At 61.5% G+C, this 908929-nt stretch carries 907 protein-coding genes, 8 tRNA genes, 27 pseudogenes and 1 riboswitch (2 of these 943 only partly in view); of the genes and pseudogenes, 483 read left to right on the top strand and 459 right to left on the bottom strand.

The genetic code is table 11. The features are described from left to right. The 4 genes from lpdA to NL528_RS25155 form a co-directional block, all read left to right on the top strand. On the top strand, positions 1-1060 hold the 3' portion of the coding sequence (gene lpdA, locus NL528_RS25170; protein ID WP_309177140.1) for a dihydrolipoyl dehydrogenase. It extends 362 nt beyond the left edge of the window; only the last 1060 of its 1422 coding nucleotides appear in the window; the start codon falls outside the window, past its left edge; its stop codon occupies positions 1058-1060. Positions 1061-1188: 128 nt separating this feature from the next. Next, complete coding sequence (locus NL528_RS25165) at positions 1189-2430, top strand: threonine synthase (protein WP_309177139.1); 1242 nt, start codon at positions 1189-1191, stop codon at positions 2428-2430. A 132-nt stretch (positions 2431-2562) separates the two neighbouring features. Next, the gene (locus NL528_RS25160) at positions 2563-3534 is read left to right on the top strand and encodes a tripartite tricarboxylate transporter substrate-binding protein (RefSeq protein ID WP_309177138.1); all 972 of its coding nucleotides are present in this window, start codon (positions 2563-2565) and stop codon (positions 3532-3534) included. A gap of 229 nt (positions 3535-3763) precedes the next feature. Next, positions 3764-5023 carry a cytochrome P450 gene (locus NL528_RS25155; RefSeq protein WP_309177137.1) on the top strand — a complete coding sequence of 420 codons (1260 nt, stop codon included), beginning with the start codon at positions 3764-3766 and terminating at the stop codon, positions 5021-5023. 126 nt (positions 5024-5149) lie between these two features. Here the strand turns inward: NL528_RS25155 and NL528_RS25150 are convergent, their stop codons facing one another. The 3 genes from NL528_RS25150 to NL528_RS25140 all read right to left on the bottom strand — a co-directional run bounded on the left by NL528_RS25150 (position 5150) and on the right by NL528_RS25140 (position 9831). Beyond that, positions 5150-6883, bottom strand: coding sequence for an adenylate/guanylate cyclase domain-containing protein (locus tag NL528_RS25150; RefSeq protein ID WP_309177136.1), 1734 nt, complete (start codon positions 6881-6883; stop codon positions 5150-5152). Between the two features lie 216 nt (positions 6884-7099). Beyond that, entirely contained in the window at positions 7100-9295 is a 2196-nt protein-coding gene (locus NL528_RS25145; RefSeq protein WP_309177135.1) for a lytic transglycosylase domain-containing protein, read from the bottom strand. Between the two features lie 254 nt (positions 9296-9549). Further along, positions 9550-9831 carry a hypothetical protein gene (locus tag NL528_RS25140; protein ID WP_309177134.1) on the bottom strand — a complete coding sequence of 94 codons (282 nt, stop codon included), beginning with the start codon at positions 9829-9831 and terminating at the stop codon, positions 9550-9552. 93 nt (positions 9832-9924) lie between these two features. Here NL528_RS25140 and NL528_RS25135 point away from each other — a divergent pair, with 93 nt between their 5' ends. After that, complete coding sequence (locus tag NL528_RS25135) at positions 9925-10059, top strand: hypothetical protein (protein WP_309177133.1); 135 nt, start codon at positions 9925-9927, stop codon at positions 10057-10059. 478 nt (positions 10060-10537) lie between these two features. Here the strand turns inward: NL528_RS25135 and NL528_RS25130 are convergent, their stop codons facing one another. Both NL528_RS25130 and NL528_RS25125 read right to left on the bottom strand, forming a co-directional pair. After that, the gene (locus tag NL528_RS25130) at positions 10538-11821 is read right to left on the bottom strand and encodes an IS256 family transposase (RefSeq protein ID WP_309176722.1); all 1284 of its coding nucleotides are present in this window, start codon (positions 11819-11821) and stop codon (positions 10538-10540) included. A gap of 101 nt (positions 11822-11922) precedes the next feature. Continuing rightward, a protein-coding gene (locus tag NL528_RS25125) for an IS3 family transposase (protein ID WP_143206051.1) occupies positions 11923-13055 on the bottom strand; the annotation gives its coding sequence in 2 pieces (ribosomal slippage) (positions 11923-12800 and positions 12800-13055; 1134 coding nt in all). A 703-nt stretch (positions 13056-13758) separates the two neighbouring features. Between NL528_RS25125 and NL528_RS25120 the strand changes: the two are divergent. The 4 genes and pseudogenes from NL528_RS25120 to NL528_RS25105 all read left to right on the top strand — a co-directional run. Continuing rightward, positions 13759-13971, top strand: a pseudogene (locus NL528_RS25120) (arylsulfatase); the annotation flags it as partial. Between the two features lie 84 nt (positions 13972-14055). Beyond that, positions 14056-15188, top strand: a protein-coding gene (locus NL528_RS25115; protein WP_143206051.1) for an IS3 family transposase whose coding sequence is annotated in 2 segments (ribosomal slippage) — positions 14056-14311 and positions 14311-15188 — 1134 coding nt in all. Because the reading frame shifts where the segments join, the coding sequence is not laid out codon by codon here. After that, positions 15145-16749 (top strand): arylsulfatase, encoded by a 1605-nt coding sequence (locus tag NL528_RS25110; RefSeq protein WP_375144076.1) that lies wholly within the window; start codon positions 15145-15147, stop codon positions 16747-16749. The genes NL528_RS25115 and NL528_RS25110 overlap by 44 nt, the downstream gene beginning before the upstream one ends. 249 nt (positions 16750-16998) lie before the next feature. Then, entirely contained in the window at positions 16999-17217 is a 219-nt protein-coding gene (locus NL528_RS25105) for a hypothetical protein (RefSeq protein ID WP_309177131.1), read from the top strand. 100 nt (positions 17218-17317) lie between these two features. On the opposite strand, the gene NL528_RS25100 is transcribed toward NL528_RS25105, so the two are convergent. After that, positions 17318-17470 (bottom strand): hypothetical protein, encoded by a 153-nt coding sequence (locus NL528_RS25100; protein ID WP_171985875.1) that lies wholly within the window; start codon positions 17468-17470, stop codon positions 17318-17320. Between the two features lie 738 nt (positions 17471-18208). On the opposite strand from NL528_RS25100, the gene NL528_RS25095 reads away from it, so the two are divergent. Beyond that, positions 18209-19201: a hypothetical protein gene (locus NL528_RS25095; protein WP_309177130.1), complete on the top strand. Its 993-nt coding sequence runs from the start codon at positions 18209-18211 to the stop codon at positions 19199-19201. A gap of 32 nt (positions 19202-19233) precedes the next feature. Here the strand turns inward: NL528_RS25095 and NL528_RS25090 are convergent, their stop codons facing one another. Then, positions 19234-20241, bottom strand: a complete 1008-nt coding sequence (locus tag NL528_RS25090; RefSeq protein ID WP_309177129.1) for a hypothetical protein — start codon at positions 20239-20241, stop codon at positions 19234-19236. Between the two features lie 1149 nt (positions 20242-21390). Between NL528_RS25090 and ilvD the strand changes: the two genes are divergently transcribed. Further along, positions 21391-23115 carry a dihydroxy-acid dehydratase gene (gene ilvD / locus NL528_RS25085; protein WP_309177128.1) on the top strand — a complete coding sequence of 575 codons (1725 nt, stop codon included), beginning with the start codon at positions 21391-21393 and terminating at the stop codon, positions 23113-23115. Next, positions 23102-23971: a tetratricopeptide repeat protein gene (locus NL528_RS25080; RefSeq protein WP_309177127.1), complete on the top strand. Its 870-nt coding sequence runs from the start codon at positions 23102-23104 to the stop codon at positions 23969-23971. Before ilvD ends, NL528_RS25080 begins: the two co-directional genes overlap by 14 nt. A 16-nt stretch (positions 23972-23987) precedes the next feature. On the opposite strand, the gene xth is transcribed toward NL528_RS25080, so the two are convergent. Beyond that, positions 23988-24779 (bottom strand): exodeoxyribonuclease III, encoded by a 792-nt coding sequence (xth, locus tag NL528_RS25075; protein WP_309177126.1) that lies wholly within the window; start codon positions 24777-24779, stop codon positions 23988-23990. A gap of 156 nt (positions 24780-24935) precedes the next feature. Here xth and NL528_RS25070 point away from each other — a divergent pair, with 156 nt between their 5' ends. Beyond that, on the top strand, positions 24936-26066 hold the full coding sequence (locus NL528_RS25070) for an efflux RND transporter periplasmic adaptor subunit (RefSeq protein ID WP_309177125.1): 1131 nt from the start codon (positions 24936-24938) through the stop codon (positions 26064-26066). A 4-nt stretch (positions 26067-26070) separates the two neighbouring features. Next, positions 26071-29194 (top strand): annotated as a pseudogene (locus NL528_RS25065) (efflux RND transporter permease subunit). 26 nt (positions 29195-29220) lie between these two features. Here NL528_RS25065 and erpA read toward each other — a convergent pair. Further along, positions 29221-29550 carry an iron-sulfur cluster insertion protein ErpA gene (gene erpA / locus NL528_RS25060; protein WP_074276616.1) on the bottom strand — a complete coding sequence of 110 codons (330 nt, stop codon included), beginning with the start codon at positions 29548-29550 and terminating at the stop codon, positions 29221-29223. Between the two features lie 107 nt (positions 29551-29657). On the opposite strand from erpA, the gene NL528_RS25055 reads away from it, so the two are divergent. From NL528_RS25055 to NL528_RS47210, 11 genes are all read left to right on the top strand, one after another. Beyond that, a complete protein-coding gene (locus NL528_RS25055) occupies positions 29658-30866 on the top strand; it encodes a deoxyguanosinetriphosphate triphosphohydrolase (protein WP_309177123.1) in 1209 nt (402 codons plus the stop codon). Positions 30867-30889: 23 nt separating this feature from the next. Further along, the gene (argS, locus tag NL528_RS25050; protein ID WP_309177122.1) at positions 30890-32683 is read left to right on the top strand and encodes an arginine--tRNA ligase; all 1794 of its coding nucleotides are present in this window, start codon (positions 30890-30892) and stop codon (positions 32681-32683) included. A gap of 108 nt (positions 32684-32791) precedes the next feature. Beyond that, positions 32792-34216: an SPOR domain-containing protein gene (locus tag NL528_RS25045; RefSeq protein WP_309177121.1), complete on the top strand. Its 1425-nt coding sequence runs from the start codon at positions 32792-32794 to the stop codon at positions 34214-34216. A gap of 46 nt (positions 34217-34262) precedes the next feature. Next, positions 34263-35285, top strand: a complete 1023-nt coding sequence (gene nagZ, locus NL528_RS25040; RefSeq protein ID WP_309177120.1) for a beta-N-acetylhexosaminidase — start codon at positions 34263-34265, stop codon at positions 35283-35285. Beyond that, positions 35282-36109, top strand: a complete 828-nt coding sequence (locus tag NL528_RS25035) for a ScpA family protein (protein WP_309177119.1) — start codon at positions 35282-35284, stop codon at positions 36107-36109. Before nagZ ends, NL528_RS25035 begins: the two co-directional genes overlap by 4 nt. 21 nt (positions 36110-36130) lie before the next feature. Further along, complete coding sequence (gene scpB, locus NL528_RS25030) at positions 36131-36856, top strand: SMC-Scp complex subunit ScpB (RefSeq protein ID WP_309177118.1); 726 nt, start codon at positions 36131-36133, stop codon at positions 36854-36856. Between the two features lie 263 nt (positions 36857-37119). Then, positions 37120-37356 carry a twin-arginine translocase TatA/TatE family subunit gene (locus NL528_RS25025; protein ID WP_074276623.1) on the top strand — a complete coding sequence of 79 codons (237 nt, stop codon included), beginning with the start codon at positions 37120-37122 and terminating at the stop codon, positions 37354-37356. A gap of 88 nt (positions 37357-37444) precedes the next feature. Next, complete coding sequence (tatB, locus tag NL528_RS25020; protein ID WP_309177117.1) at positions 37445-37984, top strand: Sec-independent protein translocase protein TatB; 540 nt, start codon at positions 37445-37447, stop codon at positions 37982-37984. Then, positions 37981-38787: a twin-arginine translocase subunit TatC gene (gene tatC, locus NL528_RS25015; protein ID WP_309177116.1), complete on the top strand. Its 807-nt coding sequence runs from the start codon at positions 37981-37983 to the stop codon at positions 38785-38787. The genes tatB and tatC overlap by 4 nt, the downstream gene beginning before the upstream one ends. A gap of 83 nt (positions 38788-38870) precedes the next feature. Further along, on the top strand, positions 38871-40217 hold the full coding sequence (serS, locus tag NL528_RS25010; RefSeq protein ID WP_309177114.1) for a serine--tRNA ligase: 1347 nt from the start codon (positions 38871-38873) through the stop codon (positions 40215-40217). 12 nt (positions 40218-40229) lie between these two features. Beyond that, entirely contained in the window at positions 40230-40724 is a 495-nt protein-coding gene (locus NL528_RS47210) for a hypothetical protein (RefSeq protein ID WP_375143891.1), read from the top strand. Between the two features lie 234 nt (positions 40725-40958). Here the strand turns inward: NL528_RS47210 and NL528_RS25000 are convergent, their stop codons facing one another. From NL528_RS25000 to NL528_RS24955, 10 genes are all read right to left on the bottom strand, one after another. Next, positions 40959-41213, bottom strand: coding sequence for an AlpA family phage regulatory protein (locus NL528_RS25000; RefSeq protein ID WP_309177113.1), 255 nt, complete (start codon positions 41211-41213; stop codon positions 40959-40961). A gap of 61 nt (positions 41214-41274) precedes the next feature. Further along, positions 41275-41496: a hypothetical protein gene (locus NL528_RS24995; RefSeq protein ID WP_309177112.1), complete on the bottom strand. Its 222-nt coding sequence runs from the start codon at positions 41494-41496 to the stop codon at positions 41275-41277. Between the two features lie 213 nt (positions 41497-41709). Next, the gene (locus NL528_RS24990; protein ID WP_309177111.1) at positions 41710-41922 is read right to left on the bottom strand and encodes a hypothetical protein; all 213 of its coding nucleotides are present in this window, start codon (positions 41920-41922) and stop codon (positions 41710-41712) included. Continuing rightward, positions 41919-43964 (bottom strand): AAA family ATPase, encoded by a 2046-nt coding sequence (locus NL528_RS24985; RefSeq protein WP_309177110.1) that lies wholly within the window; start codon positions 43962-43964, stop codon positions 41919-41921. Before NL528_RS24985 ends, NL528_RS24990 begins: the two co-directional genes overlap by 4 nt. 48 nt (positions 43965-44012) lie before the next feature. Next, entirely contained in the window at positions 44013-44372 is a 360-nt protein-coding gene (locus NL528_RS24980; RefSeq protein ID WP_309177109.1) for a hypothetical protein, read from the bottom strand. 13 nt (positions 44373-44385) lie between these two features. After that, a complete protein-coding gene (locus NL528_RS24975; protein WP_309177108.1) occupies positions 44386-44676 on the bottom strand; it encodes a hypothetical protein in 291 nt (96 codons plus the stop codon). Beyond that, positions 44673-45764, bottom strand: coding sequence for a hypothetical protein (locus tag NL528_RS24970; RefSeq protein ID WP_309177107.1), 1092 nt, complete (start codon positions 45762-45764; stop codon positions 44673-44675). The genes NL528_RS24975 and NL528_RS24970 overlap by 4 nt, the downstream gene beginning before the upstream one ends. Continuing rightward, entirely contained in the window at positions 45761-45967 is a 207-nt protein-coding gene (locus NL528_RS24965; RefSeq protein ID WP_309177106.1) for a hypothetical protein, read from the bottom strand. Before NL528_RS24965 ends, NL528_RS24970 begins: the two co-directional genes overlap by 4 nt. A gap of 91 nt (positions 45968-46058) precedes the next feature. Beyond that, complete coding sequence (locus NL528_RS24960) at positions 46059-46298, bottom strand: helix-turn-helix domain-containing protein (RefSeq protein WP_309177105.1); 240 nt, start codon at positions 46296-46298, stop codon at positions 46059-46061. 81 nt (positions 46299-46379) lie between these two features. Beyond that, positions 46380-47249, bottom strand: a complete 870-nt coding sequence (locus NL528_RS24955; RefSeq protein ID WP_309177104.1) for a hypothetical protein — start codon at positions 47247-47249, stop codon at positions 46380-46382. A gap of 352 nt (positions 47250-47601) precedes the next feature. Here NL528_RS24955 and NL528_RS24950 point away from each other — a divergent pair, with 352 nt between their 5' ends. From NL528_RS24950 to NL528_RS24940, 3 genes are all read left to right on the top strand, one after another. Further along, positions 47602-47844 carry a hypothetical protein gene (locus NL528_RS24950; protein WP_309177103.1) on the top strand — a complete coding sequence of 81 codons (243 nt, stop codon included), beginning with the start codon at positions 47602-47604 and terminating at the stop codon, positions 47842-47844. Positions 47845-47927: 83 nt separating this feature from the next. Continuing rightward, positions 47928-48131 carry a hypothetical protein gene (locus NL528_RS24945; protein ID WP_309177102.1) on the top strand — a complete coding sequence of 68 codons (204 nt, stop codon included), beginning with the start codon at positions 47928-47930 and terminating at the stop codon, positions 48129-48131. A gap of 574 nt (positions 48132-48705) precedes the next feature. Continuing rightward, the gene (locus NL528_RS24940) at positions 48706-49323 is read left to right on the top strand and encodes a recombinase family protein (protein WP_309177100.1); all 618 of its coding nucleotides are present in this window, start codon (positions 48706-48708) and stop codon (positions 49321-49323) included. Positions 49324-49697: 374 nt separating this feature from the next. On the opposite strand, the gene NL528_RS24935 is transcribed toward NL528_RS24940, so the two are convergent. Beyond that, positions 49698-50048 (bottom strand): hypothetical protein, encoded by a 351-nt coding sequence (locus tag NL528_RS24935; protein WP_309177099.1) that lies wholly within the window; start codon positions 50046-50048, stop codon positions 49698-49700. Positions 50049-50499: 451 nt separating this feature from the next. Between NL528_RS24935 and sodC (NL528_RS24930) the strand changes: the two genes are divergently transcribed. The 4 genes from sodC (NL528_RS24930) (at position 50500) to NL528_RS24915 (ending at position 53590) form a co-directional block, all read left to right on the top strand. Further along, positions 50500-51033 (top strand): superoxide dismutase [Cu-Zn] SodC, encoded by a 534-nt coding sequence (gene sodC / locus NL528_RS24930; RefSeq protein ID WP_309177098.1) that lies wholly within the window; start codon positions 50500-50502, stop codon positions 51031-51033. A 270-nt stretch (positions 51034-51303) separates the two neighbouring features. Beyond that, positions 51304-51690, top strand: a complete 387-nt coding sequence (locus NL528_RS24925; protein WP_309177097.1) for a hypothetical protein — start codon at positions 51304-51306, stop codon at positions 51688-51690. A 1042-nt stretch (positions 51691-52732) separates the two neighbouring features. Continuing rightward, a complete protein-coding gene (locus tag NL528_RS24920; RefSeq protein WP_309177096.1) occupies positions 52733-53008 on the top strand; it encodes a hypothetical protein in 276 nt (91 codons plus the stop codon). A gap of 258 nt (positions 53009-53266) precedes the next feature. Next, positions 53267-53590: a hypothetical protein gene (locus NL528_RS24915; RefSeq protein WP_309177095.1), complete on the top strand. Its 324-nt coding sequence runs from the start codon at positions 53267-53269 to the stop codon at positions 53588-53590. Here the strand turns inward: NL528_RS24915 and NL528_RS24910 are convergent, their stop codons facing one another. Both NL528_RS24910 and NL528_RS24905 read right to left on the bottom strand, forming a co-directional pair. Next, entirely contained in the window at positions 53591-54019 is a 429-nt protein-coding gene (locus tag NL528_RS24910) for a hypothetical protein (RefSeq protein WP_309177094.1), read from the bottom strand. 52 nt (positions 54020-54071) lie between these two features. Beyond that, on the bottom strand, positions 54072-54194 hold the full coding sequence (locus NL528_RS24905) for a hypothetical protein (protein ID WP_309177093.1): 123 nt from the start codon (positions 54192-54194) through the stop codon (positions 54072-54074). Between the two features lie 447 nt (positions 54195-54641). Between NL528_RS24905 and NL528_RS24900 the strand changes: the two genes are divergently transcribed. The 3 genes from NL528_RS24900 to NL528_RS24890 all read left to right on the top strand — a co-directional run bounded on the left by NL528_RS24900 (position 54642) and on the right by NL528_RS24890 (position 56929). Further along, complete coding sequence (locus NL528_RS24900; RefSeq protein ID WP_309177092.1) at positions 54642-55061, top strand: hypothetical protein; 420 nt, start codon at positions 54642-54644, stop codon at positions 55059-55061. A 274-nt stretch (positions 55062-55335) separates the two neighbouring features. Further along, positions 55336-55599, top strand: a complete 264-nt coding sequence (locus NL528_RS24895; RefSeq protein WP_309177091.1) for a hypothetical protein — start codon at positions 55336-55338, stop codon at positions 55597-55599. A gap of 355 nt (positions 55600-55954) precedes the next feature. Further along, the gene (locus NL528_RS24890; protein ID WP_309177090.1) at positions 55955-56929 is read left to right on the top strand and encodes an ABC transporter substrate-binding protein; all 975 of its coding nucleotides are present in this window, start codon (positions 55955-55957) and stop codon (positions 56927-56929) included. 265 nt (positions 56930-57194) lie between these two features. Here the strand turns inward: NL528_RS24890 and NL528_RS24885 are convergent, their stop codons facing one another. After that, entirely contained in the window at positions 57195-62666 is a 5472-nt protein-coding gene (locus NL528_RS24885) for an AAA family ATPase (protein WP_309177089.1), read from the bottom strand. Between the two features lie 662 nt (positions 62667-63328). Here NL528_RS24885 and NL528_RS24880 point away from each other — a divergent pair. The 6 genes from NL528_RS24880 to pncA all read left to right on the top strand — a co-directional run bounded on the left by NL528_RS24880 (position 63329) and on the right by pncA (position 70218). Then, positions 63329-63808 carry a copper chaperone PCu(A)C gene (locus NL528_RS24880; RefSeq protein ID WP_309177088.1) on the top strand — a complete coding sequence of 160 codons (480 nt, stop codon included), beginning with the start codon at positions 63329-63331 and terminating at the stop codon, positions 63806-63808. A 108-nt stretch (positions 63809-63916) separates the two neighbouring features. Beyond that, positions 63917-65698, top strand: coding sequence for a PQQ-dependent dehydrogenase, methanol/ethanol family (locus NL528_RS24875; protein ID WP_309177087.1), 1782 nt, complete (start codon positions 63917-63919; stop codon positions 65696-65698). A gap of 137 nt (positions 65699-65835) precedes the next feature. Further along, complete coding sequence (locus NL528_RS24870) at positions 65836-66318, top strand: c-type cytochrome (protein ID WP_375144075.1); 483 nt, start codon at positions 65836-65838, stop codon at positions 66316-66318. Next, positions 66315-66947 (top strand): hypothetical protein, encoded by a 633-nt coding sequence (locus NL528_RS24865; RefSeq protein ID WP_309177085.1) that lies wholly within the window; start codon positions 66315-66317, stop codon positions 66945-66947. The genes NL528_RS24870 and NL528_RS24865 overlap by 4 nt, the downstream gene beginning before the upstream one ends. Positions 66948-67342: 395 nt before the next feature. Further along, positions 67343-68686, top strand: coding sequence for an IS1182 family transposase (locus NL528_RS24860; protein ID WP_074272158.1), 1344 nt, complete (start codon positions 67343-67345; stop codon positions 68684-68686). 905 nt (positions 68687-69591) lie between these two features. Further along, the gene (gene pncA / locus NL528_RS24855) at positions 69592-70218 is read left to right on the top strand and encodes a bifunctional nicotinamidase/pyrazinamidase (RefSeq protein WP_309177084.1); all 627 of its coding nucleotides are present in this window, start codon (positions 69592-69594) and stop codon (positions 70216-70218) included. Between the two features lie 9 nt (positions 70219-70227). Here the strand turns inward: pncA and NL528_RS24850 are convergent, their stop codons facing one another. Together NL528_RS24850 and NL528_RS24845 are read right to left on the bottom strand one after the other, a co-directional pair. After that, positions 70228-70752: an ANTAR domain-containing protein gene (locus NL528_RS24850; RefSeq protein ID WP_309177083.1), complete on the bottom strand. Its 525-nt coding sequence runs from the start codon at positions 70750-70752 to the stop codon at positions 70228-70230. Positions 70753-70826: 74 nt separating this feature from the next. Continuing rightward, positions 70827-72008, bottom strand: coding sequence for a transporter substrate-binding domain-containing protein (locus NL528_RS24845; protein ID WP_309177082.1), 1182 nt, complete (start codon positions 72006-72008; stop codon positions 70827-70829). A gap of 342 nt (positions 72009-72350) precedes the next feature. Between NL528_RS24845 and NL528_RS24840 the strand changes: the two genes are divergently transcribed. The 11 genes from NL528_RS24840 (at position 72351) to NL528_RS24790 (ending at position 84087) form a co-directional block, all read left to right on the top strand. Continuing rightward, positions 72351-73868, top strand: a complete 1518-nt coding sequence (locus tag NL528_RS24840; RefSeq protein WP_309177081.1) for an amidase — start codon at positions 72351-72353, stop codon at positions 73866-73868. A 22-nt stretch (positions 73869-73890) separates the two neighbouring features. Then, positions 73891-75297, top strand: a complete 1407-nt coding sequence (locus NL528_RS24835) for an amidase (RefSeq protein WP_309177080.1) — start codon at positions 73891-73893, stop codon at positions 75295-75297. Positions 75298-75307: 10 nt separating this feature from the next. Beyond that, entirely contained in the window at positions 75308-76306 is a 999-nt protein-coding gene (locus NL528_RS24830; protein ID WP_309177079.1) for an acetamidase/formamidase family protein, read from the top strand. 26 nt (positions 76307-76332) lie between these two features. Continuing rightward, complete coding sequence (locus NL528_RS24825; RefSeq protein ID WP_309177078.1) at positions 76333-77556, top strand: ABC transporter substrate-binding protein; 1224 nt, start codon at positions 76333-76335, stop codon at positions 77554-77556. 38 nt (positions 77557-77594) lie between these two features. Continuing rightward, positions 77595-78461, top strand: a complete 867-nt coding sequence (locus NL528_RS24820) for a branched-chain amino acid ABC transporter permease (RefSeq protein ID WP_309177077.1) — start codon at positions 77595-77597, stop codon at positions 78459-78461. Further along, positions 78458-79531 carry a branched-chain amino acid ABC transporter permease gene (locus NL528_RS24815; protein WP_309177076.1) on the top strand — a complete coding sequence of 358 codons (1074 nt, stop codon included), beginning with the start codon at positions 78458-78460 and terminating at the stop codon, positions 79529-79531. The genes NL528_RS24820 and NL528_RS24815 overlap by 4 nt, the downstream gene beginning before the upstream one ends. Next, positions 79531-80253 carry an ATP-binding cassette domain-containing protein gene (locus NL528_RS24810; RefSeq protein WP_309177075.1) on the top strand — a complete coding sequence of 241 codons (723 nt, stop codon included), beginning with the start codon at positions 79531-79533 and terminating at the stop codon, positions 80251-80253. Before NL528_RS24815 ends, NL528_RS24810 begins: the two co-directional genes overlap by 1 nt. Then, a complete protein-coding gene (locus tag NL528_RS24805; RefSeq protein WP_309177074.1) occupies positions 80250-80957 on the top strand; it encodes an ABC transporter ATP-binding protein in 708 nt (235 codons plus the stop codon). Before NL528_RS24810 ends, NL528_RS24805 begins: the two co-directional genes overlap by 4 nt. A gap of 38 nt (positions 80958-80995) precedes the next feature. Further along, entirely contained in the window at positions 80996-82510 is a 1515-nt protein-coding gene (locus tag NL528_RS24800; RefSeq protein ID WP_309177073.1) for an amidase, read from the top strand. A 57-nt stretch (positions 82511-82567) separates the two neighbouring features. Then, on the top strand, positions 82568-83323 hold the full coding sequence (locus tag NL528_RS24795) for an SDR family oxidoreductase (protein ID WP_309177072.1): 756 nt from the start codon (positions 82568-82570) through the stop codon (positions 83321-83323). Positions 83324-83541: 218 nt separating this feature from the next. Further along, positions 83542-84087 (top strand): recombinase family protein, encoded by a 546-nt coding sequence (locus NL528_RS24790; protein WP_309177071.1) that lies wholly within the window; start codon positions 83542-83544, stop codon positions 84085-84087. A 21-nt stretch (positions 84088-84108) separates the two neighbouring features. Here the strand turns inward: NL528_RS24790 and NL528_RS24785 are convergent, their stop codons facing one another. Further along, positions 84109-84306, bottom strand: a complete 198-nt coding sequence (locus tag NL528_RS24785) for a hypothetical protein (RefSeq protein WP_309177070.1) — start codon at positions 84304-84306, stop codon at positions 84109-84111. A 108-nt stretch (positions 84307-84414) separates the two neighbouring features. After that, entirely contained in the window at positions 84415-84699 is a 285-nt protein-coding gene (locus tag NL528_RS24780; RefSeq protein WP_309177069.1) for a hypothetical protein, read from the bottom strand. 102 nt (positions 84700-84801) lie between these two features. Here NL528_RS24780 and NL528_RS24775 point away from each other — a divergent pair. The 22 genes from NL528_RS24775 to NL528_RS24670 all read left to right on the top strand — a co-directional run bounded on the left by NL528_RS24775 (position 84802) and on the right by NL528_RS24670 (position 105315). Further along, a protein-coding gene (locus tag NL528_RS24775; RefSeq protein WP_143206051.1) for an IS3 family transposase occupies positions 84802-85934 on the top strand; the annotation gives its coding sequence in 2 pieces (ribosomal slippage) (positions 84802-85057 and positions 85057-85934; 1134 coding nt in all). A 299-nt stretch (positions 85935-86233) separates the two neighbouring features. Then, the gene (locus NL528_RS24770; protein ID WP_309177068.1) at positions 86234-86422 is read left to right on the top strand and encodes a helix-turn-helix transcriptional regulator; all 189 of its coding nucleotides are present in this window, start codon (positions 86234-86236) and stop codon (positions 86420-86422) included. 317 nt (positions 86423-86739) lie between these two features. Beyond that, positions 86740-88050: an ABC transporter substrate-binding protein gene (locus tag NL528_RS24765; RefSeq protein WP_309177067.1), complete on the top strand. Its 1311-nt coding sequence runs from the start codon at positions 86740-86742 to the stop codon at positions 88048-88050. 113 nt (positions 88051-88163) lie between these two features. Then, positions 88164-89060 (top strand): branched-chain amino acid ABC transporter permease, encoded by an 897-nt coding sequence (locus NL528_RS24760; protein WP_309177066.1) that lies wholly within the window; start codon positions 88164-88166, stop codon positions 89058-89060. Beyond that, the gene (locus NL528_RS24755) at positions 89060-90049 is read left to right on the top strand and encodes a branched-chain amino acid ABC transporter permease (RefSeq protein ID WP_309177065.1); all 990 of its coding nucleotides are present in this window, start codon (positions 89060-89062) and stop codon (positions 90047-90049) included. Before NL528_RS24760 ends, NL528_RS24755 begins: the two co-directional genes overlap by 1 nt. Continuing rightward, complete coding sequence (locus tag NL528_RS24750; protein ID WP_309177064.1) at positions 90046-90795, top strand: ABC transporter ATP-binding protein; 750 nt, start codon at positions 90046-90048, stop codon at positions 90793-90795. Before NL528_RS24755 ends, NL528_RS24750 begins: the two co-directional genes overlap by 4 nt. Further along, a complete protein-coding gene (locus NL528_RS24745) occupies positions 90792-91454 on the top strand; it encodes an ATP-binding cassette domain-containing protein (protein ID WP_309177063.1) in 663 nt (220 codons plus the stop codon). Before NL528_RS24750 ends, NL528_RS24745 begins: the two co-directional genes overlap by 4 nt. A gap of 427 nt (positions 91455-91881) precedes the next feature. Further along, positions 91882-92748 (top strand): N-acyl homoserine lactonase family protein, encoded by an 867-nt coding sequence (locus NL528_RS24740; protein ID WP_309177062.1) that lies wholly within the window; start codon positions 91882-91884, stop codon positions 92746-92748. A gap of 27 nt (positions 92749-92775) precedes the next feature. Beyond that, complete coding sequence (locus NL528_RS24735; protein ID WP_309177061.1) at positions 92776-93627, top strand: ABC transporter ATP-binding protein; 852 nt, start codon at positions 92776-92778, stop codon at positions 93625-93627. Continuing rightward, a complete protein-coding gene (locus NL528_RS24730; protein WP_309177060.1) occupies positions 93624-94325 on the top strand; it encodes an ABC transporter permease subunit in 702 nt (233 codons plus the stop codon). Before NL528_RS24735 ends, NL528_RS24730 begins: the two co-directional genes overlap by 4 nt. Further along, the gene (locus NL528_RS24725) at positions 94322-95824 is read left to right on the top strand and encodes a GldG family protein (RefSeq protein WP_309177059.1); all 1503 of its coding nucleotides are present in this window, start codon (positions 94322-94324) and stop codon (positions 95822-95824) included. Before NL528_RS24730 ends, NL528_RS24725 begins: the two co-directional genes overlap by 4 nt. Continuing rightward, positions 95821-96342, top strand: coding sequence for a hypothetical protein (locus NL528_RS24720; protein ID WP_309177058.1), 522 nt, complete (start codon positions 95821-95823; stop codon positions 96340-96342). Before NL528_RS24725 ends, NL528_RS24720 begins: the two co-directional genes overlap by 4 nt. Continuing rightward, positions 96339-97394: a HupE/UreJ family protein gene (locus NL528_RS24715; RefSeq protein WP_309177057.1), complete on the top strand. Its 1056-nt coding sequence runs from the start codon at positions 96339-96341 to the stop codon at positions 97392-97394. Before NL528_RS24720 ends, NL528_RS24715 begins: the two co-directional genes overlap by 4 nt. Positions 97395-97676: 282 nt before the next feature. Further along, positions 97677-97850: a recombinase family protein gene (locus NL528_RS24710; RefSeq protein WP_309177056.1), complete on the top strand. Its 174-nt coding sequence runs from the start codon at positions 97677-97679 to the stop codon at positions 97848-97850. A gap of 57 nt (positions 97851-97907) precedes the next feature. Beyond that, a protein-coding gene (locus tag NL528_RS24705; protein WP_309177055.1) for an IS3 family transposase occupies positions 97908-99061 on the top strand; the annotation gives its coding sequence in 2 pieces (ribosomal slippage) (positions 97908-98166 and positions 98166-99061; 1155 coding nt in all). Positions 99062-99094: 33 nt separating this feature from the next. Then, complete coding sequence (locus NL528_RS24700) at positions 99095-99379, top strand: recombinase family protein (RefSeq protein WP_309177054.1); 285 nt, start codon at positions 99095-99097, stop codon at positions 99377-99379. A 510-nt stretch (positions 99380-99889) separates the two neighbouring features. Further along, the gene (locus NL528_RS24695) at positions 99890-100567 is read left to right on the top strand and encodes a hypothetical protein (protein WP_309177053.1); all 678 of its coding nucleotides are present in this window, start codon (positions 99890-99892) and stop codon (positions 100565-100567) included. After that, entirely contained in the window at positions 100564-101439 is an 876-nt protein-coding gene (locus NL528_RS24690; protein ID WP_309177052.1) for an HAD family hydrolase, read from the top strand. The genes NL528_RS24695 and NL528_RS24690 overlap by 4 nt, the downstream gene beginning before the upstream one ends. Positions 101440-101473: 34 nt before the next feature. Further along, entirely contained in the window at positions 101474-102544 is a 1071-nt protein-coding gene (locus NL528_RS24685; RefSeq protein WP_309177051.1) for a hypothetical protein, read from the top strand. Then, complete coding sequence (locus tag NL528_RS24680; RefSeq protein ID WP_309177050.1) at positions 102541-103257, top strand: class I SAM-dependent methyltransferase; 717 nt, start codon at positions 102541-102543, stop codon at positions 103255-103257. Before NL528_RS24685 ends, NL528_RS24680 begins: the two co-directional genes overlap by 4 nt. A 1411-nt stretch (positions 103258-104668) precedes the next feature. Further along, positions 104669-104872, top strand: coding sequence for a cold-shock protein (locus NL528_RS24675; protein WP_309177049.1), 204 nt, complete (start codon positions 104669-104671; stop codon positions 104870-104872). Between the two features lie 239 nt (positions 104873-105111). Beyond that, on the top strand, positions 105112-105315 hold the full coding sequence (locus NL528_RS24670; protein ID WP_074278311.1) for a cold-shock protein: 204 nt from the start codon (positions 105112-105114) through the stop codon (positions 105313-105315). 758 nt (positions 105316-106073) lie between these two features. Here NL528_RS24670 and NL528_RS24665 read toward each other — a convergent pair. Further along, positions 106074-106259: a hypothetical protein gene (locus tag NL528_RS24665; protein ID WP_309177048.1), complete on the bottom strand. Its 186-nt coding sequence runs from the start codon at positions 106257-106259 to the stop codon at positions 106074-106076. Between the two features lie 899 nt (positions 106260-107158). On the opposite strand from NL528_RS24665, the gene NL528_RS24660 reads away from it, so the two are divergent. Together NL528_RS24660 and NL528_RS24655 are read left to right on the top strand one after the other, a co-directional pair. Next, positions 107159-107353 (top strand): hypothetical protein, encoded by a 195-nt coding sequence (locus NL528_RS24660; RefSeq protein ID WP_309177047.1) that lies wholly within the window; start codon positions 107159-107161, stop codon positions 107351-107353. A gap of 192 nt (positions 107354-107545) precedes the next feature. Continuing rightward, positions 107546-108387: pseudogene (locus NL528_RS24655) on the top strand (IS5 family transposase). 462 nt (positions 108388-108849) lie between these two features. Here the strand turns inward: NL528_RS24655 and NL528_RS24650 are convergent. The 4 genes and pseudogenes from NL528_RS24650 to NL528_RS24635 form a co-directional block, all read right to left on the bottom strand. Continuing rightward, positions 108850-108996: a hypothetical protein gene (locus NL528_RS24650; RefSeq protein ID WP_309177045.1), complete on the bottom strand. Its 147-nt coding sequence runs from the start codon at positions 108994-108996 to the stop codon at positions 108850-108852. After that, positions 108993-109259, bottom strand: coding sequence for a hypothetical protein (locus NL528_RS24645; RefSeq protein WP_309185027.1), 267 nt, complete (start codon positions 109257-109259; stop codon positions 108993-108995). Before NL528_RS24645 ends, NL528_RS24650 begins: the two co-directional genes overlap by 4 nt. Positions 109260-109297: 38 nt before the next feature. Further along, a pseudogene (locus NL528_RS24640) lies at positions 109298-109701 on the bottom strand (hypothetical protein). Positions 109702-109937: 236 nt separating this feature from the next. Further along, positions 109938-110318, bottom strand: a complete 381-nt coding sequence (locus tag NL528_RS24635; RefSeq protein WP_309177044.1) for an Arc family DNA-binding protein — start codon at positions 110316-110318, stop codon at positions 109938-109940. 94 nt (positions 110319-110412) lie between these two features. On the opposite strand from NL528_RS24635, the gene NL528_RS24630 reads away from it, so the two are divergent. From NL528_RS24630 to NL528_RS24610, 5 genes are all read left to right on the top strand, one after another. Next, positions 110413-110622 (top strand): hypothetical protein, encoded by a 210-nt coding sequence (locus tag NL528_RS24630; RefSeq protein ID WP_309177043.1) that lies wholly within the window; start codon positions 110413-110415, stop codon positions 110620-110622. Positions 110623-110627: 5 nt separating this feature from the next. Next, a complete protein-coding gene (locus NL528_RS24625; RefSeq protein ID WP_309177042.1) occupies positions 110628-111443 on the top strand; it encodes a hypothetical protein in 816 nt (271 codons plus the stop codon). A 17-nt stretch (positions 111444-111460) separates the two neighbouring features. Then, the gene (locus NL528_RS24620) at positions 111461-111694 is read left to right on the top strand and encodes a hypothetical protein (protein WP_309177041.1); all 234 of its coding nucleotides are present in this window, start codon (positions 111461-111463) and stop codon (positions 111692-111694) included. 12 nt (positions 111695-111706) lie between these two features. Next, positions 111707-112015 carry a hypothetical protein gene (locus NL528_RS24615; protein ID WP_309177040.1) on the top strand — a complete coding sequence of 103 codons (309 nt, stop codon included), beginning with the start codon at positions 111707-111709 and terminating at the stop codon, positions 112013-112015. 114 nt (positions 112016-112129) lie between these two features. After that, positions 112130-112279, top strand: coding sequence for a hypothetical protein (locus NL528_RS24610; protein ID WP_309185026.1), 150 nt, complete (start codon positions 112130-112132; stop codon positions 112277-112279). Between the two features lie 155 nt (positions 112280-112434). Here NL528_RS24610 and NL528_RS24605 read toward each other — a convergent pair whose 3' ends face one another. The 7 genes from NL528_RS24605 to NL528_RS24575 form a co-directional block, all read right to left on the bottom strand. Next, positions 112435-112695 carry a hypothetical protein gene (locus NL528_RS24605; protein WP_309177039.1) on the bottom strand — a complete coding sequence of 87 codons (261 nt, stop codon included), beginning with the start codon at positions 112693-112695 and terminating at the stop codon, positions 112435-112437. Between the two features lie 9 nt (positions 112696-112704). Next, positions 112705-113064: a hypothetical protein gene (locus tag NL528_RS24600; protein ID WP_309177038.1), complete on the bottom strand. Its 360-nt coding sequence runs from the start codon at positions 113062-113064 to the stop codon at positions 112705-112707. Between the two features lie 83 nt (positions 113065-113147). After that, positions 113148-113591, bottom strand: coding sequence for a hypothetical protein (locus NL528_RS24595; protein WP_309177037.1), 444 nt, complete (start codon positions 113589-113591; stop codon positions 113148-113150). 277 nt (positions 113592-113868) lie between these two features. Beyond that, the gene (locus NL528_RS24590) at positions 113869-114150 is read right to left on the bottom strand and encodes a hypothetical protein (RefSeq protein WP_309177036.1); all 282 of its coding nucleotides are present in this window, start codon (positions 114148-114150) and stop codon (positions 113869-113871) included. Positions 114151-114300: 150 nt separating this feature from the next. Beyond that, entirely contained in the window at positions 114301-115308 is a 1008-nt protein-coding gene (locus tag NL528_RS24585) for a DUF3800 domain-containing protein (RefSeq protein ID WP_309177035.1), read from the bottom strand. A 409-nt stretch (positions 115309-115717) separates the two neighbouring features. Next, complete coding sequence (locus NL528_RS24580) at positions 115718-116011, bottom strand: hypothetical protein (protein ID WP_309177034.1); 294 nt, start codon at positions 116009-116011, stop codon at positions 115718-115720. Positions 116012-116139: 128 nt separating this feature from the next. After that, positions 116140-117504, bottom strand: a complete 1365-nt coding sequence (locus NL528_RS24575) for an integrase family protein (protein ID WP_309177033.1) — start codon at positions 117502-117504, stop codon at positions 116140-116142. A gap of 151 nt (positions 117505-117655) precedes the next feature. On the opposite strand from NL528_RS24575, the gene surE reads away from it, so the two are divergent. Continuing rightward, entirely contained in the window at positions 117656-118429 is a 774-nt protein-coding gene (surE, locus tag NL528_RS24570; RefSeq protein WP_309177032.1) for a 5'/3'-nucleotidase SurE, read from the top strand. A 153-nt stretch (positions 118430-118582) separates the two neighbouring features. On the opposite strand, the gene NL528_RS24565 is transcribed toward surE, so the two are convergent. Further along, complete coding sequence (locus NL528_RS24565) at positions 118583-118960, bottom strand: response regulator (protein WP_309177031.1); 378 nt, start codon at positions 118958-118960, stop codon at positions 118583-118585. A gap of 280 nt (positions 118961-119240) precedes the next feature. Here NL528_RS24565 and NL528_RS24560 point away from each other — a divergent pair, with 280 nt between their 5' ends. Both NL528_RS24560 and NL528_RS24555 read left to right on the top strand, forming a co-directional pair. After that, on the top strand, positions 119241-119891 hold the full coding sequence (locus NL528_RS24560) for a protein-L-isoaspartate(D-aspartate) O-methyltransferase (RefSeq protein WP_309177030.1): 651 nt from the start codon (positions 119241-119243) through the stop codon (positions 119889-119891). A gap of 109 nt (positions 119892-120000) precedes the next feature. Continuing rightward, positions 120001-121359, top strand: coding sequence for a peptidoglycan DD-metalloendopeptidase family protein (locus tag NL528_RS24555; RefSeq protein WP_309177029.1), 1359 nt, complete (start codon positions 120001-120003; stop codon positions 121357-121359). Between the two features lie 200 nt (positions 121360-121559). Here NL528_RS24555 and NL528_RS24550 read toward each other — a convergent pair whose 3' ends face one another. Then, entirely contained in the window at positions 121560-122549 is a 990-nt protein-coding gene (locus NL528_RS24550) for an ABC transporter substrate-binding protein (RefSeq protein ID WP_309177028.1), read from the bottom strand. A gap of 29 nt (positions 122550-122578) precedes the next feature. Then, a complete protein-coding gene (locus tag NL528_RS24545) occupies positions 122579-123550 on the bottom strand; it encodes an ATP-binding protein (RefSeq protein WP_309177027.1) in 972 nt (323 codons plus the stop codon). A 180-nt stretch (positions 123551-123730) separates the two neighbouring features. Here NL528_RS24545 and yajC point away from each other — a divergent pair, with 180 nt between their 5' ends. The 5 genes from yajC to NL528_RS24520 all read left to right on the top strand — a co-directional run bounded on the left by yajC (position 123731) and on the right by NL528_RS24520 (position 128093). Continuing rightward, positions 123731-124096, top strand: coding sequence for a preprotein translocase subunit YajC (yajC, locus tag NL528_RS24540; RefSeq protein WP_309177026.1), 366 nt, complete (start codon positions 123731-123733; stop codon positions 124094-124096). A 55-nt stretch (positions 124097-124151) separates the two neighbouring features. Then, positions 124152-125756, top strand: coding sequence for a protein translocase subunit SecD (gene secD, locus NL528_RS24535; RefSeq protein WP_309177025.1), 1605 nt, complete (start codon positions 124152-124154; stop codon positions 125754-125756). A gap of 12 nt (positions 125757-125768) precedes the next feature. Beyond that, positions 125769-126773: a protein translocase subunit SecF gene (gene secF / locus NL528_RS24530; protein ID WP_309177024.1), complete on the top strand. Its 1005-nt coding sequence runs from the start codon at positions 125769-125771 to the stop codon at positions 126771-126773. Between the two features lie 67 nt (positions 126774-126840). Next, on the top strand, positions 126841-127236 hold the full coding sequence (locus tag NL528_RS24525; protein ID WP_309177023.1) for an Mth938-like domain-containing protein: 396 nt from the start codon (positions 126841-126843) through the stop codon (positions 127234-127236). Next, positions 127233-128093 (top strand): phytoene/squalene synthase family protein, encoded by an 861-nt coding sequence (locus NL528_RS24520; RefSeq protein WP_309177022.1) that lies wholly within the window; start codon positions 127233-127235, stop codon positions 128091-128093. The genes NL528_RS24525 and NL528_RS24520 overlap by 4 nt, the downstream gene beginning before the upstream one ends. A 14-nt stretch (positions 128094-128107) precedes the next feature. Here the strand turns inward: NL528_RS24520 and NL528_RS24515 are convergent, their stop codons facing one another. From NL528_RS24515 to NL528_RS24500, 4 genes are all read right to left on the bottom strand, one after another. After that, the gene (locus NL528_RS24515) at positions 128108-128389 is read right to left on the bottom strand and encodes a DUF1488 family protein (protein ID WP_309177021.1); all 282 of its coding nucleotides are present in this window, start codon (positions 128387-128389) and stop codon (positions 128108-128110) included. Between the two features lie 163 nt (positions 128390-128552). Next, on the bottom strand, positions 128553-129689 hold the full coding sequence (locus NL528_RS24510; RefSeq protein WP_309177020.1) for a serine/threonine protein kinase: 1137 nt from the start codon (positions 129687-129689) through the stop codon (positions 128553-128555). A 4-nt stretch (positions 129690-129693) separates the two neighbouring features. Further along, complete coding sequence (trmFO, locus tag NL528_RS24505) at positions 129694-131127, bottom strand: methylenetetrahydrofolate--tRNA-(uracil(54)-C(5))-methyltransferase (FADH(2)-oxidizing) TrmFO (RefSeq protein ID WP_309177019.1); 1434 nt, start codon at positions 131125-131127, stop codon at positions 129694-129696. 201 nt (positions 131128-131328) lie between these two features. Further along, on the bottom strand, positions 131329-131481 hold the full coding sequence (locus NL528_RS24500; protein WP_074278622.1) for a DUF1127 domain-containing protein: 153 nt from the start codon (positions 131479-131481) through the stop codon (positions 131329-131331). Positions 131482-132308: 827 nt separating this feature from the next. Between NL528_RS24500 and NL528_RS24495 the strand changes: the two genes are divergently transcribed. Then, positions 132309-132638, top strand: a complete 330-nt coding sequence (locus tag NL528_RS24495; RefSeq protein WP_309177018.1) for a hypothetical protein — start codon at positions 132309-132311, stop codon at positions 132636-132638. A gap of 59 nt (positions 132639-132697) precedes the next feature. Here the strand turns inward: NL528_RS24495 and NL528_RS24490 are convergent, their stop codons facing one another. Together NL528_RS24490 and NL528_RS24485 are read right to left on the bottom strand one after the other, a co-directional pair. Further along, positions 132698-133513, bottom strand: a complete 816-nt coding sequence (locus tag NL528_RS24490; RefSeq protein ID WP_309177017.1) for a lytic murein transglycosylase — start codon at positions 133511-133513, stop codon at positions 132698-132700. Between the two features lie 229 nt (positions 133514-133742). Further along, on the bottom strand, positions 133743-134657 hold the full coding sequence (locus NL528_RS24485; RefSeq protein ID WP_309177016.1) for a DUF2189 domain-containing protein: 915 nt from the start codon (positions 134655-134657) through the stop codon (positions 133743-133745). 298 nt (positions 134658-134955) lie between these two features. Here NL528_RS24485 and NL528_RS24480 point away from each other — a divergent pair, with 298 nt between their 5' ends. Both NL528_RS24480 and NL528_RS24475 read left to right on the top strand, forming a co-directional pair. Then, positions 134956-135357 carry a DUF3597 domain-containing protein gene (locus tag NL528_RS24480; protein ID WP_309177015.1) on the top strand — a complete coding sequence of 134 codons (402 nt, stop codon included), beginning with the start codon at positions 134956-134958 and terminating at the stop codon, positions 135355-135357. Between the two features lie 99 nt (positions 135358-135456). After that, the gene (locus NL528_RS24475; protein ID WP_309177014.1) at positions 135457-136248 is read left to right on the top strand and encodes a fumarylacetoacetate hydrolase family protein; all 792 of its coding nucleotides are present in this window, start codon (positions 135457-135459) and stop codon (positions 136246-136248) included. 64 nt (positions 136249-136312) lie between these two features. Here NL528_RS24475 and NL528_RS24470 read toward each other — a convergent pair whose 3' ends face one another. Beyond that, on the bottom strand, positions 136313-136591 hold the full coding sequence (locus NL528_RS24470) for a GNAT family N-acetyltransferase (protein ID WP_309177013.1): 279 nt from the start codon (positions 136589-136591) through the stop codon (positions 136313-136315). Positions 136592-136692: 101 nt separating this feature from the next. Between NL528_RS24470 and NL528_RS24465 the strand changes: the two genes are divergently transcribed. Both NL528_RS24465 and NL528_RS24460 read left to right on the top strand, forming a co-directional pair. Beyond that, positions 136693-137652: a tetratricopeptide repeat protein gene (locus NL528_RS24465; protein WP_309177012.1), complete on the top strand. Its 960-nt coding sequence runs from the start codon at positions 136693-136695 to the stop codon at positions 137650-137652. 158 nt (positions 137653-137810) lie between these two features. Beyond that, on the top strand, positions 137811-138215 hold the full coding sequence (locus NL528_RS24460; protein WP_309177011.1) for an SPW repeat protein: 405 nt from the start codon (positions 137811-137813) through the stop codon (positions 138213-138215). 64 nt (positions 138216-138279) lie between these two features. On the opposite strand, the gene NL528_RS24455 is transcribed toward NL528_RS24460, so the two are convergent. Beyond that, positions 138280-138810: a DUF3828 domain-containing protein gene (locus NL528_RS24455; protein ID WP_309177010.1), complete on the bottom strand. Its 531-nt coding sequence runs from the start codon at positions 138808-138810 to the stop codon at positions 138280-138282. Between the two features lie 89 nt (positions 138811-138899). On the opposite strand from NL528_RS24455, the gene NL528_RS24450 reads away from it, so the two are divergent. Beyond that, entirely contained in the window at positions 138900-139028 is a 129-nt protein-coding gene (locus NL528_RS24450) for a hypothetical protein (protein WP_309177009.1), read from the top strand. A gap of 27 nt (positions 139029-139055) precedes the next feature. Here the strand turns inward: NL528_RS24450 and NL528_RS24445 are convergent, their stop codons facing one another. Further along, complete coding sequence (locus NL528_RS24445) at positions 139056-140513, bottom strand: alkaline phosphatase family protein (RefSeq protein ID WP_309177008.1); 1458 nt, start codon at positions 140511-140513, stop codon at positions 139056-139058. 263 nt (positions 140514-140776) lie between these two features. Here NL528_RS24445 and NL528_RS24440 point away from each other — a divergent pair, with 263 nt between their 5' ends. From NL528_RS24440 to NL528_RS24405, 8 genes are all read left to right on the top strand, one after another. Then, positions 140777-140977, top strand: a complete 201-nt coding sequence (locus NL528_RS24440; RefSeq protein ID WP_309177007.1) for a hypothetical protein — start codon at positions 140777-140779, stop codon at positions 140975-140977. Further along, positions 140974-142620, top strand: a complete 1647-nt coding sequence (locus tag NL528_RS24435; RefSeq protein WP_309177006.1) for an acyl-CoA synthetase — start codon at positions 140974-140976, stop codon at positions 142618-142620. Before NL528_RS24440 ends, NL528_RS24435 begins: the two co-directional genes overlap by 4 nt. Positions 142621-142623: 3 nt before the next feature. Beyond that, on the top strand, positions 142624-143502 hold the full coding sequence (locus tag NL528_RS24430; protein WP_309177005.1) for a DUF296 domain-containing protein: 879 nt from the start codon (positions 142624-142626) through the stop codon (positions 143500-143502). Positions 143503-144231: 729 nt separating this feature from the next. Continuing rightward, the gene (locus NL528_RS24425) at positions 144232-144996 is read left to right on the top strand and encodes an AAA family ATPase (RefSeq protein WP_309177003.1); all 765 of its coding nucleotides are present in this window, start codon (positions 144232-144234) and stop codon (positions 144994-144996) included. A gap of 60 nt (positions 144997-145056) precedes the next feature. Continuing rightward, positions 145057-145284 (top strand): DUF433 domain-containing protein, encoded by a 228-nt coding sequence (locus NL528_RS24420; protein ID WP_309177002.1) that lies wholly within the window; start codon positions 145057-145059, stop codon positions 145282-145284. A 3-nt stretch (positions 145285-145287) separates the two neighbouring features. Then, on the top strand, positions 145288-145620 hold the full coding sequence (locus NL528_RS24415) for a DUF5615 family PIN-like protein (RefSeq protein ID WP_309177001.1): 333 nt from the start codon (positions 145288-145290) through the stop codon (positions 145618-145620). 45 nt (positions 145621-145665) lie between these two features. Next, positions 145666-146886 carry an IS701 family transposase gene (locus tag NL528_RS24410; RefSeq protein ID WP_309176641.1) on the top strand — a complete coding sequence of 407 codons (1221 nt, stop codon included), beginning with the start codon at positions 145666-145668 and terminating at the stop codon, positions 146884-146886. A 257-nt stretch (positions 146887-147143) separates the two neighbouring features. Then, positions 147144-147632, top strand: a complete 489-nt coding sequence (locus NL528_RS24405; protein ID WP_309177000.1) for a hypothetical protein — start codon at positions 147144-147146, stop codon at positions 147630-147632. 91 nt (positions 147633-147723) lie between these two features. On the opposite strand, the gene NL528_RS24400 is transcribed toward NL528_RS24405, so the two are convergent. Genes NL528_RS24400 through nthA form a run of 3 tightly spaced genes read right to left on the bottom strand, consistent with a single transcriptional unit; the run spans position 147724 to position 149410 of the window. After that, positions 147724-148116, bottom strand: coding sequence for a nitrile hydratase accessory protein (locus NL528_RS24400; protein WP_309176999.1), 393 nt, complete (start codon positions 148114-148116; stop codon positions 147724-147726). Continuing rightward, on the bottom strand, positions 148116-148775 hold the full coding sequence (gene nthB, locus NL528_RS24395) for a nitrile hydratase subunit beta (RefSeq protein WP_309176997.1): 660 nt from the start codon (positions 148773-148775) through the stop codon (positions 148116-148118). The genes NL528_RS24400 and nthB overlap by 1 nt, the downstream gene beginning before the upstream one ends. Then, positions 148772-149410 carry a nitrile hydratase subunit alpha gene (gene nthA, locus NL528_RS24390; protein ID WP_309176996.1) on the bottom strand — a complete coding sequence of 213 codons (639 nt, stop codon included), beginning with the start codon at positions 149408-149410 and terminating at the stop codon, positions 148772-148774. Before nthA ends, nthB begins: the two co-directional genes overlap by 4 nt. 129 nt (positions 149411-149539) lie before the next feature. Here nthA and NL528_RS24385 point away from each other — a divergent pair, with 129 nt between their 5' ends. From NL528_RS24385 to NL528_RS24365, 5 genes are all read left to right on the top strand, one after another. Continuing rightward, positions 149540-150301 carry a hypothetical protein gene (locus tag NL528_RS24385; protein WP_375143890.1) on the top strand — a complete coding sequence of 254 codons (762 nt, stop codon included), beginning with the start codon at positions 149540-149542 and terminating at the stop codon, positions 150299-150301. Between the two features lie 54 nt (positions 150302-150355). Then, positions 150356-150685, top strand: coding sequence for an antibiotic biosynthesis monooxygenase family protein (locus tag NL528_RS24380; protein WP_309176993.1), 330 nt, complete (start codon positions 150356-150358; stop codon positions 150683-150685). 47 nt (positions 150686-150732) lie between these two features. Next, positions 150733-151539 (top strand): enoyl-CoA hydratase/isomerase family protein, encoded by an 807-nt coding sequence (locus tag NL528_RS24375; protein WP_309176992.1) that lies wholly within the window; start codon positions 150733-150735, stop codon positions 151537-151539. 158 nt (positions 151540-151697) lie between these two features. After that, entirely contained in the window at positions 151698-152150 is a 453-nt protein-coding gene (locus tag NL528_RS24370; protein WP_309176991.1) for a hypothetical protein, read from the top strand. Continuing rightward, positions 152123-153406: an IS256 family transposase gene (locus tag NL528_RS24365; protein ID WP_309176990.1), complete on the top strand. Its 1284-nt coding sequence runs from the start codon at positions 152123-152125 to the stop codon at positions 153404-153406. The genes NL528_RS24370 and NL528_RS24365 overlap by 28 nt, the downstream gene beginning before the upstream one ends. 165 nt (positions 153407-153571) lie before the next feature. Here NL528_RS24365 and NL528_RS24360 read toward each other — a convergent pair whose 3' ends face one another. Beyond that, positions 153572-153835 carry a hypothetical protein gene (locus NL528_RS24360; RefSeq protein WP_309176989.1) on the bottom strand — a complete coding sequence of 88 codons (264 nt, stop codon included), beginning with the start codon at positions 153833-153835 and terminating at the stop codon, positions 153572-153574. A 344-nt stretch (positions 153836-154179) separates the two neighbouring features. Then, entirely contained in the window at positions 154180-154461 is a 282-nt protein-coding gene (locus tag NL528_RS24355) for a hypothetical protein (RefSeq protein WP_309176988.1), read from the bottom strand. 1740 nt (positions 154462-156201) lie between these two features. Here NL528_RS24355 and NL528_RS24350 point away from each other — a divergent pair. The 3 genes from NL528_RS24350 to NL528_RS24340 are packed head-to-tail and all read left to right on the top strand — an operon-like array spanning position 156202 to position 160820. Continuing rightward, entirely contained in the window at positions 156202-157221 is a 1020-nt protein-coding gene (locus NL528_RS24350; RefSeq protein ID WP_309176987.1) for a TRAP transporter substrate-binding protein, read from the top strand. A gap of 21 nt (positions 157222-157242) precedes the next feature. After that, entirely contained in the window at positions 157243-159141 is a 1899-nt protein-coding gene (locus tag NL528_RS24345; RefSeq protein ID WP_309176986.1) for a TRAP transporter large permease subunit, read from the top strand. 29 nt (positions 159142-159170) lie between these two features. After that, the gene (locus NL528_RS24340) at positions 159171-160820 is read left to right on the top strand and encodes an acyl-CoA synthetase (RefSeq protein ID WP_309176985.1); all 1650 of its coding nucleotides are present in this window, start codon (positions 159171-159173) and stop codon (positions 160818-160820) included. A 39-nt stretch (positions 160821-160859) separates the two neighbouring features. On the opposite strand, the gene NL528_RS24335 is transcribed toward NL528_RS24340, so the two are convergent. The 6 genes from NL528_RS24335 to NL528_RS24310 are packed head-to-tail and all read right to left on the bottom strand — an operon-like array spanning position 160860 to position 167465. Next, positions 160860-161663: an MBL fold metallo-hydrolase gene (locus NL528_RS24335; RefSeq protein ID WP_309176984.1), complete on the bottom strand. Its 804-nt coding sequence runs from the start codon at positions 161661-161663 to the stop codon at positions 160860-160862. Then, positions 161660-162451, bottom strand: a complete 792-nt coding sequence (locus NL528_RS24330) for a TatD family hydrolase (RefSeq protein WP_309176983.1) — start codon at positions 162449-162451, stop codon at positions 161660-161662. The genes NL528_RS24335 and NL528_RS24330 overlap by 4 nt, the downstream gene beginning before the upstream one ends. 14 nt (positions 162452-162465) lie before the next feature. Next, entirely contained in the window at positions 162466-164424 is a 1959-nt protein-coding gene (gene metG, locus NL528_RS24325; protein WP_309176982.1) for a methionine--tRNA ligase, read from the bottom strand. Between the two features lie 55 nt (positions 164425-164479). Further along, positions 164480-165520, bottom strand: a complete 1041-nt coding sequence (locus NL528_RS24320) for a DNA polymerase III subunit delta' (protein ID WP_309176981.1) — start codon at positions 165518-165520, stop codon at positions 164480-164482. Next, positions 165517-166203, bottom strand: coding sequence for a dTMP kinase (tmk, locus tag NL528_RS24315; protein ID WP_309176980.1), 687 nt, complete (start codon positions 166201-166203; stop codon positions 165517-165519). The genes NL528_RS24320 and tmk overlap by 4 nt, the downstream gene beginning before the upstream one ends. A gap of 2 nt (positions 166204-166205) precedes the next feature. Next, positions 166206-167465: a D-alanyl-D-alanine carboxypeptidase family protein gene (locus tag NL528_RS24310; protein ID WP_309176979.1), complete on the bottom strand. Its 1260-nt coding sequence runs from the start codon at positions 167463-167465 to the stop codon at positions 166206-166208. Between the two features lie 165 nt (positions 167466-167630). On the opposite strand from NL528_RS24310, the gene NL528_RS24305 reads away from it, so the two are divergent. Next, on the top strand, positions 167631-168572 hold the full coding sequence (locus NL528_RS24305; RefSeq protein ID WP_309176978.1) for an alpha/beta hydrolase: 942 nt from the start codon (positions 167631-167633) through the stop codon (positions 168570-168572). Here the strand turns inward: NL528_RS24305 and NL528_RS24300 are convergent. Then, a complete protein-coding gene (locus NL528_RS24300; protein WP_309176977.1) occupies positions 168566-169486 on the bottom strand; it encodes a septal ring lytic transglycosylase RlpA family protein in 921 nt (306 codons plus the stop codon). The genes NL528_RS24305 and NL528_RS24300 overlap by 7 nt on opposite strands. A 764-nt stretch (positions 169487-170250) precedes the next feature. On the opposite strand from NL528_RS24300, the gene NL528_RS24295 reads away from it, so the two are divergent. From NL528_RS24295 to NL528_RS24270, 7 genes and pseudogenes are all read left to right on the top strand, one after another. Further along, a complete protein-coding gene (locus NL528_RS24295; protein ID WP_309176976.1) occupies positions 170251-170745 on the top strand; it encodes a PEGA domain-containing protein in 495 nt (164 codons plus the stop codon). Positions 170746-170750: 5 nt separating this feature from the next. Beyond that, positions 170751-171353: a hypothetical protein gene (locus tag NL528_RS24290; RefSeq protein ID WP_309176975.1), complete on the top strand. Its 603-nt coding sequence runs from the start codon at positions 170751-170753 to the stop codon at positions 171351-171353. A 61-nt stretch (positions 171354-171414) separates the two neighbouring features. Further along, positions 171415-171564, top strand: coding sequence for a hypothetical protein (locus NL528_RS24285; protein ID WP_309176974.1), 150 nt, complete (start codon positions 171415-171417; stop codon positions 171562-171564). Further along, positions 171507-171635: pseudogene (locus NL528_RS47205) on the top strand (hypothetical protein); the annotation flags it as partial. The gene NL528_RS24285 and the pseudogene NL528_RS47205, both read left to right, overlap by 58 nt. 129 nt (positions 171636-171764) lie before the next feature. After that, a complete protein-coding gene (locus tag NL528_RS24280) occupies positions 171765-172511 on the top strand; it encodes a hypothetical protein (RefSeq protein ID WP_309176973.1) in 747 nt (248 codons plus the stop codon). Positions 172512-172641: 130 nt separating this feature from the next. Further along, positions 172642-173295, top strand: a complete 654-nt coding sequence (locus NL528_RS24275) for a TQO small subunit DoxD (RefSeq protein WP_309176972.1) — start codon at positions 172642-172644, stop codon at positions 173293-173295. Between the two features lie 18 nt (positions 173296-173313). After that, on the top strand, positions 173314-174051 hold the full coding sequence (locus NL528_RS24270; RefSeq protein WP_309176971.1) for a methyltransferase domain-containing protein: 738 nt from the start codon (positions 173314-173316) through the stop codon (positions 174049-174051). Here the strand turns inward: NL528_RS24270 and NL528_RS24265 are convergent, their stop codons facing one another. The 5 genes from NL528_RS24265 to NL528_RS24245 are packed head-to-tail and all read right to left on the bottom strand — an operon-like array spanning position 174052 to position 178667. Next, on the bottom strand, positions 174052-174786 hold the full coding sequence (locus NL528_RS24265; RefSeq protein WP_309176970.1) for a glycosyltransferase family 2 protein: 735 nt from the start codon (positions 174784-174786) through the stop codon (positions 174052-174054). Next, positions 174771-175850: a radical SAM protein gene (locus tag NL528_RS24260; RefSeq protein ID WP_309176969.1), complete on the bottom strand. Its 1080-nt coding sequence runs from the start codon at positions 175848-175850 to the stop codon at positions 174771-174773. Before NL528_RS24260 ends, NL528_RS24265 begins: the two co-directional genes overlap by 16 nt. Further along, positions 175847-177157, bottom strand: coding sequence for a glycosyltransferase 87 family protein (locus NL528_RS24255; RefSeq protein WP_309176968.1), 1311 nt, complete (start codon positions 177155-177157; stop codon positions 175847-175849). The genes NL528_RS24260 and NL528_RS24255 overlap by 4 nt, the downstream gene beginning before the upstream one ends. Continuing rightward, entirely contained in the window at positions 177154-177858 is a 705-nt protein-coding gene (locus NL528_RS24250; protein ID WP_309176967.1) for a TIGR04282 family arsenosugar biosynthesis glycosyltransferase, read from the bottom strand. The genes NL528_RS24255 and NL528_RS24250 overlap by 4 nt, the downstream gene beginning before the upstream one ends. Continuing rightward, positions 177855-178667 carry a nucleoside phosphorylase gene (locus tag NL528_RS24245; RefSeq protein ID WP_309176966.1) on the bottom strand — a complete coding sequence of 271 codons (813 nt, stop codon included), beginning with the start codon at positions 178665-178667 and terminating at the stop codon, positions 177855-177857. Before NL528_RS24245 ends, NL528_RS24250 begins: the two co-directional genes overlap by 4 nt. A 320-nt stretch (positions 178668-178987) precedes the next feature. On the opposite strand from NL528_RS24245, the gene NL528_RS24240 reads away from it, so the two are divergent. Beyond that, entirely contained in the window at positions 178988-180133 is a 1146-nt protein-coding gene (locus NL528_RS24240; protein WP_309176965.1) for an acyl-CoA dehydrogenase family protein, read from the top strand. Positions 180134-180148: 15 nt separating this feature from the next. Next, on the top strand, positions 180149-180994 hold the full coding sequence (locus NL528_RS24235; protein WP_309176964.1) for a phosphate/phosphite/phosphonate ABC transporter substrate-binding protein: 846 nt from the start codon (positions 180149-180151) through the stop codon (positions 180992-180994). 9 nt (positions 180995-181003) lie between these two features. Here NL528_RS24235 and NL528_RS24230 read toward each other — a convergent pair whose 3' ends face one another. The 5 genes from NL528_RS24230 to NL528_RS24210 form a co-directional block, all read right to left on the bottom strand. Further along, entirely contained in the window at positions 181004-182038 is a 1035-nt protein-coding gene (locus NL528_RS24230) for a radical SAM protein (protein ID WP_309176963.1), read from the bottom strand. Positions 182039-182333: 295 nt separating this feature from the next. Beyond that, the gene (locus tag NL528_RS24225) at positions 182334-183053 is read right to left on the bottom strand and encodes a cytochrome c biogenesis CcdA family protein (protein WP_309176962.1); all 720 of its coding nucleotides are present in this window, start codon (positions 183051-183053) and stop codon (positions 182334-182336) included. 11 nt (positions 183054-183064) lie between these two features. Beyond that, positions 183065-183217, bottom strand: coding sequence for a thioredoxin family protein (locus NL528_RS24220; RefSeq protein WP_309185025.1), 153 nt, complete (start codon positions 183215-183217; stop codon positions 183065-183067). A 60-nt stretch (positions 183218-183277) separates the two neighbouring features. Beyond that, complete coding sequence (locus NL528_RS24215) at positions 183278-183436, bottom strand: thioredoxin family protein (RefSeq protein ID WP_309176961.1); 159 nt, start codon at positions 183434-183436, stop codon at positions 183278-183280. Positions 183437-183668: 232 nt separating this feature from the next. Continuing rightward, entirely contained in the window at positions 183669-184976 is a 1308-nt protein-coding gene (locus tag NL528_RS24210) for an NAD(P)/FAD-dependent oxidoreductase (RefSeq protein WP_309176960.1), read from the bottom strand. A 123-nt stretch (positions 184977-185099) separates the two neighbouring features. Between NL528_RS24210 and NL528_RS47200 the strand changes: the two genes are divergently transcribed. Next, on the top strand, positions 185100-185222 hold the full coding sequence (locus NL528_RS47200; protein ID WP_375144074.1) for a type ISP restriction/modification enzyme: 123 nt from the start codon (positions 185100-185102) through the stop codon (positions 185220-185222). Here NL528_RS47200 and NL528_RS24205 read toward each other — a convergent pair. Beyond that, positions 185219-185575, bottom strand: a complete 357-nt coding sequence (locus NL528_RS24205) for an integrase core domain-containing protein (RefSeq protein ID WP_309176959.1) — start codon at positions 185573-185575, stop codon at positions 185219-185221. The genes NL528_RS47200 and NL528_RS24205 overlap by 4 nt on opposite strands. A gap of 231 nt (positions 185576-185806) precedes the next feature. Here NL528_RS24205 and NL528_RS24200 point away from each other — a divergent pair, with 231 nt between their 5' ends. The 3 genes from NL528_RS24200 (at position 185807) to NL528_RS24190 (ending at position 188590) form a co-directional block, all read left to right on the top strand. Continuing rightward, positions 185807-186202: a vitamin K epoxide reductase family protein gene (locus tag NL528_RS24200; RefSeq protein WP_309176958.1), complete on the top strand. Its 396-nt coding sequence runs from the start codon at positions 185807-185809 to the stop codon at positions 186200-186202. 220 nt (positions 186203-186422) lie between these two features. Further along, entirely contained in the window at positions 186423-187757 is a 1335-nt protein-coding gene (locus tag NL528_RS24195) for a radical SAM protein (RefSeq protein WP_309176957.1), read from the top strand. Further along, entirely contained in the window at positions 187754-188590 is an 837-nt protein-coding gene (locus tag NL528_RS24190) for a methyltransferase domain-containing protein (protein WP_309176956.1), read from the top strand. Before NL528_RS24195 ends, NL528_RS24190 begins: the two co-directional genes overlap by 4 nt. On the opposite strand, the gene NL528_RS47195 is transcribed toward NL528_RS24190, so the two are convergent. The 12 genes and pseudogenes from NL528_RS47195 to NL528_RS24135 all read right to left on the bottom strand — a co-directional run bounded on the left by NL528_RS47195 (position 188574) and on the right by NL528_RS24135 (position 199420). Then, positions 188574-188774 (bottom strand): DUF427 domain-containing protein, encoded by a 201-nt coding sequence (locus tag NL528_RS47195; RefSeq protein WP_375144073.1) that lies wholly within the window; start codon positions 188772-188774, stop codon positions 188574-188576. The two genes, NL528_RS24190 and NL528_RS47195, sit on opposite strands and share 17 nt — an antisense overlap. A gap of 96 nt (positions 188775-188870) precedes the next feature. After that, positions 188871-189443: a peroxidase-related enzyme gene (locus NL528_RS24185; protein ID WP_309176955.1), complete on the bottom strand. Its 573-nt coding sequence runs from the start codon at positions 189441-189443 to the stop codon at positions 188871-188873. 18 nt (positions 189444-189461) lie between these two features. Then, on the bottom strand, positions 189462-189977 hold the full coding sequence (locus NL528_RS24180; protein ID WP_309176954.1) for an NrsF family protein: 516 nt from the start codon (positions 189975-189977) through the stop codon (positions 189462-189464). Continuing rightward, positions 189920-191587: an adenylate/guanylate cyclase domain-containing protein gene (locus NL528_RS24175; RefSeq protein WP_309185024.1), complete on the bottom strand. Its 1668-nt coding sequence runs from the start codon at positions 191585-191587 to the stop codon at positions 189920-189922. Before NL528_RS24175 ends, NL528_RS24180 begins: the two co-directional genes overlap by 58 nt. Before the next feature lie 330 nt (positions 191588-191917). After that, on the bottom strand, positions 191918-192313 hold the full coding sequence (locus NL528_RS24170) for a GFA family protein (protein WP_309176953.1): 396 nt from the start codon (positions 192311-192313) through the stop codon (positions 191918-191920). Positions 192314-193003: 690 nt separating this feature from the next. Then, positions 193004-193387, bottom strand: a complete 384-nt coding sequence (locus tag NL528_RS24165; protein ID WP_309176952.1) for a cytochrome c family protein — start codon at positions 193385-193387, stop codon at positions 193004-193006. Between the two features lie 62 nt (positions 193388-193449). Beyond that, the gene (locus NL528_RS24160) at positions 193450-193764 is read right to left on the bottom strand and encodes a hypothetical protein (RefSeq protein ID WP_309176951.1); all 315 of its coding nucleotides are present in this window, start codon (positions 193762-193764) and stop codon (positions 193450-193452) included. A gap of 57 nt (positions 193765-193821) precedes the next feature. After that, positions 193822-194314: pseudogene (locus NL528_RS24155) on the bottom strand (adenylate kinase family protein). A gap of 26 nt (positions 194315-194340) precedes the next feature. Next, a complete protein-coding gene (acs, locus tag NL528_RS24150) occupies positions 194341-196290 on the bottom strand; it encodes an acetate--CoA ligase (RefSeq protein WP_375144072.1) in 1950 nt (649 codons plus the stop codon). Between the two features lie 79 nt (positions 196291-196369). Continuing rightward, complete coding sequence (locus NL528_RS24145; protein WP_309176949.1) at positions 196370-196729, bottom strand: DUF779 domain-containing protein; 360 nt, start codon at positions 196727-196729, stop codon at positions 196370-196372. Between the two features lie 66 nt (positions 196730-196795). Next, positions 196796-198313: an aldehyde dehydrogenase gene (adh, locus tag NL528_RS24140; protein WP_309176948.1), complete on the bottom strand. Its 1518-nt coding sequence runs from the start codon at positions 198311-198313 to the stop codon at positions 196796-196798. A 138-nt stretch (positions 198314-198451) separates the two neighbouring features. Further along, positions 198452-199420 (bottom strand): GAF domain-containing protein, encoded by a 969-nt coding sequence (locus NL528_RS24135; RefSeq protein WP_309176947.1) that lies wholly within the window; start codon positions 199418-199420, stop codon positions 198452-198454. A 382-nt stretch (positions 199421-199802) separates the two neighbouring features. On the opposite strand from NL528_RS24135, the gene NL528_RS24130 reads away from it, so the two are divergent. Both NL528_RS24130 and NL528_RS24125 read left to right on the top strand, forming a co-directional pair. After that, positions 199803-200972, top strand: coding sequence for an FIST N-terminal domain-containing protein (locus NL528_RS24130; RefSeq protein WP_309176946.1), 1170 nt, complete (start codon positions 199803-199805; stop codon positions 200970-200972). A 5-nt stretch (positions 200973-200977) separates the two neighbouring features. Further along, the gene (locus NL528_RS24125) at positions 200978-202321 is read left to right on the top strand and encodes an ATP-binding protein (RefSeq protein ID WP_375144071.1); all 1344 of its coding nucleotides are present in this window, start codon (positions 200978-200980) and stop codon (positions 202319-202321) included. Here the strand turns inward: NL528_RS24125 and NL528_RS24120 are convergent. From NL528_RS24120 to NL528_RS24105, 4 genes are all read right to left on the bottom strand, one after another. Next, positions 202310-203155, bottom strand: coding sequence for a response regulator transcription factor (locus NL528_RS24120; protein WP_309176944.1), 846 nt, complete (start codon positions 203153-203155; stop codon positions 202310-202312). The genes NL528_RS24125 and NL528_RS24120 overlap by 12 nt on opposite strands. A 148-nt stretch (positions 203156-203303) precedes the next feature. Beyond that, complete coding sequence (locus tag NL528_RS24115) at positions 203304-203984, bottom strand: response regulator transcription factor (protein ID WP_309176943.1); 681 nt, start codon at positions 203982-203984, stop codon at positions 203304-203306. A gap of 66 nt (positions 203985-204050) precedes the next feature. Next, positions 204051-205259 carry a c-type cytochrome gene (locus NL528_RS24110; protein WP_309176942.1) on the bottom strand — a complete coding sequence of 403 codons (1209 nt, stop codon included), beginning with the start codon at positions 205257-205259 and terminating at the stop codon, positions 204051-204053. 9 nt (positions 205260-205268) lie between these two features. Further along, entirely contained in the window at positions 205269-206930 is a 1662-nt protein-coding gene (locus NL528_RS24105) for a PQQ-dependent dehydrogenase, methanol/ethanol family (RefSeq protein ID WP_309185023.1), read from the bottom strand. Between the two features lie 504 nt (positions 206931-207434). Here NL528_RS24105 and pqqA point away from each other — a divergent pair. The 8 genes from pqqA (at position 207435) to NL528_RS24065 (ending at position 215087) form a co-directional block, all read left to right on the top strand. Beyond that, on the top strand, positions 207435-207518 hold the full coding sequence (pqqA, locus tag NL528_RS24100; RefSeq protein ID WP_309185022.1) for a pyrroloquinoline quinone precursor peptide PqqA: 84 nt from the start codon (positions 207435-207437) through the stop codon (positions 207516-207518). A 120-nt stretch (positions 207519-207638) separates the two neighbouring features. Next, entirely contained in the window at positions 207639-208016 is a 378-nt protein-coding gene (locus tag NL528_RS24095) for a cytochrome c family protein (RefSeq protein WP_309176941.1), read from the top strand. A gap of 277 nt (positions 208017-208293) precedes the next feature. Then, on the top strand, positions 208294-208596 hold the full coding sequence (locus NL528_RS24090) for a DUF485 domain-containing protein (RefSeq protein WP_309176940.1): 303 nt from the start codon (positions 208294-208296) through the stop codon (positions 208594-208596). Between the two features lie 2 nt (positions 208597-208598). Next, positions 208599-210293 carry a cation acetate symporter gene (locus NL528_RS24085; RefSeq protein ID WP_309176939.1) on the top strand — a complete coding sequence of 565 codons (1695 nt, stop codon included), beginning with the start codon at positions 208599-208601 and terminating at the stop codon, positions 210291-210293. Between the two features lie 160 nt (positions 210294-210453). After that, on the top strand, positions 210454-212256 hold the full coding sequence (locus NL528_RS24080) for a putative nucleotidyltransferase substrate binding domain-containing protein (RefSeq protein WP_309176938.1): 1803 nt from the start codon (positions 210454-210456) through the stop codon (positions 212254-212256). A 1-nt stretch (position 212257) separates the two neighbouring features. Continuing rightward, positions 212258-212932, top strand: a complete 675-nt coding sequence (locus tag NL528_RS24075) for a 3'-5' exonuclease (protein ID WP_309176937.1) — start codon at positions 212258-212260, stop codon at positions 212930-212932. 1022 nt (positions 212933-213954) lie between these two features. Beyond that, positions 213955-214527 carry a hemerythrin domain-containing protein gene (locus tag NL528_RS24070; RefSeq protein ID WP_309176936.1) on the top strand — a complete coding sequence of 191 codons (573 nt, stop codon included), beginning with the start codon at positions 213955-213957 and terminating at the stop codon, positions 214525-214527. A gap of 143 nt (positions 214528-214670) precedes the next feature. Continuing rightward, the gene (locus tag NL528_RS24065) at positions 214671-215087 is read left to right on the top strand and encodes a DUF6455 family protein (protein ID WP_309176935.1); all 417 of its coding nucleotides are present in this window, start codon (positions 214671-214673) and stop codon (positions 215085-215087) included. Between the two features lie 97 nt (positions 215088-215184). Here NL528_RS24065 and NL528_RS24060 read toward each other — a convergent pair whose 3' ends face one another. The 4 genes from NL528_RS24060 to NL528_RS24045 are packed head-to-tail and all read right to left on the bottom strand — an operon-like array spanning position 215185 to position 218715. Further along, on the bottom strand, positions 215185-215790 hold the full coding sequence (locus tag NL528_RS24060; protein ID WP_309176934.1) for a c-type cytochrome: 606 nt from the start codon (positions 215788-215790) through the stop codon (positions 215185-215187). 8 nt (positions 215791-215798) lie between these two features. Continuing rightward, complete coding sequence (locus NL528_RS24055; protein ID WP_309176933.1) at positions 215799-216449, bottom strand: c-type cytochrome; 651 nt, start codon at positions 216447-216449, stop codon at positions 215799-215801. Next, on the bottom strand, positions 216449-217219 hold the full coding sequence (locus tag NL528_RS24050; protein WP_309176932.1) for an outer membrane beta-barrel protein: 771 nt from the start codon (positions 217217-217219) through the stop codon (positions 216449-216451). Before NL528_RS24050 ends, NL528_RS24055 begins: the two co-directional genes overlap by 1 nt. 29 nt (positions 217220-217248) lie before the next feature. After that, positions 217249-218715, bottom strand: coding sequence for a cytochrome C (locus NL528_RS24045; protein ID WP_309176931.1), 1467 nt, complete (start codon positions 218713-218715; stop codon positions 217249-217251). 313 nt (positions 218716-219028) lie between these two features. On the opposite strand from NL528_RS24045, the gene NL528_RS24040 reads away from it, so the two are divergent. Next, positions 219029-219679 (top strand): c-type cytochrome, encoded by a 651-nt coding sequence (locus NL528_RS24040; RefSeq protein WP_309176930.1) that lies wholly within the window; start codon positions 219029-219031, stop codon positions 219677-219679. A gap of 15 nt (positions 219680-219694) precedes the next feature. Here the strand turns inward: NL528_RS24040 and NL528_RS24035 are convergent, their stop codons facing one another. Both NL528_RS24035 and NL528_RS24030 read right to left on the bottom strand, forming a co-directional pair. Then, a complete protein-coding gene (locus tag NL528_RS24035) occupies positions 219695-220369 on the bottom strand; it encodes a Crp/Fnr family transcriptional regulator (RefSeq protein WP_309176929.1) in 675 nt (224 codons plus the stop codon). 69 nt (positions 220370-220438) lie between these two features. Beyond that, positions 220439-220756: a hypothetical protein gene (locus tag NL528_RS24030; protein ID WP_309185334.1), complete on the bottom strand. Its 318-nt coding sequence runs from the start codon at positions 220754-220756 to the stop codon at positions 220439-220441. A gap of 38 nt (positions 220757-220794) precedes the next feature. On the opposite strand from NL528_RS24030, the gene NL528_RS24025 reads away from it, so the two are divergent. Next, positions 220795-221097, top strand: coding sequence for a helix-turn-helix domain-containing protein (locus NL528_RS24025; RefSeq protein ID WP_309176928.1), 303 nt, complete (start codon positions 220795-220797; stop codon positions 221095-221097). A gap of 53 nt (positions 221098-221150) precedes the next feature. Here NL528_RS24025 and ccoS read toward each other — a convergent pair whose 3' ends face one another. From ccoS to NL528_RS23975, 10 genes are all read right to left on the bottom strand, one after another. Further along, complete coding sequence (gene ccoS / locus NL528_RS24020; RefSeq protein WP_074281021.1) at positions 221151-221324, bottom strand: cbb3-type cytochrome oxidase assembly protein CcoS; 174 nt, start codon at positions 221322-221324, stop codon at positions 221151-221153. Next, positions 221324-223516: a cation-translocating P-type ATPase gene (locus NL528_RS24015; protein WP_309176927.1), complete on the bottom strand. Its 2193-nt coding sequence runs from the start codon at positions 223514-223516 to the stop codon at positions 221324-221326. Before NL528_RS24015 ends, ccoS begins: the two co-directional genes overlap by 1 nt. A gap of 13 nt (positions 223517-223529) precedes the next feature. Continuing rightward, positions 223530-224030 (bottom strand): FixH family protein, encoded by a 501-nt coding sequence (locus NL528_RS24010; RefSeq protein WP_309176926.1) that lies wholly within the window; start codon positions 224028-224030, stop codon positions 223530-223532. 19 nt (positions 224031-224049) lie between these two features. Further along, positions 224050-225513: a cytochrome c oxidase accessory protein CcoG gene (gene ccoG / locus NL528_RS24005; RefSeq protein WP_309176925.1), complete on the bottom strand. Its 1464-nt coding sequence runs from the start codon at positions 225511-225513 to the stop codon at positions 224050-224052. Positions 225514-225614: 101 nt separating this feature from the next. Beyond that, positions 225615-226487 carry a cytochrome-c oxidase, cbb3-type subunit III gene (gene ccoP, locus NL528_RS24000; RefSeq protein WP_309176924.1) on the bottom strand — a complete coding sequence of 291 codons (873 nt, stop codon included), beginning with the start codon at positions 226485-226487 and terminating at the stop codon, positions 225615-225617. Positions 226488-226493: 6 nt separating this feature from the next. Next, on the bottom strand, positions 226494-226658 hold the full coding sequence (locus NL528_RS23995) for a cbb3-type cytochrome c oxidase subunit 3 (protein ID WP_309176923.1): 165 nt from the start codon (positions 226656-226658) through the stop codon (positions 226494-226496). Between the two features lie 12 nt (positions 226659-226670). Continuing rightward, positions 226671-227405: a cytochrome-c oxidase, cbb3-type subunit II gene (gene ccoO / locus NL528_RS23990; protein WP_309176922.1), complete on the bottom strand. Its 735-nt coding sequence runs from the start codon at positions 227403-227405 to the stop codon at positions 226671-226673. 11 nt (positions 227406-227416) lie between these two features. Continuing rightward, complete coding sequence (gene ccoN, locus NL528_RS23985) at positions 227417-229048, bottom strand: cytochrome-c oxidase, cbb3-type subunit I (RefSeq protein WP_375144070.1); 1632 nt, start codon at positions 229046-229048, stop codon at positions 227417-227419. Positions 229049-229212: 164 nt separating this feature from the next. Next, positions 229213-229422 (bottom strand): hypothetical protein, encoded by a 210-nt coding sequence (locus NL528_RS23980; protein WP_309176920.1) that lies wholly within the window; start codon positions 229420-229422, stop codon positions 229213-229215. A gap of 31 nt (positions 229423-229453) precedes the next feature. Beyond that, positions 229454-230155, bottom strand: a complete 702-nt coding sequence (locus NL528_RS23975; RefSeq protein WP_309176919.1) for a helix-turn-helix domain-containing protein — start codon at positions 230153-230155, stop codon at positions 229454-229456. 149 nt (positions 230156-230304) lie between these two features. On the opposite strand from NL528_RS23975, the gene NL528_RS23970 reads away from it, so the two are divergent. Then, positions 230305-230637: a cytochrome c gene (locus NL528_RS23970; RefSeq protein ID WP_083642174.1), complete on the top strand. Its 333-nt coding sequence runs from the start codon at positions 230305-230307 to the stop codon at positions 230635-230637. A gap of 66 nt (positions 230638-230703) precedes the next feature. On the opposite strand, the gene NL528_RS23965 is transcribed toward NL528_RS23970, so the two are convergent. Genes NL528_RS23965 through NL528_RS23955 form a run of 3 tightly spaced genes read right to left on the bottom strand, consistent with a single transcriptional unit; the run spans position 230704 to position 233735 of the window. Continuing rightward, positions 230704-231807 (bottom strand): MlaD family protein, encoded by a 1104-nt coding sequence (locus NL528_RS23965; protein ID WP_309176918.1) that lies wholly within the window; start codon positions 231805-231807, stop codon positions 230704-230706. Positions 231808-231810: 3 nt separating this feature from the next. Next, positions 231811-232590 carry an ATP-binding cassette domain-containing protein gene (locus NL528_RS23960; protein WP_309176917.1) on the bottom strand — a complete coding sequence of 260 codons (780 nt, stop codon included), beginning with the start codon at positions 232588-232590 and terminating at the stop codon, positions 231811-231813. A 2-nt stretch (positions 232591-232592) separates the two neighbouring features. Next, positions 232593-233735, bottom strand: coding sequence for an ABC transporter permease (locus NL528_RS23955; RefSeq protein ID WP_375143889.1), 1143 nt, complete (start codon positions 233733-233735; stop codon positions 232593-232595). A 124-nt stretch (positions 233736-233859) separates the two neighbouring features. Between NL528_RS23955 and NL528_RS23950 the strand changes: the two genes are divergently transcribed. From NL528_RS23950 to NL528_RS23930, 5 genes are all read left to right on the top strand, one after another. Beyond that, entirely contained in the window at positions 233860-234135 is a 276-nt protein-coding gene (locus tag NL528_RS23950; RefSeq protein WP_309185021.1) for a hypothetical protein, read from the top strand. A 1-nt stretch (position 234136) separates the two neighbouring features. Then, positions 234137-234631, top strand: coding sequence for a phage holin family protein (locus NL528_RS23945; RefSeq protein WP_309176915.1), 495 nt, complete (start codon positions 234137-234139; stop codon positions 234629-234631). Positions 234632-234674: 43 nt separating this feature from the next. Next, a complete protein-coding gene (locus NL528_RS23940; RefSeq protein ID WP_309176914.1) occupies positions 234675-235085 on the top strand; it encodes a hypothetical protein in 411 nt (136 codons plus the stop codon). A gap of 305 nt (positions 235086-235390) precedes the next feature. Further along, positions 235391-235603 (top strand): hypothetical protein, encoded by a 213-nt coding sequence (locus NL528_RS23935; protein ID WP_309176913.1) that lies wholly within the window; start codon positions 235391-235393, stop codon positions 235601-235603. Positions 235604-235804: 201 nt separating this feature from the next. Continuing rightward, on the top strand, positions 235805-236368 hold the full coding sequence (locus NL528_RS23930) for a hemerythrin domain-containing protein (protein ID WP_309176912.1): 564 nt from the start codon (positions 235805-235807) through the stop codon (positions 236366-236368). A 912-nt stretch (positions 236369-237280) separates the two neighbouring features. On the opposite strand, the gene NL528_RS23925 is transcribed toward NL528_RS23930, so the two are convergent. From NL528_RS23925 to NL528_RS23910, 4 genes are all read right to left on the bottom strand, one after another. Then, on the bottom strand, positions 237281-237583 hold the full coding sequence (locus NL528_RS23925) for a hypothetical protein (RefSeq protein ID WP_309176911.1): 303 nt from the start codon (positions 237581-237583) through the stop codon (positions 237281-237283). Beyond that, the gene (locus NL528_RS23920; protein ID WP_309176910.1) at positions 237576-237938 is read right to left on the bottom strand and encodes a hypothetical protein; all 363 of its coding nucleotides are present in this window, start codon (positions 237936-237938) and stop codon (positions 237576-237578) included. The genes NL528_RS23925 and NL528_RS23920 overlap by 8 nt, the downstream gene beginning before the upstream one ends. Before the next feature lie 193 nt (positions 237939-238131). After that, positions 238132-239274 (bottom strand): AAA family ATPase, encoded by a 1143-nt coding sequence (locus tag NL528_RS23915; RefSeq protein WP_309185020.1) that lies wholly within the window; start codon positions 239272-239274, stop codon positions 238132-238134. Beyond that, positions 239246-239743, bottom strand: a complete 498-nt coding sequence (locus tag NL528_RS23910; RefSeq protein ID WP_309176909.1) for a hypothetical protein — start codon at positions 239741-239743, stop codon at positions 239246-239248. Before NL528_RS23910 ends, NL528_RS23915 begins: the two co-directional genes overlap by 29 nt. Positions 239744-240106: 363 nt before the next feature. On the opposite strand from NL528_RS23910, the gene NL528_RS23905 reads away from it, so the two are divergent. From NL528_RS23905 to NL528_RS23840, 14 genes are all read left to right on the top strand, one after another. Next, on the top strand, positions 240107-240520 hold the full coding sequence (locus NL528_RS23905; RefSeq protein ID WP_309176908.1) for a hypothetical protein: 414 nt from the start codon (positions 240107-240109) through the stop codon (positions 240518-240520). A gap of 407 nt (positions 240521-240927) precedes the next feature. Then, positions 240928-241215: a hypothetical protein gene (locus NL528_RS23900; protein WP_309176907.1), complete on the top strand. Its 288-nt coding sequence runs from the start codon at positions 240928-240930 to the stop codon at positions 241213-241215. A 99-nt stretch (positions 241216-241314) separates the two neighbouring features. After that, positions 241315-241695, top strand: a complete 381-nt coding sequence (locus NL528_RS23895; protein WP_309176906.1) for a DUF2513 domain-containing protein — start codon at positions 241315-241317, stop codon at positions 241693-241695. A 226-nt stretch (positions 241696-241921) separates the two neighbouring features. Further along, on the top strand, positions 241922-242101 hold the full coding sequence (locus NL528_RS23890) for a DUF2158 domain-containing protein (protein ID WP_309176905.1): 180 nt from the start codon (positions 241922-241924) through the stop codon (positions 242099-242101). A gap of 120 nt (positions 242102-242221) precedes the next feature. Continuing rightward, positions 242222-242683 (top strand): hypothetical protein, encoded by a 462-nt coding sequence (locus NL528_RS23885; protein WP_309176904.1) that lies wholly within the window; start codon positions 242222-242224, stop codon positions 242681-242683. After that, positions 242683-242940 (top strand): hypothetical protein, encoded by a 258-nt coding sequence (locus NL528_RS23880; protein ID WP_309176903.1) that lies wholly within the window; start codon positions 242683-242685, stop codon positions 242938-242940. Before NL528_RS23885 ends, NL528_RS23880 begins: the two co-directional genes overlap by 1 nt. 9 nt (positions 242941-242949) lie before the next feature. After that, entirely contained in the window at positions 242950-243612 is a 663-nt protein-coding gene (locus NL528_RS23875) for an SOS response-associated peptidase family protein (RefSeq protein WP_309176902.1), read from the top strand. After that, positions 243609-243863 carry a hypothetical protein gene (locus tag NL528_RS23870; RefSeq protein ID WP_309176901.1) on the top strand — a complete coding sequence of 85 codons (255 nt, stop codon included), beginning with the start codon at positions 243609-243611 and terminating at the stop codon, positions 243861-243863. Before NL528_RS23875 ends, NL528_RS23870 begins: the two co-directional genes overlap by 4 nt. Positions 243864-244119: 256 nt before the next feature. Beyond that, positions 244120-244380 (top strand): hypothetical protein, encoded by a 261-nt coding sequence (locus tag NL528_RS23865; RefSeq protein ID WP_309176900.1) that lies wholly within the window; start codon positions 244120-244122, stop codon positions 244378-244380. Between the two features lie 51 nt (positions 244381-244431). Then, complete coding sequence (locus NL528_RS23860; protein ID WP_309185019.1) at positions 244432-244734, top strand: DUF3551 domain-containing protein; 303 nt, start codon at positions 244432-244434, stop codon at positions 244732-244734. 46 nt (positions 244735-244780) lie between these two features. Beyond that, positions 244781-244966 carry a hypothetical protein gene (locus tag NL528_RS23855; RefSeq protein ID WP_309176899.1) on the top strand — a complete coding sequence of 62 codons (186 nt, stop codon included), beginning with the start codon at positions 244781-244783 and terminating at the stop codon, positions 244964-244966. A gap of 163 nt (positions 244967-245129) precedes the next feature. Beyond that, on the top strand, positions 245130-246107 hold the full coding sequence (locus NL528_RS23850; protein ID WP_309176898.1) for an ABC transporter substrate-binding protein: 978 nt from the start codon (positions 245130-245132) through the stop codon (positions 246105-246107). A gap of 303 nt (positions 246108-246410) precedes the next feature. Next, positions 246411-246593, top strand: coding sequence for a hypothetical protein (locus NL528_RS23845; RefSeq protein WP_057855957.1), 183 nt, complete (start codon positions 246411-246413; stop codon positions 246591-246593). Between the two features lie 826 nt (positions 246594-247419). Further along, entirely contained in the window at positions 247420-247617 is a 198-nt protein-coding gene (locus NL528_RS23840; RefSeq protein WP_309176896.1) for a hypothetical protein, read from the top strand. A gap of 61 nt (positions 247618-247678) precedes the next feature. Here NL528_RS23840 and NL528_RS23835 read toward each other — a convergent pair. From NL528_RS23835 to NL528_RS23825, 3 genes are all read right to left on the bottom strand, one after another. Further along, positions 247679-248517 (bottom strand): IS5 family transposase gene (locus NL528_RS23835; protein WP_309176895.1). Its coding sequence is split into 2 segments (ribosomal slippage): positions 247679-248133 and positions 248133-248517, totalling 840 coding nucleotides; the frame shifts between segments, so codons are not numbered across the junction. A 707-nt stretch (positions 248518-249224) separates the two neighbouring features. Continuing rightward, on the bottom strand, positions 249225-250181 hold the full coding sequence (locus tag NL528_RS23830) for a hypothetical protein (RefSeq protein WP_309176894.1): 957 nt from the start codon (positions 250179-250181) through the stop codon (positions 249225-249227). Positions 250182-250561: 380 nt separating this feature from the next. Beyond that, positions 250562-251845 (bottom strand): IS256 family transposase, encoded by a 1284-nt coding sequence (locus NL528_RS23825; RefSeq protein WP_309176722.1) that lies wholly within the window; start codon positions 251843-251845, stop codon positions 250562-250564. A 303-nt stretch (positions 251846-252148) separates the two neighbouring features. Between NL528_RS23825 and NL528_RS23820 the strand changes: the two genes are divergently transcribed. After that, a complete protein-coding gene (locus NL528_RS23820) occupies positions 252149-253657 on the top strand; it encodes an amidohydrolase family protein (RefSeq protein ID WP_309176893.1) in 1509 nt (502 codons plus the stop codon). Positions 253658-253977: 320 nt separating this feature from the next. Here the strand turns inward: NL528_RS23820 and NL528_RS23815 are convergent, their stop codons facing one another. Beyond that, complete coding sequence (locus tag NL528_RS23815) at positions 253978-254154, bottom strand: hypothetical protein (RefSeq protein ID WP_309176892.1); 177 nt, start codon at positions 254152-254154, stop codon at positions 253978-253980. Positions 254155-254234: 80 nt separating this feature from the next. Between NL528_RS23815 and NL528_RS23810 the strand changes: the two genes are divergently transcribed. Together NL528_RS23810 and NL528_RS23805 are read left to right on the top strand one after the other, a co-directional pair. Continuing rightward, positions 254235-254474, top strand: a complete 240-nt coding sequence (locus NL528_RS23810; protein ID WP_309176891.1) for a hypothetical protein — start codon at positions 254235-254237, stop codon at positions 254472-254474. A 586-nt stretch (positions 254475-255060) separates the two neighbouring features. Beyond that, complete coding sequence (locus NL528_RS23805) at positions 255061-255882, top strand: cyclic nucleotide-binding domain-containing protein (RefSeq protein WP_309176890.1); 822 nt, start codon at positions 255061-255063, stop codon at positions 255880-255882. A 166-nt stretch (positions 255883-256048) separates the two neighbouring features. On the opposite strand, the gene NL528_RS23800 is transcribed toward NL528_RS23805, so the two are convergent. From NL528_RS23800 to NL528_RS47190, 6 genes and pseudogenes are all read right to left on the bottom strand, one after another. Further along, on the bottom strand, positions 256049-257203 hold the full coding sequence (locus NL528_RS23800; protein WP_309176889.1) for an ABC transporter substrate-binding protein: 1155 nt from the start codon (positions 257201-257203) through the stop codon (positions 256049-256051). Between the two features lie 797 nt (positions 257204-258000). Next, complete coding sequence (locus NL528_RS23795; RefSeq protein WP_309176888.1) at positions 258001-258567, bottom strand: hypothetical protein; 567 nt, start codon at positions 258565-258567, stop codon at positions 258001-258003. Between the two features lie 71 nt (positions 258568-258638). Then, a complete protein-coding gene (locus NL528_RS23790; protein ID WP_309176887.1) occupies positions 258639-259160 on the bottom strand; it encodes a Cache 3/Cache 2 fusion domain-containing protein in 522 nt (173 codons plus the stop codon). A gap of 783 nt (positions 259161-259943) precedes the next feature. Further along, complete coding sequence (locus NL528_RS23785; protein WP_309176886.1) at positions 259944-261242, bottom strand: adenylate/guanylate cyclase domain-containing protein; 1299 nt, start codon at positions 261240-261242, stop codon at positions 259944-259946. Between the two features lie 2203 nt (positions 261243-263445). Next, positions 263446-263601: a hypothetical protein gene (locus NL528_RS23780; RefSeq protein WP_309176885.1), complete on the bottom strand. Its 156-nt coding sequence runs from the start codon at positions 263599-263601 to the stop codon at positions 263446-263448. A 182-nt stretch (positions 263602-263783) separates the two neighbouring features. Beyond that, positions 263784-263921: pseudogene (locus NL528_RS47190) on the bottom strand (IS3 family transposase); the annotation flags it as partial. Between the two features lie 569 nt (positions 263922-264490). On the opposite strand from NL528_RS47190, the gene NL528_RS23775 reads away from it, so the two are divergent. Further along, positions 264491-265642, top strand: a complete 1152-nt coding sequence (locus tag NL528_RS23775) for an alpha/beta hydrolase (protein WP_309176884.1) — start codon at positions 264491-264493, stop codon at positions 265640-265642. A 291-nt stretch (positions 265643-265933) separates the two neighbouring features. Here the strand turns inward: NL528_RS23775 and NL528_RS23770 are convergent, their stop codons facing one another. Continuing rightward, entirely contained in the window at positions 265934-266101 is a 168-nt protein-coding gene (locus tag NL528_RS23770) for a hypothetical protein (RefSeq protein WP_309176883.1), read from the bottom strand. 385 nt (positions 266102-266486) lie between these two features. Here NL528_RS23770 and NL528_RS23765 point away from each other — a divergent pair. From NL528_RS23765 to NL528_RS23725, 9 genes are all read left to right on the top strand, one after another. Then, positions 266487-267429 (top strand): IS630 family transposase gene (locus tag NL528_RS23765; RefSeq protein WP_309176881.1). Its coding sequence is split into 2 segments (ribosomal slippage): positions 266487-266839 and positions 266838-267429, totalling 945 coding nucleotides; the frame shifts between segments, so codons are not numbered across the junction. A 148-nt stretch (positions 267430-267577) separates the two neighbouring features. Then, positions 267578-268240 (top strand): SOS response-associated peptidase, encoded by a 663-nt coding sequence (locus NL528_RS23760; protein ID WP_309176879.1) that lies wholly within the window; start codon positions 267578-267580, stop codon positions 268238-268240. Between the two features lie 72 nt (positions 268241-268312). Beyond that, positions 268313-269026, top strand: a complete 714-nt coding sequence (locus NL528_RS23755; protein ID WP_309176878.1) for a DUF4145 domain-containing protein — start codon at positions 268313-268315, stop codon at positions 269024-269026. A 67-nt stretch (positions 269027-269093) separates the two neighbouring features. Next, positions 269094-269393, top strand: a complete 300-nt coding sequence (locus NL528_RS23750) for a hypothetical protein (protein ID WP_309176877.1) — start codon at positions 269094-269096, stop codon at positions 269391-269393. Further along, a complete protein-coding gene (locus NL528_RS23745; RefSeq protein ID WP_309176876.1) occupies positions 269390-269590 on the top strand; it encodes a hypothetical protein in 201 nt (66 codons plus the stop codon). Before NL528_RS23750 ends, NL528_RS23745 begins: the two co-directional genes overlap by 4 nt. 427 nt (positions 269591-270017) lie before the next feature. Then, entirely contained in the window at positions 270018-270197 is a 180-nt protein-coding gene (locus tag NL528_RS23740; protein ID WP_309176875.1) for a hypothetical protein, read from the top strand. Between the two features lie 102 nt (positions 270198-270299). Further along, on the top strand, positions 270300-270587 hold the full coding sequence (locus tag NL528_RS23735) for a hypothetical protein (protein WP_309176874.1): 288 nt from the start codon (positions 270300-270302) through the stop codon (positions 270585-270587). Positions 270588-270832: 245 nt separating this feature from the next. Beyond that, a complete protein-coding gene (locus tag NL528_RS23730; RefSeq protein ID WP_309176873.1) occupies positions 270833-271186 on the top strand; it encodes a hypothetical protein in 354 nt (117 codons plus the stop codon). Next, positions 271183-271383, top strand: coding sequence for a hypothetical protein (locus NL528_RS23725; protein WP_309176872.1), 201 nt, complete (start codon positions 271183-271185; stop codon positions 271381-271383). The genes NL528_RS23730 and NL528_RS23725 overlap by 4 nt, the downstream gene beginning before the upstream one ends. Before the next feature lie 182 nt (positions 271384-271565). Here NL528_RS23725 and NL528_RS23720 read toward each other — a convergent pair whose 3' ends face one another. Then, positions 271566-271778 carry a hypothetical protein gene (locus NL528_RS23720; protein ID WP_309176871.1) on the bottom strand — a complete coding sequence of 71 codons (213 nt, stop codon included), beginning with the start codon at positions 271776-271778 and terminating at the stop codon, positions 271566-271568. Between the two features lie 317 nt (positions 271779-272095). Here NL528_RS23720 and NL528_RS23715 point away from each other — a divergent pair, with 317 nt between their 5' ends. Continuing rightward, a complete protein-coding gene (locus tag NL528_RS23715; protein ID WP_309176870.1) occupies positions 272096-272287 on the top strand; it encodes a hypothetical protein in 192 nt (63 codons plus the stop codon). Between the two features lie 577 nt (positions 272288-272864). Further along, positions 272865-273011, top strand: a complete 147-nt coding sequence (locus NL528_RS23710; RefSeq protein ID WP_309176869.1) for a hypothetical protein — start codon at positions 272865-272867, stop codon at positions 273009-273011. 121 nt (positions 273012-273132) lie between these two features. Here NL528_RS23710 and NL528_RS23705 read toward each other — a convergent pair whose 3' ends face one another. Beyond that, on the bottom strand, positions 273133-273357 hold the full coding sequence (locus NL528_RS23705; protein ID WP_309176868.1) for a DUF2934 domain-containing protein: 225 nt from the start codon (positions 273355-273357) through the stop codon (positions 273133-273135). A 212-nt stretch (positions 273358-273569) separates the two neighbouring features. On the opposite strand from NL528_RS23705, the gene NL528_RS23700 reads away from it, so the two are divergent. The 4 genes and pseudogenes from NL528_RS23700 to NL528_RS23685 all read left to right on the top strand — a co-directional run bounded on the left by NL528_RS23700 (position 273570) and on the right by NL528_RS23685 (position 276990). Continuing rightward, positions 273570-273725, top strand: a complete 156-nt coding sequence (locus NL528_RS23700) for a hypothetical protein (RefSeq protein ID WP_309176867.1) — start codon at positions 273570-273572, stop codon at positions 273723-273725. Positions 273726-274491: 766 nt separating this feature from the next. Continuing rightward, positions 274492-275135, top strand: a pseudogene (locus NL528_RS23695) (SOS response-associated peptidase). Positions 275136-275608: 473 nt separating this feature from the next. Further along, on the top strand, positions 275609-275872 hold the full coding sequence (locus tag NL528_RS23690; protein WP_309176866.1) for a hypothetical protein: 264 nt from the start codon (positions 275609-275611) through the stop codon (positions 275870-275872). Positions 275873-276831: 959 nt separating this feature from the next. Then, positions 276832-276990, top strand: coding sequence for a hypothetical protein (locus tag NL528_RS23685; protein WP_309176865.1), 159 nt, complete (start codon positions 276832-276834; stop codon positions 276988-276990). Between the two features lie 32 nt (positions 276991-277022). Here the strand turns inward: NL528_RS23685 and NL528_RS23680 are convergent, their stop codons facing one another. Then, positions 277023-277325, bottom strand: a complete 303-nt coding sequence (locus tag NL528_RS23680; protein ID WP_309176864.1) for a hypothetical protein — start codon at positions 277323-277325, stop codon at positions 277023-277025. A gap of 325 nt (positions 277326-277650) precedes the next feature. On the opposite strand from NL528_RS23680, the gene NL528_RS23675 reads away from it, so the two are divergent. Next, positions 277651-277821 carry a hypothetical protein gene (locus tag NL528_RS23675; RefSeq protein ID WP_309176863.1) on the top strand — a complete coding sequence of 57 codons (171 nt, stop codon included), beginning with the start codon at positions 277651-277653 and terminating at the stop codon, positions 277819-277821. A 209-nt stretch (positions 277822-278030) separates the two neighbouring features. On the opposite strand, the gene NL528_RS23670 is transcribed toward NL528_RS23675, so the two are convergent. Next, the gene (locus NL528_RS23670) at positions 278031-278234 is read right to left on the bottom strand and encodes a hypothetical protein (protein WP_309176862.1); all 204 of its coding nucleotides are present in this window, start codon (positions 278232-278234) and stop codon (positions 278031-278033) included. A gap of 578 nt (positions 278235-278812) precedes the next feature. On the opposite strand from NL528_RS23670, the pseudogene NL528_RS23665 reads away from it, so the two are divergent. The 4 genes and pseudogenes from NL528_RS23665 to NL528_RS23650 all read left to right on the top strand — a co-directional run. Continuing rightward, positions 278813-279070, top strand: a pseudogene (locus tag NL528_RS23665) (hypothetical protein); the annotation flags it as partial. An 11-nt stretch (positions 279071-279081) separates the two neighbouring features. Continuing rightward, entirely contained in the window at positions 279082-279468 is a 387-nt protein-coding gene (locus NL528_RS23660) for an ASCH domain-containing protein (protein WP_309176861.1), read from the top strand. Between the two features lie 2 nt (positions 279469-279470). After that, entirely contained in the window at positions 279471-280052 is a 582-nt protein-coding gene (locus NL528_RS23655; RefSeq protein ID WP_309176859.1) for an SOS response-associated peptidase family protein, read from the top strand. A 653-nt stretch (positions 280053-280705) separates the two neighbouring features. Next, positions 280706-280951, top strand: coding sequence for a hypothetical protein (locus NL528_RS23650; protein ID WP_309176858.1), 246 nt, complete (start codon positions 280706-280708; stop codon positions 280949-280951). Positions 280952-280955: 4 nt separating this feature from the next. Here the strand turns inward: NL528_RS23650 and NL528_RS23645 are convergent, their stop codons facing one another. Further along, complete coding sequence (locus NL528_RS23645; RefSeq protein WP_309176722.1) at positions 280956-282239, bottom strand: IS256 family transposase; 1284 nt, start codon at positions 282237-282239, stop codon at positions 280956-280958. Between the two features lie 327 nt (positions 282240-282566). On the opposite strand from NL528_RS23645, the gene NL528_RS23640 reads away from it, so the two are divergent. The 3 genes from NL528_RS23640 (at position 282567) to NL528_RS23630 (ending at position 283802) form a co-directional block, all read left to right on the top strand. Further along, positions 282567-282854, top strand: a complete 288-nt coding sequence (locus NL528_RS23640; protein WP_309176856.1) for a hypothetical protein — start codon at positions 282567-282569, stop codon at positions 282852-282854. Positions 282855-283144: 290 nt separating this feature from the next. Next, positions 283145-283339, top strand: coding sequence for a hypothetical protein (locus NL528_RS23635; protein ID WP_309176855.1), 195 nt, complete (start codon positions 283145-283147; stop codon positions 283337-283339). Positions 283340-283415: 76 nt separating this feature from the next. Next, positions 283416-283802, top strand: coding sequence for a hypothetical protein (locus NL528_RS23630; protein ID WP_309176854.1), 387 nt, complete (start codon positions 283416-283418; stop codon positions 283800-283802). Between the two features lie 307 nt (positions 283803-284109). Here NL528_RS23630 and NL528_RS23625 read toward each other — a convergent pair whose 3' ends face one another. Then, the gene (locus tag NL528_RS23625) at positions 284110-284472 is read right to left on the bottom strand and encodes a hypothetical protein (protein WP_309176853.1); all 363 of its coding nucleotides are present in this window, start codon (positions 284470-284472) and stop codon (positions 284110-284112) included. A gap of 123 nt (positions 284473-284595) precedes the next feature. Here NL528_RS23625 and NL528_RS23620 point away from each other — a divergent pair. Beyond that, positions 284596-284685: pseudogene (locus tag NL528_RS23620) on the top strand (SOS response-associated peptidase); the annotation flags it as partial. Between the two features lie 4 nt (positions 284686-284689). Here the strand turns inward: NL528_RS23620 and NL528_RS23615 are convergent. Further along, positions 284690-285352 carry a hypothetical protein gene (locus NL528_RS23615; RefSeq protein WP_309176852.1) on the bottom strand — a complete coding sequence of 221 codons (663 nt, stop codon included), beginning with the start codon at positions 285350-285352 and terminating at the stop codon, positions 284690-284692. Positions 285353-285505: 153 nt separating this feature from the next. Between NL528_RS23615 and NL528_RS23610 the strand changes: the two genes are divergently transcribed. Next, positions 285506-285811, top strand: a complete 306-nt coding sequence (locus NL528_RS23610; RefSeq protein ID WP_309176851.1) for a hypothetical protein — start codon at positions 285506-285508, stop codon at positions 285809-285811. An 896-nt stretch (positions 285812-286707) separates the two neighbouring features. Continuing rightward, positions 286708-286818, bottom strand: a riboswitch (SAM-I-IV-variant riboswitch). A gap of 51 nt (positions 286819-286869) precedes the next feature. Here the strand turns inward: NL528_RS23610 and NL528_RS23605 are convergent. Next, positions 286870-287154 carry a hypothetical protein gene (locus tag NL528_RS23605; protein ID WP_309176850.1) on the bottom strand — a complete coding sequence of 95 codons (285 nt, stop codon included), beginning with the start codon at positions 287152-287154 and terminating at the stop codon, positions 286870-286872. A gap of 62 nt (positions 287155-287216) precedes the next feature. Here NL528_RS23605 and NL528_RS23600 point away from each other — a divergent pair, with 62 nt between their 5' ends. After that, the gene (locus NL528_RS23600) at positions 287217-287426 is read left to right on the top strand and encodes a hypothetical protein (protein ID WP_309176849.1); all 210 of its coding nucleotides are present in this window, start codon (positions 287217-287219) and stop codon (positions 287424-287426) included. Between the two features lie 67 nt (positions 287427-287493). Continuing rightward, the gene (locus NL528_RS23595) at positions 287494-288777 is read left to right on the top strand and encodes an IS256 family transposase (RefSeq protein ID WP_309176722.1); all 1284 of its coding nucleotides are present in this window, start codon (positions 287494-287496) and stop codon (positions 288775-288777) included. Positions 288778-289474: 697 nt separating this feature from the next. On the opposite strand, the gene NL528_RS23590 is transcribed toward NL528_RS23595, so the two are convergent. Both NL528_RS23590 and NL528_RS23585 read right to left on the bottom strand, forming a co-directional pair. Next, the gene (locus tag NL528_RS23590; RefSeq protein ID WP_309176848.1) at positions 289475-291070 is read right to left on the bottom strand and encodes an ABC transporter substrate-binding protein; all 1596 of its coding nucleotides are present in this window, start codon (positions 291068-291070) and stop codon (positions 289475-289477) included. 554 nt (positions 291071-291624) lie between these two features. Continuing rightward, positions 291625-291840 (bottom strand): ribbon-helix-helix domain-containing protein, encoded by a 216-nt coding sequence (locus NL528_RS23585; RefSeq protein ID WP_309176847.1) that lies wholly within the window; start codon positions 291838-291840, stop codon positions 291625-291627. A 142-nt stretch (positions 291841-291982) separates the two neighbouring features. On the opposite strand from NL528_RS23585, the gene NL528_RS23580 reads away from it, so the two are divergent. Further along, complete coding sequence (locus NL528_RS23580) at positions 291983-292948, top strand: site-specific integrase (protein WP_309176846.1); 966 nt, start codon at positions 291983-291985, stop codon at positions 292946-292948. A 13-nt stretch (positions 292949-292961) separates the two neighbouring features. Here the strand turns inward: NL528_RS23580 and NL528_RS23575 are convergent, their stop codons facing one another. The 4 genes from NL528_RS23575 to NL528_RS23560 all read right to left on the bottom strand — a co-directional run bounded on the left by NL528_RS23575 (position 292962) and on the right by NL528_RS23560 (position 295624). Beyond that, positions 292962-293252, bottom strand: a complete 291-nt coding sequence (locus tag NL528_RS23575) for a hypothetical protein (protein ID WP_309176845.1) — start codon at positions 293250-293252, stop codon at positions 292962-292964. Positions 293253-293385: 133 nt separating this feature from the next. After that, entirely contained in the window at positions 293386-294246 is an 861-nt protein-coding gene (locus NL528_RS23570; protein WP_309176844.1) for a hypothetical protein, read from the bottom strand. Between the two features lie 116 nt (positions 294247-294362). Further along, complete coding sequence (locus tag NL528_RS23565; protein ID WP_309176843.1) at positions 294363-295262, bottom strand: helix-turn-helix domain-containing protein; 900 nt, start codon at positions 295260-295262, stop codon at positions 294363-294365. Between the two features lie 164 nt (positions 295263-295426). Next, entirely contained in the window at positions 295427-295624 is a 198-nt protein-coding gene (locus NL528_RS23560; protein ID WP_309176842.1) for a helix-turn-helix domain-containing protein, read from the bottom strand. Between the two features lie 107 nt (positions 295625-295731). Here NL528_RS23560 and NL528_RS23555 point away from each other — a divergent pair, with 107 nt between their 5' ends. The 12 genes and pseudogenes from NL528_RS23555 to NL528_RS23505 all read left to right on the top strand — a co-directional run bounded on the left by NL528_RS23555 (position 295732) and on the right by NL528_RS23505 (position 306734). Further along, the gene (locus tag NL528_RS23555; protein ID WP_309176841.1) at positions 295732-296274 is read left to right on the top strand and encodes a hypothetical protein; all 543 of its coding nucleotides are present in this window, start codon (positions 295732-295734) and stop codon (positions 296272-296274) included. Then, on the top strand, positions 296271-297437 hold the full coding sequence (locus NL528_RS23550) for a tyrosine-type recombinase/integrase (protein WP_309176840.1): 1167 nt from the start codon (positions 296271-296273) through the stop codon (positions 297435-297437). The genes NL528_RS23555 and NL528_RS23550 overlap by 4 nt, the downstream gene beginning before the upstream one ends. A 69-nt stretch (positions 297438-297506) precedes the next feature. Further along, a tRNA-Ser gene (locus NL528_RS23545) sits at positions 297507-297596 on the top strand. Between the two features lie 163 nt (positions 297597-297759). After that, entirely contained in the window at positions 297760-298833 is a 1074-nt protein-coding gene (locus tag NL528_RS23540) for an integrase arm-type DNA-binding domain-containing protein (RefSeq protein ID WP_309176839.1), read from the top strand. Next, positions 298796-300028, top strand: a complete 1233-nt coding sequence (locus NL528_RS23535) for an IS701 family transposase (protein WP_309176838.1) — start codon at positions 298796-298798, stop codon at positions 300026-300028. Before NL528_RS23540 ends, NL528_RS23535 begins: the two co-directional genes overlap by 38 nt. A gap of 783 nt (positions 300029-300811) precedes the next feature. Further along, on the top strand, positions 300812-302095 hold the full coding sequence (locus NL528_RS23530; RefSeq protein WP_309176837.1) for an IS256 family transposase: 1284 nt from the start codon (positions 300812-300814) through the stop codon (positions 302093-302095). Positions 302096-302537: 442 nt separating this feature from the next. Next, positions 302538-302705: a helix-turn-helix domain-containing protein gene (locus tag NL528_RS23525; RefSeq protein WP_309176836.1), complete on the top strand. Its 168-nt coding sequence runs from the start codon at positions 302538-302540 to the stop codon at positions 302703-302705. Positions 302706-302867: 162 nt separating this feature from the next. After that, a complete protein-coding gene (locus tag NL528_RS23520; protein WP_309176835.1) occupies positions 302868-304109 on the top strand; it encodes an AAA family ATPase in 1242 nt (413 codons plus the stop codon). 161 nt (positions 304110-304270) lie between these two features. After that, entirely contained in the window at positions 304271-304792 is a 522-nt protein-coding gene (locus tag NL528_RS23515; RefSeq protein ID WP_309176834.1) for a hypothetical protein, read from the top strand. Continuing rightward, positions 304785-305255 (top strand): annotated as a pseudogene (locus NL528_RS47185) (SLATT domain-containing protein); the annotation flags it as partial. The gene NL528_RS23515 and the pseudogene NL528_RS47185, both read left to right, overlap by 8 nt. A gap of 58 nt (positions 305256-305313) precedes the next feature. Further along, positions 305314-305697 (top strand): annotated as a pseudogene (locus tag NL528_RS23510) (transposase); the annotation flags it as partial. A gap of 62 nt (positions 305698-305759) precedes the next feature. After that, entirely contained in the window at positions 305760-306734 is a 975-nt protein-coding gene (locus tag NL528_RS23505; protein ID WP_309176833.1) for a hypothetical protein, read from the top strand. A 736-nt stretch (positions 306735-307470) separates the two neighbouring features. Here the strand turns inward: NL528_RS23505 and NL528_RS23500 are convergent. Beyond that, positions 307471-307677 (bottom strand): annotated as a pseudogene (locus tag NL528_RS23500) (IS256 family transposase); the annotation flags it as partial. A gap of 128 nt (positions 307678-307805) precedes the next feature. Here NL528_RS23500 and NL528_RS23495 point away from each other — a divergent pair. The 5 genes from NL528_RS23495 (at position 307806) to NL528_RS23475 (ending at position 311274) form a co-directional block, all read left to right on the top strand. Continuing rightward, on the top strand, positions 307806-308597 hold the full coding sequence (locus NL528_RS23495; protein ID WP_309176832.1) for a hypothetical protein: 792 nt from the start codon (positions 307806-307808) through the stop codon (positions 308595-308597). Then, positions 308597-309184 (top strand): hypothetical protein, encoded by a 588-nt coding sequence (locus NL528_RS23490; RefSeq protein ID WP_309176831.1) that lies wholly within the window; start codon positions 308597-308599, stop codon positions 309182-309184. The genes NL528_RS23495 and NL528_RS23490 overlap by 1 nt, the downstream gene beginning before the upstream one ends. A 357-nt stretch (positions 309185-309541) precedes the next feature. Continuing rightward, positions 309542-310273 (top strand): phosphatidylserine/phosphatidylglycerophosphate/cardiolipin synthase family protein, encoded by a 732-nt coding sequence (locus NL528_RS23485; RefSeq protein ID WP_309176830.1) that lies wholly within the window; start codon positions 309542-309544, stop codon positions 310271-310273. Then, the gene (locus NL528_RS23480; protein WP_309176829.1) at positions 310273-310473 is read left to right on the top strand and encodes a DUF2158 domain-containing protein; all 201 of its coding nucleotides are present in this window, start codon (positions 310273-310275) and stop codon (positions 310471-310473) included. The genes NL528_RS23485 and NL528_RS23480 overlap by 1 nt, the downstream gene beginning before the upstream one ends. 615 nt (positions 310474-311088) lie before the next feature. Further along, complete coding sequence (locus tag NL528_RS23475) at positions 311089-311274, top strand: hypothetical protein (protein WP_309176828.1); 186 nt, start codon at positions 311089-311091, stop codon at positions 311272-311274. Between the two features lie 24 nt (positions 311275-311298). On the opposite strand, the gene NL528_RS23470 is transcribed toward NL528_RS23475, so the two are convergent. The 7 genes from NL528_RS23470 to NL528_RS23440 form a co-directional block, all read right to left on the bottom strand. Continuing rightward, entirely contained in the window at positions 311299-311433 is a 135-nt protein-coding gene (locus NL528_RS23470; RefSeq protein WP_309176827.1) for a hypothetical protein, read from the bottom strand. 250 nt (positions 311434-311683) lie between these two features. Next, positions 311684-313027 carry an IS1182 family transposase gene (locus NL528_RS23465; RefSeq protein WP_309176826.1) on the bottom strand — a complete coding sequence of 448 codons (1344 nt, stop codon included), beginning with the start codon at positions 313025-313027 and terminating at the stop codon, positions 311684-311686. 350 nt (positions 313028-313377) lie between these two features. Further along, positions 313378-314199: an ABC transporter substrate-binding protein gene (locus NL528_RS23460; RefSeq protein ID WP_309185018.1), complete on the bottom strand. Its 822-nt coding sequence runs from the start codon at positions 314197-314199 to the stop codon at positions 313378-313380. A 549-nt stretch (positions 314200-314748) separates the two neighbouring features. Then, positions 314749-315735: an ABC transporter substrate-binding protein gene (locus NL528_RS23455; protein WP_309176825.1), complete on the bottom strand. Its 987-nt coding sequence runs from the start codon at positions 315733-315735 to the stop codon at positions 314749-314751. 218 nt (positions 315736-315953) lie between these two features. Further along, positions 315954-316805 (bottom strand): SDR family NAD(P)-dependent oxidoreductase, encoded by an 852-nt coding sequence (locus NL528_RS23450; RefSeq protein ID WP_309176824.1) that lies wholly within the window; start codon positions 316803-316805, stop codon positions 315954-315956. 262 nt (positions 316806-317067) lie between these two features. Next, positions 317068-318051, bottom strand: coding sequence for an ABC transporter substrate-binding protein (locus NL528_RS23445; RefSeq protein WP_309176823.1), 984 nt, complete (start codon positions 318049-318051; stop codon positions 317068-317070). 1931 nt (positions 318052-319982) lie between these two features. Next, positions 319983-320183 carry a cold-shock protein gene (locus tag NL528_RS23440; RefSeq protein ID WP_309176822.1) on the bottom strand — a complete coding sequence of 67 codons (201 nt, stop codon included), beginning with the start codon at positions 320181-320183 and terminating at the stop codon, positions 319983-319985. Between the two features lie 234 nt (positions 320184-320417). Between NL528_RS23440 and NL528_RS23435 the strand changes: the two genes are divergently transcribed. The 3 genes from NL528_RS23435 to NL528_RS23425 all read left to right on the top strand — a co-directional run bounded on the left by NL528_RS23435 (position 320418) and on the right by NL528_RS23425 (position 323110). Beyond that, positions 320418-320576: a hypothetical protein gene (locus NL528_RS23435; RefSeq protein WP_309176821.1), complete on the top strand. Its 159-nt coding sequence runs from the start codon at positions 320418-320420 to the stop codon at positions 320574-320576. Positions 320577-320787: 211 nt separating this feature from the next. Next, positions 320788-320961 (top strand): hypothetical protein, encoded by a 174-nt coding sequence (locus NL528_RS23430; RefSeq protein ID WP_309176820.1) that lies wholly within the window; start codon positions 320788-320790, stop codon positions 320959-320961. 1016 nt (positions 320962-321977) lie between these two features. Beyond that, positions 321978-323110 (top strand): IS3 family transposase gene (locus tag NL528_RS23425; RefSeq protein WP_143206051.1). Its coding sequence is split into 2 segments (ribosomal slippage): positions 321978-322233 and positions 322233-323110, totalling 1134 coding nucleotides; the frame shifts between segments, so codons are not numbered across the junction. A gap of 356 nt (positions 323111-323466) precedes the next feature. On the opposite strand, the gene NL528_RS23420 is transcribed toward NL528_RS23425, so the two are convergent. Beyond that, on the bottom strand, positions 323467-323775 hold the full coding sequence (locus tag NL528_RS23420; protein ID WP_309176819.1) for a hypothetical protein: 309 nt from the start codon (positions 323773-323775) through the stop codon (positions 323467-323469). A 190-nt stretch (positions 323776-323965) separates the two neighbouring features. Between NL528_RS23420 and NL528_RS23415 the strand changes: the two genes are divergently transcribed. Then, positions 323966-324214 (top strand): hypothetical protein, encoded by a 249-nt coding sequence (locus NL528_RS23415; protein ID WP_309176818.1) that lies wholly within the window; start codon positions 323966-323968, stop codon positions 324212-324214. Positions 324215-324439: 225 nt separating this feature from the next. On the opposite strand, the gene NL528_RS23410 is transcribed toward NL528_RS23415, so the two are convergent. From NL528_RS23410 to NL528_RS23375, 8 genes and pseudogenes are all read right to left on the bottom strand, one after another. Further along, complete coding sequence (locus NL528_RS23410) at positions 324440-324739, bottom strand: hypothetical protein (RefSeq protein WP_309185016.1); 300 nt, start codon at positions 324737-324739, stop codon at positions 324440-324442. A 174-nt stretch (positions 324740-324913) separates the two neighbouring features. Then, positions 324914-325045 carry a hypothetical protein gene (locus NL528_RS23405; RefSeq protein ID WP_309176817.1) on the bottom strand — a complete coding sequence of 44 codons (132 nt, stop codon included), beginning with the start codon at positions 325043-325045 and terminating at the stop codon, positions 324914-324916. 608 nt (positions 325046-325653) lie between these two features. Beyond that, positions 325654-325842 carry a hypothetical protein gene (locus NL528_RS23400; RefSeq protein WP_309176816.1) on the bottom strand — a complete coding sequence of 63 codons (189 nt, stop codon included), beginning with the start codon at positions 325840-325842 and terminating at the stop codon, positions 325654-325656. Positions 325843-326011: 169 nt separating this feature from the next. Further along, entirely contained in the window at positions 326012-326701 is a 690-nt protein-coding gene (locus NL528_RS23395) for a tyrosine-type recombinase/integrase (protein ID WP_309176815.1), read from the bottom strand. Between the two features lie 143 nt (positions 326702-326844). Further along, positions 326845-327879: an IS110 family transposase gene (locus tag NL528_RS23390; RefSeq protein WP_309176814.1), complete on the bottom strand. Its 1035-nt coding sequence runs from the start codon at positions 327877-327879 to the stop codon at positions 326845-326847. 339 nt (positions 327880-328218) lie between these two features. Further along, positions 328219-328857, bottom strand: a pseudogene (locus NL528_RS23385) (HD domain-containing protein). Between the two features lie 91 nt (positions 328858-328948). Next, complete coding sequence (locus NL528_RS23380) at positions 328949-330484, bottom strand: cytochrome B6 (RefSeq protein ID WP_309176812.1); 1536 nt, start codon at positions 330482-330484, stop codon at positions 328949-328951. A 296-nt stretch (positions 330485-330780) separates the two neighbouring features. Further along, a complete protein-coding gene (locus NL528_RS23375; RefSeq protein ID WP_309176811.1) occupies positions 330781-331428 on the bottom strand; it encodes a DedA family protein in 648 nt (215 codons plus the stop codon). A 234-nt stretch (positions 331429-331662) separates the two neighbouring features. Between NL528_RS23375 and NL528_RS23370 the strand changes: the two genes are divergently transcribed. From NL528_RS23370 to NL528_RS23360, 3 genes are all read left to right on the top strand, one after another. Beyond that, positions 331663-332616: a hydrogen peroxide-inducible genes activator gene (locus NL528_RS23370; RefSeq protein ID WP_309176810.1), complete on the top strand. Its 954-nt coding sequence runs from the start codon at positions 331663-331665 to the stop codon at positions 332614-332616. Between the two features lie 159 nt (positions 332617-332775). Further along, complete coding sequence (locus NL528_RS23365) at positions 332776-333291, top strand: hypothetical protein (RefSeq protein WP_309176809.1); 516 nt, start codon at positions 332776-332778, stop codon at positions 333289-333291. Positions 333292-334679: 1388 nt separating this feature from the next. After that, the gene (locus tag NL528_RS23360; protein ID WP_309176722.1) at positions 334680-335963 is read left to right on the top strand and encodes an IS256 family transposase; all 1284 of its coding nucleotides are present in this window, start codon (positions 334680-334682) and stop codon (positions 335961-335963) included. 156 nt (positions 335964-336119) lie between these two features. On the opposite strand, the gene NL528_RS23355 is transcribed toward NL528_RS23360, so the two are convergent. Both NL528_RS23355 and NL528_RS23350 read right to left on the bottom strand, forming a co-directional pair. Next, positions 336120-336458, bottom strand: coding sequence for a hypothetical protein (locus tag NL528_RS23355; RefSeq protein WP_309176808.1), 339 nt, complete (start codon positions 336456-336458; stop codon positions 336120-336122). 15 nt (positions 336459-336473) lie between these two features. Continuing rightward, positions 336474-336923: pseudogene (locus tag NL528_RS23350) on the bottom strand (IS481 family transposase); the annotation flags it as partial. A gap of 370 nt (positions 336924-337293) precedes the next feature. Here NL528_RS23350 and NL528_RS23345 point away from each other — a divergent pair. Further along, a complete protein-coding gene (locus NL528_RS23345) occupies positions 337294-338121 on the top strand; it encodes a phosphatase PAP2 family protein (RefSeq protein ID WP_309176807.1) in 828 nt (275 codons plus the stop codon). Between the two features lie 901 nt (positions 338122-339022). On the opposite strand, the gene NL528_RS23340 is transcribed toward NL528_RS23345, so the two are convergent. From NL528_RS23340 to NL528_RS23315, 6 genes are read right to left on the bottom strand one after another with little or no spacing between them, the layout of a single operon-like run. Beyond that, complete coding sequence (locus NL528_RS23340) at positions 339023-339538, bottom strand: VOC family protein (protein WP_309176806.1); 516 nt, start codon at positions 339536-339538, stop codon at positions 339023-339025. Beyond that, the gene (locus tag NL528_RS23335; RefSeq protein ID WP_309176805.1) at positions 339535-340761 is read right to left on the bottom strand and encodes an NAD(P)/FAD-dependent oxidoreductase; all 1227 of its coding nucleotides are present in this window, start codon (positions 340759-340761) and stop codon (positions 339535-339537) included. The genes NL528_RS23340 and NL528_RS23335 overlap by 4 nt, the downstream gene beginning before the upstream one ends. Next, positions 340761-341879: a ring-opening amidohydrolase gene (locus NL528_RS23330; protein WP_309176804.1), complete on the bottom strand. Its 1119-nt coding sequence runs from the start codon at positions 341877-341879 to the stop codon at positions 340761-340763. The genes NL528_RS23335 and NL528_RS23330 overlap by 1 nt, the downstream gene beginning before the upstream one ends. Beyond that, complete coding sequence (locus tag NL528_RS23325) at positions 341876-344224, bottom strand: xanthine dehydrogenase family protein molybdopterin-binding subunit (protein ID WP_309176803.1); 2349 nt, start codon at positions 344222-344224, stop codon at positions 341876-341878. Before NL528_RS23325 ends, NL528_RS23330 begins: the two co-directional genes overlap by 4 nt. Next, on the bottom strand, positions 344221-344709 hold the full coding sequence (locus NL528_RS23320) for a 2Fe-2S iron-sulfur cluster-binding protein (RefSeq protein WP_309176802.1): 489 nt from the start codon (positions 344707-344709) through the stop codon (positions 344221-344223). Before NL528_RS23320 ends, NL528_RS23325 begins: the two co-directional genes overlap by 4 nt. Continuing rightward, complete coding sequence (locus tag NL528_RS23315) at positions 344699-345577, bottom strand: xanthine dehydrogenase family protein subunit M (RefSeq protein WP_309176801.1); 879 nt, start codon at positions 345575-345577, stop codon at positions 344699-344701. The genes NL528_RS23320 and NL528_RS23315 overlap by 11 nt, the downstream gene beginning before the upstream one ends. 272 nt (positions 345578-345849) lie before the next feature. Here NL528_RS23315 and NL528_RS23310 point away from each other — a divergent pair, with 272 nt between their 5' ends. The 7 genes from NL528_RS23310 (at position 345850) to NL528_RS23280 (ending at position 352392) form a co-directional block, all read left to right on the top strand. Next, a complete protein-coding gene (locus NL528_RS23310) occupies positions 345850-346680 on the top strand; it encodes an ABC transporter ATP-binding protein (protein ID WP_309176800.1) in 831 nt (276 codons plus the stop codon). After that, positions 346670-347593 (top strand): ABC transporter permease, encoded by a 924-nt coding sequence (locus NL528_RS23305; protein ID WP_309176799.1) that lies wholly within the window; start codon positions 346670-346672, stop codon positions 347591-347593. The genes NL528_RS23310 and NL528_RS23305 overlap by 11 nt, the downstream gene beginning before the upstream one ends. Further along, the gene (locus tag NL528_RS23300; RefSeq protein ID WP_309176798.1) at positions 347593-348711 is read left to right on the top strand and encodes an ABC transporter permease; all 1119 of its coding nucleotides are present in this window, start codon (positions 347593-347595) and stop codon (positions 348709-348711) included. Before NL528_RS23305 ends, NL528_RS23300 begins: the two co-directional genes overlap by 1 nt. A gap of 33 nt (positions 348712-348744) precedes the next feature. Next, a complete protein-coding gene (locus tag NL528_RS23295; protein ID WP_309176797.1) occupies positions 348745-349734 on the top strand; it encodes an ABC transporter substrate-binding protein in 990 nt (329 codons plus the stop codon). Positions 349735-349844: 110 nt separating this feature from the next. Next, a complete protein-coding gene (locus NL528_RS23290) occupies positions 349845-350810 on the top strand; it encodes an ABC transporter substrate-binding protein (protein ID WP_309176796.1) in 966 nt (321 codons plus the stop codon). An 8-nt stretch (positions 350811-350818) separates the two neighbouring features. Further along, positions 350819-351640 (top strand): ATP-binding cassette domain-containing protein, encoded by an 822-nt coding sequence (locus NL528_RS23285; protein ID WP_309176795.1) that lies wholly within the window; start codon positions 350819-350821, stop codon positions 351638-351640. Then, positions 351637-352392: an ABC transporter permease gene (locus NL528_RS23280; RefSeq protein WP_309176794.1), complete on the top strand. Its 756-nt coding sequence runs from the start codon at positions 351637-351639 to the stop codon at positions 352390-352392. The genes NL528_RS23285 and NL528_RS23280 overlap by 4 nt, the downstream gene beginning before the upstream one ends. A 5-nt stretch (positions 352393-352397) precedes the next feature. Here the strand turns inward: NL528_RS23280 and NL528_RS23275 are convergent, their stop codons facing one another. After that, complete coding sequence (locus NL528_RS23275) at positions 352398-352559, bottom strand: hypothetical protein (protein ID WP_309176793.1); 162 nt, start codon at positions 352557-352559, stop codon at positions 352398-352400. Between the two features lie 129 nt (positions 352560-352688). Continuing rightward, positions 352689-354029 carry a sorbosone dehydrogenase family protein gene (locus NL528_RS23270; protein ID WP_309176792.1) on the bottom strand — a complete coding sequence of 447 codons (1341 nt, stop codon included), beginning with the start codon at positions 354027-354029 and terminating at the stop codon, positions 352689-352691. Positions 354030-354254: 225 nt separating this feature from the next. Between NL528_RS23270 and NL528_RS23265 the strand changes: the two genes are divergently transcribed. Then, the gene (locus NL528_RS23265; protein WP_309185015.1) at positions 354255-354881 is read left to right on the top strand and encodes a DsbA family protein; all 627 of its coding nucleotides are present in this window, start codon (positions 354255-354257) and stop codon (positions 354879-354881) included. Positions 354882-354968: 87 nt separating this feature from the next. Then, positions 354969-355937 (top strand): tripartite tricarboxylate transporter substrate-binding protein, encoded by a 969-nt coding sequence (locus tag NL528_RS23260; RefSeq protein WP_309176791.1) that lies wholly within the window; start codon positions 354969-354971, stop codon positions 355935-355937. Positions 355938-355958: 21 nt separating this feature from the next. Here NL528_RS23260 and NL528_RS23255 read toward each other — a convergent pair whose 3' ends face one another. After that, positions 355959-356228: a PilZ domain-containing protein gene (locus NL528_RS23255; protein WP_309176790.1), complete on the bottom strand. Its 270-nt coding sequence runs from the start codon at positions 356226-356228 to the stop codon at positions 355959-355961. A gap of 266 nt (positions 356229-356494) precedes the next feature. Here NL528_RS23255 and NL528_RS23250 point away from each other — a divergent pair, with 266 nt between their 5' ends. From NL528_RS23250 to NL528_RS23240, 3 genes are read left to right on the top strand one after another with little or no spacing between them, the layout of a single operon-like run. After that, complete coding sequence (locus NL528_RS23250) at positions 356495-357898, top strand: MFS transporter (protein WP_309176789.1); 1404 nt, start codon at positions 356495-356497, stop codon at positions 357896-357898. Between the two features lie 2 nt (positions 357899-357900). Next, a complete protein-coding gene (locus tag NL528_RS23245) occupies positions 357901-359097 on the top strand; it encodes an acyl-CoA dehydrogenase family protein (protein ID WP_309176788.1) in 1197 nt (398 codons plus the stop codon). A 26-nt stretch (positions 359098-359123) separates the two neighbouring features. Continuing rightward, positions 359124-359525, top strand: a complete 402-nt coding sequence (locus NL528_RS23240) for a VOC family protein (RefSeq protein WP_309176787.1) — start codon at positions 359124-359126, stop codon at positions 359523-359525. 829 nt (positions 359526-360354) lie between these two features. On the opposite strand, the gene NL528_RS23235 is transcribed toward NL528_RS23240, so the two are convergent. Next, the gene (locus NL528_RS23235; RefSeq protein ID WP_309176786.1) at positions 360355-361089 is read right to left on the bottom strand and encodes a Spy/CpxP family protein refolding chaperone; all 735 of its coding nucleotides are present in this window, start codon (positions 361087-361089) and stop codon (positions 360355-360357) included. 468 nt (positions 361090-361557) lie between these two features. On the opposite strand from NL528_RS23235, the gene NL528_RS23230 reads away from it, so the two are divergent. The 7 genes from NL528_RS23230 to NL528_RS23200 all read left to right on the top strand — a co-directional run bounded on the left by NL528_RS23230 (position 361558) and on the right by NL528_RS23200 (position 369018). Beyond that, positions 361558-362898, top strand: coding sequence for an extracellular solute-binding protein (locus NL528_RS23230; protein WP_309176785.1), 1341 nt, complete (start codon positions 361558-361560; stop codon positions 362896-362898). Positions 362899-363045: 147 nt separating this feature from the next. Next, positions 363046-363981, top strand: a complete 936-nt coding sequence (locus NL528_RS23225; protein WP_309176784.1) for a sugar ABC transporter permease — start codon at positions 363046-363048, stop codon at positions 363979-363981. Then, positions 363981-364892: a carbohydrate ABC transporter permease gene (locus tag NL528_RS23220; protein WP_309176783.1), complete on the top strand. Its 912-nt coding sequence runs from the start codon at positions 363981-363983 to the stop codon at positions 364890-364892. Before NL528_RS23225 ends, NL528_RS23220 begins: the two co-directional genes overlap by 1 nt. 4 nt (positions 364893-364896) lie before the next feature. Then, a complete protein-coding gene (locus NL528_RS23215) occupies positions 364897-365997 on the top strand; it encodes a sn-glycerol-3-phosphate ABC transporter ATP-binding protein UgpC (RefSeq protein ID WP_309176782.1) in 1101 nt (366 codons plus the stop codon). Positions 365998-366033: 36 nt separating this feature from the next. Further along, on the top strand, positions 366034-367023 hold the full coding sequence (locus tag NL528_RS23210; RefSeq protein ID WP_309176781.1) for a hydroxyacid dehydrogenase: 990 nt from the start codon (positions 366034-366036) through the stop codon (positions 367021-367023). Between the two features lie 66 nt (positions 367024-367089). Beyond that, positions 367090-368514, top strand: a complete 1425-nt coding sequence (locus NL528_RS23205; protein ID WP_309176780.1) for an amidase — start codon at positions 367090-367092, stop codon at positions 368512-368514. A gap of 102 nt (positions 368515-368616) precedes the next feature. Next, entirely contained in the window at positions 368617-369018 is a 402-nt protein-coding gene (locus NL528_RS23200) for a hypothetical protein (RefSeq protein WP_309176779.1), read from the top strand. Positions 369019-369052: 34 nt separating this feature from the next. Here the strand turns inward: NL528_RS23200 and NL528_RS23195 are convergent, their stop codons facing one another. Then, positions 369053-369565: a DUF1993 domain-containing protein gene (locus NL528_RS23195; RefSeq protein WP_309176778.1), complete on the bottom strand. Its 513-nt coding sequence runs from the start codon at positions 369563-369565 to the stop codon at positions 369053-369055. 98 nt (positions 369566-369663) lie between these two features. Between NL528_RS23195 and NL528_RS23190 the strand changes: the two genes are divergently transcribed. Continuing rightward, positions 369664-370446, top strand: coding sequence for a transporter substrate-binding domain-containing protein (locus tag NL528_RS23190; protein ID WP_309176777.1), 783 nt, complete (start codon positions 369664-369666; stop codon positions 370444-370446). Positions 370447-370639: 193 nt separating this feature from the next. Further along, on the top strand, positions 370640-371464 hold the full coding sequence (locus tag NL528_RS23185) for a DUF2147 domain-containing protein (protein WP_309176776.1): 825 nt from the start codon (positions 370640-370642) through the stop codon (positions 371462-371464). A 179-nt stretch (positions 371465-371643) separates the two neighbouring features. Here NL528_RS23185 and NL528_RS23180 read toward each other — a convergent pair whose 3' ends face one another. From NL528_RS23180 to NL528_RS23170, 3 genes are all read right to left on the bottom strand, one after another. Beyond that, the gene (locus NL528_RS23180) at positions 371644-372414 is read right to left on the bottom strand and encodes an FkbM family methyltransferase (protein WP_309176775.1); all 771 of its coding nucleotides are present in this window, start codon (positions 372412-372414) and stop codon (positions 371644-371646) included. Between the two features lie 213 nt (positions 372415-372627). Then, positions 372628-373032: a cupin domain-containing protein gene (locus tag NL528_RS23175; protein ID WP_309176774.1), complete on the bottom strand. Its 405-nt coding sequence runs from the start codon at positions 373030-373032 to the stop codon at positions 372628-372630. 23 nt (positions 373033-373055) lie between these two features. Next, positions 373056-373754: a ribonuclease activity regulator RraA gene (locus tag NL528_RS23170; protein WP_309176773.1), complete on the bottom strand. Its 699-nt coding sequence runs from the start codon at positions 373752-373754 to the stop codon at positions 373056-373058. Between the two features lie 210 nt (positions 373755-373964). On the opposite strand from NL528_RS23170, the gene pxpB reads away from it, so the two are divergent. The 3 genes from pxpB to NL528_RS23155 are packed head-to-tail and all read left to right on the top strand — an operon-like array spanning position 373965 to position 376570. After that, positions 373965-374696 (top strand): 5-oxoprolinase subunit PxpB, encoded by a 732-nt coding sequence (pxpB, locus tag NL528_RS23165; protein ID WP_309176772.1) that lies wholly within the window; start codon positions 373965-373967, stop codon positions 374694-374696. Continuing rightward, on the top strand, positions 374693-375748 hold the full coding sequence (locus tag NL528_RS23160) for a biotin-dependent carboxyltransferase family protein (protein ID WP_309176771.1): 1056 nt from the start codon (positions 374693-374695) through the stop codon (positions 375746-375748). Before pxpB ends, NL528_RS23160 begins: the two co-directional genes overlap by 4 nt. Positions 375749-375799: 51 nt before the next feature. Continuing rightward, positions 375800-376570 (top strand): 5-oxoprolinase subunit PxpA, encoded by a 771-nt coding sequence (locus NL528_RS23155; protein WP_309176769.1) that lies wholly within the window; start codon positions 375800-375802, stop codon positions 376568-376570. A gap of 125 nt (positions 376571-376695) precedes the next feature. Here the strand turns inward: NL528_RS23155 and NL528_RS23150 are convergent, their stop codons facing one another. The 5 genes from NL528_RS23150 to NL528_RS23130 form a co-directional block, all read right to left on the bottom strand. After that, the gene (locus NL528_RS23150) at positions 376696-376848 is read right to left on the bottom strand and encodes a hypothetical protein (protein ID WP_309176768.1); all 153 of its coding nucleotides are present in this window, start codon (positions 376846-376848) and stop codon (positions 376696-376698) included. 257 nt (positions 376849-377105) lie between these two features. After that, entirely contained in the window at positions 377106-378701 is a 1596-nt protein-coding gene (locus NL528_RS23145) for a sulfite reductase subunit alpha (protein ID WP_309176767.1), read from the bottom strand. Beyond that, complete coding sequence (locus NL528_RS23140) at positions 378698-380482, bottom strand: NirA family protein (RefSeq protein ID WP_309176766.1); 1785 nt, start codon at positions 380480-380482, stop codon at positions 378698-378700. The genes NL528_RS23145 and NL528_RS23140 overlap by 4 nt, the downstream gene beginning before the upstream one ends. A 352-nt stretch (positions 380483-380834) precedes the next feature. Beyond that, complete coding sequence (locus NL528_RS23135) at positions 380835-382001, bottom strand: CmpA/NrtA family ABC transporter substrate-binding protein (protein WP_309176765.1); 1167 nt, start codon at positions 381999-382001, stop codon at positions 380835-380837. After that, the gene (locus tag NL528_RS23130; RefSeq protein ID WP_309176764.1) at positions 381998-382588 is read right to left on the bottom strand and encodes an ANTAR domain-containing protein; all 591 of its coding nucleotides are present in this window, start codon (positions 382586-382588) and stop codon (positions 381998-382000) included. Before NL528_RS23130 ends, NL528_RS23135 begins: the two co-directional genes overlap by 4 nt. A gap of 113 nt (positions 382589-382701) precedes the next feature. Between NL528_RS23130 and rimO the strand changes: the two genes are divergently transcribed. Then, positions 382702-384027, top strand: coding sequence for a 30S ribosomal protein S12 methylthiotransferase RimO (gene rimO, locus NL528_RS23125; protein ID WP_309176763.1), 1326 nt, complete (start codon positions 382702-382704; stop codon positions 384025-384027). A 230-nt stretch (positions 384028-384257) separates the two neighbouring features. Then, positions 384258-385454 (top strand): acetylornithine transaminase, encoded by a 1197-nt coding sequence (locus tag NL528_RS23120; RefSeq protein WP_309176762.1) that lies wholly within the window; start codon positions 384258-384260, stop codon positions 385452-385454. 103 nt (positions 385455-385557) lie between these two features. Here NL528_RS23120 and NL528_RS23115 read toward each other — a convergent pair whose 3' ends face one another. From NL528_RS23115 to pcsA, 3 genes are all read right to left on the bottom strand, one after another. Then, positions 385558-386532, bottom strand: a complete 975-nt coding sequence (locus tag NL528_RS23115) for a quinone oxidoreductase (protein WP_309176761.1) — start codon at positions 386530-386532, stop codon at positions 385558-385560. A 172-nt stretch (positions 386533-386704) separates the two neighbouring features. After that, positions 386705-387433 (bottom strand): TerC family protein, encoded by a 729-nt coding sequence (locus NL528_RS23110; RefSeq protein WP_309176760.1) that lies wholly within the window; start codon positions 387431-387433, stop codon positions 386705-386707. Beyond that, positions 387430-388164: a phosphatidylcholine synthase gene (gene pcsA / locus NL528_RS23105; protein ID WP_375143888.1), complete on the bottom strand. Its 735-nt coding sequence runs from the start codon at positions 388162-388164 to the stop codon at positions 387430-387432. The genes NL528_RS23110 and pcsA overlap by 4 nt, the downstream gene beginning before the upstream one ends. A 132-nt stretch (positions 388165-388296) precedes the next feature. On the opposite strand from pcsA, the gene NL528_RS23100 reads away from it, so the two are divergent. After that, a complete protein-coding gene (locus NL528_RS23100; RefSeq protein WP_309176758.1) occupies positions 388297-389487 on the top strand; it encodes a UbiH/UbiF family hydroxylase in 1191 nt (396 codons plus the stop codon). A 14-nt stretch (positions 389488-389501) separates the two neighbouring features. Here NL528_RS23100 and NL528_RS23095 read toward each other — a convergent pair whose 3' ends face one another. After that, on the bottom strand, positions 389502-390455 hold the full coding sequence (locus tag NL528_RS23095) for an AEC family transporter (protein ID WP_309176757.1): 954 nt from the start codon (positions 390453-390455) through the stop codon (positions 389502-389504). A gap of 123 nt (positions 390456-390578) precedes the next feature. On the opposite strand from NL528_RS23095, the gene hspQ reads away from it, so the two are divergent. Continuing rightward, positions 390579-390911 (top strand): heat shock protein HspQ, encoded by a 333-nt coding sequence (gene hspQ, locus NL528_RS23090; RefSeq protein WP_309176756.1) that lies wholly within the window; start codon positions 390579-390581, stop codon positions 390909-390911. An 83-nt stretch (positions 390912-390994) separates the two neighbouring features. Here the strand turns inward: hspQ and NL528_RS23085 are convergent, their stop codons facing one another. Beyond that, positions 390995-391819 (bottom strand): invasion associated locus B family protein, encoded by an 825-nt coding sequence (locus tag NL528_RS23085; RefSeq protein WP_309176755.1) that lies wholly within the window; start codon positions 391817-391819, stop codon positions 390995-390997. 258 nt (positions 391820-392077) lie between these two features. On the opposite strand from NL528_RS23085, the gene NL528_RS23080 reads away from it, so the two are divergent. From NL528_RS23080 to NL528_RS23065, 4 genes are all read left to right on the top strand, one after another. Then, positions 392078-393910: an extracellular solute-binding protein gene (locus NL528_RS23080; RefSeq protein ID WP_309176754.1), complete on the top strand. Its 1833-nt coding sequence runs from the start codon at positions 392078-392080 to the stop codon at positions 393908-393910. 18 nt (positions 393911-393928) lie between these two features. Continuing rightward, positions 393929-395434 carry a class I adenylate-forming enzyme family protein gene (locus NL528_RS23075; RefSeq protein WP_309176753.1) on the top strand — a complete coding sequence of 502 codons (1506 nt, stop codon included), beginning with the start codon at positions 393929-393931 and terminating at the stop codon, positions 395432-395434. A gap of 87 nt (positions 395435-395521) precedes the next feature. Then, positions 395522-396742, top strand: coding sequence for a GGDEF domain-containing protein (locus NL528_RS23070; protein WP_309176752.1), 1221 nt, complete (start codon positions 395522-395524; stop codon positions 396740-396742). Between the two features lie 76 nt (positions 396743-396818). After that, entirely contained in the window at positions 396819-397214 is a 396-nt protein-coding gene (locus NL528_RS23065) for a PRC-barrel domain-containing protein (protein ID WP_309176751.1), read from the top strand. Positions 397215-397375: 161 nt separating this feature from the next. On the opposite strand, the gene mfd is transcribed toward NL528_RS23065, so the two are convergent. Continuing rightward, positions 397376-400894, bottom strand: coding sequence for a transcription-repair coupling factor (gene mfd, locus NL528_RS23060; RefSeq protein WP_309176750.1), 3519 nt, complete (start codon positions 400892-400894; stop codon positions 397376-397378). After that, the gene (locus NL528_RS23055) at positions 400891-401181 is read right to left on the bottom strand and encodes a succinate dehydrogenase assembly factor 2 (protein WP_309176749.1); all 291 of its coding nucleotides are present in this window, start codon (positions 401179-401181) and stop codon (positions 400891-400893) included. Before NL528_RS23055 ends, mfd begins: the two co-directional genes overlap by 4 nt. 256 nt (positions 401182-401437) lie before the next feature. On the opposite strand from NL528_RS23055, the gene recG reads away from it, so the two are divergent. Next, entirely contained in the window at positions 401438-403546 is a 2109-nt protein-coding gene (recG, locus tag NL528_RS23050; protein WP_309176748.1) for an ATP-dependent DNA helicase RecG, read from the top strand. Positions 403547-403705: 159 nt separating this feature from the next. Further along, positions 403706-403993 carry a GIY-YIG nuclease family protein gene (locus NL528_RS23045; RefSeq protein ID WP_309176747.1) on the top strand — a complete coding sequence of 96 codons (288 nt, stop codon included), beginning with the start codon at positions 403706-403708 and terminating at the stop codon, positions 403991-403993. A gap of 619 nt (positions 403994-404612) precedes the next feature. Here the strand turns inward: NL528_RS23045 and NL528_RS23040 are convergent. The 4 genes from NL528_RS23040 to NL528_RS47180 all read right to left on the bottom strand — a co-directional run bounded on the left by NL528_RS23040 (position 404613) and on the right by NL528_RS47180 (position 410642). Then, positions 404613-405386: a DUF502 domain-containing protein gene (locus NL528_RS23040; protein ID WP_309176746.1), complete on the bottom strand. Its 774-nt coding sequence runs from the start codon at positions 405384-405386 to the stop codon at positions 404613-404615. A 98-nt stretch (positions 405387-405484) separates the two neighbouring features. Beyond that, entirely contained in the window at positions 405485-407311 is a 1827-nt protein-coding gene (glmS, locus tag NL528_RS23035) for a glutamine--fructose-6-phosphate transaminase (isomerizing) (protein ID WP_309176745.1), read from the bottom strand. A gap of 892 nt (positions 407312-408203) precedes the next feature. After that, entirely contained in the window at positions 408204-409562 is a 1359-nt protein-coding gene (gene glmU / locus NL528_RS23030; RefSeq protein ID WP_309176744.1) for a bifunctional UDP-N-acetylglucosamine diphosphorylase/glucosamine-1-phosphate N-acetyltransferase GlmU, read from the bottom strand. 150 nt (positions 409563-409712) lie between these two features. Then, positions 409713-410642 (bottom strand): pentapeptide repeat-containing protein, encoded by a 930-nt coding sequence (locus tag NL528_RS47180; protein ID WP_375143887.1) that lies wholly within the window; start codon positions 410640-410642, stop codon positions 409713-409715. Here NL528_RS47180 and NL528_RS47175 point away from each other — a divergent pair. Beyond that, positions 410641-411231 carry a hypothetical protein gene (locus NL528_RS47175; protein WP_375143886.1) on the top strand — a complete coding sequence of 197 codons (591 nt, stop codon included), beginning with the start codon at positions 410641-410643 and terminating at the stop codon, positions 411229-411231. The two genes, NL528_RS47180 and NL528_RS47175, sit on opposite strands and share 2 nt — an antisense overlap. Before the next feature lie 160 nt (positions 411232-411391). Beyond that, the gene (locus NL528_RS23020) at positions 411392-411772 is read left to right on the top strand and encodes a hypothetical protein (protein ID WP_074276703.1); all 381 of its coding nucleotides are present in this window, start codon (positions 411392-411394) and stop codon (positions 411770-411772) included. Here NL528_RS23020 and NL528_RS23015 read toward each other — a convergent pair. Beyond that, positions 411732-413357 (bottom strand): beta-(1-6) glucans synthase, encoded by a 1626-nt coding sequence (locus NL528_RS23015; RefSeq protein ID WP_309176742.1) that lies wholly within the window; start codon positions 413355-413357, stop codon positions 411732-411734. The two genes, NL528_RS23020 and NL528_RS23015, sit on opposite strands and share 41 nt — an antisense overlap. A gap of 254 nt (positions 413358-413611) precedes the next feature. Here NL528_RS23015 and NL528_RS23010 point away from each other — a divergent pair, with 254 nt between their 5' ends. The 3 genes from NL528_RS23010 (at position 413612) to NL528_RS23000 (ending at position 417391) form a co-directional block, all read left to right on the top strand. Further along, complete coding sequence (locus NL528_RS23010; protein ID WP_309176740.1) at positions 413612-414184, top strand: beta-1-3, beta-1-6-glucan biosynthesis protein; 573 nt, start codon at positions 413612-413614, stop codon at positions 414182-414184. A 187-nt stretch (positions 414185-414371) separates the two neighbouring features. After that, a complete protein-coding gene (locus tag NL528_RS23005; protein ID WP_309176739.1) occupies positions 414372-417068 on the top strand; it encodes a glycosyltransferase in 2697 nt (898 codons plus the stop codon). A gap of 247 nt (positions 417069-417315) precedes the next feature. Beyond that, positions 417316-417391 (top strand) — tRNA-Lys (locus NL528_RS23000). Between the two features lie 399 nt (positions 417392-417790). Here NL528_RS23000 and NL528_RS47170 read toward each other — a convergent pair. From NL528_RS47170 to NL528_RS22975, 6 genes are all read right to left on the bottom strand, one after another. Next, complete coding sequence (locus NL528_RS47170) at positions 417791-417991, bottom strand: DUF1214 domain-containing protein (protein ID WP_375143885.1); 201 nt, start codon at positions 417989-417991, stop codon at positions 417791-417793. A gap of 33 nt (positions 417992-418024) precedes the next feature. Next, a complete protein-coding gene (locus NL528_RS22995; RefSeq protein WP_309176738.1) occupies positions 418025-418336 on the bottom strand; it encodes a hypothetical protein in 312 nt (103 codons plus the stop codon). A gap of 107 nt (positions 418337-418443) precedes the next feature. Further along, entirely contained in the window at positions 418444-418581 is a 138-nt protein-coding gene (locus tag NL528_RS22990) for a hypothetical protein (protein ID WP_309176737.1), read from the bottom strand. Between the two features lie 17 nt (positions 418582-418598). Continuing rightward, positions 418599-419408, bottom strand: coding sequence for a hypothetical protein (locus tag NL528_RS22985; RefSeq protein WP_309176736.1), 810 nt, complete (start codon positions 419406-419408; stop codon positions 418599-418601). A 5-nt stretch (positions 419409-419413) separates the two neighbouring features. Continuing rightward, positions 419414-419665, bottom strand: a complete 252-nt coding sequence (locus tag NL528_RS22980) for a hypothetical protein (RefSeq protein WP_309176735.1) — start codon at positions 419663-419665, stop codon at positions 419414-419416. A gap of 383 nt (positions 419666-420048) precedes the next feature. Continuing rightward, positions 420049-420882, bottom strand: a complete 834-nt coding sequence (locus tag NL528_RS22975; RefSeq protein ID WP_309176734.1) for an LssY C-terminal domain-containing protein — start codon at positions 420880-420882, stop codon at positions 420049-420051. A 96-nt stretch (positions 420883-420978) separates the two neighbouring features. Here NL528_RS22975 and NL528_RS22970 point away from each other — a divergent pair. The 5 genes and pseudogenes from NL528_RS22970 to NL528_RS22950 all read left to right on the top strand — a co-directional run bounded on the left by NL528_RS22970 (position 420979) and on the right by NL528_RS22950 (position 423286). Then, positions 420979-421644: pseudogene (locus tag NL528_RS22970) on the top strand (SOS response-associated peptidase). A 446-nt stretch (positions 421645-422090) separates the two neighbouring features. Beyond that, on the top strand, positions 422091-422318 hold the full coding sequence (locus NL528_RS22965; RefSeq protein ID WP_309176733.1) for a hypothetical protein: 228 nt from the start codon (positions 422091-422093) through the stop codon (positions 422316-422318). 20 nt (positions 422319-422338) lie between these two features. Continuing rightward, a complete protein-coding gene (locus NL528_RS22960; protein WP_309176732.1) occupies positions 422339-422713 on the top strand; it encodes a hypothetical protein in 375 nt (124 codons plus the stop codon). Between the two features lie 111 nt (positions 422714-422824). Next, positions 422825-423139: a hypothetical protein gene (locus tag NL528_RS22955; protein ID WP_309176731.1), complete on the top strand. Its 315-nt coding sequence runs from the start codon at positions 422825-422827 to the stop codon at positions 423137-423139. 18 nt (positions 423140-423157) lie between these two features. Next, positions 423158-423286 (top strand): hypothetical protein, encoded by a 129-nt coding sequence (locus NL528_RS22950; protein ID WP_309176730.1) that lies wholly within the window; start codon positions 423158-423160, stop codon positions 423284-423286. A gap of 699 nt (positions 423287-423985) precedes the next feature. Here NL528_RS22950 and NL528_RS22945 read toward each other — a convergent pair. From NL528_RS22945 to NL528_RS22935, 3 genes are all read right to left on the bottom strand, one after another. Continuing rightward, on the bottom strand, positions 423986-425329 hold the full coding sequence (locus tag NL528_RS22945; RefSeq protein WP_309176729.1) for an IS5 family transposase: 1344 nt from the start codon (positions 425327-425329) through the stop codon (positions 423986-423988). A 547-nt stretch (positions 425330-425876) separates the two neighbouring features. Beyond that, a complete protein-coding gene (locus NL528_RS22940) occupies positions 425877-426002 on the bottom strand; it encodes a hypothetical protein (protein ID WP_309176727.1) in 126 nt (41 codons plus the stop codon). Then, complete coding sequence (locus NL528_RS22935; protein ID WP_309185013.1) at positions 425986-426186, bottom strand: recombinase family protein; 201 nt, start codon at positions 426184-426186, stop codon at positions 425986-425988. Before NL528_RS22935 ends, NL528_RS22940 begins: the two co-directional genes overlap by 17 nt. Before the next feature lie 4 nt (positions 426187-426190). Here NL528_RS22935 and NL528_RS22930 point away from each other — a divergent pair, with 4 nt between their 5' ends. After that, positions 426191-426412, top strand: a complete 222-nt coding sequence (locus NL528_RS22930; RefSeq protein WP_309185332.1) for a hypothetical protein — start codon at positions 426191-426193, stop codon at positions 426410-426412. A 39-nt stretch (positions 426413-426451) separates the two neighbouring features. Here NL528_RS22930 and NL528_RS22925 read toward each other — a convergent pair whose 3' ends face one another. Further along, positions 426452-426862: a hypothetical protein gene (locus tag NL528_RS22925; RefSeq protein ID WP_309176726.1), complete on the bottom strand. Its 411-nt coding sequence runs from the start codon at positions 426860-426862 to the stop codon at positions 426452-426454. Between the two features lie 560 nt (positions 426863-427422). After that, positions 427423-428145, bottom strand: coding sequence for an aspartyl protease family protein (locus tag NL528_RS22920; protein ID WP_309176725.1), 723 nt, complete (start codon positions 428143-428145; stop codon positions 427423-427425). A gap of 725 nt (positions 428146-428870) precedes the next feature. On the opposite strand from NL528_RS22920, the gene NL528_RS22915 reads away from it, so the two are divergent. Beyond that, the gene (locus NL528_RS22915) at positions 428871-429161 is read left to right on the top strand and encodes a DUF3551 domain-containing protein (protein ID WP_309176724.1); all 291 of its coding nucleotides are present in this window, start codon (positions 428871-428873) and stop codon (positions 429159-429161) included. Positions 429162-429212: 51 nt separating this feature from the next. Here NL528_RS22915 and NL528_RS22910 read toward each other — a convergent pair whose 3' ends face one another. Continuing rightward, positions 429213-429416 carry a cold-shock protein gene (locus NL528_RS22910; protein ID WP_309176723.1) on the bottom strand — a complete coding sequence of 68 codons (204 nt, stop codon included), beginning with the start codon at positions 429414-429416 and terminating at the stop codon, positions 429213-429215. A 2181-nt stretch (positions 429417-431597) separates the two neighbouring features. On the opposite strand from NL528_RS22910, the gene NL528_RS22905 reads away from it, so the two are divergent. From NL528_RS22905 to NL528_RS22890, 4 genes and pseudogenes are all read left to right on the top strand, one after another. Continuing rightward, positions 431598-432881 carry an IS256 family transposase gene (locus NL528_RS22905; protein ID WP_309176722.1) on the top strand — a complete coding sequence of 428 codons (1284 nt, stop codon included), beginning with the start codon at positions 431598-431600 and terminating at the stop codon, positions 432879-432881. Positions 432882-433306: 425 nt separating this feature from the next. Beyond that, positions 433307-434053, top strand: a complete 747-nt coding sequence (locus NL528_RS22900; RefSeq protein ID WP_309176721.1) for an SDR family oxidoreductase — start codon at positions 433307-433309, stop codon at positions 434051-434053. A 46-nt stretch (positions 434054-434099) separates the two neighbouring features. After that, positions 434100-434549: pseudogene (locus NL528_RS22895) on the top strand (hypothetical protein). A gap of 91 nt (positions 434550-434640) precedes the next feature. Next, a pseudogene (locus NL528_RS22890) lies at positions 434641-435302 on the top strand (SOS response-associated peptidase). 50 nt (positions 435303-435352) lie between these two features. Here NL528_RS22890 and NL528_RS22885 read toward each other — a convergent pair. Further along, positions 435353-435526: a hypothetical protein gene (locus NL528_RS22885; RefSeq protein WP_309176720.1), complete on the bottom strand. Its 174-nt coding sequence runs from the start codon at positions 435524-435526 to the stop codon at positions 435353-435355. Positions 435527-435966: 440 nt separating this feature from the next. On the opposite strand from NL528_RS22885, the gene NL528_RS22880 reads away from it, so the two are divergent. The 6 genes from NL528_RS22880 to NL528_RS22855 all read left to right on the top strand — a co-directional run bounded on the left by NL528_RS22880 (position 435967) and on the right by NL528_RS22855 (position 449544). Next, a complete protein-coding gene (locus NL528_RS22880) occupies positions 435967-437127 on the top strand; it encodes a DNA cytosine methyltransferase (protein ID WP_309176719.1) in 1161 nt (386 codons plus the stop codon). Between the two features lie 207 nt (positions 437128-437334). Further along, positions 437335-441426, top strand: a complete 4092-nt coding sequence (locus NL528_RS22875) for a hypothetical protein (protein ID WP_309176718.1) — start codon at positions 437335-437337, stop codon at positions 441424-441426. Then, positions 441423-442295: a hypothetical protein gene (locus tag NL528_RS22870; protein WP_309176717.1), complete on the top strand. Its 873-nt coding sequence runs from the start codon at positions 441423-441425 to the stop codon at positions 442293-442295. Before NL528_RS22875 ends, NL528_RS22870 begins: the two co-directional genes overlap by 4 nt. Beyond that, positions 442292-447931: a DEAD/DEAH box helicase gene (locus NL528_RS22865; RefSeq protein ID WP_309176716.1), complete on the top strand. Its 5640-nt coding sequence runs from the start codon at positions 442292-442294 to the stop codon at positions 447929-447931. The genes NL528_RS22870 and NL528_RS22865 overlap by 4 nt, the downstream gene beginning before the upstream one ends. Positions 447932-447993: 62 nt before the next feature. After that, complete coding sequence (locus tag NL528_RS22860; RefSeq protein WP_309176715.1) at positions 447994-449079, top strand: PD-(D/E)XK nuclease family protein; 1086 nt, start codon at positions 447994-447996, stop codon at positions 449077-449079. Positions 449080-449166: 87 nt separating this feature from the next. Next, positions 449167-449544, top strand: a complete 378-nt coding sequence (locus NL528_RS22855; RefSeq protein WP_309176714.1) for a very short patch repair endonuclease — start codon at positions 449167-449169, stop codon at positions 449542-449544. Between the two features lie 8 nt (positions 449545-449552). Here NL528_RS22855 and NL528_RS22850 read toward each other — a convergent pair whose 3' ends face one another. The 6 genes from NL528_RS22850 to NL528_RS22830 form a co-directional block, all read right to left on the bottom strand. Next, complete coding sequence (locus NL528_RS22850) at positions 449553-449747, bottom strand: hypothetical protein (protein ID WP_309176712.1); 195 nt, start codon at positions 449745-449747, stop codon at positions 449553-449555. A gap of 466 nt (positions 449748-450213) precedes the next feature. Further along, complete coding sequence (locus NL528_RS47165; protein ID WP_375143884.1) at positions 450214-450330, bottom strand: hypothetical protein; 117 nt, start codon at positions 450328-450330, stop codon at positions 450214-450216. 72 nt (positions 450331-450402) lie between these two features. After that, a complete protein-coding gene (locus NL528_RS22845; RefSeq protein WP_375144069.1) occupies positions 450403-450690 on the bottom strand; it encodes a c-type cytochrome in 288 nt (95 codons plus the stop codon). A gap of 54 nt (positions 450691-450744) precedes the next feature. Beyond that, complete coding sequence (locus tag NL528_RS22840; RefSeq protein WP_309176710.1) at positions 450745-451956, bottom strand: molybdopterin-dependent oxidoreductase; 1212 nt, start codon at positions 451954-451956, stop codon at positions 450745-450747. A 167-nt stretch (positions 451957-452123) separates the two neighbouring features. Further along, positions 452124-453359 carry a TAXI family TRAP transporter solute-binding subunit gene (locus tag NL528_RS22835; RefSeq protein WP_309176709.1) on the bottom strand — a complete coding sequence of 412 codons (1236 nt, stop codon included), beginning with the start codon at positions 453357-453359 and terminating at the stop codon, positions 452124-452126. Positions 453360-453457: 98 nt separating this feature from the next. Next, complete coding sequence (locus NL528_RS22830) at positions 453458-454327, bottom strand: hypothetical protein (protein ID WP_309176708.1); 870 nt, start codon at positions 454325-454327, stop codon at positions 453458-453460. Between the two features lie 1880 nt (positions 454328-456207). Here NL528_RS22830 and NL528_RS22825 point away from each other — a divergent pair. The 5 genes and pseudogenes from NL528_RS22825 to NL528_RS22805 all read left to right on the top strand — a co-directional run bounded on the left by NL528_RS22825 (position 456208) and on the right by NL528_RS22805 (position 458624). Beyond that, entirely contained in the window at positions 456208-456402 is a 195-nt protein-coding gene (locus NL528_RS22825) for a hypothetical protein (RefSeq protein WP_249135213.1), read from the top strand. Positions 456403-456433: 31 nt separating this feature from the next. Further along, positions 456434-457097 (top strand): annotated as a pseudogene (locus NL528_RS22820) (SOS response-associated peptidase). 112 nt (positions 457098-457209) lie between these two features. Beyond that, positions 457210-457827: a glutathione S-transferase family protein gene (locus NL528_RS22815; RefSeq protein WP_309176707.1), complete on the top strand. Its 618-nt coding sequence runs from the start codon at positions 457210-457212 to the stop codon at positions 457825-457827. 11 nt (positions 457828-457838) lie between these two features. Continuing rightward, positions 457839-457916: pseudogene (locus tag NL528_RS22810) on the top strand (SOS response-associated peptidase); the annotation flags it as partial. A 456-nt stretch (positions 457917-458372) separates the two neighbouring features. Continuing rightward, a complete protein-coding gene (locus NL528_RS22805) occupies positions 458373-458624 on the top strand; it encodes a hypothetical protein (RefSeq protein ID WP_309176706.1) in 252 nt (83 codons plus the stop codon). Between the two features lie 183 nt (positions 458625-458807). On the opposite strand, the gene NL528_RS22800 is transcribed toward NL528_RS22805, so the two are convergent. Beyond that, a complete protein-coding gene (locus tag NL528_RS22800; RefSeq protein WP_309176705.1) occupies positions 458808-459020 on the bottom strand; it encodes a hypothetical protein in 213 nt (70 codons plus the stop codon). Between the two features lie 811 nt (positions 459021-459831). On the opposite strand from NL528_RS22800, the gene NL528_RS22795 reads away from it, so the two are divergent. The 3 genes from NL528_RS22795 to NL528_RS22785 all read left to right on the top strand — a co-directional run bounded on the left by NL528_RS22795 (position 459832) and on the right by NL528_RS22785 (position 462111). Continuing rightward, complete coding sequence (locus tag NL528_RS22795; protein WP_309176704.1) at positions 459832-459987, top strand: hypothetical protein; 156 nt, start codon at positions 459832-459834, stop codon at positions 459985-459987. A gap of 784 nt (positions 459988-460771) precedes the next feature. Beyond that, positions 460772-461038 carry a hypothetical protein gene (locus tag NL528_RS22790; RefSeq protein ID WP_309176702.1) on the top strand — a complete coding sequence of 89 codons (267 nt, stop codon included), beginning with the start codon at positions 460772-460774 and terminating at the stop codon, positions 461036-461038. Positions 461039-461328: 290 nt separating this feature from the next. Beyond that, positions 461329-462111: a response regulator transcription factor gene (locus NL528_RS22785; protein WP_309176701.1), complete on the top strand. Its 783-nt coding sequence runs from the start codon at positions 461329-461331 to the stop codon at positions 462109-462111. An 8-nt stretch (positions 462112-462119) separates the two neighbouring features. Here NL528_RS22785 and NL528_RS22780 read toward each other — a convergent pair whose 3' ends face one another. From NL528_RS22780 to NL528_RS22765, 4 genes are all read right to left on the bottom strand, one after another. Beyond that, positions 462120-463523 carry an HlyD family type I secretion periplasmic adaptor subunit gene (locus tag NL528_RS22780; protein WP_309176700.1) on the bottom strand — a complete coding sequence of 468 codons (1404 nt, stop codon included), beginning with the start codon at positions 463521-463523 and terminating at the stop codon, positions 462120-462122. Between the two features lie 14 nt (positions 463524-463537). Further along, positions 463538-465325 carry an ATP-binding cassette domain-containing protein gene (locus tag NL528_RS22775; protein WP_309176699.1) on the bottom strand — a complete coding sequence of 596 codons (1788 nt, stop codon included), beginning with the start codon at positions 465323-465325 and terminating at the stop codon, positions 463538-463540. 142 nt (positions 465326-465467) lie between these two features. Next, positions 465468-465926, bottom strand: a complete 459-nt coding sequence (locus NL528_RS22770) for a hypothetical protein (protein ID WP_309176698.1) — start codon at positions 465924-465926, stop codon at positions 465468-465470. A gap of 282 nt (positions 465927-466208) precedes the next feature. Then, positions 466209-467690: a hypothetical protein gene (locus tag NL528_RS22765; protein ID WP_309176697.1), complete on the bottom strand. Its 1482-nt coding sequence runs from the start codon at positions 467688-467690 to the stop codon at positions 466209-466211. A gap of 498 nt (positions 467691-468188) precedes the next feature. Between NL528_RS22765 and NL528_RS22760 the strand changes: the two are divergent. Then, positions 468189-468329 (top strand): annotated as a pseudogene (locus tag NL528_RS22760) (IS110 family transposase); the annotation flags it as partial. Positions 468330-468510: 181 nt separating this feature from the next. Here NL528_RS22760 and NL528_RS22755 read toward each other — a convergent pair. The 3 genes from NL528_RS22755 to NL528_RS22745 form a co-directional block, all read right to left on the bottom strand. Further along, positions 468511-469440 carry a hypothetical protein gene (locus tag NL528_RS22755; protein WP_309176696.1) on the bottom strand — a complete coding sequence of 310 codons (930 nt, stop codon included), beginning with the start codon at positions 469438-469440 and terminating at the stop codon, positions 468511-468513. 1087 nt (positions 469441-470527) lie between these two features. Beyond that, a complete protein-coding gene (locus NL528_RS22750; protein ID WP_309176695.1) occupies positions 470528-472177 on the bottom strand; it encodes an OFA family MFS transporter in 1650 nt (549 codons plus the stop codon). Positions 472178-472772: 595 nt separating this feature from the next. Beyond that, positions 472773-473093 (bottom strand): transcriptional regulator, encoded by a 321-nt coding sequence (locus tag NL528_RS22745; protein WP_309176694.1) that lies wholly within the window; start codon positions 473091-473093, stop codon positions 472773-472775. 321 nt (positions 473094-473414) lie between these two features. On the opposite strand from NL528_RS22745, the gene NL528_RS22740 reads away from it, so the two are divergent. Continuing rightward, on the top strand, positions 473415-473591 hold the full coding sequence (locus tag NL528_RS22740; RefSeq protein WP_309176693.1) for a hypothetical protein: 177 nt from the start codon (positions 473415-473417) through the stop codon (positions 473589-473591). On the opposite strand, the gene NL528_RS22735 is transcribed toward NL528_RS22740, so the two are convergent. Continuing rightward, a complete protein-coding gene (locus NL528_RS22735; RefSeq protein ID WP_309176692.1) occupies positions 473569-473760 on the bottom strand; it encodes a hypothetical protein in 192 nt (63 codons plus the stop codon). The two genes, NL528_RS22740 and NL528_RS22735, sit on opposite strands and share 23 nt — an antisense overlap. Before the next feature lie 260 nt (positions 473761-474020). On the opposite strand from NL528_RS22735, the gene NL528_RS22730 reads away from it, so the two are divergent. Then, the gene (locus NL528_RS22730) at positions 474021-474236 is read left to right on the top strand and encodes a helix-turn-helix domain-containing protein (protein WP_309176691.1); all 216 of its coding nucleotides are present in this window, start codon (positions 474021-474023) and stop codon (positions 474234-474236) included. On the opposite strand, the gene NL528_RS22725 is transcribed toward NL528_RS22730, so the two are convergent. After that, positions 474189-475517: an integrase arm-type DNA-binding domain-containing protein gene (locus NL528_RS22725; RefSeq protein WP_309176690.1), complete on the bottom strand. Its 1329-nt coding sequence runs from the start codon at positions 475515-475517 to the stop codon at positions 474189-474191. The genes NL528_RS22730 and NL528_RS22725 overlap by 48 nt on opposite strands. A 442-nt stretch (positions 475518-475959) precedes the next feature. Between NL528_RS22725 and NL528_RS22720 the strand changes: the two genes are divergently transcribed. The 4 genes from NL528_RS22720 (at position 475960) to NL528_RS22705 (ending at position 478553) form a co-directional block, all read left to right on the top strand. Then, complete coding sequence (locus NL528_RS22720; RefSeq protein ID WP_309176689.1) at positions 475960-476118, top strand: hypothetical protein; 159 nt, start codon at positions 475960-475962, stop codon at positions 476116-476118. A 74-nt stretch (positions 476119-476192) separates the two neighbouring features. Continuing rightward, a complete protein-coding gene (locus tag NL528_RS22715) occupies positions 476193-476525 on the top strand; it encodes a hypothetical protein (protein WP_309176688.1) in 333 nt (110 codons plus the stop codon). Between the two features lie 85 nt (positions 476526-476610). After that, a complete protein-coding gene (locus tag NL528_RS22710; protein ID WP_309176687.1) occupies positions 476611-477006 on the top strand; it encodes a hypothetical protein in 396 nt (131 codons plus the stop codon). 1286 nt (positions 477007-478292) lie between these two features. Continuing rightward, positions 478293-478553: a DUF3551 domain-containing protein gene (locus NL528_RS22705; RefSeq protein ID WP_309176686.1), complete on the top strand. Its 261-nt coding sequence runs from the start codon at positions 478293-478295 to the stop codon at positions 478551-478553. A gap of 106 nt (positions 478554-478659) precedes the next feature. On the opposite strand, the gene NL528_RS22700 is transcribed toward NL528_RS22705, so the two are convergent. Then, positions 478660-479091 carry a hypothetical protein gene (locus tag NL528_RS22700; RefSeq protein ID WP_309176685.1) on the bottom strand — a complete coding sequence of 144 codons (432 nt, stop codon included), beginning with the start codon at positions 479089-479091 and terminating at the stop codon, positions 478660-478662. 87 nt (positions 479092-479178) lie between these two features. Next, entirely contained in the window at positions 479179-479442 is a 264-nt protein-coding gene (locus NL528_RS22695; protein ID WP_309176684.1) for a DUF3551 domain-containing protein, read from the bottom strand. A 130-nt stretch (positions 479443-479572) separates the two neighbouring features. Here NL528_RS22695 and NL528_RS22690 point away from each other — a divergent pair, with 130 nt between their 5' ends. Continuing rightward, positions 479573-479812 carry a hypothetical protein gene (locus NL528_RS22690; protein ID WP_309176683.1) on the top strand — a complete coding sequence of 80 codons (240 nt, stop codon included), beginning with the start codon at positions 479573-479575 and terminating at the stop codon, positions 479810-479812. A gap of 27 nt (positions 479813-479839) precedes the next feature. Here the strand turns inward: NL528_RS22690 and NL528_RS22685 are convergent, their stop codons facing one another. Beyond that, positions 479840-479980, bottom strand: a complete 141-nt coding sequence (locus tag NL528_RS22685) for a hypothetical protein (protein WP_309176682.1) — start codon at positions 479978-479980, stop codon at positions 479840-479842. Between the two features lie 97 nt (positions 479981-480077). Continuing rightward, a complete protein-coding gene (locus NL528_RS22680; RefSeq protein ID WP_309176681.1) occupies positions 480078-480932 on the bottom strand; it encodes a 3-hydroxybutyryl-CoA dehydrogenase in 855 nt (284 codons plus the stop codon). A gap of 290 nt (positions 480933-481222) precedes the next feature. On the opposite strand from NL528_RS22680, the gene NL528_RS22675 reads away from it, so the two are divergent. Continuing rightward, positions 481223-481423 carry a hypothetical protein gene (locus tag NL528_RS22675; RefSeq protein ID WP_309176680.1) on the top strand — a complete coding sequence of 67 codons (201 nt, stop codon included), beginning with the start codon at positions 481223-481225 and terminating at the stop codon, positions 481421-481423. Positions 481424-481449: 26 nt separating this feature from the next. Here NL528_RS22675 and NL528_RS22670 read toward each other — a convergent pair whose 3' ends face one another. The 3 genes from NL528_RS22670 to NL528_RS22660 all read right to left on the bottom strand — a co-directional run bounded on the left by NL528_RS22670 (position 481450) and on the right by NL528_RS22660 (position 482244). Continuing rightward, positions 481450-481698 (bottom strand): hypothetical protein, encoded by a 249-nt coding sequence (locus NL528_RS22670; RefSeq protein WP_309176679.1) that lies wholly within the window; start codon positions 481696-481698, stop codon positions 481450-481452. Between the two features lie 176 nt (positions 481699-481874). Next, a complete protein-coding gene (locus NL528_RS22665; protein ID WP_309176678.1) occupies positions 481875-482102 on the bottom strand; it encodes a hypothetical protein in 228 nt (75 codons plus the stop codon). Next, positions 482092-482244 carry a hypothetical protein gene (locus NL528_RS22660; protein ID WP_309176677.1) on the bottom strand — a complete coding sequence of 51 codons (153 nt, stop codon included), beginning with the start codon at positions 482242-482244 and terminating at the stop codon, positions 482092-482094. The genes NL528_RS22665 and NL528_RS22660 overlap by 11 nt, the downstream gene beginning before the upstream one ends. A 210-nt stretch (positions 482245-482454) precedes the next feature. On the opposite strand from NL528_RS22660, the gene NL528_RS22655 reads away from it, so the two are divergent. Further along, positions 482455-482859, top strand: coding sequence for a hypothetical protein (locus tag NL528_RS22655; protein WP_309176676.1), 405 nt, complete (start codon positions 482455-482457; stop codon positions 482857-482859). A 321-nt stretch (positions 482860-483180) separates the two neighbouring features. Beyond that, positions 483181-485238 (top strand): ATP-dependent helicase, encoded by a 2058-nt coding sequence (locus NL528_RS22650; RefSeq protein ID WP_309176675.1) that lies wholly within the window; start codon positions 483181-483183, stop codon positions 485236-485238. 25 nt (positions 485239-485263) lie between these two features. Here the strand turns inward: NL528_RS22650 and NL528_RS22645 are convergent, their stop codons facing one another. Continuing rightward, entirely contained in the window at positions 485264-485521 is a 258-nt protein-coding gene (locus tag NL528_RS22645) for a hypothetical protein (RefSeq protein WP_074276687.1), read from the bottom strand. A gap of 380 nt (positions 485522-485901) precedes the next feature. On the opposite strand from NL528_RS22645, the gene NL528_RS22640 reads away from it, so the two are divergent. The 5 genes from NL528_RS22640 to NL528_RS22620 all read left to right on the top strand — a co-directional run bounded on the left by NL528_RS22640 (position 485902) and on the right by NL528_RS22620 (position 488505). Then, complete coding sequence (locus NL528_RS22640) at positions 485902-486186, top strand: hypothetical protein (RefSeq protein WP_309176673.1); 285 nt, start codon at positions 485902-485904, stop codon at positions 486184-486186. 94 nt (positions 486187-486280) lie between these two features. After that, complete coding sequence (locus NL528_RS22635; protein ID WP_309176672.1) at positions 486281-486523, top strand: hypothetical protein; 243 nt, start codon at positions 486281-486283, stop codon at positions 486521-486523. A 325-nt stretch (positions 486524-486848) separates the two neighbouring features. Next, on the top strand, positions 486849-487448 hold the full coding sequence (locus tag NL528_RS22630) for a formyltransferase family protein (protein WP_309176671.1): 600 nt from the start codon (positions 486849-486851) through the stop codon (positions 487446-487448). Positions 487449-487646: 198 nt separating this feature from the next. After that, positions 487647-488006 (top strand): hypothetical protein, encoded by a 360-nt coding sequence (locus NL528_RS22625; RefSeq protein ID WP_309176670.1) that lies wholly within the window; start codon positions 487647-487649, stop codon positions 488004-488006. Continuing rightward, positions 487951-488505, top strand: a complete 555-nt coding sequence (locus NL528_RS22620; RefSeq protein WP_309176668.1) for a hypothetical protein — start codon at positions 487951-487953, stop codon at positions 488503-488505. Before NL528_RS22625 ends, NL528_RS22620 begins: the two co-directional genes overlap by 56 nt. 55 nt (positions 488506-488560) lie before the next feature. Here the strand turns inward: NL528_RS22620 and NL528_RS22615 are convergent, their stop codons facing one another. Both NL528_RS22615 and NL528_RS22610 read right to left on the bottom strand, forming a co-directional pair. Next, the gene (locus NL528_RS22615) at positions 488561-488761 is read right to left on the bottom strand and encodes a hypothetical protein (protein ID WP_309176667.1); all 201 of its coding nucleotides are present in this window, start codon (positions 488759-488761) and stop codon (positions 488561-488563) included. A gap of 33 nt (positions 488762-488794) precedes the next feature. After that, on the bottom strand, positions 488795-489193 hold the full coding sequence (locus tag NL528_RS22610) for a RidA family protein (RefSeq protein WP_309176666.1): 399 nt from the start codon (positions 489191-489193) through the stop codon (positions 488795-488797). Between the two features lie 323 nt (positions 489194-489516). Between NL528_RS22610 and NL528_RS22605 the strand changes: the two genes are divergently transcribed. After that, on the top strand, positions 489517-490395 hold the full coding sequence (locus NL528_RS22605; RefSeq protein WP_309176665.1) for a DMT family transporter: 879 nt from the start codon (positions 489517-489519) through the stop codon (positions 490393-490395). Positions 490396-490596: 201 nt separating this feature from the next. Then, the gene (locus NL528_RS22600) at positions 490597-492012 is read left to right on the top strand and encodes a caspase family protein (RefSeq protein WP_309176664.1); all 1416 of its coding nucleotides are present in this window, start codon (positions 490597-490599) and stop codon (positions 492010-492012) included. A 161-nt stretch (positions 492013-492173) separates the two neighbouring features. Here NL528_RS22600 and NL528_RS22595 read toward each other — a convergent pair whose 3' ends face one another. Together NL528_RS22595 and cysK are read right to left on the bottom strand one after the other, a co-directional pair. Beyond that, positions 492174-492413 carry a BrnA antitoxin family protein gene (locus NL528_RS22595; protein WP_309176663.1) on the bottom strand — a complete coding sequence of 80 codons (240 nt, stop codon included), beginning with the start codon at positions 492411-492413 and terminating at the stop codon, positions 492174-492176. Positions 492414-492415: 2 nt separating this feature from the next. Beyond that, positions 492416-493393: a cysteine synthase A gene (gene cysK / locus NL528_RS22590; RefSeq protein ID WP_309176662.1), complete on the bottom strand. Its 978-nt coding sequence runs from the start codon at positions 493391-493393 to the stop codon at positions 492416-492418. A 232-nt stretch (positions 493394-493625) separates the two neighbouring features. Between cysK and NL528_RS22585 the strand changes: the two genes are divergently transcribed. Then, a complete protein-coding gene (locus NL528_RS22585; RefSeq protein WP_074278626.1) occupies positions 493626-493841 on the top strand; it encodes a hypothetical protein in 216 nt (71 codons plus the stop codon). Between the two features lies 1 nt (position 493842). Here NL528_RS22585 and tgt read toward each other — a convergent pair whose 3' ends face one another. Next, positions 493843-494988 carry a tRNA guanosine(34) transglycosylase Tgt gene (gene tgt, locus NL528_RS22580; protein WP_309176660.1) on the bottom strand — a complete coding sequence of 382 codons (1146 nt, stop codon included), beginning with the start codon at positions 494986-494988 and terminating at the stop codon, positions 493843-493845. A gap of 245 nt (positions 494989-495233) precedes the next feature. On the opposite strand from tgt, the gene NL528_RS22575 reads away from it, so the two are divergent. Next, positions 495234-496271 carry an aspartate-semialdehyde dehydrogenase gene (locus NL528_RS22575; RefSeq protein ID WP_309176659.1) on the top strand — a complete coding sequence of 346 codons (1038 nt, stop codon included), beginning with the start codon at positions 495234-495236 and terminating at the stop codon, positions 496269-496271. A gap of 111 nt (positions 496272-496382) precedes the next feature. Here the strand turns inward: NL528_RS22575 and NL528_RS22570 are convergent, their stop codons facing one another. Together NL528_RS22570 and NL528_RS22565 are read right to left on the bottom strand one after the other, a co-directional pair. Then, the gene (locus NL528_RS22570) at positions 496383-497897 is read right to left on the bottom strand and encodes an NAD(P)/FAD-dependent oxidoreductase (protein WP_309176658.1); all 1515 of its coding nucleotides are present in this window, start codon (positions 497895-497897) and stop codon (positions 496383-496385) included. Between the two features lie 118 nt (positions 497898-498015). Further along, positions 498016-498747, bottom strand: a complete 732-nt coding sequence (locus tag NL528_RS22565) for a class I SAM-dependent methyltransferase (protein ID WP_309176657.1) — start codon at positions 498745-498747, stop codon at positions 498016-498018. Positions 498748-498913: 166 nt separating this feature from the next. On the opposite strand from NL528_RS22565, the gene NL528_RS22560 reads away from it, so the two are divergent. After that, entirely contained in the window at positions 498914-500224 is a 1311-nt protein-coding gene (locus tag NL528_RS22560) for a hypothetical protein (RefSeq protein WP_309176656.1), read from the top strand. A gap of 355 nt (positions 500225-500579) precedes the next feature. Here NL528_RS22560 and queA read toward each other — a convergent pair whose 3' ends face one another. From queA to coaD, 5 genes are all read right to left on the bottom strand, one after another. Next, the gene (gene queA, locus NL528_RS22555) at positions 500580-501650 is read right to left on the bottom strand and encodes a tRNA preQ1(34) S-adenosylmethionine ribosyltransferase-isomerase QueA (RefSeq protein WP_309176655.1); all 1071 of its coding nucleotides are present in this window, start codon (positions 501648-501650) and stop codon (positions 500580-500582) included. A gap of 139 nt (positions 501651-501789) precedes the next feature. Continuing rightward, entirely contained in the window at positions 501790-502254 is a 465-nt protein-coding gene (locus NL528_RS22550; protein WP_074276671.1) for a peptidylprolyl isomerase, read from the bottom strand. Further along, positions 502230-502670 (bottom strand): hypothetical protein, encoded by a 441-nt coding sequence (locus NL528_RS22545; protein ID WP_309176654.1) that lies wholly within the window; start codon positions 502668-502670, stop codon positions 502230-502232. The genes NL528_RS22550 and NL528_RS22545 overlap by 25 nt, the downstream gene beginning before the upstream one ends. A gap of 14 nt (positions 502671-502684) precedes the next feature. Next, on the bottom strand, positions 502685-503248 hold the full coding sequence (locus NL528_RS22540) for a peptidylprolyl isomerase (RefSeq protein ID WP_309176653.1): 564 nt from the start codon (positions 503246-503248) through the stop codon (positions 502685-502687). Between the two features lie 47 nt (positions 503249-503295). Continuing rightward, entirely contained in the window at positions 503296-503793 is a 498-nt protein-coding gene (gene coaD / locus NL528_RS22535) for a pantetheine-phosphate adenylyltransferase (RefSeq protein WP_309176652.1), read from the bottom strand. Positions 503794-504065: 272 nt separating this feature from the next. On the opposite strand from coaD, the gene NL528_RS22530 reads away from it, so the two are divergent. Both NL528_RS22530 and NL528_RS22525 read left to right on the top strand, forming a co-directional pair. Further along, the gene (locus NL528_RS22530; protein ID WP_309176651.1) at positions 504066-504326 is read left to right on the top strand and encodes a hypothetical protein; all 261 of its coding nucleotides are present in this window, start codon (positions 504066-504068) and stop codon (positions 504324-504326) included. 127 nt (positions 504327-504453) lie between these two features. Further along, complete coding sequence (locus NL528_RS22525; protein ID WP_309176650.1) at positions 504454-506361, top strand: KUP/HAK/KT family potassium transporter; 1908 nt, start codon at positions 504454-504456, stop codon at positions 506359-506361. 58 nt (positions 506362-506419) lie between these two features. Here NL528_RS22525 and gyrA read toward each other — a convergent pair whose 3' ends face one another. From gyrA to NL528_RS22510, 3 genes are all read right to left on the bottom strand, one after another. Then, positions 506420-509149: a DNA gyrase subunit A gene (gene gyrA / locus NL528_RS22520; RefSeq protein ID WP_309176649.1), complete on the bottom strand. Its 2730-nt coding sequence runs from the start codon at positions 509147-509149 to the stop codon at positions 506420-506422. A 205-nt stretch (positions 509150-509354) separates the two neighbouring features. Next, positions 509355-509753 carry a DUF2306 domain-containing protein gene (locus tag NL528_RS22515; RefSeq protein ID WP_309176648.1) on the bottom strand — a complete coding sequence of 133 codons (399 nt, stop codon included), beginning with the start codon at positions 509751-509753 and terminating at the stop codon, positions 509355-509357. A 264-nt stretch (positions 509754-510017) separates the two neighbouring features. Beyond that, on the bottom strand, positions 510018-510515 hold the full coding sequence (locus NL528_RS22510; protein WP_074276662.1) for a single-stranded DNA-binding protein: 498 nt from the start codon (positions 510513-510515) through the stop codon (positions 510018-510020). Between the two features lie 449 nt (positions 510516-510964). Here NL528_RS22510 and NL528_RS22505 point away from each other — a divergent pair, with 449 nt between their 5' ends. The 4 genes from NL528_RS22505 to NL528_RS22490 all read left to right on the top strand — a co-directional run bounded on the left by NL528_RS22505 (position 510965) and on the right by NL528_RS22490 (position 516341). Then, a complete protein-coding gene (locus NL528_RS22505; protein ID WP_309176647.1) occupies positions 510965-511729 on the top strand; it encodes an outer membrane beta-barrel protein in 765 nt (254 codons plus the stop codon). A 292-nt stretch (positions 511730-512021) separates the two neighbouring features. Further along, positions 512022-512780: an outer membrane beta-barrel protein gene (locus NL528_RS22500; protein ID WP_309176646.1), complete on the top strand. Its 759-nt coding sequence runs from the start codon at positions 512022-512024 to the stop codon at positions 512778-512780. Positions 512781-513047: 267 nt separating this feature from the next. Next, positions 513048-516029 carry an excinuclease ABC subunit UvrA gene (uvrA, locus tag NL528_RS22495; protein WP_309176645.1) on the top strand — a complete coding sequence of 994 codons (2982 nt, stop codon included), beginning with the start codon at positions 513048-513050 and terminating at the stop codon, positions 516027-516029. A gap of 96 nt (positions 516030-516125) precedes the next feature. Then, on the top strand, positions 516126-516341 hold the full coding sequence (locus NL528_RS22490; RefSeq protein ID WP_309176644.1) for a hypothetical protein: 216 nt from the start codon (positions 516126-516128) through the stop codon (positions 516339-516341). Between the two features lie 124 nt (positions 516342-516465). On the opposite strand, the gene NL528_RS22485 is transcribed toward NL528_RS22490, so the two are convergent. The 3 genes from NL528_RS22485 to NL528_RS22475 all read right to left on the bottom strand — a co-directional run bounded on the left by NL528_RS22485 (position 516466) and on the right by NL528_RS22475 (position 519708). Beyond that, entirely contained in the window at positions 516466-516792 is a 327-nt protein-coding gene (locus tag NL528_RS22485; protein ID WP_309176643.1) for a PRC-barrel domain-containing protein, read from the bottom strand. Positions 516793-516891: 99 nt separating this feature from the next. Further along, entirely contained in the window at positions 516892-518175 is a 1284-nt protein-coding gene (locus tag NL528_RS22480; protein ID WP_309176642.1) for a cystathionine gamma-synthase family protein, read from the bottom strand. Positions 518176-518487: 312 nt separating this feature from the next. After that, a complete protein-coding gene (locus tag NL528_RS22475) occupies positions 518488-519708 on the bottom strand; it encodes an IS701 family transposase (RefSeq protein WP_309176641.1) in 1221 nt (406 codons plus the stop codon). Between the two features lie 154 nt (positions 519709-519862). On the opposite strand from NL528_RS22475, the gene NL528_RS22470 reads away from it, so the two are divergent. The 4 genes from NL528_RS22470 (at position 519863) to NL528_RS22455 (ending at position 523386) form a co-directional block, all read left to right on the top strand. Continuing rightward, positions 519863-520258, top strand: coding sequence for a transposase (locus tag NL528_RS22470; protein WP_309176640.1), 396 nt, complete (start codon positions 519863-519865; stop codon positions 520256-520258). After that, positions 520255-520602 carry an IS66 family insertion sequence element accessory protein TnpB gene (gene tnpB / locus NL528_RS22465; protein WP_309176639.1) on the top strand — a complete coding sequence of 116 codons (348 nt, stop codon included), beginning with the start codon at positions 520255-520257 and terminating at the stop codon, positions 520600-520602. The genes NL528_RS22470 and tnpB overlap by 4 nt, the downstream gene beginning before the upstream one ends. 71 nt (positions 520603-520673) lie before the next feature. Continuing rightward, entirely contained in the window at positions 520674-522302 is a 1629-nt protein-coding gene (locus NL528_RS22460; RefSeq protein WP_309176638.1) for an IS66 family transposase, read from the top strand. Between the two features lie 115 nt (positions 522303-522417). Beyond that, positions 522418-523386 carry a tetratricopeptide repeat-containing protein gene (locus NL528_RS22455; RefSeq protein ID WP_309176637.1) on the top strand — a complete coding sequence of 323 codons (969 nt, stop codon included), beginning with the start codon at positions 522418-522420 and terminating at the stop codon, positions 523384-523386. Between the two features lie 1059 nt (positions 523387-524445). Here the strand turns inward: NL528_RS22455 and queC are convergent. Next, positions 524446-525156: a 7-cyano-7-deazaguanine synthase QueC gene (gene queC, locus NL528_RS22450; RefSeq protein WP_309176636.1), complete on the bottom strand. Its 711-nt coding sequence runs from the start codon at positions 525154-525156 to the stop codon at positions 524446-524448. Positions 525157-525308: 152 nt separating this feature from the next. Between queC and mazG the strand changes: the two genes are divergently transcribed. Beyond that, entirely contained in the window at positions 525309-526166 is an 858-nt protein-coding gene (gene mazG / locus NL528_RS22445) for a nucleoside triphosphate pyrophosphohydrolase (protein WP_309176635.1), read from the top strand. A 40-nt stretch (positions 526167-526206) separates the two neighbouring features. On the opposite strand, the gene hflX is transcribed toward mazG, so the two are convergent. From hflX to dusB, 7 genes are all read right to left on the bottom strand, one after another. After that, positions 526207-527583, bottom strand: a complete 1377-nt coding sequence (gene hflX, locus NL528_RS22440) for a GTPase HflX (RefSeq protein ID WP_309176634.1) — start codon at positions 527581-527583, stop codon at positions 526207-526209. An 11-nt stretch (positions 527584-527594) separates the two neighbouring features. After that, a complete protein-coding gene (hfq, locus tag NL528_RS22435) occupies positions 527595-527843 on the bottom strand; it encodes an RNA chaperone Hfq (RefSeq protein WP_006020546.1) in 249 nt (82 codons plus the stop codon). A 331-nt stretch (positions 527844-528174) separates the two neighbouring features. Next, on the bottom strand, positions 528175-529545 hold the full coding sequence (locus NL528_RS22430; protein WP_309176633.1) for a sigma-54 dependent transcriptional regulator: 1371 nt from the start codon (positions 529543-529545) through the stop codon (positions 528175-528177). Between the two features lie 17 nt (positions 529546-529562). Then, positions 529563-531911, bottom strand: a complete 2349-nt coding sequence (locus NL528_RS22425) for a PAS domain-containing sensor histidine kinase (RefSeq protein WP_309176632.1) — start codon at positions 531909-531911, stop codon at positions 529563-529565. Positions 531912-532090: 179 nt separating this feature from the next. Then, positions 532091-533533 (bottom strand): nitrogen regulation protein NR(I), encoded by a 1443-nt coding sequence (gene ntrC / locus NL528_RS22420; RefSeq protein WP_309176631.1) that lies wholly within the window; start codon positions 533531-533533, stop codon positions 532091-532093. 9 nt (positions 533534-533542) lie between these two features. Next, on the bottom strand, positions 533543-534718 hold the full coding sequence (locus NL528_RS22415; protein WP_309176630.1) for a nitrogen regulation protein NR(II): 1176 nt from the start codon (positions 534716-534718) through the stop codon (positions 533543-533545). Then, the gene (gene dusB, locus NL528_RS22410; RefSeq protein ID WP_309185011.1) at positions 534715-535716 is read right to left on the bottom strand and encodes a tRNA dihydrouridine synthase DusB; all 1002 of its coding nucleotides are present in this window, start codon (positions 535714-535716) and stop codon (positions 534715-534717) included. The genes NL528_RS22415 and dusB overlap by 4 nt, the downstream gene beginning before the upstream one ends. Before the next feature lie 280 nt (positions 535717-535996). Here dusB and NL528_RS22405 point away from each other — a divergent pair, with 280 nt between their 5' ends. Beyond that, positions 535997-537193: a bifunctional 2-C-methyl-D-erythritol 4-phosphate cytidylyltransferase/2-C-methyl-D-erythritol 2,4-cyclodiphosphate synthase gene (locus tag NL528_RS22405; protein ID WP_309176629.1), complete on the top strand. Its 1197-nt coding sequence runs from the start codon at positions 535997-535999 to the stop codon at positions 537191-537193. 1 nt (position 537194) lies between these two features. Then, positions 537195-537797, top strand: a complete 603-nt coding sequence (locus NL528_RS22400) for a CinA family protein (protein WP_309176628.1) — start codon at positions 537195-537197, stop codon at positions 537795-537797. A 142-nt stretch (positions 537798-537939) separates the two neighbouring features. Here NL528_RS22400 and NL528_RS22395 read toward each other — a convergent pair whose 3' ends face one another. After that, positions 537940-538413, bottom strand: a complete 474-nt coding sequence (locus NL528_RS22395) for a type II toxin-antitoxin system RatA family toxin (RefSeq protein ID WP_309176627.1) — start codon at positions 538411-538413, stop codon at positions 537940-537942. Between the two features lie 9 nt (positions 538414-538422). Next, positions 538423-539382 (bottom strand): lipoyl synthase, encoded by a 960-nt coding sequence (gene lipA / locus NL528_RS22390; protein WP_309176626.1) that lies wholly within the window; start codon positions 539380-539382, stop codon positions 538423-538425. Between the two features lie 159 nt (positions 539383-539541). On the opposite strand from lipA, the gene NL528_RS22385 reads away from it, so the two are divergent. Further along, positions 539542-540147, top strand: coding sequence for a DNA-3-methyladenine glycosylase (locus tag NL528_RS22385; RefSeq protein WP_309176625.1), 606 nt, complete (start codon positions 539542-539544; stop codon positions 540145-540147). A gap of 515 nt (positions 540148-540662) precedes the next feature. Here the strand turns inward: NL528_RS22385 and NL528_RS22380 are convergent. The 6 genes from NL528_RS22380 to NL528_RS22355 form a co-directional block, all read right to left on the bottom strand. Next, entirely contained in the window at positions 540663-541049 is a 387-nt protein-coding gene (locus tag NL528_RS22380) for a VOC family protein (protein ID WP_309176624.1), read from the bottom strand. Beyond that, on the bottom strand, positions 541042-543909 hold the full coding sequence (locus NL528_RS22375) for a valine--tRNA ligase (protein WP_309176623.1): 2868 nt from the start codon (positions 543907-543909) through the stop codon (positions 541042-541044). Before NL528_RS22375 ends, NL528_RS22380 begins: the two co-directional genes overlap by 8 nt. 131 nt (positions 543910-544040) lie before the next feature. Then, complete coding sequence (locus tag NL528_RS22370) at positions 544041-544811, bottom strand: DUF2497 domain-containing protein (RefSeq protein ID WP_309176622.1); 771 nt, start codon at positions 544809-544811, stop codon at positions 544041-544043. Between the two features lie 430 nt (positions 544812-545241). Further along, positions 545242-546648: a TolC family outer membrane protein gene (locus tag NL528_RS22365; protein WP_309176621.1), complete on the bottom strand. Its 1407-nt coding sequence runs from the start codon at positions 546646-546648 to the stop codon at positions 545242-545244. A 210-nt stretch (positions 546649-546858) separates the two neighbouring features. Then, complete coding sequence (locus NL528_RS22360; protein ID WP_309176620.1) at positions 546859-547524, bottom strand: protein-L-isoaspartate O-methyltransferase; 666 nt, start codon at positions 547522-547524, stop codon at positions 546859-546861. 146 nt (positions 547525-547670) lie between these two features. Next, positions 547671-547850 carry a hypothetical protein gene (locus NL528_RS22355; RefSeq protein ID WP_309176619.1) on the bottom strand — a complete coding sequence of 60 codons (180 nt, stop codon included), beginning with the start codon at positions 547848-547850 and terminating at the stop codon, positions 547671-547673. 265 nt (positions 547851-548115) lie between these two features. Between NL528_RS22355 and NL528_RS22350 the strand changes: the two genes are divergently transcribed. Then, positions 548116-548190 (top strand) — tRNA-Asn (locus tag NL528_RS22350). A 302-nt stretch (positions 548191-548492) separates the two neighbouring features. Here NL528_RS22350 and NL528_RS22345 read toward each other — a convergent pair. Beyond that, positions 548493-549830 carry an IS1182 family transposase gene (locus NL528_RS22345; RefSeq protein ID WP_309176618.1) on the bottom strand — a complete coding sequence of 446 codons (1338 nt, stop codon included), beginning with the start codon at positions 549828-549830 and terminating at the stop codon, positions 548493-548495. 301 nt (positions 549831-550131) lie between these two features. Here NL528_RS22345 and NL528_RS22340 point away from each other — a divergent pair, with 301 nt between their 5' ends. Continuing rightward, the gene (locus NL528_RS22340) at positions 550132-552843 is read left to right on the top strand and encodes a hypothetical protein (RefSeq protein WP_309176617.1); all 2712 of its coding nucleotides are present in this window, start codon (positions 550132-550134) and stop codon (positions 552841-552843) included. A 79-nt stretch (positions 552844-552922) separates the two neighbouring features. Here NL528_RS22340 and NL528_RS22335 read toward each other — a convergent pair whose 3' ends face one another. From NL528_RS22335 to NL528_RS22310, 6 genes are all read right to left on the bottom strand, one after another. Continuing rightward, a complete protein-coding gene (locus NL528_RS22335) occupies positions 552923-553306 on the bottom strand; it encodes a RidA family protein (protein WP_309176616.1) in 384 nt (127 codons plus the stop codon). A 24-nt stretch (positions 553307-553330) separates the two neighbouring features. Next, positions 553331-555673: an acetamidase/formamidase family protein gene (locus NL528_RS22330; RefSeq protein WP_309185010.1), complete on the bottom strand. Its 2343-nt coding sequence runs from the start codon at positions 555671-555673 to the stop codon at positions 553331-553333. A 129-nt stretch (positions 555674-555802) separates the two neighbouring features. Next, on the bottom strand, positions 555803-557044 hold the full coding sequence (locus tag NL528_RS22325; protein ID WP_309176615.1) for an acetamidase/formamidase family protein: 1242 nt from the start codon (positions 557042-557044) through the stop codon (positions 555803-555805). A 64-nt stretch (positions 557045-557108) separates the two neighbouring features. After that, a complete protein-coding gene (locus tag NL528_RS22320; RefSeq protein ID WP_309176614.1) occupies positions 557109-558713 on the bottom strand; it encodes an amino acid ABC transporter permease/ATP-binding protein in 1605 nt (534 codons plus the stop codon). Continuing rightward, positions 558713-559627 (bottom strand): ABC transporter substrate-binding protein, encoded by a 915-nt coding sequence (locus tag NL528_RS22315; protein WP_309176613.1) that lies wholly within the window; start codon positions 559625-559627, stop codon positions 558713-558715. The genes NL528_RS22320 and NL528_RS22315 overlap by 1 nt, the downstream gene beginning before the upstream one ends. A 193-nt stretch (positions 559628-559820) precedes the next feature. Continuing rightward, the gene (locus tag NL528_RS22310; protein ID WP_074276987.1) at positions 559821-560066 is read right to left on the bottom strand and encodes a hypothetical protein; all 246 of its coding nucleotides are present in this window, start codon (positions 560064-560066) and stop codon (positions 559821-559823) included. A gap of 254 nt (positions 560067-560320) precedes the next feature. Here NL528_RS22310 and NL528_RS22305 point away from each other — a divergent pair, with 254 nt between their 5' ends. The 3 genes from NL528_RS22305 to NL528_RS22295 all read left to right on the top strand — a co-directional run bounded on the left by NL528_RS22305 (position 560321) and on the right by NL528_RS22295 (position 562064). Beyond that, a complete protein-coding gene (locus NL528_RS22305) occupies positions 560321-560512 on the top strand; it encodes a hypothetical protein (protein WP_309176612.1) in 192 nt (63 codons plus the stop codon). Between the two features lie 1106 nt (positions 560513-561618). Continuing rightward, positions 561619-561921 carry a hypothetical protein gene (locus tag NL528_RS22300; protein WP_309176611.1) on the top strand — a complete coding sequence of 101 codons (303 nt, stop codon included), beginning with the start codon at positions 561619-561621 and terminating at the stop codon, positions 561919-561921. Then, positions 561918-562064, top strand: a complete 147-nt coding sequence (locus NL528_RS22295) for a hypothetical protein (RefSeq protein ID WP_309176610.1) — start codon at positions 561918-561920, stop codon at positions 562062-562064. The genes NL528_RS22300 and NL528_RS22295 overlap by 4 nt, the downstream gene beginning before the upstream one ends. Positions 562065-562421: 357 nt before the next feature. Here NL528_RS22295 and NL528_RS22290 read toward each other — a convergent pair. From NL528_RS22290 to NL528_RS22265, 6 genes are all read right to left on the bottom strand, one after another. Continuing rightward, positions 562422-562495 (bottom strand) — tRNA-Cys (locus tag NL528_RS22290). A gap of 172 nt (positions 562496-562667) precedes the next feature. Then, positions 562668-563399 carry a tRNA-uridine aminocarboxypropyltransferase gene (locus tag NL528_RS22285; protein WP_309176609.1) on the bottom strand — a complete coding sequence of 244 codons (732 nt, stop codon included), beginning with the start codon at positions 563397-563399 and terminating at the stop codon, positions 562668-562670. A gap of 45 nt (positions 563400-563444) precedes the next feature. Then, positions 563445-566549, bottom strand: a complete 3105-nt coding sequence (locus tag NL528_RS22280) for an efflux RND transporter permease subunit (RefSeq protein WP_309176608.1) — start codon at positions 566547-566549, stop codon at positions 563445-563447. Further along, positions 566549-569677, bottom strand: coding sequence for an efflux RND transporter permease subunit (locus NL528_RS22275; RefSeq protein ID WP_309176607.1), 3129 nt, complete (start codon positions 569675-569677; stop codon positions 566549-566551). Before NL528_RS22275 ends, NL528_RS22280 begins: the two co-directional genes overlap by 1 nt. Before the next feature lie 52 nt (positions 569678-569729). Then, positions 569730-571166 (bottom strand): efflux RND transporter periplasmic adaptor subunit, encoded by a 1437-nt coding sequence (locus NL528_RS22270; protein ID WP_309176605.1) that lies wholly within the window; start codon positions 571164-571166, stop codon positions 569730-569732. Continuing rightward, the gene (locus tag NL528_RS22265; protein WP_375143883.1) at positions 571156-572748 is read right to left on the bottom strand and encodes an efflux transporter outer membrane subunit; all 1593 of its coding nucleotides are present in this window, start codon (positions 572746-572748) and stop codon (positions 571156-571158) included. Before NL528_RS22265 ends, NL528_RS22270 begins: the two co-directional genes overlap by 11 nt. A gap of 341 nt (positions 572749-573089) precedes the next feature. On the opposite strand from NL528_RS22265, the pseudogene NL528_RS47160 reads away from it, so the two are divergent. The 4 genes and pseudogenes from NL528_RS47160 to NL528_RS22250 form a co-directional block, all read left to right on the top strand. Beyond that, positions 573090-573281: pseudogene (locus tag NL528_RS47160) on the top strand (DUF1365 family protein); the annotation flags it as partial. Between the two features lie 76 nt (positions 573282-573357). After that, positions 573358-573636 (top strand): DUF1365 family protein, encoded by a 279-nt coding sequence (locus NL528_RS47155; RefSeq protein ID WP_375144068.1) that lies wholly within the window; start codon positions 573358-573360, stop codon positions 573634-573636. A gap of 56 nt (positions 573637-573692) precedes the next feature. Next, positions 573693-574922 carry a cyclopropane-fatty-acyl-phospholipid synthase family protein gene (locus NL528_RS22255; RefSeq protein WP_309184790.1) on the top strand — a complete coding sequence of 410 codons (1230 nt, stop codon included), beginning with the start codon at positions 573693-573695 and terminating at the stop codon, positions 574920-574922. An 88-nt stretch (positions 574923-575010) separates the two neighbouring features. Next, entirely contained in the window at positions 575011-576051 is a 1041-nt protein-coding gene (locus NL528_RS22250; RefSeq protein ID WP_309184789.1) for a cysteine synthase A, read from the top strand. 147 nt (positions 576052-576198) lie between these two features. Here NL528_RS22250 and NL528_RS22245 read toward each other — a convergent pair whose 3' ends face one another. The 4 genes from NL528_RS22245 to NL528_RS22230 are packed head-to-tail and all read right to left on the bottom strand — an operon-like array spanning position 576199 to position 580713. After that, a complete protein-coding gene (locus NL528_RS22245) occupies positions 576199-576939 on the bottom strand; it encodes an amino acid ABC transporter ATP-binding protein (protein ID WP_309184787.1) in 741 nt (246 codons plus the stop codon). Between the two features lie 10 nt (positions 576940-576949). Then, on the bottom strand, positions 576950-578473 hold the full coding sequence (locus NL528_RS22240; protein ID WP_309184786.1) for an amino acid ABC transporter permease: 1524 nt from the start codon (positions 578471-578473) through the stop codon (positions 576950-576952). Continuing rightward, positions 578470-579675 carry an ABC transporter permease subunit gene (locus tag NL528_RS22235; protein WP_309184785.1) on the bottom strand — a complete coding sequence of 402 codons (1206 nt, stop codon included), beginning with the start codon at positions 579673-579675 and terminating at the stop codon, positions 578470-578472. Before NL528_RS22235 ends, NL528_RS22240 begins: the two co-directional genes overlap by 4 nt. A 21-nt stretch (positions 579676-579696) precedes the next feature. Then, entirely contained in the window at positions 579697-580713 is a 1017-nt protein-coding gene (locus NL528_RS22230) for an amino acid ABC transporter substrate-binding protein (RefSeq protein WP_309184784.1), read from the bottom strand. 332 nt (positions 580714-581045) lie between these two features. Here NL528_RS22230 and metC point away from each other — a divergent pair, with 332 nt between their 5' ends. After that, positions 581046-582239, top strand: coding sequence for a cystathionine beta-lyase (gene metC / locus NL528_RS22225; RefSeq protein ID WP_309184783.1), 1194 nt, complete (start codon positions 581046-581048; stop codon positions 582237-582239). Here metC and NL528_RS22220 read toward each other — a convergent pair whose 3' ends face one another. The 5 genes from NL528_RS22220 to NL528_RS22200 form a co-directional block, all read right to left on the bottom strand. Beyond that, the gene (locus NL528_RS22220; RefSeq protein WP_309184782.1) at positions 582240-582512 is read right to left on the bottom strand and encodes a hypothetical protein; all 273 of its coding nucleotides are present in this window, start codon (positions 582510-582512) and stop codon (positions 582240-582242) included. It abuts the gene before it with no gap. A 32-nt stretch (positions 582513-582544) separates the two neighbouring features. Further along, the gene (locus NL528_RS22215; protein ID WP_309184781.1) at positions 582545-582862 is read right to left on the bottom strand and encodes a lipid-A-disaccharide synthase N-terminal domain-containing protein; all 318 of its coding nucleotides are present in this window, start codon (positions 582860-582862) and stop codon (positions 582545-582547) included. After that, entirely contained in the window at positions 582855-583607 is a 753-nt protein-coding gene (locus NL528_RS22210) for a glycosyltransferase family 2 protein (RefSeq protein WP_309184780.1), read from the bottom strand. Before NL528_RS22210 ends, NL528_RS22215 begins: the two co-directional genes overlap by 8 nt. Before the next feature lie 86 nt (positions 583608-583693). Next, the gene (locus NL528_RS22205; RefSeq protein ID WP_309184779.1) at positions 583694-584539 is read right to left on the bottom strand and encodes a phosphatase PAP2 family protein; all 846 of its coding nucleotides are present in this window, start codon (positions 584537-584539) and stop codon (positions 583694-583696) included. Position 584540: 1 nt separating this feature from the next. Beyond that, positions 584541-586283: a glycosyltransferase family 39 protein gene (locus tag NL528_RS22200; RefSeq protein ID WP_309184778.1), complete on the bottom strand. Its 1743-nt coding sequence runs from the start codon at positions 586281-586283 to the stop codon at positions 584541-584543. A gap of 149 nt (positions 586284-586432) precedes the next feature. Between NL528_RS22200 and NL528_RS22195 the strand changes: the two genes are divergently transcribed. Continuing rightward, on the top strand, positions 586433-587251 hold the full coding sequence (locus NL528_RS22195) for an aspartyl/asparaginyl beta-hydroxylase domain-containing protein (RefSeq protein WP_309184777.1): 819 nt from the start codon (positions 586433-586435) through the stop codon (positions 587249-587251). Positions 587252-587262: 11 nt separating this feature from the next. On the opposite strand, the gene pbpC is transcribed toward NL528_RS22195, so the two are convergent. After that, on the bottom strand, positions 587263-589308 hold the full coding sequence (pbpC, locus tag NL528_RS22190; RefSeq protein ID WP_309184776.1) for a penicillin-binding protein 1C: 2046 nt from the start codon (positions 589306-589308) through the stop codon (positions 587263-587265). Positions 589309-589379: 71 nt separating this feature from the next. Beyond that, entirely contained in the window at positions 589380-594584 is a 5205-nt protein-coding gene (locus tag NL528_RS22185; RefSeq protein WP_309184775.1) for an alpha-2-macroglobulin, read from the bottom strand. Between the two features lie 298 nt (positions 594585-594882). Here NL528_RS22185 and NL528_RS22180 point away from each other — a divergent pair. The 5 genes from NL528_RS22180 to NL528_RS22160 all read left to right on the top strand — a co-directional run bounded on the left by NL528_RS22180 (position 594883) and on the right by NL528_RS22160 (position 596944). Then, positions 594883-594959, top strand: a tRNA-Arg gene (locus NL528_RS22180). Between the two features lie 176 nt (positions 594960-595135). Beyond that, complete coding sequence (locus tag NL528_RS22175; protein WP_309184774.1) at positions 595136-595603, top strand: hypothetical protein; 468 nt, start codon at positions 595136-595138, stop codon at positions 595601-595603. Between the two features lie 302 nt (positions 595604-595905). Further along, positions 595906-596160, top strand: coding sequence for a hypothetical protein (locus NL528_RS22170; protein WP_309184773.1), 255 nt, complete (start codon positions 595906-595908; stop codon positions 596158-596160). Next, on the top strand, positions 596160-596453 hold the full coding sequence (locus tag NL528_RS22165) for a hypothetical protein (protein ID WP_309184772.1): 294 nt from the start codon (positions 596160-596162) through the stop codon (positions 596451-596453). The genes NL528_RS22170 and NL528_RS22165 overlap by 1 nt, the downstream gene beginning before the upstream one ends. Before the next feature lie 335 nt (positions 596454-596788). Further along, positions 596789-596944 carry a hypothetical protein gene (locus NL528_RS22160; protein WP_309184771.1) on the top strand — a complete coding sequence of 52 codons (156 nt, stop codon included), beginning with the start codon at positions 596789-596791 and terminating at the stop codon, positions 596942-596944. A gap of 70 nt (positions 596945-597014) precedes the next feature. On the opposite strand, the gene NL528_RS22155 is transcribed toward NL528_RS22160, so the two are convergent. From NL528_RS22155 to NL528_RS22140, 4 genes are all read right to left on the bottom strand, one after another. Then, complete coding sequence (locus NL528_RS22155) at positions 597015-597425, bottom strand: hypothetical protein (protein WP_309184770.1); 411 nt, start codon at positions 597423-597425, stop codon at positions 597015-597017. 11 nt (positions 597426-597436) lie between these two features. Then, complete coding sequence (locus NL528_RS22150) at positions 597437-597940, bottom strand: hypothetical protein (RefSeq protein ID WP_309184769.1); 504 nt, start codon at positions 597938-597940, stop codon at positions 597437-597439. A gap of 12 nt (positions 597941-597952) precedes the next feature. After that, positions 597953-598261 carry a hypothetical protein gene (locus tag NL528_RS22145; RefSeq protein ID WP_309184768.1) on the bottom strand — a complete coding sequence of 103 codons (309 nt, stop codon included), beginning with the start codon at positions 598259-598261 and terminating at the stop codon, positions 597953-597955. 292 nt (positions 598262-598553) lie between these two features. After that, positions 598554-599159 (bottom strand): hypothetical protein, encoded by a 606-nt coding sequence (locus NL528_RS22140; protein WP_309184767.1) that lies wholly within the window; start codon positions 599157-599159, stop codon positions 598554-598556. A 137-nt stretch (positions 599160-599296) separates the two neighbouring features. Here NL528_RS22140 and NL528_RS22135 point away from each other — a divergent pair, with 137 nt between their 5' ends. From NL528_RS22135 to NL528_RS22125, 3 genes are all read left to right on the top strand, one after another. Further along, the gene (locus tag NL528_RS22135) at positions 599297-600097 is read left to right on the top strand and encodes a type I restriction enzyme HsdR N-terminal domain-containing protein (protein ID WP_309184766.1); all 801 of its coding nucleotides are present in this window, start codon (positions 599297-599299) and stop codon (positions 600095-600097) included. Positions 600098-600121: 24 nt separating this feature from the next. Beyond that, positions 600122-600430: a zinc ribbon domain-containing protein gene (locus NL528_RS22130; RefSeq protein ID WP_309184765.1), complete on the top strand. Its 309-nt coding sequence runs from the start codon at positions 600122-600124 to the stop codon at positions 600428-600430. Positions 600431-600600: 170 nt separating this feature from the next. Next, the gene (locus NL528_RS22125) at positions 600601-601716 is read left to right on the top strand and encodes an acyltransferase (protein ID WP_309184764.1); all 1116 of its coding nucleotides are present in this window, start codon (positions 600601-600603) and stop codon (positions 601714-601716) included. Positions 601717-601817: 101 nt separating this feature from the next. Here NL528_RS22125 and NL528_RS22120 read toward each other — a convergent pair whose 3' ends face one another. The 10 genes from NL528_RS22120 to NL528_RS22075 all read right to left on the bottom strand — a co-directional run bounded on the left by NL528_RS22120 (position 601818) and on the right by NL528_RS22075 (position 607865). Continuing rightward, positions 601818-602630: a hypothetical protein gene (locus tag NL528_RS22120; RefSeq protein ID WP_309184763.1), complete on the bottom strand. Its 813-nt coding sequence runs from the start codon at positions 602628-602630 to the stop codon at positions 601818-601820. A gap of 119 nt (positions 602631-602749) precedes the next feature. Beyond that, the gene (locus NL528_RS22115; RefSeq protein ID WP_309184762.1) at positions 602750-602956 is read right to left on the bottom strand and encodes a cold shock domain-containing protein; all 207 of its coding nucleotides are present in this window, start codon (positions 602954-602956) and stop codon (positions 602750-602752) included. A gap of 9 nt (positions 602957-602965) precedes the next feature. Continuing rightward, positions 602966-603334: a hypothetical protein gene (locus tag NL528_RS22110; RefSeq protein WP_309184761.1), complete on the bottom strand. Its 369-nt coding sequence runs from the start codon at positions 603332-603334 to the stop codon at positions 602966-602968. After that, complete coding sequence (locus NL528_RS22105) at positions 603331-604173, bottom strand: hypothetical protein (protein ID WP_309184760.1); 843 nt, start codon at positions 604171-604173, stop codon at positions 603331-603333. Before NL528_RS22105 ends, NL528_RS22110 begins: the two co-directional genes overlap by 4 nt. Continuing rightward, a complete protein-coding gene (locus tag NL528_RS22100) occupies positions 604166-604723 on the bottom strand; it encodes a hypothetical protein (RefSeq protein ID WP_309184759.1) in 558 nt (185 codons plus the stop codon). Before NL528_RS22100 ends, NL528_RS22105 begins: the two co-directional genes overlap by 8 nt. 72 nt (positions 604724-604795) lie before the next feature. Beyond that, the gene (locus NL528_RS22095; protein WP_309184758.1) at positions 604796-605176 is read right to left on the bottom strand and encodes a hypothetical protein; all 381 of its coding nucleotides are present in this window, start codon (positions 605174-605176) and stop codon (positions 604796-604798) included. Between the two features lie 61 nt (positions 605177-605237). Next, on the bottom strand, positions 605238-605840 hold the full coding sequence (locus NL528_RS22090; RefSeq protein ID WP_309184757.1) for a hypothetical protein: 603 nt from the start codon (positions 605838-605840) through the stop codon (positions 605238-605240). Further along, positions 605837-606103, bottom strand: coding sequence for a P27 family phage terminase small subunit (locus NL528_RS22085; RefSeq protein WP_309184756.1), 267 nt, complete (start codon positions 606101-606103; stop codon positions 605837-605839). Before NL528_RS22085 ends, NL528_RS22090 begins: the two co-directional genes overlap by 4 nt. Positions 606104-606725: 622 nt before the next feature. Then, the gene (locus NL528_RS22080; protein WP_309184755.1) at positions 606726-607136 is read right to left on the bottom strand and encodes a P27 family phage terminase small subunit; all 411 of its coding nucleotides are present in this window, start codon (positions 607134-607136) and stop codon (positions 606726-606728) included. 96 nt (positions 607137-607232) lie between these two features. Further along, positions 607233-607865 carry a helix-turn-helix domain-containing protein gene (locus NL528_RS22075; RefSeq protein WP_309184754.1) on the bottom strand — a complete coding sequence of 211 codons (633 nt, stop codon included), beginning with the start codon at positions 607863-607865 and terminating at the stop codon, positions 607233-607235. A 113-nt stretch (positions 607866-607978) separates the two neighbouring features. On the opposite strand from NL528_RS22075, the gene NL528_RS22070 reads away from it, so the two are divergent. After that, complete coding sequence (locus NL528_RS22070) at positions 607979-608143, top strand: hypothetical protein (protein ID WP_309184753.1); 165 nt, start codon at positions 607979-607981, stop codon at positions 608141-608143. A gap of 330 nt (positions 608144-608473) precedes the next feature. Here NL528_RS22070 and NL528_RS22065 read toward each other — a convergent pair whose 3' ends face one another. Beyond that, positions 608474-608680 (bottom strand): helix-turn-helix domain-containing protein, encoded by a 207-nt coding sequence (locus tag NL528_RS22065; RefSeq protein ID WP_309184752.1) that lies wholly within the window; start codon positions 608678-608680, stop codon positions 608474-608476. Positions 608681-608783: 103 nt separating this feature from the next. Between NL528_RS22065 and NL528_RS22060 the strand changes: the two genes are divergently transcribed. From NL528_RS22060 to NL528_RS22025, 8 genes are all read left to right on the top strand, one after another. Beyond that, positions 608784-609389, top strand: coding sequence for a hypothetical protein (locus tag NL528_RS22060; RefSeq protein WP_309184751.1), 606 nt, complete (start codon positions 608784-608786; stop codon positions 609387-609389). A 145-nt stretch (positions 609390-609534) separates the two neighbouring features. Continuing rightward, positions 609535-610548, top strand: coding sequence for a site-specific integrase (locus NL528_RS22055; protein ID WP_309184750.1), 1014 nt, complete (start codon positions 609535-609537; stop codon positions 610546-610548). Continuing rightward, positions 610541-610652, top strand: a tRNA-OTHER gene (locus tag NL528_RS22050). The genes NL528_RS22055 and NL528_RS22050 overlap by 8 nt, the downstream gene beginning before the upstream one ends. A 177-nt stretch (positions 610653-610829) precedes the next feature. Next, positions 610830-611261 carry a hypothetical protein gene (locus NL528_RS22045; protein WP_309184749.1) on the top strand — a complete coding sequence of 144 codons (432 nt, stop codon included), beginning with the start codon at positions 610830-610832 and terminating at the stop codon, positions 611259-611261. 79 nt (positions 611262-611340) lie between these two features. Next, positions 611341-611895, top strand: a complete 555-nt coding sequence (locus NL528_RS22040; RefSeq protein ID WP_309184747.1) for a hypothetical protein — start codon at positions 611341-611343, stop codon at positions 611893-611895. A 26-nt stretch (positions 611896-611921) separates the two neighbouring features. Continuing rightward, positions 611922-612584 (top strand): SOS response-associated peptidase family protein, encoded by a 663-nt coding sequence (locus NL528_RS22035; RefSeq protein WP_309185007.1) that lies wholly within the window; start codon positions 611922-611924, stop codon positions 612582-612584. A gap of 717 nt (positions 612585-613301) precedes the next feature. Next, entirely contained in the window at positions 613302-613451 is a 150-nt protein-coding gene (locus tag NL528_RS22030) for a hypothetical protein (RefSeq protein WP_309184746.1), read from the top strand. Positions 613452-614012: 561 nt separating this feature from the next. Further along, positions 614013-614537 carry a hypothetical protein gene (locus NL528_RS22025; protein ID WP_309184745.1) on the top strand — a complete coding sequence of 175 codons (525 nt, stop codon included), beginning with the start codon at positions 614013-614015 and terminating at the stop codon, positions 614535-614537. A 148-nt stretch (positions 614538-614685) separates the two neighbouring features. Here NL528_RS22025 and NL528_RS22020 read toward each other — a convergent pair. Continuing rightward, a protein-coding gene (locus tag NL528_RS22020) for an IS3 family transposase (protein WP_143206051.1) occupies positions 614686-615818 on the bottom strand; the annotation gives its coding sequence in 2 pieces (ribosomal slippage) (positions 614686-615563 and positions 615563-615818; 1134 coding nt in all). A gap of 119 nt (positions 615819-615937) precedes the next feature. On the opposite strand from NL528_RS22020, the gene NL528_RS22015 reads away from it, so the two are divergent. Then, positions 615938-616213, top strand: a complete 276-nt coding sequence (locus NL528_RS22015; RefSeq protein WP_309184744.1) for a hypothetical protein — start codon at positions 615938-615940, stop codon at positions 616211-616213. A 110-nt stretch (positions 616214-616323) separates the two neighbouring features. Here the strand turns inward: NL528_RS22015 and NL528_RS22010 are convergent. Beyond that, positions 616324-617456, bottom strand: a protein-coding gene (locus NL528_RS22010) for an IS3 family transposase (protein WP_143206051.1) whose coding sequence is annotated in 2 segments (ribosomal slippage) — positions 616324-617201 and positions 617201-617456 — 1134 coding nt in all. Because the reading frame shifts where the segments join, the coding sequence is not laid out codon by codon here. A 399-nt stretch (positions 617457-617855) separates the two neighbouring features. After that, the gene (locus NL528_RS22005) at positions 617856-618044 is read right to left on the bottom strand and encodes a hypothetical protein (RefSeq protein WP_309184743.1); all 189 of its coding nucleotides are present in this window, start codon (positions 618042-618044) and stop codon (positions 617856-617858) included. A gap of 499 nt (positions 618045-618543) precedes the next feature. Here NL528_RS22005 and NL528_RS22000 point away from each other — a divergent pair, with 499 nt between their 5' ends. After that, complete coding sequence (locus tag NL528_RS22000; RefSeq protein ID WP_309184742.1) at positions 618544-621063, top strand: N-6 DNA methylase; 2520 nt, start codon at positions 618544-618546, stop codon at positions 621061-621063. Positions 621064-621069: 6 nt separating this feature from the next. Next, entirely contained in the window at positions 621070-621375 is a 306-nt protein-coding gene (locus NL528_RS21995; protein WP_309184741.1) for a hypothetical protein, read from the top strand. 622 nt (positions 621376-621997) lie between these two features. Here the strand turns inward: NL528_RS21995 and NL528_RS21990 are convergent. The 15 genes from NL528_RS21990 to NL528_RS21920 form a co-directional block, all read right to left on the bottom strand. Continuing rightward, entirely contained in the window at positions 621998-622384 is a 387-nt protein-coding gene (locus NL528_RS21990) for a hypothetical protein (protein ID WP_309177097.1), read from the bottom strand. 270 nt (positions 622385-622654) lie between these two features. Further along, positions 622655-623188: a superoxide dismutase [Cu-Zn] SodC gene (gene sodC, locus NL528_RS21985; protein ID WP_309177098.1), complete on the bottom strand. Its 534-nt coding sequence runs from the start codon at positions 623186-623188 to the stop codon at positions 622655-622657. 478 nt (positions 623189-623666) lie between these two features. Then, a complete protein-coding gene (locus NL528_RS21980) occupies positions 623667-624134 on the bottom strand; it encodes a hypothetical protein (RefSeq protein ID WP_309184740.1) in 468 nt (155 codons plus the stop codon). Positions 624135-624178: 44 nt separating this feature from the next. Next, on the bottom strand, positions 624179-624946 hold the full coding sequence (locus NL528_RS21975) for an SDR family oxidoreductase (protein WP_309184739.1): 768 nt from the start codon (positions 624944-624946) through the stop codon (positions 624179-624181). A 64-nt stretch (positions 624947-625010) separates the two neighbouring features. Then, a complete protein-coding gene (locus NL528_RS21970; RefSeq protein ID WP_309184738.1) occupies positions 625011-625454 on the bottom strand; it encodes a PaaI family thioesterase in 444 nt (147 codons plus the stop codon). Positions 625455-625620: 166 nt separating this feature from the next. Continuing rightward, complete coding sequence (locus NL528_RS21965; RefSeq protein ID WP_309184737.1) at positions 625621-627387, bottom strand: adenylate/guanylate cyclase domain-containing protein; 1767 nt, start codon at positions 627385-627387, stop codon at positions 625621-625623. A 511-nt stretch (positions 627388-627898) separates the two neighbouring features. Beyond that, positions 627899-629692 carry an adenylate/guanylate cyclase domain-containing protein gene (locus NL528_RS21960; protein ID WP_309184736.1) on the bottom strand — a complete coding sequence of 598 codons (1794 nt, stop codon included), beginning with the start codon at positions 629690-629692 and terminating at the stop codon, positions 627899-627901. Between the two features lie 222 nt (positions 629693-629914). Further along, positions 629915-630331 (bottom strand): hypothetical protein, encoded by a 417-nt coding sequence (locus tag NL528_RS21955; RefSeq protein ID WP_309184735.1) that lies wholly within the window; start codon positions 630329-630331, stop codon positions 629915-629917. Positions 630332-630789: 458 nt separating this feature from the next. After that, entirely contained in the window at positions 630790-631092 is a 303-nt protein-coding gene (locus NL528_RS21950) for a hypothetical protein (protein ID WP_309184734.1), read from the bottom strand. Then, complete coding sequence (locus NL528_RS21945; RefSeq protein ID WP_309184733.1) at positions 631082-631516, bottom strand: hypothetical protein; 435 nt, start codon at positions 631514-631516, stop codon at positions 631082-631084. Before NL528_RS21945 ends, NL528_RS21950 begins: the two co-directional genes overlap by 11 nt. 62 nt (positions 631517-631578) lie before the next feature. After that, positions 631579-632280 (bottom strand): recombinase family protein, encoded by a 702-nt coding sequence (locus NL528_RS21940; protein WP_309184732.1) that lies wholly within the window; start codon positions 632278-632280, stop codon positions 631579-631581. 92 nt (positions 632281-632372) lie between these two features. After that, positions 632373-632675 carry a hypothetical protein gene (locus NL528_RS21935; RefSeq protein ID WP_309184731.1) on the bottom strand — a complete coding sequence of 101 codons (303 nt, stop codon included), beginning with the start codon at positions 632673-632675 and terminating at the stop codon, positions 632373-632375. Beyond that, on the bottom strand, positions 632665-633039 hold the full coding sequence (locus NL528_RS21930) for a hypothetical protein (RefSeq protein WP_309184730.1): 375 nt from the start codon (positions 633037-633039) through the stop codon (positions 632665-632667). The genes NL528_RS21935 and NL528_RS21930 overlap by 11 nt, the downstream gene beginning before the upstream one ends. 316 nt (positions 633040-633355) lie before the next feature. Beyond that, on the bottom strand, positions 633356-635356 hold the full coding sequence (locus NL528_RS21925; RefSeq protein WP_309184729.1) for an AAA family ATPase: 2001 nt from the start codon (positions 635354-635356) through the stop codon (positions 633356-633358). 121 nt (positions 635357-635477) lie between these two features. Continuing rightward, on the bottom strand, positions 635478-635666 hold the full coding sequence (locus NL528_RS21920; protein WP_309184728.1) for a hypothetical protein: 189 nt from the start codon (positions 635664-635666) through the stop codon (positions 635478-635480). Positions 635667-636413: 747 nt separating this feature from the next. On the opposite strand from NL528_RS21920, the gene NL528_RS21915 reads away from it, so the two are divergent. Beyond that, positions 636414-636599, top strand: coding sequence for a hypothetical protein (locus NL528_RS21915; protein WP_309184727.1), 186 nt, complete (start codon positions 636414-636416; stop codon positions 636597-636599). A 2-nt stretch (positions 636600-636601) separates the two neighbouring features. Next, on the top strand, positions 636602-637723 hold the full coding sequence (locus NL528_RS21910) for a tyrosine-type recombinase/integrase (protein ID WP_309184726.1): 1122 nt from the start codon (positions 636602-636604) through the stop codon (positions 637721-637723). Between the two features lie 346 nt (positions 637724-638069). Here the strand turns inward: NL528_RS21910 and NL528_RS21905 are convergent, their stop codons facing one another. Beyond that, positions 638070-638771, bottom strand: coding sequence for a retropepsin-like aspartic protease (locus NL528_RS21905; RefSeq protein WP_309184725.1), 702 nt, complete (start codon positions 638769-638771; stop codon positions 638070-638072). A gap of 2793 nt (positions 638772-641564) precedes the next feature. On the opposite strand from NL528_RS21905, the gene NL528_RS21895 reads away from it, so the two are divergent. Next, positions 641565-641810, top strand: a complete 246-nt coding sequence (locus NL528_RS21895) for a hypothetical protein (RefSeq protein ID WP_309184723.1) — start codon at positions 641565-641567, stop codon at positions 641808-641810. A gap of 127 nt (positions 641811-641937) precedes the next feature. Here NL528_RS21895 and NL528_RS21890 read toward each other — a convergent pair whose 3' ends face one another. Then, positions 641938-642288 carry a hypothetical protein gene (locus NL528_RS21890; protein ID WP_309184722.1) on the bottom strand — a complete coding sequence of 117 codons (351 nt, stop codon included), beginning with the start codon at positions 642286-642288 and terminating at the stop codon, positions 641938-641940. Between the two features lie 1125 nt (positions 642289-643413). On the opposite strand from NL528_RS21890, the gene NL528_RS21885 reads away from it, so the two are divergent. Further along, positions 643414-643827, top strand: coding sequence for a hypothetical protein (locus tag NL528_RS21885; protein WP_309184721.1), 414 nt, complete (start codon positions 643414-643416; stop codon positions 643825-643827). Positions 643828-643906: 79 nt separating this feature from the next. On the opposite strand, the gene NL528_RS21880 is transcribed toward NL528_RS21885, so the two are convergent. Next, the gene (locus tag NL528_RS21880; protein ID WP_309184720.1) at positions 643907-644098 is read right to left on the bottom strand and encodes a hypothetical protein; all 192 of its coding nucleotides are present in this window, start codon (positions 644096-644098) and stop codon (positions 643907-643909) included. Positions 644099-644280: 182 nt separating this feature from the next. Between NL528_RS21880 and NL528_RS21875 the strand changes: the two genes are divergently transcribed. The 4 genes from NL528_RS21875 to NL528_RS21860 all read left to right on the top strand — a co-directional run bounded on the left by NL528_RS21875 (position 644281) and on the right by NL528_RS21860 (position 648093). Then, a complete protein-coding gene (locus NL528_RS21875) occupies positions 644281-645624 on the top strand; it encodes an IS1182 family transposase (protein ID WP_074272158.1) in 1344 nt (447 codons plus the stop codon). A 235-nt stretch (positions 645625-645859) separates the two neighbouring features. Further along, a complete protein-coding gene (locus NL528_RS21870) occupies positions 645860-646111 on the top strand; it encodes a DUF3551 domain-containing protein (protein WP_309184719.1) in 252 nt (83 codons plus the stop codon). A 540-nt stretch (positions 646112-646651) separates the two neighbouring features. Then, positions 646652-647128, top strand: coding sequence for an EF-hand domain-containing protein (locus tag NL528_RS21865; protein ID WP_309184718.1), 477 nt, complete (start codon positions 646652-646654; stop codon positions 647126-647128). Further along, the gene (locus NL528_RS21860) at positions 647125-648093 is read left to right on the top strand and encodes a DUF2927 domain-containing protein (RefSeq protein ID WP_309184717.1); all 969 of its coding nucleotides are present in this window, start codon (positions 647125-647127) and stop codon (positions 648091-648093) included. The genes NL528_RS21865 and NL528_RS21860 overlap by 4 nt, the downstream gene beginning before the upstream one ends. Here NL528_RS21860 and NL528_RS21855 read toward each other — a convergent pair. The 8 genes from NL528_RS21855 to NL528_RS21820 all read right to left on the bottom strand — a co-directional run bounded on the left by NL528_RS21855 (position 648035) and on the right by NL528_RS21820 (position 658618). Next, on the bottom strand, positions 648035-648271 hold the full coding sequence (locus NL528_RS21855) for a hypothetical protein (protein ID WP_309184716.1): 237 nt from the start codon (positions 648269-648271) through the stop codon (positions 648035-648037). The two genes, NL528_RS21860 and NL528_RS21855, sit on opposite strands and share 59 nt — an antisense overlap. Positions 648272-648564: 293 nt before the next feature. Continuing rightward, the gene (locus tag NL528_RS21850) at positions 648565-649326 is read right to left on the bottom strand and encodes an enoyl-CoA hydratase-related protein (RefSeq protein WP_309184715.1); all 762 of its coding nucleotides are present in this window, start codon (positions 649324-649326) and stop codon (positions 648565-648567) included. Positions 649327-649412: 86 nt separating this feature from the next. Continuing rightward, positions 649413-649679, bottom strand: coding sequence for a hypothetical protein (locus tag NL528_RS21845; protein WP_309184714.1), 267 nt, complete (start codon positions 649677-649679; stop codon positions 649413-649415). 19 nt (positions 649680-649698) lie between these two features. Next, positions 649699-650988 (bottom strand): TolC family outer membrane protein, encoded by a 1290-nt coding sequence (locus NL528_RS21840; RefSeq protein ID WP_309185006.1) that lies wholly within the window; start codon positions 650986-650988, stop codon positions 649699-649701. 166 nt (positions 650989-651154) lie between these two features. Next, complete coding sequence (locus NL528_RS21835; protein ID WP_309184713.1) at positions 651155-654313, bottom strand: CusA/CzcA family heavy metal efflux RND transporter; 3159 nt, start codon at positions 654311-654313, stop codon at positions 651155-651157. A gap of 35 nt (positions 654314-654348) precedes the next feature. After that, positions 654349-655593: an efflux RND transporter periplasmic adaptor subunit gene (locus tag NL528_RS21830; RefSeq protein ID WP_375144037.1), complete on the bottom strand. Its 1245-nt coding sequence runs from the start codon at positions 655591-655593 to the stop codon at positions 654349-654351. Between the two features lie 583 nt (positions 655594-656176). Continuing rightward, entirely contained in the window at positions 656177-656920 is a 744-nt protein-coding gene (locus tag NL528_RS21825; protein ID WP_309184712.1) for an outer membrane beta-barrel protein, read from the bottom strand. 69 nt (positions 656921-656989) lie between these two features. Continuing rightward, on the bottom strand, positions 656990-658618 hold the full coding sequence (locus NL528_RS21820; protein WP_309184711.1) for an outer membrane beta-barrel protein: 1629 nt from the start codon (positions 658616-658618) through the stop codon (positions 656990-656992). Between the two features lie 455 nt (positions 658619-659073). On the opposite strand from NL528_RS21820, the gene NL528_RS21815 reads away from it, so the two are divergent. From NL528_RS21815 to NL528_RS21785, 7 genes are all read left to right on the top strand, one after another. Then, positions 659074-659682 (top strand): hypothetical protein, encoded by a 609-nt coding sequence (locus tag NL528_RS21815; RefSeq protein ID WP_309184710.1) that lies wholly within the window; start codon positions 659074-659076, stop codon positions 659680-659682. 79 nt (positions 659683-659761) lie between these two features. Continuing rightward, positions 659762-661381 (top strand): DUF4118 domain-containing protein, encoded by a 1620-nt coding sequence (locus NL528_RS21810; protein WP_309184709.1) that lies wholly within the window; start codon positions 659762-659764, stop codon positions 661379-661381. Continuing rightward, positions 661374-662087: a response regulator gene (locus NL528_RS21805; protein WP_309184708.1), complete on the top strand. Its 714-nt coding sequence runs from the start codon at positions 661374-661376 to the stop codon at positions 662085-662087. The genes NL528_RS21810 and NL528_RS21805 overlap by 8 nt, the downstream gene beginning before the upstream one ends. Positions 662088-662304: 217 nt before the next feature. Continuing rightward, on the top strand, positions 662305-662484 hold the full coding sequence (locus tag NL528_RS21800; protein ID WP_309184707.1) for a hypothetical protein: 180 nt from the start codon (positions 662305-662307) through the stop codon (positions 662482-662484). A gap of 9 nt (positions 662485-662493) precedes the next feature. Beyond that, positions 662494-662697 (top strand): hypothetical protein, encoded by a 204-nt coding sequence (locus NL528_RS21795; RefSeq protein WP_309184706.1) that lies wholly within the window; start codon positions 662494-662496, stop codon positions 662695-662697. Positions 662698-662825: 128 nt separating this feature from the next. After that, positions 662826-662951: a hypothetical protein gene (locus NL528_RS21790; protein WP_309184705.1), complete on the top strand. Its 126-nt coding sequence runs from the start codon at positions 662826-662828 to the stop codon at positions 662949-662951. Positions 662952-663538: 587 nt separating this feature from the next. Beyond that, positions 663539-664264: an outer membrane beta-barrel protein gene (locus NL528_RS21785; RefSeq protein WP_309184704.1), complete on the top strand. Its 726-nt coding sequence runs from the start codon at positions 663539-663541 to the stop codon at positions 664262-664264. 250 nt (positions 664265-664514) lie between these two features. On the opposite strand, the gene NL528_RS21780 is transcribed toward NL528_RS21785, so the two are convergent. Both NL528_RS21780 and NL528_RS21775 read right to left on the bottom strand, forming a co-directional pair. Beyond that, complete coding sequence (locus NL528_RS21780; RefSeq protein ID WP_309184703.1) at positions 664515-664784, bottom strand: hypothetical protein; 270 nt, start codon at positions 664782-664784, stop codon at positions 664515-664517. Between the two features lie 159 nt (positions 664785-664943). Beyond that, a complete protein-coding gene (locus NL528_RS21775; RefSeq protein ID WP_309184702.1) occupies positions 664944-665075 on the bottom strand; it encodes a hypothetical protein in 132 nt (43 codons plus the stop codon). A gap of 737 nt (positions 665076-665812) precedes the next feature. On the opposite strand from NL528_RS21775, the gene NL528_RS21770 reads away from it, so the two are divergent. Continuing rightward, positions 665813-667294, top strand: a complete 1482-nt coding sequence (locus NL528_RS21770; RefSeq protein WP_309184701.1) for an ABC transporter substrate-binding protein — start codon at positions 665813-665815, stop codon at positions 667292-667294. A 118-nt stretch (positions 667295-667412) separates the two neighbouring features. Continuing rightward, entirely contained in the window at positions 667413-667844 is a 432-nt protein-coding gene (locus NL528_RS21765) for a hypothetical protein (protein WP_309184700.1), read from the top strand. A 547-nt stretch (positions 667845-668391) separates the two neighbouring features. Here the strand turns inward: NL528_RS21765 and NL528_RS21760 are convergent. The 3 genes from NL528_RS21760 to NL528_RS47150 form a co-directional block, all read right to left on the bottom strand. Further along, a complete protein-coding gene (locus NL528_RS21760) occupies positions 668392-668616 on the bottom strand; it encodes a hypothetical protein (RefSeq protein ID WP_074277020.1) in 225 nt (74 codons plus the stop codon). A 109-nt stretch (positions 668617-668725) separates the two neighbouring features. Further along, the gene (locus NL528_RS21755; RefSeq protein WP_309184699.1) at positions 668726-668953 is read right to left on the bottom strand and encodes a hypothetical protein; all 228 of its coding nucleotides are present in this window, start codon (positions 668951-668953) and stop codon (positions 668726-668728) included. 311 nt (positions 668954-669264) lie between these two features. Beyond that, positions 669265-669507: a GCG_CRPN prefix-to-repeats domain-containing protein gene (locus NL528_RS47150; RefSeq protein WP_375144036.1), complete on the bottom strand. Its 243-nt coding sequence runs from the start codon at positions 669505-669507 to the stop codon at positions 669265-669267. Between the two features lie 590 nt (positions 669508-670097). Between NL528_RS47150 and NL528_RS21750 the strand changes: the two genes are divergently transcribed. Then, the gene (locus tag NL528_RS21750; protein ID WP_309184698.1) at positions 670098-670451 is read left to right on the top strand and encodes a hypothetical protein; all 354 of its coding nucleotides are present in this window, start codon (positions 670098-670100) and stop codon (positions 670449-670451) included. Between the two features lie 271 nt (positions 670452-670722). Here NL528_RS21750 and NL528_RS21745 read toward each other — a convergent pair whose 3' ends face one another. Together NL528_RS21745 and NL528_RS21740 are read right to left on the bottom strand one after the other, a co-directional pair. After that, complete coding sequence (locus tag NL528_RS21745; RefSeq protein ID WP_309184697.1) at positions 670723-670986, bottom strand: hypothetical protein; 264 nt, start codon at positions 670984-670986, stop codon at positions 670723-670725. 132 nt (positions 670987-671118) lie between these two features. After that, positions 671119-671295, bottom strand: coding sequence for a hypothetical protein (locus tag NL528_RS21740; RefSeq protein ID WP_171985903.1), 177 nt, complete (start codon positions 671293-671295; stop codon positions 671119-671121). Between the two features lie 205 nt (positions 671296-671500). Between NL528_RS21740 and NL528_RS21735 the strand changes: the two genes are divergently transcribed. Continuing rightward, positions 671501-671725 carry a hypothetical protein gene (locus tag NL528_RS21735; RefSeq protein ID WP_309184696.1) on the top strand — a complete coding sequence of 75 codons (225 nt, stop codon included), beginning with the start codon at positions 671501-671503 and terminating at the stop codon, positions 671723-671725. A gap of 84 nt (positions 671726-671809) precedes the next feature. Then, positions 671810-672757 (top strand): IS481 family transposase, encoded by a 948-nt coding sequence (locus NL528_RS21730; protein ID WP_309184695.1) that lies wholly within the window; start codon positions 671810-671812, stop codon positions 672755-672757. A gap of 63 nt (positions 672758-672820) precedes the next feature. Here the strand turns inward: NL528_RS21730 and NL528_RS21725 are convergent, their stop codons facing one another. Beyond that, positions 672821-673003: a hypothetical protein gene (locus NL528_RS21725; protein ID WP_309184694.1), complete on the bottom strand. Its 183-nt coding sequence runs from the start codon at positions 673001-673003 to the stop codon at positions 672821-672823. 121 nt (positions 673004-673124) lie between these two features. Here NL528_RS21725 and NL528_RS21720 point away from each other — a divergent pair, with 121 nt between their 5' ends. Continuing rightward, positions 673125-673484 (top strand): DUF6481 family protein, encoded by a 360-nt coding sequence (locus tag NL528_RS21720; protein ID WP_309184693.1) that lies wholly within the window; start codon positions 673125-673127, stop codon positions 673482-673484. Positions 673485-673566: 82 nt separating this feature from the next. Here NL528_RS21720 and NL528_RS21715 read toward each other — a convergent pair whose 3' ends face one another. Next, positions 673567-673821: a pentapeptide MXKDX repeat protein gene (locus NL528_RS21715; protein WP_309184692.1), complete on the bottom strand. Its 255-nt coding sequence runs from the start codon at positions 673819-673821 to the stop codon at positions 673567-673569. 387 nt (positions 673822-674208) lie between these two features. Here NL528_RS21715 and dctP point away from each other — a divergent pair, with 387 nt between their 5' ends. From dctP to NL528_RS21700, 3 genes are read left to right on the top strand one after another with little or no spacing between them, the layout of a single operon-like run. Continuing rightward, a complete protein-coding gene (gene dctP, locus NL528_RS21710) occupies positions 674209-675231 on the top strand; it encodes a TRAP transporter substrate-binding protein DctP (protein WP_309184691.1) in 1023 nt (340 codons plus the stop codon). Next, positions 675228-675782 (top strand): TRAP transporter small permease, encoded by a 555-nt coding sequence (locus tag NL528_RS21705; RefSeq protein ID WP_309184690.1) that lies wholly within the window; start codon positions 675228-675230, stop codon positions 675780-675782. Before dctP ends, NL528_RS21705 begins: the two co-directional genes overlap by 4 nt. Beyond that, positions 675779-677137 (top strand): TRAP transporter large permease, encoded by a 1359-nt coding sequence (locus NL528_RS21700; protein ID WP_309184689.1) that lies wholly within the window; start codon positions 675779-675781, stop codon positions 677135-677137. The genes NL528_RS21705 and NL528_RS21700 overlap by 4 nt, the downstream gene beginning before the upstream one ends. A 129-nt stretch (positions 677138-677266) precedes the next feature. Here the strand turns inward: NL528_RS21700 and NL528_RS21695 are convergent, their stop codons facing one another. Genes NL528_RS21695 through NL528_RS21685 form a run of 3 tightly spaced genes read right to left on the bottom strand, consistent with a single transcriptional unit; the run spans position 677267 to position 681788 of the window. Further along, a complete protein-coding gene (locus tag NL528_RS21695; RefSeq protein ID WP_309184688.1) occupies positions 677267-678175 on the bottom strand; it encodes a hydroxymethylglutaryl-CoA lyase in 909 nt (302 codons plus the stop codon). Then, positions 678175-680181 (bottom strand): acetyl/propionyl/methylcrotonyl-CoA carboxylase subunit alpha, encoded by a 2007-nt coding sequence (locus tag NL528_RS21690; protein ID WP_309184687.1) that lies wholly within the window; start codon positions 680179-680181, stop codon positions 678175-678177. Before NL528_RS21690 ends, NL528_RS21695 begins: the two co-directional genes overlap by 1 nt. Positions 680182-680183: 2 nt before the next feature. Continuing rightward, the gene (locus tag NL528_RS21685; RefSeq protein ID WP_309184686.1) at positions 680184-681788 is read right to left on the bottom strand and encodes a carboxyl transferase domain-containing protein; all 1605 of its coding nucleotides are present in this window, start codon (positions 681786-681788) and stop codon (positions 680184-680186) included. Between the two features lie 278 nt (positions 681789-682066). On the opposite strand from NL528_RS21685, the gene NL528_RS21680 reads away from it, so the two are divergent. Both NL528_RS21680 and NL528_RS21675 read left to right on the top strand, forming a co-directional pair. Further along, on the top strand, positions 682067-682714 hold the full coding sequence (locus NL528_RS21680; RefSeq protein WP_309184685.1) for a TetR/AcrR family transcriptional regulator: 648 nt from the start codon (positions 682067-682069) through the stop codon (positions 682712-682714). 34 nt (positions 682715-682748) lie between these two features. Continuing rightward, positions 682749-683231 carry an Lrp/AsnC family transcriptional regulator gene (locus NL528_RS21675; RefSeq protein WP_309184684.1) on the top strand — a complete coding sequence of 161 codons (483 nt, stop codon included), beginning with the start codon at positions 682749-682751 and terminating at the stop codon, positions 683229-683231. A gap of 35 nt (positions 683232-683266) precedes the next feature. On the opposite strand, the gene NL528_RS21670 is transcribed toward NL528_RS21675, so the two are convergent. Then, positions 683267-683572: an ETC complex I subunit gene (locus tag NL528_RS21670; protein WP_309184683.1), complete on the bottom strand. Its 306-nt coding sequence runs from the start codon at positions 683570-683572 to the stop codon at positions 683267-683269. A 230-nt stretch (positions 683573-683802) separates the two neighbouring features. Here NL528_RS21670 and NL528_RS21665 point away from each other — a divergent pair, with 230 nt between their 5' ends. Next, on the top strand, positions 683803-684954 hold the full coding sequence (locus tag NL528_RS21665; protein WP_309184682.1) for an OpgC domain-containing protein: 1152 nt from the start codon (positions 683803-683805) through the stop codon (positions 684952-684954). Positions 684955-684987: 33 nt separating this feature from the next. Here NL528_RS21665 and NL528_RS21660 read toward each other — a convergent pair whose 3' ends face one another. Beyond that, positions 684988-685854, bottom strand: a complete 867-nt coding sequence (locus tag NL528_RS21660) for a VOC family protein (RefSeq protein ID WP_309184681.1) — start codon at positions 685852-685854, stop codon at positions 684988-684990. A gap of 75 nt (positions 685855-685929) precedes the next feature. Next, positions 685930-686073 (bottom strand): hypothetical protein, encoded by a 144-nt coding sequence (locus NL528_RS21655; RefSeq protein ID WP_309184680.1) that lies wholly within the window; start codon positions 686071-686073, stop codon positions 685930-685932. A gap of 677 nt (positions 686074-686750) precedes the next feature. Here NL528_RS21655 and NL528_RS21650 point away from each other — a divergent pair. Together NL528_RS21650 and NL528_RS21645 are read left to right on the top strand one after the other, a co-directional pair. Continuing rightward, a complete protein-coding gene (locus NL528_RS21650) occupies positions 686751-688997 on the top strand; it encodes a TOMM precursor leader peptide-binding protein (RefSeq protein ID WP_309184679.1) in 2247 nt (748 codons plus the stop codon). A 13-nt stretch (positions 688998-689010) separates the two neighbouring features. Further along, a complete protein-coding gene (locus NL528_RS21645; protein ID WP_309184678.1) occupies positions 689011-690480 on the top strand; it encodes a SagB family peptide dehydrogenase in 1470 nt (489 codons plus the stop codon). On the opposite strand, the gene NL528_RS21640 is transcribed toward NL528_RS21645, so the two are convergent. The 3 genes from NL528_RS21640 to NL528_RS21630 form a co-directional block, all read right to left on the bottom strand. Then, a complete protein-coding gene (locus NL528_RS21640; protein WP_309184677.1) occupies positions 690477-691592 on the bottom strand; it encodes an amidohydrolase family protein in 1116 nt (371 codons plus the stop codon). The genes NL528_RS21645 and NL528_RS21640 overlap by 4 nt on opposite strands. A 65-nt stretch (positions 691593-691657) precedes the next feature. Next, complete coding sequence (locus NL528_RS21635; RefSeq protein WP_309184676.1) at positions 691658-692434, bottom strand: cyclase family protein; 777 nt, start codon at positions 692432-692434, stop codon at positions 691658-691660. A 34-nt stretch (positions 692435-692468) separates the two neighbouring features. Then, entirely contained in the window at positions 692469-693467 is a 999-nt protein-coding gene (locus tag NL528_RS21630; RefSeq protein WP_309184675.1) for a fumarylacetoacetate hydrolase family protein, read from the bottom strand. Between the two features lie 87 nt (positions 693468-693554). On the opposite strand from NL528_RS21630, the gene NL528_RS21625 reads away from it, so the two are divergent. The 8 genes from NL528_RS21625 (at position 693555) to NL528_RS21590 (ending at position 699816) form a co-directional block, all read left to right on the top strand. After that, positions 693555-694478: an ABC transporter substrate-binding protein gene (locus tag NL528_RS21625; RefSeq protein WP_309184674.1), complete on the top strand. Its 924-nt coding sequence runs from the start codon at positions 693555-693557 to the stop codon at positions 694476-694478. A 10-nt stretch (positions 694479-694488) separates the two neighbouring features. Further along, positions 694489-695187, top strand: coding sequence for an FCD domain-containing protein (locus NL528_RS21620; protein ID WP_309184673.1), 699 nt, complete (start codon positions 694489-694491; stop codon positions 695185-695187). Positions 695188-695272: 85 nt separating this feature from the next. Continuing rightward, positions 695273-695998, top strand: a complete 726-nt coding sequence (locus tag NL528_RS21615) for an ABC transporter ATP-binding protein (RefSeq protein ID WP_375144067.1) — start codon at positions 695273-695275, stop codon at positions 695996-695998. Beyond that, positions 695995-696759, top strand: a complete 765-nt coding sequence (locus NL528_RS21610) for an ABC transporter permease (protein WP_309184671.1) — start codon at positions 695995-695997, stop codon at positions 696757-696759. The genes NL528_RS21615 and NL528_RS21610 overlap by 4 nt, the downstream gene beginning before the upstream one ends. Continuing rightward, positions 696756-697523: an ABC transporter permease gene (locus tag NL528_RS21605; RefSeq protein WP_309184670.1), complete on the top strand. Its 768-nt coding sequence runs from the start codon at positions 696756-696758 to the stop codon at positions 697521-697523. The genes NL528_RS21610 and NL528_RS21605 overlap by 4 nt, the downstream gene beginning before the upstream one ends. 129 nt (positions 697524-697652) lie before the next feature. After that, positions 697653-697817 carry a hypothetical protein gene (locus NL528_RS21600; RefSeq protein ID WP_309184669.1) on the top strand — a complete coding sequence of 55 codons (165 nt, stop codon included), beginning with the start codon at positions 697653-697655 and terminating at the stop codon, positions 697815-697817. Between the two features lie 223 nt (positions 697818-698040). After that, positions 698041-698277 (top strand): hypothetical protein, encoded by a 237-nt coding sequence (locus NL528_RS21595; RefSeq protein WP_309184668.1) that lies wholly within the window; start codon positions 698041-698043, stop codon positions 698275-698277. Positions 698278-698556: 279 nt separating this feature from the next. Further along, complete coding sequence (locus NL528_RS21590; protein WP_309184667.1) at positions 698557-699816, top strand: site-specific integrase; 1260 nt, start codon at positions 698557-698559, stop codon at positions 699814-699816. Between the two features lie 190 nt (positions 699817-700006). Here the strand turns inward: NL528_RS21590 and NL528_RS21585 are convergent. After that, positions 700007-701139 (bottom strand): IS3 family transposase gene (locus tag NL528_RS21585; protein WP_143206051.1). Its coding sequence is split into 2 segments (ribosomal slippage): positions 700007-700884 and positions 700884-701139, totalling 1134 coding nucleotides; the frame shifts between segments, so codons are not numbered across the junction. A 155-nt stretch (positions 701140-701294) separates the two neighbouring features. On the opposite strand from NL528_RS21585, the pseudogene NL528_RS21580 reads away from it, so the two are divergent. The 4 genes and pseudogenes from NL528_RS21580 to NL528_RS21565 all read left to right on the top strand — a co-directional run. Then, positions 701295-702406, top strand: a pseudogene (locus NL528_RS21580) (IS3 family transposase); the annotation flags it as partial. 291 nt (positions 702407-702697) lie between these two features. Beyond that, on the top strand, positions 702698-702985 hold the full coding sequence (locus NL528_RS21575; RefSeq protein WP_309184666.1) for a hypothetical protein: 288 nt from the start codon (positions 702698-702700) through the stop codon (positions 702983-702985). Between the two features lie 27 nt (positions 702986-703012). After that, complete coding sequence (locus NL528_RS21570) at positions 703013-703231, top strand: PRC-barrel domain containing protein (protein WP_309184665.1); 219 nt, start codon at positions 703013-703015, stop codon at positions 703229-703231. Positions 703232-703413: 182 nt separating this feature from the next. Next, positions 703414-704151: a hypothetical protein gene (locus NL528_RS21565; RefSeq protein ID WP_309184664.1), complete on the top strand. Its 738-nt coding sequence runs from the start codon at positions 703414-703416 to the stop codon at positions 704149-704151. 45 nt (positions 704152-704196) lie between these two features. On the opposite strand, the gene NL528_RS21560 is transcribed toward NL528_RS21565, so the two are convergent. The 3 genes and pseudogenes from NL528_RS21560 to NL528_RS47145 all read right to left on the bottom strand — a co-directional run. Further along, the gene (locus NL528_RS21560; RefSeq protein ID WP_309184663.1) at positions 704197-704643 is read right to left on the bottom strand and encodes a hypothetical protein; all 447 of its coding nucleotides are present in this window, start codon (positions 704641-704643) and stop codon (positions 704197-704199) included. 75 nt (positions 704644-704718) lie between these two features. Beyond that, on the bottom strand, positions 704719-704958 hold the full coding sequence (locus NL528_RS21555; protein WP_309184662.1) for a hypothetical protein: 240 nt from the start codon (positions 704956-704958) through the stop codon (positions 704719-704721). 54 nt (positions 704959-705012) lie between these two features. Further along, a pseudogene (locus NL528_RS47145) lies at positions 705013-705114 on the bottom strand (hypothetical protein); the annotation flags it as partial. A gap of 311 nt (positions 705115-705425) precedes the next feature. Between NL528_RS47145 and NL528_RS21550 the strand changes: the two are divergent. Next, the gene (locus tag NL528_RS21550; RefSeq protein WP_309184661.1) at positions 705426-705866 is read left to right on the top strand and encodes a DNA-directed RNA polymerase subunit alpha C-terminal domain-containing protein; all 441 of its coding nucleotides are present in this window, start codon (positions 705426-705428) and stop codon (positions 705864-705866) included. Positions 705867-706053: 187 nt separating this feature from the next. On the opposite strand, the gene NL528_RS21545 is transcribed toward NL528_RS21550, so the two are convergent. After that, a complete protein-coding gene (locus NL528_RS21545) occupies positions 706054-706248 on the bottom strand; it encodes a hypothetical protein (RefSeq protein WP_309184660.1) in 195 nt (64 codons plus the stop codon). A gap of 1347 nt (positions 706249-707595) precedes the next feature. Between NL528_RS21545 and NL528_RS21540 the strand changes: the two genes are divergently transcribed. The 5 genes from NL528_RS21540 to NL528_RS21520 all read left to right on the top strand — a co-directional run bounded on the left by NL528_RS21540 (position 707596) and on the right by NL528_RS21520 (position 713003). Next, on the top strand, positions 707596-709269 hold the full coding sequence (locus NL528_RS21540; RefSeq protein ID WP_309179520.1) for a transposase family protein: 1674 nt from the start codon (positions 707596-707598) through the stop codon (positions 709267-709269). A gap of 829 nt (positions 709270-710098) precedes the next feature. Continuing rightward, entirely contained in the window at positions 710099-710296 is a 198-nt protein-coding gene (locus NL528_RS21535) for a TenA/THI-4 family protein (protein ID WP_309184659.1), read from the top strand. Between the two features lie 305 nt (positions 710297-710601). Then, positions 710602-711885 carry an IS256 family transposase gene (locus tag NL528_RS21530; RefSeq protein WP_309176722.1) on the top strand — a complete coding sequence of 428 codons (1284 nt, stop codon included), beginning with the start codon at positions 710602-710604 and terminating at the stop codon, positions 711883-711885. Between the two features lie 81 nt (positions 711886-711966). Continuing rightward, positions 711967-712806: a hypothetical protein gene (locus NL528_RS21525; RefSeq protein WP_309184658.1), complete on the top strand. Its 840-nt coding sequence runs from the start codon at positions 711967-711969 to the stop codon at positions 712804-712806. Next, entirely contained in the window at positions 712803-713003 is a 201-nt protein-coding gene (locus NL528_RS21520; protein WP_309184657.1) for a hypothetical protein, read from the top strand. The genes NL528_RS21525 and NL528_RS21520 overlap by 4 nt, the downstream gene beginning before the upstream one ends. 207 nt (positions 713004-713210) lie before the next feature. On the opposite strand, the gene NL528_RS21515 is transcribed toward NL528_RS21520, so the two are convergent. Continuing rightward, positions 713211-713918 carry a cytochrome c oxidase subunit 3 gene (locus NL528_RS21515; RefSeq protein WP_309184656.1) on the bottom strand — a complete coding sequence of 236 codons (708 nt, stop codon included), beginning with the start codon at positions 713916-713918 and terminating at the stop codon, positions 713211-713213. A 551-nt stretch (positions 713919-714469) separates the two neighbouring features. On the opposite strand from NL528_RS21515, the gene NL528_RS21510 reads away from it, so the two are divergent. Continuing rightward, on the top strand, positions 714470-714838 hold the full coding sequence (locus NL528_RS21510) for a hypothetical protein (RefSeq protein WP_309184655.1): 369 nt from the start codon (positions 714470-714472) through the stop codon (positions 714836-714838). 649 nt (positions 714839-715487) lie between these two features. Here NL528_RS21510 and NL528_RS21505 read toward each other — a convergent pair. From NL528_RS21505 to NL528_RS21475, 7 genes are all read right to left on the bottom strand, one after another. Further along, complete coding sequence (locus NL528_RS21505) at positions 715488-715889, bottom strand: hypothetical protein (protein ID WP_309184654.1); 402 nt, start codon at positions 715887-715889, stop codon at positions 715488-715490. Further along, positions 715871-716251, bottom strand: coding sequence for a hypothetical protein (locus tag NL528_RS21500; protein WP_309184653.1), 381 nt, complete (start codon positions 716249-716251; stop codon positions 715871-715873). The genes NL528_RS21505 and NL528_RS21500 overlap by 19 nt, the downstream gene beginning before the upstream one ends. A 77-nt stretch (positions 716252-716328) precedes the next feature. Beyond that, positions 716329-716493, bottom strand: a complete 165-nt coding sequence (locus tag NL528_RS21495) for a hypothetical protein (protein ID WP_309184652.1) — start codon at positions 716491-716493, stop codon at positions 716329-716331. 21 nt (positions 716494-716514) lie between these two features. Further along, a complete protein-coding gene (locus NL528_RS21490) occupies positions 716515-717072 on the bottom strand; it encodes a hypothetical protein (protein WP_309184651.1) in 558 nt (185 codons plus the stop codon). Positions 717073-717390: 318 nt separating this feature from the next. Beyond that, the gene (locus NL528_RS21485; protein ID WP_309184650.1) at positions 717391-718425 is read right to left on the bottom strand and encodes a site-specific integrase; all 1035 of its coding nucleotides are present in this window, start codon (positions 718423-718425) and stop codon (positions 717391-717393) included. Further along, positions 718422-720116, bottom strand: a complete 1695-nt coding sequence (locus NL528_RS21480; protein ID WP_309184649.1) for a site-specific integrase — start codon at positions 720114-720116, stop codon at positions 718422-718424. Before NL528_RS21480 ends, NL528_RS21485 begins: the two co-directional genes overlap by 4 nt. 252 nt (positions 720117-720368) lie before the next feature. Further along, complete coding sequence (locus NL528_RS21475) at positions 720369-720614, bottom strand: helix-turn-helix domain-containing protein (RefSeq protein WP_309184648.1); 246 nt, start codon at positions 720612-720614, stop codon at positions 720369-720371. Positions 720615-721402: 788 nt separating this feature from the next. On the opposite strand from NL528_RS21475, the pseudogene NL528_RS21470 reads away from it, so the two are divergent. Further along, a pseudogene (locus tag NL528_RS21470) lies at positions 721403-721627 on the top strand (IS701 family transposase); the annotation flags it as partial. Positions 721628-721629: 2 nt separating this feature from the next. Here NL528_RS21470 and NL528_RS21465 read toward each other — a convergent pair. From NL528_RS21465 to NL528_RS21440, 6 genes and pseudogenes are all read right to left on the bottom strand, one after another. Further along, positions 721630-722631: pseudogene (locus NL528_RS21465) on the bottom strand (IS701 family transposase); the annotation flags it as partial. A gap of 620 nt (positions 722632-723251) precedes the next feature. After that, positions 723252-723328 (bottom strand) — tRNA-Pro (locus NL528_RS21460). A 117-nt stretch (positions 723329-723445) separates the two neighbouring features. Next, entirely contained in the window at positions 723446-723877 is a 432-nt protein-coding gene (locus NL528_RS21455; RefSeq protein ID WP_375144035.1) for a DUF192 domain-containing protein, read from the bottom strand. Between the two features lie 175 nt (positions 723878-724052). Then, positions 724053-724733: a cold-shock protein gene (locus tag NL528_RS21450; protein WP_309184646.1), complete on the bottom strand. Its 681-nt coding sequence runs from the start codon at positions 724731-724733 to the stop codon at positions 724053-724055. Between the two features lie 176 nt (positions 724734-724909). Beyond that, positions 724910-725671 carry a Sir2 family NAD-dependent protein deacetylase gene (locus NL528_RS21445; RefSeq protein ID WP_309184645.1) on the bottom strand — a complete coding sequence of 254 codons (762 nt, stop codon included), beginning with the start codon at positions 725669-725671 and terminating at the stop codon, positions 724910-724912. Positions 725672-725738: 67 nt separating this feature from the next. Continuing rightward, positions 725739-725975, bottom strand: a complete 237-nt coding sequence (locus NL528_RS21440) for a hypothetical protein (protein ID WP_309184644.1) — start codon at positions 725973-725975, stop codon at positions 725739-725741. 184 nt (positions 725976-726159) lie between these two features. Between NL528_RS21440 and NL528_RS21435 the strand changes: the two genes are divergently transcribed. Beyond that, the gene (locus NL528_RS21435) at positions 726160-726327 is read left to right on the top strand and encodes a hypothetical protein (protein WP_309184643.1); all 168 of its coding nucleotides are present in this window, start codon (positions 726160-726162) and stop codon (positions 726325-726327) included. Between the two features lie 394 nt (positions 726328-726721). Here NL528_RS21435 and NL528_RS21430 read toward each other — a convergent pair whose 3' ends face one another. Beyond that, positions 726722-726907: a hypothetical protein gene (locus NL528_RS21430; protein WP_309184642.1), complete on the bottom strand. Its 186-nt coding sequence runs from the start codon at positions 726905-726907 to the stop codon at positions 726722-726724. Positions 726908-727215: 308 nt separating this feature from the next. Next, positions 727216-727563 carry a GrlR family regulatory protein gene (locus tag NL528_RS21425; protein WP_309185003.1) on the bottom strand — a complete coding sequence of 116 codons (348 nt, stop codon included), beginning with the start codon at positions 727561-727563 and terminating at the stop codon, positions 727216-727218. Positions 727564-727887: 324 nt separating this feature from the next. On the opposite strand from NL528_RS21425, the gene NL528_RS21420 reads away from it, so the two are divergent. Continuing rightward, on the top strand, positions 727888-728034 hold the full coding sequence (locus NL528_RS21420; RefSeq protein WP_309184641.1) for a hypothetical protein: 147 nt from the start codon (positions 727888-727890) through the stop codon (positions 728032-728034). 271 nt (positions 728035-728305) lie between these two features. Here the strand turns inward: NL528_RS21420 and NL528_RS21415 are convergent, their stop codons facing one another. After that, entirely contained in the window at positions 728306-728461 is a 156-nt protein-coding gene (locus NL528_RS21415) for a hypothetical protein (protein ID WP_309184640.1), read from the bottom strand. Positions 728462-728634: 173 nt separating this feature from the next. Between NL528_RS21415 and NL528_RS21410 the strand changes: the two genes are divergently transcribed. The 4 genes from NL528_RS21410 (at position 728635) to NL528_RS21395 (ending at position 730609) form a co-directional block, all read left to right on the top strand. Next, a complete protein-coding gene (locus NL528_RS21410; protein WP_309184639.1) occupies positions 728635-728820 on the top strand; it encodes a hypothetical protein in 186 nt (61 codons plus the stop codon). 145 nt (positions 728821-728965) lie between these two features. Beyond that, positions 728966-729418 carry a VOC family protein gene (locus NL528_RS21405; RefSeq protein ID WP_309184637.1) on the top strand — a complete coding sequence of 151 codons (453 nt, stop codon included), beginning with the start codon at positions 728966-728968 and terminating at the stop codon, positions 729416-729418. A 92-nt stretch (positions 729419-729510) separates the two neighbouring features. Beyond that, positions 729511-729636, top strand: a complete 126-nt coding sequence (locus NL528_RS21400) for a hypothetical protein (RefSeq protein ID WP_309184636.1) — start codon at positions 729511-729513, stop codon at positions 729634-729636. Between the two features lie 325 nt (positions 729637-729961). After that, positions 729962-730609: a glutathione S-transferase gene (locus NL528_RS21395; RefSeq protein WP_309184635.1), complete on the top strand. Its 648-nt coding sequence runs from the start codon at positions 729962-729964 to the stop codon at positions 730607-730609. Positions 730610-730639: 30 nt separating this feature from the next. Here the strand turns inward: NL528_RS21395 and NL528_RS21390 are convergent, their stop codons facing one another. Further along, positions 730640-730891 (bottom strand): hypothetical protein, encoded by a 252-nt coding sequence (locus NL528_RS21390; RefSeq protein WP_309184634.1) that lies wholly within the window; start codon positions 730889-730891, stop codon positions 730640-730642. A gap of 31 nt (positions 730892-730922) precedes the next feature. Continuing rightward, positions 730923-731180, bottom strand: a complete 258-nt coding sequence (locus NL528_RS21385; RefSeq protein ID WP_074278682.1) for a PilZ domain-containing protein — start codon at positions 731178-731180, stop codon at positions 730923-730925. A gap of 235 nt (positions 731181-731415) precedes the next feature. Between NL528_RS21385 and NL528_RS21380 the strand changes: the two genes are divergently transcribed. Continuing rightward, positions 731416-731490 (top strand) — tRNA-Glu (locus NL528_RS21380). A 76-nt stretch (positions 731491-731566) separates the two neighbouring features. Beyond that, the gene (locus NL528_RS21375; RefSeq protein WP_309184633.1) at positions 731567-731803 is read left to right on the top strand and encodes a hypothetical protein; all 237 of its coding nucleotides are present in this window, start codon (positions 731567-731569) and stop codon (positions 731801-731803) included. A gap of 528 nt (positions 731804-732331) precedes the next feature. Here the strand turns inward: NL528_RS21375 and NL528_RS21370 are convergent. Beyond that, on the bottom strand, positions 732332-733420 hold the full coding sequence (locus NL528_RS21370) for an IS630 family transposase (protein ID WP_309183221.1): 1089 nt from the start codon (positions 733418-733420) through the stop codon (positions 732332-732334). Between the two features lie 394 nt (positions 733421-733814). Next, positions 733815-734042, bottom strand: a complete 228-nt coding sequence (locus tag NL528_RS21365; protein WP_309184632.1) for a hypothetical protein — start codon at positions 734040-734042, stop codon at positions 733815-733817. Between the two features lie 376 nt (positions 734043-734418). On the opposite strand from NL528_RS21365, the gene NL528_RS21360 reads away from it, so the two are divergent. The 3 genes from NL528_RS21360 to NL528_RS21350 all read left to right on the top strand — a co-directional run bounded on the left by NL528_RS21360 (position 734419) and on the right by NL528_RS21350 (position 737044). After that, a complete protein-coding gene (locus NL528_RS21360; protein WP_309184631.1) occupies positions 734419-734916 on the top strand; it encodes a DUF3617 family protein in 498 nt (165 codons plus the stop codon). A 407-nt stretch (positions 734917-735323) separates the two neighbouring features. After that, on the top strand, positions 735324-736556 hold the full coding sequence (locus NL528_RS21355) for a Zn-dependent hydrolase (RefSeq protein WP_309184630.1): 1233 nt from the start codon (positions 735324-735326) through the stop codon (positions 736554-736556). 17 nt (positions 736557-736573) lie between these two features. Further along, complete coding sequence (locus NL528_RS21350) at positions 736574-737044, top strand: DUF2158 domain-containing protein (protein WP_309184629.1); 471 nt, start codon at positions 736574-736576, stop codon at positions 737042-737044. An 11-nt stretch (positions 737045-737055) separates the two neighbouring features. On the opposite strand, the gene NL528_RS21345 is transcribed toward NL528_RS21350, so the two are convergent. Beyond that, complete coding sequence (locus NL528_RS21345; protein ID WP_309184628.1) at positions 737056-737340, bottom strand: DUF2061 domain-containing protein; 285 nt, start codon at positions 737338-737340, stop codon at positions 737056-737058. Positions 737341-737512: 172 nt separating this feature from the next. Here NL528_RS21345 and NL528_RS21340 point away from each other — a divergent pair, with 172 nt between their 5' ends. From NL528_RS21340 to NL528_RS21325, 4 genes are all read left to right on the top strand, one after another. After that, on the top strand, positions 737513-737656 hold the full coding sequence (locus NL528_RS21340) for a hypothetical protein (RefSeq protein WP_309184627.1): 144 nt from the start codon (positions 737513-737515) through the stop codon (positions 737654-737656). A 470-nt stretch (positions 737657-738126) separates the two neighbouring features. Further along, entirely contained in the window at positions 738127-739164 is a 1038-nt protein-coding gene (locus NL528_RS21335; protein ID WP_309184626.1) for a PrsW family glutamic-type intramembrane protease, read from the top strand. A 103-nt stretch (positions 739165-739267) separates the two neighbouring features. Continuing rightward, on the top strand, positions 739268-739840 hold the full coding sequence (locus NL528_RS21330) for a DUF308 domain-containing protein (protein ID WP_309184625.1): 573 nt from the start codon (positions 739268-739270) through the stop codon (positions 739838-739840). Between the two features lie 242 nt (positions 739841-740082). Then, the gene (locus NL528_RS21325) at positions 740083-741168 is read left to right on the top strand and encodes a 3-deoxy-7-phosphoheptulonate synthase (RefSeq protein ID WP_309184624.1); all 1086 of its coding nucleotides are present in this window, start codon (positions 740083-740085) and stop codon (positions 741166-741168) included. A 59-nt stretch (positions 741169-741227) separates the two neighbouring features. Here the strand turns inward: NL528_RS21325 and NL528_RS21320 are convergent, their stop codons facing one another. From NL528_RS21320 to epmA, 4 genes are read right to left on the bottom strand one after another with little or no spacing between them, the layout of a single operon-like run. Further along, on the bottom strand, positions 741228-741485 hold the full coding sequence (locus NL528_RS21320; RefSeq protein WP_309184623.1) for a hypothetical protein: 258 nt from the start codon (positions 741483-741485) through the stop codon (positions 741228-741230). Positions 741486-741511: 26 nt separating this feature from the next. Beyond that, positions 741512-741724, bottom strand: a complete 213-nt coding sequence (locus NL528_RS21315; protein ID WP_309184622.1) for a hypothetical protein — start codon at positions 741722-741724, stop codon at positions 741512-741514. Positions 741725-741732: 8 nt separating this feature from the next. Then, entirely contained in the window at positions 741733-742824 is a 1092-nt protein-coding gene (locus NL528_RS21310; RefSeq protein ID WP_309184621.1) for a lysine-2,3-aminomutase-like protein, read from the bottom strand. Then, positions 742821-743873, bottom strand: a complete 1053-nt coding sequence (gene epmA, locus NL528_RS21305; RefSeq protein ID WP_309184620.1) for an EF-P lysine aminoacylase EpmA — start codon at positions 743871-743873, stop codon at positions 742821-742823. The genes NL528_RS21310 and epmA overlap by 4 nt, the downstream gene beginning before the upstream one ends. Positions 743874-744141: 268 nt before the next feature. Between epmA and NL528_RS21300 the strand changes: the two genes are divergently transcribed. From NL528_RS21300 to NL528_RS21290, 3 genes are all read left to right on the top strand, one after another. Further along, positions 744142-744477, top strand: a complete 336-nt coding sequence (locus NL528_RS21300) for a hypothetical protein (RefSeq protein ID WP_309184619.1) — start codon at positions 744142-744144, stop codon at positions 744475-744477. Between the two features lie 164 nt (positions 744478-744641). Then, positions 744642-745208 carry an elongation factor P gene (gene efp, locus NL528_RS21295; RefSeq protein WP_074278685.1) on the top strand — a complete coding sequence of 189 codons (567 nt, stop codon included), beginning with the start codon at positions 744642-744644 and terminating at the stop codon, positions 745206-745208. A 34-nt stretch (positions 745209-745242) separates the two neighbouring features. After that, the gene (locus NL528_RS21290; RefSeq protein ID WP_309184618.1) at positions 745243-746832 is read left to right on the top strand and encodes a M23 family metallopeptidase; all 1590 of its coding nucleotides are present in this window, start codon (positions 745243-745245) and stop codon (positions 746830-746832) included. Positions 746833-746850: 18 nt separating this feature from the next. On the opposite strand, the gene NL528_RS21285 is transcribed toward NL528_RS21290, so the two are convergent. Further along, entirely contained in the window at positions 746851-747330 is a 480-nt protein-coding gene (locus NL528_RS21285; RefSeq protein ID WP_309184617.1) for a carboxymuconolactone decarboxylase family protein, read from the bottom strand. A gap of 50 nt (positions 747331-747380) precedes the next feature. Here NL528_RS21285 and NL528_RS21280 point away from each other — a divergent pair, with 50 nt between their 5' ends. Then, complete coding sequence (locus NL528_RS21280) at positions 747381-747992, top strand: MarR family transcriptional regulator (protein WP_309184616.1); 612 nt, start codon at positions 747381-747383, stop codon at positions 747990-747992. 54 nt (positions 747993-748046) lie between these two features. Then, entirely contained in the window at positions 748047-749279 is a 1233-nt protein-coding gene (locus NL528_RS21275; protein WP_309184615.1) for a lytic murein transglycosylase, read from the top strand. 101 nt (positions 749280-749380) lie between these two features. On the opposite strand, the gene NL528_RS21270 is transcribed toward NL528_RS21275, so the two are convergent. Continuing rightward, complete coding sequence (locus NL528_RS21270; RefSeq protein ID WP_309184614.1) at positions 749381-750187, bottom strand: glucose 1-dehydrogenase; 807 nt, start codon at positions 750185-750187, stop codon at positions 749381-749383. Between the two features lie 40 nt (positions 750188-750227). After that, complete coding sequence (gene recJ / locus NL528_RS21265; protein ID WP_309184613.1) at positions 750228-752069, bottom strand: single-stranded-DNA-specific exonuclease RecJ; 1842 nt, start codon at positions 752067-752069, stop codon at positions 750228-750230. A 671-nt stretch (positions 752070-752740) separates the two neighbouring features. On the opposite strand from recJ, the gene NL528_RS21260 reads away from it, so the two are divergent. Beyond that, the gene (locus tag NL528_RS21260) at positions 752741-753187 is read left to right on the top strand and encodes a hypothetical protein (RefSeq protein WP_309184612.1); all 447 of its coding nucleotides are present in this window, start codon (positions 752741-752743) and stop codon (positions 753185-753187) included. Here NL528_RS21260 and NL528_RS21255 read toward each other — a convergent pair. Both NL528_RS21255 and NL528_RS21250 read right to left on the bottom strand, forming a co-directional pair. Continuing rightward, on the bottom strand, positions 753153-754208 hold the full coding sequence (locus tag NL528_RS21255; RefSeq protein ID WP_309184611.1) for a cytochrome D1 domain-containing protein: 1056 nt from the start codon (positions 754206-754208) through the stop codon (positions 753153-753155). The two genes, NL528_RS21260 and NL528_RS21255, sit on opposite strands and share 35 nt — an antisense overlap. A gap of 393 nt (positions 754209-754601) precedes the next feature. After that, positions 754602-754793, bottom strand: coding sequence for a hypothetical protein (locus tag NL528_RS21250; protein ID WP_309184610.1), 192 nt, complete (start codon positions 754791-754793; stop codon positions 754602-754604). A gap of 368 nt (positions 754794-755161) precedes the next feature. Here NL528_RS21250 and NL528_RS21245 point away from each other — a divergent pair, with 368 nt between their 5' ends. Continuing rightward, complete coding sequence (locus NL528_RS21245) at positions 755162-756454, top strand: ATP-binding protein (protein ID WP_309184609.1); 1293 nt, start codon at positions 755162-755164, stop codon at positions 756452-756454. A 60-nt stretch (positions 756455-756514) separates the two neighbouring features. Here the strand turns inward: NL528_RS21245 and NL528_RS21240 are convergent, their stop codons facing one another. Further along, a complete protein-coding gene (locus tag NL528_RS21240; protein WP_309184608.1) occupies positions 756515-757189 on the bottom strand; it encodes an AraC family transcriptional regulator in 675 nt (224 codons plus the stop codon). A 76-nt stretch (positions 757190-757265) separates the two neighbouring features. Here NL528_RS21240 and NL528_RS21235 point away from each other — a divergent pair, with 76 nt between their 5' ends. Both NL528_RS21235 and NL528_RS21230 read left to right on the top strand, forming a co-directional pair. Beyond that, a complete protein-coding gene (locus NL528_RS21235) occupies positions 757266-758498 on the top strand; it encodes an IS701 family transposase (RefSeq protein WP_309176838.1) in 1233 nt (410 codons plus the stop codon). Positions 758499-758986: 488 nt separating this feature from the next. Beyond that, positions 758987-760024 carry a phosphatase PAP2 family protein gene (locus NL528_RS21230; protein ID WP_309184607.1) on the top strand — a complete coding sequence of 346 codons (1038 nt, stop codon included), beginning with the start codon at positions 758987-758989 and terminating at the stop codon, positions 760022-760024. A gap of 165 nt (positions 760025-760189) precedes the next feature. Here the strand turns inward: NL528_RS21230 and NL528_RS21225 are convergent, their stop codons facing one another. The 6 genes from NL528_RS21225 to NL528_RS21200 all read right to left on the bottom strand — a co-directional run bounded on the left by NL528_RS21225 (position 760190) and on the right by NL528_RS21200 (position 766582). After that, positions 760190-761296, bottom strand: a complete 1107-nt coding sequence (locus NL528_RS21225) for a preprotein translocase subunit SecD (protein ID WP_309184606.1) — start codon at positions 761294-761296, stop codon at positions 760190-760192. Between the two features lie 172 nt (positions 761297-761468). Then, the gene (locus NL528_RS21220; protein WP_309184605.1) at positions 761469-762188 is read right to left on the bottom strand and encodes a haloacid dehalogenase type II; all 720 of its coding nucleotides are present in this window, start codon (positions 762186-762188) and stop codon (positions 761469-761471) included. Positions 762189-762336: 148 nt separating this feature from the next. Continuing rightward, positions 762337-763335 carry a class II fructose-bisphosphatase gene (glpX, locus tag NL528_RS21215; protein ID WP_309184604.1) on the bottom strand — a complete coding sequence of 333 codons (999 nt, stop codon included), beginning with the start codon at positions 763333-763335 and terminating at the stop codon, positions 762337-762339. 89 nt (positions 763336-763424) lie between these two features. Further along, positions 763425-764744, bottom strand: coding sequence for a homoserine dehydrogenase (locus tag NL528_RS21210; protein WP_309184603.1), 1320 nt, complete (start codon positions 764742-764744; stop codon positions 763425-763427). A gap of 73 nt (positions 764745-764817) precedes the next feature. Next, positions 764818-766038 carry an LL-diaminopimelate aminotransferase gene (locus NL528_RS21205; protein WP_074277086.1) on the bottom strand — a complete coding sequence of 407 codons (1221 nt, stop codon included), beginning with the start codon at positions 766036-766038 and terminating at the stop codon, positions 764818-764820. A gap of 253 nt (positions 766039-766291) precedes the next feature. Next, on the bottom strand, positions 766292-766582 hold the full coding sequence (locus NL528_RS21200) for a hypothetical protein (RefSeq protein WP_309184602.1): 291 nt from the start codon (positions 766580-766582) through the stop codon (positions 766292-766294). A gap of 295 nt (positions 766583-766877) precedes the next feature. Here NL528_RS21200 and NL528_RS21195 point away from each other — a divergent pair, with 295 nt between their 5' ends. Both NL528_RS21195 and NL528_RS21190 read left to right on the top strand, forming a co-directional pair. Continuing rightward, on the top strand, positions 766878-768683 hold the full coding sequence (locus NL528_RS21195) for a class I poly(R)-hydroxyalkanoic acid synthase (protein WP_309184601.1): 1806 nt from the start codon (positions 766878-766880) through the stop codon (positions 768681-768683). Positions 768684-768757: 74 nt separating this feature from the next. After that, positions 768758-769156 carry an MAPEG family protein gene (locus tag NL528_RS21190; RefSeq protein WP_309184600.1) on the top strand — a complete coding sequence of 133 codons (399 nt, stop codon included), beginning with the start codon at positions 768758-768760 and terminating at the stop codon, positions 769154-769156. Positions 769157-769218: 62 nt separating this feature from the next. Here NL528_RS21190 and NL528_RS21185 read toward each other — a convergent pair whose 3' ends face one another. The 5 genes from NL528_RS21185 to NL528_RS21165 all read right to left on the bottom strand — a co-directional run bounded on the left by NL528_RS21185 (position 769219) and on the right by NL528_RS21165 (position 774325). Then, entirely contained in the window at positions 769219-770091 is an 873-nt protein-coding gene (locus tag NL528_RS21185; RefSeq protein WP_309184599.1) for a hypothetical protein, read from the bottom strand. Continuing rightward, positions 770088-771878 (bottom strand): caspase family protein, encoded by a 1791-nt coding sequence (locus NL528_RS21180; RefSeq protein WP_309184598.1) that lies wholly within the window; start codon positions 771876-771878, stop codon positions 770088-770090. Before NL528_RS21180 ends, NL528_RS21185 begins: the two co-directional genes overlap by 4 nt. A 185-nt stretch (positions 771879-772063) precedes the next feature. Next, positions 772064-772657, bottom strand: a complete 594-nt coding sequence (locus NL528_RS21175; protein WP_309184597.1) for a class I SAM-dependent methyltransferase — start codon at positions 772655-772657, stop codon at positions 772064-772066. A 4-nt stretch (positions 772658-772661) separates the two neighbouring features. Beyond that, positions 772662-773642 carry an N-acetyl-gamma-glutamyl-phosphate reductase gene (gene argC / locus NL528_RS21170; RefSeq protein ID WP_309184596.1) on the bottom strand — a complete coding sequence of 327 codons (981 nt, stop codon included), beginning with the start codon at positions 773640-773642 and terminating at the stop codon, positions 772662-772664. After that, positions 773639-774325: an FMN-binding negative transcriptional regulator gene (locus NL528_RS21165; protein ID WP_309184595.1), complete on the bottom strand. Its 687-nt coding sequence runs from the start codon at positions 774323-774325 to the stop codon at positions 773639-773641. Before NL528_RS21165 ends, argC begins: the two co-directional genes overlap by 4 nt. Positions 774326-774608: 283 nt before the next feature. Here NL528_RS21165 and NL528_RS21160 point away from each other — a divergent pair, with 283 nt between their 5' ends. Together NL528_RS21160 and NL528_RS21155 are read left to right on the top strand one after the other, a co-directional pair. Beyond that, positions 774609-775079: a MarR family winged helix-turn-helix transcriptional regulator gene (locus NL528_RS21160; RefSeq protein ID WP_309184594.1), complete on the top strand. Its 471-nt coding sequence runs from the start codon at positions 774609-774611 to the stop codon at positions 775077-775079. Positions 775080-775159: 80 nt separating this feature from the next. Beyond that, positions 775160-776602 carry an MFS transporter gene (locus tag NL528_RS21155; protein ID WP_309184593.1) on the top strand — a complete coding sequence of 481 codons (1443 nt, stop codon included), beginning with the start codon at positions 775160-775162 and terminating at the stop codon, positions 776600-776602. Between the two features lie 63 nt (positions 776603-776665). Here the strand turns inward: NL528_RS21155 and NL528_RS21150 are convergent, their stop codons facing one another. Both NL528_RS21150 and NL528_RS21145 read right to left on the bottom strand, forming a co-directional pair. Beyond that, positions 776666-777655 carry an MBL fold metallo-hydrolase gene (locus NL528_RS21150; protein WP_309184592.1) on the bottom strand — a complete coding sequence of 330 codons (990 nt, stop codon included), beginning with the start codon at positions 777653-777655 and terminating at the stop codon, positions 776666-776668. A gap of 157 nt (positions 777656-777812) precedes the next feature. Further along, positions 777813-778343 (bottom strand): DedA family protein, encoded by a 531-nt coding sequence (locus NL528_RS21145; RefSeq protein ID WP_309184591.1) that lies wholly within the window; start codon positions 778341-778343, stop codon positions 777813-777815. Between the two features lie 181 nt (positions 778344-778524). On the opposite strand from NL528_RS21145, the gene NL528_RS21140 reads away from it, so the two are divergent. The 5 genes from NL528_RS21140 to NL528_RS21120 all read left to right on the top strand — a co-directional run bounded on the left by NL528_RS21140 (position 778525) and on the right by NL528_RS21120 (position 783444). Further along, on the top strand, positions 778525-778893 hold the full coding sequence (locus NL528_RS21140) for a hypothetical protein (protein ID WP_309184589.1): 369 nt from the start codon (positions 778525-778527) through the stop codon (positions 778891-778893). A gap of 133 nt (positions 778894-779026) precedes the next feature. Continuing rightward, positions 779027-781084, top strand: a complete 2058-nt coding sequence (parE, locus tag NL528_RS21135; RefSeq protein WP_309184588.1) for a DNA topoisomerase IV subunit B — start codon at positions 779027-779029, stop codon at positions 781082-781084. Positions 781085-781322: 238 nt separating this feature from the next. Further along, positions 781323-782114 (top strand): outer membrane beta-barrel protein, encoded by a 792-nt coding sequence (locus NL528_RS21130; protein WP_309184587.1) that lies wholly within the window; start codon positions 781323-781325, stop codon positions 782112-782114. A 197-nt stretch (positions 782115-782311) separates the two neighbouring features. Then, positions 782312-782497 (top strand): hypothetical protein, encoded by a 186-nt coding sequence (locus NL528_RS21125; RefSeq protein ID WP_309184586.1) that lies wholly within the window; start codon positions 782312-782314, stop codon positions 782495-782497. A gap of 176 nt (positions 782498-782673) precedes the next feature. Next, positions 782674-783444: an SDR family oxidoreductase gene (locus NL528_RS21120; protein WP_309184585.1), complete on the top strand. Its 771-nt coding sequence runs from the start codon at positions 782674-782676 to the stop codon at positions 783442-783444. A 96-nt stretch (positions 783445-783540) separates the two neighbouring features. On the opposite strand, the gene NL528_RS21115 is transcribed toward NL528_RS21120, so the two are convergent. The 4 genes from NL528_RS21115 to NL528_RS21100 all read right to left on the bottom strand — a co-directional run bounded on the left by NL528_RS21115 (position 783541) and on the right by NL528_RS21100 (position 788386). After that, positions 783541-784311 (bottom strand): outer membrane beta-barrel protein, encoded by a 771-nt coding sequence (locus NL528_RS21115; protein ID WP_309185002.1) that lies wholly within the window; start codon positions 784309-784311, stop codon positions 783541-783543. Positions 784312-784515: 204 nt separating this feature from the next. Continuing rightward, positions 784516-785769: an FAD-dependent oxidoreductase gene (locus NL528_RS21110; RefSeq protein WP_309184584.1), complete on the bottom strand. Its 1254-nt coding sequence runs from the start codon at positions 785767-785769 to the stop codon at positions 784516-784518. A 136-nt stretch (positions 785770-785905) separates the two neighbouring features. Further along, positions 785906-786736 carry an outer membrane beta-barrel protein gene (locus NL528_RS21105; protein WP_309184583.1) on the bottom strand — a complete coding sequence of 277 codons (831 nt, stop codon included), beginning with the start codon at positions 786734-786736 and terminating at the stop codon, positions 785906-785908. A 144-nt stretch (positions 786737-786880) separates the two neighbouring features. Beyond that, on the bottom strand, positions 786881-788386 hold the full coding sequence (locus NL528_RS21100) for a caspase family protein (RefSeq protein ID WP_309184582.1): 1506 nt from the start codon (positions 788384-788386) through the stop codon (positions 786881-786883). A 387-nt stretch (positions 788387-788773) separates the two neighbouring features. Between NL528_RS21100 and NL528_RS21095 the strand changes: the two genes are divergently transcribed. Beyond that, a complete protein-coding gene (locus tag NL528_RS21095) occupies positions 788774-790279 on the top strand; it encodes a DEAD/DEAH box helicase (protein ID WP_309184581.1) in 1506 nt (501 codons plus the stop codon). Positions 790280-790402: 123 nt separating this feature from the next. Next, positions 790403-791470, top strand: coding sequence for a GGDEF domain-containing protein (locus tag NL528_RS21090; protein ID WP_309184580.1), 1068 nt, complete (start codon positions 790403-790405; stop codon positions 791468-791470). Positions 791471-791625: 155 nt separating this feature from the next. On the opposite strand, the gene NL528_RS21085 is transcribed toward NL528_RS21090, so the two are convergent. From NL528_RS21085 to NL528_RS21045, 9 genes are all read right to left on the bottom strand, one after another. Next, on the bottom strand, positions 791626-792057 hold the full coding sequence (locus tag NL528_RS21085; protein WP_309184579.1) for a TfoX/Sxy family protein: 432 nt from the start codon (positions 792055-792057) through the stop codon (positions 791626-791628). Between the two features lie 176 nt (positions 792058-792233). Then, positions 792234-792638: an iron-sulfur cluster assembly accessory protein gene (locus tag NL528_RS21080; RefSeq protein WP_309184578.1), complete on the bottom strand. Its 405-nt coding sequence runs from the start codon at positions 792636-792638 to the stop codon at positions 792234-792236. A 133-nt stretch (positions 792639-792771) separates the two neighbouring features. Continuing rightward, positions 792772-793143, bottom strand: a complete 372-nt coding sequence (locus tag NL528_RS21075) for an SUF system Fe-S cluster assembly protein (RefSeq protein ID WP_309184577.1) — start codon at positions 793141-793143, stop codon at positions 792772-792774. Then, complete coding sequence (locus tag NL528_RS21070; RefSeq protein WP_309184576.1) at positions 793140-794387, bottom strand: cysteine desulfurase; 1248 nt, start codon at positions 794385-794387, stop codon at positions 793140-793142. Before NL528_RS21070 ends, NL528_RS21075 begins: the two co-directional genes overlap by 4 nt. Continuing rightward, entirely contained in the window at positions 794384-795709 is a 1326-nt protein-coding gene (gene sufD / locus NL528_RS21065) for a Fe-S cluster assembly protein SufD (RefSeq protein ID WP_309184575.1), read from the bottom strand. Before sufD ends, NL528_RS21070 begins: the two co-directional genes overlap by 4 nt. A gap of 18 nt (positions 795710-795727) precedes the next feature. Further along, positions 795728-796480, bottom strand: a complete 753-nt coding sequence (gene sufC / locus NL528_RS21060) for a Fe-S cluster assembly ATPase SufC (RefSeq protein ID WP_309184574.1) — start codon at positions 796478-796480, stop codon at positions 795728-795730. A 130-nt stretch (positions 796481-796610) separates the two neighbouring features. Beyond that, complete coding sequence (gene sufB / locus NL528_RS21055) at positions 796611-798092, bottom strand: Fe-S cluster assembly protein SufB (protein WP_309184573.1); 1482 nt, start codon at positions 798090-798092, stop codon at positions 796611-796613. 94 nt (positions 798093-798186) lie between these two features. Continuing rightward, a complete protein-coding gene (locus NL528_RS21050; RefSeq protein WP_309184572.1) occupies positions 798187-799344 on the bottom strand; it encodes a cysteine desulfurase family protein in 1158 nt (385 codons plus the stop codon). A 171-nt stretch (positions 799345-799515) separates the two neighbouring features. Then, positions 799516-799680, bottom strand: a complete 165-nt coding sequence (locus tag NL528_RS21045; RefSeq protein ID WP_171985913.1) for a hypothetical protein — start codon at positions 799678-799680, stop codon at positions 799516-799518. On the opposite strand from NL528_RS21045, the gene NL528_RS21040 reads away from it, so the two are divergent. Both NL528_RS21040 and NL528_RS21035 read left to right on the top strand, forming a co-directional pair. Next, a complete protein-coding gene (locus tag NL528_RS21040; protein WP_074277112.1) occupies positions 799667-800314 on the top strand; it encodes an alpha/beta hydrolase in 648 nt (215 codons plus the stop codon). The genes NL528_RS21045 and NL528_RS21040 overlap by 14 nt on opposite strands. Before the next feature lie 14 nt (positions 800315-800328). Continuing rightward, on the top strand, positions 800329-800841 hold the full coding sequence (locus NL528_RS21035) for a DUF1697 domain-containing protein (RefSeq protein WP_309184571.1): 513 nt from the start codon (positions 800329-800331) through the stop codon (positions 800839-800841). A gap of 3 nt (positions 800842-800844) precedes the next feature. Here the strand turns inward: NL528_RS21035 and NL528_RS21030 are convergent, their stop codons facing one another. Both NL528_RS21030 and NL528_RS21025 read right to left on the bottom strand, forming a co-directional pair. Further along, positions 800845-801522: a glutathione S-transferase family protein gene (locus NL528_RS21030; RefSeq protein WP_309184570.1), complete on the bottom strand. Its 678-nt coding sequence runs from the start codon at positions 801520-801522 to the stop codon at positions 800845-800847. Positions 801523-801638: 116 nt separating this feature from the next. After that, entirely contained in the window at positions 801639-802742 is a 1104-nt protein-coding gene (locus NL528_RS21025) for an anhydro-N-acetylmuramic acid kinase (protein WP_309184569.1), read from the bottom strand. A gap of 161 nt (positions 802743-802903) precedes the next feature. Between NL528_RS21025 and tyrS the strand changes: the two genes are divergently transcribed. Then, positions 802904-804157, top strand: a complete 1254-nt coding sequence (gene tyrS / locus NL528_RS21020) for a tyrosine--tRNA ligase (protein WP_309184568.1) — start codon at positions 802904-802906, stop codon at positions 804155-804157. 55 nt (positions 804158-804212) lie between these two features. After that, positions 804213-805460, top strand: a complete 1248-nt coding sequence (locus NL528_RS21015; RefSeq protein ID WP_309184567.1) for an MFS transporter — start codon at positions 804213-804215, stop codon at positions 805458-805460. A 30-nt stretch (positions 805461-805490) separates the two neighbouring features. Here the strand turns inward: NL528_RS21015 and NL528_RS21010 are convergent, their stop codons facing one another. After that, positions 805491-809204, bottom strand: a complete 3714-nt coding sequence (locus tag NL528_RS21010; protein ID WP_309184566.1) for a DUF3971 domain-containing protein — start codon at positions 809202-809204, stop codon at positions 805491-805493. A 228-nt stretch (positions 809205-809432) separates the two neighbouring features. Here NL528_RS21010 and NL528_RS21005 point away from each other — a divergent pair, with 228 nt between their 5' ends. After that, on the top strand, positions 809433-810143 hold the full coding sequence (locus tag NL528_RS21005; RefSeq protein ID WP_309185001.1) for a peroxiredoxin: 711 nt from the start codon (positions 809433-809435) through the stop codon (positions 810141-810143). A 164-nt stretch (positions 810144-810307) separates the two neighbouring features. Next, the gene (locus NL528_RS21000; protein WP_309184565.1) at positions 810308-811678 is read left to right on the top strand and encodes a M23 family metallopeptidase; all 1371 of its coding nucleotides are present in this window, start codon (positions 810308-810310) and stop codon (positions 811676-811678) included. Positions 811679-811699: 21 nt separating this feature from the next. Here NL528_RS21000 and NL528_RS20995 read toward each other — a convergent pair whose 3' ends face one another. After that, positions 811700-812935 carry an ABC transporter substrate-binding protein gene (locus tag NL528_RS20995; RefSeq protein ID WP_309184564.1) on the bottom strand — a complete coding sequence of 412 codons (1236 nt, stop codon included), beginning with the start codon at positions 812933-812935 and terminating at the stop codon, positions 811700-811702. Between the two features lie 241 nt (positions 812936-813176). Here NL528_RS20995 and NL528_RS20990 point away from each other — a divergent pair, with 241 nt between their 5' ends. Further along, complete coding sequence (locus tag NL528_RS20990; RefSeq protein WP_309184563.1) at positions 813177-815240, top strand: carbamoyltransferase C-terminal domain-containing protein; 2064 nt, start codon at positions 813177-813179, stop codon at positions 815238-815240. Positions 815241-815373: 133 nt separating this feature from the next. Further along, positions 815374-815568 carry a hypothetical protein gene (locus tag NL528_RS20985; RefSeq protein ID WP_309184562.1) on the top strand — a complete coding sequence of 65 codons (195 nt, stop codon included), beginning with the start codon at positions 815374-815376 and terminating at the stop codon, positions 815566-815568. A gap of 138 nt (positions 815569-815706) precedes the next feature. Here the strand turns inward: NL528_RS20985 and NL528_RS20980 are convergent, their stop codons facing one another. The 5 genes from NL528_RS20980 to NL528_RS47140 form a co-directional block, all read right to left on the bottom strand. Further along, a complete protein-coding gene (locus tag NL528_RS20980) occupies positions 815707-816579 on the bottom strand; it encodes an NAD(P)-dependent oxidoreductase (protein ID WP_309184561.1) in 873 nt (290 codons plus the stop codon). Between the two features lie 3 nt (positions 816580-816582). Then, a protein-coding gene (gene prfB / locus NL528_RS20975; RefSeq protein ID WP_309184560.1) for a peptide chain release factor 2 occupies positions 816583-817714 on the bottom strand; the annotation gives its coding sequence in 2 pieces (ribosomal slippage) (positions 816583-817644 and positions 817646-817714; 1131 coding nt in all). Positions 817715-817794: 80 nt separating this feature from the next. Further along, complete coding sequence (locus NL528_RS20970) at positions 817795-820293, bottom strand: penicillin-binding protein 1A (RefSeq protein WP_309184559.1); 2499 nt, start codon at positions 820291-820293, stop codon at positions 817795-817797. A gap of 211 nt (positions 820294-820504) precedes the next feature. Then, a complete protein-coding gene (locus tag NL528_RS20965) occupies positions 820505-821806 on the bottom strand; it encodes an N-acetylmuramoyl-L-alanine amidase (RefSeq protein ID WP_309184558.1) in 1302 nt (433 codons plus the stop codon). Positions 821807-822418: 612 nt separating this feature from the next. Next, complete coding sequence (locus NL528_RS47140) at positions 822419-823537, bottom strand: hypothetical protein (RefSeq protein WP_375144034.1); 1119 nt, start codon at positions 823535-823537, stop codon at positions 822419-822421. Between NL528_RS47140 and NL528_RS20960 the strand changes: the two genes are divergently transcribed. Continuing rightward, entirely contained in the window at positions 823460-825610 is a 2151-nt protein-coding gene (locus NL528_RS20960) for an Rne/Rng family ribonuclease (RefSeq protein WP_375144033.1), read from the top strand. The genes NL528_RS47140 and NL528_RS20960 overlap by 78 nt on opposite strands. Positions 825611-825676: 66 nt before the next feature. On the opposite strand, the gene NL528_RS20955 is transcribed toward NL528_RS20960, so the two are convergent. From NL528_RS20955 to NL528_RS20945, 3 genes are all read right to left on the bottom strand, one after another. Beyond that, on the bottom strand, positions 825677-827014 hold the full coding sequence (locus tag NL528_RS20955) for a dicarboxylate/amino acid:cation symporter (RefSeq protein WP_309184556.1): 1338 nt from the start codon (positions 827012-827014) through the stop codon (positions 825677-825679). A 68-nt stretch (positions 827015-827082) separates the two neighbouring features. Next, positions 827083-827349: a hypothetical protein gene (locus NL528_RS20950; protein ID WP_309184555.1), complete on the bottom strand. Its 267-nt coding sequence runs from the start codon at positions 827347-827349 to the stop codon at positions 827083-827085. A 40-nt stretch (positions 827350-827389) separates the two neighbouring features. Beyond that, positions 827390-828577: an aminotransferase class I/II-fold pyridoxal phosphate-dependent enzyme gene (locus NL528_RS20945; protein ID WP_309184554.1), complete on the bottom strand. Its 1188-nt coding sequence runs from the start codon at positions 828575-828577 to the stop codon at positions 827390-827392. A 239-nt stretch (positions 828578-828816) separates the two neighbouring features. On the opposite strand from NL528_RS20945, the gene NL528_RS20940 reads away from it, so the two are divergent. The 9 genes from NL528_RS20940 to NL528_RS20900 all read left to right on the top strand — a co-directional run bounded on the left by NL528_RS20940 (position 828817) and on the right by NL528_RS20900 (position 837915). Then, positions 828817-830223, top strand: coding sequence for a M48 family metalloprotease (locus tag NL528_RS20940; RefSeq protein ID WP_309184553.1), 1407 nt, complete (start codon positions 828817-828819; stop codon positions 830221-830223). Between the two features lie 96 nt (positions 830224-830319). After that, a complete protein-coding gene (locus NL528_RS20935) occupies positions 830320-831087 on the top strand; it encodes a DsbA family protein (protein ID WP_309184552.1) in 768 nt (255 codons plus the stop codon). A 249-nt stretch (positions 831088-831336) separates the two neighbouring features. Continuing rightward, a complete protein-coding gene (locus NL528_RS20930; protein ID WP_309184551.1) occupies positions 831337-832116 on the top strand; it encodes a DUF1236 domain-containing protein in 780 nt (259 codons plus the stop codon). A 232-nt stretch (positions 832117-832348) separates the two neighbouring features. Continuing rightward, positions 832349-832816 (top strand): type II 3-dehydroquinate dehydratase, encoded by a 468-nt coding sequence (aroQ, locus tag NL528_RS20925; RefSeq protein WP_309184550.1) that lies wholly within the window; start codon positions 832349-832351, stop codon positions 832814-832816. A gap of 55 nt (positions 832817-832871) precedes the next feature. Then, the gene (gene accB / locus NL528_RS20920; protein WP_309184549.1) at positions 832872-833363 is read left to right on the top strand and encodes an acetyl-CoA carboxylase biotin carboxyl carrier protein; all 492 of its coding nucleotides are present in this window, start codon (positions 832872-832874) and stop codon (positions 833361-833363) included. A gap of 24 nt (positions 833364-833387) precedes the next feature. Then, positions 833388-834737: an acetyl-CoA carboxylase biotin carboxylase subunit gene (gene accC, locus NL528_RS20915; protein WP_309184548.1), complete on the top strand. Its 1350-nt coding sequence runs from the start codon at positions 833388-833390 to the stop codon at positions 834735-834737. A 126-nt stretch (positions 834738-834863) separates the two neighbouring features. Then, a complete protein-coding gene (locus NL528_RS20910) occupies positions 834864-836396 on the top strand; it encodes a CHASE3 domain-containing protein (RefSeq protein WP_309184547.1) in 1533 nt (510 codons plus the stop codon). Continuing rightward, positions 836393-836833 carry a response regulator gene (locus NL528_RS20905; RefSeq protein ID WP_309184546.1) on the top strand — a complete coding sequence of 147 codons (441 nt, stop codon included), beginning with the start codon at positions 836393-836395 and terminating at the stop codon, positions 836831-836833. Before NL528_RS20910 ends, NL528_RS20905 begins: the two co-directional genes overlap by 4 nt. Next, complete coding sequence (locus NL528_RS20900; protein WP_309184545.1) at positions 836830-837915, top strand: response regulator; 1086 nt, start codon at positions 836830-836832, stop codon at positions 837913-837915. Before NL528_RS20905 ends, NL528_RS20900 begins: the two co-directional genes overlap by 4 nt. Here NL528_RS20900 and NL528_RS20895 read toward each other — a convergent pair. After that, entirely contained in the window at positions 837912-839360 is a 1449-nt protein-coding gene (locus tag NL528_RS20895) for a DASS family sodium-coupled anion symporter (protein WP_309184544.1), read from the bottom strand. The two genes, NL528_RS20900 and NL528_RS20895, sit on opposite strands and share 4 nt — an antisense overlap. Before the next feature lie 114 nt (positions 839361-839474). Between NL528_RS20895 and aat the strand changes: the two genes are divergently transcribed. Continuing rightward, positions 839475-840155: a leucyl/phenylalanyl-tRNA--protein transferase gene (gene aat, locus NL528_RS20890; protein ID WP_309184543.1), complete on the top strand. Its 681-nt coding sequence runs from the start codon at positions 839475-839477 to the stop codon at positions 840153-840155. On the opposite strand, the gene NL528_RS20885 is transcribed toward aat, so the two are convergent. Continuing rightward, the gene (locus NL528_RS20885) at positions 840152-841150 is read right to left on the bottom strand and encodes a DUF2155 domain-containing protein (RefSeq protein WP_309184542.1); all 999 of its coding nucleotides are present in this window, start codon (positions 841148-841150) and stop codon (positions 840152-840154) included. The two genes, aat and NL528_RS20885, sit on opposite strands and share 4 nt — an antisense overlap. A 354-nt stretch (positions 841151-841504) precedes the next feature. Here NL528_RS20885 and NL528_RS20880 point away from each other — a divergent pair, with 354 nt between their 5' ends. From NL528_RS20880 to NL528_RS20870, 3 genes are all read left to right on the top strand, one after another. Continuing rightward, a complete protein-coding gene (locus NL528_RS20880) occupies positions 841505-842284 on the top strand; it encodes an SDR family NAD(P)-dependent oxidoreductase (RefSeq protein WP_309184541.1) in 780 nt (259 codons plus the stop codon). A 137-nt stretch (positions 842285-842421) separates the two neighbouring features. Then, positions 842422-843369, top strand: a complete 948-nt coding sequence (locus NL528_RS20875) for an alpha/beta hydrolase (protein WP_309184540.1) — start codon at positions 842422-842424, stop codon at positions 843367-843369. A 30-nt stretch (positions 843370-843399) separates the two neighbouring features. Beyond that, entirely contained in the window at positions 843400-844638 is a 1239-nt protein-coding gene (locus tag NL528_RS20870) for a sodium:proton antiporter (protein WP_309184539.1), read from the top strand. A gap of 76 nt (positions 844639-844714) precedes the next feature. Here the strand turns inward: NL528_RS20870 and NL528_RS20865 are convergent, their stop codons facing one another. Next, on the bottom strand, positions 844715-844987 hold the full coding sequence (locus NL528_RS20865) for a hypothetical protein (RefSeq protein WP_309184538.1): 273 nt from the start codon (positions 844985-844987) through the stop codon (positions 844715-844717). Positions 844988-845102: 115 nt separating this feature from the next. Continuing rightward, complete coding sequence (locus NL528_RS20860) at positions 845103-846041, bottom strand: GlxA family transcriptional regulator (RefSeq protein ID WP_309184537.1); 939 nt, start codon at positions 846039-846041, stop codon at positions 845103-845105. A 114-nt stretch (positions 846042-846155) separates the two neighbouring features. On the opposite strand from NL528_RS20860, the gene NL528_RS20855 reads away from it, so the two are divergent. The 3 genes and pseudogenes from NL528_RS20855 to NL528_RS20845 all read left to right on the top strand — a co-directional run. Continuing rightward, entirely contained in the window at positions 846156-846842 is a 687-nt protein-coding gene (locus tag NL528_RS20855) for a DJ-1/PfpI family protein (protein ID WP_309184536.1), read from the top strand. Positions 846843-847443: 601 nt separating this feature from the next. After that, positions 847444-849141 carry a methyl-accepting chemotaxis protein gene (locus NL528_RS20850; protein ID WP_309184535.1) on the top strand — a complete coding sequence of 566 codons (1698 nt, stop codon included), beginning with the start codon at positions 847444-847446 and terminating at the stop codon, positions 849139-849141. Positions 849142-849221: 80 nt separating this feature from the next. Then, positions 849222-849452 (top strand): annotated as a pseudogene (locus NL528_RS20845) (transposase); the annotation flags it as partial. 134 nt (positions 849453-849586) lie between these two features. Here NL528_RS20845 and NL528_RS20840 read toward each other — a convergent pair. After that, entirely contained in the window at positions 849587-849997 is a 411-nt protein-coding gene (locus NL528_RS20840) for an NADH:ubiquinone oxidoreductase subunit NDUFA12 (protein ID WP_309184534.1), read from the bottom strand. Positions 849998-850261: 264 nt separating this feature from the next. Between NL528_RS20840 and NL528_RS20835 the strand changes: the two genes are divergently transcribed. From NL528_RS20835 to NL528_RS20825, 3 genes are all read left to right on the top strand, one after another. Further along, positions 850262-850795 carry a BA14K family protein gene (locus NL528_RS20835; RefSeq protein ID WP_309184533.1) on the top strand — a complete coding sequence of 178 codons (534 nt, stop codon included), beginning with the start codon at positions 850262-850264 and terminating at the stop codon, positions 850793-850795. Between the two features lie 417 nt (positions 850796-851212). Then, positions 851213-851617 carry a response regulator gene (locus NL528_RS20830; RefSeq protein WP_309184532.1) on the top strand — a complete coding sequence of 135 codons (405 nt, stop codon included), beginning with the start codon at positions 851213-851215 and terminating at the stop codon, positions 851615-851617. A 9-nt stretch (positions 851618-851626) separates the two neighbouring features. Next, positions 851627-853873: a CHASE3 domain-containing protein gene (locus NL528_RS20825; protein WP_309184531.1), complete on the top strand. Its 2247-nt coding sequence runs from the start codon at positions 851627-851629 to the stop codon at positions 853871-853873. 207 nt (positions 853874-854080) lie between these two features. Here NL528_RS20825 and NL528_RS20820 read toward each other — a convergent pair whose 3' ends face one another. Then, entirely contained in the window at positions 854081-854977 is an 897-nt protein-coding gene (locus NL528_RS20820) for a DMT family transporter (protein WP_309184530.1), read from the bottom strand. A gap of 741 nt (positions 854978-855718) precedes the next feature. On the opposite strand from NL528_RS20820, the gene NL528_RS20815 reads away from it, so the two are divergent. After that, positions 855719-859456, top strand: coding sequence for a vitamin B12-dependent ribonucleotide reductase (locus NL528_RS20815; RefSeq protein WP_309184529.1), 3738 nt, complete (start codon positions 855719-855721; stop codon positions 859454-859456). Between the two features lie 141 nt (positions 859457-859597). Here the strand turns inward: NL528_RS20815 and NL528_RS20810 are convergent, their stop codons facing one another. Both NL528_RS20810 and NL528_RS20805 read right to left on the bottom strand, forming a co-directional pair. Next, positions 859598-859726 carry a hypothetical protein gene (locus tag NL528_RS20810; protein ID WP_309184528.1) on the bottom strand — a complete coding sequence of 43 codons (129 nt, stop codon included), beginning with the start codon at positions 859724-859726 and terminating at the stop codon, positions 859598-859600. A gap of 135 nt (positions 859727-859861) precedes the next feature. Continuing rightward, the gene (locus tag NL528_RS20805) at positions 859862-860908 is read right to left on the bottom strand and encodes an acyl-CoA desaturase (RefSeq protein WP_309184527.1); all 1047 of its coding nucleotides are present in this window, start codon (positions 860906-860908) and stop codon (positions 859862-859864) included. A gap of 395 nt (positions 860909-861303) precedes the next feature. On the opposite strand from NL528_RS20805, the gene NL528_RS20800 reads away from it, so the two are divergent. Beyond that, entirely contained in the window at positions 861304-861840 is a 537-nt protein-coding gene (locus NL528_RS20800; protein ID WP_309184526.1) for a hypothetical protein, read from the top strand. On the opposite strand, the gene NL528_RS20795 is transcribed toward NL528_RS20800, so the two are convergent. Further along, positions 861786-862055 carry a DUF2312 domain-containing protein gene (locus tag NL528_RS20795; protein WP_309184525.1) on the bottom strand — a complete coding sequence of 90 codons (270 nt, stop codon included), beginning with the start codon at positions 862053-862055 and terminating at the stop codon, positions 861786-861788. The two genes, NL528_RS20800 and NL528_RS20795, sit on opposite strands and share 55 nt — an antisense overlap. Before the next feature lie 225 nt (positions 862056-862280). Beyond that, positions 862281-863126: an SDR family NAD(P)-dependent oxidoreductase gene (locus NL528_RS20790; protein WP_309184524.1), complete on the bottom strand. Its 846-nt coding sequence runs from the start codon at positions 863124-863126 to the stop codon at positions 862281-862283. Between the two features lie 221 nt (positions 863127-863347). Here NL528_RS20790 and NL528_RS20785 point away from each other — a divergent pair, with 221 nt between their 5' ends. Further along, the gene (locus NL528_RS20785) at positions 863348-863752 is read left to right on the top strand and encodes a helix-turn-helix domain-containing protein (RefSeq protein WP_309184523.1); all 405 of its coding nucleotides are present in this window, start codon (positions 863348-863350) and stop codon (positions 863750-863752) included. 330 nt (positions 863753-864082) lie between these two features. Here NL528_RS20785 and NL528_RS20780 read toward each other — a convergent pair whose 3' ends face one another. Continuing rightward, positions 864083-864454, bottom strand: coding sequence for a hypothetical protein (locus NL528_RS20780; RefSeq protein ID WP_309184522.1), 372 nt, complete (start codon positions 864452-864454; stop codon positions 864083-864085). Between the two features lie 180 nt (positions 864455-864634). Here NL528_RS20780 and NL528_RS20775 point away from each other — a divergent pair, with 180 nt between their 5' ends. Continuing rightward, positions 864635-865918 carry an IS256 family transposase gene (locus NL528_RS20775; RefSeq protein ID WP_309176722.1) on the top strand — a complete coding sequence of 428 codons (1284 nt, stop codon included), beginning with the start codon at positions 864635-864637 and terminating at the stop codon, positions 865916-865918. 378 nt (positions 865919-866296) lie between these two features. Beyond that, positions 866297-866542, top strand: a complete 246-nt coding sequence (locus NL528_RS20770) for a DUF6894 family protein (RefSeq protein ID WP_309184521.1) — start codon at positions 866297-866299, stop codon at positions 866540-866542. 147 nt (positions 866543-866689) lie between these two features. On the opposite strand, the gene NL528_RS20765 is transcribed toward NL528_RS20770, so the two are convergent. Continuing rightward, a complete protein-coding gene (locus NL528_RS20765; protein ID WP_375144066.1) occupies positions 866690-867283 on the bottom strand; it encodes a L,D-transpeptidase in 594 nt (197 codons plus the stop codon). A 410-nt stretch (positions 867284-867693) separates the two neighbouring features. Between NL528_RS20765 and NL528_RS20760 the strand changes: the two genes are divergently transcribed. Next, entirely contained in the window at positions 867694-868494 is an 801-nt protein-coding gene (locus tag NL528_RS20760) for a hypothetical protein (RefSeq protein ID WP_309184519.1), read from the top strand. Between the two features lie 172 nt (positions 868495-868666). Here the strand turns inward: NL528_RS20760 and NL528_RS20755 are convergent, their stop codons facing one another. Both NL528_RS20755 and NL528_RS20750 read right to left on the bottom strand, forming a co-directional pair. Continuing rightward, a complete protein-coding gene (locus tag NL528_RS20755) occupies positions 868667-868978 on the bottom strand; it encodes a hypothetical protein (protein WP_309184518.1) in 312 nt (103 codons plus the stop codon). 423 nt (positions 868979-869401) lie between these two features. Continuing rightward, on the bottom strand, positions 869402-871051 hold the full coding sequence (locus NL528_RS20750) for an MASE4 domain-containing protein (protein ID WP_309184517.1): 1650 nt from the start codon (positions 871049-871051) through the stop codon (positions 869402-869404). Positions 871052-871501: 450 nt separating this feature from the next. On the opposite strand from NL528_RS20750, the gene NL528_RS20745 reads away from it, so the two are divergent. Next, positions 871502-871756 carry a hypothetical protein gene (locus NL528_RS20745; protein ID WP_309184516.1) on the top strand — a complete coding sequence of 85 codons (255 nt, stop codon included), beginning with the start codon at positions 871502-871504 and terminating at the stop codon, positions 871754-871756. Positions 871757-872372: 616 nt separating this feature from the next. On the opposite strand, the gene NL528_RS20740 is transcribed toward NL528_RS20745, so the two are convergent. Next, positions 872373-873293 (bottom strand): DMT family transporter, encoded by a 921-nt coding sequence (locus tag NL528_RS20740; protein ID WP_309184515.1) that lies wholly within the window; start codon positions 873291-873293, stop codon positions 872373-872375. Positions 873294-873617: 324 nt separating this feature from the next. On the opposite strand from NL528_RS20740, the gene NL528_RS20735 reads away from it, so the two are divergent. After that, positions 873618-873791 (top strand): hypothetical protein, encoded by a 174-nt coding sequence (locus tag NL528_RS20735; RefSeq protein WP_309184514.1) that lies wholly within the window; start codon positions 873618-873620, stop codon positions 873789-873791. A gap of 13 nt (positions 873792-873804) precedes the next feature. After that, a complete protein-coding gene (gene pdxY, locus NL528_RS20730; protein WP_309184513.1) occupies positions 873805-874671 on the top strand; it encodes a pyridoxal kinase PdxY in 867 nt (288 codons plus the stop codon). A gap of 2 nt (positions 874672-874673) precedes the next feature. Here pdxY and NL528_RS20725 read toward each other — a convergent pair whose 3' ends face one another. The 4 genes from NL528_RS20725 to NL528_RS20710 all read right to left on the bottom strand — a co-directional run bounded on the left by NL528_RS20725 (position 874674) and on the right by NL528_RS20710 (position 878016). Next, entirely contained in the window at positions 874674-875066 is a 393-nt protein-coding gene (locus tag NL528_RS20725; protein WP_309184512.1) for a cupin domain-containing protein, read from the bottom strand. Positions 875067-875098: 32 nt separating this feature from the next. Then, complete coding sequence (locus NL528_RS20720; protein WP_309184511.1) at positions 875099-876511, bottom strand: adenylate/guanylate cyclase domain-containing protein; 1413 nt, start codon at positions 876509-876511, stop codon at positions 875099-875101. Between the two features lie 86 nt (positions 876512-876597). After that, the gene (locus NL528_RS20715) at positions 876598-877314 is read right to left on the bottom strand and encodes a DUF2066 domain-containing protein (RefSeq protein WP_309184510.1); all 717 of its coding nucleotides are present in this window, start codon (positions 877312-877314) and stop codon (positions 876598-876600) included. A gap of 180 nt (positions 877315-877494) precedes the next feature. Beyond that, the gene (locus NL528_RS20710) at positions 877495-878016 is read right to left on the bottom strand and encodes a DUF1993 domain-containing protein (RefSeq protein ID WP_309184509.1); all 522 of its coding nucleotides are present in this window, start codon (positions 878014-878016) and stop codon (positions 877495-877497) included. Between the two features lie 116 nt (positions 878017-878132). Here NL528_RS20710 and NL528_RS20705 point away from each other — a divergent pair, with 116 nt between their 5' ends. Continuing rightward, the gene (locus tag NL528_RS20705; protein WP_309184508.1) at positions 878133-878345 is read left to right on the top strand and encodes an MbtH family NRPS accessory protein; all 213 of its coding nucleotides are present in this window, start codon (positions 878133-878135) and stop codon (positions 878343-878345) included. Between the two features lie 106 nt (positions 878346-878451). Here NL528_RS20705 and NL528_RS20700 read toward each other — a convergent pair whose 3' ends face one another. After that, positions 878452-878658: a hypothetical protein gene (locus NL528_RS20700; RefSeq protein WP_309184507.1), complete on the bottom strand. Its 207-nt coding sequence runs from the start codon at positions 878656-878658 to the stop codon at positions 878452-878454. A gap of 315 nt (positions 878659-878973) precedes the next feature. On the opposite strand from NL528_RS20700, the gene NL528_RS20695 reads away from it, so the two are divergent. Beyond that, entirely contained in the window at positions 878974-879924 is a 951-nt protein-coding gene (locus tag NL528_RS20695; RefSeq protein ID WP_309184506.1) for a hypothetical protein, read from the top strand. A 116-nt stretch (positions 879925-880040) separates the two neighbouring features. Here the strand turns inward: NL528_RS20695 and NL528_RS20690 are convergent, their stop codons facing one another. Next, positions 880041-880286 (bottom strand): hypothetical protein, encoded by a 246-nt coding sequence (locus NL528_RS20690; protein ID WP_309184505.1) that lies wholly within the window; start codon positions 880284-880286, stop codon positions 880041-880043. 697 nt (positions 880287-880983) lie between these two features. Here NL528_RS20690 and NL528_RS20685 point away from each other — a divergent pair. Beyond that, a complete protein-coding gene (locus NL528_RS20685; RefSeq protein ID WP_309184504.1) occupies positions 880984-881199 on the top strand; it encodes a hypothetical protein in 216 nt (71 codons plus the stop codon). 132 nt (positions 881200-881331) lie between these two features. Here the strand turns inward: NL528_RS20685 and NL528_RS47135 are convergent, their stop codons facing one another. The 3 genes from NL528_RS47135 to NL528_RS20670 form a co-directional block, all read right to left on the bottom strand. Beyond that, on the bottom strand, positions 881332-881880 hold the full coding sequence (locus NL528_RS47135; protein WP_375144065.1) for a septal ring lytic transglycosylase RlpA family protein: 549 nt from the start codon (positions 881878-881880) through the stop codon (positions 881332-881334). 141 nt (positions 881881-882021) lie between these two features. Further along, entirely contained in the window at positions 882022-882810 is a 789-nt protein-coding gene (locus NL528_RS20675) for an SDR family oxidoreductase (protein ID WP_309184502.1), read from the bottom strand. Between the two features lie 74 nt (positions 882811-882884). Beyond that, positions 882885-883070 (bottom strand): hypothetical protein, encoded by a 186-nt coding sequence (locus tag NL528_RS20670; RefSeq protein WP_309184501.1) that lies wholly within the window; start codon positions 883068-883070, stop codon positions 882885-882887. 252 nt (positions 883071-883322) lie between these two features. Here NL528_RS20670 and NL528_RS20665 point away from each other — a divergent pair, with 252 nt between their 5' ends. From NL528_RS20665 to NL528_RS47130, 3 genes are all read left to right on the top strand, one after another. Further along, on the top strand, positions 883323-883697 hold the full coding sequence (locus NL528_RS20665; protein ID WP_309184500.1) for a DNA-directed RNA polymerase subunit N: 375 nt from the start codon (positions 883323-883325) through the stop codon (positions 883695-883697). 136 nt (positions 883698-883833) lie between these two features. After that, positions 883834-884067 carry a DUF6894 family protein gene (locus tag NL528_RS20660; RefSeq protein WP_309184499.1) on the top strand — a complete coding sequence of 78 codons (234 nt, stop codon included), beginning with the start codon at positions 883834-883836 and terminating at the stop codon, positions 884065-884067. A 9-nt stretch (positions 884068-884076) separates the two neighbouring features. Further along, a complete protein-coding gene (locus NL528_RS47130) occupies positions 884077-884256 on the top strand; it encodes a hypothetical protein (protein WP_074277306.1) in 180 nt (59 codons plus the stop codon). Between the two features lie 24 nt (positions 884257-884280). On the opposite strand, the gene NL528_RS20655 is transcribed toward NL528_RS47130, so the two are convergent. Next, positions 884281-884871, bottom strand: a complete 591-nt coding sequence (locus tag NL528_RS20655; RefSeq protein WP_309184498.1) for an NAD(P)H-dependent oxidoreductase — start codon at positions 884869-884871, stop codon at positions 884281-884283. Positions 884872-885074: 203 nt separating this feature from the next. Between NL528_RS20655 and NL528_RS20650 the strand changes: the two genes are divergently transcribed. The 3 genes from NL528_RS20650 to NL528_RS20640 all read left to right on the top strand — a co-directional run bounded on the left by NL528_RS20650 (position 885075) and on the right by NL528_RS20640 (position 888147). Next, on the top strand, positions 885075-885509 hold the full coding sequence (locus NL528_RS20650; RefSeq protein WP_309184497.1) for a hypothetical protein: 435 nt from the start codon (positions 885075-885077) through the stop codon (positions 885507-885509). Positions 885510-885645: 136 nt separating this feature from the next. Then, positions 885646-885900 (top strand): hypothetical protein, encoded by a 255-nt coding sequence (locus tag NL528_RS20645; protein WP_309184496.1) that lies wholly within the window; start codon positions 885646-885648, stop codon positions 885898-885900. A gap of 165 nt (positions 885901-886065) precedes the next feature. Beyond that, positions 886066-888147: a HAMP domain-containing methyl-accepting chemotaxis protein gene (locus NL528_RS20640; protein ID WP_309184495.1), complete on the top strand. Its 2082-nt coding sequence runs from the start codon at positions 886066-886068 to the stop codon at positions 888145-888147. A 45-nt stretch (positions 888148-888192) separates the two neighbouring features. On the opposite strand, the gene NL528_RS20635 is transcribed toward NL528_RS20640, so the two are convergent. The 4 genes from NL528_RS20635 to NL528_RS20620 all read right to left on the bottom strand — a co-directional run bounded on the left by NL528_RS20635 (position 888193) and on the right by NL528_RS20620 (position 891689). Then, complete coding sequence (locus NL528_RS20635) at positions 888193-889353, bottom strand: acyl-CoA dehydrogenase family protein (RefSeq protein WP_309184494.1); 1161 nt, start codon at positions 889351-889353, stop codon at positions 888193-888195. Between the two features lie 157 nt (positions 889354-889510). Beyond that, a complete protein-coding gene (locus tag NL528_RS20630; RefSeq protein ID WP_309184493.1) occupies positions 889511-889768 on the bottom strand; it encodes a hypothetical protein in 258 nt (85 codons plus the stop codon). Positions 889769-889830: 62 nt separating this feature from the next. Continuing rightward, a complete protein-coding gene (locus NL528_RS20625) occupies positions 889831-890865 on the bottom strand; it encodes a DUF2778 domain-containing protein (protein ID WP_309184492.1) in 1035 nt (344 codons plus the stop codon). A gap of 146 nt (positions 890866-891011) precedes the next feature. Then, entirely contained in the window at positions 891012-891689 is a 678-nt protein-coding gene (locus NL528_RS20620) for a nitroreductase (RefSeq protein ID WP_309184491.1), read from the bottom strand. A 167-nt stretch (positions 891690-891856) separates the two neighbouring features. Here NL528_RS20620 and NL528_RS20615 point away from each other — a divergent pair, with 167 nt between their 5' ends. After that, on the top strand, positions 891857-892105 hold the full coding sequence (locus NL528_RS20615; protein ID WP_309184490.1) for a hypothetical protein: 249 nt from the start codon (positions 891857-891859) through the stop codon (positions 892103-892105). 110 nt (positions 892106-892215) lie between these two features. Here the strand turns inward: NL528_RS20615 and NL528_RS20610 are convergent, their stop codons facing one another. Continuing rightward, positions 892216-893160, bottom strand: coding sequence for a helix-turn-helix domain-containing protein (locus NL528_RS20610; protein WP_309184489.1), 945 nt, complete (start codon positions 893158-893160; stop codon positions 892216-892218). A gap of 309 nt (positions 893161-893469) precedes the next feature. On the opposite strand from NL528_RS20610, the gene NL528_RS20605 reads away from it, so the two are divergent. Genes NL528_RS20605 through NL528_RS20585 form a run of 5 tightly spaced genes read left to right on the top strand, consistent with a single transcriptional unit; the run spans position 893470 to position 896483 of the window. Continuing rightward, positions 893470-894606: a DUF2336 domain-containing protein gene (locus NL528_RS20605; protein ID WP_309184488.1), complete on the top strand. Its 1137-nt coding sequence runs from the start codon at positions 893470-893472 to the stop codon at positions 894604-894606. Then, a complete protein-coding gene (locus tag NL528_RS20600) occupies positions 894606-894911 on the top strand; it encodes a PilZ domain-containing protein (RefSeq protein WP_309184487.1) in 306 nt (101 codons plus the stop codon). The genes NL528_RS20605 and NL528_RS20600 overlap by 1 nt, the downstream gene beginning before the upstream one ends. 44 nt (positions 894912-894955) lie before the next feature. Further along, on the top strand, positions 894956-895180 hold the full coding sequence (locus NL528_RS20595; RefSeq protein WP_309184486.1) for a hypothetical protein: 225 nt from the start codon (positions 894956-894958) through the stop codon (positions 895178-895180). A 21-nt stretch (positions 895181-895201) separates the two neighbouring features. Beyond that, positions 895202-895456 (top strand): hypothetical protein, encoded by a 255-nt coding sequence (locus NL528_RS20590; protein WP_309184485.1) that lies wholly within the window; start codon positions 895202-895204, stop codon positions 895454-895456. Then, a complete protein-coding gene (locus tag NL528_RS20585) occupies positions 895434-896483 on the top strand; it encodes an HD domain-containing phosphohydrolase (protein WP_309184484.1) in 1050 nt (349 codons plus the stop codon). Before NL528_RS20590 ends, NL528_RS20585 begins: the two co-directional genes overlap by 23 nt. Before the next feature lie 16 nt (positions 896484-896499). Here NL528_RS20585 and NL528_RS20580 read toward each other — a convergent pair whose 3' ends face one another. From NL528_RS20580 to NL528_RS20570, 3 genes are all read right to left on the bottom strand, one after another. Beyond that, positions 896500-897375 carry an MBL fold metallo-hydrolase gene (locus tag NL528_RS20580; RefSeq protein ID WP_309184483.1) on the bottom strand — a complete coding sequence of 292 codons (876 nt, stop codon included), beginning with the start codon at positions 897373-897375 and terminating at the stop codon, positions 896500-896502. Between the two features lie 133 nt (positions 897376-897508). Next, complete coding sequence (locus NL528_RS20575) at positions 897509-899131, bottom strand: ABC-F family ATP-binding cassette domain-containing protein (RefSeq protein ID WP_309184482.1); 1623 nt, start codon at positions 899129-899131, stop codon at positions 897509-897511. 204 nt (positions 899132-899335) lie between these two features. Next, complete coding sequence (locus tag NL528_RS20570) at positions 899336-901567, bottom strand: multicopper oxidase domain-containing protein (protein ID WP_309184481.1); 2232 nt, start codon at positions 901565-901567, stop codon at positions 899336-899338. 193 nt (positions 901568-901760) lie between these two features. Between NL528_RS20570 and NL528_RS20565 the strand changes: the two genes are divergently transcribed. Next, positions 901761-902189, top strand: coding sequence for a hypothetical protein (locus tag NL528_RS20565; RefSeq protein ID WP_309184480.1), 429 nt, complete (start codon positions 901761-901763; stop codon positions 902187-902189). 22 nt (positions 902190-902211) lie between these two features. Here NL528_RS20565 and NL528_RS20560 read toward each other — a convergent pair whose 3' ends face one another. The 5 genes from NL528_RS20560 to NL528_RS20540 form a co-directional block, all read right to left on the bottom strand. Further along, complete coding sequence (locus NL528_RS20560) at positions 902212-903555, bottom strand: IS5 family transposase (RefSeq protein ID WP_309184479.1); 1344 nt, start codon at positions 903553-903555, stop codon at positions 902212-902214. 218 nt (positions 903556-903773) lie between these two features. Further along, on the bottom strand, positions 903774-904604 hold the full coding sequence (locus tag NL528_RS20555; RefSeq protein ID WP_375144064.1) for a tetratricopeptide repeat protein: 831 nt from the start codon (positions 904602-904604) through the stop codon (positions 903774-903776). 32 nt (positions 904605-904636) lie between these two features. Next, positions 904637-905323: a substrate-binding domain-containing protein gene (locus tag NL528_RS20550; protein WP_309184478.1), complete on the bottom strand. Its 687-nt coding sequence runs from the start codon at positions 905321-905323 to the stop codon at positions 904637-904639. A gap of 6 nt (positions 905324-905329) precedes the next feature. Further along, the gene (locus NL528_RS20545; RefSeq protein ID WP_309184477.1) at positions 905330-906034 is read right to left on the bottom strand and encodes a GrlR family regulatory protein; all 705 of its coding nucleotides are present in this window, start codon (positions 906032-906034) and stop codon (positions 905330-905332) included. 182 nt (positions 906035-906216) lie between these two features. Further along, entirely contained in the window at positions 906217-907254 is a 1038-nt protein-coding gene (locus NL528_RS20540) for a glutamine synthetase beta-grasp domain-containing protein (RefSeq protein WP_309184476.1), read from the bottom strand. A gap of 540 nt (positions 907255-907794) precedes the next feature. Here NL528_RS20540 and NL528_RS20535 point away from each other — a divergent pair. Further along, on the top strand, positions 907795-907989 hold the full coding sequence (locus NL528_RS20535) for a DUF2735 domain-containing protein (protein WP_309184475.1): 195 nt from the start codon (positions 907795-907797) through the stop codon (positions 907987-907989). Between the two features lie 93 nt (positions 907990-908082). Here the strand turns inward: NL528_RS20535 and NL528_RS20530 are convergent, their stop codons facing one another. Beyond that, complete coding sequence (locus tag NL528_RS20530) at positions 908083-908391, bottom strand: MliC family protein (RefSeq protein ID WP_309184997.1); 309 nt, start codon at positions 908389-908391, stop codon at positions 908083-908085. A gap of 99 nt (positions 908392-908490) precedes the next feature. Here NL528_RS20530 and NL528_RS20525 point away from each other — a divergent pair, with 99 nt between their 5' ends. Next, positions 908491-908929, top strand: the 5' portion of a protein-coding gene (locus NL528_RS20525) for a tyrosine-protein phosphatase (RefSeq protein WP_309184474.1). The gene runs 308 nt beyond the window's last position; the window shows 439 of its 747 coding nt (coding positions 1-439); its start codon is at positions 908491-908493; its stop codon lies beyond the right edge, outside the window.

Genomic DNA, 908929 nt, shown 5'->3' with positions numbered 1-908929 from the left:
CAAGGTCACGGTGAAGAAATCGGACGTTGAGGCGCCGAAGGGGGCGCTCGGCGAGGGCGCCTATCAGGCCAAGCACATCATCATCGCGACCGGCGCGCGGCCACGCGTGTTGCCCGGGCTCGAGCCCGACCAAAAACTGGTCTGGACCTATTTCGAGGCGATGGTGCCGGAGAAGATGCCGAAATCGCTGCTGGTGGTCGGCTCCGGTGCGATCGGCGTCGAATTCGCGTCGTTCTTCCACACCATGGGCTCCGACGTGACCGTGGTCGAGGTGCTGCCGCAGATCCTGCCCGTCGAGGACGCCGAGATCGCCGGCCTCGCGCGCAAGCGTTTCGAGAAGCAGGGCATCAAGATTCTCTCCGGCACCAAAGTCACAAAACTCGAGAAGAAGACCGACAGCGTGGTCGCGACCATCGACGACGGCAAGGGCAAGCCGCAAACGGTCGAGTTCGAGCGGGTGATTTCGGCGGTCGGCGTCGTCGGCAATATCGAAAATCTCGGGCTGGAAAAACTCGGCGTCAAGACCGACCGCGGCTGCGTCGTGATCGACGGTTTTGGCAAGACCAATGTTCCCGGCATCTACGCCATCGGCGACGTCGCCGGTCCCCCGATGCTGGCGCACAAGGCCGAGCATGAAGGCGTGGTCTGCGTCGAAGCCATCAAGGGCCTGCATCCGCATGCCACCGACAAGGACCTCATTCCCGGCTGCACCTATTGCAACCCGCAGATCGCCTCGGTCGGTCTCACCGAAGCCAGCGCCAAGGAAGGCGGCCGCGAAATCCGGGTCGGCCGCTTCCCGTTCGTCGGCAACGGCAAGGCGATCGCGCTCGGCGAGGATCAGGGCCTGGTCAAGGTCATCTTCGACAAGAAGACCGGCCAGTTGCTCGGCGCGCACATGATCGGCGCCGAGGTGACGGAATTGATCCAGGGCTATGTGGTCGCGATGAATCTGGAGACCACGGAAGAAGAGCTGATGCACACCATCTTCCCGCATCCGACGCTGTCGGAGATGATGAAGGAAGCGGTGCTGGACGCCTATGGGCGGGTGTTGAATATTTAGGGCCACCGTCATTGCGAGCGAAGCGAAGCAATCCACCTATCCACTCGTGGCGCTATGGATTGCTTCGTCGCTGACGCTCCTCGCAATGACGGATAACAAGAACGCTGGGACAAGAAAGAAAACCATCCGTGAAAGACAATGACAATCTCCGAATCGAACGCCCAACGTTCGTGACCCATCTCGAATGCGCGATGGAAGGCGATCACTATCCCGCCGACCAGATCCATAACCTCTCCAAGGCCGGCAAGCCGCTGTTGGTGCGCTACGATCTCGCCGGTGTGAAGAAGGCGCTGACCAAGGACGCGCTGGCGCAGCGCCCGGCCGACATGTGGCGCTACCGCGAGATGCTGCCGGTGCGCAAAGTCGCCGACATCGTCAGCTTGGGCGAAGTGACGACGCCGCTGATCCGGCTGCCGAAACTGTCGAAGAAGCTTGGCGGCGGCGAGATCATCGTGAAGGATGAAGGCCGGCTGCCGACCGGCTCGTTCAAGGCGCGCGGCCTCGTGATGGCGGTGTCGATGGGCAAGGCGCTCGGCATCAGGCACATGGCGATGCCGACCAACGGCAATGCGGGTGCAGCACTTGCGGCCTATGCGACCTCCTGCGGCATCAAGACCACGATCTTCTGCCCGGCCGATACCCCGGAAGTGAATGTCAGCGAGATCGAGCTGCAGGGCGCTACCGTCTATCGCGTCAACGGGCTGATCGACGATTGCGGCAAGATCGTTGGCGAGGGCAAGGCGAAGGCCGGCTGGTTCGATACCTCAACCCTGAAGGAGCCGTACCGGATCGAGGGCAAGAAGACGATGGGCCTGGAACTGACCGAACAGCTCGGCTGGGAAGTGCCCGATGTGATCTTCTATCCGACCGGCGGCGGCACCGGCCTGATCGGGATGTGGAAGGCGTTCGCCGAACTCGAGGCCATCGGCTTCATCGGCGCCAAGCGCCCGCGCATGGTCGCGGTGCAGGCCTCCGGCTGCGCGCCGATGGTGCGCGCTTTTGAAGCAGGCACCGAGCACGCGCCGCGCTGGGAAGATGCCCACACTATCGCGTCCGGCATTCGCGTGCCGCAGGCGGTCGGAGATTTTCTGATCCTGCGCGCGGTCCGCGAGAGCAAGGGTTTTGCGATTGCGGTCGACGACGAGAAGATTTCTGCTGCGCTCAACGAAGTCGCGCGCGAGGAGGGCCTGCTGCTGTGTCCGGAAGGCGCTGCGACCTACGCCGCCTACCAGCAGAGCCTCGCCGACGGCCGGGTGACGAAAAATGATCGCGTGATGCTGTTCAATTGCGCGACAGGGCTTAAGTATCCGTTGCCGCCGGTCACGCGCACGCTCGATCGTTTCCAGCCGATCGACTACGCGAATTTGTAAGGCGGCATTGCGGCGCTCTAACCCGTCATTGCGAGCGAAGCGAAGCAATCCATAGTGCGGCATAGGAAGTATGGATTGCTTCGTCGCAAGTGCTCCTCGCAATGACGATAGTGAGCGTTTTGGGAGGATACGATGCGAAGGGCGATTTGGGCCACACTGGTCGCGATGTTGGCGTTGGGCGGCGCCGCGGCCGCGGAGAATTATCCGTCGCATCCGATCACCGTCATCGTGCCGTTCTCGGCGGGTGGTCCATCCGATGCCATGATGCGGATCCTGGCCGAACGCATGAAGCTCAAGCTCGGCGAGACGATCCTGATCGAGAACGTGACCGGGGCGGGCGGCTCGCTCGGCGTCGGCCGCACCGTGCGTTCGGCCCCCGACGGTTACACCATCGGTTTCGGCCATCTCGGCACCAACGTCGCCAATGGCGCGATCTACAAGCTCGGCTACGACCTCGTGGCCGATCTGGAGCCGGTGGTGCTGTTGCCGAGCAATCCCATGATCATCGTCAGCAAGAATGCGGTGCCTGCGAAATCGCTGAAGGAGCTTTTGGCATGGCTGAAGTCGCGTCCGGTTCCGGCGGCCGCCGGCACGGCCGGCGCGGGTTCGGGCAGTCATATCGCCGGGCTGTATTTTGAGAACGTAACCGGCATCAAGCTGCAATATGTGCCGTATCGCGGCACGGGTCCGGCGCTGAACGACCTCGTCGCCGGCCAGATCGATATCATTGTCGATCAGCTGTCCAACTCCATCAACCAGGTGCACGCCGGTACCATCCGCGGTTACGCTGTCACCGACTCCAGGCGAGCAGAGCAGGCCGCGGACATTCCGACCGTGGACGAGGCAGGCTTGCCGGGTTTCCACATGACGCTGTGGTCGGGGCTGTGGGTGCCGAAGGGCACGCCGAAAGAGATCGTGGCAAAACTCAATGCGGCGGCGGTCGAGGCGCTGAGCGACCCGGCGGTGCGCAAGCAGCTCGAAAATTTGGGCTTGCAGATGACGCCGCTCGATCAGCTGTCGCCGGAGGCGCTGGGCAATTGGCAGAAGGCCGAGATTGCAAAGTGGTGGCCGGTGATCAAGGCCGCCAACGTCAAGGTGGAGTAAGCGGCGCTGTCCGCCGACGCTGACCAGGCCTTATGGAACCCATAGGCGCGCCGCGGGCCTGATCTGGAATTACCACAACGAACCTCCCATCTTTGCGGTGCCGTCGTGATCGGCAATCGTCTTGGGCGATCGTCTTGGGCAATCGTCTTGGGAGTGCCGAACGGCGGCGTGCATTCATCTGCGGCGGCGTGGGAACGACGCGCGGCCGCGTGCAACGCGGGTATCGGCCATGACGTTCCAGGCAGATTTCAGCAGTCCGGACTATTATCGCAATCCGGCCGCGGCGATCGAAAAACTTCGCGCGCAGGGGCCGGTCGTGCAGGTGCGCTTCCCGATCCTCGGCACGGTGTGGGCGACGACGACGGAGGCGCTGGCCGATCGGGTGCTGAAGGACACCACGATTTTCACCATTCGCGAGGAGGACGGCACCGTTGCCGGACTGCAATGGTGGATGCCGCGCATCGTGCGCACGCTTTCCAACAGCATGCTGTCGATGGACGAGCCGGATCACAAGCGGCTGCGCGATATCGTCGACGAGGCGTTCCGCCGCCGCGCTGTGCTCGATATGGAGCCGCATATTCGGGTCATCGGCGACCGACTCGCCAATAACCTGTTTGCCGAAGGCAGCCCGGCCGACCTCGTCGAGCGCTATGCACGCAAGCTGCCGCTGTCGGTGATTTGCGAACTGCTCGGGCTGCCACAGGCCGACCGTTCGAAATTCGCCGCCTGGGCGGGCGGCTTCACCCGCTTTACCGGCGCGCTCGGCTTTCTCGCCATGGTGCCGAACGCTTTTGCGATGAAGCGCTATATCGAGCGGCATCTCGAAACCGTTCGGCAGCATGGCGGCGAAGGGCTGATCGCCGAGATCGTGCGCGTCGCGAAGGACGGCGGACAAATCAGCCGCGACGAGATCGTGTCGATGGTGTTCCTGTTGCTGTTTGCCGGACATGAAACCACCACCCACCTCATCAGCGGGTCGGTGTATGAGCTGTTGAAGAATCCCGATCTGCGCGACTGGCTCAAGCAGGACTGGAGCCGCGTCGATCTGGCGGTGGAGGAATTTCTGCGCTTCATCACGCCGGTGCAATTCACCAAACCGCGCTGCGTGCGCCGGGATGTCGACCTCGGCGGCGTCAGGGTGAAAAAGGGCGAGAAGGTCATGGCCATGCTGGCGGCGGCCAATATGGACCCGCAGGCAAATCCCCATCCGGAGCGGCTCGACCTGCGGCGCAGGCCGAACCGGCATATCGCCTTCGGCACCGGAATCCATTTTTGCCTTGGCCACCAGCTCGCGCGGATCGAAGGCCGGTGCGCGCTGAAGTCGCTGTTCCAGCGCTGGCCGCAATTGACGCTCGCGGTCGATCCGTCCGAGATCACCTGGCGCAAGCGGCCCGGTCTGAAAGCCATCGATCGCCTGCCTGTGGTGGCCGGCCGGACGCAGCCGGATCGAGACGTGGGCTTGCAGATGGCGCCCCTCGATCAGCTCTAGCCGCAGGCGTTGGGCGATTGATTGGCAGAAGGCCGAAATCGCCAAATGGTGGCCGATGATCAAGGCCGCCAACGTCAACGCGGATTGAGGGCGTGGACTGATGAGCGCTCAGAGCGGCATCGGCGACTATTTTTCGATATGCCACGACCCGTCCCAGTTTTGGGGCGGCGGGTTTGCTTTGAGGTTCCCGACGCGCTTGAGCAGAGCGATCGACGCTCCGTCGCCGGGGCCGGCCTCGAGGGCCGCGTCAAGCGCGCGAAGCGCATCATCCCATCGCTGTTCGCGATAGGCGGCGAGGGCTTCCATATACCTGTCCCGTGACGTCAGCTGTTGCGGCGTAAGCTCGCCCTTGCGTCCAAGGATCTCAAAAATGACTTCCGAATGGGTGTGACCTGCTACCACGACCCGATCGATCTCTCGAACTTCGACGGTGTCACCGGCCGCGGCGACCGTGCGCTCGCAAACAAGATTGCGGGTGCCATACTCCTTGTTGGCGCCCTCCAGGCGTGAGGCGAGGTTCACCACGTCGCCCATCACGGTATAGCTCATCATGACGTCGGAGCCGATACTGCCGACCAGCGCTTCCCCCGTGGCAACGCCGATTCTCAGATCGCACGTCTCCATGGGAGTGCCCCGCACGCCAAGCAGTTCGGGGATGTCCTTACGCAATGCCGCTATACGTTCGATCATTTCCAGGGCGGCGAGACATGCAAAGCGGGCATGATCTGCCTCGTCGACGAACGGAGGCCCCCAATAGGCCATGATGCCGTCGCCGATATACTTGTCGATGATCCCCCGGTTGGTCCGGATCGGTTCGGACATGGTTGAAAGGTAGCGGTTCATGACCTTGACCAGGCCTTGCGGCGTCATGCCCTCGCTCAGGCTGGTGAATCCTTTCAGGTCGCAGAACAGCACAGTCATCACCCGGCGCTGGCCTTCGGCCGCTGTCAGGTTCGGGCGCTCGATCAACCCTTCGACGACGCGCGGATCGATATATTTTCCAAAAGTTTCCCTGACGCGCTGGTTGTCGCGCAGTTGCACGACCATCCGGTTGAACGCGGCGGCCAGTTGCCCGATTTCGTCACCCGTCGTTACAGCGATCGATTGGTCGAGCTGGCCGGCCTCGACCGCCCGCGTACCCTCGAGCAATTGCCGGACGGAGCGAATGATGCCACCGCTGACGAGGTTGGCGAAGATCAGTCCGACAATCGCCGCGAGCAGCGTCACGATGCCCGAGGTCAGGACTGCCTGGGTCTGCTCCGACCGGATCGTTACGGTTGCCCCATAGCCCACCTTCACCATCTCGGTGCGAATGGCGTCGATTTTCTCGTTGAATTCGTCGCGGAGTGCGTCGGTGCCAGCGAGGCTGCGTCTTACTGCTGCGAAATCTCGCGCATCAAGTTCTGAAAGGAGCTGCCCCGACGCCTGATTTAGATGGCGGCGGGTCTCGCTCACCAGACTGTCGATCCGGCTCTCGACGCGCGCCAGTGCGGCGTTGTCCGAGGGCGTACTCGTGTCGTCGATGATCGCATTGATCAGCTTGCGCGCGGCCTGCGCCTCGCTGTCGACTTCGGCGCCCTTCTCTTCGTACAGCTGCTTGCGAAGCTTGTAGCCCATCTCGTCGGGCGGCTCCTGCATCTTCGCGATCACCATACGGCGGAGCGCCAGAGCCTGTTCGAGCGACAGGATATTGATCCGCGTCAGATGCGCGTTGGCCGGAATATACCTTGCCGTCAGCTCATCGAGCAGGTGGCCGACCCGGCCAACCATCACCATCGAGAGGACGGATGTCGCCACCATGAGGACGATCAATCCGACCGCGATGGCGACAATCCGCCTTCTGATCGACCGCTTAATCATCGATCCGGAGAATGTCTTTAGTTTCTGAAGCGTGAGAGTGTTTGAAATGTCTCTGCTCCGCTAGAAAGGTCATCAGATGACATCATCCGGCAGGAACGGTCAACCGACTTGATGCAGGTCAACCCGGACGGGATTTCATTCGCGCCGCGAAAGCGGCGACGAATTCGGGCCGAGCCAATCAGTCTGCGTATGCCACCTCACGGACCTCGCGCAACTTCACTGGCCGGCAGACGTCGCGGCCGGCGGCAGCGGTGCCGCGTTGACCTCCTGCGTGACCACGGGCTGGTCGGTCTTCGACGCCACCGCGGCTTCGCCCTCAAAGCGGACGCGATAGACCAGCAGATTCTCCATCACCCGCTGGACATAGTTTCGCGTCTCGGAGAGCGGAATGCGCTCGACCCAGTCGACCGGATCCACCTTGGGATCGCGGGGGTCGCCGTAGGCCTTGATCCAGTCGCGGACGCGGCCGCGGCCGGCATTGTAGCCGGCGAAGGTCATGATGTGGCAGCCCTTGTATTCGCTCAGCAGCGCAGAGAGTTCGGCGGCGCCCATCTGCGTATTGTAGACGGGATCGGAAACCATCCGGTCCCAGTCATAGCTGACGCCGAAGCGTTTGGCGGTGTCGCGTCCGGCTTCCGGCGTCACCTGCATCAGGCCGACCGCATTGGCCGACGACTTGTCGCGCTGGTCGAATGCGCTCTCGGTGCGCGCCACCGAATAGATGATGCTGCGCTCGATGGCGGGACCGACCGGGCTGTGCCTGGGAATCCCGATGGTCGGGAACGCGTAATGGTCGAGCGCCAGCCCGCGGCCGAGCGCGGACTTTCCGACCTGCAGCATCGCGATTGCATCGTTGCGGCGGCCGGTGAGCTCGCCGAGCGCTTCGAGCACGGCGACGTCAGGGCTTTGTTCGGCGAGGTCGGCGACGAAATACAGCACCACGTCGCGCTCGCCGATCTCGTAGAGCATATCGGCGGCGCGCACGCGTTCGTCGGTAGCCACAGCGCCGTCCGATGCGAGAACAGGCGAGGGCGCGCGCAGTTCAATCTGCTCGATGCCGAGCTTGGCGCGCGCGAGCTGTCCGTAATAGGCGGTCGGGTAGCGCGCGGCCGCCCGATAGCTTTCGCGCATCGCAGCTTTTTCGCCGAGGGCTTCGGCGGCGCGCCCGCGCCAGTAATTCGCCCGCGCCAGCACGATGGGATTGGACTGGCCGCCGTCGATTTGTGCGAAATGCGCCGCCGCGGTGACGGGATCGTCGAGGTAGCGCAACGCGATCCAGCCGCACATGAAATGGTAGTCGGCCCGGTAGTATTCGTTGGCCGGCGCCGCTGCGGGACGGATCACGTCGTAGGCGGTCTGGAACTTGCCCTGATCGAGCAGCTTGCGGGCGAGCGAGCGCCGCTCGCGCCACCATTGATCGGTCTCCTGCTGCGCCATGGTCTCCGGCGCCGCCGCCAGCATCAGCTGCGCCGCGTCGTCAATCCTGTTCTGGGCGAGCATCCATTGGATGCGGCACAGCGTGTAGCCGAGATCGGCTCGCGCCTCGGTCGCGACATCGTCGAGCGCGCTCAGCGCCTTGTCCGATTTCCCCTTGACCGCGGCACAGGCTTTTACGATCGCAAGCTCGTCGCTGCCAAGGTGTTGCGCGGCGCGTCTGGCGCCCGCGAGATCCCTGGCGCCGATGCGCATATCCATGCGCGCCCGGTGGTCGTCGCGGGTGAGCAGGTCGTGAAAGGTCTCGTAGGCCTCGGCTTCGAGACGCTCCGACAATTCCTCCGACCGCCAGGCGTCGCGAACCAGCCGGCCCGCACCGTCGCGATCGCCTTCCGCTGATAGCACCCGCGCCAGCGCGAATTTGCCCTTGGCGCTGGCGGGCCCATTGCCCGCAAACCCGCGAACCGTGGCCGCATCGCTGCGCTCCTGCCACAGCCGCGCCTCCGCCCGCCGGCGCAGCAACCCCGCACTCGGCCAGTCCGGATTGCCGGCGATGAACGCCGCATAGCGGTTGAAATTCGCCGTCGTCTCGGGGTGACGCAGGATGAACCACTCGACCAGTTTCTGCCCCGCCGGGTCCGCGATCCTGTTTTTGGTGGCGGTCGCCTCGTCGGTCTTGGCCTTGCGCGCGAGATCGATGGCTTCCTTCACCAGCGCAAGATCGCCCGAGAGCGGAGGGGCGGCCTCCTTGCGAGCGGGCTCATCCCTGGATTGCTTTGACTTGCGTTCTGCGTCGGCATGCCGTGCGTGCCGGCGCTTTCCAAGCGCCGCGTGGCGATGGGGGCGAGCCTCCTTCGCTTCGTGCGTCTTTCTGGCGTGTTGTTGCTTATGGCTGGGCCGTGCGGTCGCATCCGTCGAGAACACGGTGAGCGCGGCAACGGTGAGGAAACAGGACAGCGAACGCAAGCACTGGTTCATTCCATGGTCCTCCTGCAAAGCAGCAGTCACAAACCAAGAGATCACACCACGCGTACAGCCCTAGCCCCGTCCGAGACCTAGCACATCATCGGTTAAGCAATTGTCGCGCTGGGGCAACACTGTGGGAAAAACGGGGAGGCGGGTGGAACCCAAAGGTAAAATGCAACCCGGAGGAGCTGTGTGGCGGCTCACTTCAGCGTCTGACACATTTCGGACATCTGACAACAGACCCCGGACGCCCATCAGCGGAACTTTCATCGTCCAAGGGACGCCGCCAAACTTTCCAGATTTTGTGGACTGACGTCGATCAAGCCACGCCGCGGTGCATCGATATCGGCGATCAGAAGAAAAGCAATTGAGGTGATAAACGGCAACACGAGAGCAAGCTTTCTCGTGGTCTTGCCGCCTCGCGACCGATAGCCGAACAGAACATTGGTACAAAGCGCGATGGCCGCCATGAGCCACCATACGGCGCGGGGAATCCGGTTCCAGAATGCCGCTTGAGTGTAGCCCTGCGAGTTGATCACATCGTTCATGCCAGCGAGCAACAGCGCTGCGACTGGCGTTGGTTCTGTAGTGGCCGGTCCGCGGACGGCAGCCCAGAGATCGGCCTGCAACTGGCGGGTCGATTGATCGATCTGCGTCTGCCGAATACTGTCCCGATTGTTGTAGAAGAGGATGCGCTGGTCGAGATATGCGCGAAGAAGCCTTCGCGCATTGTCGCGCCCCGTTTCAGCAATACATCGACGACGACAACGGATTGATTGTGCAGCATTCGGTGCAACGGCGGATTGCGTCTTCCGCTTCGCTCGTTGAGCTACGGCGGACGCAGTCGGCTAATCCCCCGCGCGTTGCGCCGCGGCAACTTCCTGATGCCTTTACTCAAACCAGGGCGTGTAATCATTTTTTCGGTGTCTTTAGTAGTGTTACGTTACCGGTTGCGGCGCAGGCGCAGCATCGCGCCCGGTGCGATCACCGCGCGCGCGGACGATTGCTGGATCACTGAGGCTCTGTGAGATGTGAACAGCTTGGCGGCTTCTGTCGCGCTGAAGACGGTTTGGGACAAGAACAAATCATGAGACGGCTTGGAACACGAACAATCATGGTGGGTTGACTCGGATTCCCTAAAATCAAGGGAGAACGACCATGAAACTTGCGACAATAGCATTGGCTTCTGTGTTCGCACTCTCAAGCACGTTCGCGCTTGGAGCTATCGCCAATTTTTGGTGACGGCCTGATCAGTCAGGCGGCGGCGGTTGCGGGCTGAGGGGCGGCCAGCTTGGCGGTGACCTCGATCCCGTCGGTGAATTTCACACCGAGAATGATCTTTGGCAAGTGTGCATGTCCGTCGAGCCGTCGCCAGGATCGTTGCGCCCCTTCGACCAGCTTGAATACCATGGCGAGAGCGGTCTTGTTTGAGAGGCAGCCTTTCGATCGGATCGTGCGGTGGCGGACGGTCGCGAAAGTGCTTTCAATCGGGTTGGTGGTGCGCAGGTGCTTCCAATGCTCGGCCGGGAAGTCGTAGAAGGCGAGCAGCAGGTCGCGATCCTTCGTCAGACAATCGACGGCCTTCTGGTATTTCGGCGTGTAGCTTTCGATGAAGGCGTCGAAGGCGACTTCGGCATTGGCCTTGGTCTCGGCCATCCAGATTTCCTGCAGCGCCCGCTTGGCCTTTGGTTGCACACTCTTGGGTAATTTGCCCAGCACGTTCGCCGTCTTGTGCACCCAACAGCGCTGCTCGCGTGCTTTCGGCCAGACCTCGCCGGCCGCTTTCCAGAAGCCGAGCGCGCCGTCGGCGATCATCAGCTCGGGCCGGGCATCGAGCCCGCATCGCTTCAGATCCAGCAGCAGATCGCGCCAATCCTGCGCACTTTCCCGAGCGCCATCGGTGAACCCGACGAGCTCTTTCTTGCCCTCGGGCGTCGCGCCGATCAGCACCAGGATGCACTGCTTTTCATCTTCCAGCCGCGCCTCGAGGTGGATGCCGTCCGCCCAGACGTACACGTAGCGCTTGCCCGACAAATCACGCTTGCGCCACTGGGCATGATCATCCTGCCAGCCGTCCTTCAGGCGGCCGATGGCGCTGGCCGAGAGGCCGGGCGCATCCTTGCCGAGCAAGGCCGCCAGAGCGTCCGAGAAATCGCCGGTCGAGATGCCCTTCAGGTAGAGGATCGGTAGCAGCGTCTCGATCGACTTCGAGCGGCGCATATAGGGCGGCAAGATCGATGGCGAGAAGCGGATGCGGCGGGGATCGCCGGCTGCGGCCTCGCGATCGCGCACGCGGGGCTGGCGCACCGGGACCGCGCCGATGCCCGTCATCACCTCGCGCTCGGGCAGATGACCGTGGCGCACCACGCGTTGGTGGCCATCCTCGGTCTTCAAATCGGCATGCTTGGAAAGAAACCCGGCGACCTCGGCCTCCACCGCCTGGGCGAGAAGGGCACGCGCCCCATCGCGCAAAATGTCGGTGAGTTGGTCGCTGAAAGTTCCTGGCTGAATCAGTTTTACGACGGTATCCTTAGACACGGCATATCGCTCCTTTGGTGGAGAAGTGGAGGCGTTGAACTGAGCTGGCCCCGGTTGTCTGAACAAAAATTCCGCGTCGATAAGTGGAGCCTCTGCCGAGGTTAGGCCGCCGCGCGGAGCGGCGGAAGATCGAAGTAGGCTTGATCCGGGGTCATGTCGTCAAGACTCGAATGAGGACGTCGGCCGTTGTAAAAGTCGAGATACCGGCCGATCGAATGTCGCGCCTCGCCGACGGTTTCGTAGGCTCGCAGATAGACCTCCTCGTATTTGACGCTGCGCCACAGCCGTTCGACGAACACATTGTCCCGCCAGGCCCCTTTGCCATCCATGCTGATGGCGATGCCATTGCTGGCGAGCAGGCCGGTGAACGCCGCGCCGGTGAACTGAGAGCCCTGATCGGTGTTGAAGATGTCCGGCTTGCCGTGGCGAGCCAAGGCATCTTCCAGGGTCTCGACGCAGAAGGCCGCCTCCATCGTGATCGACAGCCGCCACGACAGAACACGACGTGTCGCCCAGTCCAGCACCACGGCGAGATAGACGAAGCCGTGCGCCATCGGAATGTACGTGATGTCCATGGCCCAGACCTGGTTCGGCCGCCGGATCTCGATGCCGCGCAGCAGATACGGATAGATCTTGTGGCCGGGCTCGGGCTTGGTGGTGCGCGGACGGCGATAGAGCGCCTCTATCCCCATCCGCCGCATGAGCGTCTTCACATGCCGGCGGCCGATCTTGCACCCCTGCAAAGCCAGCAGGCCTCGCAACATACGCGAACCGGCGAAGGGATACTCCAGGTGCAGCCGATCGAGACGCTGCATGATCTCGAGGTCGGCTGAAGAGACTGGACGCGGCAGATAGTACACGCTGCCGCGACTGACCTTCAAAATCTCTGCCTGCTTGGTGATCGACAGATCGTGCTTACGGTCGATCATCGCTTTGCGCTCAGCAATCCCGCCTTGGTGAGCGCGCCTTCTAAAAAATCGTTCTCCAGCGTCAGCTCCCCGATCTTGGCATGCAGCGACTTCACATCGACCGCGGGCGTGGCCGGCGTCCCGCCCCCCGATCCGAAAATATCAGAGGCGCCGCCCTCAAGCTGTGATTTCCAGGCCGTAATCTGATTGGGGTGAACGTCGAAATGCTCCGCCAGCTGGGCTATCGTCCGATCGCCCTTGATGGCGGCCAGAGCCACCTTCGCCTTGAAGGCCGGTGAGTGGTTCCGCCGGGGTCGTCTGCTCATGGTCTCTCCTGTTCACGGCAATTATCGCCGCTGTCAGGCAGAAATTCCACTTATCGTTCTGTCCAGATTTCCGCGACCGGCTCTATGCCGCCTTCCCGATTCACGCCGTCACCAACTTTGGGCCATAGCTCTCGCGCTTGCACAGACACGTCATCAATACACAAGTCATAAGTATCATCATAAGTACAAGTCAGCGGACTATAAGTACAACTCGGGCGTCAGGCCCGACCAAGGTACGGTCGGCATGGGCCGCGGCAGCTACGGTCAGTACTACGGCAGCCCGAACAACAGAGGCGGCTTGGTTGGCGGCTCGGACGCCGGTACCTACAGGCCCTAAGAGCAAGCGCCGCGTTTCTGCGGCGCTTTTTTGTGCACTCTTCGACCGAAGTAGCGCGGCGCCTTGGTGGGCTTGCCGGAATGAACGCACATATCGAGATGTCTGCTATTTGGTCGCTTTCGGGGGCAAAGCGGACATCAGCCAGCGATTACCGAACAAACGCAATTTATGAGTACACGCCCTAGAACAAACCCCAAACGACCGGGTTGCAATTGACCCTCGATAGATTCGCAGACGGCAACTCAGTCCATGCTGCTGACGCAATTGTCACGCGCGTGTCATACATGCCTTCGTTGATTTAGATCAATGCTTGTGACCTTTATGGCCTCATCGATTTCCTTGGCAACTCTAGCGCGAGGATGAATCATGAATATTGCACAAAGAATTCGGCTCTCTCTGTTGGCGTCGCTTGCCGCTATCACGTTTGCCGCGGTACCCGCGCTCGCGCAGGCACCAGCCGGCAAGCCCAACATTCTCTTCATCATGGGCGATGATATCGGCATTATGCAGCCGAGCATCTACCATCGCGGACTGATGGTGGGGGAAACTCCGAACATCGACCGCATCGGAAACGATGGTAGAGCCGGTCGCGGAAATCTGGACAGAACGATAAGTGGAATTTCTGCCTGACAGCGGCGATAATTGCCGTGAACAGGAGAGACCATGAGCAGACGACCCCGGCGGAACCACTCACCGGCCTTCAAGGCGAAGGTGGCTCTGGCCGCCATCAAGGGCGATCGGACGATAGCCCAGCTGGCGGAGCATTTCGACGTTCACCCCAATCAGATTACGGCCTGGAAATCACAGCTTGAGGGCGGCGCCTCTGATATTTTCGGATCGGGGGGCGGGACGCCGGCCACGCCCGCGGTCGATGTGAAGTCGCTGCATGCCAAGATCGGGGAGCTGACGCTGGAGAACGATTTTTTAGAAGGCGCGCTCACCAAGGCGGGATTGCTGAGCGCAAAGCGATGATCGACCGTAAGCACGATCTGTCGATCACCAAGCAGGCAGAGATTTTGAAGGTCAGTCGCGGCAGCGTGTACTATCTGCCGCGTCCAGTCTCTTCAGCCGACCTCGAGATCATGCAGCGTCTCGATCGGCTGCACCTGGAGTATCCCTTCGCCGGTTCGCGTATGTTGCGAGGCCTGCTGGCTTTGCAGGGGTGCAAGATCGGCCGCCGGCATGTGAAGACGCTCATGCGGCGGATGGGGATAGAGGCGCTCTATCGCCGTCCGCGCACCACCAAGCCCGAGCCCGGCCACAAGATCTATCCGTATCTGCTGCGCGGCATCGAGATCCGGCGGCCGAACCAGGTCTGGGCCATGGACATCACGTACATTCCGATGGCGCACGGCTTCGTCTATCTCGCCGTGGTGCTGGACTGGGCGACACGTCGTGTTCTGTCGTGGCGGCTGTCGATCACGATGGAGGCGGCCTTCTGCGTCGAGACCCTGGAAGATGCCTTGGCTCGCCACGGCAAGCCGGACATCTTCAACACCGATCAGGGCTCTCAGTTCACCGGCGCGGCGTTCACCGGCCTGCTCGCCAGCAATGGCATCGCCATCAGCATGGATGGCAAAGGGGCCTGGCGGGACAATGTGTTCGTCGAACGGCTGTGGCGCAGCGTCAAATACGAGGAGGTCTATCTGCGAGCCTACGAAACCGTCGGCGAGGCGCGACATTCGATCGGCCGGTATCTCGACTTTTACAACGGCCGACGTCCTCATTCGAGTCTTGACGACATGACCCCGGATCAAGCCTACTTCGATCTTCCGCCGCTCCGCGCGGCGGCCTAACCTCGGCAGAGGCTCCACTTATCGACGCGGAATTTTTGTTCAGACAACCGGGGCCAGCTCAGGTGCACTCTTCATGACTTATTATGCCGAACAAAGCTGCACCGCCGGGCGTAACGCTTTTTTCACCGGCATGCATCCGCTTCGTACCGGCATGATTCCCCCGCAATTGCCCGGCAGTCCGTCCTGGCTGCGGCCGGGCACCCCGGCGGTCGCGAAGTTCCTGCTCGACCAGGGCTACACCACAGGGGAGTTCGGCAAGAATCACCTCGGCGATCATGTTGAAGCGCTACCGACTGCGCACGGGTTTCAGGAGTTCTGGGGTTATCTCTATCACCTTGACGCGATGCAGGGCGTGAGCTTCCCCGACATCAACAAGACACCGCTGGTGCAAGGTATTGCGCCGGCGTGCAAGAGCACGTCAATACCCGGTCTTGCGGATGACCCTAACGCAGTTGATCCGAGAACCGCGACTTGCCTGACGCCGCCGCGACCGGTGCTCGCGTGCAAGTCTTCGGATGGAACGCAGAAGAACATGAGCTGCAAGGACGAGGGTCCGCTGACGCTGGATCGATCGAGAACCGTGGACGAGGAAATATCGGCCAAGGTGATCGACTTCCTCGACCGCAACGACCCGAAGAAGACCAACAAGCCGTTCTTCGTCTGGTACAATCCGGCACGCATGCACATCACGACCATGCTGTCGCCGAAGTATGAGGCGATGATTGGCGAGCCGGGCGGCAAGGACTGGGGCCTCAATGAAGCCGGCATGAAGCAGATGGATGACAATATCGGCTATGTCCTCAAGAAGCTCGAGGACATGGGCCAGCTCGACAATACTCTCATCGCCTTCACCACCGACAACGGCGCCGAGAACATCACCTTTCCCGACGGCGGCACCACCCCCTTCAAGGGCGGCAAGCTGACCACATGGGAAGGCGGCATGCGCGCGCCGCTGGTGGTTCGCTGGCCGGGCCACATCAAGCCGGGCACGGTCAAGAACGAGATGATGTCGGCCCTCGACTGGCTGCCGACGCTGGTCGACATCGCCGGCGGGCCGAAGGGCGACGCGCTGAAGAAGCAGATCGAGACCGGAAGCTATCCCGGCATCGTCAAGACCACGCTCGACGGCGTCGACCAGCGCGGCTATCTCGAAGGCACGGAGAAATCGGCGCGCGAAGTCTTCTTCTATTACACCGGCGCGCAACCGTCCGCCGTGCGCTACAAGAACTGGAAGTTCTACTACACGATGGTGCCGGATACCGGGACCGGTGGTTTGTTCGGAGCCCAGAGCTTCCACTGGACCCAGATCACCAACATCAAGCGTGACCCGTTCGAGCAGACGGTCGGTTCCGATGCCAAGTCGTTGCTGGGCTACGCCGGTTCGCTTGGCTCCCCGAGCACTGCCTATCTTTACGACTGGAACATTCTGCCCATCGGCCAGCTGCTTTGGGAAAAGGAGCTGTTTTCCTATAAGGAATTTCCCCCGATGCAGGCGCCGGAAACTTACAACCTCGACGGTATCCTTGCTGAAATGAAGAAGTCCGGCCATCAGAGCGAGTGAACGCGGCGGGATGGAATGCCTTCTGAGCGGGCGGTCTTGAAAAAAGCCGCCCGTTGCAGGCATAACTGGGTCAGGTGCCGTCCTTCAACAAACTCCGCTGACCCCCAAAGGCTGCTGACTCCCAAGGCTGCTACCCCAAGGCTGTTACCCCAAGGCTATCGAACGATCCAATCCGTCAACGCGACGCTGACAAGCCGATGATGCAGTTGCTCTGCTGCGTCCGAGAGAACTGCGAGAAGGATTGCCGTCATGTACAAACCGCTCGGGTCAATACTGCTGGCTACCGCAGCTCTAGTTTTCAGCCCATTGGTGCGGGCGCAACAGGCAACAGCAACGCTGGTTGCAGCCGAAACGCCGCAGTCGATGCTGGCAGCGCAGATTCGCTTGCAAGGTTTCACCTGTGACAAGCCGCTCGGTGCCTCAAGGGATGCAAAACGCTCCCGCCCGGATCGGGCCGTCTGGATCTGAAGTGCAGCAACGCAACATATCGGGTCACCCGCGCTCCTGACATGGCGGCGAAGGTCGAACCGCTGCTATGAGCGACGTGGCTGCGTGACTGGTCATTTGGCTACGCTTGGTCGCGTTGCGAATGTGCCGCCATCGCTTTCCGTGCCTCCCGCTCGATGACTTCCACTGCCGCTTCAACTACCGGCTCGTCGCTATCTTCCATATCCCTCATCCATACGTACAGGTAGATCGCTAAAGCTTCCTGGAGAGTCATGGCAGGCTTCTTTCGAACAAGGTCTGTTGTTCAGGATGATCCTGCTTAACGTGAATGAACGCAATCAAGCTGGAATTTTAAGTTGACGTTAAGCCTGATACCAGCAATGCAAGTCGAGTTTGAATACAAGCGGAGCAAGTTAAATTTGATCAATGAAAATTAGTCATATTTTATCGAACGGTGCGGCACGGCACTTGCCGAAAGCCCATGCTGGCCTGCGAAAACTTCGGCCGCACGTCCGCGCCGCGCTTGCCGCAGCGCGTACAGGTAAAGTTTGCTTCGATGTCGGAGAGCCGGACATCATCGGGCCAGCCGTCAGCGTTGGTCTCAACGTGATGGCTACAGCGGTGATCGCGGCAATAGATCAGCGCGTAGGGCGGATTCGCCGAAGGCAAAGTCCACAACGCCGCGCTCGTCGTCTGCGCCCGAAGGCTCGTGAACTAGGCCAATGCCGTCGTTCAACCCGGAACGCCGTGGTCTGAAAAAGCTGCTTGGCTCTTAATGGTTGCTACAGGAAAGGGATCGATCCTTAGAGCCTGCTCCGGCGCTCCCTAGGGGAATCGGCGCGCACTTTGCCAAACAGCAATAGATCAAGCACAAACCTGCTGTCACTTTCCGCGGCCACGCGCAACCATAGGCCGTCCGATCCAATAAACTCAACAGACGCCTTCCAGCCCGATTGAAGCCTTAAACGAGCAAGTAGTAGAACTCTCGCCATGGGTTTACGGGAGATGCACGATGACGATTCCGCCTCGCGACACAGAGTGCATCGTGTGTGGAGCGCCGAATGCGACAATGAGGGGCTCGGGCAATCTCGAGACAAAATGCGGTCGCTGCGGCACTTTTACGCTCACCGCCACCGCCATGACTACGCTGCCTGGTATGCTTGGCACCGATATTATTCGACGGTCTAAGATGAGCCATGCGTTACGGCGGGCACAAGCATCACCCGGCTTCGGTGATACTCAAATTCGCGATGCAGATTTGGCAAGTTATTGGTCCTTAGAGAGGTTGCCCGATCCGGTCGAAGCGGCACAAAACCTCGTGCTTTGGCTCGGCGAACAACAAAATTTCCTCCACCAATACGCAACACCAGATCGGGAAATGCTTGCTGCACAGATCGGGTTGCCGATCGATCCTAACGGAGGCGCTGCATCTGCTTTCGGCTGGCTATTCAGCATGTTTGAAAAAAGAGGATGGTTTCGGACTGCGCAAGGAACCGCCAATCAGCTTCAAATTCAGCTAACACCTGAAGGCTGGGAGCAGTACGCCGCTCTATCGCGAAAACGTGAGGATAGCCGCAACGCCTTCATGGCGATGAAGTTCGGCGATGCCGACTTGGACTTGATGGTTGAGGATTATTTCAAGCCTGCTGTTTCGCGCACTGGGTTCACCCTGAAAAAACTGAGCGATGAACAGCCGGCTGGGTTGATCGATAACCAGATACGTGCCGCGCTCTTGGCGTCCCGTTTCGTCATCGCGGATTTAAGCCACGCCAACCTCGGTGCCTATTGGGAGGCGGGATACGCGGAGGGCCTCGGCCGACCGGTGATCTACACCTGCGAAAGGTCAGCTTGGGACAAGAACAAAACCCACTTCGACACCAGCCACATGGTGACGGTGATCTGGGAAAAGGCGAAGGCAACGGAGGCCGGAAAATTGCTGACGTCGACGATCCGCGCGACCTTGCGCGGCGAGGCTCGACAGAACGATTCAAGCGATTGCGCTTAGGTGACCGGGCTTTTCGATTAGCTAGTCGCTCGTTACTCGCGAATTGGAAGCGAGACCCCGTCGCTGATTGCCATGATCCCTTGACTATCAGGGGGGCACGCCGGTCTCGCAGGTTGAGGCTCGATCATTTCGCCCGGGTGCTGCCAACTCGGATAGCGAAACATTTTCGGTAAGAAATCGGTCGGTGGGACGTATCGATTGGCAGCATCGCCCAAGATTGGCTGAATTATCAGCCCGCCGCGTCCAAGGAACAGTACCGCATTCTTCGTTCTGAAGAGACCGTCGATGTGCAGATGTTTAGTTGAAGAGCGAATGAGCTGGAAGATAGGAACTCCGCTCTCGTTGACTACCTCGATAGCACGTTCACTAGCATTTACATCCCAGTTAGGCGCAAGAAGATGGAACTTTCCACCGCGTAGTGAGAAAGCCTCATAGACCTGGCCCGGGGCAAATAGACTTACGTCAGCCGTGAGAAGTCCATCTTTTACATACGGTGAGATTACAGGCGTTTGGGTCCCCTCGCGCGAGAACGAAAGGAACGGGGATGGCTCGCCTCTATTGATGCGGTCCAAGAGGCCTTTTATCGGCGCGATGTTCATGCAACCGATAGAGAAGATTGGATGCGCATTCGTGTCCTCCGAGAAGATGGGGGATGATCCCTGCAAGGGCGCTGATGCGGAGTAGAAGTTGTTGATCGTGCCGACAACTTGGCCGCCCGATACCGGCCCCGTTACCACGTTGTTATTACCAGACACCGTTATTGCCGGTGGCGGCGTTTGGGTCGCAGCAAAACGGGAGAACCATCCCCAGGTGAGAAGGGCAGTAAGCGTCAAGGCTGCTGCCGAACAACATATCTGACGCTTTCTGATTTTATATCGCAGGGCCCCAGTTACTCGCCACGTAATGTGCAAAAATAGCGCCGCTGCCGCTAACGAAAGAGAAACATACAACACACGCGTGATTGGAAGCATCGCTAAGACGATGGTGACGACTACGCTAGCTAGGAATTCCAACCCGGGCTGCACCAAATCCTTGCGCACTGCTAGCTCACATTTGTTGCGTGTAGGAACCGTCTAATGCCATCCGAAACAGCTACCATCGGTCATCACCGAAGACGTATCAGGTGTCGAAGGATTGACGGCCCGCCCGAATCAGTTGGTGGGGAGAATACCGGATCATCCGAAAGCGCAGCGAGCCATGCAAAACGGAATCGCAACGATTTCAAAACGTGCGTTGCATAAAACCTAATTGGACGACCATGCCGCTTACCGATGCTATTCTCCATGCGCCAAAACAGTAATTTCCCAAACGATTCCAACGTGATTTGCCCTGTCCAGCCCTGCACGAGAAAATATTCCGCTTGCCCCGTCGGGGCAAATCAGTGGCGTATCTCCGCCCGTCTCACCCGATAGGAGGGGCGGGTCGCGATCGTCACGAACGCGGGTTGAGATGCGGTGGACGCGGCAGCGTCGGGCGCGCAAAGGGATTGCAGGGCGGGTTCTACCTGTGAGCGATCAACCGGCGCGCGGACGAACGGCGCTTCAACGCCTTCGCCAAAACTTCGGCAGGCTTCACGTGCCGGTCGGGGCGGATGGTGGAGGTCGCTGCGTACGGCGAAGGCGTGTGGTTCTGGCATCCGTTGCTGATGTCAAGTCTGCGGAGATTTTGCGAGCCCAACCGGGTGCGCGGAATCGTCAATCCGCAGGCGACGGTGACAACAAGAATTCGTCGCCGGGGAGAGCGCGCTATAAGCCGTAAAGCCATTGCGCAGGGAAGGCCGGATGCTCTCCGCTGAACCTGTATGCTCGTGTGCGCTTTCTTTCGTGCATCTTTGCACACGAGACCGCGGGTGCAGCGCGCACCCGGCTTTCCCTGCGCCCTCTGTTTCTGGAGGGACAATGTGTGGCTGCAAACCTCGGGCGCATCGCGTCGCGAGAGCGCGGGTCTGCGGCTCGGGTAAGGGTCAGTAACAGATGGTTGCCGTGTTGCAACGATTGTTGCGTCCTCGCAACACTTCCCTAACATTTGACCGTTCCGGCGGTCCGCTGTTGTCTGCGCCGCTTTTTTGCCACACCCCTGCATGAAATCATATCCTTCGTAGGCTGAGGCCACGGCGCTCGCGAAGGCGAAGGGAACAAATTGAGTTTTCCCGGGTCGACAAAGAGATGGCCGGGGAAACGGGTTCGCGGATGGACGCCAAGACGAACATCAAGGGCAGGCTGCCGAGCCGTCACGTGACGGAGGGGCCCGAACGCGCGCCGCATCGCTCGTATCTCTATGCCATGGGCCTGACCACCCACCAGATCCACCAGCCTTTTGTGGGCGTGGCGTCGTGCTGGAACGAGGCCGCCCCGTGCAATATCTCGCTGATGCGCCAGGCGCAGGCGGTCAAGAAGGGCGTCGCCTCCGCCGGCGGCACCCCGCGCGAATTCTGCACCATCACCGTCACCGACGGCATCGCCATGGGCCATGACGGCATGCGCTCGTCGCTGCCGTCGCGCGAATGCATCGCCGATTCCGTCGAACTGACCATGCGCGGCCATGCCTATGACGCCCTGGTCGGGCTCGCCGGCTGCGACAAGTCGCTGCCGGGCATGATGATGGCGATGGTGCGGCTCAACGTGCCCTCGATCTTCATCTATGGCGGCTCGATCCTGCCCGGCAATTTCCGTGGCCAGCAGGTCACGGTGCAGGACATGTTCGAGGCCGTCGGCAAGCATTCGGTCGGCGAGATGTCGGACGCGGATCTGGACGAAATCGAGCGGGTGGCTTGCCCGTCGGCCGGCGCGTGCGGCGCACAATTCACCGCCAACACCATGGCGACGGTATCCGAGGCCATTGGCCTGGCGCTGCCTTACTCGGCAGGTGCCCCGGCACCCTACGAGATCCGCGACGCGTTTTGCATGACCGCGGGCGAGAAGGTGATGGAGCTGATCGCGGCCAATATCCGCCCGCGCGACATCGTTACCCGTAAGGCTTTGGAAAACGCCGCCGCGGTCGTTGCAGCCTCAGGTGGTTCGACCAATGCTGCACTGCACCTGCCGGCGATCGCCCATGAGTGCGGCATCAAATTCGATTTGTTCGACGTCGCCGAAATCTTCAAAAAGACTCCATATGTCGCGGATTTGAAGCCGGGTGGCCGTTATGTTGCCAAAGACATGTATGAAGTTGGCGGCATACCGCTTCTGATGAAGACGCTGCTCGACAATGGCCACCTGCACGGGGATTGCTTAACCGTCACGGGCCGGACGATCGCCGAAAACCTCAAGAGCGTGAAGTGGAATCCGCACCAGGATGTGGTGCGATCCGCGGACAAGCCGATCACCGTCACGGGCGGGGTCGTTGGCTTGAAGGGAAATCTTGCGCCAGAAGGCGCGATCGTGAAAGTCGCGGGCATGTCGAAGTTGAAATTTACCGGTCCGGCCCGCTGCTTCGATTGCGAAGAGGACGCCTTCGAATCCGTGCAGAAGAAGACCTACAAAGAGGGCGAAGTCCTCGTGATCCGCTATGAGGGGCCGCGCGGCGGTCCCGGCATGCGGGAAATGCTCTCCACCACGGCGGCGCTGACCGGGCAGGGCATGGGCGGCAAGATTGCCCTCATCACCGATGGCCGGTTCTCGGGCGCCACCCGCGGGTTCTGCATCGGCCATGTCGGGCCAGAAGCCGCGGTGGGCGGGCCGATCGCGCTGTTGCAGGACGGCGACATCATCGAGATCGACGCCGACCTCGGCACTCTTAACGTAAAATTGACTGACGCAGAACTCGCCGACCGTAAAACCAAATGGCAGCCCCGAGCGACTAACCACACATCGGGTGTGCTGTGGAAATATGCTCAACAGGTTGGGCCGGCGGTGGATGGCGCGGTTACCCATCCAGGTGGTGCGCACGAGAAACAGTGTTATGCGGACATCTAGGCGTATCATTCTTGCGTTGATGTTAGGGGCCACGCCGGTGGCGGTCCCGGGATTCGCGTTCGACGGCGCTCCGGCCAATCAGGATTCAGCGCTGCCGGTCGTTTCCCAGCCGGCGGCCTCCGCCGCCCAGGCCTTGAATGCCCAAGCCTTGAATGCCCAAGCCTTGAAGAAGGCGGTTCCGGTTGCCGCGACCACGACTACCGTCACCGTGGCTCCCTCGCTGAATTCGCTGCAATATGCCGCCGAGGGCGGCCATCCCGTCGCGCAGTGGAAGCTCGGGCGGATGTATGCCGACGGCGATGGCGTCACCCAGGACGATGTGCGCGCGTTCGAATATTTCAGCCGCATCGCCAACGCGCATGCGGAAGACAGCCCGTCGGCGCCGCAGGCGGCGATCGTCGCCAATGCCTTCGTGGCGCTCGGGCGCTACTATTTGAACGGCATTCCCAATTCCAAGATCAAGCCCGATACCGAGCGGGCGCGGGAGATGTTCTCCTACGCGGCCTCCTATTTCGGCAATGCCGACGCGCAGTACGATCTGGCGCGCCTCTACCTGAAGACCCCGGACGCCTCGCGGGATGATTTCCGCTACGGCGCGCGCTGGCTCGGTCTGGCCGCCCAGAAGGGCCAGCATCAGGCCCAGGCGATGCTTGGCCAGATGCTGTTCAACGGCGACCGGCTGCCGCGCCAGGCCGCACGCGGGCTGATGTGGCTGACCTTGGCGCGCGACAATGCCGCGCCCGATGAGGCCTGGATCAAGGAAAGCTACAACCGGGCCATCGCCAAAGCGTCCGACGACGACCGCGCCATGGCGCTGCAGATGCTCGAGCACTGGGTGCAGGGCCGCCGGGACTGATGCAGGCCCTGACGGCCTACGCCACCTCGAAATCCAGATCGGCCCAGACCGGCACGTGGTCTGACGGCTTTTCCCAGGCGCGCACATAGCTGTCGACTCCGACATCGATCAGCCGGTCGCTCGCCTGCGGCGACAGCAGCAGGTGGTCGATCCGCAGGCCCCAGTTCTTCTGCCAGGCGCCGGCCTGATAGTCCCAGAAGGTGTATTGGCCGGGCGCATCGCTGACGGCGCGCAGCGCATCGGTCAGCCCGAGGCCCAGTAACGACTGGAAGGCCTCGCGGGTGGCCGGGCGGAACAGGGCGTCCTCGACCCAGGCCGCCGGATTATGGACGTCCTGGGCGGCCGGAATCACGTTGAAGTCGCCGGCGAGGATCAGCGGCTCTTCCGCCTTAAGCCGCTCCTTCGAATACTCAAGAAGTCGCGACATCCATTTGAGTTTGTATGGATATTTATCGGACCCGACTGGGTTGCCATTGGGCAGATAAAGACAGGCGATCCGCACCACGCCGGTTTTCAGCGTGACCACGCCTTCCAGGAACCTGGCGTGGGCGTCCTCGTCGTCGCCGGCGAGGCCGGATTTGGTCTCCTCGAACGGCAGCTTCGACAGCAGGGCGACGCCGTTGAACGTCTTCTGGCCGTGGGTGACGACGTTGTAGCCGAGCGCCTCGATCTCCAGCCGCGGAAAGGCGTCGTCGACGCATTTGATTTCCTGCAGGCAGACGATGTCCGGCGCGCACTCCTGCAGCCAGCTGACGAGATGCTCGATCCGCTGCCGGACCGAATTGACGTTCCATGTCGCGATGCGCATGAGGGGGATCCGGATCGTAACCACACATTTTCGCTTTGCTGGCATACCATGCGCCGCAAGGCTGTGATAACCGTCTAGAAATAAGGCGCAAAAGTCGCCGTCAAGGGGCAGGAACGAGCCGTCCCGTCCTTTCACGGACGGGCGTGCGTGAAAATTATGAAAAAACGTAGTTTGATCCTTTTTGCCGGTGCCGTCGGCATCGCTGCGGTGGCGGCTTTCGTCACCCGCGGGTCATGGATGGGCGGAGGCGCCAGCGCGCTGGGGCCGCAGCGTCCGCGTGTGGTTTCGGTGGAACTGGCCAAGGCGGAGCACAAATCCGTGCCGGTCGACGTCGACTCGATCGGGACGGTGACGCCGATTTCCAGCGTGGCGCTCAAATCGAGGGTCGAGACCACCATCGTCGCGGTGCATTTCGAGGACGGCGCCAGGGTCAGCGAAGGCGACCTGCTGTTCACGCTCGACGCGCGCCAGATCGACGCCCAGATCGAGCAGGCCGAGGGCATGCTGGCCAAGGATCAGGCCCAGCTCGAGGGCGCGCAGCGCGATCTCAGGCGTTACACCGATCTCGTTGCCAAGGGCGCGACCACTCAGGTCAACGTCGATAACGCCAAGACCCAGTCCGATATCCTGATCGGTACCATCAAGGCCGATCAGGCGGCGCTGGACAATCTGAAAGTCCAGAAGAGCTACACCCTGATCCGCTCGCCGTTTTCGGGCCGGATCAGCGCGGCCAATGTGAAGGTCGGCAATTTCGTCCGTCCGGCCGACACCGCGCCGCTCGCCGTCATCAACCAGATGGCCCCGGTTTACGTGACCTTCGCGGTCCCACAGCGCGTACTGGTCGACCTGCGCGAGGCGATGGCGAAGGCGGATTCGAAGGTGATCGCGACCATCCCGGGCCATGATCGCTCCGAGGACGGCAAGGTCGCGATGGTCGAAAACACGGTGGATTCGACCACCGGCATGGTCACCGTGCGCGGCATCATGAACAACGAGAACGAGACCTTGTGGCCGGGGACGCTGGTCAACACCAAGCTCGTGATCCGCGCCGAGGACGCCGTGACGGTGCCCACGTCAGCCGTACAGCGCAGCCAGAACGGCAATTTCGTTTTCGTCATGAAGGACGGCAAGGCGCATGTGCAACCCGTCAATGTCAGCCGCACGTTCCAGGGAACCTCCGTCCTCGCCACCGGATTGACCGGAGGCGAGGACGTCGTCGTCGACGGACAGTTGCTGTTGTCGGAGGGAACGCCCATCGCGCCGCGCGCCGCCAAGGCGGGGGCCTAACGCGATGACGCTGTCGGAGCTGTGTATCCGTCGCCCGGTCATGACGGTTCTGATGACGGCTTCGATCATCGCGTTCGGTGTCTTCGGCTTCCGGCTGCTGCCGGTTTCCGCGCTCCCGAAAGTCGATTTCCCCACCATCGCGGTAACCGCGACTCTGCCGGGCGCAAGCGCCGACACCATGGCCTCGTCCGTCGCCGGTCCGATCGAGCGGCAGCTTTCGACCATTGCAGGCATATCGTCGATGTCCTCGACCTCGTCGCAGGGCACGACCGCGATCGTCATCCAGTTCGACCTCAATCGCAATATCGACGCGGCGGCGCTCGATGTGCAGACCGCGCTGACGATTGCGCAGCGGCGGTTGCCGATCGAGATGGTCATTCCGCCGAGTTTCCGGAAGGTCAATCCGTCGGATTTCGCGATCCTGTTCATCTCGCTGGTTTCCGACACATTGCCGTTGTCGGCGGTCAACGAATATGGCGACATCACCATCGGGCAGGCGCTGTCGCAAATACAGGGCGTCGCCCAGGTCGTCATCTTCGGCAGCCAGAAGTTTGCGATCCGGGTGCAGGCCGATCCGGAAGCCGCGGCGGCGCGCGGCATCTCGCTGGAAGACGTCCGCGCCGCGGTCTCGCGCGCCAATTCGTCGACGCCGGTCGGTACCTTGAATGGACCAAAACAGGACGTCGCGCTGCAGGCGTCCGGCCAGATGGACAAGGCGGCCGACTACAAGCACGTGATCGTCGCCTGGCGCAACGGTTCGCCGGTCCGGCTCGACGAGATCGCAAAGGTTTATGACAGCGTCGAGAACGACAAGATCGCCACCTGGTTCAACGGCACGCGCGCCATCGTTCTGGCGATCTACAAGCAGCCCGACGCCAACACGGTCGCGGTCGTCGATGGCGTGCTGGCAAAATTGCCGTCGCTGCGCGCGCAGATACCGCCGTCCGTGAACATCCAGGTGGCGATGGACCGCTCGGTGTCGATCCGTCAGTCCGTGAGCGACGTCGAAGAGACCCTGCTGATCGCCATCGGTCTCGTCATCATGGTGATCTTCCTGTTCCTGCGCTCGGCATCCGCAACCTTCATTCCGGCGCTGGCGGTGCCGATCTCGCTGTGCGGCACGTTCGCCGTCATGTACGCGTTCGATTTCTCCATCAACAACATGACGCTGCTGGCGCTGACATTGTCGGTCGGATTCGTGGTCGACGACGCCATCGTCATGCTGGAAAATATCGTCCGCCATATCGAGCACGGCATGCGGCCGTATGAGGCGGCGCTCAAGGGCGCGCGCGAGATCGGCTTCACCATCATTTCGATCACCTTCTCGCTGATCGCAGTGTTCATTCCGGTGCTGCTGATGGGGGGCATCGTCGGGCGCGTGTTCCGCGAATTTGCCGTCACGATCGCGGTCGCGATCGTGGTTTCCGGCTTTGTTTCGCTGACGCTGACGCCGATGCTGTGCGCGCGCGTGCTGAACGCACATGACGCGACCAAAAAGCCGAATGTGGTGCTTCGACTCTTCGAGGCGATGTTCGATTCCTGGCTACGCGGCTACGAATGGGCGCTCGACTGGGTGCTTGCCCGCAAGGCGTTGATGCTGGTGGTGACGCTGGCGACGCTGGCCGGCACGGTGGCGCTCTACGTCGTGGTGCCCAAGGGATTCTTTCCCCAGGAGGATACCGGCTTTCTGTTTGGCACCACCGACGCGGCCACGGATACCTCTTACGAGGCGATGGCGGTCCGCCAGAAGGAGCTGGCCGACATATTGAGCCGCGATCCGGCGGTGGAATACGTCAACAGTACGGTAGGTGCGGGCGGCCCCAACGCGACCACCAACAATGGCCGGCTGTTCATCGCGCTCAAACCAAGGAAAGAGCGGGACTCGGCAACGGTGGTGATGGCGCGCCTGCGCCGGACGGCGAACCAGGTGCCCGGAATGCAGGCGTTCTTCCAGAGCATCCAGAACCTCAATATCGGCGGCCGGCCGTCGAAGAGCCAGTACCAGTACACCTTGCAGAGCGGCGATACGGAATCGCTGTATCGGCTGGCGCCTGAAATGCGCGACAGGATCGCCAAGGTGCCGGGCCTGCTCGACGTCACCACCGACCTTTACATCAAGAACCCGCAGATGACGGTCGACATCGACCGCGAAAAGGCCGCGGTCTATGGCATCACCGTGGACCAGGTTCGCAACCAGCTCTACAACGCCTATGGCGCGCGACAGGTCGGCACCATCTACATGCCATCCAACGATTATCAGATCATTCTGGAGGCGCAGCCGCAGTTTCGCGTTGATCCGTCCGACCTCTCCAAGCTCTATATGAAGACCGCGAACAACCAGACCATTCCGCTCGACGCGGTGGCGAAAATGGTGCCGACGGTGGGGCCGTTGCTGATCAACCACCAGGGGCAGCAGCCGGCGGTGACGATCTCGTTCAACCTCGCGCCGGGTTATTCGCTGGGCTATGCGGTCGACCAGATTACCCTGATCGAACAGAATTCAAATCTGCCGGCGACCATTGCCACCGGCTTCTCCGGCACCGCACAGGTGTTCCAGGATTCATTGCGCGGGCAGGGCGTGCTGATCCTGGCGGCCGTATTCGCGGCATTCGTCATCCTCGGCATTCTCTACGAGAGTTTCATCCATCCGATCACCATCATCTCCGGGCTGCCGTCGGCCGGTATCGGCGCGATCCTGACGCTGATGCTGTTCGGCATGGAGCTGTCGGTGATCGCGATGATCGGCATCGTGATGCTGGTCGGCATCGTCAAGAAGAACGCCATCATGATGGTCGACTTCGCGCTGGAGCGCCGTCGCGTCGGCCTGAGCGCCGAGCACGCGATCCGCGAGGCCGCGCTGCTTCGGTTCCGCCCGATCATGATGACGACGTTTGCGGCGATCTTCGGCACGCTGCCGATCGCGATCGGCGCCGGCCGGCGCCGAACTGCGTCAGCCGCTCGGCATCGCCGTCGTCGGCGGCCTCTGCGTCTCGCAATTGCTGACGCTGTTCATCACGCCGGTGATCTACATCTATCTCGACCGCATCGACCGCCGCCTGAAGCGCCGGCTCGAACCGCAGCTCGAGGAAAGCGGCGGCGAGCGGCCGCACGTGGTCGCGGCGGAATAGCGGTGGGGGTCAGATTGAGGCGGGTCTTAGATTGAAAAGCTGGTGCCGCAGCCGCAGGAGGCGGTGGCGTTGGGATTGACCACCCGGAACGACGCGCCGATCAGGTCGTCGACGAAATCAACCTCCGAGCCTGCCAGGAACGGCACCGAGGCCGGATCGACCAGCACCACGGCGCCCTCGCGGGCGATCACCAGATCGTCGTCGGCCTGGGCGTGCTCGACATCGAATTTGTACTGGAAACCGGAGCACCCGCCGCCTTCGACCGAGATGCGCAGCTTTGCGCCTTCGCCCTCGGCTTTCAGGATTTCGCCGATGCGGCGGGCAGCCCGCTCGCTAACGGTGATGGCAGTGGTCATGGCAAGTCTCCGGGTGCCGGCGTCATACCCAATTCATTTGGTATCCCGCACCCGACATAGTTAAGTGCGGAGAGCAGCGGAATCAAATGGATAAGGACTAAAAAACAGTGTCGGTCGGAATGGCAGCCCCTCGCGCTCCCTATGCCTGCGACCCCGACCGCAGCCGCGGCAGGCTGTTCGCGGAGCCGCCGAGCAAGACCCGCAGCCCGTTCCGCCGGGATTGCGACCGGGTAATCCATTCCACCGCGTTTCGCCGTTTGAAGCACAAAACCCAGGTTTTCGTGTTCCACGAGGGCGATCATTACCGCACTCGCCTGACCCATTCGCTGGAAGTGGCCCAGATCGCCCGCGCATTGGCCCGGCAACTCGGCCTTGACGAGGATTTGACCGAAACCCTGGCGCTGGCGCATGACCTCGGCCATCCGCCGTTCGGCCATGCCGGCGAGCGGGCGCTGGACAAATGCCTGCACGCCCATGGCGGTTTCGATCACAACGCCCAGACGCTCCGGGTCGTGACCTCGCTGGAGCATCGCTATCCCGGATTCGACGGGCTCAATTTGACCTGGGAATCGCTGGAAGGCATCGTCAAGCACAACGGTCCGCTGACCGGGCGGGGCGGGGACCCGGCCGAACGGTACGGCGAGAGCGGCATTCCGGTCGGGATCTCCGATTTCAACCGGAAATACGATCTGGAGCTCTGGAGCTTCGCCTCGCTGGAGGCGCAGGTCGCAGCCTTTGCCGATGATATCGCCTATGACGCCCACGACATCGATGACGGGCTGCGGGCCGGTTTGTTTGCGGTCGACGATCTCAAGGTGATGCCGCTCACCGCTGATATCATCGCGGAAATCGGCAAGCATTATCCTGGTCTCCACGACATCCGGCGCGGCGCGGAACTGGTGCGCGAGCTGATTTCATATCTGATCGGGGCCGTGATGTCAGAGGCGGGCAGGCGTCTGGAGGCGGCAAAACCGCAATCGGCCCACGACGTCCGCCATCACAACCAGCCGCTGATCGCGTTTCCGCCTGACGTGGCGCAGGAGGAGGCCGAGATCAAGGCGTTCCTGAAACGCAGGATGTACCGCCACGCCCGCGTGATGCGGGTGATGGGGGATGCGGAACAGATCCTGTTCGATCTGTTCGCGCGCTATCAGCAATCGCCGGGCGATCTGCCGGCCGAATGGGTCGAGGGCACGGAGCGCGAGACCGAAGCCGAGCGGGCGCGGCGGATCGGCAATTTCATCGCCGGGATGACCGACCGTTTTGCGCTGATCGAGCACCAAAGGCTTTTTGACTCGACCCCGGATTTGCGTTAGGCGGCGGCCCAGGACTTTAGCAAATGGCCGACAAACCCGCTTCTCCGCATCTTTTTGCCGATGTGCTCGCGCGCGTTCACGCGATCTGCGCAGCACTTGCGACCGAGGGCAATTGGCCTGACGGCATCGATTTTTCGCGCGTCGTGGTCGAGCCGCCGCGCGATGCCAGCCATGGCGACATGGCCACCAACGCCGCGATGGTGTTGGCCAAGGAGGCAAAGGCAAAACCGCGCGAGCTGGCCGAGAAGATCGCCGAAAAGCTGCGCGCGGACGCTCTGGTCGCTTCCGTCGACGTCGCCGGGCCCGGCTTCATCAATCTCACGCTGAAGCCACAGGTCTGGGCGGACGCGCTGCGCACGGTCGTCCGGGAAGGCGAGGCGTACGGGCGAAGCGCGATCGGCAAGGCCGAGAAGGTCAATGTCGAATATGTCTCGGCCAATCCGACCGGGCCGATGCATGTCGGCCATTGCCGGGGCGCGGTGTTCGGCGATGCGCTGTGCAGCCTGCTCCAGTTCGCGGGCTATGATGTGACCCGCGAATATTACATCAACGATGCCGGCGCGCAGGTCGATGTGCTCGGACAATCGACCTATCTGCGCTACCTTGAGGCGCTCGGCGAGGATATCGGCGCGATTCCGGAGGGGCTCTACCCCGGCGACTACCTGGTTCCGGTCGGGCAGGCGCTCGCCGCCGAATATGGCGACAAGCTGAAAGCGATGCCGGAAAACGCCTGGCTTCCGATCGTTCGCAGCACAGCCATTTCGATGATGATGGAGATGATCAAGGGCGATCTCGCCGCGCTCCACATCAAGCATGATGTGTTCTTCTCGGAACGCTCGCTGATCGACACCGGCAACAACAAGGTCACCGAGACCATCGATTTCCTGCGCGCCAAAGGCGACGTCTACGAAGGCCGCCTGCCGCCGCCGAAAGGCGGGCCGGTCGAGGATTACGAGGATCGCGAACAGACGCTGTTCCGGGCGACCAACTACGGCGACGACGTCGACCGTCCGCTGATGAAGTCCGACGGCTCCTACACCTATTTCGCCTCCGACATCGCCAACCACAAGAACAAGTTCGATCGCGGCTTCACCAATCTGATCGACGTGTTCGGCGCCGATCATGGCGGCTACATCAAGCGCATGCAGGCGGCGGTGAAGGCCGTGACCGCGGGCAGGGCCGCGCTGGATGTCAAGATCGTGCAACTGGTGAAGCTGCTGCGCGACGGCGAGCCGGTAAAAATGTCGAAACGCTCCGGCGAGTTCGTCACCTTGCGCGAAGTCGTCGACGAGGTCGGCTCGGACGCGGTGCGTTTCATGATGCTGTTCCGCAAGAACGACGCGGTGCTGGATTTCGACCTCGCCAAGGTGATCGAGCAGTCCAAGGACAACGCGGTGTTCTACGTGCAGTACGGGCACGCCCGCGGCCATTCAATCTTCAAAAACGCCCGGGAGGTGGTCCCCGACCTGCCGGAGGATGCCGCCGCCCGGGCGGTCTACCTCGGGACCGCCGCGGTGGAACGGCTGACCGATCCGACGGAACTCAGCCTGCTAAAGCTACTGGCGCTCTACCCCCGGATGGTTGAGGCGGCGGCGGTCGCACACGAGCCACACCGAATCGCTTTTTATCTGTATGATTTGGCCAGCGAATTTCATGCGCTTTGGACCAGGGGGCGCGATTTGCCCTATTTACGCTTCATTATCAACAATGATGCAGAAATCACGAAGGCGCGATTGGCAATGGTCCAGGGCGTCGTCTCGGTTCTGGCATCGGGCTTAGCCGTTCTCGGCGTCCATGCTCCAACCGAGATGCGGTAGGCAGGGGCGAAGGCCGTCACAAATGGGGATTTGTGAGGGTATCTGGCAGGGGCCAAATTCGTTTGTCATAACGGTTTGGCGCTGCCCCGAAGGGGATGCATCATCACGATGGCTGATCGATATCAGGACCGACCTTTTGCTACCCGCGAAGACGACGACCGCGATTTTGGTCGGGCTGAGAGCGATCCGCTGGCCGAACTGGCACGGCTGATCGGCCAGACCGATCCGTTCGGCGCCGCCCCAAAGACCCCGCATCCGCTGCAGTCGCGGGCCAATGTGCAGCCCCAATACCAGCCTCCCGCGGAGGAAGATGACGGCCGGCCCGCCGGCCCGCCGCCCTGGATGCAGCGCGCGAACCGTCCGGTCGCGCCCGAGCCGGAGCCTGAGGAACCCGAATATCAGCCGAGCCCAGTGCATCCCTTGCATCGCTATGCGGCCCAGCACCACGCTGCGCCTGCGCAGGATTATCAGGAGGAGGCGCCGCAATACGCCGATCCCGAGCCGCAGCCGGATCCGGCGCGCTATGACGACGCGCTGTACGGCCAGATCGAATCCGGCGAGCAGGACTTTCAGCGCGATCCGGCCTATCCGGACGATCCCTACGCTTATGAGAGCGGCTATGAGGAAGAGCCTGAGCCGCGCAAGCGCAGCAGTGGCCTCGTAACCGTAGCCGCGGTGCTGGCGCTGGCGGTGGTCGGGACGGGGGCGGCCTTCGCCTATCGCACCTATGTGGGTTCGCCGCGTACCGGGGAACCGCCGATCATCAAGGCCGACAATAGTCCGACCAAGGTCATGCCGGCGCCCGCCGATGCCGGAGCCGGCAAAACGCCCGACCGCATGGTGCCGGGCGATGGCGGCGAGAAGATCGTTTCGCGAGAAGAAACCCCGGTCGACGTTAACGCCAAGTCCGGGATGCGCGTCGCGTATCCGGCGTTGAACCAGAACGGCAATCCGCCGGCAGTCGCCAGCGTAGCGCCATCTGCGCCGCCGCCGGCAGCGGCCGCGAACGGCACGCTGTCGAACGGCGAGCCGCGCAAGATCAAGACCCTGTCCGTCAAGGGCGACCCGGCCGAGAATGGCGGGGTGCCCGTTGCGGCGGCCCCGCCAGCGGCTGCGGCCAAGCTGGCGCCAGCGGCCCGAACGACGGCCCCGCACAATCCCTCGTCGGCCAATGCGAGCGCCAACACGCCGCTGTCATTGTCGCCGCAGGGGGCACAGCAGCCGGAACCCGCCCCAGGCCGCGTCGCCAATATCGCTCCCGTGCAGGCCGCGCCTGCGGCCGGCGGCGGATACGTGGTCCAAGTCTCCTCGCAGAAGAACGAGGCGGACGCGCACGCCTCGTACCGGGCGCTGCAGGGCAAGTTCCCGGCTGTGCTGGGCTCCCGGTCGCCTTTGATCAAGCGGGCTGACCTCGGAGAAAAGGGCGTGTTTTACCGGGCGATGGTCGGTCCGTTCGGCTCCCAGGACGAAGCCAGCCAGTTCTGCGGCAACCTGAAAACCGCCGGCGGACAGTGCGTCGTCCAAAGGAATTAACGGCCGTTTCCTTGACCCCGGAGCTGCGCGGAGGCTAATCGGCCGCATGAGCAGCCGCGCATTCATCACGGGCGTATCCGCAACGGAACTGAGCCGCGCCGAGCGCGAATTCATCCGCGCGGAGCGGCCGTGGGGCTTGATTCTATTCAAGCGTAACATTGAAAAGCCTAATCAAGTATCTAATCTTGTAGCTGAGTTTCGTGATTTGGTTGGCGATGCGGATGCCCCGGTCATGATCGACCAGGAAGGCGGCCGGGTGCAGCGGCTTGGTCCGCCGCATTGGCCGGTCTATCCGCCCGGAGCCAGCTTTGGCGCGCTGTACGATACCGACCCCGCGCTCGGCCTGACGGCCGCCCGGCTCAGCTCCCGGTTGATCGCCGCGGACCTGATTGCGCTTGGCATCACCGTCGATTGCCTGCCGCTGGCGGACGTTCCGGTCGAAGGCAGCGACGCCGTGATCGGGAACCGGGCCTATGGAACCGAGCCGGGCAAGGTGGCGGCGATCGCGCGGGCGGTCACGGAAGGACTGGAGCAGGGCGGCGTTTTGCCGGTGCTCAAGCACATTCCCGGCCACGGCAGGGCCACGGCGGACAGCCACCATCGGCTGCCCACGGTGGATACATCGAGGAAAGAGCTGGAACGGACCGATTTTGCCGCCTTCCAACCGCTGGCGGACCTGCCGATGGCGATGACCGCACATGTTGTGTTTAGCGCGTTAGACCCCGCCCATCCGGCGACGACTTCTGCGACAATCATCCGGCAAGTGATTCGCGGCGTGATCGGGTTCCAAGGTTTGTTGATGAGTGATGATGTGTCCATGAACGCGTTGGCGGGAACGATCGCCGAGCGGACCCGGGCCATCGTCAGCGCCGGTTGCGACATGGTCCTGCATTGCAACGGCAAGCTCGAGGAAATGCGCGACGTCGCGCGCGAGACGCCGGAACTGGCGGGTGAACCGCTGCGGCGCGCCAAACGGGCGCTGGCCTCGCGAAAGGGACCGCTGCCGCTCGATCGGCGGGCGGTACAGGCTGAATTGGACGCGTTGATTGATCGGGTAGGAACGGCATGACGGCGGAAATTCTATCGTTTGAGACCGGACGGCCCACCGACATCGCAGATGGCGAGCCCGCGCTGGTGGTCGATGTCGAGGGCTATGAGGGTCCGCTCGATCTGCTGCTGACGCTGGCGCGGCAGCAGAAGGTCGATCTTGCCAAGATCTCGATCCTGGCGCTGGCCGACCAGTATTTGATCTTCATCGAGGCGGCACGGAAGATTCGTCTGGAGCTGGCGGCCGACTATCTGGTGATGGCGGCCTGGCTGGCGTTCCTGAAATCCCGCCTGCTGCTTCCCGAACCGGCCACGCCGGACGGTCCGAGCGCGGAGGAAATGGCCACGGCCTTGGCCAACCGGCTGCGCCGGCTCGAGGCGATCCGCGAGGCCGCCAACCGGCTGATGAACCGGCCGCAGTTCCAGCGCGATATCTTCCCGCGCGGCAATCCGGAATCGATCGCGGAAATCCGTCATCCCAAATTCACCGCGACTCTGTTCGACCTGCTCACCGCCTATGCCGCGCAGCGCCAGCAGCGCGTGCTGGCAACGGTGCATCTGGCCAAGCGCACGGTGTGGTCACTGGCGGAGGCCCGCGCGTCGCTGGAGCGCCTCATCGGCATGGCCGAGGACTGGAGCTGCCTCGACGAATACCTGCTCAACTACGTCGTCGATCCCACGCAAAAGGCGACCGTGTTTGCCTCGAGCTTTGCCGCAGCGCTTGAACTGGTGCGGGAAGGCGAGATGGAAATTAACCAGAAAGAGGCGTTCGCGCCGATCTATTTTCGTAAGCGTCAGCCGCAAGCCTCCGGTGCGATGTCCGCACCGGATTTGTCGGTCGAGTAAGTGGAACAAGGAGACCTAGCCATGGCAAGTCTGGCGGAAAAACGCATGGAAGATGCCGAGGAAACTCCCGTCGACGCGCAGGCGCGGCCCGAGGAGTTGCGGCTCCTGGAAGCGCTGCTGTTCGCCTCCGCCGAGCCGATCGATCAGGCGGCGCTGGCCAAGCGGATGCCCGATGGTGTCGATATCAAGGTGGCATTGGCGCAGCTGCAGGCGGAATACGCCTCGCGTGGCGTCAATCTGGTTCGGGTCGCCAACAAATGGACGTTCCGCACCGCCGGCGATTTGTCGTGGCTGATGACGCGGGAGAGCACTGAGACGCGGCGGCTGTCGCGCGCGGCGATCGAGGTGCTTGCGATCATCGCCTATCATCAGCCGGTGACCCGCGCCGAGATCGAGGAAATCCGTGGCGTGATCACCTCCAAGGGCACGCTGGACGTGTTGCTGGAGACCGGCTGGATCCGTCCCCGCGGCCGCCGCAAGACCCCGGGCCGTCCGCTCACCTTCGGCACGACAGAAGCGTTCCTGTCGCAGTTCAGCCTGGAGGCGCTCGGCGATCTCCCGGGGCTGGAGGAACTGAAGGGAACGGGACTCCTGGATTCGCGGTTGCCTTCCGGCTTCAGCGTTCCCACGCCCTCGGACGACGTGGCGTTGCGCGAGGACGAGGATCCGCTGGAGATCGGCGATAATCTGGAACTGCTGCTGGCGCCTGCCGCCGACCCGGAGCCCGAGGGCGGCGAGGGAACCTAGAGCGTTTTCGAGCGAAGTGGGCACCGGTTCGCGTAAAGAAAACGCGTCAAAACGTAAAGCTGGAGCCGGATCGGTTCTGATGCAGTCAGAACCGATCCGGCTCTAGCCCCGTCGCCGCAATATTCCCGGTTAACGGTAGCAATATTACGTAGCTGCGACAGCGATTTGCCGCGGCTGAAGTCCTTGTTTTTGACAGCCTGCGGGCCTACCTTCCGGGAAAGCTTGAGCCGGGCCGCTGGCTCGCGTGTTTGGAGGGTTGCAGGATGGGTTCGCTTAGCATTTGGCACTGGATCGTCGTGATCGCAGTGGTCCTGCTGTTGTTCGGCCGCGGCAAGATTTCGGATCTGATGGGCGACGTCGCGCAGGGCATCAAGGCTTTCAAGAAGGGCATGCAGGATGACGACAAGGTGGCGGAAAAGCCTGCCGAGCCCGTAAAGACGATCGACCACAACGCGGCGCCCTCGGCGGCGCGGTCGGATGTCGGCAGCAAGGCTGTCTAATCCAGACGCCGTTGAGAAAAGCCGCTGATAGCGCCAAATCTTGCTAGAAGGATTGGGGCGCGGGCATCTCGCGTGAGCGGAAAAATTCATGTTCGATATCGGTGGAGGTGAACTGATCGTCATCGCGATTGTCGCGCTGATCGCCATCGGCCCGAAAGAGCTGCCGGGCGTGCTGCGCATGGTCGGGCAATGGATGGGCAAGGCGCGCAAGATGGCCGCCGAATTTCAGGGCCAGTTCCAGGAAGCGATGCGCGAGGCCGAAATGGCCGACCTCAAGAAGAGTTTTGACGAGGTCAAGGAAGCGGCCACCGGCTTCACCGGCGGCAATATCATGACCTCGCTGCAAAAGGACGTCGGCGACGCCCTGCAAATCGCCGATATCGACAAGCCCGTCGACACGCAAATGGCCTCCGCGATCGGCGAGCCGGTCGTGACGCCAAACGATGCGCCGGCGACATCGAGCGACGCGCCGGCGACATCAATTGATGCGCCGACGTCGCCGGAGGCCGAGGCCCATGCGGCCGCCTCCGAACCGCTGGCGATCACCCGCGAAATCTTGCCCGAGGCTGCGCCGCAGGACATCACGCCGCCGGCGCCCGACGTGCTCAGGGACGCCAAAGCGTCATGAGCGCCGAGGACATCGAGGCCAGCAAAGCGCCGCTCATGGATCACCTGATCGAGCTGCGCTCGCGGCTGATCAAGGCACTGCTCGGCTTCGGCGTAGCCTTCATCTTCTGCTTCTTCTTTGCCAAGCAGATCTACAACGTGCTGGTCTGGCCGTTCGTCTGGATCGCCGGCGCTGAAAATTCGAAATTCATCTACACCGCGCTGCTTGAATATTTCCTGACGCAGTTGAAGCTCGCGCTGTTCGGCGCCGGCTTCATTTCTTTCCCGATCGTGGCGACGCAGATCTACAAATTCGTGGCGCCCGGCCTCTACAAGCACGAGCGCGGCGCGTTCCTGCCCTACCTGATCGCGACGCCATTTTTCTTCGTGCTGGGATCGATGCTGGTCTATTTCGTGGTGCTGCCGATGCTGGTGCGGTTCTCGCTCGGCATGCAGCAGGTGGGCGGTGCGGAGACCGCGCAGATCCAGTTGTTGCCGAAGGTCGGCGAATACCTGTCGCTGATGATGTCGCTGATCTTCGCCTTCGGCATCGCGTTCCAGCTGCCGGTGATCCTGACGCTGTTGGGCCGGATCGGCATCATCACCTCAAAGCAGCTGCGCGATAAGCGCCGCTATTTCATCGTGGTCGCCTTCATCATCGCGGCCGTGCTGACCCCGCCGGACGTGCTGAGCCAGGCCTCGCTCGCGATCCCCCTGCTGGCGCTCTATGAAGGCTCGATCATCGCCGTGCGCATAGTAGAAAAGAAGGTCGCCGCTGCGCAGGCCGCCAAGGGGGTCCCCCCGACCGCCAATCCGGCGGAGTAGGGGCCGCCTTCGCTGTTCCAAAACCGGCCTATTCGGGGTACTGGATGCGCGCCTTTGCCGGCACTGCCCAGGAATGACCCGCCATGCACGACATCAAAGCGATCCGCGACAACCCGACAGCCTTCGACGCCGGACTGAAACGGCGCGGACTGGCGCCGCTGTCGCCGTCGCTGCTTGCGATCGATGAACGGCGCCGTGCGGCGATCCTGGCCTCCGAGCAGGCGCAGGCCCGGCGCAATTCCGCATCCAAGGAAATCGGCGACGCCAAGAAGGCCAAGGATGAGGCGCGGGCCGCGAAACTGATGGCCGAGGTCGCCGAGCTCAAGACCACGATGCCGGAGCTCGAGCTGGCGGCAAAGACGGCCGACGAGGAATTGGCCAAGGAATTGGCCGCGATTCCCAATCTGCCGCTGGACGAAGTGCCCGATGGCGTCGACGAGCACGGCAATGTGCAGCGTCACGTGTTCGGCGAGAAGCGCGAATACGGCTTTGCGCCAAAACCGCATGACGATCTCGGTGGCGCGCTCGGCTACATGGACTTTGAAGCCGCCGCGAAACTATCCGGCGCGCGCTTTGTCGTGCTGAAAAAAGGCCTGGCACGGCTGGAGCGCGCGATCGGGCAGTTCATGCTCGATCTGCATACCAACGAGCACGGCTACACCGAAATCAATCCGCCGCTCTTGGTGCGCGACGCCGTGATGTTCGGGACCGGGCAGTTGCCGAAATTCGAGGATGACCAGTTCTGGGCCATCAAGGGTGAATTGCTCGCCGCCGCCGATGGCGCGCTATTGAGAAGCGAACGCCTCGGCCTCATTCCGACCGCCGAAGTGTCGCTGACCAACCTGGTTCGTGAATCCATCCTCGATGAAAAAGAACTGCCGATGCGGCTGACCGCGCTGACGCCGTGCTTTCGCGCCGAGGCGGGCGCCGCGGGACGCGACACCCGCGGCATGATCCGGCAGCATCAATTTACAAAAGTCGAACTGGTCTCGATCACGACGCCCGAGACCAGCAAGGATGAGCACGAACGCATGCTGGCCTGCGCCGAGGAGGTGCTGCGGCAACTCGATCTGCATTACCGCGTGATGACGCTGTGCGCCGGTGACATGGGCTTTTCCGCACAAAAAACCTACGACATCGAGGTCTGGATGCCAGGACAATTCTCAAGTCAGGGTGACGGCGGCGCCTACCGCGAGATTTCAAGCTGCTCGGTGTGCGGCGATTTCCAGGCGCGGCGGATGGATGCGCGCTATCGCGGGCCGGACGGCAAGCCGCGTTTCGTGCATACGCTGAACGGCTCCGGTACCGCGGTCGGCCGCGCGCTGATCGCGGTGATGGAAACCTATCAGCAGCAGGACGGCTCGATTGCCGTGCCCGACGTCTTGCAACCCTACATGGGTGGCCTCAAATTGATCGAGCACGACAAATAGCAAAAGTATGACATGGCGTTGCATCGCGACATCCACTGGATCGGCAGGCAATGGGCTGTCACTGGCCACGGGATGCAACTCATCGACCAGAAGCTGAAAGGCTTCTTCGACATCGAGGCCGCCAGGTTGTGGGACGATGGCCTGATCGAAAGCATGCACGCCAAGGAATGGCTCAACACCGCGGACTTCGACAAGGGGCTGGCGATCGCGCGGGCGCGCTACCCGCAATCGCCGGGAATAGCGGCGCCGCCGCCGGAAGAAAAGGTCGTTGCGGCGCCGGTCGTCGCGCCAGCTGCGCCGCCTGCACAAGCTCTCCAATCCGAAGAGCCCAAAGCTCGGGCGGTTGATCCGATCGCTGCGATCCCGAAGGTCGCGCAAATCAATGCACCTGAACCGCTCGCGCGCCAACCTGACGAACCGCCGAAAGCGGCGGCTCCGAAATTTCACGTGCAATTCCTCGGCAGCGCGAGGTTCGTGCGTCCCTGGCGGGTCCTGGTCAAGCGATAAGACGCATCTTTGGCCAAGTTTGCCTCTGCCGCGTGAGCGGGATAAGACGGCGCTCTCAGGCAAAAACCAGCTTCGAATCGAAATAAAGGGCGTTTTGACGGATGCGAATTCTCTGCACCAATGACGTCAAGCCCTCCAACTGATTGATTTCACTGCATTTAATTTTTGGTCGAGTACGTCGGGCTAACGGTGGGCTAATCTGACGCGAAAAACGTGGAGAAAAGCAGGACCGGCTCACGCCTTCTTCACCTTCACCCGCGCGCGCATTGCCTGCGCCAGCGCTGAACACGGGTCCTGCAGGGCCTTCTGCCACGCGATCACTTCATCCTTGAACCACAGCTTGCGGTGCGGCGTGATCGCCTGACCCTGGGGAAACAGCTTGTCCCGCTCCAGCCGGAACAACGTCGTTCTGGAGATCGGGATCAGCGCCAGCACCTGTTCGGCGGTGAACATCTCGCGCACCTGGTCAGTCACTGTTCGATCGTCCATCGGTCTATCCTCCTGAACCTCTTGCCGCCGCCGGCGGTGCCGGCCTCGGACCTTCACCTGGTCACCGCCGTGCCCACACCAGAGCGCAGTCCAATTCGCGGACAAGGTCCGCTTCGCTCAATCCTTTGACGGCGGCTGTGTTGGTCAGCTTGTCGAGGATGCGGCCAAAGATGGCGGCGGCTGGCGGCTCGTTGCCGAAGACGGTTTCACAGTCAACCCACAGGTCCGCGACGCCGACGGCAGCCATCTCCCTGATCCGCTCGTGACCATCCCAGTTCGTCATGCCTCGATCTCCTTGCTCCGGGAACGTCAGTTCCTGAACCTCTCGCGCGAGCAGCAAGAGCTATCGCGACATTGACGGTCTGGCCAGACGCCGGACCGCACAACGGTGTTGAAGTAGGTGTTGATGTAGCTTTTTTCGGTGGTGCGACTTCACCGCACGTTTGGCACGACCACGGTCGGCGTCCGCGAGACCCCGTGCCATCTACTGCTCTGCTCACTTGCGCGGGCCGCCGTTGCCGGCGATCTCGGCGCTGATCGAGATGAAATCCGCGCTCGCAACTCGCTTCGACCAGCCCGAAAGCCAGAGCTTGGTGCCGGCCGGCAAGTCCTGCTCGATGGTCAGCGCCCCTCGCAAGTTCGGCCTGTTGTCGGCGCGCGGTGCGGATGATCCGGCGATGGAGCCGATGGCGGCGCGGCCGACGGTCACGGCTTGGGTCCCGCCACAATCCGAACCCGCTGGCGGCACGGGTAGTCGTACGCCTCCAGATGCAGCTTGTTGGCGGCGAACAAGCGGCCCATGGCGTCGGCCAGCGCCGCCTTCGAGACCTTCGCCGCCTTCGCTTCCGGCTCCCCGGCGAACAACGCGGGCGCATAGCTGGTTCCCTTCTTGTTGGTGACGGCGCCGAACCGGTCCAGCAATTTCAGGAACAGCTCTTCGGCCTTCCGCTCGGCGACGGCCTTTTCAATGGTGCCCTGTCCTGGTTCGGGCACGAACATGCCGTTCTTCCAGCGCAGCAGCACTCGCGCGCCGACCGGGCCATAGTTATTTTTCATGAACAGCAATTCCCGCAATTCCGGGTCCGGCTCCTCGCCCTGGTCCGTCGTCACGGTCTTGAAAAACATTCTGGCCCGCACCGAATTGTGCCAGCCGGTGCTGCCGCTCAGCCCGGTCTCGGTTTTGATACCGATCAGGGAGGGATGGCTGCAAAGCACGACGGAACAGTTGCCGTCGATGGCAAGGCGGCGCAATAGCCCGATGAACTGCCGGACCTGGGCCCGGTCGTTCTCGTTGCCGGCGAACACGTCGGCGCTGGTGTCGATCACCAACGTCTTCGGCTGGATGTCGCAGACGGCTTTGAAGATGCGGTGAAACAGCGGCGTGGGCTCGATGATGCCGGCACGACTGACCGCGCCCAGGATGGCGTCCTTGCCGGCGAACGACAGCAGATGCAGGCCTCCGGCGATGAGGTCAGCGAACCTCACGCGGTAATGGGCGGCGATGTCGGCGACGCGGCGGTGAATTTCGTCGGCGTCGTCCTCGCAGCCGAAATAGATCGCGGGCCCCAGCTCGGGCAGCATTCCGATCCAGTCGCGGCCCAGCGCGTGCGCAACCAGCAGCTGCAGCGAAAGCAGGGTCTTGCCTATTGCGCCCTCGCCTGAGAGCAGTGTCGGCTGCCGGAGCGGAACCCGCTCGCGCACGGACCAGAGCCGTGGCGGTGGCGGCTCGCTGTCCCATTGGCTCATGTCGATGAACGCAAGTGGTTCATCCAATCCGACGCCATCATCCGGCTTCGTGTCCGCGAGGTTCGCGTGCGGCTTCAGCTCGCCCTTGCCCAGCCCGGACTGGATGGTGGCGCCGGTGGCGGCTTCGCCGTCATCATTGACCAGCAGGCAGGCGGCTGCAGCGTCATACAGGCGGTCGGCGACCTTCTCGCGGTCGATCCACTGCCGCGCAACCATCGTGCCCATCCGATACGCGAGCGCATTGAGCTTATTGTTGCGGCCGGAATGCTGCGGCATCGCCGCCAGTTCGTCCGCGCAGCCCTGCAGCGCAGCGGCGGCATACTTCCGTTCGCGGCTGCCGTAGATCGCGGCGAAGTCATTGCCCCCGCTATGGTTCGCACCATGATGGGCGGCACCGTTCGTCTTGGGAACCTCCTCGATCCAGCCACGCTCCCGCATCAGCGCGGCGGCCTTGGTGATGAACTGCTCGGCCATCGCCTTGGTCAGCTTCGCCAGATCGGCCAGCAGCACCTCGCCGGGCATGCCGCCGTGCCAGGAGTAAGGCTTCCCGGTGCCGGGATGGGTGCCGTCAACGACGATCTGCTGCCCGTCGCACAGCACCTCAACGCGGTGGCGTTGCTTTGTGGGCGACGTGAAGAACGGCGTCGCCATCTTGCCAAACGGCACGTCGGTGCGGAACAAGGCGGCGCGTTTCGGTGGTTGGCCAAAGCGGATCATGCCGCGCATGCCGGTGACGTCCCAGAGCAATTCTTCAAGCTCATCGGCTACGTCGGGATCGTAAACGTCGATGTCGACGGCCGGCGCGGTGCGCGTGATGATGCCGGTGTTGAGGGCGTCGGGGTAGTCGTGAAACCAGCTGTCAATGTCATCATCGCTGGCGGCGACGTTCAGCCAGCCCGAAATGGGCGGGGCCTTGCCGATCGCCGGTATCGGCAAGTATCCGGCTTCGCGCAGGCGCTTGCGTTGCTTGGTGGCCTCGTCGCGTATCTGCCAGGTCGCAGGCATCGGCATCTCGCAAGAAAATGGCGGGCGCAATGGCCCGCCGTGTTTTGGCTAGAACGTCACCTCATCGTTCATGTCCTTGGCGGCGGCACCTGCGGCGGCCGACTTCACCGGCCGCAGGCGAACGCCTTTGCCCATGCTGGTGTCCTCGTCGTAGAGATCGACGACGACGCCCACCCATTTTTTGTGGTCTTCCGAGTACACCTCAGCCAGCTTTCTGGCATTGGTTCTGTTCAAGACGAGCGGCTTCTCGACGCCGTCGAAGTAGACGAGGATGCGGCGCTTGGTGGTGCCGTCCTTGTCCTTGAGATCACCGACGTCCACCTTGCCGACCCGGTGGCGCGGCGTTTCTCCGTTCAGGTCGGAGACGGAAAGATATTTGCTGCCGTAGATATCGTTGAAGAGAGTCATATTCGGCTCCATGTCAGGGTGCTGTTGATGCTTCCGCCGCGGGTGCACCCGAGGTCGCGGCCAATTCGGAATTGCGGATCGTGATGGGTTCGGCGGGCCGTCCAAAGCGGATCACCAGATCCGTTAGGAAGTCGGCGACGGTCTTCGGCAACCAACCGCGGTGACGGCCGCAGCGGAGGCAGCGCAGCGACGCGGTGTGCGGCCCGGCGCCGGCACCGACTACGACGGCGGTCTCGCCACAGACGGCGCAGGGTCCGTCGATGGTGCGCGCTAACTTGATGGGCAGCCAGAGGAGATCGGTCACGCGGCGATCTCCTTCTCGATAAACCTGCAGGACATCAGGAGCCCGAACTTGTCGCCCTGCCGGATGATGACGCCACGGTCGGTCATCTCGATCAGCAGCGCGTCGTCCTTGAACTCGGCGAGCACCGCGGTGAGCTGCGCAAGCGAGAGCGCCATCCTGGCGCTACCGCAGGTCTGCGCAGCGACAGCATCGGTGCCGGCGTCGGGTTCGTGCGCGAGGAACATCCGGATCGGCTCGCCGCCGACCCATGTCACCATGATCAACGGCAGGTCGCCGCCGGCGACGGCCTTGAGCCGGGTCAGTGCGGCAACCATCTCGGCGCGCTGGCATGACGCCGAACTGCCGTTGGGCGGCGGCAGCACCTTCTTGTAGTCCGGATATGCGGCATCGATCATGCCGGATACGATCTCAAAGCCCGGCGCGGTAGCCGAGAACGCGGCATGCGATCTGCGCAGCGTCACCATCTGCGGCTTCGTTGCACGCAGCAGCTTGTCGAGCAGCTTGACCGCGGTCGCCGGGATGATGAGACGGTTATCCTCGCTGAAATGATCGGCCACGACGCCGACCCTCATCATTTTTGTTCCGTCCATGCCGACGCCGATCAGTTTATCGCCGTCGCTGTGAAGGTAGACGCCGGTCAGGAAGAAGCGCGTCTTCTCGGTGTCAGCGGCGGCTACGACATCGAGCAACCGGATGCAGTCCGCCGAGGCCAGTTCGACGCGGCCGATCTCGGGATTGATCACAAGCCCGGCGGGCGGATCTGCGAGCAGCGGCAGCCGGTACCGGCTATTGCCGGAGCTGATCATCACCGCGGTCTCGGTCGTGCTGATGTTGATGGTTGATCGGGGTCCGAAGCCGGACAGCAACGCGGCGAACCGGCACGCCGAGACCGCGGCCCGGCCACTTTCGCCGATCGATGCGGCCATCGTGGTCGAGATCGAGATCGCTGCGCGCGGGTTGTTGACGGATAGTGCGACGGTGCCTTTGTCGGCGACGATAAGAAGGGGTGTATCGTTCTTCTTGTCGGCTGCCATGGCGACGATGCTAAGAGCAGCGTCGAAGGCGCTGGCTGGTGCGCTGATCTTCATTGACGCGGCTCATAAGCGAGGAAGGTGTGCCCATGAGCGCAGATGATCTGCAACCGAAAGCGGTCGGAAGTCCGCGCATCCGAGCAACGGATCGGCGCCTCGCAATACGGACAGGCGGTGCCCTTGGCGATCTCGATCCGGTCGCCGCCCGGCAGGATTTGAGATGTTGGAAGCGGGTTGTGGTCGGAAACGTTACGGGGCATATTAGGGGTTCTCCATCGAGTGATCGCGGTTGACGCCGCGGTTGGTTTTGATCAGGCCGGCCCGTCCCACGGGTCGGCCGATCGGCTCGCGTTATGCGACCAGGGCAAGCAGCCGCTCGATCTCGGACATTGGGATGAGCCGGCGCTGGCCGACCTTGATCGAACGAACAATTTTGTTGCGGATCATCCGGCCGGCCGTGGCCATCGACACGCCCAGCGCGTCGGCCATCTCGGCCTGCGAGATCGCAAGCCGGCGTTGCTGTTCGCGACGGGTTTTCTCGGTGGAGGAAGGCATCGGGGGTGACCAACTGCCGTTGGCTACGTTGGTCACCCACTATCGGCACAAATCAGCGCCGGTCAAAAGTGCTAATTGTCGAATCTAACACCGCGAAAGGCGGGACTTTTCAGTACCTTAACGAATCGGCCTGCGTCGCTGCAGCTCCCGCACGATCTCGGCGGCACGCTCTGCATTGAGCTTTTTTCGCGCCGCTGTGCCGGCAGCTTTGATCTTCTTGTCTTTGGGCTTCGCTTCTGTGGTCGCTGCCCTCACCACGGCGACCACGGCCGCGATCATCGCCGAATCTGGCGCCGATGAACTGTTCGGGCCAGCGAGTCCCTCGATGATGGGAAGCACGGCCTCGATGATCTCGCGCGCCGACAATTTCAGATCCTTGGTTTCGGGATCCACGACAATGGTGCCGCGTCCAGTGGGACGCCCACGCAATCCCGCCGGCGGCGGCCAATCCGCGAGAACCGCATCGGCAAGCCGGACGGCCTCTTTCTCGACGAAGTTCTTTTTCGCCTTCCGCTGCGCGCCGCGAACAATTTCCACGGCCCGCTTCTCGACAGGTGTCTGATCGGTATTTTGGCGCACCTCCCGCTTAGCTTCATCGAGCGGGAAATCACGCTTGAGGGTCGCGCGCCAGGCCGCATGCCGCGTTTTGCTGCGTCGGTCGACGATGCCGAGCTCATGGGCCTTGATGCGAACCAGACGCTGGATGGTGACAAGCGGTGCGCTGGTCGGTGATGATGACGGCGGCGGAGCCGATGCCATCGCCTTCGCGGCTTGCCGGATCCGGTCTTCGCGCAAGAACCGATGCCGCAGGTTCTCTATCGCTAATTGGATCTCGTAATAGGCCAGATCGCCGTCGGCATTGGTTTTGCCGGCCGCGGCGGCGAGGCGGCGCAGTGCCTTGAGCAGCGCCAGGTCCTTCGCGAGCAGCGGATCCTTCGCGAGAAGGGATGCCAGATCCTCGCGATCGCGGAGCTTGTACTTCGGCATGCGCCAGCCCCTGATGCCTGGGTTTTCGAGACTGTCAGAGGGCTGTCTACCACCTGTCGGCCACCTCGGAAAAGCTGTCCACCGCCGCCTTAAAACTTGTGTTGTCTACCCCCCATACCCCCCGGTGCTGCACAACAGTGCGCAGCGGCTCGCCGGTGGCTCGCCGCCCACTGTGGGCAGCACGCAAGCGAACAACAGTGGCGCGCAGCAGCACACAGGGATATTGTGACGAGCCATGAGCGAGACATCGACAGTCGAAGGCCGCGACAGCAAGTCAGGCCGATTTCTAAGCGGATGCAAACCGGGACCGGGCCGTAAAGTTGGTAGCCGCAACCAATTGGCTTCCGATTTTGTGCGCGATCTCGCCAGCGCATGGCAGCAACACGGCATCCAGGCGCTTGATGATTGCGCCACGAAAGAACCGGCGACATTCTGCAAGATCATCGCGAGCTTGCTCCCGCGCCACGTCGATCTCAACCTCTCGTCGGTGGACGTTTCGGAATTCGCGCAGCGCTTCGCGACGGCGATCGAGTTGTTGGGCAATGCCGAGGCACCGATCCCGCGCCGACCGCTCAAGGTGATCAATGGGCGTTGATCTTCGTGTCGATCTTGCTCGGTTGGCGGCGCTCGATGGCGAGGTGCCAGAGTCCGACACGCTGCTCCCGCTGACTTCCGGCAGTGGTCGGATACATCATCAGCCTGGCCCGCCTTGAGCAGGTCGACGAGAGCAACACGGCCGAATTGCTGATCCGGGCGAGCGGCCTCGGCCCTGACCGGGTGAGGCAGACAGCAAGCACCCTGGCGGCGTTGGGCTATGTCGCCGTGGCCCGCAGGCTGTTTGAGATCGCGGGCAGGCGAAAGCGCGATCTCCGGCCGCTCTGACACCTCGCCCTCACGGCCCTCGCTAATTTTTTCGGAGGCTGCCTCCGGATCGCCGGCTACGTGCCGACCTTGCCGGTGCTGGCGATCGGAGGGGGTTACGGCACCTCACCTCGACCTCACGTCGACCGTAGGAGGCCTCGCCGCTGTCGGCTGAGGGTTGAGCGGCGAGGCCCGCGCAACGGGCCGGGGTAAGCCTCGCCGCGGGAGATCAACGGCAAGTCGCGCGTCGCGTTCCTAAGCGATTTGCCACCTCGCCCTCACGGCCCTCGCTAATTTTTTCGGAGGCTGCCTCCGGATCGGCCGGCGGCGACTTGCCGCCGACCTGTGGCCCCGCCGCCTTGTGTCGTGTCAGGGAAGTGGCGGCGGAGCCCGCGCCAACGAAGCAAGGGGGGCAAGCCTCGCCGCGCCACATACCAACAGCCCGCCGCGCGTCGCGTTCCCCTCGATCTCACCCGGTTCAATTAGGGTATACCCTGCGAGACCAGCCAAAACCGTGGTTCAGTAATATGGTTTGACAATCCATACTGAACCATTACCATGTAAACCATCCAAACCAGACTCATGGGGGTTTTGCATGTTCGTCCGAGCCTATCTCAGAGCCAGCACCACCGACCAGGACGCCGGCCGCGCCCGCGACCAGCTCAAGGCCTTTGCCGCCGAGCGCGGCCTCAAGATCGCGTCCTGGCACGCCGAGAACGAGAGCGGCACCAAGCTGGCGCGGCCGGAGCTGTTCCGGCTGCTCGCCGATAGCGCACCTGGTGACATCCTGCTGGTCGAGCAGGTCGACCGGTTGTCGCGCCTTACTGCTGGCGACTGGGAGAAGCTCAAGGCCGAGCTGACATCGCGCCAGGTCCGCGTCGTCGCGTTGGACTTGCCGACGTCGTGGATGATGGCGGCCAAGACGGCCGATGCGTTCACCTCGCGCATGTTCGAGGCGATCAACGGCATGTTGCTCGACATGCTCGCTGCGGTCGCTCGCAAGGACTACGACGATCGCCGCCGCCGCCAGGCGCAGGGCCAGGCCAAGGCGAAGGCCGAGGGCCGCTACAAGGGCCGGCCCGAAGACACTGAGCGCAACGCCGGCATTGCCGCCATGCTCGGCGATGGCAAGTCGTGGAATGCGATCCAGGCTGTCACCGGCTGCAGCCGCGCGACGATCGCGAAACTCGCCAAGCGGGCGGCGGCAGCATAGCGCCGCCGAGAAGTAGCGCGACGCTGCGCACCATGCGCCCATGCGCCACCTCGGCCTCGACCGCTCCGCCCCCAAGGGGAGCCGTCCCCCGGGCGTGGCCCGAACTGCTCGGCCGGCAGGGGAAATTTTAGTTCACGATCTCCCCTCAAAGGGGACCCATTTTTATATTCCGGGAAATTTTCAGGTAATACTCGAAGAAGTATTTCTTTTGCCCCTGCTGGCTGATCACGGGATTGATCCGGCCGGCCACTCACAGCGCTTTGGTCCCATCCGCGCCGGACAGGCCCGCAGCTTCGTGCGCGTGGCGCTACATGCGTTTGTCTGCCTTGCCCGCTGTTCCGACGCCGGCCGGAAAAACCTGCAGCGGCGGCATCTCAATGAAAGCCAGCGGCTTGGGTGGCGTCGAAGATCGAGAGCATGCCGTCGCACAGGCCAACCGAGAAGGATGCAAATTTGCATACTTCTCGCGCCGCCGCCGCCACGATGCTCAATGTCTCCGAGCGTTGATCTGCAACGCTAGGTCTGATGCTGATGCCGCCGTCCTGCTCAATGTCGTGAGTGGCGGCGAAGCTGGCGAACCTCGGCCTCGGCGGAAACCAGCATAGCGAGGGTACGTCAATTGACGGAGCCTCGTCGCTGCTCAACGTCAGCCCGAAATCCGTGGAGCGCGCCAACGCCTTGGTCCCATCTGCACTTGCATATTTTTTGCCGGCGTTGATCCTCATGGGACTCCACCATCCCCTGCGAATGGTGCGCCAGATCAGCAGCGCGGCCCGCCGATGCGTTGGCGTGTCCCGGCCTCACGAGAACGCGGTGCCTCTGACCCCGCGCTCACAGGCGACCTTCTCTGAGGCTCGCCGACATCGGCATCACCCGCCAGCGTGCGGATCTCCTACTTGCGTCTCGCCGAATGGCGCGGCATGCGCGATGCCGGCGTCGATGTCGTCGAGGGAGCCGTCCAGGGCGCGCTGGCAGAAGAGACCGCGATCCGGGTTCTTCCGCGATGTCCGCTTCCGGGGGGCGCAGCGGAAGTTGTGTTTCGGGGCCGGGAGGTCCGAGTCTGACCCCTATGCGACATCAGCGGGACTGTGCTTCCTCCGCTCGAACCACACTCGGCCACTTTCAGTGTGCTAATTTAACTCGCTACGATACTCGATCCCGAAATGGGAGGCTCAGATGAGATCATCCAACGTTGTGACGCTGGCTGCCGCGACCATAGTAACTGGTGCGAGCGCTGCTTATGCCGCTAGCGAGACGATCACCATGAACGCAATCGATGCCAACGGCGACGGCAAGGAGATTGGCACGCTTGTTTTGTCCGATACCCAAACAGGGTTGCAGATCACGCCACGGCTGGTCGGTCTACCGCCGGGCGACCATGGATTCCATGCCCACGTTAATCCGAATTGTGGCCCGGGCCCTGGACCGAATGGCCAGCCAGCGGCCGGCATGGCGGCGGGTGGCCATTATGACCCAGCCGACACTGGCAAACACCTCGGACCGTATGGCGAGGGCCACAAGGGCGACATGCCCGTGCTAACCGTCGATGCTAGCGGCAAGGCCACGGAGGCCGTGGTAGTGCCGCACCTCATTGTGGCCGACGTCAAGGGGCGCTCGATTATGATCCACGCGGGCGGCGATAATTACTCCGACCAGCCAGCGCCCTTGGGTGGTGGCGGCGCGCGCATCGCTTGCGGCGTTGCCAAGTAGAACTGCTAATGCTGCTCGCGCTGGCCAACGAGATCATCAAATAATCCGTTGCTGCGGTGCATGAGTCCGGAAATAGCACTTTTCGGAAGTTGGTCCTCAGTCCCGGCCGCCCGATATGCTACATGTGAAACCGCACTTTGGGGTGCGGTGCAACAGCCGTCGGGTAAGTTCGTTCGTACAGATGACGTTTCTTGCATAATCGGAATGGTTCCGATCTGTTAGCGATGCCGGTCAGCATTTCGCTTTCGGCGGTGGAAGGGGGTATCTGCTATGACGATCAAAACATTTTTCACAATTATTGCTGTTCTTGCCCTGGTGCATGGTGTCGGTTTTGTACTAGCTCCAGAACAGGTAGCCGCCAGCTATGGAATGGCAACTTCGGCTTCAACCGTGCTTATGGCGCGACTATTTGGTGCAGCGCTGGTGGGATTGGGCCTCATTTTCTGGTTCGCCCGGGACGGCTCATCGGAGTCCATGCGCGGCGTGTTTATACCTACCATTATCGGCAACACAGTTGGGTTGATTGTAGTTGTCATGGGGACCACGGCAGGTACGCTGAATTCAATGGGATGGGTTGCTGCTTTAATCTATCTCTTCGGAGCGGCGGGCTCTGCCTATTTCGTGATGGCGCGATCACCTCAGCTATCGTCGCGCTAAAATTCAATATCGTCCTTTCGTCTGCAAGGATTGATGGTCGCCTAATCTTTGATCATCAGGTTTGAGCCGCCTTCGGGCGGCTTTTTCTTTGGTTGATTTGGTTCGCCATGTCTGTTGTTGGCACATCTCGGACATAGCCGGCCGCGCTGATGATGTCGGATTACCGGGGTGAACCGGACATCGCGCCGGCAATGCCGGCGAAGGTGTCGGCGTTCGCGAAACCATGAATCACTATGCTGCGCAAGTCCGCCGGGGCTGATCGGCGAGGCTGATTAGGTCGTCGGCATTGCGGACCGCGCCTTCCAGCGCCGCGCGGGCGAGGACGAAGAGGTCAGACGACCATGCCAACGTCAACAACGCCGACAACGCCAAGGGCCATACCGTCACGGTGCCGCGCGTCATTCGACCTTGCCACGGCCGACCTTGTGCTTGGTCGGACTCTGTAACGGACCCCTTAACCCCTGCCGGGGGACTTTCCATCGGCCCGCCGTCGAGTTTTCTATTTAGGCCTCGTCCCCAACGGGTCCTCTTTTCCAGATGGGACCCGCAAATTTTTGCCAGAAATTTCCGAGCGCGCGCCGGCACCGTCGCCTCGCGCCGATGTCGCGCCGGTCGATCGGCACCACGATGTCCCGCGCCGAGTCTAGCGCGGCCCGCTGATGCGATGGCGTGTCCCGGCCTCACGAGAACGCGGTGCCTCTGACCCCGCGCTCACAGGCGACCTTCTCTGAGGCTCGCCGACATCGGCATCACCCGCCAGCGTGCGGATCTCCTACTTGCGCCTCGCCGAATGGCGCGACATGCGCGATGAACTTGCGAGATTTGCCGGTGTATGTGCCGACAGCCTTGGGTGAGCGGCGCGGGCGCGATAATCCGGCGAATCCGCCGGAATTAAAAGGCAGAGCCCACAGCTTCGTGCGCGTGGCGCTGCATGCGTTGATCCGGCTTGCCCGCTGTCCGACACCGGCCAGATGTCCGAACGCATGGCGGGCTTCCTACGGGCTCGGCGTCGCATTCTCGATGCCGAGTACGAGGTCTATGAATGCTACTCGCCGACCGTATCCAGGCGCGAGCGGTTCGGCGGATGGGCGAACTGCTGAAGGAGTTTGATGGGCGGCGAAACAATCAGCATTTGGCGGGTACCCGCCAAACCCGAGAAGCCATCGCTCATGAGGCTGGTGTTTCGGAACATCAGCGCAAGCAAGCCATCCGCGTCGCCAATGTCCCCGCCGCTCAATTCGAGCAGGCGGTCGAGGCGCAGAAGCCGCCGACCGCGTGCACGCGGAGTTTTTCCCCTAATCAATGTCGGCCTGTGTGATAAGAACAGACCCATCTTGCTCTATCAAACCGCCGTCATGTTTGGCTGACGCGATCGTTTCAATTCTCGAACGGTGCTCACCTTCGATCTGGGGAATGCGATCCAGGCAGGGCGACCCCAAAGCCAACAACGCACAGTCTGATACTTCGACTCGAACGACCGTCCCATCTTCGGCTCGTATGGGGAGCGACCAGCCAAAGCGGGACGATGATCGGAGCGGGAGTTCAGCCGTGGCTATTAGGGGCATGGTTCTCTTTCATGATTCGAGATGAAAAGTCGCAATGTGATCCTACGCGAAAAGAGTTACCGCTGAGTCAGCCGAGAGTTAATTTTGAGTCAGCGGATTTTCCCGATGCAGGCGAGCGCGCCGCGAAGGCGTTCGAGGAGAACCCGGAAATGTCTGATCGAGCGATAGCGGCGAAGATCGGAGTGGCGCATCCGACAGTCGGCGAGGCCCGCAAAGCAACCGGAGACAACTTACCAGTTGCCAAGCGCACCGGCCGCGACTGCAAGAAGCGCAAGCCGCCGAGATCGTCGTTCCTGATCAGAGGCGGGAAGATGGACTCAGTCGACGAGGCTTAGCTACTTGTATTTTCCCCAAAGTTTGAGTGTCTTCATGCATACAGGTATCATGAACGGCATTTGCCGGTTAGGCTTGTTTATCTCCATGGCTACAGGCTGGCCAAAGTCGCTGTCCTTTGACTCTTTGCAGGGCTTTTCGGAAAAGGAAAACTCGCCCCGCGTCGGCCTATAATCCGTAGTGTTGTCGATAATCTCAATCGTCAACTCGCCGTGGTCGTACTCCCAGTTTCGCTTCATCTGGTCCCCAAGATAAGTAATTTCGTCCTCTACATCGAAGCGCTTTTTGCAGTCTTTCTGAGCCGCTTGATACATCATTGTGCTCTGACCTTTCATCCGGTCGAGCATGCAGTCTTCGTAACTGTCGTAGCTAAACCATCCGGCCTGTGCCGAAACCGGCCAAAGCAATGCCAGTGCAAAAAGGTGGCGCATGAAAGAAGTCCCCCGTGAGGGGACGATGATATACACGCGTGGGTTGGATTTTCTACCCGGTCTTTCCCTGCGGCTCTTGCGCGGCGATCTCGGCCAGGCCGTTGGTTGCCAGCCACGCGCCGATGGCGCGATTGTAGCGCGTGCCGACCGGCCGGTTCGCCGAGCCCGCCGTCATTGCGAGGCTTCGACCGATGGCGAGGGCGCGGGCGACGTCGAGCCAGTCCGACCACGTCGCGCGGTCCCGATCCTTGAACCGCGCCCAGGCTTCGTGTCCGGCCCCGATTGTGTCATTGGCCGACGCCCTGCAAGATATGCAACGTCAACGCTGCGCTCGATATCGCTGCGGCGTTCAACCGGGGGCCGCCGAGGTGCAGCGCGCCGCGCACCATCGCGCCAGTCGCGGCACCAGACCCGACCCACGCCTCGACCCCAAGGGGAGCCGTCCGGCCACCGGGGCCAGACTGCTCGGGCCGCCGTTGGAAATATTGATCCGATCTCCCCGCAAAGGGTCCCATATTCCTGGCGCCGTATTTTTCGCTGTGTCAGGATGTGGAGGGACCCATATTTTGCCAGGAAATTCTCCGCAGAGGGACCCATCGCGAACGTCATGGGAGGTTTCGCAGTGACCTATGATCCGGAATTCCTGAAGCGCTGGACCATGCCTCCGAATTACTTCGGCGCGGTCTGGCCGGCATACTATTCCTCCGGCGTCGGCCAGTCGCGCGATAGCGTCGCATTGGAGCGCAGCAACTTCACCAGCATGCTGCGTGATCTCGGCGGCGAGAGCGAGACGGTCATTGTCGTTCGCGAATCGCACTGGCTTGTCGGTTGGGTCGAATGGATCGCGATCCATGAGAGCGACGACAAGGCACTTGCCATTGCTGACGACATCACGGGCAAGTTCAAGCGGTCGGCGTCGAGCAAGAAGAAGCCGACCCAGTCTAGAAGAACTGCTACGACCCGAAAGAGCGGATCAACTACTCCAGCAGACGCGGCCGGCGCGCCGCTGGTGAGCGGGCACGATCCCGTGGCGGATCGATAGCGGCGAGGCGGCCCAACGCATCGGTGGGTTTCCTTAGCCGCGCACGGCTTTCGGAGCTCATAGGCTTGGCCGATGATGTCCGTTATTGAGGGTGAAGCCGACCTCCGGGTTGAGCATCCGGACTTCTGAGTTTGACCCGAAGGCGACATCGGAGGGGGTCGCCAGACAATAGCCTTGCTGAGATCACCCTCCTTGACATTTCAGCTTGTCGACGCTGACGCTGCATTGCTCAGCGATCGTCTTGCAGCCTTCGCAGCGTTGGAAAGGTATCACCATGAGGAAGACGTTGTTGGCTCTCGCTGCCGTCGCGACTTTGGTGGCTTCAGCAGCCTCGCCCGCTTATGCTGGTCCGCGCTATGATTACGGCCCCGGCGGCAATCCGTATCCGCGCACTTATCCCGGACCCGGCGGCTATCCGTACTGGTCGGGCTATGTCGATGCCCCGGTTGGAGAGCCGATCCCGCCCTGCCGCTGGATAACCCAGCACTTCTGGGACGGGCATGGCTGGCGCGAGCGCCGCGTGCGCATCTGCGGCTGATCAGGTCGCGGCTGTTTCGGTGCCTCGACCGGCGGACTCCCACGGCGGACGCCTATTGGCCACTGCTTGCCAGCCACGCGGGGCTCTCTTTCAATTTGCGATCCCTGCTCGGCCGTCATGATCAACCGATTGTCTGTTCTTGGCACTTTTGAGACATGCCGAATGACCCTGAGAATGTCTGCTAATTGGGGAAGACCGGAAGTGAGCGGCGCGCGGTCAAAGTGACGCGATTGACCCAATTGAGACATCAGGAGTTGTCGTGTCGAAAGCCAGGTGAGTGCCATTTGTTCCGCGCTGGACAGTCGCAAAGTGCTGGGCTTTAAGTCTTGCAGAAGGCGCTTTCTCAGGGGGTTACATGCAGCGGCGCAAGTTCATCACGCTGGTCGGTGGCGCGGCGGCGAGTGTGCCGTTTGCCACCCGCGCGCAGCAGTCGATGCCGGTGATCGGATTTCTGCGCAGCACGACGGCCGCGGACGCAACGGAGTTCGTAACAGCGTTCCGCCAGGGCCTGAAGGACACGGGCTACGTCGAGGGCCAAAATGTTGCGATCGAATTTCGCTGGGCAGAGGGGAGGACCGATCGATTGCCGGCTCTGGTGGATGAGCTGATCCACTGGCCTGTGGCCTTGATTGTCGGGGATGCCGTGGCGATGCTTGCGGCCAAGTCCGCAACCACGAGTGTGCCGATCGTGTTCGCGGCCGGAGGCGATCCGGTCGGGGAGGGTCTTGTCGCCAGCCTGAACCGGCCGGGCGGCAACGTCACGGGCGTGCACTTTTTCGGAGGCGTGTTGGGGGCGAAGCGACTGGAACTGCTGCGCCAGCTCGTCCCGAAGGCCGGGACGATTGCCATGCTGGTTCACCCGAACACTCCGAATACCGAGGCGGAACGAAGCGACGTACAGGCCGCAGCGCAGGTGTCCGGGCAAACACTCATCGTTCTGGATGCCAGCAACGACCGCGAAATCGATACTTCCTTTGCAACATTCGTCCAGCGCGGGGCCGGCGCCCTGCTCATCGGTTCAGGTGCTTTCACGTTTTCCCATCGGGAACGGCTGGTCGCGCTGGCGGCTCGCGATGCGCTGCCCGCGACCTATCACCTCAAAGAGTTCGCCAGCATTGGCGGCTTGATGAGCTATGGCGCCAGCATTGCCGATGCCTATCGCCAAACCGGTATCTACGCCGGCCGTATTCTCAAAGGCGAGAAGCCGGGCGATTTGCCGGTGATGCGGTCCACCAAATTCGAACTCGTGCTCAATCTCAGAACGGCACGGGCGCTCGGGCTTGCGGTACCGCCGACCCTGCTTGCCACGGCCGACGAGGTGATCGAATAAAGCTTCTTGTTGTTGCAGTGCATGAGTCCGAAAATGGCACTTTTCGGACATGCCGCCGTGGCCGCCCTATGTCCGTTGTTGGGGGCAGAGCGGAAAACATATACTCCCATTGAGCTTTTCCGGTTTTGACCCAACTGAGACATCAAACCTGATCGCATCGGGCCGGCCATCAACCTGAAGACCGTCAAGGCACTCGGCGTCGGTATCCCCGCGACGCTGCTCGGGCGCGCCGCCTTCTGTTCTTTGGGCGGCTTACGGCGCAACCTCATGATGCGTGGTCAGCATTCACCGGCAGGGTGAATTGAAACGTAGCACCGTGGGGTATGTTTGCTGTGGCCCACAGCCGCCCACCGTGCCCCTCCACGATCGAACGGCAGATCGAGAGTCCCATGCCCATACCGCTTGATTTGGTGGTGAAGAAGGGGTTGAACAGCCGGTCCACATCCTCGGTCGCGATCCCGACGCCGGAATCTGTCACACTTACGAGCACTCGGCGTTCCTCGTCCCGGCGGGATTGGATCACCAGTTCGCGCGGCCGATCCGTGACCGATTGCATGGCCTCAATGCCATTCATCACCAGGTTGATCATCACCTGCTGCAGCTGGACCCGATCGCCGAGGATCGGGGGTAGAGCCGGAGCCAGCTCCATTCGCAACAATACCCGATTGCTGGTCAGCTCACGCTGCACTAGCGCTACGACCTCCCGGACGACGTCATTGACGTCGAGCGGAATCTTGTCAATTTCAGTCTTTTTCGCGAGCGCCCGGACGCGCCGGATCACTTCACTTGCCCGATTGCCGTCGTCGATGATCCACTCCACCGAGCGGCACGCGGCGTCGAGATCGGGAGTTGCGCGGCGGAGCCAGCGCAGACAGGCCTCGGCGTTGGCGATGACGGCGCCGAGCGGCTGGTTCACTTCATGGGCGATTGAGGCTGTCAGCTCGCCCAGGGTTGTTATGCGCACGACATGCGCGAGGTTCGTTTGCATGTCGCGCAATGCCTGCTCGACGTGCTTGCGCTCTGTCAGATCGAGCACGAACGCGACGCCCTGGTCGCGCTTCTCGTCGAACGCGGCCGAGCCGATCAGCACCGGCACCCGGCTCCCGTCCTTACGGAAATACTCCTTTTCCCACGGTTGTGCGGTCCCGGTCATCGTCATCTCTTCGACGGCCCGTGCGGTGCGGTCGCGCCATTCCGGCGGTGTCACCTCGGTCCAGCGCACCCGGCCGGAGACGAGTTCCTCGCGCTCATATCCCACCATGCGGAGGAACGTCTCATTGGCGTCGAGAAACCGACCACCGAGCTCCCAGATGAAGATGCCGATGATGTTGGCGTCCACCAGGCGCCGGATCTTGGCCTCCCGCTCCTGGAGATCGTTGTACAGACGGGCGTTCTCCAGCGAGATCGCAGCCTGCGACGCCAGCAGTTCCAGCACCGAGATCCGGGCTGGCGTGAACACGTGCGAGGCCAGGTTGTTCTCGAGATAGAGCACCCCGATCAGCTTGGCCTGTTTCACCAGGGGCAGGCAGAGCACCGACCGGGCGTGCTTCTGGCTGATGTACTCATCCGCCGAGAACGGATTCTGCGCCGAGGCGTCATCGAGGATCACGCTCCCCCGCGTCCGGATCACGTAATGGAGCACGGATTCGGGGAGCTCCGCCGGTGACACGGCCGTCTGGCGCTGCGTGACCTCAATCTGGCCGCGGCCGGTCGTCGCCTCCGCCGCGATCCGTGGCTCGTCGTCCGGGAAGAGAATGAGCAGGCCACGCCCGGCGCCGGCATGTTCGACCGCAATCCGCAGCAGCGTCTTGATGAGCTTGCCGAGTTCGATCTCGCCGGACACCGCCTGCGCGGCCTTGAGCACCGTCCCGATATCCAGCTGCTCGACGGGCGCGCCGATGGTCGTGGTGGGCGATGCAGAAACTGGTGCGTCGCGGAGATGCGGATGAAGCTGTTCGAGTTGCCGCACCTTGCCGAATGCGCCCCAGCGAAGATAGCAGTGCCGCGCGTTTCGCAGACTGGCGTGCGCCATCGATTCAGCCCCGCGCGCCGCGTAAAACCGCGCGGCCAACTCATGGGCCAGGCCTTCGTTCTGCACGAAGCCGTTCTCGCGGGCCGATCGGATCGCCTCTTCGTACAGACGCATTGCATCGGCGTCGCGCCCCTCGAGGCGGCCGATCTCGGCCGACACCAGGGCGTATTTGTCGCCGAACGTCGGTGGATTGTTGTCGGTCCATTCGCGCAGTTGATCTCGGTGCACCGCAAGGAGTTCGCGCCAGCTGTTCTGCTCGTCGGCAGAACCATTCTCATAGAGCGAAGCAACCGTCACCGCCGTGTAGTAAAAATAGTCAAGCAACTGGGACCTGCCAGCCATGGCCCAAAGCAGCGCGTTAGCCTTGTCGGCTGACGCGAGAGCCTCGGCGTAGTCGCCTGACAGGAACCGCGCTTTGAGTTTGAGGATCCAGTACAAGCAGATCATGATGGGCACCCGGTCTTCCGTCAGTTGTGCCTCGAACGTCGCCTCATCGAACTGCGCATCGCTGAAGGTGGAGAAAGTTTTCGTCCGGCCCTGCATGGTCGCAATGAAGCGTTGGTGGCTCACGATCATGTCGGCGACGTCGCGGAACTTGGCTCTCCGGACGTAGTCCAGGCTCCTCTCCGACTCGCGCCACACCGCATCGAGCGGGTCGTTGCGCAGGAGAAGACTCGCGACCTCTCGAGACATGCTGTAGCAAGCGAAGGCCAGATCACCCGTCTCGGTCGCGGTGCGAGAGGACGCCCGCGTGAACTCGATGGCGGTCGTGATTGGCTGTGTCCAGGGGGCGACCAGTCCCATCGCGAAATAGACCTTTGCCTGGTAGGCGATAAAGCCGTGTTTCTCGACCAGGTCGCATGCGAGCTTGGCGAAGCGATAACCCTCGCGGTAACGGTGAAACGCCCCTCCGACGCACACGCCGAAGCCGGCATAGCCGGGCGCGGACGCGCCGCTCATCCCGTGCTGCAAGCTGATGTTCACCATGCGGCACAGGTGCAGGCAATACAAATGGAAATCGGTAAAGTAGGCGGGGCCGAACAGGACTGAGAGTACCAGCATCGCAGCGTGCAGTTCCGGATCCGTCATCAGCGGAAGATCAATCAGGCTCTCGATCGGCCGCCCGTCGAGATTGCGCCAGAGCGTCTCGTATTCGGCCTGGACCTGCTCCCAGGTCGGGTGTGCCGGCAGGTCAATGCCGAACAGTTTCAGACCCGTGAGCGCGCTATCGACGGCTTGCGGAAAATCCGACTTCATGGCGTGCAGGTCGATCTTGAGGCGGTAGGCGGCCGCCTTGTCGATCTTCGACGCACATCGCTGCAACAGCTCCTCAATCAGTTGCTCGGCGGTGTCGAAGTCACCGCTCAGAAGCTCGCACTCCGCGCGTTCGAGCCACAGGCTGAACATTAATTCGTACTGGCTGCCCCAGTCCCTTTCGTCGAGCAGCGCCATGCCGGCCGCGAAATACGCGCGCGCCGACGCAAAGGCCGCCGACGCCTTGGCCTTTCGCCCGGCACGCAGGTCGATCGTCGCCACCTGCGCTTTCTCGTCCCGGTCGACCACCCGTGTGGCGCCCCGATTGAATTGGTTCGCGACATCGAACAGATGCTCGGCGAGTTCGTCCGCCGTCATTCTCGCCAGCGTGCGGCCGATGCGCAGGTGGACGTCGACACGGTGCTCGTCGGGAATCAGTGAATAGGCCGCCTGCTGGATCCGGTCGTGCAGGAATTTGTAGGCGCTGTCCTCGCGAAAGACGAGCCCGGCGTGGACGGCTTCCCAAAGAGCCGCGTGCATCGCCTCCTCTGTTATCCCGTGAACCAGCGACAGAGTGGCGGTCGGGGCGACATTGCCCAGGCAGGCCAGCTGTTTCAGGGCTTCCTGGGTGGTGGCGGAGAACCGTTTCAGCTTCCCGGCCACGAGATCCACCACGTTGTCGGTATAGCTCTTGGCCCGGATGCGATTCATGTCCCATTGCCAAGCCCGCGTGACCGGGTCGAACGCGAGCAGCCCCTCTTCGGCCAGCGCGGTGAAGAACTGGATTGCGAAGAACGGATTGGCGCCGGTCTTCTCCTGCACCAGTTGCGCCAAGGGCCGCGCGCGCTCCGGCTTGCAGTAGAGTGCATCGGCGATGAGCCGGCCCACATCGTCGAGCTCAAGGGGCGCCAGCACGATCTCCTGGACCCGCGCTCCGGCTATGCGGATCGCTTCCAGCGTCCGCCGAAGCGGGTGCGCGGGACTGACCTCATTGTCGCGGTAGGCGCCGACCAGCAGCAGGTGCCGCACTTCGGAGTGCGTAACCAAGTGCTCGAGGAGGTCGAGCGTTGCTGCATCCAGCCACTGCAAGTCATCGAGGAACAGCGCGAGCGGGTGCTCCTTGCGCGCGAACACCCCGAGGAAGCGCCGGAACACCATCTGGAAGCGGTTCTGCGCGTCCCGCGGCGGCAGGTCCGGGACTGGCGGTTGTTTTCCGATCACGAGCTCCAGCTCGGGAACGAGATTCACCATGAGCTGACCATTCGGGCCCAGCGCCTCGATGAGGGAGGATCGCCAGCGGCCGAGCTCGGCCTCGCTCTGGCTCAGCAGCGAGCGGATCAGGCTCTGGAATGCCTGGCCCACCGTCGCGTATGGGATGTCGCGCTTGTACTGGTCGAACTTGCCGGAGGCGAACAGGCCCCGCGGCGGGACGAGCGCCTTGTGCAGCTCGTTCACCACCGAGGACTTGCCGATGCCGGAATAGCCCGACACGAGCACGAGTTCCACGGTGCCGTTCGCCACGACCCGGTCGAAGGAAGCGAGCAGTGTGTCGATCTCGCGCTCCCGGCCGTAGAGCTTCTCCGGAATCCGCAGCCGGTCCGAAGCGTCGTGCGCGCCCAGCGGAAACTGGTCGATGCGGCGATATAACTCCCAAGCTGCGAGGCATCTTCGAAGATCGGCCTCGACACCGGCGGCAGTCTGGTAGCGCTCCTCGGCGGTCTTGGCGAGGAGTTTCATCACAATTGCCGAGAGCGGTCCCGGGACGCCCGCGACCCGCTCGGTGGGCGGCGCTGGCTGTCGGGCGATGTGGCAGTGCACCCACTCGATCGGATCGGCGGCGGAGAAGGGGAGGTGCCCCGTCAACATTTCGTAGAAGGTGACACCCAGTGCGTAGAGATCGCTGCGGGAGTCCACCGAGCGGTTCATCCTGCCGGTTTGTTCCGGCGCCATGTAGGCGAGTGTCCCGGCGATCACCTCCGGTGGCGCGGGGGCCTGGTGCTCGCGCGGCAGACGCGAGGCAATGCCGAACCCCGTCAGCCAAACGCCGCCGCTTGCCGCGTCCACCAGGATATTGGCTGGCTTGATGTCCTTATGGATAAGGCCTCGCTCGTGCACGCGGCGGAGCGCTCCCACAAGACGGATTGCGATCCGCAGGAAATGCGATATCTCCAGCGGTTGGCCAAGCAGTCGATCCAGCGGCCCGCCGCCGGGATCCTCGAGCACCAGCGTCATGCGGTCGTTGTCGTGCGTCAGCGCGACTGGCCGCGCCGCCCACTCGGCGTCAAGTTCGGCCTTGAGCGCATATTCGTGTTCAAGCCGCTCGACGCAACCAAGCGCGGAGTCTTCCGCGGCAACGAGCAGGATCGGCGCCAGGCCGCTGCCGGAGCCCCGGTAGAGAGAGATGTCTCCCTCCCGCAGCGGCGAGAATACATAGCTCAAGAGCTCGTTCACGCGGGCCTCCTGGCAGGAGGACTATTTTAACGCATTGATTAGGTTACGTTTGCTTTCGCCCGTCAACCCAAAAATAGGCGCCCCAAAAATGCGATCGGTGCCATATCGTGGCGAGACGAGAACCTCGCGGGCCGCTGCTCGTAAAGCCTGGATGCTTTGCGCCGACGAAGTGATCGGCAATCAAGGGACGTCCGGTGATGGCAGGCACTTTTCGGACCTGACGCGATGTCTGATTTGAGTCCGCAATGCGCTCCAAACTCCGCCGACACAATCGCGCGGTACCGAACGCTGAGGCAGATGATCTGAGGGAAGGCTTGGCCGCCGCGGTGGTCGGGGATCGGAATGGCGTCCTAGCTAGGCTAGACGGCTTCGGAGACCCGGTTTGCGACCTTGCGAGGCCAATCGAGCTGCGCGGCCCTTGGCACGGTAGCCTTGATCCGCTGGCCGCGTGACTGGGGTTCATCAAGAACCCAGCACAGAAATGTCTGATCGGCGATTGTCCGTTGCAGCGCGTCATCCACGTGCCGCCACATTTGTGGCTTCAACTAACTTCAACAAACAAGAATTCGGGAGGAACATCCCGATGTACAGCATGAGCATTGTCATGGCACAGCTTCTGCTGGCGTCGAGGTGGTGCCGCCGGGCGAGCTGAGGGCCAACGAATGCCGACAGCGCCGTCGATCCGGAACCGCAGGGGTTTTCGCGCTGCGGCACGTGAGCTGATCATCGTCGCGGTAAGTTGGATGGCGAGCGGCTCGATGGCGCGTGGCGGCGAAGAGACGCTCAAGGTCGTCGATGCCTGGGTTCCTGTCACGGATAAGGTGGGCGCGGATACCCCACTTCTGCTGACTGTTCGCAACGAAGCCGGTGCCGCGGATGCCCTTCTGCGCGTCAGATGCCCTGTCGCGAATTTCTCCGAAAGGCATACAGTTGATCGCGGCGAAGGCGCGCCCGCGATGCGGATGGTTCCGTCGATTCCGATTGCAGCGGGCAGTACCACGGTGCTCAAGTCGGATGGCTATCACGTCATGCTTCTGCAGACCCGTCAGCCGCTCGCGGCCGGCGAACGGTTCACGTGCTCAATCGCCTTCCAGAAGGCGGGAACAATCGAAACGGAGGTGAACGTCCGCCAACTTCCCTGAAAGCAGCGGAAGAGCAAAACAATCTGAACAACGAACTTCTGAGCTGCGGGCCACCACACATGCCGGCGCTCAAGTGCAACGAGAAGTCATCAATAAGGAGGAAACGACATGAAGAATTTCACGAGACGTAAGCCTTCGCTGCGAGCAGCCATGCTCGCGACCGTTGCTGCGGTCGCAACGATCGCGGCGCTTCCGGTAAAGGCGGCGGATGAGGTCACTCCCGAGCGCCTGCTCAATGCAGACAAGGAGCCCGGCAACTGGCTCCATCACCACAAGAATTTCTCCGCCACCCGCTTTTCCAGCCTTTCGGAGATCAACAAGGGCAATGTGAAAAATCTCAAGGTCGCATGGACCATGCACCTTGGCGGCGTCGAGGGCGGCGGCATCTGGACGCATGGCGGCCTCGAAGGCACCCCGATCGTTGAAAACGGAATGATGTACGTCACCGACGGATGGGGGTCGGTCTACAAGATCGACACCCATGGCGGCAAAGGCACGCTGCTCTGGAAGATGGATCCAAAGACCGACCATGACTGGGCGGGCGCCGTGTCCTGCTGCGGCGTCGACAACCGCGGCGTGGCGCTGTGGGGCAATCTGGTTATTTCGCACACGCTCGACGGCAGGTTGATTGCGACCAACAAGGATACCGGCCAGGTCGCCTGGCAACGCCAGGTAGCCGATCCCAACAAGGGCGAGGTCATCACCGGCGCGCCGCTGATCGTGAAGAACATGGCCGTCACCGGCGTTGCCGGTGCGGAATACGGAATCCGCGGCTGGATCGCGGCGACCGACCTCTCAAGCCAGAAGGAGGTATGGCGCACCCATACGATACCCGGCAAGGGCGAGCCCGGGCACGAGACCTGGAAGGACGACAGGAACTCTGCCGCAGCCGGTGGAGGTTCGACATGGGTGACCGGCAGCTATGATCCGGAGACCAACACCCTTATCTGGGGCATCGGCAATCCCGGCCCGGACTGGGATAACGAGTATCGGCCCGGCGACAATCTCTATACCGACAGTTCGCTGGCGCTCGATGCCGATACCGGGAAGATCAAATGGCATTATCAGCACACGCCCAACGATCCCTATGACTACGACAGCGTGGCGGAGAATGTGCTGGTCGATATCCCCGGACCCAGTGGTCCGCGGAAGCTCGCGCTCGAAGCGGATCGCAACGGCTTCGCGTACGCGGTTGATCGCACCACGGGCAAGTTCGTCTGGGGCCTTCCGTTCGTCAAGAAAGTCACATGGACCAAAGGCCTCGACGCGGAAACCGGCAAGCCGATCGAGTATGACCCGAACAAGCCGGTGCAGACCTATATCGCGGCGGTGACGCCAAGCCGCACCAATCTGGAAACCGACATCTGCCCCGGCAACATGGGCGGCAAGAATTGGCCGCCGACGGCCTACAATCCGGATCTGAAGCTCTGGTACATTCCCGTGATCGAGAGCTGCAATCGCATCAAAGTCGAGGTGATGACGCCGGAAAAGCTGAAGCCGCGGGAGTTCTGGACAGGCGGCGGCCCGAGCCAGCCGGTTCGCATCACGGGCAGCGTCACGGCGATCGACGTGACGACCGGCAAGGTCGCAGGCAAGTTTGAAACGCCATTCCCGAATCTGGGCGGCGTTCTCGCTACCCCCGATCTGGTATTCTCTGGTCAGCCCTCGGGCGAAGTAACGGCGCTTGATGCTAAGTCGTTGGAAAAACTCTGGGAGTTCAACACGGGCGGCGGCGTGAACGCCCCTCCGATGACTTTCTCCGTCGACGGCAAGCAATATGTTGCGATCCTCGTCGGGCTGGGCGGCGCCTGGGACAAGTGGTTCATCGACTCCACGCCGGAGCTGAAGCGGATGCAGCCGGGATCGATGCTCTACGTTTTCGCGCTCTGACGCATCGCGAGCGGGCGCATCGGATTTTGCACCCTCTGCGCCCGCACTCTTCCACAGCCAGGCAAGGCACAATGACACGACACAACTGGCCTCCTGCGGGAGCCATCCTTGCGTTCGTCATCGTCGCATCTGCGGCGATGACGGCAAGCGCCGCCGCGCAGTCGGCGGATCCTACCGATCTCGGCAAGGCCGTCTTCAAGCGCGCCAACTGCGTTGGCTGCCACAAGTGGCACGGCAATGGCGGCGGTGGCTATGGCGGCGATGCACTGTCGTTGCGCAAGACCGAGTTGACGCGCGAACAAATCATCGAAACCGTGGGATGCGGCAGGCCTGGAACCGGCATGCCATTCTTTACACGCGGCGCCTATGACAGCGTCAAATGCTACGGCATGAATCGCGAGGACGTCGGCAGTCAGATGCCACCGGAGGCCAACACGTTCCTGCGTCCCAGCGATGCGGAAGCCGTGGCGGATTACGTCCTCGCCCATGTCAAGGGCAAAGGGGAACCGAACTACAGCGAATGCGTCGACTTCTTCGGCGATGCATCGCGGGTCTGCGATGTCTACAAGGCGGAGCAGCCGACCGTCACCCAAACAACGAATTCGGGGCAATCGAAATGAGACCCTGGAGCAGACTGGCGATGGTGGCGGGCGGCGTTCTGCTGGCGGCATTGCAACAAGCTGCCGCACAGGATTTCTCCGGCAACGACCTGCGCGACATCAGAATAGGAATAGCGGTCGCCGACCTTCCGTCCGCTGGCTACGCGGACTTTTTTTGCGCGGCCGATGCTGAGCGCAAGCTTTCGGCCTGGTCGGACTGGCGCGACTGTCCCGCAGGCACCGACGGGCTGCGGGCGCTCCGGTTTGGCTACGATCCGGCAACCAGCCGGAATGGCACCGTTGTGGCGGGTCATCCGGCCATCCTGACGGCGCTGATCGACAACGCCGGCACGGTCGCCGGCCTCAAGATCGAGACCGATCCAAAGGCAAGACTCTATCTTCGCAAGAAGGCTTTCCTGTTTGGCCCGCAGGTGAAAGCCCGCTATGGCCCCGACGGGTGGGCCTGTACGCAGGCCCAGCCCGAAGCCGGCGAACAACCCGTCGGCGGCATCTACGTCAAGGAGAGATGCACGAAATCGATCCAAGGACGCGCGCTCGTGGTCGAACGCAATCTATTCCGTCAAGCCGGTCAGGACGAGAAGAGCTTTATCGACGAAACGCGGGTCACAATCCTTCGCGCGCGCTCTTAGCGCGGGATGGGTTTAGATCGAGTGAGGTGCGAAATCTTCACAAAGGCAGCAAGACGGAACTCGGCAAGGTGTGCAGGAGCGATGCTATTTCCTGGTCGTGCTCCCTGCCAAAAAGCACCGAATCGATGCGCCCGATAGCCGTAGAGCGGCCAGACCATGGTCCGCCTCGGCCTTGTTCGCCTTGGAGTTGGCCACCTTCGGTTTCACGATCCCGTTCCTCATGACCGTGGATGAGACCTTCGACGTCGGCGTGGATACCCGCACGCCAGTGGATGACGTGGATTACCAAGTGCCGTTCCGCTTCACTGGCAAGCTCAACAAGCTGACCTTCATGCTAGGAGCCTGTCCGAATAGTGGCTGTTCAATTCTGAGCGAGTCTGATTCAACCTTGGGCGATGAGCAAGTATTTTCGCCCCTGGAATATCGATCAGACGCTGCTTCTGCCGCCGAATGTGCAGGACTTCGTGCCGAAAGGCCATGTCTCGCGGTTTATCGTTGAACTGGTGCGGGAGAGCCTCGATCTCAAGGAGATCACGGGCAGCTATGTGAGCGGGCTCGGGCAGCCGCCGTTCGACCCGCGCATGATGGTGGCGCTTGTGCTGCACGGCTATGCGAGTGGGCTGTATTCATCGCGGCGGATCGCGAAGGCCTGCCGCGAACGGAATGATTTTGTAATGATTGTCGCGCTCGATCCGCCGGATTTTCGCACGATCAGCGACTTCCGCAAGCGGCATTTGAAGGCGCTCGGCGCACTGTTCCTGCAGGTTCTGAAGTTGTGCGAGACGGCAGGGCTGGTCAAACTCGGCCATGTCGCGCTTGATGGCACGAAGATCAAAGCGAACGCGTCGAAACATAAAGCGATGAGTTATGAGCGCATGAAGAAACGCGAGGCGGAATTGAAAGCCGAGGTCGCTCGCATGCTGGCGGCCGCTGAGGCGGCGGATGCTCAGGAGGACGAGACTTTCGGCAAAGACAAACGCGGCGACGAGCTGCCGGATTGGGCTGGCGACAAGGAGAAGCGGCTGGCGAAGATCCAGCAGGCGATGGCGGCGCTGGAGGCCGACGCCAGGCTGGCCGCGGAGGAAGAGCGTCGCATCGAGGCCGAAAAGGAACAGCAGCGCCAAGCCGAAGGCCGCAAGAAGCCGGGCAAACCGGCGGCGCCGGCATCGGACCAGCCTGATCCCAAGTCGCAACGCAACTTCACCGATCCGGAAAGCCGCATCATGAAGTCGAAGGATGGCTTCGTTCAGGCCTATAATGCACAGGCCGCCGTCGACGCAGGCGCCCAGATCATTGTCGCGCACGAACTGACGCAGTGCGGCAACGATCAGGGCCAGCTGGTGCCCCTGATCGAGGCCATCGAGAACAATCTCGGCCGCACGCCGGAGCAGGCCTCAGCGGACTCCGGCTACTGCAGCGAATCCAATCTCGAAGCGCTCGAAGCACATCGCGTTGACGGCTATGTCGCGCCTGGACGCGCCAAGCACCCGACAGCCGCGAACGGAAAAATCGGCGGACCGCTGACCCAACGGATGCGAAAGAAGATCGACGATGGCGGCTTCGAAACGCCCTACCGATTGAGAAAGCAAGTGGTCGAACCGGTGTTCGGACAGATCAAACAGGCGCGCGGCTTCCGCCAGTTCCTGTTGCGGGGTGTCGAAAAAGTGCGTGCCGAGTGGGCCATGATCTGCACCGCCCACAACCTCCTGAAGCTGTTCACCCTCGCAAAGGCTGCCTGAGCCGGCTAACATGCCAATAAATGCCCGTCGCAGCACCTATCTGGACGGACTCCTAGGGCCGACGCAGTTGACGAGCGATGACCATCAGGTCATCCAGCACGCACTCGCCAAAGCCAAAGACTAGGCGGGCAAGGTCCTTCGAAACTGCGGGCATGCCACTTGGTGTGCCCGCTCTTCCACGCGTGATGTGATTGCTCATTGCGTTACCGACTTCCGGTTCTGGCACGAAACGGACATTGCACCAGCGTCAATTCAAGTCCGCTTTCGGGGGCAAAGCGGAAGTGACCCGAACTGACGGCGACTTGCGAAGGATCAAAACGGAACCGCGGCGTAGGGCCATTATTGGCCCTCATGACCAACGTGATTTTCAGATGCCCTCAGACGGCCTTGAAAGTCCAGCATTGGCTGGCTGACGAGCCGCTGCAACCCGACGAGAAGCGTTGCACTTACGAAGGCGTCACCTGTCCGGCCTGCACTCGGGTACACTTCATCGACCGGTCAACCGGCAAATTGTTGGGTCAGAAAGAGTAAATACAGCCTCAGTTGCCTCTTTCATTGTTCTCGCGACCGGCGATGTCTGTTTCTGGCAAATAGTGTTGCAAAACTCCGAAATTGTTGCACCGCCAATTTCCCGCCAAACGACGAAACGAACGGCAATCCCTGTTCGATGTACCCTCAGGCCCACCACTGAAGTCATGGGGAAGTTCATCGTTCGCTGATGACTCCCCCACATAATTTTCGTGTAGCCGCATCAGTGGCTCTCAAAATTTGTGTTCGGTGGCCCAAAAAGACTTTTGCAACGCTATCGGCACCTAGCGGACATGCTGATTGTGCCGGGCAATGTCCTTCGATCGCGCACGCGCGTTAGACTAAGGTCCGGTGGCTAACACTAACGCGGGCTCAAAATGCCTATCCAGCCAGGGGACGACGATCTACTGTTGGTGATTGACGTCCAGAGCGATTTCTGCGCCGGCGGCGCGCTTGCGGTTGCGGACGGCGATGCCATTATGCCGGTCATCAATCGCCTTGCCGGGCGCTTCAGCCATGTCGCGCTGACCCAGGACTGGCATCCGGCCGGCCATAGCTCGTTTGCATCCTCGCATCCGGGCTCGGCACCATTTGGGACCATCGAGATGCCTTATGGCCAGCAAACGCTGTGGCCCGATCATTGTATCCAGGGCAGGTCGGGCTCGGCCTTTCATCCGGAGTTGGAGACACATCGGGCGGAGCTTGTCGTCCGCAAAGGCTTCCGGCCGGCGATCGATTCCTATTCGGCATTCTATGAGTACGACCGGCGCACTCCCACGGGTCTGGCAGGCTATCTGGGCGAACGCGGCTTGAAGCGAATCTTCATCGCCGGGCTTGCGACGGATTTTTGCGTCTACTACTCCGCTGTGGACGCGCGACAGCTCGGTTTCGACACGGTGCTGATCGAACCCGCCTGCAGGGCCATCGATCTCGCAGGCTCGCTCGACGCGGCATGGACGGGGATGGCGGCCGCGAGCGTGCAGCGGGTGAGCGATCTCGCTTAGGCGCTAGGATTACGCGGTTCGCGTCGTACGGTTCGGCATGCCACCGACCGCAACGATTTCCGCGCTCAATTGCTCGACCGTCGTGCGATGCCGCATCGCCGTCTGCCGAATGAGCGCGAAGGCTTCGGTTTCGGAGAGACCGTGGCCGCGCATAATCTGCAGAACGGCTGCGAATACCACTCGCCGGGAACGAACACGGCCTTCCAGTCTTTCGACGTGGGCGGCTTCGTTAGTTCTTCGCTGGGCGGCGTCGAACGCCACCACCAGTGCGGTGTAGAGTCCGGCCGAACGCAGCGGTTTGACGAGAAACGACGCCGGCTGCAGATCGAGCAGCCATTTCAGGCGGCTGGGCGTCTCCGTTCCAATCAGCGCGATGATAGGCGCGCCGATCCTCCACGCCGCGGCCGTATCGCATTTGATGGGAATGCTGTCCCCATCCATCACGATAACATCGACGGCGTCGCCGGGCGGCGGCGCTTCGGCCGGATCATGCTCCGTAACCGCCATGCCCAGGCGGTTGAACTGCCGGCGCATGGTCAAGATTTCGCGTTCATCTCTCATCACCATGAGAACGCGACGGCCGCGAACAGAGAAGGGCGAGGGCTTAGTCATTTCACGACACGCAAATGGTTTGCCCGCTTCGGCATCGTATCATTGCTTTTCTCCGGTCTCATGCCAATCGTCGCCAGGTCGAGGTTCGAAAGATAGGGGTCGGGGCGCTCGGGGGCCTCTGCCTCCCAGAAGATCTCGAACTGACATCCAGGCACGGAGCGTGCCAAACGGGGCGTCAGGAAGCAGTGGTTATTGTCGGGGTCGACCCAAACCGGGCCCTGCGGGGATTCGTAGCGGTGATTTGCTGCAGCGCGCCGGACGGCGGCAACATCCGTGGTGCCGGCGCGGCGAATGGCGCGCGCCAGCAGCATGACGCAGACGTAAGTCGATTGCCCGTCGACGGAAGGGTTGCTGTCCGTGCCGTGGCGGGCCCTCCACCGGGCGACAAAAGCACGGTTCTGGGGCCGGTCGATGCTCTCGAAATAGGCCGACGATGTGATGCATCCGACCGAGGCTGCGGGCCCGATCAGCTTGAGTTCCGGCTCGCAGAGGCTGCAGCTCAGCATCGGGATCGTCAGCCTCGCGCGCGTCGTCGCTTCATGCAGCGCACGAACGAAGGCGTAGCTGGATTCGCCGACCAGTGTGTTGAACACCACCGGCGGCTTCCGGTCGATGATTTCCCGCACGATATGATCGACGGCGGTCTCGCCGAGCTCCAGCAGGCGTTCGGCAAGGATGCGGCCGCCCGCGCTGGTTACGATCTCGCGAATGACCCGGTTGGTTTCCCAGGTCCAGACGTAGTTGGACCCGATGCAGAACACGTCGCTGGAGATGTGATCCAGCATGTGCCGCACCAGCGGCACCACGTTGTGATTGGGCGCTGCTCCGACATAGATGACATTGTCGCTGCTTTCAAAACCCTCATACCTCGCCGGATGCCAAAGCAGCCGTTCGGTGCGCTCGACGATGGGAATGACCTGTTTGCGCGAAGCCGACGTGTAGCAACCGACGATATGCTCGACTTGTTCTTGGCGAATTAAATCGGCGCATGCGTCATGATAAGCGGCGACGACGCCGCCGGGATCGCGCAGATGGGCGGCGAATGTGAAATCGAACTCATGGCTTTGATTGACTTCGTCGATCGCCATCCACGCGCTCTTCAGCATCTCGCCCGCCATCATGGCGTAAGGTCCCGATTGGGAGAACACGAGGCCGAGAGGGATCGACGGCTTTTTCATCAGTGAGGCTCGGAGCGGCTGACGGCAAATGATATCATCGCGATCCTGTATTATCAAAAGCGCGTTGCACGTCATTTGTGCCGCACCATGCATAAAAAAGGTGCCGGCGTCTCATTGACAAGACGGCCGACGCTCGGACACAATCATATGGTACGTGAATACGTGCATGGCGAAACAGTTCTCGCCCAGCCGATGATGTCTGGGTGATGATCTGCACGTTTCGTTTTGCCGCGTAAACCGACACGACAATTGATAGCAGCGGCATTGATGCCATTCGGGGCCTTTTCAGGCCGCGGGTGGCTTTTTTCGTTTGTCTTCCAAAAGACAAGAAGTGGGTGGAGCATGGCAGTTCGCCTTCCGACGTTGGAACAGATCGACGACCTCGGGTCCGATTTCGGTCTCGTCCTTAGCGCCGACGAGGTCGCGGCTTTTCAGCAGGCCTTCAAAGGCCCTTTGGCCTCTTACGGCCGGCTTGACGAATTGGTCCCGCCCGCCTTGGCGCCAGTTGCGCCGCGTTCACCGGGGTATCGGCCCCCGGCATCGGAGAATCCGTACGGCGCCTGGTATTGGAAGACAGATATCCGCACCGGCGCTGAAGGGCTGCTGAGCGGCAAGAAGGTCGCTATCAAGGACAATATCTGCGTCGCGGGCGTCCCGATGATGAATGGCTCCGCGCTGCTCGAAGGTTACGTCCCGGAACTGGACGCCACGGTTGTGACGCGAATTCTCGAAGCGGGCGGTAGGATTGCGGGCAAGGCGGCCTGCGAGGATCTCTGCTTCTCCGGTGCAAGCCATACCTGCGCGGGCGGCGTGATACGCAATCCGCATAATCCTGCCCATAGTGCCGGCGGCTCATCTGGTGGAAGCGCTGCGCTTGTGGCGGCGGGTGAAGTGCCGATGGCGCTGGGCGGAGATCAGGGTGGATCGATCCGGACGCCGTCGAGCTGGTGCGGAGTGTATGGTCTGAAGCCGACCTGGGGGCTGGTGCCAACGACGGGCTCGATGCCGATCAGCTATTCCGTCGATCATTGCGGTCCGATGTGCGCGTCGGTCGAAGATGTCGCGCGCCTGCTGACGGTCATCGCCGGCCATGATGGCTGGGATACGAGGACGATCGCCGCGCGCACCGGAGACTATATGGGGGCGGTCGGCAAACCCGTGAACGGACTGCGGGTGGGCATTCTGCGCGAGGGATTTGGCCATCCGGAAAGTGATCCCGCGGTCAACGAAAAGGTGCGGCAGACGATTGCGGCGCTGGCAAAGGCCGGCGTCGAAAGCGAGGAGATTTCGCTGCCCTGGCATCTCGACGGGCCCCATGTCTGGAGCGGCATCATCCTCGAAGGCGCGGCCGAGATGATGCTGAAGGGCTATGGCGTCGGTAACAACATCCACGGCTACTATCCGCTTTCGATGCAGGAAGCCTTTGCCCGCGGCATGGGAACGCGGATCAACGACGTGTCGCCGACCGTGAAGTTGGTGCTGATGCTCGGCGAATACATGCACCGCCATTATCACGGACGCTATCATTCGAAGGCGCAGAACCTGCGGGGGTTGCTGCGCCGCGCCTATGACGAAGCGCTCGAGAAATTCGACGTGCTGGCGATGCCGACGATTCCTTTTACGGCGAGCCTGATCCCGCCGGCCGATGCGCCTCTCGGCATCGCGATCGATACCGCGCTCAACATGCAGGCGAATACCTGCTCGTTCGACGTGTCCGGCCATCCCGCTTTCACCGTACCATGCGGCCGCGTCAATGGTTTGCCGGTCGGCTTGATGATAGTCGGGCGCCATTTCGAGGAAACAACGCTGATAAAACTGGCGTCGGCGATCGAAGCCGGCGGCGATTGGAAGCTGAACTAGCACAGGACGAGGCAGCCACACGATGACGTCGCGCGATCTGCACTATTCGGGATTGGTCGAGGTTGGAAAGCGCATCTGGAAACGCGAGCTGTCAGCCGTGGAGGCAACACAAGCCCAGCTGGATCGGGTCAGGCGCCTCGATGGCAGACTGAAAAGTTACGCCCATGTCATGGCCGCATCGGCCCTTGAGCAGGCGCAGGCCGCTGACAGGGAAATCGCAACGGGCAAAGTGAGGGGGCCCCTTCACGGCGTGCCGATCGCCGTCAAGGATCTGTGCTGGACGAAAGACGCGCCGACCGCGGCCGGCATGAAGATTTATCGCGACAACCGCCCGAGCGAAGATGCGACCGTCGTCGCCAAGCTCAAACAGGCCGGCGCGATCATCCTCGGCAAACTGCAATTGACCGAGGGCGCGTACTCCGACCACCATCCGGACATCGAGCCGCCGCGCAACCCCTGGGATGCAACGCTCTGGACCGGCTCGTCTTCAAGTGGGTCCGGCGTCGCGACGGCCGCGGGGCTCTGTTACGGCTCGCTGGGGTCCGATACCGGCGGCTCGATCCGCTTTCCGTCCGCGGCCAACGGTGTAACCGGCTTGAAGCCGACCTGGGGGCGCGTCAGCCGCCACGGCGTGTTCGAACTCGCCGCGACGCTCGACCATATCGGCCCGATGGCGCGCAGTGCGGTTGATTGCGGCGCAATGCTCGGCGCGATCGCGGGCGCCGATCCGAAAGACCAGACGGCGGTGCTGGAGCCGGTGCCGGATTATCTGGCGAACCTGAACGGCAGCCTGCGAGGGACAAGAATTGGCGTCGATCCGCGCTGGACCAGCGAAGGTGTCGATGCCGTTACCAAGAAAATATTCCAGGACGCCTTGCGCGTTGCCGTCGATCTCGGGGCGGAAATTCAGGACATCGTCTTTCCCGACCCGAGCGCGGTGATCGCCGACTGGTTTCCGTTGTGCGGCGTCGAGACCGCGGTCGCGCATGAGGCCACCTATCCGTCACGAAAGTCGGAATATGGCCCGTCGCTCGCCGGCTTGATCGAACTCGGTCTGAAGCAATCCGGGACCGACTATCAGAAGATCGTCCTGCGCCGTGAAACATTCAGGGGATTGGTCAGGGCGCTGTTCGAAAAGGTTGCTCTCCTGGCCGTTCCCGCTCAGACGTTCGCCGCGCCGACGCTCTCCAAAATGGCGACGCTTGGCGCGAATCTGGAATTGATCACCGGCCTGCTGCGTTTCAGCTGTCCGTTCGACATGACCGGAAGCCCGTCCATCACGCTGCCCGGCGGCTTTACGGAGACGGGCGGCCCGGTCGCATTCCAGTTTATCGGCCGCCATTTCGACGAAGCCCGCCTGATCGCCGCCGGCGATGCGTACCAGCGGGTCACCGAATGGCACCGCCGCCATCCTTCACTCGGCGATTGAGGAGATTGCGATGACCGACAAGCCCTGGCTGAAAACCTCGATCATGGCAAAGCGCGGGCTCGCCTGCGGCGAGGCCGGCAAACGTCACGAGTTGACCATCGCGGCGCAGGGCGACTTCCATTATGTCTACGGCCCCTATGCCAAGCCGGTGCTCACGATCAATCCAGGCGATGTCGTCGCGGTGGAAACCGAGGATGCCTTTGGCGGCGTCATCACCAGCGAAAAGGACAGCCCGACCGCGAAATTGCGGTTTCCGTTTCTCAATCCGCAATGCGGTCCGATCGCCGTCAACGGCATAGAGAAAGATGATTGCCTAGCCGTCCATATTCAGGCGGTTGAGACCCGGGGCGCGCAGCCCGCGGGCACCACCTGCATCATCCCGGAATTCGGCGGCCTGGTCGGGACCGCGTCCACCGCCTTGCTCAACCCGCCGCTGCCGGAGCGGGTGAGGAAGATGCATGTCGACAAGAACGGCGTTCGCTGGAACGACAAGATTACCCTGCCTTATGAGCCGTTCATCGGCACCATCGGGGTTTCACCCGAGATCGAGGCCATCTCGTCGCTGCAGCCGGACTACCACGGCGGCAACATGGATCTGCCGGACGTCGCGCCAGGCGCGATCCTGTATTTTCCCGTGCATGTCAAAGGCGGGTTGCTCTATGTCGGCGATTGCCATGCATGCCAGGGCGACGGCGAATTATCGGGCGTCGCGATTGAGCAACGCGCCACCGTCACGTTCCAGATCGACGTCATCAAGGGCTGGAGCTTTGCTTGGCCGCGGCTCGAGACGGAAAACTTTCTGATGACGATAGGCAGCGCCCGACCGCTGGAAGATGCGGCGCGCATCGCCTACCGCGAACTGGTGCGCTGGATGAGCGCCGAATACGGCTTCGACGAGATCGACGCTTACATGCTGCTGAGCCAGGCCGGACGCATCCGGCTCGGAAACATGGTCGATCCGAAATATACGATGGGCGCGTCGATTTTGAAGAAATATTTGGTCTCATGACGTATCGGCAACAACGGAGGACTGTAATGAAAGTTGATCGCAGAAGGTTTTTACGGGGTACGGCCGCTGCCGCTGCTGCCGGCGCGTTTTCTTCTCCCGCCTGGGCGGAAGATCCGATCGGCGTCGCCAGCATCCACGATCTCTCGGGCGGGCTTGACATCTACGGCAAGCCGATGGTCGATGCGCTGACGCTCGCGGTCGAGGAGGCCAATGCGGCCGGTGGCCTGCTTGGACGGCAGATCAAGCTGATCAATTACGATCCGCAGTCGAACATGCAGCTTTACACGCAGTTTGCCCAGCAGGCGGCGCTGAAGGACAAGGTCGCCGTCGTGCATGGCGGCATCACCTCGGCCTCGCGAGAAGTGATCCGGCCGGTGCTCGACCGTTTCAAGACGCTTTATTTCTACAACACGCAATATGAAGGCGGCGTCTGCGACCGCAACCAGTTCGATACCGGCGTCACGCCGGCGCAGACCGTGGAAAAGCTCGTGCCCTACGCCATGAAGAAGTGGGGCAAGAAGGTCTATGTCATTGCTGCTGACTACAACTACGGCCAGATCACCTCGCAATGGGTGAAGAAATACGTCACCGAAAATGGCGGCGAAGTGCCGTCGATCGACTTCTTCCCGCTTGACGTGACCAATTTCGGCCCGACCATTTCAAAGATCCAGGCGGCGAAGCCTGACTTCGTGTGGTCGGCGCTCGTCGGCGGCGCGCATATCTCCTTCTATCGCCAATGGGCGGCGGCCGGCATGCGCAAGAGCATTCCGATGGCATCGACCACGTTCGCCGTCGGCAACGAGCACATCGTGTTGTCGCCCGACGAGTGCAACGGCATGCTGATTTGCTACAATTACTTCCAGGACCTGAAGAATCCGGTCAACGCAGCCTTCGTTGCAGCGTTCCAGAAGCGCTTCGGCGCCGATTATCCGAATATTACGGAGCTTGCGATGGGAACCTATCAGGGGTTCCGATTGTGGGCCGAGGCGGTCAAGAAGGCCGGGAGTGTCGACCGGCTGAAGGTCATCGAGGCGATTGAAACCGGAATCAGCATCGATGCGCCCTCCGGAAAGGTCACGATCGATCCTCCGACCCATCATTGCGTACTCGACGTCCACATCGCCGAGGTCAACGACAAGAAGCTCAACGTGCTGGAGGATTTCGCGCAGCAAAAGCCGTCCGACACCGCTGCGGTGTGCAATCTCATCAAGAACCCGAACGATAACCAGCAATATGTGATCAAGATCTGAGGCCGGTTGGCCTCAAAGCTTAATTGGGAATGGTGAACGTGGATCTCGTTATTCTCCTGGCGATCCAGGTGCTTTATGCGATAGCCAGCCTGGCGCTGATCAGCGTCGGGCTGGCGATTATCTTCGGCATGATGCGGGTCATCAACCTCGCACATGGTGAGTTTCTGATGCTCGGCGGCTATGCGGCGATCGTCGCGACCAGCCGCGGCGTCAACATCTGGATTTCGATGCTGGTGGTGGCGCCCGTTGTGGTCGGCATCATCGGCGTCATCGTCGAGCGGACGATTATCCGTTTTCTGTACGGCCGCATGATCGACACGATGCTCGCGACCTGGGGCCTCAGCCTGTTTCTGGTGGGATTGACGACGGCAATCTTCGGCAACACCACGGTCGGCATCTCAGCGCCGCTTGGCAGTTTTCAGATTGGCGCCTATCGCACCAGCGGATATACGCTGTTCGTCATCGGCGTGGCGGCGGTCGTGTTGTTTGGCATCTTGGTCGTGCTGCGCGGAACACGCCTCGGCCTGATCGCCCGCGGCACCATGCAGAACGCCAATATGGCGGCGGCGCTGGGCGTCAATCCGCCGCGTGTCTATGCCGTCACGTTCGGGATCGGCGCGGCCTTGTCGGGGTTGGCCGGGGCGGTACTGGCGCCGGTCTCCGGTGTTTTTCCGACCATCGGCGTCGCCTATGTGGCCAAATCCTTCATCACCGTGATCGGAGGCGGCGCCGCCATTCTCAGTGGAACGGTTTCCGCATCCACATTGTTCGGCACCATCAATCAGCTCGCCACCTTCGCCACGACGCCGGTGTTCGGCGAGGTGGCGTTGCTGGCAGCCGCGATCGTCCTGATCCGCCTGCTGCCGCAGGGCATCACCGGCCGCTTCTTCCGGAGAGGCCTGTGACCGACCGCACCCTCAATTATCTCGGACTTGCGCTGGTCGGCATCGTCGGCGCCGCCTTCCTGGTCCTGACGCCGCGCTTTGCCGAACTCGATGTCGTTCTCGAACTCACGATTTACATGATCATGGCGATCCTGGCGCTTAGCCTCGCGCTGATCTGGGGGTATGGCGGCATTCTTTGCTTCGGCCAGGCCGCCTTCTTCGGGCTCGGCGCCTACACCTATGCGATCGCGATGTTCAATATCGGCGAGAGCACGATGCCGCTGTTGCTGGCGATTGCGCTACCGGCGGTGTTTGCCGCGCTGCTCGGATATTTCATGTTCTACGGGCGCATCAGCGACGTCTATCTCGGCGTCATTACGCTGACGGTGACGCTGATCCTGTTCAACTCGGTGAATTCCACGGCGGGCCCGGAATTCCGCATCGGCGCGGCGCGGCTCGGCGGTTTCAACGGCATTCCCGGAATCCCGCCGCTGAATATCCCCGGCAATAAGGCCTGGGTGGTCGACCTCGAAGGCATGTTCTATCTGGCGACGGGGGCGCTGCTTGCGACCTATTTCGGGTTGCGGTGGCTCTTGGCAAGCCGCTTCGGTCGCATCATCGTCGGCATCCGCGAAAACGAGCGGCGGGCTGAATTGCTGGGATACGATCCCCGGGCCTACAAGCTTGCGACCTTTACCATCGGCGGAGCGCTTGCCGGCTTCGCCGGTTGCCTGTTCGCCAACTGGGGCGCGTTCGTGAGTCCGACAATCTTCGGACTGGCGCAGTCCGCGCAGATCATCATTTGGGTGATTGTCGGCGGCCGTGGCACGCTGGTCGGCCCGATCGTCGGCTGCATCGGCATTCAGTGGCTCACGACCGCGCTGGGCGCGAACCAGCCGAGCGGTTCGGATTGGTGGACCAAGCTGCTGGCCAACGCCCCGTTCATCCTTGGAATAATCCTGATCGCGTTCGTCCTGCTGGTGCCGAAAGGGCTGGTGCCGACGCTCGGCGATTGGGGACAAGCATTGCTGCGAGCGCGCACGCGGCGTCCGGCAACGGGCCTGAAGCCGAAGCAGGCGGAGGAGGGATGATGGCAGCGCCGCTTCTGGAAACCCGCGATCTCAGCATGCATTTCGGCGGCGTCAAGGCGGTGCGCAACGTCAACTTCTCACTGGCCGAAGGCGAGTTGCGTTGCCTGATCGGCCCCAACGGCGCGGGAAAAAGCACGTTCTTCAAAATGCTCACCGGGCAGCTTGAGCCGAGCGAGGGCGAGGTGCGCTTTCGCGGTCAGGATATCTCCCATGCCCATGCCCATCAGATCGCGCGTCTCGGCATCGGCATCAAGACCCAGGTGCCGAACGTCTTCGATGGTCTATCCGTGCGCGAAAATATCTGGCTCTCGGCGAACCGGATTCATTCCGGGGCGCGCGCCGATGGCGTGGTCGACGAAATGCTTGAGCGTATCGGGCTGACGGGCGCCGCCGATCGACTGGTCGGCCAGCTCGCCCACGGCCAGCGGCAATGGGTCGAGCTCGGCATCGTGCTGTCGACCGATCCCGAATTGATCCTGCTGGACGAACCCGCTGCCGGCATGACGCATGAGGAGGTCCACAAGACTGCCGAACTCGTGCGCGAGATCAATCGCAGCAAGGCGCTCATCGTCGTCGAGCACGACATGCAGTTTATCCGCATGATCGCCAAGCAGGTAACGGTGTTCAATCAGGGCAGCGTGCTGGTGGAGGATGCGGTGGAGAATATCCTGCGCAACCCGCTGGTGCGCGACATCTATCTCGGAAAACAGGCAGCCGCATGATGCTCGATGTACGAGGCCTGCGAACGGGCTACGGCCGCATTCCGATCCTCAACGGGGTCAGCTTCACCGTCAACGAGGGCGAGTTCATCGGTATCCTCGGGCATAACGGCATGGGCAAGACGACGCTGCTCAAGGCGTTGATGGGTTTTTTGCCGGCGACCGGCGGGCGGGTTCAGTTTGCCGGCGACGACATGACTGCACTCGAACCCTATCGCCGCGCGCGGTTGGGGCTCGGCTACGTGCCGCAGGGTCGCGAAATCTTTCCGGCGCTCACGGTCAGCGACAATCTGCGCATGGGGTGCAGCAAGCAAGGCGGCGGCGAGCTCGACACGATCGCGGAGGTGCTGGAGCATTTTCCCCGCCTCAAACCGCTGCTCGAGCGTCTCGGCGGCGCGCTGTCGGGCGGTGAGCAGCAGCTGCTAGCGATGGCGCGCTGCCTCTGCGGCAAGCCGCGTCTTGTGCTTCTCGACGAGCCCACCGAGGGGATCCAGCCTTCGATTATCGACGAGATCGTCGAGACCTTGCAGCGGCTGCGCGCGAGCAGCGGGCTGACCATGATCCTGGTCGAGCAGAATCTCGACTTCATCGCCGCGCTCTCGCAGCGGATCCTCATCATTCAGAAAGGCGCCATCACCCGAGAAGTGCAGCCGGGCAATCTCGGCGATCCAAGCCTTGTCGGAGAATTCATCGGAATCACCACCTAGCCCGATCCAGCGGGCAGGTATCACAGGGAGAACAAGCCATGGCCGTCAGAAGACCCACTCTCGATCAATTGCGCAGCGTCGCCGAAGGCCTCGGCATGCGGATGGGCGACGAAGAGCTCAAATCCTACGACGCGCTGATGCAGGCAAATTACGCTGCCTATGAGGCGGTCGATGCCATGCCGGACTACATTCCGGCAGTGAAGTATCCGCGTTTGCCGGGCTATCATCCGGACGGTGAAGAGAACAAATACAACGCCTGGTACGTCAAGACGACGATCAAGGGCGCGGCCAGCGGCAAGCTCGCGGGCAAGACGATCGCGCTGAAGGACAATATCTGTCTCGCCGGCGTGCCGATGATGAACGGGGCGTCGACGCTCGAAGGCTATATTCCCAACATGGATGCGACGATCGTGACCCGCATCCTGGATGCCGGTGGCACCATCGTGGGCAAGACTCACTGCGAATATTTCTGCTTCTCCGGCGGCAGCCACACCGGCGCCAAGGGGCCGGTCCACAATCCCTACAAGATGGGGCACTCGGCCGGCGGGTCGTCCTCAGGTAGCGGCGTCGTGGTCGCAACGGGCGAGGTCGATATGGCGATCGGTGGCGACCAGGGCGGCTCGATCCGCATGCCATCGTCGTTTTGTGGCCTTTATGGAATGAAGGGAACGCATGGTCTCGTTCCCTATACCGGTATAATGCCGATCGAAATCACGCTCGACCATACCGGCCCGATGACCAGCACGGTTCGCGACAATGCGCTGCTGCTCGAAGTAATCGCCGGTGCCGATGGTCTCGATCCCCGGCAATATGCCCCGAAGACGACTGACTATACGCAGGCGATGGCGGGTGGCGTCAAAGGTCTGCGCATCGGCATCGTCAAGGAAGGTTTCGGACTGCCGAACTCCGAGCGCGACGTTGACGCCAAGGTCATGGCGGGCGCCGCGCTGTTCAGGAAACTCGGCGCCACCGTCGATGAAATCTCGGTGCCGATGCATCTGTTGGGGCCCGCCATCTGGCTGCCGATCGCCGCGGAAGGGGCGACGGAATTCATGATGAAGGGCAACGGCATGGGCACCAACTGGCGCGGGCTCTACAATGTCGGTCTTCTCGACGCCCATTCGTCCTGGCGTCACCGTGCCGACGAGTTATCCGACAGCCTCAAGATCACGATGCTGCTCGGTGAGTATTTTACCAAGCACTATCGCGGGCACTTCTATGCCAAGGCGCAGAATCTGAGCCGCAAGCTGGGGGCTGCTTACGATGAAGCGCTGGCCAAATATGATTTGCTGCTGATGCCGACGCTGCCGGTAAAGGCAACGCCAATCCCGCCGCCGGACGCGCCGCGTGAACTCTATATTCAGCGGGCGTTCGAGATGGTGCCGAATACGGCGCCGTTCGACGCAACCGGACATCCCGCGATGACCGTTCCCTGCGGCATGAGCGAGGGATTGCCGATCGGGCTGATGCTAATCGGCAAACATTTTGACGAGGCGACCATCTATCGGGCCGCCGCGGCGTTCGAAGGTGCAGGTGACTGGAAGAAGATGTGATTCAACCGCAAGCGGCCTGCCTGGTGCAGGCCGCCCGCGTCACCAATGGAGGCGATGATGGATCTCGGATTAAAGGGCAAGAGCGTGCTGGTTACCGGGGGAAGCAAGGGCATCGGCCTTGCTATCGCAGAACTTTTTGCGGCCGAAGGAGCCAACATCGCCATATGCGCACGCAATGCCGAGGAGGTTGGCAAGGTGGTGAAGGCGTTGGCGGGGAAGGGCGTCAAGTCGTGGGGCAAGGCGGTCGATGTCGCCGACCCTGCCGCGTTGAAGCAATGGGTGGAGGGCGCGGCCGGTGAACTCGGGGGCATCGACACCATCGTCTGCAATGTCAGTGCGCTTGCGGTCGGCGACACGGCCGAGACCTGGGAGAAATCGTTTCGCACCGACATGATGCATACCGTCAATTCGGTTGCGGCGGCGATGCCCTATCTGGAAAGGTCGAAATCCGCCTCGATCGTCATCGTCTCCAGCGTTTCCGGCTTCGAGGTCGATTTCGCCGCCGGTTCCTACGGCGCCTTCAAGGCGGCGCTGATCCATTACGCCAAAGGTCTCAGCAACCAGCTCATCGGCAAAGGCATTCGCGTCAATGCGGTGTCGCCGGGCAACACCTATTTCGAAGGCGGCATCTGGCAGAACATCGAAAAGGGCATGCCCGATCTGTACAAGACGGCGATGTCGTTGAACCCGACCGGACGCATGGGCACCCCGCAGGAGGTTGCCGCGGGTGCCGTCTTTCTGGCCAGCCCGGTGGCCAGTCGTATTTCCGGCACCAACCTTATTATCGACGGTGCTCTGACCAAGGCAGTTTGATGGTGGATCAGGACGATGTCTGCTGATGTGCACAAAGCGGACCTACTGGTCACGCTTGCCCATGTCCGTTCTTGGGTGAACAGCAGTCAGGGAGCGGACGACGCGCCACGCGCGCTACAAAGTACTCCGCCCTTCTTAAACTCCGGCGCCCGTTCCGTTGACCCATATAAAATGCGGCTTTATGCTGTGCATATTATATGTGCGAAATGGAGATCGATATGCCGCTTTACGGCTACGCGCGGGTGAGCACCGATGGACAGTCTCTGGCGGCTCAATTGGCCGAGCTCAAGACTGCTGGTTGCGAGAAGATATTTCAGGAAAAGATCAGTGGGGCTCGGTCTGACCGAAAGCAACTTAATCGCCTGATGTCGGTTCTTGCGAAAGGGGATGTCTTGGTCGTCACCCGTCTCGACCGGTTGGCCCGATCGACGCGCGATCTCCTGAACCTTCTGGGAACCATCGCTGAAAAGGGGGCTGGTTTCAAATCTCTCCGGGACGCCTGGGCCGATACGACCACGGCGCACGGTCGATTGATGCTGACCGTGCTAGGTGGACTGGCGGAGTTCGAGCGCGAGTTGATCCGGACGCGAACTGGCGAGGGACGCGAGCGTGCGAAGGCGAGGGGGGTTATCCTCGGTCGCAAGCCGAAGCTGACCGGCCACCAACGGCGCGAGGCAATTGCTCGCCGGGAGGCGGGAGAGGTCTTAACCGACATTGCGCGGTCGTATAATGTCAGCCACTCGACGATCAGTCGCCTGAATTGAAGCTGACACACCTGCCATTCGTCAGCTCGGATCGACGTGCTGGACCACTGACTCGACATCCGACAGGCCGGCCAGTGTGGTGGTGACCGGATCGCTGCCATAATCGCTGGCGGCCACGGTGGCGATAGCCTCGGTGCTGCTCATCTCGGCGCGCGCCTGGTGGCCGATGGCTAGCTCCCGGTCGAGCCAAGGATCTATGGCCGGATAGTCGTCAAGCATCCACCGCCCGCGCGCGGCGGATGGACCAAAGGCAATGTGCGACCGAAAAGTCGGCGAAGCTGTGCGTGGATCAGGTAAATATCGGAGGTTCTGACTTACAAGAAGGGGTCATTCACCGTGGTATACGCTCGGCAAGAGCGTATTCATGAGGTCAATCGGAGAACAGCCGAGTTCTTCCGGAGCCATCCCGGTCTCGATTAATTTTCTCGCGAGCGAGTAGAGATTGTTCTCTAGAAAGAGGGTTCGGCTAAACGCTCGCGCGCTTGCAAGACTTGGATCGACCGCGAAATTTACCTCCGTCAAGGCGTGACAAACCTGTAACGCGTAAAACTCCCAATTGTCGGGATCGCTTTTCAAAAGAACCGTCATGCGATCGGCCAGCCGTTCTAACATTTCGTAAACTAGGCTGTCAGAGCCGGTCGCGGAAATCTGGACAGAACGATAAGTGGAATTTCTGCCTGACAGCGGCGATAATTGCCGTGAACAGGAGAGACCATGAGCAGACGACCCCGGCGGAACCACTCACCGGCCTTCAAGGCGAAGGTGGCTCTGGCCGCCATCAAGGGCGATCGGACGATAGCCCAGCTGGCGGAGCATTTCGACGTTCACCCCAATCAGATTACGGCCTGGAAATCACAGCTTGAGGGCGGCGCCTCTGATATTTTCGGATCGGGGGGCGGGACGCCGGCCACGCCCGCGGTCGATGTGAAGTCGCTGCATGCCAAGATCGGGGAGCTGACGCTGGAGAACGATTTTTTAGAAGGCGCGCTCACCAAGGCGGGATTGCTGAGCGCAAAGCGATGATCGACCGTAAGCACGATCTGTCGATCACCAAGCAGGCAGAGATTTTGAAGGTCAGTCGCGGCAGCGTGTACTATCTGCCGCGTCCAGTCTCTTCAGCCGACCTCGAGATCATGCAGCGTCTCGATCGGCTGCACCTGGAGTATCCCTTCGCCGGTTCGCGTATGTTGCGAGGCCTGCTGGCTTTGCAGGGGTGCAAGATCGGCCGCCGGCATGTGAAGACGCTCATGCGGCGGATGGGGATAGAGGCGCTCTATCGCCGTCCGCGCACCACCAAGCCCGAGCCCGGCCACAAGATCTATCCGTATCTGCTGCGCGGCATCGAGATCCGGCGGCCGAACCAGGTCTGGGCCATGGACATCACGTACATTCCGATGGCGCACGGCTTCGTCTATCTCGCCGTGGTGCTGGACTGGGCGACACGTCGTGTTCTGTCGTGGCGGCTGTCGATCACGATGGAGGCGGCCTTCTGCGTCGAGACCCTGGAAGATGCCTTGGCTCGCCACGGCAAGCCGGACATCTTCAACACCGATCAGGGCTCTCAGTTCACCGGCGCGGCGTTCACCGGCCTGCTCGCCAGCAATGGCATCGCCATCAGCATGGATGGCAAAGGGGCCTGGCGGGACAATGTGTTCGTCGAACGGCTGTGGCGCAGCGTCAAATACGAGGAGGTCTATCTGCGAGCCTACGAAACCGTCGGCGAGGCGCGACATTCGATCGGCCGGTATCTCGACTTTTACAACGGCCGACGTCCTCATTCGAGTCTTGACGACATGACCCCGGATCAAGCCTACTTCGATCTTCCGCCGCTCCGCGCGGCGGCCTAACCTCGGCAGAGGCTCCACTTATCGACGCGGAATTTTTGTTCAGACAACCGGGGCCAGCTCAGTCCGTCATCAGCATCCGGCCGATCATGCGAATGGTCAGAATCAGTCAGTCGCGCTGTCGCCGTCTCCCAGGTTGATGGTGGTGTATTGGGTGTGGGGTGCGGTCGCCAAGGTATGGCCGATAACGGGACATTCACGAATGTAACTTAAAAGCGGTCGCCTTAAAAGCGGTATTCCGCCGAACTGGCCCGGTGAAACGGACTCACAAAGGGCCCCTGCGGGACGTTTTGGCTAGGAATATGCGTCGCCTTCGGGCGGAGCGCGGTCTGAGCCAAGAAGCCTTGGCCCACGAGTGCGGCATCAACCGCACCTACCTCAGCGGGGTCGAACGGTCTGAACGCAATGTCTCGATCGACAACATTGCGCGCATTGCTCGCGGGCTCAAAGTCAAAGCCTGGATCCTGCTGGATGACAGTGTAAAACCGTAAATGCGCTTATCTTGCCGTTAAGGCATTTCTCCACTGCCGCCATGAAAGGCTCAAAGCGCAAGACGAGTCTGTCTCGATCGGGGGGCCTTGGCGCGATTTGGCAAATGTATGATGCCACCCCGGAGCCGCTTCGGAGCTTCGTGCATCGGGCCGTCGTTCTGCCCGAGCAGGCGCCCATGGTTCTTAGTTGAAATGGATCAACAGGGTGCCCGATATTTTGAGAGTCAGGGCTTCGAGATGGTCTATAATGGCCCCCTCATGCCCGACCAACGGGCGCTGACGAAAGCCGGCATGGACCGGCGACCTGGGAGAAAAAAATGAATTACCTGTCGCGAATTAGGCGATCGTTCGGGCTGTTGGCCGCATGTTCCGGCGCGTTTGTCGCGCTGACTGGCCCGGCGCCTGCCGAGGACACATTCAAGCTCGGGATCGTCACCTTCCTGTCCGGCCCCGCGGCGGAGAGCTTCGGCGTGCCAGCGCGCAACGGCGGCCAATTCATCATCGACCAGCTGAACGCCGCCGCGGCGCCGGCGCCCTATCAGAATGCCGGCTTCGGCGGCATGAAGATCGAACCCGTCATCATCGATGAGAACGGCGGCGCGACCAAGCAGGTCCAGGAGCTGCGCAATCTCTATCAGCGCGACAACGTCGATGCGGTGATCGGCTATATCAGCTCGGGTGATTGCCTAGCCGTGGCGCCCATCGCGGAAGAGTTGAAAAAGCTGCTGCTGCTGTTCGATTGCGGCACGCCGCGGATCTTCGAGGAAGCCAAGTACAATTACGTGTTCCGCACAGCGGCGCATGCCACAATGGATAACGTCGCGCTCATTCGCTACATGAAGTCGCACAACATCAAGATCGACACGTTCTCGGCGATCAATCAGGATTATGCCTGGGGTCAGGACAGCCGGGCGGACTTCGTCGGCGCGGCCGGACAGCTGTATCCGAACGCCAAGCTTACTGCTGATTTGCTGCCGAAGTTCGGCTCCGGCCAGTACGGAACCGAGATCTCCGCCCTCGTCGGCGCCGGCTCGGACGTCGTCTATTCGAGCCTGTGGGGCGGCGATCTGCAGGCCTTCATCCTGCAATCGGTTCCCCGCGGACTGTCCAAGCGCAGCCAGTTGGTACTGAGCGCCGCCGACCACGTGCTGCCGCCGCTTGGCGACAAGATGCCGGACGGCGTCATCATCGGGGCGCGCGGCGCCTATGGCCTGATGTCGCAGAAGTCGCTGCTCAACGACTGGTTCTTTCAGGGCTATGAGAAGGCGAACGGCGTCTATCCGGTGCAGGCGGCCTATCGCATCACCCAGTCCATCCTTGGGTTGAAGAACGCAATCGAGCTGGCGATGGCCAAGAACGGCGGCAAGAAACCCTCGACCGAGGAAATCGCCGCGGCGATGACCGGTTCGGAGTGGCAGAGCCCGGGCGGCCTGATCCAGATGAAGAACGGCGACGGCCATCAGGCGATCCAGCCGATCGCCATCAGCCGAACCAAGTACAATGCCGAGAAGAAGCGCGTCGATTTGGTGGACATCGATTATTTTGCCGCGGAATGCGTCAACCCGCCGCCGGGCGTGAAGGCCATCGACTGGATCAAGGGCGGCATGACCGGTGCGAAGTGCCAGTAAGCCGCGTCGAGGTCCGACAGATATAATCCTCTAGGGCGGCGCGGAGATCGATCTTCGCGCCGCTGCCTTGCCCACCGACATCTCCCCGATGAATGACCGGTTCAAATCGATCGATGAACTTCGCCCTGACCATCCTTCTTGACGGCCTGATCCAGGCCTCATGGCTGTTCATCGTCGCGCTGGGGCTGACGCTGGTGTTCGGCGTGCTCAAGATCCTCAACATCGCGCACGGCAGTTTCTACGCGCTCGGCGCCTACCTGGCGGCGACGGCGGTCACCATGGTGGCGGCGCGCGGCCTGCCGCCGGCGGTCGGATTCGTCGTGATGTTGCTGGCGGTCGCGGCGATCGCCTCGGCTGTCGGCCTGCTGCTGGAACGAGGCTTGCTGAAGATGTTTTACGGGCGCGACGAGGTGGTCCTGCTGCTGGTGACCTATGCGGTGTTCCTGCTGCTCGAGGACATCACCAAGCTGATCTGGGGCGTCAACCCGATCTATGCCACGCAGCCCTATGAACTGTTCGGCAACGTCGAATTCGCCGGCCTCTATTATGTCGGCTACGACCTGGTGCTAATCCCGATCTCCGTCGCCGCCGGTCTCGCGGTCTGGTTCGGCCTCAACCGCACGGTGACAGGAAAGATCGTGTCGGCGGTCATCCACAACGAGGAAATGAGCGCCAGCATGGGCGTCCGCGTCAACCGCGTCTATGCGTCGGCGTTCGCGTTCGGCGCGCTGCTCGCCGCCATGGCGGGGGCGCTCACCGCACCCAAGATTTCGGTGCAGCCCGGATTGAGCTCCGAGGTCATCATCCTGAGCTTCGCAATCGTCGTGATCGGCGGCCTCGGCAGCGTCGAGGGCGCGGCCGTCGGCGCAATTCTGGTGGGCATGGCACGGGCGGCGTCCGTGCATCTGCTACCTCAGGCCGAGCTCTTCATGATCTATCTCATCATGGCCGCGGTGCTGATGTTCAGGCCCGAGGGCCTGTTTCGCCGAGATGTCGCGAGGCGGATCTGATGCCGCGCGGCGCCCACCCCGCCATCCTGCTCGTGCTGGTCGCGGCAGCGGTGCTGTTCGGCCGCGTAATTCCGGCCTGGACGCTGTCACTCGCCACGGTCGCGGCGTCCAATGCCCTGATTGCGCTCGGCATCGTGGTGCTGGGTCGCACCGGCAATATCTCTTTTGGCCAGGGTCTGTTTTTCGCCGCCGGCGGTTACGGCGTCGCACTCATAGCCAACACTTTCGGCGTCACCGATGCCGCGGCACAGGTCCTGATTGGCGCGGTGTGCGGCGGCCTGCTCGGCCTCGTGATCGGCCCGCTGATCGCCCGCTACACCGGCATCTTCTTCGGCATGCTGACCTTGGCGCTGTCGATGGTGCTCTACGGCGCCCTGGTCAAGAGCACGATTCTCGGCGGCTCCGACGGCTTCAACGTCGGCCGCCCGAGCCTGTTCAGCGCGGTGTTCAGCAATCCGCGCGAAGCGGATTTCATGCTCTATGCCGTCTCGGTGGTCACCACCGGGCTCGCCGGCATTTTCGCAACAATCCTGTTTCGCTCGCAGCTCGGGCTCGTGAGCCTCGCGGTGCGCGACAACAACCTGCGCGTCGAATATCTCGGCACTTCCGCCAACCGCATCGTCATCATCAATTTCATCATCGCCGCGATCTTCGCCGGTGCCAGCGGCGCGCTTAGCCTGATGGCGCAACGCCATATCGACCCGCAGTTCGCCTACTGGACCACGTCGGGCGAGTTCGTATTCGTCGCCATCCTTGCCGGCAACCAGAGTGTCGCGGCGGTGTTCGTCGCATCGCTGACCCTCGAACTGGTGCGGTCGTTCTCGAGCCTGTATCTGCCTAACACCTGGCAGCTGGTGCTCGGCAGCTTCCTGCTGGCCGTGATCCTATTCCTGCCGCGTGGGATCGGCTCGCTCTGGAGCGGTGCCCGGCGCGGACACGGGGCCAACTCGCAGGTGGCGGCGACCATCGAGAAAGGATCGGCGACATGACGCCGGTTTTGTCCGTCAAGGGTCTCGCCAAGCGCTTCGGCGCGGTGGTTGCGGCCGACAATATCAGCATCGACATTCCGGCCGGGCAAAAGATCAGCCTGATCGGTGCCAACGGCGCCGGCAAGACCACCTTTGTCAACATGGTCACGGGGTACATGAAGCCGGACGGTGGCCGGATCGAGCTCGATGGCGCACCGATCGGAACGCGCTCGCCGCGCGAAGTGGCGAGGCTCGGCATCTCGCGGTCGTTTCAAATCCCGCAATTGTTCATCGAACTGACCGCCGCCGAAAACCTGATGGTGGCGGTCTCCGGCGCCAGCGGCGCCAGGTTGTCCGCGGTGTCTCCGGCCGGCGCCAGGGGCCGCCGCGAAGACGCGATGGCGCTGCTCGACCGGTTCGGCCTCGGCGACGCCGCCGATCGGCCGGTGTCAGAACTCGCCGGCGGTGTGCGAAAGCTGGTCGATATCGCCATGGCGCTAGCGCGGCGGCCGAAACTGCTGCTGCTCGACGAGCCGACGTCCGGCGTCTCCGCGGAAGAGAAATTCGTCACCATGGATCGCGTGATCCATGCGGTCGCGGGTCTACCGACCACCATCGTCTTCGTCGAGCACGACATGGATATCGTCAACAAATATGCCGACCGGGTCGTCGCCTTCTACAATGGTCGCATCCTGGCGGACGGCGCCCCCGCTGCGGTTCTGCAGGATCCGGGCGTTCGCCGCTACGTCACGGGGGGCGCACGATGACCGCCTCCCGGCCGCTGATGGACATCGACAACATCGCCGTCGAGATTCAGTCGATGCCGGCGCTGCGCGGGTTCACCATGCAGGTGCCCGAGGGAAGGATGGTCAGCCTCGTCGGACGCAACGGCGCCGGCAAGACCACCCTGATGCGGGCGATCATGGGCCATCTCGCGCCCAGGCACGGCACAGTCCGGTTCGACGGCGCGGACCTGACAGCGCTGCCCCGCCATGCACGGGCCGGCCTCGGCATCGGCTACATGCCGGAAGATCGCGGCCTGGTGCCGCAACTCACCGTCGAGGAGAACATCTTGCTGCCGCTGTGGGTCTCCAAGACAATCCACCGCAGGCAGCGGCTCGACCTCGTCTACGACGTGATCGGGGAACTGGCGGAGATGCGCGGCCGCAAGGCGCTGCTTCTCAGCGGCGGTCAGCAGAAGCTGGTCGCTCTCGGCCGAGCGCTGGGCATCGGCACCCGATGCCTGCTGCTCGACGAGCCGTTCGAAGGCATCGCGCCAGCGCTGTCGGAACGCATCTCCGAGGTGCTCGCTACGCTGAAGGCCAAGGGCCTAACCGTCCTGATGTCGCAGTCCGACCTGAACCATTCGCGCACGCTGTTCGACGTGGAATTCGTGATCGAACGCGGCGCCAATCTGGCGGCTTGATCTGCACACTACGATGCGTGGCGACTAGCCGGATTATTCGGGCCGCACCCACCACAAACTGATATCAGGTCCGCTTTCGGACGACCGCGGACCCGCCATTCAGCTCGGCTGCAAACGACCGGTGGCGATTGGACCCAAGGCGGACATGTCGCGATCGCTTCGAAACGACGTCAGTTCCTTGCGCGACCGGAATTTGCTGTCGCCTTCGCGGGACGGGGCAGCTTAGCAAGTGCCAAATCTAAAACTGTAGTTTCCGGCTTAGAGGGGCCTTAAAAAACGGGAGGCCGGTCAACGTAGAAGATCATTCCCAACTTGCTTTTGCCGATACGCTCAATCTATTCTTGGGTACCTGGCCTCGAGCGCGTTCGGACGGGGCTTTGTGGCTGCACAGACGAGCCCGTAAAAAGAAGGCAAAGGAGGAAACGCTATGACGACGAAGCATGTTGCCGTGAGTCTAGCTCTCGCACTCGGCCTTGCGGCGTACGCCGCTGCGCCAGCTGTCGCACAGGAAGGCCCAAAACTTTATGTCTTCACATCCGGCTCATTGGGGGGCTTCCCGAAGGCCGCCCTGCAGATGGGCGGGCAAGGCAATATCGACTGGGCACCGGTGAGCTTCTACGTGCTCAAACATCCCAAGGGCAACGTCATTATCGACACCGGAAACAACGACAAAACGATAACCGACCCCGAGGGATGGTGGGGACCGCTCGCCAAGGGCTTCGGCCTCAAGATGACCCAGGATGACGCAATTCCGGCGCAGCTTGCCAAGATTGGTCTCAAGACAGACGACATCAAATACGTGGTGGTCGGTCACTTGCACCTGGATCATGGTGGCAACGTCGGCCAGTTTCCGAATGCGACCCTGGTCGCCCAGGACGACGAGCTGAAGGCGGCCTGGTGGCCGGATGTCGGCTTCTCCCTCTACTACATTCCGGGCGATTTCGCCGATACCAAGAAAATGAACATCGTTCGGCTCAATGGCGACCTGGACCTGTTCGACGACGGCTCGGTGCGCGTCATGCGCGCTCCTGGCCATACTCCCGGCAGCCAATTCGTGATGGTGAAACTACCCAAGACCGGTTCGGTCATCCTCACGAGCGACGTTGTCTATCTGAAGGAAAACCTCGACAAGAACCTGATCCCACCGATCCCGGGCACGGTGAATCCGGGCGACGCCTATCGCAGCTATCAGCGAATCCGGCTCATGCGCGACGCCAATAACGCGCAGATTTTCTATGGGCATGATCCAGAGGTCTTCAAAGCGACCAAGCACGCGCCCGATTTCTACGATTGAGAACTGAACCGGTGCGGGCTCTCCCGGTTGGAGCGCTCGCACCAGACCTCCAGGCGAGAGCCCGCCGGGGCGACGCAGCAGCAAGCCTGCTGCACGGCAGGTGCTGCTCTTTCGAGGCGCTGCATGATTATCTCGTCAATTGACGCGGCGCCGCCCGACGATGCGCCGGCCCGAACGACGGATGTTCCGGCCATTTCGGCTGTCGGCGTAAGCAAACGCTACGGCTCGGTCACAGCGCTCGACCAGCTCACGCTCGACATCCGCTACGGCGAGGTGTTCGGCCTGTTGGGGCCGAACGGTTCTGGCAAGACCACTTTCATGCGGCTGCTCGCCGGCTATCTGCTGCCTTCCGCAGGGCAGCTCACGGTGGCAGGTCTCGATGCCGTGCGCGATTCGCTCGCGGTGCGACGGCATATCGGCTATGTGCCGGAATCGGCGCCTCTCTACCGGCAGATGCGCGTCGGCGAATTCCTCGCATTCATGGCGCGGCTGCGCGGGCTGCCGGAAAAGGCGGTCGGCTCCGCCGTGGAGCGGGTGGTCGACCGCCTCGCGCTGGGCGCTGTCGTGGACAAGCCGACGCGCGCTTTGTCGCGCGGCTACCGCCAGCGCGCTGCCCTTGCCCAGGCTTTGATCCACGATCCCGACATCCTGATTCTCGATGAGCCGACCAACGGGCTGGATCCACGCCAGATTATCGAAATGAGGGAGCTAATCCGCTCGCTTGCGGGGCGCCATACGGTCCTCATGAGTTCGCATATCCTCAGCGAGGTGGAGAAGACCTCCGACCGGGTGGCGGTGATGCTCAACGGCCGGTTGCTCGGCGTCCGGGCCATGGCCGACACCCCGGATCTCGAAGGCTGGTTTTTGTCGCTGACATGAGAACGCTGCGCATCCTCTTCGCCAAGGAGCTGAATGCGACGTTGACGTCGCCGATAGGCTACACGGTTGCCGCCGTGTTCCTGCTTGTGCTTGGCTATACGTTCAGCCTCACGCTGTTCGTCACCAAGGTCGCGAACCTGCAATACATCTTTCACCAGATGTATGTGCTGTCGATCCTGCTGGTGCCCGTGCTGACGATGCGCACCTTCGCCGAGGAGCGGCGATCGGAGACGCTCGAACTGCTGCTCACCGCGCCGGTTCGGGAACTTTCGGTCGTGCTGGCGAAATATGCCGCTACGCTGACGCTGGTGATGGGAATTTTCGCGCTGACGCTCGTCTACGCTGTCATCCTCGACCGCTATGGTGAGCCGGACTGGGGACCGATCTACGCGGGCTATCTGGCGCTGGCGCTCCACGCCTCGCTCCTGGTCGCGGTCGGCCTCCTGATGTCGAGCATCACCGAGAGCCAGGTCGTCGCAGCGGCGTTGTCGATCGGCGCATTCCTGATGCTTTGGTTCGCCGATTCGGTGTCCTATCTTCTGCCGCCGCCCTTCGACAGCGTTGCGATAAATCTCTCCCTGATCGGCCACTTCAAGCCGATGGTCAGCGGTTCGGTGTTCCTGTCCGACATCGGCTATTTCGTCACCGCAAGCATGCTTGCGCTCTTCCTCACCGCTTGGGGGCTTGCGCAGCGATGATCGACCAGCAAGTGTTCAACGATTGGATCAATCTCGGCTGGTTTGCCGGAGTCATCCTGGCGCTGGCGCTGCTCTTTGCGGCTGGACTGAAATTGCCGGTGAGGCTGGCCTTCGCCAGTCGCGTCGCCTCTGCCACGCTGGTTACCGCCGCCGCCCTGACGGTCGCGATCCTCGCCAATGTGGCGCTGTTCCGCCACGACGCGCACCTCGACCTCACTCACGAAAAAGCCTTCACGCCTTCGGCCGAGGCGCGCGAGGTCATGCGTGGTCTCAACGAACCGGTCGAGGTAGCGTATTTCTTCCAGAAGCAGAATCCAGCCGCGCTCGCACTTGGTGCAATGTTGCGGCAACTCGCGCGACAGAACGCGAATTTCCGCGTGCAGCTAATTGATGCCGACCAGAATCCGGCGCTGGCTAGCAGCCAAGGCGTTCGGACCTACAATTCCGCGGTGCTGCGCCTCGGCGAGCGCCGTGTCGAAGTGATCACCACCGACGATCGCGAGATTGCGCTCGGCGTGTTGCGACTATTGCGCAAACGCCAGGTCGTCATCTGCTTTGCGGCGGGTCACGGCGAATACGACATCGACAATTTCGAGTTCCACACGCATTTCGAAGGCACGCACACCCACAGCCATGACGCCTCCGGCGCCGGTGTCGTGCAGATGGAGCAGCACGGTCTCGGCCGCCTGAGACGGGCCATCGAGAAGCTGGGCCTCGTCGCCCGCAAGGTCTCCTTCGCGACCGGGCAGCCGATCGCGGATGATTGTGCCCTGATCGTTGAAGCTAATCCGCGGACCCCCTACAGCCCCGGAGAAACCGACGTGCTGCGCCGTTATCTGGAGCGCGGCGGATCTGCGATGTTCTTGATCGAACCGGACTACACGCTCGACGAGAGCATTACGGCCCTGCTTGCCAGCGCCGGCATCAAGGTGTGCGACGGTGTGATCGTCGATCCAACGGAGCATTATTTCACTGACGAGCAGATGATCGCCATAGCCCGCTACGGCCTCCATCCTGCCACGCGGGGACTGGCGCTCTCGTTCTATCCTGGCGCGCGTCCGCTGGAGGTCCTGCCCGCCGCGAACGTGCAGGTGACGCCGCTGGCAGCCAGCAGCGCCGACAGCTACGTCATCGCAAATCGTCTGGGTGACCAATCGCAGGCGAAGTCCGGGCCGCGCTCATCACAGATCGTCGCTCTCGCCGCCGAGGGGCGGCTGAGCCAATCGACGGCAGCAACTTTCCGCATGATCGTCGTGGGCGACGCTGATTTCGCTTCCAATTCCTTCTTTCCCTACTTGGCCAACTCCGACGCCGTGCTGGCAGAAGTCTCGTGGCTCACGCACGAAGAGCGAGCGCCGGCGATGAAACCGCCCGTCGAAGTGCTTCCCACGGTCTCGCTCACCGGCGAACAGATGCGCGGCATCTTCTTCATCACGGTTCTGCTGATGCCCGGAGTGATCGCGCTTGCCGGCGCCGCGATGTGGGGGTGGCGGCGATGAGCAGGCTGGCTTGGGCGGCAGCCGCGCTCGGCGCCACAGCCTTCCTCGTAGCACTCGCGTTTACCGGCGGTCGCAGCGGCCCAGGGCTTGAGCCGTTCACGCCGAAGGGACTGATGATGATCCCGGTTGAGGACGTGCGGGAGATCGATGTCGCCGCCCCGCGCGGCCATTGGCATTTCGTGCGCGCGCAGGACGGCTGGCGCGCGACGCAGGGGATAGCCGCAGCAGGTTTCGAGGTACGCCTCAACAACGCGCTCACGCTCTTGCGCAATTCGGGGCCGGACCGTGTCCTGACAGAGGCAGAAGTCACGCAGGTCGGCGCGGCGCAGTACGGCCTCGCGCCGCCCCGGATGCGCGTCATTGTGAGTGGGCCCGAGGCTTCGGTCTTCGCCATTTCGTTCGGCGTCACCAATCCGATGGGCCTGTCGCACTATGCGAGGGTTGACGGGAGTTCGCAGATCGCACTGCTGCCAGCCTTCGTGGCCGAAGAATGGGAGCGGACAGGAGAAGCGCCGTGACGGCGAGGCTCATGCGATGGGCAGCACTCTGGCTGGCGCTCAACGGCTGCGGCGACGCTGTTGCGCATGTGACCACGACGGGATTGCTGCGCATCGAATTCGCAGGCGATCGGATACTCTATGCGCTTTCCGTCGCCCTGCCTGAACTGCCGGCTGCGTCCGCGGCCATCCTCACCGCTGCAGCCAACGGCGACCGCGCGGCGGCCGAAACGGTGGCCGAAGCGGCTCGCAGGAGTGTCATGATCGACGTCGCCGGCGGCCGCTGCCGGACGGGGCGGGTACGCATTGGCGGCGCCGGCGCAAACGAGACGCGCGCAACGGTCGAGATCGACTTCACGTGCGACGCCTCACACGGTCGCCTCGACATCACCGAAGACTGGAGCGCCTTCCTGGGCGAGCACTACCAGACCCTCGGCAATCTCCGCACGCCGAGCGGCGAGCGCCAGGTGACCTTCGGGGAGGCGTCGAGGACCGCCACCGTGGACATCGACCGCACGGCCGCGACGGGCTGGTTCGACTTCATCGAGCTCGGTATCAAGCACATCCTCACCGGCTATGACCATCTGCTGTTCCTCGTCGCGCTCCTCGCCACTGCCCGAAACGTATGGTCGGTGGTGCGCATCGTCACGGCCTTCACATTGGCTCACAGCGTGACGTTATCGGTCGCGACGATGGGCATTGTGACGGTTCCTGGCCGCATCATCGAGCCGCTAATTGCGGCGACGATCGTCTGGGTTGCGTTGGAGAATCTCTTCGCGGCCGAGCCCGACCGGGGGCGATGGATCTGGAGTTTCGGTTTCGGCCTTGTGCACGGTTTGGGGTTTGCCTCCGCACTTGGCGAGCTGGGCCTGAAGGGGGCGATGCTGGTACGCGGACTGGTGGGTTTCAATTTGGGTGTCGAGATCGGGCAGCTACTCTTCGTCGCCGTCTTCCTGCCGGCACTGATGTGGCTGACACGCGGGCGCGGCGCGCAGCTGACCCCGCGCATCGCGTCGCTGACGGTGGCCACGATCGGCACCTACTGGTTGGTCGAACGCATCTTTGTCGACTAAGGTGAAAACCAGGCCATTCCAAAAAGCTCGCTCAACCTATCGTGTGACCTCATATCTGTTTTTGGCAGATACGTTTGCAAAAGTCGAAAATCGAACTGGTCGAAAAATCTCGCGAAAGTCGATTTTTTTAACGCCGCCTGCGCTGCAGGGCTATTAAAGGCTAATGCGGAGGTCCGTCATCGTTTTCTGTAAAACGATGTGGTCCCACACATCGCTGTGCAGGAAACGCACCTTTTCAGGTGCTAATGGTGTGCATAATATATGTGCGAAATGGAGAGCGAAATGGCCGTCTATGGATACGCTCGAGTGAGCACGGATGGTCAGTCACTGACGGCACAAATAGCCGAGCTTAAATCCGCCAAATGCGAGAAGGTTTTTCAGGAAAAGATCAGCGGCGCGCAGTCCGACCGCAAGCAGCTGTCTCGACTAATTGCTGCTTTAGCTAAGGGGGACTGAGCTGCACCCGGTTCCGAGGACACCGAGTTAGGTGTTTTATGGAGCAGGAGGTGTGTCATGGAGAGACGGCAGTTTACGCGAGAGTTCAAGCTTGAGGCTGTACGCCTGATCAAGGAGCGCGGCGTGTCGTATGCGCAGGCGTCAGCAGACCTTGGCGTTCATCCAACGCAGTTGCGCAATTGGGTGAAGCAGCTGGCGGACGATCCGCAGCATGCATTCCCCGGCCAGGGCCAGATGAAGCCGGAGCAGTTGGAGATCGCGCAGCTCAAGCGCGAGGTCGCCAAGCTGAGAGCCGAACGGGACATCCTAAAAAAAGCCGCGGCCTACTTCGCGAAGGAATCAACATGAAGTTCGCCTTCATCGCGAAGCACCGGGGGATCTGGCCGGCGGAATGGTTGTGCGGGGCGCTCGGTGTCTCGCGGGGTGGGTTCTATGCCTGGCTGACACGGCCGCGCAGCCAACGCAGCCGGAGCGATGAGGAGTTGGGCGCGAAGGTTCGCGCCAGTTTCCTCGCCAGCGATCGAACCTATGGCGCGAGGCGAGTGTGGCACGACATGTTGGCGGAAGGCGGGTTGTGTGGACTGCATCGGATCGAGCGTTTGATGCGGCTACAGGCTCTCAAAGCCCGTCCACGACGGCGGCGACTGCCGCCCGATCTGGGTGAGCGGCAGGTCGCCGCCGTCGCTCCCAACGTGCTCGACCGCAGCTTCGATGCGTCCGCTCCCAACCGCAAATGGATCGCTGACTTCACGTACGTGTGGACAGCGGAGGGTTGGCTCTATGTTGCCGCTGTCGTCGATCTCTTCTCCCGCCGTGTGGTTGGTTGGTCGATGAACGCAGCGATGACGGCCCAGCTCGTCACTGACGCCCTGGTGATGGCGATCTGGCGACGGGGCAAACCGGACGCGCTCTTGCATCATTCCGATCGCGGCAGCCAATACACCAGCGAACAGTTCCAGCGGCTGATGGCCGATCACGGCGTCGTCTGCTCGATGAGCCGGTCAGGCAACGTCTGGGATAACGCGGCGATGGAGAGCTTCTTCTCGTCATTGAAGACCGAGCGGACTACGCGCAGAGTGTACCGAACGAGGGATGACGCCAAGGCTGACGTCTTCGATTATATTGAGCGCTTCTACAATCCGAAACGCCGGCACTCGACGATCGGATATTTGAGCCCTATGGAGTTCGAGCAGCAGGCTGGATTAGCTTAAGCAGGTGTCAACAGAACCGGGTGCAGCTCAGACGTGCTGGTTGTCACCCGGCTCGATCGTTTGGCGCGGTCTACCCGAGATCTACTCAATCTGCTGGGTACGATTGCCGAAAAGGGGGCCGGCTTCAAATCTCTCAGGGATACTTGGGCCGACACGACGACAGCGCACGGTCGTCTTATGCTGACCGTATTGGGCGGGCTTGCCGAGTTCGAGCGGGAGCTGATCCGGATCCGAACGGGGGAGGGACGCGAGCGCGCGAAGGCGAGGGGGGTAATCCTCGGTCGTAAGCCAGCGACGAGAGGCAATCGCCCGCCGTGAGGCGGGAGAGGTGCTAACTGACATAGCCCGTTCATACAATGTCAGTCACAGCACAATCAGTAGATTGGGCTAACTAACAGGAACAAGCGCCCGCTTAGCTCCCGCGCACGATTCGGCCAAGGGAAGACAGTCGCCTGGCTATTTCATCGGAACTCAACAGATTTCCAGAAACTTTGGTCGCAGCCAAAGATGTGTCTTCGGATTTGTTTGCAAGCGGCCGTAAAATGCGGGATTTCTTTGGCGCCTTGGCGCTTTCAGTTTGCTGAGGCGCTTGATGCTTCGGCTTGGCATCCGAATTGAACATGAGTTTAAGGAGAAACCACGCCAAACGAGGGGTCCATGCTTCTCCGCAAGCGGTTCGCTTATTATCTTAAGAGGGTGCGGCAGGGTCGGTTTCCGGTTGCATTCCTGTATAATCTCAATCTATTGCTGTCATACGCGGGTGGGCGGGTCCGCGCTCACGGTCCAGCTGGCACCGGCGCGCTTGAGAACAACTGACCGGGGGTGAAATTGTCGGGAATTGTTGATGACGATGAAGACGAGCAGCCGTCCAACCCTAGCGCCACGGCGCCGGATGATGACGCGGTCGACAAACGCAACAAACTACTGATCGAGATTTGGAAACAAGCGGTCGACACCCAAAAGCACTTTAACGATATGTGCGTGAAATCCAGGCAGCTCGGCCTGACGTTCGTCGCGGCCAGCTTAGGTGCCGCGCTTTATCTATTCATTCGATCTACGCCAGCAGGCTCCGACGCTGAAGCGGCCGCCTCGCGCTCGATCTCCGCATACTCGTACTCGGTTTGCGGGCACTCGATAATCTTGCATGTATCGTTGGCGATCATCATTGCGGCAGCAGCGGCCGTCTATGCCGTCCGGCGGCTTGACCTTGGTGTCTATCACCAGATGCTTCGAGGAGCGGTTACTTTCGGTGAAGATCTTGAGGAAAAGCACATCAGGCATATCGTTGGACTGCAAAAAGGAATGACCCAAGCGATCTCCCATTTCAGTCGACACTCTGATGCTGCTGCCAAACCCGACGGAGATGGTCAATATCGCTATTGGGGGGAAGATAAACGTAACGCTGGCGAAAAACTCAAAGGCTTCTATAATTTCCTTTTCGGTTTGCTTGCGTTCCTGGCATTTCTTGTCTTCGTAGCAAGCAACTTCCTGAAAGCGGCAGGATGAAACAAGTCGACGTAGCTGTCTTTGATCTCGATAATACTCTATATGATTGGTACGCGTCTTTTCTTCCTGCATTTTATTCCATGGTTGATGCAGCCACTTCTATCTTGAAGTGCGATCGGGAGGTCTTGCTTGACGAGCTACGAGCAGTGCACATCAAGCATCACGATGTGGAGCACCCATTCAGCCTTCTGGAAACCGAAACTATTCGGGAGCTCTCTCGCAAGAGTAGCCCTGCCGAAGCCCGAAGTATTCTGGATCCAGCGTTCCACGCATTCAATAAAGCACGGAAACATAATCTCGCATTGTTTCCAGGGGTGCGACCCACGCTCAACGAACTGCGTTCCCGGGGAATAAGATTGGTGGCTTTCACGGACAGCAGCTACTTCGCGACGCTCCGCAGGGTTCGTCAGTTAGATCTCGTAGATGTTTTTGAGAGGATATTCTGTCGAGCGAAAAGCGAGAGCATGCTAACTCCTTTGGCAGAATCGCCAGTCGATAACTTGGCCGCCATCACCACTGAATTGCCTGCTAGTGAGACCAAGCCCGATCCCGCGGTGCTCAACGACATCGCAAAGAACGAAAAGACCAAGCCATCGTCAATTGCCTACGTTGGCGACAGCATCTCCAAAGATGTTTTGATGGCAAGGAGAGCAGGATGCTTTGCGATCTGGGCAAAATATGGCGTCCACCGCGATCCCGCCATGTATGATAGGCTCGTTAGGATCTCTCACTGGACCGACGAAGATATTGTCCGCGAGCGCAATTTCGCGCAGGAAGCGTCGACGATCACCCCCGACTTCACTTGCGAAAACTCGATATCGGAACTTCTTGGAGTGCTAGAAGGGCCGCGAGCAAGGACGGTTAACGCCTAAGTCGCCGCGTGGAATGGATTAGCCGGGGAAAGCCATGAAGGAAGATCGAAGCTCGGTATTTCGCGCGCTGACCTTGGTTGCCGTTATGATGGTCAGTGCACTTGAGCCGGGATTTGGACAGCCGGTCCAACAGGGCCAGCCAGCCCCATCGCCACCCGCGACGACATCGCCGAGGCCTGCAAGCGCACCGGCCCCATCGCCAACCCCGCCCACGGTTGCTGCGCCGATCAAAGAGACGAAGGAGACTAAGGAAGTCAAGGATCGTCCGAGCGATTGGGTTCAATTGGTACGAGCAGTTGCATGGCCATTTTGTCTGCTGCTCATTGTCGTCATGCTCTTGTTCAGCAGGACCGGCAAGCGAATATTCGGACTCTTTCCCAAGGTCGTGCGCAAGATCAGTGCCGGCGGCGTGGAGATGCAGATCAGTGAAGACGCTGTTGACGAAATTCGCGAATACTTACGAGATTCGTTCGACGAACTGGTCGCGAGGGCGAAAGACGAATACCAAAGAATGGCCTCGGTTCAGCTGATCTCTACGCATTTGAGCAGGGTCATGGATGACGCACTTCCTAGGGTATTGCAGGCTCATCACATTCCCGCTTTGCCCGACAATGTGCGGGGCACAATCCATGTCCCTGACATAGTTTTTTCAAGCTACTTGTACCAACTGGTCAACTATTATCCGACCGATAGCCGACCCGGCGGGAGTGCCCACCGCCGTTTCTCGCAGCGATTCGGCATCATTGGACGTTGCTGGAGACTTGGCGAATCGATGGGTCGCGGAAACGCGGTTGTGGCAGGGCCGAATGCGGTGCGCCAATTGATCGAGCAGTGGGGCTTTATGCGCAGTGAAGTCAGCCAGACGCGCGAACGGCCGGGGGACTTGTGCGTCATCCTGAGAAACGAGGACCATTTGCCGGTCGGAATTTTATTCGTCGATTCGACAACTGCCGAAGGTTTCGGGACCGACGCAGTGGCCGTGAAAGTGGCAGATACCCTGGAAAATGAGGCAGAAACTTTGGCGCTCTCTCGCGCGTTGGAACGTGCTCTTGTACCGTTGCGCATTGCGGCACCCGACCTGGAGATCACACGTACCCTGCAATGAGCACTTTTAGCACCGCACTCTCCACCTACGATGACATTGCGGCGGAATATTATGATGCTGCTCGTCATCCGACATGCGCCAATTTTTTTGAATTGAGCGCCGCCTTCCTAGTTCCGCGAATTCAAAAATATGCTCCCGCCGCGAAGGCCATTCTGGAGGTCGGTACGGGCCGATCGATCGTGGCTCCGATTGTGGCCGCGAATAAATTGCCCCTCTCGCACGTCACGTTGCTAGATCAGTCTCCGCGAATGCTCGAACACTCGCGGGATTGGGGGCGGCGCGGTGCAAGATTGCTCGTCGCGGACGCCACCAGCACGGGACTGCCGCGTACAAGTTTTGAACTGATCGTGTCGTCGCTTGGGGATCCCTACAACGATGCGAACTTTTGGCAGGAGGTGAGCCGCTTGCTAAGATCAGGAGGAGTTTGCCTCTTCACGACACCCGCTTGGGAATGGTCCGAGAGGTTCCGTGGGGAATCGCATCGGAGGGTGGCTGAGTTTGTATTGGCGAATGGCGCCAAGGCTCTTGTTCGTTCCGATATTCCGTCTGTGGCGACGCAAAGCCAGATGATTGGCGGTGTCGGGCTCTATTTGGACGAGATGCAAGAGCTTGACGCAGCGCATTTGTCGGGACCGCTCTCGTCAAAGCTATTGTTCGAGGGGAAAACCAGCCCCTTGCCGCTGGTTCGCGGCCTCGCCGTCAAAAAGAGGTAGGGCCGGACTCAGGCCGACTAGGGCCGGTGTCGGCCTGACAAGGCGCGGTTACTCCACGAAGGAGAAGGCTAGAATAACGGCTGGGGCTGTCGCCTCTTTGGTCATTGCGGGATAGCTTGTCGTGCCGGCCATCGTACTTTTGTCGATGCGCTGATGTGCAATCTCTATTCGATCATCGCAAAAATCAGGCCGCGATCGTCGCGCCGTTCCGGGTGATAAACCACTACGCCGGCACCTGTCGCCGATGCCCAGGGTATTCTACGACTACCCGGCTCCAGGTTGCGCAATGACGGTGGCCAGCGCGAGATGGCGATGATGCGGAGGGGAATGCCACCACAGCCACGGGCCGGTGGATACTGGAATTGAGGGCCAGCGGGGATGGGATCCTCAAGATCGGCCGGAAGCTCAGTATAGGCACCAGTGTGGTACAGCGGGTGGTGGGCGTCACATGAACAGTCTGGCTCCAGCAGCCGGCGGGCATAGGCATTGAGCAGGGGTTGTTCGCTTTTAGCTGGGCGCAAATGAGTCCCAGGCCGGCAACTTCCCCTCAAGACCCACCGAGGATAGACTTCCTCAATGCGCTGCTGGTGGGCGAATCAAAATCAGACTTACCGCCATGAAATCGAGGGTGGACATTTATGGTCGCCCAAGCGCAACGCCAACGACGCTCGAAATCCCTCTCTCGAAATCCCTTTTACGATTCGATGCGCGAGGTTGCTCCCGACGACCTGATCCTGTCCTTCATGGATACTCGGATATCGCGATAGGAATGCGCGGTCGTATTGCTGGGAAAGCGCGCACTTGATCGGCGCATATACCTAGCGAAGGCGCGAAGTTGGTCAATCCCTCCTGATCGTTCCCCCACAGGTAACGAGACCTTTGAGGACCCGCGTGGCACGACGTTCGATCAATTGTGAAAAGGCCGCGGGCATTCTCGCGCCGCGGCCACCGGGATCAAGTGCGCCGCCGCCACCCAGCCCCCCGGTTTAAGAAGACTGATCCGAGTTTCGTCCAGTGTGGAGTCAAAAGTGCTGTTCCGCTCAAGGAACACCGCAAGTGTTGCGCAACTGAGACAAAAGGACGCTGTCTCGATGACCTGCTGAACCCTCTCGACGTGAGACCGACCAGGCTTGCGCCTCTTTAGCGCGATCGGGCTTCTCTTCCGCGGCCATGGCGGCAGCCTACAGCAGCAGACCGCGCGCGAAAGTCGCGCCCAAGAAGGGGCCTGGCAAACTAACCACGCGTGCACGCGCGATGCTCAAAAGCCTGAAGATCGACAGGGAGATAGCCGGACGGTGAGCCGCTTGGAGTTAGACACCAAGGCCCGCCGGTTCACACCGCCGGGCCCCTTTCTTTCGGCGAATTTCTGGCACCATCCTTTCGCGTCTTCGAATCGAAAGGGAGGATCGACGTGGCGATAGGTACAGTGAAGTGGTTCAATGCAACGAAGGGTTTTGGATTTATTCAGCCCGACAACGGTGGCAAGGACGTGTTCGTCCATATCTCCGCGGTTGAGAAAGCCGGTTTCAGTTCGCTCGCTGAGGGCGCTAAGGTGAGCTACGAAATCATTGCCGATCGCGGCAAAGAATCGGCCGGAAACCTAAGACTGGGCTAAGGCTTGGATCCGCCGCTCAAGCGGCTTTTCGCCACGAATCGTCCTTACAGGCAAGTCTGGCCATGCCTAGCGGGTCAAGGGGATGGCTGGGCCCCACGCGTGTCGTTCACCACTCACCGCGCGCCGGGCCGCTCCTAGTGATCAGTATGCGCAGGCGGGATCACGCCGGCGGGTTTTTCTTGCGGTTTTCCTGGGTGACCGACCTCGGTTGTCACCGTGTTAAAAAGGGGAGTGCGGACGTGGCGATAGGTACTGTGAAGTGGTTCAATCCAACCAAAGGGTATGGTTTTATTCAGCCGGACAGCGGCGGCAAGGACGTGTTCGTGCACATTTCCGCGGTGGAGAAAGCCGGCTTCAGTTCGCTGGCTGAGGGTGCAAAGGTCAGTTACGAAGAGAAGGAAAACCGGGGCAAGACGTCCGCGGAAAATTTGAGAATCGGCTAACGGACCAGGGCGCATCGGGCGCTGCTTGCCGTCGATGCCGACGCGGGGCTCCAACTGTCCAGCGGTGGACAGTTGGGATCTGGCTTCACCAACGGTTGTTGGACTTGCGCCGATCTCGCGGGCAATCGCCCTATCCGACTTGCGGGGGTCGGCGGCAATTGCCTCCGCCGCGCGCTGCGCTTTCGACATCAACGGCGCGCCGCAATTGCAGCTTGCATCCTCGCTCGCGAAGACTTTCAAGATGCTCCTTGTCGCCAAACACTCCTCGCCGAGCCGGACCTGACGCAGAGGGCCCCGTTGTCGTCCGAATCGGGGGCAACAAGGTGCAATCCTAATAAATTGTTAATTACGGATTGCTACGCATTGGCTCAATCGCGGATAGTCCCCACCCCCCCCCCCCCCGCGAGAATACGGAGACCCGCCGACCTCAACCCCCGGCGGGTTTCTGCGTTATGTGCCCATGCGCGCTTGCTCAAAGAGCGGAGTTATGGATGAAGTGCATGTTGGTGACAGCGGCACAGACTCGCCCATGCGTTGGCGCCGATCGATGAGGAAGCACAACCGGCAGCGGCTGGCGGGCCACGCTAGGGCGGCTGTGCCGGTAGTCCTTAAAAGATACGCCGCCGGGCTCGAAATGCTTTGTCCCGGCGGTGCCCTGTCTCAAACTGGGTCCCTGGCAATTCCCAGCCATAATTGCAACAGCTATGCCACAGGGATGTGGAACACGACGGCGGGGCTTCGGTCCCGCGCCCAGCGCGTTACGGAGCCGCCGGGTGTTCTTCTGGCCAATTACCCGTTGAGTCACCTGATTGTCGGCAACGGGCACTATGTTCGGTCATCACTTTCACCGCCTCGTCTTCGTCGGCGCAGAAAGCAATGCTTTGCCGATCGGCAAACACGAGCCACTGATGACGGCCAATTTCCTTGATGACGTATTCAGTCATTTCGGCGCCCGGCAGCGAGTAGGCTACATCTTATGCCCAGCAGCGTTGCAGGTTTATTAACCCCAACTCGCCACGATCACTGCGACCTTCTGGTGGTCACTGACGCGAATACAAGCCGCCGCTGATCTCAACCCAGCGGCGGTTCGCGCGGCTGCCCGGCCACGCGGACTCGCCCATGCGCAGGCGCCGATCGACCGGCACATGACAGCCCGCAGACCAAACCACGCCAGCGGCCGTCTCAAGCCGGGTGGTGGGGCCGGGTGATCCGTTATCGGGTTATCGGGCCGTCGCGCGCTTCTGCCTTGGGGGCTCTGTTGGCTGAAGTGCAGGAACCTGCTGAGTACTCGCGAACGATTGTTGTAGGACTTCGATTTGGGCGCTCAACGCTGTGACGTCGTCGGACAACCGCTTCATCTCGGCCCGATCGGATGAGACCGTTTGTTGAAGGGCCCTCAGTTGACCGACGGCCTGCTGTAGGGACGCCTGCAGGTCATGGATCGCTTGAGCAGTCGGATCTGGTGGTGGTGCGGTCGCTTTGTGCTGCTTCACAGGAATAGTTTCGTAAACGCCCAAAGGTACGATTAAGGCGACGGCTAGCAACGTGAGGACGAAGATACGCTCGCTCCGAGAGTGGCGATTAGGTCCTGGTGGACGCTCGAATCTCGATTGATCGGCCATGAAACAAAAATCCTGGTTTGCAGGGTTCTGACATTTACGCGGCCCGGCTCAGCTTAAACGATTCCCCGGCCGCGCCAGCGTGGCGCGCCGAGCGATTGCCGGGGGAAGCCCGGCAAATTCCAGCCCGCAAAAGCCGGACTCACCAGCGACCTTCGCAAGTTCTGGTAGTTGTGGAAGACTTACTGACTGGAAAACGTGCGAGCCGGGCGCATATTTGGGGCATGGATCAAATTCTGCCCCCAGAGCTAAATGATTTGGAATTTGAGGCCCTGCGGCAGCTCGCCGCGCATCCGATCACCCATCACATTCCGTCCCGCATTCAATCCAGGCTCAAGGATATCGGCTATGCGAAGGATGTCCTGGGCGGCATCGTCCTGACTAAGGACGGCCTACAGCGGATTTCGGAAGGCAAATGACACAAGCATCTCCCAAATCCCGGACTCACCAGCGGGCTTCCAAGAGTCGCCGCGGTGCTTCGGTCCCGCGCCCCCGCAAAAACGAAAAAGGCCGCCTGAGTTGGCGGCCTCTTAGTGTCTGTCCGAAAACATGTTGAATCATCGGAATCATTTGTGATTCAAGGGAGGCGGTCCGAATCTGAAGGAGCGCCGATGTGGACGAAAGAGAACCGCGGTCGTTACGACCGCAGCCGGCTACGCTATCCCAGCGATTTGACCGATGAGGAATGGGCGTTTGTGGAGCCGCTGATTGCGTCAGCCAAGCGAGGCGGCAACAAGCGCACGGTGGATGTGCGTGAAGTGGTCAATGGTCTGATGTATGTGCTGAGCAGCGGTTGCCAATGGCGAGCGATCCCGAAGGATCTGCCGCCGCGCAGCACGGTGCACGGTTATTTTGACTTGTGGACTTGGGACGGCACGCTCGATCGCATCCATCACGCGCTCTATGTACAATGTCGGGAGTTGGCCAACCGAGAACCCAGCCCGAGCGCCGCCATCATCGACAGTCAAAGCGTCAAGAGCGCGGAAAAAGGGGGGCGTGGATTGACCCGCATGGCTACGATGCGGGAAAGAAGATCAAGGGCAAGAAGCGCCACATCCTAGTCGATACCCAGGGCTTATTGCTCCACGCCCTTGTACATTCGGCGGACATCCAGGATCGAGACGGCGGGGTGTTGGTGATGGCCACTCTGTTTGGCCTGCATCCATTCCTGCTGAAGCTCTATGCCGACGGCGGCTACCAGGGGCCGATCTTTCAGTCCGCCGTTCGCAAAATCCTCCGGCAAATCGACGTGGAAATCGTCAAGCGTTCCGATACAGCAAAGGGCTTTGCGGTCTTGCCCAAGCGATGGATCGTCGAGCGCACCATCGCCTGGCTCAATCGCTGCCGCCGCTTGGCCAAGGATTGGGAGTGCCTCAACGGAAAGGCCTTGGCGTTCTTGCGCCTTGCCTCAATCCGCCTCATGCTCAGAAAGCTCTGTCAAAAAACAGCATGATCCCGGACAGACTCTTAGGGGGTTGGGGCGATGTTACCGGCCGTGGGACCTAACGACGCCCTGGGCTTGGGCCCGGGCTACCATGGCAAACGCCGTGTCCGTGTTATCCATCGAGCCGCCGCTCACTTGATCCAGCTGTTCACCCGTCAATTCGAACTCGCTGATTTCGCGATTGTTCAACTCATTTTCTGCGCAGTCATCGGTCAGTCTGCTGTCGTGAGACGAAGGGACCATTCCTCGCGACCGCCCGGCGGCGTTGCAGCCGTCTCGTTTTAACCCACGCAGTCCCAGAAACGCACAACGCCGCCCGGCCGAATATACTGGTTGAGCGGCGCTGAGACATTGCTGGGCCCTGAAATTTCCCAGCGTTGATTTCGTAGCAAGTCGAGTGCCAAGGTTCGATCAGGAGCAGGGGGGCCGTAGTCTTGTGGGGTCATTCGCGCTGAAGGCGGCCGACACGGTTCATTCCAGAACCTCATATTGGAATGCCACGCCGTCCGGGTCATTTTCCTGAAGCCATGTGTCTGCCGCAGCCTCGCTCGCAAAGACCGTCAGGTGATTGCGGTCGCCAACCAGCTTGCCGGTGTTGACATAAATCCAAACCGTCATTGGTCCCTCTTTAGTTTCCTCCGCCCCCAGTGATGCTCCTTGCGGCCTGGATTGAACTCCCGAACATGGCCGCGGTTCAATGCGCGCCTGACGCCGATCCGGGCGAACATTGTCGGGCCGCCCTGTGTTGCAACCAGGATCAGCGCTTCCGTCGCGGCCTGCCACTCCGGGGCCGTGTGCTCGGCCTTGGGCAGCTTGGTGATGTAGAGCGCGGCGCTGGAAAATAGGCGGTCGAAGGTGGTGCCGCCGACGATGAGCGCCATGCGGCCTGCGATAGCCTGATCCTGGACAACGGTAAGTATCATCGCTCTTCGGGCCACCAAGTCGATGGTGGGGCGCTCGCCGATTTCTTATTCGGCACGAGATGACAGGGCTTGTAGGGGTAGCCACGGAACTGTGAGCAGTCCTTGCAGCGCATGTAGCGCTCTAGTTCATGGATCGGCGTCGACTTCGGCCGCAGCACAATGTCGAGGGCGACGGCCTGGTAGGTGTCGCAGCCGAGGCATCTGACTTCGAGATATCGGCAACCAGCATTGAGCGCATCACCTAGAGCAGGCGAGGGCTGCGCTGGTCCCGAAGGCCGAGCATGCGCTGGTTCCAGGCCTCACAGGCGAGCCGATCAGCCTGCTTGCGCGCCTCCTTGGCGCGCTCCGCCGATGCCCGGATCGAATTGCCGTAGAGGGTTTCCCGCGACTTGGCTCCCATCGCACAAGGATGCCGCGGTCTCCGTGCATCGGCAAGCGGCTACGGCTTGTGGATTGAGGTGGACGCCTTTGGGCCCGTTGAGCCGTCGCGTAGGTCGTCGTGGTAGATCAGCAAGGCAGGTTGGCCGTTTGGAAAGCAGACAAGCAGGCTTCTGCTATGGCTGTTCGCTGTCTTTGTCGTGCGACCATTCTAAGATCACGCCCTCCCAGCCTTGAGACCGTCCGGTAAGAACAAATTCAATCCTCGTTCGCCGGATCGTCGTCCCCACTTAGCTTGGCGTCATGATCACGTACTACGCTCTCCAGTCTTTCGACACGGTCGAAAATCTCACCGATCGAACCTTGAAGCTGTTCGACGTCGTCGCCGTAATTCAAGGCTCTTTCGAGCAAGGCAATCAGCTCCGAATTGATCGAGCGGCCATTTGCTTTCGCGAGCCGTGCGATTTGATCGCGCATTTTGGGTGAGTATCGCAGAACAAATTGCGGCGACCCTCGACCCGGCGGTTTCGCCGATGGCATGGGATCGACCTTGCTGGCCGCGTGCATGCGATCAAGCGCGGCGACGTTTCGCTTGAGGCGATCTACCGCATTTGTCGATTCTGATTTCTTCTTCGCCATTGACATTCCTGGTTGCGCGCCGTCAAAGATCCTTGCGCAATACTATCACCGGTAATAGTATTGGTCCTGAGGTCGAGTATCAAGGTGATATCACATGATCAGGAAGCATGAATCAGCGAATATGCTGGTTCGACTCCCGCCCCCGCTTAAGGCATGGCTCGTGCAGGAAGCGGGAAAGAACTGCGCCTCCCACAATTCCGAGATTGTCCGCTGTGTCCGGGAACGCATGGAGCGCGAGCTGGCCAAAGTGGCGCTCGAAAGGGCCAAGGAACGCGCCGTTGCCGCCGCAGCAGCAGCGGAGTGACGGCGATGGGCGAGTACGAATTCCACCCAGCCGCCAACCTCTTTCCCATGATGACCGATGCCGAGCTGGAGGCACTTGGCGAGGACATGCTGCGGAATGCGCAGCGCGAGGAAATCATCCTGTACAAAGGACAGATCCTCGACGGCCGCAACCGCTATCGGGCCTGCCTGCTCAAGGGCATCAATCCGCGCTTTCGGGAAGAGCCTACGCCCGATCCCTACGCCTTCGTCGCATCGGCGAACTTGCATCGTCGACATCTCGACGCCAGCCAACGGGCGATGATCGCGGCTAACTTGGCGACGTTGCGCGATGGTCAGAACAAGGCAGCGGGTGCATCCCCGGATGCACCCACCCAGACCGACGCGGCTAAGCTCCTAGAGGTCAGCCGTCCGAGCGTGCAGCGCGCGCGCTACGTCAAAGAGCATGGCGTTCCTGACCTCGTCGATGCCGTTAAGGGCGGCGACGTAAAGGTCAAGCCCGCAGCCGAGTTCGCCAAGGCGGTGCCGCCGCTCGATCAGCAGCGGCTTATCGGCGAACACGGATCGGCTGCCGCCGCCGTGAAAGCCACGGTGCAGACGAAGGCGGATCGCGCCGCCCAGGTGACGCCGAGGAAGGTGCCCGATCCGAAACCGGCGGCAGACCGTGCCGAAGCGAGAGCAAGGCTCGACGCAGCGCGCGAGACCTATGTCGCCACCGTCGAGGCGGCGCACCTCACCATGGTGCAGCGGACCGACGAGATCAGAAAGGTGGTCCGGCGGCTTTATGTGGAGGGGGGACTCCCGGGCCTCCGGCTCCTGCTGAGATCGATCGCGGCAAGTTGAACTGAGAAAGGCGCGTCATGACGGGCAACAACTTCCGGCCCGACATCGTCGCCCGCGCCGTTGAGCTGATCCGCGCCGGCGTCGATCCGCACGAGCTGCGGCGCCAGGTTCATCGCGAGCACCAGGAGCTGACCGCGCTCGGCATTGAGCGGGTGATCGGCATTGCGCGCGAGGAGACCGGCCAGCAACGTGATCTCCGCGATCACCATGTTTCACTTCTATTGACGGCAAGAGCAGGCCAACCAACCTGAAAGGACACTCACATGACGACGGTTGAAAACAAAGAACAGGCAGTAGAAATGACGACCGAAGAATGGCTCGCGATCCGCACGGAGGCCGGTCTTCGAATTGACCCTGCGACCGCTAAGGTGACCTGGCGGTGGGCACAAGTGATGGATCCCTACGGTGTCCTGCCGCATTGCCCGGAAGTCGACTGCGTTGGGAGACAGTATTTCGCTCGCTCCCCGGAAAGCGACGTTTGGGTGAGCTTCGACGATCTTCCCAAGGCGACGGTAGATGCCCTGTGGAAAAAAGCAGACGCTATGGATGATGATGACGATTGGCCTTTCTAGCGTCAGAGTAACGTTGCGCCGCGTGTTCAAGTATTGAACGCCCGCGCGTCAGCATGAGGTGCCGATCTATGCAGCCCGCCAACGAATAAGCCCGCGCAGAGCGCGGACGGCACCATCGACGTCTACTTCGGTCCGGGCGAAGGCAAGAACTGGCTGGCCACCATCCCCGGCAAAGGCTGGTTAACCATCTTCCGCCTCTACGGACCCAAGAAGGCGTTTTTTGACCAGACCAGGAAGCTCGACGACATCGAGAAGGTGGAGTGAGCAATTCGGGAGCCAGTCCGCTTCTGGCACGCAGTTGCCGATCCGGTGGCCACGATCCACGCGATTGGGAAGGCGCTGCAAACCGCGCAAATTCAAGGGCGGAGGAACGAGACCGCGTCGGCCGAGGCGGCATAGTCGCCTGGCGCGAGTCTCCATCACGCGAACAGGTCCGCGCCAGCCTGGGTGAACCTTACGAAGGTCCCGGACTCGTGCAGCCAGAGCCAGCCGTTGGCGATGGCGAGTTCAAGACCGGCTTTGAACTCGGCGGGGCTGCCGCCTTCCCGGAGGAAGGGCAGGTTGATCTTCTCGATGTGCAGGCGGCCGTCCTGCACGGGCTCGACTGTACTGGCGATCTCCAGGAGCTTGCGCGCGGCCTTCTCCGGATCGGCGAACGGTCGGTCGGAGGCGTATTTCATCACCGGGGCTCAGCCTTTCCAGTCCTTGGAGAATGGCACGGCGTGGCCCTCCCGGTCATGCCAGTTCGGCACGATGTTAACAGCGCCGGGCGCGCCGCAGTCGACACAGATCAGATTGCGGCCGATGCGCGACCACGGCTGATCCTGGGGCAGGGTGTCCAACCTGACATCCGCCTGATGCTTGCAGTCGCCGTTGAGGCACTGGATCGAACAGGTGACGTGGCCCTCGGCGAGCCATTCCGCAGGACTGCGCGGCGGATAATGACCTGACCAGCGTCTGGGTCTCTTGCGTGTGCGGATCGTGCCGCGCGGCGTCAGCGCCGCTATCGGCAGCCACCGGAGTTCCAGAGGACCGCGCCAATGAAGCATCGCCTATCAAAGCGCGGCCGGCCTATATCGGCAAGCCGCTACGGCTTGCGGCCTGACGACGGAATTCGCACTAAAGCGCAGACCTATCGCGGATTGACCACCTGCGTGATCGCAAAAATCAAGTGATCGACCGTCTGATCCGCAATGGCTTCCGGGTTGGGAACGGGCCTGGATGGCTGCGCCGGATAACGCATGAAGTGAGTCTTGTGCAATTCGTTGAGGAAGCCAACGTTCTCGGCAACTCCTCGTTCGTCTGTTAATCCGGAAGCGACGGCCGTTTTGTACCAGCCGACCAAATCATGCTGTTTGGGTTCATTTGCGATCGGACCGTGGCCTGCCGAATGAAACGCAAAGGCCTTCAGCGCCAATTCGATCGCGTGGGTCACCAGAGCGTATTTCGGCCAGTTCTGCTCGCCGTTACGAGAGTCAGGCAATCTAACCGCAGCCTCTCTAAATTGCCGCGCTCGATGCAAGTACTGTTGCGCCGTCGTGCCCGATGAGGCAATCGCGAATATTGGCGGCTTCATGCGTAATTTCCACAGCTATACATGGATGTGAGACGTTGCCCGCCGAAGGATGATGGTGCAGTCTCCGAAGGTGGATTTGAGCGACAGCCCAAATCCACCTCACGGGGAGCCATCTCAGTGAGCCTGGAGGGCCGGCGCGCAACCGCCGGCCTTCTGCTTTTTCACCGAGCTAATGATATCTGCCAGTGATTCGGAATCCGCGCACGACTCTGTCGTGCTTCTCCCGGCTATTCACAGGTACGGCCGTAGGGCCTGCTTGGCCCCCGAACTGTCTATGTCACCCGACGATCCGATAAACTTTGGCCCGCTTCCCGCGCGGCGTGACATCCGGGGCTGGCTTGCCGTGGTTCAAGGCTCGCAGGACAGCGACATGCGCCATCATGACGATGCCGCCACGGTCGGCCGCGTCGATCAGCATCTGCATCGCGAGTTGCCAGTGTTCTTGCGCGGACGTCTTGGCCGGCAAAGCCAAGATGTAGTCGGCGGCGTCCTTTAGCGTGACGAGCTGGCGTCCGTCCGGTAGCGGGATCAGATCGTCGAACTGCGTTGACCAGGACACGCCTATCGACCTTCCTCCGCAAGCCTCGGCGTCGATCTGGTAATGGCCGCCCGAAAACAGAGGCCAATCGCAGGCCTGCCGGAAGACGAATCATATCGGCGGCAATGTCCTTATCGCCAATGAAAAATTGCGCCACCTTGCGCTCGTTATTCAACGGCTTCGACCGGGTTTCATCATCGCGCGCCCAGCCAGGGCCATGCTGTTCGCCGTAAGTTTGGATCGCCGCACACCAGTCTGACGGGACAGCGTCACTAATCGAAGCGATTGCGGCTTGCCGCCGTTATGCTTTAGGATTTGAAGCCTGCCGAGACTTCGCGTGACATCCGGATCGCTAATCTTATTCGCGAGCCATCGCCGCATGAAGCTGGTCAAGATATCGACCGCTTGAATGAGCGTCTCAGAGCGGGAGTCTACGAATGAAATCTGCTCCGAAATGACTTTTTTAATATCGTACCCTTCGATCAGCTCACGGGGTTTATCGGGATGCCACAACTCCTTTTCAAACAAGAATTTCTTGTCGAAAAACCGGTAGTCAAACGCCGGATCGCGAACAAAACTCATCGGCTTATTGCGGGTTTTACTTTCCAGCAGGGCTCCTAGCGTGTCCTGCCACCATGCCTCTTGTGGAGAAACACGCACTGGGTCCTTTGCGTCAATAGTCCATTCAAAACGCCCCAGTTCGCGCGGACGACGTTGCGCGAAATACATCAAGTTCTCTTCGACGGCCGAACTGACCAGCTCTGACATCAGGACGCATTGGACATACAACTGGGCAGGCATGCGCTCCAACCTCTTACGAAGTTCGCGAACCTCCGCGATGAAATTCGGATGATGGGTAGGGGCTAGGTACTTGGTGATGCCCTCGCACTGCCCGGTCTTGTGACGTTCGATGTGATCCGGGTCTTCATGCGCCATATCAATCGCATAGACGTGGAGAATCGCATCGTGCCGATAAAGGACGTCGACCAGGGCCTCCAGGTGAGCAGGCGACAGCGCTCCGCCCTTTAGTTCACGGTCACGGCGCGGCCACTGGCGGCTCACGAAGTCGATTTCGCGGCGAGTGGGACCGACCTCCTTGTGCGGAAGCGCAAGCGAGCAGACCGCGCTCCAGCCCGCGCTTGCCGTAAACGTACCGCCCTCATCGATAAAGAAATGCATCGGGCTAATTTGATTATCGCAGTGGCCTGTTTTGAGAAGGCGGCTGCAAACGTGGATCGCCCGGGGCAAGACACATAAACTCGACCTCGGCCTTCGGGAAATTCCCCATCACATAAGGCGGGCCCGTCTCTTTGGCGTTCGTCACCATCAAGCTCTTACTTTGAGCGGTGCAGAATTGTCCCGCCTCACTTAACGCCTCGCCCTTCAAATTGCCTGACCCAGAGAAGCCTGTAGCGGCTTGTCGAGTTACGACAAACGCGTCCCCGCCAAGCGGCGCTACCCCAGAATTCGCAGCGCAGCCGGCCGCCGCAAGCGGCAAAGCCGCTGCTAAAATCCAAAATTTCATGTGCCACCCCCGAGGGGACCGTACCCGCTCAGGTGGCATTTGGGCAAGGCCGCCTCCACCCCATCAGTTGGCGGCCTCTTTCATTTCAAAATTCCCGTCATGGATATGCGGCCAGCACCACGCATCTGCCCGGCCGGGCACCCGCGCTTCGTCAAAGCAGGGCCTGACGTCGCCGCCGCGATGGCCGCAGGCCTGGCAGGTGAAGCGCGGTTCCAGGTCGGACAGCCGGATATCGTCGGACCAGGCCTCGGCGGAGATTACGACCGAATGCGAGCAGCGATAGTCGGCGCAGTAGACCAGCACCCGGCGGAGACCGGACTGGCGCATTTCGCCGAGGGTGATCTTGTGGGCGGGCATGGGCCATTGAAGCGTGAAGAAGCTGTCCGGGCAAGCTCGCGTGGCCGCCTTGGCGCGCTCGGCACCCGTCTTCCGTCTTCGGCCGGGTAGGGGCGCGGAGTCCAGCACGAGTGCCGCGCCCGTTGGGGTCAGGCGGCGGTCAGAAGTCGCGGCAGTGCAGGCAGTTCCTTCGTGCCGCCGAGCGGCAGTCCGAGTATCTCGCGCAGCGCGTCGTCGAGGTCGTCGAGCGCCTTGATGCGCGGGTCTACGGGACGTTTGATGATCTGAACGGGGACAAGGTAGTGGTCGCGCGTAACCGGGGCCGCATCCTTGTCTGCGGTCTTGTGCGTCATGACCTTGCCGATGATCGCATCGGAATAGCCAAGCTGTTCGAGGATGCAGGCTGCGGTGCGCCGCAAGTCGTGCGGTGTGACATCCACCAAGCCGAGAAACTCACAGACGCCGGTCTGGCCGGTTTTGTCCGTCGAGGTGCGCGCCAACATACGGCCCAGCGTGTGCTGTGCCATGTGCTTGTCCTTTCGATTTCCGGTGCCGGGGAATGCATACTCCCGGTCAGGATCGCCAATCGAAAAAACCTCGCCAAGGATTTCCCGCGCCAGACTGTTTAGAGGTTGCGTCACGGGGCGCGCTTTCTTTGAACGGCGAGACTTCACGATATTCAGCGGGATCGTCACGGCGGAGGGGGTGACCCCGGTGCGCGGGATTGCCACACACTCGCCCGTGCGCAACAGCGTGGTGAACGACAGCTTCAGCGCCAATTTGCTGAGACGGTCGCCGGGGCAGTTCGGATCATCGACGCCGAACCAAAAGGTGCGGATTTCGTCGGCAGTCAGGACGCGCCCGTCCTCGATGTCCGCACGCTCGACCGCGATGTCATCTTCCAAGAATTTGGGGCAGGGGTTGCTGGCGACATATTTGCGGTCGTCATGCATGGCCCAGACGAACATGGTGTGTAACTGGCCGCGAACACTGTTCGCCTGCGCGGGATGACCCTCGGCGACATAGCTTTGGTACAGTTCCTTGGTGTCGGCAGGGGTGATCTCGCTGGCGACCTTATGGCCCCACCATTCCAGCGGACGCTTGAGCGCGTAGCCAATGCCCCGCCACGTCTCCTTTCTCGGTACCTTGCCCCAGCGCCGGTCAACCGGTTGCTTACAATAGGCCATGTACTCGTCGTGAAGCTGTTGAAGGGTGATGCCCTCCGCGCGGGAGCGCGTGGTCCTCTGTCGGCGGATTTGCTTGATGTCCTTGTCGCCCGCGACCAAAGCGGCCAGTTTGGTCGCCTCGTTACGCGCCGCGCCGACGCCCCATTCTGGGTATGCGCCGATCAGGTGCCAGTCGCGCTTGCCGGTCCCCTTGTTGAGATGCTGGTAGTAGAACGTGAACACGCCATTGGGCGTGGTGCGCAGCACGAAGCCTTGCTGCTTGCTGTCGCTGTAGGTCTTGCGGGTGTCGCTTTTTCTGAGGTGCTTGTCGGTGATCAGAACGGGCATAACGGTTCCCCCTAACAATTCGCATTTGGATGGTTAGCCTCGGCTAATCGGACGTTCAGAAACGCCGAGACGGCGGTTGAAAAGCGAGACCTGAGCATGTACGACAGAGACTCATTTTGTAAGGCTTTCCCGTTTTTCTCTAACGGTCTCAATGTCCTATCGTATACTCTGCACCAATGATGACGGCATCCATGCCCCCGGCTTGAAGGTCGTCGAGGAGATTGCGCGCGCGCTGTCCGACGATGTCTGGATCGTGGCGCCGGAACTCGATCAGTCCGGCGTCTCGCATTCGCTGTCGCTGAACGATCCCTTGCGCCTGCGCGAAGTCGGCCCGCGCCATTTTGCGGTCCGGGGCACGCCGACCGATTGCGTGATCATGGGCGCGCGCCACATCCTCGGCGAGAAGCTGCCGGACCTCGTGTTGTCCGGCGTCAACAAGGGCCGCAACGTCGCCGAAGACGTGGTCTATTCCGGCACCATCGCCGGCGCCCTTGAAGGCACGATCCTTGGCATTCCCTCGTTCGCGCTGTCGCAGGAATTTTCGATCGAGACGCGTCACGCGCCGCTGTGGGATACGGCGCTCAAATTCGGACCGGATATCCTGCGCAAGGTGATCGATGCCGGCATCCCCAAGAACACCGTGATCAACGTCAACTTTCCCGCCTGCACACCCGATTTGGTCAAGGGCATCCGCGTTACGCGGCAAGGCAAGCGCAATCTCGGCTTTCTCAAAGTCGACAAGCGCCATGACGGCCGCGGCAATCCCTATTTCTGGATCGGCTTTGAGCGCGCGGCGATGATGGACACACCCGCGGAAGGCACCGATCTCGCGGCATTGGCCGCGCGCTACGTCTCGGTGACGCCGTTGCGGCTCGACCGCACCGACGAGGCATTTTCGGACGCGCTGACGACGACGCTGAAGTAGGGGGCGCACCGTGCCGCCTCGCGCTCAACTGTGATACCCGCGAAGGCGGGTATCCAGTACGCCGCGGCTTCTCGATTCAATCGACGGTCTCTGGAATACTGGATCATCCGCTTTCGCGGATGATGACGGGTAGGGTGAGCGGATAGAATTGCGCTAAACCGTCGCACTCTTCAGCGTGCTGTTGATCATCTGGGCCAGCGTCTCCAGCTGGAACGGCTTCTGCAGCGCCGGGCGATCGCGATAATCCTCGGGCAGGCCGGAGGAGCCGTAGCCGGTCGCGAAAATAAACGGGAGATTGCGTGCCTTGATCAATTCGGCGACCGGCGTAATCACCTTGCCGTTGACGTTGACGTCGAGAATGGCGAGATCGAATACGGTCGATTGGGCGAGCCTGACGGCCTCCGAGATTTCGCCGGCCTCGGCGGCGACGCTGTAGCCCAATTCTTCCAGCATGTCGGCGACCATCATCCGGATCATGACCTCGTCTTCAACGAGAAACACAGAACAGCCCTCAGGCCGCGTCGCTGTCATGATGGAATCCTTGCCCTTCCCACGACTCAAATTCGCAAATTACGCCCGCTGGTGCAATGTAATCATTAGGAAATATGCAGCCTGCCGGGCCGGGACCGCGCGGCGCTACCGGTCATCTGGGGAGTCCGACACCCCGCGCTTAACGCCAAAGCAAGGCCCCGGTTCCATGGTGGGAACGGGGAAGAAACGGAAATTTCTTTGAACCGGCAGTTCAGATGGCACCCAGCCGTCTGGCCGGTTGCGCGCTAGAATGCCCCAGCCAAGGCCTGACGAGAACGATATGGTGTCAACTCCAGAACCGCCCGAAAAGATGATGTTTCAGCTTAGCCTGCGGCGGCGCGGGATCAGCGATCAGACCATCCTGCGCACCATGGAAGAGGTGCCGCGCGAGGTCTTCGTGACGGCGGCCGATCGCGGTCACGCCTACCGGGACAGCGCGCTCGGCATCGCCTGCGGGCAGACCATCAGCCAGCCCTTCGTGGTGGCCTACATGACCGAGCAATTGCAGCTGCAAAAGCATCATAATGTGCTCGAGATCGGCACCGGCTCGGGCTATCAGGCCGCGATCCTGTCGCGGCTATGCAAGCATGTGCTGACCATTGAGCGCTACCGGACGCTGGCCGACAGCGCCCGCGCCCGGCTCGAAAAGCTCGGTTACGACAATATCGAGGTGTTGTTCGGCGACGGCTTCGATATCCCGCCCGGCGCGGGGGATTTCGACCGCATCATCGTGACCGCGGCGATGGAGCAGATTCCGGACAACCTGCTCGGGCGGCTCAAGCCCGGCGGCGTCCTGATCGCGCCGGTCGGCCCGCATCAGGGCACCCAGACGCTGGTTCGGGTCACCAGGTCCAATACCGGCTTCGACCGCAAGGATCTGGTCGACGTGCGTTTCGTGCCGGCGCTGCCCGGGATCGCCCGCGAACTGTAGAATCCCGGATTGGCGGTTCCCGCCAACATCTTATTCGGAGGGTTAAGCGCTTATTTACTCCCGACGTGTTTACTCAAAACAGTATTTTGTTGCGTACGAGTGAGTAACCATGTCCCGTGTCGCCGAGTTGCTTCGCTCGCGTCGCGTGCCGCAGGTAGCGGTACTGGCGCTGATGTCCGTCGGTTTTGCCGGCTGCAGCGCCGATATGTCGACGCGCTTTTCGCAAAACACGCTCTCCAATCCCTTTAACTATCAGCCCGAAGCGACCGGCTCGGTGCCGCCGGCCCAGGTCGAGCGTCGCGAGTTGCCGCAATATGCGCGGCCGCAATCCCAATCGCAGTACCAGTCCTCCGCCTTGCCGCCGCCGGCCGTTGCTGCGCCGCAATCCTATCCAGCCGCCAGCAACGGCGTGTCGGGCGGAGGCCGCGGGCTTGCGTCCTATGCGCCGCCGCCGGCGCAGCCGAGGCTTGAGACCACCGGCACGGTGGCGCCGCGTTCGGTTGCCGCCGCCCACAACCCTGCGTCAAGTGGCACCACGATCATCGTCGGCACCAGCGACACGCTCGATATCCTGGCCAAACGCTACAATGTTTCGTCGGCTGCGATCCTGCAGGCCAATGGCTACAAGGGCCCGCGCGCATTGTCGCCCGGTCAGCAACTGATCATTCCGCGCCAGTCCACTGTCGTTGCGACGCCTGCGCCGGCCGTCGCGCCGCCGGTCAGCAAGCCCGTGGCCGCCGTGACCGCGCCGCCGACCGTCCATGTCGTCAATCACGGCGACACTTTGCGCAGCATCGCGCATCGCAACCATGTATCGGTGGCCGAACTCGCCAAGGCCAATAATCTCGACCAGTCCGCCAAGCTCAGCCTCGGCATGAAGCTCAACGTACCCGGCGCGAAGACCGCGGCTGCAGCATCTGCCGCGCCGGCGGTTGCGACCGTTCCTGCCGCTGTGGCCCCGCCCGCCGGCAAAATGGCCGCCGCGGCGCCGCAGCAAAGCGTCCGGATGGCGCAGGCGACGGGTAATGTGGAACAACCGGCCGCTGCGGAAGCTCCGGCGGTCAAGCCGAGCGAAGCCACCGGCGCGCTGCCGACCTTCCGCTGGCCGGTGCGCGGCAAAGTGATCACGACCTACGGCGCCAAGACCAACGGCAAGTCGAATGACGGCATCAATCTGGCGGTGCCGGAGGGGACGCCGGTGAAGGCGGCGGAAGATGGCGTCGTGGCGTATTCCGGCAACGAGCTCAAGGGTTACGGCAATCTGGTTCTGGTTAGGCACGCCAACGGTTATGTCACCGCATATGCCCATGCAAGTGAACTGCTGGTGAAGCGCGGCGACACCATCAAGCGCGGTCAGATCATTGCCAAGTCGGGTCAATCGGGTGAGGTGGGGTCGCCGCAACTCCACTTCGAGATCCGCAAGGGATCTTCCCCGGTTGACCCGCTTCAATTCCTCAACGGGGCGTGAGGCGATTGCCTCACCAGGCGTCGCGACGCCACTGCATGCCCAACTGTCATCGCCCGGCGAAAGCGCGAAGCGCGTCTTTCGCATCAAGTGACCGGGCGAACCAGTATTCCAGAGACGTTCGCGTTTAAGCCGAGAGGCCGCGGCGTACTGGGTCCCCGCTTTTGCGGGGATGACGATCAACCGTGTTTTCTATAACTGCTTCACTCAATCACCTCATCGGCCGTTGCGAGCAGCGCGGTCGCGATGGTGATGTCGCTTGCTTTTGCGGTCTTGAGATTGATCACAAGCTCGAACTTGTTGGGCTGCTGGACCGGCAGGTCGCGCGGACTGGCGCCTTTCAGGACGCGATCGAGATAGACGGCCGCGTGCAGGAACAGCTCGGGATAGTCGATGCCGTACGATATCAATCCGCCTGCCAATGCAAACGAGCGCGCGAAGTAGATCGCGGGCAGGCGGTGCAGCGCGGCTGCGCGAAGGATGACGTCGCGATGCACGATGTTGAAGAGGTCGGTCAGGACCAGCAGCCCGCCGCCTCCTTCGTGCGCAAGCTCCGCCGCCATGGCTTCGATCTCGGCATCGTCACGGCATGGCGCTGCGCGTACCGCGACGGCGAAAGAGGGGGCGGCGTCCTCGATGGCGCGCATCATCTCGCCGGCATAGGGCGCGGTCGCGGGATTATATAGCACCGCCACCCGCGCGACCGGCGGCGTCATCTGCGTCAGGATCTCCAGCCATTTTCCGGCCACCAGCGGATTGAAGTCGCTAAAGCCAGTGACGTTGCCGCCGGGATGCCCCAGGCTCTCGACAAAATTCTGGCCGACCGGATCGGAGACCATCGTGAACACGATCGGGATCGTGCTGGTTTTCCGCCGGAGGGCCACGACGGATGGGCTGCCCTGCGCCAGCAGTACGTCCGGACCCAATGCCACCAGCTCCGCGGCGTCGCGGTCGAACAGCGCGGGGTCGCCGCCGGTCCAGCGCCAGTCGATCCGCAGATTGCCGCCCTCGCGCCAATCGAGCGCATGAAGGCCTTTGGTCAGGGCTGCGATATAGGCTTTGACGACGGAATCGCCGGCGCGATTTGCCATCAGCACTCCGAGGCGGCGCATGCCATCGCGCGGCTGCGCGGCGAGCGGACGCGATGCCAGCGTTCCGGCAATTCCCGCAAGGACTGCTCGGCGCCTGATCATGGTATACCTCAATCAAAGCCGAAAAGGGTCTAGTTCGCCCTCAGCCGCACACCCAGGCGTCCCGCCAGTTCCTGGGTGAACTGCCAGGCGACGCGGCCGGAGCGCGACCCACGCGTGGTCGACCATTCCAGCGCCTCGCGCTCCAGCTCGTCGTCGGCGAGCTTGATGCCGTAATGCCCGCAGTAGCCCCTGACCATCGCCAGATATTCATCCTGGCTGCAGCGGTGAAAGCCGAGCCACAGGCCGAAGCGGTCCGACAGCGACACCTTCTCCTCCACCGCTTCGCCGGGATTGATCGCGGTCGAGCGTTCGTTCTCGATCATCTCGCGCGCCAGGAGATGCCGGCGGTTCGAGGTCGCGTACAGGATCACATTGTCCGGGCGTCCCTCGATGCCGCCCTCCAGCACCGCCTTCAGCGATTTGTAGGAGGCGTCGTTGCCGTCGAAGGAAAGGTCATCGCAGAACACGATGAAGCGGAAATCGGACGCGCGCAGCAGGTCCATCAGGCCGGGCAGGCTCTCGATGTCCTCGCGGTGGATCTCGATCAGCTTGAGCCGGTCGGCCGGCTTGCGGTTGACGTTGATATTGGCATGGGTGGCCTTGACCAGCGACGACTTGCCCATGCCGCGCGCGCCCCACAGCAGCGCATTGTTGGCGGGCAGGCCATCGGCGAAACGTTCGGTGTTTTCGATCAGGATATCGCGCATCCGGTCGATGCCCTTGAGCAGCCCGAGGTCGACGCGGCTGACGTGCGGGACCGGCGCCAGCCGCCCATCCGGGTGCCAGACGAAGGCGTCGGCGGTCGTAAACGACTCAAGGCCCTCGGCTGCCGAGGAGGCGGCGGAAAGGTGGCCGGCGATGACCTCCAGCGCCCGTGCAATCCGCTCCGCGGTCGCGTCTTTCGGCGGGCCGGACGGGCGTTTTGTCGCGGCCTTTGCCGTGCTTTGCTTGGCCGCCTTGGGCGTGGCGCGAGACGTTGTTTTCTTGGCTTTTTTCGACATTTTCGCAGTTCCTGACCGCGCAGCCTTATCGGGCCTTGGAAGGTCCCGCAAGCGCCCTAAATGAGGGGGCTGGCGGCGTTGCAATTGGGACCGCGGCCGCTATAGTCCGCGCGAATTTGCCCGGACCGGCCAGACGCCCATGCGCTGCCGGTTGTCCCCCGTCTCACGAGGATTGTCCGAATGCTGATTACTCCTGCGTACGCCCAGGCTGCAGCCGGTGGCGATGCCAACAGCATGTTGATGTCGTTGCTGCCGTTCGCGCTGATCTTCGTCATCATGTATTTCCTGATTCTGCGCCCGCAGCAGAAGAAGGTGAAGGATCACGCCGAACTGGTCAAAAACATCCGCCGCGGCGATACCGTGGTCACGACCGGCGGGCTGGTCGGCAAGGTGACCAAGGTCGTGGACGACGACCAGATCGAGTTCGAGATTTCGGACGGCGTCCGGGTGCGGCAGATGCGGCAGATGATTTCGGGCGTTCGCGCCAAGGGCGAGCCGGCCAAGGAAAAGAGTGAGCCCGCCAAGGACGAGACGTCCGCGAGCTGATTTTCCGCGGCCCGGACGCGAGGGCCCATTTTCCTGAATCTGACGGGTCAACTCGATGTTGTATTTCACGCGGTGGAAGGCGCTGGCGATCATCCTGACGGCGCTGGTGGTGTGCCTTTGCGCCGTTCCAAACTTCTTCCCCGAGGCGAAGGTGAAGACCTGGCCGGTTTGGGCGCAGCGCCACATCGTGCTCGGCCTCGACCTGCAGGGCGGCTCGTCGCTGCTGCTGGAGGTCGACTCCAACTACGTCAGGAAGGAAAAGCTCGATCAGGTACGCGACGACGCCCGCCGTGTGCTGCGTGACGCCAAGATCCAGTATACCGGCCTCAATGTCCGCAACGATGTTGTCGAGGTGCGCATCACCAAAGACACCGATCTGGCGACGGCGCTGAGCAAACTGCGTGAACTGTCGCAGCCACTTGGCGGCTTGCTTGGGTCCAGCGGCCAGCGCAGCCTTGAAGTTGCGGACAGCGGCGGTGGGGCGATCCGGCTGACGATCCCTCCGGCAGCGATCACCGACCGTATTCGGCAATCGGTTGAACAGTCGATCCAGATCGTCGAGCGCCGCGTCAATGAACTCGGAACGGTGGAGCCCTTGATCCAGCGTCAGGGTGATGATCGCATCCTGGTGCAGGTGCCGGGCCTGCAAGATCCGACCCGGCTGAAGGAATTGCTTGGCAAGACCGCCAAGATGGAATTCCGGATGGTCGATCTCACGGTGCCGCCGGATCAGGCGCAACGGGGCGGCGTGCCGCCGGATTCGGAGTTGCTGCCCAGCGCTGATCCGTCGAATCCCCAGCCCTATGTGATCAAGAAGCAGGTGCTGGTCTCCGGCGGCGATCTGATCGACGCCCAGCCGGGCTTCGACCAGCGCACCAACCAGCCGATCGTTTCATTCAAGTTCAACAGCTCCGGATCACGGAAGTTCGCGGCGGCGACGACCGAACACGTCAAGGAACCGTTCGCCATCGTGCTGGATGGCAAGGTGATCTCGGCGCCGGTGATCCAGGAACCGATCACCGCCGGCTCCGGACAGATATCCGGCAGCTTTACCGTGCAGCAAGCCAATGATCTGGCGATTCTGTTGCGTGCCGGTGCGCTGCCGGCCCCGCTGACCATCATCGAAGAACGCACGGTCGGTCCGGGCCTCGGTCAGGATTCGATCGAAAAGGGCGAACTGGCGGCCTATGTCGGCTCGATCATGGTCATCGTGTTCATGCTTTTGACCTACCGGCTGTTCGGCGTGTTCGCCAACGTCGCGGTCGCCATCAACGTCGCCATGATCTTCGGTATGTTGTCGCTGCTGAACGCGACGCTGACGCTGCCGGGCATCGCCGGCATCGTGCTGACGGTCGGTATCGCGGTCGATTCCAACGTGCTGATCTACGAGCGCATCCGCGAGGAACTGCGCGGCGGACGCAACGCGATTTCGGCGATCGACGCCGGCTTCAAGCGCGCACTGTCGACGATTCTGGACTCCAACATCACCACCTTCATCGCCGCCGCGGTGCTGTTCTATATCGGCACCGGTCCGGTGCGCGGTTTTGCCGTCACGCTCGGCATCGGCATCATCACCACGGTTTTCACCGCCTTTACACTCACCCGGTTGATCGTCGCGTGGTGGGTGCGGTGGAAGCGGCCGCAAAGCGTGCCGATCTAAGGGAATGCGGCTTTGACTCATTTCGTGCTTATCTCGCTGGGCATCCTGATTGCCGTGCTGACCGTGGTCAGCGCGCTCGGCCTGCTGCCTTCGCTGCGGATCGTCCCCGACAACACCCATTTCGATTTCACGCGCTTTCGCCGCATCAGCTTTCCGATCTCGGCGCTGCTGTCGATCTTCGCGATCACGCTGTTCTTCACCCACGGGCTGAATTTCGGCATCGACTTCAAGGGCGGCACGCTCCTGGAAGTGCAGGCCAAGTCCGGCACCGCCGACATTGCCTCGATGCGGGCGACGCTGAGCACCCTTGGGCTGGGCGACGTCCAGCTGCAGCAGTTCGGCGGGCCGGCCGACGTGCTGATCCGGGTTGCCGAACAGCCCGGCGGCGACGCCGCGCAGCAGGAAGCCGTGCAGAAGGTCCGTGGCGCGCTTGGCGAGGCCGTGGATTATCGCCGCGTCGAAGTGGTGGGGCCGCGCGTCTCCGGCGAATTGCTGGCCTACGGCATGCTCGGGCTGATGCTCGCGATCTTCGCGATCCTGATCTATCTCTGGTTCCGGTTCGAATGGCAGTTCGCGCTGGGCGCCATGATCGCCAACGTCCACGATATCGTGCTGACGATCGGCTTCATGTCGATCTCACAGGTCGATTTCGACCTCACCAGCATCGCGGCGCTGCTGACCATCCTCGGCTACTCCCTCAACGATACGGTCGTGATCTATGACCGAATCCGCGAAATGCTGCGGCGCTACAAGAAAATGCCGATGCCGCAACTGCTCAACGAATCCATCAATTCGACGCTGTCGCGCTCTATCATCACCCACGTCACGGTGACGCTGGCCTTGCTGGCGCTATTGCTGTTCGGCGGCCATGCGATCCACAGCTTCACCGCGGTGATGATGTTCGGCGTGGTGCTGGTCGGTACCTACACCTCGATCTTCATCGCGGCGCCAATTCTGATCTATCTCGGCGTCGGCACGCATCGCGAAGCGCCGGAACCGCCGCCGAAGAAGAAGTAACACGGGCACGATCCCGACCCGACGGGCCGCGTCAGCGCAAGGTGGGAACCGGTTTTCGGACAAGATCATGCCCAAGCAAACAGCAAATCCCTCGGACGCTCCGCATCTTCCGAGATCGGCGCCGATCGAGGCCTACGGCAAGGGCGGCTTTGTCTTCGCCGACATGTCGCATCGGGGCTCGCTGCTGTGCCTGCCGGATGCAATCTGGGCCTGGCCGGTGACGAAGCCGGAGGAGATCGACGAGGTTTCGCTGGCGCGCGTATTCAAGGCGGCGAACAGCATCGACACCCTGATCGTCGGCACTGGAACGGAAGTCTGGATCCCGCCCCGAGGCCTTCGCGAGGCGTTGCGCGCGGTAAAAGTGGTGCTGGATCCGATGCAGACCGGACCCGCGATCCGCACCTACAACATCATGATGGGCGAGCGCCGGCGTGTCGCGGCGGCGCTGATTGCGGTGCCATGAGCGGCACCGAGGCGCATGCGGATTCCGCCGGTTTCTGCGCCGATCTGGTACGTACCCACGATTTCGTCCGCTACGCATCGACGCTGTTCGCCCCGGCGGCCCAACGCCGCGCGCTGCTTGCGATCTACGCCTTCAATGCCGAGATTTCCCGGGTGCGCGACCATGTCAGCCAGCCGCTGCCGGGTGAAATGCGGCTGCAATGGTGGACCGACATGCTGGCCGGCGCCGGCCATGGCGGTGTCGAGGGCAATCCGGTCGCAGCCGAACTGCTGCTGGCGATCCGCGATTTCGGACTGCCGGTCGAGCCGCTGTCCCGGCTGATCGACGAACATCAGTTCGATCTCTACAACGATCCGATGCCGTCGATGGCGGCGCTGGAGGGGTACGTCAACGACACCTCGTCGGCGCTGTTTGCGCTGGCCGCGTGCGTCGCCGCCCGGCCGTCGGAGGAGATCGAGCATCTGGCGCGCCATGCGGGTCTGGCGCAGGGCATCGTGCAGGTGATCGCGGCGCTGCCGCTGGACGCCGCGCGGCGCCAGTTGTTCGTGCCGCTGCAATTGCTGGAAAGCCACGGCAGCGGTATGGAGCAAGTGTTTTCCGGCAGGCAGACGCCGCCCGTACGCGCGGCGATCGATCAATTGATCGGCGAGGCGCGGGGCCATTTCGATACGGCGTTTGAATTGCTCGCCGGCGTGCCACCGGAGGTGAGGCCGATCTTCCTGCCGCTGGCGCTGGTCAGGCGCGACCTGAAACGGATGTCGCGCGCCGACAACGATCCGTTCCTGCCGTACGGTACCTCGCGGTTCCGCACGCTGTGGACCTTGTGGCGCGCGTCGCGCTCACGGGAGTTTTCGTAAGGCCAGCGAACGCCTCAAGTCTGTTTTTGGATATGCTTGGTGAATATCCTGATCACGGAGCCTTTGACGGTCGGGCCGGCGTCGAACAGATCGGATGCGATGCGCTCGACGGAATCCCGCAGGGCCAGGAATTGCGCCTGCCGCGCGATGCTCGGCGTTCCCCTTTCGCCCGCAAGCTCGTCCATCGCCGCGTCGCTGATCTGACATTGGACGGTGTCGTCGCCGTTTTGCATCGTAAATCCGAACGCCAGGCGTTCGGTGTCATATCCGACAATTTTGCCACGCGTCAGCGGCATCGAAAGCTCCCGTTGGCGCCGCCTCGAAGCGTCCTTCGTCATGGCAGCATTGTCGAGACGGAACGGTGGCGTTGAGCCTCAGTGAAGGCCGTCGTGCTCCGAAAGCGAGTGTCCGGTACGCCGCGCCCTCTCGATCCAGCCCCAACGGCTCCGCAATGATGGATCACCCGTCTTCGCGGGTAATGACATCCGGAACGTGCGAAGACGGCGTATCCATGTCCGCCGTCTCGAAATTGAACCGGTCCCGCAGATTTTTTCGCTGTTCCAGAATATCCTTCAGGAATTCCCGGTCGGCATCGCTGCGCATCATCGGCTCGATCAGGTCGATCTGGTTCATCGCCACCAGTTGCAGGATCTCGGTGCGGGGTTTGCCGGCGCTGTCGCGCGGCAATGCGTGCACCACCTGGATATGTTCCGGCGGCTTGACGCCCTTGGCCGACGACAATTCGCTGCGCAACTGCTTTTCGAGCGAGGTCTGGTCGGCTTCCACGAACGCATACAACCCGACGCCGACGCGCCGGTCGGCGAAAGCGACAATGGCGGTATCGCGTACATCCGGGTTTTTCCGGATCAGGTCGATCAGGACCGGCGCGTCGTTGACCAGCCGCCGGCCGCCGCCTTCGCGGTCGGTGAAGTTGAACAGGCCGCGAGTGACCGCCTGGTAGATTTTCTTGCCGGTCTTGAGCCAGACGCTGGCGACCGCCGACTTTTTCGCAAGAACCTTGCGCTCGCTCGGCGTCAGTGCTTCCGGCGCGTAGCTGCGCTTGTGTTTCAGGAGATGCCGCAGATCCTCGTAAGCCGCGATCCGAAACAGCCGGCTGCGGCTCTTGAAGCAGGCGGCGAGTTGGAAATCGGTGACATAGGCGCGGCCGTCGGTGCCGCGCAGCCAGTTCTGTTCCTTGGCCAGATCGTTATGGCAGATGCCGGCGCGGTGCAGCCGGCGCAGCGCCGCCTTGGCGGAGCGGAAATAGGCGACGTCGCCGTGCGGTTTGGCCAAATGAAGTGCGACGCCGTCGATGAAGCCGCGCACCAGCGCGCGCTTTCCCGCCCATAGCAGCCGTGGACCGACATCGAGGTCGCGCGCCAGCGCCAGCGCGCGGCGTTCGCGCGCAAACAGGTGAAGCGCCAGCGCAAAGGACCATGGCGGCACCTGATCGAGCCGGCGCAGCACCGCATCGACTTCGCCGTCACCATCGCGAAAACGGCCGCGCTCGACGGTCGAAAACACGTCGCGCTTCAGCAATACGCCTTCGGTCCATCGCGCCGACAATACCGCGGCGTCATCCCGGGGTAAGCTCATGATGTTACGCCGCCGCCGCTACGCGTAAGTGATCGGCGATCCAGCGATCGAGATCGGCAAGCGCGCGGGCGCTCATCGCCTGCTTCTTGGCGACCGTCTTCTCGTTGCCCCGCAGCCGCGTGCCGTCGGGCTTTTTGGTCGGAGGCGTGGCGAGCGGCGGAAACAGGCCGAAATTGATGTTCATCGGCTGGAACGAGCGCGGCCCGGCGTCGACGGTCTCGATGTGACCACCGGTGATGTGGCCGAGCAGCGAGCCCAGTGCCGTGGTCGATGGCGGCGGCGCCAGCTCCTGTGCGCGGGCGTTGGCTCCGGCGTAGAGGCCGGCGATCAATCCGATGCTGGCGGATTCCACATAGCCTTCGCAGCCGGTCATCTGTCCGGCAAAGCGCAGCCGCGGCTGGGCGCGAAGGCGCAATTGCTGATCCAAAAGCTTCGGCGAATTCAGAAAAGTGTTGCGATGCAGGCCGCCGAGCCGGGCGAATTCGGCGTGCTCGAGGCCTGGAATGGTACGGAATACGCGCTGCTGCGCGCCGTGCTTCAGCTTGGTCTGGAAGCCGACGATATTGTAGAGCGTGCCGAGCTTGTTATCCTGGCGCAGCTGCACGATGGCGTAGGGTTTTATGGTCGGATCTCTCGGATTAGTCAGCCCGACCGGCTTCATCGGCCCGTGCCGCAGCGTCTCGTGTCCGCGTTCGGCCATCACCTCGACCGGCAGGCAGCCGTCGAAATAGGGCGTACTGGTCTCCCAGTCCTTGAAGTCGACTTTCTCGCCGGCCAGCAGCGCGTCGACGAAAGCGTCGTACTGCTCTTTCGTCATCGGACAGTTGATGTAATCGGCGCCGGAACCGCCGGGCCCAACCTTGTCGTAGCGCGACTGAAACCACGCCACCGACATGTCGATGGATTCCTTGTGCACGATCGGCGCGATCGCATCGAAGAACGCCAGCGCGTTCTCGTCGGTGAGCTGGCGGACCGCGTCCGCCAGCGGCGCTGAGGTGAGTGGGCCGGTGGCTACGATGACATTGTCCCATTCGCCGGGCGGCAGGCCGGCGATTTCGGCGCGGTCGATCTCGATCAGGGGATGATCCCCGAGCGCCTTGGTGACGGCGGCGGAAAAGCCGTCGCGGTCGACCGCCAGCGCCCCGCCGGCCGGCACCTGGTTGGCGTCGGCGGCGCGCATGATCAGCGAGCCCAGCCGGCGCATTTCGGCGTGCAGCAGGCCAACCGCATTGTTGGCGGCATCATCGGAGCGGAACGAATTGGAGCAGACGAGTTCGGCAAGACCCTCGGTGCGATGCGCCTCGGTCATCCGGTGCGGACGCATCTCATGCAGGACCACGGCAATGCCGGCATTGGCGATCTGCCAGGCGGCTTCCGAGCCGGCGAGGCCGGCGCCGATCACGTGCACGGTTTCGGTTGGGGATTTCTGAGCAGTCATGGGCCGAGGGTTAGCGCGTTTTCTCGCCAAGTGCACCTGCGCCAACCGCAGCGAAGCTTATTCCTGCGCGTTTTCTTTACGCGAACCCGTGCTCACCCGGATCAAGCCGGGGCAGGCTTTCGCTCGCAAACGCCATGCCCTGGATACGACAACGCCCGCAGCGAGGCGGGCGTTATCCGTCAACAGGCAGCTGACGAGCGATCAGCCGTTATAGTTCCCGGCTGCAACGCGCGGAATGTCCGAGCGATCAAGGCCGATATCGGCCAGTTCGCGATCGCTAAGCTGGGACAATTCGCTGACATTGCGCTGATAGTCCCGGAACGCCTGGATCATGCGGATGAGCGAGAGCAACATGGTAGTCTCCTTGTAGTTTCGATTCAGCCTTTGGAGGAAAGCCTCATCGTTGAAATGAATATAGGGCGGCATACCGCATTGCAGAAGTTCCAATGTTGCGGTGCAGCTAAGTCCAAAACGCATAGCGTCGGCAAGGATCGATTAACCTTTCGGCATAGGTGCCCGATTGATCGGCCGAGGGCCCGATCTCAACCCCAATAAGACGGAAAAGGCCCGTATAATCGCGGTATCGTTGCAATCGCGAGTGCAGCGATTACCGAACGAATAAGTGATTATTCGATAGCCGAAAATCAAGTTCGCGCCAGCCGGATGCCGGTGCGGCGTCTCGCCGGTCGGGGGATTTGATGAAAACTGCATGCGTGATTCGCATGCAGTTTTTGCCATAAGAGTGAATATATAATCATTTCTTTCCGGCCGACTGCACCTTAGGTGCCGCGAGTATTCCTCCAGGATTTTTTCATCCCATCGAGTCAACCCGGAACCGGACCATCGTAACTGCAGAAATATTTCCAGGGTGCATCGTCCTCGCTGATGATTGGGTTGGAGCGCCGGCGGCGATGGCGTTCGCAGCAAATCGATCGCCGCGGGTCGGCGCCGCCGCGCGTGACGTGCTGATAATTTTTTGTGTGCTCTTACGAAGCGCATGAACAGCGCGCGCTCTGCAAGGGAAGCCGATCTATCAGTGCGTGCGATCGACTCGCGACGCCCGCGATTCCTTACCAACGCGTAATGAAAAAGCGCCGTTGCGCATGCGGCTTTGCGCGCGGCGCCGATCACATTTCTATCGCATGAAATTCATTCCGGAACGGTGCCGGGATCAGCGAAAAATGATTTCGCAGATTCCGGCAATGACGCCGTTGTCTGTGCAAGAAAAACAGAAAATGGAAAGTAACATGCTCAATAAATTACTCGGAGCGGCCGCAATGGTCGCCGCTGCTTACGCAGTCGTTCCCGCCAACGCCGCCAAGATGGGTGGCGGCTGCAGCGGACCGAACCTCGCCAAAACCGAATCCAAGATCGACACCATGGCTGATGGTGAAGGCAAGATCATGGCCCAGAAGGAAATCGCGATGGCTCAGGACGCGATGCTCAGCGGCAAGATGGGTGCATGCGGCATGCACCTGAGCAAGGCGATGCACGCCGGCATGGCGAAGTAATCCGTCGCACGCGAAGGGGCCGGTTGCTTTGCGATCGGCCCTCTCATTGGTCTGATTGTCTAGGGCGCGTGCGCGAGCTGGGTCGCGAAATAGCCGATGGTCCTGGCATAGACCTCGCTCTTGTTCCATTGCTGGATCACCGCAAAATTGGCACTTCCGGGCTCCCAGTTCTTGCCGCGCTGCCAGCCGTAGCTGGCGAGAAAATTCGCGGTCGATGCCAGCACATCGGGCGCACTGCGCAGCAAATCGCGGCGGCCATTGCCGTCGAAATCGACCGCATATTTGATGTAGGACGAGGGCATGAACTGGGTCTGGCCGATTTCACCGGCCCATGCGCCGCGCATTTCCTGCGGCGCGAGATCGCCGCGTTCGACAATACGCAAGGCGTCCATCAATTCGGCCTTGAACATGTCGGAGCGCCGGCAGTCATAAGCCAGCGTCGCCAGCGAACGCATGGTCGCGAATTTCCCGGTGTTGACGCCGAAATCGGTTTCCAGGCCCCAGATCGCCACCAGCACTTCGGCGGGCACGCCATAGCTCTGTTCGATGCGCGCAAGCACCGAGCCATACTGCTTGAGCATGTTGGACCCGCGGACAAGCCGAGGCGGGACCATGCGGCCGGAAAACTGTTCGAAGGTCTGATTGAACACAGCCTGTGAATGGTCGCGCGCAAGGATGGCCTTGTCGAGGGTGACGCCGGTCAGTCCGGCTTGAATCGCGGGCTGCGATATTCCCTTGGATGCGGCTTCCTTCTTGAAGTCCTCGAGCCAGGTTTCAAATGTGCCGGTGCCGCAGGGCGCCGCAAGCGCCGGCGCTGCCGAGGCCGCGAGCAACGCACCCAGCGCAAAAGCGCCGAGGGAAAAGCGAGAGGTCATTTGGTCGTTCACTCCGAAGTCGATTCGCTATCGACGTTAGTATCGGAACCAGACCAAATGTTCGCGGCAACCGCGGCCAAAACAAGGCTTCTGGTTCCACGTCAACGCCGCCAATGCGCTGCCGGCCTCGACGCCCAATTCGTAGGCAGCCTGATGGGATCAGGATCGGCGCATGCCAAACGGCCGGTCGACAATCAACCGGCAGTCTGACTGAGAGCGCGCCTAAGGCTTATGCGCCACCCTTGCGCCGCCACGGAAACAGGTTAGCCGGGAAATCTGCGGCTGCCTTACGTTCGCGCGGCGGGCGGGGCGGCAGCGGCTGCGGATTGAGCTCGGGCTCAATCAGTTCCCGGTAGAGATGCCAGGTGGCGTGGCCAAGCAGCGGAATCACGATCGCGAGGCCAATGAAGAACGGCAGCGATCCCGCAACCAGCAGCACCGCGACGATCAGCCCCCAGACGGCCATCGGCCATGGATTTTTGGCGACCGCACGCAGCGACGTCACCATGGCATCGCCCGCGCCGGCATGCCGATCGAGCATCAGCGGGAACGAAACGACGCTGATACAAAGCGCGACCAGCGCGAACAGAAAGCCGACGCCGCAGCCCGCCACGATCAGCCACCAGCCCTGCGGCGTGGTGAGCACGCGCTCTGCAAAATCCGGAATTCCCGCCGCGGTCTCGTAACCGAATGCGGCGATGTAAATGGCTTGGGCGGTGGCGATCCAGGTCACGAACAGGGCAAACAAGAGCACGCCGAGCCCGAGCATCGCGCCGAATGAGGGTGACCGGAGCACGTCGATCGCGTTCCACGCGGACGCTTCTTCTCCGTTCTCGCGACGGCGGCTCAACTCGTAAAGGCCGAGTGCGGCGAACGGGCCGAGCAGGGCGAATCCGGCGGCCAGCGGAAACAGCAGCGGCAGCACGGCATAACCCAGCACCGTGCGCGCGATCACCAATCCGAGCACGGGGTAGATCACGCACAGGATGACGGCGTGGCTTGGCACCGCCTTGAAATCCTCCCAGCCGAGCTGCAAGGCGCGGTGCAGATCGGAGAAGCCGATAGTTCGGATGACTGGCGCAGCCGCGGCATCTTGTCCGGTCTGCGTCAGTGATGTGACATTGCCTTGAATTTGAGTGGCCATGGTCGTCGTCTCCCTTCGGCGGCCACATTTTGCGCGCGCGAGAGGCGCACAAACGTGCCGTTTCTCGAATTGATCACGATCAGGCCAGACGCGAAGACAGGAAAGTGGAACGGGCCATGTCGCGAACTGAGTGACGAGCGTACTCCCAAACCGGGACAGAAGCACTCACGCTTCGGTGAATGTCGCATTGGCAAGTTTCGCCCGGCTGGGTAAACTCGAAACGCGATCCCGGTCAGGCTGCCGGTCAAAAAGTGCCGCAGGAGAATCACTCCATCTTCAAGTCCACTGGGAGCGAACGATGAGCATTTTCGGAAAAATCATGAGCGCGATCTTCGGCAGCGCGGCTACCGCAGCGCCCGCCGGCGGCGGTGCGGCGGCAGCACCTGCTGGCGGATCCACCGGTGGATCGCCGTCCGCGGCACCGGCGGCAGCACCTGCGCAAACCGTCGACGTTGCTCCCATCCTGGACAAGGCGGTGGCCGCCAAGGGCGAGAAGCTGGAATGGCGCACCTCGATCGTCGACCTGATGAAGGCGCTTGACATCGATTCGAGCTTTGCCGCGCGCAAGGAGCTGGCCAAGGAGCTCGGCTACACCGGCGACAGCAACGATTCCGCGAGCATGAACATCTGGCTGCACAAGCAGGTGATGACGAAGCTCGCCGCAAACGGCGGCAAGCTGCCGCCGGAAATCAAGCATTGAGATCATTACCTTGAACACGTTAAAGGCCCGCGACGCCGCGGGCTTTTTCGTGCAAGCCGTTCTTGTGTCGAACCAGAACAATGAAAAGGGAGAATACCCATGAACAGGATTGACCGCAGAACCATCCTCGCGTCGGGCGCGCTGGCGCTGGCAGGCGCCACGGCACAAAGCCGGCCTGCCGGAGCACAAGCCGGCCCGAAGGCGATGTTTCCGGTTCCGGCGACCACCATCCCGATCGTCGGCGAGACCGATGTGTTTCAGGTCCGCCGCATCTATTGCATCGGGCGCAATTATGCCGCGCACGCGATAGAGCGCGGCTCCGATCCGACCCGCGAGCCGCCGTTCTTCTTCCAGAAGCCGACCGACGCGATCCAGAACGTGGCGGTCGGCACCGTCGCCGATCATCCCTATCCATCGCTGACCAAGAACTATCACCATGAGGTCGAGCTGGTGGCCGCGCTGAAATCGGGCGGCGCCAATATTCCAGCCGAGAAGGCGCTTGAGCATGTCTATGGCTACGCGCTTGGTCTTGATATGACCCGGCGCGACCTGCAAAACGGCATGGCCGCGGAAAAGAAGCCGTGGGAGATCGGCAAGAGTTTTGACCATGCCGCCGTGATCGGCCCGATCCACCCCGCGACCAAAACCGGCCATTTCACCAAGGGCGCGATCTCACTTTCGATCAACGGTACCGTCAAGCAGAGTTCGGACCTGCAGAACATGATCTGGAGCGTGGCCGAGCAGATCGCCAAACTGTCCGAAGCGTTTGAGCTGAAGGCCGGCGACATCATCTATTCCGGCACGCCGGAAAATGTTGGCCCGGTGGTGAAGGGCGATGTGCTGTTGTGCAAGCTCGAAGGCCTGCCGGATATGTCGATCAGGATTACGTAAATACCTCAGCGTCATTCCGGGTCCGTGCTGGTGCGCGCCCCGGAATGACGGCGGTCGTGCTGGATTACGCGGTCAGATCCGCAAACTCCGGATGCTTGCGCAGATAATCCACCACGAAGCCGCAGCCGGCGATCACCTTGCGTCCGTCGGCGCGGATCAGTTCCAGCGCGCCCTTGACCAGTTCGGAAGCGATGCCGCGGCCGCGCAGCACGCGCGGGGTTTCGGTGTGGGTGATGATGACGGCCGCCGGCGTCAGGCGGTAATTCGCAAATGCCACGGTACCTTCGACGTCGAGTTCGAAGCGGTTTTGGGTCTTGTTGTCGCGGACGGGTTCGGTCGCCATGGCCATGCTTTCGGTGAGAGGTTTTCTTCATCCATCTAGGCTTTCGAACCCGTCCGGGCAAACCCGCGACCAAAGGGAAATCGGCCGCATGGATTGCCTGAATGCGTATTTTGACTTGCCTGACCGCATCGCTCGTGGGTGCAGCCCTGACATTCGCGCACCCGTCTGCCGCATCCGCAGAAGGCGACCAGACCAGGAACGAGCAGCTCTGGCAGAGCTGTATTGGCGCCACCACCACGGCCGAAGACAGGGTGACGGCCTGCAGCGCCGTGATCGACGGCAAGACGGAGACGGGCAAGAAGCTCGCCGGCGCCTATTGCAACCTTGGCTACGGCCTCACCGAACAGCGCCAGCTCGATGCCGCGCTGGCCGATCTCAATGAGGCGATCCGGATCGATCCGGCCTATCCCTGCGCTTACACCAATCGCGGCCGCGTCTACGCCTTCAAGCGCGATTTCGACCACGCCAAGGCCGATTATGACGAGGCGATCCGCATCGATCCGACGTTTGCGCTGGCCTACAACAACCGCGGCGACGCCTGGTTGGGCAAGGGCGACCTCGACCGCGCGCTGGCCGACTTCAACGCCGCCATCAAATACAACCCATCGCTCGCCATCGCCTATGGCAACCGCGGCTACGCCTATCAGCGCAAGCGCGACACCGCCCATGCGCTCGCCGATTACACCATGCAGATCAAGCTCAGGCCCAACGTGCTGGCCTATATCAACCGCGGCAATGTCTACCGCGATGCCGAGCAGCTCGATCGCGCCGCCGCCGACTATGGCGAGGCGGCCAGGATCGCGCCGACCGACGCCCGCGGCTGGCGCAATCGCGGCATGATCCGGCTGTACCAGGGCGACAACAAGGGCGGTCTCGCCGACTACGACAAGGCGTTGCAATACGATCCGGCCGACGCCTATTCGTGGAACAACCGCGCCCAGGCCAAGCGGCGGCTTGGCGACAAGGCCGGCGCGATCGCGGATTTCCGCAAGGCGCTGGAGATCAGTCCCGGGCTGCGTAACGCGCGCGACGGGTTGCAGCAGCTCGGCGCCGCGCAATAGACGGCAAAATCGCAACCGGCGGGCCTTGCAAGCGGTCACACTTTACCTACGTTTTCTGCAAGACATACGCCCCCCGAAGCGGCCGGATGGTCGTTTGATATCGGAGTGTCATGATCGCCGGCCGCTGACGTATGCCTCTTTTCAAAGGGAGGTCTACCATGTCGGATTTTCGCTTCTTCAGTACGCATCGGCCGTGGGAGGACTGGTTCGGCATGCTGCTTGGCGTGCTGATCCTGATCTCGCCATGGTTTCCGATGCAGGCCAGCCAAGAGATCGTCGATGCCGAACGCAGCCACATGATCCTTAATGCGTTTGTGGTCGGCATGCTGGTCTTTGGTGTCGCCCAACTCGAATATGTCGCACTGCAGCGGTGGGAGGAGGGGGCGGCTATCGTGCTCGGTCTGTGGCTGATCGCGTCACCCTTCATCTTCGGCTATTCCGCCGACACCATGCTCCGGTTTTGGCACGCGACGCTCGGCGGATTGGTGGTTTTGCTGGGTGCGCTGCAGCTATGGCAGGACTGGCGCCTGAGCGATCGGGAACTCGCCGAGCATTCGCAATAGCTCCTTGCGACTGGACCTGCCGGTTTGCCGTTGACCGGCAGGCCGTCCGTTGACTGAGCATCCTCTAGTTTTTGAGCGACCCCGCCAGCATGTCGCGGATCGACCATGGCTCGCCGTCGCTGCTACCCTTGATATCGTCGATCTTCCAGTCGCCGGCGTCGCGCACGAAGTCGTATCGCACGGTCTGATCGGCGGGCTTGCGCGTCGGGGTGTTGCGGCCGGCGATGGTGACGGCGATCACGGCCTTTTCCGCCTCCAGGCTTGTAGCCACCACCTTGAACGATTTGACGTCCAGCTCCTGCGAGTTTGTGACGGGATCAAAGTCCACAGGGCCGACGTCGCCCTTCGGGGTGTGGGCATCGGCCTTCGCCCATAATTCGACCAGCGATTTCGACAAATATTTTGCCTTTGCCGCCTTGTTCTCGATCACGAACGCGCCGCCGCCATCGCCTTTGCCCTTGGCCGCGCGGGTGTAGATCGCGGTGACGATGGCAACGGGATCGCTCGCAGCGGGCGGTGCCGCCAATGCCCGGCGTGACGCGGCCGCGAACAGCCCGGCGGTTGCGGTGAAAATCAGTTGTCGACGGCTAACCATGGAAGTCCTCAAATCGGGTGCGTGCTTATAGACGGGGATGCGTGCCTGCATCATGGTGATAGCAGCGAATCCGTCGCCGGGAGGCTGCCATGGCCAATGAAAAGGGCCCCAACATCAAGAAGAAGCAGAAATGCAAGAATTGCGAGGGCAAGGGCCTCCTGAAGAAGGGCGACAAGGTGGTGAAGTGCCAGCGCTGCAAAGGGACCGGGCTGCGCTAGACGCTGTCTGGCGAAGTCATGCGGGCGCTACTTCTTTGCCCGGCGCTTCGTTGTTTTTCTGGCTTTCGCGGTTTTCCTCGCTTTCCTGGCTGGCGCCTTTTTCTTCTTCGGCAATGGCTTCGGTTTGGTCGGGTGCTTCGCCCGGTCGATCATGAACGAGCGGAACTGCTCCACCGCAAGCTGCGCTTCATCCCTCGGCGTGCGCGTCGCCGACCGCGTCATCATTGCAGTGCGGACGCTCGGCTCGCTGATTTGCGCTGCAAGATGATGCCCGAGTTCGATCATCGATCTCTGATTGTCCGATAGCTCGGTGCTTTCCGGCGTCGCGTGCAGCGTCGGGATATTCGATTTCGGCAACAGATTGTAGGTCTGCCGCGGCGTGTTGCGGAGATATTTGGCGAACGTGTTTGTGCTGGCCGAACCAACGCGATCGCCGAGCAGATTGGTCAGGTTCCACTTGTCGAGCAGGAATTTCAGCAGGCTGGTGTGATCGAAGGTATCGTTGATGACGCCCTGGTCCAGCCACGGCGACAGCAGGATGGTGGGCACCCGCAGGCCGAGCCTGTCGAACTTGAATCCGGTTGCATCGGTGCGGTTGTCGGGGCGTATTGCGGCCGGCGGATCGACGTGATCGTAGAAGCCGCCGTGCTCATCGTAGGTGATGACCAGCAGCGAGCGCTGCCAGAGCGCATCGTTGCCGCGCAGCGCATTGTAGACGTCCCAGATCAATTGTTCGCCGCGAAACACATCTGACAGCGGGTGCTGATCGTTTTGCGAGACCTTGTCCCACGGAAACGTCCCGTAATTCGGTTCGATGAAACAGTATTGCGGGAAATCCGCCTCGGCGCCCTGAGCGGCGAGATAGAAATACCGCATCGGGTCGACCCAGGGCACGTGCTTCAGGACAAGCGTCTGCGACACATCGCCGTCGCCGTAATAGATCTTCCAGGAGATGCCGTTGTCGCCGAGCAGATCATACAGCGTCCACTGGTCCCAATTATTGCCGATGCTGTTGGTGGTGTAGCCGAGCGAGGTCCCGGTGTGCACGAAGACGCGGTTGGGCCATGTCGGCCCCGGCATCGACGAAAACCAACGGTCGCAAACCGTGTACTGCTTGGCCAGCGTATGCAGATTGGGAAGTACGCCGTCGTCATAATAGCCCATGATCTCCTGGCGCTGCATCCAGTCGGTCGCGGGATAGGTCGTGGCGAAATCGGTTACGAAGCCGAGGTTGGGACCCTGCTGCTGGTTGGCAACATTGGGGTACTCGTGCATCGGATCGGGCGTAACGGTGCGCGCGATGGTCGGCTGCATGACGTGCCGGATCGGCGGCTTCGGTGTCGGACTGGTATCGTCGTTCCAGTGATTGGCCGCGCTGCCCTTGATGCCGCCGCCGCCAATCCGCTCCGGAAATAACGCGCCGAGCATCCGGTCGAAGGAGTTGTTCTCCAGCATCAAGACGATGATGTGGTCGAGCGATGCCATGGATGCCTCCCTGTCGCCGGTTATGGACAAGGCTAATGCGCCGATCCCGGAAGCACAACTGAAAATGGTTGTGGTGGCGCGGGCACTACTTCGACAATGACCGCGTATGTGCGCATCACGCCGACGCCATTCGCGTTCGAAATGCCGCAGCGAACCGGGGTTCCAGCGGCCCTTGCCGAACCCGGCGCGATGACGATAAACCAGAGCCGGAAAACCCGGTTTGGGCGCGCTCAACAAGCCCCGTTTGAGAAGAGGAAACATCCATGAAACTCGTGCTGACGTTGCTCGGCGTCGTCCTGCTTGTTGTGGCCGCGGTCTATTTCGTGTTGCCGGCCGACCAGTTGCCGAGCTTCTTCCCCGGCCATGAGGAAGGCGTGACGCGGATGCACACCAAGCACGGGATTGTCGCGGGAGTCGCCGGTCTGGTGCTGCTGGCGGCCGGCGTCTGGATGGGACGCAAATGAGCGGCGAACCCGCCGTCACCGCGGCGGCGCCGCGCGGCGGCCTGGCGCGGATGTCGCGCCGGGTGATGAATCTCGCGTATCTCGTCACCCAGAACGCGCGGCGGCATGGCGACCGCATTGGCTTCGTCTGGGGCGACAAGTCCTGGAGCTGGCGCGAGATCGACAGCCTGGTCTCGGCTTTGGCCGCGGCGCTGGCGGCACGCGGCATCGTCAAGGGTGACCGCATCCTGGTCCATTCCAGGAATTGCGACGAGATGTTCTGGTCGATGTTCGCGGCGTTCCGGCTCGGCGCGGTCTGGGTGCCGACCAATTTCCGTCTGATGCCCGACGAGGTCGCCTATCTCGCTACCGCCTCCGGTGCGAAGGCGTTTTTGTGCCACGGCGATTTTCCCGATCACGCTGCAGGGGTCGCCAACCCCGCGCTCGAATTCATCTGGCGGATCGGCGAGGGCACCTTCGGCGAGCAATCCGTCAGCGACGCCATCGCGACGCATGCGGGCGCCGAGGCCGCAAATACCGCGGTCGACTACGACGATCCCTGCTGGTTCTTCTTCACCTCGGGTACCACCGGGCGCTCCAAGGCGGCGGTGCTGACCCATGGCCAGATGGCCTTCGTCGTCACCAACCATCTCGCTGACCTGATGCCCGGCACCACCGAGCAGGATGCGTCGCTGGTGGTGGCGCCGCTGTCGCATGGCGCCGGCGTGCATCAGCTCGTGCAGGCCGCACGCGGCGTGCCGACCATTCTGCTGCCATCGGAAAAATTCGATATCGCCGAGGCGTTCCGGCTGATCGAGAAACACTGCGTCAGCAACATTTTTACGGTGCCGACGATTTTGAAGATGATGGTCGAGCACCCCGCGGTTGACAAATACGATCACTCCTCGCTGCGCTTCATCATCTATGCCGGCGCGCCGATGTACCGCGAGGACCAGAAGGCCGCGCTGAACAAGCTCGGCGCGGTGCTGGTGCAGTATTTCGGCCTTGGCGAAGTTACCGGCAATATCACGGTGCTGCCTGCCGGCTTGCACGATCCCGAGGACGGCCCGCATGCGCGGATCGGCACCTGCGGCTTCGAGCGCACGGGCATGCAGGTCTCGATCCAGGGCGACGACGGCCGCGAACTGAAGCCGTTCGAGACCGGCGAGATCTGCGTGATCGGTCCCGCCGTGTTCGCCGGCTACTACGACAACCCCGAGGCCAACGCAAAAGCGTTCCGCGACGGCTGGTTCCGCACCGGCGATCTCGGCCACATCGACGAAGAGGGTTTTGTCTACATCACCGGACGTGCTTCCGACATGTACATCTCCGGCGGATCGAACATCTATCCGCGCGAGGTCGAGGAGAAGATATTGACCCATCCTGCGGTCGGCGAGGTCGCGGTGCTCGGCGTGCCCGATTCCTTTTGGGGCGAGGTCGGCGTCGCCGTCTGCGTCGCGCGCGAGGGCGCAAACCCCGTGAGCGAAGCCGAACTGGCGGCGTTCCTGTCGCCAAAGGTGCCGCGCTACAAGATGCCGAAGCGCTTTTTCTTCTGGGACGCATTGCCGAAATCCGGTTACGGCAAGGTGCCGAAGCGGCTGATCCGCGACGAGCTGGAAGCGCGCGGGCTTTTGGATATCGTCGCCAAATCGACGGGCACGTGAGCGATGCGCAGCATCGCCCAGCCCGGGCCGCCCGCGACCGAGCGCATCCAGTGGGTCGAGGCGCGCGGCCGCGCCTTCTCGTTCACGCTTGAAGCCGGCATCCCGCTGCTGGAAGCCGCGCGCCGCGGCTTTGCGGCGAATGGATTTGGCGGCGGCGTGCTGAGCGCGAGAGGCGGGGCGCTCGGCCCGTTTGCCTATGTGATGCCGGCACTTTCCAAGGACGGCGCCAACGCGGCGTTCTACAGCGATACGTTCCGGCCCGACGGCGTCACCCGGCTGAAGCTCGCAGCAATGACGCTTGGTCAACGCGACGGCACGCCGTTCTTCCATTGCCACGGGCTGTGGACGGAGCAAGACGGACGCGTCAATGGCGGGCACATGCTGCCGGAGGAGACGTTTGTCGCCGAGCCGTTCGAGGTGAACGCCTTCGGTCTCGACGGCGCGGTGTTCACCGCCGAGCCCGATAGCGAGACGAACTTCAAATTGTTCGGGCCAGTGCCGAGCCCGCTCACAGATGCGAAAACGACCAGCCGCGCCTTCGCGTTGCGGCTGCGCCCGAACCAGGACTTTGCCTGCAGCCTGGAAATTTTTTGCCGCCGGCACGGCGTCATCCACGCGCGGCTGCATGGCGGGGTCGGCTCGACCATCGGCGCCTGCTTCACCGATGGCCACACCGTCGTGCCGTTCGCGACCGAGCTTGCGATCCGATCGGGCAGCGTCGCGCCGGGGCCCGACGGCACGCTGCACGCCGATCTCGACATCGCGCTGGTCGATTACCTCGGCGGCATCGCCGAGGGAAAACTGATACGCGGCGACAATCCGGTGCTGATGACGATGGAATTGGTGCTGGAAGTGCTGGGCGAGGAGGGGGCGTCGTCCTGAGACCGTCATTGCGAGGAGCGAAGCGACGAAGCAATCCATTCTTTCTTTGCGCGGCACGGTGGATTGCTTCGCTTCGCTCGCAATGACGGTGTCCAAATTGCAAATGTGAGTCCGCACTCTCGCGGCGCGATGCACCCGAGGTTTGCGTATCGCTGACCCTCCCGAAGAGAGGAGGGCGCGGGGAAAGCCGGGTGCGCGCTGCACCCGCGGTCTCGTGTGCAAGGTTGCACAAAGAAATGCGCACACGAGCATACAGGTTCAGCGGAAACACTCCGGCCTTCCCCGCGCAATGGTTTTACGGCTTATAGCGCGCTCTCCCCGGTGACCGGCTTTCTTGCCACCGTCACTTGCGGATCGCTCCACAAGCTTGACGCCAGCATCGGGGCGCCAGGACCACACGACTTCGCCGTCCGCCTCAGCCACGCTCGTCAGTCGCAGCCTTCGCGTCCACCGCATCCCACCGCAACGTTCGTGACGATCGCGATCCGCCCCTCTTTTGGGTGAGACGCGCGGAGTCAAACCACTGATTTGCCCGACACGTTAAGCGAAATATTTTTGTCAGAAGGGCTGGACAGGCAAATTGTGCCAATGTTGGCTGATTTGCCCGTCGGGCAGAAAAATCAGCCGTTTCCGGCTTTCAGGGATTGACAAGTTCTCGATTTGTTCTTTAGCTGCGTCGCGCGTCAGCTAGTGGTTGAGTGACCCGGTCCTGGTGATTGACGAACGCGCATGGCGAGACGAAGCCGAACGATCAATCTGCCGGCGCCGTACCTCAAGCGCATCTGGCTCGAGCCATCGCGCGTCACCGACCGCGAAGCCTATCCGTTCTGCCTGCCGCTGTTGCGCGACGATTTCGAACTGAGCTTTGATCGGGCGATCACGATCATCGTCGGCGAGAACGGCACCGGGAAATCCACGCTTCTGGAAGGGATCGCGGTGCTCGCCGGCTATGACGAAGCCGGCGGCGGCAAGGGTTATATGCCGATCGACCATTCCCAGGCGACCGAGGTAATGGGCGGCCGGCTTTCGAATGCACTCCGTGCAAGCTGGCTGCCGAAGATTACTAACGGCTGGTTCTTCCGCGCCGAGAGCTTCTTTTCCGTCGCGAGATATCTGGACCTGGCGGCGCGCGAAGTCGGTGAGCGAGGTCCTGACTTCCTCTCGCATTCGCACGGCGAAGGTTTTCTGCGCTTCTTCGAAGAACGCTGCCAGCGGCAGGGCATCTTCATCTTCGACGAACCGGAATCCGCGCTGTCGCCGTCGCGCCAGATCGAATTTCTGAAGCTGATGCGGCGGATGGAGAACATCGGCCATTGCCAGATCATCATGGCCACGCATTCGCCAATGCTGATGGCCTATCCCAACGCGCGGCTGCTGCGGCTGACGAAATATGGGCTGGAGCCGGTGACCGTCAAGGAGACCGACCACTACAAGGTCATGCGGGAATTTTGTGACGACCCGGCGGGGTTTGTGGAGGCGGCGATCGAGGAGTGATCACCTGGCGATCGCTGACAAGCCTCATTTCATCTGATATCTTGGGATCGCAGGTGCCGAATGTCCGACCTCTTGACACGAATTACGATAGACCCTGACCGCATGCATGGCCGGCCATGCATTCGCGGCCTGCGTATTACCGTTGCGGATATTCTGGGCTTGCTTTCGGTTGGCCAGTCGCGAGAGGCGATCCTGCGAGAGTACCCATATCTCGAGAGCGAGGATATCGACGCAGCCTTGGCCTTTGCTGCCCGCCAGGCAGACCATCCCATCATTGCGGCGGAATAGGTTTTGCTCTTTCTCGTCGACGCTCAGCTTCCGCGCTCGCTGGCAGAGGCTCTGAGCGGCGCCGGCTGTGCGGCCGTGCACGTTGCCGACATCGACCTTGTGACCGCGACTGACCAGCAGATTTGGGATGAAGCCGTTTCGCGCTCAGCCGTCCTGACCAAAGATCGGGACTTCTCGCTCCTCCGCGCGGCGAAGAGCGACGGTCCTGTGATCTTGTGGATTAGGGTCGGCAACACGGATAACCGAAGCTTGATCGCGAAGATATTGCGCTCCTTGCCGGAAATAACCGCTGCCGTCGAACGAGGTGAAACGGTTATTGAGCTTGTTGGACTCTAGCATTACAGTTGCTTTTTTTGCGGGCTTCTGAATCCATGGGCAACCATGATTCGAATGTCGTGGGCGCGGGCCGCGTCGGTTGAGGAGACGCTTGCGTTGTGGGCGGCGTCGCTTCGAGAGATCAAGCAACGGATACGTCCGTTGTTCACGCAAGAGCGTGTTGCGACGAATGCAGGTCTATTCCTGGAAGGTCTGCTCGGAGATGAGCAGCGCAAGACCGGTTGGATGCGCGCGGAGGCGGCTGGCGATCCCGGCCCATGGCGGCAGCAGGCGATTCTGGGTCGTGGAGACTGGGACGCCGATGCCCTGCGCGATATCGTGCGCGACTACGTCATCGAGCATTTGGCGGATGACGATGCGGTGCTGGTGATCGACGAGACCGGTTTTCTCAAACAGGGCAAAGCGTCATGCGGAGTGGCGCGGCAATACACTGGTTCGGCAGGGAAGATCACGAACTGCCAGATCGGCGTCTTCGCTGCCTACGTTTCGCGTCATGGCCATGCGTTCATCGATCGCGCGTTGTATCTCCCGAAGGAATGGACCGACGATCCGGATCGTCTGGAAGCCGCATATGTGCCTGCCGATGTCGGCTTTGCGACCAAACCAAGGCTTGCGACGAGAATGATCGCACGCGCGATAGCCGCGTCTGTACCATTCAGGTGGGTTGCCGGCGATACCGTCTACGGTGTTGGCAACATCGAACAGCAGCTACGTCGGGCAGGCAAAGGCTACGTGCTTGGGGTCAGCAGCGCTCATGTGTTTCGATCCTGGGGCAAGCGACCGCCGGTCGCCGGTACGGCTGCAGACCTCGCCCGGACGCGGCACTCATCCGACTGGAAGCGCCTGTCGGCGGGAGCCGGAACCAAAGGACCGCGGCTGCACGATTGGTGTTATCTCGAATTGGCCGATCTCGAGGCCGAGCAGTTCAACAGTGCAAATGACGGTTTGTGGACACGCGGTCTACTGATCCGTCGTCGCATCGCCGATGATGACCTCGCCTTCTTCACCACCTGGTGCCCAGCGGGAACAGCCCTTGAAACGCTGGTCGCGGTCGAAGGCCATCGATGGGCGATCGAGGACGGCTTTGAAACCGCGAAAAACGAGTTCGGGCTCGATCACAACGAGAGCAGATCCTGGCATGGCTGGCACCGTCATGTGTCCTTGGTGATGCTCGCCTTCGCCATGATGGCCGCGATCCGACATCGCGCCAATCCGCCACCGCCCAAAAAAACGAAACGGCGCCCCCCGGCAAAAGCCAAAGCATAACCACCCCACCACTGATCCGTTGGTCAATCCAGGAAATCCGCCGCATTGCCATCAGACTTGCGCGAAAGCGGATTCAACCCGCACACATCATCGCATGGTCTTTTTGGCGCAGAGCTCACCAGGCTGCCGCTCAACGCGCCCACTTCAAATCAAAAAAGCAACTGTAATGCTAGCCTGACGCGAGGAAACAGAGTGCCAGCAAACCGACCTGCACTTCTGTTGTTGGCACGAAACGGACCTGCCGACTGCGGTGCACGATGTCCGCTTTCAGAGGCAGAGCGGAAAACATATGCTTCGGCAACTGCATCGGCGGCCCGTTCGCGATGAAGTTGATGGAGCGGGCTCCGCAGCGCGTCACTGCTGCGATATTGAGCCAGCCGGTCGGACACAACCCGGCGCACCCGGATTACATGTACGACGCCGGCAAGACCGTCTGGGCCAGCGAGATGCGCCAGCGCCGGCCCGACGTCTCGATGGAGACCATCGAGAAATATCTGCACAACCTGTACCGCGTGCAGCCCGATTTCGTGCACAGCGTATCGCGCGATTTCGCGAAATCATGCCAGACGTCGATGCTGGTCCTACCGGACGACGTCGCCGCGCATCCGCTGGTGGCTTCGATCGATGTCGCCTCGCTCTGCCCGAATGCCGAGATCACGGTGTTCCCCTGGAAGGAGCCACCGGAGCTGAAGGCGCGCACCATCAACCGCGCGCGCACCTTCCTGAAGCGGCATCAGACGGTGTAGCGACGTCGGAATCAGCTGTATTTGGGGCGTGATTGATCCGTCATTGCCAGCGAAGCGACCACAAAGGAAGCAAGTATGGATTGCTTCGTCGCTACGCTCCTCGCAATGACGGTGAAAAATCCGCCGGCGTCAGCTCGATTGGCTGGCCATGCGGCGTGCGGTCGGCGGCGTGGTCCCAGGCGTCGCGGTAGCGGTGCAGGGTATCGGAGGTCGCGACGCCTTTCTCGGCAACCAGATTTTCCAGCGTCGCCAGCCAATGCCGGTAATAGGTCTCGCCCGTGTCAGGATCGCCCTTGGCCTGTGCGCGCTTGATCTCGGCGGCGAGGGCGGCGGCCCATTCATTCCAGGTGAACAGTCCACGCTCATGCAGTGCGAGCGCCATCGCAAAGGCCTGCGCCTCCCAGGGCTCGCGGAACACCGGGCCGTCATCATCGCGGGGAATGCCGGGCACGGACCCGGTCGCGCGCGCAGCAGCAGCATCCATTACGCCGGCTCCAGATACGGCTCGAACGCGTCGATCGATACTTTGACGGTCGGGTCGGCATCCGCGCCCCACAATTCGGCGCCGTCGAACACGACGGTATAGAGCCATTGCGGGTTCTCGCCGGATTCCGTTGCCGCCGAGTCCGGGAACACGTGACAGCCATGATCGCGCTCGACCACGCCGACACGGCCGCGCACATAGCGCGGCAGCCTCGTGTGTGTCACCGGATGAATGTTTTTCGCGCGCACCCGATCACCCGCCTTGAATTTTGCGGGCGCGGCCGCGGTGCGCCCAAACTTGCCGCGCACCATGATGCGCTCGACATCGGCGAGGCCAAACTTGCCGCGCTTGAGCGGTTTCGGCGGCTGCACGGCGTGTCCGGCGGCGACGTCTTCGGCTGCAATGAATCCCTTGTCGATCAAGAGGTCTTCGAGTCCCAAAAACCATTTCTTGTAATAGGAACTCGAGAGATAGACGTGCGGCGGCAGGGCCTCCCGGTAGAATCGCGATGTATCGATGTTGAAGGCGCCGGCAGCCCCCATCGCGCGCACCATCGCCAGCACGCGCGCTTCCCATTCGGTATGAAACATCGGCTCGTTCGGCTCGGGCTCGACCTTGCCGAAACCATCCATGCCACCCATGTCGTGCACGCCGTTCATGATGGCGCGCCCGGCGTTTTCGGAAATCCGGTGCCGATCATGGAGTCGCGCGTCACGAGCTCGGCGAGCTGCTGCTCGCTCCAGCCCTCGGTACCCTGGGGCCGCATCGGCAGCACCAGAAAGCGCGTCTCGGCGGTCGAATCCCAGACCCGGATCTCCGTTTCCTTCGGCAGGCTGACGCCAAAGTCGGCAAGCACGCCGCGGGGGTCCTTGACGGCGCGCGAGCGATAGGGTGCGGCCTTGTACCAGACCGGCGGCAGCCCCAGCATTTCCCAAGGGTAGCAGGAGCACAGCGTGCACACGACCATGTTATGGCGCTGCGGGGTGTTCTCGACGGCGACGAGATGGTCGCCGACCCGGCTGACATGACCGAGCGTGCTCACTGCCTTGGTGGCGTCATCGAGCAGGGCCTGCTTGAAAGCGGGATCGGTCCAGGCTTTTGCGACAACCTGGGCGCCATTGTGCGGCCCGATCCTGGTCTCATAGGCCTGGATGATGGCATCGAGCGCGGCCGGTTCGACATAGCCTTTTTCGGTCAAAATCGTCTCGAGCGCGCGGACGCGCAGCTCGGTCTCCGACAATTCCGAATGGTCGTGATCGTGGTGGTGGTGATGGTCGTGATCATGATCGGTCATGGGTCCAAGATAGGCGCAAAAGCCCGGCTATGTCGAGGCGCAGACTCGATCCATTATCTTTTTGCTGGAGCATGATCTTTTTCGGAAAACCGGTTTCCACTTTTCCGGATCATGCTCTAGCATTTGTCCATGGGGTGTTGGGGAGGGCGCATTGCAATAGCCGGGGGCGCGGCCATATTGGCGGGGTTTCCGGCGGGCGTGGCGCGGGCGGCCAACGGCGCCTATGCGGTCGACGCCGCCGACATTTCCGAGGTCGGATCGTGCAAGGTCGAGAGCTGGCTGCAGGCGGCGACCAACACCGATTTCTCGGCCGTGGCCAACCCATCCTGTGCGGTGGATATTTTCAGGCCGGTGGAATTGAGCATGCAGATCGTCCGCTCCCGCAGCGACGGCGACTGGAGCAACAGTTTTGCGCCCAAGGCCAAGTGGAACATTGCACCGACCGGAATCGGGCGGCTCGGCTATTCGTTCTATGCCGGCGGCTCGTTCGACGCGCTGACCGGAGATAATCTGACGGCCTTCGCGGTCGTGCCGGCGACGTACCGGCTGTCCGAGAACATGCGAATCAACGTCAATGCCGGCTGGCTGTGGGATCGCACCGTCGATCGGCATTACCTGACCTATGGCGTCGGCTTCGACTGGAAATTCACCGAGGTGCTGCAATGGACGATCGAAGCGTTCGGCCAGGCCGGCGCGACCGATAATCCGAACGTGGTCCGGCCCCGGTTCCAGACCGGCGTGCGTTACCGGCCCAATGAAATCTTTTCCGTCGATCTGATCTACGGGCACAATATCATGGGCGAAAATGCCAACTGGATCACGATCGGGACCACGGTCCGCTTTCCCGCGCCGGCAGAACGACCCGCGCGCGAGCGCACCGGGCATTTGTGAACGATTGGTCTCTCAAATGCAGGGTAGGGTTGGGTCTGCAGTCGAGGAAACTGGATGCCCACAATTTCGAAGGGTCGAACGCCGCTAACGTTCATCAACGTCTTTACAGTCGCGCCGGAAAATCAGGATGTGTTGATCAAACTATTGACCGAAGTGACCGAGCAGAATGTCAGGCATCACCAGGGATTTATCTCCGCGAGCCTGCATCGCAGCGTCGATGGCAAGAAGGTGACGATGTACGCGCAATGGGCCAGCGTCGAGGATTATGAGTCCATGCGTCGAAACCCGGGGCCCGCACCGGCGCTGGAGAAAGCGCTCCAAATAGCGACGTTCGATCCCGGCATGTATGAGGTCACGCAGATTTTTCTTCCCGACAAGAATTAGATCGCGCCCTATCGTGCCAGGAAAAATACGGGCAGGGAGGTGTTGAGTTGACCGATTTCGTGACGATCGAAAAGGGCCTCGGCCCCGAGGGCCGCATTGCCGTGGTGCGCTTCGACCGCGGCGACGGCCTCAATGCGCTGTCGCCGGAGGCGCTGCGTCAGCTCACCGATACCGCCCGCAGCTTTGAGGATGATGCCGAAACCTCGGTGGTCGTGCTCACCGGCGGCACAAAAGCGTTCAGCGCCGGCTTCGACCTCAGGGATCCCGAGGGCCGGTCGCGCAAGACCATGGATATGGGCACGCTGCGCCGGCATTTAAAACTCGGACCGCGGCTGACGCGGGCCTGGCAGGAGATGGAGCAGATTACGATCGGCGCGATCGAGGGCTTTTGCGTCGGTGGCGGTGTCGCGCTGGCGGTGGCGCTGGATTTCCGGGTCATGGCCAGCGATGCCCATCTGCGCGTGCCCGAGATCGGGCTCGGCATGAATATGAGCTGGCAGAGCGTGCCGCGGATGTTGCATCTGATGGGACCGGCGCGCACCAAGCAGGCGGTGATCCTGGCCGACCAGCGCATCTCGGCGGCCGAGGCCTACGAATGGCGTCTGGTGGAGCAGGTGGCCGATCCCGGCAAGGCATTCGACGCCGCAATGGCGCTCGCCGCCAAGGTCGCCGCGCAACCGCCGCTGTCGGTCGCCATGACCAAGCTGACCGTCAACCGCCTCGCACACGCGCTGGACGATCTCGCCAGCCATATGGACGTCGACCAGTTCGCGCTGACGAGCCTGACCGAGGACCACAAGGAAGGCGTCGAGGCGTTCCTGGGCCGGCGAAAACCACGGTTCAAGGGACGCTGAAAGCACCGAAACTGGTGTCACACGACTCCGTCTAGATGGCTCAATCCGCCCGGGTCGCACGACCCAACGCCGGGGTCGCAGGGATTCGATCTGCGCAAGGCAGGACCCTGGGCCGACTGCGTCAAGAGCATCGCCAAGCTTTCCGACGGCACATTCAAATGCACCCGATCCAGGACCAGAATATCAACCTGCACGCCGAGTGGGACAACATCCCGACCGACATCGGCGATGCCGCGACCCGGGAACTGCTTGCGGCGGCGAGGGCGGTACCGGCTAGTCCAGGGCGCCCCGACGACTGGCCGGCGGCCTGGGCCACCGACACGGTCATGGTTGCCCATGAGGCTTTCGCGGAGCTGACATTCACGTTCAACCCGCCGCAGCCGCCGAGCACCCGAACCCAGTGGCTGGTCGCGTTTGAGGACCACACCGCCTATCTCTGGCTGATGGACCAGGTCAAACGAAAGCAATTGGCCAAGGGCGGCGCCGAGCTATCGCTGAAAGTTGGTGACGGCGGGAATCGGGAAGGCGGCATATCGTGGGGGTGCTTGACGCCTCCACTTCTCCACCAAAGGAGCGATATGCCGTGTCCAACGATAACATCATCAAGCTGATTCAGCCAGCAAACGTCGACGATCAACTCACGGAAATCCTGCGTACTGGGGCACGTGTTCTGTTGGCCCAGGCGGTCGAGGCCGAGGTCGCGGACTTTCTCGGCAAGCATGCCGATTTGAAGACCGCAGACGGCCACCAGCGGGTCGTGCGCCACGGTCACCTGCCGGAGCGCGAGGTGATGACCGGTATCGGTCCGGTCGCCGTCCGCCAGCCGCGTGTGCGCGATCGCGAGGCGGACGCTACCGACCCCGACCGCATCCGGTTCTCGCCCTCGATCCTGCCGCCCTATATGCGCCGCTCTAAATCGATCGAGACGCTGCTGCCGATCCTTTACCTGAAGGGTATCTCGACCGGCGACTTCTCCGAGGCGCTGGCAGCACTGCTCGGCAAGGATGCTGCCGGATTGTCGGCATCCGCCATCGGCCGCCTGAAGGACGGCTGGCTTGACGAACACACCGCGTGGCAGAGGCGCGATCTGTCGGCGAAACGTTACGTCTACATCTGGGCCGATGGCATCCATCTCCAGGCACGCCTCGAAGACGAAAAGCAGTGCATCCTGGTGCTGATCGGCGCGACGCCGGAAGGCCGCAAGGAACTGGTCGGCTTCACCGATGGCGCCCGCGAGAGCGCGCAGGACTGGCGCGATCTGCTGCTCGATCTGAAGCGGCGGGGGCTCGACGTGCCGCCGCGGCTTACCATCGCCGATGGCGCGCTCGGGTTCTGGAAGGCCGCCGGTGAGGTCTGGCCGAAAACGCGCGAGCAGCGCTGCTGGGTGCACAAGACCGCCAACGTACTCGCCAAGTTGCCGAAGAGCCAGCAGCCGAAGGCCAAACGCGCGTTGCAGGAAATCTGGATGGCCGAAACCAAGGCCGCCGCCGAACTGGCGTTCGACGCCTTCATCGAGAGCTACACGCCCAAATACGAGAAGGCGGCCGACTGCCTGAGCAAGGATCGAGACGCACTGCTGGCTTTCTACGACTTCCCGGCCGAGCACTGGAAACACCTGCGAACGACCAATCCCATTGAAAGCACCTTCGCTACCGTGCGCCACCGCACGATCCGATCGAAGGGATGCCTGTCCAACAGGACGGCGCTCGCGATGGTCTTCAAGCTGCTCGAGGCCGCGCAGAAAAGCTGGCGTCGTCTCGATGGCCACAACCAGTTGCCAAAACTCGTTCTCGGTGTGACATTCAACAACGGGATCGAGGTCATCGCTAAACCCGCTGACCGTCAGCCCATAACCGCCGCCGCCTGACCGGCCCGGCCGTCACCAAAATTTGGCGATAGCTCGGCGGCGCCTGGCTGGCCGAGATCCTCAATACCATCTGGCCGTAGCCCGCATTCTCCGCAGGCCGCGACACGAGACTTCCAATATCGCCGCAGCGGGGTGGTTGAGCTCAGGTGTCGAGAACTTCAGATTTCAGCATTGGCGAGCGACATACGCTCGCGCCATGCCTCCCGACTGGTTGATCTCAAAGCCAGAGTGTCTTTTTTGAGCAGGCTGCTCAGGGGCGCCATAGATCCACATAGGTTCACCGCAGTCGCTCGGACCATGATCGGTCATGCAGGCGGCACTCCACGGTGGCTCCGCGATCTGGCGACCCTGACCGCCGAATGCCGGCGGAAGAGCCAAGCTTAACATTGACAGGAAGACCAACGCGCCGAGCAGTTTGAATCTGATCATGTGATTTCTCCACGCGGATGTTCTTTCTCTGAGAGCAAGACCTCCGCTTGGGGCACGGCATTCCCGCGTGTGAGCGCCATCTTCGAATGCAGGGATCACCGTTGCGCGATCGGGATTTTGAGATCGAATTTCGATTTGTGGGTTCAAATTTGGCGATGAAGGCAGTTCGGCTTCCGTTGGGAGCTTGCCGAAGGGGCGCTCGCGCATGAAGCGAGAAGTCGCCCTGGTTTGGATTTCCCACGTTAGAGGTGACCGAATCCCCTGCCGGCTCAATACTGTGCCCCTGCGAACAGGAAAAACAGCCTCACGCGAGTTGGAGGAAATCGGCTTCAGCGACAGCCCGATCAACGTTTGGGTGCGGGATGCAGATTACGAGCCTTTTCACTGCTTGCCAGGAGCTGATCGTACAATCGATCGATCTCGCTCGCCTGATCGGGTGTGACATCCTCCAAATGCAAGGCTCTCAGCTCATGCTCGGTTGGCTGGTAATTGCGACCATTGCGAATCGGCCATGGTCCCTTGTGAAGTGGCGGGGCGTTCTCTGCAGATCCGATGTTTGCCAGCAATAGCGACGCCAGAGCTAATGTGACCCCAAAGATAACCTTGCGTCGTGATTTGTCAGCCATCATTGCGAATCCCCGTGCAGAGGGGTAGGGCGAACGACAGAGCGGACTCCGAGTGGATTCTCAAGGCAGTCGGGCTGGCGAGGTCTGCCAGCCCGAATTCTTCGTCGCTATTGGAACGTATCGATAGCGGTGTTGGGCATACACGGGGGCACCGTATAGGGATCCGAGGCAAACGCGCCGACGCTTGGAGCCCGCACACAGTCCGTAGCGCTCGTATGGGCCTTGGTCGTGGCGTGCCGTGCCGCGACATCGTTCCGAGCAGCCATAGCCTGACTTGTGAATACGACTGCGGCGATCAGCGCGGCCGACACGAAGGTCACTTTGGTCATTTGTTTCTCCATATGGTGGCAGAAGCCAAGAAAGCGTTCGGCTCCTTATTGTGGAGAGCGGCCAGCCTTGGGAAACATTCCATCACGCGCTTTCAACGAAGCGTGAGCTTCTGCAGTCACATCCGGTGATGACGACGGCCATGATGGCGGGACAATGCGGCAGGCGCGAAATCGTAAGAGCCGTAGCGGTCGCCGCAATAAGCAACGCCTGCGCCGATCGCCGCACACGCTCCCCTCAACGCGGGCCAGTCGCGAGACAACCTGGCAGCAGGAGTTGGCGTCCCTCCATTCAGAACGTCCAGATTGGGATAATAGAACGAGAAAAGGCCCGGCTCCTGGATGGCAGCTTGCGCAAATGCTGGCGCCGCCGCTGTCGCTGACAGGAGCACAGCCGCTGCGAGAGTTTTGAATGAAACCATTGTCATTTCTCCTGTAGCGATCGGGTGCGTGCCCGCGTGGAGACACAAGACGAAGTGATCACGCTCGTGAGGCGAGCGTGCTGTTCGAACGCCAGCTATCGGCTTGCAACATCCAATGCGGATGCCTTCGCTGTCGATGTAGGAGAGATCGCGCCCGTTTGATTAAATTCCGCCTGGGAAACTCAACTCTGCTTGAAACGCGCGTTACAGATTCAATTGCCAGGTGACCAGCCGGCCGGGGGAGCAACGGGACGTCGACGACCGGACGTAGCCCCGGTTCTGCTCGTCGCTCGTCGCTTTGACCGTATGCTGCCCGTTCGTCGCGGACAGAAGCAGTACCGACACGACGCGATGGGGTCGGTGGTCAAGCTGAATCGCCACATGGAGCCGCTGCCAGACCCCCCACAAAGCGGCTACCGCGAACTCATGATCGCGAGAGGGCGTGGAAAGGCCCCGACGGTTGTTCGATCCCGACGGCAACCGTGTGCGGCCTGTTGCCGCCCGGGCATGAGAGGGCGTCACCCAGATTGGCGTAGGAATGGGGGGCCGAAGCCTCAGCGAACATCAAAAGTTCTATGGCGAGATCCCTGGTTTCGCTGAAGCGCCGTCATCGACGGGGTTACGTGACAGCCGATACCGACAAGCACTATGCCCATATCCGCAATTCGCATAAGGTATATTATGGAATATTTATATCTATAATTAGATCAGATGTTTAGGCGGAATTCCTTCCAAACTAAGTCAGTTCGGCCGCCAACCTGACGATCGTGCCGGGATGCCGTCGACCAGCTGGTTCGTATCCAAACGCGCGGCCGGCGCTCGGGCTTCGCCGTCCGTCCGTCCGCTCGCCGAAAGCCGATATTGCCGCGGCCGGCGGACGCTGCAATAAGCCCGCTAACCAGATCGCGTACGAGATCACTGATGACCGCGCGGCATCAGGTCCGTATAGGATTGCATCTCACAAGAACAACAAGCCTCAAGGGAGACCAAGGATGAGCTTTTCACGACGCACGCTTCTGAAGGCATCCGCTGCGTCAGCGGTTTTGGGCGGCATCGGCGCGCCGCTTGTCGCGCGGGCCCAGACGGCCGAATTCACCTATAAATATGCCAACAACGCGCCGGACTCGCATCCGATGAACGTGCGCGCCAAGGAAATGTCGGCAGCGATCAAGGCCGAGACCAACGGCCGGTTCGACCTGCAGATTTTCCCGAATAACCAGCTCGGTTCCGATACCGACATGCTGAGCCAGATCCGCTCCGGCGGCATCGAATTCTTCACGCTGTCCGGCCTGATCCTGGCGACCCTGGTTCCGGCGGCCTCGATCAACGGCATCGGCTTTGCTTTCCCGGACTACAATACGGTCTGGAAGGCGATGGACGGCGATCTCGGCGCCTATGTGCGCGGCGAAATCGGCAAGGCCGGTCTCGTGCCCATGGACAAGATCTGGGACAACGGGTTCCGCCAGACCACGTCATCGACCAAGCCGATCACGAGCCCAGACGATTACAAGGGCTTCAAAATCCGCGTGCCGGTCTCGCCGCTCTGGACCTCGATGTTCAAGGCGTTCGACGCCTCGCCCGCCTCGATCAATTTCAGCGAGGTCTATTCGGCGCTGCAAACCAAGATCGTCGAAGGCCAGGAAAATCCGCTGGCGCTGATCTCGACCGCGAAACTGTACGAAGTGCAGAAATACTGCTCGCTGACCAACCACATGTGGGACGGTTTTTGGTTCCTCGCCAATCGCCGCGCCTGGGAGAAGATTCCCGAGGACGTCCGCGCCATCGTCGCCAAGAACATCAATGCGGCGGCGGTGAACGAGCGCGGCGATACGGCCAAGTTGAATGCCAATTTGCGTAGCGAACTCGAGTCCAAGGGTCTGGTGTTCAACCAGCCCGATGTCGCGCCGTTCCGTGAAAAGCTTCGTTCCGCCGGGTTCTATGCGGAATGGAAGGGCAAATACGGCGACCAGGCCTGGGCGTTGCTCGAAAAATCCGTCGGCAAGCTGTCGTAATTTTTAGTGCAGGGGGCCGTCATGGCTCATGCCGAACTGAGTGAAATCATGGCCGGCGAGGTGGATCAGCCCCCTCGCCGCCGTTCGGCATTGGCCTCGGTCGAACATGCCCTGGGAATGCTGGTCGAAATCCCGGCGGCGCTGCTGGTGATAGCCGAAATCGTCATCCTGTTCGCCGGCGTGGTGTCGCGCTACGGACTGCACAGTCCGCTGATCTGGTCGGACGAACTGGCCTCGATCCTGTTCCTGTGGCTGGCGATGCTGGGTGCCGCGGTCGCGTTCCGCCGCGCCGAGCACATGCGGATGACCGCGATCGTCGCCAACGCCCGACCCGCGATGCGGGCCTATCTCGATCTGATCGCGACCTGCGCCGCGCTCGCGTTCCTGTTGATGATCGCCTGGCCGGCCTACGACTACGCCTACGAGGAAAGCTTTATCACCACGCCGGCGCTGCAGATCCTCAACAGTTGGCGCGCGGCCGCATTGCCGGTCGGTATCTGCCTGATGGCGCTGTTTGCGTTGTTGCGGCTCGCGCGCGCCAGCAATTTTCGCACCGTGCTCGGCGCGATCCTGTCGGTCGCCCTGGTGATTGCGGTGTTCTGGCTCTTGAAGGGCTGGCTGAAGCCGCTCGGCAATATCAACCTGATCATCTTCTTTGTCGGCGTAGCCGGCTTTTGCGTCTTCGCCGGCGTTCCGATCGCGTTCGGATTTGGGCTCGCCACCTATGGCTACCTGGCGCTGACCACGAATACGCCGCTGATGGTGCTGGTCGGCCGCATGGACGAAGGCATGAGCCATCTGATCCTGCTGTCGGTGCCGCTGTTCGTGTTTTTAGGGCTCCTGATCGAGATGACCGGCATGGCGCGGGCCATGGTGGCGTTTCTGGCAAGTTTGCTCGGCCATGTCCGCGGCGGGCTGCATTACGTGCTGGTCGGCGCGATGTATCTGGTCTCGGGCATATCGGGCTCGAAGGCCGCCGACATGGCCGCCGTGGCGCCGGTGCTGTTTCCGGAAATGAAGGCGCGCGGCGCCAAGCCAGGCGATCTCGTCGCCCTGCTCGCCGCGACCGGCGCGCAGACCGAGACCATCCCGCCGAGCCTTGTGCTGATCACGATCGGCTCGGTGACGGGGGTATCGATCGCGGCGCTGTTCACCGGCGGATTGCTGCCGGGCGTGGTGCTGGCGATCACGCTGTCGGCGCTGGTCTGGTGGCGCTACCGCGGCGAGGATCTGCAGCACGTCACTAAAGCCAGCGGCAGCGAGATCGTCCGTGCGCTCGTCATCGCCCTGCCCGCATTGGCGTTGCCGTTCGTGATCCGCTACGCCGTGGTCGAGGGCATCGCGACCGCGACCGAGGTCTCGACCATCGGCATCGTCTACGCGTTCCTGGTCGGCTTTTTGATTTACGGCCTTTTGATCTACCGCAATTTCGACTGGCGGCGGATTGTGCCAATGCTGGTCGAGACGGCCTGCCTGTCGGGGGCGATCCTGTTGATCATCGGCTGCGCGACCGGCATGGCCTGGGGCCTGACGCAATCAGGGTTTTCGCGCGCGCTGGCCGCCGCCATGACTGGCCTGCCCGGCGGTTCGGCGTCGTTCATCGCGGTGTCGATCCTGGCGTTCACGATCCTCGGCAGCGTGCTCGAGGGCATTCCGGCGATCGTGCTGTTCGGGCCGCTGCTGTTTCCGATCGCCCGCGCCGTCGGCGTCCACGAGGTGCATTATGCGATGATCATCATCCTCGCGATGGGCATCGGATTGTTCGCGCCGCCGTTTGGAGTGGGCTATTATGCCGCCTGCGCCATTGGAAAGGTCGATCCGGCCGATGGCATCAGGCCGATCTGGGGTTATCTGCTGGCGCTGATGATCGGCCTCGTCATCGTGGCGATCTTCCCGTGGATTTCGATCGGGTTCTTGTAAAATTCACTTCGTGAGATGGGACAAAGCCGATGAGCGCAGCCCAAAACCAATACAGCATCGGACTGGACAAGACGCCGGCAAACTATGTGCCGCTGACGCCGCTAAGCTTCCTGGCGCGCTCGGCCGCGGTCTATCCCGATCACGTCAGCACGGTCTATGAAGGCCGCAGTTTTACCTGGTCGGAAACCTACGCGCGCTGCCGGCGCTTTGCGTCGTATCTCGCCGGCCGCGGCATCGGTCATGGCGACACCGTGGCGGCGATGCTGCCGAACATCCCTGCGATGAACGAGCTGCACTTTGCGGTGCCGATGGCCGGCGCCGTGCTGAACGCGCTCAACATCCGGCTCGACGCGCCCTCGATTGCGTTCCAGCTCGATCATGGCGGCGCCAGGATCATTCTGGTCGATCCGGAATTCGCGAGCGTGATTGCGGAAGCGCTGACGCTGGTGAAGGGTCCAAAGCCCTTTGTGATCGACGTCGACGATGCCTCCTATGTCGGCGGCAAACGGATCGGCGAACTCGAATATGAGGCGGCGGTATCGCAGGGCGATCCGGGTTTCGTTGCAAAGCTTCCGGACGACGAATGGGACGCGATTGCGCTGAGCTACACTTCGGGCACCACCGGCAATCCCAAGGGCGTGGTGACCCATCACCGCGGCGCCTATCTCAACGCTGTCAGCAACATCCTGGCAGGCAATCTCGGCCAGCATCCGGTCTATCTCTGGACGCTGCCGATGTTCCACTGCAACGGCTGGTGCTTTCCCTGGACCATTGCTGCCGCCGCCGGCGTTAACGTCTGCCTGCGCAAGGTCGATCCCGCCAAGATCTTCGAACTGATCCCGAAGCACGGCGTCACCCACATGTGCGGCGCGCCGATCGTCTACAACACGCTGATCAACGCGCCCGGCGCGCCGGAGGGCGGCGCCGCGCGGCCGGTGGTCGGGCTGATCGCGGGCGCCGCACCACCTGTCGCGGTGCTCGAAGGGGCCGAGCGCATCGGCGTCAAGCTGACGCATGTCTACGGTCTCACCGAAGTCTACGGCCCCGCTTCCGTCTGCGCCGAACAGCCGGGCTGGGACGACCTGGCCGCGAACCAGCGCGCTCAGCTCAAGCGGCGGCAGGGTGTGTCCTACCCGCTGCAGGAAGGCGTCACCGTGCTCGATCCCGAAACCATGCGCGAGGTGCCGCGTGACGGCGAGACCATCGGCGAGGTGATGTTCCGCGGCAATATCGTGATGAAGGGTTATTTGAAGAACGCGAAGGCCACGCGCGAAGCCTTTGCCGGCGGCTGGTTCCACACCGGCGATCTCGGCGTGCTCGATGAGCACGGCTATGTCATCATCAAGGATCGCTCCAAGGACATCATCATCTCGGGCGGCGAGAACATCTCCTCCGTCGAGGTCGAGGATATCCTCTACAAGCACCCCGCGGTGCTGTTCGCGGCCGTGGTCGCAAAACCCGATCCGAAATGGGGCGAAGTGCCCTGCGCCTTCGTCGAGCTGAAGGACGGCGCACGCGCGACGGAAGCCGAGATCATCGCCTTCTGCCGCAGCCACATGTCAGGCTTCAAGACGCCGAAGGCAGTCGTATTCGGATCGATTCCGAAGACGTCGACGGGAAAAATTCAAAAATTCATGCTGCGCAATCAGGTGGATTCGGCGAAGGCGATTTCGGCGTAAGCACACCAACCCGTCGTCCCAACGAACGACGGGCTAAAATTAGCCGTGCTCGAGCACAAGCCGCATGCCGTCATAGGCCGGAATCACCCCGGCCGGCAGGCTCTTGCGCAGCACCTCATAGTCGAGGTCGGAATGCATGTTGGTGATGACGGCACGCTTCGGCTTGAAGCGGTCGATCCAGGACAGCGCGTCGCTGACGCTGAAATGGCTGGGATGTCCGGCATAACGCAGCCCGTCGACGATCCAGAGATCGAGGTTTTCCAGCGCCGGCCAGCTCTCTTCGGGGATGTCGTGGAGATCGGGCGTGTAGGCGGCATCGCCGATGCGATAGCCGAGCGCCGGGATATTTCCGTGCTGAACCAGAAACGCGGACAGGGTCAGCGCGCGGCCCTTCCCTTCGATGGTGCGGCTCTCACCGGCTTCGATCGAATGACGGTTCAGGATCGGCGGATAATCGCTGCCCTCGGGCGCGATGAAGCAATAGGAAAACCGCGCCATGATGTCCTTGGCGGTCGACTGATTGAAATAGACCGGAATGCGGCGGCGCTGATGCAGCACGACCGAACGGAGATCATCGATGCCGTGGGTCTGGTCGGCATGCTCGTGGGTCAGAAATACCGCGTCGATGTGATCGACATGGGTATCGATCAATTGCTCGCGCAGGTCCGGCGAAGTATCGATCACGACCCGCGTGGTGCCATGCTCCGACGTCCGCTCGGCGAGCAGCGAACAACGGCGGCGCCGGTTTTTCGGATTGTTGGGATCGCAGGCACCCCAGCCGAGTGCCGGACGGGGTACACCGGCCGAAGAACCACAGCCGAGGATCGTCAGCGTCAGCGTCATGCCACAGCTTTCGGCGCGGGCACTTTTGAGAACAGGCGGAAGAAGTTTTCGCTGGTCTGCCGCGAAATCTCTTCCAGCGAGACGCCGCGCGTTTCCGCCAGCACTTTTGCGACCTCCACCACGTAAGACGGCTCGTTGCGCTTGCCGCGGAACTTTCCGGGCGCCAGATACGGCGAGTCGGTCTCGACCATGATGCGGTCAGCCGGAAGCTCGGCCGCGAGCGCGCGCAGGCTCTCGGATTTCTTGAACGTCAGAATGCCCGTGAATGAAATCGACAGCCCCAGCGAGATCGCTTTCATCGCCAGGTCTCGCCCGCCGGTGTAGCAATGCAGCACGGCCTTGAATGGCCCCTTGCCGATCTCGTCTTCGAGGATGTGGCCGCAATCCGCATCGGCGTCGCGGGTGTGGATCACCAGCGGCAGGCCGGTCGCGCGGGCGGCGGCGATATGGGCGCGAAAGCCGCGCTCCTGTGCCTCGCGTGAGCCGTGCTGATAGAAGTAATCCAGCCCCGCCTCGCCCAGCGCCACGACTTTTGGATGCTTTGTCAGCTCGATCAGCTCATCAGCGGGAATGCCGTCTTCCTCATCGGCCTGATGCGGATGAGTGCCGACCGAACAATAGACGTTGGGAAACCGTTCGACGATCGCCAGCAGCGCGGCGAGCCGTTTCACCCGGGTCGAGATCGTGACGATGCGCCCAATGCCGGCGGTCTCGGCGCGCGCGACGATGGCGTCGAGATCCTCGGCAAAATCGGGAAAGTCGAGATGGCAGTGACTGTCGACCAGCATGGCGTCCGAACCGCTCAATCCACTTTGGGTTCGACATAGCGCGGGAATACGCCGACCGGCGCCGGCAAGGCCGTGCCCGCGGCAATGCGCGTTGCGCCGCCGAGGGCGGCGAAGTTGCGCGCGTCGTGGGGAACCCCGAGACTGTCCAGCAGCTTTGCCGACGCTTCCGGCATCGCCGCCTGCGCCAGGATCGCGATCTGGCGCACGACTTCGGCGGTGACGTACAGCACCGTTTTCTGCCGCGCCGGATCGGTCTTCGCCAGCGCCCACGGCGCTTCGCCCGCGAAATAGCGGTTGGCTTCCGCCACCACGGCCCAGACCGCGTTCAGCCATTGATGGATCTGCTGCGTCGCCATTGCGGTCCGCGACAACTCCAGCATGCCATCGGCCTGCGCCAGGATCGCCTTGTCGTTGTCGCTGAATTCGCCCGGCTCCGGCAGGATGCCGCCGAGCTGCTTCGCGATCATCGACAGCGAGCGCTGCGCCAGATTGCCGAGATCGTTGGCGAGATCGGCATTGATCCGCGCGACGATGGCTTCGTGGTTGTAATTGCCGTCCTGCCCGAACGGCACCTCGCGCAGGAAGAAATAGCGCATCTGGTCGACGCCGTATTGATCGGCGAGATTGAAGGGATCGACGACATTGCCGACCGACTTCGACATCTTCTCGCCCCTGTTGAACAGGAAGCCGTGCGCATAGACCCGCTTCTGCACCGGAATCCCGGCCGACATCAGGAACGCCGGCCAGTACACCGCGTGGAAGCGGATGATGTCCTTGCCGATGATGTGCACGTCGGCCGGCCAGTAGCGCCAGGTCTCGCTGCTCTCGTCGGGAAAGCCGACGCCGGTGATGTAGTTGGTCAGGGCGTCGACCCAGACATACATCACGTGTTCGGGGTCGGTCGGCACCTTGACGCCCCAATCGAACGTGGTGCGCGAGATCGACAGGTCCCTCAAGCCCCCCTTCACGAAGCTGATCACTTCGTTGCGGCGTGAATCCGGTCCGATGAAATCGGGCTGGTTCTCGTACAGCGCCAGCAATCGGTCCTGATAGGCCGACAGCTTGAAGAAGTAGCTCTTCTCCTCGACCCACTCCACCGGCGAGCCCTGCGGGCCGCGGCGCACATTGTCTTCGCCGACAACCGTCTCTTCTTCGGCGTAGTAGGCTTCATCGCGCACCGAATACCAGCCGGAATAGGTGTCGATATAGATGTCGCCGTTCTGTTGCATGCGATTCCAGACCACCTGAACCGAACGGTGATGCTCGGGCTCCGTGGTGCGGATGAAGCGGTCGAACGAGACGTTCAGACGCTCGTCCATCTGCTTGAATAAGAGCGCATTGCGGGTCGCGACTTCCATCGTCGGCAGCTTTTCAGCCTCGGCCGTCTGGACCATTTTTAGGCCGTGCTCGTCGGTCCCGGTCAGGAAAAACACGTCCTTGCCGTTGAGCCGCTGGAACCGCGCCAGCGCATCGGTCGCGATCGCTTCATAGGCGTGGCCGATATGCGGCACGCCGTTTGGATAGGCGATCGCGGTCGTGATGTAGAAAATGTTTTCGCGCGAGGCGGCCGGCGCGGGCCTTGCTGCCGGAGCGGGCTTTGCGGTCCGAGTGGCCGTGCTGGCAGGCGCTACGGCTTTCGGCTTCCGGATTTTGGCGGGCGCGCTCGTTTGCTGGGGGGCGGAGCCTGGCGATTTTGGAGCCGCTTTCTCCTTCGGAGTCGCCTTCTTCGCAGACGTCGTCTTCGCGGATTTTCTGACTGATTTTTTGACGGTCTTTTTCTCGGCAGGCTTCCTGGCAGCCTTCTTCGATTTTTTGGTGGTTTTCCTGCTGGTTTTCTTGGCCGCCTTCTTGGCAGTTTTCTTCGCCGCAGCTGTGCTTTTCTTGGCGCGTTTTTTCGGCGCGGCCTTGGCGGCGCGCGGCGATGCCTTCTTCGCTTTCTTCTTCTTGGAAGGTTTTTTCTTAGCAGCCACCACGAATTCCTTTAGGTGTTCAAACAGGCTTGTCGGGATTGATATCTAGGCGGAGCGCCTACCGCGTCGCTTCCGCAAGCATCGAGAATACCGAGAAAACCAGCGGTTTTCGTTCCAGATTGTACGATTCGGTGTCGCGCGCGGCGCGGACGATCTTTTCCCATACCTCCGCCAGCCGTGCAAGGCGCGGCAGATTCGCGTTGGCGTCGTCGACGTGCAGTTTTTCCGAGATCCAGCGATCGATACCGTCGATGAAAGCCGCAAGCGCGACGCGGTCGCTGGTGCCGAGCGCATCGCCCAGCGCATGCAGTTCGCGCGGATCGACCCGCGGCAGCGTCGCCAACAGCGCCGCGGTTCGCTGCTGCAGTTTCAACGCATCGCCGCCGAGCAGGTTCAGCGCGCGCCCGACGCTTCCCTCCGATGGTGCGGCCGTCTCGGCAAGTGCGGGATCGTCGGCTGCGATCTCCGTGGCACCAGCGGCCGCACGCATGACGTCGCTGGCGGCCAGCGGCCGCAGCGGCAATTTGCGGCAGCGCGACAGGATGGTCGGCAACACCCGCGACGGCGCGTGACTGACCAGAAGAAACAGCGATTGCTGCGGCGGCTCCTCCAGGATTTTGAGCAGCGCGTTCGCCGCATTCGGATTGAGCTCGTCGACGGTATCGACAATGCAGACCCGCCAGCCGTCGACGGCCGCGGTCGAGCCGAAGAACGAAATCGTCTCCCGCGTTTCGTCGACGGTGATGACGGTGCGCAGCACGCCACGGTCATTGAGGCCGCGCTCGAGCACGAGCAACCCGCCATGGGCGCCGGCCGTGATCTGCCGCGCAACCGAATCCGTTGGATCGACCGCGAGCGTCCCGGCCCGTTGCACGGAGGCGGCCTGTGGATTGCGATGGGTGAGCACGAACCGCGCCATGCGATAGGCCAGCGTCGCCTTGCCGATCCCCTGCGCGCCCCCGATCAGCCAGGCATGCGGAATCCGGCCGCTGCGGTAGGCGTTCAGCAAGGCGGTCTCCGCCTCGCGATGCCCGAACAGGTCCGGCGTTTCGCGCGGGTGCCGGACCGCGATCTCCTGCTCGGTCTTGCGGGCGCTCATGCGGTGCTGGCCGCGTTAGGGATCGCGAACAGATGATCGCGCAAGGCGGTCCAGACCTTGGCGGCGACCGTCTCGGCATCGGCATTGGCGTCGATCAGCACGCAGCGCTGCGGATCGTCAGCGGCAATTTGCCGGTAGGCGTCGCGCAGATCCTGATGGAATTTGATGTCTTCGGCCTCGAACCGGTCAGGCGCCCCGCTGCCGCGGCGGGCTGCGGCGCGCTGCAGGCCGACTTCGACGGGGACGTCGAGGATGATGGTCAGGTCCGGCTTGAGGTCGCCGATGGTGACCCGCTGCATCGCGTTGAGCACGCCGGGAGCGACCTGCCCCAGCCTGCCCTGATAGGCCCGCGTCGAGTCAAAGAAGCGGTCGCACAGCACCCAGATACCCTGGGTGAGCGCGGGCTGGATCACCGTGCGCACATGGTCGTCGCGCGCGGCGGCAAACAGCAGCGTCTCGGCGTCGGGACCGAGCAGCTTGCCCATTCCGGACAGCAACAGATGCCGGATGACTTCGGCGCCCGGCGATCCGCCGGGCTCGCGCGTGACGATGGCCCGCAGCTTTACCGCATCGAGGCGATCGGCGAGTTTCTTGATCTGGGTGGACTTTCCCGAGCCCTCGCCGCCCTCAAATGAAATGAACTTTCCGCGCCCGGAAGTCCGCTTGACCGCTGCCTCGGCCATGGTCAGAGCTTCTCTGCGCTCGCGCGAAACATGCCGATGACGAGTTCGCTGGCTCCATCGATCGCGCGGCGCACGGTCGAACCTGTAGCGACCGCTTCCGCCGCGTAAACCGGCGCTTCCATGGCAACATTGGCGCCGCGCCATACCCGCACCAAGCCAACCCGCTGGCCGGACTGGATCGGTGCACGCACCGGCCCGTTATAGACGATGCGGGCGATCAATTTCTCATTGCCGTTCTTTGGAACCATCACCTTGATCGGCTCGGGGCTGGCGAGCTTCACCGAGCGGCTATCGCCGCCGAACACCTTGGCGTAGCCGATCTGCTGGTTTGCCGCGAACAATGTCCGCGTCTCGAAACTGTGAAAACCCCATTCCAGCATCTTCTTGGCTTCGGTGGCGCGGTCTTCGGGATCCTCGAGGCCGTTGACCACGACGATCAGCCGGGTGTCGTTCTGGACCGCCGAGCCGACCATGCCGTAGCCGCCTTCCTTGGTGTAGCCGGTCTTCAGCCCGTCGGCGCCGGTGAGCGAGTTCAACAGCGGATTGCGGTTCTGCTGCCGGATTTTGTTCCAGGTGAACTCCTTCTCGCCGAAAAGTTTGTAGAACTCGGGGTAAGTCTGGATGACATAACGCGCGAGTTTTGAGAGTTCCCGCACCGTCATCTTGTTGGCGGGATCGGGCAGTCCGTTGGAATTGCCAAAAGTCGACTTGGTCATGCCAAGTTCGCGGGCGCGCTTGGTCATGAAGTCGGTCGCAAAGGTCCGCTCGTTACCGGCGATGCCCTCGGCGAGCGCGATGCAGGCGTCGTTGCCGCTCGGGATGATCGCGCCGTGCAGGAGATCGTCGACCGAAATCTTGCTGTTGATGGCCGCGAACATCGTCGAAGTGCCGGAGGGCGCGCCGCCCCGTCGCCAGGCGTTTTCGCTGACCCGGTACTCGTCGGTGAGTTTGACGTCGCCTTTCTTGATGGCGTTGAACACCACCTCGGCCGTCATCAGCTTCATCATGCTGGAGGGCGCCCGCAGTTCATCGGCGTTCTTCTCGAACAGCACGCTGCCGCTGGACGCCTCGATCAGGATCGCGGTCGGCGCATCGCCGTCAAACCCGTTCTCTTCCTTCTTGGCGCCCTGCACGCTGTTGTTGGCGGCGAAGACGATCCCGCCCCATCCGACGCCCAGCGCAACCACAGCCGCGATCAGGCTGCGCCAAGGTCGTCCGGCCGCGGCGCCAGATTTGCGGGAAGTTGCTGTCTCGGTTGCCATCGGCGATGTCCTGAATGGCAGGCGTTCTAACAGTTGGAAGTATCGCAAACAACTGAGGTTTTGGGACTTCCCCCGACCTGATCGGATTGCGGCGCGGGACAAAGGAACCTATCCTGCGCACCAAGCCGTTGCTCAACAAAATCCGGCAAACAAGGCGGAAACGCGATGCCCACCTCACGCACTCTTTCCGCCAACGGGATTGAGCTGTTCGTCCTCGAACAAGGTGAGGGTCCGCTGGTGGTACTTTGCCACGGCTGGCCCGAACTGTCCTATTCCTGGCGGCATCAGATCCCCGCCCTGGCCGAGGCCGGCTTCCATGTCGTGGCGCCCGACATGCGAGGGTTCGGCCGGACCAGCGCACCGGCCGATACCGGCGCCTACAGCATCTTTGACACGGTCGGCGACATGGTCGCGCTGGTCGCCGCCCTCGGCGAGAAACAGGCCGTCATCATCGGCCACGACTGGGGCGCGCCGGTTGCCTGGCACGCGGCGATGTTCAGGCCCGAGATATTCACCAGGGTGGCGGGCCTCAGCGTCCCGCCCCCTCTTCGTGGCCGCGGCCGGCCGCTCGATAGCCTGCGTGAAGGCGGCATTACCAATTTCTACTGGCAGTATTTCCAGGCGCCGGGTGTTGCCGAAGCCGAGTTCGAGCGCGATATCGCGCAGACCATGCGGATGGTCCTGGGGCGCGGCGTGTCCGATCCCAATTCGCTGTTCATCGACGAAGGCAAGGGATTCCTGGGCAATTTACGCGCCGACCTGCCGCTGCCGCATTGGCTCGATGAAACCGACATCGCCTATTTTGCCGAGGCCTACACAAAGTCCGGCTTTCGCGGCGGGCTCAACTGGTATCGCAACCTCGACCGCAACTGGGAGCTGACCGCGCCCTGGCAGGGCGCGCAGATCCATCAGCCCTCATTGTTCATTGCGGGATCGAAGGACTCCGTCGTCACCGGCCTGATCGGCGCCAAGCGTATCGGCGATATGGAACGGGTGCTGCCCAACCTGCGGAAAAAGCTGATCCTTGAGGGCGCCGGTCACTGGGTCCAGCAGGAGCGCCCCGACGAGGTCAACGCGGCCCTGATCGCGTTTCTGAAAACTCAGTAGAGCCCGCGCCCGCTCAGCACTTCGGCGGGGCCGCGCGGATCGATCGGCATGTAGCTCGGCCCGGCCGCATAACGATCGTCGCTCTCGTAGGACACCGCGCGGCGATTCTCCGGCACCCGGCCGCGGGAGCGGCTGGAGGCCGACATTTCCGAGGTGGCATTGATCGAGGCGTAATCGGCGGAGGTATTGCCAAGGCTGTAGGGCCGCCCTTCCGGCATTGGAACCTCGCCCCGGATCCGGCCGGCGGATGACGAAAGTTCCGGCACGAACGGGCGGGCGGACGCGATTCGGACCGTGGACGGCGATGGCGCGGGAACGCCGGTGCGCAAGGTCGCAATCAACTGGCGGTCGTCGGAGCCTTCGAGCGGCGCGCGACCGACATATTCGACGCGAACGCGGGCGACACCATTGCCTTTGAATTCAAGAAGTTCCGCGGCTTTGTTCGAGACATCTATGAGGCGATTGCCGTGGTAGGGTCCGCGGTCATTGACGCGAACGATCAGCGATTTGCCATTCCGGAGATTGGTGACGCGCGCGTAGCACGGCATCGGCAGGGTGGGATGGGCGGCGGTCAACGAGCCCATGTCGAACACTTCGCCATTGGCGGTCAGCCGGCCGTGGAAATCATCGCCGTACCAGGAGGCCATGCCCTCCTCGCGATACTCGGCATCTTCTTCGGGCACATAGACCCGTCCGCCGACAGTATAGGGCTTGCCGACCCGGTAGGTGCCGCCGCCCTTCGGCACGGGTTCTCCGAAGGCAACGACCCGGGGGCTACTGGAAACGCCGTATCTGGGATCAACGCGGCTGGCGAACTTGTTCGACGAGGCGCAGTTGGCGAGCACGAGGCAGGTTGCCACCGCGGCAACGCCACGCGCTACCAGGACGATCGAATTTGGCCGTCGAATCCCCATCGCCCCAATTACCATTCCACTGGCCGCATGCCTACTCGGAGGCTTGAACAGCCATAAACCACGATGCGGCCCACCTCCGCACCAAGGCATGAAGATATCGCAACTGGAACACGGCGGAAATGGGGTCAGCCCCCGCGTGGTGAATCAATGGTTTCCGCGGCGGCCCGCGAAATTGCGGCCCCGGACCGCCGATCACGGGCTAATCGCGGCCGGATCACGCCTGCCCTGTCCCGCATTCAAACAACCTGTTGCAACAAATCATCACTCGGCCGGATCTTCGATCCAGACAAATGAATCTTTTTGACTGTGCAACGCGGCAGTCGTTTGGTGGGTGCCGGGGCGCAAAGGAAGTTTGCGATGATTGAGACGGTTACAGCGGTGATGGGCCTGGTGAGCGCCGGGATTTTTCTCGCTCATGCATTCGAAGGTTTTCGCTCAAGGGCTTGAGCCCCGGGGCGGAGAGACGCGTCACCGCTGCCAATCGGCGATTCCGAAAGCTTTAATAAATTCGGACGAGAATCGACAGTGGCAGGTGTAACATGCGCAACCACGACATTGTCTCCGACGGGTTCCTCGCACTGACCACCGCGAGCCTCGTGCTTTTGTGCTCGAGCTTGATCGCTTTCGCGTTCAACTAGGCCGAAAGAGCGGGTGCCGGAACGCTGCCTCCACGCGCGTGCGTAAATTAACGATCTTCGAGCAGTTGCTATTGATCTCACCCTCCGGTTGCGGTTGGATGCCGCCGGGCTTGGGGAGATCAATCAATGCGTGTTTTGGGAGTCGTGGCGCTCGCCGCGGCGGTGGGTGGCTGCGCGTCCGTGACACGCGGGACGACTGAAAATATCAGCATTTCATCGACGCCGTCAGGAGCCGAGGCCACCATCTCCGGCCTCGAGGTTCCGACCGCATGCATCACGCCCTGCGCCATTGTGGCCAAGCGCAGCGCCGACATCACCGTCAGTTTCGCCAAGGAAGGTTACGAGCCGGAAGTCGTCCCGTTGATAAAAGAGGTTCCGGCGACCGGTGCCGCCGGCTTTGCTAAGCCGCTGACTTCCAAAGACGGAAGGGTGGCCGAGTGGTTTAAGGCACCGGTCTTGAAATACGAAAGGGGCTCATATCATCTCATGATATTGAGCCCTTTTTCGTGCTATTTTTCAGCGCGTTATAGGGTCGCTCTAATCTGTTTCGTTATAGGGCGGTATCGTTCAATTATAGCCCATTATTCGCAACATTGCCCCAAACATTGCCCCAGGAATTGATTGCCATGTCCGCCCCCGGTGCCGAATTCATCTTGGCCCATGCCCACCGGCTCATCACGGTGGCGACCCGATGCGCGTGGTCGTTCGGGTCAGCCGATGGACTGAATGATCTATTGTTGACGCCGGATGACCCGCATGGCGATTGGCGTCAACCTGTCTCGGTCCTTCATCGTGACGCGCTCATGATGGTTGCTCTGCGGGTGTCGATGCTGCTCGACCGCGATGACTTGAGCTTTCAAGCGGTTCATCGCCTCTTGAAGGACCCCGAGGTGGTGGCGACGCTTTTTCAGGCGCTGGAAGATCGGCACGGACCAGACGTCCTTGAACCGTCACGAACCGAGCTGATCGAAGAGTTCCGGCAAATCTACGGCGAGATTGACTGGAAGGTACACGGGCGACTTGTGCATCTGCGCAACCTGGGAATTGCGCACCTCACGCCGGAGGAGATGACGAAGTCGATTTCGTTTGCCGAACTCCGGACCCTGGTTGGAATCGTTGGTCGGCTCGCGGCCACCCTGCAGCACCTCTGCCAGACCCAAACGGCATTTAGGACTGACATGTTGGATGAATACCGGGACATCGCACGCAAGACGATGATGCCGGGGTAATCGAGGAACGGATATTCTGTCCGCTGCAGCGTTTTTAGCGACCTACTGAAAGAGCCGCCCAATGGTCATGACGGCCTATCTCGACGAAAGTGGAACGCACGGCAAGGAGTCGCCGGTCGTAACAATTGCAGGATTTATTGCGAGCCCGGATCAGTGGAACTTCTACGAGGGCGATGCTTCCACCAGGGCCGCACCAAGCTGGTGGTCCTGAATAATCATATCCACGTCCTGCGCCTGTTCGTGCGAGTCGCACGATGTGGCAGTTTCTCCGCGGCTCGGCGAGAGCTTGGCGTGCTTCAATCGACAGTTTCACGCATCGTTGCGACGCTGAGTGGTATAATGGAACGTCCTGCCGGAACCGGCGACAGGTCGGTCGACCGAAGTTGGATGAAAGACAACACGGAGCGCAACATGACCCGAATTTTTGCTGAGATGTGCTGGAACGTGAGAGCCAATCTGATGCGCTTTCTGCTAGTGATCGGCGTGTTATTGCTCCTCCCTGCGCCGTCACAGGCGCAGAGCTCGCCGATGATCGACGTAGCCAAAGCGTACGGGCTCGATTCTTTTGGGCAAATCGAGGCGATCCGATACACTTGGAATGTCCAGGCCCCGTTCGGCACGATCGCCCGCAGCTGGCAATGGAGCCCCAAGACCGATACCGTGTCATACGACGGCAAGGACAAGGATGGCAAAGAGGTCAAGGCGACCTACAAACGCTCGGAGCTCGACAAGCAGAGCGATGCCATCAAGGCCCTCGATCCGGATTTCATGAACGATCAGTATTGGCTGATCCTGGCGATCCGCATTGTTTGGGACGGCGTGGCGGGGACCGACGAGGGCACGCAGACGCTTCCGCTCAGCGACGGGTCCGCGCAAAAGATCTCGGTGAAATACCCCGACGCCGGCTATCAGCCCGGCGACACATGGGACCTCTATTTGGGCTCCGACAAGCGAATCCGGCAGATCGTCTACCACCGTGGCGCTCCCACGCCACCACCCAAGCTCGTGATGGCCGACTACATCGATTACAGAAAGGCCGGGCCGCTGCTGATCTCAATGGATCACCACGGCAAAATCGACGGAAAAGACTTTCGGCTTTTCTTCACCGATGTATCGGTCAAACTGACGGGATCGGACAACTGGATCAACGCACAGTGACGTCGGCGTAATAAACCGGCGTTCTCTCGCGTAATAACCTTTGAGGGGCGCGTCGCCTGAGTATTTGCGCGGCGCGCCTCCTCAGTTAAGACAGGCCCATAACCGATCGATTTCCTTGGAGTACGCGCTCATGGCCAATCCCTTCAGCGATGCCTGGACGTTCTTGACGGCAAACACCGGCGATTTTCAAAAACTCGGAGAGTGGCGTTTTCTGGTGCTTGCGCTGTTCTACGCCCTTCTGATCATCGGAACGGTGGTGGCGTTCAAGAATTGGCAGGAGGATCCAGCGCAACGGACCGGCCGCCATCTCGGCGTCTGGTTCGCCCGCATGCTGATCGGCTGTATGTGGTTTCAGGGCATGTTGTGGAAGCTGCCCCTGCCATTGTCCGACGGCTTGCAATACTGGACCGAGCAGGAGTCGACCAACGCGGCGTTCCAGTTTCACCGCGACTTCCTGAAGGATGTCGTGTTGACCCACATGTCGATCTTCGGCCCCATCGTCTTTCTTGCCGAGCTGGTGTTCGCGGGATCGCTGATGCTTGGGCTTGCGGTGCGCTTCGTGGGGGTGCTCGCGATCGCCTATACGCTGCAACTCTGGCTCGGACTTTACGACAATTCCTCGGAGTGGCCGTGGACCTACATGTTCCTCGCCGTGCTGATGTTCCTGTTCGCCGTGGAGGCCGCCGGCCGCAGTCTTGGTCTTGATGCCTGGCTCCGCCGCAACGTCGCCGACGTGCGCGACGGCAAGGGGCTGATCGGCTGGTTCTTCCACATCGCGGGCTAGCGGGTGGTGGCGAGAGGCATGTTGGCCGGCGCAGCGGCGCTCGTTGCCACGCTGGTGGCGGCGCGCTCATTGGCGGCTGACATTGGTTATCTTGCTCCGTCGAGCGTGCCTGCAAGCGAGTTTCCTGCGCCACGACGACCGGTGGCGCCGATCGTCAGCCCAAGCCGCTCGGCCGAGGATCGACGCGACGCCCTGAAGGAAGACGGCCAGATCGCGCGCCTTCTCGACATCAAGCCGGGCATGACCGTAGCCGACATCGGCGCCGGCAGCGGCTATCACACGGTGCGTCTGTCGCCGCGTGTCGGCCCGACCGGAACTGTCATCGCGGAAGATATCACGCAAAATTATCTCGCCGCACTGGCCAAGCGCATCGAGCAGCTGAAACTGACCAATGTCGAACTCGCGCTCGGCGAGCCGCACGATCCGCGCCTGCCCGCCTTATCGCTCGATGCGGCGATCCTGGTACACATGTATCACGAGATCGCGCAGCCTTATGCCTTCCTCTATAATCTCTCACCGGCGCTGAAGCCCGGCGCACGGATCGGAATCGTCGACCAGGAACGTCCGACGCCGGAGCACGGCACGCCGATCGAGCTGCTTCGTTGCGAGCTTGCTGCGGTCGGCTATCACGCGACCGCCACCTATCAGCTCGCGGGCGACGGGGGATATCTGGCGGTGTTCTCTCCGCCTGACGCAGCGGCTCGGAAATCTCCCAAGGACATCATTCCTTGCCAATATCGCGCCGGCGCGCGCTGATCAGGCCTGCTGGCGCCGCAGCGCAAGCGCGAGGCGGATAAACGTCGTCGAGATCGACCAAGCCGCCTTGAGGCCGGCTGCGAGATTGCCGGAGACTTTCGACACGCCGCCGATCCGCCGCCGCTGTCCGACGGGGATCTCCAGCGCCGCCAAGCGGGCGGCCGCAACCCGCATCAGCATTTCCAGGTTCCAACCGAACGTCTCTTCCTTCATGCCGAGACGCCTGAGGGCATCACGCCGGATGGCGCGAAACGGCGAGAGGTCGGTGAAGCGCACACCATAGACTAGCCGCAGCAGCAGCCCGCCAATATAACCAGCAAGCAACTGTTGCGGCGCGAGGCTGCCGGGCTCGCGCACTCCGCGCACACGCGAGCCGAGCACGAAGACAGCCTCGCCGGCGACGATGGGCGACACCAGCGCCGGGATGAATTCGGCGGGATCGCTGCCGTCGCCATCGAGGAAGACGAGAATGTCGGCATCCTCGCGCACGGCGGCGATGCCGGCCTGGATGGCGCGGCCATAGCCGCGGCGCGGCTCGACGATCACGCGCGCGCCTGCTTCTTTTGCGCGTTCGACCGTGCGGTCCTTCGAGCCGCCATCGACAACGACAACCTCGCTGACATTTTGCGCCAGCACCGCGGTTACGACCTGGCCAATCGCGGTCTCCTCATCGAGACAGGGAATGATCGCTGAGACGACCGGCAGGCTAATCACCTCGGTTACAGGCTCCAGCATAGGCCGCAATTGGCGCAAGCCTTTGGCGGCTTATCTGACAGCAACGCCGCGCGAAATTCGCGATAAGCGTCCCCGTTCCAGATTTCCTGCAACGACTGTTGCCCGGCATGGCCGAGCGTATAATTGTCGTAACCATGTAGCGAGAACGGCGCGATACAACACGGCAGCGCGCGGCCGTTGGCTGTGAAATACATCAGCGACCACGGCCGGCGGCACAGCGACCACGGCGAACCGTCGCCGCTCCCCTTCAGGCTCAGGCCAGGCTCGCTCGCCGCACCCGACGCACTGAAGGTGATGCCAAGCGAGCGCGCCAGATCCTCGGCCTGCTTCAGATAGGCCGCCTCCTCCGCAGTCAACCGCTCGAACAACGCCTGATCCGGCTGCGCCTTGCCGATGGCCGCGTCATCAAAGAACACCAGCCGTTGCAGATAGACTTCCTTGACGCCAGCCTCGGCTGCGACCTGCACAAAGGCCGGCAACTCCTCGACGGTTTCCTTGAGGCCGGTGAGCCAGACGGACACCTGCGGCTTTGCGTACCCTTCGCGCTCCTGCAGCTCACGAAACGCCCGCACATTGCGGATAATGCGGTTGAAGTAATCGCGGCCTCGGATCGCCTTGAAGCTCTCGCGGTTTGAGGCGTCGAGCGAGACCCGGAGCTCATCGAGGCCAGCGTCGATCAAGGCGCGGCCGTTGCGCTCCCTGAGTACGGTACCGTTGGTGTTGAATAGAACGTAGACGCCGCGGTCTTTCAGATAGCGCACCATCCGCGGCAGGTTCGCGATCAGCATCGGCTCGCCGACCCCATGCAGCACCGCGCGCGCGAGATCAGGCGCCTGTTCGACGATTGAGGTGAACAGCTGCCAACTCATATCCGCCGGCGGCTCGAGCTCCTCGTAGGTGCGCGGACAGGTGGTGCAGAGCAGATTGCAGCGATTGGTGACCTCAAGATAGAGGCAAACCGGCGGACGCTCCGCCACTGCCGTGCGCTCGGCCGCGACCTGCTCGTGATAGCGGCGCGGATCGAACGGCGCGCGCTGGGCTGGCGTTTCGCCGGAAAGGCTCATTGCGATAATCCCGCGCTTGCGGTCTTTGACTGGCGGCTCGTCCAGGCCACCCAGGCCCAGGCCAGCAACAGACCTCCGAACAGAACCGATTTTGTCACAATTCTCGGAATGTAGAAATCCCAGTCCAGCTGCTCTGACAGCATGAGTGCCGTGATCGAAACGACCCAGGTCGGCGCGGAACCGCACAAGGGAACGAATGGCGTGATGAGCAGAAAGTACCAGGGGTAGTTCGGCGACACCAACAGTAGCGTCAGCAGCAACAGCATGTTGATATTGGCGAGACTCGTCGCGATGCCGCGGTCGGAGCGGAAGGCCGCGGCAAACGACGCGCCCAGCACCGTGAGCGCGGCCAGCACCATGTAGACCGCGACATCACCTTGATGCGAGCCAAACACCAGCCGCCACAGCGCGAGCAACCAGAGCTCGTAACCGGCGGTGACCCCCTCTTCCGTCAGATAGCCCTTGGTCAGATAGCCGAACACGCCCCAGCCGACCGACAGATACGGCAGATAACAGAGCACCACGACGGCGATCACGACGAGCGGCATTTTGAGATTCCACGGGCGCCAGACGCCAGCCAGCACCGGCGCCACGTATGGCTTGACCAGCGCCGAGAGCGCGATCAGGGCGGCGCCGCGCAGCGCCTTCCCGGTCAAGGCAACCCACAAGCCCGCCAGCATCAGCGCGACCATCAGCGCGTCGACATGGCCGCCATTGGCGATCTCCCAGAGCGGGAGCGGATGCCAGAGATAGGCGATCACGCGCGTGATCGCCTGCTCCATGCGCCGCAGGAACAGCATAATCAGCGCGACGGTAACGGCCTCGCAGCCAAGCATCGCAAGACGCATCGTGATGACATTCTCGCTGAACCGCGTGACGACCAGAAAGAAGAATTGCGCGACCGGCGGATATATGGTGGCGGCCGTATCGACCCGGTTGATATGCGGGAAGATCGCCGCGTCGCGCAGGGATGCCAGCGCAGGATCGGCCGGAAAATAGCGATAGGGATTGACGCCGGCAGCCTGAACTTTGCCGTCCCAGATGTAGCGATAGATGTCGCTTGAGAGCAACGGATCGAATAACAGCATATAGACGCGCAGCAGGATCGCGACCGAAAAGATCAGCCACAGCACGCGATCGGGCGGCAACCGCTCCGCGAGGCGCGTGGCGACGATCGTAAGCAAAGCCGCCACCATGGTCAGCGCTATGTAGGCGTTGTCGCCAAGCATCCTAAAGGCAAACGGGGTCGCCGAGGTCAGAGCGATTAAAGCGGCAGCAACGCCGATCAGCCTCGTTAGCGGACTCATAGGTTGAGCTCAGCCGCGTCCTTGAGAAAGGCGCGACTCGCCGGCGCAAATCCCCCTGCGCGAAAGCGGTGCGACCGGCCGGCCAACTCCTCCTGCAGCCAGCGCAGCGTTTCGACGTCGTCGATATCGTACCATTCCGGCAGCAGCGTCGTGGCAAGTCCGATCTCGTTAGCGCGCTCGCATGTGGCGCGTGCCACGGTGCTCGTTCCCCAAGCAATCTGGCAAAACAGCTCCCGATGCGGACGTTTCAGGCCGATCAGGTAATAGCCGCCGTCGCTAGCCGGCCCCAGGACCATGCGGTCGCCGGGTTCGCGCAAGGCATCGATCGCCTGCGCCAGGAAACGTGTCGGCAGGGTCGGGCTGTCTCCATTGACCAGCAGCACACAATCATGTCCGGCGTCGAGCAGCGCGCGCGTCGAACCCAGCAAGACCTCGCCGAGATCCGCTCCCGTCTGCAGCAGCAACCCGAACGCAGCCGGAAGCAGCTCGCGCATGATTTGCTCGGTCCCCGCAGGCGCATAGACGCCATAACCGCGCCGGCCAAGACCTTCCGGGACAGCGTCGATGGCGGCAGCGACATCGCGCAGAAAACAGGCCGAGAGTTGCGAAGCGGCGTCAGTGCCGATCGCCGACGCCAGCCGCGTCTTCGAGCGGCCGGGCAACGGCGCCTTGCAGATGATCCCGATCGCCGCACCGCTCACGGCAAAACCCGCGAACGCAGTCGATCGGCGGCGATCGCGATGAGCTCAAGAGCATCACGGCTGCCATCGGCCTCGCCCTTTTCAAAATCGCCGTCGACGCGCCCCATCTGGTTGGTCACATGGGCAAAGCACAAAACAGACTTCTGCCTGGCTTGCGCAAAGGCGTAAAGTGCCGCGGCCTCCATCTCCACCGCCATCAGATTGCGCATCGCCATCGCGTCGATCGCCGATTGCGTCTCACGAAATGGCGCGTCGGTGGTCCAGGTGGCGCCGGTCAGCACCGGGACCGGAAACTCTGCAAAGGCGCCTTTGAGTGCCGAAATCAATCCGACGTCCGCCTGCGAATAGTCCGACGGTGGCGCGTAATGATAGCTCGTGCCTTCGTCGCGCAACGCGCGATCGATGATGATGAAATAAGGCGGCGGGCGGACCGGCACGATCTGACCCGAGGACGTCACGCTGATCAGGAGCCTGCAGCCCGAGGCGAACATTTCCTCGGCAATCAGCACTGCAAACGACGCGCCGACGGCGCAACCGACAATCCCGAACGCTAGACCATCGCGGCTGAACGTGTAGAGCTGCGTGTGATAGCACGCCCATCCCTTGTCCAGCCGCGCTTCACCGCGAGCGACCAAGCTGCGCAAGATATCGCCGTCAGGGTCGAGGACGCAGATCTCCGGGACGCTTGAGGACGCGATCTGCTTTTGCCGACGCGCCTCGCGAAGCAGGTTTTCGGGCGTGAAGGCGGATGGCTGCGCATAATGCTTGTGCGCGAGGATGGGCGGGACACCCCCGTCATTTGCGGCCATCTCTAGACAAACCTCGTTAAGCCATGCCCAGCCATTGGTAGCGTTCTCGCAGGTAACGGGCAAGCGCCGGCTATCAGTGTGCGGCAGCTGAGGCTGACCGATGCCATGAAAAAAATAAATTTGAACGATGAAACAAACGCCCCTCGACAACGTACTAGTCGAATAGGGGTTCTCCGCAAAAATCCGATCCCGCCACATCGCCACAATGCAGATATATCATGAGCAAAGCAGGTCTTGTTGATCCACTGACGGAGATCGCCTAGCATCAACGGGACAAAACGCCGGTTTTGAAATTCCCAACGCCGATATTGAGAGCCGTCATGGATCACGAGATCGCAGTTTCAAAAGCCGAAGACATCGCCGATCACATTCTCGCACCGGCAGCTAGGCAAAACGACAAGGAGGCACGATTTTCCTCCGAAGCCATCGCTGCGCTCGGCTCCGCCGGGTTGCTCGCGATCACGCTGCCCACTGAGATGGGCGGCTCAGGCCTTGGACCACGGACGCTCGCGGCCGTCATCGCGACCTTTGCGGAAGCCGACGCATCCGCCGCGATGGTCTATTTGATGCATATGTGCGCTACCGCAACGATCGCGTCGGCGCGCGCAGGCGCAACCACCGCGGAGACGCTCAAGGACATCGCGGCCGGCCGGCATCTCACCACGCTGGCCTTCAGCGAAGCCGGATCGCGCAGCCACTTCTGGGCTCCGGTCTCGCGCGGCAAACGCAACGGCGCCGATGTGCGCATCACCGCCAGGAAGTCCTGGGTGACGAGTGCCGGCCACGCCCAAAGCTATGTCGTCTCCGCGCTCGCGCCCGACGGAAAGGGGCCGACAGATTCGACCCTTTATCTTGTCGCGAGCAACAAACCCGGATTGTCGGTCGCCGGTCCCTGGGACGGTCTTGGCATGCGCGCCAACGCCTCCGCCCCAATGGACCTCGAAGATTGCGAGGTGGAGCCCGGTTTTCAATTGACCGACGATGGTGCCGGCTTCAAGGCGATGCTTGAGATCGTACTTCCGCTGTTCAACCTCGGAACATCCGCGGTTGCGCTCGGGCTCAGCCGGGCGGCAGTTGCAGGAACTGCGGCACACTTGAAAGCCGCGCGATTCGAGCATCTGGGCGCAACACTCGGGGAGAGCCTGCCGACGCTTCGCGGCCAGCTTGCAACGATGCAGATCGACACCGACGGGCTTGCCGCGCGGATCGACGATCTCGTCGATCATCTTGAGCGTCCGCGGGAAACAACCGTGCTGCGCGTGCTCGAGAGCAAGGCGGCCGCCGGAGAGGTGGCGATCGCCGTCACCTCTACGGCGATGCGGGTGTGCGGAGGCGCTGCATTCTCAAAACACATGGCGATCGAGCGCCTATTCCGCGATGCGCATGCCGGCGCGGTGATGGCGCCGACCGGCGACGTCTTACGCGAGTTCATTGGTAAGGCCGTGCTCGGCATTCCGCTGTTCTGAGTGAGAGGAGCAATCATGAGCCGGACGATCTGGGTCGGTGCCGTCGCTTACGATCCGAAAGTAGTCAGCATCTGGGAGGGTATGCGGCGATATTTCCACGAGGAAGCGCATGTGCCCGTCGAGGTCGTGCTGTTCCAAAGCTATGAGGCACAGGTCGCTGCTCTCCTCGCCGAGCCCGGTGACGCGCTGCCGCGCATCGACATCGGCTGGAATACCAACCTCGCTTTCATCCAAGCCGATGCCTGGAGCAACAAGAAGTGCCGGCCGATCGCAATGCGCGATACGGACTTGGGCTGGATGACCAAGATCGTCGCGGTCACCGGCGGGCCGGTGGCGAAACTTGCCGATCTCAAAGGCCGCACGCTAGCACTCGGCAGCCGAGATAGCGGACATGCGGCGATCCTGCCGGTTCATTTCCTCGAGCGCGAGGGACTGACCGAGGCGAAGGACTACAAGTCACTGCGCTTCAACACCGACCTCGGCAAGCACGGCGACACCGGCACAAGCGAATCCGACGTGGTTCGTGCTGTCCTCGATGGCCGCGCCGATGCCGGCGCCGTTGGCAGCCCGTTCTGGAACACGGTGCGCGGCGAGCGCCTGGTGCCAGACGGCGCGCTCACAGAGATATGGTCCTCGCCGCCGTTCAATCACTGCATGTTCACGGCGCGCTCCGATCTTGATCCTACCCTCGAGCAGGCGTTCGCCAACGCGCTGTTCGCCATGAGCTTTGATAACCCGGTCCATCGTCCCGTGCTCGAGGCGGAAGGCTTGCGGCAATGGGTCGCGCCGCAGCTCGAGGCTTATTCCAGTTTGCGGGACGCGTCATCGCAACAGGGCTTTTTGAAGCGGCCTGCGGTATAGCCTGAGGCGTCAGGCGCAATTAAAGATCTGTGCAAGCCGGTGCTGGTGCTCGTGCTCGCGGTCGAAGGCGCGCCGCACGGCGGCGAAGGATTCGGCAAGCGGAAAGATGTCGGGGCTGACCAGGAGATCATTATCCTCCGCCCCAACCGGGTGCCAGAAAACACCCTCGGCGGTGATCGTCACCTCGGGAACCAAATCCACCCGCGCCAAGGCGACACCCTCAGTTGCGGTGCCGCGCAGAGCAATCCGCCGAACCACCCGGTCCTCTTCCTTGACGCTACGTGCGTCAAGGAAGCGGGAAAACTCCGCGGCCTCTTCATCGCTCGACACCGTCGCCGCCAAGCGCACGCGAAAGCCCTCGGCGCGCGCGAGCTGGATTCCCTTCCAGGCCCGATCCCATGATCCCGATCCGCGATGCTCGTCATGGCGCTCCGGTGTCGGACTGTCGAGGCTGATCTGAAAGGTGACGCGCTCGCGCGGCAAGCCGCGCAGCGTCTCCAAGTGCCGCCCCGCAAACAGCATGCCATTGGTGAGAACGGTCACCGGCGCCGCCGCGGCGCAAGCCGCGATAATCTCCCCGATGTCAGGCAGCATGAAAGGCTCACCGCCGGTCACGAAGATCTCCCTGACGCCGAGCTCTGCCGCCTCGCTTGCGATCCGCCGCACCCGCTCAAGACCCAGCGCGCGGCGCGGCGCCTTGGGCGAGGAGCGCACACAGCAATAATCGCAGTTCAAATTGCAGTCGAAATTCGCATAGAGCCACAGGCGCGAGCCGACGGGTCGATCATCGCCAACATTCGCTGGCGCCTCGCCATGCCGGAGCACCCAACGGGTGCGCCCCTCTTCCTCTGCCACGTCGACCAGGCTGTTCCGGGTGAATCGGCACCACGCCTCGAGCTCAGGCCCAAGGGCTGGGTCGCTGCTGGTGACGGCCAAGAGATCGCCCTTAGAACAGCGACGCAGCGCAGCTATCAAATCCGATAGCAGGCCCGAGGCAAAATTCTTACTCCCGGCATCAAGCTCTACGCGCGTTTGGATCACCATGGGTTACACTATAGCTCTTGCACTAGGGAATCCAAGGCGACCCTCACGGCAAGTTTGAATGAGCTAGACTAGCGCGCGCTCATCATCAGGCTAATGACATGAGCTGCTGCCGCTCCTAGACTGTGCCCGGGATAGGCGTGATCGGGGCCGCGGCTATCGTTCCCATTGTCACGGACATGTAAGACCTAAAATTCTTGTTTTGGCGCAACTCACCAAAGCAAGCAGCGTAATATCAAGCAGCTATATGAGATTAAGGACGCCCATTATTCAACACACTGTCGCAGCGCCCCTGCTCTCAATATCGAGTCGTAAGGTTTGTGAGCCAACTTGGCGATGCTTCCACTAGCGCTGCTTCAAGCTGATGGTCCCAACCGGTGAGGATGAAAAGCCCGATTGCGACGAAGACAGCGCCGAGCAGCGGCTTTCCAATTTGGGCGGTCCGCACAAGCTTCCCCTTCGCTGCGAGCGCTACCTCCCGCGAAGCTATCCCAAGCAGGACCAGCGGCGCTGCAGCTCCCAACCCGAATACGGCCATCGTAGCGGCAACCGCGGCGAGATTCTTTCCTTGCGAGGCGAGAAGCGAAGCAGCTCCCAGGGTTGGCCCCACGCACGGACTCCAGACCGCGCCCAGTAAAATCCCGGTTCCGAATTGGCCACCGACTCCGCTTCGCGCAGCCGATCCGAATTTCTGGTCCAGAAAATTGCCGATAAATCCACCCACCGCCGCGATACGGGCAGCCAACGGCGCGCTTATCATGCCCACGCCGAATGCTATCATCAGTGCAGCGGAGACGTCGCGGAATAGATCGCTGCTCAGCCCAAGGCCGAAACCGACGGTTGCCACGAACAGGCCAATCGCGACGAACGACAAAGCCAGTCCGCCGGCAAGAGCAAGCGGGCCCAGTCGATGCTCTGACGCGGCCGCTCCAAGCACAATCGGCAACAACGGCAGAACACAGGGCGAGAGGGTCGACAACAGGCCCGCCAGGAACGCCAATCCAATCTGGCTTGTCACGCTAGGCTACGTCAGATCGTCTTCGACAAGAGATCGGCGATCGAAGCGCGATTGGTATCGCCCACCGAGCGGCCCACCTCGGCACCCTGCTTGTAGACGATCAAAGTGCTCTGCATGCGCACGTTCAACTTTTGAAGGAGGTCCTTTTGTGTGTCAAAGTCGATCTTGAAGACTTGGAGATCCGCATATTTGGGCTCGCCTGTCAGCTCGCCTAGAATCGGCGCCTAAGCCTTGCAGGTCGGGCACCAGACCGCGTGAATCTCCAGCAGGATCGGCTTGCCGGCCGCCTTCGCCGCCTCGAAAGCTGCCTCATCCCATTTGACTGGGTCCCTTGCCAGGGCGGGCGCAGCCGCAACCAACGCGATCCCAGTCAGAACGAGCATGCGCCGCGATATCATCTCTCTTCCTCCAGTACGGCACCTAGTTCAGCGCGGGCGGCACGCCATTCATGGACGACCAGCTACGACCAAGGAGCCTATTTCTCCTGATGCGTCCTACGATACCGCCTCAGCGGATGTTACGATGCGACAGGTGTAACTTTTCGTTGAACAGGCGCCTTCAACGCCCAAGCACCTGCCGCCACACCCCCTATCCGGCGCCGCGTACACACGGTTGCTACATCGGTGGCGGTCTTCCCATGTCCTGGACCCGCGAACCCGAAAGGCCTGTGATCAGTCGGGTTCCTCGCTCGAAGGTGAAGTAATTCCACATCCAATTCATCATGACCGCCAACCGATTTCTGAAGCCGATCAGGTAGTAGACGTGAGCCGCAGACCACAACAACCACGCGAGCGGGCCATCGAAGTGAACGCCCCATAGCTGCGCAACAGCGCTCTTACGCCCGATCGTGGCCATCATGCCGAAGTCACGATAGCGAAATGGAGCATAATCCTTTCCGAGAGATCGCGCCTTTAGGAGTCTTGCCAGATATTCACCTTGTTGCTTGGCGACCGGCGCGACACCAGGCAACGGTGCGCCGGAGACGCCAGCACAATGGGATGTATCGCCAATCACAAATATTTCGGGCTGACCGGGCACTGAGAGATCCGGATTGACTTTTACCCTCCCCACCCCATCCGTTTCCACGCCAAGCCAAGAGCCGGCCGGCGACGCCATTACGCCTGCCGCCCAGACGACTGTGGCTGCAGCAATGCGTTCTTTTCCAAGTGCGACGCCGTTAACATCGCACTGTGTGACTGTCTGATTGAGGCGAACTTCAACGCCTAATCGTTCGAGATCTTCACGCGCCCGGTCGGAAAGAGCGGGAGGAAAGGAAGGCAGAATTTTGGGCAGCCCCTGCACGAGAATGACTCGAGCGTCTCGCGGATCGATCTTGCGAAAGTCGGCGGCCAGTGCTTTCCGAGCCAATTCGGCTATTGCGCCGGCCATTTCAACCCCGGTTGGGCCGCCGCCGACAACAACGAAATTCAGAAGGCCTCGCTGTTTATCGATATCGGGTTCCGCCTCGGCTCGTTCAAAGGCCACCAGAATCCGACGCCGCAAGTAGGTCGCATCGTCTACGCGTTTGAGACCCGGCGCGTGTGCGGCCCAATCATCGTGACCAAAATAGGCGTGTTGAGCTCCCGTCGCCACGATGAGAATGTCGTAAGGGATATGCCTGTCCTCCGCGATCACCGTCTTTTCGTCTACGCGGATCCCGGTGACGTCCGCCAAGACGACATGCGTGTTCTTGTATCCGCTGAGAATGCTTCTGATGGGCGAAGCGATGTCCGCAGGCGAAAGGCCCGCTGTGGCAACTTGATACAACAGAGGTTGAAACAGGTGATAGTTGTGCCTGTCGATAACAGTCACATCGAACGACGAGTTTCCCAGCGCCTTTGCGACCGAAAGGCCTCCAAATCCGGCTCCGACAATAACGACACGCTTTTTCCTTGGTGACGTTTGCAGCTCCGTGGTGATCATAGTGGCATACTCTCTTGGGCAATGGCCCCGCAAGACCGTCCAGCGGACACCGTGCCAATCATGAGTTCATGCTCACCTCTTCGTATGCCGGCGCTAGGAAATTACAGCTTCACTGGGTTGTGACTGGGGTGGCAACGACCGGACTTCCACATTGGAGGCTATCAAGTCTGCGAGAAGTGGCTGAAGGACCGCAGGGGCCGCACGCTCTCGAAGGACGACATCCTCCTGTGTGTACCGAAAACCTAAACACGGGCGTAGTGGTGATGAAGTCCGCCCAGGATGGCGTGTGAACTGATCACACCGGTTCGCTGAACCGGGCGAGACACTGGTCCATCCTTGTTCAAGGACCGATGAGTTCTGACGCGGTTGTAATAGTCCGCATAAGATTTCAGGATTCGGCGCAGATGCATCTCGCCTAGGACAATGATGTGGTCCACACACTCACGCCGGATCGATCCGATCAGCCGTTCGGCAAAGCCGTTCTGCCAGGGCGAGGCTGGTGCGGTAGGCTTGTCCCGGATGCCCATGGCGCGCAATCGGCGCGTGACGACGCTCCCATAGATCCGGTCGCGATCGCGGATGAGGTAGTGCGGGGCCACCGCTATGTGCCAGGAGTTGCACTCCACGCTAGGTCGCGCTTTGAACCCATAGCGGACACGGCGTCAGTCTTCGCCCGCATCTTACCTTTGTCACATGCCCGACCCGTCACGCAACTAAAGTCGGTGCGACGACCGTAACCTTTCCGAAGCTCGATCGAACCGTCCCTATTGATGCCGCACGATCCGTCGGGCCGCTGCGGCGATCGAAGGCACCGAAAGGTCACTGCGACGATGAGCTCCTTCTGCCACATCGCCTTCGCCGTCTCGGCGGCGAGCGCAGCCGCGATGTTCTACGTCGGGCTGTACCAGGGCCGTCTGGTCGGCCGCCTCATCTGTCCGTTCCTCGGTCAGCAATGCGCAGGCGTCGCCGACGCCCCCTTCGCGCGGCTCTTCGGCATTCCGGACGGTTACATCGGGACGGCCCTGTATATCGTGATCCTGGGTTTGTTGCTCGCTCCGCCAGCCCGCTGGGTCTGGATCGCGTTGCTCATCCTCGCCGCCGTGGCGACGGCGGCCAACGTGCTCGGCGTCCGCGACATGATGAACTTCGGCGGCTACTGCTTCTACTGTCTCACGACCGCGGTATTGTCCCCAGTGCTACTCTACTCGATCTGGAAGCTCGGGTGATTTCGGAGGAGTCGGCCATGGATGCCAAAAGCCCTGCTGCATACGCCGTGGTCAGGCTCCGGAGGGAGGCTCTTCCGGTCGGCGCGCGGATTCGGACTACGTCTTCCACGAACTCACCCGCAGTATCTGCCCATCCTGCAAGATGGTGATCGACGCCAAGATCCTGCTCCGCGACAACAAGGTCTACATGAGCAAGCGGTGTTCGAATTGCGGGCCGTTCATGGCGCTCGTCTACGACGACGCGCAGGCCTACGTGTCATTCGCCCGGTTCAACAAGCCCGGCACGATCCCGCTGACGTACGGCATGTCCCGCGACAAGGGCTGTCCGCACGATTGCGGTCTCTGTCCCGATCATGAACAGCACGCCTGCCTCGGCATCGTCGAGGTGAACAGCGCGTGCGACATGGACTGCCCTCTCTGCTTCGCGGACGCCGCGCCTGGCTTCAGCCTCACCATGGAGGAAGTCGAGCAGATGCTGGACGACTACGTCCGGACGGAAGGCCGGCCGGAGGTGGTCCAATTCTCCGGCGGCGAGCCGACCATACATCCGCGGATCATCGACTTCGTCCGTGCCGCGTACCGCGACATCCGCTTCGTCATGCTGAACACCAACGGCAAGCGTATCGCCCGTGACGACAAGTTTCTGGCTGAACTCGAGAAGGTGCGCCCCTCCTTCTACTTCCAGTTCGATGGCTTCGAGCGGGAGACCTACCGCGCGATCCGCGGCGAGCCCGACATCCTGGAAGAGAAGCTCTTCGCGCTGGACCGCCTCGCCGAAATCGGCCTCGACGTGACCATCGTCCCGGCGATCGAGCGCGGCGTCAACGAGCATGAGATCGGCCGGATCGTCGAATTCGCGATCGGGCATCCGGCCGTCCGCGGCATCACCTTCCAGCCGGCTTTTCACGCGGGACGGCACTCCGCTCACGACCCGATGAAGCGCATGACGATCCCGGAGATCGTCCGGCTGATCGAGGTCCAGACCGCGGGCAAGTTCGTCGCCTCCGACTTCGTCCCGGTGCCGTGCTGCTTCCCGACCTGCAATTCGGTGACCTACGCGTTCGTCGAAGACGGCAAGGTGACCCCTCTGCCGCGGATCGTCGACGTGGACGACTACCTCGACTACATCACGAACCGCATCGTTCCGGATTTCAGTCGCGAGGTGAGAACGGCCCTGGAAGGCCTCTGGTCCTCGTCCTCCGTTGCGGGCTCCGAAGCGTCGCAGCGCCGGGTCGCGATTTCATGCCAGACCTGCGAGGTTCCGGACGGTCTGGCCATCAACGGCATCGCCAAGAACATGATCATGATCATGCTCCAGGACTTCATGGATCCGTGGACGTTCAACCAAAAGAACCTCATGAAGTGCTGCAAGGAGTTCCTGTTACCGGGCGGCAAGCAGATTCCGTTCTGCGCGTTCAACTCCGTCGGCTACCGCGAGCAGGCGCGCGCGCAACTCAACGCGATGGAGCCGGAACGCCGCCGGGCGCGGAAGGAGGGGCGGCCCTATGAGCCGAAGCCTATCGTCTTCGACTTCGGCGACAAGCGCGCGCGATGATCGATTTCGTGGCCTCGCCGGAGACCCTCAAGCAGTGCTGCGCGGCGGCCTACGACCACGACGCCGTCCGGGTCCTGGTCGGCGACGCGCTGCACCCCGGCGGCGCGCAACTGACCGAGCGGCTGGGGCGGATCCTGAATCTGGGGCCGGACACCCGCGTCCTCGACGTCGCGTCCGGACGCGGCGACGGCGCGCTGGTGCTCGCCGGCCGTTTCGGCTGCGAGGTCGTCGGCCTCGACTACGGATGGCGGAACGTGGAGGCGGCGACGAACGAGGCGAGAATGCGTGGACTCTCGGACAAGGTCACATTCTACTGCGGTGACGCCGAGAGATTGCCGTTTGCCGACGGAGCGTTCGACGCCGTCGTCTGCGAGTGTGCGCTGTGTACGTTCCCGGACAAGCCGACGGCGGCCGACGAATTCGCTCGAGTGCTGAAATCCGGTGGACGGGTCGGCATCAGCGACCTTACCCGCAGCGGCCCCCTACCCCGCGAGCTCGAAGGTGTGGCTGCCTGGATCGCGTGCGTCGCGGACGCGCGGACGCTCGACGAATATTGCGCGCTGCTCGACGGCGCCGGTCTAGCCGTTGGCGCCGTGGAGGAGCACGACAGCGCTCTGGTCGATTTCGTGGAGGCGATCCGTTCGCGGCTGTTCGCGACGAAGATCATGGTCGGCTTGAAAAAGGTCGAACTGCCGGGCATCGATCTCGCGACCGTCAAGGACATCGTCCGGCACGCCCTCGCCGCGGCGAGGTCCGGCGTTCTCGGCTACGCGATCGTGACGGCCGCAAAGGATGCCGGCCCGCGCGCCAGCGACCTCAAGGCAAGAGCTTGAACGCCCTTCCAAAAGGCCACCTTGCGGCGATGTTAGCGGCCGCCGGTCTCGGGTTCGGATAGTACCACGCGGCGTCGACGTTCTCGCGATCTCCCACTGTTACTGCGTATTGTATTTCGCCATGCCCTTCCATGGGCACACGCTGGTGGTGGGGCTCTCGCGGAAGTGCTCCCGAGACAGAGATTCCGGAGGGAAATAGTGATTGCCTCGACCACTTCGGTCTGCGCGCATTCCGCGATCACGACGTCGTTCCAGATCGCTTTGGTCATTTCGCTTATCCTCACCCGCTTTTCGGCCGGCCCGGGCCGGGCTGCGCGATCATGTCGATCAGCGGGCGATATCCGCGGTCGGCGAGGCGCCGCGCGGCGACGCCCACGTAGGCCTGATCGAGTTCGATGCCGAGGCCTTCGACAAGTCGGTTCATATAGTTGAAGAGCGCCACGGTCGCGACGAGGTGGTAGTACGCTTGGCCGTCCCATCCCGCAGCGAAGACCGCATCGACGTCGGACTTGGTCAGGCCGTCGGCGCGCTCGGTCAGCTTCGCGGCGAGCTCCAGCACCGGCCGCATCTTCACAGGTATGTCGGCCTTCGCATCGCCGGCCAGCAGCGCGGCGACCGATCCTTGCGGAACGCCAAGACGCTCGGCGGTCGCGGTGTGTACGCCGTGGCAGTACCGACAGCCGTTCAGACCCGACACGTAGGCGGCGATCAGCTCGCGTTCGGCGTCGGTGAACGGCGACGGGCCGCGCAGCAGCGCTTCGTGGAATTCGAGCAGCGGACGGTTCGTCTCCGGAAACATCTTGAAGACGTCGAGCAGCGTCGCGTTGTCCGGCAACGACGGAAGGTGAGCCATGCGCGGTCCTTTCCGAGCCTAACCCCTGATGTCCGGGCGCGGCGCGATCCACTCGAACATGCGACGACCGAACAGGCTGCCGAGGCCGACGAACATGGCCGCCGTTCGGATATTGAACATGATGATCATCAAGGTCGCATCGCCGGCGTGGAAGAGCGAGAGGGCCGTCGCGGTAATCGCTGCGACCGACAGACTGCCCATGAACGTCACTGCCGTCGGACGCAGGGGCGCGGCGTAACGCAGCATCACCAGCATGGCGAGCGACAACGGCAGGCTCGTCAGAACCAAGGTCGCAAGGCAACGGGTCGCCTCGCCGAGACTCACCCCGTTCGGCCCCATCGATATCCACTGCGTGAGGCACTGGTAGCCGATGTTCGACAGCCATATCGCCGCGGCGGGCGCGGGAAGGATCAGCCACAGCCGCGAGCGGTCCGGAAGACTGACGAGGAATGCCGCGACGGCCGCAAGCACGCCCGTCAAGGCGGCCCCGGCCATGCCGGCGGCGAACGCCGGATCGCGCAGGCGATGCGCCAATGCGTGGCGCGCGGCACGACGACGTCCGTGAGCGTCCGTAGTCGCTCGATGATCTCTCTTGCTTCGTCGAGGCGACCCATTTGGGCATAACACGATGCAAGAAATCGATACGTAGGCACCCAGTTGGGATTCTCCTGCAGTGAGCGAAGCAGCATCGTCCTGGCTTCATCAAGGTGCCGGGCGAAAAATCGGCCGACTCCAATCCCCAGGAAAGGGTCGTGCATGCGAACACGCGGACTTAATCTCAACCCGGTCTCGAAATCCTCGATCGCGCGATCGAGCTGGCCGACCCACAATCTGAGCCACCCGCTGCGCCACCAACCAACCGCGAAGCTCGGGTTCAGCTCGAGTGAACGGTCGATCAACGCGATGGAGGCTACAATGTCTTCGCCGAAGTAAGCCAGAACGTAAGCGCCGTTAGCGAGCACATTAGGGTCATCACGGGCGGCCGCAAGCGCCCGACGCGTTAGTCGCAATGCCTCGTCGCGGTTCGCGCTGGCATCGTCGACCCATCCGGCGACATCGAGCGAGGAGCGGCAACTTCCCGCCAGAGCGAGGGCTGGCGCGTAACACGAGTCGCGCTTGATGGCCTGGTTGAGCAGATCGAGCGCCTTGACATAACTCTCCCGGCTCACCTCTCCGGATCGGATCGGTGCAAGCGCGCGCAGGTAGAGGTCGTAGGCAGTGAGATCGTCGGTCGGCCGTTGTTGGGCGGACCAGCGCATCTCCGCGCCTTGCAGGGCCGGCTCGATGATCCCGGCGACGCTGACCGCGACCCTGTCCTGAAGCTCAAACACATCTTCGAGTGTACCGTCGAAGTGGTCGGCCCAAAGGTGAGCGCCGCTGATTGCATCGATCAACTGCCCGGTAATGCGCATGCGGTTCCCAGCCTTGCGGACCGAGCCCTCCAGCACATAGCGCACCCCGAGCTCGCGACCGGCTTGCTTGACGTCCACCGCGTGGCCCTTATAGGTGAAGCTCGAATTGCGAGCGATCACGAAGAGCCAGCGGATAGGGCTGAGTGCCGTGATGATCTCCTCTACCATTCCGTCGGCGAAATATTCCTGCTCCGGGTCGCCGCTCATGTTCTGGAACGGCAGCACCGCGATGGATGGCTTGTCCGGGAGTGGCGGGGCGGCACTCGGCCTATCGCTCAGCGCGCTAAACGATTTCGCGCGTACAGCAAAAGCGCGGACCGGCTTGGCAATGTTCTTGAGCTGCTGTTCGCCCCGGTCCTCGAAGCCAACGTCCAGCTTGCCCTCGACCTCGCTGTACACCTTTTCGGAAATCAGGATGCCGCCGGGATCGGCGACCCCCTCTAGCCGGACAGCGATGTTGATCCCGTCACCAAAAAGATCGCCGTCAGCTGCGACGATAACCTCCCCGAGATTGACCCCCATGCGTAGCTTAAGGGAGCTTCGGCCTGACGCGATGCTTTCCTGTATCTCCACCGCGCATCGCACCGCAGCCGACGGACTTGCGAACTCGGCCAACGCGCCGTCACCCGTGGTCTTGATCAGCCGCCCTTCGTGGCGGGAGAGACTAGGCTCGATCAATTCTCGCTTGAGCCGCTCGAACTCAGCGTAAGTGGCTTCCTCAGCGCGTTGCATGAGCGCGGAATAACCGACTACGTCGGCGGCCAAGATTGCCGCTAATCCGCTGCTCGGTCACAACACCCTCTAAAGGACCTGACCGCAGGTGCCTGCCACCCAGCTACCGCCACTTTTGGGCAGGCTCCGTGGGGATGCTCAGCCTAGCACTTTGCTGCGGGCCTGTGGGCGGCAATTGCGGGAGCCTTTGCCTGTGGCCAGCGCACCGGGCGGCAGCCATGCGTCAAACTCGGGAGGTCCGAGTTGGGTCAAAACCGGTCCTGACGAGCCTGAAACGGGACTTCCGAAATAGCCCAGAAAGCAGACATTGCCGGCGTCAGTCGGCATGTCTTAAACGTGCCAAAGCTCAAGGAGCGAGGAACAACCGCTTCTCATCGTGGTAGTCGATCGTTGGAAATGTGCTGCTTGCTCTGAAGTAACGGCGAAAAGAAGAGCTACGCCATTAACCTCCTGCAACAAACCAAAGGCAAAGCCGTGCAAGGATGCCATCCACCCGACACGCTCGGCAATCTGCACCTGGACCTTAGGCTTAATAGCGTTCGGATCGTCGAGCGCGGCAATCCTGACCTGCATCATACCCATTTGGTCGAGAGGTGCGTTCGTAAAGAACAAGCCCGTGCCGCACGTCGGACAGAATGAGCGCTTGCGGCTCGCGGAAGACGAATAGACTTTTGGTTCACCTTGGATGGACACGGCGGCCTTCGGGACCATCGGCCACGCCAACATTGGCGCTCCTGACTGCCTAAACCTGTACTTGCGCGCTGCCCGCTTGAGGATATCCCGCATCCGCAGCACGGTCCTGTAGGCCACCTTGAGTTCGGACTGGATCTCCAAGAGCGTTGGCTTGCTATCGCGCCTCGGGGCTTCATAGCTGAAAGCACGGGCCGCACGCACCCACGTGCTCAAAGGTAACCAGACGAGTCCCGGCGTTCTACGCGGGGTATCTATCTAGCTCATCGAACACTCTGGCCTGGAATGACGACCGTCTCTGCCGACGACAGACCCATTCGTCCTCGTCCTGCTATCTGGAGGAAACGGCCGCTTTGCGCCAACAGCGGCCGTTCGATAAGCGCTCATTCCGAAAGTACGGACTCGGCATAGGCTTAGATTGGTCTCGTCAATATCCGCCTTGCGAACGAGGTCAAACCCTCTCGGAGACATCCACCGCCGGCACCAATGAGCTTATAGAACACCGCTCTCGTTGGCTGTCACTAGATATTCTTTGATCCATATCCAGCGCGATTAGAAGCGAAAATTGCCGCTTTCGCATTGTCAGTGCACACAAAGAGCCGATTCTACACGAGATTCCGTAAAGATTGTATCGATAGCCAGATGCCATTTCAGGCTTGCTGAAACATCCTCCCGCCACGCATCATCTTCACCTCCATCCCTTCGGTCCTTGCCGGCCGGACGAGCCTATCTCTTCTTCCCATCAGCATCGAACTGCCTGAGAAATGCGACAAGATCATTGGTCTTTTGCTCGTCCTTCAGACCAGCGTAGATCATCTTCGTGCCCGGAACCTTCGCTTTTGGATCCCTGATATATTCCCGGAACGTCGCTTCATCCCAGGTAATCCCCGAATCTTTGTTGGCATCGGAATATGAATAGCCGGCGACACTGCCGGCCTTGCGGCCGATGACGCCGTTGAGGACGGGCCCAACCGCGCTCTTCGCGTTCTCGCCAATCTGGTGGCAAGCCTTGCACATGCCAAAGACCTTCTCGCCGGCGGCGGCGTCCTGCGCTCTCGCTTTACCTGCGGCGATAGTCGCCAGGACAGCGACGAAAATCACTGCTCGCATTTCATTCTCCTCTCCTGGATCTGCCTGAATGACTAAAACTTCACGATTAGTCTTTGCTCAGTTCACTCGTGGCCAAGCGCCGGCTGACGTTCGGTTGAAAGACGCAGGACGTTCGCCGCGACCTGCTCGCGGAACCTATCGATCAAATCGCTGGTGGTCGCGCCGCACACGAGCCTCATGCTGGTATCAAATACCGCGACAACCTTTTCGTTCACCAGCAGATGAGCTTCGTTCTCTGCATCGAGACCTCCGCGCGCTAGTTTCGCAACACGGAGACCAATCACCTCACTCGATTCCAGCGCCAGTAGTGAAACTGTGATCCACGGTCCGAACATTAGCATCTCCTGTTGCTGCAAATTCGCGCGAAGATCCTGCACCGGATTTCCGGTGCAGCCCGAACCATGCGAGGCATGGTTATCACTGCTACTCCAATGTCAGGTGAGCGCTAAGAGTACCTCCGCGAGTTCTTCGGTCACGACGTCAATCGGCTGCAACCCGTCGACAATATGGAGCAAACCTTGCGACCGGTAGTATTCGGTGACGGGAGCGGTTTGCGCGCGGTATGCTTTCAGCCGGGTCTTCGACCTCCAGTTCAAGGACTGCGTTGAGCCCGATTTTCCTTGCTGCCAGTTCCCTATCAAGAGCCTGCGCTTGCGCCACGGTCCGGGGAAACCCATCGAGGACAAAGCCGTTGGCCGCGTCGGAATGGTCCATTCGATCGGCAACAACCGCAGTGATGACATCATCAGGCACGAGATCCCCGCGCTCCATGATATCTTTGACATGCGTTCCGAGGGCCGAGCCTGAGGCCACTGCTTCGCGCAGCATGTCCCCGGTCGATAGTTGCGGAACGGCGAAACGTTTGGCAATTCTCGTCGCCTGTGTGCCTTTTCCCGCGCCCGGCGGCCCCAACAGAACCAGTCTCATCACGATGCTCCCCTATGCAAGCAGCCCTACCGATTCTTGATCAAATCATCGACCACCGCCGGATCGGCGAGCGTCGACGTATCACCAAGCGCACCAAATTCATTCTCCGCGATCTTGCGCAGGATACGGCGCATGATCTTTCCGGAACGGGTCTTCGGTAATCCAGGCGCGAACTGGATGACGTCGGGGGCGGCAATCGGGCCGATTTCCTTGCGCACCCACGCGACGAGTTCCTTGCGCAACTCCGCGGATGGCTCCCTACCCGTCATCAAGGTCACGTAGGCGTAGATGCCCTGTCCCTTGATCTCGTGTGGAAAGCCGACGACAGCGGCTTCGGAGACGTCCTTGTGCGCCACGAGCGCACTCTCCACCTCGGCCGTTCCCATCCGGTGGCCGGAGACGTTGATGACATCGTCGACGCGCCCGGTGATCCAGTAGTAGCCATCGCTGTCGCGCCGACAGCCATCTCCGGTGAAGTACTTGCCCGGAAAGGTCGAAAAATAAGTCTGCATGAAACGTTCATGATCGCCAAAGACCGTGCGCATTTGGCCCGGCCAGGAATCGGCGATGACCAGGTTTCCTTCGCAGGCGCCGTCCAACACCGCGCCGCTGGCATCCACGACCTCCGGCCGGACACCGAAGAACGGAAGCGCGGCAGAACCTGGCTTCAACGCGGTAGCGCCAGGCAGCGGCGTAATCATGACGCCGCCAGTTTCGGTTTGCCACCAGGTGTCGACGATCGGGCAGCGCCGATCCCCGACCACGCGGTGGTACCACTCCCACGCTTCCGGATTGATCGGTTCGCCCACGGATCCAAGCAGGCGCAGCGAGGTGCGGCTAGTCCGTTTGACCGGCTCCTCGCCCGCCGCCATCAAAGAGCGTATCGCAGTCGGCGCAGTGTAGAAGATGTTGACCTTGTACTTGTCGATCACCTCCCAAAACCGCGACATCGATGGGTAGTTAGGGATCCCCTCGAACATCAGCGTGGTCGCGCCATTGGCGAGCGGTCCGTAGACGATGTAGCTGTGGCCGGTAACCCAGCCGACATCGGCCGTGCACCAGTAGACGTCGCCATCGTGGCAATCGAACACGTATTGATGCGTCATCGACGCGTAAACGAGGTATCCCCCTGTCGTGTGGACGACGCCTTTCGGCGCACCTGTTGATCCCGACGTGTAGAGGATGAACAGAGGGGCCTCGGCGTTCATCTCGGCAGGCTTGCAATCGGTTGGCGCATTCGCCACCGCGTCCTCGTACCAGACGTCGCGGCCATTGACCCAATCAACTGGACCGCCGGTGCGCTTGACGACGATCATCGTTTGCACGATGTCCGGTGCTTTCTTTACTGCCGCGTCGGCATTGGCCTTCAATGGGACCTTGCGCCCACCGCGCAGACCCTCGTCCGCCGTTATCACGACTTTCGAATTGCACCCCTCGATACGTCCGGCGAGCGCGTCTGGTGAAAAACCTCCGAACACGATGGAATGCACGGCTCCGATGCGGGCGCAGGCCAGCATGGCATAGGCGGCCTCCGGGATCATGGGCAGATAGATCGTGACCGTATCGCCGTTCGCGACACCGTGGCTCTTCAGTACATTTGCGAGACGGCAGACGTGCTGGTGCAGCTGTCGGTAGGTGATGCGCTTCGATTCGCTCGGATTGTCCCCTTCCCATATGATCGCGGTCTGGTCGGCACGATTGGCAAGATGCCGGTCGATGCAGTTAATCGATACGTTGGTGGTTCCGTCCTCAAACCATTTGATCGAGACCTTGCCGGGATCGAAACAGGTATTCTTTACCTTCGAGTAAGGCTTGATCCACTCAATTCGCCTGCCGTGATAGTCCCAGAATTCATCCGGAGCAGAAGTGGAGAAGGTATACATTTCGTGGTACTCTGGCGCATCCACGTAAGCCCGCTCCACCCAACCCACCGGCACTGCGTAGGCAAACTCTTCCAAGCTCACTAGAGTGCTCATCGGATACCCCTCCTTCCCACCTCGAGACGCTCCTATCAAACCAACGCCAACGGAGCGGCGGGCAGACGATCGCCCGTCGTCACGACGATGACCTCGGGGCGTCCAGACCTGATGCACAAATCCGCGAACGCGTCAGGAATCTTAGCTCGCGGCCGTTATCGAGGGAGAACATCCCACCCCGACCGGGAACGACGTCGATGATCAGGTCGGTATGCTTCCAGACCTCGAACTGGGAGGCGCTGATATAGACCGGCGCTCCCCCGATATGACCGAGCAGGACGTCGGTGTCCCCGATGATGAATTCGCCCGCGGGGTAACACATCGGCGACGATCCGTCGCAACAGCCGCCCGACTGATGAAACAGGATCGGGCCATGCTCGGCGACGATTTGTTCGATCAGCCTGAGCGCTGCAGGTGTTGCCGAGACTTTTCCTTCCAACAGTGCCTCCCCGCGAGAAAGGACCGGCGCGGACGCAAGCGACCGCGCCGGTAGTCCAGGGAGAACTCAGAAGAAGCCGAGCTTTTTCGGGCTGTAGCTGACCAGCATGTTCTTGGTCTGCTGGTAGTGGTCGAGCATCATCTTGTGGGTCTCGCGGCCGATGCCGGATTGCTTGTAGCCGCCGAACGCCGCATGCGCGGGATAGGCGTGATAGCAGTTGGTCCAGACGCGGCCCGCCTGGATCGCGCGGCCGAAACGGTAGAGCCGGTTGGCATCGCGGCTCCAGATGCCCGCGCCGAGGCCATAGAGCGTGTCGTTGGCGATCGACAAGGCCTCCTCGTCATCCTTGAAGGTCGTCACCGAAACCACCGGCCCGAAGATCTCCTCCTGGAAGATGCGCATCCTGTTGTGGCCCTTGAACACGGTCGGCTTGACATAGTAGCCGCCGGCAAGATCGCCCGGCAGCAGGTTGCGCGAGCCGCCGGTCAGGACCTGTGCGCCCTCCTGCCGGCCGATGTCGATGTAGGAAAGGATTTTCTCGAGTTGCTCGCTCGAGGCCTGCGCGCCGATCATGGTGGCGGGATCGAGCGGGTCTCCCTGAACGATCGCCTCGACGCGCTTGAGCGCGCGCTCCATGAACCGGTCGTAGATCGCTTCATGGATCAGCGCCCGGCTCGGGCAGGTGCAGACCTCGCCCTGGTTGAGGGCGAACATCACAAAACCCTCGATCGCCTTGTCGAAGAAGTCGTCATCCTCGACGACGACATCCTTGAAGAAGATGTTGGGCGACTTGCCGCCAAGTTCGAGCGTCACCGGAATGAGGTTCTGGCTGGCGTATTGCATGATCAACCGGCCCGTCGTGGTCTCGCCGGTGAAGGCGATCTTGGCGATGCGCGGCGAGGACGCGAGCGGCTTGCCGGCCTCCAGCCCGAAACCGTTGACGATGTTGAGCGTGCCCGGCGGCAGCAGATCGCCGATCAGATCGATCCAGACCATGATGGAAGCCGGGGTCTGCTCGGCCGGCTTCAACACCACGCAGTTTCCCGCGGCAAGCGCGGGAGCCAGTTTCCAACAGGCCATCAGCAGCGGAAAGTTCCACGGAATGATCTGGCCGACGACGCCAAGCGGTTCATGGAAATGATAGGCCACCGTATCGTGGTCGATCTCGGAAAGACTGCCTTCCTGGCCGCGAATGGCGCCGGCAAAGTAGCGGAAGTGATCGATCGCGAGCGGCAGGTCGGCCGCGGTGGTTTCGCGGATCGGCTTGCCGTTGTCCCAGGTCTCGGCCAACGCCAGAAGATCGAGATTCTCCTCCATACGGTCGGCGATCTTGTTGAGAATGACTGAGCGCTCGGCAACGCTGGTACGACCCCAGCCCTCCTTCGCGGCGTGCGCGGCGTCGAGGGCCGCTTCGACATCCTGCTCGTTCGAGCGCGCGATCTCGCAAAGCAGCTGGCCGTTCACCGGCGAACGATTCTCGAAGTACCTGCCGGAGCGCGGCTCGGCCCATTTGCCGCCGATGAAGTTGCCGTAGCGCTTCTGGAAGGGAACTTTCGCGGTCCGTGAAAACTCTACCTTGTTCATGGCTGTCCTCCTCAGATTGCGGCGCTTGATGCGACGCTTTGAGAAAGAAGCTTGTCGAAACCGGACCGTCTTACCAGCCCCGGAAAACCAATCGCCGGCCGGAGTGTCGCAAAACTGAGACACTCGATAGGGTGATTTTCAGTGGGTGCGGTGAAGTTCCAGTCGCCGCAGCTTTCGGTAGAATGTGGCCCGGCTCATGCCGAGCGCTTCAGCCGCCGCCGTGACATTGCCCTCGGCTCGCGCGAGTGCCCGTTGCAGCACCCCCCGCTCCGCCGCGGCAAGGTTTTCGGTCACCGTCCTTGACATATTCATCACTTCCGCTGCAGGCCGCGATTTCTGCAGGCAGGCCTGAGAAATTCCAAGCGCCAAGCGCGCAGCGCGGGTAGCCCCTACAACAAGATCGTCCGCATCGACCGCGATCAGGGCTCGTGCGCCCTTGTCGGCGACGGGGACGACCAGGATGCGCGCCTGCGAATACGCCAGACGAAAGCATTCCGCCTCGATGCGCGCTGCGGCGTCACTCACCGCTGTCGCGATGAGGTTGACGAACTTTTCAATCAACTCGGATCTGCAGGACGAAACATCGAGCGCTGCAACGAGACGCCCCTGATGATCATAAATTGGAGCAGTCGTGCAGCTCAATAGCGCATTGCGCGCATAGAAATGCTGGTCGCGGTGGATTGTCAGCGCTCGTTGTTCGACGAGACACGTACCAATGCCGTTCGTGCCCTCGCTGCCTTCGCTCCAGATTGCGCCCGGCCATAATCCCCAGTCAAAAAATGTCGCATCGTCGCCGGGCGCGCCGCGCCGCACGACCGGGACGCCGTTCCTGTCGGCGAGCAAAACACAGCAACCCGCTCCCCCGACCGAATGATAGAGTCTGTCGAGGCTCGGCTGCGCGACGTGGATCAGCGGCTCCATCTTTTGCCGGGCCCTCCCGAACTCTGAATCCGTCAGTCTCTCGGGAAGGTTGCTTCGAGCCGGATCAAGCTTGTGAAGGCATGCTGACCTCTGCCAGGACGCAATCAGCGCCGATTTCGCTGCACCATTAGATGAGATCGCAGATTGGATCCGATCCGCGTGGTGGGTAGTCCCGGCTGCCGCCATTCGCTCCTCCCAAAATCCGGATTCACTGCTGTCGGCCTCGTCGACCGCTCGATCCAACAACTTTCAAGCCGACATACGATCCCGGTCCACTTCACCCTCAATTCGGCCGGGTACGAGATCGAGAATTGGCACCTGCTTTGTCCGTCGCTTTCTTGTTTAGGGAAAAGTGGATCGTCGTCGGTGACGACGGTCGCGTTACCTTCTGCCCTTTCCCGGCTACCCACACCTCGGTTTGATCGAGGATCGCTCGACTACCTTCTTTGCTGCGGTTTCCTTTTTATCCTTCCTCGGAAACGGGATTTTGCGTTATATCAATATCGGGACGTGTCAACGCCACTACCATCAAAAAACAAACAAAATCCTATGCGAGGGGGAATAGCCTTTGGGAGCCACGCAAAGCAGCGTCGGCGACAGCATTGTCGTCGCGCAAGCCAAGAGCGTAGGTCCACGCGAAGCAGCCGAGGAAATTTCCCGGCAGCTCGCGTTTCTGGATCTTGCGATGATCATCGTGTTCGTTTCTCCATTTTACCACCCCGCAACATTCATCGAAGAACTAACATGCCGAATTCCCGACACGCCGATTTTCGGCTGCACCACCGCGGGTGAGCTGGCACCCGGAGGCTGGGAAGAGGACAGCGTGGTTGCGATGGGCTTCAGTGCTGAGGACTTCATTATCGCAGCCCGGCCCTTTCCCGATTTATCGACCTTTCGAGTTGATCATGGGCGGTCAGTCTGCAGCGAGTTGCATCAAGACTTCACCCGTCTCACCGAAGAACGGGACTGCGGTGAGGAGGCTTTCGGGTTCCTGTTCATCGACGGCATGTGTCAGCGCGAAGAAGCGGTCATGTCCGCGATCTACACTTCGCTGGAAGACATCCCGGTCGTGGGCGGGTCGGCCGGCGACGGTTTGCGGTTTGACAAGTCATGGATCTTCTACGGCGGAAAAGCGCATTCCGATGCGGCCATCCTGATACTGATCAAGACACGCTTGCCGTTCCGGCTTTTCAAATGCGACCACTTCGAACCGACATCGATCAAGATGGTGGTCACAGAAGCGGATATCGAGCGCCGCATCGTCAAGGAAATCAATGCCGAGCCGGCCGCGATCGAATATTCCCGTGCCGTTGGGATTCGAGATACCAAGCTTGATTCGCTGTCCTTTGCCGCGCATCCGGTCCTGGTGCGGGTTGGCGGTTCCTACTATGCCCGTTCGATCCAGCGCATGGATCCGGATGGCTCGCTTCGATTCTTCTGCGCTATCGACGAAGGAATGGTCCTCACCATCGCACAGGTTCGAAACCCGATCGACGCGACGAACGACATTTTCGAGCGGCTGATCGACGATTTGGGCGGCGTCTCCATCTTCATCGGATTCGAATGCGTCCTGCGCCGGCTCGCCGTCGAACAACACCAATTGTCGCGGGAGATGTCCGAGCTGTATCGTCGCAACAACGTTATCGGATTTCAGACCTATGGCGAGCAATATCGGTCCATGCACGTCAATCAGACGCTGACCGGTGTTGCGATCGGAAGGCGAAGGGCCGCGCCGTGATCGACATTGAGCCGGACCAGACCGCGTCGCTCGAACGCGAGATTTCCAAGCTTCGGAAAATCAACGCAGCCTTGATGTCGCGCGTGGAACGCTCCACGGACCAGCAACTCAATGCATTTTCGCTGTTCGAAACGGCGATCTCTCTCGACCAGCAGGTCCGCAACAGAACCCAGCAGCTCAAGCAGGCCCTGCAATCGCTGGAAAAGACCAACGGTTCTCTTTCTCAGGCCAAGCAGCAGGCGGAAGCAGCCAGTTCGCTGAAGTCGTCGGTCCTGATCTCCGTTACCCACGATCTTTTGCAGCCGCTGAATGCCGCGCGGCTGACGCTGTCCGCGCTTGACGAAATGATCGCTTCACCAAAGGGGCTTCTGCTGACCGAGCAGATTGACCGTTCGCTCGCGACGTTGGAAGATCTGCTCCGGACGCTTCTGGATATCTCCAAACTCGATGCTGGCGTTCTGAAGCCAGAATTTCGCCCGGTTTCGATTTCGACGCTATTCGAGCCACTGCGGCACGAGTTCACCCCTGTGGCGGCGAAGCGTCACCTTGTTCTGAGGATCGAACCCTGTGCCGAGACCGTCTTGTCAGATCCGATGATGTTGAGGCGAATCCTGCAGAATCTTCTGGCTAACGCCCTGCGATACACGCAGCGTGGCAGCGTGCTCATGGGTTGCAGACTCAAGGGTGCTAATCTCAGTATACAGGTGCACGACACTGGTCCTGGCATTCCGGAAGCCCAGCGCGAAGCCATTTTCATGGAATTTCAGCGCGGGGAAGCCAGTATTGGCGCCGATGCGGGCATCGGCCTCGGCCTTTCGATCGTTCGGCGGTTCGCTACCGCGCTCAATCATGAGATACATCTGAAGTCGCGCTTGGGGCGAGGCTCGATGTTTGGTGTCACGGTGCCTCGCACCTCCGCACTCGAGGAGGCCGCTTTGACCGGAGAACCTGCGCTTTCCGAGTCCGCCTATGGAGGCATGGAGGATGCGAGGATCCTTTTGATTGAAAACGATCTGTCCAGCGCCGAGGGGCTGGCCAGCCTGCTGGAGAAGTGGGGGTGTGACGTGGCCATAGCGGCGTCGGCAGCAGAAGGACTCGACAGCATCAGGGCGCTTGACGAGCGTCCCGATGTGATCATCGCGGACCTTCACCTCGACAACGGCGAAACCGGTATCAAAGCCGTCGAGGAGATACGCAGCGCAATCAAGACCGAGGTTCCCGCGATTATCGTGACGGCCGATTATTCCGCAAAGGCGGCCTCGGATGCCGCATCCTTCGGACATGAACTATTGAAAAAGCCGATCAAGCCAGCCGAAATGCGGTCCCTGCTCTCCTTTCTATTGACGTGATCTTCCTGCGGGCAGATTCGAGCCGACTATACGAACGGTTCGGTTCAATTGCGTCGCACTTCCCAAATCGCCGACGGCCGCCGGCGTGTTATGTTCTGATCGGATCAGATCGAGTCTGGAAACCTTGATGATTGCGGTGGTGCGGCTTCGGACGCCGAGTTTGCGCAGAATCTCGGTGACATGAACCTTGACCGTCGTGACGGAGATATCGAGTTCGTAAGCGATATGCTTGTTCTGAAGACCTCGACAAATCATGTCGAGAACGCGAAGCTGCTGGGATGTGAGGCGGGAAAGCTGACGCAGCAGGTCCTGAATTTCCGCACCAGCGCGTCTGGCTGCCGCACTCCCGTGAAGCCGCTTCGGGACATAGACCTCCCCCTCCAGAATTGAGCGGATCGATTGGACCAGTTCGGCCTTCGGGGTCGATTTCGGAATATAGCCGGAAACACCGAGCGCCATCGCGCATCCAACGATCCGCGCGCTTTCGAATGCCGAAACAATGACAAGCGCGCTTTTCGGGGCAGCTACGCGTACACGGAACGCTCCCAGAAGCCCAGTGGTGCCGGGCATCGACAAATCGAGCAAAATAACATCGACGGAGCCCTTCGATGCAAGAATATCCAGTGCACCGTCGATCGAAATTGCCTGAAACACTTCAGCGTTGGCAAAGGCGGCCGCAACGACGCCGACCAAGGCGTCTCGAAACAGCGGGTGGTCCTCGACGACAAGCAACCTCACTGCATTTGCCTCGCCTGGGCGCCGGTCTGTTGGCGGCCGATCGCGCCATTCAGCTGCCCTCTCGGGACTGCGGAGTTCGTTCGTGACGATCAGCACATTATCTCAAGGATGGAACGAAGCCTATAGGTCGACGACCGGTTCACCGGCATAACCTGACGTTACCGGGATATCCGCCGGCGCCCGGGGTGATGAAACGCCGCTGACGACCGCCCGGCGCGGGGAAGCGGCTTACTAACCATCCCGATCAGGAGGGCCGTTCCCGTTCACCCCTTGCACTTTGGCAGGGAGCCGGCAATGGCAACGCGATCTTGCCGATTTCGATAATCGCCTTATTGCGGCTGAAGAGCCCGAGCTTGCGCAGAATCTCGGTCACGTGAGCCCTTACGGTCGACTCCGCCAGCTTGAGTTCCGCGGCAATCTCGCGGTTCTGCAGGCCATTCCTGATCAGGTCCAGCACGCGAACCTGTTGGGGCGTCAGCTTCTTGATTTTCTCGCGCAGGGCGGCTTCGGTTTGCACCGGTGTGCCCGCTCCCACGTACCCTTTCGGTGCGGAAACCGATCCACTCAAAATCCGGGCGATTGCGTCCGACAGTTCGCTGACGGAGGTCGATTTGGAGAGATAGCCGACCGCCCCAAGCGCGAGCGCTTCGCGGATCGTCTGCTTGTCATCGACGCTCGAGACAATGAGGATCGGCAGCTTCGGATGGCTGTCGCGCAATCTGAGAAAGCCGGAAAATCCTACGGCATCCGGCAGCAGAAGATCCAGAAGCGCGAGATCGATGTTGCGTTCCGTCGCCAGGATATTCAGCGCCTGCCGGATCGACGCGGCCTCGAAGATTCGGGCATCCGGATGCGATATCCGGATTGCATTTCCGAGTGCTTCGCCAAACAACGGATGATCATCGATAATGAGGAATCCCATCATGAGAGCCTCAAACGAAGCATTGGCTGCATCCAATTTATGATGCCCGCGGCATCCTGCCCGGCAGTCCTAGTTCGAACCGTCGGCCGCTTCCTGCACCGTCTGCAGATATACAAGGACATTTCGAAGCTCATCGTCGCCGAACACTTCTTTCCAGGCAGGCATCCCCTTGGACGGCCTTCCGTCATGAACCGTCTTCCAGTACGTCGCTTCCATGTCTTCGCCATATCGCTTCTTCAGCAGGCGCAGATTGATACGCTTCTCGGCCTGCACGGCGTCAGGCCCGTGGCAGTGCGCGCACGTCCCGTTGAACAGCTCGTGGCCAGCCGAAATATCCCCGGAAGCGGCAACCTTCACTTCGGCGGGTTTGCTGTCGCCGGTCGATTGGCCAACGGTCACAGGTTCCTTCGAAACCGCATCGGCGATGGCGGTCGGATGGCCGAGCTCACCGAATTTGACCGGCGCGTCGCTCGGCACGCCATATTTCACGAACAGCCTGGCAATGTCCTCCTGCAGGGACGGTAGAACCACGTTAACATCATCCCGAAGCACCGTCGACGCTTTCGCAAAGCCGATCGCGGTGGACCACATCAGCCCCTCGCCCGCTGTGGTTCTGATCCGGTATTTTTCTCCGTAGGCGGTGCTGTTGAGCCAACCGGCCACAGGAGCCCAGATAAAGGCGACGTCGGCCTTTCCCTGGTCGAGCATCTTCATTCCTTCGTCAGGACTCAATACGGTGATCTTCTCGATCTCGTCGCGCAGCGCGAGCAGGTTTTGCGGTGTGGTCTGATACTGTACGGCGACGCGCAACCCCTTCAAATCGTCGATGCCCGCGATGTTCCGGCCCTTCACGCTCACCAGCGCGTAACCTTCCCTCGCGATCGGCTTCGAGAAGATGACGGCAGGCCCCATGAAATCGTCCACCTGCGGCAAACCAACCATGGCGTCGCACTGTTTGCTCAACAGCGTTTCACGAACAGTTCGCTTGCCGAAGTAGGACTTGTACCAGCTGTAGGTCACCGGCCGCTCCAGTTTCCGTGCGACCAACTGGCCGATCTCAAGATAGAGGCCGGGCCGTGCCGGGTCATCGCTCGAGAACGGCAGGTTCGTCGGATCCGCGCAGAGACGCAACGGCCTCATTTCATCGGCGCCGGCTCGAACAGCCGGCGTCGCCATAATTGTGGACAGCAGCAGCGCTCGCGCAACCTTCTCCAACCGGGAGCCGTGTCTTGAAAGACGAGCTACGTTTGGAACTGTGCGGATCACTGCTTCCTCCACCCATTTGTCTTATTGCAGAGCAAACACAAACAGGGCGCCGCCTTCGGGCGCAGCTGCCACCATCTTCTTGCCGATCTCACCAAGGAAGGCTGGAAGGGCGGCCGTGCGTCCGACGACGATGGCGACATACTGCTTGCCGCCCACCGAGTAGGTCACAGGGCCCGCACCGATTCCGCTTCCAAGGTTCTTGCTCCACAGCACCTTGCCGGTCTTCGCATCAATGGCGCGGAAATCACCGTGTAGATTGCCGGAGAACACCAGATTGCCGCCGGTGCTCAGCGTTCCGCCATTGAATGGCAGGTCTTCCTTGATGCCCCAGACCTTCTTGTTGGCGACCGGATCCCAGGCGACCAATTCTCCGAGGAAACCGCCGGGCCCTTCCTTGGTCGGGAATTCAGCGCCGAGATAGAACACCCCGCGCTTGTAGCTGACATCGCTCACCGACCAATCCATGCAAACATTGTTGGCCGGAATGTAGACGAGGCCTGTCTGCGGATTGAACGACATCGGCTGCCAGTTTTTGCCACCGATCAGGTTCGGGCAGATATCCTTGGCAGGATGGCCCGGCCCCGGACGCTTGTCGGGATCTTCCTCGGCACGCATGGTGCCGATGTCGAATTTCTTCGCCCAGTTCGCGTAGACGTATTTTTCGGCCGAGATCATCTTGCCGGTTTCCCGGTTGGCGACGAAGAAGAAGCCGTTACGATCAGCCTTCATCAAGACTGGCGTGTTGGCTCCGCCGATCTTCAGGTCGGTCAGCAGCAATTCGTTGACGCCGTCGTAGTCCCAGGCATCGGCCGGCGTGCCCTGGATGTGCCACTTGATCTTGCCGGTGTTCGGGTCGATCGCGAGGGTCGATGCAGTATAGAGGTTGGTCAGCTTGCCGAAATTGCCGTCCCCGGTCGAGCGGACGCCGGTATTCCAGGGCCCCGGATTACTGGTTCCCCAGTACACCGTGTCAGTCTTCGCATCATAGGAGCCGACCAACCACGCCGCTCCGCCGCCGTGAAGGCCGGTATCGCCCTTCCACGTGTCGCTGCCGGGCTCACCTGGCCCCGGAACGGTGTAGGTCTGCCAGAGCAGTTTGCCATTGTTCAGATCGAACGCCAGAAGCGCGCCCCGGACACCATATTCGCCACCGCCGAAGCCGGTGATGATCTTGTCGCGAACGACGAGCGGCGGAGAGGTGATAACAGAACCCTGCTTGTAGTTGACGACAGCCGACGTCCAAAGCTCCTTGCCGCTGGCGGCATCGAGCGCCGTGAGCTTGCCATCGAGCCGGCCGATGAAGATCTTGCCGTCGGCATAGGCGACGCCCCGGTTGTTGACGTCGCAGCAGGCATACTGCAGCACGTCATCCGGTATATCCGGCTGATAGGTCCATTTCTGCGCGCCGGTCACGGCATTTATGGCGTAAACATATTTCGGTCCCCACGACGTCGTGACGTACAACGTGTCCCCGATCACGACCGGAGACGATTCGTTGGAACGAAGCGAGGCCAGCGACAACGAGTAAGCCAATTGAAGCTTGCCAACGTTCTCCGCAGTGATTTGCTTGAGCGGGCTAAAGCGCGTGTTGCCGTAATCGTGCCCAGCGACCGCCCAGCCGTTGGGGTCCGATACAGCCTTCACAACCGAATCGTTGGCTTGGACGCTGCTTGCGGCAACCATCGCAAAGGCAGCGATCGAAACGCCAGCAAAGATACTCCTGCTTCTGAGTCCCATCTGTGTCCTCCGGAAATTCTTGTTACCGCGTTCGCAAATTCAGGGCTGGTTACGCGGAAATATCGATGCGGCGTTGTTTCGCCCATCGCGAAGAAAGTGCCAGCAACGCCGTCGCGCACGTATAGGCGGAAGGTAGTAGTTCATGCGAATAGCGACTTGCTCTCATGACTCCGCTGCGCCAATCGAACTTTGTGCGCCGCCGCATGAGTTCTGTTCGACCACCGGTCGTTCGCCCGACAAACGATGAATCTACCTGGAGATGCGTGCTGCTTGGAGATCGATTTGACCGTGGACCGATCGGCTCCGCCGCACGCCAGAGGCGCCGCTCCGGCCTACTACCTTGATCGCAGTTCCCTAACCGGACGCGCGTGCTTAAATGCACCCACCACGCGAAACATGCAGTGGTGGGAAAACACACCTGTCAACGTCCCCAACTTGAAATGAGGAAACATGACCTGGAACGCTCCGAAAATCGTTGAAGTCGCCGTAGGGATGGAAATCAACATGTACGCGTGCGCGTCACGCAAAGCATGACTCGTTTTCGCCGCCACCCTCCAGAACAACCCATCTGGACGGTGGCGGCGGATCGAGAGACCGATCGCTGGTTCAGATTGCGTCGAGCCAGCCAACGAAATTGACGAAAGGGATACTCTCATGATCGGTCGCGTAGTTCTATTTGTATCGCTGATGACATGCTCCGTCACCGCGTTTGCCGCGGAGTCCAACGGTGATCCGGTCTCCGGAAGGGCCATCTTTCAGCACACCTGCCAAAACTGCCACTCCGTGGAAATCGGAGTAAACAAGGTCGGACCGAGCCTTTGGAACGTCGTGGGGCGCGTCCCGGCCAGTGTGCCGGATTACACTTATTCGGAAGCCATGAAAGCAAACAAGAGCACGTGGTCCGCGTCCAACCTGGATGCCTATCTTGCGGATCCGCGCGGGGACGTTCACGGCGCGAAAATGTTCTTCAAGGGATTGCCGGACTTCAGGGATCGCGCCGACGTCATCGCCTATTTGACAACCTTGAAATAAGCCACGTGAACTCGCTGTTGACGACCGCAGCAGGCGGTCTCGCGCCTCCATAGACTTCATGCGCCGCCTGCGGTCATCCGTCGATTTGATCTACATCAACAGCCCCCTCGAAGCATCGTCATAGGATGTTTTAAGCTGGCGGAAAGCAGCCTGCATTTCCGTTTTACTTGAAGCGTTATGGCCACGAGTCCGCAGCCCGCCTTTCGCGTGCCGCGCCGGTTAACTTGCGCGACTACTTTGTCGGTGAGCTTGTCTGCGATTTCCCGGGAGGAACAGGATGGATGCGGAAAGCCACGAAGCGATCCAGCGGGATCCCGACTACAAGGAGTTGGTGCGGCGACGTTCGTCCTTCGGATGGACGCTGTCGCTGATTATGCTCGTCATCTATTTCGGCTTCATTCTGCTGGTCGCGTATGCGCCCAAATTCCTCGGCATCCCGCTGGGGACAGGTGTAACGACCATCGGCATTCCGATCGGCCTGTTCGTTATTGTCTCGGCGTTCGTGCTCACCGGCATCTATGTGAGTAAGGCCAATTCCAAATATGACACCCTGATCCGTCGAATTGTCGAGAGGTCGTAGCCGTGAAAAATTTACCCTGCGTCCTCGCGACAGCGATCCTTGCCAGCCTGCCCACACTCGCACTTGCTGCCGGCACCATCGACGGTGGCACAAAGCAGGCGATCAACTGGGTCGCCATTGGCATGTTCATCGCCTTTGTCAGCCTCACCCTCGGCATTACATATTGGGCGGCGAAACAGACCGCTTCGGCCGCGGATTTCTATTCCGCCGGCGGCGGCATCACCGGTTTCCAGAACGGCCTCGCGATCGCCGGGGACTACATGTCGGCAGCCTCTTTCCTGGGCATCTCGGGCCTGGTTTACACTTCCGGCTATGATGGCCTGATCTACTCGGTGGGATGGCTGGTCGGCTGGCCGATTGTCACCTTCCTGATCGCCGAGCAGCTACGCAATCTCGGCAAGTTCACCTTTGCCGACGTCACCTCGTTCCGGCTCGGGCAAACCGAGATCCGCATTCTCGCTGCTTGCGGCTCACTGGTCACCGTCGCCTTCTACCTGATCGCGCAGATGGTCGGCGCCGGGAAGCTCATTCAGCTGCTGTTCGGTCTCGACTATTGGATCGCGGTCGTCCTGGTCGGCGGCTTGATGATGGTTTACGTGACCTTCGGCGGCATGAAGGCAACGACCTGGGTGCAGATCATCAAGGCAGTATTGCTGTTGATGGGCGCCACGTTTATGGCCGGCGCGGTGTTGTACAAATTCGGCTTCAGCCCGGAAGCCCTGTTTGCCACGGCAACGCAGGTGCACCCCAAGAAGCTCGCAATCATGGAGCCGGGCAGCTTGATCTCCAACCCTCTGTCGGCGATCTCGCTCGGATTGGCGCTAATGTTCGGCACGGCCGGACTGCCGCATATCCTGATGCGTTTCTTCACAGTGAAGGACGCTCAAGCCGCCCGCAAGTCGGTGTTCTATGCGACCGGCTTCATTGGCTACTTCTACATCCTAACCTTCATCATCGGGTTCGGCGCCATTGTGCTGGTCTCGACCGATGCAGCGTTCCTTGACGCGAGCATTCTGGAGAAGACGAAAAGCGGAATCGCGGCGATCAAGGGCGGCTCCAACATGGCAGCGATCCATCTCGCCAAGGCGGTCGGAGGCAACGTGTTCCTCGGCTTCATCTCTGCCGTGGCCTTCGCCACCATCCTCGCGGTGGTATCGGGCTTGGCGCTTGCCGGCGCCTCATCGATCAGCCATGACCTCTACGCTATGGTGATCAAGGACGGAAAGGCCAACGAGCAAGACGAAATCCGCGTCTCGAAGATCGCGACCCTGTTCCTGGGCGTGCTCGCGATCATTCTGGGCATCATATTCGAGAACCAGAACGTCGCCTTCATGGTCGGACTTGCATTTGCCATTGCAGCGTCATGCAACTTCCCGGTACTGGTGACTTCGATCTTCTGGAAGGGGCTGACCACGCGGGGCGCATTGATCGGCGGCTTCCTCGGACTGATCAGCGCCGTCGTCGGCGTCGTCCTGTCGCCAGCCGTATGGGAAGCGACGCTCGGCAACCCCAAGGGGTCGGCACCGATCGCGCTCGACAACCCGGCACTGTTCTCGATCGCGATCGCGTTCGCCGGCATCTGGCTGTTTTCAATTCTGGATCGCAGCGCGCGGGCCAAGGCCGACCGCGAAGGCTTCGATGCACAATTTGTGCGCTGCCAGACCGGCATCGGCGCATCAGGCGCCACCACGCACTGAAGCCGGGCATCGAGAACCGTCCATGCCCGGGTTCCCGGCGAACTTCGGTTCAGGTACGCGAAGGCCAACCTAACTTGGCAGGCCGAGTATCCGCCCGGTTGAATCATTTGGCTGGCGCTGTGTAATCCTAAGCTCGCCAGCGCCCGGTCGGGGAATACAGATGCCCAACTCCTTCGATGCCACCAATCCACCCTTCGACCGCCTGACGTCGCAAGAGGTTGAGACACTGCGTGCCGCGCTGGATATCGACTACTTCCGCCCAGGCGAAACCATCATCGCTCAGAATGCGCCAGCCAACGCCCTGTTCGTCGTCATCAAGGGCACGATCGAGGAGCGCGACGGCAGCGATCTGCTGGCGTTGCTCGGTCCCAAGGACACCTTCGACAGCCGCGCCCTCGTCCACGGCAAGAGTGGTCACGCATTCGTGGCCCGTGAAGAGACGCTGTGCTACGTCGCTCCCAAGAACGTGACGCTCGGCATGATCCAGAGCAATCACCGGTTTGCCTCGTTCTTCTACCGCGAGATATCTCACAAACTGGATGAACTCGCCCGCGACGAAGAGGAGCGGCGCTACGGCTCGCTGATGCGCGCTCGGGTCGCCGAGCTGTTCCTGCACCCCCCTGCGTTCATCGACGCGAGCGACACCATCGAAGCCGCCGGCCATTTGATGCGCGAGATCGGCAGCAACGCGCTGTTCGTTCGCGACGGCGAGCGCATCGGCATCATCACCGGCATGAACCTGTCCAAGGCCGTGGTGCTGCGGCGCCAGGCGATTGAAACACCCGTGCGGGAACTCGCGCATTTTGACGTCGTGACACTGCGGCCGGATGATTTCGTGTCGTCCGCCTTACTGCTGATGACGAAAAGAAACAAGCGACGCGTGGCGGTGCATGACGGCGAGCATTATGTCGGCATCCTGGAAGATATCGACCTGCTCGGCTTCCTCGCCGGCAGCGCCCAGGTCGTCGCCGGCCGTATCGATCGCGCCTCGAGCAAGGATGACCTGGTGATCGCCGCGCGAGAAACCGCGGCGCAAGTGCGCACCCTGCGCCGCCAAGGCGTCAAGGTCGAGGTGATCGGAGAAGTCGTCTCCGACCTCAATGGGCGCCTGTTCTCCCGGCTTTTCGATATGATCGCACCCGACGAAATCCGGACCGGTAGCTGCCTGGTCGTCATGGGCAGCGAAGGCCGCGGTGAACAGACCGTGCGCACCGATCAGGACAACGGACTTATCCTCGCAGGCCCTGCCGACACGGCGGCGCTCGCTGCGTTCAGGACCGATTTCTCTGGCGCGCTGGCAGATTTCGGCTTTCCGCCCTGCCCCGGCAACGTCATGGTGCGCAATCCGGTTTGGTCAAAGCCGCTTTCGGACTATCTCGCGGATTTCCGCCGCTGGGTGGCATTGCCTGACGAAACAGCCCATATGAACGTGGCCATCTTCTACGATGCACGCGCTGTCGCCGGCGACACGCAGTTGCTGACAACGGCCAAGGCCGCATTGATCGATCTGATCCGCGGCGAGCAGGCTTACCTGGCTCATTTCGCGCGTGCTGCGGACGCCTTCGCGACACCGATCGGGCTGTTCAACAACCTGGTCACGTCCGAGGGCAAGGGCGATTCGCTCGACCTCAAGAAGGGTGGCCTCTTTCCGATCGTTCACGGCGTCCGCAGTCTCGCGATCGAGCATGGCCTGCTGGAAACGGCGACCGACAAGCGCGTCGCGCGGCTGTGCGAAATCGGTGTCCTGCAAGCCGACTTCGCCCGCGAGTTGAGCCAGACCTTTCGCTTCCTGCTGACGCTGAGGCTTGATGGACAGCTGGCTGCATCGGCGGGCACCTCGGGAACGCTCGTGCGACCGTCATTGCTTTCAAGCATAGAACGCGATCTATTGCGTGACGCCTTTCAGGTGGTCAAACAATTCCGCGGCATCATTCGCCATCACTTCAATCTTGGCATGTTTTGACATGATCCCCCGCGCGATCAAGCGCCTTTTTCATCAAGCCTCGATCGGCGATCAATCGTACCGGTTCATGTTCAAGCCGGGCCCCGCAGACGAGGTCGTCGCGATTGATTGCGAGACGACGGGCCTCAACGTGCGCACCGATGACATTGTTACCATTGCCGCGATCAGGATCCGGGGAAACCGGATACTGACCAGCGAGCGTTTCGAGGCGACTGTTCGCCCCGATGCCGGCATGCGGGCCGAGGGGATCAAGGTGCATCGCCTGCGGCAGGCAGATGTTGCACAGAGCCCATTTATCCGGAAAGTGCTGCCAGGCTTGCTTCATTTCATCGGCGGGCGTCCGCTGGTCGGATACTACGTCGATTTCGATATCGCTATGCTCGACAAATACGTCCTTCCCTACATCGAGATCGAGCTGCCCAACCCGCGGATCGAGGTTTCCAAGCTGTATTACGAGCGCAAGTATGGTGACGCACCGGCGAATACGATCGTCGATCTCTCATTCGCTTCGATGCTCAAGGATCTCGGCATCCCGCCCCTCGCCCAGCACGACGCTTTCAACGATGCGCTGATGACGGCAATGATGTATGTCGCCTTGCGCGACCTGAAGGAACGGGGTGTGCGCATCGCTCGCGCCCGCTCAAATGTTGCCGTTTTCAATCCGACAGGCGCATGAAGCTCTATCGCCAGTGCTCCTGCAGCCATCCGGTCGGGGAACTATTGCGCGTCAGCTGACTTCGACGCGCCGGCAAATTTTCTTTGCGCCCAGCTGCGGACATTCTATCACCGCTCATTCCGTGAGTTGATCTTTTCGCGCTCGGCATAAGATCGATCTCTGCGACTGGCGGCTTGTCGTACCCGGTCACAAGTTCCCAAAACATCGGCTCATTGCTGAAAACCGAAGTGCCTTCAATTCGGCTGCTCGCGTTGGCTGACACTAGATTTTCTTTGATCTCCCGGCGCACACATCGTGCACACGCCGCCTCTTAACTATTTGAGAGAATTTGACTCTCGGTCCAATCCGTCATGAGGAAGCTTGATCTAGGTCCAGCCAGCATGAGCCAGCTAGATCTTCGATCCACAGGTCAATGACCGCTTCGCGCGACAAGCGGTCCTTCATTGACAATCATCATCTACGTTAGAAATATTTTCGGACTTGCGACCAAGGAAGCGAGCCACCCCTCGATGATCGAAACGAATCGAGCGACGACTTCCGCTGTACCCCGACAGCGGACATCGTCGGCCATCGCGGCCATGTCCGAAAAGTGCCACTTCCGGACTCATGCACCACAGCAAAGTGAACCTTAGGGGAGGATACGACGTCTGCCAGGTGATCTGGTCGTATCGCGTGTTCCCGACGTCGGGGCTTCGCGCTGAGACAAGCTTCAAATTTGAATCGAGCGGTTGGTTCGGGATGAGCTCCAGGAAACTGCGCCGCTCGGCAACCACGTCTACTGCGGTCTTGGCGTTGCCGGTCAGTGATCGCAACGATGATTTTAGGTAGCCCTTCCATAGCGGCTTGATAGCTTGAGCCGATCATCCGCAGGCTCGTTGCGGCTCGATCGGTCCGCGCCTCGGATATCATCATCCGCGGTCGCCCGCCAGGCCTGTGCTGTTCCCATCCTATTGATCTATCGCAATGTCTCACGACGCTACATCTGCGACTATTACATAAAATCAATCTTCAGGGAGGGCGCAATGGTCATTGAAATCTTGCGCCAAGAACATCGCAACATCGAAAAGTTGCTCCTCGTTCTTGAGCGGGAGCTCGACGTCTTCGCGCGGGGAGAACGCCCGGACTACGAAGTAGTTCACGCGGTTATTGCTTATTTCCAGGTCTATCCCGATGCCTACCACCATCCGCTGGAGGACAGGGTATTCGAGAAACTGAAGCTGCGCGATTCCGCCGCGGCCGCGAAGATCGGCGATCTCGCGGCCGATCACCGGCGGGGCGCCGAACGTTTGCGCAGGGTCGCCCACGCAGTCGAGAATGTACTCGCCGATCGGGAACTCCTGCGCCAAACCGTCAACGACATCATTCGCGACTTCATCGAGCGGGAGCGGCGCCATATGGCAATGGAAGAGCAAGTCTTCTTTCCGGCCGCCATCAACGCTCTAGAGCCTGCGGACTGGGCGGAGATCGCTTCGAGATTGACGGATCAGAGTGATCCGCTCTTCAGTGAAGTTGTCGAAGAGAAGTTCGAGGTCGTGCGGAGGCATATCTTGCAGCTGGAGCAGGAGGCAGAGGCGGAACGATCGACGCATTGCTGATGCCGCGTTTTAAGAGGGGCCAAGGCTTCGCGACAGTTCGTTCTTACTGGCGCGCGAGACTCGCCTTGGCGTTCATTGTCTCAAAAGGAACCCACCTGCCGACGCGGCCGGCCAGAATTGAATCTCAGAGGATGGAGGGTGCGATGACGACAACCCAGCATGAACCTTATTCGTTTGTCACGAAAGTCATCGGTCTGTTTGCCGACTGGCTCAAGCAGCGTCGAGAGTTGAACGAACTGATGGAGTACGAAGCCGAATTCGGCGGGTTGGAGTGTGTTGCGCGCGAGCTCAACGTGACGCCCGCCGATCTCGAGAGGCTGGTGCGGCAGGGCTCGCAGAGCGCGAACGAGTTGCCGTACATGCTCACGGCATTAGACATCGACGAAGCGGCCTTACGTCGTGCGGAGCCGGCCTTATTGCGCGATATGGAGCGCGTCTGCTCGTTCTGCACGCACAAGCGTCAGTGCCATCAGGAGCTCGCGGCCGGCACTGCTGCGACCAACTATGTGGAGTATTGCGAAAACTCAGATACCATCGACACGGTGAGGTTCAAGAGTTGAAGATCATGAACTGATCAAGACCCGGCCACCTGCGATCTGATAGCGCGCACGAGGCGGGCGACGCCACCAGAGTTTTGGAACGAATTACGGCGACGGCTTACTTGACGAAGCTGAGGTAGGAAGCGAGCGCCTCAATTTCGTTCGGGCCCAGCGTGCTTGCCACCATCGGCATCGGAGAGGCGATGCCCGAATGATATCCCTGACCCCACTGCTCAAGCCGGCCTTTCAGGTAAAAATAGGCGAGGCCCCCGAGGCGCGGAATATCCCTGATGCCCTCGGCGTTCGGGCCATGACAGGCATAGCAGGAGACGATATTGGCTTCAGGAATTCCATCCATATAGATCGTTCGTCCCCTGGCCGCGAGATTGCGGTCGCCGTCATTGGCAGGTTTGGGGGGGAGCCCGGCGAAATAGATGGCGAGATCACGCACTTCATAGGGACGCAGAGCGGCGACCGCGCCCCACATATATTGCTTCGAAAATGGATTGTCCCTGCTGTGCTCGGCAAAGCTGCGAAGCTGACCCTGGATATATTGCGCCCGCTGTCCCGCCAGCCGCGGCGCGACCATGTACCCTTGCGCCCCTGTTCCGTGGCACCAGGTGCAATTGCGGACGCCGGCGTTGTTCTCGCCGTCACCCGCCCTGACCGGAGCGGTCGAAGCGACCATCGCAAGGATCGCTATCGTCAGGGCGATGCGTCTCATGACGGCACTCATTGCAGGTAACTCACATAGGCTGCGACGGCTTCGATCTGCGCCCGCGTCAGGTTGTGCGCCGTCGGCGCCATGATGGCTGATGTGTCGACCGCCGAGCCCTGGCCGCGTTCCTTTTTCCAGCCGGTCAATTGTCCGACGGTGTAGTCATAGAGCTGACCCGCCAGCCGCGGAATTTCGTTCTGTCCCTTGCCCTCGACACCGTGACAGGCAGCGCAGGCAGGAACGTTGGCTTCGGGGAGGCCATCTTCGTAGATTTGCTTGCCAGTGGAGATGGATCTTCGTGGCGCACCTCCGAATGGTTTGGGATCGAGATGCCTGAAATGCGTGGCGAGCGCCGTCAGCATCGACGGGCTCAGCACATGCGCGACATTGAACATGATCGGGTTGGTTCGCCGCCGCTCGATGAAGGCGCGCAGCTGCGCTTCGATATAGTCGGGTTGCTGCCCGGCCAGGCGAGGCATCGGGAAATAGCCCATATAGCCTTGTCCCTGCAGCCCGTGACAGGTCTTGCAATATTGCAGCTTGGCCTCAAGCCCGCCTGGCCTTGCGGGCGCGCTTCTGTCCTCGGCGTGACCTGCCGCGGAGAACAACGCTGCCAGCAGCGCGGTTCGCCAAGCCAGCCGCAGGATTGAATGGGCTCCGACCATTACCAACCGGGCCCCCAGATATGGAAGTTCAATCCGGCCTTGACCACTTGGATGCTCTGCCGGACGTCCACCGGGCCGACAAACCCGTTGATCGGATCGGACATCGCAACGGTGGCGTGCCCGAACCCGTAATAATCGTATTCGAGGCTGGCTGACCAATGCGGCGAGAATGCCCAGTCCACGCCGCCGCCCGCGGTCCAGCCGACACGGTTTTCCAGCCCGGTGAAGGCGAAGGGGGCGCCGGCGAACGAACCCGTGACATCGTACCGGTCGCCGGCCAGCGCGGCGCCGCCTTTGGCATAGAGCAGCACATTGTCGAAGGCGAAACCGACGCGGGCCGTCACGCTGGTCAGGAAATCCGTCTTGGCCCGCACCAGCGCCGTATCGGGATTGCCAAGCGGCAGGCCGACTGTCGTGCTGCCCCGCATGGTCGAGCCCGAGGCCGCACCTTCGATTCCGATCACCCAGGAGGGTGCGAACTGATAGTCGCAGCCGATTTGCCCGCCGATCACAACGCCCGTTGGCGACGGATTGACGGTGGTGACGTCGGGGGTCGAACCCAGGCCCAGAAACGAATCCTGTACCAGCTGCACCGGGTCGGTGATGTTCTTGTGGGCAAAGCCGCCGCCGAGGTGGCCGCCGAGATAGCAGCCGGTCCAGCTGAAGCGCTCAACGAACGGCGTCGCCGCCTTGAGCGGCAGATCCGCCGCGCGCGCGAGCGGTGCGGTCATGGCCAGCGCTGCTGCGATCGCGAACCAGATATTTCTCATTGGGCAATCTCCCGTGCGGACGCGCCCGCCTACATGGCAAACCAGGCATGGAGGAACAGGGTGTTGTTGTCATGGGCACCGATCGCGGTGCCGTTGAACTTGTTGTAGTAGGTGTATTGCAGGCCGATGCGGGCGTTGAACCACGGCCAGCCGAACGACTTGCTGGCGCCGAACGGGATGTAGGCGATCTCGGCCATCCAGCCATTGCTGTTCGGCGTCAGTGCGTTCCCGTTGATGTCGAGTCCAAACAAGCCTGGATCGGATGTGCCGCGGATATCGAAATATTGTCCGGTCAGCACGACCCTGTTGTCCGTGCCATAGGCGAATGACGCCTGCAGCTTCATGCTGTCGAGCAGGTTGGTCGGATTGGCCGACGCCATGCTGGCGAAGCTGGCATCCAGCCGCTGGAATTCGCGAATATAACTGCCGCGCAGAGTCACCCAGTAATTGTCGCCCTGGTACTGATATTGGGTGTCGAAGCCGATGTCGGTGAATTTGTCCGATAGCGGCATGGTAGCGGTCGAAAACGTCGTGAAGCTCGTATCGACCCATGGATGCACATCGGTGTACATTCCAAATGTACCGACCATCAGCGAATGGCGGCCCCAATGCGGCTCGAGCGCAACGCGCCAATAAGGCGCGACCCCGCCGAGCAGCCCCGGCGCGCCGAATGGGTCGGTCCCCAGCGCATTCTGCTGGCTGAATCCGAGCGTTCGGTAGCCGGTGAGTTCGAGATAGAGCAGATCATTGATCATGGCATAGGCGCCGACGCCGCCGACATGCGCGGCGAACGCGCCCTCGATCATCGTCTTGCTGCCGGGCGTCGGCGCGAGCGTCGACACCGCGTAAGGGAAGGACCAGGCCGGCGTCGTGTTCCACAAATCCTGAACGGTCGGATTGTTGTTGGCGGTGATACCGTAGACGAGATCAAGCGGACCGATGCTTGCGGTCCTGGCAAAACGAACATCGGTATTGTCCCACGTCCAGGTGTGCCCGAACGGATCGCCAAATCCTCCGGCCGGCACCGCGTTATAGGTCACCTGCGCGAATGCGCCGATATTGTCGGTGATCGCGCCGCCCCAGAACGCGCTGAACGGTGACAGCACGGTGTTGTCGTTCGGGCTGTAGGGATCGGTCGGCGGAGGCAGCGGCGCCTGGGTATGGGTGAAGCCGACGATGGCCATCATCGACAGCGGCGGGACATATTCCTTGTCGCCGCCAGTCACCGGCGCATCCAGCGCCTTGGCGTAACCGCGCAGTTTGTCGAGTTCGGCGCGCGCGTCGCTTCCGGCTTGTGATGAGAATGGCGTCGTCCGGAATTGACCACCGCCGGCGGTGTATCCGAGCAGCTTGAATCTTCGGCCGTAGGGGGTGAGCGCCGGAAAATCAGTGTGGCAGGTGCCGCAGGGCTGTCCGGTCTGGCGCGCGAAACTCGGAAGCGCTTGCGCAGGCGGTGCAAAGCTGATCGTCAGCAAGCCGCCGAGAAGCAAGGCCATCGCACAGGCAGCGATGAGCCCGCGATTCGCAAACGGCCGAGGAAAACGACAGTAATCGCCTCGCATCGCGCGCCATCCACTTCGCTCACGGTGGGCTGTCCGGACGCACGAAGTGTGAATCCAGGAGCGCTCCAGAGCCAATCCACCGCTAACGCACGGCGGTGAAAGCAAGTGTTCAAAAAAGAACACCGAAATTCATTTCGATTATGTGAGGATTTTCGGCAACAGAGCGCGGACGCCGCGTCGTATCGTTGACTCTTCTGGATCAAAGCGTCGCGCAGGCATAACATCATCTGGTCGCGGAGGGCGGATCATGAAGCTCATTGGCTTGAGGTTGGCATTGCAGACGGCGCTGTTAACGGTCGCTGTTTCCGCGGCAGGCCACGCCGAAGGCAAGGGCAACGCCGCCGTTCCAAAGCAGGAGCTGGACGCCAAGATCGCCTACTGCAAAACCTGCCACGGGCTGTCGGGGCAGGGCTTTCGCGGATCGTTTCCGATGCCACGTCTTGCCGGACAGCAACCGGAGTACCTGGTGAATCAGCTGCAGGCGTTTATCGAACGCAGGCGAACCAACCCTGTGATGTTTAACGTGGCGCATGTCTTGAGCCCGTCGATGCTGACGGCGTTGTCCACGCATTTCAAGGATCTCGATCCCAAGCCGTTGGGAGGGGCTCCCAAGGAGCTCGTGGCCGACGGCAAGAAGATCTATGAAGAAGGGATTCCGAGCGCCGAGGTTCCTCCGTGCGGTTCCTGTCACGGGCAGGATGCCAAAGGCTCCGACGCATTCCCTCGGCTGGCGGGTCAACTCAATGACTACGTGGCGAAGAAACTGTTGAACTGGAGCAAGGAGCGCGGTCAGGATCCGGCGAAGCCGGATAATTCGGCCATCATGCAGCCGATCGCACATAATTTGACCGAAGCGCAGGTCAAGGCCGTCGCGGCCTATGTAAGCTATCTGAATTGACAAGCGGCCGGCGAACTAACCTCCGAGTACCGAAAGCAACAGCTCCGCGCGGACTTCTATCTTCCCGCTGTGTCCGTCGTAGCTGATGAATCCCTTTTCGCGGAACTTGTTCATGAAAGTGCTGACCCGGGGGCGCGTCGTGCCAACCATCTCCGCCAACGCTTCCTGACTGAGTGTCACCCCAACTGGCTTCTGGCCTTCTTCGTAAGAGTTCGTGAGCACCAGCAGCAGCCGCGCCAGCCGTCTTTCGCTCGAATTGAGCAGCTGATCGATCATGTCCTCTTCAAGGCGGGTATTTCGTGACAGCAGATGGGTGATGAAAAATGCTGCAAGATGAGGCGCTGAATCGAGTGCTGAAAGCATCGCCCGCTTCTTGACCGAAATGATCAGGCATTCTTCCATCGCCACGATGGTCGCCGTCCGTAACTTGGCGGGGCCCAGGCAGGCCTCTCCGAACAATTGACCCTCGCGAAAGATCCCCACGATCGCTTCCTTGCCGAGGTCGGACAAGACGATTGCCTTGACCCGTCCTTCTTCGATGTAACAGACAGTATCGGCAATCTCTCCTTGCGCGTAAATTTTCTGGTTCTTTTGAAATTTTTCCGAGGTTGCTCCGGCGCCGAAATGGCGAAAAAAAGCCTTCGCGTCAAACCGCGCTTTCGGATTTTCATCGCGCGAACGATTTGACACAGTTCATGCCTCCGCGGACCTGCCTGCGGCAACGTCACGAAACGGCAGACAACCAACAGTCCCTTTGAATCATGAATAGAGCCGAAGCGCGTTGACCCAGATCAAAAACGACGACGTGCCAGGCAGCCCTTCTGCCAAAATCTGACCAAACGTGCGTCGGCGGAAGGCGCTGACGTGCCCGTCGAGGCTGAGCAAGAACTCGGCTTTTTTGGGAGTTGATGTACCATTCGGCTCATGACGAATCGCCCATTCAAGACCGGCGAGAGCCGAGAGCAAGCCAGTCTCCTTCCTGCCCGGGTTGAGGACTATGTTGGAGCGGACAATCCGGTGCGAGTGATCGAGAGCTTTGTTTGCGCCCTCGACCTTGGGAAGCTCGGCTTCCGGCATGCGGATCGCGGCGCGGAAGCCACCGGACGAATCGACAAATGAATCGAAAATCAGGCGCCGCTCGCAGCCTCACGGCTCAAGGCTTCACCGAAAAGCAAGGCCAGTACCTGGCTTTCATCTACACCTATGCGCACATGTTCCGGCGCCCGCCCGCTGAAGCCGACATGCAGCGCCACTTCCAAGTCAGCCCGCCATCGGTCCACCAGATGATCGTGACGCTCGAACGAAACGGTCTCATCAGGCGTCAACCCGGCGTCGCCCGAAGCATCCAAATCCTCGTGCCTCCGGAAGACCTGCCCATCCTAGATTGGCTCGGAATCAACCAGTCAGAACCACTGTGACGAGGTACTAGCCGGGATCGGAGATGGCGGACCCCAACTTGCGATCAAGGCGCCTAAGCGGGTCTGTCCGACGGATGCTCCGTCACCGGCTCATCATCGGCAATGGCCCGCCAGGCCGCGCCATCGAGATCGTCATACTGCCCGCTCTTGAGCGACCAGAGAAATCCGAGCAACCCCACGAGGCCGAGGCCGAGCGCCAGCGGCACCAGAATGACCAGCACTTCCATCATGACCTCCGTTGCGCGACGTCGCGCCCGCGAAGCGCGTTCAGCATCACCAGGAGTGAGGAGCCGGACATCGCGACCGCAGCGATCAGCGGCGTCACGACCCCGGCAATCGCGATCGGAACCGCCAGAAAATTGTATCCAACCGCAAGCCAGAGATTCTGCCGCATCAAGTGCAGCGCCTTCCGCGAGAAATCGATCGCGGTAACCACGGGAGCGAGCGGATTGCCGAGAAACACAAGATCCGCGGTGGCCTGGCTCAGATGGGCGGCACTGATCGGCGACATCGAAACATGCGCGGCGGTGAGCGCCGGCGCGTCATTCAGCCCGTCGCCGACCATCATGACCTTGAAGCCCTGCTGTTTCAGTTCGTCGATGCGCGCGATCTTGTCTGCCGGCATGACGCCGGCGCGCCACTCGCCAATTCCGAGCGATTGCGCGGCCGCCCGCACCGCCGGCTCGCGGTCGCCCGAGACAATCTCGACCGCGATGCCGCGTGTCTGGAGCGCGGCCATCATCGCCGGCGCATCCGGGCGCAGAAGCTGCCGGACCGCGAACACATAGCGGGCACCGCCCCGGCTGAACGCGACGGCCGACACTTCCGGGTCCCGGATCAGAATCTCGTTGGCCAACCGGTCGGCACCGCAAAAGGACGGCCTACCCAGCCTGATCTCCTCGCCCTCGACGAGAGCACGAACGCCCTGCCCGGGCTCCTCGACCACGCCGGCCAGCGGCGACCGGGCGTTCGACGCACGCGCCACCGCGGCGGCCACCGGATGATGGCTTGCGAGCGCCAGCCGTCCGGCAAGCTCGAACGTTTCGCGCGGGATAGCTTCCGAATTGACGACATCGAGCTCAGGCAAAGTCAGGGTTCCAGTCTTGTCGAAGATGACCCGGTCGACTTCGGCCAGCCGTTCGATGGCATCGCCCGAATTGAGCAGCACGCCGGCCCGGAACATTGCGCCCGATGCCACCGTCTGGACGGTCGGGATGGCGAGGCCAAGCGCGCAGGGACAGGTGATGATCAAGACCGCGATCGCGGTAACAACCGCGTCGTGCCAGTTCGCCCCCATCAAAACCCAGCCGATCATGGTCAGCAGCGCCGCTGCATGCACCACTGGCGCATACAGCCTCGAAGCACGGTCTGCGAGACGCACATATCGCGAGCGGGTCTGCAAGGCATTGTCGAGTAGCCGGGTGATGTCTGCCAGCAGCGTGCCTTCCGACGCCGCCGAGACGCGGACGCGCAGCGCGCCTGAAATGTTCAGCGACCCGGCATAGACCGCCGTGCCTTGCGCTGCGGTGACGTGCACGGTTTCGCCGGTGATCAGGCTTTGGTCGATCTCGGATCGGCCCTCGATCACCGTGCCATCGACCGCGCAGCGCTCGCCGGGCCGCAGCAGGACGATGTCGCCGGTATGAATCGCAGCGACCGGCATCTCGGCGATCTCGCCGGCGCCGACGAACTTGGTCGCGGTCTCGGCCTTGAGCGCCGCCAGGTTTCCGGCAACCGCGCGCGTTCGTCGTCGCATGTTCTGGTCGAGATAACGTCCCACCAGCAGGAATGTCAGCAACATGATCGCCGCATCGAAATAGGCATGTTCGGCGTGGTGGATAGTCTCGATCAGCGACATGCCCAGTGCCAGCATGACGCCGACGCTGATCGGAACGTCCATGTTGACGTTGCGGGTGCGCAACGCCTGATACGCCGATCGGAAGAACGGTTGGCCGGCATAGGCTGCGGCCGGCAGCGCGATCAGCGCCGACAGCCAGTGAAAGAAATCGCGCTGCTCGGACATCATGTCGCCGATGTTGCCGGACCACACCGGGATCGACAGCATCATCACATTCATGGTCGCGAACGCCGCGACCCCGAGGCAGCGCAGCAGGAAGCGCGATTGCTCCGCTTCCGCGGCCTCCGCGCTTTCGGTCTCGAATGGATGAGCCTTGTAGCCGAGTTCGGCGAGCCGGTCGATGAATCGGGCCGGATCGACCGCACCCTGGCGCCATTCCAGCGCCACCCGGCGGTCGGTGAGATTAACGCGTGCGAGCGTGACATCGGGGATCGCAGACAGTCCGCGCTCGATCTTGGACATGCATCCGGCGCAACTGACGCCCTCGACTGCCAGATCGATGTGGGACAGACCGGAGCCTACGTCCCGGACGTAATGCGAAAAGTCGCGCACGGCCTGCATAGTCGATGCCTTCCTAGTTCAACAGCACACGATTCTTCGACAGGAACATCCTTCGGCCCGCCGCATCGCCCTGAAGCACGAGGTCCCATTGCCCCGGCGCGATCAGCGGCGCACTGCCGCGGTAGATGCCAATCCCGGTCTCCGCAAGTGTCACCGCCTGATCCGCGCGCCTGTCGGTTGGACGTTCGAAGCGGCCCTGAAACTTCAGGCCGGACATCGGCCGGCCGTTGTTGTCCCGTGCCTCCACCTGCAGCGTCGCACCACCATCGGGGCCGCGCTGAACGTGTGCGTCGACTTGCCATTTGCGCGCGTTCTGATCGTGGGCGGCTGCGATCTCCCCCTCATAGGCCAGGCTGGCGCTATAGGCGCTGTCGACTTCGGTGCCCGGCAAGGTCTGGATCGCGAACTTCATCATGACCAGATTGACTCCGATCACGACACCGAAGAACGCGACCAGCAAAAATAACACCGTGCGTCCGGTAAACGGTTTCGGCGTGTAAGACACTCTGTCCATGCGATGCTCCGTTGGGGTGTTACGGCGTGACGAAATTATCGGTCGCCGAGGCGACCTCGCCGAGGCCGATGTCGGTCACCCGGAATCGCACCGGGATCGACTTCTCGGGGTTGTTCTCGGAAGGCGCCGTCACCAAAAGCCGCAGTTCGGTGGTCTGGTCGCGCCCGAGTACGATCATGGGCCGATCGGGGGTCACCGAATCGACGCCAACGACATGGACCGTCGCGTTAGCTGGCCCATCGATATCGATGGCGATGACGCGATCGAAACCGCGTTTGTTCAGAAGACGGACCGTATAGGCATTCCGGATCGAGCCGTCGCTCAGTTTCACCGCGACCGGATTGCGGTCATGCAGCACGTTGACGTCGAGCAGCGATCGTGTCAGCAACGCATACAGCATGATCGCGCCGACGGTTGCGATCAGCGCGCTGTAGACGATCGTGCGCGGCCTGACGATGCGATAGATCGGCGGCTTGCCGGCCTGGCGCCGCTGAATGTTGATGTCGTTGTCGTAGCCTATCAGCCGGGTTTCCCTGCCGATCTTCTTCATCACGGTATCGCAGGCGTCGATGCACAACCCGCACTGGATGCAGTCGAGCTGCGCGCCGTCGCGGATATCGATGCCGGTCGGGCAGACCGCGACGCATTGATAGCAGTCGACGCAATCGCCCACCGCCTTGCCGAGCGCGCGCAATTCGTTGGCCTTTTTCAGCGACGTGCGCGTTTCACCCCGGTCGTATTTGTAGGTGACGTTGAGCGCCCATTCGTCGGTGAGCGCGGCCTGGATCCGCGGCCACGGGCACATATAGACGCAGACCTGCTCGCGCATGAAACCGGCGAGCAGATAGGTCGTTGTCGTCAATATGCCGATCCAGATATAGGCCAGCATCGGCGCCTGGAAGGTGACCAGCTGCTTCACCAGCGTCGGCGCATCGTTGAAATACAGCACCCAGGCGCCGCCGGTCCACCACGCGATCATCAGCCAGATCGAATGCTTCAGTGTGATTTCGGCAAAGCGCTGCAGCTTCAGCGTACCTTTGGCGGCGTCCTTTTTCATGCGCTCGCGGCGGTCGCCTTCCACCATTCGCTCGACGGCGTAGAACAGGTCGGTCCACACGGTCTGCGGACAGAGATATCCGCACCAGATCCGGCCGCCGATCGAGTTCATCAGGAACAGTGTGATGGCGGCGACAATCAACAACCCCGTGAAGTAGTAAACCTCCTGCGGCCACAGTTCGATGAAGAAGAAATAGAACCGGCTGTTCGGCAGATCGACCAGCACCGCCTGGTCGGGCGCGCCGAGACCGCGATGCCAGCGTACGAACGGCAGCAAATAGTAGACGCCGAGGCAAAATGCCATCAGGCCCCATTTGATGCGGCGGAATGTACCGGAGACGCTCTGCGGATAGACCTTCTTACGGGCGGCATAAAGCGGTCCGTAATCGTCAATCTCCACTTCGATCGGGGGTGCGGTCGTGTTCATCTGAAGGATTCATCTCGCATTTGCCGCCGAGCCTAACCGGAGGCCTCAGATGCGCAGTTGATCCACCTCAAACAAACCTGGGGAACCGTCGCCCGCCGCGATCACTTTCCGCCGCCGAGCGAATGAACATAGACCGCCAGCGCCTTGATCGTGGGGGGATCTAGACGGCCGACCCAGGCCGGCATGACGCCGCCACGGCCGTTGGTAATCGTCTCGATCAGGGTCGCCTCGTCGGAACCGTAGAGCCATATCTTGTCGGTGAGGTTGGGCGCGCCGAGTTCCTGGTTTCCCTTGCCACCGTCACCGTGACAGGCCACGCAGTTGTCCGCGAAAATCTTTGCGCCCGCCGCCGCGTCATAGCCCTGGCTCGTCGACAGGCCGGACAATGATCGGACATAGTTCGCGACGGTGACAATCTGCTCTTTCTTGAGGACCCCCTCCTTGCCGAAGGCCAACATCGCGCTCTCATGGGCCTTCGTATGTCCCGAGCGCGCACCGAACTGGATCGTCTGCATGATCTGATCGAGCGTGCCGCCCCACAACCAATCGTCATCGTTCAAATTCGGATAACCCTTGGCGCCGGCGGCGCCACTGCCATGGCAGGGTGCGCAATTGTCGCCGAATACCGTCTTGCCACGGGCGCGGGCGAGCGCCAGCAATGCCGGGTCCTTCTCGATATCCGCGAGCGGCGCAGCGCCGAGCGCGACCATCCTGTCGCCGCGTATCATTTCAAGGTTGGCGAGTTCGACGGCGACATCCGCCCGGGACGAGTAGTGCAACAGGCCCGTGGTATTGCTCCACAGCATCGGCCAGGCGGGATACACGATCCAATAACCCACCGCCCAGACGATGGTGAGGTAGAAGGTGATGACCCACCAGCGCGGCAGCGGCGTATTTAGTTCCTTAATGCCATCCCATTCGTGACCGGTGGTCGTTTTTCCGGTGACGTGGTCCAGATCGTTGTGGTCAGCCATGATCGGTCAATCCTCCCGCAGCGGCATTTTCGACGCCTCGTCGAAAGCCGCCCGATTGCGAGGCCAAAGTGCGTAAGCCACGATGGCGAGAAAGATGCCGACGAAAATCGGCGTCCAGAATGTCGTGACGAAATCCGATGTGAAATTCTGGACTGTTAGGATTGCTTTCATCGTCCTGCCTGCTCAGCGAAGATTGGCTTTTTCGTTGTAGAGCTTGAAATCCACCAGGGTGCCCAGCATCTGCAGATAGGCAACTAGCGCGTCCATCTCGGTGGGCATTCCCGGCTTGCCGTCAAAATTGCGCACAACCGCCTTCGGATAGCGTTTTGCGAAACCGTCGGCCCCGGCGCTGTCCGGATCGGCCTGCGCCTTCAGGTCGTCGACGGCGTTGGCGATCTGATCGTCCGAATAGGGCACGCCGACGCTGCGGCTGGTCCGCAGATGGTCCGCGATAGTCCGGGGATCGACTTCGGTGTCGGCGAGGAACGGATAGCCGGGCATCACCGATTGCGGAACGATGGCGCGTGGGTTAATCAGATGCGTCACGTGCCATTCGTCGGAATATTTGGCGCCGACGCGTGCGAGATCCGGCCCGGTGCGCTTTGACCCCCACTGGAACGGGTGGTCATACATGCTTTCGGCGGCCAGCGAATAATGGCCATAGCGCTCGACCTCGTCGCGCAACGGCCGGATCATCTGCGAGTGGCAGAGATAGCAGCCTTCGCGGACATAGATATTGCGGCCAGTCAGCTCGAGCGGAGTGTATGGCCTGACGCCATCGACCACTTCAATTGTGCTCTTGAGATAGAACAACGGGGTGATCTCGACGAGGCCACCGATCGCGATCACCGCGAGGATGCCCACGATGAGGACGATCGAGTTTTTCTCGAGGATCTGATGTCGGGTCCAGAATGACATTGCGTTGCTCCTTACTCTGCCGGCTGAAGAGCAACGGGTGAGCGCAGCGCCGTCGATTCGGCCTCGCCGACCCGCACGGTCATCCAGAGGTTATATGCCATGATCAGCGCACCAATCAGGAACAGCGCCCCGCCCGCGGCGCGGATGATATAGAAGGGATGCATCGCCTCGACGGTTTCGATGAAGGAATATTCGAGGAAACCCAGCGAGGTGTAGGCACGCCACATCAGGCCCTGAAGAATTCCCGACACCCACATCGCCGAGATGTAGAGCACGATGCCGATGGTCGCGGTCCAGAAATGCCAGTTGACGAGCTTGAGGCTGTAGAGCCCCTTGCGATTCCACAGCCAGGGGATCAGGCAATACAGCGCACCGAACGAGACGAACCCGACCCAGCCGAGCGCACCCGAATGAACGTGGCCGATGGTCCAGTCGGTGTAGTGGCTGAGTGAGTTCACTACCTTGATCGACATCAGCGGGCCTTCGAACGTGGCCATGCCGTAGAACGCGACCGACACGACCAGCATCCGCAGGACGGGATCAGTACGCAGCTTGTCCCAGGCACCTGACAGCGTCATCAAGCCGTTGATCATGCCACCCCAGGAGGGCATCCACAGCATGATCGAAAACGTCATGCCCAATGTCTGCGCCCAGTCCGGCAGCGCGGTGTAATGCAGATGGTGCGGCCCGGCCCAGATGTAGAGAAAGATGATCGCCCAGAAGTGGATGATCGATAGCCGATAGGAATAGACCGGCCGCTCCGCCCGCTTGGGAATGAAATAGTACATGATGGCGAGGAAACCGGCCGTGAGGAAGAAGCCCACGGCGTTGTGCCCGTACCACCACTGGAACATGGCATCCTGCACGCCGCCCCAGGCGATGTAGGACTTCGAGCCCCACACCGAGACGGGCAATGCGGGATTATTGCCGAGGTGAAGCACCGCAATGGTGATGATGAAGGCGAGATAGAACCAGTTCGCGACGAAGATGTGCGGTTCCTTGCGCTTCACCAGCGTCATCAGGAACACCAGCAGATAGGTCACCCAGACGATCGTGAGCCAGAGGTCGGCGTACCACTCCGGCTCCGCATATTCCTTCGATTGGGTCACTCCGAGCAGGTAGCCGGTACCGGCAATCAAGATGAAGAAATTATAACCGAGAACGACGAACCACGGCGCCAGATCGCCGGCGAGACGGACCCGGCAGGTTTTCTGAACCACATAGAATGAGGTCGCAATCAGCACGTTGCCGCCGAAGGCGAATATGACAGCCGAGGTATGCAGCGGCCGCAAGCGACCGAAACTGGTCCACGGCAGATCGAAATTCAGCGCGGGCCAGGCAAGCTGCGAGGCGATCAGCAGTCCGACGGCGAAGCCCGCTATTCCCCAGAATACCGATATTCCCGCCGCGAACTTGATCGGGCCGAAATTGTAATTGGGCCGGCCGTCGATCTCTTGGGGAGGTAACGCGACCGGACGGTCGAAATAGCGATTGAAGATCGCAAAGGCCGCCGCGAGGCTCGCCGCCGCCCCGAGCGAGGCGTGGAAAGCGAAAGCCGTGTCGAGCGCCTTGGCGGCGGCTATCATGCAGAGGAAGGCGGCCGCCGAAAAGAATGCGGCCAAGCCGGCTTCGCCGTGCGTCATCCATTTTCCGGATTGAGACTGGTTCATCGAATGATTCTCTTTGGAGCGGCCCGGAGCGGCACCGCTCCATCAATCCCGATTCCACCGCCGATGAATTAATCAAGATCAAGCTACGCCGGGCCACAGGCGACCAAGCCCGCGGCGGCGGCAAGGCGTGCGCGCGTTCAGAAACTGCGGCGCTTGCGATGGCCGTCGGCTGACATCTGCTGCAGTGACCGGGACTGGCGTTCGCCCCAGGCCAACACACCGGCAAAGATTACGAACATTGCCACCACAGCTACGGAAACCAGCACCGAATCGATAGGCATAACGACCTCCTTTGATTTCATTGAGAGTATGGCGAACCAAAACAGGCGGTCTTTGACGTCGATCAAACTCGCTCGATAAAAGTCCGTGGCGCTGGACTCAAGCGGCGGCCAGGGCTTCGGCGCGTGCCGCATCAGCCAGGCGAATGCCGCCATGCACGATGTCGATCACCCGGTCGCGCTCCAGCTTGGTGAAGGTACGGCTAACCGTTTCGATGGTCAGACCAAGGTAATCGGCGATGTCCTGCCGACTCATCGGCAACGGCGTTATCGCGGAGATCTGGCCGATCCGCGCCAGCCGCTCCCTCCATTTGACGAGGAAGGTCGCGACCTTCTCTTCCGCCGACCTTCGTCCGAGCAGGGCCATCTGGTCGTGGGCCTCGTCGAGATCGCGGATGACGAATTCGTTGATACGGCGCAGGACATTCGGCCGCTCATCCACGAAACGAATGAATGATTTCTTGACGAAACGGCAGACGACGACCGTTCCCACCGCGTCGGCCGAGATGCCGTGACGGCCGTTGACGGCAATGCCGAGGAAATCCCCCGGCAGCGCAAATCCGACAATCTGCCGGCGGCCGTCGGGCAACAGCTTGTAAAGCCGCATCACGCCTTCGAGCACGTTGAAACATGAGGTGGCGATCTCTTCCTGACTGAACACCGGATCGTTGGGGCGGTACCGGAGGCGCTGCCCGAGCTGTTCGAGTTCGCGCAATTCGTCCTGGTCGAGCGCCGCGCAAATCGCATGCGGACGCACCGCGCACTCCGCGCAAGGTTGGCCTGCGACAACGATTTTCTTCATGCACGACTCCAGTCGCCATCCGAGGGACCAGTCCAGGCATCTTAACCGATTGGCCACGGTCAAATTGATTCAGATCAAGCCTGAAAGATTTCAGTCCCGATATCGTGCCTTGCGCCGATGCCCGGCCGATCGAAGAAAATTGTGCCGCCATGCTGCGACCCACCCTGCACCAAACGCTTATCGCGCTGATTCTGGTCGCGCCGGCGTTGTTCACGCCAACCCTGGCCGCCTCACCTTCCGAGGCCCGCGGCAAGACCTTCGCGCTCAATAATTGCGCGCGATGTCACTCCGTGGATCGGGTGACCCAAAGCCCGCTCAGGATCGCGCCGCCGTTCCGGACCCTGCACAACCGTTATCCGGTAGAAACCCTGGCTGAGGCGCTGGCCGAAGGCATACAGACCGGCCACCCGACCATGCCGCAGTTCCAGCTCGATCCGGACCAGATCCACGATTTACTGTCCTATCTGAAGACCCTCGAATAGCCGGCGCTTGTGGGCCCCGGGGCGTACCGCTCCGGGCCGCGGCACCGAGACCAGCCCCCGCCTCGCCTACAGCGCCTGCGCCGTCCAGGCGATCATATTTTTCGCGAGCCGGCCGAACGCTTCGTCGAATGCGGCGACCGCGGCCGGCGGCTCGACCTTGTCGAATTTCTCGGTTTCCTCGAAGAGGCGCGATGCGACCACCTTGCCGCTCTTGTCGACGATCCTAGCCGACAATCCGATCTCGGCGGCTGGCGTCGAATCGACGGCAATCCGAAAGCGCCGGACATCGATCAGGAGCTGGAAGTCGGTCTGCCCGATATCGGCCATGCGCAGCGGCGCATGCGCGAGATCGTAGTTCTCGAAGCTCTCGATCAGCCTCGCCTGGATCAATTTCGGAAGCGCGTCGGCCCACATCGCCTCGGAGAACCCCGGGTAATCCTGCGCCGGCTGGAACAGGAAACGCTGCGTCTCCAGCATCGCCACGGCGGTGGGCTCCGGGATCGCCCATTGCACATTGATGGTCTTGCCCGGCGCTCCCGGATTTTGCACGGCGCGCAAATCATAGGTGATCTTCGGCGGCGGCGGCGTGGCGCCGGTCATGCGTTCGAGGCCGGCGACGATGCCGTCGAGTTTTGCCGTATTGCGCGACAGTCCTTCGGAAAAAACCTTGAAATTAGCAATGGTGTCCTTCAGCGGCCCCGAGTTGTCCGCCAGCACCGAATCCACCCGCCGCAATGCGTCCCGGGCGGCCTGGGTCATGCTCTGGCCCGCCCCTTGTTCCGCAATCAGCGTCGGCACCGGGCCGGAATTGGCCTTCGCCGTGCCGCCCTCCAGCGCAATCACGGGGACGCCGGTGAGACCCTGGAATTCCAGACCGACCTTGGTGTCGGCCCGCACCGGCGTCGCCGACGATACCGAGATCGTCGCATTGACGCGGCGCGGATCGTCCGGCGCCAGGCCGAGATCGCTGACCTCGCCGACGCGGATGCCATTGAAGAGGACGGCCGCGCCGACCAACAGCCCGGGCACCGAGCCATCGAACTGCACGTGATAGGTCACGCGTGGCCCAAGCCCGCCGGTATTGTGAAGCCAGTAAACGAAGCCGAACCCGGCGGCGATGGCCGCGAGAACGAAGGCGCCGACAACGACGAAGGGAGCGCGGGTTTCCATCTCTTAACTCGCTTTGGGTTGCAGCATCAGGGAGCGCTTGCCGTGGAAATAGGCCCGCACCCAGGGATGCTCGGATTGGAGCAGTTCGCGCATCGGTCCGATCGCGACAATCTTGCCGTCCGCCAGCGCTGCGACGCGGTCGCAGACGGTATTCAGGCTGGCGAGGTCATGGGTGACCATGAACACCGTCAACCCCAGCGTCTTCTGCAATGTCTTGATCAGCGCGTCGAAATCGCCCGCCGCGATCGGGTCGAGCCCCGAGGTCGGCTCGTCGAGAAACACGATCGCGGGGTCGAGCGCGAGCGCGCGCGCCAGCGCCACGCGTTTGGTCATGCCGCCGGACAATTCGGACGGAAACTTGTCACCGTCCTCCGGCGCCAGTCCGACCATTTCGAGCTTGGCGGTGGCAATCTCATCCATCAGCACCTGCGACAGAACCAGATTTTCCCGCAGCGGAAACTGGATGTTCTGCCGCACCGTAAGGGACGAAAACAACGCCCCCTGCTGGAACAGGATACCCCACCTTCCAGCGGCGCTCTGCGTGCTGCGGCTATGCGTATCGCCGATCGTCGCGCCCATCACTTCGATGGTTCCCGCCCATCGTGGGATCAGCCCGATGATGGTGCGCATCAGCACCGATTTGCCGCCGCCTGAGGCGCCCACCAGGCCAAGGATCTCGCCCTTTCGGACATCCAGAGCCAGGTGGTCGATGACGATATGCTTGCCGAAACCGACCACGAGATCGTGCACGCGAATGGCGAATTGCGGGGGCACTTCCTGCATCGCTACATTCCGATCGACGCGAAGAAGACCGCAAACAGACCGTCAAGCACGATCACCAGAAAAATCGACTTGACGACCGAAGTCGTCGTCTGCTTGCCGAGCGACTCGGCACTTCCCTTCACTTGCAAGCCCTCGCTGCAGGCGACGATGCCGATCACCAGCGCCATGAAGGGCGCTTTGATGATGCCAACCTCGAAATGCGTGACCGACACCGCTTCATGCAGCCGCGCGATGTAGATTTCCGGTTCCATGCCGCCGTAGAATTGCGCCACCAGGCCGCCGCCGTAGAGCGCAGCCATCGATCCGATGAAGCTCAGGATCGGCAGCGCACAGATCAGCGCGATAACGCGGGGCAGGATAAGGATTTCGACGGGATCGAGGCCCATGGTCGCGAGCGCGTCGATTTCCTCGCGCATTTTCATCGATCCAAGCTCGGCCGTGTAGGCGCTTCCGGAGCGGCCGGCGACCATGATGGCGACGATCAACACGCCGAGCTCGCGCAGCACCAATATCCCGACCATGTCGACGACGTAGGAATCGGCACCGAATTTGCGGAAATGGAAGAAGCCTTGTTGCGCAATGATCGCCCCGATCAGGAAGGTGATCAGCACGACGATCGGTATCGCCTGCCAGCCAACCCGGTAGAACTGGTAAACCAGCGATGTTAGCCGCAGCGATCTCGGCCTGCGAAGCACGCCGAAGATGGCCAGAAACAGCGAACCCAGCATCTGCAGGAATACGGTAACGTCTTCGCTCGCGCCGACCGCGGAGCGACCGATGTCGTTGACCTTGGCCACGACCGGATTTAGCACCGGCGCCGGGGCCGGATTGCGGCGGTTGACCTGGTGGACCTCCTCGATCAGGCCGACATAGTCGTCGGCAACGCCGACCATTTCGGTGCGACGACCCGCCGACTGCGCGCGCCGCGTTATTTTTTCAAGGAGCCAGGCACCCAGCGTATCCAGTTCGCGTATCTCGGCCATATCCAGCTTGACGATTCGGGACTGGTCGAGCTGCGGCGTAACGGCGTCGGAAAGCCGCTCGAGCGTGGTCACATTGGCCGATGTCCAGGACCCGCTCGGGCGCAATTCGAGCAAATCGCCGGATGGCGTGGCCGTTAACATTGGTGCAGTCGCCAAGATCATTTCCCTCAAGAATATAGCCGGGCCTTCCTAGGCCGCGTCGGCGGCTCCCATGTTGACCTGCCTCAAGGCGCCGGTCGCCAGCCGACCTAGAGTTCGAATAGTTGACGCAACAAGAGTGAGCGCGATGTTCAATTCAAGCGAGCTGGGGGATGAGCTGCGGGCCCTCAAAAGCGAGGTGTCGCGGCTCCTCGACACGAGCAGCGACGGACTTTTCGACGCGGCGAAGGCACGCGCCGACGCCCTCGCCGACCAGATCAAGGCGGCCTTGAGCGAGCTCGGCGAGACCTTGAACGGGGAAGAAGATCACGTCGAGAAACTGATCGCCGAGCGACCGATTGCGACGCTCGCATCCGCTTTCGCGCTCGGCGTCGTCATCGGCTTCATGATGCGGAGGCACTGAGGTGGACAGCGACAATGTCGTCAAAAACCTGCGTACGCTGTGGCGCACCGACCGGATCATCGCGGATATCCGGATGCGGCATATGCTGGTTGGTCTCGGCTTGCGGGCGTTTGCCGCGCTGATAGCCGGCTTCGGTCTGCTGATGCTGGAGCTGTCGGCCTATTTCGCCCTCGTCCAGATCTGGAGCGCGATTTCCGCCGCCGCGATCCTTGGCGTAGTCAATTTTGTGATCGCAGCGATCTTGTTCGTGATCGCCGGGAGGCCGCCGGCCGGCCGCGAACTCGAACTCGCCAACGAAATTCACGGCTCCGCCGTCGACGCGCTACAGATCGAGGCCCGGGCCATGCAATCGCACTTCACCGGCATGGTCCAGCATCCCCTGAACAGCGTCCTGCCGCTCGTTCTGGTGCCGCTGATCACAATCATCGTCAAGAGTTTGAAAAAATCGAAGGCTGCGGCCGCCTCCGCTACCCCGGCCGCTGCGGAAACCAACTGATCACGTCAGCATTCGCCCGAGCACAAAAAGGAGCGTTACCACTATGTCAAGAGCCCAACCGAAGCCGATCCTGAATGCTTCCCTGCCCGCCCAATTTCGGCAAATCCGTATTGCGCTGGCCCGCGAACCGGGCCATCCCGAAGGTGACGACGAGGTAGCGTATATCTTCGTGGCGCCAATCGATGCCGAAGGCCGTATCGACCCGAAATTGTGGCGCACGCATCGTGAAGCATGCCGCGTCGCACGGCTGCGCCCCAACGAACAGGACGAGCATGGTCATCTCGTCTACCATCCAGGCGGCGCCTGGGCATTTCACTATGACGGCGAAGCCAGTCTACCCGACGAAGATGGATATCATTTCGCGGACGAACGCTTTGTGGTTGGCGAATATGTCTCGATCAACGAGCGCGGCAAGATGCACCCGTACCGCGTGACATCGATGTCGTATCTTTAGCCACGGCGTGATCGCAGCAGCGTTCACCGGATGAATGAGCGCGCCGCCCTCATACGGTTGATCTAGCGGAGTCCACCGCCCATAAGTCGGTAGTCCCTCGGCAAAGGAGCGGGCCGCGACAGTTCCGCCAGTGCGACGGCGACGATCGAGGTGTTGTCATGCCTGCCCGGAGCCGCGCTAGGCGGCCAAAGGGCCTCCAATCTCGAAAACGCTTCGACATTTTTGCGCCCGTTTGATTTAGCTCAAACGTGATTGTTCGATCTGCATCATCAATGATCGTTGAAATCTGGTCACGGGAGGCTGCAATGTCACGCTACGTTGCTCGATTTATGAAGGATGTTCTTGGCGCGAATGGGCATGAAGCTGAAATTTGCCAACGTTCGCTTGAAATCGAAGCTGGAAATAAAACGCTCGCGGCGGACTTGGCAAAGCTAAGGTTTTGTGAAACCGAAAATGTGAAGGAGTGGTCCCTTCATGCGGATCGCGTTCACGTAACTGACGCCGAGTTTTCGTCGTAAGATCGCTGCCCGCGCTATTTGCGAAGCGATCCGATGTAAGCGGCAATATCGGCTGCCTCGCTCCGACTCAGCGGGCGGTTCGGCATGCTCGAAGATTGAAATTGCCGCGGCACCCCGTTCGGCCCGGGTTTGATCTAGCGCAAGAAGCTCAGTCTGTTTTCACGTTAATTTGGTTTCGTCAATGCTTCATTGGAGGCTGCGATGATCATTGAACGCTTATGTCAAGAGCATCGCAATATTGAGACGCTGCTCGCTGTCCTTGAGCGCGAACTGGAGATCTTCGATCGCGGGGACCGTCCCGACTATGACGTTATTCGCACGATCATTAACTATTTTGAAGTTTACCCGGACTTGTACCATCATCCTCTGGAAGACTTAGTCTTTGCCAAGTTCAAAATTCGTGATCCCGCTGCGGCTGCAAAGGTGGGTAACCTCACACTTGAGCACCAAAAAGGGGCCGAGCGTTTGCGCCGCGCCGCGCAAGCGGTTGATGGGGTTCTCGCGGGCCGTGAAATTCTTCGGCAAGATGTGGATACCATCGTTCGCGATTTCATAGAGCACGAGCGGTGCCACATCATGATGGAAGATCGTGATTTCTTTCCTGCCGCCCTCAAGGCTTTAGAGCCTCAAGATTGGACGGAGATCGCTTCGACCCTGATCATTCGGAAGGATCCGCTGTTTAGCGAGGTGGCCGAAAAGACGTTCTATGCGCCACGAGCGCATATCTTGCAGTCGGAACAAGAGGCTGAAGCAGGACGGCATTAGTCGAGCTTTGCATTGCGCTCGCGGTGGACGGCTCTTTCTTATTTTACTTGGCGATTTTGAGTTATTCGGATGATCGCTTCGTTCCCCACTCGATGGTTTGGAGTTGGGCGTCGAAAGGCAATCAGGGCTGTCGCGATCGCCATTGGCGTACAACAGCGGACACAGGCCGCGTTGATGACGTCGGCTTTGGGTCCAAAAGCAGAAGTGGCACTTTGGGGTCGTGATGTCCGCTTCGGCCTCAAGAGGAGACATTCATCGAGACGCCTGCATAGAATACCGAAAAGTAATAGAACACCCGCGCCGGTCAATGCTTTGGCCGCAGCGATGGACCCGCCTACCCGCCAAATGCTTATTGTTTCCCCGCCCATCAAACTCCTTCAACAGTTTGCCCATCCGCCGAACCGCTCGCGCCTGGTACGATCAGCGAGGACGCGCAGCGCGCCGGGCCAAGGGAAGCCCGCCCATGCGTTATTCTGAAATCCCCGACACCGCCGACGGCCAAGAGAGTTTGCACGCGCCAGCGGGCTCCGCAGCGGCTCCAGGTAAAAATTGGTGAAAAAATTCCGGAAAGGGATGGGACCCGTGGAAAACCGGGAGATGGGACCCGTTTGAGCCGAGGCCTGAATAGAAATGTCGCCGGCGGCCCGATGGAAGGTGCTGCCGGGCATAGTACAGGGTCCGTTACAGAATCCGAGACCGAGCCCGGCGGCGATCACCCCGGCCGGCGAGCAAGCACGCGCGATACCTGCGTCGGCGGCGATGGCTTGCAGTGACGTCTTGCTCTACTTGATTGCCCCAAACATTGGCCCAAGGCCCTTAATGTTGAGATAAACAGATAAGCAGTTCAACGTCTTACGTGCTTCACGGCACCGGTTTGCACATACGGCGGGCCAAGTTTTTGGGGCAACCCCATCAACTTTCGAGCGGCGCGAGACTATGTTGCCGCCTGCCCGCAATCTTCCTCAGTCGGTCGGAGACCTGGGCGTATCCGAGTGGCCTCAGAACGCGCTCGGCGCGTCGTACAGCATCCGGCGACAGATCGGCGGCCCGAACCAACAACTCGGCAATGTCCCCCTCGTCAGCGCCATCCGCGCGGCAGGACGTGACGACGTAGGCGATGATTTCCGGGATCGACGTGAGAGGCAGCAGGGCATCGGTATCAGGCACCGTGCCCTCCAGCGCTTTCAATCGCTCAAGGTCCGCAGCGTCAATCATGATTGATAACCCGAAGAGGACGACGCAGGCGCGGTGGCTCGGGGCTGTTGCCCAGCAACTCAGTCGCGGTCCGGAATCGACTGGCGAACTCGGACGCATCGACCGAAAAGCTCAAGTTGACGTCGCGAGGCATCAGCGATGCGATCACCTTGAGCAGCACTTCCGGCTGATCTCGTGCGACGCGATCCAGAGCGTCGCGCCCATGCAGCTCCCAGCAGTTTTTGAGATCGGCGACAAAACTTTCAGAGAGGGCATTGCGCGAACCAACCCTCCGGCCCGGCCCCGGTTTGCATCCGCTTAGAAATCGGCCTGACTTGCTGTCTCGATCTGAGGTGCTGGTCGCGGAGTCGCTCATCGCGCCAACCTAAGCCTGTTTCTTTCGAGCGCAAGATCACCGTGATGATTGATGAGGATCGATGGTTTTACCGGCCGGTCCAATCCTCCACTCCAGTCCGCCGTCCCTAAGGGGACTGGCGGAACTGGAGACTGGAGGAAAGTGTTGGACCTCAAGCTGTCTGGCCCTCCAGTTCTCTCCAGTTGTTCTCCAGTTACATTATTTCATCGTCTTCCATGCTCTCGATGGTTTCAGGCTTGCTGCCGCGCACGATGAACTCGCGGTCTCTGCTCTGGCTGTCCTTGCGCGTCTCGATGCGCAGAACCTTGTTCGTGATCCACGTTTTTATGATTGCGCTGAGACGCGCGACGTCTTTCGGGTCGTTGTCCGCGCCATAGGAGACGGTGATGTGCAGATGCTCGGCGATGGCATACCCGAACCACTTTGGTGAGCGGCTATCGGCGCGGTATTCTCCAGTTGCCGCCAGTTTTTCCGCCAGTTCCATGTCGCGTGTTGCGACGCCGTCGAAGGGGTTTGGCGGCGTCCATGAACTGGAGACGGCAACCTCGTCGCCATTGGGCAGTCGTTCGATGACCAGGCGCATCCATTTTGCCTTGCCGACCTGGCCCATGTTGGCCTTTCCGTTGGCGATCCTGATATAGGTCCGACGCTCATCACCGGGGATGCCGAGTTTCTTGGCTTCATCGGGCGACATGAAGTTCAGCACCCTGGCTGAACGGACGGCCCAAAGGATTGCCGAGGCACCGCGTCCGTCTTCGACGGCGGTATCGGCCTGGCCCTGCTTGGGCTTGCCGGGATGGTGGAAGACCTCGCAGGCGGTCCGTGTCCGCCGCGCAATGACGCCGAACCCTTGCTTGATGACAACATCCATCTGCTCATTGCTGTTCTCGGTTACGGCATGAAACGAGATCAGCGGGTCGACCATGAAGACGTCAATGTTGCGCGCCGTGATGAGGGTCTCGATCTTCTCCATGATCGCCGCATCGACCTCGGCCTGGGCTGAGCCCTTGGGAAGTTTCGCGATCCTCAGCGGGTTGTCGCGGACGCTCTGAACAAACAGTCGACCGGCCAAATCTGTTTCCTTTACGCCGTAGTGCTGGCAGGTGGCTGCGACGCGCCGGTCGAGTTCATCCTGGTCCTCCTCCCCGTTCAAGAGCAGGACCCGCAGCGGTCCCTCGGGAGTTTTCTCACCGGTGGCGAGGTCGCGGCCAAGACAGAAGGAGATGGCCTCATAATTGGAGCGCGTCGTCTTCGCGCGACCGCCTGCGGCAACGGTGGCTCCGACTGCGCCCCGACAATAATGCCGATCACGGTCGAGAAAGCGGCGCGACGGAATTGTCGCCGGATGCCAAGATCATTGCGGGCCGGTACTCAATCAATCCGCCGTCACCGAGCCAAGGGCATCGCGGGTGAAAACGGACCACCCTGACCTCGCCAGCAACGATGCACAGGACGGCGCGCTGCCCTTCCGTGTAGTGGTGACGCAGGTTGTCAGGGAGCGCGCTGGAACCGCCCAGCATCCGGCGACGGTCGCGTGACGCCTTGCGATCCGGAGACCGCTGGCGCTGCCGGGACGCGAACCGACCCATTATTCGGCCATTGAGCCGTCCAGGCTGGGTGGTGTGTCCAGGCGCAGTGCGGCGGCCCATGGGACGGCGGCGGTCAATACAGGACGAAAGGTAGGTCGCCTCTGCATCGCCGATTGCCCCCTCGCCATAACCCTTCCAGAGCAGCCGGGCGGCCTCGTCCAGATGATGAATGTCGGAACAGGTATTGATGGTGTCATAGATGGCGCGGCCGACCACACCGAGCTGTTGGCCTTCGATGACGTTTGCCAGCTCTGCGGAAATGCCTTTGGGTTCAATGGCAGCGCTTGTGCCGGTTTGCCAGTCTAACTTGTTGATTTCCGCCGCTGTGCTAGTTCTGCTGGGATCGCCACTTCATTTTCCTATCCTAACAATTTCAATGTCTTGCTCGTCATTTTGGCTCACCGGGTTGTCGGGTGAGCCAATTCCTGTTCCTGTAATGAGCCGGCCGGTGGCATGACATCAAAAGCGGCAAGGCCGAATACTATGTCGCGGAGGATTGGGTTTACACAGTCAATGGAAAGCCTGCGTTTTATTTCGGGTGACGTGCGCGCGAACAAGTTTTGCCAAGGAGGGATGACTATGAACGAGTTCAAAAAAGCAATTTCCGAAACCCAAGCGGAGAAGGACGCGAAAGAGAAGAATAAAGAACAGCACGCCACAGAGCGCCAAGAGCAACTGCAAAAGTGGACAGCGGACGTTCGAAGCTGGGAAAAACAGGTGTATTATCCTATACTAAAAGACACTGATGAAGCCTTAAAGGACATCGGGGGGCAAACCCAGAGCATGAATGCCCAACCCGGCGTCTATAACGTTACCGTACAGGCGCGGGGCAACGGGCAAACGATCATTTTTAAAATTGCTCTTGATGGAACGCTCGGTACCGTCACCCACGGCGGCTACGGCGGGAATGAGCTCGGCAAGATCTCTGATCCAGACACAACTGCGCGCTTCAAAGAGCTCTTGGTGGGGGCGGTAAAAAAAGCCGCAAGCTAAAAGCCTTACCTGCTCAAAATTCACGACAAGCTAACGCATTGACAAGACTAGCGCCGGGTAAAGCATCTGGCTGCCGGCGGGATCCCGCTCAAGTTTCCGCTCACGAAACGGACCTGCGACTCCCACCCCGAAGCTGTCATGCAATGGTGCAACCTGATCGCGAATCGCTGTAGAAGGGCAAGTAATGCGAAAATTCTTGGAAGGCTTGGACTTTGGCCGCGTTACAAACCAAGTCGCCTATGCGGAAGATCCAGCGAATTTGCCAGAACCAATGCCGGGTGCCCGTTGGCGTGAGGACGAGAAGTTCAATGAACGCTCCGCGCTCGATGACGATCCGGAGCTCGCGCGAGTTTTCGAACGTGCTCGAACGCGCGGATGCGCAATTGTAAAACGGCTGGTATGATCACATGAAATACGAAATCTTCGATACCTTCCTTCGCGTCGAAACCTGGCACACGTCGCATCCCCTCGATGACAAGCGGTTTTTCCGCTGTCTTCATGAGGTTGTTGAGAATCCGGCTTTTAGTGCCGAGGCAATGGGCGACTATATGCGAGACGTCAAAAGCGTGAACTCGCATGAACACCATTACGCCAGCCGAATTCGCGATCTCGTCAGCAAGGCATCGGCCGTCCGTGAATACCTGCAGGTGACGGAACGCGGACTCCCTTACGACGATCCGAACGTCCGGGTTTGAGCAGCTATTGATTATGCACCGCTGATGCCCGCATCAAACCGATCAATGGCGTCGAAAATTGCCAATTGAGAGAACCGGGGTGCCGCAATGAAAAGAGACATGGAGTTGATCCGTACCCTGTTGCTTCGCCTCGAGGCACTTGAAATTTGGCCTGGCCAGATCATGTTGATCGACGGGTCGACCGAGGGCGTTGGCATTCCCGGGCGGGACGTCAATCAGATCAACTATCATCTAGGCCTATTGCAGCAAAAAGGTATGTTTAATTCCCCGGGCAAAAACGGCATGGACAATCGACTTAGGTTTGCTGGCTTGACCTGGGAAGGTCATGATCTGCTCGACTCCATTAAGAATGATGAGGTGTGGCGATTGACGAAAGACACCGCGGACGGGATTGGAAGTTGGACCGTCGAAATAATCAAAGAACTTGCTAAGGGATTTATAAAAAAACAAATCGAAGAGCGAACTGGCCTCAAGATCTAGAGGGGCTCACTCGCCGCTCGTGCGCTCACGCCGCGCGCATTGTCAAAACTAGCGCCGAATAAAGCATCTGCCGACCCGGCCGCGATATCTCGCCTCAGCTTCGTGCAGGCGAAGAGTATTGAGCCGCTCCGTGAATAACCGGGATAAGCGAGTATTTTCTGCTGCACACGCGTCAGGCGTGTCATCCTCCAGCGAATCGCGAATCAGCGCGATCTGTGGGGAAGAAATGGCAGACGAGATTAAAGCGGGAGATGTGGTCCAGTTGAAGTCTGGCGGTCCGAAAATGTCGGTCCAAAAGATGGGCACCTACCCGGGGATCGGCCAGGGAGCGAACTGCGTTTGGTTCGATGGCTCCAAAGAGAGCATGAAGGTCTTCGCGATTGCCGTATTGAAGAAAGTCGAATAGTCGCGCGCTGCGCGATCCGCTGCCGTGTCTCAACCCAGAACCGGCGGCGGGTCGGACCAGTTTTCTGCCCCAACATCTGGTGCGATTGCTTAACGGCCGGCGCCGCGCTTTGATGCCGGCATGCCAGAACTCACCCGCCGCCGTTATGCGGAACGCTCCGACTGCTGGCACGTCTATTTCGGTGATGTGCACGCCGGCACGATCGCGCGGCGCAATGGATGCCCGGTCGAAACCGATCAGCGGGAATGGATGGCCGGCTTTTATCCCGGCTCGCAGCCCGGCGAAATCCGGAGCGGTACCGCGGAAACCTTCGACCTGGCTCGCTCCGAATTCGAAGCCGCTTGGAACGTGTTTCTATCGAACCGAACCGAGCCCGATTTCAAGGCGTACCGCGATCAGCGCGACTGGACGACGCGAAAATACGCCATGTGGGAACGCGGCGAGCGCTTTTCATCGCAGCGGCCCAACAGCATGATGCGCTGCCCCTGCGGCGAGACGTTCGACAGCCACCGGCTCGAGCACACGCTCGTGCATGTTCCGCACATAACGACCGCGCATCAGGTCGACGGCATCCGGCGCTGATGGCCAAAGCGGGATGGCAGCGCGAGTTCTTCGATCCGATCCCGCTACCGAACGGCCGCCAGCTCGTCACACTGATGGACGCGGGCGAATATTTCCAATCGCTGCCGAAGGCGAAGCAGAACGCCACACCTTGGCGAAACGCGACCGAGGCCCTGCTGCAGGTCGTCGATTACGTTGAACCGTGGTTATACCGAGCGTGCATCCGAGCAGGCGGACGCCTCGCCGATTGTTCGGACGATGCGAACGCCCATCCTTAGGACCACAGCATGTGCAATCTCTATTCGATCACCACGAACCAGGAGGCCATCCGCGCCCTCTTCCGCGTGATCAATCGTTACGTCGGCAACCTGCCCCCGATGCCCGGCGTTTTTCCGGACTATCCCGCGCCCGTAATCCGCAATGCAGGCGATGAGCGCGAGATGATCTTGATGCGTTGGGGAATGCCGCCGCCTCCGAGGACCGGCGGACCGCCTGTCACCAACATCCGCAACACCTCCTCGCCGCATTGGCGGGGCTGGCTGAAGCCGGGGAACCGCTGCCTGGTGCCCTTCAACAGCTTCGCCGAATATGCACCGGAGCCGAACCCGGAGACGAAAAAGAAAGACGTGGTCTGGTTCGCGCTGAACGACGATCGGCCGCTCTGCGCCTTCGCCGGCATTTGGACCGAGTTCAAGGGCGACCGTGGCACGAAATCCAAGCCGATCCCCGGCCCTCACCTCGTTTATGGTTTCCTCACGACCTCACCGAACGCGGTCGTCGAACCGATCCACCCCAAGGCCATGCCGGTGATCTTGACGACCGATGAGGACCGCGACGGGTGGCTACGCGCGCCGTGGGATGAAGCGAAAGCGTTGCAGCGACCGCTACGGGATGATGCTTTGAAGATCGTTGCGCGTGGTGCGGACAAGGAAGATCGGGCGGCGGCATGAAATTTATCGGCGACAGACCATTCAGTGATCCCGACGCCGCAGCGCGCAAGCTGCTCGACATCGTTCGCGGATCGATTAATGAGAGCGGCCTGCCCCATGCCTACACCGGCGCAACGAACACTGAATTCACGCAAGCCGGTGGCAGTGTCGAGGAATATTCAATCGGGATGAAACACGCCGCCGCGCAAAAATGGTTTGAGATCGATCCATCTGGAACGCGGATTGTTTTGCTGGCCGATGGTGCGGAGTAGCGATAAACTTCGCCACGATGTTCGATTTGAGCAAACGAGGCTATCTCATTCTGATTGCCGGACTGGTTCTCAGCGCGGCCTTTATTGTGATCATGATGTTTTCGGTGGCGACGCTAATCACTTCCTGCAATCAGGCAGACCCCCTTTGCAGGCAAGGCGGGCTAAAGCCCGAACAGGAAATTCACCGCAAGTAGCATTTATAAAATGGGTTCGCGTCGGCTGCGCAGTTCAATATTGCTCACCGTCAGAAATAAAATTGGGGGTTTTAATTGTGCGTCAGTCTGGTTGGTCCCGTCGCTTTGAAGACCCGATTTTGATCCCCGATGGCCGCAAGCTGACCACGCTAAAGCAGGCCGCCGAATACATCATCGCTCTGCCAAAAGCCGAACACGATGAACCGAAATGGCAGGCCGCGATGGAAGCGCTGATATTAGTTGCGGAGAATGGCGGACCGTCAATGTTCACACGCATTGGCGTCATGCGTGGATTTGAACCGCCACGTCGAGGGGGTCTTTAATTCGTCGCCGAAGGATACACATTGGGCAAAACGGAAATTAAAGCGGGAGCGATGACCCAACCGCAGTCGCCGATCCGAAGGGAGGTTCTGATGCGCAATCTGGCTTTGACGGTTTTGGTGATCGGGGGCGCCTCTGTGGCGGGGGCGCGGGCTCAAACCTACGATCCGGCCTACCCGGTTTGCCTACACGTTTATACCCTGGGGGCCAACTATTACGAGTGTCGGTACACATCACTGCCTCAGTGCGCCATGTCGGCGTCGGGCCGCGCGGCGCAATGCGTAGTCAATCCATATTTCGCAAACACGCGCGAAGGGCCGCTGAGGCCACGCCACCGCCGATACCGCGTCTACTAGTGCCAGAATTTTGTTCCGAGTAAGAGGGGCATCCGGGAGACCTCCGATGAAAATCGCTCACAAATTTGAAGAGATGACAGCCGACAAACGCCCACTGGCCCCGCATTTGGATGGCACTGGGCTTCGTTTCGAAACCATGGATCACGGCGAGGAATATCCTGACACGATGCTGCTAGCGATCAAGCTGACCGATGCCGAAGGTCGTTTTGCATTTACGTTCCGATCACAGTGAATGGCAAGGGTGGTCGACAGCCAGGGGTACGTGCTAGAACGGGGACGATATCCGATGATTGATCAGGAACGCATCGCAGCGCACAAGCATTGTTTGTTCCTTCGCTGAAACGTGATATCGTCCCCTCTATTGCGTGCATACGACCTCCGGTGGGAGGGTTAGCATGGCAATCCACATCCGACGGCGAGAATTCATATTCACACTGGGCGGCGCGGCGATTGCGTGGCCGCTCGCGGCGCGCGCGCAGCAGCCGGAGGTGCCGACCATCGGCGCGCTGGTTATCGGCAATATAAGCCCGGAAGAATTCTGGCGGGAGTTTCGGCAGGGACTACGCGATCTGGGGTATATCGAGGGGCAGAACATTCGATTTGAGTTTCGGTCGGCGGAAGGACAGATCGACCGGCTTCCCGAACTTGCAGCTGAGCTAGTTCGTCTCAAGGTCGATGTCATCGTCACTTGGTTTACGCCCACCGCTGTGGCTGCAAAGCAAGCGACGCGGGAAATCCCGATCGTGATGGCCGAGACCGGAGATCCGATCGGCACGGGCCTTGTCATGAGCCTTGCCCGACCGGGTGGAAATGTCACCGGCATCGCGAGCGTAACCGCCGAACTGGCCGGCAAAAGCGTCCAATTGATCCGCGACATGCTGCCGTCGGCGCGCCGGGTCACCGCTCTGGTCAACGCGACCGATCCCTTCTCCAAACCTTTCCTCGAACAGATCCAGCTTGGCGGCGAAGCCACCGGAACCGCAATCAAGCCTATCAGGATTAGCAACAATGAGGAATTCGAGAGCGCTTTCGCCGCGATGGAGAGAGACCGGCCCCCCGCCATCATCGTTCAGCCCAGCCTGCCGAGCAAGCGCGCCGCCGAGCTGGCGCTGCAACACCGCGTGCCGGCGGTTTCCGTGCCGCGCTGGTTCGCCGACCAAGGCGGGCTGATGGCGTACTCCGCGATATATGCGGACCTTTTTCACAAGGCTGCCGTGTACGTCGACAAAATCCTCAAAGGCGCCCAGCCCGCCGATTTGCCGGTCGAGCAGCCAACTCGTTTCCAACTGGTCATCAACCTCAAGACCGCGAAAGCGCTCGGCCTCGAAGTGCCGCCCGCGCTTCTCGCCCGCGCCGACGAGCTGATCGAATAGCCGGGGCTTGTCGCCTATTGTGCAGGTTTTCGGATGCCGGCTGTCCGAGGCTGGGCAGGATCTCGGCATCCCGGCATCCGAAAACCTGCACAACAGCGGTCATTCCGCGACCGCGTAGATGAGTGCTGCCCTCCCCGGGAAGCGAGGCGGCGCATCGGGTGGAGCGGGTACAAACGCCGCAAGCCATTTGAAGCGCCTCGCCTTTACGTTTTCGGTACACAGGCTTGACCTTGACGCCCGCGCGTCGCAGGTTTCGGGGCGCCGCGCGCGGCTCGCGCGCCCAACAGGCAGGATCGATCTTTCATGGCATTCGTGCAGTTCACGCAACCGGACGATCAGCCCATCGTCATCAACACGGATAGGATCGTGACCGCCACACCACTGCCCGACGGACAAGGCACGCGCATCACCTTCAACAACGGTGGCCATCAGGACGTGAAGCAACTCATCGCTGACGTGCTGCGGCAGTTGAACATTAGCGCGTAGGCTCAGGACATCGCCGCCTGGGCGAACCATTCCGCCGATCAAGTGAGATCGTGCACTTTCTTGAGTGCTGCCCAATGTCGCAGATGGGTCATTGAACAAGCAAAACGGCCTCAGTGTGCGCACATCTGAGGCCGTTTGAGACCTCCCGCCGGGCATTGGGTAAAATGTCGACCGGTCGGTGGCTTGGCTTTCGGAGATAGGATCGCCGATTGCTGAGGACCAAGACCAGCCCAGGTGAATCGTTCCGTCCCAATCCGAAATATTTAGCGTCCTGATCGCACCGCGGATGGCGCGCTGGCCCTGTTTTGACCCTTGAATCGCTCTGTAACCACTAATCGGCAACCGAACACGAATTAACTGGCTATTTGGTTCGATCGGGATCCATAAAGCTCCATCACCGCTGCATCACGGGCATCCACCGGTGACAGAGAGTGTTGCGCTCCCGCCTATTCTAGGGAGGCATCATATGCCCCAATCTCAACGCATGTCGTCCGCCATTCCGCCGGTTGCATTTGGGCGCCCCGCCTGTCCGAAGTGCAAGGCCGAGATGATGCTTACCTGCATCGAGCCAGCACGCCCAGGCGTCGACTTGCATACGTTTGAGTGCGCTATCTGCAATCGCGTAGTTACAGCCCTGGCCGCGTATGAAGATCCTATGAAGTCCAAGGCTCTTGGACGCTGGCTTCAAGGCGATTTGCACTCGCCGACGTAGTTAAGTGTAAACACAAAAGGGCAAATTAGGCCTTGAGCTCCCGGGAAACTCCGATGCGACTTTCGACCCATCGACAAAACATTGCGTAGTAATCAAACGCAAAAGGAGGAGGAAATGAGGGATTACACATACGAACGGAAGGTGCCCACCGCGGCCGAGCGTGAGGCACGAAAAGCCTTCAAGGAGGCGGACGTCAAGGTAGCGATGGCCGAGTATGAACGCACTCAAAAGGCGTTCCATGCAAACCACGAGCGGTTAAAGGCGGAGCGATTGGCTCGCGACGCCGAAGCAGCGCGGACGCTCAAAACCTAATCGGAGGCTTTCGGTAAAATCTGAGTAGCTCCTCGAACCTGTTAGAGTCTGTCCGGAAAGATCATGTTGGATTGCATAGCTTTCTCAGCATGAGCCTGATCGACGCGAGACGTAGGAATGCGAGGCCTCGGCGGTTGAGATTTTCCCAATCCTTGGCCAGGCGCCTGCATCGTCCAAGCCACGCGAACGTGCGCTCGACGACCCATCGCTTGGGCAAGACGATGAAGCCCTTCGCGTGATCGGATCGCTTGACGATTTCGACATTTACTTGCGCCATTATTTTTGCCATAGCGCGGCGAAACAAGGGGCCTTGATAGCCACCATCGGCGTAGAGCCTCAGCAGGAATGGATAAAGACCGAATAGCGTCGCCATGACGAGTTCGCCGCCATCGCGATCCTGAATGTCGGCGGCGTGCACGATGGCGTGGATCAGCAGGCCTTGCGTATCGACGAGAATGTGGCGCTTCTTGCCCTTGATCTTTTTTCCCGCATCGTAACCCGGCGGATCGATCGAAGACCCCCTTTTTCAGCGCTTTTGACGCTCTGGCTGTCGATGACGGCGGCGGTGGGACTGGCTTCCCGGCCAAGCGCTTCGCGACATTTCACATAGAGCATGTGATGGATGCGATCGAGCGTGCCATCCCAGCTCCACAGATCGAAATATCCATGGATGGTCGAACGCGGCGGCAGGTCTTTCGGAATGGCCCGCCACTGGCAACCTGTCGACAGAATATACATGAGGCCGTTCACCACCTCGCGCATGATCACCGTGCGCTTGTCGCCGCCGCGCTTGGCGGGCGGGATCAGCGGCTCAACAAGCGCCCATTCGTCATCAGTCAGATCGCTGGGATAGCGCAAGAAGCTACGATCATAACGAGCGCGGTTGTTCGTCGTCCACATGGGCGGCTCCTACGAATCAGGCCACCACCCTTGAATCACAAATGATTCATCCGATTCAAGAACTTCCAGGACAGACACTTAGGCCGAAATATCTTGCCGTACTCGTCGGTGATCTGCACCTGCCATCCGGCCGTAACTAGGGTGCGAGCTTTCGCAACCGCCAGCATTGGACTGACGTGGCTCGCAACGACGGTTTCCCGTCCTCCTTCCTCGCATGAATGCTGAACGTCATCGCATCCTCAAAAGAGAAAGGCCGGCGGGCGTTCGCCGCTCTGCAGGACTATTAGCTGCAACCACTGATGGCCCGGCACCGCCTGGTCATACGTTGGTCGGTATCTGTCCCTCAGCGAAAGCCAGCATAGATGCGTGCGCTCGACACCTCGTCCCTCTCACCACTGGGTGTGACAGTCACACTGTCCTTTACGACAGCTAGGTCACTGCAAGCGTCGATTCGGTGTCACGACTGAAATGACCAATGTCTCAATTGGGTCATTCTCGACTGATCCAGTCGGCCCTGCCTGCCATCTAATGTCCGCTCCGGTCCGAAAGCGACCGAAGCGCTGCATCGCCGCGAAATGACGCGATGGGCCAAAAGCGGCATTTGGCTAACTAACCGTAGTCCGTCAGTTGTTCGATCCCGGCGCAATCGAGCAGCGGACAACGCTTCAAGGTGATGCCGGGTATCGCAACGGTTTTGAGATTGACGATCACCTCAGCGTTCGTAGCTTGCTGCTGCTTAATGACAGGACATCTGAGGCTTGCTGTTCTTTCGCTTCGTAGTATTCTGCTGAGAACTTGATTGACCATCGCAAGAAGAACGATTGCAATTTCTGGGTGGGCTTTTCGACGCCGAAATGTTCGGCAACGTGCGCCTTGCGCAACCACCTCACCGCCGACTCGATGCCGATGGCGCGTTCGAGCCTCTCAACCGCTGCGATCCCGACGATCTCTGCCTGCCGATAGCGAAAACCGACCTTTTTGATCACATACATGCGCTTGAAGGTTTCATAGCCCTTGAATGCGAGCTGAACGATCGGATGTTTTTTGGCCTGTGGCCAGGCGGCGGGGTACACCGGCAGCACCAAGAGCTTGCTCTTCGCGATGACCGTTGCCACCGGATGCAAGAGTTGCATCCACGCCGGCCAGAATGTGACCTTCGCCAACAATATCGCGTGCATCGCCGTTGCGGCTCCGAGAGAGATCGGGAGCCAAAATATCGCGCCCAGAATCACGAGCAGTGCGGTGTTCGGCGTGAGATGCCGGCATTTCCGGAACACCCATGCCATGCCGCTCTCAAAGGCGGTATGCACGGCTCGTTCGAACGCCCGATAGCTAATCTTCCGCCGAAGCCGCGACCAGTTCCGGCGTATCGATATGCTCCAGCGTCGACGATTCGTCTCGGAAAGCGGAACAAGACGCAACGCGCCGCTTATGGCAGTAACGATGACATTGCCAAGAACCCTGGCCGCGAAGAGCGGAAGCCAGACGATCTGCATTGCCAAAGGGAAGGCGTAGTCGAGCAGCCGCATCAGAATCGAAAGGATGAAACGCAGGATTTTGTTGGCGGCGAGCGCTATAAGAACGAGTGGGATGATGATCACATCGTCGAAGGCACCGCGGAAGCGGCTTTCCTTGGTCCACGCCGGATTATGATAATCGGTCATGGTGCAACGGTTCCGGGCTGAATGCAGTGGATCGTGCCGGCTCAAATTAGCACACAGTAAGGGCTAGGTGGCCTCACTTACCGGTCATTTAGCGACAACCCGACGTCCGTTCAGGCTCAAAATGAGAAGAACTCAGTGCGAGCATATGTTTTCCGCTTTGCCCTCGAACGCGGACATTACTCAATGCAGTCAGTAGTTCGCATTTGTGCCATGAGCGGCATTACTGAAAAGGAGCAGAGCAGAGAGCGATGACTGTCGAAATACATCGCTTGCGCTAATAGAAGTTTGAGCATTGAATTCCGCGATGATGCGCCGCCACCGCAAGTCGTTTTTCGAGCGGGCCTGGAGCTATCGCCAATTTTTGGTGACGGCCTGATCAGTCAGGCGGCGGCGGTTGCGGGCTGAGGGGCGGCCAGCTTGGCGGTGACCTCGATCCCGTCGGTGAATTTCACACCGAGAATGATCTTTGGCAAGTGTGCATGTCCGTCGAGCCGTCGCCAGGATCGTTGCGCCCCTTCGACCAGCTTGAATACCATGGCGAGAGCGGTCTTGTTTGAGAGGCAGCCTTTCGATCGGATCGTGCGGTGGCGGACGGTCGCGAAAGTGCTTTCAATCGGGTTGGTGGTGCGCAGGTGCTTCCAATGCTCGGCCGGGAAGTCGTAGAAGGCGAGCAGCAGGTCGCGATCCTTCGTCAGACAATCGACGGCCTTCTGGTATTTCGGCGTGTAGCTTTCGATGAAGGCGTCGAAGGCGACTTCGGCATTGGCCTTGGTCTCGGCCATCCAGATTTCCTGCAGCGCCCGCTTGGCCTTTGGTTGCACACTCTTGGGTAATTTGCCCAGCACGTTCGCCGTCTTGTGCACCCAACAGCGCTGCTCGCGTGCTTTCGGCCAGACCTCGCCGGCCGCTTTCCAGAAGCCGAGCGCGCCGTCGGCGATCATCAGCTCGGGCCGGGCATCGAGCCCGCATCGCTTCAGATCCAGCAGCAGATCGCGCCAATCCTGCGCACTTTCCCGAGCGCCATCGGTGAACCCGACGAGCTCTTTCTTGCCCTCGGGCGTCGCGCCGATCAGCACCAGGATGCACTGCTTTTCATCTTCCAGCCGCGCCTCGAGGTGGATGCCGTCCGCCCAGACGTACACGTAGCGCTTGCCCGACAAATCACGCTTGCGCCACTGGGCATGATCATCCTGCCAGCCGTCCTTCAGGCGGCCGATGGCGCTGGCCGAGAGGCCGGGCGCATCCTTGCCGAGCAAGGCCGCCAGAGCGTCCGAGAAATCGCCGGTCGAGATGCCCTTCAGGTAGAGGATCGGTAGCAGCGTCTCGATCGACTTCGAGCGGCGCATATAGGGCGGCAAGATCGATGGCGAGAAGCGGATGCGGCGGGGATCGCCGGCTGCGGCCTCGCGATCGCGCACGCGGGGCTGGCGCACCGGGACCGCGCCGATGCCCGTCATCACCTCGCGCTCGGGCAGATGACCGTGGCGCACCACGCGTTGGTGGCCATCCTCGGTCTTCAAATCGGCATGCTTGGAAAGAAACCCGGCGACCTCGGCCTCCACCGCCTGGGCGAGAAGGGCACGCGCCCCATCGCGCAAAATGTCGGTGAGTTGGTCGCTGAAAGTTCCTGGCTGAATCAGTTTTACGACGGTATCCTTAGACACGGCATATCGCTCCTTTGGTGGAGAAGTGGAGGCGTTGAACACCCCCACGATATGCCGCCTTCCCGATTCACGCCGTCACCAACTTTGGGCCATAGCTCGGCAGGCCTGCGCTCTCGCATGGTGAAGCGATAGAGAAGACGCTCGCGCCTGGAAGTAAGGCGAGTGTGAAGGGCTTCATGGGGAGCTGAAGACGGGAGGGTATGCCGAGTCGGTCCACCTAACTGATGAGGGGTGGGCCAAACGCGCGCAGCCTGATGCGCGCAACGACCAGCACCGGTCGAACACGAACAAGGGAGGAGAACGATGAGCACCTGGCTTAGTGAACGAGAACAGCGCCTCGTCGCTGGCGCCGAGACGGCATCGGCGGCAACGCCGATTCCGACCCAGATCGTGTCCAACGGCGAGTATCTCCCGCTTCCCCAGAGCGCCACCCAGAAGAAGGTCGAGGTGCGGATCAACGAGCTCGCCGACTTGAACGGCAAGCACCTCGGCCTGAGCCGCCGGCAGTTCCTGCACACGAGCTGCGGCATGGCGGCGGCATTCCTTGCCATGAACGACATCTACGGCAACGTTTTCCAGGTTGCACCTGCCGAGGCCCGCGAACCCGAACTGATGCGGGCCCGGGCGCAGAGCCTCGCCGACCAGTTCATCTTCGACGTGCAGACCCATTTCGTGCGCGACGACTTCGACCACAAGGAGCTCCTCGGGCTGGCGGACTTTGCGAGCCAGCACTGGAACCCGAAGATGAAGGAGGAAGGTGTCTCCTCGCTTGCCCGCTACAAGTTCCAGAACTATGTGAAAGAGGTCTACTACGACAGCGACACCAACATGGCGCTCTTGAGCGGCGCGCCGTTCGACGACCCGAGTTGGTGGCTCCTGTCCAACGAGCAGATCGTCAAGGCGCGCGAGCTGATCAACGACTTCGCCGGCTCGCGCCGCCTGCTGGCGCACAGCGTGCTCACCCCCAAGCAGCCCGGCTGGATGGAGGAGGTCGACAAGGCGATCGAGGTGTACAAGCCGGACTCCTGGAAGTCCTACACGATCGGCGACCCGCTGGCGCCCTCGAAGTTCCCGTGGCGGCTCGATGACGATCAGGTAATGTATCCGTTCTACGAGAAGGCGGTGAAGGCCGGCATCAACACGCTGTGCATTCACAAGGGGCTGCTGCCGCCTGACTACGAGAAGTCGTTCGCCGGGGTGTGGGAATACGCAACCGCGTGGGACATCGGAAAGGCCGCGAAGGATTGGCCGCAGATGAACTTCGTGATCTATCACTCTGCGCTGCGACCGTTCCTCGAGCTGCCGGACAAGGCGTGGGCAGACTTCGAGGAGACCGGCCGCATCCAGTGGGCCACGGATCTCGCGGAAATCCCGCAGAAGTTCGGCGTCACCAATGTCTATGCCGAGCTAGGCACGTCCTTTGCCAACTCGGCGGTGGCGCATCCAAAATTCTGCGCCGCGCTGGTCGGCACTCTGATCAAGGGCATGGGGGTCGACCACGTCATGTGGGGCACGGACTCGGTCTGGTACGGCTCACCGCAGTGGCAGATCGAGGCGCTGCGCCGGCTCGAAATCCCAGAGGAGATGCAGAAGAAGTACGCATTTGCGCCGCTCGGCGATGCCAACAGCGCCACCAAGCAGCTGATCTTCGCCGGCAACGCAATCAGGTTCTACAAGATCAAGGTGAAGGCGGCTGACAACACCAAGATGCCGGTCTTTTCCGAGGACCGCCTCGCGGCGCTCAAGAACGAGTATGCGTTGGCGGCCAAGGAACCATCGAACCTGCGCTACGGCTACGTTCGCGCTGCCTAGTGTCCAACGGCTGCGCCGGCGGAACGGGCAGGGCTTTGCGGGCGCAGCTGAGGTGCTGCTGACGGACAAGGATATCGATTGACAAATCTGACTTCCGCTTCGGGGTCATCTTCGGAAGTCCCCGGTGGCCCAAAGCATGTCCCTTCTACCCCAGCAAAGCGAACATCCGTCGTGAATGTGGCGTTGGTGTTTGATCATCAAAATTGTCCGCATTTGGTGGGGGCCTTTTAGTTCTCCCCCAACTCGAATTCTGGCCCCTCACCCACCCCCCGCTGGGGGGCCTCGTGATCGCGCCGGCCGGCGCGTCGAGCGCGAGAGCGTCAGCCCTCCGATCGCGTGATGATGTTCGTCGCGTTCGACGGCGTCCAAGATCCGCCGCGCCCCGTCGCGGCGCCTCGATCATTAATCGCATCGGCGCTGACCTGCAGCGTCTTGGCGCGCGCTGTGGATTGATGGATGATCGGCAGAACATTACTACCGATCGCACCGTGTTCCATCAGACGATCCTTCCCGAGGGCGGTCGTGCAAGAGTCCTTGGTCGCTCCCTTTGATTTGCATATACCGGAGCGGATAGGCGATGATCTTCCTCGCGCACGAAATCCATGCTGACGACTTCTTCCGCCTCGCCTCAAAAAACAAGTTCTTTGAAAAGAGCACCCGCCGACTTGGGCGGGCGAAGTCTAGGGAGGAAACCGCTCCAAAACCGGAGCGCAACGACAATCTGCACGATTCGGATGTTATCGCCAAGGTTGATGAAGTCCGTAAGACTACGAGGGCTCACCCCCGAGCGCGGAGCCCTGATTACAGATCTGACTGACCTTCTCAGCGCGAGCGGCGGTCCGGTACACGCGATCACCGTCGAAAATGGCGTCGATGTCGCGACCAATCTCGGAACTAAATCTCAGTAACCGGGATGTCGGCCAATCCCACAGGAGCAGACATCGCCTGACGCATTTGGCAGGTCCGTTTCGTGCCGATAGTGTTGCAAAACTCCTAAAATGCCGGGCGGATAATTTCCCGCCAAAAGACGAAACAAGAGCCAATCGCAGGCCAAAGTGACCTCAGATTCGTTACAGACCTCGCCCATGAGTTCGTCGCTCGATCATGTGGTCCCTCACATAATTGTCTGATCGCCGCACCAGCGGCCCGGAAAATTTGTGCTCGTTGCTGCAAGAAGAGTTTTGCAACACTATCTGCCAACAGCGGACATCGGGGGTAACCTTCGAGATTAGGCGCCAAGGCTCAAGAGGTTCAGGGCCGACACGAGAGTAAGCCAGAGAGCGGGCAAATTGCCGAAAGCACCATGAGGAAATTTGACGATTGCCCCATCAATCTTACCAAATACTGGTTTTTCCTCGATTAGTATCCGACGAATACCAACGGCTTTGCGCGGGGAGTATGTGATGAACTCGATCAGCAGCGCAGATTTTTCGACCATACTAAACCGCATTCTTGATACGGCTGCGGACAATCTCAGGATCGCAAAGATTCTGATTCAGATGGGTCTCGATCCTAACAACATCACCTACGACGCACTATTCAACCGGTTGCTAGAGATTGTGCTGGCCAACATCACGCTTGCCAACATGTTCGCTCTGATTGGCGCCATCTTTCTTGTAGCAACCTTGCTGATGCATACAATGGTGCCACTGCGCGTCGCGAACATGGCCGGCTGTACATTCTTCGTCGTCTTTGGCGCGCTCTCCGGAAACGTCGGGACTTTTATCCTGTACCTGTTGTTCCTGCCGATCAATGCAATTCGCCTCCGCCAAATGCTCAATCTGATCAAGAGGGCACGCATCGCGACAGAGGGCGATACCTCATTGGAATGGCTAAAACCGTTCATGATCGAGCGCAAATATCGCCGGGGCGATAAATTGTTCAAGAAGGATGATGCGGCCACCGAGATGTTCTTGACGGTCACAGGAAAGTTTTTGGTCAGGGAAATCGACGTCGAACTTCCGCCGGGACGTCTGATGGGCGAACTTGGTTTCCTTACTCCCAATAAACGGCGAACCGCGACCGTCGAATGCATCGAAGACGGACAAGTGATGACTATAACCTATGAGAGGCTGCTCGAAATCTACTTTCAAAATCCGCAATTCGGTTATTACTTTCTCGTGCTGACCAGCCAACGCTTGCTGGAGAACATCTCGCGGCTGGAAGGAACTATCGCACAAGAAAAAGCCTCGCGGCAACCTCTAGCCACGGATGAGATAGCTTAACCTTTGGCTGTCGATGTCCGCATTTTTAGTAACCCAGATACAGCGCGGGTCTCGCGAGGCATCGACGTCCGGTTTGGGGTCAAAAACGGAAGTCGCCATTGCCTCGTGCCACTTCCGCTTTGCCTCCGAGAACGGACCTTAGCCCGCGTGCTCGGCATTGGCTCGCCTATTCGATCACCTCGTCGGCGCTCGCGAGCAAGGTCGGGGGCACCTCGATCTTTTGCGCCTTCGCTGTTCTCAAATTGATCGAAAGCTCGAACTTTGAAGCCTGGTAGAACGGTATTTCAGCGGGGTTGCCGCCGCGAAGGATTGCCGCGATGTTGTCGGCCGCGCGTTTGTTGAGTTCGACCAAGTCGAAGGAATAGGCCATTAAGCCGCCGGCGGCCACGAATTCAGGCAAGGCATAGATTGCCGGCACGTTGGCGTCCCGGACCAGGTTCACGATCAATGCGCGGTTCGTCATGGTGTCCGGATTATCGGCAACCATGATCGCATTGGCACGTTCGCTCGCAACCTGCGCGATGGCCTCACGGTAGATGACCTCGTTGCCGGGCGCCTGAGCCACCAAAGGGATCAGCGAGATGCCTTCGCTCTCGCAGAACGTCCGGGTCGCGGCTCCCTGTTGACCTTCCCATTGTGGTTTCGAGATGAGCCAGGCCAACCGGGAAAGGCGGGGAAGCACTTCGCGCAATAGCCCGATCCGCTTGCCATGAATAGTTGGCCCGGTGTCGACGCTGACGCCGGTGATATTCCCGCCGGGCCGGCCGAGGCTCTGGGCCAGACCTTGCGCAACCGGATCGCCGGTGAGGGCCACAATCGGCAGCGTCGTTGTGATCTGCTTGAATAACAGCGCGCCGGGTCCGATAATATAAACGGCGTCTGGCGCGCTGCGGACCACTTCCATTGCAAGCGTGGCGGGGCCTGCACCGCTCTTCTCCCGGCCCCACCGATCAACGTTGAGGTTTTCGCGTTCGGCATAACCGAGCTGCTTCAGTTCGGCGAACAGCGCGCGATAGTAGCGGTTCTCGCTGTTCTCGTTCATTAGCGCTTCAGGCTCGGACGGGCTGAAGATCGCCAGCCGCCTGCCTTTACCAGTTTGCGCGCCCGCACGCTTGCTTGCGGCGACCGCCAACACGCCCGCGATGAAGTTACGCCGCCTCATCGATTTCATCCTCCGCAGGGACCGCACCCTAACATATAGTTGGGGGAAAAGCGTTATGTGGCATGGCAAAATGCGGTCACTCGACTTCCGGTTAGGGTCAAAGAACGCAACCGCTCGCGCGGTAGGGCACTGCGGCGTGGGGCGCGGGGGTGCCAACAACGGATGGAGCGATAAAGCGTCTTATGTTACTTGGAGGCGACGGACCAAGGAGCATCCGCGAGCCTGACGAACGTTGAGCAAGTCTATCGTGGGATCTACCATCAAAGACATAGCGCACGCCGAAGGCGTTGCGAGCCGACATTTGCATCATGAACGATCGGTTTTAAAGAAGCGAACCGGTGCGATCGGAGATGCAGCAATGACCGCCGGTGATGTATAAACACGAAAGCGAAAACGATTTTCGCCGGATGGCGTCAATAACTTGGAAATGTCGGTTCGCCCTATGCGGTACAGAGCTTGCAATCAGGCACATAACGCAGAAGTTGAAATATGGGCTATTTTTGCCACACGTAACCCTTTGAAATTACACATAATGCAAAAGCTGTTTTCCACCATTAGCAACCTTCATGCCATAACGCAAAAGTTGTGCTCGCAGATGACGGCAGCAGCAAGCGTCAAGCTCCGATAGGTCAAAGCCCGCGGCACCGCCACACGTTCCCCCAGCGCGGTTTCCTTCATTGGAGGCTTTCGGACGACGGCCCCGGTGCACGCCGCATCGTCCCGATCGGCCGTCATCCGAAACCCTTCACAACAACGGACATCGATGCCCCCTGCGGTTTGCAGGGAAATCGATATCGACAACGCTGAGGATGTCTCTCAAGCTCTGTGCAAGTCTGCGCTCTACGGATGAAAATCAGCAGAAGAAGATAACCCGGATGTTGGGCTTGGCTCTCATTCAACGTTGTTGGGGCCGGGCGCCGGCAGCCGGGCGTGCGATAAGACCATCGAGGTTCCTGTTATTTGATTTCCCACGTCGTGTTATGCGGGATGTCCATCGCGAAATAGCCGCCCGGACCAGCCAGTGCAGGCATTGTTATACAAGCAAATGGCTCACTCCCAGTGATCCCCTTGTACTTCCCGGTGCCGCCGGTGATGATATGGGTCCCACAATCCATTTTCGGCTGCGACTTATCGAGGTCTCGAGTATCGAAGGTCGAGAAAATCTTGTCCCCGTCGCTGTCGGCCAACACACAGGCGCCGTCAATATATTTCTTGTCGCCGGACGCAACGTTCAACGCCGCGCAATGTGCTGACATCTTGTCCAGCATCTTCTCTCCCTTCATGTTTTGGGTCGTCCCGACTGCCTCCAGCGTGGTGGCCGTACCGAGTCCGGCAATGTCAATGCTCATCAACGGCCGAAAAATGAAGTGCGTCACGTAGGGCGTGGTCCCCTTCTTTTCGATCGGGTCTCCTAGGACGACCCCGGGGGCAAAGGTCATGACTACCCCGGAGAGAAGCGCTGTTTTGACGAGTGTCATCGCTGCGGTGGGTCCCGCGATTATGCTCAGGTTTATGGGCTTCATTGGTTCCTCCTTGGATCGAGCGGCTGGCGGCAAATTCCGCGACACGTTTACCCGGAGCACGAAGTCTCTAACTAGTTCTTCAAATAGCCGACGTAATAGACGCCGATGACGTTGCTGCTTGCATCGCGGATTGGTTCATAGCCAGTGACGTAAGGCTTGCCCAGAATGTCGGCCTCTCCGAAATAGCTTTCGCCCTTCGCAATAGCCGCGATGGCTTTCCCCTTTGGGTCAAGAATCGTGCCTATCGCCCGTGACCCATCATCCTTCTTGACGTTCGTTGCCACGCGGACGAACTCGTCGCCGCTCTTAACAAAGATCGTGGCCGTCCCCCCCACTTCCTTCTGGACATCGTCAACCAGCACGAAGTTGTTATTCATCTTGGTCGCGCCAAAATGTAAAGCTGGGAGACTCTTGCCGGCGACTGCCTCGTCCCCGTTGACACTGGGTGGACCCAGCATCGCAGCCTTCGACTTGAGAAGCTGCATTGCTGCCTGCACATCCTCAGCAGGTCCGGCGAACACTCGCGCGGGGAGTTGAATCAAAAAATCGGCAGTGAAGGCCAGCAGTAACAGTGCGAGCGTGGACTTCTTCATGGTTACCTCCCATCGGCCTCACAACATCTCGATGTGAAGACTCTCGGGCGAGAAGGCCCATTGCGGCGATTATTCAAGTCCGATAACTCCACGCCCCTTTTCGCGCGCTTGTCAACGGTGGCCGCTGAAGCGACCCTGCGGCACAATGTCCGAGATGGGTCAAAGCACTAAATCGCTGCGCGATAGTTCGCCCGTTGAGGCGGTGCGGCTTGCCTGCGAGCATGGTGGCCGCGGGTAGAAACGTAGAACGTCCGCAAATTCCGCGTCCGAGATGCGGAAGACCACATCTGCATCGTCAAGAATTTGAATGACGAACACCGTGCAATCGGAGAAGCAGTGATCATCTTGACGAGTAGGTTGAAACAGTTTCGGTTGGACAAAATTGAGGTTTGTTGCAGTCTTCAAAAATTGGTTCGCCCTATGATGCTCCATGGCTGTCGCAAGGCTGATCGCGCAGAAGTTGTCGAACGTGACCTTTTTACAACGCCTAACTCTTTGAAATCACATAAGAGGCAAAAGGAGCTTTCCCCACTTGTGCAACACTCGTGCCATAACGCCAAAGTTGTGCATCCCTTCGAGGCCAGTACACCCTTCGAAAAATTACCCGGCACTCAAATCACGTACCGCGGTTAAATCTCCATAGCGCCCGCGGCACCGCCGGTGCCCCACTTCCCGCGATTTCGTGCCTTGGCGCTTTTCGGACGCCGGTCGTCGGAGCGCGTCGATAGCCTCGTCAAGCCGGCATCCGAAAACTTGCACAACAGCAGAATTGGCAAAACTGGCTCAATGCGAAGCGGCGTAGAGTTCCATCGGCTCTTGGAGTCCCTTGAGTGAATGTTTTCCCCGCTCCTTGAAGTGCAGACCCGACCCGGCGACCAGATCCTTGACGGTCCTTGACACCAATATCTCGCCGCCTTCAGCGAGCGCGGAGACGCGCGAGGCAATGTGCACGGCGATGCCCTGCACATCATCGCCGGCAGTTTCGACCTCCCCGGTATGCAGGCCACAACGAACCTGAATGTCGAACGGGCGAACAGCCTCGGAAATCGCGCACGCGCAACGTACCGCACGTGCCGGACCGTCGAAAGTGGCGAGAAATCCGTCCCCAAGAGATCTAATTTCGTTGCCCCGGTAACGTGCGAGTTCACGTCGTACCGTCGTGTGGTGGGCGTCGAGCACATTGTGCCAGCGCTGATCACCCATCTCCTCTGCCCGCGCGGTCGAGCCCACGATGTCTGTGAACAAGACTGTTGCCAGGACACGGTGGCTTTCTGCGATAGCGATGGATCCGGTGAGGAATTCCTCGATGCAGTCACCAATCTTCTCATGCACGAAAAAGAGGTGATCCTCTCCGGGCAATTCGATCAATCGTGCCCCTGGAATGTGTTGGGCAAGAAAGCGTCCGCATTCCACATCGATGAGCGTGTCTTCTGTGCAGTGGATGATCAGCGTTGGCACGTGGACCGAGGATAGAATCTCGGTGATGTCGATTTGAGAAGCCATCTGTAACACCGCCATGGCGGCTGATGGACTTGCGCCCAGTCGCTCGAAACGGCCCCACCATTGCTGCAAGGTCGGATCGTCCCGACGCGATGGCGCCCATATTGGTAGACTACGGCCGGTACCCCAGTCTCGATCGACGTATTTCAAGTAGGGCTTTAGCGCATCGGCGGTGATCGGCCAACGAGCAAAGGCGCCATAAAGCACTAGCCGTTGACATCGCTCAGGGTAGGTTGCGGCAAACAGAGCCATCAGCGCTCCCCCTTCCGATATGCCGAGCTGCGCTGCGCTCTCAATTCCAACTGCATCCATCACCGCACGGACATCATCCATGCGCTGCTCCAACGAAGGAATTTCAGGAACTGGATCGGAAAGGCCGGTCCCACGTTTGTCGAATATGACGACGCGAGCGAAACTCCCCAGACGAAGCAGCCAACGGGCCAGCTCTGGATGGTCCCAGTAATTCTCGATGTGCGATATGAAGCCTGGTGCAAACACCAGATCGATGGAACCACCGCCAAAGACTTGGTAAGCGATGTGAACACCTCCGCTCTTGGCATAGCGCGTCACTGGCGTCGCCATCGCACCCTCCGAGGCCGCAGCAGATAGCTCGCGATAAACTATCGCAAACTAGCTGCCGTGAGAAGCGGCGATAAAATGAGCAACGGGCGGCTTTGATGGTTGCCGCATTCAGGTCGGCTTCGGGGGTCAAAAGCAGAAGTCGAGGTCAGGTTGCGGAAGGTCTGCTTTTCTTTCGAAGGCAGACACCTCGTGGTGAATGACGTGTCAATGTTTGATCGATTTTGGTGGGGCGTAGATGGTAGGGGGCTTATTGTTTTCACGGTTTGCTGAAAATGGCCCCTCACCCACCCGTGGCTTCAACGAGCTCAGTCGCAACTCGGTCGAAGACGTTCGGCTTGCCTAACACGGCCTGCCTCTCGCCATGAACGTTAGTTAATCTTTCGCCTCGGAGATGAAGAGGCAACGGCAGAAAATCGAGTTATGTCCGATACCGTTCAAATTGATTTCGACGCTCCGGCAGTCCTAAGAAAATGGCCTTCACTCAATAATGAGCGTGTTAGTGCCGCCCTTGGCGCTCGTCCGTACCTCGTAGTCGAAAGTAACTTGGATGAATGTGTCCGGCAGTTCATGAACAAGCCGACCCGCCAGCGTCATCTGTATGAGATACACACCGCTCCACAGACAGACCTAGTTAGTGCTGTCCTGTCCGCTGAATACATAATTGAAATCGCTCGACTGCGAGGTTTTCTATAACGCCACTTCTGGTGGGGCGGCTTCCCAACAAGCGGCCCGCCGAAGCGAGCCGTTGTTAAGACGATACAGGCGATATCACCTCCGCATACTAAGCGACACACCTAGCTTCGCAGCCATAACGGTCGTCGCACCTGGCGTTCGCTTTAACGCCTTCGATATCTTGGCAACGCCGGCTTTTGACTTCGCCATCGATTTCATCAAGCGAACGTCCTCTTTGCTCCAAGGACGTGGTGTTCGTTTCTTAGTTTTCTTAGCCATTTGATTCCTCGTTAGTGAGGCAGGCTTCCTAGCACACACAACTATTTCCGCAACGCCGCCCCACGGGCGGCTTCGCTATTAAAGGACAACCAAATGTCAGTCGCTGACGAGACGGCAGGCGACCGCCGAAGGTCCAAGGTTTGCAGAAGCCGTCATGCAGAAAGTTCACAGGGACGGCGACATTTCATTGCAGATGGTTAGCGGCAGAATGCGCATGGTCAGCTAGACTTCTCTCCAAAACGCCGACTGAACTTATGGGCAGGAAGGGCGCCGTCCTTCATAGCCCTTGTAGGTTTAGGACCGCATCTTCACGAACGGACGCGGAATGACTTGATCCATGTCCACAAGGCTCTGAGACTGAAGGTTACAAGCACTTCATGGTGCCTCATTCCCTTCCCGCCCTTGACCAGCCCCAGGTCACGAATAATGCAATACGTCCCATTGCTCATTCGGGCGAGTTTCGAGCCTTTGAAATGAATGCGCATACGCGACAGCATCCATAAAGGATGCACTGCTGGGTAGTTCCGTCAAATCTTGACAAAATCGATCTCAACATCACAGGCGGCAGCCCGCAAGACGCATGCGCTAGAGGTAGTTCAGCGCCTCCCCTGCCCGCCGCCTCTCGCCGGCGCGCGCAGCCAGGATGGGCCCCGAGACCCTCCGCATGCGGTACCGCCTGGCATTGATTGGCGAGACCGGCGTCGCCTGCTATGCAACGCGCCGAGGAAGGCGCCTTCTGATCTTGGAACGGCTTGCAGTAGATCGCTTATTGCGGTTGGATTAGCTTTTTAAGTTTGGGGATTTTGGGATGACAGGTCCACAGCCAGCTGGCCGCTCATGGACGCGGGCGGAAGAGCAACAACTGCGCGAACTGACCGAAACTGGTGTCAAGGTCGGAATGATAGCTCGGAAGCTCAAACGCTCACCGGGCGCAATCTATGCCAGAATAAACTCCCTCAAAAAGGTGTCGCAGGACTTGAGGTCCATCGGACAACCGAAAGCCCTGCCATCCGAACATCTGGCATTTGCACGAAATTCGGCTGAGAGTGGCGAAATCAAAAACAGTACGTAGCCGACGCTGGTGCGGCGGCCGGTCCATTATACAGACAGCCGAACGCCCGTCCGGCGGTTGCTGCGGCGGTTTTTGCTTCGGCGCAACGACCGGAGCCGGCCGAACCATAGCAACAGGACCGTTGCCTACACGACGATAAAACTCCTGTTCCTCTTTCCAGGTGTAGGGCGGCTCGTGATACTAGCTGCCGTTTTTCTGCTCGCATCCTGACCATCTTACCCAGCCTTCGATCTCGATCGGCAGCTTGAGATCGACGAGACGCGCCTGCAAAAGGGACAGCGACAGCATGTCCTTTGCGTTGACATAGTGGGTGCTGTCGCCGGGATGGGACCCCACGTTGAACTCGAGGTGCGGTCCGCGCCCCGAATCGCGCTCAGGCCCGAGATCGAGTTTTTTCAGCAGGTGATAAGCCCGAGCGAGCGGTCCACCTGTGATGTCAAACCAATCCTGCGGTCCAGGATCCGCAGAACCTGCTCCGCTGACCAGGCGCCCGGGCCGCGGGCTGTCGGGATCTCTGCAGCGTTGAGGCCCGCTCCAATGGCCCGGAGTGACACCGCCGCCCGGCGCGAGGGGTGCTCGCTGGCGTGATCCAGAACCATCCGAACCGCACGGGCCCGGACCTCGGGTGAAAATTTCTTCGTCGTCTTGCTTGTCACGGCTCCATCCTCTCAGGAGTTGGAGCCTCCGGCAAACCCGGGGCGGTTCAGCTGTTTCACCGCTTCTAATGTGAACCACGTCACACTCGTTCGGCGGCCTCGAGATTACACTCGCGAGCGGTTTCATACCGTCTTGGCATCGTCGCAACCGAGTCCAAGAACGCATAACTAAGCAGGCTGTTTTTTTCGATTTTGTCGTCCTCAAAGCAGATCAGCATCCTCGAGTGAACACGGAGGGGCATATGACCGACCAGTGGAGTGGTTTCACGCGTGAGCAACTAATTGACGAGTTAAAAAACGGAGGTCGTTTCGTGCAGTACGCCTATTGTTTCTCGATAGGAATTATGAGTTTCAAAAAATCGACTAAACCATGTCTTATTAGATCGGGACGTTCCGCAGCGATTAGAGGTCTTCCTTGGACTGCATTGTCTTTCTTAGCGGGCTGGTGGGGAATACCTTGGGGCCCGATTTTTACCGTCCAATGTATTACAAGGAATCTGCGCGGAGGTCACGACGTAACAGACGAATTTGTTAACGCACTTCTGTAGCAAACGACAGGAAGCGGAAAAATGCGCAAGTACGTCGATTTGGTTGCTATCTTTTTGCTTGCCACTTTCCTTTCAACTTCTGCCGCCTTGGCCGCAAACATGGAAGAAGGCGCTACGACGTGGATTGCTGCGATTTTCACTGTGGCAGGTGGCGGTTGGATTTGGAGGCGCACCTTCAAAGCTGCTGATGTGTACGAAATTTGGTATGGCACCAATCGACGCGACCGGATTGTAAATACTTATGACAACGAGTTTGGAAACAGGCTTCACTATGGGAAATGCAAGGTCGCGATTCCGAAAGGACATGTGTTCGGGTCGATAGGTTCGTCGCCTCTTAGGCGTTGGCTTATGCGACTGTTCTCCGGAAGTGACGATAGACTTCGAGTACAGAAGCTCCTGCCTTGCTCGGCGACAGAGTTTGGTAAAAGCATTGGCCGCCGACTCTCTCAATTTGGCTTGGAGGAAAGGGCAGTTCTGGTCTTCATTCACGGTTACAACGTAACCTTTAACGATGCAGCGATTCGGGCTGCGCAGATCGGGTTTGACCTAAAGATACCGGGTGCAATGGCGCTTTACAGCTGGCCATCGAGCGGACGAGTGGATGGTTATTTGAGCGACGCTGATTCTGTTGCCGCGAGCGAGTCGTTTTTGATTGAATTTATTGAGCGCGTGTCAAACGCCGCAGGTGAAGCTAAAATAAATATCATTGCACATAGCATGGGAAATCTCGGCTTAATTCGCGCGCTAACGTTGGGTCTCGCGCAGCAACGATTGAGCCACATTAGATTTGGTCAGATCTTTTTGGCGGCGCCTGACATTGACGCAAACCTATTCAAACAACTAGCGGTCGTTTATCCAAAATGCTCTGATAAAACTACGATATACATGTCTGCAACGGACCACGCGCTATCAATATCGAACTGGGTTCATCGAAATCAAAGAACGGGATATACTCCGCCCGTCACGATAGTGGGTGGCGTTGACACCGTGGAAGCGACAAATATAGACGTGGGTCTGTTAGGTCATGGATATTATGCGGCGGCATCTGCCCTCTTATATGATATTGCAATTCTACTCCGGAGCAATTTGCCACCTCAGAAGCGACCGGGTCTATATTCCGCAATTTCCGAAGACGGCGATCAATATTGGGTCATGCGTGCTCAGGCTCACTAGCATTCGACGGCGTCAGGATGGAATGTAATGCTAGAGAGCGAACAAAACTGTCCAACAACATGGCTTGAAGCGAGGCGCGGGGATGTCTAGCACTCCAGCCCGCTGCACCGTTGACGTCGGACGGTTCGCGCGCCCCGGCCAAACTCGTGGGCTGGCTCACTAAGCCGCCCAACCGCTGGATGCATCCGCCACTCGGATCGTGGCTCCCAATATGCCGCCGAGAAGTACCGAGAGCTATTGCGGAGCACGGTCTGCGCGGCTCCATGGGCCGGCGGAAATCCCTCGCGCAATCTAAGCGCGAGGGATGATCATGGGCAAGAGGGCTTTGATTGGAATTTGGTTTAGCTGTCTGCCTCCACGAAGACACACCATCATCGCGGCGCTCATTCGTGGAAGATTGGCGATGGCTTCCGCAGCCGCGATCAATTGCTCGTTTGGAATGTAGGTCGGTGTCGTCATGATGGTCCTGCCGGCTGGTGCCGCAGAATCTGACATGCTTGATTTGAGATTCTGCGGCAAACCCGGCTTGTTCCGAAAACCGGAAAAGTAAACCGTCACTGACAAGACATTTGCAATTCGCGCCGAGAGTTTGCGGGGCTAAAAATATTTCCTAGGAGCGTGTCCGAGTAGTCCGCAACAAGCCCGAAATTTGAAACTTATGGAATCGGGAGCACGGCACATGAGCAATCATCTTGCGATAGAGCACTGCTGCCGATTCTTTTCGTTCGTTCGCAGTAGTACTAGAGCGGTTTCCGCCTGATGTGAATCTCTTTGTGCACAGGGGGATTCCCTAACTGCAGCAAATCAGATTCGGTCTTCGCTACCATTAGGGGCGAGGACGATCATGGCAAAGGGTTATTCGACAGACTTGAGAGATCGTGTGGTGGCTTTGGTCGAGGGCGGCGAGAGCTGCCGGGAAGCCGCGCGCCTGCTTGATCTTGCGGCCTCGACCACCATCCGCTGGATGGATCGCTGGCATACAACCGGTAGCGTCGCAGCGAAGCCCGGCACCGGCCACTGTCGCTCGCCGCTCGAGCTGCATGAGCAGTGGCTGCTCGATCTGGTGGCCGCTGAACCCGATCTGACACTCGATGAGATCGGCACACGGCTCGCATCGGCCAAAAGACTGAAGGTCGGCAGAACCTCGATTTGGCGATTTTACGAGCGGCACCGCATCACGTTCAAAAAAAACACTGCACGCCGCCGAACAGGATCGGCCTGATGTCGCCGCTGCACGCGCCGCGCTGAAAGCCGAGCAATCGTCTTTACGCGCGCGACGGCTCGTCTTTATTGATGAGACGTCGGTGACAACCAAAATGGTTCGTCATTCTGGTCGTTCGCCGCGTGGCGAGCGACTCGTCGCGAGTGTACCGCACGGCCACTGGAAAACCCTGACGTTCATCGCGGCGTTGCGCGTCAGCGGCCTGACCGCACCTTATGTCATCGATGGTGCGATGGATGGAGCCACATTCATGGCCTATGTCGAGCAGGTGCTCGTGCCGACGCTGACAAAAGGCGACATCGTATTCATGGACAATCTGCGGACCCACAAAATCGACGGGATGCGCGAAGCAATCGCGGCTGTTGGCGCAACAGTTCGCTATCTGCCCGCCTATTCGCCAGACCTCAACCCAATCGAGATGGCATTCTCGAAACTCAAAGCCGCGCTGCGCAAAGGCGCCAAGCGCACCGTGAAGGAACTCTGGCGGCTGATCGGCAAACTCGTAAAATCGTTTGTCCCCGACCAGTGCGCCAACTATTTTCGCCATGCGGGATATAGACGATGACCTACATCAGCCGGAATCTGCTCTAGTTAGTGGCCTGCTCGATCAGATCCTGCAGGCCGGCCGCGGTGAACGCGCCGAACACGTCGCGCAGCCAGGCGCGCACATAGCCCACAAGCATCCGCAACGCTCATCCCTGAGAGGCCACTACATGTGTAATCTCTATTCGATCACGACCAACCAAGCCGCGATCATCGCCCTCTTCCGCGTGATCAACCGCTACGTCGGCAACCTGCCGCCGATGCCCGGTGTGTTCCCGGACTACCCGGCGCCCGTGGTCCGCAACGTCGGCGCCGAGCGCGAACTGACCATGATGCGCTGGGGTATGCCGCCACCGCCGCGCACTGGCGGTCCTCCGGTGACCAACATCCGCAACACCTCATCGCCGCACTGGCGGGGCTGGCTGAAGCCCGAGAACAGATGTCTGGTCCCAGCGAACAGCTTCGCCGAATACGCGCCCGAACCGAACCCGGAGACCAAGAAGAAGGACGTGGTTTGGTTCGCGCTGAATGAGGACCGGCCACTGTTCGCGTTCGCTGGCATCTGGACGACGTTCAACGGTGATCGCGGCACGAAGTCCAAGCCGATACCGGGGCCGCATCAGGTCTACGGCTTTCTCACTACATCCCCGAATGCGGTGGTCGGGCCGATCCATCCGAAGGCCATGCCCGTGATCCTAATCACCGATGAGGAGCGCGACGTTTGGATGCGGGCGCCGTGGGATGAGGCTAAGGCGTTGCAGCGGCCATTGCCGAATGATGCGCTCAGGATCGTGGCGCGTGGTGTGGATAAGGAAGATCGGGCGGCGGCGTGAATAACCCACTCCCAGACCGCCAAATTTGACCCAGGAGCCGCCTTCGGGGGGCTTTTGTGGTATAGGACCATCATGACTGATCAGCCGCCTCAAGACCCCAAACCAGAACAGATACAAGCGCACTGCCCGAAATGCGGTCCCGGCCGCTTCGCTGATGTTATTGCCTTGCACAGCCACATGGAAAGTCACGACGACGAGCACGGAATGTGGAGCAACACCACCTCGCGCATCTTGCAGTGCGGCGGGTGCAAGGAAGTCTACTTCCAGCAAATCTACATTTTCTCCGAAGACTATGAAAACGACTACGGGCCGGAGGGAGAAACGGTCACCAACTATAACGAGCGCATCACGTACTATCCCGCCGCGGCGAAGCGCAAGCGGCCTGACTGGTTGCTCATGGACATCGAACCCAACCTTGGTGCGCTTCTCAGCGAGACATACAACGCGCTTGACGTAGATGCTCGGGTGCTTGCTGCAACCGGCGCACGAACGGTTTTTGACCGCGCCTCCGAACTCCTGAAAATCGACCCGGCGCTCTCATTCAAAGACAAATTGGACGCTCTTCAAGAGAAGGGTCATATTGGCAATTCGGAACGAGAGCACCTAGACCTTCTCACCGATGCCGGTGGAGCTGCGGCACACCGAGGTTGGAAACCTACAACTCAGCAGCTCGACACGATTATGAACATCGTCGAAACGTTCATCTACCGCACGTTTGTCATCGACGCAGAAGTCAAGAAGCTCAGGGCTGAAATCCCGCCCAAGCAAAAACGGAACAAGGAATAACCGACCGCACGCCGCTACACGCACTTTCATCAGGTATTTTTACTTAGTTCACGCGAGCATTTTCAAGATGCGCCGGTCCGGCTGCTCTCGACAATTTGAAGACCCGATATCGCTGCCCGATGGCCGCCAGCTCACCACGCTAAAACAAGCCGCTGAATACATCATCGCCCTACCGAAAACCGAACACGACGCGCCGGAATGGCAGGCCGCGATGGAAGCACTGATATTAGTTGCGGAAGGTGGCGGCCCAACGATGCTTGCGCGCATCGGGTTCATGCGCGGCTTGAACCGCAACGTCGAGCGGGTGTTTGATAGTTCGCGCAGGGGTACGCATTGGGGAAAGCGAAAGCTAAAGAGGGACCAATGACCGATCACGACAACATTCTCATTCACATGGCATTACGCGAAGCTGGTAAGATCATCGGCCAATATCTTGAGCCGGGACCGCGCGATGCCGAACGAACGATCAATCGGCTGATTGCCGTGCTGGATACGCCGGAACTGGCGGCGGCCTTAGAGCGGGTCGACAAGCCCGACGACTTGCAGGAATTTCCGGGCGGTTAAACTACTGACAGGGGTAACGTGTGCCATCGGGTCCGAGATATGTCGCCGAAGCGGGATCGTACCCGGGATATTGTGCGCAGGCGTTGTAGGAACTGGGACTGTCACCGCCGCCGTCTATCACAATTGTCGGCTCGGCACGATGTAACCCGCCGCCGTGGTGGTCACCTCCGACACGCTGGTAGCCACGCTCACTGCCGGATGATCCGTCCCGAGCGAGTGCTAAAGACGCTGGCGCAAGCGCGATCAAAAAAAACGCAGCGCCGAAGAACATGAACTTAGCCATGGTTGCTCCTCCAAGGGCGAGTGTTGGATAAAACGAGGCGTTCAATCTAACGTTCCAAGAAGATCGTAGGTAACGAAAGTTTCATTCGCCGCACACCGAGCAAACAAGAGCTAAATCTATCGAAAACGATATTGGAAAATGCCCATGACCCACAACACCGCCGACATCGCCGCGTACATCGTCGAGCTGACGGAACCAGCAAAGGATCGAACGATGGGATATCTCGAAAGCGCCATCGAGCGCAAGTTCCCCGGCCTCGACATTGATCAGCTTCACGCCGCGCAAGAGATCGCTGCGGCGGCCTTGAAGGCGGCGGAGCGATGACCGCGTCAATTTTAAACCAATTCGTTGGGGCGGATTTCAGAGGTCGGTAATAACTTCACGCCAAGGTTCTCCAATCCACTGGGGCAGAACCGGAGGATCGCAATGAAACACCACCATCATTTGGAGGCGCACGCGCATATCGCGCCAAGGGTCATGTCAAAAGAAGCAGAGAAGATCACGGCGCTGGTCGCAGGCCTTCGCAAGTCGGTTTTCGACATCGACAAGGAACGCGCGCGGACCAGGGACGCTTCCGACCCGGCACTCATGAGCACTCTGGATACACGCCGCAACAATCTAATGGTTACGGTTGCCGCGTTGGAAGACCGTTTGTCAGCTATTCAAGGATTGCTTAAACTGAACCGGCGACACGTTGCGCATCGAATGCACTGACCGCATTTCACCGACATTAGGGGCGCGACCGGTCGCCCGTAACCGCGCGCAGAGAGTGGCATAAATCGCGACTGCTCGCGTTAATCAGCGCATCAGGCCAAAAGCCGTTAACACCTCGCCATGTCAAGGCCGACGGTACGACGAATCCGGGGTGGCCGGTCCGCGATCGGCAGCGGCTTGGAAGAAGGTCGGGCCCCACATCTTGGGCGGTTGCCGGAGGCCCGGCGGTGCGCTTTGATTGCGCTATGCCCGAACTTACCCGCCGCCTTTCCAAAGACCGAGCCGACTGCTGGCTGATCTATTATGGTGATGTCCAAGTCGGGGCGATCGCCAAGAGCGTCGGCAATCCGGGGGCTGCTCCGCAGTGGCAGTGGAATTGCGGCTTCTATCCAGGCAGCGATCCGGGCGAGTGCAAGACAGGCCGGGCGGCCGGCTTCGACGAGGCACGCGCGCAATTCGGCCGCGTCTGGGGGATTTTCCTCGCCAAGAGAACCGGTGCCGACTTTCAGACGTGGCGCGACCAACGCGACTGGACTGCGCGCAAATATGCTATGTGGGATCGCGGCGAGCGCTTCCCGTCGCAGATACCCGCCCGATGAAATACGTCACTGACCGCCCCTTCGCCGATCCGGAAGCTGCGGCGCGCAAGCTGCTGGATATCGTGCGGGCGTCGATCGCCGAAAGCGGCCAGCCCCACGCATACACTGGCGCGACCAATACCGCGTTCCTACGCGCCGGCGGCAACCCCGACGAATACCGCCGGCCAACGCTACGCTGCCGCGCAAAAATGGTTTGAGATCGACCGCTCGGGAACGAGGATCATCCTGCTTCCTGACGGCGCCGAGTGATGCGATGGTCGACGTCCCCTTCGACGACCCCGATCCCGCTGAACAGATCGGGTAGGTGGGCGGAATTGACCGCCGCGAAGGTGTTCGATTCTCAAACATATTTAAGCCAGGAGGCAAGCAGCCGACCGCCTCACCTGCTCCTGTTTGGAAACAATTTGTCGGTCGATTTGTCGAGCCGTTTGTCCGCGCCTGGCGAGCTTAGATGCCCTACGAGTTCGCCGGTAGTCTTGTAGATGTTTTGGCCTCTGAGATCATACAGCTTGATGCCGGACAGGTCGAAAATCACGGTCCCTCGGATCATCGCGACGTGATGTCCCTCGCTGTTGAATATATTTCCGTCCATAGATCGTCACTTCTTCTTTGCGCGGTCGACGCGTGGGTCTTTTCTTCGGCCGGCGCAGTTGGATCGCCGAGGCGATCGATTGTCTTCGTGCCATTCCATCGCCGTCTTGAAGCGGCCCCGCCGCGAGCAACACGCCGGGACCGCCATTCCCAAACTTCCGGCTCGGGGCTGGGGGCTGAAACCGGAAGCGCCGGCTCTGAGTCTAGCGGACAAATGTTCCTACAGAGGCCCGCGGCCGTCCAGCCTTGGTTGCGGTTTTTATTAGGTAGCCCTTTAGGCGGGCCACTTCGCTGTTCAGATCGGGGATATATAGTCCTGTGCAAGACCGTTGGTCTTCCGTCGCCATCGAACAGCACGGTGATGCCCGTGTTACGACGGCCTATGGCGACAACGATGCCAAACTTGTCAGCCAGACTTGGGCAACGCACGGCTCCAAGGTTACTCATCTTGAAGCGCTGGCCGACAGCAATGCTATCTGCTTTCGGATCCACAATTTAGCTCTGCAATAAATGAACAAATAATCTTCAATGAACTAAAAGCGCAGCGGCAAATTTGGTTCCTAACGTTGGACTATTCGTGGCCGGACCCGGCTTCACCGCTATGCTGCACCCAGTTAATTTTGCTGTTAGCGCACCCAAAAGGAACCCGGTAGCCGCGCGGCGCATTGATTGACTGTCGATCATCGCTCTTATTGACGCTGGGCAATTGGAAATGGTCGGCGGGGCCGCTGGTTATTAAATGCCCACCGGCGGCCCCACTGCGTATCGGGCAACGAAAACCCGCCGGCGAACCGGCGGGCTTGATAGTGCTGCAGAGCAAATCACGCAGCCTTCGCCTGCCGGACTGCCTTCAGCACAATCTGCCGTGCGCATGGCGACGGCTCGACGTTCATCCAGCAGCGAGAGCTTATTTCGTCCTGCTCCTGCATGCGAAGCCATGATCGGGTGCTGGTGGCCGACCTAGGCGCGGCCCGACGATGTTCGCGCGGATTGCGATGATGCAGGCGCTGTACCCGGCGGGCGAGCGGGTTTTCAATCCGGATCGGAAAGAGCATCATTGGGGCAAGCGCAAGCTGAAGAGAGACCAATGACCGTATTTGTCTACGTCAACACGAGCAGGCAGGTTGGCGAAGCAGAGCACATCAAGGTGTTCGCAAATGCGGACGCTGCTGAGAAGTGGTTCGAGGACAACGACCCCGAGGGCGTCGCGTTCGAATATGAGGTTCTCGAATGAACCGTATCGGCCGGCGCACCGTCATTGCCATGCTGGTGATCGCGACAGTGGCGATCATCTGGAGTGTGCTTGGCCCGCCAGCGTGAACAGACGGGCACAAAAAGGCCGTCGCTTGGTTGAATCACCGACGGCTGGGCGCCGATGCATTGTTAGCTTTCTTCCTCGCAACTTTCTTGGGCGCGCCTGGTGCTGCCGAGGCCCGGACGTTGCCGAGACTCCCCAAGGATGACGCCAGAACCTCGCGCTGCGCTGTTAGCCAGTGCGCTTCGGCATTGCCATCTTGGCAGCCATCTACAACCCACAAATGATAGGCACGCTCGCGAATTGCTTGTTCAAGGTCCTGCATGTGCGGAACTCCTGCCGTTGCTTTGCAGCGATTCTTACCTTGCATGGTTAACAAAAAGTAAACGATCGCTGGGATAGTCCGCCAGCGTGAACCGGCGGGCGACGCCCTCGCCTCTCCAAGACCTGTGAACTGGATCACATGGCCCACGCGCGGACTCAGCTAACAACTCCAAAGCCGGTCTCACCCTGAGGCCGTGCTTTTGGGAATCGCAAATGACTGCTGTCGCACGAGCGTTTTCACGCGTATTTCTCTCAACCTCGGGCGAGTTTGACGTCCTCAAACAGTTAGCTTTGCTTTGCGGGGCTGCCGTGTTGGTATTCCTGCTGATGCAGACCTACGGGATCGACCTCAGCCCGGGCTTCTTCTGAGTCCAACTTTCTTGCACATTGAAAAAGGCCGCCGGCGTGAACCGGCAGGGTTTAGTCTTCGCGGCATTTGCCTCTGATCAACACCCGCGACTGCCAGCGGCTTGGGTCAAAGATTCTCACTGGGGAAAGCGAAAGCTGAAGCGGGACGAGTAGCGGATCAGCCGATTCGTAGATTTCCGGGCGACTCCTTGCCGCGATCGGTGGCGGTCAGTATCACTGCCGGATCAGATGATCCGGCCACGTCGTATTGGTGATGGGACCGCGGAACCTCCCAGTTCTCATGCAGGAAGCGCCAGCCGCGTTGCACGAGGTTTCGATGTAAGGCTTGCTCGCCCCAGCTATCTTGCATCGGGCAACCGCCTCACTGCACGTTGTGGCGTGTGCCGAAACCGTACTGACAAAAGTCGCGAACATGATTGCTACTACAGACTTGCGCATATCGTTAGCCGCGTTCGCAGCCGGCGTGCGGCCGTCATGAAGCCCATCGCCAGTTCCGACATAATCGAACCGAAGAAATCCAGAGCCTGTTTCATGGTGAGTCCCCTTTGCTTGAACAAAGGAGTGTCGGCTCGGTCTGTTTCAGGTCCGCTTCGTCGCCCGGCAAAATGGTTTCGGCGCCCGACGAAAGGCGAGCCGCAATGAAAGAGGCCGCCATCGTTGCGGTGCGCCACTGCCGGTCACCGCTTCGCCGTTCCGCTTCCGCAGTCCGGCAAGGATCGCTGCCGATGCCGTTTCTTTTTGCGCGCCTTCGATGCACATTGCGGGGATGTGCAATCTCTATTCGATCACCGCGAACCAAGAAGCCATCGGCAGGCTCTTCCGGGTCATAAACCGCTATGTCGACAACCTGCAGCCGATGCCCGGCGTGTTCCCAGACTATCCTGCGCCCGTCATCCGCAGTGCCGGTGCCGAGCGTGAGCTGGCGATGATGCGCTGGGGCATGCCGCCACCACCACGCACGGGCGGGCCTCCGGTCACCAACCTTCGCAATACGTCGTCGCCGCACTGGCGGGGCTGGCTGAAGCCGGAAACCGCTGCCTGGTCCCGGTGAACAGTTTCGCCGAATACGCGCCGGAGCCCGAACCCGGAGACCAAGAAAAGCGATGTTGTCTGGTTCGGCCTCAATGACGATCGACCACTATTTTCCTTTGCCGGGATCTGGACCGAGTTCAAGGGCGACCGCGCGGCACGAAATCAAAGCCGATCCCCGGCCCTCACCTCGTCTATGGCTTTCTAACGACGTCGCCGAACGCGATCGTCGAGCCCATCCACTCAAAGGCGATGCCGGTAATCCTGACGACCGACGAGGAGCGCGACGTCTGGATGCGCGCGCCGAGGGATGAAGCCAAGGCGCTACAGCGGCCCTTGCCAGACAAGGCACTGACGATCGTCGCCGCGGCGCAGATGTGAGGCCAGACGGCCAGAGCCTTCGAGGCGGGTGTCGCTGCGAAAAAGGACCCGCCATTTGCGACGAGTCCCAGTCTAGGGAGAAGTCTGAAGGGTAAACCGATTCGTGACTTCGTTGTGCGTTGCAATTCACACAAGCAGTGCGAAACCGCAGCCCTTCCACCGAGAGTCAACAGGTTATCGCTTAGTTGTCGACCCGCCTAAAGGGCACCACCGTTTCTACGGCTTGCCAAGCGGTGTAGTCATACTGCCCGACCCAGCAAAGAATCTCCGTCCTGCACACCCAGCAATCGAAACTCCCGTAACATCGGTGTTGATGCTGATTTTGCGTCGCTTGGTAGCCCGCCCCGCACTTGGGGCAGGAAAATATAACGGTAGCTTGGGCGCGGCCATCCATTCAGGCAAGCTGCCCTTGATTCGGGACGATTCCTAGGCAGCCATCTGCGTCAGACTGCCCCATAATTCTGGACACAACCGTGAAATTGACCGCCGATCGACCGTTCGCTGATCCAGAAAAGGCAGCGCAAAAACTGCTAGAGATCGCCGACGCGGTAGAGCCGGTGCAAGACGGCCGAATCCACATCGAGAAAATCAACGGACCGTTCCTGTTCAAGGAAGGCGGCAGCCCGGCCGAATACGGCGCCGGGCTTAAGTTCGCGATCGAGCGCGGCTGGCTGTGGCTGCACGAGTCGGGCACCTATGTGAAATTCACCCCGACCGGGGCCGAGCTGTTCGCCTGATGGTGTCCGCCGCGCAGCCAAGCGCCGCTTCAGGTTCTGCCTCAGCTCCTCGACAAACTCCCTGAGCCGCTGATAGGTCGTTTGGTCGCTTGTATCGGAAGCCAGCCGTTTCGACTGCTCCAATTCTCCGGGGGCGTTGTTGTTCTGATCCAGACCAAAAGTATTCATTTGGCGTGGTTCCTGCGTGAGCCGGATCACGAGGCGCCCCGGGATGAAACTCTATCGGTCCATGCGCCTCGGTTTTGGGAGAGCGAGCCGCCGAGCGCCACACCGTTACGGGATGTATCACTCAGCTCGGGAACCGTGCCTTTTCGTGGATCACAGCCGCCGTAGCGGTGACTCAGGTGGCGCCAATGCGTTTTGAGGTCCGCCGATTGTCAGCCACCGGACCGACCCAAAAACGGATCCACGGACTCCGCTAACCGCGCCGCCAATCGCATTGCCGGCGGGGCCGGTTGCCCCGCGGGCGTCAGTAAGCCTATCCGCACGGCCTCCGGGCTTTGGACGGAATGGCCCGCTAGCCCAGTACCAGCGACAAAGGCGGCTATTACGATCGCAACGAGATATTCGATCCTCATGGCGATGGCCCTCCATCGGCCCCATAAGACAATTGTGTTCGTTAGACTTCGTTCCGCCGAGGGCGCCGCGTCGTCGTGTACCCCAGGCGTTGGGCCTGATCCCTTCCTCCTTTCAACCAATGGGGGCCATTTGCGCGAGCCCCAGCACGGCACTTTGATGGGGCATGTCTATCCCCGCCCCGCGACCCCAGAAAATCACCTTCAGTGAAATGCGCTCAAGCACGACGGCTAGCGCCTGATCGTGCGGCGGCAAGGCTCGTAGGTGCGACTGTCCACCCATTTTGCCGCAGGCAGAAAAGCCTTTCGAATTGTGATCTCAATTACAAAACAAGGGCCGGCCTGAGCGTATTCTCGCCGCAATCTCAAAAAGGAGCGACGGCTATGATCGGCCCGATGTGGACTCGTAAAGCGCGCGCGCTCGTCATCGCAAATTCGCTGGCCGGCGCGGCTGTTCTGTTGATAGCGATGGCGGCCCCCAGCCCGTCTCAGTTGCGGCGCTCGGTAGTGAATGGCAATGCAGCAAGACGGCGTTTGTTTTGACGACGTGCCGTCAAGCGGACCCCATGCTCGCATCAGGTGTGACGCAATAGGCGGGGTGATAAAGAGTGGGACAGCGGCGGGAACCGGCGGCGTGACCCGCCGGTCACGGAACGTCCCTCGTCCTTGAGCCGCCGATGCTGTGGGGCTTGTTTAAAAAAGAAGTCCCGATTGCTCAACGCCGCTTCCGCATACTGGTCGATCGCCACTATGGTCGCCTGGACGTGCTGATAGCGGTAGCCCTCACGCGTCGCCCTATGCCGAACCTCCGCTAGCGCCTTGATCCACGGCGGATTGTCGGCCTTGTCGTCGTACCACTTGAGCGGTTCAGCAGCCATGAGACGAGCAAATGCGGAACGAATTGGCAAGCCACTAGGAATAGGTGATCCTCTCGACGGACACCCCCACCCCGTTCGACGACCCGGTACCGCTACCGAACGGCCGGAGCCTCTCCACCCTCAAGGACGCTGCCAACTACATCACGAGGGCTTCCGAAGGCTGGCAATTGAAAGAGGCCGCCAACTGAGGGCGGACTATCCTAATTAGGACATCGCTTCTAGCGAATTAGGACATGATTGTCCCCCCAGCTCCTGATCGGGCGCTTGCAATGAGCGGCCTCAGCACTCACGCGCTGGGGCCGTTTGGACCGGTTACGGTTAGGCCATGACAACCGCAGCGAAACTACTTGCGCGAAAGCAGGCATTGCTGGAACGGCTGCAGGAAGATCCCGGCCCTCACGAGCGGGATGAAATTGAGCGCCTTCTAGCCGAGATCGATGCGGCGTTAAACTTGCTCGATCAAACAGGGCCTGGAGAAACTAGCGATGAGCAATGACCCGATCCCGCGCAATAACGGCCGCGACGCCGAACGACGCCGCCAGGACCGAACTTGATCATTTCGGCAATTGCCCGGTCCGTGGTGCGCTGGTCGATATGCGCGACCTCGCAGGAAGTCGAAGAGCTCGACAGGACGCCGTTTGGATTCATGAAAGGGCCGCCAGCGCAAAAACGCCAGCACCGCCTGACAGGCGTTGAGCGTCAGCGCTATTCAGAGGCTTGAGTTATATAGTCCCTGTGCAAGTAGGTTGGTTGTCTGTCGCCATCGAACAGCACGCCGACGCCGGTGGTACGACGGCTCACGGCGACCACGATGCCGCTCTTATCGGCCAGGTTGGGACACCGAACGGCGCCGAGATCATTCATCTTGAAACGAATACCCACTGCAAATTTATCTGTTTCCAAAATCATCGTTCCGGCCTCGCAATAAGGAAAAAATATCTTTAATGAACTGAAGACCTGAGCAGCAATTTCGCATCAAACGTTTGGAATTATTGACTTCTTTGTGTCTGATCAACATGCGACCTTTCGGCGCACGAGACGGGCGCCAGGAAGTGGGAGAGATCAGCGCCACCGATGGATTCGTAAGAAGCCCCTCCAGCCTGAGCCGGCGGTCTCCACGCTCTTCGTGCGAGGCCGGCCAAACTCCCGAAACCGAACCTGGCATGGTCATTGCTGACATACAGGTGCAGGGGGATTTGAGGGCCCTGTAGTTACCCAACGCCGTCTCGCGATCATACTCCGCGGGGCGGCGTTGTGCTTTTCTGGGAATGGCTGAACCGAAATGAAACGGTCCCTTGGCGCCAAGGAAAACCCGCCGGCGTGAAACGGCGGGCGCGATCTAACTCATTGATTGGCGAATTCAGTCACCCCACCCGCGACCTATCCGCGTCCGTTTCCAGCCTCGCTTCAATCTCTGAAATGGTTCCGGAGAGCCCCGCGACGGCGCAGGCCGCATAGAGCAGCGACTGGTGACTTTCTTCACAGCTTTGGGCGATGCGCTCAATGCTGGTTACCGCTACCTCGAAGTCCGATGCCTCGGCTGCGACACGCATCAGACCGTTGCGCTCGACATCGTGCGGCGACCGAAGTGCACGCCGATCCATGAGCTAGAGCGCTACATGCGCTGCAAGGATTGCTCGGAGGTGCGGGGCTATCCGGTCAAGCGCAGCCATCTCGTGGCGCTACGGCCAACGAAGATTTCGGCGAGTGATCCGCGGTCGAGCTGGTGGCCGGGGGAACGATAGTGCGCATAGTCATGGACTGGCAATCACTCGAAACATTTTCATTTGGCGACCATCCAGCACTGGCCGACGAACTCGTCGGGCTGGTGCTTGAAGGCAAAAAGAGCGCTACGTGTTGGGCGGTTAGCGAGGGGCTGAAAGGAGCCGCTGTAGGAAAACCCATGGTGGCGCTCGATGGCAAGAATAGGCCGCGCGTCGTCTTGAAAACGATCGAGCTAACGCAGCGCCAGTTCAATCAAGTCGATGAGGCGTTTGCCTATGACGAAGGTGAAGGCGATCGGTCACTCGCGTATTGGCGCGAAGCACACAAGCGCTATTTCACCCGGACTGGTCTATTTCAGCCGCAGATGATGCTTTGGTGCGAGCGCTTCCGAGTGGAGCATGTGATCGAGCGATACTGACAATGTGCAATCTCTACAGCGTGACGACCAACCAGGAAGCAATCCGCGCCCTCTTCCGCGTGATCAACCGCTACGTCGGCAACCTGGCGCCGATGCCGGGCGTTTTTCCGGACTATCCGGCGCCCGTGATCCGCCATGCTGGCGCCGAGCGCGAGATGGTGCTGATGCGCTGGGGGATGCCGCCTCCTCCACGAACCGGCGGACCGCCTGTCACCAACATCCGCAACACCTCCTCGCCGCATTGGCGCGGATGGCTGAAGCCGGAGAACCGCTGCTTGGTGCCCTTCAACAGCTTCGCCGAATATGCGCCGGAGCCGAATCCGGAGACGAAAAAGAAAGACGTGGTCTGGTTCGCGCTGAACGATGATCGGCCGCTCTGCGCTTTCGCCGGCATCTGGACCGAGTTCAAGGGGGATCGGGGGACCAAGTCCAATCCGGTGCCCGGGCCTCACCTCGTCTATGGTTTTCTGACGACGTCGCCGAATGCCGTTGTCGAGCCGATCCATCCCAAAGCCATGCCCATGATCTTGACTGTCATTGCTGATCGAAATGGGACCCCCGCCGCGCCGGGCGCAATCCGTTGATAACATTTGAGAAGTGACTTTTTTGGGGGTCCCGATCGGCGCCGATCGGGACCCCCTCGAAGCGCTGAATTCACGTTGAATCAATCAGTTGCAGGCGACCAGCATGGGGTCCCGACTTCGGCGCCGAAACACACTGGCTGGCCGGCCTCGGCTGGGCGACCATCTCCGCAGTGAACTGGCTGCTCTCTTAAGCCGGATTCAAATACTGCACGATCTCGGCCGTTTTGATCGCTGCACAGCCGATCATTATCCAAAGAGCGAAATTGATTTCCAACGCGACCAGCACCATCGCGCGTCTCCCTAGTTTCCGTCCACTAATCGGGACGATTGGTTACGAGAGTGACTGCGATTCGCTCGGACTTCCAGCTGATATTTAAGGCATCGGTTGTGCAACGCCGAATAAAACTCGACGTCTTTGCTAATCGCGTTGCAAAATATCGATGCCAAGCAACAACGAAAAAGCCGCCGCTGTTCACCCTAGCGGCGGCTCAGGTTTGGGTTCTCTCAAGTCTTATTGCTTGTGAGCGCGTTCTAGCTCTCTGGCTGCGAGCTCGGTAAGGCGATCAACTGAATGCACTTAGCGGCAGAGATCTCGAGCAGGGTCCCGATGCTGATTTGATCCTCGAACTAAACGACTGGTGACGGCGACACGTATGGCCACAGAGACATATCGCTATTTCGATCTGCCGCGCGGCGGCGGGCGCTTCCAGTTGCTGGCCGATTGGTGGGTTGAGGCTGGTATGGACGATTTCCGGCGTGAGACGGAAGCGTATCTGCTTACGGTTTACCCAGCGGTTCAACTGATCGCGCTCACCGACATCGAGCCGCCGCCCTTGGGTCGCAGGGCGCATCTAACGGACGGCGGCTTTGACTATCGCCAATTTTTGGTGACGGCCTGATCAGTCAGGCGGCGGCGGTTGCGGGCTGAGGGGCGGCCAGCTTGGCGGTGACCTCGATCCCGTCGGTGAATTTCACACCGAGAATGATCTTTGGCAAGTGTGCATGTCCGTCGAGCCGTCGCCAGGATCGTTGCGCCCCTTCGACCAGCTTGAATACCATGGCGAGAGCGGTCTTGTTTGAGAGGCAGCCTTTCGATCGGATCGTGCGGTGGCGGACGGTCGCGAAAGTGCTTTCAATCGGGTTGGTGGTGCGCAGGTGCTTCCAATGCTCGGCCGGGAAGTCGTAGAAGGCGAGCAGCAGGTCGCGATCCTTCGTCAGACAATCGACGGCCTTCTGGTATTTCGGCGTGTAGCTTTCGATGAAGGCGTCGAAGGCGACTTCGGCATTGGCCTTGGTCTCGGCCATCCAGATTTCCTGCAGCGCCCGCTTGGCCTTTGGTTGCACACTCTTGGGTAATTTGCCCAGCACGTTCGCCGTCTTGTGCACCCAACAGCGCTGCTCGCGTGCTTTCGGCCAGACCTCGCCGGCCGCTTTCCAGAAGCCGAGCGCGCCGTCGGCGATCATCAGCTCGGGCCGGGCATCGAGCCCGCATCGCTTCAGATCCAGCAGCAGATCGCGCCAATCCTGCGCACTTTCCCGAGCGCCATCGGTGAACCCGACGAGCTCTTTCTTGCCCTCGGGCGTCGCGCCGATCAGCACCAGGATGCACTGCTTTTCATCTTCCAGCCGCGCCTCGAGGTGGATGCCGTCCGCCCAGACGTACACGTAGCGCTTGCCCGACAAATCACGCTTGCGCCACTGGGCATGATCATCCTGCCAGCCGTCCTTCAGGCGGCCGATGGCGCTGGCCGAGAGGCCGGGCGCATCCTTGCCGAGCAAGGCCGCCAGAGCGTCCGAGAAATCGCCGGTCGAGATGCCCTTCAGGTAGAGGATCGGTAGCAGCGTCTCGATCGACTTCGAGCGGCGCATATAGGGCGGCAAGATCGATGGCGAGAAGCGGATGCGGCGGGGATCGCCGGCTGCGGCCTCGCGATCGCGCACGCGGGGCTGGCGCACCGGGACCGCGCCGATGCCCGTCATCACCTCGCGCTCGGGCAGATGACCGTGGCGCACCACGCGTTGGTGGCCATCCTCGGTCTTCAAATCGGCATGCTTGGAAAGAAACCCGGCGACCTCGGCCTCCACCGCCTGGGCGAGAAGGGCACGCGCCCCATCGCGCAAAATGTCGGTGAGTTGGTCGCTGAAAGTTCCTGGCTGAATCAGTTTTACGACGGTATCCTTAGACACGGCATATCGCTCCTTTGGTGGAGAAGTGGAGGCGTTGAACACCCCCAGGCAGGTCATCCCGCCGGTTGAAGTAAAGGTGAAAGATCACCAGCCGGGCGAATACCGATATGAAGTGTATGACGGATGGCATCGCTTCTATGCATCTGTAGCGGCAGGCTTTCCCTGTCTCCCAACCGTCACCGTCAGTGGTTGGAAGCCTGATACACCGGCTATAAACGAACCTCGCTTCTGATGGTCAGGTGCGCCCGTCCGCTATCGGTCGCCTGCCGCTGCCTGCGATGTGCGCGCGGCCTGACGGCTCTCGTCGAACATGGTTAGGGGCAATCAATGAAAGCACTAAGGATCATCGGCTACGTTTGCCTGTCGCTCATGTCGGTCTACAGCATCGTCTTCAGCGACAGCAAAAACTTCGACTGGTTGGTGGTCGCTTGTTGGGGTGGCGTCTTTTATTATTGGTGGCTTGAAGATCGAGACGCTCGCAAGGCTAGAGAGGAAAAACGGTTCCAAGAACTCGCCTCGCGGGTAGCCGACCTTGAACGGCAGACAGGGCAGTTTGGGTATCAGATACGGGAACTACAGCGCACTGCGTCGAAGGGTGGAACGTGGGGACCGTAAGCGCTGACCGTCGAGCGATGATGGCGGCCCCTCCGCATCGGTCCTCCGGGTCCTTTGGGGGTGGTTAACCGGCGCGGGCTACGCGCGACGGCCGAGTGCGAGGATATTTGCCATCGCGCATTTCGGATTTAATTACATGCGGGTTGGTACACAAATGGCGGCGCGGTGTGGCGCTATCGAATACGGAAGCCGTGATCTTCATGGGTTGGAACGCTGGGGCCGGCACGAGGTTAGCTAGATCACGCACCATTGTGGCGGCGCTGACCGGCGCGTTGGATTGGAGGCGGCACATGAAAATCATCGTGGACGAAGCCGGCGAGATCATCGCCAAAACAACGGATGACCATGTTCTAATCGGCGGCCACCACCGCCTCGCGGTGGCGGCCAGCCTCGGCAAAAGACTGGTCTGGCGAGATACTGGCGAACCTGTGAAGCTTGATCTCTTCTTCAAGCAACATGGAAGTTCTCTTCGACATACAGCCTGAGCCGCTCGCCGAGCGTAGCGTTGTTCGGGTACATCGCGATGGTCGCCGTCATGGGTCGCGCTGCTGTGGGTAATCCATGTTAGTTGATCCGCGATACACCCGCGACAGGGCGGCAATGTGTGACAAGTGCAACCAAATCGACAGGAAGATCGAGCGCTATCGAACGCTGAGTTCCAGAATAACGGACCAGTTGACCATTGATGGTATCGCCAAGCTCGTTGAAGAGCTGCTTGCCGAGAAATTCGGGCTACACCCAGAAATCCACCTAGTTCGCGTTATACCGGATAATGGAAGACGCCAATTTTGGCAGGCTGCGACAGATCGGGACGAAGCCTTGGACCGCGTGCTCGACGTTATCCCAGAGGGATGGGCAGCCAGCTTGGAGGAAAGGCGATTAAGTGCCGACCACATGGCAGAGCTTGACAAGAAGCCGGGAGAGGTCCGGCGATATCAGGTTTCGTAATCTGGACGCAGAAAAGGCCGCCTCAGTTGGCGGCCTCTTTCATGACAGCCTTGGCCCATGCGGCGCACGGCCTTCCCCGCCTGCCAAATGACCTTCGATGTTATCGGCGATCTCCTCGCAGACCGACGCCAACGCAAGCAGTTCGGTTTTAACGAGAGGATCGTCGGCCTGCCCGACAAGTTTCCGACACGTGGCCGCTTGACCCCATAGATAGGTAAGCCAATCATGTATGCCGAACACGGTACCGTTGAGCTTGGAGCGGTGACAATCCATTTTGGAGCTTTCACTGGAACGGTCTGCTTTAGGTTTAGGCTGTCTTGGCGAAAATCGTGAGCAAACCGTCGGCGATGTTGATGGCAACAACGTGCGACGAGCTGAAGCCCTTCGCTTTAAGCGCAGATACTGCCTCCGGTGTCGCGTCAATGGACTTCCGAAGTGATTGCAAATCTTCTTCGTTTGTTTTCGCGACGATTTCATCGACCTTTGAGCGGACCGCAGGTTGCAATTGCTTGATGTCAACTACCTGTATTCTCCGAATGACAGTGTCGGACTGAGCAGGCGGCTCCTGTGCTCTGGGCTGCGGGGACGCTCCTTGTGCCTGCACGAAAGCGGTCATCCCAAGGGAGAGTGCGGCAATAATGACGGATCCAGTAACGATGCGCATGGTCATTCCTTTCCTCAGTTTGGGAAGCTAATTGCTATCCACGAACTTTGGATAGCGTCCGGTTCTCGTGTGGCCATTCGGTGAAACCAATGCGGCAGCAACGGTTCCCCGGCTCACAATGATGTGCGTGAAGCGAAAGCGTTGCAGCGACCGCTACGGGATGATGCTTTGAAGATCGTGGCGCGTGGTGCGGACAAGGAAGATCAGGCAGCAGCATGACCTGCTAGTGTCGAACAAAGCGGAATTGCTCGGTGCCGCGTTCGAGAGGATCGGAGCTGCGCTCGACCATGCCATATCCCTCGTGCGCTGCGACGAAGGCCTGCGACGGTATCCGGTTTCGCTCGTACCTCACCAGCTTGTCCTTCGCCGTCGGCAGTGATCCAGGGCCGTTGTCGCTGAGGAACGATGTCTGCACTTCTGAGTCTAACGTTTCGTCGTCACTGGTTGGCACGCGCTTCCACACCATTGTCGACGGCCGCGTCGCGCAGAGAGCCCTCACGGTCTCGATTGCGTCCGGAACGTATTGGATAGCACCGTTCGAGTGCATCAGTTCTACATCGCCGAGCCAATCGGCTGCCTTGTCAATGTCGCTGAAGAACCTCAGCCTATTCGTTGCTAACTCGCCCGCACGGCGAGCCATGGCCGGAGTTTCCACGATCGCCCAGCGGATGTCGGGGCTCTGCTGACGCGCGAGCTTATAATGCAAACCTGCACCGCCGCCGAAATCGAGCACCGTTTTCACGGTAGCCACGAGCGGCCAGTCGCCCGTAGGCTCATAAGCTAAAGTTTTACGGAAAATCGTGTCGACCAGCTCTTCATTCTCGTACCCTTCGATCACTTTTCGGGGCGGAAAGAGCTTACGCCGGACACGTTGTATCAGATTCATCTGCGACCATTGCGGTAAGGTTCTTGTTGGTAGCGGGCGATGCAACCAGAACATCTAGAAACAATTCGACCAATGGGCAAGGGTAACCTCTGTGAGCAGGAGCGACTTGCCTCTGTACCCGCGCTCGGCTTGGATGTTCGAGGGGCGAAGGGGATGCCGGACCAAAAATCAGGCTGGGGCCGCGAATTCGAGGAGCCGATCCCCCTGCCCGATGGCCGCCGGCTCGTCACGCTGCAGGACGCTGGCGAATACATCCAATCGCTGCCGAAGGCGACGCAGAACACCGCGCCATGGCGGAACGCTACCGAGGCGCTGCTGGTGGTCGTCAATCAAAACGGCCCGACGATGTTCGCGCGGATTGCGATGATGCAGGCGCTGTACCCGGCGGGTGAGCGGGTGTTCAATCCAGATCGCAAAGAGACGCATTGGGGCAAGCGGAAGCTGAAGCGGGATCGATAGGAATAAAAATCGGTGCGTTGCTGGCCGACCCGACCTGCTTGACTTTCGGGGACGGCCAATAGTGGTCGATTCGGAGTCAAGACAATGACTAAAGAACTGAAATGCCCCGACTGCCTTGGTGCAACCCGACCGATTAGCCAACATCCAATCACCCAGGCACTCCTTGGCTCCAGCCTGGGACTTTGAAACAAGTTGATCCACTTAAGTAGGATGCAGTAAAGCGTCACTGGCGTGCTGGGCAGGCTGCGCAGCGGCGTTACGCCGGCATGGCGGCAGTGAAGAAACGCGCTATTCTTCCGGCGGCTGCGGCGGCGATTTTTTCGTCGGCGCAGCAGATGCTTTCGGGGGAGCCTTACCGTGGGGAGAATCTCGGTCCTTTAAGATAGCGACCGGGCCATTGCCCGTGCGCCGATAGAAGTCGGCTTCCTCCTCGGGGGTGTAGGGCGGCTCGTGATAGAATGAGCCGTTCTCAGCTTGTACACGTACCATAGTCATCGTCCTTTCTACTTGACCAAACCCATCAGCCCGATCTCCTGGGCGCCGCAGACCTGATCAACCCCAGGTGGAAGCCATCCTTGTGCCCGCGCACGAGCGACCAATCGGCGAGCCTCAGCTCCGGGAATTATTCTCCCATCGATATTCGTGCCCATTCGGCCTGTTTTCAAATTGCTGTCGAGCGAGTGGTCAAATAAGCGTTCCAAGAACCCGGCAAATTGAGGTCCAATCGGTACTATTAAGCTGCGCACTGCGCACAGGCATGAGGCTGGTGGACCGCACGATGGCCGGCGCACAGAACAGTGACGCGGCAGCACCAAGGAAGTCTGCGCGTCATTTGAGTATCATTATGTTGATTGGGTGCTGGCGCTGTCATTAATCCCTCTCTTTGAGGGCTGGCACCACTCTGCTGAGTTTGCCGTAAAGAACGGCCACATCCCACTGTCGTGGAGACCACCTTGCCGCAGCGTGGCAGGTTGGTGAAGGTGCCAGCCTTCGTCGAGATGCAATCAGTACCGTAAGCTCAATCGCGGCGATTACAAGCCGGCAGTTCGGCAAAGGTATCAATCGGTCAGAGCATCCCTTGGTGCCCCAACAAACCCCTGACCTGAATAGTCGCCGATTGATGGTTGCCCGTAACAAACCTCCAAATTGCCATCCAGTCCACCGGAGAAATTCCATATGTCCTTGAACCAATCACCGTCGTAGCCATAACCTTCGCCTTTGATGGAAATTGTGTCGCCACGAACAATTCGATCCCATTGTGCCTTGCTCACTGAAAGCTCGACGCAAACCTCGCCACCATTGCCCCACGAGATCGAAAATATTTTGTAAGGTGCTTTCGGCAATTTCATTTCCTTCGGGTTTCGTTCAAATATAGCAAGACGTTGCGGTTAGGAAATCGCTGTTCATGGCAGAACGCATCATCATTTGGCAGAAAGACAATGCGACGATGATGTCGTCGTGGACAGATACTGTTGTCTTTACAAAACGAAAAGACGGCACGTTTTCGATCCGACACTTCAGCATGGGTGACGAATATAAATTCATGGCAGCGGGAAAGACTAGTATGAAAACCGCCCAAGAATTGAGCTATGGCCCAAAGTTGGTGACGGCGTGAATCGGGAAGGCGGCATATCGTGGGGGTGTTCAACGCCTCCACTTCTCCACCAAAGGAGCGATATGCCGTGTCTAAGGATACCGTCGTAAAACTGATTCAGCCAGGAACTTTCAGCGACCAACTCACCGACATTTTGCGCGATGGGGCGCGTGCCCTTCTCGCCCAGGCGGTGGAGGCCGAGGTCGCCGGGTTTCTTTCCAAGCATGCCGATTTGAAGACCGAGGATGGCCACCAACGCGTGGTGCGCCACGGTCATCTGCCCGAGCGCGAGGTGATGACGGGCATCGGCGCGGTCCCGGTGCGCCAGCCCCGCGTGCGCGATCGCGAGGCCGCAGCCGGCGATCCCCGCCGCATCCGCTTCTCGCCATCGATCTTGCCGCCCTATATGCGCCGCTCGAAGTCGATCGAGACGCTGCTACCGATCCTCTACCTGAAGGGCATCTCGACCGGCGATTTCTCGGACGCTCTGGCGGCCTTGCTCGGCAAGGATGCGCCCGGCCTCTCGGCCAGCGCCATCGGCCGCCTGAAGGACGGCTGGCAGGATGATCATGCCCAGTGGCGCAAGCGTGATTTGTCGGGCAAGCGCTACGTGTACGTCTGGGCGGACGGCATCCACCTCGAGGCGCGGCTGGAAGATGAAAAGCAGTGCATCCTGGTGCTGATCGGCGCGACGCCCGAGGGCAAGAAAGAGCTCGTCGGGTTCACCGATGGCGCTCGGGAAAGTGCGCAGGATTGGCGCGATCTGCTGCTGGATCTGAAGCGATGCGGGCTCGATGCCCGGCCCGAGCTGATGATCGCCGACGGCGCGCTCGGCTTCTGGAAAGCGGCCGGCGAGGTCTGGCCGAAAGCACGCGAGCAGCGCTGTTGGGTGCACAAGACGGCGAACGTGCTGGGCAAATTACCCAAGAGTGTGCAACCAAAGGCCAAGCGGGCGCTGCAGGAAATCTGGATGGCCGAGACCAAGGCCAATGCCGAAGTCGCCTTCGACGCCTTCATCGAAAGCTACACGCCGAAATACCAGAAGGCCGTCGATTGTCTGACGAAGGATCGCGACCTGCTGCTCGCCTTCTACGACTTCCCGGCCGAGCATTGGAAGCACCTGCGCACCACCAACCCGATTGAAAGCACTTTCGCGACCGTCCGCCACCGCACGATCCGATCGAAAGGCTGCCTCTCAAACAAGACCGCTCTCGCCATGGTATTCAAGCTGGTCGAAGGGGCGCAACGATCCTGGCGACGGCTCGACGGACATGCACACTTGCCAAAGATCATTCTCGGTGTGAAATTCACCGACGGGATCGAGGTCACCGCCAAGCTGGCCGCCCCTCAGCCCGCAACCGCCGCCGCCTGACTGATCAGGCCGTCACCAAAAATTGGCGATAGCTCCCAAGAATTCATCGATGCGCTATCTGAGATGAATGTGTTTATCCCCCGCCGAGGAAATTCGAGACGAAATCTGCCAGGAGATAGATAAGTTAGACCCTGCGTTTTCTCAAAAGATCGGGGAATGCATTGAGGCTCAGTGATGCCTCGATGAAATCTTGATTGATTGCGCCTACCGCCACCACTTACCTGAACAAATACACAATTCTAAAACTAACCACCGTAATCGCTTGATGTCGCATCATCTGTTTCAAGGCGCAAGAGCGGTGACCGAAATTGTTGGTCGGTACATGGCGGGGGCCTTATCGTTTTCACTGGTTGCCGAAATCGGCCCCTTACCCCACCCCGCCGGGGCCTCGTCAACCGCGCCTGGGCTCTCCCCCCGATCCGCAGCGCCTCAGCCCTCCGATCGCGTGATGATGTTCTTCACGTTCGATGCCGTCCACGTCCCACCGAACCATCAAGATCACAGCGCGAACCCCACCGACCATTTCGCAGTCGAGCAGTCGATCGCCGGAGATGATCGGATCATTCGCGTCGATCTTGCTATGGCCGCGACATGTCCGCTTGTCCTCCGATAGCGACCGGACAGCAAACATCGCGGGAGGTCTCAAATGTGCCACAGCCGGACTCGTGCAGCGCAGCAAATGGCTTTGCAGCGGACCCTACTTGTTCAGCCACACGTCCTCGTAACGATAGCCGTTAAAAGAGCTGTTCACCATGATGGTGACGCCCTTGACATAGGGCTGCCAGCAGGTGCCCTGGCGGCTGTGGAAGATGATCGGACGGGCGACGTCCTCCTGCAACTTCTTGTCGATCTCCCAGACCAGCTTCTTGCGCTTCTGGACGTCCGTTTCCTGCGACTGCTCGTCGAACAGCTTTTCGATGTCCTTGTTGCAGTAGTTCGTGTAGTTCCGCTCCGAGCCGCAGGAATAGTTCTCGTAGAACGACTGGTCGGGATCGTCGACGGCGTTGCCGGTCAGATTGAGGCCGAGCGCGTAATCCTTGCGCGCGACCTTCGGGAACCATTGCGCGGTGTCGACGACGTCGAGCTCGCCATCGATATAGATGCTCTTGAGCTGGTCGATGAGAATCACCGCGGGATCGCGGTAGATCGGGATGTTGCGGGTGGAGACCTTGACGGCGAGGTGCTTGTCGGGGCCGTAGCCCGCCTTCTGCATCAGCTTCTTCGCCGCTTCGCGGTTGGCGTTGATGTCAGGGCCATAGCCCGGAATCTGCTCCAGCATCTCCTTCGGCATCGCCCACAGCCCGTCCGGCGCGGGCTCCATGGTGCCGCCGATATCGCCCTGGCCCTCGAACAGGATCGAGATGAAGGCCTTGCGGTCGAGCGCGAGTGCCAGCGCGCGGCGGATGTCCAGATTATCGAACGGCCGATTCGAGGAGTTGACGATGATGTTGGCCGAGACGTTGGTCGGCGCAACGACACAGACCGCGTTCGGTGCCTGGGTCTTGACGTCCTTCAAAAGCGGGATCGTCACCTCGGTCGGGTAGGTCATGTCGAACTTGCCGGCGATGAAAGCGAGGATCGCGGTCGAGCGGTTCGGAATGATGGTGAATTCGATGCCATCGAGATACGGCAGGCCCTTCTTCCAGTAATTCTCGTTGCGCGTCAGCTTGATCGATTCGTTGGCCTTGAACTCCACGAATTTGAACGGGCCGGTGCCGATCGGATGGGTGCGCATCTCCGCTGGGCTTACGTGGCAGGGATAGACCGGCGTGTAGCCGGAGGCGAGCAGTGCCAGCAGCGAGGGCTGCAGCCGCTTCAGATTGAAGGAGGCTTCGTAGTCGCCGTTGGTTGTGACGTCATTGACCTGATCGTACCAGGTCTTGCGCGGGTTCTGGCGGAACTTTTGCTGCGACTGGCCCATCAGCATGTCGAAGGTGCATTTGACGTCGGCCGACGTGAACGGCTTGCCGTCATGCCATTTGACGCCCTGCCGCAACTTGAAAGTCAGCGTCTTCTTGTCGGCGCTCCACGCCCAGCTTTCCGCGAGCTCGGGGCGGATGTCGTCCAAGCTGTTCTGCGCGATGTGCTGGTCATAGATGACCAGGTTGTTGAAGACGGGCATGAAGGGGATGTTGATCGAATTGGTCGCGCCCTCATGGATCGACGCGCTGCCGGGGCTGTCGCGGTGATAGATCCGGAAAATACCGCCTTGCTTCGGCTCGCCCGCGATCGCTATGCTGCCCAGGAGCAACAGGCACGACATCGCGGCAGCAAACGCGCGCCCGCTTCGCATGCTTCTCTCCCTGCACGGTTCGGCCCTTGCTTAATTCTTGCGCTGGCGTGCAGCCGATCTGCCCCTGCTGCATGCTGCGCGCGTGCAGCGAGCGGCCACGCAGCTGCTGCGCCGCCCAGTGCAAATATGAATTCCCGCCGTCGGATGTGGATTGCCACGCGGACCCCTCCCTCCGGAGGTCGTGTGCATGCAATAGAGGGGACAATATCACGCTTTAGCGAAGGAACGAACAAAGCTTTTTGCGCTGCGAAAGTCTGGAGCCCCATGTCGCAGATGGGTCAAACTCGGAAGTCGCCATGCTTCACCGCCATGTCCGTTCATCCCCCCAAAAGCAGACATCAGCAGGCTGGCTCGTCGCGTATGTTTCGTTAGCCGGGTTCTGATTTTCTGCGCGGATGAATGAATGTAGTGTCAGTGTTTGAGCTTGGGAATTGCGCGGTAGCGGTTGGGGGCTTCCGGTTCTCTTGATAACTGGAAATTGGCCCCTTACCCCGCCCCGCCACCCCCACAAATTCAACGGCGGCGTCGGTCGATGACCTGGATCGAGCGCGAAGCTAATCCGCCAATGGATTTTCGATCGTCTGCTTCTTGCCGTGCTTCTTCAGGAGATCGTTGAAGGCCTCGATCGCCAGGGAGTTCAGGGTTGCGTCGGTTTCGGCCGCCAGGATCCGCAGGGATCGCCAGCCCTCGAGGTTCATTCTGATCAGCAATCCCTTGAAGGATCCGGCATCGCGGGACTTGAGCCTGGTCGGCTTGGCTGGTCGGGACATGGGTGGTGCTCCAAGGACGTCAAACCGAGAGATAGCGAAATCGCCTCAATATTGCCAACCCAGCAGATCGTGCTTGCGTGATATCACAAAGTCGATATAGCTTCCGATAACCGTAATTCTCGGAAGTAATGGAACTCTTGCCATGACCGCACCGCTCGCCATCCAGAATGCCTCGAGTTCCGTTTCGGTGACGCTCGCCCCTGATCTGGCCGCGGCGGTCAACTACGCCAAGGCCGAGAAAGCACCCGCGACGCGCAAGGCCTACGGCACGGACTTTCGACTGTTCAAGGAATGGTGCGACGGTAAAGGCGCGCAATCCTTGCCGGCTGCCCCTGAGACCGTGGCGGCGTTCCTGGCGGCAGAAGCCGACGCCGGCGTCAGGCCTTCAACGCTCGGCCGGCGCGTTGCCGCCATCCGCTATGCTCACAAGCTCGCCAGCCTTGCCACGCCAACCGACGCAGAAGGCGTCAAGGCGACCCTGCGTGGCATCAGGCGTTCGGTGGGCGCGGCCAAGGTGCGCAAGGCCCCTGCCGTGGCGGAACGCATCAAAGCCATGGTAACGGCCTCCCCAAACACATTGGCAGGCAAGCGCGATCGGGCATTGATCCTGCTTGGCTTCGCCGGCGCATTCCGGCGATCGGAGCTGGTTGCACTGGACGTGGCTGATATCGAGGAATCGGAGGCCGGCCTTCGGGTCACGATCCGCCAGTCGAAGACCGATCAGGACCGCGAAGGTGCCACCATCGCTATTGCCCGTGGTATGTTCGCCTGTCCGGTACGGGCGTTGCGCGCGTGGCTGGACGCGGCCGGAATCGAGTCCGGCGCGCTGTTCCGATCGGTGAACAAAGCCGGCGTGGTCGCAAGTGCTCGGCTTACTGATCGGTCTGTCGCCAGCATCGTCAAGGCGATGGCCGGCAGCGTGGGTCTGGACGCCAGTACCTTCTCTGGCCATTCGCTGCGGTCCGGCTTTCTCACGTCAGCTGCGTCAAACGGCGCGTCAATTCTCAAGATGATGGACGTCTCCCGGCACAGGGCTGTTGATTCGCTGCGCGGTTACGTCCGCGACGCCGAACTGTTCAAGGATCATGCGGGCGCCGGGTTGCTTTAAGCGGCCGCCCGCTTCAGTTCAGCTTTGATGAATCCGGCTGTGGGTCCTGTGGCTCATCATGGGCCTCTTGACGCTCCACGTTGGCCCCGACTGCGATTGCAGCCAGGTCGTCATCAGTGAGCTCGCGCGCAAGCGCGTTGCGAAGCGTGATGTCGCTCGTCTGGCGCGCCTTGCCATCGACGCGATCGGCAATCTCCCTGATCGCCTGGAGTGCGATCGGTTCGCCGCTGCTCGCGATGTTGATCAAATTGCGCGCGATGGCGCGCAGCGCCCGCTGATTGTCGCCAGCAGCCGCCAGTTCCATTCTCAAGGCATCGGCGAAGGGCCTTTGCGTGTTGATTGAGCCGACCGGGCGACCTCCAGCCATGGTTTGTAAACCCGTAAATGGTTGATCTTACGCCGTAAACTCAACGGGTGTTCGCGCGAGATGTCAATCGTCAATCCGAATCAAACGCGATTGGGCGGCTGACCTTGGGATCCGAATCCAAAGTGCGATTTGTGTCGGTCTGGCACTCGTCATGAAGTGGTGCCATAGGCAGTGACGAGTTGTGCTCCAACATCAGAATCGGCGCGGTGTAGGTTTCATCACCCTCGATCAGCTTTTCCAGACAATCCATGCCGGCGACGTAACGCGACTCCCCGCTGGAGTCGAACAGCACGCGGTGATGGTCGTGGCGGTCGCCCCATACCTCGATCCGCTCGGTGACTGTGCCAGCGCCAAACTTTAGATGGCGAACGCGATCACCGACGACCGGCGGTGCTGCCTTGGCCGCCTTCCGCTGCACGGCTTTGGCTTCGGCCTCAAGTTTCTGTTCGGTGCTGGCGACCAGCTTGACCAGCTCGGCATATCGATCCTCAATCTCGTGGAGTGCATCGTCGCGCTCGTCCCAGGCATCTTTTTGCTTGTCGAGTTCGGAGATGACTTCGCAGATCGCAGGCATGAACTTTTGCCTGGTTCGGATTTCGCGACATGTGCATTCCAGCGCCACGAAGAAGTATGGATTGCGCGCCATCACGTCATCGATCAAAACCTGCGCGAATACGGCGGGGTTCGGAATGTTTGATGTCGAAAAACTCCCGAGCAACATCGCAATCATTTTGGCAATTTCGGATTTTCGGACATCGCCATTGTCGTCAAGCCAGTCCGTGGGTTCGCATTCGTTGAGCAGTGTCTCGAGATGGCCGTCGGCAACTGATTTGCGCGCACCGGATGTCGCATAACGCTCAAGTACAGTTCGAGCTCGTTTAAGTTCGCTGTCTGATGGCTCTTGTTTCAAACTTCTCGCAGCGTTCGACATCGCCTCATGGTGCTCAACGAGCCGGTCGAGGCAGTATTTCGCGCGTTCGATTTTCTGCTGCGTCGGCCAGTGCGCGATCGAACGCGTTGCAGTCGGCGGAACCGTAGGAATCTTGCTCATTCGTCCTTCCCTCCAACATCGAATCCACCGGCTCGCAGCGCTTCCTCGACGGGGTCAGGCTTTCCGCCAGAACGGCGCCCACTGCCACCGCCAGTCGACCGCTTGGGCGGCGGTTCGCTCTGCCAGCCGCCCTTCAACCACTTCACCGGTTCCGGCAGATACTGTGGCTCTCTTGCAGCCGCCCAGCGCCGCGCACTCGCCAGGATGTCCGCCATGTCGTGTTTGCTGGCAGCACCGATGAAGGCCTTGGAGACCTGCTCTCGATCATCGTGATGTCCGCGCTGCCAGAGTTGCCAAAACTCCTTGAACCCTTCTTCCAGCGCGCGCCCCTCGGGCGCGCGCTCGCTGGCTTTCTTTCCCTCCCAAGCGGCGTCGTGAGGCGCCGCTTGGTTCTCAGATGGTTCGTCGGAAGCTGGCTTCCTCTTTTCGTGCGCTGGATTTCCTCTTTTCATACGCTGATTTTCCTCTTTTTCGTCGTCGACAGCGGAAGCTGGCTTCCGGTTTTCTTCGTCTGAATTGGGGAAGCTGGCTTCCTCTTTATCGTCAGCCATGTCGCTGCTGGCGTCCGCGTCATCCGCGTCGTTATCGTCATCCAAACCGGAGGCTGGCTTCCGCTTTATGGCGAGCCGATAGATGTTGGTTTGGCGACGACCTCGGTGAGGTTCGATGTCGAGGTGGCCACCCTCCTGCAGCCGATCTGTCAGACTGCGAATAGAACGAACAGTGAGACCGGTCGCCTTCGCCAGGGTGTCCTGCGACGGCCACGCCCTGCCAGATTTGCGGTTGATGTGCTGCGTAATGCGGTAGGCCACCATAAAGGCCGTGGCGGGCAGACTGCGATCGGCGAGAACCTGATTCAGCCATGCGAATAGATCGCGTGTGAAAGTGTCTGTCATGGCGGCGCGCGCAGACATGGCGGCGAGTTGTCAGGCAACGCTTGCCTGGCGTTCATTGCCGTGGCATTTTGTGAACTGAGCCCGCAGCCAAGCTGCTCAGAATCTCGAAGCCCGCCGGCCGTGATCACGGCGGCGGGTTTCGCCATTTCTGGGGTAGACATTGCTTATGCGTTATCCCCCTTTTTCATGTCGAGCATCCGCTCGACGGCTCTAACCGGCACACGCAGCAGCTTTCCGATCCTGATGGTCGGAATATCTCCCCTCTTCGCTGCCGCGTAAGCGCCATTTCTAGTGAGTCCGAGAATGGCACCGGCTTCCGGCACTCGATACACGAGGCTGGGAGCTTTTTCATTTTTCGACACTGTTCGTCTCCTTGTATGGTGGTGCTACACCACTATAGTCACTTTATCTCGTCTCACAACAAAAAGGTGGTAGACTCCCACTAATTTCATGGTAGTGTCGGCACGTCATGATTGGTCTGAAGTCTTATCTGCCGAAATTGGAGACGCTGACGGGGCTGACTCGTGAAGTGCTCTATGAGCGGCAGCGCGCGCTCGTGAAGTGTGGTGCTCTAGAGGCGCAGCCAGGTCGGGGGCCAGGAAGTGGAGTCAGAGCAGACGCGCGATCGGTATCTGTTTTTTTGATCTCACTTTTATCTCACGACACTCTTGTCGACGCCTCTAAGGCAATCGATTTCGGCAGATTGAAGAGTGATGTGGGTCGGTGCGACCTTACCGACAAATTCTATTTCAAAGATGTGCTGGAGGCGATTTTAAGCAACGAAAGAATTGCCGAAAAGGTCTGGGCGGTGATTGTTCAGCGCGAACAGCAGTCGGCGTCCATTCAGTTTCGCGGCAGACACCTTAAGTACGCCACAAGTGGTTTTGCAACTAGAGCCATAGTGAGGGTGCCTAAGCTGATGATAGAACCCTCAATCACGGCGACACTTTCAAAGAATTTCATCCTTCAAGTCGCGAAGGATATCGCGGAATTTAGCGAGGAAACCAAATGAAAGGTCACATCAGAGAGCGATCGCCTGGTCACTTCGCCATCATCCTCGATCAGCGCGACCCCGCCACCGGCAAGCGAAAACGGAAATGGTATTCGTTCGAAGGCACCAAGCGACAAGCGCAGATCGAGTGCTCGCGTTTGATCACGGAAATCAGAAGCGGCAGTAACGTTGAGCCCTCAAAGATCACTGTTCTCCAGTTTTTGGAGCGCTGGCTCAAGCATGTGAAGCCAAACGTTTCACCTAAAACCCACGAACGCTATGAACAGATCGCGCTGAAGAATATCGCCCCGCTAATCGGCGCCAAACTACTTCTCAAACTCAAACCGATCGAGATCAGCGAGGCGTATTCTCAGGCGCTGGAAAGCGGTCGCTGTGACGGCAAGGGCGGTTTGGCGCCGCGAACGGTCCATCACATGCACCGAATTCTTTTCTCAGCGCTGGATCAGGCCGAACGCTGGAAGCTGATCGCCCGCAATCCGGCCGCTTTGCTGGAGAAGCGCGACCGCCCAAAAATAGAGAAAAAGGCCGTGAGGACGATCGACGCGCCGGCGACGGCCGACGTCTTCGACGCGGCGCGAAAGCGCCGGCTGTTCATTCCGCTCGTCTTGGCCGCTTTTTGTGGCCTGCGCCGCGGCGAGATTACCGCCATCCGCTGGCGCGCGATCGATCTGGATCGCGGGCAGCTGGCAGTGCTCGCCTCAACCGAGCAGCTGGACGACGGGACCATTCGAGAGAAGGAAGCAAAGAGCGGCCGCGCCCGGACTGTCGCCCTGCCCTCCCTCGCCGTCGAGGAACTGCGACGCTGGCGCCTCCTTCAGGCACAGGAGCTTCTGCGGCTCGGTACCAGGACTGATGACGATTGGCTCGTCGTCACCCAGGCGGACGGCTCGGCGCTTCAGCCCCGGAGCCTCACGCACGTTGTGAGCGCGTTCCTGAAGGAATGGGGCGTCACGCTGAAGGGTCTGCGGCATAGCCACGCCAGTCACATGCTCGCTTCCAACATCCACCCCAAGATCGTCCAGGAGCGCCTTGGCCATTCCAGCATCGCGATCACGATGGACATCTATAGCCATTTGATGCCGAATATGCAGGGAGACGCCGCCGACGCGGTTGACGTGGTGCTTCGTGCCGCCATAAACAGGCGCTCCAAAGACGTTGGGTAGCAAAGCGGTAGCAAATGGCCATTTTTAGCCTCAGTTGCTTCTCAGATAGCTGAACAACATCAATGGTTTGGAAGGGTGGCCGAGTGGTTTAAGGCACCGGTCTTGAAAACCGGCGTGCCTGCAAGGGTACCGTGGGTTCGAATCCCACCCCTTCCGCCAGTATATTGTTCTCCCTTGTTCGCACTCGTTCGGAATTCACAGCAAAATCAGTAGGTTCATCGGAAACGCTGTACTCCGCGGTTCGCCGGTGTTCTCGCTAGTCAGCTCGCTGACCGTGGTTTTTGGCCGTGGGTTCGGAGGACGGATTTTACTGGAGAATGATGTGGCTGGACGGCTTAAGTCTCTTGACGTTGAACGCGAAACCAAGTCCGGCAAATATGCCGACGGCGATGGGCTCTATCTCATCGTGAATGGGCCCACATCCAAGAATTGGTCCTACCGATATTGGAAACACGGCAAAGAGCGCTGGCATGGCCTCGGATCCTTCAAAGAGGTGTCGCTCAAGGAAGCGCGTCTCGGTCGGGATGCAGCGCGGCTGCGCGTGAAGGGCGACAGGAACGTGCCGGGTGTGGACATCGTGCAGGAACGTCGGGCGGCACGGCAGGAGCTCAAGGCCGCCGAGATCAACTCAGTGCAGCCGACGTTCGAACAATGCGCCGAGGCATACATCAACGAGCACTGGAACAGTTGGAGCAAGAGACATCGCGACCAGTGGCCGTCGTCACTCAAGCGCTACGCCTATCCCACCATCGGAAAGCACACGATCGCAGAGATCAAGCCAAGCCACATCCATGATCTGTTGAAACCCATCTGGCTTGAGAAGCGGGAGACAGCCAACCGCGTCCGCGGCCGCATCGAAACGATCATTGCGAAGAATGTCGACGTTGACGACAAGGATTTTCGGAATCCGGCCGAGCTTACCAAACAGCTACGGGAGAAACTCCCGAAGCGTTCAAAACGGGTTGTCCGCCATCATCCGGCGTTGCCGTATGTCGAGGCTGCTAAATTCATAATCAGGCTTGCGGAAGCCGAAGGTACGGCCGCGGCGATGTTGCGGTTCCTTATCCTGACCGCGTGCCGCACAAATGAGGTCGTCGAGGCGCGTTGGTCCGAGATCGACAGGCCAAGCTCGATCTGGAAAATCCCCGGCGAGCGCATGAAAATGGATCAAGATCATCACGTCCCTCTGGTGGATCACGCGATGAAAATCATCGATCAAATGCGCGATGGCCGCCAGAGTGATTTGATCTTCACCAACCCTGAGGGCGGACAGTTCTCCGAAAACGCGATGCTGGCGGTGCTCGACCGCCTAGCAATACAGTTGCCTTTTGTGAGGTTTTCTGAATCCATGGGCAACCATGATTCGAACATCGTGGACGCGGACAGCGTCGATTGAAGAGACGCTTGCGTTGTGGGCGGCGTCGCTTCGGGAGATCAAGAAGCGGATACGTCCATTGTTCGGGCAAGAGCGTGTTGCGAAGAATGCTGGCTTGTTTCTGGAAGGTCTGCTTGGAGATGAGCAACGCAAGACTGGTTGGATGCGCGCTGAGGCCGCAGGCGATCCTGGTCCATGGCGGCAACAGGCGATCCTGGGTCGCAGGGATTGGGATGCGGATGCCTTGCGCGATATCGTCCGCGATTATGTCATCGAGCATTTGGCGGACGATGACGCGGTCCTCGTGATCGATGAGACCGGCTTTCTCAAACAGGGCAAAGCGTCGTGCGGCGTGGCGCGTCAGTACACTGGTTCGGCGGGCAAGATCACGAACTGCCAGATCGGCGTCTTCGCGGCCTACGTTTCGTGCCACGGTCATGCTTTCATCGACCGCGCGCTGTATCTTCCGAAGGAATGGACCGACGATCCAGATCGACTGAAAGCCGCATACGTGCCCCCCGATACCGGCTTTGCGACCAAACCAAAGCTTGCGACGAGAATGATCGCACGCGCCATAGCCGCGCCTGTCCCGTTCAAGTGGGTTGCAGGCGATACGGTCTACGGTGTCGGTGACATTGAACAGCAACTGCGTCGCGCAGGCAAAGGCTATGTCCTGGGGGTCAGCAGCGCGCATGTATTTCGATCCTGGGGCAAGCGTCGATCGGTCGCCGGCACGGCTGCCGACATCGCCCTGACGCGGCGTGCGTCCGACTGGAAACGCCTGTCAGCAGGGGCCGGAACCAAAGGACCGCGGCTGCATGATTGGTGCTATCTCGAATTGGCCGACCTGGCCGGAGAACCAAACGACGAAAATCCGGGCCTTTGGACACGCGGTCTGCTGATCCGTCGTCGTATCGCCGATGGCGATCTCGCCTTCTTCACCACCTGGTGCCCAGCGGCAACATCGATCGAAACACTGGTGGGGGTCGAAGGCCATCGGTGGGCAATCGAGGACAGTTTCGAGACCGCCAAGAACGAGTTCGGGCTCGACCACAACGAGAGCAGATCCTGGCACGGCTGGCATCGCCACGTTTCCATGGCGATGCTCGCCTTCGCCATGATGGCGGTGATCCGCCATCGCGCCAATCCGCCGGCGCCAAAAAAAACCAAACGCCGAACCACGGCAAGGGTCAAACCACAGCCACGCCGTCGTTGATCCGATGGTCGATCCAGGAAGTCCGACGCATTGCCGTCAGGCTCGCGCGAAAGCGGATACAACCCGCACACATCATCGCATGGTCACTCTGGCGTAGAGCTCATCAGGCGGTCGCTCAGCGAGCCCACTTCAAAGCAAAACGGCAACTGTAATGCTAGGCTGCGGACACGTCACCGTGCATGGCTTCCGCTCCACCTTCGCTACATGGGCCGAAGAATGTACAGACTACCCGGACGGTGTGCGGGAGGCGGCCCTGGCTCACAAGTATAAGTCGGAAACCACAGCAGCGTATCAGCGTGGCCAAAAGCTCGAGAAACGACGTGCGCTGATGCATGATTGGGCCGACTTTCTGTCCCAGGCGAATGTCGTTCCTTTTGAGAACAGGGCTGGATAGGCGGTCGGACTCGCCAAGGCCAGATCCTACGAGCTGGATGAACTCCTACAACATCGCGAAGTTCAGAGCGACCCATCGCCGCCCAGGAGGCGGTTGGGCTTCTCACACGCCGCCCTCGTCCCGGAGCCGCGCGAGGCCGTGGTGAACCCCACGGCGCAATTCTCGGATGCACGTACTACGCGTAAGAGTGTGAGCTCAGTCAACCAGCATCGATGCGGTGACCATCGTCTCAAGCACGCGTTGAGCGCCAAGCGTGGTGTTAGCGAGTGAGTGAGTGAGTTCTCTACCGGTGAGCTATCGCTGAAAGTTGGTGACGGCGGGAATCGGAAAGGCGGCATATCGTGGGGGTGCTTGACGCCTCCACTTCTCCACCGAAGGAGCGATATGCCGTGTCCAACGATAACATCATCAAGCTGATTCAGCCAGCAAACGTCGACGATCAACTCACGGAAATCTTGCGTACTGGGGCACGTGTTCTGTTGGCCCAGGCGGTCGAGGCCGAGGTCGCGGACTTTCTCGGCAAGCATGCCGATTTGAAGACCGCAGACGGCCACCAGCGGGTCGTGCGCCACGGTCACCTGCCGGAGCGCGAGGTGATGACCGGTATCGGTCCGGTCGCCGTCCGCCAGCCGCGTGTGCGCGATCGCGAGGCGGACGCTACCGACCCCGACCGCATCCGGTTCTCGCCCTCGATCCTGCCGCCCTATATGCGCCGCTCTAAATCGATCGAGACGCTGCTGCCGATCCTTTACCTGAAGGGTATCTCGACCGGCGACTTCTCCGAGGCGCTGGCAGCACTGCTCGGCAAGGATGCTGCCGGATTGTCGGCATCCGCCATCGGCCGCCTGAAGGACGGCTGGCTTGACGAACACACCGCGTGGCAGAGGCGCGATCTGTCGGCGAAACGTTACGTCTACATCTGGGCCGATGGCATCCATCTCCAGGCACGCCTCGAAGACGAAAAGCAGTGCATCCTGGTGCTGATCGGCGCGACGCCGGAAGGCCGCAAGGAACTGGTCGGCTTCACCGATGGCGCCCGCGAGAGCGCGCAGGACTGGCGCGATCTGCTGCTCGATCTGAAGCGGCGCGGGCTCGACGTGCCGCCGCGGCTTACCATCGCCGATGGCGCGCTCGGGTTCTGGAAGGCCGCCGGTGAGGTCTGGCCGAAAACGCGCGAGCAGCGCTGCTGGGTGCACAAGACCGCGAACGTACTCGCCAAGTTGCCGAAGAGCCAGCAGCCGAAGGCCAAACGCGCGTTGCAGGAGATCTGGATGGCCGAAACCAAGGCCGCCGCCGAGCTGGCGTTCGACGCCTTCATCGCGAGCTACACGCCCAAATACGAGAAGGCGGCCGACTGCCTGGGCAAGGATCGGGACACGCTACTGGCGTTCTACGACTTCCCGGCCGAGCACTGGAAACACCTGCGAACGACCAATCCCATTGAAAGCACCTTCGCTACCGTGCGCCACCGCACGATCCGATCGAAGGGATGCCTGTCCAACAGGACGGCGCTCGCGATGGTCTTCAAGCTGCTCGAGGCCGCGCAGAAAAGCTGGCGTCGTCTCGATGGCCACAACCAGTTGCCAAAACTCGTTCTCGGTGTGACATTCAACAACGGGATCGAGGTCATCGCTAAACCCGCTGACCGTCAGCCCATAACCGCCGCCGCCTGACCGGCCCGGCCGTCACCAAAAATTGGCGATAGCTCCTACCGGTGGAGGACTGGTTCTCCACCGATGGGGGATGGGTTCTCCATCAATGGGGCACTGCTTCCCCATCAATGGGGAACTGGTTCTCCATCAATGGGGCACTGCTTCCCCATCAATGGGGAACTGGTTCTCCATCAATGGGGCACTGCTTCCTCATCAATGGGGAACTGGTTCTCCACCAATGGGGCACTGCTTCCCCATCAGTGGGGAAGTCAATGCTGTATTGATGTTTTCCACAACTTCCTTTTATTTGTCGCGCGCGACGAGTTTACAGACGACCGTTCTTTGCTGTTCCTGCGAATAGGCCAGAACAAAAGGAACGCAGCCGATGTCAACAAGTCGAGCAGAGGCAATCAGCCCAGGTCTTAGCGAGGGGCGCCCGATTGTTGCGAGCGTGAACGAGACCATGGTCGCGCTGAAGATTGGGCGCGAGAAAATCTACCAGCTTCTGAATTCAGGCGAGCTGGAGAGCTACCGCGAGGGCGGCTCGCGGAAGATCCTGTGGCGCAGCATTGAGGCTTATGTGCAGCGCCGGCTTGCCGAGGAAGCCAAGCGCCGCGGGAGCGCCGCATAACACGCAACCGGCACCAATGCGCTTGGCAATCAAGCCAGCGACGCAAACCCGAATGTTGTTCGCCACCGGCTGGTCCGGTCTCACTCTTCAAATAGGACGCCAGTCGACGCGATCGAGTCGGCGCCGTCGAGGAAAGCTCGCGCTAGCGTTTAGAACATGCTGATGCCCCCAGACATCGAAGAGGAGGATGTCCTCACTGATGAAGCTAAGCGCGAGGAATACGAGCGCGTAGCCGCGCTACAATGTGATGAGATGGTCCGCAGGTTTGAGCTCGCAGATCCCCGCGATCGCTGGCGCCACACTGGGGAGCCGCGGCCGGTGGAAGGCATGAAAGACTGCCGGCTGGTTGAGACCAGGGCCCGCCCTGAACAGGTCGATGTCGAGCTGCCTGATGCGTTGCCGCTCACAGTCGACGGTTGGCGCAAGCGTGATTTGCCGGAGCCAGATCTCCTTCTGGGTTCTTGGATATCGACCACCAGCCGCGTTCTGTTGTCGGCCGCCACGGGACTCGGCAAGAGCAATTTGGCGATCGCATTAGGCCAGCATGTCGCTGCAGGAAAATCATTTCTGCACTGGAAAGCCGGCCGCGCCGCCAAGGTGCTCTATATCGACGGCGAGATGTCCCGCCGCCTGTTGAGGCAACGGCTCCTCTCCGAAGCCGATCGGCACGGTCACGACGTGTCCAACTTCTATGGGCTTAGCCGTGAGGATGTCCCGGGCTTTCAGCCACTTAACTCGCCGGTCGGCCAAGCTTGGATAATCAAACAGATCGAGCAACTAGGGGTCGAGCTAGTCATCTTCGATAACATCATGTCCCTTACCGTCGGGGATATGAAAGAGGAGCTGTCGTGGACGCAGACCATGCCGCTGGTATTAGCCCTCACCGCCAAGGCGATCGGACAAATCTGGGTCCACCACACCGGGCATGATGAGACCAAGGGCTACGGCACTAAGACCCGCGAATGGCAGCTGGACACCGTCATTCATCTCCAGTCGGCAAAGCGCCGCGATACTGACGTTTCGTTCACGTTGTCGTTCAGAAAAGCCCGCGAGCGCACCCCGTCGACCCGCGCCGACTTTCAGGACGCCAAGGTGGCGTTGGTGAATGATCGATGGGAACACGAAACGGCCGAGGCAATTCGCTCCGGCAAAGTCTCCCCGCGTACTCAAAGGGCGCTGGACGCACTGATCGCCGTGCTGACCTCCGACCAAGCCAAGAACCCTTCAGGTAATAGGCGGCCCGTGCATCGCGACCATTGGGCATCGGAGTGCAATGCGCAGGGATTGATCGATCTTAAGGGGAAGCCGAAGAGCGCGCGAACTCTCATGAACACGTTCCGACGCGAGCTGGCGTCCGCCAACCTGATTGCCTACGAAGGTGATATGCAATGGTTGATCGGTTGAGGCGAATGCTGTTTTCTGACCATTTTTGCGTACTCGAAAACAGCCCAAAAACAGCCAATCTCGTACCCGCATGGAACAACGGGAAAACACGTCGGAACAGGAGAAAACAGTCCCGAAACACGTTCGAAACACCCGAAACAACCTCTATAGAGGAAGCGAAATTGTTTCGCATCCTTGCGCGGCCGCGCCGCTTTAACCGCACCGGAGGCGGTTACCTCATCGCCAATTCGATAAATAATTCTTGGCTGTCCACCAACCCGAAGCGACACGTTGAAATCAGCACCGACGCCAACAAGGCTCACAACAGCCAGTTCGTCCCCGTAATTAAGATGATCAAGTCTTGGAACAAGGCCCATGGCAGCTTCTTCAGGTCATTTCACATCGAGGTGCTGGCGCTAGAGATTTTTCACGGTGTCAGGATCGACGACTTCCCGTCCGGCGTCCGCTTCTTCTTCGACAAGGCCCGGAGCGCGGTCAGGACGCAGAACAAGGACCCGGCGGGGTACGGCGACGACATCGGTCGCTACATCACTCAAGGAACCGTGGATGACGCTACCAAGCGGTTCGAGAGCGCCTACGGCATTGCCGTGAACGCTGAGATAATGGCGAACCGTGGAGAAATCCGAGGCGCGGTCGAAAACTGGCGGAAACTCATGCCCTACCACTTCCCTGCCTATGGCTGAGATCACAACCGGCGAGCGGCCCGCCTCAAAAGCCCTGGAAGAGATCATCCGCGAGGCAAAGCGCCTTGAGGAGAGTACCCTCTATTCGATGAAGGGCCACCACGTCGCGTCCAACGGTTGGTCGCGCCGAAACTTGTGGCTTGGTCTACCGGTGGTGATTATTTCCGGCCTGGTCGGCGCAACGACGTTTTCGCAATACGCCGAGATCTACCCTGCTGTAAAAGTCGCGGCCGGGCTGCTGTCAGTTGCAGTCGCAATTCTCTCCGGCATCACTACCTTCCTCAATCCGAACGACAAGGAAAGCGCGCACCTCAGCGCCGCTCACGGCTTCGATAAGCTCAACAACAATGCCCGTCTCTTCTGGTCAGTCGATTGTTGGCAGGAGGCATCCGACTTTGTCCTGACCTCGCAACTCAAGGAGCTGGTAGAGCGCAAGAACGAACTCAACAGCAACAGCCCGCAAATTCCGAGCTGGGCCTACAGGAAGGCGAAGGCCGGCATCGTCGCGGGTGAAGCTAAGTTTGTCGATCACGATGGAGGCGGCCTTCTGCGTCGAGACCCTGGAAGATGCCTTGGCTCGCCACGGCAAGCCGGACATCTTCAACACCGATCAGGGCTCTCAGTTCACCGGCGCGGCGTTCACCGGCCTGCTCGCCAGCAATGGCATCGCCATCAGCATGGATGGCAAAGGGGCCTGGCGGGACAATGTGTTCGTCGAACGGCTGTGGCGCAGCGTCAAATACGAGGAGGTCTATCTGCGAGCCTACGAAACCGTCGGCGAGGCGCGACATTCGATCGGCCGGTATCTCGACTTTTACAACGGCCGACGTCCTCATTCGAGTCTTGACGACATGACCCCGGATCAAGCCTACTTCGATCTTCCGCCGCTCCGCGCGGCGGCCTAACCTCGGCAGAGGCTCCACTTATCGACGCGGAATTTTTGTTCAGACAACCGGGGCCAGCTCAGATGGCCGACGCTTCGAGTCCGGATCACTACATTTTACACTGTGTAAGAAGGTACGCGGCTGCCCTGGCCGAATTCCGATACGCCGATGACAGCGACCAATCCCGTCTTCAAAAAAAAATGCATGACTCGCTTGAGGCATGTAAATCAGAAGTCGAGGCAGAGAAAAGCCGGCGTGAGAGCCGCTTAGCATCTGACATTCGGGGCAATGTTCGGGAGAGAAAGCCGCTTAGCCGAGCGATAAGCGGCTCCGAAGCAGAAGCAATCCGCAATTTTTACGCTATACCTCCTGCGCCACTACTCGATACTCTTTTAGGAGCGGAGTTGATTTCGCTAGGTGACCTTTTCGAAGGGTGGGCGCAAGACAACAGGCTCGACCCACGGACAATGATCGAACTATTGGGCTGGTCCGATGGGATGCGTATCCTGGTTCAGGCAGTCGGAGACGAATACGCTCCTCTCCCTCCTCAAGAAGGCGCTCCCGTCCCATTGAGGAAATTCTTGGCAACCAAAGCCGCGGGACAATCGGTTGGCCTACGGCGTCTAGATCGGCAGGAAACGCCCCGAATTGCAGAAGCGCGATTTCATCCTTCATTTGATCCTAAAGCCCTGCTGCGCGTGGTAGCTGGCCGCGATGGCACTACCGTGGAATTGACTGGTGCTAAGAGCACCTTTGAGGGCCGGTTCACTCATAAGGCTATCGTCTCGCCCGATCGCGCATCCCGGTTTTGGACCGAACTGGACGCTATGTTGCGGGTGCCTTTCAAAATTGAACAGACTCTAGGCTTCGACGGAATCACGGTCAACGTCCAGTGTCGAACACCAGTGGGTAGCAAAACCTTTGAGGTATGGTCACCAGGATCTGAGACAGACGCAGGAAGACTTATTATTTTAATTTGCAGTCTCGCTTCAGACGTTTTGTCTGACGCTTCGGCAATCGAGTGCCTGCAGAACCTGCAGAGCCATTTGCTCGAATAGGTGTCGAGGCGGTTTTCCCGATTTCGTTCTGCCATCAAAGTGCGCGGGACTGCGGAGCAGCCATCCTCCTCAGCTTCACCAGTAAAGCTACGCAATCATTTGGCTTTCAGGAAACGAGGCAATCGCAATTGCCAGAAACTACGGTCAAAAGCTACGGCAGACGGTAGTTCCACCTGCCTAGCTGGGGTTCCACCCATGCAGAGCCCGCACCGTTGCCGGCCGCGCACGCAGCACTAGAACCCGGTCCGCCATCGTGATCGCTTCACCGATATCGTGGGTATGCGAAGCAATTCAGCTCCGCCGAGTTGGTGAACAGGTGGTTCGATGGATTGCGTGAGGCCAACGCCTTGGAAGAAGCCTGGCACCAGGAAGCGGCGGTCGAGTGATCTTACTGCAAGGCTTCGTTTCTCAACTGTTCGGCTTTATCGACGTTGTGATCTCCGGCATACCGATCGTAATAGGTGGAAGCCTCTGTTGTGTAACCGCCCGTCTTCTCGCAGTCGTCATTGAGACGAACAATCTCAGCTTTGAACTTCTGAATGACGGTTAGGTCTTTGTCACTCATCCACTCTCCGTGTTTCGGAATAAAGGCGTTGAGCAAGTCCTCTAGCGTTTCATTTTCAAGGCTGGCGGCCGGGTTGTCATTTTGTATACGCTTTGTCCACGCCGTAATCAGATCCGAATGCGCCACAACGAGACCGCTGGCAACGCTAGGATCTCTTGCCTGATGCAGGTCATCCTCGGTCTTCAAATCGGCATGCTTGGAAAGAAACCCGGCGACCTCGGCCTCCACCGCCTGGGCGAGAAGGGCACGCGCCCCATCGCGCAAAATGTCGGTGAGTTGGTCGCTGAAAGTTCCTGGCTGAATCAGTTTTACGACGGTATCCTTAGACACGGCATATCGCTCCTTTGGTGGAGAAGTGGAGGCGTTGAACACCCCCACGATATGCCGCCTTCCCGATTCACGCCGTCACCAACTTTGGGCCATAGCTCTCTCTGGCCCGCGACAGCGGCAAACCCGAGGAGTTGTGCAAGGACGTAAGCGCTCTGACGAACTCTGCTGGAGGTCAATTGATCTACGGCATCGAGGAAGACAAGGCGGCCGGCAAGCCGTCAAAGGTCGATGATGGCGTTGTTGACCCCAAAATCACGAAAGAATGGATCGAGCAGATATTGAACTCCAAGGTCCAACCGCGGATGGATAGCGTTCGTATCGAGCGCATCGATATGGAAACTGGCAAGTTCGGTTATGTGATTACCGTCCAGCAATCCCAAATCGGGCCTCATCAGGCTCCCGATGGGAAATACTACAAGCGGTTCAATTTCCAGTCGGTACCGATGCATGACTACGAAATCCGCGACATCATGCGTCGCTCGACGACTCCCAATCTCGATGTGACGCTATCTCTGCCTCAGGGAAAAAAGTGCCAACTTGAGTTTCCCCCTCATCAGGAATTGTCGAAGCCAGTATTGCTCGGCGTGACGGTCAGCAACAAATCTCCCACCCCGGCTTATCACACGATAGTCGAGGTGTTCGTGGATGATATTTTGCAGGTGCCTTTCTCAACCCAATTTACACAAGCGGGCGCCGCTAAAGACCCGCTAGGTCGTAAATTCAGGATCTACCGCTGGACGCTATCGTCTCCACCAGGCTTACCAATTTTCCAGGGTGCTAATCACGAGAGCCATTTTGGACAAATGCCGCTGCAATTCCATTCCTCGCTGCTCCACAGCTCGATAATCTACTTGGAAACAGACGTGCGAGCGCCCGGTGTTTCAAAACACGAGAAGTGGGCATTTCATTCCGATGGCGGAATTTTGACCCTGCACGATCCGAATAGTCACTTCGTTAGGACCGCTTGATGTCCATTCTCAAAGACCTGCGAATGCTGTCCAGAAAACAAGGCAGTGTCGAAGATATCGCAGAGTTCACCAAACAACTGCACAATGAGTCAAATGATCGGGGCGCCGCGCTTCTTGCGGTCACGAACGCGGACGTAGCCCTATCAGCTGCGCTCTACCAACGGCTAAGGATTGGCGAAGCCAAGAGAGAAGAGTTCGACAAGCTGGGAGGTCCACTAGAAACGTTTAGCCAGCGCATCATGATGGGCGAAGTTCTGCAGATATACGGTCCCGACACTAAATATAATTTGGACTTGCTTCGCCTGCTTCGTAATACGTTCGCCCACGCCCATATTCCCGTTACATTCGAGACCAAAGAGATTGCTGCGTCGATCCAATTGTTTAAGCCGCTGCCGCTAAAACTACCTCATGCCGTCGGCGCTGACGCAAAGCCCGTCCCCGCAGGCAGCCGCGACCGATTTCTCCACCACTGCGAGATTGTCACTCACAACCTGGGCGTCTGGGCGTTTTATGGCGTCCTTCCCGTATCGGAAGTGCATTTACCTCCAGGTTATTTTGCGTTCAGTCAACCCAAGCCAATGCCTTAGCTTGAGAACCAGTGCCAATGACCGAACCCCACTTCATCAATCACAGCCAAAGTCCAACTCACGATCCGTAGGAATGGTGGCACTGCTCCTCTTCCCCAAGCTCGCCGCCGACCGCACTGGATCAGCCATTGCAGACTATATCGAAACACTTCAGGGAAGGGTCGACCTGACGGCAGGATGTCGTTAGAACTGCTGCTCAAGATTCTCGCGGGCAGCAGCCGGCAAGCCTCCGCCCAAGTGAATCAAGCCTGGTTCGTTGCCCTGTGAATAGCCGGGAGAAGCCCGGCAATCTGCGGTAGATCCGTGGTCAGTATGTCACCGTTGGCAAGCACGATTCGCAGAAGAGAATGCATCCGCATGGTGTCTAAATTCCCTCCAGAAGAGCTCTACCGTCGCATCGGACGGATCATTGAGGAGTGTCCTTCGTTTGCTGGGATTTCGAACCTATCGGCAGATCAGTTGACCTGGCTCGGCAGAGCCGAAGCTCTAATCGCGGTTTGCGGTGACATGCTTATTCAGGCTGAGTTTGCTGCTGCGAGGGCGACGCTCGCTCAATCGACAATGCGCCAGTCCGGATTTCAGGATTTGATGATGGCGCTCTATCGAGCGCTGGCCAAGGCAGAGTTGGCGGCACCTGCAGGAGCGCAAGGTGCATTTATCCCTGTCGGTGGCAGCTTCGATGCGTATGCCGCCTTAGCGAAAGTGTTCTCACAGGCCCAATTCGATTTGCTGGTTGTGGATCCTTACATGGACGACTCGGTCCTGCTAGAATTTGGCGGCGCGGTGCCTGAGACGGTGACGCTCCGGTTGCTCTCAGACCAAGCCACAGCGAAACAGTCGCTCGAGCCTGCCGCAAAAAGGTGGAAGGCACAGTATCCTAACCGCAGTTTGCAGGTGCGATTGACGCCAGCGCGGGGGCTGCACGATCGCGTAATACTGGTTGATGGCAAGGAGGCATGGACCATCACTCAATCCCTAAAGGATCTCGCAAAGCGGTCGCCTGCAGAAATTGTACGCGCAAACGATATCGCAGCGCTGAAGATCACGGCCTATGAGCAAATCTGGACCACTGCAGGAGTGCTGGTTTAATGGCCGATCAACAAATAAAAGTCGGAAGCGTAGTTCAACTGAAATCTGGCGGCCCGCTTATGACGGTTAGTGAAGTTGGCCAAGGTCAAATGGACGACTACATGAGCGCTTGGTGCGATTGGTTCATCCAGGACAAGGCCCCATGGAAACAGGAGCACGGCGTCTTTCCCATGACTTCTTTAAAGCTGATCGAACCATAAGCGGCCCTTCTCATGAGGGCTGCTCCACACAACATGGGGCAACACGCTCCTTTCGGATTTGTTCGAAGCAGAATTACTTGAATGGTCCGTGGTAGCCTTGCGGAGAGCCATGAAGACTATCGTCATAGTCTTACTTTGCGCGCTGGTTAGCACCACAGCTGATGCAGAGACGGTCGGCTCGAAGCGGAAAAGCAGCAACGCCGCTGAATCTGCTACACGTTCCCCACCTCACCGCGTACATAGGGCCAATGCAATACGCCACTGACAGACCGTTCGCCGAACCTGAAGCAGCCGCGCGCAAGCTGGTCGAGATTGCGCACGCCGCCGAGAGCTACATGGACGGCCGAATACCCATTGAGATCATCAACGCCCCCTTCCTGAAGGCCGGAGGCAGCCCGTGTGAGTATGGCGCAGGCCTGCAGGTTGCCATCGCCAAGGGCTGGCTTTGGCGCCACGAGAGCGGCGTTTACGTGAAGTTCACACCGGCGGGCGCCGAGCTGTTTGCCCGAGACCGGTTGGCAGCGTCGTTTCTTCGACCCGATCCCCCTGCCCGACGGCCGGAAGCTGGTGACGCTCAAAGATGCCGGCGAATAGATCCAGGCCCTACCGGCGGCCGTGCAGAAGACGGAGCCATGGCAGACCGCAACGCAAGCGCTGCTGGTGGTGGTCAACGGCAACGGCGATCCCATGCTCGCCCAGATCGGAATGATGCTGGCGCTGTATCCGCCCGGCGAGAAGGTTTTCGACAAGTCGCGGAAGGACCCGCACTGGGGCAAGCGCAAGCTGAAGCGCGATCAATGAAAGAGGCCGCCAACTGAGGCGACCTTACACGCCGAAGCTATGGCGGATTTGGCGCGCCATGGCGAAGGCAACGTCCGTGTAGCGGCCGTTACAAAAATACTGGTCTATCTGACTAACAATTGTCAGCGCCAGTGCGGCTATGGCGGCACCTTTGAGCATGACGCCGTGATCGTGCGCCGTCGTTATTAACGATTGGTTACTGTTCCGCTCTGCGAAATAGGCCACTAAGCAAAAGCCCGGCAGTCGTGACTGCCGGGCGGGGCGCAGAATACATCTAAGGAAACGGCAATGATGGCAGCCTAGGATCTCATTTTGGGCCGGTCTGTTCAAAAGGTAACAGATCGTCTGTTGATCTAGGAGTCCGTCCAGATAGGTGCTGCGACGGGCATTTATTGGCATGTTAGCCGGCTCAGGCAGCCTTTGCGAGGGTGAACAGCTTCAGGAGGTTGTGGGCGGAGCAGATCATGGCCCACTCGGCACGCACTTTTTCGACACCCCGCAACAGGAACTGGCGGAAGCCGCGCGCCTGTTTGATCTGTCCGAAGACCGGTTCGACCACTTGCTTTCTCAATCGGTAGGGCGTTTCGAAGCCGCCATCGTCGATCTTCTTTCGCATCCGTTGGGTCAGCGGTCCGCCGATTTTTCCGTTCGCGGCTGTCGGGTGCTTGGCGCGTCCAGGCGCGACATAGCCGTCAACGCGATGTGCTTCGAGCGCTTCGAGATTGGATTCGCTGCAGTAGCCGGAGTCCGCTGAGGCCTGCTCCGGCGTGCGGCCGAGATTGTTCTCGATGGCCTCGATCAGGGGCACCAGCTGGCCCTGATCGTTGCCGCACTGCGTCAGTTCGTGCGCGACAATGATCTGGGCGCCTGCGTCGACGGCGGCCTGTGCATTATAGGCCTGAACGAAGCCATCCTTCGACTTCATGATGCGGCTTTCCGGATCGGTGAAGTTGCGTTGCGACTTGGGATCAGGCTGGTCCGATGCCGGCGCCGCCGGTTTGCCCGGCTTCTTGCGGCCTTCGGCTTGGCGCTGCTGTTCCTTTTCGGCCTCGATGCGACGCTCTTCCTCCGCGGCCAGCCTGGCGTCGGCCTCCAGCGCCGCCATCGCCTGCTGGATCTTCGCCAGCCGCTTCTCCTTGTCGCCAGCCCAATCCGGCAGCTCGTCGCCGCGTTTGTCTTTGCCGAAAGTCTCGTCCTCCTGAGCATCCGCCGCCTCAGCGGCCGCCAGCATGCGAGCGACCTCGGCTTTCAATTCCGCCTCGCGTTTCTTCATGCGCTCATAACTCATCGCTTTATGTTTCGACGCGTTCGCTTTGATCTTCGTGCCATCAAGCGCGACATGGCCGAGTTTGACCAGCCCTGCCGTCTCGCACAACTTCAGAACCTGCAGGAACAGTGCGCCGAGCGCCTTCAAATGCCGCTTGCGGAAGTCGCTGATCGTGCGAAAATCCGGCGGATCGAGCGCGACAATCATTACAAAATCATTCCGTTCGCGGCAGGCCTTCGCGATCCGCCGCGATGAATACAGCCCACTCGCATAGCCGTGCAGCACAAGCGCCACCATCATGCGCGGGTCGAACGGCGGCTGCCCGAGCCCGCTCACATAGCTGCCCGTGATCTCCTTGAGATCGAGGCTCTCCCGCACCAGTTCAACGATAAACCGCGAGACATGGCCTTTCGGCACGAAGTCCTGCACATTCGGCGGCAGAAGCAGCGTCTGATCGATATTCCAGGGGCGAAAATACTTGCTCATCGCCCAAGGTTGAATCAGACTCGCTCAGAATTGAACAGCCACTATTCGGACAGGCTCCTAGCGGTTCCGAGAAGCGGCTTGACCGTTCTACCGATCGGCTGTTCCCCGCCGAGCCGCCCCTGACCCGCGACGATTGCCAAGCCCTCGGGGTGGCTTTCGCGCGTCTAGTCCCAGAAGGCGCGGGCGGCTGGATGACGGCCAAGAAGCGGTCGGAGATTGCCAAGAAGGCAGCCAAAGCTAGATGGAAAGAGACTTCTGACGTCTGCCCTCAAGAACGGACATCACCCATGGTGCTCGGCAGGTCCGTTTCGTGCCAAGAGCCGACCCACGCCTCGCAGCAATTTAACAGTCTATTCGATCACCTCATCGGCGCGGGCGAGCAGCGACGGCGTTACGATGAGGCCGAGCGCCTTTGCCGTTGTGGTGTTGATGGCGAACTCGAGCTTTGTGACCCGCTGCACGGGCAGGTTCTCCGGCTTCTCACCGTTCAGAACACGACCAACATAGTCGCCCACCTGACGGTATGCTTCCGAATAATTCGTTCCGTAACTCATCAATCCGCCGCCTGCGACGAATTCCCGGATTGGATAGGCCGCAGGCAGCATGTGTCGGGCGGCCAAGCCGACAAGCGTTGCGCGATTTTGGAACATCAATGCGTCGGCCGAAACGAGCACCGCATCCGGTCGCGCGTTCGCCATTGTGGCGAAAGCTGCTTCAAAATCATCGGCATGCCGCGCTTCCACGGGCGATAGCTTGACAGCGAGAGCTTCGGCCGCCGATGCCAGCTCGTTGCTGATGGAGTCGCCCCCGGCGACGAGGCTTGTTGGGCTGTAGAGGAATGCAATGGACTTTGCCAACGGCATCAGTTCGCATAGCACCTGTAGACGCTTGGCCAGCAGTTCGGTGTTGAGAACTGAAATCCCAGTGGCATTGCCGCCAGGCCGGTTGAGGCTTGCGACGAATCCACTCTGGACGGGATCGAACCCGGTAAAGAAGAGGATTGGAATGGATGTGGTGGCGGCCTTGGCGGCAACGATGGATTGGCCTGCAAAGACGATGATGGCATCCACGCGGCGCTGAACGAGTTCCGCGGCCAATTCGGCCAGCCGGTCCTCACGGGCGTTAGCCCCGCGATATTCGATCGTGAGGTTTCGGCCTTCGACATAACCCATTTCGGCCAAGCGGCGCTGGGTCGGGACAAAACCTGTCCGCGCGCCTTCCACCGATCCAAATCCCAGAACGCCGATAGCCCGCGAAGCCGGCTGCTGCCCGCGCGCAGCAAGGGGCCACGCCGCCGCACCGCTCACAAGGCCGATAAATTCACGCCGTCGCATGCCCGTTCCCAAGTATCAGGGTGTGGCAAGGCAGTGTAGCTGTCCGAACTCGGCGTTTGGAAGACGTCGGGGCCGGTCAAAGCAGGTATATTTCGAGAGCGATGACCGTTTGGGTCCAGGCTGTGTGAAAACGCGTTTGAGCCAATGACGCTCAGAATTGCTTTTTCAATCGCCTTCTGCCAGCACCTACCAATGCGATTGGTTTCCGCAACGACGAAATCGAGATGAAAATTCTACGCGCAAGTTCAGCGTTTGAGTTTTCATACAGCCTAGGTCAAAAACCGACCTCGACCCACGCCTCTGGCACTTATGCTTTACCCCCAACACCGGACATTCGGGAGCGCGGTAGGCACGTCCGAAAAGTGCCAGCAGCGGAAGTGCCGGGCACTATTCAATTACCTCGTCGGCGCGGGCAATGAAAAAGGGCGAGATATCGAGGCCGAGTTTTCTCGCAGTCTTAAGATTAAGCCGCAGATTAAAGGTCACGGGTCGTTGGACCGGGATGTCGCCGGGCTTCTCGCCCTTTAGAATTTTGTCTACCACGGCCGCGGAGCGCCGAAAAATATCGGCATGGTTCGGCCCATAAGCCAAGAGCGCCCCCGCCGTGGCCGCGTCCAGATTGGCGCCCATCATCGGTATTCGATACTCAAGCGCCAGGACGGCGAGTTGTTGTCGTAAGTTGAAGATCATTGAATCGGGGGCTGTCGCGACGGCGTCGAGGCGTTGATTCCTTGCCCTGTCCATGGCAGCATCGATATCGGCGGGACTGCCGACTTCAAGCACTATGGTGTCAATCCCGAGACCTGCCGCGGCGGCAACGTACTCGTCGAAAACCCATTGCGGGCTCTGCCCTCCCGGATGCACAATCAGACCCATCCGTTTGAGGTTTGGCACGGCGTCTTTGAAAATCTGAACTCTTTTGGCAGTGAGATCCTCCGAAACATTCGACATGCCCGTTAGATTGCGGCCCGGGTGCGCCAAGCTTTCAGCGAGCCCGCTGCGGACTGGATCAGATATGATCACGAAGACAACCGGAATCGTTTGCGTCGCCTGTTCGGCAGCACGCGCGGCGGGGAGAATGGACGCCATGACGACATCGACTTTCAGTGCGACAAGCTCCTGGGCGAGCGCCCGGAACCGGTCGTATTCCTCGTCAGCGTATCGATGCTCGAACAGAATTGTCCGCCCTTCCACATAACCAAGGTCTTTGAAGCCCTGAGTTAGAGATGTGAAGTAGCTTCCTTCCGCTTCGGCGCTTGCCGCATGCCAAAGCACGCCTATTCTAGGAATTTTCCCAGGTGCTTGCGCGCTGGCGCCACTTGGCCGAGCAAGAGCCGCAGTGCCGATGGCTGCTATGAACTCTCGCCGATTCATCCGATTCAGCTCCCTAACCCTTATCCACAGCTAACACTTCGCGGGAAATCGAGACAGGGGAATTTCAATATCTTCAACGGCGCACGTCCGGTTTGGGTCAAAAGCTGACTTCCACCCGCGCCTTTGGCACTTCCGCTCCGCCCCCAACAGCGGACATTCGCGGAGCGCTCGGCATGTCCGAAAAGTGCCAAAAGCGGCCGTGAGCAGACTGCGATAAGCTAGCGCCGCGGCGTCCTTCCGCGGATGCGGTCGAAGCCCTGCTTGATCGCGGCGAAGCGCCTGTCGATCGTGGCTTCGTGCTCGGTGTCGGTGAAGATGTAGGGCCAGTCATTTTCGATTGCCTCGCGAACCAGTTCGCCGACATAGAGCGGATCGATGCCAAATTTGTTGATCCGCTCCTCGAGTGCCTTGATAATATCGGCGATCGGTCCTTCCGTCGGCGGACTGCCGATCTTCTCGACGATCCGCTGCGGCACGTTGCGACGAAAATTAAAGATCTGAGTGCGGACAACGCCCGGACACAGGACGGATACCCCGATTTTCCGCGGCGCGAGCGCCTTACGCAGTCCTTCGGACAGAGCCACCACTCCATATTTGGTCACATCATACTGCGGACTTCCTCCAGCGATCAGCCCGAAGACGGACGCCGTGGAAACAACTTGCCCTCCTTCGCCGTGCGCCTCGATCAGCGGACCGAAAATCTCGATGCCCCAAATCACCGACATCAGATTGACGTCGAGAACCCAATTCCAACCCGCATCTGTCCAATGACCATAACCCCGGCCGCCGGCGACCCCCGCATTGTTGACCAGAATATGGACTTTTCCGTAGCGCGACACGGTGGCATCCGCTGCGGCTTGGAGGTCTGCTTTAAGCGATACATCCGCTCTCACGCCGTCAACGTCGGCGTTGGTAAGTTTCAATTTCGCTACAGCCGTTGCTAACGCCTCTTCCTCGATGTCGCATAACATGACATTCACCCCGGCGTGCGACAGCGCCGTGGCGATCCCTAATCCGATGCCTGATGCTGCTCCGGTGACGAAGGCTGTCCGTCCGGTAAGGTCTTGCATGTGCGTGTTTCCGTTGCTTTTGCAATTGGCCTTGGCAGATACCTATCTGGGTTCGCTGAGTTTATCGAGCTTCGGCTCAAGGCGTCCACTCGCCTTAACCATGGCCGGATCATCTGGATGCGGCGGGCCGCGTGCCACGCCCGGTTTGGGTCAATTTCGGAAGTCGCCGCTGGCGCTGATCACTTCCGCTTCAACCCCGAGAACGGACATCCCCCAGGCGACCGGCATGTCTGAAAAGTGCCAGAAGCGGAAGTTGTTTGGCTTATTCGATCACCTCTTCCGCCTGCACCAGCAGATTTGGAGGGATCGTAATTCCAAGCACCTTCGCGGTGGCTAGGTTTATCACCAGCTCGAACTTGGTGGGCTGCTCAATTGGCAAATCAGCGGGCTTGGCGCCCTTGAGAATTTTATCCACGTATTCCGCGGCGCGGCGGTAGTTTTCAGCAAAATCGCTTCCGTAGGACATAAAGCCGCCGGCCTCGGCATACGATCTTTCGTTGAACACTGCGGGTAGTCCGTGCTTCACCGCCAGATCGACAAGCCGTTTGCCCTCGGCGTAGAAAAGGGCGCTGCCGCCGACGACGACTGCCGCAGCCCCGTCGCGGACCAGCGACGCAAAGGCACCATCGAACTCATCGGCGCTCCGCACTGGGAGGGATTGCAGCGATATGCCGAGCGCCTCGGCGGCGCTCTGAGCATTTCGCGCAGCGATTTTGGCACCCTCGAATCCCGCATCCCAAACCATGGCGATGTGCGTTGCCTGCGGAATAGCCTGTCGCAGGAGTTCCAGTTGCTTGGCGCTCAAATCCGAATTGATTACCGTGAGCCCCGTGATATTCCCGCCCGGCCGGCCCAGGCTGGCAACAATACCTTGGCCCACCGGATCGGCGGAGCCCGTCATGACGATTGGTATCGTACCGCTGGCGCGCTTGGCGGCCTGTGTCGCGTATGTGCTCGCGACCACGAGGACATCGACCGGCAAATTGACCAGCTCCGCCGCGAGAGCATCGACGCGGTCGGCCTTGCTCTCGGCCCATCGCGGCTCGAAAACGACCGTCTCGCCTTCGGGGTAACCGATCTCGCGCATTCGCTGCCGGAACGCGTCCCATAACCGCTGGCGGTTAGGCTCACGAGCGGTGAAGTCCAAAAGTCCGATACGCTGAATTTTGCCCGCCGATTGCACGGGAGTGCAGAACATGCTGGCTACAGCGCCGCTGACGACTGATATGAACTCGCGCCGTTGCATGTGTGCCCCCCGAGAATGCGCCTGTTCCAGTGTTTGAAGCCTAGCACTTTTGCGAGCGGACGGCGGGAGAAATGGTACACAGCCGGCCTCGCAACTGGTCACCCCAATGTCCGGTCTGGGTCAAACTGCGACATCGGCTGACGCGAGCCCCAAGTCCGGTTTGCCCCCGAAAGCCGACGTTCGTCGGCGCGGTCGGAAGGTCCGCTTCGTGCCAACAGGCGACATGGAATCCGCATCGGCAAGAGAAAGAGGCCGCCAACTGCGGCGGGCTCTACTCACACATGTCAGACGGCTGGTAACGCCGGTGCGCTGCAATCACCGTAGCGACGCCATTACCTGGGTCAGTTTCGCTGACGATGTTCCGCGAGAGCTTGCCGCTCAACTCGATGACGCAGTGGACGCGAGCCCTCCGGCTCCGGCTTCAAGATAGTAGAAAGCCTTTTCGCCACGGCGGAACGTCCATCCTCCCTACCCTCGCATTGAGCGCTCTGGAAACGCTCGCATTTTCAGACCACCTTCCTAGAGCAGCCGTGAAAGCTACGGTCGAAAGCCACGGCGGAACCGTTTTCGCGCGCAATTGGCGGCTTCTGACGAGCCTCGGAGCCTGCACCATCGCGCCGCGGTGCGAACGCGGCTAAAAGCCGTACTTCGCACGCCGGCGATTGAATGCTGCTTTTGCCTCCTTCCATGACACCCCTAAAGGGGTGCGTCCCTGTCTGTCTCCTTGTCCCGGCCGCTAGCTGGCAAACCATATGAGTTCCTTGCCGTTGAAAACCTAGCCGCCGACTTCGCGATGTACTTCGCGGCTGCGCGCGACCTATCGACCGAGGACATCAAGCGCGCGATGACGACGAAGCATTTCGAGCTCGTACAATTTGCCGAGAAATATTCCGTCAGCATCGCATGGCTGATTACCGGGAAAGGGCGAATTGCTCGGGACCAAGTGGGACCGGCATGAAGCGCCGGCGCCGATGCCACCGGAAGCGCAACCGGCAGCGGCTGGCCACGCACGCCAAGAGACTCAGGCCCTGACAAAGAGGCCGCCCCAGTTGGCGGCCTCTTCATCTGACAGACATAAAAGCGATTGCGATTACTACAAGCCAGCCCACAATGACGAGAGACGTCAGGGCTCCAGCAGTTATCTTGGCCTTCTCTTTGAATGTGTAATCGCGCATTTGTTATCGGGAGTGATAGGCGTCGAATGCGTGGGCAACGAACAGGCTGATGCTGAGAAAGACAAGCAGGCCTGTGATTGCCTCGATCATCGCGGTGCTCCTGGCCTCGGCATGCCCGAAAGAGAGGCTCTGAGGAATGCGCGGTAAATTGCATTGAGGAGGAGGATCATGATCGAACCTCGTTGTTTGATCAGACGGCCTCCATGGTGAGCTGGGATCGTATCTGGCCGACGTCACCTCCCGCCGGAAATGGCTTCATGATACTGGAATACGATTTCGTCGGAACCGGCAGGACGAAACCACCTCACGATCTTGAGAGCGGCTATGGCGGGATATCTTACCTTTGAGAACGATTGCGGGTCACGTTGAGCCGGCAGGAAGCCGGTCAGGCGCGGGCGCGCAGTTACTGAATTCAGCGAACGTTCAGGGTGCACCCCGCGCAAAATCACGATCGGAGGGTAACCTAACCGCTCAAGGTTACTTTGCACGACTGATTGCATAAGTCTCGAAACCGGCAATTACTGATCATATCCAACATGATGTAGCCGTCGCCGGAGTCGTCTAAACGATGAAAAGAATAAAGTCAGTCCTGCTTGAGGAGAGATGTCCAGCCTGTGGTGGCACCGGCGTTCAACCGGTCAAACAGCCAACGCCAGGGCGCCGAATTTATCCGCCACGCTGTGAAAAGTGTCATGGCAAAGGTCGACTGACAAAGGCCGAGGCCATCAACCGAGGCGCCCCGACGAAGGGGCTGGCCTAAAGCCTCAAATTCCCGGCCGACTCTTTGCCGCGGTCGGAGACGATCTCGTAGCTGACCTTGGCGCCCTCAGCGAGCGAACTGAAACCGGCTTTCTCAACTGCCGAGATATGGACGAACACGTCCTTGCCGCCGCCCTCCGGTTGAATGAAACCATAGCCCTTGGTCGAGTTAAACCACTTCACGGTACCTATCGCCACGTCGATCCTCCATCGATTCGTAAGAAACAAGTAGACACAAAAGGATAAAAGGACGGTGACAGAAATTCGGCGAAAGAAAGGGCCAGCCAGCGTCAACCGGCGGGCGGCGGCCTCACCTCATCCTCTTCCGGATGATGCCAAAACCTGTGAACTTGATCACACAGCCCACGCGCCGACTCAGCTAAGAACTCCAAAGCCGGCCTCACCCTCATGTCGAGCTTTTGGGAATCACAAATGACTGCTCTTGCTCAAGCGTTTTCGCGCGTATTTCTCTCCACCTCTGACCAATTCGATGATCTCAAAACGATAGCTTTGTTTTGTGGCGCCGGCCTGTTGGTGTCCCTGCCGCTGATGTTGACCTACGGCGTCGACCTGAGCCCGGGCTTCTTCTGAGTCCAACTTTCTTGCACACACTGAAATGGGCCTCCGGCGTGAACCCGGCGGGGCGCCCTCACCACCACGGTGAGAGATTGAGCCTTTCGCCTGCCTCGGTCAGGCGGCCACACCGGGCAACACCTTCGAAATCATTTTTGGTTTCCGCGAAACCGTCCTGAAGCAAGCGACACTTTATCAACATCGCTCCTAGTCGAATCACGAGGTTGCCATGAATGCGATTGAGAAGGTTTTTACGAGGTCGGCTCCTGAAGCACGCAGCGACGTTGAGGACGACTCTGTCGCGACGATCGCGCTATTTTGCATGATTGGATTGCTCGCCTCTTTCTGTATGGCGATCTACGGCCCGGATTTGAACCTGGGATTGAGCCTTGGTTTCTTCTAGCTGCCGCGATGATTGCCCGTCGGTGTGAACCGGCGGGCACGAAAAAGCCGCCGCTGGGGGCTGGTCAGCGACGGCTCTATCGGGTGATTGCCCCCCAAGTCTTAGGGCTTGGCAGCAACACTTTGCACCCTCGTCCCTTAGCTTGGCAAGGCGCGGTGCAGCAACGCGGATCAGCCGACCGGCTGAGCGACGCTACAAGCGCTTCAAAAGGACCTTGGCAAAATCGTAGCCCTGCGGCCATCTACTCCAAGGTAATTTGATCCAAAAACTTGCTGGCAGATTTGGCGCGGCGATAGGCCGACGCACAGACCAGCGCCATCGGAATGGGAAGTGCGCCGAAAGCGAGCGGGAGGCGTTAGTAGGGATGCAAAAGTCCGATCATCAAACCCTCCCATGTTCTGTTGCGTCCAACAGCGCGAGCCGCCCTTTATCTCACTGAGCCTGTCGGGACCGGCCGGGACCGTGGTGGCGCGGGTCGGAATGCAAAGCTGGAAAATATGCTGGCGCGGGGCCGGAAGATAGCCGGGCCGGGTCGGATTGTTGAAGGCTGGTAATATGAAACGAACTCGCCAACTGGGGCGGCGCGATCCCGAAGCTTCGACACGATTCTTTCGAGGCTCAAATCTAATTCTTTATCGCGCGCCACCGTGCTTCGAAATTATCGGAGTCATCGGGTGCCCTCGCGTTTGCGTCTAAGGGATCGTTCGGCTTTTCGGTGAGGACGCTTTTAGGTTCTTCGTTTGAAGCCGATTGTGCTTGCGCTAGCACAGGCCACTCCAATAACTTTTTCGAAAGCATGGGCTTGCCTTCGTACCAGCATTTGCGTCCATCGATGAGACGCCAAGACCAGTACCCGTGCGAATTTGTTGGCATCGCGGCACTGCATTGTTGTTTCGCTTGCGCAGTTGGCATCCCAAGTGACGAGAACATACAGAGCCGGTCGCGGAAATCTGGACAGAACGATAAGTGGAATTTCTGCCTGACAGCGGCGATAATTGCCGTGAACAGGAGAGACCATGAGCAGACGACCCCGGCGGAACCACTCACCGGCCTTCAAGGCGAAGGTGGCTCTGGCCGCCATCAAGGGCGATCGGACGATAGCCCAGCTGGCGGAGCATTTCGACGTTCACCCCAATCAGATTACGGCCTGGAAATCACAGCTTGAGGGCGGCGCCTCTGATATTTTCGGATCGGGGGGCGGGACGCCGGCCACGCCCGCGGTCGATGTGAAGTCGCTGCATGCCAAGATCGGGGAGCTGACGCTGGAGAACGATTTTTTAGAAGGCGCGCTCACCAAGGCGGGATTGCTGAGCGCAAAGCGATGATCGACCGTAAGCACGATCTGTCGATCACCAAGCAGGCAGAGATTTTGAAGGTCAGTCGCGGCAGCGTGTACTATCTGCCGCGTCCAGTCTCTTCAGCCGACCTCGAGATCATGCAGCGTCTCGATCGGCTGCACCTGGAGTATCCCTTCGCCGGTTCGCGTATGTTGCGAGGCCTGCTGGCTTTGCAGGGGTGCAAGATCGGCCGCCGGCATGTGAAGACGCTCATGCGGCGGATGGGGATAGAGGCGCTCTATCGCCGTCCGCGCACCACCAAGCCCGAGCCCGGCCACAAGATCTATCCGTATCTGCTGCGCGGCATCGAGATCCGGCGGCCGAACCAGGTCTGGGCCATGGACATCACGTACATTCCGATGGCGCACGGCTTCGTCTATCTCGCCGTGGTGCTGGACTGGGCGACACGTCGTGTTCTGTCGTGGCGGCTGTCGATCACGATGGAGGCGGCCTTCTGCGTCGAGACCCTGGAAGATGCCTTGGCTCGCCACGGCAAGCCGGACATCTTCAACACCGATCAGGGCTCTCAGTTCACCGGCGCGGCGTTCACCGGCCTGCTCGCCAGCAATGGCATCGCCATCAGCATGGATGGCAAAGGGGCCTGGCGGGACAATGTGTTCGTCGAACGGCTGTGGCGCAGCGTCAAATACGAGGAGGTCTATCTGCGAGCCTACGAAACCGTCGGCGAGGCGCGACATTCGATCGGCCGGTATCTCGACTTTTACAACGGCCGACGTCCTCATTCGAGTCTTGACGACATGACCCCGGATCAAGCCTACTTCGATCTTCCGCCGCTCCGCGCGGCGGCCTAACCTCGGCAGAGGCTCCACTTATCGACGCGGAATTTTTGTTCAGACAACCGGGGCCAGCTCATACCAATGCAAGCCGCCAAAGCGATTGATGGAATCTGCTTCGTCATTGGAGCACTCAAAGACTACTTCGTAGCTGCAATCGGCTTACCGCAACTACCAAATCGGGCCGTTCGAGAACTTCCACCAACTTGTCGAGGATAAGCTCGTTATTGTGGGGTCGGGGCTGGAGGTACTCCTCCAGTATGCGTTGCGCTTCGCTAACCGCTTTGAGAGCCAACTGTTGATCAGTCATCGCTTCTTACCCATTCGACGTTGCGCTACGGGAGGAGAAGGACAGATCAAGCCATTTTTTGGAATCATTCCATCAATTTTTGTTTCAATATGGAACGCGCGCGCCGAACGACAAGGCGAAATCCGTCGTGCTTGATCTCATGAAGCCAGTCCGGAGCGGCCGGGACCGTGGTGGCGCCGGTAGGGATGCAGGGCTGGAAGATGTGCTGACACATGGCCGGAAGATAGGTGGCGTGGTCGCGCTTTTGAGGGCCAGGACCGCCCGTCGGAGAAGCGACGGCCCCTGACAACGCGTCAACCGTCCCTCCAAGACGGCGCGGCAATGCTTTGATCAATGTGAGCGAATTTGCCGGGTGTAGATTGCGCCAGATCAAGCATGCCTTGCGACGAAGTGCCGTTAGTTAGCGAATGGCGAAGTCATCAAAGCTGCTAGCCATGAAATGCGAGCGATCCCACCAGTGAAACTGGACGAGACCACGGCTCGTATCTGGATGGCGGCGGGAGTTGTCCTCCAGCGTGTCGGATCTCCCGCGCTAGGCCTTCACTTTCCAAAGGAGACCTGAGATGGTTGCTGTCGATCATTACAGGCAAGAACTCCGGTCGCTGATGGACCGGGCGGCCACGCAAGGCGCAATCGATATCCTGATCAATGCTGGTGAATTATGCCGCACCCTTCGCGGGGGTATCACCGCGACAGATGCTTGCTGCAAAGCCATGCGAGAGGAATTGAAACCCGGCGACATCGTACTTATCGAGCCGGGCGCTGGTGTGGGGACGACAATCCGCTACTTGTTGCCGCGGCCAAGCCGTTAAAATTGGCCGCCGCATCGGGATGCAAAAATGGTATCTCGCCGCTCAGAAGCCTCCGCGCTGCATTCGACTGACAGTGATAATCAGATCGGGGCGTTCGAGTACCTCGATCAGCGTATCATGATGATCCGCTCTTTATTGGCCGGGGCCGAGGGTGCGAGCAAGTCCGAGCGAGCGCAGAAAACTTTGTCGGTCGGCAGGTCCAAGGCTCCTAAGCCTCAAGCGCGATTACGTCATGCTCCCCGGCATGAAGCATCTGATCAAAACACTCTGCCCGTCAAATCTAATGGGCCAAACCATCGTCCTGCCGAACAGGTTTGGTTCAGTGATCAGCGCATCATCGGGAACATCAATCCACGCACCGTCTAACCGTACGCGATAATGACCATCTTTCGATTCCCAATCTGGGTCGGAGACGGTTTCACCGTCTGCCATTGAGCAGCAGAGTCCCTTGCCGCTTGCGAGATGATCGAACCACGGTTTGAGCGGCGAGTTGGCGTAACGACCATCAAGGTCGCGCGCGGTTATGTCTCTGTGAACTCGGCGTCCGGATGGGCCACGATGGTGGCGAACACAATGCCACCAAAGAACAGCGACCAAGCGGTGTCCCAATAGAACCAGAAGTCGACCATGGCGACCTCCATTTTGCTGCGAGGTCAACGTTACACCCGCCATAGCGGTTCGCCAGTCTGAAAAGCGAGATCAGATCTCTAGCGTCTCTTGGACGGCGTCAAATACCTCTTCGGCGGTTCCTTCGATTTTCCCGTCGGCCCAAGCTTGGAATGCGATGGCATAGACGAGCCTGTCGGCATCGGGATCGTCGGCCGAGGTCACGTCGTCGGTGCCCTCGACAAGAATGAGCGCTTTGGCCCTATGGCGATCTTCGTAAGGGCCTCAATGCGCTCTTCGTGTTCTTCCGGATCGAAGGAAGCGACTGATCCGGCGACCAGCAAGCGGTGCGCCGGATTGGCAACCGCACATCGGATCCTGGCCGCAAGCGCAGGCAATTAGTCCCGCTCGTCGAGACGCTTTCCACAGGCCTCTGGTCTTGAACACAGAAATACACCGAACGGCTATGCGTCCCGCACCGGCCTGGCCTCGCCAACCCGTTGTCCCAAAGGAAACGGCCCCAGCTGGGGGGAGCCGGGGCCGCAGTAGGGAGGAGTGCCGGGAGGGACTAGCTACCGGCACGATTCTGATGTCGGTACGCTCGCGCGCCGAGACCATTAAATTATGTTTTAGAGTGATCTCTTTTGAAATCGTAATGCGCCGTAAACTCTGCTGCGGCGCGCTCCCCGGTAAGGCTGCTTGGTTGGCCCCTTTGTAAGTTTGGTGTCAGCCTTCGATGGTAGGTGGTGATTCCATCACCCAATGGCTGGGGTGAGGACCTCACGAAAGGCCGCCCTTCTCAGGGGCGGCTTTTCTTTTGCCGCCTTAGTCCATCAGTTGCCCGCCACTGGCTCCGGAATGTTGTAGGACTTGCGTTCCAGACGCGCCCATTTAAGCGCCTGAGAATAGTTCGGACAGCGGAGCACCATTTCCTGGCCGCGAACCACGACTATGACGTCGCAAATCAGGGATGCGGGATCGGTTCGGATGGTAACCTCTGGCGGCGCAAACTTATCGGTCATTGCCGTGTAACCCGGATCTCCCCGGAAGGTTCGCACGCGCGGTGACGGAGTTCTTAGGGCTCACCTGCAAGATCGCTGCGACGGGTAACCGGACTCGCCTTGCTTCTCGCCCTTTAGCTTCTTGAGCCAATCGCTGGATTTGTGAGCAATCCAATCCTCGGCTTCGCTTTCATTTGCGAACCCGGATATCCGTTGTTCGACCCCACCTTGCGGCGAGTAGATAACAAGATGCGCGCTTGCCGGCCTCGGCCGAGAGGTGCTTACGGTCGGCTTCCTTTGTGTACCGCTCTGCCTCGCTGAGAGTGCGCCAGCCAAACCAAGCCATCAGTTGGTGCGCCGTCGCGCCGTGATTTGCGAGCCGGGTTGCCGCGGCCGATCTCAAGCCGTGTGCAGCGCAAAGCGGAAGCCCGGCCTCGTTGCAGCGATCGCGAAACCAATTACCGAAAACGGCGGCTGTGAATGACTTTCCTTTTTCCGTCACCAGGAACGTTAGGTGCCTTTCGTTATGCGGCTGTAAGTCAAGCTCTTCTCGAAGGGGCAGCAAAATCGGGATATCGAACGGCACGCCGGTTTTTTGGCGGCTCATCGAAAGCGTCTCATCGCGGACGAATTGCCGCCCCATCCTCACCACGTCGCAGCGTGCCTGTCCGGTCCGCCCAATGTCGGCATCTTTCGGCCCAACACGCGGTTTGATAGGAAAAATGAAGACAGTGCCATCTGGCGTCGCCGATGTCTTCTGTGGATGGCTCCCGCGTTGCAAGGGTAAATTTGATGCAGTGGCGTGGTCGGGTGCAGTCTTCTGTCCGGCCTGTTGATGCAGTCGGTTGGGACTGCTGGCCCTGATGGAGTCCGCGAACAAGGTCCCATTCTCAGTTGCAGGCTATGACGCCTTAGACATCGGTCGGGTTATCCCTGTTCCCGGTCTGACCGGTTTGCCATCACATCGCATCGCGCTCGCAACCTCGTGAAGCTGATCTCCTCTTCAGCTAAATCCTGTATCGTTTATGCTGCCGGTGCCAGCTGGTGGCCGGTACGATAGATTTCTCCACGTGCCATGATCGCCCAGATGACCCGCGCGGTCTTGTTCGCCATCGCGACGGTGGCTACCCTTGTGGGCTTTCGCGCCAGCAGATCCGCCAGGCGTGGATCGATTTTACCGGGATTGTATTTTGCGCGGCGCACAAGTGACGTCATGCCGACAATGAGCAGCTTGCGCAGATATTTGTCTCCCATCTTGGAGATGCGCCCGAGCCGCTCCTTGCCACCGCTCGACTTCTGAAGTGGCGTCAGTCCCAACCAGGCAGCGAACTGCCGCCCCGAGCGGAACTGATGCGGGTCGGTGACCGATGCGGCAAGCGCCGTCGCGCCGACCGGCCCGATGCCGGGGATCGTCATGAGACGACGCGCGACATCGTTGCCACGTTGCCAGACCAGCAGATCGCGATCGATCTGGCGAAGCCGAACGTGGACATCGAGCGCCTGCTGCGACAGCGTACCAACGATCTTGGCAGCTTCAATCGGCACATCTGGTGCTGCACCATCGACGATCCGTCGGGCCATCAGAAGCGCTCGTTCGAGACCCTTGGGGATGTCGATGCCAAATTCGGCGAGCAGGCCGCGGATCATGTTAACCAGCTGCGTGCGCTGTTTGACCAGCAAATCCCGCGTTCGGTGCATCGACAGCGCCGCTTGCTGCTCGGGCGACTTCACGGGCACGAACCGCATCGTCGGCCGCGTTACCGCCTCGCAAACCGCTTCCGCATCGGCAGCATCTGTCTTGCCCCGCTTTACATACGGCTTGACGTAAGCCGGCGGCATCAGGCGCACTTCATGACCGAGCTTGATCAACTCTCGCGCCCAGTGATGCGACGTGCCGCACGCCTCCATGCCAACCAGGCACGAAGGCAATTTGGCGAAGAACGGCAGCATCTGCGCTCGCCGAAGCGACTTGCGGACAATGACCTGACCGGTCGCATCAACGCCGTGAACCTGAAAAACGCTCTTGGCCAGATCGAGGCCGATCGTGGTAATCTCCATGACGGATGGCTCCCATTTTGCTCGTGAATGCCTGATAGCCTTCACACCTTGGCACCTAGATGCCGTGAGCGGGAGCCATCCACCTCATCTCAGGTGGGGTCATTTGCGTCGGTTTTGCCATGTCCGCGTCATGTCCGCTTACCCCCCGATAGCGACTGAACAGCGGACATCGCGGGAGGTCTCAAAAGTGCCAAGACCGGACGTGCGCTCGATCGTCCGGCTGAACACGAGAGAGGGCTGGAAGGGTATTCAGCCTGATGCTGCTCGGGGTTTTCGCAGGCAAGTTTTCTCTTGCCTCTTTGTTCACGCCCACACGTGGGGGATTGCACCTGATGAGTCTCAAGCCTCCCACGCGGAGGTCAAGATGATCTTGCAGAAATCGGCGCGCTCGAATTTCGGATTTATGAATGCCAGCACGTCGTCGTTGACGGTGCCAAAGGTGCTATCCGGCCGATGCGCCATACCGTGATAGAAGGCGTCGATAATGTCTTGCTTGAAGTGATTGCCGCGGGGGTGGGCGGCCACCACGCCAAGCCTCTGCTGTTCGTCAAACTCCTTGTAGGCGAACCCGAGGACATCCATCTCGACCCCGGCGGTGACCAGTGTCACCACCGCTTTCTTGTGCTCGGGGATGCCCGGCGTGGTGTGGAGCGCGATCGCATCCCAGACCATTTCGACGGACGACTCCGGAACCCCATATTTCCGCAGGAACTCGCGAGCCGCATTGGCACCGTCTACTTCGAAGCGCAGCATTGAATGCCGATACTGCTCGGTCAGCCCGATATCGTGAAACATGGCGCCGACATAGAGTAGCTCGGGGTCATAGGCCAAACCCTTGCGCTGACCGGTCAGGGCGCCGAACAGATACACCCGTGGAATGGTGATAGAGAAGGTCGGGCTCCTTGTCGCGGATCACTCCGTTAAGTCTTTGGCCATCTTGCTGTCGGAGATTTTGATCCCCGCTATTGTCTCAGGCATAGTGCGACCCTCGACGTGGTTGAAGGCTCGATCACCGTCCGGATCACACTGCCGGCGCGCTTGAGCTCGCTGGCTACGAAGCCCACACGACCTACAACTGCCGCATGAACTCAACCAGATTGTGCTTTTCCTCGGGCGTGAGTTTAAGTTCCTGGACCAGGTTGAAGAACTCGACCGTGTCTTCCAGCGTCAAAAGCCGGCCGTCATGGAGATACGGTGGGCTGTCCTTGATACCCCGCAGCGTGAATGCCTTAATCGGTCCATCGCCGGCTTCGTTTTTCAGGAACCGCTCGACATGGAGGTCGTGCATCTGGTTATCGAGATAGACCGGCGCCGGATGGCAGGTGGAGCATTGTGCTTTGCCAAAGAACAATGTCTGCCCCGCCAGTTCTCCAGCCGTCGCCTTTGCCGGGTCGAGCATGCCGGTGACGGTTAGTTTCGGTGCCGGCGGAAAGTCGAACATATTCTGCATCTGGGCCATGTTCGTCACCTGGATTCGGTCCAGAATGTTCATGCCTTTCTTGAGCGCGTGAATCATATCGCCATTGAAGTAAGCGGTGCGCTGCTCAAACTCGGTGAAGTCCTCAACCGAACGTAGGCTCCGCTTCGAGCCGTGAATCTGTTGATTGAACAAGCCGCGGAGACTGACGGTGTCAAGTCGAATTCGCCGTTGCTCGGGCCTGATGTCTGGAGTGATGTGGAACTGACCGCTGGTGTGGCCATTCGTATGACAATCCAGGCACGTCACCCCCAAGCTGGGCTGAACAGTCCTTCGATCGTCGGTCGGGTTGAACTCTTCTTGAGGAAATGGCGTCACCAGCAACCGCAGGCCATCGAGCTGTACCGCGGTCAAGATGTCTTTGAACAAGCGGTAATAGTTGTTGATCGAGACCACTTCGCCTCGGGAGACGTCGCCCAGCTCGGGCCGGTTTTGTAGAAACATCGCTGGCGGAAACTCGGGCAAAAACGCCTCAGGCAGATCGAACTCGACGTCGTACCGCTCCAGCCGCGGGAACATTTTGATCTGCATCTGGGGGAAGACCTGGCCGCCTAGCCCGCCTCCTTGGGATGCGTGAGGCAGTGCCTTGTAGGGGAAGATGTCCCGCTCGCGAATTTCAGCCGGGCTCAACTGGGCCAGTGCTTCCCAGGTCATCCCCGCTGGCAATTTCGCTGTCGGACCCACCGCAAGGGGCTTGCCGCGGGACATTGTGACGACCGGGTCAAGCCTCGATTCAAGATTGTACCGGCTTTCCAGGAGCCGGCGTTGGGTCGCCATGACCTGCGGCTTATTGGCGACGCTCGCCCTGTAAAGGTCGTCAAACGTCATCCCAGGCCTCGTCGCACCGAGGAGATCGCGATAGAAGTCGAAACCGTTCATCTGTCCGCGATCTGTTTGATTGGTCAAAGCCTCCGACGATGGCACCGCATTGCTTTGGTTGAAGACGTCGGAGAGGTCGTGGGCCGTCTTCTTCTGTTCCGGCCGCTCCACTGGAGCTTCCTTGGGGGTTTGCGCCTGTGCGATAGCGTCAGGGGGCTGTTGCGATCTCGCGCTTTCAGGAACGGTAAGGCTGAAAATACCCAGGATCAGACCAGCAACAGGAAGGACTATTTTTAGGTAAAGTGGCATAACGAGCCTCCTTCTTGGACGGCTTGCCGCGGTGCGCCAGGTAGCATGTAAGGAAATTGACAGAGCCGGAACGCCTTAAAATCGATTCCGTTCCAGTGTGCAGAAAAACATTGTGGCCAAGTGAACTTCAAGACCTGCTGGGCAGCTTCATCCGTGTTGCGCAGAGATTGGGCCAGGTCCGGTTGGGGTCATTCGCGTCGTTTTGACCTTTTGCCAGTCACTTCCGGTCTACCCCGAACAACGGACATCACCCGACCGGCCCGACTGGTCCGTTTCGTGCCAATATCGGAAGTTGGTCATCCGCACGAATGATCTGGCAGAGCTAGCTCCGCTCGACGGCGTAGCGCGACTTCATTTCGTCGAATGAAAGTTGAGAGTGCATACGCCGCCGCAATAAATAGGCCCACTGAGATCACACTCAGTGTTCCGGAAATCTTGTAAATTTTGGCGCCCACTGCATAAGCACCAAAGCCGAAGAGACACGCCCAGCAGACTCCACCAGCCGCATTGAAGAAGAAGAACCGACCTGCCGGCATGTTATTGGTGCCCGCCAGCAAAGCCGCAAACATTCGTAGCACTGCAACGAAACGCCCAAAGAACACGACGGCGTTCCCATACTGAAAGAAAAGATATCGACCGATCAGCAATCGATCCTCATCGAGGCGGATGTACCGACCGTATCTGCGAAGAAAGGGCAAACCAAGCCGACGCCCGACCATGTATCCCATACCGTCCCCGACAATCGCACCCGCTGCAGCTGCCAGTACAACGACGATGATGTTGATCTGACCAGTGGTGGCGGAAAGGAGTGCGGAGGCAACCAGAATTGTCTCTCCGGGGAGAGGCACGCCGGCACTTTCGAACGCAACAGTGCCAAAGATGATCCAGGGGCCGTAGATTGGAATCGAGCTAATCAAGGCATCGGACAAAGAAGTAAAGTCCATCTTTTGAGGTTCCAGATCCGTGAAGACGCGATAATGACCCTCGAGGCGAATTGCCTCGACGGTGGATTTCGAAAAGTTGATGGTATTTCATGATGCTTCACCGGATGGTGAGATGTTCGCAAGCGATTGATTTATAAGTAGCTGGCCATGGAAAGGTCAGCTGCTGCCTCATATCTCGTGCGTACGGAGGGTTCGTCCAATGGATAAAAACGCACAGCTTGATTGGACGTTCCGATGGCCATCCTGCCCAGTCTTCAACAACTCCGCTTTCTGTGTGCTCTGGCCGAGCAGTGCCATTTCGGCCGTGCCGCGGAAAGTTGTGCCGTCACGCAATCGACGCTGAGCGGAGGGATCAAGGAGCTCGAGGCACGGCTCGGCATAACGCTGTTTGAGCGCAGCCATCGCCAGGTGATGCTGACGCCCTTGGGGAAAGAGATCGCGACGCGCGCCCAGCGCCTGCTGGTCGACGCCGAGGAACTGGTCGGGTTGGCCCGCGGCGCGCAGGAGCCGTTGTCCGGGCCGCTCCGGTTCGGGGTGATCCCGACGGTCGGGCCATATGTCCTGCCCTCGCTGCTGTCGCATCTCGGCGCTGCGCTGTCGAAGCTCAAGCTTTATGTGCGGGAGGCTCCGACTCCAGTCCTGTTGGACAAGCTAGCTGGAGGAGAGCTCGACATTTTGCTGGTGGCCATTCCTTACGAACTCGGCGATGTCGAAGCAATGGAGATCGCTAACGATCCGATCGTAGTAGCGATGCCGCGCAACCATCCTCTTGGCCGGCACAAGGTGGTGGGCCTTGACGACCTTGCCCGTGAGCAGCTGCTCCTGATCGATGACGGGCATTGCCTGCGCAGCCATTCACTGCAGGCATGTCGGATCGTGGATCCGGTTCGCAATGAGGTATTCCAAGCGACCAGCCTGCGAACACTGATCCAGATGGTGGCGGCGGAGCTTGGCATCACGCTAATGCCCCAGATCGCGGTGGCTTCGGAACTCGCTTCAACTCGCAATGTTGTGATTCGGTCGCTGTCTCCAGACGAGCCGTTCCGAACCCTGGTCCTGGCATGGCGACCGACATCCGCGCGGGGCGCCGAATTCAGGATGCTCGGAAATCTTATCCGAGAGTGTCTGACTGTTACCAAGAGGGCATGTGCGCCTGACCAGGACACTGAAGCGTTACCAGCGCGCTGATCGGCATCGTCCTTTTCTACGCTGATGCTACGGCAATCGGCTGCTTCGATTACTGTCTTCGAGATTTCCCATTAGCGATTCGGAGTCGGGCGGCCATATGAGGGCGGTGAGAGAAGTTCGAAGATCAATGATGGCTCGCCCGTCGAAAGGAGAATTTTCATGACTGGACGAAGAACGATGATGGTATTGGCAACGGCTCTGCTTGCCGGGTCTCTGCTTGCGACGGGTGCACAGGCACGCGGTGGTGGAGGCGGCGGCGGCGGCGGAGGAGGCGGCGGTGGACACGGTGGCTTCGGTGGCGGCGGCTTTGGTGGTGGCGGCTTTGGCGGTTTTCACAGTGGCGCTCCTGTCGGAGGTTTCCACGGTTTTGGCCCCGGCCCCGTTGCTCTAGGATCCCACGGTGGCGGCTTCCACGGTTTTGGCCCTGGCCCCGTCGTTCGAAATGGCGGCTTCCACGGTTTTGGACCCGGCCCGGTCGTTCGAGGATTTCATGACCACGACTACGGGCGCAACCGCTACGACTACTGGCCGTATAACGACTGGGGCGACTATGCGTATTATCCGTATGACAACTACGACGACTCCTACTACGACAACGGCAGTTGCTACGTTGTTCAGCGACGGGTGCACACCGCGCATGGTTGGCGTAAACAACCCCGCCAGGTATGCGGTTGATCGGCCGTCGCGCATTGAAGGTAATCGCGGTCTGAACGTGAACTGACTGCTTAAGCATCGATTGCCATGAGATCACCTCAGCGCGTTCCCGCGCTGGGGTGAATTACCAGGACAGCTCGGCGTCTTCCATTGCCAACAATGCAAAGGGCGTCTTGAAACCGGGCAACGCCGTCACTCTCAACCCAGCCGGCCACGTTCGTCCATCGCTTCAAGTCGAACGCGTAGACTTCGGCAAACGCTACGTCGCCGTAGCAGAATAGATCCGCCATGGTGGGTTCAGCCGCACAGAGATATTTTGCTATCAGCAAGGTGGGGGTCCAGTACCGACAGCGCCGCCTCGGCTCGTCGGCGATGGTATTCGGCAATCATCGGCTCGACAGTCATTGGAAGAAGTTTCCGTTCGCCGAGCTGAACGCCGTAGCAGCTAAAGATGGGCGGGAACAGGACATCGACGTCCCAGTACAACCAATCCCGCACAATCTGGCGTGTTGCCGGATCGGGGCCCCTGAAACCGACCGAGCGTCTCGGCCAAACTGCTCAACGAAGGCCGCTGATTGGTTGTAGATTCGACCACTGTCGACCAGGACCAGGACCTGGAACGAGAACGGCTCTTCCGACAGGCGCCACCTTTTAGGTCGGGAGCGAATGTGGGCTACCGTAGAGCGTGAAGCGCTTCACTGATGTAGCCTCCCCGTCGCAAACGTCTGTGCACTTAACCCGCTGATTTCAGAATTGCCGGCTAACCGGCGCGCGTCGGTTTGCGAAGGGTACCGCGACTGACCCTGTCCGACAATCGCCGCTAAACGGCGTGTTGACAGAACCGATCGCCTTGTACCCCGCGTCACGGCGCAGGTTTCGCGGTTCGGCTCAAACGTCCGTTGTGGGTCAAAACCGGAAGTCGTCGGCGGAACGGCGCACTTTCCGCTTTTCCCCTGACAGCGGACGTCCGCAGCAGTCGCGTTGCATTGTTGGTGTCCGGTGCGATCGCCTATGCAAATGGCGGGCCTTGGGCGAACAACGGGGGGCAGCCTCTTCTACCGTCACGCTCGTTGCGGATCTGCTCTGGAGCGGAGACGCAGTCGGAGAAGACGTGAGTCACCTTGCAACAAAGTGAGACACCTGGTGGGACGGTGAGACAGTGGGACGGTGTGCGAGACAGACGAGCGCAGCGAAGCGCGCTACTAAAAGGCGCCGTATGTTCTGGCGGCTAGGAAACCCACGTGAGTCGTCCCACAAAATGGTGGATCAGTGAATGGGACAATGAAACAGTGGGACATCACGCGCCCCCGCGAGCTATGGCCCAAAGTTGGTGACGGCGTGAATCGGGAAGGCGGCATATCGTGGGGGTGTTCAACGCCTCCACTTCTCCACCAAAGGAGCGATATGCCGTGTCTAAGGATACCGTCGTAAAACTGATTCAGCCAGGAACTTTCAGCGACCAACTCACCGACATTTTGCGCGATGGGGCGCGTGCCCTTCTCGCCCAGGCGGTGGAGGCCGAGGTCGCCGGGTTTCTTTCCAAGCATGCCGATTTGAAGACCGAGGATGGCCACCAACGCGTGGTGCGCCACGGTCATCTGCCCGAGCGCGAGGTGATGACGGGCATCGGCGCGGTCCCGGTGCGCCAGCCCCGCGTGCGCGATCGCGAGGCCGCAGCCGGCGATCCCCGCCGCATCCGCTTCTCGCCATCGATCTTGCCGCCCTATATGCGCCGCTCGAAGTCGATCGAGACGCTGCTACCGATCCTCTACCTGAAGGGCATCTCGACCGGCGATTTCTCGGACGCTCTGGCGGCCTTGCTCGGCAAGGATGCGCCCGGCCTCTCGGCCAGCGCCATCGGCCGCCTGAAGGACGGCTGGCAGGATGATCATGCCCAGTGGCGCAAGCGTGATTTGTCGGGCAAGCGCTACGTGTACGTCTGGGCGGACGGCATCCACCTCGAGGCGCGGCTGGAAGATGAAAAGCAGTGCATCCTGGTGCTGATCGGCGCGACGCCCGAGGGCAAGAAAGAGCTCGTCGGGTTCACCGATGGCGCTCGGGAAAGTGCGCAGGATTGGCGCGATCTGCTGCTGGATCTGAAGCGATGCGGGCTCGATGCCCGGCCCGAGCTGATGATCGCCGACGGCGCGCTCGGCTTCTGGAAAGCGGCCGGCGAGGTCTGGCCGAAAGCACGCGAGCAGCGCTGTTGGGTGCACAAGACGGCGAACGTGCTGGGCAAATTACCCAAGAGTGTGCAACCAAAGGCCAAGCGGGCGCTGCAGGAAATCTGGATGGCCGAGACCAAGGCCAATGCCGAAGTCGCCTTCGACGCCTTCATCGAAAGCTACACGCCGAAATACCAGAAGGCCGTCGATTGTCTGACGAAGGATCGCGACCTGCTGCTCGCCTTCTACGACTTCCCGGCCGAGCATTGGAAGCACCTGCGCACCACCAACCCGATTGAAAGCACTTTCGCGACCGTCCGCCACCGCACGATCCGATCGAAAGGCTGCCTCTCAAACAAGACCGCTCTCGCCATGGTATTCAAGCTGGTCGAAGGGGCGCAACGATCCTGGCGACGGCTCGACGGACATGCACACTTGCCAAAGATCATTCTCGGTGTGAAATTCACCGACGGGATCGAGGTCACCGCCAAGCTGGCCGCCCCTCAGCCCGCAACCGCCGCCGCCTGACTGATCAGGCCGTCACCAAAAATTGGCGATAGCTCCGCCCCCGCTCCCTTGATTTCAATTGCGCTCTTGATTCATCACCACGCAGTGGAGAACCACTTCCCCACCAGAGCGGGAGCATTGCGATCGTCACTCAGATGTCAGCACCGGCAGTGCCGGTCAACCGCCTCCCCGGCTTCCCACTAGTTTTTTCGGATCACACTGGCCCATCGCCTGGGCCTTGGCCACACTGCGGTAGCGGTCCTGCGCCAGCTCCAGGCTCTCGACAATTTCGGCAGCGTCTTCATCGGGCGGCGGGAGCAGGTCGGGATCATCGAGTGCGTTGTCCTTGAGCCAAAAGATGTCGAGACTGGCCGCCGAGGCCGACGCGATCGAGCGCTCTGTGCCCGTAGTCAGAACCGTGGGTAACGCGCTGCGCAAGCCAAAAAATACAGTAAATTCAATACAGTTGACAGGACACCCCTTCCGCCAAACTTGCCGTGTCCAGCCCGGGGACATAGGTAACAGGTCGTACTAAGACATGGGTGGCAACCTCGGGCCGAACGGGTTGTCGAGGGATTGCAGGGTTTTCTGCTCCAGGTCGAAGTATCCACGATCATAGTGCATGAAGCTGACGAGCCAAATGCCGTCATCGACTTCCTTGATGCCGAGTTTCTGGCCGGCCAGCACGGTTGAGATGTTGATCCGCTTGCGATGCAGGCAGAGGCGTCCACAGGCGGTGACAAGAACCTCGCGATCGTAGAACGGATAGATGAGCTCGGGCAAGCCGTCATAGCGTCGCGTTGAGAATTCTGCAGGGCATTTCATCTCCAGCGCTTCATGCACGAAGGCATCGAAGCGTTCCTGCTGCTGCAGGCTGTTGGAGCCCGGCGGGCGGGTTGTTTCCTTCTTGAGGGTGAGGTGCATGAGCTCATGACGCCCGTTCTGCTGCGGATGGCCGGGCTTGATGCGTTCGATGGCGATGTGCACCGACATGCGAGCGTTCTTGGACCATGCCCCAGACGGCCTGACCTACAGTCGTATCCCCCTCGGCGCGCGTGATCGAGAACACTACGGAGGCGATTTTGGGACGCATCAAGACCGCCGGCAGCGACATTGCCGCGGTCAAGCGGATGGGATGAAACGACGACAACTATTCGTGGATTTTGGCTCGCTCACGAGGTGCGACGCCAATCGGAGCCACCAAACCACGCCGCAGCAAGCAGAACCGGAGGCACCTGTCCTAGTTTGCCCCCTTTTTCGCCATCCGGTCGATTGATGGCTGCTGCATTCCGGGCACAGTCGCGTGTTGAGTTCCACTGCCCGCCCTTTGATAGAAGCCAAGATAACAGGCATGTCTAACGAATTATCTGCTTCGACGGACCTAGCACCGACAGCCATCACCGCGCTGTCGAAACGCGTTGTCACGGACCTTATACCAATTTCTGCGGCTGTTCTGGTCGCAATTTTATGCGTCGGCTGGATGACAGGTCTGTCAACGGGCCTTGATATTCGCATTTACCAGTTTTTCAACGACTTTTGCGGCTGGAGTTCCAAGTTGGACAAGCTGCTGCTGCAAGGCTCCGCGCTGAAGAGCGCGCTCTTGATGTGCGCTTTTGGCTTCTTATGGTTCCGACCCGACGGTGATGTATCGCTTCGCCGCGAACTGCTGATCACCACGATCCTTGCGGTTCTGATTTCGCTGATCCTCAACCGCACGCTGTCAACGCTGCTGCCATTTCGAGACCGCCCGATCTACAGCATCGGCGGTCACGCGCCGAGCATGGAATGGCGCGCGGATCTGGAAAATTGGAGCAGCTTTCCTAGCGATCACGCAACCTACCTGTTCGCGATCGCGGCCGGCTTCTGGTTGATATCAAGGCCGTGGGGTACGGTCTTTGGCATGGCCGCCGCCGCGGTTTCGTTGACGCGCATTTTCGTCGGCGTCCACTTTCCAAGCGACATCCTGACGGGCGCATTGATCGGCATTGCCACCAGTCTTGCGGTCAGTCGTGAATCGGTCAGGGTTCACATCGCAGCCCCGATCATTGCGCTGGAGCCGCGCTTTCCTTCGTTCTTTTATGCCGCTCTCTTCGTCACGCTTGCGGAACTATCGGAAGCTTTCCAACAAACGCGCCATGTTGGCATGGCCATCCTCCATCTTTTCGGTGGCGATCACTGAACAGGACCACGGGGGACCCGACTACCGCTGCAGGCCGTTGTCCCCAGATGCGATTATGGCCCTTTGATCGGATTGACCCCGAAGAAACGACTCCACTCGCTGGATGCGTTGCGGGCTTTGGCCGCCAAAGCGAAATCCAGGACCTCATTTGCCGATTACCCGTTGGGAAAAGCTTTCGCACGCGACGGCGCTTGGTTACGCTGACCCATGCAAGCATCCATCTGGATAGGGATTTTTATTGGCTCTACGATCGGCGGGCTTATTCCCGAACTCTGGGGTGGCGACATGATCTCCTATTCGGGAGTGCTGCTCAGTGGGGTCGGCGCCTTCGTGGGACTGTGGTTCGGGTCGCGAGCGTCAAGATGACAGAGAACGGCGCAGGCCGCTCAGGAGATTCCCGCGGATCGGGGCTATCGAATCCCGATCGGCTTGGGCGCAAGGCTTGCGGGCATCGCGGCGCCGATGTTCGGCCGGATTTCAGCGCAGCGAAGAAGCGGCCCGGCGCGCGGTGTGAGTTCTCGAAGACACGCGTCGGGCCCTGACCATCCCCTTGGCCCGCTGGGCATGGCCAAGATCGAACGTGGGGGCGATTCGTGGCAAAAACCCGCCTGCGCACGCTTTGTACACAGCGCGGTCAATAAGCTTGGCCGCTGACGCAGCCCGCACGCGCTACAGCGCCCAGAAAGCGCCCATGATGGCTGCTCCGAGCATCAGGATGATCAGGTCGGTCGCTATGCTCTGCTTCGCGGATGGTTGGGTCATGGCTTAATCCCTCCACAACCCCCACTCTCGGACCGATCACGGCCGGCCCTTGTGATCCAGTTCACTGGAACTCAGGGGAAAGGTGGCAACTAAGGATTACAACGATTGATATATTGGGCGATCGTCGGCCAGCATCGCGTCAGGCGAGTTTTGGATAGGTCGCCTTGTCGAAGAAGCTCGAGCCCGCGACGTACTTTCGTCCCGCCGACATATCCGGCTTCTCGTCTCCCTCGCCGCCGCATTCGAACGTCAGTTCCAGCTGAACGCCGCTCGGGTCATAGACGAACAGTTGCCACAGCGACGTGCCGGGCACGATGAATTCGCGCCAGTCGAGTCCGGCCGCCTTGAACCGCGCAACGTAGGAGCGATAGCCCGAGCACGACAGCGAGACGTGATCGATGGCCGCGGTGCCCGCGGGCGCCTTGCCTTCCGGTCCAAGCGCCGGTCCGCCGGCGTAAACGTGGAGGATTGCAAGCCCGCCCGGTTGCGTGCAGCCGAGCCAGGCCCCCGGATATCCGAAATCCGGCCGCTGGAAGTCGCGCAATCCGATGATGTCGGTATAGAATTTCCGCGTCGCCGCCAGATCCTCGGTCTTGATCGCGATGTGATAAAGCCCGTGGACCGTTGCGAGCGGCAGTTCAGTGGCTGCGGTCATTGCGCGTGTCTCCTCAATTCGACGTTTCCATCCAGGGGCAGTCCGACGTCCCGATAGAGCGCCTTCAACCGGTTCTGGAACGATACTTCATTCTTGTGCGCGGTTCCCTTCACGGGATCGGCGCCTTCCAGCATCGTATCGGTGGCCTCGAGCGAAAACTCCATGACGAAACGCATGCGGTCCTTCCGCAGCATTTCGACATCGGCGAGCCAGCTTTCGACATTACGGCTTCCGCTGCGATAGCGCTGCGAGATCAGCATTGCCGCATTCGCGGCATCTTCGAGCGCCTGGGTCGCGCCCTGCCCCAGCGTCGGCACCATGCCGTGCGCGGCATCGCCGAGATAAAGCACGTTGCAGCCGGCGGCGCGGTAGAGCAGCTCGTGTTCCTGCATCCGCGCCCAATGCGTCTCGGTCGCGTTCGCGCAGATGGTGTCGATCAGCCAGCGTGCCTGGGCACTCGGCGGCGCGCCGCGCGGCGTGTAGGCCGCCCGCAGCGCATCGGGTGTTTTCGAACGCTCGGCGATCTGCTCATCCGGCGCGATCGGAAACGTGCCGGCAATATAAATGTGCCCCGGCGGCACCCGGAATGACAGCAGGCGGTTGGGTCCGTTGAACCATTGCTCGTAGTCGTCGATCAAACCGTTCGACGTGTCCGGCACCAGCAGGCGAAAAATCGCAACGCCGGTTTGCCGCACCGCCGGTTCGCCCGATATCGCACGCCGTATCCGCGAGTATCGTCCATCGGCCGCGACCAGTAGATCGATCCCGTCCAGCCGATGTGGCTTGCCATCCCGGCTCCACGAAATCGAGGTCTTGGCGGGATCGGCCGCATCGCGGCTGATCTCGGCGATCTCGCAGCCATACGACACGCAGTCGCCGGCGGCCTCGCGCAGCACCCGATAAAGCTCCGACCAGCGGATCCGCCAGCCCGGTCCGTCCGCAACGTTGACCAGCGGAAGATCGAACAGCACGGTGCCGTCCGTCAGCGATATCCGCCAGTTGCGCCAGATATAGCTGGCCTCGGTGATGCGCGCGGCCAGTTCGGGATCGATCGCATTAAGCGCCTTGACGGCGTTCGGACCGACATTGAGCCCGGTGCCGGCTTCGGAATGGTCGTCGCGCGAAACCCGCTCGAGGCAGACCACTTCGACATCCCCGAGCTGCGCGAGCCTGCGCGCCATCACGCATCCCGCCACGCCTGCACCCACGATGACGATCCGCATCAGGCGCCGCCCTTTTTCTGGTGGGCGATGACGGCAATCAGGCCGCCGCCGTCGGGTCCCTGATGTTCGGCGCCGCCGGACACGAAAATCCGTCCGTCGCCGATCACGCCGGCGACCAGACCCGCGACCGCGCCGCGGATGTGACGCTGCGCGTTGATGTCGGTGTCATCGAGCATGGTGTGGCGGTTGCCGCGGATCCGGCCGCGCCGGTCCGGCTCGCATTTGACCAGCACGGTTGCGATTCGCGCGGCATCGTCGGCGGAAACCTGTGGGTTCGCGGCGATGCCGAGATCGGCCAGCACATCGACGATCGCGCCGATGTCGAGCGCGTCGGCCATCGGCCGGTGCGCGATGCGCAGCGGGCCTGACCAGTGCGGGCTGTTGCCAAGCACGATGACCTCGTTGCTCTCGACTTCGACGCCCGAGGAAATGCTGGCGCGCGGCGACTGGATCGAAAAATCGCTGAGCAGCGACGCATCCTCGAAGCCGGAAGGCTTTAGCTCGTCGAGCGCGACGGCAACCCCGAAGGCGCCGGCCGCGCGCGCATAAGCCATCGATTTGTTGGGATCATTGGTGAGCGGCGTCTTGCCCGCGGCAGTCGCCGCCGCGGCACGGGCGACTGTCACGCAAGGACATTTGACCTGCACGAAATGCACGTCGTCGAGCCGCTCAATCCCGGCATTGGCGATCGCCGTACGAACCGCATTGGCGACGCTATCGACATGCGCGCGCCGGCCGACATTTTCGGCCGGAATCGGCTCACTGAGTGCGGTGCCGATCGCGAGCGATGATCCTGCGCCCGGCGTCGCATCGGCTTCGCCGGCACAAAACACGCTGTAATGCGGGCTCATGACGCCTTCCGTGCCGCCGGACAGCACGCAGGGGATTTCGTGGACCAATTGCTCCGCAGGCTTTTTCAGATGTCTCGATAGCAGCGCCATCAGGGTCTGGGTGAAGTAGCCGCGGGTGAAATCATTGACGCCGCCATTGCCCTCGGTCTTGCCGATGATGGCCACCACCTCGGCCGCCCGCACCGCTCCGCCCGTAATCAGGCGATCGAGTTCGGAGAGATCTCCGGGATGCGCCATCGACAATCTGAATACCTGTGCCGACCTCACGGGACCCTCGTACTTCCTGTCAATTCAAACAGCCGGCTCGGGCTCAGCGGGATCTCCAAGAGCTCGACCTTCCGGCGCTTGAGATCCAGCGCATCCTCGATTGCCTGCGCAAACAAGGGACCGACCGGGATCGCACCGGCTTCGCCCGCTCCCTTGATCCCCAGCGGGTTGAGCGGGGACGGCGTCGTCGTATGGTCAAGCTCCATGCGCGGAACTTCCAGCGCGGTCGGCAGCAGATAATCCGCAAGCGACGCGTTGAGGAGCTGGCCCTGGTCATCGAACGACAGTTTTTCGTAGAACGCGTTGCCAATGCCCTGGGCTACGCCGCCATGGATCTGGCCGGCCAGGATCATTGGATTGATCACGGTCCCGCAATCGTGGACCACGACGTATTTGAGGATTTTCAGGTCGAACGTCTGCGGGTCGAGTTCAACGATCATGGCGTGGACGCCATTGGCGGTCGCGCCGCTGGGCGGCCCAAAGTACTGCGTCGACTCCAGCCCCGGCTCGGTGCCGGGCTTGACCGCGCCGCGCATCGGATTGGCGCGTTGGGCCAGTTCGCCAAGCCTGATGAATTTTTCGGGGATACCGACGATCGAAACCTTGCCGCCTTCGAGAACGAGATCATCCTCCGAGCATTCGAACAGGTCGCCGGCGAGCTTCAGGGCCTTCTGTCGCACCACGCGCGAAGCTTCATTGACCGCGTTGCCGGCGACGACCGCGCCACGGCTGGCGAATGTCCCCGCTCCCCAATAGAACCGGTCGGTGTCGCCGGTGACGATATCGACTTCGGTGACATCGACGCCGAGTTGGTCGGCGACGATTTGCGCAAAGCTGGTAAAATGCCCCTGCCCCTGGGTGCCGATTCCGGTCGCGACATTGACCTTGCCGTTGGCCTGCACCTGCACCTTGGCGCCTTCGTAGGGACCGATGCCGGTGCCCTCGACGTAACATGCGATGCCGATGCCGACATGACGGCCCAGCGCGCGTAGCTTTGGCTGTTCGTGCTTTAGGAAGTCGGCATATCCGATCGCTTCGAGCGCCTTGTCGAGCACCGGCTCGTAATTGCCGCTGTCATATTCGAGCGGCTGAAAATCCTGGAAGATGATCTCGTTGTTGTACGGAAACGCATCGGATGGAATGAGATTGCGGCGCCTGATTTCCGCCGGATCGATCTTCAATTCGTGCGCGGCCAGATCGAGCAGCCGCTCCATCACGAACACGCCATGCTGACGCCCGGCGCCGCGATACGGCGTCACGATCGGCAGATTGGTGAAAACCGCCGTGAACGTGCTGTCATAGGCCGGCACCACATAGGGACCAAGCAGCGTGCACTGGCTGTTGATCGGTACGGTCAGGCCATAGGGATCATACGCGCCGGTGTCATGCAAGAAAACGTCCTTGATGCCGAGGATGCGGCCGTCGCGCGCGATCGCGATCTCCGCATCGTGAATCTGGCCGCGCTCATGGGTGGTCGCAAAGAAGTGTTCGAGCCGATCTTCGATCCACTTCACCGCACGGTTGAGCCGCATCGCGATCCACGGCAGCACGACCTCTTCCGGATAGAACATCATGATCTTCGGACCGAAGCCGCCGCCGACGAAGGGCGCGATCACGCGCACCTGGCGCTCGCCGAGGCCGAGCATGGCGGCCAGACCGTTGCGGACGAAAACCGGCGCCTGGGTGGTGTCCCAGATCGTCATCTGGTCGCCGCGGGCGTTCCATTGCGCGACCACGCCACGGGTCTCGATCGGTGAGGAAATGCCGTGCTCGTAGCGAAACCGGCGCTTGAGGATCAGATCGGCCTTGGCGGCGGCGCTGCGATAATCGCCCTTGGTCTGCCGGACATGCGCTGCAATGTTGGACCCGAGATCGTCGTGCACATGAGGTGCTGCGGCGTCGAGCCCCTTTTCGATATCGACCACTGCCGGCAGGATTTCGAGATCGACGTCGATATCGTCGAGCGCGTCCTCGGCGATATAGCGGCTGTCCGCAACGATCACGGCCAGCGGTTCGCCGACATGGCGGACCTTGTCCTTGACGAGCGGCACCTGGGTTCGCGCGTTGAAGACAATTCCGGCGATCGGTGGCGGTTGCACCAGCAACGGTCCGTGCTGCCAATAGGCGCCGAGGTCGGCGGCGGTGTAGACCGCTACCACGCCGGGGCGTTTCAGCGCCCGGGAAACGTCGATGTTTTTAATGCGGGCATGCGCCACCTGGCTGCGCAGGAAGGCGACGTGCAACATGCCGGGCAATTCGACGTCGTCGATGAACAGCCCCTGTCCCGTGAGAAGCTTGCGGTCCTCGTTGCGTTTGACCGGTGCGCCGAAAAAACGGGTCGTCATGGCTGGGCCCGCATCGCCTGCGCGGCCGCCAGCATGGCGTCGACGATGTTCTGGTAGCCGGTGCAGCGGCACAGATTGCCGGACAGCGCTTCGCGCACCTCGTGTTCCGACGGTTGTGGATTTTCCTTCAGGAAGGCCGTCATCGTCATCAAAATGCCCGGTGTGCAATAGCCGCATTGCAGGCCGTGATGGTCGTGCATTGCCTGTTGCACCGGATGCAGTTCGCCGGCCGGCGTCGCGAGACCTTCGACGGTTGAGAGTTCATGCCCATTGGCCTGCACCGCCAGCATCAGGCAGGAGCGGACCGGCGCGCCATCCAGCAGCACCGTGCACGCGCCGCACACCCCGTGTTCGCAGCCGACATGGGTGCCGGCGAGCAAGAGGTCATGGCGGAGGAAATCGCTCAGCAGCGTGCGGGACTCGACGCCGCGCCGGTACGACACCCCGTTGACCGATAGCTTAATATCGTGTCGGTCAGGCGCCATGACCGGCCCGCTGATGCGCGGCGGCAAGCGCGCGCTGTGTCAGGACCCCAGCGATATGCCGTTGATAGTCGGCGGTGCCGTGGACATTGCCGGAAGGCGCGATCATCTCCTGGACCCCTGCGGCAGCGGTTTCGATGGCGCCGTCCGTGCAGGGCTGCCCGATAAGGGAAGACAAGGCCTTGCTGGCATCCACCGGGGTTTCGCCGACGCCGCAAAGCGCCAGCCGCGCCTTCGCGCATCGCCCTTCTCCGTCGAGGGTCACGATCGCCGCGACGCCGGCCAGGGCGAAATCGCCGCGCCGGCGGGCCACTTCCATAAAGCATGTGCCGGTGCGGGGCTTCGGCGCCGGAAACGCGATCTCCACCAGCATCTCGTCGACCCCGAGATCGGTGGTGAGCAATCCCTGGAAAAACTCCGATGCCGCAACCTCCCGGCCCCCGGCGGACGATTTGAGCCGCATTCGCCCCTCCATTGCGACCGCGAGCGCCGGAATTTCGGAAGCTGGGTCCGCATGCGACAGGTTCCCGCCGATGGTCCCCCGGTTTCGGATTTGCGGATGGGCAATGTGGGGAAGCGCGTCGGCGAATAACGGACAGGATGCCAGGAAGCGGCCATCCCGTTCGAGGTCGCGGTAGCGGGTCAGCGCACCGACCCGGACGCCCCCGCCACTGGTCTGATCGACGCCGGCCAAGTCCTTCAGGCCGTTGATGTCGATCAGCACGGACGGCCGCGCCAGGCGGAAATTCATCGCCGGAATCAGGCTTTGGCCGCCGGCGAGAAACCGGGCTTCGTCACCATATTCGGCCTTGAGCGACAGCGCGTGATCCAGCGAAGAAGCCGCAATGTATTTAAATGGAGCAGGCTTCATAACGCTCGCTCGGAGACGGCATCCGCTTTGGCTTGAAAAGACACCATAAAAGTATCTGCCGACCGGCCTTGCCTGTCAAAAGCCGCCAAGCCCAAACACCACAAGAACTGCATGGAAATGCAGCGAATTCCTGCTTATTATTCTCTCCGCGTGCATAAACAATGGGCGCGCCTCTTTTAGCAGCTTTTGCCACTATCCCTGACATGGCATCGCGTCAGCCGAGCATGTCAATTGTCAGTGAACCGACGATCAGGCATCGCCCGGACCAGAACGTGTCATCCTTTTCTCCTGCGACTTCAGCTCCTTCGCCCGCACCCTCGCCGGGACGACTGGTCGTCGATGCGCAAAACATCTCGCTGACATTCGAGACCGCCGACGGCCGGGTCGACGCGCTTTCCGGCGTCAGCCTGCAGATCGCCGAGGGCGAGTTCGTTTCCTTTATCGGCCCGTCTGGGTGCGGCAAGACCACAATGTTGCGCGTGATCGCCGATCTCCAGCAGCCATCCTCCGGCACGCTCCTGGTCAACGGCATGAGCGCCGAGAATGCACGGCTGGCGCGCAGTTACGGCTATGTGTTCCAGGCGCCGGCGCTATTCCCGTGGCGTACCATCGAAAAGAACCTGAAGCTGCCGCTGGAAATCATGGGATTTTCGGAGGCCGACCAGCAGCAGCGGGTGGAACGCTACCTCGCGCTGGTCAATTTGACCGGTTTCGAGCGCAAATTTCCCTGGCAACTGTCGGGCGGCATGCAGCAGCGGGTCTCGATTGCGCGTGCGCTGTCGTTCGATCCGGCGATGTTGCTGATGGACGAGCCGTTCGGCGCGCTCGACGAAATCGTGCGCGACCATCTCAATGAGCAGCTGCTGCAATTGTGGAAATCGACCGAAAAGACGGTGCTGTTCGTCACCCATTCGATCCCGGAAGCGGTTTTCCTGTCGACCAGGATCGTGGTGATGTCGCCGCGTCCCGGCCGCATCATCGATATCATCGATTGCGATTTTCCGCGCGACCGGTCGCTGGAGATCCGCGAGACGCCGGAGTTTCTCAAGATCGCCCAGCGCGTCCGCTCCGGCCTGCGCGCAGGACATTCCTATGACGAGTAGTTCGCTCGCATTGCCGGTGCGGACGACGGCAACGAGTGTCCGCCATCCGCTGGCCGAGCGCTATGCGCCGCTGGCGACGACGATCCTGGCGCTGATTGCGATCTGGTACGTCGCGGCGCTGGCCATGAACTGGACGCTGGTCCGCGACGGCTTTGAGCGCGAGGAGACGCCCTACGCGGTCACGGACGTTCTGTCCGGCACGATGAGCGCCGAGCGTCCGCTGTTGCCGGCGCCGCACCAGGTCGTGGCCGCGTTCCTCGACGGCGTCTTTGGCTATCCGCCGATGGCGCCGCGCAGCCTGGTCTATCATTCGCTGGTCACCCTGTCGGCGACGCTGCTGGGTTTCGTGCTTGGCGCGCTGTTCGGCATCCTGCTTGCGCTCACGATCGTGCACAGCCGGGTGCTGGAACGCAGCCTGTTGCCCTGGATCATCTGCTCGCAAATGGTGCCGGTGCTGGCGCTGGCGCCGATTTTCATCGTGGTGCTCGGCGCGCTTGGGCTGCACGGGCTGCTGCCGAAATCGATCATTTCGGCCTATCTCTGCTTTTTCCCGGTCGCGATCGGAATGGTGAAGGGATTTACGTCGCCCGATCCGCTGCAAATCGAACTGATGCGGACGTGGTCGGCGACGCCGCGCCAGATGCTGTGGAAACTGCGCTGGCCCGCGGCGATCCCCTACCTCTTCACCAGCCTCAAGGTCGCCATCACGATTTCGCTGGTCGGCGCCATCGTCGCCGAGCTGCCGACGGGTGCGGAAGCCGGCATCGGCGCGCGGCTCTTGGCCGGCTCCTATTACGGGCAGACCGTCCAGCTCTGGGCGGCGCTGGTCGCATCCGCGGTGCTCTCGTCCGGGCTGATTGGCCTCGTCGGTCTGGTCGAGCGCGGCGTTGCCCGGCGCATGGGAGCGCATTGATGGACCCGCGCAAGCTCCGGCTCGGCCTTCTCGTGTCCGCGGGCGCCATTCTGGTGGCCTTTCTGTTTCCGCTGGCGCCGCTGGCAAAGCCGCTGCTGTCGCATCCGATATGGCAGGCCGCCGCCGGCGCCGGGGTGCTGTTCGTGCTGGCGGCCTGGATGGCCGACGACCGCGCCGCGGCGGTCGGCATCGGCGGGGTCATTCTCCTCGGCACGACCTCGCTGGTCCTGCTGCACGATCCTGAGATCGCGGGCTCGGCGCGAATCGGCTTCTGGCTGATCGTGATCGCGGCCTGGCTCGCGGCCGCCACTTGCGTAATCAACCTCGCAGCCCAGCGTCCGATCCGGACCGAGCGGCGGAAACTGCTCAATCTGCTGGTGCCGTTGCTGTTCGGGGCAACGGTTTTCTATCTCTGGGAGGTCGGCGTACGCGGCTTTGGCGTGCCGCCGGTGCTGTTGCCGTCGCCGAGTGCAGCAGCGGTCAGATTTGCGGCATCGCTGCCGACGCTGAGAGAGGATTTCGTCCAGACCTTCATTCGCGGCGTTCTGGTCGGTTACGCGATCGGCTGCGGCGCCGGGCTGTTGGTCGCCATCCTGGCGCACCGGTTCGCCTTTCTCGGCCGCGGGCTATTGCCGCTTGGCAATTTCTTCTCGGCGCTGCCGCTGGTTGGCATCGCCCCGATCATGGTGATGTGGTTCGGCTTCGACTGGCCGTCCAAGGCCGCCGTGGTGGCGCTGGTGACCTTCTTCCCGATGCTGGTGAATGCGCTGGCGGGACTGTCGGCGTCCGGACATATCGAGCGCGACCTGATGCGCTCCTATGCGGCGACCTACCCGCAGAGCCTGAGCAGACTGTATCTGCCGGCGGCGCTGCCATTCATTTTCAACGCGCTGAAGATCAACGCCACGTTGGCCCTGATTGGCGCGATCGTTGCAGAGTTCTTCGGAACACCGACGCAGGGCATCGGGTTTCGCATCTCCACCGAGGCGGGACGCATGGCCATCGACATGGTCTGGGCGGAAATCGCCCTCGCTGCCCTCGCCGGAATGGCTTTCTACGGACTTGTCACGCTGGCCGAACGCGCGACAACGTTTTGGCACCCGTCGTATCGGACCTAGGTCGGCAAGGTCTTAGGATTTGGAGTTTTTTTTATGAAGCACAGTTTGGCATTGGCCGCAGGCCTCACGTTTGGTCTGGCGCTTTCGAGCGCACAGGCCGCCGATCCCGTCACCATCCAGCTGAAATGGGTTTCCCAAGCCCAGTTCGCCGGCTACTTCGTCGCCAAGGACAAGGGCTTCTACAAGGAAGCCGGACTTGACGTCACGATCAAGCCGGGCGGCCCGGATGTCGCCCCGCCGCAGGTGATCGCCGGCGGTGGCGCCGATGTCGTCGTCGACTGGATGCCGTCGGCGCTGGCGTCGCGCGAAAAGGGCGTGCCGCTGGTCAACATCTCCCAGACCTTCAAGAAGTCCGGACTCGAACTGACCTGCCGCGCCGACACCGGCATCAAGAAGCCCGTCGACCTCAAGGACAAGACCGTCGGCATCTGGTACGGCGGCAACGAATATCCGTTCCTGTCCTGGATGTCGAAGCTCGGCTACAAGCCCGACGGCTCGAAGGGCGGCGTCAAGGTGATCAAGCAGGGTTTTAACGTCGATCCGATCCTGCAGAAGCAGGCGGATTGCGTCTCCACCATGACCTATAACGAGTACTGGCAGGTGATCGATGGCGGCTACAAGCCGAGCCAGCTCGTGGTCTTCAAATATGAGGACGAAGGCGTCGCCACGCTCGAGGACGGCCTCTGGGTGCTGGAGAAGAACCTGAAGGATCCGGCTTTCGTCGCCAAGATGGCGAAGTTCGTCAAGGCGTCGATGAAGGGTTGGGACTACGCCAAGACCCATCCCGACGAGGCCGTGAAGATCATCCTTGCCGGCGATTCCACCGGCGCCAAGACCGAGAAGGATCAGAAGCGGATGATGGGTGAAATCGCCAAGCTGCTCGGCGACGGCGACGGCAAGCTCGACGTCAAGGACTATGAGCGCACGGTTGCGACCCTGATGGCGGGCGGCTCCGATCCCGTCATCACCAAGAAGCCGGAAGGCGCTTATTCCTTCGCGGTCTATGACGCGATGAAGAAGTAATCCCGGGTTGACCAAAGGGCGGGGCTTCGGCACCGCCCTCTTTTTCAAAGCGCCGACCGGCGCCTGGCTTTTCACCTGTTTTGTTTAGAGAGATCGTGAATATGAAATGGATGACGAGGACCGCCGCGCTGATTGGCTTGCTTGCAGGCCTTGCAGCCCTGCCCGGACAATCCCTGGCGCAGGACAAGGTTTCCGTCGGCGTATTCCCGGTGAGTTCTTCCCTGCCCTACTTCGTGGCGCTGGACCTTGGATTCTTCAAGGAGCAGAACATCGAGCCTGAGATGACCAAACTCATGGGCGGACCCTCGAACGTCGCCGCCATGATGACTAACCAGATCGAAGTATCCGTGGTCCTCGTGATGCTCGAAGGACTTAACGCCAACGTCAAGAAGCCCGGCGTCGCGATGTATATCGGCCTCAACAGCCAGACCAAGGTCTGGAAGATGGAGCAGTTCGTGGTCCGTAACGGCTTCCCGGCAAATTCGATCGCCGATCTCAAGGGCGCCAAACTGATGTCGGCACCGGGGCCCGCCAATCTCAATACCGCCAAGGCCATCCTCGCCAAAAATGGCCTCAAGGAAGGCGACTACACCATCGATCAGCTCGACATGGGCCAGCACGTCAATGCGGTGACGGCGGGCACTTTCGATGGCGGCTATACGCTGGAGCCCAATGCGTCGATGATGATCAAGGCCGGTGTCGCGCGGTCGCTCGAGGCCGGCGTGATATCGAAATATATTCTGGGCAGCGAAACCGCTGACGCCTTTGCCGCGGGTTGCGCCATGACCTCTGACTTCATCCAGAAGCGGCCGGAGGTGGCGAAGCGTTTCGCGGCCGCCTGGGCAAAGGCCATCGCGTTCATCAATGCGAACCCCGACGAGGCCCGCAAACACCTCGCCAAAAACACCTTCACGCCGGACAACGTGGTCGACATGGTGTCGATGCTTGGCTACGTCATGGCGGGCGACATGAGCCCGAAGCAGCTTGCGGATTTTCAGGCGTTCGCCGATTTCGGCACGTCGATTGGCGTGGTGCCCGAAAAGGTCGACGTGACAGAATTCCTCCAGAAGTTTTGAGGGCGCGCGTGGCAAACCCTGCCCTGAGTGTCGCGACCGGTCCGGCCAGCGTCCCCGACGAGTCCCGTCGGACCGCGCCGCACGTCACCATCCGCGGGCTATCCAAGCACTACGCCGACGCCACGATCTACGATCGTTTCGACTTCGACATTCCCCGCGGCAAGCTGATTTCGGTGTTCGGCCCGAACGGCTGCGGCAAGAGCACCCTCATCAACATGATCGCGGGCCTTGTCCCGGCTGACGCAGGCGAAGTGCTGTTCGACGGCCGCCCCTTGAGCGGCATCCGGTTCGGCTATGTGTTCCAGAACTATCGCGAGGCCTTGTTCCCCTGGCTGCGCGCGTTCGACAACATCGCCTATCCCTTGAAGCTGATGGGCATCCCGACACCCGAGCGCAACCAACGCGTCGAACGGCTGATTTCCCATCTCGGCGTCAAGATCGACCTCGCGCTGTACCCCTATCAGCTCTCCGGAGGCCAGCAGCAGCTGGTCTCGATCATGCGGGCACTGATCATCGAGCCGGAAATCCTGTTTCTCGACGAGCCGTTTTCCGCGCTCGACTACGAGATGACCCTGTTCATGCGCGACCAGCTGCAGCGCGTTTTCATCGAGACCAAAACGACCACGGTGCTGGTGTCGCATGATCTCGAGGAAGCGGTGTATCTTTCGGACTATGTCCTGCTGCTGTCGCGGCACCCGGCGCGCGTGGTCGAGTTCGTGCCCTACGACGCGCCGCGGCCGCGAACCGACAGGACTATGTCGGAGGCGGGCTTCATCGCCACCAAGGCGCATTGCCTAAAACTGTTCCAGCGCGAGGTGCACCGCGGATGAGCAAAGCCAAGGCCCTGCTGCCGCTGGTCGGCGTCGCCATCCTTCTGGCGATCTGGACAATCGTGACCTGGCTGAAGCTGGTCGATCCGGTGTTGCTGCCGTCGCCGCTGGCGACGTTCCGGACGTTGTGGGAGGGCATGGTCAACGGCAAGCTCGGTGTCGACTTCCTCAAGACGGTGATGCGAACGATCTACTCGACCGCGATCGCCGCCGTGATCGCGATCCCGCTCGGGATCCTGCTCGGCTCATCGGAAAAACTCTATCGCTCGGTGGAGTTTCTGATCGATTTCTTCCGTTCGACGCCGGCGTCCGCGATGTTTCCGCTGTTCCTGGTGCTGTTCGGCGTCGGCGACCGGACCAAGATTTCAGTTGCCGCGTTCGGCGCCGCTTTGGTGATCCTGTTCAACGTCGCCTATGGCGTCATGAACGCGCGAAAGACGCGGCTGCTCGCCGCCAAAGTGATGGGCGCTTCCAGGCTGCGCGTGCTGTTTGACGTGATGCTGAAGGAATCGCTGCCACAGACCTTCGTCGGCCTGCGCAACGGCGTCTCGCTGGCGCTGGTCATCATCGTCGTGGCGGAGATGTTCATCGGCTCGACCGACGGGCTCGGCCAGCGCGTGTTCGAAGCCCAGCAGCTGTTCGATATGCCCGGCATGTATGCCGCGATCTTCGCGGCCGGGGCGCTTGGCCATACGCTCAATTTATTGTTTCTGGTGATTGAACGCCGTTTTGTGCACTGGGCCGGGCGATAACCGCCTTACGCAACTTCGTGATCGCGCTGCCATTCTTCGGTATCGGCGAGCCGCGTCCAGTATTGCGCGAAGCTCTGCAGGCGCCGCGCTTCGTTGGCATCCTTCTCGGTCCTGGCCTGTTGAGCGGCCTCGGCTGCCCATTTTCGGAGCTCTGATTGATTTGACATATCCGCCTCGTACATCCCGCCACGTTGGTTGGTGTAGAGGCAACTAGCCAAGTTCATCGTTTTTGAGGCCGAACACGTCCTTGTGTTCGAACAATCCTGTGTTGGACGATCCTCCAGTCGCCGGGCCGATCAGTGGCTGACCCGCCAGATCGTTCCGTTGCCGTCTTCCGAGACAAGCAGTGCGCCGTCATGCGCCACCGCAATGCCGACGGGACGACCCCATACCTCGGAATCATTGATGACGAAGCCGGTGACGAAATCTTCGTACTCGCCGGTCGGGACGCCCTCCTTCAGCCTAATACGAACGACCTTGTAGCCGGTTCGTTTGGCCCGGTTCCACGATCCGTGCTCGGCTGCGAAGGCGTCGCCACGATACTCCTCGGGAAAGCTGCTCCCGCTATAGAAAGTCAAGCCGAGCGACGCGGAGTGGGCCTGCAGCAGGACGTCGGGGATCGTGACCTTGTCCTTCAAGTCGGGGCGCTTCCCGGCGTGCCTTGGGTCTTCGTTGCCGCCGATGTAGAACCACGGCCATCCATAAAAGGCATTTTCGCGAACCCGGGTCACATAGTCCGGCACAAGGTTTTCGCCGAACCCGTCGCGCTCGTTGGTCGAGCACCACGGCGTGCCGGTCTGCGGCTGGATCGCCAGGCCCACGCAGTTACGGATGCCGGTGGCAAATATCTTCTGGTTCTTGCCGTCGGGATCGAAAGCCAGCACCGCCGCGCGATCGGTCTCGGCGCCCCAGGCTGCGCCAAGCGCATGCGCGCGGCTCCAGGTATCGAGGCCGCCCGGGGGCCGGCCCATGCCTTCGCCGTCATTGCCTTCCGAGCCGACCGAAACCAGCATGCGTGTGCCGTCCGGCGTGAAGGCGATATCACGTGTCGAATGGCCGCCTCTCGGCAGCCTGGCCACTACCGTTTCGGGTTTGCCGGATGCCGTCAAATCGCCGGACCGGTAGGGAAATCGAACGACGCTGTCGGTATTGGCGACATACACCCAGTGCGGATCGTCGCCATCAGGGAAGAACGAGATTCCGAAGGGGTGACTGAGGCCGCTGGCATAGACTTCGCTGATCTGAGGTTTCGGAGCGCCCTCCGCCGTGCGCAAAATACGGATGCGGCCCGCCCGCGTTTCAGCGACAAACAGGTCGCCGTTCGGCGCGGTACGGATGATGCGTGGACCGCTCAGCCCATCGGCGAACAGTTCCACTTTGAATCCGGGCGGAACTTGCGGCTTGGTCGAGGCTGGCCTGGCCACGACGCGGGACACGTTGGCGGCCGAACGCGTTGCGCCCGGCTTCGGCAGGTCTTCCGGTTTGATCAGACGAACGGTGCCGGGTTTGTCGCGCAGCCAGTCGCCGAAGGCGTCCTGCCCCCGCAGTGTAACCGGCTGGGCATTCGACGGACCAATCGTGGAAAGTATTGATGCCAACGCCGCGGCGGCTGCACAGGTTTGTCGTGTTGCGGTCATTCCATTCCTCTGTGGTGAACACGGTCAAACAGTGAAAACAACGCCTGCCATCCTAGAACGTCCATTCGCCGGCCCCTGATCACGTTGTCTTCACGAGATTGCCCGAGGCGGTTCTCCGGACGATCACCATTTTACCTTTTCGGCCCGTGGATTCGGCACGCCGGAAGTTGTAATCAGTTTCGATGATGTCGATTGGACATTCCCTTTGGAGCAGGCCCTTTGAATATTCTCTGCCGCGTCCTCGCCGTCACATTCTTCGCCCTCGCCCCGCCGCTTACCGGTGCAGCGATGGCGCAAAGCGCGATCGCCGCCGCTGTGGCAAAGCCGGTGTCGCTGCCGGATATCGCGATCGGCTCGCCGAAGGCGCCGATCACCATCACCGAATACGCCTCGATGAGCTGCCCGCATTGCGCGGCGTTCGGCGAGAACGTGTTCCCGATGCTGCGGACGAAATATATCGACACCGGCAAGGTGCGGTTCGTGTTCCGTGAATTTCCACTCGACATCAAGGCCGCGGCGGCCTCGATGCTGGCGCGCTGCATCGCCAAGGACGATTCCGAAAAATACCTCGGTGCCGTCGATATCCTGTTCAAGCAGCAGGACCGCTTGATGGATCAGACCAAGGACACGCTGAATTTCATCGGCAAGCTGAACGGGATGAGCGAACAGGAGGTCGAGACCTGCGAGAAGGATCAGGCGCTGCTCGACAAGCTCGCCGCCGACCAGAGATATGCGGTGGATGCCTTGAAGGTGGATTCGACACCGACCTTCTTCGTCAATGGCGAGCGGCTCAAGGGCAGCATGTCGTTCGAGGAACTGGAAGAGCGGATCAAACCGCTGTTGAAGAAATAACGAAGGCACGCCGTCGCCCTCTCCCCTTGTTCTGCGCGCCGCCGTCGCCGATGATGGCGCCAACAAGCATATTTGGGGGAAAGCGCCATGGCGGCCATTTTGCGAATATCGTGCGCAGCCGTGTTGTTGTTGTGCGGTGTCCCGCCAGCCTCGGCGCAAAGCTATCCAAACCGGCCGGTGCGCGTGGTGGTCGGATTTCCGGCCGGCGGGCCGACCGACGCCATCGCGCGCATGGTGTCACAGAAACTCTCCGATGCGCTCGGCCAGCAGTTCTTTGTGGAGAATGTCGGCGGCGCGGGCGGAAACACCGCGGCCGGCCAGGTCGCGCGCGCGACCCCGGATGGTTACACCATCATGGCGATCAGCACCGGATTCATGGTCAATCCCAGCCTCTACGCCAGGGTGCCGTACGATGCGGTGAAGGATTTTGCCCCGGTGACGCTGGTCGCAGCGTCTCCGAATGTGGTCGTGGTCAACCCGTTGGTGCCGGCCAAATCGCTGCCGGAACTGGTGCAGCTTATTCGAGACAATCCCGGCAAATACAGCTTTGCGGGTCCTGGCGTCGGCTCGACGCCACATCTCGGCGGCGAATTGTTTCGGCTGGCGTTCAATCTCGACCTGGTGCATGTGCCGTTTACAGGTGCTGCTCCGGCGGTCCAGGCTACGGTCGGCGGGCATACGCCGATCGCCTTCACCGCACTGCCGTCCTCGCTCTCGGCGATCCAGTCCGGGCAACTCCGCGCGCTCGGTGTTGCGGCAAACGAACGCGCGGGCGGAATACCCGGCGTGCCGACCTTCGCCGAACAGGGCATCAGGGATCAGGAAGCCGACACCCTCACCGGTATCGTCGCGCCGGCGGGGACCCCGAAGGAGATCGTTGACCTGCTTTATCGCGAGATCGCCAAGGCTGTCGGGCAGCCGGACCTGACCGAGCGCCTCGCCGTGCTCGGCTTCAAGGCGGTGGCGGACACACCGGATGAATTCGCCGCACGGATCAAGCTGGAAATGGAGAAGTGGGGCAAGGTCGTGCACGATGCGAAGCTGAGGATCGAGTAAGCTTCCCCGCGCTCAGCGCCATCAGGTCGATTGCGGTGCTTTCGGGACGTCGATGAAGGTCAGGCCGATCCGGTTTTTCTGGATCCAGGCGATGCGGCATTCACGGACGATCGAGGAGTCCTTCGCCATCACGAGGCGAAAGCACTGCGGAACAAAAGCCGGATTCGCGACGTCAATCGCCGCCCCCTCGACCGAAATGTTGCGCACGACGCAACGCATCACGGAACCGCCCGACGAGACATAGGCGGGTTCGTCGATTTCGGTTCGCGGATGCTTTCGTTTCTCTTCCATCCCCTTCGACCCTGGATGTCGCTAAAACGGCAGGCTAGCGGCAAAACATTAAACAAATGGCGAGCGTCCGCCGCCACGCCCCGTGCGTGGCACTCTCGGCCGAATTTGTGCAAAGCGGTATGACATCCCGCCGCCGTTGCCGCGCAGATGTGATCCGCGTCTCCGCGGGGTTGCTGTTCGCGGCATCGGCGGGATAGCCTTCGCCGATAGCGGTGCGCAGGCGCGACGCCCGTTCAAAAAATGAACATGCGCCAAGGGGAAACGCCATGTTCGAGATACTCGATCGCCGGACGAGTCTGACCGGCAACCAGATCAAGATCCTCGCCGCCGCCATCATCGGCGACGCGCTCGAATTCTTCGACTACTTCCTGATCGGCTTCGTGCTCGCCTTCCTGATCGGGCCGTGGAAGCTCACCTTCGGTCAGTCGGCGACGGTGCTGATGAGTTCCGGAATCGGCGCCATCATCGGCGCCTATCTCTGGGGTTGGCTTGCCGATCGCGTCGGCCGCCGCGTGGTGTTCATTGGCACCGTCTTGAACTTCTCGATTGCGACGGGCCTGCTCTATTTCACACCCGATAATGGCTGGATCTATCTGACGATCATGCGTTTCTTCGTCGGCACCGGGGTCGGCGGGCTGTATTGCGTGGACCTGCCGCTGGTGCAGGAATTCATGCCCTCTTCCAAGCGCGGCTGGGTCGGAGGGCTGGTGACGTGCGTCATCCCGCTGGGTGTCGGTCTTGGCGCCGTGATGGGCGGTTTCATGGGAAGCGACCAGTGGCGGCTGCTGTTTGCCATCGGCGTGCTCCCGGCGTTGCTGGTCCTGCTGGTCCGCCTCTGGGTTCCGGAATCGCCGCGCTGGCTGTGCCGCCAGGGCCGCTACGAAGAAGCCCGCAAGTCGCTCGCCTGGGCGCTCCAGATGGAACCATCTACCCTGCCGCTGCCGACCGCCGCTGACGCCGGCCCGATCGTTAAGTCGAACTGGCTTGACCTGTTCAAATATCCGCGGAGCCTGCTGGTCTCCTGGCTCGGCAATGCCGGCGCCCAGACCGGCGTCTACGGCATCACACTCTGGGCGCCGTCGCTGTTCGTGCTGCTGTTGAAGGTGACGCCCCAGGAAGCCGCCAAGATGATGATCCTGCTCAGCGTGAGCGGCTTCATCGGCCGTCTCTCCTTCTCCTACTTCTCGGAGGCGTTGGGACGGCGCACCGCCGGCGGGCTGCTCGGCCTCGGTGCCGGGGTGCTGACCATCGTCGCCGGCTACCATTACGATGCGACGATGTTTGGCCTGTCGGCGTTCTGGCTGATCCTAGCCGTGGCCTTCTTCTTCGCCGATGGCGGCTTTGCCATCGTCGGGCCCTATGCGGCCGAGGTCTGGCCGTCGCATCTGAGAACCAGCGGCATGGGCTCGGCCTATGGCTTCGGCGGTATCGGCAAGATCATCGGACCGGTCGGCCTCGCGTTGATCGTGGGTTCCAACAATTATCTCAAGCCCGACGTGCCGCTGACCCAAATCCCGACCGCCTTCGTCTATCTCGGCTGCTGGTTCCTGATGGCCGGCGCCGTGTATTATTTCCTCGGCATCGAGACCAGGGGCAAGTCGATCGAACAGATCGACAAGGATCTGGCTGACGGGCTTGATTTGTCGACGGCCACCGTGCGGCAGGCATAGCCTTGGACCGGCCGATCTCCACTTCTGCCGATCTTGCGGGCGACCAGCGTGTGATCGCCCGCGCCGAGGCCGTCCGTCCCGCGGTCGCCGCAGCCTCCAACGAGGTCGAGGCGACGCGGCGGCTGCCGCCGGCGCTGCTCGACAAGCTTCACGACGCGGGGCTGTTTCGCTTGCTGCTGCCACGTTCGTCCAACGGCATCGAAACCGATCCGGTCACCTTCTTCCACGTCATCGAGACCATCGCCCGCGCCGACGCCTCCACGGCATGGTGCCTAAGCCAGGCCGGCGGCTGCGCGATGTCGGCGGCCTATCTCGACCTGCCGGTGGCGCAGGCGATCTTTGGCGATCCGAAGGCCGTACTGGCCTGGGGCCCCGGCCCCAGGGTCAAGGCGGTGGAATGCGACGGCGGCTATCGAGTCACCGGCGTGTGGTCGTTCGCCTCCGGCGGCCGGCATGCGACCTGGCTCGGCGCGCACTGTCCGATCTATGCGGCCGACGGCTCGCCGAAGCGCGATGCCAATGGCGAACCGCTGGAGCGCACCATGCTGGTACGCACCCAGGATGTGGAATGGACCGACATCTGGAACACGGTCGGGCTGCGCGGCACCGCCAGTGACCAGTTCGCGCTGAACGACTTCTTCGTCCGGTCGGATCATTCGATCACCCGCGAATTCGACCGGGAATGTCACGAAGGCGGACCGCTCTACCGCATGAGCGCCGGCACCTGCTACCAGGTCGGCTTTGCCGGCGTGGCCTGCGGAATTGCCCGCGGCGCGCTCGACAATTTTGTCGATGTGGCGCGCAACAAGGTGCCGCGCGGCATGAAGTCACCGCTGCGCGACAACGCCGTGGTGCAGTCCGGTCTCGCCCAGGCCGAGGTCAATTTGCGCGCCGCGCGCGCCTTCCTGCTGCAGTCGATGGCCGACATCTGGAAGGATCTGGTGGCCGGAACCAGCATCACGGTCGAACAGCGCGTCATCATCCGCATGGCCGCCACCCACGCCATCCACAAGGGGCGCGAGGCGGTCGATTTCGCCTATAACGCCGCCGGAGCCACCGCGATCTTCGAGGGGCATCCGCTGGAGCGTCGCTTCCGCGACATCCACACCGTGACCCAGCAATTGCAGGGCCGGCTCAGCCATTTTGAAACCGTCGGCGCCTGGATGCTGGGCGTCGAGGCCGACCTCGCCTTCGTCTAACCCACTTTCGTCCAGGGAGAACAACCATGCCACTTGGCGGACTGCAGCATTACACCATCGAACCCCAGGACCTCGAGCGCACAAAGAACTTCTACTGTGAAGTGCTGGGCCTGGAGAACGGCGATCGGCCGCCGCTCGATTTTCCCGGCTATTGGCTCTATTCAGGCGGCGTCGCCACGGTGCATCTGATGGGCACGCGCAAGCCGCGCGAAGGCATCGTGGTACGCGGCACCGAAAAGAAATACGAGGACACCGGCCGTCTCGATCACATCGCCTTTTCCGCCACCGATGTCGACGGTGTGCGCAAGCGCCTGCAGCAGCACAACGTCAAATTCCGCGAAAGCATCGTGCCGCGTACCGGCGATACGCAGTTCTTCATGTACGACCCCGATGGCGTCGGCGTGGAACTGAATTTCCCGAAGGTGTAGAGCGTTTTTCGCGCCCCGGTCTTGCCGCGAGTTTGACATCAATTCGGCCGGCCCTGCGCTGGCCGGATTCGCCTTGCGATATTCCTGGGCCAAAGCACTCCTCGGCCAAAGCGCGCATGATGTTCCGGCGCAACACTCAACGGTGAAAGATCGACGTTCCCGACAAGGCCGCGAGTCGGCCATCACTCGGGCGCGAGTCGGACAGGGTTTCTTCAATATTGCGTGACGAATAGACGAGCCGCGCCGCTGCGGCAGGATAGCCGGGTGCCGTGCCTTTAACCTACCCCAGGGCTACGTGCCCGGCTATTCGTCGCGGCCCCACCGTATTCAAGCCACAAAAAAAGCCCCGGGCGATGCCGGGGCTGTTGTTTGGCGCACTGGATCGATTTCAGTATTTCGCAACAACCGGTCCGGCCCAGTCGAAGCGATAATTGAGCTTCACCATACTTCATTGGTCCCGACAGTCTTGTGGCCCGTCACATTTTGATTGAGGCAAGCCGTTGTCGTCTGACAAATCCCGGCGACCTGGCTGAGTCCGAAATCTCCGCCCTGATAGCCGGTGTACCGATACCCGCCGCCGATTTCCCGGTTCTTGTTGGGCGCGTAGGCCAAGCCTGCGCCAGCCTGGCACCGGGCGGTCTGCTCAGTTTGCCCTTGGCTGTTGCCAAAACGCAGTCGTTCGGCTCCTCCGCGTATCTGACGCCCAACTTGGTCCGGGCGGTGAGGACTTATCCACACGCTGAACCAAGGTTCGGCGGGGGACAGCCAAGCCAGGAATCGAGGCGTTCGGGCACCGCCAGAGCGGAGCGGCGGGACCGGTTACAATTGCCTAATCGAGCCCGCGTTCGTGGCTCAGATTGACCATTTCCTGAATGAAAATCTGCTTCTGCTTGTCGTCCAGGCTCGCAAACAGCGGCTCGGCCGAATCGGCCACATTGCGCTGATCGACCGCCCGATCGTTGAGGAACTGGGCTTCGTTGCGCATCTGCTCGATGATGTCGTCGGGCGGATCGCGCTTGGCGCGCGCGATGCGCAGATTGAGGCGATCGGCGCCGTTATGGCCGAGATAGTGCATCGCACTATTGAAGCCGGCCCAGTTCTTCTCCTGCTCTGGCGTCAGGTTCAATTCCTTCTTTATCCGCTCGATATTGGCGTCGCTGTTGGCGACAATTTGTTCGGCCGTGATCTGCGGCGCACCTACCTGGGTCAGGACTGCCGGCTGCTTGGTCCCCTTGGCGCCCTTGGCCGCCTTCGCGGTTTTCGCAGCATCGCCCTGCTTGCCATCTTTCGCGGCCGGCGCCTGTCCATTCGGCGCCTGGCCATTCCTACCGCCGGTCAGGACACCGGTGACTCCGGTCACGACGCCGACCACGCCGCCGATCGCGCCGCCGAGGACGCCGCCAACCGGTCCGGCGGCCTTGTTGCCCTCGCGGGCGCCCTTTTCAACGCCCTGAACCACCTGCGCATCGGCCATCCACGGCGCGCCAAGAAGCATGATGGCGGCCAGCCCAAGCGCGACGCATAGCTTCCACCGCGAACGCAGCGTCGTTACCGGGTTGGTCATTCGTTCATCTCCTTTTGGTCGATCTAAACTGTCGGCTTTGCGTTCTCTACGGCGGAGGGCCCGCCGCCGAATCCGGATTTTATCGTTTTCGCGTTGCGCAAGTCTACCTGCCGCGCTCCGTCATCCAAATGACGAAACGTTCGCCGCAAAACGGGATTAGGCCGGCGGGGAGAAACCTGCTGCGCTATCGGACACCCGCTCGCCCATCCGCGAGGTCGGTGTGTGCGATGCAATATCCTCGCGCCGTTGCCGGGAATGCCTTGCATTTCGTGGATGGAGATTCCCGCTGCTTGCAATTTGCACACAACGTTAGTTCTAGAACAGCAAGCGCCTGATTTCTCGACAGACGCCGGCAATTCTGCTCTGATTGCGTCAATGAAATCTCCGCGACGCCTGAATCGCCGCGAGCAGAACAACAAAAACGAGATTTCTCTTCGTATCCGATTGGCTCACCAGGGAGGTAACGCCATGTCACGGAAGAAGCTCACTCGTCGAGAATTTGTTGCTGCTACTGCGCTGTCATCGGCAGCGTTGATCACCGCACCCTATGTGCGCGGCGCGTACGCCGCCGGCAAGCTGACAATGGGCTTCTGGGATCACTGGGTGCCCGGCGCCAACAAGGCCTCGACCGACCTGGTCAACGAGTGGGCCGAAAAAGAGAAGGTCGAGGTTTCGATCGACTACATCACCAGCAACGGCCGGAAGAACGAGATCACGATCGCCGCCGAAGCCCAGGCGAAGTCCGGGCACGATATCCTCGCGATGGCGACGTGGTGGCCGCATTCGCAGGCCGATCTGCTTGAGCCGATGAACGACGTTGTTGAACCGCTGATCGCGCAAAACGGTGCTGTCAATGGCACGGTGCAATATCTCGGCAAGGCCGGCGACAAATGGCTCGGCGTTCCCACCTGTATCGGCAGCCAGATCAAGGGGCCCTGCTCGCGCATCGACCTCATGAAGAAGTACGCCGGCATCGACGTGCAGGAGATGTATCCGGCAGGCAGCCCGCCCAAGGCGGAGAACTGGACCACGGACACCTTCCTCAAGGCGGCCGAAGCCTGCCACAAGGGCGGCTTTCCGTTCGGCATCGGGCTTGGCGAGACCAGCGACTCCGTCGATACCGTCGGCGCGATCTTCCTGTCCTTTGGCGCCGAGGTCGTCGATGCCAAGGGCAATGTTGTCGTGAAGAACGACAATGTCCGCCAGGCGCTAGAATACTACAAAAAGTTGATCGCGTTCCTGCCGCCCGACGCGCCGGCGTGGGACGATGCCTCCAACAACCGATGGCTGGTCTCGGGCAAGGGCGCGCTGATCATGAACCCGCCGAGCGCCTGGGCCGTCGCCAGGCGCGACGCCCCGGATATTGCCGCGCAATGCTGGACTCACGGCTTCCCAGCCGGCCCGAAGGGCCGCTTCGCGCCGTTCTTGCCCTATTTCTGGAGCGTCTGGAATTTCGGCAAGAACAAGGCGGCGGCCAAAAGCCTGCTGACACACATGTCGCAACCGGCTGCAGTCGAGAAACTGGTCGCGGCAAGCGGTGGCTATGATCTGCCGGCGTTCGAGAAACTCACCACGCTGAAGACATGGGCCGAGGAAGGGCCGCCGAAGGGCACGCTTTACCACTACCCCAATCCGTACAACCATCAGAAGCTCTCGATCGCGGCATCGCCGGCCCCACCGAAGGTCGCCCAGCAGATTTACACCCAGGCAACCCTGACCAAGATGTGCGTGCGCTTCTACCAGGGCGAGCCGATGGAGAAGACGCTGGCCTGGGCGGAAGGCGAACTCGAAGGCTTCATGCGGAGTTGAACTGGTCCGGGCGGTCGCGCCAGTCGCGTGGCCGCTGCGGCGAGCACTCCACGACGCGGTTGCGTCAATACGACTGGTGGCCGGCAGCGATGCCGGCCCCGATTGAAAGCCTGACCGGCTCCTCTGAAACCGCGAGGAAGATGAATCATGGCTGATGTAGCAATTCAATCGCGCAGAATTGCCGGCGCGGGAACGCGAAAGCGCTCCAGTTTGCGGACAACGCTCAAGCGCAAGTCCACGGCCGCCTTCCTCATGACGCTGCCGCTGATCCTCCTGATCGGAATTCTGGTGATCTATCCGGCCTTCTATTCCCTGCATCTGGCAACCCTGAACAAGTCGATGCAGCGGTTCATCGGCTTCGGCAATTTTGAGTTCCTGTTCAGACGCGAAACGTTCTGGCTGGTCGTGAAGCAATCGTGCATCTTCGCGATCACAGCTGTGGTGTTCAAGGCGCTGATCGGCTTCATCGTCGCGCATTTCGTTCACAACATCCCGGCAAAAGGGCAGCGCAAGTGGCGCGGCATGCTGCTGGTGCCTTGGGTTATCCCCCCCGCGATGAGCACGCTGGCATGGCTGTGGCTGTTCGATCCTTCCTACAGCGCGTTCAATTATACGCTTTCCTATTTTGGCATCGGGCCGATCTCGTGGACTGGCGACGCCTATTGGGCGCGGTTCTCGGTCATTCTTGTCAACATCTGGTTTGGCGCGCCCTTCTTCATGATCATGTATCTGGCGGCGCTGAAATCGGTGCCGGAGCAGCTCTATGAGGCGGCCGCCATCGACGGTGCCAATTGGTGGCAGCGGATCTGGTACGTGACGCTGCCGATGATGCGCAACATCATTGCGATCACGACGCTGTTCTCGCTGATCGTGACGTTTGCCAATTTCGACATTGTCCGGATCCTGACCGCCGGCGGTCCACTGGATCACACGCATATTTTCGCGACCTGGGCGTTCCGCGTTGGTATCGAAGGCGGCGACATCCCGCTCGGCGCCAGCGTGTCGCTGTTCATGTTCCCAATACTCGCGATCGCGGCGATCTTCATCCTGCGCGACATCAACAAACGTGGGAATGAAGCCTGATGAGCACGCTCGCAATCGACAAGGCCGGTCCGACCCGCAAGACCAAATATGGCAGCATGAGCCGCGACCGCGCCTGGGCGCTGAAATGGTCGTACTTCTTCCTCATCCTGTTCGCGATCTTTTCGCTGGTGCCGCCGCTCTACATGCTCATCACCTCGCTGAAGAGCAGTGCCGAGATTTCGGCGGCGACCAATCCCTGGTGGGTATTTCATCCGACGCTGTCGAACTACGTTGGGCTGCTGACGTCGAACCAGTTCCTGATATTCTTCCGGAACTCTGCCTTTGTCTCGATCTTCGTGGTCACCATCACCATGCTGATCAGCGTGCCCGCGGCGTTCGCGCTGTCGCGCATGCGGTTCTGGGGCTCGGCGACCCTCGCGACCGGTGTTTTCCTGACCTACCTCATTCCGGACACGCTGCTGTTCCTTCCCCTGTTCAAGATGTTCGCGGTATTCGGCGACTGGACCGGCATCCAGCTCATCAACAGATGGTACGTGCTGCTGCTGCTCTATCCGACGCTGACGGTTCCGTTCTGCACCTGGATCATGATCGGTTATTTCGCTTCGATCCCCAAAGAGCTCGATGAGGCCGCGATCATCGATGGCGCCTCCTGGTTCCAGACCCTGACGCGGATATTCATTCCGGTGGCGATGCCGGGGATTATCGCCGCAACCATCTTCGCCTTCACCGTGTCTTGGGCGCAATTCCTGTATCCGTTGGTGTTCACGACCTCGACCGATCAACTGGTGCTGCCGGTCGGCATCATCACCTCACTGATCAAGGGCGACGTGTTCAACTGGGGCCAGATCATGACCGGTGCCCTGCTCGGCGCCGCGCCGCCGCTGATCATCTACGCGTTCCTGATGGATTATTACATTGCCGGCCTGACCGCCGGCGCGACAAAGGGTTGAACTCATGGCTGACGTGACGTTGCGCAAGGTGATCAAGCGTTACGACGACGTCGAGGCGGTGCGCGGCATCGATCTCGACATCGCCGACCACGAGTTCGTGGTGCTGGTGGGACCGTCGGGCTGCGGCAAGTCGACCACGCTGCGGATGATCGCGGGGCTTGAGGACATCACCGACGGCGACATCATGATCGGCGGCGACGTCGTCAACGACGTGCCGCCAAAGGACCGCGACATCGCGATGGTGTTCCAGAACTACGCGCTGTACCCGCACATGACGGTCGCCGAGAACATGTCGTTCGGGCTGCGCCTGAAACGTTATCCGAAGGCCGAGATCAAGACCCGGATCGACGAGGCCGCGCGCATGCTCGACATCGTCGAACTGGTCGATCGCAAGCCCAAGCAATTATCCGGCGGCCAGCGCCAGCGTGTCGCGATGGGCCGCGCCATCGTGCGTAACCCAAAAGTGTTCCTGTTCGACGAACCGCTGTCGAACCTCGACGCCAAGCTTCGGGTCCAGATGCGGATCGAAATCAAGAAAGTGCATCAGAAGGTCCGCACCACCACGGTTTACGTCACCCACGATCAGGTCGAGGCGATGACGCTGGCCGACCGGGTCGTGGTGATGAACCACGGCCGCATCGAACAGATCGGCACGCCGAACGAACTCTACCACAAGCCGGCGACGCGCTTTGTCGCCAGCTTCATCGGCTCGCCGGCGATGAATTTCATCCCCTGCCGGCTCGAGGATGTCGGCGGCAAGCTCAACATCCGGATCACCGACCGGATCGCCTTCCCGCTGCCGCCCGCCCGCGCCGCCCGATATCAGGGTGTCTCGCGGACCGACAAATTGCTGTTGGGGGTCCGGCCCGAACACATCACCGAAGCAAAGCCGCATTCGGAGCCGGGCATCGAGCCCTTCGATGCGGTGCTCGATGTTACCGAGCCGATGGGAATGGAAACCCTGATCTATTTCACGCTCGAGGGCGCGCAGATCTGCGGCCGGGTCAATCCCAACGCCGGCGCACGCGATGGTGCCCCGCTCCGATTGGCAGTGGACCTCAACAATATGCACCTGCTAAACGAGGTGACCGGCGTCGTCCTTTGACGGCGCACAAACAAAAATGAGGCCAAGGGGCTGGAAATGGCGACCAACAAGAAGAAAATTTTCGTGACCGAATCGATGTCGCAGCAGGGACGAGCGTTGCTCCACGCACGGGACGATATCGAACTCGTCGAATTCCCCAACATGATCTCGGCCCGGGATTTCGAGGCCATGTTGAAGGCGCAGGCGCCGGTCCACGGCGTGGCGCTCGGCGCCACCCGGTTCGGCGAATCCGAACTCGAGGCGTCCGGCGACATGAAGGTGGTGACGCGGATCGGGGTCGGTTTCGACGCCGTCGATGTCCCGGCGCTGAGCCGCCGCAAGGTGCCGCTGATGGTCGCGGGCACCGCCAACTCGCCGTCGGTCGCCGAACAGGCGCTGTTCATGATGCTGACATTGGCGAAGCGCGCGGTGGAAATGCATTCGATCGTCAAGGACGGCAAATGGGCGGCTCGGCTCGGCATGCTGCCCTACGATCTCTTCGGCAAGACCGTCCTGATCGTCGGTTTCGGCCGCATCGGCACCCGCACCGCCAAGCGTTGCCTGGCGATGGAAATGAACGTTCTGATCTACGATCCCTACAAACCCGCGGCCGACATCAAGGCAGCCGGCTGCGAACCGGTCGCCGATCTCGATGCGGCATTGCCGCGCGCTGACTTCGTCAGCATTCACTGCCCGAAAAATCCGGAAACCGTCGGCATGTTCAATGCCACGCGGCTGCAGCGGATGAAGCCGACGGCGTACCTCATCAACACCGCGCGCGGCGGCATCGTCGACGAACCGGCGCTGCATGCGGCCCTGGTTTCAGGCAAGATTGCGGGCGCGGGCCTCGACGTTTTCGAACAGGAGCCACCGCCGGCCGGCCACTCGCTGTTCGCACTTCCCAACGTCATCATGGCGCCGCATGTCGCCGGCGTGACGCGGGAGGCCGTGGACCGCATGAGCGAGCAAACTGCACGCAATATCCTGAGCGTGCTCGACGGCGATCCGTTGCGCCAAAACGTGATCAATCAGGACGTCTTCGGCTGATCGCCCAGGGATCACCGTTCTGGCGCCGGCCGATCCATCGATCGGCCCGGTCAACGAGGTATGCACATGGCATTCAGGGAATACGGCAATTTTGACGCGGTCGGCCTTGCCGGGCTGGTCCGCAACAAACAGGTCACGGCGCGCGAACTGCTCGACGAGGCCGTGGCGCGCACCGCGAAAATCGATCCGCAAATCAACGCGGTCGTCGTCAAGCATTACGATTATGCCGAACGCCAGATCGAGCAAGGACTTCCCGACGGCCCGTTCGCCGGCGTGCCGTTTCTCCTGAAGGACCTCGATCTGCTGGAGGGCACGCGCACGACGTCCGGCGCGACTTTGCTGAAGGATTTTGTGGCCGATCACAGCGGTACCCTCGCCCAGCGCTTTCTCGCGACTGGCGTCTCGATTTTCGGAAAAAGCGCCAGTCCCGAATTCGGCCTGATGCCGACCACCGAGTCCCGGCTGCACGGACCAACCCGAAATCCCTGGAATCTGGCGCACTCCTCCGGCGGCTCGTCCGGCGGCGCCGCGGCGGCGGTCGCCGCACGCATCCTGCCCGTGGCGCACGCCAGCGACGGCGGCGGCTCGATCCGTATCCCCGCCTCCGCCTGCGGCGTGTTCGGAATGAAGCCGACCCGCGCGCGCAATCCGCTCGGTCCGGATCGCGGCGAAGGCTGGGGCGGATTTTCCTGCGGCCATGTAGTGAGCATCAGCGTGCGCGACAGCGCCGCGATGATGGACGCCATCCACGGGCCGGAAGCGTCGAGCCCCTATGTCGCGCCCGCTCCGGAGCGGCCGTTTGCGCAGGAGGTCGGCCGCGATCCCGGCAAGCTCCGCATCAGCTTCACCGACAAATCGCCTTATGGCGATGCCATCGATCCCGAGATCGCGGCTGCGGTTCGTGACGTCGCCGGCCTGCTCGCAGGATTGGGTCACCACGTCGAGGAGCGCGCGCCGCCGCTGGCTGCCGATCCGGCGGCCGTGATGACCACGATTGTCGGTGGCAACACCGCGCTGACCGTGCGGTTGATCGAGCAGCGGCTCGGCCGCTCGGTGACCGAAAACGATTTCGAGATCCTGACGCTGGCGTTCGCCCACAACGCGCAAAACACCTCGGCGACCGACTATGTCGCAGCCCAACTTGGCGCCTTCCAGATTTCGCGCGGGCTCGCGACCTTCTTCGAGAATCGCGACGTTTTCCTGTGCCCGACGTTGTGTTCGCCGCCGCTGCGCCTCGGCGAACTCGATTCGATGTCTGGGGATCTGTCGCACATCCCGCCGGTCCTGCGGCGCTATATGCCGTGGACCTCGATGTTCAACATGTCCGGCCAGCCCGCGATGTCGGTGCCGCTGGCATGGAATAAGGCCGGATTGCCGCTCGGCATGATGTTTTCAGCCAAATTCGGCGATGAGGCCACCTTGTTTAGCCTGGCAGGCCAGTTGGAGCAGGCGCGGCCCTGGAACGGCCGATTGCCGCCGGTATGCGCGTAAGCTGACAAAACTCAGCCTTAATCCGGAGCGAGGAAGGGGTATTAGCGCTGGTGGCGGAGCCCGGCTTCCGTTAATCACGCCCTATTTCCGGGGACTAATATTTTGAGCCAGAGCGACCCAACCGATAATGCACTTGCGGCCATTGCCAGCATCCTTGACCAGCCCGAATCCCACCGCGAGCCGGACAAGGTCGCGGTTGAAGAGCAGCCTGCGCCGCCCCCCGCGGTCGAGGCGGCCGGTTACTCCAAACTCGGTCCCGGACCGATGGCCGCGATCCGGTTCAAATGGACGGTGCGCGAGGATGATGGCGCATATTATGTCGACGAAACGATCGGCGAGAATTCGACCCCGCTCGTGACGGGGCCGATGACGAAGGAGGCCGCGATCAAGTTCGTGGACGATCGCGAAAGCGACGCGCGGCTGCGCTTCGAGCAGCTGAAAAGCGAAATGACCGGACGCAGCGCCGCCGCCAATCTGGTGCACAAGGACAGCGGCGAGATATAACGCTTCAGTCTCGTTCTCAGGCCTGTCGTCAAACTTATCTTGGCGGACCCAGAAAATCCTTTTTTGCGAGATCGACGCCGGCGTGGCGCAGAATGTCATAGGCCGTCGTGACATGGAAAAAGAACTGCGGCACGCTGAACGTCAGCAGCAGCGATCGCCCGGTGAATTTTCGTTCCGCGCCGTTCCTGAACCTGAACGCGACCTCCTTGTCCGCGGCGCCATCGATCGCGCTGCGCGGCATCGCCTGGACGAAATCGATCGCAGTGGCGATCCGCGATTTCAGCTCCATGATATCGGGCTCGGCATCCCCGAAAGTGTGAGGTTCGCGGCCGGCCAACAGCGCGCAGGCAATGACCGCGTGACGGTTGGCTTCCCCGACCTGCTGACGGAGGCTGTACATGTTGGGGTAGAGCCGCATGTTGAGCAGGATCGCGGGATCGATGTTGCGCGCGCTCGCATAAGCCGATCCATGGTCCAGAAGCGCGGACAGATTGCTAAGATACGGCACGAAAACACCCACGGACGCTTCGTATAATGAGATGGTCACGATTCTGGCTTCTCCGGCTGGCTCCAGGCTGCCATCTGGTCTAGATCCTTGCGCCTGCACAAGTGCATGTCATCAGATTTGGCCGCGGAGAAGACACCATGTTTCGAATTCTGGCGAGCTTGGCAATCGCTGTCCTGGTGACGGTTTCCGCCGACGCCCAGCAGCCCGCGGCATCTTCCCGCCTCGACGACATCATCAAGCGCGGCACGCTGCGCGTCGGCATGACCGGTGACTATCTGCCGTTCACCTATCTCGACAAAACCAATTCGAAATTCCGCGGCTTCGACGTCGACATGGCCGAAGCGCTGAGCAAGGCGCTCGGCGTCAAGGTCGAATATGTCCCGACCGCCTGGCCGCAGCTGATGAAGGATTTTGAGGCCGACAATTTCGACATCGCGATGGGCGGGATCTCGATCACGCTCGACCGGCAGAAGAGGGGAATGTTCTCCACGCCGATCATGCGCGAGGGCAAGACCCCGATCGCGCGCTGCGCCGATGCGGGCAAATACCAGACCATTGCCGATATCGACAAGTCAGGCACGCGCGTGATTGTCAATCCCGGCGGCACCAACGAACGGTTCGCCCGGGCCAACGTGAAGAATGCCGAGATCAGGGTTTTCGGCGACAACGTCACGATCTTCGACGAGATCGCCAAGGGCAATGCCGACCTGATGATGACCGACTCATCGGAGACGCGGTACCAGCAGAAGCTGCATGCCGGCGTGCTCTGCGCGGTGCATCCGGAGAAACCGTTCGACTTCGCCGAGAAGGCCTACTGGCTGCAACGCGATGTCGCGTTGAAGGCCTTCGTCGACCAGTGGCTGCACATCGCCATGGAAGATGGCAGTTTCAAGCGGATCTATGCCGCCTGGTTTGAATAATCCGCATGGACAATACGGCGCAAAACGCAGCGGAAATTGACCACCCATCCGGCCCTAACTAGACTGGCCGCCGGCACCTTTGAACCAAAGCCGCTACACTACGACTCATGATTTGAAAGTGATCCAGGTCACGTTTCGTGACCCTGCTGAAGCATAGCTTCGCTCGCTGGGATTCCCTGCTCAGGAGGTCATCATGAAGAAGCTTCTCGCTATCGCCGCACTGTTGTTGGCGAGCACCGCCGCGCAGGCCCAGTACACCTTCGAATATGGCGGTCGCACCATTCGCGTCGATCCCGATCGCGGCACCGTTTCGATTCCCGGCGTCTACGATAATTCCGGCCGGCGCTCGAAGCGTTCGCGCAACGAGGATAGCGACCGTCCGCGCAAACAGGCGCCGCAGCAGGCGAAGACCGACCCGCAGGCGCCGCCGGCCGAAGCCGTGGTCCCGCCACCCGCACCGGCCGAGCAGACGACCCCCGCTCCCGCTCCGGCCGTCGCCGCTCCCGCGCCCGTTCCCCCGGCGAGCGAACCCGCGACCACGACCGCCACCGTTGCGCCGGCCGATACCGCGGTGGTTCCGCCACCATCTCCACCTGCGGCCAGCGCACCCGAGCCGCAAGTTCAACAGGAACCCGCTGCTGCTCCAAAGCCCGTACCGGCGCCGGCCGTTGCCGCGGTGACGCCACCGCCCGCACCGCCGCCGGCGGCTCCGCAAGCCGCGAATTCGCCGCTCGGCGTCTGGTTGACGGAAGAGAAGGAAGGCAAGGTCCGGATCGAACAATGCGGCGCCAATCTCTGCGGATATTCCGTCGACAAGAGGTCAAACCAGAATGGCGAACAGGTTCTGATCAACATGAAGCCCGGCAAGGACAAATGGAGCGGCCGGATTCTCGATCCGAACACCGGCAGCACCTATGATTCCACCATCGCGCTGAAGGGCACCGACACCCTGCGCGTCCAGGGCTGCGCCTTTGGCGGCGTGTTCTGTGGCGGCCAGACCTGGACAAGGGTCAACTAAAGCGTTTTCGAGCGAACGCCTGCCCCGGACTTGATCCGGGGTGGGATACCGGTTCGCATGGTTTACGCAGATTGCGTAGACTTATCTGCGGTAGAAAACGGGTCAAAACAAAAACCAGAGGGCCTCGGTTCTGATTGAATCAGAGCGGGCCCCGCGCGGATTTTTGCCCGATCAAAAACCTATGCAGCTTTGCTGTCTGCCGCGGTTTTGCGCCGGAATGTTTCGGTATCGCGCTTCAGCGCAATAGTGTCCTGTCCGGCCTCGAAAATGGCAAACCCGCCTGCCTCCAGTCTTTGCGTGAGGTCGGCGGCGTCCTTTTCCGCCATGCTTTCGGTTTCGTAGATCACGAGCTTGGTCGAAAGTTTTGCAAAGTCGAATTGGGAAAGGATGACGTGGTCAAATCCCTCCGCGTCGACCACGATGATGTCGGGGTCGCGATGCGCGGCGCGATCGAGCAGATCGGCAACCGTGACGCACTGAACTTCGCTGGCGCGGATATAGGCGTCGATATTGGCGATCTGGTCGCCGAATTTCTCGATCTGCTCGCGTGACAGCGTGCCCACGCCGTGCGCCCAGCCGGGCAGCCGGCCGCTGCTGCAGTCGAGCGTGTACATGGTCATGGCGCCGTTGTTCTCGGCCACGGCGTATTGCAGGAACACCATGCCCGGGAAGTCGCGATAGGTGCGTTGCAGCTCGCGATAATAGTTCGCCTGCGGCTCGACGAATGTGCCCGTCAGCCTGTGGCGGAAGATCGCCAAATTCAGCGGATCCGAGAGATAGCCGTCATTGGCGCCGATTTGCAGAAAGGTCCGCGCGTTGTCCTGCAGGACGACGTCTTCCACCAGAACCTCGACCGGCCGCCGGACATAGCCGCCCAGCCGGTAAGCGATGTTGCGAATGTTCGATTTCTGGCGTGCCGATAAATTGCGTGCCGCGAGCGCTCTGATCATCGGTCGTATCCTTTTGGGCAAAGGCTGTGTCATCGCGAGACAGCCGGCGTCCTCAAGGACAGAGGATTGCGAAGAGCGTGCCATCGATCGACCGGTGACGGTCCTGGTGGCCGGTTCGCGTGTCCCGGACGCGACGCAGCGCTTATTGCGCTGCTCCGCAGAGCCGGGACCCACCCCGGATCAGGTCCGGGGCAGGCTTTCGCTCGAAATGCACTAACCAAGCTTTGCGGAAAATTCCGCGTCGGTCACGTGCTCCATCCAGGTCACGTGACTGCCGTCCAGCGACTCCTGCATCGCGATATGGGCCATGCCGTTGGTCGGCGACGCGCCGTGCCAATGTTTCTCACCCGGCGGAATCCAGACCACGTCACCGGGCCGGATCTCGTGGATCGGTCCACCCTTGGTCTGAACCCGTCCAACGCCTGAGATCACGTACAGCGTCTGGCCGAGCGGATGCGTGTGCCAGGCCGTCCTCGCGCCGGGCTCGAAGGCGACCAGGTTCGAGACCAGCCGTGCCGGCGCCGCGGTTGCGACGATCGGATCCTGCAGCACAGTGCCGGTAAAGTATTCCGGCGGCGCGCGGCGGGTCGGCCGCGAGCCAGAGACGTGAATATCCATGGGGTTACCTCGCTTTTTTGATGTTATTTCTTGGATGCCGCGTAGCGCGCCTTGGTCTCGGCGTTCATGGGATAGAGGCCGGGCAAGACCGCACCCTTGTTCACTTCATTGACGATCCAGGCTTCCATCCGCTCCTGCTCGGCGCCTTCGGCCAGAATGAGGTCGAGGAATGCTTGCGGGATCAGCACCGCGCCGTCCTGGTCGGCGACGACGATATCGTTCGGAAACACCGCGACGCCGCCGCAGCCGATCGGTTCGCCCCAGCCCACGAAGGTCAGCCCCGCCACCGAAGGCGGCGCGGCAAAACCGTCGCACCAGACCGGCAGGCCCGTACCCAATACGCCTTCGACGTCGCGCACGACGCCGTCAGTGATCAGCGCCGCGACGCCGCGTTTCATCATGCGCGCGCACAGAATGTCGCCGAAGATGCCGGCATCCTTGACGCCCATGGCATCGACCACGGCAATGCAGCCGGCGGGCATCGCCTCAATTGCGGTGCGCGTCGAAATCGGCGACGACCATGATTCCGGCGTTGCCAGATCTTCGCGCGCGGGCACGAAGCGCAGCGTGAAAGCAGGTCCCACCAGCCGCGGCAGCCCGGGCCGCAGCGGTTTGGTGCCGCGCATCCAGACGTTTCGCAGGCCCTTCTTGAGCAGGACCGTGGTGATGGTGGCGGTAGACACGCGCGACAGCGTCGCGATCGCTTCGGGGGGCAGGGACATCTGGAAGGCTGGCTCCGGTGGGAATGAATTGCGCGCGCATCTTGCGGGGTGCGGCCATCGCGTCAAGGCCTGCTTGGCGGGGTGCGATCACAACATCTTATCGCTGGCATGCAGATTAATTTATTGAAGTTGCTGGTTCTTTTTGCACGAAGCGAATTCCACTGCGACCCAAAACAGGCTAGAGCGTGATATTCGGACGAGTCACGAGCCATGGCCGCACCCTTAAGCCCACCCCGCCTTTTGCCGAGCGGCGACAGCGCCATCACGGTGGAATTCAGCCGCAACATCGACGATGACGCCAACCGGCGGGTGCTGGCGCTCGACCGGGCGATGGCTGGCGCGCCCGTTACCGGCGTCACCGAGACCGTGCCGACCTATCGGTCGCTGCTGGTGCATTACGATCCCGTGCAGATCGGTTTCGCCGAGCTCGGCGAGCAGCTTCTCGCGCTGGCGCAGCGGCCCGTTCCCGCGGCGGCAAAAACCCGGCGCTGGCGTATCCCGGTGGTCTATGGCGGCGAGCACGGCATCGACCTCGAGGACGTTGCGAAAACGCTCAACACCACGCCTGACGACATCGTGGCGCGACACACCGCCGGTGATTACCGCGTCGCCATGATCGGCTTTACACCGGGCTGGTCGTACCTCAGCGGGCTGGCGCCCTCGCTGCAGATGCCGCGGCGGCAAAATCCGCGCCTGCTGACGCCGGCCGGGACGATCTCGATCGGCGGCGTACAAACCGGCGTGCAGTGCCTGGCCGGCCCCAGCGGCTGGCACCTGTTGGGACAGACGGCGGTGAGGACCTACCAGCTCCACCGCGAACCAACTTTTCTGCTGGAGCCCGGCGATGCCATTACCTTCACGCCGGTCGATGCCAAGACCTTCGCGGACCAGGATCGCGCCGCGGAAGCCGGCGAATTCGTCGCCGAGTTGATGGCGTCATGAGCAAGCTCGTCATCCCATCGATCGGTCCGGCAAGTTCGGTGCAGGACGGCGGACGGCCCGGCGCCCAGCGCTACGGCCTGACCCCGGGCGGCGCAATCGACCGCCTGGCGCTGGCGGCCGCGAATACGCTGGTTGGAAACGACCTGTTTCTAGCAGCCGTCGAAATCGGCCCGTTCGGCGCTAAATTCACGGCGCGCGGCGGCGCCGTCCGCGTCGCGCTATCGGGCGCGCCACGCAATGCCGACATCGCCGGACGCGCGGTTGCCTCGGATACATCGATGACGCTGGCCGACGGCGAGACATTGACGCTCGGCTTTGCCCGTGGCGGGTCGTTCAGCTACCTCGCGATCGAAGGCGGCGTGCAGGGCGAGCCGATGTTCGGCAGTCTGGCCGTGAACGCGCGCGCCGGGCTCGGCAGCCCGTACCCCCGCCCGCTGCAGGCCGGTGACGAGTTGCAGACCGCGCCCGCCAGCGGCATGGCCGAGCGACGGATCGACCTTCCGGCGACGTCGGAGGCGCCGATCCGTATCGTGTTCGGACCGCAGGACGATGAATTCACCGCCGAAACAAAAAAGCTGTTTCTCGACAGCGAATGGAAGATCTCGGCGACCAGCGACCGCATGGGCTACCGGCTCGAGGGGCCCGTCATCCAGCATACCGACGGCCACAACATCGTGTCCGACGGCACCGTCAACGGCAGCATCCAGATCCCCGGCAACGGCCAGCCCATCGTGCTGATGCCGGACCGTGGCACCAGCGGCGGTTATCCAAAGATCGCGGCCGTGATATCGGCCGACCTCGGTCGGTTCGCGCAGATCCCCGCCGGCCGCGCGTTTCGCTTCAAAGCGATCAGCATGACCGAGGCGCATGCCGAGTTGCGCAAATTCCGGGAATTGCTGCGCACCCTGCCCGACCGGCTGAGCGATATCGAAAGCTTTGATCTCAACATCGAGGCGCTGCATGATGCCAATGTCGCCGGCCACGCCGTCAGTGCCGTCGATGCCGGGACGTGGCACGTCGTATCGCCAGCGGACATATTGGGGCCGGACTGACCAATCCCCAGGACTCAACGACACGATTCACTCACAAGCGGACCGATCATCATGACAACCATCGATCTCAACTGCGATCTCGGCGAAAGCTTTGGCCCGTGGGAAATGGGCAATGACGCGGCCATGATCGAGCTTGCGACCTCGGTGAACGTCGCCTGCGGTTTCCATGCCGGCGACGCCGACATCATGCGCCACACCGTGGAGCTCGCGAAAGCGCGCGGCGTCAGCGTCGGCGCGCATCCCGGCTACCGCGACCTGCACGGTTTCGGCCGCCGGCCGGTGCCCGGCATGAAATCGTCGGAGATCGAGAACCTGGTCGCCTACCAGATCGGCGCGCTGCAGGCGATCGCGACCGCGGCCGGCCACAAGGTCACCCACGTCAAGGCGCATGGCGCGCTCTCCAACGTTGCCTGCGAGGACGACATGACGGCGAAAGCGATCGCCAGCGCCATTAGGGCAGTCGACCCAAACTTGATCTTTGTGGTGCTCGCCAATTCAAAACTGGTGCAGGCCGGCGAAGCGGCCAACTTGCCGATGGTGCACGAGGTGTTCGCCGATCGCGCCTACGAAGACACGGGATCGCTGGTGTCGCGCAAGAAGCCGGGCGCGGTGTTGCATGATGCGAAGCAGATCGCGGACCGCGTGGTGCGGATGGTGCAGGACGGCGCGGTGGTCTCGGTGACCGGCAAGATCATCAAGATGCGCACCGATACCGTCTGCATTCACGGCGACACGCCCGGCGCAGTTGATATCGCCCGGGGCGTGCGGCAGGCGTTGAAGGACGCAGGGATCGCGGTGGCGCCGTTCAAGACGGCGCATTAGCCGCACCCACCGCCCTCATCCAGAGGAGCCGCGCAATGGCGCGGCGTCTCGAAGGATGGGCCGCAGCATGATACGTCATCCTTCGAGACGCGCGCAAAGCGCGCTCCTCAGGATGAAGGCTTTCTTCAGAACGGGTGAACCGACAGCGTGCCGAATACGACGGCCGCGATGAGCGCGAGCGCGCTGTAGAGCGCGGCGGTGTGGATTCCGGTTCCGGTCCGGCGGGACAGGGAGCGCGCGTAAAGGTGCAGGCGGGCTTCCGCCGATAGTTCGCGCATGGTCGATCTCCAACGCCCCATTTGCGATAATGGAATATCGTTCGTGGCGCGACGCAAGATGACCGGCGAAATAGCGATGCGATGCTTCGGCGGACTCCGTTTTAGGTGAAAAATTCTCTCACACGGATTCCCGCGAGAATTTTATTCGGCCCGATTTGAGCGAATGGGAACCCGGACTTCTTGTTTTACGCGTTTTCTTCACGCGAGCCGGTTCCCACCTTGGATCAAGTCCGGGCAGGCTTTCGCTTGAAAACGCTTTAGTAGACGTCCTGCTGGAACCGGCCCTTCTTTTTGAGTTCCGCAACAAAGGCGATGGCCTCGTCGGTGGAGCGGGCGCCGAACTGGGCGACGATATCGACCAGCGCGCGCTCGACGTCCTTGGCCATCCGCTTGGCGTCGCCGCAGATGTAGATGTAGGCGCCTTCGGCCATCCATGTCCACAGTTCGCGGCCGAGTTCACGCATGCGGTCCTGCACGTAAAATTTCTTGTCGCCGTCGCGCGACCACGCCAGCGACAACCGCGTCAGCAGGCCCGAGGTCTTCATGACGTTGAGTTCATCGGCATAGAAGAAATCGCAGTCGCTGCGCTGATGACCGAAGAACAGCCAGTTCTTGCCGGGCGCACCGGTGGCGCGGCGGTCGTGCAGGAAGGCGCGGAACGGTGCGATGCCGGTGCCGGGTCCGATCATGATGATCGGGACCTTGGGATCGTCCGGCAACGCGAAGCCGTGGGCCTTCTGCACATAGACCTTGACCTCGTCGCCAGGCTGGATGCGCTCGGCGAGGAAGGTCGAAGCCAGCCCGAGCCGCTTGCGCCTGTTGATGACATAGCGCACGCAATCGACCGTCAGCGACAGCTTTCCAGGCGTGGCATTGTGCGACGACGAGATCGAATAAAGCCGCGGCTGCAATGGTTCGAGCGCCTCGATAAAGGCTTCCGGGTGCGGCCGCACATTGGAGAATTTTTGCAGCACCGCCATCACGTCCAGCGTCGCGGCATCGCCGTCGGGATCCTCGCCCTGCGCCAGCGCCCGTGCCTTCTCGCGCTGCGCGCCGCCGGTCAGGTAGGAGATCAGTTCGAACAGCGAATCCGGGGCCGGCGCCAGCGAGACATCGTCGAGCAGGACTGCGCGCAACGTCTTGCCACGGACATCAGTGGTATGCGACGCGCCGAGCAGCGCGATGATCTGGTCGACATGGCCGAGATCGTTGCGGGCAAAGATGCCGAAGGAATCGCCGACGACATAATCGAGGCCGCAGCCCGAGAGGTCGAAATCGATGTGCCAGGTCTCCTTTTCCGACTTGCCCTTGTTGAGCAGACGGCGCGCGATGAATTTTGCCGGCGCCGGATTGTCGCGCGAACGCCCCGGCTCCGCCACGACCGTGGGCCCAACAGCGGCAGCTGCCGCAACCGATGACGATGCGGCCGGCGCTTTTTCCAGTTCCTCGTTCAGCGCCTTGAGCATCCGCGCGGTTTCCTTGCCGCCGGGGACGCAGAGATTGAGCCGCGCCTCGCTCTTAGCTGCGATCGCGTCGGAATAGTCGTTGCAATTGTAGCCGCACTGGCCGCAGTCCTGCTGCGCCATCGCCGCCATCATGCGCCGGCGCAACGGCCGGCCTTCGGCAAGCTTCATGCGCTCGGCGATCGGCATGGTCTGGTCGTGCCACGGCGCTTCGCCGTCGTCGCCGGCGGGACCTTGCATCACCGCAGCGCCCTGCTCGGCCGACAACGGCGTCGTACCGTCGGACAACAGGCCGGCAAAGAAGCCATTCAGCCAGGAGCGCTGTGCCTCAGAGAACGGCGCGCTCGAAGGGATGATCTCGATTTTCGGTGGCGGCGTAATCTGGTTCATGACGACACCTCTGCATCGGCGAGCTTGCGCAGCATTTCGCCGTCATGGCGGCGGGCAAATGACAGAAAGGTTTCGTCCGGCGAGGCGCGATGCGCAAGATACGCCTTCAACAGTCGCTCGACCGTCTGCGGCGCATCCTCGGCCTTGAGGTCGTGATAGACCTCCTGCCCGACATCGGCGTTGGGACCAAAACCGCCACCCGCGAACAGATGATAGCCTTCGACGGGATCAGCATCTTCGCCAATATCAACCTTGGCCGCGATCAGCCCGATATCGCTGATGTAGTGCTGCGCACAGGAGTGGTGGCAGCCGGTCACATGGATGTTGAGCGGCGTCTCGATGTTGACTCGCGGTTCGCACCAGTCGCCGATTTCGGCCGCATGGCGCTTGGTGTCGGATGCCGCGAACTTGCAGCCGGCATTGCCGGTGCAGGCGATCAGCCCGGCGCGGATTTGCGAAGCCTCGACCGCCAATCCAATAGCCTTGATGGCAGCGATCGCAAGTTCGATATTCTCGTCCCGCACGCCCGGGATCAGCAGGTTCTGCCAGACGGTCAGTCGGATATCGCCGTCGCCGAGATCCTGGACGATCCTGGCGAGCCCGCGCATCTGCTCGCACGTCACCTTGCCGAGCGGCAACGCGACGCCGATCCAGTTCAACCCTTCCTGCTTTTGCTTGTGCACGCCGATATGCGCCATGCGATCGAACGCCGGACGCGGCGCCAGCGCTTCTGACGGTACCCGCGTGAAGGCATGACCGAGCTTTTCCTCGACCAGGATGAGGAACTTCTCCATCCCCATGCTGTCGATCACATATTTCAGCCGCGCCTTGAGCCGGTTGGTGCGGTCGCCGAGTTCGATGAACACGCGGACGATCGTGTCCGCCACCTTGGTGGCATCGGCCGGCTTGACGATGATGTCGGTGTATTTGGCAAAATCCCTGTGACCGGTGATGCCGCCGATCCCCAACCGGAACCAGATTCCGGGCTCGACGCCAAAGCCGTCTTTCACCTCGACCGCGGAGAACGCGATGTCGTTGGTGTCTTCCAGCACCGCGATCTTGCCGGCGCCGTCGAAGGCGACGTTGAACTTGCGCGGCAAGCCATACAGCGAGCGGTCGTTGAGGATGTGGTAGTGCCACTCGCGGGCATATTCGCGGGTGTCGAGAATCTCCTGCGGATCAATCCCGGCGGTCGGCGTGCCCGTGACGTTGCGGATATTGTCGGCGCCGGAACCGCGCGAGCACAGGCCGAGATCCTGAATGCCTTCGATCAGCGCCACCGCGTGCTTCGGCGGAATTTCGCGCACCTGAAGATTGGCGCGGGTGGTGACGTGGCAAAACGGCCCGCACAGCCGCTCGGCCAGATCAGCCATGCCGGCGAATTGCCAATGCTTGAGGATGCCGTTCGGAATCCGTAAGCGGCACATGTAGGAATCCTGCGCCGGCGCCACGTAAAACAGCCCGTAATAGCGCCAGCGGAAATTGTCCGCTGGCGACGGCGGCGCATTGTCGAGCGCCTGCTGCTTCAGCCGCGGATAGGCATCGAACGGATGCTCTTCGCGCTTGTACTTTTCCTGATCCGCGAGTTTTTTGCCCGATGCCGTGATCTCGTCCTGCGCCTTGATATGCGCGGCTTCAGGTCCGGACGGTTCGGTGCTTGCCTTGCCTGCGCTGCCGCCAAGGCCACGTCCGACCCTGCTGATCTGCAAGCCCGTGGTAAAGCCTTCGAGATAGCGTTTCTGCTCGTCGGTGAAGTCGACTGAGAGCGATTCGATTTTCATGGCGGCGACGAAGCTCCTGCGGCCACGTTCGGTGGCTGCAACGGGAATGGGATGACCGCCTTGAAATCAGCTCAGCTTCAAGCGCCGGGCTCGATTCCAGCAAACGGTCCGACCAGCCTCGTTGCTGCGGAAATCCATCTTGGACGTAGGGCCAGCTGACATCTGCGACGACTGACCGCACTGCAACATACAAGTTGCGTGCCAGCGCGAGTCCTACAGAATATATTGATATTTCAATATGTTGCGAAACGAACTTGGAGCCCTGAACCGCGCTTCACAACTATTTTCAGGCAGATTGCCGAAAAATTAGCCAGATGGGGAAGACGCCCAATACTGCATCAACGGGTAGCGTTCAGGGCGTCCAATGGCCGATCCTGAATGCCGCCAAATGCCCGGCGATGTCGTCCGGATCGAAGGCCGGACCGGCGAACGCGCCGATGGCGGCGGAGGCACCGGCCGCCTTCCCCTGATGCCCGACAGCCGCGTCATACAGGTCGGGCCTGAACACTCCCATGGCGGTCTTGAGCGCGTCCGGTTTCATCGCGGTCTGTCCCCACCGCACCATCTGCGCATATAGCCAGGCGGCCTGCGCGGGATCGGGCCGCGCCGCGCCCTCGCGCCCGATCAGCAGATAGCGGCCACTTTCGCGCAAGCCACCGTCGGGCGAAATCTTCAGACGGCCATCGAGGGTGCGCTGGATCACCTCGGCATCAACGCCGATCCGCTCCGGTGCGCTGAGGATGCGCGCCACCTCCGCGCGGTTCTGCGGCTCCTCGATGAATTCGGCGGCGCGGACATGCGCCCGCACCAGCGCGGCCACCACATCCGGATATTTCTGCGACCAGTCCTGCCTGACCGCCAGCACCTTTTCGGCCGCGCTCACCAGGATGTCCGTGACGAAGTGCAGGATGTGTCCGACGCCGAGATCGACCGCGACCGAATTCCAGGGCGCGCCGACGCAGAACGCGTCGACGTGCCCGCTGGCCAGACTGTCGACCATGTAAGGCGGCGGCAGCACCACCAGCCGGACATCCTCGTCGGGATCGACACCGCCGGCCGCCATCCAGAACCGCAATTGATAATTATGGGTCGAGAACGGAAACGTCATGCCGAAGGTCAGCGGCTCCGCACCGCTGTTGCGGCGTTTGGCGACGACACGGGCCAGCGCCAGCGCGGTCGCCATCGGGTCGAAGCGGTCGCCCTCGATTTCGCCCATGATCGCGGCATGCAGCGCCGGCGAAACCGTGATGGCATTGCCATTGAGCCCGAGATTGAACGGCGCCACGATCGGCACCTTGACGTGGCCGAGCCCGAGGCTGGAGGCGATCGCGACCGGGGCCAGCAGATGCGCGGCGTCGAACAGGCCGATATTGAGTTTGTCGCGGACATTCGACCACGAGACTTCCCGCACCAGCGAAACATCGAGGCCTTCGGCCGCGGTAAAGCCCTTGTCGACGGCGACGATCAGGGCCGCGGCATCGACCAGCGGAATGAAACCAATGCGAAGCGGTCCGGTCATTTCAGCAACTCCGCCGCGGTCAGGATCGACTGGGCGATCTCGCCGATCTTCTTTTTCTCGCGCATCGCAGTCGAGCGCATCAGCACATAGGCCTCGTCTTCGGTGAGGCCTTTCAAGTTCATCAAAATGCCCTTGGCGCGGTCGATGACCTTGCGTTCCTCGAGCGCGGATTTGGTCCGGTCGAGTTCGTCCTGCAGTTTTGCGAACGCATTGAAGCGCGAGACGCAGAGGTCGAGGATCGGCTTGATGCGTTCTTTCTTCAGCCCGTCGACGATATAGGCGGATACGCCGGCATCGACGGAAGCCTGGATCGACGCCGCGTCGCTCTGGTCGACGAACATGGCGATCGGCCGGCGCACGGCCCGGCTGACCTGGAACATTTGTTCCAGCACGTCACGGCTGGGGTTTTCCAGGTCGATCAGGATGATATCGGGGTCGAGCGCATAGATCCGCGCCAGCAGGCTCTGCATTTCGCTGATATGGACGACGCCGGTAAAACCCGCCTCCCGCAACCCCTCTTCCAGGATCGCGGCACGGATCGGGCTTTCGTCGACTATGACGATTTTAGGAGACGACTCAGCGCTCATCGACCACTCACAACCCGGCAAACGCATCCATAGCACGCCGATAGCCGGCGCAAAGGGTTGTAATTATGGGCAATTCGGACTAGCTCCTGCGGATCAATCAGGCAGATCCAGATATGCAACAGGCCGGAGCGCCGAAAGTCAGCTTTGTCTCCTTGGGATGCCCCAAGGCGCTGGTGGATTCGGAGCGCATCATCACGCGGCTGCGCGCGGAAGGCTATGAGCTGGCGCGCAAGCATGACGGGGCCGATATCGTCATCGTCAACACCTGCGGCTTCCTCGACAGCGCCAAGCAGGAATCGCTTGGCGCCATCGGCGAGGCAATGGCCGAGAACGGCAGGGTCATCGTCACCGGCTGCATGGGCGCGGAGCCCGAGCAGATCGAGGCGGCCTATCCCGGCGTGCTCTCCATCACCGGCCCGCAGCAATATGAGAGCGTGCTGGACGCGGTGCACCGCGCGCTGCCGCCGGTCCACAATCCGCACCTCGACCTGGTGCCGCCGCAGGGCATCAAGCTGACGCCGCGGCACTACGCCTATTTGAAGATTTCCGAAGGCTGCAACAACCGCTGCAGCTTCTGCATCATTCCGAAATTGCGCGGCGATCTGGTCTCGCGCCCGGCCGGTGACGTGTTGCGCGAGGCGGAAAAACTGGTTGCCGCCGGCGTCAAGGAATTGCTCGTCATCTCGCAGGACACCTCGGCCTATGGCGTCGACCTGAAATATGCCGAGAGCCCGTGGAAGGATCGCGAGGTCCGCGCGAAATTTTTCGATCTGGCAAAAGAGCTCGGTGAACTCGGCGCCTGGGTCCGGCTGCAATATGTCTACCCCTACCCGCATGTCGACGAAGTCATCGGCCTGATGACCGACGGCAAGGTGCTGCCCTATCTCGATATCCCCTTCCAGCATGCGAGCCCGGAAATCCTCAAGGCCATGAAGCGCCCCGCCGCGCAGGAGAAGACGCTGGCGCGGATCCAGAAGTGGCGCGAGCAATGCCCTGATTTGACGCTGCGCTCGACCTTCATCGTCGGCTTCCCCGGCGAGACCGATTCCGACTTTGCGTATTTGCTCGACTGGCTCGAGGAGGCCGAGATCGATCGCCTCGGTTGCTTCAAATATGAGCCGGTCGCGGGCGCTGCATCGAATGCCATCGGCAATGCTGTGCCACAGGAGGTCAAGCAGGAGCGCTGGGATGCGCTGATGGCCCGTCAGCAGAAGATTTCGGCGCGGCGCTTAAAGCGCAAGGTCGGCACGCGGCAGCAGATCATCATCGACGAAGTCGGCCCCACCGTCTCGAAGGGCCGCTCCAAGGCCGACGCGCCCGAGATCGACGGCGCGGTCTATCTGTCGAGCCGGCGTACCTTGCGTGTCGGCGAAATCGTCACCGCCAAGATCGAGCGCGCAGATCAATACGACCTCCACGGCAGCATCGCGGGCTTCTAACGTGCTTGACACCGCCTGCTATCAGGCTGTATGGCCCTGCGCCATGATCTAGAACCGGACCAACCGCCGCGCCTCTTTCCGCCGTCGCTCCTGCGACGATGATGGGTTGCGCCGTGTCCGACGACAACGCTGATTAGCTAGTTCAGCAACGTTTTCGAGAAGGCCGCACCCAAAAAGTGCGGCCTTCTTGCGTTTCGGCCGGCCTTCCCACCCAACTGCAGGAGTTCGACATGACCAACGCCACCCATCCGTATCATGCGCTGATGAACATCACCGCCCGCCCGCAGACCGTCTTCGTCAAGGGCGAAGGCGCCTATCTGTGGGACGACAAAGGCAAGCGCTATCTCGATTTCATGCAGGGCTGGGCGGTCAATTGCCTCGGCCATTCGCCCGCCGTCGTCGCCGACGCGCTCGCGGCGCAGGCAAAGCTGCTGCTGACGCCGAGTCCCGCGTTCTACAACGGCCCGAGTTTGAAACTGGCAAAAGCGCTGGTCGCAAACAGTTGCTTCGACCAGGTGTTCTTTGCGAATTCCGGCGCCGAAGCCAATGAGGGCGCGATCAAGCTCGCGCGCAAATACGGCGTGCTGCACAGAGGCGGCGCGCACGAGATCATCACCTTCGTCGGCGGCTTCCACGGCCGCACGCTCGCGACCATGTCGGCATCGGGCAAGAAAGCTTTTGAGCCATTGTTCGAGCCCAAGGTGACGGGCTTTCCCAAAGCGCAGCTCAACGATCTCGATTCCGTCAAGCGGCTGATCTCCGACAAGACGGTTGCCGTGATGCTGGAGCCGATCCAGGGCGAAGCCGGCGTCTGGCCCGCGACCGATCAATTCCTGAAGGAATTGCGGGCGCTGACCAGGGAGCACGGCCTGCTGCTGATCGTCGACGAGATCCAGACCGGCATGGGCCGCACCGGAAAGCTGTTCCATTACGAGCATGCCGGCATCGAGCCCGACATCATGACGCTCGGCAAAGGCATCGGCGGCGGCGTGCCGCTCGCAGCATTGATGGCGACCGAACATGCTTCGTGCTTCGAGCACGGCGACCAGGGTGGCACGTTCAACGGCAATCCGTTGATGTGTGCCGCGGGGCTCGCGGTTCTCGATCACGTCAGCAAACCGGAATTCCTGAAATCGGCAGTCGATGCCGGCCTGTTCCTGGAAAGCGAGTTGCAGCGGCTGTCGGCGCGGCACGGTCTCGGCGAAGTTCGCGGCCGGGGCCTGCTGCTGGCGCTCGATCTCAAACTGCCGATCGGCGCGTCGATCGTGGCGCAGGCTTTCGCCGACGGCGTATTGCTCAATTCGCCGCAGCCGGACGCGCTACGCTTCATGCCGGCGCTCAATGTCACGCGGGACGAGATCGCGGAGATGGTCGAATGCCTTGATGCCATACTCACCAAGGCAGGTGCGGCCAGGCGCGTGGCGTAGGTTCTTGGTCGGCGTCATTCCGGGATGGTGCGTAAGCACCAGACCCGGAATCTCGAGATTCCGGGTTCGATGCTGCGCATCGCCCCGGAATGACGCTGGGGAATTACGGCCGCAGAATTGCCGCGCCCGTCGTCGCCCTGCTCTCAAGCTCGATATGCGCCTTGGCGGCATCCTTCAGTGCGTAGGCGTGGTTGATCGGCACGTGCAGCTTGCCGTTGATGACGGCGGCAAACAGCGTGTCGGCGCCTTCGAGCAGTTCGTGGCGGGTGCCGACGTAATCGTTGAGCTTTGGCCGGGTCGCAAACAGCGAACCGTGATTGTTGAGCTCGGCGAGCGCGAACGGCGGCACCGGGCCGGAGGCGTTGCCAAAACTCACGAACAGGCCGCGCGGCCGCAGGCACGACAGCGAGCCCGGGAACGTGGTCTTGCCGACGCCGTCATAAACCACGTCGCAGAGTTCGTTGCGGCTGATCTGCTTCACCCGCGCGACAAAGTCTTCCTCATTGTACAGAATGACGTGGTCGCAGCCATTGGCGAGCGCGAGGTCGGCTTTCGCCTTGGTGCCGACGGTGCCGATGACATGCGCGCCGAGTGCTTTGGCCCATTGACTGGCGAGCAACCCGATGCCGCCGGCGGCGGCGTGGATCAGCACGCGATGTCCGGGCTCGACCTTGAAGGTCTTGTGCAGGAGATACCAGACCGTCAGCCCCTTGAGCATCAGCACTGCGCCCTGCTCGTAGGTGATGTGGTCGGGCAGCTTGACCAGCTTGTCCGCGGGGATGACGCGTTCGCTCGCATAGCCGCCGAGATTGAAATAATAGGCGACGCGATCGCCGGGATGGAAATTGGTGACGCCCGGCCCGACCGCGACAACCTCGCCCGCGGCCTCGTTGCCGGCGATGAACGGCAAGCCTGGCGCCTTGTAGAGGCCGGTGCGGAAATACACATCGATGAAGTTGAGACCGACGGCGTGCTGGCGGATGCGAACCTCGCCGGGTCCAGGTGCGGCCACGTCAACGTCCTCATAAACCAGGGCTTCCGGGCCCCCCACCTTGTGCACGCGCACGGCCTTGGTCATGACAGGTTTCTCCCTTGGTATTCCCGCGAATCCCGAACCGAAAGCCATCGCCACCGGGTTGTCAACTGAGTGGCTGAAACCGGCTAAAGCATGATCCGGAAAAGTGGGAACCGGTTTTTCCGATCAGATCATGCTCAAACAAGGAGAAAGATCGTGATCCGATTCAATCGGATCACGATCTGACGGCCCTTTTGCGGTTGCGCCTGGCGAGCACGTTGAACAGCTCCACCGCGGCCGAAAACGCAATGGCAAAATAGATGTAGCCGCGCGGGATGTGGAATTTGAATCCGTCCGCCACCAGCGCGACGCCGATCAGCACCAAAAATGCCAGCGCCAGCATTTTTGTGGTCGGATGATCCGCCACAAATCGCGCGACCGGTCCCGATGAGGCGTACATGATGACGCAGGCGATCACGACGGCCGCGATCATGATTTCGAGCTGCTGCGACATGCCGATCGCGGTGATGATCGAATCCAGCGAGAACACCATGTCGATGACGATGATCTGGACGATCACCCAGAAGAATGCGCTGGCTCTCGGCGCTGCATCGGACTCCACCTCTTGCGCTTCGACCTCGGCATGAATTTCGTGGGTCGCCTTCGCGATCAGGAACAGGCCGCCGCCGATCAGGATGATGTCGCGCCATGACAGCACAATGCTTTTCACGGTGATGACCGGCTCGGTCAGCCCGATCAGCCATACCAGCAGGGTGAGCAGGATGATGCGGAATACCAGCGCCAGAAAGAGACCGATCTGGCGCGCCCGCTTGGCCTGCGCCGGCGGAATGCGCGAGACGATCACCGACAGGAAGATGACGTTGTCGATCCCGAGCACGATTTCGAGCGCCGTCAGGGTCAGCAGCGCCGCCCAGGCTTCCGCGCTGGTGAATAATTCCATCATACCCGCAACGATTTTATTTGCCGGATGACCGCATCGCTGCCGACCATATAGGCGGCGATGGCGCAGAGCCCGGCGACGATGGGGGCGCCGACATCGAAATCGCGGGCCAGCGTGTAGATCGCAAGCACGGCCCAGGCGGCCAGCAACAACAAGGTCAGCCAGCGCAGGCGCACCACGCGGATCGGATGCAGCACGTGAACCGGCACGAATGTCAGCACGATCAGAATGGCGATGGCGAGGCTGGAAATCGACGGCCGGAACTGCAGCAAAAACAGATAAAATGCCACCGCGTTCCACAGCGCCGGAAATCCGCGAAAATGATTGTCCGCGGCCTTCATGCGGCGATCGGCGAAATAGAGCGCGCTCGACACCACGATGCCGATGCCCAATAGCGGCGCCGCCAGCGGCAGCAATAGTCCGCTCGCGGTGATCGCGTAGGCGGGGACGAAAACGTAGGTGACGAAGTCGACGACGAGGTCGAGCACATCCCCTGACCAGTCCGGCTGCAGCCGCTTGACATCCAGCTTCCGCGCGATCGGGCCGTCGATCGCATCGATCACCAGCGCCACGCCGAGCCAGCCGAACATGCTGGCCCAGTGCTCGCGCACGGCTTCCAGCATCGCGAGCAGCGCAACGCCAGCTCCCATCGCCGTGAAGATGTGCACGGAGAAAGCCGCCGCGCGCATTCCGTGCGACGCTGGGGATGAAACTGGCTGGCTGGTCTGGTCCATGCCCGGGCAGTGCTATCAGGAATCGGTCCGATTAGCATATCCGCGCTTGCGACTTTCCGCCGCGTAAACCGGTGAAAATAATCCGCCGGTTAATGGCTTGAAAATGGCGCCGGGAACGTCAATTGTCCCGATATGACCGATGCACCGCAAGTTTATGACACAGCCGTGATTGGCGGCGGGCCGGCCGGACTGACCGCCGCCATTGCGCTGGCGGAGACCGGGGCGAAAACCGCCCTGCTCGCCCGCCGCGCGCCCTATGCCGACAATCGCACCACCGCACTGCTCGGCGCCTCCACCGACCTGCTCGAACGCCTGGACGTCTGGCGGCGCTGCAAGGATCAAGCCGCGGCGTTGCAGACCATGCGCCTCGTCGACGACACCGGCCGGCTGATCCGTGCACCGGAGGTGCGGTTTTCCTCCGATGAAATCGACCTCGATCAGTTCGGCTTTAACATCGACAACCGCTCACTGATGGCAGCACTGGAACAGCGCGCGGCCGAACTCTCCGGCCTGACGCGGTTTGACGACGAGGCGGAAACCATCCATCCGGAACACGCCGATGTTTCAATCCGGACCGGCCGGGGAGAATCGCTCGCCGCGCGGCTTGTGATCGGTGCGGACGGGCGGCAGTCGCTGTCCCGCGAGGCCGCCGGTATCGCGGTCAAGCGCCGCGACCTCCATCAGTCGGCGCTGACCTTCAATATCGGTCATACCCACCCGCACAAGAACATATCGACCGAGTTTCACACGCCGCACGGACCGTGCGTGTTCGTGCCGCTGCCTGGCAACCGCTGCAGCGTGGTTTGGGTTTCGGCGCCGAAGCAAGCCGAACGGCTGATGGCGCTCGGCGACGACGAATTATCTGACGCCGCCGAGAAGCAATCGCATTCCATTCTCGGCCGGGTTCAGGTCGAGCCCGGGCGGAATGTCTTTCCGCTTGCGATCGAGAGCCCCCGGCAATTCGCAAAAGATCGCGTCGCGCTGGTCGGTGAATCCGCCCATGTGCTGCCGCCGATCGGCGCGCAGGGCCTGAACATGGGACTGCGCGACGCCGCCGACATCGCCGATATCGTGGGCCAGGCGATGTCTATCGGAGAGGATCCCGGTTCGCCGCAGGTGCTGGCGCGCTACCAGTCCGCCCGCCGGACCGATGTGTTGAGCCGGACGTTTACGATCGATATTGCCAACCGCTCCTTGCTCAGCGATTTCCTTCCCATACAATCGCTGCGCGCCGCAGGCCTGCACCTGATCGGCTCGATCGGCCCGCTGCGGCGGCTTGCCATGCGCGAGGGGCTTGCGCCGTCATGGCGGCGCGTCAGCTAGATATTCGGCGGTTCTCAAGGAAACATCAGCCGTCCGCTCTGAATGAACCACATCACGCTGGTCAGCGTGACGACGGACGCAAACGTCCCGATCAGCACGGCGACCGACGCCGGCTCGACCCAGGTCTCGTTCTGCCGGGCGATCACGAACACGTTCAGCGCCGGCGGCAATGAGGCCATCAGGACGGCGGTCGCCGCCCAAGGTTGCGGGAACGGACCGAGCAGCAGCATCAGTCCGAACACAACGAGCGGATGGAGCAGCAGCTTGATCGCGATCACGCCGGGCACTTCCCAGGGCACGTAATTGAACGGGCGCAGCGCCACCGTGACGCCGAGCACGAACAGCGCCGTCGGCGCCGCGGCGTTTTGCAGAAACAACAGCGTTTTGTCGATCGCAACCGGAAATTGAAGGTGCAGCGCCGCAGCCAGCGCGCCGGCGCAGGCCGACATGATCAGCGGATTGAGCGCAATCTGCCGCGCCACGACGCCGAATGCGTGCAACAGCGAGGGATGCTCGCGGTTGGTCAACTCGATCAGCAGCGGCACGATCGAAAACAGGAAGATGCTGTCGCAGCAGAAAATCAGCGCGGTCGGCGCCGCCGCCTTGGCACCGAGCACGGCCAGCGCCAGGCCCGGGCCCATATAGCCGATATTGCCGTAGGCGCCCGAAAGCCCTGCGATGGTGGCCTTGCGCAGCGACAGTTCTCCAACGACCCGGCCCACGACCATGGCCAGCACGAAGGCGCTCATGGTTCCGAGCGTGGTCGCGATCAGGAATGGCGGGTTGTTGAGTTCCGCGAACGGGGTCTTCGACATGATGCCGAACAGGAGCGCCGGCAGCGAAACATAGAGCAGGAAGAAGTTCATCCAGGCGAGGCCCGATTCAGGCAGCCCTTTGGCCTTCCCGCAGGCAAAACCGATGAAGATCAAGCCGAAATAGGGCAGCGCCAGATTGAGAATGTCAGCCATGCGGAAATCGTCTTTTCTTCAGCGTTTTCTTGGCTGTGGCGCCAGATGCGATGGCCAGAGCGGAGGGTTAAATCGACCTTTTGCCCCTAGCATCGGCCACAATCATGGTCTATTTGACGAGGCATGATTAGAGCGCGCACCGCCAAATTTCAGATCGGTCAGATCGTCCGCCACCGGGTGTTTTCGTTCCGGGGCGTGATTTTCGACATCGATCCGGAATTCAACAATACCGAGGAATGGTGGTTGTCGATCCCCGAGGATGTCCGGCCGCACAAGGATCAGCCGTTCTATCATCTGCTCGCGGAGAATTCGGAATCGGAATACGTCGCCTACGTCTCCGAACAGAATCTGCTGCCCGACGATTCCGGCGAGCCGATCCGGCATTCCCAGGTCGCCGAGATTTTTGTGAAGGATAAATCGGGCGGCTACCGGCCACGCAATCCGTCATTGAACTGATTTGGCTCCATCCGGGCGACACTTTCCCTGAACGAAAAAGGCGCCCGGTCCGGGCGCCTTTTGTTTGTCGACAAGCCTTACGCTTACTTCGCGGCCGGATTGGCCGGAGCGCCGGCCGCAGGCTGGGCAGCCTCGAGCTTCTTGCGCTGTTCTTCCGCCCGCTTCTGCAACTCTTCCTGCAGCTTCTTCTGGGTTTCCTCGAACACCTTCGGGTCGGTCGGCGGGCCATCATAGGCCTTGGCGAACTCGGCCAGCGGCAGCGGCAGCGTCAGCGGCGCGCCATTGGAGTTGATGGCCTGAACCACCAGATTCTGGCCCTTCTTCATGTTGGCCAGCAATTCCGGGGTCACTTCGTAGTCCGACATGCAGCCGTTGGCGAAGCAGATCACATAGGGGCTCTGCGCCGGCGGATTGTTGTCGACGATCACGCGGGTACCATGAACCAGCTGCATGCCGAGCGGCAGCGTCACGCGCAGGATCTTCTTCGGCTCGCCTTCCGGCTCGATGATGACGGCGGCGATGACCGGCTGGCCGGACTCGATCCGGCCATCCTTGCCGGTGAAGCAGACCTGCTTGGCGCCGGCGTCCTGGCCCTTGAGGCAGAACTTGGTCCAGGGCGCGTAGATCAACTGAACCTGCTGATCCTGAGGCTGCTGGCCGGCTGCGGGGGGCGCGCCAGCGGCTGCCGGCGGCGGCGCAGCCTGGGCAGCCGGTGCGGGCGCCGGGGCCGCGGCCTTGGGTGCAGCTTTGGGAGCTGCCTTGGCCTTCGGCGCAGCCGCGGGAGCAGGAGCCGGGGTTTGGGCCTGCGCCGCTGCGCCGAGCAAAGTTGCGGACATTGCAGTCGCCGCCAACAAGGCGAAAACTCGCCCATGCGGCCGAATCGGCGCGGCCAAGATACGGAAATTCATTGCGGAAAACCCTTTCTGAACGGGAGCGCCCGAAACCGCTGCAGGCGCCGACACCTAGCCGTTTGGGCGGCTGTCTCCAAGTCAATTGAGGCGGATACGTGACAGGCGCTGCCGCCCTGGTCAATTGCACGCCTTCAATACAGCGGCGCGCGAAAAGATCAATGCCGACAAGCATCTTTGAGCCGGCGTTACGGCGGATGCCGAGGCCTATGGTAAAGCTTGATTTTGTGCAATTTCGAATCAAATCCGCGCGTGCCGATGTCCGCCTTTGGACGTATCCGCCTTCGAGCCATCGCCTGCGTCGCGGTTGCGCTCGGCCTGTCGCCGGTGCCGGGCGCCCGCGAGGCCCAGGCCACCGAAAGCTATGCGATCGCCATGCATGGCGCCCCGGCGGTTCCGGCCGATTTCACCCACATGCCCTATGCCAATCCGGACGCGCCGAAGGGCGGCCGGCTGGTCTGGGGCGCCCTCGGCACCTTTGACAGCCTCAACCCGCTTATTGTCCGGGGCCTCGCGGTGCAGCAGATCCGGGGGTTCGTCGTCGAAAGCCTGATGACGCGCGGCAATGACGAGGCTTTCACCCTCTACGGATTGTTGGCGAAAAGCGTCGAGACCGACGACGCTAGAAGCTACGTCACGTTTCATCTCGACCCCCGCGCTCGCTTCTCGGATGGCAAGCCGGTCGCGGCCGAGGACGTGCTGTTCTCCTGGGCCTTGCTGCGCGACAAGGGCCGCCCCAACCATCGCCAGTATTATTCCAAGGTCGCAAAGGCCGAGACGCCTGATCCGCTCACGGTGCGCTTTGATCTCACTGACGCCAATGACCGCGAACTGCCGCTGATCCTCGCTTTGATGCCTGTGCTGCCGAAACATGCGGTAAATCCCGCCACCTTTGAGGAAACCACGATGACCGGACCGGTCGGCTCCGGTCCCTATCGCGTCACAGCGGTGAAACCGGGCGCGAGCGTCACGCTGACGCGCAATTCCGACTATTGGGCGCGCGACCTGCCGGTGAACCGGGGCCTGTATAATTTCGACGAGATCAGGCTCGACTTCTACCGCGAGGCCAACGGCGAGTTCGAGGCGTTCAAGCGCGGCCTCTACGACTTCCGCGTCGAGGGCGAGCCGCTGCGCTGGCACGACGGCTATGATTTTCCCGCCGCGCGCAGCGGCGAGGTGATCCGCGATGTCATCAAGACCGGGATGCCGCAGCCGTCGGAATTCCTGGTATTCAACACCCGCCGGCCGGTGTTTGCCGACATCCGCGTGCGCCAAGCGCTAACGCTGCTGTTCGATTTCGAATGGATCAACCGCAACTACTTCTTCGGCCTCTATGCCCGCAGCGCCGGCTTCTTCGCAGGCTCCGAGCTGTCGGCCTATGGTCGCCCCGCTGACGAGCGTGAGCGCGAGTTCCTCAAACAGGCTGGCGCGCAAATCCCGCCCGATATTCTAGACGGCAGCTATCACCTGCCGGTAAGCGACGGCTCGGGCCGTGATCGCACGACGCTCCGCAAAGCGCTCGCCCTGCTGTCGGAGGCCGGCTACGACATCAACGGCACGGTGCTGCGCCAGCGCGCGACCAAGGCGCCCCTCACCTTTGAAATCCTGGTGACGACGCGCGATCAGGAACGGATTGCGCTGGCCTATCAGCGCGACCTCAAGCGCGCCGGCATCGAGGTCAGCGTGCGCGCGGTCGACCCCGTCCAGTTCGATCAGCGCCGGCTCGGCTACGAGTTCGACATGATCCAGAACCGCTGGGACCAGTCGCTGTCGCCCGGCAACGAGCAGTCGTTCTATTGGGGCAGCCAGGCCACCGATATCCCGGGCACCCGGAATTACATGGGCGCCAAGGACCCCGCGATCGACGCCCTGATCGCGGCCCTGTTGGAAGCGCGCGAGCGGCCGGCCTTCGTTGCGACGGTACGGGCGCTGGACCGGACCCTGATGTCGGGCTTCTACGCTATCCCGCTATTTAACGTGCAAGAGCAATGGCTCGCGCGCTGGAATCGGATAGAACGGCCTGCAACCACGGCGTTGACGGGCTACCTGCCGGAAACGTGGTGGCAGAAGCCGGACCCGCAGCCGAAATGATGCAACCGAGTTGACGCCGTGACCCAGCCCACCGCTTCGCCAACGCTCGACGGATTGTTCAAACGCGTTTTGGCGCGGCAGCCGGACGCGATCGCGCTGATCGACCCGCCGAACAAGCCCCGCATCACCGGCCAGAGCCCGAAGCGCCTCACCTTTGCGCAGGCCGATCGCGCGATCTCGGCGCTGGCGGCGCATTTCATCGAATCCGGATTGCCGGCCAATTCCGTGATCGCGGTTCAACTGCCGAACACGATCGAATTCGCGCTCACGGTGCTGGCCGCGTACCGCGCCGGGTTGGTGGTCGCCGTGCTGCCGCTGCTCTGGCGGCAGGCGGAATTGACCATGGCGCTCAACCGCACCGCGGCGCGGGCGATCGTGACCACCAGCAAGGTCGACGGCATCGTGTATGCCGACCTCGCGATGAACGCCGCCGCCGAAGCGTTTTCGATCCGCCATGTCTGCGGCTTCGGCACCGATTTGCCCGACGGCATGGCTTCGCTCGACAACGCCATCCTGAGGGAATCGCCCGCGACGCGCGCGGTGATCCAGGACGGCCGCAAGGCGGCGCTGATCTCCTTCGACGTCACCGCCGACGGTTTCCGGCCTGTGCCGCGCGCCCATCTCAGCCTGATCGCCGGCGGACTGGCGCTTTCGCTTGAAAGCGACGTGCCGCAGGGTGCAACCGTGCTGTCGGCGTTTTCGCCGATGTCGTTTGCCGGCCTCGCCTGCTCGCTCGTGGTCTGGCTGTTGTCGGGCGGCACGCTGGTGCTGCACCATCCGTTCGACGAGGAGGTGCTGGAGCGGCAGATCAACGAACATCGCTGCGATACGCTGATTGCGCCGGCGCAGCTGGCGCTGCGGCTGGATGAACTCGACCTCACCCAACGCCTGCCGCGCTTGCGCAATGTCATCGGCCTGTGGCGCACGCCGGAACAGGTCGCCTCCAGCGCGTGCTGGGCTGCGCAACAGGTGACGCTGACCGACGTCTATCTGTTCGGCGAAGCCGGATTGTTCAGCGCGCGCCGGATCGCCGAAGATGGCGCGCCGGCCCTGATCAAGCCGGGACCGCACGGCGCGCCGCGCGAATTGCCGGGGTCGTCGATCGCCGGAGAAATCCTGCTGACGCCGCGCGGCACATTGGGATTGCGCGGGCCGATGGTTCCCGTCGCCGCCTATGCGCCGCCGCCGCCCCCCAGCGACTCCCTGATTGCGCCGCCGCCGCGCGATTTCGTCGATACCGACTATGCCGCAAGGCTCGATCGCGCGACCGGCGCGATCAACATCACCGCGCCGCCTTCCGGCATCATGGCGGTCGGCGGCTATCGATTTCTGGCGCAGGACCTCCAGGAATGGGCGAGACGGCTGGGCCAGGGCGCGCTGCTGACGGCATTGCCAGATCGACTGAGCGGCCACCGGCTGGCCGGGCGCGCGCAGGACAATGCCCGCGCCCGCGAAGCTCTGTCAGGACTTGGACTTAACCCATTGATGGTGGAAGCGTTTCGCGATCGGACGCCCTCGACCTGAAAGCCTGACCCCTAGTGGCGTTGACGCCGCATTAAGCCCGGCAAACTAGGATCGCAGGCTCCGTCCTGCGTTAATCCGAGTTGTCAGATGTCCCAACAAGGCCCGATCCTCGTCGTCTCGGCTGCAGCAAGGCCCTCGTTTGCGTCCGCGCTCGATGACGCAAAACTGTTTCCGGTCGTGGAGACCGAATGGGCGGACGCAGCCCGGGCGGTCGAGCAGGTGCAGCCGGCGGCAATCCTCACCGCGACATCCGCAATCGATGAACCGAGGTTTGCCGCGCTGGCGAAGCAGATCGCGGCGCGGCAACCCTACCTGCCGTTGATCGCGGTTGATCCGCTGATCGGGTTGCCCGAGAACGCCATTCCGTTTTTCCAGGTGCAAGGCAATTTCGATCGCCTGGTCGCGCGCCTGAATGCTGCGCTGCGAATCCGTTCGCTGCATGCCACCGTGATGCGCCGGCAAGCCGTGCGGATCGCCTTGTCGGATATCGATACGGTTAGCGAGGCCACCGTGCTGCTGGTCGGCCGCGGCGCCGCCTACCCCGCACTTTCGGTATCGCTCGGCGAGCGAGCCGGCGTGGTCGGGGCGCTCAGCATCGAGGCCGCGGCAAGACATCTGAACACCCGCGACATCGACGGCATCGTCGTCGGCGAAGGCTTTAGCGCGCGCGTGATCGATGCGTTCCTCACGGTGCTGACCGAGGACTCCCGCTTCCGCAACCTGCCGGTCGTGGTGGCGTCGAACGATCTCGCGCCGGCCTACGATCTGCCCAACCTCGAGATGATCTCCGGCGAGCCTGGGCGGATCGCCGATATCGCATTGCCGATGATCCGCCAGCACGCATTCGAAGCCCATCTGAGCCGGACGCTGCGGGCGATCGACGCCGAGGGCCTGATTGACGCGCGGACCGGCCTGCTGACTCCAGCAGCATTCGATCGCGACTTCGCAACGGCGGTCTATCAAACCCAGGAGCGCGGCGGCGGCTTGTCGGTGGCGCGCTTCGCGTTCGATCCGGCGCACCCGCGTGCCCAGTTCGACGGCGCGCGGATCATCGGCCGCCTGATGCGGCAGATGGATTTCGGCGCCGTATTCGACGATGGATCCGTCATCGTCGCGTTCGCCGAGACCGACCTCAGGAACGCCCATGCGATAGCGCGACGCCTCTCCAGCGTCATGCGCCACACCAGCCACGGCAAACGCGATGCGCGCGCGGAGCCCGTCGTCAGCGTCGCGACGCTACAGCCGAATGATTCGGCGAAGTCGCTGCTGGCGCGCCTGGATGAGGAAGCGCGTCGCGCGGCGTCGTAATTGTTCCAAAATTAAATTGAGGAACGTTCGTTCCGTCCTCGCATTGTAGATCGGCAATTCTGCGCTGGAGGACATTATGAAAAAAATCGCACTTATCACCGCTTCCCTCGCCATGCTCGCTGCGCCGGCTTTCGCCGAGGACGTCAAGACCACCGGCACCGCACCCGCCGAAGCGAAGTTCTCGACGGTACAAAAGGACGAGATGTTTTCTTCGAAACTGAAGGGCCTCAACGTCTATAACCGGAAAGATGAATCGGTCGGGGAGATCACCGATCTCGCGATCAAGAACCACCAGGTCGACGCGCTGATCCTGTCGGTCGGCGGCTTCCTCGGCATGGGTGAGCGCTATGTCGCGGTGTCGCCGTCGTCGGTCAACGTCCGCTACGATGCCAAGAACGACAAATGGCTGGCGTCGATGAACACAACGAAGGAGGCGCTGAAGGCCGCGCCGGAGTTCAAATATCCGAAGTAAAACGCGACGCTTTGGTTGAGTAACAGCGGCCGTCGGCAGCCATGCCGGCGGCTGTTTGCGATAGTTTCCGTCATTGCGAGCGAAGCGAAGCAATCCATCCTACCGCGAAAAGAAAGAACGGATTGCTTCGCTTCGCTCGCAATGACGCTGATAGGTCCGAACTACGCCGCCTTCCTGTTTTCCGCGAGATTGGCCAACTGCCGCAAAATCTCCGTCGTGCCCAGCAGCCGCTCTTCCGGAGTCTTCCATTCCTGGAAGAACACCACCTTCATGTCCGGCCGCACTTTTGCGGCCTGGCCGTGCTGGCGGATGAAGAACACCAGGCGATCCGGCTGCGCGAATTTGTTGTCGCGGAAGGTGACGACCGCGCCCTTCGGCCCGGCATCGACCTTCTCGACATTGGCCCTCCGGCAATAAGCCTTGATCGCGGCGACCTTGAACAGATAACGGACCTCGTCCGGCAATACGCCAAAGCGGTCGCGCATTTCGGCGGCGAAATTCTCGATCTCCTCGTCGGTGTCGAGATCGGCAAGGCGCCGATACAGCGACAGCCGCACCGCGAGATCGTTGACGTATTCCTTGGGGATCAGCACCGGCATGCCGATGGTGATCTGCGGCGACCAGCGGTCGGCGGCCGGCTCCACCACGCCGGCCTTGAGGTTGAGGATCGCCTCCTCCAGCATCGATTGATAGAGCTCGAAGCCGACTTCCTTGATGTGGCCCGACTGCTCCTCGCCCAACAAATTGCCGGCGCCGCGGATATCGAGGTCGTGCGAGGCCAGCTGGAAGCCTGCGCCCAGCGTTTCAAGCGACTGCAGCACTTTTAGCCTCCGCTCGGCCTGGGCGGTGATCTTCAGCTGCGCCGGCAGCGTAAACAGCGCATAGGCGCGCAGCTTCGAGCGACCCACCCGCCCGCGCAGCTGGTAAAGCTGCGCCAGCCCGAACATGTCGGCGCGGTGCACGATCAGCGTATTCGCAGTCGGGATATCGAGGCCGGATTCGATGATCGTGGTCGAGAGCAGGATGTCGTATTTGCCGTCATAGAACGCCGACATGATGTCTTCGATCACGGTCGGCGGCATCTGGCCATGCGCGACCGCGACCTTCATCTCCGGCACGTTCTTGTCGAGGAAATCCTTCACGCCGGCGAGATCCTCGATCCGTGGCACCACGTAAAACGCCTGCCCGCCGCGATAGCGCTCGCGCAGCAACGCCTCGCGGATCATCAAAGGATCGTGCGGCGCCACGAAGGTGCGGACCGCGAGGCGGTCGACCGGCGGCGAAGCGATGATCGAGAGATCGCGCACGCCGGTGAGCGCGAGCTGCAACGTGCGCGGGATCGGCGTGGCGCTCAGCGTCAGCACGTGGACCTGCGCGCGCAACTGCTTCAGCCGTTCCTTGTGGCTGACGCCAAAATGCTGCTCCTCGTCGACGATCAGCAGGCCGAGATCCCTGAACTTGATCGCCTTGCCGAGCAGCGCATGGGTGCCGACCACGATATCGACATTGCCATCGGTCAAGCCCTTCTTGACCTGTGTCAGTTCCTTGGCCGGGATTAGGCGAGAGGCCTGCGCTACATTGACGGGAAAGCCGCGGAAACGCTCGGCGAAATTCTTACTGTGCTGCCGCGCCAGCAGCGTGGTCGGCACCACGACGGCGACCTGCTTGCCGTCGAGCGCGACCGCGAATGCCGCGCGCAGCGCCACTTCGGTCTTGCCGAACCCGACGTCACCGCAGATCAGGCGGTCCATCGGCCGGCCGCTTTCGAGGTCCTTCAGCGTGGAGGTGATGGCGCCAAGCTGGTCCTCGGTCTCTTCATAGGGGAAGCGTGCGCAGAACTCGTCATAGACATGCGCCTGCACCGGCATTTTCGGCGCTTCATGCAGATGACGCTCGGCGGCGATCTTGATCAGTTCGCCGGCGATCTCGCGGATCCGGTTCTTCAGCTTGGCCTTGCGCGCCTGCCAGCCGCTGCCGCCTAGCCTGTCCAGTTCGACATTGGCGTGGTCGGAGCCGTAGCGCGACAGCAGTTCGATGTTCTCGACCGGCAGGAACAATTTTGTCTCGGCGGCATAATGCAGCTCGAGGCAATCGTGCGGCGCGCCGGAGACTTCCAGCGTCTGCAGGCCGATGAAGCGGCCGATGCCGTGCTCGACGTGAACCACGAGATCGCCGGCGGCAAGGCTCGTGACTTCCGAGATGAAGTTATCGAGCTTGCGGCTCGCCTTGCGCGGTCGCACCAGGCGGTCGCCAAGAATGTCCTGCTCGCTGATGATTGCGACGTCGTCGGTCTCGAAACCGCTTTCCATGCCGACCACCGCCAGCATGGCCTCGTTGCGCGGCGTCGCCTGCACCGTGCGCCAGGTGTTGACGCTGGTGAGGTTGTTAAGCTTGTGATCCCGCAGCATGCTGCCCATGCGGTCGCGCGAGCCCTCGCTCCACAGCGCGATCACCACCTTCTTTCGCTGCGCCTGCAATGCCCCGACATGGGCGACGACGGATTCGAACACGTTGACCGAGCTGTCCGCACGCTCGGGCGTGAAATTCCGTCCCTGCCGCGCACCGGCATCGAACACATCAGCGGCCCCGTCCGGCACCGCGAACGGCGTCAGCCGCGCCAGGGCGGATTCGCCGAGCCGCTCCGTCCATTCGTCTTCGGTCAGATAGAGGCGGTCGGGCGGCAATGGCTTGTAGATGGCGCCGCCGCCGGGATGCTCCAGCGCCTCGCGTCGGGCCTCGTAGTAATCCGTGATCTGCTTGAAGCGCTCGCGCGCGGCGTCCTCGCTCTGCGGCTCGATCGCGACCACCGCGCCGTCGAGATAATCGAACAGCGTGTCCATCCGCTCCTGGAACAGCGGCAACCAGTGTTCCATGCCGGGATGGCGGCGGCCTTCGCTGACGGCTTCGTACAGCAGATCGTCGCGCACCGGCGCGCCGAAGGTCGCGACATAGCCCATGCGGAAGCGGCGGATGGTCTCGGTGACCAATTGGAATTCCGAGATCGGCACCAGATCGAGCGCGCGCATGTCGAGCAATGTGCGCTGGGTCTCGGCGTCGAAGGTGCGGATCGATTCCAGCGAGTCGCCGAAGAAATCGAACCGTACGGGCTGATCGAGCCCGGCCGGAAACAGATCGAGGATGCCGCCACGCACCGCATATTCGCCGGGCTCGCGCACCGTGGAAGAGCGGTTGTAGCCATTGTGCTCCAGCCAGGCGACGATGGAATCCATCGGCACGACATGGCCGGGCGCGACCGACAGCGCCTGCGCCGCCACGGTTTCGCGCGCGGGCACGCGCTGCACGATGGCGTTCACCGTGGTCAGCACGATCAGCGGCTTGTCGCTGCCGGCAAGGCGCGACAGCCGCGCCAGCGTGGTCAGGCGCTGCGCCAGGATGCCACCATGCGGCGACACCCGGTCGTAGGGCTGGCAATCCCAGGCGGGGAACTGCATCACCGGCAAATCGGGGGCGAAGAATTCCAGCGCCCGCGCCAATTGCTGCATCCGCGGGCCGTCGCGGCACACCACGGCCAGACTGACCGCCGGTGGCTTCGGCCTGGCGGCGACCGCGCGCGCGAGGTCCGAGACGACGAGGCCTTCGGCGCCCTCGGCGACATTGGCGAAGGTCAGCGCGCGGCCGGGGGCCAGCAACGCGGCGGGCGATTTAACGGGAGACTTCATGCGTCGTGGTCCACGGCGCGGAACGCCTTGATGCGGTCGAACAATGCGCTGCCATGTTGCGGATCGAGCGGCTTGTCGCCCGTAAGCGCGGCATAGAGATCGGGATCGGGAACCTCGATCAGGCCCTCGAGCTCGGCCAATTCGCGCTCGGACAGGCCCGCGATCTCCGCATCGGCAAACCGCCCGAGGATCAGGTCCATCTCGCGGGTGCCGCGATGCCAGCAGCGAAACAACAGCCGCTTGCGGCGGTCATCAAGGCCGCCGCTCGATCGTGTCGATCCCGTCATTTTCTCTAATCCATCCGAACGCCAAAAGCCCGGACGTGCCGGGCGGGGTTGATATAGCGATGGAGATGGCCGATGTCAGCCCTTCATATTCGCTGATTAGCCAACCGGTTCGTCATGGCCGGGCGTAGCCGTCCGAAGGACGGCGTCGCTTCCGCTCGCCTATGACCCGGCCATCCACGGCTTGGCCACAAAAAAAGACGTGGATGCCCGGCACAAGGCCGGGCATGACGGTGAGGAACGCGCTTAGGTACCCGTGATGCGCCCTGCTCTGCTCAATCCGCTGTTTGCACCGGTCACGACCCTTCCCGGCGTCGGGCCGAAGCAGGACAAACTGCTGCGCTATCTGCTCGGCCGCGATGAAGCGCCGCGGCTGGTCGATCTGCTGCTGCATCTGCCGGCGAGCGTAATCGACCGCCGGGCGCGGCCAAAAATCCGCGACGCGGCTGTGGGAACGATGGTGACGCTGGAGGTCACGGTCGATCGCCACCGGCCGCCCCCGCCGCGCAATGCCCGCGCGCCGCATCTGGTCTATGCCAGCGACGAGACCGGCGATGTGGTGCTGACCTATTTCCGCGCCAAACCCGGTTATGTCGACAAGCTGCTGCCGGTCGGCGCCAGGCGCTACGTCTCCGGCACGCTGCAAATGTATGACGGCATCCCGCAGATCGTGCATCCCGACCGCGTCGTCGACGAGGAAGGCTTTGCCAAGCTCACGGGCATCGATCCCGTCTATCCCCTGACCGAAGGCTTGGCACTCGGCTCGCTGCGCCGCGCGATCGCGCAGGCGCTGCAAAAACTGCCGGAGCTGCCGGAGTGGATCAGCCCGGACGTGATCCGCCGCTGCAAATTTCCGCCGATCAAGGTAGCGCTGAATCGCGTCCATGTGCCGGTTGAACTGACGGACATCCTGCCCGACGGCGCGTTCTGGTCGCGCCTTGCCTTCGATGAATTGCTGGCCGGCCAACTGGCGCTGGCGCTGATCCGCGCGCAGTTGCGGCGTCCGGCCGGCGACCGCCATGCCGGCGACGGCCATCTGCGCCGAAAAATCATCGATGCGTTGCCGTATGCGTTGACCGGTTCGCAGCGCGAGGCGGTGGCCGCCATCACCGAGGATCTGCGCCAGCCGGTGCGGATGTTACGCCTGCTGCAGGGCGATGTGGGATCGGGCAAGACTGTGGTGGCGCTGCTGGCCGCCGCCGCCGTAACCGAGGCCGGCAAACAGGCCGCCCTGATGGCGCCGACGGAAATTCTGGCGCGCCAGCACATCAAGACCATCACGCCGCTGGCCGAGCGCGCGGGCTTGCGGGTTGCGATCCTCACCGGCCGCGAAAAGGGCAAGGAGCGCAAGGAGATTTTGGCGCGTCTGGAAGCCGGCGAGATCGATTTGCTGGTCGGAACCCACGCGCTGATCCAGGACGACGTGATTTTCAAAGCGCTCGCACTGGCGGTCGTCGACGAGCAGCATCGTTTTGGCGTTCGCGAGCGGCTGGCGCTGACCTCCAAGGGCGAAGCCGTCGATGTGCTGGTGCTGAGCGCAACCCCGATCCCGCGCACCCTGGTGCTGACCTATTTCGGCGACATGGACGTCTCCGAATTGCGCGAGAAGCCGGCGGGCCGGCAAGCGATCGATACCCGCACGATCCCTGCCAGCCGCATCGACGAGGTGATCGACGGCGTCGGCCGCGCGCTGAAGGCCGGCAAGCTGGTCTACTGGATCTGTCCGCTGGTGGAAGAATCCGAAGCCGAAGGCACCGAACATCTCACCAACGCCACCGAGCGGTTCGAGTCGCTGCAGAAGCGGTTCGGCGACCAGGTCGGCCTCGTCCATGGCCAGATGAAGGGCACCGAGAAGGACCGCGTGATGGCGCAGTTCGCCGCGCACGAGATCGGCTTGCTGGTCGCAACCACCGTGGTCGAGGTCGGCGTCGACGTGCCCGCCGCGACCATCATGGTGATCGAGAACGCCGAGCGCTTCGGGCTCGCACAATTGCATCAATTGCGCGGTCGGATCGGCCGCGGCTCGGAGGCCTCGACCTGCCTGCTGCTCTACAAGGAGCCGCTCGGCGAAATGTCCACCGCGCGGCTGAAAGTGATCCGGGAAACCACCGATGGATTTCGGATCGCCGAGGAGGATCTGAAACTGCGCGGCGAAGGCGACGTGCTCGGTATCAGGCAAAGCGGCCTGCCCGGCTACCGCATCGCGCGCTCCGAGGTCCATGGCCAGTTCATCACCCAGGCGCGCGACGAAGCGCTGCGCATCATGAAGGACAATCCGAAGCTGAAGGGCGAGCAAGGCGACGCGCTGCGGTGCCTGCTCTATCTGTACGAGCGCGACGAGGCGATACCGCTGATTGGAGCGGGGTAATGCTTCCGTCATTGCGAGGAGCCAACGGGTCGCGCGAACGCGCGCCCGATGACAGGCTCCGCGACGAAGCAATCCATTCTTTCTTTCCGCTGTGGGATGGATTGCTTCGCTGCGCTCGCAATGACGGCGTAACCTGACGACGGCCGGAGGAAAACGCGAATGAAACAACCGTGCGTCTACATCATCGCAAGCAAGCGTCACGGGACGCTCTACACGGGCGTTACATCAAATTTGCCGCGGCGCGCCTTCGAGCACCGCGAGGGGCTGGTGAAGGGCTTTTCGGCCAAATATGGCTGCAAGATATTGGTCTGGTATGAGCTGCACGAGACCATGATCGAAGCGATCACGCAGGAAAAACAGATCAAGGCCGGAAGTCGAGCGAAGAAACTGACCTTGATCGAAGAGCTGAACCCGGAATGGAAGGACCTCTACGAGACGCTGATTTGAGCCTGTGCCCCCTCATCCGTCATTGCGAGCGAAGCGAAGCAATCCATCGTGCAGCGCAAAGAAAGAGTGGATTGCTTCGTCGCTGCGCTCCTCGCAATGACGTGGAGGGAGACGTGCGCCTCTTACTCCACGCGACGCTGATTTGAGTCCTCGGTCCCTCCCCGTCATTGCGAGCGAAGCGAAGCAATCCATCTCTCCACACCAAGAAAAGAATGGATTGCTTCGTCGCGGAGCCTGTCATCGGGCGCGCGTTCGCGCGACCCGTTGGCTCCTCGCAATGACGTGGAGGGAGACGTGCGCCTCTTACTCCAGGCGACGCTGATTTGAGTCCGCCCCCCTCATCCGTCATTGCGAGCGCAGCGAAGCAATCCATCGCGCAACACTAAGAAAGAGTGGATTGCTTCGTCGCTGCGCTCCTCGCAATGACGTGGAGGGAGACGTGCGCCTCTTACTCCACGCGACGCTGATTTGAGTCCGCCCCCCCTCATCCGTCATTGCGAGCGAAGCGAAGCAATCCATCGCGCCACACAAGAAAGAATGGATTGCTTCGTCGCTGCGCTCCTCGCAATGACGCGGAGGAACACGTGCATCGCAATGACGAGGAGGAAAGACGAAGACCCTACTCCGCCTCCACCTTCGCCGGCTGCAGCGTGGCTGCGTTCGCCACCCGCGCGGCGTTTGCGGTTGCGGCCAGGGCTGCGATCTTCTTCTGCGGATCGGAGCCGGGCTGCACCACGCCTGCGGACATGATCAGGGTCGCGGCGTCTTCGGCGCTCATGTCGATCTCGACGATCTTGCTCTTCGGCACATAGAAGAAGAAGCCCGTGGTCGGGTTCGGCGCACAGGGCAGGAACACCGAGATGTGCTCCTCCTGCCCGGGGAGACTGTTGGCGATCTCGACGCTCGGCGCTTGCGAAATCAAGACGATCGACCACATCCCCGGCGAGGGAAATTCGACCAGCCCGACGCGGCGGAAGCTGGATCCGTTGCCGGAGAACAGCGTTTCGAACACCTGCTTCAGCCCGCGATAGATCGCGCGCACCGCCGGGATGCGGCCGAGCAGCCGTTCGCCGAGATCGACCAGCGTCCGCCCGATCAAATTGGCGGTGAGGAAACCCAATAGCGTCAGCGCGATCACGGCGACGATCAGCCCGGAACCTGGCAGCCCGAATGGCAGATAGGTTTCCGGCCGGTAGGCGATCGGCACGAACGGCCGCACCAAGCCGTCGACCCAGGTCACGAACCACCAGGTCAGGTAAAAGGTGATGGCGATCGGACCGGCGACGACCAGCCCGGTCAGGAAATAGTTGCGGAAACGGGCCATCAGCCCGCGCGGGGCGTCCGGATGTGACTCGCTCGGGGGTACAGTCGGCGGCAATTCTTGGCGGTTCATTAGGGTTCCAGGTCGGTCGAGACGGCCGGCTAACTCCCAGCTAAGCCATCCTAGCAGGTTTTTGAAGACCTGAGGTGACGCGGGCGCGCGCTTTGCGACTATTCGACCGTGACCGACTTCGCCAGATTTCGCGGCTGGTCGACGTCGGTGCCCATCACCACGGCGGTATGATAGGCCAGCAATTGTACCGGAATGGCATAGACCATCGGCGTAAAGGTCGCGGCCATGTCGGGCAGCACGATCGTCACCAGCGATTCGATCGTGGCTTCCGCCGCCCCCTTGGCGTCCGTCATCAGGATGATACCGCCGCCACGGGCCGCAACTTCCTGCATGTTGGAAACCGTCTTCTCGAACACCCGGTCGTAGGGCGCGATCACCACCACCGGCATGTTCTCGTCGATCAGCGCGATCGGCCCGTGCTTGAGTTCGCCGGCGGCGTAGCCCTCGGCGTGGATGTAGGAGATTTCCTTCAGCTTCAGCGCGCCTTCCAGCGCCAGCGGATAGCTGGTGCCGCGGCCGAGATAGAGCACGTCTTTCGATTTCGCGATCTCGCGCGCCAGTTTTTCGATCTGCGGCTCGATCGTCAGGGCTTCCGCCATCAGCCGCGGAATTTCAACGAGGCCATGGACCAGCTTGGTCTCGTCCTCATCCGACAATTCGCCCCTCGCCTTGCCCGCGGCAACCGCAAGCGCCGCCAGCACCATCAACTGGCAGGTGAACGCCTTGGTCGAGGCAACGCCGATTTCCGGACCCGCCAGCGTCTGCAGCACGGTCTCGCTCTCGCGCGCAATCGTCGAGGTCGCCACGTTCACGACCGAGAGCGTATGCACGCCCTGCGATTTGGCGTAGCGCAACGCCGCCAGCGTGTCGGCGGTCTCGCCGGATTGCGAAATGAAGATCGCGAGATCGCCCTTGCGCAGCGGCGCCTCGCGGTAGCGGAATTCCGAGGCGACATCGAGCTCGACCGGCACGCGGGCCAGCCGCTCGAACCAGTATTTGGCGACGTAGCCTGCATAGCTCGCGGTACCGCAGGCGGTGATCGAGATCCGCTGGATATCCTTGAAGTCGAACGGCAGCTTGACCGGCAGCATCACGCGGTCGGTCGCCATATCGACGTAGCGGGCAAGGGTATGGCCGACCACTTCCGGCTGCTCGTGGATTTCCTTGGCCATGAAGTGGCGGTAATTCGCCTTATCGACCAGCGACGTCGACGCGCTGTGCTTGATCGCGTCGCGGTGAACGATTGCGTTGTCCTTGTCGTAGATGGTGGCGCCTTTGCGCGTCAGCACGACCCAATCGCCGTCCTCGAGATAGCTGATGGTGTCGGTGAACGGCCCGAGCGCAATGGCGTCGGATCCCAGATACATTTCGCCGTCGCCGTAACCAATCGCGAGCGGCGGGCCATTGCGGGCGCCGATCATCAGGTCGTCCTGGCCGGCGAAAATGAAGCCGAGCGCGAACGCGCCGCGAAGTTCCGACAGCGCCGCCTTCACCGCTTCGACGGGATTGATACCCTGGCTGAGATAACTGTCGACGAGATGCAGGACGATTTCGGTATCGGTCTCGGTCTCGAACACCGCACCTTTCTTCTGAAGCGCTTCGCGCAATTCGCGAAAGTTCTCGATGATGCCGTTATGGACCACGGCGACCCGATCGGTGGCGTGCGGATGCGCGTTGTTCTCGGTCGGCCGGCCGTGGGTGGCCCAGCGGGTATGTCCGATGCCGGTGTGACCGGCGAGCGGTTCGGCCTGCAGCCGCTTTTCGAGATTCTTGAGTTTGCCTTCGGCGCGGCGGCGCGCGAGGTGGTCGCCTTCCAGCGTGGCGACGCCTGCGGAATCGTAGCCGCGATATTCAAGGCGTTTAAGCGAATCCACCAACTGCTCCGCGACCGGAGCGCGTCCGAGAATGCCGACAATGCCGCACATGCGGTTTGATATCCCCAAATCGTCGAAAATTTGCCCAACCAGCGCCACGTTCCCTTAACGGGAAACGGCGGTGTCTACCTACTCAATAATTATTGCGGATTGAGACAGTATTAAGCGGAAAGCTTAACAGGTATCTCGCGATAATGCCTGGCGATTGGTCCATGGGTTACCGAAGCGAGCAGCGACCCAGCGCGACGTGAGGTGACCACGCATTGCCGTGCGCCAAACAACGATTTTGCCGAGCGATTCCAACGTGATTTGGCCTGTCCAGTCCCGTGCGCAAAAATATTTCGCTTAACACGTCGGGCAAATCAGTGGTTTCTCTCCGCCCGTCTCACCCGAACGAGGGGCGGCTCGCGATCGTCACGAAACGCGCGGTGGGATGCGGTGGACGCGGATGTGCCTTTGACGAACGGCGCTGATGCGGACGGCGAAGTCGTGTGGTCCTGGCGCCCGACGCTGGCGCCAAGTCGCAGAGCAAAGCTTCTGCGGGCGATGGTGGCAAAAGAGCCCGGCTCACCAAGGAGAGCGCGAAGTAAGCCGTAAAACCATTGCGCAGGGAAGGCCGGATGTTCTCCGCTGAACCTGTATGCTCGTGTGCGTGTTCTTGTGCACATATTGCACGCGAGACCGCGGGTGCAGCGCGCACCCGGCTTTCCCTGCGCCCTCTGTTCTCGAAGAGGGGCAACAGTTGCGCAAAGCTCGGGCATGTCGTGCTGCGAGACCGTGAACGCATGTGTAGAATACCGTCATTGCGAGCCACCGGGTCGCGCGAATGCGCGCCCGATGACAGGCTCCGCGAAGCAATCCATCTCGCCACGCAAAGAAAGAACGGATTGCTTCGTCGCTATCGCTCCTCGCAATGACGCTGTTCCATCGCACGGCTACGCCGTCAACTCTCTTTCGGCTTCTTGCCCCGCATCTTCATCTCGCGGTAGCGCTTGGCGCCGCCTTCGCGGTTGTTCTGCGGGCTGCGCTCGACGGCCATCGCATCGTCGGGCACGTCCTTGGTGATCACCGAGCCCGACCCGATATAGGCGCCGTTGCCGATTTTCACCGGCGCCACCAGCGAGGAGTTGGTGCCGACGAAGGCGCCCTCGCCGATGATGGTCCTGTGCTTGGAGAAACCGTCATAGTTGCAGGTGATGGTGCCGGCGCCGAGATTGGAGTTGGCGCCGACATGGGCGTCGCCGACGTAGGAGAGGTGATTGACCTTGACGCCGGCTTCGAGCGTCGCGGCTTTGGTCTCGACGAAATTGCCGATGCGCGAACCTTCGCCGAGCGATGTGCCCGGCCGCAACCGCGCATAGGGGCCGACGGAGGCCTTTTTGCCGATCGAGGCCTGCACGATGTGCGAGAAGGAATGGATCACCGCACCGTCGCCGATGCTGACGCCGGGGCCGATCACCACGAAAGGCTCGATCGTAACGTCGCTGCCGAATGTGGTGTCGGCAGCGAGATAGACGGTATCCGGCGCAATCAGCGTCACGCCGGCATCGAGTGCGGCCTTGCGCAACCGCGCCTGCATCACCGCTTCGGCTTCGGCGAGCTGGGCTTTTGTGTTGATGCCGCGCACTTCATCCTCGCTGGTTTCAATCACCACCGCCTCCCATCCAAAATCCCTGACGATGCCGACGGCATCGGGCAGATAATATTCGCTCTTGCTGTTGGCGTTGCCGATCTTGTCGATGATCTCAAGCGCCTTGCTTCCGTCAAACGCCATGACGCCGGCATTGCACAGCGTCACCTTGCGTTCCTCGGGCGTCGCGTCGGCATGCTCGCGGATCGCCACCAGATGGTCGCCTTCGGCCAGCAGCCGGCCGTAGCCGGTCGGGTCGGCGGCGCGAAAGCCGAGCACGGCAAGTGCGGCGCCATTTTTCAGGGGCGCGCGCAGCCGCGCAAAAGTTTCGGCCGAAATCAGCGGCGTATCGCCGAACACGACCAGCAGATCGTCGGCGCCGCGGGCGATGGCCTCGCGGGCCGCCAGCACCGCATGCGCGGTGCCGAGGCGCTCGCGCTGGACGAAGGTCAGGGCATCCGGGCGCACCCGCGCCACCTCGTCGGCGACCGCCTTGTGGTCCGGCCCGATCACGACCGCGAGTGCTGCGCCTGCCCCGTGAGGCGCCGCATCCAGCACATGCGAAAGCAGCGACTGGCCGGCCACGGGATGCAGGACCTTCGGCAGCGCGGAGCGCATCCGTGTGCCCTCACCGGCCGCGAGCACCACCGTCAGGCTGGATCGATCGGTCATTCACATCCCTTGTTCAAAGCGCTTGTTCAGGGCCCTTGCTCAAAGCCCTTGCTCAAAGCCCTTGGGCGTCAGGCCATTGGCGTCCGGCGCCGTCTTTAATTGTTTTCCCCGGGAGATGAAACCGATTCGCGGCCCCGTGGACGCCCGGATTCAAGTGCGGGGCGCAATTCCTGTTAATGTTTGTTCCGTGATTCGGCAGGCCTCGAGGAGGGCCAGAGACGTTTTGGCCAAAGACCCCGACAATCTGGCGCGCAGCTTCGACACCGAAAACACCGGCGGCTTGCTGAGCGGTTTTTTGGCCGAGGAAGACGAACTCGATCGCCACGCGCTGTGGCGGATCGGATCGTGGGGCGTCGGCGCGGTGGGCGCTGTGATCATTGCCGTGCTGGCCAACCAGTCCTCGCTCGGGTGGCGGCGCGAGCAGATCGCGGCCGTCGACCTGACGCGGCAGGCGCAGCAAATCCAGTTGGTCGCCAAGGAAAGCCAGAACGAGACGCGGCGGCTGGCCTCCGCAATCGATACGCTCAGCGGCGACCGCGACCGGCTGTATTCGCGCGTCACCTCGCTGGAACAGGGCCTGGACTCCGTGACCGGCGCGATCGCGCGGCAGGGTCCGGCTCCGACTTCGCAGGCGGCCCCTGCAACCTCCTCCACCCTGGCCGAGCCGCCAACGGCAGCGCCAAGCCCGGTGCCTGCCCCAGCGGTGGCGCCGGTCGCATCAACCCAGCCCGCCGCTGCACCAGCCGACAAGCCCTCCACTGTCGAAAAGCCGCTGGCCGTGGCCGACACGGGCGGGGCGATGGTTTCATCGGTTGCCAAGGACCCGCCGAAGAAGACTGACACCGCCAAGTCCGATCCTGCCAAGTCCGATCCTGCCAAGTCCGATCTTGCAAAGTCCGATCTTGCAAAGTCCGATCCTGCCAAGATCGCTCCGGTGAAGATCGAAGCAGCCAAGACCGACACGCCGAAGGCCGACAGCGCCAATACGGAAGCCGCCAAGACCGATACCGCAAAGACCGATCCCGCAAAGCCTCCGGCGGCGACGCCGTCGACGCCGCTGGTGGCGTCGAAATCGATCATGGCGCCGCCCGACCCCTCGGCCACAAAACTGATCGAACCCATGCAACCGCCGAGCGTGGTGACGGCAGCGCCGATTTCGGAGGTGGTCGCTTCGGCGCCGCCGGCCGACGACGCCGAGCCGGACGAGGCCACAGCTCCGAAGGTCGCGCTTCATCGCACCGAGTTCGGCGTCGATCTCGGCAGCGCCAATTCGCTCGCCGGCCTGCGCGCGCTGTGGCGCGGGCTTTTGAAATCGAGATCCAATGCGCCGCTGGCCGCCTTGCGCCCGATCATCGTGATCAAGGAAGGCACCAACGGCCTCGGGATGCAGCTCCGGCTGGTGGCCGGGCCGCTGAACGACGCCGGCGCGGCGGCCAGGATCTGCGCGGTTCTGAGCGAAAACAACCGCAGCTGCGAGACCGCGATCTTCGACGGACAGCGGCTCTCCGTGAACGGCGACGATCCGGCGCCGGTTTCGACCACCAAGCCCGCGCCACGCCGCCGTGGCAGCGGCAAGCATGCCGCCGCGGTTGTCGAGGAGCCGCCGAAAAAGCCGGAACCGGCCGCCACATCGACGATCTCGTCATGGTTCGGTAAAAGGGGACAATAATATTTGGCTGCAAGGCATTACGGTCGAATTCTCACCTGTTTTCACGCGTCTGATGTGAGCTTCGGCTTGTCCTGCCCGCTATTCCCGACCATATTCGCCGATCATTGGTTGGACGCATTTTCGTGCGGCTAACCGGAACCCACTCCGGGAAAATGCGCACGTGAAGAAAACTCCGTTCCGGCTGACGCCCTACCAGGTCCAGTTTCTGTTGATCGTCGGCTTCGTCACCGTCGGCTATGCGCTGTATCTGCGCTATCTTGCGGTCGAGTACTCGCCCGTCGCGCTGGCATGCGACGCTGGCCTGCAATCCCTGCTGTGCAAGGCGCGGGTGCTGGCGACCTATCTGTTCAAGAATTCGGTGTTCGGCATTGTCGCGCTGGTCATTGCGACGCTGCACGTGATGCGGCCCTCGATTGTGCTGTTGACCGGCGGCTTGATCGCCGCAGGGCTCGGGATCGTGCTCTACAATATCGCACTGTCGGGAATTGCGATCGGCCTGCTTATTTTGGGCTTTGCGCGGCCCGCGCCCGCCACAGCGTAAGCGCCAGCAGCAGGTAGATTGCGCAGGTCCACATCGACTGCCAGTTGGCGGTGCCCTCGTTGATACCGGTGTACAGCGCGGTCACGACCAGCAATCCGGCAAAGGCGGATTCCGCGATCGGCCGCACCCCCGCCTGGGGGCGGTTGAGCAGCATCAGGCCCGCGAACGGCACCACCGCCATCGTCAGCGCGGCGAACGGGAAATCGCGGTAGCGCGGATCGAAGGTGAAGCCGAGCGCGGTTTCGGCTGCGATCAGCGTGGTGACGGCGAGCGCGATCGCCAGCAACGCCGTCGGGAAAGATCCGCCCCTGAACTCTCGCGGGCCGAGCAGTTCCAAAAATGTCGGCAGCGATCGGCCCGACATCGCTGCATGGGTACAGAGCAAGGGCGAGGCGATCGCCGCTGCCAGCAACGCCCCCCATTGCAGCCAGCCGCCGACGCCGTAGCTCTCGTAGAACATCTTGTCGGCGGCGATCCCGAACAGGATCCCACCCGTCGTCGCCCATAGGCCGACCGCGATCCAGGACGTCGGCCGCGGCGTCCATGGCCGCCGCCGCAGTGCCAGCCATGCCGCCAGGAACACGGCCACGCTGAGCGCCATGCCGCCGCCCATCTGCCATTTCCATAATGGATAATTGCTGATGACCTGGCCTGGCGGATATTTCACCACCCGCTTGGCGGCATCGAACAGGCCCCAATAGCCGCCGACGGTGCCCTCGAGCTGGCGCTTCCAGGGCTGGTCATAGGCCTCGATCAGGTTGACGCGAAAGCCTTCGCGCTTGGCCAGATCCAGGATATCGGAGACGATACGCGCCTGATTGGTCCGCGACGGCAGCGCGCCCTCGCGCATCCGCCCGGCACTCGGCCAGCCGGTCTCGCCGATCAGGATTTCCTTGCCCGGAAACGCCACCGCCATCCGCTTGCGGATCTCATCGACATGGGACGCCGCGAATTTCGCCTTGACCGGAATGTCCTCCCAGTAAGGCAGGATGTGAATGGTGACGAAATCGACCGCGTCATAGATTTCGCGGTTCTTCAGCCAGAATTCCCAGACATCAGCATAGGTGACGGGAATGGTCACCTGCGCCTTGACCGAGCGGATATTGGCCGCGAGGTCGGCGGTGGTCATCTCGCCGCGCAGCAGCACCTCGTTGCCGACCACCAACGCCGTAATGACCTGCGGATATTGCTTGGTCAGGCCCACCGCGATCGAAATCTGCACCAGATTCTTCAGCCGGTCGCTGCCGAGCCAGATGCCCTGGATGACCTTCAGCCCGACCTTTGCGGCGAGACCGGGAACCTGGTCGAGGCCGTTCTCGATCGAATAGGTGCGCACACAATCGGTGATCTTGGCGAGGTCCGCCAGATCCCGTTCGATCTGCTCGGGCCCGATATGCGTGGTCGGCTGCAGCGGCGTCTGCGCGCCGCGAAACGGCGCATAGGACACGCATTGCAACTTGGCATCGGGATCGATTGGCGCGCGCACGAGCGTGATCGGCGTGGCGAGCCACCACCACACGGCTGCGATCGCACATAAGGATGTCAGGAGAAGCGCCAGCGGCGTACGAAGAGAAATCGGTTCCATCCTCCGGGCGGGGCCCGTCGATTAGCCGGTCGCCGCGCATCTGCCAAGAGCGCGATAGGTGCAATACCGGCTTTGTCCAGCGGCCATTTTACCACGCCGCGATAAAGTTGTGACTTTGCTGGACAAAATCCGAAATAACCGTCATGGGAATTGCTTAAGTCTCCGCCGCATTGGGGACCCATTTGGACGGCATCAAGCCAAGCCACGGACCGTCCAAAGTTGTCTCTCGGGGCAGGAAACATATCGGGGAACGTATGCGTCGACGGGTGCTTGATCCAAGAGTTGCGGTTTTGCGCCATGTTGCCGTTGCAGGCCTCGCGCTCCTGATCGGATCCGGCAGCGTTTTTGCCCAGAGCGGCACCCCTGCCCCCGATCAATCCGGCAAACCCCCGGCCACCAATGCCGCCGACGCCACCAAGGACAACCAGCGCAAGACCGACGAATTCGTCGAGGCCGCCCAGGTCATCAATGGCCCGGCCGGCAACCCGGAATGCGTCTGGCTCGGCCGCCGGGTGGTGAGCCTGATGTGGCGGGACGATCTCGACACCGCTTTCCGGCACCTCGATCTCTACGACCGGTTCGGCTGCCCCGGCGGGCACGTCCAGGCGGCGTTCCGTTGCCTGACCCGTTTCGGCGGGCAGATCGATCCCAAGGTCGCGGAGACCCTGAGCAGCCGCGTCCATGCCTGCTGGGTCAATCCGGGTGCGCAACCCCAGGCGGCCGCAGCGGCAACGCCGGCCGCGGCGTCCGCGACCGCCGGCAATGCCGCGCCGGCGCCGGCCGCGACCCCCGCGCCGGCCGCCTCACCGGCCCCGCCGGCGAAGTAATCGCCGGGCTGTCGGAACGATCCGAATTTTTCGCCGTTTGAATCGCTCAGCGCCCTTAAAACGCCATGGCGGGATACCAGTTGTGAAATTGCGCGGCAGGATTATCCTGAAGTTGCCGCCGTGTCGGTCGAACCTAGGGGACGGGTTCGCTTTCCCCTCAAGTAGGCCCCGTATGGTTTAGTCGCCGATGCGCGCCGTCGTCGCCGTTCTGTTGTTTGTGACCGCGGCCCACGCTGCGCTGTGGGGTCTGTTTCAGGAAAAGCAGGCGGCACCGGATTTCCGTGGCATCCTGCCGAGCGCTTCCTACGCGCCGTTTGAACCTGGCCACACCGTCGCCGACAGCATCGCCGACTCTGAGAAGGTTCGCGCCGACCTGAAGAAGCTCTCCACCCTGACGCGAGCGGTTCGCCTCTACTCTTCGACCGAAGGCAACGAATTGGTGCCGCCGATTGCCGCGGAATTCGGCATGAAGGTCACGGTCGGCGCCTGGATCGACAAGGACGGCGATCGCAACAAGCGAGAGATCGAGGCCGCCATCAACCTCGCCAAGCGTAACAGCAATGTCATCGGCGTCGTCGTCGGCAACGAGACCATCTTCCGCGGCGAGCAGAAGGTCGAAGACCTGATCACGTTGATCAAGCGGGTCAAGCAATCGGTCAACGTTCCCGTCACGACGGGTGAAATCTGGAACATCTGGCGCGACAATCCGGAACTTGCCTCATCGGTCGAATTCATCGCCGCCCACGTGCTGCCCTATTGGGAAAATTTCACCGACAAGCAGGCGGTCGATCAGGCGGTCGAGCGCTACCAGTTGCTGCATGACACGTTTCCCGGCAAGCGCATCGTGATCGCCGAGTTCGGCTGGCCGAGCGCCGGCTATAATTTGCGGAATGCCGAACCCGGTTCGTTCGAGCAGGCCTCGGTGCTGCGCAACTTCGTCACCCGCGCCGAAGCGATCGGCATGGACTACAACATCGTCGAGGCGATCGATCAGCCCTGGAAGTTCTTCGAAGGCGGCGTCGGCCCCTATTGGGGCATTCTGGACGCCTCGCGCGAACCAAAGTTCGCCTGGACCGGGCCGATCGTGAACGAGAACTACTGGAAGCTCGCCGCCATTGCGCTGCTGGTCGGCCTGTTCATGTCGCTGCCGATCCTGCGGCTCGCCGAGCCGACAATGATGCAGGCGCTGGTTCTGTCGGCCGCGGCGAACGGCGTCGGCGCCTGGGTCGCCACCGTGTTCGCGTACTGGGCCGGGCATTATTTCGTGTTCGGCTCGGCGTTTGCGATGGTACTCGGCCTGATCCTTCTGGTGCCATTGGTGCTGATCGCGATGGCGCGGATCGAGGAAATAGCTGCGATCGCATTCGGGGGGGCGCCGCGCCGGCTGATCGTCAAGGGCGCGACGGTGGCGCCCGCCACCATGGGCGAGACCATCAGCTTCCCCAAGGTGTCGATCCACATCCCCGCTTATTTCGAGCCGGTGGAGATGCTGAAGCAGACCCTCGATGCGGTGTCGCGGCTGGATTATCCGAATTTCGAATGCGTTGTGATCATCAACAACACGCCCGACCCGGAATTCTGGCAGCCGATCCAGGACCACTGCCGCACGCTCGGCGAGCGCTTCAAGTTCATCAACGCCGAGAAGGTCAAGGGCTTCAAGGCCGGCGCCCTGAAGATCGCCATGGACCGTACCGCGGTCGATGCCGAGATCATCGGCATCATCGATGCCGACTACGTGGTGCAGCCGGACTGGCTGAAGGATCTGGTGCCGGTGTTCGCCGACCTCCGCGTCGGCCTGGTGCAGGCGCCGCAGGAGCATCGCGACGGCGACCGTTCGCTGATGCACTACATCATGAACGGCGAATATGCGGGGTTCTTCGACATCGGCATGGTCCAGCGCAACGAGGCCAACGCCATCATCGTCCACGGCACCATGTGCCTGATCCGCCGCGCGGCGATGGACATGGCCGGCGGCTGGGCCGGCGACACCATCTGCGAGGATACCGATCTTGGCCTCGCCATCATCGAGCACGGCTGGCTGACGCATTACACCAATGAACGCTACGGTCACGGGCTATTGCCGGACACCTATGAGGCCTTCAAGAAGCAGCGCCACCGCTGGGCCTATGGCGGCTTCCAGATCGTCAAAAAGCACTGGCGAAAATTCCTGCCCGGCGCCAGCCGGCTGACGCCGGATCAGCGCCGCGAATTCTCGCTGGGATGGCTGAACTGGCTCGGCGCCGAGAGCCTCGGCGTGGTGGTCGCGATCCTCAATCTGATCTGGGTGCCGATCGTCGTGTTTGCCGACATCGCCATCCCCGACAAGATTCTGACCCTGCCGATCATCGCCTCCTTCATCGTCTCGCTGGTGCATTTCCTGGCGCTGTATCGGCTGCGCGTGCATATCAAAGTCGGCCAGATGCTGGGCGCCATGATCGCGGCGATGTCGGTGCAATGGACGGTATCGCGCGCGGTCGCTCAAGGCCTGATCACCGAGCATCTGCCGTTCGCCCGCACCTCGAAGGGCGGGTTGTCGGTGATGTCGATCGAATTCCAGGCGTTCTGGGAAGCGGTCATCGGCGTGCTGCTTTTGGTCGGCGCCGCGGTGCTGATCGTGAACAACGACTCCACGCTGATCAAGACCACCGGTAATAAACAGGTGCGCGAAATCTATATTTTCGCGGCGGTCCTGCTGCTGGAAAGCCTGCCCTTCCTCTCGGCGGTGGCGATCGCGATCCTGGAGAACTCCCGGATTAACTCTTTCGCCTTCTGGCGCAACAGCGCGGTGCGGACCGCCGAACTGATCGGGCTCCGCCCGGTGACGATGCCGACGGTCGCCAGCCCCTCGCAGCCGGTGGCATCCGAGATTCACCGGGACAGCTGACCAAAACCGGCGGCAGCACGGTGGATGGATTGGGCCGGCCCAACTTGAAGAGGTTGGGCTAACCGTAAGCTGTGCAAGGGGAATTTGGGACCGGCGATTGGCCCATTTGCGGCGGTTTGCGCTATTGACCGCCAAGGCCCCGCCCCCTACACAGCGCGGGCCGAGCGTGATCCGGAAAAACCCTGCCCTGCACCTGGATAGCGAGGTGGACCGGTCTTCCGAAAAGTTCATGCTCAAGCAATAGAGTGAGCGCGTAGCTCAGGCGGTAGAGCACGTGACTTTTAATCATGGGGTCGAGGGTTCGAGTCCCTCCGCGCTCACCAAATAACCCCACAAAAACAGCATCTTATATGTAAAGTAATTTTTCAATACCTAAGCCTGACCTTTCGTGTAGCAGGCGTGTAGCAGCACCGACGACATGCAGCATCCACAGAAAATCACGCTCGGCGAAATGCGGGAATCCGGTCTCCGCCGGGTGCTGGTCTACTGCGCCGACTACCGTTGCTCGCATTCCGTCACGATCTGCGCCGAGGCCTGGCCGGACGATGTACGGCTGAGCGACCTCGAACCGCGCTTCACCTGCAAGGTCTGCGGCCATCGCGGCGGCGACGTCAGGCCCTGCTTTGACGACGCTCGGGTGCCCGGCCGGCAGATGCGTGATGCTGGCCGCATATCCATAACGGCAATTTTTGAAATGAAAGAGGCCGAGCTTCCAGGTCTGGTCAAAAAACGCCTTCTTCGGTCCGTAGAGGCGGAAGATGGGTTAACCAGCCTTTGCCGGGGATGGTGGCCAGCCAGTTCTTGCCTTCGCCGGGAGACTTCGGACCGAAGTAGACGTCGATGGTGCCGTCCGCGCTCTGCGCGGGCTTATTCGTTGGCGGGCTGCATAGATCGGCACCTCGTGCTGACGCGCGGGCGTTCAATACTTGAACACGCGGCGCAACGTTACTCTGACGCTAGAAGGGCCAATCGTCATCATCATCCATAGCGTCTGCTTTTTTCCGCAGGGCATCTACCGTCGCCTTGGGAAGATCGTGGAAGCTGACCCAAACGTCACTTTCCGGAGAGCAAGCGAAGTACACTCTGCCAATGCAGCCCCGCTCTTTCGCAAGCTCCGGGAACACACCATAGGGGTCTGCCATCTGTGCCCACCACCAGCATACCTCGGCGGTGTCGGGATCGATTTTTAGACCGGCCTCCTTGCGGATCGCGAGCCATTCTTCGGTCGTCATCTCTACTGCCTGTTCTTTGTTTTCAACCGTCGTCATGTGAGTGTCCTTTCAGGTTGGTTGGTCTGCTCTTGCCGTCAATAGAAGTGAAACATGGTGATCGCGGAGATCACGTTGCTGGCCGGTCTCCTCGCGCGCAATGCCGATCACCGCTCGATGCCGAGCGCGGTCAGCTCCTGGTGCTCGCGATGAACCTGGCGCCGCAGCTCGTGCGCATCGACGCCGGCGCGGATCAGCTCAACGGCGCGGGCGACGATGTCGGGCCGGAAGTTGTTGCCCGTCATGACGCGCCTTTCTCAGTTCAACTTGCCGCAATCGATCTCAGCAGGAGCCGGAGGCCCGGCAGTCCCTCCACATAAAGCCGCCGGACCACCTGTCTGATCTCGTCGGTCCGCTGCGTCATGGTGAGGTGCGCCGCCTCGACGGTGGCGACATAGGTCGCGCGCGCTGCGTCGAGCCTTGCTCTCGCTTCAGCACGGTCTGCCGCCGGTTTCGGATCGGGCACCTTCCTCGGCATCACCTGGGCGGCGCGATCCGCCTTCGCCTGCACGGCTTTCACGGCGGCGGCAGCCGATCCGTGTTCGCCGATAAGCCGCTGCTGATCGAGCGGCGGCACCGCCTTGGCGAACTCGGCTGCGGGCTTGACCTTTACGTCGCCGCCCTTAACGGCATCGACGAGGTCAGGAACGCCATGCTCTTTGACGTAGCGCGCGCGCTGCACGCTCGGACGGCTGACCTCTAAGAGCTTAGCCGCGTCGGTCTGGGTGGGTGCATCCGGGGATGCACCCGCTGCCTTGTTCTGACCATCGCGCAACGTCGCCAAGTTAGCCGCGATCATGGCCCGTTGGCTGGCGTCGAGATGTCGACGATGCAAGTTCGCCGATGCGACGAAGGCGTAGGGATCGGGCGTACGCTCTTCCCGAAAGCGCGGATTGATGCCCTTGAGCAGGCAGGCCCGATAGCGGTTGCGGCCGTCGAGTATCTGTCCTTTGTACAGGATGATTTCCTCGCGCTGGGCATTCTGCAGCATGTCCCCGCCAAGCGCCTCCAGCTCGGCATCGGTCATCATGGGAAAGAGGTTGGCGGCTGGGTGGAATTCGTACTCGCCCATCGCCGTCACTCCGCTGCTGCTGCTGCGGCGGCGGCAACGGCGCGTTCCTTGGCCCTTTCGAGCGCCACTTTGGCCAGCTCGCGCTCCATGCGTTCCCGGACACAGCGGACAATCTCGGCGGACAACGTCCCGCCGTGATATTTTGCGCGCTCCTCAAGCCAAAGCCGGACATCGGCCGGGACGGTGACCAGGATTCTCTTGCTGTCGACGGCTGCTTTCAATTGATGTGCCTCATTGATAGATGCAGTTTCGATCAAGTTGATCCTGATCGCGGGCGTCGTCAATGAACGCAAAGTTGCAGAAGTGCCTGCAGCACAGGGCTTTCCGTAAGTTCTTCTTACTGCGGGGACGACGATTGACCGTAATAGACGCCGTTTCTAAGAACCGGAAAAAACTTCGGGCCGGTTGTATTTCAGCCAAAAATAATGAAGGCGACCTCGAGCGTCAGAGTTCGCCGTGTGGTCTGGTCGGCTGTTGTCCTTTGGCCGAGCCGCCGATTTAGGTGTAAGGTGGATTTCTTCGTTCGAGGTTCAGTTCTCCTGAGGTGGCTCGAATGGTCGTGTGCAAAGCGGCCGAAGTGCCCGTCATTTTAGATGGCAGCCGCTCTTCCTGCCTATGCAAAAATCGGCCGCGACGCGGGCTACCGCGGATTCTTGACCACCAAACTCGCCAACGCGATCTCGCCATCGGGAACGTAGTGATTGACGTGCTCGGTCGGAAGATCCTGACCGGATTGATATACTTTCACGGCCCCGATTGCCCCACTCTTCGTCAACTCGCTGATGATATGATCGCGCTCGGCATTTGTGTCCGAATCCGTGGCGTGGGTGATCTGAAACGTGAGTCGAGTGAGGGATAGGCCAGTGTCTCTCGTGCCAGCTCCAACCCAAAGAACGCTTTCGTTGTCCGGTGGCCGGTCGGTGTTCAGCCAGAAGCCGGGCGCCCCCCACATGGCTTGCGCGCGCGTTAGGCTCAATGCCCAAAATCGTATGTGGTGACGTTTTCGCGGGCTGTTATCAATTGCTTTTTGGAAGCCGACGTCCTGACCGCGTCCGAAAAGATAGAGGGTGCTGAATGGTGCAGTGGGGTAAGGCGAGTTGAGTACGAAGGCTCGGATCATGCCCCAAGAGCTTGCCAGCCCCAGTCGATCCGCTTCCGACCAGCCGCTGACCGCGAAGGCTGATCGAAGCTGCTGCAGCGTACCCACGAGTGCGATGTTGACAGGGTCTCCCGGCAACCCATCGCCCGTGATTGTGTAACTGGGTACCCGTTGGTGCTGCAGAATTCTGAGACCCAAGCGAATGACGCGCGGAAGAACAATATAGGCTGCAAATCCATAGGTGATGCCCACAGCCAGAATCCAGGGCAGCCTGCGGTCCGCTGTTTCAAAGACTACAAAAACGATCAACCAGACACTGAAAATACCCAACCCAAATATCGCTAGTCGTTGAAGGAGGCGTACAAGCAATCTCACGATCGCCTCGTCCGTTATGAAAGTGGGATGACCGTGCAAGGCTAGCAGAGTGAGCCATAGCCCGGCCAGCACCAATGGCGACACCGAGGCCTAACGATGTGCAACCTCTACAGCATCACCACAAACCAGGCCGCGATCATCGCCCTCTTCCGCGTCGTAAACCGCTACGTCGGGAACTTGCCGACGATGCCGGGCGTGTTCCCCGACTACCAGGCCCCGGTCGTGCGCAACACCGACGCCGGCACCGAGCTGACCACGATGCGCTGGGTCATGCGGCCACCACCGAAGATCGGCGGGCCGCCGGTCACCAACAGCCGAAACACGTCGTCGCCGCACTGGCGGGGCTGGCTGAAGCCGGAAAACCGATGCCTGGTCCCGGCCAACAGCTTCGCCGAGTACGCGCCGGAGCCGAACCCAGAGACGAAGAAAAAGGACGTGGTGTGGTTCGCACTGAGCGATGACCGCCCGCCGTTCGCCTTCGCCGGCATCTGGACCGAGTTCAAGGGCGACCGTGGGACCAAGTCCAAGCCGGTCCCCGGCCCTCATCTGGTCTATGGCTTCCTGACGACGACGCCGAACGCGGTGGTCGGGCCGATCCATCCGAGGGCTATGCCGGTGATCTTGATGACGGACGAGGAGCGCGACGTCTGGCTGCGCGCGCCGTGAAACGAAGCCAGAGTGCTACAGAGGCCGCTGCCGGACGATGCGCTGCGGATCGTGGCGCGCGGGGTCGACAAGGAAGACATCGCGACCGCGGCATGACCAGAGCAGCTTCCATGGAATCCTCCTGTTCGCCGAAAGGCTCGAATGGAACAAAAATTCCAGTTTCGAGTTAGGGGTGAAAAATCGGGAGGACCTCATGGATCGGACAACGCGCTGCCCAAAATGCGGAAAACGAATGGTCCCGGTTGTCACCCTCTCCGGCCGCACCGACCTCCAATGCATAAGTTGTGACGACCCCGCGGTGAAATGGGCTGAAAGTCCGCTTACAGCCCCTGAGAAGCCAATCGTAGCAGAACCCGTTTAACCTCTCCGCCCGCATCGAGCTGAAGCCGGGCTCGGACGGATCTTCAGATGGAGCTGGCTGCGCGAAGGTCTTGCAGAGCTCGGGCTGAAGGCGAAGTCGAAATAGCCCGCACGATTTGTCTCGCTATCCCCGGCCAATAGGCGCAGCCTTTGCCGCGGGGCCTCTCCACAGGAGGTCGGTCGTGAGTGGTAATATTTTCAATAGCAATGGTACCCACGTTGCCGTGTTGAACGGCGCGGAAGTCTTCGACCTCGACGGCCAAAAAATCTACGAGCTAAAAGGGATCAACCTCTATCGGCTGTCCGGCGAGTTGGTCGGGCATCTAAACAGCGCGCACGAGACCGAGAAGCGGCTCGATCGCTCCACCGACAGGCTGTTCCCTGTCAGAGGGAGGTCGCGCCAAATCTGATTGCTGAAGGCGCCAGGGAAATGACCGCGATCAAATCGACCGATCGAACGCTAACAGAGATGCAAGACCTGGAGGCGATGGCGGCGAAGCTATTAGAGACCGCTCGCAAGCTTCCATCGGGGCAGGACCGCCACAACGCGCTTCAGGAGATCGAGAGATTTCGGGCGCGGATAAGTGCTCTGCAACACCTCGATTTGTCGGGTATGGCTCAGTCGCCGCAACCTTATGACCTTGTAACCCGGCCCTGCACGATTCACGCGGGTCACTTTCGCTGGGACATCAGAGAGAACGGAAGACCTATTCAGTCTTCCATGGAATCGTTCGCCACCGAGCAGGAAGCTCACGCGGACGGTCGCCATGAGCTCGAAAAATTAATCCAAGTCTCGAGGTTGTGACTACCTGATTTGCTGATTTGACAATTCCGCGCCTGGGGAATTCGGCTTGTGCACGTCCATGGGTTGCTGGACAATCCGCCGCCTGGTCGAGCCAGCGCTGAAGGCAATAAAATGAGGAAGAGCAACGCAGCGACAAGGCTAGCTCGTCAGAGAGGGCGAAAGCTTCGCGCCGACGAAGCTCTGGCTGAGCTGGAGCGGGCGCAAAAGGTTTTCCTGCAGTCCGATAAAGCCAGCGGACATCATTTGAACGACGATAAAAGCCCCCTGATCAATCTGTTGAGCTGCATTGTATGTAAGCGGACGATGAAGCTGGAAAAAAGCGCTCCCGACGTTGAGGGTAGTGACATCATTCAATATCGTTGCGAGCTGTGCAAAAGAATTGAGCTGGTGCGACTATTCCGCCGAAGTCGAGATGCGACGCCCTGAAGGCGAAGGGAAAATGAGATGCGATTCATCGTGGCATCATTGATCGTTTCCTCCGTCCTCTGCCTTTGGGACAAGGATTACAACGGCAAATTACTGGATGGTCTGGGCAGGATGGTGCAGGACATTTCACGCAGTTTAGCGGGCTGAAGGCGAAGGGGAAATGACCCATGCTCTCAGCGATGGAATATCCCCATTGGTTGATGGCAGCCGGAACTGTCTTGGTGGTGCTCGGATTTATCGGTTTTGCATTTCGCCAAAACAGGACCGTTGAGCCCGATCACGAGCCGACGGAAAATGAAGGCGAAGTGGAAATGACCGAACGTAAACCAGAACCTTCCCGGCCACCGTTCCCATCTCGGCCGAGGGAGCCACCGCGGCAGCCCCCGCCAAGCAGGCAATAGGCAAGCCCTCACGGCCGGCTTTCACGACGAAAACGCAAATACGAGGATCGAAGTTAAATCGAGAGCGACGGTGATGTATCTCCGTTTCAGGCCAACTTATGCAAAATTGCGCCCAGGGGGGACCTTACGCCCTCTTGGGCTTGCCGACACCTTGGCCGTCTCACCTCCCGGCTGCGACGGCCATTTTCTTGGTCCTCGGCCGGGCCGCTGGTGAGTCCGGGATTTGCGGGCTGCAAATGTGCCGGGCGGTCCTGGGCCACCGCATGGCTCGCCAGGCTGGCGCGGCCGGCGGGGTTAAATCATGGTCCCACGAAACCATTTTCCAGAACCAACGAAGCCGTCCGGAAATGATCGCCGGCTAGCCTTAGCCTCGATCAAACAACGGGGTTCGGTCATGTGGGACATCATCATCAGCTTATTTTGTCGTCCGTGAAGAACCCTGATTTCAGACTGGATTGGTCGACGGCGCGGCGAAGAGAGCGGCCAGGATTTGGCGCAACAAAATCCTGAGCCAGCGGATCAGGCGGCGGAAGTTGTAGCCGACGGCGGCGAGGACGGCGTTGTTGGCGTCGCCGCGCCGGAACCAGAGATAGTTGCGGCCCATGCGGTGCTCGGCTTTGAGATGGCCGATGACGGGCTCGACGGCGGACCTGCGGCGGAGTTCGCGCTTGATCTGCGGCGTCACCCCTCGCTTTTGCCCCGAGATGAAGACCCTGAACTTGTAATCGGGCGGCGCATTGTGGCCGCGGTAGCCCTTGTCGGCGAGGATGCGCGCGATGGTGTTGCCGACGAGCGCTTCCATGTCCGGGATCACGGTTTCCAAGGTGTGGCCATCATATGGATTGCCGGGCAGCGCCTTCACATGGGTGACGAACTGGCCGCCCTTGCAGTGCTTGAGGGTGGTGGCAACGCTGACCTTGACGCCGAACTCGTAAGGCCGATGGGCCTTGCCCTTGCCGATGCATTCGACTTCCGGCGCATGCAGGGAATAGACCTTCGGTCCGCGTTGACGTTGCTGCTGCTCGCGCACGCGCCGCGCCAGCAATAGCAGCTGTGCGAACGTCCCTTCGAGCCCGCTGTTGCCCTCGATCTTGCGGCCGATGTCGCGGATGACGCGGCCGAGATAGGTGCGCAGCTTCTTGAGCATCCGGTTGGCACGCTTGAACTGCTTGGCGTGGGCATAGCGCTGATGCTGGATCAGGGCGAACTTGCCCAGGCGCGCATAGGACTGGCGCAAATCTACCCCGTGGCGCTGCGCCAGCCGCACCAGTTTCTCGCGCGCCCGGTTCAGAAGCTTCGCGTCGGTGGGGAACGTCACGTTCTTGGGCTGCACGGTGGTATCGACGATCACCCGTGACAACTCGGACGGCTTGATCGCCTTGGTTCTGGTGGCCACCGACAGGCTCTCCTGCAGCAATGCCTGCAGCCGCTCCTCGCCCATCCGGTTGCGCCAGCGCGTCAGCGACGAGCGATCGAACACCAGCCGGTGCTGGAAGAACTCCTCGCCGCAGAAGAACTGGTAATAGGGGTTCTCGACCCAGCGCTCGCACAGCACCTCGTCGGACAGGTCGTAGGTGTGCTTGAGGATCGCCAGCCCCGCCATCAATCGCGTCGGCAGTGGCGGGCGGCCGGGATCATCCGTGTAGACCGCCCCGAACTCCCGTTCCAGGAACTCCCAATCCACCGTGCGCCCCAGCGCCACCAGCGGATGCTTCAGGTCGATGATCTGGTCGAGCCGGGAGCGGAACAGATCCTGCTCTCCCGTCTCCCGCCGTTCCGGTGGTCGCATCTGGTCCCCCGCCAAAACATCCAAAGGCGAGTGAATCACAAATCAAATTTGCAAGGAATCCCCTCCCGCACACCCGATTCCCGGCAAACTCGGTTGCCCCAGCCTGCCGTTTCCAGATTCTAAATCAACGACTTGGGAATTCTTCACGGACGACTATTTTACCACCGCTCTTGCCGGTCGAGTTTGGTTGAAATGCGCAAGCATCACCTCGCTGGCTGAGTTGCACCAAGTCAAATTCGCGCTAGGAATAACCTTCAAATGTTAGGTTAAAACGCACGGTCAATTGCGCGTTCAGTGTGAAGTCGTAGTAGCGTTTTATGTCGAGTTCTTTTCACAACACAGACAGACGCACCTACCGGAAAGTTATGCTGGTAGGCTTGCTATTTTGCGCGGCGTTCGTGGTGTTCAGCTTTTTTGCGAGAGAACAACCGGCAAATACTTACGTTCTGAAAAAGGCGGATAGGTTGGTTCGCAGCGCAGGCTCTGCGGTGCCTGCTAACTAATTGCCCAAGAGACAAGCCGCCCGTCACATGTCCGCGCAGCGCCCTCAGCGCTCGAAGGGCAGCGCCCCCTGATCTTCCGACCAATCGATGACATCGAACATCATTCCGCGCTTGAGCATTTCGGCCTCGAGATCGGCGGCGTGCTTCTTCCACTCAGGCGTCTCCCGCACCCGAAACCGGGTATCCTCGCCTTGCCGCTTTCATCATGGCATCAAGCCCAGGACGTTGATCCCTGCCCTTGGCGCCGCTGATTCCGGCATCCTCGTAGACTTTCACGATCTTCCCAGAACGATCAGCTACCGCTTCCAATTCTCGGCGCTGATTTTCGGTGTCTTCCGGAGTCTGGCTCAACATCCTGATGCCCGCCGTGGACATGGCCAAGTTCGAGGCGCGCTGGCCGCGCGGCACCCGAGAGCGGGTGATCTTCGACATCCTCGCCTACACCGGATTGCGGATCGGCGATGTCGCGACACTTGGCCGCCAGCACTTGAAGCAGCGCACGATCGTGATCGACGGGCACCCGTGCGTAAGCAATGAACAGCGCAGCGCCGTAGCATCAAATCGATCAAAGGGCGTGTAACGACCCAAGACCCCGGAGCGATCCGGGGCCTTTTTTCCATCAGACGTTGGCGGTCTCATACCGAGCTGCAGGTTGGGACGACTGAGGCTTTTCCTCGATTGGGCTTGCAGGCAATTGCAGTACGGTAGCCCTTTGCCCCGCAGCGAGGTTAGTGACAAGAACGATTGCACCGTTTGAGAATTCCAGCGCGTCGTGATGTTGGTATCGCTTGTCGAGGTCAATTTGGCGAAACCGCGCTAATCGAACCCCGATGTTCTTGCTAAACATCATGCCGTCAGTTTGAACGTCTTTCTCGAATGCGATCTCGGTCCCAGGACGAAGGCAGACCGCGACTTTCGGATCGTCAGGGCTCGCAAAGCCCCGCGTCCCTGTAGAAAATCCAATCGAAACCAAGGTTTCCGCGACCTCAGCGGGACGTGTCGCGACCGCATGTAAGCTGTAATCGCACATGGATGCGCCTCCTATAAACCGTCACCCCCAAATCACGAACCTTCGCAAACCGATTTGGTTGCGAGGTGCGGTGATGGGGATCAGTAGATTCCCCATCCGTCCCGGAGTCGACCTAAGAAACATTAATTCGGCCAGCCCAGAGGGCCTAACCGCCCGGGCCGCGCTTTGATATAGGCCACGCTCCAATGGCGCGGGCTTGCATGCGTGAACAGAAAATCACTCTCGGGAAAATGCGGGAGTCCGGCCCTACCCGGCTTCTGGTCTATTGTGCCGATTATCGCTGCGCCCATTCGGTCACGATCGACGCCGGCCAGTGGCCGGATAATGTCCGGCTGTCTGATCTCGAGCCGAAGTTCACCTGTAAGGCTTGTGGGTACCGCGGCGCCGATGTCAGGCCGCTGTTCGCGGCGGACAAGCCCTCTTCGGGGTATCCCGCCCACGGTAGAATTTCAGGCAGATCACCCCAAGCATCCTAGGGATATCCGACATTAAAGGAAAACCCGCCGGGCGTGAACCGGCGGGCTGTTCGATCGATGCCCCGACACCGGGACCACCTCAGTTTAGGCGGGTAACTTGGATGAGTCGTTTCGCTTCCCAGCAGTCGTGGATGCAGCAAAGTAACCGCCGACTATCGAGTTGGAGGAAGTATGAAAAATCAACAACCTCGCTCGCGTGTCGATTGTGAATGGAGCGATGGCATTGACGACGGGGAAGGCTAGCAGCATCTCACCTGTAGATGAAACCCCGGCCCACACGTTGCGGACAGTATGCCGACCAATCTGCACCTCCCTGATGAGAAGGGTTGGCAGCGTGCGGATCGTGCCATCCGCCATCTTGAAGCGAACAGCTTCCTGCCGAACTCCATAACCATCGCGTACAATTCTGGCAGCGATAGCCTCTGATACCAGGCACGTTGTCGCGCCAGTATCCAACAGCATCCTAAGCGGCTGGACGCCCAATACCACATCTATCATTGCCGACGTGCCATTGTTAGTTAGATAGATCGGCACGCTGTCCGCTACCGGAGCCGATTTAGTAATTGCGGCGATAGTAGGTGCGGCGACAGGGGTTGAGGCAGCCTCGAGCCGCGAATACCACTGGGCTTTGTCGGCGACGTAAAGCACCGCGCCTAAAACGGCTGCGATCATGGAGAGGCGATACAAGAAGGCGTCGGTCACAGGCGACCGTTCGCTCCCAGTGCGGAGTCTGAGGACACTGCGCACTAGGAAGAAAAAGACTGCCATCGCCAGGAAGACGATGCTGTAAGGATCGACCTTGACCATTGCCCTGCCCTTAGCCTCCCGTCGATTGCCTTTTATGCGCGCCGACCCGGAAAAAACCCGCCGGGGTGAGCCCGGCGGGGCTTCTTCAATCGGCTCTTCCAGCAGCCACCGGCAACGCGGAAACAAGGGGCCAACGGCCAGCCAAATTACCGCAACCCGGTTGATCGCTCCGAACTAGTTTGGAGTTACCTCGGTTGACGCCGCACATATTCGCCATACGGCTGATCGCCGCGGTTGTGGCGATTTGGGCTCTGTTGGGCGGCCGGTAGCTGGTCGCGCAGTGGCCTGCCTTGAACCTGCGACAAAAGAAAACGACCCCAGCGCATGCTGAGGCCGTCTATTGCTGCCGGAACCCCGGCTGGTTTGGCCCGACTCATAGTCGCCGGCCGAGGTTCCGGCACGCGAAGGCAAGGCCCTAATTGTCGCGTTCTTGTGGCGGCGCAAAAGAGATATGGGAGGCCGGGCAGCGGGTCAGTTTGTGGGCAGGATTGTTAACTGGAAAACGGACAGTCCGGAGCGCATATTCGCGGGATGGCTCAAGACTTGTCCGCACCACCATTAACCCACGAAGAGTTCGCCTCGTTGCAGCACTGTGCCAAGGGTCCGATGCACCGCACAATCCCGCCCGAACACAAAGACCGACTGATCCAACTAGGATACATACTGGAATTGCCGGGCGAACTTCGACTAACGAACGCTGGCAGGCAAAGGATTGCGGAAGGCGAATGACAGACAAGCATCCCAAACGCCCCGGGGACCGCATTCTAGCCTTGGCGATTTTGGCGATCGGGACGGTATCAATAGAGCCGGCGGCGGCCCAGACGTATGATCCGGCTTACCCGGTTTGCCTGCATGTCTACAGCCGCGGGGCCAACTATTACGAATGCCGCTACACGTCGCTGCCTCAGTGCAACGCGTCGGCATCGGGCCGCGCAGCACAGTGCGTCATCAATCCATATTTCGCGGGCGCGGAAGAGCCCGCGGGTTATCGGCGGCATCGCCGCCGCATCTACTAAGGCGGGTCGCAAGAGACGCCAGCCCGCCGGCGTGAACCGGCGGGCTTGAATTTATCCGACTCTCAGATTTTCCGCAGATGTTTTGCCCCGGCTGCTCATTTCTTCGTAGCTCACCTTGGCGCCCTCATTGAGACTGCTCAGACCGGCTTTTTCCACCGCCGAGATGTGCACGAATACGTCTTTGCCGCCGCTGTCGGGTTGAATAAAACCAAACCCCTTAGTCGCGTTGAACCACTTTACAATACCTGTCGCCACGTCCGCTCTCCCTTTTGAAGCAAGGGCGACAGCCTAGGTCGCTAATGCAGTACACCGCAAGGAAAACCCGCTGGCGTGAACCGGCGCCCTCACCTCTCGTCCGGATGCACCCACACCCGGCGTCCACTCACATCACGTACTCGACCAACATTCTTTGCACATGATCGCACCGCAGACATTCGAACGTTCGGACGTTGGAACCGTTGGGATATTCGATACGTGCCAGCACCATGTGGTTGTGACACCTGGGGCAACGATGCTGCTTGATCGAAAGTTGAGACGGCTCGGCACGAGTATACGATTCAGGCATGTGAGTGATGCACCGCGGTTGGAGGTCAGGACTAAAGCATTCCCAAAACAGCTGCCACCAACCGGAGTATGATCGCTCGGTCCCACTGGTATTTCCTCGGCCGGGCACTCAAATCCCCAGCAGCCAAACGTAGCAATCTATATGTTACGGTCATGTGACAAGGAAACCAGCCCGCCAGCGTGAACCGGCGGGCTTTGATTTTGTGAGCAATCAAACGCCAACCTTAGGAACGGTCTGCCCGTTGCTGGGGGCGGTTCTGTCATCTGGGCTTGGCATGCAGCGTGCATAATTGATGCTGCCGGGATTTCAGGGCCCGACCAAGGAAATGCCGATGCCGCTGGGCGAATATATTACGCTCCGGCGGCATTGCGCATTTGAGTGGCCCGACGCACGACGTTGCCGGACGACATACGCCGGGCCTACCAACCCGTGGGCTTCCCCCTGGAATGGCTAATTCAAAGTGCGGGCGATTCTTGGCAAAATTGCACCCATGCCACGCGAACTGAAAATCACTCTCGGGGAAATGCGGGAATCCGGCCCTACCCGGCTCATCGTCTTCTGCGGCGATTACAAATGCACGCATTCTGTCGTCATCGATGCCGCTCGTTGGCCCGATCAGGTTCGACTTTCGCGGGCCTGGATATCAGGGTCGTGCCTTCGGCTATGGGGTCATTTGCCGGGTCTCTTCCATGCCATCATCCCATAGACCGCGACAAAAACGACAAACGCCGCAATGATGGACAAAGCGATAGTTTTTTCCATCCGTCGAATATGAGCCCCACCCGGCCCGTTTTCCAGCCCTGAAACCCGCCACAATCAAATTGACCCACTACCCAGGCTTGCGGGCACCGCGGCGCCGATATCAGGCCGCTATTTGAGCCAGCGCGCATGGGCACGGCCGTGTCATGACCGCTTGGTATGCGCGTTGCAGTACTAGGGAGGCTGGGGATTTCAGTGTCCCAGTTCAGGAATAAGCGCCGCCGGGCGGCCTATTTTGATCCCGGTGGCGTGTCTTTCCGAGACAAATTCATCTTCGATCTGATTGGAAGCCGTCACGCGTTAGCTACTCGCAAGATGGCGCAACAGGAGGCGTAATGATGATTGAGGCCTTCGCAATAGTCCTAGGGCTGATCGGTCTTGCCCTCTTGGCCGCTCACGCGTTGGATGCCTATCGGAACGGCTAGTCGTCAGCGCGGCGCGACGCGCGTTCGGTGACACGCGGGCGGGGAGACAATTGCTCCGCATATGCACGGCTTAGCTTTTTGGGTGTCTGACACCTGACTTGTGGAAGCCCCAGAACGCAATCAGCAGCAGGGCTGCGGCTCCAATTCCCATCAATAGAAGAATGGCTTCCAGCATGACGAATCAAGCTCCGCGTGTGGAAAGGATACACACGGGCGGAAACTTGTCATCATAGGCCGTACCGCCGGGGTGAGCCGGCGGGCCGTTGGCGAGTGCGATCCCCAGGAACTTACCCATCTTTGCGCAGTTTTCAGTCGGGGCCCGGAAAGATTTGGCCATGTTTCGCCTCTTGTCGATTCTCGCCTTTAGTGCGCTCTGCATCCTCGCGGATCGAGCATCTGCTGATCAGCTGAAGCCGCATGAAAGTTTGGCATCCGAGATCAGCTCCCGGCAACGGTGCGCGTGCACATGGCGTGGCCCGACCCGCATTATTCATCACAGGCGCTATCGGAGTGTCAGAACAGCGTACTTAACAATTGGCTATGATCCCCTGCCGTACCGCTTCGGCTCAGCATCGGTATGCGCGCCGCCGAGCTATGGCCCAAAGTTGGTGACGGCGTGAATCGGGAAGGCGGCATATCGTGGGGGTGTTCAACGCCTCCACTTCTCCACCAAAGGAGCGATATGCCGTGTCTAAGGATACCGTCGTAAAACTGATTCAGCCAGGAACTTTCAGCGACCAACTCACCGACATTTTGCGCGATGGGGCGCGTGCCCTTCTCGCCCAGGCGGTGGAGGCCGAGGTCGCCGGGTTTCTTTCCAAGCATGCCGATTTGAAGACCGAGGATGGCCACCAACGCGTGGTGCGCCACGGTCATCTGCCCGAGCGCGAGGTGATGACGGGCATCGGCGCGGTCCCGGTGCGCCAGCCCCGCGTGCGCGATCGCGAGGCCGCAGCCGGCGATCCCCGCCGCATCCGCTTCTCGCCATCGATCTTGCCGCCCTATATGCGCCGCTCGAAGTCGATCGAGACGCTGCTACCGATCCTCTACCTGAAGGGCATCTCGACCGGCGATTTCTCGGACGCTCTGGCGGCCTTGCTCGGCAAGGATGCGCCCGGCCTCTCGGCCAGCGCCATCGGCCGCCTGAAGGACGGCTGGCAGGATGATCATGCCCAGTGGCGCAAGCGTGATTTGTCGGGCAAGCGCTACGTGTACGTCTGGGCGGACGGCATCCACCTCGAGGCGCGGCTGGAAGATGAAAAGCAGTGCATCCTGGTGCTGATCGGCGCGACGCCCGAGGGCAAGAAAGAGCTCGTCGGGTTCACCGATGGCGCTCGGGAAAGTGCGCAGGATTGGCGCGATCTGCTGCTGGATCTGAAGCGATGCGGGCTCGATGCCCGGCCCGAGCTGATGATCGCCGACGGCGCGCTCGGCTTCTGGAAAGCGGCCGGCGAGGTCTGGCCGAAAGCACGCGAGCAGCGCTGTTGGGTGCACAAGACGGCGAACGTGCTGGGCAAATTACCCAAGAGTGTGCAACCAAAGGCCAAGCGGGCGCTGCAGGAAATCTGGATGGCCGAGACCAAGGCCAATGCCGAAGTCGCCTTCGACGCCTTCATCGAAAGCTACACGCCGAAATACCAGAAGGCCGTCGATTGTCTGACGAAGGATCGCGACCTGCTGCTCGCCTTCTACGACTTCCCGGCCGAGCATTGGAAGCACCTGCGCACCACCAACCCGATTGAAAGCACTTTCGCGACCGTCCGCCACCGCACGATCCGATCGAAAGGCTGCCTCTCAAACAAGACCGCTCTCGCCATGGTATTCAAGCTGGTCGAAGGGGCGCAACGATCCTGGCGACGGCTCGACGGACATGCACACTTGCCAAAGATCATTCTCGGTGTGAAATTCACCGACGGGATCGAGGTCACCGCCAAGCTGGCCGCCCCTCAGCCCGCAACCGCCGCCGCCTGACTGATCAGGCCGTCACCAAAAATTGGCGATAGCTCCGCGCCGCCCTATCGGTATTACTGGCGCTAGCACCACAAGGAAAACCCGCCGGCGCAAACCGGCGGAGCTTCGATCTCGATTCCACCCGCTCGCCGTGCCTAAAGATGCTCGGGCACTGCTCTAACAATCCGTCATAGTCGACGATGCCATACCCCCGGGCTGGCGCGCCATCCGCTCAGCACAATCACTCTGCCGTGAGCGTTGGACGCCAAACCATGTGCAATCTCTGCTCCATCACCACGAACCAGGAGAAGACACGAAGATGACGGGTGCTGGCCGGGTTTCGAGGAGTAGTGCTCGGCAAAAGTCGGCCGCCGGCGCCATTGCTCGCGCCATAGGGGCCCCCATCTCTCTCGGGCACAGCAACCCACTCCAGTCAGGAAACTTTGATGGCCAAGCTCGACGGCAAGATCGCTCTCATCAGCGGAGGCACCAGCGGTATCGGTGCGCAGACCGCCAAACTCTTTCAATCCGAAGGTGCGACGGTGGTCGTTACCGGCTCCAGCGAGCGCTCGGTGGAAGCCGCCAAGGCGGCACTCCCCGGGATCGAGGTGCTGGTCTCGGACGCGGGCAACGTGGCCGCTACCAAGGCCCTGGTCGACCAGGTCAAGGGCAAACACGGCCGCATCGACGTCCTGTTCGTCAACGCCGGCATCGCCAAGCTCGCGCCGATCGCGCAGGTCGACGAGGCCTTTTACGACAGCCAGTTCAACATCAACGTCAAGGGCGCATTCTTCCTGGTCAAGCACGCCATCCCTGTCATCCCGGACGGCGGCGCGATCATCCTGACCGCTTCGGTGGCCGGCGCGAACGGCGGCTTAGGGGGCAGCACGGTCTATGGTTCGACCAAGGCGGCACTGCGTTCGTTCGGCCGCACTATCGCCAAGGAACTGACGCCGCGCGGCATCCGGGTCAACACCATCAGCCCCGGTCCGATCGTCACCCCGATCCTCGACAAAGGCGGCCTCACGGCGGCTCAGAAGGACAACTTTATCGAGGGGGCCAAGACCCGCATTCCGCTCGGCCGCACCGGCACCGTCGCCGAAGTCGCCGCCGCGGCCCTCTACCTCGCCGCCGATGCGACCTACACCACCGGCGCCGAACTGTTCGTCGACGGCGGTTTGATCGACCTCTAGATCGCTCAGGGCTGCCGATGCGACTTCACTGCGCTTGGATGTCCGGATGGCCCCGAAATATCATCCCACGCCCCTTTCGGGCGGCGACCGGAAGGCTTTGAACAAGGAGCTCGGCAAGGCGCGCGCCATGACCCGCATCCTGGCCACGCAGTCGGCCGAGATGCGGGCAAAGGGCGAAGCGATGATCCAGCAGGCCGACAAGCTGCTCTGCGAAAGCTGGAACGAGCGGATGTGGAGCGACGGCGAGCCGATCGATCCGTCACCAACGATCGACTAGGCCGTCAACGGCGGCTTTCCCTGGCTGGAGATCCAGTGCGCACGATGCAAGACGGCAAGCGACGTCGACCTCGCGGCGATGAAGCACCCGCCGACCACTTTCGTGCATGATCTCTCCAGTCGGCTGCGCTGCCGCAAATGCGTCAAAGCGGGCCGACGTCCCGCAGCGACCTTGCTACAATTAGCTTGGCAGCCGCGGCATCCCCGTTCGGAAGACTGACGCCTGAGCAGGCTTGGGCACGACGTGCCGTGGGTGAAGGCGTGAAGTTTTGTCCGGGAGCCGGATGCCTTAGTCGGGCACGTCCGGTTCGATGTGCAATCTCTACTCGATCACCACCAACCAGGAGGAGATTCGCGCCCTGTTTCGCGTGATCAATCGCTATGTCGGCAACCTGCAGCCTATGCCCGCGTGTTTCCCGACTATCCCGCGCCAGTGCTGCGCGACGTCGGCGAGGAGCGCGAACTGACGCTGATGCGCTGGGGAATGCCGCCGCCACCGAAGTTCGGCGGACCACCTGTCACCAACATCCGCAACACGTCGTCGCCGCACTGGCGCGGCTGGCTGAAGCCTGAGAACCGGTGCCTGGTCCCGTTCAACAGCTTCGCTGAGTATGCGCCAGAGCCGAACCCGGAGACCAAGAAGAAGGACGTGGTCTGGTTCGCACTCAACGACGACCGGCCGCTGGCTGCCTTCGCCGGCATCTGGACTGAGTTCAAGGGCGACCGGGGCACCAAGTCCAAGCCGGTCCCCGGCCCTCACCTCGTCTTCGGTTTCCTGACGACGACGCCGAACGCGGTGGTCGAACCGATCCACCCGAAGGCGATGCCGGTGATCCTGACGACCGACGAAGAGCGCGATGTCTGGATGCGCGCGCCGTGGGACGAGGCAAAGGCGCTGCAGCGGCCGTTGCCGGATGACGCGCTGAAGATCGTCGCACGTGGCGCGGATAAGGAAGACGTGCAAGCAGCCTGATGCCGTGCCACCATTGGCCGACATGATGGAGGCCGCCAACTGAGGCGGGCTTAGTCTTTTGTCTCGTTTAGCTTCTCAGCTAGCTCGGCGGCGGCTTTTGTAAGTCGCGCTGCTATCGGCTCGCCCGGATTGTGATTAATCGGCCTCTCGGCAAGCGTGATGTACCACGCAAGCTCTGCTCGGGTCGGCTGGACCGCCTTAAACTCAGGGTCGTGCTTATTCATGAATCGCGCCGCATGGATTAGGCGGGAGCATGAAGCACTCTCAGTCACCGATGGTTGCCGATGGCGGCTCGATGATGACGGACAAGATAAGTTATGTCAGGTACGGCACACAACTCAAACTAGATGACGGCGAGGTGCCATTGGACCGCCGACCGATTCGCTGAGCCTAAGTCCACCGCCTTGATGACACCTCGTCCATAGTGACAATCATCTGATTCTTTCATTGCGACGTTCGCGAGAGTCTGTCCAAGACCCAGTCTTGCTCTCGCTGGCATATTGATATGACGAAGTGACCGAATTAACCATCAATACCGACTCCGAGTAGCGCGAACGAAAGAAGCGGTTCACAACACTGGCCGCTCTCGTTGACACTTACCGGCTTTGGCCTGAGCTTGGTCGAAAGCGCTTCCAGTTTGTCACGGCAGTCGATTTGAGGGGATATGCCCACCGCGGTCTCTTTGTTTAGTGGTGCCGGCGGCTTCTGCGAGGGGGTTCGCCTCGCGGGCTTCAAAGTCGTGTGCGCGGTCGAAATGGATGGATACGCGATCCGGACGCACAGCGCGAATTTTCCCAAAGTACCGATGTTTCGGGGTGACGTGACGCGCTTTCTGATCGATGCGCAGCCGGGCGTCCCGTCGAAACGTGAGCTCATTGATGGCGGCGTGGACCTAGTTTACGGCGGGCCGCCCTGTCAAGGATTTAGCCAGATTGGGCCGCGAGACCTAAAGGACCCGAGAAATCTCCTCTATCTCGAATTCGCCAGAGTGCTGAAGGCGCTGAAGCCAAAGGCGTTCATAATGGAAAACGTTCCGAACATGGTGGCCATGAAAAACGGCCATTTCCGGGACCTGATTTTTTCTGCGCTCAAGGGGGCCGGATATCACAACACCATCCTCGTCCCTCTAACAGCGTCTGAATACGGCGTCCCGCAGCACCGCCGACGGGTCTTTTTCGTCGGGACCCGTAACGACCTTGCGTCGCCAACCGACCTGGCGGTCCTCTTTAATCGGCATCTCTCCGCTAACCAAAGCGAGCGCGAGATAACCGTACGGGAGGCGATCTCGGATCTTCCCCGAAGGGTATCGCTTGATGACGGCACGCTGCCATATCCAAAGCTTCGGCTAAAGATCCCGTCCGACTACCAGCGGGCAATGCGGCTGGACTGCGAAAGCCCGCTGATCTCCAAGCATTGGAAGAACGCCAACCTGGACGGCGCGGCTTTGCTGCACAATCATCACACGAAGGGTATCGAAGCGCGGCGAAAGCGCATAGTCAGGGCAATGAAGCCCGGAATGTGCGGAGATTCCCTCCCCGCCACGCTGTGGAAAGGCACCCGTCCTTACAAGTGGCGGCGTCTCGATCCTGATGAGCCGTCCTATACCATTCTTGCGCAGATGCAGCGCGATCTCTCGGAGTGGATTCATCCCACTCACGACCGCTGGATTACGGTGCGCGAGGCGGCGAGGCTGCAGTCCTTCCACGATGGTTTCGTCTTCGTTGGGAGCGAGCGACAGCAGCTAAAGCAGGTCGGCAACGCCGTCCCTCCCCTCCTTGGATATGCGGTAGCGAGCGCGGCACAAAGGTTGCTGAGGGCTATCTAGCGCCCGCACCGCGACCAACCAGGCGAATCCTTCGAAATAGTTCGAAAGTCTGTGTAGGCCCCCCAGAATTCCCTAGCCATGTCAACAAATTAACTGTTGAGGTAGATTTCGGCGCGCGTGTACAGTGGGTTACAACCCGGCCAAGAAAACGCACGGGAGGGGGCAAATATGAATCCATCGATAAGCGTTCAGGGTGGCTAGTCTGCGATGATCATCCTCGATCCCGCACAGGCGCTTGCGCTCCGCAAGTCCGCTGCCGGCCCGGTCGACGTCGCGGGCGGCGGTGGAACCGGCAAGTCCGTGCTCGCAAACGCGATCGCTTCCCAGGCTGCGCGAGCCGGCAGGACCTGCCTCCTAGTCGGATCGAGCCAAATACTCGACCGGCCGCTCGGCTACAGCCTCATTCGCGACATCCACAAGGTTCTGTCGGACCGCGCTCAAATCGACCATCCGGCATCGAGCCCCGCACTCCCGCCGCCGGCCGCCCGGCCGGCGAGCGTCGTCGAAGCGCGTGCGAAGTCAAATCCTGCCGCTGCTCGTGCCGCGGTTCGCATTCTCGAGAAAGCGCGCGAGCTCGCGAAAACGCACGACATCTCGCCGGCAGAAATCGAAGGCAGCGTCGTGGCCGAGCGTGCTCTCGCTCCGGGCGTGACCGAGTCCCTTTCGCTTGCGGAGCAAGATGCGTCGAGGATCGCCGACGTGCTCTGGACCGGGAACGCCAGAGCCGGCCGTACTTTCAAAGACGTCGACGAACTCGTTGCTGGCCGCCCCGTGGAGGTGCCGCCGAACGACGAGGCGCTGGGCTTCATTCTCGCGACCGACCAGGAGTACGAGGCGGGCGTTTCCAAGATCGTGTCGGAGCAGCAGGAGGCGAGCGAGGAAAGCTTGGTCTCGAAAGCCGTCGAGAGTCTGCTTCGCCCCCGGTCTTCCGACCGCACTCTTTCGGAATATCACAGGCACGCGTCTTTCATGGTGCGTACCATCGGCAGCGCAATCGCTCTGATCAGGAAGCACGGGACATTCAAGGCAGCGCTCGCCGCCGGCAACGGAAACGAGGCGGCCAAGGCCATCGAATACTTCATGCGCATGAGGCCCGACCAGGGCACCGTCGCCGCCGTCAGAACGTTCGATGCCGCTCTGCAAGACTACCGGCACGACAGCGCCGCTCTCGAGCCGCTGTTAGCGCAGTACGGAAGCAGGCCACTAAGCAGCTTCGCGCTCCCTGCAGCGGAGCGTCCCGCATCGCTTCAGCGGGACGTAGGAACGCTCGTCCAGAAACTGCGGGAAGCGAGGTACGCCGCCAGGCACCTGCAGGGGCATCTTGGCTCATTGCGCGCCTCGCTGCCCAAACCGCTTTTCGAGCGCTTTTTCAGCGCTCCGATCGAAGATGCACCGGAGATCCTAGGCCGCGCGAGCGCAGCCGACCCCCGGTCGAAGGCGGCCAGCGAACTCAGGCAGCTTCGGGACCTGTTCGCGAGCACCGGCTTCGGTGACCTGCTGAAAGCTACAGAAGGCTTGGCCCAGCAGATCGCGGAGTATTCAAAGGAAGCCGCAGACGTCGGCGCCTCGCCGGCCGCGCCATCGTACAGCCCTCAGATACTGGATCTGCTGCTCGAGCTCTCGACGATCTCGGAATATCAGGCGCAAACGGAATGGCCACCGTGCGTGAGGCGAGCGACAACCGTACAGGAGGTATTGGATGCGGTCGCGAACAGTCGGTTCGACTCCGTAGTGATCGACGACGCATCCGACTTTTCCGCGGACGATCTTAGGCAAATCGCCTCCTCCGGACCGACGGTGCACCGCCTCGGCGCTGCCGAGCACGACGATGCAATCCTGCTGGAAATTCCCCACCGCCAAGCGGATGCCGACGTCGCCGCGGCGGCATCCGGCCAGCAGAGCCGCTGGCTCGGGGCGCCGGGCAGCTTCGGCCTCCTGGTCCGCGAGGATCCAGCGATGAGCCTCGAGCAGCTGTCGGCCGCAGCCGGACTCCTCGTCGCCGAACTGATCCAGCACGGCTGCAGCGCGTCACTGGCCTCCGGCACGCAGGCCGCAGATGTCATCGTCGCTACTATGGACGAACTCCATGAGGGTGGCCTCGCCGACGTGGCGCAGAAGGCCGCACACGGCATCGTCATCCTCTGCAGGAAAGATGAGCGGCTGCCCCCTGCCCAGCCCGGCTTGCCCGCAGCGGCGGACGCGCGGACAGCCCTGTCCTTGGGCTGGAAGATTCAGCGCGCGACAACCGAAGGCACGGTACTCGAGAAGGACGGCAAGGTCGCAACTCTCGTCAACGAAACAGCTGCAATTTCGCCGTGGGACGAAACGGTGACCGACATCTCGCGGCGCCTCGAGGCGCTAGGCTGGCAACCGATCGTGGCGTGGAACGGCGCCGAACGCAGTCCGCCGGATTTGGACAGCCTACTCACGGCTCACTCGCTGCCTTCTACGCCCAGTCCGTTCAGGAAAATCGCCGAAGAATTCGATCTGCGGGCTCCGCCTCCGCAAGGTGGAGGACCCAGCCCGGGTGGCGATGTGCATTCCGAAATGGAGCCCGGCAACATCGGGGACGGAGGATCTCCGCACCCTGGCAGCGATATGACTCTCGCTGCCGAAACTCTTGCTGCCGGCATTCCGGAGTCAGAGACCGCGCCGGAAACGGCCGCCGATGAAACCCGCGTGCCGGACGAAGACATTTCACCTCCGGCTGGACTTTCCAGCGAGCCCGAGGCCGCCGGCACGGAACAGCCTGACGATCTGCCGGCGCCGAACGACGATGCGCTCCAGGTGCCGCCGGAAGATGCGCGCTTAGCCGCCCCCGAGCATACCGACCGCAGCGCATCCGAAAAGTCCGAGCCCGTCGACGGACCGTCGGAGAGCGCTCTTCAGCGGTCCGAGCCTGCCGTCGGCGATCAACCGTCCGACGAAAGCCGTTCGGACATCGGTGCAGAAACGTTCGAGCAGGAAAGCGCCGTGCCGGCCACATCACGGCTCCAAGCCGTTTTTCGGGACAGACGTGGAGCGCGAAGGTCGATCGCTCAGCGGGACGAAGCTGAACCCCGCCGCGAAAGAAGAACATCATCCAGATTGCGCCAGGCCGATGCCAAGCTGCGCCTGATGATCGATACGATACGGAAGCGCATTTCTCTAGCCGCCGTGCTACTCAAGCCCGAAGGCTTTCCCGACGAGATCGATATCGGGGAAGCCGCCGTGCAGACGTTCGATGAATCACGGTACGATGACTTCGACCTGGAGTGGACCACTGGTCTTCTGGACGCCGAAATTCGTCTAAAGGACGAAACGCAGAAACTCGAGTGGATCCGGAGCGCGAGACCGTTCCATCTTTTTACTGCGGCGCCCGGCGAGCCCGACCACGTTTCAACTTCCGCCGCGCCGCTGGGCAGTCGAAGCACAATCGTTTGCCGCGAACGGCACGCCGCCGCGATCGAGGCCGCTGCGACGGAAGCGGGCTCCCCTGCGCTTCGGCGGCTGGCAGATTTCGAAGGCTTACCTTCCGGATGGACCGTGCTGGACGGCTATGCGCCGGTTCGAGCTCTTCATTCACCGCTGGAGTGGCTGAAGCCGCTGGATCCCGGCGCGGAGACGGTCATCACTCTCCACGGTGGCTTCGAAATTCGGTCCGCGGCTTACGCGCAAGGCGAACCGCCGCTTATCCGCATCGAGGGAATGCCGTCGAACTGCCAAGTGTTCATCGACGAGACACCAGCGGAGAGGGATGAGGATGGCAGCTGGAGCGCACCCGGCTGGGATGCGCCCGGACAGCACCTCGTCGACATCGTTCCGGGAAGGTCGTCGACCTACCACATCATGCCCGATCCCGCTCTTCGCGAAGGTTGGGAGCCGTGGACGGCGCATGCTTCGCTGGCTCCGGCGCTTGCGGGGACCGCGGCGGTTTGCGGCGCGATGGTCTTTTCTCCCGATGGCCGAACGGTGCTCGCGATCGAACCGGCTTCGAGCGTGACGGCTCTCGGCGCCCGGCACGAAATCAAGATGCTGACCATCAGGCAGGACGCTCCGGCGGCGCTCGCCGCACTTGCCTTCGAGCCGCTGTTCGCCGTCCTATCATCCGGAGGACGAAAGGACGACAGCAAAATCCTGGTGCTCGACTTTCCGGCTGCAGCAGCGGACCAGCAGCCCCGAAAGCTCGATAGCCGATGGGCATCCAAGATCAGAGACATGGCGGCGCGCCGCGTTCCGATAAGGCCCGAGACGCCGGCCGCGAAAGCGGCATGGCGGACCGCCACCCGGGAAGCCAGGCGATGGAAGCGCCTCCGATGACCGACCGCCTGCTGGAGTGGATTTCATACCGAGAAAACGGCCGGACGAACGATCTGCCCTCAGATCTCGTCGCGGGAGGCGGTCCATACCGGATCATCGAGGATCTGGCCGTGCTCGGGCACGTCGAATTGGAAGCGGACAATCGCTGGCGCGTCGCGCCGCCGGTGCTGGCCGCGCTCGGAGAAGAGTCCGAGCAAAGCGCGACCGCAGTGCTGTGCGGCGCGAGAACTCGCGGCTTGGTGAGCCGGCTCGCCAAGGCTTGCGCGGATCAGGGCGCCGAGATGCAATCCATCGCCCAAGGCGAGCGGCCGCACTGCCTGCTGGTGACAGCCGCAACGACCTCCGATCTCTGTGCGATCGCGACTGCGGCCGCGCTGAACTGGCAGCGAGACGCTGCCTTCACTCTGCTCGCGAGCCTTCCGACGATTGCCACATGGCCGCGGACTCCTTGCCAGATGGTAGCGGGAAAAGTGGAAGAAGTGCGCAGGTTCTCGAAATCCAATCTGCGCTGGACGGCATCCTCCATCGAAGAAGCTCGGAACGCCGTTCGCGGACTCTTCCACATAAAGCGAGACTGGAATTCCATCGTTCTCATGAAGGACGGCAAGGACGCCCAGTCTGAGATCGACTCGGCCGCCGGACGTTTGGCCGTGGCTGCGGGCGCCAGAAAGCTCCAGCTGGATCTCAAATCCCGGTCTTTGCGAATACCGGCTGCGCTAAGACCCCCGACGCTCATTTCCCGGTCGCTCGCGCTTTGCTCCGGCATGCTGCCCGAGTTCGGACGTGAGAAGCGGGATCTTGCGTTCCGAGGGATATCGCACCGCATCGCTCATCTGGCCGTGTCGATAACGGGATTGAGGCTTGCATGACCGACACGGCAGCCCTCTTTCGCGGACTCAAGGATGCGTACCTGCGATACTTCGACAGTCCGTTCGACCTTCGGTTCGACGAACTGGTGAACGAGCGCCGCGACCTTCTCGATCGCGATGGCGTCCTTTATCGCGATCCTCTTATCGAACCGCAGCCGCCTTACGCGGGAAGCCGCCAGAACGTCGTCCAAGCCGCTCAATCAGCGCTGACCGGTGCCGCCGGATGGTCCGCGCAGGCGATTGCCGATCTGGGGCAATTCGCTACGAACGGCCTGTTCCTGTCGAGGACCGACTCGCAGATTGAACTCTACCGCCACCAAGTGGACATGCTGCGGATCTCGGCCGCCGAGAGCCGTGACGCCGTGATTCTCACGGGCACCGGTTCAGGAAAGACGGAATCGATCTACTTGCCCGTTTTAGCCTCTCTTATCCGGGAGTCGGCTCGATGGCCCGCCATTCCCACCGCTCCGCAGAACGACTGGTGGAACATGAGCCCCGCACCTGGATCCGGCCGGCGGCTGCATCATTCGCGTCTCGGCCAGCGCGACCACGAACAAGGATCGCGCCTTCCCGGCCTTCGTGCACTCGTCATGTATCCGCTGAACGCACTGGCCGAAGACCAGATGACGCGGCTTCGCCAGTCTCTGGATAGCGATGCCATCCGAGGATGGCTGTCGGCAAACCGGCCGGGCAACCGCTTCTGGTTCGGCCGCTACATCGGATCGACACCCGTCTCAGGGCGTCCCACAAGCACCGAAGCCGAAACGACTCTCCGCAACGAATTGAAGCGGCTCACGGACACCGCGAACGCGGTCGCCGGGACGGACGCCGAGCGCTTCTTCCCTCGGCTGGACGGCGGCGAGATGTGGAGCCGGTGGGACATGCAGGACGCGCCCCCCGACATCCTGGTGACCAATTACAGCATGCTGAACATCATGCTCATGCGCGATGTCGAGACGCGGATATTCGACGCGACGCGCGCCTGGCTCGACAACGACCCCACCAACGTCTTCCATCTTGTAGTCGACGAACTGCATGCCTACCGGGGCACTCCGGGCACCGAAGTCTCCTACATACTTCGGGTCCTCCTGGACCGGATCGGACTCCATCCGGACCATCCGCAACTTCGCATTCTCGCATCAAGCGCGTCGCTGGGGTCGGACGAAGCACGCGCGCAAGACTATCTGCGCCAGTTCTTCGGCAGGTCTACCCCTTTCGAACTCATCCGCGGCGGCTCCGTGCCGCTCCCGACCGGATCACGGGACCGCGTACGCGGCCTGGCCGACTCGTTCTCTCGGCTGGGCCAAGCGATCGAGGTGAACGACCAGGACGCGATCCACGCGGCCGTCGATGCCTTGAGCGCCGATGCCGGCGCCGCCCCTCCGAGCACCGAACTGCCGATCGAGCGGCGCCTGGGCGATGCGCTCGGTACGATCGGTGCAGCCGAAGCGGTCAGGGCGGCGTGCAACAGCGGCACCGATGAAAATCCAGCCGTGCGTCCGCTGACGCCGGCCGCGATCGGCTCCGCTTTGTTTCCAGACAGCGGGGCGGATGAAGCCGCTTCCGCAGGAATGGGGCTGATCGCGTCCCTCGCGCGCAGCAGGAATTCCAGCGACGCCCCCCTCCTCCCGCTGCGGACGCACGTCTTCTTCAGGAACGTGCAAGGCATCTGGTCGTGCACCAATCCTCGTTGCACCGAAGTGATGCGAACCGAGCCCGACATCCTAGTGGGGCGGCTTTTCGACAGGCCGGCGACGACTTGCCCTTGCGGATCGCGCGTTCTGGAGATGCTCTACTGCGAGCCGTGCGGAGACGTCTTCCTCGGCGGGCACCGGCGCGAACTGAGACCCGGGGTCTGGTCGCTCGTCCCTGACGATCCCAATATCGAGAAGGCGCCAGACCATTCGGCCAGCGACCGACACTACTCAAACTACGCGGTCTACTGGCCCGCACGAACGGCCGCAGCACTGCAAGCGCCGCAAAACGACACCTGGACCCAGGAGGGCGTGCGGCGCCAATGGCGTCGTGCCGTCTATGACCACCGAACGGGAGAAATCCAGCTTGCGCGGACTGCTGCTTCGGCGACCGGCTGGCTATACTACGTTCCGCAACTCCATCAGGTGCCCGTCCCTGCAGCAGCTTTGGCCGCGCAGTCCGCGGAAAACGACCGGCCGTCGGTCTGCCCGAGGTGCGAAGCCAACTGGAGCAAGCTGGCGAGCGTGGCGCCGATACGCACTCAGCGCACCGGTTTTCAAAAGACGGCTCAGGTGCTGACGGACGCACTCCTGCGGGAGATAGCGCCCATTCCTCAAGGTGCGACGCAGGCGGCCGAAGACTCCAGGCGCAAGCTGGTCCTGTTCTCCGACAGCCGCCAGGACGCGGCGAAACTAGCAGTCGGCGTCGCGAAGTCTCACTGGCTCGATGCCATGCGCCAAGTTCTGGTCGAAGGCGTGACGGAGGAGGCACGCGCCATCCTGGCATTTGAACGCCGGACAAGAAGGGAGAACCTGACGGCCGAAGAAGCGGCGCTCGCCGACCGGTTCGGATCCGCCCGGCCCGACGCGGCGTTCGCCATCATGGCCGTCGCGATGGGTCAAGGAGCGATGCCGTCGGCCGTCGGCGGAATGACCCAGCAGCAGTTCGCCGATCAGATCCTTGCTCAGGCCCGCAGCGGCGTACTGCCGATCCAGAGCCTCCAGGCGCAGGCGCAGCGCAGACTGCTCGCGACCGGGATGAATCCCGGCGGCGTCGACCGGAGCGTGACTTGGACGAATCCCCAGACCAATCAAGGCGAGTGGCCCAGACTCCTCGACTGGCAGCTGAACCCGCCGGGTTTTCGGAACAACCTGTCTCCGGACGAGCGCGCCCATCAAAACAAGATCGAGAATGCCGAACGCGAGGCGATCGCGGAATCGATCTTCTCCGGAGGACGGCGAGATTTCGAGTCGCTGAAACTCGGCGTGGTGACGTTCAATCCGCAGTTCCGGCCGGCCGCCGACCAGGTTCTCGAAGAGGCGGCCGAAAGCTGCATACGGATGCTGGGAAAGAGACGGAGGATCACGACTCACCGGGCTACCGACGACGACCCCCGGCTCCCGAAATACGCCCGGGACTACCTCGCGGCTGTCGCCAATCTGGCTGCGCGGGACCCTGCATCCTTCGAACAGGACGTCACCGGTCTGCTCACGCGCTCCGGTGTCCTGAACCAGGGCATTCTCGAATACGATCGGTTATTCGCTAGAGGCGCCGGAGAGACGTATTTTCAGTGCGACCGCTGCTCCCGGATCCATCTGCACCGAAGCGGAGGAATCTGCTCCAACTGCGAGTCGCGTCTCGACCAGCCGCGCCGCATTGCCGACGACAACGCGCTCGACCGGCTGGACTATTACAGCTGGCTCGCTACTCGGGCAGGTCCCGTCTTCCGGCTGAACTGCGCCGAGATGACGGGACAGACGGACAAGATCGTCGCCCGAGACCGGCAGCGGCTGTTCCAGAACGTCAATGTGGGCAACGAGCACGGGCTTACCGAGAATCTGGATCTTCTCAGCGTCACGACGACCATGGAAGCCGGCGTCGATATCGGTTCGCTGCTCGCGGCCATGATGGCCAACATGCCTCCAATGCGCTTCAACTATCAGCAGCGCGTCGGGCGCGCTGGAAGACGCGGAGCGGCAGTTTCGATCGCGCTGACGCTCTGCCGGGGGCGCAGCCATGACGACTACTATTTCCAGCGTCCCGACCGCATCACGTCGGATCCGCCTCCGCCACCCTATGTCGACACGAACCGCTTGCAGATACTTCGCAGGGTCCTCAGCAAGGAGGTGCTGCGCGCGGCCTTCTCGGAACTGCAGCTTTTTGCCTGCTCCGATGGCGACAGTGTCCACGGAGAGTTCGGACGGGCAGACGGATGGACCCAGCCTCCGGACGCTACGCCCGCCGGCTACGCGGGAAACACCGTGGCGGAGATCGTTCAGGAATGGATCGCCCGGCATCCGGCAGAAGTAGAACACGCGTGCGACCTGCTTCTGACCGGCACCGTATTGGCGGCGGATCCGGCGTCGCGCGCGGAAGCGCTGAATTTCGTCCGCAACGACCTCGTTCAGCGGGTCACGCTCGCGAGCCAGGATCAAATGCTCATCCAGGATGGGTTGAGCGAAAGGCTCGCGAACCGTGGCATTCTTCCCATGTTCGGGTTCCCGACCCGGGCGCGGAATCTGTATCACGGAAATCCCCGCGCGTGGCCCCCGCGCGATGTGATCGACCGCGACCTCGAACTCGCGGTGAGCATGTTCGCGCCGGGCGCTGAAACGGTGAAGGAACGCGCTATCCACACGGCGATCGGTGTGACCCACTACTACAGGCAGGGACAGCGCGCCGTCGAAGAGGCCGATCCACTGGGGCCGTCCATCCCGGTCGCCGTCTGCGGCAACTGCCAGCATGTGGAGACGGTCAATCCCGGCGGCCCGGCATGTCCTACGTGCGCGGCCGCGGCCGGCAACGGGGAGCGCGAATACCGGGCCCTCGACCTTCGCCAGCCGAAGGGATTTTACAGTTCAAGCAGGTGGGCCAGAGACTACGACGGTTCGTTTGATTTCGTGCCGAGAGCCGCGCGCCCGAAAGTCGGGCGCCCGCCGTTCGCGATCAATCCGCACCTGAACCTTCAAGTCGGCGCCGGTGTAGGCAGCCTCTACGTCATCAACGACAACGGAGGAAATCTCTATCATCTCGCGCGAGTGTGGCCCAATTCGCAGGCAAAGATCGACATTGCCGCCGCCCAGACGGCAGATGCGAAGTTCGCCGCGTCCGAGGGAAGACGCGCCCCTCCCCTGCGGCTGGCTGCTCTCGAGAACCCCATAGCTTGCGCACTCGCGGCGATCAGCGAAACGGACATGATGCTGCTGGGCATCAGAGATTTCGGTCCGGGCCGAGGAGCCGATCCCCGCACCCCCCAGGGACGCGCGGCCCTCTACTCGCTTGCCTTCATGCTCAGACGGGCGGCGGCCGTTCTGCTGGACATCCACGATTATGAATTGAAGTCCGGCATACGCAGCATCGAGGATCCCGCCGCCGGCGTGACCGGCCAGATATTCCTCTCGGACACGCTGGAAAACGGTGCGGGGTACGCCACACACCTCGGCCAGCCTGCAGTCGCGGAGCACCTGCTCAGGCTGATCTCCGAGCCCGGCCACAACGGCTTCTTTGAGACGCTGGTCGGCAACCTTCACGCCGACTCCTGCGACACGTCATGTCCCGACTGCCTGCGCAGCTACAGCAACCTCCAATACCACAGCCTCCTGGACTGGAGACTGGCGGTCGACCTCGCATCGCTGGCGCTGGATGCGGCGGCTCCGATTTCGCTGGCATCGCCCAGATGGGCGCGCGTTGCGAACATCGCTGCGGTTACTCTGCTCAACGCGCGCCCAGGGTACAGGCAGATCACTATCGCAGGCCTGCCGGCGGTGACGAACGGCACCGACGTTAAGATGGTCACCCATCCCCTTTGGCTGACGGATCGGAATAATCTGGGGCCAGATATGGCGCGTGCATGCGACGAAGCCGAGCGGGTCCACCGGCTCCGCATCGACCCCGATCAATCGTTCGTTTCGGTGTTCGAGGCCCTGCGGCGTCCGCTTTAGCCATGGCGGCGCCCTTGGTCATCGGACCTATTGCGAGCACAAGCCCTACACTGGCAGAAGAAATGAAGCTGTGCCGGCTGCGAGCCGGCCTGGCCTCCTGCCGCGAGGCCGCATCATGGGTGTTGCACGACCCGCGCCTGTGGCTCGGAACGGCGCTGCACGCTCTCCTCGAAAGAGCCAGGCACGAACACATCCCCGATCTCGAAGCTGCGTGGGACGCCGAAATCGCGCAGTTCGTTCAGCGGATCGGATCTCACCAGTTCGACCAAAGGTTCTCCGATCCGAGTCGCTGGCCGTCTTATTTTCTCATCAGGCAGCGTGCCTTGAGCTCTGGAGCAGAACTCAATGCAGCAAGGAGGCCGCCCGGCAGCGTCGGCCAACGGTCGCCAATGCGATCGGGTACGGAAAGAAGACTGGTCGCGAGGGGCGGCCGTCTGATCGGTCGTCCGGACCGGTTCGACGGGTCTTCGGTAACCGACATCAAATCGAATCTTCCGGACCAGACGACGCCCGTCGGCGCGGAATTTTTCAAACGAAATCGGCGGCAGATCCAGATCTACGCCGCGATAATCGCCGAAAGCCTCGGCTTTTGGCCGAAGAAAGGCATCATCTCCGGCGCGTCTGGCGAGACCGCCGAATTCGGCCTTGCGCCGTCGGAATGCGACGCCGAAGCCGATCGTGCGGTCGAAGATCTCGACATCTGGAATCGCGCGCTGTCGTCCGTGACGCAGGCCTCTGACTTCGCAAGTCCATCGGAATCGTCTTGCAGCACCTGCCGCTTTCAGCTTATTTGCCCGGCCTTCTGGACCTGGCTTGCTCGAGGCAGCGCAGGCGGCCTGCCTCCGAGAGCCGTCGCAGCCGCCGGCTCCCTCGAATCCCTTCATCAGGGGAACGACGGAGATTTGCAGACCGTAGCCCTGGCAAACGTGGCTTCGACCCAGCCTGGGATGACTGCGGCGAACCTGGTGACCCGCCGCTCGATACACGGCGATTTGTCGTCACATCTAATCGGGGCCGAATGCAGAATCGTCGGAGCGGAGATGCGGCGCGACGGGCGTCTTGCAGCCGACTTTGCTACGGTCCTGATGCCGACGAGCCAAATTCCGCAGATCGTCATTCGTTCTGATATGACACCGGGATGCCAATAACTGTACTTGGTGAAAGGTTTCGAAGTGCCCAAGCTCCGCAAACTGCTCCCTCGCCGCAAGAGGGTGCCCTTAAGCCGAGGCGAAGTCATGTCGCGCATCCGCTCGACTGGTACAGCGCCTGAGCGGGTAGTTAGAGAACTACTCTCCAAAGCCGGCATTAGGTACCGGATGAACGTGCGCAATCTTCCGGGAAAACCAGACTTCGCCAACAAGCGGAGAAGATTCGCGATCTTCGTTCACGGATGCTTCTGGCATTCGCACGAAGATTGCTCACTGGCATCGGATCCAAAATCGAACCGGAGCTACTGGCTGCCGAAGCTTGAGCGGACGAAAGCCAGAGACCTCGCGCACATGCAACGACTCGAACACCTAGGCTACCGCGTCCTGGTCATTTGGGAGTGCTCGTCCAGGAGGCCCCAGCGTGCGGCCGAGCAGATTGCGGATTTCTTCAAAACCCTGCGGTAGCTCTACCGCTATTTCATCTCCCGCCGCGCCAACCGCTCCTTGGCCGCGATTTCCAGACATTCCGACGCCGACTTATCTATGGCGATGCCGGCCTGCTTCATTTCCTTGATCAAGTTCTCGTCCATCGTGGCAAGGAAATAGCGCTTGTTCGTCGGCTTCACAGCTACTATGGCGGGGTCAGACTTCTCATGATCGTACATCATCGGCTACGGCTCCTCGCCTTCCCGACACGGACCAGAGCAGCACGCATGCTGGCGCTGGCCGACCATGAGATCTCCCGGTTCCCGAGCAAGGAGCCTCCGCACATGCCAGTGTCTAAGACCACGCCGGGCCGTCTGGGCGCTCGCGTTATCGCGCCCATCCGTGTTGCCTTCCGTCACCGGAACGACGTCGGCACCCAGGATGAGGGAACTTTCGCGGCTCAATGGCTGGCCTGTGCACTCCCCTGTCAACGCTTCGCCGATGCCCTCGCGGGCATCTGCGCATGACTCGGGGTCGATGCGGTTCGCTACTCCTTCATCGTGATGGACTTGCACTCTCTACTCCTTGCCGGTCTCCCGGCGCTTCGCATATGTTTTCCGCTCTGCCCCCAACAACGGACATAGAGCGACCACGGCGGCATGTCCGAGTTGTGCCAACAACGGACTCATGCACCGCAGCACCTGCGGATTATCCAATCACCTCGTCGGTACGAACAAGCACAGCGGGTGGTATTCTAAGACCGAACTCCTTTGCGGCCTTCAGATTGATGATGATCTCAAAGGCAGTAGCTTGTTGAATGGGCAAGTTACCGGGTCTCTCTCCCTTTAGGAGCCTCTGGCGCGTGCGACGTAGATCTTCCCGCCTCTCTCCCGGCCATCAATATGTCTGTGCCAGATAGTCCACAATCTTGCCGACGTCCGCCTCATCGATTGGCGCGCCGTAGACCTTGATCATCTTGTTCACCTCGGCCTGCCAGAAATCTTGCTTGAATTTCGGCCCCCGAGGCTGCGTCTGGACATAGTCGGCGGAATGACACGCCGTGCAGTTGTTCTGCACGATCTCTAGATTGGGGCCGGGCTTGAATGCCGCCGTCTCGTTCGGAAGCTTGTACGAAATCGGCCGGGCGCTCACTTCGACCGAACCTGAACCGCATACGCTGACCATCAGTCCAGCGAGGCCCGTCAGCGCGACAAGTGCTGATTGCTTCATGATGGATCCTTAAGCCGCCGTGACGCGGACGGTTTCAACCACGTTGCGCAGATAGCCCGCTCCGTTCCAGAGCGGCTCCATCGGCTGCACCTCGCCGCCGTTGCTGGTCGCGCGCACCCTCAACTCGTACGTACCCGCCGCCAGCCTGACCGGCATCTGCCATTCGCGAAAGGAGTATTTCCCCAGATCCTTGCCAAGGTTGGCCTGCGCCCAGGTTTTTCCGCCGTCGGTAGAGATTGCAACGCCCTTGATGCCTTTGCCGCCATCGAACGCGATGCCCCTGAGCGTGGTCTGGGCGCCGGCCTTCAGCTGTGCGTCGTCCGCGACATTGGTGATGAACGACCTCACCTTGAAGCGGTTGATCGGAATGGTGGCCTTCGGCGCGGTTCCGGGCTCCACGCAGTTGCAGTCGTTGTCAGGGATGCGATACGCGGTCTTCATCCAAAATCCGTCGAAGACATTGTCGATGACCGTGATTTCGTTGAGGTGCTTGACCCAATAGGTGCCGTAGTAGCCCGGCACGACGAGACGCAGCGGGAAACCATTGAGAACAGGAAGATCCGTGCCGTTCATCGCATAGGCGAGCATGACCTCGCCGTCGCGCGCATGATCGACATCGAGCGCCTTGGCGAAATCGGGGGTCTTATCGGTCACGGGCTCGTCCATGCCGTTGAAGACGACCTGGCGCGCGCCCCCTTGGACGCCGGCCCTGTCGAGAATGGCCTTGAGCGGCACGCCCTTCCAGCGCGCATTGCCCATGGCGCCATTCCCCAATTGGCCGCCTGCAACGCGAGGAATGAAGAATCCGCGGCTGTTGCCCGAGCACTGGTTGACCGCCACTACATCGATGGCCGGCAGCTTCTTGATATCAGCCAGGGATAATTTCATGGGCTTGTCGACCTTGCCCTTGATCTCGACCGAGAACTTGCCCGGGTCGATGCTCAGCGGGATGTCGGCCAGGTGGTAGCGAACAAAAAAGGCTTCGTTCGGCGTCATGACATTCTCATTGAAGACTGAGAATGGCGTTTCCAGTTGTGGCGGCCTGCTCGTCAGGCAGATCATTGGACGCTTTTGCGGATATTTGACGAGCGGTCGTTCCCCGTTCTCAAACGGCAGGACTGCCGTGGCCGCAAATGCGCGCAAAGAAGGGGATGTCAATCCCGCACCGAGCGCCGCAATGGCAGCCCCGGAACGCTTCATGAGACTGCGCCGGTCGATCATTGCGTTTCTCCACTTCGATTGGTCGCAGGATCCCGCTTAACGACCCGGTGCTCCGTTTTTGTCTCTGCCCAAGGCGTCTCGCTCTCGGGAACTGGCAGAACACACGTTCATTCCAAGCCAAAGATCAGGCCGAAGCGGACACCTTGCGTCGTGACATTCCCACTAATCTAACGTGCCGATTGGTCCGCCTTTGCCTCGACGAGAATTTTCATGAATTTTGCGAACAACAGTTCCCGTTCGCTGGTGGAAAGCGTCTTCCCGCCAGACGAGGAAGCGTAGTTCTGCATGAATTTCTCGAATGCCAGCTTCAGTTCGGGAGAAGACTGCCTGAGCGTGCTGTCTGCGTTGGCGGACACGGCTTGATTCCGGTGGGTAGCGAGCCAGTCGGCCGCGGGCTTAAATCGCACCCAGCCCGGCATGTCGGCCGAAAGGTTGACTTCGCGCCACTTGGGGTGCCTCGATGGGTTGTTGAACTGATCGATCTTGCTGAAGAACGCGTCGACGAATTTAGCAACCCTCTTGTAGCGCGGGGAGTTCTCCGGCCAGGCATAGGCGACGAGCAGCGCCCGGTTCGCGATGGTCGGGACAGAGGTCCCCTCGGCGATCAAGTTCGGATAGTGTTCATGGGTGATCTCGGCGGGAAGATAGTTTGCGAACAGGTCGTGCAGCTGATGATTTGGCAGGGTTTCCTGATCGAGCGGGAGGAAATGCACGCCGTCTTCCTTCTTTACCTTCGCGAAAGTGACCTGCGGCGCTCCCGTGAGGATGATCATTGCCGAGATTTCTCCTGACATCAGCCGCTTCATTGCTTCATCGTTGTCGTAGTAAGAGCGCTGCACGGGAATATTGAGCGTATTGAAAACGGTGTCGGCGGTTACTTCGGTCTGGCTGTCCTTCAGGTTAAAATTAACTTTCTTGTCCTTCAGATCGTCGTAGGACTTGATGTCGTTTCGCGCGAGAACCTGAAACTCGGAATTGTAGAGCTTCGTGATGTATTGGACGCGCTGCTCGATATTGGCATACAGCACCGGATCCTTCTTCTTCAGGAGTCGAAGATTGTCCTCGTCGACGACAGCCATGTCCATGTTTTTGAGAAACAGCACGTCGTTTAGGTTTTGAAGTCCGCCGACGCCAAGAACCGGCAGGACGCGCACCCCGTCCGGCCCCAGGTCGTTCACAACGTTCCGGATGTCCTCGGTGAACCTGGCGCACGTGCATGAGATGCCGGACACCACGACCGTTACTGCGATATCGTTGGCCTGGCGCTTTTTTTCTTCGTAGCTGACCGCCGGCTTTTGGCTTTGAGCCAAAACAGGACGCAAGGGGACAGTTAAGGATACAAGAAACAAGAAGAACGACAGGCAGACGAAGAGATTTCTAGCAGTCGCGTTGAAGACGCCCATAACTTTGCCCTTTGCTGTGACGCTGCGTTGGACTTGGTCTGTTCTCGGCGAAAATCCGTCGGGAACGTGGTTTTGAGACGCGTCATATGGCACGCAGGTCAATGTTGCTTGCTTGCGAGGATTTCGAGCCGCTGAGTCGCCTCCGCCGCTCCGAATTTTTTAGCCTTCTCGTACCAGTCTCGTGCCATAGCTACGTCCGGCACCAAGCCATGGACGCCCAGTTTTTCCAGAATCGCGGGATCGTAGGTTTCGGCGAGCGTCATGGCGGCGTGCGCATCTCCGGCGTCAGCCGCGCGCCGCAGCACGAGGCGGGCGGCGGCGAGATCGCCACTCGCGATCAAAGCATCCCCTCGCCTGAGCAACGAAGCGATTTCATTGGAATCGAGGCGATGGATCGCATCCCTGAGTGTCTTGAGCTCTGGGGGAGCGCGGCTCGGCAGCGGCGCGCTCTGGTAGGCCATCGTGATCTCCTCACGCGTCGGCGCCGCGGCGGCCGTAGTGACAGTTCGAACGCTAGTAGGCGTCTGACTTGCCGGCGCCGATGGCTGAGCGTTATCCTTCGACTGTGTGCTACGTGCTGTTAGTTGCGACGGATCGGACTGCGTCGCTGCAGGCGGAGCCAGAAATGCGGCGGAAGCTAAAGTTTTGGCGGTAACGACGATGTGCCGTGTGGCATCCGTAGAAAACACCGCGAACAGAATTGCCACGGCTGCAGCCGCCAAAACACCCGCCAGGATCCGTGACGGGATGGAGGCTCTTCGCTTCTTCCGCAAGGGAGTGATGTATTCGCTCGGATCCGCTTCCCCGTTATCGTCGGAAAGAAACGATGGGACGGAATTCTCCGGATAAAACTCCGTTCGGCCTCGTCGCCGTAACGTGTAGGGCGCACCCCGATAATCGGCTGTATTTTCGTCAAACGGACCGACATCAGGGTCGTCTGATCTATATTGAGAGAACCGTTCCACCATGGGAATGCTCCCCGCTACTGTGCGTAACAGTGGGCCATCCCAGGAAATTCTTATTATTCATTATCCAGGAGCTCCCCGCTACCGAGTGGGTACTCCGCATTTCGAATCAGTTCAAAAAGAGACCGCTGCCAGCACAATTTGGGAGATTTTTAGGTCTTATTGTGTCTAAATAGCGGTGTGCACCGGTAATTTGGCTGGTATCGGGCCGCTTGAACAGCGGTCGCAGGCCACAATCCATCCATTTGACAAGAATTATCCGGGTCAACAAATGCTGCAAATATTGGTCGACGTGCGTCGATCACCTGGTCAAGGCCATCAGCCCGGCTGCTCAGTCTCGATCGCCTGCGGAAGTCGAACTGGAAAGCCTGAGGCAGCCATCGTTTTTTTGAGAAACGTTCACGTGCCACTTCTGGACTTCGATTGGAGAGCTATTCGCTCCCTTGTCGGCGAAAGCGGCAACTTGGCGCTCGGTCATAACGCCTCCTCTTGCTGCAAGGGCAGGACGAATTGAAACGTCGCACCGTGCCCCTCATTGGCGGAAGCTGACAGTTGTCCGGCCGTGAGCTTCCACGACGCCAGGCCGAAAGCAAGCCAAGGTCGCCAATGCCAGCGCAATGCTGCCGACGCGCCGCAAGCTCATGGACGCATAGGCTGCGAACTGCGAGCCGAAGCGTTCAGACAACGTACTGCAAATCCGTAAGGGTCCCTTCGCCTCGTTTTCGAGAACAACGTAACGGATTACATTATTTCTACGGTATTGTACGGCCTTTATGATGGGATTTAATTCTTCAAATGTCGCGCTAGCATGAGGACCGCCAGATTCAAGACGCACTGTGCAGCCGTCAAGTTGATTTAGAGAGTGCATCATAGGTGCGGACTTCTATGAGGAAACCGAAGGTTCACTGTACTACTGCAAGCGGTCTTCTTTTGGAGAGGAGATGGGAAAGCGCGAGCTGTCGCATACCCCCGACTCTGGGAGAACGTGTCCGACTGAATGCCGGAAGCCCAACCGCTTTAGTTGTTGAGACTGGGGCCGACGTAGTGACCATTGCTTGGCCGACCGGCGAAGCAACATTCCCCCCGGAATGTTTGCACCGCGTCTCGATTTCAGGGGCTCTTTTGCCCCCTGAATCGAGAGAGCACCTGAATCACCCGCGCGGGCGACGATCTAATGGGAGCAACTCATCAGGGGCGCGGTGAAGAAGCGCTTGCAGCCCAAGCAACACTATTCTCGTGGATGAGCCCGATGACGGCGGTAGTTAAACTCGCTTCATCGAAGGCATCGTTTTGCAGATTTGGTATTCGACGGGCGTCTACCCCATCCGCCACCGCGTCCGCTCGATTACGATTGTCGTTTGATATGCGTTACATGGTTCGTAAGGGAATCCAGAATTGGATGGTGTGGGATCGCAAAACCCACAGACCAGCGACCGTTGACGAGAAGCTGGCAGTAAAACTTTCCAAAAATGAGGCTAGCGAGCTCGCTGCCGCGCTCAACACGCTCGGGGCAGATGGTCCTTCATTTCACCCCTCGCAGCCTGCGACTCCGCTCCAACCGCTCCGGCGCCGCCGCAAGGTAAAGAGGAGCGCTTTACGCATTTAGCCAAGCCTGTGGCGGCGGCGCGGCTTCCTGCTTGCATCGACGAATGCATTCGGTGACGACATTAGCGCAATGCTCCAAATAAGCGTTTACTTATCCGTACAAGCGCAGCCACCTAGTTGGGCTTCGGCGCACGAAGATTTCGGCGAGCGATCCGCCGTCAACGTGGTGGCCGGGTGAACGGTGAAGATCACCAAAATACCGCTCGGGCTGTTGCATTCACGCAACCTTCTTTCTGCTCCGAAACGATAGTGTTTTGGATTTGGATCGGAGGTGGCACATGTTCGACGTGTACCTAAACCATAAACGTGATCTGCTGGTGGTGAGGCAGGGATCGTCGATACCTCTCGGTGACACGTCGGGGAGATGGCAAAAGAGAAAGAGGAGGGTCGCCAGCGTCAGCGACGAGATTAAGTCTACCGTTCAGAGGCAGGGCTATTACATGCGGAAGCGGAGTGAGTTGAAGACAAACTAGGATCAAGTCCGGGTTTTGAAGCGCGGCTCGCATGTGCAATCTCTATTCGATCACCACGAACCAAGAAGCGATCCGGGCACTCTTCCGCGTGGTCAACCGATACGTCGGCAACCTGCCGCCGATGCCCGGCGTCTTCCCGGACTATCCGGCCCCGGTAGTGCGCAACGCGGGCGATGAGCGCGAGCTGATCACGATGCGCTGGGGCATGCCGCCCCCGCCGCGCACGGGCGGTCCGCCAGTCACGAACATCCGCAATACCTCATCGCCACACTGGCGTGGCTGGTTGAAGCCTGAAAACCGATGCCTCGTGCCCTTCAACAGCTTTGCGGAATATGCGCCGGAGCCGAACCCTGAGACCAAAAAGAAAGATGTCGTCTGGTTTGCGCAGAATGATGATCGCCCGCTCTGCGCGTTCGCGGGGATTTGGACTGAGTTCAAGGGCGACAGAGGCACCAAGTCGAAGCCAATCCCCGGGCCGCATCTGGTCTACGGCTTCCTGACCACGTCACCGAATGCCATTGTTGACCCGATCCATCCCAAAAGCCATGCCGGTGATCCTGACGACCGACGAGGAGCGCGATGTCTGGATGCGCGCGCCGTGGGATGAGGCGAAGGCGCTGCAGCGGCCATTGCCGGATGATGCACTCAAGATCGTGATGCGCGGCGCGGATAAGGAAGACAAAGCCGTAGCCTAGAAGCCGAATTGCGAGCACGGACCTATCACCAATGTCGGTGCGGTTGTCAGCCCAAGGCGGTGCAAGGTAACTTCCAGATTGCAGATCGGCTCTAACCGGCAGGAGAGGTCGCATGCTCAAGATTTATGGAGCCCCGCACTCCCGTGCGTTTCGCGTCATCTGGCTCGCAAACGAGATCGGCATTCCCTACGAACACATTCCCGTAACGTTCAGCGTGCCGAACGCGCAATGCAAAGAACCTTGGTATCTCGCGCTGAACCCGAACGGACTTGTACCCGCTATCGATGACGGCGGCTTTGTCATGTGGGAGACCGCGGCGATTAGCCTCTACCTCGCCGAGACCTACAAGAACTCCCTCTATCCATCGACGCCGCAAAGTCGAGGCCGGATGCTCCAGTGGACGTTCTTCGCGGTCACCGAGGTCGAACCGGCGCTGATAACGCTGTTCCGAAATCGGATCTTCTTTCCGCCGGAGCAGCGGAACGAGACCTTGGCCGTTCAGGCAGAAGACACCCTGCGCGCAAAGCTCGCAATTCTTGAGGATCAACTCGTCAAAACCCCGTTTCTCGGTGGTGACACATGGAACATGGCCGACTTTATGGTCGCATGCGTGCTATATGTTCTCACCCGCCTAAAGTTGGACCTGACGTCCTATCCGAAGCTCGATGCTTGGCTCGATGCGAGCATCAATAGACCGGCAGCGAAAGTGGCCCGCAAGCTACGAGAGTAGGCCCAATTCGCGCGTCGATCCATCCGAAGGCGATGCCGGTGATCCTGACGACCGATGAAGAACGGGATGTGCGGATGCGCGCACCATGGCCACCTTGGACGCTGGGATTGACAGACGCGGTTGCCGTGCCAGTGTCGACGCCATCAAGATCGGCGGGCGGATGTACCCCGTCGGTCTGTAGGGCCTCGGGATCGCTTCCGGGGCCTTACTTTTTGGCAGGAACGATTGTCGGTTTTTGTGGTTTAATGTTGCGTTGGGAGGTGCGTAGCCATGGGCCACGATCGCGCCGCCAGATACCGCAGATTAGCGCTTGCGGAGCCCGACAAGGAAAAGGCGGAGTTGCTCCGACTGCTTGCTGACGAGGCAGATCGAGGCGTTTTGGTCACCGCCGAATGGGTCTCGGCACGACCGTCAAAGAAAGTTAAGATATCCGAAGCCGGGGCTAAGTAGCCGGAGCGGCGCGACGGGTTTTTCGACATGCGCGATCTCGCGCAGGTGTATGATCACGAACGGCCGCTGCCTCATCCGGCATGTGATCAGGTCTAATGACCGTCACCTACTATGTGGCAATAACCTTCACTGTCACCGACGACGGCACCATCGCGCCGGGCGAGGCAATCGAATGTCCAAGCGCCGGGACCGCGATCTTGCGGGCGGAGGTGTTATCGCGAATTCGGGGCAACGTTGGCGCGGTTGCATTTAGCAGAACCGGCGATCCCGACGTCGGCGTATTCGAGGACGCGGTGGTGTTGAAGAAGTTCGGCGACATCCCGATTGATCTGAGCATGCTGTACTGACCGGCCGATCGGACGGGCCGCGTCATAGGCTACGTTCGGCGGCGCGTTGTGTTGAGGGCTGGGTCGCCCGCCGAGGCTAGAACGCGCCAGCGGGCTGCATGCGCTAGGCGGCGTGTGCCGTTGCCGAGGCTAAATGAAAGAGGCCGCCGACTGAGGCGGCCCACAAACCAAATCTTAAATCGACTACTTCTTGCCGTGCTCTTCCATGTGAGATTTGGCGGCTTCGTCTGAGTGATGTCGAGCGTGAAGCGCGTGTCCCCTGGCAGTGTGCGCATGATGGGCTGCTTTTTCGTGCTGTCCGGCGTCATGATGCTTAGCTGCTTCGCCATGGTGACGCGCGGCATGCGTATGGTGTTCATGCGACTGCTTATGGTGCTCGGCTGCTTTCTTAGACATGTGGTGTTTCCTCCGTCGTTGCTTTTAGATTAGCCCCATGGGAACAACGAAACGCTCGTTTTCTGACAGTTGTATGTCAGGAACATTCGTTAACTTCCGAGGCCACCCCCATTTTCAAATTAGGCCGCTAGGGTCAGGCGAAAGAGCTGCTCCGCAGGCCGCGCGGTGGCACCGGGTTGAAATGACTGCGCCCATTCTTTCCGCGCGCACGAATACTGTGGATTGACAGTGCATAAGTCCGCCACCGCCACACCAACACCACGATGCACGCTTGTTATAGTGGGAGCAGAGTCGAACGCGTGGGGGCGATCTACGCCAGCGCGGTCGAGTGGCCGGGCGGCCCGCCCTTCCCCATACCCCAAAGTGCGAGCGCGCCCGGCCACCTCGATTTTCTTAATGTTGGAGTTGGCGCGCGCCTACCTGTTTAACGGGAGCCCGCGCGAGCCCTGCCTGTGCTTTGTGACCGAATGAAAGAGGCCGCCAACTGAGGCGGCCTTACTTTTTTGGTTCTGCTGGCATGGTATGCAGGGCGAGCTTTTGGTCGAAAAGGTTCCCAATCGCTTCTTTGAACCGATCAATTGTTGGCTGGTCGGTGATCGATTGGGAGAGCCTTCGGTAGTGCTCAATCCTCTGTCCAAGTTCCTTGCATTTCTCACACATGGCAAAGTTCCGCATTCGCGCGTCGAAAATGCTCCCGTCTATGTAGACGGCTGCGCGGGCGGATTGTTTCAGATCGGAATTAGGATACCTCTAGATTCGCTTTTGGCTGTGCGTTCCTCATCATGACGCCAGCACATTGGGACTGTGCAGGATGGATTGGCCTGACTATCTACGGGACCAAGCGGCCATGTATAGGCAACTTGCCGAGCAGGCCGATGATCCTGTCGTCAAGAACGAGCTGCTTGAGTTGGCATCGGTGTGTGAAGAGGTCGCCAGCAACATCGAAGATCATCTGACAGGCGGCTAGCCGGTCACTCACGCGGCGGGCTGCCGCCTCGTTCAACCTTACTGACTCGAAGCCTGGTGCTTTCGCTGATGTCCGCTTTGGAGCGCATTACGGACTCAAGTCGCACGTCGGGCCATGTCCGAAAAGTGCACAAAGGCGGAAGTAACTGAGTCTCATCCAATAACGTTGTCAGCTCGAACGGCGACCGCTTCCGCTATAACGGTTGCAGCGTGGAGCACAGTGAGGGGAGCGTCAGTAGGGTTGATCCATTTTCCATCCACTTATTCAACCTGTCGGTAGTGCAATGGTTTCTGCACTCGCGAAGGATGCGGATTTACCGGCTTTAGCAATCCGGGAGCGTATTGTCGCAAGCGATGTGCGCTTAATGAGCGCTTAACGCTTTTGCGCAACAGATAGATCACCAGCGCGAAATTACGTCCTAGTCATAAGTGCGAGCGGAGCTCTGCTCCCCGAGGAGGGGAATCGCATGGGACTGCTTTTCATTGGCGTGCTGGCTGGAATCTTGATCGGCTTTGGCTGGGTCGCGCCGTCGCAGGGATACTTCCTGGGGTGCACGTCGCAAGCCTGTTTCGACAGAGTTGCGGTGAGCCGAGCGGCGGAGCCGAAGCCAACGGCATTCAAGCCGCATCCTGCGATTGCAAAAGCGAGCTCTGCCAACACGGTAAAGCCCGGCGAACGATCATCTGCGAAGAAGCGCGGACGACTCGATCTCGCCAAGGCAGCGCCCCCGCGGACGAGGATCAGTGTCTCAGCGTCCAATCGGCCTCCGGAAACATCGGACCCGGTGTTGAACAAGGCAAAGCTCTCGATCGCAGCGAAGATGGAGGATCCGGGGTCCGCCGAATTAAGCGACATGAAACGAGCGATCAGGTTGAACACATTTGGGCGTGCCGTGGATACGATTTGCGGGCACGTCAGGGGAAAGAACGCGTCAGGCGGAGAGACCGGCGAAAGACCATTTCTATATCTCGTGAAGGAGGATGATGCATACGTCGTCGACGGGAAGAAGGATTCAGCGGCGGCAATCGCGTATCGGAATATCTGCAATTAGTTAGAGCATGATCCGAGAAAGCGGATAGCGTTCTCTCGAATTCATGCACATGGAAGACCAGAGTACGGGCGCGATCGATCAAATCGCGTCGTGCATCGGTATAAATTGAGCGGAAAGAATTTCCACCGGCAATGAAGCGTCAAGCTGATCCTTCAGTTGCGGCTGGGTAGGCTGCACAGCGCCATTTTCGAGATGGCGCCTCTCAGATGAACGCTGCGTAACGCGAGTTGTGGGCAGCGCAATACAGACCAGTGGGGTGCCTCAGGGTTTTTTTGTATTTCGAGGATACTATGGACGACATAACTAGTTCCGCAGAACGGCTCAATGGATCGCTGCAATCGCCTGTTCTGGTGATCATCGAGCCACTCGCTTTGCCTCGTACGTGCATTCTAACCATTCTCAGGCGGGAATTGGTCGAGTTCGAAATCCTCGACATGGCGACGACCCAAAGCCTGGATCGAGCGTCGGCACGGGATGTTCGCCTGGTGGCGCTGGGTATCGGGGACAAGCTCATCGGCGATCCCTCCGTCGAAGATGATCTCGCGCTTGTCGTAGAGTGCTGCCCCAACGCCTCCATCGCGCTCTTGTCAAATCGTGATGACGAGGCCACCGCGCTGGCAGCGATGCAGCGGGGGGTGCGTGGTTTCTTGCCCACCTCGCTTGCCATCGAGGTCGCTGTTGCGGGCCTGCGCCTTGTTCTTGCCGGCGGAGTCTACAGGCCGCTACCGATCGTCGGGTTAAACAGGGCGCCGGGTCTCGAACAGCCATATCCCCGCGGGCTTGCGTCAGCATACCTGGACCAGGACGCCGCCAGAGGTGCGGCCGACAGGAGCATGATCGATTTCACGCCTCGCGAGCAACAGGTGCTGGCGGAATTGGAGCATGGTCTGCCCAACAAGCTGATTGCAGCCAAACTGAACCTTTCGGAAAACACTGTCAAAATGCACATTCAGCATATCATGCGGAAATGTGCCGCTCACAACCGCACGGAGGCGGTTCTCCGCTGGAGCGGCCGATTGTCGGGGCACAATCGCGACGCCGACGCAGCAGCATCTTCGATTCCTGAAACATAGATTTCAGCTCAATCCTCGCGGAACGCGTTGTTGAAGCTGTCGAGCAGAGGCCTCAGCGCGTATAGCGCGACGGTGCCGCGCCCTGTCGTGATGAACACTTCAACCGGCATGCCCGGAATGATCGGGATGTCCTTTGCGGCGATCTGCGCATCCTCGATGCGAATTTTCGTCGCGTAAAATGGCTGGTCGGTGCGCTTATCGAGGAGGCGGTCGGCGGATACGTGCGTCACGATTCCCTTCAGGCGCGGCACACGGCGCTGATTGTACGGCACGAGATGCACCTCGGCATTCAAGCCAGGATGAACCACATCGATGTCCTCGGGCCGCAGGCGCGCGGTCACGATGAGGCGATCCTGCCGGGGCACTAGATCCAGGAGTGGAGCACCGGCCCCGACCACACCGCCCGGTGTATGAATCCGGAGGTCAGTTACCACGCCGTCCTCAGGCGCCTTGACCTCCGTGCGCGAGAGTTGATCCTGGGCCGTCAGCAGCCGCTCGCGCAACTGCAGGACCTGGTTTTGTGCTTCGCGCAGCGACTGTGCGATCTCGTTTTGCTTGTCGCTCTCGAGCTTGAACAAGGTTGCCTGCGATTCGTTGATGACTTGCCCGGCTCGTGAAATCTGTGCGGCGATTTCGCCGCGGCGCCCCTCAACGTCAGCGAGTTCACGTTGGAGGTTCAAAAGGCGCGGCCGCCGCTCGAGGCCCTTGCTGACAAGGGTGGAAACCATGTCCAGCTCCTCCCGGGCGATGTCGATTCGCTGTGCAACCGCGGTCTCCTGCGCCTTGAGACCTTCGATTTCCTTTTCGACCTGGAGCCTCTTTTCCCGAATGACCGCAACCTGCGACTGAAAGACCTGCCGTCGCGCTTGAAAAATCGTCAGCTGCGCCGTCAGGACGGCGGCGGCCGATTCATTCTCCTTGCCCACCTTCTCCAGCGCGCTCGGAAATGAGACCCTCTCGTGTCCCTGCTGCTCGGCCTGAAGCCTTACTTCATGAGCCATCGCGTCCCACAACTGGCCTCGAAGGCTTTGCACCTCCGCACCGGCCCGGGTGTCATCCAGCGCGATCAGTGTCTGTCCGCTGCGCACGACGTCGCCGTCCGAAACTAGAATTCTCCTGACGATACCGCCTTCCAAATGCTGAATCGTCTTGCGGCTCGACTCCGATTCCACGACGCCGGAAGCGATCGCGGCGCTCTCCAGAGGCGCGAGGCTCGACCACGTGCCTAGACCCAGCATGAAGCAGAGCACCAGCAAATTGCCCGCAAGCGTGACGCCGCGGAGCCTCGCGCGCGGTGAGATCGGCGTGGGAGCCGAGCACCATGGAAACTCAAGGGGCTCGAAATCGTCAATTGCGGTAATCACGATTCCCAACCGTTGCCCAGCGAGCGGGCCGCTTAAGGGCGCGTACATATCTTGTTTCCAGATCATGGGAGAACAGGCTGCGCTGGCACTTTGGCGGTTGCAGACGCGCTCCCGGGTAACGTGACTTGCGATGCAACTTGGGGCCGGCTCAAATGCCGCTCAAAGATTTCCTCGCTTTCGCCGAACGCGATAACCGCACCGCCTTCCATGATGGCGATCTTGTTCGTAGCTCCGAGGATACCCATTCGGTGAGTGACGACGACCACGGTGACATTCGCGATCTTCATTTGCTTGATGGCATCCAGAAGCACCTGCTCCCCCGCGTAGTCGAGGCTGGCGTTCGGCTCGTCGAGAACAACAAGGCGCGGATTGCCAAAGAAGGCCCGAGCAAGGCCGAGCCGCTGTCGATATCCGCGCGAAAAGGACAGGCCTCCGCTGGGAATCACGGTGTCATACCCCTGAGGCAGCCGCATGATCGCGTCATGGATTCCGACAAGCTTGGCCGCTTCGACGACCTTCCGCCGATCGGCATCATCAAGTCGCGCGATGATGTCGTTTATCGTTTCCCCGAACAGGTTGATGTCCTGGGGGAGATATCCGAGATGGTGACCGCTTCGTCCCTCGCGAAGCAGCGAAACGTCGGTACCGTCGAGCAGCACACGACCGTGCGTTGGCATGGAGAGTCCGGCGATCACCTGGCCAAGCAAGGACTTGCCAGACCCGGAGGGACCAATGATGCCAAGGCATTCTCCAGGCGCGAGACTGAACGAGACGCCTTTCAGCAGAAAATTGCCGGCCCCCGGTAGCTTTACGTCAATATTGTCGACGACGAAACCGCTCCTCGCTTGTTGCGACCAAATCTCCGTATCCTCGGCTGAGACGGGGAATGCGGCAAGGACGCCGCCGAGCCGCCGATAGGCGCTCAAGGCGGTTGCGAGCGATTTCCAGCTTGCAATCGCACCCTCGACCGGTGCGAGCGCTCGGCTGAACATCAGTGTCGCAGCAAAGATAATCGCCGGACTCTTGCCATAATCGAGGACAAGCCACGCGGCCGCACCCATGATCAGGACCTGCGACAGCGCGCGTACCGGTTTGGCAGCGAGCATGACGATCTCGCTCCGGCAGAGTGACACATCGTGCTCTCTGCGCGCATCTTGCGCGTCGTGGTAGATCAGGCGCGCAGTACCGTTGAGCATCCCCATTGTGCGGATCAAGTGAATATTGCCAACCGCAGCCGCGAATCGGCCGTAACTTCTGGACCAAGCGGCGCCGGACTTGACCAGAGCATCTTCCGTGAGCAGGTCGCCGGCAAGCGTGAGACCGAATAGGAGAGCCACGCTGCAGGCCCCCACCACGCCAAGCAACGGATGAATGAGAAAGAGGACACTGAGGAAGAAAGGCGCCCAGAGCGCGTCGAATAGCAGCGGGCATGCGCCGGATTCCACGAACTGGCGCAGAACTGTGAGGTCCCGATATGCGTCCGACGCTCGCGTCCAATCGGCGCGAAACGCAGATTCGAGGCAGGCCGAAAGCACGGGAGGACGAAGTCGATCGTCGAGCCATGCACCAAGCCGGCCCAAGGCGGCGCGGCGCAACGCGTCCAGCACGCCGCCGACTACAACCGTGATCGCAACGATGAGGGTGAGCATCAGAAGCGTGTCCCCGCTCCGGCTCGACAAGACCCGATCGTAGATCTGAAGAAGGTAGATAGACGGCGCGAAGAGAAGCAGATTGTAGCTGCAACTATACGCGAACACGAGCCCGAGCGGGCCCGCGCAGGCCCAAAGCGCGGCCTCCAACGGTGTCCGGGCCGGCGGCAAGATAGGTAAACGGATGGGCGGCATCAGCATTGTCGTAACCGCCGGAGATTGAGGGCCGACCCATTTGCCTGACCGTCGATCCGATTCTCGCGACGGACCGGCGGATCATTGGCGACAAATCCAGGACCGGCGGCCTGTGCCGCCGGTCACTGCCAGGCGGGCGAGCCGCTGGTCAGAATGTGTCGAAGTGGAAGCTGACCTCACCACCCAATGCGGCGTTGCCGCTTCCGCCATTGCCGCCGATACCAGCCACCACCTCCTGGTGCATGTCCGCCATGACCGAGTTGGTCTGAGTGGCCGTGGTGTTGGCGTATACCTTGGAGGTATCGTGGCCGCTGTCCGAGCTCTGGCTTCCGTTCGACGTGGCGCTTCCGCCATGGGCCTTCGCAAACCATGAGGCGGTCGCGTTCGCGCCTCCGGCATCCCAGTTTGCCGTCTGGCTGACGTGATCGCCGGTGTTGACGTGTACGCTGGCGCCGTCCGCCTTGTTATAGGGGTCGAAGCTGAGGGTAGGCTTGTTGATGATGGCTCCCGAGAAATTGCCGTCACCGCCATTTCCGACACTTTGACCACCGGTGTTGATCGATTTGAATTCGATCGAGTCAGAGACGTGGATCGATCCCTTTAACATATCGGCCTCCGTGCTGTGTTTTGCTTTGGTGCGACATCCCATCTCCATCAGGGACGACGGATGCGCTCACGAAGTCTGATCCCCGCTTGCTCGACCGGGATAGATGCCAAATCGGACGCCATCCAATTCGGTAGGTGTATGCACGAAAGTCTGAGATGCATCGTGAGATCCTGCTAACGGCGCAGGCCGAAAGTCTGGGTTTCCCTGTTCAGCCGGAGGCTGCGCCGAAGCGCGCCCAAGGTTTGTCGCCTCGCCATAGGTCGGGCGGGCGAGAATCCTTGCCTATCCCATCAAGTGAAGATCTGACAAAAGATGCGTGGCAAGCCCACCCCCTAACGCGAGATTGCCATGGCCGCCGTCGCCACCCACTGCGGCGATCTGGACCGCGCTCTGATCGATGTACACGCTGTTGATCTGATCTGCCTCGGCCGTCGAGTGGGGGCCGGCGATTGCGATATTGATGGGAGCGTAGATCGCAATGCTGACATCGATCAGGCTACCCGAAAAATGGCCGCCGCCACCATTGCCTGCGCCGTTCGCCCCGGTCGCGATCGCGTCGGAGCCGCCCCACAAGCCGTGGGAGACAAGGCTTCCGCCGCCGCCCATCGCAACGTTTCCGTTGCCGCCATTCCCTCCGATGCCGGCCATCTGAACGGAGGATTGATCGAGATACACGCTATTTGTCTGGACCGCGTAAGTACTGGAATTATAGCCCGCTACCGCGATGTTGATCGGGTCATACAGCACGACAGCCGTATGGACGAGCCCTCCATAGAAGTAACCGTCTCCGCCGTTGCCGGCCTGGCTGCCACCTGTGTGGACCACGTCCCAGGCGCTCCCGCCGCTCTTTGAACCCCAAACTGGGTCCGGCGTGATGACGCTGCCGCCGGTCGCCGCATTATCGTTCCCGCCATTCCCACCGACGCCGGCGATTTGGACAGCCGATTGATCGATCTCAACCGTATTCGACTGACTTGCATGCGCGGTACCACCTGGGCCCGCCACCGCAATGTTGATCGGATGGTAGATCACAACGGGGGCGTCCACCAACGCTCCGGAGAAATAGCCGTCGCCCCCATTGCCGGCGTTGTTTCCGCCAGTCGCGATCACGCCGGAGCCAAAGGAGGCGCCACCGACGCTCCCACCCGACGCGATGTTGTCGCTACCGCCATCTCCCCCGACGCCCGCCATCTGAAAGGCGGATTGATCGACATTCACGTTGTTCGTCTGGTCAGCCCAGGCAACAGAACCGTATCCCACCGCCACCGTGATGTTGATTGGTTCATAAATGAGCATGGAGGCGTGAATGATGCCTCCATAGAAATAGCCGTCGCCGCCGTTGCCCGCCGTGTTTGCTCCGCTGTCTACCGCGCTGGCGCCAATCGAGAGATTGGATGAACCAGAACCGGGCTCGATGGCCGAAACATTCGTGCCAGCCGCATTGTCGTTTCCGCCGCCGCCGCCCGGGACTGCCGTCGGTGCGGCATGTTGATCGGCCTGAACCGGAACGGATTGATCTGTGTCGCCTCCGCGATGATGCTCGGCTGGCCCAGCCTCATGCGTACGGGAAAGCGCGTCGTGGAAGTGCGCGTCAGCGCCTACAAACGAGCCGCGACCACCGGTCACAGCGCCATCGTCGCCTGTGTCAAACATGGAGAGCCAAGAAGCCCTCGATATCGGAAACCCGTCATGACCATCGTACCCATCGTGATGATGGGGGTGATGATACAGTCGGATTGCATCCGACATCCGCGAAAAATCCATGGTCGCCTCCCTCGTCGCAATCGCTGTCAGCAATCCGACGGGTCCTAGCCTCAAGACGCAATGTCGTCTTGGGAACGTCAAAAGCCGAGTCGTCAGTTCGGATGCAGCGTTTTGGGTAGCCATAACTTCGGCTACATCCGTTCGGGTGCAGCAACAGCCCTAAGGGCATCGCGCGCGTCAGTGCTGGTCGGATCGGCACGTGTCGGGCGCGTTGCAAGCGAGAGCGCCGTCAGCAAGCCAAGCTCTCTGGCACCGGCGGGTCCGAGGTCCGCTTCACTGGCATCTTGTCTGTCAGAGGGCTAAGGAAGGGCCATTCGCCACCCAAACCGAACCTGTACGGCGGTAGCGACGCTGTCCGCATCGGCGAAACGCCCGCGTTCTTGGCGCAGAGCAGACTAACTCAGCGCTGACGAGTTCCGCTAATGGGATGGTCCGGCCGTGCTCCTGCCCCGCCAGCAAGCGAAGCTGGCAAGGGGCGCCAAAGACAAGGAGCACGCCATGTCTCAGATACCCAATACCGCGATCGCCGTGATCGGCATCGATATCGGCAAGAACTCGTTCCACGTCGTGGGCCACGATGCGCGCGGCGCCATCGTGCTGCGGCAAAAGTGGTCGCGTGGCCAAGTGGAAGCGCGGCTCACCGCCAGCAACGCGGAACGCCGCTCTTCGTGGTTGATCTAGATCAAGGAATGAAGACGGTCCTGACGCCCTTAAAATGGGATGTCTGCATTACCCCCGAGAGCAGACATTTCCGGCGTCAGTCGGCATGTCCGAAACAGTGCACAACAACGGAAGTGCCCGTCTCAATCGTTTGAAGGATTCAAGGTGCGGCGATCGTCTTGGGGTGGGGCTCACCGAAAAAGCGCCGATGAAGGTTGCGGCTTACCCCAAACGCTATTTCCAAAACCAGTCTAGGGTGGCTCTTGACCAAAGAGCCCATGTGGAAGCCAAAGGGATCTTCCACAAATCCAAAGCCTGCGGGACCAGTCAGTTTCACAATCGACGCTTTGCCATAAACCGCCTCGACGTCGCTTGCGTCATGTCCGACTAGCAGAGTGTATTGATGCCTCAAGGCACGGCGAGAGTGGCTTCCGATTACATAGAAATGGGGTCCGCTGTTCTCATCCACGGGCTGAATGTAGAAGAAGAATTTGATGAGTCTCCAATCATCGAGGTCGAAGTGAAACCGTTCTTGGGAAGCAAGATGCAAATCGGCTTCTGTTGTCCCACTCGCAGGAAAACTCCACCATAATCTGGTTGCCGTAACGTGGGCTTGATCTCCAAGATAGCTTTGCGCAACGTGTTTCAGCAGAGGGTCTTTTTGAACCCGGATCGCGGCGTCGCAGTTGAGAACCCGCTCAAAGAAGTGCCCAGTTAAAACGCCTCTTCCGATCGCAGCTTCGATCGAAGCATGGTCAGCCGCCAAAAATTCAATCTTGCGATCGAAGTTGCCGAAGCATTGTGTCGATTCGGCAAATGAAAGAATTTCGTCTGTCACCGCGCCGGGCAGATGCAAGCCACGGAAGAGTCCCTTGTTCCGCAGCGCTTCAACTACTTCGTCTGTTCCAATATTCGGAAAAAGGCTGCTCGTAGAATCGAATGTTCCCGACGCTTTCGTTGCGGACCAGGTCAAGTTCCGAAAGAACATGATCCTCCCCAACGCGAACATGGGAAGCCACCTCGGATTCTCTTTTATGTCGACGAAATGGGTCGGAACGCGACGCAGCGCACGACTTAATTTTCCCACCATGGCGAACCCTCATCGAATGATACTCCCCTACATTCCAAATGAGGCGTTTTTTTCGTAAAATCACGGAAATCCAAAATCGCGGAAATCCAAAATGGCTTAGTGCCCTGTGATGACGAGGTCGGCTCTGGGTCAAAACCGGAAAAGCTCAGTGCGAGTATATGTCTTCCGCTGTTCTCCCAACAACGGACATTCGGCAGGGCATTTGCCGATCTCCCAGGAGGCTACTAGTGGGGAATGGGTTCGGCACTGGTGGGGAATTGGTGGGGATCCGGTTGGGCTCCGCCTTCGAACCGACACCGGCAGGGCGTGGTCGTCCTATGGCAACGTGGTCGCGACCGGCAAGCTTGGTGTTTCAGTGTCTCACCGTACCGAATCAAAACGACCCTTTGAGTTGAGACAGGAGAGCCACTGCCCGTCCTTGAGGTTGATCGCATCTTTGACTCAGTCATGAGCGAGGTATTTGGCACCGAACTCGATCCAGACGACATGGATGGGAGGTCTTGGACTAACAGCGGACATCGTCAGACCGCGATAGCATGGCCGAAAAGTGCCTTAAGCGGAAATCAGCTCGCTCCGCACTAGGTCCCCTCGTCGACATCCTAATTCCTCACCCGACGGACATCCCCTCCTCCTCACCGCGTTGATTGCGTTATGTTTTGCGATCGGGGTCGAAAAGCCACGGTCGAAATCCACGGTCGCGCCCCTTTCGGAGCGCGGCTCCCGGTCGCGACCCTGTACTGTCTCACTGTTTCATTTGCTGTCTCACTATTTCATTTGGTGACTCGAAACAGACTGTGCTCGATGAGACAATGGCGTGCGGGCCATTTAACTTGGCTGGGCTGCTCGCTTCGCTTTTTTCCGGGGACGCCGGTCCGGCATTGGTTGAGCGTCGACAGTGGCACCCCTATCTATGGCTGATCAACTTGGGAGCCGCAAATGTCTGAAATCGAGCGCACCTCGGCCGCATGCCAGGTTCTTCGACCACGCCAGGTTGCCCAAGCGCTTGCGTTGGCCTTGGCGAACGGGGAAACGGAAATGCCGTGCAGCGTTGAGGTTGGTACCGCCCCACGGCCTTTAATAATCAACATCAAAAAATCTTGGCCGCGCTTTGCAGCGTGATCCAGACGCCCCATGCAAGTGGGAGTCCGACGAATGCCCAGAACAGTGCGGCCCTCGCGTCGAGCCCGCCGAACCCGATTCCGAACGATCCGGAGGGTCCCAATGCGCTCGCGCTCGCCGCCTGCAGATTTGCGACTGCCGCCTCGCTCATGTGCCATTTCGGATCGACCGGCTTGATCAAATAGTTGCAGATCAGGCCCGCGATCAGCATCGCACACAGGATGTACATCGTGGTGTTGTAAAGCTGATCGCGTGGCACGCCGGCCGCGAGCTGGAATTCGCGGATGTAGTTGACCACAACCGGACCGATGATGCCGGCCGTCGACCAGGCCGTCAGCAGACGGCCGTGAATGGCGCCCACGTACTGTGTGCCGAACATGTCGGCAAGATAGGCCGGCACCGTGGCGAAGCCGCCGCCATACATCGACAGGATGATGCCGAAGCCGAGCACGAACAGCAGTTTTGAGCCCATCGCTGCAAAGGTCGGCGCCAGCGCGTACAGCGCGATGCCGAGGATGAAGAACGTGTAGTACGTATTCTTGCGGCCGATCTTGTCGGACAGCGACGCCCAGAAGAAGCGGCCGCCGATGTTGAACAGCGACAGTAGCCCGGTGAAGCCGGCTGCGATACCCGCAATCGTCGCCTTCTGCGCGGCCGTGAGCGCGTTGAAGCCGACATCCGGCAATCCGATCAGCTTGCCGGCGAAGATTTCCTGCAGCATCGGCGAAGCCATGCCGATCACGCCGATACCCGCCGACACGTTCAAACAGAGCACCCACCAGATCAGCCAGAATTGCGGCGTTTTGTGCGCGTCCTTGAGGTGAACGTTGTACCGCGAAATCATCGCATTGGCCTTGGCTGGAGGAGTCCAGCCTTCCGGACGCCAGCCCGCCGGTGGAATACGATAGCGGAACGCGCCGATCATCATGAACACGAAGTAGATGACGCCCATCGCGACGAAGGTTTCCCAGACACCGACCGAGGTCGGGGTCTTGAAGTAATTCATCAGAAGGTTCGCCAGCGGCGCGCCGATCATGGCGCCGCCACCGAAGCCCATGATGGCCATGCCGGTCGCCATGCCGCGGCGATCGGGAAACCATTTCACCAGCGTCGAGACCGGCGAGATGTAGCCGAGACCGAGGCCGACGCCGCCGATCACGCCCGAGCCGAGCCACATCAGCCACAGTTGATGCGTGATGATTCCGATCGCGCCAAGGAAGAGACCGCCGCACCAGCACAGTGCGGCGACAAAGCCGGCCTTGCGCGGCCCGACGCGCTCTAGCCAGCCGCCCCAGATCGCGGCCGAGACGCCGAGGAATACGAAGAACAGCGTGTACATCCAACCGAGGCTCGCGACTTTCCAGTCGCAGGTCGTCGTGAACAATTCCTGCACCAGCGTCATGTCGGGACACGCCTTCGGCGCGGTCAGCCCGATCGCGCGCGAGAGCGGCAACCAGAATACGCTGAAGCCGTAGGCCATGCCGATGCACAGATGAATGCAAAGCGCGGCGGGCGGCACCAGCCAGCGGTTGAAGCCGGCGGTCGCAATCGTTCGTTCCTTGGCGAGGATACCACCTCCGGTGCGAGGCATGGCTCCAGCGCTACTGATCGTCGTCATCGATTCTTTCCCTTGCAGTTGCCCTTTGCCGGGCGGGTCCGCCTAGGATCCTGTGTCTTCAGTTCTTCGCGGCACAACCTTTCCATTGCGGCCCGCGCACTTTCGAGATGCGCCAGGATCGCAAAGCGCATTCGATGATTCCAACGCCGGGCACAACCGGATACGCCCGCTGCGGACGCTTGGTCCGTTCGCAGTGCGTGCCGCGAGGCACAAGAGGACTTCGGCCGATTGGCTTCTGGTTCTCACGTCCCGGGTCGCAATTGGCGCAGCGTTGCCCGGCGTTCATTTTGTTTCCGCGTTAGAGAGGGCGGCGCTCCGCGGTCGTCATCAGCGGCATCATTGGAGAGGCCGGCGACGGGATCACGGCCGATCTCGACCCGTCGCTATTCTTGCGACCGGACCTTGATGCTGATGAGGATTTGCGGGAACCGCCGAGCAGACCAAATCCCAATGCATGCATGCAAGACCGATCAACAGTCTTGCCCGCGCTTGGCTCTTGCATTCGGGGGCATTGAGATTTACGAGAAGAGTGTTCAGGTCTTTCTCGCATTGATCCCAATTGGCCCGTGTCGAGCAATCGCGCGGGTCAATTCATTTATGCGGCGGCCTCCGTTTCCATTTGAATGTTCGTGATTGCGATTATTCCGGCACGGTGCTGGGCGAAGGCCTGACGCCCTCGGTCGGTGATGACGAACATTGTCTTGCGCCGATTGCCGACGCCGGACTTCGCCAGCTTGATGAAGCCGGCCCTGGCGAGCATGTTGGAGTGGAACTCCAATGCGCCGCGCCACTTGATGCCGAGCGCTTTATAGACCTCGGTGAACGAGGCGTCGCCGGAGCGCATCTGATGCGCGATGATCCCGAGCCGCGTCGGATGAAACAGCAATTCGGTAGGTTTGATTGGCTTACCCGGCACTGCACAGCTCCAATGAGGACCGCCCTTGGCCATCTATGCAGGATCGTCTTGAGCCGCCCCCAGTCCGGGCGAGATCGATCCGCTCATCGCGAGCTAGCGCGCTGACCTGAAGTCTGGAGACCACAGGGATCGCGCTAGTGCCAATCACCACGTCGGTGACGAGGAACAACCTATCGATAAAGACCCCTTTGTCAATGAGATTGAAAGCGCAAAGATTCAAGTTATCCCTGCACCGTAAGAGTTTCTTACGCTTCTCGATCTCATCGGCGCGAACGTAAAACAGTTTTGGACAATTGCGGACGACAACACCACGCGCCGACGATGGATATCGGCGACGACGACACCGCCGATATTGTTATCGCCGACGATGTCGGTGCTGGTGATGTTGAACGTGCACGAAAAAAAGATGCTGCATGGGATCGGCCGCCAGGCGACTACAGCAATAACACCTGTGGCAGCGACAACAGCATCGGCATCACGCGCTCCGCATCGTTTTGACGTTCGACTCCGTCGGATTGAGAATGCTCGCGACCATCACGGCCAGCGCCTCGAACGCATCGCGCTTTTCGACGAGGTATTCGTAGCGATCATAGGTTTCGCGGACCCCGCCGATGACATGGCCGAGCGCGCGCTCGGCATTGTCGGGCAGCACCTTGGCGCGACTCATGAGGCTGCGCGCGGTGCGCGGCCTCGAACGCAGCGATGGGCGAGGTAGAAACGGTTTGGGACAACAATGGACGCAATGAGACGAAACACGCGACGTTGCGCTCGGCGGAGTCGTTGCCGCAGTTGGTGATATGCCGACGTGCGCGAAAAAAGATTCGTTCTTCAACACCGATCTCAACACCGTTGACACTCTCCGCACCTCGCCAAAACCACCAGGCATCGCCATAGTAGCAACGGTCACCAAACGAAGGTCGGTGCGACATGACGAGACTGGATACGAAGAAAGCCGCCACCTACATCCCGTGCGCGAAGAGCACGCTCGACAAGTTGCGGGTAACCGGCGGCGGCCCCAGGTTCATCAAGCTCGGCAAGCGCGTACTCTATGACACGCTCGATCTCGATCGATGGCTGGAAGCGCAGAAGCGCGCCTCAACCGTTGATACTGGCGCGCCGTCGCCGGGCCGTCGCAGGCGCTGATTTTTTCGGAAACGAAACCACGTTGGCTGGCTCGCCTTCATCCGGCGAAGGGCCGCCATCCAGAAGCCCCATGATGTGCGCCAGAAACTTCTCGATCGCGGCGGCCTTCTCGTCGCGGTAGGTCCATACGTTATAGACGCCATCGATACCGGCGATGACGTGACCATTGACCGCCTTGGCATGGGTCTCGGGGATGCCGATCGCAATCATGAGCGTGCGGCACGATCGGCGCAGATCGCGGATTTGCCATGGCCGCATTGGCGACCGGCCTTCGGCCTTGCGGATTTCGGCGATCTTTTTGTCGATTGTCTTTTTCATTTTGCTGAAGCCCGAAATCGGCTTCTCGCCACCGGTTGTCGAAAACACGAAACCATTCTTGGGGATCGGCGGCAGCAATTGCTTGAAGGATGGAGTCAGGGGAATGAGGTGGTCGAGATCGGTCTTGTACCGATCTGCTGGAACCGTCCAATTGGCTCGTGCCCGATCCATCTCGTCGGTGTGCATCCGGGCAACTTCGCTGCGGCGGCCGCCGCAGAACAAAACCGCTTTCCAATATTGACGGGATGGCTCCTCCAGCTCGTCGCTCGCCCGCCACAGGTCCAGGATTTCGTCAAACGGCAAATACCGATCGCGTTTCTTTTCCCCGGCGGGCTTCTTGCCCGGCAGGGGTTGCGTGATGAATTTCGTATCCCGGTCGCGCCACCACTCGAACGCTGTATGCAGATGGGCATGGACTCGGTTGGCCATCGGGCCACCGCCTTTGGTGCCGCCGTTTGCCCTGACCTTTTCGAACATCACCTTAATCTGTTCGTCGCGCCGCAGATCGTATATCGCCACGTCGCCGATGACGGGGCGAACATGCCTATCAAAAATATCCGCTATCGCGTCGGCGCTGCGGAGCGGATCAGAGGGATCGCGCGCATATTTTTCGAGCCATTCGTCAAGGACAAAATTGACGGTGTTCTGCGTCTTGGCCGCCTTGACGTCGCGCTCTGCCGCTGGATCGCGGCCATCGGCGACCTTACCGGCATGTCGCTTGGCGGCGACGCGCGCCTCTTCGGCGGTTACCTCGCCCAACAGCCCGAGCGCCATGTATGGCCGCCGCCCGTTCCTGCCCGCCGCCGTGTACTGGTAGCCGAAGGTGACGCGCCCGCTGGGCAAACATGCCGCCCGAAAGCCCCTGATCTCGGTGTCGTAGATCGTCTGGCCGGGCGTCAGGGCCGCGACCGTCCGCTGGCTGATCTTGACCGGCTTCTTGCCGGTCGTTGCTGCTTTCATCATGGGGTCTGCCGCCGTTGTCATGGGGTCTGCGTGTAGCGCCCGTGTAGCACCGTGTAGCAAATTCGGTGCTACACGGGGATATTTGGGGTAACATGAGCTTACGGAAGAAGTGTCTGCGGTTCAATGGTTTTTGCCATTTTCGCAACAATCAGAGCACACTACGAAAATGGCCGAAACATAACTTTTAATCATGGGGTCGAGGGTTCGAGTCCCTCCGCGCTCACCAAGCTTATCCTAATGCGGCCTCGCCTCAGAATTGCGAGGGGTTGCGGCTTGCGATGGAAACGGACGAGAGAAAATACAACAATCTTTCCGCTAAACTTAATCCGGGCAGTCAAACTTCAACAAACGTAACGGTCCTGGACCGCTGAAGCGATTGGAACGTTTTGGCCAGTAGCAGGTAGTAGCAGTGGCAATCGATCCCAGTTTCGCTGGATCGAGCATGGACAAAGCGGCCGCCTATGCGATCTCAGCCTTAATCGTCGGCTTCGGTGTTTCGATCCTTATTGCCGGCCTAAGCTCCAGCGCGCCCGCTTTATGGATTTGCGTCGGTCTCATCCCCATAGCGATCGGCGTCTGGAGCGCTTTTGGTGACACTTAAAAATCCACCCCTTTCGGGGTGGTTTCGCGCAAGCATCTCTTGCCCTCTCCCGCTTGCGGGATCATACCTCTTCGATGTCTGAAATCAGCAACATGCGAACGGTCACCTGCCACGATTGCGGCAAGCCTGTCTCACTAAGTGCGCGGGCCTGCCCGGTGTGCGGCTCGCGGGAGCCAGCCGGTCCCGTGCGCATAGGACACCGCGCGCCGCGCAAGATCGGCATCGAACGTCTCAATGATCGAAATTTGGCGGTAACGTCTCTCGCGCTGGGACTGCTCGGCGCCTGCTACGGCTTCGCTACCAACACCGGCGTGATGTCTGCCATATTCTTTACTGCCCTGTACGGATTCATTGGCGTCGCCATCGGCGTGCCGATCGGCTTTGCAAGCAACCTCATTCGGCATTGAGGGCTTCGCGGGCGGCTTTTCGCGCGTCCAGACTTGCTCTCCACCAAGAGTTGCGGTTGGATGGATCTGGGTCGGGGGGTATTTCATGCGTGTCCTGGGAATTGTGGTGCTTTGCGCCATTCTTGGCGGCTGCGCGGCTTCGCGCGAAGAGGTCGTGGCTCGCTTGGGTGAGCATTACATCGGGCAAAATGTCGACGTGCTCGTCGTCGACTTCGGGCCGCCGGCATCCACCTTCAAGATGAATAGCGGCGACACATCGTATATTTGGCAGCTCGGGAACCAGACCAACGCCGTCGGCGGAGACGGCAGCGCAATCGCGAGCACCCGCTTTTGCAAAGTGAGCGTGATCGCCTCGAAAACCGGGGTCGTGAGCCAGCTCAACACCGAGGATTCGAATGCGGGTGGCGGCTTCGCCGGCGCGGTGGGAATGTACGGCAGCATATGCGCCAACCGCCTCGGCATTCGGCCCCGGCGGTCATAGGCTCGACCGGCAGCGGTTCGCGTTCGTTCCGAACCCCAAGGGATTAATAATTTGCCGATCGGCTGGCACCGCGGTTTAATGTTGCGTGCCCGCTCGCCCGCTTGCGGCCACGGCGGCGCCGATGTCAGGCCGCTGTTTGCGGTGGAAAGGCCCTCGTCCGGGTATCCCGTCCACGCGGTGCCGTTCAGCAAGGGCTGGAGTTCGCGATGAGCGGTCGCCTCAAGATCTCAGGGAACAATCGGCTCGGCAGAACGTCTTATACGACGCTTCCAGCCGAAAGGTGCCCCCCCGACTGCTGGAGGAAAACCCGTATCGATCGGGTTGGCGGCCCTCGGTTGGGGCCGTTTAAATTGACCGAGTAGGTCGCTGACAGCCTTCGACAAGCGTGGCCGGCGTCACTGATGGCGGGCAAAGGCTGGCAGCGCGAGTTTGAGGGATCCCCGTTGGGAGCGCCGGAAGCTGAAGCGAGATCAGCAATGCGGTCTGGATTTACCTCGCGGAAACCTCGCTGCAGCAAAACGATCCGGAAGGCGTAGGGTTCGAATATGAGGTTCTGGAATGAACCGCTCGGCCGGCGCGCAATCTTTGCGAAGCTTCTGATTGTCGCGGTGGTGGCGATTTCGGCTCTGTCGGGCGGCCGGTAGGTGTCTTGGTCGGGAGAGCGCGGCTTCAAAGAGCCGGCCCCAGCAGGGGGGCCGAAGGCTGGGGCCGCGGAGATGCGTCGATGCCGAAAAACAGGTTCGGCACATCCGCTTGGTAGCACGCAGATAGGCTCCTGGTCGCTCGCTCTTTCGAGGTGCCCCATTTGAGCCGTCGTGCTCGCCTGCGCACCGCCGTAGGGTTGGCGTTAATGACAGCGCCCTCGCGCGGCAGGCGCCGCGCGGAATGTAGTGCGGAGATACTCAAGGAGCCAGAACCTGCGAGAGAGCTGGGAATGCTTCAAATGGATTATCCACTTCAAATGGAATATCCACATTGGCTGATCATAGCCGGCACCGTCCTGTTGGCGATTGGATTTATCGGGCTCGCATTCAACCGAAAGAGGGACGTTGAGCCCAACGATGAGCCGACGCAAATGAAGGCAAATGGAGAACGAGACGGGCGAGAGTCGAACGTCGCCACCCTTCCCCCTTGGCCATGGCGCCCGCCACCTGAAGCGCGCTAAAATCCCCTGGCTCTCCAGTCATCGCCCTGGGTCGATCAAATTTCAGCACAAAGGCATTTGCTGATCTGTGTCATGGTCGCAACGCAATCTAGAATTTCCGACTACCAAATCGGGGCCTGAGATGAAGAACGCAGCACGTTTGCTTTGCACAGTACTCGCGGTCGGCACGATCTTGTTTGCCGCACCTGCACGGGCTCAGACCTACGATCCAAACTACCCGGTTTGCCTGCAGATCTACGACGACATGGTGCACTTCTACTTCGAGTGCCGCTACACTTCGATGGCGCAATGTGCGGCGTCGGCGTCGGGCCGATCCGCCCAGTGCGTGGTCAATCCATATTATGCGAAACCTGGCCCACGCAAAAAGCGGTCCCGAAAGTAACGGCAAGCCTCACGCCTCACCGTAGTCCGCACGCGATCCAATCCCGCCGACGAGCGGTCGGGCATTGGAGCCGCCGCGCGATGCTTCGGGTGGCCTGCGCCGACCGTCAGATCACGAGGAGCTGGCTCACGCGCCTGACATGGATGGCGCACCTGACCCCCAGTGCAATTCCGTCCAGCGTCCCGGTCAGCACCTCCGCGACGTTGTTGAAGCGATGCGGCGAGTGTTCGGCCGTATAGAGCCATGCCCTGTGGGATTTTCCCGCCAGATCGAGTTCGATCGCCGTTATGCCGAACCTCTCGCCATCGGGAAAGGCGGCGGGATTCCAATCGAGCGGCGGGGTCACGATATCAGGCAGCCTGACCTGCAGCGGACGATCCAGCTGCAAATTGATGGTGCCGTTGTGACACTGGATGATCTCGGGAAAATAGCTCCGTATCAGCGGCTTCTGAAGTTCGATGGTCCCGGGACCGCCGTTCGGGTTGGTCCTGCCGCTCGCCCAGCCACCGCCCTCGGTGACCACCGCTTCTATCCGCATGTCAATTCCTGCCGGGTTTGCCGAACCTGCTTCGGCGCAGACTGATCGATACCTGGAGATGAGGCCGGACCACCGGCCGCAATGCATTCAGTAAGCGCGATGCCGCCGGTAATTTGCTCCCGCGGGGGCGCGAGCGCCTGCAAAATAGGGATTGACGATGCACTGGGCGGAACGCCCCGATGCCGACTGCGCGCATTGCGCCAGCGAGGTATAGCCGCATCCGATGCTGTCTCCCCCGATGCCGTAGGTCTGCAGGCAGACGGGATAGTCCGGATCATACCTTTGGGCCCGGGCCGGCGCCGCCGTCAAAAGCAACACAATCGTCAAAATCCCCAAAGCCGGGATGCGCATCGGAGCCTCCGTTGGGATGGGCGGGTGATAGCACTGTCTCCCGCGGAATGTGACCTCCTTCATACGCGCCGCCCGCCGGCGGAGCTACCAACCGGTGACCCCTTCCGGTCGGCCCCTGGAGCGGCTTGCCATGCCTTCGTTTCGATATTTGATTTTTTCTGCGGCGATCCTGTTTGCCGAGCCGGGCGTTGCCCAAAAGCTGGTAGACCCAAATTCCGTCGCGCCCGAATTTCGCGAAGCCGCGGAAAAGCGGCGCGCCGAACAGGTCAAAATGGTGGAATGCCAGCATAAGGCCGATGAGGCCAAGGTGCTGCCGAGGGACCGGGCCGTGCACATCAACCACTGCCTGGAAACTGCGGCAGGCAAATAGGCTCGGCCCGTGGGCTGCGCGCCCCTCTCAGTCCCAGCCGCTAATGTCGGGGAATTCGGTGCCGTCATCGTTGCCGAAGAACCCGGACAGAATCATCACCACGAGCACGATACCGCCGGCGATAAAGGGCCACGTGTCGGCTTTGATGGTGTCGATCAGGGCCTGCATGCTCCTTCCCAGCAGGAGGGTGCGAAGCATTGGTTACCGTCGGTACGTCAAAACTTCCGCTTTGCCCGCAAGGCGAAGGTCCGCGCCCTGTGTGTCATCACGACGTGCCGTAGCTGTAAAACCCCCTGCCGGTCTTGCGGCCGAGGTGGCCGGCATCGACCATCTCCTTCAGGAGCGGGGCCGGACGATATTTGGGATCGTTGAATCCCTTGTAGAACACCTCCATCACCGACAGCATCGTGTCGAGGCCGATCAGGTCGGCCAGCGCCAGCGGGCCGATCGGATGATTGCAGCCGAGCTTCATACCGGCGTCGATTTCCTCCGCCGTCGCGATCCCCTCCTGCAGCGCGAAGATGGCTTCGTTGATCATCGGGCACAGGATGCGATTGACCGCGAAGCCTGGGCTGTTCTTGGCGGTTATCGAAACCTTGCCGATCCGTTTTGCAAACGCTTCGGCCTTGGCGACGGTGTCGTCGGAGGTTTGCAGGCCCCGGATCAGTTCCAATAGCGCCATCACGGGCACCGGGTTGAAGAAGTGCATGCCGATGAAGCGGTCGGCCCGGTCGGTCGCGGCGGCGAGTTTGGTGATCGAGATCGAAGAGGTGTTGGTGGCGATCAGTCCCCGCGGGTTCAGCGTCGCGCAAATATCCTTCAGGATCTTGACCTTCAGGTCCCCGTTCTCGGTCGCGGCCTCGATCACGAGGTCGCAAGGCGCGAGCTTCGCCTTGTCCGTCGTCGCGACGATGCGCGACAGCGTGGCTTCCTTCTCGGCGGCGGAGATCTTCTCTTTCTTGACCAGGCGGTCGAGGCTCGTGCCCACGGTGGCCAGACCGCGCGCGACGGCGGCGTCCGAGACATCGACCATGGTCACGCCGAGCCCTGCGGCGGCGCAGACCTGGGCAATGCCGTTGCCCATGGTGCCTGCCCCGATGATGCCAACCTGTTCGATCATTGCTTTTGGTCCTTTTTCGTTGCCCGAGCGGCCCGATGGCGGCTCACATCCGTTTGACATGCGGACGCGCTATGCCCGCCATCACGCATGCATACCAACACGCTGCGGCGGGCGAAACCGGTACCGCGCGGAATTGGGGCCCGTTCGGGCGTTGCATAGACTGCTCAGACGAGAAACCTGAGTCGCTTCGAGCGATGAAATCGGATATTGCCGGATGCATTATCGGTGAATTGAACCGCCGCCGTCATGTGCAATTAGCCGTCATGCGCAATTAATTGAAGTGTTTTTCGATGGAATATCGGGGCAAGCAATATTTGATATTCGAAGGCGACGAGCCGAATTCATGGCGATGGGCCGTGACCCTCGACGACCTCACCACCAAGACTGGTGAAACGAAGAGCCGGGGTGAGGCTATCACGCAGATCGTGCTTCTGATCGATGGTTCGCTTTCGGGGGCAACCAAGCATCCGGGGCGGACCAACGACGCGTGATCCGTTGTTTCACTATCATCCGTTGTTTAATTCGACACCGGGTAATTTGAAACCGGGCGCGGAGGTTCCGAATCCCCGTCCGGAACAACCAGCTTGGGGCTGTGAACGTTATCGGGCTCACCGAGTTCGTTGACGTACCAACGGCTGCGAATAAAAAGACTTTCCACCAGGAACGGGAACTTTGCGGAACTATGGCCGGCAGGCGGTTCGATGACTCGTGCGGCAATTCCAGGGAATTCGAGCCGGTAAATCCTGCCAATTTTCAATTTGCGCATGCCACGATCCATCAAGGCAAAATCTTCGATTCACGATCGTTTGTAAACAGCCTTAAATCAGCACTTGGTTGTATCATTCTCTAACGGCACGCCGATCCGATACAGCGTGCTCAAACGACTGCGGCGACTCGGTTCCCCGCATCGGTAGATCGAAACGATGACTGCCTCATGAAGCGTCACCAGCTCCGGCCGCCGAGAGCCCTGCGCTTCACCGGTTCCAGTTCCTTCTTGAGCCGGTCGCGTTCGGTGCACAGCTCGTCGACCCTGTTGAGCATTCGCTCCAGCAGCGCCTCGGCCGCGGCCGTGGAAATTCCGGCCCGCTGAAGCTGGCGGATTTCCCCGCGCTGCCGGTTCACCTGCGCGCGCATCCGTTCGATTTCGGACCTGACATCATCAAGCTGCATGCGGTTCCCGTTCGGCCAGAGCTCTTTCAATCAGGGCTCTTTCAATCTGCCGGCGAATGGCTGCGGTCGCGCGGCCTTCCCGCTCGAGAAGGCGCAGCCGGTTCCACAGACGAATGATTTCACGCTCTTTTTCGGCGTCCATGACGTTCACTCGCGGTTTTGCCTAATGTGAACGAAAAGAGAACAAATCGCAAGCCGCTAGGAATAGCGTCCCCGGCCATGGCTGCACCCTATCGCGGGGCGTTTGGCCGGTCCGAAAGGCGTGCACACGAGCCGGCAGTGGCGCTTGGCCGCCTTGACCGCAACTTGCCGTCGGATGAAGCTCCGGTCATCATTGGGGGGAACGTAAAATATGTTCGTGAGCCTTGCCGCCGTCGCGCTCATTGCTCAACTGGGCGGTCCCGTCCGCACGCCGAGCCAAGGCGAAGCCTTCGTGACTCAAACGCAGTACCGGGTCTATGCGCATCCGCCGCCGTGTGGGGACGGTTTCGATCTCAGTGCGCGTGACGGGCTCTGCTACCCCAACGGTTATCTCGCTCCACAAGATCAGGCAGCCCGGCGATATCCGGGGCCCGTGTATCGCGGTGGCAGATACCCAGTACCGTGCGGCAACGGTGCCGACGTCGATATTCGGGATGGCCTCTGTTACCCCAACGGCACGGTGCCACAGCAATTTCAACAGGGCCGGATCTATCGCGGTCCCCAATATGACGATGACGATTATTACGAACGTCGTCCGAGGCGCCGCTACTATTAAGCACCGCAGGGTGAATTGCGTTGAAGCGATGATGACGACGTCGGATACGTAAAACACCCCATTGCGGCTGCCGCGTTGTATGCAATCATCCGGAATTGATGACTGGACAGGCACCCCGCTTGGGCCCGGCCATCGGCGGCCTCACGGGTGATCCCCATCGGTGGGGCCGTTTTGTTTTCGAGAAGGCCGTCCTGATCAGGATACCCGTCCTGGCAAATTCCGCTTGGGACACTGAGTCAAATACAGGCAGCGCCTTCCGCCACTTGCGAACAAAACGAGAAACGGCGAGTCTCCGGCGCCCATGTCAGGAATGATTCGACGGTGCCCGCAGCCTACCTTTCAAGCCTCAATCCCGAACAACGGCGCGCGGTCGAGCATGGCGTGGGAACGGATGCCTCGGCAGGACCGCCGCTTCTCGTCATCGCCGGCGCCGGATCTGGCAAGACCAACACCCTCGCCCACCGCGTCGCGCATCTGATCATCCATGGCGCGGATCCGCGGCGGATCCTCCTGATGACATTCTCGCGCCGGGCGGCCGCCGAAATGACCACGCGCGTCGAACGCATCGCCCGCAAAGTGCTCGGCGACGAGGCCGGGGTCATGACCGACGCGCTGAACTGGGCCGGCACATTTCACGGCATCGGCGCGCGGCTGCTGCGCGAATATGCCGAGCGGATCGGTCTCGATCCCGCCTTTACGATCCACGACCGCGAGGATTCCGCCGACCTGATGAACCTGGTCCGGCACGAGCAGGGACGATCGAAAACCGAGAAGCGTTTTCCCACCAAGGGCACCTGCCTTGCGATCTATTCGCGTTGCGTCAATGCGGAAATCTCGATCGAACAGGTGCTGGGGCAGTTCTTTCCATGGTGCGCCGGCTGGTCGAGCGAACTGAAACAATTATTCGCAGCCTATGTCGACGCGAAGCAGAAGCAGAACGTGCTCGATTACGACGATCTGCTGCTCTACTGGGCGCAGACGATGGCGGAGCCTGCGCTGGCGGAAGAGATCGGCTCGCGCTTCGATCACGTGATGGTCGACGAATATCAGGACACCAACCGTCTGCAATCGTCGATCCTGCTGGCGCTCAAGCCCGGCGGACGCGGACTGACGGTTGTCGGCGACGACGCGCAATCGATCTACTCGTTTCGCGCCGCGACCGTGCGCAACATTCTGGATTTTCCTGGCCAGTTCAGCCCAAACGCAGAAATCGTCACCCTCGATCGCAACTACCGTTCGACGCAGCCGATCCTGTCCGCCGCCAACGGCGTCATTGGGCTGGCCAGGGAGCGCTTCACCAAGAACCTCTGGACCGATCGCGCCTCGACGCGAAAGCCGCAACTGGTCGCGGTGCGCGATGAGGCCGACCAGGCGCGCTACATCGTCGAACGCGTGCTTGAAAATCGCGAGGAAGGATCGCTGCTGAAGCAGCAGGCCGTGCTGTTCCGCACCTCTTCGCACAGCGGTCCGCTCGAGATCGAGTTGACCCGCCGCAACATTCCCTTCGTGAAATTCGGCGGGTTGAAATTTCTCGACGCCGCCCACGTCAAGGACATGCTGGCCCTGCTTCGGTTCGTGGAAAATCCCCGCGACCGTGTCGCAGGCTTCCGGATCCTGCATCTGTTGCCGGGCGTGGGACCGGCGTCGGCGCAGCGCGTGCTCGACCTCATGAGTGAGGCCGCCGATCCGCTTGCAGCACTGTGCGGCCTGCCGTCGCCGCCCCGCGCCGGCGCGGACTGGCGCGACTTCACCGAGGCGGTCGGCAATCTGCGCTATGGCGAATGGCCCGCCGATCTCGAGCGCGCGAGACTCTGGTACGAGCCGCATCTGGATCGCATTCACGAAGACGCCGAGGTTCGCCGCGCCGATCTGATCCAGCTCGAGCAGATCGCGGCCGGCTATCCCTCGCGCGAACGGTTCCTGACCGAGCTCACGCTCGATCCGCCGGACGCCACCAGCGACCAGGCCGGCGTGCCCCTGCTCGACGAGGATTATCTGATCCTGTCGACGATTCACTCGGCCAAAGGTCAGGAGTGGAAGTCGGTGTTCGTGATGAACGTGGTCGACGGCTGCATGCCGTCCGATCTGGGCGCGGGCACTTCGGCGGAACTGGAGGAGGAGCGGCGATTGCTTTATGTCGCCATGACCCGCGCCAAGGACGATCTGCACCTCATTGTGCCGCAACGCTTCTTCACTCACGGCCAGAATTCACTCGGCGACCGCCACGTCTACGCCTCACGGTCCCGCTTCATTTCAGAATCCCTGCTGCCGATGTTCGAGCGGACCAATTGGCCGCCGGCCTCCGCGGCCGCGGCGCGCGCGGCCAACCAGGGACCGCGCATCGATATCGGCGCCCGCATGCGCGGTATGTGGCGCTGACCGCGGAGCTCCATTCAGCCTTGGCTCAGCCTTGGCCGTCCTCAAGGCCGTATTCGCGGTAGATGGTCAGCGGATCCTTGTCCGGAAACAGCCTGCACTTTGCCTGCGCCAGATGCAGCGGCATCGCGCCGGGCTGGCAACCCGCCACCAACAGCTTCTTGATGTCCTCCATATGGGGACGCGGCTGGTGCTTCGGCGGGAGCTGCTCCAGCGCGACCAGTGCCGTCGCCAAAGCCTCGGTGACCACCCATTCGTCGTGGCCTGTAATGCCCTTTTTTGACAATGCCCGGCCCTCCCCACGTTCTAGTCGTCGTGACCAAGCGATCCCCGGTGCACGACGTTGCCGCACGACATTCCATCAGGCTCGGCCAGACCATGGGATGCCCCCGGAATGGCCCGATCAAACTGAGCGAACTTTTTGGCGAAAATTCACCCAGCGGAACATCGGGCATCGCATCTTGAGTCAGACTCTCAGCGGCCCCTAAGCTCTAACACCCCCGGCAGATGCCCGTGAACTTGCTGACTTGCGCTTGGTCACGGCCGCGACCGCGGCCGCGGGACGGCCTCCTGCGTGAGTCCGTCTGAACCGGGATGATTATCTGCTGTGACGCGCCCACGACCGGCGTTGTGGTGGGCCGGGGCGATGCGATTGCGGGTGCGGGAATGATGGGCGCCGGGGTATTGGTACCGAGCGGCGGCAGCCTCGACGCATTGCCGATCCCGCTGGGGTCGCTGAGCACGCTGGGATTGGCCGGCCCGAACGGCACGCCGCTGATGGGTGAATTGCCTGCGCCGGCCGAACCCGCGGGCGGCGTTAGCTGCGCCAGCGTCACGCCTTGCGCCAAGGTTTCGGGGGATGCGATCAAACTGCCAAACAACAAGGTGAGAACGATCGCCGAACTGCTGGACATTGAAACGCTCCAAACCGCAAGCCCAACGATGATATAAGCCGCTTGTTCCCGCCCGCAATCTTCCGGGGATGGGCATCGGATCGAGAATCAGCATTAATCCCGACGCGATCACGCTTTGAGATTCCACCGGAATGACAGAGCCCGACATCGTCGATCAGGAGATACACGCGCTGCAGCAGCGGTTACGGGCGGCCTGGCAGCAATTGGGCGATCCAACCCTCACCGCCTTTACCCGCCGCGAACTGCGCAACCAGATGAAGCAGTGTAGCGCCGACCTGCGATCCTATCTGCAAAAGGCCGCGGAGCGCCGGTCCCAGCCGGTCAACCGTTCCGCCCGCACCTTCAGCAAACCCGAGCTTCGCATTCTCGCCTGAATGGCTGGCGCGGTCGCGGCTGCTGCAGCCAGCCGAAGCGATAGTTGGTGCCCGCCTTGACGGTGTGCACGTCCCGAAGCAATCAAGGGCAGCAACACAGTTTTGCCATTGTCAAAAAGCCTGCGGCCGCCGCATATTTTCATGGCCAACCGGGGCGCCGGCCTGGATCGCCTCAACGTGCCGGCTACGCCTCGCCGGCCGCCGCGTTCAGCCCCGCCCGGTGCGCGCTGTTGATAACCCGCTGCGCGGAGGGCCGGCGGCGTGACAGATGCAGGCGACGTGTTATCGACGGGCACGAAGTTTCGATCATAACGGACAGCACAACATGCGGATTACCCTGGTCGGCTCCCGCCATTTCGGCGTGACGACACTGAACACGCTGCGGCAACACGGCGTCGACATCGTCAGGGTTGTCGTTCACGACGGCGAAGACCGGCTGGCCGCGTCCGCCAAAGCCGCCGGGATCGAGGTTGTCGTCCAGGCCAACCCCAAATTCGTCGCAGCCTCGGAGATCGCTCCCAATACCGACCTGATCGTGACCGCGCACAGTCATGCCCGGGTCACCCGGGAGGCGTTGGCCGCCGCCAAACTCGGCGGCATCGGCTATCACCCCTCGCTGCTGCCCCGCCATCGTGGCATCGCGGCGATCGAATGGACCATCAAGGAAGGCGACCCCATCGCCGGCGGCAGCGTCTACCACCTCGCGGACCGGATGGATGCCGGCGCGATCGCGGCCCAGGAGTGGGTCTTCGTCAAGAAGGGCGAGACCGCCCGCGAATTATGGGAGCGCGCGCTGGCGCCGCTCGGCCAAAAACTGCTCGGCGACGTCATCGACTACGCCAAAATCCACAAAACCCTGCCGGCCAAGCCGCAGGACGAGCAGTTTGCAACCAACGCCCCAAGCCTGGGCGATGGTAAACACTAGGCTTTTCGACGCCAATGCCCGCGAATTTTCGCGAATCTTTCGCCGACGACGAGTTTTCTGTTCCCGGCCCGGAACCAGATTCACCTTGAGGTGTTTGAGTTCACAGGAACTTTCTGTGTTGCTGCGCCGCACCAAAGTTTGAACACATTGTGCCCGGATAAGGCGCCTCATCACACACATTTGTCAGGGATTTGATCCATGCGCCACAATCGCATTAGCGACCTGTTTTTTGCCTCGTTCCTCGCCTCAGCGGCGGCCCTTGCGGCGGCTCCGGCTTCCGCCCAGCAGCCCTATGACGGCCTTTGGCAGGTCACGGTCGTCACCAAGACCGGCAGTTGCGATGCGCAGACCACTTCAACCTTGACCGTCACCGAGGGCAAGGTTTCGGCCTCCGGCGCCCCGGTCTCCGGCAGCGTCGGAAGCGGGGGACTTGTGCGAGTCTCGATCAATGGTGCATATGCGAACGGTCAACTCAGTGGCAACTCCGGATCGGGGAAATGGAATGGGGCATCAGCTGGTGTACCTTGTAGCGGTCGGTGGGAAGCATCCCGCCAGTAAGACGAGCCGAACGTCGGAACTCTTTGCCCATACGCGGCGGCTGATATTGGCAGCCGTCGCGTTTTGCATGATGGCCTTCACCGCCTCAACCAGCCACGCCCAGTCCAACCCGTTCGCGGGCATGGCCGGCAGCTGGTCCGGTGGCGGCACCGTCACGCTGGACGATGGGTCGAGCGAGCGCATCCGTTGCCGCGCGATCTATCGGGTCATCGGGCCCAACATGGAGATGAGCCTCACCTGCGCCAGCGACGCCTATAAGTTCAACCTCGCGGCTAACGTGGTCGCCGAGGGCGGCGCGGTCTCCGGAAACTGGACCGAGAGCAGCCGCAACATCGGCGGCAGCCTGCAGGGCCGCGGCGGCGGCGGCAACTTCCAGGTTGTGGCCAGCGCGGCCGCGTTCAATGCCAGGATTTCGCTGCGAACCGCAGGCAACAAGCAGACGGTCGACATGAGTGCCGACAGCGTGTTCAGATCCGTCCATATGGCGCTTTCGAAATAAGCGCTCCAATTGCGCCCACGGGCAAAGCCCGGGGCGCAATTCGGTCGATCGGTCACTAGCTCGTTTTGGGTTTCGCCAGCTTCGCCGCGGTTTCCTTGATGGTTCTCGCGATTAACAGGGCCTGTTCCTTGTTGAACGCAAAGTCCTGCACGCCTTTGTGCGTGGTCAGCGAAAGCACCATGATGTCGGGTTGGTTCTCGGGCCAACCGGTGGCGAAGGCCGTGACATAATCCGCAGCAGTGGATCGATTGGTCATTGATGAAACTCTCTCTGGCTTTTCCTGTGCCTTCTATACTTTGGGCACGTAAGCGGTGACTTCGATTTCGACCTTGGCCCTGACATCGACAAGTCCGTCGATGTAGAGCAGCGTCGATGGCGGGAAGTTGCGCCCGAGCGTCTCCTTCCAGGCTGCGCCGATGCCGGCGCCGGCCGCTTCGTATTCGCTGCGGCTGGTCAAATACCAGGTCAGGCGGACGATGTGCTCGGGCCCTGCGCCGGCCTCGCCGAGCAGCTTGATGATCCGCGTCAGCGCGGTGCCGACCTGGGCGGCCATGTCAGGCGGATACTCGCCCTTCTCGTCGCCGCCGGTCTGGCCCGCGAGCACGATCCATTTGCCGGGACCGTCGACCTCGACGCCGTGCGAAAAGCCGCGGGGTTTCGACCACTCGGCCGGTTGCAGGATACGCATCAGCAAAGTCCTCCCAATTTTCATTGTCATTCCGGGATGGTCCACTGAACTCGGGTTTACCCGAGTTCAGCAATATTGGTGTCCAAGTCGGCAACAGCCGACTTGGATGGACCAGACCCGGAATCTCGAGATTCCGGGTTCGATGCTTCGCATCGCCCAGAATGACGAGTAAAGTCAGCCGATGCTTAGCATCAATCGAACGGCCAATCCCACCGCGAAATTGAAACGCGCATCACTGCGTCAGCACATTTGCGCGTTGCAAATCAGCCTCAACTCGCCGATACCGGCCTCCCCTCGTTGACCAGCCGGTATTTCCTCCGCCGATGGACCGCACACAATCCAAATCGATGGCCGCGCTGTGGATGGCGGGCTGGCTCGCTCTAATGCTGATCGTGGCGGTCGCGGGCCGCGAGGGCATGCGTGAACTCAACGTGTTTCAGCTGATGGAGATGCGCTCGATCCTCGGCCTCTTGATGCTGTACCCCCTGATCCGGATCAACGGCGGATTTTCCGTGGTGAAGACCGCGCGGGTCCACGTGCATATCGCGCGCAACTTGCTCCATTACGCCTCGCAGCTCGGCTGGTTCTTCGCGCTGACGCTGATCCCGATCGGCCAGGTGGTGGCGATCGAATTCACCATGCCGATCTGGACCGCGATCCTGGCCGCATTCTTTCTCGGTGAACGCATGACGGGCTGGAAGATCGTGGCGATCGCGCTCGGCCTGGTCGGCGTGATCGTGATCGTCCGTCCCGCCACCGGCGAGATCAACCCGGGCCAGTTGATCGCGCTCGCCGCGGCCGTCGGCTTCGGTATCTCGATCGCCGTGGTCAAGTCGCTGACCCGAACCGAACAGACGCTGGCGATCATCTTCTGGATGCTGGTGGTGCAGACGGCGGCGGGATTTTTCCCCGCGCTCTATGTCTGGACCTGGCCGCCGGCCTACATCTGGGGCTGGGTCGTCGTGATCGCGTTTTGCGGCACTTTCTCCCACTACTGCATGGCGCGCGCGATGCTACATGCCGACGCGACGGTGGTGATCCCGATGGATTTCCTGCGGGTCCCGCTGACCGCAACCGTGGGCTGGCTGATCTATTCGGAACGGCTCGACCTGTTCACGGTGCTTGGCGCCGCGCTCATCCTGATGGGCAATCTCTTGAACCTGAAACCGAATAGTCCGGTTCCGGCGCGGGCCGGCGCCTGATTCTTCCTGCGACTGTCGCCGAATATTGTGATGCGGATCACGCGCGCATGCGCGGCCGGCGGTTACCGTCGGAAGCGCCGGGTGCGCGTCTTCAAATTCTGGGCAAGTCCCCCTTTTTGGGGGCGCGAAGTGTGGCTTTTTCGTGTAATATGCGATCAGCGTTGTAGCCAAAGTTTTTTCGATTCTGCCTGGGGATTTCAGATGCGCACCCTCACCCTCATTGCTTCACTGATCTGCATCACGTTCACCGCCAGTGCTGCCAACGCCGAGAAACGCGTCGCCTTCGTCGTCGGCAACGGCGCCTACAAGAACGTCGCCCAGCTTCCGAACCCGCCGGTCGACGCCAAGGCGATGGCCGGCGTGCTGCGCAATGTCGGCTTCGAAGTCGTCGAAGGCACCAACCTCACCCGCGACAAGATGACGGAAAAGCTGCTCGACTTCGGCAAGAAAGCCCAGGGTGCCGATGTGGCCGTGTTTTTCTATGCCGGTCACGGCATCGCCATCAGCGGCACCAACTATTTGTTGCCGGTTGACGCCGACGTCAAATCGGAAATGGACGTCAAGTTAGGGGCCGCCATCAATATCGACCTCACGCTCGACCAGACCATGAGCGACGCCAAGGTCAAGCTGGTGTTCCTCGATGCCTGCCGCGACAATCCGTTCGCCGCCAAGATCAAGTCGAACTCGGCCACCCGCAGCGTTTCGGTGCAGACCGGCCTTGCCGAAATGAAATCCGGCGAAGGTACCCTGATCGCATTCGCGACCGGCCCGGGGCAGACCGCGCTCGACGGTCAGGAAGGCACCAACAGCCCGTTCACGCGCGCCCTGATCGCCAACATCGCAACCCCCGGCGTCGAGATCCAGCAGGCGATGACCAAGGTCCGCGCCCAGGTCAACGAAGAGACCAACAAGGGCCAACTGCCCTGGGGCCACACCAACCTGATCGGTTCTGTCTATCTGAACCCGGTCGCAGCACCTGCGGCCAATACGGCGGCGGCGACGTCCGTCCCGGTTGCCGTAGCCACCGCTCCGAGTTCGGACGTCGAACTCGAGTTCTGGCGCTCGATCAAGGATTCCAACAAGCCGGAAGAGCTCAACGCCTATCTATCCAGTTATCCCAACGGCCAGTTCAGGCCGCTGGCGCTGTCGCGGATCGCAGCCCTCGAGAACGGCCCGAGCACCACGACCCGCAACCTGACCACCGGCATCGATCCCGCGACCTTCAACGCGGAAGCGAACCAGACCACCGAGGACCAGATCGGCCTCGACAAGGGCCAGCGCCGCGACGTGCAGCGCCGGCTGACCGGGCTCGGCTTCGACACCAAGGTGACCGGCAAGTTCGATGAAGCGACCCGCGCCGTGATCACCCGCTGGCAGGCCGCCCGCGGCTATCCCAAGAGCGGTTACCTCAACAAGCTGCAGCATAAGGCCTTGCTGACCGAGATCGTATCGGCCACGACATCCGCCAGTTCCGGCGATGACGACGATCGCCCTGCCCGACGCCATAGCGGCGGTGGAGGCGGAGGCGGTGGCGGCCGTCACTATCGCGGTGGCGGTGGCGGCGGTCCGAACCCCGGCGCCTTTATCGGCGGCGTGGTCGGCGGAATGTTCCGCTAGGCCCGGGCCATATCAAAGGAAAAAGCCCGGCAGCGACCCGGGCTTTTTTCATTCGGGGGCGGATCGCGTGGACTCCGCATGCCCTGCCGTCAGTTTCACGAACTTGTCGCCGCCCGACGTCAGCCTGCACATTTCAACTTCCTTGTCCGCCGGCGACCCGCCTACTTGCCGGCGGCTTTTCGCAGCGCCTCGTTGATGCGGTCCTGCCAGCCCGCACCCCCCTCCTGGAAGTATTGCAGGACGTCCTGGTCGATACGCAGCGAGACCAGTTCCTTGACGCCGGGAATGGCTACCGTCTTCGGCGGCGCCTCCACCACCTTGGTGGTGGTGCGCTTGAACGCCGCTTCGGCCTCGGAGCGCGCATCGTTCAGGGTTCTCGGTCGCCTCGGTTGATCGGCCATTATCAAATTCCTTCAAACAGTGCCGTCGACAGATAGCGCTCGGAGAACGACGGTACGATGGCGAGAATGGTCTTGCCGGCGCTCTCCGGCCGCTTGCCGATCTGCAGCGCCGCCGCGATCGCGGCACCGGAGGAGATGCCGCCGGGAATCCCCTCATTGCGGGCGAGTGCGCGCGAGATTTCGATCGAGGTCGACGAGTTGATCTTGATGATCTCGTCGATCACGGAGCGATCCAGAATGTCCGGAATGAATCCGGCGCCGATGCCCTGAATCTTGTGCGGCGAATGCTGACCGCCCGACAGCACCGGGCTTTCCTCGGGCTCGACGGCGACCACGCGCAGCGAAGGCTTGCGCGGCTTCAGCACCTGTCCGACGCCGGTGATGGTGCCGCCGGTGCCGACGCCGGCAACAAAGAAATCGATATTGCCGCCGGTGTCGTTCCAGATTTCTTCCGCCGTGGTGCGGCGGTGAATTTCGGGATTGGCGAGGTTCTTGAACTGCTGCGGCATCGCCGAGTTGGGCGTGGTGCGGATCAATTCCTCGGCGGTCGCGATCGCGCCCTTCATGCCCTGCGCTGCCGGCGTCAGCACGATCTCGGCGCCCAGGAACGCCAGCATCTTGCGCCGCTCGATCGACATCGATTCCGGCATCACCAGCTTCAACCGGTAGCCGCGCGAGGCCGCGACGAACGCCAGCGCAATTCCGGTATTTCCCGACGTCGGTTCGATCAGCACGGTGTCGGCATTGATCACGCCGGCCTTCTCCATCGCGATCACCATCGCAGCACCGATACGGTCCTTCACGCTCGCGGCCGGGCTGAAATATTCGAGCTTGGCGAGGATGGTGGCGTGCACGCCGTGGGCTTGCGGCAGTCTGCGCAACCGGACGATCGGCGTGTCGCCGACCGCGTCGACGATGGAGTCGAAAACGCGGCCCCGCCCGGGACGCTGCACTGCACTCGTTGCCGTTGGCGCGTTCATCAAAGACTCCCCTGGCGAGAATGTGCGCGGAATTTGCGCTGTTCCTAGGTTAGGTGCAGTGCACGCCTGTGTGCAAGCCAGAAACACCGGAGACAAAATTTCGCTGCATTGCAAAATGTTAGCAGCGTCAAATAACGTCAAACCTACGCATTTGTGTTGCGACAACGTCAAACAAGTGAGTGTATAGTTTGCGTATCAGATGAGTTCAGGTTCAGAGCGCAAGGAGGTCACGATGCCGGCACTTGCTGAAATCCTGTCGACCGCGGCGTCCAGGCCCAACCCGCGCGGATGTGATTTACCGACCTGCCCGGTATGCGCCGACTCCATGGTCGCCGCGGAAGCGTCTGCCTATCTGCACGACGAATTGATCAGCTATCTCTGGACCTGCGACACCTGTGGTTACGGTTTCGTAACCAAACATTCGGTCAAGAGGTTCGCCTGTAACTGACTCACCTCGGAGCAATGTCGCCGCGCGCCCAATCGGCGCGCGTTTGTTTTCGGAAATCCTCAAACGTCCCGCCCGCGATCGCGTCGCGAATGCCCTGCATCAGCTCTTGGTAATAGGCGACGTTGATTTCCGACAGCAGCATGGCGCCGAGCGTCTCGCCTGCCCTGACCAGATGATGCAGATAGGCGCGCGAATAATTCCGCGTTGACGGCCACGGGCTCGCGTCATCGAGGGGCCGGGGATCGTCGATATGGCGGGCGTTGCGCAGGTTGATCTGGCCGAACCTCGTGAACGCCATGCCGTGACGTCCGTTCCGCGTCGGCATCACGCAGTCAAACATGTCGATGCCGCGCGACACCGCCTCCAGAATGTCCTCGGGCGTCCCGACGCCCATCAGATAGCGCGGCCGATCCGCCGGCAGCCGGGGCGCGGTCTCCTCGATCATGGCGAGCATCACCGCCTGCGGCTCGCCAACCGCAAGCCCGCCGATCGCGTAACCGTGAAAGCCGATCTCGACCAGCCCGCGCGCGCTGGCGTGACGCAGTTCGGGCACGTCGCCGCCCTGGACGATGCCGAACAGCATGTAGCCTTCGGGCGCGGTCTCGAACGCGCGCTTGCTGCGCTCCGCCCAGCGCAGCGAGAGTTGCATCGCGCGCTCGATATCGCCGCGCTCGGCCGGCAACCGCACGCATTCATCCATCTGCATGGCGATGTCGGAGCCGAGCAGCCGCTGCACCTCGATCGAACGCTCCGGCGACAGTTCGACCTTGGCGCCGTCGATATGCGAGCGAAACGTCACGGCGTTTTCGGTCACCTTGCGCAACTCCGACAGCGACATCACCTGGAAGCCGCCGGAGTCGGTCAACATGGGGCCGCCCCATCCGGTGAATCGCTGCAGGCCGCCGAGGCCGGCGATCCGCTCGGCCCCCGGCCGCAGCATCAGATGATAGGTATTGCCGAGCACGATGTCGGCGCCGGCCTCGCGCACCTCGCGCCAGTGCATGCCCTTCATGGCGCCGGCGGTGCCGACCGGCATGAAGCCCGGCGTCCGCACCTGGCCATGCGGGGTCGTCAGGCGGCCGGTGCGCGCGGCGCCCTCGGTGGCAAGGAGATCGAAATGATTGGCAGGATGATCGGGAAGGCTCATGCGTCAGCTTATGGCGTGACAATGCTCCCCTGTTCAACCTCGTTGATGCCGATTTTCGGCCCAAAAGCCGTTGACGCCGGTCAAACTTTTCAGCATAAGTCCGCGCCATGATCACGACCACCAAACGTACCGCGAAAACCAAAGCACCCTCCGGGGGCTCGGGAGCCGTGCGCGCGTAGTCTGGACGATCGCATCATCTGAACCGAAGCCCCGCCTGAAAAGGACCGGGGCTTTTTTATTGCCTGATGGAGACCAAAGTGAAGAACGATCCCGTTGTTGCCATCGCCGGCGTGACCGGCGCCGTCGGTGCCGAGTTCATCGCCACCATGGACAGGCGTGCCTTTCCGGTCCGCAAGCTCAAGGCGTTGGCGAGCGCGCGCTCGGCCGGCAAGACCATCGATTTTCGCGGCGAGAAGGTCGTGATCGAAGAACTAACCGAGCGCTCGTTCGACGGCGTCGATATCGCGCTGTTCTCGGCCGGCGGCGGCATTTCCCGAAAGTTCGCGCCGATCGCGGTGAAGGCCGGTGCCGTGGTGATCGACAATTCCTCCGCCTTCCGGATGGATCCGAACGTGCCGCTGGTGATCCCCGAGATCAACGCGGGCCGTATCCGGGAGCACAAGGGCATCATCGCCGTTCCCAACTGCGCCGCGATCACAGCACTGGTGCCGTTGTGGCCGATCCACCGCAACAACCGCATCAAGCGCCTGATCCTGTCGACCTATCAGGCGGCCAGCGGCGCGGGAGCAGCCGCGATGGAGGAACTGGTGGAATCGACCCGCGCCTATCTCAATGGCGAGGCCTTTCAGCCGAAGGTCATGCCGCATCCCTACGCGTTCAACCTGTTCAACCACAACACGGCGATCGATCCCGCGACCGGTTACAACGACGAAGAGACCAAGGTCATCAAGGAGACAAGAAAGATCTTTGAGGACGAGCGGATCGCGGTCGGCGTCACCTGCGTCCGCGTGCCGGTGCTGCGCGCCCATTGTGAGGCGATCACGTTCGAATGCGAACGGCCGATCAGCGAAGACGAGGTCCGCGCCATCCTGGCGAACGCGCCGGGCGTGCGAATTGTCGACGACCGGGCCAAAAACTATTTCCCGATGCCGATCGATGCATCGGGCCAGGACGACGTGCTGGTCGGCCGCATCCGCAAGGATCTCAGCGACCCCTCCGGCCATTCGATCTCGATATTCGTGGCCGCAGACCAGCTATTGAAGGGGGCAGCATTGAACGCGATCCAGATTGCCGAGCTGTTGCCGGAGCGCGTGATGGCGTGAGGCGAGGTGTAGGACCTCCTACCCGCGGTCAAGGGGGGCGGGTAGTCCCTCGATGGCCGAGAGTAGGAGGTCCTACGCTTCACGCGCTAGATCGGCCCCTGAGCACGTGCTTCACGCCGCCCGGGTGTTCACCTTGAGGGGCACCAGGCGCCCGCTCGCGAGCGCGGCATGCGCACTCGATGCGCCAGCTTCGTGATATTCGGCGTCCTCGTTGACTTGCCAAATGTCGAAGAGGCGTTCGTCCGCCAGGATGTTCCGCGCCGTCAGCATTGCGGTCATCATGGCGTGATCCTGATTGTTGTATTTGTGCATTCCGTTGCGGCCGATCAGATGCAGGGTTGGACAGCTTTGCTCAAGGTCGCGCCGAATCGTCGCGATGTGCTCGCGATAGACATCGTCATAGACCGGATAGGCCTTGGGTTGCCGCACCACGCAGCCGTCGACCACGTCGGCGGCCGAGACCAGACCAACCTTGGCGACCTCTTGAGTAGCGAGCGCGATGAGCTCCTGGTCGGACATCGTCCACAGGCCGTCGTCCTCGAAGCAGAAATATTCTAGTCCCAGGCAGCTCATCCCGGCCGGCGCCATTTCGGGCGACCAAGAACCGAAATTCTGCACGCGACCAACTTTCACGCTGGGGTCATGAATATAGATCCAGTTGTCGTCGAACACATCCGACTTGTTGATCATCAACGCGACGGTGAGGAAATCGCGGTAGCGCAACTCGCGCGCATGCAGCAGCGACATCGGTTTCGGTGACAATTTCTGCACCAGCTCGCGTACTGGCGCCGAACTTACGACGTGGCGCGCCGTATAGCTTTCGCGCCGGCCGTCCACGGTCGCAACCTCGATGCGCCAGAGCTTCTGAACTGCGTCATAGGCCAGCTCGGCAAGTTCGCGGCCCATCAAGATTCGGCCGCCACTCTCCGTGATCCTGGCCGCCGCGGCCTCCCACATCATGCCGGGACCCTTGCGGGGGTACTGGAATGTTTCTATCAGGGTCTTGACGACAGCGTCGCCGGTCGCCTCGGCTTTCGGCTTGCGCCGGAACGAACGCGCCAGCGCGTTCACGACCGCGACACGGAGGTCCAGGCCTTTGATCCGCTGCGCCGCCCAGTCGGCGGAAATCTCGTCACACGACATGCCCCACACCTTTTCGGTGTAGGTCTTGAAAAAGATCTGGAACAGCCGCTCGCCGAACCGGTTGCGAACCCAGTCATGGAAGTTGCGCGGTGCCGCTACCGGGAAAGCCTTAGCAAACGCATAGGAAAGCATGCAGGCGGCGCTGGTGAAAATCCCGAGATTGCGCAGCGCCTGGAATGCGCTCAGCGGATAAGAATAGAACTTTCCTGCATAATAGATGCGCGATAGCCGCCGTCGCGTGATGAAATCATTCGGCAGGATCTCATGCCAGAGATCGACGACTTCCTTTGCTTTGGAGAAGAAGCGATGGCCCCCGATATCGAACAAGAAGTTGCCGTGCCGCACGGTGCGGCTGATGCCGCCGACATAATGCGGGTCTTTTTCGATCACGATGACCGACGGCGTTTCCTTTGTCAGGCAATAAGCCGCGGTCAGCCCCGCGGGGCCGGCGCCGATCACGAAAATCTCTGCGTCAACGGTCATGAGCGGCGCGATCCCTCGGTTTTCGCATGGCATTTGCGCAGATCTTTGTTAACGCCCGGCTTATCGCCGCGTGCAAAAAGCATTAATGAGACGTCAACGTATCGCACTGTGTGCGACGTCAGTCGGAGGCGGCCTCCGCCAGAACCGACACCTCTTTGGTGCCATAGGACAGATAGGTCAGGCGCCAACGCCGCTCTTCCGAGATCTCCTGCAACGCCTTGAATCCGCCGGTTCTCCAATCGGGAAAGCCAAAATAGTCGTCAAAGTGCAGGACGAGGCCATGTTCGACGTAGTCGGCACATGATTGCAGCACATCGACTGTTGCAGCGTAAGTGTCGCAATCCACGTGCACCAATAGAGGGATATCGGAGCTGGGGTTTTCCGCTTTCCAGCGCGACGCCGACTCCGCAAACCATCCCTTCACCAGGAAAACGTTAGGCCGGACCTTCGGCAATTTGCCGCCGAGATCGAAAGTTTTCGCAGGAGCCATGCCGCTCCATTGCTCCTGCAAACCTTCGAAACTATCGAAGCCGACGAATTGCAGTTCCGGAAATCTTCGGGCCTGGTAGTTAATCATTCCTGCTTTGTAGACTCCAAATTCCAGGACGCGATTGCGGGAAGGAAATCGTCTCCTGGCTTCCTTGATGGAGAGCGCTAGGCCGTCAAATCGATCCAAGAACGCATACGCGCCCTTCATGTTTTCTTTGGCGTAGTGAAAGGAATCCATCACGGCATCACGGCGCATCAGCATCGGAACTGACTCGGGCAGTGTGCGTTCGACGACGTAACGCGCGAACGAAGCAACCACGTTGGAAATCCACACTTCTGCGCGAGTGCCGATCCGCGTCATATTGGACTTACCCTCAACGTTCTGCCTCACACTGTAGGCGCATTTAGAAGCGCTCCGACCGTTCGGCTCGGCTGTATAATATATTTCTTAATTTTCGCGTTCGAAGGCTGGATCACGGCACTGATTGAATAAGAATTGCTTAATGTGTGATGTGCACACTAGTACGATGACCGTGCCAGATCATTTTTACACGCTATCACACGACCAAAAAGATGCAGTTCGGGCGACGGCCAACTGGCGCCTTAGCGCGTTCGTGCTCTTCCTGTTTATCATCTCCGCGCTCAGCACTATTCACAGGGATATAAATCAGGGCTTCGATGAGGTGGCGCATGTATCTTATGTCGCGTATCTCCAGCACTCCGGCGATATATGGCCCGAGTTTGCGAAGATGCCGATGCTCGACCCGTCAAGCTTCCGCTTCACCAGAGTAGTCAACTATCTCAATCACCCGCCGCCGTATTATTTGCTATTGGCTCGGCTGGGTCCCACCCTCGAAGGCCATCCCGAGGCGATCATCTTCTATCGCCTGCTCAATGTAGCGCTCGACACGATCGGGCTCGCAGCGCTGATGGCGATTGGACTCGCCGCGGGGCTGCCGCGATCCACGTTCTGCGCCTATATCGTTCCGATCGCCTGCATTCCACTGCTGACTCTCCTTGCCGGCTCCGTTAGCAATGACAACCCCGCCTTCGCTGGCGGAGCGATCGCCACGCTGGGCGCCTATCAACTCCTGCTCAGCGGCAGCCGGACTTGGCTTTTGACTGCCCTCGGCGGCGTCGTTGTTGCGTCGTGGGCGAAGTTCACCGCACTGCTGTTGGCCGGGGGACTTGTTGGCGGCGTATTGCTGTGGTTGCTGTGGCGCGGCCGCGTGCCATCCCGGTGGATCGCACCGATCGCGGTCGCGGCGCTGTTGGCCTGCGCCCCCTATTTTGCATTGATTGCGCAGTACGGCAGCCCGACTCCGATGACAGTGGGGGAAATCACCAAGGTCAGAATGGAAGCAGCGCTGTTCGGCTGGGATCACGCTGAGCACCTGGGACCGATTGCCTATATCAGCCATTTCATCACGGAATTTACGATTGAATGGATACCGCCGTGGAAGGCACTCGACGCATCTTATTGCGCATTCCTGATCCCAATCGCGTCCGCGCTGTGCGCCTATGCCGGGACCCTGCTGGCGATCCGGCGGATCGTCTCCGGGAATGCAGCTGCGCTCGATGTTGTGATTGTCGCCGGCGCGCTGGCATTTGCCGGGACGTTGGTGATCCATGTTATCTTCAACTATAGGCTCCATGTGGACTTCGGCTGGCTGAGTTCCGCTTACCCGCGCTACTATTTGCCACTGGCGGCTCTCTTTCCGCTCGCGGGGCTGACGTTGCTCGGTGAAATCAGATCGTCGTCCGTTCGTGCCATCCTGCTTGTGCTGCTGATTGCCGGCCCCTTGCTGGTCCGCCTGCTGCTCGAGCCGCTCGTATAGGAGTTAGCGCGGGACATTCGCAGATCGGAAAGGACCGATACGGTTCATTCCAGAACCTCATATTCGAACGCGACGTGCTCCGGATCGTTTTCCTGAAACCACGTTTCGACCGCGTCCTCGTTTGCAAAGACCTTCAGGTGATCGCGGTCGCCAACCAGCTTGCCGGTATCGACGTAAATTCAGACCGTCATTGCTTATCCCGTTTCAACTTCCGGCGCCCCCAACGGGGGTTCCTTCCGTGATGCATTGAACTCGCGAACGCGACCGCGGTTCACTGCGCGCAAAACACTGATGCGAGCCATCATGACGGGCCAGCCACGCGTCGAATCAATGGCGCCAGAAGGTTACGCTTCAATTACTTGCGAAACAGCAAAGTGGCGTCGCCATAGGAATAGAAGCGATAACCGCCGGCAATCGCGTGGGCGTAGGCGTGTTTCATGGTCTCGAGGCCAGCGAAGGCCGACACCAGCATGAACAGCGTCGAGCGCGGCAGATGGAAGTTGGTCAAGAGAATATCGACCGCGCGGAAGCGGTAGCCCGGGGTGATGAAGATCGAGGTCTCCCCGTCGAACGGCTGGATGGTACCGTCCTCGGCGGTAGCACTTTCCAACAGCCGCAACGACGTGGTTCCGACCGCGACGATGCGGCCGCCTTTAGCGCGCGCCGCGTTCAATGCCGCTGCGGTCTCGGGCGAGATGCAGCCCCATTCGGCGTGCATCTTGTGCTCGGATGTCTCCTCGACCTTGACCGGCAGAAACGTCCCTGCCCCGACATGCAGCGTCAGCCGATGCAGCTCGACGCCGCGGCCGCGCAAAGCCGCTTCCAGCGCCGGCGTGAAGTGCAATCCGGCCGTGGGGGCGGCAACCGCGCCCTCATTGGCCGCGAACATGGTCTGGTAGTCGGCAGCGTCGCGATCGTCGGGCGTGCGTTTGGAGGCGATGTAAGGCGGCAGCGGCGGCGCGCCGAGATCGGCGATGGCCTGGTCGAGCGTCGGCCCGTGAAACGAAAACGACAGCGTGATCTCGCCGTCTTCGCCCTTGGCCTCGACCTCGGCGTCGAGGTGACCGAGCAGGCAGACTTTTCCTTCATTGCCGAAGCGCACCACGTCGCCCGGCGCCAGTTTTTTTGCGGGCTTGACCAGCGCCTGCCAGCGCGAACCGTCGAGGCGTTTTATCAATGTCGCCTCGATCTTGGGTTCGGTTTCCCTACCGATGCGGCGCCCCTTGAGCTGGGCCGAGATCACCTTGGTGTCGTTGACGACCAGCTGGTCGCCAGGCTCCAGCCATTGCGGCAGCTCGGCGACGGTGCGGTCGCGCAACACACCGTCCGGCTGCACCACCAGCATCCGCGCGGAATCGCGCGGGCTCGCCGGCCGCAGCGCGATGCTTTCGGGCGGAAGTTCGAAGTCGAAGAGATCGGTGCGCATGGCGCAATGCGCTCCAGCGTGGCCGTTGGCGTCATTCCGGGGCGCACCGAAGATGCGAACCCGGAATCTCGAGATTCTCAGATGCGCAATTGCGCATCATAGTTCACGCTGACGCGTGCCCCGGAATGACAGCGCGAGGTTAAGCCGCGTCGGCGGCCATGTGCGCCTTGACGATCTTGTCGGGATTCTTCACCGGCTCGCCGCGCTTGATCTTGTCGACGTTCTCCATGCCTTCGGTCACCTTGCCCCAGACCGTGTACTGGCCGTTGAGGAAGGAGGCGTCGTCGAAGCAGATGAAGAACTGGCTGTCGCCGGAATCCGGGCTCGCCGCGCGCGCCATCGAGGTGGTGCCGCGCACATGCGGTTCCTTGTTGAATTCCGCCTTGAGCTTCTTGCCGGAGCCGCCGGTACCGGTGCCGTGCGGGCAGCCGGTCTGCGCCATAAAGCCCTCGATCACGCGATGGAACACGATGCCGTCGTAAAATCCCTCGCGCACCAGTTCCTTGATCCGCGCGACATGGCCCGGTGCAAGATCGGGCCGCATTTCGATGGTGACGGGACCCTGGGTGGTTTCAAGGATCAAAGTATTTTCGGTGACAGCCATGCTCTTTTCTCTTCGGTTCTGGGTGGGGATTTACGGGTTCTGAAAGGGATCGCGAACGGACGGCCGGCAACGGCACCGCCCAGTCCTTCGGTAAATGGCAACGGCGTGCAGCGTTGCAATGTCTCCATCACCGCGATCCGGTACTGCACCCGGTCGTTGTCGCTGGCCTGCTCGGATTCATAGGTGATCCGGGGATGGCCGAGAATGACGCCCTCGCGGTTGAAACTGACGACGACCGTGATGTCAATCGGGTTGGCGCTCGACAGCGGCGGCGGCTTCCAGCAGCGATGCAGCCTGACGACGACGTCCCTGATGGTGTCGAGCCGCTCGGGTTCAGCCCGCACCGGCGCCGACAATGCGAGCAGCAACAGCGGTGCGGCAAACCAGGGAAATGGCTTGCTGCGCGGCGCCGCCATGGTTCAGCCTTGCCTCACTTGATGTCGGATGCGACTTGCACCTTCACCATCTTGTCGGGATCGGTGACCTGACCGCTCGACGATCCCGGCGGCGACTTCTTCAGCTTGTCGACCACATCCATTCCCGAGACGACCTCCCCGATCACAGTGTACTGGCCGTTCAGGCTGGAGCCGTCCGCGAACATGATGAAGAACTGCGAGTTGGCGGAATCGTTGCTGTCGCCGCGGCGGGCCATGCCGACGATGCCGCGCTTGAACGGCACGTTGGAGAATTCGGCCTTCAGGTTCGGATATTTCGAACCGCCGGTGCCGTTGAAATTCTGGCCATCGCCAGTCTGCGCCATGAAGCCGTCCATCACCCGGTGGAACGGCACGTTGTTGTAGTAGCCCTCGCGCGCAAGCTGCTTGAGCCGCTCGGCATGCCCCGGCGCGATGTCGGTTCTGAGCTTGATGACGATGCGGCCTTTGGTGGTGTCGATCACGATCGCATTCGCCTTGTCGAGATTGGCCGGCAACGGCTGGGCGATCGCGGGGGCCGCGCAAACCAGCGCAGCGAGAATGGCGAAAATTCGGATCATGAAAACTCCGGGGTCGAGAGGTCGGATATCGGGGCGCGGAACGCCCGCTAGCTGGCGAATTTGGTCTTGAGCTGAGCAGCGACCGATGACGGCACGAAGGCGGATACGTTGCCGCCCATCTGCGCGATTTGGCGCACCAGTGTGGCGGTGATCGGGCGGACGGCGACCGAGGCCGGAACAAACACGGTGTGCACCTCGGGCGCCATGGTTTCGTTCATGCCCGCGATCTGCATTTCGTAGTCGAGGTCGGTGCCGTCGCGCAGACCCCGAATCATGATGGTCGCGGCCGCCTTCTGGGCGGCTGTGACCGTGAGATTGTCATATGTGGTGCAGTCGAAGCCACAGCCGGCCGCCTTCGCGATCGGACCGAATACTGCTCGGACCATGTCCAGGCGCTCTTCCGTCGAAAACAGCGGCTTTTTGCCGGGATGGACCCCGATGGCGACGATCAGCCGGTCACACAGCAAGACGGCGTGTTTGACGACATCCAGATGGCCGTTGGTGACGGGGTCAAAGGAGCCGGGATAAAGCGCGATACGGGGCATAGCCCCCTCTAACCCGCCCCGGGCGGCCCGGCAAGCCAGCCTGGTTCCCCAGCCGGCAGGGTTTTTATTTGGCGTCAGTCAATGAACCAGTCCCGGGGTCCCGGCGTCTCCTTAGCGAACCGACAATGTTTCGTCCGCCAATGGACGACGAAACAAAACTCAGGCGGGACGAAACCATTTTCGGGCTTGGCGAAGACGGCCGGAAACCTGTGCTGGTTAGTAAGTTCACAACGAAACGACGGGCCGCGAAGGCCCAATGACAGGGGACCGTCATGATCAAGGCACTTTCTGCCATCGCTGTTGCTGCGCTCGTCGCTACCGCACTCACCATTCTCCCCGGCTTCGCCCCGCAGGTGGAAGCCAGCGTACCCCAGGCCCTCGCCAAGGCTGACCGTCTGGACGTCCGCGCGGTCGGCAGGGACTGCTCGCAGCAGGCCTGGCCGAATTTCGAGGCTTCCTGCCTTCGCGTTGCCGGCACCAAGGCGGCGCCGATCCATGAAGCGCGCCTGGTTACCGCTGACCGCACCCCATAAGGACCGTCCACCCCACAGTCACAAAACACCCCATGGTAATTTGCGGCGTGTCGTCGCAGACTGACGCTTGATCGCGCGCTTCGGATGATCCGGCGGGCGCGATGCAACGTCCTTGGGGGTCTTGCCAGTGACCAGTACGCCCGCCATCGCCGCCGGCCATCCAAGCCCACTCCCCCTCGCAGCAACGCTCGGCGCCCTCGGCGTCGTCTATGGCGACATAGGCACCAGCCCTCTCTATGCGCTGAAGGAAGCCGCCAAGGCCGCCGCCCATGGCGGAACGGTTACCCAGGAGGACATCCTCGGCGTGGTGTCCCTGATCCTGTGGGCGCTGATCCTGATCATTTCACTGAAATACGCCCTCCTGATCCTGCGCGCCGACAACCGCGGCGAAGGCGGCATCGTCGCGCTGCTCGCACTGCTCCACGCGCGCAATGCCCGGCCGGGGACGTGGCGCGCGCAGCTTCTGGTCGTCGGCCTTGTCGGCGCCGCGCTGCTTTACGGCGACGGCGCAATCACGCCGGCGATTTCGGTGCTGAGCGCGATCGAAGGTCTGAAGGTGGACGAGCCGTCGCTGGCGCCGGCCGTGGTGCCGATCACGATCGTCATTCTGATCGGTCTGTTCATCATGCAGAAGCAAGGCACCGGTTTCATCGGCCGGATCTTCGGCCCCGTGATGCTCGCATGGTTCATCGTTCTTGCGGCGCTCGGCATCCATGGCATCGTGAAGGCGCCGGCGGTGCTGGAAGCGCTGAGCCCGCTCTATGCGTTCGAATTCCTGATCCATCAGGATTTCCACATCAGCTTCGCCATCCTCGGCGCCGCGTTCCTCGCCGTAACCGGCGGCGAAGCGATGTATGCCGACATGGGGCATTTCGGCCGCTTCCCGATCCGGCTCGCCTGGTTCGCGGTCTGCCTGCCCGCGCTGCTGCTGAATTACTTCGGCCAGGCCGGCCTGCTCGTCTCCGATCCGACCGCGATCGATAATCCGTTCTTCCAGCTTGCACCCGAATGGCTGCACTACCCGCTGGTCGCGTTCTCGGCGCTCGCCACCGTGATCGCTTCGCAGGCGATCATTTCCGGCGTGTTCTCGCTGACCCAGCAATCGATCCAGCTCGGCTTCCTGCCGCGGATGCTGATCCGGCACACCACGGGGGATGCGATCGGCCAGATCTATGTGCCGCTGGTGAACTGGCTCCTGGCCGCCGCGACCTTGGGCGCCGTGCTGAGCTTCGGCAGCTCGGACGCGCTCGCCGGCGCCTATGGCATCGCGGTGTCGCTATTGATGGCGATTACTACGTTGCTCGCGGCTTTGGTTGCGATCCAGTGGGGCTATTCGCCGTTCATCGTGATCGCGGTCAACGGCTTTTTCTTCGTCATCGACGTGATCTTCTTTGCCGCCAACTCGGTCAAATTGTTCGAGGGCGGCTGGTTTCCGCTGCTGCTCGCAGCCTTCGTCGCGTTCCTGATGCTGACCTGGCGCAGCGGCGTCAGACTGGTCGAGCGGGCCCGCGGCGCCCTGCGTCAGCCGGAAGAGGATTTGATCGAGACCGCCATCAACAAGTGTCATGCGAGACTGTCGGGGACCGCCGTGTTCCTGGCGTCGTCGCCCAAGGGCGTGCCGCTGGCGCTGACGCAATTCGTCAAGCACAACCACGTGCTGCACCAGCGCGTGGTGCTGGTCACGGTGCTGATCGAGGAATCCCCGCGCATCTCCGATGAGGAGCGCGCCGAGGTGATCGAGGTGATCCCGGGCATTACGCGGGTCATCCTGCATTACGGCTTCATGCAGTACCCGACCATCTATGATGGGCTGATCCTGGCCTGCAAACAAGGCAAGCTGCCCGGCATCGATCTCACCGACATCACCTATTACATCGGCCGCGAAACCATCATCCCGCGCGAGGATGTTCCGGGCATGTGGGTATGGCGGGAGTCGGTGTTCGCGTTCCTGCAGCGCAACGCCGAACGCTCGGCGGCGTTCTTCGGCGTGCCGACCAAGCAGGTGGTGGAGTTCGGGACCGAGATCGAGATTTAGCGGTTTCCGCGTCATTCCGGGTTCGATGCTTCGCATCGCCCCCGAATGACGCCGGACATCAATGCCCGTTGCCGTTCTCGCCGCTCTCCCCGTCATCGCCGATATGCTCGACGGAGACCACATGCTCGTCCTCGGCGGTATCGAACACGATGACGCCCTGGGTCGAACGGCCGGCGATCCGGATGCCCTCGACCGGGCAGCGGATCAATTGACCCTTGTCGGTCACCAGCATGATCTGGTCGGAATCCTCGACCGGGAATGACGCCACCAGCTTGCCGTTGCGGTTGTTGACGGACATCGCGACGATGCCTTTGCCGCCGCGGCCGGTGGTGCGGTATTCGAACGACGAGGTGCGCTTGCCGTAGCCGTTGACGGAGACGGTCAGCACGACCTGCTCCTGCGCCGACATGTCCGCATAGCGTTCCTGGGAGAGTTGGAGCGAACCTGACGTCTCCTCGGCTTCAGCGTCCGCCGGCTCTTCGGCACCGACCTCGCCGGCCACGGCGCGGCGCATTTTCAGGTAAGCCGACCGCTCATCCGAGGTCGCCTCGACATGGCGCAGGATCGACAGCGAGATCAGCGTGTCGCCGTCTGCCAGCGCGATGCCGCGCACGCCCATCGAGGTGCGGCCGGTGAAGACGCGCACATCGGCGACGGGGAAACGGATGCACTGGCCGCCGGCGGCGGTCAGAAGCACGTCGTCGCGCTCGGTGCAGATCTGCACGTCGACGATCGCCTCCCCCTCCCCGAGCTTCATGGCGATGATGCCGGAGCGGCGGACATCGACGAAGTCGGACAGCTTGTTGCGGCGGACGGTGCCGCCGGTGGTGGCAAACATCACGTCGAGATTGGCCCAGGAGGATTCATCCTCGGGCAGCGGCATGATGGTGGTGATACGCTCGCCCTGCTCCAGCGGCAGGATGTTGATCAGCGCCTTGCCGCGGCCGTTCGGCGCCGCCACCGGCAGCCGCCAGACCTTCTCCTTGTAGACCTGGCCGCGCGAGGAGAAGAACAGCACCGGTGTATGGGTCGAGGCCACGAACAGCCGGCTGACAAAATCCTCGTCGCGGGTCTGCATGCCCGAGCGGCCCTTGCCGCCGCGCCGCTGCGCCCGGTAGGCCGAGAGCGGCACGCGCTTGACGTAGCCGGCATGCGAGACCATGACCACCATGTCCTCGCGCTGAATCAGGTCCTCGTCCTCGACCTCGCCCTCCTGCTCGATGATGACGGTTTTGCGCGGGGTGGCGAACTCGTTCTTCACTTCGGCGAGTTCGGTCTTGATGATCGCCTGGACGCGCGCGCGCGAGCGCAGGATGTCGAGATAATCGGCGATTTCGATCGCCAGCTTGTCGAGTTCTTCGGAGATTTCCTCGCGGCCGAGCGCGGTCAGCCGCTGCAGGCGGAGATCGAGGATGGCCTTTGCCTGCTCCATCGACAGCCGCGCGGTGCCGTCCGCGGCCATCCGGTGCCGGGGATCGTCGATCAGCGTGATCATCGCCTCGACGTCCCTGGCCGGCCAGTCGCGCGACATCAGGGTATCGCGCGCGGTGGACGGATCGGGCGAGGTGCGGATCACGCGAATGATCTCGTCGATATTGGCGACCGCAATGGCGAGGCCGACCAGGATATGGGCGCGGTCGCGGGCCTTGTTGAGCAGGAATTTGGTACGGCGCGTTACCACCTGCTCGCGGAACGCGATGAACAGCGTCAGCAGGTCCTTCAGATTCATCGTCTGCGGCCGGCCCTGATCCAGCGCCAGGATGTTGGCCGGAAAATTGCTCTGCAGCGGCGTGAAGCGATAGAGCTGGTTCAGCACCACATCGGCCATCGCCTCGCGCTTCAGCTCGACCACGACGCGAAACCCGTCGCGGTCGGACTCGTCGCGCAGATCCGCGATGCCCTCGATCCTCTTCTCTTTCACCAGTTCGGCGATGCGCTCGACCATGGTGGCCTTATTCACCTGATACGGGATCTCGGTGATGATGATCGCTTCGCGATCCTTGCGGATGGTGTCGATCGTGACCTTGCCGCGCATCACGATCGAGCCGCGCCCGAGATGATAGGCCGAACGGATGCCTTGGCGCCCCAGGATGATGCCGCCGGTCGGAAAGTCCGGTCCCGGAACGATATTGATGAGCTCGTCGATGCCAAGCGCGGGATCTTCGATCAGCGCCACGCAGGCGTCGATCACTTCGCCCAAATTGTGCGGCGGAATGTTGGTCGCCATGCCGACCGCGATGCCGCCGGCACCGTTGACCAGAAGATTTGGGAACTTCGCCGGCAGAACCGACGGCTCATTTTCCGAACCGTCATAGTTCGGCTGAAAATCGACCGTGTCCTTGTCGATGTCGCCGAGCACCGCGAGCGCCGATTTGGTCAGACGCGCTTCGGTATATCGATAGGCCGCCGGAGGATCGCCATCGACCGAGCCGAAATTACCCTGCCCGTCGATCAATGGGACTCGCATCGAGAAGTCCTGCGCCATCCGCACCATTGCGTCGTAAATCGACTGGTCGCCGTGCGGATGATATTTACCGATGACGTCACCGACGACGCGCGCGGACTTGACGTACTTCTTATCCGGCGTGTGGCCCTGCTCGTACATCGAGTACAGGATCCGCCGATGCACGGGCTTGAGCCCGTCGCGTGCATCCGGCAGCGCCCGCGCCACGATCACGCTCATGGCGTAATCGAGGTAGGAGCGCTTCATCTCGTCGAGAATGGAAACGGGACGAATATCGGAGGACGCCGGCGGCTCGCCGGGCTGGGTATCTTCAGGGTCAGACAAAGGGGGAATCCGGTCAATTCGATTTCAAGGAATCATATAGCGTATCGGGGCTCCGATAACCACCCCAAGACGGTTCCGCAGCGCTGTTTTTCCCTTCGTTTTTTCAGAGACTTACCGGGTTGCCGAGGTCCGCCGCCAGGCCCGCGGAACCGGCCATTTCGGCGCCTGGAAATGAATCGGAAAAACCGTTTGTCCGAGGCACCTGCTAATGGCCAAAAACCACCGCGTGCATGATCCGTCCGGGCACCAAAGTGAACAGCCCCGCGACCACGAGCGCACCGGCGAAAATGAAGATCATGATGCGGCGGTGAGCGGTGACGTCATGATGATGCGCCCGCCATACCGCGATCGGGAGCACGATCAAGGTGAAGATCGACAGCAGATGGATCGGGCTCCAGGGGCCGAGCAGTCGGATCTGGTGGATCCAGAACGAGCTGATCGCCACCATGGCCATCAGGCCGACCCAGATCCAGCCGATCGTCCGATGCGGCAGCGTTCCCTTCGGTGCGGCGAACTGGACGAGGCCGAGCGCGAACGCAGCCATCGCCGCGAAGGCATGAACGGGAATCGCGGGAGCGGCATCAAGCAGCGGCGCGAGGCTCATTGCGGGCGCTCCAGAAATTCAAATCGGGAATGGAAATGATCGAAACGCCAGATCGATTTCCTTGTGTTAATACCATTAACATCATGTTAATATCATTAACATCGATTGAAGTCAAAGCCAGTCGAAACGCAGCAGCGAAACCGCGATTTTCCTTTGAAATCAATATATTGTGGAAATTTATTAATGTTGAAAACAGACCGAATCGGTTCGCGCGACACCGCCTATCCCGGCGTCACGCAAACCGATTCTGAACCTGTGCTGCGATCAGAACGGAATATCGTCGTCCATATCGCTGTTGCGTGCGCCGGCACCGGCCGCCACAGCCCGGCGCGGTGCGGAACTCGATGGCCCGCCCGCACCAAAATCGCCGCCCGACTCGTCGGGCCCGAAACTGCCGCCCCCGCCGCCGCTGCGGCCATCGAGCATGGTCAGCGTCGAGTTGAAGCCCTGCAGCACCACCTCGGTCGAGTATTTCTCGACGCCGCTCTGGTCGGTCCATTTGCGGGTCTGCAGTGCGCCCTCGATGTAAACCTTGGCGCCCTTTTTCAGATACTGCTCGACAATCTTGCAAAGCGGCTCGGAAAAAATCACGACGCGATGCCACTCGGTCTTTTCCTTGCGTTCGCCGGTCGCCTTGTCACGCCAGGTTTCCGACGTCGCGATGCTCAGATTGGCGATCGGCCGGCCATCCTGCGTCCGCCGGATTTCCGGATCCTTGCCGAGGTTACCGACCAGAATCACCTTGTTTACGCTTCCCGCCATCGCTGCTCTCCACTCAAAATTGCCGGACTGGCCGAACACCGGCCGTCACTTCGGATTTCGCTATCTGCCTTGGGATATTTGAAAGCGACCCTATACGCTCGCAGCCATGGCCCGCTTGGCGATCCCGCGGCAACCCCCCGGTTATCCACATATAGCATCGCCCGGCAGAATGTTCCAGTTTTGTTCCTTGCGATTCGCAGAGGGCCGGGACCGGGCGGTATTTCGGCACCCGGGAACCCAAAATGGAACCCGATTGCGTCGGGCCCGGTCCGAATACTCTAAACAAATCACTAACTTGCGGAGCCTTCACTTCGTCGGCGAGTGTGGCATTTCGGAGACGGCATTTCCGGCTGAATCGGGGTATGACCTGTGCACAGACGCGGCGCTCGCGTCACAATTGAAACGCTTCGGGACCAACGATAAGCGATCCAAGAGCTGGAGATTATGCGATGAAAAGGTTTTTACTTGGTACGGTTGCTCTGATGGCGCTGGCTGCTCCCGCAGCCGCTGCTGATCTTGCCGCGCGTCCTTACACCAAGGCGCCGCCGGCGCCGATCGCTCTGGTCTATGACTGGAGCGGTTTCTACATCGGTGCCAACGGTGGTTGGGGTTCGAGCCACAAGTGCTGGGACTTCACGACGCCCGGTGGCACGTTCCTCGCCGCCGAGGGTTGCCATGACGCGACCGGCGGCACCGCCGGCGGTCAGATCGGTTATCGCTGGCAGGCCGGCACCTGGGTGTTCGGCGTTGAAGCGCAGGGCAACTGGGCCGACTTCAAGGGCAGCAATGTCAGCCTGGCCTTCCCGCTCTTCAGAAACGAGTCGCGGATCGACGCGTTCGGCCTGTTCACCGGTCAGGTCGGTTACGCCGCCAACAACGCGCTGTTCTACCTGAAGGGCGGCGCTGCCGTGACTTCGGATCGTTTCCGTTCGTTCGCAACCGGCACCAACCTACTGGTATCCGACGCCAACGACCAAACCCGCTGGGGTGGCACGGTCGGCGTCGGCGTTGAATACGGCTTTGCTCCGAACTGGTCGGCTGCGTTCGAATACGATCATTTGTTCATGCAGGACAAGACCACCACCTTCCTCAACAACGGCGTCGCCGGTGTTGCTGGCACCCTGTTCAGCACCGACCGCATCCGTCAGGATGTCGATCTCGTCACCGTCCGCGTCAACTACCGCTGGGGTGGCCCGGTCGTCGCGAAGTACTGATCTTCGCAACGCGCCAAAATTCGAGACGAGAAGGCCGGCCTAGCGCCGGCCTTTTTGTTTGCACGCCTCGTTGTTTGCATGACTCGTTGTTTGCACGACTCGTGCTTCGATCGAATTTCGACGGTGTGCGGATGTTGCGCACGCCTGTCCCGAATGAGGCGTTTTGCCACGGATGTGGTTTTTTGGTGACGGCCTTTTCGCACCCGTTGAGCTAGAATTTTTCGATCTCACGCGTTCGCTTGGCGATGCGCTGGGGCCAAAAGACGCGAACGGGAATCGCAGGGGAATGAAAATGATACGAAACGTTCTGGTGGCAGGGTTCGGCTTGGCGACATTGGCGGCGGCGCCCGCGCTCGCGGCAGACCTTGCCGCGCGGCCCTATGCCAAGGCGCCCACGATGATCCCCGCGGCGTATGACTGGAGCGGCTTTTACATTGGCCTCAACGGCGGCGGCGCATCGAGCCGCGAGTGCCTCACCATCACCAGCGTTGCAGGCGCTGCGGTGACCCCGAATTCCGAGGGCTGTCACAGCGCGACGGGTGGCCTCGCCGGCGGCCAGATCGGTTATCGCTGGCAGAGCGCGGGTTGGGTGTTCGGCGTCGAAGCCCAGGGTGATTGGGCCGACCTGAAGGGATCGACTGCAAGCCTGACGGCGGTGATCCCCTACACCAACCAGACCAAGGTCGACGCCATCGGCCTGTTCACCGGCCAGGTCGGCTACGCCTGGAACAACGTGCTCTGGTACCTGAAGGGCGGTGCCGCAGTCACCGACAACAAATACACCAGCGCCTTCACCGCAACCGGTGTCGTGTTCAATCAGACCACCGAAACCCGTTGGGGCGGCGCGATCGGAACCGGAATTGAGTTCAGCTTCGCGCCGGACTGGTCCGTTGGCTTCGAATACGACCATCTGTTCATGGGCAACCGCAACGTTACGTTCCCGGCCACCGCCATTGCCGTCACCCGCAGCGACAACATCCGCCAGGATGTCGACATGGGCACGGTCCGGGTCAGCTACCGCTTTGGCGGTCCGGTCATCGCCAAATACTGATCGTCGTACTGATCGTCGCAACAGCGGGCCTTGCGACTGGAAAAGGCCGGCCTCGCGCCGGCTTTTTTGTTTTGATGCCGCCGAGCTGCTGCCACGTGCCGCCATTGCAACCTGCTTCGCAACAAACCGTTGATGATTCGCCGAGAGCACTGGAAATCACCCGGCGTTCTTCCTACGTTCCCAGCATCACCCCATCGGCGCTTGTTGGCGGATTTCCCGCGATGCGCGCCCTAAAGCGGCGCCCGACGCGCGCCTGGAATTGCCGATATGGATGAAGTGCTCAGGGCGAAGCGCCAACAAAACGCCTCCTCGATGCGCGCGATCACGATCCGCGGCGCGCGCGAACACAATCTCAAGAACATCGATGTCGAGATCCCCCGCGACAAGCTCGTGGTGTTCACCGGCCTGTCAGGCTCCGGCAAATCCTCGCTCGCCTTCGACACCATCTATGCCGAGGGCCAGCGGCGCTACGTCGAGTCGCTCTCCGCCTATGCGCGCCAGTTCCTGGAGATGATGCAGAAGCCCGACGTCGACCAGATCGACGGCTTGTCTCCTGCAATCTCGATCGAGCAGAAAACCACGTCAAAAAACCCGCGCTCCACCGTCGGCACCGTCACCGAGATCTACGACTACATGCGCCTGCTCTGGGCCCGCGTCGGCGTGCCCTACTCGCCCGCGACGGGGCTGCCGATCGAAAGCCAGATCGTCTCGCAGATGGTCGATCGCGTGCTGGCGCTGCCCGAAGGCACCCGGCTCTATCTGCTGGCGCCGGTCGTGCGCGGCCGCAAGGGCGAGTACAAGAAGGAGCTCGCCGAATACCTCAAGAAAGGATTTCAGCGGGTCAAGATCGACGGCACGTTTTACGAGCTCGCCGAAGCGCCTGTTCTCGACAAGAAGTTTCCGCATGACATCGACGTCGTGGTCGACCGCATCGTGGTGCGGCCGGACATCGACCAGCGCCTGGCGGAGAGCTTTGAGACCGCGCTAAAGCTGGCCGAAGGCTTGGCGGTGATTGAATATGCGGATGCGCCCGCGGCCGCGGCCGACGAGAAGAAATCCGACAAGAAGACCGCAAAGATCCACGACAAGAGCGGGCCGGAGCGGATCCTGTTCTCGGAAAAATTCGCCTGCCCGGTTTCCGGCTTCACCATTCCCGAGATCGAGCCCAGACTCTTTTCCTTCAACAACCCCTATGGCGCCTGTCCGGCCTGCGGCGGCCTCGGCGTCGAGCAGCATATCGACGAGGACCTGGTCATCCCCGACAAGGAGATGACGTTGCGCAAAGGCGCCATCGCGCCCTGGGCCAAGTCGTCCTCGCCCTATTACATCCAGACGCTGACCGCGCTCGGCAAATTCTACAAGTTCACGCTCGACACCAAGTGGAAGGACCTGCCGAAAAAGACGCAGGCCGCCCTCTTGCACGGCTCCGGCGACGACGAGATCAAGTTCTCCTATGAGGACGGGGTGCGTTCCTACGACACCAAGAAGCCGTTCGAAGGCGTCATCACCAATCTCAACCGCCGCTACCGCGAGACCGAAAGCGAATGGGCGCGCGAGGAGCTGGCAAAGTATTTCTCCGACGTTCCCTGCGAGGCCTGCCACGGCTACCGGCTGAAGCCGGAGGCGCTGTGCGTCAAGATCGGGGCAAAACATATCGGCGAAATCTCTGAATTGTCGGTGCGCCGCGCCGGCGAATGGTTCGAGAGCGTGCCGGCATCGCTCAACGCGCAGCAGAACGAGATCGCCGCGCGCGTCCTGAAGGAGATCCGCGAGCGGCTGTCGTTCCTGCTCGACGTCGGCCTGAATTACCTGACGCTGTCGCGCGCCTCCGGCACATTGAGCGGCGGCGAAAGCCAGCGCATCCGCCTCGCCTCCCAGATCGGCTCGGGGCTGACCGGCGTGCTCTATGTGCTGGACGAGCCCTCGATCGGCCTGCACCAGCGCGACAACGCGCGACTGCTGGAAACGCTGAAGCGGCTGCGCGACCTCGGCAACACCGTGATCGTGGTCGAGCATGACGAGGACGCCATCCGCCTCGCCGACCATGTGCTCGACATCGGCCCCGGCGCCGGCATGCATGGCGGCCACATCATCGCCCAGGGCACGCCAGCCGAGATCATGAGCCATCCGAAGTCGCTGACCGGCAAATACCTCACCGGCGAGCTGTCGGTCGCGATCCCCGAGCGCAAGCCGCCGAACCACCGGCGCACCATCAAGGTCATCAATGCGCGCGGCAACAATCTGAAAAACGTCTCGGCGGAAATTCCGCTCGGGCTGTTCACCTGCGTGACCGGCGTCTCCGGCGGCGGCAAGTCGACGCTCCTGATTGACACGCTCTACAAGGCGATCGCGCGCAAGCTCAACAACGCCAGCGAGGGCGCCGCCCCCCACGACCGCATCGAGGGGCTGGAGCATATCGACAAGATCATCGATATCGACCAGTCGCCGATCGGCCGCACCCCGCGCTCCAATCCCGCGACGTATACCGGCGCGTTCACGCCGATCCGCGAATGGTTCGCGGGTCTGCCCGAAGCCAAGGCGCGCGGCTACGAGCCCGGCCGGTTCTCGTTCAACGTCAAGGGCGGCCGCTGCGAGGCCTGCCAGGGCGACGGCGTCATCAAGATCGAGATGCACTTTCTGCCCGACGTCTACGTCACCTGCGACACCTGCAAGGGCAAGCGCTACAACCGCGAGACGCTCGAAGTCCTGTTCAAGGGCAAGAGCATCGCCGACGTGCTCGACATGACCGTGGAGGAAGCCGCCGATTTCTTCAAGGCCGTCCCGCGCGTCCGCGAGACGTTCAAGACGCTGCACCGCGTCGGCCTCGACTACATCCATGTCGGCCAGCAGGCCACGACGTTGTCCGGCGGCGAAGCCCAGCGCGTCAAGCTGGCCAAGGAACTGTCAAAGCGCGCCACCGGCCGCACGCTCTACATCCTGGACGAGCCGACCACCGGACTGCATTTTCACGACGTCGCAAAGCTGCTGGAAGTGCTGCACGAGCTGGTGTCGCAGGGCAACACGGTGGTCGTGATCGAGCACAATCTCGAGGTCATCAAGACCGCTGACTGGGTGATCGACTTAGGCCCCGAAGGCGGCGACGGCGGCGGCGAAATCGTCGCCTGGGGCCCGCCCGAGGATATCGTCAAGGCGCCGCGGAGCTATACGGGGAAGTTTTTGGCGCCGGTGTTGAAGAAGGCGGCTGGGAAGCCGAGGAAGAGTGCGGGAGCGAGCGAGGCTGCGGAGTGATGAATTGGCTGGCCTGAACCGGGAATAAGGCGGCCATGAGAGAAACTCTTCTTCACGTGATCGCTGGTCTGATGATTACCTAAAGCGGAAGAAGCGATGACACGACCATCGAAAGAATTCATCCACGAAGGCAAATATGCGGCCGAGGTGCCTGTCGAATTGATCGACGACGACACCGCTTGGTCGCCTTACCTTTCACCTGCAGATGTCAGCAAGCTCGACTCGGTACGGCTGGCCCTCCGCCGCTGCGACCTCGCCGAAGCGGCAAAATACGGTCGTGTCTTCGAGCTAACGCCAGTTGCTGCGAAATAGGCTGGAGTTGCTGCACGAGTTGGTGTCGCAGCTCGTAGGGCGGAATAGCGGAGCGTATTCCGCCTCTTTCGTTTCGTCGTCTGCACGTGCAGCGCAATACGCTGCGCTATTGCGCCCAGCGGCACTAAACCGTCCAGTAGTGCGGGTGCGGGCGCGAGCGGTCGCCCCAATCGAAGGTGTCGTCATCGAGTTCGCATGGGCCTTCGCGCAGATCCTCCAAGGTCAGGTCGGTTTGGTAGCCCTGACACGCGGGATCGAACCTCAGCCCGTCCCACCGCACCGGATAGTGGTGGTGACTAGCGAGCAGCCCGCCGGTTTTTATCACGGCGTAGGCCACCGTTCCTCTCACCTTGTCGAGCATCAGGCGCTCGATCGTACCGAGCTTTGTGCCGTCTCGCCCGTAGACAGTCGCGTGCTCGACGCGATCGCTGGGCACCAGGGTATGATGCATGGCGTCCTCCCTGTGTTTCTCTTGTCCCCTGACATTATAGCACGTGCGGCGCAATACACTACGCTATTGCGCCCTACGGCCCTCACGCAGCGATTGCGGCTACGCTTCGTTCAAGGCCTGCGCGATATCCGCGATCAGATCGGACGGGTGTTCGATGCCGATCGATAGCCGGATCGTGGAGTCGAGAATGCCTATTTTCTGGCGGATGTCAGCCGGAACGCCGGAGTGGGTCATGCTTGCGGGCAGGCTGGCAAGCGATTCGGTGCCACCCAGGCTCACCGCCAGCTTGAAGATTTGCAGCGCGTTCAGGAATTTGAAGGCGGCGGCCTGGCCGCCGACGATGTCGAACGAGAATGTGGAGCCCGCGCCGGTGCACTGCCGCGCGAACAGCCGGCCGGCGGGCGAAGCCGCGTCGTGGTGAGGAAGATAGTGAACCTTGGCCACCTTGGCGTGGTCGCGCAAATAATCCGCCACGAGCCGCGCATTTGTGTCGGCTTTTTCCATGCGGATGCTCAGGGTTTCGAGCGAGCGGCTGATCATCCAGCAGGAATGGGGATCCAGTTGGGTGCCGATGGCGCCTCGCAGCGCTTTGATATCCTTCATGATGGCCTTTGAGCCGAGCGCTGCGCCCGCGATCAGGTCGGAATGACCGCCGACATATTTGGTCAGCGAGTACAACGAAATATCCGCGCCGTGTTCGATCGGCCGCTGAAACACCGGCCCGAGCAGCGTATTGTCACACGCGACGATCGGCACGTGGTCTTGCGCCTCGCCGATGTTGTCGGCGATGCGGCGGACAAGCGCGATATCAACGAGTCCGTTGGTCGGATTTGCCGGGGTTTCGATGAGAATCATCGCAACCCGCCCCTTTCGCATGGCCTCGTCCCCCGCCAGCTCGACAGCGGCTTCGTCGATGCCGTCGGCAAAGCCCACGGCGGTGATGGAAAGGCCCGCAAGCGTCTTCGCCAACAGGGTTTCCGTCCCGCCATAGAGCGGTTGGGAGTGCAGGATGACATCGCCGGGCCGGACGAACGCGAGGATCGTGGTCGCAATCGCCGCCATGCCGGACGAAAACAACGCGCATTTCTCGGTGCGCTCGTAAACGGCGAGCCTGTCCTCGACGATCTCGCTGTTGGGGTGATTGAACCGCGAATAAACCAGGCCCGCCCCCATCCCTTCGGGAGGCTCGCGGCGACCCGAGACGAAATCGAAAAAATCCTGTCCGTCTTCGGCGGTCCTGAACACGAAGGTCGAGGTCAGAAAGACCGGCGATTTGACGGCCCCTTCCGACAGTTGCGGATCGTAGCCGTAGTTCAGCATCAGCGTTTCCGGATGCAGCATGTGGTTGCCGATGTGGGTCTTCGACGGAAATGGTTTCACCATGGCCAGCCTCACTGTCTGGATTTGGAACGCGCCAACGATAACCGGTTTTGCCGTTGCAAGGGCGGAATAGCGGAGCGCGTTCCGCCTCTTTCGCTCGGCTGCGCGGTCGTCACACGCTTCGCTGTCGCCGCCCCACGGCCTAGCATTACAGTTGCTTTTTTGATTTGAAGTGGGCGCGTTGAGCGGCAGCCTGGTGAGCTCTGCGCCAAAAAGACCATGCGATGATGTGTGCGGGTTGAATCCGCTTTCGCGCAAGTCTGATGGCAATGCGGCGGATTTCCTGGATTGACCAACGGATCAGTGGTGGGGTGGTTATGCTTTGGCTTTTGCCGGGGGGCGCCGTTTCGTTTTTTTGGGCGGTGGCGGATTGGCGCGATGTCGGATCGCGGCCATCATGGCGAAGGCGAGCATCACCAAGGACACATGACGGTGCCAGCCATGCCAGGATCTGCTCTCGTTGTGATCGAGCCCGAACTCGTTTTTCGCGGTTTCAAAGCCGTCCTCGATCGCCCATCGATGGCCTTCGACCGCGACCAGCGTTTCAAGGGCTGTTCCCGCTGGGCACCAGGTGGTGAAGAAGGCGAGGTCATCATCGGCGATGCGACGACGGATCAGTAGACCGCGTGTCCACAAACCGTCATTTGCACTGTTGAACTGCTCGGCCTCGAGATCGGCCAATTCGAGATAACACCAATCGTGCAGCCGCGGTCCTTTGGTTCCGGCTCCCGCCGACAGGCGCTTCCAGTCGGATGAGTGCCGCGTCCGGGCGAGGTCTGCAGCCGTACCGGCGACCGGCGGTCGCTTGCCCCAGGATCGAAACACATGAGCGCTGCTGACCCCAAGCACGTAGCCTTTGCCTGCCCGACGTAGCTGCTGTTCGATGTTGCCAACACCGTAGACGGTATCGCCGGCAACCCACCTGAATGGTACAGACGCGGCTATCGCGCGTGCGATCATTCTCGTCGCAAGCCTTGGTTTGGTCGCAAAGCCGACATCGGCAGGCACATATGCGGCTTCCAGACGATCCGGATCGTCGGTCCATTCCTTCGGGAGATACAACGCGCGATCGATGAACGCATGGCCATGACGCGAAACGTAGGCAGCGAAGACGCCGATCTGGCAGTTCGTGATCTTCCCTGCCGAACCAGTGTATTGCCGCGCCACTCCGCATGACGCTTTGCCCTGTTTGAGAAAACCGGTCTCGTCGATCACCAGCACCGCATCGTCATCCGCCAAATGCTCGATGACGTAGTCGCGCACGATATCGCGCAGGGCATCGGCGTCCCAGTCTCCACGACCCAGAATCGCCTGCTGCCGCCATGGGCCGGGATCGCCAGCCGCCTCCGCGCGCATCCAACCGGTCTTGCGCTGCTCATCTCCGAGCAGACCTTCCAGGAATAGACCTGCATTCGTCGCAACACGCTCTTGCGTGAACAACGGACGTATCCGTTGCTTGATCTCTCGAAGCGACGCCGCCCACAACGCAAGCGTCTCCTCAACCGACGCGGCCCGCGCCCACGACATTCGAATCATGGTTGCCCATGGATTCAGAAGCCCGCAAAAAAAGCAACTGTAATGCTAGAGCGGTCGCATGACGTAATTGCTGCGCTGTTTACCCAGCCTGCTTGGTCTCCCTCCGGCGAGGGCCGCCTTGTTGGATTAGTCCAATTGGTGCGTAACAGTCCTTATGGACAGCCATAAGCGCAGTACTCAGCTTGAACGGCTTGAGGTGGTCGAGACTGGTCGCCGGCGGCGCTGGTCGGATGACGAGAAGCTGCGGATCGTCACCGAGAGCTTTCAAGCGCCGCGCGCGATATCGTCGACGGCGAGACGCCATGGCATATCGCGTTCGTTGCTGATGACATGGCGGCGCTCGTTCGGTCCCGAGCCGATCAGCCCTCAAAGCGAGCAATCCGGCTTTGCGCGGGTCGTCCTTGCCGCTGAGGTCGATCCGGCGGTTGCTGCCACGCCGACGAGCGGGCAGATGGTGATCGTCGTTGGCAGGGATCGTCGGGTGATTGTCGATGCCGGCGTCGATGCGGCCGCCCTGGCGCGGGTGCTGCAGGTTTTGGAGCGTCGATGATCCCGATCTCTTCGAGCGCACGCATCTGGATTGCGACCGGCTACACTGACATGCGCAAGGGCATGCAGGGTTTGTCATTATTGGTGCAGGAAAACCTTGGTCGTGATCCGTTCGCCGGAGATGTCTTCGTGTTCCGCGGACGCGGCGGTTCGCTGATCAAGGCCTTGTGGCACGATGGAATTGGATTGTCGCTCTACGCCAAGCGGTTGGACCGTGGCCGTTTTGTCTGGCCGGTGACGGTGGGCGGTGTGGTGGGGCTGACCGCGGCGCAGATGAGTTATCTGCTGGAGGCGATCGACTGGCGCAACCCGCAGCACACGTGGCGGCCACAGAGCGCAGGATAGGCTTAAAAAATGTTCTGAGGTGCGGAAGAAAAGACGCCTCAAATCGCCCCTTTTGTGATTCCATCAGGGCCATGGGTGACGGCCTTGAATCGCTGCCAGACGACATCGAAACGCTGAAAGCGGCATTGATCGTTGCTCGCGCGGAGGCGGCGGCCGCCCGCGCTCGGCAATCCGACGACCAGGCATTGATCGCCCATCTGAAGCTGCAGATCGAGAAACTCAACCGCGACCGCTATGGCCCGCGCTCGGAGCGTACCGCGCGGCTATTGGATCAGCTCGAACTGACGCTGGAGGAGCTGGAGAGTTCGGCGACGGAGGACGAACTCGCAGCCGAAATGGCCGCGGCCAAAACCACGAAGGTGGCGTCGTTCACCCGCAAGCGGCCGTCACGTCAGCCGTTCCCGGAGCATCTGCCTCGCGAGCGGGTGATCGTACCGGGACCTGTGGCGTGTGCCTGCTGTGGCGGCGCGCAGCTGTCCAGGCTCGGCGAGGACATCACCGAGACGCTGGAGGTCATCCCGAAGTCCTGGAAGGTGATCCAGCACGTCCGCGAGAAGTTTACTTGCCGTGATTGCGAGAAGATCAGCCAGGCCCCGGCGCCGTTCCATGTGCTTGCCCGCGGCTGGGCGGGGCCAAGCCTGCTGGCGATGGTGCTGTTCGAGAAGTTTGGTCAACATCAGCCGCTGAACCGGCAAGCAGAGCGCTATGCCAAGGAGGGCGTGCCGATCAGTCTGTCGACCCTGGCCGACCAGGTCGGCGGCTGTACGGCGGCGCTGGCACCGTTGTTCAGGCGCCTCGAGGCCTATGTGCTGAGCGCCGAGCGATTGCACGGGGACGACACCACGGTCCCGGTCCTGGCCAAAGGCAAGACCGATACCGGCCGGATCTGGGTCTATGTGCGCGACGACAAGCCTTTTGGCGGGCAGGCCCCGCCGGGGGCGGTGTTCTATTACTCGCGCGATCGCGCCGGCGAGCATCCCCAGGCTCACTTGGCCAACTACAGTGGAATCTTCCAGGCTGACGCCTACGGCGGCTATGGCAAGCTCTATGAGCTTGGCCGCACGCCTGGGCCTATCCTGGAAGCGGCCTGTTGGGTCCACGCCCGGCGGCCATTCTTCGTGATGGCCGATCTGGCCGAGAACGCGCGTCGCAAGGCTCAGGGCAAGAAGCCGGCAGTGATCTCGCCGCTGGCGCTGGAAACAGTCCGCCGGATCGACGCCCTGTTCGAGATCGAGCGGGCCATTAACGGTCAGAGCGCCGAAAGGCGCAAGGCCGTCCGGCAGGAACTCAGCGCGCCGCTCGTGGCCGATCTGCAAGCCTGGATGCGCGCGCAACGCGCCAAGCTCTCGCGCGGCAACGATGTCGCCAAGGCCATGGACTACATGCTCAAGCGCTGGAGCGCATTTACCCGCTTCCTCGATGACGGCCGCATCTGCCTGTCAAACAATGCGGCCGAGCGTGGCGTGCGCGGCATCGCTTTGGGTCGGAAGTCGTGGTTGTTCTGCGGCTCGGATCGCGGCGGCGAGCGGGCCGCGGTGATGTACAGCCTCATCGTCACCGCCAAGATGAACGACGTCGATCCGCAAGCCTGGCTCGCCGACGTTCTCGCGCGCATCGCCGAGCATCCTGTCCAAAGGCTCGACGAACTGCTGCCATGGAATTGGCGCTCCGCCATCCGCAACGTTGATCAAGCAGCCTGAGCCGAAAATGACCCGCGCGCGGTCTTCGCCGGATGCTTACCCTGCTTGAACCTGTCCGGCCTCTGAAAGCACAAAAGCGCATACATCCCGAAGAACCGTGAGGAAGGAATGCGCAATGAAGGCCCTGAAAGCTTCGGTCTGTATCGTGGTCACCGCGCTCGCCCTGAGCCTGTCGCTCCGCGCGCCATCCTACGCGGGTGAGGACGAGGCGAGCGCTCTCAGCCAGCAGATGAAAGAGCTTTATCGGGCTGGGAAGTACGCGGAAGCGCTGCCATTGGCTCAGAAGTCTCTGGCCCTTCGCGAGAAGGAGTTTGGTCCCGATGATGCGAATGTCGCGATGCCGCTGAATGACCTTGGCACGATCCACTACAATCTGGGTCAATACGCCGTTGCCGAGCTGCTGTACAAGCGCTCACTGGCCATCAGGGAGAAGACGCTCGGTCAGGATCATGCGGAAGTCGCAACTGTGCTGAACAATCTGGGCGAACTCTACCGCGCGGAAGAGCGTTACGCGGAAGCGGAGCCGCTGCTCAAGCGGCCGATCGCCATTCGCGATAAAACGAGCGGTCCCGACGATCCGTCGATCGTGCTGGCGTTGAGCAACCTCGCCGCTGTCTACAGCAATCGGGGTCGGTACGACCAGGCCGAGCCGCTGTTCAAGCGGGGGCTGGCCGTCCTCGAGAAGGCGCACGGCCCCGATGATCCCGAAGCCACGGTGTTGATGAACAACCTGGCCGATGCCTACACCCATCGGCATCGTTACGCCGATGCCGAGCGGCTGCTCAAGCGATCGATGGCGGTGACCGAGAAGGCGTTCGGACCCGACCATCCCGACGTCGCACAGGCGCTGAACAATTTAGCCGCACTTTACGCGCGTCAAGGGCGTAACGCCGATGCCGAGCGGCTTTTCAAGCGGTCGGTGGCCACCTTCGAGAAGACGCTCGGTCCGAACCATCCGGATCTCGCGGATGTTCTGGAGAACCTGGCCGGTCTCTGCAGGGATCAGGGTCGCTATGCCGATGCCGAACAATTCTCCAAGCGTTCGATGGCCATTCGAGGGAAAGCAGGGTCGGGACCGATCTGAATAATTTGGACGTAGCGACAGCCGGATAGGTCTCGATCGGGGAGAAAAACGTCTGCACTGGGTCAATCGCGTCACATGGATCGCAGGCAGGCCACTTCCGATCTCCCCCCACTCCGGACAAATAGCTGCACTGTACCAACTGACGCGATGTGCCAGTACCGTGCCCCACAGGATTTCGTTGACAGTGCACTTAACTTGACGTGCCCTCCAACCGATCTCCGCGCGTTCCGCTTCGGACCACGCTTGCCGGCTCAAGCGCGCCCGGTCAACCCGCCCGAGGCGGATCAGGACACAGGACCGCCGCACAATTCGGAAAATCCGAAATATCGCTTGCGCCGTCGGGCAAATCAGCGCTATAAGCTCGCCCAACCCGGCCCGAGCAGAGGGGCGTTGGCCATCGTCACGAACGTGGGCCGGGGATGCGGTGGACGCAGAAGCGTCGGCACGAAGCGGTGTCGCAGGGCGAGTCTCTCGTGAGCGATCAACCGGCGCGCAGGACGAACGGCGCAGACGCGTACGGCAAAAGCGTGTGGTTCTGGCACCCGTTGCTGGTGTCAAGTCGACGGAGATTTTGCGAACCCGACCGGGTCTCGCAGAATGGCTAATTCGCCGACGACGGTGGCAAGACGAATTCGTCGCCGAGGAGAGCGCGCCATAAGCCGTAAAGCCATTGCGCAGGGGATGCCGGATGCCTCCGCTTCACCTGTATGCTCGTGTGCGCATTTCTTTGTGCACATTGCACACGAGACCGCGGGTGCAGCATGCACCCGGCATTCCCTGCTCCCTCCTCGGGGGAGAATGTTTTTGCAAAACTCGGGCAAATCATGCCGCGAGAAGGCGGATTCATGTTTGGCACCGTCATTGCGAGCGCAGCGAAGCAATCCATTTCGCCGCGCAAAGAAAGAATGGATTGCTTCGCTGCGCTCGCAATGACGTTGATAAGTCGGTGTCACGTCCCCCATCGTCACCCGGCTTGAACCAGGCTTGAACCGGGCGATGACGACTGAAGGGTGACGCATGAAGGCTAAGTTGCTGAATGTAGCTGTTGTTGTTGCGTCCTCACCTCCCCGCATATTCCCGCCATCCCCTTGCCCGCAACGCGCAGGCCGGGCACTCGCCGCAGCCATACCCCCATTCATGCTGCGCGCCGCGCTCGCCGAGATAACAGGTGTGGGATTGCTCGCGGATCAGATCGACCAGCCCTGCCCCGCCGAGATCGTGCGCGAGTTTCCAGGTCGCAGCCTTGTCGAGCCACATCAGCGGCGTGTGGAGTTCGAAGGATTTGGCCATGCCGAGACTGAGCGCGGCGTTCAACGCCTTGATGGTTTCGTCGCGGCAATCCGGATAGCCGGAATAATCGGTCTCGCACATGCCGCCGATGATATGCCGGATGCCACGCCGATAGGCCAGCGCGGCGGCAAAGGTGAGAAACACCAGATTGCGGCCCGGCACGAACGTATTGGGCAGGCCGTCGGCGCCCATTTCGATTGCGACGTCGCGCGTCAGCGCGGTATCGGAAATCTCGGCCAGCGTCGGGATCTCCAGCGTGTGGCTCTCGCCGAGTTTTGCCGCCCAATCCGGCCGCAAGGCTTTCATGCCCGTAAGGAGACGGTCGCGACACGCGAGCTCGATGGCGTGACGCTGTCCGTAGCTGAAGCCGATCATTTCGACATGGGCGAAGCGCTGCAGCGCCCAGGCGAGGCAGGTGGTGGAATCCTGCCCGCCGGAAAACAGCACCAGCGCGGTATCGGATGGGGATTGATTGTTCATTCATTGGCCTTTAGCACCCACCCATGCGTTGGCCAATTGCCCACCTTTGGTTTGGGCCAATCGGTGGAAATATCGGCTGTTTCGGCGCGTTTCGCTGGGATCGCGCGGCCGCTTGCGGCATAAAACCAAAACCCAAAAAACTCCGGTGCCCGATGACCCCTTCCCGCGACATTTCACGTTTGCTCGAGATCATGGCAGCGCTGCGCACGCCCGTGACCGGCTGCCCCTGGGATCTCGAACAGGATTTTGCGTCGATCGCGCAATACACCATCGAGGAGGCCTATGAGGTCGTCGACGCCATCACGCGCGGCGATCTCGACGATCTCCGTGACGAACTCGGCGACCTCCTGCTGCAGGTCGTGTTCCACTCGCGGATGGCGGAGGAGCAGAACGCCTTCGCGTTCGGCGACGTGGTCGAGGCGGTCACGCGAAAAATGATCCGACGGCATCCGCACGTGTTCGCCGACCAGGACGGGCGGCTGACTGCGACCCATGTGAAAGGCAACTGGGATCGCATCAAGGCGGAAGAGAAAGCCGAGCGCGCCGCGGGCCGGCCGCCGGAACAGGCCGAGCACAAATCGCTGCTGTCGAGCGTCAAGGCGGGGCAGCCGGCGCTGACGCGCGCGATGGATTTGCAGCGCACGGCCTCGACGGTTGGTTTTGACTGGAACGACCCGCGCGCGGTGCTGCACAAGATCCGCGAGGAAGCCGACGAGATCGAGGCCGCGCTCGACCGCGGCGACGCCGGCGAACTCGCCGCCGAGACCGGCGATCTCCTGTTCGCACTGGTCAATCTGGCGCGACATGTCGGCGCCGATCCCGAAACCGCACTGCGCGGCACCAATGCCAAATTCGAACGCCGCTTTGGCTATATCGAGCGCGTTCTGGCGGCCAAGGGCCGTTCACTCGAAAGCGCCACGCTCGCCGAGATGGACGCGTTGTGGAATGAAGCCAAGGGCGAGGAGCAGCCCGCGCCGCCTGCGGCGGTAAAGGCGCTGGGTCGCGGCTGAATGTAGCGGACTCTCTCCCCGTCGGGGACGAGCAGAAGGATTACGCCACGTGCGGCACGGCATCGAAACGCGACACCACGATGTCGCGCTTGGTCGCGTCGACGCGCACGGTCATATCGAATCGCCCGTCGTGAAGCTGCTTGTTCAGCACTTCTGAATTGCGATGCAGCCAGCTGATGCCGGCGCCATCGGCGGCGTCGACGGAGAGGTCCAGCGTCATCCGAAAAGCCGCCAAACGATCCTCGATTGCGGCCAGTAGCGCCTCGACCCCCTCGCCGGTCGCGGCGGAAACTAGGAAGCACGGCCGTTCCGGCGGCCGGCGCGCGGCGATGTTGCGCAGGTTTTCGCGCTCTTCCGCATCGAAGCGATCGATCTTGTTCCAGACTTCGAGAACGCGTTGCCCGGCATCGGGATCGATACCCAGCTTGCGCAGCACGGCATCGACGTCGCGCTCCTGCGCTTCCGCATCTTCATGGGACATGTCGCGGACATGAAGGATGATGTCCGCCTCCAGCACCTCTTCCAGCGTCGCGCGAAACGCGGCGACCAGCTGCGTCGGCAGGTTGGAAATGAAACCGACCGTGTCCGACAGCATCGCCTTGCCGCCATGCGGCAGCGCCAGCGCGCGCAGCGTCGGGTCCAGTGTCGCAAACAGCATGTCGGCGGCCTGCACGTCGGCGCGGGTCAGGCGATTGAACAGCGTCGACTTTCCGGCGTTGGTGTAGCCGACCAGCGCCACCACGCGGTACGGCACCCGCTGCCGGCCGGCGCGATGCAGCCTCCGCGTCGCCTGAACCTTCTTCAGTTCATTCTCGAGCCGGATGATGCGGTCGCCGATCAGGCGGCGGTCGGCTTCGATCTGGGTTTCGCCGGGGCCGCCCATGAATCCAAAGCCGCCGCGCTGGCGCTCCAGATGGGTCCATGAGCGAACCAGGCGCGAGCGCTGGTAATTGAGATGCGCGAGCTCGACCTGCAGCGCGCCTTCCTTGGTCTTGGCGCGGCGGCCGAAGATTTCCAGGATCAGCCCGGTGCGGTCGAGAACCTTGGTGTTCCAGGCCTTCTCGAGATTGCGCTGCTGGATCGGCGACAGTGCGCAATCCATCACCACAAGTTCGATGTCATGCCCGGTGATGAGACCTGTGATCTCCTCGACCTTGCCCTTGCCGAGATAGGTGGCAGGACGGATCTGGCTGATCGACGCGATCAGTGTATCCGCGATCGTGAGATCGATGGCGAGCGCCAGACCGGCCGCCTCCTCCAACCGTGCCTCGGAATCGCGGACAGCATCATTCGTTTGCGCGTCGGGGTCGCCGCGGCGCATACGCAAGTAAGGGCCGATGACGATCACCCGCCCGGTTTCTCTGCCCTCCGCCGACCGCGGACGGTCGGCGCCCCCTTTAAGATTTAGGGGTTCCAATCAGATCACTTTCAAGCCGGAGCATCCTCGCCGCCTTCGAACAACTGGATCGGAGCGCCCGGCATGATGGTCGAAATCGCATGCTTGTATACAAGCTGCGAATGACCGTCGCGACGCAGCAACAGGCAGAAATTGTCGAACCAGGTGACAATCCCCTGCAGCTTCACTCCATTGACCAGAAAGATCGTCAGTGGCGTTTTGGTTTTGCGAACATGATTTAGGAAGGTGTCTTGTAGGTTTTGTGCGCGGTCTGCCGCCATTGTTTTTATCCCGCCGTCTTGTGCTTCTTTTTCTTGAACCGGTTGTTGCTCTCTAACGGAGCCTCCCCCGGTCGCCAGCCTACCCTGAGATCCCCCTCCGGTAGGCGCGGCCGTACGATTAGAAGGCACGCGCGGTTTTTAGGCAAGCCAGTTCGCGCGCCACCCCGTAAGAACCCGGTGTCAAATCTCCAAAAGCGTGGGGAAAGAGATGAATATTCCAAAGCAAGTGCATGGACCGGCGCCAGAAAAGCCTTTCGCGTATTGCGGATACCGTTAGCGCGTCAAAACAACAAACTACAGTCTCGGTTCTGATCAATCAGAACCGATCGGGTCAACCGACCCCGAGTGCCTTGAGCTTGCGGTGCAGGGCCGAGCGCTCCATGCCGACGAATTCGGCCGTGCGCGAGATGTTGCCCGAGAAGCGGCTGATCTGGGCAATCAAATAGTCTCGCTCGAACACTTCCCGCGCCTCACGCAGCGGCAGCCCCATGATGTGCTCGCCATTGTTGCTGGTCGGCATTGCCGGCACCATCGAACCGACGTCCTGCGGCAGCATATCGGCGGTGATGATCGCCTCCGGACCGCCGCCGGCCAGAATCATGACGCGCTCGACATTGTTGCGGAGTTGCCGGACGTTGCCGGGCCAGACATGGGACTGCAGTACCGCCATCGCATCCTGGCCGATCTGGCGCTTCGGCAAGCCCGTCGCAACCGAAATCTGATCCATGAAGTAGTCGATCAGTTCGGGAATGTCCTCGCGGCGCTCGGACAATGGCGGCACCCGGATCGGCACCACCGAGAGCCGGTGATAGAGATCTTCGCGGAATCGCCCTTCCGCGATTTCTTCTTCCAGATTGCGCGCGGTCGAGGAGATGATGCGGACATCGACATGGACCTTGGCAGTGCCGCCGGAGCGCAGAAAGGTCTGATCGACCAGCACACGCAGGATCTTGTTCTGGGTTTCGCGCGGCATGTCGGCGATTTCGTCGATGAACAGCGTGCCGCCATGGGCTTCTTCCAGCGCGCCGGCTTTGCGTTGATGCTCGCCATTGGACTGCTCGATCCCGAACAGTTCGACTTCCATCCGCTCCGGCGTGATCGCCGCGGCGTTGATGACCACGAACGGCCCTTCGGCACGGCTAGAGGCATGATGCAGCATGCGCGCCGCCAGTTCCTTGCCCGAACCGGAGGGACCGACGATCAGGATGCGGCTGTTGGCCTTGGCAGCCCGGTCGATGGTTTGGCGCAGCTGGTTCATGCAGGCGGATCGGCCGGTCAGAACGCTAGCCGCAGGAGCCAGTTGCTTGAGTTCTTTCACTTCACGCTTGAGGCGCGATGTCTCCAGCGCCCGGGTCGCCACCAGAATCAGCCGGTCCGATTTGAAGGGCTTTTCGATGAAGTCATACGCGCCGCGCTTGATCGCTGCGACCGCGGTTTCGATGTTGCCATGGCCGGAAATCATGACGACAGGCACGTCGGCATGATCCTTCTTGATCTGCTCAAGCAGCTGCAAACCGTCGAGCTTGGAGCCCTGCAGCCAGATGTCGAGGAACACCAGATTTGGACGGCGGTTGGCGATCTCCGCCAGCGCCGAATCGCTGTCGCGCGCGGTGCGGGTAATGAAGCCTTCGTCCTCCAGGATGCCTGCAACGAGGTCCCGAATATCTGCTTCGTCGTCGACAATCAGAATGTCACTGGCCATGGGTTACACCTGTCTTGTCAGTTGCCGGTCGCGGCTTTGATTTTTGTGTCACTATTGGTCGTAGATGCCGGCTCAATGGTTTCAGAAACCGGCGTATTTGTTTCGGCGCTCTGTTGATTTGTCTCCGGAGGCTGCTCCTTTGCGTCGGCTTTTGGTGGTTGGCCGGATACGGCGAACCGCAGCCGCATCCACGCCCCACGCTGGCCTGACCGGAAGTCGGAAGCATCCTTGAGTTCGATACGGCCGCCATGGTCTTCGAGCACGCGCCCGACGATCGCCAGCCCAAGCCCGGTGCCCTTCTGGCGCGTCGTCACATAGGGCTCCAGCAAGCGGGCGCGGGCGACCTTCGGCAGGCCAATGCCATTGTCGATCACATCGATCACGATGTCGTCGTTCTCGCGTGCCGCGATGACGTCGATTCGGCCTCTGCCAAGTTCTTCCGGCGGAACCTGCTCGATCGCCTCGGTCGCGTTCTTGATGATGTTGGTCAGCGCCTGCGAAATCAGCCGGCGGTCGAACTGGGCCCGCATCGGGTCCTGCTTGATGACGGTTTCGATATCGAGGTCGGCATGCCCGACCTTCATCAGGAACACCGCCTGGCGCACGGTATCGGCGACGTCCTCCCCCTCCATCACGGGCTTGGGCATCCGCGCAAAGCGCGAGAATTCGTCCACCATCCGCCTGATGTCGTCGACCTGGCGCACGATGGTGTCCGTGCACTGCTCGAAGATGCCCTTGTCCTCGACGATGACCTTGCCGAACTTGCGCCTGATACGTTCGGCGGAAAGCTGGATCGGGGTCAGCGGGTTCTTGATTTCGTGGGCGATGCGGCGTGCGACATCGCCCCAGGCCGAGGTGCGCTGCGCGGAAACCAGCTCGGTGATGTCGTCCAGCGTGATGATGTAGCTGTCGCGGGACTGGCTGGTCTGCTCGGCGCTGATGCGAACCGACAGATTTCGCTCATGGCCATCGCGGGTGATGGTGATCTGGCCCTGCACCAGCCGCTGCGTGCCTTCGCGCGCGGTTTTCATCATATCGTCGAGTTCAGGCAGCACATCCGACAGCGGATGGCCCAGCGTCTCGGATTCGGCGTGGCCGATCAGCTTTTCGGCGGAGCGATTGAGAATGCCGACGCTGCCGGAGGCATCGACGCCGATGATGCCGGCGCTGGCCGACGACAACACCGCTTCGATGAAGCGGCGGCGGCTGTCGATCAGGTCGCTGGCGCTGACCAGTTCGTCGCGCTGGGTGCGCAGTTCCTGCGTCATCTTGTTGAAGGTCTCGCCGAGCTGGGCCAGGTCGCCTTCCGACTTGTGGACCGGCACCTGGACGTGCAAATCGCCCGTTGAAACGATGTTGGCGGCGCTCATCAGGTTGCGGATCGGCGCCACCAGCCAATTGGCGAAGTTGAGCCCGATCAGCACGGAAGCCATCAGGATCGTCAGTGCGATCACCGCGAACATCAGCGCAAAGGCCACCTGAATGCCGAGCCTGCGGGATTCGATCTGGGCATATTCGGCGACGCTGGCCTCGGTCTGCTTCAACTGGCTGATCACGCGCGGATCGAGCAGGCGCGCGACGTAAAGGAAGGTATCGTTGAATGCGCGCAGGCGAATGACGGCCGCGACGTAGTTTGCTTCGGGAAATACCGCGATCTGCGGCTCGGTCTCATCGACGTTGCCGAGAAAGTCCTGCGGCGGCGTCGTAAAACTCTGCTGAATGCCGGTTTGCGCCGACTCCAGGACGTTGCGATCCTTGTCGATCAGCATGGCGCCCGGCAAATTGCGCGAGGCTGCACTTGCCGTCAGCAGTTCTCGAAACGACCTGCGGTCCTGGTCGAACAATGGCCGTGCATGGGAGATATCGTTTGCCATTCCCAGAATATCGCCGCGAATGAGCTGCGCGTGTTCGTAGGTGTAGGCGCGGGCAATGATCAGCGAGTTCTGGATCACTTCGCGCGTCGGACCCGAGAACAGCCGGTCGAGGCCGCGATCGATGGTGACGTTGGCGACGATGGCGACCAAAACCGCCGGCAACACCGCGATGACCGAAAACAGACTGACGATCTGGATGTGCAGCCTGGCCGCCGCCCTGCCGCGGCGCCGGGCCTGAACCACCTGCCAGACTTCGCGGACGATAATGCCGACCAGGAGCAGGATGCTGCACGCGTTGATCAGCAGAAATGAGTATACGACCTGTTTGGTCGGCTCGATCGGGGTCAGGCCGGAAAGTACGACAAAGGTCAGGAACGCCGAGAGCAGCGCGATCGCGACGGAAACCGGCGCCAGCCACTTCCGCAGGGACGATCCCTTCGGTTCGGCAAGCGACGCGTCAAACGATGGAGCCGAGGTCTCTGCGCTGGTCATACCGGCAATGGGTGAGCAATGGGTGAGCTGAAAGACTTATGTCCGCCTGCCGCGGACTGATGCATTCATATCACAATGTTGCCGAATTGCGACAATTCCGCGGCGTACCCGACCACGAAAGTGATCGGTCCCCAGCGGCTTTCCGCCTCATGGCGCGATGGAGCCGGCGGCTAAGCCGCCTAGCCCCCGCTGCGGTAGACCTGGATGTCCAGATCGCGGATTTTCTTCCGCAGTGTATTGCGGTTGAGGCCGAGCAGGTCGGCGGCGCGGATTTGATTGCCGCGGGTCGCCGCCAGCGCCGCGGTGAGCAGCGGCACCTCGATCTCCTTGAGGATGCGGTGATAGAGGCCGGGCGGCGGCACGCCGTTCGGGAAGCCCGAGAAGTGCGAGGACAAATAGGCCTCGACCGCGCCGCCGAGATTGTCGACGCCGAGCGGGGCGCTGCCGCCGGATGCGACCGCCGGCGGCGCCAGTTCGCCATCGATGACGGAGCCCGTGATCACGTCCTGCGGATAAAGCGCCGCCAGCCGGCGCGCGAGATTTTCGAGTTCGCGCACGTTGCCGGGCCAGCGGTGCTGCTTGAGGCGTTCCAGCGCCAGCGTATCCAGCTTCTTCGGCGGCAAGCCGTCCTTCTCCGCCAGCGAGAAGAAATGCCGGATCAGATCGGGCAAATCCTCGATCCGTTCGCGCAACGGCGGCAGGCGTAGGGGCACCACGTTGAGGCGGAAGAACAGATCTTCACGGAACAGGCCCTGCTGGATCAGGATGCGCAGGTCCTTGTTGCTGGCGGCGACGATACGCACGTCGGTCTTGATCGGCGTGCGGCCACCGACGGTGGTATATTCGCCCTGCTGCAGCACCCGCAGCAACCGCGTCTGCGCCTCCATCGGCATATCGCCGATTTCGTCGAGGAACAGCGTGCCGCCTTCGGCCTGTTCGAACCGCCCCGAGGCGCGGGTATTGGCGCCGGTGAACGCACCGCGTTCATGGCCGAACAATTCGGATTCGATGAGGTCGCGCGGGATCGCCGCCATATTGACCGCGACGAAGGGGCCGTTACGGCGCTTGCCGTAGTCGTGCAGCGCGCGGGCGACCAACTCCTTACCAGTGCCGGATTCGCCGGAAATCATAACCGTGAGGTCGGTCTGCATCAGCCGTGCCAGCACCCGGTAGATTTCCTGCATCGCCGGCGAGCGGCCGACCAGCGGGATCGAATCGAATTCGCCCTCGTCCGGCGCATTGGCAACTCGCTCCTTCGGCTCCGCCAGGGCGCGGCCGACGATGGTGATCAGCTCCTTCAGGTCGAAGGGTTTTGGCAGATATTCATAAGCGCCGCGCTCCGAGGCCCGGATCGCCGTCATGAAAGTGTTTTGGGCGCTCATGACGATAACCGGAAGGTTCGGCCGCATCTTCTTGATCCGCGGCAGCAGATCGAACGCGTTCTCATCGGGCATCACCACGTCGGTGATGACGAGATCGCCCTCGCCCTGGCTCACCCAGCGCCACAGCGTCGCCGCGTTCCCGGTCAGCCGCACCTCGTAGCCAGCGCGGGAGAGAGCCTGGTTGAGAACCGTGCGGATGGCGGTGTCGTCATCGGCGACTAATATGCTACCTGCGGGCATTGATTTTCCTCATCTTGCATCCTGTGAGGCATGCGATGGAGTACCCGAAACGTCATCGCGATTGCTTTGGTCAAAATGCTTGGCGGCGTTGAACATCGGCAGCAGCACGCGGAAGGTGGTCTTCCGCGGCTGGGATTCACATTCGATGATGCCGCCGTGATCGCCGACGATTTTTGCCACCAGCGCGAGGCCGAGCCCGCTGCCGGTTTGCTTGGTCGTCACGAACGGATCGAACAGGTTTGGAAGCAGGTCTTCCGGCACGCCGGAACCGTTGTCCTTGACGCAGAATTCGAGCGGCAGCGACACCCGCGATTTCTTGCCCGGCACCGAGAGCCGCACACCCGGACGGAATGCGGTGGTGAGCTGGATTTCCGCGTCAGAGCCAAGGTCGGCCACCGCCTCGGCGGCGTTCTTCACCAGATTGAGGAACACCTGGATCAACTGGTCCTGATTGGCCAGCACCGGCGGCAGCGACGGGTCGTATTCCTCGATGAAGCGGATGTTGCGGGCAAAGCCGGACTGCGCCAGCCGTTTGACGTGGTCGAGCACCGAATGGATGTTGACCGGGCCGCGCGCCACCGGGCGGTCGTCGCCGAATACTTCCATGCGGTCGACCAGCGTGACAATGCGGTCGGCCTCGTCGCAGATCAGCCGCGTCAGCATGCGGTCTTCGGATGATGCCGCCTGCTCCAGCAATTGCGCCGCGCCGCGGATGCCGGACAGCGGGTTCTTGATTTCATGCGCCAGCATCGCCGCCAGCGCGATCACCGAGCGCGCCGCACTTCGATGCGTCAGCTGCCGGTCCATCTTGTCGGCGATGGTGCGCTCCTGCAGCATCACGACGATATGGCCCGGCCGCTCCGTGAGCGGAGCGACGTGAAGATCCACCTGGCGATCGCCGCCGATCCGCGGCGTGCCGAGATCGACCTTGTATTCGTTGACCGGCGAACCGCTCGACCGCACCTGGTCGATCAGCGCCAGTAGCGGACTCCCGAACGGCACCAGTTCCTTGAGCGACTGCCGCTGCAGGAATTGCGTCGATATCTCGAAGAAGGATTCCGCGGCGATATTGGCATCGACGATACGGCCGTCGGGCGCGATCAGCAGCACCGGGTTGGGCAGCGCGTTGAGGATCGCCTCGCCGTCGGCGGGCACTCGCCGGCGATGTTCTGCAGCTGAAGTCATGCAGCAGCACTCCATGCAAAATCGTCGAATGCGTCTTCGAGTGAACGATGCACGCTGGAAGGCTCGTCCGCGGTCAAAATCTTCTGTCGCCAATTCCTGAGCGTCGCCGCCGGCGCCCGGCTGCATTGCGCCGCGATCTCCAGCGCCCAGCCGAGATGCTTGCGCGCGTGCTTGAGCCCGATGCGCAGTCCGTAATGGCTGCAGATTTCGTCATAGAGCCCGCGGATATGTTTGAGCTGTTCGGCAAGCGGCAGCGCCGATTCGGCCGTTCCCGTTTCAAGCCGGCGCCCGATCTGGCCCGGCAACCAGGGCTGGCCCTGCGCGCCGCGCCCGATCATCACGGCGTCGGCGCCCGACATTTCCAGCGCGTCCACGGCCTTCTCGTACGACGTGATATCGCCGTTGACGATGAGGGGTAAGGAGATCGCGTCCCTGACCGCGCGCACCGCGCTCCAATCCGCTTCGCCCTTGTAGAACTGACAACGTGTGCGCCCGTGCACCGTGATCATCTGGACGCCGGCAGCCTCTGCGCGCTGCGCAAGCTCCGGCGCGTTGAGCGTGCGATCGTCCCAGCCGAGCCGCATCTTCAGCGTCACCGGCACTTTCACGGCTGCGATCGTTGCTTCAATCAGCCGCAGCGCGTGGTCGAGATCGCGCATCAATGCCGAACCTGACTGACCGCCGGTCACATGGCGTGCCGGACAGCCCATATTGATATCGATGATGTCGGCGCCAGCAGCTTCGGCAATCCGGGCGCCCTCCGCCATCCAACGGGTCTCGCAGCCGGCGAGCTGAACGACGTGCGGACCTACGCCGGTCGCCTCGCAGCGCAGAACCGACATCGGCCTGCCGTTGACGAGGTCGTCGCTGGCGGTCATCTCTGACACGACCAGCCCAGCGCCGAGGGCGGCGGTAAGGCGTCGAAAGGGGGCGTCGGTAACGCCGGACATGGGCGCGAGGAGAACCCGGTTGGCGACCGCAATATCACCTATTTTCAACGGCTTAGTGCGTTTGCATTCCAGGCCGGTCACGGGTTTCTCGTCGTTCTGGCGGCCGCGTCATTGCAACCGCTGGCGTATATTGTGAGCACAAATCTTGTGCAGTCAAGCTCCATGCCTACACTTTAGACAGTTCTGTCATTTGTGCAAGTGCACTGCAACAAAAACTGCTTTTCCCACAGCTATTGGCAATCGCTCTGTTTTTGCGCATGCAGCATGGTAAGGGCTGTCGCCAACGCGCCACCTTTCCTGAACCCGGATTCGTCCCTCATTAAGTCCAATGTCCAAATCTGAGCGCGCAGCAGCTATCCTCGTCGCAGCCGGGCGTGGGCTTCGCGCCGGCGCCGGCGGGCCAAAGCAATATCGTACGATCGGCGGGCAAACCGTGATCTTCCGGGCGATGGAGGCGTTCTGCCGCCATCCGGATGTCTTCGCCGTGCAGCCGGTTGTGAATCCCGACGACGCGGCGGTGTTCAACGAAGCCGTCCGCGGCTTGCGCCATGCGCCGCCAACCAGTGGCGGCGCGACGCGACAGGCTTCGGTGCACGCAGGACTCGAAGCGCTAGCGAGCGAGAAGCCCGACATCGTGCTGATCCACGATGCGGCGCGGCCTTTCGTCACGGCTGCGGTGATTTCGCGGGCGATCGACGCGGCGGGCCGCACCGGCGCCGCTATTCCGGCCATCGCCGTCACCGATACGATCAAGCTGACCGGCGAGACCGGAGACGTCGAGGCCACGCCGGACCGCGCGCGGCTGCGGATCGCGCAAACGCCGCAGGCGTTTCGATTCGAAATCATCCTCGAGGCCCATCGCCGCGCCGCGCGCGACGGCCGCAGCGATTTCACCGATGACGCGGCGCTCGCGGAATGGGCGGGATTGACGGTGGCGACCTTTGAAGGCGATCCTGCAAACATGAAACTGACGACCCCCGAAGATTTCGTCCGCGAAGAAGCCCGCCTCGGCGCCATGCTCGGCGATATCAGGACCGGCACCGGCTATGACGTGCACGCCTTCGGCGATGGCGATCATCTGATGATCTGCGGCGTGCGCGTGCCGCATACCCGCGGCTTCCTCGCCCATTCCGACGGTGACGTCGGCCTGCATGCGCTGGTCGACGCCATCCTCGGGGCACTGGCGGACGGCGATATCGGCTCGCATTTTCCGCCGAGCGACCTCAAATGGAAGGGCGCCTCCTCCGACCAGTTCCTCAGATACGCCGTCGACCGCGTCACCGCGCGCGGCGGCCGTATCGCCAATCTCGAGGTCACGATGATCTGCGAGCGTCCGAAGATCGGACCGCTGCGCGACACCATGCGCGCGCGCATCGCCGAGATCACCGGCATCAATATCTCGCGGATCGCCGTGAAGGCCACGACCAGCGAGCGGCTCGGCTTCACCGGGCGCGAGGAAGGCATCGCCGCGACCGCGAGCGCCACCATCCGCTTGCCCTGGAATGATAAAGGTTGGAGCGAGTAACATGAGCGGCAGCGACGCCCGCGCCCTCTCCCGCTCGCTGCTCGATTTGTGCCGGATGCGCAAGCTGACGATTGCGACCGCCGAATCCTGCACCGGCGGCCTGGTCGCAGGCGCCCTGACCGACATTCCCGGCTCCTCCGACGTCATCGACCGCGGCTTCGTCACCTATTCCAACGACGCCAAGCGCGCGATGCTCGGCGTCAAGGTAACGACGCTTGCGACCTTCGGCGCGGTCAGCAAGGAAACCGCAACCGCGATGGCGATCGGCGCGCTGGAGAAAGCCGGCGTCGATCTCGCCGTCTCGATCACCGGCATTGCCGGCCCCGGGGGTGCGACGCCCGGCAAGCCGGTCGGGCTCGTGCATTTCGCGGTGGCCGCGCGCGATGGCAGAATCCTGCACCGCGAATGCCGCTTCGGTGCGATCGGACGCACCACGGTGCGCCAACGCTCCGTGGTGGAAGCGCTGCGCATGTTGATGGAGCTCGCCCGCGGGCCGCAGGCGCCGGCAAAACCGCGACGCGAGGCCGCGAGCAGGTTGCGCCCGCGCGTCGCCCGAACGCCGCGCGGCGGTGCCGTCAAGCGGCGCCGGCCGCCGCGAACTTAGTGCGACCTCTCCACGTCATTGCGAGCCACCGGGTCGCGCGAATGCGCGCCCGATGACAGGCTCCGCGAAGCAATCCATCGTTCAGCGGAAAAAAGTATGGATTGCTTCGTCGCTTCGCTCCTCGCAATGACGGTGAAAGTCCTCATGACGGTCGGCTGACACCAGCTTTCCCATAAACCACGTCCGCGCGCTTCTCGAACGCGGCCGCAAAGCGCTGGAACGCGGTGTCGAACATCGTGCCCATCAGCATCGCCAGCATCCGACTCTTGAATTCGTAAGAGAGGAAAAAGCCGACGTCGCAGTCGGTTTCGCCTCTCGGCTCAAAGCTCCAGCGGTTTTCCATATTGCTGAACGGCCCCCGCAAATATTCGACCAGGATTTTCAGGTTGGGACGGTCCAGCGTCACCCGACTGGTGAAGGTTTCCCGCACCAGCTTGAACGACACCGTCATGTCGGCGACGACGATTTCGGTACCGTCCTCCATCGGCGTGCGCTGGCGGATCTTCAGCGAATGGCACAACGGCACGAATTCCGGATAGCGCTCGACGTCGGCGACCAGATCGAACATTTGCTGCGCGGTGTGGTGGACACGGCGCTTGCTTGAAAATTTCGGCATCGACTATGCTCAGCGGGATAGCGCAGCCCGCGCCACCTGGAGTTTTGCGAAATCCTCGCCGGCGTGATGGGACGAGCGGGTCAGCGGGCTCGCCGACACCATCAGAAAGCCTTTGGTATAGGCGACCTTCTCGTAGCCCGCGAACTCGTCCGGCGTCACATAGCGCATCACGGCGTGGTGCTTGCGGGTCGGCTGCAGATATTGCCCAATGGTGAGGAAATCGACGTCGGCCGAGCGCAGATCGTCCATCACCTGCAGCACCTCGTGCCGCTCCTCGCCGAGCCCCACCATGATGCCGGATTTGGTGAAGATGGTCGGGTCGATTTCCTTGACCCGCTGCAACAGCCGGATCGAATGGAAATAGCGCGCGCCGGGACGCACGGTGAGGTAACGCGACGGCACCGTTTCCAGATTGTGGTTGAACACGTCGGGCTTGGCGGCGGCCACGACCTCCAGCGCGCCTTCCTTGCGCAAAAAGTCCGGCGTCAGAATCTCGATCGTGGTGGTCGGGCAGCGCGCCCGGATCGCGCGGATGGTCTGTGCAAAATGCTCGGCGCCGCCGTCGCCGAGATCATCGCGGTCGACCGAGGTCACCACGATATGGGCGAGCCCGAGCTTGAACGTGGCTTCCGCAACGTGCTCCGGCTCGGAAGCATCGAGCGCGCCGGGCATGCCGGTCTTGACGTTGCAGAACGCACAGGCCCGGGTGCAGGTGTCACCCATGATCATGAAGGTGGCGTGCTTCTTGTCCCAGCACTCGCCGATATTCGGGCAGCCCGCCTCCTCGCACACCGTGACGAGGCCGTTCTCTTTGACGATTTTGCGGGTGTCGGCATAGCCGCGGGTATTCGGCGCGCGGACCCGGATCCAGTCCGGTTTCGGCGGCGACAGCGCATCCGGCCGGTTCACCTTTTCAGGATGACGCGGGCGCACCGGGTTGGTGGAGACGGTATCGACGAGGACGACCATGTTAAGTCCGGAAGTTACGACAGGTTCTAACTAATCCGTGTCGCTGCTCGCCGCAACCCGCTGCGTCCAGCGAAGCGACGCTGCGGACTCGCCGAAGCTAGCAGAAACATGCAAGATATTGGCAGCTTTCCCGTCAGTTCCGCACCGATTCTCATCAGAATGGCTCAAGGCTCCAAATCCGCCGCGGATCACCCTCCGCGCCTCGGCAAGCCCATCAAACGCCGATTTTTCGACCGCAGCGTGCATGAGGTCGCCCCCGACCTGATCGGGGCGACACTGCTAGTCGACGGCGTCGGCGGTATCATCGTCGAGGTCGAGGCCTATCATCACACCGATCCGGCCGCGCATTCGTTCCGCGGGCCGACGGCGCGGAACATGGTGATGTTCGGTCCCCCCGGGTTTTCCTACGTCTATCGCTCCTACGGCATCCATTGGTGCGTGAATTTCGTCTGTGAGGAAGCAGGCTCCGCCAGCGCGGTGCTGATCCGCGCGCTGCAGCCGACCCACGGCATCCCGGCGATGCGCCGGCGCCGAGGCTTGCACGACGAACGCGCGTTGTGCTCGGGGCCCGGCAAGCTGTGCGAAGCCCTCGGCATCACCATCAAGCAAAGCGAGCTGCCGCTCGATCAGCCGCCGATCGCGCTGCATGCGCGGACCGGCCAACCGGAAATCGTCAAAGGCGTTCGGATCGGGATCACCAAGGCGGTTGATTTGCCGTGGCGGTATGGGCTGAAGGATTCGAAGTTTTTGAGCAAACGGTTTTGACGAGTGCATCAGACCGTCATTGCGAGGTGCTCCGCGACGAAGCAATCCATTCCTTCTTTGCGCGGCGCGATGGATTGCTTCGCGGAGCCTGTCATCGGGCGCGCATTCGCGCGACCCGGTGGCTCGCAATGACGGCTGATGGGACGCACCTTCGCGATATCGCGGCGCGATGCGCCCGAGTTTTGCAAAATCGTTTCGCCCCGGAAATCAGAGGGCGCAGGGAAAGCCGGGTGCCCGCTGCACCCGTAGCCCCTGTGCATTGGTAGTAAGCACAGGGTAGTCACCACGAGTACACCGGAAGTCACCCGAGTTTGCGGCGACGATCGCGCCCGACGCTGCCGCGTCCACCGCATCCCACCGCGCGTTTCGTGACGATCGCGAGCCGCCCCTCTTTCGGGTGAGACGGGCAGAATCAAATCACTGATTTGCCCGACGGGACAAGAGGTATATTTTCTTAGAGCGGGCTTGACAGCAAATTCGCTGATTTGCCCGTCGGGCACTTTCTGGATCGCCGCTCACACCGCGTGATGGCACACGGCCTCGATGCGGTTGCCGTCGGGGTCCCGCAGGAACGCGCCGTAATAGGACGCGTGATAATCGCGCAGGCCCGGCGCGCCGTCGTCGGTGCCGCCGGCGGCGATGCCGGCGTCCCAGAACGCGTCGACCTGCGTGCGCCATTTCGCCTTGAAGCACCAGTGGCGGCCGAAGGCCTCCTCGGGCTTCACGCCCTTGCGGATGGTGAGATAGACGCGATCCGGATATGCCGCCCGCGCCCGCTCGCCATAGCCGAGCCAGTCATCGCGGCGGCCGACCTTGACGACATCGAGCGCCTTCATGATGGCGTCGTAGAACCGCTCGGCGGCGGGAATGTCGGACACCGTGATGGAGACGTGGTCAAGCATTGACGTTCTGCAGTCGCTCCAGCGCTTCCATGATCTTGGCCTTGCGCGCAACTGCGGCTTCGCGCTTTTCCTTCTCTTCCTCGACGATCTCTTCGGGTGCATTGGCGACGAATTTCGCGTTGCCGAGCTTGGCGTCGACGCGCTTGATATCGGCGTCGGCCTTGGCGATTTCCTTGTCGAGCCGGGTTCGTTCCGCCGCCAGATCGATCACGCCCTTGAGCGGCAGCGCGACGGTCTCGCCGCGCACCAGCAATTGCACCGCGCCTTCCGGCGCGCGATCGGCGACGGAAATCTCGGCCAGCCGGGCCATGCGTTTTACGACATCGCTCCAGCGCTGCGCGCGCTCCTTTGTCTCGGCGGATGCGCCCGCGAGCACCAGCGGCGTCAGCGTTGCCGGCGCGATGTTCATTTCCGCGCGCACCGAACGGATCGCGGTGACGAGGTCGACCACCCAGCCGATCTCGGCTTCGGCGGCGGGATCGCTGAAGTCACCGGCATCGAGCGCCAGAATGACCGGCGGGATCAGCGGATCGTTCGGCCCCGCCATCGCCATCGACGCCATCTGTTCCGCCGTCGCCTCGGCTTTGCGGGGCCACGCGGCCAGCACCAAAAGTCCGTCGCGCTTGGCCGTCACCGCCCAGAGTTCCTCGGTGATGAAGGGCATGAAAGGGTGCAGCAATTTGAGGATTTCGTCGCGCGCCCATGCGGTCATGGCGCGGGTCTCGGCCTTTGCAGCGCCCTCCTCGCCCAGCAACACCGGCTTGGCGAGCTCGACATACCAGTCGCAATAGACGTTCCAGACGAAGCGGTAGATCGCGTTGGCGGCATCGTTGAAGCGATAGGCTTCGATCGCCTCGGTGACCTCGCGCGTCGCGCGCGACGTCTCATGCGCGATCCAGCGGTTCAGCGTCTCCCTGGCGTTCGCCGGATCGAATTCTGCCGGCATCGCGCAGCCGTTCATCTCGGCGAAGCGGCAGGCGTTCCAGAGCTTGGTCGCGAAATTGCGGTTGGTTTCGACGAGTTGCGGCGACAGCTTGATGTCGTGGCTGTGCGCCGCGCCACGCGCCAGCGCAAAGCGCAGCGCGTCGGCGCCGAAATCGTCGATGACGCCTAAGGGGTCGATGACGTTGCCTTTCGACTTCGACATCTTCGCGCCCTTCTCGTCGCGGACCAGGCGGTGGATATAGACGGTTGAGAACGGCACTTCCTTCATGAAGTGCAGGCCCATCATCATCATCCGCGCGACCCAGAAGAAGATGATGTCCCAGCCCGTCACCAGCGCGTCGGTCGGGTAATAGCGCTGCACTTCCGGCGTCGCATCGGGCCAGCCGAGCGTCGAGAACGGCCACAGCCCCGAGGAGAACCAGGTGTCGAGCACGTCTTCATCGCGGGTGATGAAGTTTTCGCGCCTGGCCGGGTCCTCTGCCATCGCCTGCCCCTGCTCGGGCGTGATGACTTCCTGCTCGACGTAGTAGCCGAGTGCGTTGCCGACCGCTTCTTCCTCGGTTTCGGCGACGAACACCTTGCCGTCCGGCCCGTACCAGGCCGGAATCTGATGGCCCCACCAGAGCTGGCGCGAGATGCACCAGGGCTGGATGTTCTCCATCCACTCGAAATAGGTCTTTTCCCAGTTCTTCGGCACGAATGTCGTGGCACCCGAGCGCACCGCCGCGATCGCGGGCTGCGCCATGGTCTTGGCGTCGACATACCACTGGTCGGTCAGATAGGGCTCCAGCACCGTGCCGGAGCGGTCGCCATGCGGCACCGTATGGGTGTTCGGCTCGATCATCTCGAGGAAACCGAAATCCTCCAGACGCGCGACGATCCGCTTGCGCGCGGTGAAGCGTTCGACATTGTTGAACTCTTCCGCGAATTGCATCGCCCCTTCCGGCAAGCCGCGCAAATAATCCTCGTTGCCGACGAGGGCGAGGCAGCCCTCCTGATCGAGCACGCTGATCCGCGGCAGGCCGTGCCGCTTGGCGACTTCGAAGTCGTTGAAATCATGCGCCGGCGTGATCTTGACCGCGCCGGAGCCTTTTTCCGGATCGGCATAATCGTCGCCAATGATCGGAATGCGGCGGCCGACCAGCGGCAGAATGACGTGCTGGCCGACGAGATGCCCCAGCCGCTCGTTCTCCGGATGCACCGCGACCGCGGTGTCGCCGAGCATGGTTTCGGGGCGCGTGGTCGCGACCACGATGAAGGTTGAGGAATCCTCGGGATTGAAGCTCTTGCCCTCGATCGGATAGCGCAGATACCACAGGCTGCCCTTGACCTCGACCTGCTGCACCTCGAGATCGGAGATCGCGGTGAGCAGTTTCGTGTCCCAGTTCACCAGCCGCTTGTCTTTGTAGATCAGGCCTTCGCGGTGCAGTTCGACGAACACCTTGACGACGGCGCGCGACAGGCCCTCATCCATCGTAAAGCGTTCGCGCGACCAGTCGCAGGACGCGCCGAGGCGCTTCAGCTGATTGACGATGACGCCGCCGCTCTCGGCCTTCCACTGCCAGACCCGTTCGAGGAATTTGGCGCGGCCCATCTCGCGGCGGCCCGGCTCCTGCCGTTCCATCAATTGCCGCTCGACCACCATCTGGGTCGCAATGCCGGCGTGGTCGGTGCCGGGCTGCCACAACACGTCGCGCCCGCGCATCCGCTCGAAGCGGCAGAGAATATCCTGCAGCGTATTGTTCAGGGCGTGGCCCATATGCAGCGAGCCCGTCACGTTCGGCGGCGGGATCACGATGGTGAACGGTGCTGCGTCCTTGCGCTCGGGGCGTCCGGCCCTGAACGCGCCGCTCTCCTCCCAGAGGCGGGACATGCGGCTTTCGATATCGGCAGGCTGGTAGTTTTTCTCGATCATGACAATGCAGTCGGAGGTATGGGAACGGTTAGAAAGCCGCCGGAACGCGGCAAGTCAACCTGACCGGCACGGCAAAAACACGATAAAACCGGCTGTGGTGGCTGAATGAGGGCCGGTCCGGCCCTATCGGACTAACGCCCGCGCGAAACCCGCTCGATTTCGGCCTTGACGATGCGCTCCACCAATCCCGGCAGATTATCGTCGAGCCAGGATTTCAGCATCGGGCGCAGCATTTCCTTGACCAGATCTTCCAGCGTCCGCGCGTTGTTGCTGAGCACGGTGTTGGCGAGCGAATTGAAGGCGGATTCTACCGCCGAAACGGTCGTGCGCGACAGGATCTGCTGCGGCGCCGGAGCTGCGGCGCTCTCGAACGGCGGCGGCTCGTAGGCCGGCGGCCGAAGCGCCCTGGCGGACGTGCCTTCGGTGAATTCGATATCGTCCTGGGGGTCGATCTTGTGGAACGAGGATGCCGGCGCTGCGGCGGGCGGCGGTGCCGGATCCGGCAGCGCCATCTCGTCGGTGAGTTCGAACACCTCGCCGTCAGGCTGCGGCGGCCTGATCTCGGCCTCGGGCGTCGCCGCGTCGAGGCTCGCCAGCATCGCGTCGATGTCGTCCTGGCTGTTGGACACAGCCGGCTCAGGCGCTGCGGGCGGCGGAGGCGGTGCGGGCTTGGGCGCGGCCGGCTTGGCAGCCGGTGCGATCGCCGACGGCGGAATATCCTTCATCCCCGGCGCCTTGGCGGCCGGCGCCGCAGCCGGGCCGTCCGGCTTGGCGGGTGCGGGCGGCGGACTGGTGGGCTTCTCCGCAGCCGCCGGCTTTGCTTCGTCGTCGGCAATGATGCGACGGATCGACGCCAGAATCTCCTCCATCGAGGGCTCTTGGACCTTTGCAGGTTGCGTCATTTCCGACTCCACATCGAAAGCATTTTACACCAAGCCGCAAAGGATTTGCCGGTTCCGGATATGCAGGCCGGGATTTTCATCGCACAGGCCTGACTTGTCCCCAGATCAAGCCCGCCCGATGCATCGCGCGAGGTCCCGCTCCCCCTTTGGCACCCGAACATCGCCGCCAAGAACGCAAATACGCGGCGCGAATCGCTCTGTTGCCTACGGCAAAGGTATGTCACGGCAAGATTTGATTGCAAGCAATGCACTCATGGCGTCTTCGAGCGAGGGCCTGTCCCGCACGTGATGCGCGATCGATCCGGCTCGCATCGCAATCAAGTCCACGCAGATTGCGTAGACTTAATCGGCGATAGAAAACGCCTCAAAGGAGACCGGAGCGCAACCGCCGCCGGATGTCATCCCGCGCGAGGCAGCGATGGTGCCGGGATCAGCGGCCGTCGGGCGTGCGAACGCCGATCCAGCTGTCACGTACCTGATGGTAATGCACGCTGGGATCGTAGGTCTCCGTCGGCAATTTCAGTACCTGCGGCGACAGCCGGCCGACCGCGTTCAGCACGGCATAGGACGCGACCACGCGGTCATGCTGGGCGGTAACCAGCGCCACGCGCGCGTTGACCAGCGCCTGCTGGGCGTTCAACACGTCGAGCGTGGTGCGCTGTCCGGCCTTGGCTTCTTCACGCACGCCGTTGAGCGCGATTTCGGATGCCGTCACCTGCGCCTGCGCCGATGACACCTGGGCCTTGCCGGCGACCAGCTGCCCCCATGCGGTGACGACGTTGGCGCGGGTCGCATCGCGCGTCTGTTCAAGAACGAGACGCTGCTGTGCCAGCGTCTCCTTCGATTGGCGGATCAGCGAGTACTCGGCGCCGCCCTGATAGATTGGGACCGTGAGCTGCGCGGTCGCCGATGCGCCGAACGACCGATAGAGGATTAGCGACGATTCGTAGGACTGTTGCACCGAAGCTTGCAACGTCACGGTGGGCAAAAGCGCGCCTTCGTTGACTTTGACCTGGAGATAACTGACGTCGATGCCGTACATCGCAGCCGTCACGTTCGGATTTTCGATCAAGCCGAGTTCGACCGCGCTCGGCAGCGTTCCTGGCAAGAAGCGATCCACCGGCGAGCCCGGGGCAAGCCCCTGGGGTTCGTTACCGATGATGCGGCGGAAGTTCGAACGCGTCGTGACCAGATTGGCTTCGGCCGTCAACAGCTGCGTCTTGCCGGCGGCAAGTTGTGCTTCCGACTGCGCGACGTCGGTGCGTGTGACTTCGCCGACATTGAATCGATCCTTGGTCTGCTTCAACGTCTGTTCGAGAACACGCACGTTGCTTTGCTGAACCTCGACGATTGCCGAGTCCCGCAGAAAGTCCATGTAGATCGTGGCTGCCGAGAGCAGAACCGATTGATCGAGAACCCGCAGCGCCTCGCGCGAGCCGGAGACCTGACTCTCGGCTGCTCTGGTCCTGTTGGCGGTCTGCTGACCATTGAAAAGCGTCTGCGTCACGGTGGCGCCGACGCTGCGCGGCGGGTTGGTGCCGTGGATTTCGGTCCGCACGATGGCGGTTGGGCTGCCGCCTGAGGTGGTATTGGTATCGGTATATTGGTAACCGGCACTGCCGGTGAGCGCGACCCTCGGGCGATAGCCCGACAACGCCTGTGGCACGTTTTCGTCGGTGAAGCGCACCTGGGCACGCTGTGCGTTGAGCTGAGGATTGGTCTGGTAGGCGCGCACCAACGCGGCCTCGATCGTGTCGGCCAAAGCGGGCATCGGGCCCATGTAAGCTAGCAGGAGCACCGCAGCCGCAGCTCCGGTAACGACCTTCACCCCACGCATCCCAGGTAATCCATTCATATTCGTTCGCCGGTCCACACACATGAACCGGGCGTCGCTTCGCCCAAGTGAGTCCCGGCTCACCTTAGTCCGCACGTGGGCCGGACGGAACCACCCAGCAACGGAACCCGGTGGAAACTCTTCACGTGGGGCAATCCGGCCACACTTCTGATTCAGAACGGGATTTTAACGGCCGTTGCGGGGCGACAATGGCTAGAAAACGAAGGCGGGAAGCCGTTCCAGGCCGGGCAGGACCGGCGCCGCGGCGTCGAACAGCGCCCGGTTCCCGAAATCGCCGTGGGAGCGCGTCACAATGGTAGCCCGGGCGGGCGACGACATCGCGAACACCCCGACCAGCCGGCCGCCATTCCGGAGCTGCGCGTAGAGCTGCTCCGGCACGATCTCGGTCGCGCCGTTGACGACGATGACGTCAAACGGAGCATTCGCCGAATCGCCCCCGGCTGCCGCCCCGGTGCCGACCGCGACATTTCCACAACCGTTGCGGGAAAGGATGTCCCGGGCCTTCGCGGCCAGCCCCGGTTCGCTCTCGGTCGCGGTCACCTGCCCGGCAAATTGCGCGATCACGGCGGCCGCATAACCGCTGGCGCAGCCCACCACCAGAACCCGGTCGGTCTGCTTGATCTCGGCCGCCTGCAGCATTTTCGCCAGCACCGCGGGCTTGATCAGGAACCGCTTCACGCCGCCGCCCTCGCTGACATCGAGGTCGAGATCGAGATAGGCCAAGGCGCGCTTGTTTTCGGGCACAAAGGCCTCGCGCGGCACCGCCAGCATGGCATCGATGATTCGGATATCGGTGACGTCGCTCGGACGCACCTGGCCATCGACCATCTTCTGGCGCGCGGTCACAAAACCGGACATTGGCAAGACCCTGATAACGAGACGCTGATGGCGAGCGGCATTGCCGCCGCAAGAGCTAGAACCGGGTCATCTTTGGTACAAGCTCCGCCAAAACGCAACACGCCGATCACGCTGCGGAAAGCAAGCCAGCCAGTCGGGAATCCGGGTTACTCGATCGTGACGGCGAGCCGGCCGATCAGCAGCGCCACCTCGTCCAGATGCTCGGAATCATGGGCTTCAACGGCCTGCGCGAGCCGGCGCAAACATTCGTCGTCGCTCAGGGTCGGGATGTCGCTCGGCACGATCGAGGGCACCGTCTTCATCAGATCGGTCGCAATGACTGGCATGGAATCGCCTCCGTAAACCCGGCAAGGCCAGCCTCTTGGCCGAATGAGTCGATTTGGCGGCCGGGCCATGACACGGATGAATGGGCCAATTGCGCCGGCAGGTTGCCAATTGTGTCTGCCGCCAGGGCAAAACTGCCGGCAAACCCTTGTGTTGCAGCGATTTTCCGGCCCAAGCGAGCCGATGCCCAAGTCAGCCATTTGGTCCTTTGCAAGCCCGGAAGGCTTTGTTATACGCTGCCGGCTCGCGAACAATTGTTTCGCCTGTTCCTCGGTAGCTCAGCGGTAGAGCATTCGACTGTTAATCGAATGGTCGCTGGTTCGAATCCAGCCCGGGGAGCCACCAATTCTCTGAATCAAATCAATAATGTAAGATTTGCCCCCGCAGCGGATTCGAACTTTCCGATGCGGTGAGTTGCCTAAAGAATGACATTGATGCCCTTGCGCTCGATGACATTCAGGAACGCGGGCGCCGGTCCGGTGGGCCGCGAGCTGTACCCCGTAGCCAAGCTGAGAGGCTGAGAATGTATCCTGCGGGGAGCCGTTGGTAAGCATCTTCGGGTCCGCCGGCTCGGCTGGTTCGAGCCGGCGGCTCGATTGTGAGTTGATTGGGAGTGCGGCTTTTCTGCCCTTTGTCTCCCGTTGTTATGCCGGAACCTGGGCTGCGGCACGTAATCTGAAGCTGCACATCATGTTGTGGGCCAGCGCGAACCAGAGCAGGACCGTGCGTGCCTTGTCTTTGCCGCGGACCGTGATCTGCTGGAGCCCCATGCGCCGGGCATAGGCATTGATGCACTCGTGCTCAGCTCTGCGTCGATAGATGTTTTTGCCGAGATCGCTCCCCATGCGCTTGCGCCAATCGGCCACCGCTACACTGTCGCCCGGCTTCGGCGCATACGGATCGGTGCCGTGCTTGGTATGCCCAGGCGGACACCACAACGTCGTACCGGTTGCATGCGTCCACTCGATATCGTCGTTTTTGGTGAACCCGCCGTCGACCAGATAGTCGGAAGGCCTGCAGTCGCGGGCGCGCAAGCCCTCGATTGCCGGGCGCGCCAAGCCGCGATCCGAGCCGCTGGTGTCGATATCGACAGCGACAATCAGCTGGCTGGTCGGCTCAGCCACAATTTGCATGTTGTAGGCGGGACGGAAGCCGCCATCGGCCATCTTCATCACCCGGGCCTCGGCGTCCGTCGTCGAAGCCCGCGGCTCCTTCTGCTTGGCCACTTCCTGCTTGTTGGTATTCTTCCGGCGGGCCCGTTCGGCCTCCAGCTCCTGCATGCGCTCCTGAGCCGCCACGATGCGGGCCTCGCGTTCGCGCGCCGCCCGTTCTTGCGCCGCGCGCCGCACCTTGTCGCCTGAGCCGGGGTCAGCTTCGAGTTCGGCGCGCAGCCGAGCCACCCGTGCCTGCGCCGCCGTCCGCAGTTCCTCCAGCCGTTTGCGCCGGCGGAACGAGCCCGTTCCGGTAGATGCGCGCACCCGCAATCCGTCCTGCGCCAGGATATCCAGCGACACCAATCCGGCTTCCACCAGCGAGGCGACACCGCGCGCCAGCAGCTGATCCAGGACCGCCCGATGCGCGATCCGGAAGTCGGACAGGCTGTGATAGTTCATGGAGACGCCGCCGCACAGCCAGCGGTAAACCAGATGATCCCGACACAATTGATCCAGCCGGCGGGCGCTGCCGACGCCATCGACCGTGGCCCATAGCCAGAGCGCCATCAGCAACTCCGGCGCAGCCGGCGGATGGCCCGGCTGCCCTTCGCGGGCTTTGATCGCTTCGTGGAGCGCCGACAGATCAAGTCCTTGAACAAAGGACCAGACCGCCCGTACCGGATGGTCATCCGGTATCAGATCGTCCAGCGACGCCCAATGCGTATCGATCTGGCTGCGCTCCGGAACCCGCAGCCGCGGCGTACCGCGGCCCTCCGGTTGCGGTCTCTTCTGTTCGGGCAATTCCTCGAACAAACCTTCGTCGGCCATCGCAAGCTCACCGATTCAGCTACCACATCGATGGAATCATACAGCGTCAGCCGTTGCAAATGCCTGGAATCAAAACATTCACACGCTCTGAGCTGGCGCGCGAATATGGCCTGGCTAATCATCGCCCGTTCCCCGGTTTACGACTCTGCGCACCCGTCATCGGCGTCACCTGCGCTTCGGTTCAGTCGCGTTGCTCACGCGCGCACAAGGTGTGGGACGAGCGTACCGCCCGTCTTACTGATCACAAGAATCGACTGTAACCTCTCGGGCGGAAGTATCTGTCATGAAGGGACATACGGGAATGGCCACGCCTGCACAAAATCAGGAAATCCAGCTCGGGTTTGGCGAGAGGCCGCGGGGGAATGCGGCCACGCTGTTCGGGCCGAACATCTTCGTGATCGGCGGCGACGACAAGTCCGATATTCAGCAATCGATCTACACGGCCGCGACCGGCTTCACCGCTTCGAGCCTCGGAAACAAGGTATCATGGTCTAACAGCCGGCTTGCGCTGCCGGACAGTTTTTGGCCGCAGACCAAGGGCACGTGCGCGCTGGCGATTCAGTCCCTCCAGTCCCTCCCGGCGCTCTATCTGTTCTGGGCTCAGCCGAACGCCGGTGTCATGGCCACGTCGGCGACGGATGTCACCCAGCCATCGTCGGGCGGAACCTCAACTTCACCAACGGTGAATTGGTCGGCCGGCCTGGTCCTGTGCGACGACAACCAGGCGATCATGCCGGCACCGGACGGGGCGTGCGTGAGCGCCGTCTCGCTTGGATCGCAGGCGTTTCTGGTGGCGTTCCCGTGCGGAGGCAATCCCTTCAATCTGGGAGCCATCGGGCTTTACTACGTGGCCGATCAGTTGCCGAACTCCATGACCACGACGCTCGCAGGCACGTTCGGAATCTGGCCCGCGCGCGCCATGCGGGCGTTCTCCGCCCTCGAGCTCGGCGCGCTGCTTCCGGCCGTCACGGGCCGCAACGGCAACAGCTTCGGCAACATCTGCAGCATCGCGGTCACGCCGCAGGTGAACGGCGCCAGCACCGACGGCAACAATCCGCTGCTCCTCAATCTCGTGATGCTTCTCACGCTCACCATGGAGGACCATTCCGGAAAAACCCCGTTCCAAATGGCCGTCACCTGCCCGCTTGATGATACCGGCTCGCCCCTCACGGTGCCATTCGCGCTCGCCTGGTCGAGCACGCCGACCACCAAATCCCCTCTGACGCTTTTATCCGACCCCGCGGGCCGGCTGGTGGCCAGCGGTTCGTCGCTTGAGGGCGGGACCAAGCAGGAGGAGGATTCTCTGGTCTTCCATCTCTTCAACACCTATGCGCAACTTCAATACCTCGCGCAGACCACGCAATCGGCACAGTCATCAAACACCTCTACGCCCGCAACGTCGCTGTTCATCGTCGACACCTCGAATCCGACAACGACGACGAGCAAGAACATAACGCAGAACGGCACGATGACCAGCACGTCGTACCCGCTTCTGCAGCTGGTGTTTTATGGCGGCACCACCGTTGCGCAGTCAATCACGTATGGAAGCGCCGTGTCGATGGCGAACTACTGTAACATCGCTCTGACGACGCAGGATGGCGGCTCGACCGTGGTGGTGACCGGGATCATCGATGGGCCGCTGCCGATGCCGGCCGCGAACGTGATCGGCTGGCAATTCGAGGGCACCAGCAACGACCTCGGGTCGATGGTGTACGGGACCCAATCGAGCCAGCAAAGCGCTACGCAGCAAACCGTCAATATCGGCGTGAGCCTGACGAGCGAGGGCCAGGTGGGCATCTGGGCCGGGGGCGAAGCCCTCGGCGACGGCGGAACTGCGGGCGTCGCGTGGGACTTCGCACTCAACTGGAGCGCGGCAGCGACCTGGGGTTCATCGAGCACCTCGACCTTGGCCGTCGAGGGCCAGCAGAGCTCGATGGTGAGCGTCGTCAAGGACGCCGGCGCGCCGGTGAGCGGGGTGAAGGACAGCGGCGTGCAGCCCGTGACGCCACAGATCGGGCAGGCTGTGGTCCCGGCCGGAACATTCTGGAGTGCGGGATCGTCGGTCTCGATCACGAATATCAAGTTCCTCGATGCGCAAGGCCAGACCATCTCGGACGGTTCGCAGAGTGTCGGATCCTATGCACCGCAAGCGCCGATCTTCGCCTCGAGCACGGCACAGATCGGCACATCGGCGCCGAACTCCTACATTCCGTTCATGGTGACGCCCGGTGATCTCATGACATACACGATCGATGGCCCGCGTCCGGACGGCACGCCGTGCGGAATCAACGTCACGATGGCGGCGCTGACCAACGGCGAGATCACCGACTATTTCGGTACGGTGATCTGGCCGGCGGCGTTCGACTTCGCGGTCGGGTCCGACACCCCGCAGAAGTTCCTGGAGTTCAGCTGGAGTCTAGGCGCTGTGAGCGGCGAGGCGTTCACGGCGGTTCAGGGCACCGTGGACGTGCTTTCCTGGAACATCCAGGCCTCGATGGCGGTCGGACTTGTCTGGGATGTGAAGGCCGGCGTGCCGTTCTTCGGTGGTCTCGAGAACCAAGGTAATTTGATGATCGGCGGCAGCGCCGGCTATGCCAGCAGCACGACAACCACCGCGAGTGACGAGTGGGGGATCACGATCGCGCCGTTTGGTGCGAGCCCGCCCTGGGGACCGCCCAATTGGGGCGTCGTCCCCGAGCAGGCCAAAACCATCGATCCGAACTGGGAAAACGACGTGGTCGCTCAGTACACGTTCGCATTGTTGTTCCTGCCCGATCCATCAAGCGACGCACCGGCCCCCCTTTGTCCGGGCTACTGGGTCCAGGAATTGATCAAATACGGCGACACCAACTCCGCGAAAAACAATCCCTCAGATTACCTGCCGAACAACCTCGATCCGGGCTCAGGCTGCTGGAGGATCGTTTACGTGGTGCTTGCAATTCAAACCTACGCCGATTTGAACAACGATCCTCCCACCTACACGTACAAATGTAGGGATCCGAGGTTCAACTGACGCATCGCAGCGGAATGTGGAGTATCGTTTTGTCGCGGTCGCGTGAGCGAAACGAGATGCGGCGGCTTGTTCGTGACCGCTAAGGTCGCCGGCACACCAGATCGATCTCGATCAGCGCGTCATAGGCGAGCCCGGTCACGCCCACACAGGTCCGCGCCGGCAGCCGGTCCGGCGGGAAATAGCCGCGGTAGGTGTCGTTCATCGCAGCGTAGTCCTGGCTGAAGCGGGTGAGATAGATCCGCGCCATCACGATGTGCTCGAAGCCGAGGCCGAGGCCTGCGAGTACGACGCGTAGATTCTCCATCACCGCGTTTGTCTGCGCGACGATTCCGTCGGGCAGGACGCCGGGCGTTGCGGGGGTGTCCGGCATCTGGCCGGTGACGAAGACAAAGCCGTCGGTCTCGACGGCGTGGCTGAACGGTGCGACGGGCTTTGGCCCGCCTGCGATCATGTGGAATTTCAATTTCGTGATCCTCTTGCTCTTCGCCTAGGGCGCATCCTGGAACAGCCGCTTGCTCAGGATCGCGTGCACGCCCCAATTGCCGTCGACGACCTGGGTGACGCCGAAGTCGACCGCCGCCGACATCAGCGCGATCGCCTCGTCTTCGCTCAACCCCTTCACGTTCATCAGGAAGCGGCGCATTTTCCGGAACGCGTCCTTCATCGCGAGATCGAGCGAGGATGTCGCGTAGACCTCGCTTTGCCCCTGCGCGCCGAATTCGGCGAGATAATTCGGGTGGCTGAATCCGGTCAGCACCCAGTCGGTTTCGGTCTCGATCAGGGGATAGCTGAGATCGGCGAACGGACGTCCCGCGAGATTGCCCTTCTTGTGCAGGATGACCTGGAACGTCCCGGTCATCGAACATTCGATCGCCGTGCCGCTCAATTCGCCGTCGCCCTGGGCGGCATGGGGATCGCCGACCGACAATAATGCACCGGGCACCGAGACCGGCAGATAGACGGCCGCGCCCTTGCCGAGCCGCCAATTGTCGAGGTTGCCGCCGAAATAGGACGGCGGCACGGAATCGACGAAATCGTGCTCGCGCGGCGCCACCGCGATCACGCCGAAATGCGGGCGCAAGGGAATGCTGATGCCGTCGAGCACGGCGTGCCGGCGCTTCACGCTGCCGCTTGCGACGGGAACGCCGGGATAGTCATAGGTGGTGTGGACCACGCCGAACGGATCGGTCTGCGGTTCCCAGCGGTAGGAATACAGCGCGCGGGCATGCGGCGTTTCGCCGGAATCGAAAACTTCGTAGATCGTCACCACTTCGCGCGGCTTGGGGCCTGCGAGAAATTCGTCATAGTGATAGCCCCACCACGCGGCGACGCTGGAGCCGAACACCCGGCCCTGATAATGGGGGTTGCGGCTCGGCCGCGGCACGATGTCGAGGATACGCACCTCGAGCACGTCGCCGGGCTGCGCTTCCTTCACGGCGATCGGCCCGGTGCAGATGTGCACGCCGAACCCCTCGCCCGCGCCGCGGCCGAACACGGATGCGTCCATCGGGCCGGCGCCGCGCCGATCCACATTCTTCTGCTGCCTGGTCCAGCCGAACACGCTTTCAGCGCCGGCATCGCCCGCGATCATCCGCTCCGGATCGTCGGAGGCATGCTGCGACAGGGTTTCGATGGTGACGGTATCGCCTGAATTGATTTCGATCTGCGGCGGCAAGCTGCGGCTGAAATAGCCCCAGTGCACCCGCTTGGCCTCCACCGCGATATGATGGTGGGATCGGTCGGCTTCGTTGCGGCATTCATCGGATCCTAGCGCCGCGAGCGCTGCAAGCTTTGGCGTGGTGCCGCTGGCCGGATGCGCACGCAACTGGGCCAGCGCATCCTGCGGCCAGCCGCGCTGGCCCGACGCGTGGGACGGCGGCGCGGCGCGTTCGGCCTCCTGCTGGCGGAATTCACGCGGCGGCAATCCGAAACGGTGGCGAAACGTCCGGCTGAAATGCGCGGAATCGCCAAACCCATAGCGATAGGCGATTTCCGAGATCGAGCGATGCGACTCGGCAGGATTGGACAGATCGGCCCAGGCCCGCTGCAGCCTCCGCTCCCGAACATAATGGGTAAAATTATCGCCGACGCCTTCGAACAATTTTTGCAGATAGCGCTCGGAGATTCCTTCCGACTGCGCAACGCGCGCCGGCGCGAGCTCGCGATCGTCGAGCCTGCGCTCGATGGTCTGACAGATCCGGTGCAGGATCGCCGCCTGCGTCGCGGTGTGGCTGGCTTCCGATGCCGGACCCGCGAACTGGTGCGTCAAGGTCAGCAGCAAATCGGCGAGACTTTGCGCGACCGCGGCCCATTCCACATCCGCGAGCGATTCCAGCGTTCGCGCCGTGGCATCGAGCATGCGGGAGAACACATCCGCGAGCCCACCCGGCGACACGACGCGGGCTTCGTCGAATCTCGACTTGCCGGTGATGCGGCCATGCAACGCTTCCGATGTCACGGAGAGAACGATCGCGCGCATGTCGCGCTGGAAGATCACGCTCCAGTCGCCGCTGCGCGGCAGCAGCAAGAGATGGCCGGCGGGAATGATCCGATGGCTGGCGCCCTGCCGCAGCACCACGCCGTCTTCCGTCGGCAACAGCGCGATCGGCAGGCCATCGCCGGATTGCGGCAGCGGCGATATGCCCTGCGATCCCGCCGAAATTCTGGTCAGCGCCACGCCAACCGCGTTGCGATGCGACGCCGTTGCGTGCCCGTCATAAAAGACGTTCGAAGATGCCGGCTGCAGGCCGACCGCGCTCAGGACGTCCCGCCATGCCTCGGGGCGGTCATCTCTGGCATAGGATTCACTTGTGAACGGACGGAAGCTCATCGCATCGACCCACCTTGGTGGAGCGAAGCAACCCCCATGCCAGACGGCCGCGATTGCGCGCCACGACGGCGGCGTCAAAACCACGCTCATTTTCTCCCCGACGGCAAAAAGCCGTTTTCGTTCAATGCATTAATCGCACCTGAAGACGTTCTTGCGGATCGTGCCGTGAACGCCCCAATTGGCGTCCACGACCTGTGTGACGCCAAAATCCGCTCCCACCGACATCAGCGAAATCGCCTCATCTTCGCTCAGCCCGTGCACGGTCATCAGGAACCGGCGCAGTTTTCGGAACGCGTCGCGCATGGCGCGGTCGAGGCTCGAGTGGTTGGCGATCTCGGTTTGGGCGTTGGCGCCAAGTTCGGCCAGATAGTTCGGATAGGTGAAGCCGTAGACCGACCATGCCTGGTCGGTTTCGAGCATCGGATGGGTGAGACCCTCAAGGGTTGTCCCGGCGAGATCGCCCTTCTTGTGCAGGATGAACTCGAAATCCCCGGTCAGCGAGGTCTCGATCGCGGTGCCGCCGAGTTCGCTGTCGCCTTGGGCGGCATGGGGATCGCCGACCGAGAAGAACGCACCGGGTACCGCGACCGGATAATACATCCGCGCGCCCTTCCCCACCCGCCAGTCGTCGATATTGCCGCCGGTGTAGCTCGGCGGAATCGAGCTGACGAAATCGGCTTCCGACGGCGCCAGCCCCATGGTGCCGAAATGCAGCCGCGCCGGCACCTTGACGCTGGTCAGGATGTTCTCCCGCTTGCGGATCGTGGTGTGGTCGACCCGTACGCCGGGATAATCGATGGTGGAATGAACGATGCCGTCCGGATCGGTTTGCGGGGTCCAGACATAATTGTAGACAGCCTTCGCAAACGGCTCGCCTGAAGTGTCGAGTTCGAAGATCGTGATGACCTCGCGCGGCTTCGGCTCCTCGATCAGGTCGTGGTAGTGAAAGCCCCAATTCGCCGCCGCGTTGGAGCCAAAGCAGCGGCCGGCATGGCAGGCGTGGCAGGCAGGCCGCGGCCGGATGTCGAGAATCCGCACTTCCAGGACATCGCCGGGCTCGGCGTTTTTGATTGCGACCGGTCCGGTCAACAGATGAACGCCGACACCCTCGCCCGCGCCGCGAATGAACGGGCCTTCGGTCGGGCCAGAGCCACGGCGGGCCACCGCCTTGTGTTCGCGGGTCCAGTGAAACACGCTTTCCGCGCCGGGATCATTGGCGATCATCCGCTCGTAATCATCGTTGGCGTGATGGGTCAGCGTTTCGATGGTGGCGCGGTCGCCCGAGCGCAGCGTCAGCGCCGGTGAGACCTTCTTGCTGAAATAGCCCCAGTGAACGGTCGCCGGTGAAACCGGCAGCGTAAAGTGCCTCATGTAAGTGCCTCCTGGGGAAACCCTGATATCGCGGGGTCTTGAGATCGAAACGGCGCAGGGCGTGTCATCGCACCGCCTCCGGCGCCTTGTCGGATTCCACCACGCTGAGAAAGCGCGCGGTGAGCGGGTGGCGCGGATTGGAGAGAACCTCGTGCGCCGGGCCCTCCTCCACAATCGCGCCGCCACTGAGAAACGCAACGCGGTCAGCGACTTCGTCGGCGAAGCGGATCTGATGGGTTGAGATGATCATGGTCAGGCCGTCGTCGACCGCGAGCCGACGGATCACCTCCAGCACCTCGTTGACGAGTTCGGGATCGAGCGCCGAAGTCGGCTCGTCCAGCAGCAGCACGCTCGGGTTCGGCGCCAGAGCGCGCGCGATGGCGACGCGCTGCTGCTGCCCGCCGGAGAGATGCCGCGGCAGCGCATCGGCGCGGTGGCTGAGGCCGACCCGGTCGAGCAGTTCGTTGGCGCGGCGGTCGGCGTCGACCCTGGTCATACCGTGCACCCAGCGCAGCGGCCCGGCAACGTTGTCGCGGGCGGTCAGATGACCGAACAGGTTGAACTGCTGGAACACCATGCCGACGCCGACGCCGGCGCGCTCATTGGCGATGTCGCGCGGCGATAGCGGCCGGCCATCGTCGCGAAAGCCGAGACGGCGGCCGCCGACGCGCACGGTTCCGGAATCCCAGCTCTCCAGATGATTGATGCAGCGGAGCAACGTGCTCTTGCCCGAGCCGCTCGGACCCAGCAGCGCCACCACCTCGCCGATGCGGACCGTCAGGTCGAGGCCATCCAGCACGGTCTGCGCGCCGTAGTCCTTGCGCAAATCCTTGACGTCGACGGCGATATTGTTGCGCGCGATGGTGACGGCGCGCTTGGCGCGGTCTTCGCGGGTCAGCGCCCGCGGCGGCGGCACCACCGGATCGGCGTCGAGCGGCGGCGCGGTCTTTTCCACCAGATCGATTTTTCGGTCGACGCGCCGCCATGGCAGATAGTCGGCCAACCGCCGCTCCTGCCTGGTGCGATCGAGATCGAGCAGCCATTCCAGGAACAGCTGGATGACGCTGACGGCCCCGGTCAGCACCAGATAAAGCAGGCCGGAGGCGAAAAAGATCGAGAAGAAATCGAAGGTCGAGGACGCCAGCTGCGTGCTGCGCAACGTCAATTCCTGCACCGCGATCACGGAGGCCAGCGACGAATTCTTCAGCGCGCTGACCGATTCATTGCCAAATGCAGGAATCATGGTGCGGATCGCCTGCGGCGCGATCACCCGCCGCATCAGCACCGCCGGCGTCATGCCGAGCGCCTGCCCCGCCAGCACCTGCCCGCGATCGACGCCGAGCACGCCGGCCCGCAGCATTTCGGCGATGAACGGCGCCTCATTGCAGGCCAGCGCGAGGCCGGCGGCGATGATCGCCGGCAGCTTGATGCCGATATGCGGCAGGGCGTCATAGGCAAACACCATCTGCAGGATCAACGGCGTGCCGCGGAAGATCACGGTGTAGCCTCGCGCGATTGCCGAAAGCCACCAGAACCGGCTGAGCTGCATCGAGGCCAGGATCAAACCAAGGATCAGTCCGCCGCCGAGCCCGAGGGCGGTCACCTGAAGCGTGACGGCGATGCCCTCGAGCAGATACGGCAGACTGAGATAGTGCAGGAACAACGACATCAATTGACCGTCAGGAGGCCCGGTTCCTTGAGGTTGTTGGGATCGAGCTCCCACTTCTTGAGCAGCGCGGCCTGGTCGCCTGACTTGTAGATTTCCATCATCACGGCCATGACCGCTTCGCGGAATTTTGGCTTGTCCTTGGGCACGGCGATGCCGACCGAGTATGGGATCGTCACCGCAATCGCCTTCTCGAGCTTGTCGGGGTTGGCCTTGACCGCGTTATCGACGGTGTTGACGTCGTTGACGTAGGTGTCGGCGCGACCGGCCAGGATCGCCTGTATGCAGTTGGCGTTGTTGTCATAGAGCTGCAGCGTCGGCTCCGGCTTGCCTTCGGCCTTACAGGTCGGGATCAGCGCCTGCACCAGCGGCACTTCGACGAAGCCAGTGTTTTCGGCTGCCGCCGCGCCGCACATCGTGGTGTTGATGCCGGTGATCTTCTTCGGATTGCCCTTGGCGACCAGCACGCCGTCGAACACCTTTGAGTAGGTGATGAAGTCGCCCGCCTTGGCGCGTTCCTCGGTGGCGTAGATGTCGGAGATCACGATGTCGGCCTGGCCGCTCGCCAGCGTCGTCAGCAACGCCGCAAACGTCACGGCCTTGTAGGTCATCTTAAAGCCGAGGCATTCGCCGATCTCCTCGCCGAGATCGATGTCGAAGCCGATATATTTGTTGGGATCCTTGGGATCGATCGCTTCATAGCCGGGCGTATGCGGGTTGATCGCATTGACCAGCGTCTTGCCTTTCCAGTCCGGATATTTCTCCGCTAGCGCCGCGCAGCCCGCCGGCGCCGCCTGTGCGCCAACAGGTGCCAGAAATCCCGCGGCGACGATCGCCCCAAAGACAACCTTACCAAGAACAGCCCTGCGCCACGGAAGTGACGCGCGCCGTGCATCCCCAAACAGCCATTTACGCATGTTGCCAGCTCCTTCGACGTTGTCATGGCGCCTGCCATGTTCCAAAGCTTGAAGGAAAGGCTACGGGGAACGGACGGGGGAAAGCTTGTCCGGGGACGTACAAAAAATTGGATTGGGCGAGCCTGAGATTTGAGCAGGCCTGCTCAAGATGTGGACGGGTTTTCCCGGATCCAATTGGCCGCGACGCTCACCCTCACTGCTCAAAATACGCCCGGCACGCCTCGCTGAGACTTGCCTTCTGCCGGCGCAGGCAGGCGGTGATGGCACGCACGTTCGGGATTTCGCCGGGGCAGAGGCGATAGACATCCGGCGTGCACGCCTTGCGCTGTTCGGGCGTGCCGATCGCATGCGCCGAGCCGGCCGCGAAGAGCGTCAGCAAGAGCGCGAGCGCGAAGGCTGGATTGGCGCGGACCGCAAATCGTGTGAAACTGGCGTTCATAACTGTCTCTCCCCGTTTCGGTCGGCGCCATGGTCGCGCCGGCGTCATCGGGGCAAATACGTGAAATAGATTTTTCCAAATGTGATTTTTCTCACATTTGGTTTTGGCGGCCCCGGTCTAGGTTTCGCTCCGGGAAATCAAGACCTCAGTAACCATATTTGCCGTGATGGCCTGATCGATAAAATTCGATCGATCGGTTCAATCCGGAAACAAAACAGTTTTGGGACGATGCGCTCTCGAACCCGGAGAGCGCGATGAGTGAAGTTGAATTCGACCTTTTGCTGGATGCCGTGAAAACGGCCATTGCGCCCGTACCGGAGGAGGATCTTTTGCCTCAGACCTCGCCCCTCAGCCTGCCGCTCAACAAACCGCCGCGCGCAGCCAACGACAATCGTTCGCCCTGGCCGCTGGTTCCGTTTCCCGCCGGTTGGTACGCCGTCTGCTGAGGCCGAAGGCTTCGTCCGGCCTCTTATATGTCAGGCGCAAGCCTTTGATTATATGGATGGAGGCCGTGACCAGAATTGAACTGGTGTAAACGGTTTTGCAGTTCTACTTGGTTGGTCCCAGCCCATACCGTCCCATACAACAGAGTATGATTTTGTTGGGCTTTTGAGCCCCACCCCTGTCCTTCGCACCACCTGATTACGCATACACTAAGCGGTCCGGTTGCAATCACGGTGGCAGCGGTGAAAGTACAGCGCCAACAGAAAATCACCCTTGGGGAAATGCGGTCATCGGGCCCTCACCGGCTGGTCTATTGCGCGGACTATCGTTGCAGCCATTCGATCGCGATCAGCGCAGACCGATCTTCGCATGTAAGGCCTGTGGCAAGAGAGGCGCCGACGTCCGGCCGGACCTTCACAGGAACAAGTCGCCCGCCGCGGCGATGGGCTATCGCTAGTGCCGTGGTCGAGGCCTTTCGACGATCCGATACTGCCCGCCGTGTGTCGTTTTGTCCTGCGCCAATTGGTCTAAAAGCCGCGGGACCAAGTCTAAGGTAGAAGTCGTTTGACCGTGCCGCTGTTTGTTCTCCTGTGGCGAACAGATGGTGTCCGCGTTTTAAGCCTAAGTGCCCCAAGCTGAATTTCGCGGTGCCCAAATTTTGTTCCTCACCTCGCCGTGAATTTGTCGCAGCGCGTTCCCCGTATAGCCTACCCGGCACGGACTTAGGGGTACCCCTAATGATATACCGTCCGTGGGGCTTATCCCCTGGGCGCCGTCGGTTGAAATATTGACTTTTTGAATATTGGCATCGCGGATGAGGGATTTAATTCATGGACAGCCCGCAGCATTGTCGAGATCAGTCGGCCGAATGTGTTCGCTTAATGGGCCTGGCGCACAGTGAAGCGCAAGCCCAGGTTCTGAGAAATCTCGCATCTAGCTGGTCGAGACTTGCCGGCCAGATCGACCGCTACAATGCGCTCATTCGTGAACAAAGCCGAAGCGTCGTCCAGAAGTAGAGTCGCTTCGGCATTCCGCTGCGGCGGCCGTTACTCGACGAAATGCTCAAGATCGTTGCGCGTGGCGCGGACAAAAAAGACAAGACTGCAGCGTGAGTGAGTTGGGCTGGCAACGCCGGTTTGACGATCCGATCACCATGCCCGGCGGCGGGCATCTCGTCACGCTCGAGGATGCCGCGACGTGCATCACCGAGTTGCCGAAGACGGGAGCCGCCGAGCCGAAATGGCAGACTGCAATCTCCGAACCCATGCTGGCAGTTGACCGTAATGGACCGACGATGCGGGCTCGCATTGGCTTCATGAAGACATTGACCCGGCATTACGCTCGGGAGTTCAATTCGTCACGGAAGGATCCCCATTGGGGGCGCCGGAAGCTGAAACGAGATCAGCTATGACGGTCTGGATTTACGTCGACACCAGGAAACAGGTTGGCGACAAAGATCACCTGAAGGTCTTTGCAAGCGATGACGCCGCGGAAACGTGGCTGCAGGAGAACGACCCTGAGGGCGTGGCGTTCGAATACGAGGTTCTGGAGTGAACCACATCGACCGGCGCGCAATCTTCGCCATGCTGCTGATCGTCGCGCTGGTGATCATCTGGAATGTGATGGGTGGACGTTAAAGCCCGCCGGGCGTGAACCGGCGGACTTCTGGCCTCAATGCCGCGTCGCCATCATGTCCTGCGGCTTCATGGCTCCTGTGCTTGCGCCGAATCGGGCACGCCTGACCAGCGATCACCCTGAAGGTCTACAGCCATATGTTCTCGAACACCGACAGCCGAGCGGCCGATATCATGGAAGCGACGTTCGCCAGGGTACGCGTCACGGAATAAGAACGGATTTGCTACCCGCCGGTGGCAATCGATTTACGGCCATGGCCTAAGTATTTGAAATTGTTGGAGGCCACGACCAGAATTGAACTGGTGTACACGGTTTTGCAGACCGTTGCGTAACCACTCCGCCACGTGGCCCCATCGGGGCGCACTCATATACGGCCTCTCCCCGATAGGCAACCAATTGACCGAGCCTTTAGGTCAGGACCTAAGGCTCGTTCCATATTTGAATCTGACGCGTTTTCTTGACGCGAACCGGTGTCCACCCCGGATCAAGTCCGGGGCAGGCTTTCGCTCGAAAACGCTTTGATCAGGCCCGCTTGCGGCGCCGGTAATCCTTCTTCTTCGGTTTCGGCGCCAGTTCCGGCATTTCGGCCTGCACCTCCAGGTACCTCGCCAGCAGCCGCTCAAAACTGGCGTTCAGCGTCTCCGCGATATCCGGCCGCTTCTCCAGCCCGGCCAGCAGCATTCCCGCCGCCTCGATGGTGGACAGGCCGTCGCGGCGCGGCTCCTTGCGGAGCTTGCCATAGCGCGACGGGCGCTCGGGGCCGAGGATGACCCGCTGGCACTTCAGCATCCACGCATTGCGCCACCACAGCGCCTTGGCCTGGCTCCAGGTGCCATCCAGCAGCACGATTCCCTCGATATCGCCGAGGATGGCGCGCTGGTTGGGCTCGACTTCGCCCTTGCGGTTGATGGCGACGATATCGCGGTCGGTCTCGAGTTCGCTGACCTTGGCCGAGCCGAGATAGAGCACGGCCCAGCGCGAGGGGTCGTGCACCGGCCGTCCCAGCGCCTTGGACAGGCTGGGCCAGGACAAGCCGATCTTGACGACCGCATCCTTGAAATGGAGCGCGGTCAGCCGCGCGGTGCCGAGCGCCCTGTCCTGCTCTTGCGGATGCTGCAGGATCAGCAGCGAAATGCGGCTCTCGATCGGCTCAATGCTGTCGCAGATGCACAGCGGCAGCGGCTTGCCGCAATCTGGGCACTCCGGCACCACCTCTTCGGCGGTCCCAGCCTTGGATTCGGGTTGTTTTGACATCCGCCCGCTATACGCCTTGGGGCCAACAATTCAACTAGAGCCGCCTTATTCCGCCGGCGCCGCCAGCGCCGCCGGTTCGGATCGCCGCCTGAGCCGGTCAATCAGGAGATAGATCACGGGCGTCGTGTACAGCGTCAGGATCTGCGAGACGAACAGGCCGCCGATGATGGTGATGCCGAGCGGCCGGCGCAGCTCGGTGCCGGGGCCGGTGGCAATCGCCAGCGGAATGCCGGCAAACAACGCCGCCATGGTCGTCATCAGGATCGGTCGGAACCGGGCGCTGCACGCCTCGAAAATGGCGTCCGCCGACGACAGATTGCGGTGGCGCTCGGCGTCGAGCGCAAAATCCACGATCATGATGCCGTTCTTCTTGACGATCCCGATCAAGAGGATGATGCCGACGAAGGCGATGATGGTCAGCGGTGTGTTGGTCACCTGCAGCGCCAGCAGCGCGCCAAGACCGGCCGACGGCAGCGTCGAGATGATGGTCAGGGGATGGGCCAGGCTCTCATAGAGCACCCCGAGCACGATATACATTGCCACCAGCGCGCCGAGGATCAGCAGCGGCATGTTGCCGCTGGATTTGTTGAAATCGCCGGCGTTGCCATCAAAGCTGCCGCGAATACCTTCGGGCATATGCAGCTCTTCGACCGCGCGCTGGATATTCGACGTCGCGACCTCCAGCGGCACGTCGGGCAACAGGTTGAACGACACCGTGGTCGATGGAAACGATTGCGAATGAAACACCGCCAGCGCCGACAGCCCGCGCAGGGTGTGAACCACGGCCGATAGCGGCACCTGGACGTCGTTGGCGCCGGCGACGTAGATACGGTCCAGGTTGGACGGATCGTTCTGGAATTTCGGGTCGATCTCCAGGATCACCATGTACTGGTTGCGCTGGGTATAGACGATCGAAATCTGCCGCTGCGAGAACGCGTTGTTCAAGGCGTTGTCGATATCCTGCACGCGTACGCCGAGACTTGAAGCGGTCTTGCGGTCGATCACCAGATTGAGCTGCAGCCCGCCGGGATCGCGGTCAGAGGAAACGTCGGTGATGCCCTCGACCGTCTCCATCCGCTTGGCTACGATCGGCGCCCATTTCTGCAAGAGATCGAGATCGGTGCTCGACAGCGTATATTGATAGTCGGAATCACTTTGCCGTCCGCCGGCGCGGATATCCTGTGCTGCGAACATGAACAGCCGGATCCCCGGAACCATGAACAGGTTCTTGCGCAGACGATCAATTACGAGCTGGGTCGACAGCCCGCCCCGCTCCTCCGGCGGCTTCAGGCTGATGAACATCACGCCGCGGTTGGAGCCGCTGCCGCCCGGGCCGCCGCCATTGCCGAGCGAGGAGCCGACGCCGGCGACCGCAGGATCCGCCATCACGATGTCGGCCAATTGCTGCTGCAGCCCCAGCATCGACTGGAACGAGATGTCGGCGGAGGCGCGTGTCGCCCCGATCACGAAACCGCTGTCGTCGACCGGGAAATAGCCCTTGGGGGTCTTGATATAGAGCGTCACCGTCAGCGCGATGGTCGCAAAAAACACGACCAGGGTCAGCAACGGAAAGCCCAGCACCACCCGTAGCGTCCGCGCGTAGAACGCAACGATGCCCGACAACGTGCCCTCGACAACCCGGTCGAACCAGGTCGCATGGTCGGAGGTCGCCTCCTTGATGTAATGGGCGCAGATCATCGGCGTGATCGTGAGCGACACCACGGTCGAGACCACGATGGCAAAGGTCAGGGTCAGCGAGAATTCGCGCAGCAGCCGGCCGACGATCCCGTCCATGAAGATCAGCGGCGTGAAGGCGGCGATCAGCGACAGGCTGATCGACAGCACGGTGAAGCCGATCTGCTTGGCGCCTTCCAGCGCCGCCGCAAACGGCGCCATGCCGTGCTCGAGGTTGCGGTACATGTTCTCGATCATCACGATGGCGTCGTCGACCACGAAGCCGACGGAGATCGCCAGCGCCATCAGCGACAGATTGTCGATCGAGAATCCGGCCAGCCACATGCCGGCGCAGGTGCCGGCCAGCGCCAGCGGCACCGAGACGCCGGCCGCAATCGTCGGCGTCAGCCGGCGCAGGAAGGCGAACACCACGACCATCACCAGGAACGCGGTCGCCAGCAGCGTCAGCTGCATGTCCTGGACGCTGGCGCGGATGGTTCCGGTGCGATCGACCAGCGTCGAGATCTCCACGCCCCCGGGAAGCCATTCCTTCAACTCGGGGATCAAGGCGCGGACGCGGTCGACGGTTTCGATGACGTTGGCGTCGCCCTGCTTGGTGATCTGGATCAGCACCGCCGGCTGTCTGTTGAACCAGGCGATCGAGCGGCTGTTGCGCACCGCGTCTTCCACTTCCGCCACATCGGAAAGCCGGACGAAATTGCCGCCCGAACTCTTGACGATGATGTCGCGGAATTCGGCCGCCGTGCGCATCTGCTTGTTGATCGACAGCGTCTCGCTCTGGCGCCCGCCGTTGAAGATGCCCACCGGCCCCAGCGGATTGGCATTGATGATCGCGAGCCGGACGTCGTCGGTCGCGATCCCCGCATTCGACAGCGCGACCGGATTGAGTGCGATGCGTACCGCCGGCTGGTCCGCACCGCTGACGGTGACTTCGCCGACGCCCGGAACCTGCGAGATGCGCTGCGCGATCACGGTGTCGGCCGCGTCATACATGGCGCTTGTCGTCAGCGTCTTCGAGGTCAGCGCCAGCACGAAAACCGGCGCCGCCGCCGGGTTGGCTTTGCGGAATTTCGGCAACGACGGCAGATCGCTCGGCAAATCGGCCAGCGAGGCGTTGATCGCGGCCTGCACGTCGCGCGCGGCACGGTCGATGTTGCGGCCGATCCCGAATTGCAACTGGATGCTGGTGTTACCGAGCGAACTCGTCGAGGTGATCTGGTCGATACCGGCGATCTGGCCAAGGCGCCGCTCCAGCGGGGCTGCGACCGTTGACGCCATCACCGAAGGGTCCGCACCCGGACGCGTCGCGGACACCCGGATCATCGGAAAATCGACATTGGGAACCGCCGAGACCGGCAGGAAGATGTAGGCGACGATGCCGACCAGAAAGAGCCCGATCGCCAGCAGCGTGGTGCCTACCGGCCGGCGAATGAAGGGCTCCGAGATCGATGCCATTACTGCATCCCCTCGGTGGCTCCCGCCACGGGCGGCCCCTGGGGTCCCGGCTCGGGCACCGCCTTCTCGATGCGGCGGTTGATGCGATCGAGCGCCAGATAGATCACAGGCGTTGTGTAGAGCGTCAGCAACTGGCTCACCAGCAACCCGCCGATGATGGAAATACCCAGCGGGAAGCGCAGCTCGGCGCCGGTGCCGCTCTGGACCGCCAGCGGCAGCGCGCCGAACAAGGCGGCCAGCGTCGTCATCATGATCGGGCGAAAGCGCAGCAGGCAGGCCTGCACGATTGCGTCCGTCGCGGACATGCCCTTGTGCCGTTCGGCTTCGAGCGCGAAGTCGATCATCATGATCGCGTTCTTCTTGACGATGCCCATCAGAAGAATAATGCCGATCAGGCCGATCACCGAGAGATCCTGGCCGAACAGCATCAACGCGAGAATGGCGCCGACACCGGCCGATGGTAGCGTCGAGAGAATGGTGATCGGGTGAATGTAGCTCTCATAGAGCACACCGAGCACGATATAAATGGTGACGATCGCCGCCAGAATCAGCCACGGCTGTCCGGCCAGCGACTTCGAGAACTCGGCCGCGTCGCCGGCATAGACGCCGACGATGCTGCTGGGCATGCCGATCCGAGACTCGATCGACTTCACGGTTTCGACCGCGTCGCCCAATGACTCGCCGGGCGCAAGGTTGAAACTGAGAGAGACGGCCGGAAACTGCGCCTGATGCGAAATTGCCAGCGGCGCGGTGGTCCGCGTCAAGGTCGCTACCGCCGACAGCGGCACCTGGGCGCCGGCCGCGCCGGGCAGATACAGCTTTGACAGCACGCTGGGGTCGCGCTGGTACATCGGCAACGCCTCCAGCACCACGCGATACTGGTTGGCCTGGCCGTAGATGGTCGAAATCTGCCGCTGCGCGAACGCATCGTTCAAGGTGTCGGTGACGCCCTGGAGGTTGACGCCGAGCTGCCCGGCGCGCTGGCGATTGATGTCGAGCGCTGCGCGCAGGCCGCCCTCCTGGCCCTCCGACGAGACGTCGCGGAACAGCGGATCCCGGCGCATTTCGGCAACCAGTCTGTTGGACCACAGCGTCACTTCGGCAGCGTCGGTCGCGGTCAGCGTATACTGATATTGCGAGCGGCTGGACTGGGTCGAGATCTGCACGTCCTGCACCGGCTGGAAATAGATGGTCATGCCGGGAATCGATGCCGTCTTTTGCTTCAACCGCGCGATCACGGCCGAAACATCGTCGCGCCGCTCGCCACGCGGTCGCAGCGTCATGACCAGGCGGCCGACATTGGTGGTCGGGTTGACCGACCCCGCGCCGATCACGGAAACGACGCCGATGACGTCGGGATCAGACTGGATGGCGGCCGCGGCGGTGGTCTGCCGGCTTTGCATCTCCGCGAAGGAAACGTCGGGACCGGCCTCGGTCACCGCGGTGATGGACGCGGTATCCTGCAGCGGCAGGAAACCCTTCGGCGCAATCACATACATCAGCAGGGTCGCGGCAATGGTGGCGAACGTCACCAGCAAGGTCATGCGCTGGTGCCGGAGCACCACCAGCAGCGTGCGATGGTAGAACGCGACCATGCGATCGATGCCGCGGCTGACGGCCGCCAGTCCGGGAACCGTCATCTCCTCGCCGACATGCTTCAGCAGCCGCGAGCACATCATCGGCGTCAGCGTCAGCGAGACGATTGCCGAAGTCACCACCGCGATGGTCAGGGTCAGCGCGAATTCGCGGAACATGCGTCCGACCAGCCCGGACATGAACAACAGCGGGATGAACACCGCGATCAGCGACACCGTCAGCGAGATCACGGTAAAGCCGATTTCACTGGCGCCCTTGAGCGAGGCCTCCATGACGGATTCGCCGCCTTCCATATGGCGCACGATGTTCTCGATCATCACGATCGCGTCGTCGACCACGAAACCGGTGCCGATCGTCAGCGCCATCAACGACAGATTGTCGAGGCTGAAGCCCGAGAAATACATGATGCCGAAGCTCGTGATCAGCGACAGTGGCAGCGCCACGCCGGCGATCAGGGTGGCGCGCAGCGAGCGCAGGAACAACAGCACCACCAGCGTCACCAGCACCACGCTGAGAATCAGCGTGAACTGCACGTCATGCACGGAGGCGCGAATGGTGACGGTGCGGTCGGAGACCACGGTCAGATTGACGCCGGCCGGGATCGCGCGCTGCACCTTGGGAATCTCGGCGAGGATCTGGCGGACCACCTCGATCACATTGGCGCCCGGCTGCCGCTGGATATCGATGATCACGGCCGGCGTGCCCTGGTACCAGCCGCCGGTGCGGTCGTTCTCCAGCCCGTCGACGATGACGGCGACGTCGCCGATGGTGACGGGGGCGCCGTTGCGATAGGCGATGATGACCGGCTTGTAGGCCTCGGCGGCCGCGATCTGATCGTTGGCGGCAATGGTGTAGGCCTGTTGCGCGCCGTCGAGCGAGCCCTTCGGCCCCGACACATTGGCGCCGGCGATGGCGTTGCGAAGGTCCTCCATCGCGATGCCATAGGCCGCGAGCCGCGCCAGATCGGCCTGCACCCGCACCGCGGGCTTCAGACCGCCCAATATCGCGACGCGGCCGACGCCGGAAATCTGGCTGAGGCGCTGGCCCAGGATCGTGTCGGCGATATCGCTCATGGTGCGCAGCGAAATCGTCTCCGACGTCAGCGCCAGTGTCAGCACCGGCGCATCCGCCGGATTCACCTTGGCGTAGGTCGGCGGGTACGGCAGGGTTCTCGGCAGGATTCCGGCAGCGGCATTGATCGCGGCCTGCACGTCCTGGGTGGCGCCGTCGATGTCGCGGTTGAGATCGAACTGCAGCGAAATCTGGCTAACGCCGAACGAACTCGTCGACTGCATCGTCGACAGCGACGGTATCTGTCCGAGCTGGCGTTCCAGCGGTGCTGTGATCAGCGACGCAATTACGTCGGGGCTGGCGCCCGGCAATTGCGTCGTCACCTGCACGGTCGGAAAATCGACCTGCGGCAGCGCCGACACCGGCAACGCCCAGTAGCCGAGCGCGCCACCGATCAACAGCGCGATCCCCAGAAGCGAGGTCGCGATCGGCCGGCGGATGAACGGTTCAGAGACGCTCATGTTTGCGTACTCATGGCTGCAGGGTCAGATTGTCAGGCGGCGAACGCTTCGGTCACTGCGACTTCGCTGCGCCGCCCGGCGGCTCGCTCCCCGGCGGTGCCGCCCCGGTCTGTGCTTTTTGATCGCCCTCGCCCTTCTTGCCGCGGCGCTCGCCTTGACCATCCTTGGCTTGGCCGTCTTTGGCTTGGCCGTCTTTGGCTTGGCCGTCTTTGGTCTGGCCATCCTTGGCCTGGACGTCCCGGCTGCTGCGTTTCTTTTTCGGTGCGAGATCGGCGGCCGGCGTCTGCTCGTCCTTGCCGATGATGACCTTGGCGCCGTCGGACAGATTGGCAAAGCCGGTCGTCACCACGCGGTCGGTGGTCGAAAGCCCGCTCGCGATCACGGCGTCGGTTTCGTTCTGCTGCGTCACCACGACCGGTTTCGCCGTGACGATATTGTCGCCGCCGATCACGTAGCTGAAGGTTCCCGCCGGGCCGCGCTGCACCGCCGACGTCGGCACCACGACCGCCTTCGGCAGCGTCTCGACCTTGAGGCGGACATTGACGAATTGCCCCGGCCAGAGCTGGAAATTGCCGTTGGGGAATTCGGCCTTGAGCCTGAGCGTGCCCGTAGTGGGATCGACTTGATTGTCGATGCCGGTCAATTTGCCGGTATCGACAACGGTCACCCCGTCATTGCCGAACACATCGACCGCGAGCACGCCTTTGGCGGAGGCGGCGTTGACCCGCACGATCTGTTGCTGCGGCAGGCTGAACCACACCGCGATCGGCTGCAACTGGGTGATGATGACGAGACCGGTCGCATCCGCTGCGTGGATGATATTGCCCTGGTCGACCTGACGCAGACCGGCGCGGCCCGACAGCGGCGCGACGATCTTGGTATAGCCCAGCGTAGCCGTCGCATTGTCGATCATAGCCTGGTCGGATCTCACCAGCGCTTCCTGCTGCGCGACGACCGCCTTCTGCGTATCGGCCTGCTGCTTTGACCCGGCATTTGACGTGGCGAGCTGCTGATAGCGCGCCAGATCGATTCGCTGGTTGGCGAGCAGCGCTTCATCCTGCGCCTTCTTGGCGACGGCCTGATCGTAAGCCGCCTTGTACAACACGGGATCGATCTCGCCGAGCACGTCGCCCTTCTTGACGTCCTGCCCCTCGACAAAGTTTACCGCGATCAGTTTGCCGTCGACCTGGGCGCGCACGATCACGTTGTTGAGCGCGCGAACCGAACCGACGCCGTCGATATAAACCGGGACGTCCTGGATGCGCGGCGTCGCGGCCAGCACCGGCACCGGGAGATCGGGGCGAGCTCCTGGCCCGTTGGCGGCCGGCTTTTTCTGCTGGAATGCGAGCCAGCCGATATAGCCGAGCCCGCCGAGGATCACGAGGGTCACAGTCAGCGAGACCATGCGCTTGAGAATGCGCGACACCAAGCTCGGCTTGCGCGCACCGCCGATTTTCGTGTCGTCCTTTTGTTCCGGCTTAAAGAGCATTGACCGGCTTCTCCATTCTCGGCTCCCAGCCGCCCCCCAGCGCCTGATACAGGCTGACGATCGCGAGCAGCCGGGCCAATTGGGCCTGCCACAGCACATCCTCCGCCTGGAATAACGTCAGTTGCGTATTTAGCACAGTTACGATGTCGGCGGTTCCGGCCCGTAACTGCTGCTCGGACAATTCAAAGGCCCGCTTCGAGGCCGCCAGTACGTCGCGTTGCAGCCGCAGCTTGATGGTGGTCTGGCGGATCGACATCAGCGCAGTGTCGACGTCGGCGAAAGACTGGACCACGGTCTTGCGATAGGTCTGCAGCAGCTCATCCTGCCTCGCCTTGTTGAATTCGAAATTGCCGAGGATCCTTCCGCCGTCGAAGATCGGCTGGGTCGCGCTGCCGACCAGGCTGAAGAACGCCGCGTGCGGCTGGAACAGCGCCGACAACGCCGAGCTTTGATAGCCGCCCTGCCCGGTCAACTGAATGCTCGGGAAAAATTGCGCGCGCGCGCTGCCGACATTGGCCGTCGCGGAGGCGAGCTGCGCTTCCTGCCGCCTGATATCCGGGCGCTGCGTCAGCAATTCCGACGGCAGGCCTGGCGTGACCCGGGGGATGGCGATCTGGTTGAGTGAGCCGCCGGCGACGCGCACGGCTTCAGGAGGCCGCGACACCAGCGTCGCCAACGCGTTGATATTCTGGTCGAGCGTTTGCCGCAGCGGCGGCACCGACGCGCGCTGATTGGCGAGCACGGCCTCCTGCTGCGCGACATCGAGGTCGGTGCCCGTCCCCGCTTTCAGCCGATCCTTGATGGCATTGAGAATGCGCGTGGCACTGGCGATATTGCGTTCGGCGGTTCGAATCCGGTCCTGGGCGGCCAGCACCTGGAAATAGGCATTGGCAACCGTCGTCAACGTGGTCAGCGCCACCACGTCGCGATCGAATCGATTGGCGACTGAGGTCTCTTCGGCGGCCTGGGCGGCGTCGCGGTTCTGGCCCCAGAAATCCAGCTGATAACTGGCGCTGAGCGAGGCCGAATAGTTGACGGTCTCGCGGCCGCCATTGGTCAAGCCGCTGGCGCTGGAGCCAGAGATGCGGGAATAGGCTTCCTGCCCGGCGCCACTGAGGCTCGGCAGCAATGCCGCACCCGCGATCCGTGCTTGCGCGTCGGCCTGGACGAATCGCGCGGTGGCGGCCGCGATATCCAGATTGACCGTCTGGGCTTCCTCCATCAACTGGGTCAGTTCAGGCGAACGAAAGCCGCGCCACCAGTCCAGCGTCGGCAGTGCATCGGTCGCAGCCGTCAGCCGGGCCGCCTTGTAGCCGCCGGGAACGTCGAGCGCCGGATCGGGAATATCCTGGGTCAGGATGCAGCCCGCGGAACTGGCGACAAGGCCAAGGACCGCGAGCGATCGCACCAGGCTGCCGCAGGGAATGCGGGCAAGCCAGCGGTCGACCGCAGCACCCGGAACGGCCTTGCTCACACCCGTTCTCCACCGGGCAAATCCCGACGCGGCATGCGATGAACGCTTGTTTCGATGGCCTGCGACCCGTTCACGGGGGTGATGCTTCCGTTGGAACCGAACTGTCATAGTACCCGTGGGATCAGGGCGCGGACAGCCCCGTCCAGCCTTCAGCAATGTTCAGACAAAACCGACATCTCGACGGAAAAAACTCAGTTTCCCTTATTTCACAGGCCTTGGAGCGAGGTTGGGACGTCCGCACGTAGCGGAATCTTACGAAGATTTCATGGGGGTTTTCCCCTATTCCGGTGGTCGAAATCCGTCCCTCCCTGGCGAAATCGTGCCAGCGGCCGATTTGAAACTCCGGGGGCCCCGGATCGTATCTTGGGGCACATCGGAGGGGGCGGAATGCGAGTCGCGGTTATTGGGACGGGAATTGCCGGCAATGCCGCGGCCTGGACCTTGTCGAAATGCTATCCGGTCACCGTCGGCTGCTCGGTTACACCTTCAATCCGTTGTCGATGTATTTCTGCTACCGCGCCGACGGCGAACTGGCGCTGCTGATCTAAGAGGTGCGCAACACCTTTGGCGAACGCCACGCATACGTGCTTCCCGTGAACGAAGGAAGAGACGCCGGCGTGCGTCAAAGCCAGGAAAAACTGTTCTACGTCTCGCCCTTCATCGAGATGGCGATGCGCTACCATTTCCGGGTCTCGCCGCCGGGGGGACAGCATCCGGTTGCGGATCCTGGAAACCGACCGCGACGGCCCCCTGCTCGCTGCAACTTTCAATGGCCGCCGCCGCGCCCTGAACACGGCGGGGTTGCTGCGATCGGTATTCGCGCTGCCGCTGGTGACGCTGAAGATCGTGGCGGCGATCCATTGGGAAGCGCTGCGGCTCTGGCTCAAGGGCGTGCGGCTGGTGCCGCGTCACAACGCTGCCTCCAATACCCGCTTGGCGATTCGCAAAAGCAACCATTATACTTCGGCGGCGCTGTCTGCCCGCGGCAAGAAGTGAAGTCAGGTCAATCGACCGTGGCACGCCCGGGTCAACCGCCGTTCGATGGATCGCCCATGCCCGAGTTGATTTCGGTCACATCGGAAACCGTAGACGCGGTGCTCCCCGAGTTGCCCCGCGTGGTCCGGCTCGCGCTTGGCTTCGGCGCGAAGCTGCGGCACGGCACCCTCGAAGTGACCCTGCCCGACGGGCGCACCGTCAGACTGGGCGGCAACGGGCCGGGACCGGCGGCCGCCATGAAGGTCTACGATTTCGGCTTTGCGTCGCGGCTGCTCCGCAGCGGCGACATCGGCATTGCGGAAGCCTATCTGCGCGGCGAATGGGACACGCCCGATCTGACGCAATTTCTCTATCTCTTCTGCGTCAACCAGGACTGGATGCAGACGATTCTGGTCGGCAAGCCGCTGGTGCGCACCTTGCAGACCATCCGGCACTGGTTCAACCGCAACACCCGGCGGCAGGCGCGGCGTAACATCTATGCCCATTACGACATCGGCAACGCCTTCTATTCGGCCTGGCTCGATCCGAGCATGACCTATTCCTCGGCCCTGTTCGAGGACGGCACCGCGGATTTGACGGCGGCGCAAAACAACAAATATCGCCGGCTTGCCGAAGCGATCGACCTGCAGCCCGGCCAGAAGCTTTTGGAGATCGGCTGCGGATGGGGCGGCTTCGCCGAGTTCGCCGCCAAGACGTTTGGCGCGAAGGTGGTGGGATTGACGATCAGCCGGGAGCAGCGCGATTTTGCGCAAGCGCGCATTCAGAAAGCCGGTCTCAACGACCAGGTCGAGATCCGCCTGCAGGACTATCGCGACGAGCGCGACCGCTACGACCGGATCGCTTCGATCGAGATGATCGAGGCGGTCGGCGAGCAGTTCTGGCCGAAATATTTTTCACAGTTACGCGACCGGCTGCTGCCCGGCGGTCTCGCCGGTATTCAGGCCATCACCATTCAGGACAGTTTGTTTCAGACCTATCGGCGCGAAGTCGACTTCATCCAGCGCTACGTCTTCCCCGGCGGCATGCTGCCCTCGCCGCAGGTCCTGAAGTCACTTGGCGAGCGGTTCGGCGTTCCCGTCATCCGCGAGCGCATTTTCGGGCAAGATTATGCCAAGACGCTCGCGATCTGGCGAAGCAATTTCCGCGCAGCCTGGCCGCATCTGATGCCATCAGGTTTTGACGACCGGTTTCGCCGGCTGTGGGAATATTACCTCGCGTATTGCGAGGCCGGCTTCCTGTCCGGAAATATCGACGTGCGCCAGGTTGTGTTCGCGAAATCCAGCTAGTTTCGCCGCACTGCAAAAGGCTTCCACTTTTGCTGTTCGCGCTCTAGGGTCGCGCCGGATTTCACAGACTGGCAAAGATTCCCCTGACATGACCTTCAATAAAGACGTCGTCGAGGCGATCGGAAATACACCGCTCATCAAGTTGAAACACGCATCCGAAGCGACCGGTTGCACGATTCTCGGCAAGGCGGAATTCATGAATCCCGGCCAGTCGGTGAAGGACCGCGCCGGCAAATGGATGATCCTTGAGGCCGAGAAGCGCGGCGAACTCAAGCCCGGCGGCCTGGTGGTCGAATCGACCGCGGGTAATACCGGAATTGGGTTGGCGGTCGTCGCCAGCGCGCGGGGTTACCGGACCTTGATCGTGATTCCGGAAACCCAAAGCCAGGAAAAGAAAGACATGCTGCGGCTGTGCGGCGCCGAACTGGTCGAAGTGCCGGCGCTGCCTTACGCCAATCCCAACTCTTACCAGCATGTCGGCAAAAGGCTGGCCGACCGCTTGCGCAAGAGCGAGCCGAATGGCGTGCTGTTCGCCGATCAATGGAACAATCTCGATAACGCCAAGGCGCATTACGAATCGACCGGTCCGGAAATCTGGAACCAGACCAACGGCAAGCTCGACGGCTTCATCTGCTCGGTCGGCACCGGCGGCACGCTCGCCGGCATCAGCCGTTACCTGAAGGAAAAGAACAAGGGCATCGTCGTCGCCTGCGCCGATCCGCATGGCGCCGGGATGTATGAATGGTTCAAGCACGGCCAGGTCAAAGTAACGCCGGGCGGATCGATCACGGAAGGCATCGGGCTCAACCGCGTCACGCCCGTGATCGAGACTGCTGAGGTCGATGATGCCTTCCTCATCCCGGACGAGGAAGCCGTGCCGGTCATTTTCGACCTGCTTGAGCACGAAGGCCTTTGCCTCGGCGGCTCGACCGGCATCAACGTCGCAGGCGCGATCCGGCTCGCCAAGCAGCTCGGTCCCGGCAAGACCATCGTCACCATCCTCGCTGATTCCGGCAACCGCTATCAGACAAAGCTGTTCAATCCGGAATTCATGCGCTCGAAGAATCTGCCGGTGCCGGAATGGCTGGAGAAGCGCAGCAAGATCGAGGTGCCGTTCGAGAAGGTGTGAGCGCAGAATTGCGTCTTTCAACGTCATGGCCGGGCTTGTCCCGGCCATCCACGTCTTTCTTTCGCGTGTGATGCAAGAACGTGGATGCCCGGGACAAGCCCGGGCATGACGAGTAAATGGATCACGTTTCCAAAAAATTGGTGATCGTCACCGCAAAATCTGGCTGAGGAACAGTTTCGTCCGCTCGTGCTCTGGATTGGCGAAGAAATTTCCGGGCGTGTTCGATTCGATGATCTGCCCGGCATCCATGAACACGATGCGGTTGGCGACTTCCCGCGCAAATCCCATTTCGTGGGTCACGACCAGCATGGTCATGCCTTCTTTTGCAAGGTCGACCATGGTGTCGAGCACTTCCTTGACCATTTCAGGGTCGAGCGCCGAAGTCGGTTCGTCGAACAGCATCACCTTCGGGTTCATGGTCAGCGCGCGCGCAATCGCCACGCGCTGCTGCTGGCCGCCCGACATCTGGCCGGGAAACTTGTTGGCCTGGTGCGGAATCTTGACGCGCTCAAGATATTTCATCGCGGCGGCTTCGGCATCCTTCTTCGGGATGTTGCGCACCCAGATCGGCGCCAGCGTGCAGTTGTCGAGCACGGTCAAATGCGGAAACAGGTTGAAGCTCTGGAACACCATGCCGACCTCGCGCCGGACTTCGTCGACCCGGCGCAGATTAGGCCCGAGATCGATGCTGTCGACCACGATCTTGCCTTCCTGGAATTCCTCCAGCGCATTGATGCAGCGGATCAGGGTCGATTTGCCCGAACCTGAGGGGCCGCAGATCACGATGCGCTCGCCCTTGCCGACGTCGAGGTTGATGTCGCGCAGCACGTGAAAATCGCCGTACCACTTGTTGAGGCCATTGATGCTGACGATCGGGATCTCGCTCATGATGTTTTACTCAGTTGCGACGGTGTGCGTTCAGCCGGTTCTCGACGAACAGCGAGTAACGCGACATGCCAAAGCAGAAGGTAAAATAGATCAGTCCGGTGAAGGCAAAGCCGGTGAACAGCGTCGTCGGCGTCGACCAGACGGGATCACTGAAGGAAGCCCGGAGCGATCCGAGCAGGTCGAACAGCGCCACAATCGAGACCAGCGAGGTATCCTTGAACAGCGCGATGAAACTGTTGACGAGGCCGGGGATGACGTGGCGCAGCGCCTGCGGCATTACGATGAGCGCCGTGGTCTTCCACCAGGACAGGCCGAGCGCGCTTGCCGCCTCGCCCTGCCCGCGCGGGATTGCCTGCAGCCCGCCGCGGATCACCTCGGCCTGATAGGCGCCGGCGAACAGCGCAATCCCGATCAGGGCGCGCATCAATCCGTCGATGGTGAAGCCGGTCGGCACGAACAGCGGCAGCATATAGGTCGCAAAGAACAGCACCGTGATCAGCGGCACGCCGCGCCAGAATTCGATGAAGGCGATCGAAAAGATCCGGATCAGCGGGATGGTCGAACGCCGGCCGAGCGCCAACGCGATGCCGACCGGCATCGACGTGACGATGCCGGTCACCGACACCACCAGCGTCACCAGCAGGCCACCCCACAGCCTTGTGTCGACGACAGCTAGCCCGCCATGGTCGAGGCCCATCACCGCGATCACGATTCCGAGGCCGGCAAAGATCGCAAGGCTGACGATGAGCGCGCGCCAGCCGCTGCGAACGCCGCCGCTGAGGAGAAACAGCACGGTCGAAACGATGATGGCGGTGGCGGCAAAGTCAGCCCAGACCGGCCGGCCGGCCATCTGGATCTGGTCGCGCAGCCAGGTCAGTGGCCAAATCAGCCAGGAAATCATGGTGCTGAGCAGGACGATCAGTTTGCCGAGCAGCCACAGCAACGGTCCGATCACGGCGGTCGCCTCGCCGGCAGCCGCGAGCTTCTTGCCGCCTTCACCGATACTGTCGTTGAACCCGGATAGAAGGCCGGCGGTCCAGCTCACGCCAAGACCGTCGAGGCCGCCGCCATGCAGCAGGAAGAAGCCGACGACCGGAAAGGCGAGGAAAAACAGGCAGGCGTTGAGGCCCTTGGCCGGCAGCCGCGGAATCAACAGCGGCAGCAGCAAGATCGCGGCCATAATGAACGTCAAATTCACGCGCCAGCGCTCCGGCTCCGGATAGAATCCGTAGATGAACTGGCCGAGTTTTGCCTGCACGAACGGCCAGCACGCGCCGACCGCGTGCCCCACATTTTCGGCGAGGCAGGCGTTGCGGTCCGTCCCGCTCCAGACCGCGTCGATCAGCAGGAATCTCAGCGCGGGGACGACGACGAACCAGAGCAGAAGCACGCTCACGACCGTGATCAGGATGTTGGTCGGTGAATTGAACAGGCGCGTGCGCAGGAAACCGACAAAGCCGGTGGTCTTCACCGGCGCCGGGCGTTCGGGAACGAGGTCCTGGCGGACGAATGATGGCGCGATGATATCGCTCATGGCGCAAGGCTCCGGCCAAGCCGCCAACCATAGAAGCTCATGATCGCGCTGGTGATCAGCGAAATCAAAAGATAGACGCCCATGGTGATGCCGATGATTTCAATCGCCTGCCCGGTCTGGCTCAGCGTCGTTCCCGCAAACACCGAAACCAGGTCGGGATAGCCGATCGCGACCGCCAGCGACGAGTTCTTGGTGAGGTTGAGGTACTGGTTGGTGAGCGGCGGCAGGATCACGCGCATGGCCTGCGGGATCACGATCAGGCGCAGCACCGAGCCGCGCTGCAGCCCCAGCGAAGAGCCGGCTTCCATCTGGCCCTTGTGGACGGACTGGATGCCGGCGCGCACGATCTCGGCGATGAAGGCCGCGGTATAGGTCGACAGCGCCAGCGTCAGCGCCACGAATTCCGGAATGACGCGCGAGCCGCCGGCAAAATTGAACCCCTTGAGGACAGGTACCTCAAACGATACCGGTGCGCCAAAGATCAGCGCGGTCAGCAGCGGCAGGCCGATCAACAAGCCCAACGCATAGGGCCAAACCTTGATCACCCTGCCGCTTTCGAACAGCGCCCGGCGGGAATAACGCCACAACCCAATCGCCGCCACGATCGCAATCACGACGGCAATGACGAAAGGTTCGAAGCCGGGATTGCCGATCGGTTTCGGAATCACCAATCCACGATTGGAGAGAAAGAAACTGCCGAATATCGAGATACTCTGCCGCGGATTGGGCAGGGCTGCGAGCACCGCCAGATACCAGAACAGGATCTGGAACAAGGGCGGCAGATTGCGCACCAGTTCGACATAGCCGCCGGCGATGCGCGCAAACAGCCAGTTCGGCGACAACCGGCCAAGCGCGACGATAAATCCGATCAAGGTGGCGAAGAAAATGCCGATCACCGAGACCAGCAGCGTGTTGAGCAGACCGACCAGAAAAACCCGCGTGTAGGTATCCGATCCGGAATACGGGATCAGGTTCTGGCTGACGTCAAATCCGGCCGTGTTGGCCAGGAAGCCAAAGCCCGCGGTGATCCGCTGCGCCTGCAGATTGGCGCGGGCATTGGCGACGATTTCGTAGGCGATCCAGGCCAACACCGCCACGAACAGGATCTGGACGACGAAGCCGCCCCACCCCGCCCGTCCCCCAAGCGCGCGCTGCAGTTTGGCTACAAACTGCGGCGGCGGTTTTCGGGGTTCGATGGCCATCGCGCGGCTCGCGCGGTGCGATCAGCGGATCGGCGGCGCGTACTGAATGCCGCCCTTGTTCCAGAGCTGGTTGAGACCGCGGGCGATCCCGAGCTTGGAGCCGGCGCCGACGTTGCGGTCGAAGGACTCGCCGTAATTGCCGACCGCCTTGATGATGCGCGACACCCAGTCCTTGGTCAGCCCGAGCTGTTCGCCGAGATTGCCGTCGGTGCCGAAGGCGCGCTTCAGATCCGGCTTGTCGGATTTGGCCATTTCATCGACGTTCTTCTGGGTTACGCCGAGCTCTTCGGCGTTGACCATCGCAAACAGCGTCCACTTCACAATGTCGAACCACTGATCGTCGCCATGGCGGACCATCGGCCCGAGCGGCTCCTTCGAGATCACCTCGGGCAACACGGCGTGGTCGGCCGGATTGGCGAGCTTCAGGCGTTCGGCATAAAGCTGCGAGACATCGGAGGTAAAGACGTCGCAACGTCCGGATTCATAGGCCTTGACGGTTTCGTCGGCGGTGCCGAAGGCGATCACCTCATACTTCATGTTGTTACCCTTGAAGTAGTCGGCGAGATTCTGTTCCGTCGTGGTCCCGGTCTGCACACAGACCGATGCGCTGTTCAATTCCAGCGCGGAATTCACCTTCAGCGACTTCTTCACCAGAAAGCCCTGGCCGTCATAATAGGTCACGCCGGTGAAGTTGGCGCCGAGCGAGGTATCGCGCGACAGCGTCCAGGTGGTGTTGCGCGAGAGCACGTCGATTTCACCCGACTGCAGCGCCGTGAAGCGGTCCTTCGCTGACAACGGCACGAATTTGACCTTGGTCGCGTCATTGAAGACCGCCGCCGCAATTGCCCGGCAGACATCAACGTCGAGCCCGGTCCAGTTGCCCTTGTCGTCCGGGGACGAGAAACCCGGCAATCCCTGGCTCACGCCGCAGGAGAGCATGCCCCGGTCCTTGACCGTCTTGAGGGTTTGCGCCGAGGCAGCCTGGGCCGAAAGGCCGGCGGCGATGGCAATTGTAACAACCAGAGATACGCGTTTCATGGGCAAGGCCTTTCAAGGGTCGTCCGGGAACGTCTGTTAATTTTCGCCTGACGCTATTGGGCCAACCCCATGATCTCTTGCTGAAAACGCAGATTTGACCGGCAGTTTGACGTGCGATTCGGTCAAGCAATGGATCAAAGGTCGCGGCAGGCCCCTCAACGTGCGCGACTGGATAGTTGCGACGCATCACAGAACGACTGGCGATCCGGGTCAAGGGGTTGACGGCTGACTTCTGTGTCTTGTTATTAACAAAACCGGCCGGGCCCCGCCGCCAGGCGGCCTATGAGAGACACGTAGCGGCTGCGGCAAAACGTCTTTGGGTAACGCAACGCATGAGTTTTTCGAACGACGGACCGTCCAACCCGCAAAAGGCCGAAACCCGTCTGGTGACGGCGGGCCGTGACACCAAGGCCCAGAAGGGGTTTGTCAATCCCGCGGTCTTCCATGGTTCCACCGTGCTGTATCCGACCGCGGAGGACCTGCACGCCCATCGCGGCGAGTTCCAGTACGGGCGCCACGGCACCCCGACCACCCGGGCGCTGCAGGACGTGCTGATAGCGCTGGAGGGCCCGCAATGCGCCGGCGTCGGCCTGGCGCCGTCGGGCCTCGCTGCGATCACCACCACGCTGCTCTCGGTGCTCAGCGCCGGCGATCATCTCCTGGTGTGTGACAACGTCTATCGGCCCACGCGGAATTTCTGCAACGGCATGCTCGCCCGCTTTGGCGTCGAGACGACCTATTTCGATCCGCTGATCGGCGGCGGCATCGAACGATTATTCAAGCCGAATACCAAAGCGGTGCTGGTCGAAGCGCCCGGCTCGCAATCCCTGGAGATGCCCGACATCCCCGCCATCGTCGCTGTGGCGCATGCACGCGGCGCGCTCGTCATCGACGACAATACCTGGGCGACGCCGCTCTATCATCGCTCGCTCGATCAGGGCGTCGACATCAGCATGCAGGCCGCGACCAAATATATCGGCGGCCACTCCGACATCATGTTCGGCACGATTTCGGCCAATGCGAAAGCCTGGCCGCAGCTGGCCGAAGGCATCCGGCTGCTCGGCGTCTGCGCCGGGCCGGATGACGTATTCCTGGCGCTGCGCGGCATGCGCACGCTTGCGGTGCGGCTGGCGCAGCATCACAAGTCCGGCCTGGAGATGGCGCGCTGGCTCGCGACGCGGCCGGAGGTGATGCGGGTGCTGCACCCTGCCCTCGAAACCGATCCCGGCCACGCCATCTGGAAGCGCGACTTCACCGGCGCATCCGGCCTGTTCAGCATCGTCCTGAAACCGGCGCCGCAGCACGCGGTCGACGCCATGCTCGACACAGTCAAATTGTTCGGCATGGGCTTTTCCTGGGGCGGTTTTGAAAGCCTCGTCATTCCCTTCGACTGCAACCTCTATCGCACGGCCACCAAATGGGCGCCGGGCGGCCCGACGCTGCGGCTCCACATCGGGCTTGAGAATGTCGAGGATCTGAAGGCCGATCTCGATCGCGGCTTTGCGGCGTTCAACGCGGCGCGATAATCAATCGCCGGCGGAGGCTGCCATTGCGGCGTGCGTGCGCTGCAATCCCTGCCGCGTCTTCGCCAGCAGATCGCGACCGGCGTCGGTGGCTTCAATCGATAGCTGGCCGTCGAGGCGGCAGCGCTGCACCAGCCCCTGATCGATGGCGTCTTCCCAGATGGTCAGGCGCGGACAGCTTGTCTTCCACGCCTCCATCACCTCGGAATAGCGTCGCGGGCTGACCGCGATCCATTCCACGAAATCAAGCACAAGCGCGTCGGGACTGTGACTCATGGCGCTACGATAGCACTTGCGGCCCGCAACGCCTAGGACTCGGCGGCAGCCTGCCGTCCGTTGGCGATGATGAAATAGAGGTTACGCAGGTAGACCACGAGGCCGAATGCCTGCCCCGCAATGAAGACGGGATCCCGGCGATACAGCGCATAGATCAGCAGTAGCACGCCGCCGCCGATCGAGAAGAACCAGAACGCCACCGGGACCACGCTTTTGCGGGCGCGTTCGGACGCAATCCATTGCACCAGGAAACGCGCGGTGAAAAAGCCCTGCGCGATGAATCCGAGCACGACCCAGGCGTCGAATTTGATGATGAAAACATCGTGTAGATAGTTGAGTATGTCAGTCATGAGGCGTCACCTCGGTCGCAACAGGGGTCCGCTTCTTGCGGCGGATCAGCCACCATACACCGGCAAGATCCATGATCCCGATCCATAGCCGGTCGAAGAATCCGTAATTTGACATGCCGGAATGGCGCGGGCGGTCGATCACGTCGACATAGGCGATATCGAAACCTTCGCGGCGCATCAGCGCCGGCAGGAAGCGATGCAGTCCGTCGAAATAAGGCATCGACAGGAACGCTTCGCGCGGGAAGGCCTTCAGCCCGCAGCCGGTATCACGGGTGCCGTCGCTCAGGATCGCGCTGCGCACGGCGTTGGCGATACGTGACTGCATTTTCTTGAAGCCGGTGTCCTTGCGTCCCACCCGCTGGCCGGCGGCAAGACCGACGCGGCCGCCGCCATTCTCGATCGCCAGGATCAAATCAGGCAGGAATGCAGGATTGTTTTGCCCGTCCCCATCGAGCGTTGCCACGATGGCGCCGCGCGCGGCGCGAACGCCGCTGCGCACCGCCGCCGATTGTCCGGTCGAATTGGCATGCCGAAGCTGCCTGAGATTTGGGCGCTGCTTCATGATCGCGGCAAGCCGCTCGGCGGTCGCATCGGTCGAACCGTCATTGACGTAGATGATCTCGTAGGCCCAGCGGCCGTCGAGCGCGCCTGTGATTTCGGCAATCAGCGGCGCGACGTTATCCGCCTCGTTGCGCACGGGCACAACGATGGAAACGGTCACCGCAGCGGTGTCGGAAGCAGGCAAATCGGCACTCTCGGCTTGGTTTTTGCTTGAGTTGGGTTTGAATCCGGCTGGAACCGCATGGTCCGGCCGGTCGCGGCGTCCGCTTATTATGGGGCGAAAGCCCCCCGGGCAACCCTTTTGAGGCGCCCTGGCGAGGGTCCGGTCAGCGCCACAATGCTGCCGTCCCGATGGATCGCAAAGCCCAGCCGGCGGGCCGCAAACCAGTACCGCACGGCCATCGCGCCGGTGATACCGACCAGTGCCCCGGCAACGACGTCACTGGGGTGATGCGCCAGCAGCACAAGGCGGGTTGCCGCGATCACGAGCGCGTAGGCGATCATCGCGATCCGCGCCCGCGGCCAGATGGCGGCAACGGCGAACGCCAGCGCAAAGGCCGTGGTCGCATGCCCGGAGGGAAAGCTCGAATAGGCCTCGGTGCCGGCGAAGTGCGAAAAGTTGAAGGCGTTGGCGTGGCCGCCGACGAACGGCCGACCGCGGCCGACGATCCATTTGATCAATTCGCTCGTGAGAACCGACACCAGCACGGCAAGAAACACGAATTGCAGACGGGTCCCCAAACCCAGCAACAGCGATCGCTGGATTCCCCGCAGCCCCGGTGCAACGACCGCGACCGCGATCAACAGCCCGCCCAGCGCCCCCAGCACGTAAATATCCTTGCCGAAATCGGTCAGGATCCGAACCGACCAAAGACCGGGGCTGCCGCGCGGCGGCATCAAACCGATCTCGCGCACGTCAAGCACATACATCAGCGTGACGATGGCGACGCCGACGATGGCCATCAGCAGCACGACATGACGCGCGGACCGCCGCGCGGCTTCCGCGCGGCGTGAATGCGACGGCGCGCGCACGATCTGGGCAAGCGATAGCCGTGCAAGCGTGCCGAGGCGCCAAAAATAATTTGCGGGTTCGCCGGCGGTTGAAAGCGAGGACATTTTATTCCGTGCCCTCGGAACGGAAGATGGCGATCGAAACCGCCCGGCCCTGCGAAATGTTATAGCCGTCGATGCGGGTCGGCGCGTTGTAGCGCAGCCCGATGGCTTCGGCGCGCTGGATAAAACTCCGTTCGGTGCGCGATTCCACCAGTGCGAACCGGCAACTGCCCCGCGCCAGAAAATCCGCCGCACCGGATCCATCGGTCAGCAGGGTGTCGGTGCCAGTCATGAAGACCAGGCTCGGCTCCTGAAAGCCCGCCGCCGCGGCTTTGGGTCCGACGCAGACCACATTACGCAGCGCGCGCGCCACTTCGGCGCTCGGAAACAGCGTCGTCAGCGACGGTATCACCACGCCATAGACTCCCGCCGCCAACAGCGCCGCGGCAAGAACCGCGTTCAACAGCGACCGCTCGGCGCGGCTCTCTTCGAACAGCCACCAGGCGACGAGGCCGAAGATCATCGCCACGGCCAGAAGCGGCCATGCCGGAAACACCGGCTGATGCGTCAGCTTGATGGCGCCGACGATGGCAATCACCGAAGCGATCGCCGGGATCGCGAACCACCAGGCCGCGCCGCGGATCAGCCAGGATCGCGACAGCACGCGCCGTTCCAGCGCGCCGACGGTCAGGATCGCAATCGCCGGATAGAGCGGCAGCACGTAATGCGGCAGCTTGGTCAGCACGGCTTCGAAGACGATCCAGGACGGGATCAGCCACGCCAGCAGAAATTGCGCGCCCGGCTCCCGCCGCGCCCGCCAGACCGCCGGTGCCGCCATCCCGGCGAGCGGCGCGCCCGGCCAGAACGTCACCCAGAACAGCAGCAGATACAGTCCGGGCGGCGCGCCATGGGATTCCTGCGCGGCGAGCTTGCTCAACATGTCGCCGCCGATCGAATCGGCGAAAAATGCGTCGCCCGCGCGCCAGAAGATCGCGACGAACCACGGCAGCACGAGAACCAGCAGCCACGTCAGGCCCCATACCGGCCGCATGCGCCACAGCCAGACCGCCGAGCGGTCGAGGATCGCGAGCACCGCGATGGTCAGCCCGACAAACATCAGGATCAGCGGCCCCTTGAGCAGGATGCCGCCGGCCAGCGCGGTCCAGAAAATCGCCGGCGAGCTCCATGGCGGATGCGCCGGATCCTCGCCGCGTTGCCAGGACAGATACACCCGCGCCATCGCGCCCATCGCGGCGACGACGGTGAGCAGCAGCATCGCATCGGTCTTCGCCAACCGCGCCTCGCCGCCGAGCAGAACGCAGCTGCAGATCATCAGCGCGGCCAATGCCGCCCCGCGCCGTGTCACGAAGGCGAGCGCGGTCCAGTAGGTCAGCAACACCGCGCCGATCGCGCCGATCAGGGAGGGCACACGGTAAAGCCAGATGCGCAGCTGTGCCCGCGGCAGGCCCAGCTGTGATGCGGTTTCGACTGCGGCCGATTGCAGCCAGTAGATGCCGACCGGCTTCTTGTAGCGGACATCGTCCTGAAAGCGGATGTCGACGAAATCGCCGGTTTCGACCATTTGCTTGGTCGCCTGCGCGAACCGCGCCTCATCCCGGTCGATCGGCGGAATGGTGAAAAAGCCGGGCAGGAAAAATACCAGCCCGACCAGTGTCAGGAACACCATCGCGCGCAGATGACTGGCCGTGGCGAAGTCGAACGCGGCGAGCAGCCTGCGGCTGGAATTCGCAGGTTTCACAGACTGTTGGCCTGCTCCAAAACGCCTGACCTGGACGGGTTCAACCATCTTGTTCGCATACGATGAAACCGCACTGCAAACAACACCACAGTTCCATCTAATCCGCGGTCTCCCCGACCTTGTCCGGCCGCCGGGGAAGTTTTAAGAGAGCGTTAAGGGCGACAGGCGCCCGACCCCTCAAACGTGGCGCTAATAAGATGGCAATCGGTGACTACATCAGCCGCAAGCGCGCACGGCGTTTCGCTATCGCCCTGATCGTGCTGGTTCCGGCGCTGTATTTTGCGCCCTATGTGACGCTGTTCTTCATTGCCTGCGGCGCGCTCGATATCAGTCGCCATTTCAAGGTCACGCCCGAGATGGCCGAGAAGTATTTTCTCGGCAACGGTATTCCGACCTGGCTGCTGTCCCCGATCAACCTGTTCGCCGACATGCTGTCGGCGCGCAACCTCGGCATGTACCGGCTGGAGGATCTGCCGGCGGAGCACCGCGCCGAGATCGAGGCCTGCGTGAAGGCTTTTGTCGACAATGGCGACCTGATCAAGGCCCGCGTCTCCGAAGTGCTCGGCGACAAGAAGCGCGGCATGCTGACGTTCAAATGGTACGCCAAACAGCAGGACATCACGGTGCGGATTCCCGCCTTCGAGCAGGAATATCGCTACATCAAGACCATCGCGGTGTCGGTGTTCAACACCCGCGAAAAAACCTCATGGCATTTCGGGCCGCTGCGCCTGACCTTCCGGGTGCTGTACAATCTCGATCCGGTCGACAGCGATCAGGTCTTCATCAATGTCGACGACAAGACCCATTTCTGGAACAAGCAGCCGCTGTTCGTGTTCGACGACACGCTGTTCCATCGCTCCGTGAACGACGTCGACCAGGCGCGCTACTGCCTGTTCATGGACATCGTGCGGCCCAACCATCTGCAGCCCGTATTCGACGCCGCCGTCGCCGCTGCCGCGCTGGTCGCATCCTCGTTCAAGACGGTTTTCTACAAGAACTGGTCGTTTATTCGCTGAGCTGCGGATAATCACTGCACCCGGATCACGACGGTATCCGCGGCACCCGTCGCATCGATCACGGTCAACCGCGCAAAACCCGGTCCGGGCGGATCGATCAGGCGCTGGCGGCGGCTGTCGATATCGCCGACGGAAACGCCGTTCACCATCATGGTCAGCGGCAGCACGCCGCCGGCGATTTTGACCGGCATCGCCGCGAACCGGCCGTCATTTGATCGATCGACGTCGATCCGCGAGCCGTTCAATGGAAACTGGATGTGCGGCGCCTGCTCGCTGCCGGTCCGCACCAGTTCTCCGACAGCGCGGAACCGCCGCAGCGGCAGCGGTAGTTTGGCGTTGCTCGCGAGCAGCGCCCCCTTCGGCGGCTTCGGCAGGGCTGCGGGGATTTTGCCGGTACGCGCAAACGCGTCGAACAGGATCGGCGCTGCGGCAGTGCGGCCGACCAGCCCCGGCACCGGCGCGCCGTCGGGGCGCCCGACCCAGACGCCGATGGTGATGCGGCCGTCGAAGCCGACCGACCAGGCGTCGCGATAGCCGTAACTGGTGCCGGTCTTGAACGCGATCCGGTTGTGCACGCCGTTTTCCGGCGGCGGGGTGCCGATCAGGACATTGCCGACCTGCCAGGCCGCGGCCTGATCCATCAGGCGCAGGGGATCGCGCTCGTCCTTGGCCAGCATGATCTCGCGCAGCGGCCGCGTGGTGCCAAGCAGCGCCAGCCCGGAATAGAGTTGTGCCAGATCCTGCAAGGTGACGCCGACGCCGCCGAGTCCCATGGCGAGCCCCGGCGCTTCGTCCTTCGGCAGCACCAGATTGCCGCCGGCCTGCTTCAGCCGGGACGACAGCCGGCTGGCGCCGACGCGGTCGAGCAGCGCGATCGCGGGCACGTTCAGGGAAAGCTGCAACGCCTTGCGCACCGGCACCGTGCCCTGAAAGGTCATGTCGAAATTTTCCGGCGCGTAGGTGCCGAAGCGGATCGGCCGGTCGTCGATCAGGCTTTCCGGATGCACAAAACCGTCTTCGAACGCGAGGCCATAGATGAACGGTTTCAGCGTCGATCCGGGCGAGCGCAGCGCGCGGGTCATGTCGACCTGCCCGGCCCGCCGTTCGTCGAAATAATCCGGCGAGCCGACCCGGGCCAGCACGTCGCCGCTTTCATTGTCGACGGCGATTAACGCTATCGAAATGTTCGGCCCCTGCGCAATCGCACGGTCGCGCGCCAGCGTCTCCAGCGCTTTCTGCAGGCTCGAATCCAGCGTCAGCCGGATGACGGGCGTATCCTTCATGATCGCGATCGCCGTATCCGAAGAATGCGGCGCCAGGATCGGCATCTGCTTGCGCAGCCGTGGCACCGGGATCGCCCGGGCTTGAACCGCATCGTCCGCCGAGATGATCTGGTCTTCCACCATGCGGTCGAGCACGCGATCCCGCGCCGCGCGCGCGTGATCGGGGTAACGGTCCAGCCGCCGCGTTTCCGGCGATTGCGGCAGCGCCACCAATAGCGCGGATTCCGCCAGCGACAGCCGTTTCGGTTCCTTGCCGAAATAGGCGATCGAGGCGGCGCGCACGCCTTCGAGATTGCCGCCGAACGGCGCCAGCGCCAGATAGAGATCGAGGATCTCGTCCTTGTTCAATTGCCGCTCGATCTGAAACGCGCGCACGACCTGGCGCAGCTTGGCGTAAACCGAGCGTTCGCGCCGCGGCTCCATCAGCCGCGCCAATTGCATCGTGATCGTCGAGCCGCCGGAGACGATGTGGCCGCGGGTCACGAGTTGAAAGGCCGCGCGGCCGAGCGCCAGCGGATCGACGCCGCCATGCGAATAGAAGCGCCGGTCCTCGTAGGCGAACAGCAGTTTCAGATATCCGGGATCGATGGCAGTTTTGGCATCGACCGGCAACCGCCAGCGGCCGTCCGCCAGGGCGTAAGCGCGCAGCAGTTTGCTGTTGCGGTCGACGATGGTGGTGGAGACTTGCCTGGCTTGATCGAGGGGCAGCGGGCCGAGGGCGTAGACCCAAGCGGCGAAGGCGCCGGCAATGATCAGGCCGGCGACGGCCGACATAGCCGCCGCCCTCTTGGTCCGCCGCCACCGATGTCCGTTGTTCGCCGCCGGCGCTATGGTCGCCTCCCCGTTCATTTCGCCGAACGCACCTCGACTGCGCCGGTGCCGGAACGGCCGTAGCGCGAGGGGTTGTACATGTCCTCGACATAGGCCTGCGGCAGCACGTATTTGCCGGGAGAAACCGCGCGCACGACATAGGCGACGGTGAACACCGCCTTGTCGTCGCTGGCGCGGTCGATGGCCGCGGTGAAGCGGTCGTCGCGGAACTCGGTGTTTTCCGGTTCCTCGCCGTCCTCGATCCAGTCCAGCGTGCCGGTGTCGCCGGACGAGACCAGATGCGGGTTGTCGATCTCGAGCCCGGCGGGGAGATAATCCGACACCATGATGTGCCCGAATTCCGGCTTGGCCTCGGTGACCTTCAACACCACCGCGAAGCGATCGTTCTGCCTGGCCTTGGTGACATCGGCCGGCTTGCCGTCGAGCGTGAAATAATTGCGCTCGATCTTGAAGCCGTTCGATGCCGCGGGTTCCGGCGTGACCGGCGAACCGGACACCGAGACCACTGCCTGTACCGGCGCATCGCCGGTGTTGGTGATCTTGACCGGCTTGCCCGCCATCGCTTCCGCCTTGTAGCTGCGATAGAGCGCGGTCTTGATCGGCTGCCCATCGACATCGAGGCTCAGCATCTCCTTCGCCAGCGCGCGGGCGGCCAGCACCATCCACGCATTTTCCTGCGTCGAGGTGTAGGGCGTAAGCCCCCGCGCCGCTTCGACCCGCAAAACCGCCTGCGTCAGCGTCGCCCGCGGCGCGTTGCCTTCGCTGGCGAGCGACACCAGTGCGGCGGCATCGCGCAGCGCCGAGCCGTAATCGACCCGGCCGAATTCGATCACGGGCTTTGGCGCCAGCGCTTCAAGCGCTGCGCTATAGACCCGTTCCGCCCTCGCCTTGTCGCCGACCAAGGCCAGCGCCGCCGCCAGTTGCGATTTTGCAATCGGCGTGGCGAGGTTGCCGAGCTTGGTATCGGCGAGATAGCGGAGATCACCGATCGGGGCGGCGCCATTGCGGGCGAGCACGTAGAGGCCGTAGGCCAGATCGCGGCCGCCGTCCTTTTCCGGCTCATTGGCGTTGACCACGGAGTTGCGGATGCGGTCGAGCGCGTTCTTGAACAGCACATCCGGCACCGCAAAGCCCTTTTCACGGGCGCGGGTCAGGAAATCCGTCACATAGGCATCGAGCCAGGCGTCATCCCCACCGGCCGACCACAGCCCGAACGAGCCGTTCGAGCCCTGCCGCGCCAGCAGCCGGTCGATGGCGTCCTTGATGCGCTCGTCGACCGCGGTATCCATCGCCAGATGGGCGCCGGCCGCGAGATCATTGACGTACAATAGCGGCATGGCGCGGCTGGTGATCTGCTCGGAACAGCCGTGCGGATAGCGATCCAGTGCCTTCAGGATGGTCGCGGCATCGAGCGCGGTGGAGAGGCTCGCCGACAGCGAGACGCTGCCGGTGCCCGTGACCAGATCGGAGAACATATCCGACGTCAGCGTCAGGCTTTCGCCCTTGGCCAGGGTCCGGATCGAGCGGCGCGCCAGGATTTGCGTCGCCGCCTTGACGTCGAGCGCATAGTGGCGCGACAGCGAAAGCCCGTTCGGCCCTGATATGTCGACGTCGAGGTTGGCGGTTCCGGAGCCGCCGGCGTCGAGCGCCAGCGCCATCGACGTGCGCTGCTTGGCCGCGAGCTTGGCGGTGGTGATCGGATTGCCGGTCACCTTCACCGGGCCCGAAGTCTTGACGTTGATCGCGTAATCGCCGGGCGCGCCTTCGACATTGTCGAGGTCGATGCTCATGGTGCCGTGGTCGCCATTGAGCAGGAAGCGCGGCAAGGTCGCCGTCAGCACCACGGGATCGCGCACGATGACATCGGTGGTGGCCCGCCCAAGCCTGCTCGAACTCCACGCCACCGCCATCACCCGCGCGGTGCCGGCAAATTCGGGAATGTCGAAACTGACCTCGGCTGACCCGTCAGGCCCGACCGTGACAATACCGGAATACAGCGCCAGCGGCTTTTGCGTGGGCGGTGAGCCCTGCAGCTCGGCGCCGGCGGAATCGCCGCCGGTCTTGAGCTGGCCGCGGGTGCCCTGCATGCCGTCGATCAACTGCCCATAGAGGTCGCGGATCTCCGAGGTCAGGCGGCGCTGGCCGAGATAATAGTCATCCGGCGCCGGCGGCTTGTAATTGGTCAGATTGAGAATGCCGACATCGACCGCGGCGACCACGATCTTGGCGTCCTCGCCGGGGTTGAGCCCGCCGAGCTTGACGGGAATCTTCAACGAGGTGCCGGGGCGTACGAGGGCCGGCGGCGACAGATTGACCTGCAGCGTGCGGGTCTTCTTGTCGATCCCGAACCATTTGAGGCCGATCGCCCGTCCGGGCATCCGCAACGCCGCGGCATCGAGCGGACGGCGCAAGGTCGCCAGCACATAGGCGCCGGCCCCCCAATCCTTACCGACGGGAATCCTGACCTGCTGGGTGCCTTCCTTGACGTCGTTGGTTTGCGTCGTCAGCAGGCGGTCGCCGAGCACGTTTATGGTGAGCTTGCCCGCCGAGCGGGCGTTGACCGACACCACCATGGTGTCGCCGGACGCGTATTCCGGCTTGTCGATCGAGGTTTCCAGGAGATCCGGCGTATCGGCGCCGCCGTCGGAATACCAGCCGACATCGAACTGCACCGAGGTGACCGGCCCGTCCGCATCTGATGATTTGACGTCGAGGCGGTAGCGACCGGGTTGCGGCGCCAGCGTGACGCGCGACGGCTTGTCGGCCGCCAGCTTCAGATCGCCGTCGACAACACGGCTGGTCGATTTGACCGGTTCATATTCCCAGGACGAGTTCTGACGATACCATTGATAGCGGGATTCCAGCTTGAGGAGTTCGTAGCGCAGGCCGTCGCGCGGCAGCTGCTTGCCGTCGGGGGCGACGAACACCACGTCGAATTCGGCCTTGTCGCCTTCGGCGACGCTCTTGTCGCCGAACAGCGGCTTGATGCCGATCAGGTTCGTAGCGGGCGCCACCGGCAGCACCAGCTTGCGCTCGACCGCGCGGCCGCCGGTCTCCGCCATGCGGATGAATATCTGGGCCTCCTGAGGCCGGGTCGATGACGGCGGTTTAGCCAATGAGACCGGGAAGGTCGCCACCCCGTTGGCGTCGGCTTCGGGCAGGTTTTCGATCGGCGTGCGCTCGTTGCTGGCGGTCTCTTCGTCGGCGACGCCGAACTGGTAGCCGGGGTAACCGGGCCGTGCCGAGGCCGGCGCGACCAGCATGTCACCCTCGAGCTGCAGCCCGGAAGCCGGTGCGCCATACAGGAAATGCCCGTCGACCTTAAGTTCTACCGGAACTTCAGCTTTGATCAGCTTCTCCTTGGCAGTGAGATCGAATTCGATCCGCTCCGGGATGTAATCCTCGACCATGAAGGTGGTTTCGCCAACCGACGCCCCCTTGGGGTCGGTGAAGGCGCGTACCCGCCAGGTCCCGGTCGGGACCGCCGAGTTGAGCGGTACCGCCATGGTGTGGCCGCCCGCGCCCTGATCCGCCAGCACGGCGCGGCGGAACTCGACGCCATCAGGCCGCTCGATCACCAGCGTCAGCGGTCCGCCGGTCATGGCGTTGCCCTGCCCGTCGCGTAAGAGCGCTGTGAGATAGACGGTCTCGTTGGAGCGGTAGACGCCGCGCTCGGCATAGACGAAAGCGTCGGCGCCGGCCGGCACGGCCCGTCCAGCGACGCCGCGGTCGGTGAGATCGAACGCGCTGGTCTTCAGGCTGAGGAAGGCGTAGTCGGCCTTCTCGCTCATGACGGTCAGCATGGCCGGCGACAGGCCGCCCTCGCCGCGCGCGAGCCCCGCCTCGAACAGCACGTGACCGGATTCATCGGTCTTGCGGGTCGCCAAAATCTCGTTGTTGCGCGCAACCAGCTTCACCTCGGCCCTGGCGACCGCGTCCGTCGACGCCAGCGAATTGACGAAGACATGGATGCCGTCATTGCCCGAGAACGCGGTGAGGCCCATGTCCGAGACGATGAACCATTGCGTTGCCAGCGTGCCGTCATCGTCGCTGCCGGGGCTCTTGGGGGCGGCCGTCATGACATAGACGCCCGGCTGCAGGTCGCCGAGCGCCTGGTCGACCGGGAACGCGGTAATGACGTCCTGGTTGAGCGTGGTGGCGGTCGCGAGTTCGCCGGACCAGACCTTGACGCCCCGCTCGTCGCCGAGATCGTTGAGCTGGTAGCGGCTCAGCGTCTTCTGGAAGTCGCTGTCGATCACGGTGTTGATCAGGTTGCGGTCGCCGATCCGGAATACGTTCACGTTCACCGCGGGCGTATTGACGCTGACCAGCGGGATACCGCGCTGACCAGTACGCGGCAGCACATAGGCGCGGCCGGTGAAGCGCACGAACGGCTTGCGGTCGCGGACATAGATGTTGAATTCAGCCGATTTCGGCAGGCTCTCCTTGACCATGGACGGCAGGCCGGCGCGCAGATTGATATTGTAGCGCTCGCCATGCTTCAGGCCGTCGACACAGAGCTGCTTGCCCTCGGCCGTCAGCGCCGGCTTGTCGGTGCCGGCCAGCGCCAGGAACGGCGCGAAATCGACCCGCTTTGCCAAATCCTCGGAGAACTGGAAGCAGGCCCGCGGCGACGCCCCATCGGAATCGACGGTGTAATCCAGCAGCCGGAATCCGTGCTCGTCGCGCATCTTCTCGTACTGGCCGCGGACATCGGCGACCTCGCGCATGTCCAGCGACAGCCTTAGGCTATCCAGCGCCGGCCGCCACAGCTTCCGGTCGGACATCGCCCGGCCGAGCACCGCCAGCGCGTCAGCCTCCTCGGCCGGGTTGCCCGCGCGCTGGTAGGCGATGTAGGCGGCCGTCGAGGCCCGCTCCAGCAGAAAAGTCTGCTCGCTGGAGCTGGCGGAGCGGATCTGGAAGATCGTCTTGGCGAGCCGCAGCCAGTTGCCGCTGTCCTCCGGCGTGGTGGCGGCGATCTGGCCGAGGATCTGCAGGCCGGTCCGGAAGTCGAGCCGCTTGAAGGCGGCGTCAGCGTCGGTCCGCAAGCTCGCGTTGGATTTGGCGACCGGGCCCGCCTCACTCTTGATCTGGGCTTCCAGCTTGATCGCGGAATCGGCGAGATCGTCGCGTTTGAAGGCCTTGTCCGCCGCCTGTGCCGCGACCAGGCCAAGCGCCAGCGTGGCGCAAAATGCTGCGGCGCGAACCAAACCCATCATGATGGAGCTCCCTGCGCGGACGACCGCCGCGTGAGTTGAGAAAAATGCGCGAAAAGGTGACGGACTGATGGCGGGGGAACCGGCGCGCGAAAAAGTCGCATGCGACATTGCTGAACAATCCTTGGTCGCAACCGTCCCTCCCTCGCGCCGGCGGGCTACCGGCAGAGCTTTGGGTCAAGGGCGGACCGGACGCAATGGTCCGGCGTCTGGCTTTGTCGCTGGCTTGAAGAAATCGGTTCAGAACGGGCTTGGCGCGGAAGCGGATTTTTCATATTGGCAGTGCTAGAAGACCCCCGACGGTCCCATAGCTCAACTGGATAGAGTAACGGATTTCTACTCCGTGGGTTGCAGGTTCGAATCCTGCTGGGATCGCCAATGATTTCAATGCGATATGTGGTTTGTTCTCAAAAATTACGTGTACCATTTGTTATTGAAGAAAACCCTTTGATATCAGGCTTTCCCGTTTAGTCCCAACTAGTCAGTGGTACACGGATGGTACACAGCAGTTCGTTTTCCGTTCGCGAAACGCCGGCCTCGAAGAGGCGTGTCCGATGATCGGAATCTCTCGAACAGGAACAACGCGGTTGGTCCTTATTGTCGGACCATGGGCTGTGAAGTTTGCGCGCGACGCTCGCGGCCGGCGCTGCAATCAGTATGAAGCCAACCTCTTCGCTTCGGTCGACGAGCGCCGCCGAGCGATGCTGTGCCCCGTGCGCTGGTGCGGCGCTCGGGGTTGGCTCTTGGTGATGACCGCTGCCATCCCTCTTACGGAAATTGAAAAGGACGGGCTGATAGATTCTGACGGCTTCCCCGATTGGGACTACTTCCCGGGCGAAGACCGCCAGCCCTTCGAGTACAAGGCCTCAGACTGGGGTAGGATCGACGGCCGGCTTGTTGCGCTTGATTATTCAACTCCGGCCTTCGACACGCCGGAAGAACTTACAACTCAGTTGAGAGCGGCGGGATGGGACGAAGCAGACATAACCGCCGGTGCCATTCGATCAAAAACTGTTCCATGAACATCTTGGGCGATTGCCGGACGGCAGGCGCCGCGCTTTGATAGCCGGATGAACCGCCCTGAGAAAATCACCTTCGGCGAAATGCGCTCTTCCGGCGTTCGCGGTTTGCTGATCTATTGCGCCGATTACCGGTGCAGCCATTCGGTCGAACTCGGCGCGGACCGCTGGCCTGATGAATTGCGATTGTCGGATATTGAACCGCAGTTTGTTTGCAAGGCCTGCGGAAAGCGCGGTGCCGATATCCGGCCGGACTTCAATTGGCAGGCTATGCCGGTCGGCGGAATGGGTTACAGGTCAATTCCATGAAATACGTCACTGACCGACCCTTCGCCGCTCCGGAAGCCGCGGCGCGCAAGCTGCTGGATCTTGTCCGGGCTTCTATCGCTGAGAGTGGCCTGCCTTACGCCTATACGGGCGCCACGAACACGGCGTTCACACGCACCGGCGGCAGTTTGCTCGACTATGCGGCCGGCATCAGACATGCTGTCGCACGGAAGTGGCTTGAGATCGACCGCTCGGGAACGAGGATCATCCTGCTTCCTGACGGCGCCGAGTGATGCCGCCCTGGTCCAGCGAATTCGAAGAGCCGATCCCCCTGACCGATGGCCGCCAGATCGTCACGCTGAAGGATGCGGGCGACTACATCGCCGGCTTGCCGAAAGAGGAAGCGGACCTTCCGGAATGGCAGTCCGCGATCGAAGCGCTGATGCTGGTTGTTGAGCACGGTGGCCCAGCGATGTTCGCACGTGTCGGCGTCATGCGGGCCTTAAACCGGCACCACGTTCGGGAGTTCAATCCCGATCGCAAGGAACATCATTGGGGCAAGCGGAAGCTGAAGCGCGATCAGTGAGCCGAATTGCCGTACTGGCAATGAAGCGCGGCAAGTCGGTGGACTGCCCTAGCAAAACGGCCCCAGCCGTGGGGGCTGAGGCCGTTCATGCGCCCGATCAGGGCTGGGGGCTCTGGAGACCGAGCGCTCCCTATCATCAATTCAGAATCGTGTCCCAATTCGCTAGAAGCGATGGCCTAATTAGGACAGTCCCCAGCTCAGTTAACGAGATCTTTCAGGCCGCACCCTCGCCTCTCCAAAACCTGTGAACAGGATCACATAGCCCACGCGCGGACTCAGCTAACAAAGCGCACAGCTAGGCCTCGCTCTGAGGGTCGAGCTTTTGGGAGTCGCAAATGACTGCTGTTGCACGAGCGTTTTCACGTGTGTTTCTCTCAACCTCATCCGAGTTTGATGTCCTCAAAACGTTAGCTTTGTTTTGCGGGGTCGGTCTGTTGGTATCTCTGCTGATGTTGACCTACGGTCTCGACCTCAGTCCGGGCTTCTTCTGACTTTAACTTTCTTGCACACGGGAAAAGCCCGCCCAGCGTGAACTGGGCGGGCCTTTGTTTCAGTCGCGGATTAGGCGCTTAGCGGCTCGTCATCTAACGGCTCTACCATGTTGAGATCGTAGAGGATGCCCTGGTACCGCGGCATTTTTGGTCTTCCCGCTGCATACCCGACGAGCAATTCGCTGATGTCGCCGAACATGACCCACTCCACCGACCCGCCGTGCCGCAAAATGAAATCAATGAAGTGCTCTTGACGGGCGGGAACGTATGGACCTCCCGCAATCCTGCTCTGGCAGTATCGGATCGCGCTGTCAGCCGCCAACGGGTTCACGTTGATCTTTTCACCGATCACCTTGGTCGCAAATTGAAAGAGCAGAAGTGCTAGCCTTCCCTCTATCGCTGGCCAGTCATATTCGATTGCTTCCGCCCATTCATCAATGAGCGGCTCGTCATCCGCGTCGAGTGTTTCGATATCGGCCATGGTGCGTCTCCCTAGCCGAAAACGCCGGATAGCCAATCCCGCCGGCCCATCTGCTCTTGCAGGCCGTCGCCGTCGGCGATGCCGCTTTCAGACGGGTCTTCCTCGAGATCGCCGCCCTTGCCATCGCAAAGCCGCTCCTGGCCGCAGGAACGGTCGTACCTGTCGTAGCCGTAGGGGCCGCCGTGCTGCTCAAGGAAGCCCAGCGACGGTTCGTCATCCGCCTGAGGCTCTCGCCCGTCGTACTCGTCCTCGAGGTCAGAACCCAAGCCCTCGCATATCCGGGTTTGGTTGGTCATGCGGTCGAGGAAACCGAGGGACGGCTCGTCCGTCTCAGGCTCAAGGTCGCCGTCGTCCTCTAGCTCCATATGGTTGTCGGTGTCGTCGAGGAAGTTCAGGGGCCGCTCAATCTCGGCGCGGGCTTCCTTGCGGAGGCGCCCTATGGCCTTAAAAATTTCCTCGGTCCGGCGGTATAGCGCGCCCTCTGGGCCCGCTGGTGGCTTGGTGTGGGTGTTCATGATGCTCCCCCCTCAATGCGCAACAGCGTCGACGGGAAGGCGGGCGAAGGCAGTGCCGGGCTCAGGGCGATCGGCTGCGATCATCTGCGCCAGATCCGCCATGGTTTCGGCCGGGACCACCAGCTTCGCTACAACGGCGCGTGCCGCGCCGCCGGCAGCCCCGGGGTCGTCCACAAAGAACACGAGGCGCCGACACGAGCCAAGGCGCTCAATGCGCGCCAGGCCGGTGCAGAAGGCATCTGCGGTGGCGTATGGTTCATAGGTCTCGATTGAAGACGAACTTATGGGTGGCGTGCTAAACACGCTGTCAGCCTTGGGCATGGGTCAATTCCTTGCTCTGGGGTCAGGCCCGTCGCGAGTGCTTCCAACACTCCGGCGGGCTGCTTGCTTTTGTAAGCAAAGTAATATAAATGTAGTTATCTTAATAAGTCAACTACATTTAATGTGGATTATGGGACGCCCGCCTTCATCAGACCCAAAAAGTTTACCGGTCTCGATCCGCTTGCCGCCGAACGTCAAGGCAGCCGCGGAGGCGGCCGCCAAGGCCGATACCCGATCGCTGTCGTCATTCATTGAAAAGCTGCTGACGGACTACCTGAAGAAAAACCGGTACCTAAAGCACGATTGAGGGATCGCCCTTCGGACCGCGTTTGGCCCGAGTCTTCTTCTTCGTGCTCGTCGCGCCGCGGGCCGCCGCTCTTTCGGCCTCCCGTCGCTTGCGCAGCCGCTCTTCGCGATTTTCCGCCCATCTGCGCAATCCGTCGTGAAACTCACTTTCGCCGGCTCGCTGCCGCATGTCTTGGCCGATCAACGCGGAGGCGATGGCTTGCAGAGCGCCGCGCTGGATTGTGTGTTCCGTTAAAATTTGCTGGTGCCTGCCGTCCCCTAGCCACCGTTCGACCTGCTCTTTGGTGTAACGGCCCTGCTTTTCACCCTCCCAATATTCTTCGTCCTTGCTGGTTAGGTGCAGCTCGTTCGCGATAACATCGTTGGGCCAATAGTTGTGCACCTCTTGAAACTTGATTGCGGCGTCGATCACCGCCTTCATCTGGATCAAAATCTCATAAGGTTTGCCGGCACCGCGAATGATACGAAGCATATTTGCTGCAACTTCGCGAATGGTCCGCTCGACATCGGCCTTCGCCCATTCGCGGGCCTGTTGACGCTCCCGCTCTTCCTTATCCGGTCCGTCCCCGTCGATAACCTTGAAATCCGCCATGGGTGGGCCCTCCCTGGGGCCCATCTTCCCTGACGGCACGGCCGGAAACAACCCGGACAGCGGCCTAATAAAGGGTAATTCGCCCTTGCCCTCGCCCTCCGGTTGCGGAATGATCCCCCTTTTTGGGGGAGGACGGCATGGCAGTTTCTGCAAAGGTCGCCGCGCGCATTTCCGCACAATTGAAAAAATACCAGAAGATTTTAGGAGCCGCCAAACAACGAGATATCAGCGAGGCCGATACTGTCACGATCATCACCGGCCTTCTTTCTGATGCCTTGGGATACGACAAGTACAAAGATGTTACGAGCGAGCACGCTATACGCGGCACTTATGTGGACCTCGTCGTCATTGTCGACGAAAAGAAGCGATTCCTGATCGAAGCCAAGGCGATTGGCGTCGAGCTAAAGGACTCTCACGTTAAGCAGGCTATTGATTACGCAGCCAACGATGGAATTTCGTGGGTAGTGCTTTCCAACGGCGCGGTGTGGCGGCTCTACAATCTGAAATTTGGCAAGCCGATCGACAAGGTCATGGTTTTCGAAATCGACATACTTTCGTGCGATTGCAAGAGCGATGATGTCATCTGCTGCTTTGGAAATTTAAGCTCGGAAGGATTTTCGAAGGACTCCCTCACCGACCTACTCAACGAAAAGCAAACAAGTAGCAAGTACACTATTTCCGCGGTACTTCGCAGCGACAATATGATTGAGGCGCTTCGAAAGGAAGTTCGCAGGCTCTCGGGTATTAGACTGGAGCCGGACTATCTGCGTTCCTTGATCGAAAATGAGATCATCAAACGCGAGCTAATTGATAGCGATGAAGCTCGAGCTGCTACCGCCTATGTGAAGAAACTGCAGCACGCCGTCGAGAAAGAGCGTGCGAACGCTCCGACACCGACCGCTCAGGTCGCTCCGGCAACTGCGCCGACAGCGCCTTAGGCTGGAGGGCTGGGAGCATAGCGCATGGAGGTGTTTCTTCTCTGGCTTGGACTCGCGATCATCGTCGGCGTTGCCGCGAACAGCCGCGGAAGGAACGCCTTCGGCTGGTTCGTCCTGGCGGTGGTTATATCGCCGCTGTTGGGCGGGCTGCTTTTGCTGGCAATGCCGCGAGGCGGTTTAGACGTAAAGGTCTGCCCGGAGTGCGCTGAAAAGGTTAAAGTGTTCGCCCGGAAGTGTCGGTACTGCGGCCATGAATTTGCAATTGCGAACCCACCGCCGCTGCCTCCGCCACCGCTTTTCACGCATCGAGATTACGATCCACCGGTCCGGTGACTTCCCCTTGCCACCGCAGCGCGGAATGGTGATGCCGGAGTCGTCCGCTTCAAGTCGCGCCCCGGCGTGCAAGGCTTAAAAGCCCGTGGCGGTTAAGGATGTCCACACCCACTCCCTTGCTCGCTGCAAGGTTGCAGTGGTAGCTTCCCGCGATTTCTGGGCGGGGGCGAATGAACAAAGTCGAAACCGCGTTTTACGCGTCGGAGATTGCACGGCCTCCGCAACGTCAAATCTCACGCGGAGCGCGCGTTTCCGAGTTTGATGGGGCAAGAGGCTTGGCGGTCCTTGCTGTCGTAATCGCTCATTACTTTGGAGAGGTGGAGCATGGTTTCACCACCCTCCGAATCCTTGGGCCGATCGGCGTAAATCTGTTCTTCGTCCTCTCCGGATTCCTGATTGGCTCCATCATTCTGGAGCGCGTAGATAGCCAGAACTTTTTTAGAGTGTTCTATGCGCGTCGTGCTCTTCGCATCTTGCCCGTCTATTTTCTTGTCGTCGCGACGACACTCACCCTCATATGGCTACTGAATGTGCCATGGGCTGCATCTACCCTACCCGCATGGTCCTATTTCACGTTCACGCAAAACTTCTTCATGGCCGTTCGTGGCGATGTCGGTACGCGCTGGCTAACGCCAACATGGACGCTCGCCGTAGAGGAGCAGTTCTATCTTCTCATTCCACTGTTAATATTTTTGCTTCCGGCCAAAGCGATCTTGCCATCGATCCGCATCGGAATCGCGCTCTGCTTCCTGATACGCGTCATTCTCTGCGTGAGGGGAGACGGAATATCGGCGGAATGTCTTCTTTTTAGCAGTGGCCACATCCTTCTGATCGGAGTGCTTGCGGCCTACGCTCAGAAGAACATCAAGCCGCGAGAAATTACCATGCGCGTTATCGCGCTTGTGTCCGTCGCGGCCCTCTTGCTCGTTGAAGCTAACGCCGAGATGGTTGGCGAAAAACTGTTCTTGATCTCCGCTCCGGTGTTCATGGCAGCGCTATTCGCTTCCTGCATATTGCTCGCCGCGAACAGATCGCCGGGTCTCAGATTCCTTGGTGCCAGATTTTTGACGAGCTTTGGCACGATCTCATATTGCCTCTACCTGATACACCAGCCTATATCTGGGCTGATGCACGGACTCATACTTGGTACCAGACCAGATATCGCGACAACGCCACAAATCCTTGTGACTTGCGCCGCTGCGGTTGTTTCGATTTCCACCGCGACGGCATCATGGTTTGCTCTGGAAAAGCCGCTATTGCAGTTTGGGCGGCGGAAGTCATACTGATCATAAGCTCTTACACGCCCGGACCTGTGGCTATATTGACGCTGCGGGCATAGCGATCCGCAGCGCTATCCAGAGGACAGGTTCAGTTCAGAGCCGCACCGTCATGTAGGCGGCGCGCTCTTATAGGGATGGCTAACGTCAAGCACGCTCTGCAGCCCGTACTTATGGGCCACGTATCCCTCGGCCTTCTGCCGGTCAGCGTCGCTTAGGAATTCATTGACCAGCAAGATTTCAGCCATCTTCCCGGCTAAACTATAATTAAAACCGCCATTGAACCACCGACCCAATAGCGGGGCCGTAAAGGACCAATCAACCGTGTTGGTTGAGGTCGTAAAGAACTGAACCCCGTTAAGGTAGTAGCGATACAAGTTCGTCTGTGAATGAAATGACCCAATGTGCCATGTGGCCAATGATGTGCTCGGGTTGCCAACGACGTGTCGTTCAGTTGAACCAAACCCATCATAGATGTTGCTATCCCCGGCCCATGGATAAAGGCTAGGGTTATTCCCGGTCGTCGTCGTTTGTAACGGGTTTCCAGACAAAACTGTGTCTCCCGGAGGATCGCTCAGGAGTTTTAGGACAAAGACGACGGCTCCAGATGAGAACCCGCTTAAAAGAGTGGACGGCAGTACCATCGCTTGGGAAGCGGTCGCGTCAAAATTAACGACGCGATGGCCACCTAGACCAGTAGTTACGTCCATCGTCGGCTTGTTGGGGGATAAACTCTGCGTGGCGTCATTGCTGTTGCCGGAAGCATCCGGCCATGTTGCAACGGCAGCAGCATCGACCGAACCCGCATCATCGCCGCGAAACCACATCTTGAGTGTCGATAGTCGCGCAGGCGTCCACAGCGATGGTCCACCGCCACCGGGAACGCCGTAGCTGAACAGAAGGGCTTGAGTTACGGATGCCATGGTCACTCCTTGTCTGATCGATCGGCAATTTCCCGAAGCACGAGATCTTCCAGCGCGTCCGCCAGTTTTGCCCTATCCGGCGCCGGGCACGCCAGTCGCCGCGGCATCGTTGCTGTCGGTCACAGCACCCGCACCCTATCGGCGCGCGGCTTGCCGTGGCGTTCGTCGTCGACGACTTCGAAGCTGACTCGCTCGCCCACCCTCAACCCATCCCGGTTTGCTAAGTGTTTTGCGTGAACGAAAAGATCGGCGGCGCGGATGTCGTCCGGCCGGATAAAACCGTAGCCACGGTTCCCATCGTAATTTGTTACAATCCCTGTAGGCACGTTTAACCCTCACTGAATTCTTGGTAACGAATCTTGGTAAGCTTGCAGCATCGTCGCGGACATCATTGGAACGTGCGGTGCAAAATCGCTACCGCCGAGAATGCGCGCGATTCCGTTGATCGCGGACTCGACGATGGCGCCGGCGGCAAGAACGGTCGTGGCTTTGTTGCAAGACGGCCAGCGCGGACTGGCGATGAGCGCATCCGCCCATTGCGTTCCCCACGACTCCGCGATGAGTTTCAGCTCGTTATAATCGAGGCTCGCGGACAAGTGCTCCACATCGAAAGGGTCGCGGGTCGGGTTGATCCCGACCCGCGTTGCCGCCGGCAGGCTTTCCGGCGGGGAGTTGCGCGATGAGCAACCAGCACGCAATTTCATTTTGTAGCCGCCGTTGCTATACGGCGAAAATTCATTGCTTCGGCGACGCGCTGCTCGCGCGTCTGAGGCTTTGAATCGGAAATCGATTCGCTGATTGCTCTAGCCTTCGCGGCGAGCGCGCGGGCTTCGCGACGAAGATCGGCGGTCTTGCCGTCGCCAGGCGGTGACGTGCCGCCCGCGACTGCGCCAAGCACCAGACAATCTGGATTGCACGGCAGAGCACAGAAACTCCATTCAAGTAATTTTATTGAGTGAAAATCTACACCTAAGGGCCTCGCCGGATCTTTCGAAAAGGACCACTTCAGCGGAATGAAACCGATCGAAACACCGCGCTGAAGGCCGGCACGGACTGCGTTCGCGATCTGATCGCTGTTCGCAGAGACGCCAGGCTTGGGGAATTTTGCGATTGCAAGCATCGAAGAGCCGGATAGCCAGGGTTTCGTGGAAACCGCAACCGGCGGCTTTGAAGAGTCGTGCGTATCCAAGACAGGAGAATTTTTTAAAAAGTCGGTAATGTCGACGGCGCCGGGGACGGTGTTCACGCTATCCCCCATAAGGTCGGCCCGCGGCGTCGTGATGCAGACCACCGGATTATCATCGGGCCCGAAACCGCTCCGCAGTTCGATGCCAATTTTAGCAAGACTGTCGGTATTTGATTCCACAAGTTTGACTTCTGCCGTCGGCGCAGCTCGGAAAATCTGATCCGGAGCTGCCGCCATGACGTAGTCGTGGACCTGGTGGATATCCCGTTCTGACCACACGATCCGATTGCCGCCGGCGATGCCGTTGACGCGTTTGCGAAACACATCCCGGCGCAGGATGTCGAGAGCGTCAACCATCGGACCTCGCCTTTTCGATTTCTGCGCGGGTAGCGATGCCATCCGCAACTAGGCGCTCGCCCGCCCAGTGGACTTCCTCCCTGAGGTCGCCAAGGCCGAGAAGCTCAACGCCATCGGTCGGCAAATAGCCAGGTCCGCCGGCCTTGGATGTGATCTTTTCGCGGAGCATTTCGCGAACCCGATTCACCTGCTGTAGTTCAAGCGCCAGCATTACACGGCGCTTTTCGATTTTTGCTATCTCCGCGAAATGGCTCGCCCAAATTTCGCCGGCGCGCTCGGTGGCAAGTCGATGTTGCTCCGATTGACCGATTTTCAAAGCCTTGGCGATCACCGCGCGCTCGGCGATAATCGCATCGAGCTGAGCCATCGGCCTTGCGGACGACGGAACGAATGGCAAGCCATCGAGCAACGCTTGGGCCTCAGCTACGGCAGCGCCCGCCGCATCAGATCGCGCGGATCCAGCCGTGGATTCGAGCGATATCTGTTTCTCCAGAAGCTCCTTGTCGCGGGCTTCCAATTCGCTGATTCGACGCTCGAGCACTGCGAGCACATCGGCGCCGGTGACCGGCGATATTGCGGTCGAGCCGCTGAATTTTCTGGCAACCATGTTCATGCCCCTCTTCTACAAGGCCGGGTTGGCGGACAGAACCTTTTTGTCCGTTTCATTTTCGCGAAGTTTTCGGCGCAGCCGGTGGGCAATCGCATCGACCCGCGCCGGGTTAGCCTCGGCGCCGGCGACTTGGCGCGCCACGACGCCAACAGCCTCCCGTCGGCGCGCCGGCGGAAATGCAGTGATGCGTCGCAGAGCCTCAGCGTCATTGATCGCCAGACGGCCAAGTGTCGTGCCGCGCAGAACAGATGCGGCGAACCTGAACTTGTTCTGACCTGTATCCGCGGCCAGCAAGTCGAGCGCCTCGCAAAGCGCGGCGTCGCCTGCGTCGCGCTGTGCCTGCAGCATGGCGTTATAGATCGCCTCGGCGGCGCGGCGGCGGGGATCGGTCATGTCGACGGCCCCGCCGTTGCGCAGGCGTCGTGTACCGCGAAATATCTGGCGCGGGCTTCGGTCATCTGCGAGCGGCGTGAACCCTGTCTGACGTTTCTAGAACGATAGTCTCGGGTTTGTAGTCGGCGACACCCAGACGCGCCGCTTCTCCGGGCAACAACAACCCGAGCCGCTTGAGATACGCGGCCTGTGATTCGAACTTCGGGGGATCGATCGGGTCTATTGGTGCAGGGTCTGGAACGGCCGTCGGTTGCCAGTGCGGGTGGAGGTTCAGATTTTCCAGCGTGAGCCAGCCCTTCGGGTCAGGTAACCCGTGGTCCGCAACGTATTCATCCCAACCGAGCGCCGCGCGCCGCGTAATGCCAACCCCGCCTAGTCGACGTCTCGGCTCTTTTGCTGAGTACTTCCACCAACAACGCGGGCGCGTTCCGGGCCGTTCCTTCGCCCACCAAGCGACGACCTTGTCGCCGAATTCCGCCCAGAGCTCCGATGTCCTTTTGCCGGTCGGCGGCTCCTCGATGGCGAGTTCTAACTCGTCGAAATCAAGCGTGTGGTAAAGCCAGCGTTCTTTGTCCTCCGGAGTCGAGGCATCGCACAAGTAGCGCCAAGACATCTCGTCAATTTCCGGCTCCGATCGTTCGCGCCGCGGACGTGCTTTGGTCATCGTTCATCTCCAACCATATCGAGTTTTAGGGCGCGCATCCCCGCCAGGAACGACGCTCGCGCATCGCGCTCGGCAGCTAGCAGCGGGTGTGGCTTGGGTTGTTCGAAGCGATCGAGATACGTCGATCCCTCATTGTCGACCTGTTCGCGGCAGAGGCGTGCGCGCTGATGCGACTCCAGTGTCGACTTGAGCAGCGATAGCGCGGCCTCACCCTCGATTGCGTTCTCTCGCAGGATCGAGACCCACAGGCGCCGCTCTGGCAATTGCAGGTGCTTCGGGGCCGGTGGCCCTTTGCGTTTTTTGCGGCTCGATGCGCCAGGTAGTGGAGGCGTTTTCATTTGCTTAATGTTCCCATAAATAATTTTTCAAAGGCTCCGGGGCGCGAATTACGTGAGTGACTACCCATGCGGTTCCGCTCCCGAAACGCTATATAGGAATTTAAACCCCATACCATCCCGGCGGGTCTTCCTGTCCTGGAGTCGGGGGGTGTCCCATGGCGACGGTTCATTGATCGGCGCATCGGTGAAGTCGGCCGCCGTCAGCTCTCGCCCCAGCCGCCCTTCAAGGCAACCGATGCAGAGGAAGTCACCATCCGTTTCGTTGTACCTCCTAAGGGTCGGCGCTGGCATTCCGGCCGCCTTCCAAACTTCGGCGGTCACCATGTAGTGCTCCCATCGGCCGTTGTGGCGACAGCCACGCCTGCCGGTGCATGGCGTCGTATCGACCGAGCAGTCTGTGCAGAGGTAACTCATGTTTGCGCCTTCGCCGGCTGGAACCAGATTGACCATCTCGGAACATCAATTTGGCTTTGTGAGAAATTTGGACCTGGCGCGGTCCGCGCGGCCTTCGCTTCCAATGCACTAAACCGGTATCCCCTGGCGCGATTCATTTGACCGGCCTCAAGTATTTGTCGGCGGCCGATCGTCGGACGCCGCGAACCACCCTGCCGACGCGATGCCGCGTGCGCGGTGACAGGCCAAGCTGTCCCTCCAGTTCGGAGCAAAGCTCGTTGGCCTGTTTCATGATCATCCAATGGGGATTGCGGCGGTCGACGCCCTTGACGCGCCGGACCGCACCATCCCGAGCGACGGCAGCACTGGCGCGGTCAAACACAGTCTGCGCTATGACCAGGCGGCCGATCGCGTGGCCGTTGGCTGCGGTGATCGTGTCTGCCGTGCGCATCGCGGCGGTGATCGCCGCCCAGTGTTTCCTTGCCGCTGAGCGCTCGCCTTCGGCAGTAAGCGAGAGGAGCCAATCAGGTTCGTCAGGGCCGCCGTCGATCGTTTCAAAAGCCATGCTGTGCCACTTTTTTCAGTTTTTGGTCTCGGTGCAAACGCAGGGAACCGTGCGGTCTGCGCCCCTTAGCTGCCAAGGATGGAATCCCCTTACCCGTCATGCCGCTGCGCTCCCGGTGATCTCCGGAGGCAGCAGCGATGGCAGCGGCTTGAGGTAGTAGCCGTCACGTTGACTGAAGGCGGGCTGCGGCTGGCCGATCGAGACCCAATACCGACGCCACTGATCGGCCTGCGGGCTATCGCTGTGCACGCGGACGCCGGTCGTTGAGCCGAGGATCTGCCCCTTCCTTTTCGAAGCGCCGCTATGGTTCAGATGGTTCTTAGATGGTTCGTGTGCAGTGTACTGCACCGGTTGAGTGCGCTCCGCTGCACCGGTTAAAGCGTTTTCCTGCACCGGTGCGCTACACTGCACCGGTGCAGCAGGCTGCACCGGTTGGGGCTGCAGAAAGAAATGAAAATTGTTCGTGTTGCTCGGTGATCCGCCTTTGGTTCCCTGCCAATCAATCCAGCCGAAGGCCTTCAGCTCATTGAGGGCATCAATCACCGAGCGGCGCTTTCGGCCGACGGACTTGGCCAACTCGCCGAAACTAGGGTTGCATTGGCTCGTCTTGTGGTTTCGGTATTTGAGCAACAGAGCGATTGCGACGCACTTCGCGCCGGCCGACAGCCGCTCGTCCTCCATGATTGCCCAGAGAACTAGATAATGCGCCGGCGTCTCCCTGGTCGCCATCAGTGAAGGCCTCGCAATAGCGGGACACCCTCTGACAAGGCCCAACACTTGGCTCTATCGGCTATCGCCGCGAAATCGTTGCCGTCGGCAACAACGGTGACAGAGCCGCCGACGTGCCAAAGCGCCGCGAAGCCATCGATCAATGGCGCAAGTTCGATGAAGCCGGCTTTTCGATCTTGGTCCAGCGTCACCGCAGCAACTCCGCGAATGCGAGATGTGCGATCGTCGCCGCCGTTTCCGGCGTCAATAAAAACAGCCGGGCAAGTCGACGCCGTTGAATTTCCTGTGGGGTTGTGGCAATCTCTGCGGGCTTTGCGAGCGCTTTTGAAATTGCGATTGGGTTGCCCTGGCCGGCAACCCTTTCTGCGTTATGGGGCATGCAGTACCTTCCCGCCGACGAATTCAGCCAATACGCGCGCCGCAGCTTCAGCGTGGTCCTGCGAGTCAATGCGGGGCGAAAGCCAAGCCAGGTCTCCGCTTGGGGAGTGATAGGAGACGGAATAGGCGTCACCGCCCTCGCCTGTCCGATCACGAATGGGCGTGACAGAAACTAGCCCGCCGAAGCTGCGGGGCTGCAGAGCTCGGGACGATCCGGCGCGGGCCAAGTTTCAGCCGCCTTGTTTGACGGGCTGTTCAAGCATTTGGTGGAATGCCGCTTTGGGCACCTTAATGAGCTTGCCTATCTTGATCGTCGGGATATCACCCCGCTTTGCGGCAGCGTAGGATGCGTTGCGGTTGAGGCCGAGCATGGATCCGGCTTCGAGCAGATCGTAGACAAGACAATTGTCGTCGGCTGGTCCGTTTCGGTCGAGCATGTTTAGGCCTCAGTAATGTACGTCATACACTACTAAGCATGTTTCGTTTATGTTCGCAAGAAAAAGGTGGACGCTCTACACCTCTTCGTAGTACCGTTTGAACATGAGCAGCCTCAAGCAGTTTATTCCTGTTCTTTCGGAGATCTTTTTCAACCTCTCGGAACATGCTCTCTATGAGAGGCAGCGCGAGCTTATGCGCGCGGGTCTGTTGTCACCGATCCCCGGCCGGGGTCCTGGCAGCGGCGTTCCACTAAATTCTGATTCGGTGGCAATGTTGATGGTTGCCGCGCTCGCAACGGACAATCTGAGCGAGGTCGGCAACGCGACAAAAATTTTGATCGGCGCCATGCGCATTCCGACGCAGGCTAGCAAATCTCTCCTAGTTGGTGCTGCCAATATTCACGCGGCCATTTCAAGAGCCATCAGCTCTGGAGCTGATAGCGACCGTATAAGGTCCATAAAGGTCAACCGGCTTCGCTTGAGTAGTGTGATCTACACCGAGGAAAAACCAGAAGTTCCGGTACTTTTCTTGAGCAACCATCCAGGTGGCGGCAATTTCTCACTAGAGGCAGGCTTTCACGGTGACACGTTTTTTGAGCTTCACCAGCTTTTGAGTGCGAAAGACGCCCCAACCAAGTCCCAGCTGCGCTTAGCCAAAAATCGCATGGAAAGACTTGATGCGGTCGCTCCAAACCTAAGAAAGCGTTGATATGGCAACCGTCCGAAAGCGCATCCTTCCGTCCGGCCTAGTGGTTTGGCGCGCATCATATACCGACGGCAGCGGCATTCGACGCAAAAAACAATTTCCGAAAAAGAGCGCCGCTGAGGCTTGGCTCGTCGAAACCTGCCACGACGTGGCGCGCGGCGTTCACACGCCTGGCAGCATATCGCCGACCGTCAAAGACGCCGGCGCCCTGTGGATCAAGCGCTGCAACGAAAAGAACCTCGAGGCCACAACGATCGACGCCTATGAGCAGCACGTCGACCTGCACATTGCCCCCTTCATTGGAGCCAAAAAGCTGTCGGACATGACGGTTCCGGCCGTGAACGCGTTCGCCGATCAGCTGCGAGATGGCGGCCGCTCGGCTGCAATGATCAAGAAGGTCATCAGGTCGCTGGGGTCCATCTTCAAAGAGGCTCGGCGCCGCGGGCTGTCATCGGTCGCGCCAACGGTGGGGATCGACCTGGATTTGCCCGAACGTGACGATCCCCGCCCCGTCATTCCCACCAAGGCGGAGTTGCAGGCCATCATTGCCGGCGCAACGGCGCGCAAGAGCCGCCGGTGGCGGGCCCTGGTGCTGGTGGCGACGTTCTGCGGCCTTCGGGCCAGCGAGCTCCGCGGCCTGCGGTGGGTCGACGTCGACTTTGAGGCCCGCCAGATCCACGTCAATCAGCGGGCCGACGCCTCCCACAAGATTGGCAAGCTGAAGTCCAAAGCCGCCTACCGATCGCTTCGGATGCCCCCTATGGTCTTGAATGCGCTCCGCGAATGGAAGCTGGCCTGCCCGAAGGGCGATCTCGATCTCGTTTTTCCGAACGGTATCGGCAAGGTGGAGTCCTATGCGAATCTGATCGACCGCGGTTTCGCACCGATCCAGATCGGGGCCGGAATTACGGCCCAGAGAGAGGCTCTGGACGAGGCCGGAAAGCCTGTGACGGTCACCGTGGCCAAATACGGCCTGCACGCCCTGCGCCACGCCTGCGCCTCGCTGTGGATCGAACAAGGCCATAACCCCAAACAAATCCAGACACTGATGGGCCATAGCTCGATCAAGGTGACGTTTGACACCTACGGCCATCTGTTCGCCGACAGCGAAGCCGACCAGCGCGCGGCCGAAGGCGTTGAACTACGGCTTCTCGGGTCCTGATGGTACGCCATTGGTACACGAAACAGATAAGCCATTGACATGTCTAGGCTTGGAACGGATTTCTACTCCGTGGGTTGCAGGTTCGAATCCTGCTGGGATCGCCACTAGCCAAGCATTTCTCACCGAGATCAAAGGGTTGTTCTCCGGTTAGTCACTGATCTCGAATCGGTTAGTCACTCGATGTTCTGTATTGGTCCAACTGCCCTTGCGTTGCCGCGTTTGCCAACGCGCAATCCGTAGCGGCTTGCCGACATCGACCGGGCGGGCGCATTCTTCCCGGCATGGGCACCAAGTCACGTGAGACAATCTACGGCGGGTCGGTCCGGCACGCGGCAGAGGTCGCTGCCGAGGCCCGCAAGACCGCCGACCGGCTCGCCTGCGAAGCGTGGAACAAGCGCATGCTCGGCTTTCAGGGCCCAGCCCAGCCCTCCCCGGCACTGGGCGACGCGCTCAATGCCGGCTATCTCTACCTTGAAGTGAAATGTCTGGGCTGCAATACCCATCAAACGGTCGACCTGAACGTCGTGCGACGGGCAAAAACGACGCCGGTCCATGAACTGGAACGCTACATGCGCTGCAAGAACTGCTCGCAGGTCCGGGGCTACCCCTATAAGCGCAGCCATCTGGTCGCGCTGCGGACAACGAAGATTTCGGCGAGCGACGCATGCCGATTGGTTGCTGGATGGCATAATCCGACCGGTATTTCGGTCTAACTTCGCCGATTATTTTGTGGAGCGAGCCGACGAAATCAAAGCTCCGGGCGACATAAATTCACAGGTAATAAATCGGCTGATGACGGCCGATCTCGTCATTGCGGACATGAGCATGCACAACGCGAACGCCTTTTACGAGTTGGCCGTTCGCCATATGGTTCGGCTTCCAACGATCCACGTCATACATGAAGACTGGAAAATCCCGTTTGATGTAGCGCCCTATCGGGCGATTTATTTTTCTCGAAGAGATTTTAAGGACATCGAGCAGGCAAGGACCGCGCTTGAGAGCGTCGTTCTCGACGTGACAAAGGAGGGATTTGAGGTCGAGAACCCGATCACCCATGCCCGCGCGAAATTCGAACTAGACAGCCACGCCACACCGGCCCTGCAAGCCTTGGCTGGGGAGTTGGCGGCACTCAGGGGTAAAATTGCCGGTCTAGAGGAAGACATGGCGACAAACCGAGAGCTGACCAACATGCAACTTGGCATTCCCCCAATGACCGGCTTAATCCGCACTCCCTCGGGGTTCCAAAGCCACAACTTAAATAGGGCGGCCTTATTGGACCAAAGTATTCGGCAAGACCTCGAACGGGCGATGGATGTTGTGAGGCAGACCGATCAAAAGGATAAGTGAAGCATTCGAAGTCCCCCAGCCACTCAATGTGCAACCTCTACAGCATCACCACGAACCAGGCGGCGATCATCGCGCTGTTCCGCGTCGTGAACCGCTACATCGGCAACTTGCCGCCGATGCCGGGCGTCTTTCCGGACTATCCGGCACCGGTCGTGCGCAACACCGACACCGGCACCGAGCTGACCACGATGCGCTGGGGCATGCCGCCGCCGCCGAAGTTCGGCGGTCCGCCGGTCACCAACATCCGGAACACGTCGTCGCCCCACTGGCGCGGCTGGCTGAAGCCCGAGAACCGGGTCCTGGTCCCGTTCAACAGCTTCGCCGAGTACGCGCCGGAGCCGAACCCGGAGACCAGAAAGAAGGACGTCGTCTGGTTCGCGCTCAGTGACGACCGGCCGCTGGCGGCCTTCGCCGGCATCTGGACCGAGTTCAAGGGTGACCGGGGCACCAAGTCCAAGCCGGTGCCCGGCCCTCACCTGGTCTATGGCTTCTTGACGACGACACCGAACGCTATCGTTGAGCCGATCCATCCGAAGGCGATGCCGGTGATTCTGACGACCGACGAAGAGCGCGATGTCTGGATGCGTGCGCCGTGGGACGAGGCGAAGGCTCTGCAGCGGCCGTTGCCGGATGACGCGCTGAAAATTGTGGCGCTGGGCCTGGACAAGGAAGACGTGCAAGCAGCCTGATGCCGTGGCACCATTGGCTCGACATGACAGAGGCCGCCAACTGAGGCGGCCTTAGTTTCCGCCCCATACCACACGCGATCGACACTGGAAAACGGGTGGTTGCGGGCGCATATTTCGAGAATGGAAACAACGCTTGTCCGGTGTGGGTGGGGCGCTGAATATAAGCGCATCGAACCGATGTGCTTAATGCCGCATAGCGGTCACGTATCCTGTGAAGTCTGCGGGGCGGTATTGGAGTCTTGGGCGGAAAGCACCCACGTTGCCACATTCGAACTGGTCAAGCGTCCAGACGGAAAGCCTGCACGAGCTAGGCCCGGACGCGCCAGTGCCCAAAAATCGAATTAGGACACTCCGAAATTCTACTTAGGCCACTAAAGGGTTAAAATAGGCCAGTACCCCACTCGCCTATAAGAACAAATCGGCACCAAAGCCCGTTTCAGGAACGTCGCCGGACTGCGTAGCCCGAGTACCACTGCCAGAGCGCACTCCCGAGGGAATAGCTCGCCGGAGATACGCCGTTTCCCAGAGTTGGCCGGGCTGCCGGCCGTGGAACCGGCTGGCGAAGCCAGTGAGACCGGACACCGGCTGGCAACGCCGGTTTGACGACCCGATCCCCCTGCCCGGCGGTGGCCAGCTCCGTCACGCTCAAGGACGCCGCCGGCTACATCTTGGCTTTGCCGGCGAAGAACGTCCGCGCAAGAACACTGGCAACTCGCGATGCAGATGCTGATCGACGCGGCCGATCGCGGCGGCATCGTCATGCTGGCGCATGTCGCTGTCCTGCGGGCGTTGAACCACGGCAAGCCGGACCCGGCGACGCCGCCGCCGCGACACAAGCGGGCCAAGGCCTATCGAGTGATCAAATGAACCCGGATCGGGCGGCCAGCAGCGACTCGCATAACCGCAGCATCTCGAATGGCGATCAGGTGAGCCGCGTATCGGCGCTGGTGATGAAGCGGGCAAGTCGGTGGACTTCACCGGCTATTGGCAGCGCCATATTGCCGACTGAGCCCCCTCCGGATCGGCGGCGCAAGCTTACGGTAATTGAGGGTGGAAAGCAGTGAATTGAATGGCTTAGGCCCGTGGCGCAAGTGCAACTCTCAGTATATTGATTAACGATATTGAACCTGCAGGGGGTTGAAGGAACTAAATGGTGTTGACATCTGTTTACAGTTCGTCAACAAGAAGTTGACAGAATGGCTCGGTCAAAGCACTCCAAGAAGGAGATTGAATCTGCCATTTCCTACGCTGAATCAAAGGGTTGGACAGTTGCGATGTCAGCCGGTTCGATTTGGGGAAGGATTTTTTGTCCCCATCACACAAGAGACGGGTGCCGCATCTCCGTTTGGTCCACGCCCAGGGTGCCGGAGTCGCATGCCAAGGATATCATACGAATTGTGAACCGCTGCAACCACAACGGTGAATGAAATGAGCGTTTTTAACTTCACAATTATCGCATCAGGAATGGATTACGAGGCTGACGACTTTGAAGATAGATTCTTTAAAGCGGGCTGCGATGACGCGACCATTTCAATCCAAAAAGGCGCTATCGTTCTTGAGTTCACCAGAGAGGGGCGCAATTTCGTGCATGCGCTTTTGTCTGCTGTAAAGGATGTACAAAGCGCTGGTGCCATCGTTGAACACATCGAGCCCGACTACTTGGTGAGCTTGTCTGACATCGCGGCACGCGCGAACATATCGCGCGCAGCAGTCTCTCTGTACGCTAAGGGAGAGCGAGCGGAAGATTTTCCCGCACCGGTCGCCAGAGTCACAACGGAGAGTCCGCTGTGGGATTGGGTGGCAGTAGCCCGATGGATGTTCAAACGCAGAACGATAGCCAGACGTGTCGTCGTCGAAGCCAAGATTGTTCGAGAGGCAAATCTCGCCCTCGTACAGCCGGACGGCTTTGAGGCAATCTTCGCCAAAAAATTCTATCAAGAACTAAGAGCATAGCTCTGAAAACCCGCCCTAACCCGGCGGGTTTTTCCTTGCCCGAAGCGGGCTCAATTCTCACCAAGTGATAAATCGCCGAGTGGCCTATGAGCTGGCCCCGGTTGTCTGAACAAAAATTCCGCGTCGATAAGTGGAGCCTCTGCCGAGGTTAGGCCGCCGCGCGGAGCGGCGGAAGATCGAAGTAGGCTTGATCCGGGGTCATGTCGTCAAGACTCGAATGAGGACGTCGGCCGTTGTAAAAGTCGAGATACCGGCCGATCGAATGTCGCGCCTCGCCGACGGTTTCGTAGGCTCGCAGATAGACCTCCTCGTATTTGACGCTGCGCCACAGCCGTTCGACGAACACATTGTCCCGCCAGGCCCCTTTGCCATCCATGCTGATGGCGATGCCATTGCTGGCGAGCAGGCCGGTGAACGCCGCGCCGGTGAACTGAGAGCCCTGATCGGTGTTGAAGATGTCCGGCTTGCCGTGGCGAGCCAAGGCATCTTCCAGGGTCTCGACGCAGAAGGCCGCCTCCATCGTGATCGACAGCCGCCACGACAGAACACGACGTGTCGCCCAGTCCAGCACCACGGCGAGATAGACGAAGCCGTGCGCCATCGGAATGTACGTGATGTCCATGGCCCAGACCTGGTTCGGCCGCCGGATCTCGATGCCGCGCAGCAGATACGGATAGATCTTGTGGCCGGGCTCGGGCTTGGTGGTGCGCGGACGGCGATAGAGCGCCTCTATCCCCATCCGCCGCATGAGCGTCTTCACATGCCGGCGGCCGATCTTGCACCCCTGCAAAGCCAGCAGGCCTCGCAACATACGCGAACCGGCGAAGGGATACTCCAGGTGCAGCCGATCGAGACGCTGCATGATCTCGAGGTCGGCTGAAGAGACTGGACGCGGCAGATAGTACACGCTGCCGCGACTGACCTTCAAAATCTCTGCCTGCTTGGTGATCGACAGATCGTGCTTACGGTCGATCATCGCTTTGCGCTCAGCAATCCCGCCTTGGTGAGCGCGCCTTCTAAAAAATCGTTCTCCAGCGTCAGCTCCCCGATCTTGGCATGCAGCGACTTCACATCGACCGCGGGCGTGGCCGGCGTCCCGCCCCCCGATCCGAAAATATCAGAGGCGCCGCCCTCAAGCTGTGATTTCCAGGCCGTAATCTGATTGGGGTGAACGTCGAAATGCTCCGCCAGCTGGGCTATCGTCCGATCGCCCTTGATGGCGGCCAGAGCCACCTTCGCCTTGAAGGCCGGTGAGTGGTTCCGCCGGGGTCGTCTGCTCATGGTCTCTCCTGTTCACGGCAATTATCGCCGCTGTCAGGCAGAAATTCCACTTATCGTTCTGTCCAGATTTCCGCGACCGGCTCTCTATTTCGGCCAGCACTTAACTGGAGATTCGCAATATGATACCGAAACGCTGGGCACTGGCTTTGCTTCCGGTCACCACCTTCGTCTTGGGCGGCTGGACTCATGGCATAGCCACCACCACTACAATCTTCAAAGGTTCGAATTGGCACCAAATCATAGACCAGGTGCCCTGCAATGACGTGTCAAAGTCAGGGGACGGATTTCAGATCAGCGGCACCGTCATGATCGGGGAAACCTCACACCAAGACCCGGTCATTACCGACCAAGGCCAAGTCAACCTGCTGGAGAAAAAGTGCTTCCCTAAGCACTAATCTTTCTGACCGATTTGGCGGTCCTTTCTTTTGCGCCGCCTCAGTTGGCTGAGCTGGCCCCGGTTGTCTGAACAAAAATTCCGCGTCGATAAGTGGAGCCTCTGCCGAGGTTAGGCCGCCGCGCGGAGCGGCGGAAGATCGAAGTAGGCTTGATCCGGGGTCATGTCGTCAAGACTCGAATGAGGACGTCGGCCGTTGTAAAAGTCGAGATACCGGCCGATCGAATGTCGCGCCTCGCCGACGGTTTCGTAGGCTCGCAGATAGACCTCCTCGTATTTGACGCTGCGCCACAGCCGTTCGACGAACACATTGTCCCGCCAGGCCCCTTTGCCATCCATGCTGATGGCGATGCCATTGCTGGCGAGCAGGCCGGTGAACGCCGCGCCGGTGAACTGAGAGCCCTGATCGGTGTTGAAGATGTCCGGCTTGCCGTGGCGAGCCAAGGCATCTTCCAGGGTCTCGACGCAGAAGGCCGCCTCCATCGTGATCGACAGCCGCCACGACAGAACACGACGTGTCGCCCAGTCCAGCACCACGGCGAGATAGACGAAGCCGTGCGCCATCGGAATGTACGTGATGTCCATGGCCCAGACCTGGTTCGGCCGCCGGATCTCGATGCCGCGCAGCAGATACGGATAGATCTTGTGGCCGGGCTCGGGCTTGGTGGTGCGCGGACGGCGATAGAGCGCCTCTATCCCCATCCGCCGCATGAGCGTCTTCACATGCCGGCGGCCGATCTTGCACCCCTGCAAAGCCAGCAGGCCTCGCAACATACGCGAACCGGCGAAGGGATACTCCAGGTGCAGCCGATCGAGACGCTGCATGATCTCGAGGTCGGCTGAAGAGACTGGACGCGGCAGATAGTACACGCTGCCGCGACTGACCTTCAAAATCTCTGCCTGCTTGGTGATCGACAGATCGTGCTTACGGTCGATCATCGCTTTGCGCTCAGCAATCCCGCCTTGGTGAGCGCGCCTTCTAAAAAATCGTTCTCCAGCGTCAGCTCCCCGATCTTGGCATGCAGCGACTTCACATCGACCGCGGGCGTGGCCGGCGTCCCGCCCCCCGATCCGAAAATATCAGAGGCGCCGCCCTCAAGCTGTGATTTCCAGGCCGTAATCTGATTGGGGTGAACGTCGAAATGCTCCGCCAGCTGGGCTATCGTCCGATCGCCCTTGATGGCGGCCAGAGCCACCTTCGCCTTGAAGGCCGGTGAGTGGTTCCGCCGGGGTCGTCTGCTCATGGTCTCTCCTGTTCACGGCAATTATCGCCGCTGTCAGGCAGAAATTCCACTTATCGTTCTGTCCAGATTTCCGCGACCGGCTCTGGCGGCCTCTTTCAAACGCGACCGTGCCGGTCTGGCCTCCTTAACTTGTTGGACACCATTGCTAGCGACGCTGCGATATTTGGGGGCCTCGTAAGCTGCGCGTCAGTTTCCTGTAAGGTGCAAGGCACATACACCCCTGCGCACCTATTCTCAGTGGGGCGCACCAAGAGAGAAACCTCGCCGGGGGCTGCCCCCTCTGGCGGGGTTTTTTCTAATTGGCCGCCAATCGCCACCGCGCCCGTCTTGCCTCGCCGACGATCTGGACGCCTTTCCCCTCATGGTTCTTGAGGCTGTGCTGGATGCCCTGAGCGCCAGTCAGGGCATGGTGAAGCTGTAGCGCTTCACCGAGACGACCCCGGCATGGTTCCGGACCTCCGCCACCGCCGCCGTCGATCCTGGCGTGATCGGCTCCAACTCGCCATCCTTGCGGCGGATAAACCGCTCGACAACAGCGCCGGCCAGGATGCGCTCGCCCTCGCCGGCCTCGGTGAGGTCGTAGCCCAACCGAAGACGCCGTCCCTGCAAAGAATACCGGCCGCGTAATAGAACACCGCGCGCGACACCTCCCTTTGAAAAATGGGTCCCGATTTGGCGAACGACTGTTGGACTAAATCGGAGGCTCCGCCCTATTAGCCCTCCCTCCGGTATGCACCGGACCCAGTTCTGAAATCGGGGCGTGGCGTTCCGGGATCATGCTGGCAGCCGATCAAGAACGCGCAGCGGACCATTCGCCGTCGCCGCGCGCTGTCGGGATGCCGCGAGCGTTGAGGCTGGCGTAATGGCCTGCAGCGACGTTGCCAGCCGCCTGCAGCTCCGCTACCGGCGGTGCGATATCAGCCGCCCTCGCCGCCGCGCGCTGCTGGCGGGCCGCAGCGCGGACTGTATGCGCATCTTCACGGTTGGCTTGACGCCACGGTTATTGGCGTTCACCGAAGACTTGAGTAGGGTCTTGATTCCCTTCGTCGATTAGCGCTTCCGCTCACCCCCCAATCTCAGAGTTTTGATGCTAACCTCCGATACCAAACGCCGTATTGATGCGTGCCGGGATGTCCTCGTTGGTAAACTCCCGCAGCCGTCCAATCAGGTCGAACTCATCACCATCGCACTCATCTACAAATTCATGGACGACCTCGACGACGAGTCCGTGAATCTCGGTGGCAAGCGCTCCTTCTTTATCGGCCCGCTGACGGACTACCGCTGGCGTGCCTTGATGCCGCAGACTGTTTCCGCCGATGAGCGGATGAACCGCTTTGCCCGTGGCATCGAGCTGCTCGGCGGAGCGGATATGGAAGTAAATGGCAAGCGGGTCGCTCCCGGCGCGCATTTGCCAGTCCTCTTTCGCGACATCTTCCGAAACGCTTTCTTGAAGTTTCGCGACGGCCGCATCCTCACCATGTTCCTTACCGAAGTGAACGGGTTTGCCTATTCGCACAGCGAGGAACTTGGCAACGCCTTTGAATATCTTCTCCAAGTCTCCGGCGCGCAGGGCGAGAACGGCCAGTTCCGTACTCCGCGCCACATCATCGATTTTATGGTCGCCTGCCTCGACCCACAACCCGACGACAAAATTCTCGACCCCGCGTGCGGCACAGGCGGCTTCCTCGTCTCCGCTTACCGGCACATCCTCGGGCACCACACCTCGCCCGGCTCGACCATTCCGGGCGACCGGCTCACGCACGCTCAGCGCCAGAAAGTTTACGGCAATCTGACCGGCTATGACGTTGACGATCAGATGGTGAAGCTGAGCAAGGTGAACCTCTTCCTCCACGACTTTCCCGATCCCGCCATCCACATCTACGATACTCTCACGAACGACGCGCGGTGGAACGAGAAGGCCGATCTCATTCTCGCGAATCCGCCCTTCATGACCCCGAAAGGTGGCGTCACCCCCCATACAAAATTCCGCATCGCCGCAAAGAAGGCCGAGGTGCTGTTCACCGACTATATCGCCGAGCACCTCACCAGCGACGGACGCGGCGGCGTCATCGTGCCCAACGGCATCGTGGCCACCACGCAGAACGCCTATATTAAATTGCGCCGCTTCCTCGTCGAGGATTCGCTCGTCGCCGTCGTCTCGCTTCCGGCGGGCGTGTTCAAGCCTTACTCCGGCGTCAAGACCAGCATTCTGCTGCTCAATAAGAAACTCGCGCGGCAGACCAAGGAAATCCTCTTCCTCAAAATCAACGCAGACGGCTTCGACCTCGGCGACAAACGAAACCCCATTGAGGCTAATGACCTGCCGGAAGCGGAGCGCGTGGCGAAGGCCTGGTTCAATGGGAAACTGAACGATGACTTCGACAGTCCGTTAGTGTGGAGGTTAGTTGAGAAAACGGAATTGTTGTCGAACCGCTCAGTGAATATCTCAGCTGATCCGACAAACAGTAATGTCGCCACCTCAAGTTTTCCAGTTGTCCGCTTGGATGAGATTACTGAGGTAGTCATGGGGCAGAGCCCACCCGGCGACACTTACAACGAGAAAGGTGAAGGCACCCCCTTGATCAATGGTCCGGTTGAATTTGGTCCATATCCTTTTTCCAAGACGATAGTCCGACAGCACACGACTGCTCCGACAAAACTCTGCGAAGAAGGCGACCTCATTCTTTGTGTTCGCGGAGCTACTGCAGGCCGGATGAATATCGCGGGCTTTCGCGCCTGCATCGGCCGGGGTGTCGCTGCAATCCGCGCCAAAGAACGAAAACAACAGGCATGGGTGAACCAGATGATTCGAGCTAAGCGCGATGAAATTCTCGCGCTCGGCACAGGTTCGACGTTTCCCAACGTCTCACGCGAATTGATTGCGAGTCTCGAAATCCCGCTGCCGCCGCTGGAGGAGCAACAGCGAATCGTGGCGGAGATCGATGGCTACCAGCAGGTCCTCGACGGCGCTCGCCAGATTCTTGCGAGCTACATTCCCCGCGTCGTTGTTTCGTCCGATTGGACGACGATTGAGGTCGGCGAAGTCGCTGAGTTCAAGAACGGTGTCAACTACTCCAAGGAAAGCGCTGGCAAAGGTATCAAGGTTCTCGGAGTCCGCCATTTCCAGAGCCACGTCGTCGCGCCGCTCGACGATCTGGACGAAATCACTCCTGACGGAATATTGAGTGAAGGCCACGTCCTCGAAGACGGCGATTTGATCTTTGTCCGGTCCAACGGAAGCAAGGAACTCGTGGGACGCTGCCTGTTGGTTCAACCTAACGGTATCCGCGTGACCCACTCGGCTTTCACAATTCGGATGCGGCTTGACCGAAACCGGTGCGAGCCAAAATTCTACGCATTCCTGCTCCGGCTTTCGGAATTCCGCGCTCAAATGATGGGCGGTGGCGCGAACATCAATAACCTGAGTCAGGACATTCTCAAGGCCATCGAAATCCCCCTGCCTCCCTTGGAGGAGCAACGCCGAATCGTGGCGGAGTTGGACGCGGAGGCGGCGCAGATGGAGGCGGTGCGTTCGCTGCTCCCCCACTTCGAGGCCAAAATCCAACGTGTCCTCGGCCGCGTCTGGGGCAACGGCCAACTGGAGTAATCAACGATGCCCTCCGAAGCCCAGGCCCGCATCACCATCAACAAGCTTTTGGAAGAAGCGGGCTGGCGCTTCTACCCGGATGCGCAAGGGCGGCTAGCGAACATCATCTGCGAACATCGCGTAACAGGGCAGGCGTTTCCCCCCGGCCAGGACTTGGGTCGGGACTTCGAGCAAGTACCGCAGGGTTTCGTGGACTACGTCCTTCAGAACACGGACCAGCGCCCTGTAGCCGTCGTCGAAGCTAAGCGCGAGAGTATCGACCCGTTACCCACAGCCGCGAACTGCGTACGGTTTTTGTTGCCTTCGTGTTAGACCCACGGAGCCGAGCCTTGCTTGAGGAAGGCAACTTTGCTGAATTGAGCGCTCGCGACCGAACTCTTTTCGGTTCACTCTCGAAGCTGCCAATTGACGAACGGACGTCATTGATGGGCTATTTGCAGTCTCAGGTCCCGCTCAAAGAATTCGAACTGGCTGGGTGAAGGGCCGAGGAGACCCCGGTCGTCTCAGCCACATCGTACATTCGGTCGTCAGTCCTGTTCATTGAGCGGGGCTCGTTCCACTCGTCCGCCTTGGCGAGACAAGCCGCCGCTATCTCGCGCCTGACCTCTTCGTCCTCGCCCGCGCGGCGCTGGAAGGCGCGGTCCGCAATGCCGACGACCTAATCAGCCTCGCCGATCAGCCCCGGCGGACTTGCGCAGCATAGTGATTCATGGTTTCGCGAACGCCGACACCTTCGCCGGCATTGCCGGCGCGATGTCCGGTTCACCCCGGTAATCCGACATCATCAGCGCGGCCGGCTATGTCCGAGATGTGCCAACAACAGACATGGCGAACCAAATCAACCAAAGAAAAAGCCGCCCGAAGGCGGCTCAAACCTGATGATCAAAGATTAGGCGACCATCAATCCTTGCAGACGAAAGGACGATATTGAATTTTAGCGCGACGATAGCTGAGGTGATCGCGCCATCACGAAATAGGCAGAGCCCGCCGCTCCGAAGAGATAGATTAAAGCAGCAACCCATCCCATTGAATTCAGCGTACCTGCCGTGGTCCCCATGACAACTACAATCAACCCAACTGTGTTGCCGATAATGGTAGGTATAAACACGCCGCGCATGGACTCCGATGAGCCGTCCCGGGCGAACCAGAAAATGAGGCCCAATCCCACCAGCGCTGCACCAAATAGTCGCGCCATAAGCACGGTTGAAGCCGAAGTTGCCATTCCATAGCTGGCGGCTACCTGTTCTGGAGCTAGTACAAAACCGACACCATGCACCAGGGCAAGAACAGCAATAATTGTGAAAAATGTTTTGATCGTCATAGCAGATACCCCCTTCCACCGCCGAAAGCGAAATGCTGACCGGCATCGCTAACAGATCGGAACCATTCCGATTATGCAAGAAACGTCATCTGTACGAACGAACTTACCCGACGGCTGTTGCACCGCACCCCAAAGTGCGGTTTCACATGTAGCATATCGGGCGGCCGGGACTGAGGACCAACTTCCGAAAAGTGCTATTTCCGGACTCATGCACCGCAGCAACGGATTATTTGATGATCTCGTTGGCCAGCGCGAGCAGCATTAGCAGTTCTACTTGGCAACGCCGCAAGCGATGCGCGCGCCGCCACCACCCAAGGGCGCTGGCTGGTCGGAGTAATTATCGCCGCCCGCGTGGATCATAATCGAGCGCCCCTTGACGTCGGCCACAATGAGGTGCGGCACTACCACGGCCTCCGTGGCCTTGCCGCTAGCATCGACGGTTAGCACGGGCATGTCGCCCTTGTGGCCCTCGCCATACGGTCCGAGGTGTTTGCCAGTGTCGGCTGGGTCATAATGGCCACCCGCCGCCATGCCGGCCGCTGGCTGGCCATTCGGTCCAGGGCCCGGGCCACAATTCGGATTAACGTGGGCATGGAATCCATGGTCGCCCGGCGGTAGACCGACCAGCCGTGGCGTGATCTGCAACCCTGTTTGGGTATCGGACAAAACAAGCGTGCCAATCTCCTTGCCGTCGCCGTTGGCATCGATTGCGTTCATGGTGATCGTCTCGCTAGCGGCATAAGCAGCGCTCGCACCAGTTACTATGGTCGCGGCAGCCAGCGTCACAACGTTGGATGATCTCATCTGAGCCTCCCATTTCGGGATCGAGTATCGTAGCGAGTTAAATTAGCACACTGAAAGTGGCCGAGTGTGGTTCGAGCGGAGGAAGCACAGTCCCGCTGATGTCGCATAGGGGTCAGACTCGGACCTCCCGGCCCCGAAACACAACTTCCGCTGCGCCCCCCGGAAGCGGACATCGCGGAAGAACCCGGATCGCGGTCCTCTTCTGCCAGCGCGCCCTGGATTGCGCCTTCGCCAACATCGACGCCGGCATCGCCGCCTGGTGACGCCAAGGTCGGCGAAGGTCACGGCGTGATTGTCCGAGGCTCGGACCATCGTGCTCACTCCAACGCTTGGCACCTCGCCCCGCTCCTGCTCGGCATATATCGCATCTGCCATCCGCATCTCGGCGCGGTCGATGATCGGCAGGCAGTTCTATTACGAGAACTGCGCCTTGGCCGCGCGGGCGGGCGGGCATCGCGGCCGGAACGTCGCCTGTGCGTTATTCCGACGGCTCCGGTGCCGAAGTGCGGCGAACGGTCAAAGCGATCAGCGGGCTCGGCAGAGGCTCAAGGAAAAAATAAAATAAGGGAAGTGCGCGGAGAACCGAACGGAAAAATAACCGCGCAAAAATGCGGGTCCCTTTGGACGAGCGGGGATCAATATTTCTCGACCCCGGCATCGAGTAGATCGGCAGCACCCACCCACGGCTCCCCTCTGGCGGGAGCGGTCGACCTTGTGGTGTGGTGTCAGGGGTGACGCCCGCGATCGTGATCCCGAGCGCTCGTGCGACCGCCTCGGCAGAACGCATCATTGCCAGATCGATCGGGGTGTCCGAACCGAATAGCACCCCCACCCGGCGCATATTTGCTGCGGTCTCCTTGAGCACGCTGAGCCACTTGCGGCCCATATCCGGTTCGAAAGACCAAAAGCCCGTGAGGTTGCCGCCCGGCCGCGCGAGGTTTGTCACAAGGCCGCTGTCGATGGGCTTGTGCGAGGCGTCGTCTGCCGGCTTCAGAACATGTACTGGCCGCCGTTCAGATGGATGGCCTGCCCGTTGACGAAGCTACCTGTGGTGCAGAGATAGACGCATGCATAGGCGATATCGTCTACATGGCCGATTCTGCGCACCGGGATTGCGTTCCTTGTCGCCTCGACGTTCCTCCCTGGATACTGACTCCAGTCGCGTTCAGTATCGATCGCACCGGGCACGACCGTATTTGCCGTGATGCCGAACGGTCCGAGCTCGCGCCCGAGCGCCTTCGAGAAGCCGTGCATCCCTGCCTTTGCAGCGATGTTGTAGGCGCGATTGACGATATGACCTGTGAAACCGTCGAACCCGGACACGTGGATTACTCGGCCCCACATCCGGTCCCTCATCGCCGGGATCAAGTGATGCGCGAGATAGAAGCAGGATGAGAGGTTGGTCCGGATTGCCCAGTCCCAATCCTCGATGCTGATCGACTCGAACGGCTTGAGCAATCGCCGCCCGACATTCGAGACGGCAATGTCCACCGGCCCGAAGGCCGCATTGGCTTCCGCGACGAGACGCCCGACATCCTTCGGGTCCGAGACATCGGCCATGATGCCGACGGCGCGCCCGCCGGCTTCCCGAATCTCGGAAACAGTGCGCTCGACATTCTCGCGTGACGTATGGCCGTTGACCACAACGGCCGCGCCTGCCTCCGCGAGCCGGCGCGCAATGGCTGCGCCAATGTTCTGTCCCGATCCGGTAACGATCGCGACGCGTCCGTCGAGGTTTGTCTCGTGCATGGCAGGCATCAGCGCGCTCCTTTATTGGGGTTGGATCTACGCTACAGTATGCGGCGGGGCGAAATCGTTGAGGCTAAGGCCGCCCACCCGAGGCAGGCGTTTGGTCAATTTGACGCACCACGCGGAACGTCGCATTGGCGCGCGCTATGACGACATCGTCGGCTTTGACAAGACATTGCGCAAAGCAGATCGTGCTGCCGGTCTTGATCACGTCCGGCTCGACGGCGAGCCATTGGCCGACCTGCGCGCTGCCGATGAAATCCACCGTGAGCCCGATTGTCACCATATACGTCCCGCCCAATTGATGCCCGCAGCTATAACCCATCGCGTTGTCGGCGAGCGTCGCAATCAGCCCGCCGTGAATTAGCCCGTGGGCATTGGTATGCGGCTTGGCCAACCGCAACCCCACGATCACGGCTTTGTCCGTCCGCTTTGAATACAATGGCTCCCAAGGATCGGTGAGCGGGCTCCGCCGGAAGTGGCGCTCGAAACCATCGGGGATAACAGTGTTGTTCATGCGCGGGCGCTAATGTCCGAGTTGGGTCAAAATGCGAAATACTCAACCAGAGCAGATGTTTTCCGGTCTTCCACCGGAAGCGGACATTCATCGTGGCGGTCGGCATGTCTCAAACGTGCCAGAAGCGGTCATTCCGGTTATCCCGCCTTCGGCAGCGTGCCCGGGCTCATTCGGGTAACCCCGCTTTCCGAAGGCCCTCAATCAATAGCTTCACGTGTGATTGTCTGCGCCGACCCATCCTCGCGGCTATTGTGAAGGCGGGATCGACCTGAAGCAGACGAGCCGCCGCCTCACGCGCCTCCGCGTCACGTCCGAGATGGGCAAAAGCCGACGCGAGACAGGAGTAAGCTCCCACATAGGAGGGGCTTTGACGTTGGGTTTTCTTCCCTACGACGATGGCCTCGTCAAAACGCCGAAGCTCAATAAAGGCACGCCCCATCCCATCAAGCGAGAGGTATAGCAGCGGGTCAACCGGGCTGACGCGAATGGCACGTTCAAAGCTCCTGACTGCTTCCTCGGGCAACCCCGCGATTTCATAAACCCAGCCTCGACTGTTCCATGCGATGTATGAATTTGGGTTGAGCGCGACCGCCCGGTCAGCCATTTCGATTTCACTTTCACTATCGCCGACCATGAACGCCGAGATGACGGCAGCCCATGCCAACGTGTCAGGATCACTATCGTCGATGCTCAAGGCCAAGCGAAGAAGCCGAATTGCTTCCTTGCGCTCGAATTGAGGATCGTCAGCATAGCCGCGCACGACGTTATTCATATGACTGACGCCTGCCCAAGCCGCAACAAGGCCGAACCGAGGGTCCAACTCCAAGGCGCGATGCGCCAGCCTTATCGTCTCGGCCAAACCTTCGCGGGTCGCTAGGTAAAACTGCTGGATGGCGCGGAGAAAAAAATCATAGGCGGTGAGGTTCTCCGGTCGCCGCCGCGTCGCCATTTCGATTTCTGTTTGAAGCAGCTTTGGCTGAATGGCCGAGACAACGGCGACCGTCACCTCGTCCTGAAGAGCGAAAACATCTGTCAGGTCGCGCTCGAACCTGTCCGCCCAGATGTGCGCTCCGGTCGCGGCATCAATCAACTGCCCGGTGATGCGGACTTTCCCCGAGGCCTTACGCACAGACCCTTCAAGGACATAACGCACGCCAAGCCTACGTCCGACCTCTTTGATATCGACGGCTTTGCCTTTGAACGTAAAGCTCGAATTGCGAGCGATTACGAACAACGATTTGAACCGCGAGAGCGCAGTGATGATCTCCTCAACCATGCCGTCCGCAAAATACTCCTGCTCGGGGTCACCGCTCATGTTCTCGAACGGCAGCACGGCGATGGACGGCTTGTCCGGCAAGGCCAGCTGTGGTTCCGAAGACCGAGATGCCACGTCGCCACGGCTGGAATTGAGCAGCAGCCGGTAAACATGCACGGGTCGGGCGATGTTCTTGAGGGCTTGCTCGCCAAGATCCTCGAACTCAAAGGCGATCTTGCCGCGTGCGTGATTGAGGACGGTCTGCGATATGGAAATGCCACCGGGCTCGGCTAGCCCCTCCAATCGCGCCGCTATGTTGACCCCGTCGCCATAGAGGTCGCGCCCCTCAACAATCACATCGCCTAGGTTGATCCCAATGCGGAACTCTATGCGTTTCTCTGGAGGGATATCGGCATTGCGTTCGCGCATGCCCTGCTGGACCTCGAGCGAGCAGGATATCGCATCCACGACGCTCGGAAACTCAATGAGGATGCCATCACCCGTCGTTTTCACGACGCGACCGCGATACTGCTTGTTCTTGGGGTCGATCAGCTCTCGGCGATATTCCTTGAGGCGCGCGAGCGTGCCGGCCTCGTCCGCCCCCATCAGCCTGCTATACCCGGCAATATCGGCGGCGAGTATGGCAGCGAGCTTGCGCTTGATCTGATCCGAAGCCATCCGGGTTTCCCTCCCGCGCGGGATACCCTCTGCGGATCACCGCAGGTAGCAGAAATAGTATCACGTCCAGCCCACCTTTGGCTGGAAAGTTCAGCGGCCTTGCTCCGGCGGGCGGCCCCCCCAACCGAACGCCGAAAGTTCAAAAGAAGACAGGAAGACACTTCAGCTCGAAACTTACCGAGTGTCGGCAATGGGTCTTGGCTGTGTGAAAACGCGACGGCACGCAAATTGCGGAGAAAAGCACTCCTTCTGACGCCGCTTTTGAAACTACGAAGAGCATACTGAGCTCCAGTGCCGCGTGATCTGAGAAGTAGATTCTCCAGCGTTCGCAAGATTTCACGTTTTCAAACAGCCAGGGTCATTTTCAGACTTCGAGCCGTGTCCCAGCCAAGTCCGTTGATCCCTCAACAGCGGACATGGGGCGACTGCATCGGCATGTCAGCTTTGTGCCAATGAAGCGGAAGTCGCACTCCCACGCTGTCGCCGCGTGTGGGCACCTTGGCTGTGATGGTCATTCGGGCAGTCCGGCTTGCCGCAGTCCTTCCTCGTATCGCGAGAGGTTGGCATGTCCATAAGGGCCCAGCACGTCTTTGAGATTGGAAACACGCAGCGCCGGATTCAGTTGCCGCAACCGGGCCACCGCCTTATGGGCTTGCTCAAGCCGGCCGGCCATTGCATTGCTTGCGGCGGCCATACGTAATCCAGGTTGAAAATCCGGATTGTCCTGCAATGCCATTGCCGCCCACGATGCCGCTTCGTCATAGCGGCCCAGGAAGAAATGGGCATGCGCGGTCCCGCTCTGCATTGCTGAAGCCCACGGATCAAGTGGGCTTAGGCGCATGGCACGTGCGAAGCGCTCGATCGCCAGTTTCGGCTCGCCGAGCCAATTTTTCACCCAGCCGCCGCAAAACCACGCCTCGGCCAAGTTGGAATTGAGCACCAGCGCGCGATCGATTAAGGCCGCGCCTCCCTCGAGATCGCGAACAACAAACGCCAGCGCCCAGCCGCTCGTGGCCAGCGCCATCGCATCATCTTTTCCCAATTCAACCGCGCGCTGAGCGAGCCTCGTCACTTCGGCAATCTCGTTCCCTGTGACTGAAATCCAGCCCTCGCTTTTGGCCCAGGGGTAGCAATAGGCGGCACGGCCGTAGGCGGACGCAAAATCTGGATCGAGCTCGATCGCACTGTAGAAGAGGCGCAACGCCTCTTCGTTCGCTTGCCGGTTACCAAAACTCTGATAAAGCTTGGCCAACCCGCGCAAATAGAGGGCATAGGCGTCAAGGCTCTCGGTCGGCTTGCGCTTGGCACGCTCGATCTCGGCTTTTTCCACCGCCGGCGCGATCGCCCCGACAACGCTCTCAGTCACCTGGTCCTGCAAATCGAAGATGTCGCCGAGCCCACCATCAAACCTGTCTGCCCAAAGATGTGCCCCCGTGGCGCTGTCGACGAGCTGTCCCGTGATGCGCACCCGGTTGGCCGACTTACGGACGCTCCCTTCCAACACGTAGCGCACCCCGAGCTCGCGCCCTACCTGCTTTACGTCGACGGCGCGCCCCTTGTATGTGAAGCTCGAGTTCCGGGCGATGACGAACAGCGCCTTAAACCGGCATAGCGCCGTGGTGATGTCCTCCACGATCCCGTCGGCAAAATATTCCTGCTCTGGATCGCCGCTCATGTTCTGGAAGGGCAGTACCGCAATGGAAGGTTTGTCGGGTAGTGCTAGAGCTTGGATGGGCTTGGTCGGCAGCGTTATCGACGCTGCCGCAGAAGCGCCAGCGTTGATCCTCACGCGCCACGCGCGCATCGGCTCGGTAATATTCTTCAGGTTCTGCGGGCCCATATCTTCAAAGGCGATATCTACCTTGCCCCGAATTTGCCGGTAGGTGTCGTCTGAAATGCAGATACCGCCGGGCTCCGCGATGCCTTCGAGACGCACCGCAATATTAACCCCGTCACCAAAGATATCGTTCTCTTCGGTAATAATATCACCAACGTGAATGCCGATGCGGAGCTCGATCCGCTTGTCCTGCGGCACATCGGTATTTTTTTCTGCCACGCCGCGTTGGATTTCGTCGGCACATCGTACGGCGTCGACCACGCTGGCGAACTCAACGAGAGCGCCGTCCCCGGTATTCTTGACGATGCGTCCGCGATGATCAGTGATCTTGGGATCGAAAAGCTTCTTTCGAAGAGCTTTCAGTTGCGCCAGCGTGCCTTCTTCGTCGATCCCGATCAAGCGGCAGGAGCCCGCGACATCCGCCGCCAGAATAGCCGCCAATCGCCGCTCTACGTGCTCGCTGCTCATGACGCATCCCCCTCGGCTTGGGGAAACTGAATGCTTATATAACAGAATTGTGGGCTGATGTCCGGCTATGCCCATGTCCGAAACGGGTCAAACTCAGAAGTCCGGGTGCTCAACCCGGAGGTCGGCTTCACCCTCAATAACGGACACCATCGGCCACTATGAGGTCCGAAAGCCACCGCGCGCAGCTAAGGAAACCCACCGATGCGTTGGGCCGCCTCGCCGCTATCGATCCGCCACGGGATCGTGCCCGCTCACCAGCGGCGCGCTGGCCGCGTCTGCTGGAGTATTTGATCCGCTCTTTCGGGTCGTAGCAGTTCTTCTAGGCTGGGTCGGCTTCTTCTTGCTCAACGTCGACCGCTTGAGCTTGCCCGTGATGTCGTCCGCGATCTTCAAGGCCTTCTCGTCATCCTGATGGATCGCGATCCATTCGACCCAGCCGACAGCCCAGTGCAATTCGCGAACGACAACGACGGTCTCGGTCTCGCCGCCGAGCGCCTTGAGCATGCATTCGAAGTTGCTGCGCTCCAATGCGTCGCTGTCGCGCGATTGGCCGACGCCGGAGGAATAGTAAGCCGGCCAGACCGCGCCGAAGTAATTCGCAGGCATGGTCCAGCGCCGCAGGTGTTTTGGTTGGGTCATTGAACCTCCCAGGACCCCGGCGATGGGTCCCTCTGCGAAAAAATTCCCCGGAAAAAATTGGGACCTCCCACATTTCTGGCACGGAAAACCGCGCCAGAAAATGGGTCCCTTTGCGGAGAGATCGGATCAATATAATCAACGGCGCGGTCGAGAAGCCTGGGCGCGCCGGGGATAGGCTCCCCCTGTCAGATTGGCTACGCCGAGCCCAGCGGGCAATCAGCCCTGCAGGCGAGCAAGCACGTGCTGGACCTGCCCCCGCAGACCATCGGCCGCCGCGCGCTGTCTCGATGCCGCGATCAGTCCGGCTGCATTGCCTCGCACTGACGTCACACCGCTCGGCTCCTCCCACGGGAGCAGAACTATTGAACTAACAGGTTGAAACTCTGGTGATAAATGTTTTCGGACTTCGGCGATACCAACAGGGATACCAACAAAGTTTGGTCTGAGCCGCCTGCCCCTCAGAGCGGCGGGAGGTTCTTGCGACGCCCGGCGATCTGCTTCAGCCTGTCGCTCACCGCGCGATAGCCCAGCTTCCCCAAGATGGCCGCAGCATGCCGCACGGCGTCGGGACCGAGATCGGCACCACGAGCTGCCAGCTCGACCACATCGTCCTCGGGTATGCCCTCCGCCCTGGCCCAGGCGATGAGGTAGCCCAAGACAGCCTCGATCGACGCCAACGGCTGCAGTTCGTCGGAAACTGGATACTGCTCCTCCTCCAGCACCCGCAGGCGCTCAAGATCGGCGGAGATGTCAATTGCCATGCTCGATCACCTTTGGCGGGATGGTTCGCAGCGGCCGACGCAGGCGCGGCGGCTCAACTGAATTGCCGAGCAGCGAAAGCGCGTGCTGGAAGGTTTCAGCAAAGCTGGCGGCGTTCGGGCCGATGGACAAATTGACGTCTTTTGGCATCAGCGACGCTACCACCTTGAGCAGGACTTCGGGCTGATCGCGCGCGACGCGATCCAATGCATCGCGGCCATGCAGCTCCCAGCAGTTTTTGAGATCGGCGACAAAACTTTCAGAGAGGGCATTACGAGAACCAACCTTTCGGCCCGGTCCCGGTTTCCCGCCAGTTAGAAATCGGCCCTTGGTGTCGCAAATTAAATCGACGGCTGGCCGAGCAGTCCGGGGTGCCCCGGCAGACGGCTCCCCTGGGGGCGGAGCGGTCGAGGCGAGGTGGCGCATGGGCGCATGGTGCGCAGCGTCGCGCTACTTCTCGGCGGCGATGGTCGGCGGCGGCGTCACCATCATGCGAGCATCTGCTTGATGGACGACGCCGAGAACGGCTTGCCGCGCTTTCCGACGTGGCCTTGGTTTGCCAGCTCGGCCGCGATCTCCCGCAGTGATCTGTCTGGCCGACGCGGCGCGCCGCGCAGTCGCTTGGCCTCGGCGACCAGCTCCGGGTTCTTCTCGGCCCATGTCTTGCGGCCCTCGACCTTGACCGTCTTGCCCGGCTGCTCCGCCTGCATCTTAGCGCGCTTGCGATCCCGCGCGCCTTTCAGCTTCGCGACCAAGCGCGCCTTCTCGTACTGGTGAAACGCTCCGGCGATCTGCCGCATCATGGTCCGCGACGGATCGGAATCGTCGCACAAGTCGTCGCCTGATGCGGTCAGCACGCGAACGCCGCGAGCGATCAACGCAATGATGCCCAGCTCCTGCGTCACCAGTTGGCGAGCGAGGCGGCTGGCATCTTCGACTATGACGGTTCGGACGCCGTTGCCCTCGATGCGATCCAGCAATGCAGAGAAGCCCGGCCGTGCGTCGATGGGGTCAGCGCCGGATACTGCGGCATCGTTGAACTCGCCTACCAGGGCGAAGCCTGCGCGCTTGGCGAAGCCCTCGATCGCGGCGCGCTGGCGCTTGTCGGAGTCCTTGTCGGTGCCGATATTGGCGGCCGACGATGTCCTGATATAGGCGACCGCCTCGACCTGTTTTCCCTTGCGGGCCATAGGCTTGCCCCTGTTTTGTACAAATCTCCTGAGAAAACTGTACAGCAGGAGCCGGCAAAGGGCAATGGAAGCGTCGCGATTATTCCCCGATTTCAGGCCAATGGCCGGAGATCATGCTTTCGCCTGCCCGCGATCTCGCGCAGCCGGTCGGCGACCTTGGCATAGCCCAACCTCCCCAGGATGGCCCCAGCATGCCGCGCGGCGGCGGGACCGAGATCGGCAGCACGAGCTGTCAGCTCGATCACTTCGTCCTCGGCTATGCCCTCCGCCCTGGCCCAGGTGGCGAGGTAGGCGAGAACTTGCGGGATCGACGTCAACGGCCATAGCGTGTCGGTTTCCGGCACCGTGGCCTCCAGCGCTTTCAGAGTCTCAAGATCACCGGCATCAATTGCCATGCTCGATCACCTTTGGCGCGATGGTTCGCAGTGGCCGACGCAGGCGCGGCGGCTCAACGGAATTGCCGAGCAGCGAAAGCGCATGCTGGAAAGTTTCAGCAAAGCTGGCGGCGTTCGGGCCGATGGACAAGTTGACGTCTTTTGGCATCAACGACGCCACGATCCGGCAGAACTGCGCGGGCTCCTGTTCGGCGCATTGTCGCAGCGCGGAGATGCCCATCTCGCTCCAGACGTCGCGCAGATCGCTGATAAACTGCTCGCCGAGCTTACCCCGGCTGCCGGGCTTGCGTCCGCCCCCGTTATTGCCCGCCAGGAAACGGCCTGTTCGGCCATCGCGATCTGCTTGCGTCGTGATCTCGCTCATGCACCGCACTGTAGCTGATCGGCGCGATGTCGAGAAGATGCGGCTCGTGCCGGGTGGTCTTCTTCGTCGTCGTCGTCGTGGAGAAGATAACATTACTGTCTAGGGCATCATCAGCGCCGTGTCCCGGCGGCGTAGCCGTGAGCCGTCGCTCACAGAAAGGAGTTTTGTGCTGCTCCACCTGGCGTGTTTTCAGGTGGAGCAAGGGTGGAGCAGGTGGAGCTGCGATCTGCTCCACCTCCACCCCCCTATATGGGGGTGGAGGGTGGAGCGGAGCACGGTTCCCCAAAAACCCGGAGTGGAGCATCAAGTGGAGCAACTAGCTCTCCTTGACCTCGATAAACATGCGAGGTCTGCGCGCTTCATCGAGCCCCTCGACCTTGATCAGCGAACCTGCGCCGAACCAGACCTTGAGCATGCCAAGGATACGCGACCGGTCTTTTTTGTTGTCGGCGTTGAGGCCCAGCGCCTTGGCGACCGCATAGCCCACCCATGCCTCGGCCTGGCTGCTCTCGCGCCATTTGCCTGCGCGGATCACGACGGCGACCTTATCGAAGTCGGCGGCGGTCATCCCGGCCATTGCATCGGGCCATTTCCAGACCCTGACGACGCCGACCAGGTCGCTCTCACCGGGCGGGCCATTGCAGAGATCGACGCTTTCGAGCTTGAACCAGTCTGAGTTGTCGGCGGGCGGCACCAGCGTGGCCTTGTCGCTATAGGTGCGGAAGTAGAGCCGGTGGTTGGCGACACCGGCTTTCTCGCCATCCACTTCGCTCATGCGGTTGACGACGCGGACGTTCCGCAAGGCATCGGCAAGCGCGCTGCCGCCGCGCGAGCTGTCGACCGTGATCTCGGCCTCACCCTTGCGGGCATGATGCACCAGCTCGACGGCACAGTTGCCGCGCTCGGCAACGCGGCCCCACTCTTTTGCGATCATGTCCATCGCATTGTTGTCGTTCTCGGTGACCTGGTGACAGGAGACAAACGGGTCGATGACGACGACGTCGATCTTGTTCTTGATGATCTCGGCGATGAGGCTGTCGACGACCGGCCGGACGATGACGGCCTTGTCGCGCGTCGTGGTCGCGATCACGAGCGGCGTCTCGCGGGCGCAGTTGACATAGAGCCGGTCGCCGATGTCGTCCGGCGTGAGCCCGTAGAACTTGGCTGTCGCCTGGATGTGGCGTTCGGTTTCCTCGCGCGTGTCTTCGAGGTTCCAGAGCCAAACCCGCAACGGCCTCGGCGGCATGATCCCGAGCAGGGGCTTACCTGACACCATCGCCATGATCTCGGCGATCTCCAGCGACGACTTGCCGATGCCACCCGGTGCGACGGTGCCGGTGACGTACTTCCGTACCAGGCGGCGACCGTAGAGCCACTGCCGGGACGCGAGGCTCTCCGCAGCCTTCCAGGCGTAGGGCATCGCGACAACGGGTTCGGACGGCGACGCCTCAATGCCGGACGGTCCATCGTCCCGCGCGCCCTGGTAGCCGAGCCAGTCGGCGACCCTGTCCGCGATCTTGTCGCCGAACAGGTCCTTCAGTGCGGGGTAGCCCCGCGTCTTATCGCCCTTCTGGTAGGCGACCACCGAGTCTGCTGCGGCCCTGATGCGGTCGTGAGGCTCCTCGTCGTTCGCCGCGCGGGCGACAAACTCGGTGTAGTGCTTGACCAAGGCGAGCTTGAAGCCGCAGCGCGCCAGGAAGCCGCCGACCGTGAGCGCAGCATCGTGACGGGACCCATGACCGCCGGGCTGCTTCTTCGGCCAGTACCGCGCCAGCAGACAGAGCGCCGCCGTAACCTTTGCGCGATGCACGAGGTCATCATCGACCAGGGCGGGCTCACCGCTCTCCTCCCAGGTGATCGGCTCGCCGCTCTCGTGAACCGATCCAGGAAAGACCGTCTGCGCGCCCTTGTCGCCGCCGCCGACGCGGACCTCCAGCAGCATGCCATCGGTGGTCGGGTCCTTGAGCTGCAGGGTCGCCTTGTCGACCGTCGTCGCCAGTGTCGGATGATAATAGAGCCGATGCGATGCGCGCGCCGATGCCCGGCCGAAGATCGCCTTTGTTGGCGGCAACACCGCAGGTGCAATCACGATGGCCTCGTCGCAATCGAGATCGACATCGGTCAGGCCGTGTGAGCTGGGGCCGAGCACGACGCCGATGTTCATCTGCTTGCCGTCGAAGTATCTCTCGACGTCAGCCCTCGTCGCGATGCGGCGATGCTGCCAGCCAACGTCGACCGGCCGCTTCTGCTTGAACGGCAGCGGCACCGGGTTCCAGCCCTTCGCAACATAGCCGGTGGCGACATCGAGCGCGGTCATGACAATACCTCGGTCGTTCGAGGTATTGCGGCGGCGGCGGCGTCAGGGTATTTTGGACAAGTTTCCAATTCGTCCGTGCATTCCTGACCCGGCGCACCCCGCGACGGTGCGCCGTGGTGTTTCATGCGGCACGTTCCTTCCGCTTTGGCTCGGGCACGTCGGCCGCGCCGAGGCCCATCCTGACGAGAGCGCGAACCGCTTCGGCCAGCGTCGGGATTTTATCCTGCTGCCGCCGCCAATCATTCACGCGCGCCCTGAGCTGATCGTCAAAGCGGACCTGTGCCGGTGGTGAAATTCTCTTGGGTGACATCGACGCAACCTCATCATCAATTGAGTGTTTCGCGTCGGAAATGTTTATGGTGCCTTGCCGCCCACGGCAACCCGTAAGCCGTTGAAATTGCTTGCATTCCGTAAGGTGAGCTTACGGATGATGGTGCTATGTCGTTGGCCTGCCGAGAGGTTTTGCGTGATGAAAACATTTTTCGGACGCAGCGCCGAAACCGGGCAGCTCTCGGCCAACGTCGGCGATGGGGATTATCACCATCACGAAGTACAGTGCCTATTTCGTAAGGCTAATTTACGCTTTTGGAATTGAGGTATTGAGCAATTGAAATTGAAATGGCCGAGCTAGGAACGGTTTGGGACAACTTGGTACGGCGATGGACACTCGCCGTAAAGAATCTGCGCAACGTCGACGTCGAGCCAAACCGGTTCGGACAATTGCAGACGACAACGGCACTCGCCGACGCCGACGCCGGAGGTCTTGTTATCGAACACGGTGAAGTCGCGCGCCGAAAGGTTCGAACAACACTCTTGCGGTGCCGAGATCGGCAACATCGCAATCGACGTCGGCGGGTAGTGATGGAAGTGCTGGCCGGCAACGACCTGGACCTACATTCATCAACACGCTAATTTTAACGGGATAATTGAGCTTTAAGCACGGATAGGCTATTTTGAGACGTAGCCCTTGGGTGCCGACGCGAAAATCCCAACCCAGCACGACGGACACGGCTGGCCACGGCATGGGCAATTTCTCTGCGCACCCGAGGTATGTCCAATGAGTAACCGTCCATGGCGCGTCAAGCCGCGCGAAATCTTCCGGACCATCAAAACCGTACAGCAAACAGGTTTGCCTATTCGTAATGTCGAGATCGGCCCCGATGGCCTGATTCGGGTCAACGTCGGCGAGGCGGAAACGGCGTTGGCAGGCGAGTTCAAACCCGAGCCGAGCGAGTGGGATTAGCAATGGCCGAAATCAAGCTGGACTTCGTCAACACCTTCATCGACGCGCGCGGCAAGGTCCGGCACACGTTTCGACGCAAGGGCCACAAGCGGGTTACGATCAAGGGCCGGGCCGGTTCGGCTGAATTTATGGAGACCTATCACGCGCTGGTCGAAAAGACCGGCGGGACGCAATCACCTGCCGAAATCGGCGGAGGGCGCACCAAGGGCGGCACCGTCGATGCTCTCGTGGTCGCCTATTACAAGGACGACGCCTTCAAGAAAGCCATCGCCAAGGCCACCCAGAACATGCGCCGGCCTATCCTTGATGCATTCCGGGAATTCAAAACCCCGAGCGGTCGCCGCTACGGGGAAAACCATGTCGCGACGATGCGCGAGAAAAGCATCAGAGCAGTAATGGAAGGCAAAACCACCAACTCCCAGAAGAATTTCCTCAAGGCGCTGCGCGGGTTTATCGCGTTCGCAATGTCACAAGGCGCGGTAACAGTCGATCCGACCGCCGGTATCAAGCCGCTCAAGGACGGTGCCAAGAGCAGCGGCCATATGACATGGCTGGAACCACAGATCGACCAATACCGAGAGCATCACAAGTTGGGCACCGTCGCGCGGGCAGCCATCGAACTGCTTCTGAACATCGCGGCACGCCGGCACGACGCGCATGTCATCGGCAAGCAGCACACCCGCGAGGGCAAACTCTCTTGGCGTCCCCATAAGACACTGCGCAGCACCGGCAAGATGCTGACGATTAGGATCATCCCGGAATTGCAGGAGGCGCTCGATGCCCTGCCCGAGTCGACGAAGTCCGAGGGGGTGCTGACGTTCCTGGTCAATGACTATGGCAGGCCATTCGCATCGGCTGCAGCGTTTGGCAACAAGTTCGCCGATTGGTGCAATGCCGCTGGCTTGAAGCCGGTCTTGTGCGACGACGGCCGGACCCGAAACTATCGCGCCCACGGTCTGCGAAAGTCAGCGCTTCGGACGCTGGCACATGCTGGCGCTACCGGCGTCGAATTGATGGCCGTCAGCGGCCACAGCTCGCTGGATCAGTTGCAGGAATATCTCGATGAGGTCGATCAGGAGCGTTCGGCCGACGCCGCGATGACGAAACTGGCAAAAACCCGTTAGTCACTCGCTTTGGAAGCCCTTAAAAGCCGCTACGCGGGTTTAGAGGCGTTAGTCACTCTAACTCATTGAAGGACAAGGCTCCTGCCCTTTCTGCTGGGATCGCCAATGATTTCAATAAGATGAGTGTTTGGTTCGTGAAAAATCCGTGTCGCGTTATCTATTGAAGAAAACCCTTTGATATCAGGCTTTCCCGTCTAGTACCGTTAGTCAATGCGACACGGACGCGACACGGCGATTTCCGTTTTCGTTCTCAAAAATTGCGAACGGCATAGCGTCAATTCCGTCGCGCGCCCGCAGAGTTTCTCTTACCCGACCTTCCGACGGGGCTTTTTTTGCATCGTTGTTATTAGCCGCGCCAACTAGCAGTCGTGGATGCAGCAAAGTGACCGCCGCCTATCGAGTTGGAGGAAGTATGAAAAATCAACAACCTCGCTCGCGTGTCGATTGTGAATGGAGCGATGGCATTGACGACGGGGAAGGCCAGTAGCATCTCACCTGTAGATGAAACCCCGGCCCACACGTTGCGGACAGTATGCCGACCAATCTGCACCTCCCTGATGAGAAGGGTTGGCAGCGTGCGGATCGTGCCATCCGCCATCTTGAAGCGAACAGCTTCCTGCCGAACCCCATAACCATCGCGTACAATTCTGGCAGCGATAGCCTCTGATACCAGGCAGGTTGTCGCGCCAGTATCCAACAGCATCCTAAGCGGCTGGACGCCCAATACCACATCTATCATTGCCGACGTGCCATTGTTAGTTGGATAGATCGGCACGCTGTCCGCTACCGGAGCCGATTCAGTAGTTGCGGCGATAGTAGGTGCGGCGACAGGGGTTGAGGCAGCCTCGAGCCGCGAATGCCACTGGGCTTTGTCGGCGACGTAAAGCATCGCGCCTGAAACGGCTGCAATCATGGAGAGGCGATAGAAGAAGGCGTCGGTCACAGGCGACCGTTCGCTCCCAGTGCGGAGTCTGAGGACACTGCGCACTAGGAAGAAAAAGACTGCCATCGCCAGGAAGACGATGCTGTAGGGATCGACCTTGACCATTGTCCGCCTAATCTACGCCCTACCCTTAGCGGCCCACCGGGCGGCCCCAGCGGGGCTTGGGGCTAATCTGGGGCCGCCCATTGCAGCCGGCGGCAACGCGGAAACGAGGGGCCAACGGCCAGCCAAACTACCGCAACCCAGTTGATCGCTCCGAACTAGTTTGGGGTACCTCGGTTTCTTGTTGGCCTCGCTTCCCCGACTATCTGGACGCCCTTCCCCTCGTGGTTCTTGAGGCTGTGCTGGATGCCGAGCGCGACGCTTTCCGGCATCGCCGGCCAAGGCAAATTTAAGTTTTCTAATTCCAGGGAGGGGAGTAGCGTGGGGAGAAGGGACGAAAATGAAGGACATGCGGGCGTATCTGGAGAAGCTCCGCTGCGACGCCGCAGAATGTGCTATTATCCGTGATCTAGCGACGGATATTCCGAAACGAGAGTTATTCTCTAGATTAGCCGAGCATTTCAGTTTGCTGGCGTCGGTAGTCGAACGCGAGATCGAGTCGCGTGAACCGCCAGTTAGCGGCACGTAACTTAGGTACGGGCCTGTTTCCGACTTCAGTTCCCGCCTGAAGCAAGGGGGAATGCCATGATAGATTACCCAGCCGCAATCCCACTATTCGCAATTCCGCAACTCCGCTGCCCGAAATGCCGAGCGCGCATGAAGCTTGCGCGCACCTCGCCGGGGCCTACAGGATATGAACTTCGCAGGCTCAACTGCTCCGAATGCGATCACGTCGAACAAATCGCCATACCGTCGGATCCGATGAAATCAGATGCAACTTGCTGGTTCACGGGCGAACTACATCCGCCGAAGTAAGGCCGCCTCAGTTGTCCTTTGGTGCAAGTGACCCTCGCTTTGTTTTGGGGGTCCTAATTCCCCGCCGTGAGGCCCAAAGAGACGACCCCAGCCGGGCCTTGGCTGGGGCCGCATTCCCATCGCGCCCCTTTCCGAGAAAGGACACGACGCCCTGGAATTCACCAATCAATATGGCCGGTCCAATGTCCTAATTCGGAAGAGTGAGTGTCCTAATTAGGACAGCACCGGACGCCGTGCAGCGCGCCGCCCTTAGGGCAAAGAAAAACCCGCCGGCGTGAACCGGCGGCCTCACCTCTCATCGTCCGGTTGCCGAGCCCTGGTAGTGGGTTCAGTTTGATTATGGCAGGCTTACTCACTGGAAAACGGACAGTCCGGAGCGCATGTTCGCGGGATGGCACAAGGCTTGTCTGCACCACCATTAACCCGCGAAGAATTCGCCTCGTTGCAGCACTGCGCCAAGGGTCCGATGCACCGCACAATCCCGCCCGAACACAAAGACCGACTGATCCAACTAGGATACATCCTGGAATTGCCGGGCGAACTTCGACTAACGAACGCTGGCAGGCAAAGGATTGCGGAAGGCGAATGACAGACAAGCATCCCAAACGCTGGCGGGGATGATGTCCGATGATCGGTACCCATCGAACTTGTAAGTGCGGCGCGGCTTATGACCGCAGCGAACACATTGCCCAGGCACGCGAGATCAGCAGCTTTGAATGCGCCGTGTGCGGTGAAACTATCGAGAATTGGAACTCCGCTTGGGTTCCTCGATATCGATTCATCGCCTGTCCAGCTAGGGATGCCGAATGACTGACCACCCCGCCGCCGATCCGGCGGGGTCTCAGTCGGCGACCTGTCTGCTGAGCATTCGATCGGCAAGGCCGATACTGCGGTGTCGCGATGGGTGATAGCCGCTGGTCTAAAATTAATTGTCGTCCTAATTGACTCCACTTGGATGCGGCGTAGCCTTGCTAGCGGATCGCGAGCCACGGCTTCCCACGCCAGCAGAGCCAGAGCGGGTCGCTCCCGCCAGCGCCAGTCGAAGTGGGCCGGTTCCACGCGTAGGTGCACCAGAACGGCGCTGGTAACAGCGCCGTTCTGTTTGGCACGATCCCGGCAGCAGCGCGTTCAACGCGCGGGCCCGTGAAGGCGGTTCCCTGCAGTAGTTCAACCCTTCCGAGGGCAACCGGTTCGCCCCTTGAGGGGCTGGGTCGCAATTGAAAATTCGCCGGAATGATTCGGATCAGAGGCTGATGGCTTGGTCGCGCTCATAAATTCGGCCTGAGCAGCGTCCGATGACCATTCCACGTAACGAACAACCCCGAACGCAAGCGCGAGCAAGACGAGAAGCTCGACGACGACCGTGTTGCCTATTCCCCGCCAATGGATCTGGCTATTGAATAATAGCATCGCTGTCTCCCGAAAACGGGTTTGCGCTGCCTTATATCAACTCGCGATTTTCAAATGTGAACTGCTTCACATCTCACGCTCACTTGATGCTGAGAGAAACCGCCTTCGGGCGGTCTTTTTGTTTGATCGAACCAATAATGAAAACCCGCCGGCATGAACCGGCGGGCTTCGTTTTTTTCAGGCTTGATCGCGCACGATCGAAAGCACTGGCTTGATAGATACCGGCCTGTCACCCTCGTAGAGCATCGCCCGCGACGCCTTAACGCGCCGCGCGAGGTCGAAGAGGCTGAAATCTAACAACTCATGGTCTGCGAACGGCATCCGTTGTCGTCACAAACGCCCTGCAGGGTTTCAGCCGCTCGGATCGATACTTCGACCATCTGCTGTATCCCGTGAAGAGCTAGGTCAATTGCGTCCCTGTCCATCACACCATCCCCACGCCTTGCCAGTCGCGAAACGGGACTTGTTCGTCAAGCTCGCTTGCCCTGAATCGACCCGCAATCCCTAGCGGCTTGCCGATACTGGTCTGCCCGCGCTTTGATGGGTCATGCTCCAATGGCGCGGACCGGTATGCGTGAACAGAAAATCACTCTCGGGGAAATGCGGTCATCCGGTCCTCACCGGCTGCTCGTCTACTGCAGCGACTACAAGTGCGCGCATTCGGTAATGATCGATGCCGCACCGTGGCCGGACGACGTCCGGCTATCCGATCTCGAGCCGAAGTTCACCTGTAAGGCCTATGGGCACCGCGGCGCGGATGTTCGACCCTCGTTTGCGGTCCCCAACGCCGTCGCTGCTGGCGAGCGCGCGGCCTGAGATCGAGTGCAGACTCGCGGCCGGCGAGCGGGTTACGGCTGGCGCAATATTGAAGCTGCGGTCCGCGGCAGCTTGACCAATTCCCACCAGCCAACTCACACACACAGCCTCGGTTCGCCTGCCGAGTTCACTGGCTGCTCCACGCGCTCTTGGGCGGTTCATAACCGTTGTAGTTCCACCAGCTCTTTGGCGCCTGGCGTCGCGCAACGTCGTTGTTCCACCAACTATCTGGCGCTTGAAGTGGACCGCTCTGCTGGACGGACAGCCTTTGTTGCTCGACGGGACCAGCGCCCCTCTCCTCACTGCGCATTTGGCGTTTTGCACGCAGGTTCTTTGCCCTAAGCTCCGGACTGTCGAGGATCTCCCCTCCTGGCCCGTAGATGTGTTCGACGTCGCCAGTGATGACTCTGACTTGGGCATAGGATGGCGCAACCAAGCCCATGGCAGCGACAATCAAGAAAGCGAATTTCTTCGTCATGATCCGGACTCCCGTCAGCGCGAGGGGTAAAGTCTACGCATAATATAGTTGGCATATAGTTGGCGGAAGCGTCCCCAGTAGGGGCCTACGCTGGCAAGCCCTCCCAGCCCAAGGAAGGAAGTGGCTGCGCGCTGGCAATGAGGCGCCAAGTCGGCGCACTTTACCGGGCTACTGGCAGCGGCACATTGCCAATTAAAATGTTGCCATCCACGACTGGCAATACAGCTTCAGCCCTCTCGCGTCGAAGCACTCAAGCAGCCGCTCTATCTGCTTGTCGTTGAGTGATCCGGCTCTGACGCCGGCATCCCTCACAGAACATTCACCGGGCCAATACTTGGGGAAAAGCAATGAAGGTCTTTGCCGCGGCACTTGCCTTGCTTGTTTCAAGTGCTGCCGCCGCACAAGAGTGCCAGACTTGCTCAATGGCCGATGCCTGCATCATGGCGTACCTTAAGGCTACGTCGGAGGCCCAAAGCGCCACTAAGCAGGCAATCCGGGATTGGAAGCAGAATCTGGACAGAAAGGCCTCCGCAGAATTGTCCAGCAGGGGCACTCTCGCATTACGAGACACCATGGAAACGCAAGTCCGTTCGGAGCTTGAGCGCCTGAAGGAGTGCTTGGCTAAGATTAGGTAGCTGAGCCGCGCGCGGTCGCCAGCTTGTCACTCTCGAGGACACCGGCAAATATATTCAGGGCGTGAACCAGGCGCCCTCACCTCTCATCGTCCGGATGCCCGCTTGTACGGCGTGATCTCGCGCGTCGCGGTCGGCTTGACGGCTGTTTTTTTTAAATGATCTCCCGAAAGGGGAACGACCCGCCGGCGTGAAGCGGCGGGTCTTTTCAGGCAGCATATTATCCGCAGATCTGGACGGGTCGAATCTGCCAGCCGTAGCGGGTATGCACGCGGCGACGGACGACGTAGCAGCCGCCATCGTCGTAGTAGTAGTCGTTGTACGCGTAGGGATAGTATCCGTCATAGTAGCCGTAGGATCCGAAGCCTAACCCTACAAACGCACGTCGGTGAAATCCGCCTCGGTGAAATCCTCCACCGTGGAAGCCACCGCTCGCGAAACGCCCATGAAAGCCGCCACCGCGGAAGCCTCCTCCACCTAAACCAGCGCTGCCATGGAAGCCACCACCGCCGCCGCTAAATTTCGAGCCGGCAAAGCCGCCTCCACCACCGCCATGGAAGCCACCACCCCCACCGAAGCCACCACCCCCACCCCCACCCCCACCACCGCCGCCGCCAACTGCGGCGCCACCGCCACCGCCGCCGCCACCTGCCTTAGAGCCAAGCTGGGCGAAACTTTCGGTCGGCGCGGCCATAGGCAGAACCAAGCCGACCGCTGCCAGTGCGAACAGGGCTATAATCGTTTTTCGCATTATGCCTTCCCTCCCTTGGACGAAAGGTCGCTCCTAGGCATACAACACTTTCGCAGCGGGATTATTCGGCGATCAGACAGCGTTTGCTGTAAACTGACCGTGAGCCGGCCGCCTACCGATCCGGGGGGCGGCAAGGTGCTGCGACTGGTCGACTGACCATTCCAACAAGAAAAATCCGCCGGCGTGAACCGGCGGGCTTTGATTATTCGGCTAATCAGGATTGAGCAGGTGAAACTCATTGCGGTTTCGGCTTCACCGTCTTTGCGCCCTTCACTTTCTTTTCTTTGGCGGCTTGGTTGTAGCCTCTAGTGGCAAAGTCACCCTTGCCACTCATTGCACCCCCTGCGGCCGCATAGGCGGGCGTGAACGACGCGGCAATGGTCAAGCTAAGGAAGGCCGTTAAAGCGAGTATGGTAATAGCTCTCATCAAAATCCTCCTTGGTTGGAACGGATGGAGGTTACGAAGCATCCTTGCTCTTAGCAATTGAGAGAGGAGAGACTTTTCAGACAGCGAAAGCCCGGCAACCGGCCCGGCGATCGAAGTAAGCCTAGGAGCCTGTCCGAATAGTGGCTGTTCAATTCTGAGCGAGTCTGATTCAACCTTGGGCGATGAGCAAGTATTTTCGCCCCTGGAATATCGATCAGACGCTGCTTCTGCCGCCGAATGTGCAGGACTTCGTGCCGAAAGGCCATGTCTCGCGGTTTATCGTTGAACTGGTGCGGGAGAGCCTCGATCTCAAGGAGATCACGGGCAGCTATGTGAGCGGGCTCGGGCAGCCGCCGTTCGACCCGCGCATGATGGTGGCGCTTGTGCTGCACGGCTATGCGAGTGGGCTGTATTCATCGCGGCGGATCGCGAAGGCCTGCCGCGAACGGAATGATTTTGTAATGATTGTCGCGCTCGATCCGCCGGATTTTCGCACGATCAGCGACTTCCGCAAGCGGCATTTGAAGGCGCTCGGCGCACTGTTCCTGCAGGTTCTGAAGTTGTGCGAGACGGCAGGGCTGGTCAAACTCGGCCATGTCGCGCTTGATGGCACGAAGATCAAAGCGAACGCGTCGAAACATAAAGCGATGAGTTATGAGCGCATGAAGAAACGCGAGGCGGAATTGAAAGCCGAGGTCGCTCGCATGCTGGCGGCCGCTGAGGCGGCGGATGCTCAGGAGGACGAGACTTTCGGCAAAGACAAACGCGGCGACGAGCTGCCGGATTGGGCTGGCGACAAGGAGAAGCGGCTGGCGAAGATCCAGCAGGCGATGGCGGCGCTGGAGGCCGACGCCAGGCTGGCCGCGGAGGAAGAGCGTCGCATCGAGGCCGAAAAGGAACAGCAGCGCCAAGCCGAAGGCCGCAAGAAGCCGGGCAAACCGGCGGCGCCGGCATCGGACCAGCCTGATCCCAAGTCGCAACGCAACTTCACCGATCCGGAAAGCCGCATCATGAAGTCGAAGGATGGCTTCGTTCAGGCCTATAATGCACAGGCCGCCGTCGACGCAGGCGCCCAGATCATTGTCGCGCACGAACTGACGCAGTGCGGCAACGATCAGGGCCAGCTGGTGCCCCTGATCGAGGCCATCGAGAACAATCTCGGCCGCACGCCGGAGCAGGCCTCAGCGGACTCCGGCTACTGCAGCGAATCCAATCTCGAAGCGCTCGAAGCACATCGCGTTGACGGCTATGTCGCGCCTGGACGCGCCAAGCACCCGACAGCCGCGAACGGAAAAATCGGCGGACCGCTGACCCAACGGATGCGAAAGAAGATCGACGATGGCGGCTTCGAAACGCCCTACCGATTGAGAAAGCAAGTGGTCGAACCGGTGTTCGGACAGATCAAACAGGCGCGCGGCTTCCGCCAGTTCCTGTTGCGGGGTGTCGAAAAAGTGCGTGCCGAGTGGGCCATGATCTGCACCGCCCACAACCTCCTGAAGCTGTTCACCCTCGCAAAGGCTGCCTGAGCCGGCTAACATGCCAATAAATGCCCGTCGCAGCACCTATCTGGACGGACTCCTAGGTGATGAAACGCTGCCATTAGAGGCGGCGCGCATTAACTCTGGATGACAAACCAGCCCCGTAAGACAACGGCCCGCCTGCGGTCGACAACCGCTTCCCTGTTGCGCGGAGAATACCTATTTGAGCGCCAAAGCGGAACTGCAAGTCTAATCATAGCCGCCAATTCCTAAGGAGGTTCAGATGCGCATTCTGGCCTTGGCGATTTTGGCGATCGGGACGGTATCAATAGAGCCGGTGGCGGCCCAGACGTATGATCCGGCTTACCCGGTTTGCCTGCGGGTCCACGCCCACTATTACGAATGCAGATACACGTCGCTGCCTCAGTGCAACGCGTCGGCATCGGGCCGCGCCGCCCAGTGCTTCATCAATCCATATTTCGCGGGCGCGGAAGGGCCCGCGGGTTATCGGTGGCATCCGCGCCGCGTCTACTAAGGCGGGTCGCTAGAGACGCCAGCCCGCCGGCGTGAACCGGCGGACGGGCTGGCTTCGAAGTGCCCTCAATGCCGCGTTGCCATCATGTCCTGAAACGCGTCCCAAGCGGCATCGTGGTTCCTGTGCTTGCCGGGGACGCGTACCTATGCTTCGCGCGCTGTGCGGCTTCCATCGGGCTTGTATTCAAATACCTCAAACCCCAGGCGAAGGCCTTCAAGGTCGCCGATGGCGGCGGCCTTTACATCTTGGTCTCGCCCACCGGCACCAAGGCGTGGCGCCGTTGCGGTATGCGTGATTTCGTTTGGGCTCGCCGACGGGCTAAGCAAGCCATCAATTCCAGCCGAACGAGCCGGACGACTCGAAACAGGCCTGCGCCCGCCCTCGTTTCTCGCGATTCCGGCGTGGCCCGTGTGGACGGCTATGTTTTTGCTATGAAATGCACTGCCAATCCATATCGATTTCCAATGTCACACTCGGCAAATGATCCACGTCAATCCGTCAGAAGGGTCCGATTCACGGGCCTGGAAACAGGAGCGGAGTTTGTCGCGCGGAAATTTGCTTTGCGGCATCGTTGTCGCGGTCGAACTGCTGCTAACAAGCGGGCCGCTCGCTCTTGCCCAATCCACGGCCCAGCCCGCGCAGGATGGCATGCTCAGGAACGGGCCGCCGATCTGGGACGCCAACCGCGACGGCGTTTACACCTGCGACGAATGGAAGAGTTTTGCGGAGCGGCTTTTTGCATCCGCCGATCGCAACCATGACGGCAAGCTAGATCCTTCCGAGTTCGTCACCGTGCAGAAAGCCGAAGCTTCGCTGGCCGAGGCGGATTTCGGCTATTTCGACGAGAACCAGGACGGCAAGATCACGCGCAAGGAGTTCGTCGAGAAGCCGAACGCGTTCATCCTGCGGTTCGACAGGAATGGCGACTGTCGTGTCACAGGCGATGAAATAAGAGCAGCGAACGCCCCAAAGGGCCCGCAAGGCCCGGCGGAGCGGCCTCGGGACCGGTTCCATTGACGTCGCGCGGGCCGACAAATCGGCAGGCTCGCCTGATCCGGTTGACGGCCTTTGCCGCGATCACGCTGATGCTTGCTGTAATGGGTTGCGGCTCCGCCCGCGCGGAGAACCCCGAAATCAGCAGGCGGCGCGCCGCCGAGCGCGGCGATTTTTCCAATGACGAGATCAAAGACGGGTTTTTCAAGATCGCGTTGAACGCCGAATTGCAGTTCGGCGCGCCGGCCGACCGCGTGCGGAAGTTCGATGAACCGGTCCGGATATTCGTGGCGAGCCAGGGCCAGCCTGACCGCGCACCTGAGATTGCCTCGATCGTTGCCGACATTCGCGCGCATGTGAACCACCTCGACGTCGCGATCACGAGCGACAAGAAGGCCGCCAACTTCTTCGTTACGCTGGTCGCCGAACGGGATATCAAGAAGGTCATTCGCGCGCGCTATGGCAGCGGCAAGGCAGCGCGGATTCAGCAATCGCTCAATCCGCAATGCCTGTCAGGGATCGGCAAGGACAGGCGCTACCGCATACGACGCGCCGAAGTGATCCTTCCCGTCGATGCCGGCGAATTCACCTTCTACGATTGCGCCTATGAGGAGTTGCTGCAGGCGCTTGGCGCGATCAACGACGACCGGTCGGTGCCCTGGACCATGTTCAACGACGACGTCCAAATGGGTTTCTTCGACGTCTACGACCAATATCTACTCAACATCCTCTACGACCCGCGCGTTCGCGCCGGCATGACCAAGGCGGAGGTCAATGGCCTGCTGCCCAAGGTGCTGCCGACCGTGCGGGTATGGATCAATAGCGCCAATCCCGCGCGCCACGCGGATGGCCGCGAAGCACCCAACACGCAGGGGGAAAACGGCCCGTTGCTTCGATCAACGGACGCGCAGACGGCTGACCCCGGACCGACTAGCGATAGCCGTGCCCTCGCGGCGGATTCTTCGCAGACGAGGAAGAGTATTCAGTGATCGCGACGTCGGGATTTCGCGCCAGCCGATTGGTGCGCACCTGATGCGTGGTCGCGACCTGGCTGGAGTGACCGTACTTCGAAGGTGCGCTGGCTGACGCGCCGGCCTGGGCGGGTTGCGACGCCAATAGTGCGACGGCCGCAGCGGCGAGCGTGACGGTGGCAAGGCATTTATACATGACAGCCTCCATTTGGTTCGAGACAACCCAAACCGAACAGGCCTTCAGCGGAATAGGCCTGGTGTTCCCAGCGTTTCCTGTCGACGACTCTGTTCGGCGTCGTGTTGGTCCCTGTGAATCATGATGATCCCGGGTTTTGCGAAGCGCAAGGATCAGTCCGCGCCTTGCTCGAAAGATCAGCAAGTCGATTGATCGGTGAAAGAATTGGCAGCGGATCGAGTGGGAAGAAATCGCAGCCGCGAAAACTTATCCCGCAGTGCGACAAAAGGCCAAAGGCGGCATCGAGCCAAGCGTCATCGCTTCTTTCGCAGGAAGAAATTCTGAAACGCCGCGATGGCCTCCGGCGAACGCATCCGCTCGCCAAAGAAATGATCTTCCTGACCGATCCGGCGGACCAGATCCTCGGTCGGCAGCTTCAACAGCTTCCGAGCGATTGCGACAGCATCCGCCGGCAGCGCGCAGATCTCGCGCGCCACCTTTCGGGCCTCGACGACGGCATGGCCGGGCGGAACAACCATGTTGACGAAACCGGCCGTGCGGGCGTCTTCGGCGGTCATTGGCCGTCCCATCACCAGCATCGAAAACGCGCGCTGATGACCCACCATTTGCGGCACCAACAGGCTGGTAGCCCCGTCCGGAACGAGACCGTACTGGATGAAGGGCGACGAGAACGTCGCCGTCGTGCTCGCGACAACGTAATCGCAATGAAACACCATGGTGGTGCCGATACCGATGGCGATGCCGTCGACGGCCGCGATGATCGGTTTCTTGTTGTTCACCAGCGACTGCAGGAAGATCACGGCATTTCTCGGCCGTGCCGCTTCGTGTTTTTCGGTTGCTGCCCGCAGAAAATCCCCGATGTCGTTGCCGGCCGTGAATACCCCCGAACGGCCGGTCAGGATCAGGCAGCGGATCGCAGGATTGGATTGCGCCGAGTCGATCGCATCGCTCATGGTGAGGTACATCTCTTGCGTCAGCGTGTTCTTCTTCTCAGGACGCCGCATCGTGATCGTGCGCGTAGAGTCTTCATCCTCGACAATGATGTGCTCGGTCATGCTATCCCCCGGAAATGTGATGCAGGTGGTCCCTCGCAGGCCGCGGCGTGCCAAGGCAACGTCTTCACACCTGACGCGGTTCATCCTCAGTTTGATTTTTTCGTGCCCTTCCCCGGTTCGGGCGGGCGAGCGATGCCCCAAGGATCATATTTCTGGTCGGGGACCGGTATTCGATCGAGCGCGGCCTTGTAGGCTTTTTCGTCCACCGGCGGATGCGTTTCGGCCGGGGGCGGATTTGAAGGGCCGCCGCTCTTTCTGTTTTGGATGCTCTGGGGATACGCCGGGACCACAAGCCATGAAATGACGGCCGCGGCCACCGCGAGGGTCGTCATTGCTCTGGTTCGGCCGGTCATGTGTCTAGCCTCGTATCGATCATTGACCTGACGGAGTACGGACTCCGTGCCAGGCATCCCGGACCTGGTGGTAATGGACCTCGGGCAGGTAGTCCGGCGTGTTCAGATTGAGGGTATGTACGTCGAGCCGACCGACCGCACTCAGCAGCGTGTAGGATGCGATCACCCGGTCGCGCTGAGCCTGGATCAAGCGCGACCGGGCGGTGGTCAGGTCCTGTTGCGCATTGAGGACATCGATCGTAGTGCGCTGGCCGCCCGCCGCCTCGCGCCGGACTCCCTGCAGGGCCGTATCGGCCGCGCGCACTTCGGACTCGGCCGCCGTGAGCGCGACCTTGGTTCCCTCATTGGATACCCAGGCACTGACGACCGCTGTTTTCGCCTGGTTTCTGACCTGCTCCAGCACCATGCGGCTCTGCGACGCCACCTCCTTGGCCTGCCGGGTTTGCGAGGCCGCGGTGCCGCCGTCGTAGATCGGCACGTTGATCTGGCCCAATATCGAGGCTTGGTCGGTGCCGAATGTGCTGAGCGTCGAATCCGACTGCTTGGTTCGGCTGGCACTCGCCTGCACCGCCACCGTCGGCAACAGGCTACTTTCGGCGACCTTGATCGTGGTTTGCGCCACGTCAACGTCGAAGCCCGCGCCGAGGATTGCGGGATGTTCGTGATTGGCGGTTTCGGTCGCTGCCGCCAGCGCAATCGGCGACAGGCGGTCGACCGGCGCGGCCGGAACCAATTGAGACGGAGCGTCGCCGACGACCTGGGTATAGGTCGCCTTGCTGATGGCGAGGACGACCTCCGCCGCATTGAGATCGGCCAGCCCCCGGCTCAATCGGGCTTCGGCCTGGGCGGTGTCGGTTGGCGTGACGTCACCGGCGTCCAGGCGTTTTTTGGTCGTCGCCTGGATCTCGCGCAGGACCGCAACATTGGTGCGCTGCGCCTCGACCAGCGCCTGGTTGGCGAGCACGTTCATATAGGCCGTCACGGCGTCCAGCAGCACGCCCTGGCCGGTGTTGCGCAACGCCTCGCGCCCGGACTGCACCTGAAACTCCGCAACCCGAACGCTGTTGGCGGTCTTGAAGCCGTTGAACAGGACTTGTGAGACCGTGACGCCGATCGTCCATGGACGCAGCGTGTCGCCCTGCACCGTGTTGTCGGGCAACAGGTTGCGGACGGCCTGCAGCCCGGCGCTCAGGCTCGCCACGATCTGCGGCCGGTAGCCCGCCAACGCCTGTGGCACATTTTCGTCGGTGCCGCGCTGGCGGGCGCGATCCGCGTTGAGTTGCGGGTTCGACTGGTAAGCCTTCACCATCGCTTCCGGCAAGGTTTCGGCCGCGCACGAAGCGACTTCAGCGAGATTCACGAACGCAACGAGGCAGAGCAGCGGCGCAGTGAACCGAAGCCCCGTCCTTTGCAACATCGGTGCGCATTCGGACGCGACGCTACTCACCACTCACCTCGTCCACCCACTTGGCCCATCATTCCGCCGGCGCCAGATTGCCTTCGGGAGCCAGACCAGGCCGGCTTCGCCGCGAGAACATCGAGATCAGCGCCGGCAATGTGACGAGAATGACGACAGGCGCGAGCATCATGCCGGCGACCACCACGACCGCCAGCGGCTTCTGCACCTGCGATCCAATTCCGGACGATAACGCCGCCGGCAGCAGACCAATGCCCGCGACCACGCATGTCATCAGCACCGGCCGCAACTGCAGCTCTCCGGTGCGCAGGATCGCCCTGCCCCGCTCCATGCCTTCATCTATGAGCTGGTTGTACTGCGAAATGATGATGATGCCGTCCATCACCGAGATGCCGAACAGCGCGATGAACCCGATCGCCGCCGACACGCTGAACGGAATGCCGGTCAACAGCAGTCCGAGGATCCCGCCGAATACCGCCATCGGGATCACGCTCATGGTCAAAATGGTGTCCACGACGGATCCGAAATTGAACCAGATCAGCATGGCGATCAGCGCCAGGCTGATCGGCACCACAATCGACAATCGCTTGATGGCGTCCTGCAGATTGCCGAACTCGCCGACCCACTCGACGCGCGACCCCGCCGGCAACTGCACCTGGGCTGCGACCTTCTCCTGCGCTTCCTTGATGGCGCCGCCGAGATCGCGTTCGCGCACCGAGAACTTGATCGGGAGGTAGCGCTCCTGCTGTTCGCGGTAGATGTAGGCTGCACCCGACACCAGCTTGATCGACGCCACCTCGCTGAGCGGAACCTGCGTGATGCCGTTCGGACCTTGCACACCGATCCGCAAATTCTGGATGGCCTCCGCGCTCCGCCGATATTGCGGCGCCAGCCGCACGATGATCGGGAAATGGCGATCGCTGCCGGGTTCATACAGGTCGCCGGCGCTGTCGCCGCCGATCGCCGTCTTGATCGTCGTGTTGATATCGCCCGGCGACAAGCCGTATCGCGCCGCCCGTGCGCGGTCGATATCGATCTGGATCGTGGGTTGGCCGAGCGAAGTAAAGACCGCAAGGTCGGTAATACCCTTCACCGTGGCGAGCACGGCCTTGATCTTGTTGGCAGTGTCGGTAAGCGCCTCCAGGTCGTTGCCATACAGCTTGATGGAGTTCTCTCCCTTCACGCCGGAAACCGCCTCCGAGACGTTGTCCTGGAGGTACTGCGAGAAATTGAACTCGACGCCCGGAAACCTGTCCTGTAGTTGGGCCAGCAGCTTGGCCGTCAATTGATCCTTGTTTTCTCCGTCAGGCCACTGCTTTGCGGGCTTGAGCGGCGCGAAAAACTCCGCGTTGAAAAAGCCCGCCGCATCGGTGCCGTCATCCGGTCGGCCATGCTGCGAAACCACCGCATCGACCTCCGGCAAGTCGGCAATCACCTTGCGCATCTCGTTGACATAGGAATTGCCTTCCTGCAGCGAGATCGTCGGTGGCAACGTCGCCCGGATCCATAGATTGCCTTCCTCGAGCTTCGGCAGGAATTCGAGCCCCAGCAGGCGAACGGCGATCACGGTCATCACGATCAACGCCGCCCCACCCATCAGCACGAGCCGGCGACTGGCGAGCGAGCGCGCCAGCACCGGCATGTAGATGCGGTGCAGGATCCGCATGATGAAGGTCTCGGTCTCCTCGACATGCGCGGGCAGAATGATGGCGCTCAGCGCCGGCGTAACCGTAAACGTCGCGAGCAGACCGCCGGCCAGCGCATAGGCATAGGTCCGGGCCATCGGGCTGAAAATGTTGCCTTCGACGCCGCTCAGGGTGAACAACGGCAGGAACGCCGCGATAATGATGGCGGCGGCAAAGAAGATCGACCGCGACACGTCGACCGCAGCACTCAGGATCGCGTGCTTCTTCATGTCCAGGACGGTGTTGGCCGAGATCGCGGCCTGCTCGCTCGCCGAGAGCTTGTTGGTGTGTGATAGCCGCCGAAATATCGCCTCGACCATGATGACGGTGGCATCGACGATCAAACCGAAATCGATCGCCCCGACCGAGAGCAGATTGGCGGACTCGCCGCGCAGCACGAGAATGCTGACGGCGAAAAACAGCGCAAACGGAATGGTCGCCCCGACGATCAACGCGCTGCGCAGATCGCCCAGAAACAGCCATTGCAGGAAAACGATCAGCGCGATCCCAACCACCATGTTCTCCAGCACGGTATGCGTGGTGGTCTCGATCAAATCCTTCCGGTCGTAGATTCGCTCGATCCGGACTCCCGGCGGGAGGATGGTGGAGTTGTTGATGCTTGCAACGAGTTCCTCGACGCGGGCGATGGTTGGCGAACTCTGCTCGCCGCGCCGCATCAACACGATGCCCTGGACGATATCGTCGTCCTGATTTTCACCCGCAATGCCCAGCCGCGGCTGCTCGCCCACGGTGACCGTCGCGACGTCCCGGACAAGAACCGGGGTGCCATTGCTCGACGCGACCATGGTATTGCCGAGGCTGTCGATCGACCGGATTAGCCCCACGCCGCGCACGACTGCCGACTGCGGACCGATATTGACGGTGTTGCCGCCAACGTTGACGTTGGCGTTGCTCACGGCCTGTAGCAATTGAGGCAACGTCAGCCCGTTGGCGACCAGTTTGTTGAAGTCGACCTGAAGCTCATAGGTTTTCGTCTTGCCGCCCCAGCCGGTGACATCGATAACCCCGGGAACGACGCGAAAGCGGCGTTGCAGAATCCAGTCCTGCACGGTTTTGAGATCGAGCACGGAGTAATTTGGCGGCCCGACCAGCCGGTATCGATAGATCTCACCGATGGGACTAAGCGGGGAAATCTGCGGCTGGGCGTTGTTCAATAGCGGCGACAGTTGCGACAGGCGGTTCAACACCTGCTGCAGCGCCTGGTCGTAGGTGTAATCGAACGAGAACTGGAGTTTGACGTCGGACAAGCCGTACAGCGATATCGTACGGATCACTTTCATGTTCTTGATGCCGGCGACCTGCGTCTCCAGCGGAATTGTGATGTAGCGCTCGATCTCCTCGGCCGACAGCCCGGGGCTCTGAGTCACGATGTCGACCATCGGCGGCGTCGGATCGGGATAGGCCTCGATGTTCAATTGCTGAAACGCGACGAGCCCCCCGATGATCACGGCGGCAAACAGCCCGACCATCAGAAACCGGCGATTGACAGCAAAGGCTACGAGACGATCCATTCGATCCGGTTTTCGCGAGAGAACAATTGCGGCGGTTAGCTGCCGGAGGCCGCCCGATCGATGAACAGGCTGCCCCTGGTGACGATTTTCTCGCCGGCCTGCAGACCGGCCCGAGCCTCGACCAGGTCGCCGTTCGTCAGACCGGTTTCAATCTTGCGGAGCTCGATCGACTTGTCGTCATGTACCACCCAAAGGTGGACGCGATCGCCTTCATAGATCAGCGCCCGCTTGGGCACCCCGATCGAGGGATGATCGCCGCCGGCATAAATCGTCACGTTGGCGAACATCTCCGGCTTGAACAGGCCGTCCTTGTTGTCGATGGTCGCGCGAACCAGCAGCCGTCGGGTCGAGGGGTCGATCGCGGCGGCGACATAGTCGATGCGCGCCTTGAACTCGCTGCCCGGCAGCGCGAGCAGTGAGAAACTGACTTGCTGGCCCATGGCGACGCCGGCGGCTTCCGATTCGCGAACGAAGGCGGTCAACCACACCGTGGAGAGATCGCCGACGAGGAACACGGGATCGCTGGCTCCGCTGTTGATGAATTGGCCCGGTCCGACCTTGCGCTGGATGACGGTGCCGCCGATTGGTGAGTAGATCGGGGTATCGGCGCTCATCTGCCGTGTCTGCTGGAACGTCGAGATCTGGTCTTCCGAACGGCCGAGGATTCGCAACCGGTTATGCGTGGCTTCCAGCGCCGTTTCGGCCGAACGCAAATCGTTCTGGGCGGCCGTCAGATCCGCCTGCGACTGCTGCCAGTCCTTGAGCGGAACCGCCTTGCCGGCGTAGAGGTCGTTGGCGCGCTTTTCGACGATCTGCGCCAGATTGAGCTTGGACCGCGCCGTGTTCAGCGCGCCCAACGCCGAAATGAAATCATTCAGCGCCTGCACCGTGTCGGTGGCCTCGACGACGAACAGCGGCTGGCCGCGCTCGACCATGTCGCTCGGCTTGACCAGAAGTTTGATCACGCGACCGGCATAAGGCGAGAAGATCGGCGTCGAACTTTCTTCGTTGACCGCGATCTTGCCTTCGGTGATGCGCTCGGACCGAAAGACCTTTTCCGATACCGGCTCGACGGTCAGGCTCGCCCACTCCGCCGCCGTGGGAACGTAGCGCGGAAGGACGCCCTTTGCCGGATGCGTCGTTTCAGTGGATTTGGCGTGCGGGACAAACATCCGCACGGCGCCAATCACGCCCACGCCAATCAGAGCCGTCGTCGCGAGCGCGATGGTCAATCGTCGCACATTCCAATTCGCAATCATACTCATATTGGAAATGCGCACATTGACTTATGCGACCTCGCTCGCGTTGTTGATACATGCCGGTTAGCTTCCGGCCTTCTAATTTTCGGCCGGACCGCGCCACATCGGCGATTTCGGCCCGCCGTAGTACCGCATGGCTCCAGGCCGAGCCGGTTGTTGCGGTAAGAGCTGCGCGTGGCTCCCGGCAATCGAGTGATGCACATGTGCGTAATGCAAGTGCCCCTTGCGATGCTTTGCAGCCGCTTCGCCGCTGGTCGCGACGGCCAGGATCGCACCAAGCACCACCACGAACCCCCATCGAGCAATCCTGGTAACAATGCACGCCATCATCAGTCTCCCAAACGCAACGCTGCGTACAATTACTGGCCGGACCACATCGGAGATTTCGGACCGCCGTAATATCGCATCTGACCGTTGCCCTCGGATCGCTCCGGCTTTGTCGTTCCGATATCGACGGCACATCCAGCCGCGGCGGTACATAGCGCCGCGACGGCAAGTCCGAACCCAATCCTTCGCAAAAACGACGAAGCAATCATCGCAGCCCCTCTCCTACTGCGCGCGGCCTGACTTGCAGGCCGCGCAGCGCATCAACGCAAGCAACGCGTCAATACTTCGCGAGAACCGGCCCACCGAACTTGAAGTCCAGGCCAAGCGTCACGACTGAGTAAGTGCTGTTCACGGTGTAAGGCAGCTGACCGTTGAGCGGCGTAAGGCGCTCGTACCGGCCAAAGTCGTAGTAGCGATATTCGAACTTGCCGATCAGGTTGTCGGTCACCGCGTAGGCGATACCGCCACCGGCAGTGATGCCGCTCCTGTGGGTGTTGAATTGATCGACTCCCAGGACGGGGTCGGTGTTGGTATGTTGAAAGTTGCCATAGGCCCAGCCGCCGGTGAAGAACAGCAACAGGCGATCGACCGCGATGCCGCCTCGCGCACGAAGCGTGGCGCCGTCCCGAAGGCTGGTCGCGTCGATCGAGCCAATCGGCAGCGTACCCGCGTTGAACGCACCGATATCGCTGCCCTTGATTCCGGACCAGAATCCGTCCGCTTCGACACCCAACACGATGTTGCCGCTCTGCCAGTTGTAGCCCGCTTCGCCGCCAGCGATGCCGCCCGTCGAGGAATAGTTGAGCGTGAAGTTGGCGAAGCCGGCGGGGCCGAGCGCGTTGTTAAGATTGTGGTTGCCAAAACCGCCGCCGCCGAACACGCCGACGTAGAAGCCGGACCAGTCGTATGCCGGCGCGACGGCTGGCGGAGCCTTTATATAAGGCGAAAGATCAGCTCCGAATGCCGGCGACATCAGGCCGAGCACCCCGAGCGAGACGGTGGTGAAAAGAATTCGCTTCATTGTTATCCCCTGTCGAATTTTCTCTGATCAAACGTCGGGCGACATGAGCCGCCGCGACGTTTCCCCGCATCAGAAGTGAATGATGATGTCCGCCGAGCCGACGAGAGCGAAGTTCCTGCTAGCCGGGATGCCCAAATTCGCATTGCCATTGAATGCGTTGGCATTCAGCGACTTGTAATACGTGACCTCGGGCCGGATCTCGATCTGCGGCGAGAACCAGTGCTGCCAGCCGATGCCGGTTTCGAAATAGGCCGTCTTGGTGCCGGTGCGCTGACCCTGCTTATCGTCATAGTACTCGATACGATAGGAGATGTTGTCCAGCGGCGACGCCTTGTAGCTCAAATAGGCGAGATAAGTCTGCACCGACGCCGTACACGCAAACACAGTCGTGCTGCTGCAGAACGCAAGGCCTGGAGCGTTGAACGGCACGTACTGAGGCGAGAACGGCGTGCCGCCCGCAGCAAACGCGGCCACCGCGGCTGGGTTGTTGGCATTGAGCACGTTGTTCTGATGGAGATTGTACGTCTCGAACGAGATGTGCCACTGATCGTTGAACTTGTGATAGGCGGTCAACCCGTACCATTGCAGGTTGTTGTAGCCCCACTGGCCGCCGTTGATGGCATCGGCGACCACGTAGATGCTGTCGTTGCCGCTGTCGCTGGTCCAGCGTACACCGCCGGTGACGCTCGGTACGGCACCCGGATCCTTCGGCAAGGTGGTGCCAGGGAATAGCGGGTTCGGGAACGGATTTGCGATCGTTGCCTTGTAGTTCCAGGGCAGGGTGTCGCTGCCGACCGAAACACCCAACTGGAACATCCAGTTCTTGGTCGCAGCGAGCGTCGCCTGAATGCCGGTGTTGGTATAGTTATCGAACGTATACGTCAACGAGTGCGTATACATGTAGTTGTTCGGCGCGAGCTGCGCCTCGATGTCCGGGATCGAAATGTAGCGGCCAAACCGCAGCAGAAGGCCTTCCGCGATCTGCGGAATGAACACTTCGCCGTATGCCATTGGGAGATCGTAGCCGTAATTCTTGTTCTGGTTCAGGAGCTGGTAGCTCCACAAGCCAAAGGCCGTCGTATAGCGATAGTTCTCGCCGAAGATCGGCGCGAGGCGGAAGCCCCAGTCGATGTGATCCTTCTGCACCGTATCCGGCAGCCGCTCGATATAGAGCACCGCCTGGTCGAGTTGAACTGTATTCGGATTGTAGTCATAAGCCGCCGGCACATTGCCGCCCCGCACGGTGTTGCTGCTGAAGTTACCGCCAGCGTTGATCCAGCCGTATACCTGGATGTGGTTCTCGTTCATCCACGAGCCCGCGGCCGTGTTGCCGAGCGCAACCATCAGCGGACTGTCGACAGAACTCGGCCGCGTCACGCCAAGCGCTGTCGAGCCACCATACGGCCATTCCGTGAACGGATACGGAGGAATGCTTTGCGGCGTTCCCGGCCAGTAGTCGCGGCGTGACGGTGGCGCCTTGGGATCCGCCGGTGCGGCATCATGTCCCCATTCGAGCCGGTAGTAGTTGATAAAGCGGCTGAAGAAGTCGGTGCCGAGATACGGATCGAGGCAGCTATAGTTCTTGTAGGGATCGCCGCCATACGGGCATGGCCCTTTTGCAGCCGGGTCTGCGGCCTGAGCGACATTGCTCAGACCGATCGCCGCCAACGAGACACCTGCCAGAAGAATTCTTTTCATAATCTTGCCCCACGTTGTTGGTACAGGTGCCTTCGCTTTCGCGACGCACCGTTAACCTTCGAAACGATCTTTCGTTGGGGGGCTGCAAAAAATCGATACGACTTTCCGCGCGATTTCATAAAGAAAAAATATCCGAAATAGCATCTTTGACGCCGTTTGCATTCATAAGCGTCAATTGCCCATCGCGCTGCTTAGACTCGCGGCGAAATAAGTGACATTTCGGCGAAAACGCTCGATGCACCGCAATAGTTTGTGTCGCAATGTGTCTTTTCAGCTACATTTCCGATTGCTCGGTGCGATTGAACGATCGTCTGTTTGACGCTGAGAAACGTGAGGCGCGCGCTGGCTATTTTTTTTCTATGAATGCAGCCGCTATTGCACATCGAAGATATATGCCGCGACTCGTTATGCTGAAGCATTGAGCGGAATCTGTTCGCTCATCGCGAGGCGAGACGATGGAAGTCGCGGCAAACGATAGCGCTCACGGGGCTCGCTCCGGCAAGACTGAGGACTTCGGTTTCTTGCCGAAGAGCCTGACGACGCAATGCCAGCGCCTGATCGAGAGTTTCCATGAACTTCATGGCTACGCTTGCTTGCCGGACATTTTGTGGAAATCCCGGCTTGGACCCTTCATCGAAGCACATCCAGAGTTTCGGCATCTACTGAAGAAGGCCTCAACGACCCGGAGCGCAAAGAAATCCAACGAAGGCTTCGTGCAGATAGCGACGACGATATTGGCGCTCGAGATATTGGCCAGCAGTTTTGCCGGCTGGAGCGCCATCCATCCGGAAGCCGGATTGGCGGCCCATGCGACTCTCAAGCGTAGCGGGCGAGGCCCGCATATGCCTCTGATGGAATTCTATCTGTACCCGCCGAAATATATCAGTTACGCGGCCCTCGCTGCCTTGGTCCCGCCGCCAGGCCGGCAACCAGGCGAAGCGGAATTGTATCGTGCCTCGAAGCCCGAGCTTTTCGGAGAGAAACAAGCGCTGAATTACGTCAATGCGATCCAGCGGGCGCTCGATGGCAGGCTGCCACCCAACGCCACAGCATCACCTGCCTGAAATCCGCTGATCTCTATTCCGTAAAGATAGGATCGCGATTGCGATCCCCGTTTCAGGCGCCTTCCTTTACCAGCTTTCCGTGAATTTCTATCTGCCCATTGCCGAGAGATTCGCGAGCGCGCGAGCAAGACCGGTTGGAACCAGCAACAGAAACGGCTTGCAGTTGGATGAAGAGCTCCCTTCGTATCGGATCTGGCGAGCCGACATCGTCCCCCCGCTGCTGGCGATATTGTCGGTCAGCCTGATCACTGTCGCTCTGCTCCCGCTTGATTACACCATTGCGGCTAACCTCGTTCCAATCGCGTACCTGGTACCGGTCATTTTCGCCGCCACCCGATGGGGCATCTGGCCTGCGACCCTGGCGGCGGTTGCCGGTATGGTCGAGGCAGATTTTTTCTTCTTTCCTCCCATCTACAGTTTTCGGGTCGAGGATCCCTCGGAAGCCATCGACTTGCTGCTGTTTCTCGTTGTGGCGCTGGTGAGCAGCAATCTCGCCTCGCGCCTGCGCCGCGAGACCGAAATGCTGCGTCAACGCGAAATCGAAATTCAACACCTCTACGAGTTTTCCCGGCTTCTGGCCGCCTGCTTCACCGTATCGGACCTGATCTCCGCCATTCGGAACCACTTCTCCCGCACGCTCGGACAACACGCGGCTTTCTTCGCGGCCGGGACCGAGGACCACTACGAGCCTCCCGAGCCCGGCTCGGTGCCGAAGCTGGTGCAAGAGCGTGTCGCCTCGACGGTCCCGAAGGTCGGAAATTCCTGCTTCGCGGTTCTCGACAAGCCGACCCAGAATGTCTGGTTGCTCGGAACGGCATGTTCTGAAACTGCGGTTTACGGCATCGTCGCCGTCAATATCGGACGCGGATCGCGTAAACACGTTGAGATCAATACGAGCCGCTTCGAGACGGTCCTTGAAGAAGTGTCCTTGACCCTTCAGCGTCTCGATATTGAAAAGGCGATGGACGACGCCAGGCTGCACTTGCAGGCGCAGCTGTTGCGAGATGCATTCCATGGCACGCTTTCGCATGAATTGTGCTCCCCGCTGGCGGCCATTCAGGGCTCGGCGAGTGTCCTGGAGTCGATGTCCATGATTCGCGCCGATGACCGGACCCGCTCGCTGGTCGAAGCTATCTCCGATGAAGTCGCGCAACTCGATGGCTATATTCAGAACCTGCTCAGTGCAACGCGGGTCACCGCAGGCGGCCTCAGCCCGCGTCTCGAATGGGCGGATGCCAGGGACATCGTCAATGCAGCCATTCAGCGAAGAGCCCGGCGACTGGCGGCACACAAGATCGAAGTTGAATTCGCCGACGATTTGCCGCTGGTCAACGTCGATTCCGGTTTGATCGAGGAGGCGTGCGGCCAGCTGCTGGAAAATGCCGCAAAATACTCTCCCTCCGGTTCGATCATCTTGATCGTAGCGCGCTCCGAACCGGGGCGCACCATTTTATCGGTCGCCGATCAAGGCGTCGGAATCACGCCTGACGAATGCCGGCAACTTGGCCGCAGGTCGTTTCGAAGCCAACGTCATCAAGCGACGATTCCCGGATCCGGCCTCGGCTTCTGGATCGCAGCCACCTTCGTCAGGGCAAATGGCGGAACGATCGGCATATCAAGCCGAGGCCAGGGACAGGGAACGACGGCTTCCATTGTCCTGCCCGCCCCAGACCAAGCGACGGTTTTGGCCGATGAGTAAACCATCCAATGTCGTTCTCCTGATCGAGGACGAACCCAAGATAAGACGGTTCCTTCGTGCGGGTTTTGAGATTCACGGCTTTTCCGTCCTGGAAGCCGAGAACGCCGCTGACGGGCTGAAAGCGGCAACGTTCAACTCACCCGATCTCATCATCCTCGATCTGGCGCTGCCGGACGTTCATGGAAAGGACGTTCTCGAACGGATCCGGTCATGGTCGAACGTGCCCGTCATTATTCTCTCAGTGGTCTCGAACGAGGACGAAAAAGTCCTGTTGCTGCAGTCAGGCGCCGACGATTACGTGGTCAAGCCGTTCGGGATGGCCGAGTTGCTCGCCCGCAGCGAAGCTGCCTTGCGGAGGTACTTCAAGAGCGCGACCGAGAATCCGGTCGTCGCAGCCGGCCCTCTGTCGATCGACCTCGTCGCTCGAACCGTGTCGCTCAACAAGAACCCGATCAGGTTGACCCGAAAGGAGTACCGCCTGGTGCATATTCTGGCGACGCATGTTGGCCTTGTGGTGACGCACGACCAGTTGCTCAAGGACATATGGAGCGGCAACCAGCGGGAAAATATTCAGTACCTGAGAATCCTGGTTCGCAAGCTCCGGCAGAAAATCGAAACTGACCCCAATAACCCTCGCCTTCTGGTGACCGAATCGGGTGTCGGCTATCGCCTTCAAGCCCGTCTCGAAACCAGTCCGGCGGAGTGAAACTCATACCGCTCCTTGCGATCGCAGCGATGGACTCTTTCCTCAAATCCAGCTCCGGAATGCCTCGGCCGGATGTTTCGCGAATCGAGACCGACGATCGACCGGGTTTGGCTTGATCATGCTCCGTCCTTCACCACGTCGATCGTTCTACATGATCGTTTTCCGGACCGAGAACGATCCGGGCTGGTGCTGGGAAATACACCGCAAAAGAAGACCTATGGGCATCAGGCTGCGCGAATGCGGCTTCACGTCGCAACGCAGTGCCCAGCTGGCGGGTAAGCTTGCGCTGGAGGATTTCCTGAACGGATTGTCGCTGGACCCCGGATTGCGATCCAGTGCTGAGGCCGGCGCTGGAACGGAAATTGCTAGATCGCGGCATCGGGCATTGCGCAAATGAGGTGTTGCCGTGACCTTCATTGTGCAGGCGTCACGCGGCGAAGACGTCACGACGACGATCCGCTTGAGTGTTGTGGTGGCGATTGCCAAGGCGCTGGCTCTTGCCGACGACGGCTGGCAGGTCTTCATCATCGGGCCCGACGGCGTCCGTTACTATCCGCCGGAGTTCGAGAAGCTGCTGTCGTTTAGCCCCGCACTTCAGTCCCGCGAGTGATTTAAGGCAGCCTTGATAGCGGTGGGTCGGTCTGGTCTTTCCGGACCGCGCCGCTCCATCCGCTCAATATAAAAATAATATATTTCTTCGGCCAAAGCCCCTATCTTGCACAAAAATCGGGGGCCGAGGTGGCTAAGTTTCTGGTTGAGCCTTTCACCGTTCTGGGTTTCGAAGGCCAGAATTGGATGCTCATCGTGGTCGGGGTGATCGCCGCCTATGTTTCGTTCGTCTGGCTCACTCGTGATCGGCGCTGACGCAACATTTTCGAAATCTAATTTGTAGTGCGCCGGCAAAAATCCGATGTTAGCATTTAACTGCGGCGCCCTTGAACAAGGCTTCGTGTTTTACTCCCACGTGAGCCCGCCCGAATTCCAGCTTCGGGCGGGCTTTTCATTTGCCGGCAATGTCAGATGATGGAGCCTGACGACGCGCGCGCGGCTTCCAAACCTCTTCTGCAATTTTGGCATCGGGTTTGAAGTCGTGAACGCGATGCCGTCGCTCCGATCGGCCGCCGCCCACAGCGGGAGACGATTGTCGTTTCGTTGTTTTGAGGCGCGCGGGCGTTGCCGAGAGAATGAAAATTGCCGATATCGGCGCGCGATCTCACGCGCATCTCTGAAGTTTATTATTTCTATATTTTTTCGAATGGATTTTGATGTCACGAGCGCGCAACGCGCGCCCGAAAAGTGCACTGCAATGGCCGGTACAGCGCAGTTCGCAGTCGCACACATCGCATATTCAATCTAACTATATTTCAGGATCGTGAATCGTTTGTGGCCGCGGCCACACGGGGGATTACATGCGTCGACATATGAAATTGGCTTTCGCTGCAGGTGTTTTGTTGGCTCTCGGTGCAACCGGTACTGCTTCTGCCGCAGACCTCGCCGTCAAGGCCCGGCCGGTTGTCGCACCGATCATGGCGACGCCCTGGACCGGATGTTACATCGGCGGCAACGTCGGCGGCGGCTGGACCCGCATCGACACCACGCGGGTGCAGACCGACCTGGTTACACCGGACTTTGCGAACTACGGCCGTGAAAACGACAGCGGCTTTGTCGGCGGCGGCCAGATCGGCTGCGACTTCCAGACCGGCAATCTGGTGCTTGGTGTCCAGGGCATGTTCGACTACGCCAACATCAACGGCCGGCACGCATTGGCGGACTTCCCGGCTTTCTCGGAGACGAACAATCTTCGCTCTATCATTACCGGGACCGGCAGGTTCGGCTGGCTGTTCACGCCTACAGTTCTCACCTACGGCAAGGTCGGCGCTGCATGGCTGAACAACCGCAATCGGGTACTCACGCCGGGCGGTGCGCTGATCGAATCCTCCAGCTTCACGGTGCCCGGAATGACCGTTGGCGCCGGCATCGAATGGATGTTTGCACCGAACTGGTCGGTATTCGCCGAGTACAATTATATGTGGTTCCTGGACGATACCGCGACGCACATGAACCCAAATCCCGGCTTTGTCGGCGAAGTGCTCAACGTCCGCCAACGGGCACAAACCGCGTTGGTCGGCGTCAATTACAAATTCCACTGGGAAGGGCCGGTGGTCGCGAAGTACTGATCTTTCCTTCTCCTATCTCCAGGAAGTCTCAGAGCCCCGGCATCGCCCGGGGCTTTTTTTGTCCAAAGGTGATTTCTCGCCCCGCGGGGCGCCGACCCCGCGCCCTTATGCGGCGGCTATGAGATCGCGATCTTGTCGCCATCGAATTCATACTCAGCCGCTAAGATGTTGGGACCATGAGTCAAGCGGTCCCCCGATCGACGAAAACCAATCTGACATTCACAGACGGTAGAAAGCAGGTAGCGCGGTGTCAGTACCGGTACGTTGTCCTGGCGGACCGCGGCCGCTTCGGCGCGACGCCGACGGTCTCACCGCTCGGCCACGGGCCTGAGCTCTGGCCCCCGTTGCGCCGGTAATTAGGATCGGTATAGGGGTTGCCCGGACCCTTGTTCTGGCAATTGGCATTTGGATAAAAGAACGCGCAATAAGCGGGCTCTGACATCACCTGTTGTGCCGGAGCCGGCGTGAAGCTCATCGCGGTCAGCACTGCTGCCGCGCCGAGTTGCTTGAGGATGAACATTGTGCTTCCTCCCATCGCGCGAAAAACGCGCACCAGATGCTCGGAGAATACACCCAAGAGAAGGGGCGCCATCCGCTCGGCCTGATCACTCCGCTGTGAGCGTTGGGCGGTCAGGCCAATCGAAAAAAGCTGTGGGCGTGACCGTGCATAGGCGCGGCATTACGAAAACAAAAAGGTCCCAATCAGCAGACCCGCCGCAAAGGCCCACAGCCCCAACGTACAGGCTGAAACGAGGCGGGCGAGGTTGCGGAGGTCCGCATCCTGCGGGATTTCACGGGATTGATCCGTCATTTGCAGCCCCCTGCAGTGGCCGCCAGCCCTGGGGAAATCGGCATCCTTCCTAAGACCATTCCAAAACCGTCCCCCTCATAGGTGCCCAAAAGATGGCAAGGACGGTCACTGGGTATCACGATTTTGGCAAGCCCGGCCCAACTCGCAACTTAGTACTGACGCCCGTCCCGGTTTCCCCACCCGGGACATGCCTGAATGTCCCGAATTTCCCTTCTGATGTCCCAAATTTCCCAACCCGTCCGCAGTACTGACGCCATAGGGTTGCGGCACGCTGTTGTGCCGATAAATGGCTGCTTTCTTGGATTTGCGACACTGGAAACCCGCATAAAATCTGCACTTTTGCGTGTCGCGGCTTCTGGCACTTCTGCTGGGATCGCCAACCAATCAAACAGAAATGCCAAGTATATAGGGGTTTCTTGGACATCGGGGACTTCGTCCAGGGGCTCGTTTTTCGTGACTTCGTCCCTGGATTGAGGTAGCTTTTTTCTTTCCCTCGCGGCCTCCGAAGCCTCGCGGGGACAAGAGACGGAGCCGCCTCTCAGGCGACCGCGTTTTCGATCCTCACTATTTTTTCGGACCCCTCCTTTTTCGGAGTCCTTTTGCCACTCAGGCACGCGCCTGCCGCAAGAGGAGCCGAGGCAGCGCGCTCAGGCGCCCTTGCTCCGGGAGGACCATCCGTGAAAAAGCGAACATGTTTGAGCTCAATTACGCAGACCCTGGTTGCTGCCGGAGCGAGCTTGCTGATAGCGGCGGGAACGGCTGACGCACAGAAGCAGGGCGGCAGCATCACGGTGGGCCAGGAATTGGATATTCCCGGCTTCGATCCCTTGAAGGTCGGCGTGTATGATACATCCGCGCAATCCGCGGCGGCGTTGATCTACGATACGCTAACCTACCTCGACGATAAGGGCGAGCCGCAGCCAAAGCTTGCGCTGTCGTGGACCCATTCAGAGGATTTCAAGACCTGGACTTTCAAGCTCCGGCCGGGCGTGAAATTCCATGACGGCACGCCGTTCAATGCGCAAGCGGTGAAGGACAATTACGACCGCTGGAAGGATCCAGCCAACAAATGCCGCTGCGCATTCTACATTTCCGGCATCCACGCCGTGCAGGCGCCCGATGAACTGACGGTCGTCTTTAATATGAATGATCCGGCGGTGAACCTGCCAGCCAATTTCAGCTTTCCAGGCCCCACCAACGTCACCCATTCGCCGACTGCCTTCAAGACGAAGGGCGATGACTACAACCGCAATCCCGTCGGCACCGGTCCCTACATCCTGAAATCGTGGACTGCGGGCGACCGCATCGTGCTCGAAAAGAACCCGGACTACTGGAACAAGGGCCATCCCTATTTCGACCGCATCGCCCTGAAACCGTTACCCGATGCGCAGTCGCGCTTTGCCAGCCTGCAGTCGGGCGAGGCCGATATCATCTGGGATGACGAGTACGACGCTGACAATATCCTGAAGGCGCAGAAAGATCCCAAGCTGACCGTGCACACCTATACCGGGTCCGGTGCGCAGGTGTGGGCCTTCAACACCAAGGTCGCGCCGTTCGACGACGCGCGCGTGCGACAGGCACTCGTCATGGCGCTCGACCGCAAGAAGTGGTCGCAGGCAGCGACCAATGGTCTTAGCCGACCGGCGACCAATCCCTACGGCGACGGCTCCTGGGTCAAGTGCAAGGATGACGGTGCTTTGCCTTACGACGTCGAAAAGGCAAAGGCGTTGATCAAGGACTATGGCAAGCCGGTCGACTTCAAAATGATAGTCACCGCAACTCCGCGCGGCCGCACCAATGGGCAGGTGCTGCAGCAGTTCTGGAAGCAGGTTGGAGCCAATGTCGAGATTGAGCAGGTCGACCAGGCCACCATCCCGCCGCGCGCTTTCATGCGCCAGTTCCAGTTGACGCCGTGGCGCATCGTCGATTTCCCCGATCCAAGTCCGCAAATGTATGCGAATTTCCACACCGGCAGCCCGGTCGCGCTCGCGAATTATTCCGATCCCGAACTCGACCGATTGCTCGAACACGCCCGATCCACGGCCGAGTTGGAAACGAGTACCGAGGACTATTGTGCGATCAGCCGGCTGGTCAACAAGGAGGCGATCTGGTTCTGGGCTTTCCAGAACACCTACTACGCTATTTCAACGGGCAGGCTGAAGGGCCTTCCAAAGCTCCATAGCGGAGTGATCGACGTCTCCAACGCCTGGCTGGAATAAACCCCATGCCGGGACTTTTCGCGAGCAGGCTGCTTTGTATCGAGCCGGTGCGACTTCAATGACGGTGACAGTGCACTCAATAGAAACGTTGCGGTAAACCGATCGCGAGCGACGTTAAGTGCACCGTCACCGCAATTCCGGTGGCGCGTTTGACCCTTCCGGCATGACCGGTATTTCAGCGATGCTTCCGGCGGGCGGATGGCGTCGAGTGAAATCGGCAAATTCATTTGGTCGGAATCGTCCCGCCTCTGTGAGCCAAGTCACAGGCGTCTTCCTTCCCCCGCTGCAAACTGCCGGTTTACGGAGGGCTCAAGCCATGACGCAACTATCTGCGAAAATTCTCACCTGGCGTATCATGATCGTCTGCCTGATGATCCTCATACCTGCAACGGGCATCGCGATCGCAACCGTACCTCAGGCAGAACCCATCAAAAACAACGTTAAAGCCTATGCTGAACCCGTACTCAAATACACATCCATGGTGGGCGGATCGATACCCCTCATCCAAATTGTGAAAGCACTGGTTCACAAGGGTTGGAAGCACGCGTAATGCGGTTTGCCGATGTCGAGCGGCCCGCGCTTTGATGCGGCATGCTCCAATGGCGTCGCCCCGTCCAACTCAGTCGCATGCCGATCGCGGTCCTAACGCCGCGAGGCACGGTTCCGACGCGCGAGAAGCCCGTCCCCAATTGGCATGAGCCGATTGGGCATCGGCTGCCGTTCAGCAATGATTGGAACGCTCGTCCCTGATGTGCCGCCGGCGATTAAGGTTGAGCGGTTAGCTTAACGAGCGACGTTTGTTGCGAAGCCGCTCTGCCTGAGTATTGATTTCGTTACCGAACAATTTCCCCAAGATGCGTTCGGGCCCACACCGGCAAAGCCGTTAGGCGATCATGCTCCGCCTGGCGGCTTTGTTTTCCGCGAAGGACTGAGCAATTCTTAAGGACCTGAAAAAGCGAGACTGGATATTCGTGGCGATATGCGTTGCCGCCTCAATTTCTCTCGGGATCGACAGCGTCAAGCTTGCCCTCGCCTACAAGGCGCAAAATGGCCCGCCCCGTGCGATACAAAGGCCAACCTGATCAGTTGCAGCCTGGTCAGTTGATCGAGCTTGCGCCGTCCTCAAGTCTTTCTAGCGCTGCGTCGACAATGTTGATTTCTTCCTGGAGCGCGGAAGTCAGGCTTTCCACGCTGACCCAACTCCCGGCGTGCATTCGACTTTCATGCAACAGACGCCGACGATGGTCGCGGATTTCCTGCAACGCCTGACGATTTTTGAGAGTAACGTAGCCGGCAACTATATGCTCTATGGCCTTGGGCATAATCAAATACTCCACGCTACAGAACGCGGCCGTATTAAATCAAAGATATTCCCGGTCTGCCAGGTGATTCCGCTGGCGCGATGCGGCAACCTGCGCCGCCACTCTCCGGTTACATTCCGTGGCTCTGGAACACCTTCTGGCAACCTTTGCTCAGCTTCGTACGATTTTGCTGCAAACATTGCTGAACCGCGTTGTCGTCGCCCAACTGCTTCCGGCAAAATCGCTGTGCGTCTCGTGTGCACGCCTGTTGCTCCTGCGGGGTGCCCATATGGCCCTGAGCCAATGACGATGACGCTCCAATCAATAACGCGATGGCGGCGAGCATTAGTTGGCGCATCGATCATCTCCATGAGTTTGTGTTTGGACCCAATCTCGGGATAAAGCGGCGACCGTTGCGCAGTTCCTCCGGGTCCGGTTTGATGTCCCTGGCGCAAGGAAGATGTGGCCGTGAATTTGACGACCCAATCGAGTTGCCGGACGGGCCCACGCTCGTCACGCTGCACGACGCTGCGACCTACAAAAGAGAAAGCCACAGGCACCCACCGCGGACAACAATTACGGTGACGGGGCACTCAATAGAAAAATTGCGGTGAACCGGCCGGTCTCAGCCGCTGCCCGGCTCGCCCTCCCTGCTCGACAGGACCTGCCTTACTCCGCCGGGAAACATGCTCGCTTACTCCGGCGCCAGACGTACCCATAACCACCGCACGGGGGGCGAGGCTGGGCCCCGGCGGGGCACTCGTTCCATATGCGGGCGCCGGTACCCCAGCCGTCGACGACGCATGCGCCACCGGGCGTACTATGGCAACCGGGCCCGCATCCGTCTGCGGCGTTGGCGGGGCCGATGCCGGCAACGATGGCGAAAAGAGCTGCGATCAAAAAGGTTCTCATACCGCTCTCCTTCTTTTGGTTGATAGCAACACCCGGCCGAAGCTCGAAGTTCCCTCAGCGCAGGTGACGGAATTACGGTGACCGTGCACTCAATAGAAACATTGCGGTGAACCGTTCGCGAGCGACCTTAAATATACTGTCACCGTAATTCCGAAAGCTGAAGAGAGACGAATGACCGTTGTTTAGGCTCGCTGACGAGCGGCAGCCCGGGTTTTTTGTTCCGCCTCAACCACAATCCTGATTTCCTGTGCGCTACAGAGTGCCCGCCTGATGTTTGGATCTTCCGAACCAAATTCGAACGTAATGAGCCTGTTGCAGTGCGCGCAGTTCGCCTGGAAATTAGGTCTGACCTTCTGAGCCCGCTCCCTAAATACCTGGGAACACTTCGTGCATTTGATTCTGACCTTATCGTCGATCATGAAAGGCCCCGAAAGAGGCAAATCATCTCCCGCAGATCTTAAGGGACTGATAATTTGATTACGTCATGGCGGCCCGCCGTCGATACCCGCAATTGGCGGGGGCTCGGGTCTGTTCCGGACCCAACGTGTAGAGCGATTTGCCTGCCCGCCCGCGGCGAGTTCCAATGGCGCATGCCCGCCGTTGCAAACAAGCCCAACCAAGCAGAACATCCGCCGGGCCAATACCGGGGAAAAGCAATGAAGGTCTTTGCCGCGACACTTGCCTTGCTTGTTTCAAGTGCTGCCGCCGCTGAAGAGTGCCAGACGTGCTCAATGGCCGACGCCTGCATAAAGGCGTACCTTAAGGCTACGTCGGAGGCTCAAAGCGCCACTAAGCAGGCAATCCGGGATTGGAAGCAGAATCTGGACAGAAAGGCCTCCGCAGAATTGTCCAGCAGGGGCACGCTCGCATTACAAGACGCCATGGAGTCGCAAGTTCGTTTGGAGCTTGAGCGCCTGAAGGAGTGCTTGGCTAAGATTAGGTAGCTGAGCCCCGCGCGGTCGCCAACACTTAGGCCGAGCGAGGGAATTACGGTGACAGTACTGTCACCGCAACTCCGTTGTGCGTTTCCAGCTGGTTTCAAATTGAAGCGGCCCCAGGAGCGGCATGGCCTGGGGCCCGCCCATTCCAAGCGCTTGCCTACGGGGGCCAGGGTAAGCAGGCGCTTAATGATTGCGCTCCAAAGAAGACATCGACGCAAGGCTAGCGGTGGGGTTTTGCTCGGTCGGGCGATTCACGACTGCGGTGCCCTGAGGATTAAGTCCGCGGTCGCGTGCACGGCTCCTTAACCTTGCGGACTGACGCGGACGCCGTGTGCTGCACCCTGGTGCAGGTCGTCCAGACGAACGCGATCCGGCTGCATTCCCAATTCGGGCCAAGCGCCGCACCGGAAACCGGTTCCGGAGAGGCCAGGCCAATCGCAAGCACCGCCGCGACGCAGCCAAGCGACACGATGGCAGCGACGAAAGCGATATTCTTGCGGGTCCACAGATTGCGCAACATGGCGGCTGTCCTGTTCACGGGCGCTGTCCTGTTCACCGCGGGAGAATAGGATTGCGCCAGCCTCCCCTGTGTGAGCCAGATCACAGGTTTTCGGCTTTTCGGCCGCTCGATTTGTCGCAGGTCGGCACAACCCGAAATAGCGGGTCGTTTTCACTGCGCGGGCTGAATGACGTTGCAGTTGGTCCGGCCCGACATCAGGCAATCCTGCATCTTGCTGGCCGCCGTCAGGTCGTGCGCCAGCCACAGGCCAACCGCCAGCATCGCGACCGCGATCAACAATCCGGCGATCGCGCCGCGCCGGTTCGGGCTTTCTTCGGGATCGGTCATGATCGCATTGGTTCCAAAACGCTCGCTACCTTTATTGGCCGCGAGCTTGTGCCAAGCATCGTCACGCCAGAGTTCGGCGGATCAATTCTGCAACACCGGCCGGATTAAACATACGAGACGGGTATAAGTGTCGCAAATTCGTTGCGCTCGCGCGGACGTTGAGAAACACTGTTTGCTCGGGGAAAGCGCGTGTGCGGGGCGTGCCATGAGTAAGCCGGAAGCGGGCTACGACTATCATCGTTACCGGAAATTGCTGGCGGAAGCGGTCGACGACAGCAAGCGGCTTGAGTTGATCGACCTCCTGATCCAGGAGAAGGCCCGCGACAGGCTGGAAGCCCAGCGGACATCCGACCGGGTCGCGATGACGACGATAACGGTCGCCAAAATCCTTGGTCCGTCCGGGCGCCGCGACAATTTCAAGCTCGGCTAGCTGTGGGCTTTCAGGAGGTTGTCCATCTGGTCCGAACCGAGGAAGCTGAGGTTGCGAAGCTTCAGTGTTCCACGGAGAGACCAGATGAACAGCCATAAGAATGCTCCCCTGACGCCGAAAGGTCGAGAGGCCATGGTGCGGAGTGTGGCAGCGGGACTGAGCAAAGCGGCCGCCGCGCGCCAGTTCAACACCACGCCAAAGACCGTCGCCAAATGGGTCGAACGGTTCCGCGCAGGCGGTGTCGATGGTTTGCGCGACCGCTCCTCCAGGCCTCTTTCATTGCCAAGCCAAACGGCGCCCGCCACATGCGCCGTGGTTGAGGCCTTGCGCCGCCAGCGCTACACCGGCAAGCAGATCGCGGTCGAGGTCGGCGTGTCTCCGGCGACCGTCAGCCGCATCCTGCAGCGGCTCGGCATCAACAAGCTCTCGGCACTGGAGCCGGCCGAACCGGTGCGCCGGTACGAGCGCGAACACCCCGGCGAGATCATCCACATCGATATCAAAAAGCTGGGCCGTTTCGAGCAAGTCGGCCACCGCATCACCGGCGATCGCCAAAGCAAGAGCCGCAGGGTCGGTTGGGAATATCTGCACCTGGCAATCGACGACCATTCCCGCGTCGCCTATTCGGAAATCTTGCCCGATGAAAAACGTCGATCCTGCCTGAGCTTTCTCTTTAACGCGTTGCGCTTCTTCAGGGCCCATGGCGTCAAAGTCTATCGTGTCATGACCGACAACGGCACTAGCTTCCGATCCCGTCGTTACCCTAAGGCATTGCGCCTGCTCAAAATCAAGCACCTGCGCACTAAGCCCTATACGCCGAAAACCAACGGCAAGGCCGAGCGCTTCGTCCAAACCTCGTTGCGCGAATGGGCCTATGCCCAAGCCTATCTCACATCCGATCATCGGGCTCAGCACCTGCCGATCTGGCTGCATCGATATAACTGGCATCGACCACACAGCAGTCTAAAGTCCAAACCACCCATCAGCCGCCTCGGCTTGACCGAGGACAACCTGTTGAGGCTCCACAGCTAGCCCACGGCGAGACCCAAGGAAACGCGATTTGCGGGACCAACCCGCCGCTGGCGGCGGCTAGCCTCATTTCTGCGACGCGAACATCAGCAGCGAGCCGACCAGCCCGAATAAGGCGCAGGCCAGCAGCCCATATTGCAATACCGCAACCGCCTGCCGCGGGGCTTCGGTCGCAGTCGTCATGTCGTAAATCAGCCAGGCCGAGGTCGCCCCACTCATCAGCATCAGCTTCGGCCACTTGCTGTTCACGGAAATCTCCCTGTCTGTGCCCGTTGGACGCTGGTATTTTGCCCCGGGTTCACTTAAGCCGAGCGCCAAGCCAATCATCCCGCGTCCCACAACCGAAACTGAAAGCGACAAGGCCTCTTTTATGAGTGGATTCAAGGAACCAAGTTTTGCCGACCGCCAAAAGGCGGCGCAGCAGGCGCGGCAGGACATTTTGAATAAATTCCGCGCCAAGCCGGGACCTGACGATCCCGAGGTCAAGCAGCGCCAGGCCGAGCGTGAGGCGCAGGCCGCCGCGCGCGCCAAGGTCAGGGAAGCCCGCGAGGCCGCCAAGGCCGAGCAGAAGCGTCGTGAGGAGGAAGCGGCCGCCGCGGCCGCAGCCCTTCTCGCCCGTGAAAAGGAAGAGGAAGCCGCTCGCCTGGCCGCGCTCGAGGCCGAGCAGAAGGCCAAGCGTGACGCCCGCTACGCTGCCCGCAAGGGCGGCGGCAAAGGCAAGAAGAAGTAACTGATACGTTCGGGCGGTACCGCCGCAGACGACACAGGCCCGCCCTGGGGGCAAGGCGAGCCTGTGAGACGGCGAAGCGCGATCAGTTCTTCTTCATGCCGTCCTTCGCCATCCCGTCGTCTTTCTTCATGCCGTCCTTCGCCATCCCGTCGTCTTTCTTCATCGCGTCCTTTTTCATGCCATCGTCCTTCTTCATGGCATCCTTGGACATTGAGTCCTTCTTCATGCCGTCGTCCTTGCCCATCTTGTCCTGGGCGAAGGCGGCGGGCGCAAGCGCGAGGCTGAGCGAGAGAACGGCAGCGGAGAAGCCGAGGCCGAAACGGGTGTTGATCGTCATGGGTTGGTGATCCTTGTTGGGGTCGATGTTTGAAAGCGACTTCTTGCCGCTCTCCCCACGACGATCCCGGGATATCTTTTGTTACGCGCCGGCCCCAAGGTTCTGGCGTTGTAACGGATAGTTGAACCAGGCATTCGCGATGGCTGCGAGAACGATCCCGCGCTAACAGGGATTGGACGTATTGTTGGCGGAGTCGGCGTGAGAAATCCTCCCGTCCAAACACCCGCCCAGGAAACCGATCGAGGGTGCACCGCAGCAATTTCGGGACTTGCCGCCGCGCTCGACCTCGAACTATCAGACTAGAGAAACTCCGGCCCGATACCGGCTAACATGCGCGCAACGCCGGCACAGAACGCGCCCAACAAGAACAGCATCAGGGGAAAACACATGCTCACACGCCGCCACGTCATCGCCACCGCGCTTGCCGCGCCCGCCATCCTGCGCTTCGGCACCGGAACTGCCCACGCCGCAACCACGCTGAAAATCTCGCACCAGTTTCCCGGCGGCACCGTCGACAAGGGCGATTTCCGCGACCGCCTGTGCCGGATGTTCGCCGCCGAAGTGGCCAAGCGCAGCAATGGCGATATCGCCGCCGAAGTTTATCCGAATTCCTCGCTGATCAAGACCAACGCGCAATTCTCGGCGATGCGCAAAGGCGCGCTGGATATCAGCCTGTATCCGATGCCCTATGCCGGCGGCGAATTGCCGGAGACCAATATCGGCCTGATGCCAGGCCTGGTTGCGACCTACGATCAGGGCATGCGCTGGAAGAAAGAGCCGGTCGGCAAGGCGCTGACCGATTTCCTGGCCGACAAGGGCATCATCCTGCTCAGCTGGGTCTGGCAGGCCGGCGGCGTCGCCAGCCGCTCCCGTCCGCTCGTGGCGCCGGAAGACGCCAAGGGGCTCAAGGTTCGCGGCGGTTCGCGCGAAATGGACATGGTGCTGCAGACCGCCGGCGCCGCCGTGCTGTCGGTGCCGTCGAACGAGATCTATGCGGCGATGCAGACCGGCGCTTGCGACGCCGGCATCACCTCCTCCACCAGCCTGATCTCGTTCCGGCTCGAGGAGGTCGCGAAGTCGCTGACTTCGGGCGCCGGCGCCTCCTACTGGTTCATGCTGGAGCCGCTGATGATGTCGAAGTCGATCTTCGACGGCCTGCCGAAGAACCAGCAGGATATCATCCTCGCGGTCGGCAGCGAACTGGAAGCGTTCGGCCGCAAGGGCGCGCAGGACGACGATATCGAGGTTGCCAAGGTCTATGAAAAGGCCGGCGCCAAGGTCAGCGCGCTTGATGTGGCAACCGTCGGCAAGTGGCGCGACATTGCGCGCGATACCGCGTGGAAGGACTATAGTGCCAAGACGACGACCGCAGCCAATCTCTTGAAGCTCGCCAGCGACGTCTCCGCATGATGCACGGTCCGATTGCGGATCAAGCCGACGTTTCCGGCACTGCCACGGGTTCTTCGCCTGTGGCAGCGCTCGAACGTGCGCTTTCCTTCTGCAACAATGTCATCGTCGTCTTCGCAGCACTCGCGCTGATCGCGGCCTGCGTCATCCTGAGCTACAGCGTGCTCGGCCGCGCCTTGTTCCACAGCGCCAATTACTGGCAGGACGAGGCGGCGGTGTTCCTGCTCGTCGGCGCCACCTTCATGACGTCGGCCTATGTGCAGCAGCAGCGCGGCCATATCGGCATCGAGGCGTTCGTCGGATTGCTGTCGCCGATGGCGAACCGCATCCGGCTCTGGCTGGTCGATGTCGCAAGCTTGCTGTTCTGCGCGTTCTTTGCCTGGAAATCCTGGACGCTGGCGCATGAGGCCTGGGTCGACGGTCAGGTGTCGAATTCGATGTGGTCGCCGCCGCTGGCGATCCCCTATGGGCTGATGGCGGCGGGCATGACGCTGTTGTGCGTGCAGATCCTCCTGCAGATCGTGATCCCGCTCAGCGGTGCGGCGCGCCGATGACCGTGCTCGGAATTGGGATCAGCTACGGTCTTGCGACCCTGCTTGCGATGTTTTCGGGCATGCCGATCGCGTTCGCACTCGGCGCGGTCGCCGTCGTGTTCATGGGCATCTATATGCCACACGCGTCGCTCGATACCGTGACGCAGAACGTCTACGAGGAAATGGCATCGATCACGCTGCTGTCGATCCCGCTGTTCATCCTCAAGGGTGCGGCAATCGGCAAATCCCGCGCCGGCCAGGATCTCTATTCGGCGCTGCATGCCTGGCTGCATCGCGTGCCCGGCGGGCTTGGGGTCGCCAACGTGTTCGCCTGCGCGCTGTTCGCGGCGATGGCGGGCTCCTCGCCCGCGACCTGCTCGGCGATCGGCTCGGCCGGCATTCCCGAGATGCGCAAGCGCGGCTATTCCGGCGGCTTCGCGGCCGGCATCATCGCCGCCGGCGGCACCCTCGGCATTCTGCTGCCGCCGTCCATCACCATGATCCTGTTCGCGGTGGCCGCGGAAAAATCGCTCGGCCGGTTGTTCCTTGCCGGCATCGGGCCGGGGCTGTTGCTGGTGACGTTGTTCGGCACTTACGCCGTGTATCGTTTCCGCAAGGAATACGCCGCCGCCAGCGCGCTCTATGCCGCGACCGGTGCGGACTCGGCCATTCTCAAGCATGATGAATATACCATGGCCGAACGGTTCAACGTGCTGCCGCGCGTGCTGCCGTTCGTGCTGCTTTTGACCGGCGTCATGATCGCACTCTATGGCGGCTACGCGACACCGTCCGAAACTGCAGGGCTCGGCGGCTTGCTGGCGCTGGTGCTGATCGGGCTGATCTACAGCGTGTGGCGGCCTTCCGACCTGGCGCCGATCCTCAAATCCACCATCCGGGAATCCACCATGCTGATGATGATCATCGGCATGTCGCTGCTCTATTCCTATGTGATGAGCTATCTGCACATCTCGCAATCGGTCGCCGAATCGATCGTCGCGATGCATCTGCCGCGCTGGGAATTGCTGTTCGCGATCCTGGTCATGGTCGTCGTGCTCGGTTTCTTCCTGCCGCCGGTCTCGATCATCCTGATGACCGCGCCGATCATCCTGCCGCCGTTGCGCGCCGCCAATTTCGACATCATCTGGTTCGGCGTGGTCATGACCATTGTGATGGAGATGGGGCTGATCCATCCGCCGGTCGGCCTGAACATCTTCGTCATCCGCAACGTCGCGCCGGATATTCCCTTAAGCGAAGTGATCTGGGGCACGCTGCCGTTCGTGCTGCTGATGATGCTGGCGGTGCTGCTGCTGTGCTTCTTCCCGGGGATTTCGACGTCGCTGCCCGATCTGGTGATGGGGCCGGACGGGGGAAGGTAGCGAACTCGTCGTTGCGAGGAGCCAACGGGTCGCGCGAATGCGCGCCCGATGACAGGCTCCGCGACGAAGCAATCCATTCTTTTTTGCGCGGCGAAATGGATTGCTTCGCTTCGCTCGCAATGACGGTGGTTAGTTTTGCGCTCGCCCCTTGGCATTCAACGCCGCGGCCACCCGGCTCACCGGCGGACGCCCGATCAGCTTGCTGACCGCATTGGTCGCCGCCAGCAGTTTTGCCATATCGACGCCGGTCGCAATCCCGATGCCCTCCAGCATGTAGATCACATCCTCGGTCGCGACATTGCCGGTCGCGCCGGGCGCATAGGGGCAGCCGCCGAGGCCACCGGCGGCGGAGTCGATCACCCGCGCGCCCTCCTCCATGCCGGCATAGAGATTGGCCAGCGCCTGGCCGTAGGTGTCGTGGAAATGCATCGCGAGGTTGGCCATCGGCACGCTGCCGGCAACCGCCCGCAACAGCTGCCGCGCCTTGAGCGGGGTGCCGACGCCGATGGTGTCGCCGAGCGAGACTTCGTAGCAGCCGAGGTCCCACAAGGTTTTGGCGACGTCGACGACCGCATGCGGCTTGATCTCGCCGTCAAAGGGACAGCCGAGCACGCAGGAGATATAGCCGCGCACCTTGATGCCATCGGCCTTGGCGCGGGCCAGCACCGGCTTGAAGCGCTCGATCGATTCCTTGACCGAGCAATTGATGTTGGCGCGCGAAAACCCTTCCGAGGCGGAAGCGAACACCGCAATCACCTTGGCCCCGGCCGCTTGCGAGGCGTCATAGCCCTTTTCGTTCGGCACCAGCACATGGAATTCGGCGCCCGCGATATGGCTGACGCCGCGCAGCACCTGGTCGGAATTGACCATCTGCGGGATCGCCTTCGGCGATACGAAAGCACCAACTTCGACAGTGTGCAGCCCGGCGCCGATCAGCGCCTCGATGAAGGCGATGCGATCGGCAACGCTGATCGGAGTCTCCTCGTTCTGCAGGCCGTCGCGCGGACCTACTTCAACGATGCGGACGGTGTCGCTCATCAGGCCGCCGCCGGCTCGATTTCGGCGAGTTCGACGCCCTCACCGACGATATCGCCGACCTTGCATTTGATCTTCTTCAGCACGCCGGCAAAGGGCGCGCGCAGGGTCTGCTCCATCTTCATGACCTCCAGCGTCAAGATCGCCGCGCCCTTTTCGAGCGTCGCTCCCTCCTCGGCCAGCAATGCCACCACCGTACCCGGCAACGGCGCCACGATCTTGTCTTCGCCAACCTGTTCCTCGGTCTCGCCGCCGAACGGATCGACCCAGTGCAGGTCGAGACGGCCGTTGCGGGTGCGCAGATAGAGTTCATGGCCCTCGATCACGGCGACGACACGCGATTTCATCCCGTCGAGCGTCAGATCGAAACCGCCGTCCTCAACCGGCGACGCGGCAAAACCGAATTCGCGCTCGCCGATCGAGAGCGTCGACGGCCCGCAGCCGTAGTGCAAGGTGACCTTGTGCTCGGCGCCCTGCCCCTGGCGGAACGCGAACACGCGCTGCCGCCGGCCGACCGGCATCCAGCCAAAAGTCTGCCACGGCGAGTGCGCCTCCTTGCGCGCCGCCTTCTGCTCCTCGCCGGTAATGGCCGCTACCGCGGCGCAGAGTTCGAGATCGCCCAACGTACTCGATGCCGCCGTCAGGCCCTTCAGCTCGCGCTCGATGAATCCGGTATCGATCGTATTCGCCCGCACGTCGCTGTGTGTCACCAGCGCCGACAGGAACGGGATGTTGGTGACGATGCCGCGGACGTCGGTCTCCTCCAGCCCGCGATTGAGCCGTTCGATCGCGGCCGCCCGTGTTGGCGCCCACGCGATCACCTTGGCCAGCATGGCATCGTAATGGGGCGACACCGCATCGCCCGCGCGATAGCCGGCATCGACGCGCAGGCCGTCGGTGGCGTCGGGCGTCCGCCAGGTCTTGATGCGGCCGACCGAAGGCATGAAATTCTTCTGCGGATTTTCCGCATAGACCCGCGCCTCGATGGCGTGACCGTTCAGTTTGATTTCGTCCTGCTTGAGCGGCAGCTTTTCGCCGAACGCCACCCGCAATTGCCATTCGACCAGATCGACGCCGGTGATCAGTTCGGTCACGGGATGCTCGACCTGCAACCGCGTGTTCATCTCGATGAAGAAAACATCCTTGCCGTCGGAGACGAATTCGATGGTGCCGGCGCCGACATAATTGACCGCGCCCGCCGCCTTGCGCGCCGCTGCGCAGACCGTATCGCGCTGCGTGGCATTGAGTGTCGGCGACGGCGCTTCCTCGATCACCTTCTGGTGCCGCCGCTGCAGCGTGCATTCGCGTTCGAACAGCGACAGCAGATTGCCGTGGCTGTCGCCGATGATCTGCACCTCGATGTGGCGCGGATTCTGGACGTATTTTTCGATCAGCATGCGGTCGTCGCCGAATGCCGCCTTGGCCTCGCGCTTGGCGCTGACGATCGCGGCGGAAAGCTCGCCGGCCGAGGTGACGACGCGCATGCCGCGGCCGCCGCCGCCGGCGGACGCTTTCACCAGTACCGGGAAGCCGATCTCGTCGGCGGCCTTGGCCAGAACCGTCTCGTCCTGGGCCTCGCCGTGATAGCCGGGCACCAGCGGCACGCCGGCCTGCTCCATCAGGAATTTTGAGCCTGATTTCGAGCCCATCGCCGTCATCATGGCGGCGGTAGGACCGACGAACACCAGGCCGGCATCGAGGCAGGCTTGTGCGAATTCGGCGTTCTCCGACAGGAACCCGTAGCCGGGATGCACCGCCTCGGCCCCGCTCTGGTGCGCTGCTTCGATCACACGCGCGATGTTGAGATAGCTGTCGCGCGCCCGCGCCGGCCCGAGCAGCACGGCCTCATCGGCCTCGGCGACATGCAGGGCGTCGCGGTCGGCCTCGGAATAGACCGCAACCGTGCGCAGGCCCATGGCCCTGGCGGTGCGGATCACGCGGCAGGCGATCTCGCCGCGGTTGGCGATAAGGAGCGTGCGGAAACGCCGGTATAATTTTGAGCGATTCATCGTCACATCCTGAACAGGCCGAATTTCGTCGGCTCGATCGGCGCATTCGATGCCGCCGACAACCCAAGGCCCAACACCAGCCGCGTATCGGCGGGATCGATCACGCCGTCATCCCAGAGCCTTGCTGTGGCGTAATAGGGATTGCCCTGGCTCTCATATTGGGCGCGGATCGGGCTGCGGAATTTGTCTTCCTCTTCCGCCGACCAGGTGTCGCCCTTGGCCTCGATGTTGTCGCGGCGGACCTGGCTCAGCACCATCGATGCCTGCTCGCCGCCCATCACGGAGATGCGGGCATTCGGCCACATCCAGAGGAAACGCGGGCTGTAGGCCCGCCCGGACATGCCGTAATTGCCGGCGCCGTAGGAACCGCCGATCACGACCGTGAATTTCGGCACACCGGCGGTTGCCACCGCCGTCACCAGTTTGGCGCCGTCGCGCGCGATACCGCCGGCCTCGTATTTCTTGCCGACCATGAAGCCGGTGATGTTCTGCAGGAACACCAGTGGGATATTGCGCTGGCAGCACAACTCGATGAAATGCGCGCCCTTCAGCGAACTCTCGCTGAACAGGATGCCATTATTGGCGATGATGCCGACCGGATAGCCCCAAATATGGGCGAAACCGCAGATCAGGGTCTGGCCGTACAGCTTCTTGAATTCGTCGAATTCGGAGCCATCGACCAGCCGCGCGATGATATCATGGACATCGAACGGCTTTCGGCCGTCGGCGGGGACCACGCCGTAGATCTCTTCGGCGGGAAACAGCGGATCCCTCGGCTCGCGCATGTTCAGCACCGCGCGCGTCGGCTGTTTCAGCGTCGCGACGATGCGCCGCGCGATCCCGATCGCGTGCGCGTCGTTCTGGGCGTAGTGATCGGTGACGCCGGACTGCCGCGAATGCACATCGGCGCCGCCGAGTTCCTCCGCGGTCACCACCTCGCCGGTCGCGGCCTTCACCAGCGGCGGACCGCCGAGAAAGATCGTGCCCTGATTGCGCACGATAATGCTCTCGTCGGACATCGCCGGCACATAGGCGCCGCCGGCGGTGCACGAACCCATCACGATGGCAATCTGCGGAATGCCCTGGGCGGACATCTGCGCCTGGTTGTAGAAGATGCGGCCGAAATGCCGTTCGTCGGGAAAGATCTCGTCCTGCATCGGCAGGAAGGCGCCGCCGGAATCGACCATGTAGACGCAGGGCAGATTGTTCTGGCGGGCGATATCCTGCGCGCGCAGATGTTTCTTCACGGTCATCGGATAATAGGTGCCGCCCTTGATGGTGGCATCGTTGGCAACGATCACGCATTCGCGGCCCGAGATGCGGCCGACACCGGTGATGACGCTGGCGGAATGGACGTCGCCGCCATAGAGGCCATGGGCGGCCAGCGGCGACAATTCAAGGAACGCGGTGCCGGGATCGACCAGGAGATCGACGCGCTGGCGCGCCAGCATTTTGCCGCGCGAAACATGCCTCGTGCGCGAAACCTTGCCGCCGCCGCCGGCCACCTGATTGAGCTTTTCGCGAAGCTCCGCGACCAGGCCGCGCATCACGTCGGCGTTGCGGGCGAACTCGGAGGATTTGGGGTCGATCGTGGAGTGAAGCGGCATGGTCCGCGTTTCTTTGATTGGCTGGCTGTTGAAATGTTGCCTTCAAGTCAGTTGTAATAGGCCATCTCGCGAGGGTGCGCGACCGGCCATCAGGTTAAAAACGATCATACGTTTTTTTAATAGACCTGCAAGGGGACGCTGCATTTTGGCACTATTCGCTGAATGCAGCCGTTATGCCATTGAAATTCCTAGCATCTCGTGCAATAATCATACGATCGCTTGTATGTTTATGTGAGTTCCATGGAGCGACTTCATCGACAAGCACCGTTGAGGAAAAGATGGCACGCACGATCGGCTCATACGGCCCAAAGACGCTGGAAGCGATCCGGAAGGCCGGGCTGCGCCTGATCTTCGAACATGGCTACGGGGCGATGAGCCTGCGGCACCTCGCGGCCGAGGTCGGAATCCAGGTTGGGTCGCTGTACAATCATATCAGTACCAAGCAGGAGCTACTGTTCGGCCTGGTGCAGGACCACATCAACGAGTTGCTTCGTCAGCTCGATCTCGCGCTGGAAGGGAAGCAAGGGCCGGTGGAAAAGCTCCGCGCCTTCGTCGCATTCCACGTCACCTACCACATGAGCCGGAAGCGCGAGGTCTTCATCGCCAATTCCGAACTGCGCTGCCTCGAGCCGAAGAACTACGATGCGATCGTCGCGCTGCGCAGCGCCTATGAGCAACGGCTGGCGGGAATTCTCGCGGAGGGAGTTTCCGAAGGCGTCTTCGAAGTCGTCGATGTTCAGGTGGCGACGTTTGCGATCCTGGCCCTTCTGACCGGCCTCTGCGCCTGGTACCGGCCGGGAGGACGACTGACCAAGGAAGCAATCGTCGCCGCCCACGAAAAGCTGGTGCTGTCCGGCGTTTCGCCCCAGGCCGCGATTTCCTCCCGAAGTGCCCGCAAGCATCCGCGGCGCATTGCGTCCGTCTAGCGGCGACGATCTTTGGAGCGCAGACGAGGCACCCATGACAGACCAGCAAGAGCTCGACGAAATCGACTTGAGAATACTGTCCGAGCTTCAGAAGGATGGGCGCATCCGAAATAACGAACTGGCGAACCGTGTCGGCGTCTCCGAGCCTCCCTGCCTGCGGCGCGTCCGGTCGCTGCGCGGCCGAGGCGTGATCAGGGCGATCCGCGCCACCCTCGACGAGAGGCACCTCGGCTACGAGGTGGCGTCATTCGTCTCGATTCAACTTGTGAGCCAGACCCAGGCGACGCTGCAGGCGTTCGAAACCTCGATCACGGCGCTACCCCTGGTCCTGCAGTGCTGGCGCATTTCGGGAGAAGCGGACTTTTTGCTCAAATGCGTCGCGACAAGCGTCGAGGGGATGCACCAGCAGCTTTTGCAGTTTGCGGCCATGCCGGAGGTCAAAAACATCAGAAGTTCCCCGGTGCTTGGCGTATCGAAGGATGCGCCACTGCCGATACCGGGATATCCGGCAGCATAAATAGCCCGAGCCGACCCCTTAATGGGTCCAAATCCTCAGTGGGTCCAGGGTTCGCCGCGCCGGAATGCGAAATTGTCGGCATAGGCGATTTGGCGGGGCACGGACGCCTTGGGTTCGATCACCTGATACGGGATGCCCTTGCGCTCGCAATAGGCCACCGCGTCTTCCCTGGTGTCGAAGTGAAGCGTGAGCTGCTGTTTCATGTCGCCGGACGAGGTCCAACCCATCAAGGGTTCGATCGCCCGGGGCTGCTCGGGTTCGTAGTCCAGTTGCCATTCCCTGGTTTTGGCCCTGCCCGATTGCATAGCGTTTTTGGCGGGCTTAAAAATGCGTGCGGTCATGGATGGTCGGACCTCGTGAGATATGCGACATGGTAGCGTTTGGCGGAAACGGCCGGGATAGTATAGAGAAACCTTTCAGGGATTTGATCGGTGATTCCATCGCCCCGGATGTTACAGTTCCGGACCGGTATAGTCATTATGCTGCACTGTGACAATCTTGGGTCGCCTGGCGGCCGGGGCCAAGTCCTGCGGCACGATCTTGTCGAAAGCATTACTTCGAAACGGCACCCATGAAAATCAACGCCACCCTGCCCGAAAAAGGACGTGACCTGCGGCTCGACCTGTTTCGCGGGGTCGCGAACTGGGCGATCTTTCTGGATCATATTCCAGACAATGTTGTGAACTGGATCACCACTCGAAACTACGGCTTCAGCGATGCGGCCGACCTGTTCGTTTTCATTTCCGGGTATACCGCCTCCTTCGTCTATGCCCGGATGATGCTAGACCGCGGCTTCATCGTCGGCGCCACGCGCCTGACCAAGCGCGTCTGGCAGCTCTATGTCGCCCACATCATCCTATTCGTGATCTACATCGCCGCGATCAGCTACCTGGCGCTGCGTTTCGGCGATTCCGAAATCATCAACGAGTTCAACGTGGCGGGCCTGGTCGATAATGCGACCGAAACGCTGCGGCAGGGATTGTTCCTGAAGTTCAAGCCGGTCAATCTCGACGTGCTTCCGCTCTACATCGTGCTGATGGGGCTGTTTCCGCCTGTGTTGTGGATCACGCTGCGCCAGCCCAACTGGACGATGCTGGCCTCGATCGCGCTGTGGCTGGTGGCCCGGCAGGCCGGCTGGAATCTGGCCGCCTATCCGGGCGGAACCTGGTACTTCAATCCGTTCTGCTGGCAGGTGCTGTTCGTGTTCGGCTCGTGGTGCGCGCTCGGCGGCGCCCGAAAGAACATGGGCGTCATCAATTCGCCGATCACGCTCTATTTCTGTATCTTCTATCTGCTGCTCGGGCTGGTCATGACCATGGCCGGCAAGTTTCCGGATTTCGGCGCGCTGTTTCCGCACTGGCTCTATTCAACCTTCAATCCCAACGACAAGACCAATCTGGCGCCCTATCGCTTCCTGCATTTCGTGGTGATCGTGATTTTGGTGATCCGCTTCGTGCCGAAGGACTGGAAGGGGCTGGAATGGAAAGTGTTCGATCCGCTCATCGTCTGCGGTCAGCAATCGCTGGCGGTGTTCTGCGTCGGCGTGTTCCTGTCCTTTGTCGGGCATTTTGAGCTCATGATGAGCTCGGGCTCGCTGCTCGCGCAGATATTCGTCAGCGTGACCGGCATCGCGATCATGACCATCGTCGCCTACTACATCTCCTGGTCGAAACGGCAGGACAAGCCGCTGCCCAAAACGCCGGCGACCGCCAAGGCGGGTTGATCGGGTCAGGTTGGGATCGGTTGCATTCGCAGCCTAACGCTTGGACTTGCCGACGACCTTGCCTCTCGATGAGATCCCGCCCCATTCGGCGGTCCAGGTGAGTTCGGGCGCCGCATCCTGCTCGATCGCGTCCTGGCGACGCGTTCCCTGCAACGCGAACATGGCGCCCTGGGGGTCGATGCATCGGACGATCCAGCCGCCTTCCGGCAATTCGACCGGGCCCTGGGCGATCCGGCCACCACCGGCCTTCACGCGCTCGGCTGCCACGTCGACGTCGCCGACATTAAAATAATATAGCCAGAACGGCACTGGTGCCCGCGGAAGTTTGGTGAAGATGCCGCCGAGCGTTTGCCCGCCGGACGCGAACAGCCGATACGAATCCATCAGACCGGTTTCGGCCGCGGCCTGCTGCCAATCAAACAGTTCGCGGTAAAAGGCGAACGCCGTCTTGGCATCGGCGGCAAGCAGCTCATGCCAGCCGACATGTCCCGGCTCACCCAGCCCGACCCGCTCCGGCCGACCGGGCTTCAACCCGTTGACCAGCGCAAGCGTTGCCGTTTGCGGGTCCGCCACGACGGAAATGCGGCCGATGTTGGTGTCAGTGGGCGGGACGTACACGGCGCCGCCGAGGCGCCCGATCAGGCCGGCGGTTTTATCCACATCGTCGACGGCGACATACCCCACCCACCGCGGCGTCGCACCCATTTTCCGCGCATCGGGCGGCAGGTCCATGAATGCCCCGACCGGAGCCTGTCCGGCGGTGAACAACGTGTAGGTGAACTCTGGCGTCGATGCATCCTGTTCGCCCCAGCCGACGACACTGCCATAAAAGGCCCTCGCGGCGGCAATGTCCGTCGTCAAAAGCTCGTACCAGACGAAGCGTCCGTGATGATCGGTCAACGCGAATTCTCCCGTTCCAGCCACAAGCCACCGCGCTGCAACATTGTGGTTCCGGATATTAGTCTATGAGTTATTTCATGAGCGCGCGAAGAGCGACTCGCGCCAGCGGCCCGTGATCACTTTCACGTTGTAGCGGCCGTTCGCCAGCGGATCATGGTTACCGTTCACACCCGGTTCATGGATGTTGTGGTTTGATGCATCGTGGCCGATTTTGTTCATCAACATGAACCGAATAAGATGCAAAATCGACAAACACTGTGAGGCGCAGCCAGTCTTGCAGGCCGCTTTCGCCAAGCGTACAATCGCTTGGCTGGACTCGAAACAGATATTACCAGGTAATGGAGGATGCGACGATGCCACGGGTGAAGCAAGCTTCGAAGTCGAAGCGTGTGACCAAAGCAGCCGTACCCGCATTGGGTGCCGCCGGTCTGACTTTCTCGCTAGTGGGGGGCGCATCCGCAGCGGCCGTACCGACAGCGGACGTGCAGCAGACGCCGAACTACGTGCCGACTCAAGCGCTCACGCTTGGTGAAGAAGAAATTGCGGACGTCAGTCTCGCCACGTTCCATTTGTTCGACAAGGAGAACACCGGAGCCGCCAGCGGCGCCGTACAGATGGCCTGGGGTTGCCGATGCGGCGGCTGCAGAGGCTGCCGAGGCTGCGGCGGGTGCAGAGCCTGCCGTTGCGGCGGCTGCGCGGGCTGCGGTTCTTGCTGTGCATCATGGGGCATCTGCCGCCTCTGCTGATCCAGCGCAGATTTCGAACACGTTGACAAACGCAAGGCGTCATGGCCGGGTTCGACAAGGTCGACCCGGCCATTTTATGTCTGACGTTGCCGGAGAACACGCCTCGCAATAACGATCCGCAGTGACAAGCAAGGTACGCGTACGAAACTCATGACAGGCCATCGCAAGACCCGCGCCACGCGTCAAACCGGCAAAGACGTTGTGCAGTTCGCGCCGAATTTCACCGTCTACGTGCTCCCCCCCGATGTCGTGAGCCTCTATTCCGAGGATCGGAAATTCTTCCTGCACGGCGAGCTTTATGTCGCGCTCGCCGAGGCGATCGGAAAGACCGGAAAAAGCCTTGGCCGGCTCGTCCGCGAGCTGGAACGCAAGTTTCCGTCCGATCAGATCAATGAAGCGCTCAAGCGGCTGGGTGACCGTCGCTATATCGTGCCGGCCTCGCCTGCCGCCGACGGCACGGTCGCCGGCTATTGGGCTAGTCTCGGCCTGCCGTCGGAGGTTGCGGAAAGCAATCTCAAGAATTGTCGCGTGCGCATTGAGGCGATCGACGTCAAGGGCGCAACCGAACTCGGCGCCGCGTTGGGTGAACTCGGCGTTCGCATCGTCAAAGGGTCTCCCGACCTGACCGTCACGTTGGTGAGCGATTATCTGGAACGACGACTGGCCCAGCTGAACCGGCAGCGGGTGTCGGACAGGACGCCCTGGCTGCTGGTGCAGCCCTCCGGGGTTTTTCCGCTGGTGGGCCCGGTGTTCAAACCCGGCGAGAGCGCCTGCTGGACCTGTCTGTTCGACCGCATGATCCGCAATCGCGAGATCAAGGGATTCCTCGATCGCGGAGGGGCGCAGCCCGTCGCGGTTTCGCCACTGGTCCGCAACACTTTCGGACAAAGCGCGATCCAGTTCGCAGCCGTCGAGATTGCCAAGGCGATCGCCTCCGGCTTTCGCACCGACCTGCGCGATCATATTGCGAGTTTCGACCTGATGGGCGCGACGATCGCAAAGCACTATGTCGCGCATCGCCCGCAATGTCCGACCTGCGGCGCCAGGAAATTGCAGAACCCGCGCCGTGCGCCGCAGCCGATCGTGAACGGCCCCGGCGCCAAGCTGATCATGACGAGCGGCGGATATCGCACGGTGTCGTCACGTGTCACGGTTGCACGCTACCGAAAGCACGTCAGTCCCCTCACCGGCGTCGTGAAGCGGCTGGAGCGGATCGAAGCCGATCTGCCGATGAACACCAACTTTTTCGCGCAACATAATTTTTCCGCGCCGGCCATGAGCGTCGATCAGCTGAGGTCGGGACTGACTGGCGGCAGCTTCGGCAAAGGCTCGACCGCTGAGCAGGCCGAAGCCAGCGCGCTGATGGAAGCGATCGAACGCTATTCCGGAATTTTCCAGGGCGATGAAATCCGGATGAAGCGGCGGTTTGCCGATTTCGCACCGGGCGAGGCCATCCTGGCCAACGATGTCCAGCTGTTCAGCGAGGCGCAATTTGCGGCGCGGCACGAACCTGCGGGCGATGATTCTCATCCGATCCCGGAGCCGATCGATCCCACCGCCAAGATCGAGTGGTCGCCGGCCTGGTCGTTGCGCGACCAGCGCTTCCGGTATTTTCCGACCGGCCTGATGTACTTCTTCTACCGGGACGCTCATACCGATTCCAACGGCTGTGCCGCCGGCAACACGCTGCAGGAGGCCATCGTCCAGGGCTTCCTTGAACTCGTGGAGCGCGATGCCTACGCGATCTGGTGGTACAACCGGTCACAGCGGTCGGAGGTCGATCTCAGCGAGTTCGACGATTCCTACATCCGCGATATCAAGACTCAATTTGCCGACGCCGGACGCAAACTGTGGGTGCTCGACGTCACCAACGACCTCGGCATTCCCAGCTATGTCGCGGTCATGCACTGGATCAAGGACGGCCAGGAGCATATCGAGTTTGGCTCCGGCGCGCATTTCGATCGCCGCATCGCCTTGCTGCGTTCGCTGACCGAACTGAGCCAGTTCCTGTCGATCGGCCTGATGGGCGGCGGCAGCGGCGACAAGTCGAGCCTCGACGGCATCACGCCGTTGCGCCTGGAGAATTATCCGTTCCTGATTCCGGCAAGCCGCCCGGTGGTTGTGCCGGAACTCGGCATCAATGTCCCGCTCGACAGCGCGCGCGAGCAGGTGGAAGCCTGCGTCGAGATCGCCCGGCGCGCGGGGTATGATTTCCTCGTCCTCGATCAGACCCGCCCCGACGTCGAAGTCTCGGTGGCCCGGGTGATCGTTCCCGGGCTGCGGCATTTCTATCGCCGCTTCGCACCCGGCCGGCTGTACGACGTTCCGGTCAAGCTCGGCTTGCTCGACCGGCCGTTATCGGAAAACGAACTGACGCCGTTCCTTCCACACACCTGAAGGGGGTACGGCCTTGCGCGCGCCTGCGAAAAAGCGAGGGCGAAAAATCACACCAGCCATTGCGGCCCGGCTGAATGCACGCGTCACGCTCGAAGCCCAGGCCGACGGCAATGTCGCCGCTCGCTTCGACGGGTACGCGGCCGGCCTTGGAAAGTTCAGCGCCGAAGCGATCGATCGCGCGCATGGCTTGCGCACCGGTCTGCCGCTCGCTTCGTTTTCGCGTCCTGCCAAGGCGATCGACCGCGAAATCGATCTCCTGGTCCGGCGCCTGGCCGAGCGAGGGCTGTTGGAATACCGCCTCGGACGCGCGCGCGGCAATGCCGACCTCGTCGTCATCGAACCGCAAATGCCCGGTTATTGGCCGCAAACGCCGAAGCTTCGCGACTCCGAGACGATCGTATTGTCGCGTTTCGCCTACATGCGACGGCGCGGCAATGACATGGTGCTGGAATCGCCGCGCGCCGGCGCGTTGTTCAGAATCAGCGAGCCGAAGGTCGCAGCTACCATTGCCACGCTGTCCGCGCCGCAGAAGATCGGCCAGATGCGGCGGCAGGCAGGATTTCCCGGCCTGGAGCTGCTCGGATTGCTGCTGGATTGCAAAATCCTCTTCAAGATCGACGCCAAGGGCGGCGACGGCCGCCGCGCAAATGAGGGCGACGAAAACCTCGTGCTCTGGGATTTTCACGATCTGCTGTTTCACACCCACAGCACCGAAGGCCGGCAGGCCAATCCACTGGGGGGACTCTATCCCTACGCCGATGTCATCGCGCCGCCACCGGCGGTGCGATCGCCCTGGCCCGGCACGACCATCGATCTGCAGCCACTTTCGGCCGCGGCCCATGAAACGCCCTCGCCATACGCAAAGCTGCTGGGCGAGCGCCATTCGACGCGCGACTTCGACGACCGACAGCCGATCACGCTCACCGAGCTCGCGCAATTTCTCGAAAGCACCGCGCGCGTGCAGTCGAAGTGGACCAGCAAGCTCGACTTTGGCGGCGATGGTCCCGATATCGCCTACACCACGCGGCCGTATCCCGCCGCGGGCAGCGCGTACGAACTCGAACTTTATCTGAACGTCGCCAATTGCGACGGGCTGGAGCGCGGCTTCTATCACTATGATGCCGACAGGCACGCGCTGGTGAAGATCGATGCCCACGAGCAAGAGCTCGATGCGCAATTGGGGTCGGCTGAATTCGCGATGAACGCGCCCTCCTCGACCCAGATCCTGATCACGATCGCCGCGCGCTTTAACCGCGTTTCGTGGAAGTACAGCTCGATCGCCTATTCGCTGATCCTGAAGGATGTCGGCGTGTTGCTGCAGACGCTGTATCTGACGGCGACCGACATGGGCCTTGGTGGCTGCGCCATCGGCACCACCAATATCGATCTGTTCGCCACGATGACGGGCATCGATTTCCACGTCGAAGGCCCGGTCGGCCAATTCGCGCTTGGACGCGGTATCAAATCCGATGCCGCGGACTAGCTTGCCAGCCGGGGCAACAATTTCTGCGCGTTGCCATGCTCGATGGCAGCGAGCTGCTCGTCGGTGAACACCCCCGCCTCGCGCAAACCCTTCACGTGGTCGATGCTGGTTCGATAGGGATAGTCGGTGCCGAACAGGATCTGCGACACCGGAATAATGTCCGAGAGCGCCGCCATCGAGCCCTTGTTCGACGTCTGCGCCGTGTCGTAGTAAAAGCGCCTGAGTTCGGCCAAAGTGCCGTCCGGCACGGTTGCCTTGGCCTTCGGATCCAGAAATGCATTGCGGACGAAGCGCTCGATCAGGAACGGCATCGTTCCGCCCGCGTGCGAAAATATCCAGCTGATCTCGCGAAACTTCTGCGCGTTACCGCTGAAGATGATGTCGGCGATGGTTCGGGTCGTGTCGGTGCCGAATTCGATCATGACAGGTTGCTGGGTACGGACCAGATTGACGCAACAATTGGCCGCCGTTGGGTGGGTGTAGACAACAGCCTTGCGCCGGTTGAGTTCTTCCATCACAGGCAGGAACGCGGGATCGCCGAGCCATTTGTCGCCGTAGCTCGTCATCAGGCCGATGCCGTCAGCCTTGAGCGTGTCGAGCGCGTAGGCAATCTCCTGCAGGCTGCCCTCGACATCCGTCAGCGGAACCACCGCAAAACTTCCAAAGCGTGCCGGATGGTCGGCAATCAGCTTCGCTGCATAGTCGTTGCACTCGCGCGCCAGCTTGCGCGCGGTCTCCCCCGACGTGAAATTGAGGGCCGGCGTCGTCACCGAAAGCATGGCGACGGCGACGCCGGCCTTGTCCATATCCTCGAGCGATTTCGCCGGCGTCCAGTTCTTCATCAGGGGATCGCCGAAATTGCTGGCGCTGGAAGCTGCGATATAGGTCGGCGGCGACAGATGATGGTGCACATCGATGCGAAACGGCTTTGCGGCTTCCGCGCCCTGTGCCGCCGCACCCGGCGGCTGACCGAGACCGACCGCAGCCAGCGCCGCAGCGCCCGTCATTCCCTGCAGGAAATGGCGCCGGCTGAGTTTTGCGCCCGACAGCGAGAGCGTACTTCCATCGCAGCACGCGCATCCCCGATACGACCAGCGGTGTTGGCCCTTCATCACATCCTCCCTGTCGGTCTCTTCGGACCTTATGCTCTGGCCTGCCGTGAACGCGCAGTAGAACTTTAACCGTCGAGAATGGCAACCGCCCGGGTCCAGCCGGCGGAAGCGCGCTCGATCTTGACCGGAAAGCACGACACCATGAAGCCGGTCGATGGCAATTGCTCGAGATTATGCAGCTTCTCGATATGGCAATAGCCGATGTGGCGGCCCGCCTTGTGGCCTTCCCAGATCAGGCTGGCGTCCTTGGTCTCGGCATATTTCTTCGCGGTGTAGACGAACGGCGCGTCCCAGCTCCAGCCATCGATGCCGGTCAGCCGCACGCCGCGCTCCAGCAGATACATCGTCGCCTCATAACCCATGCCGCAGCCCGAGGTGACGTAGTCCTGCCGGCCGTATTTGGCTCCCGCGCTGGTATTGACCACCACGATCTCCAGCGGCGACAGGGTATGGCCGATGCGCTTGAGTTCGGCTTCGACATCCCTGGCGGTCGCGACATAGCCATCCGCGAAATTCCGGAAGTCGAGTTTGACGCCGGGCTGCAGGCACCACTCCAGCGGCACTTCGTCGATGGTCCATGAGCGCTCGCCGCGGTTCATGGTCGGATGGAAGTGCCAGGGCGCATCCAGATGCGTGCCGTTGTGGGTCGAGAGTTGCACCTGTTCGACCGCCCAGCCCTGGCCATCCGGCAGGTCTTCGGCCTTCAACCCCTCGAAGAACTGCAGCATGCGCGGCAGGCCCTGCTGGTGATCGATGTACTGGATGGTCGGGTGACCGCCGGGCGGATCGGCCGGCACGTCGTTTTGCAGGGGAACGGAAATATCGATCAATTTACGCGCCATGGCGTTTCCTCACTCTGTGTTTTTTGTCTGGGCCTTAAGCGGCCTTCGCGTCCTGGCGTTCGACCCGATTTTTCAGGACGCCGATCTTCTCGACTTCAAGTTCGATCTCATCGCCATGTTCCAGATACCAGCCGATTTCCAGTCCACAGCCATTGCCGACCGTGCCTGATCCAATGAATTCGCCGGGCATCAACGTCTCATCCCTGGTCACGTGCTCGATGATCTCCTCGAACGAAAATAGCATGCCGTCGGAAACCCCTTGCGAACGCATCTTGCCGTTGACGCGGACTTCCATCTTCAAATGATAGGGATCGCCGATCTCGTCGGGCGTCACGATCCACGGACCCATGACATTGCCGCCGTCAAAACTCTTGCCCTTGGCGGGGCCAAGCCGGCCCTCCATTTCGATGCGCTGGGCGTCGCGCGCCGAGAAATCGTTGAAGATCGTATAGCCGAAGATGTGATCCCGGGCTTTTGCGGCGGAAATATTGGCGCCCTTGTTCCTGGTGATGATGCCGAATTCGAGTTCGTAGTCCATCACCTGGCTGTAGCGCGGCCATTTCACGGTCGTGTTGGGACCGCGCACGCTGAAGCGGTTGGTGATGTAGTAGATCGGCTGTTTGCGATAGACCTCCGGCAATTCGCCGAGCGGTTCGGCGTCGAGCCGCGCCAGTTCCGCCATGTCGTTTTTGGCGCGCGCCGCGAGTTTGAGCTGGCCGCGCGGCGCCTGAAGGATATGCAGCGGGAACGACATGCCGTCGCGCATCTGCCGCGGTTCCGGCACCGGCGCAAGAATCTCGGCACCCGCTACGGCAACCGACAGCGCGTCGTCCTTGACGTATTTGTCGAACGCCGCCGCCGCCTGTTCGAGCGCACGCGGGCCGGCATCGATCAAGGCCAGCATCGACGCAAACGCCGGATTCGCATTTCCGTCGCGGCTTGAGGCCGCCGCCAGGTCGAACAAACGGGCATCTCCGGAATGCACGATCGCGATCTTCTCCTGACCGCCGGATTTGAATGTTGCGAGTTTCATGTGTTGAGCCCTTGCTTTTGATTGGAATATATGATCCGATAAAATATCGATAATCAAGTCTTAAAAATGTAAAATGGGGAAACCACGGTGAAAAAGATCCTTGCGAGCATTGCGTTCAGCCTGGCGCTGGCCGGATCTGCTGCCGCGCAGACGAAGATCCAGATCGGCTGCACCGCGACGTCGGATTGCGCCTCCGCCATGGTTGCGGTCGACGAGGGTATCTTCAAAAAGCACGGGCTTGACGTCGAGATGACGCCGATCGGCATCAACTCGAACATTCCCGCGGCGATCCTGTCGAACTCGATCCAGATCGGCGGACCGACCTCGACCGTGTTCCTGCAGGCCGTCGACGGCGGGCTTGACCTCGTTGCCATCGCCGGCGCGTCGATCATGAATCCTGTGTCGAACGGCAACATCACCGCCTTCGTGCGCAACGGCATCACCATCAAGGAGCCGAAGGATTTCGTCGGCAAGAAAGTCGGCGCCCCCGGCCTGAACGCCTTCCTGCACGTGCTGTTCGTCAAATGGCTGGTGGAGAAAGGCGTCGACCCCAAAAGCGTCAATTTCGTTGAGGTCACCTTCCCGACCATGTCTGATATCATCAAGTCCGGCGGTGTCGATGCCGTGCTCACGGCCGAGCCGTTGGTGACGCGCATGCTCAATGCGGGGCTGGGCTCGGTCGGGGCGCGCTATGCAGTCGAACTCGCGCGCACCGATCCGATCATTTTCTACGCCGCGTCGCGCGAATGGGCCGACAAGAATGCCGCCACCATCAAGAAATTCCGCGAAGCGCTCGATGAATCTGCGCAAATCGTCAACAGCGACCGCGAGAAGGCGTCCGCGTCAATTTCAAAGTTCACCAGGCAGCCACTCGAATTGGTCAAGGCGATGCCGCCGAACCAGTCCGAACCGGTATTGAAGCCCGAGCAACTGGCGTGGTGGATCGACGTCATGTCGTCGCAGAAAATGCTGCAGTCGAAGCTCGACACCGCCAAACTGGTCCTGAATTGAGGCCTTTGTCATGCCGGCTCCCGAGCGCAATCCAAACCAACCCGCCAGCGAAGCCGGCACCTTGAGCGAGCGCGCCGCGACGCTGGTCGAGCAGGATATTTTGGCCGGCCATCTCGCGCCGGGGGCGCGGCTTGGGATCGTCGATCTGGTCGAGCGCTACGAGATTGGCGCGACGCCGTTGCGCGAAGGATTATCGCGGCTGATTTCGCGCGGCTTGATCGTCGGGATCGGGCAACGAGGTTTCCGCGTCGCCGACGTCAGCCGTGAGGATCTGGACGACATCACCTGCATGCGAACCGCGGTCGAGATCGAGGCAATCCGGCTCGCGATCGCCCAGGGCGACGATGCCTGGGAGGCCGGCATTCTGAGCGCGCTGCACCAGATGCGCCGGCATATCGAGCGCACCGGCAACGAATTCCGCGAAGGTGCTGAGGATTTCGACCGGCTGCACAAGGGCTTTCATACCGCCTTGCTTGGGGCCTGTGGCTCGAAACGCATGCTCGCCGCCCATTCCGACCTTTACGACCAGGCGTACCGCTATCGCCGCGTGATGATGCGCCAGTTCGACAGCGGTAAGAAATTCGTCCGCGCGCATCAGTTGCTCGCCGACTGCGTTCTCTCGCGCGACGTTCCCGGCGCCCAGGCCATGCTGGCGGAGCACCTGCGCTCGACCATCAACTTCGTCTATCCCCCAGGCAGCGGAAACTGACGTCATGGCCATCGCCGCGAAACGCCAGGAGGCGCCCGTGTCCCCCCTCGCCACGCCGCAGCTCGCGTTTGCGGACGTCACGCTGATGCTTGGCGGCAAGACCATCATCGAGAATTTGACCCTCGGCGTGCGTCCCGGCGAATTCCTTTGCATCGTCGGCGCGTCCGGCTGTGGCAAGACCACCGCACTCCGCCTCGCGGCCGGTCTCTATCAGCCAACCAGCGGCGCGGTGACGTTCGACGGCCAGCCGATGCTGCAGCCGCGCCGCGAGATCGCAATCGTGTTCCAGGACTATGGCAAAGCGCTGCTGCCGTGGCGTACCGCGGCGGGCAACGTCTCGCTCGCGCTCGAGGCGGGCGGGATTTCCGTAACCGAGCGCCCTGCCCGCATCGACGCGTTGCTGCGCAAGGTCGGCCTGCCCGGCCACGCCGAAAAATATCCGGCGGAGATGTCCGGCGGCATGCAGCAGCGCCTGCAGATCGCCCGCTGCCTGGCGCAGGAGCCGAAGGCGCTGCTGATGGACGAGCCGTTCGGCGCACTGGATGCGATGACGCGGCAGGGATTGCAGGACGAGGTGCTGTCGCTGGTTGCGGCCAGCAACGCCACCGTGATCTTCGTGACCCACGATCTCGACGAGGCGATCTATCTCGGCGACCGCGTCGTCGGCCTGCTGCCGCATCCCGGACGGATCGGCATTGAACTTGCGGTCAATCTGCCTCGCCCGCGCGATCAGCTGGCGACCCGCGAACATCCGGAATTCCTGCGGCTGCGGCGCGAATTGTTCGACTTCATCAAGGCGACCGAACAGTGACGCTCGACCGCGCCAAGCCCTTGCTGCTGCCGATTGGCGCGCTATTGGCTTTCGAGGGCTGGGCGCGCGCGACACATCTGCAGAGCGACAGCCTGGCGCCGCCGAGTGAGATCGTCGCGGCGCTGGCGGGCGCCCTGGCCGACCACTCGATCCTGGCGGCGACCCGCGACACGCTGTTCGCGACGTTTGCGGGCCTTGCGATCGGCAGCCTCATCGGGCTTGCGCTCGGCATCGCGTTCGGCATTTCCGATACGCTCGATCGCCTGATGGAAGTGACGGTCGAGGCGGTCAGGCCGATTCCATCGATCGCCTTGTTGCCGATTGCGCTGATCGCGCTCGGGTTCGGCTACCGCATGGAAATCGTCATCGTGGCCTTTGCCTGCATCTGGCCGATCCTGATTCTGAGCCGTGCGGCCGTTCGTAGCGTCGAACCACGGCTGATGGAAGTATCGCGCGTGCTTCGGCTGCCCGCGGCGCAGCGAGTCCTCAAAATCATCATCCCCGCGGCCTTGCCGCGGATATTCGTGGCGTTTCGCCTCTCCGCCGGTATCGCGCTGATCGTCGCTGTCACCGTCGAGATCGCGATCAATCCGCTTGGCCTCGGCGCCGGTATCATGCTGGCGCAGCAGGCGCTTCGTCCCGACCTGATGCTGGCCTATCTGGTCTGGATCGGCGCCATCGGTTACGCGCTGAACCTGCTGCTGACCGTGGCGCAGCGCCGCCTGTTCGGCCGCGCCGCGTTGAGCGGAGACAGCCTGTGAAAGGCGGCGCGATCGTCTGGCGCGTGGCGAGCTTTGCGGTTGCCGCCGGATTCATTGCGTTCTGGCAACTGGTCGCCAATTGGAAGCTGGTATCGCCGGTGTTCCTGCCCGGGCCCGACCGGGCCTGGGCTTCGCTGCTGCGCGGTTTTTCCTCCGGTGACCTCTGGAGCAAGCTTATCGGCACGCTCGAACACATGGCCTATGGCTGGCTCGCCGCATCGATCGCCGGCATCGCCATCGGCGCGATGATCGGGTCGTCGCGCCCGATGCGGACCTATGTGGCGCCGTCGCTGGAGTTCTTGCGGCCGCTGCCGGTCTCCGCGATCATTCCGGTCGCCATCGCGGCGTTCGGGCTGACCCAGGGCATGGCGCTGTTCGTGATCGCGTTAGGCGCGATCTGGCCGATCATGCTGGCGACCATTCATGGTTTTGCCGCGGTCGAGCCCAGCCTCTATGAGGTGGCGCGGTCGCTGCAGATGTCGCGGCTGGCGGTGATTTTCAAAATCGCGTTGCCGTCGGCCAGTCCCGATATTCTCGCGGGCATGCGCCTCAGCCTGACGGTGGCGTTGATCCTCGCGGTGGTCTGCGAAATCCTCGCCGGCCTCGATGGCCTCGGCCACTGGGTGCTGCTGTCGGCGCGCGCCTTCCGATCCGCCGATCTGTTCGCCGGCGTGATTCTGCTCGGCGTGACCGGCTATGTCACCTCGGTCGCGATGTCGCTGGCCGAGCGGCGGCTGCTGGCGTGGCAGGCTTCGCAGCGGTAAGCGCGAACCTTGAATAGCCGTTCAATTCGCGGTGATGATTGGGTGCGTTAACCCAATGATTCGGCGCATTAACCCAACCTCTTTACAAAGCGTAAACGTGCGCTTGCCATTTTTAGGCAGGAGGGTTCCATGGATATATATCCCGTACCTGCCACCGTGACGCAGGCCAGAGTCCAGCTCGTCGCCGACCAGACCACCAAGGCGCCGCCCCGCAAGATCAATCAGGACGTGCTGGACGTGTTGGCCACGGAGAACCAGGCCGAACGAGAAGCTGTCCTCGACGTCAAGGCCTGACCGAACCAGAAACCGGTTCGGCGGAGATGCCAGCAAGCGCCCTCAGCGCAGATTTTCCGCTGAGCGAATTTCTCAAGCGACGCGCCGGACTCCTTCTGTTCACGGAGAACGAACGGAGTCCGGATTTTCTCGCTCATCCCGAGATTAACGAAAGCTCTATTTCGTGGTGGCGATCCGAAAAATCGTTGTGCAATCTGATCCGGTCGATTGCCATGGGGATGTCATGAACGACGATTATTTCAAGCAGCAGGCTGACCGCATCCGGGCGATGGCCGACAAAGCCGACCCCTTCACCAGGAAACGCCTGCTCGACCTGGCGGAGCGTTATGACGCCAAGCTCGGACGGCCATCACGTGCGACACGGCAACTCAGGCTGCCGCAGGTGCCGGAACACAGTCGCGAGGCGAACGCCCCGACGGGTCCCGCCGAGCAGCTGCCGGACACACCCTCGCCGAGATGATGCCAACCGGCGCCGGCCGCGCCGTCGCGGGCGAGCCGTCAAGCTGGTGGAATTTGCGAGCTATTTGGTCGGGGCAGCTGGATTCGAACCAACGACCTGCAGTACCCAAAACTGATTCTACTTCATTGCCTGAAATTCCCAGGCGTTCTTATTCGTTCATAACTTGTATAAAGTCCTTTTAAATAAAGGCTTTTTCAAGTACCGAGATAGCCGCCCTTTCCGGTAGATTGACCGGGCCGTGCCTACACGGTGCCTACATGGGGTCTGGAGCAGTTTCTTGTGACCCCCAATAGATTCACCAAAACCTCAGTCGCCGCACTCATCCCGCGCACGTCCACTTACATCGAATACGACGCAGAACTGCCTGGGTTCGGCGTCCGCGTAACCCCGAATGGCGCAAAATCATTCGTGGTGGATTATCGCGCCAATGGTGGCGGTCGGGGAGCGCCCACACGGCGCTACACCATCGGAAGCAGCACCACATTTTCAGCCGATGCTGCAAGAAAAGCGGCACGGGACGTCCTTGCCCGTGTTCGGCTCGGAGCCGATCCGGCCAAGGAGAAGGCCATTGATCGCAAGGCGGTGACAATTGCCGATATTGAGCGGGTCTTTATGGAGGAAGAAATCCGCCCAACCTGCAAGCCGCGAACGACGGCCCTCTATGCAATGTACTTCCGGGTTCACGTGCTTCCGGAACTTGGTTCAAAGCGGGCTTTCGAAGTTAGTCACACCGATATCGTCCGGCTGCATAGGAAAATCGGCCTTCGCACAAAGCCGACTGCAAATCGTGTGGTATCGCTGATTTCAGCTATGTTCACTTGGGGTGTCAAAACCAGACGGATACCCATCGAAGCCAACCCCGCGCGCGGCGTACAGCTTTTTCCGGAGCAGCCTCGCGAGAGGTATCTGACCTCTGATGAGATGTTGCGGCTTGGCGACGCTATTCGAGAAGCGGAGACTAAAGGTATTCCGTACGAAATCGACGAAACTCGAAGGACTTCAAAGCACGCGGCAAAGCCGGATAAGCGCATCACAAAAATCAGTCCTTACGCCGCGGCAGCAATTCGCTTGCTGCTTCTGACCGGCGCCCGCCTCCGCGAAATTCTTGATCTCCGCTGGCCGAATGTCGATTTAGAGCGGGGCCTACTCTTTCTGCCGGATTCGAAAAGCGGAAAGAAAACCATTGTACTCAACACCCCTGCTCTTTTGATTCTATCTTCGCTGCCCCGCATCGGAGAATTTGTGATCGCCGGCCAATCTGCCGGCGCGGATGACGAGAAGCCACGGGCCGACCTTCAACGCCCATGGCGCGCCATCACGAAGCGCGCAGGTCTTTCGGGAGTTAGGATGCACGATCTCCGACATACACACGCATCGATCGGCGTTGGAGCTGGCCTTGGCCTTCCGATCATCGGTCGCCTGCTAGGACACTCAAACGTGGAAACTACTCAACGATATGCTCACTTAGCCGATGACCCGGTTCGTCGAGCCTCTGAGCGTATCGGCGACAATCTATCGAGGGCCATGGGTGATGCATGAGTTTGGATCGGGTTGACGTCTGTCAGGCCACCCCCGCTCAATGTGACTTTTAATCATGGGGTCGTGGGTTCGAGTCCCACCGCGCTCACCAAACAATACCAATGACTTAGATAAGGATTTTGAAGTGGCTGAGCTGGCCCCGGTTGTCTGAACAAAAATTCCGCGTCGATAAGTGGAGCCTCTGCCGAGGTTAGGCCGCCGCGCGGAGCGGCGGAAGATCGAAGTAGGCTTGATCCGGGGTCATGTCGTCAAGACTCGAATGAGGACGTCGGCCGTTGTAAAAGTCGAGATACCGGCCGATCGAATGTCGCGCCTCGCCGACGGTTTCGTAGGCTCGCAGATAGACCTCCTCGTATTTGACGCTGCGCCACAGCCGTTCGACGAACACATTGTCCCGCCAGGCCCCTTTGCCATCCATGCTGATGGCGATGCCATTGCTGGCGAGCAGGCCGGTGAACGCCGCGCCGGTGAACTGAGAGCCCTGATCGGTGTTGAAGATGTCCGGCTTGCCGTGGCGAGCCAAGGCATCTTCCAGGGTCTCGACGCAGAAGGCCGCCTCCATCGTGATCGACAGCCGCCACGACAGAACACGACGTGTCGCCCAGTCCAGCACCACGGCGAGATAGACGAAGCCGTGCGCCATCGGAATGTACGTGATGTCCATGGCCCAGACCTGGTTCGGCCGCCGGATCTCGATGCCGCGCAGCAGATACGGATAGATCTTGTGGCCGGGCTCGGGCTTGGTGGTGCGCGGACGGCGATAGAGCGCCTCTATCCCCATCCGCCGCATGAGCGTCTTCACATGCCGGCGGCCGATCTTGCACCCCTGCAAAGCCAGCAGGCCTCGCAACATACGCGAACCGGCGAAGGGATACTCCAGGTGCAGCCGATCGAGACGCTGCATGATCTCGAGGTCGGCTGAAGAGACTGGACGCGGCAGATAGTACACGCTGCCGCGACTGACCTTCAAAATCTCTGCCTGCTTGGTGATCGACAGATCGTGCTTACGGTCGATCATCGCTTTGCGCTCAGCAATCCCGCCTTGGTGAGCGCGCCTTCTAAAAAATCGTTCTCCAGCGTCAGCTCCCCGATCTTGGCATGCAGCGACTTCACATCGACCGCGGGCGTGGCCGGCGTCCCGCCCCCCGATCCGAAAATATCAGAGGCGCCGCCCTCAAGCTGTGATTTCCAGGCCGTAATCTGATTGGGGTGAACGTCGAAATGCTCCGCCAGCTGGGCTATCGTCCGATCGCCCTTGATGGCGGCCAGAGCCACCTTCGCCTTGAAGGCCGGTGAGTGGTTCCGCCGGGGTCGTCTGCTCATGGTCTCTCCTGTTCACGGCAATTATCGCCGCTGTCAGGCAGAAATTCCACTTATCGTTCTGTCCAGATTTCCGCGACCGGCTCTGGCCCCCGGATATAGGACCACTCGTTAAGGTGTGAAGCGTCCTGCTGTGTCTCAACCCATGGAGCACGGCGATGACCAAATCACGCAAGAAGTTTGATGCGACGTTCAAGGCCAAAATTGCCCTGGAGGCGCTGCGCGAGGAAGCGACGGTGCCGGAGCTGGCGAAGCGCCACGGCGTTCACCCGAACCAGATTTACGGCTGGAAGAAGCAGGTTCTCGACAACGTCGCGAGCCTTTTCGCGCGCGGCGCAAGCGCTTCGGGGAATGGCGAGGAGGAGCACGAGCGCGAGACGGCGAAGCTTTACACCAAGATTGGCCAGTTGACGGTTGAAAGGGATTTCTTAGCCAGGAGGCCCGGGCGATGAGCGTCCCCGAGCGTAGGGCCATGGTGGAGCGGCCTTCTGAGAATTTGTCGGTCCGCCGGCAATGTGTGCTGCTGAATCTGGCGCGTTCGGGCGTCTATCGCCCGGTGCCTGTCATCGGCGCTGATGATCTGGCCTTGATGCGGCGGCTCGACGAACTGCATCTCAAGCGGCCGTTCTACGGCTCGCGGCGGATGGTGTTCGAACTGAACCAGGCAGGCCACGGCATCAACCGCAAGCGTGTGCAAAGGCTGATGCGCGTGATGGGGATCGAGGCACTGGTTCCGCGCCCCGGCACCAGCAAAGCCGCGCCCAGCCACAAGATCTATCCCTATCTGCTGCGCGGCGTGGCAATCACCGAGTCCAACCATGTCTGGGCCAGCGACATTACCTATATTCCGATGGCGCATGGCTTTCTGTATCTGGTGGCGATCATCGACTGGGCCAGCCGAGCAGTTCTGGCATGGCGCCTGTCGAACACGATGGACACGGGCTTTTGCATTGCCGCGCTCGACGAGGCTCTGACGCGACACGGCACGCCGAAAATATTCAACACCGATCAGGGCGCGCAGTTCACCAGCGCCGCCTTCACCGGCAGGCTCGAGGCCGCAGGCATCGCGATTTCGATGGACGGACGCGGTCGTTTCATGGACAATATTTTCATCGAACGGCTGTGGCGCTCGATCAAATACGAGGAAGTGCATCTGAAAGCCTATGCTGACGGGCGCGAAGCGCGAGACGGCATCGGATCATGGATGAACTTTTATAATCATCGCCGCCCACATCAGGCGATGAACAACCAGTTTCCCATGGCGGCGTGGCGCGCCGGCACGGACAGAATCGAGGCGGCGAAGAAGACTGTGGATATGACGCTTCGCTTGGACAACGCAAAGGCGTTGCCCACATACCCACAGCAGACGCAAAAACAGCAGAAGGAAGCTGCTTGATCTTGAAGGACAAAGGCAGGCGAGATCACACCTTAACTCCGGCGATCCATGGTCCCACGTCTGGGGTCCACTTCATTTGGCCCGACCTGCTTCCCAGAATTCCGACGATGGGAAGCACATGGGAAGCAATGGCTGCAGCGGCGGCTTCCGGGAAAGGGCTAAGTGATGGCGACGATCAAATGGATGACTGTTGATCAGAAACCGCCCGCCAAGGAGCGTCTGCTGTTGATTGTTTCGGCAGCCGGCCAACCGCCAGACGTGAAGCTGATAGGGAAAAGCGAAGTCAAAATCGGGTTTTGGACGGGCGACGCGTTCCGGCTGATGGACAGCGGCGAGCAACCGATCGTTATTGGGTCGCCCTGGCCGCTCTGCTTCCTGCCGATGTCGACCTCGTTCATCAACGTAGATTTGGCGACGACGTCCGCGAGTGATGGGATAGTCGACGAAGCATGAACGTCAGGCCCCAAGCTTTGGAGAGCGATGCCAGTGAAAACTTACGCGTTAACGATACTCCGCGCGTTCGAGGACGCGCAGGCCGATCTCGTCGGAAAAGCCGTCGTACTCACCGACGGGAAAGCCGGGACGGTCGAGAAGATTTGGCTTGATGAAGCCCATGGCCTTCGGATCTCTATCAAGGGCCACAATGGAAAATGGCCTGTCTCAACAATCAAATTCGCGCAAAAGTCAGACGCCGTATAAGCCCGATCAAGTTGAAAAATCCGAGATTCGCGAGCAATAGGCCCGCCAAGCCCGTAGGAAGGCCCGTGGTGAGTCCGATTTCCGCAGGCTGTCGAGTGCCGGCCGATCGCGGCTAGCGCATAGGCGACTCGGCGCGGGCCGCGAGGATTAGGTGGCGCACTACTTGAACCCCGGGTTGAGCAATGAACCATTTCATTAGTGAAGACGATCTCAAGAGCTTCGAGGGCTGGCTTAGATATCAGGGCTACGATTCGGAAATGCTCGAGCCTGATGATCTAGCAAGGTGGCGCGAAGTTTTCGACGCCATCAGAAAAAAGCCCAACGCCAAGGTCGGGCTAATGAAGCTCGGGTCATCAGTTCCTGGCGACCACCTTTACGGCGTGGCCGTCCGTGACTCCGGGCTCTGGCTCACCCTATGGGTCCGGCGTTCGTGGAAAGATGAGTTTTTCGTCTTCATGCCCCGAACTGAAGGAAACAACCACGCGAGTTATCATCGCGACGGCACGTACCATCACAAGAGCGATGGCCGCACCTTTGCACGGAAGCAGCTTCAGCGACTTGATCAGCCGTTCAAGGGCACGGTGCACCTAGGGGGATTTGCCGGACACAGTCCCAAGGGCGTTGGCGCTGTGTGTGTTCCCGACGCCTTTACTGGCGTGGTCAAGTTGCCTCCAGGCGTGTTGGGGCCTCGCGACGGTGTTGTCCTCGTCGACCTCGTCGAGCCGGGTTGCGATCCCTTAACCTGGCCGGGCGAATTGGTTCGCCAGAAGATATTTAAAGATGCAGAGCCGTGGATTGTGATCAGAGTACTCAGAAACTCTTTGCCAGGTGGAGCGAAGTCCGTGAAGCGCTGTCGGCGATCTCATCGAAAGCGCAACCGTCAGCGGCTGGCGGCTCATGCTAGGAGGTTAAAGCGGTGATGGGAAAGGGCGCGAGGCCTCTCGACCCCGCGCCCCTCGCTAATTTTAGGACAGGCTGTCCCTATCCGGTAAATTTAACGGAAAGTCGGAAGTTTCCGACTGCAGCGCCTTCAGGGTTTTCATCGCCAGGACGAACCCGGCTCCCACCGTTTCCACCGCTTCAATCGCGCGGTCCAAGGTTTCCAGCCATTCATCCCGGACCTCGGGCTGGATCGCCGCAAGCGATTCGCCCTTCAATTCTGCGTTCCGCATTTTCCCGACGACTGTTGCGCCAAACGAGACTATCGCGATGTGATCACGCAGCGGACTTTCCCGCAGCTTCCTGCGATCTGGGGCCCGCAGAGGCAGGTGGACGATGTCGGCCGGCGGTGATTGCAGTGCCGCGGCTTTCGCTGCTCGCGCCCCCGGCGTGCCGTTCTTCGATCTCCGCGGCATCTTGGAATAGACACGGCGAGACGCCCTGTAGGGGAATTTGACGATGTTGCTATCCATCACGCCACCCCGTTCTTTTGCGAGGGCGCCAGCAAGCCTGCGGCCTTGATGAGCGTGCGGAGCAACGCGGCCTGATCACTTGACATACGTCTCGATATCGATCCAGCAATTGACCGTCACGAAGGGGTGCCATCCGGGCGGCGTGCTCGGCTCGCGCATGTCGAGCACCTGGATACTTCGCTCCCCTACTGCTTCGTCGGCAAGCTTCATCAGCCTGTGCGACTCGGCGGAGGCCGCTTTGGATGCACGAAGCGCTACCTTGTGCTGCTTGATGGCTGCGAAAACGGGATCCGCTTGCGCGGGGTCCGCGTTCATCGGAAGTGCGATTGCCGGGCTTGCCCCGGCTATAACCGCAGTAGCGCCGGCGGCAACGGATAGGAAGCGCCGCCGTGTCGGGTCGACAGATTCGGGCTGGTTGATTTTGGACGAGTTTGTGGGTGGCGTGCTAAGACGCGGGTCAGCTCGGGTCATGGGGATAAGTGCCTCTCTTGATCAGGGTTAGGCCCGGCGCGGGAGCTATCACCTTCCCGTCGGGCTGTTTTTATGGTACCCGGAATTATGGCGAAGTCAATTAAGGGTACCCCGAAAAAGAGACGTGGCCGGCCGCCGACTACCGGCCGGGGCAAGCAAATCGGGATGCGCTGGCAAGACGGAGAGCTATCTTCGATCGATCGATGGCGCGAACAACACGGCGTTGCCACCCGTCCCGAGGCCATCCGCCGGCTGGTCGAGCTCGGGCTGAAGGCGAAGAAATGAGGGGCTGCTCATAGGAGTGCTCCAAAATGGAATATCCGCATTGGCTAATGGTCGCGGGAGCCGTCTTGGTGGTGGTGGGATTTATCGGCCTTGCGTTTCGCACAAACTACGCTGAACCGGTTGAAAATAATCTGAAGCAAGCCGTGCCGACTGATGAGCCAAACCCTCCGCGGCTGGACCGGCGTCGATCCGCTGGAGGCGAAAGGGAAATGAGCGAACCGAATAAGCTCGATCCAACGCCATGGCCACCGGACGATACGCCGATCAGCGACGTCGAACTTCCGGCCCGGATTCGCAACGCGCTTGTGGCCGCGGGGATCGAGACGGTTGGCGAGGTCCGCGAGACGGCCGATGAAACGCTGCTGAGCTTTCAAGATCTTGGAAAGTCTTCTGTCGCCCATATTCGCGAGACCCTGGGCTTACTGTCGAACGATAGGGTCAGGCCGCCGGGCAAAAAGCCAGCCTGATTTGCTCAATTTTCAATTAAAATCCCCGCCCGGGGGGGGCATTTCCCTTTGGGCCTGTCGAAATTTAGACACACCCCGCCATGACTCAGGGAAGCCCGCTGGTGAGCCTTTGCCGTTTTGGGCTGGGTGGGTAGCGGCAGCGACGTTTCAGCGAATCCAGAGTCGTTGCTTCGAAGGTATGGCAGGACTATTTGCCTTGCGCGATCCTCGTCCTGCCGGCGTTCGTCAACCGAAGGCCACCCAACAATTCCTCGATGTACCCCAGTTCGATCAATCGTTTTTTGTGTTCGATCGGGATGCGGTGCATCAAGCCTTTGGCGCCGTCTCGCAACGAGACGAATTCCTCGTGCGTTAATGGGGGCACAGCCAAATCCGGGGCCATTTTCCGAATATGCTCCGACCGCATACGTTTTCAAGCCGGAATCGACCGTCACCATCCTGTCGCTATAATCGATTTGGCGAGCTGGTTGGGGTCCCTAGGGCGTTTGGGATGGCTCATAGTGCGGACACCTGACAGGTGGAACAGATCACGTCCTTACCCTTGATCTCAAACCCTTGGGTTACGGCATCCACCCTCGTATCGTCATCGCCAATCTTATATGATTTGGCGTCCGACATATCGGCAAGACCGATCCGGCCGCACATAGGGCATTTCAGCTGGGTTTCGTATTTCTCTCGTTCCATCCAGCCAACATGCGCCCGAAGTCGGCCGTTTTCCAGTTAACAACGCTGCCACAATCAAACTGACCCACCGCTCGCAAACGGCAGCGTTCGATCTCCTTCAGGCCCAACCCGTAGGCGGTTGCCTAGCCGGCCGGACCGCGCTTTGATGGCGGCATGCCCGCTCACCCGCCGCCGCTATCCCGAACGCCTCGAATGCTGGCTCGTCTACTACGGCGACTGTCCACGTCGGTACGATCGGCATCCGCGCCGGCGTGCCGGTCGACGCCGACCAGTGGGGCTCTATGGGTCTAGGCGGTCCAGGATGACACGATCGAACTGCCCGATGGCGGCACGCTGCGCACCTTGGGCGATGCCGGCACTACATCGCCGCCCTACCCAAGCCGATGCAGCGGCGGCCGGAATGGCAGACGGCAGCGGAAATGTTGATGCGCGCGGCCGAAGGTGGCGGGCTCCTGATGTTCGCCTATATCGGCATGCTGCGGGCGACGCGGTTCAAGGACTTCTGGCGGGATTAGCCGCCTCGAAGTCAATCGTTCGTGATTTTACAACCCGCTCTTGCCGATCCGCATGCGCGGGATTATCCCGATGGTGGGTTGATCGAACCGGCCTCTCGCACCACGACCTCCGTAGCGACCAGAGCCGATAGTGCCAGTGCCCGGCAGGGCCAGCGCCGACAGTGCCAGCGTCCCTGCGGCCAGAGAAAGCGAGCATCAGCCTCCGCGCCCCACGCCGGCAAGCGCTTGCGCGGCGCGTCGGGCGCGGTCAAAGGCGAGGTAACGCACCTCAGCATGGGGCGGCATGCCGCGTAGCAGGCGGGCAAAAGCATACAGGGTCGTCCGATGAAAGATGCTTCGATCGATGGCGGGCGTGGGCCGAAAAGCCGCTCGATAGCCCGCTGACAATCCCGGCCGATATCCACGACGCGGTGATGGCGCTTTCGCGCAACAGACCAACCTGTAGGGGGCGCATTGCCTCATCAATAATGTTACCGGAGAACTGACCGTCAGGATTAGGGCGGCGATACCGAATCGGATCGGTGTCGCCGATGGCAGGACGGATCAGCATGGGTGCGCGGCGCGAGATCACGGCGGCGGTGGTAGACCGCTATCGATCTGCGGGGCGGGCAGATAAGGGGCGCATTCTCGACGAGCTTTGCGCGGTGACGGGCTGGCATCGCAAGCACGCGGTTCGGGCGCTTGCCATCCATGTCGCAATTTCGCCGGAGGCCCGGCGGCAGCGAAGGCCGACCTATGGCGCCCCTATCAGGGATGCGCTGGTGGCGCTGTGGGAGGCCTCGGATCGGATCTGCGGCAAGCGGCTCAGGGTAATGATTCCGACGTTGCTGCCTTCGCTGGAGCGGCATGGCCGGCTCAAGCTCGACCATGCCGATCGAGCGCTGGTGCTCGGCGTCAGCGCAGCCACGATTGATCGCCTGCTGGTCGAGACCAAAATTGCCGCAGCCGGCGGTAAGCGCCGGCGGGTCGGCTTTTATTCGGCGGTACGGCGTGAAGTTCCGATCCGGACGTTCAACGACTGGCACGATCCGCCGCCGGGGTTCTGCGAGGTCGACATGGTGGCTCATGGCGGCACATCTGTAGCTGGCTCGTTCATTCAGACGTTGACGATGGTCGACGTCGCGACCGGTTGGACCGAATGCATGCCGTTGGTGACGCGCGAGAGCGGCCTCGTCGTGCGAGCCATGGAGTGCGCACAGAACCTGTTTCCCTGGCTCATTCGTGGCGCCGACTTCGACAACGACAGCGCGTTTATGAACGATGTCGTCGTGCCCTGGTGTCGCATGCAAAAGATCGAGGTGACACGCTCGCGCGCCTACAAGAAGAATGATCAGGCGTTCGTCGAGCAGAAGAATGGCGCGGTCGTCCGGCGACTGGTGGGATACGGTCGCTTCGATGGCGTCGAGACGACACGCGTGCTGGAACGCTTGTATGCCGCATCGCGGCTGCACACCAACTTCTTCCAGCCGTCCTTCAAACTGAAGGACAAGCGACGCGAGGGCGCGAAAGTGATCAAGCGCTATCATGTTCCGGCCACGCCCTATGCGCGCGCACTGGCGCATCCGAAGTTGAGCAAAGGCGTCAAACGGCGTCTTCGAGAGCTTTATCGCACGCTCGATCCCGTGGCCCTGCTGGCCGAGATGAGGGACGCCCAGACGGAGCTCGGCACGCGCGTCGGCGCCCGAGCGGGCAAGCTCGCGGCAGCAGCCAGCCCACCGGCTCCGGCAACGAACGCGGCAGCGTTCGCGAAGGGGCTCGGCAATGATGTGCATCTGGGGGAGCAGCGCATCATCCATCGGCGCATGCACAAGCCATACAAAAAGCGCATGAAAATGCCATCGATGCTCGATCCGCACCTCGCCGACATCGAGCGCTGGCTGGCGGCCGAACCTCGTCTGACCGCGCTGGCCATCCTCGGTCGTCTCGCCGAACACTCCCCCGAACAATTCGGGCCGCCGCAGCACACCATCGTGCAGCGCTTGTTGCGATCACTCAGACGCAACGCAGCCGAGGTGATCATCCCGCGCATGGCCGGGGGTACGGCACCGGCCACCATTGGTGATCCCGGGACTGGGGCCGGCGCTGCGTGTGATGGGCACTCCGCGACGTCCCCAGTCCCTCCGATCCTGCGAGCAACGACGCAACCTCGGCCCGGCCGACAGTCGGAGCTACATCCGTCAAGCGAAAGTAACATCCTCAGATGAGGCAATACGCGGGGTCAAATTTGCAAGCCGATTGACAAATTGACGAAGCGAAGCAGCGCGAGGTCTAGGCCCTCAATCGGGCTAAGCGAGTTACTGGTGAGGGTTTGGTTTTCCCGGTGGTCGATAGCGGGTCGAGATAAAAACGAATCCGGAGAGTCCGCCCGGGGCGGAAACATAGGTCTTTCGATGGTCATGGTGGTTTTGCTCGCGGTTTAACCGGCTTTCTGAGGGCCGGGTGCGCCAGCGGTTCGGCACTGGCACCGGGAGCTCAGAAACACGCCGCGAAGCGTGCGCCAGGGCCTTTCCCCGAAGGGTATTGCATAGCCGTGGCACTCCCGGCATAGTGAGCCGGTCGCGGCCCACGGTATGGGCGCGGCAGTTCTTTCGGCGGGTGATAGGGCCGGCAAGCCCGACGGCCCGCCTATCGCGGATGCAGCGCTATCCCCGGCAAGGGACCGCTGCGAGAGTTTCTGAGGCTCCGCGGATATCCCATCACTGATTTGGTTAAAAAACAATTCCCCACCCGGGGAAATCGTGGTCGCATGTGGGTGGGGGATTCGATACGAGCTCCAAATCGGCACCTTATGGACGGGAAACTTTTGAACAGCGAGGGGCGTCACGTCGCGAACGTGGTAGGTACCGACGTCTTCGACCTATCTGGCAAGAAGCTGTATGATCTGAGAGGTGCAAACATCTATAAAACTACGGGCGAACTCGTAGGGCACCTAAGCTCACTGGCATCGCGACGGCTCGACAAATCGACCGACAGATTGTTTCCCAAAAAATAGGTTTGCCGCATGGTCGAGTTCGGGCTGAAGGCGAAGAAGTAGTGGCTGAGCCCGATGATTTGAAACTGATCCGCAAAATCGTGGACCAAGGTGGCAGCAAATACACAGGCGGCAATATCGATCGCCGGAAGTATCAGCGTCTCGTCGACCTGGGCTGGCTTAAGGCCGCGACCACTAATGTCAGCGATGTTCTATATGAGGTGACGGAAAGCGGAAAAGCTGCCGCCTCTCGCTCCTGATTTTCTTCAAGCGATCGCGGGCGGCTTCCCTCTTGCCCTCGCGCTGCGGTTGCGCTTGGATGCCGCCGGGTCTGGGGGATTCTGAGTGGATTACGCAACGAGGCAAAAGCTCTACGCAAAGATCGAGAGGGAACGGAAGACCAAGGTTCTGACCTTCGTGACTTCTGACCGTCAGGGGCTGGAAACAGCTATTGCACAGGACTGCATGAGCTATGGCCCAAAGTTGGTGACGGCGTGAATCGGGAAGGCGGCATATCGTGGGGGTGTTCAACGCCTCCACTTCTCCACCAAAGGAGCGATATGCCGTGTCTAAGGATACCGTCGTAAAACTGATTCAGCCAGGAACTTTCAGCGACCAACTCACCGACATTTTGCGCGATGGGGCGCGTGCCCTTCTCGCCCAGGCGGTGGAGGCCGAGGTCGCCGGGTTTCTTTCCAAGCATGCCGATTTGAAGACCGAGGATGGCCACCAACGCGTGGTGCGCCACGGTCATCTGCCCGAGCGCGAGGTGATGACGGGCATCGGCGCGGTCCCGGTGCGCCAGCCCCGCGTGCGCGATCGCGAGGCCGCAGCCGGCGATCCCCGCCGCATCCGCTTCTCGCCATCGATCTTGCCGCCCTATATGCGCCGCTCGAAGTCGATCGAGACGCTGCTACCGATCCTCTACCTGAAGGGCATCTCGACCGGCGATTTCTCGGACGCTCTGGCGGCCTTGCTCGGCAAGGATGCGCCCGGCCTCTCGGCCAGCGCCATCGGCCGCCTGAAGGACGGCTGGCAGGATGATCATGCCCAGTGGCGCAAGCGTGATTTGTCGGGCAAGCGCTACGTGTACGTCTGGGCGGACGGCATCCACCTCGAGGCGCGGCTGGAAGATGAAAAGCAGTGCATCCTGGTGCTGATCGGCGCGACGCCCGAGGGCAAGAAAGAGCTCGTCGGGTTCACCGATGGCGCTCGGGAAAGTGCGCAGGATTGGCGCGATCTGCTGCTGGATCTGAAGCGATGCGGGCTCGATGCCCGGCCCGAGCTGATGATCGCCGACGGCGCGCTCGGCTTCTGGAAAGCGGCCGGCGAGGTCTGGCCGAAAGCACGCGAGCAGCGCTGTTGGGTGCACAAGACGGCGAACGTGCTGGGCAAATTACCCAAGAGTGTGCAACCAAAGGCCAAGCGGGCGCTGCAGGAAATCTGGATGGCCGAGACCAAGGCCAATGCCGAAGTCGCCTTCGACGCCTTCATCGAAAGCTACACGCCGAAATACCAGAAGGCCGTCGATTGTCTGACGAAGGATCGCGACCTGCTGCTCGCCTTCTACGACTTCCCGGCCGAGCATTGGAAGCACCTGCGCACCACCAACCCGATTGAAAGCACTTTCGCGACCGTCCGCCACCGCACGATCCGATCGAAAGGCTGCCTCTCAAACAAGACCGCTCTCGCCATGGTATTCAAGCTGGTCGAAGGGGCGCAACGATCCTGGCGACGGCTCGACGGACATGCACACTTGCCAAAGATCATTCTCGGTGTGAAATTCACCGACGGGATCGAGGTCACCGCCAAGCTGGCCGCCCCTCAGCCCGCAACCGCCGCCGCCTGACTGATCAGGCCGTCACCAAAAATTGGCGATAGCTCGGACTGCATCGATCTCTTTGTTGATCTTCTCGACAAGCTCGGCCCTGTGCCAAAAATTTCGCTTGTCCTTCATACCAACGGCGGAAGCACTTTAGCGGCCTGGCGACTGGTCAATTTAATTCGGACCTTTTGTGATGAACTTGAGGTCTTGATCCCGCTCAAAGCTCTTAGCGCCGGCACACTCATATCCATAGGTGCAGATGTAGTTGTGATGACAAAGCAGGCCGCGCTCGGGCCTATCGATCCGAGCGTGAACAATCCGTTGAATCCTCAGGTCAACATCGGCAACCAGATGATACGGGTGCCGGTGAGCGTTGAGAGCGTTCGTGGCTACTTGGATGCGGCCCGCTCGGACTTCGGAATTCGTGGCCCTGCTGCGATGACTACCATCCTCACGCATTTGTCACAGCAAATACATCCGCTGGTGCTGGGAGAAATATTCAGATCGAGGGCGCAAATCCGCTTTTTAGCAGGAAAATTGATTAAGCAGCAGGTGAAAGATGCCAAGAAAATCAAGGCCTTGATTGATTTTCTTTGCGCCGATTCTGGAAGCCATGATTATACGATCAACAGGCGTGAGGCTACGGAACACGGCTTAAACATCGAGAAGCCTTCCGAGACGTTTTACCGAATCTTAAGGGACATCCATTTGAGCTATGCTGACGAGCTGAAGCTCCTGCAGCCCTACTCTCAGCAGGTGGTTATTGGAACGAACGCCTCGGTGACGTATTCGGAGGTCCGGGGACTAATTGAAAGTGGAGCTGGAGGCTGCTACGGTTTCGTGTCGGAGGGAACTATGGCAAAAACCCAGATCCCGACGCCGATGGGCCCCCAGGACGCAATTACTGATCAAAGAACATTCGAGGGCTGGAGAAAGTTGGCATGACGGTATTTCGGCAGACGGCAGATGCGAGCGGCCTCTATCGAGAGGCCACTGGGGACCAGTACGCCCGGATTGTGTCGTCAACGGAATCGGGAAACTTTGTCGACGAAAAAAATGGCGTCACGCTTTCCGCGGCTGTGGTGGTCAACCCGATGACAATGTTGCGCTCGATCGTCGTCCTCACGAACAAAATCGGCTGAATTAGCTTACGCGAAACTTCACGACGTCCGCGCAGTGCCTCGGACCGCCTCGTCGTGAACGCGGCCTACCATTAACGATCCTCGTCCCACATGCCCCGCCCTGACTCAGCGGGGTCCGCTGATGCGCCTTTGCTGTTTTCGGCTGCGTGGTAGCGGCCGGGACGGTTTGACGAGTCTGCGGTCATTGCTCACGCGTAAGGAAGTGGGTCAGCCCGAAATCAAGCGACTACAGACATCGAGGAAGGCGACTGTCCAACCGGCCAGAAGCCCCAGAAGCATCAGCCAGACCAGCAGCAGGAAGTGCCAGTACGTGGCGCACAATTCCACGCTCAGGCGCAATGTCGGCAAGTCGGCGCCGCGCCACAGTTTGGCGATGGTCCGGCCGAGCGCCACGAGGCCGCCGAGCAAATGCAACCCATGAATCGCCGTCACCAAGTAGAAGAATGAGCTGGCCGGATTGCCGGCCACCACATAACCGGCCGCTATCAATTGCCACCACGCCAGCAATTGCCCGATCAGGAAAACGACTGCGGAAACGCCGGCGCAGAGCACTCCTGTGACCATGCCGTCGTGGTCGCCGCGACGTGCCGCGGCAAGCGCCCATTGCAGGGTGACGCTGCTCAAGACCAACACGCCGGTATTAAACCAGAGCAGCGGGGGGACCGGCAGCGGCCGCCAGTCCAGCATACCCATGCGCACCACGTAAGCGCTGATGAGGAGCGCGAACAGTGAGCCGGCAACCGCGAGAAAGACGCCGAGGCCGATCTTCGCCGGCGACGCCGATAATCCGCCGCCGCCCGGGAACTCGCCGATCACGCCCTCCTCGAGCCAGGGTTTTGCCATCAGCCGCTGGTGTGACAGCCACCATCCGGCATATAGCGCAAGTCCGGCCAGGAATAGGAGGATCACACCCACGGCTTGGCTCCTTGCCCGCCCCCTGAGCGGCAGCCGATCACAAGCTCAGCGCTTGGACAAGGAAAAGACGTTCCGCAGCGCAGCGCGAAGTTTCTATGGCTCCTTATTTTTGGCATCACCCGGCGCTGCCGCATATCCCTCTCTGACTCAGGGAAGCCCGCCGATGAGGGTTTGCCGTTTTGGGCTGGGTGGGGTAGCGGCCGGGGCGGTTTGACGAATCCAGGGCGGGCGGCCGGGCTCCAGACGGGTCCGGAGTTTCGATTTCTCTCGCTATTGCCGGCCAATGAGCGCAGCGTTCACGGCGGGGTCCCTCGGACAAGGAGGCCGGCCATGAACGGCAAGGTATTCAACAGTAAGGGCATCTATGTCGGCGTGGTGATCGGCCCGGGAATTTTCGATCTTAGCGGTAAGAAGCTTTACGACCTCAGAGGGGTCAACATCTACCGCCAGTCCGGTGAATTGGTCGGTCATCTCAATGACGAGAAAGGTTCGGAGAAGCGGCTAGATCGTTTCACCGATCGACTGTTTCCGCATCGAATACCTGACACCAGATGCCCGCCCTCACCCGCCGACTTTCCAAGGACCGCGCCGACTGCTGGCACGTCTATTTCGGTGACGTCCGTGTCGGCACGATCGCGATGCGCAGCGGCGTGCCGGTCGACGTCGAGCAATGGGGCTGGCAATGCGGCTTCTACCCCGGATCTGAGCCGGGCGAATATCTCGACGGCACGGTCGCGACATTCGACCAGACGCGCGCCGAGTTCGAGGATGCGTGGCGGGTGTTTTCAGCTAAGCGCACCGAGGCCGATTACCAGGCTTGGCGCGATCAGCGCGACTGGACGGCGCGGAAATACGCCATGTGGGAGCGCGGTGAGCGGTTCCCGTCGCAGATAAAGGTGCAGACCCGCAGCCGTTGGTAATTGATGGCTACGACCCATCAAATTACCGCCTGAAGAAAGCGGCATAACACCTGCAAAACCCGCCCCAACCGGCGGGTTTTTCTTTTGCCCAAAAGAACGGTCCCAGCTCGGGGGTGGGCTGGGGCCGGGGAAGTTTGTCATGCCCTAATAGGCACGGCTGCGTAATTCTCCCCAGCCGGGATAGTTCCTAAACAGTGGCCTATTTTGAATCTGCGAGTGGCCTAGTTTGAATTGTCGTGCGCCCGTTCCAGATTGGGAGTAGGCTGGGGCTATCACCGTCCCGCCCTCGGCTTTCATCGGTGACTGAGAGTGTTGCGCTCCCGCCTGAATCCAGGGGTGAGCGTCATGCCCAAAAACTCTCCACCTCCCGCCTGTCCGAAGTGCCGCAAGCCTATGCACTTCTTGATCGTCAGAACCGGCGGCCGTAAATTTCAATGTGTCAAATGCAACGACGTTGATCTAATGCAATTGTCATATATTCAGAATTTGATCGCGAGCGAACTGCAACCGCCCAAACCACAATAAGGCCGCCTCAGTTGGCGGCCCCTTTCAATCGCCACCGCTGCGGTGCGCCGTCACCGGTCACCGTATCACCGCTACGCTTCCGTAGCGCAGCTAGGATGGCCGCTTGCAGGCGGTTAATTGCCGTCTACTGCGCTTCGTAAAAACCACCCGCCTGCGTTGTATCGGTCGTCGCCGATGCCGCAAATGCTACGCCGTTGGTCTTGGTGCAGGTCGAGACAATCGACATCGCGCCGGATCCAGCGCAGTCGCCGGACAGCGTGATGGTCTGATTGCCGGTCAGGTAGCTTTGCAGCTTGACCCATGCCGTGGTGGCGATCTGATTATTGTTGGCGGCGGCCGGCGCAGTCGGTGCGATCAGCGCGAGGTTCGATTGGCCGGACGGTCCCTGGGAGGGCTCATAAATCTGACCGAACGCAGGCGCGGTACTGGCGAACAGCAGGAAGGCGAGAGCAGCTGCGAGGCGACGCCTGGCGGTCGTGACTACGCCGGCCGCCGAGGTCGCCGAAATCAGGACGCCGCGTGACATGCTTTGGATCCTTTCCGCCGGGGTTGAATGACGCGGAGGTGGCTGCGCGATGGCGGCTCCGTTGAGACCAGCCGAAGTGCCGGCTTTTCCTTGGTCGGAGCCTCGGGCGGCGGGAGTTGCTTTTTCGAATTGCAGGTGTTGCCGTTTCGAACGTTGGGGGCATAGACCGGCGTGCGACGTGCCAGCGTTTTGTCGCGCGCCGCTGGATCCTCCACCACCATGATGATCAGCCCTAAGGTCTGCAGAATGGGGCCCAGGCTTTGCATCCCCATGCGTTTGACGGGGCTGCGCGAAAGAAGCTTTCCGGCATGGCCGGTCGCAAGCCCCGCGATGCGATCGAGCTCGAGCCGCGCGATCTCCATCAACTCGCACCTCTCCCTCACCACCGCAACAAACTCGGCATAATCGAATACGACACGAGCAAATGGTGCCGCGGTGCTCATGCTTCACCGGCAAGGCTGCCGGGCTCAGGCGGACGCAACCGCTGCCGGGCAGACGCGAAGTCGATGACCTTTCGCTGATCCGACAGCGGCGAATTCGTCGCGCCGGCAAGGGCAAGCCGCGCGGCGTACAGGGCGAGTTGCTCGGGGCCGATCACAAACATGGCGTGCGCTCCCCGCTCCGTTCATCGCCGCTGCGCGAGTTGATCCTGAGCGTGACGACGCTGCTCGAAACTCATCTTCTCGTAGCCGGGAATTACCGACTGATCCGGCGCAACGCGATGGCTCTGCGAGAACGAGGACGCGCCCTGCGACGAGATTTTACCCATGATGCGCTCGAACATGCGGACGTGTGCGGACGTGACCAGCGTCGCCAATATAGGCTTCGCATCGACATCTCCGATTTCGGCCCGCAACCACCGGGTAATCGAGTCAATGCGGACCGGACCCGAGGCACCAAGCTTGGCGATCTCCGCATTGCGGGCGGCGGTTAGCGCCGCTTCCTGTTGCACAGTGTGGGCGGCGTAGATCGACAACACGTCACTCAAGTCAGCCTGCGACCAACCCTTGGCGTGTGCCAAATTCCGGACCGCGGCGAGGCCGGCGTTGCTGGCATCGAATTTGAACTCAACGCCATCACCGCCCGGCGGCTTGAAATCGGCCGGCAGCTCGAGCTTGTAGGCATCGGCCGACGGCGGCAGCGTGGCCTTCAGCAGGTCGCGTTGCGCCTTGTCCGCCCACATGCCCCTGCCCGCGTGCTCAGCGTCGCGTTGCGCAGCGGCGTATTTACCCTTCGAATACGCGTCCGTCGAGCAGCGCGGCAAGCCGATCGCCGTCGGCGGGTCCCGCGAGCGGTGCGTTGTGGTCGGAGCAAGCTGGGGCGGCGTGAGGGACTACATCGATTCGCTCGAGGGCGACCAAAGACCCTCGCATCCGTTCCGTGGAGCCCTTCAGCGGCCGAGGCAAAAGAGTTCGACCTTCGCGAGAATTTCGGAGCTGTTCAATTTTTGCCTTTTTCAACAGTGTCCCCCTAGAGCAGACATCCGGCTGCGCTGCTAAAGTCAGCGGTATTCATCGATAATGCCCTGAAAGGTCTGCCCGGCTGTCGCGTTGGTCGCGCGGTTGTAGTGGGCCTCCGTGACGCGGGGATCCGTGTGGTGAAGAACGGCGCTTGCAAGATGCGGCGTGCTACCGCCGTAAACTGCTGCTGTAGTTGCCGCAGCGCCGCGGAATAAGTGGGCACTGACATCGACGCCGATGGTTGCGAGCGTGGTTGCAGAAAGCACTCGCGCAACGCCATCATAAGTCATCGGCGAGCCGTCGTTCGATGATACCCACAATGCATTGCTCGACGTATCCGACCGCGCCAGGATCGGCCGCTGCCGGTTGATGTAGGCATCTATCGCGGGTTTCAGGAAGTCCGGGAGGGGCCGTTCATCGACACGACGGGATTTGGTGGTTCGGCGATTCAGTTTGACCCACCAGGTGCTCTTGACCTCAACAAACGAGCCCCCGATTTCCAGAGCGGCGAAGTTTTTCAGTCGCATCGGGTTAAGGGCAAGCAGTGCTATCATGAGCCCATTGCGGGCGGAGCGAGCGCAGGACAATTCGGTCCGAACGTTCGCGTCCGCCTCAGCGATCAGCGCCAACCCGGCTTCGACCAGCACCTCACTCGTGACGATGCGGTTGAACTTGGACTTCGGAACCACCACAAACGCCAGATCCTTCTCGATCTCCGCCAGCCATGTGAAGTCAGAACCTCCTGAGATCAGCTCGGCGGCGCGGCGCAGCTTGTAGATCGAGCCATGAACCGTCACCGATCGAACCCGGGCCTGCAATTCGGCGAGATATTCCCGAACGTTCTCTGGCGAAACCTGCGCCGCTGGCCCTGCCCCCGGATCAAGCCGGGAAGTTCTGTGCAAAAAGTCGAGGAAGTAGCCGTAGCGTCGGGCCAAATCGTTTCGGGTGATCTCCGCGAGATGGCTTGCCGCGCCTCCGCGCTTGAGGCGGAACCCAGGTCGGCTGGCATCTTGCCAAGCCTGGCGGTCGGCCGTAGGCCATAGGGCTAACGGCAGGGAACGCACGAGCTTGGTCATGCTGCCTTCCTGTCGGGCCTACGACGGCCAGACCGGGTCGTCGGAGTCGGGTCATCCTCAGCGGTGAAGATCATTTCCCGAACCATGTCGCCGAACACCCTCCCCGCCTGCGTGGTTTCCAAGCCCGTGTAGAAACTCATGGTGGTCTGGATGTTGCGATGACCGAGAACGCGACGAACCAACTCGTGTTCGCCGGGACGGTTCTTCAGGATGATTGCTCCGGCGGCGTGCCGAAACTGATGCGCGGTGATCCGCAATCCCGTAGCCTTCAAGATCCGCTTGGTGATCTGGTCACTCAGCACGGTCGGGCCCTTGCAGCCTCCTGTCTCGCCGGGGAACAGCCACGGCTCGTTACCGCCACGCACTAGACTCGGGCGGAAGTCGTGGATGTATTCGTCGAGCAGTTCGCTCAGCCTTTGGTTAAACTGAGACTCGAGCTTTACCCGGTTTTTCACGTCGTAATCGGGGAACACCAGCCAGTACTGAGAATGGGGCCCACCAGGTTTGATCAGGTTTTCGTCCAGCCGAATGCGTCCAAGATTACCGAGCCGCACCGGGTTGACCGTCAAAATCGCGATGGCGACGGCGACCTGCGCCACCACCGCGGCCTTCACGGGCGCGTGGTAATGCAGCGACCGCGCTTGGGCCATCATCGCCTCCGGCAGGTTGACGACGCCGGTCCAGATGCCATCGGTCAGGACCTGGCGGACAACGGCGAGGTTCTTGTCGGTCAGTCCACCTTGGCGGTGCTGCTCCAACTCGGCGCGGATATCGTCCAGGCGCACCAACGCCGCTTCGTCGAGGCAATCGATCTGACGCGCGATGCTCAAAAATAACACCCCCAGATCGATGGTGAACACATTCGGCCGCTCCCCATCCTTTTCCCAGTAGGCTTCGAGGATGGGTTCAGAGACGTCCGGGTGCAGCATCGCGCCCAACGAGGTCAACTTCTCGATCGGCACCCCTGCCCGCACAGCCATTTTGGCCGCGGCAACCAACATGGCCCGGCGCACGCGGATAGTCGCCGGCTTGCACGGTGCCCTTCGCTTGCCGGTATGGCCCTTACGCGGCTTCGTCAGACCCAGGAGATAGGCATCGATGTCGTTGCGCAGAACCTCCGAAAAACTCTCCCAGGACGGCCCCTCGGCTGCCTTGATCGGCGGCTCGATCAGGCGCCGCTCCGGCCAACCCTCGACCGAACCGATGCAAGCGTTCCAGGACCGGGCGATGGAGCGCCGGGCCGCTGCGTCGGTGGCAAGCGCTGAGGTTTCGGCGCGATAGACCATGTAGGCGTCGAGCGCGGCTTCATCGACACTCGCGGGTCCCAGTTCCTTTGCCGAGCAGTACCGCATCAGCGAGGACAGGACGCTGCGCTGGTGCCGATCGCTGAGACGATCCCGGAGCGCCGCCCACCCGGCCGTGAATTTCGCGCCGCGTGCAGGCACATTGTGCTCGCCGGCAAACCACACCAATGCCGCCCGCGCATTCGACTTATGGTTGGCCAATGTCTTCTGGGTGATGCCGAGCAGCGCGTGGTGCAACCGGGCCACCGGGTGACGAACCGCGGTCCAGCGCGCCTGGATCAACTCCGGCGGCTTGTCGAGCGCGACCGCGATCTGGCGCAACGAGCAGAGCCAATGGGTAACGATCTGTTTCGGCAGGTCCTTCGCCATCTCGACGGCGGCAAGCACGTCGGCGAACGAGGGTTCAAGCAAGCCAGTTTGGGCCATTGGGATGTCTCCGATGCCGATCGGAGATGACCGGCGTTGCCGTTGATGTACTGTGAAGTAAATTGGGATGTTGTCAATAGTATAATGGGTACATGTACTATTATATATCGTCCTAACCTTGGATCATCTAAGATTATAATGATGTATAGTTATGTATAGAGATAGACGATCGTTACATCCTCGACCAGGTTACGAGACCGCGCAAAAACGCGACTACACTTCGCTGGTGGAGAGGCGCTGACGGGATTTCAGGTACTGGGCCTGACCGGCCTCGGTGTAGCGGACCGAGCGGCCGACTTTGATGTAGGGCGGGCCATCGCCGCGCATACGGGCCTTGGCCAACCAAGACAGGCTGACCTTGAGAATCTTGGCCTGCTCCTTCGGCGTGAGCAGGACCATCGTGGTGGCGGTCGGCTTCTGCGCGACCACGGCGTTGTCGGTTGACGATTGCGATTTCACGGAATTTCCCTCTGGAATGAAAGGCGCCACAGCGCCAAGACCCGGGTAACTGCGCCATCAAAGAAGGCAAACACTGGGCCGCAGCGCAACGGCCCGGACATCCGGGCCCTCAAATTCCAAACTAGGGAATGATCAGGGAGCAATCACATCGACAAAAACCGTCAGCTTGCCGAGAGTTTTTGTCCAGACGCTTCGCGGAGGCGTCTTTCGCTCCGCTCCAGGCGTTTTCCACAAGCTTCCGAGCTTGGTGAGCGCATATCGCGCGGCAAGAAGGACTCAAGAGCCAGTGCCGCATTGAGGAGCCAACCGCTTCGGGTTTGATCATCGCGATCTTTACCTTGCGAAGGCTCTACACCAGCCTTGTCGGCTATTTGCAACAACAGTGCCGTGAAATCATCATACCAATGCGCATCCAGCGTGGGACGCCCTCCTTTGCTGGACGGCTCAGGCAAATCGGCCTCAGCCACCAAGCAGACGTGGGCTATCCGCGCTGCTTCCCGGTTGAACGCCGAAATAAGTTCATGCGCATTGTTCAAGGAACCGACGGTCGGATCGAGTGCTAGGATCTTTGCAATTTCGGAGGTTATCGTGATGTCACGAATGTCACGGAGGCCGGTTTCAGTCCCACTAAGGAGCACGGAAAGCTCTTTTAACTTCGCTCCAGCCGACGCCAACTCCTTGGCGACCGTTGATATTTTTAAGGCATCGCGCACCGATGACCATCCGCCTATGATTGATCCTAGCAATACAGTTGCCTTTTGTGAGGTTTTCTGAATCCATGGGCAACCATGATTCGAACATCGTGGACGCGGACAGCGTCGATTGAAGAGACGCTTGCGTTGTGGGCGGCGTCGCTTCGGGAGATCAAGAAGCGGATACGTCCATTGTTCGGGCAAGAGCGTGTTGCGAAGAATGCTGGCTTGTTTCTGGAAGGTCTGCTTGGAGATGAGCAACGCAAGACTGGTTGGATGCGCGCTGAGGCCGCAGGCGATCCTGGTCCATGGCGGCGGCGTGGCTATGGTTTGACCCTTGCCGTGGTTCGGCGTTTGGTTTTTTTTGGCGCCGGCGGATTGGCGCGATGGCGGATCACCGCCATCATGGCGAAGGCGAGCATCACCATGGAAACGTGGCGATGCCAGCCGTGCCAGGATCTGCTCTCGTTGTGGTCGAGCCCGAACTCGTTCTTGGCGGTCTCGAAACTGTCCTCGATTGCCCACCGATGGCCTTCGACCCCCACCAGTGTTTCGATCGATGTTGCCGCTGGGCACCAGGTGGTGAAGAAGGCGAGATCGCCATCGGCGATACGACGACGGATCAGCAGACCGCGTGTCCAAAGGCCCGGATTTTCGTCGTTTGGTTCTCCGGCCAGGTCGGCCAATTCGAGATAGCACCAATCATGCAGCCGCGGTCCTTTGGTTCCGGCCCCTGCTGACAGGCGTTTCCAGTCGGACGCACGCCGCGTCAGGGCGATGTCGGCAGCCGTGCCGGCGACCGATCGACGCTTGCCCCAGGATCGAAATACATGCGCGCTGCTGACCCCCAGGACATAGCCTTTGCCTGCGCGACGCAGTTGCTGTTCAATGTCACCGACACCGTAGACCGTATCGCCTGCAACCCACTTGAACGGGACAGGCGCGGCTATGGCGCGTGCGATCATTCTCGTCGCAAGCTTTGGTTTGGTCGCAAAGCCGGTATCGGGGGGCACGTATGCGGCTTTCAGTCGATCTGGATCGTCGGTCCATTCCTTCGGAAGATACAGCGCGCGGTCGATGAAAGCATGACCGTGGCACGAAACGTAGGCCGCGAAGACGCCGATCTGGCAGTTCGTGATCTTGCCCGCCGAACCAGTGTACTGACGCGCCACGCCGCACGACGCTTTGCCCTGTTTGAGAAAGCCGGTCTCATCGATCACGAGGACCGCGTCATCGTCCGCCAAATGCTCGATGACATAATCGCGGACGATATCGCGCAAGGCATCCGCATCCCAATCCCTGCGACCCAGGATCGCCTGTTGCCGACCTTGAAATGCCGGCTCCGCAAATGAAGAGTACTTCGCCGAGCGCATGCGCCAACAGCAGCCGCTCTGGAATCGCCGGTAATCCATTGCCCAAAGAAATAACACGATCTTCCAATGACGGCTCAGTCATCATTCACAGTCGCGCCTTGGGGTTTGGTTGAATGCTCAAATCCGATACTCTCAAACCGCCGAAGGGGCCCGGCAGAAGCGGGTACGATTTCCCAGAGTTCGCATTTGATTGATTCCCAGCTAGTACTATCCAAGCTCAACCGGAGCGTGAGAGCAAGGATCTGGGTCCAAAACATCCTGCGGCTAGAGCCCAAGGGAACGTCAGCTGAAATTGACCTCGACGACTGGCGAGCGGCAGTCACGCAACTCCCACCGCTTGCTAAATCAGATTATGAAGCCAACAAGGCGTATTGCGTCTTTGTTCAACGAGAGATTACGCCTCGCCATCGGTTCTGCACCATGAGCCGAGGTAGCTAGATCAGCGGCAAGCACGTTGCACGCAAACAACAGGCGCGGTCTCCTGCGAGTGCCTACATGGTGCCTACATGGCGCCAGCTGAGTTTTTTAATCCACGATCGTCGCGACTAATGTGTTGATATTATAGTTCAATTTGGTCGGGGCAGCTGGATTCGAACCAACGACCTGCAGTACCCAAAACTGCCGCGCTACCAGGCTGCGCTATACCCCGATCATGTTGGGAAGCTGCGTCGATACACGCTTAAACCGGCGCCATCAAGGCGGTACCATAGCGTTTTCGACCGAGGTGGTACCGGTTCGCGTCAAGAAAACGCGTCAAAACATAATGTTAATGGCCGTTGAACAGCGGGTGCGCCACCCGGTCGCCGGGCTGGATTCCGTATTTTTGCGCCGTCCCGGCGATAACCTCCAGCACCCCCTTGGCCAGCCCGCGCGAGGAGATGATCCGGGTGGACAGCGGTTCGGTATTTTCGGCGATCCGCAGGATCCGGCCGTCGGCCCGGATGAAGATCATGTCGAGCGAGATGTAGGTGTTTTTCATCCACATCGACACCTCCTGTTCCGGGGTGAAATCGAACAGCATGCCTTTGCCGTCCGCCAACTCCTTGCGGTACATCAGGCCCGTCTCCTTCTCCTGGTCGGTCGTCGCCATCTCAACCGAGAACACCTGCACGCCGGACTTGGTGACGATCTCGAGCGGCTGCACGCTCGCCGCCCGCGCGTCAGAATTCGCCAACGCGCCAAGCGCTGCGATCAGCATCAGCCAAACGTACAGGCGAGCCCGGACGACAACCCGATCAAAATTCATGGAAAAACACTCACACCTGATCTTTTGCCGGCCGACCCTAACCCGATGATTGCGGCAAATGCCAGAGGCCGCGGCCGGGACGCATGCGGCCCGGCTCACGATTCCGTCAGTTAGGTATGGGATAATTTTAGTGCGACGACAGCGCCGACGGACCGCCCTCGGGGTGAATCTCGGCGGCCATCATGCCCTTGGAGCCGGGCCCGAACCGCACCAGCACATACTGGCCGGGGCGCAGTTCGGTCATGCCGAAGCGGCGCAGCGTTTCCATATGCACGAAGATATCCGGTGTCCCCTCCCCACAGGTCAGGAAGCCGAAGCCGCGCAGCCGGTTGAACCATTTGACCTGCGCCCGCTCCAGACCGCTGGTCGGGGTGACGCTGACATGGGTCCGCGGCGGCAGCATCTGTGCCGGGTGGATCGCGGTGGACTCATCCATCGAGACGATCCGGAACGCCTGATAGCCCTTTTGACGCTGCACGCATTCGACCACCAGCCGCGCGCCTTCGTAAGCCGTCTGATAGCCGTCACGCCGGAGCACGGTGACATGCAGCAGCACATCCGGCCAACCATTGTCGGGTACAATGAAGCCGTAGCCTTTCGAGGCATCGAACCATTTGATGACCCCGGAAATTTCAACGAGGTTGGCGGCGGCATCGCCGAGGCCCGACAGCGCATCCATCGCCGGATCGCGCTCCGCACCGGCGGAGAATTCACCTGGTCCAAGCGTATTCTGTCCAAGCCGGTTCTGCCCTGCCCCGCCTGACGGCGGACCACCGAGCTTCTTGGACTCAAAACTGTCCGACCCCATGACCCCGGACCCCACACTTATTGGCAGCCCGTCGTTTTGCGACTGAGCCGGAACACGCGCCCGCCGCGCGAATCTCTCAAATCAAAAGATAACACTCCCGCTTGCCGCGCATAGCTAAAAAACTAACCCTCCGGGAACTATGAACAGTCTTGCACCGCCGCGAATCAAACAGGCAATCAATTGCCTACGAACGGCCCGAGGGTTTCCCCGATGTCGTGCCGGATCACCAGATCGGCAATGTCATCCTGTTCGGTCGGCTCGTTGTTGATGATGACCAGTTTGGCGCCACAGTTCTTGGCCATCAGCGGAAACCCTGCGGCCGGCCACACCACCAGCGACGATCCGATGGCCATGAACAGGTCGCACTGCTGCGCCAGTTCCGTGGCGCGACGCATCGCGTCCTCCGGCATCGCCTGTCCGAACGAGATTGTTGCGGTCTTGACCGGGTCGTCACACAGCGTGCAGTCGGGCGCGCTGCCGGTGTCATCGAAACGCGCTTTGACCCACGGCAGATCGTAAGCCTGTCCGCAGCCGATGCAGCGGGCGTAGGTGGTGTTGCCGTGGAGTTCGACCACGTCGTCGCTCTTGAAACCCGATACCTGATGCAGATTGTCGATGTTCTGGGTGATGATCGCGGGAACCTTGCCGGCCCTGTAGAGCGAAGCCAGGGCACGGTGGCCGCGCCCGGGTTTCGCGGCGGCAAAGGTCGGCTCCATCGCAAAGCGCCGCCGCCATGCCTCGTCCCGTGCTTCGGGACTGGCGACGAACTCGTCGAACGGGATTGGGCGATTGCGGGTCCATAGCCCGCCGGGGGAGCGAAAATCGGGGATCCCGCATTCGGTCGAGATACCGGCACCGGTGAAGGGAACGATGCTGGAGGCTTCGGCGATCATGTTGCCGAGCTGTTCGACGCCGTTACGCAGATCCTTGGCAATCACTGGCGACCATCCGACTGTTGGCTGCACCAACTATAGCACGGTCAACCCAATTGCGGGATCGGCGCTGCTAGGCCGCTTTGGCGACAGGCTCCTTCGGCTCCCTCGCCTCTTCGCTCTTCTTGACCTTGGCAACCGGGGCGCCTTCGATTTTTTTCACCGGCTTGCCGTACTGGGCGAGCCGTTCCAGTTCCGCTTCGAGCTCGGCGCGCCGCGCGGCGACCTTTTCAAACAGCTTGTCGGTCGCATGATCGCGCAAGGCTGCGAGTTCTTCGATGCTCAGCGAATCCAGATCGATTTTTGCCATGACAGCCTCCCGTTTCCTTTCGCTAGCGGGAAGGTGCGCAAGCCACAAGGCGAGTTCCGTCCTTATCCACCGCCTTCGCTTTGAACGCAGGCGATCACAATCCTGCGACGCTGTTTCCCAATTCGTGCCCCAATCGCGAACGCCAATAGGGCCGGGACAAGACTCACAGCAACCAGGATGGGCAATGACTGAACAGGAAGACCGGGTCGCGCGCGAGCGCGAAGAGATCGCTGCGCGCGTCGCCAGCTTCAAAGCCACCCAGCAGAAATTCGCACGCGAGCGTGAGGAATATTACGCTACGACGCTGGGCAATGCGTGGAGTGGGTTTACCCGGCCGTCGGTTTGGGAATAGCGCGGAATTTTACGCGACAGGCGGCAAAAAGCCCGGAGCGATGCTCCGGGCTTTTTCGTTACCAAAGCGGCCGCAGCGGCCGCGCCGAGAATACCGTCCACCGATGTCAGAAGGCATAGAAGAACCCGGCATCAGCACGCTGAGATTGTGTGATGGGTGACATGCGAGCTATGCGTTCAGGTCGGGACCGACCTTCGGCCGGCGCGGGAACCAATCGTGAGTTTCGTGGTTTGGTTACACCGGGATTCTTGTCCCGAAGGGGTAGCCCATGCCGCCGTGGATGGAAGTCCTGCTCAACATCATCGCCTATGGCGGCTTTATCGCCATCGCGATCTACCACCGCTCGCCCAGCAAGGACCCGCCGGACTGACAGGGTTTGAGCGCTCGCTATCCGTTAATTGGCTTTGTGCAGTTCGCCGGCCGTGCGCACCAGCCTGTCGGCCTTCACCAGCACCTGGCCGCTTTCCGGGAACGGCCGGAGCGAAAAGCTGATCGTAACGAAAGCCAGGCAAAATAGCAGACCAACCACCATTACGCGGCGGTGGGTCGGCTTGTCCGCGTTGTGAAATGAAGGGACCATGGCTGTTCTCTCGGCAGCCATCCCTATCGCACCCCCAGATCAGCACAACGCGATTTGGGCTTTAACCTAACTGAATAGGGTTATCGGTTGCCTGGAGTTATCGGCTGTCTGGAAAGGGTTCGTTAGCAGACCGCCGCAAGCCGCCCCCTTCGCGACGGCGTGGTGGTCTGGATAAGGGTCCACCCAGACCCTAATCATCCGCAGCATATCCAACTATTATCCGCAGCATATCCACAGGGCGGAAATGCCGTTTTCCTCCACACCTTCATCGTCTTGCTGCGCACTCGTCCACAGCCGGCGCCGACGCCTCAGCCGTCCGCGAGTTTCTTCAACGTCGCGCGAAAACTCAGGCTGCGGGTCCCGACCAGAACCGTGCCGAACACCTCGGCCTGATCATCGGCAAAGGTACCGGAAAACCCGCTGGTGACTTCCTCTCCGCCGAACAACGGCCGGACAAACCGATCCGAGAACGGCGAGTGCTGGTTGGTGGTCAGGTGCCCTTTCCAGGTCCCGGCACCGAAGGTGTAGGCGCCGGACGACCAGAAATAGGGACCGCCGCCGATCAATACGCCGTCACGAAGGATGAGCACACCACTGTCGCGGCCTTTGACACCGTCGAGCATATGGATGTGGATCGAATAAAGACCGTTCTTCATGGCAACCGGACGATTGAGAATATGCGCGAGCATATCGATACAATTACCGGTGCAAGCTGAGAAGCCGCGCGACGGCTTGCCACGGCTTCCGTCGGACAGGGAATAGCGGGACTCCTTTTGTTCTCGGGGAACGAACAGGGGGCGCATTTTCCCGTCCGCTGCCGGCTTAAAAGACCGTTACTTTTCTCGGCTTCGTGGTGACGGCAACGGCGATCTTTCGCCACGCCCTGTGCGACGACCTGACGCCCCCAACCTTGCCGGAATTTCATTTTGCGCGATCGAACCTTTTCAGCCCGGTCTGGACTTACCTGAAAAGGTGCTCTCATGACCCAAGCCGACCACTACCGAGACCAGTCCAACCGGGCCAAGCGATTGGCTCAGTCCGTCAACGATCCGGAAACCTCGAAGAAGCTGATCGAGATGGCCGAAGAATTCCGGCTCTACGCCGAACGGCTCGAACAGACCCACTGACGCCTTCCGGTCCGATTGAATCGGAGCGGAGCGCCGGGCTTTGCCCCTGCCGCATGTTCTTCACGCGGACGATATCCAATCCGCATTGTGTGAAGCTACTTTCGCGCGTAAGCGGCGACACGCTGCCGGCGACGGCAAGCATCACCTGCCGATCCATTATCGCTGGATCGATTCGGCCCGGTATTTTCTCGACCCCGAGGTTTCGACGGTACGGCCCTTGAGGGATGTTACGAACGCCCGTGGCCGTGCGTTGACTGGCCCGGCCGCGTCGTCAGTGCGGCAAATGAGGAGCGACAACCAGCATCGCCAATAGCATACCGAGGCTGCTCAAGACCGATAATTTCATCCGCACTGTCTTTGCATCGGTGTCCGACAGCACGAAAAAGAAAACGATCGCCAGAACGATCATGCCTTCGACCAAATACATCGGATATCTCTCCGTTTGATCCAGGATTGACGGAGAGCGCGGATCGAATATGTGCGGAAGGTCACGCGATCGAGACCAGCCGCTTTTGCCGGAATTGGTGCCCGTTCGATGGAAACGACGCAGGCCCGCCGTAAGGCGGTTCTCTTCCGGGGAAATTGCGTGCATAATGGCGTATGGCAAAAGCAAAAGTGACCTTCAAAATCGTCCGAAACGCAGAGGACGACTGGAATATCCTGGCGGAATACCCGGGCGTCGAGCCCCGGGAAATCACCGGCCTGAAAAGCAAATCCGACGCGGACGACTGGATGAACGGAGACCGCCGCATCGCGTGGCTCCGCTCCCAGGGTTACGCCAAGTAAGCCGCGAAGTGATCCCTTAGCTTTCCGGCGAAAACCCTGGGGTTTTGACCCGCACGCAAGGGCCTGCCCTCGCGGGCATTTTGCTGCTATTCAGTGCGCCGAACTATCGAACCTTCTTAAAAGAAACCAGAGGGAGCCAAGAAACATGCGTTATCTCCACACCATGCTGCGTGTCCGCAATCTCGATGCCGCGCTGAAATTCTATCAGGACGCGCTGGGGCTGAAGGAAGTGCGCCGCGTCGACAACGACAAGGGTCGGTTCACGCTGCTGTTCCTGTGTGCGCCCGAAGACGAAGGCCTGTTCAAGCAGGCGCCGCAGAATCGCGGCGCACCGCTGGTCGAACTCACCTACAACTGGGACGAGGAGAAATACGGCGAGGACCGCTATTTCGGTCACCTCGCCTATGAGGTCGACGACATCTACGCGACCTGCGACCGGCTGATGAAGCTCGGCGTCACCATCAACCGGCCGCCGCGCGACGGCAACATGGCGTTCGTGCGCTCGCCGGATCTGCATTCGATCGAGCTGCTGCAAAAAGGCAATCCGAAGCCGCCGGCGGAGCCGTGGGCTTCGATGCCGAACACCGGCCACTGGTAAGCCCTCTACAGATTTTATGTGCACGTCCGCCATCCCGGCTACCGGCTGGTGACAAGAGCGGACGCGCCGTTTCCATCCGGCACCGAAGACGAATGGCGGCTGACACGCGCGGCCGCCATTCCGACGACGTCAATGCGGAGGTGCGGGACGCCGTCGATCAGAACGGCTACTCGCTGTTCCGAATCGGACTATCGCTGTCGGAGATTCCAAAGTCATAGGAACCCCACCCTCCCTCGTACGTTGTTCTCGCGATCAAAAGATTTCGAGGAGGAGACGATGGGAAGAGGAATTCTGCTGTGGTTGTTGGGCGTGCCGATTCCGGTGATCATTCTGCTTTGGTTGTTCTTCGGCCATTGATCTCTATTTGAGATCTCTGTTTGACGCACGTGCAGCGCAAACCGGGCGCCGTATCTTACGCGAAATCAGGCCCTGCCGTTACGCGGCGGGGTCTGATTTTTTTGGCCTCGGAGCAATCGTATCAGCGCTTTTCGGCGGGAATTCCGATATGAACTGCGACAAGCGGATCAGCGGGAGCAAAAGCGCGTGGCCAACGACAAGCAAAACCAACTCACGATCTGGGGCCGGGCCAACTCGGTCAATGTGCAAAAAGTGCTGTGGTGCCTGCACGAACTCGATATCAGCTATCATCGCATCGATGCCGGCATGCAGTTCGGCAAGAACAACGAGGCTGCCTATCTCGCGATGAATCCCAACGGCCGCGTGCCGACCCTGGTCGACGGCGATTATGTGCTCTGGGAATCCAATTCGGTGATGCGTTATCTCTGTCTCGTGTACGGCCAGGGCTCGCCGATCTATCCGCAAGCGCCACAGCAGCGCGCCGCCGTCGATCGGTGGCTGGACTGGACGCTGTCGACCCTGCAGCCGGTCGACCGCCCCGTGTTCTGGGCGCTGGTGCGGACGCCGCCCGAAAAACGCGACATGGTCGCGATCCAGAAGGATGTCGACGCCGAAGCCGTGGTGTGGCGTATCATGGAGCAGCAGCTGGCGAACCGGCCCTTCATCGAGGGCGATCAGTTCACGATTGCCGATATCGCGGTCGGCGCCTTTGCGCGGCGGTGGTTCGGCGTCGAAGGCGTCACCAAGCCGAAGCTGCCCTGTCTCGAAAGCTGGTTCGCGCAGATCTCGGAGCGGCCGGGGTTTATCAAATTCATCGCGCCGCCGATGACATAAAGGACGCGTCAAACAAAACAGCAGCGTTGCTCAGCGCGCGCCCATATAGGCACTGGCCCCGCTGCTGACGTACCCGCCGATCTTCACGCAGGTGTCGGAGCCCTCGGCCTTGACGAAGCCCGCACCATATTCGGCGCACGTATTGCTGCGGGCGGCTCCCTTGTTGAGCGCAATCGGCTTGCCCGAGGTCGGAGCTTGGCCGGACTTCTCGTGGCCATGTTGCTGAGCCAACGCGAAGGCCGGCCATCCGGCGACGATGATGATCAGCAGGGTTTTTCGCATCGCGCCTTTTACCGCGCGGCGCCGACGGGCGCTAGCGGACGAACTTGACGCCCACCGATTTGCCGCGGCGCCAGACCACTTCGCAGTTTCGCCCGGTCCGGGCGTCGCGCGAAAATGCCAGCCGCAATTTGGCGGGCAACGTGTTGGGATCGTCGATCGTGACCTTCGCGCCCGTCGTCGACATGTCCTGCACCACGCATGGGCGTGCCGCGAAGCCGCCTTCGAGCGTGATCCAGCCGGATTGACGCAGTGATTTGCGCGCCTCGCGCTTTTTGGTTCCGATCGCCATGGCGGCATTCCTTACGCCTTGCGGCTTTAAAAAGCGTTGCGAACTGGCCGACGCTTTCGGCGGGCGCCGGGCCTCCGACACGATCCCGAATGGCCCGCAAAAGGCCTTTTCGGGCGGCTTGCCCGCCCGGCCAAACGCCACTATACGTTCGCCCGTCCCGCCTTGATCCTTCGTCGCGGCCGGGACCAACACGGCAAGCCAAGCGCGTAAAGCACTGATTTGCCAGTTGTTTTTTGCTCCCTTCGTCTATCGGTTAGGACGCCACCCTTTCACGGTGGAGAGAGCGGTTCGATTCCGCTAGGGAGCGCCATATGTTTCAATGGCTTAACTCCGCGAAGATCCTTGATGTCCAGCATATGTCCAATTTAGGCGTGTGGACTGCGACCATGGATCGCCAACAGAAAATCACACTCGGCGGGATGCGGTCCTCGGGCCCTCGCCGGCTGCTGGTCTACTGCGGCGACTACCGCTTTGCCCGTTCGGTCGTCATCAACTCTGATCAATGGTCCGACGATATCCGGCGGTCAGATCTGGAGCCGCGGTTTTCCTACAAAGCCTGGCGCCGCCGCGGCGCCGACGTCCGGCCGTTTTTTGAGCCAGCCGCCATGGGAACGGGCGGATAGAAATTCCAGCCCGTACCTCGCAATCCCGTGAAGCCGTTTCGTGGCCGCCTGCCGACGAAACACAGGGATCGGGCTGCGAAACCATTTTCATGCTTCGGCGAAGAAATTCTGCAACCGTAACGGCCCAAGATGCCTCCGTGACTTAACAACGGGGTCAGGTCATGCGGGAAATCATCAACCTTCTATACCGCGAATTTTGCCGCATGCTTTTGGATGAGATGCGCAAGGTCCGGCTTCACCGCGAGGCGATGTCATGAAGCCCGAGCAAGAAAAGCTTCATTTCGAGGATGTCGCCCAGACTTTGCGATCCGCTGAGTTCAGGCGTTCAGACGATCTCAGCAGATGGCTAAGGCAATTCTTCAGCAGTCGCTGGTTGCGATACGTTGCCGCAGGCGGTGAGTTGGATAGATCATCCGCGCTTTTGTCGACTCACCACCGTGCTTGATGGTCCTGATACAATATGCGCATTTTATTTTTAGACATGCGAACCATCGCGCTTGTATTCGTATTTCTAGTGTTCTGACTCATTCATTTGCATCCCGCTTTTGCGATGGCGAGCGCTTTTTTGGCTCGGCGGTGCTTTGCGAGGATGGATTTGGCGCTGGCGGTCCACTTGAAGGGCTTTGGGTTTTGGTTTCGATGCTCGATCCACTCGTCAATCGCGGTCTTGAGTTCGGTGACGTCGTTGAAGGTTCCTCGCCGGATGCGCTGGCGAGTGATTTCGGCGAAGAGCCGCTCGACGAGGTTGAGCCAGGAACAGGATGTCGGCGTGAAGTGCAGTGTGAAGCGTTTGTGTCGCGCCAACCAGCGCTTCACGGCCGGCGTCTTGTGGGTGGCGTAGTTGTCGAGGATCAGATGCAGATCGAGATGTGCGGGCGTCTCGCGGTCGATTGTTTTCAGAAACGACAGGAACTCGTCTGCCCGATGGCGTGCCAGACATTCGCCGATGACGGTACCGGCCGCCACATCGAGCGCGGCGAAGAGTGTTGTGGTGCCGTTGCGCTTGTAATCATGGGTCATCGTGCCGGCACGGCCCTTTTTCAAGGGCAAACCCGGCTGCGTGCGGTCGAGTGCCTGGATTTGGCTCTTCTCATCGACGGAAAGCACCAGCGCCTTCTCCGGCGGATCGACGTAAAGGCCGACGATGTCCTCGACCTTCGCGACGAAGTCGGGATCGTTGGAGATCTTGAAGCTGCGCACGAGATGCGGCTTGAGGCCGTGTTCGGCCCAGATGCGCTGCACGCTCGTGTGGCTGATGCCCATTTCTTCCGCCATCGACCGCACGCTCCAGTGCGTGGCATTGGCGGGACGCTCCTTCACGGTCTTCTCGACGACCTTGAGCTTCATGGCAGCGCTGAGCGGCTTTCGGCCAGGCGGCTTGGAGCGGCCTTTGATCAGACCATCGACGCCGGCCTCGGCAAAATAGTCCTGCCAGCGCCAGACGGTGGTCTTCGAAACCCCGACCTCACGCATAATCGCCACGACGCCATGACCGTCCGCCGTCATCAGCACGATCCTCGCTCGCTTGGCGATCTTCTGAGCCGTGTTTCCATCGGTGAGCAGTTGCTCCAGTTCCCTGCGAGCCTTGCGATCAAGTACAATCAAGTCATTTCCCATGCCGCGAGTGAATCATGTTCGCGACAAGTTGGGATTCAAATGTCAGTGACAGAACACTAGCTGCGCTCTCCGCGATGGTTCGCGGGCATCAGTATCAGTTCAAACCGCTGCCTACCCGGCCGCTGCCGGCGGTGAACGTGCCCTGAGCAGTCGCAATGCTGCGGGCGCTGAACTAGACCTCGGCCCTGCCACGCCGCGCCGAGAGGTCACCAAGGCCTACCAGATCGTGACGTAGTCGTCATCGAGCCTTGGCACGGATTGTGCTGACATATCCTTGCCTGGAAATTTCACTGTCCGGGGCTAAATCCAACGCCGCCAAGCCACCATACTCCGCTTGAGCGGCGTCGTGCGTTGCAGCGGTTGGTGCGCTGGGGCCATTTCTTTGGCCTCCTTCTTAGTCGTCCGGGTGCTCACTCGGTTGGATTTCGTCGCAATACACCGCCAGCAACGTTGCCGCATCTTGATTTGTCGGCGCTGCGATCGTCCGCTGCTCCTCTATTTCTTTGCGGATCGCCCAAATGAGTTCTTCCCGATCTAAAATTCCTTTCCGCAACAACTCGCCAACCAGAATCTTCGTCAGCGAGAATGCAGAAAAGCTAACGGCCTCTTCGTTGATACGCATCTTGATGGTCTCTCCAAGTCTGTTGTGCTTCGAGCGCTTGCCACCCTCTGATCCCGCCGCCGCCCTTGGCCTTAACAGGCACGAGTTCATTTCCGGAATGGCGTATTCAGACTGAGCGCGATTCCTGGCAAAATTGCTTCCGTGCAGCGCCAGAAAAAGACGACTGCTGCTATATTGTGTCAACTATCGCGGCGGCCATTCTGTCGCGGTCTCGGCCGATCGCTGGCCCCACCACGTGCGGCTGCCCGATCTGGAGCCAAAGTTTACCTGTCAGGCTAGCGGGCCGCCGCGGCGCCGACGGCGGAATTATCAAGCTTGATGATCCGAGTGCGGGCATTACCTAGACGTTGTTGGGGCTTTCGATATGGAGAGCGCAATGACCGAACTGGCACGCTGGGAGGATAAGTCTAACTCGGTACGACGCCCAGGAATGCTAGCAGCCACGGCTGCAATCGCGCTGTTTGCGGCCATGCCGGCATGTCTGGCGTATGACGGTCCAACTTTTCGGAGTGGGCTGTGGAAATTTGAAAGGACGTTGGAGACTGACGGCAAGCCGACCAATCGGCTGCCCACCAGCGGATTGTCAATCGACCGAGAAATGACTCGCTGTGTCGATCCAACCTCCGCGCTGAAAGCGGAATTCACACCGTCCCACTTTGGAGCCTGCAAAACCAAAAACGTTCGGAAGACAGACGGTGGTTATGTTTTCCAGAGAGCCTGTGAAAGTGGTGTACCGATCGAGACCCAGATCGATGTGAAGAATGACAGCGCTTATACAGAGATCAATCAGGGTACCATTGGAAAGATATCGACGAAAGAAACCGTCGTAGCGCAGAGGGTCGGCGATTGCGAACGCAGCGGCCGTGAGCGATAAAGCGGCCTCTCGCTCCTCGCTTGAGGTGCACCATTGGGGCAACCGCTTCAGTGTCCCGGGCGTGAACCGGCGGGCCGTTTCGCGGCTCCAGTTACGAACCCCCTGCGGCGATATTCTTGTATTTGCTCATTCCGACCAAGCCACGCGCTTGGCGTCGGCTGATGCGGCGGCCAGCAACAGGGCGGCCAGCACGACGCACACACATCATCAACCGAGCCCGACCACGTCCAGCACTCCCCGCGCGCCACAGCGGCGCTCGGCCCACCATGATATCCTAGTATCCTGATTCCATGAGACTCTTTGACGCGCTGTCGTTAAAACATGTTCATCCAATGTTAGAGACATTGCCCGATCGACGTTAAGAGCTGTTCAAACGGCGTGCTTGAACTTTTGCGAGGTTGCGCTTCATGCCTGACGATTGTTCTCTAGTCGACGGTGTCCGGGTGCTTGCGGATCTCAACACGCTCCGCGGCATCGGCGCCTACAAGACCGGCGCTCACAAGCCGACCTTCTCTGAACCGCATATGCGCTCGCTCAAATGGCTTGCCGGGAAGCTTCCCGAAGCCGGGCTCACCGCCGATATCGATGGCATCGGCAACGTGCTCGGCACCACTACGAAATCCGGGCCGAAACTGTTGGCGGGCTCGCATCTCGAAAGCCAGAATTTTGCGGGCTGGCTCGATGGGCCGCTCGGCGTCGTCTATGCCCTCGAGGCCGCCCGCGTCATCAATCCCGATCCGACGTTACGCGGCGCGGTCGAAGTCGCCGCCTGGTGCGATGAGGAAGGACATTTCGGAAGCTTCCTCGGCAGCAGGTCCTACGTTGGCGGCGTCACCGAGGCCGAAATCGACGGCGCGCGCGACCGCAGCAGCGGCCGGACCATGCGGGACGCCCTGCGCGATGTCGGTCTTGCCGACCGGGCGCGCGTGACGGCCGAACGCGGGCGGCACATCGGCTATTTGGAGGCGCATATCGAGCAAGGCGAGACGCTCGAAAGCGGCCGGCTTGCGATCGGTGTCGTCACCTCCATCGTCGGGATCTGGCAATACCGGTTCAGCTTTACTAGCGAGCAAAATCACGCCGGCACCACCCGCATGGCCGTTCGCAGGGATGCCGGCGTGGCGCTGGCGAGGTTTTGCGTCGCCATCGACGATCGCTTTCCCGCGCATTGCGGACCGCGCACGGTTTGGACCACCGGCCGCATCACGCTCGATCCGGGCGCGCCGAGCATTATCCCGGGCAGCGCCGAGATGCTGTTCCAGATGCGCGACGACGACCCAACCGTCATCGAGCGCCTGGAGGGATTATTGCAAAGCATGGCCGCCGAGGTCACCGTGCAAGGCCGCTGCGGGGTGAACGTGGAGCGTCTTCGTACCGGCGCGCCAGCCCTGATGGATGGCGTCATTCAGCAGACCATCGAGGCTGCGAGTGCCGCCTTTGCCGGCGGCAGGTCCATCCGCATGCCCAGCGGCGCCGGCCATGATGCCCAGGTGCTCGCCACGATCATGCCGGCGGGCATGCTGTTCGTGCCCTCGATCGGCGGCATCAGTCATCACTGGACCGAAAACACGGCCGACGCCGACATCGTCACCGGTGCGCGGGTTTTTACCGACGCCTGCCGCCGCCTGCTGGCGGGATGAGCGCCTCCGCTTCGGCGATGCCGAAGCCGTGGCAATTTGTTATTGTTGCGGCGCACTCGTGCGCGATTCGCGCGAATCCGCTGGGAGTTTTGCCGATGACCTTCAAGTCAGGCGACCTCGTTGTGCTGAAATCCGGCGGCCCGACCATGACCGTCGATACCGTCAACACGGATATTTTTGACGACAACAAGATCACCGGCGTGCTCTGCGCCTGGTTCGTAGGGGACAAGTTCGAACGCGCGAGATTCGACCACAGGGCGATCGAGCCGGCCGGATTGCAACAGAACCCGGCAGGGAAAACGGAAGCGCTTCCGGACGAAACTGCGGGCGATTACAAACTGGTTCTCGATGAGATGGTTTCCGCGATGAATGTCCCGGCGGAACAAGGCGAGAGTGCTACCAAGTGCGGCGCCCCTGGCGTGACGGTGACTGTCGCCAAGCGGAAGCGGAGCGCGCCAACAGCCCACAAGACGATAGGACCGCATTAACCGGGACCTGATTAAGCCGAGATCGGGCGCTGCTTGAGAGGCCGGCGTTGTTTCTGTTCGCGCCGGCCGAAAACCAATTCACCTTCGCCGCCCCATTGAATGTCGGCCCAGACGCGCTCGTGCAGGTAATACCAGGCGATCTTGGTGACGACCTCGAGGCCGGCGATTGAGCCGGCGATCTCGACCCTGCCGATCATGAACCAGCTGATGGCGAATGTGTCGAGCGTTCCCAGCGTTCGCCAACTGACGGCTTTGAGAACCGATCTCGCATGCGTCTCTGCTCCACGAAAAAGCACCCGCTCATGCCTCCTGTCTGGCTCCGATCGAAACTATCACGCCCGCGTGCCGGACTGTCCCACGATCGTCGCGCTCCCGTGACTTTCCCGCTCCGGTCGGTCCGACGGTCGCGCAACGTTCTTGGACCACCGGGCAGATCAATCGCGGATCCCGCCACGAGGCTTGCTTGCTATGACAAGACTGCTGCCCCGGCGGCGCGACCGCCTGTACGGCCGCAGGCCTCAACCGTCGACAGCAAAAAAATATATCGACGGGATCGGCGACGAGGACGCCATGGTCAATGCCAAGCCGCACGGCATCTGCCGCGGTTGCTGAGCCGCCCGCTGACGTCTCCATTTCAATGGGCGCGTATTCTGGGTCGTCTCTTGGGCACAAAAAAGCCCGGGACGTTGCCGGGGCTTTTGATTTGGCTCGGAAGGAAACTCAGTACAAATTGATCCTTACAGATTGATCCTTGGCGACCACCGGGCCACCGAAGTTGAACTTGCGGTTCACGCCCACCAATGCCCTTTGCGGACGGGTTGCGTTGATGCTCCACAGGCAGCATTTATAGAAGAATTGGGCAATGAATGTCGTTGCGCGAGGGTTACATTGGCGCTGATAGAGCAACCGCGGACGGTGCGGCGATGATCTGCACCGTTTTGGTTGTCACCGCGAATTGCTGTGCCGGCCGCTTCCGAATCCTCGGAATTTTGGAAGTTCCGGTCAGCACCGGTGCGACCAGGATGTTCTTGCAAAGCGCTGAATTTGCGCCATTTTCGATCCGACAGGTAAAGTTCCGCTAGATGCTGCTGCTCGAGTCCCTTCCCACCGTCATCGGCGCCGCCGCAATCGCACCCGCATTGCTGGTGCTGTGGCTTGTGATCGCCGCCGATGAGCGGCCCGGCCCGCCTGCCCGGGTCTGGGTCGCCTTCCTGCTCGGTGCCGCCAGCATCTCTTTGCTGGGTATCGCCCGCGCGCCGTTCAACGCGCTGCTGGCGATCCCCGGCAATCCCTGGATGACGCAGGCGCTGCGCTCGCTCTTCGGCGTCGCCGCCCCCGAAGAGATCGTCAAGGTTTTGGTGATTGTCGCCGTGTCGGCCCGGCGCCGGACTTTTGCGGACCCGATGGACACCGTCGTCTACGGCGCCGCCGCCGGACTCGGATTCGCGGCGTATGAGAACCTCGCTTATCTCGTGCAGCACGCCGACATGTGGCAATCGCTGGCCGCCTTGCGCAGCGTCCTGACCGTGCCGTTCCACGGTGCGCTCGGTATCATCGCCGGCGCGTACCTCGCCATCGCGCGCGCCGGCACCGCGCTCGGCGCACACCGGCACCACCGCGACTGGGCACGCATCTCGAGCCTGATTCTGGTGTTGTTCGCGCCGATCGCGCTGCATGCCGGATTCGATTTTCCGCTGTTGACGCTGCAGAAAAATTCCGACCTCAGTGATACCACCCGGTTGATCCTGGGATCGACCAGCGTTTTGATCGGCTTCAGTTCGATCGGATTTGCGGTGCGGCTGGTGCGCCGGGTCGGCCGGCACCACGCGCCGCGCACTGAACTGGCGCGCGAGCGGCTGAGCCAGTTGCGGCGGATGTGGGCGCTGTTGGTCGCCGGCGGCGGCGCGGGCTTCGCAGGTGTCGCCTTCCTGCTGACTTCGCTGCACCACTGGTTCATCAATCCGGAGCGCAACGCGTCGCTGGTTCTGGTCCCGATCGGGCTGACATCGATCCTGATCGGCTTCGCGCTGCTGGTGGCTACCACGGCGGTCTATGTTTTCGGCCGCAATCGAATGCGGACGACGTCGGAGGGCTTTTCGTCGGCACCCGGACAGGGATAAGCCTCCTTCCGGTTGACGCGTTTTCTTTTCCCCAACCGGTTTCCACTGCGCTCGAAAACGCCTTAGTATGCCATCAGGCTCGCGCGTACCGGGAGAGCTTGCGATGACCCTTCCCAACGACATCAACAAATTGCAGTCCGACATGAGCGCTGCGGTCAAAGCGCATTGGAAGGCCTTCTTGTTCGAAGGCATCCTGCTCGCGGCGCTCGGACTGGCGGCGATCGTCGTGCCGCCGCTCGCCAGCCTCGCGGTCACCATCTTCCTCGGCTGGATGTTCCTGATCAGCGGCATCGGCGGACTGATCGTGACGTTCTGGGCCCGCCACATGCCTGGCTTCTGGTGGTCGCTGATTTCGGCAGCGCTCGCCGTGCTCGCCGGCATGATCCTGCTGGCGCGGCCCGTACAGGGCATCCTCACGCTCACCATCGTCGTCGGCGCCTACTTTCTCGCCGAAGGCGTCGCCACCATCATGTACGCGCTGGAACACCGCCGCGAATTGTCCGAACGCTGGTCCTGGCTCCTGTTCGGCGGACTGATGGACATCGTAATCGCGTTTTTGATCATTGCCGGCCTGCCCGGCTCGGCGGACTGGGCGATCGGCCTTTTGGTCGGCATCAATCTGTTGTTCGGCGGCGCGACGCTGATCGGCGTGGCGCTCGCCGCGCGTAATTCCTGAATCGGCGGCGACGGTGCTCGCCGCCCCGATTTGGGGATGACAAGACACCAGGCGTGCGCTATAGAGCGGCCATGACCACCATCGCCACCAGCTATTTTTGGTACTTTAGCTTCGACAGCTCGCTGGCGCTGGGAGGATCACGCTCAATCTGAAGTATTGCAGCAAGAAGTCCGAACAGCCGCCAGACCTGGCGGCTTTTTTGTTGCGCCGGCAGGTCCTTAAAACACACACAGGAGCCCGCCGTGTTGAGCACCACAGACGATCTTCGAATAAAGGAACTGAAAGAGCTGAGTACGCCCGAAGAGGTGATGCGCGAAATACCGCGCACCTTGACCGCAACGCGCATCGTGATGGCGGCGCGTAACGCCGTCCACGCTATCCTGAGCGGTACCGACGACCGCCTTCTGGTCGTAGTCGGGCCCTGCTCGGTCCATGATCCCGTTGCAGCCGTGGAATACGCCGAGCGCCTCGCCGCCTTGCGCGAACGGCTTGCCGATCGCCTCGAGATCGTGATGCGCGTCTACTTCGAGAAGCCGCGCACCACAGTGGGGTGGAAGGGCCTGATCAACGATCCGGATCTCGATGGCAGCTTCAACATCAACAAGGGGCTGCGTCTCGCGCGCAACGTGCTTTCGGCCGTGAACAATCTCGGTGTGCCGGCGGGGACCGAGTTCCTCGACATGACGACGCCGCAATACATCGCCGATCTGGTGGCGTGGGCGGCCATCGGCGCGCGTACCACGGAGAGCCAAATTCATCGTGAGCTTGCGTCCGGACTGTCCTGCCCGGTGGGCTTCAAGAACGGCACTGATGGCAATGTGCGCATCGCCGCTGACGCCGTGAAGTCGGCATCGCATCCGCACCATTTCATGGCGGTCACCAAGGGCGGACGGTCCGCGATCGCGGCGACGTCGGGCAATGAGGACTGCCACGTCATTCTGCGCGGCGGCAGCAAGCCGAATTATGACGCAGCCAGCATCGATTCCGCCGCGGCCGAACTCGCCCGTTCAGGCGTGATGCCGCGGATGATGGTCGATGCCAGCCACGCCAATTCGAGCAAGAAGCCGGAGAACCAGCCGCTGGTCGTCGCCGATGTCGCCCGTCAGATATCCGACGGCGAGCAGCGCATCGTCGGCGTCATGATCGAGAGCAATCTGGTCGCCGGCCGCCAGGATGTGGTGCCGGGCGTAGCGTTAACCTACGGGCAGAGCATTACCGATGGCTGCATCGACTGGGAAACGACTGTGTCGGCACTGAACCTGCTGGCCGACGCCGTCGCGGCTCGGCGGGAAGTGCGGCCGGGCAACTTCCGGGAACGTTCGGCCTAGCCGGTCAGCGTGCGGGGCGCGATGTTTCGCGCCCCGCCGCCAGGGCGCGCCATCGCCGCCTAGCAGCCGCGGCAGATGCTCTTGATCTTCTTGTCGAGAGCGGCATTTTCCTTGCTGAGCGGATCGTTCGGATCGCTCAGGTTTTTCTCGTCTGGCACATCGCCCGCGCGCGGCTGGCGATGACCGACCGGTGCCTGTATTGCAGGCTTGTCGGCTCCCGCCGAGTTTTTCGGAACCGTCGATGTTCCGCCCTGCGCGAACGCGGCGGGACCGCCGATCAGAACCAGCAGCGCTATCGACAGGATTGTTTTTCGCATCTTGGTTCTCCCTTTCGAAACTCTCTTTATCGCGTCCGCTGGGGAACGTCGACAACGGCGCAATTCCGGCGTCCCTGGGCAGCACAGTCCTGCACCTTTCGCAGATCGGCCATGGTGCCAAGTAACCAGATTCCCGCCGCCACCAGCACAGCAAAGAAACCGAGCATCACGGCGTTTTCGACGTTGCGATGGCGCTCATCTTCCGGCGGCTCCGGGCTCACCCCGCCCTCGTCTGTCATCGGGCCGGTCACGGCTTCGGAGGATAGAGATGAACGTCACCACAATAATCCACGACACGATAACGCGTTTCCGAGGATAGTTCACCTTCCCGGGAATTCGCATGCGACAAATAATTCGGGCCCACCGGCGCCTTGCCATGGCCCCCGGGAATGTCGAGCACATAGTCCGGCTGGCACAGGCCGGATACCCGTCCCCGCAAGGCCCGCATCAGTTCCTGTCCTTGCTCGATCGTGGTGCGGAGATGCGCCGTGCCGGGTGCCAGATCGCCGTGGTGCAGATAGTAGGGCTTGATCCGGCATTCGACCAAAGCCCGCATCAGGGCCTCCAGCGTTGCCGCATCGTCATTGACGCCGCGCAGCAAAACCGACTGGCTTACCAGGGGAATGCCGGCATCGGCCAGGCGGGCGACCGCGGCGCGCGCCGTGTCGCTCAGCTCGCGCGGATGGTTGGCGTGAATTGCAAGCCAAGTGGTCGCGCCCTCCACCTTAAGCGCAGCGACCATTTCGGGGCTGATCCGCGCGGGATCGGCAACGGGTACGCGGGTGTGGATACGGATGATCCTAACGTGATCGATGGCGGCGAGATCCGCCATGATTTCGGCGATCCGGCGCGGCGACAACATCAGGGGATCGCCGCCGGTCAGGATGACTTCCCATACTTCTGAATGGTTACGGATGTAATCGAGCGCAGCGCGGTAGGCGCCCTCCGAGAGTGCCGTCGCCTTGCCCGGCCCGACCATTTCGCGACGGAAACAAAACCGGCAATACACCGCGCAGACATGAACCAGCTTGAACAGCACCCGGTCGGGATAGCGATGGACGATGCCGGCGACCGGCGAATGGGTATCGTCGCCGATTGGATCGGCGCTCTCGCCGGCATGCTCGATTAGTTCCCGGACATCGGGGAGGAATTGGCGCGCGATCGGGTCGTCGGGGTTTTCGCTGTCGATCAGCGCGGCGATATCGGGCGTCACCGCGATCGCATAGCGCGCGGCGACGCGTTCGAGACCGGCAAGATCCGCCGCCGGCGCAAGCCCCCGTTCGACCAGTTCGCTGGGCAGACGCAATGTCGCAATCAGCTTTGGATCGATCCTGTTCATGCCTCACCTGCCGGCGGCGTCCACACCACCTGGTCGATCCGCAGCGCGCCGCTGGCCAGCATCACCAGCCGGTCGAAGCCGAGTGCTATGCCGCTTGATTCCGGCATCGCCGCGACCGCATCGAGAAAATCGTCGTCAAGCGGATAACGCTCGCCATAACGCCGCGCCTTTTCGTCCATCGCCAAATCAAAACGATGGCGCTGCTCGGCCGCATCCGTCAACTCGCCAAAGCCGTTGGCGAGCTCGACGCCGCAGGCATAGACCTCAAAACGTTCGGCGACGCGCGGATCGGCCGCCTTGGCCCGCGCCAGCGCTGCTTCGGGGGTCGGATATTCGAACAGCACCGTCAACCGCCCCTGCCCAAGCCTGGGTTCGACATGCTCGACCAGCACCTTGCTGAAAATGTCTGACCAGGTGTCATCATCCGCAATCCGTACCCGCGTCTTGGCCGCCGCCGCAAGCTGTGCGCGATCACCTTCGCCCTCCGCGATCGTCGCCAGCAGATCGATACCGGCAAAGCGCTCGAACGCCGCCGCCACCGTCAGCGATTCCGGCTCGGCAAACGGGTCGGCCGTTCTGCCGCGAAACGAAAATCGCCCGATCCCGGTCGCCTGCGCCGCCTGCGCGATCACGACAATGCTGTCGGCCATCACGGCGTCATAGGGCGCGTTGGCGCGGTACCATTCCAGCATGGTGAATTCCGGCAAATGCAGGTCGCCGCGCTCGCGGTCGCGAAATACCCGGGCGAACTCGAAGATCTTTGCCTCGCCCGCCGCCAGCAGTTTCTTGGCCGCGAATTCCGGCGAGGTCCGCAAATAGCGGGTCGCGCGGGTGCCGTCGGCGCGGGTCAACTCGGTGCGGGGGGCGTGCAAATGCGTCTCGTTGCCCGGCGATACCTGCAGGATTGCGGTCTCGACTTCGGCAAAGCCCTGCTCGTCGAACCAGGCCCTGACGGCCTTGGTGATGGCGCTCCTGGCCATCAGGAACGGTTTTCGATCGGCGTACCGCGCCGCCGACCACCAGGGCGATGGCTGGTCGATCCCAGCCATCAGCAACCAGCCCCGGCGCGCCGCGACCGACCACCGTCCAGTGAGGCCATCAACAGGTTCAGAAGATCGGCGGATACCATTGACATTATTTGACTTTTTCCTCGCCAGTGCGACCGGCTAGAGACCCCGGACGGCCCTCGCCTTTCGGATCGTCTGTTCATGTCGAAAGACACGCGCCTTGTCCATTCGCGCAACCGGTGCCGGTAGCTTGGGACGCGCTGAACCTCGCCGGCTATTGGGTCGTCCGACGCACAGGATCTGGAGCGAGATGCGGACATGTCTGGCGCCTGGTTACGAAGCACAGGTTTATCTTGCGGTGTCCGGCTTTTCCGCCGCGGCGCCGGCCAGCGCGGACGAGCCTGGGGCCGAATTCAAATTGCGCGCGGATGACACGCTGGTTTCACCCGATCATCAGCTGCGGATGGAGCAGTATTCCAAAGATATGGGAGACGAAGGTTTCCTGCATCAGTTCTGGGCCTTCGACGACAAGATCGAGGCCTGGCGCTGCGTCTATAACCTCAAAACAGGGGCATTCTCGGTCCCGCCGGCGTTTGCCGAACACAACGCCAAGGCCGTCAAAACCCCTCGCGCGGACCGGAAATAGCCGCGACAGGCTCTTGATCCCGCCCGTCAGCAACCTGCCAAAACGGGCCGCAAAAGGCTGGTATCTGCAGGGCAAATCAGTATGTTGCAGCCCGAAACCGCCTCATTGGCCCCAGGACACCCATGTCCGGATTGGTCGGAGGCCAGAAATTCAGGAAAACAGCTTTGAAAGTCATCGCCAGTTCTATTCGCAAGGGCAACGTCATCGAGCAAGACGGCAAGCTTTATGTGGTTCTGACCGCCGAGAACATCCACCCCGGCAAGGGAACCCCGGTCAGCCAGATCGAAATGCGCCGAATCGGCGACGGCGTGAAGATTTCGGGACGCTACAAGACCACCGACCAGGTCGAGAAGGCGACGATCGAGGACCACAACTTCAACTATCTGTACGAAGACGCCGACGGCTTTCATTTCATGAACGCCGAGAACTTCGACCAGGTCCAGGTGCCCAAGGACATCGTCGGCTCCGCGGCCCCCTATTTGCAGGAGAACATGTCGGTGAAGCTCTCGCTGCACGACATGATTCCGGTCGCCATCACGATGCCGCAGCGCGCGACGCTCGAAGTCGTGGATACCGAGCCGGTGACCAAGGGCCAGACCGCATCGTCATCCTACAAACCTGCTATCCTCTCCAACGGCGTGCGCACCGCTGTGCCGCCGCACGTCGGAGCGGGAACCAGAATCGTGGTCATGACCGAAGACGGCTCCTACGTCGAGCGCGCCAAGGATTAAGCCAGCTGTGCCGCCGGGGGGCGACGCATTGAACATGAAAGCCGTCCGCTTGCTGACCCGTTGGCTGGCAGCTTCCTGTTTGCTGCCCGCCGGCGCCGCTGCCGCATCGGCCGACGAGTTCAGGACGCCTTCGATCTCGGCCGTGCGCGTCGAATGGCGCGCGGTCCTCGATCAGCTTCGCTCCGAGATCAGCTCCCAGCCGGCGATCGCCGCAAACTTCACCTTCGCCGGCCAGCGACGGGTGCCGGCCTGGCATCCCCGCTCGATGCCGGCGCTGGTGCAACTGAACGCGGTGACCTCGCCGATCTTCCCCGGCATCGGGCGCAGTCCGGTGCCGGTGCTGCTGCCGTTCGATACCGCAGCCTATCTCGAGGCGCGCGCGAGCGGCGCACCGGACAGCCTCTCGGTGTCGCGCTACCAGGCCGACTTCCGGCCCGCCGACCTGTTCCACGCCGGTTCCGCCGGTTACGACGCGATGTTTTCGCTCGAGCCCGGCGCCGGCGACGGCATGCCGCAGCGGACCTTTGACAGACCGGTCGAGGTGCAGATCACCGGGTCGATCCTGACCTACGATCTCGCCGATCCCCTCGGTGGCAAGGGCGAGCCGGTCAAGGCGCTGGCGGCGCAATTTCCCGACATGCGCCGCTTCATCCGCGAAGGCTACGTGCGCTATGCCTTCACTCGCTTTGGCGTGCCCTATGTGGTGTCGATCCAGTGTCTGGACTCGGCGCCGCGGACGCGGCGGCTGGCGTGCCGCGAGGCCTATCCGGTCGCGGAGCGTTTCCTGAAAGCATTGCGCATCGCCGGCGGCCAGCCGTCGCGGCCGCGCACCGACATCTCGTCCGATATCGCCGAACGGCCGGCCGCGGCGTCGGCCGATTTCAGCTATCGCCCGAGCGGCGACATCATCGCCAACAGCGGCGCTCACAAACTGGGCGGCCACGCCGACCTCACCGCCTATTCGCAGATCCGGCTTCCGCTGGAAAAGGCCCCGGCCTTCGCCCATTCGCAATCCGCCGGCAATCGCAAATCCGACGAACAGGCTACGGGATATCCGTGGCGCGACAATTTTTGCGAGGCCCGCAGTTTCGAAGTCGGACAATGCGCCGGCGGTTTCGGCCATCAGGGCCAGGATATCCGTCCCGGCGCCTGCCCGGCCAACGGCGAAGGCCCTCAAAGCTGCGATCCCAAACAACAAGCGGTCGTTGCCGTCCGCGATGGCATAGTGATCCGCTCGACGAAGCAGCAGGCGGCGACGCTGCAGATCAACACCCGCAACGAGCACATCCGCTTCCGCTACATGCACATGAACCCGTCCAGCATGGACGCGGACGGCCTTCTCAACGGACGCCGCGTCGCCGAGGGCGAAAAGATCGGCGTGGTCTCGAACTACCTCGACCATCCCAACGGCACGTCGCGTCATCTCCACTTCGACGTCCAGGTGTTCACGCGCGACGGCTGGCTCTGGGTCAACCCCTACACCACCCTGGTCTCGGCCTATGAACGCCTGATCCGCGGCCGTGGTCGCGAGATCGGGCCCGAACCGCAGGCGTCCGCCGCGGTGGCGCATGCGTTGCCCGAGGATGTCATCCGTCCCGACGCACGGGAAGGCAGCGAGAACTGATTCCATCGACATCCCACACTACGACGCCGCCGCGCCGACGGCTTTTGCTCGCGCCGGCGGGGTCCAGCGATAGGCGGCGCCGAACCTGTTCCAGACATTGATCGAAGCGATCGCCGAGGTGAGATAGGTCAGCTCCTTCTCGGAGAATTCCGCGCTCGCCTGCGCGTAGACTTCGTCGCTGACGCCGCCGGGCAACAAGGTCAGCGCTTCGGTCCAGGCGAGCGCTGCACGTTCGCGTGGCGAGAACTGCGGCGCCTCGCGCCAGACCACGACGAGGTTGAGCTTGTCGGTGGGAATGCCGAGGCTCTCGCTCTGCAGGATGTGAAACTGCACGCAGAAGGCGCAGCCGTTAATCTGAGAGGCGCGCAACTTGATGAGCTCGAGCAGTTGCTTGTCGAGGCCGGCCTTGGCGGCCGCCTTGCCGAGCGCCAGCACGATTTCGTAGGCGTCGGGCGCCAGCGTCCCGAAGTCTTCGTATTCCTTCCGCGCATGTGACATTTTCATCGCCTCGTGTTATCAGTGTTCTGATTTATTATAAGAGCCCTTATATGTCGCGCAAGATCGGAATTTTGGCGAAGGCAAAATCGGGCGCGGCGCGAAAAGCGCCGTCCAGAAAATCGAAAAAATCCCGAAAAATCGCGGCGGCGAAAAAACCTGCCCGGCGCCGGAAAAAATCCGCCAATCATCCTCCGGTCGCCTTCGGCCATCCGCCGCCGCCCGGCGAAGGCAAGCGCGGCGAAAGGGGCTACCTCGCCTATTTGCTGCGGCAGGCCCAGGCCGCGACGCGGCTCAGGTTGGAACGGGCGCTCGCCAAGCTCGGCGTGACGCCGCCGCAATTCATCGTACTCACGATGCTCAAGGCCTATCCTGGGCTGTCCGGCGCCGATCTCGCGCGGGTGGCGCTGCTGACCCCGCAGACCGTCGGCGTCATCATCCGCAACCTGGAACGCGACGGCGCCATCAGGAAGACCCCGCACCCGGTCCACGGCCGGGTGCTGCAATGGACCATGACGCGGCGCGGCGAGCGCCTGCTCGAAAAATGCCGGCGTCACGCCAAGGCGCTGGAGCGGCGGCTGACTGCCGGGCTTGGCGCCAAGACGCAGATCATCGTCCGGCGCTGGCTGTCCAAAATCGCCACAGATTTGCAGCAGGAAGGCTAGTTCCGCGGCGCCCTGGCTTTTGGTGCACGCCTGCTCCGCCGCTACACTGACCCGATGAAACAGCCTGATTCTCTGCGCTCCCCTACCCGCCGCGGCCTGCTCAAAGCTGGCCTCGCGGGCGGCGCGTTGCTTGCGCATCCGCTCGCGGCGTTCGCCACGGCGCCCCCGGGCTTCAACCAATGGCGCGACGGCTTTCGCGCCCGTGCCTTGGCCAAGGGCATTTCGGAGACGACCTGGACCCGCGTGATGGGCCACATCGAGCCCGACATGTCCGTGTTCAAGCAGATGCAGAAACAGCCGGAATTCAACGAGCAGATCTGGCAGTACATCAATCGCCGCGTCTCGGACTGGCGCATCATCAACGGCCGCGAGGCGCTGAAGAAGAACGAGGCGCTGTTCGCCCGGATCGAGCAGGATTTCGGCGTCGAGCGCGGCACGCTGCTGGCGCTGTGGGGTGTCGAATCCGCCTATGGCGATCCGCTGGTGCAGCAGAACCACATGACGCCGGTGTTTCCCTCGCTCGCGGCACTGGCCTGGAACGAGCCGCGCCGAAAAGCCTATTGGGAAACCGAGCTGATCAACGCCTTGAAGATCGTCGACCGTGGCTGGGGCACGCCGGAGGAAATGCGGGGATCCTGGGCCGGCGCGATGGGGCACACCCAATGGATGCCGGAAGTCTGGCTCAATGTCGGCATGGACTACGATCACGACGGCAAGGTGTCGCCGTTCGGCAAGCCCGACGATGCGCTGGGCTCCAGCGCGCGCTTCCTGGTCAACCGCGGCAAATATCACCGCGGCGAACATTGGGGCTACGAGGTCCGCGCGTCCGGCGCCGCGAGCGGCAGCCGCACCTATGCGGCGTGGGCAAGCGCCGGCGTTGTCAGAGCCGACGGCCAGCCGTTCCCGCAACAAAACGCCTCGGCCCAGATGTGGGTGCCGGTCGCCGGCGGACCTGCGTTCCTGCTCGGACCGAATTTCTACGCGGTGCGCAGCTACAACCCGTCGATGAACTATGCGCTGGCGATCTGCCATCTCGGCGACCGCATTCTCGGCGCGCCGCCGTTCATTCAACCATTTCCCGGTTCCGAGCGCGCGCTGACGCTGGCCGAAGTGCAGGAAATGCAGACCCGCCTGACCAAGGCCGGCTTCGACACCGGTGGCAATGACGGCCGCGTCGGCAACGACACCATGAAGGCCGTGAAGGACTATCAGACGAAAATGGGGCTGTTGCCGGCGGACGGCTATGGCGGGCTGAAGGTGTTGGCGCGGTTGCGGCAGGGCAGTTAGGTCAGCGTCATTGCGAGCGAAGCGAAGCAATCCATCCCTCCGCGGAAAGGAAGAACGGATTGCTTCGTCGCTGCGCTCCTCGCAATGACGAACAAGACCCCTCACCTGCGCGGAACGCCGCCAGCATTCATGCCGCCGTCGATCACCAGTTCAGTTCCCGTCACATAGCTCGACGCATCGGACGCCAGATACAGCACGCCCTGCGCAATCTCCGAGGCATGGCCGGCGCGCGCCAGCGGCGTCGCGATCTTGGCGCGCTCCTCCGGATCGATCGGCGCGTTCTGTCCGCGCCCCGCGGCTTCCGTTGGAATCTTGCCCCAGATCGGGGTGTCGATGATGCCGGGATGCACCGAGTTGACCCGGATGCCGTCGCCCACCGCGGCACACTCCATCGCGATCGACTTGGCGAACAGCCGCACGCCGCCCTTGGTCGCGCTGTAGGCGGACAGGCCGGGCGCGCCGCGCAGGCCCGCCAGCGACGACATCATAACGATCGAGCCGCCGCCGGTCTTGCGCATCACCGGCAGGCAATGCTTCACCGAGAGAAAGACGCCGTCGAGATTGATCGCGTTCTGCCGCCGCCAGTCTTCCAGCGTCATATCCGTGATCGACGGCACCGAGATTCCGATGCCCGCATTCGAAACCAGGATGTCCAGCCGGCCGTAACGCTTCTCGACCTCGGCCACGACTTCGATCCAGCGTGCTTCGCTGGTCACATCCTGATGGATGAAGATCGCCTCGCCGCCGGCTTTTTTGATGTTCGCGACGACGCCGGGTCCCTTGAGGTCGTCGACGTCTGTTACGGCAACCGAAGCGCCTTCGCGCGCCAACAATTCGGACACCGCTTCGCCAATGCCGGATGCGCCGCCCGTGACCAGCGCGACCTTGCCTTGAACCTGACCCGTCATTTCCGTTCCCTTTGTTATTGTCGGCTTCGTTGGAATTGATTTATCTGATGATCGCCGGTCCCTGATCCGGCACGGCGACATCGACCACGCGCAATTGTACGCGTTCCGAGCCCTGCCAGCGATCCACCGCGAGCGATCCCGCCACATGCAGGGGCTGGCCGCGATTTTGCGTCAGCGCGTTGCCGAGCTTCTGTCCAACCGAACGGAACGCGATGCCGTTGACGATGGTGCCGTCGCCGGATTTGAACCGCAGGCGCAGATGCGCCTGCCCCACTTCGTCGGCATAGACCAGTTGATGCGACGGCAGCGCGATGATGGGCTCGGGATTGCCGGCGCCGAACGGGCCGGCGCGGTTCAGCGTCGCCGCGAATTCCGGCGTCACCGCGCGCGCGCTGACGGCGCCGTCGATGAACAACTCGTTCTCGTGACGGGAGTTGGCGACATCGGCGGCCAGCGCGCTTTCCATGAAGGCGCGAAACTCCGCCAGCTTTTCCTTGCGCAGCGTTACACCGGCGGCCATGGCGTGGCCGCCGCCCTTCATCAGCAATTTTTCCTTGACCGCCTGCCGCACCGCCTTGCCGAGATCGACGCCGGAGATCGAGCGGCCCGAGCCGGTGCCGATGCCGCCGGGCTCCAGGGCGATGGCAAAGGCGGGCCGTGCGAATTTTTCCTTCAGCCGCGAGGCGACGAGGCCAACCACGCCGGGATGCCAGCCTTCGGCTGCGGTCACGATCACCGCTCCCTTGTCCTCCAGCCCGAGCGAGGCCAGCGCCTCGGCTTCGGCCTGCGCTTCGGCCGCCTGCTCGATGAGCCGGCGTTCGCCGTTGAGGCGATCGAGCTCGGCGGCGATCCGCGCAGCCTCGGAGACATCGCCTTCCAACAGCAACCGCACCCCGAGATCGGCGCGCCCGATCCGGCCGCCGGCGTTGATACGCGGGCCCAGCATGAAGCCGAGATGCCAGGCTTCGGGCGGGCCGTTCAGCCTTGAGACGTCCATCAGCGCGGTGTGGCCGACATGGTCGCGGCGTCGCATCGCGATCAGGCCCTTGGCGACGAAGGCGCGGTTGAGGCCGGTCAACGACGCAACATCGGCCACGGTGCCGAGCGCGACGTGATGCAGCATGCCCAGCAGATCCGGCTCCGGCCGCTGGCCGGTCCAGAACCCGCGCTGGCGCAATTCACGGTTCACCGCCACCAGCGTGATCAGCACGAGGCCGACGGCGGCGAGATAGCCGAGACCGGAGAGATCATCGGCCCGGTTCGGATTCACCAGCGCATCGACCTCGGGCAATTCATCCGCGGTCTGATGGTGATCGATGACGACGATGGACATGCCGAGCCGTCGCGCTTCGGCAAACGGCTCGAGGCTGGTGGTGCCGCAATCGACGGTGACCAGCAGCGTCGCGCCCTTGCCCGCGAGCGCGCGCACCGCCTCGACATTGGGCCCGTAGCCTTCGAAAATGCGGTCGGGGATGTGGATCAGCGGATCGAGCCCGCAATGGCGCAGATGCCAGGCCAGCAGCGCCGCCGAGGTCGCGCCGTCGACATCGTAATCGCCGAAGATCGCGACCTTCTCGCCGCGCGTCGCCGCATCGGCAATCCGCTTTGCGGCGGTTTCCATCTGCGTCACGGTATGCGGGTCGGGCATCAACTTGCGGATGGTCGGATCGAGGAAATCCTCGACCGCGTCGAGCTCGACGTCGCGCCCCGCGATCACCCGCGCCAGCATTTCCGGCAGTTGATAGCGCTGCACGATCGCGAGCGCCTTTGCCGCGCCGCGGGCATCGAGCCGGTCGCGCCACAATTTTCCCGTCGCCGATTTTGCGACGCCAAGAAATGCCGGCGGTAATTCGACGGGCAAGGCGGTTACGGGAGGCGTCATGATGCTTTCAGTCTGTGGGGCCAACGTGCCCTGCCATCTCTGCGCACTTCCGGATTCAATGTCAAAAGCAAAGCAGACACGAATTAGTGGCTCGCGGCGCGATGCGCCCGAGGTTTTCCATGAGCGTTGCCCTCGAAACACAGAGGGCGCAGGGAAAGCCGGGTGCGCGCTGCACCCGCGGTCTCGCGTGCACTGTGCACAAGAACACGCACACGAGCATACAGGTTCAGCGGAGAACATCCGGCCTTCCCTGCGCAATGGTTTTACGGTTTACTTCGCGCTCTCCCCGGTGAACGGGCTTTCTTGCCACCGTCATCCCTGCGAAGCGTTTGCTTCTCAAAAACTTGACGCCAGCATCGGGGCGTCAGGACCACACGACTTCGCCGTCCGCATCCGCCGCGCTCGTCAGTCGCAGCATCTACGTCCACCGCATCCCACCGCACGTTTCGTGACGATCGCGAGCCGCCCCTCTTGTCGGGTGAGACGCGCGGAGAAACACCACTGATTTGCCCGACGCGACAAGCGGATTATTTTCTTAAATAGGGCTTGACAGGAAATCTTGATTTGCCCGTCGGGCAAACTTGCAGGGCGTAAAATGGCTGGAGCGACTTGTCCGCCGTCGCATTTGAAGTACGATCCGAACTCGAACTCCTGCGCTGATGGGAAGTTGAATGTCGGGTCGTGCTTTGACAGCCGTGGCGGTTCTGGCGGCGCTGGCCGTTTCCAGCGCCATCACCGCCGCGCAAACCGTGCCGAAACTTGACTACGAATTTTTCAAGAGCCGCGTCGAGCCGGTCTTTCTGACCAAACGCCCTGAACATGCCCGCTGCTACGTCTGTCATGCCGAGAGCAACAACGCATTCCGTCTCGAGCGGCTTTCAAAGGGGGAGCCTGCCTGGACCGAGGAACAATCGCGCCGCAATTTCGAGATGGTCGCAAAGCTCGTCAACCCGGGCGATCCCGATACAAGCCGGTTGCTGCTTCATCCCCTTGGCCCCGAAGCCGGCGGCGATGTGTTTCACTCTGGCGGGCGCCAGTTCCCGTCGAAACGCGATCCGGCCTGGCGCACGCTTGCCGCGTGGGTCAATGGAGCGACGCTCGCTTCCCAGAAGAAATAGCGGCGGCGCCCGGACGGTCGGGGATAACAAGCGTATTGATGCGCTTGGGCACCTCGCCGACCGGAACCACGGCGATCAGCTTCATGGATGCGGTATCGATCGCCGAGACCGAGCGCAGACCCGCGTTGGAAATGTAGACCGTCTTGCTGTCGGGCGTGAAGGTGACCCAGTTCGCAACCGCCGAAATCGATCCATGCCCCCTTAGCTTGAGGGACGGAAGTGCTACTTCGCCTGATAGCGTGAGGTCGGCAAGCGAATAAACATACACCGCGTTATTGGGGATGCTGGTCACCCACAGGCTCTTGCCGTCGGGTGCGACGCCGATGCCGTGTGAAGGCGCCGTGGCGCGGTCCCCATCGGTCTCGAACTCGGCCTTGGCTGCAGGTAGCTGGATCCGTGCCACTTCCTTGCGCGCGGCAAAATCCACCACCGCAAATCCGTTAAGGTCAGACAATTGCACGAAGATACGTTTGGTCGAGCCATCCGGGCCCGCTTCGATCGCCATCGGGCGAATGCCCTTGTCGAGCTTGATCTCCCACGCCGGTTGCTCGGTGGCGAGATCGATGACCGTTACGATCCCGGTTCGGATCGAACCGGTGACGGCGTATTTGCTGTCAGACGTTACATAGACGTTATGCAGCCTGCCGTTAACCGGCACGCTTTTGGTCCGCGTCAGGGTTGCCGGATCGATGATATCGAGCGCGCCGGGATCGCGGGCGATGCCGACCACGATGCGGCCGTCTTTGGCCACCGCGATATTGTTGGGGTGGGCGCTCAACTCCACTTTCTTGATCAACTTGCCGGATTTGCGGTCGAAAACATCCAGCGTCGAATCGACTTCATCGCTGACATAGACCCTGGAACCGTCGGGAGAGAATGCAATCCCGTGCGCGCCCTCAATACCCTTGATCTGCTGGACCACCTTGTTGGTGGCGGGATCAATGACGTGAATACTGTCCCCGGCGCTGTTGGTGACGTAGATGCGGGCCATGCTGGCCCAGGCCGGAATGGGTACAACCATCAACAAGATCCACGCATGGCGTAAGACGCGATAGCCGTTCATGGGCGTCGGGCTCCCGTTGCTCTGATGGTGTCTCAGGGTACGTAGCAATTGGCCAAACTGCAAGGTAGAGGCCGGCCCGAAACGAATGTCCGGCAGGAACAGGTCGAGATGAGCGTCGGCTGAGTTTCGGTGATTCTCTGCACGGCGTGATCAAGAGAGAGCAGCGAATTCCGAAGCTGGCACCAAACGGAATGGCAGCGGTCTTCAACGATGTCCGCTTTGGCAGACATAAAGCCGACAGGCCGACCCTTCCGCTTTTGCCCCTTAGCGGAAGTCAGCCGCCAACGAGCGTTGCCGCGCGGAGATGCTGAGGTGACGCAGGTCACGACCTGGTAACGGATCGGCGAGCGATTATCTCGGTGACCAAACCAAGCCATGGACATCCGCGGACGCGAACACCGTCAGCTTCTGATTTCCGAACACCATGCTGGTGGCTATTCCCGGCTTGTCTGTCTCTATAGTACCCCCCTTGCCGCCGGTGATGGCGTTGAGTTCTGCGTCTGTCAAAATGCGATTGTCCTGGCTCTGTGTATTGCTGGTCATTGTATCCTCCCAATTCAGGCTAGCGCGGACCGTCCGTCGCTGATGCACCACCGCTATGGCGCAACGCTCTCGCCGCGACTGTGACCTGGATCACCGATAGGTACCCTGCCTCCACGATCCATTGCATCGACGACGAGATTTTCGAATGCCTGGAGCGGCGTGAGCGGCGCAGGCGCAACCACCATGTCCGCTTTCGGGGGGGTAAAGCGGAAAACATATGCTCGCATTGAGCTTTTCCGAGTTTGACCCCCGAGCAGACGTTGGATGTTTGGCCGCATCTTCGTTTTGGACGGCCGTGAGAGCTATCGCGAACTGCGGCTGGAGCCGTTATACTGCCCTCACCGTCCAAGCCGAGGAACCTGCTCTGCATGAACGAGAATGTCCACCGAGAAAGCACCGCTTCTGAGCCGCAAGATCGGGTGACCGAACTCATCGAGCAACAGACGGCCATCTCGGAAGTGCTGCGCGCCATTGCGAACTCGCCGCACGACTTGCAGCCCATCTTCGACGCCATCCTTGACAGCGCCACACGTCTCTGTCGCGCAGACTCAGGCGCCTTACGTCTCTCCGAAGAGGGCGGCCTTCGTCTCGTGGCGGTGCGAGGGGACCCCTTTTTGGTTAGTCAGGTGTGGTCATTAATCCCGGTTCTCGCAGAAAAGGGGAGCCTTCCGGATCGATTAGCCGCAAGCAGGTTACCCACCCACATCCCCGACTTCACAGCAGTTGAAGGCGATCTTCGGGATGATTTTTGTATCACGGTGGTGAACGCAGGTCTTCGAACGGGCCTGTTTGTGCCGTTGCTCAAAGACAATGAGATAGTCGGGATAATTAGTCTGGGCCGCAAACAGGTGCAGCCGTTCACTGACAAACAGATTTCCCTATTCAGGGACTTCGCTGCGCAAGCTACCATTGCCCTGGAGAGCACCCGCCTCGAGCGGCAATATCGCGAGGCGCAGATGGCGCTGGCGCGCGCCAACCGCGTCGCGACGATGGGCCAGTTGACGGCCTCGATTGCTCATGAAGTGAACCAGCCAATCACAGCGGCAGTCACATACGCGTTAGCCGCTCGGCGTTTCCTAAGCGCAAATCCACCGAATTTTCGCGAGGTGGATGATGCGCTCTCTCTGATTGTCAAGGAGGGGAATCGCGCAGGCGAGGTCGTCGAGCGAGTTCGTGCGCTCTTTAAGAAGGTGCCCGCACGAAAGGACGCCGTAGCGATCGACGATGCCATCCTCGAGGTTATTGCTCTCACCCGTACGGAGGCCGCAAACAATAGCGTGTCGGTGCGAACGCAATTTGCGGAGGGCTTGCCGCGTGTCCAAGGCGATCGGGTCCAACTGCAACAAGTGATGCTGAACTTGATCGTCAATGCCATCCAGTCGATGAGTGGCGATGAGGACGGCAACCGCGAATTACAGATCAGCATCGATGCGGTTCCGTCCGAAGGTGGCGTGCGCGTCGGGGTGCGGGACACCGGCCCGGGGCTGAGCCCGGAAAGCCTCTCGCGTCTGTTCGAGCCATTCTACACGACCAAGCCCGAGGGCATGGGCATTGGCCTATCTATCTGCCGCTCGATCATCGAAGCGCACGGCGGACGGCTGTGGGCGATCCCGTGCGAACCGCAGGGCGCTCTCTTTCAGTTTACGATCCCCGCTGACTGAGCCGCCATCCGTGATCGATGTCGCTTATTGGCACTTAACGGACCTGACAGGTTCGGTCGATCATGTCGGTTCTTGGGGGCAAAGCTGACTCTGGCGAGCTCGGCGCCACGCGCCCGGACCTACGCCAACCATCCGTGTGAAAAAGTGCGTGAGATGACTCTGGTTGCTGAACCCGCAAGCCGCGGCCACATCAGACACCGGCAACCGCCCGTCGCGCAGCATTTCCTTTGCCACCTCGATGCGGCGCTGCATGAGCCATTGGTGCGGTGCCATTCCTACGGAACGGCTAAACGCGCGCGAAAAATGGTTCCTTGAGAACCGGCATTCCCGCGCCAGCTCCTCGACCAGCACACCGCCTAGGTTGGCGTCGATCATCTCCTTCGCGCGTCGCTCCTGCCATGGCGCGAGCCCACCCCGGACCGGCCGCGACACTGGCCGCATGCCTCCATAGGTCTGAGCGATATGCACCACGACCGCCTGCATGACGTGGTCGACAAACAACGGGTTAGCTTGGTCGGGATGCCTGAGGGCGGGCAGCAGCAAGCTCCCGAGGGTGGAAATCGTGACGTCGTTGACGCCCACGCCGGGCTTGTAGCTCAGATCGCGAATTCGCGGCGCGTTGGCCTCGTCAGCGATGGCGTCCAGCGCCGCACGCGGCAGATAAAAATACAGCGAGTGATAGGGCTTGTTGAGGAGAAATACTTCAGCCGATCGACTGCTCGGCGCTCGTGCCACAATTGCAGTCGCGCCGTTTACTCAACCTTAGCAATACAGTTGCCTTTTGTGAGGTTTTCTGAATCCATGGGCAACCATGATTCGAACATCGTGGACGCGGACAGCGTCGATTGAAGAGACGCTTGCGTTGTGGGCGGCGTCGCTTCGGGAGATCAAGAAGCGGATACGTCCATTGTTCGGGCAAGAGCGTGTTGCGAAGAATGCTGGCTTGTTTCTGGAAGGTCTGCTTGGAGATGAGCAACGCAAGACTGGTTGGATGCGCGCTGAGGCCGCAGGCGATCCTGGTCCATGGCGGCAACAGGCGATCCTGGGTCGCAGGGATTGGGATGCGGATGCCTTGCGCGATATCGTCCGCGATTATGTCATCGAGCATTTGGCGGACGATGACGCGGTCCTCGTGATCGATGAGACCGGCTTTCTCAAACAGGGCAAAGCGTCGTGCGGCGTGGCGCGTCAGTACACTGGTTCGGCGGGCAAGATCACGAACTGCCAGATCGGCGTCTTCGCGGCCTACGTTTCGTGCCACGGTCATGCTTTCATCGACCGCGCGCTGTATCTTCCGAAGGAATGGACCGACGATCCAGATCGACTGAAAGCCGCATACGTGCCCCCCGATACCGGCTTTGCGACCAAACCAAAGCTTGCGACGAGAATGATCGCACGCGCCATAGCCGCGCCTGTCCCGTTCAAGTGGGTTGCAGGCGATACGGTCTACGGTGTCGGTGACATTGAACAGCAACTGCGTCGCGCAGGCAAAGGCTATGTCCTGGGGGTCAGCAGCGCGCATGTATTTCGATCCTGGGGCAAGCGTCGATCGGTCGCCGGCACGGCTGCCGACATCGCCCTGACGCGGCGTGCGTCCGACTGGAAACGCCTGTCAGCAGGGGCCGGAACCAAAGGACCGCGGCTGCATGATTGGTGCTATCTCGAATTGGCCGACCTGGCCGGAGAACCAAACGACGAAAATCCGGGCCTTTGGACACGCGGTCTGCTGATCCGTCGTCGTATCGCCGATGGCGATCTCGCCTTCTTCACCACCTGGTGCCCAGCGGCAACATCGATCGAAACACTGGTGGGGGTCGAAGGCCATCGGTGGGCAATCGAGGACAGTTTCGAGACCGCCAAGAACGAGTTCGGGCTCGACCACAACGAGAGCAGATCCTGGCACGGCTGGCATCGCCACGTTTCCATGGCGATGCTCGCCTTCGCCATGATGGCGGTGATCCGCCATCGCGCCAATCCGCCGGCGCCAAAAAAAACCAAACGCCGAACCACGGCAAGGGTCAAACCACAGCCACGCCGTCGTTGATCCGATGGTCGATCCAGGAAGTCCGACGCATTGCCGTCAGGCTCGCGCGAAAGCGGATACAACCCGCACACATCATCGCATGGTCACTCTGGCGTAGAGCTCATCAGGCGGTCGCTCAGCGAGCCCACTTCAAAGCAAAACGGCAACTGTAATGTTAGGCTATGCTCTGTATTTCTACTGGAGGTAGTGGAACTGGGAATAAGACTATGTCCGGGTATAGCAAGTGGCTTCAATTATGAGGCTCGTCGGTCCAATCAGATTCTCGCAGATGTCCCGGAGAGGTATTTCGCCTTTGTAAAATACGTCCGGTAGCGCCCCAGCTTGGGCGGGCGCGAAATTCATCCACCCTTATCAACGGATACGTCCTCCTGCGTGCGGTTGCGGCAGGAGCACGCCACCTCGCGAACTCTCACGTACGGATTGTTGTCTGCCGTGTCTGTCGCGACCACCGAACAAGCATCGATAAGGCCCAGGTGGAGAATGTTCTCGTGCACGGCACCATTGACATGAAGCGATCGATCTTGCGATGGCCGGATACCCAGGGGCGGTTGAACCTGGCCGATGACGAGGTTGAGGCAGCCTGGAACATTTTCTCGTTCAACTGGCGACTGCTGGCGAGCGCGGCGGGGGTCGTCGTTGCCGTTCTCGTCGCAACAGAATTTTACGTCGAGACCATGGGCTATCTCGTGGCTTTTGCTCTGGCGAGCCTTTACTGGTGGTTTGGACTGCGGAACGCTCGTTCGACGACGCACGCCAACCCCAGGATTTTTCTCTGCCTCGTCGCACTTGCGCAACTGGTAATGGCCGTGCCGGTCATACTGACGCTGACGTATGTCGCCGTTTCCGTTAATCTTCCTCTGCAGGACGCCAGGTTGCTGGCTTGGGACCGCGCGCTGGGATTTGACTTCCGGAGTTTCCTGGACTTTACGAACCATCATCGCGAATTGATCCCGCTCCTGGCCCGGTCGTACAGTTCGATCAATCTGCAGCTGCTCGTGATTGTACTCCTGCTTCCTCTGACTGGATGCTATCGGCGAGTCGCGGAGACGGTATGCGCTGTCACGCTCGCTATTTTGGCAACGACCCTTATCGCGGCCCTCGTCCCGGCCATCGGTGTCTATGGTGAGTTAGGATTGCAGGCATCCGACTTCCCCCAACTCGTGCCCCAGGCCTATTACGACACATTGCGCGACGTGCCGCTCGTGCGAGGAGGGCAGCTGCACAAACTGAGCTTGACTCAATTGTCGGGGGTCCTGACGTTTCCCAGCTTTCATGCGGCATCTGCTATTCTCTTCATGTGGGCTTGCTGGCCGCTGCGCTGGGTGAGACTGGTCGTCATTCCATGGAACATCGTGATGATGGTGGCGACGCCGCTGGGCGGAGGCCATTATTTGGTTGATGTCCTGGCGGGCGTCTTGGTGGCGATCGTGGCGATCGGCGTGACGAGCAAGATAAGTGGCATTTGTTCGCCGAAACGAATCGACGCATTACATTCCGATGTCCAACCGCTACAGCCTTCGCGATAGACTGATGTCAGGAATTCAACCTCAAAAGTATTGATATCCGGCTGCATCGTTGCGTTGCGCGACGCCCATTGGCTCACAGAGGACGGAGCTACTGCGTTTACCCGCGTGCTTCTTGTCCTTTGCTCGGCTTCGTCGCAATCCGCCCTACAAGCTCTAATGTCCCCGCTATTGTTTTCCGCTATTGCCGGCCGGTTCCACAACCTGCTGTTCAACGACGCTCAGGCGCCCGGGCAGCGTTCCCGAGCGCAGCATCATGGCCATGGTGTTGGCGTCTTCGAGCGTGAAGTTACCCGATGATATCACCCCCGAGCCGCCCAGGATCGGCTCCCGAATGACGGACACCGAGAGCACCTGGTCGTCGAGGACGATGGCGAATGGCTTGCTCACATTGTCCTGGGTAACTTGCGCGAAGCGCCTCGTGCCATGCGCGTTGAACCGGAACGACGCGATCGGCTGGTGGGTCGCGGGATCGAACCCTGGCGCGGCATCGGTGATATCGTTGCCCTCGACGGCGGTCTCCTTCAGGACCAGATAGGGAGCCTTGGTCTTGAAGTCGGTGAGCACTTCGGATCCCTCGGGCGGGGAGCCTTCCATCGCCTTGGTGGCGGTCATCGACTCATCCACCAGGCGGAATGTGAGCCGCGCTTGCTTGGCGAACATCGCGGTCGCACGTTCGGGATCCCTGACGCCCGGCAGCAGGACACGAATGCGGTCAGCCCCGTCGGGCTGCACACCCGCCTGCCCGATATCAGCGCTGCGCAGGCGCTGTTCGATCATCTCGATTGATTGCCTGACCAGTCCGTGCTGGCGCTCGGCGAACCCGAAATCCGTCGGCGTGAGCCGGGTCAGCCCGTCACCGCTGTCGGCAACGGCGACAGCCTTTTCGCCTGATGGCGCAGTTTCCGTTGATGGCACAAGTTTACCCAAGACCCGTTGCCGGTCCTTAGGCTCCGCAATCCGGACCTCGACGCCGCCTTCACGCATCGCCAGACCAGAAAACGGGATGCGGCCCTCCCGCAATATTTTGTACAAATCGTCGCGCAGGTCGGTCACGACAGCTTCATGCAAGGCCGCACTGTCGACCTTGAACACGATGCGGGACCCGCCCTGGGTGTCCAGAAGTTTTGCGGCATTGGCCACAGCCGCCGCGCGCATCTTGTCGACCGCCTGCGCATCGTCGGACGCCGCACGCGGCGCCGACATCGCCGGCGACGCGGCGAAGGCCAGGACGAAAGCGACGATCAGCCCTGTCGTCCCGGCCCGCTTGTTCATGGTCATGGCGTCCTCTTTTCGGCGGCAGGGTGCCGTCAGCCCGCCATTGCGGGCGTAGCGCGTGCAACACCATTCCCTTGGTGCTGCCATCGCACGCCGAGGTTCAATCACCCGCTCTTTGGGAGGCCGGACGCGCCGGCAATCGGGACGCTATCGCAATCCGCCGCCTTGCCTAACAGCCCATCTTGTCTGCGATGCCGCCAAAATCCTTCGCCACGATGTCCCAGTCGCCCTTGGCCTCGAAGTCGTATTTCTGCAATGGGCCGTATTCGGTCGGCCTTGCTACGAAGGCGGTCTTCAGGCCGAGTTTTTGCGCGGCTTTCAGATCATGGTTATGGGCGGCTACCATCATCACCTGCTCCGGCGGCAGGCACAGCAGCTTTGCGGCGCCGAGATAGGTTTCGGCATCGGGCTTGTAGTGCTCGAACAATTCGGCCGACATCACGAGATCCCACGGCAGGCCTGCGAACTTCGCCATATTGGTCAGCAGCGCAACGTTGCCGTTGGACAGCGGCGAGATGATGTATTTTGTCTTCAGCCGCGTCAGGCCGGCCACGCTGTCCGGCCAGGCATGCAGCCGATGCCATCCCATCGTCAGATGATGCAAATCGGCGTCGGTGAGGCCGGAAATCCCGAGCTGCGCGACCAGCTTTTCCAGCGACTGCCGGTGCAGCGTGTCCAGGATCATGTAGCCACGCTCGGGATGTTTTCGCACATCATCCATCGAGGCGGCATAGACCGCGCGCCAGCCGTCGACCAGCGCGGTCCAGTCCGCCTTGATGCCACGCGTCTCCGACCATTTGGTGAAATCCGCGATCAGGCTGGTGCGCCAGTCGACCACTGTGCCGAAGACGTCGAACACCAGCGCTTTTACGGCGGAAATATCGGACATGGTCGCCTCCCCTGTTCTTCTTTTTCTTGGTCATTCTCCGATGCGCAATTGCGCATCGTAGATGGTCCGAGGGACCAGACCCGGAATCTCGCGCGGCAACTTCTAGATTCCGGGTTCGCGCTATGCGCGCCCCAAAATGACGGCCCCCTCAATCGAGGTGAAATTTCTCCAGCTGCCGGTGCTCGGCCTTGATGTAGCGCACGGTGCCGGTGACCGAGCGCATCACCACGGTTTCGGTCTCGATCACGTCCTTGCGGAATTTGACGCCCGACAGCAGCGAGCCGGTGGTGACGCCGGTGGCCGCGAACAGGCAGTCGCCGCGCGCCATGTCCTCGATGCCGTAGATCATGCGCGGATCGGCGACGCCCATCTTGTGGGCGCGCTCGCGCTTTTCCTCGCTGTCGAGGATCAAGCGGCATTGCATCTGGCCGCCGATGCAGCGCAGCGCCGCCGCCGCCAGCACGCCCTCGGGCGCGCCGCCGGTGCCGATATACATGTCGACGCCGGTATTGTCGGGATCGGCGCAATGGATCACGCCCGCGACGTCGCCGTCGGTGATGAGGCGAACCGCCGCACCGGTGCTGCGAACGCCGGAAATGATATCGGCGTGGCGCGGGCGATCGAGCACCAGCACGGTGATCGCGGAGGCGTCGACGCCCTTCGCCTTGGCGAGCCGGCGAACATTGTCGGCGGGCGATGCATCGAGCTCGACGACGCCCTTCTTGTAGCCGGGGCCGACCGCGATCTTCTGCATGTAGACGTCGGGCGCGTGCAGCAGCGTGCCGCCATCGGCCATCGCCATGGTCGCGATCGCGCCGGGCATGTTCTTGGCGCACAGTGTGGTGCCCTCGAGCGGATCGACGGCAATATCGACCTGCGGACCGGCGTTGAGCCCGACCTTCTCGCCGATGAACAGCATCGGCGCCTCGTCGCGCTCGCCCTCGCCGATCACGATGGTGCCCTCGATCGGCAGCTTGTTGAGTTCGCGGCGCATCGCATCGACCGCGGCCTGGTCGGCGGCCTTTTCCTGGCCGTGGCCGCGCAACCGCGCCGCCGAAACCGCGGCGCGCTCCGTCACGCGCACGATTTCGAGCGTCAGAATGCGCTCGAGCAACAGCTGCGGCGGCACGGAAATATGGGTCGACATCACAAGCACTCCTTTGAACCTTCACAACGGACCTGGCGGTCCGCATCTTCGTTTCTTGCGCTTAGCACGTGAGCCGTGCGGTTCTCGCGTCAGTTTTTCTCGATTCGTATCACCTGCGGCCGGCCGCTGATCACCTTGTCGCGCTGCACCGCCTCCAGCGCGCGATAGACCGCGTCCTCGCTGGTGGCGTAGGTGATCAGGATAACGGGAACCGGTGACGGTTTCTTCGCCGACCCGTTGGCGTCGACGCCGTCGGGATGACGCTGCACGATCGATTCCAGTGATATCTTCTGCTCGGCAAGCCGGGTCGCGATGGTCGCCGCGGTGCCGGCGAGATCGCGCGCCATCAGGCGGATGTAATAGCCGCCTTCATGCCGCTCCATCGGCGCCTTGGTAGTCGCGCGCAATTTCTCCACCGGCCGGCCGAACGGCTTTGCGCGAATGCCGCGCGCGACATCGGCGATGTCGGCAACGACGGCGGACGCGGTCGCCGCACCGCCCGCGCCGGGACCGACCAGCGTGATCGCTGGAATCCCCTCGCCGTCGATCGTGACCGCATTGGTGACGCCCATCACCTGCGCAATCGATGACGATTTTGGCACCATGGTCGGATGCACGCGCTGTTCGATACCCTTCGCCGTCCGCACCGCGACCCCAAGCAACTTGACCCGATAACCGAGTTCCTCCGCGGCGCGCAGATCTTCCGGCGCGATCGAGGAGATACCTTCGACATAGACCGCGCTCTGTGCAACCTTCGTGCCGAACGCGAGGCTGGCCAGGATCGCCAGCTTCTGCGCGGTGTCGTGGCCGTCGACGTCGAACGACGGATTGGCCTCGGCATAGCCCAGACGCTGCGCATCCTTGAGGCATTCGGCGAATGACAGGCCTTCCTGTTCCATCCGGGTCAGGATGTAATTGCAGGTGCCGTTGAGGATGCCGTAGACGCGATTGATCGATGTTCCGGCAAGGCCCTCGCGCAGGGTCTTGATGACGGGGATCGCAGCGCCCACCGCTGCCTCGAAATTCAACGCGCCGCCGTGCTTCTCGGCAGCCTTCGCCAGCCGCAATCCGTGCTTGGCGATCAGCGCCTTGTTGGCTGTTACCACCGACTTGCCGGATTTCAGCGCGGCCTCGATCGCCGACAGCGCCGGTTCGCCGGAACCGCCCATCAATTCGACGAAGCAATCGATGTTGGGATCGTTGGCCAGCGCCAGCGGGCTTTTGGCCCAATCGATGTCGCGCAGATCGAGACTGCGCTTTTTCACTTTCGAACGCGCGGTGACGGCGGTGACGCGTATGCCGCGGCCGCTGCGCGCCGATAGCGTGCGTCCCTGCTGCTCGATCAGGCGGACGACTTCGGCGCCGACAGTGCCGAGCCCCGCGATGCCCACTTTCAGGGGTGCGACCATAACTTGAAAAACCTGCCGGAGGAATTTTGACCAGGCACGATCCGAAAACGGGAAACCATTTTCGGAATCACGCCTAGCGCCGATTGGCGAGAGGAACCACGTTGTGCAACGTTTCGATGCCGCTTTCAAGGAAGCGGCGCACACCGCGCGCGGCCTGCCGGATGCGTTGCTCGTTCTCCACCATGGCGATGCGGACATAGCCTTCGCCATGCTCACCGAAGGCGACGCCGGGCGACACCACCACGCCGGATTTCTCCACCATCAGGGTCGCGAACTGCATGCTGCCGACCTGCTCGAAGGCCTTCGGCAGCGGTGCCCAGGCAAACATCGAGGCTTGCGGCGGTGGAATCTCCCAGCCCGCGCGGCCAAACGATTCCACCAGCGCGTCGCGGCGCTTGCGGTAGGTATCGCGCATTTCGCGGATGCAATCGTCCGGTCCGTTCAGCGCCGCGGTCGCGGCAACCTGAATCGGCGTGAACGCGCCGTAGTCGAGATAGGATTTCACCCGCGCCAGGGCGGCAATGATGCGCTCGTTGCCGACGGCAAATCCCATGCGCCAGCCGGCCATCGAGAACGTTTTCGACATCGAGGTGAATTCGACGGTGACGTCGATCGCACCGGGAACCTGCAGCACCGAGGGCGGCGGATTCTTGTCGTCGAAATAGACCTCGGCATAGGCCAGATCCGACAGGATGAAGATCTCGTGCTTCTTCGCGAACGCGACCAGATCCTTGTAGAAATCGAGGTCGGCGACATAGGCGGTCGGATTGGAGGGATAGCAGACGACCAGCGCCAGCGGCTTCGGAATCGAATGGATGATCGCACGTTCCACCGCTTCGAAAAATTGCGGCGTCGGCTCCGACGGCACCGAGCGGATCACCCCGCCCGCCATCAGGAACCCGAAGGCGTGGATCGGATAGCTCGGATTGGGGCACAGCACGACATCGCCGGGCGCGGTGATCGCCTGCGCCACATTGGCAAAGCCCTCCTTGGAGCCCAGCGTCGCCACAACCTGGGTTTCCGGATTGAGTTTGACGCCGAACCGCCGGTCATAATAGGCAGCCTGGGCCCGGCGCAGACCGGTGATGCCGCGCGACGCCGAATAGCGATCGGTCCGGGGCTTGCCGAGGGTTTCCTTCAGCTTCTCGATCACATGGGGCGGCGTCGGCAGATCCGGATTTCCCATGCCGAGGTCGATAATATCGGCGCCGGCGTTCCGCGCGGCCGCCTTGGCCCGGTTGACCTGTTCGAACACGTAAGGCGGCAGACGGCGGATACGGTAGAATTCTTCCATGGGACCTTTGCTCCGACTACCGGCAGGACAGAATCGCCAGACCCTTGGGCGTTGCGAAACCAAATTGGGTTTCGTCCAGAAATCGCGCTCAATCAACGATTTAGAGCGAATTCAGGCGCAAAAATCCGGGGTCGATGACCCGATATGCGGTTGAATTGGGGTTCTTTTTAGCACGGTCACAAGGCGGCGCCAGCTTCTATCGGCCTGACCAGGCCACTTCAGATTGGACCCGGTCACTTGAAATTGGAACAAGTCACTTGGCGGCGGGGTTTGGGGCCGCCGAGGTGGCCTGGCGGTCCCGCGCAGCGATCAGCTCTTTCTCGATCTTGTCCTGCTCGGCCGGCTTCATTGCCGCCTCCTCGCGGTCGGGGGGCAGATCGTGAACCGGGAGATAGGAACCGGCTTCCTTCGGACGCTGGGGCGCATCATTGGGCAGGCCGACCCCCGGCAGATCCGCGATCGACGTCGAGCAGCCGCCCACGGCCAGCGCTGACGCGAACAGCGCACCGATTGCCAACAGCCTGATCGTTCGATCCATCCGCATCCGTCCGGAAGTCCCCACTTGCCGGTAGCCACGCTCCTACGCGCCCTGTCGCTGGTACGAGCCGTTTTGCTGGTACGAGCCTTGCAACGACAAATCGCGTAACTGCGTCAAATTCGCCGCAACCGTTCAAACCATTGTCGCCCGAAACGATTAAAGCCAGACCACCAAATCGGACCGCTGAGGCCTCAATATGACAGAACGAAGATTCTTTATCGCAGTGCAGCAGGATTAACCCCAAAGTTTCACCGCCGATCGGCGCGGTGACGAACCCCAAATGAAGTTATAGTGTCCCGTCATGAGCGATGTTAGCACCGAAACCCAGTCCGCGAAAACCTTCAACGCCGAAGCATTCGCGATGAACATTGCGCGGGCGATGGAAAGCAGCGGCCAGGCCCTGGCGGCCTATCTCAAGCCGCGCGAGACCGGCGAGATCAAGGACAAGCCGCCGAACGAACTTGGCGAGGTGATCAAGACGCTCAGCGTGGTCGCCGAATATTGGCTCTCGGACAAGGAGCGCGCGGAGGATCTGCAAACCAGGATGGGCAAGGCCTATCTCGATCTGTTCGGCTGTGCGATGCGCCGCATGGCCGGCGAGCAGCAGCCAAAACCCGCGATCGAGCCGTCACCGCGCGACAAGCGCTTCAAGGACCCGGAGTGGAAATCGAACCAGTTCTTCGATTTCGTCATGCAGCTCTATCTGCTGACCACGCAATGGGCGCACGAACTGGTGCGCAACGCCGAGGGGATCGACCCGCACACCCGCAAGAAGGCCGAGTTCTACGTCCAGCAGATCACCAACGCGATCTCGCCGTCGAATTTCGTCCTCACCAATCCGGAAGTGCTGCGCGAGACGCTGGCGTCGAACGGCGACAATCTGGTTCGCGGCATGAAGATGCTGGCGGAAGACATCGAGGCCGGCCGCGGCAGCTTGCGCATCCGCCAGTCCGACCCTTCCAACCTCGTGGTCGGCGTCAACATGGCGACGACGCCCGGCAAGGTGATCTTCCAGAACGAGCTGATGCAGCTGATCCAGTACACGCCGACCACGGAGACCGTGCTGCGCACGCCGCTCCTGATCGTGCCGCCCTGGATCAACAAATTCTACATCCTCGATCTCAAGCCGGAGAAATCCTACATCAAGTGGTGCGTCGATCAGGGCATCACCGTGTTCGTGATCTCCTGGGTCAATCCGGACAAGGAACTCGGCAAGAAGACGTTTGACGACTACATGAAGGAAGGCCCGCTCACGGCGATGGACGTGATCGAAAAGGTGACGGGCGAAATGAAGGTCCACACCGCCGGCTATTGCGTCGGCGGCACGCTGCTCGCCTCGACGCTGGCGTGGCTTGCCGAAAAGCGCCGCGTGCGGGTGACCTCGGCGACGTTCTTTGCGGCACAGGTCGATTTCACCCATGCCGGCGATTTGCTGGTGTTCGTCGACGAAGACCAGATCTCGGCGCTCGAGCGCGACATGGAAGCCGCCGGCGTGCTGGAAGGCAGCAAGATGGCGATGGCCTTCAACATGCTGCGCTCGAACGATCTGATCTGGTCCTATGTCGTCAGCAACTACCTGAAGGGCCAGCCGCCCACCTCGTTCGACCTGCTGCACTGGAATTCCGACGCGACGCGGATGCCGGCGGCGAACCATTCCTATTATCTGCGCAACTGCTATCTGGAGAACCGGCTCTCGGCCGGCAGCATGGTGCTGGACAACACGCTGCTCGATCTGTCGAAGGTCAGGGTGCCCGTCTACAATCTGGCGACCCGCGAAGATCACATCGCGCCTGCGGATTCGGTGCTCTACGGATCGCAATTCTTCGGCGGCCCGGTGAAATATGTATTGTCCGGGTCGGGCCATATCGCCGGCGTCGTCAACCCGCCAGCGTCGGGCAAGTACCAGTACTGGACCAACGACAACATCAGGGATGTGACGCTCACCGACTGGCTCAAGAATGCGACCGAGCACAAGGGATCGTGGTGGCCCGACTGGCGCCAATGGCTGGAAAGCATCGACCCCGAGATGGTCCCGGCGCGCGTGGTCGGCGAGGTGCTGCCTGCGATCGAGGACGCGCCCGGCAGCTATGTGCGGGTCCGCGCGTAGCGCAGGCCGCCGCGCTTGGGTATAACCAGCCATCCCGCCGGGACGGGATTCGAAATCAATCGAGGGGGAAACCAATGACGCGCGAATTGTTCTGGCTGACGCTGACGGTGATTTTCACCGGAATCCTGTGGATCCCCTACATCCTGAACCGCTGCCAGGTTCGCGGCCTCATGGGCACCATGGCCAACCCGTCGCGTAACGACAAACCGCATGCCGAATGGGCCACGCGGCTGATGTTCGCGCATGACAACGCGGTCGAGAACCTCGTCATCTTCGCGCCACTGGTCCTGATCCTTGCCGAGATCGACTATTCGACGAAATGGACCGTGCTCGCCTGCGCGGTTTATTTCTGGGCCCGCGTCGCGCACCTGATCGTCTATACGCTCGGCCTGCCGGTGTTCCGCACGCTGGCCTTCACCGTCGGCTTCCTCGCCCAGGCGGTGCTGGCGCTGGCGATTTTCAAGATCGTTTGAGCCGATCCCGGCCTCTCCCGCATGGGTAGAGGCTGGCGGTTACGGCCGCCGGTGATCCCGGATCAATTGCTGCGGAGCGCCGCAGCGATCTGCGCAGCAACGTCGACGTCATCGAGATATCCGCCAATGCCGTGCCGGTTATCGGTGTGGTTATTCACATACGGATAGTTCTTGATCGGCGGCGTGATGGCGAAATTGGCGGCGTCAAGCGGATAGAGCGCCACCACGTCGTGGGGATCGAATGCGTTGTACCAGTCCGCGGCGCCACCGGGCATCACAAGCGGCGTTGCCAGCCGGCGGCTGATGGCGCGGATTCCCAGCGGCGATCCGACCGTCACGTAACGCGGCACCATATTGCCGGCATGCGCGCGCAGCACCTCATAGGCGACCACCGAGCCGAGGGAATGACCGACCACCACGGTCGGCTCGCCGGTCAGCTTTTCAGCGACGATCGCGTTGATGGCGCGACGCACCGGCCGGTCGTTGACATAGATGAACACGTCCCTGAGCAGCTTGCCGATGCCATAGTTGGCAACGCCGGTGGCGCGGCGGTCGACGACCCTGATGATGGCCTGCACCCAGGCCCAGTTCTCCGGACCCCGCTCCTGCGGACCCCGCTCCATTTCACCATCCAGTTCCTGATCGGTGACGATACCGTCCTCGCTGGCCTGGACGGCCACCTCCTGCAGAAACTCGGCATATCCGTCGTCGGCGGCGCCGCCGCGCGTGGCAACGCTGTCCGCCTCCGGAAGATCGCGACGGCGCAGCAATTCGTCGAGCATGTCCCCGTAGAACGGAACGTCGATCTTGATGTCGGCCGGCTCCGTCACCCCCGCGACGGTGAATCCGCGGCGTAGCGCCGTCATCCATTCGTCCTGAATGATCTCCGGCGACTTGCCTTCCTGTGCGCGGCCATGAACGAGGAGCAGTCTCATCGGACATCGCCTTTCGCGATGGCGTCCCGTAATAGCTTTACGCCCTCGGGTGCGAAGGTCGTCCACAACGCAGGCAGCAGCCAATCGCGCGCCGCAAGCACCACCTCGGACAGCCGCGCATCGCGCACCGCGACGAATGACCAGCCCTGGCGCAGCATCGGGCAAAACGGCAGGATGGTCTGCGGTCCCGTCTCATGCGGGCTTACCCCGCGTTCCGACAGCATGGCCACGTCGAACAATTCGGTTTTCAAATCGTCGCGCATGTATTGCCGCACCGATTTCACCTCCTGATCGAGGCCGGTGCTGGCGTAGGCGTAGGCCGCATACAGGCCGAGCGTGGGATCGAAGGCCTTGAGATCACGAATCTTGTCGGCGAACGATTCCGCTTGGTCTCGCGAAATCCGGAATACGCCGAGTCCGGCGGCTGCGGCCACCGCCGCGCGAAATCCCTCTATTTGTTCACGTACATACTTATACCCCTCCCAGCGCTTGCTGTTCGTTGCCGGGACGTAATTCACGTTGGTCACGACACCCTTGTCAACGAAGATATGACCGATGTAGCCGCGCAGCCCCGGCAATACGGCCCCGTTGCCATTGTCGAATTCAATCAGAACGCTGGCGGAAGCTGCGGAGACGTCCATCGGCCAAAGCCGTACGAATTCCTGATCGAGCGTTTCGGCTCGAAAATTCGGGCAGTTGGCACCTCGGACCCTGGCGCCCGTCACCGAAAATCCGGTCTGCGTCTCGAATTTTTCCACCGGCACGTCGGCGGAGAACAAGTTGATTGCCTCCGCAAGACCCAGGTTCGGAGCAATTCCCTGTGCCGCGGCAGCTGCGGCTTGCGCAGTACCTTGTACCTCGCTCGCCAGATTGATCGCCCGCTGCGCCACGGCCGCGACCGACGGTCCGGACCGCCTGCGGCGAGGACCTGATGGCCCCCGTCGGGTGCTGGGGAGAGTGTCGGTACCACCGAGATCGCCCGGCCAGGCGAATTTAATATCGGGGCCTTCTGGCGCGCGCTCCACGCGCCCGACATAGGCCTGCACGGATTCGAGGATGAACTCCGGCAATTGTCCGGCCTTCGGCATTTCGGTGAACGCCGCATCCTCGACGAGTTCGCGAAGCAGGTCCTTCAGCTTGCGGTTGGTTACCACCTCGATCGACTGACCGTTTTCCGACACCCGCTCGATGAGAGCGGCCGGCGGGTCGCGAAAACTTCGCATGAACTCCCGCGTGAATATGCCTTCACGGCGCGCCTTGTCGTCCGCCAGCGCTGCCTCGACGGCGACCAGCGAAGGCAGCGTTGCGAAGACGCGATCGATCTCCGGCCTCGTATTCCGGTCGAGCTGCTTGATCGGAAAAATCGACCCGCCGTCGACGCGACTGCTCTGCATTCCCGCAGGAATCGATCGGCAGGCATCCGAGATGAAGACCACGCTCTGGAGCCCACTTTCGCGCGCGGCCATCACCGAGACCTCCACCGAGATGGCCTCGTTCGGGTTGTTGGGCGCGCCTGAAAGCAGCCAGATCTCGGAGCCGCCGTTTTGCAGGCCGTGACCGGCGAAATAGAGCACGATTTGCGAGTAGGTCCGCGCGTCGACGGCGCGCTCGACTTCATCAAAAACACTTGCGAACGTTACCGGCGCAACGTCGTCCGTGAAGGGTTTGACTTCAAAGCCCTGCTTTTCGATCCAGGCCGCAAATTTGTTCGCGTCCTCCACCGCGCCCAGCAGCGGCGCCGGTGCTTTCGGCTTGTTCACGCCGATCACGATCGCCAGGCGAGACATGTTCTTCCCCCGGTTCGACGCCCCAGATTGCCACGGCGAAATCGATCATTCAACTAAAGGTTGGGAAGCCGGATCAGTCACGACGCCGTCCGGTTTCACCGAAAACCGCGCGATCCGCGCCAGTCCGGAGCCCCCGGCAGCCGGCCTCGCGCTGGTCGGGCTGGCGATCTTCAGGCTTCCCCGGATCAAGCCGCGATTTTGCGAACGACGAGATGCAGCATGTTGGCGGGCGACGCGTCGAAACTCTGGATCACGCTGGTATCCGATGTCAGCGGATCCCACGCCCCCGCAGCAGCGTAGGTCGCCTGCAGCCACCCCCGTGAGGGATAATTGTAGTAACGGCCGAGATTGTCGCGGCCGTCGCCCTCACCGATCTTGAAACTCGCATAGAACACGCCGGACAGTTTTAGCGCGCGGTGGATCCGGGTCAGAATACCGGCGAATTCGTCTCGCGGCACATGCAAAAGACAGGCGCTGGCCCAGACCCCATCGTAGGTTTCCTGCGCGTCGAGTTCATGGAACAGCATCGCCTCAACCGGATGGCCGAGACGGCGCGCGGCGATCTCGGCCATTTCGGGGGAGCCGTCGGTGGCGCGGACGTTGAAGCCTGCCTCCAGCATGACCGCCGAATGATTGCCGGCGCCACAACCGAGTTCGAGGACCGAAGCGCCCAGCGGCAACAAGGCCAGAAAACCCCGCAGCCGCGTCGATGGCGCCTTCGCCCAGTCCGCATAGGACTGGGCATTGCTGCGGTAGAATTGCAGGGTTTTCTCGTCCACGCCGCTAGCTCTCGGCAAGGCCCAGCATCAGCCGCATGTTTTGCACCGCAGCCCCCGAGGCGCCCTTGCCGAGATTGTCGAGCCGCGCCACCAGAACCGCCTGGCGGTGTTTGTCGCTGGCAAAGACGTACAACTCGAGCTTGTTGGTTTCGTTGAGCCCCTCGGGCTCGAGCTTGCCGCTCCGGGAAGCCGCGTTTTCGAACGGCATCACCGAGACGTAGGTGCTCCCGGCGTAACGCTTGGCCAGCACGGCGTGCAGGTCAGCCCCGCCGGGTTTGCCCGGAAGCATGTCGAGTTGCAACGGCACGGAGACCAGCATGCCCTGCCGGTAATTCCCGACCGAGGGCACGAAGATCGGCCGCCGCGTCAGCTTCGAGTAAAGCTGCATCTCCGGCAGATGCTTGTGCTCGAAACCGAGGCCATACAATTCGAACGCCGGCGCGGAGCCGTCTTCGAAACTGGCGATCATCGACTTGCCGCCGCCGGAATAGCCGCTGACCGCATTGACGGTGACGGGATAATCCGCGGGCAGGACAGCGGCATCGACCAGCGGCCGGAGCAATGCAATCGCGCCGGTCGGATAGCAGCCGGGATTGGAGACTTTCCGTGCGGCCCTGATCTTGTCGGCCTGGTCGGGCGTCAATTCCGGAAAGCCGTAGGTCCAGTCGGGGGCGACGCGAAACGCCGTTGACGCGTCGAGCACCTTGGGAGCCGCAGCGCCCATGCTGTCGATCAACGCAACGGTCTCCCGCGCAGCATCGTCCGGCAGGCAGAGGATGACGAGATCCACCTCCCCCATCAGCGCCCGCTTGGCGGCTGCGTCCTTGCGGTTCTCCTCGGCAATGCTTTTCACCACGACGTCGTTCTGCTGGTGCAGGCGCTCCTGAATGCCGAGGCCCGTCGTACCCGATGCGCCATCGACAAAGACGGATGGTTTGGTGGTGTCGCCGACGGACCGCGGCTGATGGGTATCGGTTAGGGTCATGGCACGCTCCTTTCGAGCTTGTTCGTTTCGTCCGCAACGGCCGCTTCGTCCGCAAAGGCTTGCGGCCGCGCTTCTCGCATCAGCTGCGCAATCTGGTGCGCGCCCGCGTCGGTTTGCAAGGCAAGGGCCCCCGCAATCGCCGCATAGTCGGTCTCGGATTTGTGCTGGTTCAGCTTGAAGCTGCCTTCAACCTCTTCAACCGTCATCACCAGTCCCACGATCGCCTTCTTCAGCGCATCCAGCCGCCCCGCCGTCATCTTCGACGAGGTCCAGGGCTGCTTCGGCACCAGCCAATTCTCGAATTTGGCGCTGAGCGTATCGACCTGCACAGCGAGTTCGTCGTCGGACAATTTTCGTACCGTCCCGGTCAGATGCACGGCCTGATACAGCCAGGTCGGGACCTGATCTGGCGAGACGTACCAGTCGGGCGATACATAGGCATCCGCGCCGTTGACGGCCAGCAACCAGGACGAGGCCCCGTCCGCCAGACTTGCCAGCGGATTGTGACGGGCAAGATGAAACAACGCGAGCGGCGTACCGTCGTTGGCGGCCGTCAGATAAAACGGCAGCGAGGATGCAATCGGCTTCTTGCCGTCCCACGCGCAGACATTGCCGAAACCGCGCGCTTGCGCAAACGCCAGGCTTGCGGCGCGATCGGATTTGAACCGAGGTGGCGTATACATTTCAAACTCCTGCTTGACGTAGGAGCCGCCAGATCAAACCGCGTTTTTTGAAAGGGAACAGCCGCGGAGAGGATCCGGCGGCAGGGGTGACAATCTTAAACGCAGACGACCGCCCATACCGCAGAGGTGCGGCGGCGGCGCGCAAACAGAATGGTCGCGGCGTTGGTCATGGCGCGGCTATAAGGCCGCGCCATCCCGGCGTCAAGATCAAAGCTTGACATCCCCGGAACTATCGGGATATCCCTGTAATTGAAGTCGGGATATCCCGATAATTGGAGCGGTCATGTCGCCCATCATCGAAGGCGGCCGATGTAATTGCGTGGCCTTGCGCAAGGCGTCGCGCCGGCTGTCGCAATTTTACGATCTGGCGCTCGCGCCCTCGGGCCTGAAATCCACCCAGTATGCGATGCTGGTCGAGATCGAACGGCGAAGCGGCGAGCAGCCGACCATCCGGGACCTCGCGGATGCCCTTGCGATGGACCAATCCACCCTCGGCCAGAATTTGCGGCCACTCGAACGCGACGGCCTGATTTCGCTGGAGCAGGACGCCGGCGATCGCCGGCGCCGGCACGTCAAGCTCACGCGAAAAGGCCGATCGCGCTTTGTGGCCGCGCAACCGCTGTGGGGAGAAGCCCAGGCGCGTTTTGAGCACACCTTTGGGCCGCAAAAGGCTGCAGATCTGCGCGCCGTGCTGTCGGAGATCGCCAGCGAAGTGAATGTGATGGCGACCGGGACGCTCTCACCCGGCCCGTGAGTACGAAATTCGACGCCAATTCATTCCGCGCGCCAATCCCCGGAAAAATCCATCCCCCGGCGCGCCCGCCGAGTCACAGCATGAACCAGCACGTTCGTCCGGCGGCGGAAGCCAGGATCGATGCAGCGGCGGCGCCGCCGGCGCCCACCGGCACCGGCCGTTCGACCGCCTCCCCCAATCAGGTTCTGGCGATCGTTTGCGTGGGCATTTGTTTCGCCAACCTCGACCTGTTCATCGTCAATGTCGGCCTGCCGAACATGGCGCACGACTTCAAGGACGCCGCCCTCGAGGACATGTCCTGGATATTGAACGGCTACGCCATCGCCTACGCGGCGCTGCTGGTGTTTTTCGGGCGCCTTGCCGAACGTCACCGCCGCAATTCCAGCTTCCTGCTCGGCGTCGGGCTCTTTACCGCCGCATCGGCCGCCTGTTCCGCGGCCAACAGCGTCGAAGCCCTGATCGCCTTTCGCGTGCTGCAGGCGGCGGGCGCCGCGCTGATGACGCCGACGTCGCTCGGCCTGCTGCTCGCGGTATTTCCGCCCGATCAGCGCGGCGGCGCGGTACGCACCTGGACCGCGATCGGCGGGCTGGCCGCAGCACTCGGCCCGGTCATCGGCGGCGTGCTGGTCACGGTCAGCTGGCGCTGGATCTTCATCGTCAACGTTCCGATCGGGCTGATCGCCATGCTGGTCGGCTGGCGGATGCTGCCGGAAATCCCCGGCCACGACGCACCGCGGCCGAGCCCATGGGCGGCTGCGCTCGTAACCGGCGGCATCGGCGCGCTCACATTTGCGATCGTCAAGGTCAACGACTGGGGATGGAGTTCGCCAGGTATTGTTGCAAGCTTCGTGGCGGCGTTCGTGCTTCTTGCGCTATTCGCCTGGCATTGCCTCCGTTCGCACAATCCGTTTGTGAGTCCCGCGCTGTTCCACAACCGGCAATTCACGGGGGCGGCGCTGGTCATGGCGCCCTATTCCGCCGCGTTCGGGGCGATGCTTCTGTCGATCGCCCTGTGGGAGCAAACGGCCTGGGGATGGTCGGCGCTCAAGACCGGGCTTGCGATCGCGCCCGGACCGCTGCTGGTCCCGATCACCTCGCTGCTGTTCGCGGGCAGGCTGATCAAGCGGTTCGGCCCGGCGCCGGTGATCACCGCGGGCATCGTCTTCTTCGCAGCGGGATTGATCTGCTGGGCCAGCGCGATCCGGCTCGAACCGAATGCGGTTTTTGTCGTGCTCGGCATGATTCCGACCGGTATCGGTGTCGGACTGACGTTTCCGACACTGATGGGCGTAAGCGCCGCGGCGCTGCCTCCGTCTTCTTTCGCGACGGGGTCCGGCGTGATCAACATGATCCGTCAGGCGGCGCTTGCGGTGGGGGTCGCGATCTTCGTCGCCATTATCGGTTCGCCGGCATCGCCGGCGGAGCGGCTCGCAGCATTTCACAGGGGCTGGTGGGTGATGGCCGCGATCACCGCGCTCGGGTTGATCCCGACCTTTGCGCTGATCCGGCCCGCCAGGAAGTGAGTTCCGGGAGGCATAGCGCGCGGCCGAACCCATGGTCGGCTGCGCGCTATTGGGGCGTCTAACTCAGATCGTCGGATTCCACGGCGCCGGGACCACCCGGTAGCCGCCGCCGTCCTTTTCGACATTGCCAAGGCCCGGGAATGGATAGTGGAAGCCCTGCACCTGCAGCTTCTCCGCCACTACCATGTCGTAGACCCGGCGGCGGGTTTTCTCGGCCACATCGCCGTCCTGGTCGAAGAAGGCGTGCCAACCCGGATTGGTCGCGAACGGGTTCGGGTTGTTGGTGACGTCAGACTGGATGAAGACCTTGCCGGAACCCGACGACAGCACATAGGAGGTGTGGCCGGGCGTGTGACCGACGGTCTCGACCGCCAGCAGGCCGGGCGCGACTTCCTTGCCCCACTCATAGGGCGTAACCTTCTTCTTCAGACCCGCCTCGAAGATATTGCGATTGTTCTTGAACAGGCCCTGCATGCGTCCGGCGGGCGCGCGGCTCATCTCGCCGTCGTCCATCCAGAACTTCCACTCGGTCGCGGGCACCAGCACTTCGGCATTCGGGAATGCGGGCGCGCCGTCGGCGGTCAGCAAACCGTTCACGTGGTCACCGTGGAAGTGCGAGATCACCACCAGATCGACCGCCTTGGGATCGAAACCCGCGGCAACGAAATTGTCGGCGAACAGGCCGTTGGCGCCCTTGCTGTTGGCTTTGGATACCGCGCCGTTGCCGGTATCGATCACGACCAGCTTGCCGCCGGTGTTGATGACCAGCGGCGCGAAATGGATCGTCATCATGTCGGGCGGCATGAACGCCTTCACCAGCGCCGCGTTGACTTCGTCCTTCTTCGCGTTGGTGATGAAGGAATCTTCCAGCTTGAAGACGTTCTTGCCGTCGGAGACCACCGTGACCTGGATGTCGCCGACCTTGTAGCGGTAATAGCTCGGCGCCTGCTTGTCCGCGATCGGGGCTGCGGCCTTCGTGGGAGCGGCTGATAACAGGGGCGCAGTGGCGATAGCTGCGGCGCCGGCGAGTGCATGACGTCGAGTCAGTTCCATAGGTATCCTCCCAGTGAGACGATAACGGCGATGCGGGATTCCCGCCCTTTGTTGCGCGGCGGGGTTTTACCAGCGTTTTAACGGTAATTCGATGACGCTGTCTTGGGGGCTAACCCCCGCATCACAGGGTTATTCCAGCCGCGCGGCGCGGCAGATTTTACGCCACGCGCCACAGCCATTCGGCGATCTGCGCGATCACGTCGCCAAACAGCAACAGCGCCGCCGACCAGACCAGCGCCGAGACGAAATTGGCGACCTGGAACGGCCAATACGACATTTCGAAAATGCCGGCAGCGAGCGGCACCGAGGCCCGCAACGGTCCGAAGAACCGCCCGATGAAAATGGAGGGCACGCCCCAGTTTTTCACAAACGCCTCGCCGCGCGGCAGGATCTCCGGGTAGCGCGACAGCGGCCACATCTGCGCGACGTGTTCCTTGTACCTGTAACCGAACCAGTAGGAGACCCAGTCGCCGAGGGCTGCGCCGATGCCGCCGGCGATCCAGACCGGCCAGAAGCTGATGCCACTGACGCCGATCAGGGCGCCGATTGCGACCAGCGCGCCCCAGGCCGGAATCAGCAGCGATATGAATGCGAGCGACTCGCCAAATGCCAGCACCAGCACGATTGGCGCGGCCCAAACCTGGTGGTTGCGCACGAAATCAGCCAGAGCGTGCGCGAAATCTTCCATCGTATCAAAGCCTTCCCGCCCCGTTGATGGCTTGAACCTTTCTGCGGGTTCCGAGCCTAACCACAGGTAAGCCAGCCCGTTGCGTGACTTCAAGTCACAAAGGCGGGCACGGGGCGTGATATCAGTCGGCTTTCCCACCCGCCCGGCGTGCAACTCTCCAAACAGGACAAGGAATTATCGGATGATCGGATCGTTGATGATGTGCGTGAGCGTCGTGGTTTTACTGGTCGGAATGCTCGCCGGCATCGCCATGGGCATCCAGCAAAACTTCACCCTGGCGCCGGCGCACGCGCATCTGAACCTCATCGGCGGCGTACTTTTGTTCCTGTTTGGGCTGTATTACCGCCTGATTCCAGCGGCCGGGACGACCATGCTGGCCAAGGTGCAGGGTTGGCTGCATATCTCAGGCGCAATTCTGTTCCCTGCAGGCGTCGCCCTGGTGCTGCTCAAGGGGCCTTCGGCTGAGGCCGCGCCAATCCTGGGATCGCTGATAGTGGTCGCGGCGATGACATTGTTCGGGGTCATTGTGTTCCGGACCTCGCAGGCCTAAGGCCGGCTCCCTATTTGAAGCGGCCGGGCCCGGCGCTGGTCGCCGCAGCCCGGCCGTCACCTTTTCAACCCATCCGTGGCATAGTCAGAGCAATCGATTCGCTGCGCCAGCCGCGCGCAATACATGAAGAACCATGTCCAAACCATTGAAGTCCGCTGCAAAAAATAAATCAGGCAACGATCTGTTCGGGGCGCCCGAACCCAAGGGACGCGCCCCGCTCAAGGTCGCGGCCCGCTCGGGCAGCGCCGAGGCCGGCTACACCGCAGCCGACATCGAGGTGCTCGAAGGGCTCGAGCCAGTGCGCCGCCGACCCGGCATGTATATCGGCGGCACCGACGAAAAGGCGCTGCATCACCTGTTCGCCGAAGTCATCGACAATTCCATGGACGAGGCGCTGGCGGGCCACGCCACCTTCATCGAGGTGGAACTCGGCGCCGACGGGTTCCTGACCGTCAGCGACAACGGCCGCGGCATCCCGGTCGATCCGCACCCGAAATTCCCGAAGAAGTCCGCGCTCGAAGTGATCATGTGCACGCTGCATTCCGGCGGCAAATTCGACTCCAAGGTCTACGAGACCTCGGGCGGTTTGCACGGCGTCGGCGTCTCCGTCGTCAACGCCCTCTCCTCACGGCTCGAGGTCGAGGTGGCGCGCAGCCAAAAACTCTACCGGATGAGTTTCGAGCGCGGCCAGCCCAAGGGCAAGATCGAAGACCTCGGCAAGATCAACAACCGCCGCGGCACCCGTATCCGTTTCAAGCCCGATACCGAGATTTTCGGCGCCAAGGCGGCATTCAAGCCGCAGCGCCTGTTCAAGATGGCGCGCTCGAAAGCCTATCTGTTCGGCGGGGTCGAAATCCGCTGGCGCTGCGACCCCGAGCTTTTGAAGGGCATCGAGGACGTTCCGGCCGAAGACACCTTTCATTTCGCGGGCGGCCTGAAAGACTATCTCGCCGCCGCGGTTCATGCCGATACGCTGGTGCATCCCGATATCTTCTCCGGCAAATCCGGCCGCAACGGCGCCCACGGCGCCTGCGAATGGGCGGTGGCGTGGACGGCGGATGCCGACGGCTTCCTCTCCTCCTACTGCAACACGGTGCCGACGCCGGACGGCGGCACCCATGAATCCGGCATGCGCAGCGCCATGCTGCGCGGCCTGAAAGATCATGCCGAGCGCATCGGCCAGGGCAAGCGCGCCGCCTCCGTCACCTCCGAAGACGTGATGGTCGGGGCTGCCGTGATGCTCAGCGTGTTCGTGCGCGAGCCTGAATTCCAGGGCCAGACCAAGGATCGGCTCGCCACCGCCGAAGCCCAGCGCATCGTCGAGCAGGCGATCAAGGATCCGTTCGACCACTGGCTGTCGGGCAATCCGCTGCAGGCCAACAAGCTCCTGGATTTCGTCATCGAGCGCGCCGACGATCGGCTGCGCCGCCGCGCCGAGAAAGAGATTTCGCGCAAGACCGCGGTGAAGAAACTGCGGCTGCCCGGGAAGCTTACCGATTGCACCAACAGCGCGCAGGAGGGCTCCGAGCTCTTCATCGTCGAGGGGGACTCGGCCGGAGGCACCGCCAAGCACGCGCGCAACCGCCAGACCCAGGCGATCCTCCCCTTGCGCGGAAAAATCCTCAATGTCGCTTCGGCCGGCAAGGACAAGCTGACAGCGAACGTCCAGCTCGCTGACCTGATGCAGGCAATCGGCTGCGGTACTGGCGCGCATTACCGCGAAGAGGATCTGCGCTACTCGCGCATCATCATCATGACCGACGCGGACGTCGACGGCGCCCACATTGCGTCGCTTCTTATCACCTTCTTTTACCGCCAGACGCCGCGGCTCATCGACGAAGGACATCTCTATCTCGCGGTGCCGCCGCTCTACAAGCTGACCCATGGCAGCAAGACGGTATACGCGCGCGACGAAGTCCACAGGGATCAGCTTCTCAAGAGCGAATTCAACGCCAACGCCAAGGTCGACGTCAGCCGTTTCAAGGGCCTCGGCGAAATGATGTCGGCGCAGCTCAAGGAAACCACGATGGATCCCGCCAGGCGCACGCTGCTGCGCGTCGTGCTGCTGGCCGACGACCGCGAAGGCACCGCCGATTCCGTCGAGCGGCTGATGGGCACCAAGGCCGAAGCGCGGTTCGCCTTCATCTCGGACAAGGCCGAGTTCGCCAGCGACGATTTGCTGGACGTCTAGCCCTGCAAAATCGGGGGTTCGCGGGTGTTTTGGAGGAATTTCAAGCCAAAAGCCCGCTCAAGGCCCGAGTCTGCCCGATTTTCGGACTTTGCCGCCGGTTCGTTTTCGGACGGGTGTGTTCCTCCCGCAACAGCTTTTTGAGCGGAAGCACGTATAGTCGCCGTACTGAATTTGGGAATCGGTGCAGGCGCACTTCTCGAGCGGTCCTAGTCGACAGGTCAATATTGAGGATTTGAAAATGAAGAAATTGGTGCTGGCTCTGACCGCTCTCGCGGCATTCACCGGATCGGCCTCGGCGGCCGACCTCGCGGCCCGTCCTTACACGAAGGCTCCTCCGCCGGTTGCGCCTGTCTATAACTGGACCGGCTTCTACATCTTCGGCGGTGGCGGCGGTGGATTGTGGGCGGCCGATCAGAATGTTCAAACCAACGTAGGTAGCATTCCGCTCAGCATCGATCACCGTCAGGGTGGCTCTGGCTGGTTCGGAACGGTCGGTCTCGGCTACGACTGGCAGTTCAACGGTCCTTGGGTGTTCGGCTTGTTTGCAGATGGCCAGTTCGGCAGCATCAAGGGCACTCTTGACGACCCGTTCAACCAGGTGATCGCCCCGATAAAGTTGGAGGACTCGTGGGCGGTTGGTGCGCGGGTCGGCTATTTGGTAGCCCCGAATGTTCTGTCCTACGTGAACGGTGGTTACTCCGGTTCTCAATGGTCGCGCACGACGCTGCTCGATGAGTTTAGCGGCGCTCCTGTGGGTGGTCACACCAACAGCTTCACCCGCAACGGTTGGTTCATCGGCGGCGGCGTGGAGAACAGCCTGAACATCTTCGGCATCAGCTCGCCGGGCTGGTTCATGAAGACCGAGTATCGCTCGGCTTTCTATGACAAGAAATCCGTCCCTCTGCTGTTCGACGGCACCAATTTACCTGTCGGTACCAATCTCAGGTTCAACAGCTGGAACCAAACCATCTCGACTTCACTGGTCTATCGCTTCAACTGGGGTGGCGCACCGATCTCGGCGAAGTACTGATCTCTGCCAAATCTCTTAAGCTCAAAAGCCCCGGCATCGTCCGGGGCTTTTTTGTTGCCTTGGCGCGATCCTTTACGTGTTCTTTGGCGAATGACGATATGGCTTGGCTCGGAGGTATCATCCGATCCCTGCTCTTGCGCTGGGCGAGCCGGCGCGCCACTCTGGCTGCCGTTGCGCAATGGCCGCGAGGAATCCCCATGGACAGAGTGTTCTTGATCCTTGGCTTTCTCGCGCTTGCCATCGGCCTGCTCTGGATCGGTCAGGGCACCGGCGCAATTGCCTGGCCGAAATCGAGCTTCATGATCAATCAGCTCCAGTGGGCGGGATATGGCGCGTTGCTCGGTGCCATCGGCCTGATGTTGATCTGGCAAGGCAAGCGCTGATCGGAACCGATGTAGCTAACTCGTCATGGCCGGGCATAGCCGTCTGAAGGACGGCGTCGCTTCCGCTCGCCCATGCCCGGCCATCCACGTGTTAGTTTGCGCGCGATAAGAAAGACGTGGATGCCCGGGACAAGCCTGGACAAGCCCGGGCATGACGAAGAAAAAGGACAGCAACGATGAAGGCGGGACATTTCGATCTCAGCGGCAAGGTGGCGATTGTCACCGGCGGCAATGGCGGCATCGGGCTCGGCATGGCCCGCGGATTGGCGGAAGCTGGTGCGGCGATCGCGATCGTCGGCCGCGATGAAGCGAAGTCGCAAGCGGCGGTCGCCGAGATCGAACGAAGCGGCGCCAGGGCCATTTCCGTGGTCGCCGACGTCACCGACAAGGTTGCAGTCGCCGCCATGGCCGAACGCGTGGCCCGCGAGCTCGGCCGGATTGACATCCTCGTCAACAATGCCGGCATCAACATTCGCAAGCCGCCGCACGCGCTCGACATCGCCGAGTGGAACAGTGTGATTGCGACCAACCTCACCAGCGCCTTCCTGTGCTCGCAGGCGGTCTATCCCGCGATGAAAGCCGCGGGCGGCGGCAAGATCATCAATATCGGTTCGATGATGTCGATCTTCGGCGCCAGCTTCGCGCCGGCTTATGCCGCCAGCAAAGGCGGCATCGTGCAGTTCACGCGCTCCTGCGCCTGCGCCTGGGCCGCCGACAATATCCAGGCCAATGCGGTGCTGCCGGGCTGGATCGATACCGATTTGACAAAGCGTGCCCGCGAGCAGATCAACGGCCTGCACGACCGGGTGCTGGCGCGCACGCCGGCGGCGCGCTGGGGCGGGATCGGAGACTTCGCAGGCATCGCGGTGTTTCTCGCCTCGCCCGCGTCCGATTTCGTCACCGGCACCGCCATCCCCGTCGATGGCGGGTATTCGATCATGGGGTAGAAGCGCGAAAACCACGGCTGCATTTTTGTCGGAGCCCTCGCAACGAAAAAGCCCCGGAGATGCCGGGGCTTTGGTTCGTTGGCGAGAAGCGAAGGCTCAGTACCGTGCGACGACCGGGGCGTTGAACTTGTAGCTCAGACGGACGACCGCGGACTGAATATCGCGGGGTTTTGTATCGAAGGTGTAGGTGCCGGGCGAGGCGCCGGCGAGCTGATAGCTCTTCCTCTCGAACGCGGCATAGTCGTATTCGAGACCGACGATCCAGTTCTGGGTGATGCCGTATTCCCAACCGGCGCCAATGGTCCAGCCATTGTGCCACTGGGTCTGGGATCCGGAACCCGTGACCGGCGGAAGCATGGTCACCGACAAGCGGTTGTTGACGCCGGCATAGCCGCCCTTCACGTAGAACAGATTGTTCGCCACGGCATAGCCGGCGCGGCCGGTAATCGTCGCCATCCAGTCGGTACGCCAGCTGAACCGATCGTCGAGGCCGACGCCGAACACGTTGTTCAGCACGGTACCCTTGTTGTCGAGACCGGAAATCGTGCCCTCGAGACCGAACACGTAGTTGCTGGCCTGCCAGTTGTAGCCCATCTGGCCGCCGCCGAACACGCCGGTGCCGCGTTGGCGAAAACCCTGACCGGGCGAGAGATCACCGAACGGCGTGGTGTTGGCGGTGTTGATCCATTCCTCGTTTGTGGTGGCGCCGCCGATGTGGCCGCCGATATAGAAGCCGCCCCAGTTGTAGATGGAGTCAACGAAGGCCGGAGCCTTAGTGTATGGCCGCATCGCCAGATCCGCCGCCGACGCGGCGCCCGTTCCAAGCGTGGCAGTGAAGGCCGCAGCAGCAATCAGTTTTGAGTGAATCATTTTCTTGCATCCCTTGTTGTCCCTGGGCGCAAGCTTTGAACGAGACAACTTACCAATCCGGAATCGATTTCGCAGGCTGTGTCGAATTGTCGGCTGACGAGGTTGAATCTCTCGCCGCTGTTGCCGTCGCGCAACTTTCTCGAACCGTTTTAACGGGCTGTTATCCCTAATGAATTCCGAGCAACGCAACGCTGCGCGCGCTCAGAATTGCGCCGGCGAATGCACATGCTCCGGCCGCACGCCGAGGCCGACCAGCCGTGCCGTGATGCCCTGCAGCCAGGGCACCGCCGTAATCAGCCGCACGGCCAGCGGCACTTTCAGCGGTTGATAGCCGGGCTTCAGCGCCGCACTGACGATGTTGTTCTGCGCGATGACCTGCATCCGCTGCGTCATCTTCACCGGAAATTCCCGCCGCCTTCGCACCGCGTCGAGTTCGTCCTCGGTCGGGCATCCGCTTGTCAGTTTGGCCGCCAGAAGATTGGCGGTCGCCACCGCGTCCTGTACCGCGAGGTTGACGCCGACGCCGCCGACCGGCGACATCGCATGCGCGGCGTCGCCGATGCAAAGCAGTCCCGGCAGCGTCCAGCGCTTCAGGCGATTGATCGCGACCGTCAAAAGCTTCACATCGTCCCAGCCCTTCACATCGGCAAGGCCGGGTTTCAGGATCGGCGCCATGCGCGCGACGTCGTCGAGCAGCGCCGGCAGCCCCCTCGCCTTCACCGCGTCGAACTGCCCCTTGGCGATGACGTAGGCGCACTGCCAGTAGTCGCCGCGGTCGAACGTGACCATCATCTTGCCGGGCTCGACGCGGGCGAACAGATTCTCGCTCTCATTCGGCCGCCGGCCGGCGCGAAACCACAGCACGTCCATCGGCGCGCCGATCTCGTCGGTCGCAAGCCCGGCGCGCTCGCGCACGACCGAATGGCGGCCGTCGCAGGCGATGGTCAGATCGGCGACGATTTCGATCGGGCCCTCCGGCGTCTTCGCCCGCACGCCCGCGATCTGATCGCCGCGATGGATGAGATCGGTCGCCTCCACATTCATCATCACCTTGAGCGAGGCGAACCGCTTGCCGGCCTCGCGCAGGAAATTGAGGAAATCCCACTGCGGCATGAAGGCGATGAACGGGTATTTGGTGCCGACGCGGCTGAGATCGGCAATCCGCACCGGCGTCCCGCCGAACATCCCGTCGAGCTTCTGCAATTGCTGATGCGGAAGTTTCAGAAACCCGTCGATCAATCCGAGCTCGTCCATCACTTGCAGGGTCGAGGGATGCACGGTGTCGCCACGGAAATCGCGGAAGAAGTCGGCATGCTTCTCCAGCACCACGACATCGATGCCGGCGCGTCCGAACAGATATCCCAGCATCATGCCGGCGGGCCCGCCGCCGACGATGCAGCAGCGGACCTGCATCGTGCGCCCCGATGGTTGTTCGGAAAAACTGCCTGCGTCCATGATCCGGCTCTCGTCGCAGCAAACTTATGCTTCGAGACTAGCGCCTATCGGCCCGCGCAGAGAGATATCATCGCGCGACCATAACAAAAGGCCCCGGACGATGCCGGGGCCTGAAGTTCGTTGGATCAGGGAGGAATCAGTATTTCGCGACGACGGGACCGGCGAACTGATAGTTGAAGCCGACGCGCGCCAGGCTGCCGCGAACATTGTAGTCAAATCGCGACTGGAAGGGCGGAAACGCCGGAACGCCGAAGTTGCTGGTGTCCGAGATGTGGCCGAGATCGTAGTACAGATATTCACCCTTGATCGACCAGTTGCTGGCGAGCTTGAATTCGGCGCCCGCGCCCACGGTCCAACCGGCCTGAATACGCGTACCCGCAGCAAAGTAGTCGACCGGCGTTGCGTAGTGGAACTGTCCACTGGTCTTGACGTCGGCCCAGGCCAGACCGCCGGTGCCGTAGAGCAGCAAGGCCGGTGTCGCGAGGAAGCCGGCACGCAGACGCGCGGTTCCGAAATAGTCGATCTTCTCGGAGGCGGTTACGAAGTTGGTTGCGAAGGCGGCGCCGCCATCGCGCTGCGCGACGATCGGGCCGGTGAGCGTGCCGCGCCCCCTGATATCCGAACCCTGGATATCGGCCTCAACGCCCCAGACCCAGTTCTGCACCTGCCAGTTGTAACCGGCCTGCGCGCCGCCGAATCCGCCGGTCAGATCGTGGTTGAGGCCGTAATTCGCGCTCGCAACGATCGCTAGAGCACCGGTGTCAGGAAGACCGGTCTCGCTGGCGTTAGTGCGGCCAAAGCCGCCGCCCCCATTCAGGCCGATATAAAAGCCGGTCCATGAATAGACCGGCGCGATCGGTACCGGCGGTCTGGCCTTCACCGCCATGTCGGCGGCCATTGCACCATTGAGCCCAACTACTCCAAACGAAATAAACGACGCGAGTGCCCACCCCAAATTCCTGCGCATTCAATCCCCCCAAATCAAAAAGCCGGGGCAATTATAATCGACGACGGCGGTCTTTCGACGAAGAACTCAGGCTTGGTAGCAGACGCAACGTCTTTTCGCGCGGGCGTTGCAGATAAGTAACACTTATGCGGTACTAGAACTCCCTTAACGCCGAAAACTCTTGATCTCCGACACGCTGCCGTCGCGGTAGGTCAGCTCCACCGAGACCGATTGGGTCTGCGGCGCGAGCTTCAGGTAAGGCTGCGCGTCGTGCGGAATGACGAGCGGGTCCCTGGAATCGCAAAGCGGCATCTTCAAAACCCTGTCCGGGACCGCGCTGTCGATGCCGACGCGGACTTCGCGGATCGCGCAGCGATACGACATCAGGTGCGTGTAATAGACCAGGAGCCCGTTGAATTCGCGAAACGACAGCCAGCTCGTCGCCGTCATATCGAGGATTTTCCGCTGGTCGCGGATCAGCGCAGCCTCAGGGTCAAACCGGATCGGAAACGGTCCCTGCATGTCGCCCGAGGTGTCGACATAACGGACCTGGATGGTGCCGGCGGGTGCGTCGGCGGCAAGTTCGATCGACGGATTGGGCATCCGCTTGCGGGTGCGCGGATCGAGCGTGTCGATGAAGCCGGTATCGCGGAAATCGCCGGCCTCCCCCATCCGCCAGGAAATCCCGAGCGTCGGATCGGCGATCGAGAACGTCACCGTCCAGCCGCCATTGTGGCGCGAGAACGCGGCGATCGGGGCGTTGACGGAATCTTCCTTCGGCACGCGCGGCACCGACACCGGCGGCAGCGCCGCCACCTTCTGCGGCAGTTCGGCAGGTTTTGCGGAGGCGTCCGGCTGCGCCTTGCCCGCCGTGCCGTTCAGGAACACGTCGTCGACCATCTGATCGAAGTAAACCGGGATCTGCTTGTGCTTGACGGTGTCCGCCATCTCGCTCACGAGCCGGCGCGTGTGCTGCGCGACCTGCACGAGGTTTTCTCCGGGCTGCAGCAACTCCTTCGCAAAGGTTCGCGTGAATACCGAATTCGGGTTGGCGTCGTCATTCGACAGGCGATCGAGTGCGGTCTGCCGCGGTCCCGCCGAAAACACCGAGAAGACGCCCTCCGGCAATTGCGTCATCGGCGCCAGCCCGCCACCGCCGGCGACCGCGCGGGTGCCGGCGCGCTCGAACGGATTGTTGCGGCAGGCGTCGAACACCAGGATCGCGGTTCGCACTTTCTTGTTCTGCAACCGCTCGATGATGCGGTCGGCGAGCACGGAGGCGTCGCGCACCAGCTCTTCCTGGCCCTCGGTCGCGGCCGGAACGTCGGTCGGCAGCAGAAAATTCTGGCCGGCGATTTCAAAGCCGTGGCCGGCATAGAAGAAGAACGCGGTGTCGCCTGCGTCGACCGCCCTGTCGAACGCCAGCAACGTTTCGGAAAACGCCTGCCGGTTCTGGTTCTCCGCCACCATGACGTTGAAGCCGAGCTGCTTTAGCGTATCGCCCATGGTGCGGGCGTCGTTGACCGCCTTCTGCAATTTGGGGACGTTTTTATAATCGTTGTTGCCGATCACGAGTGCTACGCGCTTTTCGGCGTGGGCGGGCGCGGAGAACGCCACGAGGCACGCCGCGAGGCTCCCCGCCAATGCGACCTTGAACGATAGCCAGTTCATCCGAATTGCCTGCCCTGCCCGCCATAGAAAGGCGCCACCAGTAGTCTGCCGATGCGTCGCAGCGGTTCAAGCTGACAATCGGGACCTTCTAAGTGTGGCAAGGCCCGTCCTTACATCGACTCGTTTGACCGGGAAATGACAGTCTGGCCGTTATTTGTGCGAAAACGTTAAGCTTTTTCGGCCATTTGGCGCGTTCCAAGATTGACTTTGGCCGTTTCGCGCCTATGTTTCGGGTCAACGCGGCCCTGGATCGAAACGCGATTCCCTTGGGTTAGCCGCTCGTCTGCGTAAGTCAGAGCCCCCAGCTTTTCAAAGCGCGCCGTTTCGGGGTTGAACGCGACAGCTTTTTACCCTCGATTCCGAACGGCGGTGTCGAGCAGAGGCTCAATGTCTTTTTCCCATCTCGGTCTTTCCGACAAGGTGCTCGCCGCAGTTGCGGCCACCGGTTACACCACCCCGACCCCCATTCAGGAACAGGCGATCCCCCACGTTCTGGCCCGCCGCGACGTTCTCGGCATCGCCCAGACCGGCACCGGCAAGACCGCTGCCTTCGTCCTTCCGATGCTCACGCTGCTGGAAAAGGGCCGCGCCCGGGCCCGAATGCCCCGCACCCTCATCCTGGAGCCGACCCGCGAACTCGCTGCCCAGGTCAAGGAACAGTTCGACAAATACGGCGCCGGACAAAAGCTCAACGTCGCGCTGTTGATCGGCGGCGTCTCGTTCGGCGATCAGGATAGCAAATTGACGCGCGGCGTCGACGTGCTGATCGCCACCCCGGGCCGGCTGCTCGACCATACCGAGCGCGGCGGATTGCTGCTCACCGGCGTCGAACTTTTGGTCATCGACGAAGCCGACCGCATGCTGGACATGGGCTTCATTCCCGACATCGAGCGAGTCTGCAAGCTGGTCCCCTTCACCCGGCAGACCCTTTTCTTCACCGCGACGATGCCGCCCGAAATTGCGCGCATCACCGAAACCTTCCTGCACAATCCGCAAAAGATCGAAGTTTCCAGGCCCGCGACGACCGCGGTCGGGGTGTCGCAGTTCCAGGTCAGCGTCGGCCGCGAGCCGCACGAGAAGCGTGACGTATTGCGCCGCCTCTTGCGCGACGCCAAGGATCTCAACAACGCGATTATCTTCTGCAATCGCAAGCGGGAAGTCGCCGTTGTTTACAAATCGCTGCAGAAGCACGGCTTCAGCGTCGGCGCCCTGCATGGCGACATGGATCAGTCCGCCCGCACCGCGGCACTCGACCAGTTCCGCAAGGGTGAAATTCCGCTGCTGGTCGCCTCCGACGTCGCGGCCCGCGGCCTGGATATCCCGGCCGTCAGTCACATCTTCAATTTCGACGTTCCCCATCATGCCGACGATTACGTCCACCGCATCGGCCGTACCGGCCGCGCCGGACGCACCGGCACCGCGATCTCGATGGTGACCTCGCTCGATCATAAATCGATCGTGGCGATCGAGAAGCTGATCGGCCAGGCCATTCCGAAGGCCGAAGGCGACTTTAGCGTTCGCACCGAATCGTCTGACGAGGAGCCCCGCCAATCGCGCGGGCGCGAAAGATCAAGGGAAGGATCAAGGGAAGGGTCACGCGAAGGATCCAGAGACCAAGCGCGAGAGGGTTCGCGGGAAGGTTCGCGCGGCGGCCGCAACAAGCCGCGCCGCGAACGTGAACCGCGACGCGCTAGCGGCAGCGGCCGTGATCCCAAGCCGCAGCCGGACGCGCCGGTCGAGGCGTTCACGCCCCCCACCCCCGCTCCGGCCTCGCGCGTGCCTTCGATCGGCCGCGCCGAACCGCGGCGAACCCAGCGCGAACCGGATGCGGAGCCCGCGGATCATTCGCATCTTCCCGCATTCCTGCTGAGACCCGTTCGCGCCCGCGTGTGAGCAACTGCGAAAGCCGGGGAACCCGTTTACCCGGCATTCATTCTCGTCAATTAACCTGCCGCCGATAATTTTAGTAATTGCTGCTGCCAGCAAGGCGGCGCTGCACGTATTGGGGACGGATCAGTGGTGAAGCTGCTGGACGAACACGAGCGCACGCTGGCCTTCGCCGAAGTCGCGTTGGGCCAGATCAAATCGCTCCGGCAGACCGCTGTCCCCCGCAACTATGAAATCTGGTACGTCTACGCCACCGGCTACAATGCCCCCCTCAACAAGATCATCAACGAGACGCTGGCGCGCAACGGCAGGCTGAGCGAAGCCGACCTCGAACAGATCTACGAGACCTACCTCTCCCACATCAAAACCTCCGACCGCATCGACAAGGTCGGCGCGCGCGTGATCGGTGAAATCGACGACGTGATGAACCTCATCACCGAGGCGCTCGGGATGTCGGCGAGCTACGACGCCAGCCTGAGCGGCGCCAGCCAGAAACTCTCCGATGCCAAGCAGCCTGACCAGATCAAGGCGGTGATCGAACAACTGGTGAAGTCGACCCGCGACATGCGCGACACCAACAAGGCGCTGGAAAACCGGCTGTCGCTGTCGAAGACCGAAATCAGCAACCTCCAGCACAGTCTCGAGGCCATCCGCGCCGAGAGCCTGACCGATCCGCTCACCGGGCTCGGCAACCGCAAATATTTCGACCGCTCGATCGAGATGGCGGTGCAGACCGCGCTTGCCACCGGCGAGCCGTTGTCGCTTCTGATGTTCGATATCGACCACTTCAAATCGTTCAACGATTCCTACGGCCACCTCACCGGCGATCAGGTGCTGCGGCTGGTCGGCATGTCGCTGAAGCAAACCATCAAGGGCCAGGATATCACCGCGCGCTATGGCGGCGAGGAATTCGCGGTCGTGCTGCCCAACACCGCGCTGCGCCAGGCGCTGACGGTCGCCGATCACATTCGCCGCGCGGTGATGGCGAAGGAATTGAAGAAGAAGTCCACCGGCGAAATCCTGGGCCGGGTCACGATCTCGGTCGGCGTCTCCATGCTGAAGCCGGGAGATGACACGGATTCACTGATCGAACGCGCCGACGCGTGCCTCTACGCCGCCAAGCGCAACGGCCGCAACCGCGTGATCTGCGAAGCCGACCCCGAATACGCCGCCGAGACCCGCAGCCAGGTGGCTTGAGCATTAGAACTAATCCGTCATCATCTTCCGTCGTCATCCCTGCGTAACGGCTTCGCCGTTATCGCTGGAGGTGCGAGCTCCTGCGAGCCTCGAAGGATGACTTGCGACGGTGCCCGCGGCCCATCCTTCGAGGCCGTCGCAAGCGCGACGGCACCTCAGGATGACGACCCCTTTCTCTTCGCAGGATTCTTCTTTTTCGCCACGGGCTTTTTAACCAAAGCCTTCTTGGCTGGCGGCTTCGCCGCCTTGCGCGCCTTCGGGCGCTTGCGCAACGCCGCGCGCTGCGCGGCTGCCAGCGCCGCCCTCGCCCAATCCGCCAGTTCTTCGGAATCATCGAACAGGCGCGCCGGCAATTGCCAGTACGAGTTCACCGTGACGGTCTTGGCCCGCGTCTGATATTGAAACGGCCTTGAACCCTCGGCCTCGAATTGCGGAATGCTCTGTTCGTCGGCACGGAAGTAAAGTCCGGCGCGCAGCGCCAGCGCGAAATTGGTGCCGTCGGCGGAGATGCCGAAGCCGGAGAACATCTTCCTGATGGTCACCGGGCCGAAATCCGCAAACAGGTCGATCAGGAAATCGCGGTCCATGGTGGCGCCAGTTCTACGACGTCATCCCTGCGTAACGGCTTCGCCGTTATCGCTGGAGGTGCGAGCGCTGGCGAGCCTCGAAGGATGACTTGCGACGGTGCTTGCGGCCCATCCTTCGAGGCCGTCGCAAGCGCGACGGCACCTCAGGATGACGCCAGCGTACGCGGCAAAGAGGCTTAAAGCTTCGCCGGCGTCAGTTGCACCGACTCGCCGCAACCGCAGGCGCCGGTCTGGTTCGGGTTGTTGAAGATGAACTGCGACTGCATCTTGTCGGCCTTGTAGTCCATCTCGGTGCCGAGCAGGAACAGCACCGCCTTGGGATCGACCAGGATCTTGACGCCCTTGTCCTCGACGACCTCGTCGGTGGGGCGTACCTCGTGGGCGTATTCCACGGTGTAGGACTGCCCGGCGCAGCCGCCATTCTTGATCCCGACGCGGAGGCCGACGATTTCGGAATCGGCGCGCCTGGTCAGTTCCGTGATCCGCTGGGCGGCGGCTTCGGTCAGTTTCATGACCTGCGGGCGCGGCCGCGGCTTCGGCTTGGCGGCGGGTGTAGGTGAAGCGGGTGTCATGTCAGTCATGTGATCATTCCCAGCGGCAAATCAATGCCGGTCTTCGCGAACAGATTAAGGTCTCTCTTTGCTTGAGCATGATCTTTCGGAAAACCGGTCTCCACTTTTCCGGATCATGCTCCATCCTCTAACGCTTCACATCTCACCACATATTGAGGACGAGGCGGGCCTCGTCGGACATCCGGTCCGGCGTCCAAGCCGGGTCCCACACCAGATTGACATTGACGACGCCGACGCCGGGAACACTGGCGATCGCGTTCTCCACCATGGTCGGCAATTCGCCGGCCGCCGGACAGTTCGGCGTGGTCAGCGTCATCATGACGTCGACGCCGCGGTCGTCCTTGAGGTCGACCTTGTAGATCAGGCCGAGCTCATAGATATCGGCCGGAATTTCCGGATCGAACACCGTCTTCAACGCGGCCACGATCTCGCCGCCGAGCCGCTCGGTCTCCTCCGGCGGCAGCGCCGAGATGGTCTCCATATTGGCGGTTTTGATTTCGGCTATGTCGGTCATGAAAACAATTCCCGCGCCTTGATCAGCGCCTGTGCCAGATGGTCGACTTCTTCTCTTGTATTATACATCCCAAACGACGCGCGGCAGGTGGCTGTGACATTGAACCGCTCTAAAAGCGGCATCACGCAATGGGTGCCGGCGCGCACCGCAATGCCCTGCCGGTCGATCACGGTCGCGACATCGTGGGGATGGGCGCCCTTCATCTCGAACGAGATCACCGGTCCCTTGCCCTTTGCGGTGCCGATCAGGCGCAGCGAATTGATTTCGCGCAGGCGCTCTTGCGCGTAGGTCAGGAGATCGTTCTCGTGGGCGGCGATGCGCTCCTTGCCGATCGAATTGACGTAGTCGATCGCAGCCCCCAGCCCGATCGATTCCACGATCGCGGGCGTGCCGGCCTCGAATTTGTGCGGCGGGTCGCCATAGGTGACCCAGTCCCTTGTGACCTCGCGGATCATCTCGCCACCGCCATTGTACGGGCGCATCGCGACGAGCAGATCGTGCTTGGCATAGAGCACGCCGATTCCGGTCGGGCCGTACAGCTTGTGGCCAGTGAAGACGTAGAAATCCGCGTCGATATCCTGCACGTCGATCGCAAGATGCACGGCGGCCTGGCTGCCGTCGACCAGTACCGGAATGCCGCGGGCATGCGCGAGCTTCACCACGTCCTTGACCGGCACGATGGTGCCGAGCGCGTTCGACATCTGCGTGATCGCGACCAGTTTGGTGCGCGGGCCGAGCAGCTTCTCGAACTCGTCGATCAGGAAATTGCCTTCGTCATCGACCGGCGCCCATTTGATGACGGCGCCGTGACGCTCCCGGAGGAAATGCCAGGGCACGATGTTGGAATGGTGCTCCATGATCGAGAGGACGATCTCGTCGCCCTCGCCGATATTCGGCTCGCCCCAGGACGACGCCACGAGGTTGATGGCCTCGGTGGCGTTGCGGGTGAAGACGATCTCTTCGCTGCGGCCAGCGTTGAGGAATTTTGCCACCTTGGCGCGGCCGCCTTCATAAGCTTCGGTGGCGGCATTGGCGAGGTAATGCAGCCCGCGATGTACGTTGGCGTATTCGCGTTTGTAAGCCTCGGTCATGCGATCGAGCACGGCATTCGGCTTCTGCGCGGAGGCGGCGTTGTCGAGATAGACCAGCGGCTTGCCATAGACCTTCAGGGCCAGCGCCGGGAAATCCTCCCGCACGCGGGCGACGTCATAAGAGCCGTTCAGGACCGCCGGATGCATGGTCACCCCCTCGCCTCCAACCAGCGCTGCGCCGCCGCGATCGCGAGTTCTCGCAAGGTGTCGTTGGCGATGGACTCGATGGCCTCGCCGACAAAAGCCTGGATCAGCAGCGCCTGGGCTTCCTTCTCGGACAGGCCGCGTGCGCGCAGGTAGAACAGCAGGCTCTCGTCCAGCGCGCCGGTGGTGGCGCCATGACCGCAGGTGACGTCGTCGGCAAAGATTTCCAGCTCCGGCTTGTTGTCGGCCTCGGCCTCGTCGGACAACAGCAGCGCCCGGGTCATCATCTTGGCGTCGGTCTTCTGCGCCTTGGGGCGCACGACGATGCGGCCCTGGAACACCGAATGGCCGCGGTCGTCGACAACCGCACGGAAAACTTCCCGGCTGTCGCAATGCGGCACCGCGTGATCCAGGAACAGCGTGGTGTCGGCGTGCTGGCGGCCGTTGAGCAAATTGACGCCGTTGGTCTCGACCCGCGAGCCCTCGCCCGCGAACGCGATGGTCGCCTGATAGCGGCTGAGATTCGCGCCCGAGGTCATGCCAAACGTATTGAAATGCGCATGCGCGCCGAGCGTGACGACGGCGGAAGAAATGTTGAAGGCGTCGCGGCCATCCTCGACCAGGCGAACATGGTCGAGCCGCGCATGGTTACCGATCGAGACGATCAGGGAATCGTGCGCCTGATAGGCTTTGGCCCCATCGGCAGCGATATAGCTCTCCACCAGCGTGGCGCCGGTGTCCTTGCCGAGGCGCAGCATCGAACGCGTAAACATCGCCGCCGGCGTGCCGCCGCTGGCGATGTGGACGATATGCAGCGGCTCCGTCAGCACAGCACCATCGGCGACGTCGATCACCATTCCGTCCGTCATCATCGCGCTGTTGAGCGCGACCATCGGATTGGAATTGTCGGGCGCAAACAGCTGCGTGTGCAGCGCGGCATCGCCGGCTTCCAGCGCCTCGCGCAGAGTGCGAATGCCAAGTCCCTTTTCGGGATTGCCGAGTTCGGACAGCTTTGGCGCAAACACGCCGTCCACCAACACCAGCCGCCGCGCGCCCGCGATCGCATGCAGCTTCAATGCGGAACCGGCGCGGGTGAGCGCCGGGCCGTCGGGTGCCGGCGCGAGCGGCAGCACCTCGCGCATCAGCGCGCGCAGATCGGTATATTTCCAGTCTTCGATCCGCCGGTGCGGCAGGCCCTCGCGGTCGTAGGCGTCAAAAGCCTGCCGTCTGTGATCGGCGACATTGCCGGTACCGGCAAGCCGGTCGCGCGCGATCTCGAAAGCATCGCTCATCGCACGTCCGGTTTCGGTCTTTGCCACAACAACGTTCATGATCAAATCCGTCTGGCGTCAGGCTGCATCTTCGAACTGGGCGTAGCCGGAAGCCTCGAGCTCCAGCGCCAGTTCCTTGCCGCCGCTTTTGACGACGCGGCCCTTCGACATCACGTGCACGAAATCGGGCACGATGTAGTTCAGCAGCCGCTGGTAGTGCGTGATCACGACCATGGCGCGCTCCGGCGAGCGCAGCGCGTTGACGCCGTCGGCGGCGACCCGCAGCGCGTCGATGTCGAGGCCGGAATCCATCTCATCGAGGATGCAGACGGCAGGCTCGAACAGCGCCATCTGCAGGATCTCGTTGCGCTTCTTCTCACCGCCGGAAAAGCCGACATTGACGCCGCGGCGGAGCATTTCCTGCGGAATGTTCAGCCGTGCCGCGACCTCACGCACTTTCTTCAGAAAGTCCGGCGTGGAGAATTCGCTCTCGCCGCGCGCCTTGCGCTGCGCGTTCAGCGCGGTGCGCAGGAAATTCATGGTGGCGACGCCGGGAATTTCGACCGGATACTGGAACGCCAGGAACACGCCCTTGGCGGCGCGCTGGTCCGGCGACATTTCCAGCAGGTCCTCGCCCCTGAACAGGATCTCGCCGCCGGTGACTTCGTAACCCGGTTTGCCGGCGATGACGTGGCTCAGCGTCGATTTGCCGGAGCCGTTTGGCCCCATGATCGCGTGCACCTCGCCCAGGTTCACCGTGAGCGACAGCCCGTGGAGAATTTCCCGCTCCTCGACACGGACCTGCAGATTTTTGACTTCGAGTAGTGACATTGAATTGTCCTTAAGAGACCGACTTAGAGATTTCCGTCATTGCGAGGAGCTCTTGCGACGAAGCAATCCAGCTTTGTATCGCCCAATGGATTGCTTCGCTGCGCTCGCAATGACGGCATCAAAACCGCCATCACCCCACACTGCCTTCCAGCGAAATCGAGATCAGCTTCTGCGCTTCCACCGCGAATTCCATCGGCAGTTGCTGCAGCACGTCCTTCACAAAGCCGTTGACCACGAGGCCGACAGCTTCTTCCTGGCTGAGCCCGCGCTGCACGCAGTAGAACAGCACGTCTTCCGAGATCTTCGACGTGGTCGCCTCGTGCTCGAACAGCGCCGATGAATTCTTGGCTTCCACGTACGGCACGGTGTGCGCGCCGCATTTGTCGCCGATCAGCAACGAATCGCAGGCGGTGAAATTGCGCGCGCCGGTTGCCTTGCGGTGGGCAGTGACGAGGCCGCGATAGGTGTTTTGCGAGACACCGGCGGCGATGCCCTTGGAGATGATCCGGCTCGTCGTGTTCTTGCCGAGATGGATCATCTTGGTGCCGCTATCGACCTGCTGGTGGCCGTTCGAAATCGCGATCGAGTAGAACTCGCCGCGGGAATTATCACCGCGGAGAATGCAGCTCGGATATTTCCAGGTGATCGCCGATCCCGTCTCGACCTGGGTCCAGGAGATCTTCGAATTGTTGCCGCGGCAGTCGCCGCGCTTGGTGACGAAATTGTAGATGCCGCCGACACCTTCGGAGTTGCCGGGGTACCAGTTCTGCACCGTCGAATATTTGATCTCGGCGTCGTCGAGCGTGACCAGCTCGACCACGGCGGCGTGCAGCTGGTTCTCGTCGCGCTGCGGCGCTGTGCAGCCTTCGAGATAGCTGACATAGGCGCCCTTGTCGGCGATGATCAGCGTGCGCTCGAACTGGCCGGTGTTGCGCTCATTGATGCGGAAATAGGTCGACAGCTCCATCGGGCAGCGCACACCCGGCGGCACGTAGACGAACGAGCCGTCCGAAAACACCGCCGAATTCAGCGTCGCGAAATAATTGTCCGAGGTCGGCACGACCGTGCCGAGATACTTCTTCACCAGCTCCGGATGCTCGCGGATTGCCTCCGAGATCGGCATGAAGATCACGCCGGCCTGCTTCAGCTCCTTCTGGAAGGTCGTCGCCACCGAAACCGAATCAAACACCGCGTCGACCGCAATCCTGCGTTCGCCTTCGGGGCGCACGACGCCTTCCAGCACCTCGACCTCGCGCAGGGGAATGCCGAGCTTTTCGTAGGTTTTCAGGATTTCCGGATCGATCTCGTCGAGCGAGGCGACCTGCTTCTTCGGCTTCGGTGCCGAGTAGTAATAGAGATCCTGGTAATCGATCTTGGGGTAGTTGACCCGCGCCCAGGTCGGCTCGGTCATGGTCAGCCAGCGCCGATAGGCCTCCAGACGCCATTCCAGCATCCAGGCCGGCTCGCTCTTCTTTGCGGAAATGAAGCGGACGGTGTCTTCTGACAGCCCCTTGGGGGCCTTGTCGGACTCGATAAGTGTCTCGAATCCATATCGATATTGATCGACGTCGATCCGCCTGACGCGGTCGACCGTCTCTTGTACGGCAGCCATTCCATCCTCCGCTCGCGGTTTCAAGGACCGCGGTGGATCAATTCCGTAAATCTACTACGATGCTTTTGGGACGAGATCACCTGCTTAGAACCGTTCAAGCTGTGTTTCGTCGTCCCCCTCTAAGTAGGGTATTGGCGAGCTTTCGCCAAGTCTTAAGCGTCAGATCAATGTCTGTCTCTGATGTGGACCAGCCCAGACTGAGCCGCACGGCTCCCTGCGCCAGCTCGTGGCTCAGGCCCATGGCCGCCAGAACGTGCGACGGCTGAACTTTCCCCGACGAGCAGGCCGAGCCTGAGGATACCGCGATACCGTCGAGATCGAACCCGATCACGGCGGTTTCCGCCTTCAGGCCGGGAACGGTGAACAAAGTGGTATTCGGCAACCGCCGAACGTCGCCGGAGAACACGATCATCTCGGGGGTTTGGAGCAGACCATTTTCGAGGCGATCCCGCAGGCCCCGCAATCGAACAGCGTCCTCTTCGAGCGCCGCCATCGCGGCCCTCGCGGCGGCCCCGAACGCCGAAATGCCCGCGACGTTCTCGGTACCGGCACGGCGACCCAGTTCCTGCCCGCCGCCGCGCAACAGCGGCTCCAGCCCCTGCACGCCATCGGCCAGAACGACCGCGCCGACGCCCTTTGGGCCACCGATCTTGTGCGCCGACAGCGTCACCAGATCGGCCTTCATCGAATTGATATCGAACGAGATTTTCCCGAGCGCCTGGATCGCATCGACATGCAGCAGGCCGCCCGCCGCATGGACGATCTCGGCCGCTTTCGCGACCGGCTGCACCGCGCCGGTCTCGTTGTTGGCCAGCATCACCGACACCAGCGCCGCAGGCCCGCCTTCCAGCTTGGTACGAAGATCGTCCAGATCCAGCAGGCCGGAACGCGCAACCGCGATGGTCCCGATTGCGTCGGCCGCAAACCGGCCGCCCGCGAGCACCGAGGCGTGCTCGATGGCCGAGACCAGCAATCTCTGAACCGGAAGACCGGCGCCTCGTCGCAAGCCCGGCGTCAGCGCCAGCGCGTTGGCCTCGGTCCCGCCTGAGGAAAACACCACGCCCTCGGGCCGGGCCGCGACGCTTGCGGCGACCGCAGCCCTTGCTTCCTCGACCAGCCGCCGCGCCCTGCGGCCCTCGGCATGCACCGAGGACGGGTTGCCGCTGATATCCCAAGCGGCCGCTATCGCTGCCCTGGCCTCAGGGCGGAGCGGCGTGGTCGCATTCCAGTCGAGATAGACACGTTCGGGCATAGAGTATGATATTACCTAAATTCTTGAGATTCGGACGCCGGAACGGGGCACCGCCCCCGCCGCGAGCTTTATCGCAATTGGGGGATCGAGACCTCGCTTGCAATCGCAAGCTAACGCTTTGAACACGCTTTGAGATGTTCAAGAAGCTTGCTTTTTGCCCCTCGCCTCATGCTAGAACGCGGCCTCCAGTTCACCGAGCGCCGCTCGCGCATCGCCCGACGACGCCTGATCACCCTTTCCATGAGCCACTTTGTCTGCGGAGCCGCCGATGAAGTCAGCACAAATCGGTTGATTGCCGAAGGGATCAATCAAGGGATCACTGATGCCTGAAGTCATTTTCACCGGCCCCGCAGGCCGCCTCGAAGGCCGTTATCATCCGGCCAAGCAGAAGAATGCGCCGATTGCGATGGTGCTGCATCCGCACCCGCAGTTTCGCGGCAGCATGAATCATCCGATCGTCTATCAGGTCTATTACGCCTTCGCCGCGCGCGGATTTTCGGTGCTGCGTTTCAACTTCCGCGGCGTCGGCCGCAGCCAGGGATCGTTCGACCACGGCACCGGCGAATTGTCCGATGCCGCTTCCGCGCTCGATTGGGCGCAGACCATCAACCCGGAAGCGCGCGCCTGCTGGGTCGCGGGCTTTTCGTTCGGCGCCTGGATCGGCATGCAACTGCTGATGCGCCGTCCCGAGGTCGAAGGTTTTATCTCGATTGCGCCCGAACCGAACCGCTACGACTTTTCGTTTCTGGCGCCCTGCCCCTCGTCGGGTCTGATCGTCCATGGCGAAAAGGACATTGTGGCGCCGGCGAAAGACGTCACCACCCTGGTAGAGAAGCTGAAGACCCAAAAGGGCATCGTGATCGACCAGCAAACCATTCCCGGCGCCAACCATTTCTTCGAAGACAAGATGGAGCCGCTGATGGAGACGGTGACCGGCTATCTCGACATGCGGCTAGCCAACGTCCGCTAGCCGCCGGGCTCGCCATGACCGCCTTTGTCGCCCTGTTGCGCGCCGTGAATGTCGGCGGCACCGGCAAACTGCCGATGAGCGATCTGAAGGAGATGTGCGAGGCGCTGGGGTTTGGCGGCGTCCGCACCTACATCGCCAGCGGCAATGTCGTGTTCACCAGCCGCAAATCCGAAGCGGCGGTAAAGTCCGCGCTGCAACAGCAGCTCGAGGCCTACGCCGGCAAGCCGGTCGGGGTGTTGGTGCGATCCGCCACCGAGTTGCAGGCCGTGCTCAGGGATAACCCGTTTCCAAAGGCGCGGGCGAACCGGACCGTCGCCGTGTTCCTCGACGATGCGCCGCCGGCCGACACGCTCGCCGCGATCCGCGGACGCAAGGACGAGCAAATCGGATTGGGCACGCGCGAGATTTACATCCACTACGGCGACGGCATGGCGAAATCGAAACTGGTCGTCCCCGCGGCCAAGACCGGAACGGCGCGCAACATCAATACGGTCGCAGCCCTCGCCAAAATGGCCGCCGATTTGTAACCGTTACGCCGCCAGTTTCAGCATGTGCGCGTCATAACGAACCAGGAACGCGTGCAGCAATTGCGGATATTCGGCGCCGACCGCCGACCGGACACTCGGCCGCTTGGCGAGTTCGGTTCGCCACGCGCGCACCTTCGGCGTGTCAGCGAAGATTGAAAGATCGATCAGCGTGTCGAACACGTCGAAATAACGAAAGATCGGCGCGAACACGGCGTCCACCAGGCTGAAAGCTTCACCGGCGAAGAACGGGCCTGCCCCCAAGGCTGCTTCGACACGCGCAAATTTCGCGGCGACCGCGGCCCGTTTGCTTTCGAAGATGGCGGGATCCCCGGTAGTTTCGAGGCCCCATAACTCGCTCAGAATAGTCGAGCCGAACTCCATCCACGCCCGGTGATGCGCGCGCCGCAACGGATCCTGCGGATGCAGCTTTGCGCCACCCTGGGTGTCCTCGATGTATTCGCAGATCACGTTGCTTTCGAACAGGACCGCCTCGCCGTCGTTAGTTCCGACACGCAGCACCGGCACTTTCCCGAGCGGCGAGATCTTCAAAAACCAGTCCGGCTTGTTGGCGAGGTCGATGTCGACACGCTCGAACGGAACGCCCTTCTCGGTGAGCGCAATGACGGCGCGTTGCACATAGGGGCAAAGCTTGTGGCTGATCAAAGTGAGCTTCGGCGTCATGACGATCTCCGGCACGCAAGCCCACAGGCATGCTTCATGCGCTCGCATGCAAATTAGATGCGTTTGCATGGAATCGTCAAGGTCGATGCAATTGCATCAACAATTCTTGATCCCGGTCAGGGTCTGGCGATGATCCCGCCGGTCATCGGAATCGGCACCCCCGTGGTGGCGGGGTAGCTCAGCGGCAGCCCCTTCAGGCCCCGCGCGGCCAAAAATCCAAACGCCTGCGCCTCGATGGCGTCGGCCGACCAGCCCAGTGCATCAGCAGCCTCGACGGTTGCGGGCTGAAGCCGCTCGCGCAGCATCCGCAACATGGTCAGGTTGCGGGCGCCACCGCCGGCCACGATCCAGCTTTTCGGCGGCTTCGGCAGCAAGGGCACGATCCGGGCGATCGCCGCAGCCGTGAGGGCCGTCAACGTCGCGGCGCCATCGTCGGCACGCATCTCGGGCAGTTTGAGCGCGGCGAAATCGTTGCGGTCGAGCGATTTGGGCGGCGGCAACGCGAAGAACGGCATTTCCAGCGCGCGAGCAATCCAGGCCTCGTCGGGCCTGCCCTGGGCGGCCAGACGGCCCTCCGTGTCAAAACCCTGGTTCATCACGCGGTACATGAAATCATCGAGCAGCGCGTTACCGGGCCCGGTGTCGCACGCGATCAGCGTATCCGGCCCGTCGATATAGGTGATGTTGGCAACGCCGCCGATATTGACCACCACGATCGGCCCTTCGCGCTGCAGCGATTGCGCCAGCGCGCGGTGATAGACCGGCACGAACGGCGCGCCCTGCCCGCCGGCGGCGACGTCGGCGGCGCGGAAATCATGCATCACGGGGATATGGATCGATTTGGCGAGTGCTGCGGCGTCGCCGATCTGAACGGTCAGTTTCCGCTCCGGGCGGTGCAGCACGGTCTGGCCGTGAAAGCCGACAATATCGATGTCCGAGCAGGAGATGCGGTTTTGCGCGGTAAAGGCGGCCACCGCCTCGGCATGCGCCAGCGTGACGGCCCGTTCAGCCTCGCGCAGGATGCCCGGCCGCGCATCGCGCTGCGGCAGGTCCTTGGCCTCGAACAGCGCATGGCGCAGCAGGCTGCGCTCGGTTTCGGTATAGGGCCGGTATCCGGACGGGCCGAATGCCCGCACCTGCCTGCCGTCGGTTTCAATCAAAGCGACATCGACCCCATCGAGCGAGGTGCCGCTCATCAGACCGATTGCCGTCAACATCATCCCAATGGTGCCTTCGTGACGCCTGCCCCCGACGCCCAGCTTGTGTCAAACAAGCACATCTTATAATGCCACAGCGCGTCCGGCTGCGGCAGCCTGTTTCGCAGGAGTTCCGCCACCTGTTGCAATTACCGTAAAATAAGAATGATCAGAGTCACCGACACATGACTGCATTTAAATCAGACTTTCTGAAGACCCTGCAGGAACGCGGTTTCATCCATCAATGCTCCGATTTCGAGGGGCTGGACGCGTTGGCCGCGAAAGGCCAGGCCACCGCCTATGTCGGCTACGACTGCACGGCGCCCTCGCTGCACATCGGCAACTATCTGACCATGATGATGCTGCACTGGCTGCAGGAGAGCGGCAACAAGCCGATCACCCTGATGGGCGGCGGCACCACCATGGTCGGCGATCCCTCCGGCAAGGACGAATCGCGCGCGCTGCGCAGCGTCGCCGAGATCGAGGCCAACAAGGCCTCGATCCGCGGCGTGTTCGCCAAGGTGCTGCGCTACGGTTCCGGCCCCAGCGATGCGGTCATGCTCGACAATGCCGAATGGCTGACCAAGCTGAACTGGATCGAAATGCTGCGCGACATCGGCCGGCATTTCTCGGTCAACCGCATGCTGACGATGGACTCGGTGCGCCTGCGGCTCGAACGCGAGCAGGAGATGAGTTTCATCGAGTTCAACTACATGGTCTGCCAGGCCTACGACTTCGTCGAATTGTCGCGGCGCGTCGATTGCCGCCTGCAGATGGGCGGTTCCGACCAGTGGGGCAACATCGTCAACGGCGTCGACCTCGGCCGCCGCATGGGCACGCCGCAATTGTTCGCGCTGACGACGCCGCTGTTGACGACGGCCTCCGGCGACAAGATGGGCAAGACCGCCAAGGGCGCGGTCTGGCTCAACGCCGATCAGTTCAGCCCGTACGATTTCTGGCAATACTGGCGCAACGTCGAAGACGCCGACGTCGTGAAATTCCTGAAACTGTTCACGATCCTGCCGATCAGCGAGATCGCAAAGCTTGCGGCGCTGCAAGGCGGCGAGATCAACGAAGCCAAGAAGGTGCTGGCAACCGAAGCGACCGCGCTGCTGCATGGCCGCGATGCCGCCAACGCCGCCTCCGAAACCGCGCGGCAGACCTTTGAGGAAGGCGCGATCGCCGAGAACCTGCCGACGGTCGAGATTTCAACGGGCGAACTCGAGGCCGGCATCGGCGTGCTTGCCGTCTTCGTCAAGGCGGGCCTGGTCGCATCGAACGGCGAGGCGCGCCGCCAGATCAAGGGCGGCGGCGTTCGCGTCAACGACGCCGCGGTCACCGACGAGAAGATGGCGCTGACGCCCGCGAATCTTACCCCGGAAGGCGTGATCAAACTGTCGCTGGGCAAGAAGCGTCACGTCCTGCTCAAGCCTGCATAGGCGTATTCGCGTTAGGCACTTGCTCGGGGCCACGGAAACGCGCTCCCTGCCCTACATGGATAAAAGTACGCCTCCGGGGGATACGCTCACAAAACTGCCGAAGCCGGCGCGCGTGGCGCTCAACGTGCTGGCGCTGTGCTTCACCCTGTCCGTGCTCGGCCGCGGCCTCGGCGAGAGTTTTACGGTTTTTCTAAAACCGATCTCGGAGAATTTCGGCTGGGACCGCGCCCAGGTGGTCTCGGTCTACTCGCTGACCTGGCTCGCGGGCGGACTGATGGCGCCTCTGGTCGGCCGGCTGTTCGACCGCTCGGGTCCGCGCACCGTCTATTCGCTCGGGCTGGCGCTGCTCGGCGGCGCGTTCCTGGTCGCGGCGCACGCGCAGGCGCTCTGGCAGTTCCAGCTCAGCGTCGGTCTGTGCGTCGGGGTCGGCATTGCCCTGATCGGCACCGTGCCGAACTCGATCCTGCTCGGCCGCTGGTTCGGCCCGCGGCTGCCGACCGCGATGGCGGTCGTTTATTCCGCGACCGGCGCAGGGATCCTGATCCTGCTGCCGGCCTCGCAACTGCTGATCGAACGGATCGGCTGGCGCGACGCCTATCAACTGTTCGGAACCGTGGCTCTGTTGCTGCTGTTGCCGTTGCTGATGCTGCCGTGGCGGCTGTTCGCCACCGGCTCACCGCACATCCCCGGCAAGAGCGATGCCGGCTTCGTCGACTCAGGCTGGACGCTCAAGAGCGCAATGCGCCACCACGTCTTCTGGGCGTTGTTCTTCACATTCTTTTTCACCGCGGTCGCGATGTATGCGATCACGGCACAAATCGTCGCCTATCTGATCGACGCCGGATTCCCGCCGTTGCAGGCCGCGACCGCCTGGGGCTTTTCCGGCGTCGTGCTGGTGTTCGGCATGCTCGGCGTCTCGACGCTCGACGGCATCATCGGCCGCAGGCCATCGGTGCTGTTCAGCTACGGGGTCTCGATCGCCGGAATCATCATGCTCTGGCTGTTACAATATTATCCGAACTTCTGGCTACTGACGGGCTTCGTGGTCTGCTTCGGCAGCATGATCGGTTCGCGCGGCCCGCTGATCACGGCAACCGCACTTAACATCTTTCGCGGCCAGCGGGTCGGGACGATCTTCGGAACGATTTCGATCGGCAGCGGGCTGGGATCAGGGCTTGGCTCCTGGAGCGGCGGCCTGATCCACGACTGGACCAACAGCTATAATCCGCTGTTTGCATTCGCGCTTATCAACGTGGTGCTCGGATTGATCCCGTTCCTGGTGGTGCCGGCGCTGCGGCGCTGACGACAGTGTCCTGACCGTCGCGGAGCGCGCTCAGTTATTCGGCGGGAGATCGATCGGGTTGTTTTGCTTGCCGGTGTTGAATTCAAAAATCTTCCGGAGCACGCCGGGCGCCATCGCCGAAATCGGATTGACGCGCAGCAACGGCTGGCCGGGGGTACCGACCACTTCATAGGTCACGCCGATCAGGCCCTCATTGCTGCCGCCGCCGAGGAACAGGCCAATGACCGGAAGCTGGCCGAACATGTTGTTCAGCCCGTACATCGGAACGAAGGTGCCGCTCATGCGCACCGAATTGCCGCTATAGTCGATGCTGCCTTCGATGGTGGCGCCGATGGTCGGCCCCTTGACGACGCCGTCGCGGATCGTCAGCTGCCCGCTTTGCCGGGTGAACCCCGCGCGCAGCGCCGAGAACGCCACGCCGTTCTGCACGCCCACCGGTCCGCCGGCGGCGACGCGATCGAGTTCGGGCACGCCCTTGACCGTGAAGTTGCTGATATTGATCATCCCTTCCTTGGCGGTGGGTTCAACCGTGGGCGGCTCCATCGCAAGCGCAAGCTGCCCACCGATCACCTTGGAGTAGGTGTCGGTAAAGCGGAGGAATGCGCCGGCATCGTCGGTCTCCAGGACGATCACATCGCGTCCCTGTCTTTGCGCGCGGCGCAAGTCTGCCGCGACCGGCGTATCGCGACCGACCTTGCCATTCAAGGTAAAGCTCTTGATCACGCCGCTGCGCCGCGACATCTTGGCATCGACGCTGCGCAGCGCTTCGCCGTTGAAGCCGGCGACCGCCCCGAGCTTGAGATCGACATCGATGTCGATGTTCTTGGTCTTGCTCTTGGGGTCGGCTTCCTTGCCCGAGATCGCCGATTTGAGGAAGCCGCGGCCATCGAACACGTCGCCGCGCATGATGACCTTGACGACGCCGTCGGGGCCACGCTCGGCTTTCAGCGAGGTCTTGTCGCCTTCCGAGGGCGCATAGGTCGGGAAGTTCGAATTCAGGAGATCGCCGTTCTGGTCGACTTCCAGCGATCCCTTGATCGAGGCGCCGCCGCCATCGATGACGATATCCTGGAAGAGGGTCGATTGCGGTTTCTGCACCACGTTGAAGGTCGCTTTTCCCGACTTGCCGGGCACCTTGACCCAGCCCGGCAGGATATTGTCGAGCTTCAGCGAGGTGAGGTCGGCCTCGATGCCGAGCTTGCTATCGTGATCACTGCTGCCGCTGATCTTGCCGATCACCTTGACCGGGATGGCGCCGCTTATGGCCGGCCCAAGGTCGAGCCCAAGCCGCGCGCGGCTCGCATCGTCGAGCGTCGCCTGCAGTTTGACATCCGCGTCGCCCTCGCTCGGCTTGCGATAATCCAGTGCGGCCGGTTGCCCGTTGATCTTGACGTCGCCCTTGACCTGATAGCCGGCGTTGCTGGCCAGAACCTTCAACGTGCTGGCCTCGAGCTTCTGGTTCATCACGAGCTTGTCGGCGGCAAATCCGCCGAGATCGGCGCTGACGGTGTAGGTGGTGTCGGCCTTGGTCAGCTCGCGCTTGACCGGCAGGCCGAGCGTGACGATCGCGGAAACCGTTCCCTTGCTCGAATTCGGATCGATCAGAGTGCCGGAGAATTCGCTGAGGCGGTCGGAGGCGAGAATTTCAGCCGCGGCCGGAACGGTGCCTTCGATCTTGAACTTCACTTTTGCCGGCGCGGGCTTCGGCGCCATGTCGGGTACTTCGAAGGTAAAATCGGAAATCACCAGCTTGCGCCCGGCGGGCGTATCGGCCGTGCCCTGCCCGATCGTCACCGTCGCGGTGCGCCCGGTCACCCGTGCCTTCAAATCGGCATCGCGGACCGATGGCATTTCGTCGACCGGCCGCACCGTGACGCCTGACGCCACGATGTTGACGGCGAGACCGTCGTCCGGGATCGGGGGACCTTTGCGCGAAAGGTTTCGCACCGGCGAATTGACGCCGATGTCGATGCGCTGGAGCGTGCCGCGTTCAATCCGATCGATCACCCATTCGCGCACCTCGGGCACGATCAGGATCGGCCACATCCGCTTCAGGGCGGAGGCCGACATCGGCGTTCCCGCGAACCCAAGCTGCAGGCGCGGCTCGCCCGAATAGTCGATACTGCCGGTCCCGGCGACGCCGATCTCGCCGTTGCTGATATCGGCCTGGGTCAGCAGCACGCGCTTCTTGTCGGTGTCGAAGCGCAGCCCGATCGCAATGCGGTTGAAGATCAGCGGCTGTTCGTTGTCGTTGCCGGCCAGCACGATGGTGCCGCCGGAGAAACCGGCCTGCCAATCGGTGACGCTGTCGTTCGGCGGCTCGAGATGGGCGAGCAGCGTGATCCGGTTCGAACCGGAAATGATCTTGAAGGGAGCCACCAGCACCCGCCGTCCGGCATCCCATTCGACGTTCATTTCCGCCGAATCGATCGCCATCGGATAATCGGGCGTATCGCTGTCGATGATGTGGCCCGCGCCCGCAGTGATCTTGCCGCGGAAATAGGTCGGCAAACCGTCGCGGCCAAGCTCGCCCTTCATCTCGCCGGAGAGCGGCAAATCCGCGCTGTAGGTGACATCCTTCAGCCGCATCGCCAGCAGGATATTGGCGCTCGGCAGCTTGTCGGCGCGCAAATCGACCGATCGCACGCCGTTGGCCTGGGGCCCCACCAGCACCCGCAGTGACCAAGGACTGGCGCCTTCTTCGCCAAGGCTCAGCGCCACCCCGCCGCCGCTCGGCCGGCGCAGGCTGAGGCTGATATTGTCAAAGGTCCATTTGTTGCCGCGCTGCTGATCGTCGACGACAAGGTTGCCGTTCTTCAAACCGATTTCGTTGAGGTTCTGTCCGTCGAGGCCGGTCAGGCTGAGGCTGTCGAGCCAATCGAGCCCGGCCAGCAGCCCGTTTTGCGTGGTGTCGGGAGTGGCGGCCGCCGCACCGGACGGCGCATTGGGCGACGCGGCACCGGGCGCAAGCGAGCCTGGGGTCTGGCGCGGGAATGTCGGCGCAATACCCGCCTCCCGCTTTGAGGCGACACCGGTAGCCAGTGGTTTTGCGGTGTCGCCGGCGGACACCGTCACCTGGCCATCCGGCGTGATCCGCACCGCGAGTTCGGCATCCACCAGATTGAGGCTCTCGGCACGCAGCCGTCCCATCAGCAGCGCGGTGCCCGACAGTCGCACTTCGGCTTTTGGCGCACTCGCGACGATGGCGTGGTCACGGTCCCGGACGACGATGTCGCGGATACGCACCGCGATCCGGATTTTGCCCGCACGCTCGATCTGCGTACCGCCGACCTCGACCGTATTGCCGTGACCGATATTCTCCTCGATCGCCGCCGCCAGCCAGGGCGTCGCCACGTCCAGATTGATGGGTCCTGCTCCGAGCCGCCACCACAGCCCGCCGAAGCAACCGCCGAAGATCACGGCCAACACCGCGATCACGACCGCCAGGCGTTTGACCCAGCGTTCGCTGCGGATCCATCGCCGCACCGTCGAGATGCTGTCGCCGAACCGGTGCAAGCCTGAATTGGAGCGGGATAATAGCCGTCGCGCGCGGTGACACGCCGCCTCGTCGTGGTCCTGATCCCAGCCGGCCTCGTCTTCCCATTGGGAGACATTGCCCTCAGCATGCGGATTCGACCCTTGGGGCGAAGTATTCCTAGCCATTGCCTCTCGGTGCCGGCGCAGAGGTTGATCGCCGCCAAGGGCGCGCCCGTCGATCTCTCTCGAGCGCTCCTGTGCCGGCATCGCTGCCAATCCTCGATTAATACTGTTACTCGTCCTCGGGCCCAAGAACTCAATCAACAACGCGATCAAGGGCCTCTTCAACGAGCGGACGGGTGGTGCGTCGAATTCCTTGTAACCATACTCCGGGATCATCAAACTTGCCCAGCGATCGGAGCGAATCCGGGCGTCCGGGACGAGACCCGCATTACCCTATTGGTTGATCCGCGGAAAGCGACGAAAGGAAGGCGTATGTCCAAGAAAACGCGCAAGAAATCCTCCACGAAACCGTCCAAGACGATCGCCAAGAAGGCCGCCCAAAAAGCGACCACGGCCAAGGCCGGCCGCGGTGGCTCAAAGGCGCCGGCCAAGAAGCCCGCGGCAAAAGCCGGCAAGGCGGTGGCAAAGAAATCAGGCAAACCCGCTACGAGCGCTTCGGCAAAAGCCTCGCACACGCCGGCGTCGAAACCGTTAAAATCCGAGCAATCCGCTTCACCAAAATTGGCCATGGAGGGCGCGAAGGCCCCCGCCTTCCACTTGCCCCGCGACGGCGGCGATCAAGTCTCGCTCGCGGACTATGCCGGCAAGAAGCTGGTGCTGTTTTTCTATCCCCGCGGGGACACGCCGGGCTGTACCCGGGAGGCGATCGACTTCACCCGATTGAAGGCGGCCTTTGCCGAAAGCGGGACCGAGGTCCTGGGTATCTCGGCCGACACCGTCAAGGCACAAGAGTCCTTTAAAAGCAAACATGAACTCTCCGTTCCTCTCATTTCAGATGAGCAACATGAGATGCTGGAGGCCTATGGTGCTTGGGGTGAAAAATCCATGTATGGCAGGACCTTTCTTGGAATACTTCGGACCACGGTTCTGATCGGCGCGGATGGCCGGGTTACCCGGATCTGGCGCAACGTTCGGGTCGACGGCCATGCCGACGAGGTTCTGGCGGCGGCCCAAGCCCTTTAAGCGTCTTGCTGGACGGGTTCCCTGAGGCGAACCGTTATCCACGTCACTTGAAAACGCTCCAATTTACCGGGTTCCATTTCCGGAAAATTAACCATGAGGGGTTCAAATCGGCCGCGCAGAATTAAGCCGTACGGAGCTCCTGTCCGACCGGCGCGGGAGTGCCGATGTCGTACCGTTCCGGTCATCATTCCGAATATCACCAGCACCATCACCACCCCCAGGACCATGGCCGGGTGTCCCCTCGCCGCGCGGTAGCGCACGCCTCGTCCGCCGCCTCGGTCCAAGAGCGCAACGGTTACGCCATCGTCCACGCCGGCAAGCAGGTCCGGTTCGGCCCGGTCGTGTTCTGGATCGTGGTCGGCACGGTGACCGTACTCGGCATGTGGTCGGCGGCAACCGCGACCTATTTTGCGTTTCGCGACGACGTCTTGACGCGGCTGATCGCCCGTCAAGCCGAGATGCAATATGCCTACGAAGACCGCATCGCTGAATTACGCGCCAAGGTCGACCGCACCACCAGCCGGCAATTGCTCGATCAGGAACAGTTCGACCAGAAGCTCGACCAGATCATGCGCCGCCAGACCGCGCTGGAATCCCGCGCCACCGCCCTGGGCGCCATGCCTGATGCCATGGTGACCGGATCGATCCGGCCGTCGGCGCGCGGCGCAACCAACGATACGTCCTCGACAGCGACGCCAAAGCCCTCCCCGATCAGCGACACCGTAATCTTCGTCGCGCCGCCGGATCGCGAGGCGCGACTGGAATCTCGCGCGCCGCTGATTGCCAACCCGCAGCCGAACCAGTTCGCGAAGGTTCAGGGCGGCGTCGACAACGTCCTCGTCCGCCTGCAGACCTCGCTTGATCAGGTCGAGCGGCGCCAGATCGCAGCGCTGAGTTCGGTCGAAGACGGCATGGAATCGAAAGTGCGCCGGATGCGCGGGGTCATCACCGATCTCGGCCTCGACATGGCGCAGCTGGAGGCCGCAACGCCGCGCGCCGGCGTCGGTGGTCCCTTCGTTCCGGTCAAACTTACGGCCAACGCCGGGCCCTTCGAGCGCCAGCTTTACCAAATCAACGTCACCCGCGCCCAGGTCGATCGACTCAACCGGACGCTGGCGCTGGTGCCCTATCGCAAGCCTGTTGTCGGCGAGGTCGAATTCACCTCGGGCTTCGGCGTCCGCAGCGATCCCTTCCTAGGCCGGCCCGCCATGCACACCGGCCTCGATTTCCGCGCCGCCATGGGCGATCCCGTGCGCGCGACCGCGAATGGCAAGGTGGTCTCGTCAGGATGGGCGGGCGGCTATGGCCGCATGGTCGAAATCGACCACGGCAACGGGCTGTCGACCCGCTACGGCCATCTGTCGCAGATCAACGTCAAGGTCGGCGACCTCATCAAGATCGGACAGGTGATCGGCGAGGTTGGCTCGACCGGCCGCTCCACCGGTCCGCATCTGCACTATGAAACACGGATCGACGGCGACGCGGTCGATCCGCAAAAGTTTTTGCGCGCCGGCGTGCGGCTCAGCGCGGGCTAGATCCGAAAACGCCGGGCTGGCTTACCGCGTGGCGTCGTGGCCGACCTCGCCGGTGATCACGTCGCCGAACAACTCCCAGGCCTCGCCGTTGAATTTCATCAACTGCATCTGCTCGATCGGAAAGTAGTCGTCCGGCGAGGTGTTGATCATGATGCCCGGCAGCATCAGCTCGGAATGGAAATTCTTCAGGTTCGCCGCCTGCTTCATGACGTTATCGCGCGTGAGATTGTCGCCGCACTGCTTGAGAACCTGCACCATCGCCTCCGACTCCACATAGCCATAGAGGTTGTTGGCGTTGGTCTTGTCGCCGTCGGGATAATATTTGTCCATGAACGCCCGCCACTTCAGGACAGCCGGGTCCTTGTCCCAGGTCGGGTCGGTCGGATCCTTCAGATAGGCCGTCGAAATGATCCCCTTGGAGTATTCGAGTCCCGCCGGCTTCAACACCGAGGCAACCGAGGTCGCGGTATTGGCGAGGAAGAATTTCGGCTTCCAGCCGAGTTCGCCGACTTTGCGGATCGCCTGCGCCGATCCCTTGGGCGCCGCCCAGGAGAAGAAGATATCGGCGCCGGAATCGTGCAGCGCGACGATCTGCGAATCGATCGAGGGATCGCTGACCTCATAGGACTTGTCGGCGATGATCATGTTGATCTTGTCGCCGAGCCCGTCCTTCAGCCCCTTGAACTGGTCCTTGCCGGCGTCGTCGTTCTGCCAGAACACCGCGATCTTGCTGTTTGGGAAATGATCGATGATGTATTTCGCGTAGATTCGCCCCTCGCTCTGGTAGTTGGGCTGAAAACCCATGGTCCAGGGGAAGTTTTTGGGATCGCCGAATTTGGTGCCGCCGGAGGCGACAAAGAGTTGCGGCACCTTCTTGGCGTTCATGTATTTCATGATCGCCGAATTGGACGGCGTGCCCAACGGCTGGAAGATCAGCAGGACCTCGTCGCTTTCCACCAGTTTGCGCGCCTGCTCGATCGCTTTCGGCGGGCTGTAGGCATCGTCATAGGTGATGAAATTGATTTTGCGGCCGCCTATTCCCCCCTCCGCGTTGATCATCTTGAAGAAGGCTTCCTCGGACTTGCCGATCACGCCATAGGACGAGGCGGGCCCGCTATAGGGCATGATGTTACCGATCCTGATCTCGGTGTCGCTGGCGCCGGGATCATACTTCTTCTGCGCGCTGGCCGCGGTCGCGATCAGCGCGGCGGCCGCGAATGTCGCAACGGCGGCTAAATGTCTCGGACGTCCCAGCATCGTTCTCTCCCGATTTTTCGTGCTTATTTTGCGCCAAGTTTCGCAAGTCGCGCGGATGCTGGCAAGCATCGACTTATTTCGCCCGGCGAAACAGCATTGTTGCCCGCCGCCAAGTGTGATTGATGATCTGGGGAATCCTACCATTCCATGGCGGTTGGAATTGAAAAGTCGAATTGTTCCCCGACATCCCCGGCTCGGAGCTGCTGGGTTTCGCTTCGCGCGCTGGCTAGCACAGCGAACAATGGGCGCCGCTGGTTTTCATCAGCTCGGCTCGAAGTTCGCCGACCACCGGTTGGCGCGCGTGCGCGAAAAACTTCGCCGCGGCGAGACCGTGTTCCTCGCCGGCCTTGGGCTTGCAGGCACGCACAATTCCGGTGTGGCGCTGGTTGCGGTGACGCAAGCGAACGGCCCGCGCCTGATCGTCAACAACGAGGAAGAGCGCTTCTCAGGCAACAAACACACAACGGAATATCCGCGTCAATCGATCGATGCGATGGTTGCGACGCTCCGCGCCGCCGGCCGCGACATCGATGATATCGATGCGTGGCTCACGAGCTGGGATTATCCCTCGCTTGCCGGCACCCTGACGCGCTCGATGGTGGAGGAAATACCGCAAAGCCTCAACCTGGCGCGCGTCAGCGACGCATCGGCTTTCGACCGCCGCCGCCTCGAGCAGATGACACGTTCGCCCAAAATCCTGGCGCGGCAGCTCAGGCTGGCCAAGCCGCTGCCGCTGATCTGCATGCCGCATCACGGCAATCATGCCTGGTTTTCATTTGCGGCCTCGCCGTTTGCCGATGACGGGGAACCGGTTGCCGTCGCCGTGCTGGACGGCACCGGGGACGTCGGCTCAATCTCGCTTTACGTCGTCGAGAAGGGCGAGATGCGGCAGCTCTATTGCAACAACAGCATGTTCGATTCACTCGGCATGTTCTACAGCGTGATTTCGTCGACACAGGGCGGCTGGACATGGCTTTCCAGCGAAGGCCGGTATATGGGTGCCGCTGCCTGGGGCGACATGAACCGCGCCAGCAATCCCTATTACGCACGGCTGAAAGACGTCCTGCATCTCGGCAGCAACGGCGAGGTGCGGCTCAATCGCGCCATGGCGAACTGGCACTGCGAACCCGACATCAATCCCTACAAGTCGCCGCTGATCGATATTCTCGGCGAACCGCTCAAACCCGACCAGCTCTGGAATCCCGACGCGATGCTTCGCGTCGAAGACATCGAGCATCGTCCCGACACCAGGGATCGCCTCGACAAGGCGGCGGCGACCCAACTGGTCTTTGAAGACGCGATCGTGCATGTCGTGGATCACCTGTTGCGCACGACAGGCGCGAACCGGCTGGTGCTGACCGGGGGCGTCGCGCTCAACGCCATCGGCAATATGCGGTTGCTCGAGCATTTCGATCAGGCATGGTTTGCCGAGGCGCAGCAGCGCGACGCCCGCCTGCATCTGTGGGTGCCGCCGGTGCCCGGCGATCCCGGCGTGACCATCGGCGCCGCCTGGCTGTTTGCGCATCTCGCCGGCGCGCCGCGCGGTGCGCCGATGACGCATGCCTTCTACTGCGGTCTGCCGCCGTCGCAGGCGGACATCACGGCGGCGCTGAAAGCCGACGACGTCGCCTCACAACGCGTTGGCGATGTCTCGACGCAAGATGGCCGCGATGCCATCGCCGATCTGATGGCATTCATCGTCGCGCAGAGCGGCGTGGTCGCGCTGTATCAGGGCGCGGCCGAGACCGGCCCGCGCGCGCTCGGCCATCGCTCGATCCTCGCCAACCCCTGCGACCCCAACGCACGCGAACGGCTCAACGAGCGCGTCAAATACCGCGAAGCGATTCGGCCGCTGGCGCCGATGGCGACGCTGGAAGCCGCCCAACACTATTTCGATCTGCTGCCGGGCGCCGCGGACGCCGATTACAACGCCTACAATTACATGGTGCTGACCGCACAATCGAAACCGCATGCGCGCGACAAAATCCCGGCGGTCATTCATGCCGACGGCACCGGCCGGATCCAGATCGTGCGCGCCGACGACGATCCCCTCACCCACGCCTACCTGAAGGCGCTCGGCCGTCACATCGGCGTCGAGATGTCGGTCAACACCTCCTTCAATGTCGCAGGTCCGATCGCACAGACGCCGAACCAGGCGATCGATACCCTGCGCCGGTCGAAAGGCCTCGATGTCGTGCTGCTGGTCGCGCGCGACGGCGCGGTCCACGCGGCCTGGCACGGCGGCGAGCGCGACAGCGGCCGGTTTACCGGCTGGCTCGCGGAATGGAAGAGCCGCCCAAAGTGAGGGGACGATCGCCGGTAAGGTTGACGAGTTAGCTTAACCGGCTACTTCGATTGCACCGTGACGGCGGCGCGCTATCGTGGGCTACCGGATATTTTCATCATCCGAACTCGCATTAGCCAAGTGAACGCGCGCGATGCACGCCGAAAGCCAGGAACGGTTCCGAATATTGAACCTCAGTCCGAAGCCTGCCTGGGCCGAGGTCTGGCATCTCTGGAAGATCGTCATTCCGCGGCGATCCATCACCGGACGATTGCTGACCGGCCGGGTCTGGCGGCGCTTCGACGGCCGCCGCTGGATCTACAAGAAGTTCACCGAATATTCGGACTGAGCTTGAGGAACGCGACCACACGCCCATCGATCAGCAGCATCACCAGCATGACATTGGTCGCGCCGGAACGCCGCAGGATCTGAAAAAACACGAGTAGGCGAGCGCGGTCGCCCCCCGATTCACGCGTTCGCGATGCGACTATTTCGGTTGCGACACGATCTCGATCATCTTGCCTTCGTCGTCGTCGGGCATCTGTGCCTTCGCGCGGGCATAGGCTTCGACGGCAGCACGTCCGAGCAGCGGCGCCTCTGCCAGCAGGGCCTCGGCCAGTTTCACCGCATAGGCCGCGTCCTTGTGGCGAAGCGCAGCCGTGAACGACGCGCCCGAGAAATCGCGCGCCACCATGCGCCTGGAGTGACGGATCACCTGCGGGCTGGCCACCGCCCCGGTTGCCATCGCTTCCGCCACCAGCTTCATGTCGAGCCCGGCCTGCTCGGCCATCGCAATGCCTTCGGCGAGGCTCGCGATCTGCACCGCGCCCATCAGATTGTTGATCAGCTTGTAGACCGTCCCGCTGCCCACGGCGCCGAAGTGCCGGATCACGTTGCCGATCGGCGCGAGGTAAGGCTTTGCCGAATCGAGATCGGCGGTATCAGCGCCGACGAGCAACGTCAGCTTTCCGGTAGCCGCCGCTTCCGGCAGGCCCGTGACGGGACAATCGATATAGACCAGACCGCGGCCGCGCAGTTCGCGCGCCATATCGAGCGCATGCTGGTACGACACGGTCGAACATTCGATCGCGAGCGTGCCTGCCTTCATCGTCGCGGCCGCGCCGTCCTTGGTCAGCCAGACCGCTCGCGACGCCTCGTCGTCGGCGACCATGGTCACGACGGCGTCGGCATCGATTGCGGCGTCCTCCGGCGATGTCGCCCATTGCGCGCCGCGGGCGATCAGATCTTCCGCCTTGGCCTTGCTGCGATTCCACACCGCGACGGTGAAGCCGGCGTCGAGATAACGGCCGGCCATGCCGTGGCCCATGCGTCCAAGACCGATGAAGGCAACCCGCGTCATGCGCTAATCCACATCCTCGACCGCGCCGGGCGCGGTGCCGAACGCGCGTTGCGCCAGGGTCGCGGCCATGAATTCATCGAGGTCGCCGTCGAGCACACCCGACGTATCCGACGTCTGCACGCCGGTGCGCAGATCCTTCACCATCTGGTAGGGCTGCAGCACGTAGGAGCGGATCTGGTGGCCCCAGCCGATATCGGTCTTGGCCGCCTGATCGGCGGCGGCCTGTTCCTCGCGCTTCTTCAGCTCGATCTCATAAAGCCGGGCGCGCAGCATGTCCCAGGCTTGCGCCTTGTTCTTGTGCTGCGAGCGGCCGGCCTGGCAGACCACCGCGACGCCGGTCGGGATATGCGTCAGCCGCACCGCCGACTCGGTCTTGTTGACGTGCTGGCCGCCGGCGCCGCCCGAACGCATGGTGTCGGTGCGCACGTCGGACTCGGCGATGTCGATCTTGATGCTGTTGTCGACCACCGGAAAGATCGCCACGCTCGAAAACGAGGTGTGCCGGCGCGCGTTGGAATCGAACGGCGATATCCGCACCAGCCGGTGCACGCCGGCTTCGGTCTTCAGCCAGCCATAGGCATTATGGCCCGAGATCTGGATGGTGGCGGATTTGATGCCGGCTTCTTCGCCCTGGGTTTCTTCCAGATATTCGATCTTGAAGCCGTGCTTCTCGGCCCAGCGCGTGTACATGCGCAGCAGCATCGAAGCCCAGTCCTGGCTTTCGGTGCCGCCGGCGCCGGCATGCACTTCCAGATAGGAATCGAACCGGTCGGCCTCGCCCGACAGCAGCGCTTCGAGCTCGCGGCGGGCGACTTCCTTCTTGAGCGCCTTCAGGGCGGCCTCGGCTTCGGCCACCACGCCCTCGTCGTTCTCGGCTTCGCCGAGCTCGATCATGCCGATATTATCCTCGAGCTCGCGCTCGACCTTGCCGATGCCGGAAAGCGCGTCCTCCAGCGAGGTGCGCTCCTGCATCAGCTTCTGGGCCTTCTGGGGATCGTTCCAGAGATTGGGATCTTCGGCGAGCTTGTTCAGCTCGGCCAGACGCGCCGTGGATGCATCGACGTCAAAGATGCCTCCTCAGCAGCCCGACCGACTGCTTGATCTCTTCAACAAGGCGTTCGACTTCGGCGCGCATGGTGGTCTCTGATCTGCGGCACAAGCCGCCAGTACAAGTGTGCGAGGGATGTAGCGGCGGTGGCCGCAAAGCGCAATCGGCTAATACAATCCGCCGGTTCCGGGACGCATGATATTGCCGGCATCCGGCGTCTGCGCCGCCGGGACGCGGCCGTCCGCATCGGCTACCCCAATGACCGAGTAATTATCCGGTGGCGCCGTGCCCGGCTTGAACGCCTCCAGAATGGTCCGGCCTCCGTCGCCGGGACCCGCGCGCATGCCGCTCTTGGCGTCGACCCGGACCAGCTTGATTCCGGCGGGGACCTTGAACGGGATCGCCGGCTTGTCGGCGAGCGCGAGCTTGAGGAAGTCGCGCGCGATCGGTGCCGCGAGATGGCCGCCGGTGGCGGCGTTGCCGTGGCCGAGCGGACGCGGCTTGTCGAAGCCGAGATAGATGCCGACGACGATATCCGGCGAGAACCCGACGAACCAGGCGTCCTTCGCCTCGTTGGTGGTGCCGGTCTTGCCGGCGATCGGCTTGCCGACTTCCTTCACCGCGATCGCCGTGCCGCCCTGCACCACACCTTCCAGCATCGAGGTGATCTGGTAGGCGGTCATGGGATCGAGCACCTGCTCACGGCGGTCGACGAGCTGCGGCTCGGGCTGATTCTTCCAGCCGCCGGGCGCGTCGCAGCCACGGCACTCACGGGCGTCGTGCTTGAATATCGTGTGTCCGTAACGGTCCTGGATCCGATCGATCAAGGTCGGCTTCACGCGACGGCCGCCATTGGCGAACATCGAATAGGCCGTGACCATCCGCATGACGGTGGTTTCGCCGGCGCCGAGCGCATAGGACAGATAATTCGGCAGTTCGTCGTAGACCCCAAATCGCCTGGCGTATTCGCCGATCAGGGGCATGCCGATGTCCTGCGCCAGCCGCACGGTGACGGTGTTGAGCGACAATCGCAACGCATTGCGCAGCGTGGTCGGGCCCTGGTATTTGCCGGATGAAAAATTCTCCGGGCGCCAGACGCCGGCGCCCTGCCCTTGGTCGATTTCGATCGGCGCGTCGACCACGACGGTCGAGGGCGTGTAGCCATTATCGAGCGCCGAGGAATACACGATCGGCTTGAACGACGAACCCGGCTGCCGATAGGCCTGGGTCGCACGGTTGAACTGGCTCTGGTCGAACGAGAACCCGCCGACCATCGCCAGCACGCGGCCGGTCCAGGGGTCCATCACCACCATCGCGCCGGACACTTCCGGCAATTGCCGCAACCGGTATTGTCCGTCGACCGGATTGCCATCCTTTCCGAACAACGGATCGGCATAGATCACGTCGCCCGGCGCCAGCACTTGCGACACCGCCGTCGGCGTCCTGCCCTTTGCCGGCCCGGCCGTTGGCTTGGCCCACCTCACACCATCGAGCGTGATGATGCCGGTCTGCCGTTCCTTCGAAACGGCGCCGCCCAGTTCGCGGCCGGGCTGAAAGCCGATCCGTGCCGACTGATCGCTGGTTTCCAGAACCACCGCCATCCGCCATGGCGAGATGTCCGCGAGCGATTTGACGTCGGCAAGCTTGACGCCCCAATCGCCTGCAACGTCGAGTTTGCTGACCGCTCCGCGCCAACCCTGCGCCTCGTCATAGGTGACGATGCCGGCGGCCATGGTCTTGCGCGCCATCACTTGAATCTTCGGATCGAGCGTGGCCCTGACCGACAGCCCGCCCTCATAGAGTTTCTTCTCGCCGTAGCGCTCGAAGATGTCGCGGCGGACTTCCTCGGCAAAATACTCGCCGGCAAAAATATGAGCGCCGTTGGCCCGGTTGGTCACCGTCAGCGGATCCTTGCGGGCCTTGTCGGCGTCGGCCTGCTTGATCCAGCCGTTTTCCAGCAGACGATCGACGACGTAGTTGCGGCGCTCGATCGCGCGATCGCGGTTCCGGACCGGATGCAGCGCCGCGGGCGCTTTCGGCAGCGCCGCCAGATAGGACGCCTCCGCGACCGTGAGTTCGTTGACCGACTTGTCGAAATAAACCAGCGACGCGGCCGCGATGCCGTAGGCGCCGAGGCCGAGATAGATTTCGTTGAGATAGAGTTCGAGAATGCGGTCCTTTGAATACGCACGCTCGATGCGCATCGCCAGCAGGGCTTCCTTGATCTTGCGGGCGAACGAAACCTCGTTGGTCAACAGGAAGTTCTTGGCGACCTGCTGGGTGATCGTGGAGGCACCCTGCGGCCGGCGGTTGGAACCGTAATTCTGCGCGTACAGCACCGCCGCGCGGGCCATGCCGGAAAAGTCGATGCCGCCATGCTCGTAGAAGTTCTTATCCTCAGCCGCCAGGAACGCGTTGATGACGAGTTTTGGGACCGCCTGGATCGGCAGATAGAGCCGACGCTCCTTGGAATACTCGCCGAGCAGCGCTCCGTCCGACGCATGCACGCGCGTCATCACCGGCGGCTCATAATCCTGAAGCTGCGAATAGTCCGGCAAATCCTTGGAAAAATGCCAGATTGCGCCCGCCACGCCAGCGACGCCGACCAGGAACACCACGGTTCCGGCGGCGAACAGGAAACCCAAGAACCGCACGAGCAAGCGCATTATCGAAGTTCCGTTCCAACCCTTGCGCCGCAATTCCGCGGCGTCTGCCCTAGCGCGAAAGCCCTGCCCGGCGACACACCGCAGCACAGGCCGATAATACATGAGCCGACGGACAATATTGGCCGATTCCAAAGGCCCGGCGGTGGTTTTCTATACCGTTGCCGCTGTGGCCAAACTAGGGCTTCCGGCATTGGTGCGCTCTCTTTTCATTTCATTTGGCCGGCCCAGCGATTGCCAGAGGTTTGGCGAAAAACGTGTCAATCGCCTGGGCCATCGATCCGACCGTCCTAGTCCGCCAGTTCTCCGACACCAGATGTTCGAGATCGCCCTTGTTCGAGACATAACCGAGCTCGACCAGGACCGACGGCACGTCGGGGGCCTTCAGGACCCGGAAGCCTGCGGATTTCAGCGGGTGCTTGTGCATCCGCACCGTGCTCTTCATCTCGCCCATCAACGTGCGCGCGAACCGGTTCGAGAAGGTCTTGGTTTCGCGCTGCGCCAGATCGATCAGGATGTCAGCGACTTCGGTCGGCTCGTCCGACAGGTTCACCCCGCCGATCGCGTCGGATTTGTTCTCCGCCTCCGCCAGCCGCTCGGCTTCGGCGTCGGAGGCTTTGTCGGACAAAGTATAGATCGTGGCGCCCTGGGCATCGCCCTCGCGACGCGGAAGTGCGTCGGCGTGAATCGACACAAACAGCGCCGCCGACTGGTTGCGCGCGACCTTGACGCGGTCGTTCAGCGGAATGAACGTGTCGTCGGTGCGCGTCATAACGACGCGATACTTGCCTGATTTCTCGATCCGATCGCGCAGCGCCAGGCCAAATCCCAGCACCAGGTTCTTTTCGCTTTCGCCACTCGACTGGGTGCCGTTGTCGATGCCGCCATGGCCGGGATCGATCACGATCAGCGGGCGCGAATCGGGCGCGGCGGGCTTCGTCGCCTCCGGTGTGACCACGGCGGCGTTGGCATCCGCGATCGCCGGTCGCAGTTCGGGCCGGTTCTCGGACGCAAGGGTCTGGACGAAGGCGGTCCGGTCCACCTCTTCCAGCTCCAGCACCAGTCGCGGCGGCTGGTCGTTGGCCGCCTCCAGCATGGTGGAATCGGTGATTTTCGCTGGGCCCGTGAGATCGAACACGATTCGCGAGCCGCCCGGCATCACCAGGCCGTAGCGGAACGCCTTGACCAGCCCCCGGCCCCCGGTTCCGGTCCCGGCCGGGAGCTGGAAGGTGACCTGCGGGATATCGACGACCACGCGATACGGATCGGCCAGCGTAAAGGCCCGAAACTGGATGGTTTTGTCGAGATCAAGGACGAAACGGGTCCGTTTGCTGTCGCCGGCCAGGCGGGCCTCCGAGGCGACCGGAAAACTCGATGCCACGGCAGGCCCGGCCGGAGCCGGGCTCAGTGCGGGAGCCTCAGCCGCGCTTGGGGCGATCGCCGGCGCGCACAGCAATGCTGCGACGCACAACAGGCCGCCTCCCAGCAAAATACGTTGATTTGCGCGGCTCGCCAACGATTCCGTGCCTCCGAGCAGACCCATTACCGGATTAGAACCGCAGGGTTAATTGATCCTTAACGCGCCGGCGGCGAAAAGGTGCGAGTGTTGCCGCGCTGCGACGCTTCCCTTGCACGTGCGACCCAATCCACGTATGTACGGGGGGCTGACGGCTAATACTCCCGGTTGTGTCGCGTTCAGCCTCCCGGTGCAGCGCCGGAACCTTCGAAGCAGAAGATTCCTGCGTCTTTCCCGATCCCTCCACAGCCAGCGCTGCGCGCGGCTGCCAAGGAGTGACGGTTTCGAGCCCGAGTGGCGTCCGGTCCCAGGCACACTCTCGCCCCAGGGACGGTTTAAGACACGGCAGAACTGATTATCCGGACCCCGAAAAGGTCGGATATGCGATGGCCGGCGGGCGCTTTGGCGCCGCGCCGGGGCCTTCAGCGATTAACAAGGCGGTACTCTTTCGCCGCCAACATGTTCAGACGGGCCGACGCTTGATGCGCCAGACTGTGTTGCCGACCAAGATCCACGGAACGATCGCACTTCCGCGAGGCGAAAGCCTCGCACGTCGTGTCGCTCCGGGACCCCGTTCGGCATGGCGCCCAGGTTTGCGTTTTGGCCTTCCCCTCACCCCCGAATCAGGTGGACCGTCGCGTCACCGGGCCGCGCATCATGCGCGCGCCTTGCACCGCGCCCGCCGCCGTCAAGAGCCCCAAAATGCCCAACAAGATGTTGATCGATGCCACCCACCCGGAAGAGACCCGGGTCGTTGTGGTCCGCGGCAATCGCGTCGAAGAATTTGATTTCGAGACCGCCCAGCGCAAACAACTGCGCGGCAATATCTACCTCGCCAAGGTCACGCGGGTAGAGCCATCGCTGCAGGCAGCCTTCATCGAATATGGCGGCAACCGCCACGGCTTCCTCGCCTTCAGCGAAATCCATCCCGACTATTACCAGATACCGGTCGCCGACCGTCAGGCGCTGATCGAAGCCGACGAGCGCGCCCATCGCGAGGCCGAGGAAGAGAGCGAGAACCGCTCCTCCAACCGCCATCGCGGCCGTTCGCGCCATCGCAATGCCCGCCGCCGCGGCAATGGCGACCGCGTCCAGAGCGAGGTGGTGGAAAACGCCGCCGTCGATCACTCGCAGGTCCCTCAACCCTATGAGGGCCAGGAAGGCCACGGACACGAAGGCCTGCACGCTGAACATTCGCACGTCGAAGAGCCGCACGGCGAACATCATGACCACGAAGGTCATGAGCATTCGCACGAGCATGATCACGACCACACGCAGGATCACGAATATGCCCACGATGGGCATGATCACGCGCAGGACCAGGGCACCGAGACCCACACCAGCGAGACACTGGCGGCGGTAACCCTGCCCGATACGGCCGCTGTCGAGGCCGCCGTGGCGGAAGCTCACGAAGAAGAGGAAGAAGAGCACGCGCATCATGACGAGCATGCGCGCGAAAACGCGGCTCACGCCGACGACGCGCCGCATGCCGAAGATGGCGGCGCCGAACCCCACGAGCATGCCGGTGAAGCGCACGCCGCCGCGCCGCACGATGAGCATGCCGCCGCGAATGGCGAGGAACATCACGACGACGAGGACGAGGAAGGCGAGGATGCCGAAGAGGAACTCGTCGAATCCGTCGGCGGCGACGACGTGCTGGAAGAAGTTCCGGAACGCGCGTTCCGTCCACGCCGCCAGTACAAGATCCAGGAAGTCATCAAGCGCCGCCAAGTGATGCTGGTTCAGGTCGTCAAGGAAGAGCGCGGCAACAAGGGCGCGGCGCTTACGACCTATCTGTCGCTGGCCGGCCGTTACGCGGTGCTGATGCCCAACACCGCGCGCGGCGGCGGCATCAGCCGCAAGATCACCTCGGCGCAGGATCGCTCGCGCCTGAAGGAAGTGGTGCAGGATCTCGACGTGCCCGAAGGCATGGGGATCATCCTGCGCACCGCCGGTGCCTCGCGCACCAAGCCCGAAATCAAGCGCGACTTCGAATACCTGATCCGGATGTGGGAAACCGTCCGCGACATGACGCTGAAGTCGCAGGCCCCTACCCTCGTCTATGAGGAAGGCTCGCTGATCAAGCGCTCGCTGCGCGACCTCTACAACAAGGAAATCGACGAGATCCAGGTCGCCGGCGAAGCCGGTTATCAGGAAGCGCGCGACTTCATGAAGATGCTGATGCCCTCGAACGTGCGGGCGGTGCGGCAATATCGCGACGGCCAGCCGCTGTTCTCGCGGATGGGCGTCGAGAGCCAGCTCGATGCGATGTTCTCGCCGACCGTGCAATTGCGCTCCGGCGGCTACATCGTCATCAACCAGACCGAGGCGCTGGTCTCGATCGACGTCAACTCCGGCCGCTCGACCCGCGAACATCACATCGAGGACACCGCGCTCAAGACCAATCTCGAGGCGTCGGAAGAAGTCGCTCGCCAGTTGCGCCTGCGCGATCTCGCGGGCCTGATCGTCATCGACTTCATCGACATGGACGAGAAGCGCAACAACCGCGCAGTCGAGCGCAAGCTCTCCGACTGCCTGCGGCAGGACCGCGCGCGCATCCAGGTCGGGCGCATCTCGCATTTCGGCCTGCTGGAAATGTCGCGCCAGCGCATCCGCGCCAGCGTGCTGGAGAGCTCGACCGAGCCCTGCGCGCAATGCGGCGGCAGCGGTCATGTCCGCTCGGTATCGTCGGTGGCGCTGCAATTGCTGCGCGGCATCGAGGAAATCCTGATGAAGGGCGCGACCCACAATCTTGTGGTGCGCACCCGGACCGACGTCGCGCTCTACGTCCTCAACCACAAGCGCGGCCATCTGCGCGATCTCGAAAACGCCTTCAAGGTTTCGCTTGCGGTGGTTGCCGACGCGACCGTGAGCGGCCAGCAGTCGTTCATCATCGATCGCGGCGAACAGGTGCACACACTGGAAGCGGCCAAGGCATTGCTCGCGGCGCAAGCCGCAGCCTCGCCGCCGCAGGTCGAGGAAGCCTATGACGACGAGGAATCGTTCGATATCGAAATCGAATCGGAAATCGAGACCGAAGAAACCGAAGGGCTGACGGAGGATGCCGCGGCTGGCGAAGAAACCGGCGGCGAAACCGAGGGCGACGGCCACCGGCGCAAGCGGCGCCGGCGTCGGCGCGGCCGCTCCGGCGAGGCGCGCGAAGGCGGCGCGCCGCGTGACGAGAACGAGGCCCCGCGCGTGGTGCCCGAAATGGCCGCCGATGGCGCGGTTGCCGACGACGGCGAGTCCGACGAGGAAGAAGCCGACGAACAGCCCGGCTTCGCGCGCAGCGAACAAGGGCCCAATGGCGAGCGGCGCCCGCGCCGCCGCGGACGCCGCGGTGGACGCCGCCGGCGTGGCAACGGACCGGAAGACGGTCTGGTTGGATCGATCGCGGACGAACTCGGGCCGACATCGGCGCCGGAGGCGACCACGGCGGTTGCCGATTTCGACGGCGTTTCGCCTGACCCGGCGCCCTCGCTGGTGCACCCCGAGCCGGTGTCGCAGCCGCCGCAATGGCAGCCTGCCGAGCAGCCGCACGCCCAGCCCGAAACCGTCAGCGCGCCCGCGGCGGAAGAGACCGCCCAGGAAGCCGACCGCGCCGCCGCGCGACGGCGCTCGACCGTGCGCGAGAAGGTCAGCTTCCTGACCAGCGCCCCGAGCGATGCGCCCGCACCACTGGTTCAGAGTCAGCCCGAGCCGCCCCCTGCGGCAGCTCCCGCCGACCCCGTTCCGGCGGCAACCAGCGACACCCAGCCGCGCAAGGCGGGATGGTGGTCGCGCCGTTTCGGCGGCGGCGAATAAGGATCCAGATCAAAACAAAAACCGCCCGGCAAAACCGGGCGGTTTTTTATTGGCTCAACACGATCGTCAATCGGTCGTGAGCGCGGTCTCCATATCCGATGGATCGACCTGCTTGTTGAGACTGGCATGCAGCCTGTCGCGATCGAGTTCGCCCTCCCACCACGACACCACCACGCAGGCAACACCATTGCCGCACAGATTGGTCAGCGCCCGGCATTCGCTCATGAACTTGTCGATGCCGAGCACGATGGCCATGCCGGGCACCAGACGCGGATCGACGACGGCCAGCGTCGCCGCCAACGTGATGAAGCCCGCCCCCGTGATGCCGGACGCGCCCTTCGAGGTCAGCATCGCGACCAGCAGGATCGTGATCTGCTGGCCGAGGGTGAGATCGAAACCGAGCGCCTGCGCAATGAACAACGTTGCCAGCGTCATGTAGATGTTGGTGCCGTCGAGGTTGAAGGAATAGCCGGTCGGCACCACCAGACCGACGACCGACTTCGAACAGCCGAGCCGCTCGAGCTTTTCCATCAGCGAAGGTAGCGCGCTCTCCGACGATGAAGTGCCGAGCACGATCAGGAGTTCGTCCTTGATGTAGGCCAGGAACTTGACGATCGAGAAGCCGACGATCCGGGCGATGACGCCGAGCACGACGAACACGAACAGCGCCGCCGTGAGGTAGAACGTCGCGATCAGCCCCATCAAATTCAAAATCGCGCCGGTTCCGAACTTGCCGATGGTGTAAGCCATCGCGCCGAAGGCTCCAATCGGCGCCGCCTTCATGACGATAGCGATGACACCGAACACCGCGTGAGCAGCATCATCGACAAAGGCACGTATGGTATGGCCGCGCTCGCCAAGGGCCATGATCGAGAAACCGAACAGGATCGAGAACAGGAGCACCTGGAGGATTTCGCCGGTCGCAAAGGCGCCGACCACGGTATCTGGAATGATGTGCAGGAAGAAATCGACGGTCTTCTGGGCTTCGGCCTGCTTGGCGAATCCGGCTACCTTGCCGGCGTCCGCCAGGGCTCCGCCAAAACCCGAGCCGGGCCGCACCACGTTGCCGACGATGAGCCCGATCAACAGCGCGAAGGTCGAGACGATTTCGAAATAGACCAGCGCCTTGACGCCGATGCGGCCGACCTTCTTGGCATCCTGAATATGCGCGATGCCAGATACCACGGTGCAGAAGATGATCGGCGCGATCACCATCTTGATCAGCTTGATGAAGCCGTCACCGAGCGCCTTGATCCAGTCGTTAGTCGCAAGATCGGGCCACAGCCAGCCCACGAGGGCGCCGAGCGCGATGGCGATCAGCACCTGAATATAGAGAACCTTGTACCAGGGCTTTGCCGGTTTCGCAGCACTCACCGGTGCGCCGCTCGCAATCGTTGCCGCCATGATGTTACTCCCCCCTCAGAGATCGCTGATTTGTTCCGCCGCGTTTGCGCGGCGTCGTCCCACCCTGTCTAGCCAAGAGCCATTGGCCCAACGGTGTCAATGGCGTTGGTCGCGCGCCCGGCGGTCCTGGCCGCGACGAACGAGCACACGCCTGATCGCCGGTACGAGCGCAGCAGATTGACCTTGGCCGACAGGGTCAGCAGCGCGGTTCCCAGCGCAACCAGAATGACGCGGCGCATCACATCGGAGATTCCGCCGGCACGCTGCGGCCACAGCAAGGCGGCAAGCGGAAAATGCGCGGGTACAACGGGCGCGGGCATCGTTCTGACGGACAAAGCATATCTCCGGATAAGGGTTTCTCGTGTGCGGGTGGCGCTAGCCGAGCCAGCGCGCGATGCGCGCGACGGCTTCGCGCATCTCGTCGGCCGAGCGCGCGTAGGAAAAGCGAATGAAGCTGCGGCCGTGGACTGGATCGAAATCGACGCCAGGGGTGGCCGCGACGTGGGCCTTTTCCAGCATCCGGCTGGCGAACTCGAAACTGTCGGACGTGAAGTCCGAGACGTCGGCATAGAGATAGAACGCGCCATCGGCCGGCAGGAATTTGGTGAGGCCGGCTTTCGGCAGGCCGTCGATCAGGATGCGGCGGTTCTCCTGATAGCCGCGCTTGATCGCTTCCATCTCTTCGCGGCCTTCGAACGCGGCTTCGGCCGCGATCTGCGACAGCGTCGGCACCGAGATCGACAGGTTCTGCTGCAGCCGTTCGATCGGCCGCACCAGCGGCTCCGGCACCACCATCCAGCCGACCCGCCAGCCGGTCATGCAGAAATATTTCGAGAACGAGTTGATCACCAGCGCCTGCGGCGAAAGCTCGGCCGCGGTCACGGCCGGAAATGCATAATCGAGACCGTGATAGATTTCGTCGGAAATGAACCGGATGCCGGCGCCTTCGGCGGCCGCCATCAGGCTCGTGAGCGCCTCGCGCGACATCATGGTTCCCGTCGGATTGGCGGGGCTGCCGACCAGCACACCTTTCAGCGGCGCCTTGCGATGTGCGGCCAGCAGGGCCTCGCCGGTCAGCGCATGGCGGGTTTCGCTCGAGGTCTCGATCAGCACCGGCTCGCAGCCGAGCGCGGTCAGGATGTGGCGATACGGCGGATAGCCGGGCACGGTGACCGCGACCCGGTCGCCCGGCTCGAACATCGAAAGAAACGCCAGGATGAAACCGCCGGACGAACCGGTGGTGACGACGACGCGCTCGGCATCGACCTGACAGCCATAAGTATCGCGGTAGTGCCGGGCGATACGCGCGCGCAGCGAGGGAATGCCGAGCGCGGACGTATAGTCGATCCTCCCGTCCTGGAGTGCGGCCTGGGCGGCCGCGATCGCAACCCCCGGGGCCGGCGCCGCCGGCTGCCCGACTTCCATGTGAATCACGTGGCCGCCGGCCGCCTCGATGCGGGCCGCCGCCGCCATCACATCCATCACCATGAAGGGTGGAACATCGCTCCGTGCCGAGGGGGTCAGCAGGTATTTTGCACGGTCTCTGAGTGTCGCTTCGAGCATCGATATCTGCTATCTGAACGGCTGCCGCCGATTTCACGGGTCCTGCACCGGTTACCGCCCCAGACTGGCCGCATTCGGTGGCTCCTTATAGCGTTTTCAAGCGAAGTGGATACCGGTTCGCGTGAAGAAAACACGCCAAAACAACAGACTGGGGTCGGATTCTGATCTAACAAGCTCGCTCCATCAGGACCGATCCGGCCCACCGCATATCGGCGCCGCCAATCTTTAAAAGACCGCACATGTTGCTTCGCATCGGCTTACGCAAAAAGACCTCGAAATGGACCGCACTGATGACCGCGACCGCACTGGCCGTGGCCCCGATGGCCGCGCCGGCTCAGGAGAACAAGGGCCCGCCGATCCTGCGCGACACCGAGTCCGAGCAATTGCTGCGCGAATACACCCGGCCGATCCTGCGCGCCGCCGGTCTGGAAAAGCAGAACATCCAGATGGTGATCATCAACGAGAGCGCCTTCAACGCTTTCGTCGCCGACGGCCGCCGCATCTTCGTCAATTACGGCGCGATCATGCAATCGGAGACCCCGAACCAGATCATCGGCGTGCTCGCGCACGAAACCGGCCACCTTGCCGGCGGCCATCTCGCCAAAATGCGCGAGCAGTTGGCGCAGGCGCAGACCCAGATGATCATCGCCATGCTGCTCGGCGCCGGCGCGATGGTCGCGGGCGTGCGAAGCGGCAATTCCAATAGCGGCCTGGCCAATGCCGGCGCCGCCGCTGTCGCCGGGCCGCAGGAAATGATCCGCCGCACCCTGATCTCCTATGTGCGCCAGCAGGAGGAGAACGCCGACAAGGCCGGCGTGAAGTTTTTGACGGCCACCGGCCAATCCGCCAGGGGCATGTACGAAACCTTCAAGCGCTTCACCAACGACAGCCTGTTCGCCGCGCACGGCGCGGACCCCTATGTTCAATCGCATCCGATGCCCGCGGAGCGGGTCGCAGCCCTCGAGGAATTGGCGCGCTCCAGCCCCTATTGGGACAAGAAAGACGACCCGGCCCTGCAAATGCGCCACGACATGGTGCGCGCCAAGATCTCCGCCTTCATGGAACGGCAGGACACGGTCTACCGGCGCTATCCGATGTCGAACACCAGCCTGCCCGCGCGCTACGCGCACGCCATCACGACCTATCTGCACGGCGATCTGCGCAGCGCGATCGCCCAGATCGACGGCTTGATTCAGCTGCAGCCCGCCAATCCCTATTTCTACGAATTGCGCGGCCAGGCGCTGCTGGAAGGCGGCAAGCCCGCGGAGGCGATCGCGCCGCTGCGCAAGGCGGTGCAGCTCTCGAACAACGCGCCGCTGATCGAGATGATGCTCGGGCAGGCGCTGGTGGCCACCGACAACAAGACCTATGCCGAGGAAGCGATCTCGATCCTGCGTGCCGCAGTGGCGCGCGAGAGCGAGGCGCCGCTTGGCTACACCCAGCTCGCCATGGCCTATGGCCGCAAGGGAGACTACGCCGAGGCCGATCTGGCCTCCGCCCAGGCCGCCTACCTGCGCGGCGACAACAAGACCGCGCGCGATCTGGCCTCGCGGGCCAAAACCCGCTTCGCCATCGGCACGCCCGGCTGGGTCAAAGCTGACGACATTGTGAGCGCCAAGCCGCTGCCGGGCCAGAAAAACAACTAGAAATAAACCGAGTTGAACTACAACCTGCTGTACCTGTTCCAAGAGCCGGCCTTCGCAAGAATTGCCGGGCGAAACCCGCCGCACAAGGATTTGCCAATGCCTGCTTTCCGTTTTCTCGCACCCGCCCTGTTCGCGCTCGCGCTCGGTGCGGCGCCGCTGTCCGCCTCCGCGCAGAGTTTTTCCGATACCCAGCGCGGCGACATCGAAACCATCGTCAAGAACTACCTGATCTCGCACCCCGAAGTGCTCGAAGAGGCGATGAATGAACTGAGCAAGCGTCAGGCCGCCGCTGAAGCCGAAAAGCACGAAGCGAGTGTCAGCAAGAATGCGGACGCGATCTTCAACTCACCGCGCGGTGTGACCCTTGGCAACAAGGATGGCGACGTCACCTTCGTCGAGTTCTTCGATTACAATTGCGGTTACTGCAAACGCGCCATGGCCGACATGCTCGACCTGATGAAGGCTGATCCCAAGCTGAAGGTCGTGCTCAAGGAATTCCCGGTGCTGAGCCAGGGCTCGGTCGAAGCGGCCCAGGTCGCGGTCGCCGTGCGCATGCAGGATCCGACCGGCAAGAAATATCTCGACTTCCATCAGAAGCTGCTCGGCGGTCGCGGCGCCGCCGACAAGGCGCGTGCCATGGCAGTTGCCAAGGAAGTCGGCCTCGACATGGCGAAGCTGGAAAAGGACATGGCGAGCCCGGAAGCGAAGGCGACGATCGAAGAGAACTTCAAGCTCGCCGAAGCCATGGGCATGAATGGCACGCCGAGCTACGTGATCGGCAAGCAGGTCGTGATCGGCGCGGTCGGCATCGAAAGCCTCAAGGAGAAGATCGGCGTCGCCCGCTGCGGCAAGGTGACCTGCTGACGCGCCGGCCTCGCAAGGGCCACTTCGTTCGACGATAGAAATCCGGCTGCCGCGCAGCCGGATTTTTTGTTGGACAAAACGCCGCGCAAACCGAACCGCCGGAACATTTCTGCGGTTTCAATTTCAGCTGAAATATCCGTTCACCGCGCATTCATAAAACAAGCGCGATGGAACCGTAAATAGTCAGGAACATCGTCGATCTCCTGTCGTTGTCGACGCGGGCAATGCATCCACGTGAGGAGATATTCGATGACTAATCGCTATTTGATTTCGGCTGCGGTGGCGGCTCTGATCGCTGGAACCGGCTTTGCGAATGCGCAGGGCACCGGAACGAGCCGTGAAAGCGCGCCGAGTGCCGCCCCAACCCAGCAGAGTGCTCCTGCAACGGAACACGCTGCGCCTTCCGCAGCACCGAAGAAAGACTCGGGCGCATCGACGGGCATGAAGGGTGCCGAATCCCAGGGAATGAAGGGCTCTGAGAACTCCGGCATGAAGGCCTCGGAATCCAACGAAAAGGCGCAGCCGGGAACGAGCACCAGCAAGAGCGCGCAAGACAACAATGCGATGCAGGGTCAGAAGTCGAAGGGCATGAGCTCTGAGAACGAGACCAAAGGCGGCAAGGACATGAAGGCCGAAAGCCGTGACAGCAAGAGCGGTACCACGAACGCCGCCGAAAGCCGCGACAGCAAGACAGGCAACATGAACGCCCAGACCAAGGGCACGACCGACTCGAGGTCGCAGACGACGACGGGCAACGCCGCCACTTCGGCGACCGCAGCCCCGCCGGCTGAAAAGCGCACCCAGATCGTTTCCGCCATCAAGTCGGAGAAGATCGAGGAGACGACCAACGTCAACTTCAACATCGCAGTCGGCACCGTGGTGCCGGCGACGGTTCGTTTCCATCCGCTTCCTGCCCGGATCGTGGAAATCTATCCGGAGTGGCGCGGCTACGATGTGATTTTCGTGCACGGCCAGTACATCATCGTGCGTCCGCAGACGCACGAGATCGTCTACATCATCGAAGGCTAAGAGCTTTTGAGCTCTCGGCGCGTTCGGGGCGGGCAGAAATGCCCGCCCCTTTTGCGTGGCGGCCGGGTATCCTCAAACTTTGGTTAACGAATGATTTCCGTAGGTTCCATGCGGCTTTTTACGAACCGGATGAAGCTCTTGGGGCCTATTCCACGGGGCTACGAGGCTTCCCCTAGCCTCCGTTGTTACCTATAACCCCGCGACCTACCCGCCCCCAATTACTGGAATCTGGATGGCCGAGGCCTCTACAGCGACTATTTATGTGCTCAACGGTCCGAACCTCAACATGCTGGGGACCCGCGAGCCCGAGACCTACGGCCATGCAAAGCTCGCCGATGTCGAGAAACTGTGCGCGGAGACCGCGACGCAATTCGGCCTCAAGGCCGATTGCCGGCAGTCCAATCGCGAAGGCGAGCTGATCGATTTCATCCACGAGGCGCATGCCAGCAAGGCTGTGGGCATCATCATCAATGCCGGCGGCTATTCCCACACCTCGATCGCGCTGCACGACGCGCTGGTCGCGGTGAAAATTCCAACTGTCGAAGTGCACATCAGCAACATTCACGCCCGCGAGAGTTTCCGGCATCATTCCTTCACCGCCAAAGCCGCCTTCGCTTCGCTTTGCGGCTTCGGCATCGACGGCTACCGGCTCGCGATCAACGGCCTTGCCGCCAAAATCGGCGCCAAAGCAAAAACCTGACATCAAAAGCCTGACGCGTCAGCCGTCACCACCCAGAGAATTCCGGATCAACAGCATGGCGAGCAAGCCTGACACCAAATCAGCCGCAAATTTCAAAAGCGACGACAGCGCGCTCATTCGCGAACTCGCTTTGCTGCTGGACGAGACCAGTCTCACCGAAATCGAGATCGAGCGCGCCGGTCTTCGGGTGCGGGTCGCACGCAACATCTCAATCGCGGCCTCGATGCCGGCGAACTTCCAGCCGGGCGTTTCGGCGTCTGCGGCTTCGGCCGCATCCGCTGCGCCCGCCGCTGCCACCGACCTGGCAAAACACCCGGGCGTTGTGCCCTCGCCGATGGTCGGCACCGCCTATTGGTCGCCCGAGCCCGGCGCCAAGCCATTCATCGAGGTCGGCAGCAAGGTATCGGCCGGACAAACGCTTTTGATCATCGAAGCGATGAAAACGATGAACCAGATTCCGTCGCCGCGCGCGGGCACCGTAACGCAAATTCTCGTCGAGGACGGCCAGCCGGTCGAATTCGGCGAACCGCTGGTCATCATTGAATAGAATTCGTCAACGTCAGGCGCTGCGATGTTCGACAAGATACTCATAGCCAATCGCGGCGAAATCGCCCTGCGCGTGCTGCGCGCGTGCAAGGAACTCGGCATCTCCACCGTTGCCGTGCATTCCACCGCCGACGCCGACGCGATGCATGTGCGGCTTGCCGACGAAAGCGTCTGCATCGGGCCGCCGCCGTCAAAGGACAGCTATCTCAACATCCCCGCGCTGCTCGCGGCGTGCGAGATCACCGGCGCCGATGCGGTGCATCCCGGCTACGGCTTCCTGTCCGAGAATGCCCGCTTCGCCGAAATCCTCGCCGAGCATAACCTGCATTTCATCGGCCCGAAGGCCGAGCACATCCGCCTGATGGGCGACAAGATCGAAGCCAAGAAAACCGCGAAGAGGCTCGGCATTCCCGTGGTGCCGGGCTCGGACGGCGGTGTCGGATCCGACGACGACGCGATGGCGATCGCGGAGGCGATCGGCTTTCCCGTGCTGGTAAAGGCTGCCGCCGGGGGCGGCGGGCGCGGCATGAAGGTCGCGCAGACGGCCGACGATCTGATGATGGCGCTGTCGACCGCATCCAACGAGGCCAAGTCCGCGTTCGGCGATGCCTCGGTCTATCTGGAAAAATACCTGCAGAAGCCCCGCCACATCGAAATCCAGGTGCTCGGCGACGGCCGCGGCGGCGCGATCCATCTCGGTGAGCGCGACTGTTCGCTGCAGCGGCGTCACCAGAAAGTCTGGGAGGAAGGCCCCTCGCCGGTTCTCGCCGCCGCCGCCCGCGCCAAAATCGGGGCGACCTGCGCCAAGGCGATGCAGGACATGAAATATCTCGGCGTCGGCACCATCGAATTTCTGTTCGAGGACGGCGAGTTCTATTTCATCGAAATGAATACCCGCATCCAGGTCGAGCATCCCGTCACCGAGATGATCACCGATATTGACCTCGTGCTCGAGCAGATCCGCATCGCCGCCGGCGGCGACCTGCCGGCGACGCAAGACGAGATCCAGATCATCGGTCATGCCATCGAATGCCGGGTCAACGCCGAAAATCCGCAGACCTTCCGGCCGTCGCCTGGAAAGATCACACAATTCCATCCGCCCGGCGGGCTCGGCGTGCGGATCGATTCGGCCGTGTATCAGGGCTACGTCATCCCGCCCTATTACGACTCGCTGGTCGGCAAGCTGATCGTCCATGGCAAGACCCGCGGCGAATGCCTGATGCGGCTGCGCCGGGCGCTGGATGAGATGGTGGTCGAGGGCATCGAAACCACCCTGCCGCTGTTTCGGGCCCTGGTGCGGGAGCCCAGCATTATCGATGGCGACTACCATATCCACTGGCTGGAGCAGTACCTGGCCGGCCAGCCGGTCGGTTGAACCGGCCTCGAAAACAATCACCGCCCTATGGAACCAATTGCCTGAGCAGGCGTTTTGCCCGGCCCGGGAAATCCTTCCCGTCCGGGGGATCGCTTGAATTCCACTGCTTCATGACGCGAGACTGTTGTGACGCCTGACGCCATGCGCCGGCGCGCAATCGGCCAGATCCTGCTGCTTGCGGCGGGGCTTGTGGTGCTGACGGTTATCAGCGCTGGCTCGGTCTATCTGGTAAACAGGGCGCGGGAGGACGCGCGCTGGGTGGTTCGCACCGTTGAAAATGAAAATCAGATATCCTTCACGCAACTGCAATTGCGCCGGGCCGAAAGCGCTCAGCGCGGCTTTGTTCTGACATTGCAGCCCAATTTTCAAACCGATTTCGAGGAGGCCGCATCCCAGATTCCGCCGGCACTAACGCGGCTGAGTGAACTCACCAGCGACAATCCGACTCAAAGGCGGGTTCTGGACCAGATGATTCCACTCAGCCATCAGCGCATCGAGGAATTCCGCAAGACCATCGAACTTGCGCGGACCCAGCGCCTGAACGACGCCGCCCAGATCGTCCGCGAGGACGTTGGCCGCGCCGCCATGAACCACATCTACGATCTGGCGGGCGAGATGCGTGCCGAAGAAGATCGTCTGTTTGTCCTGCGCACGACCAACGCCGACCGCAGTCAGACCCTGGCGGCATCGATGACCGGCATCGGTTCGGGTTTCGTTGTCGTCCTGGCCGGCATCTCCATTTTTCTGGTGCGGCGCTCTTCGCGCGCACGCGACGAAGCCGAAGCATTGCTGCGCGACAACAATATCAATCTCGAGGCCACCGTCGATGAGCGCACCGCGGATCTGCGCGAGGCCAATGACGAGATCCAGCGTTTCGCTTACATCGTCAGCCACGATCTGCGCTCGCCGCTGGTGAACATCATGGGCTTCACCAGCGAGCTCGAGGAATTGCGCGGCGATATCTTCAAGCGGATCGCGGCGCTTGCCCGTGCCGGGACCTCGGCGCCGCCGGTGCCGGACAATGCGACCGATAGCGCCGAACCCGTGCTCGAAGGCACCGACAAGCAACTGTCGGAAGATTTCACCGAGGCGCTGGGATTCATCAAATCCTCGATCGGCAAGATGGACCGGCTGATATCGGCAATTCTCAACCTCACCCGCGAGGGACGGCGCGAATTCCAGCCCGTGCGCATCGATACCCGCGAACTGATCGAAGGCATCGTTGCAACCGTGGCGCATCAGGCCGCGGAAGCCGATGCTCAAATCCGCATCGAGCCGCTGCCGAACATTGTCAGCGACCGTCTTGCGCTGGAGCAGATCTTCTCCAATTTGATCGATAATGCGCTCAAATATCTCAAGAGCGGGGTTCCCGGCGACATCCTGATCCGGGGCCGCACCAAGCTTGGCTTTGCGATTTTCGATGTCTCCGACAATGGGCGCGGCATCGATCCCAAGGACCACCAGCGGATCTTCGACCTGTTCCGTCGCGCGGGAACCCAGGACAAACCCGGACAAGGCATCGGCCTTGCGCATGTCCGCGCGCTGGTGCGGCGGTTAGGCGGAACCATGTCGGTGGCATCGGAGCTTCACACCGGCAGCACATTCACGATAACACTGCCGATCAACTGGACATTCAGCAACCGGAACAAGGCGTCATGAGCAAGCCAGTCACCATCATCATGATCGAGGACGATGAGGGCCATGCCCGCCTGATCGAACGCAATATCCGGCGCTCCGGTGTCAATAACGAGATCATGCCGTTCACCAACGGTACAGACGCGGTGAACTATTTGTTCGGCAGCGACGGCACGGGACTCAATCACAAGGGCGAGGCTCTGCTGATCCTGCTTGACCTCAACCTGCCGGACATGACCGGCATCGATATCTTGCGGCGGGTCAAGGACAACAAATATTTGAAGGCGACGCCGGTCGTGGTTCTGACCACGACCGACGATTCCCAGGAAATCAAGCGCTGCTACGAACTCGGCTGCAACGTCTACATCACCAAGCCGGTGAATTATGAAAGCTTTGCCAACGCCATTCGCCAGCTCGGCCTGTTCTTTTCCGTCATTCAGGTACCACCCGCCGCCACATGAACACCGCAACGCCGACATTGCTGTATATCGATGACGACGCGGCGCTTGCCCGGCTGGTCGACCGCGGCCTGACGCGACAAGGTTTTAGGGTCGTCCATGCCGCCAGCGGACATGAGGGGCTCGCGCGCCTGGCGCAAGGCGGCATCGACGTCGTCGCCCTCGACCAGTACATGCCCGGTCTCGACGGTCTGGAAACGCTCGAGCAGATACTGAAGATTCCGGACGCGCCGCCGGTGGTGTTCGTCACCGCCTCGCAGGATTCGGCGATCGCGGTCACCGCGTTGAAGGCGGGTGCGGTGGACTATCTGGTCAAGGATGCCCAGGGCGATTTCATTCCGCTGCTCCACGTCGCCGTCAACGGCGCGATGCGGCAGGCGCAAATTCAAAGGGCCCGCGACGAGGCCGAGGCCGAGGTCCACGCCTCGCGCGACCGCTACGCAGCACTGGCAGCCGAACGCGAAGTGCTGTTGCGCGAAGTCAACCACCGCGTCGGCAATTCTTTGCAGATCATCGCTTCGCTACTGCACCTGCAGGCGAATTCGAGCACGCAGGACGGCGTCAAGGAGGCGCTGACCAACGCGATGGGACGCGTCGCCGCGGTCGCCCAGGTCCACCGCCGGCTCTACACCTCGCACGACCTGAAGAGCGTGCTGCTGAACCAGTATCTGGACGCCCTGCTGGAAGATCTCAGGCGGTCGGCCGAAGGCAACCGGATGTCGCGGCTGACGCTGAAGGCAGAGCCGATCGATATCGACCCGGATCGCGCGGTGGCGATCGGCATCATCGTCAACGAGCTGGTGATGAACGCGGTGAAATACGCCTACCCCGACGGCGCCGGCCCCATCCATATCGAACTCAAGGCCCAGGGCGACGATCTCGTGCTGTCGATCGCCGACGACGGCGTCGGCCTCGACGCCAAGGCCGATCCGCGCGGCACCGGCATGGGCCAGCGCATCGTCTCGGCGATGGCCGCCAAGCTGGAAGCAACCGTTGAACGCGATTCCGCCCATCAGGGGACCCGGATCGTGCTGCAATTCCGCCGCGCCAATGCGGCGAAATCCGCAAACGTGGCCGCCGGTTAAAAGCCGATGAACCGCAGCCACGGCAGCACGATCAACAGCAGGCCCGCAAAATAGATCACCCCAAAAATCAGGCCGAATTTCCAGAAATCGCGCTTGCCGATGTAACCGCTGCCGAAATACATCGGCGCCGGTCCCGTGGCATAGGGCGAGATCACGCCCATCAGCCCCAGCGAATACACGCACAGCAGCATCAAGGTTGGCACCGACAGGCCGGGAATGCTGGTGCCGACGGCGAGCACGACCGGCAATACGGCGGCCGTGTGCGAGGTGATGCTGGAAAAGAAATAGTGGATCCAGAAGAAGAACGACACCAGCAGGATCATGCCCATCAGCGGCGACACGCTGGCCAGCGGCTTGGCGTAGCCCTCCGCCACCCATTTGATGAATCCGATCTCGTTCAGGCCGGACGACAGCGTCAGCAGCGAAGTGAAATAGAAGAACACTTCCCAGGCGCTCTTCTCAGCGACGATGTCGTCGAAATCGATCACACCCGTGACCAGCATCAGCGAGATCACCACGAACACCACCATGGTCGGGTTGATGAAGTTGGCACCTAACAGCGGCAGGCTGATGGTGGGATTGGAGCCGCAGATCCACAGAAACATCGCCAGCAGCACCAAGGCTGCCATGATCCATTCGCTGCGCGACGGCGGCCCCATGGCGGCGATTTCGCCGGCACTCCAGGTGACGATTTCCGGGCTTTCCTTCACCTCCGGCCGGCACACGATGTAGCTCAGCAACGGCACCAGCAGCAGCAACAGGATTCCGAGCGGCGCAAACCCGAAGAACCATTGCGACCAGCCGATGTCGACATTGACGATCTTTTTGGCGATCGAGAGCGCGGCGGCATTCGGCGCCAGCGCGGTCAGGAACAGCGAGCTCGTGACCGCCGTGGTCGCAAACGCCGTCCACATCACATAGGTGCCGATCAGGCCGGCGGTCGGCCCGGGTTCGGAACCGTAGATCCTGGGAATGTTGCTAGCGATCGGATAGATCGTGCCGCCTGAGCGCGCGGTGTTGGACGGTGTCGCTGGCGCCAGCACAAGGTCGGAGAAGGCGACCGCATAACCGAGGCCGATGGTGCGGCGGCCGAGCGCGCGCACCAGCATCAGAGCGAGCCGCCGGCCGAGCCCGCTCTTGCGGTAACCGATCGAGAACACGAAGGCGCCGACGATCAGCCACACCGTGCTTTCGGAAAACCCGCCCAGCATCCAGCGCAGCGATTTGTTGGGATCGGGTTCGACATACCCCATCACGCCCGCGACCGTCAGGCCGATCAGGCCGACCGCGCCGACCGGCATCGATTCCAGGATCAGGCCGGCGATCACGGCCGCAAATATCGCAAAATAGCGCCACTGATTGAGATTGAGGCCGGCCGGTACCGGCACCAGATAGATCGCAAGCCAGATCGCCAGCGGCGCGATGGTCTTCCAGGTAATTTTCACGAATTCCCCCTTGCTCCCGACCGGCGATCACGGCGGCTTCCCCCGATGTTCCGGCCGCGCCGCCTTTTTTTCGACCGTAGCATAGGCCCTCGACGTCCTGCTATTCTGGGGCCCATGACGTCGCGCGACTCCGCCTCTTCCGAAATCACGCCCGAAGTGCTGCTGCGCGCCTATGCCTGCGGTATCTTCCCGATGGCCGAAAGCGCCGACGACCCCACGCTGTTCTGGGTCGAGCCGGAAACGCGCGGGGTGATCCCGCTCGATGGTTTTCGCGTCGCCTCGCGCCTCGCCCGCACGGTGCGTTCCGACGCCTTCACGGTCACCGTCGATACCGCCTTCAAGGCGGTCATCGCCGGCTGCGCGGCGCCGCAGGCCGGCCGTGACGACACCTGGATCAACACGCGGATCCGCGACCTCTATCTCGGGCTGTACCAGCTCGGACACTGCCACAGCGTCGAGGTCTGGCAGAACGGCGATCTGGCCGGCGGCCTATACGGCGTCAGCCTGGGGCGCGCCTTCTTCGGCGAGAGCATGTTTCACCGCGCCCGCGACGCCTCGAAAGTGGCGCTGGTGCATCTGGTGGCGCGGCTGATCGCGGGCGGGTTCGAGCTGCTCGACACCCAGTATGTCACCGAGCACCTGCGCAGTTTTGGCGCCGCGGAAATTTCGCGCCGCCGCTATCGCACGCTGCTCGACAAGGCGATCACGGGCGTATCCGCGGATTTCCTGCGATTGCCGGCGACCCATCCGGTCAAGGGCGCCGACGCGCTCGCGATTATCGCGAACCGCAGCTAGTTCCCGAACAATCCACCGAACAGCCCACCGGGCCGCTGCGCCGGCGGAGGTGGCGGCGGCGGTTGCTGCTGGAATTGCGGCTGCGGCGGCGGACGCGGCGCTGCCTGCTTCGGCGCCGGCGGGCGCTTCTGCGCCGGCGGCGGCGCCACGGCCTTCGGCAGATCGGGTGCTGCGGTGACGATGGTCTGGTCGGGGACTTTGCAGTCGGTCAGCCAGATATCGTAGATCGGATGCTCGACGCCGTGCAGGCCGGGGCTCGCGGCATACATCCAGCCGGAGAAAATCCGCTTCACCTCGCCCTGCAGCGTGATCTCGTCGACCTCGACGAAGGCGTCGGTATTGGCGGCCTCGGTCGCCGGACGCGTGTAGCAGGCGTCGGTTTTCACCCGCAGCGCGCCGAACTGGACGGTCTCGCCGATATCCTCGTCGAAATTGATGATGCGTCCGGTGATCTTGTCGAGGCCGGAAAAGCTCGCCTTCTTGTTGGTGACCTTCGATGCGGGGGGCTCGGATACCACCTCATCGCCCGGCTGCAGGGTCGCCGGCGCCCCAGGCACGCTCTTGGGCTGGCGCTGCCCGGGCGGCAATCCCGGCAACGGATTGGCCGATGGCGGCGCATTGGCCACGCCCGGACCGGCCGGCCCGCCCGGCTGCGGCGGCGCTACCGCGATGCCCGGCGGCGTATTTTGCGGAATCACGGTGGTACCGGGCGGTGGCGCCAGCGGCTGCGACTGGACGCTTCCCGGTGGCGGCACGCCCTGCCCCGGCAGCGGCCGGTTCGGCGTCGGCAACAGCCGGCCGCGCGGCAATTCGGGCACTTCCTCGTCGTCGTCGGGGGGCGGCTGCGGCTGACCGGCACGGGGGATCGCACCGGGCGGGCGCGGCGCGGGATCGGAAAAGATATTGCCGATCTGCGCGCGCGCCGGAGGCGCAAGCGAGAGTGTTGTGGCGGCAATCAGGGCCGCGAAACCAGTCAGGGCAATGGTTCGAAACATCTCGCGCGGCTTTAACAGGCGAATCGGGCTCGCGACATACAATCATATCCGCCGCTCGCGTGCCCTCCGGTTAACACGCCGAATACGGCGGGGAAAGGGCGGCTTCCGGCCCTGCCCGCCGCCCAAAAAGCGTTTTCGAGCGAAAGCCTGTCCCGCACTTGATGCGGGATGGGTACCGGTTCGTGTGAAGAAAACACGTCAACACAACAATCTAGCGTTCGGTTCTGCTTCAAGAACCGGGCTCTGGTCAGCCCGCGCCACAAATGAAATAGTCGCCCCTGTCGAGCGTTCGCGCTGCCCAGCGCCGAAATCAGAAGAATCCGGGACAACCGGAGGAGCCAAAGGACCCCTGACATGACCGATCGAATTCGTCTGGACGGCAAGGTCGCCGTTGTAACCGGGGCTGCCGGCGTCATCGGAACCGCGACCATTCACCTGTTGGCCGAACGCGGTGCGCGTATTGTCGCAGTCGACCGCAGGGAGCCAGATCTTGCGGCCGCGATTGCCGACCTGCCGGCTTCGGCGCAGGCGCTGGCGGTCGCCGCCGACGTCACACGTGAAGAGGAGGTCGCCGACTATGTCCGGGCTGCGGTCGACAGGTTCGGCACCATCGACGTGTTCTACAACAACGCCGGCATCGAAGGCGACATCAAGCCGATCCCGGAATATTCGCTGGAGAGCTTTCGCCGGGTGCTCGACGTCAACGTGGTCGGCGTCTTCCTCGGCATGAAGCACGTGCTGCCGGTGATGCTGAAGCAGAACAAGGGCAGCATCATCAACACCGCCTCGATCGCGGGCCTGATGGGCTCGCCGCACATCGCGGTCTACAGCGCCAGCAAGCACGCGGTGATCGGGCTGACCAAGAGCGCGTCGTGGGAATGCACGGGCACCGGCGTGCGCGTCAATTGCGTCTGCCCGGGATTGATCGACAGCCGGATGTTGAGTGCGATCATGCAGGGGCGCAATGGCGGCAACGCGCCGCCGCCCAATGACAAGATCGTGGAGCGGATTCCGGCGCGACGGCTGGGACAGGCTTCCGAGGTCGCCTCCATCGTGGCGTTCCTCGCCTCCGATGAAGCCAGTTACGTCTCGGGCTCGGCCTACACCGTCGACGGCGGCCGCACCGCCGCCTAGGGTAACCGTCATTCCGGGGCGCATCGAAGATGCGAACCCGGAATCTCGAGATTCTCAGATGCGCAATTGCGCATCATAGTTCGATGCTGCGCATCGCCCCGGAATGACAAGTTCTAAACACCAGAGGTCTTCGCACAATGCCCGTTACGCTCGATCCCGATGCCGCCGCCGTCTACAAGGCATTCCAGGAAGCCGGCCGCCCGCCCTATGAGAACGGGACGCCGGCGGAAGCGCGCGAGCTCTATCTGAAGGGTCGCGTCGTCTCCAATCCCGAGCCGCCCGAACTGGCAGAGGTCAAGCCGCTTTCGATCCCCGCACCCCACGGCGCGATCCCGGCCCGCCTCTACACGCCGAAGAATTTGCGCAACGCCAATGGCGCAGCGCCCTGCCTCGTGTTCTACCACGGCGGCGGCTGGGTGATCGGCGATCTGGACTCGCACGACGTGGTCTGTCGCAAACTCGCGCATGAAGGCGAATTGATCGTCATCTCCGTCGATTACCGGCTCGCCCCCGAGCACAAATTCCCCGCCGCCGTCGACGACGCCATCTCAGCGGCGAAATGGATCGCCGACAACGCCAAAGCGCTCGGAATCGACACTCGGCGATTGATGGTCGGCGGCGACAGCGCCGGCGGCAATCTCGCCGCGGTGGTCGCACTCGCCGCCCGCGACGGCGATGGACCAGCGATCGCCGGCCAGGTCCTGATCTATCCCGCCACCGACTTTGCGATGGCGCATCCCTCGCATCGCGAGCCCGAGACCAGCATCCTCTTGACCCACTCCGTGATCAAATGGTTCTGCAACCATTATCTCAGCGGCGCCGCCGACATTCATGACTGGCGCGCCTCCCCCGCGCGCGCGAAAACGCTGGTCGGATTGCCGCCGGCCTATGTGCTGACCGCCGGCGCCGATCCTTTGCGCGACGAAGGCGACGAATTTGCCGCCCGGCTCAGGCAAGCCGGCGTGCCCGTGACCTACAAGCACTTTCCCGGCCAGTTCCACGGCTTCTTCACGATGGGCAAGCTTCTCAATCAGGCCAATGTCGCGGCCAGCGAAATCGGCGTATGGCTGAAGGCGCTGAACTGATCGCCAGCTTTTTGTGACGGACGCAACGCATTGGAAGCATCGGCCTCTATCGAAATAGCCAAACATACGCTGCTGTCCTGCGGGCTCATTCTGGCGATCGGTACGCTCGCCAGCCTGCTGGCGCAGAAGATCAGGATTCCTGACGTCGCGGTGTTCCTGATTACGGGGATCGCGATTGGCCCGCAGGCGCTTGGTTTCGTGCATATCGGCGCGGAATCGGCGCTGAACCAGATCATCCTGCTGTTCGGCGCCAGCTACATTTTGTTCGATGGCGGCGCGACGCTGCGCTTTGCGGTGCTGAAGCAGGTCTGGATCACCATTGTCGTGATCGCGACCATCGGGGTCGTCATCACCGCCGGGATCACCGGCCTCGCCGCGCATTTCATCCTCGGCATTCCCCCGATCGTCGCATTGCTGCTCGGCGCGACGCTGGCCTCGACCGATCCGGCGACGCTGGTGCCGATCTTCCGCCAGGTCCGGATTCGCGACCGGGTGGCACAGACCGTGATGAGCGAGTCCGCGTTCAACGACGCGATGGGCGCGATCCTGACCTTCAGCATCCTGGCGGTGGCAACGGGAAGCGGCTCGTTCTCGTTGACGGCGTCATTGCTCGGTCTGCTCGAGCAATCCGTCATCGGCATCGTCGCCGGCATCGTACTTGGCTATCTCGCCGCGCTGCTGATCGCGCATGAGAAGATGGCCTTTCTCGCCGAATACGCGCCAGTCGTGACACTGGTCGCCGTGATCGCCGCCTATTTCGCCGCCGATGGCCTGCACGCCTCAGGTTTGATGGCAGTATTCGTATTCGGCATCATGCTCGGCAACAAGGAAACTTTCGGCTTCAAGATGGAAGCCGGCGAGGCGCAAAAGCTCGACGAGTTCGTACTGACCACGGCGTTCATCCTGCGCCTGTTCATTTTCATCCTGCTGGGTGCACAGGTCGATTTCACTCTGATGGAAAAATACTGGCTCGGTGGCACCGCCGTCGTCACGGTGCTGATGCTGGTCGCCCGCCCCGCGACTGTGTTCCTGTGCGCGTGGCCCGATCGCCGCGCGCGCTGGAGTTTTGCCGAAATGCTGTTCATGTGCTGGACGCGCGAGACCGGCGTCATTCCGGCGGCACTCGCCGGGCTGCTGCTCGGCATGAAAGCGCCCGGCGCGCAGATGATCGCGTCGGTGACTTTCATCGCGATCCTGATGACGATCCTGATCCAGGCCTCGACCACGGAATGGCTGGGACGCAGGCTCGGACTATTGGAGAAGAACTAGCGGCGGCGTTACGTCCTCCCCGACCTCGCCACCGCGGGTTTGCGGATGCGATCCTGCGATCCGATGTTCACTTCGTTCAGATCGAAAATCCACCAAAGACGACGAACATATGCGTGGCTTGCCAGAACCAGTGCCCTCCATCACGCGCGGCTTGCAGGCTGAAAAACCGTTTGTTCCAGCTGACATCGTGGGCGAAACGAATGTTCTCGAGCTTGAAATCATCCTGCCGTTGCTTCCATTTCTTTGCCCAGGCCAGGTGCGCCTCGTCGAGTTGCTGCCGAAGTTTGGTGACCTCGATCGAATAGCTGGACGGAAAGAGAATGCTGAAGGTCATCGAACTGCCGATCATCACGCGATCTCTTCGGCTTCACGGACCATCTTCAGTGGGCTCCAAGCATGTCAGAAGAATTCCCAGCGCGGCTCACGCCTTGCATACGATAGCTCAAATCCCGGGTTGATTGAAACTACCCAGCCCTCGCCGCGCGGCGCAGCGATTGCGGGGGCTGACCGAAAGCGCGGATGAAGGCGCGGCGCATCCGCTCCGGATCGCGAAAGCCGGTGGTTTCGGCGACGCGTTCGATCGCCTCTGAGGAGGATTGCACGCGCTGCCGCGCCACCTCGATCCGCAACCGCTCCACCGCCTTCGACGGCGTGGTGCCGGTCTCCGCGATGAAGGCGCGGGTAAAGTGCCGCGAACTCATGCCGGCCTGCTCGGCCATGTCCTCGACGGACAACGGCGCATCGAGATGTTCGCGCGCCCACGCCAGCAGCGGGCCGAACCGGCCCGTCGGCGCCTTCAATTCCAAAAGCGAGGAGAATTGCGACTGGCCACCGCTGCGGCGGTGGTAGAGCACGAGCTGGCGCGCAGTCTTCTGCGCGATGTCGTCGCCATAGTCCTCCGCGATCATGGCCAGCGACAGGTCGATGCCCGCGGTGATGCCGGCCGAACTCCAGATATTGCCGTCGCGGACGAAGATCTGGTCGGGCTCGAGCTTCACCTTCGGATAGGCTTTGAGAAAATGCCGGGTTCGCTGCCAATGGGTGGTAGCACGACGGCCGTCGAGCAGACCGGCTTCGGCGAGGATATAGGCCCCGGAGCAGACGCTGGCGACGCGAACGCCACGTCTGGCGATCGAACGCACGAAGGCCAGCGTCTTCGGGCAAATCGCCGGCCCGCGGCTGCCTTCTCCGCCGGCCACGATCAGCGTGGTGATCGCACCCGATGGTTTGAGACCGCGCGCCATCATCTCGACGCCGGACGAACTGCGTACCGGCCCCGGCGTGACCGCGACAACCCTGATGTCGGGCGCATTGTTGGCAAAGCGCGCGGCGATCTCGAACACCGAGATCGGGCCGGCGGCATCGAGCAACTGGAAATCGGGAAAGATGAGGACGCCGATCATGATTTTGGCCCAATCCTTGATTTGAAGATGTCCTGAAATGAGGGAAATATGGCATTTCGGACAAGAGGCGATCATGACAGGATGGCAAGGTCAAGCAATATTTGGAGGCTCGTGATGTCGGCACCGCTTCAGATTGGTCTCGTGCTATTCCCGAAGGTGACGCAACTCGACTTCACCGGACCGCTGCAGGTGTTCTCCAGCATACCCGGCGCCAAGGTGCATTTGATCTGGAAGCGGATCGAGCCCGTCGCCAGCGACTCCGTCATGATGCTGACGCCGACCGTCAGCTTTGCCGATTGCCCGCAACTCGATGTGATCTGCGTGCCCGGCGGGCTCGGCACTGACGACATGATCAACGACGAGGAGATGCTGGCCTTCCTGCGCCAGCAGGCGGAGGGGGCGCAGTACGTCACCTCGGTCTGCACGGGATCGCTGGTGCTGGGCGCAGCCGGCCTGCTCCGGGGTTATCGCGCGGCGACGCACTGGACCGCGATGGATTTTCTCTCGGCGTTTGGCGCGATCCCGACCAAGACCCGCGTCTGCATCGATCGTAACCGCATCACCGGCGGCGGCGTCACCGCAGGCATCGACTTCGCGCTGACGCTGGTGTCGCAGCTCGTCGACCGCAAGACCGCGGAGGCGATCCAGCTCCGGATCGAATACAACCCGGCGCCGCCGTTCAACGCCGGCTCGCCGGACACGGCGCCGGCAGAAGTTCTCGCGTTCATGAAAGAACGGATCGCGCCGGGCCAGGCCCGCCGCGGCGAGATGATTGCGCGTGCCGCCGCACGCTTGGCGTAACGCAACTCGGTTTGAATTCCACACAAGAAAAAGGCCGCCTGGTTTCCCAGACGGCCTTTCCTGTCTCACGGCGGCGCCACATTGACGGGCGATTTCAGAACCTCGAGACCGGGGGCCTATCTCCCGGCCGTATCCTGATCGGGTGCCGCTGCATATCGGGGCAGTCGCGAACTGGAGCCCGAACCGTACGCGATGGTCTCCCATCTCCGTAAGATGTCCCCATTCAGCCGCGTGCCGGCCGCGAACGCAAGAACGCGGCGGCCGATGTCCCCGCTGTTCCCGTTATTCACACGGGTGTCTCGCGCCTTTCGGGTCCTGGCAGTGTCCTATTTCTTTTCGAGCGCACGCTTGGGCGGAAGCAAATCCCGTATCAGCCACCCCCTGCCGGAGCGACGATACAAACGGCCCGCGCGCCGATGGCTCAGGCGACGAACTGCCGAGGAAGCCAACCACTGACGTCAATGCTTGCCGAGGAACATAAGAACAGCCTGATCGCAAGCGTCAGGGTTGTCCTCCCGGCATGATTGTACGTCGTTCTCAATAAAAGCTTAACTGGTAAAGAGATACTGTCGCCGATCGCTTCGTCACGAAGGCACTCATCATGCGGCATCTTACTGTCTACAATCGTTTTGCGATGATCATCGCGGTATTGACCGTTGTTTTCGTCGCCGCGCTAGCCGTTCAAGTGATGGTCCTTCGCAATACCATTATCGAGGAACGTCAGACCAAGGTGTTCGATCTGGTCGAGGCCGCGAAGAAGATCCTGTCGAATTACGAGGAAAAAGCCAAAGCCGGCAAGATCTCGGCAGAGGAAGCGCGGCAACTTGCTTTCGATGCGATCGGCGCAATGCGCTGGGGCAAATCCGCTGACTATCTCGGAATCTACGGCGCCGGCAGCACCAATGCCGGCGTTACCTATGTGCACGCCAACCCGAAATACATCAATGTCAATCGCTGGGATTACAAAGACAATCAGGGCCAGCTGCTGATTCAAAACATCGTTGGCAAAGCCCGCACCGGCGGCGGTTACCTCGAATACCGGGTGCCGAAAGCGGCGGGTGGTCCCGAGCTGCCGAAGCTCACCTATGCCGGCGGGTATGGTGAGGGCGAAAAGCTGCTCGCAATCCAGGCAGGCGTCTATAACGACGATATCGACGCAGCGGTGTTCGACCGCGCGATCTGGATTGCCGCGGGCGGACTGGCGGGATTGCTCGTCGCGGGATTGGCCGCATTCGCTCTCGGTCGCGGCCTGGTTCGTCCGCTCGATGCGATATGCGGCGTTATGGACGGTCTGGCGAAGGGTGACTTGAGCGTTGAGGTCCCGTTCGTGGAGCGTCGTAACGAGATCGGCCATATCTCGCGCAGCCTGGCCGTTTTCAAGGATCGGTTGATTGACGCCGAACGTCTCCGCGCCGAGCGGGAAGAGACGACGGCTCGCGCCGTAGCGGAACGGAAATCGGCCATGAACCGGATCGCGGGCGAGTTCGAGAAAAGTGTCGGCGGCATCGTCGCCGGGGCGGCTTCGGCAGCCGCCGAAATGCAGCGCTCGGCGCAATCGCTGTCCGCAATCGCGAAGGAGACGGCGCGGCAGAGCACCACCGTCGCCGCTGCCGCGCAACAGACCACGTCGAATGTGCAGACCGTAGCTGCCGCGGCAGAGGAACTTTCGACATCGGGCCAGGAAATCTCCCGTCAGATTGTTCACTCGGCATCGATAGCGCAAAGCGCCGTTGCGCAGGCCGACCGCACCAATGCCATGGTGGAAGGGTTGGTGGAGGCGACCCAGAAGATCGGCGAGGTGATGGGGCTCATTCAAAACATCGCCGGACAGACCAACCTCCTGGCCTTGAACGCGACGATTGAGGCCGCACGGGCCGGCGAGGCCGGCAGGGGCTTTGCCGTGGTGGCAAGCGAAGTGAAGGCGCTGTCGACACAGACCGCGAAGGCAACCGAGGAGATCGCCGATCAGATCCAGGCGATCCGCGATGCTACCGGGGCAACGGCCGGGGCGATTCGCGAGATCGGCGCCACCATCGGGCAGATCGACGAGATCGCCACAACGATCGCCGCCGCGGTGGAGGAGCAGGGTGGATCGACCAAGGAAATTGCCCGCAGCGTGCAGCAGGCCGCGCAGGGCACGCAGGGGGTCATGCAAAATATTGCCGGCGTGACGCAGGCATCGGGCCAGGTGGGAACTGCCGCTGAAATGGTTCTCGGTTCGGCCGGCGAACTCGCAATGCAGTCCGAGCGCCTGAAGCAGGAGGTCGAGAGTTTTCTCGCGACAGTGCGGGCGGCGTAGCCTTACTACTGACGGAGAACAGATGTTCGGCATTTTGAAAGATCAGTCGCGGCGGGTTCTGCCTCAAAAATGCCAATCGGGCCGCCAGTCACGACGCGGCCGTGCAGATGATCGATACCTCGGTCGTGCGGGTGCACCGGCACGGAGCCTGCATCGCGGACAACAGTCACCAAGATATGGGTCGCTCGCGAGGGGGCCTAACGAGCAGGATTCACGCGGTGGTGGATGCCAATGGCCTGCCCGTCGATCTCGCCCTCACGCCCGGTGAGGCGCACGATAATCGGCTATGCTCGGTTCTTCTCAGCGCCTTGCTTCCGCAAACGGTCTCGAAATGGCGGATTGGCGCGCTCGTTGAGCCCGAAGTACCATGCCGAAGCAGACGCATCATATGTCCAACAGGCAGCGGATCCGAGTTCGCGGCCGCGCAATCGTCGATGACGATGGTTTAGTTTCCCGGCGTCCAGGCCTGGTAGTCGCCGGTGGCCGCTGGCCGACGGCCGCTGGCCAGCGTCGAGCCGGAGGGGCGATAGGCCGAAGGCGTCCCCGTCATGTTCGGGACATGCGGTTTTTCCCACTCGCGCGCCGCATAGTCTTCTTCGGTCGGTGCGACATCGACGGTGTGGTGCAGCCAGCCATGCCATGACGGCGGCACCTTGGTGGCCTCGGCGTATCCGTTGTAGACCACCCAGCGCCGCTCAAAACCCAGCGTCGGATCGACCTTGCGGCCCTTGGTGCGGTAGTAGGTATTGCCCTGCTCGTCCTGGCCGACTTTCTCGCCGAACCGCCAGGTCCACAATTGCGTGCCAAAAGTCTGGCCGCTCCACCATGTGAAGAATTTGAGCAGAAACTGTTTCATGAACTCAGGCCGGTTTGAGATGCTTCGGCTCTGATGCCATCGGCGCGCTGAATTGTCCAGATAAGTCCTGATATGCCTGCCCCGCTACCGCTACGGTGTGAACCTGCGACTTTCGGCGGCCAATTGTCGCGGAATCGGCGCAATCTGTTCATTTCTCATACAGTTCCTATCTGACAGGTTGAGCGTTGCGCACAATCGATGCGCGGGCTCGGGAACGTCCACCCGCCCCATGGGTTGAGAAATGTCCCGCAGATGGAGCCAATGATGATCAATCTTAAGGTTTTGAGTACCGTCGCAGCCATGGCGCTGGTGTTGCCCATGGTCGTGCCGAGCGAGAGCTTTGCCCAGAATCTGGGTAGCAAGGCTGCGGGCGGCGGCGGTGTCCGCGGCGGCGGTGGTGGTGGCGGAGTGCCACGCATGGGCGGCGGTGGCGGCGGCTTCACTGGCGGCGCGCCCGGTCCGAGATTTAGCGGCGGCGGTGGCGGTGGCCGCGTCTATGGCGGTGGTGGCGGTGGCTATTATCGTCACGGCGGCGGTGGCGGCGGATTCATTCCGGGTGCGGTCGCCGGCGCCGTGATCGGCGGCGCGATCGCCTCGCAGGGTTATTACGGCGGATCGGACTATTACGCGCCGGGCTACTACGACAACGGATATTATGACGACGGCGGCGCCGTCGCGGTGGCGCCGACGCCCGGCGGCGATGATGCGGTCGCCTACTGCATGCAGACCTACCGTTCCTACGATCCGCAATCGGGAACGTATCTCGGCAACGACGGTTACCGGCACCCCTGCCCGTAACGGCATCCGGACTTCGTGAATTCAAAAGGCGGCGCATCTGATGCGCCGTCCTTTTTGCGTCAGGAAGAACGCGATGACGTTTCTTCGAGTCGTTATCCCGCTCTATCTTTTCGTTTGAGCATGATCTCCGCGCAAACGCTTTGCGTTTGTTGCGAGGGAAAACCGGCACCCACTTTTCCGAGCGGCGATATCCGGGCGCGATCCGCTGGAACGGCAATCGAGATGGCGGGAGACATGGCGGGGCTGGATCCGAACGCGAATGGCGCAGTTGCATTCAATCCGACACACAGTGCCAATTTGCTCCTAAGCAAACCTTATATGCACTCTACGATACAGACGCCCCGTCGCTGTTCCGCCTTAATCACGCCATGGGCCGCGGTGCGAATCGCCTGACCGCAACCAAAAAAAGGATCGATCGTGCCGCGCGTTCTCGTGGTCGATGACGACCCGATGGTATGTGTCGCCATCGAGGTCTGTCTTCAGCGTCAGGGTTTCGAGGTCACCGTCGCCGACGGCGGTGAAGCGGGAATGCGCGCGCTCGAATCATCCGAATACGACGTGATGCTGATCGATGTCTTCATGCCGCACATGCGCGGATTCGAATCGATTCGGATGTTTCACGAGCGCAGGCCGGATGTCCCGATCGTTGCGATGTCCGGCTACGCCTTCGCCAATACCGAACGGGCGCCGGATTTCCTGCGCATGACCATCGAACTCGGCGCGGCATGCTGCCTGCGCAAGCCGTTCACGCCGAACGCGCTGTTGACCACCATCAATCAATGCCTCACCAGGCCGACCTCCTCCGCTCGCCTCAAAAAATAAAAAGCCTCAATGCCTTCGCAGCGTATTATCCTTGGAATCGGCCTCGCAATCCTCCTCCTCATCGGCGCCGCCTCGATCGGTCTCGACGTCAAGTCGCGGCACGACACTGCTGCGGTCAATCATACGCTCGAGGTGCTGACGAAAATCCTGGATTTGCGGTTGCGCGTTCGTGGCGCGGAGAGCGCCGCACGCGGCTTTACGCTCAACGGCGACCCCAATCTCTTGAACGAATACAATGAGTCCCGCGACCGGATCACACCGGCGTTCGCGGAGCTGGCCGAAGCAACCAGGGATCATCCCGCTCAGACCCGACTGCTCAAGGACACCGAAACACTGGTTGCCCAACGGCTTGCCGTCAGCAACGAAGTGCTGCGGCTGCTGGCGGCGGGCGACACCGCGGCATTGGCGGCGCTGCGGGCCAAGGGAGAAGGCCGTGCGGCGACGGCGGCGATCGGCACCAATTTCGACAGGTTGGCTGCCGAGGAGGATAGGCTGCTTGCGGTGCGTTCCGCGGAATCCCAGCTCACCGGGCGCGTGCTGCTGGCGATCGATCTCGCCGGCGTGGCGCTGATCCTGATCCTTACGACCGCCCTCACCCTGGAAAGCCGCCGCTCGCGCCGCGAGTTGCAGGACTCGCTCAGTGTGACCAAGGCCGCCAACGAAACCCTCGAAGCTGCCGTTGCAGAGCGGACCGAACATCTGGTCGCCGCCCACGAGGAGCTGCGCCATTCGGCGGATGTGCTGCAAAACACCTTCAACAGCGTGGCGGAAGCCGTGCTGGTGATCAACGCCAAAGGCGAGGTTTTGCTCGTCAATGCCGCCGCCCGGCAAATGCTTCGCTACCGAGACGGCATGACGGTCCATCAGCTGCGGCAGCTGAGCGTCGCCTACCGCGCCGATGGCGTGACCAAGCTGACGGCGGACGAAATGCCTTCGGCGCAGGTGCTGCGCGGCGAACCGTTCGCGCAACAGGAGATCGTCATCCGTCCGACCGACGGCCGCGCGGCGCTTCATCTCGTCGTCAGCGGACGGCCGTTGCGCAGTGCTTCCGGCGCCATCAGCGGCGCGGCGCTGGTCTACCACGACATTTCCGCATCGCGCGAAACCGAGCGCAAGCTGCAGCAGTCGCAAAAACTCGACGCCATCGGCAAACTGACCGGCGGCGTCGCGCACGACTTCAACAACATGCTGACCGTCATCACCGGCACCACCGAGACGCTGGTCGCCGGTCTTCAGAACTTGCCGACGCTGCAGAAGACCGCCGAGCTGATCGACCAGGCGGCGGAACGCTGCTCGGAGCTGATCCAGCATCTGCTGGCCTTCGCCCGCCGCCAGCCGCTGCAACCGCGCAATGTCGATATCAACGGCACCGTTCTCGATATGGCAAAACTTCTGCGTCCGACGTTGGGAGAGCAGATCGAAATCAACTCGATCCTCGAGCCGGAAGAGACCACGTCGCATATCGATCCGTCGCAACTGGCCAATTCCGTGCTCAATCTGGCGATCAACGCCCGCGATGCGATGCCCGATGGCGGCAAGCTGTTGCTGGAGACCCGGAACGTCGTGCTGGACCAGGCCTATGCGGCGGCCAATCCGGAAGTGCTGCCCGGACCCTATATGATGCTGGCGGTCAGCGACACCGGCAGCGGGATGTCGAAGGCGGTGCAGGAGCGCGTGTTCGAGCCGTTCTTCACCACCAAGGAAGTCGGCAAGGGCTCCGGGCTCGGCATGAGCATGGTCTACGGCTTCGTCAAACAGTCGGGCGGCCACATCCGGATCTATAGCGAGGAAGGCCACGGCACCACGGTCAAGCTGTATTTGCCGCCGGCCCGCAGGACGGCCGCGGCCACTTCTCCCGCCGCCGCGCCGTCGTCGGGCGGCTCCGAGACCATCCTGGTGGTGGAAGACGACACGCTGGTGCGCGAGTTCGTCGCGGCGCAGTTGCGCAGCCTCGGCTACAAGACCGTGACCGCCGCGGACGCCCGTGCGGCGATGGTCATGGTCGAAAACGGCCAGCCGTTCGATCTGCTGTTTACCGACGTCATCATGCCCGGCGGCATGACCGGCCGCCAGTTGGCCGACGAGACGACGAAGCGCCGGCCCGGCATTAAGGTGCTTTATACCTCGGGCTATACCGACAACGCGATCGTGCATCACGGCCGCCTCGACCCCGGCGTGCTGCTGCTGACAAAACCTTATCGCAAATCGCGCTTGGCGAAGATGGTGCGGCTCGCGCTCGAGGGCGAAGGTGCCTAGCGCATTCCAGTTCGGTGGCTTCATCCTTCGAGACGCCCGCTTGCGCGGGCTCCTCATCAGGATGAGGCTTCGAGACGCGGCGAAGACGCCGCTCCTCAGGACGAGGTCCGAGATAGCTTCACAGCCTTTCAGGATGAGGTCTGGTATTAGACCCTCATGGTGAGGAGCGCGGCAACGCCGCGCGTCTCGAACCATGTGGCCCCCTAATCACGACCTTGTCGCCAGCACGACGCCGGCGAGCGTGCACATCAGCGCGATGATCTGGGTCGCGCCGAGCGGCTCGTGCAGTGCCAATGCCGAAGCGACGACGCCGATCACGGGCACGGCCATGGTGCCGATCGCCGCCACCGATGCCGGCAGGCGTGCCAGCGCGGCAAACCAGCTGACATAGGCGATGCAGAACTGGATCACGATCGAATAGACCAGCAGCCACCAGCCGAGTGGCGAAACCTTGTCCAGATGCGTGGTCTCGATCAGGAGCCCGGCAACCGCCACCGGAAAACAACCGAGCCCGATCTGCCAGGCGGCGGCCGGGATCGGCGCCAGCTGCAACGGCAGTTTCTTGGCCAGCACCGTGCCGAGCGCAAAACCGATCGCCCCGGTGAGCGCCATGATGATCCCCGGCAGCTTGGCGGCACTGGCGGTGAGGCCGTTGCCGCCCATGATGGCGGCGAGGCCCGCAAACGCCATCAGCAGCGCGAATGTCCGCAACAAGGTCGGACGCTCGCCGAGCACCGGCCAGGCCAGCATCGAGGCCCAGACCGGCATCGTGTAGGCGATCAGCGCGGCCTCGCTGGCCGGCAGCCAGAGCAGCGCCAGCCCCATCAGCACCATCCAGCCGGTCACGTTGAGCAGCGCCGCCAGCATCAGGCGCGGCCACAGCCTGCGCGGAACTTGCAGGCTCTGGCCGCGCGCCAGCGCCAGCGCGGCCAACAGGCACGCACCGATCACGCCGGTCAGGCCGCGCAAGGTCAGCGGCGGCAGCTCGCTCAAAAGGTACTTTGTTACTGGCCAGTTGAAACCCCAGCCCACCGAGGTGATGGCGAGGAACATCAAGCCCGCGGGTGCGATGCGCGCCCGCGCCGTCGGTTTTGATTCTGTCATGGAGCCCGGCAATGGGGTGGAATCACCCCTCACCTTCCCCCTTATCGCGGCCTTCGACCACGGGCGCGCGGACATGCCAGCCCGGACGTCCCCGTAGCCTTACGTGAGTCTTGGAAGTGCAATCCCAAACCGCGAATAAATAGTTCGCCTGTGAACAGCGGGCGCAGTCTCGCTCCACAGCCTGTGCGTAATTTTTTTCCCTTGGGAATCCCTGAGGACTCACTGATACTTGGACCCATCACAAGGGCGCGATGCCCCCTGTTTTCCCAACCTTTCCACCATATTTAGTATTTGATTCAGGAACTCGTACTAGTTCTTGACGGGCGCAACGGAGTTGGCCTAGTTTTCTTCCTGTTCGGCGCGAGTGTGTTTGGGTCCCCGCCGGTCGCTCCCAAAAGGGTTCCGAAATGACCACTCCGTCGGCCAGCGAAGGCAGCGGGTGAGGCTTTTCTGCCCCCAAATTTGGGGGCTTTGGGGCGCTAATAATGAGCCGGAATCGGCTCAGCTGGAGTGTCGGAGTGACGTGCCAAAGCGGCGCGTTGGGGCGTTGAATACGGCAACCTCACGCCGGTGCGTAACGGCACCTGCATGAGGCGCCAGAGAAACAGAGGCCGGGTTCACCGGTTGAGCTGCGGATAGAGAGACCAGGGTTGCACGCCAGCCGTGGTCTGGGAGTCCGCTCAAGGAATAACATCCGGCGCCGCGGTAGAGCGGTCCGGTCAAAGAAGACGGGGCACGACCATGCGAATCGAACGACGCAACACCACTCAGGGACAGTCACCCTACGCAGGGATTGATTTCAGATTGACGACATCGGAGATCCGCAATCCCGATGGCTCGATCGTGTTCCGTCTCGAAAATGTCGAGGTTCCCCAGTTCTGGTCGCAGGTCGCCTCCGACGTGCTGGCCCAGAAGTATTTTCGTAAAGCGGGCGTCGCCGCGCGCCTGAAGAAGGTCGAGGAAGAGACCGTGCCGTCGTGGCTGTGGCGCTCGGTGCCCGACACCGAGGCGCTGGCTTCCCTGCCCGAGAACGAGCGCTATGTCAGCGAACTCTCGGCAAAGCAGGTGTTCGATCGCCTCGCCGGCTGCTGGACCTATTGGGGCTGGAAGGGCAGCTACTTCTCTTCGGAGGACGACGCGCAGGCGTTCTACGACGAGCTGCGCTTCATGCTCGCCAAGCAGATGGTCGCGCCGAATTCGCCGCAGTGGTTCAACACCGGCCTGCACTGGGCCTACGGCATCGATGGCCCCGGCCAGGGCCACTACTATGTCGACTGGAAGACCGGCAAGCTGACCAAGTCGAAGTCCTCTTACGAGCATCCGCAGCCGCACGCCTGCTTCATCCAGGGCGTCGACGACGACCTCGTCAACGAGGGCGGCATCATGGACCTCTGGGTGCGTGAAGCGCGCCTGTTCAAATACGGCTCCGGCACCGGCTCCAATTTTTCCCGCCTGCGCGGCGAAGGCGAAAAGCTCTCGGGCGGCGGCCGCTCCTCCGGCCTGATGAGTTTTCTGAAGATCGGCGACCGCGCCGCGGGCGCGATCAAGTCGGGCGGCACCACGCGCCGCGCCGCCAAGATGGTCGTGGTCGACGCCGATCATCCCGATATCGAGACCTACATCGACTGGAAGGTGAAGGAAGAGCAGAAGGTTGCGGCGCTGGTCACCGGCTCCAAGCTGAACCAGAAGCACCTGAAGGCCGTGCTGAAAGCCTGCGTCAATTGCGAAGGAAGCGGCGACGACTGTTTTGACCCGGAAAAGAACCCGGCGCTTCGCCGCGAGATCAAGCTGGCGCGCCGCGCGCTGGTCACCGACGCCATGATCAAGCGCGTCATCCAGTTCGCCCGCCAGGGCTACAAAGAGATCGATTTCCCGATCTACGACACCGACTGGGATTCGGAGGCCTACCTCACCGTCTCCGGCCAGAACTCCAACAACTCGGTCTCGCTGAAGGATGATTTCCTGCGCGCGGTGGAAACCGACGGGACCTGGGATCTGATCGGCCGCACCAACAAGAAGGTGACGAAGACGCTGAGGGCGCGCGACCTCTGGGAAAAGATCGGCCACGCCGCCTGGGCCTCGGCCGATCCCGGCCTGCACTTCAACACCACTATGAACGACTGGCACACCTGCAAGGCGTCCGGCGATATCCGCGCCTCCAATCCGTGCTCGGAATACATGTTCCTGGACGACACCGCCTGCAATCTGGCGTCCGCCAATCTGATCACCTTCTACTCGACCTCGACCAAGCGTTTCGACGTCGAGTCCTACGAGCATCTCTGCCGGCTCTGGACCGTCGTGCTGGAAATCTCTGTCATGATGGCGCAATTCCCGTCGAAGGCGATCGCCGAACTCTCCTACGAGTTCCGCACGCTCGGCCTCGGCTTTGCGAACATCGGCGGCCTGTTGATGACCATGGGTCTTCCTTACGACTCAAAGGAAGGCCGCGCGCTGTGCGGCGCCCTGACCGCGATCATGACCGGCGTCGCCTATGCGACCTCGGCCGAGATGGCGAAAGAGCTCGGCCCCTTCCCCGGCTACAAGAAGAACGCACAGCACATGCTGCGCGTGATCCGCAACCATCGCCGCGCGGCGCACGGCGAATCCCGCGGCTATGAGGCGCTGGCCGTCTCACCGGTGCCGCTGGATTATGCCAGCGTGCCGCAGACCGACATCGTTGAGCACGCCAAGGCCGCCTGGGACAAGGCGCTCGAACTCGGCGAGCTCAACGGCTACCGCAACGCGCAGACCACCGTGGTGGCGCCGACCGGCACCATCGGCCTCGTGATGGATTGCGACACCACCGGCATCGAGCCTGATTTCGCGCTGGTAAAATTCAAAAAACTCGCCGGCGGCGGCTATTGGAAGATCATCAACCAGGCGGTGCCCGTGGCGCTGCGCACGCTCGGCTATCGCGAAAGCGATATCGCGGAGATCGAAGCCTATGCCGTCGGCCACGGCTCGCTCTCCAACGCTCCCGGCATCAACGTCTCCACCCTGAAGGCAAAAGGCTTCACGGACGAAGCGCTGGCCAAGGTTGAGGCTGCCCTGCCGACCGCGTTCGACATCAAGTTCGCCTTCAACAAGTGGACCTTTGGCGAGGATTTTCTGCGCGACACCCTCAACCTCGCGCCGGAGACGATCGCAGCCCCCGGCTTCGATCTGCTCGCCGCGGTCGGATTTACAAAACGCGAGATCGAAGCCGCCAACGTGCACATCTGCGGCGCGATGACGGTGGAAGGCGCGCCGCATCTGAAGGCCGAGCACTATCCGGTGTTCGACTGCGCCAACCCCTGCGGCAAAATTGGCAAACGCTATCTCTCGGTCGAGAGCCACATCCGGATGATGGCGGCGTCGCAGCCGTTCATCTCGGGCGCGATCTCCAAAACCATCAACATGCCGAACGACGCCACGGTGGAGGATTGCAAATCCGCCTACCTGCTGTCCTGGAAGCTGGCGCTGAAGGCCAACGCGCTCTACCGCGACGGCTCAAAGCTGTCGCAACCCTTGAACTCGCAGCTGATCAGCGATGACGACGAGGAAGACGACGCGATCGACACCTTCTACGACAAGCCGATGGCGGCGCGCACCGCGCAGGTCTCGGAAAAGATCGTCGAGAAACTGGTCGAGCGCATCGTCGTCATGCGCGAGCGCGAAAAGATGCCGGATCGCCGCAAGGGTTACACCCAGAAGGCAGTCGTCGGCGGCCACAAGGTCTACCTCCGCACCGGCGAATATGACGACGGCCGGATCGGCGAGATCTTCATCGACATGCACAAGGAAGGCGCGGCACTTCGCTCCTTCATCAACAACTTCGCGATCGCGGTCTCGCTCGGCCTGCAATATGGCGTGCCGCTGGAAGAATATGTCGACGCCTTCACCTTCACCCGCTTCGAGCCCGCGGGTCCCGTGCAGGGCAACGACTCAATCAAATACGCGACCTCGATCCTCGACTATGTGTTCCGCGAGCTTGCGGTCAGCTACATGTCGCGCTTCGACCTCGCCCATGTCGATCCCACCGAGTCGAGCTTTGATGCGCTCGGCAAGGGCGTCGAGGAAGGCAAGTCGCCCGATCCGTCGCACTCGACCCGCTATGTGTCGAAGGGCCTGACCCGCTCGCGCACCGACAATCTGGTGGTGATGCGCGCCAGCGACGCTGACGCCCGCTCCTCCAGCAACGTCACCGCGATCGCCTCCCACGGCCCAAGCGCCCGCGTCACCGACACCCTCGAAGGCGCGGTCGCGCTGAAGCAGGAAACCCAGCACGATCTGTCGCCGACGGAAAAGCTGGAAGCGATGCAGTGGAGCAAGGCCGGCGCCGCCGCCCAGACAGCACCCAGCAAGGCCGAGCGTCGCGCCGAAGCCAAGGCAAAAGGCTACGAAGGCGAGATGTGCGGCGAATGCGGCAACTTCACGCTGGTGCGGAACGGCACCTGCATGAAGTGCGATACGTGTGGGAGCACGACGGGGTGTTCGTGAGACTCTTGATCAGCGAAATAGGAAGGCCGCTCGAAAGAGTGCCGCGACGGGCATAAAGCGCCCCCCTACCACCTCTACTTTCGTAGATGATGGCAAAACCCCGCCGGCAACGGCGGGGTTTCTCTTTACCGGTTTTAAGTTTTAGGCGCCTTCGGCGTGTTCACCGGCTGCTGTCGAAAGCTTCAAGCCGATGTTGAAATACGCCTTCGGAGAATCCGGATCGGTGGGCCGGGCGCGGAAACCCAACGCCAAGGCGGCTGCGATCAGCATGCCGTTGGCCAGGTATCCGCGGGCGAATGTCTCCGCTTCGTGCTTCAGACCATAGCTTCCGGATCTGGTATTGAACGTTTTCCGCCGTCCGAACCTGGGAGCGAGGGGTCCGGCTTCCGGGAATAGCGGGCAAGTCTACCTTCCGGACGAGCGAAGGTCTTCGGCGACGCGGTCGAATGGGATCTGGATGGCGTCGGCCCCAAGGCCGCCGTGCTGCGTATCTGGCGGTAGGGACCGTCGACGCGCGCCGGCCGCGAAAATGTCGTGAACGAGCCCGAGTTTCCCAAGCCCCCGAATAATCAGGCCATTGATGTCGATCTCGTACCAAGCGTGCGAAAGGTAGGCGTCCCGCGGAAACCGATGATGGTTGTTGTGCAGTCCTTCACCGAAGGTGAGGATCGTGGTCACCAACTCGTTGGTCGTGCCATCATTGAGCTCGAAGCGACGGTAACCGTAGCGACCGTCGCTATGGCAGACCGAGTTGACCAGCGAGGTGGCCATGGTCATGACGTAGCTGCGGAACAGGCCGGAGAACAATACGCAGCCGATCATCGCGTGCACGCCGCCAAGCGCGTAGCCGATGGCGCCCGGAATGAACACCGCCGAGATCGCGTACCAGTACCAGCGCGTCCTGGTGAAGAACATGGCGATCGGGTCGGCCAGAATATCCTTGGCGTAGTATTCGGCATCGGTGGTCGCCTGGTCCCACACCCAGCCGCCTTGCGCATGCAACATCCCCTTGACGAAGCTGACATGGCGGTTGCCGGCGCCGTCATAGTAGGGGCTGTGGACATCGCCGGGTTTGTCGGAGTGAAGATGGTGCCGGCGATGATTGGAGACCCATTTGAGCACCGAGCCCTGCACCGCCATCGTGGCGATCGCGGCGAGTAGCGTCCGCATGACCGGACCGCAGCGGAAGCTGCGGTGGACGAAGTAGCGATGCATGAAGCCGATGCCGACCGTGCTCAGCGCGAACATGCCGACGAAGACCGAACTCTCCACCCAGCCGATGCCTTGCGTGAATGCCCAGACCAGCGCCGCGATCGAACCTGCGATCATGATGCCGAACGCGATGTAGGAATCGCGAAACTTGGCGTCTACCACCGGGCCATCAAAAAGCACTCCTGGTGGCATTTTCTGGTCCGCACCTTCCTCCGACACCACGCCCTGAATTGCGGTCATTTTAGCCGATCCATTCATGGAAAATTAACTCTCCTGCGACGCACCGTACAGACGCGGGTTATTTCTAGCAAGGACTCGATCGGCCGCGGGAGCGCGGAGCCGGGACTAAAAAGACGCGTCACAGCGCCCCTGTTCAAAATGACGCTCTTGAGGCAAGCGGGCGGGAAAAATCGTCGGAAAACCAGATTTCACGGGCTTTCGTGCATGTGGTGGCGAGTTCGATTTTAGGGGACGTGCTTTGCCGGCAAGGAGCGTCTCACCTGTCGGCGCGCGGGATTCGCGTTGCGCGATTTCAATGGTTTGTAGATGCGCCAGGGGACGCGTTATGCCCGGCGCCGCAAAGAGCGGCCTTTTTCTTGCCCGAGTTGGGAAGGTGGCGCGGCGGGATAATCAGCATGATTATGGATGAGAGCGAGCTTCAATATGGCGAGTTGAACTATGAGAAAAGAATAGTCGCATACTTCGACGTTCTTGGTTGGTGTTCAGAGATCGAACAGGCGGCAAATGATCCAAGAAGAATCGCGCGCATAGCCATGGTTCCGAAGTTATTTAGCCGAGGTGTTTCGCAGATGGCTGCCCAGGCATCTGGCTCTCATCTCACTTCGTTCTCAGACAACGTGATTGTTAGCGCTCCTTATACCGCGGATCGATTGCAATCCTCACTCGACGGTCTCGCAACCATTCAGCTTGGAGCAGCACTCGCAGGATTTTGGCTGCGAGGAGGGATTACAATTGGACCACCAGCAAGTAGCCCGGATGAGCGAAGCGACATCCGGGACAACTCTAACGTCACCCCGGATATCGCGGAGCCAGTCATCGGGCGCAAATTCGCGCGACCCGTTGGCCCATCCGGGCGACCCTCGCTTCTTCGATCGGCTCAGGCCGCCTTCGCTGCCTTTTCCGGCGGCGCCGTTTCCATGGCCCGCATGTAGAGATCGAGCAGGCTTTCGCGCTCGTCGCGCTCTTCCTTGTCTTCCTTCCTCAGCTTGATGATCTCCCTGAGGATCTTGACATCAAACCCCTCGCCCTTGGCCTCCGAAAAGACCTCCTTCTTCTGCTCGCTCAGTTCGTGCATTTCGGTGTCCAGATTCTCGATCCGCTCAACGAAAGAACGAATCCGCCCGCCGGGAATGGTGATGTCAGACATGGTACCTCTTTGTTGAATGAGGTCGTGAAAATGACCCCAAACAAATAACCAATGTCTTAACCCGGGAAGCCGCCGGCCTCGGGAACCCGATATTCCCTGGACACACTACACGAGCGTGATTTCGATTTCAGCGCGTAGGGCGGATTAGCGGAGCGTAATCCGCCGTTACGGCTTTATACCAGGCGGCGGATTACGCCTTCGGCCAATCCGCCCTACGGCCTGCGTTCATGATCCGGTTGACCCTGCCAAGGATGATGACGAGCCGGCAGATGCGGATTTGCTGGCAAGCCCTTTACCAAGCAGGTCCGCCTCCATCTTCCGCGCAAGAGAAGCCGGCACGAGGGCGTTCAAGATGCGGTTCATCCGGCCTGGTACGATTTTGGAGCGGTTTTTGAGCAGACCGCTGAGGCCCTCAGATACGCACTGCTCGACGCTCATCGGTTTCATCGGCATGGTCTTCGGATCGAGGCCGAACTTTTCGAGCACCGCTGTGTTCGTAAACCCGGCTGCCAGTACCGTGACGTAGACACCTAGAGGTTTGAACTCATAGTGAAGCGCCTCGCCAAGGCTGTGTACATACGCCTTCGCGGCTCCGTCATTCGCCATACAGGGAACGCCGCCTTCCGCACCCATTGCCCCCGCGAGGATCAAGCCGCCCCGCTTCCGCTTGGCGAGTTTCGCGCCGAAATGGTGGGTGATGTCCAGATGCGCCATCGTACTGAGCCGCAAAGTCGCCTGAAGCAACTGCCGATCAAGCTTCAAGAACTCGCCGGGATTTCCGGTGCCGGCATTGGAGACGACAAGGCCGATGTCGAGATCGTCAGTGGCGGAGGCGAGTTGCCCGATGAAATCCTCCCGAGAGACATCAAGCACGACGGCTCGATGCTCCACACCGTAACGCTTGCTAAATTCAACGCCTACTTCCTTAAGCAGGCCCTCCCGCCGCGCAACGAGGACAATGTTGATTCCTGAAGCTGCGATTTGCCGCGCAAATTCCTTGCCTATTCCGGACGAGGCACCCGTGACGAGTGCCCAGGGGCCGAACCTTTTTTTATCGAGTGCTACTCTCATCTTTTTGCTCCGTTCCGCCTGCTTACGATTGCCAAACGCCCATCGAGGCGGGGAATATCGCCAGAACTCCAAATGCCATTCATCCGATCGCCACCTTGTCGTGAAGTTTCATTCGATCCCTCCTTGATCTCTGCCGCGAGTCGAGAGACTGGTATCAGATTGAAACTTGGTGTAAATTACGCACCAGATTGCAACCTAGTTTCCTTGAGGTAACCGCTGCCATGTCCTCCAGCGAAAAACGGGCGCGCGATGACCGCGCGCTGCTCGATCTCCTTGCAGATAAATGGACGATCCATGTCCTCGGCTCATTGTGCGATCACGGCTACCGGCGGCGGTTCAACGCGATCCGCCGCGACGTTCCCGGTCTTTCGCAGAAGAGCCTGGTTCAATGTTTGCGGCGCTTGGAAAAGAGCGGCCTTGTCGCGCGAACGGTGCTTACAACGGGAAGACTGGGAGTCGAATATGCCTTCACCGATTTGGGCAGGACGCTCCAGCGGCCGGTCGCGGCGCTTTTCGAATGGACCACGGAGTATGCGGCTGTCGTTAGGGCGGCCCAGGCCGCATTTGAGGTAACGACGGCCGACGAGCGGAACGCCGCAGCCGCCTATCGTCCGGTCCCGGTTTGAGGGGGAGATATGCGCACGCTCGGGGGATTACGGTCTGCCGGATTGGCCGCACGCATTGGTTCACCGTCATTGCGAGGAGCGACAGCGACGAAGCAATCCACGTTTCCGCAAGCGGCGCTGTGGATTGCTTCGCTTCGCTCGCAATGACGATGTGGAAACATCAGCAAGCGTAGCCCGGATGAGCCCAGGTCGCGCGAATGCGAGCCCGATGACAGGCTCCGCGATATCCGGGGTTGATCTATCATCTGACCATCAATCACTCGCACCCGGTATCGCTTCCGCCTTCGCTCTTCGAGCTACGGCGGACAAGTCGCTCATGCGCGCTGCTCCCTAACGCCCCTGCACCGGCATGGGCGGCCGCAACGAGGAGTGTGATGTGCCGGTCGCAGAACGCGACGGCTTCGCGGCGGCGCGCGACGGGCCGCGCTGATTGCTGTCGACGGACCCGAGGTAGGAGGCGAGCGCCGAGGCCGTGTCCGCACTGCTCGCGTAGTGGTCCTTTAGGAAAAGGTAGAGCGTGAGCTTGAAGCGGCCCTTGGCGAGACCGCGGGGGCTGCGATGGCACGTCGTACAACCGTCAGCAAACAGCTTGGCGGCCGATTTGCCCTGATCGAGATTCTGTGCGTTTGCCGCTGTGCCGGTCAGCACGGCGATGATGCCAAGAGCGGCCAGAGCGCGCCCCAATTCCCTTAGCGATGTCAATTTGGGAAGGTTCCTCAATAATCCAAGCGATCGTCACGGTCAGCGGATTGCAACAGCTATTTGATGACGTCAAGCCAGACGTGAGCTATGGCCCAAAGTTGGTGACGGCGTGAATCGGGAAGGCGGCATATCGTGGGGGTGTTCAACGCCTCCACTTCTCCACCAAAGGAGCGATATGCCGTGTCTAAGGATACCGTCGTAAAACTGATTCAGCCAGGAACTTTCAGCGACCAACTCACCGACATTTTGCGCGATGGGGCGCGTGCCCTTCTCGCCCAGGCGGTGGAGGCCGAGGTCGCCGGGTTTCTTTCCAAGCATGCCGATTTGAAGACCGAGGATGGCCACCAACGCGTGGTGCGCCACGGTCATCTGCCCGAGCGCGAGGTGATGACGGGCATCGGCGCGGTCCCGGTGCGCCAGCCCCGCGTGCGCGATCGCGAGGCCGCAGCCGGCGATCCCCGCCGCATCCGCTTCTCGCCATCGATCTTGCCGCCCTATATGCGCCGCTCGAAGTCGATCGAGACGCTGCTACCGATCCTCTACCTGAAGGGCATCTCGACCGGCGATTTCTCGGACGCTCTGGCGGCCTTGCTCGGCAAGGATGCGCCCGGCCTCTCGGCCAGCGCCATCGGCCGCCTGAAGGACGGCTGGCAGGATGATCATGCCCAGTGGCGCAAGCGTGATTTGTCGGGCAAGCGCTACGTGTACGTCTGGGCGGACGGCATCCACCTCGAGGCGCGGCTGGAAGATGAAAAGCAGTGCATCCTGGTGCTGATCGGCGCGACGCCCGAGGGCAAGAAAGAGCTCGTCGGGTTCACCGATGGCGCTCGGGAAAGTGCGCAGGATTGGCGCGATCTGCTGCTGGATCTGAAGCGATGCGGGCTCGATGCCCGGCCCGAGCTGATGATCGCCGACGGCGCGCTCGGCTTCTGGAAAGCGGCCGGCGAGGTCTGGCCGAAAGCACGCGAGCAGCGCTGTTGGGTGCACAAGACGGCGAACGTGCTGGGCAAATTACCCAAGAGTGTGCAACCAAAGGCCAAGCGGGCGCTGCAGGAAATCTGGATGGCCGAGACCAAGGCCAATGCCGAAGTCGCCTTCGACGCCTTCATCGAAAGCTACACGCCGAAATACCAGAAGGCCGTCGATTGTCTGACGAAGGATCGCGACCTGCTGCTCGCCTTCTACGACTTCCCGGCCGAGCATTGGAAGCACCTGCGCACCACCAACCCGATTGAAAGCACTTTCGCGACCGTCCGCCACCGCACGATCCGATCGAAAGGCTGCCTCTCAAACAAGACCGCTCTCGCCATGGTATTCAAGCTGGTCGAAGGGGCGCAACGATCCTGGCGACGGCTCGACGGACATGCACACTTGCCAAAGATCATTCTCGGTGTGAAATTCACCGACGGGATCGAGGTCACCGCCAAGCTGGCCGCCCCTCAGCCCGCAACCGCCGCCGCCTGACTGATCAGGCCGTCACCAAAAATTGGCGATAGCTCGCCAGACGTCTGCAGCAAGTCGTGCAGCGGGAACCCTGCGCGCTGCGGCTTGCAGGCAAAGGCGCAACGCCGAATCCACCGTTCTCTGACGACGCATCACCGGAAATCTACGGAGCCCGCATCGCGCGACGCGTCACGTCGATCCGTTCCTTCACACGTTGCACACTGTTTTTGCGCGAACAGCTTACGCATTATGCTTTGGTGGTCTTAGGGAACCGGAGACTCAGTGGTACGATGCAATGCATACCGAGACTTGGAATCTGAGACTTGGAATCTGGACTTGTGAACTGAGACTTAGGAACTTAGGAACTGAGACTTTGGAGCTAAGACTTGGGAGCTTCGGATGCCGTACTACTATTTCGATCTCGTGGTTGGCGAAGAGTTCAAAAATCAGGGCAGCATCATCCTCGAGGATCTGCATGGTGCCTCCGACAAAGCCGATCAACTGGCGAACGAACTGTCACAGGTACAGCCTGAACTGAAGGCGAGAGGTTGTGCCGTCCGCGTCACCGACGGCGATAACAGGGAAGTCTATCGCACGCCGCTCGATCCCGTTCCGAAATGGCTGTCCGCGCGGAAAACGGGTTAGCCCGTAGCTCGCGGGGCGGATTAGCCCAGGACTGATTAGCGGCGGATTAACGAACGGGTCGGGCGATTGCGGGCCCGATGATAAACTCCGCGTAATCCGCAGCTCGGCCTTCGTCTGCGAACTGCGGCGGGCAGGCTGCCATTGCGCCTATGCGCTCTGGCCCGGCGGCAGCACGACGACGGTCGCGCCGGGCCTCACCCGTTCAAACAGATCGATGACGTCGGCATTGTTCATGCGGATGCAGCCGGACGAGATCGCCTGGCCGATATATTCGGGCTGGTTGGTGCCGTGGATGCGATAGAGCGTGTCCTTGTTGCCCTGGTAGAGATAGAGCGCCCGCGCGCCCAATGGATTCGCCGGGCCGCCGGGAATGCGTGAGGGATAGGGGCCGAGCCGCGCCTGAATTTCCGGCGTCGGAATCCAGTCCGGCCATTCGGCCGTGCGGCCCACCGTGGCGACGCCTGAAAAGGCCATCGCTTCCTCTCCGACCGCCACGCCGTAGCGGATCGCCTTGCCCCCCGGCATCACGTAATAGAGATAGCGCGCATCGGTATCGACCAGGATCGTGCCCGGCTGCTCCCTGCGCGGATAGTCGACGATGTGCCGGAGATAACGCTCGGGAATGCTGGCCTGCGCATACGGCGGATGGGCCAGCAACTGCCGGTCCCTTGCCGTCATGCTCGCATCCGACGACGGCGCGAGCGTCGCCTGCATGCAGCCGCCGAGCACAAGCGACCCCATCAGCACCAACGCAATTCCGGATCTCGGCACCACCCTGCCCTCCAGTGCGTTACCTGGCGCCAGTTATTGCCGAAATAATGCTGAAATCATGGCAACCGGATCGCGCTGGATATAAAAGCGTTGAGGCGCCTTACGGCTAATCCGCTCAATTCACAAAGCCCAAAGGCCGCCGAGCTACGGCAGTAAATCGAGTGCACTGTCACGGTCATACCCTGGAACCGAAGCGGAGAGCCGCCGCGCCGTTCGGCTGCGTCCGCCGGATTCCCTGACGCTATCGCCATGTGATCCCCTATTCTTCCATTATACGGCCATTCTTTGGGCAAGACTACATGGAGTGTTTGGCCGCTGGTCGACCCGACGGATAGTCGACCGCCACCTTCGGATGACATTGGATGGAAAGGGAGACGCCAGTGAACTCCACACCCACTCCAAAAGCAATTGAACCCCACGATGCCCTGATCGCGCGCGCCGATGAACGACTCGCGCACGCCCAGGAGCAGATCGCGCGCGCGGATGAAGAGCTCGCGCGATTGACTGAACAGCTTGATAAAATGGAGCGCGATGACGCGCGTCCGCCTGCGGCCGGACCTCGCCCAAAATCACCGCCTAAAAGGCCGGCGCTCCGGGCCCTTGTCGGCTTGACGCTGGCGGCGTGTATCGTTGTCCCTGCCCTGGTTTTGCAGTCGTCCTATGGCGGCGAGGCCAAGCTGGTTGTCGCCCGTTGGGCGCCACAGCTCGTTTCAACTCCATCATTATCATTGCGGCCGGATAATCCGCCGGTTCCCGCGCAGCCCGCTCCATCTGTCGTTCAAGTGGCCGCGGCAGAGGCAGCACCACCGCAAGCACCCCCTTTGGCTCAGACCGCACCGCAAGACGCCGCGCCGACAGCTACCGCAGCATTGCCCGATTACACACAGTTGCTGCAAACGATGGCGCGCGATCTCGCGAATGTGGAGCGAAACATCGAGCAGCTCAAAGCGAACCAGCAGCAAATAGCCAGCGACAATTCGAAAGCCATTGAGGAGCTCAAGGCGAGCCAGGAAGAGATAAAACGCGCAGTCGCGAGAGTTTCCGAGCAGAACCTGCCCAAGACATCACTGCTTCCGACGCAGCCGACTCCGACCGCACGCAAGCCCGAGGGACCGCTTCCGTCGCCGCACGCGAGAGCGCGGCCTCGAGCCCCAAGGGAATGGATCTACGAGGACTGGTAGCCATCGATGCGGTGATCATCGAAGTCTTATCCTGCAACAGCGCCTCGATACAGAACGGGCGCGCTGTGCGGGTGGCGCGATCTAGTCGTCGTGTAGTCACAACTCCACAAAGCGGAAGGCCGATTACGGTGAGTGAATGCGCCGTCACGCCTTGTCGCGAGCGCCAATCCCATCAATAGGGATCATAGGCGTAGGCATCATACGGAGCGAGCGGTACGGTCGCGATTCCGACGCCGCCACCGACCACCCCGCCAGCCCAGCCCAGCGGGCCGGGCTCATAGTACACGCGCCGGTAATAGGGCATGCGAGCAAAACGGCCAGTATTGTATGGCGTGTGGACGCCGTACCCGCCGGTCAAATAATTGGAATTCGGATAGGTGAACCCGATCATGCCCGGTTCCTGCGTGGCCTCCTGGGCCATCAGCGGGGTCGCCAGCACGGTCGACAGGACCGCAGCCGCCCCCAATAGCGCGAGTTTCCTCATCGTCGTCCTCCTTTTTTCGGCCAAAAGGACCAACCGGCGAACACAGCCGGCGTTCCGAGCTTCCGTTCAACCCGCCGTGAGCAGGTGCCGCCGGTCGCGGCGATGGCGGAGCCGCACCGAACGCCGCTTGTGGTTTCCGTTGGTTGCGTTGCGCAAATAGCGGACCAAATTCCGCAGCGCAGCGAAATGACGCGATGTGCCAGGAGCGGATCTGACGACCGGAAACGCACCTCGTCGCTCACGATCCGTCGGCAACGTCTGTGCTTTGCATAGCAAGGTCCGCTTCAGGCGGTAGCAGCCTCTGCAGGCAGCTTAACCGGCAATCCAAAAGCTGCACAACTCGATTGCTTCATCGATTTCGGCCGGCACTCCGACACTCGGGGCGCGGCATCGCGTTCGGTGGCGATGACGGCGTATTCCGAGTCAGGGGCGCGAACTAACCAGGAGGTCCTCGGGTCGCTCTCGTCGTGAAGCACCAGCAGACGCCGCACCGTCGGCGAGCAGCATAAACTGAAAGACGGCGCCCTCGGGTTTGTTGGGGGCAACCCACAACCGGCCATCATGGGCCTCAATGATCGAACGGCAGATCGACAGACCCATCCCCATACCGCCCGATTTTGTAGTGAACATTGGGTTGAATACCCGCTCGAGCTCTTGCGAGCCGATTCCTGTTCCGGTGTCCGCCACCGATACGATGACGCTCGCGCCGTCGTGGACCTCGGACCTCACGCACAGGACCCGCGGCCCATCCTTGGCCGCCATCGAATCGATCGCATTTGTGATCAAATTCAGAAGCACTTGCTGCAGCTGGATTCGATCTCCTCTTACCTGCGGCAGCTGTGCATTCGGCTCGGCCTGGACCTGTATCCGGTGCCTCTGCAGATCGCCGCGCGTCAAGGCGAGGGCTTCCCCGATAAGTTGGTTGATGTCGAGCGAAGTTCTGTTCCGGCTGTCCTTCTTGAAGATCGCCCGAATGCTTCCGATCACCGCTGCCGCGCGATGGCCATCAGCGACGATCTGCTCGAATGCCGCCTTCGCTTCATCGGGCATCGAGCGTTCAAGCCAGCGCAACCCCGCATCGGCATTCGTTATCATCCCAGTCAATGGCTGCTTGATCTCGTGAGCAATCGAAGCCGACACCGCGTCCCCGGTCATCAGCCGCGCCTCGCGCTCGCGACGTTGCGCCAAGACCGCGCGGAGCACCCCCGCGTAAAGCGTCGTTATCTCGTACAGCAGGACAAACAGGAGGAGACTGCCGGACAGGAACCCGAAGATCCGGCCGGCATACCAGCCGAAGCTGAAGCGGGCCGGAACGGGAAACGCAATCAGAGTGATTTCTATCACGTAGGCGCACATCACCACCATCAGCCACAGATCGAGCACCGAACGCCGCCGGATCCAGAGCACAGTGAGTGCAAGAACGCTCAACAGGTCAAGACACCCGGCATAATAAAGCCAGAGGGTAGAAAAGCGGACCGGATCGAGCGAAATGCGCGGCAATAGCGCATCCCCCGCTGTGACAAGAAAAGTCGCCGCACACACGACGGCCGCCGTCGTGGCAACGCTCGCAAGGATGGCCGCGCCCACGGAGCCCTGCCGCAACCGCCTGGCCGGATCGGCATCCTTCAACAGGCCATAGGCGATGACAAACACGGGAAATCCGGCGTGCCACAGAATATAGATCCAGGTCGTGCTCTGCAGTCCCGCGCCAAGCAGGCCACCTGGCGCGAAGACGCCCGGAAAGGTCAGCATCCACGGGATCAACATAAGCGCTGTGAAGAGATATCCACTTGAGATCGCGAGGAGGGCAGGCGAACGCAAGATGGAGAACTGGGCAAACAGCAGGACAGCGGTAATCGAATCGTTCACGAGCATCGCCGTGGCATAAGCCGGGACGAAGGCGTCGATCCGCCCCAGCTGGATGGTCGAGAGCGGCCCAACTTCCGTGATGAGAAAGGCGACCAGCAAAGCGAGCACGACGGCAAGGGCAAGCCGTCTCTGCGCCCGGCCGGGCGGCAAGCTCGAGAGGATGAAAGGTTGTTCCTCTGGGGCAACGGCTGTCCTCTTCACCATCGGAGCGACTCCTCGCAGCGGCTGGAACGCGCGGCACGAAGCTCATACGGCTTCGCCACTGCTGTCACAGGCTGCCTCAGTTCGCCGCCATTTCTGCCCATTGGGTCCGCTGACGACGAACAAGGAAGCGTCGCTGCCTCTGAAAAGGCTGGACTGGCGAGGTTTCCTGCGGCGGCGAATGCGATCGCGCCAGTGACCGACCTCAGAACACTTTTTCGCTGCATCGTTCCGGCTCTTCCCGGTCCGATTGGACACCCAGCGTGACATCAGTCTATCTCATTTGCGCGTGAAAATCGATTTCTGGTTGGGGTCATTCGCGACCGGGTCGAGTCAGCAGCAAGCCCGGCCATGTCCGCAGTTCCGCCGAAAGCGGAAGTAATTCAGAGCATTAGCGGCCCCGCCGCGGCCATGCCGGATTGATCCCAAGCTCCGAAACCGGAGCCTCGAATCATGCGCTACGAACTCAGCGATTATGAATGGACCGCATATCAAGCGTTGCCGCTTCCAGTTCAGAAATTGGCCGACGCTAATTTTGGACTTCTTAAACGCGATCCCCGCCATCCTTCGTTGCAATTCAAAAAGGTCGGACGGTACTGGTCTGTCAGAGTAGGTCTGCGGTACCGCGCGCTGTCCGTTGAAGTGGACGGCGGCTATCTCTGGTTCTGGATCGGGTCACATTCCGACTACGACCGATTGATTCAATAAGTTCGCGCCCTGCTCGCTGCGTCGCTTCGGGTGCAAGTCAAATCTGGCGGCGCCGCATGCGGCAAAACAACGCGACGGGCAAATCAGCAAAACCTGTCCAGTGCTCACGCGAAAAATATTTCGCTTTCGCCGTCGGGCAAATCACTGATTTAAATCCGCGCATCTCACCCGATGAGAGGGGCGTTGCGCACGTCACGAACGCGCGGTGGGATGCGGTGGACGCGTAAGCTGCGACCGACGAGCGTAGCTGAAACGGACGGCGAAGTCGTGTGGTCCTGGCGCCGCGATGCTGGCGTCAAGTTCGTGAGAAGCAAGCTTCTCAGGGATGACGGTGGCAAGAAAGCCCGTTCACCGGGGAGAGCGCGAAGTAAGCCGTAAACCACTGCGCGGGGAAAGCCGGGATGTCCCGGCCCACCTGTGGTCAATCCCCTGTGCATTCTTGTGCAAATCTGCCGCACAGGGGGCCGCGGGTGCCAGCCGGCACCCGGCTTTCCCTGCGCCCTCTTCTCTTCGGGAGGGCCATCAGGTGGCAAAAACTCGGACGCATCACGCCGCGAGATCGCGGAGGTGTGGGTAATCATCGTCAGGGCAAACAACGCCACGAATGTCCAAAGAGCTACCGCTGCCTTTGCGCCAGATAGAATCCGGACAACACCGTGACCAGCCCGGCCGCCTGCAGCGCGGTCGGGGGCTCGCCGAGCAGGAGCCAGCCGACCAGGATCGTCAGCGCCGGCACGATCGCCGGGAAGACGGCGGCGCGGGCGACGCCGAGCAGCTGGATCGAAAACGCGAATAGATACATCGCTGCTGGCCCGGCCAGGATGCCCTGTGCCAGCGCCTGCAGCGCGTTTTCACCGACGCCGATCGCGGCCACGCGCGCAAAGCCGCCGGAGGCCGCATAGACCGGCAGCAGCACGAGCGACAGCACGGAGATGACGCTGGCGGCGGCGAAGGCGGAGACGCGCCAATAGCGCAGCAGCATGCCAAAACCGGCGAACATGAATCCGGTCAGCACGAAGATCAGATCGCCGAGCACGCCATTGGGGCCGATATGGCCGATCGACTCGGCCCCGATCACCACAAGGCCGCCGACGATCACGACCGCCCCTGCCAGCCGCGAGAACGAAACCCGCTCCCTGAGCAAGACCGCAGCCAGGAATACGCCGCCGAGCGTCGCGCAGGACGGCTGGATCACGCTGCCATGGCCCAAGGGCACGAACAGGAAGCCGGAATAGCTGATGATCGACATGACAGGTCCGCCCAGCACCATCAGCGCGAGGCCACGCCCCCAGCCGATGCCGCAGAGATTGCCGAGGCCGGCGCGCAGCACGACCGGCAGGAAGGCGATGCCCGACCACAGGAAGCGGTGCATCAGCAAGTCCGCGGGCGTAAATCCCGCCTTCAGCCCGTGCCGGGTCGCGACGAAGCCGAGCGCCCAGAACAGCGCCGCGCCAACGCCGCAGGCGACCCCGAGCAGGGCCGGTTTCGCATCCGATTTTTGGGGAGAAGCATCAGCGCCGGGCATCGGCTGGTTCATCGCGGACGCTTACGTCAGCAAGCAAGGCGGTTCAACCCACGGGCCTGCAGGGCTGACGAGCGCATCGGCGGTTCACGTGAATTTGTGGCACACACTGTCTCCCGCCACCCTGAGGTGCGCGCTCTTGCGCGCCTCGAAGGGTGAGTACGGGCCGTGGCCCATCCTTCGAGGCTCGCTCCGCTCGCACCTCTGGATGACGGGTGCACCGATTTAGCTCCAAACCATTAATTTCAATTGGATCGTAATCCGTCGTTCACTCGCCATGGGGCGGTGGGTTACGTTACGATAAGCCACCCTACTCGCTACTCGCTGGAAGCGATCACCATGAACGGAAATCGATATTACGGCATTCGGGTCGAGGGCGCGAAATACGGCGTCGGCTTCGGCTCGGCGCTCGCCATCGCGATCTCCTATACCAACAACCATTCGATCCTGTGGGCGATCATCCACGGCATCCTGGGCTGGCTCTACGTGATCTACGTCGCGCTGTTCGGGTGATCCGGCCCGCAGCATGAGCGTGATTTCGATTCAGTCGCAGGTCGCTTTCGGCCACGTCGGCAACAGCGCTGCAGTGTTTCCGCTGCAGATGCACGGCATCGACGTGATCGCTGTGCCGACCACCCTCTTGAGCAACCGGCCGGGTTACCCGACCATCCGCGGCCGGGTGCTCGACGCGCCCCTGGTCGCCGATCTCCTGCGCGGGATCGAGGAGCGCGGCGCGGTCGACGCGTGCAAAATGATCCTGTCCGGCTATCTCGGCTCGCCCGAGATCGGCGCCGAGGTCGCCGACTTCGTCGCGCGCGCCAGGGCCCGCAACCCGGCTTTGCTCTATTGCTGCGATCCCGTGCTCGGCGATCGCGACCGCGGCCTGTTCGTGCAGCAAGACATCCCGCCGCTGGTGCGCGACCGGCTGTGCCGGCTGGCCGATATCATCACCCCCAATCATTTCGAGTTCGAATGGTTGTGCGGGGCGAAGGCCACGACGATCAATCAAATGATCGAAGCGGCGCACGCCCTGATGGCGCGTGGTCCATCGACCATCGTCGTCACCAGCGCCGAACTTGTGGAAACCCCGGACGACGAGATCGAGATCGTTGCGATCGAACAATCCAAACAAGGGTTAAACGCCTGGCGCGTGCGCACACCAAAACTCCCGATCAGCCCGAACGGAACCGGCGACCTGTTTGCCGCGCTGCTGGTGGCCGCGCGCGTTCAGGGAAAAGATACGCCGGATGCGCTGGGCCACGCCGCGTCGGCGATCTTCGCCGTGCTGGAGCGCACCGCGGCGCGCGGTACCGAGGAAATGCGAATCGTCGAGAGCGCCGAGCAGCTCGTTCACCCGAAGCGCCGGTTCGACGCCGTCGCCGTCATTTCGTAGGGCTAGCTACGTTCCTCGGTGGAAGTGAAAAATTTGGTTCCATCGAAAAAGCGGTTCGGGCGATTGAATACGGAGATGAACGTCGCGCCGTTGGGCGCATGCGCGACATGGATGTTGCCGCCCGGCCGCCACACGAAGTCACCCGCGCCACAGATCCCTTCCGAATCTTCCAGCGATCCCTCGAGCATAAAGGTCTGTTCGAGCGCCGTGTGCTCGTGCAATGGCACGACCGCGCCGGGTGCCATCCTGAACAGGATGGTCGAGCGCCCTTCGTCGTCCCGGTACAGGATTTTCATCTCTATTCCGTCGAACTCGGTTCGCTGCCAGGGCATCGACGACGCCGCGACGAAGGTCGAGCGAAGTTCGGGCGGGTTGACTGGCACGGGCTTGTTCATGGCTTTCTCCTCCGAAAAATCCACCGCGGTATTCAGGATATCTCGTAGACCGACACCTTGCCCGCGATGCCGCTCAACGCCACGCGTCTGGGTGTTGCCTTTAGCCCTTGGGTCTCGAGCAAGGTCCGGGCCTGCGCGTTTTCCACCACCTGTTCCGTCACCACGATCGAACGCGAGGCGGCAAGGCCCTGGACGCGCGAGGCGATATTCACCGTCTGGCCAAAATAGTCCTGCTGGGCATTGAGTATGACCGCAAGGCACGATCCTTCATGGATGCCCATCTTCAGGCTCAGGCTCTGATGCTGACGCTCGGCGCCGAGATCGCTCATCGCTTCGCGCATGCGGATCGCAGCGGCGATGGCGCGGTCAGGCGTCTCGAAGGTCGCCATGACGGCATCGCCAATGGTTTTCACGATGGCCCCCCGTTCGGACGCGATAATCTCCTGCAGCAGCCTGAAATGCTCATTGACGAGATCGAAGGCGGTGAGGTCGCCGACCCGCTCATAGAGCTCGGTGGAGCCTTTGAGATCGCTGAACAGGAATGTCAGGCTCAAGATCTTGAGGCGCTGGCCGATGGCGAGCGTGTCGGTCCGGTAGATGTCGCGAAACGTCTGATTGGTGAGGAGACGCTTGGCCGTGAGAATGGGCTTGCGTTGCTTCAGCAAGTCGTCCAGCGCCTGGTTCGCCACCCATACGGCCGGCAACACGCGGCTCTCGGTGCGATTTTCCAGGGCCAGCCGCAGCGGCCCGGGGCGCAAGGCAACGGTGTCGACGGGAACCTGGAGCTTGTTGAAGATCACGGACAGGTTCTGGCGCTCGGCCGCCTCCTCGCCGCCGACATCAAGGAACTGGGCCGTATGCGTCACGGGATCGAACACGATCAACGTGCCCGCCGGCGCCTGCAGGGAAAGGATGGCGCGTTCGCCGGGCGGCAAGTCGACAATTTCGAGCGTGATCTCGTCCAGCAGCTTCTCCATATCGATATCATCTGGCAGATCGATGGCCGAACTCCAGAACACCTGGCGATAATATTCGGCCGCGGGCAATTCGTCGGGATTATGGGCCGCGATCTTGCGCACGCGCGGGCTTACCGTAAAAGTCACCTCGACCAGATTGTCGAGCGTCGTCTCATAGCCCGCGGCGCAGAAGGCGCAATTATACTGCGCCCTGTCCAGGGTCTTCAGGCTTTTATTGGCGGAGAGAACACCGGCGCAGCTCGGGCACATGACGCTCCACGTCATCTCCAATATGCCGAGCCCCACCGCATGCAGGAGTGCCGCGATCACCTGCTCCTCGCCGACATCAGCCGTGGCCGCGAGATCAAGCGCGTTCATTTTGTTCAAGGCATGATCCGGGGCATCCCGCACCATACGCTCGAGCATGTCGACAACGACCCCGTCCGCCGACTGACGCAGGGCAACAAACAGGTTCTCGGTTTCGCTCATGCGACAAGGTTACATCAAAGAAGGCAAAGCGGATACGACAGTGTCATCCGCTATTGCCGATTCAGCAAAGCCGGTGGGATGCGCGGCTACGCCGGATCGCCATTGCCTGAGAGTACCTGCGCGGCGCCGCCGATGCCGCGCCGAAACGCCTCGTCAAAATTGGTGCCGCGAACCCGCCAGCGGTGCGTCCGGCCATGCCAGTCGATCCGCCATTGCGTGGCCCATCCGAGTTCCCGGTCGTCCCAGACCAGCCGTCCGACCAGCGCCACTTCCCCGCCCTGCCCGGCCACCACCGGACCCCATGCCCGGGACGTCGTCGTTCCCGGCTCGGTGCGCGTGATGCCCGCTTTCGCCAATGCAGCCGCGCTGGGCAGCACGACACTCATCCCCCGCCGGGCCGCGGCCGCGAGCAGCGATTCACGCTGCAGGGCCGACTGGTCTGCGTCCGACGTAATCATGTAATCCTTGGCCCCCAGTTGCATTTCGACAAAGGCGGCAAGGACCGGGCGGTGCGAACGCCACGGCTTGAGGCCGATCACATGAAGAAGTTCGTCGATCTTCGTCTCCTCAAAGTCGACGGTCAGGTCGTAGGGCCGATCGCGGGTACCCTGTTCGTCGCGGGTCGGCGTGCCCGACATCTGATCGTGATAGCTGAACGCCCTGACGAAATCTTTCGCGTTCGATTTGTACGCGGCCAATCGACCGCTGCCCGCAAGTTTTTGAGCGCCGGAGACCTTGATCAGAACATCCTCCAGAGCGGCGGCGAAGCCGATGATGCGATTGGCCTCGCCCTGGCCGGTCACGATGGTCTGCGCACGATAGAGATCATCCGTAGCCGTCGCGCTCGCGCCGCCGCCACACGTCAACGCAAGCGCAACCGACACCCTGATGATGGCGCGAACCACATCAGGGCCTATCGAGTGCGGCTTTTGCCTTGTCGTGAGCCGGGTAACCACGCCTCTCTCCTGCCCGTTCCAACGCCTTTACGTCTTCAGTTTCAACCGGCCCATGAAATCGCGTTTCCCAAGCGGCGCGCCCTTGTGGCGAAGGATATCGTAAGCGGTGGTGGCATGGAAAAAGAAGTTCGGCAGCGAGAACGACATCAAAAAACCTTCCGCCGTGAACGGCAGCGTGCGTTCGCCGATCTTGAAGGTGACATCGCGGCCGACCAGCGCGTTGACCGCGTCGGACGTCAGGCCCGAGAGTTCGTCGCGCGCCTCCGTCACCAGCGACTGCAGCGCTGCAAAATCGAGATCCGGCCTGCCCGACGGCGGGACGAACACGCCGTTCTTCGCCGCCGCCATGGCGCCGCGCGAATGATGCGCGACCGAGACGATCTGGAAACGGAACGGCATCATGTCGGGCGCAAGCCGCGTCTCGACGACGTCGGCCGGGTCGATGCCCTTGTCGTGGAAATGCGTCAGGCTCTTCTCGAGCAGACCGCCGACCGCGCCGAGGATCTCCAGATAGTTGGCGACGGTGGCGTCGTAGAATGAAAAGGCCATGGCGTCAGTCTCCCAGCGTTTGCTTGTTGCCTCCGACACAGACCGGTTGGTGAATGTGCTTGCTTGCTACCTTAAGGAGGTCAAAGGTGCGGCATCCTAATAGCGGAGCCTGAGCCATGGAAGACCCGGACGACGACAGGATGTACATGGTGGTGGTCAATCATGAAGAGCAGTATTCGATCTGGCCTGCCGGAAAGGCGCTTCCTGCGGGCTGGAAGTCGGCAGGAAAGACCGGCACGAAGCCGGAGTGCCTTCAGTACATCGAGGAGCTGTGGACCGATATGCGCCCGTTGAGCCTGAGACAGAAGATGGAAGCGGGCAAAGCGTGATCCGCCGCTGTCCGATAGCGGCTTTGGTTCGTCACGACCGGGAAACGATTCCGGCCTTCGGACGGCCAAGCCCGGCGCTGACTGCTGATGAATCTATTTCAGGCTATCAGCGGAGGCTCTGCCCCAACAGCGATCGGGCCGGCAACAACTGATCGAACTCCGGAGGCGCATAGGATTTGCCGTCCGCGTCGGTGATGACGACCTGCCAGCCTTCGCTGGCGAAAATCCGCGCCTTGGCAACAATGATCAGGGAGCTCTGTCTTTCGATATTGAGCGATTCGTTCTCGCGTTCTGCGATCATCCTGTAGGCCAAGCTATTCCCCTGTCCGTCCCTTGCACCTGTCGCGTGTTGCCAGCGCGCTTTGGCCGCAATTCGCCTAGAGCGTGACAATTTGGTGCCGAAGCAGCGCAGCGCCGTCGTCGCGCGCGCTGGGCGGCGGGGGATGGGTGCTGCCATCCGTCGGCGGTTCCGGTTCCCTTGCTATGGATGGCCGCAACCTCTCCATCCCTTCGCCTTGCTTTGGTCAAACCCGGCTGTAGTTGTGGGGCAGGCCAGAGGTTCGTCGACGTAACAGTTAGTCCGCGGTCCGGTTTATGCGGACGACTTTGGACCGAGTACGGAGCGCCCATGCATCCCTTGCTGAAGGAACTCGAACGAGTCAACGATCCGCACGACGTGCTCGAGATCGCACCCGGCGTCGTTCTGGCCGCGCGAGCGGAGCCGGATTTTTCGACGCTCGCGCCAGGCGCAATGAGCCGTGCCGCGGAGCCGCAGATTCACCCGCGGCCGACCGGCGCTGCCGTCGCGCCGTCGCTCGACGCGACGTTTCGCGCGGATGACCATATCCGCGCCCCGGGCGGCCGGTCGTCGAAGGGCAAAAAGCTGTCGCGCGTATTGTTCGTCTTCCTGTTCGCGCTTGGCAGCGCCGCCGCCGCGGAAGCGTGGCGGCACTACGGCGATACGGCCAAGGCGATGATCGCAAACTGGACGCCAGGTTTCGTTGCGACAAGTTTCGTTGCGTCGTCGTCGTCGGCTAGTGCAGCGCCAGCTGAGCAAACGGATGCGACCGACGTTCAGGCGGTTCAGGCCACCGCGCCGGAAGCGACGCCCGCGCCAGTGGCAGTACCCGCGCCACCAGCCGCTCCGGCCCAGTCCGCGGAAGCCGTCGCGCCGAACGCCCCCGCGCCCGATCAGGCGCAGTCGCTGGCGTCGATGGCGCAACAGATCGAGCAGCTCAAGGCCAGCGTCGAGCAACTCAGGGCCGGCCAGGAGCAGATGTCGCGCGACCTCGCCAAGGCATCTGACAAGGCATCCGAAATGAAAGCGTCGGAGGTCAGGGCTCCCGAGCCGAGCGTGCGCCCCCGGATAGCCGCGCCCAAGATGGCAGCGCCGCTGCGGCCGGCCATCGGGTTACCCCGCAAGCCGAGGCCCACAGCTTCAGCCGCGCCCTATCTGCCGCCTCCGCCATTGCCGCCGGCCGCCGCGGCGCCGGTCGCGCCGCAGCCGGTGCCTGAAGCGCAGGCAACGGTTGAGAGCGACGGCAACCCGGTAGTGCGCCCGCCGCTGCCGGTGCGGTAGAACCTGATTGGTTGAAGCAGCCTGTTCGGATCCCGTTGCGCAGGGGATTACGGGACGGCGCCAGCGCTCCGCCCCCGATCCAATCTCATTGCACCCGACGGGCCGTCGCAGCTCGCTTATTGTCGCCGTGCGCTGACGTCATGCCTCGATGCGTGCGCGCGGTGCCTCGCCGGCGCGACGGATAGTTTGACGCCGCCGACAGATGCCATGGCGTTCGCGCTCCCGCTGTTTCTGGAGCCAACACCCAGGCTCTGGTAGAATGCCTGTTCGCCGGGCTCCTGAACCGCCTGTTGCGCCATCACCGGCGCCGCCATCGCGACCGAAAGAACGGCAGCTACGCCGAAAAGCTTGAACCTGGTCATCGTCGATTCCCCTTCTGAGTTGATCAATTCGTGAGCGTTGCGAACCGCACCAACCCGCTTGCGCGGATTGTCGTGTGCGTTCGTTCTGGACACATAGAATTGCCCCACCGACATTCAATGGAATGATACATATCATATAAACGTGACCCCAACCGGCGTCACGCCGCGCGCTGGAAGAATTTACCGCGATCGCGGACCACCACAGTGCAATTCGCCTCGCCATCGACCGGCAAAGAGACGCCGCGATTTTCCCGACGGGAAAATCACCAAAATCCAGTCCAGCCCTCTTGCGGAAAATATTTCACTATGCCCGTCGGAGTCTTCCCCTTGCCCCGCTCTTCGCGGAGAGAGGCAATATCTGTCCGACGGGTAGATCAAAATTCGTAAGGCGCACCAGCGAAACGTAATAACACCTCCGGACAAGGTGCCCGGCAGAAATAGCGATACAAGTGTAAAGGACAGGATTGCCGTCAACCCGGCCGGGACCATCGCGGCAATCGCGACCGCAGCGACCGACGTGCGAAACCGGCGCGTGCGTCAGCCAGGCGTGGCGCGCGGAAGATGAAAGTTCCCTGCTCCCCCGAACGTCCTGGTCGTCGCCACCGGAACACTACGGAGAGCCTGGCGGGCCCGAATCGTGGCACGAAGTCTGCATAGATGTAACCGACCGGGGAATTCCTTATCAGCGAAGGACACCATGCTCGTTACTCTTGTCGCCGTTCTCTGCAACGGCCAGCTTTGCCTCGAGAAAGTCGTCACCAACAGCGATCAGTCGGGAATCACCATGGCGGCCTGTACGGTCAACGCGCAGATCGGCATCGCCGATTGGCTCGCCAAGGGCCCGTACCATGAGTGGACGCTGCAACGGTACAAGTGCGTGGTGGGCCAGTACACGCCCAAGAAGGAAGCTTGATCGGCGCGCCATCCCCCACGCGGGGATGGTCGCTATAGCTTCGGTTCTGATTCAATCAGAACCGAAGCTATAGATTTTTGCTTGGACGCGTTTTCTTCACGCGAACCGGTATCCACTTCGCTCGAAAACGCTCTATTGGACAACGTCGAGTTTGACGTTGGCAACGCCCTTTCCAACCATTCCGAGCGACTCCGCCGCGGAATAGGAGACGTCGACGATTCGTCCGTGAACGTACGGACCGCGGTCGTTGACCCGCACCGTCACCGAGCGGCCGGTGGATACGTTGGTCACGCGCAATTTCGTGCCGAACGGCAACGTCGGATGCGCCGCGGTCAAATCATGCGTATCGAATTTTTCGCCGCTCGCGGTCTGCGTCCCCTCGGTGTAGAAGCTGGCAACGCCCTGCGATGCCACTTTGGTGTCGCCGGCATTCCGGTGCGATGCGAACGGGGTATGCTTTCTCACCGACGCCACACGCCGGTGCGTTACGGACGACGCCGTTCGAACGTGTTGCAGCGACGCCTGCTTGGTCGGGTGAAGTTCGGACCTTTGGCTCACCACAGAGGACTGCGCGCACGCCGCCAGTGAAGCCGCTGCCAGCGCAAGCGCAAGCAGCCGAATGATTTTACGGCCTGTCGTGAAGTCGACGGACGCAGTACCGGAACAGCCGATGGACCACATGTTGTATCCCCAACTCGCGCCCCAGCCCAAGCCGAAAACCAACATGCCGTCATGGTCCGAATCCAATCGGGGCGGCAACGTGGCCGGATCCCGGCGGCCACAATTTCGCCAACGCTATTCCTTTCGGGTGTGGTGATTGGGTCACAGTTCATCGAGCGTCGGCGGATCAAACCAGTTGGTCAGCGACAGGCCGCCATCGACGACGATCGCAGCTCCCGTGACATAGGCCGACACCCGGTTCGACAACACCGCCAGCGCCATCGGCGCGAGATCCGTGGCCTGGCCGAGACGGCCGAGCGGGATGTGTTTTGCCAGCGACGGATCGGCGACGAAGCCGCCGGCCGCGATCGCGCCGGGCACCAGCGCATTGACGCGGATGCCATAGCGGCCAAACGTCTTGGCCAGCTCCTTCACCAGCATCGCCATCGCCGCTTTCGCCGTCGAGTAATGCGGCAGGTTGCGCGGCGTGCCTGCGTGCAGCGAGGTCAGCAGCAGGAACGAGCCGGGCGCTTTGGCCGCGATGAGTGTTCGCGCCAGTTCGCGCGCGAGGTGAAAGCCGGCGTCGAGGTTGACCGCGTGCATCTGTTGCCATGTCTCGCGGTCCACCGCCATGGGGTGATCGGCCTCGCGCCGCGGCGGCGAGGCGCTGTGAACGAAGTGCGTTACCTGCCCGACCGCGGACTGTGCGTGCGCAAGCAGCGCATCGCAGGTGGCGCGGCTGGCGAGATCGCCGACAAAGGGAAACGCCAGTTCCGGCCGGGCTGAGGTTTTGATCGCGGCCATGACCGTGTCTTCGCGGATATCGGCGAACACGGTCCGCACGCCCTCGCCGACCAGCGCCTGCGCAATCGCGCGGCCGATGCCGTTGCCGGCTCCGGTCACCAGCGCCGCCTCGCGCGCGGGATCGAAGGGCGTGCTGAAGAGGCTCATGTCGGACGGTCTCCGAGATCAAAACGACGCGCATGCTAGCACGCGTTGTCGAGCCGGACACAAGCCGCCCGCTGTCAGCTCTGATGCGGTCCCCGCATCATCTTCATGGCGTCTTCGATGTGACGCCACTCTCGCGCGTCCTCGGCGTCGCCCTTGCGCTCGCAATCCTGGGCGATCTGGGCTGCCTGGGCGATCGCCTCGAAACCGTGCCGCTCGACCATCTGCCGCGCGATCACGTGAATCTGCGTCTCGGACATCATGTCGCTCTCCCGATGTCGACTCGCCCCCGAAAGCCGCAGGGGCCTGCAATAGCCGGTTCCGCTGCAGCCTGTTCCAAACCCTCCAGCCGGGGGCTCGTTCCCCTGTGTCCGCATTTAATCTCGCGCGCTGCGGACCAGGGAACTTGTTCGTTCGATGCAAAAGGCCGTCGCTGCAGGTCCGCATGCCACCAATTCCACCTCTTCCCGCCGCATTTTTTCGCTTTGCTGCGGCTCTGGATGGAGCGAACTCGCATGAAAGGGACAATCGCGATTGCGGCGTTGGCGCTGTTGCTGGTTCCGTCGGCAACGATGGCGCAGGAACGCGGCGGGGATGCCGCGCTCGGAGCATTGTCTGGCGCCGTGGTACTCGGGCCGGTCGGCGCGCTCGCTGGTGCGATCGTCGGTTACACGGCCGGGCCGTCGATTGCGCGATCATGGGGCTTCAGACGATCCGGCACCGCCCGCCAGGCTCGGAAGCCCGCAGCGCAGGAGACGCGGGTGTCGCGTGCCGACGCTCAGTCGGCGCCGCGAAGTCAGGCCAGTGCGCCAACGCCGGCGCAAGTGCCACCGCCTCCGAAAACGGCTTCCACCACCACCACGGCGCCGCCGGTCCAGGGCCTGGAGTAAGGCGCAGCGGTCGGTCGCGGCGCGGTCGGCGACCACGTTCCCCGTAAAACCCCGTACGCAATCCATCGGAATTTCCCGCGGACGTTGCCGCTGCTATTTTTCGAGCCTGCTCCTCGCTTTGATTCGGAGGCGGAACATGGCTCAGGTCTATTTCCATTGCTCCAACACTGAACGGGTAATGATCGATCAATACGGCGCTGCCATTGGCGATCTGGCCGAGGCGCGTGACCACGCCGCCCTGGTGGTGCGGTCGCTGATCATGACGCCCAGTACGGAAGACTGGCGCAGTTGGGTCCTGCACGTCAGCGATGCTTCCGGCGACGAGATCTTCGCCGTGCCTTTCGTTTCCATGCTCGGCAAGCCGCATTGAGAGCACGCCATGACAATCGCGCAATCATCGACACGGCTCCGCTTGCGCTTGAACGGCTTCGTGACGAGGTGGCACAGACTGATCAGGAATGCCTGTAATCCCTACCGGCCTGAACTTCACTACATGCGAGGGCCCGGCCCGAAATGGCACGCAAAACACCTCGGCCGCGCCGAAAGCGGGGCGTTCTGAGGCATGGCACCTGAGGGCACGCCGTCAATAAGGCGGCGCCTTCCTCCCCCGCTGCGCCTTGGCGGCTTCCATCCACCACGTCAAATCATCGGCAAACCTGGGAAACGCATGCTCCAGCGCCTTGCCGCCCTCGCCGTTCGGTCTACCCTCCACCGAGAGGGTCTGCGCGATCGGCCCCACCGCGATCGTGGACGAGATCACCACCATGCCCATTTCCGAGAGCGTGCCATGCCACGCGGTCGCGGCCCGCGCGCCTGAGAAACGTCCGGCCGAATAGCTGGCGATGGCGGCGGGGCGCCAGAACCATTCTTCCAGAAAATGATCGGTGAGGTTTTTCAGCCCCGGCTGGACACCCCAATTATATTCGCCGGTGATGAAGACAAAACCGTCGGCGCCGCGGATCTCGCCCGCGAGTTTTTCCAACGCCGCCGGCGCCGCGCCTTTCGGATATTCCTTGTACATCCGGTCCAGCATCGGCAGGCCGACCGCTTTGGCGTCGATCAGTTCGACGTCGTCGCCCCGGGCACGAAAGCCCTCGACGACGAAATGGGCGAGACGGATGCCCATCCGGTCGGAGCGATAGGAGCCGTAGAGGACGAGAATGCGATGGGTCATGATATCCACACACTGCATCAGGCCGCGCGGTGATGATAGACTCGGCGTCATCAGCCGCCAATCTTGATCTGGCGCAATACGCCGCGCGGCCATCCCCCACAAGCTGTCCTTGCCTCATGTTTTCAGGGGGTACCGCCTTTGGCCGACTTTCGTCCAGCGAACAATCGTCCTAGTCTTCCCCGGGCTCGCAGCGGAGCATCGCGATGCGTTTTCGCGTAAGGAAGTTCGCCCACGTTCTGGAGCGCCTTGGGCTGGCCATGGCCGGCGCCGCCAGCGGCTTGTTCGTTGCAGCCCTGGTCGGGACCAGCGTCGCCGCGCTGACGACGCAGGCTTTCCTGCTGCTCATGATGATGGGCGGTGCCGTCGGATTCTACCTGGGAATCGATACGCCACCCCTGCCCTTTCATCCGCACGATGAACAGGCGGCAAACCGCGGCGATGGCGGCAAGATCGACACCGCGGAATTCCTGAGCGCCGTCGGCACGTTTCTGGCGGCGGCGTCGGCTTTTTCGTCGGTGGGCGTGATCGTGCTTCGTCACGATCCACACATCGCCTGGACCTGGATGATTATGGCGGGATGGGTTATCGGCGTGGTCATGCAGATCATTGCCGGATCAATCGCGCGTTTTCGCCGTTAGGGCCGGCCGCTCGCAGGGCGCCGGGCTACGATCGATCTACCGAAAATTAATCAAATCGTTGCACGCTGATCCCAACAGAAAAAATCGCCAAAATCCTTTTTACGAAATGCGCTCGTTTCGAGAAGGAAAACCTCCCATGCGGATCAAACGCGCGATCTTCGTTGGTTCGGTGGCCGCCCTGGCTGTGATGACGGCGCCAGTGCTGGCGAAGAATTCCACGCCCCAGAAGACCGACGACAAATCGACCTCATCGTCCTGTCACGCCTACCAGCAGGCGGCCGATGGATCGTGGATGGAGCTGCCATGCCAGGAGCTGGGTTCCGGTTCCGGCGCACCCGCCCAGCATAAATCCGCGACGCGCGGTACGGTCGAAGAAACCCGCACACGCTGAAATCGGCTGGTGGACCGGCCAGCTCGTCTATTCGATTGCGCTACCCTGACGGCCTTCGGGACCCGCGCAGGTGCTCGCGCGCCGCAAGCGTAAACCCGAGATTAACACCGGCTATTTACGATAGTGGGCAACTCGCCCCACACCCATCGTGAACGGCCAATCCCCATGAAAATCGGTACCCTCCTGACCGCCGCCATCGCCTCGCTTGCCGCCGTTGGCGGGGGCCTGGCGGTCTATGTCGCCGCCACTAAATACCAGACGATGGACCACGTTTCCGTCGCCCAGCGCCGGCTGGAGATCGTCCGCGCCGTTGGCGACATTCCGCGCTATCTCAATTCCGAACGCGGCTTCGCCACCAATATCCTGATGGGACCGCCCGCCGTGGATCCGAAGTTGCGAGCCGAGCTCGACAAATACCGCAAGCAGACCGATGGCGCGCGCGACAAGATGAACGAGGTCAAGGGCACCCTGCCCGGCGCGTTCGACGATGCCCCGGCCGTGATGGCCGGCATCGACGCCCTGAACGTCAAATTCGCTGCCCTGCGCGAGTCGATCGACAAGGCGATCGACGGTCCGGCCGATACCCGCAAGGATGCCGCCAGGAAGATCGTCTCCGAGAACGCGGTCTTCAACACTGCCGTGACCACGCTGCTCGACGGGCAGGTCCGCAAGATCGCCCTGCTCGATGGCGACGCCTACCGGCAGGCGAACTACGCCAACATCGCCTGGACCTTGCGCGACGTCGGCGGCCTCAACGCCAGCCTGCACAAGAACCTCGTCGGCGCCCAGCGCGCAGCGACCGAGGCCGAGAAGATGGATATCAGCCGCTCGCAGGGCCGCAACGACCAGATCCTGATGTCGCTGCAGGAATTGCGCGGCAATGCCTCAACGCCGGCCAATGTGGCGACTGCACTGGGCAAGATGAACGAGGACTATGTCGAGCGTTTCGGCAAAGAGTTGAAACTGGTGAAGGACGGCGCCGTCAGCGGCAAATATGAGCACGATCTCGACACCTATTTTGTGGAGTCGCAACGCGGCCTCGGGGCGATCATCGAGGTGCGCGACGCGTTCTATGACAACGCCGAGCAGATCCTCGGCACCGGCTATTCCGCCGCGCGCTTCAGTTTCCTGATCGCGCTCGCAGGGCTGATCGCGGTCGCGGCAGCCAGCGCCGCCCTCGTAATGATGGTGCGTCGCCGCGTCTGCAAGCCGATCGTCGACCTCACGGCCAGGATGTCGAGCCTCGCCAGCGGCGACCTCGCCAGCGAAATCGAGGGCGCCGGCCGCGGCGACGAGATCGGCGCGATGGCGTCCGCCGTCCAGGTGTTCAAGGATAACATGATCAAGGCGGATCGCCTCGCCGCGGAAAAGGAAGCCGAGAACGAAATCAAGATGCGGCGCGCCCGCGTGCTCGACGATCTCACCCGCGCGTTCGAGACCAAGGTCAGCGAACTCGTCGGCGGATTGTCGTCGGCTTCCGCCGTGATGGAAGACACCGCGCAGTCGATGTCGTCGACGGCATCCGACACCAACCGCCAGGCCGCCGTCGTCGCCGCGGCATCCGAACAGACCTCGACCAACGTGCAGACGGTCGCCAGCGCCACCGAGGAATTGACGTCCTCGATATCGGAGATCGGCCGCCAGGTCGCGCAATCCACCGAGATCGCCGCGCGTGCGGTCGAGAACGCACGGCGCACCGGCGATACCGCGCGTTCGCTGGCCGAAGGCGCGCAGAAGATCGGCGATGTCGTGACCCTGATCCAGAACATTGCGGCGCAGACCAATCTGCTGGCGCTGAACGCGACCATCGAGGCCGCGCGCGCCGGCGATGCCGGACGGGGCTTTGCCGTCGTCGCTTCCGAGGTGAAATCGCTGGCCGGCCAGACCGCCAAAGCCACCACCGAAATCTCCGAACAGATCGCGGCGATTCAGGCCGCGAGCGACCAGACCGTGACCGCGATCGGCAACGTGGCCGAGGTGATCGCCGAGATCGATCAGATCGGGATTGCGATCGCGTCCGCAATCGAGGAGCAGGGCTCGGCGACCAAGGAGATTTCCCGCAGCGTCCAGGAAGCCGCGCGCGGGACCCAGGAGGTCAACGCCAACATCTCCGGCGTCCAGCGCGCCGCCGACGACACCGGCGCCGCCGCCAGTCAGGTGCTGGGAGCCGCGGAACAGCTATCGTCGCAATCGAAGGATCTCACCGGCCAGGTCAACCGCTTCCTCGCCGAGGTCAGGGCGGCGTAATCCGCCCGCGATGCAACTTGTGCTGACGGCAAATCAACATCACGACTATCCGTGAAGCCCCAGCACCCGGCGGGCGATGGACTGGCGATGGACTTCGCTCGGCCCCTCATACATCCGCATCAGCCGCGCCTTCTGCCACAGCGCGTGGAGCGGCAATTCCAGCGTCATGCCGAGTGCGCCGAGCGTCTGCATGGCGTGGTCGCAGGCGTCATAGGCCATCTCGGTCGCGAACACCTTGATCATCGAGGCCTCATGCCTGACGTCTTCGCCGCGATCGGTCTTTTCCGCGGCGTCGCGCACCATCAGCCGGCACGCATGCATGCGCGTCGCGATATCGGCGATCCACCACTGGATCGCCTGGCGTTCGGCCAGCTTGACGCCGAACGTCTCGCGCTGCCTCGCGTGCTCGCACATCATGTCGCTGGCGCGCCGCGCGATGCCGATGCAGGTCGATCCCATTTCAAGCCTGCGGGTACGCAGCCGCAACTGCATCGGCGCGTAGCCCTTGCCGACTTCCCCGAGCACGGAATCGACCGGGATGCGGCAGTCTTCAAACACGATCTCGTAGGTCGAGCCGCCGCCGAGCATCGGGATTTCGCGCTCGATGATGAATCCGGGCGTGCCCTTCTCGACGATGAAAGACGAGATGCCGCCCTGCCGCGCGTCGCTGCCGACGCGGGCCATCACGATGATGAAATCGGCCGCGCGGGCGTTGCTGATCCAGATCTTCCGGCCGTTCAAAACCCATTGCGCGCCGTCGAGCACCGCCCGCGTCTTCATCGCGGCGGGATCGCCGCCGGCGCCCGGCTCGGAGATCGCGATCGCCGACGTCATCCGTCCTTCGATATAGGGTTGCAGATATTTCTTCTTTTGCACCTCGGTGCCGACGGCCTGCAGCATGCGCAGGTTCGGCGAGTCGGGCGGCAACACAAAGGGCACGCAGGTGCGGCCGAGTTCTTCGTGCACGGCCGCCATCGTGCGCGTCGGCAGGTCGTGGCCGCCGAGATCTTCGGGCGCGTCGAGGCCCCACAATCCAAGATCCTTCGAGACCGTGCGCAGCCGCTGCTTCTGCTCCGCGGTCAATTCGGGATGGTCGCTGCCGGGCAGCTTGGACTTCAGGTAATGAGGCTCCAGAGGAATCAGTTCCCGATCCACAAACCGCGCCACCGTCTCGCGGATCATTTCCGTTTCTTCATCGGTGCTCATCAAGTCGATCCTCACGCGCCACGGATGGTTCAAAGCAGTAGCGCATTTCCAATTTGCATGAACAGCAGAAAGCGCACCGGTCAGCTCGAACCGCGCCGAAGTTTCGTCTGGCGAAACCGGAGGCGCAGCAGGTGCGTCGCGTCGAACGGTCCGGTTTTCAGAGCAGTTTCGAGCGAACGAACAGCGCGCGCAGCGCGTTGGTCGCCTGCACGGTCAACATCGCATTGCCGGCCGCCCCTTGAAGCGCGCTGATGGCGTCGTCGTGCAACGACTTGAACTCGATCCACTCGATCGAACTGAGATTGGTGATGAATTGATAGGCCTGGCCAACGGTCGCGATCGAAATCGTTGCTCCGTTCAGCTTGATCTTGAAGGTGGCTCGCAGCGGCGTTTCGGACTTCGATACATCTGTCATGACTTGGTTCTAAACGAGGAAATCGAAATTCTTCGTCATCGCTCGCTTTTGCAACAAAGCCATCATGACTGCGAGGTCGAACGTCGCGAAGCCGCATCGCCAAGACTTGGCACGACGACGAGACGCGTAACCTCGCCATTGTTATACGCCTGCAGGAAGCGATCGTAGTCCTTGAACGACACGCAGCCGTTGGAATCGCCGTTGGGGCCGAGCATGTAGCTGTGCGCCAGCAGCCCGGAACGGCCGAGCGTCGCGTTGCTGTCGACGGGAATCATGCGCAGCGCCCGGACGCCGTGGAACAGCCGCTCGCGCGGCTTCAGATCATAGACCGCCGGCGGTGTCGCGCCGATGTTGACCTCATGAACGTGTTGCGGGTCGTCCATCAGGCTGCCCATTCCCGAATGGGCCTCCAGTTTCGAACCGTTCGGCATGTAAACGGCATGCGCCGAGATATCGTAAACCGCAGTCTGCCCGTCGTAGCCGAGCGCCCCGAGATCCGGTCCGTCGTGGAACAATCCGCCGTCCGGGGCGAGCGAGGCCAGCCTGATGCGTCCCGGGATCAGGTCGGACAGCTTTTGCAGCAGGGTGCGCCGGTCAGGCTGGGCCGTGGTGTCGGCCTGGGCGAACGCCGCCGCCCCTGCCCGCGTGTCGAGGTTTGCCTCGGCCGGGCGGGATTTTGGCAGCGGAATCCCGGACGAGGCCGCGGGCCTGGATTCCTCGACCTTGGGTCCGGGCGCATCCTCGAGCGCGGCGGACCGCCAGCCCTGGGTCTGCAACTGCTGGGTGAGCAGCCCCCTGGCTTCACGAAGCCTGATCTCGGCGGCCGAAAGCGCCGACTGGTCGAGGGTGCGTGAGGCAAAGTTGCCGGCGGGCGATTCGGGCGTGGACGCCTGCTGGAAACGATCGTCAAACGACGGCAGGCCGGCGTTTGCCGGCAGCGCCGCGGTGGGGAGAATGGCCGTGTTGGCGGAATCGGCGATCCAGGCGGCCGCGCCCAGCGCCAGAGCGACCGCAGCCAACGCCAGCGCGGTCGTTTCCGACCACGAGAAGCGGCGATGCAACGATAGCCGATCAGCTGTCGTCCTGACTGACGTCATCGATTCCCCGGTTCCACCCGTTGGAGCGCCCACCCCGCAGGGATTCATCGAAAGGCCGGATACAATATCAGGGCCATAACTGAGGCATAATCGAGACAAACGGCTAAGGCGGCCGTCCGTCCCCATGGTTAACGCGCCGCCCGCGCCTAGTCATGGAACCCGACATAGCGCACGAAATCACCGTTCGATTCGCGATCGGACCGGACCGAATTAGCCGGAAAACTGTCATCCGGATATCCCATCGCCACACAGGTCATGATGGCCTCGTCCTCGGGGATGCCGGCCACCTCGCGCACGATATCCGATCGCATGATGCCCTGGCCGTTGATAACACTGCCAAGGCCCCGGTCCCACGCCGCCAGCACGATGCCGTAGCAGAGCGCGCCGAGATCGAAGTGGCACACCGCGCCCGGATCGAGGATCCGGTCATAGCTCAAGACCACCGAAACCGGCGCATCGAATTGCCGAAAACCCCGCAACACCCAATCCTGCCGCATCGGCTTGTCGTCGCGCGCGATGCCCATGGCGCCGAACAGCTTTTTGGCGACATCGACCTGCCGCCCGCGGTGAACGCCCTGATACTCGCCGTGGCTGATGATATCGCGCTTGGGCTTGGCGCCGGCGACCATCTCTTCCACATTGCGCTGGCGGACCCGCTCCAGCGGCTCGCCCGTCAGGACGTGGACATGCCAGGGCTGGGTGTTCATCGAGGACGGCGCGCGCTTGGCGACTTCGATAATCTCCTCGATGACGGCGCGCGGCACGGGCTTCTTCTTGAAGCCACGTACGCTTCGGCGCGTCTGTACCAGCGTCTCGAAATCCATTCGTTGCATCCCCACGTTTCTTCCGCGCCAGGCGCGTGTTTTTGGTCCGCCAAGGCCGGGAGCGGACAGTCCATGCCGATCACTTTATCAAGGAAATCAAGCTTGGGAACTTGATCACTTGAAGAATCCGCGATCCAATCCGACCGTGTCCTGATTGGGAGAGCCTCATGTTCAAACGTCTATTTTTAGTTGCAATTCTTGCCACCTTCGCCGCCGGCTCGGCGTTCGCGCAGGAAAGCTGCGAGAGCAAGGCCGTCGGCAAGGACGGGAAAGCGCTGGCCGGCGCCGCGAAGGCATCCTTCATGAAGAAATGCATGGCCGATAGCTGCGAGACCAAAGCCGTCGGTTCGGACGGCAAGCCGCTTTCGGGCGCTGCCAAAACCAGCTTCTTGAAGAAGTGCGAAAAGGGCGCATAGGCGCCTAAGCGCCTAAGCGCTCCTGCCTCAAAAGCCCGAGCAGCCAGTCCCGTTCGAACGGATCATCGAATCGATGGCCGTCGCGACCCAACATTGGATCGCGTGATCCGTCACACCCCACGCGATCTTGCGAGGGTCTCCGACGGGGACTCGCCGAATTGGGAACGATAGCTCCTGGAGAAATCGCTCAGGTGCCAAAAGCCAAACGCCAGCGCGCAGGCCTTAACGCTATGAGTGCCGGCCAGAAGCCGTTGCCGAACCAGCCATAGCCGCCTCAGCCGCAGGTACCGATGCAGGCTCATTCCCCGGTAGCGCTTAACCGCGTCGTGCATGGTGCGCACTGAAACGCCAACCTGCTTTGCCAGATCGCCGCTGTAGACCGGGTGGGCAATATCGCCCGCCAATACGGCCTGGACATCTCTGAAGACTTTGAAGTGCCGGGCGGAATTCGCGCGCGTGGCCCACGGCGTGGTCACCATCTCAGCGAATGCGTTGTCGACAGCAGCCAGCAGGGACTCCCGGATTGCAGCCGAGGCTGCGGGCACGTCCGAGGTATCGACAAACCCCGATGAGACGGACAACACCTGCAATGTGAGTTCACGCAGCGAAAGTTGCGCGGAAACGCTGGTCTCAAATATCTTGAAGTTGGGGCCGGCCTGAGGCCAACCCCGCCCCTCGATCTCCGGCGTAAAGACGAACGATGCGTACTGCCTTGGCGTGCGTTCGACCTGACTAAAGGCAGCTCCATTGCTTCCGATCACTATGACCGAACGGTCTCTTTCAACACCATTGAAACGGATGGGCGTCCCGTCATCCATCGTAAATCCAATGGCGGTGCAATTCGGGGCAAGCTGCGCGTCGGTGATCCGCGGGAATGACTTGGTGTAATTCACGTCACACCCCGCCAGGTTCAGGATGATTTGCTCAGCCGAGATTTTTCGCACAAGCGGCGTGAAGTCCACACTGAGATGTCGCACCGAACTTCGAAATGCATCGATGTCGGAAAATCGAAATATCTTCGGCGCCATCGTCGACGCGAGAGGAATATTGTTCATTCAAAATCTTTTTGGAAAAAGCCTGCGTCGGCGCGCAATGTCAACGGCACCAAATTCGACACCTCCCGAGTATGTCCGCCAACCGACATAAGAACGATATGCGTGTCGGGAGAACGATACGCGAGTCGGCGCCGAAAAATAGCTGAAGCAAGTCTCATTTTGCCTAAATTCGATAGTGTTTGCACCATCACACGCGGTATCAGGAAACCCCACGCGCCGCATTCTTATGGGCGCATTAATAATTGTGACGCCTAATTCGATGGTCGGAACAGTTTTCGTTCCGCAGCGGAACAAGAATTGGTGCCGCGGATGCCCATTCACGCCTCGAACGATTTTATTTCCGAACTTGATCGCGCCATTGAAGGCGGATCGCCGGCGCGCCGCTGTCAAATGCTGCGGCAGATAACGAACCTGTTTCTCGCGGGCGCCGACCGGCTGAACGAGTCTCAGGTCGCCGTTTTCGATGAGGTCCTGACCCGGCTGATGGCATGCATTGAGGTGCAGACGCTCGTGCATCTCAGCAGAACCCTCGCCGATCTGCAGTCGGCGCCAAAGGAATCGATCCGCCGTCTTGCCCGACACGAGGAGGCGCTGGTTGCCGCGCCCGTGCTGCGCGGATCCGACTCGCTTCCAGAGCGTGACCTCATCGAGATCGCCGATAACCGGAGCCAGCAACATCTCCTCGCAATTTCGGGACGAAAACGACTCAGTGAATCGCTCACCGATGTACTGCTGAAGCGCTGCGACACCACTGCCCGCCGTCTGCTTGCGACGAATGCCGGTGCTCGGTTTTCAAGCACGGGTTATTTGGCGCTGGTCGCCGCCGCAAAACGCGATGACGACATTGCGGACTCATTAGTACTTCGGCCTGACATGCCGGTTGAAATGCTTCGAGAACTCCTTGCAGGAACAACCAAGGCGGGCCGAGCCCGGCTCCTTAGAGTCGCCCCGCCCGGGGCGAACGGAGCGATTGAGGCCACCATTGAGAGCATAGAAACTGAAATCGGCACGAAGACCCCTAAGCCAATTGATTACTCAGGCCCGAAATCCACGGTGCTTGCGCTCAACAAAGCTGGAAAGCTAAACGACTCTTCCGTCAACCGCTTTGCTGTGCGAGGGGAGCGTGCAAACCTCATTGCGGCACTATCGCTGCTCAGCGATGCCGCAATCGAAACCATCGAGGCCATCGTGGAAAAAACCGACCCCTGTGGGCTCATCGTTGCCTGCCGGGCCGCGCGGCTAAACTGGACGACGACATTTGCGGTCATCCGCCATCGATGCGGCGCCCAGGCGATCTCGCCCGAGGACATTGAGCGCCGCAGAGAGGCCTTCGAGGCGCTCCCCCTGTCCGTTGCGCAGCGAACGATCCGCTTCGGGTCCGTCCATGACCTTGAAATGGAAATCAATTCGACGGGCAAAGCACTCGCAATGGCCGGAGCAAAATAGTGCCGTTTGGCGATCGAAAATCCGAGCGCGTCCGCCTCGAGCACAAACGCCCCGTCAACCTCATGGGTGTCGACGGCACTTGGCGAAGGAGCTGCCTGCTCCTCGATGTTTCTTCAACCGGCGCCCGACTTGATGTCGATGGAACGCTTGAGGTCCTTCAAGCCAAGGAATTTTTTCTGCTGCTATCCTCGACGGGATTGGCATTCCGGCGATGCGAACTCATCCGGGTCGACGGGTCCGAGGTCGGCGTTCGATTCATCGAGATCAAGACAAAGGCCCGGGGACGGCCCGTCGCTGCAACCTAACGATACACGCCCCTCATGTTCCATTGATAAGGCGGTGAACTCAAATGCAAATGATTGCTTCGCGAACTATTCCATTTCTCGACGTCCAATCTCTCGCACCCGGCAACGCGCTGGAAGCGTTGTTTCGGGATGAAAAGGGTTTCATTCTTTATCTTTCGGACGGCGGCCCGTCCTCGATCAGGCAGGAGAGGCTTATCCGTCTTGGAGTGCGCGAGGCATTGGTTTGGCTACACGAGGCTCCGCAGGACGGGGCATCGTTTTGGAATTGATGAAGAGAAAGGGCTTACTTGATGCGCGGTCTACGCAAGATCACCGACTTTTCCATATCGACCGTTTCGGCAGAACCGCTGCGCGGAATTATCGAGATTGATACCTTCGGTTCGGCGGTGAAATTCGAACTCAGCGAAGACACGGCGCTCAATATTTGCGCCGATCTCGAACGTTTTCTTACGCAAGGAAACCCGGGCGGCCACACAAGCCGCAGCGCGGACGGACCGCAACCAGACCTCGGGACCAATTGTTATGTCCGTTCACGTCATAGCTGATACGCGTGACAGGCTTTCCGCGCTGTCCAGGATGCTCGATCAGCAGCATGCCGTAACGTCGGAATTGCTCGGTGGAGCGAGCCTGCGTCACAATGGCATCGACGCCGTCGTTGTTGCTGCCGATCTGGGCAAGGTTGAGAATATTTCAGCGTTGAAAGCGGTATCCGGAAAACTAAAACACGTAACCAAGCGAATTTTTCTCACCGATCGAAAGGGACGTCTGTCGGTCGTCCAGGCCTATGCGCTGGGGGCGACGCACGTCCTCAGAAACCCCGTCAGCCAAACGCAATTGCTGGCGAAGCTCGCCGATGGCGACGCCATTGCGACAACCCGGGATGAGATCGGGTTGATCGGACAGGAGGCGGCATCGGCCGGCGCCGCCAGCATCGCCTCGATGTTCTCGGCCGTATTAAGCGGCGCCCCGGTCGATGTCAGGGGCGCGAAAAACGCCGGCAGCAAGATCGCCGAGAGTGTCGGCGAGAACGGCCTGTCGAACTGGCTGACGACGGTTCGCCGTCACCACGAGGGCACCTATCAGCACTGCCTCCTGGTGACCGGAATAACCATCGACTTTGGCTTGAGCCTCGGCATGGCGAGGGCCGACATCGAGCGCTTGTATTCAGCCGCGATGTTTCACGACATCGGCAAGGCGCTGATTCCGCTCGCCGTGCTCGACAAGCCCGGGCGCCTCGATCCCGAGGAACGCGCCCTGATCGAAACCCATCCGGGAGCGGGTTACGAGGCGCTGAAGGGAAACGCGGGTATCTCGCCGGAAATTCTCGATGCCGTCAGGCATCATCACGAATTCCTCGATGGAAGTGGATATCCGGACGCCCTTTGCGCCGAAAGCATCAAGGACATCGTCCGGATGTTGACCATATCCGACATCTTCGCAGCCCTGATCGAGCAGCGAACCTACAAGCCAACCATGCCCCGGGAAAAGGCTTACGAAATCCTGTTGGGAATGCATGGCAAGCTGGAGCGGTCGCTCGTCGAGGCGTTCAGGGAAGTCGCGCTGAGCAGATGATGGCTTCCCCGCTCGGCTACTCCCGCTTGAACCGATAGTTGAAGCGATCGCCGTCCGCGGTGATCAGGCCCACGGTCGGTGTCGGGAAATGGATCGGCAGGATCAGCGTATCGGTGCCCACCACGGAAGCAAAAAATTTGCGGCGCGACGCTGCTGACTGCTTTGCATCCCAGTCCGGCTTCGCCGACCAGTCAGGTTCGCGGCACTGGATCACGTGATGCATGAGGTCGCCGGCCACCACCGCGCGCTTGCCGCGCGAGAAAATGTTGACGCAGCAATGGCAGGGCGAGTGCCCCGGCGTCGGCGTCAGCGTGACGGTGTCGTCGAGCGCGTAATCGTCATCGACCAGCAGCGCCTGCCCCGCTTCCACGATTGGCAGACAATTGTCGCGGAAAACCTTGCCGGGCGGATTGGCGCCCTTGGCATATTCCGCTTCCCACACCGCATATTCCCTTTTGTGAAACACGTATTTCGCATTCGGGAATGTCGGCACCCAGCGGCCGTCGCGCAGCGTCGTGTTCCAGCCGGTATGGTCGATATGAAGATGGGTGCAGAACACATAGTCGACCTGCTCGTAGCCGATGCCGAGCGCGAACAGCTCGTTGCGCCAGCGCTCCTTGCCCGGAAAATCGAACGGCGGCGGATGGCCCTTGTCCTCGCCGGTACAGGTGTCGACCAGGATGATGTGGCGCGGCGTGCGGACCACGAAGGTCTGGTAGGTGATGACCATCATGCCGAGCGCGGTGTCGAACACCTCCGGCTCCATGGCGGGCAAATGATGCTTGAAAACGGCCTCGTCATAGGCCGGGAAGAAATCCTGCGGCCGCCGCCACGGCCCCTCGCGCTCGATCACCGCGTCGATGGTGATGTCGCCGATCCTGATCTGCTTCATTTTTTCGTTTCGCTCCCGGTTTTTCGCGGCAGCGTAGCGGGCGACGTCCGGACGTCAAGCCAAGGGCAGCAATGCGAAATGTTCGTAGCCGTGATCGCGCTTCGCTCCATCCGGGCTACGGGCTCAAAGCGCTTCAGCTCCGCAAGCCCGGGGCTTCCTGCCCGGTGCGCGCGACATATTCCGAATAGCCGCCGCCATATTGATGCGGGCCCTCCGGCGTCAGCTCCAGCACGCGGTTGGAGAGTGCGGCCAGAAAATGCCGGTCGTGGGAGACGAACAGCATGGTGCCCTCGTATTCCGACAGCGCCGTGATCAGCATTTCCTTGGTCGCGAGATCGAGATGGTTGGTGGGCTCGTCCAGCACCAGAAAGTTCGGCGGATCGAACAGCATCTGCGCCATGACCAGTCGCGCCTTCTCGCCGCCCGACAGCACCCGGCATTTCTTCTCGACGTCGTCGCCGGAGAAGCCGAAGCAGCCGGCCAGCGCGCGCAGCGATCCCTGGCCGGCCTGCGGAAAGGAATCCTCCAGCCACTGGAACACGGTGCGCTCGCCGTCCAAAAGATCCATCGCGTGCTGCGCAAAGTAACCCATCTTCACGCTGCCGCCGACCGCCACCGTTCCGTCGTCCGGCTCGGTCGAGCCCGCCACCAGCTTCAGCAGCGTCGACTTGCCGGCGCCGTTGATGCCCATCACGCACCAGCGCTCCCTGCGGCGGATCATGAAGTCCAGCCCCTCATAGATGCTTCTGGAGCCGTAGCCCTTGTGGACGTTTTTGAGGCTGACGACGTCCTCGCCGGAGCGCGGCGCCGGCAGAAAATCGAATGCCACGGTCTGGCGGCGCTTCGGCGGTTCGACGCGCTCGATCTTGTCGAGCTTCTTGACCCGGCTCTGCACCTGGGCGGCATGCGAGGCCCGCGCCTTGAAGCGCTCGATGAACTTGATTTCCTTGGCGAGCATCGCCTGCTGGCGCTCGAACTGGGCCTGCTGCTGCTTTTCGTTCAGCGCGCGCTGCTGCTCGTAGAATTCGTAATTGCCGGAATAGGTCGTCAGCGTGCCACCGTCGATCTCGACGACCTTGTTGATGATGCGATTGATGAACTCGCGGTCGTGCGAGGTCATCAGCAGTGCGCCCTCATAGCCCCGCAAGAACTGCTCCAGCCAGATCAGGCTCTCGAGATCGAGATGGTTGCTCGGCTCGTCCAGCAGCATGACGTCGGGACGCATCAGGAGGATGCGCGCCAGCGCCACGCGCATCTTCCAACCGCCCGACAGCGCGCCGACGTCGCCCTCCATCATCTCCTCGCTGAAACCCAGACCCGACAGCGCCTCGCGCGCCCTTCCGTCCAGGGCGTAGCCGTCGAGTTCCTCGAAACGCCCCTGCACTTCGCCGTAGCGCGCGATGATATCTTCCATGTCGTCGGCGCGGTCCGGATCGGCCATCGCGGCCTCGAGTTCTTTCAGCTCGGCTGCGACGAGGCTGACGGGGCCGGCGCCGTCCATCACCTCGGCCACCGCGCTGCGGCCGGACATCTCGCCGACATCCTGGCTGAAATAGCCGATCGTGATGCCCCGATCGAGTGCGACCTGGCCCTCGTCGGGATGTTCCTGGCCCGAGATCATCCGGAAAAGCGTGGTCTTGCCGGCCCCGTTGGGACCGACGAGACCGATCTTTTCGCCCTTCTGGAGCGCCGCGGAGGCTTCGATGAAGAGAATCTGGTGGCCGACTTGCTTGCTGACGTTATCGAGACGGATCATGGGGGCCTGAATGGATTAAGAGCTTGCGGCCGCTCTTAATCCATGTTGCGTCGCAGCGAAAGCCCGAACCATCACGGGGGAACCATTCCGCAACCCCATCGCGCCCGCCACACCCTCAGCGCCGGGTGCCCCCAAGCCGGATTTACGCGCTTGGCCGGCGCCTCCGGCGCCGGCTCCTTTCGGCAAATGAGCCGTCGAACCGACCTAATGCTTCATTTGCATCGGCATCGGCATCTGCATCGGCATCGTCATCGACGGCGTCGCTGACGCATTGTGTTTCATCACCATACCCAGTCCACCGCCCGCTGCACTCAGATCGGGAACGATGGCGATGTTGAGCATCATGCCGCTGTCCTCGTGGTCGAGGATGTGGCAATGCAGGACATACTCGCCGATGTATCGGTCGTATCGGGTCCTGATGTGGACCTGATAATTGTTCTCGACAAAGATCGTGTCGCGGAAGGTGTGATACATCCCGCAATACTGGCTGGCTAACTGTCCCTGGTCCTCGCCAGCCACCGCGGTGCAATTGCCGTCCTTGTCGAAAATGGACACTTGCTGGCCGGTTGCGTTGGTCGTGGTCACGTCGATGACCTGGAACGGGTTGACGTGGATGTGGAAGATGTGCGGCTCGCCCTGCGCCGTCAGCAGCCAGTCATCCGACGTGTTGACCTGCCGCGTGATATTGACGACATCCGGATCGTAGGATTTGCCGTTGACCTGGAAGTGCAGGCCCTGATCCTGCGTAAAGCTGATAGAAAACGCGGCTTGTTGAACGTCGGGATTTGTCGCCGGTGGCAGATCTTCGAACGGCGCCCAGGGACGGAGATCGCCCGCGCGCAACCCGTCACGAACGGGAGCCGGCAACTGCGGATTGACGTCAAACAACGCCTGTTCGACATAGTCCTTTAGGTTCACCGTCACTGCCTGCCCGCCCCTGACGTGGACGTAAGCCAGCAGCTGCGGGTTTGAAGGTCCTTGCCCGCCGCCCTTGCCGCTTCCGTTGATGACCCTCTGCGCCGGCGGGGCTGCCTGATCGAGCAGGCAATAATCGCCTTCGGACGGGAACGCGACCAGGATGTCGCTGCGGTATCCCGGCTGAAGGTAATTCGACTCGAGCAGACCTCCTCCCACCGGCTGCGCACGAATCTCGCGCAGCTTCGCCCGCGTCAGTCCGTCGGTGGCAATCTCGAACTGCGGTATCAGCGTCCCCGCCGTCGCGTTGCACGCGGTCAGCAGGTCGGCCTTTTGCTGCAGACGATTGCCGCTGAGCGCGGACGCGGCAATGAGATTGGTCGCACCAACCGGACTCGCGCGCACCACCTGCAGATTGATGGTGTCATGGATGCCGGCATGGACGAACCGCCAGCGTTGAATCTGCCCCGCGGGCAATGTGATCGTCGGCTGGACGACGCCGTTGATGCTGGTGAAGCGTCCGTTGGTGTCCCAGATGGTCGCCGAGTCCAGCTGCAACGCGAAATTTTCAACGGCGCCGGGACTGACCTGATTTTGCGGTGTCGACAAGGGACAGACCCAGGGCGCAGACGTCGACGCACCGGAGCTGTTGACGTTATAGAGACCCGCAGTGGTGTAGAGCTGCTGCCAAGGGCCGCCCTGATCGTTTTTCTGAACCGCGAAACAGGCATAGGCGATTTGCTGGAACAGAAATACCTGCTCGGTCAGCGGGGCGCCGGCGGCGGTGTGAAGCACGGTATCGATATCCGCGATCGGATGCGGGTTAGCCGGGGTTGGCGGCGCATACGGCCGATTGCCGCGTATCAGGATAACGCCGGAGGCTCCGCTCGCAACGTTGACGGCGGTCGAACCATGGCGGTGCGCATGGTACCAGAACGTGCCGGCGGGATGATCCGCGGGAATGTTGATTTCATAGGGGAACCGCGATTGCGGAGCGATATTCAGCAGCACATTGTCACTATTGCCTGCGGGGGAGACGTGCAGGCCATGGGTATGCAGATTGGTGGTGTTGAAGCAGCCGACTCCGAACGGCAGGCTTAATCCTGTCGGCGGACTGTCCCAGCAGCTTGGGTCGCTCTTGGCGGTCCCGTTCTTCAAATCGACCCGCAAGGTGTCACCAGGCCTGACATCGATCACCGGACCGGACTTGCATCCGCCATAGGAGCGCAACTGGACAGGATCTTCTCCATTCGGCTGCGGATCGGTCGGATCGGGGTTGTTGATCTTGAATTGCGCGAGCACGAAATCGAGTTCCACCGACACGATCGAGCCGTTCCGTGACATCGACCCCTGCGGATTGCAGGGAGCGGGCGCGCCGCCCAGCGCCTGCGGCGCCAGCCGCGGGCCAGGTTCGCTCAGCGTTGGAGGCGCCTCAAACGGATGCACCGTGGCCGCCCGGAGCGGCGCACTCGCACCCAGCATTGCGATGAACGTGAATACCGCCAGCACAGCATTTTTCATATCGGTGCCCTCCTGCGGTTAGGAGAATACCGTAACGTCGCAATCGTCAAGCGTGTATTTCAAATATTGATCAATCTTAGGGGAGCGCCTCTCCTTCGGCGCGCCGAAACGGCGCGAATGCGTTCCCCGACAGCAGATGCATTTTCGCGCAACCGGGTTCGAACCCGCGAGCACGCGCGGTCGACCAAGGTTCATGTTCGCATCGATATCCAACAGCGCGATGACGGAAGTGGAGAAAATTTTAGCCGAAGCCGCTCGGCTGCCGCTGCAAGACGCGGCTTACGCGCTGTGGCGGCAGAGCGCGCGGCTGGATACGCTCGAGGGTCAGCCGATGACCGCCGAAGAGCACGCCGCTGCCGCCGCGCGGCCGATGGCGGAGATCATGGCAAAGATGAAACACGACCACGATCATGCCGAGGATGGACGGACCTTCGGCCGGCTGAAACGCGCGCATCCCACGGCCGGCGACGCCGATGTCAAGACCGCGATCATTGCCGCGGTGAAGCTCGACGACGACTGCTTCAGATATTATGAGGAAGCGCACGGCGATTTTGGCGAACGGATCGAGCGCGCGGTCGAACTCGCTGCAAGGAAAAATCCCGGCTACCTGCAACGGACTTAGTCGTCCGTGAAGAACCCTGATTTCAGACTGGATTGGTCGACGGCGCGGCGAAGAGAGCGGCCAGGATTTGGCGCAACAAAATCCTGAGCCAGCGGATCAGGCGGCGGAAGTTGTAGCCGACGGCGGCGAGGACGGCGTTGTTGGCGTCGCCGCGCCGGAACCAGAGATAGTTGCGGCCCATGCGGTGCTCGGCTTTGAGATGGCCGATGACGGGCTCGACGGCGGACCTGCGGCGGAGTTCGCGCTTGATCTGCGGCGTCACCCCTCGCTTTTGCCCCGAGATGAAGACCCTGAACTTGTAATCGGGCGGCGCATTGTGGCCGCGGTAGCCCTTGTCGGCGAGGATGCGCGCGATGGTGTTGCCGACGAGCGCTTCCATGTCCGGGATCACGGTTTCCAAGGTGTGGCCATCATATGGATTGCCGGGCAGCGCCTTCACATGGGTGACGAACTGGCCGCCCTTGCAGTGCTTGAGGGTGGTGGCAACGCTGACCTTGACGCCGAACTCGTAAGGCCGATGGGCCTTGCCCTTGCCGATGCATTCGACTTCCGGCGCATGCAGGGAATAGACCTTCGGTCCGCGTTGACGTTGCTGCTGCTCGCGCACGCGCCGCGCCAGCAATAGCAGCTGTGCGAACGTCCCTTCGAGCCCGCTGTTGCCCTCGATCTTGCGGCCGATGTCGCGGATGACGCGGCCGAGATAGGTGCGCAGCTTCTTGAGCATCCGGTTGGCACGCTTGAACTGCTTGGCGTGGGCATAGCGCTGATGCTGGATCAGGGCGAACTTGCCCAGGCGCGCATAGGACTGGCGCAAATCTACCCCGTGGCGCTGCGCCAGCCGCACCAGTTTCTCGCGCGCCCGGTTCAGAAGCTTCGCGTCGGTGGGGAACGTCACGTTCTTGGGCTGCACGGTGGTATCGACGATCACCCGTGACAACTCGGACGGCTTGATCGCCTTGGTTCTGGTGGCCACCGACAGGCTCTCCTGCAGCAATGCCTGCAGCCGCTCCTCGCCCATCCGGTTGCGCCAGCGCGTCAGCGACGAGCGATCGAACACCAGCCGGTGCTGGAAGAACTCCTCGCCGCAGAAGAACTGGTAATAGGGGTTCTCGACCCAGCGCTCGCACAGCACCTCGTCGGACAGGTCGTAGGTGTGCTTGAGGATCGCCAGCCCCGCCATCAATCGCGTCGGCAGTGGCGGGCGGCCGGGATCATCCGTGTAGACCGCCCCGAACTCCCGTTCCAGGAACTCCCAATCCACCGTGCGCCCCAGCGCCACCAGCGGATGCTTCAGGTCGATGATCTGGTCGAGCCGGGAGCGGAACAGATCCTGCTCTCCCGTCTCCCGCCGTTCCCGTGGTCGCATCTGGTCCCCCGCCAAAACATCCAAAGGCGAGTGAATCACAAATCAAATTTGCAAGGAATCCCCTTCCGCACACCCGATTCCCGGCAAACTCGGTTGCCCCAGCCTGCCGTTTCCAGATTCTAAATCAACGACTTGGGAATTCTTCACGGACGACGACTTACCAGAAAGCGAAATACTACATCGGCTATTACATGAAGTAGGACGGCCGCGTGCTCGGCCTAGAAGCACAAATTCGTCACCACATTGCCGCGCTTGTCCTTGATCGCGTAAGGACATCGCATCCGCTCCAGCGCCTTCTTGGCGTCCTCGTCGCCGAGCGCGGCGGCGCGCTGGTAATAGGCCTTGGCGGCATCGGAATCCTTCGGTCCGCCACGGCCTTCCTGTGAAAACGCCCCCATCCGCTCAAGTGCTGCGGGGTGATTTTGCGCCGCCGCCTTTTCAAACAGCGCCCGCGCGGCGGCGTCGTCCCTGGATCCGCCATTGCCCTCCGCCAGCATCATGCCGAGCTGATACTGCGCCTCGGCATTGGTCTCGGCGGCCTTCGACAACAATTCGCGGGCGCGCGCGGGATCGGCGGTCGCGCCGGCGCCGCCGCCAAGGGCGGCGAGATTGCTGACTCCCCGGGGATTGCCGGCTTCGGCCGCGCGTTCGAACAGTTTTCTCGCCTGCGCTTCGTCACGTGCAATGCCGGCGCCGGTGCCATAGAGCACGCCGAGTTCGACCATCGCCGAAGTAGATCCCTTGTCCGAAGCCTTGCGCCAGGCGGCGATCGCTTCCGGCATTTGCCGGTTGGCGGCGTAGGCGCGGCCAAGCTGGTACATCGCCCGGCGCGATCCATTGGCGGCGTTCTTGCAATATTTGATCGCGGTCGCGATGTCGGAGGCGGCGATATCGGGCACGCCCTTCACGTCGGCCGGCTTGTCGGGATCGGATGGATCGGCCGCAACGCGGTCGCACAGAACGAGGTCCGCCGATTGCGCGTAGGCCAGCGCCGGCGCCGTCATGGCGACGATCGCAACGACCGCAAAGGAGCAAATCCGTCTGGACATGCCCGGCAGGTTGCGTCGAAGAGCCGGCAAATTCAAGGCTCCAGCCCGCAACCGCGCAGCACCGGGGCGACCTCCGGCGAAGCCAGATAATGTAGCAGCCGGTCGGCCTGATCGGCCTTCTGCGAAGCCACCATGCGGCCGGCCGAAAACACCGCCGGTGTTTGCAGCTCGTGCGGGATCGGTCCGACGACTTCGATCCCGCTGACCTGCTTCAATTCGCTGATCTGCTGGATGGCAAGGTCCGCCTCGCCGCCAACGAGCCTTTCCGCGGTAAAGCCCGACGGAATAATCACGGCGCGGGCGTTGATCTCGGCGGCAATGCCCAATTGTTCGATCAATTGCGCGAACAGGATGCCGCTGGCGCCGATCCGCGAATACGCCACTGAACGGGCGCCGAGCAGCGCCGCGCGCAGCGCAGCTTCGGTTGCGATATCGGGATGGGCTGCGCCTGCCTTCACGGCAACGCCGACATAGGAGCGTGCCAGGTCGACGCAACTATCCTCCACGACGCAGCCCGCGCCCGCGAGTTCCGAAAGCCCCTCGCGGGTCAGAATGACGACGTCAGCCCCCTCTCCGCCGCGCAGCCGATCGAGCAACGCCAGGGTCGGCGCGAAATCGGCATCGATGCGCCCGCCGCCGGCCGCTTCATAGCGTCCGGCCAGGCCGTGCACCGCGCCCCTCAGGGCGAGCGTCGAGAGCACGCGCACGGTATTATCCATCGGCGATCAGACCCGGCGCATCAGTTTCAGGACGGCGGTCAGGCGAAGGCTGCGCTTGCCGGCCAGCGCGGTGGCGTCCAGCAGCGCTCCCTCGTCGTCGCAAGTGCCGGCAAAGCCGATGCCTACCTCATGGCCGCCGAACACGGGGTTCTCGCCCCTGGCCGGGGTATGCTCCTGATTGAGGATCTGTCCCTTCCAGCGTCCGTTCGCCGAGGTGTAGGTGCCGAGATAATAGAACGACGCGTCGCCGCCGAGGATGCGGCCGTCATTGAGCAGCATCACGCCGGTCAGGCCGCCATCGACGCCGTCCAGCATCCGGATGTGAATGGAATAGAGGCCGTTGACGATGCCACCCTCGCCGACACCGCCGGCGATCGGTATCGCCTCCTCCTCGATCGGCGTCATGACCGAGCTGAACACCGCGCCCGGCAATTCCTTGAGGCGGCCATCGAAGCGATAGAGGTCGCCGTCCGGCCTGCCCCGCGCCAGCAGCGTCGCATCGTCGGTGCCGGCCATCGCCCGATAATTCGGATCCGGATTATGGCGAACGGTCTTGATCTCGATGGCGATCTCGTCGCCGATTTTTTCGTAGGTGCCGATGTGGGCAAAGGCCGAATTGCCGCCGAGCATCTTGCCGTCGCGCGCATACATCACGCTACGGCCGACCGTATCGTTGAGCTGAAACCTGACCTTGTAGAAACCCTCAAACAATAGCCGTGTCCCCGGCAAGCGCGTGACCCGCTATCTAGCGCGGTTCATAACGCAGGGGAACGGCCTTGACGCCGCATCTTCGAAGCGCCGTCATCAAAACGCAATGATCCGTCAAGGCGGTTTTGCCTTGACGGATCAGGTTGCAGCCCGGGCGCCCCCACCCAAGCCCTGTGCCGAAATGTTTAGGCTGCGGCAGCCTTCGCGCCGGTCGGAACCGAAGCGATCGTCTTCAGGATCTGCGAAGCGATCTGGTAGGGGTCGCCTTGCGAGTTCGGGCGGCGGTCTTCCAGATAGCCCTTGTAGCCGTTGTTGGCGAAGGAATGCGGAACGCGGATCGAGGCGCCGCGGTCGGCAATGCCGTAGCTGAAGGTGTCGATCGACGCCGTCTCGTGCTTGCCGGTGAGGCGCATGTGGTTGTCCGGACCGTAGACCGCGATGTGATCAGCGCGGTTGGTCTTGAAGGCTTCCATCAGCTTCTCGAAATATTCCTTGCCGCCGACTTCACGCATATAGGTGGTGGAGAAGTTGGCGTGCATGCCGGAGCCGTTCCAATCGGTATCGCCGAGCGGCTTGCAGTGGAATTCGATATCGACGCCGTACTTCTCGGTCAGACGCAACATCAGGTAGCGGGCCATCCACATTTCGTCAGCGGCTTTCTTGGAGCCCTTGCCGAAGATCTGGAATTCCCACTGGCCCTTCGCCACTTCGGCATTGATGCCTTCATGGTTGATGCCGGCGGCGAGACAGAGATCGAGATGCTCTTCCACCATCTTGCGGGCAATATCGCCGACGTTCTTGTAGCCGACGCCGGTGTAGTACGGACCCTGCGGCGCGGGATAGCCAGAGGCGGGGAAGCCGAGCGGGCGGCCGTCCTTGTAGAAGAAATATTCCTGCTCATAGCCGAACCAGGCGCCTTCGTCGTCGAGGATGGTGGCGCGCTTGTTCGAGGGGTGCGGGGTCTTGCCGTCGGGCATCATGACTTCGCACATCACCAGCGCGCCGTTCGTGCGCGCGCCGTCCGGATAAACAGCGACCGGCTTCAGCACACAGTCGGAGCTATGTCCTTCGGCCTGCATGGTCGAACTTCCATCGAAGCCCCACAGCGGCAGCTGCTCCAGCGTCGGGAACGCATCGAATTCCTTGATCTGCGTCTTGCCGCGCAGGTTCGGTGTCGGCGTATATCCATCGAGCCAGATATACTCGAGCTTGTATTTCGTCATTGAGCCTCTCTGTTGATGATGCAAAAACGTGAGGTGCCGAAAGCCAATCGGTCGCCCCACGCGTACCCGGCCACCATCGGCCGATTCTTACCAAGCAATTAAAGTGCCAATCGCTGCACTGCGGCAGCCGCCGTTTCCTGGATGTCCAGCCTGCCGGAGCACTTTTTTGCTGCGACATAGAAGCGCGGTTGGCACGCGTGTCCAGCGGCCAAAATTCGCTCCGAGCGCCCCTCCCGAGCCCGATTCTCCGGCAGTTTCGCTCGCGACGCCGCCACGCGATTAAAGCCGCGGCAGGTCCCCGCAACAACCGTCAAGCAGGTCGCCCTTTGCCGGCAACCTTGTTGTCGGCTCAAGCGTTAGTCATCTGCCCATTGCCTCACACGAAGCAAAACCAGAGTTGCCTACGTTTTAGCCATCATATGGTTCTCTTTTGGTCATCTTGCATCCGCGGAGGGCACGGACGATATCGCGTTTAGTAACCACAAGAGAACGAGTCGGGCGCACCATCAGGGTTCGCGTTCCGTCGGAAGGAGAAATGGGATGGTGAATTCGAGTTTGAATCAAGGAACTGCCAAGATCTACCAATTCCCGGCCGGGGGCCGCGCGGCTCTCGGGGGACGTCGCTACGGCGAGACCACGGATGTTGCTTCGGCACAGGCCGGCGACTCCGCCTGCAGCGGCAGCTGGTACCACCAGGCAGCCATCGACGAATCCAAGCCTGGACGAGACCACTGATGCCGGCCATAAGTTCGGTAGCGACGCGCTCGAAGCTTCAGGCGCGGTTCGGAGAGTAAGAAAGGGTCGGAACGAAAACGTTTCGGCCCTTTTTCATGTCAGCTCGCACGCCGTTACCGGCCGTTTGGCGTGCTTGAGCGTGGTGATGCCGGCCTTGGTCATCTTCAGGGTCACGCCGCTTCCCGAATAGCGCAAACCGGAAAAAGCAAGACGTTTGCCAAGCGTCACCGCCCTGCCGTCGAGCTGCAGATGGGCGCGTGAATCATACTCGAAAAATCCGACGATGAATTGAGTCCCGTCCGCGCAGCGATAATTCCGAAAGGTCTGGGCGAACGCGGCCGAGGCGCCGATCGTGCCAAGAAAAAAAGCCGCCCCGAAAACGGCGATCTTGCGATTATTCATGTTCCTTCCCCCAACGGGCTCAGTATAGACCAGATGGCGGAAAGCCAATACGCCCTCCCCTTCATTTGTCCGCCGAACAGGATTGCCCAGGTCAGCCAGATGTCAGACAGCCCTGCCCGTCATCTCAATCTCGCCGGCGCCAGCAATTTCCGCGATCTCGGCGGCTATCCCGCAAGAAACGACCGCCGGATCCGCTGGCGACAGATCTTCCGCTCCAACCATCTTGGCCATCTCACCGACGGCGACATCGAGGTGGTGCGCGGCCTCGGGGTACGAAGCGCGTTCGATTTTCGCGGCCGCGTGGAACGCGCGGAGGCCCTGTGCGGCATGGCCGAGATCACGGTGCATTCGCTGCCGGTCGAGCCCACGGTGGTCGCAGCCCTGCGCGCCATCGCCGCCACCGGCACGCCGCTGTCGACCGTTCACGCGACCGAGGTGATGCGCGATTCCTATCGCAGCTATGTGCAGCAAAACACGCCGCGCTTTCGGACGCTGTTCGCGCATCTGCTTGAGGACAGCGCGCCGCTGGTGATTCACT

Source organism: Bradyrhizobium sp. Ash2021 (genome assembly GCF_031202265.1).
Lineage (GTDB): Bacteria > Pseudomonadota > Alphaproteobacteria > Rhizobiales > Xanthobacteraceae > Bradyrhizobium.
The sequence above is the reverse complement of the archived record's forward strand: the minus strand, read 5'-3'. Positions and strand labels throughout refer to the sequence as shown.

Coding starts and splice junctions, on each gene's coding strand:
- NL528_RS25160 (WP_309177138.1), top strand. CDS start 2,563: ATGCGAAGGGCGATTTGGGCCACACTGGTCGCGATGTTGGCGTTGGGC.
- NL528_RS25155 (WP_309177137.1), top strand. CDS start 3,764: ATGACGTTCCAGGCAGATTTCAGCAGTCCGGACTATTATCGCAATCCG.
- NL528_RS25150 (WP_309177136.1), bottom strand. CDS start 6,883: ATGATTAAGCGGTCGATCAGAAGGCGGATTGTCGCCATCGCGGTCGGA.
- NL528_RS25145 (WP_309177135.1), bottom strand. CDS start 9,295: ATGAACCAGTGCTTGCGTTCGCTGTCCTGTTTCCTCACCGTTGCCGCG.
- NL528_RS25140 (WP_309177134.1), bottom strand. CDS start 9,831: ATGAACGATGTGATCAACTCGCAGGGCTACACTCAAGCGGCATTCTGG.
- NL528_RS25105 (WP_309177131.1), top strand. CDS start 16,999: ATGTACAAACCGCTCGGGTCAATACTGCTGGCTACCGCAGCTCTAGTT.
- NL528_RS25100 (WP_171985875.1), bottom strand. CDS start 17,470: ATGACTCTCCAGGAAGCTTTAGCGATCTACCTGTACGTATGGATGAGG.
- NL528_RS25095 (WP_309177130.1), top strand. CDS start 18,209: ATGACGATTCCGCCTCGCGACACAGAGTGCATCGTGTGTGGAGCGCCG.
- ilvD (WP_309177128.1), top strand. CDS start 21,391: ATGGACGCCAAGACGAACATCAAGGGCAGGCTGCCGAGCCGTCACGTG.
- NL528_RS25080 (WP_309177127.1), top strand. CDS start 23,102: ATGCGGACATCTAGGCGTATCATTCTTGCGTTGATGTTAGGGGCCACG.
- xth (WP_309177126.1), bottom strand. CDS start 24,779: ATGCGCATCGCGACATGGAACGTCAATTCGGTCCGGCAGCGGATCGAG.
- NL528_RS25070 (WP_309177125.1), top strand. CDS start 24,936: ATGAAAAAACGTAGTTTGATCCTTTTTGCCGGTGCCGTCGGCATCGCT.
- erpA (WP_074276616.1), bottom strand. CDS start 29,550: ATGACCACTGCCATCACCGTTAGCGAGCGGGCTGCCCGCCGCATCGGC.
- argS (WP_309177122.1), top strand. CDS start 30,890: ATGGCCGACAAACCCGCTTCTCCGCATCTTTTTGCCGATGTGCTCGCG.
- NL528_RS25045 (WP_309177121.1), top strand. CDS start 32,792: ATGGCTGATCGATATCAGGACCGACCTTTTGCTACCCGCGAAGACGAC.
- nagZ (WP_309177120.1), top strand. CDS start 34,263: ATGAGCAGCCGCGCATTCATCACGGGCGTATCCGCAACGGAACTGAGC.
- NL528_RS25035 (WP_309177119.1), top strand. CDS start 35,282: ATGACGGCGGAAATTCTATCGTTTGAGACCGGACGGCCCACCGACATC.
- scpB (WP_309177118.1), top strand. CDS start 36,131: ATGGCAAGTCTGGCGGAAAAACGCATGGAAGATGCCGAGGAAACTCCC.
- NL528_RS25025 (WP_074276623.1), top strand. CDS start 37,120: ATGGGTTCGCTTAGCATTTGGCACTGGATCGTCGTGATCGCAGTGGTC.
- tatB (WP_309177117.1), top strand. CDS start 37,445: ATGTTCGATATCGGTGGAGGTGAACTGATCGTCATCGCGATTGTCGCG.
- tatC (WP_309177116.1), top strand. CDS start 37,981: ATGAGCGCCGAGGACATCGAGGCCAGCAAAGCGCCGCTCATGGATCAC.
- serS (WP_309177114.1), top strand. CDS start 38,871: ATGCACGACATCAAAGCGATCCGCGACAACCCGACAGCCTTCGACGCC.
- NL528_RS47210 (WP_375143891.1), top strand. CDS start 40,230: ATGGCGTTGCATCGCGACATCCACTGGATCGGCAGGCAATGGGCTGTC.
- NL528_RS25000 (WP_309177113.1), bottom strand. CDS start 41,213: ATGGACGATCGAACAGTGACTGACCAGGTGCGCGAGATGTTCACCGCC.
- NL528_RS24995 (WP_309177112.1), bottom strand. CDS start 41,496: ATGACGAACTGGGATGGTCACGAGCGGATCAGGGAGATGGCTGCCGTC.
- NL528_RS24985 (WP_309177110.1), bottom strand. CDS start 43,964: ATGCCTGCGACCTGGCAGATACGCGACGAGGCCACCAAGCAACGCAAG.
- NL528_RS24980 (WP_309177109.1), bottom strand. CDS start 44,372: ATGACTCTCTTCAACGATATCTACGGCAGCAAATATCTTTCCGTCTCC.
- NL528_RS24970 (WP_309177107.1), bottom strand. CDS start 45,764: ATGAAGATCAGCGCACCAGCCAGCGCCTTCGACGCTGCTCTTAGCATC.
- NL528_RS24965 (WP_309177106.1), bottom strand. CDS start 45,967: ATGCCCCGTAACGTTTCCGACCACAACCCGCTTCCAACATCTCAAATC.
- NL528_RS24955 (WP_309177104.1), bottom strand. CDS start 47,249: ATGCCGAAGTACAAGCTCCGCGATCGCGAGGATCTGGCATCCCTTCTC.
- NL528_RS24940 (WP_309177100.1), top strand. CDS start 48,706: ATGTTCGTCCGAGCCTATCTCAGAGCCAGCACCACCGACCAGGACGCC.
- NL528_RS24935 (WP_309177099.1), bottom strand. CDS start 50,048: ATGAGGATCAACGCCGGCAAAAAATATGCAAGTGCAGATGGGACCAAG.
- sodC (WP_309177098.1), top strand. CDS start 50,500: ATGAGATCATCCAACGTTGTGACGCTGGCTGCCGCGACCATAGTAACT.
- NL528_RS24925 (WP_309177097.1), top strand. CDS start 51,304: ATGACGATCAAAACATTTTTCACAATTATTGCTGTTCTTGCCCTGGTG.
- NL528_RS24920 (WP_309177096.1), top strand. CDS start 52,733: ATGCTACTCGCCGACCGTATCCAGGCGCGAGCGGTTCGGCGGATGGGC.
- NL528_RS24915 (WP_309177095.1), top strand. CDS start 53,267: ATGATTCGAGATGAAAAGTCGCAATGTGATCCTACGCGAAAAGAGTTA.
- NL528_RS24910 (WP_309177094.1), bottom strand. CDS start 54,019: ATGCGCCACCTTTTTGCACTGGCATTGCTTTGGCCGGTTTCGGCACAG.
- NL528_RS24905 (WP_309177093.1), bottom strand. CDS start 54,194: ATGACGGCGGGCTCGGCGAACCGGCCGGTCGGCACGCGCTACAATCGC.
- NL528_RS24895 (WP_309177091.1), top strand. CDS start 55,336: ATGAGGAAGACGTTGTTGGCTCTCGCTGCCGTCGCGACTTTGGTGGCT.
- NL528_RS24890 (WP_309177090.1), top strand. CDS start 55,955: ATGCAGCGGCGCAAGTTCATCACGCTGGTCGGTGGCGCGGCGGCGAGT.
- NL528_RS24880 (WP_309177088.1), top strand. CDS start 63,329: ATGCCGACAGCGCCGTCGATCCGGAACCGCAGGGGTTTTCGCGCTGCG.
- NL528_RS24875 (WP_309177087.1), top strand. CDS start 63,917: ATGAAGAATTTCACGAGACGTAAGCCTTCGCTGCGAGCAGCCATGCTC.
- NL528_RS24870 (WP_375144075.1), top strand. CDS start 65,836: ATGACGGCAAGCGCCGCCGCGCAGTCGGCGGATCCTACCGATCTCGGC.
- NL528_RS24865 (WP_309177085.1), top strand. CDS start 66,315: ATGAGACCCTGGAGCAGACTGGCGATGGTGGCGGGCGGCGTTCTGCTG.
- NL528_RS24860 (WP_074272158.1), top strand. CDS start 67,343: ATGAGCAAGTATTTTCGCCCCTGGAATATCGATCAGACGCTGCTTCTG.
- pncA (WP_309177084.1), top strand. CDS start 69,592: ATGCCTATCCAGCCAGGGGACGACGATCTACTGTTGGTGATTGACGTC.
- NL528_RS24850 (WP_309177083.1), bottom strand. CDS start 70,752: ATGCGCCGGCAGTTCAACCGCCTGGGCATGGCGGTTACGGAGCATGAT.
- NL528_RS24845 (WP_309177082.1), bottom strand. CDS start 72,008: ATGAAAAAGCCGTCGATCCCTCTCGGCCTCGTGTTCTCCCAATCGGGA.
- NL528_RS24840 (WP_309177081.1), top strand. CDS start 72,351: ATGGCAGTTCGCCTTCCGACGTTGGAACAGATCGACGACCTCGGGTCC.
- NL528_RS24835 (WP_309177080.1), top strand. CDS start 73,891: ATGACGTCGCGCGATCTGCACTATTCGGGATTGGTCGAGGTTGGAAAG.
- NL528_RS24830 (WP_309177079.1), top strand. CDS start 75,308: ATGACCGACAAGCCCTGGCTGAAAACCTCGATCATGGCAAAGCGCGGG.
- NL528_RS24825 (WP_309177078.1), top strand. CDS start 76,333: ATGAAAGTTGATCGCAGAAGGTTTTTACGGGGTACGGCCGCTGCCGCT.
- NL528_RS24810 (WP_309177075.1), top strand. CDS start 79,531: ATGGCAGCGCCGCTTCTGGAAACCCGCGATCTCAGCATGCATTTCGGC.
- NL528_RS24805 (WP_309177074.1), top strand. CDS start 80,250: ATGATGCTCGATGTACGAGGCCTGCGAACGGGCTACGGCCGCATTCCG.
- NL528_RS24800 (WP_309177073.1), top strand. CDS start 80,996: ATGGCCGTCAGAAGACCCACTCTCGATCAATTGCGCAGCGTCGCCGAA.
- NL528_RS24795 (WP_309177072.1), top strand. CDS start 82,568: ATGGATCTCGGATTAAAGGGCAAGAGCGTGCTGGTTACCGGGGGAAGC.
- NL528_RS24790 (WP_309177071.1), top strand. CDS start 83,542: ATGCCGCTTTACGGCTACGCGCGGGTGAGCACCGATGGACAGTCTCTG.
- NL528_RS24785 (WP_309177070.1), bottom strand. CDS start 84,306: ATGCTTGACGACTATCCGGCCATAGATCCTTGGCTCGACCGGGAGCTA.
- NL528_RS24780 (WP_309177069.1), bottom strand. CDS start 84,699: ATGTTAGAACGGCTGGCCGATCGCATGACGGTTCTTTTGAAAAGCGAT.
- NL528_RS24770 (WP_309177068.1), top strand. CDS start 86,234: ATGCGTCGCCTTCGGGCGGAGCGCGGTCTGAGCCAAGAAGCCTTGGCC.
- NL528_RS24765 (WP_309177067.1), top strand. CDS start 86,740: ATGAATTACCTGTCGCGAATTAGGCGATCGTTCGGGCTGTTGGCCGCA.
- NL528_RS24760 (WP_309177066.1), top strand. CDS start 88,164: ATGAACTTCGCCCTGACCATCCTTCTTGACGGCCTGATCCAGGCCTCA.
- NL528_RS24755 (WP_309177065.1), top strand. CDS start 89,060: ATGCCGCGCGGCGCCCACCCCGCCATCCTGCTCGTGCTGGTCGCGGCA.
- NL528_RS24750 (WP_309177064.1), top strand. CDS start 90,046: ATGACGCCGGTTTTGTCCGTCAAGGGTCTCGCCAAGCGCTTCGGCGCG.
- NL528_RS24745 (WP_309177063.1), top strand. CDS start 90,792: ATGACCGCCTCCCGGCCGCTGATGGACATCGACAACATCGCCGTCGAG.
- NL528_RS24740 (WP_309177062.1), top strand. CDS start 91,882: ATGACGACGAAGCATGTTGCCGTGAGTCTAGCTCTCGCACTCGGCCTT.
- NL528_RS24730 (WP_309177060.1), top strand. CDS start 93,624: ATGAGAACGCTGCGCATCCTCTTCGCCAAGGAGCTGAATGCGACGTTG.
- NL528_RS24725 (WP_309177059.1), top strand. CDS start 94,322: ATGATCGACCAGCAAGTGTTCAACGATTGGATCAATCTCGGCTGGTTT.
- NL528_RS24720 (WP_309177058.1), top strand. CDS start 95,821: ATGAGCAGGCTGGCTTGGGCGGCAGCCGCGCTCGGCGCCACAGCCTTC.
- NL528_RS24710 (WP_309177056.1), top strand. CDS start 97,677: ATGGCCGTCTATGGATACGCTCGAGTGAGCACGGATGGTCAGTCACTG.
- NL528_RS24690 (WP_309177052.1), top strand. CDS start 100,564: ATGAAACAAGTCGACGTAGCTGTCTTTGATCTCGATAATACTCTATAT.
- NL528_RS24685 (WP_309177051.1), top strand. CDS start 101,474: ATGAAGGAAGATCGAAGCTCGGTATTTCGCGCGCTGACCTTGGTTGCC.
- NL528_RS24680 (WP_309177050.1), top strand. CDS start 102,541: ATGAGCACTTTTAGCACCGCACTCTCCACCTACGATGACATTGCGGCG.
- NL528_RS24665 (WP_309177048.1), bottom strand. CDS start 106,259: ATGACTGAATACGTCATCAAGGAAATTGGCCGTCATCAGTGGCTCGTG.
- NL528_RS24660 (WP_309177047.1), top strand. CDS start 107,159: ATGGATCAAATTCTGCCCCCAGAGCTAAATGATTTGGAATTTGAGGCC.
- NL528_RS24650 (WP_309177045.1), bottom strand. CDS start 108,996: ATGACGGTTTGGATTTATGTCAACACCGGCAAGCTGGTTGGCGACCGC.
- NL528_RS24645 (WP_309185027.1), bottom strand. CDS start 109,259: ATGGCGCTCATCGTCGGCGGCACCACCTTCGACCGCCTATTTTCCAGC.
- NL528_RS24635 (WP_309177044.1), bottom strand. CDS start 110,318: ATGGCGAAGAAGAAATCAGAATCGACAAATGCGGTAGATCGCCTCAAG.
- NL528_RS24630 (WP_309177043.1), top strand. CDS start 110,413: ATGATCAGGAAGCATGAATCAGCGAATATGCTGGTTCGACTCCCGCCC.
- NL528_RS24625 (WP_309177042.1), top strand. CDS start 110,628: ATGGGCGAGTACGAATTCCACCCAGCCGCCAACCTCTTTCCCATGATG.
- NL528_RS24620 (WP_309177041.1), top strand. CDS start 111,461: ATGACGGGCAACAACTTCCGGCCCGACATCGTCGCCCGCGCCGTTGAG.
- NL528_RS24615 (WP_309177040.1), top strand. CDS start 111,707: ATGACGACGGTTGAAAACAAAGAACAGGCAGTAGAAATGACGACCGAA.
- NL528_RS24605 (WP_309177039.1), bottom strand. CDS start 112,695: ATGAAATACGCCTCCGACCGACCGTTCGCCGATCCGGAGAAGGCCGCG.
- NL528_RS24600 (WP_309177038.1), bottom strand. CDS start 113,064: ATGCTTCATTGGCGCGGTCCTCTGGAACTCCGGTGGCTGCCGATAGCG.
- NL528_RS24595 (WP_309177037.1), bottom strand. CDS start 113,591: ATGAAGCCGCCAATATTCGCGATTGCCTCATCGGGCACGACGGCGCAA.
- NL528_RS24585 (WP_309177035.1), bottom strand. CDS start 115,308: ATGCATTTCTTTATCGATGAGGGCGGTACGTTTACGGCAAGCGCGGGC.
- NL528_RS24580 (WP_309177034.1), bottom strand. CDS start 116,011: ATGCCCGCCCACAAGATCACCCTCGGCGAAATGCGCCAGTCCGGTCTC.
- NL528_RS24575 (WP_309177033.1), bottom strand. CDS start 117,504: ATGCCCGTTCTGATCACCGACAAGCACCTCAGAAAAAGCGACACCCGC.
- surE (WP_309177032.1), top strand. CDS start 117,656: ATGTCCTATCGTATACTCTGCACCAATGATGACGGCATCCATGCCCCC.
- NL528_RS24565 (WP_309177031.1), bottom strand. CDS start 118,960: ATGACAGCGACGCGGCCTGAGGGCTGTTCTGTGTTTCTCGTTGAAGAC.
- NL528_RS24560 (WP_309177030.1), top strand. CDS start 119,241: ATGGTGTCAACTCCAGAACCGCCCGAAAAGATGATGTTTCAGCTTAGC.
- NL528_RS24555 (WP_309177029.1), top strand. CDS start 120,001: ATGTCCCGTGTCGCCGAGTTGCTTCGCTCGCGTCGCGTGCCGCAGGTA.
- NL528_RS24550 (WP_309177028.1), bottom strand. CDS start 122,549: ATGATCAGGCGCCGAGCAGTCCTTGCGGGAATTGCCGGAACGCTGGCA.
- NL528_RS24545 (WP_309177027.1), bottom strand. CDS start 123,550: ATGTCGAAAAAAGCCAAGAAAACAACGTCTCGCGCCACGCCCAAGGCG.
- yajC (WP_309177026.1), top strand. CDS start 123,731: ATGCTGATTACTCCTGCGTACGCCCAGGCTGCAGCCGGTGGCGATGCC.
- secD (WP_309177025.1), top strand. CDS start 124,152: ATGTTGTATTTCACGCGGTGGAAGGCGCTGGCGATCATCCTGACGGCG.
- NL528_RS24525 (WP_309177023.1), top strand. CDS start 126,841: ATGCCCAAGCAAACAGCAAATCCCTCGGACGCTCCGCATCTTCCGAGA.
- NL528_RS24520 (WP_309177022.1), top strand. CDS start 127,233: ATGAGCGGCACCGAGGCGCATGCGGATTCCGCCGGTTTCTGCGCCGAT.
- NL528_RS24515 (WP_309177021.1), bottom strand. CDS start 128,389: ATGCCGCTGACGCGTGGCAAAATTGTCGGATATGACACCGAACGCCTG.
- NL528_RS24510 (WP_309177020.1), bottom strand. CDS start 129,689: ATGAGCTTACCCCGGGATGACGCCGCGGTATTGTCGGCGCGATGGACC.
- trmFO (WP_309177019.1), bottom strand. CDS start 131,127: ATGACTGCTCAGAAATCCCCAACCGAAACCGTGCACGTGATCGGCGCC.
- NL528_RS24500 (WP_074278622.1), bottom strand. CDS start 131,481: ATGTTGCTCTCGCTCATCCGCATGATCCAGGCGTTCCGGGACTATCAG.
- NL528_RS24495 (WP_309177018.1), top strand. CDS start 132,309: ATGATTTCGCAGATTCCGGCAATGACGCCGTTGTCTGTGCAAGAAAAA.
- NL528_RS24490 (WP_309177017.1), bottom strand. CDS start 133,513: ATGACCTCTCGCTTTTCCCTCGGCGCTTTTGCGCTGGGTGCGTTGCTC.
- NL528_RS24485 (WP_309177016.1), bottom strand. CDS start 134,657: ATGGCCACTCAAATTCAAGGCAATGTCACATCACTGACGCAGACCGGA.
- NL528_RS24480 (WP_309177015.1), top strand. CDS start 134,956: ATGAGCATTTTCGGAAAAATCATGAGCGCGATCTTCGGCAGCGCGGCT.
- NL528_RS24475 (WP_309177014.1), top strand. CDS start 135,457: ATGAACAGGATTGACCGCAGAACCATCCTCGCGTCGGGCGCGCTGGCG.
- NL528_RS24470 (WP_309177013.1), bottom strand. CDS start 136,591: ATGGCGACCGAACCCGTCCGCGACAACAAGACCCAAAACCGCTTCGAA.
- NL528_RS24465 (WP_309177012.1), top strand. CDS start 136,693: ATGCGTATTTTGACTTGCCTGACCGCATCGCTCGTGGGTGCAGCCCTG.
- NL528_RS24460 (WP_309177011.1), top strand. CDS start 137,811: ATGTCGGATTTTCGCTTCTTCAGTACGCATCGGCCGTGGGAGGACTGG.
- NL528_RS24455 (WP_309177010.1), bottom strand. CDS start 138,810: ATGGTTAGCCGTCGACAACTGATTTTCACCGCAACCGCCGGGCTGTTC.
- NL528_RS24450 (WP_309177009.1), top strand. CDS start 138,900: ATGGCCAATGAAAAGGGCCCCAACATCAAGAAGAAGCAGAAATGCAAG.
- NL528_RS24445 (WP_309177008.1), bottom strand. CDS start 140,513: ATGGCATCGCTCGACCACATCATCGTCTTGATGCTGGAGAACAACTCC.
- NL528_RS24440 (WP_309177007.1), top strand. CDS start 140,777: ATGAAACTCGTGCTGACGTTGCTCGGCGTCGTCCTGCTTGTTGTGGCC.
- NL528_RS24435 (WP_309177006.1), top strand. CDS start 140,974: ATGAGCGGCGAACCCGCCGTCACCGCGGCGGCGCCGCGCGGCGGCCTG.
- NL528_RS24430 (WP_309177005.1), top strand. CDS start 142,624: ATGCGCAGCATCGCCCAGCCCGGGCCGCCCGCGACCGAGCGCATCCAG.
- NL528_RS24425 (WP_309177003.1), top strand. CDS start 144,232: ATGGCGAGACGAAGCCGAACGATCAATCTGCCGGCGCCGTACCTCAAG.
- NL528_RS24420 (WP_309177002.1), top strand. CDS start 145,057: ATGTCCGACCTCTTGACACGAATTACGATAGACCCTGACCGCATGCAT.
- NL528_RS24410 (WP_309176641.1), top strand. CDS start 145,666: ATGATTCGAATGTCGTGGGCGCGGGCCGCGTCGGTTGAGGAGACGCTT.
- NL528_RS24405 (WP_309177000.1), top strand. CDS start 147,144: ATGTCCGCTTTCAGAGGCAGAGCGGAAAACATATGCTTCGGCAACTGC.
- NL528_RS24400 (WP_309176999.1), bottom strand. CDS start 148,116: ATGGATGCTGCTGCTGCGCGCGCGACCGGGTCCGTGCCCGGCATTCCC.
- nthB (WP_309176997.1), bottom strand. CDS start 148,775: ATGAACGGCGTGCACGACATGGGTGGCATGGATGGTTTCGGCAAGGTC.
- nthA (WP_309176996.1), bottom strand. CDS start 149,410: ATGACCGATCATGATCACGACCATCACCACCACCACGATCACGACCAT.
- NL528_RS24385 (WP_375143890.1), top strand. CDS start 149,540: ATGGGGTGTTGGGGAGGGCGCATTGCAATAGCCGGGGGCGCGGCCATA.
- NL528_RS24380 (WP_309176993.1), top strand. CDS start 150,356: ATGCCCACAATTTCGAAGGGTCGAACGCCGCTAACGTTCATCAACGTC.
- NL528_RS24370 (WP_309176991.1), top strand. CDS start 151,698: ATGCACCCGATCCAGGACCAGAATATCAACCTGCACGCCGAGTGGGAC.
- NL528_RS24360 (WP_309176989.1), bottom strand. CDS start 153,835: ATGATCAGATTCAAACTGCTCGGCGCGTTGGTCTTCCTGTCAATGTTA.
- NL528_RS24355 (WP_309176988.1), bottom strand. CDS start 154,461: ATGGCTGACAAATCACGACGCAAGGTTATCTTTGGGGTCACATTAGCT.
- NL528_RS24350 (WP_309176987.1), top strand. CDS start 156,202: ATGAGCTTTTCACGACGCACGCTTCTGAAGGCATCCGCTGCGTCAGCG.
- NL528_RS24345 (WP_309176986.1), top strand. CDS start 157,243: ATGGCTCATGCCGAACTGAGTGAAATCATGGCCGGCGAGGTGGATCAG.
- NL528_RS24340 (WP_309176985.1), top strand. CDS start 159,171: ATGAGCGCAGCCCAAAACCAATACAGCATCGGACTGGACAAGACGCCG.
- NL528_RS24335 (WP_309176984.1), bottom strand. CDS start 161,663: ATGACGCTGACGCTGACGATCCTCGGCTGTGGTTCTTCGGCCGGTGTA.
- NL528_RS24330 (WP_309176983.1), bottom strand. CDS start 162,451: ATGCTGGTCGACAGTCACTGCCATCTCGACTTTCCCGATTTTGCCGAG.
- NL528_RS24320 (WP_309176981.1), bottom strand. CDS start 165,520: ATGAGCGCCCGCAAGACCGAGCAGGAGATCGCGGTCCGGCACCCGCGC.
- tmk (WP_309176980.1), bottom strand. CDS start 166,203: ATGGCCGAGGCAGCGGTCAAGCGGACTTCCGGGCGCGGAAAGTTCATT.
- NL528_RS24310 (WP_309176979.1), bottom strand. CDS start 167,465: ATGGCAACCGAGACAGCAACTTCCCGCAAATCTGGCGCCGCGGCCGGA.
- NL528_RS24305 (WP_309176978.1), top strand. CDS start 167,631: ATGCCCACCTCACGCACTCTTTCCGCCAACGGGATTGAGCTGTTCGTC.
- NL528_RS24300 (WP_309176977.1), bottom strand. CDS start 169,486: ATGGGGATTCGACGGCCAAATTCGATCGTCCTGGTAGCGCGTGGCGTT.
- NL528_RS24295 (WP_309176976.1), top strand. CDS start 170,251: ATGCGTGTTTTGGGAGTCGTGGCGCTCGCCGCGGCGGTGGGTGGCTGC.
- NL528_RS24290 (WP_309176975.1), top strand. CDS start 170,751: ATGTCCGCCCCCGGTGCCGAATTCATCTTGGCCCATGCCCACCGGCTC.
- NL528_RS24285 (WP_309176974.1), top strand. CDS start 171,415: ATGGTCATGACGGCCTATCTCGACGAAAGTGGAACGCACGGCAAGGAG.
- NL528_RS24280 (WP_309176973.1), top strand. CDS start 171,765: ATGACCCGAATTTTTGCTGAGATGTGCTGGAACGTGAGAGCCAATCTG.
- NL528_RS24275 (WP_309176972.1), top strand. CDS start 172,642: ATGGCCAATCCCTTCAGCGATGCCTGGACGTTCTTGACGGCAAACACC.
- NL528_RS24270 (WP_309176971.1), top strand. CDS start 173,314: ATGTTGGCCGGCGCAGCGGCGCTCGTTGCCACGCTGGTGGCGGCGCGC.
- NL528_RS24265 (WP_309176970.1), bottom strand. CDS start 174,786: ATGCTGGAGCCTGTAACCGAGGTGATTAGCCTGCCGGTCGTCTCAGCG.
- NL528_RS24260 (WP_309176969.1), bottom strand. CDS start 175,850: ATGAGCCTTTCCGGCGAAACGCCAGCCCAGCGCGCGCCGTTCGATCCG.
- NL528_RS24255 (WP_309176968.1), bottom strand. CDS start 177,157: ATGAGTCCGCTAACGAGGCTGATCGGCGTTGCTGCCGCTTTAATCGCT.
- NL528_RS24245 (WP_309176966.1), bottom strand. CDS start 178,667: ATGGCCGCAAATGACGGGGGTGTCCCGCCCATCCTCGCGCACAAGCAT.
- NL528_RS24240 (WP_309176965.1), top strand. CDS start 178,988: ATGGATCACGAGATCGCAGTTTCAAAAGCCGAAGACATCGCCGATCAC.
- NL528_RS24235 (WP_309176964.1), top strand. CDS start 180,149: ATGAGCCGGACGATCTGGGTCGGTGCCGTCGCTTACGATCCGAAAGTA.
- NL528_RS24230 (WP_309176963.1), bottom strand. CDS start 182,038: ATGGTGATCCAAACGCGCGTAGAGCTTGATGCCGGGAGTAAGAATTTT.
- NL528_RS24215 (WP_309176961.1), bottom strand. CDS start 183,436: ATGCTCGTTCTGACTGGGATCGCGTTGGTTGCGGCTGCGCCCGCCCTG.
- NL528_RS24210 (WP_309176960.1), bottom strand. CDS start 184,976: ATGATCACCACGGAGCTGCAAACGTCACCAAGGAAAAAGCGTGTCGTT.
- NL528_RS24200 (WP_309176958.1), top strand. CDS start 185,807: ATGAGCTCCTTCTGCCACATCGCCTTCGCCGTCTCGGCGGCGAGCGCA.
- NL528_RS24195 (WP_309176957.1), top strand. CDS start 186,423: ATGGCGCTCGTCTACGACGACGCGCAGGCCTACGTGTCATTCGCCCGG.
- NL528_RS24190 (WP_309176956.1), top strand. CDS start 187,754: ATGATCGATTTCGTGGCCTCGCCGGAGACCCTCAAGCAGTGCTGCGCG.
- NL528_RS24185 (WP_309176955.1), bottom strand. CDS start 189,443: ATGGCTCACCTTCCGTCGTTGCCGGACAACGCGACGCTGCTCGACGTC.
- NL528_RS24175 (WP_309185024.1), bottom strand. CDS start 191,587: ATGCAACGCGCTGAGGAAGCCACTTACGCTGAGTTCGAGCGGCTCAAG.
- NL528_RS24170 (WP_309176953.1), bottom strand. CDS start 192,313: ATGTTGGCGTGGCCGATGGTCCCGAAGGCCGCCGTGTCCATCCAAGGT.
- NL528_RS24165 (WP_309176952.1), bottom strand. CDS start 193,387: ATGCGAGCAGTGATTTTCGTCGCTGTCCTGGCGACTATCGCCGCAGGT.
- acs (WP_375144072.1), bottom strand. CDS start 196,290: ATGAGCACTCTAGTGAGCTTGGAAGAGTTTGCCTACGCAGTGCCGGTG.
- adh (WP_309176948.1), bottom strand. CDS start 198,313: ATGAACAAGGTAGAGTTTTCACGGACCGCGAAAGTTCCCTTCCAGAAG.
- NL528_RS24135 (WP_309176947.1), bottom strand. CDS start 199,420: ATGGCGGCAGCCGGGACTACCCACCACGCGGATCGGATCCAATCTGCG.
- NL528_RS24115 (WP_309176943.1), bottom strand. CDS start 203,984: ATGATGGGATTCCTCATTATCGATGATCATCCGTTGTTTGGCGAAGCA.
- NL528_RS24105 (WP_309185023.1), bottom strand. CDS start 206,930: ATGGTTGCCGCAAGCAGCGTCCAAGCCAACGATTCGGTTGTGAAGGCT.
- pqqA (WP_309185022.1), top strand. CDS start 207,435: ATGACCTGGAACGCTCCGAAAATCGTTGAAGTCGCCGTAGGGATGGAA.
- NL528_RS24095 (WP_309176941.1), top strand. CDS start 207,639: ATGATCGGTCGCGTAGTTCTATTTGTATCGCTGATGACATGCTCCGTC.
- NL528_RS24090 (WP_309176940.1), top strand. CDS start 208,294: ATGGATGCGGAAAGCCACGAAGCGATCCAGCGGGATCCCGACTACAAG.
- NL528_RS24080 (WP_309176938.1), top strand. CDS start 210,454: ATGCCCAACTCCTTCGATGCCACCAATCCACCCTTCGACCGCCTGACG.
- NL528_RS24075 (WP_309176937.1), top strand. CDS start 212,258: ATGATCCCCCGCGCGATCAAGCGCCTTTTTCATCAAGCCTCGATCGGC.
- NL528_RS24070 (WP_309176936.1), top strand. CDS start 213,955: ATGGTCATTGAAATCTTGCGCCAAGAACATCGCAACATCGAAAAGTTG.
- NL528_RS24065 (WP_309176935.1), top strand. CDS start 214,671: ATGACGACAACCCAGCATGAACCTTATTCGTTTGTCACGAAAGTCATC.
- NL528_RS24060 (WP_309176934.1), bottom strand. CDS start 215,790: ATGAGACGCATCGCCCTGACGATAGCGATCCTTGCGATGGTCGCTTCG.
- NL528_RS24055 (WP_309176933.1), bottom strand. CDS start 216,449: ATGGTCGGAGCCCATTCAATCCTGCGGCTGGCTTGGCGAACCGCGCTG.
- NL528_RS24050 (WP_309176932.1), bottom strand. CDS start 217,219: ATGAGAAATATCTGGTTCGCGATCGCAGCAGCGCTGGCCATGACCGCA.
- NL528_RS24045 (WP_309176931.1), bottom strand. CDS start 218,715: ATGGCCTTGCTTCTCGGCGGCTTGCTGACGATCAGCTTTGCACCGCCT.
- NL528_RS24040 (WP_309176930.1), top strand. CDS start 219,029: ATGAAGCTCATTGGCTTGAGGTTGGCATTGCAGACGGCGCTGTTAACG.
- NL528_RS24030 (WP_309185334.1), bottom strand. CDS start 220,756: ATGCCGGAAGCCGAGCTTCCCAAGGTCGAGGGCGCAAACAAAGCTCTC.
- NL528_RS24025 (WP_309176928.1), top strand. CDS start 220,795: ATGAATCGAAAATCAGGCGCCGCTCGCAGCCTCACGGCTCAAGGCTTC.
- ccoS (WP_074281021.1), bottom strand. CDS start 221,324: ATGGAAGTGCTGGTCATTCTGGTGCCGCTGGCGCTCGGCCTCGGCCTC.
- NL528_RS24015 (WP_309176927.1), bottom strand. CDS start 223,516: ATGCAGGCCGTGCGCGACTTTTCGCATTACGTCCGGGACGTAGGCTCC.
- NL528_RS24010 (WP_309176926.1), bottom strand. CDS start 224,030: ATGGACAGAGTGTCTTACACGCCGAAACCGTTTACCGGACGCACGGTG.
- ccoG (WP_309176925.1), bottom strand. CDS start 225,513: ATGAACACGACCGCACCCCCGATCGAAGTGGAGATTGACGATTACGGA.
- ccoP (WP_309176924.1), bottom strand. CDS start 226,487: ATGGCTGACCACAACGATCTGGACCACGTCACCGGAAAAACGACCACC.
- NL528_RS23995 (WP_309176923.1), bottom strand. CDS start 226,658: ATGAAAGCAATCCTAACAGTCCAGAATTTCACATCGGATTTCGTCACG.
- ccoO (WP_309176922.1), bottom strand. CDS start 227,405: ATGTCATTCTGGACCCGACATCAGATCCTCGAGAAAAACTCGATCGTC.
- ccoN (WP_375144070.1), bottom strand. CDS start 229,048: ATGACGCACGGCGAAGCCGGCTTGGCCGCATTCTTTTCGGCGGCCGCC.
- NL528_RS23975 (WP_309176919.1), bottom strand. CDS start 230,155: ATGAAGAAAATCGTTGTCGCAGGCCAACCTTGCGCGGAGTGCGCGGTG.
- NL528_RS23970 (WP_083642174.1), top strand. CDS start 230,305: ATGCTGCGACCCACCCTGCACCAAACGCTTATCGCGCTGATTCTGGTC.
- NL528_RS23965 (WP_309176918.1), bottom strand. CDS start 231,807: ATGGAAACCCGCGCTCCCTTCGTCGTTGTCGGCGCCTTCGTTCTCGCG.
- NL528_RS23960 (WP_309176917.1), bottom strand. CDS start 232,590: ATGCAGGAAGTGCCCCCGCAATTCGCCATTCGCGTGCACGATCTCGTG.
- NL528_RS23955 (WP_375143889.1), bottom strand. CDS start 233,735: ATGATCTTGGCGACTGCACCAATGTTAACGGCCACGCCATCCGGCGAT.
- NL528_RS23950 (WP_309185021.1), top strand. CDS start 233,860: ATGTTCAATTCAAGCGAGCTGGGGGATGAGCTGCGGGCCCTCAAAAGC.
- NL528_RS23940 (WP_309176914.1), top strand. CDS start 234,675: ATGTCAAGAGCCCAACCGAAGCCGATCCTGAATGCTTCCCTGCCCGCC.
- NL528_RS23935 (WP_309176913.1), top strand. CDS start 235,391: ATGTCACGCTACGTTGCTCGATTTATGAAGGATGTTCTTGGCGCGAAT.
- NL528_RS23930 (WP_309176912.1), top strand. CDS start 235,805: ATGATCATTGAACGCTTATGTCAAGAGCATCGCAATATTGAGACGCTG.
- NL528_RS23925 (WP_309176911.1), bottom strand. CDS start 237,583: ATGATTGACGCTGCGGACCTTGAGCGATTGAAAGCGCTGGAGGGCACG.
- NL528_RS23920 (WP_309176910.1), bottom strand. CDS start 237,938: ATGAGCGACTCCGCGACCAGCACCTCAGATCGAGACAGCAAGTCAGGC.
- NL528_RS23905 (WP_309176908.1), top strand. CDS start 240,107: ATGAACGAGTTCAAAAAAGCAATTTCCGAAACCCAAGCGGAGAAGGAC.
- NL528_RS23900 (WP_309176907.1), top strand. CDS start 240,928: ATGAAATACGAAATCTTCGATACCTTCCTTCGCGTCGAAACCTGGCAC.
- NL528_RS23895 (WP_309176906.1), top strand. CDS start 241,315: ATGGAGTTGATCCGTACCCTGTTGCTTCGCCTCGAGGCACTTGAAATT.
- NL528_RS23890 (WP_309176905.1), top strand. CDS start 241,922: ATGGCAGACGAGATTAAAGCGGGAGATGTGGTCCAGTTGAAGTCTGGC.
- NL528_RS23885 (WP_309176904.1), top strand. CDS start 242,222: ATGCCAGAACTCACCCGCCGCCGTTATGCGGAACGCTCCGACTGCTGG.
- NL528_RS23880 (WP_309176903.1), top strand. CDS start 242,683: ATGGCCAAAGCGGGATGGCAGCGCGAGTTCTTCGATCCGATCCCGCTA.
- NL528_RS23875 (WP_309176902.1), top strand. CDS start 242,950: ATGTGCAATCTCTATTCGATCACCACGAACCAGGAGGCCATCCGCGCC.
- NL528_RS23870 (WP_309176901.1), top strand. CDS start 243,609: ATGAAATTTATCGGCGACAGACCATTCAGTGATCCCGACGCCGCAGCG.
- NL528_RS23860 (WP_309185019.1), top strand. CDS start 244,432: ATGACCCAACCGCAGTCGCCGATCCGAAGGGAGGTTCTGATGCGCAAT.
- NL528_RS23855 (WP_309176899.1), top strand. CDS start 244,781: ATGAAAATCGCTCACAAATTTGAAGAGATGACAGCCGACAAACGCCCA.
- NL528_RS23850 (WP_309176898.1), top strand. CDS start 245,130: ATGGCAATCCACATCCGACGGCGAGAATTCATATTCACACTGGGCGGC.
- NL528_RS23845 (WP_057855957.1), top strand. CDS start 246,411: ATGGCATTCGTGCAGTTCACGCAACCGGACGATCAGCCCATCGTCATC.
- NL528_RS23840 (WP_309176896.1), top strand. CDS start 247,420: ATGAGGGATTACACATACGAACGGAAGGTGCCCACCGCGGCCGAGCGT.
- NL528_RS23830 (WP_309176894.1), bottom strand. CDS start 250,181: ATGACCGATTATCATAATCCGGCGTGGACCAAGGAAAGCCGCTTCCGC.
- NL528_RS23820 (WP_309176893.1), top strand. CDS start 252,149: ATGAGCACCTGGCTTAGTGAACGAGAACAGCGCCTCGTCGCTGGCGCC.
- NL528_RS23815 (WP_309176892.1), bottom strand. CDS start 254,154: ATGGAACACGGTGCGATCGGTAGTAATGTTCTGCCGATCATCCATCAA.
- NL528_RS23810 (WP_309176891.1), top strand. CDS start 254,235: ATGATCTTCCTCGCGCACGAAATCCATGCTGACGACTTCTTCCGCCTC.
- NL528_RS23805 (WP_309176890.1), top strand. CDS start 255,061: ATGAACTCGATCAGCAGCGCAGATTTTTCGACCATACTAAACCGCATT.
- NL528_RS23795 (WP_309176888.1), bottom strand. CDS start 258,567: ATGAAGCCCATAAACCTGAGCATAATCGCGGGACCCACCGCAGCGATG.
- NL528_RS23790 (WP_309176887.1), bottom strand. CDS start 259,160: ATGAAGAAGTCCACGCTCGCACTGTTACTGCTGGCCTTCACTGCCGAT.
- NL528_RS23785 (WP_309176886.1), bottom strand. CDS start 261,242: ATGGCGACGCCAGTGACGCGCTATGCCAAGAGCGGAGGTGTTCACATC.
- NL528_RS23775 (WP_309176884.1), top strand. CDS start 264,491: ATGCGCAAGTACGTCGATTTGGTTGCTATCTTTTTGCTTGCCACTTTC.
- NL528_RS23770 (WP_309176883.1), bottom strand. CDS start 266,101: ATGACGACACCGACCTACATTCCAAACGAGCAATTGATCGCGGCTGCG.
- NL528_RS23760 (WP_309176879.1), top strand. CDS start 267,578: ATGTGTAATCTCTATTCGATCACGACCAACCAAGCCGCGATCATCGCC.
- NL528_RS23755 (WP_309176878.1), top strand. CDS start 268,313: ATGACTGATCAGCCGCCTCAAGACCCCAAACCAGAACAGATACAAGCG.
- NL528_RS23750 (WP_309176877.1), top strand. CDS start 269,094: ATGCGCCGGTCCGGCTGCTCTCGACAATTTGAAGACCCGATATCGCTG.
- NL528_RS23745 (WP_309176876.1), top strand. CDS start 269,390: ATGACCGATCACGACAACATTCTCATTCACATGGCATTACGCGAAGCT.
- NL528_RS23740 (WP_309176875.1), top strand. CDS start 270,018: ATGACCCACAACACCGCCGACATCGCCGCGTACATCGTCGAGCTGACG.
- NL528_RS23735 (WP_309176874.1), top strand. CDS start 270,300: ATGAAACACCACCATCATTTGGAGGCGCACGCGCATATCGCGCCAAGG.
- NL528_RS23730 (WP_309176873.1), top strand. CDS start 270,833: ATGCCCGAACTTACCCGCCGCCTTTCCAAAGACCGAGCCGACTGCTGG.
- NL528_RS23725 (WP_309176872.1), top strand. CDS start 271,183: ATGAAATACGTCACTGACCGCCCCTTCGCCGATCCGGAAGCTGCGGCG.
- NL528_RS23720 (WP_309176871.1), bottom strand. CDS start 271,778: ATGGACGGAAATATATTCAACAGCGAGGGACATCACGTCGCGATGATC.
- NL528_RS23710 (WP_309176869.1), top strand. CDS start 272,865: ATGACCGTATTTGTCTACGTCAACACGAGCAGGCAGGTTGGCGAAGCA.
- NL528_RS23705 (WP_309176868.1), bottom strand. CDS start 273,357: ATGCAGGACCTTGAACAAGCAATTCGCGAGCGTGCCTATCATTTGTGG.
- NL528_RS23700 (WP_309176867.1), top strand. CDS start 273,570: ATGACTGCTGTCGCACGAGCGTTTTCACGCGTATTTCTCTCAACCTCG.
- NL528_RS23685 (WP_309176865.1), top strand. CDS start 276,832: ATGATCGGCCCGATGTGGACTCGTAAAGCGCGCGCGCTCGTCATCGCA.
- NL528_RS23680 (WP_309176864.1), bottom strand. CDS start 277,325: ATGGCTGCTGAACCGCTCAAGTGGTACGACGACAAGGCCGACAATCCG.
- NL528_RS23675 (WP_309176863.1), top strand. CDS start 277,651: ATGACAACCGCAGCGAAACTACTTGCGCGAAAGCAGGCATTGCTGGAA.
- NL528_RS23670 (WP_309176862.1), bottom strand. CDS start 278,234: ATGATTTTGGAAACAGATAAATTTGCAGTGGGTATTCGTTTCAAGATG.
- NL528_RS23660 (WP_309176861.1), top strand. CDS start 279,082: ATGGACTGGCAATCACTCGAAACATTTTCATTTGGCGACCATCCAGCA.
- NL528_RS23655 (WP_309176859.1), top strand. CDS start 279,471: ATGTGCAATCTCTACAGCGTGACGACCAACCAGGAAGCAATCCGCGCC.
- NL528_RS23650 (WP_309176858.1), top strand. CDS start 280,706: ATGGCCACAGAGACATATCGCTATTTCGATCTGCCGCGCGGCGGCGGG.
- NL528_RS23640 (WP_309176856.1), top strand. CDS start 282,567: ATGAAAGCACTAAGGATCATCGGCTACGTTTGCCTGTCGCTCATGTCG.
- NL528_RS23635 (WP_309176855.1), top strand. CDS start 283,145: ATGAAAATCATCGTGGACGAAGCCGGCGAGATCATCGCCAAAACAACG.
- NL528_RS23630 (WP_309176854.1), top strand. CDS start 283,416: ATGTTAGTTGATCCGCGATACACCCGCGACAGGGCGGCAATGTGTGAC.
- NL528_RS23625 (WP_309176853.1), bottom strand. CDS start 284,472: ATGACCATGCGCATCGTTACTGGATCCGTCATTATTGCCGCACTCTCC.
- NL528_RS23615 (WP_309176852.1), bottom strand. CDS start 285,352: ATGAATCTGATACAACGTGTCCGGCGTAAGCTCTTTCCGCCCCGAAAA.
- NL528_RS23610 (WP_309176851.1), top strand. CDS start 285,506: ATGCCGGACCAAAAATCAGGCTGGGGCCGCGAATTCGAGGAGCCGATC.
- NL528_RS23600 (WP_309176849.1), top strand. CDS start 287,217: ATGGCAGAACGCATCATCATTTGGCAGAAAGACAATGCGACGATGATG.
- NL528_RS23590 (WP_309176848.1), bottom strand. CDS start 291,070: ATGCGAAGCGGGCGCGCGTTTGCTGCCGCGATGTCGTGCCTGTTGCTC.
- NL528_RS23585 (WP_309176847.1), bottom strand. CDS start 291,840: ATGTCCCGACCAGCCAAGCCGACCAGGCTCAAGTCCCGCGATGCCGGA.
- NL528_RS23580 (WP_309176846.1), top strand. CDS start 291,983: ATGACCGCACCGCTCGCCATCCAGAATGCCTCGAGTTCCGTTTCGGTG.
- NL528_RS23575 (WP_309176845.1), bottom strand. CDS start 293,252: ATGGAACTGGCGGCTGCTGGCGACAATCAGCGGGCGCTGCGCGCCATC.
- NL528_RS23570 (WP_309176844.1), bottom strand. CDS start 294,246: ATGTCGAACGCTGCGAGAAGTTTGAAACAAGAGCCATCAGACAGCGAA.
- NL528_RS23565 (WP_309176843.1), bottom strand. CDS start 295,262: ATGACAGACACTTTCACACGCGATCTATTCGCATGGCTGAATCAGGTT.
- NL528_RS23555 (WP_309176841.1), top strand. CDS start 295,732: ATGATTGGTCTGAAGTCTTATCTGCCGAAATTGGAGACGCTGACGGGG.
- NL528_RS23550 (WP_309176840.1), top strand. CDS start 296,271: ATGAAAGGTCACATCAGAGAGCGATCGCCTGGTCACTTCGCCATCATC.
- NL528_RS23535 (WP_309176838.1), top strand. CDS start 298,796: ATGATTCGAACATCGTGGACGCGGACAGCGTCGATTGAAGAGACGCTT.
- NL528_RS23525 (WP_309176836.1), top strand. CDS start 302,538: ATGGTCGCGCTGAAGATTGGGCGCGAGAAAATCTACCAGCTTCTGAAT.
- NL528_RS23520 (WP_309176835.1), top strand. CDS start 302,868: ATGCCCCCAGACATCGAAGAGGAGGATGTCCTCACTGATGAAGCTAAG.
- NL528_RS23505 (WP_309176833.1), top strand. CDS start 305,760: ATGGCCGACGCTTCGAGTCCGGATCACTACATTTTACACTGTGTAAGA.
- NL528_RS23490 (WP_309176831.1), top strand. CDS start 308,597: ATGTCCATTCTCAAAGACCTGCGAATGCTGTCCAGAAAACAAGGCAGT.
- NL528_RS23485 (WP_309176830.1), top strand. CDS start 309,542: ATGGTGTCTAAATTCCCTCCAGAAGAGCTCTACCGTCGCATCGGACGG.
- NL528_RS23480 (WP_309176829.1), top strand. CDS start 310,273: ATGGCCGATCAACAAATAAAAGTCGGAAGCGTAGTTCAACTGAAATCT.
- NL528_RS23470 (WP_309176827.1), bottom strand. CDS start 311,433: ATGCTCAAAGGTGCCGCCATAGCCGCACTGGCGCTGACAATTGTTAGT.
- NL528_RS23465 (WP_309176826.1), bottom strand. CDS start 313,027: ATGAGCAAGTATTTTCGCCCCTGGAATATCGATCAGACGCTGCTTCTG.
- NL528_RS23460 (WP_309185018.1), bottom strand. CDS start 314,199: ATGGGTTATGTCGAAGGCCGAAACCTCACGATCGAATATCGCGGGGCT.
- NL528_RS23455 (WP_309176825.1), bottom strand. CDS start 315,735: ATGAATCGGCGAGAGTTCATAGCAGCCATCGGCACTGCGGCTCTTGCT.
- NL528_RS23450 (WP_309176824.1), bottom strand. CDS start 316,805: ATGCAAGACCTTACCGGACGGACAGCCTTCGTCACCGGAGCAGCATCA.
- NL528_RS23445 (WP_309176823.1), bottom strand. CDS start 318,051: ATGCAACGGCGCGAGTTCATATCAGTCGTCAGCGGCGCTGTAGCCAGC.
- NL528_RS23435 (WP_309176821.1), top strand. CDS start 320,418: ATGACTGCTCTTGCTCAAGCGTTTTCGCGCGTATTTCTCTCCACCTCT.
- NL528_RS23430 (WP_309176820.1), top strand. CDS start 320,788: ATGAATGCGATTGAGAAGGTTTTTACGAGGTCGGCTCCTGAAGCACGC.
- NL528_RS23415 (WP_309176818.1), top strand. CDS start 323,966: ATGGTTGCTGTCGATCATTACAGGCAAGAACTCCGGTCGCTGATGGAC.
- NL528_RS23400 (WP_309176816.1), bottom strand. CDS start 325,842: ATGACCGATAAGTTTGCGCCGCCAGAGGTTACCATCCGAACCGATCCC.
- NL528_RS23390 (WP_309176814.1), bottom strand. CDS start 327,879: ATGGAGATTACCACGATCGGCCTCGATCTGGCCAAGAGCGTTTTTCAG.
- NL528_RS23380 (WP_309176812.1), bottom strand. CDS start 330,484: ATGCCACTTTACCTAAAAATAGTCCTTCCTGTTGCTGGTCTGATCCTG.
- NL528_RS23375 (WP_309176811.1), bottom strand. CDS start 331,428: ATGGACTTTACTTCTTTGTCCGATGCCTTGATTAGCTCGATTCCAATC.
- NL528_RS23370 (WP_309176810.1), top strand. CDS start 331,663: ATGGCCATCCTGCCCAGTCTTCAACAACTCCGCTTTCTGTGTGCTCTG.
- NL528_RS23365 (WP_309176809.1), top strand. CDS start 332,776: ATGACTGGACGAAGAACGATGATGGTATTGGCAACGGCTCTGCTTGCC.
- NL528_RS23355 (WP_309176808.1), bottom strand. CDS start 336,458: ATGTCCCCGGGCTGGACACGGCAAGTTTGGCGGAAGGGGTGTCCTGTC.
- NL528_RS23345 (WP_309176807.1), top strand. CDS start 337,294: ATGTCTAACGAATTATCTGCTTCGACGGACCTAGCACCGACAGCCATC.
- NL528_RS23340 (WP_309176806.1), bottom strand. CDS start 339,538: ATGACCGCAGCCACTGAACTGCCGCTCGCAACGGTCCACGGGCTTTAT.
- NL528_RS23335 (WP_309176805.1), bottom strand. CDS start 340,761: ATGCGGATCGTCATCGTGGGTGCAGGCGTGGCGGGATGCGTGATGGCG.
- NL528_RS23325 (WP_309176803.1), bottom strand. CDS start 344,224: ATGACGACCCGTTTTTTCGGCGCACCGGTCAAACGCAACGAGGACCGC.
- NL528_RS23320 (WP_309176802.1), bottom strand. CDS start 344,709: ATGGCGCCTGACCGACACGATATTAAGCTATCGGTCAACGGGGTGTCG.
- NL528_RS23315 (WP_309176801.1), bottom strand. CDS start 345,577: ATGAAGCCTGCTCCATTTAAATACATTGCGGCTTCTTCGCTGGATCAC.
- NL528_RS23305 (WP_309176799.1), top strand. CDS start 346,670: ATGACGAGTAGTTCGCTCGCATTGCCGGTGCGGACGACGGCAACGAGT.
- NL528_RS23300 (WP_309176798.1), top strand. CDS start 347,593: ATGGACCCGCGCAAGCTCCGGCTCGGCCTTCTCGTGTCCGCGGGCGCC.
- NL528_RS23295 (WP_309176797.1), top strand. CDS start 348,745: ATGAAGCACAGTTTGGCATTGGCCGCAGGCCTCACGTTTGGTCTGGCG.
- NL528_RS23290 (WP_309176796.1), top strand. CDS start 349,845: ATGACGAGGACCGCCGCGCTGATTGGCTTGCTTGCAGGCCTTGCAGCC.
- NL528_RS23280 (WP_309176794.1), top strand. CDS start 351,637: ATGAGCAAAGCCAAGGCCCTGCTGCCGCTGGTCGGCGTCGCCATCCTT.
- NL528_RS23275 (WP_309176793.1), bottom strand. CDS start 352,559: ATGTCAAATCAATCAGAGCTCCGAAAATGGGCAGCCGAGGCCGCTCAA.
- NL528_RS23270 (WP_309176792.1), bottom strand. CDS start 354,029: ATGACCGCAACACGACAAACCTGTGCAGCCGCCGCGGCGTTGGCATCA.
- NL528_RS23260 (WP_309176791.1), top strand. CDS start 354,969: ATGGCGGCCATTTTGCGAATATCGTGCGCAGCCGTGTTGTTGTTGTGC.
- NL528_RS23255 (WP_309176790.1), bottom strand. CDS start 356,228: ATGGAAGAGAAACGAAAGCATCCGCGAACCGAAATCGACGAACCCGCC.
- NL528_RS23250 (WP_309176789.1), top strand. CDS start 356,495: ATGTTCGAGATACTCGATCGCCGGACGAGTCTGACCGGCAACCAGATC.
- NL528_RS23240 (WP_309176787.1), top strand. CDS start 359,124: ATGCCACTTGGCGGACTGCAGCATTACACCATCGAACCCCAGGACCTC.
- NL528_RS23235 (WP_309176786.1), bottom strand. CDS start 361,089: ATGACCAACCCGGTAACGACGCTGCGTTCGCGGTGGAAGCTATGCGTC.
- NL528_RS23230 (WP_309176785.1), top strand. CDS start 361,558: ATGTCACGGAAGAAGCTCACTCGTCGAGAATTTGTTGCTGCTACTGCG.
- NL528_RS23225 (WP_309176784.1), top strand. CDS start 363,046: ATGGCTGATGTAGCAATTCAATCGCGCAGAATTGCCGGCGCGGGAACG.
- NL528_RS23220 (WP_309176783.1), top strand. CDS start 363,981: ATGAGCACGCTCGCAATCGACAAGGCCGGTCCGACCCGCAAGACCAAA.
- NL528_RS23215 (WP_309176782.1), top strand. CDS start 364,897: ATGGCTGACGTGACGTTGCGCAAGGTGATCAAGCGTTACGACGACGTC.
- NL528_RS23210 (WP_309176781.1), top strand. CDS start 366,034: ATGGCGACCAACAAGAAGAAAATTTTCGTGACCGAATCGATGTCGCAG.
- NL528_RS23205 (WP_309176780.1), top strand. CDS start 367,090: ATGGCATTCAGGGAATACGGCAATTTTGACGCGGTCGGCCTTGCCGGG.
- NL528_RS23190 (WP_309176777.1), top strand. CDS start 369,664: ATGTTTCGAATTCTGGCGAGCTTGGCAATCGCTGTCCTGGTGACGGTT.
- NL528_RS23185 (WP_309176776.1), top strand. CDS start 370,640: ATGAAGAAGCTTCTCGCTATCGCCGCACTGTTGTTGGCGAGCACCGCC.
- NL528_RS23180 (WP_309176775.1), bottom strand. CDS start 372,414: ATGATCAGAGCGCTCGCGGCACGCAATTTATCGGCACGCCAGAAATCG.
- NL528_RS23175 (WP_309176774.1), bottom strand. CDS start 373,032: ATGGATATTCACGTCTCTGGCTCGCGGCCGACCCGCCGCGCGCCGCCG.
- NL528_RS23170 (WP_309176773.1), bottom strand. CDS start 373,754: ATGTCCCTGCCCCCCGAAGCGATCGCGACGCTGTCGCGCGTGTCTACC.
- pxpB (WP_309176772.1), top strand. CDS start 373,965: ATGGCCGCACCCTTAAGCCCACCCCGCCTTTTGCCGAGCGGCGACAGC.
- NL528_RS23160 (WP_309176771.1), top strand. CDS start 374,693: ATGAGCAAGCTCGTCATCCCATCGATCGGTCCGGCAAGTTCGGTGCAG.
- NL528_RS23155 (WP_309176769.1), top strand. CDS start 375,800: ATGACAACCATCGATCTCAACTGCGATCTCGGCGAAAGCTTTGGCCCG.
- NL528_RS23150 (WP_309176768.1), bottom strand. CDS start 376,848: ATGCGCGAACTATCGGCGGAAGCCCGCCTGCACCTTTACGCGCGCTCC.
- NL528_RS23145 (WP_309176767.1), bottom strand. CDS start 378,701: ATGAACCAGATTACGCCGCCACCGAAAATCGAGATCATCCCTTCGAGC.
- NL528_RS23140 (WP_309176766.1), bottom strand. CDS start 380,482: ATGAAAATCGAATCGCTCTCAGTCGACTTCACCGACGAGCAGAAACGC.
- NL528_RS23135 (WP_309176765.1), bottom strand. CDS start 382,001: ATGACCGGACCGCTTCGCATTGGTTTCATTCCGCTGGTCGATGCCGCG.
- NL528_RS23130 (WP_309176764.1), bottom strand. CDS start 382,588: ATGAGCGCTGAGTCGTCTCCTAAAATCGTCATAGTCGACGAAAGCCCG.
- rimO (WP_309176763.1), top strand. CDS start 382,702: ATGCAACAGGCCGGAGCGCCGAAAGTCAGCTTTGTCTCCTTGGGATGC.
- NL528_RS23120 (WP_309176762.1), top strand. CDS start 384,258: ATGACCAACGCCACCCATCCGTATCATGCGCTGATGAACATCACCGCC.
- NL528_RS23115 (WP_309176761.1), bottom strand. CDS start 386,532: ATGACCAAGGCCGTGCGCGTGCACAAGGTGGGGGGCCCGGAAGCCCTG.
- NL528_RS23110 (WP_309176760.1), bottom strand. CDS start 387,433: ATGATGGAATTATTCACCAGCGCGGAAGCCTGGGCGGCGCTGCTGACC.
- pcsA (WP_375143888.1), bottom strand. CDS start 388,164: ATGGACCAGACCAGCCAGCCAGTTTCATCCCCAGCGTCGCACGGAATG.
- NL528_RS23100 (WP_309176758.1), top strand. CDS start 388,297: ATGACCGATGCACCGCAAGTTTATGACACAGCCGTGATTGGCGGCGGG.
- NL528_RS23095 (WP_309176757.1), bottom strand. CDS start 390,455: ATGGCTGACATTCTCAATCTGGCGCTGCCCTATTTCGGCTTGATCTTC.
- hspQ (WP_309176756.1), top strand. CDS start 390,579: ATGATTAGAGCGCGCACCGCCAAATTTCAGATCGGTCAGATCGTCCGC.
- NL528_RS23085 (WP_309176755.1), bottom strand. CDS start 391,819: ATGAATTTCCGTATCTTGGCCGCGCCGATTCGGCCGCATGGGCGAGTT.
- NL528_RS23080 (WP_309176754.1), top strand. CDS start 392,078: ATGTCCGCCTTTGGACGTATCCGCCTTCGAGCCATCGCCTGCGTCGCG.
- NL528_RS23070 (WP_309176752.1), top strand. CDS start 395,522: ATGTCCCAACAAGGCCCGATCCTCGTCGTCTCGGCTGCAGCAAGGCCC.
- NL528_RS23065 (WP_309176751.1), top strand. CDS start 396,819: ATGAAAAAAATCGCACTTATCACCGCTTCCCTCGCCATGCTCGCTGCG.
- mfd (WP_309176750.1), bottom strand. CDS start 400,894: ATGAAGTCTCCCGTTAAATCGCCCGCCGCGTTGCTGGCCCCCGGCCGC.
- NL528_RS23055 (WP_309176749.1), bottom strand. CDS start 401,181: ATGACGGGATCGACACGATCGAGCGGCGGCCTTGATGACCGCCGCAAG.
- recG (WP_309176748.1), top strand. CDS start 401,438: ATGCGCCCTGCTCTGCTCAATCCGCTGTTTGCACCGGTCACGACCCTT.
- NL528_RS23045 (WP_309176747.1), top strand. CDS start 403,706: ATGAAACAACCGTGCGTCTACATCATCGCAAGCAAGCGTCACGGGACG.
- NL528_RS23040 (WP_309176746.1), bottom strand. CDS start 405,386: ATGAACCGCCAAGAATTGCCGCCGACTGTACCCCCGAGCGAGTCACAT.
- glmS (WP_309176745.1), bottom strand. CDS start 407,311: ATGTGCGGCATTGTCGGCATTCTCGGACGCGCTCCGGTCGCGGAGCAG.
- glmU (WP_309176744.1), bottom strand. CDS start 409,562: ATGACCGATCGATCCAGCCTGACGGTGGTGCTCGCGGCCGGTGAGGGC.
- NL528_RS47175 (WP_375143886.1), top strand. CDS start 410,641: ATGGCGCCGCCCGACCCCTCGGCCACAAAACTGATCGAACCCATGCAA.
- NL528_RS47180 (WP_375143887.1), bottom strand. CDS start 410,642: ATGATCGATTTCGACGCCACCAGCGGCGTCGACGGCGTCGCCGCCGGA.
- NL528_RS23015 (WP_309176742.1), bottom strand. CDS start 413,357: ATGGAACCGATTTCTCTTCGTACGCCGCTGGCGCTTCTCCTGACATCC.
- NL528_RS23010 (WP_309176740.1), top strand. CDS start 413,612: ATGCGTCGACGGGTGCTTGATCCAAGAGTTGCGGTTTTGCGCCATGTT.
- NL528_RS23005 (WP_309176739.1), top strand. CDS start 414,372: ATGCGCGCCGTCGTCGCCGTTCTGTTGTTTGTGACCGCGGCCCACGCT.
- NL528_RS22995 (WP_309176738.1), bottom strand. CDS start 418,336: ATGACGACGGTTGAAAACAAAGAACAGGCAGTAGAGATGACGACCGAA.
- NL528_RS22990 (WP_309176737.1), bottom strand. CDS start 418,581: ATGACGGGCAACAACTTCCGGCCCGACATCGTCGCCCGCGCCGTTGAG.
- NL528_RS22985 (WP_309176736.1), bottom strand. CDS start 419,408: ATGGGCGAGTACGAATTCCACCCAGCCGCCAACCTCTTTCCCATGATG.
- NL528_RS22960 (WP_309176732.1), top strand. CDS start 422,339: ATGACCGCGATCAAATCGACCGATCGAACGCTAACAGAGATGCAAGAC.
- NL528_RS22955 (WP_309176731.1), top strand. CDS start 422,825: ATGAGGAAGAGCAACGCAGCGACAAGGCTAGCTCGTCAGAGAGGGCGA.
- NL528_RS22950 (WP_309176730.1), top strand. CDS start 423,158: ATGCGATTCATCGTGGCATCATTGATCGTTTCCTCCGTCCTCTGCCTT.
- NL528_RS22945 (WP_309176729.1), bottom strand. CDS start 425,329: ATGCGACCACCGGAACGGCGGGAGACGGGAGAGCAGGATCTGTTCCGC.
- NL528_RS22935 (WP_309185013.1), bottom strand. CDS start 426,186: ATGTTGAGCCAGACTCCGGAAGACACCGAAAATCAGCGCCGAGAATTG.
- NL528_RS22930 (WP_309185332.1), top strand. CDS start 426,191: ATGCCCGCCGTGGACATGGCCAAGTTCGAGGCGCGCTGGCCGCGCGGC.
- NL528_RS22925 (WP_309176726.1), bottom strand. CDS start 426,862: ATGTGCGATTACAGCTTACATGCGGTCGCGACACGTCCCGCTGAGGTC.
- NL528_RS22920 (WP_309176725.1), bottom strand. CDS start 428,145: ATGGTCAAGGTCGATCCTTACAGCATCGTCTTCCTGGCGATGGCAGTC.
- NL528_RS22915 (WP_309176724.1), top strand. CDS start 428,871: ATGACAGACAAGCATCCCAAACGCCCCGGGGACCGCATTCTAGCCTTG.
- NL528_RS22900 (WP_309176721.1), top strand. CDS start 433,307: ATGGCCAAGCTCGACGGCAAGATCGCTCTCATCAGCGGAGGCACCAGC.
- NL528_RS22885 (WP_309176720.1), bottom strand. CDS start 435,526: ATGAATAAGCACGACCCTGAGTTTAAGGCGGTCCAGCCGACCCGAGCA.
- NL528_RS22880 (WP_309176719.1), top strand. CDS start 435,967: ATGCCCACCGCGGTCTCTTTGTTTAGTGGTGCCGGCGGCTTCTGCGAG.
- NL528_RS22875 (WP_309176718.1), top strand. CDS start 437,335: ATGATCATCCTCGATCCCGCACAGGCGCTTGCGCTCCGCAAGTCCGCT.
- NL528_RS22870 (WP_309176717.1), top strand. CDS start 441,423: ATGACCGACCGCCTGCTGGAGTGGATTTCATACCGAGAAAACGGCCGG.
- NL528_RS22865 (WP_309176716.1), top strand. CDS start 442,292: ATGACCGACACGGCAGCCCTCTTTCGCGGACTCAAGGATGCGTACCTG.
- NL528_RS22860 (WP_309176715.1), top strand. CDS start 447,994: ATGAAGCTGTGCCGGCTGCGAGCCGGCCTGGCCTCCTGCCGCGAGGCC.
- NL528_RS22855 (WP_309176714.1), top strand. CDS start 449,167: ATGTCGCGCATCCGCTCGACTGGTACAGCGCCTGAGCGGGTAGTTAGA.
- NL528_RS22850 (WP_309176712.1), bottom strand. CDS start 449,747: ATGATGTACGATCATGAGAAGTCTGACCCCGCCATAGTAGCTGTGAAG.
- NL528_RS22845 (WP_375144069.1), bottom strand. CDS start 450,690: ATGGTCAGCGTATGCGGTTCAGGTTCGGTCGAAGTGAGCGCCCGGCCG.
- NL528_RS22840 (WP_309176710.1), bottom strand. CDS start 451,956: ATGATCGACCGGCGCAGTCTCATGAAGCGTTCCGGGGCTGCCATTGCG.
- NL528_RS22835 (WP_309176709.1), bottom strand. CDS start 453,359: ATGGGCGTCTTCAACGCGACTGCTAGAAATCTCTTCGTCTGCCTGTCG.
- NL528_RS22830 (WP_309176708.1), bottom strand. CDS start 454,327: ATGGTGGAACGGTTCTCTCAATATAGATCAGACGACCCTGATGTCGGT.
- NL528_RS22825 (WP_249135213.1), top strand. CDS start 456,208: ATGTTCGACGTGTACCTAAACCATAAACGTGATCTGCTGGTGGTGAGG.
- NL528_RS22815 (WP_309176707.1), top strand. CDS start 457,210: ATGCTCAAGATTTATGGAGCCCCGCACTCCCGTGCGTTTCGCGTCATC.
- NL528_RS22805 (WP_309176706.1), top strand. CDS start 458,373: ATGACCGTCACCTACTATGTGGCAATAACCTTCACTGTCACCGACGAC.
- NL528_RS22800 (WP_309176705.1), bottom strand. CDS start 459,020: ATGTCTAAGAAAGCAGCCGAGCACCATAAGCAGTCGCATGAACACCAT.
- NL528_RS22795 (WP_309176704.1), top strand. CDS start 459,832: ATGGATTGGCCTGACTATCTACGGGACCAAGCGGCCATGTATAGGCAA.
- NL528_RS22785 (WP_309176701.1), top strand. CDS start 461,329: ATGGACGACATAACTAGTTCCGCAGAACGGCTCAATGGATCGCTGCAA.
- NL528_RS22780 (WP_309176700.1), bottom strand. CDS start 463,523: ATGTACGCGCCCTTAAGCGGCCCGCTCGCTGGGCAACGGTTGGGAATC.
- NL528_RS22775 (WP_309176699.1), bottom strand. CDS start 465,325: ATGCTGATGCCGCCCATCCGTTTACCTATCTTGCCGCCGGCCCGGACA.
- NL528_RS22770 (WP_309176698.1), bottom strand. CDS start 465,926: ATGTTAAAGGGATCGATCCACGTCTCTGACTCGATCGAATTCAAATCG.
- NL528_RS22765 (WP_309176697.1), bottom strand. CDS start 467,690: ATGGATTTTTCGCGGATGTCGGATGCAATCCGACTGTATCATCACCCC.
- NL528_RS22755 (WP_309176696.1), bottom strand. CDS start 469,440: ATGGTGGGAAAATTAAGTCGTGCGCTGCGTCGCGTTCCGACCCATTTC.
- NL528_RS22750 (WP_309176695.1), bottom strand. CDS start 472,177: ATGACGACGATCAGTAGCGCTGGAGCCATGCCTCGCACCGGAGGTGGT.
- NL528_RS22740 (WP_309176693.1), top strand. CDS start 473,415: ATGGATATCGGCGACGACGACACCGCCGATATTGTTATCGCCGACGAT.
- NL528_RS22735 (WP_309176692.1), bottom strand. CDS start 473,760: ATGAGTCGCGCCAAGGTGCTGCCCGACAATGCCGAGCGCGCGCTCGGC.
- NL528_RS22730 (WP_309176691.1), top strand. CDS start 474,021: ATGACGAGACTGGATACGAAGAAAGCCGCCACCTACATCCCGTGCGCG.
- NL528_RS22725 (WP_309176690.1), bottom strand. CDS start 475,517: ATGATGAAAGCAGCAACGACCGGCAAGAAGCCGGTCAAGATCAGCCAG.
- NL528_RS22720 (WP_309176689.1), top strand. CDS start 475,960: ATGGACAAAGCGGCCGCCTATGCGATCTCAGCCTTAATCGTCGGCTTC.
- NL528_RS22715 (WP_309176688.1), top strand. CDS start 476,193: ATGTCTGAAATCAGCAACATGCGAACGGTCACCTGCCACGATTGCGGC.
- NL528_RS22710 (WP_309176687.1), top strand. CDS start 476,611: ATGCGTGTCCTGGGAATTGTGGTGCTTTGCGCCATTCTTGGCGGCTGC.
- NL528_RS22705 (WP_309176686.1), top strand. CDS start 478,293: ATGAAGAACGCAGCACGTTTGCTTTGCACAGTACTCGCGGTCGGCACG.
- NL528_RS22700 (WP_309176685.1), bottom strand. CDS start 479,091: ATGCGGATAGAAGCGGTGGTCACCGAGGGCGGTGGCTGGGCGAGCGGC.
- NL528_RS22695 (WP_309176684.1), bottom strand. CDS start 479,442: ATGCGCATCCCGGCTTTGGGGATTTTGACGATTGTGTTGCTTTTGACG.
- NL528_RS22690 (WP_309176683.1), top strand. CDS start 479,573: ATGCCTTCGTTTCGATATTTGATTTTTTCTGCGGCGATCCTGTTTGCC.
- NL528_RS22685 (WP_309176682.1), bottom strand. CDS start 479,980: ATGCAGGCCCTGATCGACACCATCAAAGCCGACACGTGGCCCTTTATC.
- NL528_RS22680 (WP_309176681.1), bottom strand. CDS start 480,932: ATGATCGAACAGGTTGGCATCATCGGGGCAGGCACCATGGGCAACGGC.
- NL528_RS22675 (WP_309176680.1), top strand. CDS start 481,223: ATGGAATATCGGGGCAAGCAATATTTGATATTCGAAGGCGACGAGCCG.
- NL528_RS22670 (WP_309176679.1), bottom strand. CDS start 481,698: ATGCGCAAATTGAAAATTGGCAGGATTTACCGGCTCGAATTCCCTGGA.
- NL528_RS22665 (WP_309176678.1), bottom strand. CDS start 482,102: ATGCAGCTTGATGATGTCAGGTCCGAAATCGAACGGATGCGCGCGCAG.
- NL528_RS22660 (WP_309176677.1), bottom strand. CDS start 482,244: ATGGACGCCGAAAAAGAGCGTGAAATCATTCGTCTGTGGAACCGGCTG.
- NL528_RS22655 (WP_309176676.1), top strand. CDS start 482,455: ATGTTCGTGAGCCTTGCCGCCGTCGCGCTCATTGCTCAACTGGGCGGT.
- NL528_RS22640 (WP_309176673.1), top strand. CDS start 485,902: ATGATGGGCGCCGGGGTATTGGTACCGAGCGGCGGCAGCCTCGACGCA.
- NL528_RS22635 (WP_309176672.1), top strand. CDS start 486,281: ATGACAGAGCCCGACATCGTCGATCAGGAGATACACGCGCTGCAGCAG.
- NL528_RS22630 (WP_309176671.1), top strand. CDS start 486,849: ATGCGGATTACCCTGGTCGGCTCCCGCCATTTCGGCGTGACGACACTG.
- NL528_RS22625 (WP_309176670.1), top strand. CDS start 487,647: ATGCGCCACAATCGCATTAGCGACCTGTTTTTTGCCTCGTTCCTCGCC.
- NL528_RS22620 (WP_309176668.1), top strand. CDS start 487,951: ATGGGGCATCAGCTGGTGTACCTTGTAGCGGTCGGTGGGAAGCATCCC.
- NL528_RS22615 (WP_309176667.1), bottom strand. CDS start 488,761: ATGACCAATCGATCCACTGCTGCGGATTATGTCACGGCCTTCGCCACC.
- NL528_RS22610 (WP_309176666.1), bottom strand. CDS start 489,193: ATGCGTATCCTGCAACCGGCCGAGTGGTCGAAACCCCGCGGCTTTTCG.
- NL528_RS22605 (WP_309176665.1), top strand. CDS start 489,517: ATGGACCGCACACAATCCAAATCGATGGCCGCGCTGTGGATGGCGGGC.
- NL528_RS22600 (WP_309176664.1), top strand. CDS start 490,597: ATGCGCACCCTCACCCTCATTGCTTCACTGATCTGCATCACGTTCACC.
- NL528_RS22595 (WP_309176663.1), bottom strand. CDS start 492,413: ATGGCCGATCAACCGAGGCGACCGAGAACCCTGAACGATGCGCGCTCC.
- cysK (WP_309176662.1), bottom strand. CDS start 493,393: ATGAACGCGCCAACGGCAACGAGTGCAGTGCAGCGTCCCGGGCGGGGC.
- NL528_RS22585 (WP_074278626.1), top strand. CDS start 493,626: ATGCCGGCACTTGCTGAAATCCTGTCGACCGCGGCGTCCAGGCCCAAC.
- tgt (WP_309176660.1), bottom strand. CDS start 494,988: ATGAGCCTTCCCGATCATCCTGCCAATCATTTCGATCTCCTTGCCACC.
- NL528_RS22575 (WP_309176659.1), top strand. CDS start 495,234: ATGGAGACCAAAGTGAAGAACGATCCCGTTGTTGCCATCGCCGGCGTG.
- NL528_RS22570 (WP_309176658.1), bottom strand. CDS start 497,897: ATGACCGTTGACGCAGAGATTTTCGTGATCGGCGCCGGCCCCGCGGGG.
- NL528_RS22565 (WP_309176657.1), bottom strand. CDS start 498,747: ATGACGCGGATCGGCACTCGCGCAGAAGTGTGGATTTCCAACGTGGTT.
- NL528_RS22560 (WP_309176656.1), top strand. CDS start 498,914: ATGACCGTGCCAGATCATTTTTACACGCTATCACACGACCAAAAAGAT.
- queA (WP_309176655.1), bottom strand. CDS start 501,650: ATGCGCACCGATCTCTTCGACTTCGAACTTCCGCCCGAAAGCATCGCG.
- NL528_RS22550 (WP_074276671.1), bottom strand. CDS start 502,254: ATGGCTGTCACCGAAAATACTTTGATCCTTGAAACCACCCAGGGTCCC.
- NL528_RS22545 (WP_309176654.1), bottom strand. CDS start 502,670: ATGGCGGCGCCGCGCAGCAAGCCATTTCCCTGGTTTGCCGCACCGCTG.
- NL528_RS22540 (WP_309176653.1), bottom strand. CDS start 503,248: ATGATCCGAATTTTCGCCATTCTCGCTGCGCTGGTTTGCGCGGCCCCC.
- coaD (WP_309176652.1), bottom strand. CDS start 503,793: ATGCCCCGTATCGCGCTTTATCCCGGCTCCTTTGACCCCGTCACCAAC.
- NL528_RS22530 (WP_309176651.1), top strand. CDS start 504,066: ATGATCAAGGCACTTTCTGCCATCGCTGTTGCTGCGCTCGTCGCTACC.
- NL528_RS22515 (WP_309176648.1), bottom strand. CDS start 509,753: ATGAGCCTCGCGCCGCTGCTTGATGCCGCTCCCGCGATTCCCGTTCAT.
- NL528_RS22510 (WP_074276662.1), bottom strand. CDS start 510,515: ATGGCGGGAAGCGTAAACAAGGTGATTCTGGTCGGTAACCTCGGCAAG.
- NL528_RS22505 (WP_309176647.1), top strand. CDS start 510,965: ATGAAAAGGTTTTTACTTGGTACGGTTGCTCTGATGGCGCTGGCTGCT.
- NL528_RS22500 (WP_309176646.1), top strand. CDS start 512,022: ATGATACGAAACGTTCTGGTGGCAGGGTTCGGCTTGGCGACATTGGCG.
- uvrA (WP_309176645.1), top strand. CDS start 513,048: ATGGATGAAGTGCTCAGGGCGAAGCGCCAACAAAACGCCTCCTCGATG.
- NL528_RS22490 (WP_309176644.1), top strand. CDS start 516,126: ATGACACGACCATCGAAAGAATTCATCCACGAAGGCAAATATGCGGCC.
- NL528_RS22485 (WP_309176643.1), bottom strand. CDS start 516,792: ATGCATCATACCCTGGTGCCCAGCGATCGCGTCGAGCACGCGACTGTC.
- NL528_RS22480 (WP_309176642.1), bottom strand. CDS start 518,175: ATGGTGAAACCATTTCCGTCGAAGACCCACATCGGCAACCACATGCTG.
- NL528_RS22475 (WP_309176641.1), bottom strand. CDS start 519,708: ATGATTCGAATGTCGTGGGCGCGGGCCGCGTCGGTTGAGGAGACGCTT.
- NL528_RS22470 (WP_309176640.1), top strand. CDS start 519,863: ATGGACAGCCATAAGCGCAGTACTCAGCTTGAACGGCTTGAGGTGGTC.
- tnpB (WP_309176639.1), top strand. CDS start 520,255: ATGATCCCGATCTCTTCGAGCGCACGCATCTGGATTGCGACCGGCTAC.
- NL528_RS22460 (WP_309176638.1), top strand. CDS start 520,674: ATGGGTGACGGCCTTGAATCGCTGCCAGACGACATCGAAACGCTGAAA.
- NL528_RS22455 (WP_309176637.1), top strand. CDS start 522,418: ATGAAGGCCCTGAAAGCTTCGGTCTGTATCGTGGTCACCGCGCTCGCC.
- queC (WP_309176636.1), bottom strand. CDS start 525,156: ATGAACAATCAATCCCCATCCGATACCGCGCTGGTGCTGTTTTCCGGC.
- mazG (WP_309176635.1), top strand. CDS start 525,309: ATGACCCCTTCCCGCGACATTTCACGTTTGCTCGAGATCATGGCAGCG.
- hfq (WP_006020546.1), bottom strand. CDS start 527,843: ATGGCGGCAGACCGCGCACAAAACCTACAAGACACCTTCCTAAATCAT.
- NL528_RS22430 (WP_309176633.1), bottom strand. CDS start 529,545: ATGGCCAGTGACATTCTGATTGTCGACGACGAAGCAGATATTCGGGAC.
- NL528_RS22425 (WP_309176632.1), bottom strand. CDS start 531,911: ATGACCAGCGCAGAGACCTCGGCTCCATCGTTTGACGCGTCGCTTGCC.
- ntrC (WP_309176631.1), bottom strand. CDS start 533,533: ATGCCCGCAGGTAGCATATTAGTCGCCGATGACGACACCGCCATCCGC.
- NL528_RS22415 (WP_309176630.1), bottom strand. CDS start 534,718: ATGACTTCAGCTGCAGAACATCGCCGGCGAGTGCCCGCCGACGGCGAG.
- NL528_RS22405 (WP_309176629.1), top strand. CDS start 535,997: ATGTCCAAATCTGAGCGCGCAGCAGCTATCCTCGTCGCAGCCGGGCGT.
- NL528_RS22400 (WP_309176628.1), top strand. CDS start 537,195: ATGAGCGGCAGCGACGCCCGCGCCCTCTCCCGCTCGCTGCTCGATTTG.
- NL528_RS22395 (WP_309176627.1), bottom strand. CDS start 538,413: ATGCCGAAATTTTCAAGCAAGCGCCGTGTCCACCACACCGCGCAGCAA.
- lipA (WP_309176626.1), bottom strand. CDS start 539,382: ATGGTCGTCCTCGTCGATACCGTCTCCACCAACCCGGTGCGCCCGCGT.
- NL528_RS22385 (WP_309176625.1), top strand. CDS start 539,542: ATGGCTCAAGGCTCCAAATCCGCCGCGGATCACCCTCCGCGCCTCGGC.
- NL528_RS22380 (WP_309176624.1), bottom strand. CDS start 541,049: ATGCTTGACCACGTCTCCATCACGGTGTCCGACATTCCCGCCGCCGAG.
- NL528_RS22375 (WP_309176623.1), bottom strand. CDS start 543,909: ATGATCGAGAAAAACTACCAGCCTGCCGATATCGAAAGCCGCATGTCC.
- NL528_RS22370 (WP_309176622.1), bottom strand. CDS start 544,811: ATGACGCAACCTGCAAAGGTCCAAGAGCCCTCGATGGAGGAGATTCTG.
- NL528_RS22365 (WP_309176621.1), bottom strand. CDS start 546,648: ATGCGTGGGGTGAAGGTCGTTACCGGAGCTGCGGCTGCGGTGCTCCTG.
- NL528_RS22360 (WP_309176620.1), bottom strand. CDS start 547,524: ATGTCCGGTTTTGTGACCGCGCGCCAGAAGATGGTCGATGGCCAGGTG.
- NL528_RS22355 (WP_309176619.1), bottom strand. CDS start 547,850: ATGCCAGTCATTGCGACCGATCTGATGAAGACGGTGCCCTCGATCGTG.
- NL528_RS22345 (WP_309176618.1), bottom strand. CDS start 549,830: ATGGCCGACGAAGGTTTGTTCGAGGAATTGCCCGAACAGAAGAGACCG.
- NL528_RS22340 (WP_309176617.1), top strand. CDS start 550,132: ATGGCCACGCCTGCACAAAATCAGGAAATCCAGCTCGGGTTTGGCGAG.
- NL528_RS22330 (WP_309185010.1), bottom strand. CDS start 555,673: ATGAGCTTCCGTCCGTTCACAAGTGAATCCTATGCCAGAGATGACCGC.
- NL528_RS22325 (WP_309176615.1), bottom strand. CDS start 557,044: ATGAGGCACTTTACGCTGCCGGTTTCACCGGCGACCGTTCACTGGGGC.
- NL528_RS22320 (WP_309176614.1), bottom strand. CDS start 558,713: ATGTCGTTGTTCCTGCACTATCTCAGTCTGCCGTATCTGCTCGAGGGC.
- NL528_RS22315 (WP_309176613.1), bottom strand. CDS start 559,627: ATGCGTAAATGGCTGTTTGGGGATGCACGGCGCGCGTCACTTCCGTGG.
- NL528_RS22310 (WP_074276987.1), bottom strand. CDS start 560,066: ATGAACGCCAGTTTCACACGATTTGCGGTCCGCGCCAATCCAGCCTTC.
- NL528_RS22305 (WP_309176612.1), top strand. CDS start 560,321: ATGAGTGAAGTTGAATTCGACCTTTTGCTGGATGCCGTGAAAACGGCC.
- NL528_RS22295 (WP_309176610.1), top strand. CDS start 561,918: ATGACGGTCTGGATTTACGTCGACACCAGGAAACAGGTTGGCGACAAA.
- NL528_RS22285 (WP_309176609.1), bottom strand. CDS start 563,399: ATGTCAAAACAACCCGAATCCAAGGCTGGGACCGCCGAAGAGGTGGTG.
- NL528_RS22280 (WP_309176608.1), bottom strand. CDS start 566,549: ATGGCATCGATCTCGGAGCCCTTCATTCGCCGGCCGGTAGGCACCACG.
- NL528_RS22275 (WP_309176607.1), bottom strand. CDS start 569,677: ATGAGCGTCTCTGAACCGTTCATCCGCCGGCCGATCGCGACCTCGCTT.
- NL528_RS22270 (WP_309176605.1), bottom strand. CDS start 571,166: ATGCTCTTTAAGCCGGAACAAAAGGACGACACGAAAATCGGCGGTGCG.
- NL528_RS22265 (WP_375143883.1), bottom strand. CDS start 572,748: ATGACAGTTCGGTTCCAACGGAAGCATCACCCCCGTGAACGGGTCGCA.
- NL528_RS22255 (WP_309184790.1), top strand. CDS start 573,693: ATGCCCGAGTTGATTTCGGTCACATCGGAAACCGTAGACGCGGTGCTC.
- NL528_RS22250 (WP_309184789.1), top strand. CDS start 575,011: ATGACCTTCAATAAAGACGTCGTCGAGGCGATCGGAAATACACCGCTC.
- NL528_RS22245 (WP_309184787.1), bottom strand. CDS start 576,939: ATGAGCGAGATCCCGATCGTCAGCATCAATGGCCTCAACAAGTGGTAC.
- NL528_RS22240 (WP_309184786.1), bottom strand. CDS start 578,473: ATGAGCGATATCATCGCGCCATCATTCGTCCGCCAGGACCTCGTTCCC.
- NL528_RS22235 (WP_309184785.1), bottom strand. CDS start 579,675: ATGGCCATCGAACCCCGAAAACCGCCGCCGCAGTTTGTAGCCAAACTG.
- NL528_RS22230 (WP_309184784.1), bottom strand. CDS start 580,713: ATGAAACGCGTATCTCTGGTTGTTACAATTGCCATCGCCGCCGGCCTT.
- metC (WP_309184783.1), top strand. CDS start 581,046: ATGAGTTTTTCGAACGACGGACCGTCCAACCCGCAAAAGGCCGAAACC.
- NL528_RS22220 (WP_309184782.1), bottom strand. CDS start 582,512: ATGAGTCACAGTCCCGACGCGCTTGTGCTTGATTTCGTGGAATGGATC.
- NL528_RS22215 (WP_309184781.1), bottom strand. CDS start 582,862: ATGACTGACATACTCAACTATCTACACGATGTTTTCATCATCAAATTC.
- NL528_RS22205 (WP_309184779.1), bottom strand. CDS start 584,539: ATGTCCTCGCTTTCAACCGCCGGCGAACCCGCAAATTATTTTTGGCGC.
- NL528_RS22200 (WP_309184778.1), bottom strand. CDS start 586,283: ATGGTTGAACCCGTCCAGGTCAGGCGTTTTGGAGCAGGCCAACAGTCT.
- NL528_RS22195 (WP_309184777.1), top strand. CDS start 586,433: ATGGCAATCGGTGACTACATCAGCCGCAAGCGCGCACGGCGTTTCGCT.
- pbpC (WP_309184776.1), bottom strand. CDS start 589,308: ATGTCGGCCGTCGCCGGCCTGATCATTGCCGGCGCCTTCGCCGCTTGG.
- NL528_RS22185 (WP_309184775.1), bottom strand. CDS start 594,584: ATGATGGGTTTGGTTCGCGCCGCAGCATTTTGCGCCACGCTGGCGCTT.
- NL528_RS22175 (WP_309184774.1), top strand. CDS start 595,136: ATGATCGGAATCTCTCGAACAGGAACAACGCGGTTGGTCCTTATTGTC.
- NL528_RS22170 (WP_309184773.1), top strand. CDS start 595,906: ATGAAATACGTCACTGACCGACCCTTCGCCGCTCCGGAAGCCGCGGCG.
- NL528_RS22165 (WP_309184772.1), top strand. CDS start 596,160: ATGCCGCCCTGGTCCAGCGAATTCGAAGAGCCGATCCCCCTGACCGAT.
- NL528_RS22160 (WP_309184771.1), top strand. CDS start 596,789: ATGACTGCTGTTGCACGAGCGTTTTCACGTGTGTTTCTCTCAACCTCA.
- NL528_RS22155 (WP_309184770.1), bottom strand. CDS start 597,425: ATGGCCGATATCGAAACACTCGACGCGGATGACGAGCCGCTCATTGAT.
- NL528_RS22150 (WP_309184769.1), bottom strand. CDS start 597,940: ATGAACACCCACACCAAGCCACCAGCGGGCCCAGAGGGCGCGCTATAC.
- NL528_RS22145 (WP_309184768.1), bottom strand. CDS start 598,261: ATGCCCAAGGCTGACAGCGTGTTTAGCACGCCACCCATAAGTTCGTCT.
- NL528_RS22140 (WP_309184767.1), bottom strand. CDS start 599,159: ATGGCGGATTTCAAGGTTATCGACGGGGACGGACCGGATAAGGAAGAG.
- NL528_RS22135 (WP_309184766.1), top strand. CDS start 599,297: ATGGCAGTTTCTGCAAAGGTCGCCGCGCGCATTTCCGCACAATTGAAA.
- NL528_RS22130 (WP_309184765.1), top strand. CDS start 600,122: ATGGAGGTGTTTCTTCTCTGGCTTGGACTCGCGATCATCGTCGGCGTT.
- NL528_RS22125 (WP_309184764.1), top strand. CDS start 600,601: ATGAACAAAGTCGAAACCGCGTTTTACGCGTCGGAGATTGCACGGCCT.
- NL528_RS22120 (WP_309184763.1), bottom strand. CDS start 602,630: ATGGCATCCGTAACTCAAGCCCTTCTGTTCAGCTACGGCGTTCCCGGT.
- NL528_RS22110 (WP_309184761.1), bottom strand. CDS start 603,334: ATGAAATTGCGTGCTGGTTGCTCATCGCGCAACTCCCCGCCGGAAAGC.
- NL528_RS22105 (WP_309184760.1), bottom strand. CDS start 604,173: ATGGTTGACGCTCTCGACATCCTGCGCCGGGATGTGTTTCGCAAACGC.
- NL528_RS22095 (WP_309184758.1), bottom strand. CDS start 605,176: ATGACCGATCCCCGCCGCCGCGCCGCCGAGGCGATCTATAACGCCATG.
- NL528_RS22090 (WP_309184757.1), bottom strand. CDS start 605,840: ATGACCAAAGCACGTCCGCGGCGCGAACGATCGGAGCCGGAAATTGAC.
- NL528_RS22080 (WP_309184755.1), bottom strand. CDS start 607,136: ATGGCTTTTGAAACGATCGACGGCGGCCCTGACGAACCTGATTGGCTC.
- NL528_RS22075 (WP_309184754.1), bottom strand. CDS start 607,865: ATGGCGACCAGGGAGACGCCGGCGCATTATCTAGTTCTCTGGGCAATC.
- NL528_RS22065 (WP_309184752.1), bottom strand. CDS start 608,680: ATGCTCGACCGAAACGGACCAGCCGACGACAATTGTCTTGTCTACGAT.
- NL528_RS22060 (WP_309184751.1), top strand. CDS start 608,784: ATGAGCAGCCTCAAGCAGTTTATTCCTGTTCTTTCGGAGATCTTTTTC.
- NL528_RS22045 (WP_309184749.1), top strand. CDS start 610,830: ATGGGCACCAAGTCACGTGAGACAATCTACGGCGGGTCGGTCCGGCAC.
- NL528_RS22040 (WP_309184747.1), top strand. CDS start 611,341: ATGACGGCCGATCTCGTCATTGCGGACATGAGCATGCACAACGCGAAC.
- NL528_RS22035 (WP_309185007.1), top strand. CDS start 611,922: ATGTGCAACCTCTACAGCATCACCACGAACCAGGCGGCGATCATCGCG.
- NL528_RS22030 (WP_309184746.1), top strand. CDS start 613,302: ATGCAGATGCTGATCGACGCGGCCGATCGCGGCGGCATCGTCATGCTG.
- NL528_RS22025 (WP_309184745.1), top strand. CDS start 614,013: ATGAGCGTTTTTAACTTCACAATTATCGCATCAGGAATGGATTACGAG.
- NL528_RS22015 (WP_309184744.1), top strand. CDS start 615,938: ATGATACCGAAACGCTGGGCACTGGCTTTGCTTCCGGTCACCACCTTC.
- NL528_RS22000 (WP_309184742.1), top strand. CDS start 618,544: ATGCTAACCTCCGATACCAAACGCCGTATTGATGCGTGCCGGGATGTC.
- NL528_RS21995 (WP_309184741.1), top strand. CDS start 621,070: ATGCCCTCCGAAGCCCAGGCCCGCATCACCATCAACAAGCTTTTGGAA.
- NL528_RS21990 (WP_309177097.1), bottom strand. CDS start 622,384: ATGACGATCAAAACATTTTTCACAATTATTGCTGTTCTTGCCCTGGTG.
- sodC (WP_309177098.1), bottom strand. CDS start 623,188: ATGAGATCATCCAACGTTGTGACGCTGGCTGCCGCGACCATAGTAACT.
- NL528_RS21975 (WP_309184739.1), bottom strand. CDS start 624,946: ATGCCTGCCATGCACGAGACAAACCTCGACGGACGCGTCGCGATCGTT.
- NL528_RS21970 (WP_309184738.1), bottom strand. CDS start 625,454: ATGAACAACACTGTTATCCCCGATGGTTTCGAGCGCCACTTCCGGCGG.
- NL528_RS21965 (WP_309184737.1), bottom strand. CDS start 627,387: ATGGCTTCGGATCAGATCAAGCGCAAGCTCGCTGCCATACTCGCCGCC.
- NL528_RS21960 (WP_309184736.1), bottom strand. CDS start 629,692: ATGAGCAGCGAGCACGTAGAGCGGCGATTGGCGGCTATTCTGGCGGCG.
- NL528_RS21955 (WP_309184735.1), bottom strand. CDS start 630,331: ATGACCCAACCAAAACACCTGCGGCGCTGGACCATGCCTGCGAATTAC.
- NL528_RS21950 (WP_309184734.1), bottom strand. CDS start 631,092: ATGGCAATTGACATCTCCGCCGATCTTGAGCGCCTGCGGGTGCTGGAG.
- NL528_RS21945 (WP_309184733.1), bottom strand. CDS start 631,516: ATGCGCCACCTCGCCTCGACCGCTCCGCCCCCAGGGGAGCCGTCTGCC.
- NL528_RS21940 (WP_309184732.1), bottom strand. CDS start 632,280: ATGGCCCGCAAGGGAAAACAGGTCGAGGCGGTCGCCTATATCAGGACA.
- NL528_RS21935 (WP_309184731.1), bottom strand. CDS start 632,675: ATGGCAATTGATGCCGGTGATCTTGAGACTCTGAAAGCGCTGGAGGCC.
- NL528_RS21930 (WP_309184730.1), bottom strand. CDS start 633,039: ATGAGCGAGATCACGACGCAAGCAGATCGCGATGGCCGAACAGGCCGT.
- NL528_RS21925 (WP_309184729.1), bottom strand. CDS start 635,356: ATGACCGCGCTCGATGTCGCCACCGGCTATGTTGCGAAGGGCTGGAAC.
- NL528_RS21920 (WP_309184728.1), bottom strand. CDS start 635,666: ATGTCACCCAAGAGAATTTCACCACCGGCACAGGTCCGCTTTGACGAT.
- NL528_RS21915 (WP_309184727.1), top strand. CDS start 636,414: ATGAGTAACCGTCCATGGCGCGTCAAGCCGCGCGAAATCTTCCGGACC.
- NL528_RS21910 (WP_309184726.1), top strand. CDS start 636,602: ATGGCCGAAATCAAGCTGGACTTCGTCAACACCTTCATCGACGCGCGC.
- NL528_RS21905 (WP_309184725.1), bottom strand. CDS start 638,771: ATGGTCAAGGTCGATCCCTACAGCATCGTCTTCCTGGCGATGGCAGTC.
- NL528_RS21895 (WP_309184723.1), top strand. CDS start 641,565: ATGCGTGAACAGAAAATCACTCTCGGGGAAATGCGGTCATCCGGTCCT.
- NL528_RS21890 (WP_309184722.1), bottom strand. CDS start 642,288: ATGACGAAGAAATTCGCTTTCTTGATTGTCGCTGCCATGGGCTTGGTT.
- NL528_RS21885 (WP_309184721.1), top strand. CDS start 643,414: ATGGAAGCCACCACCGCCGCCGCTAAATTTCGAGCCGGCAAAGCCGCC.
- NL528_RS21880 (WP_309184720.1), bottom strand. CDS start 644,098: ATGAGAGCTATTACCATACTCGCTTTAACGGCCTTCCTTAGCTTGACC.
- NL528_RS21875 (WP_074272158.1), top strand. CDS start 644,281: ATGAGCAAGTATTTTCGCCCCTGGAATATCGATCAGACGCTGCTTCTG.
- NL528_RS21870 (WP_309184719.1), top strand. CDS start 645,860: ATGCGCATTCTGGCCTTGGCGATTTTGGCGATCGGGACGGTATCAATA.
- NL528_RS21855 (WP_309184716.1), bottom strand. CDS start 648,271: ATGTATAAATGCCTTGCCACCGTCACGCTCGCCGCTGCGGCCGTCGCA.
- NL528_RS21850 (WP_309184715.1), bottom strand. CDS start 649,326: ATGACCGAGCACATCATTGTCGAGGATGAAGACTCTACGCGCACGATC.
- NL528_RS21845 (WP_309184714.1), bottom strand. CDS start 649,679: ATGACCGGCCGAACCAGAGCAATGACGACCCTCGCGGTGGCCGCGGCC.
- NL528_RS21840 (WP_309185006.1), bottom strand. CDS start 650,988: ATGGTGAAGGCTTACCAGTCGAACCCGCAACTCAACGCGGATCGCGCC.
- NL528_RS21835 (WP_309184713.1), bottom strand. CDS start 654,313: ATGGATCGTCTCGTAGCCTTTGCTGTCAATCGCCGGTTTCTGATGGTC.
- NL528_RS21825 (WP_309184712.1), bottom strand. CDS start 656,920: ATGAAGCGAATTCTTTTCACCACCGTCTCGCTCGGGGTGCTCGGCCTG.
- NL528_RS21820 (WP_309184711.1), bottom strand. CDS start 658,618: ATGAAAAGAATTCTTCTGGCAGGTGTCTCGTTGGCGGCGATCGGTCTG.
- NL528_RS21815 (WP_309184710.1), top strand. CDS start 659,074: ATGGAAGTCGCGGCAAACGATAGCGCTCACGGGGCTCGCTCCGGCAAG.
- NL528_RS21805 (WP_309184708.1), top strand. CDS start 661,374: ATGAGTAAACCATCCAATGTCGTTCTCCTGATCGAGGACGAACCCAAG.
- NL528_RS21800 (WP_309184707.1), top strand. CDS start 662,305: ATGGGCATCAGGCTGCGCGAATGCGGCTTCACGTCGCAACGCAGTGCC.
- NL528_RS21780 (WP_309184703.1), bottom strand. CDS start 664,784: ATGTTCATCCTCAAGCAACTCGGCGCGGCAGCAGTGCTGACCGCGATG.
- NL528_RS21775 (WP_309184702.1), bottom strand. CDS start 665,075: ATGACGGATCAATCCCGTGAAATCCCGCAGGATGCGGACCTCCGCAAC.
- NL528_RS21760 (WP_074277020.1), bottom strand. CDS start 668,616: ATGCCCAAGGCCATAGAGCATATAGTTGCCGGCTACGTTACTCTCAAA.
- NL528_RS21755 (WP_309184699.1), bottom strand. CDS start 668,953: ATGCGCCAACTAATGCTCGCCGCCATCGCGTTATTGATTGGAGCGTCA.
- NL528_RS47150 (WP_375144036.1), bottom strand. CDS start 669,507: ATGAGAACCTTTTTGATCGCAGCTCTTTTCGCCATCGTTGCCGGCATC.
- NL528_RS21750 (WP_309184698.1), top strand. CDS start 670,098: ATGCCCGCCGTTGCAAACAAGCCCAACCAAGCAGAACATCCGCCGGGC.
- NL528_RS21740 (WP_171985903.1), bottom strand. CDS start 671,295: ATGACCGATCCCGAAGAAAGCCCGAACCGGCGCGGCGCGATCGCCGGA.
- NL528_RS21735 (WP_309184696.1), top strand. CDS start 671,501: ATGAGTAAGCCGGAAGCGGGCTACGACTATCATCGTTACCGGAAATTG.
- NL528_RS21730 (WP_309184695.1), top strand. CDS start 671,810: ATGAACAGCCATAAGAATGCTCCCCTGACGCCGAAAGGTCGAGAGGCC.
- NL528_RS21720 (WP_309184693.1), top strand. CDS start 673,125: ATGAGTGGATTCAAGGAACCAAGTTTTGCCGACCGCCAAAAGGCGGCG.
- NL528_RS21715 (WP_309184692.1), bottom strand. CDS start 673,821: ATGACGATCAACACCCGTTTCGGCCTCGGCTTCTCCGCTGCCGTTCTC.
- dctP (WP_309184691.1), top strand. CDS start 674,209: ATGCTCACACGCCGCCACGTCATCGCCACCGCGCTTGCCGCGCCCGCC.
- NL528_RS21705 (WP_309184690.1), top strand. CDS start 675,228: ATGATGCACGGTCCGATTGCGGATCAAGCCGACGTTTCCGGCACTGCC.
- NL528_RS21700 (WP_309184689.1), top strand. CDS start 675,779: ATGACCGTGCTCGGAATTGGGATCAGCTACGGTCTTGCGACCCTGCTT.
- NL528_RS21695 (WP_309184688.1), bottom strand. CDS start 678,175: ATGAGCGACACCGTCCGCATCGTTGAAGTAGGTCCGCGCGACGGCCTG.
- NL528_RS21690 (WP_309184687.1), bottom strand. CDS start 680,181: ATGAATCGCTCAAAATTATACCGGCGTTTCCGCACGCTCCTTATCGCC.
- NL528_RS21685 (WP_309184686.1), bottom strand. CDS start 681,788: ATGCCGCTTCACTCCACGATCGACCCCAAATCCTCCGAGTTCGCCCGC.
- NL528_RS21680 (WP_309184685.1), top strand. CDS start 682,067: ATGGCACGCACGATCGGCTCATACGGCCCAAAGACGCTGGAAGCGATC.
- NL528_RS21675 (WP_309184684.1), top strand. CDS start 682,749: ATGACAGACCAGCAAGAGCTCGACGAAATCGACTTGAGAATACTGTCC.
- NL528_RS21670 (WP_309184683.1), bottom strand. CDS start 683,572: ATGACCGCACGCATTTTTAAGCCCGCCAAAAACGCTATGCAATCGGGC.
- NL528_RS21665 (WP_309184682.1), top strand. CDS start 683,803: ATGAAAATCAACGCCACCCTGCCCGAAAAAGGACGTGACCTGCGGCTC.
- NL528_RS21655 (WP_309184680.1), bottom strand. CDS start 686,073: ATGAACAAAATCGGCCACGATGCATCAAACCACAACATCCATGAACCG.
- NL528_RS21650 (WP_309184679.1), top strand. CDS start 686,751: ATGACAGGCCATCGCAAGACCCGCGCCACGCGTCAAACCGGCAAAGAC.
- NL528_RS21640 (WP_309184677.1), bottom strand. CDS start 691,592: ATGAAGGGCCAACACCGCTGGTCGTATCGGGGATGCGCGTGCTGCGAT.
- NL528_RS21635 (WP_309184676.1), bottom strand. CDS start 692,434: ATGGCGCGTAAATTGATCGATATTTCCGTTCCCCTGCAAAACGACGTG.
- NL528_RS21630 (WP_309184675.1), bottom strand. CDS start 693,467: ATGAAACTCGCAACATTCAAATCCGGCGGTCAGGAGAAGATCGCGATC.
- NL528_RS21620 (WP_309184673.1), top strand. CDS start 694,489: ATGCCGGCTCCCGAGCGCAATCCAAACCAACCCGCCAGCGAAGCCGGC.
- NL528_RS21615 (WP_375144067.1), top strand. CDS start 695,273: ATGCTTGGCGGCAAGACCATCATCGAGAATTTGACCCTCGGCGTGCGT.
- NL528_RS21600 (WP_309184669.1), top strand. CDS start 697,653: ATGGATATATATCCCGTACCTGCCACCGTGACGCAGGCCAGAGTCCAG.
- NL528_RS21595 (WP_309184668.1), top strand. CDS start 698,041: ATGAACGACGATTATTTCAAGCAGCAGGCTGACCGCATCCGGGCGATG.
- NL528_RS21575 (WP_309184666.1), top strand. CDS start 702,698: ATGGCGACGATCAAATGGATGACTGTTGATCAGAAACCGCCCGCCAAG.
- NL528_RS21570 (WP_309184665.1), top strand. CDS start 703,013: ATGCCAGTGAAAACTTACGCGTTAACGATACTCCGCGCGTTCGAGGAC.
- NL528_RS21565 (WP_309184664.1), top strand. CDS start 703,414: ATGAACCATTTCATTAGTGAAGACGATCTCAAGAGCTTCGAGGGCTGG.
- NL528_RS21560 (WP_309184663.1), bottom strand. CDS start 704,643: ATGGATAGCAACATCGTCAAATTCCCCTACAGGGCGTCTCGCCGTGTC.
- NL528_RS21555 (WP_309184662.1), bottom strand. CDS start 704,958: ATGAACGCGGACCCCGCGCAAGCGGATCCCGTTTTCGCAGCCATCAAG.
- NL528_RS21550 (WP_309184661.1), top strand. CDS start 705,426: ATGGAATATCCGCATTGGCTAATGGTCGCGGGAGCCGTCTTGGTGGTG.
- NL528_RS21545 (WP_309184660.1), bottom strand. CDS start 706,248: ATGGCCCCGGATTTGGCTGTGCCCCCATTAACGCACGAGGAATTCGTC.
- NL528_RS21540 (WP_309179520.1), top strand. CDS start 707,596: ATGGCAGGACGGATCAGCATGGGTGCGCGGCGCGAGATCACGGCGGCG.
- NL528_RS21520 (WP_309184657.1), top strand. CDS start 712,803: ATGACGGTATTTCGGCAGACGGCAGATGCGAGCGGCCTCTATCGAGAG.
- NL528_RS21510 (WP_309184655.1), top strand. CDS start 714,470: ATGCCCGCCCTCACCCGCCGACTTTCCAAGGACCGCGCCGACTGCTGG.
- NL528_RS21505 (WP_309184654.1), bottom strand. CDS start 715,889: ATGTCACGCGGCGTCCTGATTTCGGCGACCTCGGCGGCCGGCGTAGTC.
- NL528_RS21500 (WP_309184653.1), bottom strand. CDS start 716,251: ATGGAGATCGCGCGGCTCGAGCTCGATCGCATCGCGGGGCTTGCGACC.
- NL528_RS21495 (WP_309184652.1), bottom strand. CDS start 716,493: ATGTTTGTGATCGGCCCCGAGCAACTCGCCCTGTACGCCGCGCGGCTT.
- NL528_RS21490 (WP_309184651.1), bottom strand. CDS start 717,072: ATGTGGGCGGACAAGGCGCAACGCGACCTGCTGAAGGCCACGCTGCCG.
- NL528_RS21485 (WP_309184650.1), bottom strand. CDS start 718,425: ATGACCAAGCTCGTGCGTTCCCTGCCGTTAGCCCTATGGCCTACGGCC.
- NL528_RS21455 (WP_375144035.1), bottom strand. CDS start 723,877: ATGCTGATCGCAGCGCTTGGCGCGTTGGCGAATTCTGACGCGCGGGCG.
- NL528_RS21450 (WP_309184646.1), bottom strand. CDS start 724,733: ATGGGGTCGGACAGTTTTGAGTCCAAGAAGCTCGGTGGTCCGCCGTCA.
- NL528_RS21440 (WP_309184644.1), bottom strand. CDS start 725,975: ATGGCAAAAATCGATCTGGATTCGCTGAGCATCGAAGAACTCGCAGCC.
- NL528_RS21435 (WP_309184643.1), top strand. CDS start 726,160: ATGACTGAACAGGAAGACCGGGTCGCGCGCGAGCGCGAAGAGATCGCT.
- NL528_RS21430 (WP_309184642.1), bottom strand. CDS start 726,907: ATGGTCCCTTCATTTCACAACGCGGACAAGCCGACCCACCGCCGCGTA.
- NL528_RS21425 (WP_309185003.1), bottom strand. CDS start 727,563: ATGAAGAACGGTCTTTATTCGATCCACATCCATATGCTCGACGGTGTC.
- NL528_RS21420 (WP_309184641.1), top strand. CDS start 727,888: ATGACCCAAGCCGACCACTACCGAGACCAGTCCAACCGGGCCAAGCGA.
- NL528_RS21415 (WP_309184640.1), bottom strand. CDS start 728,461: ATGTATTTGGTCGAAGGCATGATCGTTCTGGCGATCGTTTTCTTTTTC.
- NL528_RS21410 (WP_309184639.1), top strand. CDS start 728,635: ATGGCAAAAGCAAAAGTGACCTTCAAAATCGTCCGAAACGCAGAGGAC.
- NL528_RS21405 (WP_309184637.1), top strand. CDS start 728,966: ATGCGTTATCTCCACACCATGCTGCGTGTCCGCAATCTCGATGCCGCG.
- NL528_RS21400 (WP_309184636.1), top strand. CDS start 729,511: ATGGCGGCTGACACGCGCGGCCGCCATTCCGACGACGTCAATGCGGAG.
- NL528_RS21390 (WP_309184634.1), bottom strand. CDS start 730,891: ATGCGAAAAACCCTGCTGATCATCATCGTCGCCGGATGGCCGGCCTTC.
- NL528_RS21385 (WP_074278682.1), bottom strand. CDS start 731,180: ATGGCGATCGGAACCAAAAAGCGCGAGGCGCGCAAATCACTGCGTCAA.
- NL528_RS21375 (WP_309184633.1), top strand. CDS start 731,567: ATGGATCGCCAACAGAAAATCACACTCGGCGGGATGCGGTCCTCGGGC.
- NL528_RS21370 (WP_309183221.1), bottom strand. CDS start 733,420: ATGGGAAATGACTTGATTGTACTTGATCGCAAGGCTCGCAGGGAACTG.
- NL528_RS21365 (WP_309184632.1), bottom strand. CDS start 734,042: ATGCGTATCAACGAAGAGGCCGTTAGCTTTTCTGCATTCTCGCTGACG.
- NL528_RS21360 (WP_309184631.1), top strand. CDS start 734,419: ATGACCGAACTGGCACGCTGGGAGGATAAGTCTAACTCGGTACGACGC.
- NL528_RS21355 (WP_309184630.1), top strand. CDS start 735,324: ATGCCTGACGATTGTTCTCTAGTCGACGGTGTCCGGGTGCTTGCGGAT.
- NL528_RS21350 (WP_309184629.1), top strand. CDS start 736,574: ATGCCGAAGCCGTGGCAATTTGTTATTGTTGCGGCGCACTCGTGCGCG.
- NL528_RS21340 (WP_309184627.1), top strand. CDS start 737,513: ATGACAAGACTGCTGCCCCGGCGGCGCGACCGCCTGTACGGCCGCAGG.
- NL528_RS21335 (WP_309184626.1), top strand. CDS start 738,127: ATGCTGCTGCTCGAGTCCCTTCCCACCGTCATCGGCGCCGCCGCAATC.
- NL528_RS21330 (WP_309184625.1), top strand. CDS start 739,268: ATGACCCTTCCCAACGACATCAACAAATTGCAGTCCGACATGAGCGCT.
- NL528_RS21320 (WP_309184623.1), bottom strand. CDS start 741,485: ATGCGAAAAACAATCCTGTCGATAGCGCTGCTGGTTCTGATCGGCGGT.
- NL528_RS21315 (WP_309184622.1), bottom strand. CDS start 741,724: ATGACAGACGAGGGCGGGGTGAGCCCGGAGCCGCCGGAAGATGAGCGC.
- NL528_RS21310 (WP_309184621.1), bottom strand. CDS start 742,824: ATGAACAGGATCGATCCAAAGCTGATTGCGACATTGCGTCTGCCCAGC.
- epmA (WP_309184620.1), bottom strand. CDS start 743,873: ATGGCTGGGATCGACCAGCCATCGCCCTGGTGGTCGGCGGCGCGGTAC.
- NL528_RS21300 (WP_309184619.1), top strand. CDS start 744,142: ATGCGGACATGTCTGGCGCCTGGTTACGAAGCACAGGTTTATCTTGCG.
- NL528_RS21290 (WP_309184618.1), top strand. CDS start 745,243: ATGAAAGCCGTCCGCTTGCTGACCCGTTGGCTGGCAGCTTCCTGTTTG.
- NL528_RS21285 (WP_309184617.1), bottom strand. CDS start 747,330: ATGTCACATGCGCGGAAGGAATACGAAGACTTCGGGACGCTGGCGCCC.
- NL528_RS21280 (WP_309184616.1), top strand. CDS start 747,381: ATGTCGCGCAAGATCGGAATTTTGGCGAAGGCAAAATCGGGCGCGGCG.
- NL528_RS21275 (WP_309184615.1), top strand. CDS start 748,047: ATGAAACAGCCTGATTCTCTGCGCTCCCCTACCCGCCGCGGCCTGCTC.
- NL528_RS21270 (WP_309184614.1), bottom strand. CDS start 750,187: ATGACGGGTCAGGTTCAAGGCAAGGTCGCGCTGGTCACGGGCGGCGCA.
- recJ (WP_309184613.1), bottom strand. CDS start 752,069: ATGACGCCTCCCGTAACCGCCTTGCCCGTCGAATTACCGCCGGCATTT.
- NL528_RS21260 (WP_309184612.1), top strand. CDS start 752,741: ATGTCGGGTCGTGCTTTGACAGCCGTGGCGGTTCTGGCGGCGCTGGCC.
- NL528_RS21255 (WP_309184611.1), bottom strand. CDS start 754,208: ATGGTTGTACCCATTCCGGCCTGGGCCAGCATGGCCCGCATCTACGTC.
- NL528_RS21250 (WP_309184610.1), bottom strand. CDS start 754,793: ATGACCAGCAATACACAGAGCCAGGACAATCGCATTTTGACAGACGCA.
- NL528_RS21245 (WP_309184609.1), top strand. CDS start 755,162: ATGAACGAGAATGTCCACCGAGAAAGCACCGCTTCTGAGCCGCAAGAT.
- NL528_RS21235 (WP_309176838.1), top strand. CDS start 757,266: ATGATTCGAACATCGTGGACGCGGACAGCGTCGATTGAAGAGACGCTT.
- NL528_RS21225 (WP_309184606.1), bottom strand. CDS start 761,296: ATGAACAAGCGGGCCGGGACGACAGGGCTGATCGTCGCTTTCGTCCTG.
- NL528_RS21220 (WP_309184605.1), bottom strand. CDS start 762,188: ATGTCCGATATTTCCGCCGTAAAAGCGCTGGTGTTCGACGTCTTCGGC.
- glpX (WP_309184604.1), bottom strand. CDS start 763,335: ATGTCGACCCATATTTCCGTGCCGCCGCAGCTGTTGCTCGAGCGCATT.
- NL528_RS21210 (WP_309184603.1), bottom strand. CDS start 764,744: ATGGTCGCACCCCTGAAAGTGGGCATCGCGGGGCTCGGCACTGTCGGC.
- NL528_RS21205 (WP_074277086.1), bottom strand. CDS start 766,038: ATGGAAGAATTCTACCGTATCCGCCGTCTGCCGCCTTACGTGTTCGAA.
- NL528_RS21200 (WP_309184602.1), bottom strand. CDS start 766,582: ATGCGGATGGATCGAACGATCAGGCTGTTGGCAATCGGTGCGCTGTTC.
- NL528_RS21195 (WP_309184601.1), top strand. CDS start 766,878: ATGAGCGATGTTAGCACCGAAACCCAGTCCGCGAAAACCTTCAACGCC.
- NL528_RS21190 (WP_309184600.1), top strand. CDS start 768,758: ATGACGCGCGAATTGTTCTGGCTGACGCTGACGGTGATTTTCACCGGA.
- NL528_RS21185 (WP_309184599.1), bottom strand. CDS start 770,091: ATGAGACTGCTCCTCGTTCATGGCCGCGCACAGGAAGGCAAGTCGCCG.
- NL528_RS21180 (WP_309184598.1), bottom strand. CDS start 771,878: ATGTCTCGCCTGGCGATCGTGATCGGCGTGAACAAGCCGAAAGCACCG.
- argC (WP_309184596.1), bottom strand. CDS start 773,642: ATGACCCTAACCGATACCCATCAGCCGCGGTCCGTCGGCGACACCACC.
- NL528_RS21165 (WP_309184595.1), bottom strand. CDS start 774,325: ATGTATACGCCACCTCGGTTCAAATCCGATCGCGCCGCAAGCCTGGCG.
- NL528_RS21160 (WP_309184594.1), top strand. CDS start 774,609: ATGTCGCCCATCATCGAAGGCGGCCGATGTAATTGCGTGGCCTTGCGC.
- NL528_RS21155 (WP_309184593.1), top strand. CDS start 775,160: ATGAACCAGCACGTTCGTCCGGCGGCGGAAGCCAGGATCGATGCAGCG.
- NL528_RS21150 (WP_309184592.1), bottom strand. CDS start 777,655: ATGGAACTGACTCGACGTCATGCACTCGCCGGCGCCGCAGCTATCGCC.
- NL528_RS21145 (WP_309184591.1), bottom strand. CDS start 778,343: ATGGAAGATTTCGCGCACGCTCTGGCTGATTTCGTGCGCAACCACCAG.
- NL528_RS21140 (WP_309184589.1), top strand. CDS start 778,525: ATGATCGGATCGTTGATGATGTGCGTGAGCGTCGTGGTTTTACTGGTC.
- parE (WP_309184588.1), top strand. CDS start 779,027: ATGTCCAAACCATTGAAGTCCGCTGCAAAAAATAAATCAGGCAACGAT.
- NL528_RS21130 (WP_309184587.1), top strand. CDS start 781,323: ATGAAGAAATTGGTGCTGGCTCTGACCGCTCTCGCGGCATTCACCGGA.
- NL528_RS21125 (WP_309184586.1), top strand. CDS start 782,312: ATGGACAGAGTGTTCTTGATCCTTGGCTTTCTCGCGCTTGCCATCGGC.
- NL528_RS21120 (WP_309184585.1), top strand. CDS start 782,674: ATGAAGGCGGGACATTTCGATCTCAGCGGCAAGGTGGCGATTGTCACC.
- NL528_RS21110 (WP_309184584.1), bottom strand. CDS start 785,769: ATGGACGCAGGCAGTTTTTCCGAACAACCATCGGGGCGCACGATGCAG.
- NL528_RS21105 (WP_309184583.1), bottom strand. CDS start 786,736: ATGCGCAGGAATTTGGGGTGGGCACTCGCGTCGTTTATTTCGTTTGGA.
- NL528_RS21100 (WP_309184582.1), bottom strand. CDS start 788,386: ATGAACTGGCTATCGTTCAAGGTCGCATTGGCGGGGAGCCTCGCGGCG.
- NL528_RS21095 (WP_309184581.1), top strand. CDS start 788,774: ATGTCTTTTTCCCATCTCGGTCTTTCCGACAAGGTGCTCGCCGCAGTT.
- NL528_RS21085 (WP_309184579.1), bottom strand. CDS start 792,057: ATGGACCGCGATTTCCTGATCGACCTGTTTGCGGATTTCGGCCCGGTG.
- NL528_RS21080 (WP_309184578.1), bottom strand. CDS start 792,638: ATGACTGACATGACACCCGCTTCACCTACACCCGCCGCCAAGCCGAAG.
- NL528_RS21075 (WP_309184577.1), bottom strand. CDS start 793,143: ATGACCGACATAGCCGAAATCAAAACCGCCAATATGGAGACCATCTCG.
- sufD (WP_309184575.1), bottom strand. CDS start 795,709: ATGAACGTTGTTGTGGCAAAGACCGAAACCGGACGTGCGATGAGCGAT.
- sufC (WP_309184574.1), bottom strand. CDS start 796,480: ATGTCACTACTCGAAGTCAAAAATCTGCAGGTCCGTGTCGAGGAGCGG.
- sufB (WP_309184573.1), bottom strand. CDS start 798,092: ATGGCTGCCGTACAAGAGACGGTCGACCGCGTCAGGCGGATCGACGTC.
- NL528_RS21050 (WP_309184572.1), bottom strand. CDS start 799,344: ATGCCCGAACGTGTCTATCTCGACTGGAATGCGACCACGCCGCTCCGC.
- NL528_RS21040 (WP_074277112.1), top strand. CDS start 799,667: ATGCCTGAAGTCATTTTCACCGGCCCCGCAGGCCGCCTCGAAGGCCGT.
- NL528_RS21045 (WP_171985913.1), bottom strand. CDS start 799,680: ATGACTTCAGGCATCAGTGATCCCTTGATTGATCCCTTCGGCAATCAA.
- NL528_RS21035 (WP_309184571.1), top strand. CDS start 800,329: ATGACCGCCTTTGTCGCCCTGTTGCGCGCCGTGAATGTCGGCGGCACC.
- NL528_RS21030 (WP_309184570.1), bottom strand. CDS start 801,522: ATGACGCCGAAGCTCACTTTGATCAGCCACAAGCTTTGCCCCTATGTG.
- NL528_RS21025 (WP_309184569.1), bottom strand. CDS start 802,742: ATGATGTTGACGGCAATCGGTCTGATGAGCGGCACCTCGCTCGATGGG.
- tyrS (WP_309184568.1), top strand. CDS start 802,904: ATGACTGCATTTAAATCAGACTTTCTGAAGACCCTGCAGGAACGCGGT.
- NL528_RS21015 (WP_309184567.1), top strand. CDS start 804,213: ATGGATAAAAGTACGCCTCCGGGGGATACGCTCACAAAACTGCCGAAG.
- NL528_RS21010 (WP_309184566.1), bottom strand. CDS start 809,204: ATGCCGGCACAGGAGCGCTCGAGAGAGATCGACGGGCGCGCCCTTGGC.
- NL528_RS21005 (WP_309185001.1), top strand. CDS start 809,433: ATGTCCAAGAAAACGCGCAAGAAATCCTCCACGAAACCGTCCAAGACG.
- NL528_RS21000 (WP_309184565.1), top strand. CDS start 810,308: ATGTCGTACCGTTCCGGTCATCATTCCGAATATCACCAGCACCATCAC.
- NL528_RS20995 (WP_309184564.1), bottom strand. CDS start 812,935: ATGCTGGGACGTCCGAGACATTTAGCCGCCGTTGCGACATTCGCGGCC.
- NL528_RS20990 (WP_309184563.1), top strand. CDS start 813,177: ATGGGCGCCGCTGGTTTTCATCAGCTCGGCTCGAAGTTCGCCGACCAC.
- NL528_RS20985 (WP_309184562.1), top strand. CDS start 815,374: ATGCACGCCGAAAGCCAGGAACGGTTCCGAATATTGAACCTCAGTCCG.
- NL528_RS20980 (WP_309184561.1), bottom strand. CDS start 816,579: ATGACGCGGGTTGCCTTCATCGGTCTTGGACGCATGGGCCACGGCATG.
- NL528_RS20970 (WP_309184559.1), bottom strand. CDS start 820,293: ATGCGCTTGCTCGTGCGGTTCTTGGGTTTCCTGTTCGCCGCCGGAACC.
- NL528_RS20955 (WP_309184556.1), bottom strand. CDS start 827,014: ATGGCGGCAACGATTGCGAGCGGCGCACCGGTGAGTGCTGCGAAACCG.
- NL528_RS20945 (WP_309184554.1), bottom strand. CDS start 828,577: ATGCTCGAAGCGACACTCAGAGACCGTGCAAAATACCTGCTGACCCCC.
- NL528_RS20940 (WP_309184553.1), top strand. CDS start 828,817: ATGTTGCTTCGCATCGGCTTACGCAAAAAGACCTCGAAATGGACCGCA.
- NL528_RS20935 (WP_309184552.1), top strand. CDS start 830,320: ATGCCTGCTTTCCGTTTTCTCGCACCCGCCCTGTTCGCGCTCGCGCTC.
- NL528_RS20930 (WP_309184551.1), top strand. CDS start 831,337: ATGACTAATCGCTATTTGATTTCGGCTGCGGTGGCGGCTCTGATCGCT.
- aroQ (WP_309184550.1), top strand. CDS start 832,349: ATGGCCGAGGCCTCTACAGCGACTATTTATGTGCTCAACGGTCCGAAC.
- accB (WP_309184549.1), top strand. CDS start 832,872: ATGGCGAGCAAGCCTGACACCAAATCAGCCGCAAATTTCAAAAGCGAC.
- accC (WP_309184548.1), top strand. CDS start 833,388: ATGTTCGACAAGATACTCATAGCCAATCGCGGCGAAATCGCCCTGCGC.
- NL528_RS20905 (WP_309184546.1), top strand. CDS start 836,393: ATGAGCAAGCCAGTCACCATCATCATGATCGAGGACGATGAGGGCCAT.
- NL528_RS20900 (WP_309184545.1), top strand. CDS start 836,830: ATGAACACCGCAACGCCGACATTGCTGTATATCGATGACGACGCGGCG.
- aat (WP_309184543.1), top strand. CDS start 839,475: ATGACGTCGCGCGACTCCGCCTCTTCCGAAATCACGCCCGAAGTGCTG.
- NL528_RS20885 (WP_309184542.1), bottom strand. CDS start 841,150: ATGTTTCGAACCATTGCCCTGACTGGTTTCGCGGCCCTGATTGCCGCC.
- NL528_RS20880 (WP_309184541.1), top strand. CDS start 841,505: ATGACCGATCGAATTCGTCTGGACGGCAAGGTCGCCGTTGTAACCGGG.
- NL528_RS20875 (WP_309184540.1), top strand. CDS start 842,422: ATGCCCGTTACGCTCGATCCCGATGCCGCCGCCGTCTACAAGGCATTC.
- NL528_RS20865 (WP_309184538.1), bottom strand. CDS start 844,987: ATGATCGGCAGTTCGATGACCTTCAGCATTCTCTTTCCGTCCAGCTAT.
- NL528_RS20860 (WP_309184537.1), bottom strand. CDS start 846,041: ATGATCGGCGTCCTCATCTTTCCCGATTTCCAGTTGCTCGATGCCGCC.
- NL528_RS20855 (WP_309184536.1), top strand. CDS start 846,156: ATGTCGGCACCGCTTCAGATTGGTCTCGTGCTATTCCCGAAGGTGACG.
- NL528_RS20850 (WP_309184535.1), top strand. CDS start 847,444: ATGCGGCATCTTACTGTCTACAATCGTTTTGCGATGATCATCGCGGTA.
- NL528_RS20840 (WP_309184534.1), bottom strand. CDS start 849,997: ATGAAACAGTTTCTGCTCAAATTCTTCACATGGTGGAGCGGCCAGACT.
- NL528_RS20835 (WP_309184533.1), top strand. CDS start 850,262: ATGATCAATCTTAAGGTTTTGAGTACCGTCGCAGCCATGGCGCTGGTG.
- NL528_RS20825 (WP_309184531.1), top strand. CDS start 851,627: ATGCCTTCGCAGCGTATTATCCTTGGAATCGGCCTCGCAATCCTCCTC.
- NL528_RS20820 (WP_309184530.1), bottom strand. CDS start 854,977: ATGACAGAATCAAAACCGACGGCGCGGGCGCGCATCGCACCCGCGGGC.
- NL528_RS20815 (WP_309184529.1), top strand. CDS start 855,719: ATGCGAATCGAACGACGCAACACCACTCAGGGACAGTCACCCTACGCA.
- NL528_RS20810 (WP_309184528.1), bottom strand. CDS start 859,726: ATGCTGATCGCAGCCGCCTTGGCGTTGGGTTTCCGCGCCCGGCCCACC.
- NL528_RS20805 (WP_309184527.1), bottom strand. CDS start 860,908: ATGACCGCAATTCAGGGCGTGGTGTCGGAGGAAGGTGCGGACCAGAAA.
- NL528_RS20800 (WP_309184526.1), top strand. CDS start 861,304: ATGATTATGGATGAGAGCGAGCTTCAATATGGCGAGTTGAACTATGAG.
- NL528_RS20795 (WP_309184525.1), bottom strand. CDS start 862,055: ATGTCTGACATCACCATTCCCGGCGGGCGGATTCGTTCTTTCGTTGAG.
- NL528_RS20790 (WP_309184524.1), bottom strand. CDS start 863,126: ATGAGAGTAGCACTCGATAAAAAAAGGTTCGGCCCCTGGGCACTCGTC.
- NL528_RS20785 (WP_309184523.1), top strand. CDS start 863,348: ATGTCCTCCAGCGAAAAACGGGCGCGCGATGACCGCGCGCTGCTCGAT.
- NL528_RS20770 (WP_309184521.1), top strand. CDS start 866,297: ATGCCGTACTACTATTTCGATCTCGTGGTTGGCGAAGAGTTCAAAAAT.
- NL528_RS20765 (WP_375144066.1), bottom strand. CDS start 867,283: ATGGGGTCGCTTGTGCTCGGCGGCTGCATGCAGGCGACGCTCGCGCCG.
- NL528_RS20755 (WP_309184518.1), bottom strand. CDS start 868,978: ATGAGGAAACTCGCGCTATTGGGGGCGGCTGCGGTCCTGTCGACCGTG.
- NL528_RS20750 (WP_309184517.1), bottom strand. CDS start 871,051: ATGGTGAAGAGGACAGCCGTTGCCCCAGAGGAACAACCTTTCATCCTC.
- NL528_RS20745 (WP_309184516.1), top strand. CDS start 871,502: ATGCGCTACGAACTCAGCGATTATGAATGGACCGCATATCAAGCGTTG.
- NL528_RS20740 (WP_309184515.1), bottom strand. CDS start 873,293: ATGAACCAGCCGATGCCCGGCGCTGATGCTTCTCCCCAAAAATCGGAT.
- NL528_RS20735 (WP_309184514.1), top strand. CDS start 873,618: ATGAACGGAAATCGATATTACGGCATTCGGGTCGAGGGCGCGAAATAC.
- pdxY (WP_309184513.1), top strand. CDS start 873,805: ATGAGCGTGATTTCGATTCAGTCGCAGGTCGCTTTCGGCCACGTCGGC.
- NL528_RS20725 (WP_309184512.1), bottom strand. CDS start 875,066: ATGAACAAGCCCGTGCCAGTCAACCCGCCCGAACTTCGCTCGACCTTC.
- NL528_RS20720 (WP_309184511.1), bottom strand. CDS start 876,511: ATGAGCGAAACCGAGAACCTGTTTGTTGCCCTGCGTCAGTCGGCGGAC.
- NL528_RS20710 (WP_309184509.1), bottom strand. CDS start 878,016: ATGGCCTTTTCATTCTACGACGCCACCGTCGCCAACTATCTGGAGATC.
- NL528_RS20705 (WP_309184508.1), top strand. CDS start 878,133: ATGGAAGACCCGGACGACGACAGGATGTACATGGTGGTGGTCAATCAT.
- NL528_RS20695 (WP_309184506.1), top strand. CDS start 878,974: ATGCATCCCTTGCTGAAGGAACTCGAACGAGTCAACGATCCGCACGAC.
- NL528_RS20690 (WP_309184505.1), bottom strand. CDS start 880,286: ATGACCAGGTTCAAGCTTTTCGGCGTAGCTGCCGTTCTTTCGGTCGCG.
- NL528_RS20685 (WP_309184504.1), top strand. CDS start 880,984: ATGCTCGTTACTCTTGTCGCCGTTCTCTGCAACGGCCAGCTTTGCCTC.
- NL528_RS47135 (WP_375144065.1), bottom strand. CDS start 881,880: ATGTGGTCCATCGGCTGTTCCGGTACTGCGTCCGTCGACTTCACGACA.
- NL528_RS20675 (WP_309184502.1), bottom strand. CDS start 882,810: ATGAGCCTCTTCAGCACGCCCTTCGATCCCGCGCGCGAGGCGGCGCTG.
- NL528_RS20670 (WP_309184501.1), bottom strand. CDS start 883,070: ATGATGTCCGAGACGCAGATTCACGTGATCGCGCGGCAGATGGTCGAG.
- NL528_RS20665 (WP_309184500.1), top strand. CDS start 883,323: ATGAAAGGGACAATCGCGATTGCGGCGTTGGCGCTGTTGCTGGTTCCG.
- NL528_RS20660 (WP_309184499.1), top strand. CDS start 883,834: ATGGCTCAGGTCTATTTCCATTGCTCCAACACTGAACGGGTAATGATC.
- NL528_RS47130 (WP_074277306.1), top strand. CDS start 884,077: ATGACAATCGCGCAATCATCGACACGGCTCCGCTTGCGCTTGAACGGC.
- NL528_RS20655 (WP_309184498.1), bottom strand. CDS start 884,871: ATGACCCATCGCATTCTCGTCCTCTACGGCTCCTATCGCTCCGACCGG.
- NL528_RS20650 (WP_309184497.1), top strand. CDS start 885,075: ATGCGTTTTCGCGTAAGGAAGTTCGCCCACGTTCTGGAGCGCCTTGGG.
- NL528_RS20645 (WP_309184496.1), top strand. CDS start 885,646: ATGCGGATCAAACGCGCGATCTTCGTTGGTTCGGTGGCCGCCCTGGCT.
- NL528_RS20640 (WP_309184495.1), top strand. CDS start 886,066: ATGAAAATCGGTACCCTCCTGACCGCCGCCATCGCCTCGCTTGCCGCC.
- NL528_RS20635 (WP_309184494.1), bottom strand. CDS start 889,353: ATGAGCACCGATGAAGAAACGGAAATGATCCGCGAGACGGTGGCGCGG.
- NL528_RS20630 (WP_309184493.1), bottom strand. CDS start 889,768: ATGACAGATGTATCGAAGTCCGAAACGCCGCTGCGAGCCACCTTCAAG.
- NL528_RS20625 (WP_309184492.1), bottom strand. CDS start 890,865: ATGACGTCAGTCAGGACGACAGCTGATCGGCTATCGTTGCATCGCCGC.
- NL528_RS20620 (WP_309184491.1), bottom strand. CDS start 891,689: ATGGATTTCGAGACGCTGGTACAGACGCGCCGAAGCGTACGTGGCTTC.
- NL528_RS20615 (WP_309184490.1), top strand. CDS start 891,857: ATGTTCAAACGTCTATTTTTAGTTGCAATTCTTGCCACCTTCGCCGCC.
- NL528_RS20610 (WP_309184489.1), bottom strand. CDS start 893,160: ATGAACAATATTCCTCTCGCGTCGACGATGGCGCCGAAGATATTTCGA.
- NL528_RS20605 (WP_309184488.1), top strand. CDS start 893,470: ATGCCCATTCACGCCTCGAACGATTTTATTTCCGAACTTGATCGCGCC.
- NL528_RS20595 (WP_309184486.1), top strand. CDS start 894,956: ATGCAAATGATTGCTTCGCGAACTATTCCATTTCTCGACGTCCAATCT.
- NL528_RS20590 (WP_309184485.1), top strand. CDS start 895,202: ATGCGCGGTCTACGCAAGATCACCGACTTTTCCATATCGACCGTTTCG.
- NL528_RS20585 (WP_309184484.1), top strand. CDS start 895,434: ATGTCCGTTCACGTCATAGCTGATACGCGTGACAGGCTTTCCGCGCTG.
- NL528_RS20580 (WP_309184483.1), bottom strand. CDS start 897,375: ATGAAGCAGATCAGGATCGGCGACATCACCATCGACGCGGTGATCGAG.
- NL528_RS20575 (WP_309184482.1), bottom strand. CDS start 899,131: ATGATCCGTCTCGATAACGTCAGCAAGCAAGTCGGCCACCAGATTCTC.
- NL528_RS20570 (WP_309184481.1), bottom strand. CDS start 901,567: ATGAAAAATGCTGTGCTGGCGGTATTCACGTTCATCGCAATGCTGGGT.
- NL528_RS20565 (WP_309184480.1), top strand. CDS start 901,761: ATGTTCGCATCGATATCCAACAGCGCGATGACGGAAGTGGAGAAAATT.
- NL528_RS20560 (WP_309184479.1), bottom strand. CDS start 903,555: ATGCGACCACGGGAACGGCGGGAGACGGGAGAGCAGGATCTGTTCCGC.
- NL528_RS20555 (WP_375144064.1), bottom strand. CDS start 904,604: ATGTCCAGACGGATTTGCTCCTTTGCGGTCGTTGCGATCGTCGCCATG.
- NL528_RS20550 (WP_309184478.1), bottom strand. CDS start 905,323: ATGGATAATACCGTGCGCGTGCTCTCGACGCTCGCCCTGAGGGGCGCG.
- NL528_RS20540 (WP_309184476.1), bottom strand. CDS start 907,254: ATGACGAAATACAAGCTCGAGTATATCTGGCTCGATGGATATACGCCG.
- NL528_RS20535 (WP_309184475.1), top strand. CDS start 907,795: ATGGTGAATTCGAGTTTGAATCAAGGAACTGCCAAGATCTACCAATTC.
- NL528_RS20530 (WP_309184997.1), bottom strand. CDS start 908,391: ATGAATAATCGCAAGATCGCCGTTTTCGGGGCGGCTTTTTTTCTTGGC.